Raw genomic sequence first — 726,416 nt, forward strand, 5'->3', positions numbered from 1 at the left:
CGACAAGGTCACCGCCTACGTCGACAAGGGAGTAGCAGAGGGTGCACGCCTGCGCTGCGGCGGAACCTGGGGAACAGGGGAGCTGGAGAAGGGCTTCTACTACATGCCGACCATCCTGGACCAGGTCCGCAGCGGAATGTCAGTTGTGGTTGACGAGGCCTTTGGCCCGGTTGTCACAGTGGAGACTTTCAGCACCGAAGAGGAAGCGGTAAAGATCGGTAACGACACCCATTACGGCCTCGCTGGCGCAGTATGGTCGCAGGACGCCGGTAAGACGCAGCGGGTGGCCCGGGCACTTCGCCACGGCACCATCTGGATCAATGATTTCCACCCCTACCTGCCGCAGGCGGAATGGGGCGGCTTTGGCCAGTCCGGCGTCGGCCGTGAACTGGGCCCAACGGGTCTTGCCGAGTATCAGGAAGCCAAGCACATTTACCAGAACATTGACCCGCAGGTGACCGGCTGGTTCGCGGACCACGCATCTGCTGCCGCCCCTGCAGAAGGGAACTGAGACCATGAGCGCCTTCGAAAAAACAGACTTTGACTACATTGTGGTGGGCGGTGGTTCCGCCGGGGCCGCTGTAGCATCGCGCCTCAGCGAGGACCCCTCGCTTGAAGTTGCGCTGGTGGAAGCCGGCCCTGATGACCGCAACCTCCCCGAAATCCTGCAGCTTGACCGCTGGATGGAATTGCTGGAATCCGGCTACGACTGGGACTACCCCATCGAGGAACAGGAAAACGGCAACTCCTTCATGCGCCATGCGCGGGCAAAGGTGATGGGCGGCTGTTCCAGCCATAACTCCTGCATTGCTTTCTGGGCACCCCGGGAAGACATTGACGACTGGGAGCAGAAGTTTGGCGCAACAGGCTGGAACTCGGACATGGCCTACCGGCTGTACAAGGCACTGGAAACCAATGAGGACGCCGGCCCCGATGCGCCCCACCACGGCGCGAGTGGTCCGGTGCACCTGATGAACGTTCCGGCGTCGGACCCTACGGGCCGTGCGATCCTGGATGCCTGCGAGCAGTCCGGGATCCCCAAGGTGCACTTCAATACTGGCGAGACAGTGATCAACGGTGCCAGTTTTTTCCAGATCAACCGGCAGGCTGACGGCACCCGGGCATCGTCCTCCGTGTCCTACATCCACCCGATCATGGATCGTGAGAACTTCACGCTGCTGACGGACCTGCGGGCCAAGGAACTCACGTTCGATTCCGACAACCGCTGCACCGGCGTCGACGTCGTGGACAACGGCTTCGGAAAGACGCGTCACCTGGGCGCGCGGGCCGAGGTCATTGTTTCCACGGGTGCCATTGATTCGCCCAAGCTGCTGATGCTTTCCGGTATTGGCCCGGCAGCCCAATTGGCCGAATTCGGTATCCCCGTCCGCGTGGATTCTCCGGGTGTGGGTGAGCACCTGCAGGACCACCCTGAGGGCGTCATCCAGTGGGAGGCAAAGCAGCCCATGACTGAAACATCCACGCAGTGGTGGGAGGCCGGAATCTTCACCGCCACGGAAGAGGGCCTGGACCGTCCGGACCTCATGTTCCACTATGGTTCGGTCCCGTTCGACATGCATACCCTCCGCCAGGGGTTCCCGACCACCGAGAATGGCTTCTGCCTGACGCCCAACGTCACGCATGCCCGTTCTCGCGGCACTGTAACCCTGCGCAGCAAGGATTTCCGTGACAAGCCCAAGGTTGACCCGCGGTATTTCACCGATCCGCACGACATGCGCGTGATGATTGCTGGCATTCGCAAGGCCCGTGAGATCGCTGCACAGCCAGCGCTGGCCGATTGGGTAGGTACCGAGCTGTACCCGGGCAAGGACATCGTCACGGACGAGCAGATCAGCGACTACATCCGCGCCACCCACAACACGGTGTACCACCCCGCCGGAACCGTCCGGATGGGCGCGCCCGACGACGTTATGTCGCCGCTTGACCCGCAACTGCGGGTCAAGGGTGTCACCGGACTCCGTGTCGCCGATGCCTCTGTCATGCCGGAACTGACCACTGTCAACCCAAACATCACCACCATGATGATCGGCGAGCGGTGTGCGGAACTGGTTCAGGAAGCCCGCACGGCTTCCTGACGCCGTTTTCGCCGAGTCTGTTGTGTGAGTGGGCGGTTCCCTCAGTGGGGGCCGCCCACTTTCGTCTCCTTCGAGTTTTGGGCTTGGCCGCCTGAGGCGGGGGCGCCGGGGAAAAGACGCCTTTGCGGGCTCAAAGTTAAGTTGAGCGTAGTACACTCAACTTAACTGATCACCCCTTCCGGAAGGAGCTCTCCATGGACGTCAAATTCACTACCAAGAGCCAGGAGGCTCTTTCGGCTGCTGCCATGAATGCCTCTACTGCGGGCAATCCCCAGGTCGAGCCAGCGCACCTGCTCAAAGCACTGATGGACCAGCGGGAAGGGGTAGCCGTTGCCCTGGTCCGCGCCGCCGGCTGCGACCCCGACGCCGTCAGTACGCAGGCGAGCACCGCCATCAAGGCACTGCCCTCCTCATCCGGCGGCTCCGTCCAGCAGGCGCAGCTCTCACGCCCGGCAATGTCGGCCATTCAGATGGCCCAGGCGGAAGCCGAAAAACTCGGTGATTCCTTTGTTTCCACCGAGCACCTGTTGCTGGGCCTCTCTACGGGGAGTGACGGCGTAGGGCGGCTGCTGCGTGACGCCGGCGCCTCCCACGAAGCGATGCTTGCGGCCCTCCCTGGTGTGCGGGGTGACCGTAAGGTCGATGGCCCCGATCCGGAGAACTCCTTCCAGGCGCTAGAGAAATTCGGCACGGACCTTACTGCCATGGCCCGCTCCGGGAAGCTGGATCCGGTGATCGGGCGTGATGCCGAGATCCGGCGCGTCATTCAGGTGCTGAGCCGCCGTACCAAAAACAACCCCGTCATCATCGGTGAACCTGGTGTGGGCAAAACCGCCGTGGTGGAGGGCCTGGCCCAGCGGATGGTTGCCGGTGACGTTCCGGAGAGCCTGCGCGGTAAAACCCTGATAGCCCTTGACTTGGCCGCTATGGTGGCCGGCGCAAAGTACCGCGGAGAGTTCGAGGAACGCCTCAAGGCAGTCCTTGAGGAGATCCGTAACTCAAACGGCCAGATTGTCACTTTTATCGATGAGATTCATACGGTGGTGGGAGCCGGAGCCACCGGGGATTCGTCGATGGATGCCGGGAACATGCTCAAGCCCATGCTGGCAAGGGGTGAGCTCAGGTTGATTGGTGCCACCACCCTCGATGAGTACCGCGAAAACATCGAAAAGGATCCTGCGCTTGAGCGCAGGTTCCAGCAGGTTTTTGTGGGCGAGCCAAGCGTGGACGACACTGTTGGAATCCTCAGGGGACTGAAGGAGCGCTACGAGGCGCACCATAAAGTGACAATAGCCGACGCCGCCCTGGTGGCAGCTGCGACGCTGTCCAACCGCTACATCTCGGGGCGTCGCCTGCCGGACAAGGCGATTGACCTGGTGGATGAAGCGGCATCGCGCCTCCGGATGGAAATAGATTCCGCGCCGGAGGAAATTGACCAGCTGCGGCGATCCGTTGACCGGCTGACCATGGAGGAACTGGCGCTGGCAGGGGAAGTGGATGACGCTTCCGTGGAACGACTGGCAGCTTTGCGGGCAGATATGGCTGACAAGAAAGAAGAGTTGGCCGGACTTAATGCCCGGTGGGAGGCAGAGAAGGCCGGGCTGAATCGGGTGGGTGATCTTAAGGCCACGCTTGATGCCTTGCGATCTACGGCTGACAAAGCGCAGCGCGAGGGTGATCTTGAGACGGCATCAAGGATTTTATACGGGGAGATTCCGGCGCTTGAGCGCGAGTTGGCGGCAGCTGCCGAGGCTGAAGCTGTCATCGCGGACCGGTCCGGGCAGATGGTGGCAGAACAGGTTACCGCCGATGACATTGCCGAAGTCATTTCCGCCTGGACGGGCATTCCAGCAGGCCGGATGCTGCAGGGCGAGAGCCAGAAGCTGCTCCACATGGAAGAAGAACTTGGGCGGCGACTCATCGGACAGGGCAAGGCGGTGGAAGCTGTATCCGACGCGGTGCGGCGTGCGCGGGCTGGTATCAGTGACCCAAACCGCCCCACTGGATCGTTCCTGTTCCTTGGCCCCACGGGTGTGGGCAAGACCGAACTTGCCAAAGCCCTTGCTGACTTCCTGTTCGACGACGAGCGCGCCATGGTGCGGATCGATATGTCCGAATACTCGGAGAAGCATGCCGTGGCGCGGCTGGTGGGTGCGCCTCCGGGCTATGTCGGGTACGAAGAAGGCGGTCAGTTGACGGAGGCAGTCCGCCGTCGTCCGTACTCTGTTGTGCTGCTCGACGAGGTGGAGAAGGCCCACCCTGAGGTCTTTGACATTCTTCTCCAGGTCCTCGACGACGGCCGGCTCACCGATGGCCAGGGCCGCACGGTGGACTTCCGCAACGTCATCCTGATCCTTACCTCGAACCTCGGCAGCCAGTTCCTGGTGGACCCAACGTTGGATGACAAAGCGAAGCGGACGGCAGTGATGGCGACCGTGAATGCGTCTTTCAAGCCGGAGTTCCTTAACCGGCTCGACGAGGTTGTCCTTTTCGACGCACTCACGGTTGATGAACTGGCACGGATCGTGGAGATACAGGTCGCCGAACTCGCGGAACGGCTGCGCGGGCGCAGACTGAGCCTGGATGTCAGCGACGGTGCCCGGGCCTGGTTGGCGCTCTCTGGTTTCGATCCGGCCTATGGAGCCAGGCCGCTGCGCAGGCTGGTGCAGCGAGAGATTGGCGACCGTCTTGCCAAGGCAATCCTTGCCGGTGAGATTGTGGATGGCGACACAGTTTTGGTCGACACGGCTGCCGACGTCGGGGAACTCACCACTGACGCGCTCTCCGCTGACCATCTGGCTGCTGCGGGACTTTCTGTGACGCGCAAGGTTGATGCTGTGGAGGGCGATTCCTAGGGCGATTCCTAAGGCTGTCCGCTGGTGAGACATTGTTTGCTGTGATCCCATTCACACTGTAACCTCAGTGCAACTTATGGTGCTTAATAAGCAACTCCACGCACTGATCGGAGAACAGTATGGCTTTGGGTAAGCGTCGGGCAGGGCGGACAGACCGCGCCAGAGTGACCGAAGTAGAAACGCATGGAATCGAACGGATCCCCGAAGAGGATCGCAACGCCACGGCACTTGACCTTTTTCGAGTGTCATTCGGGGGTGCCAACACCTTTGCCACAGCCTTCCTTGGCGCCTTTCCCATCCTTTTTGGACTGTCGTTCTGGCAGGGGTTCGCTGCGACTGTTGCTGGCCTTACCGTAGGAGCGCTACTGCTGGCGCCGATGGCAGTGTTTGGGCCGACCAATGGCACCAACAATGCTGTATCCTCATCAGCCCATCTGGGTGTCCATGGCCGGATCGTCGGCTCCTTCCTTTCGCTACTGACGGCCACAGCCTTCTTCTCGATCTCGGTCTGGAGTTCGGGGGATGCCCTGGTGGGCGGACTGAATCGGCTGGTAGGCGTGCCCCAGGAAATGGGCTCTTTCGCTGTCGCCTATGGAATTTTCGGGATCCTGGTCCTGATTGTCTGCATCTTTGGGTTCCGCTTCATGCTGCTGGTCAATAAGATCGCCGTCACGGCAGCGACGTTGCTCTTTATTGTTGGCTTTATTGCCTTCTGGGGTGATCTGAACCTGGACTTCGTCGGCTCCTTCGGTACGGGACTGGACGGCATGGGAATGGCAGGCTTCATTCCGGCCTTCATTGGCGCAGCGTTGATAGTGATGTCCAACCCCATTTCCTTCGGAGCATTCCTCGGTGACTGGGCACGCTACATTCCGACCAACACCCCTAAACGCAAAGTCATGGGCGCTGCCCTGCTGGCCCAACTTGCCACACTTGTTCCCTTTACGTTCGGCCTGGCTACCGCGTCCATCATTGCCACGAAAGCGCCGGAGTTCATGGACCCTGCAGCACCGAACTACGTAGGCGGGCTTCTCGCTGTGTCTCCAGCCTGGTACTTCGTGCCGCTGTGCCTCATCGCGCTCATTGGTGGCATGTCCACCGGGGCCACTTCGCTTTATGGAACGGGTTTGGACTTCAGCAGCGTATTTCCTCGGTTCAGCCGGGTCCAGGCAACACTGTTCATCGGCGTTCTCGCCATCATCTTCATCTTCGTCGGGCGCTTTGGCTTTAACCTGGTCCAGAGCATTTCCACGTTTGCCACGCTGATCGTTACCTGCACGGCCCCATGGATGGTGGTCATGATCATTGGTTTCATTGTTCGTCGTGGCTGGTACGACGCCGATGCACTCCAGGTTTTTAATCGTCGACAAACTGGTGGCCGGTACTGGTTCAACCATGGCTGGAACCTGCGCGGCATGCTGTCCTGGCTCATTAGTGCAGCGGTGGGTCTCAGCCTTGTCAACATGCCGGGCCAGTTCCAGGGACCCCTGGGCAACCTGGCGGGTGGAGTGGATATCAGCCTTCCTGCGGCGCTCATTCTGGCCGCCGTCCTGTACCTGGGAATGCTGTGGATTTTCCCGGAGCCGCGAGCCGTCTTCCCAGCGGCCGGGCCACGTTGGGTTCCAAGTTCCGATACCCCGGTCCCCGAGGTCTTCGGGGCTGACGGAAAAGTTGTTAACCAGGAAAGGGGTGACGCCGCCCGTACAGCTACAGTGGACGGCACCATGGCCGGTACTGATGAAATGGCGGCTCAATCATGAGGTGGCTGGATCTCAGCGTGCCAATGCACACGGGTATGCCTGTCTATCCAGGCGATCCGGAAGTCCTCATTAGCCGGGCACTCACTGTCGAAAGTGATGGAGTCAACGTCCTTGCGTTGGCCCTGGGATCCCATTCGGGAACGCATCTGGACGCCCCACTGCACAGTGACGAGGACTGGGCCGCCCTTGAGCGTCTGCCAATGGGTCAGTTCAGCGGACCCGTCGAATTGGTCGATGTGCGGCCCGCTGGCGGCGGCACCATCACGGCGGCGATGCTTGCGGGCATGAGGTCGGCGCTGGACCCGGAAGTCGACCCGGGCGCACCACGCAGAATCCTGCTCCTGCGGACGGGATTCTCAGACAGGTGGGGTCAGGATGCGTACCTGAGCCACCCGGCCCTGGATTCTGCTGCGGCCCAGCTGATCTTCGATCGCGGATACCGCACAGTGGGAGTCGACGCCCTCAGCGTCGATCACAGCGACGGCGCGGATTCGGCACTTCCGGCTCACCGGATCCTGGCGGGTAACGGCTGCGTGATCGTCGAGAATCTCACGGGCCTGGATCAGGTGGCGGCGGCGCTTGAGGCCGGTTCCGAGGTGGAAATCTTCCTATACCCACTGAATATCCCTGGCGCGGATGGGTCCCCGATTCGTGCTGTGGCGCGTGTGACACCGGCGGTACCCGCTCCTGTCTCACGGGCCGATGTCGAGGCAGCGGCCGGGAAGCTGATGGAGGCATTTGGTGCCACCGACACTGATGCCTACTTTGCGGCCTTCAGCCCCGAAGCAACGTTTATCTTCCATCCCGAGCGGGAATCCTTGGACTCCCGGGCAGCCTACCGAAACCTTTGGGAGAGCTGGGTGTCCTCCGGATGGAAAGTGCTCGCGTGCACAAGCACCGAGCGGAACATTGCGCTGGCGGGGGACACTGCGATCTTTACGCACCGGGTAGCTACGGTTGTCCAGGATGGCGCCACCGGTGGGCGCATTCCAAATGACGAACGCGAGACGATTGTCTTCACCAGGATGGCTGACGGCAATCTCCTGGCAGTCCACGAACACCTCTCGCCGGTTCCTGCGCCGGGCGGGACTTCATAGTCCACGCAGTGCCAGCGTCCTGCACTGCTAGGGCAGGACGCTGGCCGTGATCACATTCCCAGTCGGAGCCGTGACGTAGCAGTCAACGCGCCGGTCACCGACACCCCAGCTGGATTCACTCGGATAGGCCCGCTGGAAGTTCAGGTCAAACTGATCGGCGGCTGCCGACAACTTAGCAGCCTCGCAGGCTTCCAGGGCTTTGGCCTGCAATACGTCCACGCCTGGATAACTGTCTCCGGCCGGATAGCGGAACAGGGCAACCAGCTGGGCGGAGTGCCCGCTGTCGCAGGCCACAACGTTCGCTTTGAGAGCCTCAGGGTTAAAATCGGCGAAGCAGTCCCCAAGCGTGAACTCCGAGGGTGCCGCGTCCCGGGGGACCGGGAGCGCTGTGGCTGGCGCGGTGGCCGCTACCTGGATCGATGCCGTGTCGCCGCTTTCTTGGTCTGGCACGGCGACAGGTTCCGTCCGGTTGGCGTTTGCGCTGGCCAGAAGAAAGATCACCAGCCCAACCAGGAGAGCCGCAACAACAGCCAGGGCCGTGACGAAAGCAGGCCTGCTCAGCGTCCACGAACGGGCCGACGGCTTTTTTATTGGCCCCGTCTGGGTCACGGAAGATCACACTCCTGGTTATGGAACGGGCCGTGACAGAGGTCTCCGGCAGCTTTTTCCTGTTGTGACTCTATCGAATATTTGGCTGTTTCGGGCTGTTGGCAGACCTGGGCAGGGGTGTTCGCGAGGATCAGGACTCTTTGACCGTGTGGGCGTGCCATCCGCTGGCCGCACATGCCGTAGAAAGCATGTAATCTAGGTGTACGACAAATTGACCAAACATTCCGGGGCCTCACCACTGCCAAATGGTGACCACCTCCGGTCCGAGTACACAAAGGGGGTCACGCCATGGGGCGCGGCCGTCAAAAGGCAAAAGCTACCAAACAGGCTCGGGACATTAAGTACTACTCCCCGAACACTGATTACACTGCCCTTCAGCGCGAGCTCAAGAGCAGTGAGGTCCGTGCTCCAAGCCGCTTCGCCAACGAACCCGTGGAGCCCGATTATTCGGCCTACGTGGACAAGTACGCGGATGATGTTGAGGACGACGACGACGCGGACACCCGCCGGATCGGTTGACCCCAAGTGATGCTGGTGTCAGTAGACACAGTTCTCACCACGTCAGATCGTTATTCCACCCAGACCGGGCGCACTCAGGAAGTGCAGCCTGGTTTTCGTGGTTAAGCCATAGGTGACCCGGGTACCGGATGGCATGGCTCCCCCCGGGCGAACGTGGGCACGTGTTTCCAGAATAGCGAAGGCCCCGTACTGGCAGGTTTGCCGGTACGGGGCCTTTTCTTCGCGTTTTTACTGGGACGGCGTTAGCCCGTCTGCTCAGGCATAGGCGTTGACCAGCCGGACGGCACCGCCGTCGACTCCCTTGGCGCCCTGGACGTAGTCCGGCCCGCCCTTGATGATCAGGTCTGAGTCTGCTTCCACGGTGCCCATGATCCACGAGGGGAGTCCGCGGTCGTTCAGCCGGGCCACGGCGGCGTCGGCAACCAAGGGTGAGACGATTGCCACCATACCAACGCCAAGGTTGAGGGTCCGCTCAAGGTCTGCCAATGGCACGTTGCCCAGTTCCGAGACCAGCTTGAAGATTGCAGGTAGTTCCCAGGTTGCGCGGTCCACAGTTGCCACTAGCCCCTGCGGCAGGACACGGGCCAGGTTCGCTGCGAGCCCACCGCCTGTGACGTGGCTGAATCCGTTGACACCACGTCCGGAGTTGACCGGGAACGTCCGCGCCAGGTCAAGGCAGTCAGCGGCATAGACGCGGGTGGGCTCAAGGAGCTCCTCGCCCAGGGTTCGGCCGAATTCTGACACCTGACGGTCCAGCGCCCATCCAGCGTGATTGATGACCCGGCGGACCAGCGAGTAACCGTTGGAGTGCAGTCCAGAGGATGCCATGCCGATGACAACGTCGCCGGCGCGTACGCGTTCCGGCCCGAGGAGGCTGTCTGCTTCGATAACGCCGGTGGCTGCGCCAGCGACATCATATTCGTGTTCGCCCAGCAAACCCGGGTGTTCGGCTGTCTCGCCGCCCACCAACGCGGTTCCGGCTACAGAGCACGCTGCGGCAATGCCACGAACAATGTCTGCGATCCGCTCCGGAACGACTTTTCCGCAGGCAATGTAGTCAGTCATGAAGAGCGGCTCGGCACCAACCACCACGATGTCATCGACCACCATGCCCACCAGGTCGAAGCCAATGGTGTCATGGATGTCCATGGCCTGGGCAATGGCAACCTTGGTGCCCACGCCATCGGTTGAGGTGGCCAGCAGGGGCTGCTTGTAGGTGAGGAGCCTGGATACGTCGTATAGCCCCGCGAAACCGCCAACACCGCCCAGGACCGAGGAGTTGTGAGTTGCCTTGATGGCACCCTTCATGAGTTCCACTGCGCGGTCTCCGGCCTCAACGTCCACGCCAGCGGAGGCGTAGGTGATGCCGGCGGGTGCCGTGTTCTCAGCGGCTGGGGATGCGGAGGTCATACGGACTCTTTCTTGTCAGCGCCACTGGTGGCAACCTTGTGATGGATTTCGGGCACCTGGTCTTCCTCAGTCAGCAGGTTCTCGAATTCGGCGTCGGGGCCTGGATCGCATCCCGTGGCACCTGGCTTGTCGGCCGGGTCCTGAGCGAGGGATGCTTCCGGGGGAACGTTCGACGGCGGGAGCCCGCCCAGGTCGGTTCGTTCAAGGAGGTTCTTGCCCAGTTTTTCCGCGCCAGGCAGGGTGATGGGGTACTTGCCGGTGAAACAGGCAGTGCAGAGTCGCTCGCGGGGCTGCTGGGTGGCGCCGATCATTCCTTCTTCGGAAATGTACGCCAGGGAGTCAGCGCCGATTGCCTGGGCGATTTCAGTAATGGATGCGCCGTTGGCAATCAGTTCTGCTCGCGAGGCGAAGTCGATGCCATAGAAGCACGGCCACTGGACAGGCGGTGACGAGATCTTGACGTGGACACTGGCAGCCCCGGCCTCGCGGAGCATTCGGACTATGGCACGTTGGGTGTTGCCACGGACGATCGAATCATCCACAACCACGATTCGCTTTCCGCGGATGACCGATTCGAGGGCGTTGAGTTTGAGGCGGATTCCCAGCTGACGCAAGGTTTGTGAGGGCTGGATAAAGGTGCGGCCCACGTACGAGTTTTTGACGAAGCCATGCGCGAAGGGGATGCCCGACTGTTCGGCGTAGCCTACGGCTGCTGGTGTGCCCGACTCAGGAACCGGGATGACCAGGTCAGCTTCCTGTGTGTTTTCGCGTGCCAGCTGGCGCCCCATTTCGACACGGGATTCGTAGACGGACCGGCCGGCGATGGAGGCGTCAGGGCGGGCCAGGTAGACGTACTCAAAGACGCAGCCTGCCGGGGTTGCTTCCGCAAAGCGGACCGAGCGGACGCCCTCTTCGTCTATGGCGATGAATTCCCCGGGTTCGATTTCCCTGATAAAGCTCGCGCCGACCGTCGCAAGGGCGGACTGCTCCGAAGCAACCACCCAGCCGCGCTCAAGGCGCCCCAGCACTAGGGGTCGAATGCCGTAAGCATCCCGTGCAGCATAGAGCGTTCCCTCGTCCATGAAGACGAAGCAGAAGCCGCCCTTGATCTTGGGAAGCAGTTCCATGGCGGTCTGCTCGAGGCTGGTATCTGCGTCGCCCTGGAGGAGGGCCGTGACCAGTGCGGTGTCGGAGGTGTTGCCCTGTTTCATTTCTCCGGTCAGCTGACCGCCGTTACGTTCCATGATCATGGCGTTGAGTTCGGCCGTGTTGGTCAGGTTCCCGTTGTGCGCAAGAGCGACGGTGCCGGTGCTGGTCGCACCAAGCGTTGGCTGTGCGTTGGCCCAGTGGCTTGCGCCAGTGGTGGAGTACCGGCAGTGCCCCACAGCCAGGTGCCCTGTCAGCGTGTTCAGGGTGGTTTCATCAAACACCTGGGAAACAAGTCCCATGTCCTTGTACACGTTGATCCGCTTGCCGTCGCTGGTAGCTATGCCAGCCGACTCTTGGCCACGGTGCTGCAGTGCGTACAGTCCGTAATAGGTTAGTTTTGCTACTTCTTCGCCGGGAGCCCAAACACCGAAAACGCCGCAGGCGTCCTGCGGTCCTTTTTCGCCGGGGAGAAGATCATGGGAAAGTGTTCCATCGCCGCGTGCCACTGGTCGATTATCTCACGAGAACACCTGTGCCGGGGCCGATAGTTGCTTTATGACCCGCTGATGCGAGTTGCGTCGTCGTCGGGCTCGGCGTCGGAAACGGCTTCGACTACCGCCGTCTGGGCTTTTTTCAGGCTGATTCGGTCCAGAATCAGGGCCACGACAGACCCGAGGATGATGCCTGCGATTCCAAACGCGATCAAGAAGAACCCAAAGACGGCGTTGGCGTCGTACTCGCCATCGGCTGGTAGGACAAATGCGACGAATCCGGCGCCCACGAAGCCAAGGATGGCACCCAGGACCATGAAGGGGACGTAGCGGGGAGCGCGGCGGACGCTGATTTCACGGCGCGGGGCGGGTGTCTCTTCAAAAGCCATGATGATAAGCCTACTGCGGCATGCGAGCCTTCTTCCGCAGCTACGACCTACGCTGCGGCCAGCCCGGGCGCCCGGGCGCCCGGGCGCGGATATCAGACGCCCAGTGTTTCGCGCAGAGCGCGCACATGGCCCTGGGCCTTGACCTGGTACTGAGCCAACACCACCTTCCCCTGCTGGTCCAGTACCACTGTTGAACGGACGATGCCCTCTGTGACTTCGCCGTCCACCAACTTTTCGCCCCACGCACCGTAGGCCAGTGCCACGTGGTGGTCCTGGTCTGCGAGCAGGGGAAACGTGAGGTTGAAGTCGCCGGAGAAGTTGGCAAGTGCCCCCGTGGAGTCAGGGCTCACTCCCAGCACCTCGTACCCTGAATCCTGAAAGCTGGACAGGCTGTCACGAAAATCGCAGGCCTCTGTTGTGCAGCCTGGCGTGGCGGCCTGGGGATAGAAATACAGGATGACGTTCTTTCCGCGGTAATCCGCCAGGGAAACAGTTTTGCCGTCGGCAGCTTCAAGGGAAAAGTTGGGAGCCTGAACTCCAGGCTGCAGCTTGTTCAGCGTGGGAGACATCGAATTCCTTCGCGGTAGTCGGCCAGGTGGGCCGGGAGTGGAGGGCCGTTTTTGTCAACCCTCCTATCTCGCCGTCTATTCCAGCAGCCCAGGTGACTGAGTGCAAAAGGTGCCAATTCCTGCGGTGGAGGCCCCGTCGTCGTCGCTCCACGGATGCACGATCGCAAGGGGTGCGAAAAGCGGCCACCACGAAAGTTCTGTCCACGCGCAGATTCCGTTCGTCGGCGGGCAACGGTCTACTATCGGCTCCATGATCATGAGTGGAAGGCACCATGCCTGAATGGTTGGCAGCCGGTACGGCAGGTTTGGTGGCAGGCGGTGCACTGCTGCTGGGCAGCGCAGTCGCCTGGTTCATCAGTGTCCCGGCCAGGCTGGTGGCGGCGATCATGGCCTTCGGGGCTGGCGTCCTGATTTCAGCACTGACGTTCGAACTGGCCCAGGAGGCTGTTGAGGTGGGTGGGCTCGCCTACACCTGCCTGGGATTCCTTGTAGGAGCCGTGGTTTACGTGGGCTTGAATATCCTGCTGGCCAGGTACGGCGGACGGCACCGAAAGCGGTCCGGGGGCCAGGTGGCTGCCGAGGCGGACCAGAAAAGCAGTGGTGGTGCTATCGCCATTGGTGCGCTACTGGACGGAATCCCGGAATCGATGGTGCTGGGCCTGAGTTTCCTGACCGGGGGAGGGCTCAGCCTTCCGGTCTTTGCGGCTGTTTTCATCTCCAACGTTCCGGAAGGCCTGTCCAGCACTGCCGGCTGGAAAAAAGCTGGCCGAGGGCCGTTGTATGTTTTCGGTATCTGGGGCGCCATAGCCCTGGCATCTGGACTGGCTGCCCTGGCAGGATACCTGCTGCTGGATGGTGCTGCGCCGGGCACCCTCGCTGTCGTCAACGGCCTCGCAGCTGGCGCCATCCTGGCGATGATCACCGACACGATGATTCCGGAAGCCTTTGAAAGGGCGTCCCTTTACACCGGGCTGATAGCGACTCTCGGTTTCCTGGCTGCCTTCAGCCTCCACCAGCTCCCCTGACGCTGTGGGGTGGCACTCCCGGTGCAAAGCCAAGTTCCCCGGCCGGGCACGGTCTGCAGGCTGGCGGCGATCACGACCAAAGTGGTCAGGCCGGACTATGCTGGGGTCCTGGCGCTGGGGGGCACGAGTCCTTCAAGGATGATGTGCCAGGGACTGTGGGGGAAACGATGCCAAGAAAACTCTTTTGCGAATGGTCGCCGCTGGCCTACAGGATTTCTGTGCAGAAGATGATTCTTCAACGGAAGGTCCGGGATCGCCTCAAGCGAGTTCGGTTTGCCACCCAGGACCATGACATTGAACTTCCGGTGGTGGTGTACAAGCACAATTCACTGATCCGACGGAAACTCGGAAACGTGGATACGCACCTGCAGGACAACAAAGCCATCAGCTTGGGTATCGCGGCGCCCCAGGTCGACATGGTTGTGATTCGACCCGGCGAGACATTTTCGTTCTGGAATCTAGTGGGTAGTTGCACGGCCGCCAAGGGGTATCGTGTGGGTCTGGTGATTGGCAATGGGGCTCCCGAGACTGGAATTGGCGGCGGGCTGTGCCAGTTCACCAACTTGTTGCACTGGATGGTCCTGCATAGCGAGTTGACCATTGTTGAGCACCACCATCACGGGGAACTGGACCTTTTTCCTGACTTCAACCGACAGATACCTTTCGGCTCGGGAACGTCCATTATTTACAATTACCTTGACTACCGGGTCCGCAACGATACGGACCAGGCATTCCAGATCAGGGTCAGCACCACCGAGGAACATCTTCGCGGTGAACTGCGTGCAGAACGGACACCCGAGGTGAAGTTCCACATCCGGGAAGAAGACGCATACTTCTATGAATCCGCTGGTGTGGTCTACAGGCATAACCGTGTCATCCGGCACACCAGGGATAAGCGCACGGGCAACGTCGTGGAGTCTGTCCAAATTCTGGAAAATACCGCGAAGGTCATGTACGACCGCGACCAAATTTCGTCACCCATTCGGACTGAGGAGTTCCAGGCCAGGTGATCTAGGACGTCACGAAATGTGGTTCCGGCGGTAAGGATCACTTTTGGCCGTGGTCGTGGCCGTGGTCGTAGTCCTGGGCCCACTTTACGTGCCGGGGCAGAATGGACCCATGGCCCACCGAAAGCGCGAAGCCGCGCATATCCCACAAGAGAAAACCTGCGCTTCCTGTGGGCGCCGCATGGAGTGGCGGGCAAAGTGGGCAGATAACTGGGCAGAAGTTCGTTACTGCTCCGCTGACTGCCGCCGTCGGGGTGTAAACCCCGTGGATCGGGAACTGGAGGCCAGGATCCTGGCCCTTCTTTCCGCGCGGGCTGTTACCTCCACAATTTGTCCGTCGGACGCAGCCCGAGCGGTGGGCGGTGAGGACTGGCGAGCCCTGATGGAGCCCGCACGTCGGGCTGCACGCCGACTGGTTGATTCCGGCGAGGTACAGATCACCCAGGGTGGTTCGGTCGTTGATCCCTCGACCGCCAAGGGCCCCATCCGGATCCGAAAAATTCAGTAGGCTGCCTGAGGGCATACAGTGGCGACTCCCTCGATTCTTTCCATGCGCCGAGTGCCAAAAGCAGGCACCGTGCACACCAGCATGCTGGTGCGTTGAGGGAAGATCAATGTTTTGTTGAACAATTCCTTGCGGGGATTGTTCAACAGTCTGTACAGTTGCGGAAACACCCGTTGTGACTCCGGTCACCGAAACTGTTGGGACCCCCATGGAATCCACTACAGCCAAGGCCGCCCTCAAACCGGCCGCCCGGCGTTCCGCACTGCTGGGCGCCATGTTCCTTATGGCCACCAGCGCGATCGGCCCGGGTTTTATCACCCAGACGACGGCGTTTACTGTCCAGCTCGGCGCCGCGTTCGCCTTCGCGATCCTGGTGTCGATTCTGGTGGACATTGCGATCCAGACCAATGTCTGGCGAATCATCGGGGTCTCCGGCTTGCGGGCCCAGGAGCTCGGCAACAAGGTACTTCCCGGCGTCGGATGGTTCCTGGCCGGGCTGGTGTTCCTCGGCGGCATTGTCTTCAACATCGGCAACATTGGAGGCACCGGGCTCGGAACCAACGCCATGCTGGGCGCAGATGCAAAGATCGGCGGTGCAGTGTCCGCCGTTGTGGCAATCCTCATCTTCATCAGCAAGCGGGCCGGCGTGGCACTGGACAGGATTGTGGTGATCCTTGGGGCGTTGATGATCCTGATGACGCTGTACGTGGCCATCGTGTCTGCCCCGCCCTTGGGGGAGGCGCTCAAGAATACGATCATGCCGGAGAAGGTGGACTTTTTGGTCATTACCACCCTGATCGGCGGCACAATCGGCGGGTACATCACGTACGCTGGCGCCCACCGAATGCTGGATACTGGTGTCACGGGCGTGGAAAACGTCAAACAGATCGCGCAAAGCTCGATCGCCGGGATCTTAGTCACCTGCGTTATGCGTATCCTGCTGTTCCTTGCCATTCTCGGCGTCGTTGCAGGTGGCGTGACCCTGACTGGCAGCAACCTTGCCGCCTCCGCATTCCAGGCAGCGGCCGGCGATATCGGCATGCGGGTTTTCGGCGTCATCCTGTGGGCAGCCTCCATCACCTCCGTGATTGGTGCGGCATACACCTCGGTCTCCTTCGTGACGAAGTCCACCACCACGGAACGGACCCGGAATCTCATCACCGTCGGTTTTATCGCTTTCTGCGCTGTGGCCTACCTGCTGATCGGCCAGGCCCCGCAGCAACTTCTCATTTTTGCAGGCGCCTTCAATGGGCTGATCCTTCCCGTCGGATTCGGCGTGCTGCTCTGGGTTGCCTGGCGTCGCCGCGACCTCATGCAAGGCTATGTCTACCCCAAGAGCCTGCTGATCATCGGTGTCGTGGCCTGGCTCCTGACTCTTTTCCTCGGTTACAGCTCGGTCATAAGCCTGGGCAAGCTGTGGGCCTAGGACCAGCAATGGCCCAGACTGCCAACGGTTCCCCTGCCTATCCCCGGGACCCCTCCGCACTCCTTCCGGCCGCGGCCCGGACCCTGTTCCGATCCGGTCTGGTGGCCCCCACCTCGGGCTGGAGCGCCGGCTTTGCGCAGGCGAACCTGATCATTGTCCCCAAAGCGCAGGCCTTTGACGTGCTGCTCTTCGCACAGCGCAACCCCAAGCCCTGCCCTGTCCTGGGCGTTTTGGACGCCGGGGACACGGCAGGCCCCCTGCTCGCCGGTGGAGACATCCGTACCGATGTTCCCAAATACGTGGTGTACGAGGACGGCCGGAAGGTCGATGAACCCACGGACATCATGGAGCATTGGCGCGATGATCTGGTGACCTTCATTGTGGGCTGCAGCTTCACGTTCGAGTCCGCACTCCAGGCCAATGGCATCAGGGTGGCGCACATTGACCAGGGCGTGAATGTGCCGATGTACCGTACGTCTGTCCGCTGCGAACCGGCAGGCTTGATGGCCGGACCGCTGGTGGTCTCGATGCGTCCGGTTCCCGCGTCCCAGGTGGCTAATGCCGTTCGTATTACCTCCCGCTATCCAGCTGTCCATGGGGCTCCCGTTCATGTGGGCAACCCCGCCGAGCTGGGCATCAAGGATTTGTCCCGGCCCGATTTCGGAGACCCGGTTCGCATTCCCGAAGGGCACGTTCCGGTCTTCTGGGCCTGCGGCGTCACACCGCAGGCGGCGGTGATGGAATCCCGTCCGGCATTGGCAATCGGCCACGCCCCTGGACACATGCTCATCACAGACGCACGAGACTCGGCCTACCAGGTTCCGTAGCGTGGCCTGGCGCGGCGCCGGGCAGTCCTGCAGCCGGATGCCATCGGGCCTGGGCTGACGCCGTGACCCGAGCAGCGATTGGCCATGAAAGGATTCACTGATGACTACCGATAATGATGCCGTTGACCCTACGGCTCCCACAGACCGCAATGGCGTGGACGATTCATCCGAAGCCAGCCGTCAGTGGGACCACATAGGAGCCATCATTGTGGACGCCACGCTGCAGCGCCGGCAAAATTACCATGAAACAGTCAAGCCGCGTGTTCTCGCACTGATTGCCGAATGGCCGGATGCGGCCACGACCGGTGGATTCAGGCAACGGCTCGACACGAAGAAGCTCTCCAAGGTCATCGATTGGCCCTCACCTGGCCGGCTGGCCCAGGTGGAAGACATCACGCGCGTATTCGAGAGCCAAAGCATTAAAACTGTCGAGGATCTCCAAAAGGCTCTTCGTGACCACCCTATGAGAGACGTTCTTCATGAGGCGCTTGCTGCAGTGCGGCACGTCAGCCCCAAAACACTGAACTACATTGACGTCTTGAGTGGAATCTCCAGTGCTGAGGCAACGACTAAACGCTAGAGACTCCCGATATGCTTCAACAGCTCGCGCTCGGCGTCATCAAGATAGTGGCGAAGTTCCGCCGCAGCCTCGTCGCGGTGTCCGGCCCTCAGCTGCACCACGAGGGCTGCATTGCGTTCCACATACTGGCTGTGGAAATCCGGTGTCGTGGCTAGGGCGTGGAAGACCAGCCGCATCTGGGCCAGGACCTTCTCCATGAGCTCCGCCACCGAGTCACTGCCGGCGAGCCCCACCACGGCCTTGTGCAGGTCCTGGTTGGCGTCCGCCATGTCCTTCACGGACCCCTCAGCCAGGGCGGTGCGTGCGCGATCGACTATTGCGTCCAGCCGGTCGAGGGCATCTGGCGGCAGATCGCCCCACAAGATGGCGGCCGGCTCAATCAGGCGACGCACCCGGTAGATCTCGCGCACGTCCTCTACCTGTGGCGAGGCGACAAACACGCCGCGGTTCGGTATGCGCTGCACCACTGACTCCCCGGACAGTACCGTGAAGGCCTCCCGCAGTGTGTTGCGGGAGACGCCGAGCGCCTCGGAGAGTTTCTGCTCGGAAAGTTTCGCTCCGGGCGCCAGCTGGCCAGCAGAGATGCGTGACCTGAGCAGTCCCGCAGCCCAGGAGACGGTATGGGCGTGGGTGGCCTTGACCTCTGAAGAGATCCCTTCGAGCGCGGCGTTCATGGGCATGCCTCCAATCTACAGACATGCCTCCCGCTCCCTGCCCCCGGGGATACCGAAGCGCGCAAAATAACGGCAGAATCGACGTCGGCGGTTAGTTGATGGTCGCCAGAATCTCGCCACGGCCAATCGCAGCACCGGTTACCTGCGCGCCGCGCTGTAGTGTTCCGTTCCGGTGGGCCGCCACGGTGGTCTCCATCTTCATGGCTTCCAGAATCGCGACCGGTTGCCCGGCCTGAACCGTCTCGCCGTCGTCAACAAGCCACTTCACAAGCAACCCGACCATGGGCGAGGACAACCCGGCCCCGTCCACCGGATCAGCGGCCGCCGGTGCCCCGGCGCCATGGCCTCCACCGCTCATCAACGCTTCGAAAAGTCGCGCCGGCAGGCCCAGCTGGACGGCCTTGCCATCAAGTTCTACCGTGAGGGTGGTCCGGGAGGCATCGGGTGCGGTGCGGGCAATTTCCGGTGATGCAGCGAGTGTTTCGGCGAAGTCGTTCTCGATCCACGTGGTGTGCACGCCAAGATGGTCTTCCGCCGTGAAATCGGGGTGACGCACCACAGCGCGGTGGAACGGCAGAACGGTGGGAAGACCGCGAATCTGCATCTCGTCCAGGGCGGCGCGGGCCCGGCGCAGAGCCTGCGGCCGGTCCTCGCCGTGCACAATCAGCTTTGCCATCAGCGAGTCGTATTCTCCCGGCACGGTGGAACCGGAGCGTACGCCGGAATCCACCCGGATTCCCGCACCGGTGGGGGCTTCAAACACTTCCACGGTTCCGGGGCCAGGCAGGAATCCGCGCGCGGGGTCCTCAGCGTTGAGGCGGAACTCAAACGCGTGGCCGTGCGGTTCGGGATCGGCGCCCAGGGTGAGTGTTCCCCCAGCTGCGATCCGGAACTGTTCGCGGACCAGGTCCACGCCCGTGGTTTCTTCCGTCACGGGATGTTCCACCTGCAGGCGGGTATTGACCTCAAGGAAGGAGATGACGCCGTCCTTCCCCACGAGGTACTCCACAGTTCCGGCACCATGGTACTTGGCTTCCCGACAGATGGCCTTGGCGGATTCGTGGATGAGGCTGCGTTGTTCGGGGCTAAGGAATGGCGCAGGAGCCTCCTCCACGAGCTTCTGGTTGCGGCGCTGCAGCGAGCAGTCGCGCGTGCCCAGCACCACGACATTGCCGTGGGTGTCCGCCAGGACCTGGGCTTCAACGTGCCTGGGCTGATCCAGGAAACGCTCCACGAAGCATTCGTCGCGGCCGAACGCGCTGAGGGATTCCCGCACGGCTGATTCGAACGCGTCTTCAATGTCCGCCAGCTGGCGCGCGACCTTCAAGCCGCGCCCGCCACCGCCAAACGCTGCCTTGATTGCCACGGGCAGCCCATACTCCTGCGCGAACGCCAGGACCTCCTCCGCGTTCTTGACGGGCCCGTCACTTCCGGGTACCAACGGCGCCCCGGCCCGGACAGCGATTTCACGTGCAGTGACTTTGTTGCCAAGCTCCCGAATTGACTGGGGCGAAGGCCCGATCCAGGTCAGCCCAGCGTCTAGCACCGCCTGTGCGAAGTTGGCGTTCTCGGACAGGAAACCGTAACCGGGGTGTACTGCGTCGGCGCCGGACCTGCGCGCCGCATCGATCAGTTTGGTGATGTCCAGGTACGTCTGTGTCCCTGTGGAACCACCGAGGGCGTAGGCCTCGTCCGCGAACCGCACGTGGACGGCGTCGGCGTCGGGATCCGAATAGACGGCCACGGACAACAGCCCTGCGTCGGAGCAGGCGCGGGCAATGCGTACTGCGATTTCGCCGCGGTTGGCGATCAGGACTTTTTTCATGGCGTGGCTCCTTCGGAAGCTTTACCGCGGAGTGCGGGATCAGGACGGGCGGAGAATTCCTGTGGCGCGGGCGGCTCTGGCTGCAACGTCTCGGCATCGACCACGTGGAAGCGGACACGGTGTCCGGGTGGCAGTTGTGCAGCTGCGGGGTGATCTTCGGGAACGACGACGGCGATCACCGGATATCCGCCGGTCACCGGATGATCGTTAAGGAAGAGGACGGGGTGTCCGTTGGGCGGGACCTGCAGCGCTCCTGCGACGGCTCCCTCACTGGGGAGTTCGCCGCCTCGACTGCGTTCTAGGGCATCCGAGGGGCCGTTGTCCGCACCCGCGGGTGCCAGCCGGATTCCGATCCGGTTGGACTGTGCGCCCACGGCCCATTCCTGACCGGTGAGGGCCTGAAGCGCGTCAGCGCTAAACCAGTCATCCCGGGGCCCCAGAGTCACCCGCAGTACGGCGGGACCTGGCCCTGGCCGAAGCGTTGACGCTTCCGCGCCGCCTACCGGCTGCGAACCGGCCGCGGCAGCCACCGGTAGGACGGTGCCGGCAGCCAGCGGTTCTGGGCCAATTCCGGACATTGAATCAGTGGACCGGCTGCCCAGCACTGGTGTGGCGTCCAGTCCGCCGCGGATGCCAAGGTAACTGCGGACTCCAGCGGTCGGTGTGTCCAGACTCAGTGACTCGCCGTCGAGCAACGCAAACGGGGTCCCCATTGCCGGTCGGAGTCGAAGGGCACCTTTGGCATCGCGAACCTCGAGAGCCACTGTGGCACCCGCAACGGCCACCACGTGATCTCCGCGCGACTGGGCCGAGAAGCCTCCCAGGAGGTTTTCGATGACGGCGGCACCGGGACTGTTGCCGACCAGCCGGTTGGCCTGCCGGGCAGATTGGTGGTCCGCAGCTCCGGCGGCAGACACGCCAAGGTCCCCGAAGCCAGGGCGGCCAAGATCCTGCACAAGGGACTGCAACCCAGGAGCTGTGATCACGAGCGCGGACTGCAGCAAGGACGCATGATCTGCAGGGGCTGGCCGTTCACGTGGGGGTGCCACCTTGATTGCCTCACGGACGGCGCGGTAGCGGACGGTGTCGCCGGGGCGGACGAGTGCGGGGGAATCGCGACCCAGCTCCCACAGGACTGCGGACGTTCGCCCGATCAGCTGCCAGCCGCCAGGCGACTGACGCGGATACACGGCTGAGAAGGCTCCGCCCAGAGCCACGGCGCCAGCGGGGACTGCGGTCCGCGGTGAGGTCCGTCGCGGCACTTCGAGGCGTTTGTCTTCCCCCACGAGGTAGGTGAATCCCGGGGCAAAGCCACCGAACGCCGCCGTCCACAACTGATCGGTATGCGCAGCCACGACCCCATCCGCGCCCAGGCCGGTGAGTTCTCCCACCTCGGCGAGGTCCTCTCCGTCGTACACCACGTCGATGGTGACTTCATGCCCTTTGGCACGGTGCAGTCCGTCCAGCTCCAACCGCTGGACGGCGGAGTGCCCGGCTACGGCCTGTACCCGGCTGCTGAACTTCACCAGGAGCGTGGCTGCGGCAGCCACTGCGTCCAGCTGCCCGGGGAGGGGATCGGCGGCTAGGTGCTGGTGCAGGGCCAGTACGGAGGCCAGATCATTCAGTTCCACCAGCCAAGCCCTGGGGCCGGCCCATCGGATACCGGTGATGCTCATGCAAAACTCCGGACAGTAATGCCGGAAGCGTCGAGGCCGGTGCGGACTGCGGACGCCATCGCAACAGCGCCGCGAGTGTCCCAATGCACGCAGATCGAGTCTGCCTGGACGTTCAATGCGATGCCGTCCCGGGCCGCAATCTTTCCTTCGGCGGCGAGCCGGACCATGTTTTCGGTGATGAGGGCAGCATCGGTTGGGACAGCACCATCTTCGCCGCGAGATACAAGGGTTCCGTCAGGGCTGAAGGCGTGGGCGGCATCAACCACGGCCTGCGCATGGACCTCACCCATGGTCCAGCTACCGAAGGATTCACCGACATCACTGTTCATGTCAGTGCTGGGCATGTGATCTCCGCCTCAAGTTGCATGGATTCATCATGCCCTACAACAATGGATTGTTCAACAATTAGTCCAGAAGTGCCCATCTATTCTGGTGCAGTGTGTGGTTGCTGCCTGGGCCATCAGCTCCGGCCATCACGTCCGGGCGGCCGGGCAGGGCTGCCTCAGCCCAGCAGGTCGTCGATGTAGCACCAGCGCCATTCTTCTCCCGGCTCCACACTGCGCATCACCGGGTGCCCTGTTTCCCTGAAGTGCCGGGTGGCATGGAGCCCCACCGATGAATCGCAGCAGCCCACGTTCCCGCAGCTCAGGCACATCCTCAGGTGCACAGGATCGGTCCCTTCCTGCGCACAGTCGAGGCAGGCCGGATTCTCTGGAACGTCATGGCCTTCGGCAGCCACCAGATGGTCACACGTTCCACCGGGTTGGGACAGGCCTTCGCCGCCCCCGCCATCGCGTGGGTCCAGTTCATCCAGTGACGCATCCAGCATGGATTCTTCGACATCCAGGCGTTCCAAGACTTCCGTGAGTACCTCATGGGCAAAATCCCCACCTCGCCGCAGCTCCAGAACCTTGGCCCGTTCGGCTTCCAGCATGGCCATCCGCAGCTGTGCATAGCGTTGGCTGGGAGTCGCGGCGTCCGCCGTCGGACGTCCCAGACGCTCCCAGGCAGCCAGGCCCCGTTCCTGGGTCCGCCGCCTGAGCATGTCCATCACCTCGGGTGGATCGGTTTCGAGCTGGATATCCTGCAACCGTTCAACGCCGGCAGCTGTTGCGAGCTGCATCAGTGAGGCTTGGTTGAGTGCGTCCTCGCGCCTGTCTGGACCCTGCACCCCGAGGAACCTGACCAGCAGGGGAAGCGTGAACCCCTGCAGCCCCAGCGTCCCAGCGACCACCACCAGGGCGGCAAGGATCAAGACGTTTCGGTGCTCCAGATCGGCAGGCAGAGTGAGGACGGCCGCCAGCGTGACCACACCTCGCATTCCAGCCCAGGACACGATCGCAGCAGCCTGCCATGAGGGTTCCGGATCAGCCCGCCGCACTGCCGGGAAGAGCCGTGGTAGGTAGGTGGCCGGGAAGACCCAGATGGGCCGCAGGACCAGGACTGCGACGAGGATGATAAGGCACCCGAGCCAGACGCGGCCAGCGCCTAGCGAATCATCCTGGACGCCCTCAATGATGGTCCGCACCTGGAGCCCGATCAGGAGAAAGACTGAGTTTTCAAGCAGGAACTGGACAGTGTCCCAGTTGCTGCGGGCGCTCTGCCGTGCTGCACCATTCGGCATGGAAGGTGCTTTGGTGCCCATGACCAGGCCAGTTACGACGACGGCGAGTACCCCTGACGCGTGAATCGCCTCCGCTGGCAGGAAAGCGACAAACGGTGCCATGAGCGAGGTCGAGGTATTGATGGCCACGTTCCGGATCCGCTGGCGGACCGCTGTCAGGATAAAGGCCACCGCGAGTCCCACCACCAGCCCACCGCCGGCCGCGACGAGAAAACCACCAGCAATGTCCATGGCGGATACCGAGCCGGCAATGGCTGCGATTGCGGCGCGGAGGCAAACGAGGGCCGTAGCGTCATTGACCAGGGATTCGCCCTCCAGGATGCTGACAACCCGGCGGGGCATACCCACTTTCCGGGCGATGGACGTGGCTGCCACGGCATCAGGCGGTGCCACCACCGCACCCAGGGCTATTGCAGCGGCCAGCGGAATTTCGGGGAAAAGCCAGGACACCACGATACCGATCGCGAGAGTTCCGAAGATCACGTAGCCTACCGACAAAAGGCCGATGTTGCGGATGTTCGACCTGAAATCAAACAGCGACGTCCGGAATGCTGCCGCGTAGAGCAGCGGTGGAAGAAGCCCGATCAGGACCAGCTCCGGGTTGAGCTCGATTTCAGGGATGAACGGCAGGAAAGAGCCGGCAATTCCTGCGAGTACAAGAAGCAGGGGCACTGAAATGTTCAGTTTTCGTCCCAGGGCACTGCCCGCGCACACTACCGCAACAATCACCAAGAGGCCGAGGGCTATTTCCATGAGGTCATTCTGACAGGTAGGTGCCCGTGTGGTCGCTTGGTGTTCGCCTGCAGTTCCCCACACCGCACGCATCCCAACTGCCCAGGTGGTGCGCGTCAGGCTCGGGTATGGTATGGGCATGGTTCGTGGACTGGTTGATATTGGCGCTGAGAGCGTGCTGTTGGCTGGCGCTGGGCGGGCAATTCTGCTGCAGATCGCCAACCCCGCCGTTGGGTTGGGCGTTGCGGAACACAGTAACTTCGCTGAGCGTCCACTGGATCGGCTTCGCGGCACCCTTACCTATGTCTACGGAGTGGTGTACGGCACTGACGAGCAATGCCGGAAGGTCCGTCGGATTGTTAATAGAGCCCACGCGCCGGTCCATCGGGAGGCAACTGCAGAGACCCGCGGCTACAGCGCCTTTGATGCGCAGGCACAATTATGGGTGGTAGCCACCCTCTATGAAACAGCCGTCATGGTGTACCAGAAGGTCTACGGAACGCTCGACGACGAATCGGCTGACCGCGTATATCTCGAGTACGAGAAGATTGGCACTGCACTGCAGCTCCCGTCCGGGATGTGGCCCAGGGATCGCCCCGCATTCCAGGCGTATTGGGATCGCAGCGTTGGTGCACTGGACGTCGTTCCGGAGGTACAGCTGGTGGCTCGGGATCTGCTGTATCTGAACAGTGGCCCCGTGTGGTTGAGAATGAGCATGCCCGTCGCCCGGTTCGTGACCGCAGGCCTCCTGCCTGCGCAGCTTCGCCAGAGTTTCGGGCTACCGTGGAGCGCCCGACGTCAGCGGCGGTTCACCAGGCTGATGGGCTTCACGGCTTGGCTATACCCACGTTTCCCCCTGGGGCTTCGGCACGGCGTCAAAAATTGGTGTCTCCGTACCTTGGATGCCACGGCGGACTAGCCGCAATACCAGATCCCGGTAGTCACGACGACGGCAGCGGCCAGGTTTTGGGCCCAGGTCCGGTCAGTCCCGGGCAGCGGGGGACAGCGCTACCCCGATCAGCACTTCTGCCGCGGCACGCGCCTGCCGCGCAGGTTCGGAACTTGCCGCAATGGCCGCCGTCGTAATGGCTCCCTCCGCAAGAATGGCAAGCTGTGGTGCCAGGCCGGGGGGTGCTCCCAATTCTGTGGCCAGGTCTGCCAGGTAATCCTGGAAGTGCTTCTTCTGTTCACGGACGATGGTGGTGATCCGCCCTGACGCGCCACCCACCTCGCCGAACGAGTTGATGAATGCGCAACCGCGGAATCCTTCTGAGGTGAACCAGCCAGCAAGGAAGTCATACACTGCCAAAAGCCTTTGGCGAGGATCTGCGGCAGCCTGTACCTGGGCATCTATCCCTGAACTCCAGGCATCGCGCCATATCCCAAGGACCTCCTCAATGAGGAGGTCCTTGGAGGGGAAAAGCTGATAAAGGCGCCGGAGCGACACGTTTGCCTCGGTACGCAAGTCATCCATGCCTACTGCCGTGAAACCCCGAGCATAAAAAAGGACTGCGGCAGCGGCGAGGATGTCGGATCTTGCACTGTCGGCGACAGGGCGGGCGCGGGATGGCTGGGGGTGGGCTGGCGCCGGGCTGTGTCCCGTTTGCCGCTGTGTCATAAGCCGTTCTTCCCGAATTCAGTTGCATGCATAACGATCTACCTCTACTGTAAAGCACATGATGAGAACGAACGTTCTCGCACTCCACCGAATGGATCTGCATCATGGCTCTCGGCACTGGCGTCACCGGAAGGGGACCGTCTCCGGACCTCTCCTCCCTCCTTATGAGAATTGCCCGTGGCGATCAGGATGCTTTCAGCGATTTCTACAGCAGAACCGCCACGGAAGTGTACGGCTTTGTGCACGGCGTGGTGGTGGATCGCCAACTTAGCGAAGATGCCACGAGGGACGCCTACCTCTCTGTCTGGCGGGATGCCTCGCTCTTCAACGCAGGCCAAGGGAGCGCGTCCGCCTGGCTGAGGACCATAGCCCAGCGGACAGCAGTAAAGTTCTTGCGCTCGCGGGAGGCCCCGGCTAACAATGCTGGCGTGGAAACCGCTGTTGCGACAATTCCGACGCACACTGCTGCCGGGCTGTCGGCCGTTCAGCATGAGGCATTGCACTGTGCCTACCTTGCAGGGCTTACCGGCGCTGAGATTGCCAGGAAATTGGCGCTCCCCCTCTCCACCATCAACGCCAACCTCACAGATGCCGTGCGGATCCTGGGGCTCCGGGGGAAAGCGGCTGGTGCTTTCTGATGCTTGATCATCCGCATCTCTGGCCGGAAGGAGTGCACGGGGGCAGCGCGGCGAATCATGTAGGCGCGTTCCTGGTCGAGGCGACCACACGCAGCCCGCTCATTGTGACCGGGCTGGGCGCAGATCAGCTCTACGGGCTCTACATCAGCTGGTGCACCATCAGCCGGGTGGATTCCCTTACCGAGGATGCTTTGTGGGTAGCACTCGGGGAACGGGGGATCGCACCGGGTGAAAACTCGCTGACCATGACCGGACCCGCCGCTGCCGATTACATCCTCGAGTCATACCCCGTTTCTGCCTGAGCCAACTTCTTCGCCGATCTCGTAGGGCAGCAAGGGTCCCCGGTGCAACCTCCACGGTTGCACCGGGGCTAGCTGGCAAGTGACAGGGCGTCAGTTCAAGGAACCAGGCGATCCTGGCTGTACCGGGCAAAGAGGTCGGTGAAGGCATCCTCTGTGCGCCGAAACCCGGAGAATCCGGCGATGCGACTCTTGCCCATGTCTGCAACAACTTCAATGTCGCGGCCCAAGTCACCGTCGGTGTGCCACCAGGACGCAATGCGGGAAAGATCGGCTTCAGCCAACCCGTGCTTCTCGGAGATAGTGGCCCACACGCCCTCCATGCCAGCCATCTGCTCTTCCAGCGGGCGGGGTTTGCCTTCGAATCCCACGGCCTCCACACCGAAGTACGCAGCCAGACGCGGCCACATCCATCGCCACCGGAAAACGTCGCCGTTAACTATGTTGTAGGCCTCGTCAGCAGCGCCCGGTGTGGTCGCGGCCCAGATCATGTGGTCAGCCAGGAGCCCGCTGTCCGTCATGTCAACCAGAGAGTTCCACTGTGTTTCTGAGCCCGGGAAGATAAAGGGGATCTCCAGTTCGCGGCAGATTGCGGCCTGCGCGGCGAGCGTGAGTCCCATGTTCATGGCGTTGCCCACTGCGTGTCCGATCACAGTATGGGCGCGATGGACAGACCAAGTAAATCCCTGCGCTGCGGCAGCTTCCCAGAGGACGTCCTCCTGGGCGTAGTAAAAATTGTCTACGTCCAGGCGGGGCTCTTCCTCGTGGAACGGAGTGTCAGGCATTTCGCCTGCCGCATAGGCCTCGAAGGGCCCGAGATAGTGTTTCAGGCCCGTCATCAACGCCACGTGTTCAACTGGCGCATCCTTGAGGGCGGCCAGCAGGTTACGCAGCATTCCAGCGTTCACGTCAATGTTTTCCTGCTCCGTATCCTGCCGGAGCCAGGCCGTGAAGAAGACGTGGGTAGGGCGCTCGCCAGCCAGAGCCTCTGCCAGGCTCTTCGCCGAGGTCAGGTCCGCGGCGATATGGCGTGCTCCGACCTGACCGGTGTCCCTCCGCGACAGGGCCAGCACATTCCAGCCCTCGGTGGAGAGCTGGGAAACCAGGGCTGAGCCCGCGATTCCACTCGCTCCCACAACAAGGGCTGTGCGGGTATTTTCGGGTACTTCCATGGCAGTCATATGGTGCCCTCCTCGATGGTGCAGCGATATTCCCCAGCACTCCACTCTAGGTGTGAGGCGCCGGTGCACGCAGTCAATCGCATGTAATGCGCCAGGCGCTTAAAACAGATGGACGATGCTTCGGACGGTGCGGGCTGTCCTACTCGTAGCGCAGCGACTCGATGGGGTCAGCCCTGGCAGCACGTGCTGCGGGCAACGTGCCCGCAAGCGGCGCAATGGCCATGACAATAAGGATGATGGCGGCCACGGACGCCGGATCGAAGGCGATCAGGGTCAGGCCGGAGAGATCGGCGAACAGCGAGCTCCCCAGGGCGTTTCCAACAAGGGTCCCGGCAATCATGCCGATACCAACGCCGATTGCGCTGCCGAGGAATCCTATGAACACTGCCTCGAAGCTGAAAAGTCCGAAAATCCTCCCGCTGCCCATGCCCATGGCCTTCATGAGCCCGATTTCGCGGGTCCGTTCCTGAACAGACATCAGCAGTGTGTTGACGATGCCGAAGCCGGCTGCAAGCAGTGCGATGATGGCGAAAGCGTTGAGCACCAGCACAATCGCATCGATGACGGACTTGAACGTACCCAGCTGATCCGCCACTGTCGTGGAAGTGTAACCGGCCAAGCTCAGCCGATCCTGAAGGGCCGTGACCTGGTCAGGGGTCGAATGCGCTGCATCGAAACGCACAGTTGCCGAGGCATAACTGCTGGCGGCTTCCTCGCTCAGGCCCTACCCCTGGGCTGCGGCAAGGCTGTCAGTGAGCGCTGTATTGGGAATGGCGTTAGTGCCACCGCTGAGTCCGGATTCGGTTACGGCAGTGACTGTTGCAGTCATCCTCTGGCTGCGACCCGTTCGCACCAGGCGTATGTTGCGGCCGTCACGGAACGGGCCCTCCGCGCCGGGGAGACTCGGGAATCTGTTGCACGACGCCGGGTGGCTGAAGAGCGCTTGAGGATTGCAAGGGATCTGCACGACGTCGTCGCCCACCAGATTGCCGTGATCAACCTTCATGCCGGGGTCGCGTCAGCAGCGCTCGCTGCCAGACCTGACGCCGCCGAGCGCCCACTGCTGACCATCCGATCTGCAGCGCGCACCGTTATGAGTGAAATTGGCGACCTTCTGGCCATGCTGCGTGGAACTGCGGAGGGCCCTGATGGGGTCTGGCTGGCTCCACCGGGAAACCTCGGACAGCTTCAGGAGCTCCTGGATGACTTCCGGGCAACAGGACTGGAGGTGACGCAGCGGCACCTGGGCATGGTCTCCAGGGTGTCAAAGAGCGGGTTGAGTCCGTCCGGGGTACCGTGCACAGCGGCCACAGTGGGCCCCTGTCGTTTCGCCTGAAGGCACACTTGCCTGATGCCGGAAAGGACGGGACGACCCAGCGGGGCCTGGCTCAGCCTGGAAATCCGAGGACCTCCGACCGGGCGGGCGGACAGTGAGTCCCACTGTCCTGTTGGCTGATGACCAGCCCCTGATTCGCGCCGCAGGTGGTGCGCTCATGTCGAGTGCATAAGGAATCACTGTTGTAGGTGAGGCGCTCGACGGCCTGGACGCCGTCGAGCGCGTACGCGAGCTCAGGCCGGACGTGCCAGGCCTGCTCCCGTACCGGGGCTGCATCACCTGACGGAGCGGGAACGGTAAGTGCCCGTTGTGGTGGCGCGCGGTCTTTCGACTACCGAGATTGCGGGCCAGCTGGTCATTTTCACATCCACAGCCAAGACCCACGTGAACCGGATCATGGCAAAACTACACGCCCATGACCGGGCGCAGTTGGCGATTGCAGCCTACGAGAGCGGACTCGTCTAGCACAACAGGAGGCTAGTCCCCGGCGCTGACCGGATGGAATGTCAGTTGATCCAGCAGGGCAGACACGAAAGTCCCGCCGTCGTGGTGCTGGAGACGGCGGGACTGGGGGCGGGTAGCCGCTTTTAGACTGTGCGGGGCGCCTTGGCCAGGTTGTCCCTGAGCTCTGTCGCATTCTGGACTGCTCCATAGGCGGGGCGGTCGCGCTCTACGCGCCAACTTTCAGCCAGCTGGCCGATGTTGACCGTATCGAAACCGAACTCGTCGTAGAGCCGCGTGACCAGGTCCGAACCCTCAGTGGAGTCGCTGGCTGTTGCAAGCGCACGTCGATTTTCGGTCCCCGCCGGTGTGCCTTCCGTGGTGATGTCGGCGGCCGTTATGTGGTTGAAGCCCTTGGCCACAATCGAGGAGGGGAGGTGTGCCTGCAGCATCTGGGCCGTTGTGGTTTCGCCATTGTCGAGCGCAGCGATCCTGCCGTCACGCTCGAAGTAGTAGTTGTTTGTGTCAATCACGATTTTTCCAGCCAGTGGCTCGACGGGAACGTCCTTCACGTTTTTCAGGGGGACTGTGACAACCACGAAGTCGCCAGCACCAGCAGCGTCGACTGAGGTTGCTGCCCGGGCCTTGGGTCCCAACTCCGTAACGAGATCCGTCAGGGTTTCTGGACCCCGCGAGTTGCTGATGACCACGTCATACCCCAGCTGCACCGCCTTGCGTGCTACCTGGCTGCCAATGTGTCCTGCACCGATGATTCCGATTGTTGTCATATATTGCCTAACCTCCGCTGGCGGCCCAATATTTCCGGTGCACCCGCCAGCGCCATTGTGGGCCCCCTGTTGATTGGTGCCCGCGCCCTGTTCAATACTGTGGGAAAGTCCCGAAGAGACAGGGTGTGATGATTGTGGCGGGCGGATCTAATTTCCGGAAGCGGGTGGAGCGGGCTGCCGGGGCGCGGTCCTCCCGGGGTGCTGGCATCCCTGTCGAGGAGGAGGCTGAACTGGCAGCCGCCGAGGCCAGGGAGCGGTCCAAGAAGAAGGCTTTTGGAGACGCCGCCCGTGCCGATTACCTGGTCCGCGACGCCATGGCGCAAGGCAAGTTCGACAATCTCAAGTACGCTGGCAAGCCCATTCCTGGACTAGCGGATGTCCACGATCCCGACTGGTGGCTCAAAGGCCTCCTGCAGCGAGAGGATCTCAGCGGGCTGGGTCCGAAAGCTATCCTGCTCCGGACCGAGGATGCCCAGTTGGAACAGAGGCTTGATGCGCAGTTCACGCAGAAGCAGGTCCGGGATATCCTTGAGGATTTTAACGCCCGTGTTGTTGATGCCCGGCGGCAGCTCCAGGGTGGTCCGCCCGTCGTGACAAGAACACGCGATGTACCGGCTGAACTGCAACGGTGGGTTGAACGCAAAGCGACTCGGGTTCCCCCTGGGGAACCCGAGCCGGAACGCCCAAAGGGCAGGTGGTGGCGCCGTCGTCGGAGCACCGACTGACCCTTACCTCGGCGGACCAGTCCCGCCCGGGGGCAGTCTTAGCCCATCAGGGCAGCCAACCCGAAGACCGCCGCCGCAATCCCGAAGCCCATGACGCCAATGAGTGTTTCCAGAACTGTCCACGTTGCCAGAGTGGTTTTGACATCCATCCCGAAGAAGCGGCCCACCAACCAGAATCCCGAGTCGTTGACATGGGACACCACCACGGAGCCAGCGGCAACGGCAATGACAACAGCGGCAACCTGAACACCGTTGATTCCTGCCAATGCGACTGCAGGCGCAATCAGGCCCGCCGTCGTCGTCAGTGCCACAGTTGCGGAACCCTGCGCGATGCGGAGGATGGCCGCAATGAGGAAACCGGCAAGAATGAGGGGGATCCCGGCGTCGCCCAGGACATCCGCCAGCGCTGCGCCAATCCCGGATGTTCGCAGGACACCGCCGAACATCCCGCCAGCGCCCGTGATGAGAATGACGGAGCAGACGGGGCCGAGTGCCGATTCCAGAAGGTTGTTCAATGCGCCGCTGCTTGTACCGCGCCTGCGGCCCAGCACATACATCGCAACGAGGACGGAGATTAACAGTGCCACAGGCGTTTCGCCCAGGGTCCGCAGAACCTGGAACCAGGTTTCGTCCTTGACCGTCCCCGGGAGTGCGCCAGCTGATGCAGCCGTATTGAGACCGGTATTCATGAAGATCAACACCATGGGAAGGAGCAGGAGGCCCACAATGGTGCCGAAGCGGGGTGGGTTGGTCTCCGCTTCTTCATTCGCCTTGCCCAGCAGGGCCGGAACGGGGAGGACAATCTTTTTCCCGATCCACAGTCCGAACAGGTACGAGGTGACGTACCAGGTGGGGATGGCTGCGATGAGGCCGACAATCAGGACCAGGCCAATGTTCGCATCAAAGAACGCCGCAGCCGAGACTGGCCCCGGGTGTGGCGGCAGGAAGATATGCATCACGGAGAAGGCGCCAGCTGCGGGGAGCCCGTAGCGCAGGACGCCGCCACCCAGCCGGTTCGCCACAGCGAAGACGACGGGGAGCATAACGATCAGCCCGGCGTCGAAGAAGATCGGGAAACCGAAAATCAGGGAAGCCACGCCCAGTGCTAGGGGTGCGCGCTTTTCGCCGAAGACATCAATCATCTTCTCCGCCAGGACCTTGGCACCACCACTTGTTTCGACGAGGCGGCCAAGCATTGCACCCAGGGCAACCAGGAGCGCTACTGTCCCCAGCGTGGTGCCGAAGCCACTGACCAGGACGGGAACAATCTGGTTTGCCGGGATACCTGTGGCAAACGCCGTTCCTAGGCTGATGAGGATCAGTGCCAACAGTGCGTGGGTCTTGAGTTTGATGATCAGGAACAGTAGGACTGCAATGGCTGCGCCAGCGATCAGCAGCAGCGGTCCGGCGCCCAGTGTCTGGGTCCAGCCTTCGATTGTCATGGTTCTCCTTTGAATCCGGTGGTGGGGTGCGGCGGTACTGCCGCGGTATCCGCAGCAGTATGGCGCCAGTAAGTCTGGGGTGTGGTGTCGCTTACATCAGGTGCAGCGTGCTGATGACCTCGTCAAGGAGTTGATCGGGACTCTTGGCGATGTCGAGTCGTAAGCTTCCGCTGTCCAGTTCGCTGGCAGTGAGGGGTTCCAGGGTTGCAAGCTGGCTGGGCAGAAGCGTGGGCGGCATGAAGTGGCCCTTGCGGTTTCCAATGCGATCCCCCAGAAGCTCAGCGCTGCCGTCCAGATGGACAAAGACGACGTTCCCGGCGGCACCGGACAGCAAGTCACGATAGCTGTGCTTGAGGGCAGAACAGGTGAGGACGGTGCTGTTCCCCTCGCTCGCCTGTGCTGTCATCCAGTCGCGGATGGCGTGCAGCCAGGGCCACCGGTCGTTGTCGTCAAGTGGAGTTCCACTGTTCATTTTGGCGATGTTGGCAGCTGGATGAAATTCATCCGCTTCGGCCATGGGCCATTCGAGGCGGTGCGAGAGCGACTCGGCAAGGGTGGACTTACCAGATCCGGCAACACCCATCACCACAAGGTGAGTGGCAGCAGACTTCATTGTTCTACCTCCGCAGCAGACGTCATTGGCTGGGATGGACGCTAGCGTCGGAATCCCGTGAGAATAAGATAGCACCATTGAGCTTCATTGGTAGTATCTTTTGTGCTTCAGCTCACGGTCATCTCGGTGAAATGCACTCTGACTGGTCATACCTATGCCTCCATTTCCTTTACAGTTGGGCATGTGTGAGCGCCTAGGAGGCAAAAGAATGTCGCCGTCGACAGATGAGCAAGATGCACTTCCCGATCCTGGTTTACAGGCCCTGCATCTGAGGGTCCTGGAACTGATTGGACAGCAGATCATCTCCGGTGACCTCAAGGCCGGCGAGCGGCTCACGCTTGAACAGATCCAGCAGGATCACGGCATCTCGCGCACCCTTGCACGGGACACCATGCGGGTCCTGGAATCGATGAACCTCGTCTTCTCACGCCGCCGGGTGGGAATTGTGGTCCAGGCACCCGATGCGTGGAACGTCTATGACCCCAAGGTCATCCGGTGGCGGCTCGCGTCAGCATCGCGGGCGGACCAGTATGCCAACCTCACCGAGCTGCGCATTGCTGTTGAACCCATCGCTGCGGCAGGCGCTGCACGGCGGGCAGGGGCGGCGGAACGGCGCCGGCTCGTGGCGCTATCGCAGTCGCTGCGAAGACTCGGCGAAGCAGGCGATCTTGAGGCGTTCCTGGCAGTGGATATTGAGTTTCATCAACTCCTGCTGCGCAGTTGCGGTAACGAGATGTTCCGGGCCCTGGATGCCATGGTGGCAGAAGTCCTCACCAGCCGGACCAGACAGGGCCTGATGCCTTTCAGGCCGAGGGCCGAGGCGCTGCAGGCCCATGAGGACGTGGCCGCTGCGGTGGCTGGTGGGGATGCGCATGCCGCAGAAGAAGCCATGCACCACATTCTTGAGGAAGTGCGCACTGCCATGGGGTTGCGCTGACCTTAGTGGCAGCGTGTCATTGCTACCAGTCGAGCAGGACCACTGTGACGCCCATGGCACCCAGCGCCGCTGCGGCGACGGCAGTCCACAGCACAGCCACCCCATCTGACGTCAACTGACCAGCGGAGATTCCCCGCGCATTTGATTGGTACCGCCGACGCTGCGTCGCGTAGATGCTGGCTGCCGCCGTGATCGACATGGCTAGGGGGCCAAGTACCAGCCAGCCGTGCAACGGCACCCAACGGAGAAAGAGGGAGCTGACAGTGACCAGGGCAAGCAGGGTGCGCCCCCAGGCCAAGGACGTTCGTTCAGGCTGGAGCCCTGGGTCCTGGTGGGCGCGCGTCACGCCATGATGCTGTGGCATGGTCAGCCCAGAAGGATCGACAGGACAATGCCGACGGCGGCGAGGGCGCCTGCGATGGCCAGCAGCGGGACCATGAGGGGCAGCGGCAGCGGTCTGTTCTGGCGCATACTTCGCTCAACCTGGAGCCAGCGCAATGCTGAGTTTCCGCTGAGCAGCATTCCCATCAACAGCAGCAGGATGGCAATGGATTTTCTGACCGGTTCCAGGAAAAGGTCCGCGGTAAAGGCCTCGACGGCTATGCCACCAGCCAACAGCGCCAGGGACGTTCTGATCCAGGCCAGGAACGTCCGCTCATTGGCCAAGGTGAACCGCGGGTCGGGTTCGCTTCCGCCTGCGAGGAGTCGCTGCGCAATTTTGCCGCGGCCCATCTGCGGTGGCGAGGGAAGGGCGCCCTCTTCGATGTCAGTGTCTGGTTCTTTGTCTGAATCAGTGTCGGAGGTGGGGCCCGGCCCTGCATGGGGGTGAGGCTGCGGTGAGGCGGGGTGGCTGGACACCGTCACAGTGTAGCTGGAGGAGATGTGCCCCGATGGAGGCGGGTACGGGGGCGTCGTTCGAGCATCCTAGGGCACGGTGGGACCGCTAGGCAGCCAAATGCGCCATCACCTGCTGGGCCAGGTGCTCTCCAATGGGCAGTGCTGCCGTGGCGGCGGGCGAAGGTGCGTTAAGCACGTGGACCATGCGTGGGGTCTGCGCCAGGAGGAAGTCGTGGACCAGCATGCCATCGCGTTTGACGGCCTGGGCGCGTATTCCCGCCTCGTAGGGAAGCAGGTCAGCAGTGGTCAGGCCAGGTGCATATTTCTGGCACTCCCTGAGATAACTGGACTTGAAGAGCGAGTTGCGGACCTCGCGCACGGCCGTGCCCATATTGGCGCGGGCCACATGCCAGAGCCCAGGGAAACGCAGGTACCGGGCCATATCTGCCGCATTCATGGAAAACTTCGGGTAGCCCTCTCGGGAGAGCCCAAGGACAGCGCTGGGACCTACCGTAATGCCTCCGTCCACTGTTGGAGTCAGGTGAACACCGAGGAAAGGCAGGGTGGGATCCGGAACGGGATAGATCATGTGCCGCACGTACTCAGATTTACTTGCCGGCAGCTGGAAATATTCACCTCGGAAGGGAATGATCTGGACATCGATATCGACGCCGGCTAGTTCGGCAAGGCGATCAGACTGAAGGCCTGCACACACCACTAGCTGCTGGCACGTGAACGCTTCCGAGGCTGTCACCACCTCAACGGTTGAGGGCGACTCCTTGATGTGGATGACCCGTGAGCCGGTGATGACCTGGCCGCCGGCCTCCACAATGAGGTCCACCAATTTTCGGGATACGGCCGTGTAATCGACAATTCCGGTACTGGGGATCAGGAGGGCATCGATTCCAGCGATGTTGGGTTCGCGACTGCGCAACTCCGCCTCGTCCAGGCGCTCACAAGCGAGCTCGTGAATCACTGCACGTTTTTCCAGATCACCCAATCGGGCGGATTCCAGGGCGGTGGTGGCAACCAGGAGCTTTCCCGGTTCCCGGTAGGGGATGCCATGGGTTGTGCAGAAATCCTTTGTCTGCTGGGCACCGGCCTTGCTGAAGTTGGCTTTGAGGCTTCCCGGGGCGTAGTAGATGCCTGAATGGATGACGCCGCTGTTGTGGCCCGTTTGGTGGGTCGCCACCGAATTTGCCGCTTCCAAGAGGACAAGGGACGCGCCCGGGTTCTTGCTGAGCAGTTGGTATGCCGTGGCCAGGCCAACGATTCCTCCGCCAACCACACAAAAATCCACAGTCGTCATATTCCCTCTTTCTGTTACGCCTCCCCAGATTCTCCTGTATTTCGCGCAGGAGGGCCACAGCCCGGGGCAACATCTCCACATTTCAAGACAGCGGCGCTCGGGCTGGACGTGGTAGTGGCGCCTGAGTGTGTCAAGCTAAAGGAAAGAGTTGTATAGCATCATCAAGGGCCAGCGGCCGGGGTAGCAACAACAGGAACCAAGGTTGCCACCCAGTCGTTGACCGGTACAGGCGGCCTGGGGGCTTGGGCTGCTTCTTCCGCCAGGCCACACGGTTGGCGAAAAGTAAATACATTCCTGCTCCCGCTGCAAAGATTGGCCTTATGATCAGTTTCCGACCCTTGGCCCGCGTCGCCTCGGTATTGACCACCCCGCTTGCGCCAGAAGATGTTATGGCGTTATTCAACCCTGTGTATTCCTCGCGCCAGCTTCGCGGTGTTGTCACCAGGGTGGTCCAGGAAACTGCCCAGTCAGCCACCATCTTCTTCCGACCTGGCCGCGGCTGGCATGCCCACCTCGCCGGACAGTGGGCCCGGATCGGCGTAGAACTCAATGGGGTACGGCAGTGGCGCTCCTACTCGCTCAGTGCCCCCGCGGGCAAGGACCCCGCCATCACTGTCACGGACGTTGGCTCGGTTTCTGGAACCCTCGTCCGTAAAACCAAGCCTGGAGACATCCTTTTCCTTGCGCCGCCGCAGGGTGACTTTGTCCTTCCGGAGCATCCCCGGGCCCTGCTGATGCTCACCGCTGGCAGCGGTATCACTCCCGTCATGTCGATGATCCGGACGTTGATACCCCGGCGCCCCGACGCTGATGTGGTCCTCATTCATTCTTCCCGCACGGAAGGTGAGAGCATTTTCCGGGAGGAACTTGCTGAACTCGCTGACCAGTTCCCCAACTTCCGCATTGCTCAGTGGTTTACCAGGGGCCGGGGTCGAATGAATTTCACGTCGACAGCCGAGGTTGAAGAGATCTGCCCCGACTGGCAGGAGCGTGCCGCATATGCCTGTGGCCCGGAGAGCTTCCTCGACGATGCCGAGACCATGTGGAACCAGGCTGCGCTGGCCGCTGCGGAAACCTCTGGCGAGGACCTTGCGGTTCGTGGCGAGCAGGGAACCCTCACCATTGAGCGCTTCAGCACAAAACTGATTGGCGGAGACGGCACTGAAGGCGGACTCGTAACGTTTGAGGCCTCTGACCGCGAGGTCCAGGCCGACGGCGACATCCCCATCCTTGACGTCGGTGAGGACGCAGGCGTCCTGATGCCCAGCGGTTGCCGCATGGGCATCTGCCACAGCTGCTTGACCCCCCTGCTCTCCGGCAGCGTCCGTGACCTACGCACCGGCGAGGTACATGGCGAGCCCGGCGAACTTATCCAAACGTGTGTCTCGGCAGCCGCCGGGCCCGTCAACCTCGAAATCTGAGGAGTAACCGCATGTCAGTAGATTCAGCGACCAAGCCGGCACCCGCCGGTCTCAAGACGAGGCCCGGCGCCCTTGCCGAGTCCGGCAGCCCCACGGTTCGTCCGCCTGCCGCAGCACACCTCAGCGACGAGCAGGTTGCAGAGTTGGGCCGCGAGCTTGATGCCATCCGCGATGACATCCTGGGCCAACGCGGAGCCAGCGACGCTGCGTATATCCGGCGTATGATCAAAATTCAGCGCGGGCTGGAAGTCTCGGGCCGTGCTGCGCTGCTGGTCAGCAAGAACAAAGCCGCGTGGGCTGCCGGCACCACCCTGCTGAGCTTGGCCAAGATCCTTGAGAACATGGAACTGGGCCACAACATCCTCCACGGCCAGTGGGACTGGATGCGCGATCCGGACATCCACTCCACGACCTGGGAGTGGGACTTCGTGACGCCGTCGCGTTCCTGGCAGCACACCCATAACGATCTCCATCACCGCTGGACGAATGTCGTGGGTAAGGACCGCGACGTTGGATACAACCTCCTGCGCATGGATCCAGAGCAGGAATGGAAACCCTTTAACCTGGGCAACCCGCTCTACAACGCCCTGCTGGCTCCCGTCTTCGAATGGGGCATTGCTGTCTACGATCTTGAGATTCCTGAGTACAAGGAAGGCCTCAAATCCAAAGAGTCAATGAACAAGGACCTCAAGGCCCTGGGCCGGAAGGCACTCAAGCAGTTCGCCAAGGACTACGCCGCCACTCCCGCTGTCGCGATGCTGACCGGGTCAGGAAAGCAAGCCCTCTACGGAACACTGACTGCCAATGCCATCCGTAACGTGTGGGCCCATGCCGTGATTTTCTGCGGCCACTTCCCGGAGGGAACGGATACGTTCACCGAGGAAATGGTGGAAGGTGAAACCCGTGGGGACTGGTACGTCCGGCAGATGATTGGCTCGGCGAACATCTCGGGCTCCAAGTTCATGCACCTGATGACTGGCAACCTTTCGCACCAGATTGAGCACCACCTGTTCCCTGACCTGCCATCTCACCGTTACGCCGATGTGGCGCCCAAGGTGCGCGAAATCTGCCAGCGCTATGGCCTGAAATACACCACTGGGCCTCTCCTGAAGCAGGTTGGCTCCTCCTGGGCCAAGGTCTTTAAGCTCGCGCTGCCGCCCAGGGCTGGCCGCGCCTGACCTGCCCGTCTCTGACCTGCCCGTCTCTGACCTGCCCGCCTTTCACGGATAGGGCTGACGGGGACACGCTACGGCGGACGTCGGGATTCTTCCCGAAATGCGCAAAGACAAGGACACCCCCACCAGGTTGGTGGGGGTGTCCTTGGTTTTTGTCTAGAGGTGCGGTTCGGCTACTTCGCCAGGAAATCGAGGAGGATCTTGTTGACCTCGGGCGCGTGGGTCCAGAGCATGCCGTGCGGCGCACCCTCGATCTCTACGTAGTCGGCGCTGGGGAGCGCCTTGGCAAAACGACGCCCGGTGTTGTCGATAGGGAGGATGTTGTCCGCTGTTCCATGCACTATCAACGAAGGGACATCAATCTTGGGGATATCCGAGCGGAAGTCTGTGAGCCATGATGGCTGTGCTTCTGAGGAGGCTGTGGCTCCCGACTGGACGGCGAGGCTCCAGTTGGCGTCAACAGCTTCCTGGCTCAGCCTCTCGGTGCCCAGGTACGTATCGGCATTAAAGAAGTTCTTGAGGAATTCGGTGAAGAAGGCGTATCGGTCTGCAACGACTCCGTCGTACAGGCCGTCGAAGACGGACTGCGGAACTCCGTCAGGATTGTCATCCGTCTGGAGGAGGTAGGGCTCCAGCGAACCAAGGAACGCGGCTTTGGCGATCCTGCTGGAACCGTAGGTACCCAGATAGCGGCCCACCTCACCGGTGCCCATGGAAAAGCCCACCAGGACCGCTTCGTTGAGGTCAAGTGTGGTCAGGACGGTGTTGAGGTCGGCGGCGAAGGTGTCGTAATCGTAACCGTCAGTAGGCTTGCTCGATTTGCCGAAGCCACGCCGATCGTAGGTGATGACGCGGTAACCGGCACCAAGAAGTGCTGTGGTCTGCTTCTCCCAGGACGAGCCGTCCAAGGGGTAACCGTGGATCAGCACCACAGGCTGGCCAGCACCGTGATCCTCGTAGTAGAGCTCGATGTCTGTGCTGTTCTCAGTTCCAACGGTAATGAATGCCATGGTGGCGGTTCCTTTCGTTAGTGCGTTCCTTCAAGGGGTCCATGGCTTAGTGGACTCCCGCACTGCACAACGAATACTAAGCATGCTGTGTTCCCTGCCAGGTGCACTCTGCACGCGAGCCCCAGAAGCAAGGGTCTCCACGCTCACCTGCCAAGACATCCGGGATGATCTTTTCCTTCCGCGCCGTCAGGGGTAGCGTTGCCTGCACTGTCCCGCCCGGGGACAGATGAAATGCCAGGAGGAAAAGTGCGTATTGCTGTTACCGGGGCGAGTGGGAAGCTGGGTCGTAGTGTTGTGCGTCGGTTGCGTGAGGATGGGCATCAGGTGACGGGCCTGGACCGTGCCGGGGTGCGTGGTCCTGGTTTTACCCAGGTGGATCTGCGTGATTATGGGCAGGTGGTGGATGTGATGTTGGGCTTGGATGACAGGCATGGTGGTTTTGATGCTGTGGTGCATCTGGGTGCGATCCCTGCGCCGGGGATCATGGCTGATGCTGCGACGTTTGAGAACAATATCCTGTCGACCTATAACGTGTTTCAGGCTGCGCGCAGGGCTGGGGTCAAGAACGTTGTTTATGCTTCGAGCGAGACGGTGCTGGGGCTGCCGTTTGATGTTGATCCGCCCTATATTCCGGTGGATGAGGAGTATCCGGCGCGGCCAGAGAGTACGTACTCTCTGGTGAAGCATCTTGAGGAGACCATGGCCAGGGAGTTGGTCCGGTGGGATCCGGCCTTGAGTATCACGGCCTTGCGGTTTTCCAATGTGATGGATCCGGAGGATTATGAGGGTTTTGCTGATTTTCAGGATGATGCAACGCTGCGTAAGTGGAATCTTTGGGGTTACATTGATGGCCGTGATGGTGCCCAGGCGGTTGCGAAGGCCTTGGAGAGGTCTGTCCCGGGTTTTGAGGCTTTCATTATCGCTGGTGAGGACTCGGTGATGAACAAGCCCAGTAGGGACCTTGCTGCGGAGGTATTCCCTGATGTCAGGGTCGTTAAGGACCTCGGTGAGCACGAGACCCTGCTCTCCATTGACAAAGCCAAAAGACTCCTGGGCTACGCCCCAGAACACAGCTGGCGTAGCGTGCCACCCGAGCGCCTGGTCCCTACGGAGGGCTGATCGGAACGCGTGGAGAGTTGGGGGCTGGTCCCTGGATATTTCGCCTAGACGAGTCCCCGCTTCTGCAGTTGTTCGGCGAGTCCTGCTCCGTCGGGAGAGTAGAGCCAGGGAACATCGGCGTTGCTCTTGTTCCCGTGCGCAGCGTGCGCACCGGCCAGCACTGCTTCGCCCGGAGAGAGCTGTCGGATGGCAATGGCCGCCACGTTATTGGGATGCGCTGACGCAAACCGTGAGTAGATTTCCTCGTCGTGCTGCCCGCTGTCGCCGATCAGCAGCCATCGTGTCTCGGGGAACTCGGTGGCCAGGCGATCTAGGTTTGTGTTCTTGTGCTGCTGCCCGCTACGGAACCATCTGTCCTGGGTGAGCCCCCAGTCGGTGAGTAGCAGTGCCCCTGTCGGATACATGTTGCGAGCCAGGAAGCGGGCGAGCGTGGGTGCGGCGTTCCAGGGTCCGGTGGAGAGATAGATGATCGGCGCGTCAGGGTGCTGTTTCGCCAGCCGGTCTAGGAGGACGGCCATACCCGGCGTGGGGGTACGGGCGCGCTCGTTCAGGACGAACGTGTTCCACAGTGCCAAGAAGGGGCGGGGAAGGGCTGTGACCATGACGGTGTCGTCTATGTCCGAGACGATCCCGAACTTCTCCTCAGCAGAAATGATCTGGATCCGTGCCTCAACAGGCTCGGTGCCCTCGGCCCGAAGCACGGCTGTGTTGGCGCCCGGTGGCAGGTGGACAGCGATCACCGTGTCCACCAGGCCACCGCGGTCCGCCCGGACGTGGGTCACTGTGTCGCCTATTTCGATCTCTACGTCAACGTACTGCAGGGGCACGCTGGTAAAGGATCGCCAGCCGCGAACGTTTTGCGCCCTGCTCAGCTTGGCCCGGTCCGTCCGAGCTCCCGGAAGCGGTTTGCTGGTAAGCAGCACGCGGCCCAGGACCCGGACCCATTCTGTGGTGCCGTAGCCCTGGTACGGGATGGTCTGGGGAACAAATCCCCACTGCTTGACCTGTCGTAGCCGGACATCATTAAACTTTCGGGAAATCTTGTGGGCCAGATGAAACAGGGGGCTTCCGCTGACGGGGGCCTCCTGTGCTGACAGGTCCTGGGGTGCCTTCTGCATCATCCCACTCTGCCACAGCGTGGGGCGAAGCCTGCCCCGCAAGCTGGCAAGGGCCCAGCGGAGAATGTGGCACCCTAGGAAACATGGCGAATATCGAGGATTATGCCGTTGTCGGCGACCTTCATACAGCGGCGCTGGTCAGCACCGAGGGTTCTATCGACTGGATGTGCCTGCCGCGGTTCGACTCGCCGTCGTGTTTCAACTCGCTGTTGGACACGCCTGACGCCGGTCGCTGGCTGTTGGCACCCGCTGGCGGTGGCATCTGTACCAATCGTCGATATATCGAGCACACGCTTGTCCTGGAGACTGAATGGGTGACGCCCGAGGGAACTGTCCGGGTCACCGATTTCATGCCACCGCGCGATGACAAAGCTGACATTGTCCGCATTGTTGAAGGCGTGAGTGGAACGGTTCGGATGCATGGTGAGCTGGTGCTCCGCTTCGACTACGGGCACATTATTCCCTGGGTGCGGCGCGACAACCAGGGAATCCATGCTGTGGCTGGCCCGGATGCGGTGTACCTTGCCACGCCGGCCCCCCTGCATGGCGAAAACATGCACACAGTCAGCGACTTCACCATTTCTGCAGGCCAGCGGGTGCCTTTTGTCTTGACCTGGGCTCCCAGCCATGAACCAAGGCCGGAGAGTGTCAATGCGGAATCTGTCCTTGAGGAGACGGTTGGGTTCTGGCAGGACTGGGCTTCCCAGTGCACGGTAGCCGGGACCTATGCCGATGCCATCCAACGCTCCCTCATTACCCTCAAGGCACTCACCTATGCCCCTACTGGCGGGATTGTTGCAGCAGTGACAACGTCCCTTCCGGAGGAGCTGGGCGGGTCGCGGAACTGGGATTACAGGTATTGCTGGCTGCGTGATGCAACCTTGACCCTGGAAGCGCTGCTGGCCGTGGGGTACACGGACGAGGCTGCAGCTTGGCGGGAATGGCTGCTGCGGGCAGTGGCGGGAGATCCTGCGGACCTGCAGATCATGTACGGTCTGCATGGCGAACGCAGGCTCCCGGAAATGGAACTGCCGTGGCTCAAGGGCTACGAGAATTCGACTCCTGTGCGAATTGGCAACGGTGCCGCCGGTCAGCTCCAGCTTGACGTCTGGGGCGAGGTGCTGGAATGCCTTGCACTCACCAGAACCTCACTGCTCACCCACAGCGACGATTCCTGGGATATCCAGACCAGCCTGATGACTCACCTGGAGAGTGTCTGGGACATGCCTGACAACGGGTTGTGGGAGATGCGCGGTCCGCAGCGGCACTTCACACACTCCAAAGTGATGGCCTGGGTTGCAGCTGACCGGATGGTCAAGGGAATCGAGGACTGGAACCTTCCCGGACCCCTCGAGCGCTGGACTGCCTTGCGTGAGAGAATCCGGGCGGACGTCATGGCACATGGATTTGACAGGGAGCGCAACACCTTTGTCCAGTCCTATGGGCGGCCGGACCTGGACGCCAGCCTTCTGCTGATTCCCCGGGTAGGGTTCCTGCCCGCCGATGATCCGCGCGTGGTGGGTACCGTGGATGCCATCCAGAAAGAGCTCACGGAAGACGGTTTTGTGCTGCGCTACCGTCCCACGCAATGCCTGGATGGCCTCGCGGGGGAGGAGGGCGTCTTCCTGGCATGTTCGTTCTGGATGGTGGATGCACTGGTAGGTGTGGGCCGCAAGGATGAAGCAACGAAGCTGTTCGAGCGATTGCTGTCCCTCCGCAACGATGTCGGACTGCTGAGTGAGGAGTGGGATGTCAAGGGTCAGCGCCACCTGGGCAACACCCCACAGGCATTTAGCCACTTTGCCCTGGTAACCAGTGCCCTCAAGCTCCAGGAAGCAGGGTCCTAGGACCCTGCCCTGGATTGCAACCCGCTGCGCACTCACTCAGGTGCCGTATTGGACCTTATAAGTAAGTAGGCTTACTGTTTAGGGATAGGGTGCTCACACCACAGTGTGGTGGCAACAAGGGAGTGGTTGTTAAATGTCAGGTCACTTTGAAGTCATGGACGAACCTGCTGGCGGGTACCGTTTCAGGATGCTCGATGCCAAGGGCAAAGAGGTGGGAAGTTCAGTGATCTTCCCCACAAAGCGGGCAGCGATCGCTGGGCTCGCGAAAATGCGGGAGATCGCCGGAACAGGGCTGATCAGGGATCTCAGCAGGACGGCTGGCATGCCTGGGGCGTCGCCCCGTAGCCGGTAGCTATCGGCCCCGCGGTGCCCGCACTCCAGTTCCCTGGCGGCAATGTTCAGCCCTGCGTTGACTTCGTCCAACGGACGGCAACCATGACCGACCCGTCGTCGTTTTTTTCGATGTCGGTGGTGGTGTCTTCCATCGGAGCACCCATGGAGCGCATTTCCTCCTGGTAATGGTTCACCAGGTCGGCGAGGGTGTCCTCGGTCCATTCGCCCTCGCGCATGCGGGTGGAGATCTCGACTGGCTCGGGCTGGTGAAGCGACATGACGGGTACCTTCCGGGTCTGATGGCGTGCGGCGCGCTGACCAGCCATGCTGGTGTTCGTACCGCCGGAAATAAGTCTACTGAGTTCTCAGGTCGTAGCTGTGCCACCTTGGGTTGCAGGCGCATTATCCTGTTCCCATGAGTATCTCGGGGGATGACAGATCCACGCCAGATCCGGGTGCCAGGCCGGAGCCTGGGGCCCAGCCGCGGCGTCGCGTGCGGGCCCTGCTGTTCCTGGTTCCAGCAGTTGCGCTGATAGCGATAGGGATCGGGGGGTTTTTGATGGCAACGGAAACCGTAAGCTTTGGCTGGTTTGCCTACGCTCCGCTCTCAGACACAGCTTTTTCCCCTGACAGTGGGCTGCGAATTGTGGGCCCACAGGCCCGGGCTGGCCTGGTAGTACTCATTGTAGGAGTCGTCACTCTCGCTTTCTGGGGTGGGTTCCGTCTTGGCCTTCACGGACGGTCAACGCCGGATTAAGTGGCCCGTATGGTGCCCTATAGTCGAACGATGGAACAACGCACTTTGGGCAGGACCGGCCGGGACATTTCTGTTGTTGGCCTGGGCACGTGGCAACTCGGCGGAGACTGGGGCAATGTTGACCCCGGCGATGCGCAGCGGGTACTTACCGCCGCCGCAGAGGCTGGCGTGACATTCTTCGACACTGCAGACGTCTACGGTGATGGAAAGAGCGAACAGGCCATCGGTTCCTTCCGGCGGGCCAACCCCAACAGCGCCCTCACGGTAGCGACGAAAATGGGCCGTCGCGTGGATCAAGAGCCGGAGAACTACACCCTGGCAAACTTCCGCCAATGGGTGGACCGCTCACGGACCAACCTTGGTGTCGACCACCTCGACCTGGTTCAGCTGCACTGCCCGCCCACGCCCGTTTACAGCTCCAATGAGGTCTACGACGCCCTGGACACTCTTGTTTCCGAGGGCTCAATCGCCAACTATGGCGTTAGCGTGGAGCGCGCCGATGAGGCCCTGGAAGCCATCAGGAGGCCTGGCACGGCCTCGGTGCAGATCATCCTGAATGCCTTCCGGCTCAAGCCACTGGACGAGGTACTCCCTGCAGCCAAGGCGGCCGGGGTAGGCATCATTGCCCGTGTACCGCTTGCATCAGGCCTGTTGTCCGGAAAATACACCAAGGACACTGTCTTCGCGGAAAGCGACCACCGCAACTACAACCGCTCAGGATCGGCATTTGATGTCGGAGAGACGTTCTCCGGAGTCGACTTCGCCCTGGGCCTGAAAGCCGCTGCCGAATTCAACGGGCTTGTGCCCGAGGGCGTCACCCCGGCACAGGCGGCGATTGCATGGATCATCGCCCAGGAGGGCGTCAGCAGCGTCATACCTGGGGCTCGCTCGGTTGAGCAGGTAAAGGGCAATGCGGCAGCCGCGGCGGTCAGCCTCCCGGAGAACTTCACTGAGGGTGTGCGCTGGATCTACGATCACTACTTCCGCGAATCGATCCATCCCCGCTGGTAGGACTCCACTGTTGGGACTCCAGCAGGTGAAGATCTGCTGGAGTATCGATGTCGGCGCCGCTGCAGAGGTCGCTGCAGTCCACGAGGTCGACGACATCCGGCCGGGCTCGGAGGAACAGGCGGGCTCCAGAGTCGCCACCGGCGCCTGCTGCCGCGGCTTCCCGGTAGGCGGCGTCCAGAATGAGCGGATGGCCGCGGCGTAGGCTGCCGGCCGCGTCAAGGTACCCTGCGGCCGTGATCCTCGCTGACGTGTGGCATCCGATCAGTCTCGTGACTGCCTGGGCTGTGAGCCCTGGCTGGTCAACAAGTGCCACCATGATGTGATGGCCAGGTGGTGCCGCCGAGATCCCCAGCTTCAGCGAACTTCCCATTCCTGTCTTCCATTGCGCGTTGCGCACCACTGTGTGGCCGATGAGCCCCGGCAGGGCTTCGATCTGTTCCGCGCCAGATCCTGCTACCACCACCACGCTGGCGCAGCCACCCTTGGCAAGGACCTCGGCGAGTTCCTCGACCAGGCTGCTGCCACGAAATGGCAGCAGCGCCTTCGGGCCGAGCCCCAGCCGGGTGCCCGAACCTGCGGCGAGGAGCACGGCCGTAATATTGTCCGGCGTGGGAAGATTCATGGCTCAACCCTAGTGGTCAGCCTCCGCCAGGTGGCTTACGATCAACTCATGACAGCCAACCGGGGACTCGCGCTCTTTCGTTTCTTTTTTGCGGCGCTCTGCCTGGCGGCAATCGCCAGCCAGTTCGCCTACAACGTGGCAAACATCGAGGATTACAAGCCGGGCAACTTCTTCAGCTTTTTCACCATCGAGTCCAACATCATTGCTACTGTTGCGTTTGCCGTTGCGGGCTGGTTCGCGTGGCATGGACGGAGTCCGCGCTGGCTGGAGCTCCTGCGCGGCGGCGCCACCATGTACATGGCCATCACGGGGATCATCTACAGCCTCTTGCTCAGCAACATCCAGGTGGATACGGCTGTGCCCTGGGTGAATGTGGTGCTGCACTACACAATGCCTACCGTGCTGGTGATTGACTGGCTGGTGGATCTTCCGCAGCGGCGGATTTCGGTCCGGGAATCCCTTATTCTCCTGGTATTCCCTGTCCTGTACCTGGCCTACAGCCTGATCCGCGGACCGATCGTGGATTGGTACCCCTACCCGTTCCTGGATCCACGGATCGACGGATACGGGCAGGTGGCTGTCATGTCTGTTCTTGTTGCGGTGGTGGCGTTTGTCCTGGCCCTGGTGATTGCATGGTCCACCAGGCTGCGCAGCGCTGTCCCGCACCCTGCGGCGCTGGATGCCTCCAACACACACTGAACCTCACAGTAGGGGCAACAGTCCTGACAGGTCTGCACGCAGCCCCGAGGCGGAAACGCGCCCTTCGCTGACGGCCTCGGACCAGCTCAGGGTCCCTGTGACAAGGCTCAGCCAGGTAGCGGCCTCGCACTCGATAACGTTGGGCGGGGTACCCCGGGTGTGTCGTGGTCCCGCCACGCACTGCGTCACGCCAAACGGTGGAACCCGCACTTCCACGGAGTTCCCGGGGGCACGCGCGGTGACTTCCTCAAGGGAGTATCTGACGGCCGTGGCGGTCAGTGGACGCGGGGCCACTCCGCCAGCTTGGACGGCAGAAACCCACGACGCCACGGCGGCGGATCCCTCTGCGACGTCGATCCGACGTCGAGCTACAGCCATGATCACTGCTCCCTTTCCAACAGTGCGGATACCGACTGACCCAGGCGGATCCGCCCCACGGGCCGCCCACCACCGAGGACTGGCTCCACTACCTGGTCCAGGACTGTGGACACGGACGTCGGATTCGCTGCGTCCACGGCGGCCAGCAGCGTCAGTCCCACCAGCGTCGCAGCCCGCAGATTGCCGTCCAGGATCTTAACGGCTACTGACACGCCCTGCTCTGTAGCCATGGCCACAACGCCTTCTGCGCCGATTTTGGCGAGGATTCCCAGCTGTTCCATGACCACCGTGTTGGCTTCACCCAACCCCTGCACAGCCCACGGATAGTCCAGCATGGACGTTGCTATGGTGGCGGCGCGAGCATTGGAATGTTTGTCGCCGGGGGCCTTGGCAAGCGTTGAGAAAGCCCGGGCCAGACCAGTGAGGGACACTGCAGCGACGGGGGCACCGCAACCGTCTATGCCCATGTGGGCGATAGGTTCGCCAGTGTATTCCTCGATTACCTCGCGGACCCGCCGCTGGAGTGGGTGGTGCGGTTCAAGGTAGCTGGCCACGTCCCACCCGTTTTCAGTGCACGCCCAAAGGAAGGCGGCGTGCTTTCCGGAGCAGTTGAAGGCGATTCTGGACTTGCCCTTCTCGGAGCGGATCAGCCAAGCGCGGGCCGTCTCGTCCTGGGGCCAGCCAGCGGGACACTGCAGGTGGTTCTCGGTAACTCCAGCAGCGCTCAGCATTCCCGAGACAACGTCCATATGGTCCAGCGAGCCCACGTGGCTTCCGCAAGCCAACGCAACCTGGGCGCCCCGGAGTGGGACGCCCGATTGCATGGCCGCCAGGGCCTGGAAGGGTTTCAGTGCCGAACGCGCGTAGACGGGAGCTGCGATGTCGCCTAGCTCAACAACAATGTTGCCATCGGCTGCCATTACCACCGCCGATCCCACGTGCCTGGATTCAATGAATCCACTGCGTTCCAGGACCGCCAGTTCGACGGCTGACTCTGCGGTGAACGTTGCGTGGGGGAGTGTGGCCATGGAGCCAGTCTAAGGCGAGAGGCGCTGTGGTTTAGGCTCCCGGGGCTGTTACTCCGCGGTGACCATCACTGACTGCCAGCCTGAAGCTCCGTCAGGAACGGGGTCAGCACGCTGGTCCGTCTGGACCTCACCGGTGCCGTCCGTGGCACGGACCTTGATGTAGTGCGGCCCCGGAGTTGCTTCCCACTGATAGGACCACTGGCGCCACGTGACCAGCGATGCCTCGGCTGAGAGTGTTGTCTCGACCCAGTCATCGTTGTCGATCTGGATCTCAACCTTGGTGATACCCCTGGTCTGCGCCCAGGCGGTGCCACCGATGCCCACGGTGCCTGCCTTGACCTTTTCAAAGGACTTGGGCACCTCAACACGTGCCATCGTCTTGATGGGTCCGTGATCGGACCAGCCGCGATCGGTCCAGTAGGACGTCTTGTCTTCGAATCGTGTTACTTCCAGGTCGACCACCCATTTGGTAGCAGACACGAATCCGTAAAGGCCCGGGACCACCATGCGGACGGGGTAGCCGTGTTCCAGCGGAAGGGGCTCATCGTTCATGCCGATGGCGAAGATCGCATCCCGATCATCCTGGAGGACTTCCAGGGGAGTGGAGGCACTGAAGCCGTCAATCGAGGTGGAGAGGACCATATCCGCACCGTCCTTGGGTTTTGCCCGGGCGATGACGTCACGGATGGGCATGCCCAACCATTTGGCGTTGCCGGCCAAGTTGCCGCCGACCGGGTTTGAAACGCAGGTCATGCTGATGTGGGATTCGATCAGGTCCGCATCCATGAGCTCCTGGAAGGTCATGGTGAACTCTTCCTCCACCATTCCGTGGACACGAAGTTCCCATTCATCGGCGGCGATCTCCGGCACGCTCAGTGCTGTATCAATGCGGTAAAACTGGTCGTTGGGTGTTACCCAGGGCGTCACTCCCTGGACGGGCGACTGCACGCCGTCGGGGATTGCCGGGGCTGCCTTGGCTGGGGCTGGCAGTTTGAGTGAATCGCGGGCCTTGGCAACGTTGCTGCGCGCCGCGCCCAGGAGTCGCCCACCGGTGGCGGCAATACCGGCTGCCACTGCTGTGATTCCGGTAGCGGCGAAGAACGCCCGGCGGGAGGTCGCAGGCCGTTCCGGCGCCTTGGCAGCAGAGCCTGCCGGACTCGTCGGGAACGAGTCCATGCGCCAGATGCGGCTGATGAGGAGCCGCAGGATCAGGAGCCCGGCGACAGTGCCGACCAGGCTGGGGATGGCATCCACAAGCTTGACGCCCGAGCGCGTCACGACGCTGACAACAATCACGGCCCCCATAAACAGGACGCCCAGGACGCCAAGTGCCCATTTACGGTAGGCGACAACACCGAGCACGCAGGCCAGGATGGCGATGGTGACTCCCATGCCCACAAAGAGGGCCAACTTGTCATTGGTGCCAAACGTGGCAATGGCGAAATCCTTCAACCACGGCGGTGTGAAGTCAATGAAAGTGGAACCCAGTGCAAAAACCGGAGTGGCACGTGACGTGAAGAACGCACCCAGCAGTTCCGCTACGGCGAGGACGACGGCGGCACTAACCACGCCTGCCAGCGCTGCGAGCGCCGTGGGACCCTTGATCCACTTCATTAATTTCTTCATGACTGCACTTCGAAGCTGCGCAGCCAAAGGATGGCTCAGGTGGGGGCATGGTCCTGCGGAGCGGGAGGGGTGTTTAGGCCTGGATTCTTCCCAGGCAGTTGTTGGCCTTGTTGCAGTCCGGCAAATCAGTCCAGCAACCAGTCACAACTTAGGCAGGCAACGCCTCACAAAGTACCCTTGGTGACTGTGAAGGTACTAGTCATTGGCCCCGGCGGCCGCGAACACGCCCTTGTCCGTTCCCTGCTCTCTGATCCCACGGTGTCCGAGGTTCACGCAGCACCGGGCAACGCCGGGATCAACAAACTGGTGCCCAGTCACGCCATTGATGCAAACAACCCCGACGCCGTTGCGGCCCTGGCCGTCCGTCTTGACGTGGACCTCGTGGTGGTTGGTCCTGAGGCCCCCCTCGCTGCTGGCGTCTCGGATGCCGTCCGAGCAGCCGGGATTCCGGTGTTTGGACCCAGCATGGCTGCAGCCCAGCTTGAGGCTTCCAAGGCATTCGCCAAGGAAGTCATGGCGGAGGCAGAGGTTCCCACGGCCATGGCAATGGTCGCTGCGACCGCAGAGGAAGCTGCCGCTGCCTTGGATACTTTCGGCGCCCCCTACGTTGTCAAGGATGACGGGCTGGCAGCTGGCAAGGGTGTTGTGGTTACCAAGGACCGTGATGAAGCCCTGGCCCATGCACAGACGTGCTTTGATGCAGGCGGCACTGTGGTCATCGAGGAGTTCCTTGACGGGCCCGAGGTCTCCATCTTTGTCCTTTGCGATGGCCGCACCACAGTGGCCCTCTCACCTGCACAGGATTTCAAGCGGATCTTTGACAATGATGAGGGCCCCAACACTGGCGGAATGGGTGCCTACACCCCGCTGGAGTGGGCACCGCCTGGACTGGTGCAGGAAGTCATTGACCGGGTGGCCCAGCCTACGGTCCAGGAAATGGCCCGTCGTGGCACCCCGTTCGTTGGTGTGCTTTTTGTGGGCCTGGCGCTGACGTCGCGCGGCACCCGCGTCATTGAATTCAACGTCCGCTTTGGTGATCCAGAGACCCAGGCGGTCCTGGCCCGGCTCAAAACCCCCTTGGGTGGGGTGCTGCTTGCAGCTGCCAGGGGCGAACTGGATCAGGCGGATGAGTTGCGTTGGTCAAAGGACACCGCAGTAGCCGTCGTCGTCGCTTCTGAGAACTATCCTGGACTGCCCAAGACAGGTGACCGAATCCGTGGCCTGAAGAAGGCTGGCGAGCTGGACGGCGTTCACGTCATCCACGCCGGAACCGCCTTGGATGACGACGGCAAGGTGGTATCAGCAGGAGGGCGGGTGCTCGCCGTGGTGGCTCTGGGCAGCGATCTTGTGGAGGCACGCGAACGGGCGTACGACGGCGTGGAGCTGGTGCAGCTCGACGGCGGGCAGTTCCGCACGGACATTGCGCGCAAGGCAGCGCGTGGAGAGATCCGACTGCCCTCGATCCACACATCCGCCCTTCCGATCGTCGCAAAGAAGGCGTGAAATGACTGACCTGACACCCGGTGGTTTCGAGACCACCGCCCTGGACCTTCCCGGGTGGACCCACGTCTACTCCGGGAAAGTGCGCGACCTCTACGTCCCGACGGATGAATCGATCGCACAGCGCCTCGGACAGGACTGCGTCCTGGTGGTGGCAAGCGACAGGATCAGTGCCTATGACCACGTCTTGACCAGCGAAATCCCCGACAAGGGCGCAATCCTGACGCAGCTGAGCCTGTGGTGGTTTGACCAGCTGGGGGTGGAACACCACGTTCTCGCCTCCACCGTGGCAGATGGTGTTCCGGAAGCCGTCGCCGGGCGGGCCATGATCTGCAAGAAACTGGACATGTTCCCGATCGAGTGCATTGCCCGTGGGTACCTCACGGGTTCCGGACTCCTCGAATACCGTGATTCCGGAACCGTCTGCAGTATCCCGCTGCCTGATGGGCTGGTAGATGGCTCACGGCTGGAAACTGCGCTGTTCACCCCGTCAGCGAAAGCCGAGGTGGGCGAACATGATGAAAACATCACCTATGACGCTGTGGTGCAGACGGTAGGACCCGACATTGCCGAACGGCTGCAGGAGCTGACGCTGCGGATCTACACCCGTGCCGAGGAGATTGCGCGTAGCAGGGGCATCATCCTGGCAGACACGAAAGTGGAGTTTGGCTTTGACGCAAACTCAGGCGCCATCACCCTGGGAGATGAGGTCCTGACGCCAGATTCCTCCAGGTTCTGGGACGCTGCCACGTATCAGCCGGGACAGGCCCAGGCGTCCTACGACAAGCAGTATGTCCGTGACTGGCTTACATCTGCTGAATCAGGCTGGGACAGGGCATCTGATGAGGCGCCGCCCGAGCTGCCAGCCGAGGTGGTGGCAAAGACCCGGGCCCGGTACGTTGAGGCTTTTGAGAAGCTGACCGGCGGGTCCTTCACGGCCTAGGGTGCTGCGGCTCAGCTGGCCTGGGCGGCAGCAGCACGCTGCTGCGCAAGCCTAATTTCCAGGAGCGTATCCATGACCTGCTGGACACGGTCCGCGGCCCCTGCGCTGGTGAACTCTTTTTGGGCCTGACTGAGGAAGTCCACTGCTTCGTCGGATTCTCCTGCTGCTTTGAGCGACTTGCCGAGCAGCAGCGAGACCTCGCCGGAGGTGTGGGTGGCCAGGTCCTCGCGTTCATGGTGGATCTCGCGGAGCTTTGCGATTGCGGCAGTGATGTCACCGGTAAGGTACAGCCAGCGTGCCCGGATGAAAGCCACTTCCAGCCGGTCCACGTTGTTCCCGCCAACAATGGAGAGCGCCAATTCCGCGCGCTCAATCGCTGCCAGGGTCTCTGGTTCGACAATGCCGGAGGAAAGCCGGACGGCGGCGGATGCCTTGTTGAACCTGGCCCACAGTTCAATGTCGTTGGCTGGCGAGAGGAGCTTGGCTGCGCGTTCGTGGTTGCGGATGCCCTCGGGGTAATCGTGGCGCATGAAGGCAACGTTGCCCACCACCCACGCAACCTCGCCGGCGAGCTGGGACATGGAAGTACCTTCAAGCTGGGTGTTCATGGCCTGGCAGAGGGCCCAGGCTTCATCGAGCCTGCCGCTTTCGGCAAGGGCGCCAATGAGCGCACGATGCGCCCCAACAATCAACGTGGAACCCTGAGGCAGGTGCGCGCTCAGGTCAACAGCTGCCTGTGCGTGCCGGACAGCCTCAGTCAGCTGCCCCTGCCCCTGATGGACTGCGGCGAGCATCTGGCGTGCCCGGACACCAAGCCCCGCTGACTCCTGGGCCATAGGGTGTTCGAGGAGATGTTCCATGATGCGCTGGCAGCCCTGCCAGTCACCCTGCTTGATCAGGGCCTCTGCCTGCATATATGTCATGTTCCACCAGGCGCTGGTGTTCTTCCCCTCAAGGGCAATCTGCGCCGCAGCTGCTGCATGGGAGGCCGCAAGGGGGTAATCGCGCAGGTCCCAGGCCTGCCGCGCGTAGAGACCGGCCAGGACATACTCGGCATCACTCAGGGAGATAGGCTGGCTCCACGCCTCAAGCGCTTTGGGGGCCAACTCAAGCCTGCGCGCCAGCTCCTCGATGATGTCCGCCGTCGGTTCGCGGCGTCCGGTCTCCAGCAGCGAGATGTAGCTGGGGGAGTAGAGGCCCTTCCCGAGCTCGGCCTGGGTCAAACCGCGTTCCAAACGCTCTGCCCGGAGCTTCTCTCCGAATCCGTTGCCCAAACCAGTCCTCCCTATAGCGCACAAATTTTTTCAGGTAATGCTTGACAGTACCTGTGGAAGCAATTTTACAATGTATGTCAACACGGACAGTGCCTATTGTGTAACAAATCCGACTCGTATTGAGGACAACATATGTTGAAGAAGATTGCTGCTGCGGCTGCCCTGGCGGGCATCGTGGCTCTCGCCGCAGGCACGCCGGCCGTTTTGTCTGCAGGCATTTCCTCGGGCTCTGCAAGCATCGAGGCGGTGGGCAACTGGCCTGATCCGATGACGTACAAGACGACGGTGGGCAACTGGCCTGATCCGATGACGTACAAGACGACGGTGGGCAACTGGCCCGACCCCATGACGTACAAGACGACGGTGGGCAACTGGCCTGATCCTATGTAGAGCAGCAGCTTCCTTCCAGCCGTGAGGCTCACGGCCCAAGACCCCGACTCAGGCTTTGGCATGAGGCGGGGTTTTCTGCGGTCGGCAGGCATCGAAGGGGGCTACAAAAATCACCTCTTTGCCGAGGCAGGCTGCAGAAAACAGGCGACGTGGGCAATAAAAAAGGGCCTTCGTATGAAGGCCCTTCTCTATTTTGGTCGGGATGACAGGATTTGAACCTGCGACCTCGTCGTCCCGAACGACGCGCGCTACCAAGCTGCGCCACATCCCGATCCGCTGCAAAAGCAACTTTTCAAGGATAGCGGACGCTGCTCTGGAAGCGAAATCCCCAGGAAACGGCGCAGCTGTCGGCAGGGACGCTGGACTGTCCTAGACCAGCGATTCCTTCCAGGCACCATGCAGGGTGGCAAACCGGCCACCACTGCCGATCAGCTCTGCGGGTGTGCCATCCTCCACCACGCGTCCGTCATGGATCACCAGGATGCGGTCAGCTGTCTCCACAGTGGAAAGCCGGTGGGCAATGATCAGTGCCGTGCGGCCTTCGGTGTCTCCCGACGGCGGGCGCCCGCCCGTGACGCGTCCTTCGGTTTCGTCAGGTGCTGAGGGACCGTGGAGGAGGTTTGCCAGACCCTGCTGGACCAGCCGCTCAGAGGGGATATCCAGTGAGGAAGTGGCCTCGTCCAGAATGAGGACTGCTGGACGAGCCAGGAATGCACGCGCAAAGCTGATGAGCTGCCGCTGCCCCGCCGAGACGCGGCCACCCCGCTTGTTGACGTCGGTGTCATACCCGTCAGGGAGGGCGGCGATAAAGTCGTGCGCCCCCACAGCCCTGGCTGCCCCCTCAATTTCAGAACGTGTGGCCGCAGGGCGGCCCAGCGCAATGTTGTCCGCCACCGAACCACTGAAGAGGAACGCTTCCTGCGTCACCATGACAATGTTGTGCCGGAGGTCTGAGGTGCTCAAATTGCGAAGGTCTACGCCGTCGAGGGTCAGCGATCCCGCGGAGACGTCGTAGAAGCGTGCAATCAACTTGGCAAGTGTGGACTTGCCCGCACCTGTCTGCCCCACGAGGGCTACTGTCTGTCCCGCAGGAATGTGCAGGTCCATGGTGGGGACAATGATTGGACCGGCCCCGTAGCGGAACTCAACACCCGTGAAGTTGATGGCTCCCCTGGCGTCCTTCAGTGGTGTTGCGTTTTTAGGTGGCCGGACGGTGGGGATTTCTTCCAATAGTCCTGAGACCTTTTCCAGGGCAGCCTGTGCGCTTTGGAATGCGTTGTAGAACATGGCCATCTGGTCCACCGGCTGGAAGAACCGCTTGGTGGAAAGGATGAGGGCAAGCAGGATACCTACAGCCAGGTCCCCATTGAGGACACGGAAGCCACCGCCGAGGAGGACAAATGCGACGCAGACATTACCGATCAGGACCAAGCCCGGCTGGAAAACGCCGTTGAGGTTGATTGAGCGCACTGTCACCAGGCGGTAACCCTCGGCAAGGGAACCAAACCGGGAGTCATTCTCGCGCTCCTTGCGGAAAGCCTTCACCGCGCGGATACCTGTCATTGTCTCGATGAAATGCACAATAAGGCCCGCAGAGACGACGCGCGACTCCCGGTAGGCGATCTGCGAGTGCTTCTGGTACCAGCGGGACAGGAGAAACATGGGCACGCCAGCTACCAGGACGATGAGTCCACTTTTCCAGTCCAGCGCGAAGATGGTGATCGCGGTGAAGATCATGAAGAGCAACCCGGAGGCGAGTGCGGAAACGCCGGAGTCCAGAAGCTCGCGCAGCGCTTCCAGATCCGATGTCTGCCTTGAGATGATGCGCCCCGAGGTGTATTTCTCGTGAAATTCCAGGCTCAGCTGCTGCGTATGCCGAAACACCCGAAGACGCAGGTCCAGCAGCATGGCCTGGCTCAGTTTCGCCGTCGATGTCACATACAGGGCGGTAAGGCCGGCAGTGGCAATAGCGGCTGACAGGTAGGCGACACCGGTGAATACCACTGGCATGCTGTTCCCGGCCCGCAGAGCAGGCAGGGCATTGTCGATGCCGAACGCGATCAGGGCAGGTCCTGCAACGCGGGCTGCCTGGGACAGCACCACCATGGCGATGGTCAGCCAGAAGCGCAGCCGGATGGGACGGATCAGTGAGTTGAGGAGGGCCAGAGATCTGCGCCGGAGCACCTTGCTCTCAGCCTTGGTGAGATTGGAATTGTCCTCATTGGCCGTACCGAAGTTTGTTGCGCTCATCGAGTGGCCTTCCCTGGCTGGTGAATCGTCAGTTCTGCCTCGTCAAGGTCCAGGCCTGTGGTCTGTTCAAGGGCGTCCAGGTCCGTCTCCAGGTCCGAATCCAAATCGTGGGCGTCCTCGTCCAAGCTGGCGATGACGTACCTGTAGTGGTCATTGGTGGAGAGCAGTTCAGTGTGTGTTCCAACGGCGGTGATTTGCCCGTTCTCGAGTAGGGCCACGCGGTCCGCCAGCGCCACGGTGGACGGACGGTGGGCCACAATCAGCGTGGTGGTATCCGCCAGAACCTGGCGCAGCCGCGTTTCGACAAGCTCCTCCGTCGATACGTCCAGTGCTGACAGCGGATCGTCGAGCACCAGGACTTTGGGCTTTGCTGCGATGGCCCTGGCCAGGGCTATGCGTTGACGCTGGCCTCCGGAGAGGCTGAGACCTTCTTCCCCAATGAGGGTCTCCAGGCCCTGGGGCAAGGAATAGACGAAGTGTGCCTGGGCCACATCCAAGGCCTCCGTCAGCACTTCATCACTGCGTTCCGAGGCACCCAGCAGGACGTTGTCGCGGACCGAACTGGAGAACAGGATGGTGTCCTCAAAGGCGACACCAACTACCTGGCGCAATTGTTCGACGTCGTACTCGCGAAGGTCCATGCCGTCGATCTGGACGGAGCCCGCGCTCACTTCGTAGAGGCGGGGGACCAATTGCAGCAGGGCACTCTTGCCGCTGCCCGTGATGCCCACCAGGGCCATGGTTTCCCCGGGCCGGACATCAAGGGTGATGTCTTTCAGGATGGGATGCTCAGGGGCATCCTCAAACGCGAAGCCTGCCTGCCGGAAACTGAGTGCACCCACAGTAGTTTCGGGACGACTCGGGTTCTCCGGGCTGGTAATGGTGTTTACCGCATCCATGACCTCGAAGTGCCTGTCGACGGCGGCCTTGGCGGTGAGTGCCATGGCCAACAGGGTGCCGGAAAATTCGACGGGCATGGCAATGACGGCCGCCGTGGCAAAAAACGCCACCAGCGCGCCGATGCTTAGTTCCCCATTGGATACCAGAACAACGCCGACAACAAGGCCAGATCCCAGGGCCAGCTCCGGAAGGAGAGTGACCACAAGCGAGAAAACAGCAAGGTGTTTGGCTTTCTGGATTTCCGTCTGGCGCAGTTCCTCCGCCTGGCCATTAAAATTGGCCAGGGCCTCTCGACTGCGTCCGAAGGCCTTGAGGACGCGGATGCCATGGACAGACTCTTCCACAGTGGTGGCCAAGTCTCCGGCCTGGTCCTGACTGCGCCGGGTTACCTGGCTGAAGCGGGTGCGGAAGCGGAAGCCGTAGATCATGATGGGCACAGCGGCGGCGAGGAAGATCAGGGCAAGCTGCCAGCTCATGGAGAACATGACGCCAATTCCGATAACAACTGTCAGTGTGGTGACCACCAGCATGATGGCACCGAACGCCATCCAGCGGCGCAGGAAGTTCAGGTCAGTCATGGCCCGGGAGAGGAGCTGCCCTGATCCCCAGCGATCATGGAAAGAGACTGTCAGGTTCTGGAGGTGGCTGTAGAGCGAGACCCGCATGTTGGTTTCGACGGTGGTCGCGGGGTTGATCACAAACTGCCGACGCAGGGCGACGAGTCCTGCTTCTGCGATGCCCAGCAGCAGGATGGCCCCGAATGCAATCCAGACGGCATCTGACGTTCCGCCTACCCGGAGGGTGTCGTTGATCAGTACCCGCAGTACCTGCGGAATGGTCAGCGCTACGAGGCTGGCCAGGAGTGCGCAGAGCAGGCCCATGACGAGCCGCGGAATGATGGGCTTGACGTGGGGGTAGAGACGGCTGATGGAGGAGAAGAATGAACTTTGCGTGGCCATGCGAACTTTTAAAGCCTCAATTTTTAAGGTAGTTTCCCGTAGCAACTACCTTATGACACGCGGGTGATCCGCTTCACAGGATTTGTTCCTGAGACCCGCACTTGCTCAGTTATTGCGTTTCGTGATGAGTGCGAGGCCTGGTACTTCAGGCCTCGGCCGACGTCCGCTCCGTCAACGTAAGGAGGACAGCCTCCGGGCGGCAGGCAATACGGATGGGGGCATACCGGGACGTTCCAATTCCGCCGGAGACGTTGACCGGCGTCGTATGTCCCTTGCTCTCCCAGGTGTGCAGGCCCTTGGCTCGCCAGGTGGGAAGGTCGCAGTTGGTCACCAGTGCGCCAAACCCAGGGACGCAGATCTGGCCACCATGCGTGTGCCCGGCCAGCAGTAAATCAGCTTCGTCCCGCGTGAAGTGGTCCAGCACGCGCTGGTAGGGGGCGTGAATCACAGCCACTTTCAAGTGCGGCGTCTGGTCCTGGCCGGAGGTGCCACGGGGCCAGCCTGCGTATTTTTCCCGCTGCAGATGGGGATCGTCCACGCCAGAAAAATCGAAGCGCATCCGGTTCATTACCAGCGATTGGTGGCGGTTGGTGAGGTCAATCCAGCCACCCAGGCCAAATTCGGTGCTCAGCTTGGTCCAGTCCAGGGGGACAGGTTCCTTTTTCCGCAGGGACGGACCGAAGAGATAACTCGCCGGGTTTTTCCAGCTGGGACCGTAGTAGTCATTGGAACCCGGGACAAAAACGCCAGGGAACTCGAACAGCGGTTTCAGCGCCTCGAGCAGGGGGTCCACGGCTTTGACATGGCTCAGGTTGTCACCTGTATTGACCACCAGATCGGGCCTGAGATCAGCCAGCGATGAAAGCCAGGCGGCTTTCTTGTGCTGGCCGGGGACAAAGTGGATGTCACTCAGGTGCAGGATCCGGAACGGCTGCTGCCCGGGTGGCAGGATCGCGAGGTTTTCCTCGCGGACGCCGAACTGGTTTTTCTCCCAGAGTCCGTAGCCAAAAGCCGCCGAGCCCACGGCTGCGCCGGTACCGGCAACGAATGCAGCGTTGCGGCCCACAGTGCGGGCACGCTTGGCAAGGCCGGAGAAGTCAGGTGCTGAGTACCTCATGCGCGATCAGTTACTCGGTGCCGGGGACGGCTCGGCACTCGGCTGCGCAGGTGTCCGGGGCTGCGCGGGTGTCCTGGGCTGGGCAGGCGCTGGCGCGGGCGCAGCGTTGATCATGTTGCTGGGCGGCGCCGGGAAACCGTCAGTTCCGTAATTGGGTGCGATTTCCCGCATGAAGTTCGAGAACATGGGGCCCGCCACCATGTAGCCGTCCAGGTTCTGGTAGAACTGCCCGTTGAACGTCAGATCGCGGCCTGGCCTGTTCTGGCTGCCGAGGGGATCGCCAAACCAGGCCGCAGTCGCAAGTCCGGTGGTGTGGCCAACAACCCAGGTGGACTCGTTCAGGTTGGAAGTACCTGTCTTGGCCGCCACCGGGAAATTGGTGCGGGTGGAGATCCTTGGCTGGATCAGGGAGCCGGAACCGCGGTTGAGGACTTCCTGGAGAGCGTAGTTCACGCCGCGGGCAACTTCAGGCTTGATGGCATCGCGGCAGTTGCTGGCCTGGGCAGGAAGATCGGCGCCGGAAGCATCCTTGACGGAGGTGATGGCAATCGGTTCGCAGTACTTGCCGTCATTGGCAAACGTGGCGAAGGCGCTGGCCATGGTCAGGGGAGACGTCTGGGTTGACCCAAGCAGGTTGCCCAGGGAGAACATGTTGACCTTCGGATTTGGAACAAGGTTTCCGTTTTCGTCAGTGGATGGCAATCCGCTGTGAATGCCCACGGCGTCAACGATCTTCTGAATGCCGCAGAAATCCAACTGGGCAGCCGAAGCAAACGTTGCAGTGTTGATCGAGTTGTAAAGTCCCTCAAGAACCGGCATGGACCGGTAGTAACCATCCTCGGCGTTCTGCAGGTCGTCAGCTTCGTCGGGGTTGGTTGTGTCGTAGGCGCCGGTCACCACACCGCAGGTGTTTCGCCAGGGAAAGTTAGCGGAATACCTGCGCTGTGCAGCGTTGACTGTGGTGTTCATGGACTTGCCCTCGTTGAGCCACTCAGCAAAGGTGAAGGGCTTCATGGTGGATCCTGGCTGGGCTCCACCGAGGCCGTTGAGGTCATTACCGTCCTTGTCCAGCTTGTCCACGGCGAAGTTGACCTGGGAATCAAACTTTCCGTCCGCGGGCAGGAACACGGTGTTCTGCGCCATATTCGTGATCTCGCCGGTGCCAGGTTTCACGGAGACCATGGCTGAGCCCCACTTGATCTCATTGGCTCCCGCCGAGGCGTCCACCTGGGCTTGTGCGGCATTTTGTGCTGCTGGATCCAGGGTGGTTTTGATGGTGAGGCCGCCACCATAGATTCGGCTGACCCGTTCTGCCTCGTCTGCGCCGTAGGCCGGGTTATTCAGCAGGAGGTGCAGCACGTAGTCGCAGAAGTACGGTGCGGTGGTGGCGTACGCACAGCCCTGCCTGGGCTGGGTCACGTTGGTTTCCACCGGAGTGGCCACGGCGGCGTCGAAGTCGGCCTGCGTAATCTTTCCCTGGTCCAGCATCAGGCCCAGAACCAGGTCACGGCGGGCTTTGGAGTTTTCCGGGTTGGTGATGGGATCAAAGGCACTGGGGCTGTTGACCAGCCCAGCCAGGAGCGCTGCCTGGGGGAGGGTCAGGTCTTTGGCGCTGGTGCTGAAGAAAAACTTGGACGCAGCCTCGATGCCGTACGCGTCACGGTTGAAAAAGACGATGTTGAGGTATCCCTCAAGGATCTGCTCCTTGGTGAATTCTTTCTCCAGGGAAATGGCGAGCTTCATCTCGCGGAGCTTGTCCCCAACACCCTTGTTGCCGTTGAGGAGAATGTCCTCGTCCTTGCCCTCGGCTGCGTAATTGGAGTTGAGGACGTTGTTCACGTACTGCTGCGTAATGGTCGAAGCACCCTGTTTGTTGCCTCGCGCTGTTTCGACCACTGCGCGGAGGATACCTGTGGTGTCTACCCCGCCGTGCTCATAGAAGCGGCTATCTTCCACGGCCAATACGGCATCCTGCATGAAAGGAGAGATCTGGTCCAACGAGACCTTTGTCCGGTTCTCCGTGTACAGCGTGGCAATGGGGCTGTTGTCCGCAGCCAGGATGGTAGTGGACTGATTGGGCGGATCCACCTTCAACTCAGCAGGGAGAGTGTCGAAGAATTCGATGGAGCCACTGGCTGCGTTGCCCGATACTGCGGCGGCCGGGACCAGCAGGCCAGCCACCAGAACACCACAGAGAGCGCTCACGCCAAAGAACCCAAGGATCTTCCCCAGGGTGGTTGCAGTGTCAAAAAGAGGGTTCTTACGGGCAGCCATGTTTCCCACTTTACCGGCAAGGACTAGGCTTTAGCTCATGACCAAATGGGAGTACGCAACGATTCCGCTCATCATCCACGCTACAAAGCAGATCCTTGACCAGTGGGGAGAGGACGGCTGGGAGCTAGTGCAGGTAGTCACCGGCCCTGACGGCAACGGCCTTGTCGCCTACCTCAAGCGGGAGAAGCAGTAGCGTGTCAATTCCCTCAGAGGCCAGCAACGGCGCGGCCGCGGCTCCAGTTTCGGCTGTCGAAAAGCGTTTGGCCGAACTTGGCATGAGCCTTCCGGACGTTGCCGCGCCGGTGGCGTCCTACGTCCCCGCCATGATCTCGGGAAACCACGTTTACACCTCCGGCCAGCTGCCGTTTATTAACGGCAAACTCCAAGCTACGGGCAAGGTGTCGATCGGGAGCGAGTCCTACGCCGACGAAGTCACCGTTTCACCCACCGATGCTGCAAAATACGCCGCGGTCTGCGCCGTCAATGCCCTAGCGGCCATCAAAAGCGTCATTGGCGATCTGGACCGTATCACCCGGATCGTCAAAGTTGTTGGTTTCGTCGCCTCGGATCCCACTTTCATTGGCCAGCCGGCAGTGATCAACGGAGCATCCGAGCTCCTGGGCAGTGTCTTCGGTGAGGCAGGCCAGCACGCGCGCTCCGCCGTCGGCGTTGCAGTTCTGCCACTCGACTCGCCGGTGGAAGTCGAACTGATCGCGGAATTCAGCTAGGACGCGGGTTCCCCTTTGCCACAGCTTTCCCGACGCCTTTTTGACCTGCCCACCGAACTGACGGGGGCTGCCCAGAGCTGGCTTGATCACGGGGAGCGCACCCCGCGCGCTCCCCGGTTTGCCTCCTCCGTGGTCCTCCTGCGGGATTCCCCCGCAGGGCTGGAGACCTGGCTTGGCTACCGCCCAGGCTCCTCACCCCTCGGTGTCCTTGCATTTCCGGGCGGGTCCCTCGAGTCAGACGATGATGCTTCTGTCGGCTGGCTTGGCCCCTCACCGCGGCAATGGGCAGAACACCTGGGGACCGCCGACGTCGGGTTGGCACGCCGCCATGTGGCAGGTGCCATCCGGGAGCTTTTTGAGGAAACTGGTGTGCTGCTGGCCGGGCCGGACCTCTCCACCACTGTGGAAGCAACAACTGCTGCAGAGTGGATGAAGGCACGCGAAGCGGTGGCGACGCAAGAAAAATCCTTTTCGGCGATCCTTACCAAGCGCGGACTGTCCCTCCGTACCGATCTCCTTAAACCGTTGGTTAACTGGCTCAGCCCAGACTTTGCCCACCGCCGTTTCAATACCCGCTACTTCGCCGCAACGATTCCCGTGAACCAGCAGCCTTCGATTCTTGCCAGTAAGGGTGTCTGGGGACGATGGGTATGCGCAACAGGCGTCATTCGGGACCGAAACACCACGGCTCTGGGTGATGAAGTGGGCCAGCCCAATACGGCAGGCCTGACGCTGGGGCAGCTTCTGGTTCCGGGTTCAGAGATCATGCTTGAGAAAATGGCCGCGTCGAACGGCTGTATTGCCTATCTCAGCTACAAGCGCAAAGCCCACGTCTACCAGCCGCAGCTCATCACCGAGGATGGCCGCCTGATGCTTGAGGTGGAAGCTGCGAAGACTGTTGCGGGGGAGCCTCAGCGGGAGCGCTGACCCCAGCCCATCCGGACCTGCTCAATTTTGTGGCTCTGATCTCCACCGGACATGTCCTGAGCTCGGGTCCAGGGGTGGGCATGTTCGCTCATGCCCACACGTCGAAGCCAAGAGTGGACATGTCCAATTTTGTGTATCGAGCATGTCCACTCGTTGATGGTATTAAAGACCGCAGGCCCGGACCCCGTGAGGGGAGCCGGACCTGGGTATGCGGAGCGTCGGGGTTAGCGGGAACGCTGACGCAGGCGCTGCATGTCAAGGATGACTACGGCACGGGCTTCCAAGCGCAGCCACCCACGCTGCACAAATTCCGCCAGGGCCTTGTTCACTGTCTCGCGGGAGGCGCCCACCAGCTGCGCCAGTTCTTCCTGCGTGAGTTCGTGGGCCACGAGGACCCCGTCTGTGGCGGGACGGCCGAAGCGGTCTGCCAGGTCCAGGAGGGCTTTGGCAACACGGCCCGGAACGTCAGAGAACACCAGGTCGGAGAGGGAATCGTTGGTGCGGCGGAGCCGGCGGGCCAGTGCCTGCAGGAGCTGCGCGGAGACCTCGGGGCGGGTCCGCAGGAGTGTGTTGAGGCTTTCGTTGCGCAAGCCAGCCAGTCGGGTTTCGGACACAGCCGTCGCTGTTGCGGTCCGGGGGCTGGGGTCAAAGAGCGCCATCTCGCCAAAGAGCTCACCGGGGCCGAGGATAGCCAAGAGTGACTCACGGCCGTCCGGAGAGGTGCGGCCAAGCTTTACCTTGCCGGAGACGATGAAGTACAGCTGATCGCCTTGGTCCCCCTCGCGGAAAACAGAGGCGCCGCGGGAGAGGTCCACCTCGGTGAGCTCATCCGTCAGCAGGCGGAATGCGTCGTCGTCGAGCGTGGCAAAAAGCGGTGCTCGGCGCAGTACCTCGATGTCCATGAAATCTCCTGAATATATAAATCGGCTGGGGCGCTGATGCCATTGTTTCAGAATTTTTGCCGCTCTGTGACGTACTTGGCATGGAAACGCCGTGGTGTGACACCAGTTGCGGACAAATGGCGGGATTCCTGGGTGAATCAGGCGCAGTCACACAACGATGTACTGAGCCAACGGCTCCGTACAAAGCAGCTCCCTCGGGAAATTGTCAGGGTGGCGCCGTAGAATATCAGGTCCGACCCCTTTCTCCGAGGAGCCTTGTGTTTGGCCTGACCATTCTTGACCTGATCCTGATTCTGGCTCTGCTGTCCTACCTGATTTACGGACTGCGTAACGGTTTCCTTGTCACCCTGGGCGGCATTGCCGGTTTCGTCGCTGGCGCCATTGCCGCAACCTTCGCGATCCCGGTGGTCAGTGGATGGGTAACTGATGAGCGCTGGCGACTCACGGCAATTGTGGCCGCCGGGCTGTTGTTGGTTGTGGTGGGGCACAGCCTGGGAACCCTCATTGGCCGCTCTATCAGCGGCGTCGTGCGGATCAATCCGCTCAAGACCGTGGACCGGCTCTTGGGCGGAGCCGCCAACCTCGCGGTGTCGGCTCTAGTGATGTCTCTCCTCGCCTTCAGCGTCAGCTCACTTGGCGTGCCCGTTGTGTCGGCCCAGATAGCCGAATCGCGGGTCATCCGCTTCATCGACGGCGCTACGCCCACCCAGGTCAAGGCCACGATGGCCCAGCTGCGCTCCGCCATGATTGGGGAGGGAATCCCCACCCTGATCGAGGGACTCGGCCAGGGGCAGGGCGCTACCGTTGCTGCCCCGGAGGCCGACACCACAACGCCAGATCTGACGCAGGCGGCGTCCTCAGTCCTGAAAATTACGGGCACGGCATTCCAGTGCGGGCAGAACCAGACGGGATCCGGATTTGTTGTCGCTGACGGCAAGGTTGTCACCAACGCGCACGTCGTTGCAGGGGTTCCGCAGCCGGTCGTCCAGATTTCCGGTGCTGGCGCCTATCAGGCCACAGTGGTCTACTTTGACGCGGTCCACGACCTCGCCGTGCTTTCCGTGGACGGCCTCCCATCAGCTCCCCTGGAGCTGAGCCCCAACCTTCCCAGTGGCTCCGCAGCGGTATTCGCCGGGTACCCCCACGGCGGGCCGTTCACCGCACAGCCTGCAACGGTCCAGGACATCAGCACCGTTCTGGTGCCTGACATCTACGGCGAGAACCCGGCGGCGGAGGACATCTACCGCCTTTCCGGCAACGTCCAGCCAGGCAACTCTGGCGGTCCACTGCTCACCACCAGCGGCCAGGTAGCGGGTGTGATCTTTGCGAAGACCACCACCGATGCGGCCGTGGGATTCGCCATCACCATGGACGAGTTGGCGCCGGTGGCTGCCCATTCATCGAGCCTTACTGCGCCCGTATCCCCTGGGTCCTGCATCCAGAAGTAGCAGTTCAGGCTGTTGTGGCCAGGAAATCAATGGCAAGGCGGTAGCCGTGAACTCCTGCGCCCGCAATGACAGCCGTGCACACCCCCGAAAGGTACGAATGGTGGCGGAACTCCTCGCGCTGGTGGACATTGGTGATGTGAACCTCGACGGCGGGGAGGGCGACGGCGGCCAACGCGTCCCGCAGTGCCACTGACGTGTGTGTGTAGGCACCTGCGTTGATGACGATTCCGGCAGCTGCCCCGCGGGCGGCGTGGATGGCATCAAGCAGGTCGCCCTCATGGTTTGACTGGATGCAGTCCACGGTGAACCCATGGGCTTCCGCAGCGGCAATGCAGAGATCTTCGACATCGGAGAGGGTGGCTGTTCCGTACTTTTCAGGTTCCCGGGTGCCGAGCAGGTTCAGGTTGGGGCCATTGATCACCAGGATGGTTCCGTGCGGGGCTGCAGCGTCAGTCATGCACCCCAATCTATAACTGGAAAGGCTCCTCCCGTGCACGTGACGCGGACCCGGAACTGTCCGGAGCGTACCGTGCGCGGAAGGAGCCTCCGGCGCGAAGGGACAAGTGGTCCTTACACTGCCGTGAACTTCAGGACGACCGCATGCTCAGGGTTCAGGTTGGGCATGGCGAGCCCCACTTCGGCGAAGAAGCGTCCGCTGGCCTCCGCGCCGCCTTTCAGCCACAGCGGAGGCTGCACCTGAGTAAACGTGTGGGCGTAATCCGCATCGTCGGCTGTGGGGAAGATGGCATCAACACGGAACTGCTGGTCGGGAGCCAACCCCGGGATGGCCACCCGGCCAATCTGCTCGGCGAAGGAGGTGCCGGTGCTGACCAGGGCGAACAGCGCCGCCGTCGTTCCTGGCTCTAGGGTTGCGCCGGCCTCCTCACGTGAAGTGTCTGGTGCAGCAACCACGCCATGCAACATCAACGTGGGGTCGCTGAGGTCTGCGCGGACCATGGTGCCGCTGTGGATCAGGCCTCGGTGTTCCTTGTAGAGGCCGATGAACCGCTTGAGTTCTTCGCGTTCGGTCCCCGTGACCTGCCGGACATCCCACTCCATGCCAAAGTGGCCAAACAGTGCCGTAATGGCGCGGAAGGACAGATCATGGGTGCGGGCGGTGGTGTGTGAGGTGGTGGGGCCGACGTGCCCGCCGACGAGCTCGGGCGGAACCACCAGTCCGGTCCACCGCTGGATGGTCTGGCGTTCCAGGGCATCGTTGCAGTCCGAGGCCCAGATGCGGTCAGTGCGCTCCAGAATGCCAAGATCAACGCGGGCGCCGCCCGAAGAACAGCTCTCAATCTCCACACCGGGGTGGGCCGCGCGGAGCTCATCAAAGAGCCGGTAAGCGGCCAGGGTCTGTGCATGGACTGAGGGACGACCCTGGTGGCCGTGCTCGAGCAGGTCCCGGTTTTGGTCCCATTTGAGGTAGCTGATGTTGTTCTCGCTGAGCAGGGCATGAATGCGGTTGAAGATGTACTGCCACGCTTCTGGATTGACCAGGTCAATGATGTGCTGATTGCGCCATTCCATGGGTAGTCGGCCGCCGTCCTTGTGTGCCAGCGCTGACGGTCCAACGATCCAATCGGGATGCGCGCGGGCCGTGTCCGAGTCGAGGTTGATCATTTCGGGTTCAACCCAGAGCCCGAATTCCATGCCGCGTGAGGTGACGGCGTCGATCAGTGGTGTGAGGCCGTTGGGCCAGAGGGTCTCGTCGATGTACCAGTCACCCAGTCCCGCGCGGTCATCGCGGCGGCCCCGGAACCAGCCGTCGTCGAGGACAAAGCGTTCCACGCCGAGGTCGGCCGCAGAATCTGCCAGTTCGATCAGGGTGTCCAGGTTGTGGTCGAAGTACACCGCTTCCCAGGTGTTGAGCACCACCGGACGTGCCTTGCCGGCTCCGGCGTTAGCCGCCGGGGTGGGCAGGACATGGTGTGGCCGGTTGCGGAACCAGCTGTAGAAAGCCTCGCTGATGCCGTCGAGGCCGCTCTCCGAATAGGCAGCGAACAATGCGGGGGTGCTGTACTCGGCACCTGCGCCCAGGACTACTTCTGCAGGTCCCAGCAGTTCGGAGCCGCCAATCATGGTGCGACCGTCCGCGAGGGAGTCTGCAAACTGTTCGTGGTTGCCGCTCCAGGCCAGGTGGGTGGCCCACACCTTGCCGTGGCGGTTGCCGAAGCCAGCGGTTCCGGCGGCAAACAGAAGCGAAGAATCGTGTCCGGTGCGGCCGTGGCGTCCGGAACGGACCCAGGTGCCCTGGTGTAGCGGGCTCCGCTGCGGGTGACGTTCGCGGCACCAGCGTCCCGTCAGGTCCAGCAGTTCAGTGGCATCGGCGCCGATAGGAAGGACGGTGGCTAGCTCATCGAGGGTGAAGTCGGAGGCGCCGTCGTTGCGCACTGTGTGCCTGAGTTCCAGCAGCCCGCCAGGATGGAGGGTCAGGGTGGACGTGACAGTGATGCCGGCGTCGGCATCTGACTGGACGACGACGGCGGTGCTTCCCTGGGCGCTGGCGTCAGTGACGCGAAGACGCGCGGAGAAGTCGAAGCCGGGAACGCCGTCAACGCTCCGGTGCCCACGCAGGGCGGGGCGGCCGCGCCAGCTGGACGAGGCCTGGGGCAGCAGGCCCGCGGGAACGCGTGTATCGATGGCGGAGTGCGCAACGGGTTCACCCAGGAGGACGAGATCCGGGAGTGTCTCTCCAAGATCTGCGCCCCAGTGGATAACCTCGGCCTCCCCGCTGTCAAGGCTGAGCACCAGGCTGGTACCTGCGGAACGGAGGTGGAGGGGATTCATGGTGGGCCCTTTCGGGAAAAGTGAGCGGAAGTGCAGTAGAACGTAGCTGGCACCACAACGGGTAGTGCGCTGCAGAATGAGTCCCGCAGCACACTACCCGGCTGGCAGCCTACTTGAACAGGTTGTTGACCTGTTCGTTGGCGCCCGTGAGGGAACTGGCAGGCACATTGCCTGACAACACAGCATCCATGGCCGGCTTCATGATGCCGTCAACCTTTGCCGCATTGTCGGCGATCGGGTACAGGAACGTGGTGTCGTCTGCAACCTGTGCCGTAAAGGCACTGACGTCGACGCCCTTGGCTTTGAAGGCCTCTGCCGCTTTGTCCGAGGACGTGGTGATGGCAGGGAAGACCACTGCTTTGGAAGCTACAACGTCCTGGCAGGCAGTAGAACCGAGGTATTCGACAAACTTGGTTGCAGCTTCAGGGTGCTTTGTGCCGGCGTAGATCGAGTCAGCCAGGCCGTTGTACATGGAGGAGCGCTTTCCGTTTTCGCCCACCGGGGTAGGGGCAATCCCAACGGAGACGTCCTTGTACCCGGTGTACTGCCCGATCATCCACGAACCGTTGGCATTGATGACTGACTTTCCTGCCGCAAAGGTGTCGGCCATGCTGGCGCCCACGGTAGTTTCCAGTTTGGGCATGAAACCCTTCTCCACGAGACCCGCGAACCAGTCGATGCTCTCCTGGAACTTGGGATCGTCGAAGTTGTAGTGGGAGCCCCAGGGGTTCTTGTCCGTGTGCGTCCACCCTGTGGTTCCGGTGAGGTAGCTCCACTCTGTTTGGCCTTGGCCTGAGCCCGACCCGTTCAGTCCCAGGCCGTAGACATCCACGTTGTTCTTGTCGAAGCCCGCTTCGTCGCCGCGGACGCCGTTCTTGTCCACGCTGAGGTGGGCAATGGTCTTCTCGTACGTGCCGCCATCCTGTGGGTTCCAGTCAAGGTCAGCCATCTGCTCGGCCGTCACTCCGGCGTCGGTGGCCAGGGCCGAGTTGTAGAACAGGGCAATGGTGTCCCAGTCCTTCGGGAGTCCGTAGCGCTTGCCGTCCTCGCCCACCCAGAGATCCGCCAGGCCCGCATTGTAGGCGCCGGTATCTATGGCATCCTTTTCGACGGCGTCATCGAGGCTCAGGAGCTGCTTGTTCTTGATGAACTCCGGGTACTTGCCGAGGTGGTTGGTGAAGACGTCCGGTGCGGTACCCGCGACAAATCCGTTGGTCAGGGTTCCCCAGTAGTCATCCCAACCGCGCTGGGTGACCTTGACAGTGATGTCCGGGTTTGCCTTGGTGAAGTCCTCGGCGCACTGGTTGTAGGCAGGGAGCTGGTTGGCGTCCCAGAGCCAGTAGTTGATTTCGCCGGAGGCCGACTCGGCGGAGCTTCCGCCGCCGCAGGCCGAGAGTGCCAGGACAGCGGCGGCAGCGGCGCTGAGGGCTCCAATGGTTTTTTTATTCATCAGGGTGGGTCCTTTCAAAGGAATACTGCAAGGCGAGGGGCCGCCATGGCCCGTACCTCTGTGGGGGAGTGGTTATTTGATGCCGGAGAAGCCGATGGAGTTCACAATTTTCTTGCCGAAAATCATGAACAGGATCAGCACGGGAAGGGCTGAAATGAGGGTCGCGGCCATCAGGCCCGACCAGTCCGGTGCGCCCTGTGGGGACTGGGACTTGAAGACGCCCAGGCCCACTGTGAGGACCCGGAGAGATTCGTCCTGGCCTACCAGCAGTGGCCAGAAATATTCGTTCCACTGACCGATGAAGGTCAGCAGCGCCAGAGTGGCAATGGGTGCCGAGGCGTTGGGCATGATGATCTGGAAGAAGATCCTCAGGTGCTTGGCGCCGTCGAGCATTGCCGCTTCCTCAACTTCGCGGGACATGTTGAGGAAGAACTGGCGCAGGAAGAAGATGGCGAAGGGGGTCATGAAGATACACGGCAGGACCATCCCGAGCATGGTGTTGAGCAGGCCCATGTTCTTGATGAGGAGGAAGTTTGGAAGTGCCGTGAAGATGGGCGGCACCATCATGGTGGCCAGGAACAGGCTGAACACCACATTGCGGCCCCGCCAGCGGAGCCTGGCGAACGCGTATGCAGCCATGGCGCTGAAGAAAACAGCACCTGCGGTGGTGGCCGAGGCGAAAATGACCGAGTTGCGCAGGTAGATCCAGAAATTGATCTGTGCCCCGGAGCCTCCTTCCGCCAGGGCTTCTTCCGCTGTCTGGAGGCCAAACACGCGTTTGAAAGCGCCAAGGTTGAAGTCAGCCGGCAGTAGGTTGCTGGCATTTGTGGCCAGGGAACCATTGGTGGACAGTGCAGTGCGGATGACCCAGTAGAAGGGGAGGATTGAGACGGCGACGGCAATCCCCACCAGGATCCAGGCGCCGGTACGGCGCCAGGTGAAGGGGCGACGACGGCGGGTGATGGGCGCGCGCGACGGTGCGGGAGCGTGTGCGGTAGTCATGGCGGTGTCCTTAGTCCAGGTCCGAATCGTTGCCCTTGAGGAACTTCATCTGGATGAAGGCAACAATGGCGAGGATGGCAAAGAGGATGACGGCCAGTGCCGACCCGTAGCCGAAGTCTGATTCCGTGAATGCTTTTTGGTAGATGTAGAACTGCAGGACACGGCTGGCGTTGACCGGGCCACCCTGGGTCGTGACGGCCACGGTGTCAAAGACCTGGAAGGAGCCAATCACTGTAACGATTAGGACCAGCGCCAGGACGGGGCGAAGCAGCGGCATCGTGATCCGCCAGAACGTCTGCATGGGCGATGCGCCGTCCAGGTTGGCAACCTCATAGAGGTGGCTCGGGATGGACTGCAGGCCGGCGAAGATCAGCAGCGCCGTGTAGCCCATGTGGCGCCATGTGTTGATCAGCGCCTGGGTGGGGATGGCCCATTCTGCACTACCAAAGAAGGCCACTTTGGGAAACCCAAAGGCATCGATGAAGTAGTTGACGATTCCGATCTGGTAGTCCAACAGCCAGAACCAGAGCAGCGCAGCGATCACGTTGGCCATCAGGTAGGGCAGCAGGAGTGCGCCGCGGATCAGGGTGGACTTGGCCACCCGGTGCATGAGGATCGCCAGCCCCAAGGCAAGGGCGGTCTGGAGCACGATATTGATCAGGACATACTGGCTGGTCACGGCGAGTGCGTTCCAGAACAACGGGTCAGTGGCGATTGCCTGGTAGTTTGCGGTGCCAATCCATTCCGGGTCTCCCAGGATGCTGTATTCGGTGAAGCTCAGGTAGATCCCACGGAGCGTAGGGACCAGATAGAAAAGTGTGAATCCGATCATCGCTGGGGCAATGAAGAACAGCGCAATTTTCACGTCGCTCTGGCCGCGGCGTTTCCCGGAAGCTGGTGTGAATTGCCTACCGGTGGCGAGGGGGTTCTTGTTAAGGGTGGTCATCTTCGACCCTTCTTAGGTGTGTGATGTGACTAACAACTGAGGGTGAATCTACACGCGTAGATTTGAGCTAGCAACCCCGTAGACCATAAAAAATAAAGAAAAATAATTCACCATAAGGAAATGGTTGACTCGTGTAGAAATATGTCTAAAGATGTAGGGAGTTCACATCGTCCGCCCTCGCGCGGACCTCGCATGCTGGAAGGAACCAGAACAATGACGTTTAAACTCGGGGTAGTGGGTGCTGGCCAATTTGGTGGCCAGTTCGCCCATCTCTTCATGCTGCATCCAGGAGTCAGTGCCGTGTATGCGGTGGACGAGCTCCCGGAGCGTGCAGCCCAGGCTGCTGCGCAGCACGGGCTCACGGGCACCATGGCAACGTTCGAGGAGCTTCTGGCTTCCGACGTGGACGCCGTGGCCATCTTCACGCAGCGTTGGACCCACGGTCCGCTGGTGGAACGTGCCCTGAGGGCTGGCAAGCACGTCTACTCCGCCGTTCCCATGGCCATCACAGAGGACGAGATAGCGCGCATCATCGACGCTGTCCGAGATACCAAGAACGTGTACATGATGGGTGAGACCAGCTATTACAACCCCGCCACGGTATATGCCCGGAACCGACAGGCAACTGGTGATTTCGGCAGGGTTTTCTACACCGAAGGCGACTATGTCCACGACATGGACCTGGGTTTCTACGACGCTTACCAGTACAGCGGTGGGGAACAGTGGAAGGAAACTGCCAGCTACCCACCCATGCTCTACCCGACCCACGCCATTGGTGGCGTCCTGGGGGCACTGGATGCCCACGCGGTGAGCGTCAGCTGCATCGGAGTCAGGGATGATCGCAATGATGGTGTTTTTGACCGGGACATCAGCATGTTCAACAACGACTTCTCCAACGCCACAGCACTGTTTGAGATGAATGACGGCGGAGCCATGCGCACCAACGAAATGCGCAGGGTGGGATATCCGTCCCACATCCGCGAATCCCGATTCCGGTTCTTCGGCACGGAAGCCAGCTTCGAGCAACTAGCCAACGTAACTGTGTGGCAAGACAAGTCCACAGTGGAGGACATCTCGCATCTGGTGGAGACGCAGGCCAGTATGGCGCTCGATGACCCGTCACTGAGTAACGTCGCGCCGGAACTGCGCGACGCATTTGTCTCAGGGTTGGCTCCTGTCCACGAGAGCGGCCGGCTCCCCGAAGAATTCAGGGGTGCACCCAACGGCCACGAAGGCAGCCACCACTTCCTGGTGGATGACTTCGTCACGGCCGTCAACTCCAGGACACTCCCACCCGTGAATGCGTGGGTAGCCGCGCGTTTCACCCTGCCGGGCATCGTTGCCCACGCATCAGCACTTCAGGACGGCGCACGCCTGCCGATCCCCGATTTTGGAGATGCTCCGGCCGTCTTATGACTAGCATTGTGACCATGACACCGCTGGAGGGGCCGAGTTCCCGCACCCAAGTTACCCGCAAGGACGTTGCGCGGTACGCAGGTGTCAGTACGGCAGTGGTCAGCTACGTGGTCAATGATGGTCCCAAAAAGGTTGCCCCAGCGACGGAGGCCAAAGTCCGTGAGGCCATCCGTTTGCTGGGCTACCGGCCCAACGCAGCGGCCCGGGCCCTGAAACTGGGCTCCAGCAAGACAATCGGTCTCATCATTCCAGATAACAGCAACCCATTTTTCTCGCTCCTGGCTCATGCAGTGGAGGACGCGGCAGCCGCGTTGGGCTACGCATTGTTCATGACCAACTCGGATGGAAACCTGGCCAAGGAGAAACGCAACCTCCGCAGCCTGGCAGCCCGCCAGGTGGACGGTGTGATCCTTTCAAGCGTGCTGCTCTACCCCGACCTTGCAGAGCTGGAATCGGCGGACATCCCTGCCGTCCTTCTCAACCACGCCACTGACGCGGCCGGGTTCAACAGCGTTGGCGTCGACCTGGCCGGCGGCGCCCGAATCGCCGTCGAACACCTCATCAGCCACGGCCACACGAACATTGCCCTGGCAATGGGAACCAACACCGGAAATGACTTTGACGGCCGTGAGCTGGGATGGCGGCAGGCCCTCACGGATGCTGGCCTTGCAGAAGGGCCAATTATCCGAAGCTACTTCACCCGGGACGGCGGCTACGAAGCAGGCAAGAAGTTCCTGCGGACTGTCAACAGGCCCACGGCAATCTTCGCCAGCTCCGACATGCAGGCGATCGGAATTCTTCGGGCCCTCAGCGAGGGTGGCGTCTCCGTGCCGGAGGATGTTGCCCTCATTGGTTTTGACGGCTCGGCAGAAGCCGAATATTCGATCCCATCGCTGACTACGGTGGAGCAACCCACCCGGGCCATGGCGGAGGTGGCCGTGCGTGCTTTGGTGGGGGCCAGCTCGGACACTGAACCGGAGCAGCGAATTTTCCCCACCAGGCTGTTGATTCGCAGATCCTGTGGCTGCAGTGTTTCCAACGGCGGGGATTCCACCGCCGTCCACAGTCTTTCCCCTTTGTCGTAACCTGTTGTGCCTCACCCCAAGGAACCCTCGTGCCCAAGGACACCACCACAGTGTTGAGCGTTGATCTGCTCCCCGGAGAACACTGGTGGGGTGGCGCCGTCGCGGACGGTCAGCTCATGCCGTTCGGCAGTTCCACGTCGCATCGCCGCAATCTGGCGACCAACGCGGGCCATGCTGATCACCCCACAGCGGGTGCCAACCAGTCTGCGCCGCTGCTGGTCTCCACCGAGGGGCGTGTCATCTGGTCCGAAAAGCCTTTCACCCTGGCGATCGGCGACGGCTGTGTCAGTGCAGAGACGGAACAGCCTGAGGCACCCGAACTTCGCAGGGCCGCTGACCGAACACTTCGTGGTGCTTACCGGTTGGCCTCGGCAGAGTACTTCCCGCCGTCGGGAGACGCCCCGGCCCGGGAAATGTTTACGGGTCCGCAGTACAGCACCTGGATTGAACTGCCGTATACCCCTACGCAAGCCGGCGTCCTTTCCTACGCAAAAGCCCTGCTGAGCGCGGGATTCCCACCAGGCGTGCTGATGATTGATGACCGATGGTCGGTGGACTATGGCGACTGGCGATTTGATGCAGGCCTGTTTCCCGATCCGGCCGCCATGGTAGATGAGCTCCATAGCCTGGGCTTCAGCGTCATGCTGTGGCTTGTGCCGTTCGTCAGCCCCGACAGCCCCCCTTTTCGCGATTTGCGCGCCCGCGGCCTCCTCCTGGAGGATTCGGCAGGGTCAGTCATTGTGCGTGAGTGGTGGAACGGATTCAGTGCGTTGCTTGACACCACCAATCCTGCCGCCATGGCATGGCTGGGACATCGGCTGGCGGAACTGCAGGACAGCTTTGGTGTGGACGGCTTTAAATTTGACGCGGGTGATCTGCGGGACTACCGGCCAGATGACAAGCCCGCTGCCGGTAGCGGTCCCGTTGACCTGTGCGAGGCCTACGCCCGATTCGGCTCCGGCTACCCTTTTAACGAATTCCGGGCCTGTTGGAAAATGGGCGGTACAGCCCTGGCCCAGCGTCTCCATGACAAGCCACCCACGTGGGATGATGCTGGGCTCCTCTCGCTGGTCCCGGAAGGGATCGCCCAGGGGCTGATGGGACATGCGTTCACCTGCGCTGACATGGTGGGCGGCGGTGAGCTGTCAGCATTTGCACCCGGAACCCCAGTGGATCAGGAACAGTTTGTCCGATACGCCCAATGCGCTGCCCTCTTTCCCATGCTGCAGTTCTCGATCGCACCCGCGCGGGTGCTAGATGAGGAACATCTTGCGGCAGTCCTCGGCGCCGTCGCGCTCCGGCAGGAATTCTTGCCTCTGATTCTTGACCTTGTCGACCATGCGGCGCGCACGGGTGAGCCGATCATTCGTGCACTGGAGTACCACTTCCCGGGGTATTCCGGGGTGACAGATCAATTCCTCCTAGGTGACAGCGTCTTGGTTGCCCCAATCCTCGAGCAGGGAGCCACCAGCAAACGCGTGGTCCTGCCACCCGGAGACTGGGCCGCCACTGACGGCACTGTCTACCCCCGGGGAACCCATGACCTTCCGGCAGGGCTCGCGTCCTTCCCGGTCTTCCGCCTGGTCCGCTAGCATGCCCGGCTACGGGGCGGTCGAGGCCACGCTAGGATCGCTACCGGCATCAACAATCCGGAGCCTGCCCACTGCTTCGCGAAGGGTGTCCCGCGCGGATTCGCCAAGTCCCGAGTCGCTGATGACCTCATCCGCCTCGGACAGTGCTGCGATGCTGCTCATCCCAAGGGTGGCCCACTTGGTATGGTCGGCAAGCACCACCACGTTGCGTGCCGTGGACACGAATGCCCTGTCTGTTTCGGCCTCAAGGATGTTGGGTGTGGTGAACCCTGCCTCTGCATCCATGCCGTGCACACCCAGGAAAAGGATGTCCAGGTGCAGCTGCTTGAGGGCCGCAGTTGCCAGTGGCCCCACCAGGGCGTCCGACGGCGTGCGCTCGCCGCCCGTGAGGATCACTGTGGACGGGTGCCGGGCAGGACCAGAGGCTCCGCCGTGGTGAAAAAGATCAGCAATGCGGATGGAGTTGGTCACGACTGTGATGGGGGGCCCGTTGACAAGGTGTCCGGCCAGCGCCCACGTGGTGGTCCCAGCGCTGAGCCCCACGGCCATACCCTCCTGCACCAGTGTGGCGGCCTCGAGGGCAATAGCCATCTTTTCTGCGCGCAACTGCGTGGACTTGAGTTCAAATCCCGGTTCATGGGTGCTGACATCCCCAGGCAGTTTCGCGCCGCCGTGGATCCTTTCGACGCTGCCCTGCTCCTCCAGCAGTTCGATGTCCCGCCGCACTGTCATCAGGGACACGCCCAGCTGCTGGGCCAGATCGGATACCCGAACAGCGCGTTGGCGTTGGACAGCGTCCACAATGACCTGGTGGCGGGCAGCTGGCAGCATGGTGGCGTGTCCTTTGGAAGCGGTTGCGCGGTTGAACAAGTCTAGGCCGGGAAGCACCGTTGCTGGTGCTCCGATGCTTCCCGTCCTGTGCTTCTCGTCCGGGGACTATTTTCGCAGGGACTCGGCGATCTGAGACATCACCGTCTTGTCTGAGAGTGTGCTGGCATCGCCCACCTCGCGGCCCTCCGCAACGTCCTTGAGGAGGCGGCGCATGATCTTTCCGGATCGGGTCTTGGGCAATTCGGGGACCACGAGGATGGTGCGTGGTTTGGCAATAGGGCCAATCTCCTTGCCCACATGATTCCGGAGTTCCTGGACAATATCGTCACCGGTGTCCACTGCATTGCCGCGCAGGATCACGAACGCCACCACTGCCTGGCCTGTTGTCTCGTCCGCGGCGCCCACAACAGCCGCCTCTGCAACAGCGGGGTGGGAGACCAGCGCGGATTCGATCTCTGTAGTGGACAGCCGGTGCCCGGATATATTCATGACGTCATCAACGCGCCCGAGGAGCCAGATGTCACCGTCCTCGTCCCGTTTTGCGCCGTCGCCAGCGAAGTACATGCCATCAAAACGCGACCAATAGGTCTCCTTGTACCGTTCAGGATCTCCCCAGATGCCGCGCAGCATGGCAGGCCACGGTTCCCGGATGACAAGATAACCGCCTGAGCCGTTGGGGACTGGTTCGCCCATCTCATCGACCACATCCACGGCAATGCCCGGTAGCGGAACCTGCGCTGAACCGGGCTTCGTGGCCGTCACGCCTGGCAGGGGAGTGATCATCTGGGCCCCAGTTTCGGTCTGCCACCACGTATCCACAATGGGTGTTTTGTCGGCGCCAATGACTTTCCGGTACCACATCCACGCTTCGGGATTGATGGACTCGCCAACCGATCCCAGGAGGCGCAGGGACGTCAGGTCGTACCCGTCGGGGATGTCCCGGCCCCATTTCATGAAGGTCCGGATAGCAGTGGGAGCGGTGTAGAGAATGGTCACCCCGTACTTCTGGACGATCTCCCACCAGCGGCCCTGGTGCGGTGAATCCGGGGTTCCCTCGTACATCACCTGGGTGGCTCCGTTGATGAGCGGCGCGTAGGTGACGTAGGAGTGCCCGGTGACCCAGCCGACGTCGGCGGTGCACCAGAAAACGTCAGTTTCCGGCTTGAGGTCAAACACCGCCCGATGTGAGTAGGCGGTTTGGGTAAGGTAGCCGCCCGTGGTGTGGAGGATGCCCTTGGGTTTGCCGGTGGTGCCGGAGGTGTACAGGATGAACAGCGGGTGTTCGGAGTCATGCCCGACTGCCGTGTGTTCCGTTGCGGCGGTACCCACGGTGTCCTCCCACCACAGGTCAAGGTCATCGTTCCAGGCAATGTCCTGGCCGTTTCGCTTGACCACCACAACGTGCTGAACCGTGTGGCCGGAGGCTTCCAGGGCGGCGTCAACTGCGGGCTTCAGCGCACTGGGCTTGCCACGGCGGTACGTTCCGTCTGCAGTGACAACCAACTTTGCCTCGGCGTCGTCAATCCTGGAACGCAGAGCCTCAGCTGAGAAGCCGCCAAAAACTACCGAGTGCACGGCGCCGATCCTGGCGCAGGCGAGCAGGGTAATGACTGCCTCTGGAATCATGGGCAGGTACACGGCAACGCGGTCGCCCTTGGAAACACCCAGGGATTCGAAGGCGTTAGCCGCCTTCTTGACCTCTACCGTCAACTGCGCGTAGGTGTAGCTGCGGGAGTCGCCGGGCTCGCCCTCAAAATAAATGGCAACGCGGTCGCCGAGGCCATTCTCGACGTGGCGGTCCAGGGCGTTGTAGGCAGCGTTGATCTCGCCGCCCACGAACCACTTGGCGAACGGGGGATTCGACCAGTCGAGTGCCTGGTCAAAGTCTTTGTCCCAGCTCAGAAGGCTGCGTGCCTGCTTGGCCCAGAAGGCTGGGCGGTCCTTGTCGGCCTCGGCATAGTCGTCTGCGGTGACCACGGCGTTGGCTGCAAACTCTGCGGAGGGGGGGAAGCTGCGGTTCTCATGCAGCAGATTCTCGAAAGCGTCTGCCTGCTTTGTGCCGGCAGCAGCGCTGGAGCCGGAGATGTCCTGGGACATGGTGAACCTCATCATTCGTCTGATCGTCATCGAATCGTCGCCGGGCGCCGTTCCACGAACCGGAATCCGCCAACAAGGCCGATCCTGTTCGATGTGAAGTGCGCCTAAAGCCCTTCCACGGCCCACACTATCGTCTGCCTCACACCATGCTGTGCCCGGCGTCACAGATGGCACCACGAGTGGTGTCCATTTCGCGGTGAATGGCTGCCGCTGGCGTGCGCCGGGTTCATCCGGGCAACTTTTTCGCGGTCTTTCCGGCAAATATTGACGGCGGGCCCCGGCCCGTCAGCTAGTTCTCTGCACTGCCGTTGGCTAGTGTGAGATGAAATCGTGATGCACGTACCTTTCACTTGGGCCCACCGCGGTCTGGGGTTCAAAGGAACGTGCTGCTGCCCACGGCTCAGGATCCGGCTCTGCCGTCCGCGGCCACGTCAAGGAGAACGTCAATGACCCAGCACAGCCAAGGCTCCACACCAGGGAGCAAGGACAAGGCGAAGCCTGCCCGCACCGGACTCCCGGGTTCACGCAACGAGGCAGTGACAGGTCCCTTCACTGTCCGGGACCTGTCAGTTTTTGCAGCCACAGTGATCCTCTTTGTCGCGTCCCTACTGCCCGTTTTTGGCCCCGGCTACAACCTTTGGAGTATTGCCAGCCTGTTCTTCCAGGGCCTCGGTATCCTGTTGCCCCTTGTGGTGAGCGCACTGCTCGCCGCGCGCCGGTTGGCTCCAGAGACACGACTTCGGGTTGGCTCGTTGTCGATTGACCAATTCGCTTCCGTCACGGCGTCGTTTTCCCTGGCGTTCTTCTTTACGCAGGTTGCAGTCAGCCCGGCGCCAAGTCTGGGAATCGGTATGGTGGGTGCCTTGATCCTCTTTGCCGCCACCGTCCTGGGCAGGTTTATCCCGTTCTTCTCGGGCGACTTCCTGGACCGCAAGGAAGTTCCTGCCCACGTTGTGGCCCGCGAGGCTGCCGCGCCAGTCCAGAAACCACGCACTCCGAAAGCGCAATCCGACGGAGCCGCGGCTGCAACTGCCACCCCGGCCGCCGCCCCAGCTGGAGCAGCACGGCAGTCTTCGACAGCCGCAGTACCCGCAGATCAGGCCTCGGCCCCGTCAGCGGCCAAGCAGTCCTCGGTAGCTGCCTCTGCGACCGGAGCTGCAGCATCAGCAACAGTGCCAGGTGCCACAGGGCAGCAGTCCGCTGCAACAGCTAAGTGGCAGCCCGCGGCTGGATCGTCTTCAGGACAGGATGCAACCGCTCTGCCGGGCGCGGACCGGACGTCCCAGGGCCCGGTAGCCGGTGCTCCCGTGCAGGCTGCCGTCGAAGCCGAGAAAACAGCTGGCAAGCAGGCTGCAAACCAGGATTCGACACAAGTACGCAGTACGTCATCGAGCGCCCCGGCTGCCGCTTCATCGGACTCCGCTACTTCTGTTTCGGCCTCCTCCGGGTCAGCTTCCGCCGGGTCAGGACAGGGCCGAGAGTCCGCGGCTCCCGCCTCTGCGGGCACGCCAGCAACGGCAGTGCACCAGCAGGTTCGTGGTTCGGAGGCTATCGGTGCCACTGTGGACCCGAACAGCCGCAAGGATGATACAGACGATGCGCCTGCCCCGGAAGCGTTCTGGTTCGCCGTCGCGCAGCAGCGCTCCGCCGTGGACCCCCGCACAGGCGCGCACATGTTTACCGTTGAGCCGGGTGCTTGGGTACTGGCACTGGAAGACCGCGGCCATGAGTTCCTGGTCCAGAATACGGACGGCCGCGTAGGAGTCCTGCGGGACCTCAGCAACATCGAGCGGGGCTAGCCCGGTCACATGGCAGGCGCCCGTAATCTGCCCCTGCCTGCCGGTTCGGAGTCGCCACTGGCCCTTAAACGGCGGGCGCGGCGTATCAACAGGGAACTGGCAGTGGCTTATCCCTATGCGCACGCCGAGCTGGACTTTCGTAACGCTTTTGAGCTGGTGGTGGTGACGGTCCTGTCGGCACAGACCACTGACGTGGCAGTGAACCTCATCTCACCGGCGCTTTTTGCACGCTATCCGGACCCCCAGGGCCTGGCGCAGGCCGATCCACTGGAGCTGGAGGAGATCATCCGATCCACTGGCTTCTTCCGGGCCAAGGCACGGAACGTGATAGCCCTTGCTACCCGACTTGTCGATGAGTACGACGGCGTTGTTCCCGGCCGGCTGGAAGACCTGGTCAGCCTGCCTGGGGTGGGAAGAAAAACTGCCAACGTTGTCCTGGGTAACGCTTTTGGGGTCCCTGGAATAACAGTTGATACGCATTTTGGTCGGCTTGCTAGGCGATTCGGGTGGACGTCCAGCGAGGATCCGGTGCACATCGAGGAAGACGCCGCCGAACTTTTCGAGCCCAGGGACTGGACCATGCTCTCGCACCGGGTGGTTTTCCATGGCCGGCGTGTGTGTCATTCACGAAAGCCCGCCTGCGGGGTCTGTCCGCTCGCGCAGCTGTGTCCAAGCTACGGAGACGGTGAGACGGACCCCGTGAAGGCGGCGAAACTCCTCAAATATGAACTAGCTCCCGGGAATGAGGAACTGCTGGCAGCGTATCGGGCTGATCCGGAACATTCTGCGCAGATCCGGATGGCCTCCCAGCGGCGCCCGTCATCACTGCGCGGGATGACCTTCTTCGCCATGCCTGCGCCGTTGCGGCAGGAAACGGCAGCGGTGCTGACCCGCGACTCCTGCGTCAGGGCGTAGATCCGGCAACTGCTCGCCGGGCCGCCGTCCTGATGCTTTTTGGGGTACTCGATGACGTTCCTGCAGTTTCTCCGCTTGATCTGGTGGCAGCTGATCTTGACGTCCTACTCCTGGAACGAGCCACTACCCTGAACTCGCACCCTGGGCAGGTGGCTTTTCCTGGTGGCAGCATCGATCCCGGCGACGCCACGACAGCTGACGCAGCACTGCGTGAGGCCCAGGAAGAAACGGGCCTGGACCCTGCCGGCGTCGAGGTTCTGGGCGTCATGCCGGAACTGGCCATCCCGCACAGCAATTTCCTGGTCAAACCCGTGCTTGCCTGGTGGGCGGCACCATCGCCAATCCGGGTAGTGGACCCTGCAGAGTCAGCACAGGTTTTCCGCATTCCGGTCCGTGACCTGCTGGCTCCAGACAACCGAGTCACTGTCACCGTTGCGGGGCGTGAAAGGCTACCCGGAACGCCAGGTTTCCTGGTGAACGGGGTCGTGGTGTGGGGATTTACTGCCATGATCCTAGATCACCTTTTCGCCCAGTTGGGCTGGGCTGTGCCCTGGGACGCTGGACGGGGACACGTCCTGAGCTTGGAGTAGCCCGGCTCAGGCGCTGCCTGCTCCGGTGGCCTTCACCCGGAGCGACGCTATTTGGCTTTGTCGTACGACTCGACGATGGCGACGCTGACGGGAAATTCCACCGGTATCCGGCCAAACAGCAGTTCACGGGCAGCAGCAGCAGCTTCCTCAATGGCCTGCACGCAGTCCGGCACCAGGTGGTCCGGAGCATGTACCATCACCTCGTCGTGAAGGAAAAAGACGAGTTCCGCCGCGGGTTGTCCCTGCACCCGCATCCGGCGCAGCCGACGCCGTAGTTCAGCCAGCCAGCATGCTGCCCAATCCGCCGCGGAGCCCTGCACCACAAAGTTCCTGGTGAACCGTCCCCTGGAGCGGGCCAGCGATTCGGCCCTTCGTTGTTCTTCCGCGGAGCCGGACCGCTGGCTTTTGTACCAGCTTTCCGACGGCGGCGGGCTGCTCCGTCCCAACCGGGTGGTAACAGTTCCGCCGGCTTCGCCGGCCCTGGCCGCTTGTTCAACGTAGTCCACGGCGCGGGGATAGGTACGCGAAAGTTGGGGCATGAGGCGTCCCGATTCGCCGGTGGTTGCTCCGTAGATGGCGCCCAGGAGCGCTACTTTTGCCTTGGCTCTGTCGCCGCCAAACCCTTGGCTGGCGATGCCTGCGTACAGGTCCTTGTCCCGCGCGGCCTCTGCCATCCGGGTATCCCTGGCCAGGGCTACCAGCACCCGCGGTTCAAGTTGCGAGGCATCCGCGACGATGAGTTTGAAGCCGGGATCTGCATGGACGGCACCGCGGATCTGGCGTGGGATCTGCAGGGCGCCGCCACCACGGGACGCCCAACGGCCTGACACCACACCCCCCACCACGTATTCCGGACGGAAGCGGCCGCCTGCCACCCACGCGTCCAGCCAGGCCCAGCCATTGGCTGTGTGAAGGCGGGACAGTTTCTTGTACTCCAGCAACGGTGCGATCACGGGGTGTGTCAGTTCCTGCAGTTCCCACTGGCGGGTGCTCTGTACTTCAATCCCATTTCTGTGCAGTGCACGGATGAGCTCCTGCGGTGAATCCGGGTTCAGGGTGGGGCTCTGCAGGATACTGCGCAGTTCAACGGCAAGTGCTTCCAGCCGCGCTGGCCTCTGGTGGCTGCCCGGTCGTGGGCCTAGGTAGCCTGCCAGGATCTGCTCGTGAATCTCTTCCCGCCACGGCACGCCGGTGTGCTGCATTTCGGCGGCGATCATTCCGCCGGCGGATTCTGCGGCCAGAAGGAGTTGCAGTCGCTGCCGGACGCCGTCGTCGGAACTGATGGATGCCACCACCTCCTGCTGAGCCGCAAACTCCGCACGCAGATCACGCAACGAAGGAGAGGCCGCACGCGCGGGTGCCGGGGAATCGAAGAGGGCGCCCTGGTCCGCCGGTGGAGGTGGCGGCAACAGCGCCCGCGGGGGTTCAGCCATGCCATCATCGGGGACCGGCCTCCGCGCCGTGCGCGCGTAGTCGCTGCCGGCAGTCAGGTCAGAGAAGGCCAAAATAGTTCCGCACAGGGTCAGGTCATGGCTTCGCTCCAGCTCGACGCCGGCGGTCAGGAGGTGCGGGTACCAGTCCTGGGTGCGGTGCCATACCCAGCGGGGGCGGTGGGCAGCCGGGGTTGCTTCGAGTCGACGGACAACGTCGGGAAGGTCCGCAGCACGGATGACCCGCGGTTCTGGCCGATCCGGGTGGGGGGACCCGTCAGCACTGAGTGCCTGCAGGGCTGCGCCGTCAGGGTGGGCCGCCAGTAACAGGAACATGTCATCAATTCTGCCGCCTCCCGCAGCGTTTCGTGACAGTTGTGGCGTCAGGGCAGTAGCCGTGCGGTCAGCGAATGTCCGCAGTGGGCCGGCAAGCCAAGAAAACGAATCCAACACAGCGCTATCCCCTGTTTCACGTCGACGCTGTTTCGGCATCAGTTATCCACATAGCGTGCCGATGTGGAGCCCCGGAGTCGCTGGTCGACGCACAGTGGACTCATGAGACGGCATCAACAGCCAGTCAGTGGCCCAGAAGCGGCGGCACCCCGTGCAGAGGTATTGCTGGTAACCGGCTTTGAGGTTCTGCGCGCTGAGGTTGAAAGGATTGTCGCAGCTGGGGGAGGCAGGCTGCGTTGTGTCACCGACACTGCTGAGGCTTGGCCCTTCTGGGATCGTTCCCTTGCTGTCCTGGTGGGTAGCGACATCCGTGAAATACCGCCGCGCTGGCGGGTGCCAGCTGCTGTGGTTGGACTGAGCGGTGAGGGGGACAGCCTCTGGCATCTGGCCGCTGCCCTCGGAGCCCAGCGGGTGGCGGTCCTGCCCGATGCTGCCGTGTGGCTGGCTGAATTTCTTAGTGGAACACGTGCCCCAGACGCTGGTGGGCTGGTTCTTGGCGTCATTGGCGGTTGTGGTGGTGCGGGCGCCACCACCAGCGGAATTTGGATTGCCCAGGTGGCAGCTGGTCTGGGTATTTCAGTGCTGCTGGTCGACGGCGATCCCTGGGGCGGTGGTCTGGAGCTGGCTATTGCTGCTGAAGAGTCCCCGGGCCTTCGCTGGCCTGACCTGGCAGCGGCCAGTGGCGGCATCGATCCCGATCAACTCAGCCAATCGATGCCCGTTGCAGGTGGATTCGCCTTTCTCTCCTGGCGCGGGAGCCGCGAGCGTCAGCAGTCACCCCCACAGCCAACTGTTTCTGGTGTCATGGAAGCAGCCCGCCGTGCCTACGAACTTGTTGTTGTCGATATTGGTCGTTCAGTCGGGTCAGCCCAAGTTTTCGGCTGGGACTGCGACAGGCTGCTTCTTGTAGCGCCCGCGCAGCTCAAAGCCGCAGTGTCTTGCGCACGCCTTCTGCAGGAGCTGCCGCCGATCGACATTGGATTGGTGGTCCGGGGAAAGGCCGGACCATCTTTTGACGCAGACACCATGGCTGAGGCTGTCGGGATCCCGCTGCGTGGTGTCCTTCCCGAGATTCGGGGCACCAGTGCAGCTATGGAGACAGGAACCCTCCTGCAGATCGGCCGGCGCAGACCTGTGGAGCGGTTTGCAACCACAGTGCTTGATCTGGTGGGGGATCACCTACCAGGAACCTCAGCATGAAACCCCGGATTCATCCACCGCCCTGGCCCGCTGCCTCAGGCGCCCCTAACAGTGGGATAAGGGGTCCGGAACTTCGTCTGCAACGCGTGCCTGGGTCAGTCACCACTGGTTTGCCTGACCCAGCGACGGATCCGGTCCTGCTGGATCCCTCGCTGTTGGATACCGTCCGCGAAGCCGTCCTTGCCGAGTCGGGTCCGGTGACTGCCCTGCGCGTTGCGGCCGCATTAAAAGGAACCGGCCGCTTGTTGGGTACAGCTGGCTCGTTGGCTGCTGTGGAGCGGATCAGCGCCGAGCTCAATGGGTTGGGACCACTCCAGGAACTGGTGCGGGATTCTGCTGTAACAGACATTTTTGTTAATGGCCCGTTGTCAGTATGGATGGACAGGGGCGCGGGCCTGGAACGCGCTCCTGTCGTCTTTGACAGTGAACTGCAGGTCCGTTCGCTTGCCACGCGGCTCGTTGCGGCAGGTGGGCGCAGACTCGACGATGGGTCCCCATGTGTTGACGTCCGGCTAGCTGGCGGTTATCGGGTTCATGCAGTACTGCCACCGATATCGACAACCGGAACGCTCCTCAGTGTCCGGATCCGCCGGGAAACAGTCTTCTCCCTTGACGAACTGCGGGAATCCGGGATGTTCGATTCTAGGCTGCAGGATATTCTGCAGCGGCTGGTACGGCACCGGCTGAGCTTCCTGATCAGCGGAGCAACAGGTTCGGGGAAGACCACCCTGCTTGCAGCACTCCTGGGTCTCTGCCCGTCCTCGGAACGGCTGGTACTTATTGAAGATGCCGCTGAACTGAACCCAGCGCATCCTCACGTCATTTGCCTCGAAGCCAGGCACGGAAACCTTGAAGGTGGCGGAGAAATTGGGTTGGCTGAACTGATCCGCCAGGCACTCAGAATGCGGCCAGACCGGCTGTTGGTAGGGGAGTGCCGCGGAGCCGAAGTCCGCGAGCTCCTGACAGCCATGAATACCGGTCACACGGGGGGAGGCGGGACCATTCACGCCAATACTGCGTCAGCTGTTCCTGCCAGGCTGACTGCACTTGGGGCCTTGGCCGGCCTCAACCGTGATGCCGTCCGTCTGCAGGCTGCCAGTGCACTGGACGCGGTTCTGCACCTGCACCGCACGGACCAGGGCCGGCGCCTGGCCTGTATTGCGCTGGTACAGGAAAAAGCAGAGTGCCTTGTCACAATCCCAGCCCTCACCCTCAGTGAAGGATGCACAGTCGAGGGGCCCGGGTGGGTGGAACTCGCTGGGAAACTGGGCCTGATGCAAGATCCTGGCCGCCAGAGTGCGCCACGCAGCGCTGCTTCCCCACCACGTCACAGAGGAGTTGGCGCAGCGTGACACTCCTGCTGGTACTGGCTCTGGCCAGCGCTCTCTGGCTTGGGCATCTGCCCCGACGCGAAGCATTGTTCAGGGCACGGGTTGTTTTGCGGTCCCAAAACCCGGATCGGCAGGAGGGCTGGGCCCAACAGTCCGGACCCGTAGACGGGAACTCCGCGCTGAAGCAGCGATCGAGCCCGGAGTCCGGGCGGGCAAAAGCATTCTGGCCAAGAGTGACCTTCAGGCACAGGCTGGCCCAACGCGGTTCTGCGGCCCAGCTCACTGGCGTGGTCCTGCAGATGGCGGCGTTGCTCCAGGGCGGTCGCCAGCCACCGCGAATGTGGGAAGACCTGCTGCTGGTCCACGGGGACGAGCCCAGCACAGCGCAAGGTGCGGCAGTCCAGGTGCGCAGTTCGCAGGGGGCAGTGCTCAATCCTGTTTCCCAGCGCGTCATCCGGGCCGCGTGCGCCGCGACAGCACTGGGTTTGCCCGCAGCTGAAGCAATCCGGAGAACTGTGGCTGCCGGTTCCGCAGCCGGAGATCCAGTTGTCGGGATGTCCGTGACGGGAGGTTCCACGTCTGCACATTACTTATCGTTGGCTTTTCGAGGCACAGACGCCAAGGAAATCCAGGTCTGGAGCCAGGTTGCTGGTTGCCTGGAAGTTGCGGAAGCCAGCGGGTGTCCGCTGGCAGATGTCCTGTCCCGGTTTGCGGCCCAGCTGGAAGCCGAAGAAGACGCAGAGGCTGCCAGGCAGAGCGCATTGGCTGGCCCACGAGCAACTGTCACGCTCCTGACGTGGCTGCCTGTCCTCGGGCTCGGGGTGGGAATGGCACTGGGTGTTGATCCGCTCAGTAGCCTCCTGGGCACACCTGCGGGCGTTGGAGCTCTCTGCGCTGGCGTGGTGCTCACCGTGACCGGCCGGATCTGGTCGGCCAGACTCGTTGCCAATGCAGCCAACGGAATATCGCCGTGAATTCGTCATGGGCAGCGGGCTTCGTTGTCGCGGTTTTGCTGGCCACAAGTGCTGCCCTGGGTCGGCACACCGCGCGTGAGCGCAGGTCCAGGGCGTTCAGGGTACTTCTGCCAGAAACGGCACAGGGTAGTGCAGGCGGAACCATTGCTGGCTCCGGTCCTAGACGAGTGTCTACCGGTGGGGAACCCGGTTCCGGGAACTGTGGGCTCTCAGATGCAGCAATGGTCCTGGAGCTTATCGCGGCCATGCTTGAAGCTGGATCAGGAGTTGGCAGGGCCCTGGAGATCGTTGCGGACTCAGCCGCACCAGCGCTGCGCCAGGCTCTTGTTCCTGTTGCCTCCGCACTGTCTATGGGAGCTGAATGGGCAGCCGCCTGGCACACGATCGACCATCTGCCAGATAGGGTCAGCATCCTTCGGGATGCCCTGACGTTCGCTGCGTTCACTGGAGCGCCATCCGCCACGATCCTCTATGCCCAGGCGGCCAGGATCCGTCGTGATGAGTTCAGACAGGCAGAAAAACGAGCCGCGACGCTCGGCGTCAAACTCGTGATTCCTTTGGGCCTCTGCTCACTGCCCGCCTTCATCTGCCTGGGCGTTGTGCCCGTCCTCCTTGCCCTCATCCCGTCGTGATCGGGAACCTGGCCGTGGGGGACAGGCTGAGTTATGCACATGCGACGGACAGGGGCTGTCAGGGGCCAGCTGCATGGGGGAATCTGAAATTCCGGCACTCCCGTCGGGTCTATTGGAAGGACCATCATGGTGACATCAGCGGTTTATCAAGTCCACTCAGTGCATGGGGCACATGTCCCAGCGGAAGGCCCCGCAAGAATCGGTGGGTCGGGCAAGGACGGCGGTTCGGACACCCCTGGAGCTCCGGTCGGCCAGGTTCTAGCCGGCAGCCATATTTCATCCGGTAGGCACGCTTTCCCGAGTGCTCACGTCCAGATCCCGAGCGTCAGCGCGTCAGGGAGGCACGCCATGCCGGTGAACTTCATCCAGGATTCTTCGGACGGCCACAGTGCCATGGCCGTTCAGTCGTCCGGCCGAACTGGTGCGGGGAAGCATGCGCGGAAGGCCAGTTCCGACCTCGTGCTCTCTGGGTCTTCCTTTACCCAGGGCCACCGGTCAGGCGACCTCGAAAGACTCCGGACGATTGGGCCAGAGACCGGCATGGCTACGGCGGAATATGCTATTGCCACCTTGGCCGCCGTGGGTTTCGCAGGTGTCCTTGTCTTCCTGCTCCGCAGTGATGAAGTCCGCGGTTTCCTGCTGAATATCATCCGGTCTGCACTGTCACTGCCGTGAGGTACAGGAAGCGCAGGAGCGGAGGCGCCGTGGAAATCCGTGTGGACTCCGCCGGGGATTACCCCTGGTGGTTCGTTGGAAGCTCCAACAGGACGAGGTTCAGGCGGCTTTCCACGGACGGCGGCATCGTGACGGCTGAATTCGCTGTTGCCCTGCCTGCCGTTGTTTTCCTTCTCGCGCTTCTTCTCGCGGGCGTTTCGGCAGGGCTTACCCAGGTCCGTCTCGAGGGAGCTGCGCAGTCGGCCGCCCGTGTCATGGCCAGGGGCGAAAGCGTCAGTGCTGCGCAGCAGGCCGTCAGTAGGGTGGGCGGCCCTACGGTCCAGGTCAGCATCAGCGACATCGGAGAGTGGACCACAGTGGTTGTCTCTGACCAGCCGGCCGGCCCGCTTGGGCACCTCATTCCGTGGGTTTTATCGGCGACCGCAACTGCACGCTATGAATCCCCTGGGACCCTGCCGTGAACCGAGGTCTTCGTGTGCGAAGCCAGGGTAGACAAGTCCCAGATCCCTGCAGGGAAGGCGGGGCCGGAACGGTGCTTGCTCTGGGTCTCGCGCTGACGCTCATTTTCTGCCTTTCCGCCGTAGCACTGGCATTTCAGGCGACTGTCCTGTCTGGCCGTGCTGCCACTGCGGCGGATCTAGCTGCCTTGGCTGCCGCAGATGTATGGCGTGGCCTGAAACCTGGTGAACCCTGCACTGTGGCCAGGAACGTCGCCGCGATGAACGGGGCCGATGTCAGTCGATGCAGCACCGCGTCTGACTTCAGCGTGGAGATCGACACTGTCCTGCGGCAGCGGCCCCTAGTGGGGATTGCCATCGGGCGCTCCCGTGCCGGACCGCCGCCAGGGGACCAGGGCCCCTACCTCACTGGGCCCGCGGCGGCAGGTGAGGTCCTGAGCACAGTACTGGATGGGCCCGCGGCGTCAGAGGGATTGTGGGCATTTTTGAGCAGCACATCCAGCAGCATGATGGCGCCGGCTTTGTCCAGGGGATTGTTCTTGTTGCCGCACTTGGGAGACTGGACACAGGATGGACAGCCAGATTCGCACTCGCATGCACTGATGGCGGCGCGCGTGGCAGCCAGCCAGGTCTGGGCCTTCCCGAAAGCACGTTCGGCAAACCCTGCACCGCCCGGATGGCCATCGTAGACAAAGATGGTGGGAGCTCCGGTGTCGGCGTGGAGTGCCGTAGAAACCCCGCCAATGTCCCATCTGTCGCTGGAAGCCACCAGTGGAAGGAGCCCAATGGCCGCGTGCTCTGCTGCGTGGAGCGCACCAGGAAACTGGGGCTCCACCAGCCCACCTCGGGTCAGTGTGGAATTCTCCATGACAAACCAGACCGCCTTGGTGAAGAGATCCCGGGCGCCGAGTTCGAGGGGTTCCTCGCCGAGGATCTCGTTGGAGATCAAGGCCTTGCGCTGGAAAGAAACTACCTGGGTGGTGACCTTGACGTCTCCGAAGTGAACTGTGACATCTCCCCAGGCCTCTGTCCGCTGAGTTTCCAGGACTTCAATCTGGGTAACGTCTCGCGCCGTGGTGTAGAAGTCTGGATTGGCACGGCGCACGACGACGCAGTGATCCTGTTCGTTGAGCTCCTCCACTACATAGCTGTCCCCCTGATGGACGTACACAGCGCCAGTATGGGCCTGATAATGCGTCTGTGGCGAGTCCATGGTGCCCAGCAGGGAACCCGTATCAGCGTCAACGATGCTGACCGGGCCGCCACCGTCGGCCCGAAGGTTTACCATTCCAGCGGCACTCTGCGGATGGGTCCAGAACCACCCCGCGGGCCTGCGCCGCAAATAGCCCTGCGTCACCAGCTGATCCAGCAATCCACGTGCTGTGGGTCCAAAGAGTTCCAGTTCACCTACGCCCAGTGGCAGTTCTGCCGCAGCAGCGCACAGGTGGGGGCCCAGCACATACGGGTTGGCGGGATCGAAGACCGTAGCCTCAACCGAGACATCAAAGATGGCCTCGGGATGGTTGACCAGATAGGTATCCAGCGGGTCGTCACTGGCCACAAACGCAGCGATGGCGTCCTGGCCAGCACGCCCAGCTCGCCCGATCTGTTGGAACAGCGAGGCTCGCGTTCCTGGCCAACCAGCTATCAGTACGGCGTCCAGGCCCGAAATATCGATGCCCAGTTCCAGTGCTGATGTACTGGAAATTCCGAGTAGTTCCCCGGACCGAAGCGCACGTTCGAGTGCCCGACGTTCTTCCGGAAGATAGCCCGAGCGGTAGGCCGCCACCCGCCCGGGCAAGCTGGGATCCACCTCGTCCAGGAGTCGTTTACTGATACTGGCGATGGTTTCGGCGCCACGTCGCGATTTGATGAAGGCAATGGTGCGAATGCGGGAAGAGACTAGATTGGCCAGCAGGTCGGCGGTCTCGGCGACGGCAGTGCGGCGTTCACTCGCGCCGTTTTCGCCCTTCACATCCGTCAGTGCTGGCTCCCAGAACGCAACGGTGGTTGCCCCGTGTGGGGAAGAGTCTGTGGATACGGACTCCACAGGCGCGCCAATGAGGCGACCAAAGGATACATCAGGATCCGAGGCAGTCGCGGAGGCAGCAATGAAGACTGGCCCGGGGTGGTTCTCACCCGCCCCGTAATAGGCGCAGATGCGCCGCAGCCGGCGCATGAGGTTGGCCACGTGCGAGCCGAACACCCCACGGTAGCTGTGCGCCTCATCAATAATCACGTAACGCAGCCGTCGGAAAAATCCTGCCCACCAGGTGTGGTTGGGCAGGATCCCAAAGTGCAGCATGTCCGGATTGGCGAGGATGAAATTGGCGTGGTCGCGAATCCAGCGGCGGGAAGCGGGGTCTGTGTCGCCGTCGTACGTCTCGGCCCTGAGCGTCGGTAACTTCAAAGCGCGGATGGCTGCCAACTGGTCCGCGGCGAGCGCCTTTGTGGGGGACAGGTAGAGGGTGACGGCGCCGTCGTCATGGATCTTGCCCGGTTGGCTGAGGACGCGCAGCTCGGACCTGTGGATGGCATCCACTGCCGGCAACTGGTACGCCAGCGACTTTCCGGACGCAGTCCCGGTGGCAATCACCACGTTGCGCCCGGCGTGTGCAATATTGGCGGCCTGGACCTGGTGCAGGTAGGGCTCTGCGATTCCAAGATCGCCGTACGCGGCTGTAACATCGGGGTGCGCCCAGGCTGGCCAAGGCTCATGGACGGCAACGCGGGATGCAATGGTGCGGACATGACGGAGCTGTTCCGGATGGGGGCCACGGCCCAGCAGGTTAATCAGCGAATCATGGGGAAGCACGTCCCCATTCTCCCACCGCGCACATGCCTAGGCCGCCGAAAGACAGGGATTCAGCTCAGGGAGAGGTCACCCTCGTCGCCAGCAACCGAAAACATCATGACAGGGGTAAGGCTGTTCCACCCCAGATGCGAATACAGTTTCTGTCCATCCGCGGACGCGAGTAACAAGCCCTCCGTGACGTCATGCGTCGGAGCCTGGGCCGCAAGTGCTTTCATGATCAGGCTTCCCAGCCCGCGGCGCTGGAACTGTGCGTCGGTCTCGATTTTGTCGAACACGGCAGTGGAATCGACCACCGACATCTGACCACTTGCAGCAACCTCTGTGTCAGATCGGACCACTGCCCGGTAGATGCCGTCCTCGTAGGAGGTCTCAAGGCTCAAGTCGTCATCAGCGAGCCAAGGGTCCTCGGCGTCCTGGGTTGTCATGTCCACCAGCATCATCATCTGGGGCACTGGACTGAGTGCCAGGCCATGCTTGCTGGCCATCGCCGAATACCGCAGGGCATCGTCGCTGAGAATGGTCAGGATCCGGCCTGGAGCAGCAGCTGTCTTGGCGGCCAAACCGGTAAATTCTTCCTCGGTTGGTTCGTAGGCGAAATACTCCCAGGCACTATCCCTGTCAGTGCGCAGGGCCGAGGGAAAACGTCCTTCGGGGGCCGTGGAGAACCCTCGGCAGGCCGCCCAACCAGCCACCCATACGGTCAGCAGGGAAGCAGCGTCGTCAACGATCTTCTCGGGATTCATGGGATGAGGGTATTCCAGCGACTCACCAAGCAACAAGGGCAGCGTCGCAAATGCAGTTCAACCGTAACCAGTACCCTTAAATACGTGGCTTTGAATAAGATTGTTCTCTTTTATGGATTCACTCCTCTGCTGGACCCGGACGCCATCAGGCTCTGGCAGCGCGCCCTCTGCGAAAAGCTGGGGCTCCGCGGACGCATCCTCATCTCCAAAGACGGAATTAACGCCACAGTGGGTGGTGAGATTGGTGCTGTTAAGCAGTACGTCAAGGCAACCCGCGAGCACAGCGGCTTCCGCGGCATCGACATCAAATGGTCCGACGGAAGTGCTGACGATTTTCCCCGGCTCAGTGTTAAGGTGCGTGACGAGATTGTCTCGTTCGGTGCCCCGGGCGAACTTGCCGTGGATGCACAGGGTGTGGTGGGCGGGGGCACGCACCTGAGCCCCGAAGCCTTGCATGAGCTGGTGAACGCGAAGAGGCACGACGGCGAGGACGTGGTCTTCTTTGATGGCAGGAACGCGTTCGAGGCCCAGATTGGGAAGTTCAAGGACGCCATAGTCCCGGACGTTGCCACAACCCATGACTTCATCACGGAACTCGAATCCGGGAAATACGACGATCTCAAAGACAAGCCAGTGGTGACCTACTGCACGGGTGGAATCCGTTGTGAGGTGCTCTCGAGCCTGATGGTGAACCGCGGCTTCACGCAGGTCTATCAGTTGGACGGAGGGATTGTCCGCTATGGTGAAGCGTTCCGGGACAAGGGCCTGTGGGAGGGCTCCCTGTACGTTTTTGATAAGCGAATGCACCTGGAATTCAGCGACGATGCGAAGACCATTGGCCAGTGCGTGCGGTGCTCGGCACCCACCAGCAAATTTGAGAATTGCTCCAATCCCAGCTGCCGGACGCTGACTCTCTACTGCGCCGAGTGTGCCTCGGATCCAGAAACGCTGCGCTGTCCGGACGGCTGCGCTGTCTAGCGGACATGAAATCCCAGGTGGGGGATCGTTTAACGCCGCGTAATGCTGAAAACGAAATTTGCCCTCTCCTGGGACGTGATCCGGACACTGATGAAGGAGGTCTCGCCCACCGTGAGTTCGTGGACCTGAGCCTTGCCACACCGCAGGATCAAGTCCACCCTTGCCACGTTGTCGTCCCGGATGGTGAAACCCACCCTGCCGACGCTCTGGCAAGCAAGGCTGACAGTGTATTTTCCCGCAGGCACTGGGCCGGCGGTTTCAAAACTGACGTCATCCTGCCCCAGCATTCCGGTGCTTGTTTTGAGCACTTCACCTGGCGCGCCGGAAATTGCGGTGGCCGCCCAGGAGGCGAGATCATCGGGGCCAACCGCCGGAAGGCGCGGTGACCTCCTGGCCCGGTCTTCAGTGGCTGCGGAGCTTTCTTCCGGTGCCGCTGGGCGCCAACCGCCGTCGTCGTAGGTGTACTCGCAGGCGGTCAGCAGCCCACCCGTCATAGCACCTGCCATGGCAAGACAAAGACACGTGCCACGCCTTTGCGCCAGCGATGACTTCATGGTCCGACTTTAGGCCCGACGGGGCAACGGCACCAGAGGTGGGCGCTGCCTGCCTCCGGTGGGATCGGGGAGTGGCGCCAGAGTCAGTTGGCCGTGAGCCGGTAGGACCACAGCAGCGGTGCGTCGACGCTTGACAGCCGGAAGGTGACCTCTGTATCGCTGGAGAGGCTCAGCGGGGTGCTCTCTTTGCCCGCATAGCAGGCCGCGCCAACGTCCGCGACATCTTTGCCACCCGATTCTGCGTAGAGGAAGGCCTTGCCGCCGCCCTCGCACACCATTGTCAGCGTGTACCGCCCCGCGGGAACCTCGACCGAGACCTGCGCCGAATCTGTGTCCACAAGTTTGCCTGATTCCTCGACCGCCACAGCGCCTGGTGCACCTGCCGTGGGGGATGGCAAAGCCGTGGCCTGCCACTGCGCCACATCCGCTTTTTCAACCGAAACCTGCGACGAGCAACCCGTCAGGGCGACGAGGATGACCGCGGAGCCCAGGAGGGCGGCGCGCGGGAAGGTGGGGGACGCAAAAACCATGTTTCCAATCTACCCGCGTGCCCCGCCCCGGATTGCATCCGGGGCGGGGCGGCAGGGAACGCCGTCAGCGGCTGCAGCTTCCCTTACCTAGTGCGGTCCTTCCGGGTCCGGCCTTTCTTCTCGGTCCATCCCAGCCCTTCGGCTGCGCGGCGCTCGGCAGAGCGCTGGCTTGCGCCACCTGAGACCACTTGCTGGTGCCGTTCCCTGGTGTAGGAACGCTGGGCTGCCACGTCCCCGCGCCTTGCCAGTGCCGCGAGCTCGCGTTGCATCTTCAGATAGCTGTGCCACCGCCGTTCCGGCAAGCTGCCATCCTCTAGGGCAGCTTGCACTGCACAATCCGGTTCGGTCTGGTGGGCGCAGTCCGCGAACCTGCAGTTGCCTGCCAGCTCCTCGACATCGCCGAACATGGCATCCATGCCGTCCCCAGCATCGAACAGTCCGAAACCGCGGACCCCGGGAGTGTCCATCAGCACCGCCCCGTTGGCGAGCGCTACGAGTTCACGCGCCGTGGTGGTGTGTTTGCCCTTGGCATCGCCAGCCCGCACCTGCCCCGTGCCCTGGACCTGTTCACCCACCAGCGCATTGATGAGCGTCGACTTCCCTGCGCCTGAGGGTCCAAGAAGCACCAGCGTGCTACCGGCTGGGATGTACTCAAGAAGGTGCTCCAGGCCATCCCCACTTTCTGCCGAAGTGGTGACCACAGGCACTCCCGCAGCCTGCAGGACAACGTGCCCGACGACGTCGTCCGCCTTTCCGGCGAGGTCCGCCTTGGTGATGATCACCAGTGGGGTGGCCCCGGAATCCCACGCCGCCACCAGGGTGCGTTCCAGGCGGTTGTGTGTGAGGGGGCGGTCTACGGGAACCACCACACCCACGACATCCATGTTGGCTGCCAGGACCTGGGCCACCGAAGAATTCTCGAAAGCCCTTTTACGGGTGAGCTCGGTCAGGCGCGGCAGGATCCCCAAGACCTGGTTTTGCCCTGCGCGGTTGGGTCCCAACCATAACCAGTCGCCCGTCGCGGCGCTTTCGCCGGAGAGCGGGTAGGGGATGTGCTGGAGCCCGCTGGCTGTAGCGACCAGGAGGAGCGAGCGGTCAGCACGCACCACCCGCCCCCTACCGGTGGCACCGGGGAGCACATGGTCATCGAAGTGGTCTGCGATTTTTGTGGTGTAGCCGTAGTGCGAGAGGCCATCAAAGGCAGTGGTGGCCGCCATTGAAGAGGTGTTCACTGTGGTTACCTTCGGAAAGGTTCCCCTGGCCGAGTCGCTGTGGACCCTGGCGGCTACCGCAGGTAATGCTCAGGCGGAGCAGGCGGCAAAGGGGAAGGAAAAGAAAGTCTGGGATATGTGGTGTGCCGTGAGAACAGTCATCGCGTTCCACCCCCAGCCTTTCCTCAGGCCTCCGTGGGCCAATCCATGGTTTTTCCTCCAACAGGAGCTTCCACCGTAACCCACCAGTTCCGTGGCGGCCAGAGGAACGGACCAGGAAATACCGGCTGGCTGTTGCGAGGCGAGCATTCGGTGTCCGGTAAGTCCTTCCGATCACAGCAGGCCTTCATGGCGCCCATAGACTGGAACCGTGAGCGAATCCCCAGTATTTACGGCCAGTACAACCCCCGACGCTCCGCGCAGCGACCGCCTTGACCTGCTGAGGGATCTAGCAGCTGATTTTCGGGCGATCGGTTACACCGCAGAGGGTGTAGCGGCACTCTTGGGGCCCGCCGCATTCACCGCGCTGGACCGGGACCAGCTCATTCCGGCACTGATTGCCACCGATGCGGCAACGGACAACCCGTTGGCAACCATCGTCCGGCTGTGGCTGCTCGCCGTTCCGCAAAGCCAGGATGCAGTGGATGCCGCTCTGCCCACCGCGGGATCTGCCGGTCTGCTGGCGCTGGGACTGGTGGACATCCAGCCAGCTGCAAGTACCTCGAATGGCACCCTGCTGCGGGCCAGGGTAGACCTGCGCCCCTACGGATGGGACGCCAACGAGGACGGCAGCGGAGGCGCGGACCTCTGGGTGGCAAGTGACCTTGCCGCACATCAGCAGGATGGTGTCCTTCGGCACGATCACGTGCTGGGCATCGGACAAGCATCAACCACCCTGGTCCAGACCACCGTGCGCTCCCACGCAGCCCGGGCACTGGACCTGGGAACCGGCTGCGGTATCCAGTCCTTCCACCTCCTGCACCATGCTGAGCACGTCACGGCCACTGACATCTCAGTGCGGGCGCTCGCGTTCACACGCTTCAACCTGATCCTGAACGCCGATGCGCTGGGCATCGATCCGGAAAACCTTGAGGACCGCGTAAGCCTGCGCCTTGGCTCGCTGCTGGAACCCGTGGCCGGAGAAACCTTTGACCTGGTGGTATCCAACCCGCCTTTTGTCATCACCCCGCGTAGCGCCGGGGAAGAGGCCGCTGGCCAGTTCACCTACCGCGACGGCGGGCTGCCCGGGGATGAAATTGTGTCCCTGCTGGTGGCGGGGCTTCCAGCAGTCCTGGCCCCCGGGGGAATTGCGCAGTTGCTGGGGAACTGGGAAGTTTCGGCCGACGATGAATGGTCCGCCAGGCCGCAGGAGTGGATCGCCGAGGGAACCGATGCCTGGTTTATCCAGCGGGAACTCGTGAGCCCGGAAATCTACGCCGAGACCTGGCTCCAGGATGCATCGCAGGGCAGGGAACGCGCGAAGTATCGAGAGGCCTACGCCGCATATCTGGCGGATTTTGCTTCCCGGCAGGTCACCGGAATCGGGTTCGGGATGGTCTTCCTGCGACGTCCCGCCACCGACGCCCCTGATCTGCGGCTCGGACGCTGGGAAGAGATCACCTATCCGATCGAGCAGCCCGTGGGAGAGCATCTTGGTGCCGCCGTGGACCGTTTTGACTGGGTAGCGCGCAGTCATCTTGGAACAACGCATCTGGTGGTGGCCGATGACGTCACCGAGGAACGGCATCAGCGGCCCGGTGCCGAGCATCCGGGCGTAATCCTTTTGCGGCAGGGAGCGGGCTTGCGCCGCACCAACCTGCTCAGCACAGAATTGGCTGGCTTCATTTCGGCCTGCGACGGCGACCTTTCGGTGGACCAGATCATGGGCGCACTGGTGGCCCTCCTGGGTGGCGGAGACGACTTCGTGGAGCAGCAGTTCCGGACGCAACTCCTCAGCGACGTCCGCAACTTGGTCCTGGACGGTTTCCTGCTTCCTGACTCCTGACCAGACCACCGCGTGACGCTCTCAAAGAATTCCTTCATACCCCTCGTATGCTCGCTAGACTGGCGAAGTGACAACGTCTTCCAGCCCTGCTGAAGAATCCGAGGCGACACCGGCAGATGTGGTGCCCGCCTCGCCAGCGCCTGCCCGCGAACATACCCGGGTGGAGATCACTGATCCCAAGGCGATCCGTGCCCTGGCACACGCCGCACGGCTGGAGGTGATCTCGGAACTGTATGCCACCCAAGCCAGCCGAACGGCTACTGAACTCGCCGCCCAGACGGGTCTGACGCCCAGCGCCATGAGCTACCACCTCCGGGCCTTGCAAAAGTGGGGCATCGTGGCACCGGGCGAAGCAACCGGAGACGCCAGGGAGCGCCGCTGGAAAGCTGCCGGCACGGATTTTGCCATCAATTCCGGTGGGGCCATCGCTAGCCCCGGGTTTGCTGTCCTCGACCTGGAACTGGAAGCTTTCCGACGTCGCGCCACAGCGTATGCGGCGTCCCGCCAGGCGGATGTCGAGCGGATGGATGCCCTCGCTTCGCGCGACGCAACACCCGCTGGCACCCCCACCAAAGATGAGGTGGACGCGAGCCCGGCGGCCGCCGTCGTGCTCGCCAGCAACCTCCTCTACCTGACGCCGGCCCAGCGCACTGAACTGCGCGAACGCCTTATTGGAATTTTTCGGGAGTATGAACTCACTGACCACTCGCGGATTCCCGACGGGGCACAGCGGATGGCCACCATGTGGTCGATGATTCCTGATGACCGGCCCCGAAACGGCGCTCCCGCCGGATGTTGAGCCTGCAGAATAAAGGGCCGGCCAACGACTTCTGCAACGCCCGAATGCGCATGTTCTTTCAAAATATGGTGAACTAGGCCAACATGGGCGGATCTGCCCGAGCCACCTTTTTCTGTAGGAGCACCGTGCCAAGTAAGGCCAAAACCGGTAAAAAACTCGTGATTGTGGAGTCTCCGGCCAAGAGCAAGACCATCGCCAAGTACCTGGGCGAAGGCTTCATCGTGGAGGCTTCGATTGGTCACATCCGGGACTTGCCGCAGCCCTCCGAGCTGCCCGCCGAGCTGAAGAAAACGCCGGTGGGCAAGTTTGCCGTGGACATCGAAAACGACTTCAAACCGTATTACGTGATCTCTGCTGACAAGAAGAAAAAGGTGACAGAGCTCAAGGCTGCGCTCAAGGAAGCCGACGAACTTTACCTCGCAACTGATGGGGACCGCGAGGGTGAAGCCATCGCCTGGCACCTGTTGGAGGTCCTGAAGCCTAAGGTGCCCGTCTACCGGATGACCTTCGGTGAAATCACCAAGGAAGCCATCCAACGCGCCATGGGCAATCTACGCGACGTTGATACAGCCCTGGTGGACGCGCAAGAGACCCGCCGTGTCCTGGACCGGCTCTACGGCTACGAGATCTCTCCGGTGCTGTGGCGCAAGGTAGCCCGCGGACTCTCTGCTGGCCGCGTGCAGTCTGTGGTCACGCGCATGGTGGTGGACCGCGAGCGCGAACGCATGGCGTTCACCTCGGCTTCCTACTGGGACCTGACGGGTCAGTTCGGCGCGGGATCCGGCAGCTTCAAGGCCAAACTTGCCTCGGTTGACGGTGCAAAGGTGGCCAGCGGGCGGGACTTTAATGACGAAGGCGAACTCACCGCCCGTAACGCCGCTCACCTGAACGAGGAGCTGGCGACCTCACTGGCCACCGCCCTGGAGAGCGTCGACTTCACTGTCAGGTCCGTGGACACCAAGCCGTACACGAGGCGTCCGGCCGCACCGTTCACCACCTCGACCATGCAGCAGGAAGCTGGCCGCAAGCTGCGCTTCTCGTCCAAGAGCACCATGCAGGTTGCGCAGCGGCTGTACGAAAACGGTTACATCACCTATATGCGTACCGACTCCTCCGCGCTGAGCGACGAGGCAGTCACAGCTGCCCGCAGGCAGGCTTCGGAGCTCTACGGCCCCGAATACATTCCGGAGAAGCCGCGCGTCTACAGCGGCAAGGCAGCCAATGCCCAGGAAGCCCACGAGGCCATCCGCCCAGCGGGAGATTCCTTCCGTACCCCGGCCCAAGTGGCCAAGCAGCTCTCCGGCGATGAATTCCGGCTCTATGAGCTGATCTGGAAGCGCACAGTTGCCTCCCAGATGGGCGATGCCAAGGGCTCTACGGCCACCATCCGGCTCGGAGCGATTGCCACGGACGGCCGTGACGCCGAATTCTCCGCATCTGGCACTGTCATCACCTTCCCTGGCTTCCTGGCCGCCTACGAAGAGGGCAAGGACGAGAGCCGTGGGGACGACGACGCCGATGACTCGCGGCGACTGCCCAACGTGGCAAAGGGTGACGCGCTGACCGCGGAAGACATCATCGCCGTCGGACACGACACCTCACCGCCGCCGCGCTTCACCGAAGCGTCCCTGACTGCAGAGCTGGAAAAGAAGGGAATCGGCCGTCCTTCGACGTACGCCTCCACCATTTCCACCATCCAGGACAGGGGCTACGTCCGGAAGCAGGGCTCTGCGCTGGTCCCCAGCTGGATAGCGTTCTCCGTTGTCCGGCTTCTGGAGCAGCACTTCACCGATTACGTGGACTATGAGTTCACGGCCGACATGGAAGGCGACCTGGACAAGATCGCCAACGGCCAGGCAGCCAAGGCGTCGTGGCTCAAGCACTTCTATTTCGGCGAAGACTCAGACCCCGGGCTCCTGAGCATCGTCAATAACCTTGGCGAGATTGACGCTCGGGAGATCAACTCGATCCCCATCACCGAGGGCATCACCTTGCGCGTGGGTAAATTCGGTCCATATCTGGAAAGCTCCATCCCCAGCATCGACCCGAAAACCGGCGAGATCGTCGAGTCTGCGCGCGCCAACGTCCCCGAAGACCTTGCCCCGGATGAGCTGACGCCGGCCAAGGCCATTGAACTGATGGAGACTGCTGCGCCGGAGGAACGTGTCCTCGGTGAGGACCCGCACACCGGCCACACCGTGCTGGCAAAGAATGGCCGCTACGGCGCCTACGTAACAGAGGTCATTCCAGAGCCGACAGCGGAGCAGTTGGCCAATGCGCCGGTGGAGTATTACAAGAACGGGAAGCCCAAGCCTCCGAAGAAGCCCGTGAAGGCCAAGCCGCGAACAGGATCGCTCTTTGCGTCGATGACCGTTGACGGTGTGACGCTCGAAGAGGCACTCCAGCTGATGAGCCTGCCCCGCGCGCTGGGCGAGGACGCCGAAGGCACCCTCATCACCGTTCAGAATGGCCGTTTCGGGCCGTACCTGAAGAAGGGTACGGATTCGCGCTCCATTGGCACGGAAGAGGAGATCTTCACGATCACTCTTGAGCAGGCACTGGAGATCTACTCGCAGCCCAAGCAGCGCGGCGCTCGTGCTGCCGTGCCGCCGCTGGCCGAGTTTGGTCCCGACCCGGTGTCCGAGAAGAACATTGTGGTCAAGGAGGGCCGGTTCGGGGCATACATCACCGACGGCGTCACCAACATCACGATTCCACGCTCAACGTCCCTTGAGGAGTTGACCCGTGAGCAGGCCGTGGAGCTTCTTGCCGAAAAACGTGCCAAGGGTCCTGTTAAGCGCACCACCACCCGCAAGGCGCCGGCGAAGAAGAAGGTTGCCGCCAAGAAGTAGCACTGCCTGCGCCTTCACTGGGCTGTGTGGGGCTGATATGGGTTCGTAGGGTGGCGGTGAGTTCGCCGGACAAGCTCCGAAATCGCGGGAGAGGGACGAGATCGCGGGAACGTTCCCGCGAACCTGTCCCTCTCCCGCGAACCTCTCCCGCGGGGTGGGCGGTGAACCCGGCCTGCGTCCAGCGCGGGCGCGGCCGTTGGGCTGAAATTGCGGTGATCGGCACAACGTGATCGAGTAGGACCATGACTGAACAGCCTGCAAGCACTGACCCTGCGCCACTGAACGAACTCGAAGAGAAGCTGGTTCAGAGCGGCGAGTCCGAGTCCGATCCGGTGGACGTGATCCTGTCCTTCCTCAACAGCGAGGTCTACCTGGCCAGCGAGGAAGCGCCGGAAAACGCCGACGCAAATGTTGAACCCCTGATCCTTTCCAATGCCGACGGCGATCCTGTCTTGGCTGTTTTTTCGCACCCCAGCCGCGTGGATGAGCAGTTCCGTGCAGCTGCTCCGAACATCCTTGGGACCCAGGGCGCAGCAATTATTGCCAATATTGGCGATGAGCTGGGCCTGGTCATCAATCCATCAGCTGCTTTCGGTTTCGAGATCAACCCCGAGGGCATCGCCAACATCAAACGTGACTTCAGGCGTGCTGACGAGCCCGCTGCTCCCGTCCCAGAGTAGGTTTGCTCGCCAGGCTCGGCTGCCTTGCTGGGCATGTGAACCGGGTTCGCGGTCGAAGATCCGCCCGGGACAGGCGATAATGTCAGGATGCGACTAGGCGTTCTTGATATCGGCTCAAACACAGTGCATCTCCTTCTGGTGGATGCCCACCCTGGGGCCCAGCCAGTCCCCTTTGCCTCCCACAAAAGGCCGCTATCCCTGGTCCAGTACCTGGACGGTGACGGCAACATCTCCGAAGAGGGCCAGCGGGAACTGATTGACTTTGTCCAGGAAGCCCGCGCATTTGCCAGCCGACACAAGGCGGAGGACCTGCTCTCCTTCTGTACGTCGGCCATTCGGGAGTCCACCAACGGCATTGCCGTCCTGGACCGGGTAAAAACCGAGACCACGGTGACGCTTGAAGAACTCAGCGGCCGCGATGAGGCATCCATGACGTTTTTTGCTGTTCGCCGGTGGTATGGCTGGGGCGCCGGACCCATCCTCGACCTCGACATTGGCGGCGGGTCCTTCGAGATGGCCTACGGGCACGACGAGCTTCCGGAGCTCGCCACATCCGTTCCCCTGGGCGCCAGCAGGATCACGCGGGACTGGCTGGAGAATGATCCTCCGTCGGCCAAAAGCATCAAGGAACTGCGCCGCTACATCCGATCGACCCTCAAACCGGCAGTGCGGCAGTTCAACGACCTCGGACGAGCCAACTTGGTTGCAGGGACATCCAAGACCTTCCGCTCCCTGGCACGGATTGCCGGAGCCGCGCCCAGTGGCGCCGGACCCTATGTCAGGCGCGAACTGCGTGCTACGGACCTAGGCATCTGGACACAGCGCATTTCCGCCATGACGGTGGAGGACAGGCTGCACCTGCCTGGCGTCTCGGACGCCCGCGCGAAACAGTTGCTGGGCGGGGCCCTGGTGGCTGAGGCCGCACTGGAACTGTTCAACGTCAAAAAGATCCGGATCTGCCCGTGGGCCCTGCGGGAGGGGCTGATCCTGCGTCGCCTCGACCAACTGGTCTTCGCCGGGCCGTTGGATCCAGCGCCGCACGTTGCCGCCAAGCTGGCCGGTCCGCCTAACTGACAGCTGAGGGACCCACCCAGGAACCAGGCCGCCGGGTTAAAAGCGAAGGCACCGGGGTCCGCAGCGGGAAAATGGGGGGAAACCCGCTGCAGACCACCGGTGCCAGCAGACATCTCCATGCCTGCCATCACTCGCACCCTCTCAATGAGGTAGTTACTACGTTAGGGCCGGAAAGTGGGAGAACGCTGCGTCCTGCATGGGAGCCAGCTGTGAGTTCTAGGCCGCCTACCCTGGGATTATGCGTTCGCCAGTGTCTTGAGGTTGCTGCCATGATGGGAAGATGAGTAACCGAATCGCATTTCTTGGCTGTGGATCAATGAACGAGGCAATCTTGGGTGGCCTGATCCAGGGCGGAACAGACCCTGCGGACATTGTGGCAACCGTGCGCCGGCCAGAACGTGCGGCAGAACTGGCGCAGCGGCATCACGGAATAACAGCGATCGCTGGCGCCGAGGATCCCGAGAACAACAGGAATGCGGCCATTGGGTCCGCCATGGTCATCCTTGGCGTGAAGCCTGTGGGCATTGCCGCTCTTGCCAGGGAAATTGCCCCTGTGCTCTCACCGGAAACGATTGTTGTCAGTGTGGCGGCAGCTGTATCCCTTGCCCAGCTCGAAGCCGAGCTGCCAGAAGGCCAGCCTGTGATCCGAAGCATGCCCAATACGCCGTCACGCCTTGGCAGGGGAGTCCTCTCCGTCTCCGCAGGCACCCACTGCACTCCCGAGCAGCTACAGCAGGCCAAGGACGTCCTGGCCTCTGCAGGCACCGTGGTTGAGATTCCGGAGGAGCAGGTCAACGCCCTCTCCGCCATCAGCGGCTCCGGCCCGGCCTATGCGTTTTACCTGGCCGAAGCTATGGCCGCCGCCGGAGTCGAGCTGGGCCTGGACGCCGAGCTGTCCCTTTTGCTGGCTCGCGAAACAGTGGCAGGGGCAGGCATGATGCTTGCTGAGCCCGGAGCGGATCCCACTGCGCTTCGCAAAGCAGTCACCAGTCCCAAGGGAACCACCGAACGTGCCATCCAGGCTTTTGACCGGCAGGGGATTCCGGCCAGCATCGCCGCTGGTGCCAGGGCTGCTGCTGACCGGGCAGCTGAGATCACTGGTGAACTGGACCAGGCCACCAGCTGAACACTGAGGCCAACGCTCCTAGCGAGGTGGCCCGGGGGTGCGTCCCCTAGGCCAACAATCCAGGTCAGGGCCTCGCCGCGAACCGTTCCAGCAGATCCACGTGGCCGGAAACAATGAGCATGTCACGTGCCGAGACCTTGGTTTCCGGCCTGGCGTAGGTGAAATCCTCTCCAGGTGATTTCACGCCCACAATTGTTACCCCGTACTTTGACCTGACTTTCGATTCCTCGAGGGTGAAACCCACAGTTTCGCGGGGCGGGTACATCTTGACGATCGCGAAGTCATCGTCGAATTCAATGAAGTCGAGCATGCGCCCGGAAACCAGGTGCGCGGCGCGGACTCCGGCGTCGGCTTCCGGATAAATTACGTGGTTGGCGCCGATCCGGGTCAGGATCTTCCCATGCGATGGCGTGATTGCCTTGACCCACAAATGCTCTATCCCCAGGTCAACCAAATTCACGGTGATCAGCACCGAGGATTCGATGGACGTGCCAACACCCACGACAGCAGAGCTGAACTCCTGGGCTCCGAGCTGGCGCAGGGCGTCGATGTTGGTGGCGTCGGCCTCGACCACGTGGGTCAGGACAGAGGCCCATTTCTGGACCAGGTTGCGGTCGCGTTCAATCGCAAGGACCTCACGGCCCTGCTTGACCAGCTGTTCTGCTGTGGAGGAACCGAAGCGGCCCAGGCCGATCACCAGGACTGGTGCGTTGTGGGCTGGGCGGTTCACGGCCGTGGGCGAATTAGCCAATGATGGGTCTCTCTTCCGGGTAGTGGTACAGCTGGCTCCGTTGGCGCAGCGCCAGCGCGGCTGCGAGGGTCACTGTGCCCACGCGGCCAGCAAGCATGAGGGCGGACAGCACATAGACGCCCGACGGCGGCAGCTCGGCGCTGAGCCCCGTGCTGAGGCCCACAGTGCCAAAGGCCGAGATTGTCTCGAACAGCACCCGGTCCAGCGGTGCGTTGCTGATGTAGAGCAGCAGGAAAGCCGAGACCGACACCAGCGTGGCACCGGCAACGATGACGGAGATTGCTACCCGCATGGTGCCTTGGGGAATGGTGCGGCCGTAAACCTTCACATCGGAGTCGCCGCGGGCTTCAGCCACTATTGCCAGGAACATGACGGCAATGGTGGTTACCTTGATGCCGCCTGCCGTTGACGCGGACCCGCCTCCGGCGAACATGAGGGCGTCAGTGAGGAGCATGGTGGTGGATTCCATCTGGTTCTGATCCACGAGGTTGAAGCCACCTGAGCGCGTCATGACGGATGCAAACAGCGAGTGTGTGATCTTCTCACCAAGATCCATGCCGCCAATCGTCCTGATGTTGTCCCACTCCATGAGTCCCCAGAGCAGCGTTCCCGCCATCAGGAGGATGAAAGAGACCTGGATGGTCAATTTGGTATGCAGATTCCATTTCCGCCAGTTAAGCCCGTTCTGCTGCAGGACCATGACAACAGGAAAGCCCAGGCTGCCCAGAAGGACGCCCAACATCAGCGGAACCAGAATCCACAGGTCCGTTTCGTAGGGCACAATTCCGTCGGAGTGCGGTGTGAAACCTGCATTGTTGAATGATGAGATGGCATAAAAGACCCCGTGCCAGACAGATTGCCAGAACGGTTCGCCCAGTGTCAGGAAGCGTGGAATGAGCGCTGCGGCCAGGATCGCTTCGATGACCACCGACGTGGTGATAACGATCCGGAGCAGGGTGCCAACCTCGCCCAACCTGCCAGCGTTGTTCATGGCTTCCTGGGCGATCAGTTTCCCGCGGACACCGAGTTTCTTGCTGACCATCAGGGCCAGGAGGGATGCCAGGGTCAAGGTTCCCAGTCCGCCAACAAAGATTCCAAGCAGAATGACCAGCTGACCAAAAAAGGACCAGTGGACAGCTGTCGAGACAACCGTCAGCCCTGTGACACAGACGGCAGAGACCGCCGTAAACACGGCCTGGTGAAGCGGGGTGATCTCGCCTGTTGCAGAGGAAATTGGCAGGCTCAGGAAAAAAGTGAAGAAGAGGATGACAACGCAGAACGCCGTCAACGCCAGGCGCGCAGGGGAGGTGTTGGCAATATTGTCGACAAAGTCCCTGGCCCGGGTAAGAATTCCCAGGCTTTCGCGCTCCGGCCCTGCCCCCTGCCAGTGGCCCGGGTTGGGGGACCTCGACTGGCTTTGTGTCATGTGTGGTGTTCCTCGATCGAATCCGTGTCCTCAAGTAGTAAACCACTAATGCGGGCGCAGTGACTGGGCCTGGCCGCGCATTGCTCGGGTAGCCTGTGGATGGTGACCTTCCTGCCCGGACTCAGTAAACCCGCTCCGCCTACGGTAGTGGCGTGGGATCAGTCCATGACCGCTTACGACTTCGGCCCGGGCCACCCGATGTCTCCCGCTCGCCTGGACCTGACAGCACGCATGGTCGAGAGCCTTGGCTTGCTCGAATTGCCGCACGTTGATGTCGCTGCACCGGAGGTAGCGACCGACGTCGAACTTCACACAGTGCACAGCCAAGACTTTGTCGCAGCCGTCCGGGCCGTGAGTGCTGAACCGGCACTGGTGGACATTGCGCACGGGCTCGGGACAGAGGATGACCCGGCCTTCGCGGGGATGCACGATGCAGCCGCGCGTCTGGCGGGGGGTTCCCTGCTGGGCGCCGACGCGGTCCTCGCAGGGACAGCTCTCCGCGCAGTCAATTTTGGCGGCGGCATGCATCATGCCGCCCGCGACAGGGCGAGTGGCTTCTGCATCTACAACGATGCGGCACTGGCCATTGCCAGGCTTCTGGACGGCGGACTCAGCAGAATCGTCTACATCGATATTGATGCGCACCACGGCGACGGTACCGAAAGTATTTTCTGGAATGATCCGCGGGTCCTCACGATTTCCGTGCATGAGAGTGGGATGACCCTGTTTCCTGGAACTGGATTCGCCAATGAACTGGGAGGCCCGGATGCAGCGGGGTCAGCTGTCAACGTTGCCCTGCCGGCGGGTACCGGAGACGCAGGATGGCTGCGGGCATTTCACGCGGTTGTTCCCCAGTTGGTAGGAGCCTTTGCGCCCGACGTCATTGTCAGCCAACACGGCTGTGACAGCCACGGAACTGATCCGCTGACCCATCTCAATATCAGCATTGATGCCCAGAGGGAGGCGGCTACAGCCATCGCAGGGCTTGCCGACCGTTTTTGTGCCGGTCGCTGGATTGCCACGGGTGGTGGCGGATACAACGTCACAGGCGTCGTGCCGCGCGCCTGGGGCCACCTCGTGGCGATTAGTGCCGGCCGGCCGGTTCCACTGCGCACTCCGGTTCCGGCCACCTGGCGAGCCTATGTAGCGGAAAAATTCGGTACTGAGACGCCGGAGTTCATGGGCGATGACGTGGAGCTTTGGTGGCGATCGTGGGAAGTCGGGTTCGACCCCAACGACCCGGTGGATCGCACTGTCATGGCGACGCGCAAGGCCGTTTTCCCATTGCACGGGTTGGATCCCTGGTTCGACTGACGCCGGATTCCCCGGAATCTTCCAGTGGATGCCATTTGAGGCATATGTCGCTAGGGTGGAGTCCATGGTGACAGACGACGTATTTGCCGTCATTGCAGAGGGTACCCGGCGTGAAATCCTGGCTGCGCTGCGGTCGGGGGACATGGCCGTGGGTGAGCTGGTCGCGGAGCTCCAGACCAGCCAGCCCACCATTTCCAAGCATCTGAAAGTTCTCCGCGAGGCCGAGCTCGTCAGCATGCGCGCGCAAGGGCAGAAACGCTACTACGCACTCAACCGGGAACCCCTTGAAGGGGTTGCGCGCTGGCTTGCGGCGTTCGACGTCGAACCTCAGGCCAGTGTACCGGGAACCGTTTTGCCCACAACAGAGCCGCACGGCAGTCCGCAACCGATCGAGGAGGCTCGCGACCACGGAGTGCCCCAGGCCGCCGGACCCGGCGCTTTTGGTCTTGCTGCTGCAGAGCCTGGCCGTTCCGTGCCTGCGAAACAAGGGCCCGGAGATGCCGCCGTTCTTGAGCGGGACAACGCTGAGCTCAGCGCGGCGGTGGTGGTGCGTGGCGGAACTGCCGGGACGGCCGGCATAGGTGCGGACAATACTGTCCCCCAACAGATTGGCCGGACCGTGGGACGTGCAGCCACGAAGGCCGCAGACCTCATTGCCAACCTGCCCAAGTTCGGCCGCAAGAAATAGCCCAACTCCCTGGCGTTGGGGGCGGTTTTACCGGGGCAGGAGGTGGACGTGGTCCGGCGTCAGTTCGGCGATGCTGCTGACGCCCAGCAGGGCCATGGTGCGGATCATGTCCTTTTCCAGGATTGCCAGCGCGCGGTCGACGCCGAGGCGGCCACCGGCCATCAGACCGTAGAGGTAAGCGCGTCCAATGAGCGTGAAGTCCGCGCCCAGGGCCAGGGCCGCGACGATGTCGGCTCCGCTCATGATTCCCGTATCCAGGATGATGGCCGCGCCCGAATGATCCGCAGCAAATGCTTTCCTGACCTCCGGGAGGAGGTGGAAGGGGATGGGGGCTCGGTCCAGCTGACGGCCGCCGTGGTTGGAGATCACGACACCGTCAGCACCGTGGTCAACCACCTTGCGGGCATCTTCTACTGTCTGGATGCCCTTGACCACCAGGTTGCCCTTCCAGGTTTCGCGCAGCCAGTCGAGGTCCTCGAATGTCAGCGTAGGGTCAAACATCGAGTTGATCAGATCGGCGACGGTTCCGGTGTACCGGGACAGGGACGCGAATGTCAGTGGCTCGTGGGTCAGGAAGTTGAACCACCAGGCCGGACGATACGAGGCATCCACCACCGTTTTGAGAGTCAGTGCCGGGGGGATCGTCATGCCGTTGCGCACGTCCCTGAGGCGAGCTCCGGCGACGGCGGTGTCCACCGTGACCATGAGGGTGTCGTTGCCCGCCCTGGCTGCACGTTCAATCAATGCCAGCGAGCGGTCCCGGTCTGTCCATAGGTAGAGCTGGAACCAGTTACGGCCATTGGGTGCAGCTGCTGCGACGTCTTCGATGGATGCGGTGCCCATGGTGGACAGGGTGTAGGGGATGCCTGCTGCCTGGGCAGCCTGGGAGCCGGCATACTCGCCCTCCGACTGCATCATCCGGGTAAATCCGGTAGGGGCAATACCTACGGGAAGCCTGGAAGTTTTCCCCAGGATCTGGGTGCTCAGGTCCACGCTGGACACGTTGCGAAGGATGCCGGGCCGGAATTCGATGTCCAGGAAGGCGTTGCGGGCCCTGCGGAGAGTGATCTCCTCTTCCGCGGCGCCATCGGTGTAGTCAAAAGGTGCCTGCGGTGTTCGGCGCTTGGCAATATCCCGCAGTTCCCAGATGGTACTGGCCCGGTTGAGCCGCGCCGCTTTGCCGAACTCAGGCTTTTTGAACTGCATCAGGGGTGCAAGGTCGGAGTACTTGGGGACACGACGCTTCAGTGCCGCCGGGGTGCCGCGGATGGCGGGCGCCGCCGCGGGAACGGCAGCCTGCCCTGGAGCAGGAGTGATCTCCGGGGTGCTGCTGGGGATGGTGTGCGTCATTGAACTGCCTCTCGCTACAGGGTGATGATTGCGTTCCAGGAGGGCCGCGGTATTCCCGGAGGTGTGGTCTAACCACACTGTATTCCATGTGGTCCAACCTCATCAACTACTATTGCTGCATGCGAACCCACCAGGTAGTCCAGCAGTGGATTGAGCTCGAACTTTCCCAAGGCAGGCTCTCCCTCGGCAGCCGGCTACCCGCTGAGCGGGCCCTGGCTGAGCAGTTGGCCGTGTCGCGAACCTCGGTCCGGGAAGCGATCCGCATCCTGGAGGCCATGGGGGTGGTTCGGGCCGGCGTAGGGTCGGGTCCGGACGCCGGGACAGTTGTCATCGCGGATCCGACGGCGGCGCTGGGCTCTGCGCTGCGGCTGCACGTGGCGACTGCGCACTTGCCGGTCAGGGACATTGTGGAAACCCGAGTCCTGCTGGAATCCTGGGCGGTGAGCCGCGTGCGTCCGGACGCCACGGTAATGGCCCGTGCTGCCGAGCTTTTGGACCTGATGGACGCTGCGTCCGACGTCGACTATTTCCTGGAACTGGACGTGCAGTTCCACCTTGCCCTTGCCAGTGCCGCCGGGAATGCGGTGGTGAGCGCCATGATGGGCTCGCTCCGCGAATCAATCCAGAACTACGCCGGCACGCTGACGGCCAATCTTCCCGACTGGCAGCGCACGTCAGCCCGGCTGCGCCGTGAGCATCGCGAAATTCTGGCTGCTATTGCCGCTGACGACGGCGGACGTGCGGCCAAGCTGGTGGCGCACCACATCGAGGGGTACTACGCAGAAGCAGGGCTGGGGGTCAGCACGGATCCATCCGCCGGGTAGCGTCCCGGTCCGGCGGAGTGTGCCAGCGGGCACTGTGCCAGGCGATGGAGGGGCCTGTCACTGCGGGCCTGGATGGACCGCTGCCGGTCCGGTGCTTCCCCGGACAGTCAGCTTTGGGTGAAAGATGGTTGGCAGGGGGGCACGTGCCCCGTCGTCAGCGTCTTCCACCGCGGCTGAGGCTGCCAGCGGAGCTGCTGTGGTTGCCGTGGGGGCTGGCAGGCGGGCGCTCCGGATGGTTTCAATCATTCGCTGCCAGGCCTGTTCTCCGAGTTCCGTAATGGGAACAGTCATGGTGGTCAGGGTCGGTGTGGTGTACCGGGCAAACGAGATGTCATCAAAACCGGTGACGGAGATGTCACCCGGTACGTTGACCCCATGCTCGTGGAGTCCACTGAGCAGTCCCATGGCCACAAGGTCGTTGAACGTCAGGACTCCCGTTGCGCCGCTTGAAAGCACTGCATCCACCGCTTGGTGGCCGACTTCAAAGGAGGATCCGCCGGGGAGCATGTGCACGTCAATGCCAGGGTTTGCTTCCCTAAATCTTTCCAGCCCAGCCAGGCGGAGTTTGTTGGATGCGCTGCGGGGTGGGCCGGACAGGAATGCCAGCCTGGTGTGCCCAAGCCCCACCAGGTGGTCCGCAAGGTCCTGGATGCCCTTGGCATAGTCCACCATGAGGCTTGGGGAGGCCGTGTTCTCAGTGCTCCGGTTGATCAGGACCAGCGGCTGGAGGGACGGGGCCAGTTCGGCCAGTTCGGCGTCGCTCATCCGGGGAGCGCACAGGACCAGCCCGTCGCACCGGCGCCGGGCTTCTCCGGCGAGTATGGCCTCCTCGCTGGAAACCTCTGAGGAATCCGCAATGAGGACTCGGTAACCGTCTTGGGCGGCTGCCATGCTCAGCCCCCGCAGGATGGCCTGGAACGTTGGGTTAGACAGGTCGGGGACCACGATGCCGATGGTGTCCGTCTTGCCGAGTGCCAGGCTGCGGCCCACCGGATTTGGTTGGTACCTGAGCTCTGTTGCTGCTGCCCTTACCCGGGCGGCAATTTCGGCGTCAACCGTAAAATTGCCATTCATTACGCGTGACACAGTTGCGAGCGAGACGCCTGCCAGCTTTGCCACGTCGGCTATGCCGATCCTGCCTGTGGCCGATCTCCTGCCCATGAATCTCCCTCAGCCCAGCTCACCTGCCGGGCACATTCTGGTGTGGTGCCGATTCCAGCTGGCGGGATGTCCAATGCCATGGTCTGGATGGCCAGCATACCCCGCGGTGGGAAGCGTTTTCTGGGCAATTTTACGCGGCACGCGATAATTCGCGCCAATCAGGTACCGCCTGCACTCCGGCGAATATTCCAGTGTGGTTGACGGGACCGGCACTCTGTTGGTAAAAACTGTACTAGGGATTGAGAAAACGCTTTCTCACTATCGTTCCGAGTGGTCGCACGCCGCCCAGGTCCACCCACAGCTCCCGAAAGGTCCTCCTCTTCATGGTCAGCACAGTCACCACCGCAGCGTCGCGAAAAGACACCACGAGCCCAGGGGCGCTGCCACGTACGGACCACGCCCGTGCCGCCGGCTCGGCAGGACGCACCCGCCTTGTTCTCATTGGGACTGGCGGCCGCTCGGAGATGTATATCCGGGCGATCTTGGGCAACTATGCGCAGGTTGCGGAACTGGTGGCCATCTCGGATATCAATCCGGGCCGCGTGGAGTTCTACCAGAAGCTCATCCAGGAAATCGGTGCAGATGGGCCTGTCCAGACATTTGAACCCGGTGAGCTGACGGCCTTTGTCCAGGCGAATGCCATCGATCGGGTGGTTGTCACCACTCCGGACTACACTCACGCGGACTTCATTGTGGAGGGACTTGAGGCAGGCGCCGATGTTGTTGTCGAAAAGCCGCTGACCATCGATGCGCAGGGGTGCCGTCGGATCACCGAAGCTGTTGCCCGGACAGGCAGGAATGTGGTTGTCACCTTCAACTACCGCTACTCGCCCCGGAACAGTGCCCTCAAGGAAATTATCCAGAGTGGTGTGATTGGCAAGGTAACGTCCGTCGATTTCAGCTGGGTCCTGGACACGGTCCACGGAGCGGACTATTTCCGTCGCTGGCACCGGGAAAAGAAAAACTCTGGCGGGCTGCTCATCCACAAGGCCTCGCACCACTTTGATCTTGTCAACTGGTGGATCAATGACGTTCCCACCCGTGTATTCGCCTCTGGTGGACTGAAGTTCTACGGCGAGGCCAATGCTGCTGAACGGGGCCTCGGAGAACGGCCCGAACGCGGCACTCCCGAGGTTGCCCACGTCCCTGGGACGCCCAGGGATCCATTTGTCCTGGATCTTCGCGAAGACGATCGCCTCAAAGCCCTTTTCCTGGACAACGAACATTTTGATGGATACCGCCGTGACCAGGACGTTTTCACTGCGGGCATCACCATTGAGGACAACCTGGCGCTGGTGGTGGAGTACGACGGCGGCCCTCGCCTCAGCTACTCGCTCAACGCCCACAGCCCGTGGGAAGGATACCGGGTTGCCATCAATGGCACAGAGGGCCGTGCGGAGCTTGAGGTAGTCGAACGTGCCGCCGTCGAGAACAGCGCCGACAAAAAGACGGTTGTGGACCCCAGCGCCACCCCCGTTCTGGAAGAGGACACCGTCCGGGCCATCGGGGAACGGCTGGTTGTCCAGCGCCACTGGGAGCCCGCACGGGAGGTAGCGATCATCAATGGCGAAGGCGGCCACGGCGGCGGCGATGAGCTGCTGCTCTCGGATCTGTTCAACGGTCCGGGCGAAGACCCGCTGGGCAGGCCGTCGGGCTATCTGGACGGGCTGCGTTCCGTGTCAGTGGGAATTGCAGGAAACCGCTCACTTGAAACCGACAGGCCGGTGAGCATCGAGGAACTTAACCTCGGTGTCGACCTGCGCCACAACCGCTGACACCGGCCGGGATCTAAGGAAGACCATGAGTAGGATTTTTGTGACAGGCGGCTCCGGCCGGCTGGGACGAAGCGTCGTTGCAGGACTCGCTGCCGCCGGCCATCGGGTGACCTCGGTGGACCGTGACGCGGTGCCGGCCGACGAGCTCCCCGCTGGGGTGGAGCAGGCTACTGCCGATCTTTCCGCGCCCGGGGAGGCAGCGCGCCTGATGCGTGCGGCGGCACCTGACGCCGTCATTCACCTGGCAGCGATAGCTGTACCGTTCAGCGCTCCTGAGGACGTCATCCTCAGCACCAATACGAAACTGGCCTATGCGGTCATCAGCGCGGCAACGGACCAAAATGTGCCCAAGATCGTCACGGCGAGCAGTCCCACCGTGCTGGGCTATGGCTCGCCGGCAGGATGGCTGCCAGCACGCTTCCCCCTGGATGAGGAGACGCCCGCCCGTCCCTGGAACGCCTACGCGCTCTCCAAGTCCATTGCCGAACAGACGGTCCAGATGTTCGCAGCCGCACAGGGGGACCGCATCCGCTATGCCGCATTCCGTCCATGCTTTGTCATTTCCCCCGAGGAGTGGGCGGGCGCGCCCACTCAGCAGGGCCACACTCTCTCCGAGCGACTCGCAGACCCTGCGCTGTCCGCGCCGGCACTCTTCAACTACGTCGACGCCCGGGACGTCGCCGATTTCCTGCACGTCCTGCTGGAAAAAATGGAGAGTATCCCCAACGGGGAGACTTTTTTCGTCGGTGCAGCCGATGCCCTGGCGACCGAGCCCTTGGCCGAACTGCTGCCCAGATATGTGCCGGGAAGCTCGGAAATAGCCGCCGTCCTGACGGGCGTCAGCCCGGCCTTCTCCATTGCCAAGGCCCACCGCCTGCTGGGCTGGAAACCGACCCGCAGCTGGCGTACTGAACTTGTGGATCCAGCATGTGTCGCACCGGGCACAGCAGGACCACTGCAGGGCTCCGCCGCAGCAGGATTCGACGCGGGGCACACCACACCAGTCATGAAGAGCGATGCGCTGGTAACAGCCAGCCCTGGAATCAAGGAGACCCGATGAAATTCGACGGAGTGCTGTTCTTCCCTGTGACTCCTTTCACTGACAAGGGAACCGTGGATGGTGGCCTCCTCAAGGAACACATCTCCTCCCGCTTGCCCTTCGGGCCCGGCGGTGTCTTTCCCGCCTGCGGGACTGGTGAGTTTCACGCGCTGAGCCTTGCGGAAGTCCGCACGGTTGTCCGTGCAGCTGTTGAGGTTGTGGCAGGCACGGTGCCAGTGGTGGCGGGCGCAGGCGGCCCCCTGGGGCACGCCATCGAAGCTGCGAAGGTCGCCGAAGACGCTGGTGCTGATGCCCTGTTGGTGCTACCGCCATACCTTGTGACAGGGCCAAGCGAGGGCCTCGTGGCCTACATCGAGGCTGTGGCTCGAGCCAGCAGCCTGCCAGTGATTGTGTACCACCGGGGCAACGCAAAATTCACTGCTGCATCCATGGCCACGCTGGCTGCAGATCCCAAGGTGATCGGATTTAAGGACGGGCTCGGTGACGTCGGCCTAGCCCAGGAGATAGTCTCTGCCATCAGAGCCTCAGGCCGTGAGGATTTTGCGCTGTTCAACGGGCTTTTGACTGCCGAACTCACCCAGGGCGCCTACCGCGGCCTGGGGATCCCGCTGTATTCCTCTGCAGCATTCGCGATGGCCCCGGAAATCGCCACGGCATACTACGACGCCTACGAGGCTGGTGACGAGGAGCGGCGGAATGCGCTCCTCGAGGGGTTTTACGAACCACTGGTCCGGCTGCGGGACCAGACTCCCGGCTTTGGTGTTTCCCTCATCAAGGCCGGGCTGCGCCTGGGCGGCCTTTCCGTAGGTTCCGTCCGGCCTCCCCTCGTGGATCCGAGCGAGGAGCAGTTGGTACAACTCTCAGCAATCCTCGCCAAGGGCTACGAGCTGGTTGGCCGCTGATGAACGCGCCAGGTGCCCCGGCCGCGCGTACCCCTGCGGGCGTTCCGCTGATTAAGGGGGTGAGCACCACTGTGCTGACAGCCAGGCTGCGGCGAAGCTGGGGCGCTGAAGCGCCAGAAAACCACGTGGTCACAACCCGCATCGACACTGATGACGGCGGAACGGGATACGGGTTTTCCTGGACGCCAACCATAGGTCCCTACGCTGTGCAGGCCCTGCTGGAACACGACATTGCACCGTTCCTGAAAGGCTTACCGGCCCATCCGGAGGTCGTCTGGGACGCGCTGTGGAAAAGGCTGCACGAGGCCGGCGGCGGCGGGCTGACAACAATTGCGATGGCAGGCATTGACCTTGCGCTGTGGGACGCCCAGGCACGCCGCGCAGGACTCACGGTTTCGGGGCTCCTGGGGCAACGCAGAGACTCGGCTGAGGTATATGGTTCTGGCGTCAATCTGCACTACACACTGGATGAACTTGTTGCCCAGGTAAGGCGATGGATCGCGGCAGGGCACACTGCCGTCAAGATCAAGGTGGGCAAACCGGACATCCGCGAGGACACCGAAAGGGTGGCTGCGGTCAGGGAAGTGCTGGGTCCGCACCGAAAACTGATGATTGATGCCAACCAGCGCTGGGATCTGCCAACAACGTTCAAAGCCCTTGAGGCGCTGGGAGGGTTTGGCCTGGAATGGCTGGAAGAGCCCATCATTGCAGATGACCTGTGGGCTTACCGGCGGCTGCGAAAACACTCACCGGTTCCCATTGCCCTGGGTGAAAACCTGCATACTATCTACCGGTTTCGAGATTTCATTGAAGCTGGGGCTGTAGATATCATCCAGCCCAACATTGTCCGGGTAGGTGGCATTACGCCTTTCCGGCGGATTGTAGAGCTGGCCCGGACCAACAGCATCAGGGTCATGCCACACCTCCTGCCGGAACTGTCGGGGCAACTCGCCCTGACGCTGGCCGAAGACACACTGGTGGAGGACGTCGAAGATGCTTCCTTTGACCAGCTTGGCCTCCTGGCTGGCCCGGCCCCGGTAGAGATTGTGGACAGCAGGGTCCACCTGACTGGCCAGCCGGGACTTGGTTTCCGCTTTCGCGAACCCGCGGTTGCCGAGCCGGCCGAAAATCCCAGTGTCCCAACCGCAGCGCTCCAGAACAGGAACCACCCGTGACACATGAAACGCTTTCCCTTTCCGACCTGACTGCAGCAGCTACTGCTGCAGCGCGCATTGCCGCTGCCGCAAGCGACGTTGAACGCGCCACCTGGCTCAGGGCCGTCGCCGATGCACTCGACGCGCACTCTGCTGAACTCGTGGAAATTGCCGATTCGGAATCCCACCTGGGCGCCACCCGGCTGACGGGCGAAGTGGCCCGCACCACGGGGCAACTCCGGCTCTTTGCCGACGTGATTACCGAAGGGTCCTACCTTGAGGCGATTGTGGACCATGCCAACCCCAACTCCACGCCGCCCAGTCCAGACCTGCGGAGGATGCTTGTTCCGGTGGGCCCGGTTGGCGTTTTCTCGGCATCGAATTTTCCCTTCGCCTTTTCGGTGGCGGGCGGGGACACTGCCTCGGCACTGGCCGTGGGCTGCCCCGTGATTGTGAAGGCCCATAGCGGTCATATCAAGCTTTCTGAACGCACCGCCGAGGTGGTCAGTGCAGCCCTGCGTACAGCTGGCGCACCAGACGGGATATTCGCGGTGGTCAGTGGCCGTGAAGCAGGCGTAGCGCTGGTTCAGGACCCAGCCATTAAAGCCGTGGGTTTTACCGGTTCGGTGCCTGGTGGCCGGGCGCTCTTTGATCTGGCCGTTGGCCGCCCGGAACCCATTCCTTTTTACGGGGAACTAGGCAGCCTGAACCCCGTTGTGGTGACGGCCGCTGCACTTGCAGACCGTGCTGAGGCACTGGCTGCCGGCCTCGCGGCGTCCTTTACCCTCGGAGTGGGCCAGTTCTGCACGAAGCCGGGCGTTGTCTTCATCCCGGCCGGGACTAACTTTGCTACGTTGCTGGCCGAAGCCACAGCAGAAAAGACCGGCGGAGCCATGCTGACCGAGCGGATCGCAGAAGCGTACCCGGACGGTCTGCGGGCAGTTGCAGCACTGCCCGCCGTCGACGTTGTCAGCGGCTCCGTAGACCAGGACGCCGCTGCCCATGGCGCCGCGCCGGTGGTCTTCTCCACCACAGCTGCCAACGTCATGGACCGGCCGGAGGAGCTCCTGGAGGAGTGTTTTGGCCCGACCACGCTGCTGATCGAATACACCACCGGGGCGGAACTCATGGCGGCCCTTGCCAAGGTCCCGGGAAGTCTCACCGCGACCGTCCACGCGCAGCCCGAGGAGGATATCTCGGGCCTGGTGGAGCAGCTTTCACATCTTGCCGGCCGGGTACTCTTCAACGGCTGGCCCACCGGAGTGGCGGTTAACTGGGCACAGCAGCATGGTGGTCCATATCCGGCAACAACTTCGCTGTTTACCTCGGTGGGCGCCACGGCGGTCCGCCGCTTCCAGCGTCCGGTTGCTTACCAGGATGCTCCGGAATCGGCACTGCACCCGGCCCTGCGAGAGGCCAACCCGCTGGGCATCCCGCGTCGCGTGGACGGTGAACTCCGCCTTCCCTAGGGGTCCCGCTGGCTCACCGGCCCCGGCGGCTGGCCAACACCGCTGTCCTAGGGCTGCAGGGTGTCGGGCCTTGCCAGTCCATTGACCATTGTGGTTGGCCAGCGTGGATCCACCGTAAGGATCGCCAGTCCGGAGTCTCTGAGCTGGAGGGTATCTTCAATCTTGACCCCCGGTCCCGAGGGATTCCACGTGAAAGGCTGATTGAGGACTATCGGGTCATCGAGACCCGGTACAACGCGGGGGTCGCGGCCCGCGTACCCTGCCGGCCCGCCCTGATGATGTTTCTCCCACTGGTCGGCTCCGAAACCGTGCCTTCTGTAGGACGCCTTGATCTCGGTGAACACGGCGGAGAGCTGGGCCCCAGGTGTGGTGGCATCGAAGATGTCCGCTTCTACCGCCGCAATCCTGGTTTCCGCATCACGCTCGCCAGGGATGCCGGCGTCGAACCTTACCCATCGGGTGATATTGGCGATCAGCCCGTCCCGACGCGCGCAGACAACAGCCATGGCCCTGCGTCCCAGGGGCGCGTGGGTGGCCAGCGGGTGCCTGAAGGAAGCACGGGAGGCGCCATTGCAGAGCAGGACCAACGGCTCCGCTCCGAGCGCCACAACGCGGGACGCGAGCTGGGAGACCACTGCATATTCGGAGTTATCCGGCCGGGTAGCCGAGAGTACGTCCGTCAGGACGACCGCCAGATCAACACCTAGCTGGCCATAACGCGCGCTCTCCGCCGGAAGAAGGCCCTGGCGGGCGGTACGGAGTTCGCTGGCGGCTGCAGCCTCTTCCACAAGCGACGGTCCAGCAAAATCCATGGCGGCCTGCTGCAGGTTGCCGTACCAGGGAACCTCATGAAGCTCCACGCCAGCCGGCAGTTCTTCCGCCGCAATCCGACCGGCCTCGTTGGCAAAGGTAAACAGGTGATCGCCACTGTGGGTCACCACTCCTGCTGCAATGGGATCTCCCGCAAGGCTGACGTGAACGCGACTGCCATCCAGGTACCAGGTCAGGGACGTCTGGGTGGAAAGCAGCAGGGCCGAGGCGCCGTGTGCGTCCAGGATCGCCAGGACCCGCGCGCGCTTTATTGCCCGATCCGCTGCATTCGCAGGGGCAGTCCTGGCTGCTGCGCTCCGCTCCGGAGCATTCCGCCCGGTCACGCTGGCAAGGTCCAGTGCTCTTCGCGTGGCAGCGATGGCCTGTGTCATCGCGTTTCCTTCCGGTCAGAGAGCACCTGCTGGATCTCGGCGGTGCCCAGAATTCCGTCAGCTATCACCACTGAGACACTGCGGTGGACAGGGGCTTCACTGCTGGTGATGACTGGGCGCTCCCAGGCGAGCGACTGACCCACACCCGGGTATCCACTGACGCGGACAAACCAGGGATCGGTGGATTCTTCCGCTGCCACGTAGACAAGGGTTGCGGAACCTTCGGAAAAGGTTCCGCTCCATGCCAGCCAAGGAGCTGTGCTGCCGTGGACGTTTTCCTCACCCGACGCGGATTCTGTCCAGACAGTGGCGTCCGGATTCTCGGGAAGCCGCCAGAAGAATCCGCCATAACCACCCTCATGGCGACCATGTGTGCCGGGGCTGCCGAGATGCACAGCGTTTTCCGTTGCTGGGCTCAGCGTGAAATCGAGTGTCAGTTGCCAGGCGCTCGGCGAGACAGCACGCCATGACCAGAGTCGATCCTCGTGCAGAACGTCGGCGCCGTCCGGGCCCGACCACGCCAGCGTCTCGCGGAGGGTTGCTCCGTCCTCGTGGATGCTGGTCCGGCGAATACTGCCGTGATCGGGGCGCCACACATAGGCGCCGGCGTCGCGGGTGTAGGTGCGCCCACCCCAGAAGTTGATACCGTCCACATCCTGCAGTGCCACACCAACGCCGAGGTGCCATACATGATCGGCTGGCTGGTGATCGGTAACCACCGTGCCAGCCAGCGTGCGGACCGGGTGCAGGTACGGTCGGGGCGAGGACGTGTGGCGTACGTGCGAACCGTCCAGATACTCAGCTACGCGCAGCTGCTTGGTTTCCGGAGGGGCTGTGCTGATGGCGGAAACTCCACGGGGGACGGCAGGTAGTTCCAGGACATGCGTTGGACGCAGTGGGCGTGCCCACGGTGCACCGAGCTCCGAGAAGGTCGCAAGGGACAAAGCTGACCGCTTGATGAGGTCACTGATTCCGTGTACCACCGGGTGGGCAAGATCTCCGTCCCCCTCCCACGTCACATACTGGGAACCTATTTCCTGAGGATCGGGCGCGGTCCTGATGGACTCCAGAACCGCGGTGAAGGCTCCGGCATGCTCCAGGGAGCTCAACAGCTCCGTGCTGTTGGCACGCGCGGAAAGCAGGTTTTCCAGAAGATCAAACCTGCCGAAGACCTGACGGCGCTCGCCGTCCTGGGCAGTGATGACAAGTTCGTCCTGCGTGTAGTAGAAAGTCACCTGGCCCTCGGTTCCATGGACCGTAACTGACGGATTCTCCTGTTCAGGGGCGCAGAGCGTCAAGGCGCAGACAAGGGTCCGTCCCGCAGCCGTCCGGATGCGCAGGACAGATGTGTCATCACTCTGCGTCGCGTGGGCCCGGTACAGGTCTGTTTCCACCGAGACAACATCCGCCAGAGTATGGGCGCCAGCAATGTGCAGGGCAGTGGCTACTGCATGGGCCAGGGCATTGGTGCAAACACCATCAACCACATCGACGCCGTTGATACTGCGCTTGCCAGCCCATCGGGAACGGCCAAAGTACCCTTTGGTCCGCAGCCACTGACCCGTAGCGGTAACGCCCAGCACAGTACCCAGGCTGCCTGAATCCATCAGGTTCTTGATCGCGGGCAAGGCCTGCGAACCGAGACTCTGGAAGCCCACCTGAACGAGCCGCCCAGCAGCCTCTGCGGCGGCCAGGACTTCCTGGAACTGCGCAAGCGAAGCGACGGGTGGCTTTTCCACGTAGACATCGGCGCCGGCAGCAAGGGCCGCCAAGGACAGGGCCGCGTGCGTCTGGATTGGGGTGGCAAGGATAACCACATCAGGCGCAAGGCCCGCAGCAAGCAGTTCAGCCAGCGAGGCGAAAACGGATGCTGAGCCGGGCAGGGCGCCTGGAGCAGGCGGATGGGGGTCAGCCACTGCCACAAGCTCGACGGCGCCGCCCTTCTGCAGCCGTGCCAGGTTCGCCAGGTGCCGTTCGCCGTAGCCATGGACACCCACCAGGGCAACCCGTGGGACACGGGCGTGGACCTGCTGGGGTGCGTCCATGGCTGCCGGTAGTCCCGTAGCTCCAGATGTGTGGGTCATGTGCTGTTCCTTCGTTGCTGGGGTTTTGTCCTGTCGTGGCGCCGCAGTCATCGCTATGGTGGCCCGCCAGGGGCCCTGGCGCCCAGCGCAGTGGCCAAAAATCCATAGGCTTCGTCCTGCATGCCCGCAGTAAAAACGTGCCCTTCGTTCCAGAAGCTTCCCCTGTAGGGGCTGTCTGCGCGTGGGCCGTCTGGGCTATCAGTGCCAGTGGAACCAGGATTCGGGTTTTTCTGATGCAGGGTTGTGAGCAGCTCATGGGCGTCCCGCATGCCTTGCTCGGGAAATAGCGGGTCCAGCATGCCGTACTGCACAAGGAACGACGTGGCCGTGGACCTGTGGGTCAGCGCCGGCCAGTCATCCAGGTCCCAGAGCCCGGGCGTCTGCAGAAGCCATGAATGAGCATCCAGGTAGGCGGGAACCAGTGCGTCAAAAGTTGTCATCATGCAGGTCACGACGTAGCTGCGGATCCGTGGACTCAGAGCAGCCAGTGCCAGTGACCGGCCGCCACCGCCAGAGAACCCCAGGCAGCCAAGCCTGGATGCATCAACACCCGGCTGCGCCGCCAGGATGTCCAGTGCCGCAAGGTCGTCGTGCGCAACCATGCCGGCAAGGCTGGTCCCCAGAAGTCCCGCTGCCTTGGCCAGGGTATCTTCGTGGATCGCGGCGGCGGCGTTGTACCGCTCACCATCGGTGGGTTCGATGCCTGACTCCCGCCATTGGGCTTCCTGTGCGGCCATGGCCGCCGCGGTCCGCCACGGAGGGTTCTGCAGGTCAAACCTGCGGCTTCCCCACGAGAATGTGTCGTGGGCCAGCACCACAAATCCGCGGAGGGCGAGTTCGCGCACCATTGAACGCCCTGCGTAGTGGCCAGCCTGCGCAGCGGCAGCCAACGCATCCGAATCGTGGGCACCTGCAACCAGGCGGTTGGCGCCGCCAAACTTGTTTCCGCCGTGGCAGTGCAGTGCCAGGATGCCGGGAAGTTCGGCAGTACTTCCCGCTGGTCGAGCAAGCCAGCCCCGGGTGCGGGGTCCAAAACCCAACTGCCAGCTGACGGCGGCGGTGGTCACGCCGTCGTGCGTTGTTGTTTCGTCCACCCGGAGTTCCGGCAACCCGGCTCGACCAGGGATCCCCAGTGTGCTGGCCAGGTCCTGGGTGGCAGGGCAGGATGTCTGATGGCGTGATGCGGAGCGGACGTAGGCGGGCCAGTCTCCATAACCGGAGATGGCGCTTGGCCGTTCCAAGGGACGTGGCACGTGGCTGACCTGTCGTGGCAGTGCGGATGATCATTGCTGGCGGGCGAAACTAACTGTACTGATTCCGGGCCCGCACTGATGGATGGCGCTGGCAGGCCCGGAAACACTACCTACTCCAGGCTTTGGTTGACCTCATCAACAAATGCCTTTGCGGCGTCATTGACTGTTGCGTTGCCAAAGAGGACATCCGTGGTGGCGCGGTTAAGGACGTCCAGGGTTACCGATGACCCGGCGGGGAATGGCAGGGGAGGGGTGATCTCCATGGCTGCAAGCCGATCGAGGTAGGCTGCTTCCTTCTGCTGCGACTCATTCAGGCTTGGAATGATGGCTGCTTTGAGATCCGTGTTGGCTGGCATGCCACGATCACTCTTGATCTTCTCTGCTGCATCAACATTGTTCACCAGGTAGTTGATGAACTTCGCAGCTTCTTCCGGATTCTTCGACTTGGCGGAAATGGCGTACTCCATGGAGGAGCGCAGCCACGCACCTGGAGTTTTGCCCTCGGAGGGCAATTTCATCATCTGCAATGGCGAGCCGGAGTAGGAATTCATCTGGTTGCTCCAGGAAATCTTCATGCCCTGCTTTCCCTGCCCAATGAGCGTCAGTTCCGGCTGGGCCGAGTTGTCTTCGACGTACTGGGACGCCGGCGGGTTGGCACCGGAATCCATCATGTCCTTCTGCTGCTGCAGGAGTTCAGCCACTGTCTCCTGGCTGACCCCCAGCTTCGTGCCGTCATCGTTATACAGGGATTCTCCATGCTGGCGGGCCCATGCTGCTAGGAACGAATCGTTCGAGGACGCCGTGGCGCCATAGGTGCCGGCTGGCGAATTCTTGGTGATCTGTTCGGCGATGTCAGCGTAGTCATCCCAAGTCCAGGTCTCGTCATCTGGCAGTGCAACGCCTGCCGCTTCGAAGACCTGGGGATCCACCACCATGGACATGGCGTTCAGGCCGGCGGTAACCGTGTACTGGGTGCCATCAATGGTGCCGAGGTCCGGAGTTCCGGCTGCAAACATGGAGGTATCCAGTTGATCCTTGACCTTATCCAGATCCAGCAGGACGCCCCGGGTAGCGTATTCGCTCGGGTATGAGCCGCTCATGGTGATGACGTCCGGGCTGGTGCCGCCAGCGATCTGGGTAGCCATCTTGTCCCAGTATGAGCTGAATTCGGTACTCTCCCCGGTGACCTTGATGGTGGGGTTGGCTGCCTCAAAATCGGCGATGACCTCCCGGGTGGTCTGGGCGCGTGAATCATTTCCCCACCAGGCAAAGCGAAGAACCACGGGATCCTCTTCGGTGCCCGCCGGTCCGGCATTCGAGCTGCCGCTACAGCCAGTGAGCACAACTGACAGAGCAGCTGCCCCAGCAGCTGCGCCCATCATGGATTTTTTCAGACTGAACCGCATTGTCCTGCCCCTCATGGATTGTGTGTGTGGGAGTGACCCACCCTACAGAAAGCGCTTTCTCAAAAATTAGCAAATGAGCTATACATGAGTCAAGAAAACGTTTACTTTGATATCGAGACGCATTTCATCTGCCAGCAACGAAGCGGCCAGTTCCGCCCCGCGAGCAGACTTCCCAACGACAGTCACTTCTGTGATTCCCGCAACGTGGAGGCCACGATGACCAAAGGAGACCACATGGCCGCTCTCGAATTTCCCCGAGGGGTGGGTTTGGCACAGGCGCCGGACGGCACGCCGGGTCACCAGGGGCGGGGGATGTGGCAGTGAGCGCCATAAGCGAACTCTCATCCCTCAAGCGCCGCAAGGGCAAGGCCACGGCCGAGGAAAAAAAGGCCAATGGTCGCGACAACAAGGCCGCCTACATTTTTCTCCTGCCCTGGCTCCTGGGCCTCATCGGCATCACTGTCGGTCCCATGCTGATGTCGCTGTATCTGTCTTTCACCGACTACAACCTCCTGCAGCCGCCAGAATGGATTGGCCTCGAGAATTTCACCCGGATGCTCTCGGATTCGCGGCTGCATAATTCACTCGGCGTCACGTTCACCTACGTTCTTGTCGGGGTGCCCCTTCAGTTGGCAGTGGCGCTGTTGATTGCGCTCGTGCTGGACAAGGGGATCCGCGGACTGCCGTTCTACCGTTCCATCTTCTACCTGCCGTCCCTGCTGGGCGGATCGGTAGCCATAGCCATTCTCTGGAAGCAGATTTTCGGCACCACGGGTCTGGTCAATCAGATCCTGGCGATGTTTGGCATCCAGGGCCCCGGGTGGATCTCGGATCCCAGTACGGCGCTTGGGTCGATCATCCTGTTGCACATCTGGACGTTCGGCGCCCCCATGATCATTTTCCTGGCTGGTCTGCGCCAAATCCCGGTGATGTACTACGAAGCGGCAAAGGTTGATGGCGCCAGTACTCTCCAACAGTTCTGGCGGATCACCCTGCCGATGCTGAGCCCCATTATCTTCTTCAACCTGGTGCTGCAGATCATCGGCGCCTTCCAGTCCTTCACGCAGGCATTTATCGTCTCCGGTGGCAGCGGGGGGCCCTCGGATTCCACCATGTTCTTCACGCTGTACCTCTACCAGAAGGGTTTTGGCCAGTTCGACATGGGGTACGCGTCTGCCATGGCCTGGTTCCTCCTTCTGATCATCGGCGCTTTCACTGCCATCAACTTCGTCGCTGCAAAGTATTGGGTGTTCTACGATGACTAAACTTCAGGCACTTCCCGCTTCGGACACGCTCGGCACCGAGCCTGGGGAAAAAAGCAAGAGGGTGAGGGAATCCCGTGGTTCGCTCCATTACAGCAGGCGGGCCCGTATCCGTGGGTGGGTCAAGCACGTTGTGTTGGTCATTGCCGGTGGCGTGATGATTTATCCGCTGCTCTGGATGGTTGTTTCATCACTGCGGCCAAATGAGCTCATTTTCCGGGAACCGGGCCTGTGGCTCAACGGCCTGGAAATGAGCAACTATACGGACGGCTGGTCGGCGCTGACCCACCCCTTCGGCCACTACATGCTCAACTCGGCAATCGTGGTGATTGGCTCCATCCTGAGCAACCTGATCTCGTGCTCCATGGCCGCGTACGCATTTGCCAGGCTGCAGTTCAGTGGCAAGAAACTATTTTTCGGGATCATGCTCTTGACCATCATGCTGCCATTCCACGTGGTGATTGTTCCCCAGTACATCCTGTTCTCGCAGATTGGATGGGTCAATACGTTCTGGCCGCTCATCATCCCGAAGCTGCTGGCAACTGATGCCTTTTTCGTCTTCCTCATGGTGCAGTTCATTCGTGGTATTCCGAAGGACCTCGATGAGGCAGCCCGGATTGATGGGGCCGGCCATCCACGGATCTTCCTGCGTGTGATTCTGCCGCTGATGGTGCCAGCCCTGGCGACCACCACCATTTTCACGTTCATCTGGACCTGGAACGATTTCTTCGGCGCACTGATCTATCTGACGGACCCGGACATGTTCACCGTTCCGGTTGCCCTGCGCGCATTTGTTGATTCGCAGTCTGCAACCAGCTGGGGCTCACTGTTTGCCATGTCGATTGTCTCGCTCCTGCCAGTGTTCCTGGTTTTCCTTTTTGGACAGCGATTCCTGATCAAGGGCATTGCCACAACCGGCATCAAATAGTCCCGCAGGTACGTGCTGTGCCGAGGCTGCCCGGCTGGACCGTTATGGACCGGCCGGGCAGCCTCGTTGATCCCTGGAGCTTTCTGGCTAGGGCCGTTGGCTAGAAGGCGGCCGCAATCAGCCGCTAGGAATGCCCTGCAGATCAATGGCCCGCAGCGGACTGCCTCCTGCGGGTGACGGATCCGTTAGGACTCCTGGATCACGGCAACCTTTCCCGCGGGAACAGTCCCGGTAAAGACCTGGCCGGTAATGAGTTCCGTGCCAGTAGCTCCCACTGTGGCGTCGGCGTCGGAATGGTTAATGGCAAAGAGGAAGCTGCTGCCGTCTGGCGCGTTACGCCTGCTGAGTTCGACCCCGGTGTCTGCACTCGCCTCGGCAGAAATACCGGCCTCGGCCAGCAGCGTCTCCAGCAGGTCGCCCAGGCTTTCCGGATCCGGAAAAGTTGCCAGGTACCAGGCGCTGCCGGAACCTGCAGACTTTCGGGTCAGGGAAGGGACTCCCACCAATGGATACTCGGTGAAAGTGGCTATCGCTTCAGCACCGTTCAGATGGACATGCTCACTCCAGACTGTGCCGGTACTGCCATCGCTGATGGCCGTCACCTGCTCGGCGAGCAGTGGGTGGAATTCCTCCACCCGAATGCCCAGCAGCTCCCGGAAAGCTCCTGGATATCCACCGAGCCTGACATGGTCCTGCTGGTCCACGATTCCACTGAAATACGTGACCAGAACTGATGCGCCACGGTGCGCGGCTGCACCGATGCTCGCAGCAGCCTCATTGGTCACCGTGTAGAGGGTGCAGACCAGCACCAGATCGTAGGCATCCAGATCGGCCGAGGGGTGAACCAGGTCCACCGAGATACCGCGCAGGAAAAACTCCCGGTGGAACGCCCGCAGAAGGTCCAGGTACCTGACGGCCTGGCTTGGTTTCGAGTCGATCTCACTGGCCCACCAGGCCTCGTAGTCGAAAACAAGTGCAGCCCGTGATGTAACCCGGGAACCTCGCACCGGTGCCAGCTTCTTCAAGATCTCGCCAAGCTCCACCACTTCGCGCCACACTTTCGAATCCCTGCCTGCATGGGGGACCATGGCGGAGTGGAATTTTTCGGAACCGGCGAAACTTTGCCGCCACTGGAAGAACATGATGGCATCGGCGCCGCGGGCTAGGTGCGACAGGGAGTTGCGGAGCATCTCGCCCGGCGCTTTTGCCCTGTTGTGCGGCTGCCAGTTGACGGCCGACGTCGAATGTTCCATCAGGATCCACGGGGCACCGCCGGCAACACCTCGCGTCAGATCCGCACTGAACGCGAGTTCTATGTGACGTTCTGGATCGGCCGCCACGAGGTAGTGGTCGTTGGCTATGACGTCCAGGTCCTTGGCCCAGTCAAAGTAGTCCATGTCCTTGGTTGCGCTGGACACCATCAGGTTGGTTGTGGCCGGAATGTTGGGTGTAATCTCCCGCAGGATTGCCCGGAGGTTGCGGTAATACTCGATCAACGCCCAGGAGTTGAAGCGCTGGAAATCCAGCTGCTGTCCAGGATTGAGGGTACTGGGGGCGATGCCCGGTGGCAGGACCTCATTAAACGAGGAGTAGTTCTGGGACCAGAATGCCGTGCCCCAGGATGCATTGAGTGCCGCGATGGAACCGTACCGCTGTTCAAGCCAGTCACGGAACGCCTGGGCGTCCTCCGGGCCGTGGAATTGTGCAACGTGGCATCCCAGTTCATTGTCAACGTGCCACATGGCCAGGGCTGGGTGGTTCCGATAGCGCAGGGCCAATGTGCGGGTGATGCCCGCTGAGTACCTGCGATATACGGCCGACGACGGCGAGTAGTGCCGCCTGGACCCCGGGCCCAGCGTGGTGCCCTCGGCGGTGACGGGGAGTATCTCTGGGTGCTTGTGGGTCAGCCACGCCGGCGGGGCGGCCGTGGCCGTTGCCAGGGCAACCTTGATACCTTGCGCAGCAAGGTTATCCAGCACCTCATCCAGCCAGCCGAAGTCGTACTCGCCTTCGGTAGGCTCCAGCAGCGCCCAGGAAAAGATTCCTACGCTCAGGAATGTGACACCGGCCTCGCGCATCAGCCCAAGGTCCTCAAGCCGCACTTCCTGGGGCCATTGCTCCGGGTTGTAGTCGCCGCCGTAGGCCAGTCCTTCGAGCGCGGCGAAAGGACCCGGGCGTTCTGAGGGTGACTTTTCTGTCATGGTGACTCCTTTGTCTACGACGTGAACTAATTCTCTGGGCGGGTCATGAAGGAGGAAAGCGCTTGCCGATCGCGTCCTTTACAGTTATTGTATCGTTTCATAAGGCGTGTTAGCCAGCTCACTACTCACGTTGTAGAACCTTGGGCTGGACGTCGCATTCGAGCAAGGAGGCTCCCATGATCAACCGCAGAAATTTCCTCACCACCGTGGCGCTGGGCACTGCATCAGCGGCATTCCTCAGCGCTTGTGGCGGGCAGGCATCACCAGGAAAAACCGGCACCGCCGAGGACCCGATCACCATCAACTACACGTGGTGGGGCAACGATGACCGTGCCGAGCGCACCCGCAAGGCCATCGCGCTTTTTGAATCGAAGAATGCCGACATCAAGGTCAACGGCAACTTCACCGATTTTGCAGGCTATTGGCAGAAGCGCGCCACAGAAGCTGCCGGCGGTGGCCTGCCGGATGTCATGCAGTTCGATCTTTCATACCTGCGGGATTACGGACAGCGCAACCAGCTGCTGGACCTCGGCACTGTGGATATCGACACCTCAGCCCTGGAACCTTCGCTTCTGCCCTCGGGCCAGATCCGCGGGAAGACGTTCGGAATTCCAACCAGTACCAATGCCTTCGCCGTCTACTACGACCCGGACAAGCTTGCGCCGCTGGGCATCGTAGAGCCGGACGGCAGCTGGACCTACGACGAGTTCAACTCCTTTATCACCGAGGTAGGGTCCAAGAGCGACAGCGCCCTTTACGGCTCCACGGACTACACCGGTGTCTGGTGGATGTTCAACATCTGGCTCCGCCAGAACAACATTGAAGCCTTCACCGACGATGGCAAGCTTGGCTTTACCAAAGATGACCTGACCACATGGTGGCAGAAAACCGAAAGCCTCCGCGGTACCCCTGCGCTGATTCCCGAGGAGCGTGTGACTCAGTTGGCACCGAAATCGCCGTTCGGGTCCAACGCCACTGCTACTGAGGTCACCTGGGACAACTTCATGGCCGGGTACATCGGTGACAGTGGCGCCAAGAACCTCAAGCTCGTTCCGGTGCCTTCTGATGATCCGGACAACCTAGGCCTTTTCCTCAAGCCGTCAATGCTGATGGTGGCCAGTGCCAAGACGCAGGCAAAGGACGCCTCTGCCCGTTTTATCGACTTCATGGTCAATGATCCTGAGGTTGGCCAGATCTTCAAGACCTCCCGCGGTGTTCCGGCGTCAAAGACCCAGCGCGATGGCACCACCTTTGAAGGCACCGACAAGATCGTGGTGGATTACGAAACCAGCATTGCCGACTACCTCAAGGATGCCCCGGAGCCTCCCATCGTTGGTTTTGGCACGTTGGAGACGTCCTTCAAACGCATTAGTGGAGACCTGAACTACAAGAAGCTGGACATCAATGGCGCCGTGGATACCTTCTTCAAGGAAGCCGAAGACGTCATCAAGCAGAACGCCTGACCCAAGTAGAGCCCTGCACGTTCCCACTACTGACGGACTAATCTCGTGACCCAACGCTCAACACAGCGCCGACGTCCGGCGTCGCCCGCTCCCTCGTTGCCGCGCGCATCGCGACAGCGGGGGACGGACACGCGCGCCGGATACGCTTTCCTGCTCCCCTGGCTGGTGGGGTTCATTGCCCTCACGGTCGGGCCGATGATTTCCTCGCTGTACCTTTCCTTTACCAACTACAACCTGTTCGAGCCGCCACAGTGGATTGGCCTGGACAACTATGTCAGCCTCCTGCAGGACGAGCGGTTCAGGCAGTCGGTGGGCGTCACGCTCAGCTACGTCATTTTCGGCACGCCGCTCAAACTCGCTGCGGCGCTCGGTGTTGCCATGTTGCTCAACAGCAAGCGCAGGGGCCAGGGCTTCTACCGTTCGGCGTTTTATGCCCCCTCCCTGATTGGTGCCTCGGTATCCATCGCGATCGTTTGGAAGGCAATGTTCGGCGATTCCGGGCCTGTCGACCAGGGCCTCTCCTTCTTCGGCATCAACATCGGCGGCTGGGTGGGCAACCCGTCCATGACCATGCCCATGATGATCCTGCTGACTGTCTGGCAATTTGGTGCCCCCATGGTGATTTTCCTCGCCGGGCTCAAACAGATTCCGGGTGAACTTTACGAGGCTGCATCGATGGACGGGGCTGGTCCGGTCCGGAAATTCTTCAACATCACCTGGCCCATGCTGTCCCCGGTGATCTTCTTCAACCTCCTGATGGAGACCATCCACGCGTTCCAGATTTTCGCGTCGGCCTACATTATTTCCAATGGTGAAGGCGGCCCTGCCGGCTCCACCCTCTTCTACACCCTGTACCTGTACCTGCGTGGATTCAGCGATTTCAGAATGGGATACGCCTCGGCCATGGCATGGCTGCTGGTGGTTGTGGTGGGCATCATCACCCTGATTTTCTTCCGCACGTCCAAGTCCTGGGTCCACTACAGCGGTGATTCGAAATGACAACAACTGTTACCCCGCCACAGGCGCGTCCGGACATGCCCAGCCAGGAGTACAACCCCCAGGCAGAATCGGTCCTGGCCAAACGGATCAAGAGCACCATCTTCCATGTGGTGACACTGGTCCTGGTAGCGATAGTCCTCTACCCGGCATTGTGGATGGTGGCATCATCCTTCAAGCCGAATTCGGAAATCGGTGGTACCAATACCTCGCTGTGGTCATCGAACTTCAGCATGGACAACTTCGTGACCGCGATGGACGGAATTGGCGGAGTGTCCACCATGACGTTCTTCACGAACTCCCTGATCCTTGCTGTTGGAGCAGTCGTGGGGACAATCGTCTCCGCCAGTATCTCCGCCTATGCCTTTGCCCGGATCAAGTTTCCGGGGCGTGGACTGTTTTTCGGCATGATGATTGCCACCCTCCTGCTGCCCTTCCATGTGGTCATCATTCCGCAGTACATCATCTTCCAGCAGCTTGGACTCGTGGATACCTACATTCCGCTGCTGATTGGCAAGTTCCTGGCTGCCGATGCATTTTTTGTCTTCCTGATGGTCCAGTTCATGCGAAACCTGCCGGCTGAACTGGACGAGGCGGCCCGGATTGATGGTGCTGGCCACGTCCGGATCTTCCGGTCCATCATGCTGCCGCTCATGAAGCCAGCTTTGATCTCAACGTCGATCTTCTCCTTCATCTGGAGCTGGAACGACTTCTTGGGACCACTGCTCTACCTGAATACTCCGGACAAGTATCCGCTGCCTCTGGCCCTCCGTCTTTTTGTCGACCAGACCCAAAGCTCGGACTACGGCGCCATGATTGCAATGTCTGTCCTTGCCCTGTTGCCGGTGCTGATTTTCTTCCTGGTTTTCCAGCGCTACATTGTCGAGGGTGTCTCTACCCAGGGCCTCAAGGGCTGAAGGAAACAGAAAATGAGCATCATGGATACCACCACACAGGGTCCCAACGGTCCGGAGCCTCTTCCGGTCAACCGGTTTGCGCTGTTCTCCGAAACCCTGCTGGCTGGCTTGCTGGTGCTGGTCCTCTCGCTGCCCCTAGTGAGCATCCCTGCGGCCTATGCTGCCGGGATCGCCCACCTGGAGCGGCACCTTACCGGCCGCGACGATTCGGTCCGCGGCCTTGTTGCCACGTTCCGGCAGGCGCTGCCGGGGAGCTGGAAGCTGGGGGGTATCACAGCGGCGGCGATCGCCGTCGTCGTGGTCAATCTTCTTCTGGCCATCACGGGCCAGCTCCCCGGCAGTACTGTGATTTTCCCGGCAACGTTGGTGCTGGCCGGTGCTGCGATGGTGGTGCTGCTGCGGAGCGCCGCAGCATGGCACGCGAACGACGGCGGGGCTGCCGCGACCGCTGCCTGGCGCCAGGCCCTGGCAGCCGGAAAGGCCGATTCGGCCGGCGACTGGAGTGGTTCCCTGCTCTTGGTTGCCGCCCTGTTCATGGTGGTGGTGTTTGTCTGGATGCTGCCTGCACTGTTTGTCGTGGTTCCCGGCACCCTGGTCCTTGCAGCCGCATCTGTCACGGTCCGGGCGGCCTCCCGCGCCTGAACCACCTATGACGTTTGCCTCCCACAACACTATTCATTCGTACCGTCCTGCATCAGCCGGACAGTTGGGCCGCTGTGTCTCCGGACAACAATTCCTCATCATCGTCATTGTTTCGCAGGCTGCACACACCCGAAGCCAGCGAACATCCTGCGCCGGCTCCTGGACGGCCGTTCCGGAACCGGAACTACAGGTTTTACCTCACGCTGCAGTTTGTTGGCTCCACCGGCATCACCATGCAACGTCTGGCGCAGGACTGGCTGGTTCTCCAGCTGACGGGCAGTTCTGCGGCGGTTGGTTTGGCGGTTGCCCTCCAGTTCCTGCCCATGTTGCTGATAGGTCCGCTGAGTGGGCTCGTGGTGGATCTGTTTCCCAAACGCCGGATCATGCTGGCGTGCCAGGCAGTGGTTGCCCTGTTGGCCGCAGGACTTGCCGCATGGGTGGCAGGTGGGAACATCTCGGTCTGGGTGGTCTACGCCTGCTGTGTGGCGTTGGGTGTCACGGCAGCGATTGAAGGTCCTGCGCGCCAGGTATTCATCAATGAGGTGGTGGGCGATGGTGGCCTCCGGCCAGCGATCGGCCTCAACAACGCCGTGGGCCAGTTGGGTGCCCTGGTTGGGCCAGCGCTCGGTGGCATCCTGATCGCAACGGCGGGTTCGGCTGCGGCCTTCGCCGCAAATGCCCTATTGTGCATGATTGTCATGGCACTGATCATGTCCATCCGCGCCCACGAGCTGTTCCGGATCCCGCTCGCACAACGGGGAAAGGGAGCTCTGCTGGCTGGTTTTGGCTACGTCCGAGAGCGGCCACCCCTGCTCTTGGTCATCCTGCTGGCTGGCCTGCTGGGTGCCTTCGGCATGAATGGACCGGTAGTTCTGGCAGCCTTTGCGGAGGACGTCTGGCAGAACGGTGCGGCCGGGTTTGGGTTGTTCAACACTCTGAGTGCATGCGGGGCACTGGTGGGAGCATTGCTGGCATCACGGCTGCGCAGCATGGGCCGGAAGGGAATTGTTGCAGCGGCCGCAGGTTTTGGCGTGGCCCAGGCTGTAGCCGCGCTGATGCCCAGTGTGGAGTCCTTCATGGTGATGCTCCTGGTGGTGGGCCTGATGACGCTGCTGTTTCTGACAAGTGCTGCCACGGAAGTGCAGCTGCAGGCGGGGCCGCACATCCGCGGCCGTGTCATGGCGCTTTACCTGCCGTTGCTGATGGGTGGGCATGCTTTGGGGGGTCTCCTCGCCGGTTGGCTGACTGAGCAGTTCGGAGTCCGAACGGGACTGGTGGTGACCGGGGCACTGTGTGTTCTGTCCGCTGTGGTGATTGGTGCCCTGTTGTGGATAAACGGCCGACGGCGGCCAAAGGCTGTCGGCGGCTGACGAAGCGTCGGCACGTTCTTCGGCAACAGGGGAACCGTTGGATTCTCTGCTGACTGAAACGATGCAATAGATCCCTTGACGCGTCAGCCAGGACGCATCTACCCTGAGTAAACGCTTTCTCATTGTTTTGCCGATTCCGACGCAAGGGACCACTGATGCTCCTTTCCACCCGCAGAAATTTCGCCAAAATCGCAGCTGCCAGCGCCATCCTGGCCCTCACCGTTACGTCCTGAGGAGCGTCGCCCCAGGCGGTATCCGATGGTCCAGTGACTCTTCGCATGAGCTGGTGGGGATCTGACGTCCGCCACAAGATGACGCAAGAACTCATTAACAAGTTCCAGTCCGAGAACCCCAACATCACGGTCCAGGGTGAATATGGCGACTGGGCCGGATACTGGGACAAACTTGCTACCCAGGTCGCTTCGCAGGACGCGCCTGACATTATCCAGATGGATGCCCAATACCTGGGGGAGTATGCGGACCGCGGCGCGCTCCTCGAACTCAAGGACGTGGATCTGTCCAAATTTGATCAGCAGGCCGCCGACGCCGGAAAGACCCAAAACGGACTCTTTGCCGTCACCGCCGGCATGAATGCCATGGTGGTCCTGTCCAATCCCTCGCTGGTAGCGGCCAGCGGGGTGGAGCTGCCTGACGACAGCACCTGGACCTGGGAAGACTACAGTAATACAGCAGCAAAAATGACGTCCAACAGTGCTGACGGGATCTACGGATCCGGCCCGGTGACAGGTGATGGCTCGTTCAACCTGTGGATGCGTCAGCATGGCAAATCGCTCTTCACCAGCGACGGTGACCTGGGCTTTGACGAGTCGGACGCAGCAGGTTATTTCAGCTATCAGGCCGGACTACGCGATGCTAAGGCTGTTCCGCCAGCATCCGTGATCACGGAGGATGCCAGTGCCTCCATCGATCAACAAGGTTTAGCCACCAACCGCTTTGCGCTCGCCTGGTACTGGTCCAACCAGCTTGGGGCCCTACGGACAGCATCCGGCCAAGAACTTGAACTCAACCGGCCCCCCAGCGTTGACGGAAGTGCTGAAGAAGCCCAGCAGTATTACAAGGCTTCCCAGTTCTGGTCGGCAAGTTCCAGGACAAAGCATCCCGTCGAGGCCCAGAAGCTCATTGACTTCCTCGCCAACAACGTCGAGGCTGGCAAGATCTCCCTGGCTGACCGCGGGATTCCGGGCAATTCTGAAGTCCGGGAAGCCGTGATCCCTCTGCTCAAGCCAGCAGATGCTGCGACGGCGGAATTCATCGAAACCATCGCCGCTGAAGTCGGAGAGGCCCCGCCCGTGCCGCCAGCGGGCTCAAGTCCCATCGCGGAGATCATTACCCGCTACAACGACGAGGTCCACTTTGACCGGATCAGCCCCGAAACTGCTGCCAAGAGTGCGTTCGAGGAAATGAAGAACGCACTGGCCTGAGGCGACATCGGCCAAAAAAACTCCACGAACTCCCAGCGGCGGCACCCCCTGCGGTGCCGCCGCTGGGAGTTCATGGCCGCCGGTGCTGGTGCGGGTTCGCTGCCCCGGTGGCTTTTGTCGCCGCCCAGGGGACGCCCAGTTCTGCAAAGGTCTTCTGCTGTGTTGTCGCCCTGTCCAGGATTCCTGTGATGCCTTCAATGACGGGGTGGGCAGATGTGCCGGTTCCTTCCCACTGGACATGCTCGGAGCCAATCAGGTGCGGGTCCTCGGCGGTTCGGATTGCTTCCAGGACCCGCATGAACGCGCCGCTGTCGGCAAGTGGGCTCAGCAGCGGAATTCCGGACCTGCGGTGGGCGAGGAGATTCTCCGTCAGGTCCTCCCGGCCGAAAGTCTGGGTGGTCTTGGTGGCGCCAGCACAGATGTCCAGCCGATCTTCTGTGTAGTGGAATGTTGCTGTGCCTTGTGAGCCATGCACTGTAACGAAGGGCTCGCTTGACTCTTCGGCGCACAGGGTGAGTGCGCAGAGCACTGTCACTCCGGACAGGGTGCTGATTCGAATAACCGATGTGTCGTCGGACTCGATGGCGTTCGCCCGGTAGAGGTCTGTTTCCACCCTCGAGACGTCCGCTGTGGTGTGTGCTCCGGCAAGGTGCAGTGCCGTGGCAACGGCATGGGCGAGGGGGTTTGTAGCGACGCCATCGACAACGTCAACCCCGTTGATGCTGCGTTTTCCTGCCCACCGGGACCGTGTGTAGTATGCGCGGTCGCGGATCCAGCGGCCGGTGGCGCTGATGCCCAGCAGCTCACCAAGCTCTCCACCCGCGATGAGCTCCTGAAGTGCGGGCAACGCCTGTGAGCCGAGGCTCTGAAAACCGATCTGCACGCTGCTTTGGGCGGACTCTGCTGCCAGGGCCAGTGCGTGGAAATCCGCCAGGGTGGCCACCGGTGGTTTCTCCAGGTAGAGATCGGCCCCGGACGTCAACGCCAGTATTGCCAGCGGTGCATGGGTCTGGATCGGTGTGGCAACGATGACGATGTCCAGATCTGGCGTGTTCGCCAACAGTGCAGCCAGATCCGGATAGACAAGCGCGGACGGCGGAACGGAACCTGCTTCGGGAGGTTGAGGATCGGCAACAGCCACGAGATCGACGGCACCCAGTGCCTGGAGCCGTGCCAGATTGCGGAGGTGATGCAGGCCGAATCCGTGGACCCCTACCAGTGCTATCCGGGCCACTGACTGCACACGGGATCTTACCGTTGCCTGGATCATTCTTGCTCCATTTCTGCCTTGGAAGGCCACCGGTGGGCAAGCGCTTTCCGAATGCCGCGCTTCGAGTCTAGCGTCAGGCCACGCGGAATGTAACGATTCACATTCCGATCCTCGGATGGACCGGACCGCGCGTCTCCGGTGCCAGGACCTGGGGTCAGCTGCCGAAGATAGTGCGGGACGTGCTGTGCCGTACCACGAGTTCTGGTGTGAAAATAACCGAGCGGTGGGCGGATGAGCCAGTCTCGAGCTCTTCGGCAAGGAGCTCGATTGCGGTGCGGCCCAAGGCCTCCGTGGGTTGCCTGATGGAGCTCAGGGGAACCACAGCGGACTCCGCAAAGTCGATGTCATCATAGCCAATCAGTGCTGTGTCCTCGGGAATACGGTAGGTGTGCGTCATGGCCAGCGACTGCATGACACCAAGGGCCAAGAGGTCATTGGCGCAGAAGATGCCATCGGGCAATACCTGCGGTCCACGTCCCACCAGGTCGTTGCCAACACGCCGTCCAGCCAGAACCGTCTGTCCGTCCGAATCCAGAACCTCCAACGAAGCGTCAGGGTTCTCGGCCACAGCGCGCCGGGCGCCGTGGAGGCGGTCTGCAACCTGCTGGATGCTGACCGGGCCACCAACAAATGCCAGCCGACGTCGGCCCGTGTCCAGCAGGTGCCGTGCAGCAAGATAACCGCCCGCGTCGTCATCTACCGAGACGGAACTGAAGGAGCTTGCATCTGCGCTGCGGTCCACCAGGACGGAGGGGATCCCGCGATCCCGGAGTGCCTGCAGGCGGTCTGTCACGTCGCCGACGGGGGAGATGAGCAGGCCCTGGACCCGCTGTTCCTGAAACAGGTCGATGTAGTTTGATTCCCTGCCGGCATCCTGGCTGCTGTCCCCCAGGAGCACGGCGCTGCCTTGCAGCACCGCTGCTGTCTCTGCTGCACGCGCCATGGACGTATAGAACGGGTTGCCCACATCCGGGACAATCAGCCCTATGGTCCGTGAGTGTCCGGCACGTAGCTGCCGTGCGGCGTCATTGCGGATGAAGCCGAGCTCCTCGATGGCTGCGAGAACCCGGTCCTTGGTCCGTTGCGACACGCGGTCCGGGTAGTTCAGGACGTTGGAGACAGTGCCAACGGCGACACGTGCCTGGTTGGCAACATCCTTGATGCTGGCGGTGCGATTCATGTTTCTCCACTGCTGGGCCATGGGGCGCTGGCACGCCGGCCCCTGATGGTGGACGCCGGACAATGCTTGACACCTGCTTTAGATCAAGAGTACTTTGAATCGTAATAATGAAACGATTCAAGTAATCGAGACCGCAGGAGAGTCGCAGATGAGGGTGTGCTTCCGTTCAACGGTGAACCCGGAGCTGATAGCCGAGTACCGCCAACGCCACGCTGCGGTCTGGCCGGAGATGCTTCAGGAGCTCAAGGCTGCTGGCTGGCACAACTATTCGCTGTTCCTCTCTGCCGACGGGTTGTTGGTGGGATACCTGGAATGCGATGACTTTGATGCGGTCCGCGCAAGGATGGCCCTGACCGACGTCAATTCCCGCTGGCAGGCCGATATGGCTGCTCTTTTCGCCGATCCGGGGCAGGCTCCCGATACCGGGTTTGAGGTTATGGATGAGGTATTCAACCTCGAGAAGCAGCTGGCGGCTGCCCAGACTCCCGCTCCCTAGTGCCGTCGCCCCGTAATTACGCCCTCCCAAAGACTGGAAAGACTCATCATGAATGACACAGCAGTGGCACTTGGCAGGCTGGAAGAGCTTGCTATTGAGGTTCCCTCGTGGGCCTATGGAAATTCCGGTACGAGATTCCGAGTCTTTGGCACCCATGGGACGCCGCGAACCATCGAGGAAAAGCTGGCCGACGCAGCCAAGGTCCACGAACTCACGGGGCTGGCACCCACCGTTGCCCTCCATATTCCGTGGGACAAGGCACCTGACTACGCCGTGCTGAGAGAGTATGCTGCTGGACTCGGGGTAGGCCTCGGCACCATCAACTCAAACACGTTCCAGGACGATGAGTACAAATTTGGTTCCCTCACATCGTCCAATGCCGCCGTTCGGCGTCGGGCAGTGGAACACCACTATGAATGCATCGACATCATGCACCAGACAGGGTCGAGGGACCTCAAGATCTGGCTCGCCGATGGCACCAACTATCCCGGACAGGACGACATGCGCGGCCGGCAGGACCGCCTTGCGGAGTCACTGCAGGAAATCTACGCACGGCTCGGCAACGAGCAGCGACTGGTTCTTGAATACAAGTTCTTTGAACCGGCTTTTTATCACACGGACGTTCCGGACTGGGGAACTTCCTATGCCCAGACGCTGGCCCTGGGGGACAAAGCAGCAGTCTGCCTTGATACCGGCCACCACGCACCCGGGACCAACATTGAGTTCATCGTGATGCAGCTGCTGCGTCTGGGAAAGCTGGGGTCTTTTGACTTCAACTCCCGCTTTTACGCCGACGATGACCTGATTGTCGGCGCTGCGGATCCATTCCAGTTGTTCCGCATCATGCATGAGGTCATTCGTGGCGGCGGCTTTGGCAAAGAGTCAGGCGTGGCACTCATGCTCGATCAGTGCCACAACCTGGAGGAAAAGATTCCCGGGCAAATCCGCTCCGTACTCAACGTCCAGGAAATGACGGCACGGGCACTGCTGATCGATGTGGTGGCCCTGACCGAAGCGCAGCGATCAGGAGACGTCCTGGCCGCGAACGGCATCTTCAACGATGCTTTTTATACGGATGTCCGGCCCATGCTGGCACAGTGGCGCGAAACTCGCGGCCTCCCTGCGGATCCAATGGCGGCCTTCACAGCTAGTGGTTACCAGAAACAGATCAACGAGGACCGTGTTGGCGGCTCCCAGGCCGGATGGGGTGCGTAGAGGCAATGAGCAACACAACTGTTGATAGTTTGATTTCCCGTTCAAACCGGCTCGGGGCGGACAAGCGGAACACTAACTTTGCTGGTGGCAACACATCGGCCAAAGGCACCGAAAAGGATCCTGTCACCGGCAAGGACGTCGAGTTGCTGTGGGTCAAGGGGTCCGGCGGGGACCTGGGAACGCTGCAGGCGGCCAACCTTGCCGTCCTGCGACTGGACCGGTTGAACGCCCTCAGGAACGTCTACCCGGGTGTGGAGAGCGAAGACGACATGGTGGCGGCTTTCGACTACTGCCTGCACGGCAAGGGGGGCGCAGCACCATCCATCGATACCGCCATGCACGCCCTGGTCGATGCCCCCCACGTCGATCACCTGCATCCGGATTCGGGCATCGCTATCGCCACAGCCGTAGAAGGTGAGGCACTGACCCGTAAAATCTTCGGCGACACCGTCGTTTGGGTGCCATGGCGCAGGCCTGGTTTCCAGCTTGGCCTGGACATTGCCGCTGTCAAGGAGGCCAACCCGAAGGCCGTTGGCACCATTCTCGGTGGCCACGGAATTACAGCCTGGGGTGCCACCAGCGAGGAAGCCGAGCGTAACTCACTGTGGATCATCGAGCAGGCTGAGGCATACATCGCCGCCAACGGAAAGGATGAACCGTTTGGTCGTCCGCTCCCTGGCTATGCTGCCCTTCCCGAGAGTGAGCGCCGCGCCAAAGCCGCAGCCCTGGCTCCCGTGATCCGGGGCCTGGCTTCCACTGACAAGCCGCAGGTGGGGCACTTCAGCGATGACGCCGTCGTCCTTGACTTTCTGTCCGCCACGGAGCATCCGCGCCTGGGTGCCCTCGGCACGTCCTGCCCAGACCATTTCCTGCGGACAAAGGTCAAGCCGCTGGTCCTGGATCTGCCGGCCGATGCCCCGCTTGAGGATTCGATCGCGCGACTGCGTGAACTCCACCTCGAATATCGGGTGGACTATCAGGCCTATTACGACCGACATGCCGCTGCCACAAGTCCAGCCCTCAGGGGAGCGGATCCGGCGGTGGTGCTGGTGCCCGGGGTGGGCATGTTCTCCTTTGGCGCCACCAAGCAGACTGCGCGTGTTGCTGGCGAGTTCTACATCAACGCCATCAACGTGATGCGGGGTGCCGAAGCGATTTCAACCTATGCGCCGATCGAGGAATCAGAAAAGTTCCGCATTGAATACTGGGCATTGGAGGAAGCCAAACTGGCCAGGCTGCCGAAACCCACGTCACACGCCACCCGGGTTGCCCTGGTGACTGGTGCGGCATCCGGGATCGGCAAGGCTATCGCCACCCGACTTGCCGCGGATGGCGCCTGCGTGGTGATTGCTGACCTGGTCCTTGACAACGCCGAAAAGGTGGCTGCAGAACTAGGCGGGCCAGACGTGGCCATCGGCGTCCAGGCCGATGTAACGGACGAGACCCAGGTGGCTGCGGCCGTTGATGCAGCTGTCCTCGCCTTCGGCGGCATCGACCTGGTGGTAAACAACGCTGGCCTCTCCATTTCCAAGCCACTGCTTGAGACCACAGAAAAGGACTGGGACCTCCAACACAGCGTCATGTCCAAGGGCTCATTCCTGGTGGCCAAGGCTGCTGCCAGGGCCATGATCGCGCAGGGCATGGGCGGAGACATCGTGTACATCTCCTCCAAGAATTCCGTCTTTGCCGGTCCCAACAACATCGCCTATTCCGCTACCAAGGCTGACCAGGCCCACCAGGTCCGGTTGCTTGCTGCTGAACTTGGGGAACATGGAATACGCGTCAACGGGATCAACCCTGACGGTGTTGTGCGCGGTTCTGGTATTTTTGCCGGCGGATGGGGTGCCAAGAGGGCCGCAGTCTACGGCGTCGATGAGGAAAAACTGGGCGAGTACTACGCCCAGCGCACGCTCCTCAAGCGAGAAGTGCTCCCTGAACACGTTGCCAATGCAGCTGCCGTCCTGACCAGCAGCGAACTCTCCCACACCACGGGCCTGCACATCCCCGTGGACGCTGGCGTGGCAGCAGCATTCCTGCGGTGACGCCCATACGCGACGCTCGTTCAGTGGACACCGTTTCGGCTTCTGCCGGAGCGGTGTTTGCCGCAATTGACATCGGTGCATCCTCCGGCAGGGTCATCGTGGGCAGAACAGTCCCGGCACAGGCAGGTGGAGCACAAGGTACCGTCACCCTGGAGGTGGTGCACCGCTTCCCCAATGGCGTTGTCGAGTCTGGCGGCAGCCTACGGTGGGATTTCGAGGGCCTCTTGGCGGAAGTACTTGTTGGCCTGGCGGCTGCTGCTAACGCCGCCAGCGTAGCCGGTGAACAAATCACCAGCATTGGAATAGACACGTGGGCCGTTGACTACGGACTGGTCAACGACGCTGGAGATCTTGTGTCGCAGCCCTTCAGCTACCGCGATGAGCGCACCGAGTCCGCTGTAGCCCGAGTTCACGCAGCGCTGCCACCCGAACAGCTTTACGCCACAACCGGTCTGCAGTTCCTGCCTTTCAACACTCTCTACCAGCTGGCCAGCGAGCCCCACCTGGACGGTGTGCAGGCCCTGTTGATTCCGGACCTCATTGCCTTCTTCCTCACCGGCGAGAGACGGACCGAGGCAACAAATGCCTCCACAACAGGCTTGTTTGACGCTGTTGAGGGCACCTGGGCCACCGCGTTGATGGCTGCGCTGGAACTTCCCAGCGCCCTGTTCCCGCCGGTGATTGAACCGGGTGAGGTGACAGGCCGCATCCTGCCCGAAATAGCACAACGCACCGGACTCGCAGTGGAAACCCTGGTGGTGGCTGTCGGTTCGCATGACACGGCGTCGGCAGTGGCCGCTGTCCCCGCAGTCGAACCGGATTTTGCGTACATCTCCTCTGGCACCTGGTCCCTGGTAGGCGTGGAACTGGACCGACCGGTGTTGACGCCAGCGAGCCAAGCGGCAAATTTCACGAATGAGCGGGGTGTGGACGGCACCATCCGCTACCTGCGCAATGTAGGTGGACTCTGGCTCCTCAGTGAATGCCAGCGCGAATGGGCGGCGGCTGGCCAGGGTCCAGGCCTTGCAGAGCTCCTGGCGGCAGCAGCAGCACTGCCTGCCGGCGGGCCCCAGATCAACTGCGACGACGCGCAGTTTATCGCCCCCGGCCGGATGCCGGAGAGGATCCGTGCAGCTGCCCGTGCCGGCGGGCAGCTGCTGTCTGAGGATCCTGGCGCCGTCGCCCGCTGCATCATGGACAGCCTTGCGGCCGGCTACGCAAGGACACTGGCCGACGCCGAACGGTTGGCCGGGCGGACCATCGGTACCGTCCACATCGTGGGGGGTGGGTCCCAGAACCGACTGTTGTGCCAGCTGACTGCTGATGCCACAGGTAAACCCGTCGTTGCTGGCCCTGTGGAGGCGACAGCCCTGGGTAACGTCCTCGTGCAGGCCCGTGCCAGCGGCCAGGTGGCGGGCGGACTCGCGCAGCTTCGGGAGCTGGTCAATGGATCCCTTCCGCTGCAGCGTTACGAGGCTGCAGGAGTTTCCGCGGTGTCCTGATCGAGGCTTATGGCAGCGTTGATCAGGGCGAGATGACTCAGTGCCTGGGGCAGGTTCCCCAGGGACGACCCATTCGATGGCTCGAACATTTCGGCCAGGATGCCGACGTCGTTGGCTGCTTCCGCCAAGTGCCCCATGCGTTCACGGGCCTCGCCCGTGCGTCCGCAGAGCTGCAGGGCTGTCACCATCCAGTAGGAGCAGGCGATGAAGGTGGCTTCCTCATCCGACGCTCCGGAAAAGCGGTAGAGGTGCGGGCCAACAGCGAGCTCGCGATCCAGGGCATCCAGCGTTGAGCTCATTCTCGGACCGCGGTCAAAGCCGCTGATGGCGTGGAGCAGGACCGAGGCATCCAGTTCTGTGGATCCTGGGTACCAGACGTAGGCCTGGAGGTCTTCAGACCAGCAGTTTTCCTCGACCCAGGTGCGGATCCTCTCTGCTTCCGTCCGCCAACGGGAAGGGTCGCCGGGAACCTGGCCTATTTCGGCCAGGTGCACTGCCTGCTGGAGAGCGTGCCAGCAGCCCATTTTCGAGCTGGTGTAGTGCTGGAGTTCGGTCAGTTCCCACATTCCAGCGTCCGGCCGGCGCCAGGCATCACAGGCCATGTCCGCGATGCCCGCTAGGGTCCGGCCCGTTTGGGCGTCCAGCACGTTCCCGTGGTCCACATAGAGGCCCACGATGCTGAAAACGTCCCCAAAGACGCCCAGTTGCAGCTGCTCGGAGGCCCGGTTGCCTGTCACTACCGGTCCAATTCCGCGCCAGCCCGGTGCATCGTGTTTGCTGACGGGTTCTATGCAGGCCGATCCGTCCAGCCGGTACATCACGGCGGGCGTATCGCCGGAGGACCGGATGGTCCGCAGCAGCCAGGACATAGCAGCGTGGGTCTCCTCGCGCAGCCCAAACCGGAATAGGGCAGTAAGGCTGTAGGCGGTGTCGCGCACCCAGGCATAGCGGTAATCCCAGTTCTTGCCGCCACGGATGTTCTCCGGCAGGGACGTGGTGCCCGCAGCAGCCACGGAGCCGGCATCACCCATGATCAACAGCTTCAGGGTCAGGACGCTACGGTGCACCTGCTCGGCATACTCGCCGTCGTAGCTGAACGAATCACTCCACGCCTGCCATTTCTCGACGGTGCGGTCAATGCCGGCATCCACCGTCTCGGGAGCGGGCAGGAAAAGGGGTTCGCCTTCGGTAGCCACCAACCCAAAAATGGCCTTCGAGCCCGGTTCGGCCTGGTAGGTAATCGTAATGGCGCCGTCATCCCAGGAGACCTGGTCCTCTCCGGCGGATCGCACGGCCATTGTGAGGCCGTCGATCCGCAGCACCACCCCGTGCACAGTGTCCTGGATCCAGGGGGAAAACTGTCCAAGGCAGGTACCGGGCCGGACCTCTGCCCGCAGGGTGACGTTACCCTCGAGTCCTTCAATTCGCCTGCCCACTTCAGACCAGGGCAACCGTCCGGAGATCCCGGTGTTCAACGCATCGGTGATTTGGACCTTGCCGCGTTCAGTGCTGAAGACAGTGACAAGGACGTTCGTTTTTTCAAGGTAGTGACGTTCAGAGGTGAAGGGTTCGGTGGGTGCCAATGTGAGATAGCCGCCAAATTCCGCGTCAAGGAGACTGGCAAACGGGGTCACCGAGTCCAGGCTTGGCAGCGGAAGCCAGTCAATCCTGCCGTCGGCGGCAACCAGGCCCAAGGTGCGCCCGTCGCCAATCGCGGCGTAGCTGCGCAGGTCGGCGTAGCCGTTCGCGTCCCGCAGTGGTGCTCCGGCAGCACTGCCGCGGTGGGAATCGGTCCTCATTCGGTGGAGTCTCCTTTGGATACCAGGTGGCCCCGGAAGGCCCGTCTTCTATCGTATGCCGGGCAGATTGCGGCGGGCGTCGCGCTTTGACAGGACATAGCCTTCGTGTAACCCCTGTTGCTGGTGGGCTGCCTCGCCTAGTGTTGTTTTGGTGCGCCCAGAAAACGTTCTCTCCTATGACTCGCCCGCCTCCGACTGGCTGTCCGCCGTACCGTTGGGAAATGGACGGCTGGGCGCCATGGTCTTTGGGGGTCCGCACCGGCAACATCTGCAGATCAACGACGCCACGGCCTGGTCCGGTTCGCCACAGAGCGCTGGATTGCCGCCGTCGTTCGGTGCTGGAAAGTCAGGAAAAATCCTGCAGCAGGTGCGCTCACTGATCCAGGATCAGGACTACGCGGGGGCACACGAGGTATTGAAGGCGCTGCAACACCGCCACTCGCAGGCGTATCTGCCCTTCGCAGATATGACTCTGGATATTGAGCCCAGCTGTGGTGGTGACGGAGCAGCCGCTACCGTGACCGATTACCAGCGAACCCTTAACCTTTCCACCGCTGTTGCCAGCAGCCGCTACCGGCTCGACGGCCATGCCGTAGAGCTGGAAACGTTCATCAGCCATGAAGCTGCGGTGCTGGTGCTTGTCCTGCGCACGGAAGCGCCCGCAGGTGTCGATCTTGACCTTCAGCTGTCGTCGGCACTTCGAGTGTCCCGGAGTGAAAGTGGAGTCGATACCGCGCATCTTGAGCTGAGGTTTCCGGCCGACGTTGCCCCAGGGCACGACGGCGGCGCGGTTGCGTACTCAGCGGATCCCACCCTCAGCGCGCAGGGCGCCGTCATGGTCCGCTGGACACACGATGGCAGCGCAGCAGAAGGGGCAACGACTGCGACCGGACCGCAGGTGACCGGAACAGACGGCACGGGAACACAGGCGACGGCGTTGCGGGCCACCGGCGTGCACAATGTCACGATCCTGCTCACCACTGACACGACGTTCCGCGGCCTTGGTGCCAGTCCCACCGGTACGTCGTCGGACGCAGCAGCCTGGTGCACCGCCGCATTGGCCGGAGCCAGCCACCGGGGAGTACCTGACATGCGCAGGCGGCACCTTGCTGACCACTCCCGTCTCTATGACGCGGTCAGGCTCCGGGTTGGGGACGCAGAGCGGACGAATGACCTACCGGCGCTGCCACCTGACACGCAACGTCGTTTGGTGGCGGCAAACAAGAATTCCGGAGGGGCGCTGGCCGCGGATCCGGGCCTGGCTGAACTGGTCTTCAACTACGGTAGGTATCTGCTGATCTCTAGTTCGCGCGATGGTGTTCCCGGGAGTCGCCAAGGCCTGGGGTGGCACGGTCCTCCCGCTACCCTCCAAGGACTGTGGAACGCTGACCTTCCGGCACCGTGGAGTTCCAATTACACCACCAACATCAACCTGCAGATGAACTACTGGGCTGCAGAGACAACCAATCTGGCCGAGTGTGTGGCACCCCTGTTCAACCTGATCCGTGCCCTGCAGGTAACGGGGGCAGATACGGCGCACGAATACTATGCAGCACGGGGCTGGGCCGTCCACCACAACTCTGATATCTGGGCATACAGCAAACCGGTTGGCCATGGTGTCCATTCGCCGGAATGGTCGGCCTGGCCCATGGGTGGGCTGTGGCTGGTCCGGCACCTGTGGGAACACCTGCGATTTGGATCCGCTACCTGCACCTCAGATTTTGCCCGCCACACCGCGTGGCCAGCCATCAGGGGAGCAGCCGCGTTTGCGTTGGATCTGCTGCACGATTTTCCCGATGGCAGTGTGGGCACCAGCCCTTCCACCTCACCGGAGAACAGTTTTCGCGTTCCCGGTCCTGGGCAGCCCAGACGCAGTGCCGTTGCCGTATCCTCCACCATGGATTTGATCCTCATCCGTGATGTGTTGGGCATGCTCGAATCCCTCGCTGGTGCATTGGGGGAGCTCAACGATCCCCTGGTGGTGCAGGCCAGGGCCGCCGTCCTGAGGCTGCCGCACATCAAGCCCGCAGCGGACGGCCGGATTCCTGAGTGGCAGGAGGATTTCCCGGAATGGGAGCCAGACCACCGTCACGTCAGCCACCTTTACTTTGCCTACCCAGGCGACGATCCATTGGATCCGGCCATGGCCGCGGCTGTCAGCGCCAGCCTGGACACAAGGGGTGATGATTCCACGGGCTGGTCGCTGGCATGGAAGATCCTGCTTCGCGCCCGGCTGGGGCAGCCCGGGAACGTCAGTAACCTGCTTCGGCTGTTCTTCCGGGACATGCCCACCGGCGAGCACGGGCACTTCGGCCAGAGCGGCGGACTGTATCCCAACCTGTTTGGCGCGCACCCCCCGTTCCAGATTGACTCCAACTTCGGGTTTACGGCCGGGTTGGCAGAGTGCCTCCTGCAAAGTCACCGGACGGTTGACGGCGAACGCTGTCTCGAACTCCTTCCCGCGTTGCCGCACGAGCTGCCCAACGGATCGGTTGCCGGCCTGCGTGCACGGCATGGGATCGAGGTGGGCATCACGTGGTGCTATGGAGCGCTCACAGCGGCAACATTCACGGCGGATGCTGCCTGCATGGTCTGGATCCGGGTGGGTGGGCAGCTTCATCAGCTGGACCTGCCCGGCGGAGAGAAAATTGACTTCACGCCCTGACCACGTCCTCCGGGTAGCCTGCATCGACGACTCGCTGCTGTGCTTCTTCGGCTTCCCTTCATCCCAGACAGGATCCGCATCCGATGCCACTTTTTGACCTCCCGCTTGAGCAGCTCCGTAGCTACACCTCCGATGTACAGCCACCTCTGGACCTTGATTCGTTCTGGGACCAGAGCATCGCCGAAGCTCGCACGTTCGCACTGGATGCCACCTTTGCTCCCGTACATAACCACCTCACGGTCATCGATACTTTCGATGTCACTTTCGCTGGCTTTGATGGCGCGCCGATCAAAGGGTGGCTGCACGTGCCTGCGCACCGGGATGCCACCGTCCAACTCCCTGTTGTGGTCCAGTTCATGGGCTATTCGGGGGGCCGTGGACTGGTGAACCAGGAAACCAAGTGGGCGCAGGCCGGGTATGCGCAATTCATCATGGATACGCGCGGCCAGGGATGGGGTGGACACGCGGGAGATACTGCTGATCCGCACCCCTCGGCAGGTGACGTTGCCTTTGCGGGCCTGATGACCCGTGGCGTGGCGCATCAGGACACGTACTACTTCCGAAGGGTCTACATTGACGCCTTCCGCGCGGTTGAGGCGGCGCAGTCTCACCCAGCCGTCGATAAAAACAAAGTGATCTTGGCCGGAGTCAGCCAGGGCGGCGGAATCGCTGTAGCTACGGCGGGCTTGGCAGCAGGAAGGCTTGATGGTGTCATCGCTGCGCTGCCCGACGTCCCGTTCCTGCAGGACTTCCCACGCGCCATCGACATCTCACCCCGCGGGCCGTACCCGGAAATAGCAGGTTTTTTGGCCAGGCACCGCAACCGCTATGCGTCGATCCTGGAGGTGCTGAACTACTTTGATGGCGTACACCTCGGCAGACGCGCGGAAGTTCCGGCCCTTTACTCCGTCGCGCAGATGGACGATGTGTGCCCACCGTCGACAGTCTTTGCCAGCTTCAACTCCTACGGGTCTGCTGGTGGCACTGTGGCCAAGGAGATTGAGGTCTATCGCTTCAATAATCATGAGGGTGGCCAGGAACACCAATGGATCAGGCAGTTGGAGTTCCTCAGGGAATTACCGGTTTAGCCCTGGCGAGCGAGGCTGCGGGACCTCCACGGGGGAGAGCCGCAGGCGTCCCACCAGCCGGACTGAATCGTCCCGATTTGCCCGGCTGCGGAATCCAGGGCTACTCTGTGGCCATGATGAACCGTTGGTATGCGTATTTTTCGTTGGCTCTGGAGGGGCCCGCGTCTAACTGACACGCATCCACATTCCTTCAGAGCCAACAGGGCAGAGATCATTCTCTGCCCTTCGCCATTTCTTCGGCGGGTTCTGACTGGGCCCGCTTCCCTTTTCGGAACAGGACCCCCAGAATGAACACCGCAACAGGCGCCGCAGAAGCCCGAACTACGTCCAACCTGCATGTCAATAATTTCGCTGCACTTCCTACGCCCCTGGAGATCATGGCGGAACAACCGCTGGGGGCCTTGTCCGCAGCGGTGGTCGGGCGTGGCCGCGACGAGGCGCGAGCCATCATGGACGGGGTTGACGACAGGCTGCTGGTCATTGTGGGGCCGTGTTCCATCCATGATCCTGCGGCAGGGCTCGACTATGCCTCAAGGTTGTCGGCATTGGCCCAGGACCTCAGCTCCGACCTGCTGATCGTCATGCGGACGTACTTCGAAAAGCCCAGGACCACTGTTGGCTGGAAGGGGCTTATTAATGATCCCCGCCTCGATGGCAGCCATGACATGGCGGCAGGGTTGCGGGCTGCCCGGGAATTCCTACTCCAGGTGAGTGAACTCGGATTGCCCACGGCCACGGAATTCCTGGAGCCCATCAGCCCGCAGTACATGGCCGACATCGTTTCCTGGGGTGCCATCGGAGCCCGCACCACGGAAAGCCAGATCCACCGACAGCTGGCATCAGGACTTTCCATGCCTATCGGCTTCAAGAACGGAACGGATGGCGATCTCCAGGTGGCCCTCGATGCCTGCAGTGCAGCGTCTGCTCCCCAGGCATTCCTTGGGATCGATGGACACGGCCGGGCTGCGCTGGTGTCCACCACGGGCAACCCGGATACCCACGTAATTCTGCGTGGCGGTCGCAGCGGCCCGAACTACTCGAGGGAGGACGTTGAGGCGGCCTCGTCCAGGCTGGGAAACAAGGCCCTGAATCCGCGGCTTATGGTCGATGCAAGTCACGCAAACAGTGGAAAGAGCCACCTGCGGCAGGCTGAAGTTGCGGGTGAGATCGGGATGCAACTGAGCGGTGGTGGACTCGCAGCGCACGCAATTGGCGGCATCATGCTGGAGAGCTTCCTGGTTGGCGGCGCCCAGGACCTAGATGTGAAGGCGCACGCCGCTGGTACCGACGCTCTGGTGTACGGACAGAGCGTCACTGACGCCTGCATGGAGTGGGATGTTACGGTGCGTGTCCTCAGGATGTTGGCCGCCTCCGCCCGGGACCGTCGATCCGCCGCGGCAGAGCTTTCCCATTAGCCCCAGAAACCTCTAAAGTAACTAGCACAGGATTGTCTTGGTGGCTCAGCACCGAAACAGTTCGGCATGAAGTGTGCCGCCGCTGTCTGAGAGTAAAGGAACTAAGGAATGTCCGCAGAACAGAACTTCTCCGCCTCGAAGTTTCTGACCGTGGCGGAGGTGGCCGAGGTCATGCGCGTGTCAAAGATGACTGTTTACCGGCTGGTCCACTCAGGTGAGATGCCCGCCGTCCGGTTTGGACGTTCCTACCGTGTTCCTGAAGCGGCAGTGGAGCAGTACCTTCGCGGCGCCGTCGTCGAGGGTAACTCAGCCACTGCCTGAGTCTTCGGAAAACACCTTTGGACCGCACGGTCCGGAAGTTCACCTGATTAGCGGTACCCTGTTAAGGAACGTTTTACGCCATTGTAAGAACCTGTCAGTTGTTTAGTCTGTAGCTCAGTCCACGGACCTTTTCGAACAGACAGGTCCTGCATCTAGTTTGTTAGGAACTTCCGTGGGTTCAGTTATTAAGAAGCGTCGCAAGCGTATGGCCAAGAAGAAGCACCGCAAGCTGCTTCGCAAGACTCGTCACCAGCGTCGCAACAAGAAGTAGAGATACTTCCTACAGCGTAGAAATGCCCGTCGCCTCCCCGGCGACGGGCATTTCGTGCGTTTGGGGGAGTGTTGCGGGTTCAGGCCGGACGCGTCAGGGCCTGGCGCCGCGGAAACGGGCGAAGCTCTTCCAGAGTCCGTAGACGACTCCGCCGACAGTGGCTGCCTTCAGCCCGAAGGTTGCTGCCCTCCTGCCGGAACGAAAATCGTAGACTGGCCAGTTGCGGTCGCGGGCATGCCTACGTAGGCGTGCGTCGGGATTGATGGCCACAGGGTGCCCAACGAGGCTCAAGAGCGGCACATCGTTGTAGGAGTCGCTGTATGCCCAGCAGCGGCTGAGATCCAGTCCCTCGTCGTCAGCGATCTGCTGGACTGCCACGGCCTTTGCCGGGCCGTGCAGGATGTCTCCTACGAGGCGGCCGGTGTATTTGCCGTCCTCAACCTCTCCTACTGTTCCCAGGGCGCCAGTGAGCCCCAATCGGGTGGAGATCACGGAGGCTACTTCAAGAGGGGTTGCGGTCACCAGCCACACTCTGCGGCCCAGGCGGAGGTGTTGCTCGGCCAGGGCCTTTGCACCGGGCCAGATCCGCGAGGCGATCATCTCGTCGTAGACTTCCTCGCCGAGGGCCTTGATATCCGCTACCTCGATGCCAGCCACGAAGGCCAAGGCCGCGTCCTTGACGGAATGAACATCCGCGAGGTTCTCACCACGTGTGACGAATTTGAACTGCTTCCAGGCGAATCCAGCCGCTTGGCGGACCGTGAAAACCTTCCGTTCGTACATTTTGCGGCCCATATGGAAAAGGCTCGCGCCGCGCATCAGGGTGTTGTCTACATCGAAGAAGGCGGCTTCGCCAATTGGCTGTGCGACGGCGGGCGGCGTCGCTCCAGCAACAGACTTCTTCTCAGGCATGCCTTGAGTCTAGTCAATTCATTGGGGTCTCCTACGCAGCAACCTGCTGGATGGGTCCAGGGGATGTATCGGAGATACCCTTGGACCATGCCGAGTCCCGTTCTGATCCTCCTCACAAAACAGCACTGCCACCTCTGCGAAGCTGCCAGGCTGGCCGTGGCTCGAGTGGCTAATGTTGTGGGGATTGGGTGGCAGGATCACGTGGTGGATGATGATCCAGTACTGCTGGAAAAATATGCTGAGGAACTTCCCGTGGTCCTGGTGGATGGTATCCAACGCGATTTCTGGACGGTAGACGAAGCCAGGTTGGAAAGGTTGCTCCGGCAGGGGCTGCAAGCCCGGGCCTGAAGGTCCCTGTCGCACGCCGCCGTGCGGCTTTGTTGCCAGTGGAGGACGGCACCTACACTAAGGAAATAACGCGACGCAATGGAGCAGGTAGTAGTGACTTCGCTGGAATCAAGGTCCCACGCCGTCGACGACGACGCAGAATCGGCTGTCAAGCAGATTCCCCCCGCGGCAGTTGCCCGGCTGACGATATACCTGCGCGCCCTGACCACTCTTCTTTCGGAAGGCACAGACCGGGTTTCCTCCGAATCCCTGGCCGAGGCCTCAGGCGTCAGCTCCTCCACACTCCGCAAGGATCTCTCCTACGTGGGGTCCTATGGCACCCGGGGCGTTGGTTACGACGTGACCTATCTCAGTCGGCATATTTCTGCAGCGTTGGGCCTTACCCACGACTGGAAAGTGGCAATCGTGGGTGCCGGCAACCTAGGAAAGGCCCTTGCCCGCTACGGGGGGTTCGAGTCACGGGGCTTCGACGTTGTGGCGATCCTGGATGCTGATCAGATGGTGGTGGGCAATGAAGTGGGCTGGCTGCGCGTGAGCGACGCCACGAACCTTGAGCAGGTCCTGCAGCGCACCGGAGCCAACATGGCAGTCCTTGCTCTCCCCGCCGCCGCGGCCCAAGACGTGTGTGACAGGGTGGTTGCCGCCGGTGTCCGAAGCATTCTGAGTTTCGCTCCGGTCACGCTGCAGGTTCCTGATGATGTGAACCTGCGCAAGGTGGACATGGCAACGGAACTGCAGATCCTGGCGTACCACGCACAGCGGGCGCAGACTCCGCAGAAGTCCGCCTGAGCGACGGTCCGGAATCCACGCCCGCAGGGTGGTGAGGGCCAGGGTGGACCTGGCGGTTGGGGTTACTGGCCGTAAGGATTGCTGAACTTGGGCGCCTTGCTGAAGTACGGTGCCGAAGGCTTGAGGTAGAGAAAGACGATACCGACGATACCGAGCAGAACCGCAATGGTCCCGATGCTCAGGGGGAGGAGCCCGATCAGCGAGATGACCGCAAAGACGGTACCGAGGATACGTGCCCAATTCTTGCCCCGGCGGACATTGAAGGCCACAAGTGCGTAGAGTCCAGCCGCGATGACCGCGGCCACAATGAACGTTGCCAGCAAGATGCCCCTGAAGTCGGCGAAACTGACGTCCGTGACTCCTGCCGCTGTCATCTGGTCGTCGAACATCTCCCGGAAGGCTGGCGTGTCGAGGGTAAAGGCCGAGATGATGATCGAAATGACGTTGATGGCACCGGCCGCCACGATCAGCCAGAATCCGTTGTTAACTGTCTTGGGGATGGCGCCAGGTCCTGCCGGCTGACCCGATCCATAGGGCGATGCGTACGGAGGCTGCGGTGAAGCCTGCCCGTACTGGGGTGCGTTCTGCCCGTACTGGGGTGCGTTCTGCCCGTACTGGGGTGCGTTCTGCCCGTACTGGGGTGCGTTCTGCCCGTGCTGAGGTGCGTTCTGCCCGTACTGGGGGGTGCCCTGCTGCCCATACTGGGGTGCATTCTGGCCGTACTGGGGTGCGTTCTGCCCGTACTGGGGGGTGTGGTTGCCGGGGGTGGGCTCGTTGCCATTCGGTGGGACCGGAGGTGTACTCATGGGCTTGTCCTTTGCATCTCGGAATAGAGGGTAAGAGCGGATAGTGCCTGCTGGCAACGCTACGGTTCGGCTTTCCTCCCACCGTACTCTGGGGTCTCGACCGCAGGAATCATTCGAAGGGAGTATTCGCCAGCCGTTCAGAAAGGCGTGCGGTAGCTGGCACGGACTCCGCAGGAGATCCATGGCGGTGGCCCGTGGCCACGCTGGCTGGTGCTACTGGTTAATGATCCTGGGTGCCTTGCTGAAGTATGGAGCGTTTGGCTTGAGGTAGAGCAGCACCATGGCTGCAATGCCCAGCAGAATGACGATGACCTGCATGAGGCCGTACAGGGCGCCAAACGCGAAAAGGCCTGTGAAGAGGCTGAACACTGATATGACGGCGAAGACGGTGCCCAGGATGCGGGCCCAGTTTTTGCCCTTACGGACAGGGAATGCCACCAGTGCGTATAGACCCAGCGACATGATGGCGCCGACGATACCGCCAATCATCATGGTCCCCGCGATGCCCGTGCTGAAGTTTGCTGGTACCGGCTGGTCCTGGGCAGCAAAGGCTTCTTCGAATATCTGTGTCAGATACGGTGCGCCAGTGAACGCCAGCACCAGTGAACTGATGGCAGATAGGATGCCCGCTGCGAGGATCATCTTGAAGGAAAGCTCAACCTGCGCTGGAATGGTTTGCGGGCCCGTTGGCTCTCCGGACCCGTAGGGCGAGGCGTATGGCGCCTGGGGTGTGCCCTGGCCGTACACCGGCGCCTGGGGTGTGCCCTGGCCGTACACCGGCGCCTGGGGTGTGCCCTGGCCGTACTGGGGAACTGTGGTGCTGGGAGCGGACTCATTGCCGTTGGATGGCTGGACTGGAGGTGTGCTCATGGGCTGTCCTTTGCATGTCGATCTTCACGATGGATGCCGGGGACTGCTTCGGGCCGTGCCCCCAGGCTTGGCTTTCATCCCACGGTACCGCGGAGCCCTAAGGCCGCCAATCATTCAAAGGGAGTATCTTCCGGCATAGCTGATCGATACCGGCAGCATCGCAAAGCCTGGCAAGACCTGGCCAAGCCTGGTGCAAAAAACAACAGCGCCCCGTTCCGGACATGTTGTCCGGAACGGGGCGCTGGAGATAGCTGGGCCGTGTCATCCCCTGTGCCGGCGCGGCGTTCAGGGAGTCACTGGAGTGCCCGGCAGGGTCAGGCTGAGGGTGCTACGAACTCGAGTTCGAGGACGATCACGACTTTGTCGCTGACCAGGACGCCACCGGCTTCGAGGGCGGCGTTCCAGGTAAGGCCAAAATCCTTGCGGCTGATGGTGGTCTTGGCGCTGACACCCGCGCGGGTTGTTCCGAACGGGTCGACGGCAACGCCATTGAATTCGGTGTCCAGGGTCACTGACTTGCTGATGCCCTTGATGGTGAGGTCGCCGGTGAGCTTGAACTCGTCGTCGTCACCTTCGATGCCTGTGGAGACGAAGGTCAGCTCCGGGAACTTCTCGACGTCGAAGAAGTCGTCGCCGCGGACGTGGCCATCGCGGTTGGCGTCGCCGGAATCGAAGCTGGCGGCCTTGATGGTTGCCTTGATGGCGGAATCGGCAAAGTTGGCCGCGAGGTCCAGTGTGGCGTCAACTTCTTTGAATTCGCCGCGGACCTTGCTGATGCCCGCATGCCGAACGGTAAAGCCAACAGTGCTGTGTGAGCCGTCCAGCGTCCAGGTGCCGGTGGCGATGTCTGTGGGAAGTGCCATGGTGTTTTCTCCTTATAAATGTGGATCCAGCGCGCTGGCTGGCTGTCTGATCGTCAGGATCGACCCTTTTGTTGAAGTCTCAACTAACTGCTGCACCCAGTATAAACATGCATTTGCATGTTTTGTTCCCATGTTGCGGAACATTTCGGGGTTTTCTTTAGTTCTACTTGCTGTAGAAGATTTCGGATAGCTCACGATCTTTGAGAAACTGGTAGACATGCCCCACGTAACAGTCCATCTGCTCCGCCATGGAGAGGTCCACAACCCGCAGGGAGTCCTGTACGGCAGGCTCCCCGAATTCCACCTCTCCCAGCTTGGCCGGCAGATGGCAGACACTCTAGCCGAGTACTTCCGGAAGCGGTCAGACGACGGCGCCAACATTGTCTATCTCGCAGCGTCACCGTTGACCCGTGCGCAAGAAACAGCCCTTCCCACGGCGCTGGCGCTGGATCTGGCGATCCACACAGAAGACCGCATTATTGAAGCGGAAAACTACTTCGAGGGTATGAAGGTTAACAAGGCGGAGCTCCGCCGCCCGCGGCACTGGCGCCAGTTTTCCAATCCGCTGCGCCCGTCATGGGGAGAGCCCTACAAGGACCAGGCCGCCCGCGTCCGCGAAGCCGTCCAGGACGCGCGTGCCAAAGCTGTCCAACTTGCTGGCGCTGACTACGCCGAGCATGGCGCGGAAGCCATCATGGTTAGTCACCAGCTTCCTATCTGGGCAACCCGGCTCAGCGCAGAGGGCAAACACCTCTGGCACGATCCAAGAAAACGCGAATGCACGCTGACCTCAATTACGTCGTTTGTGTTCAACGAGGATGGCTCCCTGCTCCGCGTCGACTACAGCGAACCCGCTGCCGCCCTGTTGCCTGGCGCATCCAGCACCCCGGGTGCCTGAGATGACGAGTAATTACGACGGCGGAGCGCAGCCGGGCGACGACGTCGCCTCGGTCAGGTCTCTGGCGGCCTCGCGGCGTCGGTTCCTGTCCGCCGGTGGGGCGTCCCTTGCGCTCCTCGCCCTGGGCCTCAGCGGCTGTGCCAGGGAAGACGACCTCTCCCAGCAAGCCTCTGCAGGAGACAACAAGAACTACGTGGCCGGCGACGGTTCCGTGACCGAGTTCAGTGCTGCCGATCGCGGAAGTGCGCCTGATATCAACGGCACGCTCTTCACCGGAACGGATATTACGCCCGCTGACCTGGAGGGCCAGGTGACCGTCCTGAACTTCTGGTTTGCCGCCTGTGCACCGTGCCGCGTTGAGGCGCCACAGCTGGAGTCACTGCACCAGGAATTCAAGGACCAGGGCGTCCAGTTCTTCGGCGTGAACCTTCGCGATGAAAAAGCCACGGCAGAGGCATTCGAAAAGTCGTTCGGCCTCACCTACCCAAGCTTTGATGACAAGAACGGTGCGGTGCTGCTCGCAGTTTCCGGCATCGTCCCACCCAATGCCGTGCCCACCACGCTGGTCCTGGACAAGCAGGGTCGGGTGGCCTCGCGGGTTCTTGGCGAGGTCCAGCGCGGCACGCTGAAGGCACTCATCAGCTCCGCTGTGGCGGAATAGCATCCGGTCATGAACAGTCCCTTCGCCGAGACAATCCTCAGTGGCTCGCTCCTGCTGGCCATTCCCGTTGCGCTGCTGGCGGGATTGGTCTCCTTCCTTTCCCCGTGCGTCCTCCCGCTGGTCCCCGGCTATGTGGGTTATGTCACAGGTCTGACCGGAGTTGATCTCCAGCGTCAGAAGCGTGGCCGGATGCTGGCTGGCGTGGGACTGTTTGTGCTTGGTTTCTCGGTGATTTTTGTGTTGCTTGGCGGGGCCTTTGGGCAGTTGGGTACCCTCATTACCGGGTCGCAGAATGCTTGGATTACCCAGGTGCTGGGCGGCGTGGTGATCATCATGGGAATTGTGTTCCTGGGTGGATTCGGCTGGCTCCAGGGAGATGCGAAGATTCAGGCCCGACCGCCGGCAGGGTTGTGGGGTGCGCCGCTGTTGGGACTAACCTTTGGTCTGGGGTGGGCGCCCTGTATTGGGCCGACCTACTCCGCTGTCCAGCTCCTGAGCCTCTCCGGCGGATCTTCCGCGGCGAAGGGGGCGCTCCTGGCATTCGTCTACAGCCTTGGGCTGGGCATCCCCTTCCTCCTGATCGCCCTCGGGCTGCGACGAGGAATTGGCGTGATGAAATTTTTCCGCGAGCACCGGCTGGCCATCCAGCGACTCGGTGGCGGGATCCTTATCGCGCTCGGCATCCTCATGGCCACAGGCGTCTGGGGCGCCTGGGTAACTGAGCTCCAGTACTGGTTCCAGACCGACGTCAAGCTTCCTATCTGATGGCACGCAACCAGCGGGCCAATCCGCCGTCGAACGCCATCGATTCCAACAACCCTCAGGACTTCGCCATTTCTCCTCAAGACACCAGCGCCAGCCCCGTGGAAGAACCGCAAAAGCAGGCCAAAGCATCCCGGGGGAAGACATCAGGCGTGGCGAAGTCCAAGTCTGAAACGAGCATGCCAGCGTTGGGCCCACTGGGCATGCTCCGATGGGCGTGGACGCAGTTAACCAGCATGCGCACAGCGCTGTTCCTGCTGCTGCTCCTGGCCGTGGCGGCGGTTCCTGGGTCGTTGTTCCCGCAACGGCCCACCAACCCGTCAGTCGTCACCCAGTACATTGCTGACAATCCGAACTACGGCAAGCTGCTGGACACCCTGCAGCTTTACGACGTCTACTCGTCGGCCTGGTTTTCGGCCATCTACATCCTGCTGTTCATTTCCCTGATTGGCTGCGTCATTCCGCGCGCAATTGCGCACTTCAAAGCGATGCGTTCCCAGCCGCCCAAGACCCCCAAGCGACTCTCGCGACTGCCCGAATATGGCACCCTGGTGGTTCCTGCTGCTTCCGCAATCCCTGCCTCGGACGCCATCAACGATGCTGCCCGCGTGTTGCGCAAGCGCGGTTACCGGGTGGATGTCCGGGACGTGGACGGAGACAAGCCGTCCCTTGGCGCGGAACGTGGTTTTTTCCGCGAAGTGGGCAACCTGGTCTTTCATACATCCCTGATTGGTGTCCTCGTTTCGGTGGCACTTGGCGGGCTCTACGGCTACAGCGGCCAGCGGATCCTGGTGGAGGGCGATACCTTCGTCAATACCCTTGTGGGGTACGACCAGTTCACTCCGGGCACCAACTTCCAGTCATCCCAGCTGGAGCCGTACTCCATCCAACTGGACAAATTTGATGTGGTCTTTGACCGGGAATCCAAGGGCAAGTTTGGCCAGCCCATCGACTTCACGGCTGCTGTGACGACAAAGGAGACTCCCGAGGCGCCAGCCAAGGAGGAGATTCTCAAGGTCAACGATCCGGTGACACTTGGCGGGACCAGCGTTTACCTCACGGGCAACGGCTACGCGCCAGTAGTGACTATCCGTGATGGCGATGGAAATATTGCCATGCAGGGGCCAGTCGTGGCCAAGCTGCAGGGTGACAATTACTACTCGTCAGTGGTGATCAAGGTTCCCGATGCCAAGCCCGACCAGCTCGGATTTGTCGGGTTTTTCCTGCCGACGGCCTTTGTGACCCCGGACGGGGTGTCTTTCAGTGGCGATCCGGAGCTGCTCAATCCACAGCTGACCCTCAACTCCTACTACGGGGACCTGGGACTGGACAACGGGTCACCACAGAACGTTTTTGAGCTCGACGTGGAAGACCTCACCCCGTTGAATGCCAGGAACCTCGACGCCGGTGGAATCACCCTGGGGGAAGGCTCCACGTATACGCTCCCCGACGGCAAGGGAACAATCTCGTTCGACGGCGTCAAGCGCTACGTGGGCGTGGATATCCACCACAACCCGGGCCAGCTCTACGCGCTCATTTTCGCCCTGCTGGCTGTGGGTGGCCTGATCGTCTCGCTCTACGTCAACCGACGTCGCGTCTGGGTCCGGACGGGGACGCACCCGGACGGGCGCACCATGGTGGAATATGGCCTGCTGGCCCGCGGTGAGGACCACCGGTTGGCTGCCGAATCCGCTGCCGTTGGGAAACTTCTTGCCAGCGAATGGAAACTTTCCACATCCACTCAGGCAATTCCCAGCAGTAGCGGCGATAATGACCCAGAATCCCTTTCCTCCCCAGAGGACCCGCAGTCTAAGAAGGACCAGTAATGCCCTACGCAATCAACGAAACCATGGGCCAGTACAGCGAGCTCTTCATGCTCCTGGCTGCCGGTACCTACACGGTGGCTTTCATTGCCTTCGCCTGGGACCTGGCCAAGAGCAGCAGGACCCTGAAGCTGGTGGATCAGAAGGCTGCCGAAGCAACTGAGGACAGGGTCCCCGTTGCTGCAGGCGCGGTTGCTGCTGCCGGCGCCTCGGAGGCAAACCGAACCGAAGGCCACGTTCCTGGGCCTGTGGGCAGGGCCGAGCGCCCCACGTCCAAGGCCGGCAGTGGCGGCGGCGTCCAGACCGCCGACGATGACATGCGCTATGCCGCCACCCGCCGGGGACCAGCCCGTGTGGCTGTTGCGGTCTCCATCCTTGGTGTGCTGATCCACGCTGCCGGTGTGCTGACCAGGGCCGTAGGCTCAGGCCGCGTGCCGTGGGGAAATATGTATGAATTCCTGACCACCGGCGCCTTTGTGGCAGTTGCTGTTTTCCTGCTGGCCCTGATACGCCGGGACCTGCGCTTCCTGGGAACATTTGTGCTCGGCCTGGCAGTTGTCATGCTTACCGCGGCGTCAGTTGCCTACTGGACCCCCGTCGGCCACCTGGTCCCTGCATTGCAGAGCTACTGGCTTATAATCCACGTTTCAATTGCCGTGATCTCGTCAGCGCTGTTCACTCTCACGTTCGCCATGTCCGCCCTGCAGCTCGTGCAGTCACACCGGCAGAAGAGTGTGGCGGCCGGGGGAGCGGACAAGCTTGGCTTCATGCGGCTAGTGCCCTCTGCCCAGAGCCTGGAGAACCTCTCCTACCGCATCAACGCCATCGCTTTCATCGGCTGGACCTTCACGCTGATGTTCGGAGCTATTTGGGCAGAGAAAGCCTGGGGCCGGTTCTGGGGCTGGGATACCAAGGAGGTCTGGACCTTCGTGATCTGGGTTGTCTACGCAGGCTACCTCCACGCGCGCGCCACCAGGGGGTGGACAGGAACCCGTGCCGCTTGGCTGTCCATTGTTGGCTACCTCTGCGTCGTGTTCAACTTCACGATCGTGAACCAGTTCTTCAACGGACTGCACTCCTACTCCGGATTGTAGGGAGCGCACTCCCGCAGCGTTATTCACAACGCTCCCCGGTAGCCCGAAGTACGGGGCGGGGAAGCAACGGCCACGGCCTTTGCTTCCCCGCCCTTCTGCGTTCCGTCGGAGGATTCCTGCTTAAGGGCTGCCGATTCCCTGGTTTCCCCGCTGATGTTCGGCAACTCCGCAGCCATCCCAATGATCTGGACCAGGTAGCCGCCAGGAGCCGTGACGGTGAGGCAGCAAAGGTTTGGTCCATAATGCGGGATGTTGCGTAGCCCACCGTGGACAGTCGCCGCGACACGGCTCCCACGTCTCCGTCAGTGCCGGACTGAAGGGAAACGGCCTCCATTCGAAGCGTTTAGCGACCTGCGATGGGGTGTCAGGTGATCGCGGAGGTGTTTTTGCTCAGGGGAGCATCAGGAGCGGTCTTCGTCCTTGGCTTCGGAATCGCTGCTGGACTGGTGGCCTGAGCCCTCGTTGCCGTCACCGGAGCGGCCTGACCCTGCGGGACCACCCCCGGGGATATCTTTTCCCGCGTCTCCGCTGCCCTCAGTGCCCCTCAGGGGATTCGCGTGACCGGCCTTGCTGCCATCAGGGGCGTCCTTGCCGGAACCGGGAGTTCCACTGGCGTTTCCGGAGCCGCCTGTCCTTCCGGACGATGGATCCGGCGTTGATTCCTTGGCTGAAGCAGCGGGAGCCGCTGTTCCGGGCTGACGCTTTTGTTCATCCAGCAGGGCTTTGGCTCGGGCGGCCTGTGCCTGCTTACGGCGCTGGTACTCAAGGTTGCGCAGGAAGTCGGGATCGTCGTCGGGCGCCGTTGATGTGCGGGATCCCTGACGGGGCTCGGGAGTGTAGCGGGGGCGGCCAATCAGCAGCCACAGGATGGCGCCCACGACGGGAAGCACAATCATGACCACGATCCACGCCGGCTTTGAAATGCCACGCGTCTGGCGCCCCTCAGTGCGGATCACATCGACCAGCCCGTAGACGAATACGGCCAGCACTGCAACGGCAAGAACTACACGGAAGAGCATGCCCTCCAGTCTATCCTTGACGGGACTATCTGGATGCCTCCGCGTTGACTGCCGTTCAGACGCCATTCCCAGCACGGGCGGCTAAACTGGAACTGTGGCTTTCCTGAAATACTCCCTGATCCGGCTGGCGATCTTTGCGCCGCTCTTCGTGCTCTTCCTCTACCTGCAGCTCGGTGCGGTGCTCTCTGTCGTCTGCGCGGCTGCCATGGCATTCTCCGTCAGCTACATCTTTTTCCAGAAGCAGCGCAACGCGGCTGCGGCAAGCCTGCAGCGCAGGGTGACGGGCAAGGCAACACCCTTGCGTTCATTGACTGAGATCAACGACGCCGAGGCCGAGGATGCCATGGTGGATGCCAACCCCGACGTGCAGGTTCGCAACGACATCAAAAAAACCAATGCCAGAAAGTCCGCCGAGGGCTGAACCGGGCATTTCCCGACGCCAGTGCCTGGCTGGAACGGTGCGCGCTAGAAGCCGCGGCTCAGGACCAGCCCCAGTGCGAAAAGGATGCTGTAGCCCAGGTTGATCAAACCTGTCTGCTTGAGAACCGGAATCAGGCTCTTGCGCTTGCGGCCATTGATCATGAGCCAGGCTGGCATCAGGCAGGCTGGGATCAGCAGCAGGACAATGAGCATCCAGGGACGGGTGGGCGCAAGGATGACCACCAGCAGGATGGCTACGGCCAGCATCAAGACATAACTCTCGCGGGCGTGCCTGTCCCCGAGGCGGACGGCCAGGGTTTTCTTGCCCGCCTTGATGTCGGTGGGAATATCGCGGACATTGTTTGCCATCAGCAGGGCCGTGGCGATCAGCCCTGTTCCAATGGCGCCCACCACGGCCGGGAGGCTGATCTGGGCGGCCTGCGTATAGGTGGTGCCGAGGGTCGCTACCAGGCCGAAGAAGACAAAAACAAAGACGTCACCCAGGCCCATATAGCCATAGGGATTCTTGCCGCCGGTATAGCCCCAGGCCGCCATGACAGCGCCAGCCCCCACGAGGATCAGCCACCAGCTCTGGGTCAGGATGACCAAGACAAGGCCCAGCGCCATGGCAAGACCAAAGATGCTAAATGCCGCATATTTGACCTGGTGCGGTTTGGCAGCGCCCGAGCCAACCAGACGCAGCGGCCCCACCCGGTCCTCGTCAGTGCCCCGGATGCCATCCGAGTAGTCATTGGCGTAGTTCACGCCAATCTGGAGAAGAAGCGCCACCAGGGCTGCCAACACTGCGTTGAGCGGTTTGAAGAGGTCTAGCTCGTAGGCCGCAGCGGTACCGATCAGGACGGGCGCAATTGCTGCCGGGAGGGTGCGCGGGCGTGAGCCCTGGATCCATTGGGCGGCTGTTGCCACGTCAGTACCTCGTGTTGGGTCGATGAATGAATGAACGAAAACTAGCAGGACTGCCGCAGGGTGCAGTCGGTGCAGATCTACTCTACGTTCCCCGGTGCTGTTCGGTGAGCCGGGCGGTCATGGCCAACCGGTCTGGCTTGCCGTTGGGGAGCATCAGCAACTCGTGGGCGAAAATCACAGTTTTAGGCGCACTGACACCGAGGGATCCGTTCCAGAGTTCCCTCAGCTGCGCGTCCTGCGCGTCCTGCGCAGCTTCGCTGGCACGAAGGGTTCCGGTAGCGACAAATGCTGCGACGGCCTGCCCCCACTCCGCAGACGGCACGCCGGCGACAAACGCAGCCTGGACGCCGTCGAACGCCTCCAGTTCGGCCTGAACCCGATTGCCGGAGACCTTGATGCCGCCCGTGATGATGACGTCGTCGGCGCGTCCGAGAACCGTGAGGCGGCCGTCCGCATCCAGCTCGCCAAGGTCGTTGGTCCGGAACCAGCGCGTTCCGTCTTCCTCGAAGAAGGCCCCCGAGATGCGGTCCGGTGCCTCAAGGTAGCCGGCTGCGACGGTGTCGCCGCCCAGCAGAACCCGGCCGTCGTCATCGAGCCTGACCTGGACACCTTCAAGTGGCACACCGTTGTAGACGCACCCGCCGCAGGTCTCCGAAGAGCCATATGTGGTGACAATCTGAAGACCGGCGTCATGCGCGGCGGCTAGGAGGGCCGACGACGCCGGGGCGCCACCCAGCAGGATCCCGTTGAATCGCCGGAGCACGGCCAGTGTCTCCGGCGACGGCGCGTCCAGAAGTCGCTGCAACTGCGTGGGAACCAGCGAGGTGAAGCGCATTTTGTCAGTGAGCTCTAGGGCCGCCTGAGTGAAACCCTCGGGGGTAAAGCCGTGGGTGAGGTCCATGGCCCAGGGGCGTGTGCCCGCGAAGAGCGAACGCACCAGGACCTGCACGCCGGCTACGTACTGCACGGGAAGAGCCAGCAGCCACTGGCCTTCCCCGCGGAGGGCAATGGCGGTCGCCATCGAGGAGGCGGCAAGAGCCTCAACAGGCAAGACGGTTGACTTTGGGGTGCCGGTGGAGCCAGATGTCCGCACCACCACAACTGCATCATCGTAGCCGGGGGTCTCCACGTGCTGCACGGTCAGGGAACCATCGGGCTCTGCGATGATTTCCACGGCAGGCCCCTCACCGTGCAGGGCAGCGGCCAAGGCTTTCAGTGCTGGATCAATAGTCATTGTCAGCTCCAGTCCTTAGAAGTAGTAGGGAAAGGCGGACCAGTCGGGGTCCCGTTTGGCCAGGAAGGCTTCTTTGCCCTCTACCGCCTCATCCGTCATATACGCGAGGCGGGTAGCCTCACCGGCGAAAACCTGCTGTCCTGCCAGGCCGTCATCCGCGAGGTTGAACGCAAACTTCAGCATCCGGATTGCCTGTGGTGACTGCCGCGCAATGTCCGCGGCGTACTCCAGGGCTACATCTTCGAGGTGCTGGTGGTCCACGGACTCGTTGACTGCCCCCATGCGCACCATGTCATCGGCTGAATACTCCCGTGCCAGGAAGAAGATCTCCCGCGCTTTTTTCTGGCCGATCTGACGGGCCAGCAAGGCGGACCCGTAGCCGGCGTCGAAACTGCCCACCGTGGCATCCGTCTGCTTGAATTTCCCGTGCTGGCGAGAGGCTATGGTGAGGTCAGAAACGACGTGCAGCGAATGCCCGCCGCCCGCCGCCCAGCCGTTAACGACGGCGATGACCACTTTTGGCATGGTGCGCATGAGCCGCTGGACCTCAAGGATGTGCAGCCGTCCGGCGCGTGCCGGATCGATGCTCTCCTGCGTCTCGCCTTCTGCATACCGGTACCCGTCGCGGCCGCGAATACGCTGGTCTCCGCCCGAACAGAAGGAATGGCCCCCATCCTTGGGAGACGGGCCATTGCCGGTCAGGAGGACGGTGGCTACATCCGGGCTCATCCGGGCGTGGTCCATCGCCCGGTACAGTTCATCCACCGTGCCGGGACGAAACGCGTTGCGTACCTCTGGCCTGTTGAAAGCGATCCGTACGGTGGGAAGGTCCCGTACCAGGGCGCCCTCTGCATCGCGTTCCACCTGCCGGTGGTACGTCATGTCCTGAAAGTCGTCGAAGCCGGAGACCACACGCCAGCGGCTGGGATCGAAAACGTCGGACACCTTGGCAGGAAGTTGGCTATTCACTTTCGTAAGTCTAGTAATCTGAGCTAGCCGATGCAGAACTCACGGCCTCAGGTCCGTTATGACGGGTCAGGAAAGAGGCTTCTGGCGGTCTTCCCATGGGTGGGCAGGGGTGGCTCGCGGACCCGCTACTGACCGTGGATCTGACGAAGTTCCCATGCGTGACGTCCGCGAACCACTGTCGCCCAAGGGTGGGCGCCGTCACGGGACGGTGCCCGGGGGAGGTGCCGGGGCATCGTTTTGCAGCCCAGGATGGCAGGTTTTAGCTGGTCCGGGCAAGGCCTTTCCACCAAGTGCCCCTAGCAAGAACATTTTCTTGACAGAATGTCATGACATGGATCACAGTTGGACAGAGATAGCCGCTTGTTCCGGGCTTCGGGACACCGTTCCAGGAGTCGTTTGCATCCGCTGGGCCCGCGTTGAGGCCTGAAAATAATGTAAGAGACAGGACAGAACATTGTCAGAGACGACAAAATTCTCCGCCATGAACCGCCGGCAGTTTGGCCTGGGAGCCCTCGGTCTTTCTGCACTAGCCCTGGGCCTGAGCGCCTGCGGCGGTGGGAGCAGCTCTTCAGATGGGCCCAAGACGCTCCAGCTGATTCTCTCCGGTGACACGAACCAGGGTGGAGCTTTCGCGGCCGCGGCTGCCAAGTACAAGGAAGCAACGGGCGTCACCATTGAGGTGGTGGACGTTCCTTCCGCAGATATTGTGACCAAGCTCAAGAACGCCGCAACTGCCAATGATCTCCCAGCGTTGGCACGCGTCACGAGTATTGACTCCATTTGGGTCAACCAGCTCCAGGACCTTCGCGATATCGCAGAATCACGCAATATCACCGCAGACCTGCTCCAAGAATCCCCAGACGGCACCATCCCAGCCATTCCTTCCGACCTGACTGCTGTTGGACTGTTCCTCAACAAGAGCCTGTTCGAGAAGGCGGGTGTCACCTTTCCCACCGAGATCGATAAGACCTGGACCTGGGACGAATTTGTCCAGGCCATCACCGACGTACGCGAGAAGGCAGGCGCCAAATACGGGATGGTCATGGACCGTTCAGGCCATCGTGTGCGCGCCATGATGTACGAGTTTGGCAGCAACGCCTTCGCCAAGGAAGGAGATAAGTACACCTCGGATGAGCAGGCTGTAGAAACGCTCGAATACTTCAACAAGCTCAACGATGATGCCACGATGCCGAAATCGGTCTGGCTTAGCGGTGAAGACGGAAACGCCATGTTCAAGAGCGGCCAGGTAGCCGCCTACTACTCAGGCAGCTGGCAGATCGCGGATTTCAACAAGAACATCAAGGACTTCGAATGGGTTTCTGTTCCACTGCCCAAGCAGCCTTTGACAGCGACAAACCTGGGTGGCGGCTTCATGGTGGCGTTCAAGGACACCGGCATGGACGAGGAAGCCAAGAAGTTCATCGACTGGTTCTACGACGATGCCAACTACACTGAATTCGCAAAAACCGGTGGATACCTTCCCGTCAAGGACCTGACCATCGAGTACCCGTTCCAGCAGTCTGCTTTTGAGATGTACCAGAAGTCCATCGCAGCCAATGATGCCAAGGGGGATAATGCCATCAAGCGCGTGGTGCTCGAGGCCTATGCTGACGTTCCGTTCACGGGAGATCCCCTCCGTGAGGAGACCGTGAAGATGCTCTCCGGCAGCCAGGACGCCAAAACCACGGTGGATAACATCGTGAAGCTCTACAACGGAGCCTAAAGCCGTGAGCAATCCGACCCTGAGTCCCACGCAGACGCCGGCTCCACCCAGCCCGGGAGCAGTCCGCAGCAAATCGCAGCAGAAAAGGCGCAACAGATACATTGTTGCGCCGCTGATCCTGGTCAGCGTCAATGTGGTGCTGTTCCTGTTGTTCTTCGTCTGGCCCGGCGCGCTGGGCCTGCTGTACTCCTTCACGGATTACCGCGGGGTCGGAAAGCTCAACTTTATTGGCCTGGCCAACTTCCAGAAGCTCTTCGGCGACGGTACCTTCTGGGCTGCCCTGAGCAGGACGTTTATCTACACCATCCTGTCGGTTCCCGTTATCTATGCGTCATCCCTCGGAGTTGCCTCGTTGCTGGTCAGCAAGGCAGTCCGGGGGCGCACAGTGGCCAAGATTGTGATCTTCCTGCCCTGGTTGATCTCCCCGATTGTGGTCGGTGTGATCTGGCGCTGGCTGTTTGGCCAGGACTTCGGGTTTGTGAACTTTGTCATTACCGGAATGGGTGGCAATTCTGTTCCGTGGTCAAGCAACGGCAACCTCGCCCTGGGTGTGGTGATCATGGCATCAGCCTGGGCCGGAACTGCCTTCAATATGCTGCTGTTCATCGCGGCGCTCAAGAACATTCCCGAGTCGTTGCTGGAAGCGGCGGAGCTGGACGGTGCCAACGCCTGGCAGCGCTTCCGCAATGTCACGCTCCCCGCGATTGCGCCGACCTCGTTCATGGTGGTTCTGCTGTCCACGATCCACGCCATGAAGGAATTCGCCATGATCCAGGCGCTCACCAACGGCGGTCCCGGGACGGAGAACACCCTGATAGTCCAGTACATCTACAAGACAGGGTTTGAACAGTCCAAAGTGGGGTACGCCAGTGCGGCCTCCATGGTCCTCATGGTGGTGCTGCTCATCATCGCCCTCATCCAGCTTCGCTTCAACCGGAAGAAGGGCTGAACCATGGCCTCCACTACCAAAGTGCCACTGCCTGTACCCGGGGAACCGCTAAAAGCTCGTGGCGTGGCGACCAAGACCACCAAGCGTTCCACGCGCGACGGCCGTGGTACCAGAATCTCCGCACCGCTGACCATCGTCATGTGGGTTGTCGTCCTCATTTATGCCCTGCCCCTGATCTGGTTCCTCCTGAGCTCCTTCAAGCCCGGCAGTGAACTTTTCAGCTACCCGCTGTCCATCCTGCCCCGCGAATGGACCTTCCAGGCTTTCATTGACGCCTGGGATCGCGTGGATTTTGCGAGGTACTTCCTGAACACGGCGATCGTTGCCATCAGTACCACGGTGCTGACTGTTTTCTTCAGTGCCTGCACCGGCTACGCCCTGGCGAAGTATGACAATCGCGGGACCCGGATCTTCTTTGTCTGCATCCTGGCCACCACCATGCTGCCCACGGAGGTGATCCTGAACCCGACGTTCTCGGTGATCCGGGACCTGGGCCTCTACAACTCCCTGGCCGGCATCATTGTTCCGTCTGTGCTGACCGCGACTGGCGTCTTCATGTTCAGGCAATTTTTCCTGACGGTACCTGATGACCTGCTGCATTCGGCGCGGATTGATGGCGCCAGCGAATTGGCCATCTTCTTCCGGATCATGCTCCCGCTCGCCAAGCCCATCCTGTTCACGCTGGCCATTTTTTCCTTCCAATGGCGATGGAATGACTACATCTGGCCCTTGATTGTGCTCAACGATCCCAAGTGGTACACCCTCCAGGTCGCACTCCGCAGCATCGTCGGAGCCGAGAACATCGACTGGCCCATCCTGTTGGGCGCCTCGGTGATCTCCATCCTGCCGCTTGTGCTGGTGTTTGCCATCTTCCAGAAATACGTACTCAACGCCGACGTCAGCGCCGGCCTCAAGGACTGATCATGACTTCCTCCGAGGGATCCACCCTGCAGCGGACAACTGCGCCAGACCTGGTATTTCACGCGGGCCTGGTGACCTCTGCTGATGCTTTTGTCGCAGCAGCCGTCGCACCTGTGGCAGAGCTTGCACACCGGCCCGCCATGAGCAGGTTGCTGGCGCTGCTGACAGTGTATTCGGAGCCGAACTCCGCCCACTACAGGTCAGCGCTCCTGCCGGCTGGCATGGCAGCGTGTGTTGCCCGGCTGGAAGGCCTACAGGGCAGTTCGGGCCTCTTTGACGGCACCAACCTCAGTTCTCCGCCCGATTCGGCATTCACCATCAACGATGCCTGCATGGCGTTGGAAATTGCCGGTGCCGCTTCGCTGGATTCGCTCCCGGAAGTTGCAGGTGATGACCAACCCGGTGGGGAGTCATCCGGTGACCCCGAAAGGAGTGACGACGTCGGCCGCCGTGTGGTTGCCGACGTCGTCCGTCGTCTTCGCGGCATCGTCGCCAAGGTCACCGACGCACTCGTGGGAGGTGGAGTGCATACGCCCAACCACCGCTGGGAACTGTGCGCCGCCCTGGCGCGCATCCACGCTTTGCATGAGCGCGAAGGAACGCCGCGGCCCGAGATCGGGGCGAGAATCGAACAGTGGTTGGCCGAGGGAATCGACCAACTACCCGACGGGATGTACTCAGAGCGCAGCCCCCTCTACGCAACAGCTGTCACGAACCCTTCGCTACTGGCCATTGCCGACTACGCGGAGCAGCCTGCACTGCTGGACCATGTGCGCCGGAACCTTGGGGCCTTCCTGCAGTGGTTTTCCGAGGATGGGAGCGTTGAATCCCTGTTCTCGCGTCGCCAGGATCAATGGTCGCGGTTTGATGGCGAGGCCTTCACGCTGCTTTACCGCCGGATGGCGAACCAGGACCACAACGTTGAGTTTGCCAGGGCTGCGGCCTGGCTCTCCCGATTTCCGCTGGTGGAGCCTGCAAAGGCCCTTGCCCGCACCCGGCTGGACCCGTGGATCGGAACCCAGCTGCCCGGCGTCGAAAATGGTGGCACCTCCCTGCCGCTGGGCATGGTGCCGGCGCACACTGAGCTGGCGAGTTGCGGGATTCATCGCTTCCAGTCACAAGGGCAGGTTCTGACCGTGTACGGCGGGTGCGACAATCTCATCCCCGGCGTAGTCTCTGGGCTTTCCAGCAACCCCACGTTTTTGCGCCTATGCCATGGCCAGGCGCTGCTGAGCGATGTTCGCCTCTCCCGGAGCTTCTTCGATCTTGGACCCTTCCGCAGCAGCACCGCGATCCTCGAAGCGGCAACTGACCAGACCCGCGGTGGCGGGCCCCGGGTGATGCTTCACGAGGAGCAGGAGGCCACGTTCTATTTGCCTCTACCCCCCGAACGGCACCGCTCCGACGGCATCTACGCACTGGGCCATGAAGGACGCTTCAGCGCCAGCATGGACTTTGACCACCGGCCCACGGTGCCGCATCACCTCAGGACTGATGTGGCGGTGACCCCGCGCGATGACGGCGCTGATCTTGTCCTGTCCTTTGCCGGAGCCGAGACATCTTTTGCCCTGGAGCTCACATTCCGTGATGGCGGAGAGCTCACTGGCGTCGAGGCCACGGGGGAGCCAGGTGTGTATGTCCTCACCGCGGGGATGGGATCGTATCGCGCGGGCAACGACGTGATCGATTTTGGCCCGGGCATTGCCGGACACCCGGACAGCCCGGCGATATATAACCCGGGTGAGGCATACCGCTACCTAGGGGGAACCAACGCCACGGACGGCCTCAAAGTTTTCATTGCCGGCCGGACGGTGGGTACCACAGTGGTCAATGTACGCGTCCGCAGGGTGTAGCAGCCGCGCTCCGGCTGCCTCAGCCCTGGACTTGCTGGAGCTGTTCCATCAGTTCGGGCGAGATTGCGTAGATCAGGACCACTGACAGCAAGTTCTTGGCGGCATGCACCAGGTAGGAGAAAACCACGTTGCGCCCCGTCCACATGTAGACCGCCACCAGGACCACGCCCATGGCGAGGTAGGGCAACAGCGCCGTCAGCGTGATGGCTTCCTGGCCCACAATGTGAAGTGCCGCGAAGAGCACCACTGACAGGACGCAGCATAGCCAGACGTTCAGGTAACGTCCCAGCTTGCCGATCAGCAGGTGCCGGAAGATGTACTCCTCGACAAAAGGCCCCACCAAGACCAGCAGCGGGACGATCAGCCATGCTGGTACCTGCTGCATGAGTGCCTGGATTCCCGCCTGGTTGGCAGAGGTTTCGGGCGCACCACCCACGGCCACCACAATGGCCGTCAAGACCAGCATCGCGATCACGGCCGTCGGGATCATCAGCAGCGTAAACCAGGGCCGGGTTGCCAGGACTCGGGTATCGCGGACCAGGACCCGGCGGGCGGCCAGGACCGCGAAGATGCCCACCACGCCGTAAAAGATCAGGTTTGCCGCGTAAGACGTTGCGGCAGGGCTGGTGCCGAGGTTCTGGATGAGCCCCAGAAGGTAATTGCCAGCCAGGGTGAATCCGGTCAATGCCGCAAGATAAAGCGCTGCGGCCGTATAGTCGAGACCGGAGAAGCGGTACAGCCCCAGGTCCTGGGCAGGCGGAGTCCGTGTGGTGGTCATGTTTTTAGCCTATCTCCCCGGCGCCACTGCGGCTCAGGTACGCACGGGATGCCCGCAGTGATCAATGAGGGGGACAAGCCCGCGCGTTTGACGTTGGGCCTGCAGCGAGGCAGGGTTGAGCCATGAAGTCCTGACCAGCGGCCCCTATGCTGGGCTGCACTGATGCCTCCTCCGGTTGAGCCCGCTCATTGAATCCGATCAATGGACACGGGGCTCCCTCTCACAGACTTCCGGACTGCCTGACACCTTCAGTGTTGGCCAGGCGATTGATGAGTCACTGGCCTCGCTGCGCGCCCTGGAAGCGGATATGGACCGGCTCGAATCCGGCCTCGCGGATGCCGAGGCGCACGAGCTTGAGACCTACAGCCAGCTCCAGACTGAGTATCAGCTTCGTGAGGGCTATGCGGCAGAGTCCAGGGTTGAGGCTGCCCTGGACCGGCTGGGGCTCGGTGGACTGGACAGGAACCGTAACCTGGGTTCCCTCTCCGGTGGCGAACAGGAACGTGTTGCGCTGGCCTGTGTGCTGGCTGATCCCGCGGACATCCTGCTGCTGGATGAGCCAACCAATCATCTGGACGCGCGCGGAACAGTGTGGTTGGAAGAACGCCTGGCCGCGCATCGGGGAACAGTGGTGGTGGTCTCCCATGACCGCGTGCTCTTACGCAAGGTTGCCAGCACCATGATTGAGGTCGATGCCGATCGGCGCACCGTGACGCGCTACGGCAACGGATTTGGCGGCTACCTCAACGAAAAGATCGCCGAACGCCAACGGTGGATCCAGCAATACCAGACCTGGCAGGAGGCCATGGCCGCAGAACAGCACCAGGCGGAAACTGTGGCTGGAACCATGGGTTACGGGCGCCAGAACGACAACGACAAAATGGGCTTTGACTTCAAGGCGGGCACCTGGCAGCGGGCGGCAAGTAGCAAGGTGCGCAACGCCCAGGAGCGGCTGCGTCGCCTTGAGGCTGCGCCTGTCGACAGGCCGCCGGTGCCGTTGTCCCTGGCAGCCAACCTCGGGACGGCGGAGTTGGGTACGGCAGACGTCGAAAGGCCCGCTGTGGATTCTGGACGTGTCCGGGGCCTCAACGCTCGCGGCGTCGCGGTACAGGGAAGGTTGGCGGCAACAGATTTTATTGCCGGTCCCGGGCAGAAGATCCTCATTACTGGCGCAAACGGCGCTGGAAAATCGACCTTGCTCTCGGTCCTTGCCGGGGCGTTGGATCCGGAGCGTGGAACAGTCGAACGGCCAGACGATATTGGCTACCTGAAGCAGGAACTGGATCTCCCAGCCCGGCCAGAGATGCGGCTCCTTCCGGCATTTGCTGCTGGCAGGGTTGGAAGCATTGACGAGCATGCGGGTGCGCTGCTGGATCTGGGCCTGTTCCGGACCCGGGACTTTTATGTGCCGGTGGGCAGCCTTTCCGCCGGGCAGCAGCGGCGGCTTGCATTGGCGCGGCTCCTCCTGGGCGGGTACGGGACATTGATTGTGGACGAGCCAAGCAACCACCTGGCACCGGTTCTGATGGAGCAGCTGGAGGACGCGCTCGCTGGATTCGGTGGAACCCTGGTGATGGTAAGCCACGACAGGGCATTGCGGGAAAGGTTCAACAGGTGTGCCAGGCAGTCGCCAGACGTCAGGCAAGAAACATGGCTGCGCTACTCCATGGCGGACGGAATCCTGAGCGCAGAATAGGGCTGCCGCGACCTGCCGGCGCAAAAAATCTGGCTGGTCAGACAGCTGGGCCATAGCGCGTCCAGGTGAGCCCAATCCCTTCTTGTAGGATAAACGAGCCGTTCTGAGCTTCGGCACATCATGAGATTTACTTCACGTTGAGCTGCAATGGCGCCTAACGGTCGAATTTTCGATATCTCAGCTGCTGAAGCTCCGCATCTGGCTGACCGTCAACCGCAAGGAACTTTCGTGCCCAAAAACACCTCTTCAGAACTTCAGGATGCGCCGAGCACAGCCCCGGCAGCGGAATCCACCCTCAGCGCCGAGGGCTACCAGAAAACGCTGGGTCGACGCCACGTGACAATGATCGCCATGGGTGGCGCAATCGGCGTCGGACTCTTCATGGGAGCCGGCGGCAGGTTGGCATCAACCGGTCCAGCGCTCATTTTTTCCTACGCCATTGCGGGCGTCATTGCCTACCTCCTGATGCGTGCGCTCGGTGAACTCATCATGTACAGGCAGACGTCCGGCTCGTTCGTCAGCTACGCCGGGGAGATGTTCGGACGCAAGGGCGCGTTCCTCTCAGGCTGGATGTACTTCATCAACTGGGCCATGACAGGCATTGCCGAACTCATTGCAATTGGCCTGTATTTCCAGTTCTTCTTCCCCAACGTCCCAGTTGAGCTTTCTGCGATTTCAGCGCTGGTGCTACTGGTGGGTGTCAACCTGCTCAGCGTCAAGGCGTTCGGTGAGTTCGAATTCTGGGCATCGTGCCTGAAGGTCGGAGCCATTGTCATCTTCTTGGCTGTGGGCACATTCATGGTCATCACCAATGCCAGGGTGGGGGATGGCAATGCCTCGGTGAACAATCTCTTTGCCGATGACGGCGGGATGTTCCCCAAGGGTGCCCTGGTCATGATCCTGGTCCTCAACGCCGTCATTTTCGCGTACAACGCCATTGAACTGGTGGGCATTACCGCAGGCGAAATGAAAAACCCCGAGCGCGAGGTCCCCCGTGCCATCCGTGCCGTGGTCTTCCGAATTGTCGTGTTCTACGTTGGCTCGGTGTCGCTGCTGGCGATGCTTCTGCCATCTGACCAGTACGTCGCAGGAACCTCCCCCTTCGTCACCGTTTTTGGCCAGATGGGCCTTGCCTGGGTGGGGGATGTGATGAACATGATCGTCATCACCGCAGCCCTTTCCTCGTGCAACTCCGGCCTCTACTCGATTGGCCGGATTTTCCGCACCATGGCGAACAACGGACATGCTCCGCAGTGGCTGACCCGGATGTCCTCCCGGCATGTGCCTTACGCCGCCATCCTCGCTATCGCAAGCGTCTATCTGGTGGGCATCCTGCTCAACGTTTGGCTGGGCGGCTCCTACGCATTTGATCTGGCACTGAACACGGCTTCGATTGGCGTCATTTTCACGTGGAGCACCATCTTCGCCTGCCAGATCATGCTGCGGAAGAAAAAGGGCAGGGTTTCGTCGCTGCCCATGCCAGGTGCTCCGTGGACCAGCTGGGCTGGCCTTGTCTCGCTGCTGATCATCACTATCCTGATCGGTTTTGACACCATGACCAGCGACACAGGCGAGGTTTTCCTGCTGGGACTATGGACCCTTGCTACCATCCCGTTTTTTGCCCTGATTCTGTGGATTGGCTGGCGGAGGGTCCGCAACAACGCACCTTTGAGTGAACTCTTCAGTTAGGGATGTGCGGCACCCGGCATAGGCCCGGTGCCGCACGCGGAGGATCAACGGCGGGAGAACGACGACGGCGGCAGTCACCACGCAGAGGTGGCTGCCGCCGTCGTCGCGGTTCTGAACCTAGGCGTTGAGGTATTTTCCGAAGTGGTCCTCGATCCGCTGCCACGCCTCTGGCGATGCCTCGGGGTCCGGTTTGATCCCCATGACGCGCATGAGGGGGCGCAGCGCCTTGGGCCCGGACTCTGCCTCGTTGAGGAAGGCGTGTCCTGCGGTGGGAAACTCTTTGACGCTGTGCTCGATGCCCAAGGTATCGAGCACAGTCTCAAGCTTGGCTGCCGCGCCCTTGAGCGTCTTGTCCTTGCCTCCGTAATTGGCCACGACAGGGCACGCACCACGGAGGCTGTCCTCCAGGTCCGAGGGCAGTTTTCCGTAGTTGACGGAGGCTGCGTCGAAACCATCCCGCGCCACCAGGAGGGCAAACGCTCCACCCATGCAGAATCCGATGACACCGGTGCGCCCAGTGCTCAGCGGGGACGTGGCAAGCCAGGAGCGGGCCACCGCGATGTCCTTGAACGGCAGGCCAACACCCTTGACCATGCTCCGCATGGTGCTTACCAGGCATTGCCTGGTGCTGCCGGCCGTAAAGAGATCCACCGCGAGGGTCAGGTAACCGGCACGGGCGAGACGGTCTGCGTGGCCGCGCATCATGTCGTTGAGGCCGAATGCCTCGTGAATCATCAGAACTGCTGGGAAGGGGCCGGGTCCTGGTGGGGTGGCCAGGTATCCGCTCAGTGCGGGGGAGCCACCCGCAGCTTGGCTTTCGGTGCTCAGATCGACGTATGTCATGGGGACAGGCTAGACCCACTGCCTGGTGCTGCGGGCCAGGCTGAAAGAATGATTAACAGCGCAAAGCGGCGGGCCCCCCAAGGGACCCGCCGCCAATCCTGCAGTGAGACTAGTTCTTGAACTCGTCCTTGACGTTCTCGCCGACCTTCTTGGCGTCGGCCTTGACCTGGTCCTTCTGGCCTTCAGCTGCAAGGTGTTCGTTGTTGGTGGCGTTGCCAACGGTTTCTTTGCCCTTACCCATGGCGCCTTCAGCGGCGTTCTGGATTTTGTCTCCGAGTCCCATAGTGGTCACCTTTCGTTGAATCCGTTAGTACAAAGCCCCTCCACCATATAGTCAGTGTGCTGACTAATTCAAGTAGGTAACTGCTCTCGGTTGGACCTGGCAACTAGGATTGGTCAATGACCCGCAAGATCGCCTCTCCACGCCTCCCCGTCCTGAATCTTGACAACCTGCGGGCAGACGAACGGCCAGTGATCCGTCGTGGAGATCGCCACGACGGCATGGCATACTCCGGGCTTCGGCTGGATGGCCAGGAGCTCGACGGCGCCGATTTCAGCGAGTGCCGCTTTGATTCCGTCTCAATGAATGAGACCCAGCTTCGCGGCGCCGGGTTCAAGGACAGCTTGCTTGCGGAGCTGTATGCGCCTGTCTTTTCGGCCCCGCGCAGCACCTGGCGCGAGGTCCTGCTCACGAACCCCCGGCTGGGTTCAGCCGAGGTCTATGAGAGCGGCTGGCAATCGGTGCGCATCGACGGCGGAAAAATCGATTACCTGAACCTTCGCGGATCGAAGCTGACGGATGTCCTCATCAGCGACTGCATCATCAATGAGTTGGACCTTGGCTCAGCAACGGCCGCCCGGGTATCCCTGAGTAACTGCACCATTGGCACCCTTGATATCACTGGTGCCAGGCTCCGGGACTTTGATCTGCGCGGCAGTGAATTCCGGGGCATCAACGGACTTGGCAGCCTGGCCGGGGTTGTCATTGACAGGGATCAGCTCGATTCGCTGGCCGGGCTGATGGCGCAACACCTCGGTGTGGTGGTGGCCTAGGGGCCCGGGCGTGTAATCTTTAGTGAACGAACGGTCGGTAATTATCTGGTGCTGATGCTGGCCCGCATGCCAGAACTCGTGGCTGCGGATTATCAGATGCTCTTGGCGCGGATAACGCCGGCCCGTACCGAGCACCAACAACGCGGTTACCGCAAGAGGAGTATGGGCCTTGGGATCAGCAGCAGGACCACAGGCGTTTCTGGTAGGCGGGGCCCGCACCCCCGTGGGTCGCTACGGCGGGGCACTCTCTAGCGTCAGGCCTGACGACCTTGCCGCGATTGCCATTGGGGCCGCGGTGTCCCGGTCCGGCCTGGACCCGCACGCTGTTGAGGAGGTCATCTTTGGCAATGCCAACGGTGCCGGTGAGGAAAATCGGAACGTTGCCCGTATGGCTTCTCTTCTGGCTGGCCTTCCCCTGGAAGTACCGGGTATTACTGTCAACCGGCTCTGCGCCTCAGGGCTGAGTGCCATCATCATGGCCGGTCAGATGATCTCCTCGGGTGCTGCCGACGTCGTCATTGCCGGCGGTGTCGAATCGATGAGCCGGGCACCGTGGGTCCAGGAGAAACCCACCACGGCCTTTGCCAAACCCGGCCAGATCTTTGATACGTCCATTGGGTGGCGCTTCATCAATCCGCTTTTCCAGGAGGGTGAACTGTCCCGCGACGGGAAAATGACCTTCTCGATGTCTGAGACGGCAGAGGAAGTGGCCCGGGTGGACGGCATCAGCCGGGCAGATGCCGACGAGTTCGCTGCAGCGTCGCACCAGAAGGCGCTGAACGCCATGGCGGCGGGGCGCTTTGTCGAGGAGATTGCCCCGGTTACCGTGCGGGGCCGCAAAAGCGACACAGTAGTGGACACCGATGAGGGACCGCGCCCGGGGACCACGTCCGAGGTCCTGAGTGGGCTCCGTCCGGTGGTAGCTGGTGGGTCGGTGGTGACGGCAGGCAATGCATCAAGCCTCAATGACGGCGCATCAGCGATTGTTGTTGCCTCGGAGGCCGCAATTCGGAAGCTGGGCCTGGTGCCGCGAGCCCGGATTGTCCACGGAGCGTCGGCTGGCTGTGCGCCGGAACTGATGGGAATCGGACCTGTTCCAGCAACCCAGAAGGTCCTGCAGCGCTCCGGTTACTCCCTGGACGATCTTGGTGCTGTTGAGCTCAACGAAGCCTTCGCAAGTCAGTCCCTGGCTGTTATTCGACGCCTGGGCCTTAACCCAGGCATTGTGAACAACGACGGCGGCGCCATTGCACTGGGGCATCCGCTTGGTTCGAGCGGCTCCCGGCTTGTGGTGACCCTGTTGGGCCGGATGGAGCGCGAAAATGCTGCCGTGGGGCTGGCCACCATGTGTATTGGTGTTGGCCAGGGCACCGCCCTGCTACTGGAAAGGGTCTGAACCATGGCGGGGGACAAGGAAAACGCCTACACCACGCTGCAGGTGACGGAACTGCCGGATCGCGTGGTTGTCCTGCTGGATCGTCCCGAAGTCCGCAACGCAATCGACCAGGCCATGGTTGATGAACTGCACAGAATCTGCCAGAGTCTGGAAACGCATCCGCGGATCCTGATTGTGGCCGGTGCCGGTGGTGTCTTTGCCTCTGGCGCTGATATTGGACAGCTCCGGCAGCGTCGACGCGACGATGCCCTGCAGGGCATCAACTCTTCGCTTTTTGTCCGGATCGCCAAACTCCCCATGCCCGTCATTGCCGCCCTTGACGGGTATTGCCTGGGCGGGGGTGCCGAGCTGGCCTACGCAGCGGATTTCCGCATTGGAACGCCCTCGCTGCGGATTGGAAATCCAGAGACCGGGCTTGGCATCATGGCAGCGGCTGGTGCCACCTGGCGTCTCCGGGAGCTGGTTGGTGAGCCCCTCGCCAAGGACATCCTCCTGACAGGCCGGGTCCTGAAGGCCCCGGAAGCTCTGGCCGCAAGGCTCATCACGGAGGTCCACGAGCCGACGGACCTGATGGCCGGGGCTCACGCCCTGGCGGATCGGATTGCCAGTCAGGACCCGCTGGCCGTGCGGATCACCAAATCTGTTTTCCACGCGCCACCAGAATCACACCCCGTGATTGACCAGCTCGCGCAGGGAATCCTCTTCGAATCCCAGGCCAAGCTGGACCGGATGCAAGCCTTCCTGGACCGTAAGAACCAGCCCAGCCCAGCATCGACGCTACCCTCTAATGCCGAAGCCACCACGGAGGAAACAAAGCCATGAGTCCCACCAGCCCTGCAGCAGGCAACCCCCAGCAAACACAATCACTCACAGCCCCGGGAGCCAGTATCAGCCCAACCGCCGGGACCTCAGCACTTCCCGGGCTCGTTGGAGTGCTCGGCGGCGGTCGGATGGGCGCCGGGATCGCCCACGCTTTCCTGACCCACGGTGCGGACGTGATGGTGGTGGAACGCGACAGTACAGCCGCCGAGGCTGCCAGGCAGCGGGTCCTTGATGCCGTAGGCAAGAGCCTGGAACGCGGTCTTGGCGGTGGCCTGGCAGACTACGCCGACCGGCTGAGTGTTTCGGCGGACCACGCCGATTTTAGTGGGGCAGCGCTGGTGGTGGAAGCGGTCCCGGAAGACTGGGACCTCAAGGTCTCCTCCCTGCAGGGAATTGAACGGCACCTCGCGGACGGTTCGTTCCTAGCATCCAACACGTCCTCGCTGTCCGTGAACGGGCTGGCCCGCGAACTGCAGCGGCCAGGGAACTTTGTGGGCCTGCACTTCTTCAACCCCGTCCCGGCGTCCACGCTCATCGAAGTGGTCCTGGGGGAGCAAACCTCCGCGGAGCTTGCCCAGGCTGCAGGGGAGTGGGTGGCCGCGCTCGGCAAGACCGCTGTCGTTGTCCATGACGCACCGGGTTTTGCCTCGTCCCGGCTGGGCGTGGCGATTGCTCTGGAGGCCATGCGCATGGTGGAGGAGGGTGTGGCATCAGCTGAGGACATTGACGCCGCTATGGTCCTGGGCTACCGGCATCCCACCGGACCGCTGCGCACCACTGACATAGTTGGCCTTGACGTTCGGTTGGGGATCGCTGAATACCTTGAGTCCACGCTGGGTGAGAGGTTTGCCCCGCCACAGATCCTCCGGGACAAAGTGGCGCGCGGAGAACTGGGACGCAAAACTGGTCAGGGATTTTTTACCTGGTCCTGAAAAGGTGAACGGCCGTGGCGGAAAACAGCTAAAGCCGCCCGGTCCTCGGACGGCTTCAGTGAGTTGATGGGTTCAGCCGGCAGCAGGGGCAAGCTCAGAACATGCCGACAATGCGTCCCACAAAAAACAGGATGAAGAGCAGGACAGCGACGCCGATCGCGCCAATGATCGCGAACTGCAGCCCCCTACCGCCACCGCCGCCTTCATCGTGTCCCTGGTCTCCGGCCGTAGCCGATTCGCCCGGGGGCGTCTCTCCCGGTGGCACGCCACCGCCGGGCTCAAGGCCGGTGATGTTGTCTTCTTCTGGATCCGGGTTGGTCCCTGACACGTTCTCTCCTCAGGTATTCGGCCCTCCCGCACTGCCTGGGGTGGCGGGCGGGTTCAGCTCTTACCCAGCGTAGCTGTCTTTTCCCCGGATGTACCCGCCCGGGGCTCCCTGGCGGGGCTCCGGGCCGGGTCAGGAAACGGGAACGGATTCCTGCTGCTCGGCGGCCCATGCGGCGTAGCTGCCGTCCAGTTCGACGACGTCGTACCCGGCCCGCCGCAGTGCACTTGCGGCTACCGAATTCCTCACGCCGCTCTGGCAGTAGGTGACGATCCTGCCCTGGGCGGGGAGTTCATCCAGGTGCCACATCACGCGGCCGCCGCTGAGCTGGGATGATCCTGGAATGTGGCCGGCCGTGTGCTCCGTCCGGTTCCTCACATCCAGGACCATCGCAGCGTTGAATTCCGCCAGGTCAGCGGGCTGGACCAGCTCCGGGGTGAACTGGGGGAGGCCGTCGATCCCCGTGACATAGCCGGCAACGTTGTCAATGCCAACCCGGACTAGGTGATCCCACATCTCCTGGGCCTGCTCCTGGCCGTCAGCCAGGAGCACCAGGGGATTGTGGTCAGTCTCCGGGTCGACCACCCAGGCGCCGAAGCTGGCCACTGACTTGCCTGCTGGGACGTTCAAGGACCGGGTGACGGTACCCTGATGGACGTTTGTGCTGGAGCGGGTGTCCACAAAGGTGAACGTGTCTGACGCGAGGCCGCCAGCAACGTCGGCGGTGTTCAGCTCCGTGAGCGGTTTCCGCGTCCCCATCACCGCGGGTCCCTCTCGGTTCTCACGCTTCATGCGGGCAAAATAGGCGTGGGCGTCTGGCTGGCCATCAAGGAGCTCGGCAATAAACCCGGCCTCGTCGTTGGCATCGAGGTAGGGGCCCCACCAGGCGTAGAGCCTTTCATAGCCCACGGTGGAGGAGGGGATTGATCCGAGTGCCTTGCCGCAGGCACTGCCGGCGCCGTGGGCAGGGTGGACCTGGACGTAGTCGGGCAATGTCAGGAATTTGTCGCGCAGGCTGGCAAACAGCTGGCTGGCGCCCGCAAAGCGGGTATCAATGCCTCCGGCGGCCTCATCCAAGAGATCTGGCCGCCCCAGGTCACCCGAGAAAACGAAGTCGCCGGAGAGTAGGTAGCCGGCCTGGTCACTGAACGCTCCATCAGTGACCAGGAAGGAAAGGTGCTCGGGTGTGTGGCCGGGAGTGTGGAGGGCCCTGATGGTGATGTTTCCCAGGGCGAAGGAATCGCCGTCGTACAGCCGCGTTCCGTCAAACCCATACTGCCAGTCGGCTCCGCCTTCACCTGAAACATAGATTGCTGCCCCGGTCGCTGCAGCGAGTTCCCTGGTGCCTGAGAGGTAATCCGCGTGGATATGGGTCTCGGCTGCTGCCACGATCTTCATGCCGTTCTTCTCAGCAAGGGCCTGGTAGACGGCAATGTCGCGGCGACCGTCAACAACCAGGGCCTCACCCTTGGCCTGGCAGCCGATCAGGTAGCTGGCCTGGGAAAGGTCCTCGTCGTAGATGCGTTCAAAAAGCATGGGATGCGCTCCTTCTGGAAAGTTGTGGGAAGAGTTGTGGTGTGTATGGGTGCGTGGTGTTGGTACGTGGATCCGGCGACATGTGGTCCCCTGGATTACTCAGGCAAGGAGGGTGCTGGCCGTGACCCACGCAGCAACGGCGAAGATCAATATCGCAAACGACACCCGGATATGCCTGTCCTTGAGCCCGGTGGCAAAGCGGGCCGCTACCAGGGAACCGAGAATGGCCGGAATGGCAAAAGCCAGGACCGTGGGCCAGTTGATGGTGAAACCGGCTGCGTGCGCACTGAACCCTGCTGCTGAGTTGATGACAATGATGGCCAGGGAGGAACCGACGGCCTGTTTCATGCGTAGCCCAAGGATGATCGTCAGTGCGGGGGTCAGGAGGAATCCGCCCCCGACTCCCAACAGGCCAGTGAGGAAACCCACCAGGAGTCCGACGCTGGCAGCTTTTGGCGCGCAGGTTCGGAATGCCCGGGTTTCGCCGGTACTACACGGTCCTTCGCTTTCCCTGGTCCGGCCCAGCATCCTGATCCCGGCAAGGACCATGATGGCCGCGAAAGCGAGGAGGAGAATCTCGGGGTTGAGGAGTCTGCCCACCCCAGCGCCCGCCCAGGCTGCCGGGATCCCTGCGGCCCCGACAATGAGAACAACTGGCCAGTTGATCCCAGCGCGGAAGCGGGGCAAGAGCGCCGCCAGGGACGAGGCACCCACCACCAGCAATGACGTGGGAATGGCCTCGGCTGGGCTCAGCCCCACACCGTAAACCAGGGCGGGAACCGCGATGATCGACCCGCCGCCACCCACAACGCCAAGGACAATCCCGACGAAGAGTCCGAGCGACAGGGCGGCAATCATCGTTTCGGTGCCGGCCCTGCGCCGGGAGTAGGCAGGTCAAGGATGGCGCTCTCGCGGGTTGGTTCCCGGGCGGCCCTGTTCCACGGCATGGCGGAGAGTGCCTTGCCCATGGCGCAGGTATTGGTTGCTGCCGAGAATGTCAGGCCCACCCCGATTGCCCCGGCCAGGGTCCTGATTTTCGGCGAGACGAACTTGCCTCCCACGAGTCCCACAGTCACTAGGGAGCCGGCTGCAAGGCGCACCTGGCGCTCCAGGTCCCAGCGGTTCTTCCCCTGGACAACGGCCCCACCCGTTGCCGCAAATCCCGGGACTCCGCCGGTCAGGACGTAGGCAGCGCCAATGCCAACAGCTCCCAGGCGCTGACGGGCCTGTTCTGCCCGTGCACCTGACTGACAGACCAGGACCACCCTGTTACCCAGCCGTGCAGCCAGCTCGTCGGAGTGTTCGGAGAGCAGTGGCAGCGGGATGTTGTAGGAACCCCTGATGTGCATGGATTCAAACTCCGCTGCGGACCTGACGTCGATAACCATGAGGTCCTGGTGTTCTGCTATCCAGGATTTCAGGGTCTGGGGTGCGAGTGCTGTGACGCCTGGTCGGATAAATGTGTCAGCTGGTGATGGTGTGGGGGGAATCATTGATGTCCTGTCGGGAGTTGGTCATGGATACCCCACCGAGTATTACAGATACCCCCGGGGGTATGCAACAAACCCCTGGGGGTATAGAATCATGATTCAACCCGTGATGTGGAGATGCCATGCAACTTGATCCAACAGAACTGACCCCGGTGGTAAACCGGCTCAAACGTGCCCAGGGCCAGCTTGCCGCTGTCACGCGCATGCTGGAGGAGGGGAAAGACTGCAAAGACATCGTCACCCAGCTTGCAGCCGTCTCGAAGGCCCTTGATCGTGCCGGATTTGCCATCATTGCTACCAGCTTGGAGCAGTGCATTGTCCGCAAGGACGAAACGATGGACAAGAAGGAGCTGGAGAAGCTTTTCCTCTCCCTCGCTTGAGCCGTTAGGACGGCCGTCGGTGCGCCAGGAGTCGCAGGACAGTACCGGCCATGAACATCACAACGCCAGCAAGAATTGACGACGCCGGCAGGGTGGCGATCAGTGCTACGCATGCCAGGGCGCCGAGAACCTGCAGTACTTTTGGGTAGCGTCGGTCGGGAGCTGGTTGCGTAAATGCGGCTGCGTTGGCGATCAGGTAGTAGATGAGCACGCCAAACGAGGAAAATCCGATGGCGCCGCGCAGGTCCGCGACGGCGATGATCACGCAGATCACAGCCGCCAGCGTTATCTCTGCCCGGTGGGGCACCTGGTAACGCGGATGGACAGCGGAAAGCCAGTGCGGGAGGTCGTGTTCACGTGCCATGGCGAGGCTGGTCCGGCCCAGCCCCGCGATCAGCGCAAGCAGTGCGCCCAGGGCAGCAAGTGCCGCACCAGCCTGGACCACAGGCACTGCCCATGCCATGCTTCCAGACTGGACTGCGAAGACCAGGGGAGTGGGCTGCGTGGCGATGGCGTTGGTCCCGATGGTAGCCAACAAGGTGACTGCGATGACCGCATAGATCACGACGGTTAGGCCCAGGGCAATGCCGATGGCCCGGGCAATGGTGCGCTTTGGGTTGCGGACCTCCTCGCCCATGGTGGCAATCCTGGCGTAGCCGGCGAAGGCAAAAAACAGCAGGCCGGCAGACTGCAGGACCCCATGCCAGCCCGAGGCCAGGAGACCGGCACCCAGAATGCTGCCACCGAGGCCTACAGTGCTGTCGGGATGCGTGTGTGCCCCGCCCCATGCTGCGAAGACCCCGATGGCGAGGGCCGCCAGCACCAGGGTGACAATGATCCGGGTCAGCCGTGCTGTCCGTGTCACTCCGTGGTAGTTCACGGCTGCCAGGAGGAGGACGGCTGCGATGGCGACGGGCCGTTCCCAGCCTGTGGGGGCCGCGTAGGCCGCAAACGTCATGGCCATGGCCGCAGCGCTAGCACTCTTGCCGATCACAAAGCCGCATCCGGCCAGGAAGCCGGGCCATGGACCAAGGCGTTCGCGGCCATAGGCGTAGGTCCCACCGGAGGTCGGGTACATGGCAGCCAACTGCGCGGACGATGTCGCATTGCAGAAAGCGAGGGCAGCGGCAATAACGAGGCCAACCAGCAGGCCAGATCCAGCCGCCGCGGCGGCCGGGGTAAACGCTGCGAAGACCCCCGCGCCAATCATGGAACCGAGCCCAATCACTGTCGCATCCACTGTGCCCAGCCTTCTGGAGAGGGCCGGCGGATTGCTCATGGATTCCTTTCGCTGGTGCCCGTGCTGTTGGCGGAGTCGTCGGAGGAACACCAGCACGGCACGCAAGGCCAGTGGGCTCCTGCAGCATCCTAGCGTGGAGCCCCTAAGCTGGTGCAGTGAGTACCTTTGAACCCGTGACACTGGCCGGTCGCTCAGTGATTCTTGAGCCCCTCAGCATGGCCCACCTGGACGGTTTGGTGGATGCGGCCAGCGATGGCGAACTGTGGAACCTCTGGTACACCTCGGTGCCCGGGCCGGACGCCATGGCCGCTGAAGTCACGCGTCGCCTGAACCTGCAGGATCAGGGATCCATGGTTCCCTTCACCACCAGGCTCCGCGATCCTGAGACGGGTGCTGCTGGACGTATCATCGGCATGACCACCTACATGAACATCGACCGAGAGCTTCCACGCGCCGAGATCGGCTCCACCTGGAACGCTGCGTCCGCGCACGGTACCGGAACCAACCCGGAGTCCAAGCTCCTTTTGCTGGCACATGCGTTTGAGGTCCTTGGATGTGTGGCGGTGGAATTCTGCACGCACTGGATGAACCATCAATCACGTGCTGCTATTGCCCGGCTCGGAGCCCGGCAGGACGGTATTCTGCGAAGCCATTCCCGCAGCGCGGACGGGGCCCTGCGCGACACAGTGGTATTTTCCATCCTGGCCCATGAATGGCCGGCGGTTCGCAATGGTCTGGAGTACCGGCTTGCCCGCCGCAACTGAGCCGGGGAGCGGAAATGTGCCGCTACCTGCAGATTCCCCGGAGTGGGACGGTGCCGTCAACGCCTGGCGTGTGAAGGGCAGGATTTTCCGGATGGGGCGCCGGGAATGGCTTACCGCACAGGGGTGGCAGCAGGCATACGAGGACGGCGTCCGTACGGTGATCGACCTCCGGAACCCTGACGAAACGGGGCGACGTTCAACGGACCCCGACGTGGCCGACGTCGTGCTGGCGAAGTTCAACATTCTCTCCGTCCCTACTGAGGAGGGTGGGAACGCGGAATTTGATCGGCTCTGTGTTCCCTACCTGAACCACCCTGCGCTGTACCCGGACAATGCCCGCATTTTTCCGCAACGGTTGGTCGCCGTGTTCCGCGCAATCGCCGAAGCCCGGGGAGCCGTGGTGTTCCACTGTGCCGCCGGGCGTGACCGCAGCGGAATGATCGGGGCGATGCTCCAGGACCTGGCCGGCGATTCTGATGCACAAATTGTTGCTGGGTACCAGCGTTCCATGCGTCGGATCAATGAGCGTTACGGCACGCACGGTGTGCCGCATTCACATGAGCGGCACCTGACGGAGATCGAGCTCGCGGCGGAACTGCGAGCGCGCGGCACCGCTGTCCTAGAGTTCGTACGTGCCCTTGGTACCTCTGATTTTCTTCGTCGGAACGGCCTGAGCGAAGAGGAATTGCACCAGATTGACAGGCTGATCCAGCCTCTACCCAGTGAGGAAACTGAAGGACCCTGACGTGGCCCACAGTCCGGTGGGAGGTGGGTATCGAGGGGCCTGGTCCCGGTCCTTCTGCGGCACCGGATTCGGTGGTGACCCGGTACCTGGATGAGGCTGCTAGTCCTCCAGGCCGGACCGGCGGGTGCTGTCCTTCGTAGGGGGAAGGGGGTGTGGACGGACGTGCAGTGCTGTAATCTGGAATTATTACCGAACGTTTGGTCAGTAATGCCTGGCCTGCGCTGTCCCGCTTTGGAAGGATCCGTCAACGATGACAACCACAGCTACCCGCCCGGATGCGCCCGCCGATACCGTCCAGACAGTCCCCAGCTTTGTCCGGGATGCGTGGTGGACCCCCGCGCCCGGTTCGGCAGAGGGCGTCCCGGTCCGTGATGCGAGCACCGGAAGGATCCTGGCTCGCGTCAGCACTGACGGGCTGGACCTGGCCGACGTCGTGACATATGGCCGCACCGTGGGCCAGGAAGGACTGGGGAAACTCACGTTCCACCAACGAGCGCTGATGCTCAAGGAACTGGCGCAGTACCTCAATGCCCGCCGCGAGTATTTCTACGAGCTCTCTGCCCAGACGGGCGCCACGGCCGTGGACTCCATGGTGGACATAGATGGCGGCATTGGTGTGCTGTTCACCTTTGGCTCCAAGGGCCGGCGTGAACTGCCCAATGCCCAGGTTGTGGTGGACGGGCCCATGGAGGTCCTTTCGCGTGATGGATCCTTTGCCGGGGAACACATCTACACCCGCATCCCCGGCGTCGCCGTGCAGATCAACGCCTTCAACTTTCCGGTGTGGGGCATGCTCGAAAAGCTTGCGCCGGCGTTCCTTGCCGGGGTTCCCAGCGTCGTCAAGCCGGCCACGCCCACGGGGTATCTGGCCGCCGCGGTCGTCAAGGCCATCATCGAATCCAACATTCTGCCCAAGGGTGCGCTGCAGCTCATTTCCGGCTCCGTCCGCGGCCTGCTGGACGTCTTGGACTACCGCGACCTAGTTGCCTTCACTGGCTCGGCTTCCACGGCACAGTCCCTCAAGGGCCATCCCAACGTGGTGGCGGGAGGCGTGCGCTTCACCTCTGAGACCGACTCGCTCAACGCAGCCATCCTGGGTTCTGACGCGGTGGAGGGCACCCCCGAATTTGATGCCTTCATCAAGTCGGTGGTCACCGAGATCACCGTCAAGGCTGGCCAGAAGTGCACTGCGATTCGCCGTGCCATAGTCCCGCAGGAGCTGGTGGGGGCCGTGATTGCCGCCGTCGGGCAGCGTGTAGAACAGCGGGTGGCCCTGGGGGATCCGCGGGCAGAAGGCGTCACCATGGGCGCTTTGGCATCCCTGGAGCAGCTCAAGGACGTACGTGCCGCCGTGCAGTCCATGCTCGACGCTGGTGGCGAGCTTGCTTACGGAAGCCTCGATGCGCCGTCGGTCACCACGTCAAACGGCACTACCGAAGTGGTGGAGAAGGGTGCGTTTATGGCTCCTGTGCTCCTGAGCTGGGAGGACGCGGACGCAGACACCGTCCATACCCTTGAGGCTTTTGGACCAGTGGCCTCGGTGCTGGGATACAGGGACCTGACCGACGCAGTCCGCCTTGCAGCCCGCGGTGGTGGTTCGCTCGTGGCTACTGTCTGCACCAACGATCCGGAGGTGGCCCGCGAGCTGGTGACCGGGATCGCCGCGCACCACGGCCGGGTGCACATGCTCAACCGTGAGACGGCCCGCAGCTCAACAGGGCACGGTGCTCCCGTCCCACATCTGGTCCACGGCGGACCCGGCCGTGCTGGCGGCGGCGAAGAGCTTGGCGGAATCCGCTCGGTGCTGCACCACATGCAGCGCACGGCGATCCAGGGCTCGCCGAACCTGCTGACGGCCGTCACGGGTGTTTGGCACGCGGGCTCTGACAGGAACTTCACCCTGGACACCGAGTCCGTGCACCCATTCCGGAAGTCCCTCGGGACGCTGCGCATTGGCGATGCCATCCGTTCTGAACTCCGGCAGGTCACCCTTGCGGACATTACGGCGTTTGCCGAGTCCACCGGGGATACCTTCTATGCCCACACCAATGCGGTTGCTGCGGCGGCCAACCCTTTCTTCCCCGGCATTGTGGCGCACGGATATTTGCTGCTGAGCTGGGCCGCCGGGCTGTTTGTGGAGCCGCTGCCCGGCCCGGTCCTGGCGAACTACGGTTTGGAAAACCTGCGCTTCATCACGCCCGTCGCGGCGGGGGATTCCATTCGGGTAACCCTCACGGCGAAGAAAATCACTCCTCGCGAAACCGACGAATACGGGGAAGTCGCCTGGGATGCGCTGGTGACCAACCAGGACGATGAGATCGTGGCAACCTACGACGTCCTGACCCTCGTCGAAAAATAGCCAGACTGAGGAGCGCCAAGCGTCGTTCTGAGGGCTCAAAACGACGCTTGGCGCTACCTACTTGGCGCTACCTACTTGGGTGGGCGCTCTGCGTGGAGGCCATCAAACGTCATTGCAATGACGTCGTTGGCCAACTTTTCAGGGGTCAGGGACCCGCCAGGTTTGTACCACTCGACAATTGAGTTGATGGTGCCGAAAAGAAGCCGCGTGACGGTGCGGGGATCAATGTCCTGACGCAGGCTGCCCTCGACGCCTGCCGCGGAAACCAATTCCGCCACCGTGTGGTCAAAGGCGCGGCGGCGCACCAGTGCGTCCCGCTCAATGTCCGTGTTGCCCCGCAGCCGCAGCAGCAGTGTGACAAAAGGCAGCCGGTCCACCAGGACAGCGATGGTCTGGCGCAGCACAAATTCCAGCCTGGCATCCGCCGCCCCTGCTGTCGCTGCAGGCTGTTCGAGGATCGACTCCAGGCCGCCGAGCGCATGGTCCAGCGCCAGTTTCAGCAGATCACCCTTGGACGGGACGTGGTGGTAGATGGCCGACTTCGAAATGCCGAGGTTCTCGGCCAGGATGCCCATGGATGTGGCATCGTAGCCGTGCCTATTGAAGACATCCACGGCAATGCGCAGCACTGACTGTTGGTCATAACCGGGCCGGCCTCGTTTGGTGCTCGCTGCAGTGGGCATAGACGCTAGTTTCTCACGAACGATTGGTTGGCTGGAGCATGGCCCGCGCCGGCAACCATGGCGCTGAGTTGGCGGAAGTATGTTGCCGCTGGCTCTGCGTGGCTCTCGCGGAGGGCCAGGAAGAGCCCCGCGCTGCTGGCGCCGGGCCACCCTGCAGGCAGTACGTCTGCCGGCAGGCCCGGGTCGAGGTAGGGGATGGGCCGCCAAGTATCGAGACACCTGACGAACTGCGCAAACGTCTCTGCGGAGGGCCCGACGGCGGCTCCGGCCACCGCCGTGTTCTGTTCCAGGAAATCGGTGTGCAACTGCGCCAGGGCAGGCAGGTCCCACCAGCTCGCTACCAGCTCGCGCAGTGGTACGCCCGGGTGGGGTTGGCTGGTCGTGAAAAGGACTGCCTGTTCACGCAGGTCCAGATCGGCCAGGATCTGCTCCACGTCCGGGCGCAGGAAATCCGGGCAGATCCACAGTCCGGGGTCCACAGTTCCGCAGCCGATCCACTGCAATTGGCGCCTGAGCTGATGGCGGCGCCCACGTTCAGATTCCGGTATGGAGAAGGAAATCAGGCACCATGGGTCGCCAGCGGACATGCTTCGTGGCTGCCGGATCCGGCCGTCCCCCCGCGATAGCATCGCGGCAGCCCCGGGGGCCAGTGCGAATCCGGGACCGCCGTCGTGCTGTTCTGCCACCAGAAGGCCCCGCTGCTTGACCCGGCTGATGGCGGTGCGGGCCTGCGCGGCTGGCACCTCCAGGGTGGCCAGGGCTCCCATCAGGACGGCGGTGGGCAGCCAGCCGCCGGCGTCGCGCATGTACAGGCCCACCACTGTCCGCAGCAACGACACGGCACTCCCGGGGCGGGAGACCATATCGTCATGGACGGCGCTCACCCAAGTTCCAGGAGCGCCTCGCGGATGGCCTGGATGCCGGCGTCGAGTTCGGCAAAACTGGTGCTCAGCGGGGCGAGGCCCACCCGGAGGCCTGATGGTGGGCGGAAATCCGGGATCACGCCGCGTTCCCACAGAGCGGCAGTGACGTCGCGGAATTGCGGGTGGTCGAGCATGATGTGGGATCCTCGCTCGGAGCTGTCACGGGGGCTGGCCAGGCTCACGCCCAGGGGCGAAAGGTGGATGTCCGCCAGCGCCACGGCGCGTTCGGTGAGCAGGATGGACTTGGCGCGGATGGCGTCCATGCCGGCCTGCTCAATGAGTTCGAGCATGTGCAGGAGCGGCTGCATGGCAAGGATGGACGGCGTGCCGGTGATGAACCTGCGGACGTTGGTGGCGGGGGCGTAGGCATCGTTCATCGCGAACGGCTCATCGGCACCCATCCACCCCCAGATCGGTTGCTGGATCTGGTTCTGGAGGTCCGCGCGGACGTAGCCGAACGCTGGTGCGCCGGGGCCGCCGTTGAGGTATTTGTAGCAGCATCCAACAGCCAGGTCCGCACCCCAGGCGTCCAGGGCGACGGGGACGGACCCCGCGGAGTGGCTGAGGTCCCACAGCATGAGCGCGCCGGCATCATGCACGGCGGCTGTGATGGCCGGAGCGTCAGCCATGTAGCCTGTCCGGAATTCCACGTGGCTCAGGAGCACAACTGCGGTTTCTGGGCCCAGTGCCGCGGCAACGTCAGCAACGCTGATATGCCCGCGGCTGGCGTCGTCAATCCAGGTGATGGTGGCGCCACGCTCGGCAGCGATCCCCTCCACAATAAAGCGGTCCGTGGGGAAATTTCCGCGGTCAATGATGATCTGGTTTCGTTCCGGGCGCGCTGCCAGGGCGGCGCGGAGGAGTTTGTAGAGCATCACCGACGTTGAATCCGCCACAATCACCTGGCCGGCGCCTGCGCCCAGGACTGCAGCTCCGAGCCTGTCGCCAAGGGTCATGGGGAGGTCCATCCAACGCTCATCCCAGCTGCGGATCAGGCGGTTGCCCCACTCGGTGTTGATGAACTCCGCCAGGCGCTGCCTGGTTGCTGCCAGTGGCCGCCCCAGCGAATTCCCGTCCAGGTAGGCGACGACGTCGGTGCCTTCGGGTTCGAGGAAAAGCTCGCGAAAGTGCCCCAACGGGTCTGTTGCATCAAGGTCGACGGCGGACGGCAGGGCCTGCGCGCCAGTGGGAGCCTGGTCGGTGGAAGTCATCTGGTGCCTTTCGAAAAGCGGGACATTGGTTAGGTGCCGATCAGTGTGCGGACGGCGTAGAGCTCGGGGAAGAAGGTGAGGTCCAGGGCGCGCTTGAGGAAGTCGACGCCTGTTGAGCCGCCTGTGCCTGTTTTGAAGCCGATGGTCCGCTGGACGGTCCGCAGGTGGCGGAAGCGCCAGGCCTGGAAGTTGTCCTCCAGGTCCACCAGATCCTCGCAGGCCTCGTAAAAACCCCAGGGAGCGTCGGCCGATTCGTAGATATCTTTGAACACGGGGACCAAATCAGCGCGGTAGGTCCAGGCCTGGGTGACATCGCGGCCCAGGATGTCCTGCGGAACGTTATAGCCGGCGCGGGCCAGGGTGTGCAGGAAGGAGTCGTAGACAGTGGGTTCATCCAGGAGCGTGGACAGCATCTCCTGAGCCTGGGGTTCACTCGAGAATACTTTGAGCATGCCGCGGTTCTTGTTGCCCAGAATAAATTCAACGGCACGGTACTGGTACGACTGGAAGCCGGACGAATTTCCCAGGGCTCCCCTGAACTGCGCATATTCACGTGGCGTGAGGGTACCCAGGACTGACCACTGCTCGGTCATGGTCCGCTGGATGGCCTTGACCCGGGCCAGGCATTTGAGGGCCTTCCCCAGATCGTCCGCGTCCATGAGCCGGCGGGATTCGCGCAGTTCATGGAGCATCAGTTTGAGCCACAGCTCACTGGTCTGGTGCTGGATGATGAAGAGCATTTCATCGTGGTGTTCTGGCCTGCTCAGTGGATGCTGGGCGGCTAGGACGCGGTCCAGGTCCAGGTACCGGCCATAGGAGAGCGCCTCGCGAAAGTCCGTCCGGATGCTCTCCTCGATGGTGCGCTCGCCGCTGGCTGCCGGGGGATGCTCTGCTGTCATGGTCCACAGTGTATCAATATCGTGACGTGCGGCAAGACTGTGATGCGCTGGGTTCCATCCCCAGGGGTGCTGCCCTCAGGATCCCGAGCGGAGGTCGTAGATGCGGCGCAGCTTCCCGTTCGAACGAGCCAGGGTGCCAGGGTCCACCACGTCCACTGTGCAGGAGGAACCCACATGGATCTTGATCTGTTCGCGCAGGCTGTGGCCTGCGGTGGCTCCCAGTTCGAGGGTGACACTCTCGCGGCGTTCAATCCGCACGGTGAGCTGGTCCATCCGCTGCCCCTCGGGCCTGGTGAGCTCCAGCTGGAAATGCGGGCTGAGTTCAGGGATGCGGAGCGCGATTTCTTCGATCTGGGAGGGGAACATGTTCACTCCGCGCAGGATGATCATGTCATCGCTGCGGCCGGTGATCCGTCCCATGCGGCGATGAGCGGGCCTGGCGGTGCCGGGCAGCAGCCGGGTGAGGTCTTTGGTGCGGTACCTGATGATGGGCAGTGCCTCTTTGGTCAGGGACGTGAAGACCAGCTCGCCGTGCTCGCCATCACCGAGGACATTTTCCTTGCCAGCCAAAGGATTGAAGGGGTCAATGATTTCTGGCCGGAAATGATCCTCCCAGATGTGGCTGCCATCCTGGGTTTCAACGCTCTCGCCGGCGACGCCGGGCCCCATGACCTCGGAGAGGCCATAGATGTCGCAGGCCTTGATGTTCATTGTCACTTCAAGTTCATGCCGCATTTCCTGCGTCCATGGTTCGGCACCGAGGACCGCGTACTTCAGGGACGTCGACGTCGGGTCGATGCCCATGTGCGTCATGGCGTCGGCGATGGTGAGGAGGTAGGTGGGCGTGGCCAGGATGGCATCTGGCTGGAAGTCCTGGATGAGTTGGATCTGGCGCTCCGTTTGTCCACCGGACATCGGAATGACCGTGCAGCCCAGGGCTTCGGCCCCGGCATGGGCACCCAGGCCGCCCGTGAACAGGCCGTAACCATAGGCGTTGTGGACCTTCATGCCGGGCCGGATGCCTGAGGCGCGGAAGCACCGGGCCACGAGCTTGGCCCAGTCGGCCAGGTCCTGTTGGGTGTATCCGACCACCGTTGGCCGGCCTGTGGTGCCGGAGCTGGCGTGAATCCGGGCCACCTCGTTCTGGGGCACAGCGAACATTCCAAAGGGGTATTCGGCGCGCAGGTCTTCTTTGGTGGTGAAGGGAAAGTTGCCCAGGTCGGAAAGCTCACGCAGGTCATTGGGGTGGATTCCGGCATCGTCGTATTTACGCCGGTACAGGGGCACCCGATCGTACGCGTAGGCAACTGTGTGCTGGAGCCTGCGCAGCTGAAGGACCTCCAGCTCGTCCCGGGACATTGTTTCCTCCGGATCAAGGCCGGGGGTGTCCAGGATGGAAGCTGGCGTGCCGGCCTGCGTGGTGGGGACGGTCATGGTGTGTCCTTCTTCCTGGGGATGGTCCTGCTGCGGCCGCGGAACTCTGCAATGAGTGCACCCGGCAGGGGAGCGCCTGGATCGGCGGCAAAAATCTCGATGTCGTAGATGCCGCTGCGGCCAGCGGAGGAACGGCGTTGCGCTACGGCGGTGAGTAGCTGGTGTTCAAAGGCTGGACGGAGGAAGTTGATGTCCACTCCGGATGCCACGGTGATTGTCTCGGCGCTTCCGGTGGCCGGATTGCACGCCAAGGCAAAGGCAGAATCGGCAAAAGCGAACACCATGCCGCCGTGGGCCATGCCAAATCCGTTGAGCATTTCCTTGCGGAGCGTCATCTGGAGTGTGGCCTTGCCCTCACCCACTGACAGGACGCTGATGCCAAGCCATGCCGAGGCATGGTCATGTTCAAGGATGGAATGCGCGCCAGGATGCGCCGTTTCAGCCATGCGTCTTTGCCTCCATCTTTATTTACCGACCGTTCATTAGGTAATCCCATGTGGAGTCCTGCTGTCAAGAGGTGACAGGATATGTGGAAGGCAAAAGCAGGGTGTTCCCAGAGAAAGCGGATCATGGCTAAAGGAATTTACGTCAGCGCAACCACCCCCGGATCAGGCAAGTCCCTGGTGGCCCTGGGGCTTGCCGACACGCTACACAGGCACGCGGACCGAATCGGTTTCTTCAAACCCCTGGTGCACGGCGCGGATGGTTCCGGGGATCCCATGGTGGCCCTGATGAAATCCCGCTTTGACCTCAGCGATGACCAGTGCCGCGGTGGAATGACGTTTACGGAGGCGCGCGGGCTGTTGGCCGAGGGGAAGCGCGCTGACATTGACGCTCGGTGCGTGGAGATCTTCGCGGAGATTTCCCGGCACTGCGACATTGTCATTGTGGAGGGCACCGACCTCACCGGCCAGGACTCTGCCATGGAGTTCGAGCTCAACGCACGGCTGGCCAACAACCTCTCCATTCCGGTCCTTGCGGTAGTGGGTGCCAAGGGCAGGACAATCGCCGAGGCGGCCAATGCCGTCGAGGTTGCCCGCAAGGAGCTCATTGCGGAACGCTGCTCGCTGCTGGCCGTGATGGTCAACCGCGCCGATCCGGAGATCGTGGCGGAGCTGGTGGCTGAGGTCAAGCCTGGAGCGTCCGGCCGGCCCGTCTACGTCCTGCCGGAACTTGATGAGATTGCCCGGCCCACCATCGGCGAGGTTGCCAACGCCCTGCACATCCGGCAGGTGGCTGGCCGCCAGGACATGGAACGGGACGTGCGCTCCATCAAGGTGGCCGCCATGAACGTGGCCAACTTCCTGCATGTCCTGGACGACGGCGCTTTGGTGATCGCCCCGGGCGACCGCGCCGATGTGATGGTGGCGTGCCTGGCGTCTTCCTTCTCGCCAGAGTTTCCGGTGCCGTCCGGCCTGATCCTGACAGGTGGGCTGGCCCCTGAAGCAAATATGTATTCGCTGTTGGCGCAGGCCCCATTTCCCGTTTTTACGGCCCCTCATGACACGTACACCACTGCTCGGGAAGTTTCCGAGGTCCGCAGCGAAATCTGGTCCGGGCACCGGCGGAAGGTGGCGTCCGCCCTGGGCCTGTGGGCCAACCGGGTGGACGAGGACGAACTGCTGGAGCGCCTGCAGATTCCCCGTCCCGAGCGGATGACACCCCTGCGGTTCCTGCATGAACTCATTGAACGTGCCCGTTCCCAGCGCAAGCACATTGTGCTCCCGGAAGGGCGGGACCTGCGGATTCTTCGTGCGGCGGAGATCCTGCGCAGGCGCGACGTCTGTGACCTCACGGTATTGGGCCGCGAGTCAGAGGTGCGCGAACTGGCTGCGGGCGCAGGCGTGGACCTGACCGGGATCACCATTGTGGACCCCATGACCTCCGTGCACCGGCAGGAGTTTGCGAAAGAGTACGCGCAGCTGCGCGCCCACAAGGGCGTCGACCTGACCAAGGCCCTGGAAACCATGCAGGACGAGAGTTACTTCGGCACCATGATGGTGCACTTGGGCGTGGTGGATGGCATGGTCTCCGGTGCTGCCCACACAACGGCGCACACCATCAGGCCCTCGCTGGAATTCATCAAGACCCGGCCGGGAGTCAAAATAGTCTCCTCCGTGTTCCTGATGCTCATGCCGGACCGTGTGCTGGTCTATGGCGACTGCGCTGTGAATCCGGAGCCCAACGTGGAACAGCTTGCCGATATTGCGCTGGCTTCTGCGGAAACTGCTGAGCAGTTCGGCGTGGATCCGCGCGTTGCCATGCTCTCCTACTCCACTGGCGGATCCGGCGCGGGCTCCGCGGTGGACCAGGTGCGGGAGGCAACGGCCCTGGTCAGGCAACGCCGTCCCGACCTGGCGGTGGAGGGTCCCATTCAGTACGACGCGGCCGTGGACGCCGCCATTGCAGAGTCCAAGATGCCGGGTTCCACAGTTGCCGGGCAGGCGAGCGTGTTCATCTTCCCCGACCTGAACACCGGCAACAACACCTATAAGGCGGTGCAGCAGTCCTCCGGTGCTGTCGCCGTCGGGCCCGTCCTGCAGGGGCTCAACCGGCCGGTCAACGACCTGTCCCGTGGTTGCACGGTGGAGGACATTGTGAACACTGTGGCCATCACGGCCATCCAGGCGCAGGCCGTCGGCTAGCCATGCGGGGCTGAACCGCCCCACAGGCACACAAACCATTTCCGAATACCACTGCCGACCCCCGGCACAACGTCCCAGGAGGCCATCATGCTTGTGCTCGTTATCAACTCCGGCTCATCGTCCCTCAAGTACCAGGTACGTGATGTCACGGCGGAAAAAGTCCTCCTGGAGGGCCTGGTCGAGAAAATCGGGGTGGGCAACGGTGGAGGCGGTGATGGCGAGGTGCTGGGGCCAAAGGACCACGCTGAAGCGCTGGAACTGGTGGATGCGGCGATCACCGCCGAGTTGGGCGGCGTGCGGCTGGAGGCCGTGGGGCATCGTGTGGTGCACGGTGGTGAGCGGTTCGGCGAGCCTGTCCTGATCACCAGTGAGATCACCAGGGCTATTGAGCGGCTCAACCCGTTGGCTCCGCTGCACAACCCTGCCAGCGTCCTGGGGATCCGGGCCATTGCAAAGAAGTGGCCGGATCTTCCCCAGGTGGCTGTCTTTGATACTGCTTTCCACCGCACGCTCCCTGAATATGCCTGGCGGTACGCCATCCCGGATTCCCTCTACACAAATCATGGGATCCGTCGGTATGGCTTCCATGGGACATCGCACGCCTACGTCACGCAGCAGGCCGCGGCCCTGCTCCAGATTCCCGTGGGGGAGTTCGACGGCGTCATTGCCCACCTGGGCAACGGGGCGTCGGTTGCTGCGATCCAGGGTGGGCTCTCGGTTGATACCTCAATGGGCTTTACCCCGTTGGAGGGCCTGGTCATGGGGACCCGGTCCGGCGATCTGGATCCCTCGATCCTGGTCTTCCTGTCCCGCGCGGGCTGGTCGGTGGAGGACATCGACACGCTGCTGAACAGGGAATCGGGCCTCAAAGGCCTCGCGGGAGACAACGACATGCGCTCCGTAGTGGAACAGGCCGAGGCCGGTAACCCCCGGGCGGCAATGGCACTTGCTGTGGCCTCCTACCGTCTGGCCAAGTACATTGGCGGCTATCACGTGGCTGTGGGCGGCGCCAGGGCGGTGGTCTTCACTGCGGGGATCGGTGAGAACTCATCCCAGTTCAGGGCCCTGGTGGTGGAGCGCCTCGGTGCCCTGGGCATCAGGCTCGACGCCGAACTCAATGGCGTCCGTTCCAAGGAGGCCAGGGTGATTTCCACACTGTCGTCCGCGATTCCGGTACTGGTGATTCCTACCGACGAGGAACGCGCCATCGCCGAGGCTACGGCGGCCGTTGTCGGTGCCCCCTGAGTGGTGCGGGAGCGAGGGAATGTCTGGTTCACCACACTTGGCACATACCAGGCCTTTTATACCCTAGACTCCTTCACTCAGGCGCCTGAGATGGCGCCGCGCAGCAACGAAAGTGGACTCCACCATGGCTACTGATTACGACGCACCACGCAAGGCCCAGGACGGCTCAGCTACAGCTGATGCCCCGGCGGAACTCCAGGCTGCCCGCAGCATGGGGACCCAGACAGCGCTCATTGACGTCGAGGAAACCGACACTGCTGAAGGGATCGATCTGCCCGGTGCTGATCTGTCCGGCGAAGAGCTGACAGTGACGATTGTTGCCGAGCAGGCGGACGAGTTCACCTGTGCGTCCTGCTTCCTGGTCCGCCACCGGTCCCAGGTTGCCAAGGAACGCAACGGAATGAAGTACTGCCTGGACTGCGAAGGCTGAGTCAGCCTCAGACCAACCGGTGCCGCAAGGGAAACTCGCGGCCGTCAAGGACCACCTGCGTGCAGGCGCCAGTACGTGGATTCAGCACCACCGGAGCCATCAGGTTGACGGTGGTCCCGGCCTCGGTGGGATTGACCACCACCAGGACCTGGCCCGACTGGACGCTGTCCAGCTCCAGGTCTGACAGGGTACCCCTGGTGAACGGCGGGGCGTAGCCCGGGACAAAGAGCGCGGCGTCCGCCAGGAAGAGCCTGATGGTAAAAGAGCCGCTGCCCTCAAGTGAGTAGAGCCCCTGGGCATCCGGGATGGGGCGCAGGGTGAAGTCCGTCAGGGCTTCCAGGCCGGGCATCGGGGCAGTAAAGGTGACGCTGCCAGCCACCTGGGTGGACATGCTCATCGGAGGAAGTCCATCAGGCTCGGCTGCAGAACCTTGGCAGTGGCTGCCAGGGCGGCCTGGTAGTTGTTCTCCTGGAGTTTGAGGTTGAGGATCATTGCCCCCAAATCTTCCTTTTCAAGCCCAGTGCGCTGGTTTTCCAAGTGGCTCTCCAGTTCTTTGTTCGTTCCTGCGACTTTCTCCAGCCTGGCCTGTCGGGTACCCAGATCGGCACGGGCTGCTATTGCCCCCGAAATTTTGGCGTCCACTGCCGCTACCTGGCCGGAAACAGCCGCCCCGGACCTGAGGGCAGCGGTGATGCCGCTCAGCAGCGCGAAGGTTGAGTTAGCGCCTTCGCCGAAGATGGCCGCTCCGTCCAGGTCCACGCGTACGGTACCTTCGGCACCAATGCGCCGTTCCACTGAGCTTCCTGCCACACCGTTGAAGGTGGGGGGATTCCCCGGGCTGAAGGCACCTGCAGCGTCCGAGCTGCCGGCAAAGAGGTTACGCCCGGAAAACGTGGAGTTCGCCACCTGCAACAACTCGGCATTGAGGGATTCGATCTCCCCGGCGAGGGCGTCCCGTGCGGCGGGGCTCAGGGACCCGTTGCCGCCCTGGAATGTCAGGTCCCGGACTTTGTTCAGGGCGTTGGTGGCCTGTTCCATGGCGGAATCGCCAAGTGTTACCCACGCGGTGGCGTCGTCGATGTTCCGGCCGTACTGGGCCGCGGCGGCCTGCAGGCTCCGGGTCTGGAGGGCGCTGGCCATGGCGGCAGGGTCATCGGACGGCCGGCTTATCTTGTCCAGGGACGTGGCACGGTCCTGTGCTTCTGCCAGCCGCGCCTGGTGCTCCTGGAGGCCTCGCTGGGCAGCTGTGGTCATTGTCAGGTTGGTTACCCGGTTGATCATGGTTATCTTCCTACCAGTCCGGTGCGGTTGATGAGCACGTCGAGTGCCTCGTCCACGGCAGTCATGACGCGCGCGGCTGCCTGGTAGGCATGCTGGTTGCTGAGGAGGCTGATGTTCTCCTCGTCCAGGCTGACGGACGATTGCGCGTCCCGGGAGGCAGCAGCCGAGACCCAGGCGGCCGAGGACAGCGCGTCCTGTTGCAGGGCTGTTTTGGCGCTGACTCCGATCCCAGCGACAACGCCCTGCCATGCGGCGTCGGGGGAGCCTTTACCCACGCCGAGCTGCGCAATGGCATCTGCGATACTGCCGTCCAGGGTGCCGCTGCCGGGCCGTCCCACGGCGATCCCCGAAACATCCTTGGGGATAACGGACAGGGTACCGTTTGCGGCGATAGCAAAGAACGCGCCAGTACTTGCGCCGGTGGCCGACTGCCCCGTCCTGTGCACCGTGTTGACCTGCGTGGCGAGGTTCTGGGCAAAACTGGCATACGACGCCGACGCTTCCGCCAACGCACCGCCGGAACCATCTGCCGGGGGTGCCAGGACAGAAAGGATGCCCGCTAGTTGTCCGCCGCCGGCGACCGGCGTACCCGGACGGTCTGCCCATTCGAGCTGGACAGGTGCGTCGGAGAGCGCCAGTGATGATGGGCCGGCCAGTGCCAAGGATCGCGCCGAGGTGCCACTGACCAGGGCGTTGCCGTCAACAAATACGTTGATGGTGCCGTCGGGGAGTTCCTTGACCGTTCCGCCAGAGAGGCGGGAAAGCGTTTCGGTCAGGATGGACCGGGCATCAATGAGTTCATTGGCTGAGCCGCCAGCATTGCGGACGGATCTGATGGCGGCGTTCGATTCGGCTACCTGCGCGGCTGTGCTGTTGATGGTGGCCACTGTCGCTTCGGCCTGGCTGCGGGTGTCTGACCATTGCCCGGCTACGGCTGCCTGGGCTGTGTTGATGGTTGTGGCAAGGGAATTGCCCGCTGCCAGCAGAACTGCAGCGGCTGCTGGCTCACCAGGTTTGTTCGCGGCGCCCTGCCAGGCGGCCCAGTAGGACTGCAGCCCCGAGGAGATGCTATTGGTGCCGGGTTCCTGCAGGATGTTTTCCAGGCCACGCAGCGACTGCGCGCGGGCGGTGGTGAAACCTGACTGTGACGTGGCCGTGCGGACGCCGGAGTCCAGGAAGCTGTTGCCCAGGCGGTTGATCCGGTCCACGGAGACGCCTTCGCCCACAGCCGGGCTGCCGCCACTGAAGAGCCCCTGCAGGGGAGCCGTTAGCGAGGACTGTTCCACGCGCTGACGGGTGTAGCCGGCTGTGGTGGCGTTGGCTATGTTGTTGCCAGCCACGGCAATTCCCTGCTGGGCTGCGGTCAGGCCGCGGAAGGCTGTGTTGAGTGCGCCGAAAGTGCTCATGGAATCCTCAGAACTGCCTGTCGAACAGCTGCGAGCTGCCGCTGGAATCGGTTTTGCCGTGGGAATCGTAGGTGCCAGTTGCCGGGCGCATGTCTGCCAGGGTTTCCTGGGTGGACCGGACAGCTGCCCGCAGGAACTGTTCGTTGGAATCGCGCAGCTCCTTGATCAGGGCAGCCTGGCCGGAGAGTGCACTCAGGTGGGCCCTGAGGATCTCAGCCCAGGGCCCTTCCGGTGCGGCTTCGGCCAGCTGGTTCAGGCCGGCGTCGGACGGTAACCCCCAGGACTCGGCAACAGCTGCTGCCTCGACTGTGCGTGCAAGGCTGGCCTGGGACAGGCGGTCCAGGACCTGCTCCACTTCCTTGGTTCCGTGGGGCAGCCACTGGGATTTGCCGGAGGTCAGGAGGAGCTGTTCTTCTTCAAGCTTGAAGGTAAGAACGTCCAGGAGTTCACGTTCCCGCCACAGCAGGGCTGAGAGTTCGTGGATGGCCATATGCGCGACAGTTCCTTTAATGGTGCGTAAGGGGAGCGGATGCCTGGGCTTGACGCGCGGGCAGCTGGGTTCACGTCGAACTATCGGCACGGCATAAGGCTTCGTTAGGTGGTTTCGCAGGAGTGGGACGTGCCTCCTGAAACCCGGTGGAGCGTCCAGAATTATTCTTTGCCTTTTTCCTTACGCCTGGCTTCCGGGGGGCGATAACTATTCCTGAGGGACCACGGATGGACCCTCGCACCAGTCCCAACTCACGGAGGAAAACACCATGGGAATGCAGATCAACACCAACCTCGCGGCGAACAACACGTACCGCACCCTGAACAACACGCAGAACGATCTGTCCAAGTCACTGGAGAAGCTTTCCAGCGGCATGCGGATCAACCGCGCCGGCGACGACGCAGCAGGCCTGGCAATCTCCGAGGGCCTGAAGTCACAGGCCAACGGCATGGGCGTTGCAGCCCGTAACGCCCAGGACGGCATCAGCGTCATCCAGACCGCTGAAGGCTCCCTGAGCGAAGTCCAGACCATCCTGCAGCGCGTGCGTGACCTGGCTGTCCAGGCCGGTAACGACTCGAACAACGCTGATTCACGCACTGCCATCCAGACCGAAGTCACGGCACTGGGCGATGAGCTGACGCGTATTTCTACGTCCGCAGAGTTCAACGGCACCAAGCTGTTGAACACCGCAGCTGCTGGGACCCCGATGTCCTTCCAGATCGGCGCAAACGGCAGTGCAGATAACCAGATTGCTGTGAACCTGACAGATGTCGGCGCAATCGCCACTGCGGTCAAGGCCCTGACTTTCGACAACGCGGCCAACGCGGCATTGGCTATCACGGCGACCGATACTCAGATCACCGCAGTCTCCACCGCCCGCGCTGACCTTGGTGCAAGCCAGAACCGCTTCGAGAGCGTTGTCCGCAACCTGCAGGTCTCCAAGGAGAACCTGACGGCTGCAAACTCCCGCATCCGCGACACGGACATGGCTGAGGAAATGGTGAAGTTCACCAAGAACAACATCCTCTCCCAGGCAGGTACGGCCATGCTGGCCCAGGCCAACCAGTCCAGCCAGGGCGTTCTTCAGCTCCTCCGTTAGGCCCCAACGCCCCAGCGGCGAAGTACCTGAATGAGCCTTGAAGAGGAACAAGGGAACCGGGTGGTGGAATCTCCACCGCCCGGTTCCCTGTTTCTGCCATTCCAATTTCCTCACCAGCTAAGGAGCAGCCACCGTGGGAATCACACTGGACGGTCTTTCCAGCGGCCTGGACACCACTGCCCTGATCAACTCGCTCCTGCAGGTGGAAGCCATTCCGCAGACGCAGATGAAGACCAAGTCCGCAGGTATCCAGTCCTTTATCTCCGCACTGCAGGGGCTGAACACCAAGGTAGCCGCGCTGGCCACCCAGGCCACGGCTCTGGCCAAACCGGATGCCATGAGTCCACTCGCCGTCAGCACGGGATCGGACAAGGTCACCGCGATCGTCTCCGCCGGCGCAAGCGCCGGCACCATTGACTTCTCCGTGACAAAACTGGCCCAGACCCAAGTCTCTGTCTCGGGGCCCCTGACCGCATGGCCTGACTCCTCCCTGACCATTACTGCCGGTGGTAAATCCGTCACCGTCACGCCGGAGACCACGTCCCTTGAGGACGTCGTCCGGGCCGTTAACGCCGCAGACTCTGGTGTGCGGGCCACCAAAATCGCCGTGGGAGACGGCCAGTACCGGCTCCAACTAACGGCGGCCACCTCTGGCGCTGCCGCCAGCTTCGCGGTGTCCGGTACGGCCGCGACCTTCAGCACCGCCAAGGCTGCGCAGGACGCCGAACTGACGCTGTGGGCGGGTTCCGCAGCTGAGCAGAGCATCACCTCAGCCACCAACACCTTTGCCGACCTGCTGCCCGGCGTGGCAGTAACCCTCAATGGCATTCCGACAGCACCCGTCACCATGGCCGTTGCGCGGGATGACGCGAAAGCCACCAAATCAGCGTCGGACCTGGTGGCAGGGGTCAATGACATCCTGACCCTGATTTCCAGCCGTAGCGCCGTCAATACCTCCGGCACCAGCGTCAGTGGTGGCATCTTCACCGGCGAGAGCAGCGTCCGCGAGGTCAATCAGCGGATCCTCTCGGCGGCGTCCATGCCTCTTGGCACCCCGCCGCGCTCGCCGTCGGAAATAGGCATCAGCATCACCCGTTCCGGGACCATGGAGTTTGACGAAAAGAAGTTCTCCGCTGCCATGGCGGCTGATCCCCTGGGCGTTGGCGCCCGCGTGCAGGAGCTCGCCGCGCGGATTGCTACAGCTGCGACGGCTGCGTCCGATAAATACGACGGTTCGTTGACCACCGCCATCACGGGCCAGCAGAGCCAGGTCAAGGACCTGGGCCAGCGAATCCTGGACTGGGACCTGCGTCTGGCGTCCCGCAAGGAATCACTGCAGCGCACCTATACAGCCCTTGAGGTGGCCATGAGCAACATGAATTCACAATCGTCATGGCTGTCCTCCCAGGTAGCCGGACTCTCGTCAGGAAGCTCCTCATGACCCTCTTCAGTGCGCCCATCGATCAGGGCGCGGCACTTCGCTCCCGCTACCTGGCGGAATCGGTCCTTTCCGCCTCACCGGCCCGCCTGCTGACCATGCTCTATGACAGGCTTCTGCTGGATCTGGGCCGGGCTGAAACTGCCCAGGAGAACGCCGACTGGGGCGCGGCCTCCGAACAGCTGCTCCATGCCCAGGCCATTGTCACAGAACTGACCTCTTCGCTGAACGTTGAGGTCTGGGACGGGGCCGATGCGCTGTTGGGACTCTACAACTACGTGTCCACCGCACTCATGAACGCCAACATCCGTCACGATCCGGCGCTGACCCGCGAAGCCATCACCCTGTTGGAACCACTCCGGCAAACCTGGCACGAGGCGGCAGTAGTCACCGTTGCCCCACCAACAGTTCCGGGGCAGGCCATGCCAACCACTTCGATGCCGACGGCTTCTGTGCCGGGACGCCTCGGCGGAGTCCCGGCCTGGGAGTCAGCTGGCGCCATGAGTGGGAGCAGCCTTGGCTTCGGCTAGGGACCTGGCGGCCTGGACCAATGCCCTGGATGAACTAGAGACCGAGCTCCGGCGCGCCGAACAACTGCTTGTGGAATCTGGGCAGGGCAGCGGTGCCCCGGAAACACCACGTCCTGGAGCCGGTAGCACCGCGCAGCTCTGGCGGGCGCCTCCTCTGCAGGGCAGCATTCCAGCCGAACTTGGCACACGTGCGGCGTCGCTGCTCGCTGCACAGCAGCGGCTGTTGGGGCCACTGGATGCTGGCCGGGTGGCGACCCTGCGGCAGCTTCAGGCAGTGAACTCCATTCCGGCCCAGTCCCGTGGTGGCGGTGCCGTCTACCTTGACGCAAAGGGCTGACCTGCAGTTTCCGTGCCGGCTAGAACCAACCTGCTGACGTGGAGCCAGCATATATTTATCGCCATCTTCGGAACTTTTCCTAACGGCAACCCCTGCGGTGCCGATAACAGTTTTCAGAGCACGGATTGCTCGCTTCCCGGCCACGGATCGGCCATCACTTTTTAGCCTGGCAGGATACCCGTGCTCGAATCCGTGACCTCTGCTGCGCTGGGTAGCGCCCTTGACGGGCTCGCCCTGCGGCAGCGAACCATCGCGAACAACATCGCGAACGTCAACACACCTAATTTTCGCGCCGGACGCGTGACGTTCGAAGACGCCCTGGCGTCTTCCGTTGCCCGCGGAAATGGACACGCCGCCGCCTCGGTCGCCACGTCCCTGGAACCCACGGAACTCAACGGGAACAACGTCAATATCGACACCGAGACGCTCTCCAACGTTGATACAGTGCTGCGCTTCCAGTTCGCTGCCCGCGCTATTGGCGGAGAATTCACCGGCCTCCGCGCTGCCATGAGGACCTCCGGATGACCTTCGACGCAATTGGCATTGCAGGTTCTGCGCTGACGGTCCACCGGAAATGGCTCGACGCCGTCTCCGACAACATGGCCAACATGAACACGGCCACCGCCACCGACGGGGACGCCTTCCGCGCCCGCTATGTCGAAGCGGCTGAGAGCACCGACGGCCAGGGCGTGTTCGTCAAGGGAATCCAGTACGGCGACGCGGAGGGGCGGATTGTCTACCAGCCGGATCATCCGCTCGCCGACGCTGACGGAAACGTCAAATATCCAGACATTGACATGGGAGAGCAGATGGGTGCCCTGATTATGGCCCAGCGCGGCTACCAGATGAACGCCCAGGTTGTGGATCGCGCCCGCGAAACGTACCTGGCAGCCCTCGAGATTGGACGCGGCTGATGCCGATACTCCCCATTGCACCAGTCCAGGGCACGCAGCCCGCTGGATACGTTGGCGGCACAGCTGCCGCAGGAACGGACGGTTCCGGGTTTGCCGCGTCGCTGACTGGCGCCGTGGACAACCTGCAGCAGCTGCAGTCCACGTCCAAGGAACTGGCCGTGTCCGCCGTCACGGGGGACCTGACTGACATCCACAACGCCACCCTGGCAGCCAGCCGTGCCCAGATCACCCTGGAACTGGTGGCCGCCGTCCGCAACAAGGGCGTTGACGCGTTCACTGAAATCATGAGGATGCAAGCCTGATGCCACCGCAGATCACCGTATTCTTCAAGCGGATCGGCTCGGGAATCGCCGGCTTCACAGCCGGCCAGAAAACCCTTGCCGTTCTAGGCGCTGCCCTGCTGGTGGTAGGAATTGTTGCCCTGTCAGCATGGATGACCAAGCCCGCCCTGACGCCCCTGTTCTCCGGACTGAAGGACACAGACGCCAGCGGAATCGTCGAACAGCTCCGGACCGACAATGTGCCGTACGAACTCACTGACGGCGGATCCACCATCATGGTGCCCGAAGAAAAGGTCTATGAAGAACGGCTCAAAGCGGCCGCTGCCGGGCTTCCCACCGCGGCGGCCACCGGCTACTCACTGCTGGACAACCTGGGCGTCACGTCCTCGGAATTCCAGCAGTCCGTGACCTACAAGCGGGCACTGGAAGGTGAACTCGCAGCCACGATTGGCGCCATGGACGGTGTACAAACGGCAGCAGTTCGCCTGGCCATCCCCGAACGCACAGTCTTCGTGTCCACAACTCCTGACACCACTGCCTCGGTTTTCCTCGAAACCGCGCCGGGCACCACCCTTTCCGCCGACAAGGTCCAGGCAATAGTGCACCTGACCTCCGCAGCGATCGAAAACCTGAAACCCACTGATGTCTCGGTGGTGGACTCCCAGGGCAATGTCCTTTCCACGGTGGGGGGCGGGGCTGCAGGTTCCTCCTCCCAACAGGCCGAGGACTACCAGCAGCGCACCGGAGATGCTGTCCGCGCTGTCCTGGACCGCGTCCTGGGTCCGGGCAACTCCACAGTTGCCGTGGCTGCAGACGTCACCGGGGAGTCGGCGCAGCAGAAGAGCGAAACCTTCAGCAACACTCCAGACACCCCTCCGCTGAGCGAGTCAACGTCAACCGAAAGCTACACGGGTACCGGTGGCGGCGCGGCAGGAGTCCTTGGACCAGACAACATCGCTGTCCCGGGAGATACCTCCGGAAATGGAACCTTCACCTCAGAGGACAACACACGGAACAACGCCGTCAACAAGGTCACCGAGGACAGGGTGATTCCGCCAGGTGAAGTTCGCCGGCAGACGGTTTCAGTAGCAGTGAACCAGACGGCTGCTGCTGGTTTGAACGTTGACTCCCTGACTGCCCTGGTGAACTCGGCCGCAGGTCTCAATGCGGACCGCGGAGACGTTGTCACTGTGGAAATGGTTCCGTTCAGCACCGCAGCTGCGGATGCTGCCAACGCGTCCCTCGACGCCGCGAAAGCCGAAGCAGAAGCACAGCGCCAGGCATCGTTGATGAGCACCCTGATGCTGGCCGGTGGCGCTTTGCTGGCCATTGTCATCCTGGGCATCATCATTGCCATCATGCGCCGACGCAGGCAGCTCCGCGAACCGGTAGACCTCGGTGAGCGCCTTGACCTTGCCCTCCTGCCCGGAGCACCAGCAATCGACCCGGCACCCATGACCGCAGCGATTGCCATGAGCGCCGTGCCCAGCCCGGATCCCGCAGCACTTGGGATGCCGGCTGGTGGCGGACCTGCCCTGGGAATGGAAGCCGCCCTCTCCGAACGCCGGCGGGGCGAGGTGGACTCCCTCGTGGCAGCCAACCCCGAGCAGGCAGCTGACTACCTCCGCAGCCTGATGAGTGACAGGCAGTCTGTATGAGATCTGCCAATCCACAGTTGTCCGGCACCCAGAAGGCCGCCGTCCTGCTGATGCAGATGAGCGCCGAAAACGCCTCCCGGGTACTGTCGCAGTTCAGCGAGGTTGAGGCGGAGGACATCGCAGCCGAGATCGTGCGGTTCAGGTCAGTTGATGCCGACGTGGCGGAGGATGTCCTGGCCGACTTCCACGATGCTGCACTCAGCGGACGGCGCAGCGCCCGCGGCGGCCGTGAACTGGCCGAGGGTCTCCTCACAGCCTCCTTTGGCAGCGACAAGGCGGGTGCCGTCATGAACCGGCTTGCCGTCACCATGGCCGGCCGATCATTTGAGTTCCTGGAAGACCTAGAACCGGTCCAGGTGCTGGCCCTGCTTGAGTCCGAGCTGCCGCAGACCATTGCCCTGGTTCTTGCCCACCTCAGCCCGAGGCATGCCTCGGCGGTCATGGCGGGACTGCACGGGATGCTTCGGTCCGATGTTGCCCACTCGATTGCAACCATGGGCTCACCAGCTCCTGAGGCAGTCCGGGTCGTGGCGGAATCCCTCAAGCTGCGCGGCGGTGCCATTGGATCCCGGCACAAGTCCGATGCCGTTGGTGGAATCCAGCCACTGGTGGACATCATCAACAAATCGGATTCTGGAACAGAACGCTCCGTCATGGAGGGCCTGGACGCGAAGGACCCTGTGCTGGCCCTGGAACTACGTAACCGGATGGTGTCCTTCTCGGACATCATCACCCTAGAACGGAAGGACGTTCAGCAGGTTCTTCGGGGTGTGGATGCAAGTGTCCTGGCCGTGGCCCTCAAGGGTGCTTCAGAGGCAATGATTGAAACTGTCACCACCAACGTCTCCGGCCGCAACCAGGAAATCCTCCGTGGAGAGATGGATGCCACAGGTCCGGTCCGATCCTCACAGGTCGAAGAAGCCCGGGCTGAAATAGTCCGCGCCATGCGTGCGCTCGAGGCCGATGGTGTCATCACCCTGCGCCGGGGTGATGGTGATGACAGTTTTGTTGAATAGCGATACGTCCAGCGCGCCGGTTACTCCCGGACCGACGTCCGCCGGACCGGTGGCCGCCCCGTCACGGGTCGTTTTTCCGACACTGCGCCAAGTTGGTGCGGTGTCGGACCGCGACGGGTTTGTGCAGGGACACGCCGCGGGGTATGCCGCCGGAGCGAAAGTAGCAGCCGAGGACCATCGACTGATCCTCGAGCGCCGCGCCGCTGCCCTCGACGCCGAAGCTGAGGCCGTTAGGCTGGCCTTGACGGCAGCGACCGAGTCATTCAAAGCTGCTGCGGCTGCGCTCCAACGACTCAATGCCGCCACTGTCCAGGATGCCGAACAGACGCTCCTGCACTGTTCAGTGGACCTGGCCCAGGCGCTGCTCGGCTATGAGATCGCAGACGGCTCACGGACTGCCGAGGCGGCACTGAACCGTGCCTTGGCTGGAGACGAACCCGGGGGTGCCAATCGCATCAGGCTTCACCCAGCTGACCTCCAGGCGCTCGCCGGACACGCAGCAGTTGCTGCGGCCGGCGTCGACCTCGTTGCAGATTCCACGCTGAATCCAGGAGATGCAGTAGCGGAGTACCAGCACGGCTGGCTTGATGCACGGCTGGCCACAGCCCTGGACCGAGCCAGCGCAGCACTTCTGGCGGACCCAGCATGAGCATCGTCCTGCAGCCGCGCCCGCTGGCCGAACGGTTGGGCCGTGCCCGCCATGCAGCGCAGCCACAGCGCGTGGGCAGCGTGACCTCAGTGGTGGGTCTGGGCCTTGAGGTCTCAGGCCTCGACTGCGCCGTCGGAGACCTTGTGCGTGTTGGCACCGACGGCAACCTTGAAGCTGAAGTCGTGGCGGTCACGAGCAGCGCCGTCCGTTGCATGCCGCTTGGCCGGTTGACCGGAATCTCCGCGGGCGATCCGGTCCGGGCCACAGGCAGTCCTGCCACGGTTCCGACCGGGCTGGGCCTTTTTGGCCGCGTGCTGGATGGTCTGGGCCGTCCGGTGGACGGGAAGGGGCCGCTGAACAGCGGCCCAGTGGTCTCCATTGACAAGGCCGCACCCCTTGCCATGCAGCGCGCCAGGATCACTGATCCGCTGCAGACGGGTGTGCGGGTCCTGGATACCATGACCACGCTGGGAAAGGGCCAGCGGCTGGGCCTCTTTGCCGGTTCCGGAGTGGGCAAATCGTCGTTGCTGTCCATGATGGCCCGCGGTACCGACGCCGAGGTCTCGGTGATAGCGCTGGTGGGGGAGCGGGGCCGTGAGGTCCGCGAGTTCCTCGAAGATGACCTTGGACCCGAAGGGTTGGCCCGTTCCGTGGTGGTTGTGGCTACCTCTGACGAGCCTGCGCTGATGCGCATGCGTGCGGCCTTTACTGCCACGCGGATCGCCGAGGCCTTCCGTGACGAGGGCCGTCATGTGGTCCTGATGATGGATTCACTGACCCGCGTTGCCATGGCCCAGCGGGAAATTGGCCTGTCCGCAGGAGAGCCCCCCGCAACACGTGGCTACCCGCCGTCGACCTTTTCCGTGCTGGCACAGTTGCTGGAGCGCGCCGGTACCGCTGAGCGCGGCTCTGTCACAGGGATCTACACGGTCCTGGTAGACGGCGATGACCACAACGAGCCCATTGCTGATGCTGCACGATCCATCCTGGACGGCCATGTGGTCCTGGACCGCAGGCTTGCCGTCACGGGGCATTTTCCTTCCGTTGACGTGCTGGGCTCGATTTCCCGTGTTGCCTCGAAAGTGAATCCGGCTGACAGGACAGCCGATGCCGCTGTCCTGCGCAAAGTCCTCGCAGCCCGGAAGGCGGCCCAGGACCTCATTGATGTGGGGGCGTACCAGCCGGGCAATAACCCACTGGTGGATGCTGCGCTCCGGCACGAGCAGGCCATCAACACCCTGGTGCAGCAGCGCATGGACCAGTCAACGGACATTGATGAGGCGTGGCGGCAGCTCTCGGCTCTGGTTACTACATTGGGGGTTCGGCCATGAGCCGGGAATTTTCGCTTGCAGGTCTGCTGCGGATCCGTCGCATCCAGCAGGACCAGGCCGCCAGTGTGGTGTCCCGGGCCGCATCCCGCTCGCGTTCCGTCCGAGCCCGTGAGACTACTGCCCGCCAGGACCTGGACCAGTCACCCGAACGCGTCACCAGCGCCGTTGGCCTGCGCGCCGTGGCGGCCGCCCGGTCCGCTACGCAGAGCATGCTCACTGAGCTTCAGTCGTTGACCCTCGACGCCGAGACACAGCTCAGCGCAGCACGCCGCGACTTTACCCAGGCGAGGGTGCGGTCGGTGGGACTTGAAAAACTCGAGATCCGCCACGATGCAGAGATTCTTGCCTTGGACCTGAAAACCGAACAGGGCGCTCTTGATGAGATTGCCTCCGTCACCTGGCACCGCGAAAATGAGGGCAGCAGGCCATGAGCATGACAGATGTGATTGGCCGGATGCAGGGCATCCAGAGCATGATCGATCAGCTCAAGCAACCCATCACGGCAAAGCCCGCAGGTACTGCTGCTGCCGCGGCAGCCGACCCTGCATTGTTCAGCCAGGCCCTGAACGCAGCGCTGGGAACCACCGACACAGCATCGTCGGTCCTCGGCGGGCTGCCTGCTGCACAGGCCGCTGGAGCCAACTCGCCGACGTCGTCCGCCACGGTCCTCGCTGGTATTTCGGGTGCCACGGCGGCTGCTGCTGTCCCGGCTGCACCCGGGACGGTCAACGGCGACGCAGTGGTGGCGGCTGCCAAGAAGTACATTGGCGTGCCCTACGTCTGGGGCGGTACCGACCCGGCCACGGGGATGGATTGCTCCGGTTTCACCCAACGGGTCTTCAAGGACCTGAACATCGACCTGCCCCGGGTAGTCAGCGACCAGATGAACCAGGGCACACCCGTGGCATCCCTGGCTGAAGCGAAGGCGGGCGACCTGCTGGTGAGCTTCGGTGGCGAACATATTTCCATCTACCTGGGCAATGGCAAAGCCATCGACGCACCTGTCCCCGGCCAGACCATCCAGATCCGCGACGCCTGGGAACAGCAGTCCAACCTGACCTCCATCAGGCGTATTGTCCCTGGCGGGAGCGGCGCATGAGTTCCGTAGCAACGGCGCTTCCCAGCGTGGCCAGGCCTCTTGAGCGATCCAGCGCGGCTACGTCAGCTGGCACGCCCGACGCCGAGATGTCAGCCGGTGCATTCGCTGGCGTTCTTGCCTCGGTCACCCAGGACGCTGCGCGCCCCACCACCACTGGTGGTGTCGAGGATGCCGAATCTGGTGCCGAATCTGACCCTGATCCTAATGCAGGGTCGGAACCGGGCACCGGGCCGGACGTTGCGGCACACGTCCCAGCTTTGGCGATCCAGGTCCTCGTTCCTCAGGTTGCGGGGCTTCCGGTTGCGGGCCCTGCGTCTGCAGCAGCTCTTTCCGTGACTGCAGGTTCCGAGGCAACACAGTCTGATGTGGCAGGTCCTGAAGGCGATGCAGAGTCCAGCGGGAAGTCGTTGGCTGTGAGTCCTGGAATCGTAGCTGCGGTCCCAGCAGGAGTGGAAGCAGTGGGCACCGATGCCGCTACTGTCGATCCCAGCAATGTCGATATCGTCCACGTTGCCGTAAGCCAGGGCCGGCATTCGTCCGCGCGACCCGCAGCAGATCTCGCGGAGCCTGCATCCGATCGTGGTGCCATATCCCTCTCCAACGCCCCGGCTGAAGCCATCGATGCTGCAGCTCCCTCACGTGAGAGTGCAGCAGCATCGCTTCCTTCAGTGGTGAATGCGACGTCGCCTGCGCCGACCGGCGGACAGTCGCCGGCACAGTCGAGTTCGCCGGCCACCCTGTTGGCAGGCGTGACAGCGGCCGGAGTGGTACCGCCGCAGGCGGAGGCGTCCGCAGCGGCACCTGCAGCGCAAACTCCAGTGCCAGCCCTGGTATCGCGGACTGCGGTGGGGGAGCCGCCGGCCCACCAGGGTCTCGGCGGGCAGTTGGCGAGCCCACTTTTTTCCCTGGCCGCGGGCTCCACCAACCACACCATGACATTGCGGGTCAGCCCGGAGAGTCTGGGAACCATCACCCTCCAGGCGCACATTGGCCCCGGGGGTGTCCGCATTGAACTGTTCGCAGGGGAATCAGCCCGGGCCGCCCTGTCCAACATTCTTCCCGAACTGCGGCTTGGCCTGAGCGCCTCTGGACTATCTGCCACCCTGCTGGTCTCTGATCATGAAGTTCCGTTGATTGTTCCACCAGCTGGCGGGCCGCCGCCACAGCAGGCTGCCCCGGCGCAGGGGCCGAATAACGGCGGGGGAGGGCCCGGTCCCGGTGCCCAGAACTTTGGCCAGCCCGGTTTCGGCCAGCCCGGTTTTGGCCAGCAGAACTTCGGTCAGCAAGGACAGCCGCCGCCGCGGGTGGTGCCCCTGATGTCCGACGCCGACCCCACCGTCCCGTCGTCGGGGCCTGCAACGCCAGTTGCTGACGTTGCAGCTACCGGGCGCAGTCACCAGCCGCTCGACATCCTTGTCTGATTTCACCACGTCAGCTTCCCAACTTCACCTGTTTCTACGCGAAGGACCTGCAATGACAGTTCAGCCCGTCTCCGGTATCGGAGCCTCCACTGCGGCGGCTACCCCGCGCAACCCGGCGCAATCGCTCGATTCTGAGGCTTTCATGTCGCTGCTGGTGGCCCAGCTCAAGAACCAGAGCCCCAGCGCGCCGATGGACACCAACCAGATGATGTCCCAGACCATCTCGCTTTCCATGATGGAGAAAACAACTGAGATGGCGGCCAACAGCAAGGAGGGGTTCTCGCTGCAGATGCGCTCAGCTGCAGCCGCACTGGTGGGCCAGCACGTGGACTACACGCTGCCCGACGGTACCGCAGGCTCCGGGGTTGCCGGCTCGGTGTCCTACGCCGGTACCGTGCCCACTGTCACAGTCGGCACGGTGAGTATTCCATTGGATGCCATCAGCGGCGTCGGAGCTGCCCCCACTGTTCCCGGCACACCCCCTGCGCCAGCAGTACCGCCCCGACAGCCACAGGAAACCATGGACATCTGACTTTTCCGCCCCTCCGCACTCCTCATTTCTGCGCTCCGCACTTCTTACTCTTTGACGAAAGGCAGTCCCATGCTCCGCTCGCTGTACTCCGGAATCTCCGGCCTTCGGGCCCACCAGACCATGCTCGATGTCACAGGCAACAACATTGCCAACGTGAACACCAATGGTTTCAAGTCCTCCACCACCCAGTTCCAGGACACACTGTCGCAGCTGACCCAGGGCGCTGCCGGGCCGCAGGCCGAAAGCGGCGGAACCAACCCGGCCCAGGTTGGCCTGGGCGTCAAGGTAGCCGCTGTCACCACCAACTTCGGCCAGGGCTCCTCACAGACCACAGGACGCGCCGAGGACATGATGATCAACGGTGACGGGTTCTTCGTGACCAGCAAAGGCGGGCAGAACCTCTACACGCGTGCAGGATCGTTCAACTTCGATTCATCCGGGCAGCTGGTGAGCCCGGACGGTGCCGTGCTTCAGGGCTGGCCCGCCGTGAACGGCGTCGTCAACACTGGCGGTCCCACCTCCAGCCTGGCGCTGTCCACCAATACCCTTTCCCCGGCGTCGGCCACCACCCGCGTGGGCACCTCAGGAAACCTGCCCAGCGACGCCGCCGTCGGAACCGAAGTGACGCGCGACGTCAAGGCGTTCAACGCCAACGGCGAAGCAACCACCGTGGCGCTGACGTTCACCAAAACGAATGCTGGCTGGAACACCAGCGCTGTCGGCCCCAATGGTGCAACAGCCAACGGAACCCTTGGCTTCACCAATGGTGTGCGTACCAGCGGTGGGAACCTGGCTGTCGGAGGAGTCACAGTGGACCTCTCGGCCGTCTCCGGGTTCGCCGGCAACAGCAATCTCACGGCCACGGCATCAGATGGAGCCGCCGCAGGCCAACTGGAAGGCTTCACCCTGGGCGCCGATGGATCGCTGATCGGTTCCTTTTCCAATGGCACCAAGCAGACGCTGGGCCGGATCGCGCTGGCGAACTTCACCAACGCGTCAGGGCTGGAAAAAGCCGGCGGATCTTCCTACGTTGCAACGGCCAACTCCGGCAACGTCCAGCTGGGCGCTGCCGGAGACGCAGGCCTGGGCACGCTGGCCGGTGGAACCCTGGAGATGTCCAACGTGGATCTGTCCCAGGAATTCACCAACCTGATTGTGGCCCAGCGCGGATTCCAGGCCAACGCCCGCATCATCACCACCTCGGACGAGGTCCTCCAGGAGCTGAGCAACCTGAAGCGCTAGCCAATGAGCCTTCTGTTCCAGTGGTCGGGTAGCCCCTTTCCCTGCAGTAGCCTACTGTGACGGCTCTAACCAATTGGCGGTGAGTGCCAGCCTAGGGAACCGTGTAGGGGGATCCGTTGAGGGACAGTGACAAAGTTGTGTCCTTGGGGACGGGCCGTGAACGCCAGGTCTGGATTGTCGTGGGATTCCTGGGGGTCATTGTGGTCTCCTACGCAGCTGGAGTGCTCTTTCGGAAGACGGCGCAATTCGATCTGCTGGTGGATGGTGTTCTCAGCCTGCTCACCATGTGGGGTCCTGCGCTTGTCTGCTGGTGGTGTGCCACGCGTCGGCACAAGCGAAGCCTTGACGTTGGCCTGGTGGCTGCTGCCTTGGCGTTTCAGGCTGCGGGGGACACCTACTATGTGTTTTATTCCGCCGGTGGAGATGAAGTGCCGGTGCCTTCACTGGCGGATATCGGGTATGTCGGTTTCTATCTTCTGATGCTTGCTGCGCTGTTTGTGGTGGTCTACCGGCGACTGCGGACCATGACGTGGCCAGTCGTCCTGGACTGTGCCGTGGGAACGCTCGGCGCGGGAGCTGCGCTGGTTGTTATCCTCGGCCCGATATTGGCCCCTTCGGGGACTGATTCTGGATCTGGTTGGTTCAGTGGCGTGTACCCGCTGCTGGATCTGATGCTCTTCGCAGTTGTTGTTGGGATTGCGGCCACTCCAGGGCGAAAAATTGGCCGGGAGTGGACCCTTCTTGCATTGGGCCTGCTCATTTTCACTGCAGCCGATGTTTCCTATGCTTTTTTGGAACTTGATGGCATGTATATCCCCGGCACACCGTTGGATGCGACGTGGGCGCTGGGCACCGCACTCATCGGCTGCTGGGCAGTGTTTCACGAAGAGGTGAACGCGACTGCATCCCGGCATTTTCCGGCAATTCCTGTCCAGACCATCCCGGCGCTGGCGACGGCGACTGCCCTTGGGGTCCTCATCATCGCTGCCTTGCACAACGTGCTGTTTCTCGCCGTTGTCTTGGCCTCCCTTACCCTGGCACTGGCTGCAGTTCCCCTGGTTTTCCGGCAACGCATGCACCTTCTTGACCTGACGCACCAGGCTCGGACTGACGAGCTGACGGGGTTGCACAACAGGCGTGCACTCTATGCAGACGTCCCCCCGAGGTTGGCTGAAAACCTCCAGCAGCCGAGCGCTATTTTGCTTCTCGACATAGACAAGTTCAAGGAAATCAACGACGGGCTTGGCCATGATGTGGGGGACGATCTGCTCCGTCAGGTCTCTGCAAGGCTGGCGGAACAGCTGCGACCTGTCGACCTGTTGGCGCGAATGGGGGGTGACGAATTTGTCGCCCATGTAGCGGACTGCTCGCCTGCGGCCGCTCAGGCTGTGGCAGTCCAGCTCCGGGAATCACTTGCTCGGCCCTACGATCTCTCCGGTGTGAGTGTGCAGGTCAATGCAAGCATCGGGATATCGTGCTTCCCAAGCCAAGGCGTGGACCTCAGCCAGCTGCTTCGCAAGGCTGACATGGCCATGTATGGAGCCAAATCGATGCACACGGGCTATCTGGTCTATTCCGAAAGCTCCAGCGTGCCCCATGACGGCCACTTTCACACGGTGCAGGATCTCAACCATGCATTTAGCGACAATCAGTTGATCTTGCATTTCCAGCCCAAGGTCAACCTCTTAACCGGACAGGTCAGCGGCGTCGAGGCGTTGGTTCGTTGGAACCATCCGATTCTCGGCGTCCTGCCTCCCGATGCGTTCTTGAGGCGCTTCGAAGAGGCTGGGCTCATGCCCTCGCTCACTGAGGTTGTTTTAGGAAAGGCGCTCGACCAGGCCGCAGTCTGGGAGGAAGTCGGGACCTCCGTCCCCGTAGCCGTCAACCTTCCCGCTGGCGCCATCATGGATTCGCTGCTGCCCGCCAGGGTGGCGGAGATGTGCGGAGTCCGCGGGCTGCAGGCGTCCGTTCTGATAGTGGAGATCACCGAGGATGTCCTGGTTGCTGACAGGGAACGGGCCCGAACAGTCCTGGCTGAGCTGAGGAGGATGGGTGTGCGGATTGCAGTCGATGATTTTGGCAAGGGGTTCAGCTCGCTTTCCTACCTGCGGGAGCTGCCCATCGATGAACTGAAACTCGACAAGTCTTTCATCCTGACGATGATGGATGATGCCCGGGCCACTGCCCTGGTGGTGTCGACAATTGACCTGGCCCACAGTATGGGCCTGCAGATGACTGCCGAAGGCGTCGAGAACGAACAGGTCTACCGCGCGCTGACGGATTACGGCTGCGATTTGGCTCAGGGATACTTCATGTCAAGGCCGGTTCCCGCACAGGAGTTGACTACGTGGTTCCGCGGACGCGGACCGGGATTTCTCGGCGACGGCTCAGTGGTCGTTGATACCAACGATCAGGACAGTATTTTCCGCCCAGCACCTTAGCGGGAGGGGCGGTGGGGCCGAGGTCGCGGGAGCGGTGCGACTTCGCTGGAGCGTTCCCGCGACCTCGGCGTGCTCCCGCGACCTCGGCGCAGGTCACCGCAAAGCCGCGGGGTTCGGCAGGAAAAATGGATGAGGTTGGGCTGGCCGCCTAACGCGGGCGGTGAGTGGGCCGACAGTACAGGAAGAACACCCCCACAAGTAGTTGCGGCGCCTGCCACAGCACCTCCAGAGAGCAGCCGGCCATGATTGTCGTGACACGCCTCAACGGTTCACGTTTCGCGGTCAACCCCGACCTGATCGAGCGGATCCATGAGAGCCCGGATACCCACCTCCTAACGCTCGACGGCGCCGCGTACGTGGTGCAGGAAAGCCTCGCAGAGGTGGTGGAGCTGATTGCCAACTATCGCGCCTATGTCCTGAGCCGCGCGAGGGACCTGCCAACAGTGACAGGTGCTGCGCTGAGCCTCGTCCCCAATCCGCAGGAACAACCGGACAGCCCCGTGGCCAACGCGCGGCCACTCCGGCCAGGAAAGTAGACCCATGGATCCCGCAACACTGATTGGCCTGCTCCTGGCGTTTGGTTCCCTTATTACCATGGTCCTGCTCGAAGGCGGCAGCCTGTCGTCCCTGCTGCTGCCGGCCCCCATGATCCTGGTTTTCGGAGCGACCCTGGCCATCGGGTTGGCAGGAAACACTTTCAAGGACGTGGCCCACGCCTTCAAGGCACTCCCGGCAATGTTTATTGGGAAAACGGCCAAACCCCAGGACAGCATTGACCAGCTGGTTGGCTTCGCAGAAAAGGCCCGCAGCCAGGGACTGCTTTCCCTCGAAGAAGAAGCAACAAACGTCAAGGATCCCTTCCTTGCCCGGGCACTGCAGAACATTGCCGACGGCACTGATGCCGAAGACCTCCGGATGCAGATGGAGGACGAGATTGATACCAAGGCCCGCAGCGATCACTCCGCCTCGAAGTTCTTCGCATCCTTGGGTGGCTACGCGCCCACTGTCGGGATCGTCGGCACCGTTGTCTCCCTGACCCACGTACTTGAAAACCTCTCCCAGCCCGACGAGCTGGGACATATGATCGCCGCGGCGTTTGTTGCGACGCTCTGGGGACTGCTTTCTGCAAACTTCATCTGGCTGCCCTTCAGCTCCCGTCTTTCCCGGCTCTCCGAACTCGACATTGAACGCCGCACGCTCCTGATGGAAGGGATGCTCGCTGTCCAGGCCGGCGCAAAGCCGCTGTTGCTGGCGGAGCGGCTCCGGGCCATGGTTCCTGAACACCAGCTCAAGAAGCCGGGCAGCAGCAAAACTGGTCCGCTCAGCGTTGACAGTATGGACACTGCAGCGTGAGTGCCCGCCGGCGCCCACGCAAGAAACCCGAAGAGCACCACGTCGACGAACGCTGGATGGCGTCCTACATGGACATGGTCACAGTACTTATGTGTCTTTTCATCGTCCTGTATGCCATGTCCACCGTGGACCAGAACAAGTTCGACAAACTGCGTAACTCCCTTGCCACCGGATTTGGCACTGTGGCCACAACAACAGTGGATACGGCGGAGGGCACCGTGGTCCCCCCTGAGCAGGTGAACAGCGACGCCCAGGCGTTTTCGGAACTGGAACAGGCGATCCAGGAGGCCGACCGGCTCAAGGGTCTCCAGGAGCAGATGAAAGCAGGGCTCGCCGCTGCCGGCCTGAGTGAGAACGTGGACTTCACCATTTCCTCCCGCGGTTTGACGGTGAAGCTGGTGGGGTCGCAGGCTTTTTTCGAACCCGACAAGCCGCTGTTGACTGAGCGTGCATCCCAGGTGCTGAGCATCATCGCGCCCGTCATGGCGCCAACGGGACTGGAAATCATGGTGGAGGGCCACGCCGCGAACGGCATCACTGCCTATCCCTCTACGTGGGAGCTCTCCTCGGCCCGTTCGGTCAACGTGCTGCGCTACCTGGTGGACAACGGTGGGATAGCGCCTGCGAGTGTGGGCGCGGTGGCATTCGGCTCTGCCCGCCAGGTCAACGACGACTCCACGGAGGCCCTGATGGAACTGAACCGCCGGGTCGACATTGTGGTGGTTTCCGATAAGCCGGAAACCATCCGCGCGCTGATTCCCGAAGCTCTCGAATATCAGTAGCAGGAAGTCCGCGAGGGACCTTACCTCTGCGAAACCGCTGCCGATAGTCACCCCCGTGAGCGTGTTGAAAGATCAAGGATCCACGCGGGACCGCACCGTGAATGTCCATGACTTCCGCCGTCCCGCTACTCTGGCGCGCGAGCACAGCAGGGTCATAGAATCAGCTTTCGAAACTTTTGCGCGGCAGTGGGGCACCCAGTTGACGGCCAAGGTCCGGCTCAAGTCCGTGGCACGGATGGACCGCCTAGACCTGCTGAGCTATGACGATTATGCAGCGTCCGTCCCGGCGTCAACAGCTGTTGTGCTCTGCGAGGTCGAAGGGGTGGAGGCACGCGCCGTCATCCAGTTCCCGGCAGCGACTGGCCTTGCCTGGATGAACCGAATGCTGGGCGCCAGCAGCGATCCGCCCATGCCGGAGCGTGCCTTTACCCAGCTTGAACAGGCCCTCATGCAGCGCGTCCTGGAGGAGATTCTCGAAGACCTCCAGTACTCCATGGGGTCGTTGCTGAGCCATGAAATCCGGATTGAAGCTTTCCAGTACAACTCCAGGTTTGCCCAGGCTGCCGCGCCCACGGAACCTATGATCGTGGCGCACTTTACGATCACAGTGGGCGCCACCACGTCGGTTGCCACCATAGCGATTCCCGCTGAGGTACTGCTCGCCAAACTCCAGAGTGCCAGCCCGGTGGACGTATCCACCGGCGCGCGGGTCCGCATCCGCGAGCAGATGGAGCATGTGCCAGTGGAGCTTGCTGTCCAGTTGGCACAGACCTCGATTACCCCACGGCAGGTCCTGGACCTTGCCGTCGGAGACATCCTTCCGTTGCCACACCTGGAAAACCGGCCGTTCGACGTCGAACTTAAAGGTGTCCGCCTGGCCACCGCAGCACCAGCCCGCAACGGCGCCCGCGCAGCAGCAGTCATTGTCACCATCGAGGAGCACCAGCCATGAGTCCCACCCTGACACTGCACCGCGGCGCGGCAGATCAGCTCGCAGCCAATCTGCCCGTCCTGACGCCCCTTACCGTGCAGGGGCCCAGCCGTTGGGACGGCAGCGCCAGCCAGGGATTCACCGCAACATTTGTTGGCGCCGTCACGGCAGAACTGGTCCTGGTCCTCACCGACACTGACTTTCTGGCTGCCGCCGGTGGAGCACTTGGTGGCACGCCTGTGGCTGCCACGGCTGTTCTGCGTCCTGCCCTCGAGAGCGCAGCGGCGGGTTTCGGCTCGGGCGTTCTTGGCGAACTCCGCGAGGAGGATGTATCAACGCTCCTGGCCGACCCGGAGACCATCATCTACGAACTCTCCGACGGCCTCAGGACAGCCGGCTGGTTTGCGGTGCGCGTGCGCAACAATTCCAGTGTCGAAGGGGCAAACAGTTCCCGGCACGACACCGGATCTGTTGCAGCGAAGCTCGGCCGCATCAACAGCGTGGAGATGACCCTGACAGTGGAGATCGGCAGGACTCGGATGTCCGTCCGCGATGCCCTCAACCTGGAGCCGGGCAACATCATTGAACTGGACCGTGCCGCAGGCGCACCCGCCGATGTCCTGCTCAACGGCAGGTTGATTGCCCAGGGCGAGGTGGTGGTGGTGGACCAGGACTATGCGGTCCGCATTACCCGCATCCTCGACGTCGCCGAAGGACTCGGCTGAATGGATGCACTTATCCTGGGGCTGCGTGTTCTGGTATCCCTCGGAGCGGTGCTGGGCCTGATGTGGTTCCTGCAGAAGCGCCTGAGCAAGGGAACCGGCCGCCGCCGCGCAAATACGGTCCTCTCAGTGGTCAGCAGGCAGAGCCTGAGTGCGAAGACATCAGTGGTGGTGGTGGATGCTGCCGGACAGAGGTTTATCCTGGGCGTGACCGACCATGCAATCAATGTGCTGCATAGCTGTGACATCCCCCTGGAGCCGGAGAGCGTCGATGACGTGGTGGGCGCCCAGGTGCCCTCAGTCGATTCCAGCGTGGTCAAGGAGCAGGACCTGACGACGTCGGCTGCCGGGTTTGCGCGGGTCCTCGCCGACGCCGGTTCCATGCCTACCCGCAGTTCCGTCCACCGCGACCACTCCCGCAGGGGCGCCCGGACGCACCCGCCCCTGCACGGTTCCATCCTGGCGGGCTCAACCTGGAAACAGGCAGCCGCTGCGCTCAGGAGCGGGCGCCGGCCTTGACCACCAGCCTTTACCGGTTCCGGAGTGGACGCCCGGCACTGCTGATCGTCGTCGTGGTTCTCCTGACCTTGGCACTGCTGTGGCTTGGTGCGGCGGCCGGCCACGCGGCACCCATTGACCCCGTTGATCCGACGCCCCCGACGGAGCCCACGGCGCCCACTGACGGAAATCTCAATATCGAGATCAACGGGATCGACGGCGGGCCGTCCAGCACGGTGCTCACGCTGCTGGGTATCACGCTGCTCTCCGTAGCACCGGCGCTCTTGCTGATGATGACCTCTTTCACCAAGATTTTTGTGGTGCTTGCCATGACGCGCAACGCACTGTCCCTGCCGTCCATCCCGCCGAACCAGGTGCTGGCCGGCCTGGCCCTTTTTCTTTCCCTCTTCATCATGTGGCCCGTGGTCAATGAGATGAACACCCTTGGTATCCAGCCGTACCTGAACGGCGACCTCGACTTCAACGCTGGTGCAGAAGCTGCACTGGGTCCGCTGCAGCAGTTCATGATGGCCCACACCCGTGAGGAAGACATTGCCCTGATGACCCGGGCCGCAGACCTGGAAAACCCGGCCACACCCGAGGCAGTGGAGCTCTACACGCTGATTCCCGCGTTCATGATCTCCGAGCTTCGGGCGGCCTTCATCATCGGCTTCGTTATTTTTGTGCCGTTCCTGGTCATTGACCTGGTGGTGTCCTCGGCACTGATGTCCATGGGCATGATGATGCTGCCTCCCGTGATGATCTCCCTGCCGTTCAAGATCCTGCTGTTTGTCCTGGTGGACGGCTGGGGCCTCATTGTGACGGCCCTGGTGCAAAGTTATGGTGGGTCCGGATGAACACCAACGCGGTCCTAGACATCTGCCTCCAGGCGCTCCTTGTCGCCGCCAAGCTTTCCGCACCAGTGCTGATTACTGCCCTGGTGGTAGGGCTGGCTATCTCCCTGGTCCAGTCCGTCACGCAGCTTCAGGAAGCTACCCTCTCCTTCGTCCCCAAAGCCGTGGCAGTCGCTATTGCCCTGGTGGTCTGCGGGCATTGGATGATCTCAGAGATGGTGACGTTCACCCATGAGCTCTTCGAACGGATTCCTGCCCTCCTGAGTGGCGGCTGAGATGAACATCCCTCTTGATGCGCACTGGCTCGAAGCGATGCTCCTGGCCTCGGTGCGGATGACGGCTTTCCTGATCATCGCCCCGCCCTTTGCCTACCACGCCTTCCCGGGCAGGGTTAAGGCGATGCTGGGCCTTGGCTTGGGTCTCGCCGTGTCACAGCGGGTTGCCGATGGGTATGAGAGCCGGACCACTGGAGCATTTTTCGGTGCGGTGGTGCTGGAAATTGTTACGGGGCTGGCACTGGGGTTCCTGGTCTATTTGGTCTTTGCCGCAGTGCAGTCCGCGGGGAGCCTGATCGACCTGTTCAGCGGCTTCCAGCTTGCGCAGGGCTTTGATCCGCAGATGATGATCAATGGTGCCCAGTTCACCCGTTTCATGCAGATGGCTGCGCTTGCGCTGCTGTTTTCCTCCGACGGATACCAAATGGTGATTGGCGGACTGACCGGAAGTTTTGCCGCCCTTCCACTTGCCGGGGGCCTGGACCTGGCACAACCCGTACAGGCCATGACGGGAGCCCTGACAGGGATGTTCCTGGCAGCAGTGCAGATTGCCGGTCCATTGCTGGTGGTTCTTTTCCTTGCGGATGTGGGCTTGGGCCTGCTGACCCGGGTGGCGCCTGCACTGAACGCCTTCTCCCTGGGCTTTCCGCTGAAAATCTTCATGACCCTGGCGCTGGCCGGGTTCCTTTTCCTTGCCCTGCCCCGGATTGTGTCCTCGCTTGCCGAACAGGCCGCGTCAGCTGTGATGGGGGTGAACTGATGTCAGATTCGCAGGAAAAAACAGAGAACGCCACCGACAAGCGGATGCGGGAAGTCCGGTCCAAAGGACAGCTTTCACGCTCCCAGGACCTGACGGCCTGGGTGGGTGTTGGTGCCGCTGCCGTGATGCTTCCTGCCACCCTGGAGCGGGGGTCGGCCGCGGCAACGGATCAGCTATTCCGGGTCCGGGCACTGATAGCCCGTCCTGATCCGGACGTGGCCCTGGAATCGCTCCTGACCGGGCTCGGCGACATGGCAACCATCATTGGCCCGCTGCTGATTGTTGTTTTTGTTGCTGTCCTTGCCGCCGGTGCACTGCAGGGGGGTGTGCACGTGAAAAAGTTCGCAGCGGATTTTGAGCACTTCAAACCCCTGCCCGGGCTGAAACGCATGTTTGGCACCCAGGCCCTGTGGGGTGGCCTGAAGTCGCTACTGAAGACGGCGGTTGTGGGTACTGTCCTCTACGCCGTCGTGCAAGGCCTGATTCCGGTGCTGTTGGCGGCTGGCGGACTGCCGGTGGCTGGAATTGTCGCCGCTGGCAGCGCAGGGGTGGCGTCCCTGATCCAGTTTGCCGTCGCCGCTGGTGTGGTCATGGCTGCAGCGGATTTCCTCGTTGTCATGCGCCGCAACCGAAAGAAGACGCGGATGTCCAAGAAGGAAGTCCAGGATGAGACCAAGAACTCCGACGGCGATCCGCTGGTGCGGTCGCAGCGGCGGGCGCGGCAGATGGCAATGAGTCGTAACCGGATGATGTCCGCCATCAGTACCGCCGACGTCGTGATCGTGAATCCTACACACGTGGCTGTGGCCCTGAGGTACGAGCCTGGAAAATCTGCTCCCCGTGTGGTGGCCAAGGGCAGTGGGCACGTTGCGTCCCGGATCCGCGAAGAAGCGGAGCGGAACAAGGTGCCCATGGTGTCCAACATTCCGCTGGCACGGGCGCTGCACAGCGGCTGCGATCTGGGGCAGGAGATCCCGGTTGATCTTTACCAGGCAGTGGCAGGTGTCCTGGCATTCGTGATGGCGCTGCAGACCCGCGGGTCTGCAGCGGGCGTGCACCGGATGGCCGCCGCATGAGCGCGGCACTGAACACCAAGGATTGCGTCGAAAGGAAAGCACCATGAACAAAGGCCTCTCTCGCCTTGTTGTCCCCATTGGAATCGTGGGGATCGTGCTCCTGCTGGTGGTCCCGGTTCCCGCCCCATTCATGGACTTCCTTATTGCCTTCAACATCCTGTTGGCATTGCTGGTGCTCCTGACCAGCATGTTCGTACGGAAACCTCTTGATTTTTCGGTTTTTCCCTCGCTTCTGCTGGTGGCCACGCTCTTCCGTCTGGGCCTCAACGTTGCCTCTACCCGCCTGGTTCTTGGTGAGGGATATGCAGGACAGGTCATCGAGGCCTTCGGGACCGTCACGGTGGGTGGCTCGCTCATTATCGGGTCGGTGGTGTTCCTGATTCTGGTTGTCATTCAGTTTGTCGTGGTCACTAAGGGTGCAGAACGGGTGGCCGAGGTGGGGGCGCGCTTCACCCTGGATGCCATGCCTGGCAAACAGATGGCTATTGATGCAGACCTCAATGCGGGGCTCATCACTGACACGCAGGCGCGCGAGCGTCGTGCGGAGGTGTCTGCGGAGGCTGATTTCTATGGCGCCATGGACGGTGCCTCGAAGTTCGTCAAGGGTGATGCAATTGCCGGCATCATCATCATCATCATCAACTTCGTGGGTGGTATTGCCATCGGTATGCTGCAGCGCGGAATGGAAATCGGTGATGCGCTGAACACCTACGGGCTGCTCACGGTGGGCGACGGCCTTGTCACACAGATCCCAGCCCTGCTGATGGCAGTGTCCACAGGCATGATCGTCACTCGGTCCAACGCCGAATCTGACATGGGGACCACAGCGTCTGCACAGCTGACGCAGGCCCCCAACGCGCTGATGATCGCTGGGATCGCGGCCTGCGCCCTGGCCTTGATTCCGGGGATGCCGCCCTTGCCGTTCCTGCTGGTGGGTGCTGGCCTGATCATCATGTCGCAGCGTGTACGGAAGACTCAACGTTTTGATGCAGCAAATAAAGTCACCGAACAGGCGGCCCTGGATCACGTTCCAGTGGATCCCAACGAAGCGCTGATGGAGGAGATGCGCATTCATCCGGTGGAAATCCTGCTGGCACCTGACATGGTGGACATGGTCTCCGGGGCGTCAGATGACCTTCTGGCACGCGTCCGTTCACTGCGCCACAAGATTGCCATGGACCTGGGCATCGTGATCCCACCCGTCCGCACCCGCGACAGCGTTGAACTGGCCTCGGGAACGTACGTCATCCGGATTGCAGGCGTGGAGGCCGGGCGGGGTTCCGCGCCGGGCGGGCGCATGCTGGCGCTTGGGGATGCCCTCGAAGCGCTGCCCGGCCAGTCCATGGTGGAGCCGGTCTTCGGGCTGGCCGGCAAATGGATTCCCGGAGAGTTGCGGCATTCCGCGGAGATGTCAGGTGCCACAGTGATTGACAGGGTTTCGGTGCTGGTAACCCACCTCTCCTCAGTGGTGAGTGCCAATGCCGCCAGGCTGCTGTCCAGGGAGGATGTCAGGGTCCTGACCGAGGGTGTGCGCTCGCAGAGCCCGTCGGCTGTCGAGGAACTCACTCCGGGGTTGCTGTCCCTGGCTGAGCTGCAGCGCGTCCTGCAGGGGCTGCTGGAGGAACAGGTCCCCATCAACGACCTCACCAGGATCTACGAGGCCCTCACGCTGCGGGCCAAGATTTCCACTGATCCGGAATCCCTGGTCGAGGCCGCGCGCCAGGCGCTGGGCCCGGCGCTCGCAGCCGCGCACCTCGAGGGAGCTGTCCTGAACGTGATCATGATTGATCCCACCCTGGAGCAGTCAATGCTGGAGGACATGCGACCCGGGGAAGGTGGAACCCAGATTGTGATGGGCCAGGACAAGCTGGACACTGTACTGAGGTCCTTGCAGGACGCTATCTCCGGTGCCGCCGCCTCGGGACGCCAGCCAGTGCTGGTCTGCGCACCGACGTTGCGCCCGGCAATCCGCCGGTTGGTGGGCCCGGGGTCAATCGCCGTGCTGTCCTACCGGGAGGTCACCTCTGCCAACGTCCGTATCGAGACGATAGGAGTGGTCCGTTATGCAGGGCAGCTATCGGCTTAAGGGGCCCTCGCTTGAGGAGATCATGAACCGCGCTACGGCCAAGTACGGACCAGGTGCAAGGATTGTTTCTGCTGAGCTGGTCACCAACAGGGGAATCGCTGGTCTTTTTGCCGGGTCACAGTACGAGGCAGTGGTCCACGTGGGGGCATCGGAGGAACAGGGAAGTCCGCCGCGTGGGATGGGGGATTCGGCGGTGCCGGCGCCGCGTGCCGCGCACCGCCTGCCGTCCGTGACGGCCGACGGCGGTGCGCCGGGTGTGAAGGGAAAGGTTCGAGCTGGAATCGAGTCAGTGTCCGGTGGGCCCCACCAGCTCCAGCGTTCGGCGATCGCTGGACTGCTGGCTGCGGCCGATTCAACGGAAGCACGGGCCAATTCCCCGTTGGCGGCGTCAGTGTCGACCGAGTCCGATGATTTTGCCAAGGTGCTCGAGCAGTTCACGGCGCTGGCCCCAGTGTCGTCGACGCCCGGTGAGGAGCAATCACAGAATTCCATCCCTGCACCTCAGCCTGGTGCAGGGATGCCCCGGGAGGCCGATTCTCGCAGTGACGCGCTCCTTCGGCCAGCCCCACAGTCCAGGCGGGAGGCGCGGCGCGTTGCTGCAAGGCCGCGCCGTTCCGCGCCTCCGGCCCTCGAGGGTCCCGGCGACCTGGTAATTTTGCTGGGGCTTGGTGCCGATGCCCTGGCCGTAGCGCTGGAAATTTCATCCGCAGCCGGTGGCGCGGACGTGCGAACAGCCGGCCAGCTCAGCGCCTTCGGGCATCTTCATGTCGCCAACCGCTTCGACGCTACGGCGGCGAGGGCCCAAGCGGTGGAAAATCACCAGACCGTGGTCCTCGCCTACGGGCTGGGCAAGAACGCAGGAGATGTCCAGCGGGCAGCAGCGTTGGTGGCTGCCCTGCGGGGAGATCAGGTATGGGCGGTGGTGGATGCTGGCCGAAAACCTGCAGATTCCCAGGCATGGCTCCAGAACCTGCGTGCGTGCCTGGATGTCAGCGCCATTGTGGCGCTGGGCCTTGCCGGTACCGGTAGCCCGGAATCAATCCTCGACCTGGGACTGCCCGTCAGTGACGAATACAGCCGTGAGTAGCGGCGCAGCGCATCCAGACCCGACAGAGACGCAACTCCCCGCCACGGAAAGGTAGATTGAGACCATGCTTGTACTCACACGCAAACCCGGCGAACAGATCATGATTGGTGATGGGATCATCATCACTGTTCTCGAGGGCAAGGGCGACGGCGTACGGCTGGGGATCGAGGCTCCCCGCGGGGTATCCATCCAGCGCAAGGAAGTGATTGAGGCGATCGCCGCTGCGAACATGGCGGCCGCTGCATCCGGACACGCGGGTGAGGACATCCTGAAAGCGCTTCGCCCGCCGTCCACGGCAGAAGCCACCCCCCACGGCGGAACCGAAGGAGACTAGGCCGCACGTGGTTGGGTTGGCCCCTAGGGGAGGATCACAACCAGCGCCGGTGTGCAGGTCACGGCTCTGAGTGCAGGCCAAGGAATTCCGCCACCAGTGGCAGCCTGGCACCCTGGGCTGCTTCACGCGCTGCGTTAATGTCCCGGCGTTCGAGCATGGCTGCCACGGCGGCGTCGGGCGATTCTTCTGGCGACGGCGGTCCGTCCAGCAGCGGCTTTTCGGCCGCAAGCAGTGCTGAGAGGGCTGTTTCGTTGGCGGTTATACCCGCCAGGATGCCGGTGTACAGTGCCTGCATCTCGGCCAGGTGTTCCTGGAGCAGATCCGGCCAGATCCCTGGTGGCGCTACGGCAGCCAGGGTTCGCAGCGGGGCGTCTGGTGGGGCGCCCCAGGAAAAGGCGACTGCAGCAGATTCGAGGTGGCATGCCAGGTGCTCCAGGCTGACCCGTTCCACTGCCGCATCGATGTCGGAGGCCGTCAGCCGGAGCCGGACGGTGGAACCTGAACCAAGGTGGAGTACCTGGGTTTCAAGCCGGAAAGAGAGCACCTCAAGTTGGACCCGCTGCTGCCATAAGGCTGTAGAAAGTTCCTCCGCCCCCACTGATGGCCCCCCGTCATGACTGGCCACCGGTCTCGAAAAACCGCGTGACTGCTTTCTTTTTTTCGAGCCTACACTCTGGGCAAATAAGGCGGCGTGATAACCAATGCTGGAGGTAGTGGTAAATTACGTCCATAGATGCCATTCCGGGGCACCTGTCAAGGCGTTCTCTGGGGGAGCGCAGATGGGGAGAACGGGGTGCATATCCACAGCAATTCCTCGTCATACGGTCTCGTGGGGGGACAACATTTGAATCGCGTCGAACGCAACGAATTGGTCACCCAGCATCTCCCGCTTGTGGGGTACCTGGTCTCGGACCTATGCTCCAAAGCTTCGCATCTTTCACGCGAGGACCTCGCTTCCGCGGGAGCCATTGCCTTGATCACCTCGGCAGAATCGTTTGATGCATCCCTCGGTGTTCCCTTCGGGGCCTACGCCCGGCGGCGAATCCTGGGCGCCTTCGCAGACGAGATGCGCTCCAATGACTGGGCCACCCGCTCAGCGCGCCGGCGTATGCGCGAGACTGCCTCCGTCCAGGAGTCCCTTTCCACCTCGCTGGGCCGCAGACCCTCAGTGGTGGAGATGGCTGCGGTTCTCGGGGTGGAAAAAGTTGTGGTCGAAGCTACGTTGGCTGACGCACACCGCACCGTGACCCCCCTTGATGATGCAGTGGCGGATACCCTTGCTTCGGACACACTGTCTCCGGAGAATTCCGTCCTTGCCGACGAACGGCTCCGGTACCTCCGAGCTGCGGTGTCTTCCCTCCCCGCCCGGATGCGATTTGTTGTTGAAGAGGTCTATTTCGGTGCACGGACAGTCAAGGAGTTGGCCGAGGAACTCGGAACCACGCATGCGGCGGTGTCCCAGCAACGCGCGGAAGCCATCCGGCTGATCCGCGATGGCCTTGCCGCGCACTATTCGGATAGTCCTGGGCAGGCTGTTGAGCCGCAGTCCAGGATCACGGCCCGGCGGCGCAATGAGTACCTCGAGCAGCTCTCTGTTGCCACAGCATCTGCCTGGAAGGGCGGAACCGCTTAGTTGTGGCGCAGTGCCGTGGGACACATCACAGCTGAATTTCCCCGGAGTGGCAGGTTGGGCACCAAACAGTAAGCTCACTGTGAAAATTGTGCACAAGCGGGGTTTTTGGCTCGCCGGGCTGATAGTTTCGTTGGTACCGCACTACTTCAGGAGGATTCATGAAAGCTTCACCGACACTGACCAATAATGCCCAGGCAGTCCTCGTTGACCTGATCGAACTTCACATCCAGGGCAAGCAGGCGCACTGGAACATTGTGGGGACAAACTTCCGCGATCTGCACCTCCAGCTTGATGAGATCGTCGACGCCGCCCGTCAGTTCGCAGACGATATGGCAGAGCGCATGCGCGCCCTGCATGCCCTCCCTGACGGCCGGAGTTCCACGGTGTCCGCCACGACCGCCCTGCCGGCATTTCCTGACGGACTCATCGATACCAAAGACGCGATCGAGCGGATCGTCGCGGCAATGGAAGCGACAGTAGGAACCATGCGCAAGGTCCATGACGAGGTTGATGAAGAAGATCCCACCACTGCTGATCTTCTGCACGAATTCATCGCCAAGCTTGAGCAGTTTGCCTGGATGGTGCAGGCCGAGACCATGAAAGCCTCGGCCAGCGTCACCACTCCCGACGCATAGCAGGAACGCTTCCACCACCTGCTTCCCGCAGGGGACCACGCGCCCGGCGCCGGAGTGCAACTCTGGCGCCGGGCGCTTTTGTGCTGTTGTGCAGGGTGACGTGTTGCCCGGGACTACTTCGTGGCACGGGGAACCCCGCGCAGAACCACTCCTGCCACAATGGCCGTCAATCCCACCAGCACCAGGGCAATGGTTGCCGTGATGTGGACGCCGGAATCAAAAGCATTCCGTGCGTTCTCCAGCAACTGCGTTGCGGCCGGGCCGGGCAGCGAATCGGCCAGTTCCACGGCGCCAGCGAGTGTCTCGCCCGCCCGGTGCGAAGCGCCGTCCGGAATGGCTCCGGCCACCCCATCCGGGAAAACCAGGTTCCGCTGGTAGGACGCCGTCAGGATGGACCCAAGGATGGCGGTACCGAGAAGGGAGCCAACCTCATAGCCGGTCTCCGAGATGGCCGCAGCAGCGCCGGATTTTGCCGGTGGTACAGAGCCCAGGATCAGATCGTTCGAGATGGTTTCCGCAGCTCCCACACCCAGTGCCAGGACCAGCAGGGCAGCCAGCAGCAGGGCTGGCCCCGCGCTGTGGTCACCGAAGGCCACCAGTGCGTATCCGGCAGCGCTCAGGGCCAGGCCGCCCGCCACCACATATCCCGGTGGCACCACGCGGACCAGCGGGACCACCACAAGCCCCGCCACGACGGTGGCCAGCAATGCCGGAATCATGGCGATCCCGGAGGCCGAGGGTGACATGCCCTCCAGGAGTTGGAGATGCTGGGCCAGGAAAAAGATAAAGCCGTTGAAGGAAAAGATTGCCAGGACGTTGGCGGCGATGCCTGTGCTGAAGACCCGGTTGGTGAACAGGCCCATGTCCAGCAGGGGAGTGGCCAGGGCCTTTTGTCGGCGCACAAATACCGCACCCATTATCAGCCCCACGCCAACGATCCCAAGGGCCGCAGGCGTGAACCCCTGCGTAGCAATTTCTTTGATGCCATAGACCACGGGCACCATCACCAGCATCGAGAGGGCAATGCTGGGGAGATCGATCTTTCCCGGCAGTGGATCCCGGGATTCCGGGATGAAGAACTGCCCCAGGATCAGCAGCGGAAGCATGATGGGCACAGCCACGAGCAGGATTGCACCCCACCAGAAGTGCTCCACTAGCCAGCCGCCAAAGATTGGCCCCAGTGCTGCGCCGCCGGAGAAGCCCGCAGCCCAGATGGCAATGGCAAGGCGCCGTCGGTTGGCATCCGGAAAGATGTTGCGGATCAGCGACAGCGTGGACGGCATCAACATGGCGCCGAAGAAGCCCAGGCCTGCACGGCCTGCAATGAGCCATTCTGCGCTTGGTGCGAACGCTGTAGCAGCGGAGACCGCGGCAAAACCAATGCTGCCAATGAGGAGGAGTCGTCGGCGCCCAATCCGGTCCCCAAGGCTGCCCATGGCAACCAGGAGCGCAGCCAGCACCAACGGGTAGGCATCGACAATCCAGAGCAGCTGGACTCCTGTTGTCTCAAGGCTTCGCGCAATCGCTGGCAGCGCAAACGTCAGGGCTGTATTGTCCACTGCCACCAGGAGAACCGGGAACATGAGCAGGCCGAGCGCAAGCCAGTCACGCCACGGGCTGTTCCTCGGGATGGGCTCGAAAGTGTCCCGGGATTCCTTGTTGGGGTAACTGGTGGGTGAAGGGGAGGAGCTCATTCCAAAAACTATACCGTCCAGACGGTACAGTTTGGCAAATGGACCTCCAGACCGGGCATGATGGAGGGCATGTCCAGAAAACCTGTTGCCCGCGCTGCCGTCCTGGACGCTTTTGAAACACTGCTGATTGATGTGGGGGAGCGCGCAGCCACTCTCGACGCCGTGGCCAGGCTGGCAGGGGTGTCCAAGGGCGGACTGCTGTATCACTTCCCCAACAAGGAAGCGCTGATAGGTGCCGTTCTGGAGCGCCTCGATGAGCTTGCCGTGGCGGATCTGGCCCTGATGGCAAACGCTCCGCAGGGCGCTGCCGAGTATTTCATCCGGACGTCGCTCTTCTCTGGAACTCCCATGGACAGGGCGTTTGTTGCGGCTACCCGGCTGGCAGAGGTGGCACATGAGGAGGCACGACGCCGGTTCGCTGGCATCCAGGGTCAGTGGCTGGATCTGCTGGCCGCCGACGTCGGCCCCGACGTCGCCCGGGCCGTTCTCTACATGGGCGATGGCCTGTACTTCAATGCCATGTGGGAAAGCGGAACGGAAAGTGTCAGCGCCCAGCGGCGCGCAGATGTGGAAAACCTGGTGCTTGCGGTGCGCAAGCTGCGGATGTGAGATTCCCGGCCCTGCCGCCGGTTGGAGCGGGCAGGATGAAGCCCAGGTTTGCGAGCCGGGCCCGGGCATAGGACAATGGGAGACTGTGAGGGCGCTCACCCGCCCTTGCCCGCGGAGCAAGTCATTGTTCCGGTTCGTGACCCCCTCAATTGAATATGCCCTTGATCTGCGGCGGGAGAGTCCTGCCAGCAGTACAGTAGGCGCCGTAGGAGCAAATCCTCCCCAGGAATCTCTCAGGCCCATGTACCGCCGCGGCGAGGCGCCTCTGGAAAGCAGCAGGCACCGGTTAGTGGTTTCTTCTTGGAAACTCAGGTGCTGTGCTCACCGACGGTGCAAGCGATCACAGTACATGTGGCGCGGAAACTCTCAGGTCCAATACAGAATGGGGAGGAACCAAACCGATGTGGCGTACCCGGCGCTGCCCAAGTGATGGAGTTCTCTCGTGACAATACCTTCCACCGCCACAGCATTTGTTGACAGGCATATTGGCGCGCGCACGCACTCTGACGTCCAAACCATGCTCAACGCCGTGGGCTGCGACTCCCTCGACGCCCTGGTGGACAGGGCTGTGCCGCAGGTGATCCGACAGGATACGCCGCTGGAGCTCTCCTCCGCGCTGAGCGAGGTGCAGACGCTGGCAGAGCTGCGCGCACTTGCCGGCAAGAACAAAACAGCCGTGCAGATGATTGGCCAGGGCTACTACGACACCGTGACGCCACCGGTGATCCGCCGCAACATCCTGGAGGGGCCTGCTTGGTATACCGCTTACACGCCCTACCAGCCGGAAATTTCCCAGGGGCGCCTCGAGGCGCTGCTGAACTTCCAAACCATGGTGCAGGACCTGGTGGGCCTGCCCATCGCCAATGCCTCCCTGCTGGACGAAGCCTCGGCTGTGGCAGAAGCGGTACTCATGATGCGCCGGGCCAACAAGAACAAGGCTGCCAAGGACGGCAAGACCGTCATGGACGCAGACTGCCTGCCGCAGACCATCAATATCGTCAAGGGACGTGCCGAGGCTCTCGGCTTTGAGGTTGAGGTTGCGGATCTCACCCAGGGGCTGCCCGACGGCGTTATCAACGGTGTTGTGCTGCAGCAGCCTGGCGTTTCCGGCCGGGTGTTTGATCACTCAGCCGTAATTGCCGAGGCCAAGGACCGTGGTGCGCTGGTCACCGTCGCTGCGGACCTGCTGGCGCTGACACTGATCACCCCGCCAGGCGAGCAGGGCGCTGACATAGCGGTGGGATCTGCCCAGCGGTTCGGGGTTCCGCTTTTTTACGGTGGACCACACGCTGCCTACATGGCCGTGCAGAAAGGCCTGGAGCGCTCCATGCCGGGACGCCTGGTCGGTGTCTCCAAGGACTCCGCCGGAACCCCTGCGTACCGTCTGGCGCTCCAGACCCGAGAGCAGCACATCCGCCGGGAAAAGGCCACGTCCAACATCTGCACCGCACAGGCGCTGCTGGCGATTGTTGCTTCCATGTATGCCGTCTACCACGGCCCACAGGGCCTGAAGGCGATTGCGCGCCAGGTCCACCAGCATGCACGCATCCTCGCGTCCTCACTGACCGCAGCAGGCTTTGCGGTGCAGCACACCAGTTTCTTCGACACGCTCACGGTAGGGGTGCCGGGCCAGGCTGCTGCGATTGTCGAAGCCGCCGAGAAAGCAGGTATCAACCTGCGCAGCATTGATGCTGACACTGTCGGTATCTCCACTGATGAAACCACGACGCCGGAGATCCTCAGTACGGTCCTGGGCGTCTTTGGAGCCACAGCGAAAGAAGCGGCATCCGACGTCGCCCTGATTCCCGCCGTCGAACGATCCTCCGACTTCCTGACGCACCCGGTGTTCAGTACGCATCGCTCTGAGACGCAGTTGCTGCGGTACATCCGCCGGCTCTCGGACCGGGACCTGGCCTTGGACCGCACCATGATTCCGCTGGGTTCCTGCACCATGAAGCTGAATGCCACAGCGGAAATGGAAGCCATTTCCTGGCCGGAGTTTGCCTCCATTCACCCGTTCGCACCAGATTCCCAGACGGTGGGCTGGCGTGAACTGATTTCGGACCTGGAAAAGCAGCTTACGGAAATCACCGGCTACGACCAGGTCTCGATCCAGCCCAACGCCGGATCGCAGGGCGAGCTTGCCGGACTGCTTGCCATCCGGGGCTACCACCTGTCCCGCGGTGACGACCAGCGCACTGTGTGCCTGATTCCTGCCTCCGCCCACGGCACCAACGCAGCCTCTGCAGTCCTGGCCGGGATGAAGGTAGTGGTGGTTGCCACGGCGGCCAACGGCACCATCGACCATGCTGACCTCGCGGCCAAGATCGCTCTGCACCACGAGACCCTGTCCGCCATCATGATCACCTACCCCTCAACGCACGGCGTGTTCGACGCTGACGTCAGCGACGTCTGTGATGCGATCCACGACGCCGGCGGGCAGGTCTACATCGATGGGGCCAACCTCAACGCTTTGGTGGGCCTGGCCCAGCCCGGCAAATTCGGCGGCGATGTTTCGCACCTGAACCTGCACAAGACGTTCTGCATCCCGCACGGTGGCGGCGGGCCCGGTGTGGGCCCCGTTGCCGCCAAGGCGCACCTTGCGCCGTTCATGCCCGGCAATGCCGCGGACCCTTCGAACGGCGCAGGCGGCACGCCCATCTCCGGCTCACGCTTTGGTTCCGCAGGCGTCCTGCCTATCTCCTGGGCCTACGTGAAGCTCATGGGTGGGGCTGGCCTGACTGATGCCACCAAGTCCGCACTGCTGGCAGCAAACTACATTGCTGCCCGCCTGAATGACTACTTCCCGGTGCTTTACACAGGCGACGGCGGCCTGGTGGCCCACGAGTGCATTCTGGACCTGCGTGAACTCACCACCAAGACGGGCGTCACCGCCGAAGACGTGGCCAAGCGCCTGATCGACTTCGGCTTCCACGCGCCCACTCTTGCATTCCCCGTCTCCGGAACGCTCATGGTGGAGCCCACCGAATCCGAGGACCTTGCAGAGATGGACAGGTTCATCAACGCGATGATCGCCATCCGCGGCGAGATTGACCAGGTGGCCGACGGCGATTTTGCCGTCGAGGACAGCCCACTGCGCAACGCCCCGCATACCGCAGCAGCGGCCATCAGCACCCACTGGGACCGGGCCTACACCCGTGAGCAGGCCGTGTTCCCGCTGACCTCACTCAAGCAAGACAAGTATTTCGCTCCAGTAGGCAGGGTGGACGGTGCTGCCGGGGACCGCAACCTGGTCTGCTCCTGCCCACCGATTGAAGCCTTCGAGGAAAGCTTCCTTGAGGATGAGCCCGACGCAGGGACTGCAGCCTCGGGGACAGCAGAAGCGCCCCTGGAACCCACCCTCGCAGCAGCCAAGTAAGGACTACGCCATGACTGAAAAATTCACTGCGCTCCACGCTGAGCATGCACAGCTAGGTGCCTCCTTTACCGACTTCGGTGGTTGGCAGATGCCCCTCAAATACAGCTCAGAGCTGGCCGAGCACCACGCCGTCCGCACAAGCGCTGGCCTTTTTGACCTCTCACACATGGGTGAGGTGTGGGTCACTGGGGCCGACGCCGCAGCGTTCCTTGACTATGCGCTCGTGGGCAAGATCTCTGCCATGGCGGTGGGCAAGGCCAAGTACTCCCTGATCTGCGCTGAAGACGGCGGAATCATTGACGACCTCATCACATACCGTCGGCCGGTCGCCGCAGATGGTACTGATGTCTTCCTGGTGGTGCCCAACGCAGGCAATGCGCAGGTGGTGGCAGAAGCCCTTGCAACGCGGGCCAGGGGTTTTGACGTCGTGGTGACTGACGCTTCGGCCGAGACCTCGTTGATTGCCGTCCAGGGCCCCAAAGCGCAGGAGATACTGCTCCGGCTGGTTCCCGCTTCCCAGCACGCACTGCTGACGGATCTGAAGTACTACGCTGCCGTTGAGGTAGAAGTCCTGATCGCCGGTGCCGGCCAGCAGCTTCTGCTGGCACGGACCGGTTACACAGGCGAGGACGGCTTTGAGATATTTGTTGCCAATGACGCCGCCGCAGCCCTATGGCAGGCCCTGATCGCCATTTCCGAGCCCGGCGAGCTCACTCCCGCAGGCTTGGCATCCCGGGATTCGCTTCGCCTCGAAGCCGGAATGCCCCTCTACGGCAACGAACTTTCCCGCCAGGGGGATCCTTTTGCTGCAGGACTGGGCCCGGTCGTCGCAGTTTCCAAGGAGGGTGACTTCGTCGGCAAGGCGGCCCTGGTTGCGGCAAAGGAGAAGGGGGCAGGGGTGTCCGTTGGTCGCCGCCTGGTGGGCCTCAAGGGGCTGGGCCGTCGCGCCGGCCGCGGGCACTACCCAGTGCTCAAGGATGGCGTTGCCATTGGTGAGGTCACCTCCGGCCAACCCTCGCCAACACTGGGTTATCCTGTGGCGCTTGCCTACGTGGATGTAGCCCACGCCGAGCCTGGTTCTGCTCTCGATATTGACCTCAGGGGCAAAGCTGAGCCCTTTGAAGTTGTGGCATTGCCCTTCTATAAACGCCAAAAGTAATTTCGCTTCCCCGCACCCGCACCCGCACCCGCACCCGCAAAGGACACCTGAACCATGGCCAAAGTTGCCCCCGAACTGCAGTACTCCGAAGAACACGAATGGATTTCCCGGGAAGCCGGCAACCTGGTCTCCGTGGGCATCTCCGCTGTCGCTACCGAGGCATTGGGGGATATTGTCTACGTTGACCTCCCCGAGGTAGGCGCAACAGTAACTGCAGGTCAGACCTGTGGAGAAGTCGAGTCGACCAAATCTGTCTCGGACATCTACGCCCCCGTGACGGGCGAGGTCACCGAGACCAACCCTGCCGTGGTCGATGACCCGGCCCTCATCAACAGCGACCCCTACGGTGCTGGGTGGCTCTTCAAGGTGGCAGCAGAGTCGGAGGGGCCGCTGCTTTCCGCGCAGGACTACGCCTCCAAAAACGGCGGCGAGCTCTAGCCGCAGCCACGTCTTTCCCCAGGACCACAGCCCACAGGCTGTGGTCCTGGTTCCGGCAGGACCATCCCTCTGCCGGGCCACCGCACCACGCAGTAAGGAACCCCGGCTATGGCTGTTGGAGTCTTTGACCTTTTTTCCATCGGAATTGGACCCTCCAGTTCGCATACTGTCGGCCCCATGCGAGCAGCGGCCGTTTTTGCCGAGGAGGTGGCGGCGGCCGGTGTCCTTGCTGACGTTGCGGCCCTGAAAGTTGACCTCTACGGGTCCCTCGCAGCCACCGGTCGGGGCCATGGGACCATGACTGCGGTCCTGCTGGGCCTTGAGGGCTACCACCCGGAACTGATCCTGCCCGATGAGGTTGAGGAACGGCTTGCTGGCATCGCAGGCACGGGGGCGCTGCAGCTCGCCGGAAAAGTCAGTCTGCCCTACCGTGTTGAGGACATGATCCTGCACCCCCTCACGGTGCTTCCGCGGCACACCAACGGCATGAAATTCGAGGTCATGGACGACGCCGGAACTTGCCTTCATGAGGCCACGTTCTTCTCAGTGGGCGGCGGGTTTATTGTGCGCGAGGGCGAAGAGGATGCCGCACTGGCAGAACTTGACGAGTCCAAGAAGGAGCTGCCGTTCCCCTTCCGCACGGCAGCGGAACTGCTGGAGCGCTGCACTGCCTCAGGACTGTCTATCGCCGACGTGATGCTCGTTAATGAAAAGGAAGCCCAGACCGAGCAGGAGATTCGCGACGGCCTGCTAGCGATCCACCGGGTGATGGAAGACTGCGTGCAGGTCAGCCTGAAGCGCGAGGGCCTGCTGCCCGGCGGACTGAAGGTCCGCCGTCGTGCCCCCGATTGGCACAAGCGGCTCATGAAGGAAGACAAGGGCCGCGACCCCATGTACTGGCAGGAATGGGTGAATCTCGTGGCGCTGGCCGTCAATGAGGAGAATGCATCGGGGGGTCGCGTGGTGACAGCCCCCACCAACGGTGCCGCCGGCATCATTCCAGCCGTCCTCCACTATGCGTTGAACTTTGCCCCGGGCATGGACAAGGCAACTGCGGAAGACCGGGAGGACGTTGTGGTTACGTTCCTGCTTACCGCCGGCGCAATTGGGGTGCTCTACAAGGAGCAGGCATCTATTTCCGGTGCTGAGGTAGGGTGCCAGGGAGAAGTCGGATCGGCATCGTCCATGGCGGCCGCAGCCCTGGCAGAGGTGATGGGCGGAACCCCAGCCCAGGTAGAGAACGCCGCCGAAATCGCGATGGAACATAACCTGGGCCTGACGTGTGATCCCATTGGTGGGCTTGTCCAGGTGCCCTGCATCGAGCGCAACGCCATTGCTGCTGCGAAGGCCATCAACGCGGCCAAAATGGCGCTGTGGGGGGACGGTTCGCACCGCGTATCCCTGGACGAGGTCATCATCACCATGCGGGAAACCGGCAAAGACATGAGCTCTAAGTACAAGGAAACGGCCATGGGCGGCCTGGCCGTCAACGTGGTGGAATGCTGAGCTTGCTCCCGCAGGGCTGCGCTAGTTGTTGATGGCCGCCCAGAGGTTCAGCGTGGCAGCGTAGGCGACCCAGGCGATATAGGGCACCAGCAGGGCAAAGGCGAGCCTGCTGATGGGGAAGGCCTTCCGGATCAGGAAGACCAGGACTACTGCGAGGGCTGTGATGTCCACAAAGCCAACCCAGAGCGCCGGGGTGCCAAACATGGGGTACAGGGCGAAAAACAGGGGTGTCCAGGCCAGGTTCAGGACCAGCTGCACCCAGTAGAGCTTCAGGAAGCTTTTGCTCGCTGCGCCGCCCTTGCGCCATACGAGCCACGCCGCTAGCGCCATCAGGGTATACAGGAGCGTCCATACGGGCCCGAAGACCCAGTTGGGGGGCGTCCAGGGAGCTTTGCTTGCCGTGCTGTACCAGCCGTCCACGTTGCTGGTCGAGGCAAGCCCACCCAGCCCGGCTACGACGAACGAGGCCACCAGGAGGGCAGCAAGAACCAAAACCTGCCGTCCTGTGCTCTTGCGGTGGGCGCTGTGTTCAGACGTGGATTTCGAAGTTTCTTGGCTGACCGACATGCAGTTAAGGCTCCCCAAGGAGACCGTGCAAGTCAAGGCGGGAAAGACCCTTGCGCCCGCGGTGTGACACGTGGCACGGATGCTGCCCGCGGGCAGGCCCGGCTTGGTCCGACAGTCTAGACTTAAGGTAGCAAGCCTGAATTGGCTGCCCCTCCCACCACCCCAGATTGGATACGTCCCCGTGCGTGAATTTACCGCCCGCTTTGCCTCCGCGGAGGAGATCTCCCATTGGGATTCCCTGGTGACGGCGAATCCGAACGGGGGGAACCTGCTGCAGTCCGAAGCTTTCGCGGCGGTCAAGGCGCACTATGGGTGGACGCCTCGGCACCTGGTCTACGAGACCGCTGACTACACCAGCTACAACCTGGTCCTGGAAAAGTCCTTCCCGGTCCTGGGCAAACTCTGGTACCTCATCAAAGGCCCCGATGTTGCATCTGTCGCGGATGTTCCGGGCATTGTGGCAGCAAACAAGGACTTTGTCCGGCGTGCCCGCTTGGGTGTCTTTGCCATCAAGATTGAACCGGACATTGTCCTCACGGACGCTGCCCGGGAGGTGATGTCAGGTGCAGGCCTGGTCAAGACACACAACCTGCAACCCAACGACTCCACGGCGCTCCTGGACATTTCCCCGGAAGAAAACTATCTGCTCCGTGCCCTGCATTCCCGGGGCCGCAACGCCGTGCGGCGGGCTATCCGCGAGGGTGTTGAGGTCCACACGGTGGAGCCGACCGAAGAAAATTTCAGGGCCATGTATGCGCTGATGACCACCACTGTGGAAGCCAAGTCCCAGGTACGCGTCCGTGACTACGAGTACTACAGGCAGTTCTGGACCAACTTCATCACCCGCGGCCAGGGCCGGCTGCTTTTTGTGTACGAGAACGGTGTTCCGTCGGTGGGTGCTTTTGTCATCAACTATGGCCGCAAGGGCACGTACAAAGACGGTGGATCGCTGCAGAAACGCGGCCAGTATGGCGATTCTCACCTGGTGCAGTGGACTGCCATTGGCCAGGTCCGGGACCTGGGCTGTACCGAATACGATTTCTGCGGAACGCCGGCAAGCGACCAGCTCAAAGACACCAGTAATCCGTTCCATGGACTCGGGTTGTTCAAGACGAGTTTCAGCAAGACCGTGACGGACTTCGTTGGCTGTTACGACCAGGTGCTGAGTCCGTTGAAGTATCGGGCCTGGATCGGCGCAGGTGAACGCATCGCCCGACAGTTGTACACACGCCGTACCGGACAGCAGTTCTACTAGACTGCGGCCACGTAAAGATTTTTTGAGGACGCCGGAATGACCAAGCAACCTGAGGGACGACGCCGGCCCACCACCGACGGGCTGCCCAAAACGCAGCCGATGTCCGCAAACCAGCTCCGCCAGGATGTCGCAGCCAAGCGCATGCTGCGTCGGATCGTCCAGGGGGACACGCCTCCCACCGCCCCCATGAGCATTGTGGACCGGCTTACGGGTAGTCCCTATGCGAATCCGATGATCCAGGTGGGTGGGATCGACACATCGGCCCGCAAGACGCTGGACTTCGCCCTCGACCTTGCCGAAACCATGTTCCGGTACGGTGCCGGCGCACTGGAAGTGGAAACCAGCATCATTGCCGTGACCGCCGCCATGGGCCTGCGCAACATCGAGGTGGACATCACGAACCAGTCCGTCGGCCTCAACTATGCGCCAAAGGACCAGACCCCCATCACCCTGCTGCGCGTCGTCAGGTCCTGGACCAATAATTACGCAGGCTTGGCCACGGTCCACCAGTTGGTGACGGATATCGTCTCCGGTGGCGTAGGCCGCGACGAGGCCGTGCGGCGCCTTCAGGAAGCCAGCACCAGTCCCAAGCCCTTCCCCCGCTGGATGGTCACCATGGCCTTCGGCGTTTTTGCCGCAGCCATTGTGGGTGTCCTCGGTGGCGGCCCGGTTTCGTCGCTGATCGCTTTCGGGGCCAATATTGGTGTGAGCCTCCTGGCGCGGCAAATGGGAAAATGGCGGGTCCCGGACTTCTTCAGCACGGCGGCCTGTTCCGCGGCCGTGACGCTACTGGCGCTGATCCTGGGTACCTTTGGCCTGATCTCGGCGCCGGCAATTGTGGTGGTGGGCGGGATCCTGCTATTGCTTCCCACAGGGCGCCTTGTCTCTTCAGTCCAGGACGCCATTAACGGATTCCCCGTGACGGCTGCAGGGAGGTTCCTGTCCACTGCGCTGACGTTCGGAGCCATCATTGCCGGTATTGCTGTCTCGCTCGTGCTGGGAAACCTCTTCGGCATGCAGGGCATCGATGTGACGGCGACGTTCCCACCGGCCTACCAGCTGTGGGTGCTGATGATCTTCGTGGCCGTTGCGGTGGCTGCCATCGGGGTGACGGAACAGACCGCAGTCAAGCTCCTCCTGCCCACAGCCGCTATCGGTGTGGCGGGCTACCTGGTGCTGCTGGGGACCAATTCCTTGGGGGTTGGAGACCGGTTTTCCCCAGCTATTGCCGCGGTGGTGATCGGACTTCTGGCGCGGGTTGTTGCGCTGCGCATGGGCGCCCCGCAGCTGGTTGTTGCTGTACCTGCTGCGCTGATCCTGCTTCCCGGACTGACCATTTTCCGGTCCATGTACGTCCTGACCATCGAGGAATCCGAGGTGCTCATGGGCGCCGGCGGACTGATCTCTGCAGGTGCGATCGTGCTGGGAACCGCTGCAGGGATCGTCCTCGGCGATACCCTGGCGCGGCCGCTCACCAGGAGCCTGGCCAGCAACGAAAGGCGTAGGGCCCGCCGCCGCTGATCAACCGGCCCCCACGTCTCGGCCGCGCCAGGACTAAATCTTCCCGACAGGAAGTCGTTTCTCCGCCTGGAACACGTCCTCTACCCGGCCCTGCGCCCAGTAACCGGACAGGGAGACCTGCCCGCGCTCCAGGTCATGGTCGGTGAAGAAGACCTCACGGAGGCGCTTCATGTAGCCGCGCTCTCCGTGGGCAAATACATCAACTGTGCCAGGGAGCCACTTCGCACCCTGGACTGCTGATACCAGAGCATCGCTGGTGCCTGCTGCGACCCCATCCCGGAAGACCCATGTCACAGCCATTCCAGCAGGTGCCTGCACGTGGTACACATCAGCTCCGGTAGCAACCTCAATAAAGGCGTAGCCGCGGGCGTTGGCTGGTAGAGCGGCGAGGGACGCTGCAATGGCTGGAATCGCTGATTCGTCGCCAGCAAAGAGATACCAGTCTGCATCCGGAGCCGGGGCGTAGCCGCCACCGGGGCCGCTGAACGTGAGGGTGTCGCCCGGTTGCGCCCTGGCGGCCCAGGGACCGGCCAGCCCCTCGTCCCCGTGGTAAACAAAATCTATGGCCAGTTCCTGGGCCTCGTGGTCAACCCAGCGGACTGTGTAGGTCCTGGTGGCGGGCCAGTGTTCGCGTGGAAGCAGGTCCTTGATCCGGGCCATGTCCAGTGGCTCCGGGTACGTGACACCGGGGAGCAGGAAGACGATTTTCACGTATCTGTCGGAGTAGTCATTGGTAACGAAATCCTTGAATCCTTCGCCGCCCGCCACGATTCGGATCATGTGGGCCGAGATCTCTTCTTTCCGGAGGACGCGCAGGCTGGTCAGGGGCCTGGATTTTGTGGCCTTGGTGGGTTCAGCCGCGCCAGCTGCGGCGGGAGTGGACGGAGCGGGTTCAGGCGTGAAACTCATGAGGCGAGCCTAGCCTAAGTATTTTGGGGAATCTCCCACGTCACAGCTTCTGCGCCCTGCTGGGCCAGGAGGTCGTTGGCGCGGCTGAAGGGACGCGAGCCGAAGAATCCCCGCGATGCAGAAAGGGGGCTCGGGTGTGCGCTGGCAATCTGCGGAACGTCGCCGAGAGTAGGGGCGAACGTGCCCGCGTCCTTTCCCCAGAGGATCGCCACCAGCGGTGCTGGTCCGCCGTCGGGCCGCCGTCGGTCAACCAGGGCCCTGACGGCCGCTGTTGTTACTGCTTCCCACCCACGACGGCGGTGGGAGGCGGCTGACCCCGCGCGGACGCTGAGGACAGTGTTCAGCAGGAGTACACCCTGTCCTGACCACGCAGAGAGGTCGCCATGGGAGCGCGGTGGATAGCCAAGATCGCTCTCGAGCTCCCGGTAGATATTTCCCAGGCTACGGGGGACGGGCCGGGTATCGGGAGCCACGGAAAAAGCAAGTCCCACCGCATGGCCGGGAGTGGGGTAGGGGTCCTGGCCGATAACCAATACCTTGACCCGGTCCATGGGTTCCCGGAACGCCCGCAGCAGGAGCGGGGGTGAGGGCAGGACAGTGTGGCCAGCCGCGCTCTCTGCAGCCACAAACCGAAGGGCGCTGCGGAGCTCTGCCTCGACTCCTTCGAGTGCTGGAACCCAGTCCGGGGCCACCAGCTCGCTGAGGGGCATGGCAGCCATGTCAGCAGCACTGGTGGCATCCTTGCTGGTCTGCCCAGCGTTGCCAGGCCCACCCTTCGAGGCCGGCGGGACCCCTGGGGTTGACGGGTCCATGTCAAAAAGCGGTTCAGTATGTGGCACGCTGGCAATTCTCCCAGTCCCCGGGGCACTGCAGTCAATGTCCCGACCTAAATGACACGAGTGTTATTCGTCCGTACCATGGAGTGTGGGCCTGCCGTGCGGGGGCCCACCCTCAATCAATCCAGGAGCGGGTCATGGCGGAAGCAGCGCAGGAACACCTGCCGCAGGCGCAGGCGGGCCCACCAGCGACGGACAACCTTGCAGACGACCTGCTTGCAGATTTTGTCCTAAAAGATTCCCCTCTCTCGGAACGGGAGCAGCGGATGCTCGCTTTGGAGCGGCAGTGGTGGAAATACGCCGGAGCCAAGGAGCAGGCCATCCGTGAGCTCTTTGACCTGTCGGCCACGCACTACTACCAGTTCCTCAACGCGCTGATCGATTCAGAGGACGCCCTGGCCCACGATCCAATGCTGGTCAAGAGGTTGCGTAGACTACGTACGTCGCGCCAGCGAGCCCGGACGGCCCGCCGACTGGGTTCTGGCGCCTAACCTCAGCCGCGCTGAACCATCAGCAGCAATCAACAGGGATGCCCGCACCATGACCAAATATGCCCAAGATGAATTTGACCAGGTCCCGGAAAGCGCTGACCGACAGGGCGTTCACCGGACCATCGGTGCACCGGTAAGGCCCAGGCTGTGGCCGATTATGGCGCTGGGCGCGGCAGCCCTGGTGGTGGGACTCATTGCATTTCTCATCCTGCCGAGGATTGGTTTTGCGCCGGCCACCCCACCATCGTCCGCGGCATCCGTGTCACCTGGAGCCCTGCCGTCCGAATCAGGTGGTGCGGAGCCCTCCGCGGAGCCGTCAACAACAGCGTCAACGGCACCATCGGGTGAGCAGTCGCCATCGACGGAGCCTGAGCCAACGGACTCAGCTCAAGCAGAACCCACGGAGGAACCGTTGGCTGCGGACAAAACCCAGCCGGTGGCCATCTACAACGCGGCCGGAATTGGTGGGTTGGCCGGCCAGATTGGCGCTGTCGTCCAAAATGATGGTTGGCAGCTCGCCACCGTTGCCAATTGGACTGGCGTGCCCCAGCAGGGATCGGCAATCTTCTACTCCGGTCCCGAGCAGCGGGTCAACGCCGAGGCCCTTTCCACTCTGCTGAATATCCCCACCGTGGTGGAAAATGCAGAGTTCCAGGTCCCCGTGGCCGTTCTTCTGGGCCCCGGCTACAACTGACCTGTGGCGCACTGTGGCGCCAGGGACTGTTCGCCAGCAACGGAACCGGCCCCGCCGACGCGCACTGAACGCCTGCGCTGCTTGCACTCTCTCCGGGGGAGTGCTAATTATTGAGTTAGCACTCCTGAGTGCAGACTGCCAAGTGTCGACCGGATTTCCGGCCGCACGCAGGCACTGCTCCGGGGGCGAAGAACTACCTTGCGCGAGTGAGATCTGATCCGTCGAAGGCATACAGAGGCCGACGCCGGAGGGTCGTCCGTCGCGGGCACCAGCGCCAAGGTTCATTCTTAACGACTGTCCCGAAAGGACTACCGCCGTTATGGCCAAGATCATTGCATTTGATGAAGAGGCACGCCGCGGTCTCGAGCGGGGTCTGAACATCCTCGCCGACGCCGTCAAGGTCACCCTGGGCCCGCGTGGCCGCAACGTTGTCCTCGAAAAGAAGTGGGGCGCCCCCACGATCACCAACGATGGTGTTTCCATCGCCAAGGAGATCGAGCTGGACGATCCCTACGAGAAGATCGGCGCAGAGCTGGTCAAGGAAGTTGCCAAGAAGACTGACGACGTCGCTGGCGACGGCACCACCACGGCGACCGTCCTGGCCCAGGCCCTGGTCAAAGAAGGCCTGCGAAACGTCGCAGCCGGTGCTGACCCGCTGTCCCTGAAGCGCGGCATCGAGAAGGCTGTAGACGCCGTCACTGTTGAGCTCCTGAAGTCTGCCAAGGAAATCGAGACCAAAGAGCAGATTGCTGCCACGGCCTCCATCTCAGCTGGCGACAACGAAATTGGCGCACTGATTGCCGAGGCCCTGGATAAGGTCGGCAAGGAAGGCGTCATTACCGTTGAAGAGTCGAACACCTTCGGCCTGGAGCTGGAACTCACCGAAGGCATGCGCTTCGATAAGGGTTACATCTCCGCGTACTTCGTGACTGATGCAGAGCGTCAGGAAACGGTCCTTGAAGATCCGTACATCCTGATCGTCAACTCCAAGATCTCCAACGTCAAGGAACTTGTTGCTGTCCTGGAAAAGGTCATGCAGTCCAACAAGGCACTCCTGATCATTGCTGAGGACATCGAGGGTGAGGCACTTGCCACCCTGATCGTCAACAAGATCCGCGGCACCTTCAAGTCCGTTGCCGTCAAGGCTCCCGGCTTTGGCGATCGCCGTAAGGCTCAGCTTGCCGACATTGCTATCCTCACCGGTGGCCAGGTCATCTCCGAAGAAGTGGGCCTCAAGCTTGAGACCGCCGGGCTGGAACTTCTCGGCAAGGCACGCAAGGTTGTTGTCACCAAGGACGAGACCACCATCGTGGAAGGCGCCGGCGACACCGATCAGATCGCCGGCCGTGTCGCGCAGATCCGCTCGGAGATCGAAAACTCTGACTCGGACTACGACAGGGAGAAGCTGCAGGAGCGCCTTGCCAAGCTGGCCGGCGGTGTTGCAGTGATCAAGGCTGGAGCCGCAACCGAGGTTGAGCTCAAAGAGCGCAAGCACCGCATTGAGGACGCTGTCCGCAACGCCAAGGCAGCCGTTGAAGAGGGAATTGTCGCCGGCGGCGGCGTCGCCCTGATCCAGGCAGGCGCAAAGGCATTTGCCACGCTGAGCCTGACGGGTGATGAGGCAACAGGTGCGAACATTGTTCGTGTTGCCATCGACGCACCCTTGAAGCAGATCGCTTTCAACGCTGGCCTTGAGCCGGGCGTTGTGGTGGACAAGGTCCGCGGCCTCCCCGACGGCCACGGCCTCAACGCTGCCACGGGCGAGTACGTCGACCTCCTGGCTGCGGGCATCAACGATCCGGTCAAGGTGACACGCTCTGCACTGCAGAACGCCGCATCGATTGCTGGCCTGTTCCTGACCACCGAGGCCGTCGTGGCCGACAAGCCGGAGAAGAACGCTCCGGCCATGGGTGGCGGCGACGACATGGGTGGCATGGGTGGAATGGGTGGCTTCTAGCCTCCAGGTTTCCTCTCGGTAACTATGTACTGGTACTGAAGAAGGCCCCTTCGAAAGAAGGGGCCTTCTTCAGTACCCAGTGGTTCCCTCCATGCCTCACGTGCACTCCGGGAACATTTGGAGCTAGCGTGCCGTCGCCACCATTGAGTCAACTTCCTTCATGAAGGCCTGGGCGGCTGCCTGGGGCGTCAGCCGGTCATAGAGAACCTCATCGGTGAACCGTTTGATGACGTTCTGGACACTGCCCGCTCCCACCGGCGGAACCGGAGGGGCGTCGGCCATATCTGGCGTAATGTCCGCAAGGAAACTTACCACTGTGGTGTCGGCAGGCTGAAGTTTCGGGGTGATGGCCTCTACGATTTCCGGGTTGCTCGGCACACCACGGTCAGTCATCAGGATGGCCCCGGCAGCGGGACTGTTGGAAAGGTAGTTGATAAACGTGGCAGCTTCTTCCGGGTGCTTGGATCGCGAGGATGCGCTCCAGAACATCGTCGGTTTGAAGTACATGCCGTTATCGGTTGCCTGACCGTCGAGGCTGGGCGCGCGGAGCATTGTGAGGGAGCTTCCGGTAGTGGTTTCCAGCGAACCCAGCTGATTGGTCCACCACCACGCCATCCCAACCCTGTTTGTTCCGAAGAGGCTTTCCTCAAGGCCTGCGCCTGAGTCCTCTGTAGCGATTGACGCGGACGGGCTTGCCTTCGTATCGCGCTGTTCCTTCAGCCGTTCCCAGAAAGATGCGGCGGTAGCCTCGTCAAAGCCGAGCTCTCCGTTGTCTGTGTAGAGATCATGCCCATGCTGACGCAGCCAGATGATGAGGTCGGCTTCGTTGCTGCCGTAGGCGGCACCGTAGGTACCATCACCAGCGGAGCTTGAGATTTTGGCAGCTGTCTCCTTGAAGTCGGCCCAGGTCCAGGCCTTGTCGTCGGGCAACGGCACGCCTGCATCTTCGAAGACTTTGGTGTTGGCCATGATGACGTAGGCGTTCTGCCCTGTACTGACGCCATATTGTGCATCGTCATACTGGCCCGAGGCCAATGACTCCGGCGTCTGCTTGGACAGGTCGATTCCGCCCTGCGCCGAGAGGTCCATCAGGGCACCGCGGCCACCGTATTCTGCGATATATTTCTGGTCCATCTGGATGACATCCGGAGCGTCATTGGCGGCCGTCTGGGTCGCCAGCTTGTCCCAGTAACCACCCCAATCACCGGGTTCGGCCTTGATAGCAATTCCGGGATTCTCCTCCTCAAAGGCGGCAATGACCTTCTCTGTCTGCGCGTTGAGGTAGTCGTTGCCCCACCATGCGAAACGAATCGTGACATCTCCGTCTGCAGCCTGTTCACCTGATGAGGCACCGCATCCGGTAGCCAGAAGGGAGACGGCGACAGCCAAAGCACCACATCGCAGGCGTACGGCAGTTGCGTGATGTATTTTCATTGGATCAGGACCTCTCTTTACCTACGGTGACAAACTGGGGCAAGGCGCCACCAGGCCGTCCACCGTTTTCCGCGTCGTTGCGGCACCCTGAGAAAACGTTTTCTTGAAGGTGAAAAGATTCTTTCCTGCCAGGAGCGTCGAGTCAAGGCCTGTCCGGACAATTGTCGTTCTGACTCCCTGCCAGGACCTGATGGGATCGATGTCTGGGGTCTCTGGCAGGATGGATGCCGTGACGATAACAGCAGCTGCCGACGGTTCGGCCCTCGGAAATCCCGGCCCATCAGGCTGGGCCTGGTACATCGACGATCAGCAATGGCATGCCGGTGGATGGCCACATGGAACAAATAACCAGGGCGAGCTCATGGCCGTTCTTGACCTGTTCCGCTCCACATCCCACGTCCCGGAAGAGGAACTGCGGATTCTCTGTGACAGCCAGTATGTGATCAACTCCGTCACCAAGTGGATGCCGGGCTGGAAACGTAAGGGTTGGCGCAAATCTGATGGAAAGCCTGTCTTGAACGTGGAACTTCTCCAGGACATTGACCGTGAGCTGAAGGGCCGAAAGTACACTTTCGAGTGGGTCAAGGGTCACGCTGGCCATCCGCTTAACGAAGCTGCCGACGAGCGCGCCCGGGCTGCGGCGACGGCCTTTCAGCAAGGTGTTGCCCCGCGCTCCGGGCCAGGCTTCGGCGGAGCAGCAGAGGCCCGCGGAGTGTCCTTGGAGGAAGCAGCCTATGCCAGCGCCAGCGAGCACACTGCAGGAGTTCCCGCAGGTGCCCCTACACCCCGCGCTGACAAAACTAGTGCGGCGGCCCTTCATGAGGCACCGGATCTGTTCAGCGAACTTGAAGAGGATCCGTTTGCGGCGGCACCGGGTATCATGCCGTCTGCCGTGAGTGCGGAAAGCACTGTGGAGGCCTTGGAGAGGGAACTCCTGGAGCCAGCCGTCCGCGCGGACCTAGGCCGGACTGGGCAGCTCCTGCACCCGGATTTTATCGAGATTGGCCAATCCGGCCGCTTGTGGACCCGCGACGCCACCATGACCTCGTTGGCGGAAGATGGACAGGAACGGGTTGACCTGGAGCTAATTGCTGCAGACCGGGTGTCATCAGGGTCGGTGCTCCTGACCTACCGAAGTCACACGCGAGAGGGGACTGTGCTGCGAAGTTCGCTGTGGGTCCTCGATGGTGCGGCATGGCGGCTCAGGTTCCATCAGGGAACGGCTGAGCCGTGATGAGGCCTGGTATCAGCTGAACCGCTGCGTGTTTCCCCGCTCGGTCTCGGCGTAGCTTGCTGCAGCCGATGACAGTGCCAGGGTGATGGAGGCCAGCGAAGCCTCCACCCGGCTCTGGGTAAGGGCCCACTCCGCCACGAGTGCCTGGAAGTTGGTGGCCGCTGACCCGCGCCAGGATCCCTGAAGTTCATCGAGTCCCAGCTTCATGGTGTGGACATCGCTGCTGATCCGGTCCACGGTTGCGCGAACATGGGCGGACTTGATGTCTAGCAGTTCTGTATCGACGGAAATGATGCTCACGGTGGGCTCCTGGGTGCTCGGTGGTCGGAAGAGACCGCCCTTGGACCGGGCGGTGAATCGAGACTAAGAGTGTCAGGCGGAGAATGCCCACCAGGCGCTACCCTATGTGGATAACTTCGGTGGGGTCAGGAGAATCCCCACCCGGGTCAACCGAATCGTGCAGCGCCTCGTCAGCTTGCCACGGAATCGTCACTGAGAGCGTGGCTCCACCGCCGGCAGTGTCTTGGACCTTGACTGTGCCGCCGTGCGAGCCCACAATCGCTGCCACAATGGCCAGTCCCAGGCCGCTGCCACCGGTTTCCCGGGTACGTGAGGTATCCGCTCTGTAGAAACGTTCGAAGACCTTGCGCGAATCTTCCCCTGAAATCCCGGGGCCGTGGTCCCGGACCTCAATAATGGAGGTTCGTTCGCCACCGGCGTTGGTTCCCGTGCCCACCGCCAGTTCAATGGGGGAGCCGTCAGGCGTGTAGCGCAGGGCGTTGCCCACCAGGTTTCCCACTACCTGGCGAAGTTTCGCCTCGTCTCCAAGGACTGGCGCAGGGCCTGGTTTCAGGGCGCCCTGGAGACCCACGAGCGTAACCTTTCTGCCCCGCGCGGTGGCCTGCGTGTCAACAACAGCGTCGTTGGCCAGGAGATGGAGGTCAACAGGCTTGTTCTGGAGTGGAAGTTGTTCGTCGATACGGGCCAGGAGGAGCAGGTCTTCCACCATGGAGCCCATGCGCTTGGCCTCGCTCTCGATCCGTCCCATGGCAGTGGCGACGTCCTCGTCCTCGGACAGCGCACCGTGGCGGTACAGCTCCGAGAAGCCGCGGATTGTTACCAGCGGGGTCCGCAGTTCATGGGAGGCATCGGCGGCGAACCGGCGCATGCGATCTTCCGATGCAGTACGGGCAGCAAAGGCGGACTCAATGTGGGAGAGCATCGCGTTAAGGGAACCGGCCAGCCGGCCAAGCTCCGTGTGGCCATTGGCGCCTTCGACACGGCGGGAGAGGTCCCCGGCGGCAATGGCGGCGGCTGTTTTTTCAACCCGTGACAGCGGCTGGAACGCTCGCCGGACCGTCCACGTAGCAGCCATGATGGCCAATAGCAGCGTAGCGAGCCCAACAAGTGAGACAACCAGCCCTGCATGGCGGACAACATCGTCCACGTTCGTCAGGGGAAGGCCGATCACGACGGCGGCATCAGGAGTGCCGTCGGTTGTTGCCAGGGAGACGTCAACAGCAACAACACGCCAGCTCTGCCCGTTGGTCCCATTTGCCATAAAGGGCACCCGCTCAAGGTCGAGGGCCTTCCCTACGGACATTGAATCTATGGCTGGCTTGATGTCCTTGTCGCCGGCAAGCGAGACAGTGCTTCCATCGGGCCTGAAAAGTACGAGGGAGTAATCGGTTGGCACCATGGGATTGGCCGCTTGGAGCTGGGAGAAATTACCCTGCCGTTCTGCGGTGGTTACTGCGGCCTTCAGTTTTGCGTCCACCTGCTCCACGAGGTAGCTGTGGAGCAGGGTCAAGGTGGTTGCGCCCGTGATGGTCAACGAAACCGTCAGCAGGACAATAATGATCGCAACCAGCTGCGACATCAGGGACGCAGCTTTCCATTTCTGAACCAAGGTCAGCGTTTTTCCGCTGTCCGCAGCACGTAGCCAACCCCGCGCTTGGTCTGGATCAGCGCCGCTGCATCCGGATCGATGTCCACCTTGCGTCGGAGGTAGGAAATGTAGGACTCCACAATCGAGGCGTCGCCGTTGAAGTCGTATTCCCACACGTGGTCAAGGATCTGGGCCTTGGACAGGACACGGTTGGGATTGAGCATCAGGTAGCGCAGGAGTTTGAACTCTGTGGGGGACAGCTCGATGACAGTGCCACCGCGACGGACCTCGTGGGCGTCGTCGTCGAGTTCAAGGTCGTCGACACGGATGATTGCCTCATCGTCGAGGAGTGGCTGGGTCCGGCGCAGCACGGCGCGGATACGGGCCACCACCTCATCCAGGCTGAAGGGTTTGGTGACGTAGTCGTCGCCGCCCACCGTCAGGCCAGTGACTTTGTCTTCGGTGTCATCCTTCGCGGTCAGGAACAGGACAGGAAAATGCTTCCCGGCGGCGCGGAGCTTCCGCGTGACGGTAAATCCATCCATGTCAGGCAGCATGACATCCAGGACCGCGAGGTCTGGCGCATGTTCCTCAGCGGCTGCAAGCGCTTCACGTCCGTTGCTGGCAGAGACTACTTCGAAGCCGGCAAAGCGCAGGGAGGTGGAGAGCAGTTCGCGGATGTTGGGCTCGTCGTCGACAACCAGGAGCCGTGCCTCGGGGCCATTTTTCTTCATACGTCCATGATGCTCCCAGTTTCTGGGAGTTCTCTGGAAGCTAGTTGTGTGTTCCTTGGGATACCGCCTGTTACCAGCCGAGTGTTCCTGGTTCTCCCTTGAACGGTCCCACAACCCGATCGGTGATCCACCCGCCGTAGAAGCCGCCTGCCTGCGCCTTCACGCGCTCTCCGTCAACCTCGCACAGTTCCAGCCGGCCAGGGTAGACGGCCACTCGGTCCGCAAGAATTTCATACCCTGGTGTGGGGTTCGGGTAGAACCATGCGGCAGATTCCGCCGTAACCTCCCCACTGCGGAGGCTGAGGTACCCGGCGACCCCCTTGAACTCGCAGAAGCTGCTGCCGTCAGCGGGAACAAGTGTGTCTGCGACAAAATCGGATCGCAGCACGTAGTAGACAGGGGGGTGGCTGGTTTCGAGGACCCGGACGACGTCGGTGGTGTCCAGTATGGTGCGTCCGCCAAGGACCATACAAACCCTCTCGGTGACGTGGTCAACCGCAGGAGGCCGAGGGTAGTCCCAGACAGATTCCTGGCCGGAGAGTGGGCGGATGGGCTTGATGTCTCTGCGCATTGCTCAAGTCTGCACCCTCTCTAGCGGCCTTCAGGGCCGGGGAACCCTTTGTGGGCGCAGAACGTTAGCCGAAATCCCTATTCCCCCTTGTCGAACCCGGGTCTACAGTTGGGCCATCACGTTCCTCAGAGCGTGATGGCAGCAAGACAGGTTTCAGACAGCACCCATTGAAGAGGACTGACAATCATGACTGAGAACACCACGGCAGGCGACTCCACAGCTGACCGCAGTATCCGCGACTGGGCAGATCTCGCTGAAGAGATGTGGTCCTACCTGACGGGCAAGGGCGCAGCCATCAACTATGAATTCGTTGACATGAGCGTCGAGGTCCCCCGGGACATCGGACCAGACGCGCCGCGGGCCACCTGGAAGCTCAACGGCAGCCTCCGGGTTACCACCACTGACAAGGATGCCGCAGGCTCCGACACGAACCGGGGGTGAATGGCTGTGGGCAGATTCCGGCTGGACATGGATCTGGAGTTCTCGTTCACTGATGAGGAGGGCGCGCAGGCGCAGGGGACCGCTGTCGCGGCGGGCACCGAGGTAGTGATTTCCCTCGATGGACTGGGTGCTTTTAACGGTGGTGGGATGCCTTCCCTGGAGGAGGTCAGGACATTTGCTGGCGTCTTGGCCCTGCAGGGCCTGAGCATCTGCATTGAGGGTCCGGATGGCCGGATCATCAGCCTCGGTGACGTCAAGGCACCGGCTTCCCAGCGCCTCATTACGCGATCGCCGCACATCAGGCTGGGCAAGCTCGGTGCCATGGCACCGCTCGTCAAGCTTGGTAGGAAGCAGTCGGGAGGGTTCTCCCTGTTGCCACCAACAACTCCATTCCCCGTGATGCCGACTGTCCAGCGGAAGATTGTCCGACGGACCACCACTACCCATCACACCCGTGGCAGTGGACGCCCCAGGCTCATCTTTGTGCAGGACTCCGCCACCTGGAACGGCCAGGTGCCCAGGGAGGTCACCCTGGACCGGGAGAGCATCAGGATAGGCAGCGGCAACGATATGGACGTCCAGTTGGCTGGACTGGAGCAATTCCATGCCGAGATCGTCCACAATGAGGCCGATGAATACGTGCTGGTCCCGCATGGGACAGTTTCCGGCAGTGTCAGCGGCCCCGACGATTCGGTGCTGCGGACGGGTGCCCGGCTACAGATGGGGCAGTGGTGCCTGGCCTACTTCCGGGAGGAGTTCGCCGATCACGGCAGGCCCTTTGGTGGTCGGAGCGGCGGCGAGCTCGCGTTCCAGCGGACCCAGCACGACCCACGGACCGGAACTACCGAAAGGGACGGCTCGCAGGGCGTCTACTGATCAGGACCCCGTGGGCAGCTCGTCCTGCCCACGGGGCCCGACACCTACTGACGGCCCGCTGGGGCAGCGGCGGTACCTCAGCCTTCCACGTGTTCCGCTGGGAGGTCACCGGCATCAAGGATCCGGTACGCATACCCCTGTTCGGCAAGGAAGCGCTGGCGGCGCGCGGCAAATTCCTGGTCCAGGGTATCCCGGGCCACCAAGGAGTAGAAGCGTGCCGCCCGGCCATCCTTTTTGGGACGCAGGAGCCGGCCCAGTCGCTGTGCTTCCTCCTGGCGGGAGCCGAACGAGCCGGACACCTGAATGGCTACCGAGGCTTCCGGTAGATCGATCGAGAAGTTGGCAACCTTGGAGACAACAAGCGTCTGCACCTCCCCGGCGCGAAAAGCTGCAAATAGCTGCTGGCGTACCTTGACGCTGGTATTACCCTTGATCACGGGGGCCTGGAGACGTTCACCAATCTCGTCGAGCTGATCGATGTACTGGCCAATTACCAGCAATTGCTCGCCACGGTGCTGTGCCACGAGCTGTTCAACCACGGTGGTCTTTGAGTCGGAGGTGGCGCAGAGCCGGTACTTGTCGGCGTCGTCCGCCATGGCGTAGGCCATGCGTTCATCCCCGGGCAATTCCACCCTTACCTCTACGCAGTCAGCTGGTGCAATGTAGCCCTGCGCTTCGATATCTTTCCACGGGGCGTCATAGCGCTTGGGCCCAATCAGGCTGAAGACCTCGCCTTCGCGGCCGTCTTCCCTGACAAGTGTTGCCGTCAGCCCCAGCCTGCGGCGCGCCTGCAGATCGGCGGTCATCCGGAATATGGGTGCAGGCAGCAGGTGGACCTCGTCGTAGATAATCAGGCCCCAATCGTTACCATCCACCAATTCCAGGTGCGGATAGATTCCGCCGCGCCGCGTGGTGATGACCTGGTAGGTGGCAATGGTGACGGGGCGGACTTCCTTGACGGAGCCTGAATATTCGCCGATCTCCTCTGCGGTGAGCGAGGTTCGCTTAAGCAGTTCGTCCTTCCACTGCCGGGCAGAAACAGTATTGGTAACCAGGATCAGCGTGGTGGTGGAGCTGGCAGCCATGGCGGCCGCACCCACCAGCGTTTTCCCCGCACCGCAGGGAAGCACGACGACGCCGCTGCCGCCGGCCCGAAAGTTGTCTGCTGCCAGCTGCTGGTATGGACGCAGTTTCCAGCCCGTCTCATTGAGCATGATGGGGTGTGGCGTCCCGTCGACGTACCCTGCCAGATCTTCCGCGGGCCAGCCAATCTTGAGCAGCAGCTGTTTGAGCTGCCCACGCTGCGATGAATGCACCACCACCGTCTCGCCGTCGATCCGGGGTCCCAGCAGCGGAGCGATCTTCTTGGCCCTGGAGACTTCCTCGAGGACCGGGTAGTCCGTGGTGCGAAGGACCAGCCCGTGTTGCGGATCCTGCTCCAGGCGCAGACGTCCGTAGCGGGACATGGTGTCAGCTATGTCGATCAACAGGGCATGCGGGACGGGGAACCGCGAGTACTTCAGGAGGGTATCAAGGACCTGTTCGGCGTCCAGCCCGGCGGCCCGTGCATTCCACAACCCCAGTGGCGTCAGCCGGTAGCTATGAACATGTTCCGGTGCCCGCTCCAGCTCGGCGAACGCTGCAATGGCGTGCCTGGCCTCCGTGGCAAGTTCGTGGTCGACTTCCAGGAGGACTGTCTTGTCACTCTGGACGATCAGTGGCCCGTCACTCATGCCCACCGGCCCGGGGCTGCGCAGCGCAGATGGTTCTCATAGGTCGTGTTCCTCTGTTGCCTGGACGTCAATAATGCGATGGACGGAGATAACCCGTTCCGTATCCCTGGCTGGATCGTGGACCCGGACACGGCCACCTCCGGCTGACAGGGGAACAACGCGTTCGCTGCTCTCGTTCCCGGCACTGTCGACAACGTTCATGATCACAGCCCGGCCAAGCCGGATGGCCTGTGCCAGGCTTTCCAGCCCCAGGTGTGGAGCCGCCTCGCTGGCACTGTCCAACGACGGCTGTCCCGGCCCGCCGTGAACGGTTGCGGCTTCTCCTCGCAGCAGGGCGATCTGTGCAGTGATCTCGCCATCGGGCGGTGGCGCACCTGGGGGAGAATAGACGGGCCGCACGCTTCCCGGCGCCGCTATGCTGCGGCGGACGCGGAGAAGCGCTGGCTGGGCGTCGTCGACGGCGGGGGAGACTCCCATGTCCCGCAGGGCCCTGGCAACCTCCCGAGGGGCTGTGGTGGAGACCAGCACAGTAGGTGCCAGCTGGACCACATGGATGCCAGCAGCTGGGGCAGCCGCAAGGATACGCTCCAGCGCACCTTCGTCTGAACTTTGGATGAAACTCGCGGCAGGTCCAACCTTCACCTGACCGTGCCGGGAAGCCGTGTCCGCAATGAGGTACTCAAGGGGCTGTGGAACCGCTGTTGCCGAATTCTCCTGGAGGAACCCGAGGATGGCGGTGGCGTCCAGCCCGGAATCGAGGGCCCGCCTGATGGTCGTGGCGGAGAACCTGAAGGTGGTTGCCGGACCCTGCCCTTCGGCGTCGGACATGAGTAGCAGCGTTGCAGCGATCCGGGGGGCCAGGTACCCCGGTGCGATGGCGGTGAGATCAGCCTGCAGCAGGACATGCTCAACCTCGGCCGGCAGGTGGTTCCCCAGGAGCGCCAAAGCATCCTGGTGGCGGTCGGTCGCAACGGCGCTTCCCAGCTGACTCAGGGCGCCAGAGCCCACCAGGCCCAGAAGTTCGGCTTCTGCCAGGACTCCACGGATCAGGGAACTGAACCTGCGGGACATCCGCGGCTGCGACCACTCTGCCCGCTCCATCACGGCTGCTGCGTCGACAACTGGCGCCGTACCATCGCCAGGATCCGCCTCGGTGCTGAGTTCCAACAGGACCTCCAGGATCCTGCGGCGGACCAACGGCGCATCGGGGCGCTGGGCCTCGGCCGAGAGCACGTTGACCTGTCCACCGGTGGCCCGGGAAACGTCCGCCGTGACGTGCCCTGCCACAGGCTGTCCCACAAGGGACGGGACCCGCTCGCTGGTAAGCCAGGCTGTTACCAGCCACAACCATTGCTCCTGGCGTGGCAGCGCAAGCCACTCAAGGTCAGGTGGCTGGATCCATGATGAGCTGTCGACATCCAGCCGCAGCAATCCAGCCAGCGCGGCGATCTCGGCCAGGACTGCGGTCTTGGCCGTATCCAGCCTGAGCGAATCGGCCAGCCGTTTCAGTTCGCGGACGCCGACTCCACCGCTGCGCAGGGTTGTCAGCGGATGCCGCTGGATCGATCCGAGGAGCTCGCCAATCAGGCGGAGGGTCTCGGCAACGGACCCCAATGCTGCGTTGCGGCGGAGCATGGCGCTGGTGGTGCCCAGTTGAGGGCGGGGCGGGTGAAGGGAAAAGTCTGTGATGATCGCTCCGCCGCGGAGTGCCAGTCCTACACTGTGCGGCAGTTCCACATGGGATGCGTCCAGGGGGACCAGGAGGCCACGTGCCAGGAGCCAGTCGACGGGACCTGCAGGGGAGGATTGCGCCAGGGATGTCTTGCGCTGGGCCTTGGGAACCGCGCCCATCGCCCAGTGTCCGAATTTTGCCAGCAGTGCGGGCGTCCGGTCTGGCGCGTCGGCAAGGATTCGTTGCAGCGCCGCTGGTGAGGCGGTCCACTGTTGCAGCGCGAGGGCGGCTTCCATTGGGGTGGTGGCCGCATGCAGGTCCTGCCCTGCACTTCTGAGTTCACTGACCAGATCCACGGCATGCTGGGCGAAGGACGGCTGCAGGCGCACCAGTTCGGTGTAGCTCCGGCCAAGGCCCGCCGGATAGATCCCCAAGACGTCCTTCAGGCTGGCAACTGGCAGGTAGAACTTCTGCCGACCGGCTACCGTCCCGTGGGGCGGTTCTGCCCGATGGATCAGCGCAAGCGCCTGCAGGTTCGCCAGAAGTGGCTCCAACGCCACAAGCGTGGACCCGCTGATCAACTTCCGCAAGCCAGCGACGGATGCGCTGTGGCCGGTGTCAGTGTTGGTGCACAGGTGCAGCGTTTCCAGGACCTGCATTTCAGGACGGCTGAGTCGTTCCAGCGCACGCTGGACGCTGACCCTGGCGCTGGCCCGCGCTGCAAGGGTGGAAAAGTCGTGTGCTGCGGGGGCCATGAGGTCAGGGCGGGCGGCGAAGAGTTCACGCAGGGAATCGTCACTGCGGGCGGACAGTTCCTGGCCAAGTGCCTGGATCATCGACATCAGCGGTGGCTCATGATCTTGGCCGGTTTCCAGCCCTACGGCGCCCCACCACAGCATCCACCACCAGGACCAGCATGAGAAGGAAAGCAAGGGGCAGGCCGTAGAGGGCAGCCGAGGTGACCCAGACCGGAGCAGTGATATTCATGAACGCCAGCACCATGACGCTTCCCACTGCTGCCAGGGAAAGGACTGCCACCAGGGCGGCCACTGCGGTAAGTGGCCGCCTGCTCCGTGAAGGGATCATGCAGGTAACGCTAACAGCCCCGCGACCGCTCGGACCGACGTCGACGGCGCTGTCTATTGCGGAAGAACATGGTCCGGCAGGATAACCTTGACCGAACAGACCAACACGGTCCGGGTGTCCAAGCCCTGAACCCGCCCAACGGAGCGGATGCGCAGTGGACTCAGGGACGTGTCTTGAACAGGACAGAACGAAGAAGGTTGATTACGTGCCTACTGGCAAGGTCAAGTGGTATGACAAGGACAAAGGTTTTGGATTCCTCGCGGGGGAGGACGGCCAGGAGGTCTTCCTGCCCAAGTCGTCGTTGCCCGACGGCCTGACGGACCTCAAGCCCGGAACACGGGTCGAGTTCGGCGTTGCCGACGGTCGCAAGGGAGCGCAGGCGCTGGGCCTTAGGGTGTTGGAAAAGACTCCCTCGCTGGCCAAAGCGAAGAGGACCGGCGCCCGCGACCTGGCGCCGCTAGTCCAGGATCTTGTATCAGTTCTGGATGATCTTTCCGGCACGCTTTCGGCCGGCAAATATCCGGAAGGTAACAAGGGCAAGGCAATTGCCGCCGCACTGCGAAAAGTTGCCGACGAGCTGGACGCGTAGGTCTGCCGTGGATCTCGACATGGACTTTCCTGCGCGGAAGCCTGCGGAACCCGAGAGCACAGTGCCTCCGGCGCGACGGGCAGTGCCCGCCTGGCGTACCGGGAAACCCGATGCTTTCCTGGCAGCGGCCCAGGATTCTGCACGGACTGCCATTGAATCGATCACGTCCCCTGCAGCGGTCGGCGCCCATCAGGGTGCGCGCAGCGAGGGCGACAGGCTGGTCACGCACCTGTTTGAATGCCGGCTCGCGGGGTATCCAGGATGGCAGTGGTACGCGGTTTTGACCCGTAATTCCCGCTCAAAGTCGGTGACAGTTAACGAGCTCGGGCTTTTGCCGTCCGAGGCGTCGGTCCTTGCTCCTGTGTGGGTGCCGTGGGCGGAGCGTGTCCGGCCTGAGGACGCCCAGGATTCCGAGAACGATTCTGCCGGCGATGGTCCCGTCGCTGCCGGCAGCGACGACCTGGCAGGGGCGCAGTCTTCGGCCCCCGAAGGCGACGACGAGACTGAGGACGACGAAGACCGGGAGGCCGACGCCGCCTGGTCGCGGTTGGCCGACGACGCCGACTGATTCGGCTCCCGCGATGGCCTCTTGTTGCTGCGGGGCCACGCAGGGAAGACGCTGATGGCGCCGGTTCGTGGAACCGGCGCCATCGGCGTCTCACGACTGGGAACTACTGCCGAAGCTGCCCCACAACATAGTCGATTGCGGCAGTCAGCGTCGTGATGTCATCCGGCTCAATAGCAACAAAGGTTGCAATCCGGAGCTGGTTGCGCCCGAGTTTGCGGTAAGGCTCAGTATCCACAATGCCGTTGGCGCGAAGGACCCTGGCCACAGTCGTGGCATCCACTGAATCATCGAAATCGATGGTGACGATCACGTTTGAACGATCCGCAGGGTCCGCAACAAAGGGCGTGGCGTACGGCGAGGACTCGGCCCAAGAGTAGAGCCGGCCGGCAGAATCGGCTGTCCGGGCCGCCGCAAAATCCAATCCGCCCTGTTCGTTGAGCCACTGGACCTGGGCGTCCAGGCTCACCAGCGTGGACAGTGCGGGAGTGTTGTACGTCTGGTTCAGCCGTGAGTTGTCAATGGCGGTCTGGAGGTTCAGGAAATCGGGAACCCAGCGCCCGCTGCTACTGATCTTGGCTGCGCGTTCCAGTGCTGCGGGTGAGAACAAGCCAAGCCAGAGGCCGCCGTCGGACGCAAAGTTCTTCTGCGGGGCGAAGTAGTAGACATCCGCCTCGGAGACGTCCACGTCGAGACCGCCAGCTGCAGAGGTGGCATCGATGACCAGCAAGGACTGCGGATCGGCCCCGCTCACCCGCTTTACGGGAGCGGCAACCCCTGTGGAGGTCTCGTTCTGCGGCCACGCATAGACATCAACGCCTTCCTCCGCGCGCGGAGCGGGACGGGTACCGGGCACGGACGTGATGATGGAGGACTCGTCAAGGAAGGGCGCCTTGTTCGTGGCCGCGGCAAATTTCGAGCCAAACTCACCGAAGGACAGGTGCTGGGCCTTGGTGTCCACCAGGCCAAACGCCGCGACGTCCCAGAACGCTGTGGAACCACCGACTCCCAGAACCACCTCGTAGCCCTCAGGTGCGCGGAAGAAGGAACTGAGCCCGGAACGCACGGAACCGACCAGATCCTTGACCGGAGCCTGCCGGTGCGAGGTGCCAAGAATAGTTGTGGAAGCCGCCGAAAGGGCTGCCATCTGTTCTGGGCGAACCTTTGAAGGCCCTGCACCGAAACGTCCGTCGTTGGGCAGGAGATGGGTTGGGATGGTTACGCTGGGGTCACTCACAGGGGCTCCGATTATCGTGGGCGTGGGCGTGGGCAAGGGGCAGGATGAGGCCGGAGGGCTGCGTAACAGCAAAGCCGTCTCCTATATTGTGCCTGACTACACTTTTGGAGGCTCCCCCAGCGCCTCGAAGTCCGCTCCCTGAGACACGGGTCTGGGCGACGCCCGAATTATCCGGACCTATTCAAAATAGGCTAGGCTTGGACTTTGATGGATGTGGCACCGCTGAACTGGACACCGGTGCAAAGAACGCTGAATTGATGCGCTCGAGGAGCTGAGCTGGATGACCGATCTGATCGATACCACCGAGATGTATCTTCGGACCATTTTGGAGCTGGAAGAAGAAAACATCGTCGCCCTGCGGGCGCGTATCGCGGAACGGCTGCGGCACTCCGGGCCAACCGTCTCCCAAACGATTGGTCGGATGGAACGTGATGGTCTTGTGGTGGTCAGTGGCGACCGCCACCTTGAGCTCACGGAGACCGGCCGAAAGCGGGCCACGGAGGTTATGCGTAAGCACCGTCTTGCTGAACGGCTTCTTGCCGACGTGATCGGCCTGGACTGGGCTTACGTCCATGATGAAGCCTGTCGCTGGGAGCATGTCATGAGCGAACGGGTGGAACGCCGCATCTACGAACTTCTGGACCACCCCACCGAATCGCCGTACGGGAACCCGATCCCGGGGCTCGCCGCCCTGGGGGGCAAGCCGGCGGCTGCCTTCACCGAGGGAGTGGTCAACCTGGTGCAGGCCATGAACGGCTATGCAGCTGATTCTACGATTACGGTGGTTCGGCTGGCCGAGCCCATCCAGGTGGATCCGGAGCTTTTAGTCCAGCTTGATGAGGGCGGAATCCGGCCTGGTGTCCGCGTGACGCTGGGGCGCACGGGCGACTACATTGCTGTGCGCGTCGCAGGGATTGATGGCGCACTGGAACTGCCGTCTGAGGTTGCAGCCCACGTTTTTGTTAAGGTCGGCTGAGGTCGATTCTGGAACCCTGCGGGTTATCCACAGATTATAACGGAATTGTTACTGAGTCCCGTTGTCGCCTATAGTTTAAGTGCAACGCTGATACCCAAGCGTTATACGAGCCACATCATCTGAAGCCGAGCCTTGCCAGCAGATGGTGCGCATGAAGTACCTACTGGCAGGGGCGGGGGAACCACGAATGACCGTCACAAGACGGTCTTGGGGTGAAGTCCGCAGCGCCATGCCGGTCCATTGGAAAGTCCCATCGGGGGACCCCTGTGCGACAACCGGTTTGGCTCAGTGGACCGGGTCGACTAACTCTCTGATCCGAATCCGACAGCTAACTCCGCAGGCTATCCAGAGAGGAAACATTCTTGACTACGCAGAACCCCAGGGGTCGCCGCCGCGCGACAGGCCCCGCTCCGGTGCACGTGCGCGCCGGAGTAACCGCTGTGGACCGCCCACGAGATCCACAGCGGGCAGCGCGCCTGCGTCGAAGCCCTTACCGCCAGGTGACGGATTTCGCAGCGGCCAGCGGGATAGGCCAGAAAGCCGGTGCTGCACTCGCAGCGGCCGGTCTCTTGCTGACGGTAACGATGCCCTTGGCGGGCCCGCTCACAGCTCAGGCCCAGCCCGCAGAGACAGCGGCAATCGCCGCCACTGCAATCCCCAAGCCGCAGATTTCCGCGGATGCCGGGGCTGTTATTGACTTCAGCCGCACTGCCGTTTCAACGCAGGCCGATCCAGACGGCAAGCTCAAGGCACTCTTGTCCGCCCAGTCCGCTGGACCCATCACAGCTGCATCGACCGCCGGTACGCTAGGTGCGCCGCTGGATGTCATGGCGACATCTTCGCCCTTTGGTTACCGGGTCAGCCCCATCACTGGCGGTTCCGGAGAATTCCACCGAGGCCAGGACTATGTGGCCCAGTGCGGAACAGAAGTAAAGGCTGCAGCAAGTGGCACCGTCACTTTCGCTGGATGGCACGAGTATGGGGGTGGCAACCGCGTTGTTGTCGACCATGGCAACGGACTTGAAACTACCTACAACCACCTGTCCTCCTTTACTGTCAAGGTTGGCCAGAAGCTCACCCGTGGTGAGGTGCTTGCCCTGAGCGGCACCACTGGCGCATCGACCGGCTGCCACCTCCACTTTGAGGTCCAGATGAACGGCGACGTTGTCGACCCGATTGGCTGGCTCTGAGCCAAACGATGGAACGCTCTCGCGGAGGTGCCAAGCCCCGTGATCAGAACGTGACATTGCTGTCAAACTGTTGTACCGTTTAGACCGCACCAGCTTTTCCGAGGCTGGCGCTCATGGGTGGATTGCCTAGCTCTGCCACCACTCATGATCCGTTCGCATTAATTCGTCTGGCAGGGGCGGGGGAACCAATTGTGGCTTTCTTTCGGGAAAGCCTTGGGGTTAAGTCGCAAAATCTCGCCTAGAGATCGCGCGGCCGGGTGACTCCCATCCGAATCCGACAGCTCACCTCGCAGGCACTGGGAGAGGCCACCTTCTTGTCTTCACGCACTACTGCCGCGCGCCACCGTGCCCTTGCGGTCCACACCAATCCTCTGGGCACGCTTTCACGCACTGTCAGCGCAAACGCTGGAACCGTAGGCCGCCAAGCTGCTGTCATCGCAGCAGCGTCAGGACTTGTCCTTGCCGCTGGCCTCCCGGCCACAGCCGCAGACACCGCCGTGGGCGTCTCTGCTTCCACGGAGACTGTGTCGGTGTCCGCTGCGGCCATCACCGCTGCTCCGACTGCACTTGTAAGCTTCGAGCGCCTGGTTGTCACCACGACACCCGCCCCCGTCGTTGAACCCGTTCCGGAGCCAGTCGTGGAGCGCGTTGCCGAGGCAGGCGCCACCCCGGCGACAGTAGAGCGGACAGCTTCGGGCACCACAGACGTAGCAACGGCGTCGTCAGCCCCAGCCGCGCAGGCATCACCGGCAGCTGCCGCTGAGCCGGCGCCCGCGAAATCAGGGCCTTCTGCTGCAGCCGCCGGCTTGGCTGGAATCGCCTACACCGGGATTGGCAGCCCTTACGTGTGGGGCGGAACCACACCAGGCGGCTGGGACTGCTCAGGTTTCACGCAGTGGGTCTATGCCCAGGCCGGAATCAGCATTCCCCGCGTCAATGCGTGGAACTCCATGACTCCCACGTCCAACCCGCAGCCCGGTGACCTGGTCATGCAGAACGGCGGAGCCCACGTGGGAATCTACGTCGGCAACGGCATGATGGTCAGCGCACTCAACCCGTCACAGGGCACCCTGTTGCACGCCGTGGCCGCAACCGGCAGCAGCTCCTTTTACACCGTCCGCTAGATCCCTCCAGGCTAAATCCCCGTACAGGGCAGCACGGCACGGCAGTCCCTGACGCCGGCCGTTTGCCCAAAGGCCCAGGACTCCCAACAGTCCCAGGGAAAAGGAAAGAGAGTACCCATGACCACTCGTGTCATAGCAAGGCACCGCGCGGAAGTCACCTCGACCACCTCGCTGGCGGTAATCGCCAAGTCCGTAAGCTCCAATGCTGGCACCATGGGGCGTCAGGCTGCTGTTATTGCCGCTGCTTCCGGGCTCGTCCTGACTAGCGCAATCGCTGCCAACGCGGCTGAGCCAACAGCTCCGCGTGAAGCTGCACCGGCGTCCACCCTGGCCGTTCAGTCCTCCACCAGTTCGGTCATTTCGGCCGAATCGACAGTGGCCATCTCATTTGAGAAGCCGTCAGTCACCACAAGCCCTGCCCCTGTTGTGGCCCCCGAGCCAGAGGTTGTCGAGGCTCCGGCTGCCGTAACTGCGGAGGTCGCCCCCGCTGTACAGGCAGCACCCGCCGGTGCAGTCACTCCTGCTGCACCGGTTGCTGCAGCAGCCCCCGCAGCCCCCGCCGCCCCCGCTGTCACAGTCACTCCGAAATCTTCCGCTCCGGCTGCCCCTGCGGCGTCCAATGGAATCGGTGGCGCCATCCTCTCGGCCGCCTACGCGCAGATCGGTATTAACCAGGACTGCACAGCCCTGGTGTCCAACTCCCTCGCAGCGGTTGGTATCAACTTCCACGACTGGCCCGCCGGGTACTTGTCGCTTGGCCGCACCGTGAGTGCTGCCGAGGCCCAGCCGGGCGATATCGTCTACTACGCCGATGGCGGGGCAGGTGCTGCCCACGTTGCGATCTACGCTGGCAACGGCCAGGCAGTGCATGGCGGCTTTAACGGCTCCACGATTCTCTTCAGTGTCAACGTGGGCTCAGGGCCCACATTCGTCCGCGTCAACGGCTGACCAGCTTGCTCTTGAAGGACCCGCACCCCAGGGTGTGGGTCCTTCGGCCGTTAACAGGCTTCTCCGGGGTGGATTAGTTCATCAGGGGATCTGCTGTTTACTCTGTACTTGTCGATCCATAGCCCGGACATGCCGGGGGCAGCCGGCCCTCGTGCCCCTGACGGGTGCGGCCCCGAAGAGGTACGTGCATGCGCACTCTCGTTCTGAATGCTGGATATGAACCGCTGGCGGTTGTGAGCTTCCGCCGGGCGCTGGTGCTTGTGCTGGCAGGGAAGGCCAGTGTTATTGCAGAGTCCGGGGAGCCGGTGGTTGGTCCGCAGGAGATTCTGGCAAGGCCGTCGGTCATTCTGTTGAACAGGTACGTCAGGCCCCGGTACAACGTGAGCACCCCAGTCAGCCGGAGGGGAGTGTTGCGCAGGGACGGCCACAGATGTGCGTACTGCGACAAGACCGCCCACACCATAGATCACGTTCATCCACGGTCCCGTGGCGGTGCCGACTCTTGGGAGAACCTCGTCGCAGCGTGCCTGCGCTGCAACAATGCCAAAGGAAACCATACCCCCGGGGAGATGGGATGGCGGCTCGGATTTGTGCCCGGACCACCGCATGGGGCGATTTGGCAGATCAAGGAACTTGAAAAGCCTGCAGCTGACTGGACCGAGTTCCTGCGTCCGCCGTCGGCAGCATAAGAATCACGGGCGTGGGCGGTACGCTGATCGAATGGAATTCGACGCCATAGTCCTAGCTGGCGGGCGGTCCTCACGTCTTGGCGGAATCCCCAAGGCTACGCTGGTCTACCACGGCGAGACACTCTTGCGCCGGGCCGTCCAGGCTACAGCTCACGCTGGAGCGCGACGGACAGTTGTGGTGGGGCCGACGATGCCATGGCTGGCAGCGGAGGCCCTTTTTGCCCGGGAGGATCCGCATTTTTCCGGGCCGGCCGCTGGGATCGCTGCAGGACTCGCGGCGCTGGCTGGCGATGGTCAGGCTCCCGCGCGGTGGACGTTGGTCCTTGCGTGTGACATGCCGTTCGCTTCCTCGGCCATTGGCGCCCTGCTTGGTGCGTTCGAGCTCCCGGGCGACGTTGACGGTGTGGTTGCCGACGCCGGGGACGGGCACCGTCAACACCTCGCTGGATTCTATGACACAGATGTGTTAACTGAGGTGGCGGCTGGGCTCGACGCTTCAGGAACGCTCATCAATGCGTCTGTACGCGCCCTGCTTGCTAATCTTGAACTCGTGGCAGTCCCCGTACCTGAGGGGAGCACCGACGACGTCGATACCTGGCACCAGGCAGAGGTATTGGGAGTTACCGCAGCCACGCAGCGCAACGATCCGGCAGCGCCGGCAACCTAGGATGCTTTGGAGGCAGACGGTGACAAGCCAGGACGAGATTTTGCAGCAGTGGTGCCAGGAGTTGCTCACAGCTTTTGAGCTGGAGGATGTTGACCTAGACCCGGCTGCGATCCTGTCCCTCGCGGGTATTGCAGCCCATTCCGTTATTCGACCCGCAGCGCCGCTCACAACCTTCATTGCCGGTTTTGCGGCAGGCCTCGCGGCTGGAACCGGTCAGGCAACGGACAGTGTCGCCATGGGCGCTGCATTGCGGGTAGCCCGCGAGGCTGTTGAACGTCGGCGGCCGGCAGAGTCAGAACCGGGGAGGGTCCATTCCGGAGTGACGGGCAACGAGACCCTTGGTGCGGACAAGGCGGAGTGAACGAGATTCCTGTCCCCGGTCCGCTTCAGCCGGCAGTCCACGAGGCCGTGGGCGCCAGGCACCTAGAGCACTCCTGGCAGGAGGCCAGGCAGGTTGCCGCTGCGGCAGAGCCTGTCCGGACGTCAGCCGTTCCCCTTGCAGAAGCTATTGGCCGTGTCCTCAAAGAACCCCTCCGGGCCGCACAGGACATGCCGCACTACGCATCAGCGGCCATGGACGGGTGGGCCGTAAACGGCACCGGACCGTGGATCATTGTGCCTGCAGGGGAGCGGTTGAGCCCACATCAGGGGTCCGCCATCGCCACCGGTGGGCTCATGCCGCCCGGCGCGAAAGCCGTCCTGCGATCGGAAAGTGCACTCAGGACAACTGACGACGACGGACTTGCTGTGATCGCCGCTGGCGGGACGGCACGGCCAGGGGAACCCAAGAATGGCCAGCACGTCAGGCCAGCGGCAACCGAGGCCCGGGTAGGAGAGGATCTGGTGCCAGTGGGCACGCTACTCTCTCCCGCCCACGTTGCCCTCGCAGCCCTGGCTGGTGTGGACTCACTGGCTGTTGAGGGCAAGCCGCTGGTCCGTCTCCTTTATACGGGTGCTGAGGTCATCCTGCAGGGACGTCCAGAACCAGGGCAGGTCCGCGATGCATTTGGACCGCAGTTGGGACACGTGGTGAACCTTTTGGGCGGTATACCGGCTGGCCAGCAACGGATCGGCGACTCGTATGAAGAGTGGTTGAAGGCTCTGGAGGAAAGCGGTCCGCAGGAACTGCCAGCCGACGTCGTCATCACCACCGGCGGCACGGGGCGCTCCGCTACGGATCACCTGCGCAGCGTGATCCGTGAACTGGGCGGGAATCTGTTAGTGGACGGTATCGCCATGCGACCCGGGCATCCGACGCTGTTGGCTGAACTGCCTGATGGCCGTTACATCCTGGGCCTGCCGGGCAATCCATTGGCCGCGATGGTGGCGCTGGTAACCATTGGCGAACCATTGCTTGCGGCGCTTGCGAACAGGCGTCAGGCTCCAGCGTTGGATGTCCCGTCTGGCACAGTCATTGACGCAAGTACCGGCCCCACGAGGGTGGTTCCGTTCCGCCTGGTGTACGGGATGGCCTCACCTGCGAACCGGGTAGGCTCGGGAATGCTGCGCGGACTTGCCTCGGCCGATGGCCTCCTTGTGGTTCCGCCGCACGGTGTCCAGCTGGGTGAGAAAGTTCCCGCGCTTGAACTACCCTGGCGCGCGGGGTATCTTTCCACAGCCCTTGCGAAGACGGCAGCAGCGTCGCAGGTCCGCAAGCCGCGGGTCCGGCGAGAGAAAGCCGCAGGCCCGGTGGACTGGAGCGCCCTCCTAGAACCGGGAGATCTGAGTCCCTGATCGCACGATGCGCCGGGCCAGGGCTGGGGTTGCTGGCTTGCAGCGGCAGTCCTTGGGATGATGGCACTATGAATAGGAAGCCACCACAGCAGGACGTCAACGAAGATGACCTTAAAATCCACGACCCAAAGTCGAGCGCGGCCGGACTGACCGCTGTCGCGGTTGCTTTGGAACGGGGCTATTCACAGGCCGGAGTGGGCCGAACTGCGCGGTCCCTGCTGCGGGTCAATCAGCACGGTGGGTTCGACTGCCCCGGCTGCGCCTGGCCAGAATCCATTACGGGGCGGCGCAAGCCAGCAGAATTCTGCGAAAACGGTGCCAAGGCAATAGCCGAGGAGAACACCACACGAGAGGTCACGCCGGCTTTTTGGGCTGAACATTCCATTGCGGACCTTGCCGAAAAAACCCAATACTGGTTGGGCAACCAGGGCAGGATCACTGAACCCGTGGTCATCAGGCCGGGGGACACACACTACTCCGCCATCAGCTGGCAAGATGCCTTCGATCTGGTCGCGGAGCACATCCAGGCGACTACTCCGGACCGGTGTGTGTTCTACACATCCGGAAGGACTGCAAATGAAACAGCTTTCCTGTACCAACTCTTTGCCCGGAGCCTGGGCACCAACAATCTCCCGGACTGCTCCAACATGTGCCACGAGTCCTCCGGCTCTGCCCTGAACCCCACGATTGGCATTGGCAAGGGCACTGTCTCACTCGAGGACATCCATCATGCGGAACTGGTGCTGGTGGTGGGCCAGAACCCGGGCACCAATCATCCCCGGATGCTGTCAGCGCTCAGTGACTGCCGTGACAACGGTGGCCGTGTCATGGCAATCAATCCACTTCCGGAAGCTGGGTTGATGAACTTCCGCGATCCGCAGGCAGTCAGCGGAGTGCTGGGGGCAGGATCCACCATCGCGGACAGCTTCCTGCAGATCAAGGTGGGCGGAGACCTCGCCCTGTTCCAGGCGCTGGGGCACCTGCTCCTGCAGGCCGAGGAAGAAAACCCGGGAACCGTCGTCGACCATTCCTTCATTGCCGAGCAAACGCAGGGTTTTGCGGCGTATCGGGAAGCCCGCAGCACCTTGAACTGGGAACTGACAGAGCGGGCCACGGGACTTACCCAAGGCCAAATCAGGGATGCAGCCCAGATGCTGGCGAGCTCCAAAGCCACAACCATCTGCTGGGCACTGGGCCTGACCCAGCAGCCCCATTCGGTCGATACGCTCCGCGAGATCGTCAACCTGCTGCTCCTGCAGGGCAACTTCGGCAAGCACGGCGCCGGCGCCTGCCCGGTCCGCGGGCACTCCAATGTCCAGGGCGACAGGACCATGGGAATCTGGGAGAAGCCCAGTGAGAAGTTCCTGGCCAGCCTGGATCTCGAATTCGGCATCACCAGCCCGCGCGCCCACGGGCACGACTCGGTGGAGACCCAGACAGCGCTCGAACGAGGCGAGGTGGATGTCTTTGTTTCCATGGGCGGAAACTTTGCCTCAGCGGGATCGGACTCTGGCCCGTTGGAGGCCGGATTGCAGCGCACCGGCCTCACAGTGCACATCTCCACCAAACCCAACAGATCCCACGTGGTGCACGGTGTAACCTCCCTGATCCTGCCTACCCTTGGCCGCACCGATACCGATGACAAACACCCCACGGGTAAACAATTCCTCTCTGTGGAGGACTCCATGTCCGTGATTAAATCCACGCAGGGACGCCTCACGCCGGTCTCCGATCACCTCCTCAGCGAGCCAGTGATCGTTGCCCGGATGGCCGAGGCAACCCTGGGCGCGGACCATGCCGTGCCGTGGCGCGAGCTGGCGGAGGACTATGACCGCATCCGTGATTCCGTGTCCCGGGTTGTGCCCGGGTTTGCGGACTTCAATACCAGGGTCCGGACCAAAAATGGGTTTGTGCTGCCCAATCCGCCCAGGGACAAACGGAGCTTTGCGACGGAATCGGGCAAGGCGCACTTCTCGGTACGTCCCCTGGAATTCCTGGAGGCGCCACCAGGCCACCTCATCCTGCAGACAGTGCGCAGCCACGATCAGTACAACACCACCATCTACGGACTCGATGACCGCTACCGTGGCGTATCCCAGGGCAGGCGGGTGATCTTGGTCCACCCGGACGATCTCTCCGAGCTGGGATTTGGCGACAGGGACCTGGTGGATGTTATCTCTTCGTTCCGGGGAAGCGATGGAACACTCACGGAGCGGCGGGCCGACAGGTTTGCCCTGGTGTCCTACCCCACGGCCAAGGGATGCGCTGCCGCATACTTCCCCGAAGCCAACGCCCTGGTGCACCGGGAACTGGTTGCCCGGGAATCAAACACTCCAGGGTTCAAGGCCATGACCATCAGGTTTGTACCCCACCTGGACAAGGAGAACTGATGGGGCGGTTGACCCAACGACGCCGGATCCACCGGGTTGTCCTTGACGGCAGCACTGCAGCACTGGAGTTCCCCGTACGGGCGCGGGAGGATGTCCTGGCCGTGGAGGAACCGCTGGAAATCAGGCTTGGTGGCACCTCGTTTGCCGTCACCATGCGCACTCCTGGCCACGACTTTGACCTCGTGGCAGGCTTCCTGGTCTCCGAGGGCATTATCTGGGAACCGGAGCAGCTGGTCTCGCTGCGCTTCTGTGCCGGCGAAGATGAGGACGGAGTCCAGACCTTCAACGTTGTCGAGGCCCAACTGCGCCCGGATGTGGTGCTTCCCGAAAAAGGACGTACCTTCTACACCTCCAGCTCCTGCGGCATCTGCGGAACGGATTCAATCGAGGCTGTCCACAAATCCTCACGGCATCCGGTGACGGCTGAGCCTGCTGCACTTCCCGCAGCTCTTCTTGCCTGCCTGCCGGACCGGCTCCGGGAATCCCAGGAGCTTTTTGAGCGTACGGGCGGGGTCCACGCAGCGGGGCTTTTCCGGTTGACGGCCGACGGCGGGGCAGACCTGCTGTGCCTGCGCGAGGACGTGGGACGTCACAACGCCGTGGACAAGGTGGTGGGGTGGGCCCTGCGCGAGAAGCTGCTTCCACTGTCCGGAATGGTCCTGCAGGTTTCGGGCAGGGCTTCTTTTGAACTTGTCCAGAAAGCGGCCATGGCAGGGATACCGGTGCTGGCTGCCGTGAGTGCCCCGTCAAGCCTGGCTGTGGAACTCGCCGAGGACAGTGGCATCACTCTCGTGGGCTTCAGCAGGGGGATAAGCCTGAACGTGTATAGCGGGATCCAGCGCATCAGTACCCCTGTCGCGGCGACACCCTGAGCCCTCGATGCATCGGTAGGTGACGGCGAGGCCATTTTGCGTGGTCGCAGCAGCACCGTAGATTTTCTTCCAACGAATGGATCCGGTGAGGGTTCCCGCCACGCAATAAAGAGGGTACGTAGTGCACGACGACCGCCAGATCACCGAACTCCGGCTTGAACGCTTCTTGCGTGAGCGGATTTCGCCTGCCGTGTACCGGCGGTTCGCGCCGATGACACTCAGTAGCTGGGAGGTCCCGGGTGAACCTGTGCCGGCAACCGACGCACTGTCCCAGGACTTTACGCCGCAGGAGCACGGTGTGGCGTGGGGTACGCCCTGGAGCACACTGTGGTTGCACATCGAAGGCGAAGTGCCAGCTGGCTGGGGTTGTGCCGCAGGTACCGACCTGGAAGTGATAGTTGACCTGGGCTTCACGGCCGAGGACCCCGGCTTTCAGTGCGAGGGAATAGCCTGGCGGCCCGACGCCACCATCATCAAGGCCATTTCCCCTCGCAACCAGTACGTCCCCGTGGACCTGGCACGTGCGGGTGCCACAGTGGATTTTTACGTCGAGGCCGCCGCCAACCCGGATGTGGCCCAGGGGTGGACCTTTGCGGCAAACCCCTACGGCGACCGAGCCACGGCTGGCACGGAACCGCAGTACACATTGGGCCGCATTGCGCTCGCAGAACGTGACGTGACCGTCTGGGAACTCGAACAGGATGTGACGGCGCTGCGTGGTCTGATGCTCGAACTCCCTGTTGATCAACCACGACGGCACCTGATCCTGCGGGCCCTGGAGCAGATGCTGGACATCCTCGACCCCGACGACGTAGCGGAAAGCGCCGCAACAGCCAGGGAAGTGATCGCAGGTGTGTTGCACCAGCCAGCCAATGCCAGTGCGCACAACATAGTTGCTACTGGCCACGCGCATATTGATTCCGCCTGGCTCTGGCCCGTGCGTGAAACCATCCGCAAGTGCGCCAGGACCTTTTCCAACGTTGTCGCCCTGATGGACGAGGATTCAGATTTTGTGTTTTCCTGTTCCTCAGCCCAGCAGCTCGCCTGGATGCGGGACTACTACCCGGAATTGTTTGTGCGAATTAAGGAGAAGGTTGCCGCCGGTCAGTTTGTCCCTGTGGGAGGCATGTGGGTGGAAGCGGACACCAATATGCCTGGTAGCGAGGCAATGGCCAGGCAGTTCATCGAAGGCAAGATGTTTTTCCTCGACGAATTTGGCGTCGACACCAGGGAGTCCTGGTTGCCTGATTCCTTTGGCTACTCGGGTGCCCTGCCGCAGATCGTCAAATCGGCCGGTAGTGACTGGTTCCTGACCCAGAAGATTTCCTGGAACCAGGTCAACAAGATGCCGCATCACTCTTTTGAATGGGAAGGTATCGACGGAACACGGCTTTTCACCCATTTCCCGCCGGTGGACACCTACAACTCCCAGCTCAGCGGCGGTGAACTCGCCCACGCAGAGCGCAATTATCGTGACCATGGCCATGGCGCCAGTTCCCTTGTGCCCTTCGGCTATGGCGACGGCGGTGGAGGTCCTACCCGGGAGATGCTTGCCGCCGCCAGGCGAACGGCAGACCTGGAGGGCTCCCCAAAGGTTCGGCTAGGTTCGGCCACGGATTTCTTCACCACGGCACAGCAGGAGTACCGCAACCTTCCGGTCTGGGTGGGTGAGATGTACCTTGAGCTGCACCGGGGCACCTACACAACCCAGGCGGGTACCAAGGCGGGAAACCGCCGTACGGAACATCTCCTCAGGGAAGCCGAGCTCTGGTGCACGGTTGCCACCGTGAAAAAGGGTGCGTCCTACCCGGCGGCGGACCTTAAGCGGCTCTGGCGCCTGGTGCTGCTCCAGCAGTTCCACGACATCCTGCCGGGAAGTTCGATTGCCTGGGTCCACCAGGATGCTGAACGAAACTATGCAGCCATCACAGCCGAGCTTGAGCAGATTATTTCCTCTGCGCTAACTGCAGCATTGGGCACCGGTGCGGTGCCCCTCCTGGCCAACGCAGCCCCGCACTCACGGGCCGGTGTAGCCGCGCTGGCGGCAGGACCCATGCAGTGGACTGGGGACGTTACGGTGACCCGCCATGGCGATGCCACAGTGCTGGACAATGGCGTGATCCGTGCCGTGGTGGATGCTTCTGGCCTGCTCGAATCGTTGGTGGACCATGCTAGCGGCCGGGAGGCGATCGCCCCAGGGGAGCGTGGAAACCTCCTTGAGCTGCACCGAGATACCCCCAACGAATGGGATGCGTGGGATATTGACAGCTTTTACCGCCGCAACGTCACCCAGGTGACTACCGCGGTAAGCGTCCGCGTTGAGGAGGACGCGCATGCCGCCGTCGTCATTGTTGAACGGCTGGCTGGTACCTCGGCCGTGACGCAGCGAATCACGCTCTCTGCCGGAAGCGCCTCGCTGGCCATCAGCACGGCCGTTGACTGGCAGGAGAGGGAGAAGTTGCTCAAGCTCGGCTTCCCCCTGGATGTCCGCGCAGGCCATTCATCGGCGGAAACCCAATTTGGACATGTCCAACGGGCCACCCACGTCAATACTTCCTGGGAGGCGGCAAAGTTCGAGATATGCGCTCATCGGTGGATCCACGTGGGCGAGCCGGGCTACGGCGTGGCCATCAGCAACGCCGCTACCTATGGTCACGACGTCACCCGCAACGTCAGGGACCACGACGGCGGTACCACCACCACCGTGCGACTGTCGCTGCTGCGCGCGCCCAAGTTCCCGGATCCCACGGCTGATGCAGGCCAGCACACGCTGGACGTCACCATCCGTCCGGGTGCCGACATTGCCGATGCCGTGGAGGAGGGGTATCGCACCAACCTGTTGCCGCGGATTCATCGTGGACAGGATTCCAGCGATCCTTTGGTATCAGCAGACAACCCGGCGCTGGTGGTAGAAGCCGTCAAGCTTGCCGAAGACGGATCCGGTGATGTCATTGTGCGGCTCTACGAATCATTGGGCCAGCGTTCGGCTGGTTTGGTCGCGGCGGGGTTTCCGGTAGCTGAGGTGTGGGCCGTGGATCTTCTGGAACGGCGTGTTGCTGCACCCTGGCTGGTTCCTGCCAGCGGTGGATCCATGGACCCCGGTACTGCAGGCCGGGTGGACCTGGTGCTGCGGCCCTTCCAGCTGGTGACACTGAGGTTCGCACGGCGCTAGGGGCCAAGGCGCGGTGGTCAGCTGTGGTGCCCCCTCTGCGCCATCGTCTGGCACTGGCCGTTAAATAGGCTGAGTGGGGGCGGGACCCCAACGGCCCGCCACCACTCATCCCCCCAATGCGAATGTGAAGCCGGGCCACAGCTGACGAAAACATCCCCGTTCAGACAGCCATGGCCCCGGCGGCTTCACACATTCGTAATTCTGTCACGTCTAATGTTTATGTGAAAGCCGGGACGGTTAACTTTTGGTAACTGTCGGCGTGGAGCGCTGCGGCCGTCGTTTTCCTATCAGCTTCGTCATCCAGATCATGGCGAGGCCCGCCACGAAGCAGAGGATGGCCGTGTAGTTCAGGATGTACATCAGCGCTGAAAACGCTACCGGAATGAACGGGAAACCGAGGGTAAGGATAATGGCGACCGAGCCCAGGGACAGCAACAGCGCAGCGATCCGGATCAGCACTGGAAAATTCCCCAGGGCGGTGCGGAACATGCTGGGGAGGAGGGCCGCAACCACGTAGGCGGGGTAGAGCCTGCCAACGGCCCCATAATATTCCAGCAGCACTTGCTGATGAGCAGCCGTACCCGGTTCCTGGTGCATGCCAACCGCCGAGACAGAAGTGTCCAACAGGACGAAGAGGACGCTAACGGCAGCAACGCAGACTCCCAGGGCCACCCACCCCGGGGGTCCAATGATCAACCGATGGGTCCATGCTGTCCCGAAACCCTTGGCGATCCGGTAGCCGACAGCCATGAGGGCGCCGAAGATGACAAGGCGCAGCGCTAGGTTGGCCAGGTTGAAACCGCCCAGGGCCCCGTCAATGGCCAGGTACGGCGCCTCGATACTCAGCAGGACAGCCAGCGCCATAAGTGCAAAGATCGCGAACAGGGAACGGTTCTCCTTTCGCAGCGCACTGGGAATTCGTGCCACAGTGACTGCTGTGCAGCTCAGCAGGGTAATCCACTGCAGGGTCAGAATCATCCGAGGTTCTCCCAGATCCGTTCGGTTTGGCGTTGATCGTGTTCCTGGCGCCGGAGGGCCCGTCCCAAGGCTTGCAGGCGCTCGCCGGCCAAAGCGCTCAGATCACCGGGGGAGAGGCTGGAGAGGGCGCGGCTGCGGGCATCTGCTGGCCATCCTGCCTCTGGTTCGGTGACAAGGCCAGAGGCAACCAGCCCACCAGCTGGTCCCACGCCGGCTGCAATGGACGTTGCTAGTGCCAGTTCCGGTGCCAGGCGGTTGGCACTGAGCTGCGCTGAATAATTCTGAGCTGCTACGCCAGTGGCTGCCGATACGCGGTGGCGGAGTTCGCCGTCGTCAACGGCATCTACCCAGTTCCGAACGGATGTCCGGTGCGGCGGGGCACTCAGGGCAGGTAGCTGCGCACGACCGGGCGCCGGTGTGCCAGGAAAGTATCCGGCGTCTCCTGCTGCGAGCGGCCCGGCCAGAACAGTCCGGAGCAGATCGTCAGTGGAAACCTGGCTGACCAGTTCCTTCGGGGTCGGTGCAACGGGCGCCCCAGCAAGCACCCGATAGTTATCAAAGAAGGACAGGGCTTCAAGGGGATTGCTGCCAAAGGCCCTGCTGATAGCCACGACACTGGACTCGGCAACTTTCCCGCGGACCAGTTGCTGGGCCAGAGTGGTCCGTTTAATGCCTGCAAGCCGGCATACATCGGCGGTGCTCACAGCAGGCGCCACACCGTTGAGCCAGCGCTGGAAGGCTTTTGCGGACAAGGGCATGGGCCATCACTTTCACTGGTGGTCTGGACTAGTCAATTCTACCCGTTGACGTTCCGCTGCTGTGGGTAACTGATTTTACGTACCGGCCAGAGAGGAGTAAAGTCATTCAGGAACCCGCTGGTCCGTACACCCCCCAAGTCCGGACCGGCGGGTTCTTTTATGCCCTCTTGCTGGCCCACGGACCGTGGCCGGGGGCGAAAGGACTAACGCATGACTGCCACACTCGTAGCCAAAGACCTGGCTGGCGGACACGACCACCGCACACTTTTTTCCGGGCTTTCCCTGACCGTTGCGCCGGGCGATGTTGTCGGCGTGATGGGTGCCAACGGGGCAGGAAAAACCACCCTCCTCCGCATTCTTGCCGGCGTGGATGAGCCGCAGGCAGGTACGGTGAGCCTAGCTCCCCAGGATGCCTTTGTGGGATGGCTTCCCCAGGAGCATGAACGGGTGGTGGGCGAAAGCGTAGCCGGTTACATCGAACGACGCACGGGGTGCCGGCAGGCCACTCTGGACATGGAATCCGCTGCCGATGCGCTAGGTTCAGGAGCTCCCGGATCGGACGATTCCTACTCTGCGGCGTTCGACAGGTGGATGGCCTCCGGTGCTGCCGATCTTGAGGACCGGGTACCAGCTGTCCTTGCAGATCTTGGCCTTGACGTGGGGGCGGACGCCGGGATGGCGGGACTCTCTGGCGGACAGGCCGCACGGGTGGCGCTCGCGGCCTTGCTGCTGAGCCGTTTTGATATTGTCCTCCTGGATGAGCCCACCAATGATTTGGACATGGCGGGCCTGGCTCGGCTGGAGAACTTCATCAAGGGCCTGCGCGGCGGCGTTGTCCTGGTCTCGCACGACAGGGAGTTTCTGGCTGGTTGCGTGAGCACAGTGGTGGAGCTGGACCAGGCACAGAACGCAGTCACCGTTTACGACGGCGGCTACGAGGCTTTCCTGGCAGAACGTGCCACCGCTCGCAAACACGCTCGGGAAAAGTACGAGGAGTTCTCCGCCACCAAAGCAGATCTAGTGGGCAGGGCTCGAACGCAGCGTGAGTGGAGTTCCCAGGGCGTCCGGAATGCCATGAAGAAGAGCCCCGACAATGACAAGATCCGGCGGGCGGCATCCACCGAGTCCTCTGAAAAGCAGGCCCAGAAAGTCCGTCAAATGGAGTCGCGGATAGCGCGCCTTGATGTGGTGGAGGAACCGCGGAAGGAATGGCAGCTGCAATTTTCCATTGGACAGGCGCCGCGCTCCAGTTCCGTGGTGGCGACACTGCGTGACGTCGTGGCACGGCAGGGCGAATTCACGCTTGGTCCAGTGAACCTGCAGCTTAACGCGGGCGAACGCATTGGTATCACAGGCCCGAACGGGGCTGGGAAGTCTACGCTCCTGCGGCTCCTGCTCGGTGTGCAGGCGCCGGATACCGGTGAAGCATCCTTGGGGGCCTCCGTGGCTATCGGGGAGATTGACCAAGCCCGGGGATTACTGGCGGGACATATGATTCTTGCCGACGCGGTCGAGGCTGCCCTGCCTGACCTGACCGGCGCTGAGGTCCGCACGCTGCTCGCCAAATTTGGCCTCAAAGCTGACCACACGGCCAGGACAGTGGATTCGCTGTCGCCTGGTGAGCGCACCCGTGCAGCGTTGGCTCTCCTGCAGGCCCGGGGAATCAACCTGCTGGTCCTGGACGAGCCCACCAACCACCTCGACCTCCCTGCCATTGAACAGCTTGAAGAGGCACTGGAAAGCTATGACGGCGCCCTTTTGCTGGTCTCCCACGACAGGCGGCTTCTGGAGAACGTCCGGTTGGATGTTCGCTGGGAGCTAGACGACGGCGTCGTCACCGAACGTTCCATCGATACCAAGGAAAATCACTCATGAGCATGGACAGGGTCGCCTGGAGTTCGCTGTACAACATCTCGCAGGCCAAAAATGGGCGCCGGCCGTTTTCCCGTGCCATGCTCAAGCGGGTCTTCGCTTTTGCCAGGCCCTACCGTGCGACGTTGATTGCCTTTATCCTGCTCTCCATTGTGCTGGCCTTCCTGGCCGTTGCCACGCCCGTCCTTGCTGGTCAGGTTGTGGACGCAATTGTCGCCGGATCGGGAACCGACCAGATCATCAGGTTGGCCATTCTGATAGCCCTCGTGGCGGTCGCCGAGGCCGGGGTTGGTCTGTTGAGCCGCTGGTTTTCCTCGAAGATTGGCGAGGGGGTCATTCTGGACCTGCGCACAAAGGTCTTTGACCACGTCCAGAAAATGCCTATTGCATTCTTTACCCGCACCCGGACAGGTGCGCTGGTCAGCAGGCTCAACAACGATGTGATCGGCGCCCAGTCCGCCTTTGCTGGCACTCTCTCCGGCGTCGTCAGCAATGTGGTGGCGCTGATCCTGACGCTGATCGTCATGCTCGGCACGTCGTGGCAGGTGACGGTACTGGCCATGGTGTTGCTCCCCATTTTCCTGATTCCCGCGCGACGGATGGGTTCCCGCCTGGCCGCCCTGCGCCGTGAAGCTGCAGAGCACAACGCCACCATGGGTACGCAGATGACGGAGCGGTTCTCGGCGCCTGGTGCCACCCTGGTCAAGCTCTTCGGCAGGCCGGACGAGGAATCACGTGAGTTCGCCGTCCGTGCAGACCGTGTCCGCGACATCGGTGTCCGCACCGCGATGCTCCAGTTCACTTTTGTTACCGCGCTGACACTCGTTTCTGCCCTGGCCCTGGCACTGGTCTACGGCCTGGGTGGGTGGCTGGCCATCAACGGACAGTTGGCACCAGGTGACGTTGTGGTCCTTGCCCTGCTCCTGACGCGGCTCTATGCTCCGTTGACCGCCCTGTCCAACGCACGCGTTGAAATCATGAGTGCCCTGGTCAGTTTCGAGCGGGTCTTCGAGGTCCTGGACCTCGAACCCCTCATCAAGGAAAAACCGACAGCCCGTGCCGTCCCCGAGGGACCGGTCGCAGTTGAGTTCGCCAATGTGCGCTTTGCGTATCCTGCAGCCGATAAAGTCTCACTGGCCTCGCTTGAAGAAGTTTCCACCCTAGACACCAGGGGTGGCGAAGAGGTCCTGCACGGCATCAGTTTCCGGGTGGAACCAGGCCAGACTGTGGCGCTGGTAGGGTCTTCCGGCGCCGGCAAATCCACCATTGCCCAGTTGCTTTCGCGCCTGTACGACGTCGACTCCGGGGCCGTGGTGCTCGGTGGCACAGCCCAGGGCGTCGCTGACGGATCCCAGGCCGGTGGCCTGGACATCCGCGATGTCACTTTCGATTCCCTTCGCGCTACCTTGGGCATGGTCACCCAGGATGGCCATCTCTTCCATGAAAGCATCGCCTCGAACCTCCGCCTCGCCCGGCCAGACGCGACCGAAGAAGACATGTGGGAGGCCATCCGGAAGGCCCGACTGGAAACCATGATCCGGTCGCTTCCCGACGGGTTGGACACCATTGTGGGAGAGCGCGGTTACCGGCTCTCCGGTGGTGAGCGTCAACGCCTGACCATCGCGCGGCTCCTGGTCGCATCCCCCCGCGTTGTGATCCTGGACGAGGCGACGGCGGCACTTGATTCAACCAACGAGGCCGCCGTGCAGGCGGCTCTGGGCGCTGCCCTGGAAGGTCGCACCGCCGTCGTTATTGCCCACCGGCTGTCAACGGTCCGGGCTGCGGACCAGATTTTGGTGGTGGAGGCAGGGAACATTGTGGAGCGTGGCACACACGCGGAACTGCTCGCTGCGGATGGACGCTACGCGGAGCTGTACAGCACGCAATTTGCCGAAGCGACAGCAGCAGTAAACGAGGCCTGAAAATCCTCGTCAGTCCGTGACGTGCTGCCGGCGGAGCGCCGGCAGCACGTGCTCGGTCAGGAGGGGGGCCAGGTCGTTTGGCAGGGGAGCATTCAGATCCAGCCAGCGGATCTCCGCAATCTCAGCGGCGGCCTCTGCAGTCCATGTTCCGGGCGCAGTGAAGACGGTGGCTACAATCTCCGTTGCCGCCTCATTGGCAGCGGCTGCCACCCAGGTACCAAGAAACTGCAACTGCGCCGGCAAAATCACAATGCCTGTTTCCTCTAAAAGCTCTCGGGAAGCGGCCTCCACCGCAGACTCACCGGGGTCGGGTTTGCCTCCGGGGTTCATGAAGCGTGATGTCCCGTGCTTCCGGACGGTGAGCAGGTGGCCCGCGCTGTTACAGACGCAGACAGCAGAAACCACGATCCTGGGATTCTGCGCTGGCGTGTTCACGGGGATGGGCTCCTGGGGTACGAGCGCGCCCAGCCTCCGGCTGGGGTCCTTGACTTGACGATGAGTGCCCTCGATTGGAATCGAACCAACGACACCGGCTTTAGGAGAGCCGTGCTCTATCCACTGAGCTACGAGGGCAGTTTCGGTGAGATCAACTGGGTCGATCCTTCCGAACACGGTTACCAGCATACAAGGTATCAACACCGACTACGCTCAAGGCATGAGTTCAGCGCCCTCCACCGTGATCCGCCCAGGCTTCAAACCCAATATTTCGTCCACCCGGCAGTACATCGGTGCATGGTCCACGCTCAGCGTCCTGCAATACTTTCTGGCCGAAACGGCTGTGATTGCGGCGTGGGCAGGTCCTGAGCCCTACGATCGCCGGACAGGCTACATCAGTGATCTGGGTGCCCTGTACTGCGGTGTCTACGACGGGCGCGACGTGTGTTCCCCGCTGCACCCGCTGATGAACACCTCTTTTTTCATCCAGGGCCTGGCACTGGTGCTGGGGGCCCTCCTGTTGACCTCTGGGCTCCTCTGCGTGGCGGCGGCTCCTCGTTCCAGGCTTCCGGCCGAACGTCGCCGTGGGCCGTGGCCCGCCGCCATCGCCGTGCGTATCCTGACGGGAATCGCCGGTGTGGGCACCATGGTTGTGGCGCTGGTACCCGAGGATGCAGGCTCTCCACTGCACTATGTGGGGGCCGTGATGTTCTTCCTCGGCGGTGCGGCAGCCCTGGTCATCCTGGGCCTGCTGTGGATTCGGCGTACGCCCTGGAGCTGGGTGCTCCTGGCCTGCGGGCTAGTTGCCCTGGTTGCCGTTGTGGTTGGCGGCGTCACTGGCCTCGACGTGCCGCAGCCCGGAACCCTGGAACGCTTCATGGGATACCCGGTGACGCTAGGGTTTGCGTGCGCCGGTATGGTGATTGCCCGTCAGATCAGGCGGAACAGGCAAGCCTGACCTGACGGCCTACTCAACAAAAAACTAGCTGGTTGGTTCGGCCGGGGCGGTGCTGGTCGGGCTGGGGCTGGCGTCGCCATTAATGAGCTTCGCCAGCTCGGCATCAGTCAACTTGTTCCAGGGTGAATCGGGAGAGCCCTGCAGTGCTGCTTCCGGGCTGTCCGTCTGGGTCCACCATTTCGCCTCAAAGACGCGTCCCTCGAAGAGGATGCGGTCACCCTTGCGATAAATAGTGGTGGGATCCCACTCTGGTGCGGTTCCAGCCGGAGCAGTCAGCTGGGGCGTGGGGCGGTCCCCGGCCAAAACGGGGCCAATGATGCGCCAGGGCGCTGCATCGCCCTGCAGGACAGCATTGTCCGGAATATCCCCGCGGGTCCAGTACTTGGCTTCATACACGTTGGAGTGCCAGACCACCCGCTGGCCCGTGGTGTAGGCCGCATCCTCGAACCAGATGGGGTAGGGGCTGGTGGCAGGATCGTCGGTGATGGCAGGGGCCGCCGTTGTGGCCTGGACGTCAGGAGCCTCCGTGGGGGCCTTGACGCCAGCGCCGAGAATCTCGGCGAATGAGGAGGAACCCTGGTCGACCCCGCTGCAGCTATCCGACACCTTTGTGACGTCGGGGAAATTCTCGCTGCAGGTCCGGTCCCTGTTCAAGGACCAGATGGAGAGCCGGCCGGCTCCCTTGGTGCTGGCATAGGTGCTGAGGTCCTGCGCATCCTGCAGGGTGAAGATTTCTCCCTGCACGTCGTTCTGGCCGATCATGGGGGTCAGGCCGATCTTGCGCCAGACGGTATCGCTGCCCAGGTCCACGCCAGCGTCCTTGTACAGCTGGGTCAGCTGCTGATGGGTCGCCTCTGCAGCGGAAACAGCATTCTCATACATGGATTTGTCCATGAGCCGGCTTCCGCCGTAGTCCATTGTCATCGCATTAACCCCGGCAAGATCAGTTCCGGAAGCAATCATGCGGGCCACAGCGTCCCGGCCAACAGCGGTCAGGCCGTTCGGATCGACGGGGAGTGTCAGCCAGACAGCCAGCGGCTTGCCGGCGGCGGCGCGTTCCTTCTGCAATGCAGCGACGGCCTCGGAACGCCGGTCGAGGGATGCCGTATCGCTAAGTGCCGCACCCTCGATGTCAAGGTCCATGGTGCTTGCCTCGTACCGGTCAAGGCTTTGCGCATACGCATCCTTGAGGGCCTTTGTATCGGTGCAGCCAACGGCCAGTTCCGTGTTCGTCAGGCCGCCAAACGAGACAGTGGCACTGCCACCGAGTTGCTGGAGCCGGGCCACCCTGCGGTCCAGGTCCAGGGTCGCGGCCGCTTCATCCAGGGAGTAGAACGTACCCCACGAAGGCGTGCAGGCATCTGCCGTGCTGGCCACAATGAAGGACAGGACCACGTTCTGCGCCTCTTTCGAGACGGGGTCCTCGAAGGCATAGCGCGGTGTGGCCGTGACGTCCACGTATCCGGAAAAAATTGAATCGATGTCCCCGGCAGCCCGCTGATCCTGGAAGTCGCCCCAGGCGACAAATCCGCCAGCGGTAACGGCTGCAACGACTCCGGCAAGGATGCCGGTTCGGACCAGGGACAGTTTTCGGCCTGGGAAGCGAGCGGACACAGGTCCCCTTAGGTTAATGGTGAGTTCGAGGTTTGGTGACGGCAGCAGGCTTAACAAAGCGTGCCGTCCTGCGGCGACGGTCTGCTGAGCCTGCGACCTTGCACTATCCTAAGGGCACGCACCGATTTATCGTGTTGCGGGTGCGCAGGTTTCGCCGGGCGCGCTGCTCAACGCCCACTCTGCATCCCCGGGGGGATACATGTCTGACCAGCTTCTCTTGCCTGCCGTGGATGAGTCCGTGGAAGCCACGGACTCCAAGGAGGCTATCCGCCGCCGGCAATGGGGTGCAGAGCGCCGGTCTGAGCCGCTCTCCATTGTTCATCCCAAGCCTTCGCGGCGGAAGATCATTTTGGGCCGGCTCGCCATCCTCACAACTGTTCTTGCTTGGATGACCTATGTTGTCACCACCATCCTCAAGGAATTGGCCGATAACCCCAACGCTGGGTTCCGCTTCCAGTTTGAGACAGTCTCCTACCTCACAGTGGTCACGTTCCTGACGTTTTCTGCCCTGATGTACCTGATTGCCCGCCAGGGTGCCATGTACCGGTTCCGCGACCACACAAGAGTGCCTCGGGGAGAGCTGGACAGGCATTTCGCCGCCTACGAGGAAGGCATTACCGTCCTGGTGCCCTCCTACGCGGAAGAGCCCCAGGTTGTCCGCGCAACGCTGTGGTCAGCTGCACTTCAGGAGTTCCCTGACCTGAAGGTCGTTCTGCTCCTGGATGACCCGCCCTTTCCCTCCGACCCCGACGATCTCGCGAGGCTGAACCGGACCCGGGCGCTGTCGGAGGAAATCAGTGCGGCCATGGCGCTGCCCGCACAACGGTTTGCCGCGGCACTGGCTGCCTATCAGGGCCGCGCTGCCAGCGCACATGATGAAGCGCAGGAACTGCAACTGCTCATCAGTGAATACCAGGCTGCGGCTGGCTGGCTGGAAGACATGGCTGCTGCGGAAACTGTCGCAGACCACGTGGACGAATTTTTTGTGGACCTGGTAGTTATGGGCCTGGCCCGCGAGCTCAGACTCGTCCTCCTGGGCCTGGATGCCGCTGCTGTCCAGATGACCTCACCACCACCGGCCCGTGTGGAGGAACTTTACCGACGGCTGACGTGGATCTTCAGTGTCAAGACGGAGACCTTCGAACGAAAGCGCTACGCGAGCCTCTCGCATGAGGCCAACAAGGCCATGAACCTCAACGCCTACATTTCCCTGATGGGCCACGACTGGGCCTCGGAGTCGACGGCGGACGGGACAGTCCTGCGGGTCATGGAGCAGGACAGCGAAGGTCAGGCCAGCAGCCGCCCTGGTGCGGCACCCGAGGACACCCTTTGCGTCCCCGATACAACGTACGTCCTGACTCTCGACGCCGATTCGCTCCTACTCCGCGACTACTGCCTGCGCCTTGTGTACTTTCTGGAGCAGGCCGGCAACGAGCGGGTAGCCGTGACGCAGACTCCATATTCATCCTTCCGCGGAGCGCCAACCCGCATTGAACGCGTAGCCGGTGCAACGACTGACCTGCAGCACATCCTGCATCAGGGCAAAAGTTTCTACAACGCGACATTCTGGGTCGGCGCCAACGCTGTCATCCGGAAGCGTGCGCTTGAGGACATTGTGGAGGTGGAAAACAACGGCGGGTTTGAGATCCGGACGTATATCCAGGACCGCACGGTGATCGAGGACACGGAATCGAGCATCGACCTGGGCCAGCACGGTTGGACACTGGTGAACTATCCGGAACGACTGAGCTATAGCGCGACGCCACCGGACTTTGGCTCATTGGTGGTCCAGCGGCGGCGGTGGGCCAACGGAGGGCTCCTGATCTTGCCCAAGCTCTGGACGCAGCTGCGGATCAGACGGCAACAGCGCCAACCTATCCTTGTTCGCGAAGTGTTGTTGCGGGTGAACTACATGGCATCCATTGCGTGGGCGAGCTTCGGCCTCGTTTTCCTCCTTGCCTATCCTTATGACAGCCGCCTGCTGAGCCCCATCGTCTTCCTTGCTGCTTTGCCGTATTTCCTTGCCATGGGAAGCGATCTTCGCGACTGCGGGCACCGGTTCAGTGATATCTTCCGGATCTATGGTTTCAACCTGATCTTGCTTCCCGTCAACCTGGCAGGTGTCTTCAAATCGCTGCAGCAGGCCCTGACGGGCGACAAAATCCCCTTCGCCCGGACGCCAAAAGTCAAGAACCGGACGGCAGCGCCTGCTATCTACGTCCTGACCCCCTTCATTATTGTGGCGTTTTCCTTGCTGACGATCTGGCGGGATTCCCAGCAGCAGAACTGGGGCAACGTAGCTTTTGCTGTCCTCAATGCGGTCCTCGCTGCCGGTGCCATCCGCGCCTACATAGGAATTCGCAATTCGCTGGTGGATATTTTCTTGGGCACCATCAACTGGCTCTACGTATCACCGCGGAAGAAAAAAGTGTCCGTCAGTCCGGTCATCCCCAAAACCGCTGAGGAAATAGATTGGGAGAGCATTCTCTACCACGGCGACCGTCGGCTCAACCGCGACCTGCGCGGAACTACCGACCGCCGTCGGCGGATTGGCCTGCGGTAAAACGTGGGTTGCGGTATAACACAAATCAGCCAAAGTGGGACAGATCATGGTGTGATGGTTCAACACCAAAAGCACAGTGGTGGTCGTAGCAAAAAACCGACTCAGGAGGCACGCCCGTGACAGCCAGCCGTCCGGAACCGCACGCCTCTGGCCTCATTGAGGCGATGAAGAGAATTGCCGCTGGCGATTTCAGCACACGGCTTTCTGCTGGTGCACACGATGCGCCACCAGCAGATGTCGCCGAGGTTTTTAATCGGATGGCAGAAAACCTCCAGGGAACCAACCATGAGCGGGACCTGAGCACTACGTCCCTTGCCGCGGACCTTGCGGCCGCCCAGAAGGAATTGGAGCGGGTATCGCTGACGGATCCACTGACACAGGTGGCCAACAGCATAGCCCTCGCAGAACTTATTCGGAACGAACTTGACGCGTCGGCCGCTGGTGGCCGTCCACCAGCATTGCTTGCTCTTGATCTGCATTCTTTCCGCGAAGTTAATGGATCCGTCGGGCATTGTGCGGGCGATGAGATATTGCAGGTTGTGGCCCGCCGCATTCGTGGTGCAATCCGGGAGACCGATACCCTTGCGAGGATCGGTGGCAACGAATTTGCTGTGCTTCTCCCACAGTCGAACTTGACCCGGGCCCGCAGGGTAGCCAACCGCCTGTCAAAAGTCCTTGGGGAAACTCTCCTGGTGAACGATGCGGATGTCCGTTGCGCAGCGAGTGTTGGCCTTCGCGTGGCGGACAGCGACGAGCTGGCAGAGACATTCCTTCGAAAAGCTGTCGCCGCCATGGAAGCTGCACGGATCATGCCCACCGGCAATGTCAAAGTCTTTGAGCCTGCACTGCTCCATGCCAAGCAGCTGCAGAGTGACATGATCTCAGACCTGAGCTACGCGATCAGGAACGACCAGCTGGTGCTTTACTTTCAGCCGGTGGTTGAGCTGGCTACCGGGCGCATTGAAGGTGTCGAGGCGCTTGTCCGGTGGCAGCACCCGGAACGTGGCTTGGTCATGCCGGACAACTTCATCCCGTTGGCCGAGGAGACCGGGCTCATTGTCGAGCTTGGAATGTGGGTTTTGACGCATGCCGTGACGCAGCTCAGTGAATGGCAGGTAGCTGGCGTTGTCGATTCGACCTTCAACATGCGGGTCAACATCTCAAGTAGCGAACTGCGCAATCTGGAACTGATCGAGCATGTTCGGGACGCGCTCCGGATCACTGGCGTGAAGTCCGCGAACCTCATTATCGAACTCACGGAGTCCATGGCCATCAACGAAGGCCACCTTGACCAGTATTCGGTGATGGGGCTCAGGCGGCTGGGCGTACAACTCGAAATTGACGACTTCGGGACCGGGTACTCTTCCATCAGCTACCTGCGGAAGCTTCCCGTCAACGTTGTGAAGATCGATCGAAGCCTCATCACGGACCTTGGTGTGGAGTCCAAGCAGGAGGGGTTTGTCGCTGCTGTCCTCCAACTCATCCACTCCTGCGGGATGAAAGCCCTGGCGGAGGGTATCGAGACGCCGGAACAGGCCCAGATCCTGGCGCGCATGGGTTGCGAGAGCGGGCAGGGCTACCTCTTTGGCCGGCCAGCTGCCGCTGCCGACGTCGTGGCGATGCTCGGGCCAGCCGTTTTTTACGGATAATTCCCGCAGCGAGCCGTAAGCCGGCACAACGGACAAAAAAGCGGGGCTGGTCAAGAGACCTGCCCCGCTCCGTGTTTAGTGACTTCCGTCGAACAGTTCTGGGATCAGAACTTGCCGATGGAGTTGGGCCACCAGCCGACGGCCACCGTTGAGGTGTCGGTGGATTCTGCTGACGCAGAGATGGCTGTGGTGGCTGAGAGGCCGGCTCCGACGATAGCGCCGGCGACGAGTACTGATGCGAGGATCTTCTTCATTTGTTCTCCTGATACGTATGTGACGGAAGTGACACTTGTGGGACGTGTTAATTATAGACATGGCAGACACGCCTCGTGACCAGTAGTTACGTGTTTTCTCCCAAAAGCGTGGTAAGCGCAAGTGAAGTACCGTGCGAGTAGACCTGCTGGCCGCTGGCCGCGAAGAAAAGGCTGCAGCGGCCCTGCCAACAACGCATAATTGAAAGATGAATGAAGGCCGGGTCTCTGCAGCATTTGCCGCAGCTGAACTGCTGTCCCAGAACTACCGGGCAGTGCACGACTTTCGCAACGCCGCGGACAGCGCCAATCTCGCCGCTTCTCTTGCCGAGCGGGACAACGATTCCGTGAGTGCGTGGCAGATGCGCCTACTGGAAGCGGAGAATTTGCTGGATGCCGGAAGCTTCGAAGAATGCGGCAATATTGCGGCTGAGCTCTTGGAATCATCTGGAATCGATGCCAGCGATGCGTCGCGCGGACGGGTGAGCCTCCTGCTCGCAAAAGCCCGCCAGGGGGGTGGTTTCCTGGACCAGGCAACCAGTGCCGCACGGGTAGCGGAAGACCTGACCTCAGTGGACGATGACATCGATGTCCACGTCAGGGCTCGGCAGGCGTTGATCGCCGCCTTGGCGGAGAGTGGCGATCTGGCGGAGGCGTGGTCGGAGTGTGTGCGCCTTGATGCAGTGATAGCCAATGACGACGTGGACGAAGAACTTGTTGGAAAGTCCTATTGGGTTATCGGTAACGTCGCCTTCCTCTCGGAGAACGTCGACGCTGGACTGGCCAACCATAATAAAGCTGCGGCACTGTTTTCGCCCTCGCAGAACCTGCACATCTGGGCCAAGTTCAACAACGCGTCCGCAGCGATGCGTTTGGCGGCCGGAGTGGCGGATCTGGATACTCTGCGCTGTATTGAACGGGCAGAGCTGGCCAACGATGTTCTGGGCGAGTCCCCGGAAGACCGACTACTCCTGAAGATCAATCGAAGTCACTGGCACCTGCTGTCCGGAGAACCCACTGTGGGCATTCACGAGATTGGCGATGTCACAGGTAGCGCCTGGGACGCCTCGCAGCAGATCCAGGGAGAAGGCTTTTTGGTCCTCGGGCGCTGCCGCATTGCGGTCGGCGACATTGCCGGCGGAAGCCATGACCTCCAGCGCGCTGCGGAACTCTTCGATTCCATCGGGGCCAGCCAGCGGGCTGTTCAGGCACTCGCGTATCTGCCCGGTGCAGAGGGAATCCTCTAGGAAAGACCCAGAGACTAGGCCGTGGCTGCTGGGGCCTTCCGTTTGCGGAGGAATACTGCAGCGACACCTGCGAGCAAGGATACGATCAGCAGCACCCAGCCGGTCACGGTCAGGGCAGCTGCCAGGGTAACCTGCCCGGCGTCGAGCGTTTCGGCCGACATCATGGAATCAATGGTGACATTCGCCCAGAGCCGCACCACCACAAAGAGCAGCGGAGGAACCCACAGCGCCCAGCGCAGGGCTTTGCGGGAGACGTTGGTGCCAATCAGCAGCAGCCAGCTGAAACCAAATATCAACGGGAAAAGGGTGCCAGCCGTCTTGTGGACATAGTTCAACTGTCCGAGCGCGTCGCCGTCCATGACGTCCCGGAGTTGCCCTACGTAGGCCGGGTCGAAGCCGCCAATGAGGGAATCCGGCATGGCCAGGCCACCCGTGAGCTGTGTGAGCTGGACCATTGTCAACAGGTGCAGGTACCAGAACAGGAACAGGCTGGCCACGACGCCGGCAATCACAATGAACATGCTGTTGCTCTGTGCCTTGGCCGGCGTCCGTGTCGTGCTGGGATTGATCACCTGCGGCAGGTGATGCGCAGGCACCGTTGCGTTTGCGCCGTGCTTTTTGATCCGTTGCGCTGGGGTCTTGGCCATGGGTACATTATGGCCCCCTAGACTGGACGCATGACCACTGGCCGGCACAGCACCGTTGACCTTGATCCTTCCCTCGATGATTTCGCCCTGGCCTCCGCGCTGGTGCGTGAGGCGGGCCAACTGGCCCTGCTGATGCGGATGGGGGGACTGCAGGGCGAGGCCAAAACGTCAGTATCCGACGTCGTCACCGCAGCAGATCACGCAGCAGAGGCCTACGTCCTGGAGCAGCTCCGCCGCTGCCGACCAGATGATTCGATCCTGGGTGAGGAAGGTGCCTCAGTTGCGGGCAGCAGTGGCCGTACCTGGGTGATTGATCCCGTCGACGGAACCTACAACTTCCTTAACGGCTCCACGTACTGGTGTTCGGCCCTGGCGCTGAAGAACTCCGACGGAGTGCTGCTGGGCGCTATTTTCCAGGCGGAGGAGGATAAGCTCTGGCTTGGTGGGCTGGACCGGCCAGCAACCCTCAATGGTGAGCTTCTGGGCACTTTTACCGCCGACGGCGGGGCGCGCAACGTGGAGGCACTGGACCAGTTGGGGGCCGCTACCTACATTCACCCGGCCTGGCTGGCCGATCCCATGTGCGCCATGCCCTGGCACGCGGCCGCCACGTCTGCAGCCGCGCTCCGCATGCTGGGCTCAGGATCCTGCGACCTGGGCCGGGTTGCCGATGGCGAGCTGGGCTGCTGGTTCCAGCACAGCTGCCCGGAATGGGACTGGCTGCCCGGCCACGCCATCGTTACTGCAGCTGGCGGGGTAACGGACACGGTCAGCGTTAATGGGCTCACGTGGTATCTGGCAGGTGGCGCCACGGCAGTTCGGGAACTGCGCGGAGCACTCACGTCAGCGTCTGTAACGTAGGCCCAGCGCGCGCTTGTCAGCCCCAGCGCCTAGACTTGCAGGCACCATGGATATGTTGTTCGACCCCTACTCTCCCGGCCCCAACTCTTTGACCAAGGGCAGGGCGGCCCACGGCGGCCCCGCCGCCAACAGCCCTACTGGCCCGGATCCTCAGCACGATGGCTCCGGCGGCCGCGACGGCTCTGGGCACCAGGTGCCCACTGCTGAGTCCCTCCTGGCCGGCCTGAACCCACAGCAGGCGGAGGCCGTCCAGCACGCTGGCGGTCCACTGCTGATTGTGGCAGGCGCAGGCTCGGGCAAGACGAGGGTACTCAGTAATCGCATCGGATACCTGATCGCCACCCACCGGGCGCACTATGGCGAAATTCTCGCCATCACGTTTACCAACAAGGCTGCCGCTGAAATGCGGGAGCGCATCGAGGCCCTGATTGGCCCTCGCGCCAAGACGATGTGGATCTCTACGTTTCACTCCTCCTGTGTGCGGATCCTCCGCCGCGAGGCGTCCAACGTCGGCTTGAACTCCAATTTCTCTATCTACGACTCTGCCGATTCCCTGCGCCTGATCACGCTGGTAGCCAAGAACCTGGAGTTGGACCCCAAGCGGTTCGCACCCAAAGCCATGCAGCACAAGATGTCAGCACTCAAGAATGAACTCATTGATGCAGATGCCTATTCGATGTCGGCCAACCACAACGACCCCTTCGAACAGGCCGTCAGCGAGGTCTTCAAGGGATACACCCAACGGCTGCGCCAGGCGAATGCCATGGACTTCGACGATCTTATTGCCGAGACCGTGTACATGTTCAGGGCGTTCCCTTCGCTCGCCGAGTCCTACCGGCGCCGCTTCCGGCACGTTCTGGTGGACGAGTACCAGGACACCAACCACGCACAGTACGCTTTGGTCCGAGAGATCGTGGGTGAGGGGCCACAGTCTAGTGAACTGACGGTTGTGGGCGACTCCGACCAGTCGATTTATGCATTCCGCGGGGCCGACATCCGCAACATCGTGGAATTCGAGAAAGACTATCCACAGGCCCGGACCATCAAGCTTGAACAGAACTACAGGTCCACCCAGAACATCCTCACCGCAGCCAATGCCGTGATTTCGCGTAATCCCAACCGACCGGACAAAAAGCTCTGGACGGCAGAGGGTGAGGGCCACAAGATTGTTGGCTATGTGGGCGAGAACGAACATGAGGAAGCCCAGTTCATCGCCAAGGAGATTGACAGGCTTCAGGACGAGGACAACCTGCTGCCGGGCGATGTAGCCATTTTCTACCGCACCAACGCGCAGTCGCGTTCCCTTGAAGATGTCCTGGTGCGGGTGGGCCTGCCTTACAAGGTGGTGGGCGGTACGCGGTTCTACGAACGCAAGGAAATCAAGGACGCCCTGGCGTACCTTCGCGTGCTGGTCAACCCGGACGACGACGTCAATCTTCGCCGGATACTCAACGAACCCAAGCGGGGGATCGGGGACCGCGCAGAAGGCGCCGTCGCTGCCCTGGCCCAACGCGAGCGGATCTCGTTCATGTCAGCGGCTAGGCGGGCCGAGCAGGCGCCCGGGATTGCCACCCGGTCGCTCAACGCCGTCGTCGGATTCGTTAAACTTCTCGATGACCTAGCAGTTGTTGCGGCCGGTTCCGGCGCCGCGGCTGCACTGGAAGCGGTCCTGGAGCAGACGGGCTACCTTGCGGGGCTGCGGGCCAGCACCGATCCGCAGGATGAGTCCAGGGTGGAAAACCTCGCCGAGCTTGTCGCAGTGGTCCGGGAATACGAAAGGGACAATCCGGAAGGCAGCCTGGGTGAATTCCTGGAACAGGTGTCTCTCGTGGCTGACGCGGACCAGATACCTGACGCCCCGGGAGCAGATATTGAGGCCGCCGTGGCTGAGGCAAAGCGGTTGGGCGTGGTGACCCTCATGACCCTGCACACGGCCAAGGGCCTGGAGTTCCCTGTTGTCTTCCTGACGGGCATGGAGCACGGAATTTTCCCGCACCAGCGTTCCGCCACAGATCCCAAGGAACTTGCCGAGGAACGTCGTCTCGCCTACGTGGGCCTGACCCGCGCACGCAAGCGCCTGTACCTCACCCGCTCGGAAGTGCGCAGCATGTGGGGCCAGAGCCAATACAACCCGGCCAGCCAGTTCATCGAGGAGATCCCTGAAGAACTGCTGGAGTGGCGTCGCGAAGGTACCAGCCGCCAGTCGGCTGGATGGGGCAGCGGATCCATTGGTTCGGATCGCTACGGTGGATCGTTTTGGGGCGCCGGGACGGCTCGGGGCGCAGGCTTTAGTTCGGAAGTCCCTGCCGTTGTGGCCAAAACCCGGGTCCAGCCGCAGAAAGAAGTCATTTCGGTGAGCGTAGGAGACCGGGTGAACCATACCAGCTTTGGCAATGGAACTGTCCTGTCGCTTGAAGGGACGGGGGACAAGACGGTGGCAAAGGTGACCTTCGGCATCGGAGAGAAACGGTTGCTGCTGCGGTATGCGCCGTTGACCAAGCTGGAAGCCTGATGCGGGGCTGGGCCCGGGCAGGAGCCGCAGTGCTGGTGCTGCTGGCGCTGACGTCCTGCAGCTTCACTGCGGAGGACCCAACCTACGTGCCGCCAGCGCCATTGCCTCCCCTGGCGCAGCTGGAGCAGGCTCCATTGGTGGATCCGGCCGGTTACGTGGCGGGAGAGGACGTTCTCCTTTTTGCGACGGAGGATCGCGGTATTGCGTGTTCGCTCACGTCGGCACGCGGAAACCACATTAATCTGCCCTACGAGACCAACACTTTCGGGGATGCCGCCAATAACAAACTTGATACCGTTCCCGTGGCCCACTGCGAGTTGGCGGTGTATCCACCACCGGCACCAGCGGATGTGCGGGACGATTGCGCCGGAACGGGACTGGGCTACCTGGGCGGGGTGGCAGTGCTGCAGCCCGTGCAGGCCACCTACGGCGCCTGCCGCTCGGGAGTGACAGCCATGGAGTCGGAGCGTGGGCCCAAAGGTACTGGTCAGGGCCCCATCTCCGAGGCAGCAGTCCTTCCTGAGGGCGGCAACCTGGAACGCAACGGATTGCGGTGCACTGCCTATAACGGTGGGGTAGCCTGCGGGAATGTCTCCGCCGGGGTCGGATTCTTCATTTCGCCAGAACGTTACGAACTGCTTTCCCCATCAGTTCCTGCGGCGCCCGGAGGGTCCGCCGAGACGTCAAAAACCCCGTGATTCCGCGGTTTTTCTACGTCCCATAGAATAGTGTCGTTACTCACATTAGAGGGACTCTGGGCGGGCTCATCCCATGATCGGGCTAGAGTGCGAGGGGAGCATTTTGCCGTGTGGTCCGTTTTCCGGGCCAACCACGGCGCCTGCAATCCGCAGCCCGGCCAGCGTCTTCACGGATGTTGTCCGGCTGGACAGAAACTACTTCGACGTAGAAGGACACTCAACCGTGGACCTGTTTGAATACCAGGCGCGCGATATGTTCGAGGCGCACGGTGTACCCGTGCTTGCCGGCATCGTGGCGTATACCCCTGAAGAAGCCAAAGCAGCTGCCGAGAAGATCGGCGGCGTAACTGTTGTCAAAGCACAGGTAAAGGCCGGTGGCCGAGGTAAGGCTGGCGGCGTCAAGGTTGCTAAGACCGCTGACGAGGCGTTCGAGTACGCAACCGCAATCCTGGGCATGGATATCAAGGGCCATACCGTCAACAAGGTGATGATTGCCCAGGGTGCTGACATTGCCGAGGAATTCTACTTCTCCGTCCTGCTGGACCGGGCCAACCGCAACTACCTGGCCATGTGCTCGGTAGAGGGTGGCATGGAGATCGAGCAGTTGGCCGTGGAACGTCCCGACGCGCTTGCCAAGGTCTCCATCGATCCGGCTGTTGGGATCGACCAGGCCAAGGCCGATGAAATTGTCGCTGCCGCTGGCTTCGCCGAAGAACTCCGCGCCAAGGTTGCCGACGTGATTCTTCGACTCTGGGATGTCTTCGTCAAGGAAGACGCAACCCTGGTTGAGGTCAACCCGCTGGTCCGCACCGGCGCAGGCGACATTGTTGCCCTGGACGGCAAGGTCTCCCTGGATGAGAATGCCGACTTCCGCCACGCCAAGCACGCCGCCCTCGAAGACAAGGACGCTGCTGACCCGCTCGAGGCCAAGGCCAAGGAGCAGGACCTCAACTACGTCAAGCTCGATGGCGAGGTGGGCATCATCGGCAATGGGGCCGGACTGGTCATGTCAACGCTCGATGTTGTGGCATACGCCGGAGAAAAGCACGGCAACGTCAAGCCGGCAAACTTCCTGGACATCGGCGGTGGAGCATCTGCAGAAGTCATGGCCGCTGGCCTGGACGTCATCCTCGGTGATGAGCAGGTCAAGGCTGTGTTCGTGAACGTCTTCGGCGGCATCACCGCATGCGACGCCGTCGCCAAGGGAATTGTTGGCGCACTGGCCGAACTGGGCTCCTCGGCTAACAAGCCGCTGGTTGTCCGCCTCGACGGAAACAACGTCGATGAGGGCCGCCGCATCCTGACCGAGGCCAACCACCCGCTGGTAACCCTGGCCGCCACCATGGACGAGGGCGCCGACAAGGCTGCCGAACTCGCCAACGCAGCGAAGTAAAGGGACCACCACTATGTCTATTTACCTGAACAAGGATTCCAAGGTTATCGTCCAGGGCATCACCGGCGGCGAAGGCACCAAGCACACCGCACTGATGCTCAAGGCAGGCACGCAGGTTGTGGGTGGCGTCAACGCCCGCAAGGCCGGCACCACCGTTGTCCACGGCGACACCGAAATCACAGTCTTCGGCACCGTCAAGGAAGCTATGGCGAAGACCGGAGCAGACGTATCCATCGTCTTCGTTCCGCCGGCATTCACGAAGGATGCAGTCGTTGAAGCTATCGAAGCCGGTATCGGCCTCGTTGTTGTCATCACCGAAGGTGTTCCCGTGCAGGACTCCGCCGAGTTCTGGGCCTTGGCCCAGTCCAAGGTTGATGCCAACGGCAAGCAGGTGACCCGGATCATCGGGCCGAACTGCCCCGGGATCATCACACCCGGCGAGGCCCTTGTTGGCATCACCCCGGCAAACATCACCGGAAAAGGCCCCATCGGGCTCGTCTCCAAGTCAGGCACCCTGACCTACCAGATGATGTACGAACTGCGCGACCTGGGCTTCTCCACCGCTATTGGCATTGGTGGCGACCCGGTCATCGGTACCACCCACATAGATGCTCTCGAAGCATTCGAGGCGGACCCTGAGACCAAGGCAATCGTCATGATCGGTGAGATCGGTGGCGACGCTGAGGAGCGCGCCGCAGAGTACATCAAGGCCCATGTCACCAAGCCGGTTGTTGGGTATGTCGCTGGGTTTACTGCACCTGAGGGCAAGACCATGGGCCACGCAGGCGCCATTGTCTCTGGTTCAGCTGGGACTGCACAGGCCAAGAAGGAAGCCCTCGAGGCTGCCGGCGTCAAGGTTGGCAAGACGCCGTCCGAGACTGCCACGTTGCTGCGCGAAGTTTTCGCTACGCTCTGACGATCCGACGTCTGGCCACGTGACGTGGCCGGATCCAGAACCTGAAAGGGCCCCGGTTCCATCCTGATGGATGGAACCGGGGCCCTTTTTGTGTTGCCCCGGTCGTGCCGGAACGGACTGCGGGACGCTGTTCGGTGTCGGCTGCAGTGATCGGGACGGCCTATCCCCAGCGACTGGATACAGGCTGCGCACCTTCTTGTTGCAGACCTGTGGGCAGGGCCGTGACACTTGTTGTAAGTATGTCAGCACAAACCTTTGACAGGACATAGTTTCTGCGGCAAAGTAGTGCCTGTACTTCCGACGCCGCCCGGTACTGGAGACCCCGCATGTGGGCTAGAGCCCAGGGTTTCGCCCCAGAAAGGACCACCATCATTGTGACCCACGAGCTTCTTACCATCGGGCGCATCAGTGTCGATATCTACCCCAATGACATTGGCGTGGACCTGGAGGACGTCACGTCATTTGGCAAGTACCTCGGTGGCTCTCCGTCCAATGTCGCCGTCGCTGCTGCCCGTCACGGGCGTCGGGCTGCGGTGATCTCAAGGACGGGGGCGGACGCCTTCGGAAATTACCTGCACCGGGAGCTCCGGAAGTTCTCCGTGGACGATTCGTTCGTTTCTGCGGATGCGGAGTACCCCACGGCCGTGACCTTCTGCGCCATCAAGCCGCCGGATGATTTTCCACTGTACTTCTACGGCCGTTTCCCCACGGCGCCTGACCTGCAGATCAAGGCCGGGGACCTGGACCTGGACGCCATCCGGTCTGCGGGCATCTTTTGGTCCACCGTGACAGGCCTCTGCCAGGAACCCAGCCGGGAAGCCCACGCTGGGGCTCATGGAGCCAGGCCCCGCACGGGCCTCCGAAAGGGCCAGTTCACCATCCTGGACCTCGACTATCGGCCCATGTTCTGGAGCTCGGAAGCTGAAGCACGCGCAGAGGTGGCAAAGATCCTCCCACACGTCACAGTGGCGATTGGCAACGAGCGTGAATGCGCTGTTGCTGTGGGGGAGGGAACGCCCGATCAACAGGCAGACAAACTGCTTGCAGCCGGTGTCGAAATCGCTGTGATCAAGCTGGGGGCCGACGGAGTGATGGCCAAGACCCTTACTGAGCGCGTAGTTTCTGCGCCGGTTGCCGTAGAGACTGTAAATGGCCTGGGAGCAGGCGATTCGTTTGGCGGTGCTTTTTGCCACGGCCTTCTCGCCGGCTGGCCACTCGTACGGATCCTGGACTACGCCAACGCGGCAGGTGCCATTGTGGCGTCCCGCCTTTCGTGTGCCGATGCGATGCCGACGCCCGAGGAAGTCACCTCGCTCCTCGTGGCGCACGGTCGGCTGGTTCCGCAGGACATGACGGACGTGGCAACCCTGTGAGTACGGTGATCCCGGGGAGGACACTCCCCTCAATTTCCTTCGCGGCTGCCGATGGAGCGGACCCGCGGCGCTACGAGCACCTGAGCGCGATGAGGCTGGAGGACCCGTCTGCTGTGGCCCGCGCTGCGGCAGCCCGACGCCGTCATCCGGGAGTCCGCGCTGGCAAGCAGAACTTCATTGTCGCTGCCGACCACCCGGCGCGGGGCTCGCTCGGAGTGGGCCCCAACCCTAGTGCCATGGCGGACCGCCGTGAGCTGCTGGACCGGCTGCAGGTTGCACTGGCCAACCCCGCCGTCGATGGTGTTTTGGGATCCCCTGACATCATGGATGACCTGCTGCTGCTCGGTGCACTGGAAGGCAAACTGCTGTTTGGCTCCATGAACCGCGGCGGCCTTTCTGGCCTGGTCAATGAACTCGATGATCGTTTCACGGGTCATACGGCAGCTGCACTGCAGGCGCTGGGCGCTGACGGCGGCAAAATGCTGACAAGGATCTGCCTCGATGATCCAGCGACTGTGGCTACCCTCGAAGCCACGGCCAGGGCCATCGATTCGCTCGCTGAGCGCAAGCTGATTGCCATGCTGGAGCCGTTCCTCTCGGTCCGGGACAAGGGATCAATCCGCAATGACCTGTCCACCGATGCGGTGATCACCTCCGTTGCCATTGCGTCGGGCCTGGGCTCCACCAGTGCCTACACCTGGATGAAACTGCCCGTGGTAGCGGATATGGAACGCGTCCTGGCCGCCACCACCATGCCTACAGTGTTGCTGGGCGGGGATCCCACCGGCACCCAGGACGACGTATTCGCGAGCTGGCGGGCTGCACTGGCCTTGCCTGGAGTCCAGGGGCTCACGGTTGGCCGCACCCTGCTGTATCCAAGGGATGGTGATGTTGCTGGTGCCGTTGCCAGCGCAGCGTCCCTGCTGAAGACCGCAACACCCCAGAAAGCATCGGAGTAGAACAGTATGGGAATCACTCCAGGAACCCGCCGGATGACCGTGGGGCAGGCGGTCGTCGAATATCTTTCCCGGCAGTACACAGTCGATCAGATCGGTACGGTGGAGTACCGCGAGCGGCTGATTCCGGGCACGTTCGGTATTTTTGGCCATGGCAACGTTGCAGGGGTGGGCCAGGCGCTGAAACAGTACCAACTCCTGGATCCGGCCATCATGCCCTATTACCAGGGCCGCAATGAGCAGGCCCAGGTACACCAGGCCGTGGGGTATGCCAGGCATACCCGCCGTCGCCAGACTTTCGCGATCAGCACCTCCATTGGACCGGGTTCATCAAACCTGCTCACAGGCGCTGCGCTGGCCACCACCAACCGGCTACCTGTCCTGTTGCTGCCCAGCGACACGTTCGCGACCCGCGTGGCTGATCCGGTCCTGCAACAGCTTGAACAGCCCTACGCCTACGACCTCACCGTTAATGACGCGTTCCGGCCGCTGTCCAAGTTTTTTGATCGCGTGAGCCGCCCTGAGCAGATGTTTTCCGCGTTTCATCATGGGCTACGGGTCCTCACGGATCCCGCCGAAACCGGGGCTGTGACCATCTCGCTGCCCCAGGATGTCCAGGCCGAGGCCTTTGACGTTCCCGAGGAGTTTCTGGCGGAGCGTGAGTGGCGGATCCGCCGTCCTGACGCGGACGACGGCGACATCCGCCGCGCCGCCGCAGCCATCCGGTCTGCGAAACGACCGCTCATTATCGCTGGGGGTGGTGTCCTCTACGCCTTCGCCAATGATGAACTTGCGCTGTTCGCGGAGGCCACAGGCATTCCGGTGGGTACCACCCAGGCTGGCGTCGGCGTCCTACCTTGGGACCACAAGCTCTCGCTGGGCGCCATCGGGTCCACAGGGACAACAGCAGCGAACGCCATTGCAGCCGACGCCGACCTCATCATTGGTATCGGAACACGCTATGAGGATTTCACCACCGCATCCCGAACCGCATTCCAGAACCCCGACGTGCAGTTCATCAACATCAACATCACCCCGCTTGATGCCTACAAGCACGGGACCAGCCTGCCCATCGTGGCTGATGCCCGTAAAGCCCTGGTGAAGCTCAGTGCTGCACTGGGCGGCTACCGCGCTGGGGCAGACCTCGAGGAGCTTGTCACGGCCGAGAAGGAGCGCTGGAACGCCACAGTTGACCACGCCTTCGACACCCGTTTTACGCCGTTGCCCTCGCAGAACGAGATTATCGGTGCGGCCAACCGGGCCATGGCTGCGCAGGACGTCGTGGTCTGCGCAGCAGGCTCCTTGCCCGGGGACCTGCACAAGATGTGGCGTGTTCGGGACCCGTTCGGCTATCACGTCGAGTACGCCTATTCATGTATGGGCTATGAGATTCCCGGCGGCCTGGGCGTCAAGCGCGCGGCCTTGGCGGAGGCCGCCGCGGGCGGCCCCGCACGCGACGTCGTCGTCATGGTGGGGGACGGTTCCTACCTGATGATGCACACCGAACTGGTCACCGCCGTCGCCGAACGCATCAAGCTGATTGTGGTGCTGATCCAGAACCACGGATACGCATCGATTGGGGCACTTTCCGAATCGCTGGGCTCCCAGCGCTTCGGGACCGCCTACCGGACCCTGAGCCAGGACCAGCACAGTTTTGACGACGGGGCGAAGCCTTCTATCGACCTGGCCCTGAACGCCCAGAGCCTGGGCGTGAGAGTGCTCCGGATCAATCCGGGAGAAGACGTTATTGGAGACCTCGAAGAGGCCATCCTTGCGGCGAAGGCTGCGCCGGAAAAAGGCGGGCCCATCCTCATCCACATTGAATCGGATCCGCTGCTGGACGCGCCCAGTTCTGAGTCATGGTGGGACGTTCCGGTTGCCCAGGTCTCCGGACTCGAATCCACGCAGCACGCCTCCGCCACCTACACCGAGCACAAAACCCGACAGCGCAAGCTGTTGGGTTGATCGCCTCCTGAGTTCCTCGACCTCCCACACCTCAAGGAAGAGCCCATGACTGTCACCCTTGCCACAACCACCATCAAGCACTTCATCAACGGCGCTGAGTCTGCCGGTGAAGGACCACGCAGACAGCCTGTCTACAACCCGGCTACGGGGGCTGTCTGCGCAGAATTGCACCTAGCCAACGGCGCAGACCTCGACTCCACAGTTGCAGCAGCCCGCGCGGCTGCTGATTCCTGGGGCGACACGTCCCTCGCCAAGCGAACCACCGTGTTGTTTGCCTTCCGTGAACTGGTTGCGGCCCATGTGGACGACCTCGCTGCACTGATCACGGCAGAACACGGCAAAGTACTCTCCGACGCAAGAGGGGAAATTGGCCGCGGGCTGGAGGTCATCGAATTTGCCTGCGGTATTCCCACGCTCCTCAAAGGCGATTATTCAGACCAGGCGTCCACCGGAATTGACGTGTTCTCCTTCCGTGAGCCACTGGGCGTCGTCGCAGGAATTACCCCCTTCAATTTTCCGGTGATGGTGCCGCTGTGGATGGCACCCATGGCCATCGCCACCGGAAATGCCTTCATCCTCAAGCCCTCCGAGCGTGACCCCTCCGCTGCCATGCTGCTGGCCAGGCTGTGGAAAGACGCTGGGCTGCCGGACGGTGTCTTTCAGGTGCTGCATGGGGACAGGGAAACAGTGGAGGGCCTCCTGACGCACCCGGATGTGGACGGCATCTCCTTCGTTGGGTCCACGCCGATTGCGCAGTACGTCCACGAAACCGCGACCAGGCACGGAAAACGCGTGCAGGCGCTTGGTGGTGCAAAAAACCATGCACTGGTGATGCCTGACGCCGATCTTGACAACGCCGCCGATCACCTTTCGGCGGCTGCTTTCGGCTCAGCAGGAGAGCGGTGCATGGCCATCTCGGTAGCCGTTGCAGTGGGGGAGGCCGCTGACCTGCTCGTGGCAAAAGTCGAGGAGCGGGCGCTTGCCGTGAAAGTCACCATTGGCACCGAGCCCGACGCCGACATGGGCCCTGTCATTACGGCCGACTCCCGGGACCGGATTGTGCGGATTGTCACGGAATCGGCGGACGCTGGAGCCGTGATGGTGGTGGATGGGCGTGACCTGGTGGTTCCCGGACATGAAGACGGCTTCTGGGTTGGCCCCACAGTCCTTGACCATGTAACAACCGCGATGACTGCTTACAGCGAGGAAGTTTTCGGGCCCGTTCTTGTTGTGGTCCGCGTCCCGGACCTGGCGGCAGGAATAGCGCTGATCAACGCCAATCCCTATGGAAACGGAACTGCGATCTTCACGTCCTCGGGTGCCCACGCGCGGACGTTCCAGCGCGCTGTAAGCGTAGGCATGATCGGCATCAATGTTCCGCTGCCGGTTCCGGTGGCCTACCACTCGTTTGGCGGATGGAAAGCTTCGCTGTTCGGTGACAGACACATCTACGGTCCCGAGGGCGTCTCCTTCTACACCCGAGGAAAAGTTGTCACCTCTCGCTGGCCAGAACCCGCGGCAGAATCCGGCGCATCCTACAATTTCCCCTCCACATGAGTCCGTGCGCCCCCTTACGTAGCAACTTCGGCAGTGACAAGGATAAAAAATGACTGAGAACACACTGATTATCGGCACGGCCCCGGACTCCTGGGGTGTCTGGTTTGCCGATGACCCGCAGCAGACGCCGTGGGAACGCTTCCTGGACGAGGTGGCCGAATCCGGGTACAGGTGGATTGAGCTGGGGCCCTATGCGTACCTGCCCACGGACCCCACCAGGCTGGCTGAGGAGTTGATGCAGCGCAACCTCAGGGTCAGCGCCGGTACTGTCTTCACGGCTTTCCACCGAGGGCTGGACCAGTGGGAGACGGCATGGGAACCGGCCCGTAGGGTTGCCGAACTGACTGCTGCGATGGGCGGCGAACATATGGTTGTCATCCCTGCCATGTGGCGCGACGACGTGACAGGTGAGGCAGTGGAACAAGGAGAGCTGACGGAAAAAGCCTGGAGCGACCTGTTCGCAGGCCATAACAGGCTTGGCACAACCCTCCTGGAAGATTTTGGCCTCAAGCAGCAGTTCCATCCGCATGCTGACTCCCATGTCGGAGCCCAGGAGGACATCGAGCATCTCCTGGCCGAAACAGATCCGCAGTACCTGAACCTGTGCTTGGACACCGGCCACGCCGAATACTGCGGCGCCTCCAGCCTGGATTTGATCAGGAAATATCCGGAACGGATCGGGTACCTCCACCTGAAGCAGGTCAATCCCGAGATCCTCCAACGGGTCAACGCCGAGAACCTGACGTGGGCGGCCGCAAACCGTGCTGGCGTCATGACCGAGCCACCGGGCGGGCTGCCTGACCTGCGCGAGGTGATCGAGGCGGTTGAGGCTCTGGGCCGCCCCATTTTCGGGATCGTGGAACAGGATATGTACCCCGTGGACTTTGACGTGCCCATGCCGATCGCCAAACGCACCCGCAACTACCTGCTCTCCTGCGGTTCCCGAACAGCCGTACGCTGACCCCAACTTCCGAAGGACATCCAATGACTGAAATTCTGCGCGTTGCCGTCATCGGCGCCGGACGCATGGGCGCGGACCATATCCAGCGCCTGCACACCCGCATTCACGGCGCCGAAGTGGCCGCCGTCGTCGATGTTGATTTTGCCCGGGCGCAAGCTGCCGTCGCTGGTATCCCCGGCGCCGTAGCCCTCTCTGATGCCGAAGACGCACTCACCAACGGCGACGTTAATGCCGTATTGATTGCGACCCCTGGGTTCCTGCACGAAGAAATCTTGCACTCAGCGCTCGCCAAAGGCCTGCCTATCCTGTGCGAGAAGCCAATGACCCCTGACGCTGCCTCTGCCTGGCGGATTGTTGAAGCTGAGTCGGCCCTGGGCAAACTCTGCATCCAGGTCGGTTTCATGCGACGTTTCGACGCCGAGTACGCGGCCCTGGGCGCCGTCATCCGCAGCGGTGAATTGGGTGAGCTCCTGATGCTGCACCACCAGCACCGCAACCCGGATACCCCGCCCGGTTTCACGAACGACATGCTCATCAACGATTCAGTGGTCCACGAATTTGATGCGATCCGGTTCTTCACCGGGGAGGAAATCACCAGCGTTCAGGTCCGGATGGGCAAGGCGAGCCGGCACTCCGCCAACGGCCAGCACGATCCGCAGCACGTCCTGATTGAAACCGAATCCGGAATCTTGGCGGACGTGGAAATCTTTGTTAATGCCCAGTTTGGGTACGAGGTGGCCGCCCAAGCCACCTTCGAAGAGGGAATTGTCAGCATTGGTGCTGACACAGGCCTCCACACCCGCACCGCTGGACGCTGGGGTGGCACCGTCACCCCGGGGTTCGTGGAACGTTTTGCGCAGGCATACGACATCGAGGTCCAGGCCTGGGTGGATGCGACCCGCAGGGGCGAGCTCGGTGGCCCGTCGGCCTGGGATGGCTACGCCACGGCAGCATGCTGCGAAGCGGGCGTAGAGGCGCAGAAGAACGGCCAGAAGGTTGCCGTTCAGCTGGCAAAGAGGCCAGCTCTGTACTGCTAGGGTCACGACAGCCGTGCGCAGGGTGCCCGACGCACTAAAATGACACGGTGAACATCGTCAGTGAACCGGCCCAGGCCGGGCAGAAGAAGCCCAAGAACCATCAGAGGGCCCTGCGGACCGCTACAGTAATCTCCACGTTTGGTGGCCTTCTCTTCGGCTATGACACGGGCGTCATCAACGGTGCCTTGCCCTATATGCAGGAGGACCTAGGGCTGACACCGCTGACGGAAGGACTGGTGACGTCCTCCCTGCTCCTCGGTGCGGCATGTGGCGCGCTGTTGTGCGGCCAGCTTGCGGACCGCCGGGGTAGGCGGTGGATGATCATGGTGCTGGGTTTTGTCTTTCTGGTGGGAACGCTGGCTTCTACTTTTGCGCCCAGCACCGAGGTCATGGTGGCCGCACGGTTTTTCCTCGGCCTTGCCGTTGGTGGTGCATCTGTGACAGTACCCGTCTACCTTGCGGAGGTCTCGCCCAGTGCCCGGCGCGGCAGGATCGTCACGCAGAATGAACTGATGATCGTCACGGGCCAGCTGCTGGCCTTTATCTTCAACGCCTATCTCGGGAACACATTCGGTGAAGCTGGTGGCATCTGGCGCTGGATGCTGGTGATTGCGACCCTTCCGGCCCTGGTCCTGTGGGTGGGAATGTACTTCATGCCTGAAAGCCCCCGCTGGTTGGCGTCGAGAGGACGTTTTGGCGAGGCTTTGAGCGTCCTGCAGCGGGTCCGTTCGCAGGAGGAAGCCCGGGCGGAATTTGATGACGTCAAGGCCCTGGCGGTGGAGGACAATACGTCCAGGGTGGGCTCCTGGAAAGACCTGCGGGCACCGTGGCTTCGGCGGATCTTCCTGGTGGGCCTGGGTCTGGCGGTCATCCAGCAGATCACCGGCGTGAATTCCATCATGTACTACGGCACCCAGATTCTCTCCGAATCTGGTTTCGGCCGTGAGGCGGCACTGACAGCCAACATCGCCAACGGCGTGATCTCCGTCCTGGCCACCTTTGTGGGGATCTGGCTGTTGGGTAAGGTGGGCCGACGCCGGATGCTCATCACCGGGCAGATTGGCACCACGACGGCGCTGCTGCTGATAGGGCTGTTTTCGCTGTTGCTTCCCGAAGGTGCGACCCGTGGGTTTGTGATCCTGGCGCTGACTGTCACGTTCCTGGCTTTCCAGCAGGGTGCCATCTCACCTGTGACGTGGTTGATGCTCTCGGAGATTTTTCCCCTGAAAATGCGGGGCCTCGGCATGGGTGCCTCAGCCTTTGTGCTCTGGATGGTCAATTTCCTGATTGGCTTCGGCTTCCCGCAGCTGCTGGCCGCACTGGGCATCTCCAGTACGTTTTTTGTCTTCGCGATCCTCGGGGTCGGTGCCATTGCCTTCGCCGCGAAATACATCCCAGAGACAAAGGACAGGTCGCTGGAGGACCTGGAGCACTATTTCAGGACTGTGGCCAAGTAGTCAGGCCCGTGCGTGGAGCCGGGTCGTGGGGCTGGGACTCAGCGCAGCAGCCCGCGCAAGCTGCTGCATGCGCATGTTCCAGCCGTCCTGGCTCTATGAGTCCATGCAGCGGTACACCTCACCCATCTGGGCGGGAGCTGGACTCACCATCCTGGGACTTGGGGTGATGCTCTGGCCGGCGGCGGCGGCAGGGCGTTCCACGACGGACCAGATCATTGGCCGCGGTCCTGTTGCGGACCAGGGCGTGCCGGCTGTGCTCAGGTGCCAAACGGCAGGCGGGGGTCCAGTTCCTGGGTTGCCCAACCCTGGCGGACCCACCCGTGATGCGGATCATCGCTAATGAGCCACTCACGGACCGGGCCCGGGCCAGCCATGACGTTCAGGTAGTAGAGGTCGTAGCCGGGTGCCGCCATGGCGGGACCGTGCCAGCCGTAGGGGACCAGCACCACATCACCCGTGCGGACTTCGGCAGAGACATCGATTGGCCGGTCATCGGAGGCGTAGACGCGCTGATACCCCAGAGCATCGGCGTCGGGCGGTGCTGCGGCCCCTGCAGCCACCTGTGTTTCAAAGTAGTAAATCTCCTCCAGCGAAGTTTCGCCGTCTTTTTCCTCGTCATGCTTATGTGGCGGGTAGGAGGACCAGTTGCCGGCCGGGGTTAGGACCTCGCACACAATAAACCTGTCGGCTTCCAATGCGGCGGGTGTGCCGAAGTTGTGCACCTCACGGGAGCAGTTGCCAGCCCCGCGCAGTTCCACTGGCGTCTGGGCTGCCGTGACCAGCCGGGTAGGGTAGCTGGCACGTGCGGGAGCACTTGCAATGGCAACCCTGCCGCCGTCGTCGGACCGAACAGTGCAGGCCCGGTCCGTTCCTGAATACAGCACGTCGCTGGGCCCGCTGAAGACCGACGCGCGGCCGCCAAGTTGGTAGTCAACATGGTCAACGGTGACTGTGAAAGAGCCTTTGAGCGGCACCACGATGCGTTCCTCCCCGGCAGCCGGAAGTACGACGGCGGAGCCTGCGGCCAGCGTCGCGACCTTCAGCCCCGTGTGGGCCCACCCTTCAACAGAAAGGGCGGAATCGAAGGTCCCGATGGAAACATCCCACGGGCCGTCAGTGGCAGAACCCAGAGGGTAAACCCAGGTGGTCATGGAACTCCTTGCTGTCAGCGCTGGACGAGGGTCATTTCGAAACTGTAGGAATCGGCGCGGTACACATGGTGCCCTGTTTCGACGCGCCTGCCTGTGTCATCCACCGCTGTTCGCTCCATGGTCACCAGCGCCGATGCGGGCAGGGTCTCCAGCAGGCCGGCCTGGTAATCGGTGGCGATCATGGCACCGATCCGCTGGTTTGCGAGCCGGAAGTTCACGCCTCCGCTGCGCAGGATCGCGTACAGGCCTTCTGCTGCGAGCAGGTCCTGGTCCATCGGGACAATGTCATCCCGGACCCAGTTTTCCATCAGGGCCAGGGGCTTGCCGGCAACCTTGCGGAGCCTGGTGAAGTGGTACACGGTGGATCCGGCGGGAAGCGCGAGGGTAGCCAGGGTGCGCTCGTCCGCTTCGATGTGCGAGAAGCCCAGGACATCAGTGGTGGGTTTTTTGCCGTTGTTGGTGAGGTCGTCGTACAGGCTGGAAAGCTCAAGGGGCCGGCGAACCTGGCTGGAAACGACCTGGGTTCCGACCCCTCGCTTGCGGACCAACAACCCGGAGCGGACCAGTTCATCCATTGCCTTGCGCATGGTCGGGCGTGACAGGCTCAGCTGGGCAGCCAGGTCAATTTCATTGTCCAGGCGGCTGCCTGGCTCAAGGATGCCACTGTTGATCGCAGCCTCGATGCCCTGCACCACCTGGTGATAGAGGGGCACGGGGGAGGAGCGGTCAATGCTGACACCGAGGTTGTTCGCCACAGTGGGTCCCCATTCTTTGCCATGGTCCGCCTACCGCGCGGCTGACGGCGGCTGAGTCGCTGGATGTTCCGTTACCCAGTATGTTCCCTTGCTCACTATGTTCTCTTGATAGGACATACTAGGTGGCACGATCGTAGCAGGTAGCTCTCGGGGTCACTAGGCTGGGGTCATGACAAACCCATACCTGATCTCACGCGAGCGGTTCATCGCCGCAGCACCTGCCGATATTTTCGAGGTCCTCGCCACACCTGCACTGCATAGCGTGATCGATGGCTCGGGAACGGTGAAGGGCGTGCAGGCCCGCGGTCCGGAGCGACTGAGCCTTGGGGCCCGGTTCGGTATGGAGATGTCCATGAAGCTGGACTACAAGGTCCTCAATACAGTGTGTGAGTTTGAAGAGCAGCGCCGAATCGGATGGCGGCACTTCAACGGCCACGTATGGCGGTATCTACTCGAACCTGCCACGGGACCGGATGGAAGCCCGGGAACGCGTGTCACTGAGCAGTTTGATGCACGCAAGGTGCGGACCCGGCTTCTGCTGCGGCTTGCGGGTTTCCTCAAGCGGCATCCGCTCAGCATCGAAAAAACACTCGAACGGCTGGACCATCACCTGACAGGCCCCCTGGCAGCCTGATCCCTGAAGGATCTACCCGGGGATGTGTCAGCCTACGGTGGTGCCAAAAGCCAGGCCCAGGACGTAGGTGACGGCAGCCGCGCCGAGTCCGATCGCAAGCTGGCGCAGTGCCCTGGTGATGGGTGAGGTCCCCGAAAGGAGCCCCACGACGGCGCCCGTGACCAGCAGGGCCAGGCCTACGAGCCCGCCTGCCACTGCAAGCGCCGGAATTCCGACCATGCCGAACAGGAACGGGATGATGGGGATGATGGCGCCGGACGCGAAAAAGCAGAAGCTTGATAGTGCCGCGCCCCACGCGCTTCCAATTGCTTCGTGCTCGTCCCGATCCTTCGCCGAATCTTCCTGCAGGGACAGGCTGGGATCGCAGTCACAGCTCAGGGCGCCCAGGCGTTCCTGAACCCGATGCGCAGCAGCGTCGGCAGACATGCCCCGCGCTAGATACACCAGCAGGAGTTCGTTGTGTTCCAGGTCAAGATTGGGAGCAGCCAGCAGTGTGGCCTGGGTGGGTCGGCTGGCATTCAGCAGTTCGCGCTGGGACCTGACGGAGATGAATTCCCCAGCTCCCATGGACAAGGCCCCGGCCAGTAGCCCGGCAATTCCGCTGAAGAGCACCACACTGCTGGCAACGCCTGTCGCCGCCATGCCCATCACCAGCGAGAGGTTGCTGACAAGCCCGTCATTGGCTCCAAAAACTGCAGCCCGGAAGGTTCCAGCGAGCCTGTTCCGGCCGCGGGTCGCCAGCCCCCGGATCACTTCCTCGTGGATCTGTTCGTCCGCAGCCATGGCGTCGGTGGCGTTGGGATCCTTGCCGTAGGGTGAACGGCCTTCTGCGCTCTGGGCAAGGGCCAAGACAAAAACAGAGCCGAAGTGCCGGGCCAGGAAACCCAGCATCCGGCTCTGGAAAGATGCCTTGCGAGGCTTCCCGACGTGCGGCCCCAGCAGCGTGATCCAGTGTGCCTCGTGACGCCCTTCCGCCTCGGCCAGGGCCAGGAGGATGTCCCGCTCTTCGCCACCGCGGTTTTTGGCCAAGTGGCGATAAACGGCCGCCTCTGCCCTTTCGTCGGCAAGGTACTGACGCCACCTGCGGAGATCGGCAGCCGTCGGCTCAATGTGGGGGTGGACGCCGTCGACTGGCTGGGACGATTGATTGTGTGGCACTGCTACTCCTGAACTGAATGGGACGTTTTCGCCCCATTGCAGCCATCAGAGTAGCGGTTTTCGTCCCGGTTTTTCGGCCGGGAAACCGCAATGCAGTTCTTCGGTGGACCTCAATTTCTGGTCCGGTCCAAGGCTACTGGCAGCAACGGCCCGCCAGCTACGAGCCATCACCAGCCCCGTGGATCAGGAGTTGTTGCTGCGCTCTGGCTGCGGCTCTTCCGCGTGGTGGGTCCCGGCGACTCGGAGGTTCCAGGCTGCCATGACGGAACTGTCCGTTCGCGGGGTCAGGAGGGACACCACCAGGTACACGAGTGCCGAAGCAACCAGGCCATAGTAGATCGGCTCGTTGGCATAGATTCCGTCAAGCGGGACCTCGGCGTTGATCTCCAGGATGGCCATGGTGCCCAGTGTCACAAGGGTTCCTGCAGCCATCGACGCTGCCGCACCGATTCCTGTGCCGCGTTTCCAGACCAGACCACCGAGGATGGCTACCAGGAGCCCGCCCACCAGAATGTCGTACGCAATGGTCAGCGCGGCAACAACATCCCTGGTGCTGATCGAGATTCCGATGGCAACCAGGCCCAGGCCCAGCACCCAGAGCCGGTTGGCCCGGACGTCGTGCTCAGGGTTCTCGGAGTCATCTGTACTGATTTTTTTGCCGAACCAGCTCGCAACAAACGGCAGGACGTCCGCACGGGCCACCGTTGCGGCAGCGATCAGGGCGCCGGAAGCAGTGGACATCATGGCGGCCACAGCCGCAGCCAGAACCAGTCCCCCTATTCCTACTGGAAGGAGGTTCTGGGCTACCTGGGCGTAGACGTCGTCGCGCTCGGCGATTTCCATGCTGTCCAGGGCGACACTTGCCGCCATGCCAATGACGGCTCCGGCCACGCCGTAGAGGATGCAGTAGACCCCTGCTGTTGCGCCGCCCCAACGGGCAATAGTCGGATTCCTTGCGGTGAAGACGCGTTGCCAGATGTCCTGGCCAATCAGCAGGCCCAGGGTGTAAACAACAAAGTAGGTGATGATGGTTTGCAGGCCAATTCCGCCAATGTCGAAGAAACTCTCATCAACCCGGGCACGGATGCCGTCCCAGCCGCCCGCGGCGTTCAGTGTAAAGGGCAGCATGAGGAAGAAAATTCCAACAGTCTTGATGACAAACTGCACCTGGTCGGCAAGGGTGATGGACCACATGCCACCGATCGTTGAGTAGATCAGGACAATTGCACCGCCGATGGCAATGGCGAGCCAACGCTCCCAGCCGAACAGGACAACGAAGATGGTGGCGTAGGCGCCGGTTGACGTGGCGCAGAGCATCAGTGTGTAGGCCAGCATGACGATGCCTGATGCCTGCGTGGCATGGCTCCCGTAGCGCAGTGTCAGCATCTGCGAGACGGTATAGATCTTGAGTTTCTGGATGGTCCCGGCAAAGAGGAGACTCAGCAGGAGGACGCCGGTGCCAATGGCGACCACCAGCCACATACCGGAGATGCCATACCTGTAGCCCAGGCCCACGCCGCCCACCGTCGAGGCTCCGCCGAGGACGACAGCTGCCATGGTGCCGGTGTAGAAGAAAGGACCAAGGCGGCGGCCGGCCACAAGGAAGTCGCTGTTGTTTTTGGTGCGGGACTTACCCCACCAGCCGAATGCCAGCATGGCGAGCAGATACACCACCACGATGGCGATGTTGATGGCGTTGGAATCCATGATGGTCCTCTTAATTGCCCGGGAGCCAGGCGGTGGGGGAGATGGACGGTATTGCTCTATAGGCAACACTTGTTGCCAAGAAGCGTAATCTGTGACGGGAATAACAGTCAATGCGGTGCCTTGTGTGTGGACGGCGCTTTTTGGCTTGCCTACTACGATGGCTGCAGGTACTGGGCTGGACGCTCAACCACGAAAGGTTCTCATATGAAAGCACTGCCCGTTGAACCCAGCAACGCTCCTGTGGCCATCGGGTCGCGGATCCGGGCCGCGCGCCAGTCGCAGCGGCTCACCATCGAACAGGTGGCGGCCGCCACTGGACTCACCAAAGGGTTCCTGAGTCGGGTAGAGCGCGATCTGACATCGCCCTCGGTCGCCTCGTTGGTAACCCTCTGCCAGGTCCTGTCCGTCTCCGTGGGTGATCTTTTTGCCGCGCCACAAACCCACCTGACGAGAAGGGACGAGGGGCCCAGGATTTCCCTGGGCGGCCACGGCATTGTTGAGCGACTGCTGACGGCGCGGTCGGAGCGTCGGGTGCAGCTGATCCAGGCCGTTATAGAACCGCACGGACGCGGAGAGTCCGAGCTCTATGCCGTGGACTGCGATGTTGATGTCCTGCATGTCATTAGCGGATCGCTCCGACTGGTGATGAGCCAGGAGGAATACTCGCTCCTAGCCGGCGATACCGTGACGTTCCCAGGGCGAGAGCCGCACAGTTGGGTCAATGACACGGACCTTCCGGTGGAAGCACTCTGGATTCTTGTTCAGCCAACCAGCCGTTGATGCGGCTTCTGACGTCCCTCCCGGTAGCCCCTCCAGGTCAAAACTGACCAGACCTTTTGTAAACTCCTGATGCCCATGAGGAAACAAGCTGTATGATGGCTATCACACCTGTACCTCATGACATCAAAGGAGACGCTCCCATGGAAGAGCTGCGCATCGAAGCGAACGGCAACCTTGGCCCCATCGATTCCGCCAGGATTCCGCGTTACGCGGGCGCCGCAACCTTCGCACGGTTGCCTCGACTGGACCAGGTGAAGGCTGCCGACGTTACGGTGGTCGGCGTTCCTTTTGACTCTGGCGTCTCATATCGTCCCGGTGCCCGGTTCGGCGCAAACCACGTCCGGGAAGCCAGCCGGCTCCTGCGCCCGTACAACCCAGCCTGGGACCTGAGCCCGTTTGAGAATATCCAGGTGGCGGACGCGGGCGATATGGCTGTTAATCCGTTCAACATCAATGAAGCAATAGAAACAATCCAGCAGAACGCCCTCGACCTCACTGTGGGCGGTAGCAGCCTGTTGACCCTTGGCGGCGACCACACCATCGCACTGCCCCTGCTCCGGGCCGCAGCGGAACGCGCCGGTGGGCCCATTGCGATGCTGCATTTTGACGCGCACCTCGACACCTGGGATACCTACTTCGGCGCCGAATATACGCACGGCACACCCTTTCGCCGCGCTGTGGAGGAAGGCATCCTCGATACCGAGGCAATCAGCCACATCGGCACCCGCGGTCCCCTGTATGGGAAGAAGGACCTCGACGACGACCACCGGTTTGGGTTTGGCATTGTGACCTCGGCCGATGTCTACTACCAGGGCGTGCTGGAGACTGTCGCCAAGGTCCGCGACCGCATTGGCAACCGGCCCCTGTACATCTCAGTGGATATCGACGTCCTCGATCCTGCGCACGCTCCAGGCACGGGAACCCCTGAGGCTGGTGGAATCACCAGCCGCGAGCTACTGGAAATCATTAGGGGTTTCCGTGGCATGAACCTGGTGGGGGCCGACGTTGTCGAGGTTGCCCCCGCCTACGACCACGCAGAAATCACCGGAGTAGCAGCCAGCCATGTGGCCTATGAACTTGTTACCCTGATGGCCGACAGCGCTACGGAGGGCACCCGGGTAGGTGCGCCTACCGGGTACGCCGCCCAGGCGCTCGGTTCCGTGGAATCCCAGGGATGAGTACGGATTCCTCGGCGGACACCGGAACGCCAGGTCTGACGGAAACCGACGGTGCCCTCCCGTGGATCGAATCGCGGAACGTCTCTCCTGGTCCCCGCAATGGTGGGGATCTGGTGGTGGAAACGCTCGAGGCGCTTGGCGCCACCACCGTGTTTGGCATTCCTGGCCAGCATGCACTGGGGCTTTTCGACGCAATGGGCCGGGGCAATCTTCGTTTCGTTTCCTCGCGGGTTGAGAACAATTCGGCCTTTGCTGCCGACGGATTTTCGCGGGCCACCGGGCAGGTGGGTGTTCTGTTCCTGTCCACCGGTCCTGGCGCACTGACATCCCTGGCGGGACTGCAGGAAGCGTATGCAACAGGCGTCCCCATGGTGGTGATCGCCAGCCAGATCCCGTTGGAGGGGCTCGGCGCGCGCCGCAAGGGGATGCTTCATCAGCTTGATGACCAGAAGGCGTCCGCAGCTAACGTCACCAAGAGCCAGCGCCTCATCCAGCATGCCTCCGGGATTCCATCAGGCATCCAGGATGCCTGGACAGAGGCCATCTCCTCGCCCCAGGGTCCGGTCTGGCTGGAGATTCCGCAGAACGTCCTGCTGGATCCCATCATGGTTCCTCCAGTGGAGGACGCCCTGGCCGAGGCGGCCGATAACCCGCCCCGGGTCGAGCTGATCCGCGAGGCTGTTGCGTGGCTGGCAACGGCGGAGCGTCCTGCCATCATTGCCGGCGGCGGAACGCGCAGGGGCCGGGCCGAAGCTGAGCTGCTGAATCTCGCAGAACGGCTGCAGGCTCCTGTGATCTGCACTCCCGGGGGCAATGGTGCTTTCCCCTGGGAGCATCCGCTCTCGTTACAGTCCTGGATCGAGGACAGGTACATGACAGAGGTCCTCGAAGATGCTGACGTCTTGATCGTGATCGGCTCCTCCCTGGGCGAAGTTACGTCCAATTACTTCACGTTTGCACCGCGTGGGCGCATTATCCAGATCGACGCCGAGCCCAGGGTCCTGGAGTCCAACCGCCCTGGTCTGGGAATCCGCGCTGACGCAGGGCAGGCCCTCCGGGCGCTGAATGCGGCACTGGATGACGTCCAGGACGTGGCACTGAATGCCGGACCCCGTGCCGTGACCGGGGCAGCCGAACCTGCACGCCACTCCGCCCGTATGCCATCGTGGCACGGCACCAGCCCTCAGGAAGTAGTGAGTGATGCGCTGGCGAAGGTTGCGGCCAGGCTGCAGGGTCAGGACCTAGCCAGGGAGCTTGCCTTCATGGCTGGCATCAGGGCAGCGGTTCCGGATGACATGCAGACCTTTTGGGACATGACCATTTCCTCCTACTGGGCCTGGAGTTGCTGGGATGCCCGGCAGGGTAGCTTCCATTCGGCCCAGGGTGCCGGTGGCCTGGGTTTCGGCTTTCCGGCGGCGATCGGTGCGGCTGTGGGCCTGGCGCCGGGAGCGGGGCTGGTGTCACCTGACGAGACCGGCCATCCTGGCAGTTTCCTGGGCCGCGGCGGTCGCGTTTTGGCGGTCTCTGGCGATGGCTCGGCCATGTACTCCATTTCGGAGCTGGCCACCGCGCGCCAGCATGACGTCCCTGTCACCTGGTTGATTGTGGACGACGGCGGCTACGGCATCCTGCGTGAATACATGGTGGACGCCTTCGGCAAGGCGACAGCGACGGAACTGGCACGCCCCGACTTCGTGAAACTCGCGGAATCCTTCGGTGTCCCGGCTGTTCGCGTCGCAGCCGAGGATGTCACGGATGCGCTGGCCGAAAGCCTTGCGGCTGAGGGGCCAAACGTCGTCGTGGTTGAAACCGTGCTCAGGATGTTCGCGCCGACACACCTCTAGTTCGGCATAACTGGCAGCTACTGTTCCTCTAAACGAGGGCATGGAAGTGCTGGCTACCCAGCATGCACCACAAAGCCCGCATCCTTCGCTGGATGCGGGCTTTGTGGTGCGCGCAGAAGATGACGGGCGTCGCTGCGCACACCATGCACTTCCTTTAGTTTCCCAAAGCAACCTTTTCCCTATATAGTTGCCTTAGGCAAGCAAGTTAGGGGTAGTTTTCTCATGGCAGTTTCACCAGCCACCGCGGCAGATCTGGTCTACCAGATTTTTGACCTCCAGAGGGCAGTCCGCTGCGCAGCATCCAGCAGCCTCCGGGGCCATGAGCCAGGAGTAGCGCTGCAGGGCGTCTTGCGATTTGTGGGGGCGGGGGAGACTCGTGCCACCCGCCTTGCCGAGCGGCTGGGAGTCAGTCCACCGGTCCTGAGCAGGCACATTGCTGATCTGGAAGATCATGGCTACGTCACACGGCGGCCCGATCCAGAGGACGGCAGGGCGCAGCTGGTGGGCCTCAGTAATGCTGGCCGGCTCAAGCTGCAGGAGATCGAGGAGCAACGGACCGCGGCACTGCAGGGTTATCTGCAGGACTGGAGCCAGGACGACGCAGAACAGACAGCAGAGACCATCCGCAAGCTGGCGGAGTCGCTGACAACATCAACCCGGGCAATGGCGGCCGGATCCACCATCATCACCACACACGCTTAGGAGACTTCAATGGCAAGCCACGCAGCCGCCAGCGATCCCATATCCAAAGCCGGAGCCCCCGCAAGGGGTGCTGCTCCGGCTGCACAACCCGAAGAGCCGATGACCCACCGCCAGATCCTTGAGGCGTTGACGGGTCTGCTCGCAGCTTTGTTCACAGCAATCCTCAGCAGCACCATTGTTGCCAACGCACTGCCCACCATCATGGCGGAACTCAACGGAACCCAGACAGACTTCGCCTGGGTCATCACTGCGTCGCTGTTGGCCAGCGCTGCCACTACCCCCATCTGGGGAAAACTCGCCGATCTTTTTGACAAGAAGCTGCTGGTCCAGCTCAGCATCGTCATTTTCGTGGCTGGCTCAGTCATGGCGGGCCTGTCCCACACAATCCCTCTTCTGCTGACCGCCCGCGTGATCCAGGGCATCGCCATGGGTGGCCTCACGGCACTCGCCCAGGCCATCATCGGCTCCATGATTCCGCCGCGGGACCGAGGAAAGTACTCCGGCTACATGGGCGGCGTCATGGCCCTCGGTACTGCTGGCGGACCACTCCTTGGCGGCCTCATTGTGGACAGTCCGCTCGGCTGGCGTTGGACCTTCTTCGTTTGCGTTCCGCTTGCCATTGTGGCGCTGATCCTGCTCCAGGTCACCCTGAAAATCAAGCATGTGAGGCGTCCGGCTAAGATTGACTGGCTCGGATCTGTTCTCCTGACCTCCGGCGTCAGCCTCCTCCTGATCTGGGTTTCCTTTGCAGGCAAGGCAGACCACTACGACTGGATTTCCTGGCAGAGCGCGGTCATGGTGGGCGGCGGCATCGCCCTGCTGGCATTGCTGGTGCTGGTGGAGTCCAAGGTTGCCGAGCCCATCATCCCGCTCAAAATCATTTCCCAGCGGACCACCGCGCTGGCCATCATTGCCTCGGTTGCCGTGGGCGTGGCCATGTTCGGTTCCTCCAGCTTCCTGGGCCAGTACTACCAGCTTGCCCGTGGCGCAACACCCACGGAAGCTGGGCTGCTGACGTTGCCCATGATCGCGGGCAACCTGATCGGCTCCGTGGCCTCGGGCCAGCTGATCAGCCGCACCGGCAAATGGAAGCGTTACCTGATAGCAGGAGGCGTGCTTTTGACCGGCGGACTCGGGATGGCCGGCACCATGGACCACACCACCGAACTCTGGCACACGGGCGTTTTCACTTTCATCCTTGGCCTTGGCCTCGGCCTGCTGATGCAGAACCTGGTGCTAGCCGTACAGAACACCGTGAAGGCCAAGGACATTGGTACAGCTAGTGCCTCCGTGGCGTTCTTCCGCTCCGTAGGTGGCGCCATTGGAGTCTCGGTCCTGGGCGCAGTCCTGGGCAGCCGCGTCACGGAGCTATCCACCAAGGGATTCGCCGACGCTGGTATCACCATTCCCGCTGGCGCCGCTGGCAGCACATTGGACGTCAAGAGCATGCCGGAACCCGTGGCCGAGATCATCCGCGCTGCCTACGGCGATGCAACGGCCCAGATCTTCCTGATTGCAGCCATCGTGGCCGTCGCTGCACTGATCTCGGTCCTCTTCATCAAGGAACAGCCGCTGCGCCGGACTGTCGACGTCACCCCGGCAACCACGGGAAACCCCGCCGTCCCCGGCGTCGCCATGTCAGTGAGTGGACCATCAGGCGCCGTCGTGACCTCCAGCACGCCAATAGTCAGCCCTGGAGCTACTCCTTCGGGACCACAGGCTCCGGCGTCATCGCCGTCGTCGGACTTCGCTGGCAGCCGCCGGTCGCTGGCGGTCCGTGACGACCTGGACAGGGAATTCGACGAGATTCTCGGCCGGCAGCGTTCAGGTGAGGCGGGCAGGGAGTCCTTCCATCAGACCGATTCCGTGCAGCAGGCTGGGGTCGACCGGTCGGCGGATCAGCTCCTGCACGTCCAGCAGCTCTTGGCGGAACAGCAGCTGCAGCTGTCCCGCGCATTTACCGAAGTCCAGGACCAGGCACTGGAACAGCGGAGGCTGGCCAGCGAGCAGGCCGAAACGGCAGAGGTGCTGCGCACTCTTAGCGAGGCACTCGACCATGAACGGGAACGCCAGGAAGCTGCTGCGCACTACTTGGCAACCGGTGGACGGCACAGCGCAAGCAGCTGAGGTCATCCATAACCCTGAAGGGCCGCGACACCAGGAGGTGTCGCGGCCCTTTCGGTTTCCGTCGGTCAGCCCAGGGGATGATCTTTTGCACGGCGTATTCCCCGCATACCCTGGAGTTCGTAGAGTATAAGTGCGCAGGATGTCAGTGCCTCCTGATACACAAGATATTAAATGGCGCTCCTCATGGCACTTTCGGGTGCGACCTTTCTTGTTTCACTCCCTAAGGAACCACTGGCATGCTTCTCACATTGATCAGGCAGTATTCACGGCCCTACCGGGCCTACATCTGGGCAGTCATTGTTTTCCAACTGGTTGCCACCATCGCTGCGCTGTATCTGCCCAGCCTCAATGCACAGATCATTGACCAGGGTGTCTCCCGGGGCGACACGGATTTCATCTGGAATACCGGTCTCCTGATGCTTGTCATTGCCTTTGTCCAGATTGGTGCCGCCATTGCTGGTGTCTACTTTGGCTCGAAGACTGCGATGGCGCTGGGACGCGACCTGCGGCGGGGAGTCTTCCGCAAGGTCACCAGCTTCTCCGCCAAGGACGTTAACATCTTCGGCGCACCCACGCTGATTACCAGGGGCACCAATGATGTCCAGCAAGTGCAGATGCTGGTTCTCATGGGGCTGAATTTTATGGTGTCCGCCCCCATCATGTGTGTTGGTGGGATCATCATGGCACTGCGCGAAGACATCAGCCTCTCGTGGCTCGTGTGGGTTTCCGTCCCGGTCCTGTTCGTGGTGGTGGGTTTTCTGGTGATGCGCCTGATGCCCCTGTTCCGGACCATGCAGGTCAAGATCGACAGGATCAACGCCGTTCTCCGCGAGCAGATCATCGGTATCCGCGTGGTGCGAGCATTTGTGCGCGAGCCCTTCGAAACGCAACGCTTTGCCAAAGCCAACCAGGAACTGACCCAGGTTTCCCTGAAAATCGGTGCCCTGTTTGTCCTGATGTTTCCGGCCATCGGCATGATTCTGCACCTCTCCACTGCGGCAGTGCTGTGGTTCGGCGGCCAGCGTGTTGATGCTGGCGAAATGCAGGTTGGCTCCCTGACGGCTTTCCTCCAGTACCTCCTGCAGATCCTGATGGCGGTCATGATGGGCACATTCATGGTGATGATGATCCCGCGGGCCTCGGTCTGTGCCGAGCGAATTTCCGAAATTCTTGATGTTGAACCCTCCATCCACGACCCAGAGGATCCTGTCACTCCAGATCGCCTGGAGGGAGTAGTGGAATACCGGGATGTGAGTTTCTCCTATCCGGGGGCGGAAACCCCCGTCTTGAGCAACATCAGCTTCACGGCGAAGCCTGGCCAGACGGTAGCCATCATCGGGTCAACCGGATCAGGTAAAACTTCCCTGATCTCACTGCTTCCCCGGCTTTACGACATTGGACGTGGCGATGTTCTGCTGGACGGTGTCTCAGTCAATCAGCTGGACCGTTCCGAGATCACCAAACGCGTGGCAATCGTCCCCCAGCGGCCATACCTGTTCTCCGGCACCATCGAACATAATCTTCGGTTCGGGAAGACTGAGGCCACAGACGCGGAGCTCTGGGATGCACTGGCCACGGCTCAGGGAGAGGACTTTGTCAGGGAGAAAAAGGGCGGGCTTGCGGCCCAGGTGTCACAGGGTGGAACAAATGTCTCCGGCGGACAGCGCCAGCGGCTCTGCATAGCCAGGGCGCTGGTCACCAAGCCCAGGGTGTATCTTTTTGACGATTCGTTTTCGGCTCTTGATGTCGCAACGGATGCCCGGCTGCGGGCTGCGCTCAAGGAAAAGACCACTGATGCCACAGTCATCATTGTTGCGCAGCGGATCTCTACCATTACCGATGCAGATCAGATCCTGGTGCTGGACAGGGGCAGGATCGTGGACAGGGGCACGCACGCCGAGCTGCTGGGGACCTCACCGACCTACCAGGAAATTGTTGCTTCGCAGCTGAGCGTTGAGGAAATGGCATGAGCACGAACAGCAAGCAAGGACAGCGCAGCGGGCCAGGCCGCAAGGGCCGGAACAAGAACGTAAAAGATTCCTCCGTTTCGGACACCCCGATGAAAGCAGCCGAGGACGCGAACGTTGTCGACGATGCCGCCTTCGTTCCCGGCGAAGCCGATGGGGACATGTTTGGTGGGATGCCCGCCAAAAAAGCCGAACATTTCTGGCCATCGGTGCAGCGCCTCCTGGGACTCCTGCGACCCGAACGGATGGGGCTGGCTGCCGTTGTGGCACTGGTCGTGGTGTCAGTGGTTCTGAATGTCATTGCGCCAAAGATCCTCGGCCAGGCCATGGACGTCATCTTTGGCGGTGTTGTGGGCCGTCAGTTGCCGCCCGGAGTCAACAAAGCGGATTTTGTGGACCAGCTCAGGGAACAGGGCCAGGGCAGCTACGCGGACATGATTACCAGGATGGAACTTGTCCCGGGGGCCGGTATTGATTTCCAGAAGCTGGCCATGCTGATTTCGATAGTCCTTCTGATGTACTTCGTTGCCAACATCTTTCTCTGGCTCCAGGGATATGTCTTGAATGTCATCGTTATGAAGGTCATCCGTGGACTTCGCGACAATACGGAGAAAAAACTCAACCGGTTGCCGCTGAACTATTTTGATACCCGCCAGCGGGGGGACGTTCTGTCCAGGGTGACCAACGACGTCGACAACATCCAGCAGGCGTTGCAGCAGGCTTTCGCCCAGCTCATCAGTTCGGTCCTGACGGTAATCGGCATCGTGGTCATGATGTTCATCGTTTCGTGGCAGCTGGCCGTGATTGCCCTGATCGCCCTGCCACTGTCCGGTATCGCAGCAGGACTCATTGGCGTTCGGAGCCAGAAGTTGTTTGCTGCTCAGTGGAAAAATACTGGTTCCCTCAATGGCCAGATCGAGGAGTCATTCTCAGGACATGACCTGGTCACTGCATTCGGACGTAGCGCCGATGCTTTGGAGAACTTCGACGAACGCAACGAGGCGCTCTACAGGGCCAGCTTTGGTGCACAGTTTGTCTCGGGCATCATCTTTCCCGTCATGCAGTTCATTTCCTACCTGAGCTACGTGGGGATTGCTGTGGTGGGTGGTCTTCGAGTTGCATCAGGGTCCATGTCGTTGGGCGATGCCACGGCGTTCATCCAATACTCGCGGGAGTTTACGCAGCCCTTGGGCCAGATGGCCGGAATGGCCAACATGCTCCAGTCCGGGGTGGCTTCCGCCGAACGCGTTTTTGAGTTCCTTGATGCAGACGAACAGGACGACGAGACAGCCACCAAAAAGCTGCCCACCAAAACTGACGGTCACGTAGAGTTCCAGGACGTCAGTTTCAGCTACTCGCGGGACAGCCGCCTCATCGAGCAGCTGTCCTTCACCGCCGAACCTGGTCAGACAGTTGCCATTGTGGGACCGACCGGGGCGGGTAAAACCACCCTGGTGAACCTGGTGATGCGTTTCTACGAGCTTGATTCCGGGGCCATAACCCTTGATGGGGTGGACGTGACAGACCTCAGCAGGGCTGAACTGCGGTCCAAAGTAGGCATGGTCCTCCAGGACGCCTGGCTCTTTGGCGGTTCCATCCTCGAGAACATCAGGTACGGAAACCTCGACGCCACGGAAGAGCAGGTCATGGCGGCTGCCAGGGCCACGTTTGTTGACCGTTTCGTTCGGGCCCTTCCCGAAGGCTATGAGACAGTCATTGATGAGGAAGGCAATAATGTCAGTGCCGGCGAGAAACAGCTGATTACAATTGCGCGGGCTTTCGTGGCCAATCCGTCCCTGCTGATCCTGGATGAAGCCACGAGCTCGGTGGATACCCGGACAGAGCTGCTGGTCCAGAAGGCCATGGCTGCGCTCAGGACCGACAGGACGAGTTTTGTCATTGCCCATCGGCTCTCCACCATCCGGGACGCCGACACCATCCTGGTCATGGAAGAAGGACGCATTGTGGAACAGGGAAACCATCAGGTCCTCCTGGCGGCAAAGGGAGCCTATTACCGTCTCTACACCTCGCAGTTTGCCGGAGCTGCTGATGCCCCTGGGGCGGATGAGCCAACGGCGGTGCATCGGTGACTGGAGCAGTATCGGCAGGTACCGGAGTGGTTGTCGCTGATGTGGGGGAGGATCTTGCCCCGGAAGGTGCCGAGGAGTCTCGGGTCCTGGAAGTCAGCGTTCCCATGCGGTGGGGGGACATGGATGCTTATGGCCATGTAAATAACGTCCAGGTGGTGAGGATGCTGGAGGAAGCGCGTATCGCTGCCTTTGGGCCACCCCGCGGAGCTGGTCTGCCTGGCATGAAACCTGCTGTTTCGTTGTTTGATGCTGTTCCCGAGGGCGTGATGTCATTGGTGGTCGAGCACCGGATCCGCTATGTGCGCACCCTCGAGTACCGGAATATCCCGGCAGTGGCGCGGGTATGGATTGGAGCACTCAAAGGCGCAAGTTTCGAGATTCACTACGAGCTGGTTGATCCGACCACCGACGCACTGTGTGTCAGGGCGACCACGCAGCTGGCCTTTGTTGACGAGGCTACCGGCAGGGTGGTTCGGTTGAGTCAGGAGCAGAAAGAGCTACTAGCACCCTTCCACAGGACGTAGGAGGAAAAATGGCAGCAGTCCAGCCCCGGAGCCCGGGCCTCGTGGCGAGGGTCCTGCTTTCCGAGCGGTTGCAGGCTGGTCTGGAGATCCTCTTCTGTCTGTGCCTGGGGGTGTTGCTGGTTAATGCGGTGGCCGCCGGTGAGCTAATCGGCTCGGTTGTCCCGCTGCTACTCCTTGTACTGACGGGTGTCCTGGCACGGCGGCGCCGAACACGAAAAATGCGGTTACCTCCTGGCCAGAACCTTTCTTCCACATCGCTTCCCAGCAGGAACCTGTAGGTTCGTAGGATGACCCCGACGCCGAAATCAGCTCTCCACCGTGCCCCCGGAGTCTCAAAAGAAATTGAGGATGCGGCGTGGTTTGTCCTCGGCGCGGGATTGCAGGGCAAGCCTTCAGCACTTGATGGCAGCACGCTGACCTGGACCACGGACGTGGCCAATGAGCTGCTCGAACGCCTGGAACGTGGTGCGGTAGATCCCAAGGCGCCCATGATGACCAATCTGCGCCAGCACGTGGAGGGGGCCGGGCGAGCGGTCAAGATGCTGGCCGTGGAGCTGTTGTTCCTGCAGTCCCTGCCGCTGGCCCACGAGGTCAAATCCCTCAAGGTCAAACGTGCCAGGGTTGCCGAGGCCGCTGCCTGGCTGGAACCAAAGCTGGAGTTGCCGCCCGAACTTTATAGGGGCCTGACGGACCATGGTGTGATCCGGGACCGGACAGCCGAATTCAACTGGACCGTCCGCGAGCATCTCCAGTGGCTCTGCCGTTTTGTGCGGCACGTCGACCAGCAGTCCACGGCAGTGCTTGCCCGCGCCGTCCAGGACCCGCTGCAGTTCCACCTACTGGCAGCCGGAACTCCTGATGACCAGCCAGCCATCCGGCGCAGCATGGAGTTCCTGGTGCACCCGGATTTTTTCGAGCCACTGGTGTCCGACATTGAACGACGCGAAATTCGTGACGCGTTCGGTTCGCTGGTGGGTGGGGCATCGGGCGAGAGCGATGAGGACGTCACGGCGGATATCCGCCGGATCCGCCTGCACCTTGACCGGCAGGCTGGGCAGCGGATCGACTGGTACTCCCGCCACCTGGTGAGCCAGTGGCGAAAGGTCGGCGATCCTGGCCGTCGGGCGTGGCGGCTGCGCACGCACGCTGGCAGTGCGCAGCTGCTGCAGTCCTGGCAAGACGCGGAAAAGGTGACGCTCGACGTCGAGCATCTCCGGGTCCTTGAAGCAGGTGTTACTGCGGGAGTGGTCCAGCATGCCGTGGACGAGGATTGCAGGCATATGGGCTATGTGGAGCGCGAGGATACCAAGACCGCCGTGTTTGCCTTCCTGACCGTCATGAAGCCGGGGGATCTAGTGCTGTTCGAGCATTCTGGTGCCGTGCAGCTGGGCGTGGTACTGGGGGAACCGGACCAGGATGGCGACCACCGGCGCCTGCTGCGGAAAGTCCAATGGTTTGCTGGCACCCATCCCACCACAGAGCTTCCACGGCACGTGCAGCGCCAGCTCGCCACCGCCGGGAAAATCGTTGACGTGACACGTGTGGTGCAGGCATTGGAACCACTCCTGCCTGCCGAGGCCGAAGCCGACCCTGATGACCTGGTGCCGGTCCAGGGCAGCCCGTCCCACGGGTTTAAGCCACTCACGCAGGATTTTGCGGATTCCCTGCACCTGGGCCTTGAGTCCCTGCAGGAAATTGCCGGCCTGTTGGAGGACAACCGCCAGGTGGTGCTGTTCGGTCCGCCCGGAACCGGGAAGACGTTCCTGGCCAAACATCTTGCTGCCGAGTTGGCCCAAGACGCCACTGACGAACGCGTCAAGCTGGTGCAGTTCCATCCCTCCTATGCCTACGAGGACTTTTTTGAGGGCTACCGCCCCGACACAACTGATGACGGCCAGGTCTCCTTCAAGCTGGTGGCCGGCCCCCTCCGCCGGCTGGCCGAAGAAGCCGCGAAGCCGGGCAATGAAAAGAAACCGTACTTTCTGATTATTGACGAAATGAACAGGGCAAACTTGGCCAAGGTCTTTGGCGAGCTCTACTTCCTGCTGGAATACCGCGATGACAGGATCTACCTGCAGTACAGCCCCAACGAGCCATTCACGCTGCCGGACAACCTCTACATCATCGGCACCATGAACACTGCTGACCGGTCAATAGCCATGATGGATGCAGCCATCCGGCGCCGGTTCTCCTTTGTTGAGCTGCACCCGCAGACCGAACCAATAAAGGGTTCCCTCCTGCGGTTCCTCCAGGCCCGGGGGCTGGATACCCTGCCGGCCCAGCTGCTGGATGAACTCAATGCCGGCATTGATGACTGGGACAGGGACCTGATGATTGGTCCGTCCTACTTCATGAAACCAGCCGCCCAGACTCCCGCCGGGTTGCGCCGGATCTGGAAGTACGAACTGATGCCGTTGCTGGAGGAGCACTATCATGGCCAGTTGACGCGCCCGCAACTGGAGGAGCGCTTCGGGTTGGAGCAGGTGCTCGCTCGTCTTGGCGATCGCTGAGCGGGCTGGCGGGCCGCGCCACATCGAACTCGACGAACTGCAGGCCGGTGCCGTGGAGAAACTGGATCCAGCCAGCGCGGCTTTCATCAACGCCAGCGGCCTGGCGCGTGTCTCGCCCCTTGGCCTCGGCCTCTACCGGCTGGAACCAGTGGGCACCGTTGGCTCTGTCCGCACGGGTTCCGTGCAGGTGGACGTCCGGCCACGTGGCCGGCTGGGGCTCCAGAAGTTGCTCTTCCTGCTCAGCTACAGCGCAGAGCCGGGCTTCTCGCCGCACGCGGTGGCAGCCAAAGAATCACCTGACCTGTGGGCGGCCCTGGCATCATCCCTGGCGCTCCTGGGGGAGCAGGCTCTCGGCCGTGGGGTCCTGCAGGGCTACCGTGAGGTTGATGAGTCCTTGCGAACCGTCAAGGGCAGGATCCGGATCTCCGAACAGATGTCGCGTCATCCTGGCCTGATGGTTCCCCTCGAAGTCTCCTACGACGAGTTCAGCTCCGATATTGCCGAAAACAGAATCCTGCGCGCGGCAGTGGAGCGAATGATGCAGGTGCCTGGTCTCCTGCTCGAGGCCAGGAGCCGGCTGCGGCACCTGAAGACAAAGCTCGACGGCGTCACGTACCTCACCGCAGGTGCGCCCCTACCAGCGTGGCAACCCACGCGGCTCAACCAGCGCTACCATCCTGCCCTGCGGCTGGCAGCACTGATCCTGCGCCACGCTTCGGCAGAGAGCGGACCTGGCCCCCAGCGCGCTTCCGCGTTTGTGGTGAATATGAACCACGTATTCCAGGATTTTGTGGGAACGGCCCTGCGCGCGGCCATGGCCAAACATCCGGGAGAGACACGGCTTCGGCACGGGGCGCTGCTGAACGAGGCGGTGGATGACGCCGACAGGATTACGGTGCGTCCCGACGTCGTCCATTTTTTGGGCGGTCGTCCTGTTATGGTCTATGACGCCAGGTACACCGCCAGGACCGATGCTGGTGCTTCTCTTTCCGCTGATCACTTCCAGGTTCTTGCGCATTGCACGGCACTGGGCGTGCCAAGCGCCTGGCTGATCTATGCGGGAAAGGGCGAGGTCACATTGCGCCAGATCCTCAACACCGAAATTGACATCATCGAATTTCCCATGGACCTGTCCTTGCCACCAGCGCGGATCCTGGCCGCTGTTGATGACCTGGCTGATCAATCGTGGGGTGAAGTGGTCCGGCAGGCTAGGCTCAGCACACTGGCATCCCCGGATTAACTGCTCGGCTACTGACCGGAGCCGGAAGATGGAAGGTAAAAGTAGTCCCGCTGCCCAGGACACTCGTGACGTGGATGGTGCCACCGTGCGCCTCAACAATCTCCTTGCAGATGGACAAGCCGAGCCCCACCCCTGGAATCGATGTATTACGGACGCTCGTGGCGCGGAAAAACCTGTCAAACACTACTGCAAGATCCGCGCTGCCCAACCCCATCCCCGTATCCTCGACACTGCAGCTCAAGCCGCCGTCAACGCTGTCCAATGCGACGGTGACCTGGCCGCCATCGGGCGAATATTTAATGGCGTTGGAAACCAGGTTGTCGAGTACCTGGCCAAGGCGCGGACCGTCGACGCTGGCCAGCAGCGAGTCCGGAAGGGTGCCCTGCAGGACCACACCAGCGGCAGCCGCGCGTGGTTGGGCTGCGCTGATGCAGGTCTGGACGAGATCCACCACGTCAACGGTATTCATGGATACCGCGAGCTGCCCCTGGCGGATGGCAAGCAGGTCAGAGACGAGGGTGAGGAGCCGGCCCGAATTGCGGTGGATGATGTCCAGGGAACTGAGCTGATGATCCTGCGGGTCATCATCAATCAGCAGTTCCACGTACCCCAGGATCGACGTCAGCGGCGTCCGGAATTCATGCGAGACGCTGGCCACGAAGTCGTCCTTGGCGGACAGGGCATCAACCAGGTCTGTTACGTCGCTGAACACCACCACTGACCCGGCAAAGCCTCCCTCGGGGTCATGCATGGGCCGTGCTGAGGTGCTGAATGCACGTTGTCCCGGCCCGGAACCCAACCAGACCAGCACATTGGTTAACGCCTCGCCCCGTACCGCTCGCCTCGCGGGACGGGACTCAGCAGGCAGGGGAGTGACCTTGTCGGCACCGAAGACCAAAAGCTGGGATTCGGTGGCGCCAGCACTATCCGGTGGGGTGGCCAGGGCCTGATTGATGCGCTGGGGGCGGTTCATCAGGATGTCATTGCCGCTCCCGTCAACGGCATGGACGCCCACGTGGACGGTATCCAGGACTGTATTGAGCAGTTCCTCCTGCCGGCGGCTCGAATCCAGTGCTGAACGGAGTTGGGCGTCCTTTTCGGTGAGGATTCCCTGCTGGCGGGATGCAGCACGCTCAAGGTAGGAGACGGTCAACCCGATGCCCAGCATGGTCACCGGAAAAAGTAACGTCCGCACAAGCTCCGGACCACTCGCATTTCCGTTGAGGAACAGCGGAATCCAGATAATTGCGAGGGGCCCCAGAAATGACGATGCCACGGAAAGCCGCGGATACACGCCTGATGAGCAGAGCGAGATCACGGGAAAAACAGAGAGCAGGCTGATCCCACTAATGCTGTCCTGTCCGCCTTCACGGCCCAGCGCAATCGACACGAAGTCCAGCAGTGGTACCAGCAGGAAGCTGTGCGGCGGCAGCCTGTCCCAGGGAATGACGGCACAGCCCACCATCAGCAGCACCTGCGTGACCAGGAAAGCCACAAAGAGAGTGTTGTCGAGCAGGCCGGGAAACCAGGCCCAGGCGAGCCCGGCAGTCAGCAGTGACGTGATGACCAGGGGGACCTGGCTCAGGATGACCCGGCGGCGCAAGCCTTTCCCGGAGGCCGGTCCGCGGAACAGGATGGGCTGGCCGGTTGCCTCCCCGCACGGAGCGGTTCATGCAGGTCCCATGACTACTGACTTCTGGAAAGGGCGCATCCCAGCAGGATATCGCCCGGCAGATATACTGCAGGCGTTGACCCGAAAAGTGGCTGGAGGCTGTGATGGGTGAATCGCGCAGGGGTTTGGTGATTGAGGATGATGGGGACATCCGCGAGCTCGTCCGCGTTGTCCTCACGCAAGCAGGTTTTGACGTCAGTGTTGCAACCTCCGGGAGTCAGGGCGTGGACATGGCGCGGCAGCTGAAGCCGGCTGTCATTACCCTGGACCTGGGCCTTCCGGACATCGACGGTTTTGAAGTATCGCGCCAGATCCGCGAATTTTCCGACGCCTATATCGTGATGCTCACCGCCAGGGCCGAGGAACTCGACACACTGATGGGTCTTGAAGTTGGGGCTGATGACTACCTTACAAAGCCTTTCCGGCCGCGTGAGTTGCGGGCCCGGGTGGCGGCGATGATGCGCAGGCCCCGCGAAGTCGGTCCAGGCCCCGAAATGGCGGGAAGCAGTCAAGGCGCTGCGCCGCACATGGAGCCCGCCCTGGCGCAGGGCGGGAACGGGCAGGTACCGCTCCAGCACAACGGCCTGGATCTTTATTACGGCTCCCGCACCGTTGCCCTGAACGGTCAGGAGCTGAACCTCACACGGACCGAATTTGAACTGCTGTACGCGTTGCTCGAATCCGGCCGGACAGTCCGGACCAAAGCGGATCTGGTCCGCCGGCTCCGGGACGAGGAATACGACGTCGGAAGCTACATCAGCGACGCTGACGAACGGTCAGTGGAAGTCCATATGGGCAATCTCCGGAAGAAGCTGGGCGACTCCGCCGCACACCCGCTCTGGCTGCAGACGGTGCGTGGTGTTGGTTACAGGCTGGCTCCGCCGGTCAGCTGAGGGATCCTCCCAGCTCAAATTTCACGTTCGGGTTGTGGGCCCAGCTCAAAGTGCCGGCCACTGACGGACGTGGGTGCAATTTCCACGTAGAAGTCCTTCAGTGTGGGAACCCAGGTGGTAAGCCCCAGGGCTTCCACGGCGGCCACCTCCGCCTCAAGGGTCAGGACCCGGGCAGTGCCTTGAAGCACCACTGACCATGCCTCGTCGGAGAGAATACCGTCCGTTTCGAAAAGCACTGTGGCATTAATGGTCAGCTGGGCAAGCTTGTTGCCGGGGGCAGTTCGCAGGTACAGCATGCGCTGGTCGCTGATGTAGTTCACCGGAAAAATGTCTGTGTCACCTGAGACTGTCACCACCAGCCGGCCATGGCGGGTGTTGTCCAGGAGTTCCCAGGACTGATCGGGCGTCAGCTCCAGGACAGGGTTGCCGTTGTCATGGGAAAACATCATGACTGAAGTCTCTTGCCAGTGCCTGGACCGCGGAAGGGGCGAAGGTCCCGGATTTTGTTTACATCGTGGAAATGACGCCGTGACGCTCTGGTGTTCCGGGGTGGGTAGCTTCTGTCCGAGAGCACATGCCGAACACTCAGGAAAGCGATCCCATGACCCAGACCTCGCAGGGCAGAGAAGTATTAGATCAGGGCGGGTTACCACCCACGGATGCGCCGCCGTCAGGGAAATCCAATGCAGATGCAATGAGCGCGGCCAAGGAGAGCCTGGAGGACTACACCCTCCGCTTTGCCCCGCGGTCATACCGGAAGTGGAGCGCCGGGATCGTGGCTACCAGTGCGTTGGGCGGTATTGCCTACCTCGCCGACTTTGCCATCGGCGCCAATATTGGAATAGCGTGCGGAACCACCAACGCACTGATCGGCATTGCCGTCGCGGCAGTCATCATCTTTGCCACTGGATTTCCACTGGCCTACTACGCTGCCCGGTACAACATTGACCTGGACCTCATCACCAGGGGCTCGGGCTTCGGGTACTACGGCTCCGTCGTCACAAACGTCATCTTTGCGACTTTTACCTTCATCTTCTTCGCCCTCGAGGGTTCCATCATGGCCCAGGGTCTGGAGCTCGGACTGGGGATCCCGCAGTGGATCGGCTATGCGGTGTCGACGCTCATTGTGATTCCGCTGGTGGTCTACGGCATGAGCACCCTGGCCAAGCTGCAGGTCTGGACAACGCCGCTGTGGCTGCTGCTCATGGTCATTCCCGTGGGATACCTGGTGCTCTCGCACCCGGAAAGCGTTGACAACTTCTTCGCGTTCACCGGCGCCACGGGCGACGGCGGACCTAACCTTGCCTCGGTCATGCTCGCGGCTGGCGTTTGCCTGTCCCTGATGGCGCAGATCGCCGAGCAGATCGACTACCTGCGGTTCATGCCTCCACGCACGGCGGCCAACAGGGGGGCCCGGTGGCGGGCTGTAATCCTGGCCGGACCCGGGTGGGTCATCTTTGGTGCCATCAAACAGATTGTCGGCATGTTCATTGCGATCTACCTCATTGCCAGCCTTGACCCGGCAGCCTCGGCCACGGCCAATGAACCGGTCCACCAGTTCCTGGGTGTGTACGAGGAAATGATGCCGGGCTGGCTGGCCATGACCCTGGCGGTGGTGCTGGTAGTCATTTCACAGATCAAGATCAACGTCACCAACGCCTACTCGGGATCGCTTGCCTGGACCAACAGCTTCACGCGGGTCACCAAGACATACCCGGGCCGCATGGTCTTCGTCGTGGTCAACCTGGCCATTGCCCTGGTCCTCATGGAAGCGAACATGTTCGCGTTCCTCAACACCATCCTCGGCTTCTACGCCAACTGTGCCATGGCCTGGGTTGTCACCGTGGCCTCAGACATCACCATCAACAAGTACATCCTGAAAATCTCACCCCGGGCCGCCGAGTTCCGCCGGGGCATGCTGTACGCCGTGAACCCTGTCGGCTTCGTCTCGATGCTGGTATCCGCAGGGGTGTCCATCGCCATGTTCTTTGGGGCTTTCGGTGCCGGGATCCAGCCCTACTCGCCAGTCTTCGCGGTAGGCCTGGCGCTGGTGCTGCCGCCGGTCATTGCGGTACTGACCAAAGGCAAGTACTACCTTCGGCGTACCGATGACGGCATTGACCTCCCCATGCTCGACGCCGAGGGAAATCCCAGCGATGCCAAGCTCCTGTGCCATGTGACGGGCCTTGAGTTTGAGCGTCCGGACATGATCCGGTCGGCCCAGGACGGCCCCAACGGTGAACCACAGTACGTCTCGTCGCTGGCCCTCTCCACGGACAAAACAGGCAAGCTCATCCTCCCAGCCCAGCCCTGAGCCGAGTCCTGAGTTCAGCGGGCATCCCGGGGGAACCTGGGGTGCCCGCTTTTCTATGACCCCCACCACAGCAAGGAATAGTTGCACGAGCGGGAAAGTTGTGGACTGTGAACCACATCCCCGCGAAAGGAACGCGCATGCTGTTTTCCCCCCTGACCCTTGGTGAGCTTGAACTTCCCAACCGACTGGTTATGGCACCCCTGACCCGCGTCCGCGCCGGCAGCGATGGTGTCCCCAACGACATCATGGTGGAGCACTACCGCCAGCGCGCATCCCTTGGCCTCATTGTCAGCGAGGGTACCTTCCCCGCATTCGAAGGCCAGTCATACCCCGGCCAGCCTGGCCTGGTAACCGCTGAGCAGGTTGCAGGCTGGAAGAAGGTCACGGATGCCGTGCACGCCGACGGCGGCCGCATCTTCGCCCAGGTCATGCATGGTGGCCGTGTTTCCCACCCGGACATCACCGGCGGCCGCGAGCTGGTAGCACCCAGCGCCCTTGCCATTGACGGCGACGTCCGCACACCGCAGGGCAAGAAGCCGTACCCCGTTCCGCACGCGCTGACCACAGATGAGCTCCCGGCCGTCATCCAGGAATTTGTGACAGCGTCGCGAAATGCGATTGATGCCGGGTTCGACGGCGTGGAACTCCACTCCGCCAATGGGTACCTGCTGCACGAGTTCCTTGACGCCTCCAGCAACGTGCGCACCGACAGCTATGGCGGCTCTCCGGAGAACCGCGCTCGCTTCGTCATCGAGACGGTCCACGCTGTCGTCGAGGCGCTGGGCGCAAACCGCGTAGGCATCCGCATCTCGCCCGAGCACCAGGTGCAGGGCATTGGCGAGACCGAGGTCGATGAGGTTCAGGCCACCTACGCAACCCTCGTGGACACCATCGCTCCGCTGAACCTGGCGTACCTCAGCGTCCTGCACGCAGAGACGTCCGGCGAACTGGTCAAGGATCTCAAGTCACGCTTCAATGGTCCCTACCTGTTGAACTCGGGCTTCGGCGAGATCACCACCCGCGAGGAGGCCATGAGCCTGGTCGAGGATGGCTACGCCGATGCCGTCGTGGTGGGCCGTCCCGCCATCGCCAACCCTGACCTGGCACGCCGCTGGCGCGAAAGCCTTCCGCTGAACGAACCTGATCCCACTACCTTCTACGGTGAAGGTGCCAAGGGCTACACGGACTACCCCTTCTACGCCAACTAGAAGGCTTTCACAGCGCGCTGCACGGCATGTGCGGGGCACCGTGGAGACTCGGACGACGGCGGCTCCACCCCTCGCAGGCTGCGGCCGCGCGGGTGTTGGGGCCGCCGTCGTCCGTTAAGGCGGGAGCAGTGGCAGGTGTTGATCGCGTGGCGGGGGTGGTTAGGCACCTAGCTCCGGACACGCAGTGGAGATCGCGGGCAGGTGAGGCAAGATGTTGGAGTGACCTTTCAACTTTTGCCAGCAGACCCAGTCCGCACAGCAGCAGCAATTCTTGACCAGATTGCCGGGGATCTGGGGGCGCATTCCTGGCAGGTAAAAGCCGCTGTCGAGTTGCTTGACGCCGGTTCCACAGTGCCGTTTATTGCCAGATATCGCAAGGAAGCCACCGGCACCCTGGATGACACACAGCTAAGGACACTCCAGGAACGGCTGACGTACCTGCGCGAAATGGAGGCCCGGCGCCGTGCTGTCCTGGAAGCCATCCATGGGCAGGGCCAGCTCACGGCCGCCCTGTCGGCGGGGATCCTGGCTGCGACCACCAAGTCTGCGCTGGAGGACCTGTACCTGCCATACAAGTCCAAGCGTCGGACCAAAGCCCAGATTGCGCGGGAATCCGGGCTGGAACCATTGGCGGATTTGCTGCTCCGCCACCCGGAGAACAGCCCGGAACGCGAGGCTTCGCGCTACGTTTCTGCCAGCAAGGGTGTTCCAGACATTGCCATGGCGCTGGATGGAGCGCGGTCCATCCTGGTGGAACGGGTGGCCCAAGACCCGGATCTTGCCCAGGACCTGCGGGAACGCCTCTGGAAACAGGGCAGGCTGGTGTCCCGTGTCCGTAAAGGCAAAGACACGGACGGGCAGAAATTCGCTGACTACTTCGACTTTGCCCAGGTGCCGTCCGGGATGCCCTCGCACCGGGTTCTTGCCCTGTTGCGCGGGGAGAAGGACGGCGTCCTGGACCTGGCACTGGCAGAGGCCAATCCTGCTGATGCCGAGGACTTCGCAGTTGCCAGGCGCCGGTATGAATCTGCCGTAGGGCGGACCCTGGGAATATCCGATCGTGGCCGGCCAGCCGATGCGTGGCTGCAGCAGACTGCCCAGGTGGCCTGGCGCACGCGGCTCCTGGCCCGCCTTACTGCTGATCTGCGGAGCCGTATGTTCGGGGCTGCAGAAGACGAGGCCCTCCGGGTCTTTGCTGCCAACCTGCGCGATGTCCTGCTAGCCGCACCGGCTGGAAACCGCGCAACCCTGGGCTTGGATCCGGGATTGCGCACCGGGGTCAAAGTGGCGGTGGTGGACGGTACCGGCAAAGTTGTGGCCACGGACACTGTGTACCCGCACGCACCTGCACGTAAGTGGGATGCAGCGTTGGCAGCCCTGGTGGCCCGCGCGCAACGACACCGGGTGGAACTGGTAGCCATTGGCAACGGGACTGCATCGCGTGAAACAGACAAGCTTGCCGCTGAGCTCATCAAAGTGTTGCCGGACGCCGCCACCAAGCCGCTGAAGCTGGTGGTCTCTGAAGCTGGGGCCTCTGTGTACTCGGCGTCGGCGCTGGCAGCTGCCGAGCTCCCCGGGATGGACGTCTCGCTCCGCGGGGCTGTCTCCATAGCCCGGCGCCTACAGGATCCGCTGGCGGAGCTGGTCAAGATTGATCCCAAGTCAATCGGGGTGGGCCAGTACCAGCACGACATCACCGCATCCAAGCTGGACCGCAGCCTGGATGCGGTGGTGGAAGACTGCGTAAACGCGGTCGGCGTGGACGTCAATACGGCGTCCCCGGCCCTGCTCAGCCGGGTGGCTGGGGTCGGTCCGCTGCTCAGTGAAAATATTGTGGACTACCGCAATGAGCACGGACCCTTTACCCGGCGTGCTGAGCTGAAGAAGGTTCCCCGGCTTGGGGCAAAAGCGTTTGAACAGTGCGCTGGTTTCCTCCGGATTTCCGGGGGCGTTGAGTCCCTTGATGCCTCCAGCGTCCACCCTGAGGCTTACGCAGTGGCACGGCGGATCCTGGCCGCGGCAGGTGCGTCCAGTGCATCCAGGGCCGCCAGCGGTTCGCTGGCGGAACTGGACCCTGCCCTGTTCGTGGACGGCGGATTTGGGCTTCCCACCGTGCGGGACATCATTGCCGAGCTCGACAAGCCGGGCCGGGACCCGCGGCCGTCCTTCGCTGCAGCCACTTTTGCTGACGGAATCGAGAAAATCTCGGACCTGGTCCCCGGCATGGTGCTGGAAGGAACCGTCACCAACGTGGCGGCGTTCGGGGCCTTCGTGGACATTGGTGTGCACCAGGACGGGCTCATCCACGTTTCCGCACTCTCGCACTCATTCGTCTCGGACCCGCACACTGTGGTCAGGTCCGGTCAGGTGGTCCGGGTGAAGGTCATGGAGGCCGATCCTGCGCGGAAGCGGATTTCCCTGACCCTTCGCCTCGACGACGAACCCGGCACTCCTTCGCCTGCCAGCCGAACCCATGGCCAGCAGGACAGGGGTGGCTCGGCCCGGAAACCTGCTGCCGGCAGGCCGACGCAGCCGGGCGGTGGTGGCCAAGGCAGTCCAGGACAAAAAGGTGCAGGGCAAAAGAGTCCGGCACCAAAGAGCGCAGCACCAAAGAGCGCAGCACAGCAAAAAATGGGGCAGTCACCATCTACGAATACGGCCATGGCAGAGGCGCTCAGGCGGGCTGGGCTGAGCTGAATCGAAGGTCCCGGTCGATAGAGTGGACCATATGACGTTCACCACACCGGCACCATTCACCACTCGCCCTACACTCCAGGGCACCTTCGGAATGAGTGCCTCCACACACTGGCTGGCCACTGCGACCGCGCAGGCTGTCCTGGAGAGAGGTGGCAATGCGTTTGATGCCGCCACAGCGGGGGCATTTGTGCTCCACGTGGTGGAACCCCACCTCAACGGCCCGGGCGGGGACCTGACGGCGATCTTCGCGACCGCAGCCCAGCCGGGAGATCCAGTAGTCCTGGTGGGTCAAGGACCAGCGCCGCGGCAGGCAACAGTTGAGCATTTCCGCCGCGAAGGGCTGGACTCCGTTCCTGGTGCAGGAGCCCTGGCTGCGGCTGTTCCTGGCGCTGTTGACGCCTGGCTGCTTTTGCTGCGGGACCATGGCACGTGGGAGCTTGGCGATGTCTTGGCCTTTGCGATCGGCTATGCCCGGGACGGACACCCCATGGTGGAACGTGTTGGCGCTACCATCGCCGCTGTTGCCGAACTTTTCCAGGAGCACTGGCCAACCTCGGCACGCCAGTGGATGCCGGACGGCATCGTCCCTGCCGCGGGTGAGCTGGTCACCAATGCCGCCCATGCGCGCACCCTGGACCGCTTGGTCGCTGCAGGTGCCGAGGCGGCAACCCGAAGGGACAGGATCGATGCGGCCAGGCGCGAATGGCGGCAGGGTTTCGTGGCACAGGCCATGGTGAAATCCGTACAGAGCCGCCACCGGCATTCGTCGGGGACCGAACACGCGGGTGTTCTCGGGCTTGCGGACATGGCCGAGTTTTCTGCCACCTACGAACCTGCTGTGACCCTGGACTTCCGTGGACATCGCATTGCGAAGACCGGGGCCTGGGGCCAGGGCCCGGCTATGCTCCAGGCGCTGGCCATTCTTGACGGGTTCCCGGATGACCTGTTGGATCCAGGTACGGAAGCCGGAGCCCACACCATCCTGGAAGCCTTCAAGCTCGCGCTCGCCGACCGGGAGGCCTATTACGGGGATGCCGAGGTGCCGTTGGAGTACCTCCTTTCTGCGGAGTACGCTGCGCTGCGCCGGGAGCAGATCACCGAAACTGCTTCGCAGGACTTTCGGCCCGGCGTCGTTCCCGGCCACGAGCCGTTTGTCCCGCCGCTACGGACCGCTGATGCAATTCCTGGCAAGCACAAAGGAGTCGGTGAGCCCACCGTCGAAGCCGAGCAGGCCGTGGACGCGGATGGCGTAACCCGCGGTGATACCTGCCATATCGACGTCGTGGACAGGTGGGGCAACATGATCTCCGCGACCCCGTCCGGTGGGTGGCTGCAGTCGTCTCCCACCATCCCGGAGCTTGGCTTCTGCCTGGGGACCAGGCTACAAATGACCTGGCTGGAGCCCGGGTCACCCTCGACCCTGGCGCCTGGGAAACGCCCCCGGACCACCTTGACTCCAACGCTGGTGATGCGGGAAGGGGTTGCTGTCACGGCCTTGGGTTCACCGGGTGGCGACCAGCAGGACCAGTGGCAATTACCTTGGCTGCTGCGCACCATTGTCGGCGGATACACTGCCCAGCAGGCAATTGATGCGCCAACCTTCCACACAACATCCGTTCCGGGCTCATTCTGGCCGCGCACGTGGGAACCGGGGGCGGCGGTGGTGGAGGACAGGTTGGGTGCGGAAGTGATCGACGGCCTTCGGCAGCGTGGCCACCGGATCACAAAAGCCGGTGACTGGGTGCTGGGACGGTTGTCCGCCGTCGAACGCGACCCCAGCACAGGGGTGCTCAGGGCGGCAGCGAATCCACGGGGTGCGCAAGGGTACGCTGCGGGCCGCTAACCGGGAGGGCGCAGGAGGAACCCGGTCCGTCCGTAGCGCACGCCATTGATCTGGAGCTCAACGGCGTGCGCACCGGCATGGTAGCGGCGGGTTGTGATGGCGCGAAATGAGTGGGTCTTGGCTAGCTCCAGAGACGCGCCGGGGGCCACGACCCGTGACATCAGTTTGAAGGTCTTTCCTGTTTGCAGACCGTTGGCCTTGTTGTGGTGGACGATGTAGTCGATGGCCAGCGCAGCATCCGCCGAACCAACATTGCGCACAGTGGCGTGGAAGTCGATGCTGCCGCCAAACGGCACGTCAGACTGCGCCAGGGTAGGTCCGCTCACCGCCAGCGAGACCGCGCCGAACCCGAGTAGTTCCAGGGCGCCCTGGTCACCTTTTTTGATGAGGGTGCGGAGTCCATGCCGGACGACGCCGGGTGTTGTGGAGCCAGGATTGGCCAACCACCGACGCGCTGTCGTGACGACGAGTTTGGGATGGTCCCGGCTCAGGTCATTGAGGTGGTTGGCCACGGAACGACGAACGTAGTCGCTGTCATCGCGGTAAAGCGCATCAAGCAGCGCGATGGTGGCATCGGGGGATTCGAGCAGGGCCGGCACCCGCACCGCCCAGGGCAGGTAGGGCCGGGTTCCCTCTGATGCCAACCGGCGAACATGGGGGTCGGGCGAGAGTGTCCACTGTCCTGCGATGGCCAGTGCACGCGGCAGGTTGTGGCGCAGCAGGGTACGGATGGCAAATTCCGAGGTCAGCCGAGGAGTCAGTTCCGCGAGGAGCCCCATGGAATCGTTGAACGAGGCGTCGGTATTTTCTGCCACAGCCCGGTGTGCCACAGCGGCCGTGACCGGCCAGATCAACCAGCCCGTGAATTCAGCGGATCCGTGATGGACTGCCCGAACGGTCCGGGCCAAGGAATCATAGTCCCCAGGCAGATCCGCCAGCAGGGCATCGCGCAGGAGGTCCGCCCGCTCCCGGAGGGCAAGGGGTGAAAGCGACGCGGCTGCTTCACGGAGATGGGGAAGGTCCACGGCCGGGAGGGCATCCTGGACGGTCCGGACTAGGGCGTTGGCTGCATCCAGCCCGAGTAGGTCATCGGCAAATGGCATATTGGCTACAGGAACCGGGGTTTGCCGAACAGCGTGTAGACACCGGGGGAGTACAGCACCGAATCTGGCGGTCCGGGAACATCGAAACCAGCAGCGTGGAGCAGGGAATCGTCCAGGACGGTGGTTGTGGCGTGGAAGAGCGGCCAGGCCAGGTGCGTATTGGGGATGAATGCCGTGCGGCCGGCCACCACGCTGTGCAATCCGAAGCGCGCTGTCAGGTGCACCGACAGGGAGTCCTCGGCCATGGCATCAAAGTCGGGGATGACGGCAAAGTCGCTGCGGGCACCGCCACGGAAACGACGCACGGAATAGCCCACGGCCGCGCTGTTCGCCTGCGCTGGGAGATATGTGGCATGGGACCAGACATAGGGGATGCCCGCAGTGCGTGCTGCGAGGACAACGGCCAGTCGGGTGGCATCCAAGGTCACGAAGACAACTCCCCGGGTTCCGTCCGGCTCACGCGAATAGAGCCTGACGTTGATCTCGGTGAAGGTGCCAAAATACGGGATGCCGGGACCTGTGCCCAGGGACGCTTCCTGCATCTGGAAGCCAATGATTCCGACCCAGGCGGACCCATCAAAAACGTCTGGCACCACACCCGGGGGCATGTACCCGGCAGCCTGCTCCACGGAAATTCTCCAGTGCAGGAAAACCGCATCTTTCCACCGCTGGCCCATGATCACCGGTGCTGGAAGCGCCGGTGGGTTTGGCCACAGGTCTGCTGCGGAAATACGGTCAGTGTCAGTGGACACCGTTCGGCCGTCCTGCACTGGAGAGTCAGCCACGGGTCAGTTCAGGGGGCGGGTTCCCTCGGGGAGGGCACCGCCCGCAATCAGTTCGGCGGTGGCATCAGCGAAGGCAGTGAGGGCCACGCGCTGGGTCCAGGGGCCATAGGAGATGCGGGAGACACCGAGTTCCTGGAGCCTGGCCGGAGACAGCGAACCGGGAACGTTGATGACGGAGACCTTGTTGGTGCCAATCCCGGCAACAAGTGCTTTGACGGTAGCCTCATCCAGCAGTCCGGGGACAAAAACGGTGGTGGCTCCAACGTCCAGGAAAGCCTTTCCGCGTTCGATTGCATCAGCGAGGACATCGTCCGGGTTGCGGTCACCGCCCTTGACGAAGGCATCGGTGCGGGCGTTGAGGACAAAGTCGATACCCTCGTCCTGTCCCGCCCTGACCACCGCGCTCATCTGCGCAATCGCGTCGGCCAGGGGGCGCATCTGGTCCTCGATATTGGCGCCGACAATCCCGACCCCGATTGCCCGGCGGACAGTCTCGCCCGGATTGCCGTAGCCGGATTCGAGGTCCGCACTCACGGGCAGCGACGTGGCTGCGGCGATCCGGCCTGCGGCTTCAATCATGAGGTGGGCGGGGATGTTCTCGCCGTCCTCATACCCCAGGGATGCTGCGATGGAGTGGCTGGCGGTGGCGAGTGCCTTCACGCCCGCTACGTCTGCAGCGACGCTAGCGGTAATGGCGTCCCAGACGTTGATGACCTGCAGGATTTCGGGGGCCTGGTGGAGGCGGAGAAGTTCTGACGCTTTTGCGGGGCTGATTTCAGTCATGCTGCGAGCCTAACCGACGCCATGCGCACCAGGCAGCGCTTTAAGCCGGAGGCAAAGCCGCCGGTCGTGGACGGCTGGACGCCACGCCGGACCAGTTTTGCGGAGCGTGGACTTTTTGGTGGTTCAGGGAGCCGCAAGCGCTCCCATGAACGCAACGGTGGCCTTCGAGATTTGCTGCTGGGCGTCCTCGCGGCTGGTCCCGGGCGTACCGTCGCCGGGCTGCGGACCGTAGTCACCGAAGAAGGCATGCACCCCGCCCTGGACTGCGGTGAAGGTTGCATCACCGGGCAACAGGTCGCGGGATGCCTCGACCTTGTCCGGAGTACTGAGGCCATCGTTGATACCGGAGAGGGACAGGACTGCCAGCCCTTCGCGCTCGCGCAGTGATCCCAGCGGGTAGGACGCGTAGAGGACCAGGCCGCTGATGTCGCTGTTGTCTCCAGCAAATGAGGAGGCGCTGACGCCGCCGAGGGAGTGCCCGCCCACGGCCCACGTGGTGACACTGGGGTTGGCCTCGATGGCACCGCTGGCCTGGTTCCCGTCGAGAAGGCTCAGGCCGAGTGGGGATTTGAGGATGACCACCAATGATCCTGCGTCCACCACGGGAGCCAGGATGTCCTGGTAAGCGCGGGCATCAACACGGGCCCCGGGGTAGAAGATCAGGCCCTTTGTTGCCGCTGCGCCGTCTGGCGCCATGGTGATGGTGGTGGGGGTCTCCGTGATCGAGAAGTCCGACGCCGGTCCAGCCGACGCCGCATCGCGTGGCTGGTAGGCGAACGGATTAAGCCAGGCAAGGGCCGCTACCAGCGCCAGGACAGCAAGGCGCCCAAGCCAGACACCCACCGCGCGGGCGGTGGACCGTTTCCGGAAACCCGCCCGCCGGCGCCATAGCACTGTTGCCCAGGCGAGACCGGCGACGGCGGCAGCCAGGAGCAGGGCCGGAAGCAGTGGGTGCCCGGCCAGGACAGCCGGATTGCCACTCAGCATGAACGCCGGGACCAGGAGCAGGGCAGCGGCACACACCACGGACGCCCAGAAGAGAACAGTGCGGGACGCACGGGTGGGCGGCGTGGCTACCTGAGTTGGCGAGGTCATGCCCCCATATTAGTTCCATCATGGAGATAATTTCCAGCCGTTCCGGAGATCAGCGGGTGGGAGAAAGTCACGTCTGCCGGAAAGTCGCCCCATGGGCGGAAACGGGGAGCAGGTCGGCTCCGTCAGTTCGCAGGCGTGAGCGCAGCGTCCCGCTCCTGGGCTCGGTGTCATAGAGTCCACGCTTGGCAAGCTCCGGGACCACCAGTTCGGCGAAGTCATTCAGGGATCCGGGGCTGACCAGTGGGTTGATCATGTATCCGTCCAACCCGGAAGTTTCCGAGTGCTCCTGAATCTGCCGGGCTACATCCCCGGGAGTTCCGATGAACAGCAGGTCTGTTCCCCGGGTGACGTCAGCAAACTTGCGGCGCACGTCACCGGCCGTCAATGGAGCATCGCCAGGGCTGCCCTTGACCACATAGGAGGTCAGGCCATTACTGGTGGTGGTCAGTGGCTCGTTATCGGCGTAGCGGCTCAGGTCGATCCCGGTGTCACCGGCGTAACTGACCAGTTGGGCCTCTACATGGTAGTTCCGCTGGAGTTCCTGATACTTTTCCTGGGCCTCTCCCGCGGTGCGTGCGGTGACGATCCTGGCCAGTGCCATGGACCTGACCTCTCCCGCCGGGCGTCCTACGGCCAGCGCCCTGGCCTGGATGTCTGCCAGTCCCACGGCGATCTCCTGCGGATCCTTTTTCGGCAGGAGGATGACTTCGGCATGCTTGGCTGCAAACTCGCGTCCCCGCGGCGACCAGCCCGCCTGGAACAGTGTGGGGGTGCGCTGGGGTGAGGGGGACGTCAGCGATGGACCCTCCACCCGGAAGTGTTCGCCGTCGTGCCTGATCGGGTGGACAGCGCCGGGGCGTGCGTAGAGGCGATCCTCCTTGCTCCCGATGACTGCGTCCTGTGCCCAGCTACCCTCCAACAGTTTGTAGAACACGTCCATGAACTCATCGGCCCTGGCATAACGGTCAGCATGCTTGAGCATTTCATCCATGCCGAAGTTCCGCGCTGCGCTCGAAAGGTAGGAGGTGACGATGTTCCAGCCGATGCGGCCGTTGCTCAGATGATCCAGCGTGCCAAACCGTCGGGCCATGGAGAAGGGGTGCTCGTAGGTGGTGGAGGCGGTGATCACGAAGGCCAGGCGTTCGGTGAGGGCGGCCAGCGCAGGGACGTACATGAAGGGATCGTTGGCTGGAGCTTCCACAGCCCAGCCCACGGCGGCATCCGAGGATCCGCCGTACACGTCGTAGAGTCCCAGCACGTCAGCGAAGAACAGGGCATCCAGGTTCGCTTCTTCGGCAGTCTGGGCTACGTTGCGCCAGCGGTCCAGTGAATTGACCTGCAGCCGGTCGTCCAAGGGGTGCGTCCAGAGGCTGGGCGCCCCGCCGCAGCCCACGCTGGCCTGTTCGTAGAGGGAGAAAAGCAGTGGTGAGCTCATGTGCGGGAGGTACTTTCGTCAGGGGTGGAGGAGTGGGAGACAGCGGCGGTGGACGCTCGCCGGGTGGGTCGGCCGTGCCGGAGGTAGAACCAGAGGTAGCAGGCGGCCACAAAGGGAATGCCGAAGTACAGGGCCGCTGACTGGTTGGGGTCAAGGGCGAGCCCGACGACGGATGCCAGGCACAGAACAAAGGCCAGGATAGGGACATAGGGGAACAGCGGGGCCCGGTAGGGCAGCGCGGTGACGTTGCCGCCGTCGCGAACAAAAGCGCGACGGTGGCAGAAGTGTGAGGCAACAATGGACATCCAGACCCCCACCACGGCGAAACCTGCAATGGAGACCAGGACCAGGTAGACGGACTCCGCCGCGACCACGCTGGAGAGGAGGGACGCGATGCCGCCCACCATGCTGACAGCCAGGGCAACCAGCGGGACGCCGCGGGCGGTCAGGCGGCGGAAGGCGTGCGGTGCATGGCCCTCATCAGCGAGGGAGAAAAGCATTCGTGCGCAGGAGTACAGGCCACTGTTGCCAGCTGAGAGAAGGGCTGTGATGATCACGAAATTCATGATGTCGCCGGCATGCGGGATCCCCAGCGAACTGAAGACCGTCACAAAAGGGCTCTCATCCAGGCCCACGTCGTGGTAGGGGACTGTGGCTGCAATGACGGTGATGGCACCAACAAAGAACACCAGGAGCCGGAAAACTGTTGCCCGGATGGCTTTGGGAATAGCTGTTTCCGGATTTCTCGTTTCGCCGGCTGCCACACCAATCAGCTCTGAGCCGGAGAAGGCGTAAAACACGGCCAGGGTGGTGACAAGGACGCCCGTGAATCCGTGGGGGAACAGCCCGGCTTCGGTGGTGAAATTGCTGAAGAGAAGCGGCGGTCCAGCATCAGCATTTAATGGCTGGAATCCCACGAGTGCTGCACCACCGATAACGATCAGTGCCACGATGGTGCCCACCTTGACCAGGGAGAGCCAAAACTCGGATTCGCCAAAAACCCTTGTGGAAAAGGCATTCAGGCCAAAGATCAGGGCCGCGAACACCACGCACCAGATCCAGACGTCCACGCCAGGAAACCAGCGCTGCATGAGGATTCCGCAGGCAGTGAACTCGGAACCCAGTGCCACCGCCCAGCAGAGCCAGTAGAGCCAGGCGGTGGTAAAGCCGGTGGCTGGGCCAATGGAGCGGGCAGCGTAGATATGGAAGGCGCCAGCCACGGGATAGGCAAGGGCCAGTTCGCCCAGGCACGTCATCACCAGGTACACCACAAAAGCTCCCACCAGGTAGGCCAGGACGGCGCCGAGGGGGCCCGCCTGGCCAATGGTGTAGCCGGAGCCAAGGAACAGGCCAGAACCAATGACGCCGCCCATGGCGATCATGACCAGGTGCCGGGCTTCCATGCTCCGCTTGAGCGGCGCTGCCGTCCCGGAATTACGGGGCGGAGTGGGCGGGGACAGCGTGGGTGGAATCGTGGGCATGGATTCGACGGTAGGTCCGCAGCTGGCCCGTCGTGGAATTCATGACAGAGTGTTGAGCGCGGTTGACGTGTGACGTGCTGTTGTGGGACTGCCCAGACCTGATCCGGCTAGGGGTGCCGGACCCCGTTGCCCGCCAGGATGTCCCGGTAGCCTTCGCGGAATGTGGGGAAGGTGAATTCGAATCCGCTGTGGCGCAGGCGGGCATTGCTGCACCGCTTGTTTCCGCCGCGCCCATCGCCTGCCCCGCCCACTGCGGGCTCTGCTTCGCCCAACTCGGCGGCCAGGAACCGCAGCACATCTGCCATCTGCGCAGGATCGTTGTCCACCCCAACGTAGAGGGACGACGGCGTGTCCGCCTGGGTCAGCAGGTGCACTATCGCGGCCGCGGCGTCGTCGCGGTGGATCCGGTTCGTGAAGCGCGGTATTTCCGGGATGCTGGCCGTGCCGCTGCGGACCGTTTCGATCAAACGGGTGCGGCCCGGTCCATAGATGCCGCCGAGCCGCAAAGTCACAGCCGCGGTGGGGGTGCCGGCCAGGCGTTCCTGGAGCAGCACCTCGGCCTCCCGGACAATGCTTCCGGAAAAACCGCCAGGGGCCGTTGTGGTTTCCTCGTCAACCCAGCCGCCACCTGCATCGCCGTAGACAGCTGTCGAGGAGACGAAGAGTATCCGGTCAGGAACGACGGAATCGCGTTCCAGTGCGGAAAGGACGTTCGTCAAACCGTTGACGTACGCTTCCCGGTAGGCATTTTCCGAAAAGGAATCAGCCGCCACCGCCACCACAACAGCGCTAACGTCAGGTGGGATTGTGGGAAGGTCTGCGTTTCTCAGGTCGACGGCCACGCCCTCGATTGCGTCCGGCAGCTTGGCGGGGGAGCGGCGCCATCCGATCACGCGGTGGCCTGCGGCAGCGAACCGCAGGCCAGCTTCGGTGCCGAGGTCGCCGCATCCGGCCAGCAGGACTGTCACGGAGCCGGCACCGGGAAGAAGACGCGTGAATCCTGCAGCAGCGCGGGTGAGTCGAACGCGGAGCGCTCAATAACTTCCTTCAGGGTGAAGTTGCGGCCAAAACGGCCATCCTCAAGGGTGATCGGACGCCCGTGGACAGTGCCCAGCGCAAACTTGGCTCCGTCGTCGAACGGCACTGCAACGTCCGTGTTGCCAGGGAGCGTAGTGAACTGCTGATCCTGTACCTGGCGCCGGCGGGTGGGCTTCTTTTCCTTGGGCCTGGGAATCTTCTTGGCCTGGCGGGTGGGCCGGCGTGAATCGTCCTGCACGTAAACGGGGGCATAACCGTCGGCCTCGACGGCCGCGGCGACGGCTTTGTTGTGCACTGCAGGCATGCCCACGGTGGTGAGTGTTTCCGGGGTGAACTCGGGGTGCGGGTTGCGCAGGATCCACAGGAAGTCCTCGCGGGGATCTTCTGGAATGAATTCGTGCTTCGGTTCTGGCCACACGAAGTCCAAGTCGGCAATATTGTCGTCAAAAACGCCCGTGTAGAACTTGGGCTCCTTGCGCAGCAGCTTCGACTGGTGGCTCAGGTGGAAGCTCTCATTTCCCAACCAGTAGGGCAGGGGAATCTTGGAGGCGTAATCCGGGTGCGCAGCCTGGGGGGCAAACTCTGTAATGTTGGCTCGCGTATTGTCCGGGTGTCCGCGGTCCGTCCATTCATCCACCGTGGCCAGAGCGTAGAGGGTCAGCGCCGGGACGTGTCCCATCCACATGCGGACGGCGGGGTGATCGGTCCAGCCATACTCGGGAACCACGAGGGCCCGCAGGACATGGAGCGCCTCGACGCGCTGCTTGCCCAGCCGGGCAGTGTCCAGGGTTGCGGCACTTTTACGGAAGTCTGGGTACGGCAGAAAGGTTTGCATCCCTTTAGTCTGACGGTATGCGCGCATTGTGCCAATTACAGTGCGCGCCGACACACCCTGACGTTGCGCAGAAACGCGTGGGATTCCCCGCATGCTGCCGCGTGTGGCGGCTTTTGCCGTTAAATCCACGACGCCGGCCACCTCCCTTTCAGGGGTGACCGGCGTCGTGGTCAATCCGGCCGGGCTACGCCGGCCAGGGCTTTTACCTTAGGCAGGCAGCTGGAGAACCTGACCTGCGAAGACCAGGTTGGGGTCGGCAACTGTGTCAAGGTTGGCATCGGCAAGGCTCTGCCAGCCGCCGGAGATACCCAGCTTCTCGGCAACGGAGCTCAGGGTGTCACCGGCAACCAGGGTGTAGGTTTCGCCGCTGACGGCAACCGGGGCTGCGTGGCGTGCCTGGACAGGTGCCTGCGCAACGGCTGGCGCCTGGTAAGTCTGGGCTGGAACGCTCTGGGCAGGAACGTACTGCGTCGGAGCTGCCTGGACCGGAGCCTGGTAGGTCTGAACGGGTGCGGCCTGGGCAGGAGCCTGGGCTGGTACCTGTGCCGGTGCAGCGCTTGCGCCGCCGGAGATGCCCAGCTGCGCGGTGCAGGACGGCCATGCGCCCCAGCCCTGAGCAGCCTGAACCTTCTCGGCTACGGCGATCTGCTGTTCACGTGATGCATTTGCGGCGTTGCCTGACCCGCCGTATGCGGCCCAGGTGCTGGGGCTGAACTGCAGGCCTCCGGAGTAGCCGTTACCGGTGTTGGTGGCCCAGTTTCCGCCACTTTCACACTGGGCGATTGCATCCCAGTTGGAGGTGGGTGCGGCAGCGTTGGCTGCAGTGGCGCTGAGGGCAATACCGGCGGCTGACACAGCGGCCAGGGTGACTCCGCGGCGCGCGGCAGTGCGAATGGTGCTCTTGTTCATGATGGGATGCTCCGGGAGGTCACCTGCGCTCGGTCCGTCCCCGGATGTTTACGCGCCGCTGCCCGCCTCTGACAAATAGAGGTCATATACGGTGTCTACCGGCTGGGCAGCTCTGGTGAAGGTAGCACCTGGCATAGAGGGGCCCGGAGATCCGGGCTCTCATCCCACGGTAGGTGCTTTGTGCTCCGTTATCAAATCGAGACAAAGTCTGTGAGTTAGCTGGAGGGAACCTGAAGAATTGCCGCCAGGTAGGGTGCTGTTCGGCTTTCGGTGGACCGCGCAACGTCTGCTGCGACGCCTTGGGCAACAACTTTGCCTCCTGCTCCGCCACCTGAGGGGCCCATGTCAATGACCCAGTCGGCGCCCGCAACCACTGCCATGTCGTGTTCCACCACAACAACAGTGTTTCCCGCTTCCACCAGGGCGTGGAGCTGTTTCATCAGGAGTTCGACGTCGGCAGGGTGCAGTCCCGTGGTGGGTTCATCCAGGAGATACAGGGTGTGTCCCCGGCGCGCCCGCTGCAGCTCCGTAGCGAGCTTGATGCGCTGCGCTTCGCCGCCCGAAAGCTCTGTCGCCGGCTGGCCCAGGCGCAGATACCCGAGCCCCACGTCACGCAGGGACTTGAGGCTCCGCGCAGCCGCCGGAATCTCGGCCAGGAAATCAGCTGCGTCGTCCACTGTCAGTCGAAGGACGTCAGCGATGTTCTTGCCCTGATAAGTAATCTCAAGGGTTTCGGGGTTGTAGCGCGAGCCCCCGCACTCCGGGCAGGGTCCGTAGCTGCCCGGCAGGAAGACCAGTTCCACGGAGACGAATCCCTCACCCAGGCACGTTTCACAGCGACCGCCAGCGACGTTGAAGGAGAAGCGGCCAGCCCCGAACCCGCGGGCCCTGGCTTCACTGGTGGCGGCAAACTCCTTGCGGACGGCGTCAAAGAGGCCCGTGTAGGTGGCGAGGTTGGAACGGGGCGTCCGGCCAATGGGCTTCTGATCCACGCTCACGAGGCGATCAAGGCACTCCAGTCCCTTCACCGGCCCCACCGTCAATGGCGTGTCAGGCCCTGGTTCATCTGGATCCACTGGTGTGCGGTTGGCCGGGTCCTTGAGAAACGCGCCCACCACTTCACCGAGGACATGGCTGACAAGGGTTGACTTACCAGACCCGGACACTCCGGTTACGGCAGTGAGGACACCCAGCGGGAACCGTGCATCCAGTTCCACCAGGTTGTGCCTGCTGATGTCCTTGAGCTCTATCCAGCCCTCTGGAGGGCGGGGTACGTGCTTTTCCGTGGTGCCCCGGGCGTCAGCGGGGAAAAGGAACGGGCGGGTCACGGAGTCGGTGACCTCAGCAAGCCCTTCAACGGGTCCGCTGTAGAGCACCTTGCCACCACCTTCACCGGCCCGTGGCCCAACGTCGACCAGCCAGTCAGCGCGGCGCACGACATCCATGTTGTGTTCAACCACAAAAACCGAGTTGCCGGAATCTTTGAGCTGGTCCAAGACGGCAAGGAGCGGTTCGGCGTCGGCCGGATGCAGCCCTGCGGACGGCTCGTCCAGGACATAAATGACGCCGAAGAGTCCGGACCGGAGCTGGGTGGCGATCCGGAGCCGCTGCATCTCCCCTGGGGAGAGAGTGGGGGTGGCCCGTCCCAAGGCAAGGTAGCCCAGCCCTAGGTCCAAAAGCACTGTCACACGCTGCAGCAGGTCTTTGCTGATGGTGACCGCAACGTTGGTTGTCTCACCAGTGGAGAGTTTCCGCGACGCAGAGCTGGTGGATGTCAGTTCGGCTGTCGGGCGGACAGCGTCGGCCAGTTCCGCCATGGGAAGTGCATTGAGTTCGGCGATGGTGCGGCCAGCGAACATCACGGCCAGGGCTTCCGGCGTGAGGCCCGTTCCTTTGCAACGCTGGCAGGGACCCGATTCCATGAACGCCAGGACACGGTCCCGCATGGAGGCGCTCTGTGAGTCGGCCAGGGTGTGCATGACGTAGCTTTTGGCGCTCCAGAAGCGGCCCTTGTAGGGCTTTGCCACCCGGTCCCGCTGCGGGGTAACTTCCACCACCGGCTGTTCCTCGGTAAAGAGGATCCAGTCACGGTCTTTTCTGGGCAGCTTGCGCCAGGGGACATCGACGTCGTAACCCAACTGCGTGACGATGTCCCGCAGGTTCTTCCCCTGCCACGCGCCGGGCCATGCGGCAATGGCACCATCCCGGATGGTCAGTGACGGGTCAGGAACCAGCGATGCCTCGGTGACTGTGTGGGCAATTCCCAGCCCGTGGCAGATTGGGCACGCGCCCGCGGCGGTATTGGGGGAGAAGGCATCAGAGTCCAGGGATGCGGCCCCGGGCGGGTAGGTGCCGGCACGCGAGAACAGCATCCGGATCGAGTTTGAGAGTGTTGTCACAGTTCCCACCGTGGAGCGGCTGCTGGGTGCCCCTCGCCGCTGTTGAAGCGCGACGGCGGGCGGCAGTCCGGTGATCAGGTCCACTTTGGGATTATGGCCCTGTTGGATGAGGCGGCGCGCATAGGGGGCGACGGATTCGAAATAGCGGCGCTGGGCTTCGGCGTAGATGGTGCCGAAGGCCAGGGAAGACTTTCCAGACCCGGACACGCCGGTGAACGCCACTATTGCGTCGCGCGGAACGTCAACGTCCACGTTCTGGAGGTTGTTTTCGCCAGCCCCGCGGACTTTCACGAACCCATCTACCAGGTGGTCTGCGGTCCGCTCAGGGGAAATATCAGTACGCTTATTTTTTGGCATCAATTCGACTGTAGCCGCTATTGGACCTCCGGGGCATTATCCTGACCGGATGGACATTTTTACCGAGCCGGTTGATGAGACCGTAGCCGAGACATCTGCAGAGCAGCCCGTCGATGCGGTTGTGCTTCTCCCTGTCGCTGAACTGCACCTTCATATTGAGGGAACCCTTGAGCCTGAACTGATCTTCGCGCTTGCCGAGCGTAATGGGATCGAGCTTCCGTACGCGGATCTTGGGGAACTGCGCTCAAGGTATGAATTCACTGACCTGCAATCTTTCCTTGACCTTTACTACGCCAACATGGCGGTGCTGCAGACCGAGGCGGATTTCGCCGACATGACCCGCGCCTACCTCACGCGGGCTGCCCAGGGTGGGGTGCGCCATGCAGAAATCATGATCGATCCGCAGGCCCACCTGAGTCGCGGAGTGTCCCTGGAGACCTGCATCAACGGTGTCGGGTCCGTGCTGGCCAACTCACTGGAAGAGTTCGGTATTTCCACTCTCCTCATCGCGGCCTTCCTGCGGGACCTGCCTGAGGACGATGCCCTCGAGGTTCTGGAATCATTGCTGGCCATGGAGGCTCCCCTTGTGGGAATTGGCCTTGACTCAGCGGAAGTGGGCAACCCGCCCGCCAAATTCGAACGGTTGTATGCCAGGGCGCGCGAGGCGGGCCTGCGGTTGACGGCCCATGCAGGCGAGGAAGGCCCCTCGTCGTACGTGACAGATGCCTTGGACATTCTCGGTGTTGAGCGAATTGACCACGGAATCCGCTGCATGGATGACCCCGATCTGGTGGAGCGGTTGGTGGACCAGCGGATTCCACTGACCGTGTGCCCGCTGTCCAACGTCAGGCTGCGGGCTGTTGACACCTTGGCGGATCATCCGCTGCCCGCCATGCTGGCTGCCGGATTGAATGTGTCCATCAACTCGGATGACCCGGCGTATTTCGGGGGTTACGTTGACGAGAACTTCAGCCAGCTCGCTGCGGTGTTGAAGATTTCCGCCTTCGACAGGGCTCGCCTTGCTGCCAACTCGATCCATTCTTCCTTCGCCTCGGAGGAGCGTAAAACCGAGCTGTTGGATGAGTTGAACGCCGTCTAGGCGGCTGGTTCCCCGCACTTCTGCTTTTGTGACCTGGCCCAGGGAAAGCTTTGTCGCAGGTCAGGTCGCGGAAGGGGTTGGCTTGGGAAGGCGGTGCTGGACTCTAGTGGGTCCGAAAGAGGTCTCCCGGTACACTTGGGGAGGAGCAATGACCAGCTCCCCTGGACAGTGGATACCGTCGGGTTGCGCAGGTGACCTATTACCGGAACCTGCAGGAACTGCGTCGCCGAGGACGTCAGATTGGTCGCTTCCACAAACGAAAAACTGATGACGTGTACGTCATCAGCGGCTGATGAGCTGCTGATGGGCGTAGACATTACCTAGGGGAACTATGGCCCAGCCAGCAGCAGAAAACACCAGCCTCCGCCTCAAGAGCGTCCTGGACGTCCTCACGGAACACACCCAGCACGGTACTCCCGTCAATGCTGGTGAAGTGTTGGCCGAGGCTACCGGGCGGGTTCCGTTCAGCGACTACGAAGCCGCGCTCCTGAGCGGCGGAATTCCCCGTGGGCATAAAGCGCTCACTGCAGCGACAGCCAAGCTGGTCAAGGCTGGTTGGCTTGTGAAGGGCCGTGGCGGCTGGACCATTACCGAGGACGGAATGAAAGCCACTGTTGCGTTCCCTGACGCGAAGGCCTTCTCCGCTGCGCTGGCTGAGGGCACCCCTGTCCCCGCCGACACCAAGCTGCCGGATGCGGCCTCCACACCAGCCCCTGCGTCCGGGAAGAAGCCTTCCCTCGGCGTGATGGGAAAAGCGGCACAGATGATCGACGACGCCGTTGAGCCCGTCAAGAAGGCAGTCCGCTCGCGTAGGTCGAAGGCACCGGCAGCAGCGGCTCCCGCTGTGTCAGCGACCGGCACTGAAACCGGTGCTGCGGAGGCCACCGCCAAAGAAATCCCGACGGCGGACACCTCCGCGGCGGACGTCTTCCGGGACCAGCCGGATGCCGTTGCCGTGGTGGGCGATTTCGGCATGCTCGGCGGGGCTCCGGAGAACTGGGCTCCCCAGTTTGACGAGGTCCAAATGGTATTTGATGTCCTGGAGCAGGTCTGGACCTACACGGCTGACCTCCCGGCCGGACACTATACGTTCAAGATTGCCCTGAACCGCTCCTGGCAGGAAAACTACGGTGCGTTCGGAATCTTCGACGGTGCCAATCACGAGGTTCACCACGGTGGCGGAACCTTGGCCATCCGTTACGACCACGAGGTCAAGGACATCACCTTCGGCTGAGCATCACGGGCTTGCCAGTCGTGGCTGGCCAGCCAGGGTTGGCCAGCCAATGCTGGTCAGCCTGGACCGGAGGGGAGGTGGGGTGTTTTGTGTGCCCGCTCTTTCCGGTTCCGCCACAGGATAGAGCCGATGCACACAACCATGGCAACGGCGGTCCCCCAAAGGGGTCCGGACCCTTGCAGCGCAAGAGCAACCGAGCCCGCAAGTACTACCAGGCAGAGCACCATCAGGGCCGATCTTCCTGTATTCATAACGTTCCTTCCCAGAAAATCAGAGGCATTACCCGCCATCACCGTGGCATAGGCGCGGCCAGGGATCAAGGGGTGGAAGTCGAAGGGATGCGCGGGCATCACCGGCCGGGCGCGTGCCCGGCCTGGAACTCGGTGATGCTCCGCAGGGCCTGGAGGTGGGTCTTCCACGCGGATTCGCCACGCTTGTTCATGGTCAGCCAGGTGCGGGGGCGCTTACCGATGAACCCTTTGCGGATGCGGACGAATCCCGCTCCCTCCAGCATCGCGACCTGTTTGCTCAGGACAGAGTCGCTGAGTTGCAGGTGGTCCCGGAGTGTCTTGAAATCGATCTCTTCCACCTGGGCGAGCGCCGCCATGATGGAAAACCGAACGGGGTGGGTCAGGCTGTCGGTGAGCTCGTGGCGAGGATGCGTCGTGGCGTCGTCAGGTGCCGCGCTCATTTCCGGGCCTCGATAACGGCACAGGTACTCACCGCAGCACAGATCAGTGCCGCAAAGGTGGTGTAGTAGCCCATGGTGTGTCCTGCGAGGCTTGAAAACGCCATGGCAAAAGTCCAGAGAGCGCCCCACAGTGCAATGTAGAGTGCCCAGCGTTTGCCAAAGCCGCGTTTTGCACTGCGCATGAAGTACAGGCCGAAGGCCATGAAGATCAGCAGCCAGGCCAGCACGGAAATCATGGGGATAAAGATGGCGTTGTCCCCAACCTGGTGCGCCAGGCCAAAAGCAATGAGGCCAAGGGAGGATGTGACTCCGATCCCCAAAAGCATGGTGATGGCTGGCCAGCCAGCGTCACTTCTGGTTGCTGATCCCACACGCGCAGCCTGGTCCAGCAGGTGCTGCGCTTTGGCTGGTGTGATGTTTTGTTCCACGAGCTGTCTCCTCAGTAGGTCCAAAGGTACTCCTACTGTAGAAAGTACTTTCCGTTTTGGCAAGTACTTCCCTTGTGGTTGAGTCAGGGTTTGGTGGGCTGCCGTTCAAGCGGCCCTGCGGGGTATGCATGGCCGCGGCCCAGGAAGGTCAGCACCAAAGCCATCACTACGGGAACAGCGGCTGCGACGGGGACAAGCAGGGCGCCCACCAGCGTGAGAGCGGCCGCTCCGTAAAGAGCACCGATCGTGATGCCGATCTGGATGGTCAGCACCGTGAGGCCGTTGGCAGCATCCCTGTATTCGCCGCCCGCGCGCAGGATCGCCGATTGATTGTAGATTCCCATGGCACCGATCCCTGCTCCCCAGACAGTCAGCATCAGGATTGCTCCCACCAGGTTCAGGCCAAGGACTGGCAGCAGCAGCATGGAGACAGCAGTCGCTGCCGTGGTGATCAGCAACGAAATTCGGGGACGGGAATCCACTGTGATGCCAGCAACCCAGATTCCCAGCAGGCCAGCTACGCCCAGGACAGTCAGTGAGATGGTGACGCTGTAGGGCGGTAGGTCAGCTTCCCGGAGGAACGGGGCTATGTAGGTGAACAGGGCAAAGTGTGCCATCAGCATCAGCGGCCACGCTGTCGCCACGATTTTGACGCCAGGCTGCTTGATGGCCATGCGCAGTGAAGGCCGCACGGAGTCCGGAATCCGGTGGACGGGTGGCAGTAACTTGAACGCCAGAACTGCAAGGACAATACCCGTGCCCGCGAGGCACAGAAACGACCCACGCCAGCCAAGCAGGCCGCCCAGCGCGGTTCCCACAGGTGCGCCGATGGCGAGCCCCAGGCTGTTGCCAGCGAAGACAATGGCCAAGGCTTTACCCACTTTTGAGGCTGGCACAATCCGCGCAACAAACGGGGCCATGGTGGACCACAGGAGCCCATGCGCAATACCGCCTACAAGGCGTGCCCCAAGTGCCCAGCCAAAGGACGGTACAAACGCAATCAGGGCGTTGCTGGCGGCAAACGTCAGGATCAGGATCAGGAGCAACGTGTGTTTCGGAACCCGTGAGAGCAGCATGGCCGCTGGCAGGACAGTGACGACGATGATGGCCGCATACCCGGCGGTGAGGTATCCGGCAACCGGTTCGCTGACGCCCAGGTCGCTGCTGATTTGGGGCAGCAGTCCGGAGGGGAGAAGTTCGGTGGTGATGGCGGTAAAGCCGATGGCGGCCAGGACCAGGAGGGCGCCCAGGGGGAAACGGTCAGCGGGGGAGTTCACTGTCCTAAATCTACTCGTGCAACCGCACTCAGGTGTAGCTTTGCGTCATTCGGCGCGGGGGCTGAGTCCAAGGAACGCACCAAGTTCCTCCAGGGCTTTTGGCCTGGTGGACAGGAAGCTGGTCAGTTCCGGTGCCCGGACAATGACTGCCCGCCACTGGCTGCGGGAAACGGCGACGTTGATGCGGTTTCGGTTGAGGAGGAACTCGGCTCCACGCGGCGCCTCAGCAATGGCAGAACAGGCCATGGACACAAGCACCACGGGCGCCTCCTGACCCTGGAACTTGTCCACGGTGCCCACTCGAACGCCATGCAGTCCGGCACGGTCCAGGAACGTTCGGATCATGGCTACCTGTGCGTTGTAGGCGGCCACCACCAGAATGTCCTCTTCAACCAGATCCCGCGAGTCCTGCCCGTCACCAGCCCTCCAGCGCAGTCCGCAGTGCCTGCGCACCTGGTTCACCACCTCGGCTGCTTCTTCCGCAGAGCTGACTGTCTGTCCCGTGTGGTTGACGAAGACCGTTTCCACTCCCGGTGGCAGAGTCTCGAGTGACCGCGTTGACGCTGCCGCTGCGGAGTGGAGGCGTCCCTCGTAACTCAGGCGGGACACCGCACCGCAGAGCACCGGGTGCATGCGCCAGCTGTCGGCCAGGAAATACCCCAGCTCCATGGGCAAGGTGCGGTGCCGGTCGATGAGCCAACCCAGCGCTGATTCGTCCACGGGTTCCGGATGGGTACCCTGGGTAACCTGGGGCAATTGCTGTGGATCGCCGAGCAGCAGGAGCCGCGGGGCTGCCTGGGACACGGCAAGGGTGTTGGCCAGGGAAAACTGGCCTGCCTCATCAATGACCAAGAGGTCCAGTGATCCGGCTGGTACTTCCTTGCCGGTCATGGTCCATGCCGTCCCGCCCACCAGGCATCCGCCAGGCCGGGCCAGGATGCTGCCGACATCGCCGTCAGCTTTCAGGCCCCAGGGCACATCAGGTGCGTCCGCTGTCTTGCTGACCACCTTCTTGGCCACAACCGCTGAATCCACGCCGCCGGTGTCAATTGCCCTGCGCAGGAAATTCTCCACCACGCTGTGGGACTGGGCCACCACCCCGATTTTCCAACCCGCCGCAACCAGCCTCGCAACCACGTGCGCTCCCACAAAGGTTTTTCCGGTGCCTGGGGGTCCCTGAACTGCCAGGTAGGAGTTTTCCAGCTCCAACAGGGACTCTGTCATTGCGGAAACGTAATCGGGGCCAGCATCAAGATCCCCATCCCCAAGGGCGCCCTGCCGTTCCGGGGTTGGCACGGGCACCGGTGCTGACAGGGTGCGGAAGGCTGGCCGTTGCCTGCGCAGGATCGCCAGTCCGGGGTGTGCGGGCAGAGCCGGGAGGGCCTCCGCCACATCGGTTGCCAGGGCGGTAAGGGCAGCTTCGATCGACGCCGTCCGGAGGGGTTCGTCTTCCGTCAGTGCCATCGGTGCGTTGGGATAGGCGGGAACTTTGGCAGTTTCCTTCTCGGCGATGGTGATGATGGTCTGTTCGGGATGTTCCGGATCCGGTTCCACAGCCTTGATGGTGGTTCCAAAGCTGAACCCCCTGCCAGTGGCGTTGCCCCTTGGACCGGCGGCGGGATCGCGCATTCCGTCGGGTGCCGGCGCGTCAAACAGCCTGCACCAGGTACTTCCTGCCCTGAAGTCTGAACCCTCAGTCATGATTCCGCGGAGGCTGGTGATCCTGGTGCGCATACGAGCCCGCGGGGTAGCCACGGCCCAATCGGAGACGGTTGTGGCAGCCGTGACGACAAAGACGTTGCGTTGGTCTTCCCATGTTTCCAGGGGTGCTTCCACCCGGTCGAAGTGCTGCCACCAAAACTGCTTGCGCTCGCGCCGGTGATAGCCGGTGGCCGCAGCCACCATGGCGATGGCACGTTCATCATCAGTGGCGGGTCGGTCTTCTGGCAGGTCTGCAAGGAACTCCTGGAGACGTGCCTCCTGTGGTGTCCCGTCCAGAACTTCCTCTTCCGGTTCGAGGTAGGCGTCATGGCTGCCAGCGGCGTCCGACGCCGGTGCGATCGTCAGGAGCCAATCACGCAATCGCAGGGTGGAGAGGCAGTCGTACTCGTTGTAATCGGAGATGGAGGCAAGCACTGCTGCGGCTTGCGCATCTTTCGCAGCTTCTAGGAGGGCGCAGTATTGCGCGTATGCCACCACCGAAGCGCCAGCATCTGTAACATCTCCGGCGCGGAGGTTGTCCGCCATGTAGAGCGGTTCGAGCTTTTTGATCGAATAGCTGGCCTCGGAGATGCGCAGCGATTGCCGCACCGTGGCGTAGAGATCCACCAGCAACCCGCTGCGAAGCCAGTCGTCCACTGTCGCCTCACCCGCCTGATGCCGCAGTGACAGATTGCGCAGCGCCGATTTTTCGTAGGCGGCGTAGTGGTAGACGTGCAGGTCAGGATAGGTTTTACGGCGGCCCTCGACATAGGCGAGGAAAGCGAGGAAAGCCCGTTTCTCCTGAGCGCGCGAATGAGCCCAGAAGGGCCGGAAGCTGGGGGTGTCCGCCTGGCCTGGCAGAGGATATTCCACAACTCCGAAGAGGTATTCGATACCCCATGTGCCGTCTTCCGGGTCTTGCCAGAGGGGATCGCCCTCAAAATCGAAGAAGATGTCGCCGGGGCTGGGCGCCGGGAGCGTGCCAATGGTCTGCCCGGTCAGCACTTTGAATGACACTGTGTGGTCAGCACCATCCCTGCTGAAAGTCCTGGTGCCGTCCGGCGCGTCCAGGTGTAGTTGCATTCGTGCCTGGGCCCGGAGCCGTGCCACGGAACCTGTGGCCTCGGCGGGTTCCAGTGCAGCAAGCTGATCAACACGTGTGATTCCGCGAAGGTGCAGTGTGTGCCGCTGTGCGGTGGACATCCCGGCAACCATCAGTAGATCCCGGTGGAGCTGGACCTGCTCGGCGCAGTAGTCGCACCGCCCGCAGTGCATCACCCCGGGCTGCTGCCACGGCACTGGCTGGCCCACGGCACGATGCGAGCGTGTCAGATCGCGGAAGCGCCGCCGTCGGTCACGAAAAACGGGCAGCAGGTCCGGTAGGGAGTGGACGCTTCGAAGCCAGTCACCAGCCACCTGGGTTCCCAGGACCAGGGTGACGTCGGGGGAGGGCTGCAGGTTCATCGACTCCAGTTGGTCTCCGTAAGCGGCAAGTTGCAGGAGGGCACCTACCTTGGCGTGCCGGGCCAGCTTGGTATCCCAGACCTGGTACCGGCCAGGTTTGCCCGTGCCTGCATTTTCATTGACCAGGAAGTCTGCGTACCCGAGGAATTCGCCGTCGAAGAAGGTGGCCTGGAAGACGACGTCGGCTCCGGAGTGCAAGGCGTTCTCCGTTTCCGCGTGCCGGGCCAGCAGTGCGTCCCGCGTGGTCGGACCGCGATCCAGCCGGTAGACGCCTCCTGGCGTGGCGCCGTCGGATGTTCCATATTTTGCTACGAGGCTGGCCAGCACCGTCAGCTCGTGCAGGTCGCCCAGTTCACCGGCACGCTGGCGCATGGGGTCAGTGGCGAACATGGCCTTCGGGGTGCGGCCCAGTTTCTCATCCAGGGTCCGGAGCAGGCGGTATTCGCATTCGCTGGCATTGACCAGGTCGGTGGCGGAGAAGATCAGGTCAAAGGCCCCTGAATCGGCTGTGGCGGACTGCAGCAGGAACAACGCGGGCCTTCCCCTAGGCACGGTCTCCGGAGGGAGCTCCGGAAACCGTGTAATGAATCTAGCAACACGGTATGACATTCTGCTGCGCGCTGCCTGCCCAGCGCCTGCGCCCGCTCAGGAGGGATATGGCCCGGGAGCTTCCCATTGCGTGGGTGCACCCTGTAGCAATGGGAGATGAGTTTTTCCACGTATCCGATTCGTAGCGTCACAGAGCGGACGGACAAGCCATTACCGCGCGGAAGGTGGCCAGCGACGCTTGCTGCCGTGAAACAGGTGGTGGATGAAGGTCTGGACCTGCGGCAGGCCACGGTGATTGTGGGCGAAAACGGGGCCGGGAAATCCACCGTTGTGGAGGCGATCGCAGCCGCCTATGGACTCTCGCCGGAGGGTGGCTCCACAGGTGCACGGCACAGCACCAGAGTCTCCGAATCAGTGCTTTCCCATCATCTGCAGTTGATCAGGAACGTTGGGACCAGCCGCCGGGGATATTTCCTGCGCGCCGAGACCATGCATGGCTTCTTTACCTACCTGGAGGATAATCCTGGCCGGGTCCCCGATCCGGTGTTCCATGAAATGTCCCACGGGGAATCCTTTCTCGAAATTGTGAAAGAAAGATTCCACGGTCAGGGGCTGTGGGTGCTGGATGAGCCGGAATCGGCCCTGTCGTTCCAGGGTTGCCTGGGCTTGGTGGGGCTATTGAAGGAGATCCTGGCCCAACCCGGATCCCAGTTGGTCATGTCCACTCATTCGCCGCTCCTTGCCGCGCTACCCGGAGCCCAGATCCTCGAAGTTGGACCGTGGGGCTTGCGGGATATGGCATGGGAAGACCTGGACGTTGTCAACCATTGGAAATCGTTCATGGCCGCCCCGGAAAGATACCTTCGGCACCTCTGACGCGTCAGATGATCTCAGTTGGCTCGCTAGGGGGCTCAGTGCTCAGTTCCCGATGCATCCACGTGATGTCATACCAGGTGGAATTTTTCCAGGCCGCCTTCGGGAACGTCCCGATGGCAATAAACCCAAGGGACAGGTGGAATCGTTCACTCGGAAGGTTTGGTTGGGCAATTCCAGCCATGACCGAATGGTAGCCACGCTCGTCCAGGCGGGTGAGAAGGGCCTCATAGAGTGGCCTGCCAGCGCCGGCGCCGCGCGCATCCGAAGCAAGGTAAACGCTGACCTCGCTGGTCCACCGGTATCCAGGGCGTGGCCGGAATTCGCTGCCGTAGGCGAAACCTCGGATATGACCATCGTGCTCAAGAACAAACCACGCATGCTTGCGCAGGGCACGGGTTATTCGCTGCTCCATCTCCAAAACTGACGGCGGAAAGGTTTCCATCGAGATAGCTGTCGTGGAAACGTAGTGTGCGTAGATGTCAGCGCAGGCGGCGGCATCTGCCGGACCAGCGAGCCGCACGTGCCCGGCGTAGTTCATTGGTCAATTTTACGCAGCAGACACGGGTCCGGGGAACAGACGTTCGAAGTACAGGAATGCGTGAATACAGGATTTTCTGTACTCTAATCGAATGCGGATACTGACAGATGCTCCCGTCCTGGCTCGGTTCGGCTACGCCGTCTCCGACCCCACCAGGGCCCGTGTCCTCCTGGCCCTCGCTGACGCGTCCAGCTATCCATCCGACCTGGCCGATTCCATCGGAGTCACACGCCAGAAAATGTCGAACCACTTGACCTGCCTGCGGGGCTGTGGATTGGTGGTGGCTGTTCCGGACGGACGGCGTAGCCGCTACGAACTTGCGGACACGCGCCTTGGTAGCGCTATCCGGGACTTGATCGGCGTCGTCCTTGCTGTGGACCCTGGGTGCTGCGCACCTGACGGGGCATGCCTGAAATGAGCGCCCTTACGCACACGCCAGTGGGGCCGGATGTCCGGCGGCGGGCTGTCCTGAGCCGTCGGATCCAGTTCTTCGCTGCCGCCACCATCACCTACAACGTGGTGGAAGCGATCGCGGCGCTCTGGGCCGGCAACGTGGCTGACTCTTCGGCCCTGATCGGCTTCGGCCTGGACTCCGTGATTGAGGTGACCTCCGCCGTAGCTCTGTCATGGCAGTTTGCTTCCCGCGATCCCGCGCGCCGAGAGGAGCTGACACTGCGCATCATCGCACTATCGTTTTTCGTGTTGGCCGCCTTCGTCTCCTTTGATGCCGTCCGCGCACTCGCGGGCGGAACACCCGCTGAGCACTCACCAGCGGGGATAATCATCGCTGCTCTCAGCCTGGCCATCATGCCGTTTCTGTCCTGGTTCCAGCGACGAGCCGGCAGGGAACTTGGATCCAGGACCGCTGTGGCCGATTCCAAGCAGACGTTGCTCTGCACGTATCTGTCAACGGTGCTCCTGCTGGGATTGATTCTGAACAGCACGCTGGGCTGGTGGTGGGCCGACGCTGGTGCCGCGCTGGTGATCGCAGCCATCGCCGTTCGTGAAGGAATTAACGCCTGGCGTGGCGAGGTCTGCTGCGCTGTCGCGCCAGCCGGCAGCAGCCAGCACGCAAATATCCAACAAGTCGCGTGCACCTGTTGCGCAGCGCCCTTCGAGAGGCTCGAAAAATGACCCACCAGCCCACCCGTACCGAACCTGACGCATCCCGCCGGGAGCGGCGGATCCGCGCTGCTATCTGGGCACTGTTGGCAGCCATCGTGGCCGTAGGGATCGTCTGGTTTATTGTGGCCAGCAGCGGCAACGAGCCAGAAAGTGCCCCAACCACCGCGCCCATCAATGCGCAACTGGTGCGCGACAACAGCCACCGGGTGACGGCACCGGCAGAGGAAAAAGCCCAGTTGGTGGAATTCCTGGACTTCGAATGCGAGTCCTGCCTGGCGGCAGTGCCCCTCCTGGAGGAGCTAAAAGCCGAATACGGGGATCGCGTCACGTTTGTTCACCGCTACTTCCCGTTGCCTGGGCACCGCAATTCGGGCACGTCCGCCGTGGCGGTTGAGGCAGCAGCCCAGCAGGGAAAATACGAGGAGATGGCTGACCGCATGTTTGCGACCCAGCAGGAATGGGGCGAGGGTGGCGAGTCGAAGGCGCCGCTGTTCAGGACCTATGCCGAGGACCTTGGCCTGGACATGGCGGCATATGATCGTGCGGTTGTCTCCGAGTCCACGCGGGATCGTGTGCGCGAAGACGTGGCTGACGGTACGGCATTGGGCGTCTCAGGTACGCCTACTTTTTTCCTGAACGGCAAAATGTTGGTCCTGGACAGCGAGGAGCAATTCAGGCAACTTCTTGCGGATGCTGTCCGTTGAAACCCGCAGTCGTTTCTCGGCGGTAGGCTCACACCTGTGGAAGACGGTGCGTTCCTGGCATTCTGGCGCCGGACGGACGCTGGAGCGACGGCCCCTTTTCGATCCGCAGACCAGGATGGACCCGTGGTCCTGATCGGGGAGCTCGGGCGGCGCGGAGTGTTCCGCTGCACAGCCGAGCATCTCGAAAGCCTTGGCATGACCGAATCTGCTGCTTACCCGGGAAAGCGCGGGTTCCGCGTTTATCCGGCCTGGGCCACAGGCCTGAATCCACAGGCGGCCCGAACGCAACGGGCGCAGTCCGCAGCATTTTTTGCTGGTCGACGTGCTGAGACCCATGGCCCGGCGCACCTGGCCCGGCACAAAAGTGCCAGGCTGCCCCGCTGAAGGGGCCGGCCGGCGTCGTGCGTCGGCGACAGAGGCTACTTTTTGCCCGCCCTGACCTGCGCTTCATCGTGTTCAGCGTGGGCTTTCTTGAGGAGGCCCACAAATTCTGTTTCGTGGTGGACAAGGCGCTTGTACTTCTCGGGAAGCTTCCGGATCTGCTCTTCTTCGCGACACATGCGGGCGAAGATCTTGTCACGGTCCCCCATATCCGTCTCATAGGTGAGGTCCAGGTACTCGGTAGCGTGGCGCCGTGCTCCGGATACCGCATTCTTGGCTTTGCCCTTGGGACTGAAAAGCGACGCGATGACGGTGATCACCAGCACGCCAAGGATCACTGTCAGTGAGAGCCCGGTGCTGATCTCGACCACGTTGACGTGTTCGCCATCATTGATGAAGGGCACATTGTTCTCATGGAGTGCGTGCAGGATCAGCTTGACGCCAATAAAGCCCAGGATCGTGGCCAGTCCGTAGGAAAGGAAGATCAGCCGATCCAGCAGGCCGTCGATCAGGAAGAACAACTGCCGCAGGCCCATCAGCGAGAAGGCCGTGGCCGTGAAAACGATGTAGACGTTCTGCGTCAGGCCGAAGATCGCCGGTATTGAATCCAGTGCGAACAACAGGTCCGTGGCACCGATGGCGATCATCACCAGCAGCATCGGGGTGAGGACCTTCTTGCCGTTCTCGATGGTGAAGAGTTTGTCGCCGTCGTAATGCTCCGACGCCGGGAGGAACTTTTTCGCCCACCGGATGATCAAGGAATCCGAGTCATCGTCGTGGTTATCCGGCTTGAGGAGGTTGCCTGCCGTGATCAGCAGGATCAGGCCGAAGATGTAAAACAACCACGCGAAGCTGTTGATCAGCGCCGCGCCAAGGAAGATGAAGCCGGTCCGGGCGATCAGAGAGAAGACGATGCCAAAAAGCAACACCTTCTGCTGATCGGCGCGCGGGACCTTGAAGCTGGCCATGATGATCAGGAACACGAAGAGGTTGTCCACTGACAGGGCCTTCTCCGTGACGTAGCCAGCAAAATATTCGGTGCCCATGGTGGTGCCGCCGAACAGCAGGACACCGACACCAAAAAGGAGCGCCAGGCCCACATAGACAGCAGACCAGATGGTCGACTCTTTCAGCGTGGGGGTGTGGGCCTTGCGGACGTGGAAGTAGAAATCAAAGACCAGCAGGCCAATGATCGCACCTACCGTGAGGGTCCAGACAAGGGGAGAGACCTCCATGGTGCGCCTTTCTTGGGGAAAGCGAGAAAAGGGACGACGGCGGTGGCCGTTTCCGGTCCGGTGTCTCTTGCCAGAATACCGGGCTGTCTCGTGGTGCAGGGGCCAGCCGCTGTCACGGCAGTGGGCTCAACGGTGGTGAATCTGGGTCTTCTGCGCTGCGAGAAAAAATCTTCAGCCAAATACCTATAGACCTCCCTGACCTGCGTACCTAGACTGGCGTGAGCTCCACATCCCCACATCCCCCACGGTAATGCCCGCTGCAGGATGTTGGGTTTTGGGGTACGCATCGAGACGTTTCACGCTGTAACCGGCCCTTCAACGATGAGGGCTGGTCGGTATTAAAGGAGACAAGATGACAGGGAACAAAGCCGTTGCCTACAAGGCCCCGGGCCAGGTAGAACTCATTGATATTGATTACCCCACGTTTGAACTCAAGGACGGTCCTGGTGTCAACCCGGCCAACGTGGGGCGTGCAGTCAACCACGGTGTAATCCTCAAGACCGTGGCCACCAACATCTGTGGCTCGGACCAGCACATGGTCCGTGGTCGCACGACAGCTCCGGCCAACCTGGTTCTGGGCCATGAGATCACTGGTGAAGTCGTGGAGGTGGGCAGCGATGTTGAATTCATCAAGGTCGGCGACATCTGCTCGGTGCCTTTCAACATTGCCTGTGGCCGCTGCCGGAACTGTAAGGAACGTAAAACAGGCATCTGCCTCAACGTGAACCCGGACCGCCCGGGCAGCGCCTATGGCTATGTGGACATGGGTGGTTGGGTTGGCGGTCAGGCGAACTACGTTTTGGTTCCCTACGCTGACTGGAACCTCCTGAAATTCCCGGACCGGGACCAGGCGCTTGAAAAGATGCTTGACCTGACAATGCTCTCGGATATTTTCCCCACCGGTTTCCATGGTGCGGTCACAGCGGGCGTTGGTGTCGGGTCCACCGTGTACGTGGCGGGCGCTGGCCCTGTTGGCCTCGCAGCAGCAACCAGTGCGCAGTTGTTGGGCGCCGCCGTGGTTATTGTGGGCGACATGAACGAGGACCGGCTTGCCCAGGCCCGCAGTTTCGGTTGCGAGACAGTAGATCTCACGAAGGGCGGTCCAGCGGAGCAGATTGAGCAGCTGCTGGGCGTTCCCGAAGTGGACTGTGGCGTCGATGCGGTGGGTTTCGAAGCGCGCGGACACGGCCACGACGCGAAGGAGGCGCCGGCAACGGTGCTTAACTCGCTGATGGAAATCACTGCTGCTGGTGGCGCGCTGGGCATTCCCGGTCTGTATGTCACAGGCGATCCAGGTGGCGTGGACAGTGCAGCCCAGAAGGGTGCCCTGAGCCTGAGCCTCGGCACTGGCTGGGCCAAGTCACTGAGCTTCACCACGGGCCAGTGCCCGGTGATGAAGTACAACAGGCAGCTCATGATGGCCATCCTGCATGACCGCGTGAGCATTGCCAAGAATGTCAACGCCAAGGCGATCACCCTGGAAGAGGCCCCGCGCGGTTACGCGGAGTTTGACGCTGGCGCAGCTACGAAGTACGTCCTTAACCCGAACGGCTACCTCGGATAGAAAAAGTAGGACCTTGTGATGGGAACGGGTTAGCCTCTTCGGTAGCAGCCCGTTCCCACCACAAGGAGATCCATTGACTCACAGCACGTCCATAACTGAGATCACTGTCCGTCATGTTCCCGAGCGTGGGCAGTTTTCGCTTCTGGACGGCAGCCGTGAGATCGGGAAAGCTGCCTACAGGGAGTACACGGTGGGCGCATCACCGCAGCGCATTTTCTACCACACAGTGATCAACCCGGACTTTGGTGGCCAGGGCCTGGGCAGCATCCTGGTCACGCACGCACTCGACCAGACGGTGGCGGCTGGAATCGCGCCTGTTCCCGTCTGCCCCTTCATCAAGGACTTCATCACCAAGCACCCTGAGTACGCCAAGCACTCAGATGACGTGGCAGCCGAGCACCTGCAGTTCCTTGAGGACTCTTTGGCAGGCGACTGAGAGTCCTGTTTGGCGAGCTCGTTCCCCCCGACTGATGCCGAAGCCGGATTCTGTCTTTACCTGCGACGCCACCCTATGCTGCCCGTCCCAGTAAGGCTTTTGGCGCCCAGTGTAGGAGGCTGCGTCCCCTCCGCAGACACCAAGGGACCTGCGATGTCATCCGAGGCTCCGGAGTGGGCCAGACTATTATCGTGAGTAACCAACGGAGGACAGCGCTGGCCCTGACGGGCCTCAGCCTGGGCGCATCGCTGAACCCACTAAACTCCTCCATGATCGCCGTCGCGCTGGTGCTGCTGCGAAGTGATTTTGGACTCAGCGTGGCCGCCGTAACCTGGGTTGTCACAGCGTTCTACCTGGCTTCCGCCGCAGGCCAACCCGTGATGGGCAGGTTGGCGGACCGTTTTGGACCGCGCCGGATGTTCATGTTGGGAATGGGCCTGGTGGTTTTCACGTGCGCTGTGGCGCCGCTGGCGCCGAACTTTGCCCTGCTGTGCGTGGCACGTGCGGTGATGGCGGTGGGTACTGCCACCGCGTATCCCAGCGCGGTGATCATGGTCGGCGCGATAGCCCACCGCGCCAGGGTTGAACCGACCAAACCCCTGGGCAGGCTCCAGATGGCAAATACCTCCGCTGCGGCGGTGGGCCCTGTGGTGGGTGGCATCCTGGTGAGCCTGGTCGGGTGGGAGGCGTTGTTCCTGGTCAACGTCCCGCTGGCAGTGGCTGCGCTGTTGCTGGTCAGGAATGCAGCGCCAGCGGATCCCGTCCGGGAGCCCAGCAGGTTGTCTGCGCTGTTACGGGAATCGGACATCCCCGGAATCCTCAGCTTTGTTGGTGCCCTGCTTTTGGTGATGATGGCGGCGCTGGACGTGGCACCTGGGTACCGCTGGTTGATGCTGGGTGCTGGAACCCTGATGGCAGTCCTGTTCGCCTGGCGTGAGCTGCGCTTCAGCCATCCGTTCCTCGACCTGCGCCTCCTGGGAAGAAACCGGCCGCTGTTGCTCATGTACCTGGGCTTTGCCGTGTTCAGCAGCGTTTACTACTTCGTGTTTTTCGGACTGCCCCAGCTGCTGGAGGAGGCAGGCGGCTACGACCCTGGCCTCGTCGGGCTCCTCATGCTTCCCTTGGCCACCATGTCGGTCCTTGCGACTCCCCTGGCCGTCAGGGGAATCGTTCGGTATGGCGTTCGCCCGATCTTGTTGACCGGCGTCGGCCTCCTGACCTTGGCCGCCGCCCTGATGTGGCTACTTACTGGAGCCCTGTCCATCCCGTTGGTGATCGCACTGACGGCTCTGATGGGAATTCCGTACGGGATGGTGGGTATCGCCTCAAACCAAGGAATGTTTGCTTCCGTCCGTCCCGAGGAGCGCGGTGTTGCAGCCGGTATCTACCAGACGTGCCGGTACGTTGGGGCCATTACAGCCACTGTGATGATCGGGGTTTTTGCGGACGACGGCGTTGACGTGGCCAGTTGGTCCCGGATGGTACTGGCGATGGTGGTCCTCTGCGTGGTGACGTTCGCAGTGAGCCTCCTCTGGCGGCAGCGCACGGCATAACCAGCGCACGGCATGACCCGCACGCTGCAGCGAACCTAACCCTGCGAGGCGATGTTCTTTTCGCGTTCCTCGAAGGCATCATTGCCAGGGCCACTGAATGCCCTGGAACGCTCCACGGCCTCGATGGATCCGGTGAACAGGGCCGAATCGTGCGGGTCTGACGCCGGCCGGGACGCACTGCTGCTCGTCGAATCGGGGAGCGGCGGCAACGGTGAACCGCTGGTCGGATCCGTGCGCTGGAACGGCGTGCCGTCGTCGGACGCTGCCTGCTCCCAGCGCTGGTGGGGCAGCCCCTGCTGGTACCCGTCACGCAAGAACAGGACCATGGCTTCGCGGACTAGGCAGCGCAGGTCAAACAGCGCTGCGCTGTCCGCGGCGCTGACCAAAATGCGGATGCGGACCACGCCGGCTGTGGCATCAGTGATTTGCAGGACACCCGCGCGGTGGTCCCACAGGTCAGTGCCCGCGAGGACGCGCCGCAGCTCAGTCCGCATGTCTTCTATTGGAGCGCGCCAGTCGAGGTCCAGTTCCACGGTTCCCATGATCTCGGACTGACGGCGCGTCCAGTTCTCGAAGGGTGTTGTGGTGAAGTATGTCGAAGGCAGGATAAGCCTGCGCTCGTCCCACACCTGGACCACTACATAGGTCAGGGTGATTTCCTCGATCCGACCCCATTTTTCCTCTACAACCACCACGTCATCAACGCGGATTGCATCAGTGAAAGCCAGCTGCATGCCGGCAAAAACGTTCACCAGAGACGTTTGCACAGCCAGGCCTGCAACAACCGAGATCAGGCCAGCGGACGCCAGGATACCGGCACCCAAGGCCTGGATAGCGGGAAAGGTGAGCATTGCGGAACCGATGGCGAGCACCACCACCAGCGCAACCACGATGCGCCGCGCAAGGATGAGTTGGGTCTGGAGCCGGCGGGCCCGCCTGTTGTCCACTGCCTCGGCAGAGTGCCGGCCCAGGATGATGGATTCCACAATCAGCAGGGCGGCAATGGTAAGCCACGCGAAGGAGCCGATGAGAGCGATCAGGAGGACATGGTCTACAGCTCCGTGCCACGGCTCACTTGCGGCTGTAGCGCCCACTGCGATCCGCACACCGGCCAGGCAGAGCACCAGCTGCAGTGGCCGGCGCGCTATCCGCGATGTTGCCTGAAGCTCGGGCCGGCTCCGGTTGACGCGGAGGATAATTTTCCGAAGCGCCCATGACAAAACCAGGCCGGCGGCCACTGCGAGAATCACGGATAAAACGGGAACGGCGTACTGGAGTAGGTCTTCCATCATCCAAGCTCTATCAACTTCCGGGCCAAGAAGCCGAATTCAGTGGTGCGCGACACGGCCCAGCATCGTTTACCGATCCTAGCGCTCGGTGTGCACCACGGCCCATGGGGGAGTGGGAAAAATCGACGTCATGAGTCGGTTCGATGGCGGAGCTCAGATAGGTTGGAGGCTGAAAGCGCGGAAGTCAGCCATAAGGCGGGCCCCAAGTCAGGAAGGCATCATGACGGATCCAGAAACTCGCAGTGCAGGGACCTCAAACGGCGAGGCGCCACGGCGGCGGCTGCGGGTGAGCCTGCCGGATCAGGAGCTTATGGACGCACTGGAACCAATGGACGGTGTCGACTTTGTCTTTTGGGACCTGAAAAGCCCCGCGCCGGAAGGCCACCTGGATGTCCTGGTGCCAGGCTATATGGGTGCTGCAGAGACCATGACGGCGCTCAGGGGAGTGGATGTGGGATTGATCCAGAGCCAGTCCATTGGGTACGACGGCGTCTCCGAGGTACTGCCCGACGGCTGCGTTTTCGCCAACGCCGCCAGCGTCCATGAGACCTCGACGGCGGAACTCGCGGTGGGCATGATCATCGCCAGCCAACGCGGACTTCCGGACTTCGTCCGCAACCAGGCGAAGGGGGCCTGGGACAACACCATGCGCCCCAGCCTCGCAGACAGAAAAGTCCTCCTGGTGGGCTATGGGGGAGTTGGCAAGGCCATTGAAGCGCGTCTTGCTCCTTTCGAAACCGTTGTGACCCGCATGGCCAGCCGCGAACGTCTTGACTCCGCCGGGACGATCCATGGCATAAGCAGTCTCCTGGAGCAGCTTCCCCTGCACGAGATCGTGGTGGTCAGTGTGCCCCTGAGCGAAGCGACCGCCCAGTTGGTCAACAAAGAATTTCTGGCAGCGATGCCTGACGGTGCCCTTCTGGTCAATGTGGCCCGCGGCCAGGTGGCAGACACGGAGGCGTTGCTGGCCGAAACCTCCTCCGGCAGGCTCAGGATTGCGCTGGATGTCACGGACCCGGAGCCGCTCCCTGCGGATCATCCGTTGTGGACTGCCCCAGGTGTGCTGATCAGCCCACACGTGGGCGGTGCGAGCACGGCGATGTTCCCACGCATGGTCGCGTTAATCAGGCGCCAGATCGGGTTGCTGCAGGCGGGCAAGGATCCCGTAAACGTGGTCTTGGGTGCGCCCCGGGAGAGCTGAGCTCCTGCCCCGTTGCGCGGCCGGTAAATAGGCTCTGTTCATGGGCCTTGATGGGGCCTACGCTTAGCCCCATGGCAGCCTTTGAAGTCCGGCGCAGCACCGTCATACCAGGCAGCGCGGACAGGATTTTTCCACTGGTGAACAACTTCCATGAATGGGCGCGATGGTCGCCCTGGGAGGGTGCTGATCCGGGCATGGACCGTCGCTATTTCGGCCCCGACTCCGGAGTGGGTGCTGGCTATGCGTGGAGCGGTAATCGCAAGGCGGGCAGTGGAACCATGGAAATCGTAGAGTCAGTTGCACCAGATGTCGTCAGGGTGCGTCTGGAATTCACGAGGCCGTTCAAGGCGCTGAACTCAACAAGTCTGACGTTTAAAGCTGTCGCGGGCGGCACCGAAGTCACCTGGCTCATGACGGGTGAGAGCAAGGGAGTTGCAAAAATCTTCAGCCTTGTTGTTCCGATGGACAAATTGGTAGGTCCCGATTTCGAAAAGGGCCTGGCATCCCTGGCAACAGTTGCTGGCCACCCGGCGTGATGTGACCACAGGCGGCACTCGTCACGCTGCATGCTCCCTACTGGTGCTTCTTTCAGCTGCCGATCTGCGGCGCATTGCATGCCGCAGCGTGGTGCGTAGGGTCAGGTGATTGCGATGGCTGACTACCACCACAGCGGCCAGCCCGGTCAGCAGCACCAGGATTCCGCCGGTGGAAACCGCCCAGCGGGCACCAAATTCTGAACCGATCCACCCCATCAGGGGCGCGCCCACGGCAGTTCCGCCCTGCAGGATCGCTAGGTAGAGCGCCAGGACCCGTCCCCGGAACGCCGGTTCAACAGAGAGCTGGATGCTGGTGTTGCAGCTGTTCAGGAAGGTAATGGACGCGAGGCCCACGGGGATCAGCAGAGCAGCATAGATCCAGAATGAGGGGGAGATGCTGCTGAGGATGGTGAAGAAACCCATGCCCACAGCGCCGCCCAGGAGAAGCCTCAGGCGTGGTCCGGACCGCCTCGCTGCCAGAAGCGCACCGGCAAGCGTCCCCACGGCCATGATGGACCCTAGGAGGCCAAATTCCCCTGGTCCCATCGAGAACACAGTGGTTGCCATGAGTGCGTTGGTGATTGCGAAGTTCATGCCGAAAGCGCCCAGGATTCCGACCATGACCATGATCAGCATGAGATCTGGCCGGCGCCGCACGTAGGCGACGCCCTCGGCTACCTGGTGTTTACTGCGGCTGATGGGCGCGGGCGGTGTGAGTTCAGAGGTACGGATCCGGAACAGGGAGAACAATACTGCCGCAAAGCTCGCGGCGTTCAGCAGGAATACTGGGCCGGTGCCCACCCAGGCAATGAGGACACCAGCGATTGCGGGGCCAGTGAGCCTTGCCGTGTTGAAGGAGGCTGAATTGAGGGCCACCGCGTTGGAGATATTTTCCTGCCCCACCAGCTCCGAAACGAAAACCTGGCGTGCTGGGGCATCAATTGCGCTCGCGATCCCGAGGCAAAGGGCTGCAAGGTAGGCATGCCAGAGCTGGGCTGCGCCGGTAACCACCAAAAGACCCAGTGCCAGTCCCGTCAGGCCCATGGCCAGCTGGGTCCAGAGGAGGATGACGCGTTTGCGGAACCTATCCGCCAGGACTCCACCGTACGGACCCAACAGCAGCATGGGAAGGAACTGCAGGCTTGTGGTGATCCCTACAGCTGTTCCTGAGTTGTTGGTCAGAACTGTCAGCACCAGCCAATCCTGGGCAACCCGTTGCATCCAGGTTCCGATGTTGGAGACCAGCGCCCCGCCTGCCCAGATGCGGTAGTTGCGGTTTTCCAGGGCGCGGAAGGTAGCGCTCACTTGCTCGCCATTTCCTGCATGATCCGGGCCGCCTGGCCAAGAATTCGCCGGTCTTCACCGCTGAGCACAGCCACCCGCTGGGCGAGCCACGCTGTTCGCTGGCTCCGGACTTCGGCAATCACTGTCTTCCCGGCATCCGTGATGGTCACCCTGACCTGCCGGCCGTCCGCCGGGTTGGTTTCGCGTGAGACGAAGTGCAGCTCCGTGAGTGCATTGACGATCCGTGTCATTGACGGCGCCTGGACGTGTTCCAGGTCGGCCAGGGCCCGCAGGGTGAGGGGGCCCTCGTGGTTCAGCTGGGCCAGTGCGGTGTATTGGCCGGGGGTGAGGACTTCGCCAGTGGCTTCGAGGCGAAGCCTGCGGGACGTGCGCATGATTGCGGTCCTGAGGTCTATCGCCAGCGTGTCCGGTGGGTCTGCGGCCACTGCGCCGGGATCTGTAACCGGGACGATTGTTTGATGTGTGCTGGTCATGCGGTTTGGTGCGCCTCCCGAAAAAGCTTAGCAATGCTAATTAGCCTCGCTAATAAGTATGCTCCTTTGATTGGGCGGGTCGCAAGTGACGGGTCGCAAGTGACGGGTGGCAAGTGATGGGTTGCAGGGCCCTGGGAGGCGTCCCTCCGTTCTTCAGGAGGAGAGCCGCATCCACGTGAAAACGGTCCAGATCGTCACGGTGTTGGGTGTTGGGTGTTGGGTGTTGGGTGTTGGGGGTTGTCAGTACGTTAGATCTTGAGGTCATTGACAGTGCACGGCCTGTCTGGCGGCGAGGTGCACTGCCTTGCCTGTTGGATTTTTTGAGCCAGCAGCGTCGGAAATGGCTTCTGTACTCTTGTGCTGTGATCCCCGCTGGGGGATTGTTTTGTGGAGTCGAAGTTTTCGGTGAGGGGGAACTGGATGAAGGCGCTTCAGGAACGGGCGAAAGCTACCCGCGCATCGATCATTGCCGGAGCTGCCCTGATTTTTGACGAGCATGGTTACGGTGGCACCAGTTTGGCCCAGGTTGCCGAGGCTTCCGGTGTGACCAAGGGTGCGCTGTACTTCCACTTTCCCTCCAAAGATGATCTGGCTGCGGCGATTGTTGCCGAACAGAACCGCGTCGTCTGGGAGTCCAGTGAGAAGATCTTTGCCGAAGGACATTCGATGCTGGGAACGATGATCTTGGCGACACAGTCTTTCGGTCTGAACCTGGTGCATCTCCCCGTGGTGCGTGCCGGGGTCAGGCTGACGACGGAAAGTACCGCCTATGGCACCCGGGTTGTCGAGCCGTACCAGGATTGGATCAGCACCATGGCTGATTTGACCGCTAGAGCCAGGGACAGGGGCGAGGTCAGTCAATCGGTGGATCCGGAGGCTTTTGGTCGGTACCTTGTATCCTCGCTGTCGGGTGTCCAGATGCTGTCCAACCTGCTGACCTCGAGGGCTGACGTCATGCAGCGAATTTGTGACATGTGGGCCATCCTGCTCCCTGGCGTCCTCGCCGATCCCTCGGAAGAAAACGTCCAGGCCCTCCTGTCCGTGACGTCCCCCGTCGTGAATGCGTATCCCGGGTAGGCGTCATTTTCGCTGCCATATGACGGCGTAGCAGATAAACCGGTCGATCGTCTTGTTTTGTCCAGTCGTTTCTCTTATTGTTGTCCCGGGGTAAGTCAGTGTTACCCCGGTGCGGTCGAGGTGGCTTTTTGGGGGGCTTCGACACCACTTTCCGGGAGAGCCATGGACTGCATGTCCGGCCATGGCCCGCCTGGAATATTCAACGTGGCTTCGTCACTGCCGGCTTCGGGCCCGGCCGCTGGAGCCTGGGGCCCGCCGTCGGCTGCTGGAATTCCCCACCTTTCGCCACGTGAGGCGTCGACTGGCCGCACAAAATGGGTGACACGCCGATCTGCCTTCTCAAAGGTGGGGAGATTCAGCGCGGCGGCCTCAGAGCGCCCCCGGGACCCTGTGTCGTCCACCCAGGCGGAGGAGACTCGGGCGTCCGTGGCAGCTACCGGCGCTCCGGGTCCTTTGCAGATAGCCGCCAGATCGTGACCGAACAACGCTGCAGGCCGGGCTTTGGTCTCCCTGTTCTCACGTAGCATGACGATTACAGGCGTACCCACTATTTCCGAGTTGAAGGCCAGAGGCCCGGAAGTTCTTCGAAACACAGTTCTTCGAGACATCCGCAGTGCCACCCACTCCCTGGACGCCTGATTCGCTCCAGCACCTCCATTTTCCGCATCACGACCCCACTTCCGTGCACCCTGCAGCCGCTTCTTCAGCGCAGCCGCCGTTGCCGGATTGTGGGCTTTCATCAGATCCCAGCAAAAGAGGATTCCATGCGCACCAAATATGCACTTCCAGCCCTGACAGCCGCCGCAGCACTGATGCTGACCGGCTGTGTGGACAACAGCGAACCCACCACCAGCGCAACGTCAGGAGCCGCTGAGCAGTCGGTCCAGAAGAACGACGAGATTGCCGCCATGCTCCCGGAGAAGATCAAGAGTGCCGGCGTCCTGAATGTCGGAATGGCCAACAACTACCCGCCCAATGAGTTCAAGGACGCCGACGGCGCCCCGGCGGGCTGGTCGGTTGACCTCACCAATGCGCTGGGTTCGGTGTTGGGGCTGAAGGTCAATTTCGACATTGGAACCTTTGACAACATCCTGCCTGCAGTCAATGCCGGAAAGGACGACATGGGCATGTCCTCCTTCACCGACACGGTGGAACGCCAGAAGCAGGTGGACTTCGTTAATTACTATTCGGCTGGCATCCAGTGGGCAGCACCTGCAGGCAAAACAGTTGATCCGATGAATGCATGCGGATTGAAGGTGGCGGTCCAGGCAACGACGTATGAGGACACCACCGAGGTTCCGGCAAAGTCCAAAGCCTGCACCGACGCCGGCAAACCGGAAATCACCATTTTCCGCTATGACGCCCAGGACCAAGCCACCAATGCCCTGGTGGTAGGCCAGGTAGATGCCATGAGTGCTGATTCTCCCGTGACCCTCTACGCGATTTCGAAGACGGAGGGCAAGGTGCAACCTGCTGGCGACGCCTTCGAAGTGGCGCCATATGGCATGCCTGTTGCGAAGGACAGCGAATTCACCCCCGTCCTGCAGAAAGCGTTGCAGGCACTGATTGATGACGGTACCTACACGGAGATCCTGTCCAAATGGGGAGTGGAAGCTGGCGGCGTCGAAACAGCTGCCCTTAACGTTGCTGCGCAGGGGTAACCCGTTGTGAGTATTCCCAAGAGCGCAGGCCCCAACAACACAGCCCAGGGCGAGGCGATCAAGGCAATCCCGTTGCGTCACCCATGGCGGAACGTCATTGCTGTGGTCCTGGTCCTCCTGCTAGCCCTCTTTGTGGTGGATGCCGCGCAGCGCCCTGACTATGGGTGGCCCGAAGTTGGCAAATACATTTTTGACAAGCGGATCAGCCAGGCTGCATGGGTGACGCTGAGCCTGACTGTGTACTCCATGATTGGTGCCATCACCCTGGGCTTGTTGATCGCGATCATGCGGCTCTCGCCCAATCCGGTGCTGAACGGCGTGGCGTGGCTTTACCTCTGGATTTTTCGTGGCACGCCTGTCTATGTGCAGCTTGTGTTCTGGGGAATCGTGGCGCTGATTTATCCCGTGTTCACCATCGGGATTCCGTTCATGGATCCATGGATCACTTTTGACAATACGATTTTTACCAACCTTTTTGTGACAGCCATCATTGGGTTGGCGCTGAATGAGGCTGCCTATATGTCTGAGATAGTTCGCGCAGGCCTGCTGTCCGTGGACGAAGGCCAAGAGGAAGCAGCGACGGCGCTCGCCATGTCGTGGACGCAGACAATGCGCTTTGTGGTGGTTCCGCAGGCCATGAAAATCATCATTCCGCCGACCGGCAATGAAGTGATTTCGATGCTCAAGACGACGTCGCTGGTAGCGGCCATTCCGCTGAGTATCGATCTCTACGGTGTGTCTAGGGGTATCTCAGCCGTCACGTTCACGCCGGTGCCGTTGCTGATCGTAGCGTCGCTCTGGTACCTGCTGTTCACCTCTGTCCTCATGGTGGGCCAGTACTTTATTGAGAAGCGGTTCTCCCGGGGGAGCGGACGGCGCGCGGAAAGTTCGACGCCGGACCCCACGCCTCCGGAAATACCGTCACCGGGTGCCCTGCCGGGCACCGTACCCGCCCCGTTGGGCAATGAGCCGGGAGGCAAGGGATGACCGAAGAGCCCATGGTGCGTGCGGATCGCGTATCAAAGAGTTTTGGTTCAAATATGGTGCTGCGCAGCATCAGCCTGGAGGTCCAGCGTGGCGAAGTGCTGTGCATGGTGGGTCCGAGCGGCTCCGGGAAGTCCACGTTCCTCCGCTGCATCAATCACCTCGAAAAGATCGACGCGGGCCGGCTTTTTGTCGAGGGAGAGCTGGTGGGGTACCGGCAGAAGGGGGAGAAGCTTCTGGAGCTCAAGCCCAAGGAAGCATCGCTGCAGCGACGCGACATTGGCATGGTGTTCCAACGCTTCAACCTGTTTCCCCATATGACTGCGCTGGAAAATATCAGCCAGGCGCCCATGCGGGTCAAAGGACTACCCAAAGCCAAGGCTGTTGCGCGGGCCATGGAGCTAATGGAACGCGTGGGCCTCGGAGACAAAGCGGATCACTACCCGGCGCACCTGTCCGGTGGGCAGCAGCAGCGCGTGGCCATTGCGCGGGCGCTCGCCATGGATCCCAAGCTGATGCTCTTTGACGAGCCCACCAGTGCTCTTGACCCGGAGCTGGTGGGTGAGGTCCTTGATGTGATGAAGGGCCTGGCCAGGAGCGGTATGACAATGATTGTGGTGACGCACGAGATGGGGTTTGCCCGCGAGGTAGCTGACTCCCTGGTGTTCATGGACGGTGGGGTAATCGTGGAATCCGGTGATCCACGGGAGATGCTGGCCAACCCGAAAGAGGCCCGGACGCAGTCCTTCCTGTCAAAGGTCCTGTAGAGACAGGCAGGGTTGTCTGTGTGTGACAGGCAGGGTGGTAAGGAACAACCACGGCTGGAACGGTTGATGCCGGAAATATACCGCGGATCCGGTGCCTGCCCAGAGTCACTTTGCCAGCGTGACCCCCATGATCAGATCATGGGGGTCACGCTACTCATCTTCCGTACGGAGCATGGTTGGAGCACTGGTCAGTCCCCGCGCACGGCTGGAATTGCAGTCTCTATGCGGGAAGCTTCAGGCTCAGCGACCGTTGAGGAGGGTCTCGCCGCAGTCCTTGTTGTCCTGGCCCCTCTCGGTGTAGCCCGTGGGGGTGTTGATGGTGACGTCGTTGATGTACCAGATGTAGTGGCCAGCAAGCTGCGATGAATAGTTGACCCGGATACGGCCCTTCTTCTCATGGATTTCCGCGCCTGCCGTCAACGTGGCCTTGCGGCCGGGTTCCACGTGGATGGTCGATGCATTGCTTTCCGTGACCGTGTGGCTCCAGTTGTATTCGCCGGAGAGTCCGCCGGTGAAGAAGCTCTTGACCGCACTGGCGCTTCCGCCAATTGAGCCGCCCGAAGACCACGATTCGCTTCCGGTGAGCGCCTGGTCAATAACTCCGCGGTCCGAGGTGCAGTTGGTGACAGTCTCGCCCACGGCTTTCCAGTCAAGGTAGGTGTTGCTGCTCTCCTCTTCGAAAGTACAGCTGTCCAGGGCCATGGTGTTGCCCGTGGTGTGTCCATCAGGCAGGTAAGCGGTTCCGTCGCAGTCGCCCTCAAGTTCCTCGACTGTTGGCGGCCGGTCTTCTGCGTAAGCCGGTGATGTAGGACCAAGAAGCCCAACGCCCAAGAGTGCGGCCGCGGTGATGATTCCGGTTCGTGAGCCGATCTTCTTCATACGAGTGGACATGCTCTTCAACTCCCCTTTAGTCATTCGTCTGTGCCTCACTGGCACTCCACTCACACTTCTACCTTCAGCACGATCCGGCAATGCCGGGAGTAGATGGTTAGCCATGTGGCTAAAAGCCAGGTGGCAGGCATGGACTCTGCCAGGGAAGGGGGCTATGGAACGGTAGCCGAAGTGCTGGAGCCGGTGCCCAGCGCCCGGGGACTTTCCCCCCTAGGAGGTGGTTGCCGCCGTCGAACGTGGCGTTGGGGCAGGCTCGGTCCCGCGCCCTGCGAAACCGCCCACCACCGCTACGCCCAGCGTCAGCAGTGCGGTGGCCAGGACCCCCAGGCCCAGCTGTAGTTGCAGGAGTCCCGCTCCAGCTGCTGCCCCAGCGAGGATGAGCAGGATTGCTGTCAACCGGCGGCCCCAGAACGGGTGCGTATTGGCGCCAAATCGGGAGTCGGCAGCCAAACCCGTGATGGTGGAGGTCACCACAACGGTGGGGACGTCCTTGACGTTCAGGTGCCGGGCAGTCGCGGCCTGGATTCCCATGGCGATGGCCAGGGTAGCGGTAATGATGACAATTTTTGGTTCGCCTTCGGAGGGTGCGCCGCCGATCAGCAGGACAGCAGCCACCACCCCCATCACCATGGCTACGCCGCTGAGGAGGCCCGTGGTGCGGTGATTCCAGCCTGAAATGCTGGGCCGCAAAGTTCGTCCAGCCACCAGCGCACCGAGCATGAATCCGGCCAGTGCAACGATTGGTCCCAGGATGGGAAGGTTGTCGCCACCCATGATGGCCATGCCCAGGATCACCACGTTGCCTGTCATGTTTCCCGTGAAGACTCGGTCCAGGCCCAGGTAGCCCACAGCATCAATGACACCGGTGGAAAACGTCAGGGTCAGCATGAGGATCAGGTGCAGCTTGGCGGGATTGGCCGGGATGAAGCGGGTGGGCATGCTGGTGCCTTTCAGCGCAATGGTTGGTGGCGAGTGGTTCCGCATACTGGCGCGGCCCCCACACCAGTATGCGCCGAGCCAGGAGAGGGTGGATTTGCTCCCGTGACGTGAGGTTCACCCGTTCAGGGCGATCCGCGCACCAGGAGGTGGCACGAGGATGGTCTGTGGGCCGTGCAAAGATTTGACCATGCCACCTGGGTTCTTTGTGGTCAAAGAAACCGGCGAAAGTGAGCATTGGTTGGCATCAACTGACAGGAGGGGACGTTTATGGAATCGCTAAGGGAGATTCTCAGCGCCGCCGATTCATTCTGGGTCTACCCGGTTGGGGCGCTGCTGATTGCTGTCTCGGCAATATTTCCACCCATTCCCACCACGTCCTTGTTTGTGGCGCTGGGGGCGCTGTCCGGGTTGAACCAACAGCCCAACGGGTTCCTTCTGGTGGTTGCCATGCTGGTCGGTGCCGTAGCCGGAGACGTGCTTGCCTATGAGCTTGTCCGGCGCGGCGGCATGGCACAGTGGAGGATTCTCCGTGGCGCACGGGCGCAAAAGGCGCTACAGGCCTCAAGGGACCGGCTGTCCAAACACGCGGCATCGTGGGTTCTCACGTCAAGGTTCGTGCCACTGGGGAGGCTCACCATGAATGTAGCCAGCGCCATCACCCCTGTTCCCAGGGGAACATTCGTCCTCTACTCCGTTGCCGCTGGTGTCCTCTGGTCTGCCTATTCTGTGGGCGTCGGCGCCCTGTCGGGACTCGTGCCGGGGCTCTCCACCGAGTTCGCCGTCGTTCTTGCCATTGCACTTTCGCTGTTGCTGGGGCGCGCCATCAGTGCAGGGGTGACCTGGTACCTGCAACTGGACTAGCGCTGTACAGGGGTGGCTATTGAAGGGAGGACGTGAGCCTCGCCAGATTGTCCATCACCACATGCCGCACCGGCCGGCGCAGCCAGTCCTCAAGCAGGAGCTCTTTGCTGGCTGCCCTGTAGTTGTCCTCCACGGCACGCATCCGGTCCACTACCGAGCGTCCCTGAATGAGCACGGAAACTTCCATATTGAGGCTGAAAGAGCGGATATCCATGTTGCTTGAGCCGATCACCGCCACGTCGTCGTCAATGGTGAAGTGTTTGGAATGCAGCACCTGTGGCGCCCGGTAGAGGTAAATGCGGACGCCTGCCCGGAGAAGAACCTCGTAGTAAGAGCGTTGGGCGTGGTAGACCATGGCCTGGTCGCCAACCTCGGAGACAAAAAGTTCCACACTCAGCCCACGTGATGCGGCTGTGATGATGGCCAGCTGGATCGCTTCATCCGGCACAAAGTAGGGACTGGTGATGCTGACCCGGTGCTCCGCCTTGTAGATGAGGGTGGTGTAGAGCTTGAGGTTGTTGTCGTTGTCGAAGCTCGGCCCACTGGGTAGCACCTGTGCATCGACCAGCTCTGGCTCAGATCCAAGAATCACGGGCGTGGTGTCCAGCGGCAGGAGAACTTCTGATTCGCTGAACCAGTCGGTGACGAACACGGTATCAAGCTCGCGGACCACCGGCCCCTCCAGGCGCACCATGAGCTCATGCCACTGCAGGCCGCGCTGGATGTTGCGTTTCTTGTTGTAGGACGCGTCAATGAGGTTTTGTGATCCCGTGTACCCCACCCGGCCGTCCACCACCAGGAGCTTCCTGTGATTGCGAAGGTCAGGACGCTGCCACTGGCCTTTCAAGGGTCGCAGGGGAAGCATGGCGTGCCATTCGATGCCCATCCGGTCAAAAGCGCTTTTCATGGCACGGTACTGGGGATCCCGGACTGCGGCCAAGTGGTCAAAAAGAACCCTGACAGCAACGCCGCGCTCCTGCGCCCGGCCCATGGCGTCAAAAAACGGTGCCGTTGTCTCATCCAGGGTGAGGATATAAAACTCCACGTGGACATACGATTCAGCGCGGTCAATGTCGGCAATCATGCGGTCGAAGCTACCTACGTACTCTTCCAGCAGTTCCGCGCGGTTGCCGCCCACCATGGGCAGCGCGCCCAACCGGAGGTTAAGTTCGACGGCGGAACGCAGCCAGGCGGGCCACTCGTCACTGTGGCTGACAGCTGACAGGCCAGGCGTGCGTGCGAGCATCATGTCATTGACAGTGCGCTGTTTGTCGCGCCGCGCCTTGGGCAGCTTGCCGCGGCCCAGCAGGAGAAACGCCACGGTCCCCAGATACGGAATGAAGATGATGGCCAACACCCAGGCAATTGCCGCAGACGGACGCCGGTTGGCAGAGACCATCACGGTTGCGATGGATCCGAGGACAATGTGCAGTGCCAGTAGAAGCAGCGCGATGGTATCGACGTCGGTCAAGAGTCCCTGCATGCCCGCAACTTTCCTTTCGCTTGGTGGAGCCATCGCGTGGTCATTCGTGAATGTAAGGCTCTCTTACGGGGACCGTAACACCATTCCGGCGCGGCGCACGGCGTCAGGTACATTTTCGACAGTGCGACGGCTCAGATTACGTGGTTAAATCACCCGCTATGGGTGAGGTCCGGAACACCTGCCCGAAGCCGCGGCGTGGATGGTGCCAAAACTACGCCAGACTTGAGGGCAGTCCCACCAACGAAAGCAGGATCTACATGATCACCCTCCAGCAGGACACCGACGGCTTTGTCCGGATGAGCCGCCACTACCCAGCCAGCGTGCCGATCGCCATCACCTTCAACGACGGCACCACCGGTCAGTTTTCCGGGCAGGTACTGAATACCGCGTACGACGTCGCGCTGGCGGAGTTCCGCGCGAAGAATGACCTGGATGCGCGGGGCTACTCGAGGACCACTAAGGGCCGGACTAACTCCGGCAACAAAATTGACTACGTTCCCGTGCACCCGGGTATGGGCGACTAGGCAGGTTTAGTCCTTGGCCTCGGCACGTCGGACCATCTCGTTGATCCAGCGCGGGGCGTAGGGGGACGTGCAGTTGGGTGGGGTGGGGTAGTCCTTGAGGACGCCCAGCCTCTCTCCAATGTCCAGGGCGCGGGCCCGGTACCTGGCATGGTTGATCCCAATCTGTGCCAGCGTGTGGTTCATGGCCCACTGCAGCCGGTCTGGTGCATCCTGCATGCTGGACTCGATGCGATCCAGCAGGCCATTAAGGTCAAGGACTTCGGGGCTTTTGACAACACAATCGGAGGTCAGGGCCCAGCCCGCACTGGCCACCACGGGGTGTTTATCGGCGAACCAGACGGTGCGAAGGTCTTGCGCATGGGGGCTTTTCTTCACCACGTAGTTGACCAGCCAGTCTTGGACCTTGGGAATGCGGGCCTGGCGCAGCATGGTGTCCAGCTCGTCGCTGCTGAAAATTTTTGGCTGGCAGATCAGGATCGCCACAAGCCGCGCTGCGGTGTCGCCTGTTTGCCATAGCTCCATTGCAAGGCCCTGCTGTTTAGTCAACCGCTTGGCCAGGCCGCGCAGCGCGGTAAGGTTCACGCCGTGGTCATCCCCATGGGCCGCATTGATGGCCCGGACTTTCGGGTCATCCAGCGTAGCCAGCTCAGCCATAACGTCTGCCACGGAGGCGGGTACAGATGGTTTCATTTACTGAAACCATTCCTGAGGGCGTTATAGAACCCGGCTGCCATGGGTACGGCCAGCCAGAATGACCACACGGGGCCCGTAGTGGGCTCCGTCCATGAGCCGGTTCCCAGTGTGAGCCCCAGGAGCAAGCCAGCACCCAGCCAGAGAACTCGCGAGCGTGCCGCCTGACCCACGGTTCGGTCCGGGACCACTGTCAGGATGGAGATCAGCAGGCCACAAGCCCCCCAGCCCAACAAAAAGACCTGGAGCCTGGCAGAGCTGGGGTCTCCTTCGCCCCACATCAGGAAGGGAATAGCCAGCGACACCATGAAGCCCAAGATGGCGAGCGGCCAGTTGCTCCACGATCGTGTAGTTCCCGGTTGTACAACTGTTTCTGACATTGGTCCCCCGATGGATGTATTCAGGCCCACTCTTGCCAAGTTCGGGTGGGCAGTCAAGGGAGGCCGCGCCCTGTCGCCGTGCTCTGGCAGTACTGGCCGCTTTGCCTTGACGGGCGTAGTGTCTGAAGGACCATGACAGAACAGCAGCCGTACCACCTGGTCAAAAAATATCCGCACTTCGACCTGCGGAGCTACCCCACGCACGTTGTCGCCGAGGTGAAGGTCAACTCCACCTTTGACCGTGCCGGAAACGCGGCCTTCCGTTACCTGTTCAACTACATCAGCGGGAAAAACACAGCCCGCCGGAAACTCGCCATGACAGCGCCCGTGATCCAGGGGACAGGTTCCTCGGAGAAGCTTGCCATGACGGCTCCTGTGATCCAGCGTGGACCCGTGCCAGGAAGTGACCAGGCAGCAGATTTTGTTGTGGCCTTTGTCCTCCCTGACGGAATCACTGCTGAGACTGCGCCTGTACCGGACAGCCCTGAGGTAACCATCCGGGAGGTGCCGGGGGCCTTGGCTGCTGCCGTTCGCTTCTCCGGAAGCAGCTCGGCGAACGCATTCCAGCGGCGACTTACAGCACTGCGGGAAGCGCTGATCGTGGCCGGATTGAAGCCTGTGGGAGAGCCCAGGTTTGCGCGCTTCGATCCACCGTTCAAGCCTTGGTTCCTGCGTCACAACGAGGTTGTCCTGGACGTGGAGGACCTCAAAAAGGTCCTGTAGGAATCGTGGCTGGGCACGGCGTGGATTGGCATCTCCAGCCGCCGGGCAGGTCGGCTGGAGATGCGTCCGGCGAAGCGGTCCCTGACCTGCCGGATCCCATCAGAGCTGGTGTGTGCCGTGAACGTCCACTGCTGGATCGCCCTGCAGGACCCACCGGTTGCCGTCGGGGTCGGCGACGTAGGCAAACAGCATCCCGCCCATGTCCTGGATGTCGCTGACAGGTGCGCCGCGCTGGACCAGTTCCCTGCGGGCCGCAGGGAGATCCGGGATCACCAGCTGCAGTCCTTCCAGGCTGCCGGGAGCCATGGCAGTCATTCCGGTTCCGATGACAATGGACGCCGCTGAGCCCGGGGGAGTTAGCTGGACAACCCGCATTCCGGGAATGTGTTCAACATCGTGGTCCACCACGAAGCCCATAACGTCCGCATAAAACGCCTTTGCCGCATCCACGTCAGTGATGGGGACCTGCACCACTTCGAGTCGCATGTGCATGCTCGCCACTGTAGACCCTCACGCCACAGCTCGGAAGTCCGTGCTGCAGCGGACGCAGGATCCGGACACGATCGCAACAGGTCAAACGGGACGCTGGTGGAAGGGCCTTTCCGCAAAAGGCCCTAAGCTTCAGGGTGGCGCACTCGTCGAAGCACTTGCCCCTGGACTCCAGGGGCTTCATTTATTGGGGAAAAGTATGTCCAACTACAGGTCCTTCCTGGGCTCGAAGCCATCCGCGCAGAATCATCAACCTCCCCGTAAACCCAGGATGTCCACCCTGGTTATTGGCGCCCTGACGGCGATTTCTGTCCTCCTCGGAGCACTTAGCGGAGGGCTTGGGGGAGCACTGATCGTGCTGGCACTTGCGGCGGCTGCGACGGGACTCTACGTCCTGGTCACCGGACGGCGCTCCTGGGCGTTCCTGCCAGCCAAGCGAAAGTCAGGGGCCATTGCCCTGGCCGTCTCCTGCGCACTGATGATTGCCGGCGGCCTCACCGTGAATCCAGCCGATCGCGTGGAACTCGAATCGGCAGCTGCGGCGGCCGCCGCAGCTGATTCGGGTCCGTCAGCAACCCCGACGCCGAGCACTCCCACCTCAGCTGGCGCGACGCCGTCGTCCACTCCCAGTCCGACAGACTCGGGTGCGCCGCTGGATCCCGAAACGTCGGCTGCCCTGGCGCAGGGTGTCACAGCGGTCGCTCCAAATACCCAGCCTGCATTTGCCACCAAAGCTGTGGACCTGCTGGCGCTTCTGCCGATCAAGGGCAGGGCGCCGAAGACTGGATACGACCGTGCGAACTTCGGACAGGCGTGGATGGACGTTGACCGCAATGGTTGCGATACGCGCAATGACATCCTCAAGCGGGATCTGACGGATATTGTGTTCGCCAACAGTGTGCCGTGCAAGGTTGCCTCGGGCACGCTCGCCGATCCCTATACGGCTACCACCATCAGTTTCCTGCGTGGCCAGAGCACCAGCACGGCAGTGCAGATCGATCACGTTGTGGCACTCAGCGACGCCTGGCAGAAGGGTGCCCAGCAGCTCAACGAGGAGCAGCGCACCGCTTTCGCCAATGACCCACTGAACCTGCAGGCAGCTGACGGTCCCACCAACATGAAGAAGGGCGACGGCGACGCCGCTACGTGGCTGCCGCCGAATAAAGGCTACCGCTGCGAGTACGTGGCCCGTCAGATTTCCGTCAAGGCAACGTACAGCCTGTGGGTAACGCAGGCTGAGCACGACGCAATGGCTGGCATTTTGGCTGACTGCGAGGGCCAGCTGGTCCCGACCGACCAGGTGGCTCCGGTACCTGCCACGGCTGAACCCGCTCCGGCCCCGGCCCCAGAGCCAGCACCCGCTCCGGCCCCTGCGCCAGAACCGGCTCCTGCGCCAGCAGTTGTTCCTGCAGCCCCAGCCCCAGCCCCTGCGCCGGCTCCGGAGCCGGCTCCTGCCGCTCCGGCTGCTGTGTATTTTCAGAACTGCACAGCGGCACGGGCTGCTGGTGCGGCACCGCTGTATGCAGGCCAGGCGGGCTACCGAGCAGAGATGGATCGGGACAAAGACGGAGTTGCCTGCGAGTAGGAAAGAAAAAGGCCTGGCCACCACATCACGTGGTGGCCAGGCCTTTGTTCCATCGGGTCCGCGTCAGTGGTGCTTACCTACCCTGGCGCGCTCCCAGGTCCGCTAGCCTTGGCCCTTCGCCTGGGCGTAGAGGGTGTCCACAATGCTCCGGGTGCGTTCCGCGAAGGCTGCGCGCTTGAGTTTCAGGGTGGGCGTGACCATTCCGCCAGCCTCAGTCAAATCGGTGACCAGCAGGACGAATCGACGGACCTGTTCGGAGCTGGCCAGCCTGGCGTTTGCGGCGTCCACGGCTTTGCCCACCACGGCCAAAAGGCGGGCATCCTCGATACGGACGGCGCCGCCGTCGTGCGGGGGACGCAGTCCGGCGAGTTCGGTGACGCCCTCGCGTTCAGCCCAGGCGGCAACGGTGTCCGGATCCAACAGCACCAACCCACCCAGGTAGGGCTTTCCTTCGCCCACCATCAGCGCGTGTGCCACCAGGGGATCGGCCTCCACGTAGCCTTCCCAGATGGACGGGGAAACAGTCTTGCCGCCGGCCGTCACAATGACATCCTTGCTGCGGCCGCTGAGCGTCAGGCGACCGTCGGAATCCAGGCTGCCCAGATCTCCGGTGCGGAAGAATCCGTCCACGAAGGCGTCGTCATTGTCAGTGGCGCGTCGGTAGCCTGCGAACACGCCCACGCCGCGGGCCAAGACCTCGCCATCGTCCGAAATCCGGACCGTGGTGCCCGGCATAGGGACGCCCACAGTGCCGGATTGGATGGCGCCGGGAAGGTTCCCCGTGAGCGGAGCGGTGGTTTCGGTCAGGCCGTAGCCCTCCACCACCGGCAGTGACATGCCGCGGAAGAACAGCGAGAGCTCGGCATCAAGCGCCGCGGCTCCGGAGAGCAGGCAGTCCAGGCGACCGCCCACCAGCCCCCGGATCCGCGCATAAAAGAGTTTGTCGAAGAGCGCATGCCGCAAGAACAGGCTGAGCGAAGGTTTGGCCGTGGCGCCGGCGTCGCGGGCTTCGGCCAGGCGGCCCCACTCAATGGCCGTGCCCTGTGCCATTTCCCAGACTTTGCCCAGGTGTTTCTTTGCTGCAGCATCCGCAGCCGAGGACTGGATTTTTTGCAGAACCCGCGGCGCCACCACCAGAAATGTCGGCCGGAGCACGGAAAGGGCTGGCACCACGTCGCGGGGGTCGGACAAGTGCGCAATGCGCATGCCATTTGCAAGGCAGATCAGCTGCAGGCCGCGGGCCAGCACGTGCGCCATCGGCAGGAAGATGATGGTGTTGCCGCGTTCGTTCACCACGTCGGTATAGGCGGCGGCCACGTTGATGATCTGGCCCACAAAGTTCCCGTGTGTTATCAGTGCGCCCTTGGGGGCAGCGGTGGTACCCGATGTGTAGACAATGGTGGCTACCGAATCAAGGTCTGCCAACAGCCGGCGCTCTTCAACGGTTGTGTCAGCGACGCCGGTGCCACTGGCCATCAACGCTGCCAGGTCTGCCCCGGGACACGGATCCATGGTCCAGATTCCTGCGGAGACCAGGCCGGCGTCGTCCATTCCCTGTTCCAGGAGTTGGGCATGTCCAGCGGTGCCTGCCACGGCGAAGCGGACATTGGCGTCGGACAGAATGGCTGTCACCTGGGGCCGGGCGGAGGTTTCATAGACAGGAACCACCACGGCGCCGGCGAACCACGCCGCCATGTCCGTCAACGCCCATTCGTACCGGGTGGGGGACATGATGCCCAGCGAGTCACCGGGCTGCAGGCCCGCGTTGATCAAGCCCTTGGCCAGCGCCTGGACCTCTTCCACATACGCGGCCGTGGTGACCTGGCGCCAGGTGTCAGTGATGGCTGCTCCCGCGCCGCGGACCTCGAATGCCACATGGTCCGGAGCGTTCCGGAAGCGCTGCATGAGCAGGTCAGTGGCGTTTCGGTAGGTGGCGGAGTCAACCAGGACCGGGGATGTGGCTTCTTTCATGGGGTGTCCTTGCTGGAAAGTACGCGCAGGTGGGCGCTCATAAGGTGGTGGGATGCGGTGAGAAAATCTGTGACTACTTCCTGATCTGCGGCAGGAAGGGCTTTGAGGTAGGAATCGGCGTCTTTCAGCAACGGACGCATCAGGGCGCGGATTTCAACGCAGGCGGCCGGAGTGGCGCTGACGTGGACGTTGCGCCTGTCTTCGGCGCTGCGTGCCCGGGTCACATAGCCCCGGGATTCGAGCCTGTCCACCATGGCGCTTGTGGTGGCCGGTGTGGCTCCCAGGTCCTCGGCAAGCTGGCCCACAGTGGCGGGCCCGGATGCGGTCAGGGTGGACAGCGCGCGGTAGTCCACCAGGCTCACGCCCAGGTCGCGGGCAAGCTCCCGTTCGGTCTCATTGGCCGTCAGGAACAGATCCTGCAGGGTCATGGCCGCAGGATGGTAGCGGGAATCCGGCACGCGTGCTCCTCTGTTGTGGAAGCCCCAGAATACGCAACCAGGTTTGATTATCAAATGAAATTGACGACTTTTTAGCTGGCGGCGGATTCCACCGCACCGCGGTGGCTCCGACGCCGGTGACCGGCCTCAACGGGCGGGGTCCTCACAGGCCAAAAATGATGGCGGCCACGTCCTCGAGGGCGCCCGGGATGATGGAGTAGTAGGCCCACGTTCCGCGTTTTTCCCTGTGCAGCAAGCCGGCCTCCACAAGGATCTTCAGGTGGTGGGAAACGGTGGGCTGCCCCAGGTCCAGGGGTTCGGTGAGATCGCAGACGCAGGACTCGCCGGTTTCCGCTGCTCTGACAATCGAGAGTAGGCGAAGCCGGTTGGGATCGGCGAGCGCCTTGAATACAAGTGCCTTGCGCTGGGCCTCCTCAGTACTGAGGGCAGGTGTTCCGCTCGGTACACAGCATGAGGGATCAACCCCGGGCTCTAGAGTTTGCAGACTGTCCATAGGGTTCATTATGCAACAGATTGACAATCGTCGATATGGATGACGATACTCTTGTATCGATCGCCATCAATCTACACGTGAGCTTTGCAGGAGACCCTTGAGCATCAGGACTGACACCACACCCCAGCCCAGCACTGCTGCGATGGGAAAACTGTCCACCCTGGACCGTTTCCTCCCGGTGTGGATCATCGCTGCGATGGCACTTGGCCTGGTGCTGGGAAATGTGGTGCCTGGCCTGGACACGGCCCTTGAATCGGTGAAGATCGGTGCGGTCTCCCTCCCCATTGCCATTGGTTTGCTGGTGATGATGTACCCCGTGCTGGCAAAGGTCCGTTACGACCAAACGCAACGGGTCCTCGCAGACCGGAAACTGCTGGTCACCTCCCTGGTGATCAACTGGCTGCTGGCTCCGGCGTTCATGTTTGCCCTTGCGTGGATCTTCATCCCGGACCTGCCTGACTATCGAACCGGGCTGATCATCGTGGGGCTGGCACGGTGCATTGCCATGGTGATGATCTGGAACGATCTTGCCTGTGGTGACCGCGAATCAGCTGCCGTCCTGGTGTTCATCAACTCTGTGTTCCAGGTGTTCGCCTTCGGCGCGCTGGGCTGGTTCTACCTGCAATGGCTGCCGTCCCTGCTGGGCCTGCCCACCACCAGCGCTGATTTCTCATTCTGGGCTATAACCGCGTCCGTGCTGGTCTTCCTGGGTATTCCGCTGATCGCCGGCTTCCTGACCCGAACGCTGGGTGAGAAGGCCAAGGGCCGGGACTGGTACGAATCCACGTTCCTGCCACGGCTCGGCCCGTGGGCGCTCTATGGATTGCTGTTCACCATCGCCCTGCTGTTTGCGCTCCAGGGCGGAACCATTACCTCCAGGCCACTGGACGTCGTCCGCATTGCAGTGCCACTGCTTGTCTACTTCCTTGTGGTCTTCAGTCTCGGAATGCTGACCGGGAAGCTACTGAACCTGGGTTACGCCAAAACCACCACCCTGGCGTTTACTGCAGCTGGCAATAACTTCGAACTCGCCATCGCTGTTGCCATTGGTACCTTTGGCGTCACCTCAGGGCAGGCGCTTGCGGGCGTTGTGGGTCCGCTGATTGAAGTGCCAGTGCTGGTGGGCCTTGTCTATGTGGCACTGTGGACGCGCACGCGCTTCTTCCCGGAACCAGCTGCCGCCGTTGCGGCCACAAATACCCCTCGCTAAAGACCTCACCGCCACCTTCGATCAGTTGGGACATTATGAGTACGGAAACCTCCACAAAGCCTTCAGTTCTTTTTGTCTGCGTTCATAATGCAGGCCGATCCCAAATGGCGGCAGCATTCCTGACAGTCCTTTCCCAGGGGTCCATCAACGTTCGTTCCGCTGGATCCCAGCCCGCAGAAGCGGTTAACCCGGCAGCGGTGGCAGCCATGGCTGAACTCGGCATCGACATGTCAGCGGAGATCCCCAAGGTCCTCACAACGGAGGCGGTCAAGGAATCTGACGTTGTGATCACCATGGGCTGCGGCGACGAGTGCCCATTTTTCCCGGGCAAACGCTATGAGGACTGGGTCCTCGAAGACCCCGCGGGGCAGGGCGTTGCTGCGGTCCGTCCCATCAGGGATGAGATCAAGGTCCGCATTGAGGAGCTCATAGCTTCCCTCACGCCGGTCGCTGAATAACACGTCGAAGATCAAAAGGGGACCTCATGGATTCGAACACCCTGCCTGTTGCAGTGATCGGCGCTGGCCCGGTGGGTCTTGCCGCTGCTGCTCACCTTCTTGAACGCGGCCTTGAGCCGGTTATTTTCGAAGCTGGTTCCTCGGCAGGCGCTGCTGTTGATCAGTGGCGGCATATCCGGTTGTTTTCACCGTGGCGGTTTAACATCGATGCGGCAGCCCTTCGTCTTCTCGAAGGGACCGGTTGGGTGCCACCACGGCCCACCGCAGTACCGTTCGGCGGCGAACTCGTCGACAATTATCTCGCGCCCCTGGCTGCGCTCCCGTCCATTGCCTCACGTCTGGTTGCCGGTGCCCGCGTGAGCGCCGTAACCCGGCAAGGAATGGATAAGGCCCACACCCAGGGCCGGGACAGCGCGGCTTTTGTGGTGCGGGTAGAACATGCGGACGGTCAAACACGTGACCACACCGTCGCGGCGGTTATCGACGCCTCCGGGACCTGGTCCACCCGCAATCCCCTCGGTGACTCCGGGCTGCCCGCCCGTGGGGAAATGGCGGCCGGACACGCCATTTCACCACCCCTGCCTGATGTCAACGGCCGTGACCGTGACGCTTTTGCTGGCCGTCGAGTCCTTGTTGTTGGCGCCGGTCACTCAGCTGCAAACACATTGATCAACCTTGCAGAGCTTGCCAAAAGCTCCCCGGACACCCGCGTTATCTGGGCTGTCCGCGGATCCTCGGAAGCGAAAGCATACGGCGGCGGTGATGCCGATGGGCTGCCGGCCCGTGGCCAACTCGGGGCGCGATTGCGCCGTCTGGTAGAGGCGGGACGCATCGAGCTGCATACCGGATTTGGCATCGCAGCACTGCAGGGCTGTGCTGCGGGTACCAGCGTGGAGGCACGTGACGGGCGTACCGTTGCAGCCGACATCATTGTCCCCTGCACGGGATTCCGTCCAGACCTGGAGATGCTGCGTGAGATCCGCCTTGATCTGGACCCTGCTGTTGAAGCGCCGTCCGAGTTGGGGCCACTGATTGATCCAGAGTTCCATTCCTGCGGAACAGTTGCTCCGCACGGTGCCAAAGTCCTGGCGCACCCGGATAAGAACTTCTTCATTGTGGGGATGAAATCCTACGGCCGTGCCCCCACTTTTCTTTTGGCCACCGGCTACGAACAGGTCCGTTCCGTTGCTGCAGCCCTCGCTGGGGACCACACTGCCGCGGATACCGTTCACCTGGAGCTCCCGGAAACGGGTGTTTGTTCACCTGGCGCCCGCACCAGGTGCGATGCGCCACTGCCCGAACCCAGCACCTGCTGAAAAGCGTTCAGGCTCGCGCTCAATTCCCGTGACCGGATGACGACGGCGGAAGGCAGCCGCCGTCGTCATCAGTTGCGGCGACGGGTGGGTGAGTCAAGGCCTCTAGTCCGAGGCGACGGAGAAGATGGTGATCCAGTACGTCGCGTCATCGTCGAGGGTCAGCTGCAGTTCCTGTGGTTCACCGGGGGACTCCAGGGGGAAAGTGGCACCGATGATGTCTCCTGTTGAACAGGTGGAGCTGGCAAAAACGGGCGAGTTCCCGGGCAGCGTGACGCGCCACGGCCCCTCGCCATTGCAGGAAAGGGAAATGCCAAGCGTGGTCCGCCCTTCCGTAAGCGCAGGGATGGCGAACGTTCTCGCTCCGGTGCCGGACTCTGCCGTTTCGACATGCGCCATCGGGCGAGTTGTGTCCAGGTTTGCGCGCTGGTCTTCGAGCCAATTCTCTTTGGTGGGCCCGGTGGGAGCTGCGCTGGGCGAAATCGTCGGCCCCTGAGTGCTAGGGGCATCATTGGCACCGGGAGGCCCCTGATAGGTGCACGCACTTAGCGCCCCTGCGGCAAGAATAGTCCCGGTGGCCAAAACTGCGAGTTCCTTCAGCGTCCCCATCGGGCAATGGTAGCCGAGCCCTGGAGTGGACCAGCCAAAACTACTACTGAACCGTTTTGGGGCTCCGGTGGATTTTCCCGAGCACCAGGACCGTCAGCCAGGTGACGAGTGTGCAGGCAACTACACCCCAGGCAATGTCCGTGATGGCCACAATCGCCGGGAAGCCCTTGAGGACAGCCAGTCCGGTGAGGGACCAGGTGGCGTAGGTGAAGAAGCCAAAAAGTGCTGCGCCCGTGAGGCGTTTGCGCAGGGTGGCGTCGGCATTGTTTGGCTGGACGCCGAAGTGCACCATGCCCACCACATAGATGAGGTAGAAGACTGCTCCGCCGGCAAGGTTCACCGAGGGCGCCATGAGGTCCGGGATGTAGTTGTCGTACTGCTTGACGGCCACCTGGGTGATCCAGACAAGGTCAATCACGGCGAAGATGACGGCGGCAACCACATAGGCCAGGAGGAACCTCTTGATGCGGGCATTCATGGTGGACTCCTTGGATAGGGCTGGCGGAAGGCTTATTGCGTCTTTCCTGCGTCCCACCATTTTAGGGGCGTCCAGGCGCGGCAAATGCCGCACATGGGGTAGGCTATAACGCAACAAGGGGAGTACTCCCGTCTGTGATTGGCCCGTCAGCACGGATGCAACGTTGCATCCCGGGTTAGTCAGTTCCGGTTCTGTCCGGGCGGAGGAGACTTTGGCGCCTAGCTACTGCCTACCCTTTGGAGCCTCCAAAATGCAGATCACACCACTGATCTGGATCATCACCATTGCTGTGACGGTCCTGTTTTTCGTCTACGAATTCTTCGTTCACGTCCGCAAACCCCACGAACCCACCATCGCCGAATCCGCGCGCTGGTCAGCGTTCTACATTGGCCTCGCACTCCTGTTCGGCGTGGGCATTGGAACAGTCTCCGGCTGGACCTTCGGCGGTGAGTACTTCGCCGGCTACCTCACCGAGAAGGCACTCTCGATCGACAACCTCTTTGTCTTCCTCATTGTGATGACAGGTTTTGCCGTCCCGAAGATGTACCAGCAGAAGGTGCTGATGTACGGCATCATCATTGCCCTGGTTCTCCGCGGCGGGTTCATTGCCGTGGGCGCCACCCTGATTGAGAACTTCTCCTGGATCTTCTACATCTTTGGCGCGCTGCTGCTGGTGCTCGCTTACCGCCAGGCATTCAGCGACGACGAATCCAACCCTGCTGACGGCAAGTTCGTGAAGCTGGTCCGCCGTATCCTGCCCGTCACGGAGGAATACCACGAGGACAGGCTCACGGTGAAGAAGGCGGGCAAGCGCTTCGCCACCCCCATGCTCCTGACCATCATCGCCATCGGTTTTATTGACCTGGTCTTCGCTGTCGATTCAATCCCCGCGATCTACGGCCTGACCAACGAGGCGTACATCGTCTTCACGGCCAACGCGTTCGCCCTCATGGGCCTGCGGCAGCTGTTCTTCCTGATCGGCGGACTGCTGGAACGCCTGGTCTACCTGGCCCAGGGCCTTGCCGTGATCCTCGCGTTCATTGGCGTGAAGCTCGTCTTCCACGCCCTGCACGTGAACGAACTCCCGTTCATCAACGGTGGCGAGCCGCTCCTGTGGGTCCCTGAGATCTCTATCGCGTTCTCGCTGATGTTCATTGGTGCCACCATTGCTGTTGCAACAGTGGCCAGCCTGATCAAGACCCGTGGCGACAGCAACAAGGATGACAGCGCGATGGTCGAGGACTCCAACTCTTCCTCGTAATAACACCCCTTGTAGCGAACTGAACACTGCATAACGGACGACGACGGCGGAATCTCCCGTCGTCGTCGTCCGCCGTTAACCAGGACTGCTGCTGGAATCAGTGCTGCTGCTGCAGCACCTCCTTGGGGAGGCGGTGCACCGTGACGGCACCGACCGGCATGAAGGGGTGCAGCGGATCAGGAGTAGAGGAGCCGGTGGGACCGCCAAGCGTGGAATCTCCTACGGCGCTGAGGACCGCGTAGGCGTCACCCTTGTCCCAGCCGTGATCAGTGACCAGGAAGTGGAACATGTCCTCGTAGCCGCGGGTGATGCTCTCCTGCACAGGATCACCCAACCCCACAAAGAACCACTCGTCAGCCGTTTCGATCCGGGGAGCGCGCAGGGGCATGTCCTTGACCAGCTCAATGCTGACCACCGCGGTTCCCTCGGCCTCAACGGCCACAAAGGAGGACTCGCCCTCGGCCATGAGCGCGTGGATGTCCCCGATAGACAGGTAGGCACCCGCCACCTGGACCGGAAGGTAGACCCGTGAACCTGGCCGGCAGCCCGTGAGGTCCATGTTGCCGCCACCTGAATAGCTCGGCATGACAGTGGAACTCGCGCCTTCTGCCGGTGCCGTGCCAATACAGCCGATCATGGGTTTCGGGGCAAAGACGTGCCTCTCGGTGACGTGGACTCCTGCCGCATCGATGGGGATCCTTCGGGTGAACATGTCCGCACCCATGACGTTGCGCAGTGCACCTGTCCCGGGCAGGCTGGCGGACCAGCCGCAGTCCTTGAGCCTGATCTCGTGGATGGTGACGATCAACGCATCCCCCGGTTCGGCGCCGTCAACAACAACTGGGCCGGTCACCGGGTTGATCCCCACAGTGAGCTGGTCCATGCTGTGGTGCTCGTGGAGTTCGGCGTACACGGCATCGCTGGTTTCGAAGCCGATCCGCGCCTCTGTTCCGGGAGCAATGTGCAAGGCAGGTTCCTCGTCCGCGGAGAAGGAGAACTTGCCGTGGGATTTGTCGAGAAAGTGGTCAATTCCGGTGTTCACAGCTGGTGCTCCGTTTCGCGTTTGGCAGGTTTGGGTTCGTCCTGGGGGTTCTCTGCCAGATCAGCCGTGCGGCCGGTGACTTTGTAATACGTGAAGACTCCGGCCCCGATGACCAGCCAGATGAGGCCGCCGATCTTTGCCTCGGGAGCGGCGTTGAGCAGCACGTAGCCAATGATCAGGAAGCCAAGGATGGGGACCACCAGGTGGAGCAGGAAGTTCCTGGACTTCTTGCGCACCACGTAATGCACAATCACGGACAGGTGCAGGAGCATGAAGCCGAACAGGGCACCAAAGTTCACCAGCGCCGAGATGATGTCTATCTGTCCGACAAAAAACAGGACCAGCACTGCGGAGAGGGCGGAGACCAGGATGATTGCGTTGCGGGGGACCTGCCTGGCATCGATCTTGGACAGGAACTTGGGCAGTTGGCGGTCCCGGCTCATGGAGTAGAGAAGCCGTGATGTTGCGGCCTGGGCTGCCATGGCGTTCGCGATGCCGATGGCCAGGACGTTGACCACAAAGAATGCCGTCATCCAGCCGGAGTTTGAGGCTGCGGCAACAATGGTGAAGAAGGCATTCCCAACCTCGTCATCGCTGAACGATTCCCGGCCGCCTGCCAGCGCGCTGGCCAGCCAGGTCTGGACAATGAAGAGGAACGCCACCAGGAACAGCGCCAGGATCATGGCCCGGCCGGCTGCGTTGCGGCCACCCGTTGCTTCCTCGGACATGGTTGAAATGCCGTCGAAGCCCAGGAAGCTCAACACGGCAATGGACAGGGCCGAGGCAATCAGGGGCCCCGTGACCTTGCTGGCATCCCAGAGGGGGCTCATGGTGAGCTCGGCACCGGGGATGGCCTGGGTGGCCAAAGCGTTCACGGCGATGACAATAAAAATCACCACGAAGATAAGTTCGATCGCCAGGAAAATCCTGTTCATCCGTTTGATGGAGCTGATGCCGAGCAGGTTCACCACGGTGTTGACCGCAACGAAGATCAGGGCCCACAGCCACCGTGGTGAGCCGGGGAAAATGCCCACCATGGACTCGGCGGCAAAAACATACAGGAGCGTGGGGACCAGCAGGTAGTCCAGCAGGATCGCCCAGCCGGCAAAGAACCCGGCCGTCGGGTGGAGTCCGCGGCCCACGTAGGAGAATACCGACCCGGCCAGGGGAATCGACTTTGCCATCTGCTGATAGGCCAGGGCGGTGAAGATCATGGCGACCAGGCCGATTGCGTATACCAGCGGAACCATGCCTCCCGCCGCGTTATAGACGACGCCGAAGATAGCCCACGGCGCAATCGGCACCATGAACACGAGCCCGTACACGAGCAGATCGGTGGTGGATACCGACCGTTTCAGTTCCTGCTTGTAGCCATACGCTTCGAGCTGCTCCTGGGAGCTGAGCTCAGCTGACCTTGATGATTTTTCCATCGGGTTCTTTCTGCGGGGAGGATGAGACTGATGCGCGGGGAACGCAGGTGGGGATTTTCTTGGGGACTTAGGGGTTGTGGCGGGCCGGGGAGTCATGCGCAGCCAGGTGCGCAGCAATGGTGGCGCGGAAAATTTCCGGTTGTTCCAGGTGTGAGCAGTGGCTCGCACCGGCAAAGACATGGCTTGTCACTGTTGGGATGGCTGACACAAAGGGTGCCCACGTTGCGGGGGTTGCCTCGTCGAATTCGCCTGCAACAACCAGCGTGGGTGCCGTGATCTGGGGCAGGCGGTTGATGACGCTCCAGTTGCGCAGCGTTCCGAGGATATGGAACTCATTGGGCCCGTTCATGGTGTGATACACGGTGGGCTCGGCCTCCATCTGCGCCTCACTGTCCACAAAGTCTTGTGGCATGGGGCTGACGCGGCAGACATGGCGCTCATAGAAGACCGCGGCTGCTGCCTTGTATTCACTGTGATCCACGGTGCCGGCAGCCTCATGCCGGGTGAGGGTCTCCTGGACGTCCGTGGGAAGGTCGCTCCGGAGCTCTGCGGCTGCTTCCATCCACAGCTCCATGGAAGCCGGCGAATTGCAGATGGCCAGGCTCGCCATCCCTTCCGGTTGGCGGACGGCAATTTCTGCGCCCAGCATCCCGCCCCAGGACTGGCCCAGCAGGTGGTACTGATCCAGGTCAAAGTAGGCCAGGAGGTTGTGGAACTCGTCCACAAACACCTGGGGAACCCAGAAGTCCGCGTCTGCCTCGGGTAGGTGGGTGCTGTTCCCGCAGCCCAGCTGGTCGTAGAGGATCACTGTGCGCCCGGTTGATGTCAGTTCTGCCAGGTTCAGCAGGTAGTTGTGGGCCATCCCGGGGCCGCCGTGGAGCACCACCAGTGGAAGAGCGCCTGGGACAGGGGCCTCGGGGGTCCATACCTTGGCCCAGGTCGTGGCGTTGCCAAAGGGAATCGTATGGGTTGTTGGTGTCGGCATCTGCAGTCCTTCGTCTCGATATGGTGACCATCATCACTTATAAATGGTCTATTTCCAAGACCATTTAGAAAATATGTAAAAGTTGGTGCCATGGGAGAACGCAAAGATGAGGACCCCGAGGGCACGCTGGCCGGTCCACTGGCACTGACGTCGCGTGCCGATGAGATCACCGACCGGCTGGTGACAGCCATCGCCGTGGGGGAATACCTTCCAGGGGCCAGGCTGCCCTCCGAGCGCGACCTGGCACAGACCCTGGGTGTTGGCCGGATGACTGTCCGTGCAGCCATTGGCCGCCTGGTGGACCAGGGCCTCCTGGAGACGCAGCGGGGCCGTGCGGGCGGATCCTTTGTTCGTGAGCAGTGGACCACCGCCTCCACTGCCTCGGTGCAGCGGACCCTCACAGCCCGGTGGGAATCCCTGCGGGACACATGCGAAGCCATGGTGCATCTGCATGGCAGTATTGCGCGGGCCGCAGCGGAGAATCGTACGGCCGCAGATGCTGCGGAGCTCGAAGAACGCCTTGCTGCGTACCGCACGGCGGAGTCTGGCCTGGCCTCACAGAAGGCTGACTCGCTGCTGCACACTGCAATTGCCGAAGCCGCCCACAACGTGACGCTGGCAAGGATCCTTCGCGAGCTCGAGGCGCAGATTGGGCTCGCGGCACCGGCCCACCTGTGGGGTTTTGCCGAGGGGATGCGTGCCATGGAACTGCGGGCCCTGGCAGATCACGAGGCCCTGGTGGAGGCCATCTGCGCGCAACGCCCCGCAGATGCCGGAACCATTGGACTGACCCACGCCCGGATCGACATTGAGCTGCTGGAGGCAGCTCTCAACAGGGCAGCCTCAGACGGAAGCAGCCAGGACTAGCGCCGCGGGGGAGCTCTCCTGGTGCTTAGCCAGCGGAGATCAGCTGGCGAAGATCAGCCGGCGGAGAACGTCGCGGCGTTGGCCAGGATTCCACTGAAGAAACGCATGATTTCCTCGCCCGCCATGATGCCCGTCTCCGCGGTGACGGTCAGGTTATCCCTGCTGAAACCGTCGCTGTGCAGTTCCCCGTGCGCGGGACGGATAGCCAGGTCCGCAACCCCAAGAATTCCGGCGTCCAGCCGGGAGTCCCCGGCAGCAACCAGCAATCCGGCCCCGCTCCGGCGTCGGACTTCATTAACTGCGGCTTCCTTGGTGATTGGGGCCGGCACGCAGTACAGCTTCCGGCCCTGGAGCGAGGTGGTCCAGCCGCGGGCCGCGCACCAAGCGGCAAGGCCTTCCAGATACGCATCCGACAGGGCGTCCCGGTCCACAATTGCGTAGGCAAAAAAGTCCTCCGCCGTCCGGACCCGCAGAATCGCCGGATCTGCGTCGCTGCCGGTCAAGTGGTCCAGGACGTGTTCCAGCGGCGCGCAATCGGCGCCCAGGGACCGTTGAATGTGGCGCGACCAGTCGGCATCCGGTGCGCCATTGTGCAGCAGGACAGCGCCATTGGTGGTCACCGCGTAGCCCTGCCCAAAACCGGGCAGGCGGACGCGCGAAAACTGGGCCACCGTTCGCGTGGTCACCGGCACGAACACCGTCCGCTTCACCAGGTCTTCGAGCAACTCTTCGGCAGCCCGGGTCATGAAGGACAGTGGTGCCGCGTTGTACACCTCGGCAACCACCATGCGGGGCGCCAGGGTATCGCTGGTTTTCAGGTCCATGGAGTTCGCCGAATAGATCAGCGTGCGGTCCAGATCGCTGGCCAGCATGATCGGGGCGGTGCTTGCGGGGTGACTCATACGTCCACCACTGCCTTTCCGTCGGCGCCCGTGGCTCCGGGCGTGTGAAGCGGGTGGATCAGTCCCACGCAGCTGTAGGCAAGGCCCGGGACGCCCTGGACCTCAACGCCGCGTTGTTCGGCCAGGTGCAGCACGTGCGCCAGTTCCGGCACGGCTTCTGGGCGGACCAGGACTTTCCACGGCACCCTGCGCAGCAGCACCCTGGTGGTTTCGCCCACGCCCGGTTTGACCAGGTTCACGTTGTTGATTCCAAAGCTTGCGCTGATCTCCTCCACAGCGGCCCAGCCAGACCAGTCCGCTTCCGGAAGTTCTGCAACAGTGCTGGGCGCGTTGCCCGCGGCCTCCAGCACCTCCTCCCGGACGGTGCCGAACTGCCGTGTGATGGCCGCAAGAAAATCGCGGGACACGTCGCTGCCGGCCAGCTCCGAGTAGAACTTGGCGCCGTGAAAATCGCCCGGCCTGATCAGGGCTTTGTTGAACACTGTGCGCGAGACCAGCCCGGAGACCGTCGAGTTCAGGCACGCGGAGGGAACCAGGTAGTCCTCCCGTGTGCCAAAGATCCGGACGCTGTGCCCGGGATCCGCCAGGACGGCGAGGTCGGGCCGGAAATCAGCGCCGTCCGTTGAGCGGAAAAGTTCGACGGCGTCAGCCAGTTCCCTGGCAATCGCACCCTTGCCGGTCCATCCGTCAACAAACATGATGTCCTCGGGGCGGTGCCGGGAGGCCAGGTAGCCAAGGGCTGTCTGGTCAATACCGAGTCCGCGCACAATGCTCAGTGCGTAGTGCGGCAGGTCAAGGCCATGGATTTCCCTGGCCCACTTTTTCATCAGGATCCCCACGGGGGTGCCCGCCCGGGCCAGGGAGACAAGCACGGGTGTGGTGCCGCGCAGCCTGAGGACCTGTTCGGTCAGCGTCCCAACCGCGTGGGCAATCCGGGCAGCGTTAGCCTCCAGCGCGGATTGGTAGAGCGCGCTGTAGTCAGCGGAGGGCTCGTATTCCTGGGGCAGGGATTCTGCGTAGCTGGCCTTGCCGGACTGGATGGCAGCCTCGCGTTCCTCCTTGGGGGCCTCAAGTTTGGCGAAGCTCAGGTCCTTGAGCAGCCACTGGACGTCCGCTGCAAGATAGGAGCCAAAGGCAGGCCCGGTCAGTGGCGTGGGGAAGGGCTCCTGGGCGTCCAGCGTGACCAGCCGGACGTCCCCGCTCACGGCAGCGACGGCGTTGGTTATTGTTCCGGGGGACAGCAGGCCAGCTTCTGCAGTGCCGGGCTCCGCCATGATCAGCACCGTATCGAAGCGACCCTCGGGGTGGCTGAGGTTGTAGGCGAAACGGGGGCCCTGCCCGTCTGCCGAGTCGCCGGCGCTGGCAAAGGCAACGGCGGACCGGATTGCGTAGCCAGGTGTATCCACGGCTGCAATGGGGGAGCGGGTGCTGGTGGAGTACCGGATGGTGTCGTCGGGGCGGAGCTGCTGCAACCGGGCGGCCACAGTAAGGGGAAGGGCCATGAACTCCTCGGTGGCCAGGACCAGGATGCTGCGCCCAGGCTGTGTGCCGGGGTTGGGTTGTGTGCCCGGATGGGTTTCGGTGCTTGAGTTGGCTGCGGTACTGGAGCTGGTTTCGGTGGTGGAGAGTGCCGCGTCCAGGGCGTTGGCAATGCGCTGGGCAACCTCCGGATCCGGGCGCCCGGCAACGCCAAAGCGCGCACTGCGGATCGGCGCCACGATGCCGCCCAGGTTCAGGTGTTCAAGGGTGCCTAGTACGGACTCTGGTGCGTTGCCTGGTGCGGCCTCCGATTCTGGCGGCGGGAGGGTAGCCAGCAGTGTTGCCGCATCCGCTGCAAGGTTGGCCGGTAGCTCGATACTGCCCTGCGCCAGGGCCACGGAGCTGATGTGCGTGCCGAGGTCATGTGCCAGCCCTGCCAGGCGGTCTCGATCCGCGGCAGTGCGGAGGTCCACCAGCGAGGCCACCACGTAGCGCCGGTGCGGTGCGGTGGCGTGGAGTTCGCGGATGGTGTTGATGATGGTGGCGCCGGTGCTCAGCTCATCGTCCACCAGCACTACCGTCTCGGCCAGGGCCAGTGCAGCGCGGCTGGTGGGCAGCAACTGGTGGGAGGTCGCGTGCGAATGTGCTTCCTCAAACGCACCGTACGGCGCCACCCCGTGACTTTCCTGCCGCGTTGAATGCAGGTAATACGTGCCCAGGTGCTCCGCTACCAGCTGTCCCAGCCCCGTGGCGGTTTCCGCGTACCCCAGCGTCACGGTGCCAGGGAGTTCAGGAAGTTCTGCTGCCAGCAGATCGCAGAGCGCGGCCACGGCTGCCTGCCTCCTCTGCCGGTCCTGCCGCTCACCCGCAGGGCCGTTTCCGCCGTCGGACGCCAGGAGCTTCCCCAGTTGATCAGCTGCCTCCTCGATGAGGGCGCCCAGCGCGTCCGTATCAGCCGGCTGCTGGAGTTCCCGGCGGACCAGGAAGCCCAGCAGCTGGCCTGCGGCGATCACAATCCCAGGTTCGGTGGGGACGTGTTTGGCCAGCACCCGGGAAACCAGCAGGTGGGCACGCTTGGGGTTATGCCGCAACGCCAACCCCACCAGCGCCTCGACGGGCAGCAGGCTCCGGGCTGTATCTGTGGCTATTTCCACGCCCAGGGCGTCCCGGATGTAGGCACCGCTCCAGGGCATGTTCGTGGGAAGGGTATTCACCGCATGCTCGCTTCCAGTAGTTCAACAAAACTGATGCCCGGATGGGCCACCCCAAAGGCCCTGGCCCGGAGAAGGGTGCGTTCCGCCCAGGCACGGTGCGGCTTGACCTCATTCATCTTGTTGCCGTAGGCGGAGGCCTTGACCCCGCCGTCGGCGTCGCCAACAATGTCCAGGGCGTCGAGGTATTCCTCGTGGCTCACCACGCACATGGCGTGCACCACCGGGACGTGGCTCGGGTGGATGACTGTCTTGCCCAGCAGTCCGTTGGCCAGGTCCAGCTCGATCTCCCGGATCAGGCCGTCCAGGTTATCCAGCAGGATCCGTTGCCGGAGGTCGCTCTCATTGGCTGCCTCAAAGGGGGTGGCACGCAGTTGGGGCCGCAGCACCCTTTCGGTATTGACGTAGTGCTCCCAGACCGGCCCGGAAATAACCCATCCGCTGGCAGTTCGGCCAAAGATGTTGACGACGTCGCCAATAATGTTCGCCACGACCTTGACGTTGTAGATGGTCAGGTCGCGGGACCTCCGCAGCCCGAAAGCACTGGACATGTCCGTTGCTCCGAGCCGGATGCTCAGCACCAGGTCCCGGAATTCCTCAACAAGGGCCAGGTTGTCGGTGAGGACCCGGATGCGGGATTCCACGTGTGTCGTGGAGGGGTCCTCAATGATGGGCATCACCATCAGGGGCTGTGGATGGGGTGTTCCTGTCCGGTTCGCTTCCGCGTTCAGGAGTCGAAGCGCTGCCAGGAAGGCGCGGCCACGGCCGGTCTCGTTTTCAAACTTGGGCAGGACAAACCCGTACACGGCATCCAGTGTTGCCCCGGCCCGTCGGCCAATGTCCAGCAGCTGCTCTGGAGTACGGCACCTGATGAAGATCAGGGGGAGTTCACCTGGATCATCCCCAGCCAGCTCGGCCAGGGCGCTGATCAGGTTTTCCTCTGCGGCCGGAACGTCCTTGTCCGGGACGGCGTCCTCAAGGCAGACCACCATGCTCAGGCAGCCGGCAGCTGCCTGTTTGCGGATTGCTTGCGGCAGCGAGCTTCTGGTGGCTGGCGTATAGAGGGTAGCGCCCAGCGCGACAGCCAGGATGGCAGGGTCCGAGGCACGTGAGAGGCGTTCCGGGTGCAGGTGCAAGAGCCGGTTCTTGATGGGCTCGGTGAGGGCTTTGAAGTGCTGCATAGTCCCCTAGTGGTTTCAGTGGTGCGCTTGGTGGATCAGCGCAGACGGACCCGTTGATCCAGCGTAAGGGTCATGGCAAATCCGAACATGGCCCAGATGGCCTCGTCGGGAGCATCCGCGGGGACAAACTCGGCCCTGATCTCAAAGATCTCGGCGATCCTTGTCACGTAGAGAACGCTCCGTTGGCCCGCGGCGTTCCGTGCCGCAACACCTGCTGCGGCGCCGTCGAACACGCCTAGGGTCTGGGACCTGTCCCCGGCAATGAACAGGGCGCGGCGCAGCAGGGCACCATGCCGCAGGGACACGATTCCGGCACCGTCCGCAATACCCACCAGCGGCCTGTTTCCGGGGGTGCTGACCGGGGCGCCCGCCTTCTGCCCATCAGACTGCTGCGCTCCTGAGGTGAAGTGCTGGTCCTCCCAGGCCACCGAGCGGGCTCCGACCACCAGCAGCGAGCCGATCGCTGACTGCCGGGCGTTGAGCCGGACCACTGGGTTTTCCGCACCCAGTTCGCGGATGCTGCCAAGAGCCGGTGCCGGGAAAAGCTTTGTTGCCACGGACTTTTTATGCCCGGCTGCAGCGGAACGAGCTGCCGCTCCAGCTGGGGACCCGGACGCCGGGCTGGGTGCTGGCGTACTTGCCGTACGGCCGCCCAGCGTGAGTCCTGTCGATGGGCCGGTGGGCCGCGCAGTGGCCGCGGGTGCCGCACTGGCCGCCGGGGCAGCTGTCCGCCCGGCTGATGGGCCGCCGTCGAGGGTTAACCCCAGCGATGGACCAGAAGGCTGCGCGGCGGAAGGCTGCCTGCGGCTCAGGTCCAGGGGTACTCCTGCGCTGGGTTGCGCGGTCCTAGCTGTCGCTGTTCCGCCCTGCGGCACGTCGGCCTGCACGGGCTCCGCCCGCACGGGGTTGGGTACGGTAGCGGGTTTACGGCGTCGGCTCAGGTAGGTAATGTCTGCGCGCATCCCTGTCCGGTTGCGGGCCATGGTCAGAGCTTCAGTCTGAAATCGGCCGCGACGGCGGCGAGTCCGGATTCGTAGCCCTGGCCCAGTGCGCGGAACTTCCAGCCCCCGGAGTGCCTGTAGAGCTCGCCCAAAATCATGGCGTTGATCCGGTCCATGTTCCCGTGCGGGACATCAAAACGGAGCAGCTCCCGGTTCTCGCCGGTGGCAACACGCAGGTGGGCGTGCCGGAGGGATCCGAAGTTCCCAGGCCCGCGCACGTCCGGATCGACGTAGAGGAGCACCACAATTTTCTGCACGGCATCAGGGACGGCAGCCAGGTCCACGTCGATCTGTTCCTGGTCCTCCGTGCCTGCGAAGGAGATGCTGCCCTCAGGGCTGGCGATCTGGTTGAAAAACACCAGGTGATCGTCGGAGAGGGCACGGCCGTCGGGCCCGCACATGATCACCATGGGAACCAGCTCGGCCTGTGGGCCGCGGCTGGGTATCAGGTCCCAGCCGATCCCCAGAAGCACTTTCTTCAGTCCGGGGTTTTCGACAGTGAGGGCGGCGTTGCTGCCCGCAACCATTGAACTCACGATTGTCCTTCCAGGTGGAGGCCGTCAATATTGAACTTGTCCTTCAGGAACTGGCCATGGACGGCCAGCTCGGTGATGGCCCCGGTGCGGACCTGGTTGTCCAGGTTCCGGACAGTTGAATGGAGCGTGCCCAGCTGCTCGGTCAGGGTCGCAGTGTTGGGCGAGTCATCGGTGCGTGCTGCGTCAGCGAGTTTGAGGTACGACTGCAGGGGAGACGGCAGGTAGTCGGTGATCACGGCGTTGAGGAGCACGCGCTGTTCTGTTGATGCGGAGCCGTCGGCAATGTAGTCAATGAGGTCACGGAGGATGTCCGCCAGCTGCAGAATCTGCGAGACAACAAACGGCGGGAGATCACGCCCGTTGGACAGCACCATGCGCCTGAGGTCTTCCAGGGAACGCGCGGTGGCGCCCAGCTCATCCTCGGGCTCTGATCCGGCAGGGGAGTCCGCCCCTGGAACGGCGGCGGAACGGGGGTCCGCTCCGCCGCCAAACAGCGACCCGAAGAATTTTGCGACCATAGCCAGTAGCCTATTGCGCCGGGCTGATGGGAACTAATTTCCTTCTTGCTGCCGTACCCGGTCCAGGTAGGGGCGGGACTTCTCCAGCCCGCTCTCAAGGGCCTGGACGGTACCTTCCATGCTCTTGTTGGCCTGCGAGCGGAACGTATCGATTGCATCCATGGTCTGGAACACGTTGTCGAATGCCTTCTGCAGTGTCTCCACGCTGACCCCGGAACTGGCTGCCTGCTGGTGGATCCGTGACGTCTGATCCTTGAGCATCTCGCTGGTCTTGAGGATCATGTTGTTGGTGGTGGTGTTGATGGCATCGATCTGGTCCAGGACCATCTTCTGGTTGGCCAGTGCCTGGGCCACAATCACAGCTGTCCGCAGGGCGGAGATGGTGGTGGTGCGTGCGCGTTCCACACCCTTGATCAACTCGGTGTTGTTCTTGCGGATCAGGTCAATGGCGAGGTAGCCCTGCACTGACACGGCAAGCTGCGTGAGGATGTCCTGGTGGCGCTGGCGGATCGGATACAGGACATCTGAATCCAGTTTGCCAGCCTCCTCAATCTTGCCCTCCAACCGCATCTCATCAATGCGGGTGACGGTGGCTGCGTCCAGTGCCTTGGCAAAAACCGCGTACTCGCTGAGCCCCTGCATGGTCTCCCACAGGGCGGTTTTTTCCTGCGCCAGGGACGCGTTGTCCTTGAGCAGTTCGTCCTGGCCGGACATCAGCGACTTGATGATCTTGTCGATCTGGGTCTGCGCGCTCTCATACTTCTGGAAGTACTTGGCGAGCTTGCTGCCACCGGGAATGATCCCCAGGATCTTGCGCCCTACGCTCAGGTCCGAGTTGTTGGGGGTCAGGTCCTCCACCGTGGAGCGGAGTTCACCCAGTGTTGAGGCAACCTGGACCTGGGCGCTGCTGCCTGACTTCTTGGCACCGGCCAGCGACGTGGAGGAACGCTCCAGGAGGCGGCTGGAAGTTCCTGCAGAATCCACCAACTGCTGTCCGGCAAGGCGGTTGATGCCGTCAATCTTGCTGGTGTACTCGGGGCTGAAGGGGCTCATTGCCGAGACTTCGGTGATGAACGCCCGTGCCTGCTCGTTGATCTCCTGCTGGCGTTCAACCGGGACCGGCACCATGCCCGGAGCGTCGTCCGCCTTGACGATCTCCACACTCTTGGGAGCATCGAGCACCAGGGGAGCTGATAAGGCTTCTGGCGGGGTAAGGGGAATGCTCATGGTCGCTTCTCTCTTCTAAAGTGTCGGGTGCTCAGCCGAGCTGGACGCCGAAGTCTGCTGCGATTCCAGCCAGGCCCGTGGCGTAGCCCTGGCCAACGGCCTTGAACTTCCACTCACCGTTGTGGCGGTACAGCTCCGAGAAAATCATGCAGGTTTCCGGGGCGGCATCTTCGCTGAGGTCGTAGCGGACCACTTCTGCATCCGTTTCCTGGTTGACGATCCGGCAGTATGCGGCGCGTACCTGGCCAAAGTTCTGCCGGCGTGCCTCTGCCTGGTCAATGGAGACCACAACGATGATGCGCTCAACGTGTGCAGCAACTGCGGAAAGTTCGACGGCGATTACCTCGTCGTCGCCGTCACCGTCGCCCGTTCGGTTGTCACCCTTGTGGACAACAGACCCGTCGGCCGTGGCGGGCTGGTTGTAGAAGATGAAGTCTGCCGAGCTGCTGACCTTGCCGTCTGCGGCGATCAGGAGCGCTGAGGCATCCAGGTCAAAAGCGTCGCCGGTGGTGGTGCGGGGGTCCCAACCCAGCCCGATCAGAACTTTGTTCAGTCCCGGATCCGTCTTGGTGAGCGAGAGGTTACTGCCCTTGGTCAGGGTCAATCCAGCCATAATTGTTCTCCTTGTGTTCGGTCCGGGTGCGGTGGTGGCCCGGGGTTACCGGGCCACCGACTTTCTAATCCAGTGAAATGCCGTAGTCGGTGGCAACTCCATGCAGGCCGGAGGCGTAGCCCTGGCCTACTGCGCGGAATTTCCATTCGGCGTTGTTGCGGTAAATTTCGGCGAAGATCATGCAGGTTTCCGCTGCTGCGTCTTCTGTGAGGTCGTAACGGACCACCTCGTTGTCGGTCTCCTGGTTCACAACCCGGCAGAACGCGTCACGGATCTGGCCAAAGTTCTGCCGGCGTGCCTCGGCCTGGTCGATCGAGACAACAATGACCACACGTTCAACGTCAGCGGGAACAGTGCTGAGGTCAATCAGGATCTGCTCATCGTCGCCGTCACCCTCGCCTGTCCGGTTGTCGCCCTGGTGGACAACGGAGCCGTCTGCTGAGGCGAGCTGGTTGTAGAAGATGAAATCGGCGTTGGAACCGACTTTGCCGCCGGTGCGGATCAGGAGCGCAGAGGCATCGAGGTCGAACTGCTCACCGGCGGTGGTGCGCGGATCCCAACCGAGGCCAATCATTGCCTTGCGCAGTCCCGGATCGGCTTTGGTAAGCGAGAGGTTGCTGCCTTTGCTGAGAGTCAGGCTGGACAAGAGGTGCTCCTTCACATTGGTGGTTCGTTCTGCAGGGGCTGCGGCCCCACGTATCAGGTGGTTACAGGGCTGACGCTGCTACGCCCAGGACATCGCCCGGTGTGCGGCCATTGGCGGGGGTACCGATTGCCTGGAAGGTCCAGGTGCCACCGGTCCGGGAAAGCTTGGACATGACCATGGCTGTGTTCTTGCCTGACTCGCTCAGTGAGTACCGGGCTACTTCGGGGCTGCCGGGGGCGGAGTCGTCGATCACGCGGCAGAACGCGTTGTCCACCATGTCGAAGGTCTGCTGGCTGTAGCTGGTGATGACAAAGACGATGCTCTGGACGGCCGGGGCCACGCCGGGCAGGTTGACCATCATCGTCTCGTCGTCGCCGTCACCGGCGCCCGTGAGGTTGTCGCCAGTGTGGCGGACGGCGCCGTCCTTGCTGGTGAGCTGGTTGAAGAAGACGGTGTCCAGGTGCTTGCCCTGGGCGTCAAACATGATGGCGGAGGCGTCGAGGTCAATCTCGGCGGCCTTTTTCATTCCGAAGAAACCCTTCTTGACGGGGGCGGCGGCGTCCCAGCCAAGGCCCAGGCGCACGTTGGTCAGGGACTCACCGTTCTGCTTGGTGAGGGACAGTGACTGGCCTTTTTGCAAACTCAAACCCATTGAATTACTCGCTTTCCTGGTGATGATTGTTTGGACGGTGTGCTGGCAAGCTAGTTTTTCGCTTCTGCTTGCTCACGGGTGGTGTCGCTCCCGGCGGCTGCGGCACGGCGGTTGCGCATGATGGATCCGGTGAAGGCGGCGCCAATGAAGACCACGCCGATCAGGCCGGTGATGACCTCGTTGATGGGGGCCACAATGGTGATCAGCAGGATGACGGCAAGGGCGCCAATGGCCCAGTGTGCGCCGTGGTCCAGGTACTCAAACTCATCGAGTGTTCCCTCGCGGACCAGGAACACGGTGAGCGAACGGACAAACATGGCGCCAATGAAGCCAAGGCCCAGGGCAATGATGATGGGGTCGGAGGTGATGGCGAAGGCGCCAATAACGCCGTCGAAGGAGAAGGACGCGTCAATGACTTCGAGGTACAGGAAGAGCATGAAGGCGGCCTTGCCGGCCAGTTTCACTGCACCGGAGGGGCCTGAGTGGACCACCAGGTCTGCATCTGCTGCGTCGATATCGCCGTCGCTGTCCACGTCGAAGAGGTTCCCGAGGCTGTTCACCAGGAAGTAGGTGATCATGCCGAGCAGGCCGGACAGCAGGACGATTCCCTGTTTTTCGCCGGATGTGGCGCCTGCAATGGCCAGGACGATCATGCCGAGGATTACTGATGCGCCCTCGAGCTTGCCCAGCTTGGCCAGCGGTACTTCAAGGAACCTGATCCATTTGATGTCACGGTCCGTGAGGATGAAGTCCAGGAAGAGCATCAGCAAGAACATGCCGCCGAAGGCCGCGATCTGCGGGTGGGCCTCGTGGAGGAGGTAGCCGTAGCTGCCGGGTGTTTCCGGGTCACCCTTTTCCATGGCCAGGGTGACCGCTTCGACCGGGTTGAGGTTGGCTGTGACGCCCACAATCAGGAGCGGGAAGAGGATACGCATGCCGAACACGGCGATCAGGATGCCGACCGTGAGGAACATCTTCTGCCAGAACGGGTTCATCCGTTCCAGGATGCGTGCGTTCACCACGGCGTTGTCGAAGCTCAGGCTGATTTCGAGAATGCCGAGAATGAGGCAGAGAACCAGGGCCTGTGGCCCGCCGTAGACGAAGGCTATCGCCAGGGCGACGATGGTAATCGCGAACGACCACCCGAAAGTCTTGAAGATCAAGCTGGAACAACTCCTGGAACGACAGGCCCTGTCCCGTCGACGACGGCAGGACGGCAGTGTACGTCCCGGAAGCTAGTCCCCCGAGACTTCGTGGACCCATCCTATCGGCACACAGTGGCCCTGTGACCTGGGAGTGCAATTTTTGGCTGCAAGCGTTATTTCTGCACCCGTTCTCCGGAGTTCCACTGCCCAGATCAGCCGTCTTTCCCCGGCGGTATGGACGGCTACAACGGACGAGGGTGGCGGAACCCTCCCGCCGCCGTCGTCCGTCCCAGCGCTGGAGTAGGCCCAGGGATGAAGTGAGATGCGCACCACATTGACCGTTTGCTGCGTTATGGTCGGTGAATGCCGCATGCAATCCTGCCCAAGGGTGGAAATTCGACCCTGCCGATCCACCATGGTGAGACGCTGTCCGTCGACCTCACGTGGCAATCGTCAACAGCGAACGTTGATGTGGATCTGTTCCTCATTATGGTCGATGCCAGCGGGCAGGTTATCTCTAACGAGGCGGTGGTTTTCTACAATCAGCGTCGCTATCTTGACGGTGCTGTCGAGTACTTGGCCGACGCAACACGGCGTACAGGCGGGCGCGAGCATTCGGCGTCAGTTTCGCTCGCTCTCATGCCTGATGATGTGCACCGAATCGCTATAGCTGCCAGCCTGGATTCGTCTGAGGGCGTGCTTGGTCGCTTGGATGACCTCCGTCTTCTGGTCAAATCTCCCTCTGGTGTCTCTTTCGAGATTCCTGCCTCAGGTCTGTCCAACGAAAATGTGGCCGTGATGGGGGAGCTTTACCGCAGAAACGCCGATTGGAAGATCCGCAGTGTTTCGCAGGGATGGACGGGTGGGCTCGAATCCTTCCTCGGCGAACATGGTGTGACCATCGAGGAGGAAGCTCCCGTGGCCCTTTCTGCGTCACCTACTTCGGATGCCGTTCCTAGCTGGCCAGCATCGGCCCGACTTAGCGATCTCCATGACCTAGAACATCGGATTCGTGAGAAGGAAGCAGTGCTCCGCGAGCTCGAATCCATGATTGTTGAGACTCGGGAGCTGAAACTCCTGCAAGATCTGGGGATATACGAGTTTGCTCACCCATTGGACGACGCCGTTCAGTATAAGGACCGGTTGGATACCCTGCGGACAGATCTCAAGGCCGTTGCCAAGGAGCGTGGAGTTACGGGTGCGTCCAACTGGGCGGTAAATGGGAATGTGAAAGACGGCGCCAGAATGGTTCGCGAACAATGTCGATTGATGCTGCGGGCGTACAACGCAGAAGCTGATAACTGCATCCGGACGGTGCGCAGTCACAACCTTGAGTCGACTGTTTCGAGGTTGACGCGAGCAAAGGACTCCATTGAGAAGTTGGGGCGCAGCATGGCCATCCAGATCACTGGGGAATACCACGATCTTCGTCTCGCCGAGATTCACCTCACCGCTGATTACCATCTAAAAGTAGCCGAAGAGCGTGAGGCCCAGCGTGCCATTCGAGAGGAACTGCGAGAACAGGAAAAGGTGGAGCGGGAGCTTCAGAAGGCCAGGGAACAGTTTGAAAAGGAGCGAGATCAGTACGCGGCCGCTCTGCAAATTGCTGTTAGCAGCGGAGACGCTGACGCCATCGCCACCATGCAGGAACGGCTTGATAAAGCTGAATATAACCTTCGGGACATTGTGAACCGTGAGGCGAATGCCAAAACCGGTTACGTCTATGTCATTTCGAACCTGGGGGCTTTCGGAGATCAGATTGTGAAGATCGGCATGACTCGCCGGCTGGAACCAACAGAGCGCATCCGGGAACTCAGCGGCGCTGGAGTGCCGTTTCTCTACGACGTCCACGTCCTGTTTTTCAGCGACGATGCGGCTGGCCTTGAGGCACAGCTTCACCGGGAGTTTGAGGCCCGCCGGGTTAATCGCATTAATCTCCGTAGGGAATTCTTCTACGCTACTCCCTACGAGGTGAGGGAAGCGGTTCGACGCATTGTTGGGGCCACAACACTTGATTTCAGGGAAGAAGCCGAGGCGTCTGAGTTTCGCCGCAGCATGTCAATGTCCAAGGGGGACTAGTGGGTTTTAAGAAGAGCAAGTCATTTAAGGTAATGCCTGGGGTGCGCGTGCGGGTATCAACCAGCGGCGTGAGCACCCACGTGGGTGGCAGGAAGGTCACACGCACTCGCACAACTGCACCTGCCAGATCCGTCTCTACTAGGGCGCCAGCGACGAGGGCGCCATCGACCCCGGTGCAGGCTGCTGTCAGGCCTGGTTTGTTCGCTGCCAAAGAGGAGAAATTGCTCTTCGCCTTCGTGTCCGCGCCAGAGACTTTCAGTCTCGATGAGGCGGTTCTGGCAAATCAGCAGTACGCCAAGCTTTCGCACGCGCTCTTGGGACTGCGTCTTCTCACCAATGGACGGACACAGGAGGCAGTTGAACATCTGCGTACTGCCGTTTCCCTGAATGGGGCGTTGGAACTTCATGCTTTCACCGCCAAGTACCTCCCCAGTTATCGGCTGACTCTCGGCATCGCGGGCGGAGTCTCTGTGGACTTGCCCATTTCCGATGACGCCATTGTCCTGGCCCTCGCTGAAGGACTACAGAACTTGGATCAGGCCCAGGTGGCTATTTACTACGTCGAGGCCCTGGACCCTAGCTACCCTGCACTGCTGAGCCTGACCGATCTCTATATGGACATGGAGGACTGGCATGAAGTTGTTCGGCTGACTGACGGAATTGCCATTGATTCGGAACTGACGGCGACGCTGGCAATCTTTCGGTCAAAGTCACACCTGGCTCTCGGTGAACTTGTTGCAGCGGCGGAATGTATCAAGACTCTGGCTCCTAGCAAGAAGTACGGTACTGAAGTGCGGTTCCAGGCATTAGCCCTCCGGGCGGAAGTAAGCCTGAGGGAGGGTTCCCCCGCACGGGCCTTGGCAGACCTCGAGAGGATTCTGGCTGAGGACTCGACGGTCCCGGGGTTGCGGGATGCCATGGCACGGGTTAGGGACCGCCAAAAGGAACTGGATCACGAAAAAGAAGCTGCTGCCAGGCAGGCTGCTGGCGAAAAGGAACGCGCTGCGGAGATGAAACGTGAGCTGGCTGAGCGTGCCAAGGAGGAGAAACGGCAGGAGGTTGAGCGCGTTAGAGAAGAGAAGCGCCAACTGGCTGAGCGCGCCAAGGAAGAAAAACGCGCCGAAGTGGAACGGGTGAAGGCCGAGAAGGCTGCAGCAAAGGAGGTGCTGCAAGCTCAGCGGGCGGCACCAAAACCTGTGCTTCAGGCTGGAATCATTGACCTCTCGGTAGATGACGAGGATATCGCCGCAGACTCCGGTGAGCGGGAACAGGTTCAGGCGGATGCTGGCGCCATGGCTCCCGGCTTCTACCCGGATCCGCAGGAAGTTGCTCCCTACCGGTATTGGGATGGTTCGGACTGGACGTCGCGTATCAGAATGAAAGCGTAATCGGGGTCTAACTCGGGCGCGCGCCTTCTACAACGGCCGACGGCGGCGGAAGCCTCCCGCCGCCGTCGTCCGTCCCAGCGCTGGAGTAGGCCCAGCGCTGGGGTGGCCAGCGCGGCCCAGGGCCGGGTACCGCTAGAGCAACGCCAACTGGTCCGCGACAACTGTGCCGCGGTGGATGACTGTCCTGTCCGGCAGCCGGTCCATGACGGCGGCGGTGACGGTGTCGCCGGAGACCAGCACCAGTTCTGCGGGGTCCCCAACAGCCAGGCCGGGACGGTCCGCAATGGAGGTAAGACGCATGGCTGCCGGATCCAGGACGGACGCGCCGCCGATGGTTGCCACGGCCACGGCGTGCTCAACGAGCTCATCGGCCCGGAACCTGGACGTAAACGCCAGCTGCCAGGTGCGGTCCAGCATGTCCGCGTTGCCATAGGGGGACCAGAAGTCGCGCTGCCCGTCCTGGCCCAGGCCCACCCGCACGCCAGCTGCGGCGAGCTTCGCCAGCGGCAGCGGTTCCCCGGATGGGGCAACAGTTGCCATGGAAATATCCAGCGCCCCGAGGTCCTCCAGGAGTTCCTGCAGCTGGCCCGCGGGCAGCTCGGCCAGGCCGTAGCCGTGCGAAATGGTCACCAGGCCCTGCATGCCCAGGGCCCTGGTGCGCTCCACAATCAGCTGGGCACTGAACAAGCCCAGCTGTGCTGGTTCGTGCAGGTGGATATCCACAGGCAGACCGTACTTCTCCGCCAGTCCAAAGACAATGTCCAGGTGCCGCACAGGGTCACGGTCCAGGGCGCAGGGATCAATGCCACCCACCACGTCGACGCCGAGCTTCAGCGCCTCCTCAAGAACCTCCACACTGCCCGGTTCGCGCAGCAGGCCCGCCTGCGGGAAGGCAATCACCGCAACATCTGCCCGGTCTTGATGCTCCTGCCTGGCGGCCAGGACGCCTTCCAGGCGTTCCAGCCCGGTATCCACGTCCACCTGCGCGAAGCTGCGGACCCGGGTGGTGCCGTGCTCAATCATGGCGCCCAGGGTGTGGGTGGCCCGTTCGGCAACGCTGGCGTCATCCTCGCGCCAGTGCTGCCTGTCATTCAGCATCATGGCCCACACGCCCGGGCCGCCGGAGTGGGGCCGGAAGGGTTGGCCCAGCCGGGTGGAATCAAGGTGGACATGCACATCGGAGAAGGACGGCAACAGGATGCGCCCGCGGCCTTCCAGGACGGTGACGCCGGCGGACACCTCCGTAGGGGAGGTCCCCGCAGTGCTGGCGGGCCCGACGGCGGTGATCGCACCGCCGTCGAGCGTTACGTCTGTTGCCTCGGCGCCCCAGGGGCGGACGTTGCGGAGAATCAGGGTCATTTGTTCATTCCTGTTGCGGAGAAGTCGTACAGGCCATCGGCGCGCTGGGTCCAGTCGAGTGCCTTGTCCACGGCGAAGTTGTTGGCCGGGACGTAGAGCGGGATGAAGTAGGACTGCTCATTGCTGTAGCCGAGGAGTTCCCGGAAGACATCCAGGCGGGCATCCCCATCGACCCCACGCTGGGTGACGGCCAGTTCAGCGGTCTTGGGATCCTGCGCGTAGTTGTTGTTTCCGGCCTCTTCATAGAAGTCGGTCAGGGGAAGGTCCCCGTCGAGCGTGGATGGTGCCCAGGTGTTCAAGTAGATCCCCTTCAGCTGTCGGTTGCGGATCTTCAGAGTATGGCTTGCCTGGTCAGCGCCTACCAGGTTGACGTTGATCCCGGCCGAGGAAGTCCTCACGCAGATCACCGCCATCCCGAACGGTGTTGAAGGCCGTGACCGAACGATCCAGTGGCTCACTACGTCTCAGATCGTCGGTGCCGCACGTGACCACCTGGGGCACGTGGAGTTGTTCTTGACAGGCCCCGCGCTTCAACCCAGAACGAAAACGGTGCGCGACGCAGTGCACCACCACTCTTGGCATCGCGAGATCGGGGAACCTCTAGAAGCGAACCGTATCCTTTTTCCCGCTTTCGGTCACTTCGATCAAGTCGGTGCCCTCATTGGTACTGAGTTGCTACGCGAAGGAGCAGATAGCGACTTACCGCGGGCCTTCGCAATGACGGAACCGATTATTGAACTCACCATCAAGCGGCTCGAACTCTCCCAAAGCGCGCTGTTCGGTCTTGCCGGAGAACTCCTGATACTCGATGCCGTATTCCGCCAGGCCGACGAACAGTACGTCGGCCAACTCGTCCAGGCGTGGGACGGCTGGCGACGCTCCTCACGCGACTTCTCTTGGGACGGGACCGGTGTGGAGATCAAGACGACGACCGGGAGCACATCCAGGCACACCGTCGAAGGTGTTCACCAGATCGAGCCGCTCCAACCCTCCGACGACGTATCCGGCGAGGACAGGCTGTTGCTTGTTAGTGTCGGGCTCCAACTGTCCGCACCAAGTGCCAATTCCTTCACGGTGCCGCAACTTACCCAGCGGATCGTGGAGCGTATGGAGGCCACGGGAAACGGAGGCGCCGCGGCGGACTTTTTGGCTCACGTCTCCAGCTACGGGTCCGAATCAGGCTTCGGCTACCACCACACGACAATGTCTAATGACGCTCCCTTCACCACCTCGTTTACGCCGGCCTTCGTCCGGTGCTACGAGATGGGGGATCCTGCGGTGGAGGTGCTCAGACGAGACGACGTCGTCAGCCACCATCACGTGGATGCTCAGTCCGTGACCTTCACGATCAACCTGCCGGCGACTATCAGTGCCGACAACCCCGTGTCTGGAATCCACCGGGTGTCTTTGGCGATTCTTGGCGGTGAACCGCAAGTCCCGTGAGACAAAGCCGCGCCGGGGCGCGCTTCATCCAACAGACCTAGTTGGGGCAGCGGTGAAGGCCGGCCTGCTGCCTGTCTTGCTGGCGAATGGTTCGGTGCCTGACGAGCAATTGCCCGGACGCGTTTCGTTGGTAAAACGGTCAGCGCTGTGACTGTTTTCGACCGGAATGCACTATGTGGGAAGCCGCCGCCGGGCTTGGTTGAATCCAGCCACAAAATTGGCTCGCGTATTGCCGAGGGGAAACGCGATCGGACGGTCATGCAGGAGCGGAAGGCCTGCGGAGATGAGCGGCTGATTAAGTATCACGTAGAGATCCGTTTTCACCACCACGACGCCCACCGGTTCAAGAGCCGATGCGCGCGCCACACAGCTCGGAACGGCGTCGTGCAGGACTCGGCGACGCTTGGCAGCGCTGAGGGCATTGACTGGATATTGGGCGAGATCGATGAGGAAGAAGCCGTCATCGTAGAGTCGTTCCAACCAAGGACGCTTCCCGGTTCGTTGTAGGTCCGTCTTCGAGACTCCGTACATCGCTTCAACCACGCCACGGAAAAGGTTGTCGGGACCGAGCCGGTCTGCATAGAAGAACCTGCGGGCCGAGACATCCCCGCCGTCGGCCGGCGCACTCTCCGCGATCATCAGCAACTTCACGCGGCTGGGTTTCCACTGACTGCGCAAGCGCGCGTACCACGGGTCTTCGTCCGTCATGGGTTTAATGTATCGTCACGGGGGGGGGGAAGAATTGTGCCTCCTTGTCATCGAGGCGTGGCAATGTCGCGGGGAAAGTGATGGCAAGATAAGTCGTGCAATGCACATAGCAGATTGGGGTAAGGCCGTTGAGCGCCTTTGGATACCGGATTAGTCTCTTCCAGTTGGCGATCAAGGGGCGACCCAAAGATACCTACCCTTTCGACCATAAGTCCCTCGGAGGGTCTCTTCTCTCGCTTCTCGACGGCGAGATTAAGCAGATGGTCAACCAAGGCGAAGCAGACGACAGGAAATCAACGTTCTTCACCGTTGACTCGGAGCGTCGCGACAACTGGGGACTTGTCACCGAAGCTTCGGGAGGCGCCTACGGCTCGGAAGCCCGTGCGGTGAACGTAACGTCCGGTCAGAAGACGAAGGACATCTCATCCGACGAGGCTGTCCTTCGGGGTTCGAGGATCGTCTTCATAGTTCCACCGAGCGGTGAGTACGGCATCATCATCTCCGAAGTGCAAGGTAACGCGAGCCTTCTGTCTCCCTTCGTCAACCAGCTTAACTTCCGTCTGGGTCTAAAGAACCTCCGTATCCATCTGGAAAAGGATGTTGCCGACGGTGTGGCATGGATGCAGTACCTCAACAGTTCCGACGTAGGCATTACGGGCGTCGAACTTGTAACCAAGCAATCAGTCGACCAGACAAGCTTCGACTTCAGCGATTCCTCGGGCGTGTCCGGCGTCAGGATGTTCGTGGGAATCACGCCGGGCAGTGGACTCGCTAAGAAGTTCGCGGCCACGCTCAAGAGCATGGTTGGGAAGGGGAGGCAGCCATTCCAACTCGTGGGTTTGGTGGGCCTCAAGGACTATGCCGACTCCGACTTCGACGAAGAGAAGATCATCACCGTCCAGGACGGACAGAAGAGGATTCTCGAGGTTAGCCACGGGTGGCCTCGCTTCGTGTACCCCTTGGATACGAATGTCAGACCCTCGGAGCAAGATTTTCTTAAAGAGATTCAGTCCTCAGCGTTTTCCGTTTTGCACGAGGTGGGCATCACCCCGCCGCAGGGCTGGTTTCCTAAGTAAGGCGGAACTACAATCTTGCCAGGAGGCCCCGACATGCAAGACCTAAAAAGGTTCAGCATCAAGCCTATTATCGTTAACCACTTCAGGTCTCTCCGTGCAGATGGGCAGAAGAGAATCTCGGCGGGTACGCTGGCGACTCTCTTTGTACTTCCACTCGCGGTGGCCGGGCTGGGCCTATCTTTCCACTTCAAGCTTGACCGCGGTGGTGCCACAGCCCTTCTTACCGCAACCGGTCTCCTCGTAGGTGCCCTGGTCACTGCCTTCATTTTTTTGGCGAACCTCCGCATTAAGATCAGCGAATCAAATGAGTTCAGCATTCGCCGAAGGATGAGTGTCCTGACCAGCCAGACGGCCGTGGCTTGCTTGTACTGCGCCGGACTTGCGTTATCCATTGCGGTAAGCCTGGCAGTCGCCCTTGCGGTTCCCCGAGCCGCCAGGCCAGAGTGGGCTCACCTGGCTGCCACCTTCGTAATAGTCGCCGGACTAGTGCATTTGGCTGTGAATTTTCTGACGGTTCTAAGGCGTCTCTTCGGGGTGTATTACGACGTCTTCCGCGCTGACTTCGTGAGGTTGGCTCCGGCGGAGGATCCCGACGCTCCCAACCTCTCTTCGCATCCCGTCGCAACAGATCAGGCAGAGTCGCCTACGCGCCGCGTGCAGATGAAGTAGTAGGCGAAAAATGTCATTTCGCGAGGGTACTGGCGGGGTCAACATAGCGTAGTGCTTTGACATAGAGCGCCAGGTTATTCGTCCGCGTGTCGGTGGGCCCGGCCATAGTGACTGTGGGTCTTCCGGACGGGATATCCGTTGGACGAAGTCCTATTGACGGAACGCGGCTCTGCCGTTTGGCACCACTGGGGGATACAGTCTTGAAGGCATTGAAGGGCGTCGCTATTTTAGCCGGCGTGGTTCTGGAGTCGATCGGCAGGGCCAGCCTGCTTGGGTTCAATGAGTTTCCCTGGAGCGCGCAATCAACTGACCAAACAGTCATCCTGCAATCCACAAGGGATGCATCCAAGCTGCAGAGTGCTATCGGGTCCTTCGAGATGATCGTCGACACTGGCGACGGTAATGAAGACATGCCGGACCTCATTTCCGGACGGCGAACCCTTTTCGTAGCGGTGGGAACAGTGGACGCTCACGTTGATCTCTCGGGCATCAAAGAGGGCGACCGGACTCTGTCCTCCGACGGAAAGTCAGCCACGCTACGTCTGCCCGAGGCCCAGCTGGAAGAGCCCCGTCTGGACCATGAGGCGTCTCGGGTATATCGAAATGAACAGCCAGTTCCTCAACGGGCCGGCGCGGCAGGTCACCAACATCACCATCCAGGACAAGTGCCCGGCCGATGTCTTCGAACATGACCAGACGCTGAACGACCCCATGGTGCACCAGTTCGTGGCCCACGCCCTGAGCCGGGTGTCCGGGCCTGCAGATCCGGCCTACCAGCCCGATTGCTTCTAGCAACGCGTGGCGGCGGGCCGGGGCGGGCCGCCGTTACTGCAGCCCCGGCACCCCGTCCTGGATCGCGAAGGTGGCCTTCGTGCTGACCGGCGCCCCTGGCGTCGTGACGTAGTCCAGCGTCCGGAAGTCCGCGGTCATGGCGTCCTTGGTGATGCGGGTGTTCACGTAGCCACGGTTGTCCTTGTAGAACTTCAGATGAGGGTTCTAGGCCATAGTCGGGTCCATGGTCGATCCCGTACCGTTGCCGACGGACCAGATGGAGGTGCAGCCCAGCTCCGAGCCACCACCGGTGACGCTGGGTCCTTGTAATCCACCTTGACGGCGTTGGCCCAGCTCCGGTGCACGTCTCCGGTGAGGACCACGGCGTTGCGCACCTTGGCGTTCAACCTGCCCTGGGTGATCCGGCGGCGCGATGCGGCGTAGCCGTCCCACCCATCCATGGAGACATCGTCGATCTCCGGTGCCTTGTCCCGGTCCCGCTCGGCGAAGAACACCTGCTGGCTCAGGATGTCCCAGTGCTGCGCGGAGCTCCGGAAACCCTCCAGCAGCTACTTCTCCTGTTCCGCACCGGTGATCGCGGGATCCTCGGCTATATACGGACGGCCAGGTCCTTCTCCCAGTCGTCCCCGGCCAGCTGGTCGTCGCGTACTGCCGGGTGGATCTTCATGTCGGCACCCGCTACCCCGTCGCGAGTCCTCCATGGTTAGAAACAGCGTCACGCCCCCACGAGCCCCTCCACCTGCACCACCACGGCGCGGATGGCGAACTCCAGGCCGTCCTCCCGGCGTCGTCCGCTTGTTGGTTCCTGGGCGAGGGCGGCGAGCAGGGGGGTCTCCGGCGTCGTGATCCACAGCGCGTCAGGGGATGCGGCGTCAATGGCTGAGCCAATCACCATCGCGTCAACCATGGCCGAAACCGCCGGCTGCTGGCCCCCGGGCACCCCGGCATGGTCCAGGATCACCAGCAGCGTCTCGTAGACCTCCAGGGTTCGGGCATCATCCACCCGTGCCCCCACCAGCAGCGGCAGCACCGCAGGGACCTGGGCGGACGCGTCCCGGTAGGAGCGCATCCACCCGGCCAGCCGCTCCTGCCACGGGATTGTTGCATCGTGGAAGGCGGACAGCTCCAGCCCCGCATACAGCTCAGCGCGCATCAGCTTGATGATTTCCGCCTTGCCGCCCTTGACGTGGTGATACAGCGAGGACGCATTCACGCCCAGGTCCGCCGCAATCCCCGGGATGGTGAAATCACGGTGCAGCCGGACCAGTTTCAGGGCCGAGCCGGCAATGATGGCAGGGGAGAGGATGTTTCGGCTGGGTCGACCCATGCTCAGTACCTCATTCTGGGTGGCCGGCACGCGCCGGTGCGTGAATCTGCATCAGAACACAATAACGCTCCGGCCCCGGGCGCCCTCGCGCATCAGGGTAAAAGCCTCATTGACCCGGTCCAGGCCAAAGCGGTGCGTGATCAGCTCATCGAGCGGGAGCTTGCCGTTGAGGTACAGGCCCGCCAGGAGGGGAAAATCCCGCGCCGGAATGGTGGAGCCGTAATTGGAGCCCAGCAGTTTCTTGCCGCTCTCCGCGAAGGCCAGCGCATCGAGCTGGAACGGTGAATCCTCTGGGGGTAGTCCCACAATCACCGCCGTGCCGCCGCTGGTCAGGCACGCTGGCATCTGGGCAATGGACTGCGGCCGGCCAATGGCCTCAAACACATAGTCCGCCCCGGTCTCCGTGACCTCCCGGACCTGCGCGCCCAGATCCTCACCGGCAATGATGGTGTGCGTGGCGCCGAACTTCCGGGCCAGCTCCAGGGATTCCTGGTTGACGTCCACCGCAATGATCGGGTTTGCCCCGGCCAGCGCCAGGCCCATGATGATGCACAGGCCCACCCCGCCAGCGCCGATCACCACCGCCGAACGGCCCGGCTTTACTTCCGCGTCATTAATAACGACGCCGACGCCGGTGGCCACCGAACAGCCGATCAGCGCGGCCACGTCAAACGGTACGTCCGCCGGGATTTTGATGGCGGCCTGCTCGGGGACCACTGTGTATTCACTCATGGAACCCACCGCCAGGTACGGATACGCCGGGGCATCACCCAAAGTCATGGCGCTGGTGCCGTCCGGGAGCACGCATTCGTCCGCGCGGGAGCCAGTACAGACCCACGGCTTGCCCTGCTGGCAGTTGCTGCACTGCTGGCAGGGGTAGAACCAGGTCATGATCACGTGATCGCCCGGGCTCAGGGTGGTGACGCCCTCACCCACCGCCTCCACGGTTCCGGCACCCTCATGCCCCATGACAGTGGGGCTAGGCATGGACCAGTCGCCGTCGAGCACGTGGCGGTCCGATCCACACACCCCCGAGGCACCCATCCTGACCAGCACCTGGCCGGGTCCGGGATCCTTGACGGTGACCTTTGTCAGTTCCAGGCCGGATTCTCCGGCTCCGGTGTGGACGGCGGCATTGGCAATGGTGGGCATGTCTCAGGAGTCCTTCGCTGTTGCGGGGGTTACGTCCGCCGCCGCATGCGCGGCGGGCTTGTGGGTGGCAGGTGTCATGGGGCGCCGGCTGTAGAGCACCTTCATCAGCACCAGGTAGACAACGGCGGCCAGGATCGCTGCGGGCAGCGAGGCCGTGACCAGGTTGAACACTGGCTGGGTTTCCAGGGAAATGGGGTTGTAGAGCCACAGGTAGAACAGGGTTCCCACAACCACTGCTGCAAGCCCGGCCCAGTTCACGCCGCCGGCGTAGGAGTAGAGGGTGCCGCGCTGGCCCAGGTGCAGTTCGCGCAGGTCCATCCGTTGTTTGCGCAGGATGAAGTAGTCGGCCAGGGCGGTGCCGCAGATAGAGGTCAGGAACGCACCGGAGACGGAGACGAACACCATGAACTGTTCGTACATGAACTGTGGGAAGAACGTCATGATCGCCGGGACCACGAAGAACGCCGCGGTCAGTGCCTTCCAGGAGACCTTGGCCAGCAGCCTGCCCGAGGATTGCCTGATGGCCAGGATGGTGGAGTACACAATCGAGGACATGGAGGTGATGTTGGCGAAGGCAATAAACACCAGCACGGCGACGCCGATGATGGGACCGCCAAAGGGCACCATCCAGACTGTCGGGTCCGAGTCGCCAAGGGTCAGTGCGGAGGCGAGCCCCACGGCCTGGGCAATCAGCGTGGCCACGAAGAGCCCAACGTAGGCGGGCCACACGGCTGCCTTGCGGGTGGCTGTCATGCGGGAGAGCGAGCCCATCACCGGGTACCAGGAAACGCCCACGCCCACGTTGAATTCGACGGCGACCATGAAGTTCAGGGTGGAGTCATCAAAGGGAGCCAGCGGCGCTGCGGCGAAGAGCTCGCTCACAGAGGTGTTGCTGATCAGGAAGACCATCATGACCACTGTGACCACGGCCAGGCCCGGTGCAATGATCTTGTTGAACTTGCCGATGGTGACGGGTCCGCGGGAGAGGATGTACCAGGCCAGGGCAATGGCGGCCAGACCGCCCAGCGTCACAACAGGGCCGTACTGGCCCAGCTCAATGGACGCGGCCGTGCCAATCACCTGGCTGGTGGCCCTGCCTGCCATGACGGCCAGGAGCGAGGACCAGCCCATTTCCGTCAGCAGAATCACGGTGAAGACAATGATGCCCACACCCACCACGCCGAACGCGCCGCGCAGCATGGTGTATTGCTCGGAACCGTAGCGTTGCGAGGCGACGGTGGAGGCCAGGACCATGAAGCACAGGCCAATGGCGTTACCAATGATCATCGCGGCGATGCCGTCCTGGAAGCCCACCAGCAGGGCGGTGGAGCCCCCCACAATGAAGGCCCAGGTGGCGATGGCCAGGGCGGTGTTGACCCAGGTGAAGTCCCACCCTGACCAGACGCGCTCGGACTTCAGGAGCGGGAACGTGCCGAAGGTGTGTTCCTTGCTGAGCTCTGTTTTCTGGGCGGCGGACGCGGTGGTGTTCGCTGCTGCCCCTCCTGTTGTCTCGCCCGCGCTCACAGGATCACCAGCAGGATTCCCAGCAGGCACAGGCCCACTGTTACGCCGACGTACCCGGCAAGTTGCCGTCCGGACCAGGCGTGCGCGGTGGTGTCCTGGAGTTCGTCCTCTTCGATGATGCTCAGGCGCCTGTCCAGCTCCGTTGCGACCACCGGCGAGACCCCCTCTTCGACCAGTGCGGTTGTGAAGCCTGAGGAGCGTGGCGAGTCTGTGCTGTGCCGTGCCCGCTTGGAATCTGGTCCACTCATGGGGTGCCTCTCTCTGTCCTGGGGAACTCAAATCAGGGTTCGTCCTGGGCGATGCGATGCCGGACGATAAACCAAATGTGATTTGGTTTCATAGTATGGTGTAAATCACATTCTTAAGTCAACGAATTTCTGCGGCCCCCGTTTCTGGTGACGGCCGCGCGAGGAGGCACCATGGCTGCGGAAAAGGCATTTCGGGTGGGCATTGTGCAGGGTATTGCCATTCCGGGGGAGATCGAAGCCAACCTGGCGACCCTGCGGCGGCTTGTCATGCAGGCTGTGGAGCAGGGCGCCCAGGTGGTGGTCACTCCCGAGCTCTTCGCCACCGGGTACGACCCTGCGACAGCATGGCAGTGGGACGGCGCCAGCATCCGCCAGCAGCTGGCGGAGCTGGCCCGCGATCTTGGGGTTGCGCTGGTGGCGTCCACTGTTGACTCCACTGTTGACTGCGCTGCTGACTCAGGGGCGGGTGGTGGCTCCGGCGAGGGGGCCGCCGTCGTGCCCGTGACTGACCTGGCGTCCGACGACGGCGGCTCGTCGAAGGAAGCCTGCCACCGGATTGCCGCGTCCTTTTTTACGCCTGAGGGCCACGAGTTGGCCAGGGTTCACAAGCGCCATCTCTTTGGCCCGGTGGAGCAGGAATTCATGACACCGGGCGCTGGCTATGCCGAACCTTTCGACTGGGGCGGATGGCGGTGGGGCATGGGCATCTGCTACGACGTGGAATTTCCGGAATTCTCCCGCTTCCAGGCGGTGCGTGGAGCCCAGGCACTGCTGGTTCCCACCGCCGTGCCGGAGCTCGAATCGGGGATGCCGGGAAGGGCAGCCGCATGGAGCTACTCGGCCACCCTGACCTCGACGCTGCAGGTGCCGGCCAGGGCACTGGAAAACGGTGTGTACGTGGCCTACGCAAACCACTGCGCCGAGGGATTTACCGGGCACAGCTGCATTGCGACGCCCTTTGGCAAGAACGCGGTGCTGCTGGACCGGGCCGAAGATGTTGCGGTCATTGAGCTCGATGCGGAGGCCCTGGGCGTGGCGCGAACCCTGAACACCTATGTGGGGGACCTGGGACGCGGATAGCAGGACCCCTGATTTGGGACCGGCCGAAAGCCTCTAGTGGGCGCGGCCGTCGCGTGGGCACCATGGAAGCTGACCATCGCACGGCTCAGCAAGGAGACCCATCATGAAGGCAGCACGCTTCCACGGCAGGAAAGACATCCGCATCGAGGACATTCCGGAGCCGGAACTGCGGGCCGGGGCCGTGACCATCGACGTTGCCTGGTGCGGTATCTGCGGCACTGACCTCCACGAATACCTGGAGGGCCCCATTTTTGTCCCGGCGCCGGGCCACCCGCACCCGCTCTCGCTTGAGGAAGCTCCGGTGACCCTGGGGCACGAGTTCTCCGGGACTGTCTCAGCCGTTGGCGACGGGGTGACAGGCCTCGCGGTGGGGGAGAACGTCGTCGTCGAACCCTATTTTGTCTGTGGTGAATGTGATTCCTGCACGGCCGGCAATTACCATCTGTGCCGGAAAATGGGCTTTATTGGCCTTGCTGGCGGCGGTGGCGGGCTGAGCGAGAAAATTGTGGTTGATGCCCGCTGGGTGCATCCCATTGGGGACATTCCACTGGATGAAGCGGCGCTGATCGAACCCCTGTCTGTGGCGCACCATGCTGTTGCACGTAGCGGTGCCAAATCAGGCGATGTCGCTGTGGTGGGCGGCGCGGGGCCCATTGGATTGCTGACCGCGGCTGTCCTCAAGGGGATGGGCGTGACCACCATCATCAGCGAACTCACGCAGGCCCGCAAGGACAAGGCCGTGTCCAGCGGGGTAGCGGATCATGTTCTGGACCCCAGCCAGGAAGACGTCCCGGCGCGCGTTTTGGAACTCACCGGTGGGACCGGTGCGGATGTGGCCTTCGAATGTGCTGGCGTGAACGCGGTGCTGGACACCATGCTTGACGTCGTCCGGCCCGCCGGCGTGGTGGTCAACGTCTCCATCTGGGGCGCCCTGGCCACCGTGGACATGCAGAAACTGGTCCTGAAGGAAATCGATTTGCGCGGCACCATCGCCTACGTCCGCGACCACCCCGCCGTCATCAAGATGGTCCAGGACGGCAAGGTGGACCTCAAGCCGTTTATCACCAGCAAGATCGCCCTCGATGACCTGGTGAATGAAGGCTTCGACATCCTGATCAACCACAAGGACACGGCGGTGAAGGTGCTGGTGCACCCGTAGGGCCAGGCGGCTTTCCCTGCAACATAGGCGTGAAACCGGCGGCTGATGCCACGTACGTCTGGTGCCGCGTCCGGCACGAGACCTACGTGGCTCAGTGAGGATCTAGCCTTCCGAAGCGGCTAACGGCTGCTCATCTAAGCCACACCAGTCGGCGATGAACAGGGCGATGCTTTTGGTGATCCGGCGGACGGACTCGACAGAGACCCGCTCGTCGAAGCCGTGAATCGACTCCGAGACGGGGCCGTACACCAGCGCTGGCGTGTCGGCGTAGAGGGCGAAGACCCGGCCATCGAGGTAGCCGGGGGTGGTGAAGCTCTTCAACTCGACGCCGAAGACCTTTTCGTGGGTGCGGCTCAGCAGGTTTTCCGCGTCGCTGCCCGGTTCCAGCACATAGCCTTCGGCGAAGAACCCGGTCTTGATGCCGACCGCCTTGATGGGGCTCGGGCCGGTCCCCAGTTGGGCCAGGCAGGCCTGAAGCTCAGCCCAGGCGTCCTTCGCCGCGATACCCGGGTAGATTGCCGCCCGCACATCGAACTCACACCAGGCCGGCACGCTGGAGGGCCAGTCCCCACCGGCGATCCCACCGAAATTGAAGTTGATCGGATGCTCTACGTCTTCGAAGTGCCGGTGCGCCTCCCGCTCTGCGTTCCACTTCTTCTCCACCCCGCGCAGCGCGGTCATTGCCGTGTACGCGGCATCGATTGCGTTGAAGCCGGTGCCCATCTCGCGCGGGTGGGTGGGGTTGCCAGTGACCCTGACCTTGAACCAGACCACACCCACGTTGGCGCGTACCAGCATGTCCTCTTCCGGTTCGGGAATGATTACCGCGTCGGCTTGGTAACCACGCATCAGGGCGGACAGGGAACCATTGCCCGTGCATTCCTCCTCGACGACCGACTGGAAGTGGATACGTCCGGCCGGCTCGAATCCGGCGGCACGCACGGCGTCGAACGCAAAGAGGTTGGCCGCGAGCCCCGCTTTCATGTCGCCAGCGCCGCGGCCGTACATCCAGCCGTCTATGACAGGGGCGTCCCAGGGAAAACGGGTCCAGTCCTCGGCAGGGCCCTCGGGGACGACGTCGATGTGACCGTTCAGGATCAAGGACCGGCCCCGCTCGATGCCAGGACGGTACGTGCCCACCACATTGGTCATCCCGGCATAGGAGACTGTCACCGGGCCGAAGCCCTCATGGACGGACAGCTCCGTCTGGTCCAGCTCCCAGCGGTCCATATCCAGGCCGCGGCCGGACATGGCGCCGAACATTAGGTCTTGGGCACTGCCCTCCCGGGTCCGCAGCGACGGGTGCTTAACAAGGTCCTGGGTGAAGGAGAGCTGCGCGTCAAAACCGGCGTCGACAGCGTCCAGGATGCGACGGGTTTGGTCGTCACTGAGCATGTTCGTCTCCTAATAAATAGGGAGCCGTCCGCCGGACGGCTCCCTATTGGTGATGGTTGAGCGTTGGAACGTGAGCGCATCCGGGGCTGGGAACCGCCAGGCCCGCAGCGGCTGGCTAGATGTCCGCGACGAGTTTCTTGTCCTGCACGCGCAGGCGCTCACCGAAGAACCCACCCACGGCGGTGAGCAGCGAGATGATCATCAGAATCAAGGCGGCACCCCAAGACTGGTTGCCAGAGAAGCCCAGCATGGCGGTGGCCAGCAGCGGCATAAAGCCACTGGTGGCGCCGGCAATGTTGTAGCCGAGCGCCACGCCGGAGTAGCGCAACTTAGGCGGGAACAGTTCCGTCAGCAGAGCGCCGTTCACGGCGTACGCCACGGCGATAAGCATGATGCCTACGGTGATGGCCACAGTGATCAAGAGTGGGGACTTGGTGTCGATCATGGCGAAGAGCGGGAACGCCGTCACGGCGCTGGCAATGCCGCCCCACATGGTTACCTTGCCCGGGCCAATCTTCTCCGCCAGCCGTCCCATGAGGAAGGTGACGCCGATCTGGGCTACTGCGGCGACCAGTGTCGCGTTGACCATGACGTTGCGGTCCACCATTAGCGTGTTTGCGCCGTAGCTGACCACGAAGGTAGTGATCATGTAGAAGCCGCCTACGCCGAGCAGGGCGGCCAGGACTGCTACCAGCAGGCGGCCGCCCGCGTGACGGAACACATCCAGAGCCGGGACTTTGGAGATTTCGCCCAGGGCGAGTAGGTCCTTGAAGATGGGGGATTCCTCCACCTTGAGGCGGATCCAGAGCGCGATACCCAGCAGTGGGAAGGCCAGCAGGAACGGGATGCGCCAGCCCCAGGCGTCAAACGCTTCCGAGGGAAAGAGCAGCACCAGCGAGAATGCGCCGGAGGCCAGCAGAGTTGCAACAGGCGATCCGAGCTGGACCAGGGCTGCGTACCGGCCACGCTTTTCCACGGGGGCGTGCTCCACGGCCATGGTCACGGCGCCGCCCCATTCACCGCCAACGGCCAGGCCTTGGACTAGGCGCAGGATCGCCAGCATGACCGGAGCGGCCAGGCCGATGCTGCCGAAGTCAGGGAGCAGGCCGATCATGGCGGTGGCGGCGCCGATCATCACAATGGTGATCAGCAGAGCGGGACGACGGCCGTACCGATCTCCGATGTAGCCAAAGATGACGGCGCCGATTGGACGGGCCGCGAAGCCCACGCCGAAGGTGGCGAAGGAGGCTAGAAGTGCCGCGGTAGGGTCCATGTTGGTGAAAAACAGCCGGTTGAAGACAAGGGCGGCGGCGGTACCGAAGAGGTAATAGTCGTACCACTCCAGGGCTGTTCCGACGAAGGCGGCGCGGGCAATCTTGCCTGCGTCCTTGCCTGAAACTACCGGAGGGGCACCTGTGGCAGGGGAGAGCGAATTTGAGGTCATCACTGCGTGGGCCCTTTCGAGCGGGGGAGTCGTGCATCTCGGGTCCTACGGCAGCCAGTAGGCGGGGGCCAGTGCGCTGCGGTGGTCATACGAGACTAGGTGAGTGATAAAGCACTAAACAATGACAATATCCACCCACTTTTCGCTCATTGATTGTGCTTTCTCACAAACTAGTCAATGGAGCCCTCGTACCGGCTCAAGGTGATGAGAGCCCGGGCGGCCTGGGCCGGCACTGTGAGGTCCAGGCCGATCAACTCGTGCAGGCTGTGTAGGCGGTTGACCACTGTGTTGCGGTGGCAGAACAGCTCTTCGGAGGTTTCCTTGATGGATCCGGTGCGTGCGTAGCTGCGCGCTACCTGCAGCAGGCGCTGGCGTTCCAGCGGCGTGCAGTTGTCTAGCGCATGCCGGATTGGCTCGGAGAAGTCTGCAAATTTTTGCTCCAGCAGTCCGCCGGCGATCCCCATCCAGGTGTTTTCCATAGTGGCGAGCCCTGCGCTGCCGGGCTGGTGTTGGGCCAGGACCAGCGCCGACGCGGCAGCTGCGGGGACGGCGGCCAACCCCTTTACGCCGGGGACGTAGCCGGCTGGGAAGGGCGGGGCCTCCGCGGACCAGGTGCGGCCTTTGCGCTGTTGCCGGAAAAGATAAAGGACGCCGGCGTTCTCGTAGGCGTAGGTGCGGTGATCGGACTCGACGTGGCGCTGCGCATGAGCCACGGACTCCGCGGTGACCGCCAGCACTTCAAAGGTGTCAGCGCCCTGGACGCCGAGGGCCGCCGCCAGCTCGCGGACTTCGGTAGGGCCGCCCAGGTCCGCGTTGAACAGCCGGGACAACAGCCGTTGCCGGTAGAGCTGCTTGTTGCGGGCTAGCCGTGCTTCTTCCTCGGCGTAGGCCTGCTGGATGCTGCTGACGTAGCCCTCAACCGCGTCAAGGACCAGGTCCATGTTGGCCACCAAGACGCCGATTCCGGTGGTACCCGCCACTCGTTCAAGCCCCTTCCAGAGGACCCGGAAGTCATTGCGGATCGCTTCGAGGAACGCGTCCAGGGGGACGCCCTGGCGGGCCCGGCGCGACGCCACCTCCCGCGGCAGCGCCTGCAGGTCGGCGGGGAGTGGCAGGCCTGCCATCTGAAAGAGGAACATGTCCATGGTGTCGGCCGCGGTCTGGTAAATGTCCTCCGGAGGAACCAGGGCGTCGCCATAGGAAATGGCAGAGAACCGAGAGAGGAAGTCCTTGACCAGCAGGTTGCGGTCTTTCCATAGGCTCTCCAGCAGCTCGGTCCATTCCGGTTCCAGGGGGCGTTCCGGCCGGAAGTCGCGGAGAGCGGCCTGGGCGGACTGGGCGTTGCCGGCGTGGTGTGTGGTCATGAGCCTATTTTATGCAAAAGCATAAAATGCAGCCAAAAAGCGGCGTTGGATGCCCATTGAGGGCAGCAATATTACAGAGTTGAATGAACGGGGAGCTTCACCTCCGCTCCTAACCCGACCGTCAGAGCGGACCGGGGCCCCACATCAAAGAGGATTCATGCCCGTCGATCTGCTGATCCGCAATGCCCACATCCTGACCCAGGATGCATCCCGCCCCATCGCTAGTAGCCTGCTCGTCCACGACGGCAAAATCCTTCACGTGGACCCGGACCCCGCACTGACCCGTTTCGCGGCACGAACCATCGACGCTGCCGGGCTCACAATTGTTCCCGGGTTCAACGATGTCCATGCGCACAGCGTCTGGTTTGGGCTGGGGCTGATGGAGGCCAATCTGGGAACGGTGCATAGCTTGGAGGACGTCTACCGGATTATCACCGACGCCGCGGTCGGGCTGGCGCCGGGCGACTGGGTGGTGGCCTCGGGCTTCAGCCCGTTGCTGATCGGCGGTCAGCAGCCGGACCGCGACCGACTGGATGCAGCTGCGGGTGGCCGCCCTGTGTGGATCAAGCACTCCTCCGGCCACGCCTGTACCCTCAACGGTGCGGCTCTGGACCTTGTTGCCGCAGAAGCCGACCTCAGCGCGCCGATTGACGGCGGCGCCGTCGTCGTCGATGACGCAGGCACGCCCACCGGGCTGCTGGCAGAAAACGCGATGCGCCTGGTGCAAAATATCCTGCTGCCCTACCCGCTGGAGACGATCGAGCGGGCCCTGGACCTGGCCACCTCACACTATCTTTCCGAGGGGATCACCAGCGTCACGGACGCTGGCGTAGCCGGTGGTTGGATCGGCTATTCGCCCCGTGAGTTTGCCGCCTACCAGAATGCCCGTGATCGGGGCCTGCTCAGCGTCCGGATGCAGCCGATGATGGTCATCGATACCTTGCATGGCGTGCCCGGTCACGACGACGATCCGGCGTTCACGGGTCTGGACGGCGGCATCCGCACCGGGCTGGGCGACGACTGGCTTCGCCTGGGCCCAGTGAAGATCTTCAGTGACGGCTCGCTTCTGGGCAGCACTGCCTACATGACCGAAGAGTATGTTGGCTGCTCCCACAATCATGGCTACCTGCAGATGGATGCGGAGAAGCTGCGCGAGTCGGCGCTGGGCGCATACCGGGCCGGGTGGGCGGTCGCCATGCACGCCATTGGCGATCACGCGATTGACCATGCGATTGACATCATCACCGAAGCACAAGACAGTTATGGGCTGAACAGCCAGCCCAACCGGATTGAGCACGGCGGCGTGGTCCGGCCGGACCAGCTGGACCGGATTGCCAGGGCCGGTATCGTGTTGGTTCCGCAGCCACACTTCATCACCGAATTCGGTGACGGCATGGCCCGCCTCCTGGGTCCGAAGCGCACGGCGTGGTCCTATCCGGCCAAAAGCTTGCTGAACCGTGGGCTGGTGCTGCCGGGAAGCTCGGACCGTCCCGTCTCCAACGGCCGGCCGTTGGACGTGATGCAATCGTTCGTGGAGCGGTTGACGCCCGCTGGCGTGGTCTACGGCCCGGCGGAACGCATCACGGCAGCCGAGGCGCTGGCTGCCTACACCACGGGATCGGCCGCCGCGACCGGCGCCGGGGACGTTAAGGGACGCCTGGCGGCCGGGTACCTGGCGGACCTGGTGTTCTTGGACCAGGACCCAACCGCCGTTGACACCTCCCGCATTGGCGCCACCCGCGTCCTGGCCACCATGGTGGGCGGACAAGTCCGTTTCGGCGCCGACAATCTCCCGTCGCGGGCGCACGGCGAAGACCTAGAGGCAGCATTGACAGGGAAGGAAACCCCATGAGCACCACCGATGAGCAGTTCCTTGCAGATTTCGCGAACATGTCCAGTTTTGGCGCGACGGCCGGCGGCGGCGTCGACAGGCAGGCAGGCACCGCAGCCGACCATGCAACCCGGTCCTGGTTCAGCCAGTGGCTGGCGCAGCATGGCTTCACCGAAACAGTTGACGGGGCAGGTAACCAATTCGGCACCTTGGAGTTGGTTCCGGGCGCCGCCTATGTGCTGGTCGGCTCGCACCTGGACTCCCAGCCGCTGGCTGGCCGGTACGACGGAGCTTACGGCGTGCTCGCCGCGGCCCACGCGGGCACTCGTGTTGCCTCGGAATTCCGGTCCGGGAAGGTGGACCCCGCCTACAACCTGGCGGTGGTGAACTGGTTCAACGAGGAAGGTAGTCGCTTCGCGCCCAGCATGATGGGCAGCGGCGTCTTCACCGGAAAGCTGGCACTTCGCGACGCCCTCGCGACCGCGGACCCCGCAGGTACGACAGTGGCCGAAGCTCTGGCCGCAGGGCACCGCAGTCCGGATGCTGGGGCCCCGGTCCTCGCCCAGGTGGCCCGCTACGCCGAAATCCACATCGAGCAGGGCCGGGAGCTGGAAGAGAGCGGCACCCACGTGGGGATTGTGGACCGGACCTGGGCCGCGAGCAAGTACCGGGTGAGCGTGGACGGGGCGCAGTCGCATACCGGTGCTACCCGCATGGAGGACCGCCGTGACGCGCTCTACGGGGCCGCGCTGGTCATTGCAGCCGCCCGGGAACTGACCGCAGAATTCGAACCCGGGCTTCTACACACTTCAGTGTCGGAGCTGTTCGTCCTGCCAAACTCGCCGGTGACGATTGCCCGGCAGGTCTTGATGAACCTTGATCTGCGCTCCCCGGACGAGTCCGTGCTGATCCTCGCGATGGAGCGGCTGGGCAAGCGGATCCTTGACGCTCAGGCCGATTCTTGCACCGACATCCACCTCACGCTCACGCATAACTGGGGGCTGCTGTCCTACCAGCCCGGCGGAGTGGCGCTTGGCAGGGCCAGCGCGGACGGGCTGGGCTTCACCTCCAAACAGGTCATGACCGTCGCAGGACACGATTCGACCAATCTGAAGGATGTCGTCCCCACCGTGATGCTCTTCGTTCCCAGCGTCGAGGGCATCTCCCACAACGAGGCCGAGTTCACCCGCGACGAGGACGCGTTGCGCGGTGTTGAGCTTCTTACCGACGTCACCCGCCGGCTGGTCCGTGGCGACGTGATCGAGGGCTAACCGTCTGTCCCGAACGATAGGTAGAGCAATCTCAGGGCCTATGAGCTTGCCTCACCTGCAGGAGTTTTTGCTGGCCAGTATCAGCCCTGCTCAGCCAGTAGCTCCAGGATGTGCTGGTAGTCGGAGCCCGTGGCTCGGGTCATGCCCAACTCGCAGGTCCTGTTGCAGGAAGCATGGGCTGTTGCGTCCATGGAGACCACCTCGGCGGACTGCTTGGCGGTGGCCGAGGCCGTCAGCTCTGGGTGAAGCATGCCCCTGTCGCCAGCGAAGGCGCAACAGCCCCAGCTTTCCGGGATCAGAACGTCCTTGGCCACAGCTCCAGCAACAGCGCTCAACGCAGGGTTCAGGCCCAGTCGGGTAGACGAGCAGGTGGGATGCAGGGCCAGGGACGCGAGCCTGGGCTGGCCTGGCAGGAACGGGAGGATCCGATCCGCGGCAAACTGCACCGCGTCCACTACCCGCAGTGGCGCCCTGCCTGGCACACGTGGTTCGCTCTCAAGGGTGGCCAGCAGCCCCTCGGTACAGGATGAAGCATCGCAGATGATGCTCAGCTCGCCGTCCCGGGTCGCTGCGCGCAACGCGGCCAACGTCTTGGCATGCATGGTCTCCTGCCCAGCAGCCAAGCCTTTGGATGACCAAGGCGTTCCGCAGCACAGCCCATCAATATCCGGCGGAACCAGGAGCGAAATGCCCACGCGCTCGCAGAGTTGCTCGAAGCTGAACTGCACCCCGCGCCCGGCTTTTTCAGACGAATTTATTGTCTGGGAATCAGCAGCTCCAAACATGGTTTGCACACACGCGGGGAAGTAGATCGCCGTAACAGGACCCTCCGGCGTTGGCCTGGCCCGCGACGGCCCACCGCCAGGCAGTTCGGGGGAGTACAGGGGCACCGTATCCGGGCCCAGCACGGCCCTGGCCAGCACATTGGGTGGACGCACCACCGCGGACGGCACCTTGGCCACCAGCGTCAGCGCCGTGCCCGCCCCCTTGGTCACGGCGCCCCAATGCCCTGCGGCAGTCTTCCACACGGCGTTCTCAACTGCCCCGGCGTCGTCCTTGCGCAGATGCTTGACCAGCGTTCCGGTGTTGATACCTACCGGACACGCTGTCTGGCACATGCCATCCACGGCACACGTCTGCACGCCCTCGTACACATAATCTTTTTCCAGCGATGCAGCCAGTTCCAGATCTCCGTCCAGCCGGGCCTGCTCCGCCGCGCGCAGTGTCACAATCCGTTGCCGTGGCGTCAGCGTCAGGTCCTTGCTGGGGCAGACCGGCTCGCAGTACCCGCATGAGACGCAGCGGTCCACCTCCTCAGCCACCGGCGGCGCCGTTTTTATGTGCCGCAGATGGGCTCTCGGATCATCATCGAGCAACACCCCAGGGTTGAGCATGCCCATCGGATCGAACAGCGCCTTGATCTCCCGCATCACGGCGTAGAGCTCATCGCCGTACTGCCGCCGCACATAGGGAGCCATCACCCGGCCGGTCCCGTGCTCGGCCTTGAGCGACCCGCCCTCGCCAAGTACCAGGTCAACCATGTCCTCCGTGAACGCGCTGTACCTCCCCAGCTGGTCGGGCGTGGCAAAACCATCGGTCAGCATGAAGTGGATATTGCCGTCCTTGGCGTGCCCAAAAATCACCGAATCCTCGTACTGATACTTGGCAAACAATCCCGTCAGGGCCTGGCAGGTCCGGCCCAGCTGGGGCACCGGCACAACAATGTCCTCCAGCAGGGCGGTGGTTCCCAGCGGACGGGCGCCTGCCACCGACGCGTAGAGGCCTTTTCGCAGATGCCACAGCTGGGCCCGGCCCGCTGGATCTGTGCTGAACGACGCCGGCGCACTGAGCCCCAACTGTCCCAGCACCGCGTCGCCGCCGGACCGCAGGGACTCCAGTGCCTCGGGCGTATCTGCCGAGTATTCCACCAGCAGTGCCGCATGGTCCCGAACATCAAGATCACGCACGACGCCGGGTGTTCCCTCAAGCGACTGACCCACCTTCAAGGACAGGGAATCCATCAGTTCCAGTGTTGCTGCGCCTGTTGCCACCAAAGCAGGAAGGGCAGCGTTCGCCGTGGACAGATCCGGGAAGACCAGCAGACCGGTACCGGCATGGGCCAGGCGCGGCACCGTCCGGAAGACAGCCTCGGCAATAAAGCCCAGAGTGCCCTCGCTGCCAACGATCAGGTGCGCCAGCATGTCTGCTGGGGTCTCGAAATCCACCAGTGCGTTGATCCCGTACCCCATGGTGTTTTTCATCGAGAACTGCCGCGTGATGGTTGCCATCGACGCAGCATTTCCGCGCACCCGGCGGGACAACCGCACCAGCCCGGCATGCAGGATCGGTTCCAGCGCACGGAGCCGGGCATCGGCGTCGGGCGCCCCCGTATCAATCACCGTGCCACTGGGCAGGACCACCGTGACCGATTCCAGGGTTCGGTACGTGTTTTCTACGGTGCCGCAGTTCATGCCTGAGGAGTTGTTGGCAATCACTCCGCCCACCGTGCACGCAGATTCGCTCGCCGGGTCCGGACCAAACTTCCGGCCAAACCGCAGCAGGCGGGCATTAAGTTGGCGCACCGTGACGCCAGGCTGCACGCGCACCCGGGCGCCGCCGTCGAGCACCTCAATGTCCTGGAAGTTCCGCCGGACATCCACCAGCACGCCGTCCGTCACAGCCTGTCCGCTGAGGCTGGTGCCGCCGGAGCGGAACGTCAGGGCCACGCCCTGGGCGGCACTGGCCCGCAGCAGGCGGCCAACCTCGGCAGCCGACGTTGGAACCACTACCGCCTGCGGGATCAGCAGGAAGTGGGAGGCATCGTGGGCATTGGCATGCAGATCGATGGCACGGGTCTTAACCCGGGCAGGGTCGGCGACGGCGGCGCGGAGCGCGTCGAGCATACAGTGGTCTCCTTTGGGGTGCTCAGAGTCGCGGTACTCGGCTCAGTGGGGTTCCGGGCGATGCCCTAGTGCTTGGCCTGGTGCAGGACCGGTTCAGGCAACCCGGCGCGCTCGCGGATCCCACGGCTGAGCTTCTCAATCGATTTCAGCGCGCTGGTCAGGTCACCCACGGGAACATCGAAGGGCATGTTGTGGATGGTCTCGCCCTCTACAGTGGCGGCCTCGGCAACCCGGCGGAGGTCGTCGTCGTCCGTCACCTTCAACCCCACTTCGGTGAGCGTATTGGGCAGGCCCACCCGCGTGGTGAATTCAACGAAGTCCGTGATGTCCGCGCTGGGCGCGCCCTCCAGGACCAGCTGCGTGAGCGAGCCGATGTTGACCTTCTGCCCATGCGCCAGTCCGTGCGTCTGGGGCGCAGCAGTGAGGCCATTGTGGATAGCGTGCGCGGCGGCCAGGCCACCGGATTCAAAGCCCAGCCCGGAGAGCAGGGTGTTGGCTTCCACAACGCGTTCGACGGCGGGCGTCACCAAATTCTCGCGGACCGCGTCCAGGGCAGGGAGCGCGTTCTCCCACAGGACGTCCCAGGACAGTTTCGCCAGCGCGGTGCCAGAGAGGGTGGGAAGGCCCCCGGCCATGGTGTTGGCGAAGGAACGCTGCGTTGCGCGTGCCTCCAGCCAGGTGGCCAGAGCGTCTCCCACGCCAGCAGCTAGGAACGACGCCGGCGCGTTGGCCACCAGTTGGGTATCCACCAGCACCAGGTCAGGGTTGCGCGGGAAGAACCTATATTCCTCGAAGACGCCGTCCTCGGTGTAAATCACTGACAGTGCCGAGGTGGGGGCATCGGTTGAGGCAACTGTGGGAACGGTGACCCAACGAATTTCCGAGGCATAGCCAGCGGCCTTCACGGCGTCGATAGTGGACCCACCGCCGAGGGCAACGATGACGTCTGTACCGTGTTCCTTGATCAGGGCGCTGAGCCGGTCTACTTCCTTGGCGCTGGGAATTCCGTTGAACTGGACCCGGTTGACCGGAAGGCTGGCGGCGTTGAGGGAGGACTCGACGTCGTGGGCCACAAAGCCCCAGACCATGTCATCGGCAACCAGCAGGGGCTTGCTGCCCAAGGGTGCCAGGAATTCGCCCAGCCTGTTGATGGCACCCTTGCCCTGAACATAACGGCTGGGTGCAATGAGCGTGCGGATGGGGGCGTGCTGGGCTGGGGTCATCGGAGATCTCCTTTGATCAAATGCGGTGAATGGGCGCAATGCCAGCCTAGGACTGATTGTGCAACAGAGCGCCTGGCGTTCTCACCCCGTGATAACCCGGCTTGGGTTGTCGCGGTGTTCCGGGCAGAATCGGACCTGTAACGAGCCCACAGCAGGAAGGCAGAAAACCCGATGATCTTCATCGTCGTCAAATTCAACGTCAAACCCGACTGGACGGACCGCTGGCTTGACCTCACCCGCGAGTTCACCGATGCCACCCGGAAAGAACCGGGCAACCTCTGGTTTGACTGGTCCCGCAGTGTGGACAACCCCAACGAGTTTGTCCTGGTGGAAGCCTTCAAGGACGACGCCGCTGGCGATCACGTGAACAGCGCACACTTCACCCAGGCCATGAAGGACATGCCTCAGGCACTCGTGGAGACCCCACACATCATAAGCGAGCAGATTGGCGCTGAAGGCTGGGGCCTGATGGGCGAACTCAACGTTCCGTAACTGCCCAACGGCGCGCAGACTCTTCCTCCACCAGTGGCGGATTGTCCACATGGAGGGGACAGACTTTGGTTTGTCCCCTCCATGGCACCAAGATGGAAGCTATGGGACGCAATGACGCTTTTACCGGCATGGCATCGGTGCAAAAAGCTTTTGCATTGCTCGATGTTGTCGCAACAGACACACGTGGCCTGACGGCCAAGGAATTGGCCACTACCCTTGAGATCCCGCTGCCCACGGTCTATCGGCTGCTGAAAACCTTGGTCGAATCTGAACACCTGGTTCACCTCAAGGAGCAGAGCCGCTATGCGCTCGGGTTCAAGGTCCACGCACTCGATTCATCCCTGCACCGGCAGATCGGTACGCCATCTGCCGTGATGCGCCTGATCCTTGAACTGCACTCCCGCGGAGATGCCGCTGCCTACTATGCCGTGCACCGGGGAGATGACATCGTGGTGGCCCACGTGGTGGATTCCCCCTCCCGGCCGCGCATCACACCGATGGGTTTTGGCTTCAACGACGCAGCGCACGCCACAGCCTTCGGCAAAATTCTCCTCGCCGGCATGGATCCCGAACGACGCCGGACGTATCTCGCACGGCACGGCATGCCTTCCATGACGGACCAGACACTCCGCACGATTCCCGAGCTTGAGGACGCGCTGCTCCGGATCAGCGAAAACGGGATAGCCACCGAACGTGAGGAATTCATTCTGGGTGCATCCTGCCTGGGAGCACCGGTCATGAACGCAGCAGGCCAGATTGTTGGCTCCGTGGCGGTATCCATGGAAACTGAGGACTTTGATAGGAGGGGCGCAAAAATTGCATCCCTGCTCCGCGACACAGCTGACCGGGTTGGCCGGGCGCTGCGGGCAACATCTGTGCTGCCCAACCGTTCCAGCACCTGATCCCTTCCAACGCGTGGCGTGAAAAACCTGCCACACGAAAACGGGATCCCCGCCACCAAGAGCCGGGATCCCGCCGTCGTGCAGGGTCTAGAGCGTTAGAGCTTTGATGTCTTCAGCTGCTCGGCAATGTAGTCCGCCTGCCGGATCGCCAACGCCACGATGGTCAGCGTGGGATTCGCTGCAGCGCCGGTGGTGAACTGTGACCCATCAGAAATGAACAGGTTGGGTACGTCGTGGGATTGGCCAAAGGCGTTGACCACACCGTCCTCGGGGCGTTCGCTCATGCGCGCCGTCCCCATGTTGTGCGTGGATGGATACGGCGGAGTGTGGTGGCTGGAAACTGCTCCCACCGCGTCGTACAGCAGCGAACCCTGCTGATAGCCGTGGTTGCGCATGGCCGCGTCGTTGGGGTGGTCATCAAAATGCACGTTCGGAACCGGAAGGCCAAGATTGTCCTTTACGGAAGTGTTGAGCGTGATCCGGTTGCTTTCCTGCGGCATATCTTCGCCGACAATCCACATGCCTGCCGTGTTCTCGTAGTCATCCAGGATGGCTGCGAACCCTGGACCCCATGCGCCCGGATCCGCGAAACTGGCCAGAAACGCCGGCCCCAGAGAGATGGTCTCCATATAGTAGCCACCCACAAATCCGCGGTCGGGATCATGCCGGGACTCATCTGCGATCAGGCCAGCCATGGTCTCGCCCCGATACATGTGCACGGGCTTGTCGAACGTGGCATAGACCGAGCCGGTGGTGTGCCGCATGTAATTCCGCCCCACCTGTCCTGAGGAGTTGGCGAGGCCATCCGGGAAGAGGGGCGAGCCGGAGAGCAACAGCAGGCGTGGGGTCTCGATCGAGTTGCCAGCCACCGCCACGACCCGGGCTTTCTGCTCCTGCAGATTGCCGTCGGCATCAATGTAGAGCACACCGTCGGCTTTGCCTTCGGGCGTGTGCGTGATCTGCACGGCGTGGCTGTTGGGCCGGAGATCCAGGTTGCCGGTGCGCAGAGCCTTGGGGATTTCGGAGACAAGGGTGGACCATTTTGACTTGTTCTTGTCGCCCTGGAAGTTGAAGCCGTCCTGGATGGAAGCAGGCCTGCCGTCGTAGGGTTCCGCGTTGGTCCCGTAGGGTCCGGTGGCGTAGTGCCGGTAGCCGATCCGGTCCGCTCCCGCTGCCATGACCTTGAAGTTATTGTTGGCCGGAAGCGCTGGACGCCCACCGCGGTGTGTACTGCCAATTTTGTTCTCGGCCTTTTCGTAGTACGGCGCCAGGTCTGCCAGAGTGATGGGCCAGTCCAGCAGATTGGCACCGTCCACACGGCCGTAGGTGCTGCGGGCCTTGAACTCGTGGGCCTTGAACCGGGGAGTGGCCCCGGACCAGTGCGTTGTGGTGCCGCCAACGGCTTTCACAATCCAGGCAGGCAGGTTGGGAAAATCCCGGGCAACCCGCCACGAGCCGGACGTGGTCCGCGGATCCAGCCAGGCCATCTGGTTGAAGGCGGCCCATTCGTCGTTCTCGTAGTCCTCGTTCTTCAGGTGCCCACCGGCTTCAAGGACCACAACCTTGACGCCCTTTTCAGTAAGTTCGTGGGCCAACGTGCCGCCGCCGGCTCCGGAACCGACAATGACAACAACGGAGTCGTCGTCATGCGCAAAGCTTGCTGACTGGCCGTCCGATGACGTTCCTGTGGTGTCCTGGGTCATGGCGTTGTGGCTCCCTCGATCGTGTCGGACCCTTTGAAGAGGTCATCGAATGGTTCATCTGTGGTCTCGGTGGATGTACGGTCGGCTGTTGTCGGCGAGGTCGGTCCACTGCCTGGGATGGGCGCCTTGATCGCGTAGGCGAGCGGTCCGATCTCGGTCAGCTCTTCGTCGCTTTCCTCGATGCGGGGTTCTGGCAGCCAGTCGAGGTCGTTGAAACCCCTGTTGATATACCCGCCTTTGGAAAATGACTCCCCTTCATAGCCCAGAACTCCCCACACTTCGGGATCGTCGTAGAAGTTCAGGACTGTGGTGCGCCGGATGAAGCCGAAGAACTCTAGGTCGCCCAGACGCTTCAGCACAGCCAGCGCCCGGTCATCGGAGAGGTCCAGGAAGTGTTCATCACTGAGTGAATCGAGCGTTAAGAGGCCTTGGGTCAGGGCAACCCTGAACCAGGTGGAGTCCTCGGCTTCAGTGATAATTTTTACGGCCATCCGTTCGTAGGGTCCGTCCGGAACCTGCGGATGCGGGAACGCGACACGGATGATGCGGGTGAGGATTACGCGTGCCTCATCCGTCATCTGCAACGCATTGAGTGCCGAATATTTTGCGGGATACGCCATTGTTCTTCCCTTACTTCCTCTTCTTTGTGGTCAGTTGTTTAGGGGCGTGCAGCGGGGGCTTTCTGGTGGATTCAGCCAACGAGATTCGGAACCAGGATGCCGCGGCCTACCAGATTTCCCCGATCCAGATCGTGCATGGCCTGGACCGCGTCTTCAAGATCGTAGAGCTGGGTATGCAGCGATACCTTGCCCTGTGAGGTCAGCGTCATCAGCTCGGTAAGGTCCAGGTAACTGCCCACCAAGTTGCCCACGACGCTGATTTCACGGGAGATAATTTCGATCGTGTCCACGTTCACGGCGCCGCCGTAGCCGATGCTGAAGTAGCTTCCGCGGTTGCGAAGCGCCGTAATTCCCAGCGCTTCCGTACCGTTCTCGCCCACAAAATCGAACACCACATGCGCGCCGCCGCCAGTGATCTCAAGAAGTTTGCCGGCGTCGTCCGCTGTATTCAGGACGTGATCTGCTCCGGACGTTGTGGCCAACTCCAGAGCCTCCTCCGAATGGTCAAGGACGGTTATCTCCGCCGCAGTAAGGGCTTTCAGGGATTGAATGCCTATGTGCCCCAGTCCGCCGCTGCCGATCACGACGGCGTGGCTTCCGGGCGGGAGCAGCGGAACTGCCTTGCGGACGGCATGGTAGGCGGTAAGGCCGGCGTCGGCCAAGGCAGCGATATCGGTGGGCTTCATGGCGGAATCGAGTTTTACGACCGCGCGGGCGTTAGTCTTCATGAACTCGGCCATGCCGCCGTCGACATTCAACCCTGGGAATGTGGAGTTCTCGCAGTGCGAATCCTGGCCTGCGCGGCACGGGAGGCAGAGGCCACATGTCACCAGCGGATGCATGATGACAGTGTCGCCGGGGCTCACGTTTGTTACTGCGGTGCCTACCTCAGTAACCCAACCGGCATTTTCGTGTCCGAGGATATACGGCAGGGACGGATGCTGGATGGGATCCCATTGACCTTCGATCACGTGGAGATCAGTTCGGCAGAGTCCGGCTGCGCCTACTTTGACAATGACGTCCCACGGACCCGTGATTCGCGGTTCCGGTACCTCATCAATGCGTGGGTCTCGGTGGTACTCGTGCACCCGGACTGCCTTCATGATCCTCCTTGCAAGCCTCGTCATCGACGGCTGATGTACTGAGTGTGTCGTGAATCACGCAGATGGGATAGCGCGGTTCTCACGCTGTGAGAACGTCGAGCAGGACCGGCGTCCGGAATGGCATCTAGTCACCTGCAGTTCCGGTCGGTGAGTTTCTCATCGATGAGGTCCCACACTGCGACAGGCACAACTTCCAATGCAAAAAGCATGTGCCATGACTCGCCCGCCTGGATAGCCGCCGTTTAGCAGGGTGAGGACAAAACCTGCGTACTGACTTCAGCGACGGACGCGCAGGTGGGGCCAAGGGGCTTGGGCCTCGAATCAAAAATAAGTTGCCATGCGATATGGCATCTCAGTCGAACTCCTGTATAGTGAATCTTGTTGTTGTGTTTATGCAGTTAGCAGTTCAGGCAGTAAGCGCGGTCGAAAGTCCGCGTCCTTCTGAAGTAGCGGTTTTGAACACCCCACACCGGAGGACCCGAAAGTCGGGACTTTTCCTCCACCTTCACGAAGGACATTAAAAATGGCTACTGGTACCGTCAAATGGTTTAACGCTGAAAAGGGCTTCGGCTTCATTTCCCCCGATGACTCCTCACAGGACGTTTTCGCACACTACTCTGCGATCAACTCCTCAGGCTTCCGCTCACTCGAAGAGAACCAGAAGGTCTCCTTCGAAACCGAGCAGGGCCCCAAGGGTCCTCAGGCCGTCAACATCCAGGCACTCTAATTCATTAGACTTCCTGGGACCGCAAGGTTTCTGAAGCAGGGTCTGCCACTGGCAGGCCCTGCTTTTTTGTGCCCAGATTCATGGAAAGAAATCGCTAGCCCTTACCGACACTTGTGACGTTGGTGCGGACCTTGATTTCCACTGATAGCAGGAATCTTGTTGCCTGTGTGGGGTTGCTGGGGTTAGTGATACTGATGAGCCGGGCAACAGGCATTTTTTGAAAATGCGCTGTGGATAACGGCTGTAGCCCGGATCACTTTCAGGTAGTCTGACGGGACTTTCACCTTCCTCCCAGTGCTTGCCGTTTGGGGCCGTCATGACTATCAGCATTCATGTCCGCTATCGCTTGCTGATCGTCTCTGTCATCGCCGCGCTAAGTGTGGTTCTCAGCGGGTGCCAGGGGAGTGCCGCCCCCGGTGGGTCATCGAGTCCGCCGTCAACTACAAGTCCGACGTCGGCCGCGTCAACTCCCAGCGCCACGCCGACTCCCACAGTCGCTCCGGCTTACAAACCTGCGGATGCTTCGGGCAAGGCGCAGAACGTGCCCGTTCCGGAGAAGCCCGCGTTGGCTGACGAGAACTCCAAGGCGGGCCTCGAGGCGTTCACAAAGTACTGGTACGAGCTACTCAGCTACGGGTACGAGACGGGCGACGTAAGCGGTACCGACGAATTAAGCAGCAAAGGATGCCAATTTTGCATTGGCCTTGGGGACGGAATCCGCGAAGCTTGGCAGGATAAGCGTTGGATTGCCGGGGGAAAAATTCAGTCCAGAGCTGTCAACATCCAATTTGTAGTGGGTATGACAACACAACAGATAACCATGCAGATCATTCAGGAAAAGATCCAGATAATACGGCCGGATGGAACCCTCCTTCAAGATCCGACGCCGCAGACCAACGTTGCAAGTCAAGTTGTCGCGGATTTCGACGGGACACGCTGGATAGTCGTCGATCTAGGGTTGGTCAGGTAAGTGTGGCAAACCAAAAGTTGGGTTTTGTTTTTCTTGGGTGCGTGATCATTTTTGCTGTGCTGGCCCTCCCAGAAATTGCCGAGTCCAAGGAAGGTGACATCGTCGTCGGGTACGAGGAGAAGGGAATAGACCTTCGAAAAACTGATTGGATATGGGATACGGAACTAGGTCAGGCAATTCCAACGCTTTCGTCCAGCACCACGTCGTCAGACCCAAACCAGTACAAGTACGACCTTCAATGCCAGATTGATGAGACTAGTCAAGATGTGAAGTGTCTACCAAACGTTTTGCCCTGCCCGGCGAGGGCGGAGGATGGCAAGGAAGGTATTCCGGTGGTGTGGTCCGTGGCGCCAAGGGCCATTGCGGATCCCACCTGGACGCAGTGGACGCCGGCAGGTGCTGGCCCCACATGCCTGTACGACACGAAACCTGAAGACTTGCTGCCACGCATCGCAGCGAGAATCCTCCAGGATTTCAGGAACCTTCCTGTCATTCCCGCGAACCTGACGCTTCAACCAGCGCCGCATACCCTGAAGGGAGCGGAGACAAATGTCTACGCCAACGCCGAAACCCAGGCGTTCGACGTCGTGATTCTGGGACAGCAGGTGCATGTTGAGGCGACCCCCACCCTCTACACCTACAGCTACGGCGACGGTTCCGGACTTGGCCCCACAGAAAGTGCCGGCGGGCCCCTTCCGCAGGAACAGTGGGGCACTAAAACCAGGACCAGCCACATCTACCAGGACACAGGCACCTACTCGGTGAGCGTCAGTACAACATTCAGTGGCACATACGCCGTCAATAACGGCCCATCACTCCCCATCACGGGCAACGGGGAATTTGCGTCCGGCGGGCAGACACTCGAAGTGTGGCGCTCCATCACCCGGAACTTTGCCGATGACTGCACTGTTAATCCGGCTGGTGACGGCTGTCCGGGGCGCTAACGGCCAGATTCAAGAGCCCCCAAGAGAAGAGGGGGACCGTCCGGGGAACAGACGCCACGGGGTTACCGTTGTACCAGCGACATCCCAGCACCACGCATCCCCGCGAATCACAGGTTAAGCAGAGGAATTCCATGAGCCAGCGCGTCATCGTTATCACCGGAGCCAGCGACGGAATCGGGGCGGCAGCTGCCCGTACCTTGAGCAAGGCGGGGGACACTGTGGTCATTGTGGGCCGCTCAGCGGAGAAGACCAAAGCCATTGCCAACGAACTCAACGCCGAGTACTTCATCTGCGACTTTGCGGAGCTGTCCCAGGTACGGAAGCTCGCAGCGGATCTCCGCGCAAAGTACCCGCACATCGACGTCCTGGCCAACAACGCTGGCGGCATCATGGGCAAACGCGAACTCACAGTTGATGGCAACGAGAAAACGTTCCAAGTCAACCACCTTGCACCTTTCCTGCTGACAACAGAGCTGATGGATGTCCTGGTCGACAGCAAAGCCAAGGTCATTAACACTGCGAGCATGGCCAACCAGTTCGGACACCTGGACCTGGACGACCTCACGGCCGAGCGCAAGTATTCCGCCAACCGCGCCTACGGCACCGGCAAGCTCTCCAACATCCTGTTCACGAGCGAACTGAACCGCCGCTTCGGTGACCAGGGAATCACGACGGCGTCATTCCACCCCGGGGTAGTCCGCACCAGTTTCGCCAGCACGTCATCGAGCCTCATGCGGCACTTCTACACGTCAATTCTCAGCCGCTTCATGCTCAGCCCAGACCAGGGAGCAGACACCCTGCTCTGGCTAATCAATGGAACAGCTGGCCGGGACTGGGTTTCCGGCGCCTACTACGCCAAGCGGGCCTTGGCCAAAGCCAACAAGCAGGCTTACGACGCGCAGCTCGCCAAGGGACTCTGGGATCACAGTGTGGAGTTGGTCAAGGCGTAGATACCGCACTGCCTGAACCTCAGCTCACCATTTTGTTGAGCTGAGGTTCAGCGCAGCGCGACAGCTACGCGACCAGCAAACCGTAGGTGCTGACGACGTTTCCTTTGCTTGTCCTGAACTGGTCCTTGAGGGCCAAGCGGGTCGCGGGATCCCCGTCGCGGAAGAGTCTCTGCCCGCTTCCTGCAACGGCGGGATGGGTCATGAGCGTGAGTTCATCCAGGACGCCAGCAAACAGCAACTGGCGCACCACGGAGATGGATCCGCACACGGCAATCTCGCCGCCGTCGCGTTTTTTTAGTTCCTGGACAAAATCCGCCAGCGGGGCATCCATAAGCTGGGAATTCTGCCACTCAAGCGGCGCTGTGAGGCTGCTCGACGCCACAAACTTCTGCACGGGATTGATAAAGCCGGCGAAGTCCTGATCAACAGAAGCATTCGGCCAGTACGAAGCCCACTCCTGGTAGCTCCTCCGCCCGAGAACCACAGTATCCACGGAAGTCATCATGCGCTCCATGCCTTGGCCAAGTTCGGCATCGAAACTGTCGTACTGGAACGTGAAGGGATCCGACACCACGCCATCAACGGAATGGAAGAGGCCGGACGTCACTTTGCGCATTGTTCTGATCCTTCTGCTGGTGTTTGTGCGGGTGCTGGTGCTCTTGTGAAACGCGCCGGATCGCCCGGACGCTTTTACCCTAGTTTCCCTTGACTGCCAGCGGAAGAGGACGGTGCTAACGCCTGCTCTTGCGGTGCGGCCCGGATCCGGGCAACTTATCCGGATCCAGGGAACGCGCTGCGTGCTTGCATCCCGTGCACGCGCCGCAAGGCCACGCCAAAGCTCAACTCAGCGCCGTCAGCGTTCTAGCTGCCTCGGCAATCGCGGGATCCAGCTCAAGCGCAGGTTGTGGTCTGGAAAACAGGTATCCCTGCAGCGCTTCGCACCCAAGAGCGTTCAAATACCGCAGTTGCGCCTGCGTCTCCACCCCCTCGGCAGTCACAGACAGACCCAGGTTGTGGGCCATATGGATCATGGAAGTCAGGATGGGTAGATGCTCGTCACCGGTGATGATCATCGACACGAAGGACCTGTCGATTTTCAGCGCATCTACGGGAAGATCCTGCAGACGCCCAAGGGACGAATATCCAGTCCCAAAATCGTCCAGCACTACCCGCACACCGGATTCCCGCAGCCGAATCAGTTGCTGAATGGGGTTACACGTGGCTTCGAAGAACACGCTTTCGGTCACCTCCAGTACAAGCTGGGCAGGGTTTACCGAACAGTCCTTGACCAGGCGAAGAACATTGTCCGCAAAGTCTTGATTGTGAAGCTGGGCTCCAGAAACGTTAACCGCTAGGGAGACGCCAGCATCCGCCGCAAGCCACACGGACAGGCCCTGGAGGCTTTGCCGCATCAGGTCCATGCCCAACTGCTCAATAACGCCCGTGCTCTCGGCCAGGGGAATAAAATCCAGGGGCGGTATATGGAGCCCGTCATCAACCCACCGTGCCAACGCCTCGCACTGTGTCACTGTCCCTGTCAGGGGGGAGACGATTGGTTGGTAGGCGATGGTAAATTCTTGGCCCGCCACGGCCTTCCTCAGCCGCGTTTCCTGGCGTGTCTGCTGAATCAGCTGTTCCATCATGGTCGGCTGGAATCGCCTGTAGCGGTTTCTTCCCGCTCTTTTCGCCGCGTACATGGCAATATCTGCCTCCCGCAGCAGTTCTTGGGCATCGGCTGTTTCCGACCGGCCCGAGGCGATGCCGATGCTTGCCTGCGGGTTGATGGCATTCCCCTGGATACTCAGTGGAATCATGCTCGCCAGAACACGGATAGCTACGGCGTCAACGTCGGCACATCCGGTCAGCAACACGACGAATTCATCACCTCCCAGCCTGGCTACCACCTCCGCGTCGGGGAGAGTGCTGCTGAGTTGGACGGCTATTTTTCTGAGGAGCTCATCGCCTGACTGATGCCCAAAGAGATCATTTACGTCCTTGAAATTGTCGAGGTCCAGCAGCAGGACGTCCACGTTTTCCTGCTCGCCTTGGGAGAAAAGCTGATTCAGTGTCTCATTGAACACCGCACGGTTGGCCAGGCCGGTCAAGGAATCCTGGTAAGCGCGGCTCCTCAACTCGTGCGCGTGTGCTGCCAGTTTCGCCATGGCCGCTTCCGCGGCTTCTTCAGTTTTTCTCCGTGGGGTGATGTCCCTAAAGCTCCAAACGCGCCCCACCACCTGGCCGTCAACGCGTTGGGGCCGGGAGTGCCTTTCAATGGTCCTACCGTCCATGAGCAACACAATGTCATCAGTGATGGCTTCAGGATGCTTCTGGATTTCGATGATCCGGGTGAGAAAGGCCTGAGGATCTGCGGACTGTTCAACAGCCAACGCGATTGCCTCCGGCTCCCGCCCCGGGCTCATCAGTTCGCGTGGGACCTGCCACATGTCAAGGAACCGTTGGTTCATGCCCGTCAGGGTTCCATTGATGTCGAAGACTGCCAAGCCATCTGCTGTTGATTCGAGCGTGGCGCTGAGGAGGGATGTTGCTCGGCGAATCTCCGTGTCCCATGCTTGCCGGTGCTCCAGGCTACGAACGGAGAGGATCAGTCCGCCCTGTCCTTTCGTCTTTCGCACCGCACCAGCGATTTCAGCCTGAAAACCACTTCCATCGGCGCGGAGGGCCCCTACTTCCACCACTGTCGTCTTGGCCGATGGCATCCCCGGCGGGGCTTCAGCTAAGGCGGTGAGATCGTGTGTGAAATCCTGGAGGAACAGTGCCCCTTGGTGCTGTCCGACAAGACTGTCAAGCGACCGGCCGAACATGCGTGCTGCGCTCGGATTCGCGGCTGTGATGATTCCGTCCGGGTCCAGTGCCAGGAGCCCATTCGGACTTTCGGCCACCAGATCAGCGACGAAAGTGGTGTGTTTTGCTGTTCTGCGGCGCTTCGATGCCCCCATGATTTTTACCCCCGCTAAGAAGTATAGGGTGATGGGCCTCACGTTCCGCCACCAGGGAAGTCGACATCCGGGCTAGGCCAGGATCAGTCAGGATTCGGGGCCCATTTTTCCTCGCGGGGTAGACGTCGTTGCGCCTGTCAGAAGGCCCGGACCGCCGACGACGCCGGGGCGCCCAAAGTCCTTTCCCGCGCCAGGGTGCCGCGTCCGGCAGTCCCGGTTCCGAGGCCCCGAATGTGCCACCCAGCAGCTTCCCATTCCGCGGCATGCAGGACATTGCGCGCATCCACCATGGTTCGACGGCGGACCTTCAGCCCCACGTCAGCAGGTACGAGCTGCCGGTACTCGTCCCATTCGGTAAGCAGCAGTACCAAGTCTGCCCCTGCAAGCGCGACGTCGGTGGACTGTACAAACCGGAGTTGGGGGTACCGCATCGCGGCGTTGGGCAGCGCTTTCGGGTCCGTGACCGTTACCTGCGCGCCGAGGGTGGCGAGCTGCAATGCAACGTCCAGCGCAGGGGAGTCACGGATATCGTCAGTGTCGGGTTTGAAGGCCGCACCCAGCACCGTAACCGCCTGCCCGCGAACGGATCCACCGCACAGCTCGCGGGCTATCTCCACCGTGCGGTGACGCTGGGCGAGGTTGATGGCGTCGACAACGCCCATCCACTGATCCACGGAGTCCACATCCAACGCCGCCGCCTGCGCCCGGAAACTCCTGATGTCCTTGGGCAGGCAGCCACCACCGAATCCAAGCCCGGCATGGAGGTACCGCCCGCCAATCCGCGGATCAAGGCCCATTGCCTCGCCTAGTTCGGTCACGTCAGCGCCCGAGGCATCGCACAGTTCGGACATTGCATTGATGAAGCTGATTTTTGTGGCCAAGTACGCGTTGGCCGCGGACTTGATGAGTTCAGCCGTGGCATAGGCACACACCAGCCGTGGAATTCCGGCCCGTAGCAGGGGCTCGTAAACCGCATCCAGCACCGCCGTCAGTCCGTGCGCGTGTCCAGTCGCATCCAGGGAAGCATCGCGGCCACCCGCCACGCCGTACACCAGCCGGTCCGGCACCAGGGAATCCTTCACCGCAGTGCCCTGACGCAGAAACTCGGGATTCCAGCCAAGAGGAACGTCTTTCCGGTCCGCCAGGACGCTTCGGAGCAACATTACTGTTCCGACAGGAACAGTTGATTTGCCGACGACGGCGGCACCCTCAGCCAGATACGGGACCAGCGCGGCGGTTGCCGCGAACAGGTAACTAAGGTCCGCGTCATTTGAGGTCTTGGACTGCGGCGTCCCCACGCAGAGGAAATGGACCTCGGCCTCGGCAGCTGCAGCCATGGAGGCGGAAAAGTGGAGCCGGCCCGTGGACAGGCCTTCCACCAGGAGTTCATCGAGCCCGGGCTCGTAAAAAGGTGCAGTTCCGCGGCTGAGCTGGTCTATTTTTGCAGAATCCACATCAATGCCCACTACGGTGTGCCCCATTGCCGCCAACGTGGCAGCGTGGACGGCGCCAAGATATCCACAGCCAATGACCGAAATTTTCATGATCTCCTCTTTCCGTGCAGCAGGGTATTCCCGGTATTGCGATGCTGGGTAGGGTGCGGAAGGCCCCCGTTCCGTTGGACATGCTCAACGAGCGGCCGGCCTGCGATTACGTCCTCGTAGTGGCCCACCAGCTCTGCACTCAGGGCAGTCCACGTTCTGCCCTGTACGGCGGCCTGCGCGGTAACGGCAAAAGCCCTGCGTTTGGCGTCATCACCCATGAGGTCCAGGACATGGCCTCGCAGGGCGTCAAGGTTGCCGGGTTCATACAGCCAGCCCGTGCGTGAATTCTGCACCAGGTCCAACGGACCGCCGCGGCCGGTAGCCACCACTGGAACCCCGCAGGCCATGGCTTCCTGAATGGTCTGGCAGAAGGTTTCAAATTCGCCGGGATGAACAAAAAGATCGAAGGAAGCCACCGCCCGGGCAAGATCCTCGCCGCCCAGGAATCCTGTGAACACGGCGTCAGGCAAAGCCGCCTCCAGCACCGAGCGCTGTGGACCATCACCCACAATGACCAGCTGGGTGTTCGGAATATCCGCCAGGACCGCGAGGTCCTGGACCTGCTTCTCCACCGCCAACCGGCCCACATAGCCGATGATGCGCTGACCCCCAGGTGTCACGGAAGCCCGCCACCCGGCGTCGTACTTCTCCGGCGCGAACCGCTCCGTGTCCACCCCGCGCCGCCACATCCCCACGCGACGGATACCCCGCCCACGCAGCTGGTTCAGCGCAAACGAGGACGGTGCCAACGTTCGTGAAGCCAGCAGGTGAATGTTCTCCACCCGCGCCCAAGCCCAGTTTTCCATGAAGGGAATTCCGTAGCGGCCCATGTAGCTGGGCACCTCGGTCTGGTAGATGGCCACGCTCGGAATCCCCAGTTGGTCTGCCGCTTGCACGGCCCGCCACCCCAGCACGAACGGAGAAGCAAGGTGCACAACATCGGGTGCAAAGTCGGCAAGGATTCGCTTGACCCGACTCACACCACCCATCGCGACGCGCACATTGGCATACCCGGCCAGCGGGACGGACGGAACACGGTGCACCACCGCGCCACTGACCACCTCCGTGGTTTGCGCATCCTGGGTGGACGGCGCGATCACCATGACCTCGTCGCCGCGTTCCTGCAGATGCTCCAGAACACGCAGTATCGAGTGGGTGACCCCGTTCATCAGGGGCAGGAATGATTCAGCGACAATTGCGATCCTCACCCCTCCACGGTGCGGGCTGATCCTGACAACGCGGGGGAGGAGGCGTTGCGGGCAAGGAAAGCTTGGGTGAACAGCGGTCCCCACACGCTGTAAGGTCCCCTGCTTCATCTTTTTTGTGTTTTCGGCACGATTTGCTGGCTTGTTCGCCGGGTTGAAGCCGGAACCGCCCGTGCCGCCGTGACACCATGGGACACGATGAAACTGCGTGCTGATCAGACTGGTGACCGAGGCCTGCCCATGCCCCTGTGGCTGCAGGGGGTCTTCGAATCAGCGCAGGCCGCTATTCTGTCCGCGCTGCTCGTGGCCCTACCCATTGTGGTGGTGTGGGCCACCGGCGGCTTTGCCAACAGCCAGCCCGACGCCTTGGCGCGCCTGGCTGGCCAGGCCTGGCTTCTGATCCACGGGGTTCCGCTGGAACTGTCGAATCAGGGTAACGGCACCGCCGCAGGCGGTACGACGGCGGGAATGCTGACCCTGACGCCGCTCGCGTTGACGTTGATCCCGTTCCTCCTCGCCTGGCGGGCCGGCCGGCGTCTGGCTCGCGCCTCCTACACCGACCAGCTCTGGCAGGCTTTGCTGGGGTCCTGGGCTGTGTACTCAGCCTTTGGTGCTGCCACAGCTTTTGTCTGCCGCTCCTCCGACGTCGTCGTCAATCTCTGGTTTGCCATGCTCATTCCCGTTCTTCCCGTCGCGCTGGGCACGGTGGTGGGAGCCCGCCGCGAAGCGGGCTCCTGGCGGAAATTGATCGGCGTGGATGCTGTGGCCTGGATATCGCGGACCAGCCAACACTCCAGATGGGCCGGTTCCTACCTGGCCTCCGCTGGCAAAGCCGGATTTGTGGCGCTCATGGCGGCGCTTGGACTGTCCTGCGTGCTGCTCGGTGTTGACCTTTTCATCCACTGGGACCTGGTGCTCACCGTCTACGAGGGCCTTGGGGCAGGCGCCGTGGGTGGAGCAGCACTGACACTGGGGCAGCTTGGCTACCTCCCCAACCTTGCCGTGTACACGCTGGCGTGGGTTTCGGGCTCTGGTTTTGCGCTAGGTGATGGCTCTCAGCTGGGTGCCCTGGGGTCCGCTGCCGGTCCGCTGCCACCGATTCCCGTTTTTGCGGCACTGCCGGCTGGCACCCTGGACTTCGGGTTTGTGGCCCTGGTGGTTCCTGCCCTGGCTGGGGCACTCGCTGGCTGGTGGTTCGTCCGCGAAGGGGAAAACCACTTTGATGAGTGGCTTTCCATCAAGGTCAAGGCACGCTGGTTTACGGCGTCAGCCTCCACGGTTGTTCTGGGAGCGTTGATTGGGGCCGTTGCCGGCGTTCTCGCTGCAGCCCTGGCGCTTCTGGCGGGAGGCTCTGTTGGCGTGGGACGACTCACCAACATCGGGCCCGACCCGTTCTGGTTTGCGCTGTGGATGACCGCCGACGTCGGCATTGGCGCCGTCATTGGCTACGCCGCAGGGCCCTGGCTGGAACGCCGGCAACCACAGCACGAATCGTCGGAAGCCTGACGGAGACGCCCTAGGCGCAAGCCTGACGTCGTTAGCCTGACGTCGCAAGCCTGACGGAGACGCTAGCTCAGGTCAGCGCATTCCTGGGAGGGCATCCTCTAGCTGGGACTGGCACTTGGCCGCGGCCTGGCCGGTCAGCGCCGCGCGGGAGCAGTCCTGGAACTGCTGGATCTCGCTGAAGAACAGCGCCGAGGCCAGGATCAGCAAAGCCACAATGCTGGAGACCACAAGCCCAGAGATGGTGCCATACAGGAGCCCCCGGGACTGTTTGATGCGGATAGCCCGGATCAGGACCACAACTCCGACGATCAGGCTGGCTACCACCAGGATCACTGAGAGCCACAGGTAATTCACGTCCAGCTGGAAAACAAAGAGTGCACCCAGGACCGTCAGGAGAAAAATGCGGAACAGGGACCGGGTCTTCAGGAATGCGGCCTGATCTGCTTCACTGAGCTGCAATTTGTCCTGCCGGGAGTCTGCCGGACCGGGGGTGGGGTTCATGTTTTCCAGCCTACGCGAGCCTGCCCATAAGCTTGACCCATGCGCATCGTAGTCCTCGTTTCCGGAACCGGCTCCAACCTCCAAGCTGTCATCGACGCTGTGAGCTCGAAAGAGCTCACCGTGGAGATCGCGGCGGTGGGTGCGGACCGCGAAGGTACCTACGGCGTCGAACGTTCAGCTGCCGCGGGCATACCGACCTTCGTGGTGGATTTCAAAGCCTATGCGGATCGCGCCAACTGGAACGCCGCCCTGGCTGAGGCCGTGGCGGCCTATGCGCCGGATGTGGTGGTATCATCCGGTTTCATGCGGATTGTCAGCGCCGATTTTATTGCCGCATTTAATGGCCGTTACCTCAATACCCACCCCGCCCTGTTGCCGGCATTCCCCGGGGCGCATGGGGTGCGAGATGCCATGGCCTATGGCGTCAAGGTCACAGGATGCACTGTTCACTGGGCCGACGCTGGCGTGGATACCGGGCCCATCATCGCCCAGGAAGCGGTGGCTGTGCTGGATTCCGATACCGAGGAAACCCTGCACGAACGCATCAAGGTCGCAGAGCGTGGGCTGTTGGTGCGGACGCTGGGCGAACTCGCCGCCGGTGCCCTGCCCGGCCTGTAGCCCACCTCCCCTCGAGGACGCTGACATCGCGGGGCTGGAGTAGGGGAGGGGAACCGAGGGCTAGTCCAGCCGACGCTGCCGGGTCTCCGGGGCAAAGATGGCCATGAAGATCACTGCCACGACAACCAGGCCGCCAGCTAGCGCGAACGAGGTGGCGAGGCCAAACTGCGGCCAGAAAAAGTTGGCAAAGACCAGCGGACCCAGCCCTGCGCCAACCCGCGAAAACGTCGAAGCCCACCCGAACCCTGAACCGCGAAGTTCTGTCGGATACAGCTCCGACACGTAGGTATAGAGCACGGGAATGGCCACCTGAACCACAAACCCGAATACCAGCAGCCAGAACACAGCGGCCGTGGGAATGTCCACCACAAAGGCCACAACCACCAGCGTCAACGCTGACAAAGGACCCGTGATCGCCAGGATCCACTTGCGGCCCACCCGTTCCACGAGGAGCGCGGCAACCACCACGCCCAGGAGCCCGACGGCTGCCATGGATGCGGTTGTGACAAAGGCCTTGTATTCCTCAAACCCTGCACCAATGAGGATCCGGGGCATCCATGTCAGGGACAGGTAGTAGACCAGCAGGATGCTGAAAAACAGCAGCCAACTGGTAGCCGTGATTTTCCAGTTGAACTGCCACACCCCGCGCAGCTGATGCCAGATGTTTCCGGCAGAGAGGCGCGGGACATCCTTTGCGGCCGGGAGGCTGTACGCGCGCGGTTCGGCCCCGGTGGCGCTGACCAGGGCGTCGATGACTTTGGCGGCTTCGTCGCGGCGTCCTTTGCGGATCAGGAACAGCGGAGATTCCGGGACGCTGCGGCGCACCCAGAACACCAGGAGCGCCGGCAGGACCATGACGAGCATGGTGAGCCGCCAATCGCCGAACGCTGCCACGAGTGCCGCAGAAACGAAACCGCACAGGGCAGCGCCAATGGGCCACCAGCCATCCATCGCGGTCAGGACCTTGCCGCGTTGCTTGCGCGGCGTGAATTCACCCACCAGTGCATAGTCCACCGGAATGCAGCCGCCCAGGCCGAAACCCGCCATGAAGCGGAAAATACAGAACCAGATGAAGTCCGGTGAAAACGCGCCCAGTACGGTGAAAATCGAGAACAGCAGCAGCGTGGCAGTAAAGGCCTTTTTCCGGCCGATCGTATCCGCAATGGTGCCCCACACAAATGCACCGACCGCCATCCCGATCAGGTTCGAGGTGCCTACCCAGGCGACTTCTCCGGCGCTCAGATCCCAGTGCTTTGACAGCAACGGAATCAGGATGCCGTTCAGGGTCACGTCCCATGCATCAAACATGAAACCGAGCCCGCCAATGAGGAAAATGCGTCCCTGCACCTTCCACCGCCACGGCAGATCCTGCACCACCTGTTCGCCCGTGGGCACCGCTGTATATGTGTTCATCATCAGCCTCCTGAGGAGAATAGTAGCCGCCATCCCATGGTCATTTGGCCCACAGCCCGGGAACGGGCGACGCCGGACCCCCGCCCTGGGTGGAACGGTGAACGGACGCCGCCCGGCGCCGTCGTCCGCGGCAGGATGGGGCCCCGGCGCTTAACACTGCGGTGCCCAGCACGAGGCGCGGAGCAGACGCGATAAACTGGCACAATCCCCACCAACCGCGGCGTCTGGCCGCGCGATACGACGGAGACTTTTGTGAGCTTCACGCAGCTTGACCGTGTTCCCATCCGCCGAGCGCTGATCTCGGTGTACGACAAGACCGGTCTGGAGGAGCTTGCGCGCGGACTGCACGACGCCGGCGTGACCCTCGTGTCCACCGGTTCCACCGCCAAGAAGATCGCCGCCGCCGGTATCCCGGTCCAGGAAGTCGAGGAGGTGACAGGGTCCCCGGAAATGCTCGACGGCCGGGTCAAGACCCTGCACCCCCGTGTCCACGGTGGCATTCTTGCTGACCGTCGCGTCCCCGCGCACATGGAGACGCTGGCCAGCATGGAGATCGAAACCTTCGACCTCGTGGTGGTGAACCTCTACCCGTTCGTGGAAACCGTGAAGTCCGGCGCAGAGCGCGATGACGTTGTTGAGCAGATCGACATTGGCGGGCCCGCCATGGTGCGCTCCGCTGCGAAGAACCACGCCGCCGTCGCAATTGTTGTGGATCCGACCTTCTACGGTTCCGTCGTTACAGCTGCGGCTGAGGGGGGCTTTGACCTGAAGACCCGACGCCGGCTGGCTGCGAAAGCCTTCGCCCACACCGCGTCCTATGACACCGCAGTGGCCAGTTGGACTGCCAGCCAGTTCCTGGATGAAGACGGCGACGGAGTCATTGACTGGCCCGCCTACGCCGGTCTCGCTCTGGAGCGTTCAGAGGTTCTGCGCTACGGCGAAAACCCGCACCAGCAGGCAGCACTTTATGTGGACCACTCCGCCCCGGCCGGCATTGCGCAGGCCGACCAGATCCACGGTAAAGCCATGAGCTACAACAACTTTGTTGATGCCGATGCTGCCCTGCGTGCTGCATTCGACTTCAGCGAGCCGGCCGTCGCCGTCGTTAAGCACGCCAATCCGTGCGGAGTTGCGGTGGGGTCCGTTGATGCCGCAGATCCCATTGCTGATGCCCACGCCAAGGCGCACGCCTGCGATCCGGTCTCCGCATTTGGTGGCGTCATCGCTGCGAACAGCACGGTCACCGCTGGCATGGCGCGCACCGTGGCTGGCATCTTCACCGAAGTTGTCATCGCCCCGTCGTTCGAGCCTGAAGCCGTCGAAATTCTGTCCAAGAAAAAGAACATCAGGCTCCTGGCCCTGCCTGAGGGATACGGCCGCTATCCGTCCGAAATCCGCCAGGTATCCGGTGGTGTGCTGGTCCAGATGTCCGACAAGGTAGACGCCGACGGCGACAATCCAGCCAACTGGACCCTCGCCGCCGGTGTCGCAGCCGACGAGAAAACCCTCGCCGACCTGTCCTTTGCCTGGACCGCGTGCCGCGCAGCCAAATCCAATGCGATCCTGTTGGCCGCCGACGGTGCAGCAGTGGGCATCGGCATGGGCCAGGTCAACCGCCTGGATTCCTGCCGGCTGGCTGTCGAACGCGCCAACACGCTTGGGGTTACCGTCGATTCCGATGTTGACGGCGCAGGTGGGGCCTCTAACGCAGATTCCGACGGTGCCCCCCAGCGCGCACGTGGCGCGGTGGCGGCTTCGGACGCGTTCTTCCCGTTTGCTGACGGACTGCAGATTCTGATCGATGCCGGTGTTCGCGCCGTGGTCCAGCCCGGCGGCTCGGTTCGCGACGAGGAAGTCATTGCCGCAGCCAATGCCGCAGGGATCACCATGTACTTCACGGGCGCCCGGCACTTCTTCCACTAGGACTCGGGTCGCGCGGTTGCTGCTCGCCAAACAACCAAGAATGGACATGTCCGTCCTCCCCGACGGACATGTCCATTCTTTGTTGGTGCCCGTGGGCATGATCGGTTCTGCTCACTGGTGGGATTCAGGGCTGGACATGTCCAGTGAAAGTTCTGTCCCCAAAGGTTGGACATGACCAATCTGGGACGTCGTCCAAAGCTGTGGGTGTTCCAACGCCACGCTTCGTGGCTGGGCTTGATGTCGGATATGTCCATGCCCTGCAACGAAGAATGGACATGTCCCTCGCGATGCGGAGGGACATGTCCATTCTTTGTGGCTACCTGTGGGCATGATCGGTTGTGCTCACTGGTGGGATTCAGGGCTGAGCATGTCCAGCCGGGGCGGGGCTAGAGATTGAGCATGTCCAACCCGCGGGGGTGGGGGAGGGGGCTGCTCAGGCCGCTGCGGCCCGGTTATAGGCCTGCTGGATGACGGAGCCCCAGTACGGGCCATACATGGTGCTTGAGTTGGTTCCGTAGCCATAGCTGTTGACGGAGTTTTGCTTGCCGGTGGAGCTGGTGCCCACAAACCATGGCCCGCCTGATGATCCGCCAGTCATGTCGCAGGGGATGCCCTGGGTGGTGCCTCCCGGGTTGACGGTGTCGTTGGTGGCCTTGCCGGAACAGCTCTTGAGTGTTGCGCCATTGAATGGGGAAGCGGCGGGGTAGCCGAAGGCCTTGTAGGTCAGTCCGCGGGATGCATTGAACTGGATTCCGGAAGCTCCGACGGTGTCGCTGAGGGTGCGCCCGTTGAGCGGGGAGACCACGGCGAAGCCTGTGTCGTACTGGATGTCGCCCTGGCCGGTCCACTGCGTGGGTGCGTACAGGCCTTTGGCTGCGAACTTGCCGTAGGGTGCTGCACCGTTGTTGTAGGCGGGGACAAAAACGAAGTTGGTGACAAAGTTGCCCGGCCCGTCATTGATGCAGTGCCCGGCGGTGGAGACTGTGCTCTTGTTGGCAGCGGCAATAGAGTTACCGGAACAGACGAAGTTCTGGCCGCCCTGGGTGAAGAAGACCTTGCCGATTGTTGCCACAGGGCTCTCGCTGGCCGCGTTCAGGACCGGGGTTTTCGGGGCAAGTTTTTCTGCGCTGGCGGGTGCGCCCTTGTCCACCACGGACCGCTCCAGGCCCAGGGTGCGCTTGACGGCGGCGTCCGCCCGCTGATCAGCGGGAATGGCTCCGATCATCCGCTCGGCTGTCCAGTACTCGGCTGCCGAGCTATTGTCCACGGCGGCGCTGGCAACGGAAGGGTTGACCTTTTCCTGTGCGGCCGGCGCGGCTGTGGCAGCTCCGGCAGAGGTCAGTGCCAGGAGTGCAGCAGCTGAGAGGCTGAGCAGTCCCGTGGTCATTTTTCTGGTCGACGTCATTGCTTTCCTGACTGATCGGGCGGCGCTGCGAGTGGGTGGTGCGCCACGTGATGGAAGAGAATCTAGCGGTACATGACAGATTTGTAAACTAGGATGTCAAGTATTGACACTTACGACGGCGGTGCGGTCGCCGTCGTCGTGGTCCAGCAGTTCCGGCGGTAAACGTGAGCAGAAGTCAGCACCCAGTGCAGCTGGTAAGCGTGTCCTCGGGTAGATTGGGAGTGTTTGGGATAAGACCAGATTCCCAACACCAAGCCGACCTTCAGGGAGACGCCCGCGCATGTCCAAAATCATCTACACCCACACCGACGAAGCGCCGATGCTGGCCACGTACTCGTTCCTGCCGATCATCGAGGCCTTCGCCTCAACGGCTGGTGTGGAGGTGGAGACCCGGGATATTTCACTTGCGGGACGCATCATTGCCGCTTTCGGGGACCACCTGACCCCCGATCAGCAGATTGGCGACGCGCTGGGTGAACTCGGCGAGCTGGCGAAAAATCCCGCTGCCAACATCATCAAGCTTCCCAATATCAGCGCTTCCATTCCGCAGCTCAAGGCAGCCATCACCGAACTGCAGTCCCAGGGTTACGCCGTCCCCGACTACGTGGACAACCCGACTTCGGATGACGAGACTGCGGCACGCTCGCGCTACGACAGGATCAAGGGTTCTGCCGTGAACCCCGTGCTGCGCGAGGGCAACTCGGACCGCCGGGCACCGCTGTCCGTGAAGAATTACGCACGCCAGAATCCGCACTCCATGGGTACCTGGAGCCCAGACTCAAAAACAAACGTTGCGACAATGGCCACGGATGACTTCTTCTCCAACGAAAAGTCAGTGATCATCAAGTCCGCCGGCACCATTACCATCCAGCTGGTCCGCGAAGATGGCAGCGTCGAGGTCCTGAAGAAGGCCTTCCCCGTGCTGGACTCAGAAATTATTGACGCTACGGTGATGCGCGCCGCTGCGCTGGATACCTTCCTCGCCGCCCAGGTGGCACGGGCCAAGGAAGAGGGTGTGCTGTTCTCCGCGCACCTGAAGGCCACCATGATGAAGGTCTCGGACCCCATCATCTTCGGCCACGTGGTCAAGGCCTACTTCTCCGAACTCTTCGCCACCTATGGTGATCAGCTCGCTGCAGCAGGCATCAGCCCCAACAATGGCCTTGCCGCAATCCTCAACGGCCTGGACAAGCTGCCCGCCGATGTCCGCGAAGGCGTCCAGGCAGCCATCACCAAGGGCCTGGAGGACGGCCCGGCGCTTGCCATGGTGGACTCGGACAAGGGCATCACCGGGCTGCACGTGCCCTCTGACATCATTGTGGACGCTTCCATGCCGGCCATGATCCGCAGCTCGGGCCACATGTGGGGCCCGGATGGCGCCGAGGCTGACACGCTGGCGGTTCTCCCGGACAGCTCCTATGCAGGGATCTACCAGGTTGTCCTGGACGACTGCCGTGCCCACGGCGCCTTCGATCCCACCACCATGGGCACGGTCCCCAACGTTGGACTGATGGCCCAGGCCGCCGAGGAATACGGCAGCCACGACAAGACCTTCGAGATCCACGAGGCTGGTGCCGTCCAGGTGGTCGACGCCGACGGAACCGTCCTGCTCGAGCACACTGTTGCGCCGGGGGATATCTGGCGGGCCTGCCAGACCAAGGACCTGCCCATCCAGGACTGGGTCAAGCTGGCCGTCACCCGTGCACGTGCCTCCTCGACACCGGCGATCTTCTGGCTCGATGAGGCCCGCGCGCACGACGCCAATGTCATTGCCAAGGTTCGCGAATACCTCAAGGACCACGACACCGAGGGCCTGGACATCCAGATCATGACGCCGGAAAAGGCGACAGCCTTTACGCTGGAGCGCATCCGCAAGGGTGAAGACACCATCTCCGTCTCCGGCAACGTCCTCCGCGACTACCTCACGGACCTGTTCCCGATCCTGGAGCTGGGCACCAGCGCCAAGATGCTCTCCGTGGTTCCGCTGATGAATGGTGGCGGACTGTTCGAGACCGGCGCCGGCGGGTCAGCCCCGAAGCACGTTCAGCAGCTGATCAAGGAAAACCACCTCCGCTGGGACAGCCTGGGCGAGTTCCTTGCCATAGCAGTCAGCTTTGAGCACCTGGCCGTGACCACCAACAACGCCCGGGCGCAGATCCTTGCCGACACCCTGGACCGCGCTACTGGCACCTTCCTGCTGGAAAACAGGTCGCCCAGCCGACGCGCCGGCGAACTCGACAACCGTGGCAGCCACTACTTCCTGGCCCGCTACTGGGCAGAAGAGCTGGCCAAGCAGACGGACGACGCCGACCTCGCCGCCGCTTTTGCGACTGTCGCCAAGGCGCTGACCTCCAACGAGGACGTCATCGTAGGTGAACTTGCCGCCGTGCAGGGCTCGCCTGTCGACATTGGCGGCTACTACCGCCCGGACGCCGCAAAGGTAGCAGCAGTCATGCGTCCTTCCGCCACCTTGAACAGGGTGATCGCAGAGCTGGTTGGCTAGCATCGCAGTGGTGCGCCCCGACGGGCGCACACGCATCTAGGAGCGCAGGAACGCCGCCCATCCACTGGTTCATCCAGCGGGTGGGCGGCGTTTGTCTAGGCTGCCTGTGCAGCGGAGGTTTCAGCGAGTGTCGTTGGCGTACGTGGTGCCGAGCTGCGCCCTGACGCCGTCAAAGAACTCCATGGTGGCAAGGGTGTCAGCCAGGGGCATGACGGGACTTTCGGTCAGGCCCTGCTGGATGCAGCGGGTAACTTCACGTAGCTCATAGGTATAGCCGCGGCCAACCGGTGCGAACGCCTCTGCGCGTTTGGTATCCCAGCCCGTGCTGACCAGCAGCTCGGTGGGGTTGTTGATGGAACCGATGCTCTGCAGGACGCCCTTGCTTCCGGCCACCGTGGCGGTCCTCGGTCCGTGCGCCAGTAGCGACGAGGTCAGCTGGACGTGGGCGCCGGAGGCGTAGCCAAGGGTCAGGACATTCTGGGCATCCACGCCGTCATCATTGATGGTTCCTGCTGCGGCGACGGACTGCGGGAAGCCCAGGGTTCCCAGAGCCCAGAGCAGTGGATAGATGGTCAAATCCAGGAGGGCGCCGCCGCCGGCCTCCCGGGCCCAGATCCTGGCATTGGGATCATAGGGGGCCGGAAACCCAAGATCCGCACTGATCCACTGGACCTGCCCAATCTCCCCTGAGGCGATGATCTCGAACGCCCGCTGCATACTTGGCAGGAACCGGCTCCACATGGCCTCCATCAAAAACAGGTTCCTGGAGCGGGCTAGCTCTATCAGTTCCTTGGCCTCGCCGGCATTTATGGTGAAGGCTTTCTCGCAGAGTACATGCTTGCCGGCCAGCAGGGCTGCTCGGACAATCTCAAAGTGCTGGCCGTGGGGCGTGGCCACGTAGACAACGTCCACTGATGCATCGGCAAACAACCGCTCGTAGCCCTGGGCTTCAGCGCTGTCCCCGTAGGCCGTGCCAAAACCATGTTGTGCCGCAAATGCCTCGGCAGATGCCTGGCTGCGCGAACTCACGGCATACAGTTCAGCGTCCTGCAGGAGGGCCAGATCCTCTGTGACTGACTGTGCAATTCCGCCGGTGGCCACCACACCCCAGCGCAGTGGTGCTCCTGTAGCGGAGCGGGGATCGGTGTCGGACTGGGCGGAAAGCCATGGCGTGGCAAGGGGGGCACTCATCTGTCCATCCTCTCACTGCACGCGCCAGGAAGGTGTGCTGCACCACACCAGTGGCGTGCGCCGTCGTCGCCCCCGTCCCGTCCCCGCATGCAGGAGATCCCTCCTTAAAAGCGCAGGAGCCCGGACCCTGTGAAAAGGGGCCGGGCTCCTGCGGTGAAACGGGTAAAACCGGGATGACTACTTGGTCAGCGGGCCAAGTACCGGATCGTCGGTGTAAGCGGTCTTGACATTCTCCGCCGTCACGATGACCGGCTCCAGCAGGTATGCCGGAACAACCTTGCTTCCGTTGTCGTAGGACTTGTCATCATTGATCTCAGGAGTCTTGCCGGACTGCAGGTCCTTGACCATGGTGATGGCGTGCTCAACAAGCTTGCGGGTGTCCTTGTTGATGGTGGAGTACTGCTCACCGGCGAGGATGGACTTGACGGACTCCAGCTCGGAGTCCTGGCCGGTGATGACCGGGATGGACTTGCCTGCGGACTTGACCGAGGTGATGACCGCGCGAGCCAGGGTGTCATTCGGGGAGAGCACGCCGTCAAGTGTCTCGGAGGAGTAGCTGCCCGTGAGCAGGTTGTCCATGCGACGCTGGGCGTTCTCAGCCTTCCAATCCTGGGTAACGGCCTTTTCGAAAGTGGTCTGACCGGAGACAACCTTCAGGGTACCGTCGTCAATCTTGGGCTGGAGGACCTCCATGGCGCCGTCGAAGAAGACCTTCGCATTGGCGTCATCAGGTGAACCGGCAAACAGCTCAATGTTGTAGGGACCACTGGCCTTCTTGGCCTGCATTCCGTCCAACAGTGCCTGGCCCTGCAGCTGGCCGACCTTGAAGTTGTCGTACGCCACGTAGTAGTCCACGTTCTCCGTGTTGAGGAGAAGACGGTCGTACGCAATGATCGTGGCGCCGGCGTCCTTGGCCTGCTGCAGCTGGGTGCCCAGCTGCGAGCCGTCCAGGGCACCCACAATGATGACCTTGGAGCCGTTGGCAATCATGGCGCTGATCTGGTTCTGCTGTTCGGCAACACCGTTGTTTGCGAACTGGACCGTCGGCTTGAAGCCGGATTCGTTCAGTCCGTCATTGAACAGCTTTTCAGCGAGGACCCAGTTTTCTGAGGTCTTCTTGGGAAGCGCGACGCCAATCGAGGAGTCCTGCGCAAATCCTGCAGCTTCACCGCTGGCACCGGCAGTGGTGCCAGTATCGGCGCGGCCGCAGGCGGTCAGCGCCAGTGCTGCAATTGCAGCTACGGCTGCTGCCTTTCCTGCTTTACCAATAAGTCGCATTACGTGGTTCTCTTTCTTTGAGTGGAATCCAGTGTCTGAGGAGAACTCAGGCTTCCCTGGAGATTGCTTCCTTGGTGGAGGTGGTTTCGTCGGGTTGGTTTGGGTTGCTGGGACCATCGGGGGAGCGATTGAAGTTCTTCATCATCATCCCGATGATTGACACGCGGCCCTGGCTCTTGTTGTAGACGTCAATGGCTACAGCGATGAGGAGCACCAGGCCCTTGATCATGGACTGCCAGTCGGCGCCGACCCCCAGTAGCTGGAGGCCGTTGTTCAGGACAGCCATGACGAGGCCACCAACGATTGATCCGATCACAGTGCCCACGCCGCCGGTAACGGCGGCGCCGCCGATGAACACGGCAGCAATGGCATCAAGTTCCCAGCCGGTGCCGTCGGACGGGCCTGCTGAAGTGGAGCGGGCCACGAAGATCATGCCAGCAAGTCCGGCAATGATGGACATGTTCATCATGACCAGGAAGTTGATCTTCTTGGACTTCACGCCGGAAAGTTCTGCTGCGTGGCGGTTGCCACCCACAGCGTAGACGTGGCGGCCCACGATGGTTTTGGAGGAGATAAACCCATAGATCAGGACCAGTACGGCCAGGATCAGGCCGGGAACCGGGAAGGACGTGCCGGGGCGACCGGTGGCAAAGAGGTATGTGGCGTACAGGATAGCAACTGAAATCAGGACCACCTTGGCGATGCTGATCCAGAGCTCGGGGACCTCTGCGCCGAGTTCCCTGGCTGCCTTGCGCTTGCGCAGTTCACCAACGATGACAAAGGCGACGCCAGCCAGGCCAAGGAGGAGTGTGAGGTTGTTGTAGCCGGTGTTGGGGCCAACCTCCGGCAGGTAGCCGGCACCGATGTACTGGAATTCCTTGGGAACGGGGATGGAGTTTGACTGTCCCACGAACTGCTGGGCACCGCGGAAGATTAGCATTCCAGCGAGGGTCACAATGAAGGCAGGGATGCCGACGTAGGCCGTCCACCATCCTTGCCATGCACCAATCAGGGCGCCCAGGGCAAGGCCCAGGAGGATGCCGAGGTACCAGGGAATACCCCAGTCCCGCATCGCAATGGCAACCACCATGCCCACGAAGGCTGCTACGGAGCCCACGGAGAGATCAATGTGCCCCGCAATGATGACCAGCACCATGCCGATGGCAAGAATCAGGATGTAGGAGTTGCCATTGAACAGGTTGATCATGTTGGCCGATGTCAGCGTGATGCCGTCGGTCCTCCACTGGAAGAACAGGATCAGGGCCACAAGGGCAAAGATCATGCCGAACTGGCGGGTATCGCCACCGAACATCTTCTTGATCGATTTCATTAATTCAGTCCTTGGTCTGGAAAAGTTCTGGAGTATTCCAGCGTTATGCGGCGGTCTTGCGGGCGGAGGTCATCAGCTTCATCAGGGATTCCTGGTTGGCCTGTTCCTTGGTGAGGACGCCTGTGATGGCGCCTTCAAAGATGGTGTAGATCCGGTCGGAGAGTCCCAGGAGTTCTGGGAGTTCAGAGGAAATGACAATGACGCCTTTCCCCTGGCTGGCAAGCTCCTGGATGATTCCGTAGATCTCGTACTTTGCGCCCACGTCAATGCCGCGTGTGGGTTCGTCAAGGATCAGGAGGTCAGGATCCGTGAACATCCACTTGGCCAGGACAACCTTCTGCTGGTTACCACCCGAGAGTTTGGAGACACCTTCCATGACGGACGGTGTCTTGGTCCGCAGGGATTTCCGGTACTGCTCAGCAACGGCGAATTCCTTGTCGGTGTTCACCACTGTGCGTTTACTGATTTTTTCCAGATTGGCGGAGACCGTGGTGGTCTTGATGTCATCGAGGAGGTTCAGCCCCAGGGACTTCCGGTCCTCTGTCACATAGGCCAACCCGGCGCCGATGGCGGAGTGCACGGACTTGAGCTGGACAGCCTTCCCGTCCTTGTAGATCTCGCCCGTAATGAATTTTCCGTAGGAGCGGCCAAAGATCGAGCGGGCAAGCTCGGTACGTCCGGCACCCATCAGTCCCGCGAATCCAACAATCTCGCCACGGCGGACAAAGAAGCTGGACTCTTTGCAGACCAGCCGGTCCTGGATCTGCGGGTGGGCCACAGTCCAGTTCTTGACCTCGAAGAACGTCTCGCCAAGGGCGGGGGTGTGGTCCGGGAAGCGGGATTCGAGCGTCCGGCCCACCATGCCCTTGATGATGCGGTCCTCGTCAACGCCGTCAGCCTTGACGTTGAGGGTCTCGATCGACTTTCCGTCGCGGATGATGGTGATGGAATCTGCGATCTGCTCAATTTCGTTGAGCTTGTGGGAAATGATGATGGACGTGATGCCCTTGGCCTTCAGGCCGAGGATCAGGTCCAGCAGGTGCTGTGAGTCCGATTCGTTCAGGGCCGCAGTGGGCTCGTCGAGGATCAGGATCTTCACGGACTTGTTCAGCGCCTTGGCAATTTCCACCAGCTGCTGCTTGCCGACGCCGATTTCCTTGACCTGGGTGTCCGGGTCATCGCGCAGGCCAACACGGGCCAGCAGATCCAAGGAGCGGAGCCGGGCTTCGGCCCAGTTGATGACTCCGCGTTTGCTGGGTTCGTTACCCAGGAAGATGTTCTCCATGATGGAGAGTTCGGGGATCAGCGCTAGCTCCTGGTGGATGATCACGATCCCGGCAGATTCGCTGGCCCGGATGTCACGGAACTGCTGGACCTGGCTCTGGTAGACGATGTCTCCGGTGTAGGTCCCGAAAGGGTATACGCCGGAGAGGACCTTCATCAGGGTGGATTTGCCGGCACCGTTCTCGCCGCAGATGGCGTGGACTTCGCCGGCTTTGACGCTGAGGCTTACTTCGGCCAGGGCCTTGACGCCGGGGAATTCCTTGGTGATGGAGCGCATCTCCAGGATGACTGGCTCACTGTGCGATTCGAGCGAGGACATAGCCTTCGCGCCTCCAATGCATGACTTCGTTGTCTGCCCCACAGATCGAGGGGCCGTCTGATGAAAAAGTAAACTGGATCACTACCCTTGTCGTCAAGTCTTGAACGCAACGGGAAGGTAACGATCGGGTTTCAGGTCTTGCGGATCACTGACTGCGCGAACACCAGGGCCGCGCCGCCAAGGGCCTCGGCGCGATCGCCCAGGGAGGAAATGGCAAGGCTGGTTGTCTCGCCCACCACTGGCACCGCATGCCGGATGAGGCCACGCCGGATCGGATCCAGGAGCAGTCCATTGAGCCCCGCCAGGGGCCCGCCCACCACAATGACCTCAGGGTTGATGAGGTTGGCAACGTTACCCAGTGCGCGCCCTACGGCGAGTCCCGCGTCGTCAATGACACGCAGGGTCGCGGGGTCTCCTTCGAGTGCGCTGCGGACCAGGTCCACGGGCGTGAGCTTGCCGGGCTTGCCGCGGCTCAGGAGCTCGATCATGGTGGTGGTGGAGGCGATGGTTTCCAGGCAGCCCCGGTTCCCACAGCGACAGATCAAGCCCTGTTCATGAATGGTGGCGTGGCCAATTTCGCCCGTGATGCCCACATTGCCGTAGTACGTTCCGCCGTTGAGGATCAGGCCCGAGCCAATACCGGATCCGATCTTGATGAAGAGCAAATTGCTGACGTGCCTGTGATGGCCCCACGTCACCTCGGACAAGGCGCCCAAATTCGCGTCGTTATCAAGATAGACGGGGATTTCAAGGGCGTCCTCCATCTCGCTGAGGATGTCGATTCCCACCCACTCAGGAAGGATGGCGCCCGGTGCTACGGTACTGCTCCGCCGGTCGATAGGCCCAGGAATTCCGACGCCGGCACCCAGCAGGGCGGACCGCTCCACGCCGCTTTCGGCCAGGAGGCGTGTCAGCAACTCCGTGGCTGCGCGGATTCCTTCGCTGGCGTGGTGTCCAAGGGGCAAATGGACGGATTCCTCGGCGATGACCCGGTAGCTCAGGCTGGCCAGCACCACCCGTAGGTGGCGGCGGCCAAAGTCGATGCCCACGGCAACGGCGCCGTTGTCGTTGAGCCGCACGTTGAGGGCGCGCCGTCCAGAGCTGGTGACGGGTTCCGTCGACGCAAGGCCCGAGGCCTGCATGATCTTCACGATGTTGGACACGGTGGCTGTGGACAGCCCCGTCTGGCGCGCAAGCTCAGCCTGTGTTGCGGGTCCGCCACGAAGGGCTTCGATGATCCGTTGCTGGTTCAGTTGCCGCAGTGCGGACTGTGAGCCAGGTTTGCGGAGTTTGCTCCTCGTTGAGCGCGGTGTGGGCATGCCATTTAGGGTGCCGGTTTTCAGCGTTGTAGTCAAGAAGTTAACGCATGACCCGCATCGTGTCGCGCGATGCGACAGGGGCGAAGTGCCCGCGATCTCCGCCTCAGGGGGCAGATCGTCCACACCATTTCGTCGCAAGGCTGGCTACTCTGGCTACAGGGGCTTTCCGTGATAAGCCCGATCCAACAACGTAAGGTGCTAGGAATGTTGCTCGCGCTGATGCAGGCCAACGCTGCAGTGCTGGATGTGGAGGAAAACCTGGCGACGCTGGAGGCCGCGGCGGCAGCAGCCGCCGAGTCGGGTGCTGCGATGCTGCTTACCCCCGAGCTCTTCCTGGTCGGTTATGCCCCAGCGCGGCTGCGCGCACACCTTGATCCCACGAGTCTCCCGGCGGTCCATCAGCGTGTGGCCGCGATCGCCGTCGAGCAGCACATTGCCATCGCCTTCAGCCTGCCGGCAGTGACGGAATCGGGAGAGCTCACCATTGCAGCAACCCTGGTGGATGACGCTGGCACCGTGATCCTGACGTACGCCAAAGTCCACCTGTTTGGCCCCGAAGAGCGTGAAGCCTTCGTTCCCGGCGCCCTGGCTCCCACGGTGGTGCAGTTTCAGGGAATGGGTGTCTGCCTGGCCATCTGTTATGACATTGAATTTCCCGAGGTAGCACGGGCCGCAGCCCTGGCCGGTGCTGATCTTCTCCTGGTCCCCACAGCCTTGGCCCACGGCTTTGACGCCGTGCCGCAGGTCCTCGTTCGGGCCCGGGCGCTGGAGAGCCAATTGACCATCGCCTACGCCAACCACTCTGGTGTGGAGGATGGCTGTACCTTTCTCGGCGGAAGCGTGATTGCGGCGCCCGACGGCGGCCTGCTGGCCGCCGCCGGAATGGCACCGGAGATACTGCTCGCCGAGGTCAGTGCGGCCGCCGCGTCGGCAGCCAGGAGTGCGGTGCCGTACCTTGCGGAGCGCCGCCCGGACCTTTATGGGTCCTGGGGTCTCTAGGTCGGCTTCAGGCTTCCCCGCTCGCGACGGCGGGAACAAACTGCAACGCGATCAGGAGTTCTGCCCGGGCCTGAGCCTGGCCAAGGTCACAGCCTAGAAGTTCCGCGACGGCGTTGATCTGACGGCGGACGCTGTTCCTGTGCAGTCCCAGAACCTTGGCGGTGGCGTCCCAGCTTCCGTTCTCCGCAAGCCACGATCGCAGCAGGACCAGGTGCGCGGTACGCCGTTCCTGCTCCAGGTCAAGGATCGGTCCCAGCAGGCGCCTGGCAAGAACCTCCCCAGCGCTGGTACCCAACAGCCCCACGATGCTCCAGTTGGTGGCATCGAGCCGGACGCTCCTGCCCGAGCTGCGGACCTGGGACCGCAGGGCGCAGGTGCGCTGGTAGGCATCCTGTAGTCCCTCGACATCCGTTGCCTCGCCCACCACCAGCCCCCAGCCGAGCCCCTCGATGGTCGCCATCAGTGGTTCATCCACCTTCAGCCGCGTGATAGCAGAGAACCCGTGTTCTGTGAGTTCCACCAGCTTGGTGTCCAGGAGACGGCGCCACTGCAGGATCTCGCGTACCGGTTCAGCAGGGGAAGCCCTGGCTGCCTGGACAGCTCCCATCGGCTGGGGCAGCCGGATTCCCTGCACCACCCGAAGCGGGCTGGTCCTGGTTCCCGAGACGCTCTGGGCCACCAGTTCGCGCCGCAGCAGCACGTCCCTGCCGCTATGTGACTGCAAGGTATCAGGGCGCAGCAGCAGGGTTGTGGCGAGTTGGCTCGGTGCCAAGGCCCCACTGGTCCGCTGCCGGACCAGCAGCTCAAGCAGGCCCACCACCGAGGAGATCACGCTGTTGTGTGCTGCTGTGAGCTGCTGCGTGGACCCAATGATCAGCGCTCCGAGGGTGGCGTCGCGGCTACTGCGCAGCGGGTGCCCCAGGATCGTTGCGTTTCCGCCTGTGGCAGGGTGCTGCGTTTCCACCCGCGGTCCCGTTCCGCCGAGGAGGCGGCCAATCAAGTCCTGCAGATCCGCATCTGCGGGACTTCCGACGTCGACGGCGGTAGCGGCTGCACGCGAGCGTACCTTGCCGTCCGCTCCCACCAGGACTGCCCACACCGGTACCCGGGTGGCCAGGGCTGCGAGGAGCTCGTGGTCCGGACGGGGGGAGAGCACCGCGCGCATGAGCAGCCGGTTGGTGTCCGCTAGGTGACGAAAAACCCTTGCGTTGCCCGACTCGAGCAGAGTGGAGAAAGCCAGCCCAATGGCATTGAAGGGGACGGTATGGGACACGGCCACCAGAGTCAGGCCCTGCGCCCTGCACTCCGTTTCGAGAAGCTCGGGGACTGTCTCAAAGTAGGGTTTCAGGCCAAACCCCAGGGCCTGGACGCCGGCCGAGACCAGCCGCGATACGTAGCTGGCTACGTGCGCCTGGCTGCCACCGTTGTCGATCAGGGGCAGGCCGGCCGTCAGGACAAACTCACCCTCCAGGAGGTAGGGGGTGGGATCCGCGAGTTCACTCGCCTCGACCCACCGCAGCGGAGCGTCTGACTGTCCGGCATCGTGAAGGACGTCCACGCCGTCAGGGAGGGAAGCAAGCAATTCGCCCAGGGTGACGGCCGCCAGGGCTGGCCCAGCGAATTCCCGCTCGGCCGCCAATGGTGCACTATGTCTCATGTGGCTTTACTTTAGGCCATTCTGCACTGCCCTGAGAGCCGGGTCACAGTCCTAGGCTTTAAGCGGGGAATTCACCCACTACCCATCAGAAGGACGTCAACGATGACTGTGCCCACATCACCGGGTCCTGCACCGCAGGACGCGAGCAGCACGGCACTCGGTGCCCAGCTGCTGCGCCGCAAACCCATCTCGCAGATGATTGCCCAGGCCAACGCAGACCATGAGGGGCCCAGGCTGGTCCGCAGCTTCGGAGTCCTTCAGCTGACCATGATCAGCGTTGGCGCTACCCTGGGCACCGGCATCCTGGTGATCTTGGGGGAGTCTGTCCCGCTGGCGGGCCCTGCCATCTGGATATCGTTTGCCATTGCGGGACTGGCGGCGCTCCTGTCTGCCGTGTCCTATGCAGAGATGGCCGGGCTGGTCCCGGTGTCCGGGTCGAGCTACTCCTACACCTACGCCACCATGGGCGAGGGAATGGCCTGGATCTGCGGGTGGTGCCTGGTCCTGGAATATGCGGTTTCCGTTGCCGCAGTTGCCGTAGGGGCTGGCCAGTACGTCAACGAGGCCCTCGGCATTTTTGGCCAGGTCCTCCCTGATGCGCTCTCCCAGCCGCCAGGCTCGGGCGGCATGGTGAATATCCCCGCCATGGTGATTGTCCTGCTGGCAACTGTCCTCCTGGTGAAGGGTGCCAAGGAAAGCGCCTGGATCAACACCTCGATCGTGGTGATCAAGGTTGGCATCCTGCTCTTCTTCTGCGCTGTCGCGTTTACTGCATTCAACGCAGGGAACTTCGAGCCGCTCCTGCCCATGGGCGCGGCAGGAGTATCCGCTGCTGCCTCCCGGGTGTTTTTCTCCTACATCGGCTTTGACGCGGCCTCCACGGCTGGCGAGGAAGCCAAAAACCCTACCCGGGACATGCCGCGGGCCATCCTGCTCTCCATGCTGATCGTCACCACCATCTACGTCCTGGTTGCCGTCGCAGCGATTGGCGCCAGGCCCTGGGGGTGGTTTGACGGCACCGAAGCGGCCCTGGTCAAGATCCTCGAAGAGACCACCGGGCAGCCCTGGATCGGATTTGTCTTTGCCGTGGGAGCAGTTCTGGCCATCGCCAGCATCGTTCTGACAGTGCTCTACGGGCAGACTCGAATCCTGCTCTCGATGTCCCGTGATGGCCTGATCCCGAAAATCTTCAGCCGCGTCTCACGCCGGACCGGCACTCCTGTTGCCGGGACCATCCTGGTGGGATCCGTCGTCGCGCTCACCGCAGGCCTGGTACCGCTCGGTGCCCTGGCCGATGCCACAAGCATTGGTACCCTTTTCGCCTTTGCGCTGGTCAACATCGCCGTGATTTACCTCCGGAGGGCACGGCCCGAACTGGAGCGGACTTTCAGGGTCCCGCTGTTCCCCCTGACCCCTATCCTTGGAGCGGTGATGTGCGGGTACCTCATGCTCAACCTGGGTGCCGATACCTGGGTGGTGTTTGGCCTCTGGATGGCTGTGGGAATCGCCTTCTACTTCGGCTACGGCCGCCGGCACTCTAAAGTGGCAGCACTCAGCACAGCCGAATACTTGGAACTCTCCGTCAGCAGCCCCACGAAAGCAGGCACTCCATGACCACCGCCACCGAACTGCCAGCACCGGACCCGTCCAACACCTCTTATTCGGAGACTGCGCACCCAGGTGCCGTCCAGGACCCCATCACCATGCTGAATCCGGACTTCCCTTTCAGCTATGACCACTACCTGGCCCACGACGCCGGGCTGGGCTCCGTCCCGCCAGAGCTCTACGGAACAGAGGTGGCAGTAGTCGGGGCCGGGCTCTCCGGGCTCGTCACTGCCTATGAACTGATGAAGCTGGGCCTGCGGCCGGTTCTGTACGAGGCGGACCAGATTGGTGGCCGGCTCCGCTCTGCATCCTTCCCCTCGGCCCCCGGCGTGGTCGCCGACCTCGGCGGCATGCGCTTCCCCGTCTCAGGCAAGGCGTTCTACCACTACGTAGACCTTCTGGGCCTGCAGACCCAGGAGTTCCCCAACCCGCTCTCGGCTGCAACCACCAGTACAGTCATTGAACTTGCAGGAAAAAAGCACTACGCCGAAACTCCTGCCGACCTGCCGCCCTTCTTCCGTGAAGTAGCGGAGGCCTGGAAAGCCGCCGTCAATGACGGAGCCAAATTCGCCCAGATGCAGGACGCCATCCGCACCCGGGACACGGCGCGGATCAAGGAGATCTGGAACGAACTGCTGCCGCTGATGGACGAACAGACGTTCTATGGCTTCATTGCCGGCAGTGAATCCTTCCGCAACGCGGGCTTTGCGCACCGTGAGGCGTTTGGCCAGGTAGGTTTCGGTACCGGCGGCTGGGATACCGACTTCCCCAACTCCATCCTGGAGATCCTCCGCGTGGTCTACACCGACGCTGATGACCAGCACCGCCTCATCACGGGAGGGGCGCAACGGCTGCCCGAGGCACTCTGGCAGCACGCGCCGTCGGACCTGGTCCACTGGCCAGCAGGAACCACCCTGGAATCGCTGCACTCAGGTGTTCCGCGCGGCGCCGTGGGCCGCATCAGCCGTGCAGCGGACGGAACCTTCACGGTGCAGGAGCGCTGGGGGAGGACGGCAACCTATCCGGCGGTGGTCACCACCTGCCAGTCATGGCTGCTCTCCACCCGCATCCACACCGAGGAGGCGCTCTTCCCGGCGGAGCTCTGGACGGCCATCGAGCGCTCGCACTACATGCAGTCCTCAAAAACCTTTGTCATGGTGGACAGGCCATTTTGGAAAGACAAGAACCCGGACACAGGCCACGATGTCCTGTCGATGACACTCACTGACAGGCTGAACCGGGCGACCTACCTGCTCGATCACGGACCAGACAAGCCTGCGGTGATCCTGCTCTCCTACACCTGGAACGATGACGCCCTCAAGTGGCTTGCCCTGGACGCCGAGGAGCGCGTGGAACTCATGCTGCACTCCCTGGCCCAGATCTACCCGGACGTGGACATCACCAGCCACATTGTGGGCCAGCCCATCACTGTGTCGTGGGAAGCTGACCCCAACTTCATGGGCGCGTTCAAGGCCAACCTGCCGGGGCACTACAGGTACCAGCAGAGGATTTTCACGCACTTCAAGCAGGATGCCCTGCCGGAATCGCAGCGCGGAATCTTCCTGGCTGGCGACGATGTGTCCTTCACCGCCGGGTGGGCTGAGGGCGCAGTGACAACGGGACTCAATGCCGTCTGGGGCGTGGTGAACCACCTTGGCGGGTCCTCAGCTGCCGAAAATCCGGGCCCCGGAGACCTGCTGGACGCCATCGGCCCGATCGCGCTGGACTGACCCCCTAGCGGGTAGTGGGCGGGTCAACCGGCATCCTGGCCGGATCCCCAGGGCTCCTCAGGAGTGCATGTCCCGGTGAGCCTGCGCCAGGGTCCGGTAGTGGGCGGCGTTGGCCCGGACGCCGTCGAACTCTTCCTCGGTGAGCTCGCGGCGGACTTTTCCGGGCACGCCCGCCACCAGCGACCGAGGCGGAATGACGGTTCCCTCAAGCACCACGGCACCGGCTGCAATCAGTGACCCTGCGCCAATGCGGGCACCATTGAGGACAGTGGCGCCCATGCCGATCAGGCAGTCGTCCTCAACGGTGCAGCCGTGGACGACGGCGCCGTGCCCCACGCTGACTCCCGCGCCGACTGTGCAGGGGAAGCCGGGGTCCGCGTGGAGGACCACATTGTCCTGGAGGTTGGAGCCAGCACCGACGCTGATGGCGGCGGTATCTGCACGGACCACAGCCCCATAGAAGGCGCTGGACCCGGCACCCAGGGTGGCACTGCCAATGATGGTGGCACTCGGGGCGATAAACGCCGTGCCATGGACGTCCGGCGTCGAACCGGCAAAAGGGTACAGGGGAGACATGGTCCCACCCTAGACCCTGCGCCTGCCCGCCTCAGGGGACGGCGTGAACCGGTGTGGTGCCGGGGATCGTCCGGTTAGTTGAAGACCACTGTGCGGTTGCCGTCCAGCAGGACGCGGTGCTCGGCATGCCACTGAACCGCCTGGGCCAGCGTGCGACCCTCAACATTGCGGCCCATCTGGACGAACTGTTCGGGCGTCCGGGCATGGTCCACGCGGATGACTTCCTGCTCGATGATGGGACCCTCGTCCAGAGCAGCCGTGACGTAGTGCGCGGTGGCACCAATCAGCTTCACACCGCGGGCATGCGCCTGGTGGTAGGGCTTGGCGCCTTTGAAGGATGGCAGGAACGAATGGTGGATGTTGATGGCCTTGCCCGTCAGATCAGCACAGAGCTCATCGGAAATAATCTGCATATAACGGGCCAGGACTGTCAGCTCAACGTCGTGTTCAGCCATGATGGCCCGGAGCTTTTCCTCTGCCTGGACCTTGGTGTCCCGCGTCACGGGAATGTGGTGGAAGGGAACTCCGTAGAACTCCGCGAGCCCGGCGAGGTCCCGGTGATTGGAGACAATGGCGGGTATCTCGATAGGCAGGCTGCCAGAGCGCTGCTGGAAGAGGATGTCGTTGAGGCAGTGCGCGGACGTGCTGGCCATCAGCAGGGTGCGGACTTTCTGCCCCACCGTGTACAGCCCCCACTGCATGCCAAAGGCCGTTGCCACCGGCTCCAGTGCTGCGTGCAACTCTGCGCGCGAGGCCGACGTCGTCGCCTCCACCCGCATGAAAAACGTCCCTGTTGATTCGCTGCCGTACTGCTGGGAATCGGTGATGTTGCAGCCCGCCACCAGGAGGGCGCCCGCCACGGCATGGACAATCCCGGGACGATCAGGGCAGGAAAGAGTGAGGACATAGGCGTCATTTGTTTGCACAGGGTTCACGCTTCCTAGGGTACCCGCGAGGATGGCCTGACTTTGATATTCTGGACCGGTCGCAACTGGCGTTGGGTGGCTTACCACCAGGGAGCGGCACTTACGAAGACCACGGATCGTACGCCTGGGCCGAGGGTCATGTTTTACCGCTAACTGGCTGCTGGACGCAGCCTGTTTCCGCGCAGTGCCCTCAACGACCACCATGGCCGGGTGTCATGAACAGCAGTTGCGGCGCCCCAGCCGGTAGCCTGACCTAAGCAGTGCCCGTACCCCCACCCAGGAGTAATTCGTGACTTCAACAGCAATCACATCCACCTCCGTCAGCAACCAGTCGCTGGCTGACCTTGATCCCGAGATCGCAGCGGTCCTCAGCCAGGAGCTGGGCCGCCAGCGCGGCACCCTGGAAATGATCGCCTCCGAGAACTTCGCTCCGCGTGCCGTCATGGAAGCCCAGGGCTCGGTCCTGACCAACAAATATGCTGAGGGCTACCCGGGCCGCCGTTACTACGGTGGCTGCGAATATGTAGACATCGCCGAACAGTTGGCTATTGACCGCGTCAAGGACCTGTTCGGTGCGGAATTCGCCAACGTCCAGCCGCACTCCGGTGCGCAGGCAAACGCCGCCGCACTGTCCGCCATGATCAAGCCCGGCGACAAGATCATGGGACTTTCCCTGGCCCACGGCGGTCACCTGACCCACGGCATGAAGCTTAACTTCTCCGGCAAGCTGTATGAGGTCGCTGCCTACCAGGTTGAAGAAGACGACTTCCGGGTGGACATGGAAAAGCTCCGTGAGCAGGCCCTCGCCGAGAAGCCGCAGGTGATCATTGCGGGCTGGTCCGCATACCCCCGCCACCTCGACTTCGCTGCCTTCCGCTCGATCGCGGATGAGGTCGGAGCCCTGCTGTGGACGGACATGGCGCACTTTGCTGGCCTGGTGGCTGCAGGACTGCACCCGAGCCCCGTGCCGTACTCCGATGTGGTCACCTCCACCGTGCACAAGACGCTGGCTGGCCCGCGCTCCGGCGTGATCCTGGCCAAGCAGGAATGGGCCAAGAAGCTCAACTCCAACGTGTTCCCGGGCCAGCAGGGTGGGCCGCTCATGCATGTGATCGCGGCCAAGGCTGTGGCGTTCAAGATAGCTGCCGGCGAGGAATTCAAGGAACGCCAGCAGCGCGTCATTGAGGGTGCCAAGATCATTGCCGATCGCCTGAACCAGCCCGATGTCGCCCAGGCCGGGGTCTCCGTGCTGACCGGCGGCACAGATGTGCATCTGGTCCTCGTGGACCTGCGGCACTCGCAGCTGGACGGCCAGCAGGCCGAAGATCTCCTGCATTCCGTGGGCATCACCGTGAACCGCAATGCTGTTCCGTTTGATCCCCGTCCGCCGATGGTCACCTCAGGGCTGCGGATCGGTACCCCGGCCCTGGCCACCCGCGGTTTCGGCGCCAACGAATTTACCGAGGTCGCCGAAATCATCGCAGCCGCACTCAAGGCCGGCACCGCAACCGACGTTGACGCCCTGCAGTCTCGCGTGGACAGGCTTGCTGCCGATTTCCCGCTGTACCCGCAGCACGAGCAGTGGTAGGTCATGGGTACCGCAGAGACTGAAAAGACGGCCCGGATCCTTGACGGCAAAGCCACGGCTGCAGCCATCAAGGCGGAGCTCACCCAACGTGTGGCAGTGCTGAAGGAGCGCGGAATTGTTCCTGGCCTGGGCACCATCCTGGTGGGCTCCGACCCGGGTAGTACCTGGTATGTGGGTGGCAAGCACAAGGACTGTGCCGAGGTGGGTATCACGTCCATCAGGCGCGATCTGGCTGCGGACACCTCCGAAGAGGAGCTCCTGGCCGTCGTCCGGGAACTGAACGAGAACCCGGAGTGCACAGGCTACATTGTGCAGCTTCCGTTGCCGGCGCACATCAACCAGGATGTCATCCTGGAGGCGATGGACCCGGCCAAGGATGCTGACGGCCTGCACCCCATGAACCTTGGCCGCCTGGTGGCCAACGTCAGCGGACCCATGACGAGTCCACTGCCGTGTACGCCGAAGGGCTGTGTTGAGTTGCTCACCAGGCATGGCATCAGCCTCAGGGGTAAACGTGTCCTGGTGGTGGGTCGCGGCGTGACCATCGGCCGCCCCGTGGGCCTGCTGCTCACCCGCAAGGATGTCAATGCCACAGTCATCCTGGCCCACACCGGCACGCTGGACCTGGCCGCTGAACTTCGCCAGGCCGACGTCGTGATTGCTGCCGCAGGGGTTCCCCACATGATTGCCGCGGCGCACCTCAAGCCGGGCGCTGTGGTGCTCGACGTCGGTGTCAGCCGTGTGGATGACGGCAACGGCAAGGCAGTTGTCACCGGAGATGTCCACCCGGATGTTGCGGGCGTGGCTGCGTGGCTCTCACCCAACCCCGGCGGCGTGGGCCCGATGACCCGCGCCATGCTGCTGGCCAACGTGGTGGAAACCGCTGAGCGCCAGGCCGGCATCGCCTGATACCCGTTTGACCAGTGGCCGTCCGCTCCTGCACGGAGCGGCGGCCACGCTGGGTTAAATCGCCCGGACACTCTTAACACATATACGTTAAGTTGCGGCCACACGATGTCGGCAACGGAAAATCTGCAATATCCCTTTCACATCCTGCAGCGTTGCACTAGTCTGCTGTGAATGCACCCTCACACTGTTCCTGCCGCCAGTCTGCCCGCGGATGCCCCCGCGCGGAAGATTGTCATCAGCGCCCACAACCTCACCAAGTCCTACGGTGACTTCACCGCCGTGGACGGTATCTCCTTCGATGTACCCCAGGGGGAGGCTTTTGGGCTCCTGGGCCCCAACGGTGCAGGGAAATCCACCACCATGAAGATGATCGGGGGTGTATCCCAACGGACATCCGGCGATCTGAGGATCATGGACCTGGACCCGGGAACACACGGTCCTGAAGTCCGGGCCCACCTCGGGGTGGTGCCCCAGCAGGACAACCTGGATGAAGAACTGCGGGTCAGGGACAACCTTCTGGTGTATGGCAGGTATTTTGGGCTGCCCATGAGCTATCTCAGGCCAAAAGCGGACGAGCTGCTCGAATTTGCCCAGCTGACGGAGAAAGCCAAGGCCAAGGTCGATGATCTTTCGGGAGGTATGAAGCGACGGCTCACCATTGCCCGCTCCCTGATCAACGAGCCCAGGATCCTCCTGCTGGATGAACCCACCACCGGACTGGACCCGCAGGCGCGCCATATCCTCTGGGACCGGCTCTTCCGCCTCAAGGAACAGGGCGTCACGCTGATCCTCACGACGCACTACATGGATGAAGCGGAACAGCTCTGCGACAGGCTGATTGTGGTGGACAAGGGTCGCATCATGGCCGAGGGCACCCCGGCAAACCTGATCCGCGACTATTCCACCCGTGAAGTGGTGGAACTTCGGTTCGGGTCGGAGCGCAACGCGGGAATCGGTGCTGAGCTGGGGGGTATTGGCGACCGGCTCGAAACTTTGCCAGACCGGGTCCTGATCTACGCTCATGACGGTGAGGCCGCACTGGAGCAGGTCATAGCACGGGGACTTCGGCCACTCACGTCCCTGGTGCGCCGTTCCTCACTCGAGGATGTTTTCCTCCGACTGACAGGGAGGAGCCTCGTTGACTGAGAACGTGACGCACCGCGAAACAGCCGCCCTGGGCGAGGGACCCAGCACGGCCGGCAGCACACCTGCCCACGCCCCGGAAGTGTCCGCAGCAAGAGTGCGCCGCTGGGGCGCCTTCTACTATGCCGAAAAAGTCCTGCGCGCCATGCGGAGCTACGTCTGGACCATCGTGCTCTACAGCCTGGGCCAGCCTGCCGCGTACCTGTTTGCCATGGGTGTTGGCCTGGCTACCCTTGTTGATGCCAACAGCACCAACGCCTTTGGTGGCGTCAGCTATATCGTGTTCATTGCCCCTGCGCTTCTCGTCTCCGCAGCCGTGATGACAGCATCGGGGGAGTTCACCTATCCCGTGATGGATGGCTTCAAGTGGCGACGGGTCTACTACGGCCCCCATGCCACGCCCATCACGCCGCAGCAGATTGCCGCCGGGCACATCATGGCAATTGCCGTCCGCTTCGCGGTGCAGTCTGTCCTGTATTTGCTCGTGATGATGCTCTTTGGCGCAACGCCGAGCGCCTGGAGTTGGGTCCTGGTACCGATTGCCATCCTCACGGGGTTGTCCTTCGGAGTTCCGCTGCTGGCCTACGCAGCATCCGTCAGGGAAGACAAGGGGCAGTTCCCCATGGTGATGCGCTTCATTGTCACACCGCTGTTCCTGTTTTCTGGAACGTTTTTTCCATTGGACAACCTGCCGCTGGGTGTGCGGTGGATCGGCTGGATCTCACCGATCTGGCATGGCACAGAGCTGGGTCGCGGCGTCTCCTACGGATACCAGGAACCGTTGTGGCTAATTGCCGTGCACCTTGTCTTTCTGCTGGTACTGGTCATTGGCGGCTGGCATCTGGCCAAGAAGCAGTTTGTCAGGAGGCTGGGACAGTGAGCGTTCAGGACTCTAGGACCCTTTTGACGACCGACGGCGGCCCGCACCCCACTGAACAGGTGCGGCGTCGAAAATATGGTCCCTTGTATTCGCGGAACGCGCGGGCGGTGGTGGCCCGCGGACTCATGGCCACCAAGAGCAGTAACTGGACCGTCATGGCGTCAGGTTTCCTGGAGCCTGTGCTTTTCCTTGTTGCCATGGGGGTGGGATTGGGCAGTGTGGTGGGTAGTGTGCAGGGCCCGGGCGGGCAGGAAATTAGTTACTCCGCCTACATTGCGCCCGCGCTGCTGGCAGTGTCGGCCATGAATGGCGCCGTCTACGACTCCACCTGGAACGTCTTCTTCAAGATGAACTTCGCCAAGCTCTATCAGGGCATGCTGTACACATCCCTGGGGCCGCTTGATGTCGCCATTGGTGAGATTTTCCTGGCCCTGCTGCGGGGACTGCTCTACGCCACAGGATTCACTGCGGTCATGGGAATGATGGGGCTCATCACATCACCATGGGCGCTGCTGATGGTGCCGGCATCGGTGCTCATCGCCTTCGGATTTGCGAGCTTCGGGATGGGCATCACCAGTTTCCTGAAGACGTTCCAGCAGATGGACTGGGTGAACTTTGTGATGCTGCCCATGTTCCTGTTCAGCGCCACGTTCTACCCGCTGAGCGTTTACCCGGAGCCAGTCCAGTGGCTGATCCAGGCCATGCCACTGTGGCACGGGGTGGAACTTCTGCGCCAGCTCAGTGTCGGCTCATTCGGGCCTATCATGCTGGTGCATGTGGGGTACTACGTTGTGATGATAGGCCTTGGCCTGATGCTCACCACGGGCAGGCTGCGAAGCCTGTTCCTGAAGTAGGGAAGCAGCACACACGGCCAGGTGTTCGCCCGCGGTGGAAGAACTGCCCGGGGACCGTCCTTATTTGCGACAATGGAGGCATGCAATCAGTGGGTAGTTCCAGATTTCCGTCCATGCAGGCCAAAGGCGGACCATCCATGTTCCGCATCGGCGGCTTGGGGATGACGGTGTTCATCATCGCGTTCCTGGTGGCTGTGATTTTCGCTGCCAACCAGAACGACGTCGTGGGCTGGGTGGTTGCCATTATCGCCCTGTTCTGGCTTTTGCTGGCCTCGTTTGTGGTGTTCAGCATCCAGAAGGCCGCCAAGAAAGCGGGCGCAAAACTCACTGAGGCCCAGAATGCCTTTAATACCGCGTCTGGCCGCGCACCCATGCCGGATTCGAAGAACAACGGCGGAACCACCATGGTCTCCGAATCCACTGCCACGGATCCGGCGCGGGACCTCAAACTCGACCACTCCTTCAAGATTGTCCAGGTCCAGATCCGGGTTGTGGAGGAAGAGCGCGCCAAGGGTCCAGCTGCGGATTCCGAAACCATCCGCCGCGCTTTGGAAACCATCGATATCACTGCAACAAACGCGCGCGACATGATCCGTTCTGGCGGCCCCGACGACGAGCCCGTGAGTGGAACCATTGTCGACTAGAGTGGGTCCGGTGAGCTCGGCATTGAAGAAGGACACCCTTCGTATCGCATCAGTCAACGTCAACGGCCTCCGGGCTGCCTACCGCAACGGTATGGCGGACTGGCTGGCGGAACGCGATGCTGACATCCTCTGCCTGCAGGAGGTCCGAGCCCCTGACGCCATAGTCCACGAGCTGCTGGGCAGCGACTGGCACATCCTGCATGCCGAAGCCGAGGCAAAGGGCCGGGCCGGGGTGGCCATCGCCAGCCGCCAGAAGCCAACTGCCACCCGCAGCGGCATTGGTGATGCCTACTTTGCCACGGCAGGCCGCTGGGTCGAGGCCGACTTCGCAGTGACGGGAGCCGATGGAAAAGACCAGCAGCTCACCGTCGTTAGCGCCTATGTCCACTCCGGTTCCGTGGGAACACCCAAACAGGACGACAAGTACCGCTTCCTTGACGTGATGATCGAGCGGCTCCCCGCGCTGGCCAAACACAGCGATCACGCCGTGGTGGTGGGCGACCTGAACGTTGGCCACACCGAACGCGACATCAAGAACTGGAAGGGCAACACCAAAAAGGCCGGGTTCCTGCCCGAGGAGCGCGCTTACTTTGACCGCTTTTTTGGTGCGGACATCAATTGGCGTGACGTGCACCGGGACCTTGCAGGCGACGTCCCGGGACCCTACACGTGGTGGTCGCAGCGGGGTCAGGCGTTCGATACCGACACTGGCTGGCGTATCGATTACCAGATGGCAACCCCAGCCCTTGCGGCGGCTGCCGTGTCCGCCGTCGTGGACCGTGCGGCGTCGTACGACACCCGCTTCTCTGACCATGCTCCGCTGGTAGTGGACTACCGGCTCTAGGCACGAAGGCCCCCTTTCATGACTGAAACCATTACTGGAACAACCACGGCCGACGGCGGCGCTCCTGCCGCGCACGCGGCGGCAGGTACCAAAAAACGGATCCTTTCGGGCGCCAAGCCCACAGCCGATTCGCTCCACCTTGGGAATTACATCGGTGCTGTCCGCAACTGGGTTGACATGCAGGCCGAGTACGACGCTGTTTTTTTCATCCCGGATCTGCACGCAGTGACTGTCGACTTTGACCCCGCCGAACTGGCACACCGCACCCGGGTGGTTGCGGCCCAGTACATTGCCGCAGGGATAGACCCAGACAAGAGCATCTTTTTTGTCCAGTCCCATGTACCTGAGCATGCCCAACTCGCTTGGGCGTTGAACTGTATTACAGGCTTTGGCGAGGCATCGCGAATGACGCAGTTCAAGGACAAGACCCAGAAAACGGGGTCAGACTCTGCGACCCTTGGCCTCTTCGCCTACCCCACGCTGATGGCCGCGGACATCCTCCTGTACCAAACGGACCTTGTCCCGGTGGGGGAGGACCAGCGCCAGCACCTGGAACTCACCCGGAACCTGGCCCAGCGCTTCAACACCAGATTCGGCGAGACCTTCACCGTTCCAGAGGCGACAATCCTCAAGGCAAACGCCAAGATCTATGATCTGCAGAACCCCAATGCCAAGATGTCCAAGACAGGCGAATCGCCCAACGGGGCCATCCAGCTGCTGGAAGATCCAAAGATCGCGGCCAAGCGCATCAAATCGGCCGTGACAGATGCCGGCACCGAGATTCGTTTTGACGCCACGGAGAAGCCTGGTGTGTCGAACCTCCTGACCATCTACTCCTCTCTTACTGGAACTCCAGTGCCAGAGCTGGAAGCAGCCTACGAGGGCAAGATGTACGGGCACCTGAAGGTCGATCTTGCTGAGGTAATGGTTGACTTCATCACCCCACTGCGGAACCGTACCAACGAGCTGATGGCTGACCCTGCAGAGCTGGATCGTCTGCTGGCCCAAGGCGCTGGGAGGGCGCGTGAGATCGCGTCGGGGACACTTGCTGGGGTTTATGAGCGCATGGGGTTCCTGCCGTCCGGCAACCTTCCTGGAGTTCGTTAGCCCATGACCCGCGTCAGCAGATCTCCGGTACGCAGTTCCTCGCGTCCAGTGTGCCCGGCGGATGCCGTGGTCCAGATGCCTCCTGGAGATTCTGACGCGGGCCCTGGCCTCGGGGAGACCGAAGATGACGCAGGGCAGGGGATGAGCGTTGGCGTGATCCTGCGGTTCCCACCCCAGGTTGCAGCTGAGCTACAGTCGTGGCGTGCATCGTTCGGAGATCCCATGGCCGAGGTCATCCCAGCCCACATCACCCTGGTGACCACCACCTTTACCGACGACTGGGAAGCAACGTCGGAGCACGTCAGGGCGGTAGCCAAGCAGCAGGAACCGTTTACAGTCACTATCCGCGGCACGGGCACGTTCCGGCCTGTTTCGCCAGTGGTTTTCCTCCGGGTAGATCAGGGCTTCACAGACTGCGTATGGCTGCACGAGCAACTCCAGGCCGGTCCGCTGGAAAGGGAACTGCCCTTCTCCTTCCATCCCCACGTGACGATTGCCCACGACGTTGCGCCAGAAAGCCTCGATGCGGCAGAAACGGTCCTCAAGGATTACGAAGTAAGCTTCCCAGTCGCTAGCATGGGGCTGTACCAACACGACCAGGATGGTATCTGGCAGCTACGGGAAGAGCTCGATTTTGGCAACCAAACTGACACCGCCGGAGGCGCAGCTCTCCCGGACTGAGCCTGCGTTGCCCACTGACCTGGCACGCCTGAAACTTGAGGTAAGCCGGAAAAAGGTGGAACTCAGCAAGGCGCGGCGCGCTGGTGGGGGGCCTTTTGTTGTGCCCCTGGCCGTGATCGGGTTGCTTCTGGCCCGGCTTAACGCGTTCCTGCCCATGCGGGCATTCCAGAACTACAACAGGCAGCATGGGCCACTGATGGCCGCGGGCATTGGCTTTGTCATGTTCTTCTCGATCACTGGCCTGCTGGCTACCGGTTTTTCCATTGCGGGTCTGGTTCTGCGGGGCCAGCCGGAGCTCCTGGACACGATCATTGGCAGTGTTTCGCAGAGTGCCCCCGGCCTGCTAAGTATTGACGGCAGCGATGGGCTTGTTGATCCCAAGAGCCTCCTGAACCCAACCGGCCTGGGGTGGACAGCAATCATTGCTGCTGTTGTCACCATCCTGACCGCGCTGAACTGGATCAACGGGGTCCGGGAAGGCCTTCGCGGAGTGAACCAACTTCCACCCCTGACGATCAGCCCGGTAGTCCTCAAGGCCGGTGATGCGGGGGCCCTGGTCCTTCTGGGTGTGGCGCTTGTGGTCAGTTCTGGAGCCTCGCTCGTGTTTGGGACAGCTGCCGACCTTGTCACCAATTTCCTCAGCCTCAACGATGCGATAGCCGGGCCACTGACGTGGTTGATCAAGATCGCCGTACCGCTGCTCCTGGGGTGGGCCACTGCCATGATCATGTTCCGCCTGGCGGGTAAATTGAAACTGGAAAAGCGTCCCCTGCTGGAAGCCACCATCCTGGCGGCCGTGGGAACCACCGTGCTGCAGCTGTTCAGCACGGAATTGCTGGCCAATGCAGGACGCAACCCACTGCTGGCTCCTTTTGCCATCATCATCGGCCTGCTCATCTGGTTCAACCTGGTCAGCCAGGTCTACCTGATCTCAGGGTCGTGGGCAGCAATCCGGCAGGGAGACCTTGAGGCGGCCCAGGAAGGCCCCTCAAGTTCCTGGGGATCGCGCCAGGTCCAGCCCGGCAAGATGCCCGTGGGTGGCGCTTCGAAGGGCCGCGGACTGGCTGTCAGGCGTCGAGGTACTGGTCTGCCCAGGCCGCGATGATGCGTGCCGCGCGGGCCGCCTGACCCTTTCCGGTCAACAGGTGGTCGCTACCCTCCAGGGACACGAAGTTACGCGGATGGCGTGCGGTCCGGAAGATGGTGCTTGCATTATCAATGCCTACGGTGTTGTCCGTGGGGGAGTGCAGGACCATCAGGGGTTTATGCAGTTGGCGGATGCAGTCCGTCAGGTCGGCGTCTTCGAGGTCTTCCACAAAGTGCCTGCGGATCTCCACGATTTTGCCACCGAGGTCCACCTCTGCGCTGCCTTCGTTGAGGATCGTCTCCAGGGCCGCGTCAAATACGTGGGCCACGTGGTTGGGGGAGAACGGTGCAGCTACCGTTGCCACTGCATCAAGTTCAGGAATGTGCCGTGCTGCGGAGAGCACGGCTGCGCCACCAAAGGAGTGCCCCACCAACAGGGAGATCTCCTTTCCCTGTTCCTTCATGAAGGCCGCCGCACGCACCGTGTCAGCCACTTTGTGGCTGAAGGAGCCCTCAGCCCACAGGCCTGCGGAGTCTCCCAGCCCGAGGTTGTCGAAGCGCAGCATGCCCACGCCGTTTTCCGCCAGCGCCTTACACATCCTTGATGCCGCAGGGCTGTCCTTGCCCAGCGTGAATCCGTGCGAGAAGACGCCCCATCCTTTGATCCGTCCCTCGGGAATATCCAGAATTCCGGAGAGCAACTCCCCGGTGGAACCCGTGAAGCTTACTTTTTCGGAGCGTGACATGGTCCGCCTTTCAATGGCCCCCCGACGGTGCCGTGGGTGGTAGGTAAGTATGTATACCGTTTAAGTTATATGTTCGGTCGTGTTAACGGGCGACGGCGCCGCTCACCGGTGTGGTGAGCGACGCCGTCGTACGCAGTGCTGGAGGTCAGACCTTGCGGGAGAGAATCGCCTGCTTGACCTCGGCAATTGCCTTGGTCACCTGAATCCCGCGCGGGCAGGCTTCTGAACAGTTGAACGTCGTGCGGCAGCGCCACACACCCTCTTTGTCGTTGAGGATTTCAAGGCGCATGTCGCCGGCGTCATCGCGGGAATCGAAGATGAACCGGTGGGCGTTGACGATTGCCGCCGGACCGAAATACTGTCCATCGGTCCAGAAAACCGGGCACGAGGACGTGCACGCGGCGCAGAGAATGCACTTGGTTGTGTCATCGAACCGCTCGCGTTCCTCGGAGGACTGCAGGCGTTCCTTCGTGGGTTCATGGCCACGGTTGACAAGGAATGGCATGACCTCGCGGAAGGACTGGAAGAACGGCTCCATGTCCACAATCAGGTCCTTCTCCACGGGTAGTCCCTTGATGGGCTCCACGGTGATGGGCTTGGTGGTGTCGAGGTCCTTCAGCAGTGTCTTGCAGGCCAGGCGGGTGCGGCCATTGATGCGCATGGCATCGGAACCGCACACGCCGTGCGCGCAGGAGCGGCGGAAGGAGACGCTGCCATCGATTTCCCACTTGACCTTGTGGAGGGCATCCAGGACGCGGTCGGTGCCGTACATGGTGACGTGGAAATCATCCCAGGTGGCCTCCTCGGAAACCTCTGGATTGTAGCGGCGGACGCGCAGGTGTACATCGAATGTGGGGATCTCCCCACCGCCGCCTACGCCTGCGGGCAGTTCAATCTTGGAAGCTGGCTCAGCGAGTTCAGCAGTCATCTCAGTACTTCCTCACCATTGGCTCGTAGCGTGTAAAGACCACCGGTTTGGTGCCCAGGCGGATCCCGGCAATTGCTTCAGCCGAGCCATCTGCCGGGGCGTGGTCATCCTTGTACGCCATGGAGTGCTTCATGAATTTCTCGTCATTACGTTCCGGGAAGTCCTCGCGGAAGTGGCCGCCGCGTGACTCTTCGCGGTGCAGCGCAGCAACTGTCATGACCTTGGCCAGTTCCAACAGGAAGCCGAGCTCAACGGCTTCCAACAGGTCAAGGTTGAAGCGCTTGCCCTTGTCTTGGACCGTGATGTGGCGGTAACGCTCCTCGAAGGACTCGATATCGCTCAGCACCTGGTTCAGGGTGTCAGCCGTGCGGAACACCTGCATGTTGGCATCCATGGTGTCCTGGAGTTCCTTGCGGATCACGGCCACCTTCTCGGTACCCGTGCCGTTGCGGGCAATGTCCAGAAGCTCGATCGTGTATGCCTCGGGGTTCTCCGGAAGTTCCACATAATCCGCAGTCTTGGCGTATTCGGCAGCTGCGACACCAGCGCGCTTGCCGAACACGTTGATGTCCAGCAGCGAGTTGGTGCCCAGACGGTTCGATCCGTGGACCGAGACGCACGCTACTTCACCAGCGGCATACAGGCCCGGAACGATGGTGTTGTTGTCCTGGAGGACCTCTGTGGTGATGTTCGTGGGAATGCCACCCATGGCGTAGTGCGCTGTCGGGAAGACGGGGACCGGCTCGGTGTAGGGCTCCACACCGAGGTAGGTCCTTGCGAACTCCGTGATATCCGGAAGCTTGGCGTCGATGTGGGCAGGCTCCAGGTGGGTCAGGTCCAACAGGACATAGTCCTTGTTGGGGCCACAACCGCGCCCCTCACGCACCTCGTTGGCCATGGAGCGGGCCACGATGTCGCGGGGCGCCAGGTCCTTGATGGTGGGTGCGTAGCGCTCCATGAAGCGTTCGCCTTCTGAGTTGCGAAGGATGGCGCCCTCACCACGGGCTGCTTCGGAGAGCAGGATACCCAGGCCAGCCAGGCCTGTCGGGTGGAACTGGAAGAACTCCATGTCTTCCAGCGGAATGCCACGGCGGAACGCGATGCCCATGCCGTCGCCGGTCAGGGTGTGTGCGTTGGATGTTGTCTTGAAGACCTTCCCTGCACCGCCGGTGGCGAACACTACGGACTTGGCCTGGAAGACATGCAGTTCCCCAGAGGCCAGGTCGTAGGTGACCACGCCTGCAACGCGCTTCTGCTTGAACGGCGTGCCATCCTCGCGGACAGCGTCCTCGTCGACCATCAGCAGGTCGAGGACGTAGTACTCGTTGTAGAACTCCACATTGTGCTTGACGCAGTTTTGGTACAGCGTCTGGAGGATCATGTGTCCAGTACGGTCGGCTGCATAGCAGGAACGGCGTACCGGAGCCTTGCCGTGGTCGCGTGTGTGGCCGCCAAAGCGGCGCTGGTCAATGCGTCCTTCGGGGGTCCTGTTGAACGGGAGACCCATTTTTTCCAGGTCCAGCACGGCGTCAATGGCCTCTCTGGCCATGACTTCAGCGGCATCCTGGTCCACCAGGTAGTCACCACCCTTGACAGTGTCAAAGGTGTGCCACTCCCAGTTGTCTTCCTCGACGTTGGCAAGTGCTGCGCACATGCCGCCCTGGGCCGCACCCGTATGTGAACGGGTGGGGTAGAGCTTGGTCAGTACAGCTGTACGTGCCCGCTGACCGGATTCGATCGCCGCGCGCATGCCTGCGCCACCGGCGCCGACAATCACGACGTCGTACTTATGGACCTGCATACCAGACGCTCTTTCTCTCAGAATTCGCAATGTGCCTGCGGATCGGCGAAACCTGCTCCGCAAAAAGTTGGCCGCGACAGTGCGCGGGGTCGGGCGATCAGGCCGGGCAGAAACCGCCGGGGAGCGGAATGCCGTCAACCATGGGGCACGGGTTGAAGGTGAAGATCACCATGGTGCCGAGGACGATGATGACTGTAGTTGCTGCGTAGAGAACAACTTTCAGTGCCATCCGCGTGGAGTTCTTCTCGGCGTAGTCATTGATGATGGTCCGCACTCCGTTGGTGCCGTGCAGCATGGCGAGCCACAGCATGGCCAAGTCCCAGACCTGCCAGAATGGGTCCGCCCATTTGCCGGCGACGAAGCCGAAGTCAATGGCGTGGATGCCGTCACCGAGCATCAGGTTGACGAAGAGGTGCCCAAAGATGAGGACCACGAGGACAACGCCGGAGAGCCGCATGAACAGCCATGCAAGCATCTCGAAATTGCCCTTGGATGCTCCGGAACGGCGGTAGTTGGACGAGACCCTGCCGCTGCGGGGGGATTCGATGGTGGCAGTCATGGCTTAGTGACCTCCGAGGGCGAGGGACAAGTGGCGGATGGAGAAGCCGACCATGACAACAACCCAGAGACCCAGGACAACCCAGAGCATCTGGCGCTGGTACTTGGCGCCCTTCTTCCAGAAGTCGATGGCGATGATCCGCAGGCCGTTGAAGGCGTGGAAGACGATCGCGGCGACGAGGCCCGTTTCACCGAGCGCCATCAGCGGATTTTTGTAGGCTCCGATAACAGCGGTGTAGGCCTCAGGGGATACCCGTACCAAGGACGTGTCCAGGACGTGCACCAACAAAAAGAAAAAGATCACAACACCGGTAATGCGGTGTCCAACCCAGGACCACATGCCTTCACGGCCGCGGTACAAGGTGCCAGCTGGTTTTGTCGGCACTGATTAAACCTCCCTGCACAACAGCGGCGCTGGCGTGGGATCCACGCGGGGGGAACGCCTGCTGCGAGAGCACTCGTAGCTCAACACTAAATGTAGGCTTCGCTTAGCTGTTATTCAATTTAGGAACACCTTGCAAGGGTGGGAAGGCCTGCAATCGCGGGTCCCTGAGACTAACGCCACACCAAGTCGCACCGTGCAGGACGGCACGCTGCGACCAGCCTTGCTGGACTACCTCCGCTGCGGCTGGGCGTCAGATACAGTGTCCGTGATGAATACTGACCAAGTGAAGAGCCAAAAATCCCCGCTGGACCGCTTTGTCGCGGTGATCCCGGCGGGCGGCGTGGGGACCCGTCTTTGGCCATTGTCACGAGCTGCTGCCCCCAAGTTCCTGCACGACCTCACCGGATCAGGCAGTACGCTGCTGCGTGCAACCTATGACAGGTTGCAGCCGCTTGCCGGTGATCGCATTCTGGTGGTGACCGGTACGGCGCACCGTGACGCGGTCAGCCGCCAACTGCCTGAAATCAGGGATGCCGATCTGGTCCTTGAGAGTGAGCCCAAGGATTCGGCAGCGGCCATTGGCCTCGCTGCAGCCATCCTCTACCAGCGCGATCCGGCCACCATCATGGGTTCGTTCGCGGCGGATCAGGTGATCAGTCCGGACGAGCTTTTCCATTCCGCTGTCAAGGAAGCGATCTACACAGCCGCGGCAGGAAAGATTGTCACCATCGGTATCTTGCCAACGCATCCCTCAACAGGATTTGGCTACATCAGGTCAGGCAAATCCCTGAAGATCCAAGGGGCACCCAGTGCCCAAGAAGTCGTCGAATTTGTCGAGAAGCCGGACGAGGACGTTGCTCGCCAGTATGTGGAGAGCGGAGAGTACGCCTGGAACGCTGGAATGTTCGTGGCGCCCGTGTCCCTGATGCTGAGCCACCTGGAAGCCAACCAGCCGGTGCTTTTCGCCGGACTGCAGGAAATCGCCAGGGCGTGGGACACGCCGGAGCGCGACGAGGTTACAGCCCGTGTCTGGCCAACGCTGCCCAAGATCGCCATCGACTACGCCGTGGCTGAGCCCGCGGCAGAAGCCGGGGATGTCGCTGTCGTACCTGGCACCTTTCGCTGGGACGACGTTGGCGACTTTGCCTCTGTTGGCCGGCTGAACAGCGCCCGAGAAGTTGACGACGTGACGGTTCTGGGGGAGGGCGCCCGCGTCTTCAGCGAGAATGCCAGCGGCGTGGTTGTGACAGACACCAAGCGGGTGATCGCTTTGATAGGGATTAAGGATGTTGTCATCGTTGACACCCCGGACGCCCTCCTGGTGACCACCATGGCCAATTCACAGCGGGTCAAGGCGGCTGTTGATGCACTCAAAGCCAGCGGAGACACTGACGTTCTGTAGGGATTGCATTCGGCCACAGCGGCATCCACCGTTCCTGTGCGAATGTCAATACGGATGACGCCTGGCGTGTAACGCTGGGGTGGTGATGCCCGTATTGGAAGACGCGTGACTAGAGTGAACCCGTGCGTAACTACACTTCCGAGACCGAGCCCACCACGCTGGTTGGTCCTTGGCTGGAGCCATTGCTGGCCGAATTGATCGACTTTCGCCGGGACCTCCATGCCCACCCGGAGTTGTCTTTCAAGGAGTTCCGCACCACCGACAAGTTGGTGGAACGGCTTGCAGCAGCCGGGTTGACGCCACGCCGGCTTGCCGGCACAGGTGTGAGTGTCGACGTCGGCGCTGGACCCATTTCCACTGCCTTGCGTGGCGATATCGACGCACTGCCCATTATTGAGGAAACGGGCTTGCCGTTCGATTCAAAAAACCACGGCGTCACGCACGCCTGCGGGCACGATATCCACACCACCACCATGTTGGGCGTTGCGCTGGTGCTTCACGAAATCCACCAGAAGCATCCCTTGGGTGGGACGGTGCGCATCATCTTCCAGCCTGCGGAAGAGACAATGCCCGGTGGTGCGCTGTCCTGTATTGAACAGGGGGTCCTTGAGGGCGTTCCCCGTATTTTGGCCTTGCACTGCGATCCCAGGATTGATGTCGGCCGCATTGGTACCCGGATTGGGGCCATTACGTCAGCTTCCGACACCATCAAGATTGAGCTCAGCGGTCGCGGCGGGCACACCTCCCGGCCGCACCTGACGGAAGACCTGGTTTTCGCGTTGGCGCAGATTGCCGTCAACGTTCCGGCTGTCCTCTCGCGCCGCGTCGATGTTCGCAGCGGAGTATCGGTTGTCTGGGGTCAAATCGGTGCGGGCTCCGCTCCAAACGCCATTCCAGGCACTGGTTATATGGCAGGGACTATGCGCTGCCTGGACCGGGATGCCTGGCATGATGCCGGGAAGCTCCTTGATGAAGTAGTCCAGCAGGTTGCCGCCCCTTACGGCGTGGACGTGCACCTGGAGCACACCAGGGGAGTGCCGCCAGTGGTCAACTCAGAGCACGAAACTGCACTCATTGAGGCTGCCGCACGTGCCGAGCTGGGTGAGGGCGCTGTGGTCCTCACCCCGCAGTCCATGGGCGGCGAGGATTTTGCCTGGTTCCTGGCGGAGTTGCCCGGTGCCATGATGCGGTTGGGCACCAAGACTCCCGGTGGCGAAGAATATGACCTGCACCGGGGCGACTACATTGTGGACGAACGGGCGCTAGGCCTTGGCATTCAAGTCATGGCTGCTGCTGCGCTGCGGACGTTGCGGGACCTCTAGACCCAGCCGGACATGTCCATCCCGACCCGGGACAGGTGGGCATGTGCGTTTCTGCCAAGCCGCCAATTCGGACATGCTCAGCTGCTTGGGGAAGCGATGGACATGGCGGGTTATGACCATCCTTTGCAGTTACAAACGAGCATGTCCGTCCCCATGGGTTGTTCCTTTTGGGCCATCATTCACTCCAGCTGCGTTGAATGGTCATGCCCATCGTTGACATGAGATCGCGGATGAACATGTCCTGCGGCTTCGTTGAGCGCTGGACAGGGTGGTTTATGCCCACCCTTCGCATCTTCGAACGAGCATGTCCGAGGGGGTTGTGCTGGAAGGATGAGCATGTCCATTTGGGATACTAGGTTGTGCACAATTGAATTGTGCAGTAGTGTTTTAATCATGACAGACGCTCCCAGACTCGACCGGCAGGTGTGCTTTGCGCTGTACTCCGCGTCGCGGGCTGCAACTGCCGTCTACCGGCCCATGTTGGACGAGCTTGGCCTGACCTACCCGCAGTACCTGGTAATGCTGGTGCTGTGGGAAGAAGAGCCACGCACGGTCCGCGGGCTGGGCAAGGAGCTGGGGCTTGATTCCGGCACTCTTTCGCCGCTGCTGAAACGGCTCGAAGGCATGAAGATGCTGGAACGACGCCGGTCCGCTGAGGATGAGCGCCGGGTTGAAGTTTTCCTGACGGAAGCAGGCCGTGCGCTCAGCGCCCGTGCCGTGGCCGTCCCGCAGCAGCTTGCAGCAGCAGCCGGGCTAACTGGTGATGAGCTGGAACGGCTCCGGGAAACCCTGAGCAAACTGTCAACAACTTTGCACAACGCCAACAGATTGGATCCACAGTGAAGACTCTTTACACAGCAGAGGCATTGGCATCCGGCGAGGGTCGTGACGGTAGCGCCGTGACCAACGATGGAAAGCTTTCCGTCACTCTTGCCAGCCCCAAGGAACTGGGTGGCAGTGGCCTCGGTACCAATCCTGAGCAGTTGTTCGCAGCCGGCTACGCAGCATGCTTCCACTCAGCCCTGCGCGTTGTTGCGGCACAGAACAAAGCTGACCTCACGGACTCTGCGGTTGCGGCCAAGGTGCACCTCGGGGCACTCGACGGCGGCGTTGGCTACGGCCTGGCTGTTGACCTCGAAGTTGCTTTGCCTGCCCTGGACCGTGCTACGGCGCAGGACCTTGCCGACAAAGCGCACCAGGTGTGCCCGTACTCGAATGCCACCCGTGGAAACATCGTCGTCACCATCAACGTCATGGAGGTTGCCGAGTGAGCACCGCAGACACCCGCCCCACGTCGACTCGCGAAGTCCAGCTGGCCTCACGCCCGGTGGGGCGGCCCACGCCCGAAAACTTCCGCTTGGCCGAGTCCGCACTGCCGGAGCTCCAGGACGGACAGATCCTGGTCCGCAATAACTTCATGTCTGTGGACCCGTACATGCGCGGCCGGATGAATGACGTCAAGTCCTATTCGGCCCCGTTTGCCGTCGGGGCAGCGCTCGACGGCGGCGCTGTCGGCGAAGTCATCGAGTCGCGGTCAGCTGACGTCGCCGTTGGACAGACTGTGGTTCACTCGCTCGGCTGGCGCGAATACGCCGTCGTCGACGCTGCCTCCGCAGCAGTGGTTCGCCCTGACCTTGCCCCAGAGTCCGCCTTCCTTGGTGCCTTGGGCATGACTGGCCTGACTGCCTATGCCGGGTTGCTCAAAGTGGCCGAGTTCAAGGCCGGCGACGCCGTGTTCGTCTCCGGTGCCGCCGGAGCCGTTGGTTCCCTCGTTGGGCAGATCGCAAAGGCGATGGGAGCTTCGAAGGTCATCGGTTCGGCTGGCACGGCCGCCAAGGTGGCCCGGCTGCTCGAACTCGGGTTCGATGAGGCCTTCAACTACAATGACGGCCCTGTCCTGGAGCAGTTGGAGAAGGCCGCCGGCCCCGAAGGGATCGACGTTTACTTCGACAACGTCGGTGGCGAGCACCTGGAAGCGGCCCTTGCGGTGCTGAACGTCGGTGGCCATGTAGCCATGTGCGGCGCCATTGCCCAGTACAACTCGACCGAACCGACGCCGGCCCCACGGAATTTGATGCTGGCCATTGGCAAGGCGTTGACTCTCCGAGGTTTCCTGGTTGGTGGCTACTGGAACCTGAAGGACGAGTTCATGGAGAAGGCTGCCGCTTGGCTGGCTGACGGTTCCATCAGCTATGACGAGACAATCGTCGATGGACTGGAGAACGCGCCACAGGCGTTCATGGACCTCCTTGATGGCGCCAACACCGGCAAGATGCTGGTCCGCGTTCCGTAGCGGTACCACATCTCTACGCAGAAAGGAGCGGCACACGACGTGTGCCGCTCCTTTCTGCTTGGTAACAAATTCTCAACGATCTTCTTGAACGGCGGCTCGCGGTCACGTGAACGTGTCCCAGGCCACTAAAGTATTCTCCATCAGTGCGCCCCGGCGCAGTGCTGCGATCCTTCAGTGACAACAGAATTTCAGTGTAGAAACGGACACTCATTGACTTCACCTCGTAGCGCCACTCTCTTCACCCTGGAGGAATCTTGAAGACATCACTGCGTGCCATCCCCAAGCGCGGTTCCCTTGCCACTGTTGCGGCCCTTGGTGCCACGGCACTCCTGCTGACCAGCTGTGGCGCTCCGCCCGAGGCTGGCGGCACCTCTTCCGAGGGTGCCAGCGACTACACAGGTTGCATCGTCTCCGACTCCGGTGGATTTGATGACCAGTCGTTCAACCAGTCCTCTTACGAGGGACTGAAGAAAGCCGAAACCGACCTTGGTATCAAGGTCAACCAGGCGGAATCAACTGCCGATACCGACTTCGGACCCAACCTTCGCGCTATGGTCACGGCCGGATGCGACATGACGATCACCGTCGGCTTCCTGCTCGGTGACGCGACCGAAGAACAGGCAACTGCCAATCCGGACAGCCACTTCGCCATCGTGGACTTCAACTACGAGACGCCTATTGCCAACGTCAAGCCGATCATTTATGACACGGCCCAGGCTGCGTTCATGGCCGGGTACCTCGCTGCAGGCACCACGAAGACCGGAACCGTTGCAACCTTCGGCGGCATCAAGATTCCGACAGTGACCATCTTCATGGATGGCTACGCCGACGGCGTCAAGTACTACAACGAGCAGAACAACAAGCAGGTCAAACTTCTGGGCTGGAACAAGGACGCCCAGGATGGCAGCTTCACAGGCGACTTCGAAAAGCAGGATGTTGGCAAGCAGCTCACCCAGAACTTCCTGGACCAGGGCGCAGACATTGTCATGCCGGTCGCCGGTCCGGTAGGTAAGGGTGCTGGCGCTGCCCTCCAGGAAGCAAAGGACTCCGGCAAGGACGTCAAGCTCATCTGGGTTGACTCCGATGGATTCCTCAATGCTCCTGAGTACGCCGACGTCATGCTCTCCTCCGTCATGAAGAGCATGGGCGAAACCGTCGAGGAAGTCGTCAAGGAAGACAAGGACGGCAACTTCAGCAACACCCCGTATGTGGGAACCCTGGAGAACAACGGCGTTGCGCTGGCTCCGTTCCACAACTTTGACTCAGAAGTTTCAGCTGACATGAAGTCCCAGTTGGAGCAGATCAAGAAAGACATCATCAGCGGCACGCTGGTTGTTTCCTCGGAAGCCAGCCCGAAGTCCTGATCTTTGCCGCATAGCGCCGCCGCCCGGACAGTCTCAGACTTTCCGGGAGGTGGCGCTTTGCGTTGCTTCCTGCCTGCGGGGAGTTCCCCGCCCCGAGGGTGCACGCGCTAGTCTTGTGCTGCATCCGCCTACCCGTCCATCTGCTGCATGGACGCTTCGAGAATGGTCAGAGTTTTGAAACTTGAACTCAGAGGGATCACAAAAACTTTCGGCACCCTGGTTGCCAATGACCACATTGACGTGGTTGTTGAGCCGGGGCAGATCCACTGCCTGCTGGGCGAGAATGGCGCCGGAAAATCCACCCTGATGAACGTGCTGTACGGCTTATACGAGCCCACCGATGGGCAGATCCTCATCGATGACAAACCTGTAGTTTTCCGCGGCCCTTCCGACGCCATGGCTGCCGGGATCGGTATGGTGCACCAGCACTTCATGCTGGTCCCCGTTTTCACCGTGGCGGAAAATGTCGCGCTGGGTGCTGAACCCACCAAAGCCGGCGGATTCCTCAACCTTGAGCAGACCCGCAAAAAAATTAAGGACATCTCCGACAAATACGGGTTCGACGTCGATCCGGACGCCTTGGTAGAAGACCTCCCGGTGGGTGTCCAGCAGCGAGTCGAGATCATCAAGGCTCTGGTTCGGGATGCCAATATCCTGATCCTCGACGAACCCACCGCGGTCCTGACGCCCCAGGAGACAGACGAGCTGCTTAACATCATGCGCCAGCTCAAGGCCAACGGGACGTCCATCGTCTTCATCTCTCACAAGCTTCGTGAGGTCAAGGCTGTCTCGGACATCATTACCGTGATTCGTCGCGGCAAGGTTGTCGGTTCTACACAGCCTGAAACATCAACTACTGAACTGGCGTCCATGATGGTGGGCCGCTCGGTAAGCCTGACATTGAACAAGGCCCCGGCCAACCCTCAAGAAACTACGTTCGAGGTGCGTGATCTGACGGTTGTCGCACCCAACGGACAGCACGTCGTTGACGGCATCAGTTTCGATATTGCCAGGGGAGAAATCCTTGCCCTTGCCGGCGTCCAGGGCAATGGCCAGACGGAGCTCACAGAGGCCGTCCTGGGACTGCAGGAACGAGTCAGCGGATCCATCCGCCTGGACGGTCACGAACTTGTGGGCCGCAGCGTCAAGCAGGTTCTTTCCGCCGGTGTCGGGTATGTACCAGAGGACCGCACGGTCGATGGCCTGGTGGGTACGTTTTCCGTCGCCGAAAACCTGGTGCTGGACCTCTATGACAAGGTGCCTTTCGCCAAGGGCATCAGTATGAGCCCTGCCAAGGTCCTTGAAAATGCCTCGTCCCGTATTGAGGAGTTCGATGTACGGACTCCCTCGGCCATGGCCCCGGCCGGCAAGCTCTCCGGCGGCAACCAGCAGAAAGTTGTCATGGCACGCGAGCTGTCGCGTCCGCTTCGCCTGTTCATCGCCTCACAGCCCACCCGTGGCGTGGATGTGGGTTCCATCGAGTTCCTGCATCGCCGGATCATCACCGAACGCGATAGGGGTACACCCGTGATGATCGTGTCGACGGAGCTTGATGAGGTTATGGAACTCGCCGATCGGATCGCCGTGCTCTACAAAGGAAAACTCGTGGGAATCGTTCCCTCGGGCACCAGCCGCGATGTCCTGGGCCTCATGATGGCCGGCATTGCCCCCGACGACGGCGCATCACAGGCGCCTTCCACTTCCAGAGCCGAAGGAGGCGACCATGTCTGAGGACAAGGGAAAACACGTAGCTGAGCCTGCGCCAGAGCCCGCAGACCAGCCGCTTTCGGCAGAACAAGCGAGGGCTGCCAAGGCAGACCTCGAAACTGCGGGCGGCGCCAAGGAGCCCTCGCTGGTCCCCGCCGCAGCCCAGGGTGGCATCACGGCCGAGCGGGATTCCTCACCCTTCCGCAATTTCTTTGCCGGTAGCGCCATGACCTCGGTGTTGGCTGTCCTGCTCGCGCTGATAGCCGGTGGACTACTCATCGCCTCCACCGACAAGCAGGTCGCTTCCTCGGCAGCGTATCTCTTTGGGCGGCCCACCGACTTCCTTGCGGCTGTCTGGAACGCTGCAACGCAGTCCTACGTGGCCCTCTTCCAGGGGGCGGTCTTCAACCCCCGGGCTGCCACTGTTGCGGGTCAATTCGCTCCGATCATGGAGACGCTGACAATCGCCACACCGCTGATCACTGCTGGCCTCGGTGTTGCCCTTGCCTTCCGGGCCGGACTGTTCAACATTGGCGCCCAGGGCCAGATCATCTTCGCTGGCATCTTCGCTGGTTGGGTAGGGTTTGCCCTGCACTTGCCCATGGGGCTGCACCTGCTGCTGGTGCTGGTGGCTGGCATCATCGGCGGTGCGATCTGGGGTGGGCTGGTAGGCCTTCTCAAGGCCCGCACGGGAGCCCACGAGGTCATCCTCACCATCATGTTCAACTACATAGCCCTGTACTTCCTGCGCTTCCTGCTGACCACTCCCGCTTTCCAGCGGCCCGGTGCATCCAACCCGATCTCTCCGGTCCTGGACCCTTCAGCTATTTACCCGCAGATTTTCGGGTCCCAGTACCGTCTGCACCTAGGCTTCATTCTTGCCATCGCCGCAACGGTCCTGGTCTGGTGGCTCCTGAACCGCTCCACACTGGGTTTTGAGTTCCGCGCCGTGGGCGCCAACCCCAAGGCAGCCCAGACGGCCGGTATCAACGTTTCCCGGGCCACCATCCTGGTGATGGCGATGGCAGGTGGTCTCGCGGGCATGGCCGGTGTGGCCCAGGTTGCCGGCACCGAAAAGGTACTCACTGAGGGCGTGGCTGCGAGCTTCGGCTTCGACGCCATCACGGTTGCCCTGCTGGGACGATCCTCACCCTGGGGAACGTTTGCAGCTGGCATCCTCTTCGGAGCGTTCCGTGCAGGTGCCGTACAGATGCAGGTCCAGACAGGTACACCCATCGACATTGTCCTGGTGGTTCAGTCACTGATCGTCCTGTTCATCGCCGCGCCCCCTCTGGTCCGGGCCATCTTCGGCCTGAATCCCCGACGCAAAAAAATGGCAACCGCCGCTACATCCCCCAAAGCAGCTCTTCCCGGAGGCGCAGCATGAGCACCACAGCAACAGCTCCCCGGCCGGAGTCCACAACCCCGAGTTCGGCGAAGGGCATCTCAGGCAAGCCGGTCACCTGGCGCACTCCCATAGTCCTTGCTTTTATGGCGGTGGTGGCCCTTCTCATTTTCGGGATCCTTGGCCCTAACCAGGAAGCCAGTTTTGGTATTTCCTCCGGTGGCGATTTCTTCCAGTTGCCAGCAATCATTGTTCCGGCATTTGCAGCTGGCATCATCCTCTCCATCATCCTGCTGGGCCTTGCTGGCTGGACGATCTACCTCAAAACGAAGGGCACTGCGGCTCCGGCCTGGCTGCCAGTGCTCTTCATCGTCGTCTTCGTGGTTGCGTTCCTGATCTGGGTGGTGGGCGGTGCACGCACTCCCAGTATTTCCTTGGCTGGACTGATTGCGGGTTCTGTCACCCTTGCGGTGCCGTTGGTTTTCGGGTCGCTCTCGGGTGTCCTCTGCGAACGTGTAGGCGTGGTCAACATTGCCATTGAGGGCCAGCTCCTCGGCGGCGCCTTCACCGCCGCAATTGTTTCCAGCATCACCAAGAATCCATTCATTGGCCTCTTGGCGGCCGCTCTGGCAGGTGCCGTCATCTCCATGGTGCTGGCTCTGTTCAGCATCAAGTACGTGGTGAACCAGATCATCGTTGGTGTTGTCCTGAACGTGCTGGTTTCGGGCCTGACAGGGTTCCTGTTCAGCACCGTGATGCAGTCCGATCCCCAGAAGTACAACTCCCCAGAAGGCCTTCCCATCGTCGAGATTCCCTTGCTCTCTAGCATTCCGATCCTGGGCCCCATTCTCTTCAAGCAGTCAGTGGTTGGCTACCTCATGTATTTTGCGGTCTTTGCCGTGTGGGTAGGACTCTTTAAGACCAAGTGGGGACTGCGGGTCCGGGCTGTGGGGGAGCACCCCCAGGCGGCCGACACCATGGGCATCAACGTCAATGCGACGAGATTCTGGAACGTCACTCTGGGCGGAGCGGTTGCCGGGATTGGTGGATCGTTCTTCACACTGGTGGCTATTGACAGTTTCACCAAGGAAATCTCCGGAGGCCGTGGCTTCATCGCACTTGCAGCGCTGATTTTTGGCCGGTGGAATCCCATTGGTGCCTTCTTTGCGGCGCTACTTTTCGGTTTTGCCGATAACCTGCAGTCCATCCTGACCATCATTGGCACCCCGGTGCCAAGCCAGTTCATGGCCATGCTGCCGTATCTGGTAACCGTCCTCGCAGTGGCGGGTCTGGTGGGCAAGTCCCGCGGACCGGCAGCCAGCGGCATACCTTACGTCAAGGGTTGAGCATGGATAACACGCACGACGTCGACTGGGCAGCTTTGGAGCGCACGGCCGTTGCCGCGATGAAGAAGGCGTACGTGCCCTATTCGAAGTTCCCGGTGGGGGCCGCTGCACTCACGGCAGACGGGCGGATTGTCAGCGGCTGCAATGTCGAGAACGCCAGCTATGGCCTGACCCTCTGTGCCGAGTGCGCCATGGTGGGTGACCTCCATATGAGCGGCGGTGGCCTTCTTCGGGCGTTCTACTGCGTGGACGGGGCCGGCAACGTGCTGATGCCGTGCGGGCGGTGCCGCCAGCTGCTCTACGAATTCCGGGCTCCCGACATGGAACTGATGACTACCCAAGGAATTAAAACCATGGACCAGGTATTACCCGATGCCTTCGGCCCCGAACATTTGGAGGATCCCCGGTGACTGGAACCACGCAGAATGAAGCATTTGACGCCGTCGACATCATCCGGGTCAAGCGGGACAGAGGCACGCTGACGCCGGCCCAGATTGACTGGACCATCGATGCCTACACCCGTGGCGTGATCGCTGATGAACAGATGGCTGCACTGAACATGGCTATTCTGCTCAATGGCATGGACCGGGCAGAAATTGCACGATGGACCGCCGCCATGATCGCCTCGGGGGAGCGGATGGACTTCAGCAGCCTTCGCCGTCCTGACGGGGGTGTAAAAGCGACAACCGACAAGCACTCCACTGGCGGAGTAGGGGACAAAATCACCCTGCCCCTGGCGCCTCTGGTTGCTGTTTTCGGGGTGGCAGTGCCGCAGCTTTCGGGGCGCGGGCTGGGCCATACCGGTGGCACCCTGGACAAGCTCGAAGCCATTCCCGGATGGCGTGCGGCGCTGAGCAATGATGAAATGATGGCCCAACTCCAGGATGTGGGTGCCGTGATCTGCGCTGCTGGCGCAGGCTTGGCTCCGGCTGACAAGAAGCTCTATGCGCTTCGCGACGTCACGGGAACCGTGGAAGCCATCCCGCTCATTGCGTCCTCCATCATGAGCAAGAAAATCGCAGAGGGCACCGGATCATTGGTGCTCGATGTCAAGGTGGGGTCCGGTGCCTTCATGAAGGACCTTGCCCAGGCGCGCGAACTCGCGCAGACCATGGTGGCGCTGGGCAAAGACGCCGGGGTAAACACCGTGGCACTTCTCACCAATATGGACACTCCCCTGGGACTTACAGCGGGTAACGCCATTGAAGTCGAGGAATCAGTGGAGGTGCTTTCCGGTGGTGGTCCCAGGGACGTTGTCGAACTGACGGTACGCCTGGCACAGGAGATGCTGGTATGTGCCGGAGTCCATGATGCTGATCCGGCCGCGGCACTCAAGGATGGCCGGGCCATGGACGTCTGGAACCGGATGATTGAGGCACAGGGCGGAGACCCGCGGGCGACGCTTCCCGTGGCAAAGGAGTCGGAAACGATCTATGCCACGACCAGTGGTGTTGTCGCCGAACTTGACGCCCTTTCCGTGGGCGTCGCGGCCTGGCGACTCGGTGCAGGCCGTGCCCGGAAGGAAGATGTAGTCCAGGCCGGGGCCGGAGTCCGGCTGCATGCCAAACCGGGGGACCGGATCAGCGCGGGCGACCCCCTGATGACACTGTTGACTGACACCCCGGAACGATTTGCCCGGGCCACGGAGGTCCTCTCAGGCGCCGTGGTCATCGATCAGGCGGGCTCTGTGGCCGCCCAACCGCTGATCCTTGACAGGATCGCATAGCTGGCAGGAGAGAAAACGCCTCCTCGCCCGTTAGGACAGTGTGCAGGAAATCAATGACTTCATTCTCGCGGCAGCGGGCCAACCCTGGGTTCTGTTCCTGGTCTTGGCCTGCTGCATCATTGACGGGTTTTTCCCGCCCATACCCAGCGAATCGGTTGTTGTTGGCCTGGCCGCGGTAGCTGCCACAGCTGCAGTACCGAACCCGTGGCTACTTATGGTTGTGGCAGCGCTGGGGGCATTCCTCGGCGACAACATTGCCTACGTGATTGGGCAAAAGATTGGCACTGATCGGTGGGCCTGGATGCGCAGGCCAAGGATGCAGCGATCCTTCTCGTGGGCAGGAACTGAGCTTCGCAAGCGACCAGCGTCCCTGATCCTGGTGGCGCGTTTCATCCCCATCGGGCGGGTGGCGGTCAACTTCACTGCTGGCGTGACCCGGTACAGCAGGGGACGTTTTGTGCTGCTTACTGCACTCTCAGCAGTTCTCTGGGCTGTGTACTCGGTGGCGATCGGGCTGTTCTTCGGTCAATGGTTTGAGAGCAACCATCTTTTGGGTGCAGTGATTGCCATTGTTTGCGCAGTGGTTTTGGGCATTGCGGTGGACTACGTGATCAACAGGCTCCGCGGCAAGAGCTCCGCCGTCGAGCGCCTGCGGGAAACCGATGCCTGAGGGCATCTGTCCACCCAGGGGTGGACACGGACCACCTCCGCAGATCAGCCCGTGGGACGACGATTTCCATAAGGCTGCAGCGGTATCGTTGAGGGACGTCCACACGGCTGGAACGTAGCGAACGACGTTCCAGCCGTGGGACACTCCCATTTTCTTTTCATCCGTGCGTTATAGTCACTTTCGTTGAGGAGCAGGACCCGCGTGGACTTCCTATATGACGCTGTACTCCATGCAGCTGGTCAGTGGTGGATCTACCCTATTCTTCTGGTGTTCTTCTTCGTTGACGGATTCGCCATGATCGTTCCCAGCGAGACCCTCATTGTCGCGCTGGCTACCTTCTCCCGAATCAGCGGAGAGCCCAACCTGTGGATCCTGGGTGCGACAGCGCTAGTTGGCGCCATCGCAGGCGACAATATGGCTTTCATGCTGGGTCGCCGGATTGGCCTTGAGCGCTGGAAGTGGATGCGCCGCCCGCGCGTCCGCAAAGTCTTCGACTGGGCCCGTTCGGGGCTCGACAAACGCGGAGCCGTGCTCATCTTCACAGCCCGCTACATTCCCTGGGGTCGAGTGGCCGTGAATTATGTCGCAGGAACAACAGGGTTCGGGCACCGCCGGTTTTTCATCCTTGACGCCATGGCGTGCACCACGTGGGTGGGCTACTCCATCGGCATCGGACTCCTGGCGAGTTCCTTCCCCTGGCTGCATAGCAATCCACTGCTGAGCGTACTCATTGCTGTTGTCTTCGCGATCGTCCTGGGAGTGGTGATTGACCACGCGCTGCGGCTGTGGCATAGCCATCTCGCCAAAAACGATGCGAAAAAGGCAGATGACTGGCTGGATGGCGGCCCTGAGGGCACTCGGCCATCAAACGGCGGTGTCTCACCGCAGTTGGCTGGCTCTGTCACCGAAGCCGAGGCTGACGGACGCTAGCGGCTGGCATAAGAAGCCGGTCAACTCTATGGTTGGAACGTGACTGAGCCAATTCTTGACGCTGCCCCTGCCCTTGATTTCAACCTCTCGAGCCTTCCCAAGGTCTCCCTGCATGACCACCTTGACGGTGGCCTGAGGCCTGCGACCATTATTGAACTAGCCGAGGCTGTGGGCCACACACTTCCGTCAACGGATACCGTTGCACTGGGCGAGTGGTTCCGCGAATCCGCCAACTCGGGCTCACTGGTTCGCTACCTGGAGACTTTTGACCACACCATTGCCGTGATGCAGACCCGCGAGGGGCTGATCCGCGTCGCCAAGGAATTTGTTGAGGACCTCGCGGACGACGGCGTTGTGTACGGCGAAGTGCGCTGGGCCCCCGAGCAGCACCTCCAGAAGGGCCTCTCGCTTGATGAGGTTGTGGAGGCAGTCCAGGAAGGCCTTGAAGCCGGTATCGAGGCGGTTTCCGATTCAGGCCGCGAGATCCAGGTGGGTCAGCTCATTACCGCCATGCGGCACGCTGACCGCGGCCAGGAAATAGCCGAACTCGCTGTCCGCCACCGGAACAAAGGCGCTGTTGGCTTCGATATTGCTGGTGCCGAAGACGGTTTCCTCCCGGCCCGGTTCCGTGACGCATTCACTTTCTTGGCCGAGAACAACTTCCCGGCAACAGTGCATGCTGGTGAGGCGGCGGGGCTTGAGAGTATCCAGTCCGCCCTCGTCGACGGACGGGCGCTTCGCCTGGGCCACGGCGTCCGCATTGCCGAGGACATCATGGTCGAATTCGAGTCCGACGAAGAATCAGATGATCCGGAGGACAACATTGGCCTCGTCACCCTGGGCGACCTTGCCAGCTGGGTCCGGGACCGCGGGATCGCACTTGAAATCTGCCCGTCCTCAAACCTGCAGACCGGCGCTATCGCCAACTTCGGTGAGGACATTGAGAGCCACCCGGTGGACATGCTCTACCAACTTGGTTTCAACGTCACGATCAATACCGACAACCGCCTCATGAGCGGTGTCAGCCTCACGGACGAATTCGAACTCCTGGTCGAGACTTTTGACTACGATCTAGATGATCTCCTGGAACTGACCCTCAACGCTGCCGAGGCTGCCTTCCTTCCCCTGGAAGAGAAGGAAGCCCTGGTGGAGTACATCAACGAAGCCTACGAAACCCTTGGCTGAGACCCCCTCTGCGCCTCTTGGCCAGTCCGCCTTCCGGCGGACTGGCCAAGGTGGCCAACTTGGGGACCTCCTGGAGACTATTTCTGCCCTCCGGGAACATTGTCCCTGGATGGCAGCTCTGACCCATGAGTCGCTGGTGGAGTACCTTCTTGAGGAATCCCACGAGGTTGCCGAGGTCATCGAGTCAGGCGCTGGCATCATCGATTCCGAGCTTCGGGACGAGCTGGGCGATGTCCTGCTCCAGGTGGTGTTGCATTCACAACTGGCCCACGAGCGGGGATCTTTCAGCTTTGCCGATGTTGCCGGGTCCATCAATGCCAAGATGATTCGCCGAAACCCCCACGTGTTCCTACCCGACGGTTCACTGCGGGAGACGTTTCCGGCAACCGTGGACCAGATCGTGCAGACATGGGACGAGGTCAAGAAATCTGAAAAACCCCAGCGAACAGATCCCTTTGACGGTATTCCACAGTCCCTCCCGGCCCTCGCTCGCGCGCAGAAGACCCTGGATCGGGCAGAACGGTCGGGTCATCAACGACCCTCGGCGTCGGCACAGCATGGCGACCTGATCTCCGAAGCTGAACTCGGTGACCAGCTTTTTGCACTGGTGGAAGCCGCACGGGTTTTCGGTTTTGACGCTGAGCGTGCCCTGCGGGGGGCCATTACCACGTATCAAACGAACACCCTCCCGCCGCACACCAGTCCATTGGTTGGATAAGCGAGGTGTAACACGCAGCACTCTGGACTAGGCTGGGTGCTGACGAGGACGTCCATTTTTCCTGCATTTTCCCTGTAGACCGCTTCACCATAAAGGAGCACATCCATGGCGCTTATCGATGCCATCCACGCACGCGAGATCCTTGATTCCCGCGGCAACCCCACCGTAGAAGTTGAAGTCCTGCTCTCGGACGGCCAGATTGGCCGCGCAGCGGTTCCGTCCGGCGCGTCCACCGGCGAGCACGAGGCAGTCGAGCTCCGCGACGGCGACAAGGGCCGTTACCTCGGCAAGGGCGTCCAGAAAGCAGTTGACGCGGTCATCGACCAGATCGCCCCCGCCCTGACTGGCTTTGACGCCACCGACCAGCGCAGCATCGACCAGGCCATGATCGATCTGGACGGGACCCCGAACAAGTCCAAATTGGGTGCAAACGCTATCCTGGGCGTCTCCCTCGCAGTAGCCAACGCTGCCGCTGCCTCGGCAGACCTGCCGCTGTACAAGTACCTGGGCGGCCCGAACGCTCACGTTCTGCCGGTTCCGTTGATGAACATCCTCAACGGTGGCTCGCACGCTGACTCCGATGTTGACATCCAGGAATTCATGGTTGTTCCTCTGGGCGCCGAGACGTTCTCGGAAGGCCTTCGCTGGGGCGTCGAGGTGTACCACGCGCTCAAGGCAGTGCTTCAGTCCAAGGGCCTCGCAACGGGCCTTGGTGACGAAGGTGGCTTTGCCCCGAACCTGGAGTCAAACCGCGCCGCTCTGGACCTGATCCTGGAAGCCATCACGAACGCTGGCTACACCCCGGGCAAGGACATTGGGCTTGCGCTGGATGTGGCATCCTCGGAATTCTTCACCGATGGCGCTTACCAGTTCGAGGGCAAGGCACTGACCGCAGCGGAGATGAGCTCGTACTACGCGGAACTCGTTGCCGACTACCCGCTGGTCTCCATTGAAGATCCGCTGGACGAAAACGACTGGGAAGGCTGGAAGGCCCTCACCGATGCAATCGGTGACAAGGTCCAGATCGTTGGCGATGACCTGTTCGTCACCAACCCGGAGCGTCTGCAGCAGGGTGTAGACACCCAGACCGCCAACTCGCTCCTGGTCAAGGTCAACCAGATTGGTTCCCTGACCGAGACCCTCGACGCCGTATCACTGGCCCAGCGCGCTGGGTACACCACCATCACCTCGCACCGCTCCGGCGAGACCGAGGACACCACCATTGCCGACATCGCAGTGGCCACCAACGCAGGCCAGATCAAGACGGGTGCCCCGGCGCGCTCAGAGCGGGTTGCCAAGTACAACCAGCTCCTGCGCATCGAGGAAGAGCTCGACGACGCTGCGCGCTATGCAGGCCGCAGCGCTTTCCCGCGTTTCAAGGGTTAATTACAGCCCACCACAGGACCGGCGGTTATGGTTGAAAGACCATAGCCGCCGGTTTTGTTTTCGGTGCACGTCAGTTGGGCCGCAGGCCGGAACAGATACAGGAGTGTCATGGCTACCCGCCGTCCCCACGTTCCCAGGGTTACCCCCAGCCGCAAGCCTGCTGCGGAAGAACATCAGGCAGCGGACGTCATCCGGGCAGATTTCGGCCATGCAGCTGCTGGCAAGATTTCTCCTGCAGGACGCTCCACAACCGCTGGTTCATCAGGACCAACCGTGCAGGATCAGTCTGCTGGCAGGGAACAGGCTTCGGGTGGGGGGAAAGCCGCTGGGCTCAACGCAGGGCAAAGTGCGGTGGGTCGATCTGGTGGCAAGGAGCTGGCTGTCCCGACTGGAAAGTCTGTCGCCCTGAGTGCTCCGCAGAGGCCGCAGGGGGATGCCGACGGACCCGTGCCCGCCAAGGGTTTTTCTGGCAGGATGCTGGCGCTTGCGGTCGTGATGATCGCGATCACCATCATGCTGGCCCCCACCGTCAAGATATTCCTGGACAAGCGAGCCGAAATCAGTGCGCTAAACGCAGACATTGCTGCCCGCCAGGAAGAACAGGCTGGACTCAACCAGCAGATTTCACGCTGGCAGGACCCCAACTACGTCAAGCAGCAGGCCCGTGATCGGATTAACATGGTGATGCCAGGGGAAACCAGCTACTGGGTCTTCGGGACTGACGGCGTTCCGGCCGAGGATTCTTCAGAAGCGGCCGCGCCGTCGGAGAATCCCGCCAACACGCCGTGGGTTGACGCAATGTGGCAGTCGATCACGCGCTCCGGCACCGACTGATCACCAGGACTCCCACCCGTACCCTGTTTTGAGACTTTCCCGGGCCGGCCGCTGCTCCCAGGGATAACGTCACTGCACGCAGGATACAGACTCCATCAGCACCATGCGGGCCCTCCGCAGACCTCGGCAACTGGCCGGTGGCACCCAGGGCAGGAAGGACAGCAGTTCCAGTGGATACACACCAGGCCGCAGACATCCCAGAAGATCTGGATGCCAGCACTGCAGCACAGGCGGGGGAGCCTGCACGACGTGCGTCGCCAAGCCCCAGTACTCCGTCCGCACATGACCTTGAGGTCCTGAGCCGGCAACTCGGACGGCCCGTGCGTGACGTGGTGGAAATTCCGGCACGTTGCGTGTGCGGGAATCCCCTGGTGGCGGCCACAGCACCCCGCCTCAGCAATGGCACTCCCTTTCCCACCACGTACTACCTCACGCATCCGGTCATCACCGCCGCTGTGTCCCGCCTGGAAGCTGGGGGCACCATGGGCGCCATGAATGAGCGCCTCAGCGTGGAGGCTGACCTGCAAGAAAGCTATGCGGCAGCCCACGAGTCCTATCTCGCGGCACGGTCTGCCGTTGGGCTGCGCGCCGGTACTGGACCGGTACCCGAGATTGCGGGCATCTCCGCGGGAGGTATGCCCACCCGGGTCAAATGCCTGCATGTCCTGGTAGGCCATTCACTGGCTGCCGGCCCCGGTGTCAATCCACTCGGCGACGAGGCACTGGGCCTGATCGGGGAATGGTGGACTGCAGACCGCTGCTGGTGCGATGGCGCGTGGGACACCGACGGAGTAACACCCTCGCAGGACCTCAGCAGGCACGGACCGCAGGGCCTGCCAGCCATGGTGGGACGGCCAGCTCCGGTTCGGCGCAGTGCCGCGCAGACAGAAGGTGCCCAGTGACGCGTGTGGCCGCGATCGACTGCGGCACGAACTCCATCCGACTGCTGATTGCTGATGCTGTCCAGGACGGTGATGCCTGCACCCTTGTGGACATAGTGCGTGAGATGCGGGTAGTGCGTCTGGGCCAGGGCGTTGACGCGACAGGGGAGTTGGCGCCGGAAGCCCTCAAGCGCACCTTCGCGGCCGCGGCAGACTATGCTGCCCTGATCCGGGAGCATGGCGCCGTCGCAGTGCGCTTTGTTGCCACCTCGGCAAGCCGCGATGCCAGCAACAGGCACGTCTTCGTGGATGGCATCAAAGACCTGCTGGGAGTTGAGCCCGAAGTCATCAGTGGAGACGAAGAAGCTGCCCTGTCTTTCGCCGGAGCCAGTAGTGTCCTTCCCATTGCGGCGGGCGATCACGTTGTGGTGGTTGACCTCGGGGGCGGCAGTACCGAGTTTGTCCTTGGTGACGCCGGGGGCGTGGAGGCAGCAAAGTCTGTGGACGTCGGCTGTGTCCGGATGACCGAACGGCATCTGCTTGGCGACCCGCCCACACTGGAACAGATCACCGCAGCAGAGGCCGACGTCGACGCCGCCATTGACGCCGCGCTGGCTGTTGTGCCGCTGCAGCGCGCGACGGCACTGGTGGGCGTGGCAGGTTCCGTCACCACCATCACCGCCCACGCACTCCACCTGACGGAATACTCGGCGTCGGCTATCCATGGCAGGGAACTGGACCTCAAAACCATTGCCGCTGCTTGCTCCGAGCTCTTGGCTATGACACGGGAGCAGCGCTCGGTGCTGCCGTACATGCACCCGGGCCGCGTCGATGTCATTGGCGCCGGCGCGCTCGTGTGGCGACGCGTCGTCAGCCGTTTAGCGGCGTTGAGTGATGGTCGCATCGAGTCGGTGATGACCAGCGAACACGATATCCTTGATGGAATTGCCCTCAGCATCGGCCGGAACCAGCCGCGATGACCGGGAACCCCACACTGAGCATCGGAACGTTATGACCAGATCACCTGGCCGGATTGCCCGGGTATCAGCTGCGGCCACCGCCCTACTCGTCGCAGGCCTTAGCGCCACCCTTGGAACTGCCCCGGCTGCGCACGCCGAGGAGATCAGGGACAAGCAGTACTGGCTCAGCGAATACGGGGTGACCAAGGCCTGGGAAATTTCCAAGGGCGCAGGGGTCAAAGTTGCCGTGATCGACAGCGGGGTGGATGCCAGCCACCCGGATCTGAAAGGTGCAGTTACCGGCGGCTATGACGCCTCGGGCGCCGGCTCCGCCAACGGCCAGAAGGGGATTGGGGCCGAACCGGAGCACGGCACCCTGGTTGCCTCCATGCTTGCTGGCAGGGGCCACCAAAGGCCGCCCGCACCAGCGCCGAGCAGCTCTGCCAGTCCCAGCGCATCGCCAACACCGGATCCTGACCTCAAGGGTGCGGACGGAATTATCGGCGTTGCCCCGGAAGCTGAACTGCTCTCCGTATCAACGTGGCTCGGCTCCGAGAATCCGGCGGGGAAGAGCGACCAGGACCAGATTCCCGAGGCCGTCCGCTGGGCAGTGGACAACGGGGCCCGCGTCATCAATATCTCCCTCGGCAGCACATCGCCGCAGTGGCCACAGAGTTGGGATGCCGCGTTCCTGTATGCCGAGCAGAAGGATGTGGTTATTGTCGCCGCGGCAGGAAACAGGGTTGGTGGCAATGTCCAGGTAGGCGCACCTGCCACCATTCCGGGCGTCCTCACCGTTGCTGGTCTGGACCGGAACGGTGTGGCGAGCGTGGATTCGTCATCCCAGGGCATCAGCATTGGCGTGGCGGCCCCGGCTGAGGATCTCGTAGGGGGGCTTCCCGGTGGCGGATATGCCGAGTGGGCTGGAACATCTGGCGCCACGCCCATCGTGGCTGGTATTGCTGCCCTGATCCGCTCTGAATGGCCTGACATGACAGCTGAACAGGTCATCAACAGGATCGTTAGTACAGCCAAGGATGCTGGAGCTCCCGGCAAAGACCCGCTCTATGGGTTCGGTGTCATGGATGCCAATGCGGCGCTCAGGGCCGATGTAGCCGACGTGGACACCAATCCGCTGGGCAGCATCGCAGACTGGATTACTGTGCATCGGCGCGGCAGCCTCGAAACGACACCCGCCAAGCCTGCCGAACCGGCTCCTTCGGCTGTTCCCACCCTGCCAGCGGCAACCATCCCCGTAGCAGTTGCCCCCCAGCGAATGGATGGGATGGTCACCGGCACTGTTGTCGTCGGGGCTGGCGCCGTGTTCATCCTGGTCCTGGCGGGTGCAGGAATCCACCTTGCCAGGGCAGCTAGAAGTGCCTCATCCCTGCGGGAGGATCCTGATACCGGCGTCATGGATCAGGTGGGTTCAGGTGAGCGCAAGTAGTTAGTGAAGATTTTCACAAACTGCTGTATTCTGGAGCCATGGCAATCACTCCCCAGCTCCAGGACCGTCCCCGTGTGCTCGTCGTCGGCGGTGGCTATGTCGGCCTGTACGTAGCACTCAAACTGCAGAAGAAGATCGCGAATGCCGGTGGCATTGTCACCCTCGTGGATCCACTGCCCTATATGACGTACCAGCCCTTCCTCCCCGAGGTCGCCGGCGGCAACATTGAACCGCGCCACGCTGTGGTTTCGCACCGCCAGCACCTCAAGCAGACGGAACTCATCCAGGGTCGGGTCACCTCGATCGACCACGTCAACCGCACTGCAGTGGTTGCCCCTTCCGAGGGCGGCGAGAACATCGAAATTCCGTACTTCGACGTGGTTCTGGCAGCGGGCGCCATCACCCGTACATTCCCCATCAAGGGACTGGCGGACAAGGGCATAGGCCTCAAGACCATTGAGGAAGCTGTTGCGCTTCGCGACAAGGTCCTTGACCGGATCGAGGTTGCCTCGGTCATGACGGACCCCGCAGAACGCGCCCGAGCCCTGACCTTCGTTGTTGTTGGTGGCGGTTTCGCCGGCATCGAGTGCATCACCGAAATGGAAGACATGGCCCGCGCGGCTGTCAAGAACAACCCGCGCATCAAGCAGGAGGAAGTTCGCTTCGTCCTGGTCGAGGCCATGGGACGGATCATGCCCGAGGTCACCGCTGCCCAGGCTGACTGGGTTGTCGAGCACCTCCGCAGCCGTAACATCGAAGTCCTGCTCAACACGTCCCTGGACAACGCTGAGGGTTCGCTCAAGCTCATCAACCTCCCGGACAAGACCCCGGCCCAGGAATTTGAAGCTGACACCCTGGTGTGGACAGCTGGCGTCATGGCCAACCCCATGGTCCGTTCCACCGATTTCCCGCTCGAGCCCCGTGGACGCGTCCGGGTGCTTCCCGACCTTCGCATTGCAGGCGATGAGGGCATCATCGAGCACGCCTGGGCTGCCGGCGACATTGCAGCTGTTCCTGATCTCTCGGGCACAGGCCTGCCAGACGGCACGTGTGTCCCGAACGCACAGCACGCACTTCGCCAGGCCAAGCGCCTTGCCAAGAACCTGTGGGCTTCTCGCTGGAACAAGTCGCTGACTGACTACAAGCACAAGAACCTTGGTGCCGTGGCCGGATTCGGCCAGTGGAAGGGTGTCGCCAACATCAACCTCTTTGGTCGCATTGGCCTGAAGGGTCCGCTGGCGTGGCTCGCACACCGTGGCTACCACGGCTTCGCCATGCCGACGGTGGAGCGCAAGTTCCGTGTCATTTCAGGCTGGCTCTGGTCGCTCTTCCTGGGCCGCGACACCACGCAGCTGCTGGATCTCGACAACCCCCGCGGAGCTTTTGTTGCTGCCGCCACTCCTGCCCCGAAGCCGGCAGCCAAGGTTGAGGACACCAAAACCGACGCTCCCATTGCTGGTGCGGAGGGCTCTGCTGAAAAGACCAAGGTAGACCCGAAGGAACCGGTGACGGCGGAAGCGAAGTAAGTATCTGAATCTGTCGACGGCGGTTCTCCATCTGGAGGGCCGCCGTCGGCATTTAACTGCCCTTTGGGACGCCGACGTTCCATCCCCGGACGTACCCCACGGAGTCAGTGTCTAGACTTGTCGCATGATCGCAGAAACACTCCTGGCAACCCTCCTCGCCTCATTGCGGCCAACCCTCGTCCCGGGGGAATGGGTTTTTGTCAGCGTCCCGCGCGATTCCCCTGTACCGGCCGAGTGTGCGGCCACTGTTCTTGAGGCTGAGGGACGGACCCTTGTCCTGCCCCGCCTGAAAGCTGACCAGCTGGGGCTTGAATACGACTTTGTGGCGGCGTGGATCACCCTGGAAGTCCGCTCATCACTGGAGGCCGTGGGGCTCACCGCAGAAGTCAGCAAGGTCCTCGCAGAGGCGCGGATCAGCTGTAATGTGCTCGCAGGGTTGCATCACGATCACCTGCTTGTTTCGGTTGCCGATGCAGCCCGAGCAGTCGAAACACTGCAGGAGCTTTCTGCCCGGCACGCGCAGGTGCCGCTGAGCCCCATAAGGTTGCGGGCGGAAGAAGCCGCCGACCGGCCAGCCATCCTGGCCCTGGTGTCTGAAGCATTTGCTCTAGCACCCGCCACGGGGTTGCCGGTGGAGGGTGAGCCACAGGAAGCAGCCATGCTCCGGCACTTGTGGGAGCATTCGGCTTATCTCCCCGGTTTCAGCCTCGTGGCGGAGAGTGCTGGCAAGGTGGTGGGGTACGTCATCAGCACCCGCGGATCTGCCGACGGCCTCGACCTGTTGGCGCTGGGTCCGCTGGCGGTGGCACCGCGGCTGCAGCGACACGGAGTCGGCAGTGCCCTGGTCCACGAATCCATCCATCGTGCCAACGCTGCGGGGGAACGTGGAATTGCGCTCCGCGGAGACCCTGGGTTCTACCAACGGTTCGGCTTCGTCTCCGCGGCGTCGCTTGGCGTTGAGTCTCCCGACCCAGGGTGGAAGGAGCACTTCCAACTCCTGCCCCTGGCACTGTGGCCCGGAGGGGTCCATGGTGCCTTCACTTACGCGCACCAGCAGGAGCGATTCTGACCGGTACGATATACCGGGGCCCCAATAGCCCAATTGGCAGAGGCAACAGACTTAAAATCTGTGTGTTGTGGGTTCGAGTCCCACTTGGGGTACTGACGAAGCGGCTCCGGACCCCCTGTGGTTACAGGGGATCCGGAGCCGCTTCTGTTCCATTGCAGCCTCCGCGCAATCCGTTGGGTGGGAGTTTCGGTGAGATGTCGGGGTGGGATGGCAGCCCCTTGCGACGAAGGGCCCCTGGAACCGGATGGATGTGGCGCCAGTTGCAGCCGGTGACCGCTGATTTCGGCCAATTGTGCGGATTCCAAGTTCCGCGTAATCTAGGCAAGTCCGATCTAGAAAGATCTCGCCAGCTGGGGTGGCGCAGGACTTAAAATCTGTGTGTTGTGGGCTCTAGTCCCACTTGGGGTACAGATCCAATGCCACGTCTCATCCGAAGGTTGTACCGTGTTCCGAGCCTTTTCACGTCTTGGCGCCTTGGCGCTAGTGGTCCTGTTCAGTTTTTCCCTCGTTCCTACTGCACCCGCGTTTGCGGTGCCCAGCGTGGCGTCGCCTGTCGTTCCGGCTGCGCTCGTCCGGCAGGACAACAGCAAGGAGATTATTGCTGTCTTTGACGCAATTAATGCCTACCGGAAGGCCAATGGGGTACCAGCGGTTCGCTACAACGCGAAGGTCAGCCGGATGTCGCAGGAATGGGTAGCAGCGATGGCCTCCCGGCAGGCAATCGAACACAATCCGGGCTTCCTCAATGATTCTCGGGCTGTCGGGTGGAATGCCGCAGGGGAGGTCATCGCCGTCAGGTGGGACCGTAAGGCCGCCGCGCTGGTGGATTGGTGGAAGAGCTCTCCCTCGCACAAGGCGGTTCTCTTGGACAAGCGGATGACAGTGGTTGGCTTGGGTATCAGTTTCACCAATGCAACAAATAACTACAGCATGGCTGGCCTGGCGAACTTCTTTGGCTTCACCAAAGCGCCCGCCGAGACGTACGCGACGCCCAAGGACTACTTTGGCTTGGCTGGGACTGCCAAAGACCCCATCACGGTCAAATATTCGTCCGCCGGAGGGCTAAAGGCTCTCGGCGCCGCCACGGGTAAGCAGGTGACTGGATTGGCCGCCGGCGGACGAGTCCAGGAATACGAGAAGGCAACCATTTCCTGGTCTCCAGCTGCGGGCGCAGCAATTACAGGCGGCGCCATCCGTGCCCTCTGGCGTTTCAACTGGGCCCAGGACGGCTACCTTGGGTATCCAGTCTCAGATGAGGCGGCTGGGAGAGGGGGCTCCCTCCAGGTGTACGAACGCGGTCGCTTGGCTTGGACCCTCGAGGGCGGCGCCGTCAATCTCAGCGGCGCTATTGGACCCGCTTGGGCTTCTTCCGGAGGTCCTTCGAGCGCCCTGCGGTATCCGATTCAGAACGAGCGGTCAGTTCCCGGCGGTGCGGTCCAAAACTTCCAGGGGGGTCAGTTTTTCTGGTCACCTTCAACCGGAGCCCACTTTGTTTTCGGTGGTATCAAGGGGACATGGGAACAGATGGGTGGAAGCCAGGGGTATTTGGGTTTCCCCCTGACGAATGAGCAGTACGGCTTTCGAAGTGGCGGTGCCGTCCAGGAGTTCATGCGTGGGGCGGTGACCTGGAGCCCGTCGACCAACACCCATGTTGTTATCGGGGGGATCTTCGGGACATGGAAGGCCAATGGAGGTGCAGCTGGACGTCTGGGGTTCCCGGTGACCGGCGAATACCCGGTTAAAGGTGGTGCCGCACAACGCTTTGAAGCGGGAACCATTACGTGGACCAGTGCCGGTCCGAAGGTGGTTTCTTCGTAGCTGGGAGTGCCGCGGAGTGCAGTAGTTTACGGACGTTCGGGGTCTGGGGATCGGCGTTCGATTTCTGAGAGAAAACTACTGTTATAAGGCTGTGACCTAAGTCACTTTTGTTCGCGGGGAATATAGATTAGCTTGAAGCTCAGCCAGGAACACCTGGCCATTCGTATCAAAGGCCGTTCGCACCTTTCGATCGAGGAGATTCTTAATGATTTCAGTCCACCCAGGTGCGCCCCGCGTTGCCAAGCTCACAGCGCTTGGAATCGGAGTCGCCCTTTTGGCTACCGCATGTGGCGGTACCTCTGAGCCGGCCGCATCTGAAGGCAGCTCTTCCGCTACGACCACGTCGGGTATTTCCTGCCCGGCACCCGGAGAGGGTGCAGGCGCTGGAAGCACTGCAGCCGCTGTGGACACCGGTGCTGTCCCGGAAACTAAAACCGTCAGTGATACCCCGCTGAAGCTCGGCACTCTTCTTCCCACTACCGGCTCGCTAGCATTCCTGGGCCCGCCCGAAATCGCGGGCGTAGGCCTGGGCCTGAAGGAAATCAACGACGCAGGGGGAGTGCTCGGCAAGCCCGTTGAAGTCATCCAGCGAGACTCAGGCGATACCAAGACTGATATTGCTACCCAGTCGGTCTCCGATCTCCTGGGCCAGGGCGTCAGCGGCATCATCGGTGCCGCATCGTCAGGTGTCTCCAAGACAGTCATCAACCAGATCACCGGCGCCGGCGTTATCCAGTTCTCCCCGGCCAATACCTCTCCAGACTTCACCACGTGGGATGACAAGGGCCTGTTCTGGCGAACTGCTCCCTCGGACGTCCTGCAGGGCAAGGTCCTGGGCAACTACATGGCAACGTGTGGCGCCCAGACCGTGGGCATGATCGTCCTCAACGATGCCTACGGAACCGGTCTGGCCACCAACATCAAATCAGCCTTTGAAGCAGCAGGCGGCCAGGTTGTTGCGGAGGAGCTCTTCAACGAAGGCGACTCGCAGTTCAGCAGCCAGATTGACAAGGTCATTGCGGCCAAGCCGGATGCCATTGCCCTGATCACCTTCGACCAGGCCAAGAGCATTGTTCCGCTCCTGACCGGTAAGGGCGTCGACCCTACGCAGATGTTCCTGGTGGATGGAAACACCTCCGACTACAGCAAGGACTTCGATCCGGGTACATTGAAGGGCGCTCAGGGCACTATCCCAGGCACCTTTGCCAAGGACGACTTCAAGAAGTCCCTGCTCACTGTTGATCCGGCGCTCAAGGACTTCAGTTACGCAGGCGAGTCTTACGACGCCATCAACCTGATCGCACTGGCAGCTGAGGCTGCTGGCAGCGTCAAGGGTCCGGATATTGCAGCGCAACTGAAGGGCGTCTCCGAGGAAGGGGAGAAGTGCATGAACTTCGCCTCCTGTGTCACGCTCCTCCGTGAAGGCAAGGACATTGACTACGACGGAAAGTCAGGTCCGGTCACGTTCTCCGACGCTGGTGATCCTACAGAGGCCTACATCGGGATCTACGAATACCAGGAAGACAACACCTACACCCCCGTCAAGGAAGAATTCGGCAAGCTGTAAACCGCCTTTTCCCAGCGACAGATGGAAAGCCCCGGCCTTTGGTGGCCGGGGCTTTTCGCTGTTCAGCCACCTGACGTCCTGACGGGCCGACCAGCGTCAGCACCAGTGATCTTCACGCCCCACACCGTTTCCTGCGACGGTGACGAATGCCGCGATTCACAGTTACACTCCGTCCCAGCGCGGGAGGGGCCAGTTGGCCACTGGACACACTCCTGATGCAGCCGTAGGTGCCAGCTCGGCGCCCTGCAGGGCCTCCTGCGGCCATCGTGGAGTGCACAGGGGTGGCAGCCGGTTTCACAGACGTCCACGCCCGCTACGGAGCCCCGTCCTGACGCAAAGACTATGGGTGCAGGGGAAGCGGACGCAAAGAAGGAGCCGCCCCACGTTGGGACGGCTCCTTCTCTGTGATCTTGCTCGGTAATCTTCGAGTGTTCGCGGGAAAAATCTGCTGTCCTGGGCTTCAGCCCGGGCCTAGGCCCGGCGTGCCTAGTCGGAATCGGCCAGGGTGCCCAGATACAGCTGAATGACCTTCGGGTCTTTCATGAGCTCCCGGCCAGTGCCTGTGTAGGCGTCACGGCCCTGGTCCAGAACGTAACCCCTATCGCAGATCTGGAGGCAACGACGCGCGTTCTGCTCCACCATGATCACTGAGACCCCGGCGCGGTTGATTTCGTGGACCCGCAGGAACGTCTCATCCTGCTTGACGGGGGAGAGGCCTGCAGATGGTTCGTCCAGCAGCAGCACTGCAGGATCCATCATCAGCGCCCTTCCCATGGCGACCATCTGGCGTTCTCCACCCGACAGCGAGCCGGCCCGCTGCGCACGTCGCTTGCCGAGCTCGGGGAAGAGACCCGTCACGAAGTCGAACCGGTTGGCAAAGTCCTTTGGCCGCTGGAACATCCCCATCTGCAGGTTTTCCTCGATGGTCAGGGCCGCAAACACGTTGTTGGTCTGCGGCACAAATCCCACGCCCTGCGTGACAAGTTTGTTGGCCTTGAGTCCGGTAAGGTCCTGACCGCGCACCACAACCGTTCCTGAATGCACCTTGACGAGCCCAAACATCGCCTTGAGCAGGGTTGATTTTCCAGCTCCGTTGGGGCCGATGATGCCGATAAGTTCGCCCTTGCGGGCCTCTATGTTGCATCCGTTGAGGATGTTGACCCCGGGGAGATAGCCGGCAACCAGATCGGTAACCTTGACCACAGCTTCCTCGGTGGCCGTAGAACCCGCAGCTGCTGCGGGGCTGGTAGCGCTCATGGCGTGTCCTTTTCTGTTCGGCTGTGCGGCTGTCCCGTCACAGTTTCGACGCCGATGATCCCGGCGTCCTCGGTGCCTACCACCGACTCGTCATTTGCCTCGAGTTCGGCTTCCAACTCCCGGATGCCCTCGGCATCACCCAGATCCACGTCGTGGTGGGCCCCAAGGTAGGCATCGATGACTGCCGGATTTTTCATGACCTCGCCGGGCGGTCCTTCCGCGACGACCTTCCCCTCGGCCATGACCACTACCCAGTCGGCGATGTGGCGCACCATGTGCATGTCATGCTCCACAAAAAGCACTGTCATACCATCAGCCTTGAGATTCTTGATGTGATCTAGCAGGGACTGGGTCAGCGCAGGATTTACTCCTGCCATCGGCTCGTCCAGCATCACCAGTTTGGGCTGGACCATCAGTGACCGGGCCATCTCAAGAAGCTTTCGTTGCCCACCTGAGAGGGAGGCTGCATAGTCGTCAGTTTTGGCATCGAGCTTGAACTTCTCCAGGAGTACTTCGGCCTGCGCCGTAATTTCTTTCTCCCGGCCGCCCCAGATGTTCTTGAACAGGGCCTTGCCCAGGCTTTCGCCAGGCTGGTTCGCGGCGCCAAGGCGCATGTTTTCCATTACCGTCAGCTTGCCCATGACCTTGGTCAGCTGGAACGTTCTGACCATGCCCATCCGGGCCACCTTGTAGGAGGAAACCCCTGCAAGGCTCTTGCCCTCAAACGTCCAGGTACCCGAATTGGGCGTGTCGAAGCCGGTCAGCAGGTTGAACAGGGTTGTCTTTCCTGCGCCGTTGGGTCCAATCAGTGCAGTGATCTTGTGACGCGGAATCTCAAGATAGTCGACGTCGACGGCGTTGATGCCGCCAAAGCTACGGGTCACGTTTTCGGCCACGACAATGGGGTCGCGCTTCTTGCACCCAGGCAACGCTTCACCAACGGCGATTGGCCTGCTGTCGGTCATAAAGTCCACGCCGGTGTCCGTGGTGTGCTCACTTGAGGTACTCATGCGAACGCCAACTCCTTCTTGTTACCGAACACGCCTTGCGGCCGGAAGATCATCAACAGCATCAGGGCCACACCCACCAGGATGTAGCGGAGCTGACCTGCCTGCGCCGTGGTGAGCCAGGTGATGGCACCGGATTCGATCAGTCCGTAAAGGATGCTCTGCGTCAAGGAGAGCACCACCCAGAACATCATGGCGCCGATCACGGGACCGAGAACTGTGGCCATGCCACCGAGGAGGAGGCAGGTCCAGAGAAAGAACGTCAGTTCTGTCCCATAGTTAGCCGGCTGCACGGCGCCGCGAGGGAGCGTGAAGATCATCCCTGCCAGCGCGCCAAGCACACCGCCGATGATCAGGGCCTGCATCTTATAGGCGTACACGTTTTTGCCGAGGGAGCGCACTGCGTTCTCGTCCTCGCGGATGCCCTTGAGGACACGGCCCCAGGGGCTCCTCATCAGCAGCCAGACAAGGATGCAGCAGATGATCACCACGCCCCATCCGACAATACGGATGAAGAAGTCCCGGTTGTTCATGCCCAGATAGGAGCCCTCAGGGAAGGGGTTCATGGAGTAAAATCCACCCTCGAAGGCTGCCAGCCCATTGGCTGAACCAGTCACTGCGGTCAACTGGTTGGTGGTGACGATGTACCTGACAATTTCCGCGGATGCGATCGTCACAATGGCGAGGTAATCGGCCCTCAGGCGCAGCGTGGGAATGCCGAGCAGGAGGGCGAACAGTGTGGCGCACACAATGGCAATCAGGAGTGCCACAAAGAAGGGCACCCCGAAGGTGAGGGTAGAGACGGCGAAGCCGTAAGCTCCCACCGCCATGAAACCTGCCTGTCCGAAGTTCAGCAGGCCGGAGTAACCGAAATGCACGGCGAGGCCCAGGGCCGCGAGGGCGTAGGCCGCCGTCGTGGGGCTGAACATCTCGCCGAGTGCGCTGGCAAATATGTTTCCGAAGTCCATGGCAGTCTCCTAACCCACGCGCTCGCGGCGACCCAGGATGCCCTGTGGCCGGAAGAGGAGCACAACAATCATGATGAAAAGCGCACCGACGTACTTGAGGTCGGCGGCCAGGCCAAAAACAGTTGTCAATTCAACAAAAATGCCAACAACTACGGAGCCGATGAGGGCACCGAATACTGTGCCCAGCCCGCCGAGCGTCACGCCGGCGAAGATCAGAAGCAGGATCTGGGACCCCATGTCAAAAGTGACTCCGGGCCTGTAGTACGCCCAGAGGATACCGCCCAGTGAAGCGAGTACGCCGCCAGTGATCCAGACAATCCGGATGACGGAGTCCACGTCGATTCCCGAGGCTGCGGCAAGTGACGGGTTATCTGCCACGGCCCGTGTTGCCTTACCGAGGCGTGTCTTGAGGAGTACCACGCCCACTATCGCAATGACCACTGCGCTGATGACCAGGGACCAGAGATTGTTGGGCGAAATGGAGATGGGTCCAATCTGGACCTCTGCACTCTGTGCGTAGGGCAGCTGTTGGGTAGCTCCGCCGAAGAAGAACTGGATCACGTAGCGAACCGCCAGGGCCAGGCCAATGCTGACGATCATCATGGGAACGAGTCCGCTGCCGCGTTTGCGCAACGGGCGCCAGAGTCCGGCATCCTGGGCATAGCCGAAAACGCCTCCACCCACCAGCGCGAACAAGATGGAAAGCCAGAACGGCAGTCCAAGGGCATTGAAGCCAAAGACCAGAACGGCACCAAGGGTGACCATCTCGCCGTGTGCAAAGTTGGTCAGGCCGGTGGTGCCAAAAATCAGGGACAGGCCAACGGCAGCCAGGGCGAGCAGAAGTCCGAAGCTCAGTCCGGCAACCAGGCGATTAAGCAGGTTTTGTCCGAAGTCCTGCTGCTGGACCACAATGCCCTTGCCGAAGGCGAAGATCACCGAGAGATTCGAGGTCTGGCTGAACGTGACGTCCCTGGGGTTGTCCTGCCCATCGGCAAGCTTGATGCCTTCCGGCAGCGTCGATTCATCGAGTTCCACCGTGTACGTGCCCTGCTCTGGAACACCGATGTTCCACGAGCCATTGGCCGCAGATGTGGCTGTGCCCGTAAACGTTCCGTTGGTTGCCGTTATGGTGACCTCGGGAAGTGGCGCGCGGGTGTCATCCCGCAGGAATCCGCTAATGCTGTTCTGGAACGATTGGTCCGACGGCGGTGCACTGGGAGCCGGCGTCGACGCTAGGGACGCAGGGGCTGCGACCAGCAAGATTGCCATGACAAAGGATGCAACGGCACCCATCATCATGAACAGTCCGCGGGGCCGGATATGCAACCGTCCTCTTGGTGTTCTTCTCAAAATCGGATACCTCCACGTGGGGGTAGGGCGGCTGAGAGCCGCAGTCAAAATGCGAATGGACCGGGTGTGGCCCAGGCGCCACCTCACCGGCACCTGTTTGTGATCTCCGTCACCCCGCTGCGCTTATGTTACAGCTCGGTAGAGACTAATAGTGACGCAGTCGAAGACGGCATTGTCGCGATCGGGTAACAACTTCCCGGGCTGTGTCCGGAGTGGTTGCCAAGAAAATCAGTCACGGTTGTATTGCAGCTGCGGCTGCAGGGAACTTTTCCTGCGCCGGGGGCGTGGGAATTGGTAACGTGAACTACTACGTTCAATACCAACTTTTTCTTGGAGGCAACAAGCAATGGCCCGTGGCGGAAACCCGATCTTCAACGGAAAGAACTTCCGTGGAGCAACCCAGGCGCCGCAAACCCAGCAGGCGCAGTATGGCGGCCAGTACGGCCAGGTCATCAATGGCCAGGCCCCGCAGCCCGGTGGCATGAGCAGCCAGCAGCTCAACGACCTCTACAACAAGCCGTCGGCTGGCCCTGCCGATACAGGGAAAATGACGTATGACGACGTCATCGTCAGGACTGCGACCTGCCTTGGCATGGTCCTCGTCGGTGCGGCTGTCACTCTGGCAGTAGGCATGCAGCTTGCTACCATGCTGATGGTCGTGGGAGCCCTGGGTGGCTTCGTGCTGGCACTTGTCAATACGTTCAAGAAGCAGCCATCGCCGGCACTCATCTTGGCCTACGCGGGCCTCGAGGGCCTGTTCCTTGGCGGACTCACCCGTGTACTCGATGGCATGTATCCAGGGGTTGGCCTGCAGGCTGTCATTGGCACCCTGTCAGTGTTTGCCGTGACGCTTGTGCTGTTCCGGAGCGGGAAAGTCCGGGCCACACCCAAGGCCATGCGTTTCTTCATGATCGCCATGATTGGCTACGCGGTGTTTGCTGTCATCAACTTGGTGCTGTCCTTGACCGGCGTCGTTCAGGAGCCCTTCGGCTTGCGGACAAGCGTCGAGATCTTCGGCATTCCCCTGGGTGTCTTTATTGGACTCCTGGCAATCGGCCTCGCAGCGTTTTCACTGATCATGGACTTTACATCGATCGAGGCAGCCGTCAACGCCGGTGCCCCCCAGCGGTTCTCCTGGACCGCAGCCTTCGGCCTGACCGTCACGTTGGTTTGGCTCTATGTGGAGATCATCCGGTTGCTGGCCATCCTGAGGGGCAACGACTGACAACCCTGGCCCGGCAGCCAGGGGCAGCCTGAGCGGACGCCTCAGCAGGAACATACATCAACAAAAAAGAGCGGGTCCCACCAGTTGGTGGGACCCGCTCTTTTGTTTTGCTCACAGCAGGCGAAGTGCTCCTTGCGCCGGGGTGACCGTGAAAATGTCAGGTGTGGTGAGACCGGCCCGGGCAAAGGCCTTGAGGACGGCATCCCGTACCTGACGTTCCTTCTCTACAGGCGTCAGGGCGATGGCTGCGCCGCCGAACCCACCCCCTGTCATTCGGGCACCAATGGCTCCGGCGCTGCGTGCAGTATCCACGGCGAGATCGAGTTCCGGGCAGGAGATCTCGAAATCATCGCGCATGGAAACATGGCTGGCATCCAGCAGGGGACCAATTGCCGCAGGGCCCGCTGTGCTGAGCAGCTCAACCGTGGCCAGGACGCGATCATTTTCCGTGACAACGTGGCGTACGCGTCGGAAGGTGAGCTCATCGAGGAGGCCACTGGCTTCCGTCAGGTCACTCACTGAGACATCCCGCAGCGCGGGGACTCCCATGACCTGGGCGCCCAGCTCACAGGACTCGCGACGGGCTGCGTAGCCGCCGTCGGCATGGGAGTGGGAGACCTTGGTGTCAATGACCAGCATCACCAGCCCCGCAGGCTCCGCCTCGAAGGGAACGAGCTCAACATGCTGATCGCGGCAGTCAAGAAATACTGCATGGCCCTTGGCGCCACGCAGTGACGCTGACTGGTCCATGATGCCCGTCGGGGCGCCGACAAAATCGTTTTCTGCCTTCTGCGTGGCCAGGACCATGTCTTCATCACTCATGCCCGCGCCCGTGAGCTCGTTCAGCGCGGAGACCACGGCGCACTCGATAGCGTGGGAGGAAGACAGGCCCGCGCCCAGGGGAACGCTGGAGTCCAGGATCAGGTCGATGCCCGGCACCTTAATGCCACGCTGCTGCAGGGACCATAAGACACCCAGTGGGTACTTGGTCCACCCCTTTGCGGTTCCTGGCTTCAGCGTGGTGAGATCCGTCGTCGTGATTCCCTGGTCCCCGAAAGTGGAGAGCAGCCGCACGGTGGAGTCGGAGCGGACCCGCACGGCCACACGTGCCGTCTTGTCGATGGCAAAGGGGAGCACAAACCCGTCGTTGTAGTCCGTGTGCTCGCCGATCAGGTTCACCCTTCCCGGTGCCTGCCAGACGCCGTCGGGGGTGGCACCAAAAGACTCAGCGAAGCGGGCGGACAGTCCGGCTGCATCCAGCGGATGGGGAACGGTGGCGGTACTCATGAGCGGGCTCCTTGGGCCATGGCCGTATTGGGGACTGATGGTTCGGATCCAGTGACCGCGCGCAAGCGGTCAGCAACAGATTCCGGGGTGGTGTCATTGATGAAAGCACCCATGGCCGCCTCGGAGCCAGCCAGGAACTTCAGCTTGTCCGCCGCGCGCCGGGGAGAGGTGATCTGCAGGTGCAGGTAGCCGGAGCGGCGCAGAAGATCATCCACGGGTGCCTGGTGCCAAGCGGAGATATACGGCGTTGGGGTGGGATACAGGTTGTCCAGCCGCTTGAGGAGATCGAGGTAAACGTGCGCGAGTTCGTCCCGCTCGCCTCCGGACAGGGCGGCGAGATCGGCTACCTGGCGGTGGGGCACAAGATGGATTTCCAGAGGCCAACGCGCTGCGAAAGGGACGTAGGCGCTGAAGTGCTCACCCTCCAGGATCATGCGAGTACCAGCCTCGCGTTCGGAGCGGAGGAGTGATCCCGTGAGGGTTTCCCGGCCATCATTTTTTTCATAAAATGCGGCAGCGGCCGACGCCATGACACTGGCCCTCGGCGTGATGTAGGGGTAGGCGTAAATCTGGCCATGCGGGTGGTGCAGGGTGACACCAATGTCCGCGCCACGGTTCTCAAAGGGAAAAACCTGCTTAATGCCGGGGAGCGCGCTAAGCGCCTCCGTCCGGTGGGCCCACGCCTCGACCACTGTGCGAGCCCGCGTCTCGCTCAGGGTGCTGAAGGAACCGGTGTGCTCCGGGGTGAAGGCGACGACCTCACAGCGTCCGTAGGCGGGGCCTGTGGTGCCCCACTCCGGGTGCTCGGGGATGGATCCCGTAGCAGGGCCAAGGGACGGGAAGCGATTTTCGAAAACTATGACATCGTAGTCTGATGCAGGAATCTCCGAAGGATTGGCTGCAGTCGTGGGACAGATGGGGCACTGGTCTGCAGGCGGCAGGTGCGTTCTGCTCTGGCGATGGGCGGCGACCGCCACCCATTCGCCAGTGAGGGCATCGTAGCGGACCTCGCCAGGTTCCCCGCGGGCCGGAAGATCCCGATGATCAGTGGTCTCCGCCGAGCTGCGCGAGGCGGTAGTACCTGCCTCGTCAAAGTAAATAAGCTCCCGGCCATCCGAAAGACTGGTAGGCGTGATGCGTGTCATGGATGATCCTTTGCGGGAACTGGACAAACGAGTTGTTCCATTCTGTCATATATCTACCAAAAAGAAACAGAAGTGAACATTATTCTCTGTGGTGGAGGTGTCCATCTGGCGGGTACGGTGAAGTCATGACTGAGGTACGTGCCATCGCCGATCCGCAACCCGAACGCCGCTACGCGACAGGAAGGCAATACGAGCTCATCCGCGAGGACGCTGTTGCGACAGTGACGGAGCTGGCGGCTGGACTGCGAAGCTTCAGCCGGGGTGGGGTTCTCCTGACTGAAACGTATGCACCTGACCAGATAGCCCCCGGTGCTGCAGGCATTACCCTGGCGCCCTGGGCCAACAGGATCGAGGATGGCAGCTGGACCCTCAACGGCACAACCCAACAGCTGGACATCACAGAGCCCTCACGTCATAACGCCAGCCACGGACTCCTGCGTAATACGGGGTACGCGCTGGTCGATGAGGACGAGTTCTCCGTCACCCTCGAAGCCACCGTCTTCCCGCAGCATGGATACCCCTTTCTAGTGCGACACCGCGTTCGCTACGAAATCACCAGCGCGCTGGGCCTCGCCGTTACCCAGACGCTGGTAAACGATTCAGGCAATGCCGCACCGTTTGTACTCGGCGCGCATCCCTACCTCCGGCTGGGCGATGTTCCCCTGGAGGACATGATCCTCACTGTTTCGGCGACAACGCGACTGGTCGCAGACCAGCGCCTGATCCCGCGGTCCAGCGAACCAGTGGGGCCTGAAGCCGATCTGCGGTCTGGACGAATCGTGGGCGATCTCGATGTTGATATGGCCCTCACGGACCTGCTCTTCGACGACGGAGTGGCACGGCACACCCTTGAGGCGCCCGATGGCCGGAGTGTGAGCCTGTGGCAGGACCAGAGCTGCCGCTATGTTCACGTTTTTGTCAGCACCGAATTTCCCGGGCGTTCACGAGTGGTAGCACTGGAGCCCATGACCGGACCCGCCAACGCCTTCAACTCCGGCGATGGCCTTCGTTGGCTACAGCCCGGTGCCGCATTTTCCATGAACTGGGGCATTGACGCAGCCCTCTGACCCGCGCCTGGAGAGATTCCGGCGAACTCACGACGCGTCTGTTTCCTATTGGAGCAATGCTGCGGGATTATTGGGCTATGACGGCTCCTGAAAGTTCCACTACCTTCTCCCGGCCCAAGGCTGCGGCTCCAGTGCGGGCCGTAACAGATCGTGAGCTCGACCAGGACATTCCCTACGGCATCCGTATTGCCGCGTCGTGGTCGTGGCGGCTTATTCTCATCCTGACCATGGTGGGAGTCCTGGTCTGGTTGCTGAGCAAGGTCACACTCCTGGTAATCCCGGTCCTGGTGGCGTCCCTCCTGGCCGGGCTTCTGGCACCAGTGGTCAGGGCGTTGGTCTCCCTCAAGCTGCCCCGTGGCCTGGCGGTTGCCCTCACGGTAGTCGGATTTCTTGGTGCCATAGTTGCCGCACTGGCGTTGGTGGGGCGCCAACTTGTTTCCGGGTTCGGGGAACTCTGGTCGGAGGCCCTGACGGGAGTCCAACAGGTCCAGCAGTGGCTTTCTGAGGGCCCCCTGCACCTGACTGCAGACCAGATCGATACCTATCTGCAGGATGCAAGCAATGCCCTGCAGAACAACAGCAGCAACATCCTCAGTGGTGCCCTGTCTTTTGGCAGCACAGCGGGGCACTTTGCCGCCGGACTTGTCCTGTCGCTGTTCATCCTCATCTTTTTCCTCCTTGAGGGTGAGCGGATCTGGTCTTTCCTGGTAAAGCTGTTGCCCAGGAAGGCTCGTCCAGCCGCCGCTGGGGCAGGACGCCGGGGCTGGACCTCCATGGTGAGCTACGTCCGGATCCAGATGTTCGTCGCTGCCGTCGATGCTGTCGGAATCGGTGTCGGCGCTGCAATCATTGGAGTCCCGCTGGCTCTGCCCTTGGCAGTGCTGGTGTTCCTGGGCTCTTTCATTCCGGTGGTTGGAGCACTCTTCACCGGCGCCATTGCCGTTCTCCTCGCCCTCGTGGCCAACGGTCCTGTCAATGCCCTGATCATGCTTGCGATTGTCTTGGCAGTGCAGCAGCTTGAGAGCCATATCCTGCAGCCACTGATCATGGGCAAGGCAGTGTCCCTGCACCCGGTTGCAGTCATTCTTGCCGTCGCCGCAGGTTCCTACTTGGCAGGGATTCCCGGCGCCCTGTTCTCGGTCCCCATGCTGGCGGTCGCCAATTCCTCCGTCCGCTATATAGCGGCCAGGGCATGGGAACGCGAACCAGGTCCCGGCGCCGGTGGATATCCGCCAGGCGGCGCTGTTGATGACGGGAGCATTGAGGACATCACGCAGGACTCCGACTCCGGGAAAACCGCGTCATCAATTGCCGGGAACAGCGGCGGTGGGACTACCGTTAACCCCTTAGGAGGATCCCCGTACCCAGGTTCGCCCGAGGACGCCGGACCCGAACCCACCAAAGGAGAATAGATCCGTGAAAACACTCGCGAGCCTGCCCGTCACCCTGGACGACGTCCTGGAAGCGCAGGCACTTCTCCGCGGGATTATTGCACGGACCCCCGTTGAATCATCCAGGGCGCTGGGGGCGCTGGTGGGCGGTGAAGTTTTTTTCAAGTGTGAAAATCTTCAGCGGGCCGGTTCGTTCAAGGTCCGCGGTGCCTACGTCCGGATGGCGCGTCTTTCCGAAGAAGAGAAAAAGCGTGGAGTCGTCGCAGCGTCGGCTGGAAACCACGCCCAGGGCGTTGCTGTCGCTGCCAAGAGCCTCGGCATCAGCGCAAAGATCTTCATGCCCTTGGGCGTTGCCCTGCCCAAGCTGGCGGCCACGAGGAGCCACGGTGCCGAAGTAATCTTGCATGGACACAATGTGGACGAGGCCCTTGCCGAAGCCCAGCGCTATTCTGACGAGACCGGCGCAGTGTTTGTCCACCCCTTCGACAATGTTGATGTTGTTGCCGGCCAGGGAACCGTGGGCCTAGAAATCCTGGAACAGATTCCCCATGTGGACACGGTCCTGATGGGCGTTGGCGGTGGCGGACTGCTCGCTGGCGTATCCGTGGCCATCAAGGCACGCGCCCGGGAGCTGGGTCGGGAAATCCGCATCATTGGAGTCCAGGCAGAGAACGCTGCCGCCTACCCGCCCTCATTGGCAGCTGACGCCTTGGTTCCCCTGAAAAAAGTCTCCACCATGGCAGACGGAATTGCCGTGGGGAGGCCCGGGCAACTGCCTTTCAGTATCATCCGCGAACTGGTTGACGACGTCGTCACAGTCAGCGAAGATTCACTGGCCCGGGCTCTGATCTTCTTGTTGGAGCGGGGAAAGATGGTGGTGGAGCCTGCAGGAGCCGTAGGTGTTGCTGCCCTCATGGACGGCAAGATTGAAAATCCTGGAACAACCGCCGTGGTTCTTTCCGGGGGCAATATCGACCCAATGCTGATGCTGAAGGTCATCCAGCGTGGCCTGTCAGCAGCGGGGCGCTACATGACAGTCCGCATGATGCTTGATGACCGTCCGGGGTCACTGGCCACTATTGCCAGGATCATTGCCGAGAACGACGCCAACGTCACTGGCCTTGACCACACCCGGGTGGGCGGTTCCATCAGCATGGGCGATGTCTCCATCACCGTGAACCTCGAGACCAAGGGCCACGAACATGGCGAGCAGGTGCTGGGCGCCCTCCGGGCCGAAGGTTTCCAGCCCATAGTGGTCCACTGACCCGGCATGGCTGACGTTCACGACGGCGGAACGAACCGCGCAACAACTGCGGCACGGGCGAAAGCCGGTCTGCTGGTGCTGGGAAGCTTCACTGCGGTGCTTTTTATCATCGAGCTGATCAACACAGCCCTGCTGCATGGACTGAACAGGACCTTTGGACTGCGGCCCCGAAGCGCGGGAGGACTCCTGGATATCCTGACGTTCCCGCTTTTCCACGCAAACTTCAACCACCTGCTGTCCAACGCACTGCCGTTGATAATCTTCGGTTTCCTGGTGTACCTCTCCGGCCTTCGGGTCTTCCTGACAGCCGTGGCGGCAAGCTGGCTGGGCTCCGGTGTGGTGGTCTGGCTGATTGGCGGTGGCGGAGTTACGGTGGGCTCATCCGGACTGGTATTTGGGCTGTTTGCCTTTCTGCTGGTCCGCGGATTCCTGAATCGCAACTGGCGCCAGATCCTGCTCTCCGTTGTGCTCTTCCTGGTCTATGGAGGCATCCTCTTCGGACTGTTGCCCAGCATTGTCGGGGCCATCTCGTGGCAGGCACACGTGGGCGGCGCCCTGGGTGGAGTCGGAGCTGCAGTGCTGCTGCGGTCGAAAAATACTGCCTAGTCAGCCGTAGAGCCCAGCGCTGCCGGGCACAAAAAAACCGCTGGCCGCCCCGGGGGTGGTCTGCGGTTTTTCTGGTCTCAGTGAGCTCAGGCTGCGTAGGGCTTGGCGGAAATAATGTGGACGGGAATGACCTTGCCGTTAGGAGCCGTGTAGCTCAGTTCCTCACCTTCGCGGTGACCCACAATCGCAGCGCCCAGCGGTGACTTCTCGCTGAACACATTAAGGTCCGAGTCGCCAGCAATCTCGCGGGAACCCAGGAGGAACGTTTCCTCATCACCGGCAATCTTCGCGACGACAAGCATCCCGGGCTCCACAACGCCGTCATCGGCGGGGGATTCACCCACGTGCGCATCACGCAGCAGAGCAGTGAGCTGGCGGATGCGGGCCTCGATCTTTCCCTGTTCTTCTTTGGCTGCGTGGTATCCGCCGTTTTCCTTGAGGTCGCCTTCCTGGCGGGCAGCCTCGATCTTCTGGACGATCTCAGCCCTGCCAGCGCCGGACATGTGTTCCAGCTCTGCCTGCAGGCGGTCGAAAGCCTCCTGGGTGAGCCACGCGGCCGTTGCGCTGTTGGTGGTAGACACGGACTTCTCCTCTGATGGGTGCTGCATGCAAAAGACCCCACCGGTGGCACTCATGAAACTCAGCATCCAACCCGGCGGGGCGTAGGTATCCAACCATTGTAATCAAAACACTTGATGAATCCCAACGGGAGGGGCCACCGTGGCTACCCGCTGGTCAGGGTGCCGACTCAGGCCTCAGGGTTCCAGCAGCTGTCGACAACGCCGGAGACCGAGAGTGACTCGGTCCGCACGGTCACCCGCTGCGTGACCGTGCGACCGCCGTCTGCTGTATCAGTGGCTGCACCAAGCGGAATATCGACTACTTTCCACCCAACAACTGCGTACTTGGAGTCCAGTACCTTCACTGCGCACTTAACCGGAGTGCCAGGGTCACGGACCACTTCGAAGTCCACGTCAGCGCTTGTGGCGTCGGTGGTGCTGTAGCCGATGTCCTTGGAACTGATGGAACCGATCGAATTGCTGGTGGAAACCCAGGCCAGGAAGCCGACTCCGACGGCTAGTGCCAGTCCGGCAGCTGCAAGTTTTTTTCGTCGTGACAGCGGCTGCTTCGCGGTGCCGTATCGATTGGATAGGCTGGAGTCTGCAGGGACTGTCGGTGCGGGCTGTTCCTGGGATGTCACCACACCAGTTTAGGGTGTACCGCAGGCGGCTAAGTCCGCCGGGCATTTTTTTGCCTCCATCTGGCGGTCTCCGCCACCGCCACCAGCCATTGCCTGCGCAGCGCCGGCGCCAGCAAGAAAGAGGATTACCCCCTCATGACCGTGTCCACACCGCCATCCACCGCTCTGCGCCTCCTTGCCGTTCATGCCCACCCGGATGATGAGTCGAGCAAAGGCGCAGCCACCATGGCCATGTACGCCAAACAGGGCGTCCAGGTGATGGTTGCCACCTGCACTGATGGGTCGCGAGGCGACATCCAGAATCCTGCAGTGGAAAACGAGCCCCACCCCAAACGCGACATGGCGGGTGCGCGCCGCCTTGAAATGGCGGCGGCCGCGAAGATCCTCGGGATCGAACAGCGATGGCTTGGTTTTGTGGATTCGGGTCTTCCCGAAGGGGACCCCCTGCCGCCCTTGCCGGCGGGGTGCTTTGCCCTTGCGCCTCTAGAGCGCGCCTCCGCGCCGCTGGTCCGCCTGGTCAGGTCCTTCAGGCCGCACGTGATCCTTAGCTACGACGAAAATGGCGGGTATCCGCACCCGGACCACATCATGGCCCACCGGGTAGCCGTGGAAGCGTTCGAGGCAGCGGGTGACCCTGAGCGTTACAAGGGCACCGGTGCCCCTTGGCAGCCCGCCAAGCTTTACTACGACCGCGCCTTCAGCCCTGACAAGATCAAAGCGCTGCACTTTGCGCTGGAAAACGCGGGCATTGCCTCGCCGTATGCGGAGCGGCTGGCGCAGTGGCTGGAAAACGACGTCGAGGGACACACTCCGCCGCCAGGGACACACGCCACGACCACCCAGATTAACTGTGGAGATTTTCTGGAGTCCCGGGACAATGCACTCCGCGCCCACCGGACCCAGGTTGATCCGCTTGGGTTCTTCTTCGCTGCGACACCGCAGCTCCAGCGCTCCGCGTGGCCCTGGGAAGACTACTCCCTCATTACATCCCACGTAGCGACCGATCTGCCGGAGACGGACCTCTTCGCCGGGATAAGATAGACAGAAGATTTCTATCCCTTGTAGAAATCCTCTCCTGGGTCGTTCTGGAGAATTTTCACCTGGCAGTTGTACCGGACGCCCTGGGCGTCATCCCCATAGAAGGTAAATCGTGCACCACACCCTGATCCTCCTGGCCACAACCCCCGCCCCGTCACCGAGCCCGTCCCTGCGACCGGGGCTGGATGTCAACCAGATCACTCCGGGTTTCCTGGGATTTTTGATGACAGCGTTTTTTGTGCTTGCGACGGCCCTGTTGATTGTGGACATGGTCCGCAGGATCAGGCGTGTTCGGTACAGGGGCCAGATTGAGGAACAGCGACTTGCCGACGCCGACGCTGCGCGCGAGCAGGAGGGGGCCGCAGGAGTGGAGCCCTCCGCGGACGGCTGGAGCACTACCGCTGAGCGGGACCCCGGCAGCCGCTGAGGCGAACTCTGGATCCCCCCGAACGCGCCACATTCTCCGTAAACTGTGGACCGAACGCGTCCCGGGTTTGGTGGGTTGTCCTTCCTACCTGATCTTGGCTTACGGCAGGCGACCATCCGAGGGGAAATGATGAATTCAGGACCGCCGACGTCAGGAAACCTCCTGGCTGGTGAGAGTTCCGCCTATCTCCGCCAGCATGCGCATCATCCCGTGCACTGGCAGCCCTTCGGTGATACGGCATTCGAGGAAGCCGCTGAGCGTGATGTCCCGGTCTTCCTATCCATCGGGTATGCGGCGTGCCACTGGTGCCATGTCATGGCTGACGAGTCTTTTGCAGATGAGAAAACAGCAGCCCACCTCAACGCGGGCTTTGTTGCAATCAAGGTGGACCGCGAGGAACGTCCCGACGTTGACGCAACCTACATGGCTGCGACACAGATGATCAGCGGCCAGGGCGGCTGGCCGATGTCGGTATTCCTCACGCCGCAGGGCCGTGCCTTCCATGCCGGGACCTACTTTCCAGTGTTGCCGATGCCTGGACTGCCGTCCTTCCTCCAGGTCCTTGAGGCCGTGCAGGAGGCCTGGCGCGAACGGCGCGATGACGTCGAAAGACAGGCGTACGCACTGGCATCGACCATAGGCGAAGCCCAGTCAACGGTCCGGGTCAAGGCGGCCGGCGAGACGCCCGTTCTCGATCCCGGCGTCCTGTCTGAAGCAGTGACTGCCCTCCTCACTGCAGAGGACACCGACGACGGCGGTTTTGGTACCGCTCCGAAGTTCCCGCCGTCGGCGGTGCTGGAGTTTTTGGTCAGGCACGCGGCCGTACCCTCGGCAACGGCCGACGCCGCGAAGTCCCTGGCTGGGAGGACACTTGCCGCCATGGCCCGCTCCGCACTCTTTGACCAGGTTGCAGGGGGATTTGCCCGGTATTCGGTGAGTGCGGACTGGTCCGAGCCGCACTACGAAAAGATGCTCTACGACAATGCCCTGTTGCTGCGGGCCTATGTTCATTGGCTGCGCCTTGGTGGCAGCCCTGAGTATCCTGCTGCCGAAGCGCGTGAAGTTGCTGAACTGACTGCCGACTGGATGCTCTCCGCGTTGGCCCTGCCGGACGGGCTTGCATCCTCCCTTGACGCGGACACCGTTGTTGACGGTAAGCATCACGAAGGCGGAACCTACATCTGGACGGTCCAGCAGCTCATCACCGTGCTGGGCAGGGACGACGGTGAGGCTGTGGCCCGCCTAATGAATATCCCGGGCTCCGCGCCGGGGGAGGACACTGGTGCCCCATTCCACCAGGGGAAGCCGCGAAGCCGCGCTGAGAGCGAGCTCTGGCGTCGTGTCCTTCCACTGCTCCGCATCAGACGTGCACAGCGTCCCCAGCCTGCGCGTGATGACAAGGTAGTGGCCGGCTGGAATGGCCTTGCTGTGGGGGCCCTTGCAGAAGCCGGAGCCCTGTTGGACAGGCCCGATCTTACGGTAGCTGCCGCCGGTATTGCCACGTTCCTGCAGGACACGCACTGGGTGGCACGTCCGGAGCCAAGACCTGGCGACGCCGGCACCCGTGCGGGTGGCGAAACGCCCCCTGTCGCAATGGAACAGGGCACGCTGCTCCGGGTCTCCCACGCGGGCCGGGCAGCAGGACGGGCGGGTCTGCTGGGGGACTACGCATTCTGTGCCGAGGGATTTTTTACCCTCTATGCGGTGACAGGGGAAACCCGCTGGTACGCATATGCACAACAACTGGTTGAGGCAGCGCTGGTGGACTTTATGCCGGACGGGCACCTGGTGGACTCAGCAGTTCCTGCGATTCAGGTCCTGTCCGCACAGGACGGAAAGACAGGCCTGGATCCGTTTGATAACGCAACACCCAGTGGGATGTCTGCTTTTGCCGGCGTGCTCCTGACCTCTGCTGCCTACACAGGATCCAGGGAACATCGTCAGCAGGCAGACCGAATCCTGGCCTTGCTGCCGTCCCTTGCGGCCCGGGCACCGCGCGTGGCTGGTGGTCTGCTTTCCGTGGCACAGGCGGCCGCCGCCGGTCCAGTGGAGTGCGCCGTGGTGGGTCCTGCGGACAGTACATCCCGCACTGATCTGCACCGGAACCTGCTGGGCTCGCCATCGCCCGGGCTGGTCATTGCGGTGGGGACTGGAGATGAGCAAGGGCCCGTTCTTCTGCGCGGCAGGACATCGGCCGCCTCAGGAGCACCGCGGGTCTTCCTGTGCAAGGACATGGTCTGCCAGCGGCCGGTGGAGAGCTCGCAGGCGATGCTGGAACAGCTGGCGCAGATGACCGGAAAGAAATGACGCTAGGGAATGGCGTCCTTTGACCTGGTGATCTTCGACTGGGATGCTCCCTACGAACATTGGTACCGTGACGCCTTCGAGCGTGAGCTGCGTCCTGTCCCTGGAATTCAGGAAACCCTTGACCATCTGGAAATCCCCACCTGCGTTGCATCCAGCGGAACGCAGGAGAAAATGCGCCGCACCCTCGGCATGACAGGGCTGTGGGAGAGGTTCACTGGCCGGATCTTCAGTGCCACCCAGGTACGTAACGGGAAACCTGCGCCGGATCTTTTCCTGTTGGCTGCAGCGACAGCTGGCGTAACGCCGTCGTCGTGCGCCGTGGTGGAAGACAGTGTCCACGGTGTTAATGCCGCCCGAGCTGCGGGTATGCATGTTTTTGCGTACGCGGGTGGTGTAACGTGCGCACGCCATCTGGAAGGTGATGTAACGACAGTTTTTTTGAGGACATCCGGGAGCTGCCTCATCTTCTTGGGGCCGGCCAGCGCACTCGCTAGCGCAGGACGGCCAGGGCAATCGCTACAAAATGGGCAGCGAACCCCAGGACAGTGAACGCGTGGAAGAGTTCGTGGAAGCCGAAGTGGTGATAGCTGAAGTTGGGCTTCTTGAGAGCATAAAAGACGGCACCGGCAATGTAGAAAGCTCCACCGACGCAGATCAGGATGGCGGAGGGGACGCTGGCTCGGAAGAAGTCCGGCAGATAGAACAGTGCGCCACAGCCAAGGGCAATGTAGATGGGCACGTAGAGCCAGCGTGGAGCGTGCGTCCAGAGCAGTCGGAACAGGACTCCAAGGGTTGCCCCGCCCCAGATCAGCCATAGCAGGACAACCGCTGTGGGACGTTCCAGCAACGCCCAGGCCAGAGGTGTGTAGCTGCCCGCGATTACCAGCATGATGTTGGTGTGGTCCAGGCGCTTCAGGACAATCTTTACGCCGGGGGACCAGTTGCCGCGGTGATAGATCGCGCTGATGCCAAACAGGAGGACTCCTGTGGTGCCATAGATGGCTGAGGTCACCTTCAGCCCGGTGGTGGGCGCCAGGATCACCAGGACAAGGCCAGCAGCAAGGGCCAGTGGGGCCGTGACCGTATGGATCCAGCCCCGCCACTTTGGTTTGATCATCAACAGCTGGGCAAGGCGTGCGGCGGCATCATCAAGTGCAGTCGGTGCATTCGGCTCTGCTGAAGGGCCAGAGTTACGGGCGGCGGCGCCACTTCCTGCATGCCGATTGTTCATAGCTCAAGAATAACTTACGGTCCCGTAAGTTACCCGAGAGTAGATACAGGATCGGCACGCCATGGTCATCTGCGGTGCATCTGATTCCGGCAAGGACTGTAGCGTAGGATTGCAACGCTCGCTACGTAACCGGAAGTCAGGTGGATCTCTGCATGGAAATGCCCGGGTTCCTGTACGGCTTTTACGAACAAAGGCTGCTGCGCGATCTGGCCAAAGACCGTATCCCGGAGCACATTGGCGTCATGGTTGACGGCAACCGTCGCTGGGCACGGCAGTTTAATGCGCCCACCAGCCAGGGCCACCAGGCTGGTGCGGACAAGATTCACGAATTTCTGGGGTGGTGCCAGGAACTTGGGATCAAGGTCGTCACGCTGTACATGCTCTCAACCGACAACATGAGCAGGTCCAGCGAAGAGTTGGACCTGCTCATGGGCATTATTGCCAATACCCTTGATCGCCTGGACAAGGATGCAGACGTTTCCGTCCACGCCATGGGCGCGCCCGAACTCCTTCCCGACTACCTGGGCGAACGGCTGAACAAACTGACCAAGCGCACTCCGGCTCATGAAAAAATCCACGTCAACGTGGCTGTCGGCTACGGGGGCCGCCGCGAGATTGTGGATGCCGTCCGGGAACTGATGATTGATGCTGTTGACAGGGGAGCGGACATCCGGAGTGTGGCTGAGGAATTGACAGTCGATGACATCTCGAAATTCCTCTACACCAGGGGTCAGCCGGATCCCGATTTGGTGATTCGCACCTCAGGGGAGCAGCGGCTCTCCGGATTCCTGATGTGGCAGAGCGCCTACAGCGAGTTCTATTTTTGCGAAGCACTGTGGCCGGCCTTCCGTAAAGTCGATTTCCTGCGGGCCTTGCGTGACTATGCAGGACGGCAGCGCCGCTTCGGCTCGTAGCCGAGTTAATAGTGAGTTCACCATCTGGTCACAGGAATCGCCGAGCGCAGAAACGCTGATTGCTCCGCCACGGTCTTAGGTTGGTTCCATCAACGGGCAAAATCGCCTACTGATCGGGGAGGCCAGTACATGGAGCGGGACATCGCACCAGATGCAGCAGGAGGCCACGCATGGCCTCCGGGCCAATCCGCCTGCTAACTCTTCCGGGTGCGCCCGGGGCTGGAGTCAATGTGGCAACTTCGAAAGATCGTCCCGCTGTCCGCAGCTATGTGATCGACACGTCAGTCCTGCTGTCAGATCCGTTGGCCCTCCTTCGCTTCGCGGAGCACGAGGTCATTGTGCCGATCGTCGTCATCTCGGAACTTGAAGCTAAGCGCCACGACCCCGAGCTGGGGTTCTTTGCACGCAAGGCCCTCCGACTTCTCGATGAGCTACGCATCACGAACGGTGGACTGGACAGGCCGTTGCCCATCGGGTCAGCGGGCGGGACCCTCATGGTGGAGTTGAACCATATCTCCACCGATGTCCTGCCAGCCGGATTCCGCGCTGGTGACAACGACAGCAGGATCTTGGCCGTCGCCAAGAACCTTGCCAACGAGGGCCGGGATGTCACGGTGGTCTCCAAGGATCTGCCCATGCGGGTAAAGGCCTCTGCCATGGGCCTTCAAGCTGATGAATATCGCAATGAGCTGGTCAAGGATTCAGGGTGGACCGGCATGGCCGAGATCGAGGCCAACGAAGCGGAGATCGCCACCCTCTACGGACACGAACCTGTTTTTCTTCCTGCTGCCGCCGAGCTGCCTGTCAACACCGGCCTGGTGGTGCTCTCCAACCGCGGCTCGGCGCTGGGCCGCGTGGGTGCAGACAAACAGGTCCGGCTAGTCAGGGGAGACCGGGACGTCTTTGGACTCCATGGACGTTCTGCCGAACAACGCCTGGCAATCGATCTACTCCTGGATCCCTCCGTGGGCATTGTCTCAGTTGGTGGACGCGCCGGGACCGGGAAATCCGCGCTGGCCCTCTGCGCCGGACTGGAAGCCGTGTTGGAACGCCGGGAACACCGGAAGGTGATCGTTTTTCGACCGCTTTATGCCGTAGGAGGCCAGGAGCTGGGCTTCCTGCCTGGTTCCGAGTCAGAGAAGATGAACCCCTGGGCGCAGGCAGTCTTCGACACACTTGGCGCCCTGGTCAGCCAGGAAGTCGTGGAAGAGGTCATGGACAGGGGAATGCTTGAGGTGATGCCCCTGACGCACATTCGCGGCAGGTCCCTGCATGACGCCTTTGTGATAGTTGATGAGGCCCAGTCGCTTGAGAAGAACGTTCTCCTTACGGTGATGAGCCGGATTGGTCAAAACTCCAAGATTGTCCTCACGCACGACGTCGCACAGCGGGACAACCTTCGGGTGGGACGCCATGACGGGGTTGCCGCGGTGGTGGAGACGCTCAAGGGCCATCCCCTCTTCGGGCACATTACCCTGACACGCTCCGAGCGCTCGCCGATCGCAGCACTGGTGACCGATCTCCTGGAGGGGGCCGAAATATAGGAGCGCCCCATGTCCAGAGCTTCCGTTCGTGGCAGCTGGCCACGAACGGAAGCCGCGCTCCCTGCAAACGGCTACTGCGGGATGTCCAGGAATGCTGCGACAGCTTCGTGGCCCGCTACCTCAAGGTTCCAGTCTGGACGTTTGAAAGTCTGAGGCGTCAGCCGGACAGCCTGGACGGTTTCCACCTGGTTACCCCATTTCTTGCGGGTAATGCCGTTTAGTTCATACCCCAGGGCACGGGAGACGCCCAGTGATGCGCCATTCCAGTCGGCAGCCTCGGATTTTGCAACGTCAGCTCCCAGGTAGTCAAAAGCATAGAGCGCGACGGCGGTGCGCATTTCCTTTCCGAGGCCCTGTCCGTGGACTCGGCGTTGCAGCCAGGATCCGGTGCTGACCGTTTTCAGCGCGGCAAAATCGTCCGCACTGACGTCCTGGCACCCGATGAAGTTATCCTCATGCCAGATTCCCAGGAGGAGCGTCCACCGCGTGGGAGACGTTTCTGCGCGCAGTTTCCAATACCACCTTGCCATGGCCGGGCCCATGACTTCAGGACGGGCCTCCGCCCACGGGTTGCTGAAAGGGCTTTGGCCCGGTTCATGGACGCCGTCCTGTGCCGCCGCCAGGGCGGCGGGGATGTCACCGTCGGTGATGGTGCGCAGTGTCAGGCGTGGGGTCTGCAGTGTCAGGCCGAAGAGCGGCCAGATCTCAGTCAGGGACGTCATGAGAGCAGCCTAGCCGTGGAAGGGCCAGGTAGCCTGTCATGCCTCGGGCGCCGTTGCCCTTGCACCTAGAGGTTGGTGGTCGGTACCGGTTCGTCGAAGAGCTGATCGCTGCAGTAGCCATCCACCTCGATAATGCGCAGCCAATGCCCGTGCTGGGCGGTTGCTGGTTCCAGGGACCGGCTGGCCACGCAGATTCCTGTTTGCAGGTCAATCCGGATTAGGGTCCGGCCAGGCAGGCAAAGCGGCATGAGCTGATGGGCCGGGTGGTAGGCAACTGTAGGGACCACTATTGCCTCGAGTGCGGGCCTGGAGTCCTGCTCAGTGCGGACAACCTCGGTCACCAGGACCGGATTGCTGCCGGGGAATTCGATCGGCACCGGAAAATTGCCCGTCAGCTCTACAGGATCCAACGCTGCCGAGAAGCAGCCGCTGCCAAACCCTGGATCGCCATAGGCTGCTTCCGGGCGCCTGGTGACCAGCCCGGCGTCGTCATATACAGGCGTTACAAGCTGGGGCGGCAAAAGCCAGGATTTCCGGCTGGCACCGGTATATAGCCCAGCAGGCGAGCCGCTTCCCCCTGAACTGCTCTCAAGCAACACGCCGTCCACATCCTCCACACGGAGTGCGCCTGGCCTCTTCACCCAGGCCCGGACCAGCACGGCGCCCGGCGATGGACCAGAGATGAAGGGTTCGTCCCAGTACTCACACTGCAATGTTTCCCAGCGCCAGGGGGAAGATCGGCATAGCTTGCGAAATGACGAGGAATCCGCGGCCAATCCGTGTCCGTCTCCGGGCCGGTGCCTGTCATCCCATGTCGACATATCCACAGCTTACGCGGCGGGCAGTGCGGGGCTCATGATCGTCCCGTAGGATCCCAGTCATGGTGGCCAAACTGGTGGTGCTCTGGGATGGCCCGCCCGTGGCGTTCTTGTTGCTGCTGGCGGCCTGCCTCTTTTTCTTCTGGACTGCAGCCCGCCTGGCTGTGGTCGATATCCGTCAGCATCGACTGCCCAACAGGATCCTTTTCCCGGCCTACCCCATTGCTGGGCTCTTGCTGCTCGCCGTAGCCTGGCTGGAGTCGAGCCAGGCGGGCCCGGGCGAACCGCAGGCGGCTCTCTTCGACGTTGCGGGCCTCAGGGTTCTGGCAGGCGGCGCTGTGCTGTACGCGGCCTACTACCTGCTGCGGGTGCTGCAACCCTCTGGTCTTGGTTTTGGCGATGTCAAGCTTGCTGGATTCCTTGGTCTCTACCTGGGATTTCTTGGCTGGGAACATCTTGTGGTGGCAACAGTTGCAGCATTCCTGCTGGGCGGCCTGATGGGGATCGGGATCCTGGTCACCAAGCGAGGAACGCTGAAGACAGCCATTCCCTTTGGCCCCTTCATGCTGTCCGGAGCGGTGATTGCCTTCTTCCTGCCCGGCTGAGGGTTGGCAGAACCTGGCCGATGCCACGTGTCCCATCTGGCCCCAACCCAGTTCGGAGCAGCCGCTAGGCTGGCACCATGCCTTCTCCTGACTATGTCCTTGCCCTGCGCGAGAAAATTGGCCATGACCCACTGTGGCTTCCCGGTGTGTGCGGTGTGGTGTTCGATGATGCCGGCCGGGTCCTGTTGGGCCAGCGTTCCGACAACGGCCGCTGGGCCCTGATTACGGGCATTCTAGAGCCCGGTGAGCAGCCCGCTCCCGGACTGGTCCGCGAGATCATGGAAGAGACGGGCGTTTTGGCAGTGGTTGAGCATCTCGTGGGTGTTGACACTGTTGGGCCCATCATCTTCCCCAACGGGGACGCCTGCGAATTCCTCAACGTGGTATTTCGCTGCCGCTATATTTCCGGAAAAGCGCGGGTCAACGATGACGAATCCCTTGCCGTCGGGTGGTTCGCTGTAGCTGACCTGCCAGACATCCCGGCGGGCCATCTGGCGAATATTCAGCGCGCACGGGCCATGACGGAAGCTGCCCACTTCGAACAATGACCAGGAATCGGCAATGGCCGCCGTGATGGGCTACATCACGGCGGCCCTTGCCGGTGCCATATGGGACGGTGCTGCCGCAGCCTGGCTCAGGTGCGGGTGGGGAGGCAGTCAGCGACGCTGGTTGAGCAGATCATCGGCGTCCGTCTCCTGCGTGGGCGACGCGTTCTGAGCGGCAGCGCCGGAGAGCTGCTCCGCTTCCAGCCGTTTGGCTTCGTCGCCACCGACGGCCTCGCCACGAGCAACCATGCCAGCCGTATCCGAGAGCGGGATCTGCTTGAGCGTGATGGCCAGGATCAGGGCCACGGCGATGAACGGCAGCAGATACCAGAACACTGGCGCAAGTGAGTCAGCGTAGGCATTCACAATGGCCTCGCGCAACTGCTCGGGAAGCTGGCTTAGGGATTGCGGGTCCAGTGTGCTGGTGGACTGGGCCGCCTGGTCTGCGGAAGCGCCGGCACCCGTGAACGCCGTGGTCAGCGACTCGGAGAGCCGGTTGGTGAAGATCGCCCCAAACACGGCGACGCCCATTGCCGCACCGACTTCGCGGAAGTAGTTGTTGGTGCTGGTCGCGGTACCAATCTGCTCTGCGGGAACTGAGTTCTGCACCACCAGGACAACAACCTGCATGATCAGGCCCAGGCCCGCGCCGAAAATGAAGAGTTGCACGCAGATCACCCAGATAGGCGTCGTGGCCGCAAGCTGGGTCATCCAAAGCATTGCCGCCAGGGTGAAGGTGGCACCCAGAATGGGAAACATCTTGTACCTGCCGGTTTTCGATATGCGGAGCCCTGAGTAGATTGAGGTGCCCATGAGGCCCACCATCATGGGAAGCATCAGAAGCCCGGATTCGGCAGCTGAGGTTCCAGAGGACATCTGCAGGAATGTCGGCACAAAAGCGATAGCGGAGAACATGCCCAGGCCAAGGGTAAAGCCGATGGCTGTGGCATTAACAAAGATGCGGTTGCGGAACAAGCTCAGCGGAATAATGGGGTCCTCTGCGCGGCGCTCCACCATGATGAAGGCAACTGCCGACAGCACCAGGCCAGCCCCAAAAGTCCAGGTCAGCGGTGAGCCCCAGCCTTCGTCCCGTTTGCCACCGAAATCCGTGAAGAAGATCAGGCACGTCGTGGCCGTGGAGAGGAGCAGTATGCCCAGGATGTCGATTCTTTTTTCTGCCTTTTTGTTGGGCAGTGTCAGGGTGAACCAGGCAATGGCGAATGCGGCAATGCCGATGGGAATGTTGATGTAGAAGGCCCATTCCCAGGTCAGGTGATCAACGAAAAAACCGCCCAGCAGGGGGCCGGCCACAGCGGAGAGACCAAAGATGGCGCCGAGGGGACCCATGTACTTGCCGCGGTCCTTGGCCGGGACGATGTCCGCAATGATCGCTTGCGAAAGAATCATCAGGCCGCCGCCGCCAAGTCCCTGGATGGCACGGAAGATGACAAAACCCCAGAAATCGGTGGCCAGGGCACACCCAACGGATGCCAGCGTAAAGAGGGCAATCGCTATGAGAAACAGGTTCCTGCGTCCCAGGATGTCCCCGAATTTTCCATAGATAGGCATCACTATGGTGGTAGCCAACAGGTACGCCGTGGTAATCCAGGCCTGGTGTTCGACGCCGCCAAGCTTGCCCACAATGGTGGGCATGGCGGTGGAGACAATGGTCTGGTCCAGGCTCGACAGGAGCATTCCTGCAATGAGCGCCGAGAAGATAATCCAGATGCGTCTCTGGGTCAGCAGGAGCGGACCGGCTGCCGCCTTGGGTCGGGAGATGGTACTCACGGGGTTCCTTCGTTTCGTGCGGAGAGAGTCAGGGATTGGGAGAAGATGTTCCGTACAGCATTGAGATTCTCAAGGAAGAGGTCCCGGTGGCTGCGGGTATTACCGTCGGAAAAATAGGTGGCACTACTTTTGCGGGCCACTGTGCTCAGGACCACGACAGCCATTTGCAGGGCGGGGTGGTCGGCGGCTACACGTTCGCGGATCGCCAGGACCCGGACGAATTCGGCTTCCCGCTCTGCCGTGGCGCCGATGATACGCAGCATGAGCTGGGGTTCTTTATGGATGACCGCGATCAGCTGACGTACTTCGGCGTCCGAGGCAACCATGTCCGTGGAAAGTGCCAGTGACATGTCAACCAGGTCCTGGAGGAGCGTGGCCGAGATCTGGCCGGCAGGTGAGGACGAGCCGCCAGCGATGAACGCCTCGATAAGTCCAGCTGGAATCTCGTCGTCAACGTGGCCAATGATGGCGTCTTCCTTGGTGGGGAAGTAGTTGAAGAAGGTGCGACGCGATATGTCCGTCTGTTCACACACTTCCTCGACGGTATATCCGCTCAGCCCGCGTTCGGCGGTCAGGGTCCGGGCCGCGGCGGTGATGGCAGCCCTGGTGGCTGCTCGTTTTCGGCCCCGCAGGCCGCATTCATTTTCTGCACTTTCATTCACAGAGTAAACATTTGCACTATTCGGCGAAAAGTGCAAAAAAGTACGGTGTAACGACTGCGGCCGCCCACCCTTCCGTGGAAAGGTGGGCGGCCGCAGTCGGGTACTACCGCCCGGTTAAGCCTTGTGCGGCGGACGGGTCATTGACATGACGTCCAGAGCGGTGTCGAGCTGGACCTCCGTGAGCTCGCCGCGTTCCAGAAATCCCATGGCAACGACTGTCTCGCGAATGGTGAGCCCCTCTGCTACGGCCTTCTTGGCGATCTTGGCAGCGTTTTCGTACCCGATGTACTTGTTCAATGGCGTCACGATTGACGGTGAGGCCTCGGCCAGGAAACGGGCACGCTCCACGTTGGCCGTGATGCCATCGATCATCTTGTCAGCCATGACCCGGCTGGTGTTGGAGAGCAGCCGGATGGACTCAAGCAGGTTGGCAGCCATGACGGGGATGCCTACGTTCAGCTCAAAGGCGCCGTTGGTCCCTGACCAGGCGATAGCCGTGTCATTGCCAATCACCTGGGCGGCAACCATGATGGATGCCTCGCAGATTACGGGATTTACCTTGCCGGGCATGATCGACGATCCAGGCTGAAGATCTGGGAGTGCAATTTCGCCGAGGCCCGTGTTGGGGCCCGAACCCATCCACCGAAGATCATTGTTGATCTTCATGAAGGAGATGGCGATGTTGCGCAGCTGGCTGGACGCTTCGATCAAACCGTCACGGTTTGCCTGGGCCTCAAAGTGGTTCCGAGCCTCCGTCAGGGGCAGGCCGGTGTCTTTTGCAAGCAGTTCGATGACACGCTCCGGGAACCCGGCCGGGGTATTGATGCCAGTGCCCACAGCCGTCCCGCCCAGGGGGACCTCAGCTACACGGGGGAGTGCGGCATTGATCCGCTCAATGCCGTAACGCACCTGCGCTGCGTATCCGCCGAATTCCTGGCCCAATGTCACGGGGGTGGCGTCCATCAGGTGGGTGCGGCCGGACTTGACGACGTCCTTGAACTCGGCTTCCTTGCGCTCCAGCGACTCTGCGAGGTAGCCGAGCGCCGGGATGAGGTCATTGATCAGGGCTGACGTCGCAGCAACGTGGACAGAGGTAGGGAAGACGTCATTGGAGGACTGGGAGGCATTCACGTGATCGTTGGGGTGGACAACTTTGTCGCTTCCAGCAGACTTCAACGCACGGGAAGCCAGTTCGGCAAGTACCTCGTTGACGTTCATGTTTGAGGACGTACCGGAGCCAGTCTGGAAAACATCGATGGGGAAGTCGCCGTCGTAGGTACCTGCGGCTACCTGGTCGGCGGCATCTGCAATGGCCATGGCCAGCTCACCATCGAGCACACCCAGCTCTGCGTTAGCCTGCGCGGCAGCCTTCTTGACCCGCGCCAGGGCTTCGATGTGGGTCCGTTCCAGAGTTTTTCCAGAAATGGGGAAGTTCTCAACGGCTCGCTGCGTCTGCGCACGGTAGAGGGCATTCACCGGTACCCGGACTTCGCCCATCGTGTCGTGTTCAATGCGGAATTCTTCAGTGGAAGTCATGGGACCAGCTTATGGTCACTGGTGCCAGCACCGAAAACCAAAGCACCACGCAGTGACTGCCCACTGGAAAGTAATGCTAGATGTTGCCAAGCTCCGAGACCACTACTGCGCGTCCCTCCAGGAGGCTGTAGGAAAGGCCCATCACTGCCGTCTGTCCGCTGTCAATGGCTGACGAAATGATCCGTGAGCTGTCCACCAGGCGCTGCGAGGTCTGCTTCACGTGTTCCACGACCATGTCATTGACGTCGTCGTGGCCGTTGCGTTTTGACGTCAGCACCGAGGGGGTGATGCGCTCAACCAGGTCCCGGATGAAGCCCGGGGGCATGGTCCCTGTCTCGACAGCGGCTTTCGTGGCTGTTACTGCGCCGCAGCTGTCGTGCCCAAGAATCACGATGAGCGGCACGCGTAGCTCACTCACGCTGTATTCGAGGGAGCCCAGGACGGCGTCGTCGATCACCTGGCCTGCCGTCCGGACCACAAACGCATCGCCCAGTCCCAGATCGAAGATGATCTCCGCCGCCAGGCGGGAGTCGGAGCACCCGAAGATGACGGCAAACGGATGCTGGTTTTCCACCAACGCCGATCGACGGGAGGAATCCTGGTTGGGGTGCGAGGATGTTCCGGCAACAAAGCGTTCGTTGCCTTCGCGCATGCGCCGCCAGGCAAGGGCTGGGGTGAGGTAAGTGGTCACGGCTTCATTTTACGGCGCCGGAGCGGCCGTTGGGGAAACTGTGACGGCAGGTGCGGCATCAAGGGACCGTACGACGGCGGCTGCGAGGATAGTGAATTCGTCCAGTGCTGCCGGTCCGGTCAGAACGACTGTGGTTCCGCGGTAGTTGAGGATCATGGATTTGTCCCCCTTGCCCCTGTCCCGCAGCTCCCACTCTTGGCCACCGGCTTCACGGGTCCCTGTCACCGGGGCGTTCTGCGTGACCTGGGCGAGCCAGGTGGGATTCGAATTCTTCGTCTGTACAAGCCCAATAAAGGATTCCGCGGGGGTGATGAAGCCGACCTCCCACGTCGGCACACCATCGGAGGTGCCGCTCTCCCAACGGGCGTAGTTGTTGCGGAAACTTCTGTCCACCACCGGTGTCACAGGTGTGAATCCCGCCACATCTGCTGCGTTGGATGCCACCTCGGTCACGTTGATATTGGGTTGGAACCCATCGGTGCTGGGCGCCGGGTTCATCAGGACAACCGGGAGGAATGCGGCAATGGAAATACCCAGGGCAATGAGCATTCCTATGACGGAGGCGTTTGCACGTTTCGCGGCGCCAGCCGCCAGAACAGGCCTGACAGGTCCTCCCACGGCACCGGACGTCGCATTTCCGGGTGAAGGGGTATCGCTGCTGGGTCCAGGGTTGTCCTGCGTCTCGCTCACTCCTCTATAGTCGCTCATTCGCCCTGGCAAATCACATTCGTCGAACACGGCGGGATGTTCCCGCGACGAGAGTTGGGACCGTCATCCAATGCGGGCTACGGGCGGCCACGGCTATGATCGGGGCAGAGGAATCACCGCAGCCGCCTAAACCCGGCGGCGCGGGTTCAATGATCGCCACTCAAAGAAGAGGTTCACGTGTCCCCTGCGCCCATGACCCAGCAGTACTCCACCCTTTCGTCCTCCCTCTCAGTCGGGATCGACGAACCAGACCGCAACCTTGCCCTGGAACTTGTCCGCGTCACCGAAGCTGCTGCCATTGCCGGCGGCCACTGGGTTGGCTTCGGTGACAAGAACACCGCCGATGGCGCCGCCGTGGACGCCATGCGTTCGTTCCTCCAGACTGTCCACTTCAACGGCGTTGTGGTCATTGGTGAAGGCGAAAAAGACGAAGCACCCATGTTGTTCAATGGTGAACATGTCGGTGATGGGACAGGGCCGGAGTGTGATGTTGCTGTCGATCCCATTGACGGAACGCGCCTGACGGCACTTGGCATCAATAACGCCCTTGCGGTCCTGGCAGTTGCCGAACGCGGCTCCATGTTCGATCCCTCGGCCGTGTTCTACATGGAGAAGCTGGTGACGGGGCCTGAGGCTGCCGACATGGTGGATCTTCGCCTGCCGGTCAAGCAGAACCTCCACCTGATCGCCAAGGCGAAAGGCGTCAAGGTGAACGCACTGAACGTCATGATCCTGGACCGTGACAGGCACCGTGGGCTCGTGGAGGAGATCCGCGAAGCAGGTGCCCGCACCAAGTTCATCATGGATGGTGACGTGGCCGGCGCTATCGCTGCTGCGCGGACAGGCACTGGGGTTGACGCGCTGATGGGAATTGGCGGGACCCCAGAGGGAATTGTCACTGCCTGCGCCATCAAGTCCCTGGGCGGCGTCATCCAGGGCCGCCTGTGGCCTACCAGTGATGAAGAGAAGCAAAAGGCTATCGACGCAGGCCACGACCTTGACCGGGTGCTCTCCACCAACGATCTGGTCACCAGCGACAACTGCTACTTCGCTGCCACGGGCATCACCGATGGCGACCTGCTCCGCGGTGTGCGCTACTCCAAGGACAAAGTGCTGACGCAGTCGATTGTCATGCGGTCCAAGTCCGGCACTATCAGGTTTGTCGACGGCGAACACCAGGCCAGCAAGTGGGAAAACTACGCGCGTAAGCCCTGATCCGGGCAGTGCAGGATATGTAAGTCCTGCCACCCTTCGAAAAAGGTGGAGCACCAGAAATGCTGGTGCTCCACCTTTTTTGTTGTCCTGAAAGCCTCTTTCGGGGTGGGTGCGGCCCTTACTTCGCGAGGGAGCGAAGTTTTTCCCTGGCTTTGCGGGCAACCTGGTAGGTGTTGTAGCGGAGCTTGTTGATCGGCAGGTCCCACGTTCCGGGATAGGCAACCTCGCGACCGCCAAAAGACTTCTTGAAGGCCGTGAACCCCGCCCACTTATGGTCGGGAGCATCTGCTGGGGCCACACCCCACAGATCGACGTGCTTCAGCCCCCGGGCATGGGCATCTTCGATGAGCGTGACCAGCAGTGGTACTCCGGCACCGAGCTTGCGATGTGAATCGTCGAGGGCGGCGTGGGCGTAGGTGCGGGTATCGGCGGAGTCATAAGCCAGGGCGGCAGCGATCGGTGTACCGGCCAGGTCGGCAACGAAGAGAGTGGCGGCCCCGGCCGGCATCATGGTGCGGGCCACGGTCATGAGGTACTCATCGCTCTGCGGTGTGAAGCCGTTCCGCAGGGCAGTGGACCTCAGGAAACCCAGCAGGATGTCCATATCTGACGGGTCCTGGCTCTTGCGGAACGTAACGCCCTTTTTGTGGATATTGCGAAAGAGATTCCGGTTGGCTGGCTTCATTCCGGCGAGGACATCCTGGAAGCTGCCAGCGAGGTCAACAATCCAGCTCAGTTCCGGTTGCTGGTTCGCTGGTGCGTGGACAAGCCCGCGTGCACGCAGTTCACCAGAAGCGGGCAAGGTCAGTCCTGCGTCCACGGGCTCTATACGGACAAAAGCAGCGCCTCGGTTCTTGGCCGTTGCCCGGAGGTCGGCCAGTGCGGCATCAAAACCGTCGAGGTTCTCTGCCAAGGGTCCGTAAGGAACATACAGGACCTTGCCGGCTGGATTATGCTCCTCGACAGCCAGGTAGCTGAACCCGGCTCCGGATCGGCGATGGACAGTCCGGCCCAGTGCAGCCTGGACATCTGCCCATGAATCATCCTGGAGGAAAAATTCCACCGCGTCAGCCCTGGAGGCCCGTGGTGACAACAAAAACCACAGCGGTTTCTGTTGCCCCACTCACTGGATGGACGTTGACCGGAGCCTCGGCAGCCGGCAGGAACGCACTCGCGCCGTGGTGCAGGTGCAGGCCACCGCGTGGCGAGTCAAGATTGACTTCGCCGGTCACCACGATCAGGATCGCTGCACCTGACTGGGCGGCAGGAACGGGCTGGCTTCCCGCCGAAACCTCAATGCGTTGCAGGCAGAACTCCTGGAACGGGGGCCTGTACACCTCCTGATCAAGCACTGTTCGTTGAGGGGTGAGCCGCGGGACCCCGACTGATTCAAAGCTGATGGTTTTAAGGAGTTCCGGAATATCAATATGTTTCGGAGTGAGGCCCCCTCGAAGCACGTTGTCCGAGGTGGCCATGACCTCAACACCGAGTCCAGAGAGATATGCATGGACGTTGCCGGCCGGGAGGTAGACAGCTTCTCCAGGGGCGAGCACTATCCTGTTCAGGAGCAGCGAGATCAGGACTCCTGGGTCACCGGGGTAGTCTTTGTTCAGATCCCGAAGGGTGGCCAGTTCCCCGGCGAAACGGACTGTCGGTGCCACGGCGCTGCTGAGGGCAACAATGCCCGGAATTGCTTGTGATACTTCTGCGCCGCCATTGATGAGTCGCTCGAAGGCGGACCGCAGTGCGCTGGATTCCTCGGGTGCGCCAAGGTCATCGAGGACTGCCCGCACCAGTGTTCTGGCCTCTGCTGCATCCTCCGGGAGAATGTCCAGGACGTAACCGAAAATTGCCCGGCAGTCCTCTACTGTGCGAAATCCGCAGAGTGCGTGGAAGTCTGAGAGCGCGAAAATCATCTCCGGTTTGTGGTTGTCGTCGCGATAGTTCCGCTGCGCCGAATCGAGTGCCACGCCACCGGCATTCTCACGTGCAAAGCCGGCCCGAGCCTGTTCGAGCGTGGGATGGACCTGCAGGGACAACGGTTGGCCCGCGGCAAGGATCTTCGTCAAAAACGGCAATCTGGGTCCGAAGGCAGCCAGCGATTCTGTTCCCAGGAAGCGTTCTGGATCGGTCGCGATGAGCTCCTGCAGAGGCACCGCATGGGAGTTGCCAGCCGCAGAAGCTACGGATGGGGAGTCCGGGTGCGCGCCAATCCACAGTTCAGCCTCGGGACTGCCCGAAGGTTCACGGCCAAGGAGATCGGCAATCGCTGTGGCAGAACCCCAGGCATAATTCCTGAGGACGTTGTCCAGGTAGTACACCGCAGTGTCCTTCTCTCTACTGTCTGGGAATGTCTTGATATGGATGGCACCGGGACGCGTCCGGCCTGGGCCCCTACAACGGAGCGCACTGCCCATTGGTGGCTACCAGATTGCGGATGCCCTGTTCGTCGCCCTGGCTTTTGAGGCCGTTGAGCAGTTCCTCGGTAATAGGTTCACCGGACGGGGTGGTTGTGACTGGAGTGAAATCGGCTGGCGATTCCGCTGCGATCCGGCTGGAGACCTCGGTGCCGAGAACCGTTGTGAGAGGTGGGCCCCCCGCCGAAAGGTGTCCCGGCGCGCTGGAATCCTGCTGGAGGGCATCCTCCGATGCCGAGGGCTGGGAGGACGTGTCGAGGAGTTGGCGCACCCGATCATGGATGATGCCAAAATCCGGAGTGGTGGAAAAAGCGGCATCGAAGTCTGGCGGGCCAATGGTGAGCCTGGTGACCTGCTGGCCCTTGGCTTTCATGGCCAGGTCGACAAAGCTGCCCAGCTGGCCTGCCGAAATGTTCGAATCGACAACCTTTGTCCCGGCACTGGCAATATCTTGGAACTTCGCCAGGAGCGTGGCCGGGTCAAGCTGGGCAAGCATGGCCTGCTGAACGCACTGCTGGCGTTGAATCCGGGCATAGTCGTCAACAAACTCGCGGGAGCGGCCGTACCACAGCGCATGAAAACCGTCGAGCGTCTGTTCGCCAGCCGGAATCCATCCGTCGGGCATGCCGTGGATGCCGTTTGCCTCATCGGTGACGGGGCCACTGATGGGCACCCAGCCACCAGCCTTGATGCGGATACCGCCCATTGCATCAATGAGTTGCGAAAAACCCTCCATGTCCACCAGGACGTATGCCTGTACCGTGATGCCCAGCGAGCCGGAGACTGCTTCGAGAGTTGCCTGTGCACCTGGATCCTCTACACCTGGGTATAGGTCTGCATAGTTGTTGGTGACCTCGGTATTGATGGCGTTGACCAGGCACTCGTCACCGCAGTTGTAGCCATCCGGGTAGATGTTCCGCATGGGAGATTCCTCGCTGAACTGGGCATTCTGCAGGTTCCGCGGTACCGAGATAATGGACGTAGCCCCTGAGGCAGCATCAATGCTGAGGACCGAGAGACTGTCTGGGCGTCGGCCAGTCCTGTCATCACCAGCATCACCGCCCATCATGAGGAAGTTATAGCGGCCGTCTACAGGCTTGATTGCCGGACCACTGGCGCTAAAGATACTCCCGATTGCGTTCCTGCCAACGTTCAGCAGATAGGCCGCGTAGCCAAGTGTCCCGCTGCTCAGCACAAGAGCGGCGACCAGGCTGAACCCCACAATCGGCCGCATTCCCGGCGCAAGAAGCGCGGGACGGATAATGCGGAATGTATTCAGGAAGATCAGTGCCCATCCAATGGCAAGCAGGACCATCGCCAGGATGATCAGCAGTGATGCGAAGCTGTTGGTAATGAGTGAAATAACCGTGCTTCGGCTGAAAAGGAACACGAGGACAAGAAGCAGCAGGACAAACCAGACGCTGAGGGTGACCCGAAGCGCCCGTCGGCCAAGGACCCTGTCACCTGCAACAATCTGGGCGCTGCCGGGAATGAAGAGGGTGAGGAGCAGCAGGACAAAAGCTCTTTTGGTCCTGACCGTTGCCGGTGCACTGGCCGGGAAGCGAACTGGATTGGTCAGGTAAACGTCTTCGGCGCTGGTTGTCCTGGTGCTCATGGTCCTCAGTTTCCTGCGGTTCGGCTGACCGAACGGCCCTGCGGAAACGCTGAATCGACCTTTGCGCGCAACGAGGCACCCTTCTGGGTCGCCGCCGTATTGAGTTGCTCTGCAAAAGCCAGGAGTTCCGCCCGTAATGCCGTGGCGAGATCATCAGTTCCCGATGCCAGCATTCGCACGGCCAGGAGCCCGGCGTTGCGTGCTCCTGCGATTGACACTGTGGCGACTGGAACACCGGCAGGCATCTGCACGATTGACAGCAGGGAGTCCAACCCGTCGAGGGTCTTGAGGGGCACAGGCACGCCAATCACGGGCAGCGGGGTTACCGATGCGAGCATGCCGGGCAGATGTGCGGCGCCGCCTGCTCCAGCGATGATGACCCGCAGGCCACGGCTATGGGCACCCTTCCCGTAGCTGATCATTTCCAGCGGCATCCGATGGGCGGAGACGACGTCAACCTCGAATGGAATGCCAAATTCGGACAGTGCCTCGGCAGCTGCTTCCATCACTGGCCAATCGGAATCGGAACCCATGACGAGACCCACAATGGGTGCCTCGCCACCTTTGGTTCGTGACTGCTCTGAAGCGCTGCTCATGGGTTCTCCTCTGGATCTTTGGCGCTAGCTGCGGCCACACCATCCCTGATGATGGCTGCAACGGTGCTTGCACGTCGACGAACATCAGCAACGTCGCTGACGGCGGCACCCACCACATTGACATGGCCGATTTTCCTGCCGGGTCGGACGGACTTTCCATAGCTGTGAATCTTCGCGGTAGGTTCTGCCGCCATGGCGGCAGGAAAACTCGAGAAAAGATCCTGGTTGTCCCCGCCAAGATAGTTTTTCATGACGACAACCGGTCCCAGTGCGTCGGTGGCGCCAAGGGGGAGGTCCAGCACAGCCCGGAGATGCTGTTCGAACTGACTGGTCACGGCGCCGTCCTGTGTCCAGTGACCAGTATTGTGCGGCCGCATGGCAAGTTCGTTGATGAGGAAACCAACGCCCACCCCGGGTGTTTCGAACAACTCGACGGCAAGGACTCCAGTGACTCCCAGCTCGTGGGCAATCCGGAGAGCCGCGTCTTCCGCTGTTGCCGCCACGTCCAGCGAAATGTCCTGCGCCGGGGCGATCACCTCATCGCAGACTCCGTCTACCTGAATGGTGTGCACCACGGGCCAGGCTCGGGCTTCACCACTGGGGGAGCGCGCCACCAGTGCTGAAAGCTCGCGGCTGAACTCGACCTTTGCTTCCGCTAGCAAGGGGCTCATCAGCTCAAACCAGTCGGCTGTGTCTTCGGCCTCCACGGCCGAATCGAGAATCCGGACGCCTTTCCCGTCGTAGCCGCCACGCGGAGTCTTGAGCACCACCGGCCAGCCGGTGTGATCACCGAAAGCAACCAGCTCGGCAACATTGCCTACGGCAGCCCACTGCGGGTTTGGCAGCTCCAAGGCATCGATTGCGGCCCGCATCACAAGCTTGTCCTGTGCGTGAACCAGCGCATCTGGACCAGGCTGGACATTAACGCCAGCCTCCACGAGAGCTCTGAGGTGCTCTGTCGGAACGTGCTCGTGATCGAACGTGAGGACGTCAACCCCGGCGGAAAACGCCAGAAGTGTGGCGAGGTCGGTGTAATCACCAACAGGGGCGTCGGGCACAGCGGAAACCGCTGATACATCCGGCGCTTCTGCGAGGATTCGAAGGTTAAAACCAAGGGCTGTGGCTGCTGGGGCCATCATGCGGGCGAGCTGGCCGCCGCCGACGACGCCGATCACTGGAAAAGTCACAAGGGTCAGCCTACCGAAGGCTCAGGGATAAACAGTGGTCCCGATCGCAAATGCACCGTCAGGTCCTGTTGTCGACGAGCACGCGGGCCACGAATGCACGCCGTGACGCTGGGTCGGGGCTAAAATTGGAACGTTGGCCCAATGGCCCATAACCCAGCAGGCCATTGGAGGGTCACGATGAATGCACTCATGGATCGAATAAGAGGGCTCGCGTCAATGTTTTGGCGTGAAGTAGCAAAATTCGGCGCAGTTGGCGGTGTTGCGTTCGTCATAGACAACGGCATCACGTTTTACCTGATGCACGGTCCAATGTCGGACAGTGAGGCGAAGGCACGATTTGTAGGCGCCTCCATTGCGACTGTCTTTTCCTGGATAGCGAATAGATTCTGGACCTTCCGGCACCGGCGCCAGGCGAATGTGGCCCGCGAATTCGCAATGTTTGTCCTGATCAACGGCATCGGCATTGGAATCTCCACAGGATTCACTGCCTTGGCTAAGTACGGTTTCGGCGTCCAGGACAAGAACATGCTTTTCCTGGCCGGCGTTGTGGGCATCCTCGTGGCAACAGTGGTCCGCTTCTACGCCTATAGATTCTTTGTCTTCAACAACGAACTGGACCAGGAACCAGGGTTTTCCCACGACCACGAGCTGATCGAAGCTCACCCCACGGGCTCAACTCCCCGAGTGGTTCCAGAGCAGAAAACGCCTGAAAGTCCGGGGCGGTAGTTGCATTCGGCAGCCCGGCAGCGGCAGCTTACTCCGTAGCTTCAGCGCTGACGTGTTCCATGGCCATCAGGTGGCTGCTGATCTCGACTGCTGAATGAACCAGGACCACTGAGCCGTCGGCCGACCACGCGCCGAGAGCCCGCCGGAGGCTCTTCTCCAGTCCGGCGTGTGCGCTCACAAGGATACGAGAACCCGTCTCGATGTCTACCGGAAACTCTGTGAGTAGACCTGTGTGGCTAACTGATGCGCCATCACCGCCGTACAGTGCCGCGCTTGCCGGATCCGCACTGTTCCAAGGCTCGAAAACGTCCCCGTGGGACCTTACCTCGGCGCTGTAGTCCACTACTCCATCGGCAAGGGCCCCCGGCCATCGCATGGCAAGGGCCCCCAGCGCCACAGCGACAACGACTGAGCCGGCAGGTGATTCCTCGGGGCTGTCAGTAACGTAGATGCCGCCCGCGGATGAGCGGTGGCCACCAAAATCAACCGTCATGCCCACTTGCCACGCTGCCAGCACCCATACGATCGATTTCCAGTGGGCTGGCATGTTGATGGTCAGGACCATGCCTGGCTCGGCGTCAAGTTCGTCCTGGAGTAGGTTGGCTGTTTTGGCCACCCAGTTATCCAGAACACGGCCCGAGAGTTCGATGCGTTCCGATTCGGGGCCGTACCAGGTAAGGCGTGGCGCTGTAGCGTTGCCGGAACGGAGGGCTGACATCAGTGCCAATGCTGGAATGGTCATGGCTCAATCGTGCCACGAGATGTAGGCGCTCCCGCTAGGACGTGGGGTAGGCCAGCACTGGGTTCACACACAATGAGCCTGGGTGTGATGTTAGCCACATGCAAAGATCGCCACAGAGCTACTCTTTTGGAAAAAACACGGTTATTGCCGGATTCTCAGTGTTTTCACAGGTAGGGCAAGTGTCGGCGGATCTTTCGCTGCCAACACGCCCGCCTGGGCCGCAACATCTGGCGGCGTGGCGCAACGCAAAAACTGACGTTGGGTGATTATTATTCCCCCGCAGCTTGACTCGCGTGGAGTTACACCAGTGTAATTAGTAAGCCAAGACCCCCGCGTAAGTTCCGGCACACAACCGAGTGTCCATGCATCCCGGCGGGGGTTGCTACATCAGGAGGGGCGCCGTGGGGCAAGTAGAGCGTATCCATGAAGATGCCATCGTCGCCGGTCAGGCGACAACCAAGTACCAGACGCGGGGAGTCCCGGATGACTGGTATGTCGATCCCGCGGACCCGAATGCTGCTGAGCGCTACAGCTCGGGGCGAGGGCCGCTGCACGATCCGGCAACAGCATTCCTTGCGGCCCATGAAGCTTTGGCTGGTGGAGCGGGTGAGAACGAGGATGATCTCCTCGATCCACCCATGGAACTTCGTACGCTCCCGGAGGTGTCGACGCAGCCCGTCTGGATTGGGCTCCCGGGTCGGCAGGACTTTGACGACGAGGGCGAACTGGGATGGCAGACAGACGCACTGTGCGCCCAAACGGATCCTGAAGCGTTTTTCCCCGAGAAGGGCGGCTCCACCCGCGACGCGAAAAAAGTCTGTGGAGCCTGCAATGTCCGCTCAAAGTGCCTCGAATACGCTCTCGCCAACGATGAACGCTTTGGCATCTGGGGCGGCCTGTCGGAGCGCGAGCGACGTCGGCTGAGAAAGCGAGCGGTCTGATTCTGCAGGAAGTACGCGTCACTGCCGTGGTGGTCTCCCACAATGGCGGTGACTATCTCCCCACAACACTGGCTGCACTGAAGAGCCAGACCCGCCCCGCTGATTCCCTTATTGGGGTCGATACCGGTTCCCTTGATAATTCAGCGTCCCTTCTTGAGCGCTTTTTGGGCGCTGACCGCGTTGTCTCCTATACGGGCGGCACCCCGGGGATGGGTGCAGCAATCCAGGCCGGCCTGAACCATCTTGCGCCCGCGGCCGAGTCGGCGCCGGGAGACTGGATCTGGCTCCTCCATGACGACGCAGCGCCGGCCCCCGGGGCACTTTCCGAGCTCCTGGGTGCCGTCGAGCGGGCTCCCTCAGTAACGGTTGCCGGTTGCAAACAGCTTGACTGGCATGCTGATCGCCGGCTTGTGGATGTTGGACTCTCGATCAGCCGCTGGGCCGAGCGGCTCACCCTCATGGAGGCGGATGAGCTTGATCAGGGCCAATACGACGGCCGTACGGATACTTTCGCCGTCAACTCCGCCGGAATGCTCATCCGGCGTGATGTCTGGGATCAACTTGGCGGCTTTGACCCCGCATTGCCCGGTACCGGTGACGACGTGGACTTCTGTTGGCGAAACCGAGTAGCTGGCCACCGTGTTGTGGTGGTTCCCTCAGCCAAGATCTCCCACGTTGTGCACCGTCCCCACGCTCTCGGGACTGCTGCCGCTGCGCGCAGGGCCCAGGTCCACCTCAGGCTCAAGCACTGCGCATGGTGGCAGGTGCCGCTGCATGCCGTCGGTGCGATCCTTGGCAGTATCTTCAGGCTGGTGGTGAGCATCGCCGTCAAGGATCTTGGTCATGGTTTTTCGCAGGTGGCTGCGACGTTCTCGGCGCTTGCGCGTCCGCGAAGCATTGCCCGAGCCCGACGCTCGGCCGCAAGGACACGCAGGATGCGTCGTTCCCTGGTCCGGAAGCTCCAGACCAGCAGGCGTGAGGTCTGGAGCCATCGCCGTTCCCTCATGGAAGCCATCGGTTCCAGTGAGCTGGACGTGGAACGACGCGAGCAAGACGCTCTGGCAGACCAGCCCACGGGCGATGCTGCGGATGATTTTGCTGCACTGACAACGAGTGGCCGTGGTTGGGTTGGAATCGGTGCGTTGGCAGTTGTCCTTGTCACGCTTGCAGCAGCCATAATCAGCCTCAGCGCACTCTTCGGCGCCGACGCGCTCAGCGGAGGTGCCCTGCTCCCCGTTTCCCCTGACCTGATGACCATCTGGCAGCACGCCTCCGGTTGGTGGATATTGCTTGGTGCTGGTCTCCCTGGGCACGGCGATCCCTTTGGTTATGTCCTCTGGATTCTCGGTCTCCTGGGTGCAGGTAACGCAAATGCGGCGATTGTGTGGGTCTATTTCCTTGCCCTGCCGCTTGCGGGACTCGGCGCCTGGTTTGCTGCGGGTGCCCTGACTGGCCGTAGACGGACGCGGATGGCTGCCGCCCTCATGTGGGCCGCCGCTCCTGTCTTGCAGGTTGCCGTGGATCAAGGGCGCCTCGGTGCGCTCATTGCGCACGTTGTTATTCCGTTCCTTGCGCTGGGGCTGCTGAGGGCCACGGGAACGGCGATTGGCCACGGTCGATTTGCCATGCCGGCGCCTGGTGAACGCAGGTTCACCCAGCTCCCACCACCCAAGGCAGGCATCAACGGAGTACCTTCGTGGACGGCGGCAGCTGCCGCGGGCCTGGCACTGGCTGTAGTGACGGCGTCGGCACCCTCGCTTTTCATTCCGAGCGTCGCAGCCATTGTGGTGAGCGCTGTCCTGCTGCGTCGACGTGGGCGAACGCTGTGGTGGTCGCTGCTGCCAGCAGTTGCTCTGTTCCTGCCGATGGTCGTGGCGGCTATCGATCGTCCGCGGTCCCTCTTGGCGGATCCTGGCCAGCCTTTGGGATTCAGCGCAGCCCCCCTCTGGCAGCAAATCCTGGGCCAACCACTTGATTTTGGCATGCAGTCCGGGATTACTGGGCTCTCAATCCTGCCGACTGCCGGTATTCCCTGGGCGCTCATCCTCACCGTCCTCCTGGGCGGGCCAGTTTTGCTTTTTGCGCTTGTGGCACTCTTCCTGCCAGGACGACGCACCAGGCCAGCCCGCCTCCTGTGGCTGGTTGCCGCGCTGATGCTTGGTGGCGGATGGGCTGTTGGCCGGATTTCAGTGGCACTGACATCGACCGAGATGGTGTCGCCTTTCCCCGGTTCGGCTGTTTCCGCCGCCACGTTTGCCCTTCTGGCGGCCGCTGTCATTGGCGCTGACAAGGCACTCGCCCTCAGCGAGCGGCCCCAGGGCGACTCCAAAGGCGGGGTGCTTCGTCAGTCAATGGCCACGGTGGTTGTGGCGGCGGTGATGGTTGGTCCCCTGGTAGGACTTGTCGCATGGACTGCCAAGAACGTGGTGGACCAGCCGGTCGGTGCGCTTTCCATGCCCACGCTTTCCGCCAGTGACGCAGCGCAGGGCAGTGGTGTGCAGCTCTTGGTGGCGGGCGGATCCGTCCGGACGTTGCCAGCGACGGCGATCGACAGGGGCGTTGGGCCGGAAAAGTCGCGCACGCTCCTTATGAGCACGGACGATGATGGTGCCTTCGAGGCGACGCTGATGCGTGGAGCAGGAACAACCCTTGACGCGCTGTCGACCATCGCTTCTGCCCGGTCGATCATGGGCGCGCCCGGCCAGGAAACCATCCGGGCGGACGATCAAGCAGGAACCACCCTGAGAAACGTCGTCGCGGTCCTAGCGGCAGGACAGGGAGTTGACCCCCGTCCAGAGCTTGAGGCGCTCGGCGTCGGCTTTGTGGTGCTGCGTGCCGATGACACCGCAGCCCAGCTGACCGCAAGCCGGATGGATGCGGTGCCAGGGCTTGTGGCAGTGGGCGAGACGGACACTGGCTGGCTTTGGCGTGTTGCCCCGGCTGCGAACTCGACGTTGGGTGCAGCAGATGTAACCCACCGGGCGCGGATCACCGACGCCGCAGGGACTACCATCGGTGCGTTGTCCTCAGGCGTGCAAGACCTCGATGCCTCGGTTCCTGAGGGAGAAGAGGGCAGGCTCCTGGTCCTGGCGGAGCGGTCGGACACTGGCTGGAAGGCGCAGCTGAACGGCGTGGACCTCACCCCGGCATCTTCTGGCTGGGCCCAGGCCTTTGAACTGCCAGCGTCAGGCGGAACGCTGAGCGTGCGGTATGACAATCCTTGGGCCTACTGGTTGGGCGGGATGCAGATCGTCGTCATCGGGCTGACAGTTCTCCTGGCCATTCCCATGCCGGTCCGACGACCCAGCACGGGCTTGTCCCGCGACGAGGGCTCATTGCGGAAGGAACGCATCTATGGATAAGAAGCCAGAGGCCGAAATGGCCTCGATACCTGTCCGTGCCGAACCGGCACGTTCCTCAGGCCAACCCACAGATCTTCCGGTCATGGCGCCGCCCGTAGCGTTCGTGGCTGAAGGAAGCGCCCCCGCGGGGACACCGGCGACAGCAGGTGAATCACGCCCGGCTGCCCGCCGCGCTGCCCGTGGTGGGTTGGCTGCGGGCCTCATCTCGGCCGTCGCGGTCGTTGTCATTACCGGTGCCGTGGTGACATACGGTTCACTTACTCCAGCGCCGATGGATGCCCGCCAGTTGAGTCCGGTCCTCACTGCTGTACCGGCTGGCGCATCAACAGGAGTCTGCCCAGGGCCAGCAAGGCTCCTGGAGGGAACTGCAACGGGCACCGACCCTGAGTTCAGTGCGGCGTCGTCGTCAGCCAAGACATCGGTCAGTGCCGCTGTTGTTGGCAATCCCGGGGCTCAACTTCCGGCCAGTCGGCTGCAGGAACTCGATGGGTCAGAGCCTGTGAGCTTCACCAACGGTGCTGCCACGGCGGCTCCCGCCGCTGCCGAGGTACGGGCCGGCGTGATTGCGGGCCAGGGCGTGGACGGGATCCGGATCCTGCAGGCGGAAGCGCAGGAGGGCCAGGAAGCGTCAGCGGCTGGCCTATCAACGTATTCGGCGAATGACGGAGATCTCAGTGGCACTGCTGCCGCGTCTTGCCAGGAACCGGCGAATGACCTGTGGCTGGCTGGGGCGACCACCACTGTTGGTCGAACGGCTGTCTTGGTCGTGACCAATCCGTCCAGCAATCCTGCGACAGTCAACCTGGAACTGTTTGGGGGAGCGGGCCAAATCCAGGCACCGGGCAGCCGTGGCCTCCTGGTTGCGCCAGGAACCTCGCGCTCGATTGTGCTGGCGGGGCTCGCGCCAGGAGAAGAACAGCTCAGCGTCCATCTCCGCAGCGCCGGTGGCCCGGTGGCGGCGGTGATCCAGCAGAGTGTTCTTCGAGGACTAGTTCCTGGCGGAGTCGACTACATTTCGCCGAGTACCGGACCGGGAGTCCGGCAAGTCATGACCGGGGTGGATATCCAGGATCCAGCAGCTGTTGCGGCACTGACAGCAACACGAGGCTTCGGTGACGCTGGACCTGCCCTGAGCATCACCGTCCCCGGAACGACGGACGCCGTTGTTGAAATTAAGCTTTTTGGGCAGAGCGGCCAGCAGGCCCTGCCCAAAGGTGGTGTCGTGACGGCAAAAGCGGGCTCGCTCACCCAGGTCCCCCTGGCGGGACTGCCGGCAGGGCAATACACAGTCCTGGCGGAGTCCGACGTCGCTTTTACGGCGACCACGAGGGTAGCCCGGGGGACAGACAGTACCAAGCGCTCGGACCTGGCGTGGTCGCCGTCGTCCGCCCGGCTGGGAAGCCAACATATCGTTCCGGTGCCAGCCAATGGATCGCGGACGATGGTTTTTGGGGCCTTGGATGCACGCGCCACCATCTCCTATACACCGGTCACGGCCAACGGCGCGCTGCAACCTTCCGCAACCCTTGACATTGCCGGTGGCACCACTGGCAGCGTCAAGGTTCCGGAGTCAATCGGGGGATCGGCCGTGAATGCCTACGTTGTCTCAGCTGCGGGGGACTCGGTCTATGGGGCTCTTTTGTTGACCGGCGCGGACAACGATGATGTTTCAGTGATCAACCTGACTCCTTCGGCAGCTGGCCAGGAGAAAGTTCCCGTCACGCTGGGGTACTGAGCAGAGCGAGCAGCCAGCAGCATCCGGCGGTGCCCCCGCGCGGGGATCTCTCAGGAAGGCTGACGCTCCGTTCCTGCTGCGGTGTGGGACTGGCGCCGAGACACAGTAACGTCCTCAGTACCTGCGACGGTAGACGGGATCGACAGTCTCGGGGGCGACGCCCAGCATTTCAGCCGTGTACTCGACCACGACATCGTGGACGAGGTCCTGGAGCTCCTCGCGTGTGTCGCAGGCGTGCTCGGCCACCCGGCGGTACACGGTGATGAGGGGACCGTCGTCATCATGGCCAGGGATGTAGGCACCCAGTGGCGCCCGTCCCTTTTCCGCGACGAGGAACTCCAGGTTCGGCGGAATTTCATCAACAGCGAACCGGACGCCATCAAGGGTCTTGCCCCAGATATCGTGCAACCGCTGTGCCGAATCCATGACCAACTCGTCAAAACGGTCCGTGCGCGAAAGATATCCCGGCAGGTTCGGAGACAGAAGCTCGCCGCGCAGTCCCCGCCCGTGCCTATTCCGCCGCCGGTCCCTGAATCCCCTCCCGTAGCCCTGACCGATTGCGTCTCCGGAGGTTGCTGACGAATCCGACAGGCGGACGCTGAACGTCGGTTCAAGGTGGGAGGACTGCATAGTCTGACTCTAATCCTGGCCGGAGAAATATGCGACGCGCGCCGTGGGTCCCTCCCGCAGAGTAGGATTTTGTGTCGTGGGTGCTCTCCGTCAATGTTCAAGGTCTGCCTGCCGCGAATCGGCGGTGGCTACTCTGACGTACGTATATGCGGACTCGACCGCCGTTCTTGGACCCCTCGCAACGTACGCAGAGCCACACTGCTACGACCTGTGCGCCAGGCATGCGGGTTCCCTCACGGCACCCCGTGGCTGGGAAGTCCTGAGGCTCGCCATGCCCACCACTCCGCACCAGCCCGGCCCTGATGACCTGCTGGCGCTTGCAGACGCTGTCCGGGAAGCGGCAGGAAAACCTGCGGCACCGGTCCAGCGGGACGCGAGGGCGGCCATGGAAGCACCTGTCCCCGGCGAGGGAGCCAGAAGAAGGCACCTGCGAGCCCTCCGCGAACCGTGATTGGCCGCCAGTGGCGGTACGCTGGAAGCTGACCACCGGATCGCCTTCAGTGCCTAGTGCGCCAGTCAGGGAGCAGTAACCATGCCAAGCATCAGCCCAGAACTCTTGTCCGCGCTGAGATGCCCTGTGACAGGCTCGCCTCTTGTTCAGGACGTCGACTTCCTAGTGACCACTGAGTCCCATGACGGCGGCGCCCTCAGGTATTCAATCGAAGACGGCATCCCGCTCCTGCTGCCACCCGAGCTGCTCCAGGCTGCCACCTCTGCTGGCTCGGACCAGCACGACGCTCCGGCCTGACGCCGCGGACGTTGCATCCGCTGCACTGACACTTCACCCATCCCCCGCAACGCGAGCGGCGAACACTTCATGACTGAACAGAAGAGGACCTCATGACTTTCGATTACAAAATTGCAGACATCAGCCTTGCCGAGGCAGGGCGTCACCAGATACGCCTCGCAGAGCACGAGATGCCGGGACTGATGTCCCTGCGCGCCGAGTTTGGCGAGGAGCAGCCGCTCAAAGGCGCCCGGATTGCCGGCTCGCTGCACATGACAGTGCAGACAGCGGTTCTCATTGAAACCCTGACCGCACTTGGCGCTGAGGTTCGGTGGGCTTCCTGCAACATCTTCTCCACCCAGGATGAAGCCGCAGCTGCTGTGGTAGTGGGAACCGGAACTGAGGCAAATCCCACGGGCGTGCCGGTTTTCGCCTGGAAGGGCGAGTCCCTCGAAGACTACTGGTGGACCGCCGAGCAGATCCTGACCTGGCCCGGTGCGGAGAGCAATCCCGAGCTCGGTCCGAACATGATTCTCGATGATGGCGGAGATGCCACCATGCTGGTGCACAAGGGTGTCGAGTTTGAGGCAGCCGGTGCCGTTCCCTCAGCAGACGCCAATGACTCCGAAGAACACGTCATTTTCCTGGACGTCATCCGTCGCTCCATTGCTGCGGACCCCAAAAAATGGGGGCGCATTGCTGGCCAGATCAAGGGCGTCAGCGAGGAGACCACCACGGGTGTGCTGCGTCTCTACCAGCTCGCAGCGCAGGGAAAGCTGCTGTTTCCGGCCATCAATGTCAACGACTCGGTCACCAAGAGCAAGTTCGACAACAAATACGGCATCCGCCACTCGCTGCCCGACGGGATCAACAGGGCAACCGACGTGCTCATGGGCGGTAAAGTCGCTGTCGTCTGTGGCTACGGTGACGTGGGCAAGGGTGCCGCTGAGGCGCTTCGCGGCCAGGGATCACGAGTGATCGTGACGGAAATCGACCCAATCTGTGCGCTGCAGGCAGCCATGGATGGCTACCAGGTGGCAAAGCTGGAGTCCGTACTTGCCTTGGGCGATATTTTCATCACCACCACGGGAAACAAGGACGTCATCATGGCCGAGCACATGGCCGCCATGAAGAACAAAGCTATTGTCGGCAACATTGGCCACTTCGACAACGAGATCGACATGGCGGGACTGGGCCGGTTGCCTGGCGTCCGCAAAGTTGAGATCAAACCACAGGTCCACGAGTGGGTCCTTGATGAAGGTACGGAAGCAGAGCGCTCCATCATCGTCCTCTCCGAAGGCCGCTTGCTCAACCTCGGCAACGCAACAGGCCACCCGTCGTTTGTCATGAGCAACTCCTTCGCGAACCAGACAATTGCGCAGATCGAACTCTGGACAAAGAAAGACCAGCGTGACGACGAGCGCGAGTATGAAAACCAGGTCTATGTCCTGCCCAAGGTCCTGGACGAAAAAGTCGCACGGCTGCACCTCGACGCCCTTGGCGTTGAGCTGACTGAACTCTCAAAGGAGCAGGCCGAATACCTGGATGTCGATGTGGCCGGTCCCTTCAAGTCCGAGCACTATCGTTACTGAGGCGTGACGCCCCGGGCGCTGCCGGCGCCCGGGGTTTTCCTCCTTGGGGGCTTAAGATTGTCTGATGGAGCCTGATACAAAACCGCACCGCCTGGGTTCAGCCAGGAAGATCATCCTGATTGTCGGAGTGTGCGCACTGATTGTTGGTGGCGGTGTCTTCGCCGCAACGTCCGGCGTGGGCGCAGACCTTGTGCAGTCCGTCGCTGCACCGAATTCTCGTCCCTCTGCCGCGCCGTCCACGGCTAGTCCATCCGAGCCCCCGGCGGCACCTCCGGTGCAGCTCGTGGCTTCTCCGGTGAACGGAGCGGCGCAGGTAAATCCTGCAGCACCGGTGACACTGTCCGCAAAGGGCGGGACTCTTGAGACGGTCTCCTTGGCCAACGCTGCTGGTGAAAAGGTGGCAGGCTCGATGGGCGCCGATGACCTCACGTGGACTGCCAGCGAACCGCTGCTTTTTGACTCAACCTATACCCTTGCCTCAACTGTCAAGGACGCAGCTGGCAAGAGCTCAACGTCCACGTCGTCGTTCAGTACGGTTCCGGCTGCCAACGAAGCCGACGCTGCAATCTACCCACTCGATGGAATGAACGTGGGTGTAGGGCAGCCGCTGCAGATTGTCTTCAGCGAACCCGTGGTGAACCGGGAAGCCGTCGAAAAGGCCATCTCCGTGACCACCACTGCCGGTCAGCAGGGAGCGTTCCACTGGTACAGCGATACTATGGTGCGCTATCGGCCCGAAGCCTTCTGGACTGCGAACACCACTGTCACAATGGACATGAAGCTCTTTGGGCTCGACATTGGCAACGGGCAGATCGCAAACTTCAACAAAACGCTCAACGTCAATATCGGCGACAAGCGGGTGGCTGTGGCCGACGCAACGGCCCACACTTTTACGCTCAGCATCAATGACCAGGTCATCAAGACGGTTCCTGCCACCATGGGTGACGAACGCTTCCCTTCAGCCAACGGATTCGCGGTGCTGATGGAAAAGAATCGTTACGACCACTTCCGCGCAGCCAGCATTGGCCTGAAGCCGGGCGATCCTGCCTTCTACGGCGAGCTTGACGTTGAACACACCATTCGTCTTTCCCTCAGCGGCGCCTACATCCACCAGGCGCTGGAATCCGCCTACTCGTCCCTGGGGAACGCCAACGTTTCGCATGGCTGCATTGGACTCGGCCCCGTGGACGCAGCCTGGGTCTTTGACACCATGCAGACAGGTGATGTCGTCCAGGTCATCAACACTGATGGCGAGTACGCGGCACCCACTGATGGCTTCCAGGACTGGAATATCCCGTGGGCCGACTACGCAAACTGACAAGTTCCGCCTACAGCCCACACACCGGCCAGCAATCACTCCCCGCCAAGGCCATGGGCAGTAGGCTCGAGATGAGAATATCGGCATCGCCAGGGTCTTTTCCCACGATGCTCCACACGACGGAAGTGAAGCCCCAGTGACTGACAAGACTCCGCCCTCCAAAGATCATTCGGAGCCCCAACTGGACACCTCTGGGGACACCGAAGCTCCGGCTTTTGACTGGATGCGGACCGGTGGGGCAACCAAAGCTCCGCAGAACGCAGCGTCCGGTGACAACACCAAGCAGAGCAAGCCTGCCGCGGAGGACGTGCCAGGCGTGCGGGAGCGAACAGCTACCCCCCAGCGGGCTTCCGAACCAGCTGCTGGTGCGGTACCGGGCACCACGCAGCTTCCAAAGACGGCGCCTGCCTCTGGTACCCGTGCAGATCGTCGGGCTGCAGAGGCCGGAAATTCCGGTGTGGTGAGCCGGGACATCACGGCATCAGCAGTATTCGCGGAGCCCTTTCCAACGTCCGGACTGCAGGTCAGGCCCCCGGAAGCAGAGGTGGAGAGGCGTAACAAGGAGCGTGAGGATGCGGCAAACTCCAAGCCGGTGCTGCCCCGCGTGATGCAAGTGCTCCTGGCAGTATTCTTCCCCGTCATCCTTCTGATAGCGGCCATCCGGGCCGTGGCCAGCCCACTCTTCCTGTGGGTTGAATACAACCGCCCAGGATTCCCTGGCGATGGTTATGGCTTCAGCACTGATGACCGGATGACCTACGGTTCCTACGCTGTGGATTACCTGAACAACTGGGCAGGACCGCGCTTCCTGGGTGATCTGGTGGGCCGTAACGGGGAACCCCTTTTCAAAGAGGGCGAAGTCAGCCACATGGCCGACGTCAAAACAGTCATTATGACCACCTTTGGTGCAGGTGTCGTGCTTGCGATCATTGCGATCATTGCGATCATCTACCTGCGGCGCAGGCGCCCGGGCGGAGTCCGACGTGGACTGTTTACCGGCTCGTTGGCGACCCTGGTGCTCATGGGCGGGCTCGGCACCCTGGCTTTTCTGGGCTGGGAGCAGTTCTTCACCGAGTTTCATCGCATTTTCTTTGCGAACGGTACCTGGACATTTACCCTTGAGGACACTCTGATCCGCCTGTTCCCGGGCCAGTTCTGGATCGATGCGGGCATTGTGATCGGCGGGCTCGTGGTCGTGGTTGCACTGATCACCCTGGTACTCACCTGGCCCACCAAGAAGCGCCGGGGCCGCGCCCGTGACCGGCAGGAGCTCGTGGCTGCAGATGACGCGGAGAAGCTCGCTGGCCAGGAGCGGGATCTGTCCACCGCAAAGTCAACGCCATAGCAGGACCCCTGGCAGCGTGCGGGGAAGATGGTTTCTGACACAAAAGCCCGGCCCGACGGCGGACATCACGTCCGCCGTCGGGCCGGGCTTTTGTGTTCCGGGGCTGCTAGTTGTAAATACTGTGGATCACTGTGGAGAAGTCCTTCACCACAGTCGAGCGTTTCAGTTTCAACGACGGGGTGAGGTGGCCGCTCTGCAGGGAGACTTCTGCGTCAAGCACCCGGAACGCCCTGACGGATTCTGCCCTGGAGACAGAGCGGTTAGCCTCATCCACTGCTTCCTGCAGTTCCGTCAGAACCCGGTGGTCTGAAGCGGCAGCGGAGACTGTCAGCTGGGAAAACCCTTTGTCCATGCACCAGTGGCTGAGGTTATCGGCATCGAGGATGATCAGCGCGGACACAAAAGGTTTACCGTCTCCCACCACCACGGTGTGGGCCACCAAGGGATGGGCCCGGATGATTTCTTCAAGGGGACCGGGTGCTACGTTCTTGCCCGAAGCCGTGACCAGGAGGTCTTTTTTACGGCCCGTGATGGTGAGGAAGCCATCCGCATCAAGGGACCCCAGATCCCCAGTACGGAAGAAGCCATCCACAAAGGCGGCGGCGTTGGCAGCCTCATCAGCGTGATAGCCCCTGAAGACGCCAATGCCCCGCACCAGAACCTCGCCGTCGTCCGCAACCCTGATGGTGGTCCCTGGAATGGGCCGTCCCACAGTGCCTACTTTTGTGTGGGTTGGCGTGTTCGCCGTGCACGGGGCCGTTGTCTCCGTCAGTCCGTAACCTTCAAGTACAGGGATGCCGGCGCCCCTGAAGAAATGCGCATCGCCGGGTGCAAGCGGACTTGCCCCGGATACGGTGTAGCTGATGTGACCACCCAGGGCGTTTCGAAGCCTAGGGTAGAAGATCCTGTTGAACAGTCCGTGACGTAGAGTGAGCAGGATTCCGGGCCCCTTGCCCCTACCCCTGTACCTCATGTCCTGGGCGACCGACCATGCACGGGCTGTCCCTGCTGCGGACGTGAACATCCGCGACCTGCCAGCATTTGTGGCCTTCTGCGCAGCACCTGAGTAGACCTTTTCGAAGATCCGGGGAACCACTAGCAGGAAGGTGGGCCGGAACGTGCCCAGGTCTTCGATCAGCTGTGCGGTAGTGGCAGAATGGCCAAGCGTAGCCCCTGCACTGAGGCAGACCACCTGGACGGCGCGGGCCAGTACATGAGCCAGCGGCAGAAACATCAGTGTTCGTGCACCGTCCTGCAACAGGGGTTCGGGCAGGAACTGCACAATGTTTTTGGCGACGAGGGCAAAGTTGCCATGCGTGATCTCGCAGCCTTTCGGCTTTCCTGTTGTCCCCGAGGTATAGACGAGCGAGGCGACGTCGGCCAGGCCAGCAGTTGTGCGGTGCCTTTCGAGCTCACCAGCTGTGACTCCCGTGCCTGCCGCCGTGAGGCTTGCGAGGTCCGGCGCGACGCCGTCGAAGTCCATCCGGACAATCGTGACGGGTAGCTGTGCCAACAGCTCAGAAGAGTCAACGACGTCTACCACCAGCGCAGCCTTGGCACGGTCCTCAACAAAGATTCGGCGTGCGCCGGAATCCTGCAGGATCCATTCAATCTGGCTTGCCGATGATGTCTCGTAGATGGGCACGACTATTCCACCGGCATGCCAGATGGCAAAGTCCACGAGGGTCCATTCGAAACGACTTGCGGACATGACGGCAACAGGATCGCCCGGCGCCAGCCCACCCGCAATGAGTCCCTTGGCCAGGCCAGTGACCTGCGTGAGGAAGGTCCCTGCGCTGACGTTACTCCAGCCCTGGGCATGCCGCCGGGAATAGATCGCGTGGTTTGGGTCCAGGTCTGCCTGCTCAAGCAAGAGATCCGTGACGTTGCTGTCTGGGTCGAGCTCCACCAGCAACGCCGTGCTTGCTTCTCTCACTGCTGTTCTCCACTCCGCGACCGAATCGGGACACCTGAGCGTGCTCGGTTTCTGCTGCAATCCTGCCCTAGATCCACGAAGGCATCCACATCCTCAGCCGCCACTGATCGTACGGAATGACCTCAGCGGTCCAGATCGGATAGAAGAAAGCAGAGAGCACAAGGGCTGCGGCCAGGAACCCTGCGACGAAGTAGAGTCCGGACCGCCGGCGCCACGGGGGGTCCGACGGGCTGCCAAGAACCAGGCCAAGAACGTAGGTGAGGGCAAGAATCGTGAAGGGGAGGAAGGAAATCGCGTAGAAAAAGAACATGGTGCGCTCGGGGTACATGAACCACGGAAGGTACCCGACGGCGACTCCGGCCAGGATGGCACCGGCCCGCCAATCGCGGCGCCCGGCCCAGAAGAACAGGAGCACCACCAAGGACAGGGCCGCGCCCCACCAAATGAGTGGATTACCCACTGAAAGGATGGCGGAGGCGCAGTTCTCCACACCACAGCCGGGTGAACCAGCAGCAGGAGTTTCATAGAAGAACGACGTAGGGCGGCCCATGACCAGCCAACTCCATGCACTTGCCTCGTAGGGGTGCTCTGCCCCCAGCCCCTGATGGAATGCGTAGGCTTCAAGATGGTAATGCACAAGGGATCGAATGGGGTCCGGGACCCATCCCCACTGGGCCGAAGGGTTGCTCTGCGCCCACTGGCGGAAATACCCGTCGCTGGACCTGAACCAGCCAATCCAGGTTGCTGTGTACACGCCTACTGCCACCGGGACCATGCTCAGGAATGCCGGAATCCCATCCTTGATGATCCCAGCGCTGATCCAGCCACGGATTCCGGCCGTACGTCGTGCACTGAGATCCCAAAGGACACTGAGCACTCCGAAGCCAGCAAGGAAAAATAACCCTGACCACTTCGTACCTACGGCAAGGCCAAGGCAGACTCCCGCTGTAACGCGCCACCAGCGGATGCCCAGCCATGGGCCCGCCGCCTGCGATGCTGCGCTGGGCAGACCCGTTGCGCTTTTCTGTGCCAGTGCACCAAGGCGGCGGGCCAACCGCCGTCGTCCGTCATCTCGGTCCAACAGCAGGGCACCAAAAGCCGCAAGCACCCAAAACATCAGGAAAATATCCAGGAGGGATGTTCGCGACATCACCAGGTGGTGCCCGTCAATAGCCATCAACAGGCCGGCCACAGCTCCCAGAGTCACAGATCCCAGCAGTTTCTGGGCAATCAGCGCGAGCAGGAAGATAGACACGGTCCCGGTCACTGCTGCGGCGAAGCGCCATCCGAAAGGATTATCAGCGCCAAAAAACCACATTCCGGCGGCAATCATCCACTTGCCTACTGGCGGGTGGACAACGTATTCCGGCGTTGAAAGGATCACGCTTGGATCACCAGCGTTGAATGCCTCGTTGGCCTTATCCGGCCAATTGCGCTCATAGCCACTGATCAGATAGGAGTAGCCGTCCTTCACGTAATATGTCTCGTCGAAGACCAGGCTGTGCGGTGCATCGAGCCGAACAAACCGCAGGATTCCACCGAGAAGTGCTGTGAGGGTAGGCGCCAGCCAGAACCAGAGCCGCAACGACGGCGGATAATCCCGCCAGGATTTCAGCGTGCCGATCAGGCGATACTCAAGGGCTTCGACAGTGAAGGCACTGTCCGGCCGTGTTATCCAGGAGCGTTCGCCGGGTGTTCGCCGGCTGCCTCCGGAGCGTCGAACACGGCGTAGCGCTCCCTGTTCGGCGGTCCCGCCGGGCATAGCGGGCTGCGTCTGTTCGGGGGTCTGTGTCACGTGCCAATGCTACCGTTTGCCCTGCCATCCGCTGCCCAGCAGTAGGCTGGAGACGTGGAATCCCCAGCTGGCAGCGCGCCCCTACCGACAGACTCCGACGACCCAGTTTCCGCTGGTACCGAACTGTTAGCCCCTGAAGAGGACAGGAGGGAGCTCCCCGGTGCTGCCCAGCACCGAATTTTTGGCTCCGGGCGGATAGTCCTGGCAGCCACTCCGATCGGAAATTACGGTGATGCCTCTATCCGGCTCACCGAGCTGCTCGGCACGGCAGACATTGTTGCTGCAGAAGACACCCGACGCCTGCACCGCCTCGTCCAGGGTCTGGGTGTCACTGTTGCTGGCCGCATCATCAGCTACCACGAGCACAATGAAGCCACCCGCACGGCAGAGCTTCTGGACCAGGTCAGGGATGGCAAGACCCTGGTGATGGTCACTGATGCAGGCATGCCCGCTGTCTCCGATCCTGGGTTCCGCCTGGTGGAAGCCGCCGTCGAAGCCGGGTTAACGGTCACCACGGCTCCCGGGCCATCGGCTGTACTCTCGGCACTGGCTCTTTCAGGGTTGCCGACTGACAGGTTCTGCTTTGAGGGCTTCCTGCCGCGCAAGGCCGGGGAACGCTCCAGCAGGCTCACGGAACTTGGTGGGGAACGGCGCACCATGGTGTTTTTTGAGGCCCCGCATCGCCTTGAAGTAATGATTCGGGCCCTCCGTGAGAATTTTGGCCCCGAACGTAGAGGTGCCGTGTGCCGGGAGCTGACCAAGACGTATGAGGAAGTTATTCGTGGAACGCTGGCGGAGCTGCTCACCTGGGCTGAGGACAATGAGATACGCGGCGAAATAGCGGTAGTGGTCGCCGGTGCTGCCCAGCGGGAGGTAAGTAAGCCTGAAGATCATGTTGCAGCTGTGAACTCACTGATGGGTCAGGGTATTCGACTCAAGGACGCAGTGGCCGCCGTGGCCGAGGATGCCCGGATCAGCAAGCGTGAGCTCTACTCGGCGGTTCTGGCCGCGCGCTGAGCACCGGGATCGCCGCAAGCTGCCAGCGCCGGCAGTCACGGTTGTGAGGAACTGCCGCCTGCTCGGCAACGGCAGGGCCCGAAAGTATTGTGCCGCTGCACAATGCTTGGCGCCCCGTGTGGTGCGCCAAGGCGTAGACCGGTCCCTCGGGCGGCAGTAGGGTGGCAGTAATCGGGCCCAAGGCCAGTCGATACTGCCTCGATTGCGCCGCCCAGGACCAACCCACACCACCTGACGAAGGAGACACAGTGACTGCATCCGCACAGACCACCGCTACTGCAGAGCGTGAAAAGGAACTGCTGGCAAGCATTCCCACCGGCCTGCTTATCAACGGCGAGTGGCGTCCAGCGGCATCCGGTAAGACCTTCGATATTGAGGATCCAGCAACGGGCAAGATCCTGTTGAGCATTGCTGACGCGGGAGCAGAGGATGCTGCTGCGGCCCTGGATGCAGCTGCCGCTGCCCAGGATTCCTGGGCCAAGACACCGGCCCGCGAACGGGGCGAAATCCTTCGCAAGGCATTTGAGCGCGTGACCGAACGGGCCGAGGACTTCGCCCTGCTCATGACCCTGGAGATGGGCAAGCCACTGGCCGAGGCCCGTGGTGAAGTCACCTACGGTGCCGAATTCCTGCGCTGGTTCTCCGAGGAAGCTGTCCGCGCCTTCGGACGCTACTCGGTATCCCCCGACGGGAAATCACGGTTGTTGGTCACCAAGAAGCCCGTAGGGCCATGCCTGCTGATTACACCGTGGAACTTTCCCTTGGCCATGGCGACACGAAAAGTGGCGCCTGCCGTTGCTGCCGGCTGCACGATGGTGCTTAAATCAGCCAACCTGACGCCCCTGACGTCGCAGCTCTTCGCCGAGGTCATGCAGGAGGCTGGCTTGCCAGCAGGTGTCCTGAACCTCATTCCCACCTCAACCGCAGGGGCAACCACCGGGCCGTTGATCAAGGACGCCAGGCTCCGCAAGCTCTCCTTCACCGGTTCTACCGAGGTGGGCCGCCGCCTGATGGCCGACGCTTCCGAAAACGTCCTTCGGACATCGATGGAGCTCGGCGGAAACGCACCCTTCCTGGTCTTCGGCGACGCAGACGTTGACGCTGCAGTGACAGGGGCTATGGCAGCCAAGCTGCGCAACATGGGCGAGGCCTGCACTGCTGCCAACCGCTTCATTGTGCATGAGAGTGTTGCTGCTGAATTCTCCGAGAAGTTTGCTGCAAAGATGCGCGACATGACGTTGGCCAGGGGCACCGAGCCCAACTCAAAGGTTGGGCCGCTCATCGATGCCAAGAGCAGGGACAAGGTCCAGGACCTTGTGGACGACGCCGTATCCCGCGGCGCGAAGGCCCTCACCGGCGGTGCCGCTGAAGAGGGTCCGGGTTATTTCTACAAGCCCACGGTCCTGACGGGTGTCACCGAAGACTCGCGGATCCTGGCGGAGGAGATCTTCGGGCCCGTCGCGCCCATCATTACTTTTTCCTCGGAGGACGATGCTGTGCGGCTGGCCAACAACACAGAGTACGGTCTGGTTGCCTACGTCTTTACGAAGGACCTCAACAGGGGGCTACGGATGGGGGAACGGTTGGAAACCGGCATGCTGGGTCTCAACGCAGGGGTCATTTCCAACGCTGCGGCTCCCTTTGGTGGCGTGAAGCAGTCAGGCCTGGGGCGCGAAGGCGGCCTGGAAGGCATTGAGGAGTACCTGTACACCCAGTACATCGGTATCGCCGATCCATACGCGGACCAGTAACCAGGGCACAAGGATTCCTGGACCTGTCCCGGCACCAGCAGGGCCAGGTGCTCTTGCGTAGCACGCACTGCACCTGGCCTTGCCATGCCTGGCGGGATTGACGCGACCCACCCCGGCTGTGGCGTGAGCCTCAGCGCTGCTAGACCGTGAGGTGAGTGCTGTGGCTCAGTGGCGACGCAGGACCGACTGTGGCAGCCACTGGCTCCTGAAGTGTTGGATCCGGCCCGCATTACCGGCGAGGGACGCCCGGACCCGTCCCAGGCGCACAACCAGATCGTCCACCATGAGATCTCCGCGCACTGCAGAGGTGTTTTCGACTGGCCGGCCATAGGCTGTGCGCTCGAAGTCGGCAGCCAGCGTGGCGACAGCAATGTGGGCGGCGTTGTCCACCCCGGCAGGTTCACCCAGGAGCCCTGAATCCCGGAGCCGTTGGGAGTAGTTGCGCGGTGTCTCACTGGGCAGCGACGGCAACCCGTAGTCCGCGCCGAGATCCTGGAGTTCATCCCAGGCCAGGGGGACCGCCGTCGGGCTGGGCGTTGGCCGTTCACGGCGCAACCGCCTGCTGGATCGAATCAGCCGTGGCGTGCCCAGCACGGCCAGCACCACCAGCAGCATAGCCACGGCCAGGAGTGCCGGTGCCAGCCGGAAACCAGAAGCGGTTCCACTGGAGTCCACCCCGACTCCAGCCTCGGCCGATGGCGTGGGAGTGGCCGTGGGAACCGTGGCCTCTGGATTGCCGGGGGCAAGATCGGGCGCCTGGTCATCGCTGTTGGGGTTGAGCGAAGAAAGGGCATCAATTGTGTAGTCGGGTACCACGCCGCGGGACGGGGTGGGCTCGAAAGGAACCCAGCCAATGCCCTCGAAATAGAGTTCGGGCCAGGCATGCGCATCCCTTGAATCAACCTCGTATTCGGTGAGTTCCCCTTCGCCGTCGACTGCGACGGTGTTGCCCGTGAGGCGGCCGGGAGCGTACCCGACGGCAATGCGGCTCGGAATTCCCTCAAGCCGCGCCATGACGGCCATGGCCGAGGAGAAATGGACGCAGTAGCCGCTCTTCTGGGTAAGGAAATCCGCGAGCACGGAGAGCCCGTTGCCGTCGTACCCTCCCTGGGCCGGAGAATCCAGGGAGTAGGTGAACTGCCCGGATCGCAGGTATCTCTGAATTGCCAGGGCCTTGTCGTAGGGATTCTGTTCAGCACCTGCCACTGACTGCGCTGTGGTGCGGACAATGTCCGGAACGTCCAACGGTGTGGCGGAGAAGATTCCGGATATTCCGGTGGGTGGTGCCGAGGCCCGGGCCAGCAGCTCGGCGCTGAGGACCGGCGTGGATGATTCCACCGTGTATTGCTGGCCGCGCGTGCTGGTGTCAGTGCCCTTGATACTCAGCGTCAGGGGATCCCAGGTCCACTGACCGGTCAGCCCGCTCACGGAATCGGGGGAGTAGGGAGCAGGTAGGTAGGGGCTAGTGAAGTTTCCTGCGCTGACGGCTGTCACCTGACGGACTTGGGCATCGGGAGCCAGGGAGCTGTCGTTGTCAAACCTGTCCGTGCCGGGGCGCCGTGATCCTTCCCGGTCATCTGGCCCCCAGGATTCCCCAGAGAAGGTGTCAACCGTGACGCTTCTTAGGTAGGGCGGATTTGTTGCGTTGGTGGCATAGCTGATCCGGCCGCTGCCGGTGGGTGCGCGCAGACTGTTTCCCAGCGAGATCATCGGGTTCAGCCCGTCGGCCGTTCCCCACGTGTTCAGTCGTGAACCTTGCGGAAAGGTGCCCTGGGTGAAACCTGGAATGGCGAGCGGCACGATGAGCGAGGCGGCCAGCACAGCACCTCCTGTCACAAGGGCCCTCCGGGCCTGCCCCGGGTTTCGGGTGGAATCGGCGGCAAGCCGGGCGTCAGGAGCAAACCAGTGGCTGCAGCCGAGAATAATCAGGAATCCGGCAGCGGCAGTGAGAAACCCTGGCGCCCCGACACTCTGTGGTTTCAGCAGCGCGGGCGCCACCATGATGGCAAGAAATCCCAGGCCGCTGGTGGCAGGCATGGCAAGGGGGACGGCCAGCGCATCAATGAGAATGACCAGCACGCCTACTGCCACACAGCAGACCAGCACGATACCGGCGTTCGGTGCTACGGGCACGCTTTCCGAAATCACTGTTTCGTTGGCACGCCGCAGTGCTTCGCCCACGGCATCCATGCTCTGCGCGGACGGGAAGATGCCCAGAAGGCTGGAACTGCGGAAAAAAATCAAGTTTGTGATGGCGATCAAGACCACGAAGCCGCCGCCGGTGACGAGGACCGGTCGGGCACGGACGGAACGAAGTGCTGCCACGCTGAAACTGACTCCGGCGACGACGGTCAGCAATGGTGGGTACCAGGCCCAGCCTCGCAGTACTCCATTGAGCGAGAGTGCCGCTCCGGCCACACCCACGGCGATCCCAAAGGCCATGAGCCAGGGCTGGACACCCATGCCGGGTTTTTTGGTTCCGGTATCCTGGGGCCCCTGCCCGGGGGTGTTGCGTCCGGTGGTTGCCCGATCCAGTAGGGCGCTCATGGGGCCACGCTTGCTGCGCGACGGGCGTTGGCGCCGGTGTCCGCCACAGCGCTGGCATCCTGGGCGTCGTCGAACATGGTCCATGCCTCCTGAAGCGGCACTGCAGGTGTCACAACAACAGTGCGCCATCCGCCGCGGCGGAGAATTTCTGACTGCTCGACACACGCGTTGGTGTTGTTGACTACCAGGATCGCGAAGGCATTGGCACCGAATCCGGCACCGAGCGCCAGGCTGCGGGCTTCCGGGCTGCTGATACTGCCGAGAAGGGCGATGATAGGGCCCCGCATCCTGTGGGCGGAGAGTTTGTCCAAGAGGGTGTCCCCAAACGCTGCGGGGTCAACGCCTTGCCAGGGTTCGGTGGCACGGGAATTCCCTGGAGTGCCTGGTGTTTGTCCGGATCGATGGGCAAGAGGTTCTGTGACCTCAATCGCGGCAAGGCTTTCTGCAACGGACTGCAGGCCGCTGGCGCCTGAAAACTCATCGGTGGAAGGGTCCGGCGATGAAGCCGAACGCAGGAATGCAGGTTCTCCGAAGGCATCAAGGCATCGCAGGGAATAGCTGAGTTCCACCAGGTGGGTAGAGACGGAGACGGCAGCCACCACTAACCATTCAAAGGCGGCGCTGGTCATCATGCCCTGTTCCGCTGCCACGGGTGAGGCTTCGGGGAATGCTGCGTGCCGTTGATCCATGATGATGGTTGCCTCGGGTGTGGTGACGGACTCCTCCTGCCGGACCATCAGCCCACCGTGCCGTGCTGTTGCTGCCCAGTGGACACGGCGCATCGGGTCCCCATGGCGGTACTCGCGGGTCATGACATCGTCATCGCTGGGATTTGCCCTGGTATTTGTCGCCGTGATTCCGTCGGTTCCCCTGGCTCCGGCGAGGCCTGTTGGTGGCAGTTGGAGGGCAGCAGGGGTAACCGTGAGCGTATCGCCGTGGTCGAGTGCATGGCGCTGGAGGCTCAGGCCAAAGGGATCCGTGAACTCGGCGGTCACGGGACCAATACGGTACTGTCCGCGATCTGCGCTGTGCAGGGTGTACTCGTAGCGGCTTGTGTCATCCACTGCTTTTCGTGACGGGAAGCGGAAAGCCGGAGACTGCCCACATTGTGCTGGCAGGTGTTCAGCCATGGTCGCCGTTCCCGCCCTGCCGCCAGCGCGTGCCAAGGAAAGGCGCACAGTGCTGGGACTGTCCGTTTCGACACTGGGTGGAGAAAAGACGCGGGTCACGCTGAAACGAGGTTTGATGAGGCGCATTCCAGCTAGCGCAATCAAGGGAAGCAGCAGCAGCAGAACCGAGAGGCTCAGCAGGTCCCGCCGACCCATCAGGGCTGCCAGCAGGATGAATGCCAGTCCTGCACCCAACAGCCCCCACCCTCTATGGGTGAAAAGGTGGCGGGCACGTCCTCTCAGTAAGTCCACGGATGGATCCTATGAATTCCGGGTTCGGGCGCCAAATCCCCGCGGTGATGTGGCCGCGGGATCCCGGGGTACCGGGAGGTGTTCGAGGATGCCGCGCAGGATGTCCGCAGCATTTTCCCCTGAGCTGGCGGCCCGCCTGTCCAGAATGATGCGGTGCGCCAGGACCGCTTCGGTAACCGTCATGACGTCGTCAGGAACGACATAGTCCCGGCCATCGAGAGCCGCTGTTGCCTTCGCCGCCCGCAGGAGCTGCAAAAGGGAGCGTGGACTTGCGCCGAGGCGAAGAGCTGGACTCTCCCTGGTGGCCCGGCCCAGAGACACCGTATATTCCTTGATGGCAGTTGAGACGTAGACGTCCGCCACAGTCGCAACCATTGCAGCGACCTGGGCTGCAGAGACGACTGGCGTGATCCTAGTGAGTGGCGAGATAGCCTGGTGGGTCTCGAGCATCTCCATCTCGGCCGCGCGGTCCGGGTAACCCATGGAGATTCGCGCCATGAACCTGTCGCGCTGTGCCTCCGGGAGCGGGTAGGTGCCTTCCATCTCGATCGGATTCTGTGTGGCCACGACCATGAATGGCTCGTCCAGATGGTAGGAGGTCCCGTCAACAGTGACCTGGTGTTCTTCCATGGATTCGAGGAGCGCTGACTGGGTCTTGGCAGATGCCCGGTTGATCTCATCACCGATCACAATGTTCGCGAACACGGCACCTGGCCGGAATTCGAAGGCCCGCGTGGATTGGTCAAAGATGGAGACGCCCGTGACGTCCGAGGGCAGGAGGTCCGGGGTGAACTGGATCCGGCTGACCGTGCAGTCGATGGTGCGGGCCAGGGTTTTTGCCAGCAGTGTCTTTCCAACCCCTGGAACGTCCTCCAGCAGCAGGTGCCCCTGGGCAAGGAGCACCGTGAGTGCCAGGCGGGCCGCTTCGGGTTTGCCGTCGATCACCGTATTGATCGCACCCAGGATGCTGTTGCTCGCGGCCTGGAAGGAATCCCGGTCCATTGCCGGGGGCCCGGGTTCGCGGATTCCGTAGGCGCTCCCGTGTGTGTCACCGTTCCCGTTCCTGCCACCAGAGGGAGCCCCGGACGGGAGGGCTGGGCTTTCGGCAGCTGTGCGTGCGGGGGAATCCATCGGCAACCTCTCAACGCGGGGGGTCGCAGTGCGACCGGACAGGCGCACGCCTCAGGGGCTTGCGCCTTCGTGACTATCAGACTACTAACACAACTGCCCCGGAGGGCAGAGAGTTCCACAAAACCCTGAAGGGATTCCCCGGTTAGGCTTGACGAATGTGTGATGCGAATATTCCAGCAGCGTATGTGGACCATGACCCAGCCACGGATCCGAAGCGGCGACATGCGCCAGCGCCGGAGCCGCTGCCCGTTCCCGTCATGGATAATCACACCCACTTTGATGTTTCTGGTGCCGGCGGGGATCACTCCGCGCTGGCCGTCAGCGTGGGCAGCGCGCTCGACGCCGCTATGGCCGTTGGAGTCCAGGGGGCCGTCCAGGTGGGCTGCGACCTCGAATCATCAAGGTTCACTGTGGATGCAGTTGACGCCGAGCCGCGCCTCTTGGGCGCCGTTGCGCTGCATCCCAACGACGCGCCGGACTACGCGGAACGCGGAGAATTAGACGCAGCCCTGGCAGAGATTGAAGCGTTAGCCATGCACCCGCGTATCAGGGCAATCGGAGAAACAGGGCTGGACTACTTCCGCACCTCTGGTGCGCGCCTGCAGGACCAGCTGTACTCCTTTCGGCGCCATATCGATATTGCGAAACGGCTTGGTTTGGCGCTGCAGATCCATGACCGCGATGCCCATGCCGACGTGGTGCGTGTGCTGGAAGAGGAAGGTGCCCCTGAAACAGTTGTGTTCCACTGTTTTTCCGGTGATGGGGAACTCGCCCGCATCTGCAACTCCAGGGGCTGGTTCATGTCCTTTGCTGGAACCCTGACCTTCCGCAACGCAACGAACTTGCGGGAGGCAGTAAAGAAAGCTGATCCTGGGCTGCTGCTGGTGGAAACTGACGCGCCATTCCTTACGCCGCATCCTCATCGGGGCAGGCCAAACGCCAGCTACATGATTCCCTACACTGTGCGTGGAATGGCAGATGTGACAGGTATTGAGCTCTCTGAGCTATGTACCCAGATCAGTTCAAATACCGTGCGGGCCTACGGTTCGTGGGAATGGTGAGAACGCTCCTGCAGCATAGATATTAAATACTGCGTATGCACTCTTACTTTGATGCTTTATAACGCTCCGGTTACAGTTGAACGATCAACCGGGGTCGGGGAAGGCCACCGGACTGATTTTTCCACCGGGCAGGGCCTGAATCCGTTTCGGGCCCTGGTGGTGGATTCCTAGGCAGCGCAGTGCTGCCCTGACGGGCGTCTCGATCGCCGTATCAGGGCTGCGCTGCGCTTTTCCCCGCGCCCCGATCACTCAACAGTTACGGGCAGACGTGATCAAGCTTTTTACCTCGGACGGCAAGTTCAGTTTCCTCAAAGTTGGAGCGCAGCTTGTTGTTCTCTCAGCGCTGGTCCTCGGCCTGGTGGCCTTTGTTGGCAACAACAAAACCGTCACCCTCAACGTTGACGGGACCGTGACCTCGCTGCAGACCTTTGGGGGGACAGTGGGGCAGGTGGTCAGGAGCGCCGACGTCGACCTGGCGTCCGATGACATGGTATCTCCCGCTGAAGACACAGCAGTCGAGAATGGCCAGATCATCAACGTCAACCGCGCCAAGGACGTTACCGTAAACCTTGATGGCGCGGAGAGTACCGTCAGCACCACTGCCCCTGATGTTGGGGGCCTGGTCACGGAACTTGGCGTGGCGAGCACGTCGTTGATTTCCGTCCCCACCGACGCCCAGTTGACTGTCGCTGGATCTTTTGTTGCCATCTCCACTCCCAAGACGATCAGCGTGGTGGCGGATGGCGCGGTGGAGACCACCACCACAACGGCACGCACCGTTGACGCTGTCCTGACTGACGCTGGTATCACCCTGGGGGTCAATGACCGGCTTTCCCAGCCGATTGACGCGCCGGTTGTTGACAACATGATCCTAAAGGTCTCCCGGGTAGACACCACGCAGACGGCAGCGACCACTGAGGACATTCCCTTCGAGACCCTCAAGACTGACAGCGCCGAGATCCTCAAGGGTGAAGAGGAAGTCACACAAGCCGGATCGACGGGAACAGTGGAAAAAACCTTCAAACTGGTCACAGTCGACGGGCGCGAAGCGTCAAGGACCCTGGTTGCCGAAACTGTCAGCGTGCAGCCTGTGACCGAGCAGATTTTGGTGGGCACAAAAGTCAAGCCGGTAGAAGTTCCGAAGACCGCTGCAGCTGCGAAATCCGCGGGCAGCGGCAACGGCGGCGGTAATACTGGTGCAGCGGCCCCTGCTGCGGCGAACGAAGGCATGTGGGACAGGATTGCCCAGTGCGAATCCACGGGAAACTGGTCCATCAACAACGGAAACGGATATTACGGTGGACTCCAGTTTGACATCCAGACGTGGCTCAGTTCCGGTGGCGGCGCCTACGCGCCGAATGCCAGCCTCGCGACAAAAGCCCAGCAGATCGACATTGCCAACCGGGTCTATGCCCAGCGCGGACTCCAGCCCTGGGGCTGCGCTTCGGCAGCAGGCTGAGATCGGCTCAGGTGCACGTAAACGGTGATCATCCGCGGGATAGGATGACTGGGTGACTGAACCCAGCATCCCCGCGCCCGCACCACTCTTCGGTGCCTCGGATATACGCCGCATGGCGGAAGAAATAGGGATCCGTCCCACCAAGACCCTGGGCCAGAATTTTGTGATCGATGGCAATACGATCCGACGGATTGTCTCCGTGGCCAAGATCGCCCCGGATGAAACTGTCCTGGAAGTAGGGCCGGGACTGGGTTCCCTGACCCTGGGCCTCCTTGATGCCGCCGCATCGGTTGTTGCAGTGGAAATTGACCCAGTCCTCGCCGCCAAGCTTCCAGCCACCGTGAAGCAATGGCGTCCGGACGCCGCAAAGAACTTCCACCTGGTGCAGGCAGACGCCATGCGGGTGACCGAGCTGCCAGTGGCTCCCACGTCCCTGGTGGCTAACCTGCCCTACAACGTGGCGGTCCCCGTTGTTCTGCATCTCCTGCAGCACTTCCCGTCCCTGAACCATGGCCTCGTCATGGTCCAGGACGAGGTAGCGGACCGGTTGGCAGCTGGCCCTGGGTCGAAAACCTACGGCGTTCCATCCGTCAAGGCAGCCTGGTATAGCAGCATGCGAAAAGCCGGTGTTATCGGCATGAACGTCTTTTGGCCGGCCCCCAAAATCCACTCGGGCCTGGTGTCGTTTACCCGGCAGGAGCCACCGCAGACCACGGCCACACGCGAGCAGGTCTTTGCCGTCATCGATGCAGCTTTCGCCCAGCGCCGGAAAACCCTGAGGGCCGCACTTGCTGGTTGGGCTGGTGGGGCTCCGGAGGCCGAGCGCTTCCTGGTGGCCGCAGGCGTTGATCCCACTGCTAGGGGTGAGGTCATTGACATTCTCGCCTATGCACGCATTGCAGAAGCCAAGGAGGCGTTGCTGTGACAGATGCCACCCGACCCTTCGTATCCCGCAGCGTCAGGGTCCGGGCGCCCGGAAAGATCAATGTTTCTCTCGATGTGGGACCAGTGCGTGAAGACGGCTACCACTCCGTAGCCAGCGTGTACCTGGCTGTGTCGCTCCACGAGGAAGTCTGCGCCACGAGCACCGAAAATCCGGGCATTACCGTGAGCCTGAGCCGCGAGAGCACCATCGATCTGGACGCAGTGGATATTCCGCTGGATTCAACCAACCTTGTCCACCGGGCAGCCACGCTACTGGCTGAGTTGTCCGAGCATGCAACAGGGGTCCACCTTGAAATCACCAAGCGCGTTCCGGTGGCAGGTGGCATGGGTGGTGGCTCGGCGGATGCCGCTGCCGCGCTGCTTGCGTGCGATGCGCTGTGGGACAGCGGACTTTCCAAAGAAGAGTTGGCCCACGTGGGAGCGGAATTGGGTGCCGACGTCCCGTTCGCGCTACTGGGCGGCGCGGCTGTGGGACTGGGCGTGGGAGACCACCTTTCCCCGGCCCTCGCCAAAGCACAGACCCACTGGGTCCTCGTTCCGGCGAATTTCGGGCTCTCCACCCCGCTTGTCTATGGCACACTTGACCGGCTCCGTGACGCTGAGTCGCTCAATGCTGTAGATCCCACCGACGTCGACCCCCATATCCTCCAGGCCCTCCGGAGCGGGGATGCCAGCGCCCTGGGCAGGGTCCTTGTCAACGACCTCCAGCGCGCAGCTGTGGAGCTGGCGCCCAGCCTTCGGGAAACCCTTGGCAGGGGAGAATCCCTCGGGGCGCTGGCGGGCATCGTCTCCGGTTCCGGACCAACTGTCGCCCTGCTCACCGCCAGCGCCGAAGCAGCAGTCGAGGTGGCCCAGAATCTGGCCCATCATGGGATCAGCGCCCTTCCGGTCCACGGCCCCGTGCCCGGTGCCCGCATCATCTCCGATACCCTCCTCTAAGAGTCCTTTAGCAGTCAGCAGCAGAAAGCAGTTCCTTTTGGCACACCTCCTCGGCGGCGAAAACCTCAGTGTTTCGTTCGCAACCCGTACCGTTCTCGACGGCATCACCATCGGCCTCGAAGAAGGTGACCGGATTGGCATGGTAGGCCGCAACGGTGACGGAAAGTCAACACTGATGCGCCTTCTCGCACTGCGCTCCACCCCCGACTCCGGGCGTGTCACCAAGCGTGGTGACGTCAACGTCGGCTATCTGGACCAGAGCGACGTCCTGGACGGTGATCTGAGCGTTGGTGCCGCGATTGTGGGCGACCAGGCCGACTACGAGTGGGCCCGGAATCCACAGATCCGCGAGATCATGGGCGGGCTCGTGTCCGACGTCGACTGGCATGCCAACGTCCATGCCCTCTCCGGCGGACAGAAAAGGCGCGTAGCGCTGGCTAAGCTGCTGATCGAGGACCACGACGTCATCATGCTCGACGAGCCCACCAACCACCTCGATGTAGAGGGAGTGGCCTGGCTGTCCCGGCACCTCAAGACCCGTTGGCGGGCAAATCAGGGTGCTTTCCTGGTGGTCACCCACGATCGTTGGTTCCTCGATGAAGTCTGCAACAAGACCTGGGAAATCCACGACGGAATTGTTGACCCGTTCGACGGCGGATATGCCGCCTACGTGTTGGCCCGCGTGGAGCGGGACCGGAGTGCCTCCGTCATGGAGAGCAAACGCCAGCAACTAGTGAAGAAAGAACTAGCCTGGCTTCGACGCGGCGCCCCTGCACGGACCGCCAAGCCAAAATTCCGTATCGAGGCAGCCAACGTCCTCATTGCCGACGTTCCCGAACCACGCGATGCCGTGGCCCTGAGCAAGATGGCTACCGCCCGGCAGGGCAAGGACGTCCTTGACCTTGAAAACGTCTCGCTGGATCTTCTGGACGGTGATGGCGTCAAGCTCTTCAACGACATCACGCTGCGTCTTGCACCCGGTGAACGGCTGGGACTTGTCGGTGTTAATGGCGCCGGAAAGACCACCCTGCTGAAACTCCTGAACGGCGAAATTACGCCCACCTCCGGCAACGTCAAGCGCGGAAAGACAGTGGTTTCGGCTGTTCTGACCCAGGAGGTCAAGGAGCTCGACGACGTCTCCGACCTCCGCGTGATCGAAGTCATTGAGCGTGAAAAGCGTTCCTTCGATGTGGGCGGCAAGGAATTCAGCGCCGGTCAACTGGTGGAACAGCTTGGGTTCACCAAAGAGAAGCAGTGGACACAGGTCAAGGATCTTTCCGGTGGGGAGAGGCGCAGGCTACAGCTGCTCCGTCTGCTGGTTGGCGAACCCAATGTCCTGATGCTCGATGAGCCTACAAACGACCTCGACACAGACACCCTCGCCGCCGTCGAGGACGTCCTAGATGGCTGGCCCGGCACGCTCGTGGTGGTCAGCCACGACCGCTACCTGCTTGAGCGGGTTACCGACCACCAGATGGCGCTCCTTGGCGACGGCAAGATCCGGGCGCTGCCGCGTGGCGTTGACCAGTACCTCGAACTGCGCGAATCTGCGCTGGCTGGTTCCACGATCACTGGTGGCGGCAACCCCGTGACCGGAGCCAGCGGCTCAGCTGCACCGGTGGCGCCGGGACGGTCCGAGGCTGAGAAGCGTGATGCCCGGAAGGCCAAAAACCGGATTGAGCGACAGCTGGGCAAGCTGGAACAGCAGGAGAAGAAAATTCACGACCAGATGGTGACGGCCACTGCCGGGAATGACTTCGACACCATGGGCGAGCTGAACAAGAAGCTCAAGGATCTTGCCACTGACCGCGAGGGTATTGAACTTGAGTGGCTTGAGGCCCTGGACGTGCTGGGGGAGTAGTTCCCCACTGGTCAGGCTTCGCTTTCGAGTTCCGGGTCCCTTTTCAGTCCGGTGAGGCCGTTCCACGCGAGGTTCACCAGGTGGGCGGCGACTGTGTGCTTGTCCGGTACCCGGCTGTCCAGCCACCACTGCCCAGTCATGGCCACCATCCCCACCAGCATCTGCGCATACATGGCTCCGTCTTCCGCGCCGAAGCCGCGCCTGTCGAATTCGTCCGAGAGGATGTGCTCGACCCGTGCTGTCACATGCGTGAGCAGGGTGGAGAATGCCCCCTCGGGCTGCGACGGGGGTGCATCCCGCATGAGGATCCGGAATCCGTCCGTGCGTTCCTCAATGTAGGTCAGCAGTGCGAGTGCGGCGCGCTCCACAAGGACACGCGGTTTTGCCTCATCCGTGAGGGCTGCGTTGATGGAGTCCAAGAGGATTCGGAATTCCACGTCCACAACTGTGCTGTAGAGGCCCTCTTTGGTGCCGAAGTGTTCGTAGATGACGGGCTTGGAAACATGGGCGGCGGCGGCGATATCTTCGATGGTGGTCGCGTCCAGGCCCCTCATGGCAAAGAGTCCGCGCGCCACGGATACCAGCTGGGACCGTCTCTGTTCGCCGGTCATCCGGGTACGGGTTGCTGGTCGCTGCCGAGCTGGCGCAGCAGGTGGACCTGCCGAACCGTCAGGGGTGTCCGCCGTCGTTTTCACCGTCCTATCATCCCTTACGCCGGTGGTGGCGACGAACCGGATCGGTAGTTAAGAAGCGTGCTTTACCCTGCAGATCCCGCTCCCGTAAGCGGGGGTCGGGGCTGGGGGAACGGGTAAATCTGCGTGTTGCAGGACCCAAAGTCGCGGGCAGTTGGTCAGCCATGGCAAAATGGTGGATTGTGTCCCGGCTTCATCGCCTGGCGCGGTCCGCTCTGGTGTAATGGCAGCACCCCGGCCTTTGGAGCCGTGGAGTATAGGTTCGAGTCCTATGGGCGGAACTATCGGTAAGCCGCGGCGATTGTGTCGCAGCCGATTTGTGCGGATGTCAGGTCCGTCAGTGCGTCGTCCTGGCGACAGCTTCACCACAACAAGGAGAGCCACCACGTGAGCCCCGAGTCCACCGGCCCAGCCGCCGTTATTGTCCTAGCCGCGGGGGCAGGTACGCGGATGAAGTCCCGGACCCCCAAGATCCTGCATGCCATTGGTGGCCGGACCATGGTGGGACACGCAATCCTCGCGGCACGCGGAATCAATCCCCAGCGCTTGGCCCTCGTGGTCCGGCATGAACGGGATCGGGTGGCCGCGCACCTGCAAAGCCTCGATCCACAAGCCGTGATTGTCGACCAGGACGACATTCCTGGAACAGGCCGTGCTGTGGAAGTGGCACTGGCTGCCCTTGATGCCGAGTCAGCCGTTGAGGGCACTGTGGTTGTGACCTACGGTGATGTTCCGCTCCTCACCTCGGAGCTGCTGGAAGATTTTGTCACTGCCCACCAGACCGGCAGTAACGCTGTCACCGTGCTCAGTGCCGTCCTCGACGATGCCACGGGCTACGGCCGGATCCTGCGCGACGCCGATGGCACGGTGACTGGAATCCGCGAGCACAAGGATGCCACCGAGGCTGAGCGGGCCATCCGTGAAGTCAATTCCGGGATCTACGCTTTTGATGCCGCTCTCCTGCGCGAATCACTCACGAAGGTCACCACCAACAACGTCCAGGGCGAAAAATACCTCACTGATGTCTTGGAGCTGGCTGCAGCAGCGGGCGGCCGTGTTGCTGCCCTCGTCACCGAGGATCGCTGGCAGGTGGAAGGTGCCAACGACCGTGTCCAGCTCTCAGCGCTCGGGGCCGAGATGAACCGCCGCACTGTTGAATCCTGGATGCGGTCGGGCGTCTCGGTGGTGGATCCTGCCACCACCTGGATCGATTCGACAGTGACCCTGGACGAGGATGTCCGGATTCTGCCGAATACCCAACTCCATGGCACCACCACCGTCGCCCGCGATGCTGTGGTGGGCCCCGATACCACCCTGACCGACGTGCAGGTCGGTGCTGGCGCGACGGTTACCAGGACCCACGGATCCGGCTCCACTATTGGCGAGGGTGCCGCCGTCGGCCCTTTCACCTACCTTCGGCCAGGCACGGTCCTGGGAGCCACCGGTAAAATCGGCGCCTTCTACGAAACCAAGAACGTCACTATTGGCCGCGGTTCAAAACTGTCCCACCTTGGTTATGCCGGTGACGCCGAAATTGGCGAAGACACCAACATTGGCTGTGGCAACATCACGGCAAACTATGACGGCGAAAAGAAACACCGCACTGTCATAGGCTCCGGCGTGCGCACCGGGTCAAACACCGTTTTTGTAGCCCCTGTCACCATGGGTGACGGCGCCTACAGCGGAGCCGGTGCCGTGATCCGCAACGACGTTCCGGCAGGCGCACTGGCCCTGTCCCTGGCCAAACAGCGCAACGTTGAGGGCTGGGTTGCCACGAACCGCCCCGACACGCTTTCTGCTGACCTGGCGGCGAATGCCACCGCAGCCACTCCCAGTTCCTCCACCCACCAGGCATCCACAGAAGAGGGCACGCAATCATGAGCGAAATTACCGCACACGGCGAAAAGAAGCTGGTGCTCGCCGCAGGGCGGGCGCATCCTGAGCTGGCCCGTCAGATCGCCCAGGAACTTGGCACCGAGCTGCTGCCCATTGATGCCTACGACTTTGCCAACGGCGAGATCTATGTCCGGTCCGCCGAGAGCGTCCGAGGGACTGACGCATTCGTCATCCAGGCCCATCCAGCCCCGCTGAACAACTGGCTCATGGAGCAGCTGATCATGATCGATTCACTCAAGCGGGCCTCCGCGAAGCGCATCACGGTTGTTTCACCGTTCTACCCCTACGCGCGACAGGACAAAAAAGGTCGGGGTCGGGAGCCCATCTCGGCGCGCCTCGTGGCAGACCTCTACAAAACAGCTGGCGCAGACCGCATCATGAGCGTTGACCTGCACACCTCACAGATCCAGGGTTTCTTTGACGGACCCGTGGACCACCTCATGGCCATTCCGCTGCTCGCCGACTACATCCGGACAAGGGTGAGCGCCGACAACATCACTGTCGTCTCCCCAGACACCGGCCGTGTCAGGGTAGCGGAACAGTGGGCTGAGCGCCTGGGGGGCGCGCCGCTGGCGTTTGTGCACAAAAGCCGTGACCTGACAATGCCCAACCAGGCAGTGTCCAAGACGGTGGTAGGGCAGATCGAGGGACGCACCTGCGTGCTCATTGACGACATGATCGACACTGGTGGCACCATTTCGGGAGCCGTGCAGGTGCTGAAGAATGCTGGTGCAAAGGATGTCATCATCGCAGCTACCCACGCTGTATTCTCAGGGCCGGCGGCGCAGCGACTTTCAGAATCCGGTGCCCGCGAAGTAGTGGTGACGGATACGCTCCCCATCGGCGCGGACAAGATGTTCCCGGAACTGACGGTCCTTTCGATTGCACCGTTGATTGCCCGTGCCATTCGTGAAGTCTTTGACGACGGTTCGGTCACCAGCCTTTTCGACGGCAACGCCTGACCTGCTCGCTGATCCTCCTGGCAGGACTGGACCTGGTTTCTCAACCAGGACCGGTCCTGCTAGGCTTTAAGCAGAACCTTGGCGAGGGAGAACATTCCGGGCATCCGGAATGACAGTCTCCGTCATCGACTGGGTCTGAATCTCCTTCTTGAAGGGTGGCCCAGCCGCCCGGCGTTGAGGGTCGTAAACAGACCTCCGCCCTTGCCACCCAAGCATAAGGAGAACACCCATGGCTGAACAGAAAATCGCAGCAGAAATCCGCACCGAGTTCGGCAAGGGCTACGCCCGCCGCATCCGCATGGCCGATCGCATCCCCGCCGTCATCTACGGCCACGGCGAGCAGCCAATCCATATCACCGTTCCGGCCAAGACCACCACGCTGGCTCTCCGCGTCTCAAACGCCCTGCTGTCCCTGGACATCAACGGAGAAGAGCACCTCGCCATCGTCAAGGATATCCAGCGCGATCCGATCAAGCAGATCATCGAGCACCTTGACCTCCTGACCGTCCGTAAGGGCGAAAAGGTTGAGGTTGACGTCTACGTCAAGGTAACCGGCGAAGTTGCCCCCGGTGCTGTTGCCAACCAGGAAGCCACCCAGATTTCCGTGGAAGCCGAAGCAACCCACATCCCCACCACTGTGGAGATCGACATCGAGGGCCGCGAGATTGGCGCTCACGTCTACGCCTCCGACCTGGTCCTGCCCAAGGGCACCGTCCTCCTGACCGACCCCGAGGCGCTCGTTGTGAACATCTCCGAGGCCGTCGAGATCGATGTTGAGGAAGACGCCGAAGCAGCAGCTGCCACTTCAGGCGAGACCCCTGAAGCAGTTGAAGAAATCGCTGAGTAAGTAGTCCCTGACGATGGCCGGGTCCCTTTCGGACCCGGCCATCGTTGTCTCCTGCACAGATTGGATGGAGTGCACCATGAGCGATACCTGGTTGATTGTGGGCCTTGGAAATCCCGGCGCGCAATACAGTGGAAACCGGCACAACGTAGGGCAAATGGTGCTGGACCATCTTGCCGAGCGGGTAGGCGGAAGTTTCCGGACCCATAAGACACGCGCCCAGGTCCTCGATGGCAGGCTGGGCATTGGCGGACCCCGCGTGGTCCTGGCAAAACCAATGAGCTATATGAACGTCTCGGGCGGTCCAGTAGCAGGACTTGCGTCCTTTTATGGCCTTGGAGTGGACAGGCTGATTGCCGTGCACGACGAGATTGACATTCCGTTTAACACCATCAAAGCAAAATCGGGTGGTGGTGAGGGCGGCCATAATGGCCTGCGAGATATATCCCGTGCCATGGGTACCAAGGACTACTTGAGGATCCGCGTCGGAGTTGGCAGGCCGCCAGGACGGATGGAAACAGCGGATTGGGTCCTGCGTGACTTCGGTACCGATGAACGCAAGGAACTCCCACTGTTGATCGATGATGCCGCCGACGCCGTTGAACTCCTGGTGCGGGAAGGGCTGGCGGCAGCGCAGCAAAAGTTCCACCCCTCCAAACAGGTGCCGTAAAGGGGCACCGCGGCGGGGGCATTCAGCTGTAGCCGCATTTTTGCCTGCCCCCTCGGGTAGTGTTCGTTTCAGGAGCAGAAGGCCTGCTGGTGCGGGTCTCCGCGTGAGCCTGACAGATCTGAGGGAAAGTGCATGTCGGCTGAACCACTTGAGGGGGACAGTGGGTTACCTCCGGCAATGGCTATGCCGTTGACGGTCTCGGGCGTGGAAGCAGATCATCGACAGTGGTCGGTTTCGGCACGAAGCGAAGACCTCAGGGCCATCGGGACGGCTCTGACGTCTGACAATGTTTTCGGTGTGGTACTGACCGGTGAGTACGGGGCGGGTAAAGCCGCCATTGCAAGAACTGCTGTTACTGATCTTGGACCAGGCGTCTACAGCGTCCGCCTCAGGAGCCACCCAGCACTGTCCAACGAACCTTATGCGAGCATTTCGGCGCTCCTCGCGCGGTTGCCGGTGGAGGCCGGGGCTACACCCGTGGCGCTCCTGCAGGGGGTTATGGACCTGATCCGGCACGATGCCGCAGGCCGCGACTGTGTTTTGGTCCTTGAAGACGGTGGACTCCTGGATCCGCTGAGCGCAGCTGTGCTGGTCAACCTCATGGTGACTGGAACTGCGCGCGTCCTCCTGACAGTGACTGAGTCAGCGTTGCTTCCCGGGGACTTTCACCGCTTCCTTGCTGCAGGGGAACTTGTTGAGATTCGGTTGACTGGCCTGGGTGAACGGCAGGTGCGCCAGGTACTGCTTTCCCTCCTGGGGCACCGGATCTCTGCCGGCGCTACCAGAATTTTCCACCGTCTTTCAGGAGGCAATTCTTTACTGCTGCGTGGCATCGTCACGGAGCAGCAACAGCAGGGAAATCTTGTCCTCTCAAGCGGAACCTGGACGTTGCGCAAAGCGGTGGACCTCAGCGTCGGGCCAATAGTGCAGGAGATGATCCAGACCCGGTGGGCCGGCGAAAACGAGAACGCACGCCTGGCATTGGACCTGTTGGTCTGTGCCCGATCCGTTCCACTCAACGTGCTGAGTGACCTGTTTGGACCGGACACCATTGCCGGATTGGAAGACCGTAGGCGCATCCATGTTGAATCCCTTGACCGGGTCAGGCTGGTGCCGCAGGATGAGGGCCTCCATTCAGCCTTGCTGTCCATGATCGGTGTGAACCGGCAACGGGAGCTTCACAACCTGCTGTCCGCTGCCCATCCCACGGATCCTGCGCTGATGTCGGACGAGGAGTTGATGGCGCACGCTGCGTGGGCCTTGGAGTCGTTGGGCGCCATCGATGGTGACCTGGCGCTTGGCGCATCCCGGGCTGCCCTTGATGCTGGTGATCCCGCTTCGGCACTGGGCTATGCAGGCGCCATTGGCGCGGAGCAGCCACAGTGGGTTTCAGCGCAACGGTTGATTGCAGCAGCCCACGTCCTCAGTCGTTCCCCTGAGGACGCACTCTCGGCTCTTGATGCAGTGCCCCAGCAGACCTGGCAGGACGTGGGCTCGGTTGAGTACGCGCTGTTGGTGGAGCAGAAATGCAGGGCTTTGTGCGCAATGCGGGGATACGAGGCTGATATCGCGGCCCAGATCCACGAGGCACGCTACCACCTTCGCAGCCGGACCGGGACATCCGGGGGAGGCACCACTGCTATCGAGCACCTGGAGTGCAGCCAGGCCGGGCCTGCGGCAGATGCAGGCCTTGACCTGCTCGATATTGTCGAGTTCGAGTTTCGCGCATTTGGCGGTGATTTCTGGGGAATGGTCGTGCCTCTGGAGGATGCCTTTGCCCGGCTCGATTCCGCCCTTCCCTCGTTTCGCGTGCGGGTAGGGTCGCTGCTGATGCTGGCCTACGCCGTCTGCGGCCGGGAAGATGATGCCCAGAGGGTGCTCCAGGACGTTGGTGGACTACTTGGGGCAGTAGTGGGCGCGGTCCGCCGGAGGACTTTCCAAGAACGCGCCTTCATTGTCCATCTTTTGTGTGGAAAGTGGCGGTCCGGCCTGGAGGTCGTCCGCGAGGCCGAGGATGGGTCTGCGTGGAGTCAGCCACAGCGGGGCGCTGTGATGGAGCTGATGGAGGGGACAGCCTATGTATTCGCGGGTCGCGGTGCTGCTGGGCTGGATGCGTTGCGATCGGCGGTGGCCACCTTGCAGCTCGGACCTTATACGGAACTGGTCCGATTGGGAGTGGCTGCTACTGCCCTCGCCTATGCCCAGATGGGGCAGCCTGAGGAGTCCCGGGAGCATGCAGGCAGACTCGATGCGCAGCCCCCTGGGGAGCCGTTTATCCTGACGAGCCTTACTGATTTCTGCAGACTGTCTGCACGGCGTTGGCTGGACGAACCAGACGCGTCATCGTTGCTCGATGCGATGGCTTTCGAGAATTCCCTGCAGGGGCGCCATACCCTGGCGGGTTTCTTTCTCCTGGGCGCCACTGTTCGAGGCACGGGGGAGCAGTACGTTCGCCTGGCTGCAACAGCTGACAGGAGGCAAGGTCTCCTAGCAGGCATCTCGCGCCACATCGCTGTTGGCTCGCAGACGCAGAACCCTACGATGCTCCTGGCAGGCGCTGCCGCGGCCCAAAAGCTTGAACTGGATGCCCTGGAAGCACACTGCGTAGCGCTGGCGCTCGAAATCGCCAGATCCAGTGGTGATGCTGCTGCCGCGCGGGAAGCACAAATGCGCCTCGACAGGCTGTCGGGGACGCTCGCCGCCCTGCCGCTTGTACCAGTCGCATCTCCTCTCCTGACCAGTCGGGAGAGGCAGGTAGCGAATCTTGCGGGAAGGGGAGCCTCCAACCGCGATATCGCCCAGCGAATGGGTGTCTCGGTCCGCACCGTTGAAGGCCACCTCTACCAAATCTTCACCAAGCTGGGAGTCACGTCACGGGGTGATCTCCCTGGCAGCGGTTAGGGCCCTTGGTGGGCCTTCTTCGGTGGAGCCCATGGTGGGACGGCATGCTGTTAGAGCGCATTTACTTTCCCAGTTTCGCGGTGGCCATCCGCCGCCGCAGATCCTGTTAGGCGTAAGGGGAGTGGGAAAAACAACGCTGCTTGAGGGGCTCGCTGAAGATCTGAAAGCTGAGTACCAGACGATCTGGTTGCGTGCGAGTCCGGCGCTGGCTGACGTCCCTTTCGGGGTCATGGCACAATTTCCCGGGACGCCGTCCGGGGCTTTTGCCGCTGCGCCCGCAGCAGTCCTCAAGGCCATCTGGCAGCATTCCCGCCGATCTTTAGCCCAGGATCCAGGGGCGGTTGCGTTCGGGACGGCAGATAACGCTACCCTGCCCATTCTGCTTGTCCTCGATAACGCCGACAGCGTTGACGAATCCAGTGCTGCCGTCCTGTCCGAAGCGCTGGCTGCAGGGTGGGTGAAACTGATTGCGGCTGGACAAACCTGGGCTAATCTTCCCCGTGCGCTGCGGGACCTCTGGCGTACCGGGATGGGACAGCGTGTTGACGTGCAGGGTTTCGGGCTCACGGAGGTAGGCGAATACCTGGGCCTCGAACTGGAGTCGACCATCCCCGCCGCCGTAACGTCCGCTTTTCACGCAGCAAGCGGCGGCAACCCGCTCCTGCTCTCCCGCCTTCTTCGCGATGCCCGTGCAGATGGTGCGCTGACCCAGAAGCATGACCTCTGGCTTGTGGTCCGTCGTCTTCCCGAACGTGGGCCCGGGCTGCTGTCCCTGGCCGGCCAGATCCTTGCTGAATTGCCGGTAGCTGACAGGGAAGCAATGCAGTTGATTTCTCTAGCAGGACCCGTGGCGCGGGCAGCGATTGAGGAGATCTGCGGTGCCGCAACGGTCGAATCCCTCCTGCAGCGGGTACTCATCAAGCAGACGGGGGCAGTACCAGCTGAAGTGTCGATTGCTCCGGACATTATGACGGGAAGTATCCGGGCGCAGGTGCTGCCAGCCAAGAGCCGATATCTTCGCCACAAAATGGTGCTGGCCACCACGGGACAGGCCATGATGGCTAACGGGTACAGCGAACTCAGAGCGCGGGGTGGCAGCAGCACGACAGCCGGTATGCTGGCGGGCAGCCACTCATCAGGGAGTGAGGTCAGCAGGTGCAGGTCCGTCGAATGGGGGCTTGAAACCGGCGAACAATTCTCCGTTGCGCAATTGCTGGACGGTGCCAGCCTCGCTATCCGGTTGGACAGGCTCGACGGTGCCCGGGCCATGCTCGGCGCTCCTGTCATTGAAGCGGCCGGTCCACGTGCACAGGCCCTCCTTGGCCGTGTTGAGTTTTCCCTGGGCAACGTGGTCAGGGCTGCTGAGCTGTTGGAGACGAGCCGTGCCAACCTCGTAGATGGTGACGACACTGCCCTGGGGGCAGCCGTGGATGCGCTGCTGGCTGCCGCATTGCGCAGCCAGGGAATCGCCCCGAACGTTCCATTGCCATCTGGCACCTCAGTGTCCACGTCCCTGCGGGTGCTGGAATCATCCCTGCGCTGTATGGAGCAAATCAACACTGGAGCACTCGAAGTCGCCCTCACCACCATGGAAAGGGCTGCCATTGCAGCAAAGTCCCTGGACTGTACGGTGTACTACTTCCAGGACATGACAACGATGGCGGCGAACTTCGTCCATATTGGCCTGGGGGAGTGGACCACAGCTGAGGCTGAACTCCTGGCTTTTGAACGTCGCCATCCAGAATCCCTGCAGCTGTTTGGTGGTACTGTCACAGCGCTCCGGGGTTATTCGCGGCTTCGGCAGGGACGAATTGACACCGGTTACCAGGTTCTCCTACCGGCGGTGGAAAGCCTCCGCATCCATGACCCGCTCCAGGTTCTCCGATTTTCTACGGCGCTGGCCTTTTATGCCGCGGCCCGCCGCGCAGATGAGGTACAGGCCAGGCGCCTGTTGGCGGAGTATCACGCTGCGGTGCCCGTTGATGGTGTTGGCTGGCGGTTGCGTTCGGCCGCCTACATCGCTGCAGGTGAAGAATATCTGAACCGGGATGGGAGGGGATTGGCTCATCTGAGGACAATGAGCACAGCCCCTGACGTGACGGCCAGGGATGCAGTCTTGCTTGAACTTCTGGGGTTGCGGGTCGCGCTGCGCGACTACACCGAGATGGGGCTCCTGTCACGGGTTGCGGCGAACGTGCAGGGACGCAGGGCGCTGGCCGCCGGCCAACTCTCAACCGCCTTTCTGGCGGCAGATCCCCACGTTCTCATGGAACTTGGTCACGGATTTGTGCTGCAGGATTTTGTCAACCTCGCCCACGAGGCATACCGCAGGGCTGAATCGATTTTCGCGTCAACCCATCAGGCCAGGCTCTCACGGCAGGCGTCCCAGCTCAGGGAGCGGTGTGAGCAGGATCTTGGCAGCGGCTACCAGGACGGTCACTTCGTCAAGACAATCCCTACAGTGCAATTGACCCGGCGCGAACGCGATGTTGCGGCGCTAGCCGCCCGCGGATTCTCGGACAAGGAAATCGCTCAGCATCTGATGGTGTCGGTGCGCACCGTGGAGGGTCACCTGTACCGGACCTATATAAAGCTGGGTGTACGCAGTCGGGACGAACTCAACCCGGGCTCACCAGGGGAAACCAAGTAGTTCGCCGCGGCGGCCTCAAATAATCGAGTACTCACTACGCGTGCCCTTGTCCTGAAGTTCCGAAAGAATGAATCCAGGGCACAGGGTTGCAAGACCAAGTGCCGCAGTTCGAGTGCTGGTTCGTCGACAAGGATAAATGTCCTCACGGTCCAGAACTGGAAGTACCCCCCATCTTCCGTGGCCGCCAAGGGCCGCGGAGCAGACGGGACCGACGGCGTCGGAGTCTTCTGAGACCGAGACTCTCCCCCCAGCCGCCGTCGGCCCCTTAACAGTTCCGGACACAGTCCGGAAACCGCGGCAGCGGCTCTTCCCCAAGAGTCGCTGCCGTTCTGTTGTGGGAGAATTGGGTGTCCAGCATCCGCACCCGAGGAGTTCGTTTTGGCACAAGTAGTAACGCCCGCCACCCTGTCCCACGCTGCTCCGGACATGGATGACGCCGAGGTCCTGCGGATCAGGAACGACTTCCCCGTCCTTGCGCAGGAGATCAACGGGTCGCCCCTGGTGTACCTAGATTCTGGGGCAACGTCGCAGAATCCGCTCAGCGTTCTTGAGGCCGAGCAGGAGTTCTACGAACAGCGCAACGCTGCCGTCCACCGTGGCGCGCACCACCTGGCGGTTGAGGCTACAGATGTGTTTGAGGATGCACGCCAGACCCTTGCAGATTTCATTGGCGCGCGCTACGAAGAAACTGTCTGGACCTCCAACGCGACCGAGGGGCTGAACCTGGTAGCGCAGTCACTGGCGACGGCTGGACTGTGGGCCGAACGTGGCCGTGGCGATGCACGCCTCAGTGAGCTCGCGGTGGGCCCTGGCGATGAGATCGTCGTGACGGAAATGGAGCATCACGCCAATCTCATTCCCTGGCAGGAACTTGCCTTCCGGACGGGAGCAGTGCTGCGCTATATCCCCATCAATGACGACGGTTCATTGCAGATGGACACGGCAGCTGCAGTGATTGGACCGCGAACACGGGTGGTGGCGTTCACCCACGCCTCCAACGTCCTGGGAACCATCAACCCCGTCATCGACCTGGTGGCGCTGGCCCGCGCAGTTGGTGCCCTCGTGGTTCTTGATGCGTGCCAGTCCGCCCCGCACATGGCCCTGGATGTTAAAGCCCTGGACGTGGACTTCGCCGTCTTTTCCGGCCATAAGATGCTTGGTCCTACCGGGGTTGGTGTTCTGTATGGAAAGCGGGAGCTCCTTGATGTCCTGCCGCCTTTCCTGACCGGTGGTTCCATGATCACCACGGTCACCATGGAGCGGGCCGAGTTCCTGGCAGCACCGCAGCGCTTCGAGGCGGGCACTCAGCGCGTTTCCCAGGCCGTGGCGCTCGCCGCGGGAGCAAATTACCTCAGCGAGACAGGGTTGGACCGGATCCATCGCTGGGAAACGAAGCTTGGACAGCGCATGGTGGCGGGGCTCCAGGACATTCCTGGAATTCGTGTCCTGGGCCCAGCTGCCGGCAGCGAAAGGATTGGCCTGGCGGCGTTTGACGTTGCCGGCGTTCACGCGCATGACGTCGGACAGTTCCTGGACTCACGGGGCATAGCGGTCCGTGTTGGCCATCACTGTGCGCAGCCGCTGCACAGACGACTGGGCCTTACCGCCACAACACGCGCCAGCGCCTACCTGTACAACACCACGTCCGACGTCGACATGTTCCTTGACGCCGTCGCAGGTGTACGGTCCTACTTCCGGGTTTGAGGCCGGCCCGGCGTACCATTTTTCCGACCAGCTCTCTGAGTGGCAGCTGCTGCTTCCCCCGGCCCCGATTCCCAGAACACCGTGGCCCCAGCCCAGAAAGGCACAGCCTTGAGTCTTGACCAGCTGTATCAACAGATCATCCTCGACCACTCCAAGGAACGCCACGGCAGTGGTCTCAGCGAAACCCCGGTACCAGCTGGAGCCAGCACTGGATCATCCCATCAGCTCAATCCAGTATGTGGCGACGAGGTGACTCTTCGCCTCGCAGTCAAGGAGGGCAAGATAGCCCAGATTGCCTGGGATGGTGATGGTTGTTCCATCTCCATGGCATCAGCATCCGTACTCAGTGAGATGGCCGAGGGCTTGAACGTCTCGGATCTGCGAACACTGATTGATGCTTTCCGCGACGTTCTGCGCTCACGTGGAAAGATAGCTGCAGATCCGGAGATCCTCGGTGACGCTGCTGCCTTCGAGGGTGTCTCCCGCTACGCTGCACGGGTCAAATGCGCCATGATCGCCTGGGTCGCTGCCGAAGATTCGCTGAACCAGGCGACCTGACTGTCGCCGCGGCGCAGCGGACGCGGCAACAATCCGGCGGCCGTTCAGCGGATCACAGTCAGGAGAGCAGGCCCGTGACGCCGACCGCGGCAGTGGCAACTCCCAGAACAAGTGAGATGCCTACCAGGATCTGATGGACACGGAGGAACTTGGTGGCTGTCCCAGCGGCATCACGAGCCCGCGGATCCTTGGTGACCCGTTTGAGGAACTGTGGCCAGACCACCAAGGACCAGACGCCTGAGATGATCAGGACAATGCTGACGAAAACGGGCATGTCCATCGGTTAGGACCGTTCCAACCAGGATTGAGCCTGCTGGGCCTGGATCTTCAACGCCTTGCCCACCATGGGCTCCGCTGCGGACGCGATCTTGGCGCCAAGGAATGGGATGGACGACGTGACGGCACCCTCCAGCTCCACGCGCGTACCGGTACCGTCCGCCAACAGTTTCTGGCTTGCAGTGACATCCAGCGGCGCACCGGCGATCTTGAGCGTAATGTTGCTCTGCCGTGAACCATCGGCGGCGGGCATGGACCAGGACTCGACCTGCGTTACGGTCAGTTTTTCGCCAACAAACTTCCGCGCAATGTCAGGCAACCGGCTGGTGGGGAGCGTACGCACCGACGTGGTACTGAAGGGTCCGGCCAGGTCACCGTCCACGCTGAAGGACTCCAGCGTTCCTCCCACGTGTTCGCTGACATGGCGCTGGAAGTCCTCATTGACGAGGACTGCCGTGACTGCTTCGACAGTATGCGGAAGGGTGGTGGTTGCGCTCAGGGCCAAGGGGACCTCCGTGGTAGGGCAGGATTTGCTCCCAACATCCTACGACGTGGGCTGATCCAGCGACGTATCCGTTCGGTCAGTTGCCCTTCGTCGCGCGGGCCTTGCCGCCGGAGGAAGCCTCCTTTTCGGCGAGTTCCTTGGCAGCGTTGGTGATATTGCGTGACATGGCCGGGAAGATGAAGCTATGGAACGGCAGGACCGCCAGCCAGTACAGCCGTCCGCTGAGGCCCTTCGGGAAGAAGATGGCGCGCTGGCGGTAGCGGCTGCCATTCCCCTCAGGTTCCACGGAAAGCTCGAGCCAGGCCCGGCCAGGGGCCCGCATCTCAGCGCGCAGGCGAAGGAGCTTGCCGCGATCAATCTCCTCTACGCGCCACCAGTCCACTACCTCGCCCACAGCCAGGGTGCCCGGGTGCCTGCGACCGCGGAGGAGTCCGGCGCCGCCCTGGAGCTTGTCCATCCAACCGCGGATACGCCAGGCGAGGGGCAGGGAGTACCAGCCATTCTGGCCGCCGATTCCCTCAATGATGGTCCACACATGGGCCGGGTCCACGTCCCCGTGAAAGGTCCGCTCGTCCATGTAGACCTTGTGGCCTGCCCACTCGGGGTCGCTGGGCAGAGGATCGGAGGATGCCCCGGCATTGGCCCAGGTGGTGGTTACCTGACCGTCGCGTTCCCGCCCGAGTGCAAGGCCGACGGCGGTGCGGTAGTTGGTCAGGCCGCCGTCTGGCTGGGGAATGTACTTGTCGATGTCGTGCTCGTCCGAGACTGCGTCGTGCTGCAGCGACTGGACGAGAGGCACCGCCATGGACAGGGGGATAGGTGTTGTCAGGGCTACCCACAGGCCAGCAAGTTTGGGGGCCGGGATGGGTAATGCCATGACCACCCGGTAGGGCAGCCCGGCCTCAGCAGCGTACTGCTGCATCATTCCTGCGTAGGTCAGAACCTGCCGGCAGCCGATGTCGAAAGTGCGGTTGATGGTTCCATCGAGAGAGGCAGCGGAGGCCAGATAGTAGAGCACGTCGCGGACAGCGATTGCCTCGATCCTGTTGCGTACCCAGCTCGGTGCGGGCATCAGGGGGAGGGTTTCCGAGAGGTGCCGGATCATTTCGAAGGATGCAGAGCCGGAGCCGATCACCACGCCGGCCTGGAACACGATGGCATCAACGCTGTTGTCAATGAACACCTGCCCGACAGCTTCGCGCGAGCGCATGTGGGTGGAGAGTTCCACGCCGGTGGGGTGCAGGCCACCCAGGTAGACAATCCGCCGAACGCCGGCGGCCTCCGCTGCGGTGGCTGCCGTCCTGGCCATGGCCTGTTCTTTTTCCTCGAAACCCGAACCGGCCGCCATGGAGTGGACCAAGTAGTAGAAGACGTCAACACCGGTCAGGGCCTTCTGGAGGGCGTCGCCATCGTCCAGGCTGCTCTCAATGACCTCAACCTGGTCGCGCCAGGGGTTGCCCGCGATTTTCTCGGGGGAGCGGACCAAGACCTTGACCGTATGGCCAGCCTCCAGGAGTTTGGGGACCAGACGCCCTCCAATGTAGCCCGAGGCCCCTGTCACAAGAACTGTGCGCGACTCGCCCTTGAGAGGAGCTCCGGCATCAAGTTCTTCGGGCTGCTGATCCTGGCCGGTGAATTTCTGCGGCCTTGTTACGGCCTGCGGGTCCTGCTGGTTTGTGGCGGCGTTGGTACTCTCATTGGCACTCATGGCACGGCTCCTTTGTTGCCAGCGACTGTGACCTGAAATGCAGCGCATGACGGCCAGCTCCTAAGTAAGCTTAGCAACGCTGGCCCGGTTCTGGGTAAACTCTGCCACCGGCAGAACGTCAGATTCCAGTGCGTTCACGGGAGTACGCTGGGAAGACCTGGGATTCGCAAGAATTTCGGGCATTCGTGTTGCCTGCCACCCGATGACTTTTGCCTGCAGCAGATCATCTTTCGCCGCATCCTCCAGGAGTTACCACCATGAGTCCCACTGGGTCTTCCACCACCGTTCCGTCGCTGGATGGGCTCCGGCGTGCGCTCGCTGCCGATTCCACCTTCGCCCGCGTCCGCGCTGAAGCCGCCAGGGGTTTCGAGGTCCGCGGGCAGGATTACCAGATCAGCGCTCCCGCGGGTCTCCGGGCGACTCTTCTGGCGGAAATGGCCGACGGCCTGGCATTGGCCGGGACCGCTGGCGTCGTCCTTGCCGTGACGGCAACGGGACGCGAGGCTGAAGACCTTACCGCCAGCCTCAGGGCCTTCTTGCCCGACGGCGCGGTAGCGCAGTTCCCCAGCTGGGAGACCCTCCCGCATGAGAGGCTTTCGCCCCGCTCCGACACTGTGGGGCGCCGACTGGCCGTCCTTCGTCGTCTGGCACACCCGGAAAGTACGACGGCGGAGCCGCTGCGCGTCGTGGTGGCCCCCGTTCGCGCCGTGGTGCAGCCAATTGTGGCTGGCCTCGGGGAACTGGTGCCGGTGACCCTGACTGTGGGCCAGGAAATGCCTTTCACGCAGGTGGTTCGCAGCTTGGCAGAGGCTGCCTACGCCAGGGTCGACATGGTGACGCACCGCGGTGAGTTCGCCGTCCGCGGAGGAATCATCGATGTTTTCCCACCCACTGAAGACCATCCCATCAGGATCGAGTTCTTCGGGGACGAGGTGGACCAGATGCGTTGGTTCGCCGTAGCGGATCAGCGATCCCTTTCTGCTCCGGGAGTGGTCCATCCAACGGAGCTGCATGCGCCGCCCTGCCGGGAAATGCTGATCACCCCAGCTGTGATGTCCCGGGCGGCCGGACTGAAAAAGTTGATGCCCGCTGCACTGGACATGCTGGAGAAGATTGCTGGTGGGGTTGCCGTTGAGGGCATGGAGTCGCTGGCACCGGTCCTGGTAGATTCCATGGTGCCGTTCGTGGAGCAGCTTCCCGCGGGCTCCATTTCCGTGGTGATTGAGCCGGAAAAAGTCCGAACCCGCGCCCATGACCTATCCGCCACCAACGAGGAATTCCTGGAGGCGGCCTGGTCTACGGCTTCTGACGGGGGTACTGCACCGCTGGACCTTGGCGCGGCCGAGTCGGAGGCCCTGCACTCGGCAAGTTTCCGCTCCCTGGCTGAGACCCGGGCAACTTCCCTGGAACACGGCGTGTCCTGGTGGTCCATCAGTTCACTGGCCACTGACGAAGAGCTGGTGCCAGAGTTTGATGTCCTGAATCTTCACGCCCGTGAGCCTCGGGGATATCAGGGCGACGTGGCCGAAATGATGGACTTCATCGGTTCCAGGGTCCGGGACCAATGGCGGATTGTGGTGGTGACTGCCGGTCCCGGCCCCGCGCAGCGCCTGGCTGAGTTGTTCCATGAGCACAATATTCCCTGCTCTCGGGTTGAGGCACTGGCCAGGGAACCCGAGCCTGGGATCATCGAGGTTACTACCGCTGCAGCAGGGCGGGGGTTTGTCCTGGACAGCCTGAAATTGGGCCTTCTGACCGAAGCGGATCTGCTGGGCCGTACGTCGGCTGGCTCCACCAAAGACATGCGCAAGATGCCCTCAAAGCGGCGAAACGCCGTGGACCCACTCCAGCTGGTGGGTGGGGATTCTGTGGTGCACGAACAGCACGGAATTGGCCGCTTCATCGAGCTGATCCAGCGCAAGGTGGCTGGCGGGGGTGATGGCGTGCGCGAGTACCTGGTGCTCGAATACGCCCCGGCAAAGCGCGGCGCACCGGGCGACAGGCTCTTTGTTCCCACGGATCAGCTGGATCAGGTCACACGCTACGTCGGTGGCGACACTCCCGCACTGAGCAAGATGGGCGGCTCGGACTGGGCCAGCACCAAGTCCCGGGCCCGCAAAGCAGTCAAGGAAATTGCCGGGGAGTTGATCAGGCTCTATTCGGCCAGGATGGCCTCCAGGGGGCACTCCTTCGCGCCTGACACGCCCTGGCAGCGAGAACTTGAAGAGGCATTCCCCTATGTGGAGACCCCCGACCAGCTGACCACCATCAACGAGGTGAAAGCGGACATGGAACGGGAGATCCCCATGGACCGGCTCGTCTCAGGAGACGTGGGTTACGGCAAGACCGAAATCGCGGTCCGGGCCGCCTTCAAAGCAGTCCAGGACGGAAAGCAGGTTGCCGTCCTGGTCCCCACCACGCTGCTGGCCCAGCAGCACTATGAGACCTTCACGGAGCGGTTCTCCGGGTTCCCCCTGCGGGTCAAGCCCCTCTCCCGGTTCCAGGGCGCCAAGGAGACAAAGGAGACTGTAGAAGGCGTCAAAAACGGAACTGTCGACGTCGTTATCGGTACTCACCGCCTGCTGTCCAAGGGCTTCGAATTCAAGGACCTTGGCCTGGTGATTGTTGATGAGGAACAGCGTTTTGGCGTGGAGCACAAGGAAGCGCTCAAGAAAATGCGGACCAATGTTGATGTCCTTGCCATGAGTGCCACCCCCATCCCCAGGACTCTGGAAATGTCACTGACGGGAATCCGCGAAACGTCCACGCTGGCGACCCCGCCCGAGGAACGCCACCCAGTGCTGACCTATGTGGGGCCCTATACCGACAAGCAGACATCCGCGGCAATCCGCCGTGAACTCATGCGTGAGGGCCAGGTCTTCCTGGTGCACAACAGGGTATCCAGCATCGACCGCACGGCCGCCCATATCCGTGAGTTGGTGCCCGAGGCACGGGTGGAGGTGGCCCACGGAAAAATGACGGAAAGTCGCTTGGAAAAAATCATTGTGGACTTCTGGGAGCGTCGCTTCGACGTTCTGGTATGCACCACCATCATTGAGACCGGGCTTGATATCTCCAACGCGAACACGCTCATCGTGGACGGAGCCGACAAATACGGGCTCTCGCAGCTGCACCAACTTCGGGGCCGGGTGGGACGTGGCCGGGAACGGGCCTACGCGTACTTCCTGTACCCCCCTGACAAGCCCCTGGGCGAGGTTGCCCTGGAACGGCTCAAAGCTGTGGCCGCGCACAACGAACTTGGTGCCGGCATGCAGCTTGCCATGAAGGACCTCGAAATTCGAGGGGCTGGAAACCTGCTGGGCGGTGAGCAGTCGGGACACATCCAGGGTGTTGGTTTTGACCTCTACATCAGGCTGGTCGGGGAGGCTGTGGCCGACTTCCGCGGTGATGCCGAGGAGAAGGCAGCGGAAATGAAGATCGAGCTGCCGGTTAATGCTCACCTGCCCCACGACTATGTTCCGGGGGAGAGGCTGCGCCTTGAGGCGTACCGGAAGTTGGCAGGGGCGGTGACAGTGGAAGGTATCGAGGAGGTGCTGGCCGAGCTGGTGGACAGGTACGGTGAGCCTCCGCTGCCTGTGCAGAACCTCATTGCTGTCGCCCGGTTCCGGGTGGGGGCCCGGGAGGTGGGCCTGACTGACGTAGCCCTGCAGGGGACGTTCATCAAGTTCTCGCCCGCCGACCTCCCAGAATCCAAGCTGATGCGGATGGCCAGGATGTACCCGGGATCCCAGGCCAAACCCGGGCTTGACGCGATCCTGCTGCCAAAACCGAAGACAGCCAGGATTGGTGGCCGCGACCTGCAGGACGCGGAGATCCTGGAGTGGGCCAATGGCGTCATCCGCAACATCTTCTCGGACGTTCCGTTGGCTGTGGACTAAGGGTGATGGGTGGTCACCACGCCGCAGCGGGAGCTGCGGCGTGGGTTGCTGTTGCCTCCACTGGGCCCTACACGCTGGGCTGGTATCCGCTGGACGCCACAGGCATTGTTATCGGAGGTATGACGACGGCCGGTACGGCACTGGTGTGCGACTGGGATCACCGGTCCAGTACCATAGCCACGTCCCTGCCGCCGCTCTCCAACGTGCTGGCGGTGGGAATCGAAAACGCCAGTGGCGGACACCGGCAGGGAACCCATTCCATTCTTGGAGCCGGATGTTTTGTCCTGCTGGCTGCCGCTGTGGCGCAGTTCCAATTAGCCACGCCGTGGGGAGTCCTCTCTGTCGGTGCCGGGCTGCTGTGCATGTTCATGATCAACATCGCGGCCAAGGCCCTGAAGCTCTTTCCACCCTCGGGCTGGTTGGTTAACTGGATCTTTGGCCTTGTGATGGCAGCCCTTGTGACGTGGTATGCCCCAGAACAATGGACCTGGCTCCCCACATCCATGCTGATCGGGGTGGTGGTGCATATTGTGGGTGACCTGATCACGACAGGCGGAGTGCCGCTTCTGTGGCCCATCGTCATCAAACCGCCGCGGTTGTTCCGCAGGGTTCCGCTGCTGCGCAGGATCTGGCGCCCCAATGGAGCTCTCTCGCTGCCCCTGCTGGGCCGTGCGGGTTCCCGGCGGGAGTGGCTGCTTCTGATTCCCGTCAGTGCTTACGCAATGGTGGGAATGCTCGGCGCGGCGTGGAGTGTCCTCAGGAGTGTCATCTAGGCCTGAGAACCTGATCGGCATGCTAGCTCCCAAGCCCAGCCAGGTCCCTCACAACGGACAGGATCTCACGGGCTCTGAAGGGTTTTGCTATGAACGTCCCGGCCCCGGCAGCGAGCGCGGCGCGGATGGCAGGGGCATCGTCACTGGCTGAAATCAGCAGGATATGGCCAGCTGTGATGCTGCGGATTCGATGGATGGTTTCCACACCACCTATCCCCGGCATATTCAGGTCCACAGTGACGACGTCAGGTGTCAGTTCCTGGGCCAGGGCGATGCCAGTATCGCCATCCGCGGCAGCCTGGACCTGAAAACCGGCCTGGGTCAGGAGTAGGCACAGGAGGGTGTTGATATCAGGATCGTCCTCGATCACCAGCGCGGACGGCGGCAGGCCCATCATGGCGCAGCTGCTGCAGCGGGAGTTTCAACCGGACCAGGTTTGGCATAGCCGATGCTGATCGAATCCATGATGGTCTGGCGGCTGAAGACCCCAGAATCCTTGGCGGTTTCGCTCAGCAGGTCGAAGGTCAGAAGAACCCGCGTCGCGTGCGCTCCCGGTTCTGCAGGAACAACGATGGCGCTGGTATAGGCATACGGGGGCTCCATGGCGAATGACCCCTCATCGTTGGCCATGATCACGGAACCGTCCTCGTTGCGCGCAGTGAAGCGGGTCACCCTGACGGTTCCGGGTGGGTGTTCGCCCAGGATATGGGCATTCAGGTTGATGATGGGCGTCGATTCAGGCGTCCAGGATGACGGGTCCTCAGTAGTCCAGTAGTCGAGGGCGATCTGGTGCGTGGCCGCGGACAGGGTGTGTGTCACCGACCCCCTGTCCAGGTCAGCAGGTGTCCTTACCCAGGCTACCGATCGTGAACTATCTGCTGCCGGAGCCGGAACAACCTGGGTTTCGGCGGAAGCATCAGGTGTTTCGGAGGTGTCCACAACACTGACGGCCCGCTCGGCGACGGGAGCGCCGGTGGGTCCAGGCAGTCCGGGGATGGAGCATCCCGAGAGGAGAACTGTTGCAGAAAGTGCAAAGGAAGCAAGTCCCAGCGCAGGTTTCCTGCTGTGCTGGGTGCGGGACATGGCATTCATGGGTGTCCTTTTCGGGCTGGTTGCCGGAGCGGGCAACAAACGTGTCAACAAACGTGTGGGAGGAGGCGATTCAGACGTGGAAGCCGCGGTGGCTGCGAAGCGTCTTGCGCAGCATGAAGGTGGTCTGCACCATGGTGGTGATGTACAGGATGGGCCAGCCGATTGAGAGGATGGCTGATTGGAGGGGCACTGGGCACTGGAGCCAGGCGAACGTCATTCCGGCGACTATCACGAGAAAGATGATCGCCGGCATCAGGTAGGCACTGCCCGCTCCGCGTTCTGCCCGTGCCTGAGCGGCCCAGTTGTCGGTCTGGGTACTCGTGAAGAATTTGGTCCAGGCCCGCAGGAAATGGCTCATGCGCAGCCAGAGGTAGATCTCTGCGGGGAAAGCCAACAGTGCAAACGCGATGTCACGGCCGGATTTTCCCTGGATGGATGTCGCGATCCGCAGGTTCAGGAGAATTGCTACAGCCGGGGGAATCAGCCACACGGGGTAGAACACATAGGCGCTGATACTCAGGGATGCCACCAGCAGCATGATGAAGGAGAAACGGGTCAGGATGTTGATGACCATGGAAAGATTCTCGCTCCAGCGGAGCCGCAGGTTGGGGTGAAACGGCTGACCGGGAGTGTTGCTGCGCTGGCCTGGCCACATCAGGTCGATCGCGCCGTAATTCCATTTGACCTGCTGGCCGTCGAGGGAGCGCATGGTGTCCATGCCGCCTACAGAGGCCCGTGCGCGCGCAGAGATCTTGGTGGCGTAGCCAAGATTCTTGATCTGCAGGGAAAGCAGGGAATCCTCGACTTCCGAGTCCTTGACCCAGGGAGTGGCCTGGCGGTTGTCTACCATGACATTTTTCAGTGCCTCCATTGACAGCAGGGAGCACTGTCCGCCCAGGACTGCCATGTTGCGGCCACGGAGGAGGTTGTCCATGTTGAAGGCAGCAAACTGGGCGCGCTGGCCCGCCGTCAGGAATTTTGCCGTCATCCCCCGTCCGGTGGGTTCGGCTACTGTATACAGGGCCGAAATACCACCTACGCGGGGATCAGCGAGAATTTCTTCCTCGAGGTTCCTGACGGCGTTGCGGTCCAGCACCGTGTCTCCATCGACGCCGAGGAAGTAGGCGTGATCGTCACAAACCTGGGTGAAACCGTAGTTCAGGGCACCCACCTTCTTGTCTGCATTGACACCAATGTCATGCACAAAGACCTCAGTCGAGTATGTGGTGTCCTGGTACGTCAGTTCGTGTGGGCCGGCGAATTCGCGCGCAATGTAAAACGTTTCGTCATCGGAGTTGTTGATGACAACGTGGATGACGTCCGGCAACCGAGTCTGCTGCAACAGCGCTGTCAGTACTTCTGCAATGCTGTCTTCTTCGTTGTAGGCCGGGATGACGCAGGCAATGGTGGCCCTGGCATCCTCGTGCCCGGCGTGTCTGCGGGGCGTAACAGAGAGGTAGGCGTCCCTGCCGTCAACGTGTTGCATCAGATCGTTCATCGGGTTCTCCTTGCCGGGCGTTCCTTGGGGTGCTGAGTTCACTCTCCCCGGCTCCGCTCAAGGTCACCGCAGGATGCCTGGTAATGGAGGCTCAATGTTTGATCAATACGAGGGGTCTTCCTCAAGGATGCCTGCCTGGGCCTATGGTGGAGAGTCCACCGAGCAGGCAGAAGCGCCTGCGCTCGCCGGAAAGAAGGATTCCATGGCCCGTGCGGTACGCCTGATCGGAGCTGAGACCCTCAGCTCCGTTGCCCAGTATTCTTACGCAGCAAGTGTTGAGCCGGGCGCGCGGTTGATCTTCCTGGCCGGTGCCTGTCCGTTGGATGCCCAGGGACGCACAGTGGGAGTCGACGACGTCGCACAGCAGGCGTCCTGCGCTGTCGTAAACATGGTGGCTGCGCTCGAAGCGGCAGGTGCCGAACTGGCGGATGTGGTGTTTACCCGGGTGCTCGTGGCCTCAGCGCGGCAGGAGGACCTCGTGGCAGCGTGGAATGTGGTCCGCGATGCATTCGACGGGCATCCTGTTCCCAGCACGCTACTCGGGGTCACAGTGCTCGGCTACCCTGACCAGCTGGTGGAAATTGAAGCCGTCGCAGCGGTGCTCGAATGACAGTCGATCCGTTCGCAACCAACACCCAGGGTTGACTGCCACTGGCTCCGCTGCCGCTGTGCGGTGGTCAGCACCAGGACGCATCCGGGACAGCAGGCGGGCCCCGGACAGTGTCCGGGGCCCGCCAAAAAATAATTTTGCTACGTGGCTGCTAGTGCTCGCCGGCCGAATCTGATCGACCAAGGAACGTCTGGGGAATCCAGAACGCCAGTGTAAACAGGCCAAGGCAGATGGCCATGGGCCAAGGATTGTCCAGCGAGAGGAAGGAGAGGGAATAGATGCAGCCAAGGAACAGTGCCATCATGATCGCAAACAGGACGATCGTGGAGCCCAGCTTGTTCTCATTGCCCGGCGTGACGCGGGAATCATTGGTGGTGGACATTTTTTCCTCCTCGGCCCCCGTGGGGCTCAAAATCAACTGCAGTCCGGTGCCGCTCAGTAGCTGGATGAACCCTGTTCACCCGTGACAATTGCGATTCCGGAGCTGGCTCCAATACGTGTTGCACCTGCAGCAATCATAGCCTGAGCATCGGCCAGGGACCGTACGCCACCTGAGGCTTTCACGCCCATGCCAGGTCCCACTGTTTTCCGCATCAGGGCCACGTCCTGCACTGTGGCGCCACCGCCGTTGAAGCCCGTCGACGTCTTGACAAAATCAGCTTTGGCCTCAACAGCAGCCTCGCACGCCAGGACTTTCTGCTCATCGCTAAGAAGTGCTGTCTCGATGATGACCTTAAGGATTGACCCGCTGGCATGGACGGCCGCGGCTACCGCCTGGATGTCTTCCACCAGGGCACCCTTGTTTGAAGCCAGTGCGGATGCGATGTTGATGACCATGTCAACCTCATCGGCGCCGTCGAGTACCGCACCGCGAGCCTCGAAGACCTTGACGTCAGTGGGAGTGGCGCCCAGTGGGAAGCCCACCACCGAGCATGCAAGGACGCCCGTACCGCGCAGTGCCCTGGAGACGGTCTTGATCCAGACCGGATTGACGCAGACGGATTTGAAGGAGTATTCGGCTGCTTCGGCACAGACCTTCAGGACCTGGGCTTCCGTGGCACTGGGCGCCAGGAGGGTGTGATCGATCAGCGACGCAATGGACGACGCCGAAACGTCCGATGTGGGGGTGGCCTCGGGGCTCATGATGGTCCTTTCCGGTGGGCCTTGTGGGCCGCGGTTGCCACCCGAGGGGGTGGCTCTTCAGGTGACCATCTTGCCACAGGCCGCAACGCCTGGGGCGAGTGCTAGGCAGCAAACGCCAGACCCCTGGTGGGCACCTCTCCCATCAGCGCTGCAGCGCAGGCTCCCGCTGCCGAGTCGGCGGCTACCAGCAGTCCCAGCCGGACGCCGTCGTATGCTGCTGCGTCACCGATGGCCCAGATTCCCGGTACTCCCGTGCGGTAGTCACTGGAGATGACGATGCCGCCATCGGGGGCTGTGCTGAGCCCTGCGCTGTCCGCAAGGCTGTCCCAGGAGAGACGGTCCTCGGCAAGAACGACAAAATCCCCGTTCATGCTGCTGCCATCTTCGAAAATGATGCTCGTACCCGCATCTGCTGCTACCACCGAGGACGGGCGGCTCGTGGTGCGGATGGGACGGACTCCCCTGGCACGCAGCACAGCTTCCGCCTGACCTGCGGCGCTGCCGGTGCCCACCAGGATCCCCAGCGGGCGGCGGCCAAGCTCCGTCGTGGCGGAACGGACAGCCTCACCGAGGGCAACGGCATCGTCAATGGTGGAGTAGCTCAGGCAGTTCTGGGCACCTTCAACCGGAGCGTGGACGGCACGGGAGCCGGTGGCAATGACCAGGTGGTCGTAGTCGAACGCCATGCCATCGGCGGTGACAACTTGCCTCGTCGCAGAGTCGATGTAGCTTGCGGGCTGCCCAAACCGGATGGACACCTGCGGCAGCATGGCAAGCTCCAGGAGTTCGGCTGGAGCGTCATCCCGGTTACTCAGCACCGTGATACTTCCGGCGAAGCGCGCTGCATCAAGCTGATGGACCAGGGCTCGGGCGGCGGGTCCAGCGCCGGCAATGACAATGCGGGGAGCCGGAACGGAGGAAGGGCGGGCTGAGGCGGACATGTGTAGTCCTTTCGCTGTGGCGGCCGGATTACGGCCGGTCATTGATCTACAGATCCAGCGTAGGGTGCACAGTTTTCCATCGTGTTTCTTGCTGCGCCGGCTTGGACATGGCAGCGTTCGCCAGTGTTTACCCATCGGTAACACGGGGTGTGACGGCCATCTCTTGACGTCGGCGCGTCTCTGTCATCGCAGGTCAAACCCTGATCCGGTACCCCCGCTTGACCACCGTCTCAATGAGCTGACCGTCGGGCAATGCGGACCGCAGGCGGCTGACCGTCATGTCCAAAGCATGCACCGAACCGCGTAGTTCCAGCAGCTCGGAAAGTGCGTTACGGGACAGGACGGCACCTCCGGCCCCCAGCAGGCCGCGCATCAGCAACAGCGGCGCTGGGGCAAGGTCGACCACGTCGCCGTTGATGCGCAGGCTCCTGCCCCGTAGCTCGATCCGGCCAGAGTCGGTATCCAGGCGCCGGACGTGCTTGAGGGCGAGGTGTTCTGCGACCAGGCGGACGAGGGCTCCCATGCGGAAACGCTCAGGGACCAAGGGTTTGATACCAGCGTCCAGCAGCGGGGCTGCGGTGATCGGTCCCACCGCTGCGGTCGTCACCGAAGCCCTCAGGCTAGCGACCAGGTCCTGGTACCGGCCCATCTCATGGGCGGTGCTCCACAGGGCGTCCACTGCAGGCGCACTGGTGAAGGTCAGGACGTCCAGGTTGCCGTGGCAGGCGGCGTCAATGAGGGTGGACAGCCGGTTCCTGCCGTCGGGTTTGACCCACCGGTGCGGGGTTACCGTCAGGACCGTGGCCCCGGACGTACGGAGCCGTTCCAGCTGGCGTAGATCCGTGTATCCGTGCAGCTGGACGGCGATGACCCGGTTCCGGACGCCCTCGGCCAACAGCATGTCCACAAGTGTTGCTGTGGTCTCGTCACTGCTGATGACGACGTCGCCCAGTCCTAGGGCTCCGACAGCTCCCCGCGCTGAGGTCCCCAGGGCAAACATCCTTGCGGCACCCAGCGCCACCTGAAGCTCCTCGCCGATTCCCGCGGCGTCAGCAGCCTCACACCACCTACGCAGTCCGTAGGCCGTGGTGGCAACACAAATATCGGGCTTGGCAGCAATGATGGCGCGGGTGTCGGCCGCCAGGACAGCATCCTCCCCGGCAGGAAGATTCGTCAGGGCTGGGGCATGCAGGACTTCCGCCCCACGGCGTTCCAGAGCCTCAATGAGGTCCCGCGAGCGCCGGTGCGAGGTCACGCCGATCCGGAATCCCGCCAATGGCGCGTCGGCGAGGTCCAGGGCGCTCAGCCCTGCCGGAGTTTCTGTTGGCATGGTGATGGTGCCCACGCGACTCACGTTCCCGGTGGCGAGGCAGCCGGGATGGAGATGGCACTCGTGACGCCGGAAATGACTCGTCGTGGAACCCGGGCAGCCAAGCGGGTAGGACTCTCTGGGGCAATGGGAAGTCCTGTCACGGGGGCCTTTCGCAGGTGGCGCAGAAAGGAACCCCGCGCCTTGTTCTCCCACACTAGGGACGCGCGGTTTCGCGTTAGTTTCCCGATTGTTTCGTAGGTTTAACTTCTACGTCACGGAGGCATTTCCCGGTCAATGCCATGTTCGTCCGTCAGGTCCGGTACTAGAGCCCGAGGGCCTCGCTGACATCCGAGAGGACGACGTCCAGGGCAGTCCGTGCAGCCTGCCGGGCTTCCGGAAGCTCAGCTGCCGAGTCCACCTCGCGGATGACCTCGAGATAGCACTTGAGCTTGGGCTCGGTCCCGCTCGGACGGATAATCACCCGGGTATTGTCGCGAGTGATGAACAGCAAACCATCGGTGGGTGGCAACGTGTCAGTTCCCTCGGCCAGGTCGATATAGCTCTCCACTGCCGAGCCGCCGAAAGATTCCGGTGGGCTCACTCGCAGCCGGTTCATCATCGCACCAAGCAGTCCGAGGTTGGCCACCCGGATACTGAGCTGATCACTGGCATGCAGGCCGTGGACCAGGTAGAGGGAGTCCAGGGTGTCGAAGATGGTCCGGCCTGAAGCCTTGGCCGCGGCAGCAAGTTCGGCAATAAGGACGGCAGCGGAGATGCCGTCCTTGTCCCGGACAAGGGTCGGTGCCACGCAATAGCCCAGGGCTTCCTCGTAGCCGTACAGCAAGCCGGGAACGCGGGCGATCCACTTGAAGCCGGTCAGGGTTTCCTCGTGCCTGATGCCAGCCGACTCCGCGATCCGGGCCAGGAGGCGGGAGGAAACAATCGAGTTGGCAAAAACACCAGCGGTGGTGTCAACCTCGCCTGCCATCCGTTCAATGACGTGGGCGCCAAGAAGGGCTCCCACCTCATCGCCGCGGAGCATGCGCCATTCACCGGTGTCCGGGTCTTTGGCCGCAACCGCTGCACGGTCGGCGTCCGGGTCGTTCGCCAGGACGATGTCGGCGTCCAGTCGGTCAGCAGTTGCAAGAGCCAGGTCAAGGGCTCCTGGTTCCTCTGGGTTCGGGAAACTCACCGTGGGAAAGTCAGGGTCCGGTTCAGCCTGCTCAGATACGAGCGTGACATCCGTGAAGCCCGCGGCGTCCAGAACTGCAACAGCTGTCTGGCCGCCCACGCCATGCATGGGTGTCAGGACAATGGTGAGCTCGCGTGCCGGGAAATTCTCTCGGTCGGCAAGGTCTGCCACAGCGGCCCGGTAGTCGGCAGCGACGGAGGGCGCCAGGACGTGCCAGCCTTCTGTTGCCAGGGTGATCGAGTCAAGTGTGCCCACGGCATCGATATCCGCGGCGATGGCAGCATCGAAGGGTGCCACGATCTGTGCTCCCCTGCCGTTTTCCGGAACAGCATGGCGACCCAGATAGACCTTGTAGCCGTTGTCCTGCGGGGGATTATGGCTGGCTGTCACCATGACGCCACCGTCGCAGTCGAGTGCGCGGACGGCATAGGCGAGGAGGGGAGTGGGAAGCGCGGACGGCAGAAGGAAGGTCTCAATGCCTGCCGCGGCGAAGATGGCTGCGGTTTCCTGCGCGAAAATATCTGAGTTGTACCGGGCGTCGTACCCTACAACGGCACGCGCGCGGGTGCCGGCAGAGGCCTGCTCTACAGTGCGGTTCAGGAATGCAGCCAGGCCTGCCGCGGCCCTGCGGACCACCACACGGTTCATTCGGTTGGGGCCGGGTCCCAACGCCGCTCGCAGGCCGGCAGTACCGAATTCAAGCGTGCCTGCGAAACTGTCTGTAAGTTCCTGGAGTGCGGAGCGGTCTGCGTCCTCTGCGCGCTTGAGGAGGTTCAGGAGCTGCTCTGCGGTGGCCGGATCAGGATCCTGGGCAGCCCATTGCCGAGCTGCTGTGATCAGGGCGCTATCCGCATCGTGTGAGGTCATGGGCTAACGCTATCGCTATCCGGCCACCACTGTGGCACCTGGTATCGGCTACAGGCGGGCGATGATTTCAGAGAGCAGCTTGGAAATCCTCGGCCCGGCAGCCTGCCCGGATTCAATGACTTCCTGGTGGCTCAGAGGAGTAGGACTGATTCCTGCTGCCAGGTTGGTGACCAAGGAGATGCCAAAAACTTCCATTCCCGCGTGCCGGGCTGCGATGGCCTCCAGTGCCGTGGACATACCTACCAGATCGGCGCCGATGCGCTTGGCGTACTGCACCTCCGCAGGTGTTTCGTAGTGCGGGCCGGTGAACTGAGCGTAGACGCCCTCGTCGAGGCTGGGGTCCACTTCCCTGGCAAGACCGCGCAGGCGTGACGAATACAGGTCTGTCAGGTCAACAAAGGTGGCGCCTTCCAGGGGAGAGGTGGCCGTGAGATTGATGTGGTCGCTGATCAGCACGGGAGTTCCGGGAGTCCATGCTTCGTTGAGCCCGCCGCAGCCGTTGGTGACCACCAGCGTTTTGCAGCCTGCGGCAGCAGCAGTGCGGACTCCATGCACCACTGCGCGGACGCCTTTGCCCTCGTAGTAGTGCGTCCGGGCGCCAAGGACCAGGGCTCGCTTGCCATCAGCTGTCAGGACCGAGCGGATGGTGCCTACATGCCCTTCAACGGCGGGAGCGTGGAAACCAGGGACCTCCGTAGCGTTCAGTGTCGCAGTGGTTTCGCCGATCATCTCTGCTGCGGCGCCCCAGCCCGATCCCAGGATCAATGCAACGTCGTGGGCTTCCACCCCCGTTTCCTGGGCAATGTAGTCGGCGGCGGCGCGCGCGGCGTCGAAAGGATCAGTGTTCAGAAGTTCTGTTGTGCTCACTGGACCAAGTTACAGTGCGATTGCCCACATCGCAGCGGTTTCAGCAGGGTTTCGGGTCCGTTCGGTGACCTGAGTCTTGGTGCTGCAGGGGCAATGGGAGAGAATGGTTGACTGTGACTACGCATCCTGATTTCAGCTCACCCCGCATCGTGATCCTGGGCGGAGGCCCCGGTGGATATGAGGCCGCCCTTGTCGCATCCTCCCTTGGCGCCCAGGTCACCATCGTTGAGCGTGCAGGCCTCGGTGGCTCCGCAGTACTGACCGACGTCGTGCCGTCCAAAACGTTGATTGCCACGGCCGACCTGATGACTCGGGTAGCTGAAGCCGGAGAGCTGGGCGTTAAGTTCGATGTTGACGGCGGTGACGTCACCCCCATCATGCGCGCCGATCTCAAGCACATCAATGACCGTCTCCTCACGCTGGCGCGCAGCCAGTCCACTGACATCCACGATGCGCTTGCCCTCTCGGGTGTGCGTATTGTCGAGGGTTCAGGGCGCCTGGTTGACGGCCACACAGTGGAAGTCCTGACTGCGGACGGCACGGAGGCCCTGGAAGCAGACGAGATCCTCCTGGCCGTGGGCGCCCATCCGCGCGAGCTGCCCACCGCGCGGCCTGACGGCGAACGCATCCTGAACTGGGCGCAGATCTACAACCTCGAAGAGCTCCCCACGGACCTGATCGTTGTGGGCTCAGGCGTGACAGGGGCCGAATTCGCCTCGGCCTACAACGGCCTCGGATCCAAGGTCACGCTCATCTCAAGCCGGGATCGGGTCCTCCCCGGCTCTGACGCTGATGCCGCGGAAGTCCTGGAAGAGGTTTTTGAGCGACGGGGTGTCCGTGTTCTGTCCAGAGCACGGGCGGAGACAGTTGAGCGGAGTGACGACGGCGTCGTTGTCACCCTTGGCGACGGCTCCAAAGTAACGGGCAGCCACTGCCTGGTGTGTGTCGGATCGATCCCCAACACGGCTGGGATCGGACTTGAGGAAGTGGGCGTCCAGCTCAGCGAGAGCGGCCATATCAAGGTCGACGGCGTCTCCCGGACCACTGCCCCCAACATCTACGCGGCTGGCGACTGCACGGGTATTCTGGCACTCGCCTCTGTCGCTGCAATGCAGGGCCGGATCGCTATTGCGCACATCCTCGGAGATGGCGTCACCCCGCTGAAGCTCCATCAGGTGGCCTCCAATATCTTCACATCGCCCGAGATTGCCACTGTGGGTGTCACCGAAGAGGAGATCACCTCCGGCAAATACCAGGGCGACACCATCAAGCTATCCCTGCGCAGCAACGCACGTGCCAAAATGCGCAACCACCGCGACGGATTCGTCAAGATCTTCTCGCGCAAGGGCTCGGGCACCGTGATCGGCGCCGTCGTCGTGGGTCCCAATGCCTCGGAACTGATCTTCCCGTTGGCTATTGCGGTCAAGCAGAAACTGCATGTCGACGACGTTGCCAGCACCTTCACTGTGTACCCATCCCTGACGGGGTCCATCTCGGAAGCTGCCCGTCGCCTGCACGTGCACATGTAGCACTGCCAGATGGCGGCGCAGGCCCGGTCGTTGCGGGGGAGTTCGGGAAAGCGAGGCGTCTCCCACAATTTCCCCCGCGTGCCTCACTTCTTTCCTTCCGGGGGTGGCTCTTCCCTCAGGAGCGTGGCGGGACTTTTGGCAGCACCGTAGCAGCAGAATTCCTGCTATTGTCTGGCACACCTCTTCCGAAGGAGCCCCACAATGGCACGCAGAGTGCGTACCCCTGAACATACGATTTCCCGTCTGCGCACGTACAACATTGTGGCCGGATCCCTGCACCTGGTGCAGGCCATTGGCTTCGCGTACGTGCTGACGTTGCTGACAGACCAGGTCACGTTTGCCGTCACGGCAGACTATCTTGGCGGTGCCCCGGGAATGCCTGTGCCGCCCGAACGCGTAACCCTTTTTGATGTCAACGTGGGGTTGGGAGTTGTTGCATTCCTGGCGTTGTCCGCGCTCTTTCACTTCCTGATCTCTTCGCCGTGGTTTTTCCCCCGATACGCGGCTGGTCTCAGAGCGAACCACAACTATTTTCGCTGGGTCGAGTACTCCTTGAGCTCATCGATCATGATCTGGCTGATAGCGCAGATCACCGGTATCACCGATGTCGCCGCCCTGTTCGCAATCTTCGCACTCAATGCCACAATGATCCTGTTTGGCGCCTTGCAGGAAAAATATGAGACACCAGGAAACGGCAAGTTCCTGCCCTTCATTTTCGGTTCCATGGCCGGTGTGGTGCCGTGGATCGTCATTGCCATCTATGTCATAGCACCAGGCTCCACAAGCAATGTTGAAACGCCGGGATTTGTGTATGGCATCATCGTTTCGCTCTTCCTGTTTTTCAACACCTTTGCCGTCAACCAACTGCTGCAGTACAAGCAAGTGGGTGGCTGGCGCGATTACCTGTGGGGCGAGCGCGCATACATCACGTTGAGCCTGGTGGCCAAGACAGCGCTGGCCTGGCAGGTATTTTCCGGCGCGATCATCCCTGCTTTCACCTGAGTGAGAGCGGCGACGCACCCAGGGATTGTCCGAATAGTGGACAGAACGTCCATTGGATGGACTGTGGGAACTAATATCGAACTCTAACTACTCGCAGGCCTGCGGAGGATCCCGCCGTCGGCCAGTCCTTCAGGAAGTCACTACCTATGTCCTCCATCGCAAAAACAGCAGAGCCTGGGTCTCCGAAGGCGGTGAACTCGCGCAGTCGCGTCATTGTGGCCAGCCTGATCGGCACCACCGTGGAATTCTACGACTTCTACGTCTACGCCACGGCGGCCGTCCTGGTCTTCCCTCGGTTGTTCTTTCCGGGCCAGAGTGAGACCACCCAGCTGCTGAGCTCCTTTGCCGTCTTTGGCGTCGCTTTTGTTGCGCGCCCGCTTGGCTCGATCATCTTTGGTCACTTTGGCGATAAATTTGGCCGGAAGGGCACGCTGGTTGCCTCGCTGCTGACCATGGGCATAGCCACTTTCCTCATTGGCTGCCTGCCCACGGCACTGGTCCCAGGCTGGGAGCTGCTGGCACCGACGCTGTTGGTTGTCTTCCGGTTCGCCCAGGGCCTCGCGCTTGGCGGGGAATGGAGCGGAGCTGCGCTGCTGGCCACGGAAAACGCCCCAGCCAACAAGCGCGCAATCTACGGTACTTTCCCGCAGCTGGGTGCACCCATTGGCTTCATCATCGCTAACGTCATTTTCCTGGTCTTCAGCTACACCCTCACGCCGGCTGCCTTTGAAGCCTGGGGGTGGCGGGTTCCGTTCCTGCTCAGCGCAGTCATGGTCATCATCGGACTGTACGTCCGGCTCAAGCTGATCGAGACACCTGCGTTCACCAAGGTCCTTGAGTCCAAGGAAGTGGCAAAGCTGCCCATTGGGCGGGTCTTCAAGACAAGCTGGCGACAGCTGATCCTGGGTACTTTCATCATGCTGGCCACGTACGTGCTGTTCTACCTGATGACCACTTTCACGTTGACCTACGGAACACGGGCCTCCTCCGTTGAGGCTGCCCAGGCGGCAGCAGAGAAGGCCGGAAAGCCCATGACAGAGAGCGCTATCGCCGCTTTTGTTCCGGGGTTGGGCTACACGCGGAACGATTTCCTGTGGATGCTTATTGCGGGCGTCGTCTTCTTCGGTATTTTCACGCTCGTTTCGGGCCCCCTGGCCGAGAAGTTCGGCCGGCGCAAGATGCTGCTGACCGTCACCGCAGCGATCTTTGTCTTTGGCCTGCTGTTCGTGCCACTGTTCAGCGGAGGTTTCATTGGCACCATGGCGCTTCTGATCATCGGCTTCTCGTTGATGGGGCTGACCTTTGGCCCCATGGGTGCCCTATTGCCGGAATTGTTCCCTACCAACGTTAGGTATACGGGATCTGCCGTCAGTTACAACGTCTCCAGCATCCTGGGCGCAGCAGTGGCACCGTTCATCGCCGTTGCCCTGTGGGAGGCGGCAGACGGCAGCCCGGTCCTGGTGGGCGTGTACCTGGCGTCCATGGCCGTCGTGACCCTGATTGCCCTTTTTGTCAGCAAGGAGACAAGGGACCTGGAATACACGAACAACGTGGCCTGACCTGGCTCCGCGCACTCACCCATGGGGTGAGTGCGCGGATCAGGTAGGCCACGCAGTGCGGGCATAGCGCATGGCGAAGTTCCGCAGAATCGCCATGGGTTCGGTGACGCTGGCCAGCCGCACCCGCTCCGTCACCTCGGCGGCGCTTCCGGCCGGAAAATAGCCCGCGTGCTGGTAGATCTCAATCCGGGTTTCCAGGCCCGCCACGTCCAGCTCTGGGTGAAACTGCGTGGCGTACATGTTGGCGCCAATCCGAAACATCTGCACCGGACAGCTGGGTGAGCCGGCGAGCAGTACCGCGTGTGACGGCAAGTGCGAACAAGCTTCCTTGTGCCCTGTGAAGGCCAGGAATTCTGGCGAAAGGCCTGCCAGGACGGGATCTTCCAGGCCGGCAGGCGTCAGCGAAATAGCGACTGCGCCGAGTTCCTCGCCGAAGGTCCTGTCGATGATGGCACCCTGGTGCGTACCGAGGGTGCCCACGCCGTAGCAGGCTCCAAAAAAGGGAAAGTCCAGCGGTACCAGCCGGTCCAGCAGGGACGCGAGCTCACGTTCCACCCGCACCTGCACCGCAGGTTTCGCGGCCTGCGGATCCGTGGAGGTGAAGGGACTGCCACCAACGATAATCCCGGACAGCTCCCTGAGGTCCAGCGATTCTAGGTCCACCGTCCGCGATGGCTCTGCTTCCAGGCGGAGATGGATCAGGTGCTCAGGTTCCAGTCCGCAGAACGCGAGGTAGGCCTGATACTCCTCGTCCGCAGCGAGGTCCTCGGGGCGGGAGCCGATCAGCAGGAAAGGCAACACGAAACTAGTTCGCGTGCCTGGCGGGAGCGTGGGCGGTGGCGTCTGAGTGCCTGTGCACCAGCTTCCAGAAGCCTTCCTCGCGACGGAAGATACTGGTGGCCCGCAGCGTGAAATCCTCAGCGACGGTGCCGTCGCCAGCTTTGGCCCGAAAGTGCTCCAGTTCAACGAGGTACGCAGTGTCCCGTGCAGCGTAGGAGCTGATGGTGTCGAACCCCAGCAGTGTTCCCTCGCTGTAGTGGCGCGCGGCAAGGTCAAGCCTGGCCTCCACCTGGGCCCAGCCGTGGGCAATGCCGCCCAGCGGGTTGGCGAGGGAAACGTCCGCCAACCGCGAGTAGAGTTCTTTGATCAACGCCGGGTCTCCCTGCATGATCCCGGGCACTGCCTGGTGGTAGCGGTCAATTTCTTCGTCAAAACTCGGCGCAATCATGGAATCCCCAGTGCGTGTTCAGTCGTTGATGGTGGCGATGACGGAGCCAGCGGAAACAGTTTCCCCGGCAACTGCCGAGAGCCCTGCGATGGTGCCTGCCCGGTGTGCGGTCAGGGGCTGTTCCATCTTCATGGCCTCAAGCACCACAATCAGGTCTCCTTCGGCGACCGTGTCGCCGTCGGCAACGGCGACCTTGACGATGGTGCCCTGCATAGGTGAGGTGAGGTCATTGCCTGTGGTGGCAGCGGCAGTTGCGTTGCGTCCGCGCTTTTTCGCCTTTCCGGAGCCCTTGCCGGAGGAAGCGGCCGCGGCCATTGATCCGAGGCTGGCAGGCAATACAACCTCAAGACGCTTGCCACCGACCTCGACGACGACGCGCTGGCGCTCCCCGGCGTCGTCCGCTTCGGCGCCACCGGGGGCAGTCCACTCCGGAAGGTTGTTGACAAACTCTGTTTCGATCCAGCGGGTGTGGACCGAGAACGGACCGTCGGTGGGGGCGAAGGCGGGGTCGCTGACCACGGCGAGGTCAAAGGGGATGACGGTCGGAATGCCTTCGACCACCATTTCTTCGAGGGCGCGGCGGGCGCGCTGGAGGGCCTGGGTGCGGCTTGAACCCGTCACGATCAGCTTGGACAGCATGGAATCGAAGTTGCCGCTGATGACATCGCCCTCCTCAACTCCGGAGTCAACGCGAACGCCGGGGCCGGTGGGATTCTTCAGGGTTGTGATGGTTCCCGGCGCTGGCATGAAACCGCGGCCCGGGTCCTCGCCTGTGATGCGGAATTCGAAAGAGTGGCCGCGAACCTGCGGGTCGTCGTAGCCAAGTTCTTCTCCACGGGCCAATCGAAACTGCTCGCGGACGAGGTCAATTCCTGTGACCTCCTCCGAGACGCAGTGCTCCACCTGGAGGCGGGTATTGACCTCCAGGAAAGAAATGGTCCCGTCCTGGCCCACCAAAAACTCGCAGGTGCCTGCGCCGAGGTAGTTGGCCTCTTTGAGGATTGCCTTGGAGGATTCGTACAGCCGACGCGTCTGGTCCGCGCTCAGGAAAGGTGCCGGAGCCTCTTCGACCAGCTTTTGATTGCGGCGTTGGAGGGAGCAGTCACGGGTGGAAATGACCACCACATTGCCGTGGGCATCTGCGAGGCACTGGGTTTCCACGTGCCGGGGTGCATCAAGGAAACGCTCAATGAAGCATTCGCCGCGGCCAAAGGCTGCAACAGCCTCACGGACGGCGGACTCAAAAAGTTCTGGGATTTCCTCGCGGGCGCGGGCCACTTTAATGCCACGGCCGCCGCCGCCAAAAGCGGCTTTGATGGCCACCGGCAGGCCAAATTCATCCACAAAATCAAGGATTTCCTGGGCATTCGCCACGGGGTCGGCAGTGCCTGGAACCAGGGGAGCGCCAACTTTTTCGGCGATGTGCCGGGCCTGGACCTTGTCGCCGAGGGCGGAGATAGCGGCGGGGGATGGCCCAATCCAGGTGATGCCAGCATCGATGACCTGTGCGGCAAATTCGGCATTCTCGGCAAGGAAGCCATAGCCGGGGTGGATGGCGTCTGCGCCGGAGGCTTTGGCTGCGGCGATGATCTTGTCCATCATCAGGTAGGACTCAGCCGCAGTATTGCCACCCAACGCATAGGCCTCATCGGCGAGCCGGACGTGCAGGGCATCGCGGTCAGGGTCGGCGTAGACAGCGACTGAACCGATGCCCTCGTCCCTGGCGGCGCGGATGATGCGTACTGCGATCTCCCCACGGTTGGCGATCAGGACTTTGCTGATGCTGGCGTGCAGGGGCAGGGCGGATTGCTCCGAAATGGCTGACAAGGCGTCTCCTTCTTTCCTTCAGGGAGCCTAGCGCGATTGTGGAGCATCGGCCCATATTGCTTGCTGATTACGTAGCTGGTGCTCGAATCCTTTGTAGGGAAGCTACAAGTCAGGGACTGGGTCGGCCCTGTGCCCAGAGGGAGATGATGGCCACATCTGCCTGGGCCAGCAACCCGCGCAAGGTGGAAATGGACAGGCCGACGACGGCGTGTGGGTCACCGTCGACCTTGCGGATGAACGCGCCACCCAGGCCGTCGATCGTGAAAGAACCTGCACACAGCAGCGGCTCTCCGGTGGCGATGTAGGCGTCGATTTCCGCGGGAGCCATCTCCATGAAGTGCACCTCTGCCGAGGCAACTGCGCCAACGGTGGCCCCGGAACCGCAAGGTTCCGGGGCGCCGTCGGCGGCTGTTGTCCGGTTGTCCACGAGCCAGTGACCGGTATGCAGGACTCCGCGGCTTCCACTCATGCGGGCCATGCGCTCCCTGGCCACATCGGCCGTATACGGTTTCCCGTGGGCCTCGCCATCGAACTCAAACACAGAGTCGCACCCGAGCACCAGGGCGCCTTCGGCTTCGGGCAGTACAGCGACCGCCTCGGCCTTGGCCCGGGCCAGCAGGAGGGCTGTGTCGTGTGGATCCGTTACCCCGTACCTCGCCTGAACAGCTGGCTCGTCGACGTCGGAGACCAGGACGGTGTGTCCAATGCCGGCGTCGGTCAACAGCTTGGTGCGGGCGGGGGACGCAGAGGCCAGGATGAGTCGGGTCACATGTCCAGCCTAGTGGACCGGCTCGGTGCTCTTGGTAGGCGTGCGCTCCAGTTTCTCGAGCTTGGCACCTTCCACGTCCACGTCGGGCAGGATCCGGTTCAGCCACGTGGGCAGCCACCAGGTCTTCTCACCCAGCAGGTACATCACGGCCGGAACAATGGTCATGCGAACCACAAAGGCATCGAGCAGCACCCCGAAAGCCATGGCGAAGCCCAGCGGCCGGACCATCGTCAGGTGGCTGAAGATGAAGCCTGCGAACACGCTGACCATGATGATGGCGGCTGCCGTCACCACAGCGGCTGCGTGCCGGAAACCAATGCGGACAGCATCCCTGGCGGGGGCGCCGTGCATGTAGGCCTCACGCATGCCGGAGGCGATAAAGACCTGGTAGTCCATGGCAAGGCCGAACAGCACGCCGATCAGGATGATGGGCAGGAAGCTCAGGACAGCGCCAGGATTGGCGACGTCGAACACTCCACCGAGCCAGCCCCACTGGTATACGGCGACGACGGCGCCGAACGCGGCTGCAAGGGAGAGTAGGAACCCGCCTGTTGCCAGCAACGGCACCACGATGGAGCGGAAAACCAGCAGCAGCAGGATCAGCGAGAGGCCGACCACGATTGCCAGGTACGGGGGGAGGGCGTCGCCGAGCTTGGTGGAGACGTCAACGTTGCCGGCGGTCTGACCGGTCAGGCCCAGGGTGACGTCATAGTCCGACTGCAGCTGGCCGTTCAGGCCACGCAGTTCGGAGACAACCTTGACGGTGCTGGCGCTGGCAGGTCCCTCTTTGGGGATGACCTGGAAGACTGCCGTGCGGCGGTCGTCACTGAGTCCTACCGGAACGGCTGCCACCACGTTGTCCTGGGCGCGGAGCTGATCTGCAATGTCATACTGCAGCGACTGCGCCTGGGTTTCATCGAGGCCCGCCGGAAATTCGCCGACGGCGATGATGGGTCCGGTGACCCCTTCACCAAAGGCCCTGGCAGTGAGGTCGTAGGCCTGGAAGGCTTCTGACTCGACAGGCTCGCTACCGCCGTCCGGAAGGGCCAGCTGGAGTTGCGTTGCCGGCAGTGCCAGCGTCCCCAGCAGGACAACACCGGCCACGAGGGCTACGACAGGATGCCGCGTGACGATACCGCCCCAGCCGCGCTTGCTGCGTTCCTTGTCCTGGACGTCATCGGACTCTTCGTGGCCGGCTTCGGCATTGTGCTTCTCGGCCTTGGCCCAGGCCCGCTTCGAGATGATCTTGCGACCGATCAGGGAGAGCATGGCCGGTGTGAGGGTGAGTGCCACCATGACGGCCACCGCCACGGTCCCGGCAGCTGCGAGGCCCATCACGGAGAGGAACGGCAGGCCTGGAACCACCAGGGCAGAGAGCGCAATGATGACTGTGAGGCCAGCAAATAGCACCGCGTTGCCCGAGGTTCCGGTAGCACGTGCCACCGATTCCTCCGGATCCATGCCGGTGAGGAGCTGGGTGCGGTGGCGGTTCACGATGAACAGTGAGTAGTCGATGCCTACAGCGAGTCCCAGCATCAGGGCAAGCATGGGAGAGATGGAGCTCATGTCGAAGGCGCCGGACAAGGCGAACGTGATGCCTACGCCTACTCCGACACCCACGATTGCCATCAGGAGCGGCAGTCCTGCGGCCACGAGGGTACCCAGCATGAGGATGAGGACCAGGGCGGCGACAGCGATGCCGATAATTTCTGCAACGCCGAACAGCTCGGAAATGTCCTCGGTGATCTCCTTGCTGGCGTATGCGGTAACGCCAGCCGATGACGTGGCATGCACGATGTCCTGGACCTCCTGGCGGATTTCCGGGGTCAGGCCGTTGATGGAGGTATTAAATTGCACCTGGGCGACGGCCGCCTGCCCGTCTTCAGAGACGAACCTGATGTCAGCGGCAGCTTCTGCCTGACGTTTGCCGAGGGCGGCCTTGGCCTGGTTGGCCGCAAGCTCTGCTGCTCCAGCGTCGAGCTTGGCCTGGCCGTCTGCGAGGGCAGCCTTCTGGGCACCCAGCTGGGCCTCAATCACCTCAGGGGTGGCACCGGATGCAACAAGCTGCTGCTCTGCTGCTGCGAGCTGCGCCTTGCCGGCCTCAAGTTCTGCGCGCGATGCGTCCAGCTGAGCCTGTGCGTCAGCGAGCTGGGCTTCGCCCTCGGTGACGGCCGTAAGTCCCTGGTCTATCTGGGCCTGGGTTGCGAAGGGATCCACAGTGCCGCGGACCTCGGGAATGTCCTTGAGCTTTGTGAGTGCCTCGGCCACGGCGCCCCGGCTGGCATCAGTGAAACCGCCGTCGGGAGCTTCGAAAACAACTGTCGCTGTGCCGCCGGATGCAGAAGGAAGTTCCTTCTGGAGCTTGTCTGCTATCCGCTGGGTTTCGGTTCCGGGGATCTGGAAGTTATTGGAGAGGGTGCCATGGAAAGCGGCAGCGGAACCACCTACGGCGACCAGGATGGCCAGCCACAGGGAGATCACCAGCCAGCGGCGTCGGTAGGAGAATTTGCCGAGCCGGTACAACAGAAGTGCCATGGGGGTGCCGATCTATCTGGTGGGAGCGGAGGAAGTGATCAGGTAAGCGGGGATTCAGGAAAAGGTCGCCTCGGAGCTGGGGCTCCCAGGCTAGGGGAGGGTGGCATGGCGTTCAGGGACGGCAAAGCCGGTGTCCAGAAGGTGCATGGATTCAATCAGCAGGCCACGAAGGGTGGAGAGGGAGTCCCGGGAGAAATCTTTCCCACAGCGGGCAAACCAGACATCCATGGCCGCTTTGCCGCAGGCCATCAGGGATCCACCGAGGGCCCGGACATGCAGATCGTCAAGGGGTTGGGCGTGACCGGTCGCTACCCGCTCTGACACTGCCTGGATAATCTGCTCCGTGCACTGGTCCCAGGCTTCCAGTTCGGTGCGGAGCAGGCCTGGGTGTTCGCTGACAATGCCGAAGAGCTCGGCAAGGGGTGCAATCGTCATCGGGTCTGCCAGGCTCATCAGCGCTGCCTGTGCGGATTCCAGAACCGGTTCTCCTGCCGGGCGGAGCCGGAATTGCTGGAGGACATTGTCCAGGAACCCGATGGTGATGGCCGAGAGCGCATCCTCGGTGCTGCTGAAGTAGTTGAAGAAGGTGCGGCGGGAGATCCCCGCCGCCTGGGCGATGTCCTCGACGGTGAAGTTGCCGGGCCCCTGGACCCGGATGGCCGTCAGGACAGCGGCAGAGATGGCCTGCCGGGTAGCGGCTTTGTTCAGTTCCCGCCGGCTCGGGGCGGGTTGTAGGTCGTCTTCTGGGAGTGTCACACAATTACACTACGTGCAAGTTTGCACTCTGCGCAATGAGTGACACTGTGATTCACAGCTCTCCCATAGGCGGCGGACAGCATGCTGCTACGTAGCGCTGGGACTTTGGTTGTGTCCCGGTGGGGCAGTGCGGGTAACGGAACGTCCCACCACGCCCTGCACCAGGAGAAAAAATGTCCAGTAAGAAGAAAATTGCCCTCGGTCTTTCAGCTGCAGCCCTCGCGGCAGGAGCAGGCCTGGGCATTGCCGGGGCAGCCTCGGCCACTACAGTCCCAGCGCCCGCTCCGTCCTCCAGCGCTAGTGCAGACGCAACCTCCGGTGCCGATGGCCACGGCATGCCTGGGATGGGGAAGGGGCCGCATGGCCACGAAATGGAACACCAGGCCTCTGCCCTGGCAGCGAAGCTGGGAGTTGAGGAAGCACAGGTTACCGAGGCCCTGCAGGCTTTCCGGGAGGTCAACAGGCCTACTGGTTCTGCCGCTGGCAAACCTGCCGGGGGCGCGCGGCCTGACGAGGCAACCCGGGACGCGGCACTCGCGGCGTCCCTTGCAGGCTCGTTGGGTCTTGATGAGTCGCAGGTCAGTGCTGCTCTCGCCGAAGTCCGGACCGAAGCCCAGGTTGAGAGGGCGGGCCAGCTCAGCACCCGGCTCGATCAGGCCGTAACTGACGGCACCCTGACGCAGGCTGAAGCCGATGCTGTCACCAAGGCCGTGGACAATGGCGTTATTGGTGGTGGCGGCCACTAGGCGGCACCGCCACACGCACGAGGTCCCCGGGAAGATTTCCCGGGGACCTCGTGTCTGTGACCTGCTGGCAGGCCGTGTGGCACTGCGTGGTGGGGCGGAGGCCCCTGGCTATCAGGCCCTGTGGCCTGCCAGCGAGCGCTGCGTCTCGCCGACGCTCACGTCGGTTCCTTCTGCGGTGGCATCACCAGCCTGGTCGGCGTCGGAGTCGGCGTCGTCAACAAATGGCGTGCCATTGCGCGGCGCGTTGTACAGAGACTCGTCCAACATGCCCTGACGCTTGGCAACAATGGTGGGAACCAGTGCCTGGCCCGCGACGTTGACGGCCGTCCGGCCCATGTCCAGGATCGGGTCAATGGCCAGGAGCAGTCCGACGCCGGCCAGCGGCAGCCCCAGCGTGGAGAGCGTCAGCGTCAACATGACGACGGCGCCGGTGGTTCCGGCGGTAGCTGCCGAGCCCAAGACCGAGACCAGTGCGATCAGGACGTACTGGGTGAAGTCGAGCTGGATACCGAAGAACTGGGCCACGAAGATTGCCGAAATGGCGGGGTAGATTGCGGCGCAGCCATCCATCTTGGTGGTGGCTCCCAGCGGAACGGCGAAGGAAGCGTAGGCGCGGGGGACGCCCAGGCTGCGCTCAGCGACGCGTTGGGTCAGGGGCAGGGTGCCCACGGATGAGCGTGAGACGAAGCCAAGCTGGACGGCTGGCCATACACCGGAGAAGTACTGCTTGATCGAGAGCCCGTGCGAACGGATGAGGATGGGATAGACAACAAACAGGACCAGGGCAAGGCCTACATAGATCGCAATGGCGAACTTGCCCAGTGAACCGATGGTGTCCCAGCCGTAGATGGCGACGGCGTTGCCGATCAGGCCGATGGTGCCCAGTGGTGCAAGACGGATGATCCACCAGAGGACCTTCTGAATGACCGCCAGTGCGGAGGCGTTGAGGTTGAGGAACGGCTCGGCGGCTTTGCCAACCTTCAGTGCTGCCACACCGACCGCAATAGCGATGACCAGGATCTGCAGGACGTTGAAACTGACTGACGTGGCAACCGTGGTGGCCGCATCAGCGCCCTCCGTCACCGTGGAACTTGAGCCGAGACCCAGGAAGTTTTTGGGGATGAGGCCGGTCAGGAAGGACCACCAGTCGCCGGACTTGCCGTCGTACCGGGCTTCCTGGGTGATGCCGGTGTTGGCGCCGGGCTGCAGCAGCACCCCAAGGCCGATCCCGATCAGCACGGCGATCAGCGAGGTGATCGCGAACCACAGCAGGGTGTTCCAGGCCAGCCGCGCAGCGTTGGAGACCTGGCGCAGGTTCGAGATCGAACTGACGACGGCAGTGAAAACCAGGGGGATCACTGCCGTCTGCAGCAGCGAAACGTAGCTTGAGCCGATGGTCTGCAGCGTCGTTCCGAGGGCGTTGGGATCGTCCTTGGTGCTGCCGGTGTACTTGGCCAGCAGGCCAAGTCCCAGGCCCACGATCAGTGCGGCGATAATCTGGACGCCGAACGATCCAGCCCATTTGGGTAGCCGGAATCCGGACTTTTCTTGAGAAGAGGGGGTGCTTGTTTGAGTGCTCACCTAAACACGCTAGGCAGCACAGCCCTACCATCACGAACGCATGTTGAGAAATGTTACGCGAGGCTTCTTCATGAAAAGTGGCGGGTGCGCCCTGTTGAGGCGCCATCAGTGCCATGTGTGAAGTTATTCCCGGCCGGCATGTAACAAAGGTCTCGCCCTGGAACGTGCTGGAGCTGTCGAGCCGGCCATGCAGGGTATGGCGCGCGTGGCTCTATGGCACACGCACCCTCAGCCCAGGAGCGCCCGCTTCAGGGCGTCCAAGCCTACGGAGCCGACGTTGAGCGCACGGGTGTGAAAGTCCTTGAGGTCAAAATGTGGCCGGGATTCGAGTTCGGTGCGGATGTCTTCCCAGAGGCGTTGGCCCACCTTGTAGGACGGTGCCTGGCCAGGCCAGCCCAGGTACCGGGTGAATTCGAAACTCAGCTGTCCCTCGCTGATGGGCAGATTGGCCCGGAGGAATTCCAGACCTTTCTCCGGGGTCCAGTTCCCTGTTCCCCAGGCCGTGGGGATCTCCAGCTCCAGGTGGACGCCGATATCGAAGACCACCCGGGCCGCACGCATTCGCTGCATGTCAAGCATGCCCATCAGATCCCCAGGATCGGAGAAATAACCCAACTCCTGCATGAGCTTTTCTGCGTAGAGCGCCCAGCCCTCGCCGTGACCTGAGGTCCAGCAGACGTTGCGGCGCCATCGATTGAGCAGATCCCGGCGATAGGTGGCTGTCCCTACCTGCAGGTGGTGCCCCGGGACGCCCTCGTGAAAAACCGTGGTGGTCTCGGACCAGGTGGTGAAGGTGTCCTCACCCGGGGGGACGGACCACCACATGCGGCCTGGCCGGCTGAAATCATCCGACGGTCCGGTGTAATAGATGCCGCCTTCCTGCGTAGGTGCAATCCGGCATTCAAGGGTCTTCATGACCTCGGGAATCTCGAAGTGCACATCCGCCAGTTCCTTGACTGCACGGTCAGAGAGTTCCTGCATCCAGGCCTGGAGGGCCGCTGTGCCCCGGAGCTGGCGCGCAGGATCACTGTCCAGGATTTGCTTGGCCTCGGCTACCGTGGCGCCGGGCCGGATCTGCTCCGCTACGGCTTCCTGCTCTGTGATGAGGCGCTGGAGTTCCGCCACGCCCCAGCTGTACGTTTCTGCAAGATCCACCGTGGCACCCAGGAAATTGCGCGATGCCAAGGCGTAGCGCTCGGCCCCCACAGCGTCTTTTTCGGGGGCAAAAGGCAGCAACTCGGTGCGGAGGAACGCAGCGAAAGCAGCGTAGGCGGCGCTGGCGGCGGCAGTTCCGGCGTCGAGCTTTTCCTGCAGTTCTTCCGTGAGCGGAGCACCCCCAACAGTGGCGTCGGCGGCGAGCTTGGCAAAGAAGCCATCGCTGGCGCCGTACGCACTGGTCTGGTCCATCACAATCCGCACCTGACGGGCGGCGGATACTTTTCCAGCGTCCCGGGCGGCGAGCAACGATTCCCGGTAACCGCTCAGTGCGGTGCCGACATTGAACGCACGGCCAGCCAGATGCTCCCAGTGCTCGGGAGTTTCCGCGGGCATCAGGTCAAAAATTGCCCGAATGTCCTGGGCGGGAGACGCAATATTGTTCAGTTCTGCCGCATCCCAGCCGGAAGCATGGATCTCAAGTCCGAGCCCCAATCGTTCCTGCATGGCGTCCAGGGTGAGCTCATCGACGTCGTCCACCGGCCGGGCCGCTGCCAGCTCAGCGAGCGTTTCCCGTGCAGCAGCAGCAAAGGCGGCCGCACCTGCCGGGGAATAGTCCTGGTATTCCGTCTCGTGGCCAGCGATACCCAGCTCCGTGGCGAAGGCTGGGTTCAGCCGGATCAGGACGTCTGTGTACCTGTTGGCAATATGGTCGATGGCTGTGGTGGGACGAGTGGGACTGCTGGTCTGGTTGCTCACCCCACGAGGATAGCGGCCCAGCTCAACCCTGGCTGCGCCGCCACGCCCCGGGGCCGGGTGTCGGTGCAAGGCGGAGCTGCTGCCGGCGGACCCAGTACCCGGTGCTGCGGCGCTGGGGTGCCGCTTCTGCGGCACCGCTGAGGGACAGCACGACGGCGGTCAGCGCCGCAAGGTCCTCGGGTGTCGGTTCTCCCTTGACCACCGAGAACAGGGGTGCTGGTGCGTCTGCATCCGATGCGACCTTGGCTGAGCCCGCTGGATCAGCTGCTGCTCCAGTGCTCACAGGGGGATGTTTCCGTGCTTTTTGGCTGGCAGTGAAGCGCGTTTGTCGCGCAAGACGCGCAGGCCCCTCATGATCTTGGCACGGGTTTCCGAGGGTGCAATAACCGCGTCCACGTAGCCCAGTTCGGCAGCCTGGTAGGGGTTCAGGAGCTCTTCTTCGTACTGCTGGACTACTTCTGCGCGGCGTGCCTCGACATCGCCACCCGCCTGGGCAACGGCAGCCAAATCACGGCGGTACAGGATGTTGACGGCGCCCTGTGCACCCATGACCCCGATCTGGGCGGTGGGCCAGGCCAGGTTAAGGTCAGCGCCCAGTTTCTTGGACCCCATGACGATGTATGCCCCGCCATAAGCCTTCCGGGTGATGACTGTGACTTTGGGGACTGTTGCTTCGGCGTAGGCGTAAAGAAGTTTGGCGCCACGGCGGATGATGCCCTGGAATTCCTGGTCCTTGCCCGGCAGGAAACCGGGCACATCCACCAGGGTGATGATGGGGACGTTGAACGCATCGCAGTGGCGGACAAAACGGGCTGCTTTTTCAGATGCGGCAATGTCCAGCGTGCCGGCAAACTGAATGGGCTGGTTGGCGACGATGCCAACCGTGTGGCCCTCCACCCGGCCGTAGCCAATGATGACGTTGGGAGCGTACAGCGACTGCATCTCCAGGAAATGTGCGTCGTCCACGAGCTGCTCGATCAGCACCCGCATGTCGTATGGCTGGTTGGCCGAGTCTGGGATGAGGGTATCCAGCGCCAGGTCGTCGTCATTGACCTCAAGGTCCTGGTCGTGCTCTGCCACGGGTGCTTCGGAGAGGTTGTTTGACGGCAGGAAGTCCAATAGTTCGCGGACGAACTCAAGAGCATCCGCCTCGTCCTGGGCCAGGTAGGTGGAGGTTCCGGTGGTGGAGTTGTGCTGCCGTGCGCCACCGAGGGTTTCCATGTCCACGTCCTCTCCCGTGACTGTCTTGATGACGTCGGGGCCAGTGATGAACATGTGGGATGTCTTGTCCACCATGACCACGTAGTCCGTCAGTGCAGGGGAGTAGGCCGCCCCGCCAGCGGACGGGCCCATAATGACGGAAATTTGCGGGACAACGCCCGATGCATGGACGTTGTTGCGGAAAATGTCGGCGAACATGGCCAGCGATGCCACGCCCTCCTGGATCCGGGCTCCGCCACCGTCCAGGATGCCGACCACGGGGCAGCCGTTGCGGAGCGCAAATTCCTGGACCTTGACGATTTTTTCACCGTTGACCTGGCTGAGGGAACCGCCATAGACGGAAAAGTCCTGGCTGTAGACCGCCACCGGCCGGCCGTCGACTGTGCCGTAGCCGGAGACGAGGCCATCACCCAGGGGTTTTTTGGCTGCCATGCCGAAAGCTGTTGAACGGTGGACGGCCAACGCATCAAATTCCACGAAGGAGCCTTCGTCCAGAAGGAGGTTGATGCGCTCGCGGGCAGTATTTTTCCCGCGGGCATGCTGTTTTTCCACTGCCTCGGGTCCGGAGGGTAGTTCGGCGCGCGCCTGGCGGTCGCGGAAGTCTGCAATTTTTCCCGCAGTCGTACTCAGGTCGTGGCTCATTAATTGTCTCCGGCTCTGTAGCTGTTGTGCGCTGGTGTCCAGCCCGCAGCGCTGCTGCAGGCAGCCCGCCTGCAGCTCCTACTGCCAACACCGGCGTTGCAGTGTTGGAGCAGTCGAACAGACGGGACGGGCTCTGGAGGCCAGTCTAGTAAGGCATTTTGCCGGAACCGCTGTAGAAAACCTACAAGTTTCTGGGTGTTGCCCGAGCTGGCCGCTATATTACTGACGAGTAACAAGCATCCGATACAGTGGTGCCATGACTGCTGGCAATGATGCTGTACGTAATGGCCCAACGCCCTACCAGGCCACAGGTTCGCTGGCGGGGAAGACCATTTTGATGTCCGGTGGAAGCCGCGGAATCGGATTGGCCATTGCCCTGCGCGCAGCCCGTGACGGCGCGAACATCGCGATGCTTGCCAAGACGGGGTCCCCGCACGCAAAGCTGGACGGTACTGTCTACAGCGCCGCGGAGGCAGTGGAAGCAGCCGGCGGCAGCGCTCTTCCGCTGGTCGGTGATGTGCGGAACGACAGTGATGTGGCCGGTGCCGTGGCAGCCACCAGTGAGCGTTTTGGCGGGATCGACATTGTCCTCAACAACGCCTCGGCAATCGACTTGTCCAGCACGGAAGCCTTGGACATGAAGCGCTATGACCTCATGCAGGACATCAACGTGCGCGGCACTTTCCTGCTCTCCAAACTTGCGCTCCCCGCGTTACGAGAGAGCGCAGCCGCCCACATCCTGACGCTCTCGCCCCCGCTCAACCTGGATCCCCGGTGGGCCGGGATGCACCTCGCCTACACCATGGCCAAGTATGGAATGAGCCTGACCACGCTGGGCCTGGCGGAAGAGTTGCGGGACACCAGCATCAGCGTGAATTCGCTCTGGCCCTGCACACTCATCGATACCGCAGCCATCAGGGCAATGCCCGGTGGCGGAACGTTGGTGCAGTCCGCACGGGGACCGGAAATCATGGCTGACGCTGCACATGCACTTCTCACAGGTAGCGCCGCCCCGTTTTTGCCGGCCGGACCCAGTGGAAACTTCGTAACGGACGAACAGGTCCTCGCCGCTGTAGGCATCAAGGATTTTGCTCCCTACAGCCTTGGCGCCGCCGAAGATGCGCTGGTCCCGGACATCTTCCTCTAGTACTCGCTAGGATTCAGGTATGGATGCAGCACCTGAAGCCGGAGATGACCACGCCGGTTCCAGCGAACCGGAAAGCGGGAATAACCGCCCACCCCTGCGTATCCAGGAGCTTACCGCCCAGGACTTCCTGTCAGCGGCAGGTATTCCACGCCTCGATGTTGTAGCCCAGACCGGTTCGACAAACGCAGATCTGCTCCGCAACCTCAGGCTTGAACCTGCCCAGTGGCCGGATCTGGCAGTGCTGACCACAGAGCACCAGACTGCGGGCCGGGGAAGGCTGGAGCGCCAGTGGGAAGCGCCGCCAAGAAGCTCGCTGGCCGTCTCGATCGTCCTGCGTCCGGTCACGGCCAGGGGCCTGCCAGTCCCCACCCGAAGCTATGCCTGGCTCTCGCTGCTAGCCGCGTTGGCCCTTCGCGAATCTCTCCTGCAGGTCGAAGGTATCCCCGCAGAACTCAAGTGGCCCAATGACGTCCTGGTCAGGGGAAAGAAGATTTCCGGAATCCTGGCGCAACTGACAACCATGGCGGATGGTGCGGCGCCCGCCGTCGTTCTGGGAACTGGCATCAATGTGAGTCTGGAGGCCTCGGAGTTGCCAGTGGCCACCGCCACGTCCGTTGTGGTTGAACGTGGTGCCACCCATGCCCCTTCGGCCGGAGCCATGATCACGCCTGACCGAACGAAGCTGCTGAAAAGCTTCCTCACCAATTTTTCCAGTCTTTACCGGGCCTTCTGCAACGCCGACGGCGATCCTTCCGTTTCGCTGCTCGGCGGCGGTTCCCTGCACCATCGCGCAGAGGCGGTGATGGTCACGCTGGGTCGTGAAATCCGTGTGCAACTTCCTGGCGGGACAGACCTGATTGGCCGTGCTGAGCACCTTGATGCAGATGGTTCACTCATGGTCGTTTCCGCTGACGGAGATACTCACACCGTTACGGCCGGGGACGTCATCCACGTGCGGCCATGGTCTACTCAGCGCGGCATGGAGACAGGCTATGCGTAAGGACCTCGTGGCGGGGGAGCAAGTGATTGTGGTGACCCGGCCCCAACCACGCAGTCTTGCCGTGCCAGCTCTCCTCTTCATCCTCGCACCCGCTCTGGCGGCATTTGCAAGTGCCTGGACGCTGCGCGGTGGAGCCGCCAGCGTCATTCCAGGGTTCTCGGAAGACTGGAACGGATGGCTGGTGGCTGGCTACCTGGTGCTTGCCGGGTGGATCCTCCTTGGGTTCTGCCTGCCACGGCTGATTCGCTGGAATTCCATTCGCTACATCCTGACCAGCCTGCGTGTGATGCGCCGCGATGGCCTGGTCCGGCGCAGGGATCGCCAGATCTCGCTGGGTGCAGTCAGTAACGTCCTGCTCAGCCAGTCGCTGGTGCAACGCGGTCTCCGGTCAGGGACGATATCCTTGGAATCCGGCCATGAGGGTTCACTGACGTTGGTGGATGTTCCTGAAGTGGCCAAATTCCGTGAGTTTGCCATGGAGGCCATGAGCAAGCTTCCCGACGGCGGGACGCGGGGCACCGCACAGCAACACGCTGTGGTGCATGGCCCAGGCATGAACAGCGAGAGAAGGTGGAGAGCATGAGCGACACGGACACAGGTACTCAAGACAGCGCACCACTGAGCGCTCCAGCTGAGTCCGCGTCCGCACCTGACTCAGTGGCACCCGCCGTTCTGGTCGAGCCCCCTATCCCAACTCCTCCTCCGGCGACGTCGTCCATGGCAACGCTGACGCCAGAACGCCTGGCCGCCAAGGCCCTGGAAGCCAGGCTGCTGGGCGGCGAGCGCAAACTACGGCGCCGCGAAGTCGCTGCTGGCGCAGGGCTATCGCTGCTCTCGGCCAGGAAACTTTGGCGCGCCCTGGGGTTTCCCAACTACAGCGACGAGGACGTTGCGTTCACGGAGCGTGACCAGGAGGCGTTGGGAACTGTGGTGGATCTGGTCCGCACGGAAATGCTGACGGAAGAGGCTGCCATCTCAGTGACCCGGGCAATTGGCCAGATGACGGACCGCATGGTGGTCTGGCAGATTGAAGCCCTGATTGAGGACATGGTCCATGAGCAGGGGGTCACTGATGCAGTGGCCCGGAAGCAGCTTGTCAACGATCTCCCAGCCCTGGTTGATGCGCTCCAGGACATGCTTGTGTACTCGTGGCGCCGCCAACTGAACGCTGGCGTGCAGCGGCTTGCGGTCCGCGCCGAAGCAGGGCTGCAGGCCAGCGAAGAGGGCCGCGAGGGTGATGAGGACGATGCTCCGTTGCCGCTGGCTCGGGCTGTCGGCTTTGCTGACCTTGTCTCCTACACCAGCCTCTCGAGGCGCATGAATGAAAAGACCTTGGCACGCCTGGTCCAGCGTTTCGAGAACAAGTGCGCTGAGATCATCTCCGTGGGTGGTGGGCGCCTGGTCAAGACTGTGGGTGACGAGGTGCTCTACATCGCAGAGACGCCTGCTGCGGGAGCCGAGATTTCCCTGGCGCTCGCCCAGGCGTTTACCGACGATGAGATTCTGCCAGAGGCGCGCGTGGCCATGGTGTGGGGCCGGGTCCTTTCCCGGCTCGGTGACATCTACGGCCCAACAGTCAACCTGGCCGCACGGCTAACCAGCCTCGCGGATCCTGGAACAGTCCTTATTGACTCCATGACGGCTGCGGCGTTGCACCAGGACGAGCGGTTTGTGCTGGAACCGCTGCCTGCCGAAAATGTGCGTGGGTTTGGCGAGATCCTGCCGGTCCGCCTGGTGCGTGGCCTGGGCAAGGGCCTGATCCTCGACTGATCCGCTGTGAATGCGGCGCAGCTGCTGTCTCGCCAGCCAAGATCGCAGTGGTCAGCACTGTTTGTCCAGTTGTTTGTCCAGTTGTTTGTCTAACGGGATAGAGTTGTGTCCGGGCCTAGTCGCCAACCACCACCTGGCCTTCAGCCGATACTTTCCTGGGAGCACACCGCATGAAAATGCCCGCTATGTCGCGCCGCAAAGGCCGCACCGGCGACCAGGGTTCAGCGCCCTCCTCCAGACGCGTCCCCTCCTGGCTGACCCCTGCCGCTTTTGTGGGTGTGGTGGGTTTTTTGGTGGCTGGTGCTGTGTTGTATCCGGGGTTCAGGTCCGCTGAGGTGGAGTTGAATGATGGGGGTGTGTGGGTGGTGTCGAAGTCGAAGAATGCTGTGGGGCGGTTGAATTATCCGTCGCGGGTGTTGGATGGGGCGGTGACTCCGGCGTCGACGTCCTTTGATGTGTTGCAGAGTGGTGGGGATGTTTTTGTTGATGATGGTTCTGGTTCGACGTTGAATCAGGTTTCGTCGGCGCAGATGAGTTTGGGTGGGGATCAGCAGTTGCCGTCGTCGTCGTCGGTGAGTTTTGGTTCGGATGTTCTTTCTGTCAGTGATGCGGTGTCGGGGAAGGTGTGGGCGGTGCGGGCGTCGTCCGTGTCGGGGTTTGATGAGGAGTCTTCGGAGCCGGTGGTGGAGGCTTCGGCGGGTGTGGTTTCTGTGGTTGGTGTTGATGATTCGGTGTATTCGGTGGATCCGGGTGCTGGGTCGGTGACGCGCACTGTGGTTGATGGCAGTGGTGTGGTGGTTTCTTCTGATGTGCAGGTGTGGGATGCGTTGAAGGGGGTTTCGGATGTGCAGGTTTCTGTTGTGGGGGATAGTCCTGTTGTTTTTGAGGCGTTGACGGGGCGGTTGTTTTTGGCGGGGGGCAGGGTTGTTGATGTTCCGCAGGGTCGTGATGGGAAGCTTCAGGGGGCTGGGCCGGAGAGTGGTTTTGTTGCGGTGGGGACTACTCGTGCGTTGGTGAAGGTTTCGTTGGATGGTTCTGGTGTTGTGTCGGTGGGGTTTGGGGGTGAGGGTGTTCCTGCGGCGCCTGTGCAGTTGGGTGGGTGTGTGCATGGGGCGTGGTCTGGGGCGAATAAGTATGTTCGGGATTGTGGTGATGATGCCGATGATAAGAGTGTTGATGTTCCGAAGGCGAGTGCGTCGCCGTCGTATGTTTTTCGGGTGAATCGGGATGTGGTGGTCCTCAATGATGTGAATTCGGGGAATGTGTGGCTGGTGAACCAGAACATGCAGCTCGTAAATAACTGGGACGAGGTCATTCCACCCAAGGAAACGTCCGACGACGCCGAAAAAGACTCAGCGGACGAAGTCCAGCAAACGATTCTGCCGGACCGCACCAAACCAAACAGTCCGCCGGTCACGAAACCTGACACGTTTGGTGTTCGCGCGGGCAAAACGACGATCCTGCCGGTCCTGGACAACGACACGGACCCGGACGGTGACATCCTCACCGTCCGGCAACCTGGGCAGATCCGCTCCGGAACGCTGTCCACGATTTACGGTGACACTGGTTTCCAGGTGGAAGTGCCAGCTGATAAGACTGGCAGTGATTCATTCGAGTACACAGTTGATGATGGCCGTGGACTGTCCTCTTCCGGGACTGTCGAGCTCAAAATTGTGCCGCCCAGCGAGAACACCGCGCCCGTGCAGAAACCCAGCCGGGACACCACCCTGGTGGTTCAGCAGGGTAAATCGGTGACGCAGAACATCCTCCCGTCCTGGATCGATCCGGACGGTGACGACCTATTTGCTGTCGCCGCCTCCAGCCCCGACGGTCTCGACCAGGTCCGCATCCGTCCGGACGGGCAGCTGACCTTCCAGGACTCCGGGACTGTCCCCGGCCGGAAAATCCTCACGGTGGGTATCTCGGATGGACAGGCCACCACCGAAGGCCAGATTACGGTGGACGTCCGAGCTGCAGGAGCGCTGCCACCTATCGCAACGGCCGATCACGTAGTTGCCGTGGCTGGAGTCGAGACGGTAATTTCCCCGCTCAAGAATGACCTCGATCCGCAGGGAGGAGCCCTGCGGCTGGCACAGGCAACCTCTGATGGGCAATCGACGGTGACCATCGGCGCCGACCAGCAGACGTTCACCTTTGCCTCTGATGCCCAGGGCACCCACTATGTTGAATACCTGGGGACCAACGGCCCTGCCAGCGCCCAGCAACTGGTGCGTGTCGACGTCGTCGCAGGAAACAGCGAGGGAGCCCCCGTTGCGGTGCGCGATATTGCCCTGCTGCCCACGGGCGGCAACGTCCTGGTCGATGTCCTCGGTAACGACTCCGACCCATCTGGCGGTGTCCTGGTGGTGCAGTCGGTGACAGCGGATTCCTCGTTGCCCGTGAGCGTGTCGGTGGTGGACCATTCGGTGGTCCGCATCACCGATGTCCGTGCAGAAGGCCAGCTGACCATGAAGTACACCATCTCCAACGGCAGGGCCTCGGCGGTAGGGGAGCTCGCAATCGTCGTGGTACCGGCTCCCACCAAACTGCAGGCTCCGCAAGCCAAACCCGATGAGGCCATTGTGCGAGCTGGTGATGTTGTTACGATCCCGGTGCTGGACAATGACGCAGACCCCAATGGTGGAAACCTGACGCTGCTCCCCGAACTCGCCCAGCAGCCGGCGGACGGTGACGGACGGATGTTCGTTGCCGGCGACCACGTACGTTTCATTGCAGGTGAGTCAGCAAAAACTGTCTATGCCATCTACAAGGTCCAGAATGAGTCCGGACAGGTGGACTCACAGCAGGTCACTATCAGGATCCTGGCGCGCGACGACGCAAGCAACGCGCGCCCGGAGCCCAGGAACCTGACGGGTCGCGTGGTTTCCGGCATGGGCGTCAAGATTCCGGTTCCCCTGGATGGCATTGATCCAGACGGTGACTCTGTGCAGCTGATTGGGATTGACAAGGCCGCAGCCCGTGGCACGGCGGTGGTGCGCGATGGGTATCTTGAGTACACGGCGGCTGGAAATGGTGCCGGTACAGATACTTTTACCTACCGGGTCCGTGACCGCATTGGCGCGGAGAACACTGGCACGGTGATTGTTGGCGTAGCACCGCCCGAGGCGCTCAATCAGAAACCCATTGCTGTTGACGACGCGGTGGATGTCCGGCCCGGTCGGAACGTCGCAGTGGAAGCGCTGGCCAACGATTCAGACCCTGACGGAGATCCTATTTCCCTGCTGGTGGACGGTTTCGAAGCAAAACCGGAACTCGGGGTAGACGTGGTTGACGGGGCGAAGGTGCTCTTCACCGCTCCGGAGGCAGCTGGTTATGAGTCCATCCGCTACCAGATCCAGGACGACAAAAAAGCCCAGGGGAGCGCCGTAGTCCGGATTCGGGTCAGCCCGGATGCCGAGCTGAAGCGGCCCGAAGCCAAGGACGATAGGGTCACCCTTGCGGAGACCCTCGGTAAGAGTGCCGTTGATGTTCCCGTGCTCAAGAACGACTCAGACGCAGATGGTGTTGCCGCCGAGCTCTCCATCTCGCTTCCGGAAGCCAACACCAATGCGCGCGTGGGTACGGCAGGGAACATCCTGGTGGATCTCACTCCTGAGGATCAGCTCATCCCTTACACAGTGACAGACGCCGATGGCCTGAATTCAACAGCCATTATGTGGATCCCGGGTCAGGGTGCGCAGTATCCCACGCTCTCAAACACCGAAACCGTCGAGGTCATGGCTGGAAAGGACGTCACGCTCAGTCTCTCTGACTACGTCCGTGTCCGGGATGGCAGAAAGCCGCGGATCACGGTTGCCGACTCCGTCACGGTGCTGGGAGGATCCCCTGACAGCGTCATCACCGGCGAGGGCGACGGTCTTCGCTACGCGGCCCAGGCAGGTTACGCCGGGCCTGGCTCCATCACGTTTGAGGTCACTGACGGCAACGGCCCCGATGACGCCGAAGGGCTCAAATCCACCCTGGTGATCATGACCAGAGTGATCCCCGACCCTGCGGAAGCCAACACGCCACCAACGTTCCGCGGCGCCTCAGTGGATATTCCAAAGACGGAGGAGGCCAGGCTGGATCTGGCTCCGCTGGCGGCTGACGTGGATGAACGCGACAAGAACAGCCTTAGCTTCGAACTGGACCAGACGTTGCCACCGGGCTTCACTGCTCGACTCGATGGCACGGTGCTCACCCTGGGTGCAGAGAACTCTGTGGGCGTTGGCGTCAGTGGCGCCCTGCAGGTCCGGGTGACTGACGGCCGATCACCGGCCGTCTCCGCGACAATCCAGGTCCGTCAGGTTGCGTCCAACCGACCCATGCCGGTAGCCAACGACGATGTCCTGGACAGGGCGAATGCCGGCAAGACCGAGACCGTCAACGTGCTGGGTAACGATTTCAACCCCTTTGCCGACACTCCGCTGCGCATTGTGGGTGCCAGCGTGGAAACGGGCGAGGCTCAGGGGCAGCCCGTGGTCGAAGGTGATTCCATCACCGTCACGCCAGCTGAAGGATCCAAGGGTGTTCTGGTGGTCCGCTACACGGTGGCAGACAAGACAGGTGATCTTTCACGCCAGGTTGACGGCCGGTTGCGCCTTACCGTGCGCGACGCTCCCGATGCGCCGTCTGCGCCGACGGCAACGGATGTCCGCAGTCGCACGGCTGTGCTCAAGTGGGCGCCGCCGTCGGATAACGGTGCTCCGATCACCAAGTACACTGTCGCATCAAACAACGGGTTCACGCAGGACTGCGACACCACCACATGTACCCTCAACGGGCTCACCAACAATGTGAAGTATGTCTTCACCGTGACCGCAACAAACGAGGTGGGCGAATCCCCCGTATCGTCAGCCTCCAACGAGATCAGGCCGGATGAGAAGCCCTCGCCGCCCCAGGCCCCCAACGTCAAAGCCGGTGACGGGGACATGGCGATCTCCTGGCCAGCCGCCACGACCGAGGGTTCACCGGTGAAATCCTACAATCTAGAGATTTCCCCGCCGCCGTCATCTGGTGTTGCGGTAAAGAGTGACATTGCAGGCCTCACCTATACCTGGCAAGGCCTGACCAACGGCGTGAAGTACAAAGTCCGTGCGCAGGCCGTAAATGAGCTGGGGCCCTCTGAATGGGGCACCTACTCGGTAGAGGACAACCCAGCAGGGGTCCCGGCTGCACCGGCTGCTCCAGCGACGTCCGTGGCCGCATCCGTCGGTAGCTCCAACCAGCTCCAGGTTTCCTGGGACCAGCCCACCACCAATGGCGATCCCATCAGAAACTACTACGTCACGATGAGTGGAGGCAGCGGTGGACCCCAGACGCAGGTGGTCCCCGGATCTGTCCGTTCCGCTGTCTTCACCGCCACCAACTCCGAAGCGGCCTACACGTTTACTGTGCAGGCCGACAACAAGGCAGGCAAGGGGGCCGTCAGCAACGCTTCGGCGCCACGGCGCGCCACCGGAAAGCTGGGCCAGGTAACGGGTGTCTCAGCGACTCCTGCCAACACAGATGCTGCTGGGCGCCAGATCGCTGTGACCTTCAACAATCTTTCTGCGGCGCAGCGCAATGGCTCTTCTCCCGGTGAAATCAGCTACCGGTACAACGCCGGTGGAAAGTCAGGCCCGGTCAGCAGCGGTGACGTCATCGGCGGATTGACCAATGGCAAGGCTGTCAGCGTCACCATCACGGCTGTTTCGAGCGTGGCACCGAGTGCCGACGCCAGTGCACCCTCGGCCGTAACACCGTTCGGCTCGCCGGGTACGCCCGCGGCCTCGGGCACCGATGGTGCCACCAATGATCAGAGCGTGGGCTTCACCTGGTCATCGCCGGCCACGTCCACCAATGACGTGGCCACCACCAAAATCAAGATTGATGGCGGGGCCTGGGAAGCTGTCGCCGCGTCCGGGTCTCGGACCATTAACACCGGCGGCTGGCAGGTCTCCCGAACCATCTCGGTGCAGACGTTCAATTCACTGGGTACTGGGAGCGCTGTGACAACGGCGACAGCGACCTCTGGCAAGCAGGGGTCGTGGGAAACCAGGATCAAAACTTCCGACCCGAAATTTGAGAGAACCTGCACCTACACCCAGGGCGGCTCAAATTACCGTCCCACGCCTGACTTTGACTGTGACGGTGTCAACAGCAACAATCCGCCCTGGTTCTACAAGAGCAGCCAGGACTTGATTGTCGTGCAGTGCTACATCGACCAGGATGACAACTGGTCGGGCTTGGGCGTTGTTCGATGGTGGCGCGTCGAACCCGGCTCGGCCCGCAACGTGGGGCGGTACGTCATTGCAGGGCACACCACGTTGCCTGACCCTGCAGGTCTTGGTGCGCCGAGGTGCTGAGTGAAGCGGAGTGTGCCTTTGACCAGTGAGTTTATAAATTTGTTGGTGAATTCGGCTATAGTCGATCGCGGCTCAGATGGGCGAGGGTAGGGGATGGGGAGCGCTGCCCATCGTGCCCCGGGTTTTTGATGGTTATGCTGGCGTGGGGCTGGGGGCTTGCTGCCTGTGAACCATGACATTTTCGTTGCCGGGGGGACGGCTGAAATTTTGAGGAATCAACACTGTGACATCACGCTCTGACCGGTTGGTAGTCCCGGGCCTTACGCCACGTCGTAAAAGAGCCCTGTCCGTCACCGCTTTTGTGGGTGTGGTGGGTTTTTTGGTGGCTGGTGCTGTGTTGTATCCGGGGTTCAGGTCCGCTGAGGTGGAGTTGAATGATGGGGGTGTGTGGGTGGTGTCGAAGTCGAAGAATGCTGTGGGGCGGTTGAATTATCCGTCGCGGGTGTTGGATGGGGCGGTGACTCCGGCGTCGACGTCCTTTGATGTGTTGCAGAGTGGTGGGGATGTTTTTGTTGATGATGGTTCTGGTTCGACGTTGAATCAGGTTTCGTCGGCGCAGATGAGTTTGGGTGGGGATCAGCAGTTGCCGTCGTCGTCGTCGGTGAGTTTTGGTTCGGATGTTCTTTCTGTCAGTGATGCGGTGTCGGGGAAGGTGTGGGCGGTGCGGGCGTCGTCCGTGTCGGGGTTTGATGAGGAGTCTTCGGAGCCGGTGGTGGAGGCTTCGGCGGGTGTGGTTTCTGTGGTTGGTGTTGATGATTCGGTGTATTCGGTGGATCCGGGTGCTGGGTCGGTGACGCGCACTGTGGTTGATGGCAGTGGTGTGGTGGTTTCTTCTGATGTGCAGGTGTGGGATGCGTTGAAGGGGGTTTCGGATGTGCAGGTTTCTGTTGTGGGGGATAGTCCTGTTGTTTTTGAGGCGTTGACGGGGCGGTTGTTTTTGGCGGGGGGCAGGGTTGTTGATGTTCCGCAGGGTCGTGATGGGAAGCTTCAGGGGGCTGGGCCGGAGAGTGGTTTTGTTGCGGTGGGGACTACTCGTGCGTTGGTGAAGGTTTCGTTGGATGGTTCTGGTGTTGTGTCGGTGGGGTTTGGGGGTGAGGGTGTTCCTGCGGCGCCTGTGCAGTTGGGTGGGTGTGTGCATGGGGCGTGGTCTGGGGCGAATAAGTATGTTCGGGATTGTGGTGATGATGCCGATGATAAGAGTGTTGATGTTCCGAAGGCGAGTGCGTCGCCGTCGTATGTTTTTCGGGTGAATCGGGATGTGGTGGTCCTCAATGATGTGAATTCGGGGAATGTGTGGCTGGTGAACCAGAACATGCAGCTCGTAAATAACTGGGACGAGGTCATTCCACCCAAAAACCAGTCCGATGACCAGGACGAAGAGTCGGCTGACGATAACTTCATCAATGTCCTGCCGGACCGCACCAAACCAAACCGACCACCGGAAACCACGCCGGATTCCCTGGGTGTCCGCCCCGGCCGCACCACAGTGCTGAGCGTCCTTGACAACGATTCCGACCCGGACGGTGATGTCCTCACGGCCGGACTTTCAGGCAACCCGCCCGCAGACGGGAAAGTTGAAAGCATCTACGGGGGAACGGCGTTCCAGGTCTCCGTTCCGGCCGAGGCTGAGCCAGGAACAGAGAATTTCGGCTACACCGCGTCGGACGGCCGCGGACTCTCTGCCGAGGGCAGGATTGAGCTCACCGTCGTGGGACCAGACGAGAACAGGGCCCCGCAGTTCAAGCGCGGCTCCGAAAACACCACAGTCCTGGTCGAACAGGGCAAAACGGTCAGCCAGAACATCCTTACGGACTGGGTGGACCCCGACGGCGATGACCTGGTGCTCCTGGATGCCACGGCCGACAACCCGCAGGACCAGGTCAAGATCCGCCGTGACGGACTGCTGACCTTCCAGGATTCGGGGGCTACGGCAGGGAAGAAAAATGTCAGCGTGACCATCTGGGATGGACGCGACACAGTCACCGGAGAGGTGGTTGTCAACGTCCAGCCGCCAGGTGCCCTTGCTCCCGTAGTCAATGCGGATCATGTCACTGCGGTGGTGGGCCAGGACTTGGTGATCGCTCCGCTGAAGAACGACGTCGATCCGAACGGAGGCGCTCTGCGCCTGGCCCAGGTAGAGGCAAATGGCCCCGCAGAAGTGGGGCCCGTGACGGACGGCGGGACATTCACGTTCCGCAGCACAGTTCCCGGCCCCGTGTACCTGACCTACATTGCCAGCAATGGACCCCAGAGCACCCAGGGCCTGATCCGCGTGGACGTGGAATCGGGGACTGACGGTGGTGACCCAGTTGCAGTCCACGACGTCGCGCTGTTGCCCGTGGGAGGCAGCGTCCTCCTGGATCCACTGGCCAACGACTCCGATCCTTCAGGGGGAGTACTTGTGCTGCAGTCGGTCAACCTGAAGGGCAATACCAGTGCCTCTGTCAGCGTCATTGACCACAGCGTCATCAGGATCACCGATTTACTCAGCGCCTCTGAGCCTTTTCTTTTTGACTACACCATGTCCAACGGAACCACGTCAGCCACCGGCAGCGTCTCCGTTGTCCCCGTACCGGCGCCATCCGTCCTCGAGGCCCCTCAACCGAAACCTGACGATGTCAATGTGCGGGTCAATGACGTTGTCACCATCCCCGTCCTAGAGAACGATACCCATCCCCAGGGCCAGGAGCTGAGCCTTGATCCTGTCCTGCCCCAGTCTGTGGATCCGGCAGATGGCACAGTCTTTGTTTCTGAGAACACCGTGCGGTTCATTGCCGGGGCCCAGCCCAAGACAGTCCGCGCCATCTACAACGCCGTCGACCCGCAAGGGCAGAAGAGCGCAGCCGCGATCACCATCAACATCCTGCCACTGGAAGGCGCGGAAAATACCCGCCCCCAGCCGCAGAACCTCACTGCCCGGGTGGTTGCTGCGGGAACAGTCCGGATTCCCGTTCCCTTGGACGGGATAGACCCTGACGGTGATTCAGTCCAGCTGACAGGCATTGACAGTTCGCCAGCAAAGGGAACTGCCACTGTGGGCAGTAACTTCATTGACTTCACCGCCGCTGGAAACGGAGCCGGGACAGATACTTTCCGATACCGCGTGGTGGACCGGCAAGGCGCAGTCAACACCGGGACCGTCACGGTGGGCATTGCCCCGCGCGGTGAGGCCAACCAGAACCCCACGCCCGTCGACGACGAGATCAGGGTTCGCCCAGGGCGGGCAGTTGCTGTGGACGCCGTGGCTAACGACACGGATCCTGATGGGGACCCGATTCGCCTGCTGGCTGATGGAATCGAAGCCGATCCAGCCCTCCAGGCAACTGTCAGCAGCCAGAGTGGGCGCATCCTGCTCCAGTCGCCAGACGTTGAAGGCACGGTCAACCTCCGTTACTCGATTGCGGATGATCGCGATGCCTCTGCACAGGCCTCCATTCGGGTGACAGTGGATAGCCAGGTGCCGCTGCAGGCTCCGATAGCCCGCGACGACCGCGTGACATCCGCGCAAACGCTGGGCAAGACGGCGGTCGAGGTACCAGTCCTGAAAAATGATGAGGATCCTGACGGCGTGGGGGAAAATCTGCTGGTCAGTACCTCATCCACAACCGCGCGGCCAGGCGCCGACGGCTCCATGGTGGTGGAACTCACTGAGGGGCCGCAACTGATTCCCTACAGTGTGGAGGACGTCGACGGGCAGCAATCGACGGCCATCATCTGGGTGCCAGGGCTGGGGCAGCAGGTCCCCACGCTCGCCAAGAACGACAGTGTGGAGGTCATTGCCGGTCAGTCCACCACCATCAACCTTGCCGAGTGGGTGAAAGTCCGGGACGGGCGGAGTCCGCGTGTTACGCAGGCGGACTCCGTCACAGTCATTGGTGGCGACGGCAGCGATCCGGTGTCCTCCAGCGCTACGGACCTGACCTATGCCGCCGGCCTCGACTACGTCGGGCCAGGATCCATCAGTTTCGAAGTCACCGACGGATCGGGCCCTGATGATCCCGGGGGGCTGAAGTCCACACTGAGCATTCGGACCAAGGTGCTACCGGATCCCAACAAGAATAATCCGCCTGAACTTCTGGGTGCAGCGCTGTCCGTGGCGCGTGGCGAAGCCTCACAGTTGGACCTGCGGACACTGGTCTCCGATCCGGACCAGGATGACGTGGACAAGATGAGCTATGAACTGCAGGGTGAGAGCCCGGCAGGCTTCGATGTCCGCATGGACGGCAGTCTCCTCCGAGTCTCGGTTCCGGATGACACCGCAACGGGAACTGCCGCTTCGATCCAGGTCAGGGCCAAGGATCCGCGTGGCCTCGAGTCCACTGCCACCTTTGCCCTTGGTGCAACAGCCTCGAACCGGCCCAATCCGGTGGCCAACGATGATGTCGAAACCGATGCGGCTGCCGGCAAGCCTGTCGCCGTGGACGTGCTGGCGAACGACGTGAACCCGTTCCCCGAATCACCGCTGAAAATCATCACGGCGGCCGCTGAAACGGGTCAGGGCAGCGTCGAGGTGTCCGGCGGAACGATCACAGTTACCCCCGCCGGTGGATTCACAGGAACGCTTGTCGTGGCCTATACAGTCCAGGACAAGCTGGGAGAGCCGTCGAGGCAGTCCACTGCCCGGGTGCGGCTGACCGTCAAAGACAAACCCCTGGCACCGGGAACACCTCAGGCGCAGAGCGTGGGGGACCGGACAGCACTCCTGACATGGACCGCGCCCGCTGACCGGGGCGATCCCATCAGTACCTACACCGTCTATGGTGAGGGTGGCTTCAGGCAGGAGTGTCCGGCTAATACCTGCACGCTGAGCAACCTGGTGAACAACACCACGTACCAGTTCCAGGTCACGGCCACGAACAAGTTCGGCGAATCAGACCGTTCGGCAGCCTCGGCCGAGGTCCGTCCAGACGTCAAGCCAGACACTCCTGGTGCACCCAAGCTCGCCTTCGGTGACCGGCAGATCAGTGTCACCTGGGCTGCACCGGCCAGCAAGGGCTCTCCCATCACGTCCTACGACCTGGAAATTTCACCTGCGCCAGCCAGCCAAAACGCCCAGATCCAGAACCTGACGGCTGCTACCCATGTCTGGAAGGGATTGCAGAACGGGGTTGCCTACAAGGTACGGGTCCTGGCGCGTAATGATGCCAAGGAACCCTCCGAATGGAGTCCCTATTCAGCAGCTGAAGTACCGGCTGCTGCACCCGCGACGCCTGCGGCTCCATCGGCATCAGCTGCCACATCAGTGGGGAATCAGAGTCAGCTCAAGGTCAACTGGGCTGCGCCCAACGACAATGGCGATCCGGTCTCGGCCTACGCGCTGACCACGTACCGAGGTGGTGCAGCGGTCAGCACCTCGCAAGTTTCAGGTACCACTCAAAACGTCACGGTGGACAACTCCGAAGCCGACTACACGTTTACTGTCACAGCCACGAACAAGGCGGGAACAAGTCCCGCAAGTCCGCAGTCCGCAGCCATCCGCGCCGTGGGTAAACCGGCCATGCTGGACCAGCCGTCAGCGGAATTGGTTGAAACCGGCGGTGATGGGGGCAAGATCCAGGTCAGTTTCTCCCCGTTGACGCCTGCTCAGCGCAATGGCTCAAGCGCGGCCGAAATCACCTATATGTACAGGCTCACATCAGGTGGTGGTAGTGGGAGCATCGCGGTAGGTGGTGGTGTAGTGTCCGCCGTCAATGGAACCGATACCGGCGTTGTGGTGTGGGGCGTGTCCTCGCGGAGCAGCAAGGCCGGGGACGCCAGCCCGGCCTCAAACGCTGTTAATCCCTACGGCCTGGCCGCCGCACCAGCTGTGAACGGAAGCAAGAGCAACGGTGTGGGTGACAAGACAGTGTCCTGGACCTGGAACCAGCCCAACGGCAACGGCCGGGCTGTCGCCGGATATCAGTACCGGTTCGACGGTGGAAACTGGCAGGGCACCCAAGAGCGTTCGTTCTCGAAGTCCGTTGGATTCGGTGAAGTACACACGCTGGAGGTGCGCGCCATGAGTGCCGACCAGCCTGGCAGGATTGGCTCTGATACTTCCCGCAGTGGCGCAGAACCGCCGCCGCCAGCCCCTACGTCATGGGATATTCGAGCGACCCCTTACCGGACATGCACAGAACCGAGCAGTTCAACGGACAGCTTCGGCGGTCCAACAGTCTGCCGTGCGCCAGGAAAATGGTTCAACACAGGCTCCACCGAACAGGCAGACTACTACGTTGTGTGGCGGAAGAGCTCAGATAATCCAACAGGCGTGTGGTACCACCTGACGACCGGGTCCGCCGCCGGAAACTTTGCCCGCAGTGACACAACGTCGCTGGGCGGCACGCCGCCTGGCGGAATGCCGGGCCGTTAGGCGCACGATCAACGCAACCCATCAGACCCTGCCAGACTTCTAATCCTTCACGACACCTAAGGAACAACGCATGAGCATGACATCCGAGCAGGCAACCTGGTTCGCCGGTACCTTCGAGAAACTCACGGCCAATGTTGGCAAGGCGGTCCTGGGCAAGGAACACGTCATCCGGCTGACGTTCACGGCGATGCTTGCCGAGGGCCATATCCTCTTTGAGGATGCCCCGGGAACAGGGAAGACCATGCTGGCACGGGCCCTGGCAGCAACAGTGCAGGGATCAAACAACCGCATCCAGTTCACGCCCGACCTGCTTCCCTCGGACGTGACGGGTGTGACCATCTATGACCAGAAAACCCAGAAGTTTGAGTTCCACAAGGGGCCGATCTTCAACAACATCGTTCTGGCAGATGAGATCAACAGGGCTTCTCCGAAGACCCAGTCAGCGCTGCTGGAGGTCATGGAAGAATCCCGCGTGACGGTGGATGGCACGACGTATGAAGCTGGGCGTCCCTTCATGGTGCTGGCAACACAGAACCCGATTGAACAGGCCGGCACGTACCGGCTTCCCGAGGCCCAGCTCGACAGGTTCCTGATGAAAACCTCTATTGGGTACCCCGACCACGCCTCGACAGTGCGACTACTGGGTGGGGCAAACCTCAAGGACCGATCCGGCGACCTGACCCCGGTGATTACCACTGCCGCCATAGCAGACATGGCGGATTTGGCGGCTACTACCCATGTGGATACTGCAGTCCTGGAATACATCTCGAGGCTTTGCGAAGAGACCCGCACCGCCCCCGAGTCGCGGTTGGGTGTCTCTGTGCGTGGGGCACTGGCCATGGTCCGTGCCGCCAAAGTCTGGGCAGCGGCGCAGGGCCGAAACTTTGTCCTTCCCGATGACGTGAAGGAACTCGCCCCTGTGGTGTGGACCCACCGGCTGGTGATGGATCCCGAGGCAGAGTTCTCTGGCGCTACCCCCGAGGCCGTCCTCACCCGGGTGCTCTCGGATGTGGCAGCACCGCAGCAGCGCGCAAGCGCCTGACATGTCGTCATCCTGGAGCTTTTGCACTGAATCCGGGATCTGAGCTCCGTGCCTGACCGGTTCCATTCCGGTTTCCCTTCCCACCGTACGATCCAAAAGGACCCTTTATGTCCCGCAGTACCGCGTTGAACCGGCTTGCCCTGCGCCTCAGGCAGCCGTTCGTCAGTCCCGGCGCGGCCCACAGGTTGGTGGCTACACTCCGGCGACCCTTTCGGCACCATGGCGAGCGAACCACACTGCATCCAGTTACGCTCTGGACCGAAGCCAGCGGAACCGCCGGGCTTGCCCTCGCGCCGGTGTGGAAACATGTCACCACTACCTGGCTCCGCTTTGTGTGGCCGATACTTTCAGTGGTCAGTGTCCTGGGATGGTCCGTTCTGGTGGCGTCCGTGCTGCTGTGGCTCCTGGGTGGGGCTTTTGGCTGGCAGGAAGCAAAGGCGGCAGCCGTTGCTGCCTTTGTCCTTTTCATCATTGCTGTGGCGTTTATCCTGGGACGCTCCACCTATGGTGTGGTGCTGGATCTGGCGCGGACCCGCGTTGCCGTCGGCGACAGCGCCGTCGGAAGTATTGCCGTGTCCAACACCTCCCCGCGTCCCCTGCTGCCAGCTTCCGTGGAACTTCCCGTTGGCTCGGCCACGGCAATTTTTCACCTGCCGCGCATGAAGCCCGGCCAGGTCCATGAGGACCTCTTTACCATCCCCACCGCCCGCCGTGCCGTCATCGTTGTTGGCCCGGTGCGTTCTGTCCGGGCCGACCCGCTGCACCTGCTCCGCCGCCAGGTCATGTGGACCGAACCGGAGGACCTCTACGTGCATCCGCGCACTGTGGTTATGGCCGGCTCCGCCGCAGGTTTCATCCGAGATCTTGAGGGCATGCCCACCACCGATCTCTCCAGCGCGGACGTTTCCTTCCACGCTCTTCGGGACTACGTTCCTGGCGATGACCGCCGGCATATCCACTGGAAAACCACTGCCCGGACCAACAAGCTCATGGTGCGCCAGTTCGAGGAAACGCGTAGGGCCCACCTGGCTATTTCCCTGTCCACAAATACCGAGGAGTTCGACTCCGAGGCGGAGTTCGAACTGGCCATCTCAGCGGCTGCCTCGATTGGCCGGCAGGCACTGCGCGAACAGCGCGAACTTGATGTCCTGACCCAGCAGGGGCCGCTGCGCTGCGAAACCGGCCGCTCCATGCTTGATGACATGACCCGTATCCAGGGCAGTGCCCAGCGCCGTACGGCCGTTGACCTTGCCCGGTCCTTGGCGGACGCCGTCCCCAATGCCTCGGTAGTGTTTTTTGTGGTGGGCAGCAACGTGACGCCCACGCAGCTGAGATCCGCGGCAGCGTCAGTGGCGCCGGGAGTCCGCAGCTTTGCCGTGCGTACCGAGCTCGGCGCAGCGCCGTCGCGGGCGAATATAGCGGACCTGAGCGTTCTCACCCTGGGCGATCTTGATGACCTGGCCATCATTCTCCGAAAGGCCGCAGCATGAGTTCCACCACCGGATTCCGGACCCGCCGGCGGTCCCGGCAGGGGAGCAGATCCCCGTTTGCCGAGGGGAGGCCGGCCTGGCTGTTCCTCCTCGATGCCGGAGTCCTGGTGGTCCTTTTGGGGTTGGGCCTCCTTGGCTTTGGGTTGAGCTTTGGCGGTGACCCGTACTACCTCGTATCCGGCTTTGGCGGGATTGTTCTTGGCCTCGGAATTGCTGCCCTCAGTGCCCATTACCGGCTGGGGCTGTTGATCACGACGGCGCTTGGCCTCGGCGTTTACCTGGTGTTCGGTACAGCGCTAGCTGTACCTGATGCTGCCGTCGCAGGGGTGGTCCCAACCCTGGATTCGTTAAGGACACTGCTCCTGGGTGTGGTGTTCGCCTGGAAGGACATGCTCACCGTCGGCGTGCCTGTGGGAACTGCCGGCGGCGTCCTGATCGTTCCGTTTCTGGCCTCCCTGCTGAGCGCGACAGTGGCTGGGATCCTGACCTGGCGGCTGCGCACCCCATATTGGCCGCTCCTGCCGGTCCTGGCGCTCTTCATCACCGGGATCGCTTTCAGTACCAATGCCGCGTTCCTGACCCTGGAGCGAGGAATCGGCCTGAGCGTGATTGCCATTGCATGGGCAACGTTCCGCCGGGATGAACTCCGGCGTCGGGACACCCGCAAGGTTTCGATGAACCGGGTGGAGTCCGACGCCGCCACTGCACAGCGTGCCAGGTTGCGGCGTCTGGGCATGGCCGCCGCGGTGATCGCTGCGAGTGTGGGGGTCACCGCTTTGACGGCGCCGCTGATCTCGGCGAATGACGAGAGAAAAGTCCTCCGCAACGTGGTGGTCCCACCCTTCGATCCAAAGGATTACATCACCCCGCTGGCCAGCTTCCGGACTTTCGTGAAGGACCAGAAGGACGACACCCTGTTTGTGGTCAAAGGCCTGCCCAAGGATGCCCGCATCCGGCTGGCTGCCCTTGATTCCTTCAGCGGCACCAACTACACGATGGATCCCAACGGTTCAGGCAGCTTCAGCAAGGTGGGTGACAGCACATCCATAAATACCCTGGCTGGCGCCACCTCCGCAGTGCCAACCAATGACTACTCGGTCACCATCACGGTGGAGGACTACCAGGGCTACTTCCTTCCCGATGGACGGCAGACCACGGGTATCAGTTTTGCGGATCCGGGATCCCCCACTGCGTCCGGACTGTACTTCAACGCCGGCACCGACACTGCTGTCACGACGCAGGGTGTGAGCCGAGGGGACAGCTACGACGTGCAGGTCTCCGATCCTGTCCGTCTGGACTATGGCCAGCTGACCCAGTACGACTTCGCCAAAATGACGATGCCTGATCCCCAGGATGTTCCGCCAGTGGTGGGCTCCCAGGCCAATGACCTTGCTGCCGATGCACCAACCGCTGTTGACCGGGTCAGCCAGATAGAGGCCCACTTCCAAAAGACGGGGGCTTTCAGCAATGGCCTGATTGATGAGGGCCAGTTGCCCAGCCTGTCAGGGCACTCCGCGTCCCGGATCAGGACATTGCTCAGCGCCAAGCAGATGCTCGGTGATGATGAGCAGTACGCGGTAGCCATGTCCTTGATGCTCAGGCACCTGGGAATTCCGTCCCGGGTTGTGATGGGTTTCTACCCCGAAGCGACAAGCCCCGAAAACGGTGCCGGCGAGGTCCGCATTACCGGAAAGGATGTCCATGCGTGGGTGGAGGTAGCCTTTGAACGCGTGGGGTGGGTAGCTTTCAACCCGACGCCGCCGAAGGACAATATTCCCATCCCGCCGGATCCGGAGAGCAAGTCCAAGCCCAAGCCCCAGGTCCTGCAGCCGCCACCTCCACCGCAGGAGCCAGCAGACCTTCCGCCGGATTCATCCCCTGATGCGTTGGATGCTGACGAGAAGAAAGAAAATCCCTGGCTCTTCTGGGGCCCGCTTCTGACGGCGATCGGGTTGGGAGCGATACCACTGGCCATCCTGGCCCTTCCGTTGATCCTGATCGCTCTGTTGAAGGCTCGACGTCGGACCTCGCGTTTCCGTGCTGGGCGCCCAGCACAGCGGGTCGGGGGTGGGTGGAGTGAGGTGGTCAGCCTGGCAACAGACATGGGCGCCGGCATCGACTCCCGCTCAACCCGGCGCGAAAGTGCGGCTGTCCTCGCAGAAGCCTTCCCGGCATCGGAGGCCAGTACCCTGGTGTTGGCCAGCCGGGCTGACGCCGTCATTTTTGGAGCTGGCGAGCCCAGCGACTCAGATGTCGCGGAGTACTGGACCCTGGTGGATGGATCCCTCAGGGAGATGTCGGGGACAATGGGTTTCTGGCGCCGCCAGCGCGCCAAGTTTTCGCCCAGATCCCTCCTGGCGGACAGCAGATCTGCGCTGGCGGCCCGGCGCCGGGCAAAGGCTGACGCAGCGGCCAGCACGCCAGCCGGATCGCAGGCTGCCCGCACCACGGCTGTTCCTGGCCCGGTGGACAGCATCCATGACGGGACCATCGAGATCGCGGAGCGCCGTGGAAAGGATGCTACGGAGTCATGATCGAGGACGCTGAATGCTGCCCCGCATGCGGGCAGGGAATCCGCCCGGGTGCCAGCTTCTGCACCTCCTGCGGCTCACCGCTGAGCAACCGGGCAGCCCGGAATACCCGTACCGTAGAGGAGCCAGGGCGTGGGCTGCCGAACCACCCAACAACGCATGCCACGGCGAATCCCGGTAATATCCCGGTAGCGCAGGCGATAGGCAGCACCACAGCCGCACACGGCGCACGGGGAGGAATGGGCATGGCAACCAATCTTGAACTGGTACCGGCAGCGCCAGCCAAACGGCTGGGTGCAGCGGTCCTTGACTGGCTGGCGCCCGTCGCAATCCTGAGTGTCGCCTTCGTGGTGGGTTTTAGCGGCATCACACGGCGCCAGAGCGGCGCAGTGATTGTGTACGACACATCCTCGGTGGTGCTTTTCGGCGGAATCGGGCTGGGCCTTGCCCTGGTGTACGCCTTTGTCCTGCTCGGCGGGGAGGCTCGCAGCGGTTCAACCATCGGCAACCGGGTCATGGGCATCAGGAGCGCAGACACCGACGGTGATGCTCCGGGTGCGGCCCGGATTTTTGTCCGCGGCATCATCACCGGGGCTGGTGTGGTCCTGGCGGGTATTGCGGCGGTTGTGGTGGTCATTTTCCGCTGGTTCGACGCTGCGTTGGTGATTCTTGGCCCGCTGGCGCTGCTCGCTGCGATCTGGGCTGTCCTGGTGGTTGTCTCCAACAGCTGGGACCGGAACGGACAACGGCAGGGGTGGCACGATTCCATCGCGAAAACACTTGTCTTTGACATCAGCGCAGGTCGAAATCCGGTAACAACCGGCGGAATCCAGGGGCCCTATAGTTTCGCTCCGCTGGACCTTCCGCCAGTGCAGCAGGTGGCGTCACCCGTGGCTGGAGCATCGGCTGCTGCGTTAGCGGCCCCGCCGGGCCGGGACGTTCCAGTCAGCGCCCTGGCCGGAAGCGCTCCGCACATGGGCACGCCTGCGGTGATGGGCCCCCAGGTTCTGCCCGGGGCGCCAGCCCGCGAGCACTCGGCCCAGGCTGCCGCTGTGTTCACGGCGCACCATCCGGACGATGACCTGGACGCGACGAGGACCCGTGGCAGTGCTGGCGGGCCGGCAACGCCTGCCCCTGCGGCTGTCCTGCGGATCAAGCTTGACGACGGACGGGACTTCCAGCTGGACCAGTCGGTCCTGCTGGGCCGCAATCCTGTCGCCCAGGGCGGCGAACGGCAGGCCATGCTCCTGGCAGTCGCCGATCCTGGCCGCTCTATTTCCAAAACCCACCTGCACTTGCTCACGGACGGTGCCGGTGTCTGGGTCACGGACCGAAACTCCACCAATGGCAGCGCCATCGGCACCCCGGACGGTGTCCGTATTCCGTTGCAGCCAGGTGTCCCTTCCTTTGTCAGCCCAGGCTCCACAGTGCACTTCGGAGACCGCTCCTTCCTCCTAGGACAGGCATGAATTCACATCAGGTCAATGCACCTCCAGAAGAATCTCCGGGGCTGAGCCTGCGCTACGGGTACGGCACGGACCGCGGACTCCGGCGCGAGCTCAACGAGGATTCGTTTATCGCCGCCGATCCCATCTTTGCTGTTGCCGACGGCATGGGTGGGCACGAGGCTGGCGAGGTTGCCAGCGGAATGTGTGTCCGGGCGCTGGCACGAATGCCGCAACTCACCAAGGGGGAGCGGAGCGTCACGGCGGCTGTCCTCCAGCGCTACCTGGTGGATGCGGATTCTGACATCCGCGCAGCCACCGGTGCCCGGGCCGGCACCACCCTGACCGGTGCCGTCGTGGTGGAACAGATGGGCATGCCCTACTGGCTGGTCCTCAACATCGGCGACTCCCGGACGTATCGGCTGAGCCAGGGTGAATTTCGGCAGGTCAGCGTGGACCATTCCGAGGTCCAGGAGATGGTGGATGCCGGGCAGATCACAGCCGAGCAGGCAGCAGTCCATCCGCGACGCCACGTGGTGACACGGGCACTCGGAACCGGAGATGAAACGGAAGCGGACTACTGGCTCCTTCCCGTCGAGGAAGGCGACCGGATGCTGGTCTGTTCCGATGGGCTCAATGCCGAACTCACCGACGATCACATTTTTCGGATCCTGAGCACCGTTGCACACCCCCAGGACGCGGTGGACGCCCTGATTCAGTCTGCCCTGCGCAATGGCGGCAGCGACAATGTCACGGTGATTGTGGTGGATGCGGGGAACATCCTGAACGATCAGTGGATTGCCATTACAGCACCACGGCCGGGTGCGGCCGCCGAAGAGGAAACAACCCTGCCACGCTCCAGGGTCCTTCAGGCACACGCCCCTGAAGGACCCGGACGTGCCGCTCCGGACCCTGCGCAACCAGCCGAAGCTCCTGAGGGGGCCATGGCGCCTGGGGAGTCGTCCGGAATCCTCCCGCTGGGCAGTGAGGACAGTGCGCATGACGGTCGTTAACTACGCCCCCGGAGACTGGGTTTCAGTGGTCCGTGGCGGAACGGCAGTTGTCCTGGCGCCAGGGACTTCCAGTCAACTCCTTGCCGGTGTCTGGGACCTTTTGGCAGAGGAACCCGAGGTCCACGAGATCCTGCATGCTGTGACCAGCAGTTTTGGCGGGCCGCTGACCAGGATGCCTCCCTTTGCGATCCTTGGGCTGGCGGACAACCTTCGGGTCTTCCTTCGCGGTGAGGTGGACCTGACGGTGCAGTTCCCCGACGGGCCCGTAGAGCTCACTGGGCGCGATGTCAGCACCTGGACCGAGCGACGGCTGCCCCTGCCGAGCGCCTACACTCTTGCCGCGCAGGAGCTCGAGCAGCCCCTCCCCAGCCTGCCCCTGGTAGAGGGGACTGTCCTGTTGTCCTCGCTGTCGATGACGGAGATTTCTGGGGCCGGTACTCGACTCACAGGGCCGCTGGATCTCGATGTGTTATCGGTTCCGGCGCCGGAACCCGCTCTTGCACCGGCGCCCGTGTCCGAAGGCGTTCCCCCAGATCAGGACGCCGGCACTGAAGATTCCGAGGAGGACGTCTCCGCGGAGACAGTCATGGGCGTTCCTGACGACGACGTAGAGAGCCCACCAAACGATGCCGGGACCGAGGACGCTGCGCTAGACAACGACGAACGTGCGCAGGGTGCGCCGCTGGAGGCTGAAGATCCGGCTGCTGGCCCGGAAATGACCAGCAGCTATGACCACCTGTGGGACAAGACAGTGATGCGCAGTATTGAGGATGCGGCCATCCGGGACGTCCCGGAGGAAGAACCTGAAGGTATCGCCCATGCCGATGCCCGGGACGGTGACGCCGGAACTGGTGGTGACTCCGTGCCGCCAGGTTCTGTCAGTGCGCTGGATGTCCAGCCGTCTCCAACCTCCAGTGGCCTGATCGATTCAATTCCCTGGCGGACGGCCGGTGCCGCGCCATCTGCGGCCGCCGCACCGCCGTCGTGGACGCCGTCATCAGCAGTTCCGGGGGTGCCAGTGGCCAGCGTGGCGGACGCCATGAATCCCGCACCTGCCAGCCCAGGTGAGCACAACTCCCCAGAAGAATCCCCCGGCTCCGACCAGGATGTTGCCGGTGACCACGACGGCCAGACCATTATGAAGAGCGCCGTGCTGGGAGCTTCTGCACAGCTGGCACCGCAGGGCACGCCATCTCCGGGAGAAGGCCCGATGGTGTTGGCGAGGGTCTGTTCCAGCGGCCACGCCAACCCACCAACGCACGCCCAGTGCGCCGTCTGCCATGAGCAGCTGCCTGCCGATGCCCGGCAGGTTCCACGCCCACGCCTTGGCCTGATGCGTGTTTCTACCGGCGAGCTCGTGGATCTGGACCAATCCCTGGTGATTGGCCGTCAACCTTCCGTTTCACGCGTGCAGGGCGGCGGCATGCCACGGCTCGTTCAGGTTCCCAGCCCGGCGGGGGACATTTCACGATCCCACGTTGAGGTCCGCCTGGAAGGCTGGCATGTGATGCTCTGTGACCTTAAGGCCACGAACGGGACTGTTTTGGTCCGGCCCGGCCAGGCGCCGAGGCGCCTGGCCCAGAACGAGGTCACCATCCTGCTGGACGGCGACATCGCTGAGCTCGGCGATGACATTTCCCTGCGGTTCGAGGACATCCTGTGAGTTCAAAGCGTCCTGTTGCTCCGCCGCCACCCATTCCAGGCTTCACGTATGTGAGTCTCCTGGGATCCGGTGGATTTTCCGATGTCTACCTTTACGAGCAGGACCGGCCGCGGCGCCAGGTTGCCGTTAAGGTCCTGCTCTCCGACCTTAGGACAGAGGGGGCCCGGCAACGCTTCGAATCCGAGGCCAACCTGATGGCGCAACTGTCCTCACACCCCTATATCGTGACCATCTACGAGGCGCAGGTCACCGAGGGCGGACACTCCTACCTCGCCATGGAGTACTGTTCCCGGCCCAGTCTGGATATCCGCTACCGCCGTCAGCGTTTCAGCGTGGATGAGGTCCTCGCGGTAGGGATCCAGGTCGCATCCGCGGTGGAAACAGCTCACCGGGCCGGGATCGCCCATCGCGATATCAAGCCGGCCAATATTCTCGTCACTGACTACAACAGGCCAGCGCTGACAGACTTCGGCATCTCCGGAACGCTGGGGGATGAGGCGGAAGACGACGACGCCGGGATGTCCATTCCATGGTCCCCGCCAGAGCAGTTTACGGGCGGGCCCGTGGACGGCATCAAGATCGATGTCTGGGCCCTGGGTGCCACGCTCTACACGCTGCTTGCCGGACGCTCGCCCTTTGTCCTGCCCGGTGCAGATAATTCCCAGCGAGAACTCATCTCCCGGATCACCTCCGCTCCTGCTCCCAGGCTGGGGCGCGCGGATGTCCCGGAATCCCTGGAACTCGCGCTCTCCACCGCGATGGCCAAGCTGCCACAGTCGAGATACTCCTCGGCCCACGCTTTTGCCCTTGCGCTGCAGAGAATCCAGGCGGAACTCAACCTCTCCATCACGCCCTTTGAGGTCCTTGAGGACCAACAGTCCGAGGACGCGCACCCGGACGAGGGCCAAGAAGAAACCCGGGTCCGCAGCATTGCCGCGATTGACCCCGAACGAACCGGCAGCGGACCCACTTTTCCAGCCCGCACCAAGCCCACCGGCTCACGGTCGCAGGAAACGCCCGCCGCCTTTACCGGCTGGGACAGCCACATCGACACCGGGACGCGCCAGCCTGCAGCGAGGACCTCCTGGACCACGCGTGCGCCGGCCGGACCTGACGATCATGGGTCCGAGGCCACAATGCTCCGCGGTGCCGCTGTTTCAGGACCTGTGGGCGCCAGCGGCCGCAGCGAGGCACCCGGTGCCCAGGCCAGTCATGGCGGCAGCGCCTCGTGGAACGGACCTGGCACTGATCTGGACGCGACAGTCAGCCGCGAGGGTCGCATCCCCGAACCTGTTGTCGACCCTCCCGTGGACCACCGGAAACGCAACCTCTGGCTCGCAGTGACCGGAGCGACCATCCTTGCCGTGGCCGCCGTCGTCGGTATTGTGTCGGCCAGCACCCTGGCTGAACCCAAGGTCCAGGCCAGTCAACAGGTCAACAAGCCACCTGCGGATGCGCTGGACAGCGGTATTGTTCCGGACGTTACAGGGCTCGCCGGTTCTCCCGGGCCGGCGGGAAAAGTGACGTTCACCTGGACGAACCCGCAGCCCAAGGACGGCGATTTCTTCAAGTGGCGCGTTTACGCGCTAACGGGCAGCGGTGACTTCGCGACCACCGATGCTCTGAGCACGGACGTGGCAGTCAACCCGGACGAACCAACCTGCATCCAGGTGATGCTGGTCCGGAGCGACGGCGCCGCTGCACCGCTGGAAGCGGACTCTATCGCCTGCGTCAAACAGTGAGCCATAGCGGACAAGGGTCCTGGCCGGGGACGGCTATGACAGCAACACCCAGGGGACCGCGGTCCCCTGGCACGTGGGCGACTCCACAGGACATCTGCACGAAGGAAGGACAGGACATGGGGGATCTGGCAATTGATTTCTGTGGTGAGTGGTACGAACCCTCGGATGAGGACATCTTCACGATTGGCCGGGAGGGCGACCTCGAGGTGGATGACAATCCATACCTGCACCGGCAGTTCCTCCAGATCACCAAGTACGACAACATCTGGTGGCTGAGCAACGTGGGCAGCATGATTTCCGCGACGATCGCTGACGGGTCTGGGGGCATGCAGGCATGGTTGTCACCCGGAGCACGCATCCCGCTGGTCTTTGGCCACACCTCCGTTATCTTCACAGCTGGCCCCACCACGTATGAATTCGCCGTGCACCTGAAAACACCCTCCTTCCGGCAGGGCTCGCTCGAGGATGCCAGCAACGGGGAAACCACCATTGGACCAGTCGTGTTCACTGATTCCCAACGTGCGCTGATCGTTGCGCTCGCAGAACCTATGCTCCGGCGCGAAGGGACTGGCTTCAGTGCCATTCCCTCCTCTGCTGCCGCCGCAAAAACCTTGGGGTGGGCCCTGACCCGATTCAACAGGAAGCTCGACAACGTCTGCGACAAACTGGACAGGGTGGGGGTGGTGGGCCTGCGTGGTGGCGGCGGCAAACTTGCCACCAACCGCCGCGCCAGGCTGGTGGAGCATGCCGTCACATCCCATTTGGTCACCTCCGATGACCTGTACCTGCTGGAGAAAATGAGAGGGGTCGATGACGCGTGAAGATTCGCCTGACGCTGCGCCGGGATCCGGCAGGATCCAAGGACTTGGCGCTCACTGTTGATGGGCTGGCCACCGTTGCTGATGTGGCCTCCCAGCTTTGGTCCGCCGATCCCGCCCGCAAGGACACCCCCGCTCCGGCAAACCTTTCCCTACGCATTGACGAGGCGTTTGTGGCCGGCGGCATGAAGGGCAACGTCCTGGTCCGTACCGACAACCTGCTTGAGTCCGGACTCCGGCCAGGGTCTGTCGTTTCCCTGACACAGGTCAGTGACTCGTTCGACGACGGCTCCGGGCTCCGTGGCCCGGCCGTAGCTACGCTGCGGGTCGTTGCAGGACCAGACGTGGGGAAGGAATTCTCGCTTCCTGCCGGAACAAGCTACCTGGGCCGGGACCGCAGCGTTGATGTCCGGTTGAGTGATCCAATGACGTCCAAGCGGCACGCGCGGATCACCGTGGCGGAGACGGTGGAGATAGTAGACACGAATTCCGCCAATGGCCTCCTGATGGACGGGCTTCCCGTAAGCCGCGCAACCCTCAGCTCAGCAGACACCGTGACCCTGGGCGACACAACAGTTTCCGTGGTGCTCCTGTCCCGAGGCGGAGCCTCCGCACCGACGTCGCCGATGGTTGATTTCAACAGGTCGCCGCGTGTTGTGCCCCGCTTTGAGCAGCTCAAGAGAGTCTTGCCAGCGGGACCCAAGCGGCCAGACCACCATCCCTTTCCCTACATCATGTTGGTGGCACCGTTGATGATGGGTGCCATCCTCTTTTTCATTACTGGCAACCTCCTTTCCGTCGTGTTCATGGCCATGATGCCGCTGTTTATCATTGGCCACTACGTGGATCAGAAAATGCAGGCCAGTCGCCAACGGCGCGAGAACCTCAAGCAGTTCCGGGAATCCATGACGGCTTTCCGTGACGACATCACAGAACTCCAGCGCGTGGAGCGTGCCGTCCGGCTGCAGGAAGCACCCTCTGTGGCAGACACTGTTGATGCCATTTACAAACTGGGACCCCTGCTGTGGACCCACCGGCCAGAACACGGTTCCTTCCTGGGCCTGCGGTTTGGGCTGGGCACCTGCCCATCGCGCATCACCTTCGAAGAGTCCAATACCAACGACACCGAGGTGGAGTTCACCCGGGAGATCCAGGCGTGCATCAAAACGTTCCAGGACATAGAGGGCGTTCCGGTTGTTTCTGCGCTGCGCAGTTCCGGCTCGTTTGGCCTTGCCGGAGCCCGCGGCCTGGTTGATGACGTCGCCCGCGGCATGGTCCTGCAGGTGGTGGGGCTCCATTCGCCAGCCGAGGTGACTCTGGCAGCAATCACGTCCGCCCAGTCACGGGAGCGCTGGAACTGGCTGCAGTGGTTGCCCCACGTGGGTTCTGGGCACAGCCCCCTGTCTGGCGACCATCTTGCCGCCGGTTCTGCTGGCGGAGCTGCACTTCTGGCCCGGCTGGAGGACCTGGTGGATACCCGTGCAGCCCAGGCCAAGGGCGTTGTTCCCGCGCTCCGGCAGGCCCTGGGGGAAAAAGCCGAGGACATTGCGGGACCGATCCTTCCTTCCGTCCTGGTGATCATTGAGGATGACGCACCTGTTGACAGGGGCCGCCTGACCCGATTGGCGGAGCGCGGCCCGGACTGCGGGGTCCACATCATGTGGGTGGCTACGGACCTTCAATCACTGCCGGCAGCGTGCCGTGACTTCATGGCGGTCGATGGCGACCATGGCACCACCACAGGGCAGGTCCGGTTGGGCCGCCACACCTACCCGGTGAGCTGCGAGAGCGTCGAGGCCGAACTGGCCGCCCAGCTCGCAAGGATGCTTTCTCCCGTCGTTGATGTCGGGAAACCCCTCTCTGACGATTCTGACCTGCCTCGGGCGGTGTCCTACGCGACGCTGATCGGCAAGGATTTCATGGACAACCCGCAGGCCGTCGCGGACCGCTGGACTGAAAACAACTCCGTTCACTCCTTCGCCGTTCCCAACCGCAAGGACAATGGTTCCCTGCGGGCACTGGTGGGATCCAAGGGGGTTGAGCCCCTGTATTTGGACCTCAAGAACGAGGGTCCCCATGCGCTGGTGGGTGGCACCACCGGCGCGGGAAAGTCTGAATTCCTGCAGTCCTGGGTCATGGGAATGGCGGCCGCCTACAGCCCAGACCGGGTGAGTTTCCTGTTTGTGGACTACAAGGGTGGCGCAGCGTTTGCGGACTGCCTTCACCTGCCGCACACGGTAGGGCTCGTGACTGACCTCTCCCAGCACCTGGTGCGCCGGGCGCTGACCTCCCTGCGGGCCGAGCTGCATTACCGCGAACACCTGCTGAACAGGAAAAAGGCCAAAGATCTCCTGGGCCTGCAACGCGAAGCGGATCCGGAGGCCCCGCCCTACCTGGTGATCATTGTGGACGAATTTGCCGCGCTCGCCACCGAGGTACCCGAATTCGTGGATGGTGTGGTGGATGTGGCTGCGCGTGGCCGGTCCCTTGGACTGCACCTGATCCTTGCCACCCAACGTCCCGCCGGCGTGATCAAGGAAAGCCTTCGCGCCAATACCAACCTGCGCGTGGCCCTGCGCATGGCGGATGAGGACGATGCTACAGACATTCTTGGCGTCCCAGATGCGGCGTATTTCGATCCGTCCATTCCAGGGCGTGGAGCGGCAAAAACCGGCCCCGGCCGGATTCAGGGTTTCCAGACCGGGTACGCAGGTGGGTGGACCACCGAGAAGCCGCAGCGGCCGCAGGTAGATATTGTTGAAATGGCCTTTGGCTCCGGGGCGACCTGGGATCTCCCCGCGTCCACAACTCCCGCAGTCGAGGAAGACGCCGGACCCAACGACATTTCCCGGATGACGACGAATATTGTTCGGGCAGCTGAAATCCTGAGCATCACGCCGCCCCGGAAGCCATGGCTTGCGGAACTGGCCATGACGTACGACTTCTCGTTGCTGCCCAATCCCAGGACCGATGAACGACTCCTGCTCGGCGTAGCCGACGATCCTGCGCACCAGGACCAGCCCACTGTCTTCTACGAACCCGACAAAGACGGCAACATGGCCATCTACGGGACGGGCGGTTCAGGGAAGTCGGCAGCCTTGCGGAGCCTTGCCATCTCGGCGGCCGTCACCCCGCGCGGTGGTCCGGTCCACGTCTATGGAATCGACTGCGGCTCGTCCGGGCTCAATATGCTCGAGACCCTTCCGCACGTAGGCGAGATCATCAACGGCGACGACACAGAGCGGGTGGGACGGCTTCTGCGCTGGCTCCGCGACATCGCTGACGAACGTTCGGCCCGTTTTGCCGAGGTCCGGGCCTCCACCATTGTGGAGTATCGCAAACTTGCCGACAGTCCCGCAGAGAAGCGGATTTTTGTGCTGGTGGACGGGATGTCGGCCTTCCGGGAGGCCTATGAGTACAGCAAGCTCTCACCCCTGTGGGACATGTTCCTTGCGTTGGCAACGGACGGCCGGCCGCTGGGCATCCACCTGATCGTCACAGGCGACAGGCCCAACTCCGTGCCGCCTTCGCTGCTGGCATCCATCCAGCGCAGGTTGGTGCTGCGGCTCTCTTCCGAAGACGACTACATTTCCCTTGATGTCCCGAAGGATGTGCTCAGCAAGGCCTCGCCCCCGGGGCGTGGACTGCTGGGCAACTACGAGGTCCAGCTTGCCGTCTTGGGGGGAGATTCCAACCTGGCACTGCAGGCCCGCGAGGTCCAGAAGCTCAGCGAGGCCATGCGTCGTCAAGGGATGGAACCCGCACCGAAGATTGAACGTCTCCCGGACCAGGTTGACCTGGACATGCTCCCCGCGGGAAGCCATGACCTCCCCGTCATAGGCGTCGATGACGAGACGCTGTTGCCTGCTGAGATCCTGGCCAAGGGCCCACTCCTGTTGGCCGGACCGCCCGGTGCCGGGCGGACGGTGGCGTTGGTGTCCATGGCGTACGCGCTGCGCCGGTCAAACCCGGAAACCGAACTGATCTATATCGGTGCCCGGCGTTCCTCAGTGGCGGGCCTCAGGATCTGGGACCGGTCAGTCGTGGGCGCTGACGACGTCGAGGATGTCTTGGAGGACTGGAGTGAGTACGCGCAGCAGAATCCCGGGAAGCTGGCGGTCTTTATTGAGGGGCTGACGGAATTCACGGACACCACTGCAGAATCCGGTATTGAACGGCTGGTCACCATGGCCATCAAAGCTGACCAGTGGGTGATCGGCGAGTCCGAAACGTCCACCTGGTCCTCCGCGTGGTCGCTGGCCCAGCCCTTCAAATCGGGACGCCGCGGCCTGCTCCTCAATCCCGGAGACATTGAGGGCGACAGCCTGCTCAGCACATCACTGGGCCGGATCAGCACTGACTTCATTCCCGGCCGTGCCTACATTGTGGGTCGCGGCAAGGTTCGCAAACTCCAGGTTGCCCTTCCGCCGGAAAACAGGGGCTAGGAACCCGCCGCCCAAAATGTCCGCGCGTTAGGGCAAGATGGATTCGTGAGCACAGCATCAGGAAAACTACCCACCGCCGTCTCCGGGTCGGACATGGTCCTCGAGGCCAATGAGAGCGAGGCCGGCGCCGGTTCAGCCCGCGGCGGCCTCGTTCCCTCAGATGCGCTGCGGGAGGAGTACGACACCCTCGCAGACAAGGTGCGCAGCTACCGCTTTGCGTACTACCAGGAAGACGCGCCAGTGGTCTCTGACGCTGAATTCGACGAGCTCTTCCGCAGGCTGGAGGAACTCGAGGCCCTGCATCCGGAACTGACGTCCAACGATTCTCCGACCCAAGAGGTGGGAGGCGAGGTGTCGGCAGCATTTGCCGCCGTGGACCATCTTCAACGGATGTACAGCCTGGAAGACGTTTTTTCCATCGACGAAGTCGAAGCCTGGATAGCCAAGGCCCAGGCCAGCATAGACAAAGTCGGTGGTTCCGGCTCCGGATGGCTGACGGAACTGAAGATTGACGGCCTCGCAGTGAACCTTTTGTACCGTGATGGCGAGTTGATCCGTGCTGCCACTCGCGGTGACGGGACCACGGGGGAGGACATTACCCACAACGTCCTGACCATCAAGGAAATCCCGCGACAGCTCAGGGGAACCGGCTTTCCGGCAGAGATGGAGGTCCGCGGAGAGATTTTCATCCCCTCCAAAGAGTTTGCTGCCTTCAACGAAACACTGGTGGCGCAGGGAAAAGCACCCCTCGCGAATCCCAGGAATGGTGCTGCCGGCTCTTTACGGCAAAAGGATCCGGCCGAGACCGCAAAACGGCCCCTGCGGATGTTCGTCCACGGTATTGGCGCCCGTCAAGGGCTGGAAACGGATAGCCAATCCGCCACCTACAGTCAGCTTGAAGCGTGGGGCTTGCCAGTCAGCCCCTATTCCAAAGTGCTCGGTAGCCTGGCCGAGGTCCTCGCGTTTATCAGGGACAACGGTGACAAGCGGCACAAATTGCTCCACGAAATTGATGGCATTGTCATCAAGGTCGATGACTTCGCCACGCAGCGGGCGCTGGGGTACACGTCCCGGGTACCCCGCTGGGCTGTTGCCTACAAGTACCCGCCAGAGGAAGTCCACACAAAACTTCTAGACATCGCCGTCAATGTTGGCCGCACCGGACGGGTCACACCCTTCGGGCTGATGGAACCCGTAAAAGTTGCAGGCTCGACTGTGGAAATGGCTACTCTCCACAATCAGGACGTGGTCAAGGCCAAGGGTGTCAAAATTGGCGACATCGTGGTGCTGCGCAAGGCCGGAGACGTCATCCCGGAAATTGTTGGCCCTGTCCTGGCGCTCCGCGACCAACAGGATCCGCCGGTCCGCGACTTCGTCATGCCCACGGTGTGTCCCTCGTGCGGGACGCCGCTTGCCCCAGCCAAGGAAACGGACGTGGACATCCGCTGCCCCAATGCAGAATCGTGCCCGTCACAGTTGCGGGAGCGGGTTTTTCACCTGGCAGGCAGGGGTGGGTTCGATATCGAGGCCCTGGGCTGGGAAGCCGCGATTGCCCTGACATCCGGGCCGGGCCCCGATCCCGCAACGCTGAGTGGACGAGCGGAACCTGCTGGCGAGGGCATACTGCACAACGAGTCCCAACTCTTTGACCTGGCGGCGGATTCCGGCTCGGATGAGCTCCGAGACAGGTTGGCCGAGGTGATGGTCTGGCGGGAAAAGCGGACCAAAGGTGTGGGGACGGGCACGTGGGACCTTGTGCCGTACTTCTGGACGAAGGCCACTGCGAAGACACCCTCCAAGCCCACAGCAAACACTAACAAGCTGTTCAAGGAACTCACCAAGGCCAAGCAGCAGCCGCTCTGGCGGGTCCTTGTGGCGTTGTCAATCAGGCACGTTGGCCCACGCGCGTCACGGGCACTGGCTACGTGGTTTGGGACCATGGCGGCCATTCGGGATGCCTCGGAAGAGGAACTCGCTGGCGTGGACGGCGTAGGTCCAACTATTGCCGCTGCGCTGAAAGAATGGTTCGCCGAGGACTGGCACCGCGAGATCATTGACCGGTGGGAGGCGGCTGGGGTCCGCATGGCAGACGAGCGCGACGAATCCACGCCCCGAACCCTGGCGGGCCTCACGGTGGTTGTCACCGGATCGCTACCTAATTTCAGCCGTGACGAGGCCAAGGAAGCCATCCTGGTCCGCGGTGGAAAGGCTGCAGGTTCCGTCTCCAGGAACACCAGCTTCCTGGTTGCCGGTGAAAGCGCAGGCACCAAGTTGGACAAGGCAGAACAGTTGGGGGTGCCCGTTCTGGACGAGGACGGATTCCGTGACCTCCTGGAAAATGGCCCACCCCCCATGGCAGGCGCCGGTGAGATATCCGCCGTCGACACCTCCGTTGGGGATACTGATCCCAAAGATCCGAACGCTGAACCGACCGACGCATCAGGAGCTTCCGAATGAGCCAGAGTCCAGGAACGCCCCATCAGGACCGGACGCTCGCCGAGTTACTTAGGGTTGCCCGAAAGGCTGCTGCTGCCGGCGCACACGTCCTTGCTGGGCGCAATGACGGAACTCTCGCTGCTGCCACGGAAGTGAACAACAAGGGCCAGGCAGGGGACTGGGTGACCGCGTATGACCTTGCCGCCGAAACCGCTGTCCGGGATGTCATAGCGTTGGAGCGTCCGCACGATTCCATCACCGGCGAAGAGCAAGGCCCCACCCGGCCCGCAGATCCGTCAGGATACAGGTGGTCCATTGATCCGCTTGATGGCACCACCAACTTCATCCGCAATATTGTCTATTACGGAACGTCAGTGGCCGTCGCGGATGCCGACGGTGTCTGGCTGGCCGGAGTCGTCGATGCGCCTGCGCTGGGAAAGGTGTACTTCGCCTCGCGGGGACAGGGGGCATGGGTGGAAAGTGCCGGGCACGTAACCCAACTGACAGGTCCACAGCCGGGCCGGACTGGGCAGATCCTGGCAACGGGGTTCAGCTACGATCCTGCCGTTCGTGCAGAGCAGGCAGAGCTACTCGGGGACCTGATGGAAGGTTTCGCCGATGTTCGCCGCCTCGGATCTGCGGCGCTGGATCTATGCCTCGTCGCAGAGGGCACCCATGACGCCTATGGCGAGCGCGGCCTCAATGAGCACGACTTTGCCGCTGGCGCGCTCGTGGCTGAGGAAGCCGGCTGCTGGGTGCGCAGGCCACGGATGACCAGCCCGCTGGAGGGTGGCCCATCCGACGAAGACCGTCTGGCTGCGTGGACGTGCGCCGGAACCCTGGAACTCTCCGGCAAGTTCCCCCTGTAACTCCGGAACCACGTTAGGGCCCCGACCTGATCGCAGGATTGCTGGAGACAGGGGCTGTGACAGGACAAAACAGTGCATGTGTGGTTAGCCTTTCGGAGAAAGGCCAGTCGCTGCCCCGGACGCAACGGTGGTGACGAGCTAGGGCGGAATCAGAGGAGCAGTATGACTTTCTTGGTGGATCGCTGCGCGGACCTGCAGTCGGCGTTGCTGATGGAGGAGGTCTTCGACCAGTCCCCGGATGGCCAGTGGCTGTTTGCCCGCTACCAGGAAATTGTCCCGGCTGTTCTTCCGGACGTCCTGAACTGTCTAGATACCGGTGAACCTCTGGCGCGCTCAAGCGTCGAGGCTGTGCGGTCCTCCGCCCAGTCCATCCTGACCGCAGATATAGCCCTGCTGACAGTTCTTCACGGTGGTATCCCTGCACTGCGGGTGTTTGCCGCCTTCCTGAAACCCCACCATGCGGAACTTTCAGCGACGGAACTTGCCACGCTGCTGGGCCGGGCCTCCGTGGTGGCCACCGAACTGGCTGCCTGCTGGGCCAGCGCGTGGTCCAGCGTTCATGGTCGCAGTCCGGCAGCACAGCCAGGAGACCCCAATGAACCGGCGGACAGGATGGAGCTTGTTGCTATTCCTGGTGGCGTCGACGACTCCGCCCTGGAAATGATTCTTAGAACTGCGCAGGGGCAAACCAACGAGGAAATTGGCAGGGCCACTGACTACAGCTCACAGGCAGTGAAGTGGCACCTGGGCCGGGTCATGCGTTCCTGGAAGGTCACGAACAGGGCCGGGCTAGTGACTGCGGCGTTCCTCCGGGGAACCCTGCGCCCCAGGACGCGGCTGACCACCACCCGCGAACTGACCGCCGGGAAGGGCCCGGATACGTGAGGGTCCGTGGCGGTGCGTTTCAGGGTCTAGCATTGGTAGGTGCAATCCCAGATTCTGATTCGTCCCGCAGTACCCGCAGATTATTCCGAGATAGCCAGAATTACTGTTGATTCCTATCTCGCAGCGGGATATTTCGAGGACAGCAGCCATCCGTACATGCAGCGCATCCAGCAGGTGGCAGACCGCGCGGCCGTGGCAGTGATCTGGGTTGCCGAACGCCAGGGCGCCATTGTCGGGTCTGTCACGCTGGCAGTTGCTGGCGAGCCGTATGCTGACATTGCCAGGCCGGGTGAGCTGGAATTCCGGATGCTGGTGGTTGACCCGGATGTCCAGCGCAGTGGAGCGGGCCGGGCCATGGTCCAGGCAATCATCGAGCACGCCCGCGGGATGCAGGGAATAGATTCTGTTGCCCTGACCACCGGCGTCACCTGGGAAAGCGCGCATGGGCTCTACCGGGCATTCAACTTCGAACGCACGCCGGAGCGCGACTGGGTTGTTCCGGATACAGACGTCAAGCTTCTGGTGTACCGGATGGTGCTCTAGCGGTTTCGTTCGACCTTCCCGGCAGACGGTCAGCGAGCCAACAGGCCGTAGCGGTGTTCCGGACGCCCCGTGGATCCGTACCGCAGCGCAATGTCCACGGCCCCGTCGTCCGCGAGCGAGGAAAGGTACCGTTGCGCCGTGGCGCGTGAGACTCCAACCCGAGCTGCGACTTCGGCAGCGGAGTATTGTTCACCAGCCACCAGGGACTCCAGCACCGCTGCTTCCGTGGCTGACCGGGGCTTGGTCGAGGACGTGACGTCTCCCGGGATCAATGCCCTTTTTGCCCGTTCCACTGATTCCTGATCGAAAGCTCCCGGCTGGCCGAGGATTCTTCGGTACCGGGCATAGGAGCGCAGCTGCTGAGAGAGGGATTCTGACGTAAAGGGCTTCAGCAAGTAACCCAGAGCTCCGCGCCTGAACGCAATGCGAAGCGACGTTTCATCAGACGCCGCACTGAGCATGATGGTGTCGACATCGAGTTGCTGCAGCAGGTCCAGGCCCGAGGCGTCGGGCAGGTAGACATCCAGGAGCACCAGGTCGGGTCGCAACGAGTGAATCGCCTGCAGTGCAAGGGACACGGTCCCGACAGGCGAAAGCGCCATGAATCCAGCTACTGAATCCACGTAGGCCGAATGCAGTTTCGCAACGTGAAAATCATCGTCGACAATCAGGACGCGGAAGTCATCAGTCATGGTGGTCCTTGCTGTTGGCTGCCCCGGCAGGTGAATCCGGGGCAGGCTCGGGAAGAAGATGATGGGTAACGGTCCCCGGAAGCGTGGCCATGAACACGGCGCCTGGGCCGCCTTTGGAGCCTGTATCCAGGACTGTGATGTCGCCACCGCGTCGGCGGGCTAGGTGGCGGGCCAGTGCCAGGCCCAGGCCCTGTCCGCCACTGGTGCCGAGCAAACGCGATCCCAGCGTTCCTGCGCCGTCGGCAGCTTCCACCGTCGTGAACCCCTCGGCAAAAATGGCCTCGGGAGCTGTGCCGGTGGCAATTCCATCGCCGGAGTCAGCCACCACCACGTACAGGATGCCGGGATCGGTGCCGGCCTCATCCAGTACCTCGACCTCCACCCAACGCTCGAGGGCTGAGCCGGCAACGGCGGCACGGACAGCGTTGTCGATCAGGTTGCCCAGGACTGTTGTGACGTCCTGAGGGTCGGTAACCTGGCCACGGACAAGTGTTTCGGGGCCGATCCGCAGCGCTACGCCACGTTCGTCCGCCTCCACTCCCTTGGCTCCAATGAAGGCCTGGAGGTAGGGGTCCTGGAGGAGTTCTGCCTGGTCTACGGGAAACTTCAGCGGTCCGGTGGCCACCAGCTGGCCAAGATAGTCACGGGCCTGCTGGTGCTGGCCAATGCTCATGAAACCGGCAAGTGTGTGCAGTTGGTTGGCAAACTCATGGCGTTGGGCGCGCAACGCTGTCGACATGGTTCCCACGGCGTCCAATTGCCGGGTCAGCTGTTGCAGTTCGGTACGGTCCCGCAGTGTAATCACCCACCCCAGGTCCTCGTTTCCCCGGACGGCCTTCCGGGCGCTGACCACCAGTACCTGGCCGCCAGCCACCAGTTCGGTAGCATCGGCGTCGTCCATCTGCGGGCGGGTCAGGGCGTGCAGCGCTGATGGGACAGGGGCATTGCCCCAATGGGCCCCGGAGAGGTCCGGGAGCGCCAAAAGGCGCTGCGCGGCAGCGTTGAAGACGCTGATCCTGCCGTCTGCTGCGATCCCGATGACGCCGTCGTCGACCCCCTGCAGGACAGCAACCTGATCGTGAACAAGCGTGCTGATTTCTTCCGGTTCCAGCCCCAGGGTCAGCCGATGGAGCCTGCGGCGCAACAGGAAGGACGCCGCAGTGCCTACCAGCAGCGCCAATCCCGCGGTCAGTGCAACGGGGGTTATGTCGCGGGTGATGCTCTGGGCCACCGTTTCCATCGAGTACCCCACGCTGACCTCGCCCACCACGGTGGCTGAATCCGGGGCGTAGACCGGAACTTTTGCCCCGGCGGATGCGCCAAGGGTCCCCGTGTTCCGGGTGGTGACTTCCGCCCCGGACAGGGCATCGGACGGATCCGTACTGACCTGTTCGCCAAGCCTGTCCGGGTCCGGGTGCGCGAGCCGGAGTCCCGTCTCGTCCGTAATGACCACAAACAGGGCGCCAGTGCGCAGTCGCGCCGACTCTGCGGTGGCCATCACCGGACCGGCTTCGAGGGTGTCCGCCGGGGGAGTGCCATGCTGGCTGCTGATGGCAAGGACGTCGGCTCGTAATCTGGGGTCCGAAGCCACTGTCCGGGCCAGCGTGAGTGCCTGGTTCTCTGCTTCCTTGCCCACCCTGTCATACGTCAGCCAGGCATGAACCGACGCGCTGATCACCACCACAAGTGTCACGACGGCCAGCTGCAGCAGCAGGGTCTGGGTTGAAAACCGCACGGGGCCCCGGGGCATGGAACGCTGCATGGTCCTCCTTGACGGTAGTGCAGGGAATGGCTCAAGCCTAGAGGGGTGCGTCCCTGGTAGGCGACAAACGGGACACGATTCACGCGGCAACGCCTGAAGTCCCGCGACGAACGAGCCCTGATGAGCACAATGCGCACAACGCTCCCAATGAGCAGTATGCCAATCAATTGGGCCAAAGGCACGGGAGTGATCCGCACCACCCTAGTGTCTGTAGCACGCGTCACACCGCCGTGACGCTGAACACATGTAAGGAGCCGGCCGTGCTGGTAATACTTGGATTCGCAATGATCGCGGTATTCATGGTGCTGATCATGACGAAGAAGTTGACGCCAGTGCTGGCGCTCATCATCGTCCCCACCATCTTTGGACTTTTTGCAGGCGCTGGTCTCGGGATTGGCGACATGGTGCTGGATTCCATGAAATCCATGACCTCGACGGCCGCCCTGCTGATGTTCGCCATCATCTACTTCGGTCTGATGATCGACGTCGGGCTTTTTGACCCGCTGGTCAGATTTATTCTCCGCAAGCTGGGCAATGACCCTGCGAAGGTGGTGCTCGGGACGGCAATCCTGGCCGCGGCAGTTTCCCTGGACGGTGACGGCTCTACGACCTTCATTATCACCACTGCGGCAATGCTGCCGATTTACCTGCGGCTGAAGATGAGCCCCGTGGTCCTGACGTGTGTGGCAGGCCTTGCCAACGGCACCATGAACATTGTGCCCTGGGGCGGTCCAACAGCCCGCGCCGCCACCGCTCTGAACATCGATGTCAACGACGTTTTTGTGCCCATGATCCCCTCCCTTATCGCTGGCCTGATCGTTGTTATGGTGTTCGCCTGGCTGCTGGGCCTGCAGGAGCGCAACCGTCTCCGCGCCACCGAGCCAGGTCTCTGGTCCACTCCGGAGGACCGGTTCAGTGAAGGAACGGACGACGGCGGTATCACTGCAGCAACACCCGGCACCTTTGCCGCTGATTCCGGCCGCGGCGCCCGCACCCCCGCACCGGCTGGCGGATTGGAACCGCAGGAATCCGGCGTCGTGCTTCTTGAGCGATCGGAAACTCTCGCTGATGACCTTGATTCCGCCATGGTCGGGACTGCCCTTGATCCCAACCGCAAGAGCCTGCGGCCCAAGCTGTTCTGGTTCAACCTGATCCTCACTGTGGCCGTCATGGGCATGCTGGTGGCAGACCTCGTTCCGCTTCCCTACGTTTTCATGGTCGGTTCCGCGATCGCGCTGCTGGTGAATTTCCCCAAGGTCAAAGAGCAGGGCGAACAGCTGGTTGCCCACGCGTCGTCTGTGGTGGCCGTCGTCAGTATGGTCCTGGCCGCTGCGGTCCTTACCGGAGTGCTCACCGGCACCGGCATGGTGGCGGACATGTCAGCGTGGCTGGTGGACATCATTCCCACCAGCATGGGTCCGTTCATGGCAGTCATCACTGGAGTGCTCAGCATCCCCATGACATTTTTTATGAGTAACGATGCGTTCTACTTCGGAGTCCTTCCCGTCTTGGCCGAGACCGCAAGCCACTACGGAATTCCTGCTGCAGACATGGCCCGAGCTTCAATTACCGGCCAGCCTTTCCACCTGCAGAGTCCGCTGGTGCCCGCCATCCTGTTGCTGGTAACCCTCGCCAAGGTGGAATTGGGTGACCATCACAAGAAGGTCCTCTGGCGCACGGCCGTGGTCTCCCTGGTTATGCTCGGAATCGGTGTGCTGACCGGGGCAATCGGTATCAGCTAGTTTTCCCCTCACGGGCTGCTCCCTGCTGGTCCCTGCCACTTTCTGGCGGCAACGACCAGCAGGGAGCAGTACTTAAGCCCGGCTGTGATCCTCCGCGGCGGCTCCTGCCACAGCTTTGCGGAGAGCGGACTTGCTCGGTGGTGTTTCTTGCAGCGCTGCGGGTCAGCGCATGTCGAGCCGAAGGCGAAATGGGTCCAGGTCCGGTACAGGGTCCGAGGCGAGCCGTGCATGGGTTTCGACGTCGAAACGCTAGGAGCCATACTCCAGCTTCGCTCGTTCAATACCTTCCGCAAGGAAGCCGGCCCTTGTCGCTACGGAGCAGGATGCAGGATTGTTGGTCCGGTGGCGGTCCTCACTGTTGGTGAGCCCGACGTTTCCCACAATTCTGCTGTCCAGCTCCACGGCAAAGTTGCAGGCAGTTCCTAGGCCCCGCCGCTCAGAAGTCGATGTTTTGGTGTGTATCCACAGATCGCGGGGCAGCTGTTTTTCCTTGGATTTCTGCTCAAATTTGCGTCAGCCGATTCGTTGAGAAGCTCCTACATGACGCTGACAGGCCCATATGCATCACCAAGCATGCTTATAAAAGCCAAGATGTGTCGTACGCTATGGCTGTTCGAGGTGTGTTGAATTTCACAGCGGGACCCATCCGGTCGCGCTACGGCAGCGAACATCAGTTATCTCGATCACCCTTACTCAGCACGTCATTCCAATGAGGAGTTTTTCCTAATGAACAAGACACTTCGCTTTTTGGCTGTTCCGACTTTGGCTCTTGGTGCCCTGGCGCTCTCCACGGCTCCGGCCATGGCGGCGGATGGGGATCAGTCGTACCAGTCCACGTTGGGCCAGCTTAATGGGAGCACGGCTACGGGTACTGTCACGGTGGACGTCACCGGTACTACCGCCCATGCTGTTCTGAAAGTCCAGGGCCTGGCCGAGACGTTCATGGATGCCCCGTACCCGCACGTGCAGCACATCCACATTGGTGCTCAGGGTGTGTGCCCGGCACCGTCGGCTGATACTAGTGGTGATGGGGTTATCTCCACGACCGAGGGCGCCCCGTTCTACGGTGCTATCGGCCAGACGCTCTCAACCAGTGGTGATACCAGCCCGGCTGCTGCGCTGGACCTCACGGTCGCCGGTCAGGGTTCTTCCTACACGGTGGACCGGACCTTTGAGCTCAGTGCAGAATCCGCGAAGTCCCTCCATGATGGCACTGCTGTTGTTGTTGTCCACGGCCTGGACCCGGCAACACTGAGCCCTGAGGCTGCTGCTGCACCCTCTGACCTGGTGCCTTCACTGCCGTTGGCAGCTACCTCACCGGCCCTGTGTGGAACTCTCGCTGCAGGGCAGATGGCCATGCCTGTCGGTGGCGCTGATACCGGTGTTGCCACAACGGCTACTGATAACACCGGGGCTATTGCCCTTGGTGGTGGCCTGGCACTGGTAGCTCTTGCTGGCGGGGCCTACATGATCCGTCGCCGGGCCGCAGCCTAAGCACCTGTCCCTGCCTGAATCGATCATCCCTTGATGACACGCTCGAACGGTTACCGCGGATGCCTCACAGCATCCGCGGTCGCCGCGATCATCGCCTTGACCGGGTGCGCGGGAACACCCGCTGCAGGCCCGGAACCCACCTCAGGGCCTACCTCCGCAACCACCACACCACCACCGGCACCTTCACCGTCAGGGCCGGCAGCATCGGGGCCCGTGGCTGCCCCTACCCAGGAACCGGTCCCGGTACGGACCTCGCCGCCGGTCTCTTTGGAGATCGCTTCCGTTGGCCTTAGTACCGAGTTGTTATCCCTGGGCTTACGTGAGAACAAGTCCCTGGAGGTACCCTCAGCGACGGAAAACAACGTTCCCGCGAGTTGGTATAACGGCTCGCCGGTCCCTGGCTCACCAGGGCCAGCGGTCATGCTCGGACACGTGAACTCACCCGATGGTAGCGCTGGTGTCTTCGCCAGGCTCCGGGACCTCACCCCTGGAGAGCCCATCACCGTGAGGGCCGAAGACGGCTCGATCACCACGTTCACCGTCACCCGCGGCGCGGCCTACAGCAAAGAAGACTTCCCCACCCTGGAGGTCTACGGAAACACCCCCGGCCCGGAACTACGCCTGATCACCTGCGATGGCTACGACCCCGCCACGGGCCTCTTCGATGACAACTACGTCATCTACGCCCAACTCCAAACCTAACCACCACACCGCACTGCGGATGACCTGCACGGCAGGAGACCGGCACGGCAGGAGACCGGCACGGCAGGAGACCGGCACGGCTTATTGAGTATCAGGACAGGAACACCATGAATCATCCACACCGCTGGATCAGCACACTGGCTCTTTCGACCCTGCTCCTCTCTGGCTGTGCCGCGGCAACAGGAGCCACCACCGCAGCCCCAGGAAACGAGGCCGGTACCGCCAGCGCCGCTGCTAGTACCCCAGCGGCCGGGGCCAGTCATCACGGCGGGGGATCCACCACAGCCCAGACCACCGCGCAGGGCCCCACCGAAGCGGCGCAAATGGTCTGCGGCGACGAAGTCAAAAAAGACATGGCCACCCGGCTAGGCCTACCCCAAGCCCCCCACAGCATCAGTGACTTCACCGATAAAATCTTCACCTGCACCTACCACCTCACCGAGGGCGACTTCATCATCTCCGTGAAGGAAACCCCCGACCCAACAGCCGCGAAAACCTACTTCGAAGCCCTCCAGGTAGAAGTCCCCAACGCCACCGACATCAAAGGCCTAGAAAACCTCGGCTTCCCCGCCTACAAAAACACCGCAGGATCAGTTGTCTTCCTCAAAGACAACATGATCCTCCACGTCAACGCCACCAACATCACCACACCACTAGGCCCAGAAAAAATCACCCCCGCAGCCTTCGCCTACCAAACCGCCACCACCATCCTCGCCTGCTGGAAAGAACACCCAGAACAAGCCACCCACTAACCCCCCACTCGTGTTGGTTCACTGGGGGAAATGCAGTGCATATGATGGTGGGCGAGCAGGTGTCCTACGTATGGAGTGCTGCCGGTGAAAGGGAATGTCGTGTCAGATAACTTCCGTCTTACCCCTGAAGATGATTTCCCCGTGGAACTTGAGGACCTCAAAGATGGGAAGCTGCAGATCCTCGACAGCCAGATCCAGCGTCAACTCGATCATGAGGTCGTCACCGAGGGTGAATCGAATCCCGAAACGGATTTCCGTCATCACGAGCTGGACCTTGAATTCGAGAACCGCGAAGGCTGATCTCCAGGGCTGCTGTCCGATGCTGGAGTAGACGTGGGCTCGCCAGCGATGAAGTCTGTACCGGTCAAGACACGTAGACTTGACCGGAAAATACTTCGACTTTGCAGGGGAGATCCATGGCTGCGATCAACCGTGAGGACGTTGCGCACCTGGCGCGACTGGCCCACATCGAGATGAGTTCCGACGAATTGGACAGGATGGCCGGAGAGCTGGCTGTCATTGTGGATTCCGTGAAGTCCGTCAGCGAAGCTGCAGGTGATGGCGTCCCGGCGACGTCCCACCCCATCCCATTGACAAACGTCTTCCGTGAGGATGTGGTGGGACATACCCTTTCTGCCGAACAGGCACTCTCTGGTGCTCCTGACGCAGCGCAGAACCGGTTCAAGGTCCCCGCAATCCTGGATGAGGCGTAGAACATGACTGAAACTCCTACCGGGGCCATCCCGGCGCGTGAACTGATCCGCCTCTCTGCTGCAGACCTTGCGAACAGACTTGCTGCAGGGGAGGTAACCTCCGTGGAGGCCACGCAGGCCTACCTGGACCGGATTGCCGACGTCGACGGCGGCGAGCGGGGCGTCAACGCGTTCCTGCACGTTAACGCCGAAGAAGCTCTTGCTGTGGCGGCAGAGGTGGACGCCATCCGTGCAACTGGCGGCGAGGCGGCCGGGGCCCTGCATGAACTGGCCGGCGTACCGATCGCCATCAAGGACCTGATTGTCACTGTAGGCCAGCCCACCACGGCAGGCTCCAAGATTCTTGAGGGCTGGCACAGCCCCTACGATGCCACTGTCATCAAGCGGATCAGGGCCGCGAAAATGCCGATCCTCGGCAAGACCAACCTTGACGAATTCGCCATGGGATCGTCGACCGAGCACTCGGCGTACGGCCCCACCCGCAACCCATGGGACCTCGACCGCATACCGGGAGGATCCGGTGGTGGCTCCGCTGCAGCCGTCGCGGCGTTCGAAGCGCCCCTTGCGCTGGGTACCGACACTGGTGGTTCAATTCGGCAGCCAGGTGCTGTGACCGGCACTGTGGGAGTGAAGCCCACGTACGGCAGCGTGTCCCGGTACGGCGCGATTGCCATGGCCTCCTCCCTGGACCAGATTGGCCCCGTCTCCCGGACGGTCCTTGACTCCGCACTGCTGCACCAGGTCATTGGCGGGCACGATCCCTTCGATTCAACGTCCCTCCCCGAACCGTTGGCGGATCTTGTAGCTGCAGCGCGGATGGGCAATGTCGAGGGCATGCGCATCGGCATCATCAAAGAGCTGCATGGCGAGGGTTATCAGCCGGGGGTGGAGAACCGCTTCAACGAGTCCCTTGATTTGTTGCGGAATGCCGGAGCTACGATCGTTGAGGTCTCTTGCCCCAACTTCCAATACGCGCTGGGTGCCTACTACCTGATTATGCCGTCGGAAGCGTCGTCCAACCTTGCCAAGTTCGACGGCGTCCGGTTCGGTCTGCGGGTCCTGCCAGAAGATCCGCCGCTGACCATCGAACGCGTGATGGCAGCCACCCGCGCTTCCGGATTTGGTGATGAGGTCAAACGCCGCATCATCCTGGGAACCTACGCCCTGAGCGCCGGCTACTACGATGCATACTACGGTTCGGCCCAGAAGGTCCGCACCCTTGTGCAGCGGGACTTCGATGCTGCGTTCGAGCAGGCTGATGTCCTGATTTCGCCCACAGCTCCCACCACGGCGTTCCGCCTTGGGGAGAAACTTGACGATCCGCTAGCCATGTACCTCAACGACGTCGCCACCATCCCGGCCAACCTGGCAGGTGTACCTGGGCTGTCCCTGCCAGGCGGCCTGGCAGATGAGGACGGGTTGCCCGTGGGGATCCAGTTGCTCGCGCCGGCTCGGGAAGATGCCCGCCTGTACCGCGTGGGTGCCGTCCTGGAATCGTTGCTGGAGCAGAGCTGGGGCGGACCAATGCTGGACCGCGCACCTGCGCTGGCGTCCACGGCAGATTCTGTAGATTCGTCAGCGGTCACAGCCGCTCCTAACCACGGAGGCTCCCTCTGATGTCTGATGCAACACTGAGCTTCGAAGAAGCCATGGAGAAGTATGACCCCGTCCTGGGGTTTGAGGTCCACGTTGAGCTCAACACCAAGACCAAAATGTTCTCCTCCGCGCCGAACGTTTTCGGTGATGAGCCGAACACCAACGTCAACGAGGTGGACCTGGGACTGCCCGGCGTCTTGCCCGTGGTCAACCGGGCCGCCATTGAGTCTTCGATCAAGATTGGGCTGGCACTGAACTGCTCCATTGCCGAGTCGTGCACGTTTGCGCGGAAGCAGTACTTCTACCCGGATACTCCCAAGAACTTCCAGACCTCACAGTATGAGGATCCCATCGCTTTTGATGGTTACCTGGACATCGAGCTCTCTGACGGTACTGTCTTCCGCGTGGAGATCGAGCGTGCGCACATGGAAGAAGATGCTGGAAAGTTGACGCACATGGGTGGTGCGGCAGGTCGGATCCAGGGCGCCGACTACTCATTGGTGGACTACAACCGGTCCGGTGTTCCCCTGGTGGAGATCGTCACCAAACCCATCGAGGGCGCCGGCTCACGTGCACCGGAACTGGCGAAGGCCTATGTGGCAGCTGTTCGCGAAATCGTGAAGAACCTGGGTGTTTCCGATGCCAAGATGGAGCGTGGCAACGTGCGCTGTGACGCCAATGTCTCGCTGCGTCCCTACGGCCGGGAACGCTTTGGTACTCGTTCGGAAACCAAAAACGTCAACTCCCTGCGCGCCGTCGAACACGCCGTCAGGTACGAGATCCAGCGGCACGCCGCTGTGCTGGAATCCGGCGAGCTGATAGTTCAGGAGACGCGGCACTGGCACCAGGACACGCGCACCACCACCTCGGGCCGGCCCAAGTCTGATGCCGATGATTACCGGTACTTCCCAGAACCCGACCTGGTACCCGTTGTCGCGTCGCGCGAATGGGTCGAGGAACTCCGCGCCACCCTTCCCGAGCCACCGGCAGAGCGCCGCAAGCGACTGCAAGCCGACTGGGGCTACTCGGACCTCGAATTCCGCGACGTGGTCAACGCCGGCGTCATGGACGAGATCGAGGAGACCATCACAGCTGGTGCCACAGCAAGCGTGGCCCGTAAATGGTGGATGGGTGAGATTGTGGGCCGCGCCAAGAATGCCGACGTCGATCCCGGCCAGTTGGGTGTCCAGCCTGCCACGATCGTGGAACTGAGCCGCATGGTTGATGGTGGGAAAATCAACAACAAGATGGCGGCTGCCGTCCTCGACGGCGTGCTCGCCGGTGAGGGAACGCCGGAGGAGATTGTCGCGGCCCGCGGCTTGGCCGTAGTGTCGGACGATGGACCCCTGCTTGAAGCTATTGATGCTGCGCTTGCAGCCCAGCCAGATGTCGCTGACAAGATCCGTGGCGGCAAAATTCAGGCCATCGGCGCAATTGTTGGCGGGGTCATGAAGGCCACGCGCGGCCAGGCAGACGCTGGCCGTGTGCGTGAGCTGATCCTGGCGAAGCTCGGCGTCGAGGGCTGACTCTGCCACCTTCCCATCGAGGTAGCGCTACCTGTCGTTCCGTGAGTCCATGACGACAGAGAGCGCTACCTCGCGGGGTTAAGGGGCAATCACCAGCTCAGCAACGACCTGTTCGAGAGCCGCGCAGACGTTGCGCACGGATTTTCGTTTGAGGGTCTCCGGACGGGCCAGGATATCGATCCGGCGGACCGAGTTGACTCCAACGAGGGGGCGGAGAACCACTGCCCCACCCAGCGACCCCTGCCCCGTAAAGCGGGGCACCAGGCCAATAGCTCCGCCAGCGGCCACCAGGGCGGATACCGTTGAGTAGTCGTTGATGCGGTGCAGAACCGTCGCGGGCTGTCCGCTGACAGCCACTATCGCAGCCAGGACGTCTGCGGGGGAGTAGCCGTCGCGACTCGTTACCCACGGCTGGCCGACGACGTCGGCCGGCGTCAGTTCCAGCCGGGCGGTCAACGGATGGTTGGCAGGCAGGGCGACGTCCAGGGGTTCGGCCACCAGGGGCAGCACCGAGATCCGCTCTCGCGGCCAGTCGGGGCTGTTGTCCATGCGATGCGCTAGGACAAGATCGTAGCGGGCGGTCAGGTGCGGGAAATCCTCTTGGGCTACGTCCTCGTCGGACAACCGGAGCTGTCCTTTTGTCCCGCTGCCCGGCGGGATGGTGCCAGGGAAATGGCTGGTGAAGCGTGCCAGTAGTGGTGCAAAAAACGCCTGACCTGCGCTGTGGAATGCGCTGACGCTCACGGATGCGTCGGGGGCGTCATGGAATGCACCAATGGCAGCACGGGCATCGGCCATGGCGCTGACCACTGCTCCGCCAGCTGCGGCCAGGACCTGACCGGCATCTGTCAGGACGAGGGAGCGTCCCTCTTTCCGCGTCAACGGAACCTCTACGGAACGCTGGAGCTGGGCAAGTTGCTGGGAGACGGCAGAGGGGGTCACCATGAGGGTCTCCGCGACAGCCTTGACGCTGCCCAGTTCACCAAGCTCACGGAGAATCTGCAACTGGGAGATTTCCATTAGCAAATGCTAAATCGTGGATTGAGTAAAATCCAGTTGTACTTCATTGTTCTGCGGGCTTCAATTGTTTCAAGAACAGCAGCGCTGCTGCGCCAGCACCACGTGAGGACAGTCCATGAAGGCCCTGTACAAATCAGGCGCACACGCCGGGTTCGAGTTCACCGACAGGCCCGAGCCGGTGGCTGGTGCGGGCGACGTCAAGATCCGGGTCATGACCACCGGAATCTGTGGGACCGACCTCCACATACTTGGATGGGACACCTGGGCGCAGGGCATGATCGAGGCTCCGCTGATAGCCGGCCACGAATTTTACGGCGAAGTGGTTGAGATTGGCGAAGACGTGCGTGACGTCAAGCTGGGCGACAGGGTCTCCGGCGAGGGACATGTTGTCTGCGGCATCTGCCGCAACTGCCGGGCAGGGCGGCGGCAGATGTGCATCCATACTGTTTCCGTTGGTGTGCAGCGGGACGGTGCTTTTGCGGAATACGTCGTCATCCCGGAGACCAACGTCTGGGTACACCACGATGATTCGGTGACACCGGAGCTTGGCGCCATCTTCGATCCCTTCGGAAACGCTGTCCATACCGCGCTGAGTTTCCCCCTGGTGGGAGAAGATGTGCTGATTACCGGTGCCGGGCCCATCGGCCTGATGGCAATCGCCGTCGCCCGGCACGCCGGCGCTCGTAAGATTGCCATCACCGACGTCTCCGCTTCCCGCCTGAAAATCGCCAGGGACCTGGGCGTTGACGTGGCCATCGACGTCTCGACCACCCGTGTCAAGGACGCACAGCGAGAACTGGGCATGCGCGAGGGTTTTGATATTGGGCTGGAAATGTCAGGACATCCAACGGCCCTGCCTGAGATGATCGAGAACATGAACCACGGTGGACGTATTGCCATGCTGGGGCTGCCCACCAGCTCGATCGATATTGACTGGGCCAGAGTGGTGACCCACATGCTCACGCTCAAAGGTATCTACGGCCGTGAAATGTACGAAACCTGGTACGCCATGAGCGCCATGCTGTCCTCCAACCCCACACTCCATGCCGGGATTTCCGCAGTGGTGACGGATGTCCTGCCAGCTGCAGACTGGGAGAAGGGCTTTGCGGCGGCACGGTCCGGCAGCGGCGGCAAAGTGGTCCTCGACTGGACAGCACTCTGATCCTCTCCCTAGCCCAGAATCCCGAACGGCACGAAAACCAAGGCGGCCCCCATGTACTCAGCCATTAAAGACCAGCTCCAGAGCGAACTCGACGGGATCCGCACTGCGGGCCTGTTCAAAACGGAACGGCGTATCGATTCGCCCCAGGCCAGCCATATTGAAGCGGGCCAGTTGGGCAAGGACGCTGCCACGGTGCTGAACTTCTGCGCCAACAACTACCTGGGCCTGGCAGATCACCCGGACATTATCCAGGCGGCAAAGCAGGCCATGGATGACCGCGGGTTCGGTATGGCGTCGGTGCGATTCATCTGCGGCACCCAGGATTTGCACCTGACGCTGGAAAAGACAGTGTCCGATTTCCTGGGCACGGAGGACACGATCCTGTTCTCCAGCTGTTTTGACGCCAACGGCGGCGTGTTCGAGTCCCTGTTTGGACCCGAAGACGCCATCATCTCGGACTCCCTGAACCATGCTTCCATCATTGACGGGATCCGCCTCAGCAAGGCACGGCGTTTCCGGTACGCCAACCGGGACATGGTGGATCTGGAAGCCAAACTCCAGGAAGCCACGGGTGGACAGGCACCCTCGCGCCGGACCATCATCGTCACCGACGGCGTCTTTTCCATGGATGGCTACCTCGCCCCGCTGCAGGACATCTGCGATCTCGCCGACCGCTACGATGCGCTGGTGATGGTTGATGATTCCCATGCGGTGGGGTTCATGGGAGCTACCGGTGCCGGTACACCTGAGCACGCCGGAGTCTCGGACCGCGTGGACATCTACACAGGAACGTTTGGCAAGGCTTTGGGCGGTGCATCCGGCGGCTACGTCTCTGGCCGCAGCGAAGTTGTTGCCATGCTCCGGCAGAAGGCACGCCCGTATCTCTTCTCTAATTCGCTGGCCCCTGCCATCGTTGCTGCTACACAGACCGCCATCGGTTTGGTCCGCGATTCCGCTGCACTGCGGGAAAAGCTCTTCGAGAATGCGGGTCTTTTCCGCCGCCGCATGAGCGAGGAGGGCTTTGACCTCCTGGACGGTGAACATGCCATTGTCCCCGTCATGTTCGGCGATGCAGTGATGGCAGCCCGGGTTGCCGACTCCATGCTGGACCAGGGAGTGTTTGTCACGGCGTTCAGCTATCCCGTGGTTCCGAAGGGTGCTGCCCGGATCCGGGTGCAGCTTTCGGCAGCGCACAGCAGTGAGGATGTCGAAGCCTGCGTCAGTGCCTTTGTCGCCAGCCGCGCTGCGGTAGCGGCCTGAGGCAGGAACGTCCGCAGCCCACCCAGGGTTCAAGGTACGGCGTGTGGCCTGCAGGGTTGGCAATGATTTGGCGGGGCAGTCTGCGAGGATGAGGCTATGAGCGTTCATTACGATGTTGTGATTGTTGGCGGCGGCATAGCTGGCCTGTCCCTTGCATCTGCACTGGCTGGTACCTGTGCCGTGGCCCTGGTCGAGGCCGAGAATTCCTTGGCCTACCACACGTCTGCCCGCTCCGCCCAGCAGTTGATTCCCAGTTATGGCCCGCCGGCTGTCCAGGAACTCACCGTACGGACCCTAGAGCTCATTGCCCGCAGGGATACCGAGCTGACAGTGCCGGTGCTCACGCCCCGGAGCTTCATGCTGGTGGGGAACGCGGACCATGTCAGGGCGGAAGCAAGTGGGGCAATGCGTCCCATCAGCCACGCAGAGGCCTTGCTGTTATGCCCGGCACTGGTGCCGGAATCGTTCACTGCCGCCGGACTGGATACGGGCTCGTTTGGCTGCAAAGCCGACCTGCTGCTGGCAGATTACCGGCAGCGGGCAGAGGCTGGCGGTGTTCACATCATGACAGGTTCCGCTGTGCACTCCGCTCAACGGATGGGACAGGGCTGGGAGATCGGCGCCGGCCAGCACGGGCTGCACGCAGATGTGGTGGTGAACGCGGCGGGAGCGTGGGCCGATGAACTCGCAGTTCTTTCGGGAGTGGAAAAGGTCCAACTACAGCCCTATCGGCGCACGGCGGCAATCGTCGACGTCGAATCACCCCTTCCGGAGGGCAGCCCCATGGTGGCTGCAGCTGATGATTCGTTCTACTTCCGCCCGGAAGGCCAGCGTGTCCTGGTTTCCCCTTCGGAGTCCGTTCCGAGTATTCCCGAGGACGCCCGGCCGGTCCCCGGCGATGTTACCGCCGTGGTCGCTCTCATCAACAGCGTCACCAACCTGGGCATTACGGGTGTCCACAGGGCGTGGACCGGGCTGCGAACTGAAGCCCCGGACGGTGTGCCGGTGGTGGGGTTTGATGCCGAGGCGCCGGGCTTCTTCTGGCTTGCCGGGCAGGGTGGCTACGGGTTCCAGACCTCTGCTGGAATTGCGGAGGTGGCGAGCAGCCTGATCCTGGCATTCCTTGGTGCTTTCGGCCGCGGAGACCTCGGCGCGGCCGAGCCAGCGCGTCCGGCATCCCAGACTGTCGCAGCGCTGGCTGCTACCCGCTGGTCCACGCGGCGCTGAAGAATGGTTTCATGAGCACTCTGATTACCAATATTGGCGAACTGATGACCCAGGACCTCGAACGGCGGGTACTCCGGGACGCCGCCATGGTCCTTGACGGTGAACGGATTGCGTGGATCGGGCAGGCACCACAGGCCCCCGCCGCCGATCAGGCAGTCGATGCCGGCGGCCGGACAGCCCTGCCAGGATGGGTGGATTCACACACCCACCTCATCTTTGCCGGTGACAGGACCGCCGAATTCACCGCACGCATGGCGGGGGAGCACTACAGCGCCGGTGGGATCGGAACGAGTACCGAGGCCACGCGCGCCACAGCAGATTTTGACCTCACCAGGCTTGCCTTGGGCAGGGTCAATGAGGCCGTGTCACAGGGGACTACCTTCCTGGAAACCAAAACCGGGTACGGCCTCACAATTGACGATGAGGCCCGCAGCGCACGGATAGCCTCCACTGTCGCTGACGCCGTGACGTTTCTGGGTGCGCATCTGGTCCCGGCAGGCAGCGATGCAGATGACTACGTCGACCTGGTCTGTGGTCCCATGCTCACTGCTGTGCGGCCCTACGTGCAGTGGGCTGATGTGTTCTGCGAGCAGGGGGCCTTCTCTCCGGAGCAGTCACGGGCAGTTCTTCTGGCCTGCCGTGATGCGGGCCTCGGGCTCCGCGTGCACGGCAACCAGCTTGGTCACGGACAGGGAATTGCCCTGGCTGCAGAGCTCGGGGCCGCCAGCGTGGACCACGTCAATTTCACCTCCACTTCCGATCTCACAACCCTCGCGCAGACCTGGTCCGGGTGGGATTCCGCCACCGGAACAGGTACCAGGGGAACAGTGGCAACGTGCCTGCCAGCCTGCGACCTCTCCACCAGGGCACCGCTGGCACCCGCCCGTGAGCTGGTGGACGCGGGCGTCCAGATTGCACTGGCGTCGAACTGCAACCCGGGTACCTCATACACCACCTCCATGGCGTTCTGCGTGGCCACAGCCGTCCTTCAGATGGGCCTTTCCGTTCACGAAGCAGTCAGGGCCGCCACCTATGGCGGTGCCCTCGCACTGCACCGGGAGACGGGGAGCGATTCCGACGGTGACCGGGCCGTGGGTTCACTGGCGGTTGGCCACCGGGCAGACGTGCACCTCCTGAACGCGCCCTCTGCCACGCACCTGGCCTACCGCCCCGGCATGCCGCTGACATTCGCAGTATGGCGGGCCGGGGTGCGGAAGCGCTGACAGAGGCGCCGTTGTGCGCCAGGTGAAAGTCCGACGTCGGGCGCTCCAGTAAGCGCTGATTCCGCCAGCTGCGTGCCGCGGCGATCCATCACCCCGACGAGATCAGAAGTCCATGCGTGGCGCATCAAGCACCGAGTCCGCTACCCCTCGCGCTTCCCACTGGGTGAAGGGCTCATCAAGGGAATACTTCCCATCGCGGCCGCGCACAAGTGTGCGCAGGGCCGCGTTGTCCGGGTTGTTCAGTGATTCAAAATACTCCACAGACCAGTGGAACCATCGCATGCAAAACAGGCGCATTGTCAATCCGTGGGTCACCAGAAGGGTATTGGATGCATAGCTGGGCCGGTCCCAATGCCTGTGCAGGGTCTCCAGGAACGACGAGGTCCTGTCGTAGACATCGGAGCCTGATTCTCCCTCACGGAACCGGTAGAAAAAATGTCCGTACGCGTTGCGAAGTTTCCGCTGTTCCTCGATATCGGCAGCGCTCTGGAAATTAGCCCAGTCCTGTTCGCGGAGCCGCGGCTCTTCAACAACCCGGTCCACCAGCGCGCCAAGGTTGAGGGCTTCAAGGGTCTGGTAAGTGCGCAGATAGGGAGAGACATAGACGCTGATTGGCTGGCCGTCCAGGTCACGGCGAAGCTGCTCGCCAGCCGCCACTGCCTGAGAAATTCCCAGATCCGTCAGCGGAATCCGGTAGTCAGGAACCCTGTCATAAATCGAGGGGTCAACGTTGGCAGCCGATTGGCCGTGTCGGATCATGAATATTCTGCCGGGTGCACTCACGTTCCCAGCTTAGGCTCCACCGGTTCACATCCAGCGCTTTATCGGTTTCAACAGGCAAGATAGAACCATGCTGCCAGCCTCCCGTCGCCGCCTGCGGATTGAAGTACTTATTGTTTCTGGATTGTCCCTGGGCCAGTCCGCCGTCTATTCGGTAGTGCAGCTCCTGGACAAGCTCAGCCGTGCTCCGCTGGCAGAAGGAACATCAACGCTTAATGCCTCACGGAACAGCCGCGAGTACTTCGACCTTACCTACCAGATGCTGGACATCGTCTTTGCCCTGGTTCCCGTGGCACTGGTGCTGTATCTACTTGGCAGCTCGGGAAAGTCTCCGTTCCGCACCGTGGGATTCGACCTTCGCCGCCCCGGCAAGGATGCACTCCATGGCGCAGGCCTCGCCGTGCTCATCGGCATTCCCTCCCTGGGCCTCTATGCTGCAGGCCGGGCGCTGGGCATCACAACGGCCATCATTCCAAGTGCACTGGATGCCTATTGGTGGACCATCCCGGTGCTGATCCTCTCAGCGATTCGGCACGGAATCGTGGAGGAAGTGATTGTGGTGGGATACCTGATGGACCGGTTCGGAAAATTTGGCTGGCGCACGCCTGTAGCGATCGTGGTGAGCGCAGCCCTTCGCGGCAGCTACCACCTCTACCAGGGTTTCGGCCCCTTCGTGGGCAACTTCGTGATGGGCCTGGTTTTCGCCTGGCTGTACACACGGACGCGGCGCGTGATGCCCCTGGTCATAGCCCACGCAATCCTAGATACTTTCGCATTTGTGGGATTCAGCCTCTTTGGCCGCCTTGTTGGGCTGGGCTAGGGAATCGGCGCCAAGAAAAGCGACCGCCCGTGCGTGACTCCCCTGGGGGAGTCACGCACGGGCGGTCGAATGACCTAGCGGTGTCTGAGCCGGGTCCATCTTGCCCTGGGCCGCGAACGAACCCATGAAGCCTTAGATGGTCACGGCCCCGGACGAGGTCTCGAATGTCACAGACATGATTCCTGGTGTGCCCTTGGGTGCCATCCAGTTCACTGCGACGTCCTCGAGCGGCTTCTCCACGGGTTCCCCCAGCCACTCGGTCACGCGTTCTGCAGAACCTGCAATGGTCAGGCTGGACATCTTGACGTGGCTCTCGTAGGCGTTGGACGGATGCAGTGCATCGTCGCCGTCCCATTTGAGCATGTAGGGCACCTGGGGATCGGCAATCAGGCCCAAGATCCCGATCTGCTTCCAGACCAGCTCGCGCCCATCCGGAAACTTGCGGTTGCCATTGACGGCAGAGCGGCCCAGGCGTGACTCGAACGGTGCAAGGTCGTCCACCTCGACGCACCAGCCCATCCAGCCGCCGCCAGCTTCGGAGCGCGCCCGGACTGCCTGGCCGAAGGGCGCCTTGTCCGAGGCGGGGTGCGCCAGGACTTCAACGACCTCAAGGTATTTGTGGCCGGACAGGGGAATGATCATATTGCGGGTACCGAAGCGCGGGTGCACTCCGCCCCTGACTGCCTCGACGCCCAGGGCGCCAGCAATTCTCTCGGTGGTGGCCGCGAGGCCATCCTTTTCACAGGCGTAAGAAACGTGATCCATGCGCATGCCCATCATCTTGGCACTTTGTGACCAGCCTCTCAGCTTAGGTAACCCTAACTTTTTCAGCTGATGGTTCGATCCAGTGTTTTTCTCCCTTCGTCACAATGGCCATGGCAGGCCATCTGGTTCCTACACTGGGGATATAGGTCATGAGTGCCAGCGCATTGCCCCGGCTTGCTGGCCGGCAACCCTCCACCCGCGGTGGGGTGCCCCGGGTGAGGACCTGGCCGTCCGGTGATTGCCGGCGGCAAGCGCGCCCGGTGTCACGGAAGCGACACCAGGGCCCTGTAAGGAGGATGCAACATGTCCGCTTCATGGTCATTTGAGACCCGTCAGATACATGCCGGGCAGAGCCCCGACACCGCAACCGGTGCCAGGGCGCTACCGATCTACCAGACGACGTCGTTCGTCTTTCCCAGTGCCGAAAGTGCAGCGAACCGTTTTGCGCTCAAGGACCTGGACCCCATCTATACCCGGATCGGAAATCCTACTCAGGATGCCGTGGAACAGCGGATCGCCAGCCTGGAGGGGGGCCTGGCCGCCCTGCTGCTGAGCTCCGGGCAGGCCGCCTCGACGCTGGCCATCCTCAACGTGGCGGAGTCGGGGGACCATGTTGTAGCAAGTCCCAGCCTCTACGGCGGCACCTACAACCTTCTGGCCCACACCCTGAAAAAGTTCGGTATCAGCGTCACGTTCGTGGCGGACCTGGACAACCTGGACCAGTGGCGCGATGCTGCCCTGCCCAATACCAAACTCTTTTTCGGCGAAGTAGTCTCCAATCCCCGCCAGGATGTCCTGGAAATCGAAGGTATTTCCGCCGTGGCGCACGAGGTCGGGGTGCCGTTGATAGTAGACAACACACTTGCCACGCCATACCTGATCCGTCCCTTGGAATGGGGTGCGGACATTGTGGTGCACTCAGCCACCAAATACCTCGGTGGCCACGGAACGGCAATCGGCGGCGTTATCGTCGATTCCGGAAAATTCGACTTCAGCAAGGATCCAGAGCGGTTCCCGAACTTCAATACCCCCGATCCCAGCTACAACGGCCTCGTGTATGCCCGTGATCTGGGCGCTGACGGTGCCCTGGGTGCCAACCTGTCCTACATCCTCAAAGCCAGGGTTCAGTTGCTCCGCGACCTTGGGCCGTCCGTCTCCCCCTTCAATGCGTTCCTCATTGCCCAGGGACTTGAAACACTGAGCCTGCGGGTTGAACGGCACGTGGCCAACGCCACCACCGTGGCGCAGTGGCTCGAAGCCAGGGACGACGTCGAATCCGTCGCCTACGCGGGACTTGCCTCCAGTCCCTGGTACGAGCGGGGCCGCAAATACGGGCCGCGAGGCACCGGCGCAATTGTCTCATTTGTCCTGCCCGGGGGAGCAGATGCCGGACAGGCCTTCGTGGATGCCCTTGAACTGCACTCCAATGTGGCCAATATCGGGGACGTGCGCTCGTTGGTCATCCACCCGGCCTCCACCACGCACAGCCAACTCACGGCGGAGCAGCAGGCGACTGCAGGCGTGCTGCCAGGGATGGTGCGGCTCTCGGTGGGCCTGGAGCACATAGATGACATCCTTGCGGACCTGGATGCCGGATTCCGCGCTGCCAAGACAGCGGCAGGCTAGCGCCCTCCATGGTGCGGGCAGCTGCGGTGCGGACTGCAGCTGCCCAGCTGGCAGTGGCGTGGCCCGCACTCGTCCCCTCATATCGTGCGCCGCGATCTGCTGGAGTCACAAACCGGTCACACGCTTGGCATTCGGAGGCAAGGGTTTCGTAGAATCGGTGCAGGTCATGAGTGCCAGCGACAGCCCCGGCTTGCTGGCCGGCAACCCTCCACTTGCGGCGGGGTGCCCCGGGTGAGGACCTGGTGCGCCGTTCAACCGACGGCGCGCAAGCGCGAGGCTAGGTCACTATCATGAGTATTTTTCTTTCCGGTCAGGCGATGGGCGCGCACGCAGATCCAACAGGCGCAACGAGGGAGCCTCTCCGTCGTGGTCCTGATCCGGTTGTCTCCGGACCTGCTGTTTCCGGACCTGCCGCTTCTGAACCAGCGGCCACCGGGATGCCGCAACGCCACACGGGCAAGGGGAACGACGGACTCCTGAGATTTGCCTCCGTTGGACCAGTGCAGCTTGAGGCGGGCGGATTCCTGCCTGATGTGACACTGGCCTACGAAACGTGGGGAGCGCTCAACGCGGATTCTTCCAATGCGATCCTGATCCACCATGCACTTACTGGCAGTACCCACGTCACACAGGGTGACAGTGATGACGCTGGGTGGTGGGAAGAGCTGGTAGGTCCTGGTGCTCCGGTGAACACTACCAAATTTTTTGTTGTCTCCGTGAACATGCTGGGAGGCTGCTATGGCTCCACCGGGCCAGCATCGACTGCACCGGATGGCCGCCCCTGGGGCTCACGGTTCCCCCTCATTACCCTCCGGGACACGGTGGAAGTCGAAGAGCGGTTGGCTGACCAGTTGGGCATCGCTACCTGGCATGCTGTTGTGGGCGGGTCACTGGGCGGTGCACGTGCTCTTGAGTGGGCCATCAGCCGGCCTGACCGCGTCCAACGATGCGGCGTCATTGCATGTGGTCCAACCAGCACGGCGGAGCAGATCGCTTTTGCCCAGGCGCAGACCCTTGCTATCAGGCAAGACAGGGATTTCAACGACGGCGATTACTATGGGGGTCCGTTGCCCGACGCCGGGTTGGCGTTGGCACGGCGCATCGCCCACATCACCTACCGCTCCGCAGCGGAACTTGATAACCGCTTTGGCCGTCAGCCCCAGCAGCTCGAACAGCCGCTGCAGGCCCAGGCGCTTGCCCAGAGGGGGCGCTATCAAGTGGAAAGCTACCTGGATCACCAGGGCAACAAGTTGGTGGGCCGCTTCGACGCGAACAGCTATGTGGTCATCACTGAGGCCCTCATGAGCCATGACATCACCCGCGGGCGGGGGACCCTTGGCGAGGCACTGGGTAGGACAAGTGCCCAGTTCTTCATTGCTGCCGTCACCTCGGACCGGCTCTACTTTCCTGCTGAGTCAGAGTCGCTTGCGGCGGCTCTCCCCACACCGGTGGACGTCCATATGATCAGCGCAGGAATTGGCCACGACGCCTTCCTGACGGATATTGCGCAGGTGGCTGAACCCTTGCGACTGCACCTTAGCCAGTGATCCCGACGGCATCGTACCGTTGGCGAAGTGCGGGACTTCGGACCCACAGACGCACGTATATTAGCCCTTCATGATCTCCGAGCGTTGGGACATGTAATCCTCCATGGAGAGTTCACCGGCGCTGTATTTCTCATCCAGTTCAGCAAGTTTTCGGGCCCGGAAGCCCTGGGGACCGGCGGGCGACGTCGGCAGGTCAGGGCCTGCCTGTTCCGTCCCGCCGCCTGGCCCTGCCTGCGTGTCCTGCTGTCCCTGGGTGCCCCAGTTGGGCTGCGCTGGTTGTCCCGGATAGCTGGGCAGCTGGTTACCGGAGGGCTGCTCGCCATGGTTCTGCCCGCCATGGTTCTGCCCGCTGGCATAGGGGTCGCCCAAGGAGGGCCCGCCCATAGGTGGGTAGGGCTGGCTCGGGGGAGTCTGCTTGGGCTGGCCCAGTTCCCGGAAACCGCCTGCCATGTAGTCCTGCTGCGTGTACCCGTCGCGAGGCTGGTTACGGGTGGGACCCGTTCCAAATCCGGGGCCGCCGGTTCCGGGGAATCCGCCTACACCATCGTGGTTGCGGCGGTTGAGTTGGGACCGCCGGTACCAGCGCATGGCCATGGGAATCAGGAAGGACAAGATGATAATCCACAGAAACAGACTGCTCACTGGAACGGACCTCTCATTGGCGGTCCCTCCAGTTTAGCGGCGGACTGGCAAGCCAGCTGGTAGCTATGCCCAGAGCGCAGGAGCAGCCGGATCCATGTGTCCTTGACCGCGGCCGGACACTCCTTCGCGGTGGATCACACCGGGCGGGGTCCCTCGCCGGATCCCAGCGGTGCGCCGGTACCGAAAACAGGACCCGGAATGGGGCGCTTCGCTGTGATGCCATCGCCCGAAGACCGATGGGTCAGGCGGCGGACCACCCACGGGACAAAGTATTCCCGGGCCCACACGAGGTCGTTACCGCGGGCCTCACGCCAGGGGACCTGCGGCAGCGGTTTTGGCACCAGCGGATCGAGCGTATGCGCCACGTTCAGTGAATCCAGGACCATGGCAGCGATGGTGTGGTGGCCCATCGGTGAAAAGTGCAGGCGATCCCCATCCCACATCTGTGGATCACTGAGCTGGCGGAGGGACCACATGTCGGCAATCACGGCATCGTGGCGCGCAGCCACCGTCCGGAGATTCTCGTTGTAGATAGCAATTTTTCCGCGAATGCGTCCCAGAACGGAGGACCCGGTATCTGGCCCGTTGAACAACACGACAGTGGCCCCATTCATGCTGAGGATCTGAACCACGGAGTCGAGTTTTTCTGCCAGGGCGTCAGGGTCGCCGCCGGGCCGGATCAGATCGTTGCCGCCCGCGGAGAGCGTTACCAGGTCCGGGCGCAGGGCCAGGCACGCCGCCAGCTGCTGGTCCACGATCTGCTGGAGCAGGCGTCCCCTCACAGCCAGGTTCGCATAGGCGAAGCCGTCGTGACCGCGGCTCAGTTCCTCGGCCACCCTGTCGGCCCAGCCCCTGTACCCACCTGGGCGGGTCGGCGCAGGGTCCCCAATCCCCTCGGTGAACGAGTCTCCCATGGCTACATAACGCCCCCACGGGTGAGGCTGCACGCTGGTGGGACTTGAACCGTCGTCGGCCAGGCCGAAACTCTCGCCGATGCCTGTTGTGGGAAGTTCTGTCCCGCGGTCCGTCATATCCTGGCCAGCCTCGTTCTTAATCACGTTTAAATCCTGCCCTGCCAGCTCACGCTACGCCACCGAAGGTTTGGCTGACAGGGCAGCTGCAAGAATAGGAACCATGACTTCAGCCGATCTATTTCCCGAACCCACAGTCATGTGGGCCACACCCAACGCTGACCAGGCCGGAAAACCGCTGCTCATCCTCCTGCACGGCTATGGCGCCAACGAAAACGATCTCCTAAGCCTGGCGGAAATGCTGCCGGATGCGTTTGCGGTGGCGTCCGTGCGCGCACCCTTGGATCTCGGATCGGGCTTCAGCTGGTTTCCGCTGACCGCTGCCCTTGATTTTTCCATTGATGCAGTAACCCGGGCGGCAGACCACCTGGAAACGTGGCTGGACGGTATCCGTGCCAACCATTCCTCTGTCACGCTGCTGGGCTTTTCCCAGGGAATGGCCATGGCGACCACCCTGCTGCGGCGCCGTCCCTCGGACTATGCCGCCGTCGTCGGGCTGTCTGGTTTTGTGGTGGATGTTGGGAGCAGTACCGAACTGGGTGCCCAGGATGACCTGCTCTCCGGATCCGTCCCCTTTTTCTGGGGCCGCGACCAGCAGGACCCGGTGATTCCGGCAGACAAAATCGACTACACCATGGCCTGGCTCCGGCCACACGTGAAGCTGACCAAAGTGCTCTACACGGGTATGTGGCACGGCATCAACGCGCAGGAGATAGGCCATGTGGGCGAGTTCCTGACCCATGAGGTCCTCAAGGGCTGAAAACCTGTCTCCGTCGGCTGGATACAGCCAACCGGAATCCGCCTGATGGACGCTCAGCTGTGATAACAGTTGGCCGTCAGGATCAGCTCACCAGGGGTGCACTGATCCTGACTGTCCGTCCACCCGCTGTGACAGTGTCACCATTATGCAACTGGCGGCCTCGCCGTTCGTCGATGTCTCCGTTAACCTTGACTAGGCCGTTGCGGATCATGTCCGCAGCCTCAACCCCGTCTTCCACCAGGTTCGCCAGCTTCAGCAGCTGGCCCAACCGAATCATGTCGTCCCGGAGCGTAATTACTTCAATGTCCTGCTTATCCATACTGCCAATGATGCCCGACCGGAGGCTCCCCGCGTGACCGCCAAGACAGGCCTGCCTCTCCCCGTGGGCCTCCTCCTCGCCGTTTCGGCGGGTCTTGCCATTCCCGTCCAGGGACGGATCAACGGTGCATTGGGTGTCAAGCTCGACGACGGCATTGCGGCGGCGTTGGTCAGTTTCAGTACCGGCCTGCTTCTGATGGCCGTCATCTGCCTGGTACTGCCGCGGGGTCGGGCGGGTGCTTCCCGGATCATCCCAGCGCTCCGTGAGCGGGAGTTCCCGCGCATCTACGCTCTTGCCGGTGCCATCGGAGGCCTGTTTGTTTTTGCCCAGTCCTTTACTGTCGGCATTCTTGGCGTCGCACTGTTCACTGTTGCGGCCGTTACCGGCCAGACCGTCAGCGGGTTGCTCGTGGATCGGCTCGGCCTGGGTCCGGCGGGCCGGAAGCGGGTCACCGGGATCCGGGTGGTGGGCTGCATCCTGACAGTCGCCGCCGTCGCCTGGGCAGTCTCACCCAGGCTGGGTGCGGCCACCGGATCTGAAGGCGGTCTCGGCGCCCTGATCCTTCCGTTGCTGCTCCCGATCCTTGCGGGATTCATGATGAGTTTCCAGCAGGCCATGAACGGAACAGCCACTGTGCACTACGGCACGCCCCTGGCCGCCACGCTGATGAACTTCATTGCCGGCGCCACGGTGCTCTGGATTGCCTGGGGGATCAAGGCTGTTGTCGCCGGGGTCGGCAATCCCCTGCCGGGAGAGTGGTGGTACTACCTGGGCGGTCCCATGGGATGTGTTTTTATCGGGTTAGGTGCCCTGTTGGTGCGCAGCCTGGGAGTGCTTGTCACAGGGCTTGGCATGATTGCGGGCCAACTTCTGGGTTCGCTGGCGCTCGACCTGATCGTCCCCTCACCCGGGACTGTCATTGCTCCAGCGACCATCCTGGGAACGCTGCTGACCCTGGTCGCCATTGTCCTGGCCACGCTGCCCTGGCCGCGTGGAGCCATGGGCCGCGCGGGCCGGTAGGCTGGAGCAAGCAGTTTTCCTGCAACCCACAACGCACAGCACCCCGGTCCGGCGCCCTGCCGCATCCGGGGGACCACAGCGCGGACCGCACCCAGCGGCCCGGTAGATCATTGGAGTACCCATGGCAGCAAAATCCGTTCTTGACCAGGTCATTTCCCTCTCGAAGAGGCGGGGATTCGTTTTCCAGGCTGGTGAAATCTACGGAGGCTCGCGTTCTGCCTGGGACTACGGACCCCTGGGAGCCGAACTCAAAGAAAACATCAAGCGCCAGTGGTGGCAGTCCATGGTCCGCGGCCGTGAAGACGTTGTGGGACTCGACTCATCAGTCATCCTGCCCCGCCAGGTCTGGGAAGCATCCGGCCACGTGGATGTCTTCTCCGATCCCCTGGTGGAGTGCATGTCGTGCCACAAGCGTTACCGTGCTGACCACCTGGAGGAAGAGTACGCGGAGAAGAAAGGCCGGCCAGCAGAGAACGGGCTGAAGGACATTGCCTGCGCCAACTGCGGTACCCGCGGCGAATGGACCGAGCCGCAGGAGTTCTCCGGGCTGCTCAAGACATTCCTGGGGCCCGTTGCCAGCGAAGAAGGCATGCACTACCTGCGCCCAGAGACTGCGCAGGGCATCTTCGTGAACTTCAACAACGTCCTCACCACTGCCCGGAAAAAGCCACCGTTTGGCATCGGGCAGATCGGCAAATCCTTCAGGAACGAGATCACACCGGGAAACTTCATTTTCCGTACGCGTGAATTCGAGCAGATGGAAATGGAGTTCTTTGTCGAACCGGGCACCGATGAAGAGTGGCATCAGTACTGGATGACGGAACGCATGTCCTGGTACACCGGCCTGGGCATCAAGGAAGAGAACCTGCGCTTCTTTGAGCACCCGCTTGAAAAGCTCAGCCACTACTCCAAGGGCACCACCGACATTGAATACAGGTTTGGCTTCACGGGGTCCGAGTGGGGAGAGCTGGAGGGCGTTGCCAACCGGACGGACTTTGACCTGAGCACGCATTCCAAGGCCTCCGGCACGGACCTCAGCTATTTTAACCAGGCGACAAACGAACGCTACACGCCCTATGTCATTGAGCCTGCTGCGGGCCTGACCCGCTCGTTCATGGCTTTCCTCATTGATGCCTACACCGAAGACGAGGCTCCCAACTCCAAGGGCGGCGTCGACGTCCGTACAGTCCTGAAGCTGGATCCGCGGCTTGCGCCCATGAAAGCCGCCGTGCTGCCGCTGAGCCGCAACGAGTCACTCTCGCCCAAAGCCAAGGAACTGGCCGCGCAGCTGCGCAAAAACTGGAATATCGACTTCGATGATGCCGGGGCAATCGGCAGGCGTTACCGTCGCCAGGATGAGATCGGTACGCCGTTCTGTATCACAGTGGACTTCGAGACCCTCGAGGACCAGGCCGTCACCATCCGCGAACGCGACACCATGAGCCAGGAGCGCGTCTCCCTGGACAAGGTGGAGGGCTACCTGGCCGCACGGCTGATTGGAGCCTGAGCATGGCCATTTCCTACCGCGCATGGCGTGACGGCGATGACCTTGAACTGCTGGCCATCTGGGGCGACCCGGACAATTACCAGGCCAGGTACTTCCGCAGTGCCCTGGCCGTCTCCTCCGCTGGCACACCGGGAGCGCCCTGGCGACGCTGCATTGTTGCCGAGGACGTTGTTGACGGCATTGCCGTTGCGGTCGGGGCAGGTGTCGTCTATGAGGCAAGCCTGCACACCGAACGGCTCTGGGCCTACATCGAGGTGGCGCGCGATCATCGCCGCTCCGGCATCGGCAGCACGTTGCTGCGGATGCTGCGAGCGGAGGCCAGCGATTCGCCGTCGGGAGTCACCAGGCTTCGCGCCAAGGTGATTGGCGAAACTCCCGGAGCAGCCTTTGCAGCGTTCGCTGGACTGGCACCGATCCAACGGTCCCGTCTGGTGGTGGTTCAACCGGCAGCCCTGAGCCTGCCTGTCTTCGGTTCTTCCGACGGTGCCACCGGGCAGGGCGAGGATGCCGGCTCCGACATTGTCATGGACCTGGCTACCGGCTCTGTTGAACTGACGGATGTGGTGGGCAGGTATTACAGCTCGATCCACAGCTGGGACTCGCCGGGAGTGATTTCTATGGGCCAGGTACAGCGGCAGTTCCTTGACGACCTCACGGGTGCCCATGGCGCCCTGGTCCTGCGGGCGCGTCCGGCGTCAGCGTTCGGCGCCGGCGTGGCGCCCTCCCGCAAGGGCAGGATCCGCGCGTTTGCGATCAGCTATGCAGAGGCAGCAGATCCGCAGGCTGCCGAAGAAGACTCCGGTCCGGAGCGCCCTACGGATGTTTTTGTCGGGCATGAACCTGACCTTGATCCCACAGACGCAGCAGAAGCCGTCCGCGACATGCTCTCGCTCCTCGCCTACCAGCATCCCGTGATGGTGGAAATGGATGACTCAATGACGGCGTTGCGTGCCGCCATCGAGCCCCTCCTGGCTGGCGGCAAGGCAACGCTGGCTGCGCCGGACACGCTCATTGTCGCCGAGTAGCCCAACGAGGAAGGAAGCGCCACCTCTCGGTGTCAGCCTTCAAAACTGCTGGTAGCGCTCCTCCTCCGGGTCAGGGGGTGGGGGCCTGGGAACCGCGCCGCCGGCCCCGTGCCGCATCCTGGGCATCCAGGGTGCGGCGTTCGTCCTCGGAGGGGGCGCTGCCGCCACTGTCCGCAGGCATCCACCAGGCGCCCGGGGACACGTCCATCGGGAAATCAGCAGTGGCCCGGTCAATGCCCTGCTGGAGGATGCTGCGCAACCGCTCGGTTTCAGGCTCGATGGCGGCATCAGGGGCGTACCTGAGGGTCTCTCCGACGTGGACACGCACTGGTGCCCGCCAGGCTCTCCGGATCGAGAAGCCGTGCCCACGGGTGAGCAGGCGGTGCGCACCCCACACTGAGACAGGAATGACGGGCACCCCTGCCTCTGCGGCCATGCGGACCGCGCCGGTGCGGCATTCGCGTACCTTGAAGCTGCGGCTCACCCCGGCTTCGGGCAGGATTGCCAGGTATTCTCCCGCCTTCAGTTTTGCGACGGCCTGGTCATAGGCCAGGGACCGATCGTTGTAGCCAACCACCACGTGTCCGGACGCGCTCACTGCTGGGCCGGCAATCCAGTGATCCGCCGCGCCCTGATGGACCATAAAGCGCAACTGGGCCCTGGTTTTTTTCCACAGCACCAGCTCCGCCACGGCAAAGTCCAGGTAGCCGAAGTGGGTGATCGCAATGATGGCACCCTGCCCCGGCACAGGCATGCGGGAAGGCCCCGACGACGGTGTGGCAGGTGGGAGCCGATCCTCGCCCGTAACGATGAACCGGACGCCGAAGACCCGGCGCAGTGACTGGCCGGTCCTGACAATCATCCGGTAAAAGCGGTCATTGGAGGCTGGTCGCCAGGCCATGGATTCTCCTGAGGTGCGGGAAGGGTGGGGCATGGAAGGTCAGTTTTTCCTGGGCGGGAGGGGGAAGAAACCGCTGGTGCGTGCAACGTATTCCTTGTGTCCGGGCCGGCCGGACATTGCCTTTTCGGTCAGCGGTTTTCCTGTGCGGCTGGAGAGCGCCCAGATCATCAGTGCGGGGGACAGGACGGTGAGGATGCCGGGCCAGGAATCGGCCGCGACCAAGAAAAGGCCTGTCCACACTGCTGCGTCGCCAAAGTAGTTTGGATGCCGGGTATAGCGCCACAGGCCTGTGTCCAGCACTTTGCCCCGGTTGGTGCTGTCTTTCTTGAAGACGGCGAGTTGGCGGTCTCCGACCGCCTCGAAATAAAGTCCCACGCCCCAGGCGAAGACTCCCAGCCAGGCGATGAAACCAACGGCTCCCGTCGCGAACATGCCCACCTGGAGGGTGAGGGAGACAAACAGCATGGTCAGCCCCTGGGGCAGGTAGACCTTGCCCAAGGCATAGACATTGCGGGATCCTGTGGCCGGCTCCAGCATGGCCGTGTACCGCGGATCCTCGTGGCCGTCCCGGGCGCGCCAGGCGATATGGAGACCAAGCCGCAGGCCCCAGGCCGCTGTAAGGATGAGGAGCAGCCAGCGACGCAACTCATCTCCTGCTCCTGCGGAGGAAATGAAGGATGTTGCGGCGATGACCACAAAGCCAAGTCCCCAGGCAATGTCCATGACGGAGTGCCTGCCCTGCCGCACTGCCACTGCATAGGTGATGACAAGGACAACCACGACGGCCACAACGGACCAGACAAAGCCGACCATGAACTCGGGTAGAGGGAAGTTGCTCACAGGCTTACTTCTCCAGCCGAGGTCGGGAAAGTCTCCTGCAGCGTCGTTGAGGTTGGAACGGCTACCCCGGTTTTGGCAGCAAAGGCCGCCAGCACAGAATCGGTGGCGAGGGAGTGCCACAGCCCCACGCGGCTGAGCATGAAGTGCCCGGCTCCCTCAAGGGAGACATAGCGCATGGCAGCGGCATTACCTGCTGCCCGGCGGGAATAGGCCAGCGATTCGCTGGGGCTTGTCCACTTGTCGGTAGTGCCGTGGACAATGAGGACCTTGCGCCCTGTTGTCCGTTCCGCGGGGGTTTCCCCGCTGACCCACGGCGCCAGTGCCACCACGGCGTCCACCGCTGGATCGTCTGCGGCGCACAGGGCAGTCAGGCCGCCCATGGAGTGGCCCAGCAGGAAGATGGGGACCCCCGGGTGCTTTTCGTGAATCTGGGCAAGTGCCCACCGGGCATCGCGCAGGGGGGACATGTCCGCACCGTTCCAGCCGCGGACGCTGTTACGCAGCCGCCAAACGGCCAGGCCTAGGCTGCTTCCCTCGCGGTGGAGCCTGTGTGCAAAAGGGACCATCCGGGCCGGGCTCAGGTGCCGTGCCTGGACGGGTTCGGTGCTTTTGGATCGCCCTCCATGGAGGACCAGGACCACGCCCCGGGTGGAGCCCTGTGCTGCCTGCACTGTGAGGTGGGGGCGGTGCGCGAAGGGAGCTTCCGGGAACGGAAAGCCATACTCCGATCTCCTGTTGTCTTCGGTCTTTCCCTCTGCCATGGTGGCCCTCCCTGATCCTGACGGTGAATTCACCAAGCCTATGGTGCCCCACGTAGAGTTTCCTGCATGAGGTCTTACTGCTGATGGGCGCCGGTCACTCACACACCCATGACGGTACTTCGGAGCCCACTGCCCAAGCGATTGCCGCACGGCGCAGGGCAAACCGGATCCTTGCCGTGATCCTGATCCCGCTGACGCTGCTGACACTCGCTGCGATGGCCATGATGTGGCCCTCGGGCGACCGGGAGTCCATCACGCTTGCCAGTCCATACTCTGCAGCGCCGGGCGTCACTTTCGACACCGGGACCATCCAGCGGGTCGTCACCGAGCCGTGTACGCAGGGAACGCCAGCCACCACCGACGGCACAGCTGAACGTCCCTCTGGAACAGAATGCATGTTCGCCTATACCGAGCCGGATGTTGGCGGGAGCCCTGTAAAAGTGGTGATCAATCCGGACGTGGCCCGCACAGGAGAAGTGAACGCTGGTGACAGCATCCGCTACCTGAACCTCACAACTGCCCAGGGTGCCAGCGGCGCCCAAGGTGCACCCAGCTACATTTTTGTGGACTTCATCCGCACCCTGCCCATCGCATTGCTGGCTGTCCTGTACGCCGTCGTGGTCATTGCCGTGGCGCGGTGGCGGGGATTCCGGGCGCTGATTGGGTTGGTGGGGGCATATTTTGTGTTGGTTTCCTTCATGCTGCCCGGGCTGGTGGAGGGCAAGCCACCGTTGTTGCTGGCCCTGGTGGGCTCCACGGTGATCATGGTGGGCGTGCTGTACTTTGCCCACGGCTTCTCGGCCCGCACCTCAACGGCGCTGCTGGGGACCATGTTTGGGCTGGCCATCACCGCGCTCCTGGCCGCATGGGCCACCGATGCCGCGAATCTGGTCGGAACGGGCAGCGAGAATGCGGTGACGCTGGGGAACATGTCGAGCAACATTTCGATTTCCGGCATCATCCTGTGTGGGTTGATCATCTCAGGCCTGGGCGTGCTCAACGACGTCACCATTACACAGTCGTCCGCTGTGTGGGAACTCTACGAGTTGGCGCCAGGAACTAGCGCCCGGAAGCTGTTCACTGCGGCGATGCGCATTGGGCGCGATCACATTGCCTCCACTGTCTACACCATCGCTTTTGCCTACGCCGGAGCGGCGCTGCCCACCCTCATTATCGTGATGCTCTACGACAGGCCCCTGGGCGAGGCGCTGACCAGTTCGGAGCTTTCCGAGGAAGTCATCCGGACCCTGGTGGGCTCTGTCGGGCTGGTCCTGGCCATCCCGGTGACCACCCTGATTGCCGTCCTGGTGGTCAAGGCCACCGGTATCCGGGGCGCTCAACTGTCCGACGGCGGACCGGCTACCCCCGCGCTGGTGCCCGCCGCGCTGGCGGCTGGATCGCTGCCTGGCGGTCCCGCCGTCGTCGGGGTTCCCGCCCAGGGTGCTGATCAACGGGGCCAGGCGGGGCCAGACGTGGCGGGTGGGCAGCCCACGCGCCGTGGGAGGCGGGCTGACCGGGGCTAGGCAGGAAGGGGGCCCGGGGAACGGCAGGACCTTCGTTTCCACACCCGCCTTCGCCGATTTGCCCGACTTTGCGATAATGGAGGGGTGACTGTTACTGCAACTCCTCCTGCCCCCAAGCTGGAACTTCCGCCCCTGAAGCTTGGCCCCATCACCGTGGACACCCCGGTGATCCTGGCGCCCATGGCGGGCATCACCAATTCCGCCTTCCGGCGCCTCTGCCGAGAGTACGGTGGTGGACTCTATGTGGCCGAAATGGTGACGTCCCGCGCACTGGTGGAACGGACCCCCGAATCCCTGCGGATCATCTCGCACGACGACGACGAAAAAGTCCGGTCGGTACAGCTCTACGGTGTGGATCCCGTAACAGTTGGCCAGGCTGTGCGGATGCTCGTCGAGGAGGATCGCGCCGATCACATCGATCTCAACTTTGGCTGCCCGGTGCCCAAGGTGACCCGCCGTGGCGGAGGCGCAGCCCTGCCCTGGAAGATTGACCTCTTCACCTCCATTGTCCAGACAGCAGTGCGGGAGGCAGCCCACGGCAACGTTCCCCTGACCATCAAGATGCGCAAGGGAATCGACGATGACCACCTAACGTACCTGGAAGCAGGACGTATTGCCCGTGACTCAGGGGTAGCAGCGGTTGCCCTGCATGGCCGTACCGCTGCCCAGTTCTATTCGGGCCAGGCTGATTGGGCGGCCATTGCCCGGCTTCGGGAGACCCTGCCGGATATTCCCGTCCTGGGCAACGGTGATATCTGGTCCGCTGAAGATGCTGTGCGGATGGTGCGCGAGACAGGTGTTGACGGCGTGGTGGTCGGCCGCGGCTGCCAAGGCAGGCCGTGGCTTTTCGGCGACCTGCAGGCAGCCTTCGAGGGCAGTGATACTCGGCACCGGCCAGGCCTGAAAGAAGTTGCCAAAGGTGTCTACCGCCATGCGCAGCTGATGGTGGAAACCTTCGATGATGAGTACAAGGCACTGCGGGAAATCCGTAAGCACATGGCCTGGTATTTCAAGGGGTACGTGGTGGGCAGCGAGCTCCGAACCAAGCTTGCCAGCGTCACCACCCTTGAGGTCCTGCAGGGTTACCTTGACCAGCTGGACACGGATTCGCCCTACCCGGGCTCTGACGCGGAGGGCCCCCGTGGGCGTGCAGGCTCGCCCAAGCAGCCTGCGCTGCCCAAGGACTGGCTGCTGGACCGTCATCTGAATACCGCCCAGTCCAAGGACATTTCCGCGGCGGAACTGGATGTTTCGGGTGGTTGAGGTGGCCCGCAGTGAGATGACGCCCGTGGTGGCTGGTTATGAGCCCCGCGATTCTGCCCGATGGGTGGAAGAACCGCCAAAGACGACCTACCGCTCCGACTTTGAACGCGACCGGGCCCGGGTGCTGCACTCCTCGGCGCTTCGACGGCTCGGTGCCAAGACCCAGGTGGTGGCACCGGATACAGACGATTTTGTCCGGACTCGGCTCACACACAGCCTTGAAGTTGCCCAGGTGGGCCGGGAACTGGGGCGGACGCTGGGCTGCGACCCTGACGTGGTCGACACTGCCTGCCTAAGCCATGATCTGGGGCACCCGCCCTTTGGCCATAATGGGGAATCCGCACTCAACGAGATGGCACACGCAATCGGCGGGTTCGAGGGGAACGCGCAGACCCTGCGCCTCCTGACCAGGCTCGAGCCCAAGGTCCTGGACGCTGGCGGTAAGCCCGCAGGCCTGAACCTGACCCGCGCCAGCCTAGATGCCGCGGCGAAATACCCGTGGTCCGCCGTCGACGCTCCCGTGGTGCATGGGGCTCGCACCAGCAAATTTGGTGTCTATGAGGATGACCTGCCCATCTTCGAATGGTTGCGTGCAGGAGCCCCCAGCCAGCGCACGTGCCTTGAAGCCCAGGTGATGGACCTGGCTGATGATATTTCCTACTCCGTCCACGACGTTGAAGACGCTATTGTGGCCGGTCACTTCCAGCTTGGTTGGATGAGCAACCCCGACCACCGCGCCAGGGTAGTAGGCTACGCACGCCAGTGGTACCTGCCGCACAACGATCCCGCCGCTATCGACGCAGCTCTCGCACGGCTTGAGGCTACCGACGTCTGGGTCCGGGAAGCAGACGGCAGCCGTAAATCCATGGGCGCCCTGAAAAACATGACCAGCCAGTTGATTGGCAGGTTCTGCCAGAGCGCCCTGGAAACGACAAGGAACATTTACGGCCCAGCAAACCTCACTCGATACAACGCGGAACTGGTGGTGCCGGATGAGACGGTGATGGAAATCGCTGTCATGAAGGGCCTGGCAACAACGTTCGTCATGACCACCGAACACCGGCAGCCCATCTACGAGCGCCAGCGCGAGGTTCTCCATGCGCTTGTCACTACGCTCAATGCCACTGGAGACAGGCACCTTGAGCCGATGTTCGCCGCTGACTGGCGGGACGCCGCCGACGACGCGGATAGGTTGCGCGTGGTGGTTGACCAGATTGCATCACTGACGGATGGTTCCGCACTGGCCATGTACGAGCGACTTGTGGGCAGTCTTCCATCACTCTGGTAGCAACGGGAAGTACCCCGGTACGGGACTAGGATGGTGTTGTGGCTGGACTGATCAAACGCGAAGATATTGACGAGGTCCGCCAACGCACGGACATCAAAGAGGTCATTGACGGTTATGTCACCCTCAAGGGTGCAGGACTGGGCAGCTTCAAGGGGCTCTGTCCATTCCACGATGAGCGCTCGCCCTCATTCACCGTGCGGCCCCAAGTGGGCAGGTACCACTGTTTTGGGTGTGGTGAGGACGGCGACGCCATCTCCTTCATTCAGAAGCAGGACCACTCAACATTCCACGAGGCAGTCGAGAAGCTTGCGGCCAGGATTGGTTTTGAACTCCGTTACGAGGACGGCGGCTCGGGCCCCAACCGCGAAGAAGTGGGCAAGCGCCAGCGGCTCCTTGACGCACATAAGATTGCTGGCGAATTTTTCCGTGCCCAACTCTTGACTGCTGAGGCCGGGACTGGCCGCACCTTCCTGCAGGAACGCGGTTTCGACCGCGCAGCTGCTGAGCAATTCGGCGTGGGGTACGCACCGCAGGGCTGGGACTCGCTGCTCAAGCACTTGCGGGACCGTGGCTTCACGGATCCTGAACTGAAGCTGACGGGTATGTTCTCCGAAGGTGGCCGTGGCATTTACGACAGGTTCAGGGGACGGCTTATCTGGCCCATCCGTGACATTGCCGGGGACACCATTGGTTTCGGTGCCCGTAAGCTCTACGAGGATGACCAGGGCCCCAAATACCTGAATACCCCGGAGACCACGCTGTACAAGAAGTCCCAGGTGCTCTATGGAATTGACCTGGCAAAGCGCAGCATTGCCAAAGAACGCCAGCTTGTGGTGGTGGAGGGCTACACCGACGTGATGGCGTGCCATCTTGCCGGTGTCACTACGGCCGTTGCCACGTGCGGTACCGCTTTTGGAACCGACCACATCAAGGTTTCCCGCCGCCTCTTGTCCGACGACGGCTCGGGGGGAGAAGTAGTTTTTACCTTTGACGGCGATGCTGCCGGCCAGAAGGCTGCCCTGCGGGCGTTCGAGGAAGACCACCGGTTTATTGCACAGACCTATGTCGCGGTGGAGGCCTCCGGGGCCGACCCCTGCGAGCTTCGCATCGCCAAGGGGGATGCAGCGGTGCGGGAGCTCATCAGCTCCAGGCGTCCGCTGTTTGAGTTCGCCATTCGCGCCTCCCTGAAACGTCACGACCTGGACACTGTGGAGGGACGGATCGCCGCGTTGCGCGAAGCTGCACCCGTCGTGGCCCAGATCCGCGACGCCGGGATCCGCCCCGCCTACACCAGGGAGTTGGCTGGCTGGCTGGGAATGGCCATGGAGGAGGTTAGCCGGGCCGTATCTACCGCAACCCGGCGGCAAGGTTCCCAGGACGCTGCCGGGAGCCGTCATGGTTCTGGACAGGCATTGGGCTCTCGCTCACCAGCGGAGAACGGGATGTCGGCACCGGCCTTTGGCCGCCCGGATTCCAGGGATCCGGTAGCAGGCATGGAGCGCCAGGCGTTGGAGGTTGTCCTGCAGGAACCTGCCGTCCTGTCGGGTCCCACCTGGGAGCGGTTCGATGCGGTTCGGTTCGCCACCCCTGCCTACCAGGCTATCCACGATGCCATCCGGGCTTCAGGTCCGGGCCTGACCGGAGATCCCGTCAGGTGGGTTGACCAGGTCATGCAGGAAGTCCCGGAACCGTTGCGGTCCCTGGTGTCCGAACTGGCAGTGGTGCCACTTCCGGCAAGCACCGCAGAGGCCGTCCAGAAGTATTGCCGGGATATTTTGGCAGGGCTGTTCGAGTTGCAGATCACCCGGGTCAAGGCTGACAAAATGGGGCAGTTGCAGCGGCTCGATTCGAGAGCGGATCCGGATGAATTCCAGCGGCTCAACCGAGAACTGATGCAACTTGAGATGGATCGGCGGGCCCTTCGCTCGGATGCCTGACGTGCGGGCCCGGGCGATTTCTGTTAGACCGGGAATCTTTGCTAGGCTAATACCCGCCTCATTCCTCCTTAGCTCAATTGGCAGAGCATTCGACTGTTAATCGAAGGGTTGCTGGTTCAAGTCCAGCAGGAGGAGCCAGAGCTCCACGAAAACCCCGTCCTCATTGTGAGGGCGGGGTTTTTGCATACCTGGGAGGGGTATGTTGAGGCCTGTCCAGCCGATTTCCCATGGGGCCTGTTCCTTTGCTAAAGTCGTAGCTGCTTCATTCCTCCTTAGCTCAATTGGCAGAGCATTCGACTGTTAATCGAAGGGTTGCTGGTTCAAGTCCAGCAGGAGGAGCCCAAAGGCAAAGGCCCCGGTCCGTCAGGATCGGGGCCTTTGCTGTTTCTTGCATCAGGAGGGCCGCCACTGACGGGTGGCTTAGACGTAGTCCATCTCCACCTGGAGGAAGCGTTCGGCGGCGGCCGTTGCGGCGTCGAACGCTTCTCGCTGGGTTGGTGAGGCTGTGGGGTCGCGGGGGAACCATTCGTGCGGCGCCGACTGGACACGAAGCACCCCACCCCCAGGCGGTGCATAAAAAATACCGAATCGCTGGACTGGCCATTCCGGAGACGTCTCCGGAGCTACGAGCAAGGCCGCATCGAACGCTGGATTGAACCACTGGGCAATGGGCCTTCGGCGGTCGCCTGCGAACAACCCGGCAGCATAGAGAGCCGCAGACTGGTGGCCTGCCTGGGCGCACAGGCGTTCCCACCACAGGGGAAGGATGTGTGCGTCGCATCGTTGCCAGGCAGCGGGGACTGGCTTTGGATCCTGGCGTCGGGCCATGCACGCAGTTTATCGCCAGTGCACCGTGCATGGCATGGTATGGCGACGAGCATTGTTGTGACGGTCAGGGTCGCTTGCGGGGACCGGGATTAACGCGAAAGAGCAACGCAGCGCCGGCCAGCGCCCCCAGGATGATTCCGAACGGCAGTGCGCTGCCTCCACGCGTCAGCCAGAACCCCACGGCGGCGCCGAGAATCGCGCCGATGAAGAGTCCGCGCCGGTTGCGGTTGAGTCTTTTCTTCTGGTCCACGATGTTCCTTCAGTGCGCTTGACGGTGATCAAGTCAGTGGATGGATGGGACGGTCCGGGGGCGCACCAGGAACCACAGGGCTGCCGCAGCCCCTGCGATACAAGCGGCCTGGACAGCGCCCATGGGGGTCGCTGACGTAATGCCAATCCAGCCAGCTACGGGGGAGATGATACCCGCGAGCATGAAGGTTGCAGCACCCAGGAGGGATGCTGCCGTACCTGCCTGGGCGCCATGCCGGCTCAGCGCCAGGACCTGCACGCAGGGGAAAGTGAAACCTGTGCCCAGGATGTAGAACCAGAGCGGCACCATGACGCCCCAGAGGCCAAAGCCCAACTGGTCGAACAGGACTATCAGGAGCGCCATAAGAATCATCCATGACGTTGAGAAAGCCAGTATCCACTGTGGCCCCACGCGCTTGATGAGGCGGGAACTGGTCTGCACTCCTGCCACGATGCCCAGCGAATTGATGCCAAACAGGAGCCCGTACTGCTGGGGCGTGAAACCGTAGATGTCCTGGAAGAGAAATGGAGAGGAAGAAAGATACGTGAAAAGGCCTGCGACGTTCATTCCGCCTACCAGGAGCAGCCCCACGAAGATCCGGTCAGCAAACAGTGCCCTGTACCTGCTGGCCATGGTCAGTTCAGAGCTGTGGCGCAGTTCCGGCGGCAGTGTCTCCCTGATCAGGAAGAAGGCAGCGATGAGCACCAGGGAGCCATAGGCTGCGAGGAAAACGAATATGCCAGGCCACGGCGTGATGAGCAGGAGTTGGGAACCAATCACCGGGGCCAGGATTGGCGCCAGGCCATTCACCAGTGCCATGCGGGAAAACATGCGGACCATGGCATAGCCGGAAAACAGGTCGCGCACCATGGCCATGGCCACAACGCTGCCACCAGCTGCGCCAATGCCCATAAGCACCCGGAAGATCCCCAACGATACGATCTCCGTTGAGAGTGCAGCACCAATCGATGCGCCGATATGCAGGACAGTCGCCAGGATCAGCGGGAGCCGCCTGCCGAACTTGTCGCTGAGGGGTCCCACAATGAGTTGTCCCAGCGCAAACCCCACAGTGGTTCCTGTCAGCGTCAGCTGGACCGCCGCCTCCGTAACCCCCAGGCTCTCTTCGAGGGCCGGAAATGCCGGAAGGTAGAGGTCAATGGTGAACGGACCCAGTGCGGTCAGTGCACCGAGCATCAGGATGTACAGGATTTTGCGGCGTCTGCTTAGGGCGTCGCCGGGATTTGTGGGGATGGTCACGAACAACAATCCTAGGCCCACAGCAGCTGGACCTGCAGCGTTGGAGGGAATATCAGAGGCTGCGCGTGAAGGTAGCCAGGACGCGCAATGATAGCTTTGTGACGAACACTATCAAGCACTACCTGCCCGACAGCGCACCCGGGGCAGGACAACCATGACATCAGTTAGGCGGATCCGATGAGCGGACGTCACAGTGGCCGTGAAAACCGCGGCCTGCGGATTACGGCCCTCCCAGGGACCTTTCGCTTGATCATGCGGTTGGCTCCGCGCCAACTCCACGATGAGATCGCCTTCGCGAAAATTGAGCTCAAGCGTAAGGGCGTCCAGCTGGGCGTCGCCGCCGCGTTCTTCGTTGTTGCGCTTGTGTTTGTCCTTCTCCTTGTCATCGGACTCGTTGTAGCCGCCATCATGGGTCTTGCCACCCTCATGCCGGCATGGCTTGCTGCACTTCTGGTCTCGGCCCTCTTCCTGGTGCTTGCTGGGGTGGGCGCGCTGATTGGGTACGTGAAACTCAAGAAAGCCCTGCCACTGGTCCCCGAGGAAACACTTCGCGGCATCAAGCATGACCTGGGTATTGCGCAGAAGGGTTCCGAGTACGACCCCGCGCTGCTTGATCCATCCAGTGCAGCTGCGAAAGCTGCGAAAAAGGCCAAGGACGAGGCAAAAGCGAAAGCCAAAGCCGAAAAAGAGGCAAAGGACAAGGAACAGGACAGTGGGCTCAAGCTCCCCGTGGCCACCGGTCCGGAACTTGGCCGGCGCCTGACCCAGCGTCGTGAGCACCTCACCGAGGTGCGGGATGACCTCGGCGAAGAGCTCGACGTCAAGGCACAGGCCGAGATTGCCGTCGCTGCTGCAAAGCGCGGCCTAGCAAAGGGTCAGGTGGTGCTGGACGACGGCAAGGACCGCGTGGTGGGGGTCCTTGCCGACGTCGCTGGGCCGGACTCCGAGCTTCGCGCACGCTGGAAGCCTCTTTCTGCGCTTGTTGCCTCTGCGAGTGTGCTGGTTGTGCTGATCCGTAGGCTGATCAAAAGCTCCTGACAACCGACTGTCCCTGGTGCCTATCACTGGTTCCGTGGGCTCCACAATGACCGGCGCGGGCCGGCCGCAAAGAAAATGGGAACTCGGATGAAGTTCATCGGTGCCGGTGCCCGTCCCGGACAACCGGAGGTTGAGCATGAAGTGGTCTTCACGGTGCCCAACGCCCTTACGGTCCTGCGTTTCATGGGTGTTCCACTTTTCATGTGGCTTGTCCTGGCGCAAGAGCAATATGGCCTCGGAGTTGTAGTTCTGGCTGTGATGGCCAGCACTGACTGGGTGGATGGCTACGTGGCCCGGCGGTTCAACCAGGCATCCCATTTGGGGCGGGTCATGGATCCCATCGCTGACAGGCTCGCTCTGATAGCAGTTGCCGTCACCCTGGCCATCGCAGGTATTGTCAGCTGGCTCTACCTGGCGGCGCTGTTGGTTCCGGATGCTGTCCTGTTTGTCATGACGCTCTCCTACTTCCGGGGGCATCCAGATTTGCCAGTGAGCTCAATCGGCAAGATCCGAACCGGTCTGCTGCTGCTTGGAACCCCCATGCTTGTGTTGTCCAAACTTGATGTTCCTTTTGCCGGTGGACTTTTCGTAGCTTCCTGGATTGTCCTGGGGCTGGGCCTTGTGGGGCACTGGATTGCCGCCTACAACTATCTTTGGGCCATTATCCGGAAGGGGCCCACTGCCTCGTCCCGGTCCACAGGACGGGTTCACTGATGGTCTTGCTTGCAGTCCTCCTTGCCGTCCTTGGCGCTTTTTGCCTGGCGTTTGGGGCACAGCGCCAGGGGAGTGCCGTCAAGGCGGATACCGGGGGACTGGCCCTGAACAGTACAGGCCTGCTGAGGCTGCTGCGTAACCCGCGCTGGGTCTTTGGACTTTTCCTTCTTGCGATCGGGATGTGCATGAATGCGGTGGCGCTCGTCTCGGCGCCGCTGACGGTGGTCCAGCCAATTGGCGCCATCGCGCTGGTGATCACCACCGTCGTTAATGCCAAGGACCAGGGAATCAAGATCAACAGGCCCACGGTGGTGGCCATTACTGCCTGTGTCACAGGCTCGGCGCTTTTTGTTCTCCTGGCCGTTACAGTCACCCAAGAAAACCACCGAGTGGATGTGGAGAGCGAACTGACGATCGTTCTGCTGCTTGCCGTCGTGGTGGGTATTTTCGGCTCGCTCGCCGCCATGTTCAAACACCGGATGAACGCTTTTGTCTATATTCTCGGTGCCGGCATCCTTTTTGGCTTTGTCGCCGTGCTGACCAGGATCATTGGAAAGCAGCTGCTTGATCCGAATGGTGCGTTCCTGCTGAATGTTCAGTGGTATTCGATTGTCGCAATCGTGGCGGCCGGAGTTCTTGGCTCATGGTTTGTCCAGAGTGCGTACTCAGGTGGGCCGCCGGATCTGGTCATTGCTGGCCTGACGGTAATTGATCCTATTGTGGGCATTGCCATCGGCATCATCATTTTGGATGAACTCAAACCTGATGTCCACGCCGTGATGGCAATTGGCATGGCTGGCGCCGCTGTCATTGCTATCGTTGGGGTGATCGTCCTTTCGAGGCACCACCCTGAGGTGACCAAGCGGAAAAAAGAAGCACGCAAAGCGGCTGGGCGGTCCAAGTAGACAGATGATTCATCGATGGACCGGCGTGCCTGCCGCAGTCCACCGGATGCGGGCCCCACCAGCGCCTACATCGCAACCACCAGGAGCACTCAACGTGACGACGTCCGGTACACAGCGACCCCTGACCATCTTGATTGCGGCGGATACCTACCCGCCGCACATCAACGGAGCAGCTCAATTCAGCTTCCGGCTAGCCAAAGGCATGACTGGCCGGGGACATAATGTCCATGTCCTCGCTTGCCGTGCGGATAATGGCAAGAGCTACACCGAATTCCGGTCAGAGGCTACAGTCCACCGGCTCCACTCCCACGGGGTGTTCACCCACGAGTACTTTCGGATCTGCCTTGCCTGGGAGATCAAGAAGGAAATCAGCCTGTTGTTCGATCGGGTGCAGCCGGATGTGGTGCATATTCAGAGCCACTACATGATTGGCAAGGCAGTGCTGGAGGAAGCTGTACGCCGTGGCGTGCGGATCGTCGCCACCAACCACTTCATGCCCGAAAACCTGAATCCCTTCCTACCGTTCCCGCGCTGGCTCAAGAATCGCGTGGGCCGCGTCTCGTGGCGGGATATGGGCACCGTGATGGGCAAGGCCGACGTCGTCACCACGCCCACGCCGCTTGCCGCCAAAGCGATGCACCAGCATGCCCTCCTCACCGATGTGCTCCCGCTGTCCAACGGGATTGACTCGGCTGCCTATGAGGTCCAGCCGGGCGAGGATATCGAACCACATGCGCATCCCACCATTCTTTTTGCTGGCCGTCTCGCCGACGAGAAGCACGTGGATGTCCTGATCAAAGCCGTTGCACAGACCCCCGACGCGCTGAATGTGCACCTCGAAATTGTTGGCGGCGGCGAGGTTCGTCCGGCACTTGAAGCGCTGGTTGACAGGCTCGGGCTGCAGAACCGTGTGCGGTTCCTTGGCCTTGCCACGGATGAGGACCTTCGACGCGCCTACATCCGGGCTGATCTGTTCTGTATGCCGGGAACAGCCGAGCTCCAGTCGCTCGTGACACTCGAGGCGATGTCAGCATCAACCCCCGTTGTCCTTGCGGATGCCATGGCCCTGCCGCACCTGGTCCGTGACGGCGAGAACGGCTTCCTGTTCCGGCCCATGGATGCTCATGACCTTGCAGCCAAAATCACCAGGATCTTTGAACTTCCCGATCACCAGCGCGCTGCCATGGGCAAGATCAGCCGTGAAATGGTGGAGCCGCACAGCATGCAGGGGACGCTCCAGACATTCGAAGATCTTTACTACGGCGCCGTGCCCGGGGACAAAGTGGTCTGACACGCGGTTCGCTGTTTGCTAGAGTGTTTGTGCTACTCAGTGGCCAGGGCATGATGTTCTGCCGTGATGGGCGTGGGGCCATAGCTCAGCTGGTTAGAGCGCGGGACTCATAATCCTAAGGTCCTCGGTTCAAGTCCGAGTGGCCCTACAGTAAGAACGAACCAAAGGGAGCCTGCAGCACCATGCAGGCTCCCTTTGGCGTACCTGGACCGGCATGTCCCTGAGCGATAGGCGATCTGCGGGGTCTTTCCATTCCTTGGGATCTGCGGTAAGTTACTGACCAGTAACATAAGCCCGTGTCTGGGCACTGGTCACAGCCGATCACCCAAGGAGCGCATCATGTCCAAAGCAGCCGTTGATATCAACAATCTTCCCTATGCTGACGGAGACTTTTTTGCATTCGAGGAGCTGCTCACTGCCAAGGAGAGGGACCGCTTGGCGGAAATCCGAGCCTTCCTTGCCGCTGAGGTGAAGCCCATTGCTGTCGACTGCTGGAACCGGGCCGAATTCCCGATGGACCTGATCCCTAAACTGGCCGAAATTGACATGGTGAGTCCAGTTCGGCGGCAGGGATACTCAAATCTTTTTGCTGGCCTGATGCATGCGGAGGCTACTCGGGCAGATACGTCCATTGCCACGTTCATGGGAGTTCATGACGGACTGTTCACCGGATCGATTGAAGCGCTCGCATCGGAGGAACAGAAGGATGCCTGGCTGCCTGACATCTATGCGATGAAGAAAATTGGTGCTTTCGGACTCACTGAGCCGCTGGGTGGGTCGGACGTGGCGGGCGGAACCCGCACCACGGCGCGTCGTGACGGCGACACCTGGATCCTGAACGGTGCCAAGAGGTGGATTGGCAACGCAACGTTTTCGGACTGGGTGGTTGTCTACGCCAAGGACGTTGCGGACAACCAGGTCAAGGGCTTCCTGGTGGATACTAAACTTGCGGGATTTACGGCCACGAAAATTGAGAACAAGATCGCACTCCGGACAGTCCAGAATGCTGACATCACGCTTGAGAACGTAGTGGTGCCGCACTTCAACAAGTTGGCCAACGCCAACAGCTTCCGGGACACCAACAAGGTTCTTAAAGTTACCCGCCTTGGGGTGGCCTGGCAGGCGGTGGGCCAGCAGCTTGCTGCTTTTGACGTGGCGAGGCGGTACGCCGTCGAACGTGAGCAGTTTGGCCGCCCCTTGGCTTCATTCCAGTTGGTGCAGAGTCAGCTGGTCCAGATTCTCGGCAATGCTGTCAGCTCCATGGGCATGATGGTCCGGTTGTCCCAGCTTGAGGACGCAGGGCAGGCCAAGGACGAACAGTCTGCTCTGGCCAAGGCTTTCACCACGGCAAGAATGCGAGAAAGCGTTGCCATTGGCCGCAGCCTTCTGGGCGGTAACGGCATTGTCACCGATTACGAGATGGCTAAAATCTTCTCCGATGCTGAAGCCATCTACTCCTACGAGGGCACTCATGAAATCAATACCCTCGTAACTGGCCGTTCTATCACCGGAATTTCCGCCATCGTCTGACGGAGTGCGACCATAAGGCGACTCCGCAGACAGCCCTTGTACCCGAAGGGGCAGCAGGACGGAAGGCCGGAGGTCCAGGAAGAACTGCAGGGGATTGATGTACGTGTCTGCCCTCCTGACGCCCCAGTGCAGGCAGGGTTCGGGCGTGCAATGACCTTGTTCCAGGTGCCCAATAACTTGCCCGGCGGTGACAGTTTCACCCTCGGAGACCGATGCTGTAACGGGTTCGAAACTGCTCCTGAGCCCGTCTCCGTGGTCAAGGGTCAGGACGGGTCGGTTCACAACGAATCCCGCGAAGCTGATGACTCCCGCCTGGGGCGCCAGGACTGTGGGTCCGCCGGTTCCTTCTGCCAGATCCACCCCTCGGTGCCCGCTCAGCCATGGTTGGGGCGGTGGATCGAACCCCCGGATCACCGCTTCCCGGATCACGGCGGGCCTTGGCGATAGGGGCCAGGTCCACCCGCTGCTGGATGGCCGTTCAGGGCCGTCGATATCCAGGGCTGTGGAGGGTATCCCCGAGGGGCCTGCGACCATGGACAGGGTTAGGAGCAGGCAAACTCCCCATCGCTGCAAGTGCGTAGGCTCGGCGTTTATCAGGTGTGTCATGGATCTAGCATCCGCCAGGTGGCGCTGCTGCTCGCCGCGGAATTCGACCAATGTGGACAAGTCATGCCAGCCTTTTGGCGTCTGTCCGTTGGTGCTCCCTGTAGTACACTTTGAGGAGCAGTTTGCTGTGCCCCCAGGAATTCCAGCATGTCTCATTCAGAGGTGTGGGGGAGCGGCGGCTGACTACGCGTATCCAGCCCTGACCCAAAATGACACCTGTGTCATTGGTCCAGGATTGGGCTTCTTGCGGTCGGGCACTGTGTGCCCGATGAGAATGCCCAATGGATGCCAGGAGCCAAGCCCGTCCGGGTGCGGCTAACAAACCGTCAACTATGGCAGGGTAAGAGCGGCCGTGTGCCCTCTCATGAATGACCTGTCGGAAGGAGCGTCGGCATGCCCGTCGTAACTATGCGCCAGCTGCTTGACAGCGGCGTCCACTTTGGACACCAGACACGTCGTTGGAACCCGAAGATGAAGCGATTCATCTTCACGGAGCGCAACGGCATCTACATCATTGACCTCCAGCAGTCGCTGTCCTACATTGACCGCGCCTTCGAGTTCGTGAAGGCCACCGTTGCACACGGTGGAACTGTCCTCTTCGTCGGCACCAAGAAGCAGGCGCAGGAATCAATCGCAGAGCAGGCCACCCGTGTTGGCCAGCCCTACGTCAACCAGCGTTGGCTCGGCGGCATGCTCACCAACTTCCAGACCGTCTCCAAGCGCATCCAGCGCATGAAGGAACTCGAAGAGATCGACTTCGATGACGTAGCTGGTTCGGCTTACACCAAGAAGGAACTGCTCCTTCTTCGCCGTGAGCTCACCAAGCTGGAGACCAACCTGGGCGGTATCCGCAACCTGACCAAGGCACCGTCCGTGCTCTGGATCGTGGACACCAAGAAGGAGCACCTCGCCGTTGACGAGGCCAAGAAGCTGAACATCCCCGTGGTGGCTATCCTGGACACCAACTGCGATCCCGATGAAGTTGACTTCCCGATCCCGGGTAACGATGACGCCATCCGCTCCGTGAACCTCCTGACCCGCGTTGTCGCTGACGCCGTTGCAGAGGGCCTGATCGCTCGCAACCAGCGCGCAACGGGTACCACGGAAACTCCGGAAGAGCCCCTCGCCGAGTGGGAGCGCGAACTTCTCGAAGGCAACAAGGCAGAAGAAACTGCACCGGTTGCGGCAGAGGCAGCTCCGGCAGCCGATGCAGCACCCGTAGCTGAGGAAGCACCGGCAGCAGCCGAGGCACCCGCGGCTGACGCCAAGTAATACTGCTCCACAGCGTAGTTCCCGGGCCTGTCCGCAGAGCCTGGGCCACTGACAGGATGGCCGCCCCATTGGTGGGGGGCCATCCTGTCAGTCACGTACACCACATACATTTCTAGACAGAGGGGTTCACATGGCGAACTACACTGCTGCTGACATCAAGGCCCTGCGCGAGCGCACCGGCGCCGGCATGATGGATGTCAAGAAGGCTCTCGACGAGGCAAACGGCGACGCCGAGAAGGCCATCGAGATCATCCGTATCAAGGGCCTCAAGGGCGCCACCAAGCGCGAGGGGCGATCAACCGCTGAAGGCCTGGTGGCCGCGAAGGTCACCGCAGGCGTCGGCGTCATGATCGAGGTCAACTGCGAGACTGACTTCGTTGCCAAGGCTGACAAGTTTGTTCAGCTTGCTGACAGGGTCCTCAGCATTGCAGTCGAGTCCGGCGCAGCCGACCTCGAGACACTCCTGGCTGTTGAGGTTGACGGAAAGCCGCTCTCCGAGGTTGTTATCGAAGAGGGCGCCGTACTGGGCGAGAAGGTTGTTGTCCGCCGGCTCTCCCGCGTCGAAGGCCCCACCGTTGATGCTTACCTGCACAAGACCTCCAAGGATCTGCCTGCACAGGTTGGTGTCCTGTTCGCCGTTGACGGCGAAGGCGCAGAAGCTGCCACGGCTGCCCACGATGTTGCAGTCCACATCGCGGCCATGTCCCCGAACTACCTCAGCCGCGAAGACGTCCCGGCTGAACTGGTTGAATCCGAGCGGCGCATCGCCGAGGAAACCGCCAAGGCTGAAGGCAAGCCTGAAGCAGCAATGACCAAAATTGTCGAAGGCCGTGTCACTGGCTTCTTCAAGGGCGAGGTCCTTTTGGACCAGGCATTCGCCAAAGATGCCAAGAAGTCAGTGGCTCAGGTCCTTTCAGAGGCCGGAGTCAAGGGCACTGCGTTCACGCGGTACCGCGTCGGCGCCTAGTCGATAGCGCAAAGGGGCGGTCACCTTGGTGGCCGCCCCTTTTGCATGCTCTGCCACAGACCCGTCCTGAGGGATGTGATCGTGGGGCGGGCAGGATAATCTTTTCAGAGTTCACCAACGGGAAGGCATCATGGAAGCCGTCAATACTTCAGTCACGTCAGGGAAGAGCAGGCGCCGGGTCCTTCTGAAACTCTCAGGAGAAGTTTTCGGTGGCGGTAAATTGGGAGTCGACCCCGAGACAGTTCGCGGCGTGGCCCGTCAGATTGCAGCAGCGGTCAACGACGTCGAAATTGCCATTGTGGTCGGCGGCGGTAACTTCTTCCGCGGTGCCGAACTTTCGCAGAGCGGCATGGACCGATCCCGCGCCGATTATATGGGAATGCTGGGTACCGTCATGAACTGTCTGGCACTCCAGGACTTCCTAGAGCAGGCTGGCGTAGGCACCCGGGTCCAGAGCGCCATCACCATGGGGCAGGTTGCGGAAGCCTACATTCCCCGTCGTGCCATCAGGCATATGGAAAAGAATCGCGTTGTCATCTTCGGTGCGGGCGCGGGCCTTCCGTACTTCTCCACCGACACGGTAGCTGCCCAGCGCGCGCTGGAGGTCCACGCTGATGTCGTCCTGATGGCCAAAAGCGGCGTCGACGGCGTCTACACGGCAGATCCCAAGAAGGACCCCACAGCGGAGAAACTCGAGACGCTCAGCTATGACGATGCCCTCCGTCGGGACATCCGGGTTATGGACCAGACAGCAATGACCATGTGCAAGGACAACAACCTTTCCATGGTGGTCTTCGGAATGGAAGGCGAGGGTAACGTGACCCGTGCCATTCTTGGCGAGCAGCTGGGTACACTCGTCACTCCCTAGCTCGGGCTAGGATGATTCGAGGACGTTCCGGCCTTTGGGGTCGGGGCAGGGAAACCCAGCCACCAGCATGCCGGGTCCGGCAGTAACCAGGGCCCGTATACATTTTTTGAGGAGAGACAGTGATAGAAGACACCTTGCTCGAAGCCGAAGAGAAGATGGACAAGGCCATAGAGGTTGCCAAGGAAGACTTCGCTGCCATCCGAACGGGCCGCGCCAACCCAGGCCTCTACAACAAGGTCTTGGTCGACTACTACGGTTCACCCACCCCGCTGCAGCAGCTGGCGTCATTTGCCATCCCGGACGCCCGCACTATCCTGATCACGCCGTTCGACAAGACTGCGCTGCGGGACATAGAGCGGGCCCTGAGTGACTCCGAGGTCGGTGCCAACCCGTCAAACGATGGAAACGTCATCCGGATCACCATCCCGGACCTGACGCAGGAACGTCGCAAGGAATACGTCAAGATCGTCAAGACAAAAGCCGAGGACGCCAAAGTTTCCATCCGCAACATCCGCCGTAAAGCCAAGGAAGGTCTCGACCGGCTGGTCAAGGACGGCGAGGCTGGTGAAGATGATGGCAGCCGCGCCGAGAAAGAACTCGATGGGCTGACCAAGTCCCATGTGGACGGTATTGATGAGCTGCTCAAGCGCAAGGAAGCTGAGCTGCTCGAGGTCTGATGAGCGCTTCAGAGCCGGTTCCTGTTCCGCGGGTTCGTCCCCGCGGGCGGGTACCACGCGCCAACCCGACACCCAAAGCCGGCAGGGACCTCCCTGCCGCCATCGGCGTCGGACTTTTCCTCCTCCTTGGCGTCCTGGGAGGCCTGCTGTTCCTGCCGCTGGCGTTTGTGGCATTTATTACTGCCCTTGCCGTCCTGGGCGTCTGGGAAATCTACCGGGCACTGGAAACGAACGGCACGCGAATGCCGATCATCCCCGTCATGACCGGCACCGTGGCCATGCCTATTGCCTCCTACCTCGGTGGCGTGGAGGCCCTGTTGTTTACGGTTGTCATGACCGGGTTTGCCGTGCTTCTGTGGCGTTCCATTGACGGCTCGGCTGGCTCGGCCAACAGCATCTTCGCCGGTGTTTTTACCCTTGCCTGGGTGCCCTTCATGATCGGGTTTGCGGCGCTCCCGCTCCATCCGGCCGGAACGTCCGCAACGCTCGGCTTCTGGGACGGCGGAGTAATCCCCGACGGCGCGTGGCAGATCGCCGTGATGCTCCTCCTCGTCGTCTCCAACGATACGTTCGGCTATCTTGTGGGTGCCATCTTCGGAAAGCACCCCATGGCGCCGAAGATCAGCCCAAAAAAGTCCTGGGAGGGTTTTGCCGGATCTTTGGGCGGAGCGGCCGTGGTTGGGATCCTTGCCACTATTTTTGTCCTGGACCGCCCCTGGTGGGTTGGCGTGGTGCTCGCCGTTGCCATGGTGGTCGCTGCCACTGCTGGAGACTTTGCTGAATCCATGGTCAAACGCGAGCTTGGGGTTAAGGACATGAGCAGCATCCTGCCTGGCCATGGCGGTGTGATGGATCGCCTTGACTCAGTGGTTTTTGCCTCCCCGGCCGCCTACATCATCTTCGTCCTCGTCCCCGGCACCTGAAACCTGCACGACCTTCACAGCTGAGGATCCCGCAGGCACCAGCCATCCAACCTGATGTCGCCAGACCTGGCGAAACAGATCAAGGAAAGATAACCACAGTGGAAACCCAACGTCAGATCCCTGCAGCCTTCCAGCGGATGCCTCGCACGGAGTACGGTTACAACGCAAAGCAGGTTGACCAGTTCCTGCAGCGGGCACGGGTCTCCCTGGAGGCTGCCGAGCCGTCCCAGCGATCCATGAAGAGCCCGGATGTGCGCGGGGTATCGTTTGATCCTGTCAAGGGCGGCTACTCACCTGCCATGGTGGATGCGGCCCTTGACCGCCTGGAGGATGCATTTGCCCGCAGGGAGCGGGACGAACTGATTGCAGGTCAGGGCGAAGAGGCCTGGCTGCAGGAAATTGGGGCCCTGGCTGCAGTGCTTCGGGCGCGCCTGGACCGTCCGGCAGGGGAGCGCTTTCGACGTCCATCCAAATCAAAGGTCCGCAGCTACAACGTCGGTGACGTCGATAATCTGTGCACCGATCTGGTGGGCTACCTCGAACACGACAAACCAATGAGCGTTGATGGTATCCGGCGGGCCGTTTTCCGGCCTGCTTCCGGAGTTGAGGGTTATGAGGAATCCCAGGTGGATGCTTTCCTTGACCGCGTGGTTGAACTCATGGCGGCTATCGACTGAGGTTTTTTAGGGTCCCAGCGGCCGTTCTGGAACGTGGAGCCTGGTCATGACCCGGGTGAGCGTGGCAGGGATCCTGTGAGAGGTAACTCGGGAGACCACCACTGTCACCGCGAAGGCCGCTGGCACTGTCCATGCCGCTGGCTGGGCCACGAATGGCGGAAGTGCGTTTGATCCGTAGATCGCCCCCAGCACCATGGCACCGCCGCAGAGGGCGCCACCGGTCAGCATCCCGGTGATCGCACCGACGTCCGTCAGGCCACGCCACCAGATGCCCAGCAGCAGGACAGGGCAGATGGTCGAGGCAGTAAAGGCAAAGACGAGGCCCACGCTTCCTGCCAGAGCCAGGGAGTCCGTGAGGAAAGCAAACATCAGGGGGACGACGGCGGACACCACGGCAGCAAGCCGGAATCCCCTGACACCGCCGCCCAGGACGTCCTGGCTGATGACACCGGCAAGGGATACCACGAGCCCTGACGTCGTGGAGAGGAACGCAGCAAACGCACCTGCCACCACCAGGGCTGAGAGAAGGTCACCTGCGGTTCCGCCGACCAGCCGACCGGGCAGCAGGAGTACTACGGCGTCAGCCTGGCCAGCACGCGCAAGGTCCGGGGCGTAGATTCGAGCAATCAGTCCGTACAGGGTGGGGAACAGGTAGAAAACGGACAGCAGGCCCAGGACTATCAGGGTGGTTCGGCGCGCCGTTTTACCGTCTGGATTGGTGTAGAACCTGACCAGGACGTGAGGTAGCCCGAGGGTACCGAAAAGTAGGGCCACCAGGAGTGAAATATTTTGGTAGAGACCTGTTGGAGCCGCTCCCGTGGGATTCTCCGCCGGTGGTGCGACAGCCGGTAGGTTTGAGCCCAGGAGCAGGAGCAGGACAAACACCACAGGAATGGCAAGGGCCGTCAGTTTCAGCCAGTACTGGAATGCCTGGACGAAGGTGATGGACCGCATTCCACCAGAGACCACCGTAAGGATTACAACACTTGTGACTGCAACCGGGCCCACCCAGGACGGCAAACCGGTGGTGATTCGAATGGTCAGAGCAGCACCGTGGAGCTGGGGGACGATGTACAGCCATCCCACCAGAACCACCATCAGGCTGGTAACGCGCCGGACCGGGCGTGAATCGAGGCGTGCCTCGGTGAAATCCGGGATCGTGTAGGCGCCCGACCTCCGCAGCGGAGCCGCGACGAAAAGCAACAGCATCAGGTATCCAGCCGTGTAGCCGATGGGAAACCAGAGGGCGTCAGTTCCAGAGAGCAGGATCAATCCCGCGACCCCCAAGAAGCTTGCCGCGGAAAGATATTCCCCTCCAATGGCGGAGGCATTCCACCATGGACGGACAGTGCGCGAAGCGACGTAGAAGTCCCCTGTGGTCCGTGAGACACGAAGGCCGTAGAAGCCGATCAGCGCCGTGGCGATGCTGATACTTGCAAAGGCGGCAATACCAACAGCCGGGTTCACGGTCCGCTCACCGTTCGCCCGCCAGATCGCGGTAGCGCTCCTCGTTCCGGGCCGCCGTCCGGATGAAAAGCCACGCGCTCAGGGCAATCAGCGGGTAGATACCGGCACCGAGCAGCAGCCAGGCAAAGGGAATGCCGGCGATGGATATTTCATCCAGGCCCGGCACCGCTGCCACCAGGAAGGGCAGGGCAACCAGCAGCAGTAGGAACCCGCCGGCAACCACCAGGGCGAGTCGGAGTTGGGACCTGATCAGCGATCGGACAAAAAGTTGGCCTACCTCGGATTCCTCAGCTGTTTCTGGCCGCTGCGCAGGGGTGCTTGCCCCTGCCTGGGGACGCGTGACGCGGACTCGGGTCATGGCTGGGGCCTAATTCGGGTGGTACCGAGCTTTTCCCGAACGGCGGGCAGATGCCGCCGGCTGATGGGAAGCCGCGCACCGTCCACCGTCACGTGGGGCGACTCGGCACCGAGCTTTATAGCTGTGACATGCTTCAGTGCTACGAGGTAGGAGCGATGCAGGCGAAGGAACCCAGCGTCCGCCCACTGCTGCTCAAGATCTGCAAGGGGAATACGGATCAGATAGCTGGAATCAGCCGTATGGAGCCGTGCGTAGTCGCCCTGGGCCTGAACGTAGCGAACGTCGTCACGGCGGATCATTCTGGTGGTGGCTCCCTGGTCCACCGTAATCATTTCCGGCGCAGGTCCGGCCCCGGCGCCACGCAGCTGCTCGCTGATTCTGCTGACGGATCTGGCGAGACGCTCGCTGCGCACAGGTTTCAGCAGGTAGTCGACAGCTGCGAGCTCAAACGCCTCAAGGGCACAGTCCTCATCGGCTGTCACAAAAACTATGGCAGGAGTCCGTCCTGATCTGGCAATGGCCCGCGCGGTCTCCAACCCGGACACTGCAGGCATGTGGATGTCAAGGAAAATTGCGTCGATGGACTCTGTAGCGAGCAGGCGAAGGACCTCTGCCCCGGAGGAGGCACGATGGATGGCACCTATCCTTTCATCCCTGCGCAGCAGGAATGCAAGCTCTTCAACCGCGGGAAGCTCGTCATCAGCGACGAGAACAGTGATCATGCCTTACAGACTAGCGGTGGTGCCCCGCCGCAGTACCCTCCGGTGGCAGCCAGCCTTTCCGAGTCCGCTACACGGCGTTTCCAGGCTGAGATTTGGGGACTCGGAGAATCATCAGCGTTCCTTCTCCTGGAGCGGTTTCAATCACCAGTCCATGGTCATCACCATAAACCTGGCGCAATCGGACATCAACGTTGCGCAGGCCCACATGGTCTCCGTCGCTGTGCCCGGCGAGAACCGAGGCGAGGTGCTCAGGATCTATCCCGACGCCGTCGTCCTCGATCCTGACTTCTGCGTAAGCGCCGTCGTCCCGGGCAGTGATACTGATATGCCCGGCGCCTTCCTTCGCTTCGAGTCCGTGGCGCACAGCGTTTTCCACCAGCGGCTGCAGACTCAGGAAGGGGATGACGGTACTGAGAACCTCGGGGGCAATCTGGAGGTGTACCTGGACCCTGTCACCGAAGCGCGCCCGTTCCAGCAGTAGGTATCTGTCGATGCAGCGGAGTTCCTCGGCAAGGGTTGTGAAGTCTCCATGGCGACGGAAGGAATACCTGGTGAAATCGGCAAATTCAACGACTAGCTCCCTGGCGCGCTCAGGGTCGGTTGTAATGAAGGATGCGATTGCGTTCAGGGAGTTGTAGATGAAGTGCGGGCTGATCTGGGCCCTCAGGGCCCTGACCTCCGCTTCCATCAGGAGGATACGTGAGGCGTCCAGCTCTGCGAGTTCTACCTGTGTGGCAACCCAGTCAGCCACTTCGCCGGTGGCGCGGACCAGGCCCACGCCGGCCGTTGTGTTGGCCACTGCCACCACGCCGACAACCCGGGAACCGGCCCTGATGGGCGCAATAACCAGTGGAGGAGCCACCGCGGTCCCGCCGGAACCGAGCATGTCCACTTTTCCCGCTGGCAGCACCGTTGCCCGGCCGGTGGCCAGTACCGCCGTGGCGAGCTTCATGAGGAGCGGCCTGAGCTCCTCGTGCCCGCCGTCCCAGGCCAGGACAGTTGCGGTGTCGGTGATCGCCAGGGCATCGCAGGCCAACAGATCACGGAGTTGCTTGCTGGCCTTGGCCGCTCCAACCGGACTTAGGCCGGCCCTGAGGTGCTGCCCTGCCCGCGATGCCGCGTGCAGGGTGGTATAGGTGGCGCGTTCAGCGTCAGTCCCCAGATCGCGAAAAGACCGCAGGACTTTGATGCCAACGCCGACGACGGCGGCAATTGCCAGGGTGATCAGTGCAACTGCGGCGGCGCTCATCAGCGGAGAGTCTGGCATGGGCCCAGCGTAGCCGTGGATGCCGTTTGCCGCAGCACACCCGCCGTTGGGCGAGCATGAATCCGCTGGGGCGAATGTGGCCTGCATCACGGTGAACAGTGGAGCCATGCATCAGTGCACCAGGCGGGCCTCCGTGTGGGCCTGCATGACTCAATGAGGAGGAATGATGGGTAAAGATGCCCTAAACCCGGACGCCGTGGCGCCTGTGGACTTCCAAGAGGTCCAAGCGTCGGAGCAGTTCAAGGAGCTGCGCAAACGTCACCGAAGCTTTGTGTTTCCCATGGCCGTGGCATTCCTGCTGTGGTACCTGGCCTATGTCCTGCTTGCCGACTACGCGGTGGACTTCATGTCCACCAAGGTGTGGGGCAACATTAATATTGGCCTGATCCTTGGCCTCCTGCAGTTCGTGTCCACCTTTGCCATCACAAGCTTCTATGTCAGCTATTCCAACCGAAAGCTTGACCCGTTGGCCACCGAGATCAGGAACGAGCTTGAAGCACGCATCACCGCTCACGATCAGGCAGCTGTAGCCCACTCAGGCGCACGCGGTGGAAACGATGACGGGGTGACCACATGATCACCATCCCCATGGCAGTGGATGTAGCTGCCCTCAAGGACACCACGTTGCTCAACATCGGCATTTTTGTGCTGTTCGTGGCAGTGACAATGATTATCGTGCTCCGGGCCAGTCGCAACAACAAGACTGCTGCTGACTACTATGCTGCTGGACGCTCGTTCACTGGGTCCCAGAATGGCACTGCCATTGCAGGTGACTATCTCTCGGCAGCATCATTCCTTGGCATCACCGGAGCCATCGCCATCAATGGGTATGACGGATTCATGTATTCCATTGGATTCCTCGTGGCCTGGCTGGTAGCCCTGCTCCTCGTGGCTGAACTGCTGCGGAACACCGGAAAGTTCACCATGGCGGACGTACTGTCCTTCCGGCTCCGGCAACGTCCCGTGCGGATCGCCGCTGCCATTTCCACTCTTGCCGTCTGCTTCTTCTATCTTTTGGCGCAGATGGCTGGCGCGGGAAGCCTGGTGTCGTTGCTGCTGGGTATCAGTGACTGGGGCGGACAGGCACTTGTCATCATCGTTGTGGGCGCACTCATGATTGTGTACGTACTGATTGGTGGCATGAAGGGCACCACATGGGTACAGATCATCAAGGCCATCCTGCTCATTGCCGGTGCGGCAGTCATGACGCTCTGGGTCCTGGCCATTTACGGGTTCAATCTTTCAAGCCTCCTGGGCGCAGCTGTTGAAACATCTGGCAACCCGGCGGTCCTGAATCCGGGCCTGCAGTACGGCAAGTCCGAGGCGTCAAAGCTTGACTTCATGTCGCTGGCCATGGCCCTTGTTCTGGGTACAGCAGCGCTGCCCCACGTCCTTATGCGCTTCTACACGGTTCCCACCGCCAAGGAAGCACGCAAGTCAGTGGTCTGGTCCATCTGGTTGATTGGAATCTTCTACCTCTTCACGCTGGTACTTGGCTACGGGGCCGCAGCCCTGGTGGGCGCCGACACCATCAAGTCCGCTCCCGGTGGGGTTAATTCGGCAGCGCCGCTGCTCGCCTTCTACCTTGGTGGTCCCGTGCTCCTGGGCTTTATCTCAGCCGTGGCGTTCGCGACAATCCTTGCTGTTGTGGCGGGCCTGACAATCACAGCTGCTGCGTCGTTTGCCCACGATATTTACGCCAACGTCATTGCCAAGGGCAAGGCCGACGCCGAGACTGAGGTCAAGGTGGCCCGCCGAACGGTCGTGGTCATTGGCATCCTGGCCATCTTGGGTGGCATTTTTGCCAACGGACAGAACGTCGCCTTCCTGGTGGCGTTGGCCTTTGCGGTTGCCGCTTCAGCGAACCTCCCCACGATTGTCTACTCGCTCTTCTGGCGGAAGTTCACCACACAGGGAGCGGTGTGGAGCATGTACGGTGGGCTCGGTTCGGCAATAATCCTGATCATCTTCTCCCCGGTGGTCTCCGGTGGGGCGACCTCAATGATCAAAGACGCCAACTTCGCCCTCTTCCCGCTGAGCAACCCAGGAATCGTCTCCATCCCGCTCGCGTTCTTCTTGGGCTGGCTGGGGACAGTGCTGGACAAGAACAAGGAAGACCCGGCCAAGCAGGCTGAAATGGAAGTTCGATCGCTCACTGGTGTAGGCGCCGAGAAGGCAGTGGACCACTAGTCAGACATGCAAGGACAAACGCCCCGGACCGTCTGGTCCGGGGCGTTTCTTTAATGCTGCCGGGTTTCCCCAGGGTTCCTGCTGCCACCGACGGCTATGCCGCTGGGCGCAACTTCAGTTCAACCATGAGCAGTTCATCAGTCCCCGTAAAGCCATAGGCGAGATCTACGTTCTGGTCCTGGCAGGTAATCTGCCCGGATACGTTGGCCGTTGTGGTGCCATTGCTCACGTTTGATGAGAGCTCGCTATACGCCGCCGTGCAGCTGTCATTGAGGTTTAGGCTCGCAACGCCGGCCACGAACTCCTCCTTGCTCAGCTGTTCCTTAAGGGCAGGATCGAGGAACTCATCGTAGGCTTCCGCCGACTCACCGGCAATTACCTTGTTGGTGAAGTCATCGGCCAGTCCACCGACCTTGCTCGTGGCGTTGCCCAGGAAGCTGAACAGTACTATGCCCGCCACCACCAGTAGCGCAATCACTGCGCCCACAATGCCGAGGATGATCCACAGTTTCTTCCGGCTCTTGGCTGGAGGCTGCTCTCCTGGCAGCGCATAGGGTTCCCCTGGCCCGCTTGCGGGGTACTGCGCCGGGCCGGGGTGGTACATGGCCGACGGGGCAGGATGCTGCGCGGCGGGGACCGGTTCCTGAACCGTCGGCTGATGCACGGGTGGCGGCGGTGGAAGGGGTGGCCGGCCGGCGTTGGGGTCTTCCTGCGGCTGCCCTGCCTCGTTGTGCGGTTCAGGTGGGTTGCTCACTGATGAGCCTTTCCGGCAGAACGTGGGGAGCTGCCTTGGTGCTGGGGCACACCCGCAGGCGTCCCGGTCCGAAGAGTCGGATCCAGCCTATAGGTACTCAGTCCGCTGCGGAGCCGGGGCCAGACAACCTTTCAAGGAGTGGTTGGATGCGGAAGGGGACCAATTCCTGCATGGCAAGCGCAGTGTCTGTCCTGTCCACGCCGGGGCAGGCCAAGATCTTGCCGTTGATGCGGAAGAGGTCCTCGGCATCAAGGGCCACTACACGCAGCAGGATGTCTGCCGATCCGGTCAGGCCATAGGCTTCCAGAATCTCAGGAACAGCCGCCAGGTCCTTGGAGAGCTGTGCAAGCTTTTGCTGCTGCACGTGGACGGAGATGAACGCAGTCAGGGGATATCCCAGGGCCACAGGGTTGATTCTTCGTTCAAATGTCAGGAAAGCGTGCTTCTTCTCAAGCTGTGCCATGCGGGCCTGGACCGTGTTCCGGGAGAGCCCCAATTTCTGGGCCAGCGCCACGACCGTACGTCGTGGTTCGCGGGCCAGGGCTGCCAAAAGGCGGGCGTCGGTGCCATCCATCCGTTGCATAATGCGCAACATTAGCACTGGCAAATCGCCCCTCACAGTGCATCCTGCTCAACACCCCGTCCACTGGTTGTACGTCCTGCGCCCAGTGAGTAGTGTCACACTCATCCGGGTAAAGGCGCCCGGTATGCCGGCAGGGTCAAGAATCACGAGTTCTTGCAGCTGGCCAGACCGTGGAAGGTTGTGGATCGATGTTCACAGACGAAATGGGCCTCGGCGGTACACCCGCACCAGGCGCCCGGGACCATTCTCCCCAGGGAGCGCCGCAGCGCGCTGACCGAGACTCCCTCGATCACACTGACCAGAAGATGGTGCAGTTGGTCACGGCTCATGGAGAGCGGATCAGCAACCCGGAGTTTGA

General features: G+C 62.1%; 642 protein-coding genes, 7 tRNA genes, 5 pseudogenes and 6 riboswitches (1 of these 660 running past the window's edge). Of the genes and pseudogenes, 387 read left to right on the forward strand and 267 right to left on the reverse strand.

The window, feature by feature from the left end; all coding sequences use genetic code 11:
* The 5 genes from QMG79_RS01085 to QMG79_RS01105 all read left to right on the forward strand — a co-directional run.
* On the forward strand, nt 1-511 hold the 3' portion of the coding sequence (locus QMG79_RS01085; RefSeq protein WP_283536725.1) for an aldehyde dehydrogenase family protein. The gene continues 995 nt to the left of window position 1, outside the view; 511 of the gene's 1,506 nt are visible here — the last part of the coding sequence; its start codon lies beyond the left edge, outside the window; its stop codon occupies nt 509-511.
* A gap of 4 nt (nt 512-515) precedes the next feature.
* Nucleotides 516-2,096, forward strand: coding sequence for a GMC family oxidoreductase (locus QMG79_RS01090; RefSeq protein ID WP_283536726.1), 1,581 nt, complete (start codon nt 516-518; stop codon nt 2,094-2,096).
* 194 nt (nt 2,097-2,290) lie between these two features.
* Nucleotides 2,291-4,951, forward strand: a complete 2,661-nt coding sequence (gene clpB, locus QMG79_RS01095) for an ATP-dependent chaperone ClpB (RefSeq protein WP_283536727.1) — start codon at nt 2,291-2,293, stop codon at nt 4,949-4,951.
* 164 nt (nt 4,952-5,115) lie between these two features.
* Complete coding sequence (locus QMG79_RS01100) at nt 5,116-6,711, forward strand: purine-cytosine permease family protein (protein ID WP_283536728.1); 1,596 nt, start codon at nt 5,116-5,118, stop codon at nt 6,709-6,711.
* A gap of 17 nt (nt 6,712-6,728) precedes the next feature.
* Nucleotides 6,729-7,808, forward strand: a complete 1,080-nt coding sequence (locus QMG79_RS01105; RefSeq protein WP_283536729.1) for a cyclase family protein — start codon at nt 6,729-6,731, stop codon at nt 7,806-7,808.
* A 27-nt stretch (nt 7,809-7,835) separates the two neighbouring features.
* Here QMG79_RS01105 and QMG79_RS01110 read toward each other — a convergent pair whose 3' ends face one another.
* Entirely contained in the window at nt 7,836-8,417 is a 582-nt protein-coding gene (locus QMG79_RS01110) for a septum formation family protein (protein WP_283536730.1), read from the reverse strand.
* A gap of 288 nt (nt 8,418-8,705) precedes the next feature.
* Between QMG79_RS01110 and QMG79_RS01115 the strand changes: the two genes are divergently transcribed.
* Nucleotides 8,706-8,936, forward strand: coding sequence for a DUF3073 domain-containing protein (locus tag QMG79_RS01115; RefSeq protein ID WP_283536731.1), 231 nt, complete (start codon nt 8,706-8,708; stop codon nt 8,934-8,936).
* 255 nt (nt 8,937-9,191) lie between these two features.
* On the opposite strand, the gene purM is transcribed toward QMG79_RS01115, so the two are convergent.
* The 4 genes from purM to bcp all read right to left on the reverse strand — a co-directional run bounded on the left by purM (nt 9,192) and on the right by bcp (nt 12,944).
* A complete protein-coding gene (gene purM, locus QMG79_RS01120) occupies nt 9,192-10,346 on the reverse strand; it encodes a phosphoribosylformylglycinamidine cyclo-ligase (RefSeq protein ID WP_283536732.1) in 1,155 nt (384 codons plus the stop codon).
* Nucleotides 10,343-12,001 carry an amidophosphoribosyltransferase gene (gene purF / locus QMG79_RS01125; protein WP_283536733.1) on the reverse strand — a complete coding sequence of 553 codons (1,659 nt, stop codon included), beginning with the start codon at nt 11,999-12,001 and terminating at the stop codon, nt 10,343-10,345. Before purF ends, purM begins: the two co-directional genes overlap by 4 nt.
* Nucleotides 12,002-12,048: 47 nt before the next feature.
* Nucleotides 12,049-12,375, reverse strand: coding sequence for an MFS transporter (locus QMG79_RS01130; protein ID WP_283536734.1), 327 nt, complete (start codon nt 12,373-12,375; stop codon nt 12,049-12,051).
* Nucleotides 12,376-12,467: 92 nt separating this feature from the next.
* A complete protein-coding gene (gene bcp / locus QMG79_RS01135) occupies nt 12,468-12,944 on the reverse strand; it encodes a thioredoxin-dependent thiol peroxidase (RefSeq protein WP_283536735.1) in 477 nt (158 codons plus the stop codon).
* Nucleotides 12,945-13,216: 272 nt separating this feature from the next.
* Here bcp and QMG79_RS01140 point away from each other — a divergent pair, with 272 nt between their 5' ends.
* From QMG79_RS01140 to QMG79_RS01165, 6 genes are all read left to right on the forward strand, one after another.
* On the forward strand, nt 13,217-13,969 hold the full coding sequence (locus QMG79_RS01140; RefSeq protein WP_283536736.1) for a ZIP family metal transporter: 753 nt from the start codon (nt 13,217-13,219) through the stop codon (nt 13,967-13,969).
* A 227-nt stretch (nt 13,970-14,196) separates the two neighbouring features.
* Nucleotides 14,197-14,979 carry a VanW family protein gene (locus QMG79_RS01145; RefSeq protein WP_283537322.1) on the forward strand — a complete coding sequence of 261 codons (783 nt, stop codon included), beginning with the start codon at nt 14,197-14,199 and terminating at the stop codon, nt 14,977-14,979.
* Between the two features lie 109 nt (nt 14,980-15,088).
* Nucleotides 15,089-15,484: a DUF2256 and DUF3253 domain-containing protein gene (locus QMG79_RS01150; protein ID WP_283536737.1), complete on the forward strand. Its 396-nt coding sequence runs from the start codon at nt 15,089-15,091 to the stop codon at nt 15,482-15,484.
* A gap of 205 nt (nt 15,485-15,689) precedes the next feature.
* Nucleotides 15,690-16,907 carry an NRAMP family divalent metal transporter gene (locus QMG79_RS01155; protein WP_283536738.1) on the forward strand — a complete coding sequence of 406 codons (1,218 nt, stop codon included), beginning with the start codon at nt 15,690-15,692 and terminating at the stop codon, nt 16,905-16,907.
* An 8-nt stretch (nt 16,908-16,915) separates the two neighbouring features.
* Nucleotides 16,916-17,734 carry a putative hydro-lyase gene (locus tag QMG79_RS01160; protein WP_283536739.1) on the forward strand — a complete coding sequence of 273 codons (819 nt, stop codon included), beginning with the start codon at nt 16,916-16,918 and terminating at the stop codon, nt 17,732-17,734.
* A gap of 100 nt (nt 17,735-17,834) precedes the next feature.
* Entirely contained in the window at nt 17,835-18,314 is a 480-nt protein-coding gene (locus tag QMG79_RS01165; protein ID WP_283536740.1) for a hypothetical protein, read from the forward strand.
* On the opposite strand, the gene QMG79_RS01170 is transcribed toward QMG79_RS01165, so the two are convergent.
* The 5 genes from QMG79_RS01170 to QMG79_RS01190 form a co-directional block, all read right to left on the reverse strand.
* Nucleotides 18,311-18,994 carry a GntR family transcriptional regulator gene (locus QMG79_RS01170; RefSeq protein ID WP_283536741.1) on the reverse strand — a complete coding sequence of 228 codons (684 nt, stop codon included), beginning with the start codon at nt 18,992-18,994 and terminating at the stop codon, nt 18,311-18,313. The two genes, QMG79_RS01165 and QMG79_RS01170, sit on opposite strands and share 4 nt — an antisense overlap.
* Nucleotides 18,995-19,079: 85 nt before the next feature.
* Nucleotides 19,080-20,813 carry an acetyl/propionyl/methylcrotonyl-CoA carboxylase subunit alpha gene (locus QMG79_RS01175; protein WP_283536742.1) on the reverse strand — a complete coding sequence of 578 codons (1,734 nt, stop codon included), beginning with the start codon at nt 20,811-20,813 and terminating at the stop codon, nt 19,080-19,082.
* Nucleotides 20,810-22,489, reverse strand: coding sequence for a 5-oxoprolinase subunit B/C family protein (locus QMG79_RS01180; RefSeq protein WP_283536743.1), 1,680 nt, complete (start codon nt 22,487-22,489; stop codon nt 20,810-20,812). The genes QMG79_RS01175 and QMG79_RS01180 overlap by 4 nt, the downstream gene beginning before the upstream one ends.
* Nucleotides 22,486-22,833 carry a LamB/YcsF family protein gene (locus QMG79_RS01185; protein WP_283536744.1) on the reverse strand — a complete coding sequence of 116 codons (348 nt, stop codon included), beginning with the start codon at nt 22,831-22,833 and terminating at the stop codon, nt 22,486-22,488. Before QMG79_RS01185 ends, QMG79_RS01180 begins: the two co-directional genes overlap by 4 nt.
* Nucleotides 22,834-22,991: 158 nt before the next feature.
* Entirely contained in the window at nt 22,992-24,866 is a 1,875-nt protein-coding gene (locus tag QMG79_RS01190) for a Na+/H+ antiporter (protein WP_283536745.1), read from the reverse strand.
* 118 nt (nt 24,867-24,984) lie between these two features.
* On the opposite strand from QMG79_RS01190, the gene QMG79_RS01195 reads away from it, so the two are divergent.
* On the forward strand, nt 24,985-25,764 hold the full coding sequence (locus tag QMG79_RS01195; protein ID WP_283536746.1) for an oxygenase MpaB family protein: 780 nt from the start codon (nt 24,985-24,987) through the stop codon (nt 25,762-25,764).
* 63 nt (nt 25,765-25,827) lie between these two features.
* On the opposite strand, the gene QMG79_RS01200 is transcribed toward QMG79_RS01195, so the two are convergent.
* Entirely contained in the window at nt 25,828-26,463 is a 636-nt protein-coding gene (locus tag QMG79_RS01200; protein WP_283536747.1) for a TetR/AcrR family transcriptional regulator, read from the reverse strand.
* 104 nt (nt 26,464-26,567) lie between these two features.
* On the opposite strand from QMG79_RS01200, the gene QMG79_RS01205 reads away from it, so the two are divergent.
* Nucleotides 26,568-27,101, forward strand: a complete 534-nt coding sequence (locus QMG79_RS01205; RefSeq protein ID WP_283536748.1) for a sigma factor — start codon at nt 26,568-26,570, stop codon at nt 27,099-27,101.
* Nucleotides 27,101-27,403, forward strand: coding sequence for a hypothetical protein (locus QMG79_RS01210; RefSeq protein ID WP_283536749.1), 303 nt, complete (start codon nt 27,101-27,103; stop codon nt 27,401-27,403). Before QMG79_RS01205 ends, QMG79_RS01210 begins: the two co-directional genes overlap by 1 nt.
* A gap of 95 nt (nt 27,404-27,498) precedes the next feature.
* Here the strand turns inward: QMG79_RS01210 and QMG79_RS01215 are convergent, their stop codons facing one another.
* Both QMG79_RS01215 and QMG79_RS01220 read right to left on the reverse strand, forming a co-directional pair.
* On the reverse strand, nt 27,499-28,581 hold the full coding sequence (locus QMG79_RS01215; RefSeq protein ID WP_502934683.1) for an SDR family oxidoreductase: 1,083 nt from the start codon (nt 28,579-28,581) through the stop codon (nt 27,499-27,501).
* 139 nt (nt 28,582-28,720) lie between these two features.
* The gene (locus QMG79_RS01220) at nt 28,721-29,200 is read right to left on the reverse strand and encodes an ABC transporter permease (protein ID WP_283536750.1); all 480 of its coding nucleotides are present in this window, start codon (nt 29,198-29,200) and stop codon (nt 28,721-28,723) included.
* A 324-nt stretch (nt 29,201-29,524) separates the two neighbouring features.
* Between QMG79_RS01220 and QMG79_RS01225 the strand changes: the two genes are divergently transcribed.
* Together QMG79_RS01225 and QMG79_RS01230 are read left to right on the forward strand one after the other, a co-directional pair.
* On the forward strand, nt 29,525-29,917 hold the full coding sequence (locus QMG79_RS01225) for a histidine kinase (RefSeq protein WP_283536751.1): 393 nt from the start codon (nt 29,525-29,527) through the stop codon (nt 29,915-29,917).
* A gap of 300 nt (nt 29,918-30,217) precedes the next feature.
* The gene (locus tag QMG79_RS01230; RefSeq protein ID WP_283536752.1) at nt 30,218-30,382 is read left to right on the forward strand and encodes a response regulator transcription factor; all 165 of its coding nucleotides are present in this window, start codon (nt 30,218-30,220) and stop codon (nt 30,380-30,382) included.
* A gap of 122 nt (nt 30,383-30,504) precedes the next feature.
* Here the strand turns inward: QMG79_RS01230 and QMG79_RS01235 are convergent, their stop codons facing one another.
* Nucleotides 30,505-31,146, reverse strand: coding sequence for an NADPH-dependent F420 reductase (locus QMG79_RS01235; protein WP_283536753.1), 642 nt, complete (start codon nt 31,144-31,146; stop codon nt 30,505-30,507).
* A 128-nt stretch (nt 31,147-31,274) separates the two neighbouring features.
* Here QMG79_RS01235 and QMG79_RS01240 point away from each other — a divergent pair, with 128 nt between their 5' ends.
* Nucleotides 31,275-31,871 (forward strand): DnaJ family domain-containing protein, encoded by a 597-nt coding sequence (locus QMG79_RS01240; protein ID WP_283537324.1) that lies wholly within the window; start codon nt 31,275-31,277, stop codon nt 31,869-31,871.
* Between the two features lie 38 nt (nt 31,872-31,909).
* On the opposite strand, the gene QMG79_RS01245 is transcribed toward QMG79_RS01240, so the two are convergent.
* Both QMG79_RS01245 and QMG79_RS01250 read right to left on the reverse strand, forming a co-directional pair.
* The gene (locus tag QMG79_RS01245) at nt 31,910-33,313 is read right to left on the reverse strand and encodes a GntP family permease (protein ID WP_283536754.1); all 1,404 of its coding nucleotides are present in this window, start codon (nt 33,311-33,313) and stop codon (nt 31,910-31,912) included.
* 91 nt (nt 33,314-33,404) lie between these two features.
* The gene (locus QMG79_RS01250) at nt 33,405-33,926 is read right to left on the reverse strand and encodes a gluconokinase (RefSeq protein ID WP_283536755.1); all 522 of its coding nucleotides are present in this window, start codon (nt 33,924-33,926) and stop codon (nt 33,405-33,407) included.
* A 208-nt stretch (nt 33,927-34,134) separates the two neighbouring features.
* On the opposite strand from QMG79_RS01250, the gene QMG79_RS01255 reads away from it, so the two are divergent.
* Nucleotides 34,135-34,863: a FadR/GntR family transcriptional regulator gene (locus QMG79_RS01255; protein ID WP_283536756.1), complete on the forward strand. Its 729-nt coding sequence runs from the start codon at nt 34,135-34,137 to the stop codon at nt 34,861-34,863.
* Between the two features lie 22 nt (nt 34,864-34,885).
* Here the strand turns inward: QMG79_RS01255 and QMG79_RS01260 are convergent, their stop codons facing one another.
* The 3 genes from QMG79_RS01260 to lhgD all read right to left on the reverse strand — a co-directional run bounded on the left by QMG79_RS01260 (nt 34,886) and on the right by lhgD (nt 37,009).
* Entirely contained in the window at nt 34,886-35,227 is a 342-nt protein-coding gene (locus QMG79_RS01260) for a DUF202 domain-containing protein (RefSeq protein WP_283536757.1), read from the reverse strand.
* Between the two features lie 2 nt (nt 35,228-35,229).
* Nucleotides 35,230-35,595 (reverse strand): YidH family protein, encoded by a 366-nt coding sequence (locus QMG79_RS01265; RefSeq protein WP_283537325.1) that lies wholly within the window; start codon nt 35,593-35,595, stop codon nt 35,230-35,232.
* A 211-nt stretch (nt 35,596-35,806) separates the two neighbouring features.
* Entirely contained in the window at nt 35,807-37,009 is a 1,203-nt protein-coding gene (gene lhgD, locus QMG79_RS01270; protein ID WP_283536758.1) for an L-2-hydroxyglutarate dehydrogenase, read from the reverse strand.
* A 320-nt stretch (nt 37,010-37,329) separates the two neighbouring features.
* Here lhgD and QMG79_RS01275 point away from each other — a divergent pair, with 320 nt between their 5' ends.
* Both QMG79_RS01275 and QMG79_RS01280 read left to right on the forward strand, forming a co-directional pair.
* The gene (locus tag QMG79_RS01275; protein WP_283536759.1) at nt 37,330-38,430 is read left to right on the forward strand and encodes a ferredoxin reductase; all 1,101 of its coding nucleotides are present in this window, start codon (nt 37,330-37,332) and stop codon (nt 38,428-38,430) included.
* Between the two features lie 11 nt (nt 38,431-38,441).
* The gene (locus QMG79_RS01280; protein ID WP_283536760.1) at nt 38,442-39,608 is read left to right on the forward strand and encodes a fatty acid desaturase family protein; all 1,167 of its coding nucleotides are present in this window, start codon (nt 38,442-38,444) and stop codon (nt 39,606-39,608) included.
* A 170-nt stretch (nt 39,609-39,778) separates the two neighbouring features.
* On the opposite strand, the gene QMG79_RS01285 is transcribed toward QMG79_RS01280, so the two are convergent.
* Complete coding sequence (locus tag QMG79_RS01285) at nt 39,779-40,615, reverse strand: alpha/beta fold hydrolase (protein ID WP_283536761.1); 837 nt, start codon at nt 40,613-40,615, stop codon at nt 39,779-39,781.
* Nucleotides 40,616-40,861: 246 nt separating this feature from the next.
* Between QMG79_RS01285 and QMG79_RS01290 the strand changes: the two genes are divergently transcribed.
* Entirely contained in the window at nt 40,862-41,734 is an 873-nt protein-coding gene (locus tag QMG79_RS01290) for an NAD-dependent epimerase/dehydratase family protein (protein ID WP_283536762.1), read from the forward strand.
* Nucleotides 41,735-41,778: 44 nt separating this feature from the next.
* On the opposite strand, the gene QMG79_RS01295 is transcribed toward QMG79_RS01290, so the two are convergent.
* On the reverse strand, nt 41,779-42,855 hold the full coding sequence (locus QMG79_RS01295; protein WP_283536763.1) for an App1 family protein phosphatidate phosphatase: 1,077 nt from the start codon (nt 42,853-42,855) through the stop codon (nt 41,779-41,781).
* An 80-nt stretch (nt 42,856-42,935) separates the two neighbouring features.
* Between QMG79_RS01295 and QMG79_RS01300 the strand changes: the two genes are divergently transcribed.
* Together QMG79_RS01300 and QMG79_RS01305 are read left to right on the forward strand one after the other, a co-directional pair.
* On the forward strand, nt 42,936-44,699 hold the full coding sequence (locus QMG79_RS01300; RefSeq protein WP_283536764.1) for a glycoside hydrolase family 15 protein: 1,764 nt from the start codon (nt 42,936-42,938) through the stop codon (nt 44,697-44,699).
* Between the two features lie 133 nt (nt 44,700-44,832).
* Nucleotides 44,833-45,051, forward strand: a complete 219-nt coding sequence (locus QMG79_RS01305) for a YegP family protein (protein WP_283537375.1) — start codon at nt 44,833-44,835, stop codon at nt 45,049-45,051.
* Between the two features lie 46 nt (nt 45,052-45,097).
* Here QMG79_RS01305 and QMG79_RS01310 read toward each other — a convergent pair whose 3' ends face one another.
* Nucleotides 45,098-45,310: a hypothetical protein gene (locus QMG79_RS01310; RefSeq protein ID WP_283536765.1), complete on the reverse strand. Its 213-nt coding sequence runs from the start codon at nt 45,308-45,310 to the stop codon at nt 45,098-45,100.
* 137 nt (nt 45,311-45,447) lie between these two features.
* Here QMG79_RS01310 and QMG79_RS01315 point away from each other — a divergent pair, with 137 nt between their 5' ends.
* Nucleotides 45,448-45,789, forward strand: a complete 342-nt coding sequence (locus tag QMG79_RS01315; RefSeq protein ID WP_283536766.1) for a hypothetical protein — start codon at nt 45,448-45,450, stop codon at nt 45,787-45,789.
* 30 nt (nt 45,790-45,819) lie between these two features.
* The gene (locus tag QMG79_RS01320; protein WP_283536767.1) at nt 45,820-46,800 is read left to right on the forward strand and encodes an aldo/keto reductase; all 981 of its coding nucleotides are present in this window, start codon (nt 45,820-45,822) and stop codon (nt 46,798-46,800) included.
* Here QMG79_RS01320 and nboR read toward each other — a convergent pair.
* Entirely contained in the window at nt 46,736-47,422 is a 687-nt protein-coding gene (nboR, locus tag QMG79_RS01325; RefSeq protein WP_283536768.1) for a nicotine blue oxidoreductase, read from the reverse strand. The two genes, QMG79_RS01320 and nboR, sit on opposite strands and share 65 nt — an antisense overlap.
* A 48-nt stretch (nt 47,423-47,470) precedes the next feature.
* On the opposite strand from nboR, the gene QMG79_RS01330 reads away from it, so the two are divergent.
* Nucleotides 47,471-48,121 (forward strand): Pr6Pr family membrane protein, encoded by a 651-nt coding sequence (locus QMG79_RS01330; protein WP_283536769.1) that lies wholly within the window; start codon nt 47,471-47,473, stop codon nt 48,119-48,121.
* Between the two features lie 3 nt (nt 48,122-48,124).
* On the opposite strand, the gene QMG79_RS01335 is transcribed toward QMG79_RS01330, so the two are convergent.
* The 3 genes from QMG79_RS01335 to QMG79_RS01345 are packed head-to-tail and all read right to left on the reverse strand — an operon-like array spanning nt 48,125 to nt 51,153.
* Nucleotides 48,125-48,499: a sterol carrier family protein gene (locus tag QMG79_RS01335; protein ID WP_283536770.1), complete on the reverse strand. Its 375-nt coding sequence runs from the start codon at nt 48,497-48,499 to the stop codon at nt 48,125-48,127.
* A 2-nt stretch (nt 48,500-48,501) separates the two neighbouring features.
* Complete coding sequence (locus tag QMG79_RS01340) at nt 48,502-49,527, reverse strand: asparaginase (RefSeq protein WP_283536771.1); 1,026 nt, start codon at nt 49,525-49,527, stop codon at nt 48,502-48,504.
* A gap of 48 nt (nt 49,528-49,575) precedes the next feature.
* Nucleotides 49,576-51,153, reverse strand: a complete 1,578-nt coding sequence (locus QMG79_RS01345; protein WP_283536772.1) for a molybdopterin-dependent oxidoreductase — start codon at nt 51,151-51,153, stop codon at nt 49,576-49,578.
* Between the two features lie 186 nt (nt 51,154-51,339).
* On the opposite strand from QMG79_RS01345, the gene purD reads away from it, so the two are divergent.
* Together purD and QMG79_RS01355 are read left to right on the forward strand one after the other, a co-directional pair.
* A complete protein-coding gene (gene purD, locus QMG79_RS01350; RefSeq protein WP_283537326.1) occupies nt 51,340-52,656 on the forward strand; it encodes a phosphoribosylamine--glycine ligase in 1,317 nt (438 codons plus the stop codon).
* Nucleotide 52,657: 1 nt separating this feature from the next.
* On the forward strand, nt 52,658-53,596 hold the full coding sequence (locus QMG79_RS01355; RefSeq protein WP_283536773.1) for a phosphoribosylaminoimidazolesuccinocarboxamide synthase: 939 nt from the start codon (nt 52,658-52,660) through the stop codon (nt 53,594-53,596).
* An 11-nt stretch (nt 53,597-53,607) separates the two neighbouring features.
* Here QMG79_RS01355 and QMG79_RS01360 read toward each other — a convergent pair whose 3' ends face one another.
* Nucleotides 53,608-54,870: a helix-turn-helix domain-containing protein gene (locus QMG79_RS01360; RefSeq protein ID WP_283536774.1), complete on the reverse strand. Its 1,263-nt coding sequence runs from the start codon at nt 54,868-54,870 to the stop codon at nt 53,608-53,610.
* A gap of 132 nt (nt 54,871-55,002) precedes the next feature.
* On the opposite strand from QMG79_RS01360, the gene QMG79_RS01365 reads away from it, so the two are divergent.
* A complete protein-coding gene (locus tag QMG79_RS01365) occupies nt 55,003-55,260 on the forward strand; it encodes a hypothetical protein (RefSeq protein WP_283536775.1) in 258 nt (85 codons plus the stop codon).
* Nucleotides 55,261-55,454: 194 nt separating this feature from the next.
* Here QMG79_RS01365 and QMG79_RS01370 read toward each other — a convergent pair.
* The 5 genes from QMG79_RS01370 to QMG79_RS01390 all read right to left on the reverse strand — a co-directional run bounded on the left by QMG79_RS01370 (nt 55,455) and on the right by QMG79_RS01390 (nt 62,760).
* Nucleotides 55,455-55,531 (reverse strand) — tRNA-Pro (locus tag QMG79_RS01370).
* Between the two features lie 98 nt (nt 55,532-55,629).
* The gene (locus QMG79_RS01375) at nt 55,630-57,510 is read right to left on the reverse strand and encodes an ABC transporter ATP-binding protein (protein WP_283536776.1); all 1,881 of its coding nucleotides are present in this window, start codon (nt 57,508-57,510) and stop codon (nt 55,630-55,632) included.
* Nucleotides 57,507-59,369 (reverse strand): ABC transporter ATP-binding protein, encoded by a 1,863-nt coding sequence (locus QMG79_RS01380; protein ID WP_283536777.1) that lies wholly within the window; start codon nt 59,367-59,369, stop codon nt 57,507-57,509. The genes QMG79_RS01375 and QMG79_RS01380 overlap by 4 nt, the downstream gene beginning before the upstream one ends.
* 145 nt (nt 59,370-59,514) lie before the next feature.
* Nucleotides 59,515-60,486 (reverse strand): metallophosphoesterase, encoded by a 972-nt coding sequence (locus QMG79_RS01385; RefSeq protein ID WP_283536778.1) that lies wholly within the window; start codon nt 60,484-60,486, stop codon nt 59,515-59,517.
* A gap of 6 nt (nt 60,487-60,492) precedes the next feature.
* On the reverse strand, nt 60,493-62,760 hold the full coding sequence (locus QMG79_RS01390) for a transglycosylase domain-containing protein (protein WP_283536779.1): 2,268 nt from the start codon (nt 62,758-62,760) through the stop codon (nt 60,493-60,495).
* Nucleotides 62,761-62,797: 37 nt separating this feature from the next.
* Between QMG79_RS01390 and sp36 the strand changes: the two genes are divergently transcribed.
* The 3 genes from sp36 to QMG79_RS01405 are packed head-to-tail and all read left to right on the forward strand — an operon-like array spanning nt 62,798 to nt 64,415.
* Nucleotides 62,798-62,953 (forward strand): Sp36 family protein, encoded by a 156-nt coding sequence (gene sp36, locus QMG79_RS01395; RefSeq protein WP_011693223.1) that lies wholly within the window; start codon nt 62,798-62,800, stop codon nt 62,951-62,953.
* 1 nt (nt 62,954) lies between these two features.
* Nucleotides 62,955-63,488, forward strand: coding sequence for a RidA family protein (locus QMG79_RS01400; RefSeq protein WP_283536780.1), 534 nt, complete (start codon nt 62,955-62,957; stop codon nt 63,486-63,488).
* Between the two features lie 15 nt (nt 63,489-63,503).
* Nucleotides 63,504-64,415 carry an NUDIX hydrolase gene (locus tag QMG79_RS01405; protein WP_283536781.1) on the forward strand — a complete coding sequence of 304 codons (912 nt, stop codon included), beginning with the start codon at nt 63,504-63,506 and terminating at the stop codon, nt 64,413-64,415.
* 224 nt (nt 64,416-64,639) lie between these two features.
* Here QMG79_RS01405 and QMG79_RS01410 read toward each other — a convergent pair whose 3' ends face one another.
* Nucleotides 64,640-65,317: a Crp/Fnr family transcriptional regulator gene (locus tag QMG79_RS01410; protein ID WP_050684013.1), complete on the reverse strand. Its 678-nt coding sequence runs from the start codon at nt 65,315-65,317 to the stop codon at nt 64,640-64,642.
* Between the two features lie 257 nt (nt 65,318-65,574).
* On the opposite strand from QMG79_RS01410, the gene QMG79_RS01415 reads away from it, so the two are divergent.
* Complete coding sequence (locus QMG79_RS01415) at nt 65,575-66,765, forward strand: MarP family serine protease (protein WP_283536782.1); 1,191 nt, start codon at nt 65,575-65,577, stop codon at nt 66,763-66,765.
* A gap of 4 nt (nt 66,766-66,769) precedes the next feature.
* On the opposite strand, the gene aroQ is transcribed toward QMG79_RS01415, so the two are convergent.
* From aroQ to QMG79_RS01440, 5 genes are all read right to left on the reverse strand, one after another.
* Nucleotides 66,770-67,222, reverse strand: coding sequence for a type II 3-dehydroquinate dehydratase (gene aroQ, locus QMG79_RS01420; protein ID WP_283536783.1), 453 nt, complete (start codon nt 67,220-67,222; stop codon nt 66,770-66,772).
* A gap of 113 nt (nt 67,223-67,335) precedes the next feature.
* Nucleotides 67,336-69,555 (reverse strand): alpha-galactosidase, encoded by a 2,220-nt coding sequence (locus tag QMG79_RS01425; protein ID WP_283536784.1) that lies wholly within the window; start codon nt 69,553-69,555, stop codon nt 67,336-67,338.
* A gap of 109 nt (nt 69,556-69,664) precedes the next feature.
* On the reverse strand, nt 69,665-71,005 hold the full coding sequence (locus QMG79_RS01430) for an ABC transporter substrate-binding protein (RefSeq protein ID WP_283536785.1): 1,341 nt from the start codon (nt 71,003-71,005) through the stop codon (nt 69,665-69,667).
* A 72-nt stretch (nt 71,006-71,077) separates the two neighbouring features.
* Nucleotides 71,078-72,007: a carbohydrate ABC transporter permease gene (locus QMG79_RS01435; protein ID WP_283536786.1), complete on the reverse strand. Its 930-nt coding sequence runs from the start codon at nt 72,005-72,007 to the stop codon at nt 71,078-71,080.
* A gap of 10 nt (nt 72,008-72,017) precedes the next feature.
* Nucleotides 72,018-72,953, reverse strand: coding sequence for a carbohydrate ABC transporter permease (locus tag QMG79_RS01440; protein ID WP_283536787.1), 936 nt, complete (start codon nt 72,951-72,953; stop codon nt 72,018-72,020).
* Nucleotides 72,954-73,166: 213 nt separating this feature from the next.
* Between QMG79_RS01440 and QMG79_RS01445 the strand changes: the two genes are divergently transcribed.
* The 3 genes from QMG79_RS01445 to QMG79_RS01455 are packed head-to-tail and all read left to right on the forward strand — an operon-like array spanning nt 73,167 to nt 77,046.
* Entirely contained in the window at nt 73,167-74,369 is a 1,203-nt protein-coding gene (locus QMG79_RS01445; RefSeq protein ID WP_283536788.1) for a Gfo/Idh/MocA family protein, read from the forward strand.
* 14 nt (nt 74,370-74,383) lie between these two features.
* Nucleotides 74,384-75,454: a LacI family DNA-binding transcriptional regulator gene (locus QMG79_RS01450; protein WP_283536789.1), complete on the forward strand. Its 1,071-nt coding sequence runs from the start codon at nt 74,384-74,386 to the stop codon at nt 75,452-75,454.
* 29 nt (nt 75,455-75,483) lie between these two features.
* Nucleotides 75,484-77,046: a glycoside hydrolase family 31 protein gene (locus tag QMG79_RS01455; RefSeq protein WP_283536790.1), complete on the forward strand. Its 1,563-nt coding sequence runs from the start codon at nt 75,484-75,486 to the stop codon at nt 77,044-77,046.
* Nucleotides 77,047-77,055: 9 nt separating this feature from the next.
* Here the strand turns inward: QMG79_RS01455 and QMG79_RS01460 are convergent, their stop codons facing one another.
* Entirely contained in the window at nt 77,056-77,877 is an 822-nt protein-coding gene (locus tag QMG79_RS01460; protein ID WP_283536791.1) for a DeoR/GlpR family DNA-binding transcription regulator, read from the reverse strand.
* A gap of 105 nt (nt 77,878-77,982) precedes the next feature.
* The gene (gene acs / locus QMG79_RS01465; protein ID WP_283537327.1) at nt 77,983-79,974 is read right to left on the reverse strand and encodes an acetate--CoA ligase; all 1,992 of its coding nucleotides are present in this window, start codon (nt 79,972-79,974) and stop codon (nt 77,983-77,985) included.
* Nucleotides 79,975-80,420: 446 nt separating this feature from the next.
* Between acs and QMG79_RS01470 the strand changes: the two genes are divergently transcribed.
* Genes QMG79_RS01470 through QMG79_RS01480 form a run of 3 tightly spaced genes read left to right on the forward strand, consistent with a single transcriptional unit; the run spans nt 80,421 to nt 83,278 of the window.
* Nucleotides 80,421-81,773, forward strand: coding sequence for a hypothetical protein (locus QMG79_RS01470; RefSeq protein WP_283536792.1), 1,353 nt, complete (start codon nt 80,421-80,423; stop codon nt 81,771-81,773).
* A 9-nt stretch (nt 81,774-81,782) separates the two neighbouring features.
* Nucleotides 81,783-82,688 carry an endonuclease III gene (gene nth / locus QMG79_RS01475; protein ID WP_283536793.1) on the forward strand — a complete coding sequence of 302 codons (906 nt, stop codon included), beginning with the start codon at nt 81,783-81,785 and terminating at the stop codon, nt 82,686-82,688.
* Nucleotides 82,595-83,278: an NUDIX hydrolase gene (locus tag QMG79_RS01480; RefSeq protein WP_283537328.1), complete on the forward strand. Its 684-nt coding sequence runs from the start codon at nt 82,595-82,597 to the stop codon at nt 83,276-83,278. Before nth ends, QMG79_RS01480 begins: the two co-directional genes overlap by 94 nt.
* A gap of 47 nt (nt 83,279-83,325) precedes the next feature.
* On the opposite strand, the gene QMG79_RS01485 is transcribed toward QMG79_RS01480, so the two are convergent.
* Nucleotides 83,326-85,044, reverse strand: a complete 1,719-nt coding sequence (locus QMG79_RS01485; RefSeq protein ID WP_283537329.1) for a bifunctional 3'-5' exonuclease/DNA polymerase — start codon at nt 85,042-85,044, stop codon at nt 83,326-83,328.
* Between the two features lie 219 nt (nt 85,045-85,263).
* On the opposite strand from QMG79_RS01485, the gene ssd reads away from it, so the two are divergent.
* The 7 genes and pseudogenes from ssd to QMG79_RS01520 all read left to right on the forward strand — a co-directional run.
* Entirely contained in the window at nt 85,264-86,361 is a 1,098-nt protein-coding gene (gene ssd / locus QMG79_RS01490; protein ID WP_283536794.1) for a septum site-determining protein Ssd, read from the forward strand.
* 86 nt (nt 86,362-86,447) lie between these two features.
* A complete protein-coding gene (locus QMG79_RS01495; protein WP_502934684.1) occupies nt 86,448-87,713 on the forward strand; it encodes a TadA family conjugal transfer-associated ATPase in 1,266 nt (421 codons plus the stop codon).
* A complete protein-coding gene (locus QMG79_RS01500; RefSeq protein ID WP_283536795.1) occupies nt 87,710-88,666 on the forward strand; it encodes a type II secretion system F family protein in 957 nt (318 codons plus the stop codon). Before QMG79_RS01495 ends, QMG79_RS01500 begins: the two co-directional genes overlap by 4 nt.
* Complete coding sequence (locus QMG79_RS01505; RefSeq protein WP_283536796.1) at nt 88,663-89,298, forward strand: type II secretion system F family protein; 636 nt, start codon at nt 88,663-88,665, stop codon at nt 89,296-89,298. The genes QMG79_RS01500 and QMG79_RS01505 overlap by 4 nt, the downstream gene beginning before the upstream one ends.
* A 348-nt stretch (nt 89,299-89,646) precedes the next feature.
* Nucleotides 89,647-89,973, forward strand: coding sequence for a DUF4244 domain-containing protein (locus tag QMG79_RS01510; RefSeq protein ID WP_283536797.1), 327 nt, complete (start codon nt 89,647-89,649; stop codon nt 89,971-89,973).
* Nucleotides 89,974-90,002: 29 nt separating this feature from the next.
* Nucleotides 90,003-90,434 (forward strand): TadE family type IV pilus minor pilin, encoded by a 432-nt coding sequence (locus QMG79_RS01515; protein WP_283536798.1) that lies wholly within the window; start codon nt 90,003-90,005, stop codon nt 90,432-90,434.
* Nucleotides 90,435-90,505: 71 nt separating this feature from the next.
* Nucleotides 90,506-90,751, forward strand: a pseudogene (locus QMG79_RS01520) (Rv3654c family TadE-like protein); the annotation flags it as partial.
* Nucleotides 90,752-90,831: 80 nt separating this feature from the next.
* Here QMG79_RS01520 and QMG79_RS01525 read toward each other — a convergent pair.
* Nucleotides 90,832-93,246, reverse strand: coding sequence for a DEAD/DEAH box helicase (locus QMG79_RS01525; protein ID WP_283536799.1), 2,415 nt, complete (start codon nt 93,244-93,246; stop codon nt 90,832-90,834).
* A 50-nt stretch (nt 93,247-93,296) separates the two neighbouring features.
* Nucleotides 93,297-93,989: a GNAT family N-acetyltransferase gene (locus tag QMG79_RS01530; RefSeq protein WP_283536800.1), complete on the reverse strand. Its 693-nt coding sequence runs from the start codon at nt 93,987-93,989 to the stop codon at nt 93,297-93,299.
* Nucleotides 93,990-94,073: 84 nt separating this feature from the next.
* Here QMG79_RS01530 and trhO point away from each other — a divergent pair, with 84 nt between their 5' ends.
* Complete coding sequence (gene trhO / locus QMG79_RS01535; RefSeq protein ID WP_283536801.1) at nt 94,074-94,967, forward strand: oxygen-dependent tRNA uridine(34) hydroxylase TrhO; 894 nt, start codon at nt 94,074-94,076, stop codon at nt 94,965-94,967.
* Nucleotides 94,968-94,996: 29 nt separating this feature from the next.
* On the opposite strand, the gene QMG79_RS01540 is transcribed toward trhO, so the two are convergent.
* From QMG79_RS01540 to rsgA, 3 genes are all read right to left on the reverse strand, one after another.
* Nucleotides 94,997-95,521 carry a DUF6023 family protein gene (locus QMG79_RS01540; protein WP_283536802.1) on the reverse strand — a complete coding sequence of 175 codons (525 nt, stop codon included), beginning with the start codon at nt 95,519-95,521 and terminating at the stop codon, nt 94,997-94,999.
* 83 nt (nt 95,522-95,604) lie between these two features.
* Nucleotides 95,605-96,051, reverse strand: a complete 447-nt coding sequence (locus QMG79_RS01545) for a DUF6023 family protein (RefSeq protein WP_283536803.1) — start codon at nt 96,049-96,051, stop codon at nt 95,605-95,607.
* A gap of 83 nt (nt 96,052-96,134) precedes the next feature.
* Nucleotides 96,135-97,268 (reverse strand): ribosome small subunit-dependent GTPase A, encoded by a 1,134-nt coding sequence (rsgA, locus tag QMG79_RS01550; RefSeq protein WP_283537331.1) that lies wholly within the window; start codon nt 97,266-97,268, stop codon nt 96,135-96,137.
* A gap of 364 nt (nt 97,269-97,632) precedes the next feature.
* On the opposite strand from rsgA, the gene QMG79_RS01555 reads away from it, so the two are divergent.
* From QMG79_RS01555 to proC, 6 genes are all read left to right on the forward strand, one after another.
* The gene (locus QMG79_RS01555) at nt 97,633-99,267 is read left to right on the forward strand and encodes a DUF7059 domain-containing protein (protein WP_283536804.1); all 1,635 of its coding nucleotides are present in this window, start codon (nt 97,633-97,635) and stop codon (nt 99,265-99,267) included.
* A gap of 67 nt (nt 99,268-99,334) precedes the next feature.
* Nucleotides 99,335-100,066: an ArsR/SmtB family transcription factor gene (locus QMG79_RS01560; RefSeq protein WP_283536805.1), complete on the forward strand. Its 732-nt coding sequence runs from the start codon at nt 99,335-99,337 to the stop codon at nt 100,064-100,066.
* 125 nt (nt 100,067-100,191) lie between these two features.
* A complete protein-coding gene (gene topA, locus QMG79_RS01565; protein ID WP_283536806.1) occupies nt 100,192-102,918 on the forward strand; it encodes a type I DNA topoisomerase in 2,727 nt (908 codons plus the stop codon).
* Between the two features lie 242 nt (nt 102,919-103,160).
* Nucleotides 103,161-103,598 (forward strand): SseB family protein, encoded by a 438-nt coding sequence (locus QMG79_RS01570; RefSeq protein WP_283536807.1) that lies wholly within the window; start codon nt 103,161-103,163, stop codon nt 103,596-103,598.
* Between the two features lie 87 nt (nt 103,599-103,685).
* A complete protein-coding gene (locus tag QMG79_RS01575) occupies nt 103,686-104,672 on the forward strand; it encodes a Ppx/GppA phosphatase family protein (RefSeq protein ID WP_283536808.1) in 987 nt (328 codons plus the stop codon).
* 280 nt (nt 104,673-104,952) lie between these two features.
* Entirely contained in the window at nt 104,953-105,798 is an 846-nt protein-coding gene (gene proC, locus QMG79_RS01580; protein WP_283536809.1) for a pyrroline-5-carboxylate reductase, read from the forward strand.
* Between the two features lie 64 nt (nt 105,799-105,862).
* On the opposite strand, the gene QMG79_RS01585 is transcribed toward proC, so the two are convergent.
* Together QMG79_RS01585 and QMG79_RS01590 are read right to left on the reverse strand one after the other, a co-directional pair.
* Nucleotides 105,863-106,549 carry a potassium channel family protein gene (locus tag QMG79_RS01585; RefSeq protein WP_283536810.1) on the reverse strand — a complete coding sequence of 229 codons (687 nt, stop codon included), beginning with the start codon at nt 106,547-106,549 and terminating at the stop codon, nt 105,863-105,865.
* Nucleotides 106,542-107,975 (reverse strand): TrkH family potassium uptake protein, encoded by a 1,434-nt coding sequence (locus QMG79_RS01590; protein ID WP_283536811.1) that lies wholly within the window; start codon nt 107,973-107,975, stop codon nt 106,542-106,544. The genes QMG79_RS01585 and QMG79_RS01590 overlap by 8 nt, the downstream gene beginning before the upstream one ends.
* 165 nt (nt 107,976-108,140) lie before the next feature.
* On the opposite strand from QMG79_RS01590, the gene QMG79_RS01595 reads away from it, so the two are divergent.
* Together QMG79_RS01595 and QMG79_RS01600 are read left to right on the forward strand one after the other, a co-directional pair.
* Nucleotides 108,141-109,289 (forward strand): acetoin utilization protein AcuC, encoded by a 1,149-nt coding sequence (locus tag QMG79_RS01595; protein ID WP_283536812.1) that lies wholly within the window; start codon nt 108,141-108,143, stop codon nt 109,287-109,289.
* 64 nt (nt 109,290-109,353) lie between these two features.
* A complete protein-coding gene (locus tag QMG79_RS01600) occupies nt 109,354-109,977 on the forward strand; it encodes an ArsR/SmtB family transcription factor (protein WP_283536813.1) in 624 nt (207 codons plus the stop codon).
* A 27-nt stretch (nt 109,978-110,004) separates the two neighbouring features.
* On the opposite strand, the gene QMG79_RS01605 is transcribed toward QMG79_RS01600, so the two are convergent.
* Nucleotides 110,005-111,327, reverse strand: coding sequence for an alpha-hydroxy acid oxidase (locus QMG79_RS01605; RefSeq protein WP_283536814.1), 1,323 nt, complete (start codon nt 111,325-111,327; stop codon nt 110,005-110,007).
* A 119-nt stretch (nt 111,328-111,446) separates the two neighbouring features.
* Between QMG79_RS01605 and QMG79_RS01610 the strand changes: the two genes are divergently transcribed.
* A complete protein-coding gene (locus QMG79_RS01610; protein WP_283536815.1) occupies nt 111,447-112,151 on the forward strand; it encodes a FadR/GntR family transcriptional regulator in 705 nt (234 codons plus the stop codon).
* A 57-nt stretch (nt 112,152-112,208) separates the two neighbouring features.
* On the opposite strand, the gene QMG79_RS01615 is transcribed toward QMG79_RS01610, so the two are convergent.
* Nucleotides 112,209-113,312, reverse strand: coding sequence for a LacI family DNA-binding transcriptional regulator (locus QMG79_RS01615; protein ID WP_283536816.1), 1,104 nt, complete (start codon nt 113,310-113,312; stop codon nt 112,209-112,211).
* A 323-nt stretch (nt 113,313-113,635) separates the two neighbouring features.
* Between QMG79_RS01615 and QMG79_RS01620 the strand changes: the two genes are divergently transcribed.
* The 5 genes from QMG79_RS01620 to QMG79_RS01640 are packed head-to-tail and all read left to right on the forward strand — an operon-like array spanning nt 113,636 to nt 119,672.
* Nucleotides 113,636-115,087: a Gfo/Idh/MocA family oxidoreductase gene (locus tag QMG79_RS01620; protein ID WP_283536817.1), complete on the forward strand. Its 1,452-nt coding sequence runs from the start codon at nt 113,636-113,638 to the stop codon at nt 115,085-115,087.
* 25 nt (nt 115,088-115,112) lie between these two features.
* Nucleotides 115,113-116,147, forward strand: a complete 1,035-nt coding sequence (locus QMG79_RS01625; protein WP_283536818.1) for an NAD-dependent epimerase/dehydratase family protein — start codon at nt 115,113-115,115, stop codon at nt 116,145-116,147.
* On the forward strand, nt 116,144-117,049 hold the full coding sequence (locus QMG79_RS01630; RefSeq protein WP_283536819.1) for a 5-dehydro-4-deoxyglucarate dehydratase: 906 nt from the start codon (nt 116,144-116,146) through the stop codon (nt 117,047-117,049). Before QMG79_RS01625 ends, QMG79_RS01630 begins: the two co-directional genes overlap by 4 nt.
* On the forward strand, nt 117,049-118,224 hold the full coding sequence (locus QMG79_RS01635) for a mandelate racemase/muconate lactonizing enzyme family protein (protein WP_283536820.1): 1,176 nt from the start codon (nt 117,049-117,051) through the stop codon (nt 118,222-118,224). Before QMG79_RS01630 ends, QMG79_RS01635 begins: the two co-directional genes overlap by 1 nt.
* Complete coding sequence (locus tag QMG79_RS01640) at nt 118,221-119,672, forward strand: aldehyde dehydrogenase (NADP(+)) (RefSeq protein ID WP_283536821.1); 1,452 nt, start codon at nt 118,221-118,223, stop codon at nt 119,670-119,672. The genes QMG79_RS01635 and QMG79_RS01640 overlap by 4 nt, the downstream gene beginning before the upstream one ends.
* A gap of 47 nt (nt 119,673-119,719) precedes the next feature.
* Here the strand turns inward: QMG79_RS01640 and QMG79_RS01645 are convergent, their stop codons facing one another.
* From QMG79_RS01645 to QMG79_RS01660, 4 genes are all read right to left on the reverse strand, one after another.
* Entirely contained in the window at nt 119,720-120,874 is a 1,155-nt protein-coding gene (locus QMG79_RS01645) for a M24 family metallopeptidase (protein WP_283536822.1), read from the reverse strand.
* Nucleotides 120,871-122,919, reverse strand: coding sequence for a DUF6807 family protein (locus tag QMG79_RS01650; protein WP_283537332.1), 2,049 nt, complete (start codon nt 122,917-122,919; stop codon nt 120,871-120,873). The genes QMG79_RS01645 and QMG79_RS01650 overlap by 4 nt, the downstream gene beginning before the upstream one ends.
* A 92-nt stretch (nt 122,920-123,011) precedes the next feature.
* A complete protein-coding gene (locus QMG79_RS01655) occupies nt 123,012-124,211 on the reverse strand; it encodes an acetylxylan esterase (RefSeq protein WP_283536823.1) in 1,200 nt (399 codons plus the stop codon).
* Between the two features lie 110 nt (nt 124,212-124,321).
* Nucleotides 124,322-125,617, reverse strand: coding sequence for an ABC transporter substrate-binding protein (locus QMG79_RS01660; protein ID WP_283536824.1), 1,296 nt, complete (start codon nt 125,615-125,617; stop codon nt 124,322-124,324).
* 84 nt (nt 125,618-125,701) lie between these two features.
* Between QMG79_RS01660 and QMG79_RS01665 the strand changes: the two genes are divergently transcribed.
* The 3 genes from QMG79_RS01665 to QMG79_RS01675 are packed head-to-tail and all read left to right on the forward strand — an operon-like array spanning nt 125,702 to nt 127,807.
* Complete coding sequence (locus QMG79_RS01665; RefSeq protein WP_283536825.1) at nt 125,702-125,941, forward strand: hypothetical protein; 240 nt, start codon at nt 125,702-125,704, stop codon at nt 125,939-125,941.
* Nucleotides 125,938-126,882 (forward strand): carbohydrate ABC transporter permease, encoded by a 945-nt coding sequence (locus tag QMG79_RS01670; RefSeq protein ID WP_283536826.1) that lies wholly within the window; start codon nt 125,938-125,940, stop codon nt 126,880-126,882. Before QMG79_RS01665 ends, QMG79_RS01670 begins: the two co-directional genes overlap by 4 nt.
* Nucleotides 126,875-127,807 carry a carbohydrate ABC transporter permease gene (locus tag QMG79_RS01675; protein ID WP_283536827.1) on the forward strand — a complete coding sequence of 311 codons (933 nt, stop codon included), beginning with the start codon at nt 126,875-126,877 and terminating at the stop codon, nt 127,805-127,807. The genes QMG79_RS01670 and QMG79_RS01675 overlap by 8 nt, the downstream gene beginning before the upstream one ends.
* A 185-nt stretch (nt 127,808-127,992) precedes the next feature.
* Here QMG79_RS01675 and QMG79_RS01680 read toward each other — a convergent pair whose 3' ends face one another.
* Nucleotides 127,993-130,008 carry a beta-galactosidase gene (locus QMG79_RS01680; protein WP_283536828.1) on the reverse strand — a complete coding sequence of 672 codons (2,016 nt, stop codon included), beginning with the start codon at nt 130,006-130,008 and terminating at the stop codon, nt 127,993-127,995.
* Between the two features lie 176 nt (nt 130,009-130,184).
* On the opposite strand from QMG79_RS01680, the gene QMG79_RS01685 reads away from it, so the two are divergent.
* The 6 genes from QMG79_RS01685 (at nt 130,185) to QMG79_RS01710 (ending at nt 136,838) form a co-directional block, all read left to right on the forward strand.
* Nucleotides 130,185-131,471, forward strand: coding sequence for an ABC transporter substrate-binding protein (locus QMG79_RS01685; protein WP_283536829.1), 1,287 nt, complete (start codon nt 130,185-130,187; stop codon nt 131,469-131,471).
* Between the two features lie 45 nt (nt 131,472-131,516).
* Complete coding sequence (locus QMG79_RS01690) at nt 131,517-132,470, forward strand: carbohydrate ABC transporter permease (RefSeq protein ID WP_283536830.1); 954 nt, start codon at nt 131,517-131,519, stop codon at nt 132,468-132,470.
* Entirely contained in the window at nt 132,467-133,384 is a 918-nt protein-coding gene (locus QMG79_RS01695) for a carbohydrate ABC transporter permease (protein ID WP_283536832.1), read from the forward strand. Before QMG79_RS01690 ends, QMG79_RS01695 begins: the two co-directional genes overlap by 4 nt.
* A 12-nt stretch (nt 133,385-133,396) precedes the next feature.
* Nucleotides 133,397-134,026 (forward strand): Poxvirus protein I5, encoded by a 630-nt coding sequence (locus QMG79_RS01700; RefSeq protein ID WP_283536833.1) that lies wholly within the window; start codon nt 133,397-133,399, stop codon nt 134,024-134,026.
* 119 nt (nt 134,027-134,145) lie between these two features.
* Nucleotides 134,146-135,396 (forward strand): MFS transporter, encoded by a 1,251-nt coding sequence (locus QMG79_RS01705; protein WP_283537333.1) that lies wholly within the window; start codon nt 134,146-134,148, stop codon nt 135,394-135,396.
* Between the two features lie 278 nt (nt 135,397-135,674).
* Entirely contained in the window at nt 135,675-136,838 is a 1,164-nt protein-coding gene (locus QMG79_RS01710; RefSeq protein ID WP_283536834.1) for an ABC transporter substrate-binding protein, read from the forward strand.
* 70 nt (nt 136,839-136,908) lie between these two features.
* Here QMG79_RS01710 and QMG79_RS01715 read toward each other — a convergent pair whose 3' ends face one another.
* Nucleotides 136,909-138,108 carry a Gfo/Idh/MocA family protein gene (locus tag QMG79_RS01715; protein WP_283536835.1) on the reverse strand — a complete coding sequence of 400 codons (1,200 nt, stop codon included), beginning with the start codon at nt 138,106-138,108 and terminating at the stop codon, nt 136,909-136,911.
* A gap of 154 nt (nt 138,109-138,262) precedes the next feature.
* Nucleotides 138,263-139,288 carry a LacI family DNA-binding transcriptional regulator gene (locus QMG79_RS01720; RefSeq protein WP_283536836.1) on the reverse strand — a complete coding sequence of 342 codons (1,026 nt, stop codon included), beginning with the start codon at nt 139,286-139,288 and terminating at the stop codon, nt 138,263-138,265.
* A gap of 148 nt (nt 139,289-139,436) precedes the next feature.
* Here QMG79_RS01720 and QMG79_RS01725 point away from each other — a divergent pair, with 148 nt between their 5' ends.
* Genes QMG79_RS01725 through QMG79_RS01740 form a run of 4 tightly spaced genes read left to right on the forward strand, consistent with a single transcriptional unit; the run spans nt 139,437 to nt 144,543 of the window.
* Nucleotides 139,437-139,784, forward strand: coding sequence for an L-rhamnose mutarotase (locus QMG79_RS01725; RefSeq protein ID WP_283536837.1), 348 nt, complete (start codon nt 139,437-139,439; stop codon nt 139,782-139,784).
* Between the two features lie 48 nt (nt 139,785-139,832).
* A complete protein-coding gene (gene rhaI, locus QMG79_RS01730; protein ID WP_283536838.1) occupies nt 139,833-140,999 on the forward strand; it encodes an L-rhamnose isomerase in 1,167 nt (388 codons plus the stop codon).
* A 5-nt stretch (nt 141,000-141,004) separates the two neighbouring features.
* Nucleotides 141,005-143,041: a bifunctional aldolase/short-chain dehydrogenase gene (locus QMG79_RS01735; protein WP_283536839.1), complete on the forward strand. Its 2,037-nt coding sequence runs from the start codon at nt 141,005-141,007 to the stop codon at nt 143,039-143,041.
* Between the two features lie 23 nt (nt 143,042-143,064).
* Nucleotides 143,065-144,543, forward strand: a complete 1,479-nt coding sequence (locus tag QMG79_RS01740) for a rhamnulokinase (RefSeq protein ID WP_283536840.1) — start codon at nt 143,065-143,067, stop codon at nt 144,541-144,543.
* Here QMG79_RS01740 and QMG79_RS01745 read toward each other — a convergent pair.
* Nucleotides 144,510-146,342, reverse strand: coding sequence for a glycoside hydrolase family 15 protein (locus QMG79_RS01745; RefSeq protein ID WP_283536841.1), 1,833 nt, complete (start codon nt 146,340-146,342; stop codon nt 144,510-144,512). The genes QMG79_RS01740 and QMG79_RS01745 overlap by 34 nt on opposite strands.
* Nucleotides 146,343-146,493: 151 nt before the next feature.
* On the opposite strand from QMG79_RS01745, the gene QMG79_RS01750 reads away from it, so the two are divergent.
* The 5 genes from QMG79_RS01750 (at nt 146,494) to QMG79_RS01770 (ending at nt 152,102) form a co-directional block, all read left to right on the forward strand.
* Nucleotides 146,494-149,007 carry a glycoside hydrolase family 95 protein gene (locus tag QMG79_RS01750; RefSeq protein ID WP_283536842.1) on the forward strand — a complete coding sequence of 838 codons (2,514 nt, stop codon included), beginning with the start codon at nt 146,494-146,496 and terminating at the stop codon, nt 149,005-149,007.
* A gap of 83 nt (nt 149,008-149,090) precedes the next feature.
* Entirely contained in the window at nt 149,091-150,095 is a 1,005-nt protein-coding gene (locus QMG79_RS01755; RefSeq protein ID WP_283536843.1) for an acetylxylan esterase, read from the forward strand.
* A 287-nt stretch (nt 150,096-150,382) separates the two neighbouring features.
* Complete coding sequence (locus QMG79_RS01760) at nt 150,383-151,510, forward strand: 3-deoxy-7-phosphoheptulonate synthase (protein ID WP_283536844.1); 1,128 nt, start codon at nt 150,383-150,385, stop codon at nt 151,508-151,510.
* Nucleotides 151,511-151,618: 108 nt separating this feature from the next.
* Nucleotides 151,619-151,831, forward strand: coding sequence for a helix-turn-helix domain-containing protein (locus QMG79_RS01765; protein WP_283536845.1), 213 nt, complete (start codon nt 151,619-151,621; stop codon nt 151,829-151,831).
* A gap of 172 nt (nt 151,832-152,003) precedes the next feature.
* A complete protein-coding gene (locus tag QMG79_RS01770) occupies nt 152,004-152,102 on the forward strand; it encodes a 30S ribosomal protein bS22 (RefSeq protein WP_003792170.1) in 99 nt (32 codons plus the stop codon).
* 93 nt (nt 152,103-152,195) lie between these two features.
* Here the strand turns inward: QMG79_RS01770 and QMG79_RS01775 are convergent, their stop codons facing one another.
* On the reverse strand, nt 152,196-153,014 hold the full coding sequence (locus tag QMG79_RS01775) for an HAD family hydrolase (protein ID WP_283536847.1): 819 nt from the start codon (nt 153,012-153,014) through the stop codon (nt 152,196-152,198).
* An 87-nt stretch (nt 153,015-153,101) separates the two neighbouring features.
* On the opposite strand from QMG79_RS01775, the gene QMG79_RS01780 reads away from it, so the two are divergent.
* Both QMG79_RS01780 and QMG79_RS01785 read left to right on the forward strand, forming a co-directional pair.
* Nucleotides 153,102-153,362, forward strand: a complete 261-nt coding sequence (locus QMG79_RS01780) for a glutaredoxin family protein (RefSeq protein ID WP_283536848.1) — start codon at nt 153,102-153,104, stop codon at nt 153,360-153,362.
* 93 nt (nt 153,363-153,455) lie between these two features.
* Nucleotides 153,456-154,151 carry a redox-sensing transcriptional repressor Rex gene (locus tag QMG79_RS01785; RefSeq protein WP_283536849.1) on the forward strand — a complete coding sequence of 232 codons (696 nt, stop codon included), beginning with the start codon at nt 153,456-153,458 and terminating at the stop codon, nt 154,149-154,151.
* A gap of 62 nt (nt 154,152-154,213) precedes the next feature.
* On the opposite strand, the gene QMG79_RS01790 is transcribed toward QMG79_RS01785, so the two are convergent.
* The 3 genes from QMG79_RS01790 to QMG79_RS01800 form a co-directional block, all read right to left on the reverse strand.
* Nucleotides 154,214-154,957, reverse strand: a complete 744-nt coding sequence (locus tag QMG79_RS01790) for a hypothetical protein (RefSeq protein ID WP_283536850.1) — start codon at nt 154,955-154,957, stop codon at nt 154,214-154,216.
* A 213-nt stretch (nt 154,958-155,170) separates the two neighbouring features.
* Entirely contained in the window at nt 155,171-155,827 is a 657-nt protein-coding gene (locus QMG79_RS01795) for a hypothetical protein (RefSeq protein ID WP_283536851.1), read from the reverse strand.
* 314 nt (nt 155,828-156,141) lie between these two features.
* A complete protein-coding gene (locus QMG79_RS01800) occupies nt 156,142-156,690 on the reverse strand; it encodes a YceI family protein (protein WP_283536852.1) in 549 nt (182 codons plus the stop codon).
* Between the two features lie 217 nt (nt 156,691-156,907).
* Here QMG79_RS01800 and QMG79_RS01805 point away from each other — a divergent pair, with 217 nt between their 5' ends.
* The 5 genes from QMG79_RS01805 to ccsB all read left to right on the forward strand — a co-directional run bounded on the left by QMG79_RS01805 (nt 156,908) and on the right by ccsB (nt 161,928).
* Nucleotides 156,908-157,588 (forward strand): histidine phosphatase family protein, encoded by a 681-nt coding sequence (locus QMG79_RS01805; protein WP_283536853.1) that lies wholly within the window; start codon nt 156,908-156,910, stop codon nt 157,586-157,588.
* Between the two features lies 1 nt (nt 157,589).
* The gene (locus tag QMG79_RS01810) at nt 157,590-158,249 is read left to right on the forward strand and encodes a TlpA family protein disulfide reductase (RefSeq protein WP_283536854.1); all 660 of its coding nucleotides are present in this window, start codon (nt 157,590-157,592) and stop codon (nt 158,247-158,249) included.
* Between the two features lie 9 nt (nt 158,250-158,258).
* Nucleotides 158,259-159,014: a cytochrome c biogenesis CcdA family protein gene (locus tag QMG79_RS01815; RefSeq protein WP_283536855.1), complete on the forward strand. Its 756-nt coding sequence runs from the start codon at nt 158,259-158,261 to the stop codon at nt 159,012-159,014.
* A gap of 176 nt (nt 159,015-159,190) precedes the next feature.
* Complete coding sequence (gene resB / locus QMG79_RS01820) at nt 159,191-160,837, forward strand: cytochrome c biogenesis protein ResB (RefSeq protein ID WP_283537334.1); 1,647 nt, start codon at nt 159,191-159,193, stop codon at nt 160,835-160,837.
* On the forward strand, nt 160,837-161,928 hold the full coding sequence (gene ccsB, locus QMG79_RS01825) for a c-type cytochrome biogenesis protein CcsB (protein WP_283536856.1): 1,092 nt from the start codon (nt 160,837-160,839) through the stop codon (nt 161,926-161,928). Before resB ends, ccsB begins: the two co-directional genes overlap by 1 nt.
* 23 nt (nt 161,929-161,951) lie before the next feature.
* Here the strand turns inward: ccsB and QMG79_RS01830 are convergent, their stop codons facing one another.
* Together QMG79_RS01830 and QMG79_RS01835 are read right to left on the reverse strand one after the other, a co-directional pair.
* The gene (locus QMG79_RS01830) at nt 161,952-162,104 is read right to left on the reverse strand and encodes a hypothetical protein (RefSeq protein WP_283536857.1); all 153 of its coding nucleotides are present in this window, start codon (nt 162,102-162,104) and stop codon (nt 161,952-161,954) included.
* A gap of 225 nt (nt 162,105-162,329) precedes the next feature.
* Nucleotides 162,330-162,947, reverse strand: coding sequence for a PLD nuclease N-terminal domain-containing protein (locus tag QMG79_RS01835; RefSeq protein ID WP_283536858.1), 618 nt, complete (start codon nt 162,945-162,947; stop codon nt 162,330-162,332).
* A 94-nt stretch (nt 162,948-163,041) separates the two neighbouring features.
* Between QMG79_RS01835 and QMG79_RS01840 the strand changes: the two genes are divergently transcribed.
* Nucleotides 163,042-163,368 carry a DUF4229 domain-containing protein gene (locus QMG79_RS01840; protein ID WP_283536859.1) on the forward strand — a complete coding sequence of 109 codons (327 nt, stop codon included), beginning with the start codon at nt 163,042-163,044 and terminating at the stop codon, nt 163,366-163,368.
* A gap of 44 nt (nt 163,369-163,412) precedes the next feature.
* Here QMG79_RS01840 and QMG79_RS01845 read toward each other — a convergent pair whose 3' ends face one another.
* From QMG79_RS01845 to QMG79_RS01855, 3 genes are all read right to left on the reverse strand, one after another.
* On the reverse strand, nt 163,413-164,294 hold the full coding sequence (locus tag QMG79_RS01845; RefSeq protein ID WP_283536860.1) for a 1,4-dihydroxy-2-naphthoate polyprenyltransferase: 882 nt from the start codon (nt 164,292-164,294) through the stop codon (nt 163,413-163,415).
* Between the two features lie 82 nt (nt 164,295-164,376).
* On the reverse strand, nt 164,377-165,528 hold the full coding sequence (locus tag QMG79_RS01850; RefSeq protein WP_283536861.1) for an AMP-binding protein: 1,152 nt from the start codon (nt 165,526-165,528) through the stop codon (nt 164,377-164,379).
* 15 nt (nt 165,529-165,543) lie between these two features.
* Nucleotides 165,544-166,497, reverse strand: a complete 954-nt coding sequence (locus QMG79_RS01855; RefSeq protein WP_283536862.1) for a 1,4-dihydroxy-2-naphthoyl-CoA synthase — start codon at nt 166,495-166,497, stop codon at nt 165,544-165,546.
* A 454-nt stretch (nt 166,498-166,951) separates the two neighbouring features.
* Here QMG79_RS01855 and QMG79_RS01860 point away from each other — a divergent pair, with 454 nt between their 5' ends.
* From QMG79_RS01860 to QMG79_RS01875, 4 genes are all read left to right on the forward strand, one after another.
* Nucleotides 166,952-168,220 (forward strand): ABC transporter substrate-binding protein, encoded by a 1,269-nt coding sequence (locus QMG79_RS01860; RefSeq protein ID WP_283536863.1) that lies wholly within the window; start codon nt 166,952-166,954, stop codon nt 168,218-168,220.
* A 4-nt stretch (nt 168,221-168,224) separates the two neighbouring features.
* On the forward strand, nt 168,225-169,169 hold the full coding sequence (locus QMG79_RS01865; protein ID WP_283536864.1) for a carbohydrate ABC transporter permease: 945 nt from the start codon (nt 168,225-168,227) through the stop codon (nt 169,167-169,169).
* A gap of 63 nt (nt 169,170-169,232) precedes the next feature.
* Entirely contained in the window at nt 169,233-170,090 is an 858-nt protein-coding gene (locus QMG79_RS01870) for a carbohydrate ABC transporter permease (protein WP_283536865.1), read from the forward strand.
* A 2-nt stretch (nt 170,091-170,092) separates the two neighbouring features.
* Nucleotides 170,093-171,943: a hypothetical protein gene (locus tag QMG79_RS01875; RefSeq protein WP_283536866.1), complete on the forward strand. Its 1,851-nt coding sequence runs from the start codon at nt 170,093-170,095 to the stop codon at nt 171,941-171,943.
* A gap of 19 nt (nt 171,944-171,962) precedes the next feature.
* Here the strand turns inward: QMG79_RS01875 and QMG79_RS01880 are convergent, their stop codons facing one another.
* Complete coding sequence (locus tag QMG79_RS01880; RefSeq protein ID WP_283536867.1) at nt 171,963-172,721, reverse strand: CPBP family intramembrane glutamic endopeptidase; 759 nt, start codon at nt 172,719-172,721, stop codon at nt 171,963-171,965.
* A 175-nt stretch (nt 172,722-172,896) separates the two neighbouring features.
* Between QMG79_RS01880 and QMG79_RS01885 the strand changes: the two genes are divergently transcribed.
* Nucleotides 172,897-174,417 (forward strand): ABC-F family ATP-binding cassette domain-containing protein, encoded by a 1,521-nt coding sequence (locus QMG79_RS01885; RefSeq protein ID WP_283536868.1) that lies wholly within the window; start codon nt 172,897-172,899, stop codon nt 174,415-174,417.
* Between the two features lie 228 nt (nt 174,418-174,645).
* Entirely contained in the window at nt 174,646-176,106 is a 1,461-nt protein-coding gene (locus tag QMG79_RS01890) for an amino acid permease (RefSeq protein ID WP_283536869.1), read from the forward strand.
* Nucleotides 176,107-176,223: 117 nt separating this feature from the next.
* Here QMG79_RS01890 and QMG79_RS01895 read toward each other — a convergent pair whose 3' ends face one another.
* Together QMG79_RS01895 and QMG79_RS01900 are read right to left on the reverse strand one after the other, a co-directional pair.
* The gene (locus QMG79_RS01895) at nt 176,224-176,949 is read right to left on the reverse strand and encodes a dienelactone hydrolase family protein (protein WP_283536870.1); all 726 of its coding nucleotides are present in this window, start codon (nt 176,947-176,949) and stop codon (nt 176,224-176,226) included.
* A gap of 109 nt (nt 176,950-177,058) precedes the next feature.
* Nucleotides 177,059-177,232: a CsbD family protein gene (locus QMG79_RS01900; protein WP_283536871.1), complete on the reverse strand. Its 174-nt coding sequence runs from the start codon at nt 177,230-177,232 to the stop codon at nt 177,059-177,061.
* 116 nt (nt 177,233-177,348) lie between these two features.
* Here QMG79_RS01900 and QMG79_RS01905 point away from each other — a divergent pair, with 116 nt between their 5' ends.
* From QMG79_RS01905 to QMG79_RS01920, 4 genes are all read left to right on the forward strand, one after another.
* Nucleotides 177,349-178,002 (forward strand): pentapeptide repeat-containing protein, encoded by a 654-nt coding sequence (locus QMG79_RS01905; RefSeq protein ID WP_283536872.1) that lies wholly within the window; start codon nt 177,349-177,351, stop codon nt 178,000-178,002.
* 169 nt (nt 178,003-178,171) lie between these two features.
* Nucleotides 178,172-179,398 carry a thiolase family protein gene (locus QMG79_RS01910; protein WP_283536873.1) on the forward strand — a complete coding sequence of 409 codons (1,227 nt, stop codon included), beginning with the start codon at nt 178,172-178,174 and terminating at the stop codon, nt 179,396-179,398.
* Nucleotides 179,399-179,401: 3 nt separating this feature from the next.
* The gene (locus QMG79_RS01915; protein WP_283536874.1) at nt 179,402-180,220 is read left to right on the forward strand and encodes an enoyl-CoA hydratase/isomerase family protein; all 819 of its coding nucleotides are present in this window, start codon (nt 179,402-179,404) and stop codon (nt 180,218-180,220) included.
* A 128-nt stretch (nt 180,221-180,348) separates the two neighbouring features.
* Nucleotides 180,349-181,152 carry a 3-hydroxyacyl-CoA dehydrogenase family protein gene (locus QMG79_RS01920; protein WP_502934690.1) on the forward strand — a complete coding sequence of 268 codons (804 nt, stop codon included), beginning with the start codon at nt 180,349-180,351 and terminating at the stop codon, nt 181,150-181,152.
* 94 nt (nt 181,153-181,246) lie between these two features.
* Here QMG79_RS01920 and QMG79_RS01925 read toward each other — a convergent pair whose 3' ends face one another.
* The 4 genes from QMG79_RS01925 to QMG79_RS01940 form a co-directional block, all read right to left on the reverse strand.
* Nucleotides 181,247-181,480: a DUF6480 family protein gene (locus QMG79_RS01925; RefSeq protein WP_283536876.1), complete on the reverse strand. Its 234-nt coding sequence runs from the start codon at nt 181,478-181,480 to the stop codon at nt 181,247-181,249.
* 129 nt (nt 181,481-181,609) lie between these two features.
* On the reverse strand, nt 181,610-183,013 hold the full coding sequence (locus tag QMG79_RS01930; RefSeq protein ID WP_283536877.1) for an MBL fold metallo-hydrolase: 1,404 nt from the start codon (nt 183,011-183,013) through the stop codon (nt 181,610-181,612).
* Nucleotides 183,014-183,112: 99 nt separating this feature from the next.
* Nucleotides 183,113-183,871 carry a sulfite exporter TauE/SafE family protein gene (locus QMG79_RS01935; protein WP_283536878.1) on the reverse strand — a complete coding sequence of 253 codons (759 nt, stop codon included), beginning with the start codon at nt 183,869-183,871 and terminating at the stop codon, nt 183,113-183,115.
* Nucleotides 183,868-184,506 carry a rhodanese-like domain-containing protein gene (locus QMG79_RS01940; protein ID WP_283536879.1) on the reverse strand — a complete coding sequence of 213 codons (639 nt, stop codon included), beginning with the start codon at nt 184,504-184,506 and terminating at the stop codon, nt 183,868-183,870. The genes QMG79_RS01935 and QMG79_RS01940 overlap by 4 nt, the downstream gene beginning before the upstream one ends.
* 119 nt (nt 184,507-184,625) lie before the next feature.
* Here QMG79_RS01940 and QMG79_RS01945 point away from each other — a divergent pair, with 119 nt between their 5' ends.
* Nucleotides 184,626-184,883: a metal-sensitive transcriptional regulator gene (locus tag QMG79_RS01945; RefSeq protein ID WP_283536880.1), complete on the forward strand. Its 258-nt coding sequence runs from the start codon at nt 184,626-184,628 to the stop codon at nt 184,881-184,883.
* Nucleotides 184,884-184,887: 4 nt separating this feature from the next.
* On the opposite strand, the gene QMG79_RS01950 is transcribed toward QMG79_RS01945, so the two are convergent.
* A complete protein-coding gene (locus QMG79_RS01950; RefSeq protein ID WP_283536881.1) occupies nt 184,888-186,162 on the reverse strand; it encodes an APC family permease in 1,275 nt (424 codons plus the stop codon).
* A gap of 116 nt (nt 186,163-186,278) precedes the next feature.
* On the opposite strand from QMG79_RS01950, the gene QMG79_RS01955 reads away from it, so the two are divergent.
* The 3 genes from QMG79_RS01955 to paaZ all read left to right on the forward strand — a co-directional run bounded on the left by QMG79_RS01955 (nt 186,279) and on the right by paaZ (nt 189,991).
* Complete coding sequence (locus QMG79_RS01955; RefSeq protein WP_283536882.1) at nt 186,279-186,887, forward strand: GNAT family N-acetyltransferase; 609 nt, start codon at nt 186,279-186,281, stop codon at nt 186,885-186,887.
* Nucleotides 186,871-187,632: a tyrosine-protein phosphatase gene (locus tag QMG79_RS01960; RefSeq protein ID WP_283536883.1), complete on the forward strand. Its 762-nt coding sequence runs from the start codon at nt 186,871-186,873 to the stop codon at nt 187,630-187,632. The genes QMG79_RS01955 and QMG79_RS01960 overlap by 17 nt, the downstream gene beginning before the upstream one ends.
* Nucleotides 187,633-187,882: 250 nt before the next feature.
* The gene (paaZ, locus tag QMG79_RS01965; protein ID WP_283536884.1) at nt 187,883-189,991 is read left to right on the forward strand and encodes a phenylacetic acid degradation bifunctional protein PaaZ; all 2,109 of its coding nucleotides are present in this window, start codon (nt 187,883-187,885) and stop codon (nt 189,989-189,991) included.
* A gap of 71 nt (nt 189,992-190,062) precedes the next feature.
* Here the strand turns inward: paaZ and QMG79_RS01970 are convergent, their stop codons facing one another.
* From QMG79_RS01970 to paaI, 6 genes are all read right to left on the reverse strand, one after another.
* Nucleotides 190,063-190,674: a TetR/AcrR family transcriptional regulator gene (locus QMG79_RS01970; RefSeq protein WP_283536885.1), complete on the reverse strand. Its 612-nt coding sequence runs from the start codon at nt 190,672-190,674 to the stop codon at nt 190,063-190,065.
* A 5-nt stretch (nt 190,675-190,679) separates the two neighbouring features.
* On the reverse strand, nt 190,680-191,558 hold the full coding sequence (locus QMG79_RS01975) for a PaaX family transcriptional regulator (protein ID WP_283536886.1): 879 nt from the start codon (nt 191,556-191,558) through the stop codon (nt 190,680-190,682).
* Nucleotides 191,555-192,808, reverse strand: a complete 1,254-nt coding sequence (kynU, locus tag QMG79_RS01980; RefSeq protein ID WP_283536888.1) for a kynureninase — start codon at nt 192,806-192,808, stop codon at nt 191,555-191,557. Before kynU ends, QMG79_RS01975 begins: the two co-directional genes overlap by 4 nt.
* Nucleotides 192,809-192,837: 29 nt before the next feature.
* A complete protein-coding gene (locus QMG79_RS01985; RefSeq protein WP_283536889.1) occupies nt 192,838-193,707 on the reverse strand; it encodes a tryptophan 2,3-dioxygenase in 870 nt (289 codons plus the stop codon).
* A gap of 75 nt (nt 193,708-193,782) precedes the next feature.
* Nucleotides 193,783-195,141 (reverse strand): phenylacetate--CoA ligase PaaK, encoded by a 1,359-nt coding sequence (gene paaK, locus QMG79_RS01990; protein ID WP_283536890.1) that lies wholly within the window; start codon nt 195,139-195,141, stop codon nt 193,783-193,785.
* The gene (gene paaI, locus QMG79_RS01995; protein WP_283536891.1) at nt 195,138-195,587 is read right to left on the reverse strand and encodes a hydroxyphenylacetyl-CoA thioesterase PaaI; all 450 of its coding nucleotides are present in this window, start codon (nt 195,585-195,587) and stop codon (nt 195,138-195,140) included. The genes paaK and paaI overlap by 4 nt, the downstream gene beginning before the upstream one ends.
* 123 nt (nt 195,588-195,710) lie before the next feature.
* Between paaI and pta the strand changes: the two genes are divergently transcribed.
* The 3 genes from pta (at nt 195,711) to QMG79_RS02010 (ending at nt 199,461) form a co-directional block, all read left to right on the forward strand.
* Nucleotides 195,711-197,786, forward strand: a complete 2,076-nt coding sequence (gene pta, locus QMG79_RS02000; RefSeq protein ID WP_283536892.1) for a phosphate acetyltransferase — start codon at nt 195,711-195,713, stop codon at nt 197,784-197,786.
* Between the two features lie 87 nt (nt 197,787-197,873).
* Nucleotides 197,874-199,031, forward strand: coding sequence for an acetate kinase (locus QMG79_RS02005; protein ID WP_283536893.1), 1,158 nt, complete (start codon nt 197,874-197,876; stop codon nt 199,029-199,031).
* A gap of 124 nt (nt 199,032-199,155) precedes the next feature.
* Nucleotides 199,156-199,461, forward strand: coding sequence for a DUF4193 domain-containing protein (locus QMG79_RS02010; RefSeq protein ID WP_283536894.1), 306 nt, complete (start codon nt 199,156-199,158; stop codon nt 199,459-199,461).
* 7 nt (nt 199,462-199,468) lie between these two features.
* Here QMG79_RS02010 and QMG79_RS02015 read toward each other — a convergent pair whose 3' ends face one another.
* The 4 genes from QMG79_RS02015 to QMG79_RS02030 are packed head-to-tail and all read right to left on the reverse strand — an operon-like array spanning nt 199,469 to nt 202,638.
* Nucleotides 199,469-199,858, reverse strand: a complete 390-nt coding sequence (locus QMG79_RS02015; RefSeq protein WP_283536895.1) for a flagellar assembly protein FliW — start codon at nt 199,856-199,858, stop codon at nt 199,469-199,471.
* Nucleotides 199,855-200,742, reverse strand: a complete 888-nt coding sequence (gene flgL, locus QMG79_RS02020; protein WP_283536896.1) for a flagellar hook-associated protein FlgL — start codon at nt 200,740-200,742, stop codon at nt 199,855-199,857. The genes QMG79_RS02015 and flgL overlap by 4 nt, the downstream gene beginning before the upstream one ends.
* Before the next feature lie 2 nt (nt 200,743-200,744).
* Nucleotides 200,745-202,148, reverse strand: coding sequence for a flagellar hook-associated protein FlgK (gene flgK, locus QMG79_RS02025; protein WP_283536897.1), 1,404 nt, complete (start codon nt 202,146-202,148; stop codon nt 200,745-200,747).
* 7 nt (nt 202,149-202,155) lie between these two features.
* The gene (locus QMG79_RS02030; protein WP_283536898.1) at nt 202,156-202,638 is read right to left on the reverse strand and encodes a flagellar protein FlgN; all 483 of its coding nucleotides are present in this window, start codon (nt 202,636-202,638) and stop codon (nt 202,156-202,158) included.
* Between the two features lie 268 nt (nt 202,639-202,906).
* Here QMG79_RS02030 and QMG79_RS02035 point away from each other — a divergent pair, with 268 nt between their 5' ends.
* The 30 genes from QMG79_RS02035 (at nt 202,907) to csrA (ending at nt 229,384) form a co-directional block, all read left to right on the forward strand.
* A complete protein-coding gene (locus tag QMG79_RS02035) occupies nt 202,907-203,737 on the forward strand; it encodes a flagellin N-terminal helical domain-containing protein (protein ID WP_283536899.1) in 831 nt (276 codons plus the stop codon).
* 133 nt (nt 203,738-203,870) lie between these two features.
* Entirely contained in the window at nt 203,871-205,178 is a 1,308-nt protein-coding gene (gene fliD, locus QMG79_RS02040; protein WP_283536900.1) for a flagellar filament capping protein FliD, read from the forward strand.
* A complete protein-coding gene (fliS, locus tag QMG79_RS02045) occupies nt 205,175-205,705 on the forward strand; it encodes a flagellar export chaperone FliS (RefSeq protein ID WP_283536901.1) in 531 nt (176 codons plus the stop codon). The genes fliD and fliS overlap by 4 nt, the downstream gene beginning before the upstream one ends.
* Nucleotides 205,692-206,042 carry a hypothetical protein gene (locus QMG79_RS02050; protein WP_283536902.1) on the forward strand — a complete coding sequence of 117 codons (351 nt, stop codon included), beginning with the start codon at nt 205,692-205,694 and terminating at the stop codon, nt 206,040-206,042. The genes fliS and QMG79_RS02050 overlap by 14 nt, the downstream gene beginning before the upstream one ends.
* A gap of 180 nt (nt 206,043-206,222) precedes the next feature.
* Nucleotides 206,223-206,567 (forward strand): flagellar basal body rod protein FlgB, encoded by a 345-nt coding sequence (gene flgB, locus QMG79_RS02055; protein WP_283536903.1) that lies wholly within the window; start codon nt 206,223-206,225, stop codon nt 206,565-206,567.
* Entirely contained in the window at nt 206,564-206,956 is a 393-nt protein-coding gene (locus QMG79_RS02060) for a flagellar basal body rod protein FlgC (RefSeq protein ID WP_283536904.1), read from the forward strand. The genes flgB and QMG79_RS02060 overlap by 4 nt, the downstream gene beginning before the upstream one ends.
* Nucleotides 206,956-207,258, forward strand: coding sequence for a flagellar hook-basal body complex protein FliE (gene fliE / locus QMG79_RS02065; RefSeq protein ID WP_283536905.1), 303 nt, complete (start codon nt 206,956-206,958; stop codon nt 207,256-207,258). Before QMG79_RS02060 ends, fliE begins: the two co-directional genes overlap by 1 nt.
* Complete coding sequence (gene fliF, locus QMG79_RS02070; protein WP_283536906.1) at nt 207,258-208,895, forward strand: flagellar basal-body MS-ring/collar protein FliF; 1,638 nt, start codon at nt 207,258-207,260, stop codon at nt 208,893-208,895. Before fliE ends, fliF begins: the two co-directional genes overlap by 1 nt.
* Nucleotides 208,892-209,911: a flagellar motor switch protein FliG gene (gene fliG, locus QMG79_RS02075; protein ID WP_283536907.1), complete on the forward strand. Its 1,020-nt coding sequence runs from the start codon at nt 208,892-208,894 to the stop codon at nt 209,909-209,911. Before fliF ends, fliG begins: the two co-directional genes overlap by 4 nt.
* Nucleotides 209,892-210,560: a FliH/SctL family protein gene (locus QMG79_RS02080; protein WP_283536908.1), complete on the forward strand. Its 669-nt coding sequence runs from the start codon at nt 209,892-209,894 to the stop codon at nt 210,558-210,560. The genes fliG and QMG79_RS02080 overlap by 20 nt, the downstream gene beginning before the upstream one ends.
* Nucleotides 210,557-211,891, forward strand: coding sequence for a FliI/YscN family ATPase (locus tag QMG79_RS02085; RefSeq protein WP_283536909.1), 1,335 nt, complete (start codon nt 210,557-210,559; stop codon nt 211,889-211,891). Before QMG79_RS02080 ends, QMG79_RS02085 begins: the two co-directional genes overlap by 4 nt.
* Nucleotides 211,888-212,322 carry a flagellar FliJ family protein gene (locus QMG79_RS02090; protein WP_283536910.1) on the forward strand — a complete coding sequence of 145 codons (435 nt, stop codon included), beginning with the start codon at nt 211,888-211,890 and terminating at the stop codon, nt 212,320-212,322. The genes QMG79_RS02085 and QMG79_RS02090 overlap by 4 nt, the downstream gene beginning before the upstream one ends.
* Nucleotides 212,319-212,990, forward strand: coding sequence for a C40 family peptidase (locus QMG79_RS02095; protein WP_283536911.1), 672 nt, complete (start codon nt 212,319-212,321; stop codon nt 212,988-212,990). Before QMG79_RS02090 ends, QMG79_RS02095 begins: the two co-directional genes overlap by 4 nt.
* Nucleotides 212,987-214,411, forward strand: a complete 1,425-nt coding sequence (locus QMG79_RS02100) for a flagellar hook-length control protein FliK (RefSeq protein WP_283536912.1) — start codon at nt 212,987-212,989, stop codon at nt 214,409-214,411. The genes QMG79_RS02095 and QMG79_RS02100 overlap by 4 nt, the downstream gene beginning before the upstream one ends.
* A gap of 52 nt (nt 214,412-214,463) precedes the next feature.
* Nucleotides 214,464-214,943 carry a flagellar hook assembly protein FlgD gene (locus QMG79_RS02105; RefSeq protein WP_283536913.1) on the forward strand — a complete coding sequence of 160 codons (480 nt, stop codon included), beginning with the start codon at nt 214,464-214,466 and terminating at the stop codon, nt 214,941-214,943.
* A 69-nt stretch (nt 214,944-215,012) separates the two neighbouring features.
* Nucleotides 215,013-216,185 (forward strand): flagellar hook protein FlgE, encoded by a 1,173-nt coding sequence (locus QMG79_RS02110; RefSeq protein WP_283536914.1) that lies wholly within the window; start codon nt 215,013-215,015, stop codon nt 216,183-216,185.
* Between the two features lie 116 nt (nt 216,186-216,301).
* Entirely contained in the window at nt 216,302-218,626 is a 2,325-nt protein-coding gene (locus QMG79_RS02115; protein WP_283536915.1) for a putative bifunctional diguanylate cyclase/phosphodiesterase, read from the forward strand.
* Nucleotides 218,627-218,868: 242 nt separating this feature from the next.
* A complete protein-coding gene (locus QMG79_RS02120; protein WP_283536916.1) occupies nt 218,869-219,162 on the forward strand; it encodes a flagellar FlbD family protein in 294 nt (97 codons plus the stop codon).
* Nucleotides 219,163-219,166: 4 nt separating this feature from the next.
* Nucleotides 219,167-219,979 (forward strand): motility protein A, encoded by an 813-nt coding sequence (locus QMG79_RS02125; RefSeq protein ID WP_283536917.1) that lies wholly within the window; start codon nt 219,167-219,169, stop codon nt 219,977-219,979.
* Nucleotides 219,976-220,761 (forward strand): OmpA/MotB family protein, encoded by a 786-nt coding sequence (locus tag QMG79_RS02130; protein ID WP_283536918.1) that lies wholly within the window; start codon nt 219,976-219,978, stop codon nt 220,759-220,761. The genes QMG79_RS02125 and QMG79_RS02130 overlap by 4 nt, the downstream gene beginning before the upstream one ends.
* A 55-nt stretch (nt 220,762-220,816) precedes the next feature.
* Nucleotides 220,817-221,713: a flagellar motor switch protein FliM gene (locus QMG79_RS02135; protein WP_283536919.1), complete on the forward strand. Its 897-nt coding sequence runs from the start codon at nt 220,817-220,819 to the stop codon at nt 221,711-221,713.
* Nucleotides 221,710-222,417: a flagellar motor switch protein FliN gene (fliN, locus tag QMG79_RS02140; RefSeq protein ID WP_283536920.1), complete on the forward strand. Its 708-nt coding sequence runs from the start codon at nt 221,710-221,712 to the stop codon at nt 222,415-222,417. Before QMG79_RS02135 ends, fliN begins: the two co-directional genes overlap by 4 nt.
* The gene (gene fliO, locus QMG79_RS02145; RefSeq protein ID WP_283536921.1) at nt 222,418-222,933 is read left to right on the forward strand and encodes a flagellar biosynthetic protein FliO; all 516 of its coding nucleotides are present in this window, start codon (nt 222,418-222,420) and stop codon (nt 222,931-222,933) included.
* Nucleotides 222,930-223,769 (forward strand): flagellar type III secretion system pore protein FliP, encoded by an 840-nt coding sequence (gene fliP, locus QMG79_RS02150; protein WP_283536922.1) that lies wholly within the window; start codon nt 222,930-222,932, stop codon nt 223,767-223,769. The genes fliO and fliP overlap by 4 nt, the downstream gene beginning before the upstream one ends.
* Complete coding sequence (gene fliQ, locus QMG79_RS02155) at nt 223,766-224,041, forward strand: flagellar biosynthesis protein FliQ (protein ID WP_283536923.1); 276 nt, start codon at nt 223,766-223,768, stop codon at nt 224,039-224,041. The genes fliP and fliQ overlap by 4 nt, the downstream gene beginning before the upstream one ends.
* 1 nt (nt 224,042) lies before the next feature.
* The gene (locus tag QMG79_RS02160) at nt 224,043-224,801 is read left to right on the forward strand and encodes a flagellar biosynthetic protein FliR (protein ID WP_283536924.1); all 759 of its coding nucleotides are present in this window, start codon (nt 224,043-224,045) and stop codon (nt 224,799-224,801) included.
* Complete coding sequence (locus QMG79_RS02165) at nt 224,801-225,877, forward strand: EscU/YscU/HrcU family type III secretion system export apparatus switch protein (protein WP_283536925.1); 1,077 nt, start codon at nt 224,801-224,803, stop codon at nt 225,875-225,877. The genes QMG79_RS02160 and QMG79_RS02165 overlap by 1 nt, the downstream gene beginning before the upstream one ends.
* A 43-nt stretch (nt 225,878-225,920) precedes the next feature.
* The gene (locus QMG79_RS02170) at nt 225,921-227,963 is read left to right on the forward strand and encodes a flagellar biosynthesis protein FlhA (RefSeq protein ID WP_283536926.1); all 2,043 of its coding nucleotides are present in this window, start codon (nt 225,921-225,923) and stop codon (nt 227,961-227,963) included.
* Nucleotides 227,941-229,050, forward strand: coding sequence for a hypothetical protein (locus tag QMG79_RS02175; protein WP_283536927.1), 1,110 nt, complete (start codon nt 227,941-227,943; stop codon nt 229,048-229,050). Before QMG79_RS02170 ends, QMG79_RS02175 begins: the two co-directional genes overlap by 23 nt.
* A gap of 64 nt (nt 229,051-229,114) precedes the next feature.
* Nucleotides 229,115-229,384 (forward strand): carbon storage regulator CsrA, encoded by a 270-nt coding sequence (csrA, locus tag QMG79_RS02180; RefSeq protein WP_283536928.1) that lies wholly within the window; start codon nt 229,115-229,117, stop codon nt 229,382-229,384.
* A 58-nt stretch (nt 229,385-229,442) separates the two neighbouring features.
* On the opposite strand, the gene QMG79_RS02185 is transcribed toward csrA, so the two are convergent.
* Complete coding sequence (locus QMG79_RS02185) at nt 229,443-229,982, reverse strand: hypothetical protein (protein ID WP_283536929.1); 540 nt, start codon at nt 229,980-229,982, stop codon at nt 229,443-229,445.
* A gap of 246 nt (nt 229,983-230,228) precedes the next feature.
* Here QMG79_RS02185 and QMG79_RS02190 point away from each other — a divergent pair, with 246 nt between their 5' ends.
* Nucleotides 230,229-231,017 (forward strand): sigma-70 family RNA polymerase sigma factor, encoded by a 789-nt coding sequence (locus QMG79_RS02190; protein WP_283536930.1) that lies wholly within the window; start codon nt 230,229-230,231, stop codon nt 231,015-231,017.
* A 158-nt stretch (nt 231,018-231,175) separates the two neighbouring features.
* Nucleotides 231,176-231,652: a Dps family protein gene (locus tag QMG79_RS02195; protein ID WP_283536931.1), complete on the forward strand. Its 477-nt coding sequence runs from the start codon at nt 231,176-231,178 to the stop codon at nt 231,650-231,652.
* Nucleotides 231,653-231,765: 113 nt separating this feature from the next.
* On the opposite strand, the gene QMG79_RS02200 is transcribed toward QMG79_RS02195, so the two are convergent.
* On the reverse strand, nt 231,766-233,346 hold the full coding sequence (locus tag QMG79_RS02200) for an MFS transporter (RefSeq protein ID WP_283536932.1): 1,581 nt from the start codon (nt 233,344-233,346) through the stop codon (nt 231,766-231,768).
* Nucleotides 233,347-233,415: 69 nt separating this feature from the next.
* On the opposite strand from QMG79_RS02200, the gene QMG79_RS02205 reads away from it, so the two are divergent.
* The 5 genes from QMG79_RS02205 to QMG79_RS02225 all read left to right on the forward strand — a co-directional run bounded on the left by QMG79_RS02205 (nt 233,416) and on the right by QMG79_RS02225 (nt 240,437).
* Nucleotides 233,416-233,955, forward strand: coding sequence for a TetR/AcrR family transcriptional regulator (locus QMG79_RS02205; RefSeq protein WP_283536933.1), 540 nt, complete (start codon nt 233,416-233,418; stop codon nt 233,953-233,955).
* Nucleotides 233,956-234,117: 162 nt separating this feature from the next.
* Nucleotides 234,118-234,214: riboswitch (glycine riboswitch) on the forward strand.
* Between the two features lie 258 nt (nt 234,215-234,472).
* On the forward strand, nt 234,473-237,334 hold the full coding sequence (gene gcvP / locus QMG79_RS02210; protein ID WP_502934691.1) for an aminomethyl-transferring glycine dehydrogenase: 2,862 nt from the start codon (nt 234,473-234,475) through the stop codon (nt 237,332-237,334).
* 10 nt (nt 237,335-237,344) lie between these two features.
* Nucleotides 237,345-238,493 (forward strand): glycine cleavage system aminomethyltransferase GcvT, encoded by a 1,149-nt coding sequence (gene gcvT, locus QMG79_RS02215; RefSeq protein WP_283536935.1) that lies wholly within the window; start codon nt 237,345-237,347, stop codon nt 238,491-238,493.
* Between the two features lie 54 nt (nt 238,494-238,547).
* Nucleotides 238,548-238,931, forward strand: a complete 384-nt coding sequence (gcvH, locus tag QMG79_RS02220; protein WP_283536936.1) for a glycine cleavage system protein GcvH — start codon at nt 238,548-238,550, stop codon at nt 238,929-238,931.
* A 108-nt stretch (nt 238,932-239,039) separates the two neighbouring features.
* Nucleotides 239,040-240,437: an L-serine ammonia-lyase gene (locus QMG79_RS02225; protein ID WP_283536937.1), complete on the forward strand. Its 1,398-nt coding sequence runs from the start codon at nt 239,040-239,042 to the stop codon at nt 240,435-240,437.
* A gap of 21 nt (nt 240,438-240,458) precedes the next feature.
* On the opposite strand, the gene QMG79_RS02230 is transcribed toward QMG79_RS02225, so the two are convergent.
* On the reverse strand, nt 240,459-241,004 hold the full coding sequence (locus tag QMG79_RS02230) for a TspO/MBR family protein (RefSeq protein WP_283536938.1): 546 nt from the start codon (nt 241,002-241,004) through the stop codon (nt 240,459-240,461).
* A 181-nt stretch (nt 241,005-241,185) separates the two neighbouring features.
* Between QMG79_RS02230 and QMG79_RS02235 the strand changes: the two genes are divergently transcribed.
* Both QMG79_RS02235 and QMG79_RS02240 read left to right on the forward strand, forming a co-directional pair.
* Nucleotides 241,186-242,259 carry a lipid II:glycine glycyltransferase FemX gene (locus QMG79_RS02235; protein ID WP_283536939.1) on the forward strand — a complete coding sequence of 358 codons (1,074 nt, stop codon included), beginning with the start codon at nt 241,186-241,188 and terminating at the stop codon, nt 242,257-242,259.
* Between the two features lie 36 nt (nt 242,260-242,295).
* Nucleotides 242,296-243,780, forward strand: coding sequence for a threonine/serine exporter family protein (locus tag QMG79_RS02240; protein WP_283536940.1), 1,485 nt, complete (start codon nt 242,296-242,298; stop codon nt 243,778-243,780).
* Nucleotides 243,781-243,813: 33 nt separating this feature from the next.
* Here the strand turns inward: QMG79_RS02240 and QMG79_RS02245 are convergent, their stop codons facing one another.
* Together QMG79_RS02245 and QMG79_RS02250 are read right to left on the reverse strand one after the other, a co-directional pair.
* Nucleotides 243,814-244,689 carry a siderophore-interacting protein gene (locus tag QMG79_RS02245; protein WP_283536941.1) on the reverse strand — a complete coding sequence of 292 codons (876 nt, stop codon included), beginning with the start codon at nt 244,687-244,689 and terminating at the stop codon, nt 243,814-243,816.
* A gap of 14 nt (nt 244,690-244,703) precedes the next feature.
* On the reverse strand, nt 244,704-245,408 hold the full coding sequence (locus QMG79_RS02250; protein ID WP_283537335.1) for a uracil-DNA glycosylase: 705 nt from the start codon (nt 245,406-245,408) through the stop codon (nt 244,704-244,706).
* 254 nt (nt 245,409-245,662) lie between these two features.
* Between QMG79_RS02250 and QMG79_RS02255 the strand changes: the two genes are divergently transcribed.
* The 3 genes from QMG79_RS02255 to groL all read left to right on the forward strand — a co-directional run bounded on the left by QMG79_RS02255 (nt 245,663) and on the right by groL (nt 248,667).
* Complete coding sequence (locus QMG79_RS02255; RefSeq protein ID WP_283536942.1) at nt 245,663-246,016, forward strand: DUF3263 domain-containing protein; 354 nt, start codon at nt 245,663-245,665, stop codon at nt 246,014-246,016.
* Nucleotides 246,017-246,065: 49 nt separating this feature from the next.
* Nucleotides 246,066-246,710, forward strand: coding sequence for a LytR C-terminal domain-containing protein (locus QMG79_RS02260; protein ID WP_283536943.1), 645 nt, complete (start codon nt 246,066-246,068; stop codon nt 246,708-246,710).
* A 319-nt stretch (nt 246,711-247,029) separates the two neighbouring features.
* A complete protein-coding gene (gene groL, locus QMG79_RS02265) occupies nt 247,030-248,667 on the forward strand; it encodes a chaperonin GroEL (protein ID WP_283536944.1) in 1,638 nt (545 codons plus the stop codon).
* A gap of 123 nt (nt 248,668-248,790) precedes the next feature.
* Here the strand turns inward: groL and QMG79_RS02270 are convergent, their stop codons facing one another.
* A complete protein-coding gene (locus tag QMG79_RS02270) occupies nt 248,791-250,101 on the reverse strand; it encodes an ABC transporter substrate-binding protein (RefSeq protein WP_283536945.1) in 1,311 nt (436 codons plus the stop codon).
* 229 nt (nt 250,102-250,330) lie between these two features.
* On the opposite strand from QMG79_RS02270, the gene QMG79_RS02275 reads away from it, so the two are divergent.
* On the forward strand, nt 250,331-251,335 hold the full coding sequence (locus tag QMG79_RS02275) for a ribonuclease HI family protein (RefSeq protein WP_283536946.1): 1,005 nt from the start codon (nt 250,331-250,333) through the stop codon (nt 251,333-251,335).
* A gap of 12 nt (nt 251,336-251,347) precedes the next feature.
* On the opposite strand, the gene QMG79_RS02280 is transcribed toward QMG79_RS02275, so the two are convergent.
* The 4 genes from QMG79_RS02280 to QMG79_RS02295 form a co-directional block, all read right to left on the reverse strand.
* Entirely contained in the window at nt 251,348-251,635 is a 288-nt protein-coding gene (locus tag QMG79_RS02280) for a WXG100 family type VII secretion target (protein WP_283536947.1), read from the reverse strand.
* Between the two features lie 97 nt (nt 251,636-251,732).
* Nucleotides 251,733-253,214, reverse strand: coding sequence for a sensor histidine kinase (locus tag QMG79_RS02285; RefSeq protein ID WP_283536948.1), 1,482 nt, complete (start codon nt 253,212-253,214; stop codon nt 251,733-251,735).
* A gap of 32 nt (nt 253,215-253,246) precedes the next feature.
* Complete coding sequence (locus QMG79_RS02290) at nt 253,247-253,957, reverse strand: response regulator transcription factor (protein WP_283536949.1); 711 nt, start codon at nt 253,955-253,957, stop codon at nt 253,247-253,249.
* Between the two features lie 70 nt (nt 253,958-254,027).
* Complete coding sequence (locus tag QMG79_RS02295; RefSeq protein WP_283536950.1) at nt 254,028-254,528, reverse strand: DUF427 domain-containing protein; 501 nt, start codon at nt 254,526-254,528, stop codon at nt 254,028-254,030.
* A 186-nt stretch (nt 254,529-254,714) separates the two neighbouring features.
* Here QMG79_RS02295 and QMG79_RS02300 point away from each other — a divergent pair, with 186 nt between their 5' ends.
* Nucleotides 254,715-254,969 carry a hypothetical protein gene (locus QMG79_RS02300; protein ID WP_283536951.1) on the forward strand — a complete coding sequence of 85 codons (255 nt, stop codon included), beginning with the start codon at nt 254,715-254,717 and terminating at the stop codon, nt 254,967-254,969.
* Nucleotides 254,970-255,845 (forward strand): FHA domain-containing protein, encoded by an 876-nt coding sequence (locus tag QMG79_RS02305; RefSeq protein ID WP_349357241.1) that lies wholly within the window; start codon nt 254,970-254,972, stop codon nt 255,843-255,845.
* A gap of 77 nt (nt 255,846-255,922) precedes the next feature.
* On the opposite strand, the gene QMG79_RS02310 is transcribed toward QMG79_RS02305, so the two are convergent.
* The 3 genes from QMG79_RS02310 to QMG79_RS02320 are packed head-to-tail and all read right to left on the reverse strand — an operon-like array spanning nt 255,923 to nt 260,336.
* Nucleotides 255,923-257,578 (reverse strand): DNA repair helicase XPB, encoded by a 1,656-nt coding sequence (locus QMG79_RS02310; RefSeq protein WP_283536952.1) that lies wholly within the window; start codon nt 257,576-257,578, stop codon nt 255,923-255,925.
* 36 nt (nt 257,579-257,614) lie between these two features.
* Nucleotides 257,615-260,092, reverse strand: coding sequence for a helicase-associated domain-containing protein (locus QMG79_RS02315; protein ID WP_283536953.1), 2,478 nt, complete (start codon nt 260,090-260,092; stop codon nt 257,615-257,617).
* 10 nt (nt 260,093-260,102) lie between these two features.
* Nucleotides 260,103-260,336, reverse strand: coding sequence for a hypothetical protein (locus QMG79_RS02320; protein ID WP_283536954.1), 234 nt, complete (start codon nt 260,334-260,336; stop codon nt 260,103-260,105).
* A 205-nt stretch (nt 260,337-260,541) separates the two neighbouring features.
* Between QMG79_RS02320 and QMG79_RS02325 the strand changes: the two genes are divergently transcribed.
* Both QMG79_RS02325 and QMG79_RS02330 read left to right on the forward strand, forming a co-directional pair.
* Nucleotides 260,542-260,925, forward strand: coding sequence for a cold-shock protein (locus tag QMG79_RS02325; protein WP_283536955.1), 384 nt, complete (start codon nt 260,542-260,544; stop codon nt 260,923-260,925).
* A 19-nt stretch (nt 260,926-260,944) separates the two neighbouring features.
* Nucleotides 260,945-261,493 carry a DUF3027 domain-containing protein gene (locus QMG79_RS02330; protein ID WP_283536956.1) on the forward strand — a complete coding sequence of 183 codons (549 nt, stop codon included), beginning with the start codon at nt 260,945-260,947 and terminating at the stop codon, nt 261,491-261,493.
* 103 nt (nt 261,494-261,596) lie between these two features.
* On the opposite strand, the gene serC is transcribed toward QMG79_RS02330, so the two are convergent.
* The gene (gene serC, locus QMG79_RS02335) at nt 261,597-262,727 is read right to left on the reverse strand and encodes a phosphoserine transaminase (protein ID WP_283536957.1); all 1,131 of its coding nucleotides are present in this window, start codon (nt 262,725-262,727) and stop codon (nt 261,597-261,599) included.
* A gap of 280 nt (nt 262,728-263,007) precedes the next feature.
* Between serC and QMG79_RS02340 the strand changes: the two genes are divergently transcribed.
* The 11 genes from QMG79_RS02340 (at nt 263,008) to QMG79_RS02390 (ending at nt 276,489) form a co-directional block, all read left to right on the forward strand.
* Complete coding sequence (locus QMG79_RS02340; RefSeq protein ID WP_283536958.1) at nt 263,008-263,703, forward strand: iron-dependent transcriptional repressor DtxR; 696 nt, start codon at nt 263,008-263,010, stop codon at nt 263,701-263,703.
* A 113-nt stretch (nt 263,704-263,816) separates the two neighbouring features.
* Nucleotides 263,817-264,061, forward strand: a riboswitch (cyclic di-AMP (ydaO/yuaA leader).
* Between the two features lie 4 nt (nt 264,062-264,065).
* Nucleotides 264,066-264,893, forward strand: coding sequence for a M23 family metallopeptidase (locus QMG79_RS02345; protein ID WP_283536959.1), 828 nt, complete (start codon nt 264,066-264,068; stop codon nt 264,891-264,893).
* A gap of 144 nt (nt 264,894-265,037) precedes the next feature.
* Nucleotides 265,038-265,203: riboswitch (cyclic di-AMP (ydaO/yuaA leader) on the forward strand.
* Between the two features lie 4 nt (nt 265,204-265,207).
* Nucleotides 265,208-266,017 (forward strand): C40 family peptidase, encoded by an 810-nt coding sequence (locus QMG79_RS02350; RefSeq protein ID WP_283536960.1) that lies wholly within the window; start codon nt 265,208-265,210, stop codon nt 266,015-266,017.
* Nucleotides 266,018-266,134: 117 nt separating this feature from the next.
* Nucleotides 266,135-266,965, forward strand: a complete 831-nt coding sequence (locus QMG79_RS02355; protein WP_283536961.1) for an NlpC/P60 family protein — start codon at nt 266,135-266,137, stop codon at nt 266,963-266,965.
* Between the two features lie 188 nt (nt 266,966-267,153).
* The gene (locus QMG79_RS02360) at nt 267,154-267,654 is read left to right on the forward strand and encodes an HNH endonuclease (RefSeq protein ID WP_283536962.1); all 501 of its coding nucleotides are present in this window, start codon (nt 267,154-267,156) and stop codon (nt 267,652-267,654) included.
* 31 nt (nt 267,655-267,685) lie between these two features.
* Nucleotides 267,686-268,321, forward strand: a complete 636-nt coding sequence (mobA, locus tag QMG79_RS02365; protein WP_283536963.1) for a molybdenum cofactor guanylyltransferase — start codon at nt 267,686-267,688, stop codon at nt 268,319-268,321.
* A 19-nt stretch (nt 268,322-268,340) separates the two neighbouring features.
* Nucleotides 268,341-268,682, forward strand: coding sequence for a DUF6457 domain-containing protein (locus tag QMG79_RS02370; protein ID WP_283536964.1), 342 nt, complete (start codon nt 268,341-268,343; stop codon nt 268,680-268,682).
* A gap of 5 nt (nt 268,683-268,687) precedes the next feature.
* Nucleotides 268,688-270,055, forward strand: a complete 1,368-nt coding sequence (locus QMG79_RS02375; protein WP_502934692.1) for a molybdopterin molybdotransferase MoeA — start codon at nt 268,688-268,690, stop codon at nt 270,053-270,055.
* A 68-nt stretch (nt 270,056-270,123) separates the two neighbouring features.
* Nucleotides 270,124-272,445, forward strand: coding sequence for an FdhF/YdeP family oxidoreductase (locus QMG79_RS02380; RefSeq protein WP_283536966.1), 2,322 nt, complete (start codon nt 270,124-270,126; stop codon nt 272,443-272,445).
* Nucleotides 272,445-273,317, forward strand: coding sequence for a formate dehydrogenase accessory sulfurtransferase FdhD (gene fdhD, locus QMG79_RS02385; protein ID WP_283536967.1), 873 nt, complete (start codon nt 272,445-272,447; stop codon nt 273,315-273,317). The genes QMG79_RS02380 and fdhD overlap by 1 nt, the downstream gene beginning before the upstream one ends.
* 121 nt (nt 273,318-273,438) lie before the next feature.
* Nucleotides 273,439-276,489: an alpha-mannosidase gene (locus QMG79_RS02390; protein WP_283536968.1), complete on the forward strand. Its 3,051-nt coding sequence runs from the start codon at nt 273,439-273,441 to the stop codon at nt 276,487-276,489.
* Nucleotides 276,490-276,726: 237 nt separating this feature from the next.
* Here the strand turns inward: QMG79_RS02390 and QMG79_RS02395 are convergent, their stop codons facing one another.
* Together QMG79_RS02395 and QMG79_RS02400 are read right to left on the reverse strand one after the other, a co-directional pair.
* A complete protein-coding gene (locus tag QMG79_RS02395) occupies nt 276,727-277,467 on the reverse strand; it encodes a hypothetical protein (RefSeq protein WP_283536969.1) in 741 nt (246 codons plus the stop codon).
* Nucleotides 277,464-278,225 (reverse strand): hypothetical protein, encoded by a 762-nt coding sequence (locus tag QMG79_RS02400; RefSeq protein WP_283536970.1) that lies wholly within the window; start codon nt 278,223-278,225, stop codon nt 277,464-277,466. The genes QMG79_RS02395 and QMG79_RS02400 overlap by 4 nt, the downstream gene beginning before the upstream one ends.
* A 210-nt stretch (nt 278,226-278,435) precedes the next feature.
* On the opposite strand from QMG79_RS02400, the gene QMG79_RS02405 reads away from it, so the two are divergent.
* Together QMG79_RS02405 and QMG79_RS02410 are read left to right on the forward strand one after the other, a co-directional pair.
* Nucleotides 278,436-280,100: an ABC-F family ATP-binding cassette domain-containing protein gene (locus QMG79_RS02405; RefSeq protein ID WP_283536971.1), complete on the forward strand. Its 1,665-nt coding sequence runs from the start codon at nt 278,436-278,438 to the stop codon at nt 280,098-280,100.
* Nucleotides 280,097-282,019 carry an ABC transporter ATP-binding protein gene (locus QMG79_RS02410; RefSeq protein ID WP_283536972.1) on the forward strand — a complete coding sequence of 641 codons (1,923 nt, stop codon included), beginning with the start codon at nt 280,097-280,099 and terminating at the stop codon, nt 282,017-282,019. The genes QMG79_RS02405 and QMG79_RS02410 overlap by 4 nt, the downstream gene beginning before the upstream one ends.
* A 9-nt stretch (nt 282,020-282,028) precedes the next feature.
* Here the strand turns inward: QMG79_RS02410 and QMG79_RS02415 are convergent, their stop codons facing one another.
* Entirely contained in the window at nt 282,029-282,454 is a 426-nt protein-coding gene (locus QMG79_RS02415; protein ID WP_283536973.1) for an NUDIX hydrolase, read from the reverse strand.
* A 65-nt stretch (nt 282,455-282,519) separates the two neighbouring features.
* Nucleotides 282,520-282,592: transfer RNA gene (locus tag QMG79_RS02420), tRNA-Arg, on the reverse strand.
* Nucleotides 282,593-282,674: 82 nt separating this feature from the next.
* On the opposite strand from QMG79_RS02420, the gene QMG79_RS02425 reads away from it, so the two are divergent.
* Nucleotides 282,675-283,412: a DUF998 domain-containing protein gene (locus QMG79_RS02425; RefSeq protein WP_283536974.1), complete on the forward strand. Its 738-nt coding sequence runs from the start codon at nt 282,675-282,677 to the stop codon at nt 283,410-283,412.
* A 24-nt stretch (nt 283,413-283,436) separates the two neighbouring features.
* Here the strand turns inward: QMG79_RS02425 and QMG79_RS02430 are convergent, their stop codons facing one another.
* Nucleotides 283,437-285,026, reverse strand: coding sequence for a chitinase (locus QMG79_RS02430; protein WP_283536975.1), 1,590 nt, complete (start codon nt 285,024-285,026; stop codon nt 283,437-283,439).
* 199 nt (nt 285,027-285,225) lie between these two features.
* Between QMG79_RS02430 and QMG79_RS02435 the strand changes: the two genes are divergently transcribed.
* Together QMG79_RS02435 and QMG79_RS02440 are read left to right on the forward strand one after the other, a co-directional pair.
* Nucleotides 285,226-287,589: a glycosyltransferase family 2 protein gene (locus QMG79_RS02435; RefSeq protein ID WP_283536976.1), complete on the forward strand. Its 2,364-nt coding sequence runs from the start codon at nt 285,226-285,228 to the stop codon at nt 287,587-287,589.
* A gap of 116 nt (nt 287,590-287,705) precedes the next feature.
* A complete protein-coding gene (locus tag QMG79_RS02440; RefSeq protein ID WP_283536977.1) occupies nt 287,706-289,238 on the forward strand; it encodes a putative bifunctional diguanylate cyclase/phosphodiesterase in 1,533 nt (510 codons plus the stop codon).
* 104 nt (nt 289,239-289,342) lie between these two features.
* On the opposite strand, the gene QMG79_RS02445 is transcribed toward QMG79_RS02440, so the two are convergent.
* On the reverse strand, nt 289,343-289,492 hold the full coding sequence (locus QMG79_RS02445; protein WP_283536978.1) for a hypothetical protein: 150 nt from the start codon (nt 289,490-289,492) through the stop codon (nt 289,343-289,345).
* A 206-nt stretch (nt 289,493-289,698) separates the two neighbouring features.
* Here QMG79_RS02445 and QMG79_RS02450 point away from each other — a divergent pair, with 206 nt between their 5' ends.
* The gene (locus tag QMG79_RS02450) at nt 289,699-290,736 is read left to right on the forward strand and encodes a hypothetical protein (protein WP_283536979.1); all 1,038 of its coding nucleotides are present in this window, start codon (nt 289,699-289,701) and stop codon (nt 290,734-290,736) included.
* Between the two features lie 14 nt (nt 290,737-290,750).
* On the opposite strand, the gene QMG79_RS02455 is transcribed toward QMG79_RS02450, so the two are convergent.
* Nucleotides 290,751-291,383: a hypothetical protein gene (locus QMG79_RS02455; RefSeq protein WP_283536980.1), complete on the reverse strand. Its 633-nt coding sequence runs from the start codon at nt 291,381-291,383 to the stop codon at nt 290,751-290,753.
* Between the two features lie 30 nt (nt 291,384-291,413).
* Here QMG79_RS02455 and QMG79_RS02460 point away from each other — a divergent pair, with 30 nt between their 5' ends.
* The 12 genes from QMG79_RS02460 to QMG79_RS02515 all read left to right on the forward strand — a co-directional run bounded on the left by QMG79_RS02460 (nt 291,414) and on the right by QMG79_RS02515 (nt 307,069).
* Entirely contained in the window at nt 291,414-292,244 is an 831-nt protein-coding gene (locus QMG79_RS02460; protein ID WP_283536981.1) for an inositol monophosphatase family protein, read from the forward strand.
* A 52-nt stretch (nt 292,245-292,296) separates the two neighbouring features.
* Nucleotides 292,297-294,756 (forward strand): DNA helicase PcrA, encoded by a 2,460-nt coding sequence (gene pcrA / locus QMG79_RS02465; protein WP_502934693.1) that lies wholly within the window; start codon nt 292,297-292,299, stop codon nt 294,754-294,756.
* Nucleotides 294,756-295,454, forward strand: a complete 699-nt coding sequence (locus QMG79_RS02470) for a hypothetical protein (RefSeq protein ID WP_283536983.1) — start codon at nt 294,756-294,758, stop codon at nt 295,452-295,454. The genes pcrA and QMG79_RS02470 overlap by 1 nt, the downstream gene beginning before the upstream one ends.
* Before the next feature lie 223 nt (nt 295,455-295,677).
* Entirely contained in the window at nt 295,678-296,847 is a 1,170-nt protein-coding gene (sucC, locus tag QMG79_RS02475; RefSeq protein ID WP_283536984.1) for an ADP-forming succinate--CoA ligase subunit beta, read from the forward strand.
* A 13-nt stretch (nt 296,848-296,860) separates the two neighbouring features.
* Nucleotides 296,861-297,763 (forward strand): succinate--CoA ligase subunit alpha, encoded by a 903-nt coding sequence (sucD, locus tag QMG79_RS02480; RefSeq protein WP_283536985.1) that lies wholly within the window; start codon nt 296,861-296,863, stop codon nt 297,761-297,763.
* Between the two features lie 374 nt (nt 297,764-298,137).
* Entirely contained in the window at nt 298,138-299,136 is a 999-nt protein-coding gene (iolC, locus tag QMG79_RS02485) for a 5-dehydro-2-deoxygluconokinase (protein ID WP_283537338.1), read from the forward strand.
* Between the two features lie 89 nt (nt 299,137-299,225).
* A complete protein-coding gene (locus QMG79_RS02490; RefSeq protein ID WP_283537339.1) occupies nt 299,226-300,095 on the forward strand; it encodes a Cgl0159 family (beta/alpha)8-fold protein in 870 nt (289 codons plus the stop codon).
* 33 nt (nt 300,096-300,128) lie between these two features.
* Nucleotides 300,129-302,057 (forward strand): 3D-(3,5/4)-trihydroxycyclohexane-1,2-dione acylhydrolase (decyclizing), encoded by a 1,929-nt coding sequence (iolD, locus tag QMG79_RS02495; protein WP_283537340.1) that lies wholly within the window; start codon nt 300,129-300,131, stop codon nt 302,055-302,057.
* 45 nt (nt 302,058-302,102) lie between these two features.
* Nucleotides 302,103-303,614 (forward strand): CoA-acylating methylmalonate-semialdehyde dehydrogenase, encoded by a 1,512-nt coding sequence (locus tag QMG79_RS02500; protein ID WP_283536986.1) that lies wholly within the window; start codon nt 302,103-302,105, stop codon nt 303,612-303,614.
* Between the two features lie 49 nt (nt 303,615-303,663).
* Nucleotides 303,664-304,575: a sugar phosphate isomerase/epimerase family protein gene (locus QMG79_RS02505; RefSeq protein ID WP_283536987.1), complete on the forward strand. Its 912-nt coding sequence runs from the start codon at nt 303,664-303,666 to the stop codon at nt 304,573-304,575.
* Between the two features lie 23 nt (nt 304,576-304,598).
* The gene (locus QMG79_RS02510; RefSeq protein WP_283536988.1) at nt 304,599-305,612 is read left to right on the forward strand and encodes a Gfo/Idh/MocA family protein; all 1,014 of its coding nucleotides are present in this window, start codon (nt 304,599-304,601) and stop codon (nt 305,610-305,612) included.
* 47 nt (nt 305,613-305,659) lie between these two features.
* A complete protein-coding gene (locus tag QMG79_RS02515; RefSeq protein ID WP_283536989.1) occupies nt 305,660-307,069 on the forward strand; it encodes a sugar porter family MFS transporter in 1,410 nt (469 codons plus the stop codon).
* A gap of 15 nt (nt 307,070-307,084) precedes the next feature.
* Here the strand turns inward: QMG79_RS02515 and QMG79_RS02520 are convergent.
* From QMG79_RS02520 to QMG79_RS02530, 3 genes and pseudogenes are all read right to left on the reverse strand, one after another.
* Nucleotides 307,085-307,159, reverse strand: a pseudogene (locus QMG79_RS02520) (MarR family transcriptional regulator); the annotation flags it as partial.
* A 167-nt stretch (nt 307,160-307,326) separates the two neighbouring features.
* On the reverse strand, nt 307,327-308,220 hold the full coding sequence (iolB, locus tag QMG79_RS02525) for a 5-deoxy-glucuronate isomerase (RefSeq protein ID WP_283536990.1): 894 nt from the start codon (nt 308,218-308,220) through the stop codon (nt 307,327-307,329).
* Nucleotides 308,221-308,234: 14 nt separating this feature from the next.
* Nucleotides 308,235-308,975, reverse strand: a complete 741-nt coding sequence (locus tag QMG79_RS02530; RefSeq protein ID WP_283536991.1) for a GntR family transcriptional regulator — start codon at nt 308,973-308,975, stop codon at nt 308,235-308,237.
* 169 nt (nt 308,976-309,144) lie between these two features.
* On the opposite strand from QMG79_RS02530, the gene QMG79_RS02535 reads away from it, so the two are divergent.
* Nucleotides 309,145-309,609: an SRPBCC family protein gene (locus tag QMG79_RS02535; RefSeq protein ID WP_283536992.1), complete on the forward strand. Its 465-nt coding sequence runs from the start codon at nt 309,145-309,147 to the stop codon at nt 309,607-309,609.
* Between the two features lie 27 nt (nt 309,610-309,636).
* Here the strand turns inward: QMG79_RS02535 and QMG79_RS02540 are convergent, their stop codons facing one another.
* Nucleotides 309,637-310,767, reverse strand: a complete 1,131-nt coding sequence (locus QMG79_RS02540; protein WP_283536993.1) for a VIT1/CCC1 transporter family protein — start codon at nt 310,765-310,767, stop codon at nt 309,637-309,639.
* A gap of 183 nt (nt 310,768-310,950) precedes the next feature.
* The gene (locus QMG79_RS02545; RefSeq protein WP_283536994.1) at nt 310,951-312,474 is read right to left on the reverse strand and encodes a sodium:solute symporter family protein; all 1,524 of its coding nucleotides are present in this window, start codon (nt 312,472-312,474) and stop codon (nt 310,951-310,953) included.
* 204 nt (nt 312,475-312,678) lie between these two features.
* On the opposite strand from QMG79_RS02545, the gene QMG79_RS02550 reads away from it, so the two are divergent.
* The 11 genes from QMG79_RS02550 to QMG79_RS02600 all read left to right on the forward strand — a co-directional run bounded on the left by QMG79_RS02550 (nt 312,679) and on the right by QMG79_RS02600 (nt 327,436).
* Nucleotides 312,679-313,254, forward strand: coding sequence for a helix-turn-helix domain-containing protein (locus tag QMG79_RS02550; protein ID WP_283536995.1), 576 nt, complete (start codon nt 312,679-312,681; stop codon nt 313,252-313,254).
* Nucleotides 313,255-313,394: 140 nt separating this feature from the next.
* The gene (gene speB / locus QMG79_RS02555) at nt 313,395-314,432 is read left to right on the forward strand and encodes an agmatinase (protein ID WP_283536996.1); all 1,038 of its coding nucleotides are present in this window, start codon (nt 313,395-313,397) and stop codon (nt 314,430-314,432) included.
* Entirely contained in the window at nt 314,429-316,276 is a 1,848-nt protein-coding gene (locus tag QMG79_RS02560; RefSeq protein ID WP_283536997.1) for a thiamine pyrophosphate-binding protein, read from the forward strand. Before speB ends, QMG79_RS02560 begins: the two co-directional genes overlap by 4 nt.
* Before the next feature lie 222 nt (nt 316,277-316,498).
* Nucleotides 316,499-316,978: a MarR family winged helix-turn-helix transcriptional regulator gene (locus tag QMG79_RS02565; RefSeq protein ID WP_283536998.1), complete on the forward strand. Its 480-nt coding sequence runs from the start codon at nt 316,499-316,501 to the stop codon at nt 316,976-316,978.
* Between the two features lie 9 nt (nt 316,979-316,987).
* Entirely contained in the window at nt 316,988-319,105 is a 2,118-nt protein-coding gene (locus QMG79_RS02570; RefSeq protein ID WP_283536999.1) for an MDR family MFS transporter, read from the forward strand.
* 236 nt (nt 319,106-319,341) lie between these two features.
* A complete protein-coding gene (locus tag QMG79_RS02575) occupies nt 319,342-321,075 on the forward strand; it encodes an ABC transporter ATP-binding protein (RefSeq protein ID WP_283537000.1) in 1,734 nt (577 codons plus the stop codon).
* Nucleotides 321,072-323,162, forward strand: a complete 2,091-nt coding sequence (locus tag QMG79_RS02580; RefSeq protein WP_283537001.1) for an ABC transporter ATP-binding protein — start codon at nt 321,072-321,074, stop codon at nt 323,160-323,162. Before QMG79_RS02575 ends, QMG79_RS02580 begins: the two co-directional genes overlap by 4 nt.
* A 104-nt stretch (nt 323,163-323,266) precedes the next feature.
* Nucleotides 323,267-323,686, forward strand: coding sequence for an acyl-CoA thioesterase (locus tag QMG79_RS02585; RefSeq protein WP_283537341.1), 420 nt, complete (start codon nt 323,267-323,269; stop codon nt 323,684-323,686).
* 8 nt (nt 323,687-323,694) lie between these two features.
* On the forward strand, nt 323,695-323,964 hold the full coding sequence (locus QMG79_RS02590) for a hypothetical protein (protein WP_283537002.1): 270 nt from the start codon (nt 323,695-323,697) through the stop codon (nt 323,962-323,964).
* A 9-nt stretch (nt 323,965-323,973) separates the two neighbouring features.
* Nucleotides 323,974-326,196, forward strand: a complete 2,223-nt coding sequence (locus QMG79_RS02595; RefSeq protein WP_283537003.1) for an McrB family protein — start codon at nt 323,974-323,976, stop codon at nt 326,194-326,196.
* The gene (locus tag QMG79_RS02600) at nt 326,183-327,436 is read left to right on the forward strand and encodes an McrC family protein (RefSeq protein WP_283537004.1); all 1,254 of its coding nucleotides are present in this window, start codon (nt 326,183-326,185) and stop codon (nt 327,434-327,436) included. Before QMG79_RS02595 ends, QMG79_RS02600 begins: the two co-directional genes overlap by 14 nt.
* Here the strand turns inward: QMG79_RS02600 and QMG79_RS02605 are convergent.
* Nucleotides 327,411-329,039, reverse strand: a complete 1,629-nt coding sequence (locus tag QMG79_RS02605; protein WP_283537005.1) for a sensor histidine kinase — start codon at nt 329,037-329,039, stop codon at nt 327,411-327,413. The two genes, QMG79_RS02600 and QMG79_RS02605, sit on opposite strands and share 26 nt — an antisense overlap.
* A gap of 173 nt (nt 329,040-329,212) precedes the next feature.
* Here QMG79_RS02605 and QMG79_RS02610 point away from each other — a divergent pair, with 173 nt between their 5' ends.
* On the forward strand, nt 329,213-330,001 hold the full coding sequence (locus QMG79_RS02610) for a response regulator transcription factor (protein WP_283537006.1): 789 nt from the start codon (nt 329,213-329,215) through the stop codon (nt 329,999-330,001).
* Nucleotides 330,002-330,015: 14 nt separating this feature from the next.
* On the opposite strand, the gene QMG79_RS02615 is transcribed toward QMG79_RS02610, so the two are convergent.
* Nucleotides 330,016-330,450 (reverse strand): pyridoxamine 5'-phosphate oxidase family protein, encoded by a 435-nt coding sequence (locus QMG79_RS02615; RefSeq protein WP_283537007.1) that lies wholly within the window; start codon nt 330,448-330,450, stop codon nt 330,016-330,018.
* 152 nt (nt 330,451-330,602) lie between these two features.
* On the opposite strand from QMG79_RS02615, the gene QMG79_RS02620 reads away from it, so the two are divergent.
* From QMG79_RS02620 to QMG79_RS02635, 4 genes are all read left to right on the forward strand, one after another.
* Nucleotides 330,603-332,315, forward strand: coding sequence for a purine-cytosine permease family protein (locus tag QMG79_RS02620; protein WP_283537008.1), 1,713 nt, complete (start codon nt 330,603-330,605; stop codon nt 332,313-332,315).
* A gap of 137 nt (nt 332,316-332,452) precedes the next feature.
* Complete coding sequence (locus QMG79_RS02625) at nt 332,453-333,523, forward strand: alkene reductase (RefSeq protein ID WP_283537009.1); 1,071 nt, start codon at nt 332,453-332,455, stop codon at nt 333,521-333,523.
* Nucleotides 333,524-333,742: 219 nt separating this feature from the next.
* Entirely contained in the window at nt 333,743-336,220 is a 2,478-nt protein-coding gene (locus tag QMG79_RS02630; protein ID WP_283537010.1) for a Tex family protein, read from the forward strand.
* A gap of 31 nt (nt 336,221-336,251) precedes the next feature.
* Nucleotides 336,252-338,063: a gamma-glutamyltransferase family protein gene (locus QMG79_RS02635; RefSeq protein ID WP_283537011.1), complete on the forward strand. Its 1,812-nt coding sequence runs from the start codon at nt 336,252-336,254 to the stop codon at nt 338,061-338,063.
* On the opposite strand, the gene QMG79_RS02640 is transcribed toward QMG79_RS02635, so the two are convergent.
* From QMG79_RS02640 to QMG79_RS02685, 10 genes are all read right to left on the reverse strand, one after another.
* Complete coding sequence (locus tag QMG79_RS02640) at nt 338,060-339,166, reverse strand: DNA alkylation repair protein (RefSeq protein WP_283537012.1); 1,107 nt, start codon at nt 339,164-339,166, stop codon at nt 338,060-338,062. The two genes, QMG79_RS02635 and QMG79_RS02640, sit on opposite strands and share 4 nt — an antisense overlap.
* Nucleotides 339,167-339,171: 5 nt before the next feature.
* Nucleotides 339,172-339,843: a YqjF family protein gene (locus tag QMG79_RS02645; RefSeq protein ID WP_283537342.1), complete on the reverse strand. Its 672-nt coding sequence runs from the start codon at nt 339,841-339,843 to the stop codon at nt 339,172-339,174.
* Between the two features lie 111 nt (nt 339,844-339,954).
* Nucleotides 339,955-340,734, reverse strand: a complete 780-nt coding sequence (locus QMG79_RS02650) for an isocitrate lyase/PEP mutase family protein (protein ID WP_283537013.1) — start codon at nt 340,732-340,734, stop codon at nt 339,955-339,957.
* A 123-nt stretch (nt 340,735-340,857) separates the two neighbouring features.
* Complete coding sequence (locus QMG79_RS02655) at nt 340,858-341,829, reverse strand: alpha/beta hydrolase (RefSeq protein WP_283537014.1); 972 nt, start codon at nt 341,827-341,829, stop codon at nt 340,858-340,860.
* 67 nt (nt 341,830-341,896) lie between these two features.
* Nucleotides 341,897-343,264, reverse strand: a complete 1,368-nt coding sequence (locus tag QMG79_RS02660) for an NtaA/DmoA family FMN-dependent monooxygenase (RefSeq protein ID WP_283537015.1) — start codon at nt 343,262-343,264, stop codon at nt 341,897-341,899.
* Nucleotides 343,261-344,745, reverse strand: coding sequence for an amino acid permease (locus QMG79_RS02665; protein ID WP_283537016.1), 1,485 nt, complete (start codon nt 344,743-344,745; stop codon nt 343,261-343,263). The genes QMG79_RS02660 and QMG79_RS02665 overlap by 4 nt, the downstream gene beginning before the upstream one ends.
* Before the next feature lie 107 nt (nt 344,746-344,852).
* Entirely contained in the window at nt 344,853-345,713 is an 861-nt protein-coding gene (locus QMG79_RS02670; protein ID WP_283537017.1) for an NAD-dependent epimerase/dehydratase family protein, read from the reverse strand.
* Nucleotides 345,710-346,618, reverse strand: coding sequence for an MSMEG_6728 family protein (locus QMG79_RS02675; protein WP_283537018.1), 909 nt, complete (start codon nt 346,616-346,618; stop codon nt 345,710-345,712). Before QMG79_RS02675 ends, QMG79_RS02670 begins: the two co-directional genes overlap by 4 nt.
* 207 nt (nt 346,619-346,825) lie before the next feature.
* The gene (locus QMG79_RS02680) at nt 346,826-347,527 is read right to left on the reverse strand and encodes a transglycosylase family protein (RefSeq protein ID WP_283537019.1); all 702 of its coding nucleotides are present in this window, start codon (nt 347,525-347,527) and stop codon (nt 346,826-346,828) included.
* A 215-nt stretch (nt 347,528-347,742) separates the two neighbouring features.
* A complete protein-coding gene (locus tag QMG79_RS02685) occupies nt 347,743-350,283 on the reverse strand; it encodes an excinuclease ABC subunit UvrA (protein ID WP_283537020.1) in 2,541 nt (846 codons plus the stop codon).
* Nucleotides 350,284-350,332: 49 nt separating this feature from the next.
* Between QMG79_RS02685 and QMG79_RS02690 the strand changes: the two genes are divergently transcribed.
* A complete protein-coding gene (locus tag QMG79_RS02690; protein WP_283537021.1) occupies nt 350,333-351,382 on the forward strand; it encodes an adenosine deaminase in 1,050 nt (349 codons plus the stop codon).
* A 331-nt stretch (nt 351,383-351,713) separates the two neighbouring features.
* The gene (locus QMG79_RS02695; RefSeq protein ID WP_283537022.1) at nt 351,714-352,616 is read left to right on the forward strand and encodes a pullulanase X25 domain-containing protein; all 903 of its coding nucleotides are present in this window, start codon (nt 351,714-351,716) and stop codon (nt 352,614-352,616) included.
* 349 nt (nt 352,617-352,965) lie between these two features.
* On the opposite strand, the gene QMG79_RS02700 is transcribed toward QMG79_RS02695, so the two are convergent.
* From QMG79_RS02700 to QMG79_RS02715, 4 genes are all read right to left on the reverse strand, one after another.
* Entirely contained in the window at nt 352,966-353,307 is a 342-nt protein-coding gene (locus QMG79_RS02700; RefSeq protein WP_283537023.1) for a winged helix-turn-helix domain-containing protein, read from the reverse strand.
* Nucleotides 353,304-353,735: a hypothetical protein gene (locus tag QMG79_RS02705; protein WP_283537024.1), complete on the reverse strand. Its 432-nt coding sequence runs from the start codon at nt 353,733-353,735 to the stop codon at nt 353,304-353,306. The genes QMG79_RS02700 and QMG79_RS02705 overlap by 4 nt, the downstream gene beginning before the upstream one ends.
* Before the next feature lie 83 nt (nt 353,736-353,818).
* The gene (locus QMG79_RS02710) at nt 353,819-355,012 is read right to left on the reverse strand and encodes an MFS transporter (protein WP_283537025.1); all 1,194 of its coding nucleotides are present in this window, start codon (nt 355,010-355,012) and stop codon (nt 353,819-353,821) included.
* A 45-nt stretch (nt 355,013-355,057) separates the two neighbouring features.
* Nucleotides 355,058-358,708 (reverse strand): TM0106 family RecB-like putative nuclease, encoded by a 3,651-nt coding sequence (locus QMG79_RS02715; protein ID WP_283537343.1) that lies wholly within the window; start codon nt 358,706-358,708, stop codon nt 355,058-355,060.
* Between the two features lie 174 nt (nt 358,709-358,882).
* Here QMG79_RS02715 and QMG79_RS02720 point away from each other — a divergent pair, with 174 nt between their 5' ends.
* Nucleotides 358,883-359,602: an AAA family ATPase gene (locus QMG79_RS02720; protein ID WP_283537026.1), complete on the forward strand. Its 720-nt coding sequence runs from the start codon at nt 358,883-358,885 to the stop codon at nt 359,600-359,602.
* Between the two features lie 4 nt (nt 359,603-359,606).
* Here the strand turns inward: QMG79_RS02720 and QMG79_RS02725 are convergent, their stop codons facing one another.
* The gene (locus tag QMG79_RS02725) at nt 359,607-360,140 is read right to left on the reverse strand and encodes a GNAT family N-acetyltransferase (RefSeq protein ID WP_283537027.1); all 534 of its coding nucleotides are present in this window, start codon (nt 360,138-360,140) and stop codon (nt 359,607-359,609) included.
* Between the two features lie 91 nt (nt 360,141-360,231).
* Between QMG79_RS02725 and QMG79_RS02730 the strand changes: the two genes are divergently transcribed.
* The 4 genes and pseudogenes from QMG79_RS02730 to QMG79_RS02745 all read left to right on the forward strand — a co-directional run.
* Nucleotides 360,232-360,558, forward strand: a complete 327-nt coding sequence (locus QMG79_RS02730; protein ID WP_283537028.1) for an ArsR/SmtB family transcription factor — start codon at nt 360,232-360,234, stop codon at nt 360,556-360,558.
* Nucleotides 360,555-361,274: a cation diffusion facilitator family transporter gene (locus QMG79_RS02735; protein WP_283537344.1), complete on the forward strand. Its 720-nt coding sequence runs from the start codon at nt 360,555-360,557 to the stop codon at nt 361,272-361,274. Before QMG79_RS02730 ends, QMG79_RS02735 begins: the two co-directional genes overlap by 4 nt.
* The gene (locus QMG79_RS02740; protein ID WP_283537029.1) at nt 361,271-361,969 is read left to right on the forward strand and encodes a DsbA family protein; all 699 of its coding nucleotides are present in this window, start codon (nt 361,271-361,273) and stop codon (nt 361,967-361,969) included. Before QMG79_RS02735 ends, QMG79_RS02740 begins: the two co-directional genes overlap by 4 nt.
* Before the next feature lie 33 nt (nt 361,970-362,002).
* Nucleotides 362,003-362,353: pseudogene (locus QMG79_RS02745) on the forward strand (MepB family protein); the annotation flags it as partial.
* A 35-nt stretch (nt 362,354-362,388) separates the two neighbouring features.
* On the opposite strand, the gene QMG79_RS02750 reads toward QMG79_RS02745, so the two are convergent.
* The gene (locus QMG79_RS02750; RefSeq protein ID WP_283537030.1) at nt 362,389-363,585 is read right to left on the reverse strand and encodes a TerC family protein; all 1,197 of its coding nucleotides are present in this window, start codon (nt 363,583-363,585) and stop codon (nt 362,389-362,391) included.
* A gap of 352 nt (nt 363,586-363,937) precedes the next feature.
* Here QMG79_RS02750 and fdhA point away from each other — a divergent pair, with 352 nt between their 5' ends.
* From fdhA to QMG79_RS02765, 3 genes are all read left to right on the forward strand, one after another.
* Complete coding sequence (gene fdhA / locus QMG79_RS02755; RefSeq protein ID WP_283537031.1) at nt 363,938-365,149, forward strand: formaldehyde dehydrogenase, glutathione-independent; 1,212 nt, start codon at nt 363,938-363,940, stop codon at nt 365,147-365,149.
* Nucleotides 365,150-365,222: 73 nt separating this feature from the next.
* Nucleotides 365,223-365,585 (forward strand): GNAT family N-acetyltransferase, encoded by a 363-nt coding sequence (locus QMG79_RS02760; RefSeq protein WP_349357242.1) that lies wholly within the window; start codon nt 365,223-365,225, stop codon nt 365,583-365,585.
* A gap of 191 nt (nt 365,586-365,776) precedes the next feature.
* Nucleotides 365,777-367,138: an MFS transporter gene (locus QMG79_RS02765; protein ID WP_283537032.1), complete on the forward strand. Its 1,362-nt coding sequence runs from the start codon at nt 365,777-365,779 to the stop codon at nt 367,136-367,138.
* Nucleotides 367,139-367,173: 35 nt separating this feature from the next.
* On the opposite strand, the gene QMG79_RS02770 is transcribed toward QMG79_RS02765, so the two are convergent.
* Nucleotides 367,174-368,430 carry a mechanosensitive ion channel family protein gene (locus tag QMG79_RS02770; protein WP_283537033.1) on the reverse strand — a complete coding sequence of 419 codons (1,257 nt, stop codon included), beginning with the start codon at nt 368,428-368,430 and terminating at the stop codon, nt 367,174-367,176.
* A 217-nt stretch (nt 368,431-368,647) separates the two neighbouring features.
* On the opposite strand from QMG79_RS02770, the gene QMG79_RS02775 reads away from it, so the two are divergent.
* On the forward strand, nt 368,648-369,628 hold the full coding sequence (locus QMG79_RS02775; protein ID WP_283537034.1) for a 2-hydroxyacid dehydrogenase: 981 nt from the start codon (nt 368,648-368,650) through the stop codon (nt 369,626-369,628).
* A gap of 71 nt (nt 369,629-369,699) precedes the next feature.
* On the forward strand, nt 369,700-370,164 hold the full coding sequence (locus tag QMG79_RS02780) for an SRPBCC family protein (protein ID WP_283537035.1): 465 nt from the start codon (nt 369,700-369,702) through the stop codon (nt 370,162-370,164).
* A gap of 21 nt (nt 370,165-370,185) precedes the next feature.
* On the opposite strand, the gene QMG79_RS02785 is transcribed toward QMG79_RS02780, so the two are convergent.
* Together QMG79_RS02785 and QMG79_RS02790 are read right to left on the reverse strand one after the other, a co-directional pair.
* Nucleotides 370,186-371,469 (reverse strand): MFS transporter, encoded by a 1,284-nt coding sequence (locus QMG79_RS02785; RefSeq protein WP_283537036.1) that lies wholly within the window; start codon nt 371,467-371,469, stop codon nt 370,186-370,188.
* Complete coding sequence (locus tag QMG79_RS02790) at nt 371,466-371,942, reverse strand: MarR family winged helix-turn-helix transcriptional regulator (protein ID WP_283537037.1); 477 nt, start codon at nt 371,940-371,942, stop codon at nt 371,466-371,468. Before QMG79_RS02790 ends, QMG79_RS02785 begins: the two co-directional genes overlap by 4 nt.
* 420 nt (nt 371,943-372,362) lie before the next feature.
* Between QMG79_RS02790 and QMG79_RS02795 the strand changes: the two genes are divergently transcribed.
* Nucleotides 372,363-373,019, forward strand: coding sequence for a ScbR family autoregulator-binding transcription factor (locus QMG79_RS02795; RefSeq protein WP_283537038.1), 657 nt, complete (start codon nt 372,363-372,365; stop codon nt 373,017-373,019).
* A 101-nt stretch (nt 373,020-373,120) separates the two neighbouring features.
* Here QMG79_RS02795 and QMG79_RS02800 read toward each other — a convergent pair whose 3' ends face one another.
* Entirely contained in the window at nt 373,121-373,759 is a 639-nt protein-coding gene (locus tag QMG79_RS02800) for a hypothetical protein (protein ID WP_283537039.1), read from the reverse strand.
* 24 nt (nt 373,760-373,783) lie between these two features.
* On the opposite strand from QMG79_RS02800, the gene QMG79_RS02805 reads away from it, so the two are divergent.
* Genes QMG79_RS02805 through QMG79_RS02815 form a run of 3 tightly spaced genes read left to right on the forward strand, consistent with a single transcriptional unit; the run spans nt 373,784 to nt 376,431 of the window.
* Entirely contained in the window at nt 373,784-374,680 is an 897-nt protein-coding gene (locus QMG79_RS02805; protein WP_283537040.1) for an ABC transporter substrate-binding protein, read from the forward strand.
* A 6-nt stretch (nt 374,681-374,686) separates the two neighbouring features.
* Nucleotides 374,687-375,667 (forward strand): amino acid ABC transporter permease, encoded by a 981-nt coding sequence (locus tag QMG79_RS02810; RefSeq protein ID WP_283537041.1) that lies wholly within the window; start codon nt 374,687-374,689, stop codon nt 375,665-375,667.
* Entirely contained in the window at nt 375,664-376,431 is a 768-nt protein-coding gene (locus QMG79_RS02815) for an amino acid ABC transporter ATP-binding protein (RefSeq protein ID WP_283537042.1), read from the forward strand. The genes QMG79_RS02810 and QMG79_RS02815 overlap by 4 nt, the downstream gene beginning before the upstream one ends.
* Nucleotides 376,432-376,671: 240 nt before the next feature.
* Here QMG79_RS02815 and QMG79_RS02820 read toward each other — a convergent pair whose 3' ends face one another.
* Both QMG79_RS02820 and QMG79_RS02825 read right to left on the reverse strand, forming a co-directional pair.
* Nucleotides 376,672-377,322, reverse strand: coding sequence for a hypothetical protein (locus QMG79_RS02820; RefSeq protein WP_283537043.1), 651 nt, complete (start codon nt 377,320-377,322; stop codon nt 376,672-376,674).
* A gap of 210 nt (nt 377,323-377,532) precedes the next feature.
* On the reverse strand, nt 377,533-378,261 hold the full coding sequence (locus QMG79_RS02825) for a YoaK family protein (RefSeq protein WP_283537044.1): 729 nt from the start codon (nt 378,259-378,261) through the stop codon (nt 377,533-377,535).
* Between the two features lie 267 nt (nt 378,262-378,528).
* Here QMG79_RS02825 and QMG79_RS02830 point away from each other — a divergent pair, with 267 nt between their 5' ends.
* Entirely contained in the window at nt 378,529-379,122 is a 594-nt protein-coding gene (locus QMG79_RS02830; protein WP_283537045.1) for a DedA family protein, read from the forward strand.
* A 16-nt stretch (nt 379,123-379,138) separates the two neighbouring features.
* Here the strand turns inward: QMG79_RS02830 and cls are convergent, their stop codons facing one another.
* Nucleotides 379,139-380,605: a cardiolipin synthase gene (gene cls, locus QMG79_RS02835; RefSeq protein WP_283537345.1), complete on the reverse strand. Its 1,467-nt coding sequence runs from the start codon at nt 380,603-380,605 to the stop codon at nt 379,139-379,141.
* A 257-nt stretch (nt 380,606-380,862) separates the two neighbouring features.
* Between cls and QMG79_RS02840 the strand changes: the two genes are divergently transcribed.
* Nucleotides 380,863-381,129, forward strand: coding sequence for a hypothetical protein (locus QMG79_RS02840; protein ID WP_283537046.1), 267 nt, complete (start codon nt 380,863-380,865; stop codon nt 381,127-381,129).
* Nucleotides 381,130-381,135: 6 nt separating this feature from the next.
* On the opposite strand, the gene QMG79_RS02845 is transcribed toward QMG79_RS02840, so the two are convergent.
* Nucleotides 381,136-381,819 (reverse strand): DNA alkylation repair protein, encoded by a 684-nt coding sequence (locus tag QMG79_RS02845; protein ID WP_283537047.1) that lies wholly within the window; start codon nt 381,817-381,819, stop codon nt 381,136-381,138.
* Nucleotides 381,816-382,199 (reverse strand): hypothetical protein, encoded by a 384-nt coding sequence (locus tag QMG79_RS02850; RefSeq protein ID WP_283537048.1) that lies wholly within the window; start codon nt 382,197-382,199, stop codon nt 381,816-381,818. The genes QMG79_RS02845 and QMG79_RS02850 overlap by 4 nt, the downstream gene beginning before the upstream one ends.
* 132 nt (nt 382,200-382,331) lie before the next feature.
* On the opposite strand from QMG79_RS02850, the gene QMG79_RS02855 reads away from it, so the two are divergent.
* Nucleotides 382,332-382,922 (forward strand): SOUL family heme-binding protein, encoded by a 591-nt coding sequence (locus QMG79_RS02855; protein WP_283537049.1) that lies wholly within the window; start codon nt 382,332-382,334, stop codon nt 382,920-382,922.
* 99 nt (nt 382,923-383,021) lie between these two features.
* Here QMG79_RS02855 and QMG79_RS02860 read toward each other — a convergent pair whose 3' ends face one another.
* A complete protein-coding gene (locus tag QMG79_RS02860; RefSeq protein WP_283537050.1) occupies nt 383,022-383,414 on the reverse strand; it encodes a VOC family protein in 393 nt (130 codons plus the stop codon).
* Between the two features lie 196 nt (nt 383,415-383,610).
* On the opposite strand from QMG79_RS02860, the gene QMG79_RS02865 reads away from it, so the two are divergent.
* Nucleotides 383,611-384,996, forward strand: a complete 1,386-nt coding sequence (locus QMG79_RS02865; protein ID WP_283537346.1) for a GmrSD restriction endonuclease domain-containing protein — start codon at nt 383,611-383,613, stop codon at nt 384,994-384,996.
* A gap of 102 nt (nt 384,997-385,098) precedes the next feature.
* Here QMG79_RS02865 and QMG79_RS02870 read toward each other — a convergent pair whose 3' ends face one another.
* From QMG79_RS02870 to QMG79_RS02880, 3 genes are all read right to left on the reverse strand, one after another.
* Nucleotides 385,099-386,967, reverse strand: coding sequence for an AMP-dependent synthetase/ligase (locus QMG79_RS02870; RefSeq protein ID WP_283537051.1), 1,869 nt, complete (start codon nt 386,965-386,967; stop codon nt 385,099-385,101).
* The gene (locus QMG79_RS02875; RefSeq protein ID WP_283537052.1) at nt 386,964-387,425 is read right to left on the reverse strand and encodes a MarR family winged helix-turn-helix transcriptional regulator; all 462 of its coding nucleotides are present in this window, start codon (nt 387,423-387,425) and stop codon (nt 386,964-386,966) included. Before QMG79_RS02875 ends, QMG79_RS02870 begins: the two co-directional genes overlap by 4 nt.
* 142 nt (nt 387,426-387,567) lie before the next feature.
* A complete protein-coding gene (locus QMG79_RS02880; RefSeq protein WP_283537053.1) occupies nt 387,568-387,918 on the reverse strand; it encodes an ArsR/SmtB family transcription factor in 351 nt (116 codons plus the stop codon).
* A 142-nt stretch (nt 387,919-388,060) separates the two neighbouring features.
* On the opposite strand from QMG79_RS02880, the gene arsB reads away from it, so the two are divergent.
* The 3 genes from arsB to QMG79_RS02895 are packed head-to-tail and all read left to right on the forward strand — an operon-like array spanning nt 388,061 to nt 390,902.
* Nucleotides 388,061-389,128 (forward strand): ACR3 family arsenite efflux transporter, encoded by a 1,068-nt coding sequence (arsB, locus tag QMG79_RS02885; RefSeq protein WP_283537347.1) that lies wholly within the window; start codon nt 388,061-388,063, stop codon nt 389,126-389,128.
* Between the two features lie 35 nt (nt 389,129-389,163).
* Nucleotides 389,164-389,586 carry an arsenate reductase ArsC gene (locus QMG79_RS02890; RefSeq protein ID WP_283537054.1) on the forward strand — a complete coding sequence of 141 codons (423 nt, stop codon included), beginning with the start codon at nt 389,164-389,166 and terminating at the stop codon, nt 389,584-389,586.
* Between the two features lie 26 nt (nt 389,587-389,612).
* Nucleotides 389,613-390,902, forward strand: coding sequence for an FAD-dependent oxidoreductase (locus QMG79_RS02895; RefSeq protein WP_283537055.1), 1,290 nt, complete (start codon nt 389,613-389,615; stop codon nt 390,900-390,902).
* Between the two features lie 102 nt (nt 390,903-391,004).
* Here the strand turns inward: QMG79_RS02895 and QMG79_RS02900 are convergent, their stop codons facing one another.
* Both QMG79_RS02900 and QMG79_RS02905 read right to left on the reverse strand, forming a co-directional pair.
* Entirely contained in the window at nt 391,005-391,508 is a 504-nt protein-coding gene (locus QMG79_RS02900) for a hypothetical protein (protein WP_283537056.1), read from the reverse strand.
* A gap of 43 nt (nt 391,509-391,551) precedes the next feature.
* Complete coding sequence (locus QMG79_RS02905; RefSeq protein ID WP_283537057.1) at nt 391,552-391,986, reverse strand: DUF2177 family protein; 435 nt, start codon at nt 391,984-391,986, stop codon at nt 391,552-391,554.
* 250 nt (nt 391,987-392,236) lie between these two features.
* Between QMG79_RS02905 and QMG79_RS02910 the strand changes: the two genes are divergently transcribed.
* Nucleotides 392,237-393,247, forward strand: a complete 1,011-nt coding sequence (locus tag QMG79_RS02910) for a TerC family protein (protein WP_283537058.1) — start codon at nt 392,237-392,239, stop codon at nt 393,245-393,247.
* Nucleotides 393,248-393,344: 97 nt separating this feature from the next.
* Here QMG79_RS02910 and QMG79_RS02915 read toward each other — a convergent pair whose 3' ends face one another.
* The 3 genes from QMG79_RS02915 to QMG79_RS02925 form a co-directional block, all read right to left on the reverse strand.
* Nucleotides 393,345-394,289, reverse strand: coding sequence for an acetamidase/formamidase family protein (locus tag QMG79_RS02915; RefSeq protein ID WP_283537059.1), 945 nt, complete (start codon nt 394,287-394,289; stop codon nt 393,345-393,347).
* Nucleotides 394,286-395,719 carry an APC family permease gene (locus QMG79_RS02920; RefSeq protein ID WP_283537060.1) on the reverse strand — a complete coding sequence of 478 codons (1,434 nt, stop codon included), beginning with the start codon at nt 395,717-395,719 and terminating at the stop codon, nt 394,286-394,288. Before QMG79_RS02920 ends, QMG79_RS02915 begins: the two co-directional genes overlap by 4 nt.
* 67 nt (nt 395,720-395,786) lie before the next feature.
* A complete protein-coding gene (locus tag QMG79_RS02925) occupies nt 395,787-396,704 on the reverse strand; it encodes a proline iminopeptidase-family hydrolase (protein WP_283537061.1) in 918 nt (305 codons plus the stop codon).
* 90 nt (nt 396,705-396,794) lie between these two features.
* Between QMG79_RS02925 and QMG79_RS02930 the strand changes: the two genes are divergently transcribed.
* Entirely contained in the window at nt 396,795-397,571 is a 777-nt protein-coding gene (locus QMG79_RS02930; protein ID WP_283537062.1) for a FadR/GntR family transcriptional regulator, read from the forward strand.
* 53 nt (nt 397,572-397,624) lie between these two features.
* On the opposite strand, the gene QMG79_RS02935 is transcribed toward QMG79_RS02930, so the two are convergent.
* From QMG79_RS02935 to QMG79_RS02985, 11 genes are all read right to left on the reverse strand, one after another.
* Nucleotides 397,625-398,473 (reverse strand): HAD family hydrolase, encoded by an 849-nt coding sequence (locus QMG79_RS02935; RefSeq protein ID WP_283537063.1) that lies wholly within the window; start codon nt 398,471-398,473, stop codon nt 397,625-397,627.
* Nucleotides 398,470-401,166, reverse strand: coding sequence for a phosphoribosyltransferase domain-containing protein (locus QMG79_RS02940; protein WP_283537064.1), 2,697 nt, complete (start codon nt 401,164-401,166; stop codon nt 398,470-398,472). The genes QMG79_RS02935 and QMG79_RS02940 overlap by 4 nt, the downstream gene beginning before the upstream one ends.
* Nucleotides 401,163-402,344: an HpcH/HpaI aldolase/citrate lyase family protein gene (locus QMG79_RS02945; RefSeq protein ID WP_283537065.1), complete on the reverse strand. Its 1,182-nt coding sequence runs from the start codon at nt 402,342-402,344 to the stop codon at nt 401,163-401,165. The genes QMG79_RS02940 and QMG79_RS02945 overlap by 4 nt, the downstream gene beginning before the upstream one ends.
* A gap of 35 nt (nt 402,345-402,379) precedes the next feature.
* The gene (locus QMG79_RS02950) at nt 402,380-403,327 is read right to left on the reverse strand and encodes a hypothetical protein (protein ID WP_283537066.1); all 948 of its coding nucleotides are present in this window, start codon (nt 403,325-403,327) and stop codon (nt 402,380-402,382) included.
* A 2-nt stretch (nt 403,328-403,329) separates the two neighbouring features.
* The gene (locus tag QMG79_RS02955) at nt 403,330-403,872 is read right to left on the reverse strand and encodes a TerD family protein (RefSeq protein WP_283537348.1); all 543 of its coding nucleotides are present in this window, start codon (nt 403,870-403,872) and stop codon (nt 403,330-403,332) included.
* Nucleotides 403,873-403,877: 5 nt separating this feature from the next.
* Nucleotides 403,878-404,399: a hypothetical protein gene (locus QMG79_RS02960; RefSeq protein ID WP_283537067.1), complete on the reverse strand. Its 522-nt coding sequence runs from the start codon at nt 404,397-404,399 to the stop codon at nt 403,878-403,880.
* A gap of 33 nt (nt 404,400-404,432) precedes the next feature.
* Nucleotides 404,433-405,626 carry a toxic anion resistance protein gene (locus QMG79_RS02965; protein WP_283537068.1) on the reverse strand — a complete coding sequence of 398 codons (1,194 nt, stop codon included), beginning with the start codon at nt 405,624-405,626 and terminating at the stop codon, nt 404,433-404,435.
* A gap of 31 nt (nt 405,627-405,657) precedes the next feature.
* Nucleotides 405,658-406,239, reverse strand: coding sequence for a TerD family protein (locus QMG79_RS02970; RefSeq protein WP_283537069.1), 582 nt, complete (start codon nt 406,237-406,239; stop codon nt 405,658-405,660).
* 64 nt (nt 406,240-406,303) lie between these two features.
* A complete protein-coding gene (locus tag QMG79_RS02975; protein ID WP_283537070.1) occupies nt 406,304-406,885 on the reverse strand; it encodes a TerD family protein in 582 nt (193 codons plus the stop codon).
* Nucleotides 406,886-406,946: 61 nt separating this feature from the next.
* Nucleotides 406,947-407,537 (reverse strand): TerD family protein, encoded by a 591-nt coding sequence (locus QMG79_RS02980; protein WP_283537071.1) that lies wholly within the window; start codon nt 407,535-407,537, stop codon nt 406,947-406,949.
* 50 nt (nt 407,538-407,587) lie between these two features.
* The gene (locus tag QMG79_RS02985) at nt 407,588-408,700 is read right to left on the reverse strand and encodes a DUF475 domain-containing protein (protein ID WP_283537072.1); all 1,113 of its coding nucleotides are present in this window, start codon (nt 408,698-408,700) and stop codon (nt 407,588-407,590) included.
* Between the two features lie 345 nt (nt 408,701-409,045).
* On the opposite strand from QMG79_RS02985, the gene QMG79_RS02990 reads away from it, so the two are divergent.
* Both QMG79_RS02990 and QMG79_RS02995 read left to right on the forward strand, forming a co-directional pair.
* On the forward strand, nt 409,046-410,761 hold the full coding sequence (locus tag QMG79_RS02990) for an SNIPE associated domain-containing protein (RefSeq protein ID WP_283537073.1): 1,716 nt from the start codon (nt 409,046-409,048) through the stop codon (nt 410,759-410,761).
* 221 nt (nt 410,762-410,982) lie between these two features.
* Nucleotides 410,983-412,149, forward strand: a complete 1,167-nt coding sequence (locus QMG79_RS02995) for a DUF2510 domain-containing protein (protein ID WP_283537074.1) — start codon at nt 410,983-410,985, stop codon at nt 412,147-412,149.
* A 132-nt stretch (nt 412,150-412,281) separates the two neighbouring features.
* Here QMG79_RS02995 and QMG79_RS03000 read toward each other — a convergent pair whose 3' ends face one another.
* Nucleotides 412,282-413,508, reverse strand: a complete 1,227-nt coding sequence (locus QMG79_RS03000) for an amidohydrolase family protein (protein ID WP_283537075.1) — start codon at nt 413,506-413,508, stop codon at nt 412,282-412,284.
* A complete protein-coding gene (locus tag QMG79_RS03005) occupies nt 413,505-413,906 on the reverse strand; it encodes a periplasmic substrate-binding domain-containing protein (RefSeq protein WP_283537076.1) in 402 nt (133 codons plus the stop codon). The genes QMG79_RS03000 and QMG79_RS03005 overlap by 4 nt, the downstream gene beginning before the upstream one ends.
* Nucleotides 413,907-414,225: 319 nt before the next feature.
* Here QMG79_RS03005 and QMG79_RS03010 point away from each other — a divergent pair, with 319 nt between their 5' ends.
* Nucleotides 414,226-414,951, forward strand: a complete 726-nt coding sequence (locus QMG79_RS03010) for a PD-(D/E)XK motif protein (RefSeq protein WP_283537077.1) — start codon at nt 414,226-414,228, stop codon at nt 414,949-414,951.
* A 171-nt stretch (nt 414,952-415,122) separates the two neighbouring features.
* On the opposite strand, the gene QMG79_RS03015 is transcribed toward QMG79_RS03010, so the two are convergent.
* Complete coding sequence (locus QMG79_RS03015; protein WP_283537078.1) at nt 415,123-415,659, reverse strand: hypothetical protein; 537 nt, start codon at nt 415,657-415,659, stop codon at nt 415,123-415,125.
* Nucleotides 415,660-415,787: 128 nt separating this feature from the next.
* On the opposite strand from QMG79_RS03015, the gene QMG79_RS03020 reads away from it, so the two are divergent.
* From QMG79_RS03020 to QMG79_RS03030, 4 genes are all read left to right on the forward strand, one after another.
* Nucleotides 415,788-416,735 carry a hypothetical protein gene (locus QMG79_RS03020; protein ID WP_283537079.1) on the forward strand — a complete coding sequence of 316 codons (948 nt, stop codon included), beginning with the start codon at nt 415,788-415,790 and terminating at the stop codon, nt 416,733-416,735.
* Between the two features lie 33 nt (nt 416,736-416,768).
* Nucleotides 416,769-417,404 carry a hypothetical protein gene (locus tag QMG79_RS03025; RefSeq protein WP_283537080.1) on the forward strand — a complete coding sequence of 212 codons (636 nt, stop codon included), beginning with the start codon at nt 416,769-416,771 and terminating at the stop codon, nt 417,402-417,404.
* Nucleotides 417,405-417,781: 377 nt separating this feature from the next.
* Nucleotides 417,782-418,096 carry a DUF4230 domain-containing protein gene (locus QMG79_RS16600; protein WP_502934694.1) on the forward strand — a complete coding sequence of 105 codons (315 nt, stop codon included), beginning with the start codon at nt 417,782-417,784 and terminating at the stop codon, nt 418,094-418,096.
* The gene (locus tag QMG79_RS03030; protein WP_283537081.1) at nt 418,008-418,196 is read left to right on the forward strand and encodes a hypothetical protein; all 189 of its coding nucleotides are present in this window, start codon (nt 418,008-418,010) and stop codon (nt 418,194-418,196) included. Before QMG79_RS16600 ends, QMG79_RS03030 begins: the two co-directional genes overlap by 89 nt.
* A gap of 33 nt (nt 418,197-418,229) precedes the next feature.
* Here QMG79_RS03030 and QMG79_RS03035 read toward each other — a convergent pair.
* The 5 genes and pseudogenes from QMG79_RS03035 to QMG79_RS03055 form a co-directional block, all read right to left on the reverse strand.
* Nucleotides 418,230-418,875, reverse strand: a pseudogene (locus QMG79_RS03035) (alkaline phosphatase D family protein); the annotation flags it as partial.
* Between the two features lie 36 nt (nt 418,876-418,911).
* A complete protein-coding gene (locus QMG79_RS03040) occupies nt 418,912-419,523 on the reverse strand; it encodes a TetR/AcrR family transcriptional regulator (protein WP_283537082.1) in 612 nt (203 codons plus the stop codon).
* A 51-nt stretch (nt 419,524-419,574) separates the two neighbouring features.
* Nucleotides 419,575-420,675 carry an alcohol dehydrogenase catalytic domain-containing protein gene (locus QMG79_RS03045; RefSeq protein WP_283537083.1) on the reverse strand — a complete coding sequence of 367 codons (1,101 nt, stop codon included), beginning with the start codon at nt 420,673-420,675 and terminating at the stop codon, nt 419,575-419,577.
* Nucleotides 420,676-420,678: 3 nt separating this feature from the next.
* On the reverse strand, nt 420,679-422,229 hold the full coding sequence (locus tag QMG79_RS03050; RefSeq protein ID WP_283537084.1) for a purine-cytosine permease family protein: 1,551 nt from the start codon (nt 422,227-422,229) through the stop codon (nt 420,679-420,681).
* The gene (locus QMG79_RS03055) at nt 422,196-422,447 is read right to left on the reverse strand and encodes a hypothetical protein (RefSeq protein ID WP_283537085.1); all 252 of its coding nucleotides are present in this window, start codon (nt 422,445-422,447) and stop codon (nt 422,196-422,198) included. The genes QMG79_RS03050 and QMG79_RS03055 overlap by 34 nt, the downstream gene beginning before the upstream one ends.
* 171 nt (nt 422,448-422,618) lie before the next feature.
* Between QMG79_RS03055 and QMG79_RS03060 the strand changes: the two genes are divergently transcribed.
* Both QMG79_RS03060 and QMG79_RS03065 read left to right on the forward strand, forming a co-directional pair.
* On the forward strand, nt 422,619-423,527 hold the full coding sequence (locus QMG79_RS03060) for a nitrilase-related carbon-nitrogen hydrolase (RefSeq protein ID WP_283537086.1): 909 nt from the start codon (nt 422,619-422,621) through the stop codon (nt 423,525-423,527).
* A gap of 103 nt (nt 423,528-423,630) precedes the next feature.
* A complete protein-coding gene (locus QMG79_RS03065; protein WP_283537087.1) occupies nt 423,631-424,686 on the forward strand; it encodes a 2,3-butanediol dehydrogenase in 1,056 nt (351 codons plus the stop codon).
* A 102-nt stretch (nt 424,687-424,788) separates the two neighbouring features.
* Here QMG79_RS03065 and QMG79_RS03070 read toward each other — a convergent pair whose 3' ends face one another.
* From QMG79_RS03070 to QMG79_RS03080, 3 genes are all read right to left on the reverse strand, one after another.
* A complete protein-coding gene (locus QMG79_RS03070; protein WP_283537088.1) occupies nt 424,789-426,081 on the reverse strand; it encodes an ArgE/DapE family deacylase in 1,293 nt (430 codons plus the stop codon).
* Nucleotides 426,082-426,196: 115 nt separating this feature from the next.
* Entirely contained in the window at nt 426,197-427,525 is a 1,329-nt protein-coding gene (locus QMG79_RS03075) for an MFS transporter (RefSeq protein ID WP_502934685.1), read from the reverse strand.
* 170 nt (nt 427,526-427,695) lie between these two features.
* Nucleotides 427,696-428,889: a helix-turn-helix domain-containing protein gene (locus QMG79_RS03080; protein WP_283537090.1), complete on the reverse strand. Its 1,194-nt coding sequence runs from the start codon at nt 428,887-428,889 to the stop codon at nt 427,696-427,698.
* A 157-nt stretch (nt 428,890-429,046) separates the two neighbouring features.
* On the opposite strand from QMG79_RS03080, the gene QMG79_RS03085 reads away from it, so the two are divergent.
* Together QMG79_RS03085 and QMG79_RS03090 are read left to right on the forward strand one after the other, a co-directional pair.
* A complete protein-coding gene (locus tag QMG79_RS03085) occupies nt 429,047-430,741 on the forward strand; it encodes an amidohydrolase (RefSeq protein WP_283537091.1) in 1,695 nt (564 codons plus the stop codon).
* A complete protein-coding gene (locus QMG79_RS03090) occupies nt 430,738-431,991 on the forward strand; it encodes a M20 family metallo-hydrolase (RefSeq protein ID WP_283537092.1) in 1,254 nt (417 codons plus the stop codon). The genes QMG79_RS03085 and QMG79_RS03090 overlap by 4 nt, the downstream gene beginning before the upstream one ends.
* Before the next feature lie 80 nt (nt 431,992-432,071).
* Here the strand turns inward: QMG79_RS03090 and QMG79_RS03095 are convergent, their stop codons facing one another.
* Nucleotides 432,072-434,894, reverse strand: a complete 2,823-nt coding sequence (locus QMG79_RS03095) for an FAD-binding and (Fe-S)-binding domain-containing protein (protein WP_283537093.1) — start codon at nt 434,892-434,894, stop codon at nt 432,072-432,074.
* A 65-nt stretch (nt 434,895-434,959) separates the two neighbouring features.
* Nucleotides 434,960-436,117 (reverse strand): glycerol dehydrogenase, encoded by a 1,158-nt coding sequence (locus tag QMG79_RS03100; protein WP_283537094.1) that lies wholly within the window; start codon nt 436,115-436,117, stop codon nt 434,960-434,962.
* Between the two features lie 171 nt (nt 436,118-436,288).
* On the opposite strand from QMG79_RS03100, the gene QMG79_RS03105 reads away from it, so the two are divergent.
* Both QMG79_RS03105 and QMG79_RS03110 read left to right on the forward strand, forming a co-directional pair.
* The gene (locus tag QMG79_RS03105; RefSeq protein ID WP_283537095.1) at nt 436,289-436,609 is read left to right on the forward strand and encodes a putative quinol monooxygenase; all 321 of its coding nucleotides are present in this window, start codon (nt 436,289-436,291) and stop codon (nt 436,607-436,609) included.
* 101 nt (nt 436,610-436,710) lie between these two features.
* A complete protein-coding gene (locus tag QMG79_RS03110) occupies nt 436,711-437,511 on the forward strand; it encodes an IclR family transcriptional regulator (protein WP_283537096.1) in 801 nt (266 codons plus the stop codon).
* Nucleotides 437,512-437,606: 95 nt separating this feature from the next.
* Here QMG79_RS03110 and QMG79_RS03115 read toward each other — a convergent pair whose 3' ends face one another.
* From QMG79_RS03115 to QMG79_RS03125, 3 genes are all read right to left on the reverse strand, one after another.
* On the reverse strand, nt 437,607-439,214 hold the full coding sequence (locus tag QMG79_RS03115) for a GMC family oxidoreductase (RefSeq protein WP_283537097.1): 1,608 nt from the start codon (nt 439,212-439,214) through the stop codon (nt 437,607-437,609).
* Nucleotides 439,211-439,834, reverse strand: coding sequence for a gluconate 2-dehydrogenase subunit 3 family protein (locus QMG79_RS03120; RefSeq protein ID WP_283537098.1), 624 nt, complete (start codon nt 439,832-439,834; stop codon nt 439,211-439,213). Before QMG79_RS03120 ends, QMG79_RS03115 begins: the two co-directional genes overlap by 4 nt.
* Nucleotides 439,835-439,905: 71 nt before the next feature.
* Entirely contained in the window at nt 439,906-440,937 is a 1,032-nt protein-coding gene (locus QMG79_RS03125) for an NAD(P)-dependent alcohol dehydrogenase (RefSeq protein WP_283537099.1), read from the reverse strand.
* A gap of 523 nt (nt 440,938-441,460) precedes the next feature.
* On the opposite strand from QMG79_RS03125, the gene QMG79_RS03130 reads away from it, so the two are divergent.
* From QMG79_RS03130 to QMG79_RS03145, 4 genes are all read left to right on the forward strand, one after another.
* Nucleotides 441,461-441,664: a cold-shock protein gene (locus tag QMG79_RS03130; RefSeq protein WP_076798513.1), complete on the forward strand. Its 204-nt coding sequence runs from the start codon at nt 441,461-441,463 to the stop codon at nt 441,662-441,664.
* 316 nt (nt 441,665-441,980) lie between these two features.
* A complete protein-coding gene (locus QMG79_RS03135) occupies nt 441,981-442,634 on the forward strand; it encodes a DUF6318 family protein (RefSeq protein WP_283537100.1) in 654 nt (217 codons plus the stop codon).
* Between the two features lie 41 nt (nt 442,635-442,675).
* Entirely contained in the window at nt 442,676-443,578 is a 903-nt protein-coding gene (locus QMG79_RS03140; RefSeq protein ID WP_283537101.1) for a hypothetical protein, read from the forward strand.
* A gap of 131 nt (nt 443,579-443,709) precedes the next feature.
* A complete protein-coding gene (locus QMG79_RS03145; RefSeq protein WP_283537102.1) occupies nt 443,710-444,528 on the forward strand; it encodes an SDR family NAD(P)-dependent oxidoreductase in 819 nt (272 codons plus the stop codon).
* Between the two features lie 64 nt (nt 444,529-444,592).
* Here QMG79_RS03145 and QMG79_RS03150 read toward each other — a convergent pair whose 3' ends face one another.
* From QMG79_RS03150 to QMG79_RS03165, 4 genes are all read right to left on the reverse strand, one after another.
* Nucleotides 444,593-445,144 carry a dihydrofolate reductase family protein gene (locus tag QMG79_RS03150; protein ID WP_283537103.1) on the reverse strand — a complete coding sequence of 184 codons (552 nt, stop codon included), beginning with the start codon at nt 445,142-445,144 and terminating at the stop codon, nt 444,593-444,595.
* Between the two features lie 223 nt (nt 445,145-445,367).
* The gene (locus QMG79_RS03155) at nt 445,368-447,485 is read right to left on the reverse strand and encodes a putative bifunctional diguanylate cyclase/phosphodiesterase (protein ID WP_283537104.1); all 2,118 of its coding nucleotides are present in this window, start codon (nt 447,483-447,485) and stop codon (nt 445,368-445,370) included.
* A 137-nt stretch (nt 447,486-447,622) separates the two neighbouring features.
* Nucleotides 447,623-449,029 (reverse strand): UDP-glucose dehydrogenase family protein, encoded by a 1,407-nt coding sequence (locus QMG79_RS03160; protein WP_283537105.1) that lies wholly within the window; start codon nt 449,027-449,029, stop codon nt 447,623-447,625.
* Nucleotides 449,026-450,237, reverse strand: a complete 1,212-nt coding sequence (locus QMG79_RS03165; RefSeq protein WP_283537106.1) for a glycosyltransferase family 4 protein — start codon at nt 450,235-450,237, stop codon at nt 449,026-449,028. The genes QMG79_RS03160 and QMG79_RS03165 overlap by 4 nt, the downstream gene beginning before the upstream one ends.
* Nucleotides 450,238-450,432: 195 nt before the next feature.
* Here QMG79_RS03165 and QMG79_RS03170 point away from each other — a divergent pair, with 195 nt between their 5' ends.
* A complete protein-coding gene (locus QMG79_RS03170; RefSeq protein ID WP_283537107.1) occupies nt 450,433-451,740 on the forward strand; it encodes a cell division protein PerM in 1,308 nt (435 codons plus the stop codon).
* A 72-nt stretch (nt 451,741-451,812) separates the two neighbouring features.
* Here the strand turns inward: QMG79_RS03170 and QMG79_RS03175 are convergent, their stop codons facing one another.
* A complete protein-coding gene (locus tag QMG79_RS03175) occupies nt 451,813-452,241 on the reverse strand; it encodes a hypothetical protein (RefSeq protein ID WP_283537108.1) in 429 nt (142 codons plus the stop codon).
* A 39-nt stretch (nt 452,242-452,280) separates the two neighbouring features.
* On the opposite strand from QMG79_RS03175, the gene purN reads away from it, so the two are divergent.
* On the forward strand, nt 452,281-452,859 hold the full coding sequence (gene purN, locus QMG79_RS03180; RefSeq protein WP_283537109.1) for a phosphoribosylglycinamide formyltransferase: 579 nt from the start codon (nt 452,281-452,283) through the stop codon (nt 452,857-452,859).
* Nucleotides 452,860-452,919: 60 nt separating this feature from the next.
* Here the strand turns inward: purN and QMG79_RS03185 are convergent, their stop codons facing one another.
* Nucleotides 452,920-454,272, reverse strand: a complete 1,353-nt coding sequence (locus QMG79_RS03185; protein ID WP_283537349.1) for an MFS transporter — start codon at nt 454,270-454,272, stop codon at nt 452,920-452,922.
* A 252-nt stretch (nt 454,273-454,524) separates the two neighbouring features.
* On the opposite strand from QMG79_RS03185, the gene purH reads away from it, so the two are divergent.
* On the forward strand, nt 454,525-456,195 hold the full coding sequence (purH, locus tag QMG79_RS03190; RefSeq protein WP_283537110.1) for a bifunctional phosphoribosylaminoimidazolecarboxamide formyltransferase/IMP cyclohydrolase: 1,671 nt from the start codon (nt 454,525-454,527) through the stop codon (nt 456,193-456,195).
* A gap of 433 nt (nt 456,196-456,628) precedes the next feature.
* On the opposite strand, the gene QMG79_RS03195 is transcribed toward purH, so the two are convergent.
* Complete coding sequence (locus QMG79_RS03195) at nt 456,629-457,600, reverse strand: trypsin-like serine peptidase (RefSeq protein ID WP_283537111.1); 972 nt, start codon at nt 457,598-457,600, stop codon at nt 456,629-456,631.
* 280 nt (nt 457,601-457,880) lie between these two features.
* On the opposite strand from QMG79_RS03195, the gene QMG79_RS03200 reads away from it, so the two are divergent.
* On the forward strand, nt 457,881-460,103 hold the full coding sequence (locus tag QMG79_RS03200; protein ID WP_283537112.1) for an NADP-dependent isocitrate dehydrogenase: 2,223 nt from the start codon (nt 457,881-457,883) through the stop codon (nt 460,101-460,103).
* A gap of 120 nt (nt 460,104-460,223) precedes the next feature.
* Here QMG79_RS03200 and QMG79_RS03205 read toward each other — a convergent pair whose 3' ends face one another.
* The 5 genes from QMG79_RS03205 to QMG79_RS03225 all read right to left on the reverse strand — a co-directional run bounded on the left by QMG79_RS03205 (nt 460,224) and on the right by QMG79_RS03225 (nt 466,824).
* The gene (locus tag QMG79_RS03205) at nt 460,224-461,294 is read right to left on the reverse strand and encodes a Gfo/Idh/MocA family protein (RefSeq protein ID WP_283537113.1); all 1,071 of its coding nucleotides are present in this window, start codon (nt 461,292-461,294) and stop codon (nt 460,224-460,226) included.
* Between the two features lie 177 nt (nt 461,295-461,471).
* On the reverse strand, nt 461,472-462,572 hold the full coding sequence (locus QMG79_RS03210) for a substrate-binding domain-containing protein (RefSeq protein WP_283537114.1): 1,101 nt from the start codon (nt 462,570-462,572) through the stop codon (nt 461,472-461,474).
* 46 nt (nt 462,573-462,618) lie between these two features.
* Nucleotides 462,619-463,902 (reverse strand): multiple monosaccharide ABC transporter permease, encoded by a 1,284-nt coding sequence (gene mmsB, locus QMG79_RS03215; protein ID WP_283537115.1) that lies wholly within the window; start codon nt 463,900-463,902, stop codon nt 462,619-462,621.
* A gap of 43 nt (nt 463,903-463,945) precedes the next feature.
* On the reverse strand, nt 463,946-465,505 hold the full coding sequence (gene mmsA, locus QMG79_RS03220; protein ID WP_283537116.1) for a multiple monosaccharide ABC transporter ATP-binding protein: 1,560 nt from the start codon (nt 465,503-465,505) through the stop codon (nt 463,946-463,948).
* Nucleotides 465,506-465,636: 131 nt separating this feature from the next.
* Nucleotides 465,637-466,824, reverse strand: a complete 1,188-nt coding sequence (locus tag QMG79_RS03225; RefSeq protein ID WP_283537117.1) for an ROK family transcriptional regulator — start codon at nt 466,822-466,824, stop codon at nt 465,637-465,639.
* 204 nt (nt 466,825-467,028) lie between these two features.
* Here QMG79_RS03225 and QMG79_RS03230 point away from each other — a divergent pair, with 204 nt between their 5' ends.
* The gene (locus tag QMG79_RS03230) at nt 467,029-467,823 is read left to right on the forward strand and encodes a nitrilase-related carbon-nitrogen hydrolase (RefSeq protein WP_283537118.1); all 795 of its coding nucleotides are present in this window, start codon (nt 467,029-467,031) and stop codon (nt 467,821-467,823) included.
* Nucleotides 467,824-467,830: 7 nt separating this feature from the next.
* Here the strand turns inward: QMG79_RS03230 and QMG79_RS03235 are convergent, their stop codons facing one another.
* Nucleotides 467,831-469,480, reverse strand: a complete 1,650-nt coding sequence (locus tag QMG79_RS03235) for a PucR family transcriptional regulator (RefSeq protein WP_283537119.1) — start codon at nt 469,478-469,480, stop codon at nt 467,831-467,833.
* A gap of 102 nt (nt 469,481-469,582) precedes the next feature.
* Between QMG79_RS03235 and QMG79_RS03240 the strand changes: the two genes are divergently transcribed.
* Nucleotides 469,583-471,094: an amino acid permease gene (locus tag QMG79_RS03240; RefSeq protein WP_283537120.1), complete on the forward strand. Its 1,512-nt coding sequence runs from the start codon at nt 469,583-469,585 to the stop codon at nt 471,092-471,094.
* Nucleotides 471,091-472,815 carry a flavin monoamine oxidase family protein gene (locus QMG79_RS03245; protein ID WP_283537121.1) on the forward strand — a complete coding sequence of 575 codons (1,725 nt, stop codon included), beginning with the start codon at nt 471,091-471,093 and terminating at the stop codon, nt 472,813-472,815. The genes QMG79_RS03240 and QMG79_RS03245 overlap by 4 nt, the downstream gene beginning before the upstream one ends.
* A gap of 57 nt (nt 472,816-472,872) precedes the next feature.
* Here QMG79_RS03245 and QMG79_RS03250 read toward each other — a convergent pair whose 3' ends face one another.
* Both QMG79_RS03250 and purU read right to left on the reverse strand, forming a co-directional pair.
* Nucleotides 472,873-473,391, reverse strand: a complete 519-nt coding sequence (locus QMG79_RS03250; protein ID WP_283537122.1) for a gamma carbonic anhydrase family protein — start codon at nt 473,389-473,391, stop codon at nt 472,873-472,875.
* Nucleotides 473,392-473,465: 74 nt separating this feature from the next.
* The gene (gene purU / locus QMG79_RS03255; RefSeq protein ID WP_502934686.1) at nt 473,466-474,326 is read right to left on the reverse strand and encodes a formyltetrahydrofolate deformylase; all 861 of its coding nucleotides are present in this window, start codon (nt 474,324-474,326) and stop codon (nt 473,466-473,468) included.
* Nucleotides 474,327-474,368: 42 nt separating this feature from the next.
* Nucleotides 474,369-474,454: riboswitch (ZMP/ZTP riboswitch) on the forward strand.
* 152 nt (nt 474,455-474,606) lie between these two features.
* Here purU and glyA point away from each other — a divergent pair.
* The 10 genes from glyA to QMG79_RS03305 all read left to right on the forward strand — a co-directional run bounded on the left by glyA (nt 474,607) and on the right by QMG79_RS03305 (nt 484,072).
* Nucleotides 474,607-475,905 carry a serine hydroxymethyltransferase gene (gene glyA / locus QMG79_RS03260; RefSeq protein ID WP_283537123.1) on the forward strand — a complete coding sequence of 433 codons (1,299 nt, stop codon included), beginning with the start codon at nt 474,607-474,609 and terminating at the stop codon, nt 475,903-475,905.
* Nucleotides 475,906-475,908: 3 nt separating this feature from the next.
* Nucleotides 475,909-476,814, forward strand: a complete 906-nt coding sequence (locus tag QMG79_RS03265) for a bifunctional methylenetetrahydrofolate dehydrogenase/methenyltetrahydrofolate cyclohydrolase (protein WP_283537124.1) — start codon at nt 475,909-475,911, stop codon at nt 476,812-476,814.
* Nucleotides 476,815-476,985: 171 nt separating this feature from the next.
* Entirely contained in the window at nt 476,986-477,960 is a 975-nt protein-coding gene (locus QMG79_RS03270) for an ABC transporter ATP-binding protein (RefSeq protein WP_283537125.1), read from the forward strand.
* Nucleotides 477,961-478,039: 79 nt separating this feature from the next.
* Nucleotides 478,040-478,837, forward strand: coding sequence for an ABC transporter permease (locus tag QMG79_RS03275; protein WP_349357247.1), 798 nt, complete (start codon nt 478,040-478,042; stop codon nt 478,835-478,837).
* A gap of 23 nt (nt 478,838-478,860) precedes the next feature.
* Nucleotides 478,861-479,691 carry an ABC transporter permease gene (locus QMG79_RS03280; protein WP_283537352.1) on the forward strand — a complete coding sequence of 277 codons (831 nt, stop codon included), beginning with the start codon at nt 478,861-478,863 and terminating at the stop codon, nt 479,689-479,691.
* An 80-nt stretch (nt 479,692-479,771) separates the two neighbouring features.
* The gene (locus tag QMG79_RS03285) at nt 479,772-480,335 is read left to right on the forward strand and encodes a hypothetical protein (RefSeq protein ID WP_283537126.1); all 564 of its coding nucleotides are present in this window, start codon (nt 479,772-479,774) and stop codon (nt 480,333-480,335) included.
* Between the two features lie 10 nt (nt 480,336-480,345).
* The gene (locus QMG79_RS03290; RefSeq protein WP_283537127.1) at nt 480,346-481,179 is read left to right on the forward strand and encodes an exodeoxyribonuclease III; all 834 of its coding nucleotides are present in this window, start codon (nt 480,346-480,348) and stop codon (nt 481,177-481,179) included.
* Between the two features lie 18 nt (nt 481,180-481,197).
* On the forward strand, nt 481,198-482,286 hold the full coding sequence (trpS, locus tag QMG79_RS03295; RefSeq protein WP_283537128.1) for a tryptophan--tRNA ligase: 1,089 nt from the start codon (nt 481,198-481,200) through the stop codon (nt 482,284-482,286).
* 141 nt (nt 482,287-482,427) lie between these two features.
* Nucleotides 482,428-482,967: a 2'-5' RNA ligase family protein gene (locus QMG79_RS03300; RefSeq protein WP_283537353.1), complete on the forward strand. Its 540-nt coding sequence runs from the start codon at nt 482,428-482,430 to the stop codon at nt 482,965-482,967.
* Complete coding sequence (locus QMG79_RS03305) at nt 482,921-484,072, forward strand: YihY/virulence factor BrkB family protein (RefSeq protein WP_502934687.1); 1,152 nt, start codon at nt 482,921-482,923, stop codon at nt 484,070-484,072. The genes QMG79_RS03300 and QMG79_RS03305 overlap by 47 nt, the downstream gene beginning before the upstream one ends.
* Here the strand turns inward: QMG79_RS03305 and QMG79_RS03310 are convergent.
* The 5 genes from QMG79_RS03310 to sdhC all read right to left on the reverse strand — a co-directional run bounded on the left by QMG79_RS03310 (nt 484,035) and on the right by sdhC (nt 488,471).
* Entirely contained in the window at nt 484,035-484,799 is a 765-nt protein-coding gene (locus QMG79_RS03310; protein WP_283537129.1) for an alpha/beta hydrolase family protein, read from the reverse strand. The two genes, QMG79_RS03305 and QMG79_RS03310, sit on opposite strands and share 38 nt — an antisense overlap.
* A gap of 145 nt (nt 484,800-484,944) precedes the next feature.
* Nucleotides 484,945-485,727, reverse strand: coding sequence for a succinate dehydrogenase iron-sulfur subunit (locus QMG79_RS03315; protein ID WP_283537130.1), 783 nt, complete (start codon nt 485,725-485,727; stop codon nt 484,945-484,947).
* Between the two features lies 1 nt (nt 485,728).
* A complete protein-coding gene (gene sdhA, locus QMG79_RS03320) occupies nt 485,729-487,528 on the reverse strand; it encodes a succinate dehydrogenase flavoprotein subunit (protein ID WP_283537131.1) in 1,800 nt (599 codons plus the stop codon).
* A gap of 97 nt (nt 487,529-487,625) precedes the next feature.
* Nucleotides 487,626-488,087, reverse strand: coding sequence for a succinate dehydrogenase hydrophobic membrane anchor subunit (locus QMG79_RS03325; RefSeq protein ID WP_283537132.1), 462 nt, complete (start codon nt 488,085-488,087; stop codon nt 487,626-487,628).
* A gap of 3 nt (nt 488,088-488,090) precedes the next feature.
* Entirely contained in the window at nt 488,091-488,471 is a 381-nt protein-coding gene (sdhC, locus tag QMG79_RS03330; protein WP_283537133.1) for a succinate dehydrogenase, cytochrome b556 subunit, read from the reverse strand.
* Nucleotides 488,472-488,739: 268 nt separating this feature from the next.
* On the opposite strand from sdhC, the gene QMG79_RS03335 reads away from it, so the two are divergent.
* The 25 genes from QMG79_RS03335 to QMG79_RS03455 all read left to right on the forward strand — a co-directional run bounded on the left by QMG79_RS03335 (nt 488,740) and on the right by QMG79_RS03455 (nt 515,966).
* Nucleotides 488,740-489,873 (forward strand): mannose-1-phosphate guanylyltransferase, encoded by a 1,134-nt coding sequence (locus QMG79_RS03335; RefSeq protein WP_283537134.1) that lies wholly within the window; start codon nt 488,740-488,742, stop codon nt 489,871-489,873.
* A 122-nt stretch (nt 489,874-489,995) separates the two neighbouring features.
* Nucleotides 489,996-491,195 (forward strand): amidohydrolase, encoded by a 1,200-nt coding sequence (locus QMG79_RS03340; protein ID WP_283537135.1) that lies wholly within the window; start codon nt 489,996-489,998, stop codon nt 491,193-491,195.
* A 393-nt stretch (nt 491,196-491,588) separates the two neighbouring features.
* On the forward strand, nt 491,589-492,038 hold the full coding sequence (locus tag QMG79_RS03345) for a MarR family winged helix-turn-helix transcriptional regulator (RefSeq protein ID WP_283537136.1): 450 nt from the start codon (nt 491,589-491,591) through the stop codon (nt 492,036-492,038).
* Nucleotides 492,035-492,466, forward strand: a complete 432-nt coding sequence (locus tag QMG79_RS03350; RefSeq protein ID WP_283537137.1) for an organic hydroperoxide resistance protein — start codon at nt 492,035-492,037, stop codon at nt 492,464-492,466. Before QMG79_RS03345 ends, QMG79_RS03350 begins: the two co-directional genes overlap by 4 nt.
* Nucleotides 492,463-493,488: an NADP-dependent oxidoreductase gene (locus QMG79_RS03355; protein ID WP_283537138.1), complete on the forward strand. Its 1,026-nt coding sequence runs from the start codon at nt 492,463-492,465 to the stop codon at nt 493,486-493,488. Before QMG79_RS03350 ends, QMG79_RS03355 begins: the two co-directional genes overlap by 4 nt.
* A 254-nt stretch (nt 493,489-493,742) precedes the next feature.
* Complete coding sequence (locus tag QMG79_RS03360; protein WP_283537139.1) at nt 493,743-494,852, forward strand: BMP family lipoprotein; 1,110 nt, start codon at nt 493,743-493,745, stop codon at nt 494,850-494,852.
* A gap of 174 nt (nt 494,853-495,026) precedes the next feature.
* Complete coding sequence (locus QMG79_RS03365; protein ID WP_349357248.1) at nt 495,027-496,583, forward strand: ABC transporter ATP-binding protein; 1,557 nt, start codon at nt 495,027-495,029, stop codon at nt 496,581-496,583.
* Nucleotides 496,576-497,946: an ABC transporter permease gene (locus QMG79_RS03370; protein ID WP_283537141.1), complete on the forward strand. Its 1,371-nt coding sequence runs from the start codon at nt 496,576-496,578 to the stop codon at nt 497,944-497,946. The genes QMG79_RS03365 and QMG79_RS03370 overlap by 8 nt, the downstream gene beginning before the upstream one ends.
* Complete coding sequence (locus QMG79_RS03375) at nt 497,943-499,250, forward strand: ABC transporter permease (protein WP_283537142.1); 1,308 nt, start codon at nt 497,943-497,945, stop codon at nt 499,248-499,250. Before QMG79_RS03370 ends, QMG79_RS03375 begins: the two co-directional genes overlap by 4 nt.
* Before the next feature lie 2 nt (nt 499,251-499,252).
* Nucleotides 499,253-499,660 carry a cytidine deaminase gene (locus QMG79_RS03380; RefSeq protein WP_283537143.1) on the forward strand — a complete coding sequence of 136 codons (408 nt, stop codon included), beginning with the start codon at nt 499,253-499,255 and terminating at the stop codon, nt 499,658-499,660.
* Nucleotides 499,657-500,976, forward strand: coding sequence for a thymidine phosphorylase (locus tag QMG79_RS03385; RefSeq protein WP_283537144.1), 1,320 nt, complete (start codon nt 499,657-499,659; stop codon nt 500,974-500,976). Before QMG79_RS03380 ends, QMG79_RS03385 begins: the two co-directional genes overlap by 4 nt.
* Before the next feature lie 40 nt (nt 500,977-501,016).
* Complete coding sequence (locus QMG79_RS03390; RefSeq protein ID WP_283537145.1) at nt 501,017-501,646, forward strand: DedA family protein; 630 nt, start codon at nt 501,017-501,019, stop codon at nt 501,644-501,646.
* A 201-nt stretch (nt 501,647-501,847) separates the two neighbouring features.
* Nucleotides 501,848-502,576 (forward strand): DedA family protein, encoded by a 729-nt coding sequence (locus tag QMG79_RS03395; RefSeq protein WP_283537146.1) that lies wholly within the window; start codon nt 501,848-501,850, stop codon nt 502,574-502,576.
* A 39-nt stretch (nt 502,577-502,615) separates the two neighbouring features.
* On the forward strand, nt 502,616-503,761 hold the full coding sequence (locus QMG79_RS03400) for an adenosine deaminase (protein WP_283537147.1): 1,146 nt from the start codon (nt 502,616-502,618) through the stop codon (nt 503,759-503,761).
* 109 nt (nt 503,762-503,870) lie between these two features.
* Nucleotides 503,871-504,479 (forward strand): MazG nucleotide pyrophosphohydrolase domain-containing protein, encoded by a 609-nt coding sequence (locus QMG79_RS03405; protein WP_283537148.1) that lies wholly within the window; start codon nt 503,871-503,873, stop codon nt 504,477-504,479.
* A gap of 105 nt (nt 504,480-504,584) precedes the next feature.
* On the forward strand, nt 504,585-505,865 hold the full coding sequence (gene eno / locus QMG79_RS03410; protein WP_283537149.1) for a phosphopyruvate hydratase: 1,281 nt from the start codon (nt 504,585-504,587) through the stop codon (nt 505,863-505,865).
* A gap of 108 nt (nt 505,866-505,973) precedes the next feature.
* Nucleotides 505,974-506,699 carry an FtsB family cell division protein gene (locus tag QMG79_RS03415; RefSeq protein ID WP_283537150.1) on the forward strand — a complete coding sequence of 242 codons (726 nt, stop codon included), beginning with the start codon at nt 505,974-505,976 and terminating at the stop codon, nt 506,697-506,699.
* A 206-nt stretch (nt 506,700-506,905) separates the two neighbouring features.
* Nucleotides 506,906-507,601, forward strand: coding sequence for a DUF501 domain-containing protein (locus tag QMG79_RS03420; protein ID WP_283537355.1), 696 nt, complete (start codon nt 506,906-506,908; stop codon nt 507,599-507,601).
* The gene (locus tag QMG79_RS03425) at nt 507,598-508,560 is read left to right on the forward strand and encodes a Ppx/GppA phosphatase family protein (protein ID WP_283537151.1); all 963 of its coding nucleotides are present in this window, start codon (nt 507,598-507,600) and stop codon (nt 508,558-508,560) included. Before QMG79_RS03420 ends, QMG79_RS03425 begins: the two co-directional genes overlap by 4 nt.
* Before the next feature lie 31 nt (nt 508,561-508,591).
* Entirely contained in the window at nt 508,592-509,986 is a 1,395-nt protein-coding gene (locus QMG79_RS03430; protein ID WP_283537152.1) for a S8 family serine peptidase, read from the forward strand.
* Between the two features lie 38 nt (nt 509,987-510,024).
* The gene (locus QMG79_RS03435; protein ID WP_283537153.1) at nt 510,025-511,512 is read left to right on the forward strand and encodes an NAD(P)/FAD-dependent oxidoreductase; all 1,488 of its coding nucleotides are present in this window, start codon (nt 510,025-510,027) and stop codon (nt 511,510-511,512) included.
* Nucleotides 511,513-511,636: 124 nt separating this feature from the next.
* Nucleotides 511,637-512,581 carry an N-acetyltransferase gene (locus QMG79_RS03440; RefSeq protein WP_283537154.1) on the forward strand — a complete coding sequence of 315 codons (945 nt, stop codon included), beginning with the start codon at nt 511,637-511,639 and terminating at the stop codon, nt 512,579-512,581.
* 18 nt (nt 512,582-512,599) lie between these two features.
* Nucleotides 512,600-512,673, forward strand: a tRNA-Leu gene (locus QMG79_RS03445).
* A gap of 352 nt (nt 512,674-513,025) precedes the next feature.
* The gene (locus QMG79_RS03450) at nt 513,026-514,399 is read left to right on the forward strand and encodes a CAP domain-containing protein (protein WP_283537155.1); all 1,374 of its coding nucleotides are present in this window, start codon (nt 513,026-513,028) and stop codon (nt 514,397-514,399) included.
* A gap of 205 nt (nt 514,400-514,604) precedes the next feature.
* Nucleotides 514,605-515,966: an ABC transporter substrate-binding protein gene (locus QMG79_RS03455; protein WP_283537156.1), complete on the forward strand. Its 1,362-nt coding sequence runs from the start codon at nt 514,605-514,607 to the stop codon at nt 515,964-515,966.
* Between the two features lie 486 nt (nt 515,967-516,452).
* Here QMG79_RS03455 and QMG79_RS03460 read toward each other — a convergent pair whose 3' ends face one another.
* From QMG79_RS03460 to QMG79_RS03475, 4 genes are read right to left on the reverse strand one after another with little or no spacing between them, the layout of a single operon-like run.
* The gene (locus QMG79_RS03460; protein ID WP_283537157.1) at nt 516,453-517,223 is read right to left on the reverse strand and encodes an ABC transporter ATP-binding protein; all 771 of its coding nucleotides are present in this window, start codon (nt 517,221-517,223) and stop codon (nt 516,453-516,455) included.
* The gene (locus tag QMG79_RS03465) at nt 517,220-518,233 is read right to left on the reverse strand and encodes an ABC transporter ATP-binding protein (protein WP_283537158.1); all 1,014 of its coding nucleotides are present in this window, start codon (nt 518,231-518,233) and stop codon (nt 517,220-517,222) included. Before QMG79_RS03465 ends, QMG79_RS03460 begins: the two co-directional genes overlap by 4 nt.
* Nucleotides 518,230-519,198: a branched-chain amino acid ABC transporter permease gene (locus tag QMG79_RS03470; protein ID WP_283537159.1), complete on the reverse strand. Its 969-nt coding sequence runs from the start codon at nt 519,196-519,198 to the stop codon at nt 518,230-518,232. The genes QMG79_RS03465 and QMG79_RS03470 overlap by 4 nt, the downstream gene beginning before the upstream one ends.
* Before the next feature lie 9 nt (nt 519,199-519,207).
* Nucleotides 519,208-520,491, reverse strand: a complete 1,284-nt coding sequence (locus QMG79_RS03475; protein WP_283537356.1) for a branched-chain amino acid ABC transporter permease — start codon at nt 520,489-520,491, stop codon at nt 519,208-519,210.
* A 403-nt stretch (nt 520,492-520,894) separates the two neighbouring features.
* On the opposite strand from QMG79_RS03475, the gene QMG79_RS03480 reads away from it, so the two are divergent.
* Nucleotides 520,895-521,773: a Bax inhibitor-1/YccA family protein gene (locus QMG79_RS03480; RefSeq protein WP_283537160.1), complete on the forward strand. Its 879-nt coding sequence runs from the start codon at nt 520,895-520,897 to the stop codon at nt 521,771-521,773.
* A 111-nt stretch (nt 521,774-521,884) separates the two neighbouring features.
* On the opposite strand, the gene galK is transcribed toward QMG79_RS03480, so the two are convergent.
* Together galK and galT are read right to left on the reverse strand one after the other, a co-directional pair.
* Nucleotides 521,885-523,060, reverse strand: a complete 1,176-nt coding sequence (gene galK, locus QMG79_RS03485) for a galactokinase (RefSeq protein ID WP_283537161.1) — start codon at nt 523,058-523,060, stop codon at nt 521,885-521,887.
* Nucleotides 523,057-524,205 (reverse strand): galactose-1-phosphate uridylyltransferase, encoded by a 1,149-nt coding sequence (galT, locus tag QMG79_RS03490; protein ID WP_283537162.1) that lies wholly within the window; start codon nt 524,203-524,205, stop codon nt 523,057-523,059. Before galT ends, galK begins: the two co-directional genes overlap by 4 nt.
* Before the next feature lie 125 nt (nt 524,206-524,330).
* On the opposite strand from galT, the gene QMG79_RS03495 reads away from it, so the two are divergent.
* From QMG79_RS03495 to QMG79_RS03510, 4 genes are all read left to right on the forward strand, one after another.
* A complete protein-coding gene (locus QMG79_RS03495; RefSeq protein ID WP_283537163.1) occupies nt 524,331-525,272 on the forward strand; it encodes an aldose 1-epimerase family protein in 942 nt (313 codons plus the stop codon).
* Between the two features lie 77 nt (nt 525,273-525,349).
* Nucleotides 525,350-526,684: an AI-2E family transporter gene (locus tag QMG79_RS03500; RefSeq protein ID WP_283537164.1), complete on the forward strand. Its 1,335-nt coding sequence runs from the start codon at nt 525,350-525,352 to the stop codon at nt 526,682-526,684.
* Between the two features lie 4 nt (nt 526,685-526,688).
* Nucleotides 526,689-527,927 carry a threonine ammonia-lyase gene (ilvA, locus tag QMG79_RS03505; RefSeq protein WP_283537165.1) on the forward strand — a complete coding sequence of 413 codons (1,239 nt, stop codon included), beginning with the start codon at nt 526,689-526,691 and terminating at the stop codon, nt 527,925-527,927.
* 6 nt (nt 527,928-527,933) lie between these two features.
* On the forward strand, nt 527,934-528,533 hold the full coding sequence (locus QMG79_RS03510) for a rhomboid family intramembrane serine protease (RefSeq protein ID WP_283537166.1): 600 nt from the start codon (nt 527,934-527,936) through the stop codon (nt 528,531-528,533).
* 86 nt (nt 528,534-528,619) lie between these two features.
* On the opposite strand, the gene greA is transcribed toward QMG79_RS03510, so the two are convergent.
* Nucleotides 528,620-529,114, reverse strand: a complete 495-nt coding sequence (greA, locus tag QMG79_RS03515; protein ID WP_283537167.1) for a transcription elongation factor GreA — start codon at nt 529,112-529,114, stop codon at nt 528,620-528,622.
* 167 nt (nt 529,115-529,281) lie between these two features.
* A complete protein-coding gene (locus QMG79_RS03520) occupies nt 529,282-529,734 on the reverse strand; it encodes a DUF4307 domain-containing protein (protein WP_283537168.1) in 453 nt (150 codons plus the stop codon).
* A gap of 135 nt (nt 529,735-529,869) precedes the next feature.
* Between QMG79_RS03520 and mca the strand changes: the two genes are divergently transcribed.
* The 4 genes from mca to QMG79_RS03540 all read left to right on the forward strand — a co-directional run bounded on the left by mca (nt 529,870) and on the right by QMG79_RS03540 (nt 534,055).
* Nucleotides 529,870-530,775: a mycothiol conjugate amidase Mca gene (gene mca, locus QMG79_RS03525; RefSeq protein WP_283537169.1), complete on the forward strand. Its 906-nt coding sequence runs from the start codon at nt 529,870-529,872 to the stop codon at nt 530,773-530,775.
* 109 nt (nt 530,776-530,884) lie between these two features.
* The gene (locus tag QMG79_RS03530) at nt 530,885-531,199 is read left to right on the forward strand and encodes a hypothetical protein (RefSeq protein ID WP_283537170.1); all 315 of its coding nucleotides are present in this window, start codon (nt 530,885-530,887) and stop codon (nt 531,197-531,199) included.
* A 126-nt stretch (nt 531,200-531,325) separates the two neighbouring features.
* The gene (locus tag QMG79_RS03535; RefSeq protein ID WP_283537171.1) at nt 531,326-533,506 is read left to right on the forward strand and encodes a thioredoxin domain-containing protein; all 2,181 of its coding nucleotides are present in this window, start codon (nt 531,326-531,328) and stop codon (nt 533,504-533,506) included.
* A gap of 9 nt (nt 533,507-533,515) precedes the next feature.
* Nucleotides 533,516-534,055 (forward strand): HAD family hydrolase, encoded by a 540-nt coding sequence (locus tag QMG79_RS03540; RefSeq protein ID WP_283537172.1) that lies wholly within the window; start codon nt 533,516-533,518, stop codon nt 534,053-534,055.
* Here QMG79_RS03540 and trhA read toward each other — a convergent pair.
* A complete protein-coding gene (trhA, locus tag QMG79_RS03545) occupies nt 533,997-534,623 on the reverse strand; it encodes a PAQR family membrane homeostasis protein TrhA (RefSeq protein WP_283537357.1) in 627 nt (208 codons plus the stop codon). The genes QMG79_RS03540 and trhA overlap by 59 nt on opposite strands.
* 266 nt (nt 534,624-534,889) lie before the next feature.
* On the opposite strand from trhA, the gene QMG79_RS03550 reads away from it, so the two are divergent.
* On the forward strand, nt 534,890-535,651 hold the full coding sequence (locus QMG79_RS03550) for an isoprenyl transferase (protein ID WP_283537173.1): 762 nt from the start codon (nt 534,890-534,892) through the stop codon (nt 535,649-535,651).
* 170 nt (nt 535,652-535,821) lie between these two features.
* Nucleotides 535,822-537,195, forward strand: coding sequence for an RNA 5'-3' helicase PhoH2 (phoH2, locus tag QMG79_RS03555; protein ID WP_283537174.1), 1,374 nt, complete (start codon nt 535,822-535,824; stop codon nt 537,193-537,195).
* Between the two features lie 71 nt (nt 537,196-537,266).
* On the opposite strand, the gene QMG79_RS03560 is transcribed toward phoH2, so the two are convergent.
* Nucleotides 537,267-537,917 carry a GNAT family N-acetyltransferase gene (locus QMG79_RS03560; protein WP_283537175.1) on the reverse strand — a complete coding sequence of 217 codons (651 nt, stop codon included), beginning with the start codon at nt 537,915-537,917 and terminating at the stop codon, nt 537,267-537,269.
* Nucleotides 537,918-537,982: 65 nt separating this feature from the next.
* Entirely contained in the window at nt 537,983-538,738 is a 756-nt protein-coding gene (locus QMG79_RS03565) for a hypothetical protein (protein WP_283537176.1), read from the reverse strand.
* A gap of 59 nt (nt 538,739-538,797) precedes the next feature.
* Here QMG79_RS03565 and QMG79_RS03570 point away from each other — a divergent pair, with 59 nt between their 5' ends.
* Both QMG79_RS03570 and QMG79_RS03575 read left to right on the forward strand, forming a co-directional pair.
* On the forward strand, nt 538,798-539,340 hold the full coding sequence (locus QMG79_RS03570; protein WP_283537177.1) for a prepilin peptidase: 543 nt from the start codon (nt 538,798-538,800) through the stop codon (nt 539,338-539,340).
* A 77-nt stretch (nt 539,341-539,417) separates the two neighbouring features.
* On the forward strand, nt 539,418-539,888 hold the full coding sequence (locus tag QMG79_RS03575) for an NUDIX hydrolase (RefSeq protein ID WP_283537178.1): 471 nt from the start codon (nt 539,418-539,420) through the stop codon (nt 539,886-539,888).
* Nucleotides 539,889-539,996: 108 nt separating this feature from the next.
* Here QMG79_RS03575 and QMG79_RS03580 read toward each other — a convergent pair whose 3' ends face one another.
* The 5 genes from QMG79_RS03580 to QMG79_RS03600 form a co-directional block, all read right to left on the reverse strand.
* Nucleotides 539,997-541,664 carry an MDR family MFS transporter gene (locus QMG79_RS03580; RefSeq protein ID WP_502934695.1) on the reverse strand — a complete coding sequence of 556 codons (1,668 nt, stop codon included), beginning with the start codon at nt 541,662-541,664 and terminating at the stop codon, nt 539,997-539,999.
* Nucleotides 541,665-541,669: 5 nt separating this feature from the next.
* On the reverse strand, nt 541,670-542,335 hold the full coding sequence (locus QMG79_RS03585; RefSeq protein WP_283537180.1) for a TetR/AcrR family transcriptional regulator: 666 nt from the start codon (nt 542,333-542,335) through the stop codon (nt 541,670-541,672).
* A gap of 114 nt (nt 542,336-542,449) precedes the next feature.
* Entirely contained in the window at nt 542,450-543,871 is a 1,422-nt protein-coding gene (locus QMG79_RS03590; protein ID WP_283537181.1) for a class II fumarate hydratase, read from the reverse strand.
* Between the two features lie 76 nt (nt 543,872-543,947).
* Nucleotides 543,948-544,562, reverse strand: a complete 615-nt coding sequence (locus QMG79_RS03595) for a carbonic anhydrase (protein WP_283537182.1) — start codon at nt 544,560-544,562, stop codon at nt 543,948-543,950.
* 9 nt (nt 544,563-544,571) lie between these two features.
* Nucleotides 544,572-545,252: a DUF4245 domain-containing protein gene (locus QMG79_RS03600; RefSeq protein WP_349357244.1), complete on the reverse strand. Its 681-nt coding sequence runs from the start codon at nt 545,250-545,252 to the stop codon at nt 544,572-544,574.
* A gap of 210 nt (nt 545,253-545,462) precedes the next feature.
* Between QMG79_RS03600 and glpX the strand changes: the two genes are divergently transcribed.
* Entirely contained in the window at nt 545,463-546,485 is a 1,023-nt protein-coding gene (gene glpX, locus QMG79_RS03605; RefSeq protein WP_283537184.1) for a class II fructose-bisphosphatase, read from the forward strand.
* Nucleotides 546,486-546,603: 118 nt separating this feature from the next.
* Here the strand turns inward: glpX and QMG79_RS03610 are convergent, their stop codons facing one another.
* The 5 genes from QMG79_RS03610 to QMG79_RS03630 form a co-directional block, all read right to left on the reverse strand.
* Nucleotides 546,604-547,548: a lipid II:glycine glycyltransferase FemX gene (locus QMG79_RS03610; RefSeq protein ID WP_283537185.1), complete on the reverse strand. Its 945-nt coding sequence runs from the start codon at nt 547,546-547,548 to the stop codon at nt 546,604-546,606.
* 4 nt (nt 547,549-547,552) lie between these two features.
* Complete coding sequence (gene manA, locus QMG79_RS03615; RefSeq protein WP_283537186.1) at nt 547,553-548,806, reverse strand: mannose-6-phosphate isomerase, class I; 1,254 nt, start codon at nt 548,804-548,806, stop codon at nt 547,553-547,555.
* Between the two features lie 73 nt (nt 548,807-548,879).
* On the reverse strand, nt 548,880-550,517 hold the full coding sequence (locus QMG79_RS03620) for an LCP family protein (protein ID WP_283537187.1): 1,638 nt from the start codon (nt 550,515-550,517) through the stop codon (nt 548,880-548,882).
* Nucleotides 550,518-550,522: 5 nt separating this feature from the next.
* A complete protein-coding gene (gene purE / locus QMG79_RS03625) occupies nt 550,523-551,113 on the reverse strand; it encodes a 5-(carboxyamino)imidazole ribonucleotide mutase (protein ID WP_283537188.1) in 591 nt (196 codons plus the stop codon).
* Nucleotides 551,110-552,300 (reverse strand): 5-(carboxyamino)imidazole ribonucleotide synthase, encoded by a 1,191-nt coding sequence (locus QMG79_RS03630; protein WP_283537189.1) that lies wholly within the window; start codon nt 552,298-552,300, stop codon nt 551,110-551,112. Before QMG79_RS03630 ends, purE begins: the two co-directional genes overlap by 4 nt.
* A 189-nt stretch (nt 552,301-552,489) precedes the next feature.
* Here QMG79_RS03630 and QMG79_RS03635 point away from each other — a divergent pair, with 189 nt between their 5' ends.
* Nucleotides 552,490-553,026 (forward strand): GtrA family protein, encoded by a 537-nt coding sequence (locus QMG79_RS03635; protein WP_283537190.1) that lies wholly within the window; start codon nt 552,490-552,492, stop codon nt 553,024-553,026.
* Between the two features lie 28 nt (nt 553,027-553,054).
* Here the strand turns inward: QMG79_RS03635 and QMG79_RS03640 are convergent, their stop codons facing one another.
* Entirely contained in the window at nt 553,055-553,768 is a 714-nt protein-coding gene (locus QMG79_RS03640; RefSeq protein ID WP_283537191.1) for a TIGR03089 family protein, read from the reverse strand.
* 401 nt (nt 553,769-554,169) lie between these two features.
* Here QMG79_RS03640 and QMG79_RS03645 point away from each other — a divergent pair, with 401 nt between their 5' ends.
* The 3 genes from QMG79_RS03645 to QMG79_RS03655 are packed head-to-tail and all read left to right on the forward strand — an operon-like array spanning nt 554,170 to nt 559,806.
* Nucleotides 554,170-554,709, forward strand: coding sequence for a WhiB family transcriptional regulator (locus QMG79_RS03645; RefSeq protein ID WP_283537192.1), 540 nt, complete (start codon nt 554,170-554,172; stop codon nt 554,707-554,709).
* Between the two features lie 2 nt (nt 554,710-554,711).
* Nucleotides 554,712-558,071 carry a glycosyltransferase gene (locus QMG79_RS03650; protein ID WP_349357249.1) on the forward strand — a complete coding sequence of 1,120 codons (3,360 nt, stop codon included), beginning with the start codon at nt 554,712-554,714 and terminating at the stop codon, nt 558,069-558,071.
* Nucleotides 558,064-559,806 (forward strand): DUF5719 family protein, encoded by a 1,743-nt coding sequence (locus QMG79_RS03655; RefSeq protein WP_283537194.1) that lies wholly within the window; start codon nt 558,064-558,066, stop codon nt 559,804-559,806. The genes QMG79_RS03650 and QMG79_RS03655 overlap by 8 nt, the downstream gene beginning before the upstream one ends.
* Before the next feature lie 114 nt (nt 559,807-559,920).
* On the opposite strand, the gene QMG79_RS03660 is transcribed toward QMG79_RS03655, so the two are convergent.
* Nucleotides 559,921-560,436: a metallopeptidase family protein gene (locus QMG79_RS03660; RefSeq protein WP_283537195.1), complete on the reverse strand. Its 516-nt coding sequence runs from the start codon at nt 560,434-560,436 to the stop codon at nt 559,921-559,923.
* Between the two features lie 76 nt (nt 560,437-560,512).
* Between QMG79_RS03660 and QMG79_RS03665 the strand changes: the two genes are divergently transcribed.
* The 5 genes from QMG79_RS03665 (at nt 560,513) to QMG79_RS03685 (ending at nt 565,418) form a co-directional block, all read left to right on the forward strand.
* Nucleotides 560,513-560,887, forward strand: a complete 375-nt coding sequence (locus QMG79_RS03665; RefSeq protein ID WP_283537196.1) for a DUF3499 domain-containing protein — start codon at nt 560,513-560,515, stop codon at nt 560,885-560,887.
* Nucleotides 560,888-560,968: 81 nt separating this feature from the next.
* Nucleotides 560,969-561,184: a Trm112 family protein gene (locus QMG79_RS03670; protein ID WP_283537197.1), complete on the forward strand. Its 216-nt coding sequence runs from the start codon at nt 560,969-560,971 to the stop codon at nt 561,182-561,184.
* A gap of 92 nt (nt 561,185-561,276) precedes the next feature.
* Nucleotides 561,277-562,755, forward strand: a complete 1,479-nt coding sequence (gene ahcY / locus QMG79_RS03675; protein ID WP_283537198.1) for an adenosylhomocysteinase — start codon at nt 561,277-561,279, stop codon at nt 562,753-562,755.
* 64 nt (nt 562,756-562,819) lie between these two features.
* A complete protein-coding gene (locus QMG79_RS03680) occupies nt 562,820-564,073 on the forward strand; it encodes a L,D-transpeptidase (protein WP_283537199.1) in 1,254 nt (417 codons plus the stop codon).
* Between the two features lie 136 nt (nt 564,074-564,209).
* A complete protein-coding gene (locus QMG79_RS03685; protein WP_283537200.1) occupies nt 564,210-565,418 on the forward strand; it encodes a TIGR01906 family membrane protein in 1,209 nt (402 codons plus the stop codon).
* Nucleotides 565,419-565,524: 106 nt separating this feature from the next.
* Here QMG79_RS03685 and QMG79_RS03690 read toward each other — a convergent pair whose 3' ends face one another.
* The gene (locus QMG79_RS03690; protein ID WP_283537201.1) at nt 565,525-567,354 is read right to left on the reverse strand and encodes an AMP-dependent synthetase/ligase; all 1,830 of its coding nucleotides are present in this window, start codon (nt 567,352-567,354) and stop codon (nt 565,525-565,527) included.
* 67 nt (nt 567,355-567,421) lie between these two features.
* Complete coding sequence (locus tag QMG79_RS03695; RefSeq protein WP_283537358.1) at nt 567,422-569,116, reverse strand: dolichyl-phosphate-mannose--protein mannosyltransferase; 1,695 nt, start codon at nt 569,114-569,116, stop codon at nt 567,422-567,424.
* A gap of 210 nt (nt 569,117-569,326) precedes the next feature.
* Between QMG79_RS03695 and rsmI the strand changes: the two genes are divergently transcribed.
* Both rsmI and QMG79_RS03705 read left to right on the forward strand, forming a co-directional pair.
* Nucleotides 569,327-570,166: a 16S rRNA (cytidine(1402)-2'-O)-methyltransferase gene (rsmI, locus tag QMG79_RS03700; protein ID WP_283537359.1), complete on the forward strand. Its 840-nt coding sequence runs from the start codon at nt 569,327-569,329 to the stop codon at nt 570,164-570,166.
* Between the two features lie 248 nt (nt 570,167-570,414).
* Nucleotides 570,415-571,917, forward strand: a complete 1,503-nt coding sequence (locus tag QMG79_RS03705; protein WP_283537202.1) for an NAD-dependent succinate-semialdehyde dehydrogenase — start codon at nt 570,415-570,417, stop codon at nt 571,915-571,917.
* A 165-nt stretch (nt 571,918-572,082) separates the two neighbouring features.
* On the opposite strand, the gene QMG79_RS03710 is transcribed toward QMG79_RS03705, so the two are convergent.
* From QMG79_RS03710 to QMG79_RS03720, 3 genes are read right to left on the reverse strand one after another with little or no spacing between them, the layout of a single operon-like run.
* Nucleotides 572,083-574,464 (reverse strand): transglutaminase TgpA family protein, encoded by a 2,382-nt coding sequence (locus QMG79_RS03710; protein WP_283537203.1) that lies wholly within the window; start codon nt 574,462-574,464, stop codon nt 572,083-572,085.
* Entirely contained in the window at nt 574,461-575,885 is a 1,425-nt protein-coding gene (locus tag QMG79_RS03715; protein ID WP_283537204.1) for a DUF58 domain-containing protein, read from the reverse strand. Before QMG79_RS03715 ends, QMG79_RS03710 begins: the two co-directional genes overlap by 4 nt.
* Before the next feature lie 9 nt (nt 575,886-575,894).
* Nucleotides 575,895-577,016: an AAA family ATPase gene (locus QMG79_RS03720; RefSeq protein ID WP_283537205.1), complete on the reverse strand. Its 1,122-nt coding sequence runs from the start codon at nt 577,014-577,016 to the stop codon at nt 575,895-575,897.
* A gap of 155 nt (nt 577,017-577,171) precedes the next feature.
* Between QMG79_RS03720 and QMG79_RS03725 the strand changes: the two genes are divergently transcribed.
* From QMG79_RS03725 to QMG79_RS03745, 5 genes are all read left to right on the forward strand, one after another.
* The gene (locus QMG79_RS03725; RefSeq protein WP_283537206.1) at nt 577,172-578,077 is read left to right on the forward strand and encodes a TatD family hydrolase; all 906 of its coding nucleotides are present in this window, start codon (nt 577,172-577,174) and stop codon (nt 578,075-578,077) included.
* A gap of 268 nt (nt 578,078-578,345) precedes the next feature.
* Nucleotides 578,346-579,536, forward strand: a complete 1,191-nt coding sequence (locus QMG79_RS03730; protein WP_283537207.1) for a resuscitation-promoting factor — start codon at nt 578,346-578,348, stop codon at nt 579,534-579,536.
* Between the two features lie 52 nt (nt 579,537-579,588).
* Nucleotides 579,589-580,461: a 16S rRNA (adenine(1518)-N(6)/adenine(1519)-N(6))-dimethyltransferase RsmA gene (gene rsmA, locus QMG79_RS03735; RefSeq protein WP_283537208.1), complete on the forward strand. Its 873-nt coding sequence runs from the start codon at nt 579,589-579,591 to the stop codon at nt 580,459-580,461.
* Nucleotides 580,458-581,420: a 4-(cytidine 5'-diphospho)-2-C-methyl-D-erythritol kinase gene (locus QMG79_RS03740; protein WP_283537209.1), complete on the forward strand. Its 963-nt coding sequence runs from the start codon at nt 580,458-580,460 to the stop codon at nt 581,418-581,420. Before rsmA ends, QMG79_RS03740 begins: the two co-directional genes overlap by 4 nt.
* A gap of 37 nt (nt 581,421-581,457) precedes the next feature.
* A complete protein-coding gene (locus QMG79_RS03745) occupies nt 581,458-583,281 on the forward strand; it encodes an ABC-F family ATP-binding cassette domain-containing protein (protein ID WP_283537210.1) in 1,824 nt (607 codons plus the stop codon).
* Between the two features lie 11 nt (nt 583,282-583,292).
* Here QMG79_RS03745 and QMG79_RS03750 read toward each other — a convergent pair whose 3' ends face one another.
* Nucleotides 583,293-583,892 (reverse strand): TetR/AcrR family transcriptional regulator, encoded by a 600-nt coding sequence (locus tag QMG79_RS03750; protein ID WP_283537360.1) that lies wholly within the window; start codon nt 583,890-583,892, stop codon nt 583,293-583,295.
* A 290-nt stretch (nt 583,893-584,182) separates the two neighbouring features.
* Between QMG79_RS03750 and QMG79_RS03755 the strand changes: the two genes are divergently transcribed.
* The 9 genes from QMG79_RS03755 (at nt 584,183) to sufU (ending at nt 596,158) form a co-directional block, all read left to right on the forward strand.
* Nucleotides 584,183-584,254 (forward strand) — tRNA-Gln (locus QMG79_RS03755).
* A 106-nt stretch (nt 584,255-584,360) separates the two neighbouring features.
* Nucleotides 584,361-585,854, forward strand: coding sequence for a bifunctional UDP-N-acetylglucosamine diphosphorylase/glucosamine-1-phosphate N-acetyltransferase GlmU (gene glmU / locus QMG79_RS03760; protein ID WP_283537211.1), 1,494 nt, complete (start codon nt 584,361-584,363; stop codon nt 585,852-585,854).
* The gene (locus QMG79_RS03765; protein WP_283537212.1) at nt 585,851-586,831 is read left to right on the forward strand and encodes a ribose-phosphate diphosphokinase; all 981 of its coding nucleotides are present in this window, start codon (nt 585,851-585,853) and stop codon (nt 586,829-586,831) included. Before glmU ends, QMG79_RS03765 begins: the two co-directional genes overlap by 4 nt.
* A 229-nt stretch (nt 586,832-587,060) precedes the next feature.
* On the forward strand, nt 587,061-587,678 hold the full coding sequence (locus tag QMG79_RS03770) for a 50S ribosomal protein L25/general stress protein Ctc (RefSeq protein WP_283537213.1): 618 nt from the start codon (nt 587,061-587,063) through the stop codon (nt 587,676-587,678).
* Between the two features lie 76 nt (nt 587,679-587,754).
* On the forward strand, nt 587,755-588,345 hold the full coding sequence (gene pth / locus QMG79_RS03775) for an aminoacyl-tRNA hydrolase (protein ID WP_283537214.1): 591 nt from the start codon (nt 587,755-587,757) through the stop codon (nt 588,343-588,345).
* A 132-nt stretch (nt 588,346-588,477) separates the two neighbouring features.
* The gene (locus QMG79_RS03780) at nt 588,478-591,246 is read left to right on the forward strand and encodes a helix-turn-helix transcriptional regulator (RefSeq protein ID WP_283537215.1); all 2,769 of its coding nucleotides are present in this window, start codon (nt 588,478-588,480) and stop codon (nt 591,244-591,246) included.
* Nucleotides 591,247-591,277: 31 nt separating this feature from the next.
* Nucleotides 591,278-593,896: a LuxR C-terminal-related transcriptional regulator gene (locus QMG79_RS03785; protein WP_283537361.1), complete on the forward strand. Its 2,619-nt coding sequence runs from the start codon at nt 591,278-591,280 to the stop codon at nt 593,894-593,896.
* Between the two features lie 378 nt (nt 593,897-594,274).
* Nucleotides 594,275-595,600 carry a SufS family cysteine desulfurase gene (locus QMG79_RS03790; RefSeq protein WP_502934688.1) on the forward strand — a complete coding sequence of 442 codons (1,326 nt, stop codon included), beginning with the start codon at nt 594,275-594,277 and terminating at the stop codon, nt 595,598-595,600.
* A 108-nt stretch (nt 595,601-595,708) separates the two neighbouring features.
* A complete protein-coding gene (sufU, locus tag QMG79_RS03795; RefSeq protein ID WP_283537216.1) occupies nt 595,709-596,158 on the forward strand; it encodes a Fe-S cluster assembly sulfur transfer protein SufU in 450 nt (149 codons plus the stop codon).
* A 58-nt stretch (nt 596,159-596,216) separates the two neighbouring features.
* On the opposite strand, the gene QMG79_RS03800 is transcribed toward sufU, so the two are convergent.
* The 3 genes from QMG79_RS03800 to QMG79_RS03810 all read right to left on the reverse strand — a co-directional run bounded on the left by QMG79_RS03800 (nt 596,217) and on the right by QMG79_RS03810 (nt 598,647).
* Complete coding sequence (locus QMG79_RS03800) at nt 596,217-596,438, reverse strand: SCO4848 family membrane protein (protein ID WP_283537217.1); 222 nt, start codon at nt 596,436-596,438, stop codon at nt 596,217-596,219.
* Between the two features lie 3 nt (nt 596,439-596,441).
* Nucleotides 596,442-596,939: a DUF2505 domain-containing protein gene (locus QMG79_RS03805; protein ID WP_283537218.1), complete on the reverse strand. Its 498-nt coding sequence runs from the start codon at nt 596,937-596,939 to the stop codon at nt 596,442-596,444.
* Nucleotides 596,940-597,015: 76 nt separating this feature from the next.
* Nucleotides 597,016-598,647, reverse strand: a complete 1,632-nt coding sequence (locus QMG79_RS03810) for an SDR family oxidoreductase (protein ID WP_283537219.1) — start codon at nt 598,645-598,647, stop codon at nt 597,016-597,018.
* 257 nt (nt 598,648-598,904) lie between these two features.
* On the opposite strand from QMG79_RS03810, the gene mfd reads away from it, so the two are divergent.
* Both mfd and QMG79_RS03820 read left to right on the forward strand, forming a co-directional pair.
* Nucleotides 598,905-602,546, forward strand: coding sequence for a transcription-repair coupling factor (gene mfd / locus QMG79_RS03815; RefSeq protein ID WP_283537220.1), 3,642 nt, complete (start codon nt 598,905-598,907; stop codon nt 602,544-602,546).
* Nucleotides 602,547-602,551: 5 nt separating this feature from the next.
* The gene (locus QMG79_RS03820; RefSeq protein ID WP_283537221.1) at nt 602,552-603,319 is read left to right on the forward strand and encodes a metal-dependent hydrolase; all 768 of its coding nucleotides are present in this window, start codon (nt 602,552-602,554) and stop codon (nt 603,317-603,319) included.
* Nucleotides 603,320-603,341: 22 nt separating this feature from the next.
* On the opposite strand, the gene QMG79_RS03825 is transcribed toward QMG79_RS03820, so the two are convergent.
* The 3 genes from QMG79_RS03825 to QMG79_RS03835 all read right to left on the reverse strand — a co-directional run bounded on the left by QMG79_RS03825 (nt 603,342) and on the right by QMG79_RS03835 (nt 605,909).
* Nucleotides 603,342-603,716 carry a response regulator gene (locus QMG79_RS03825; protein ID WP_283537222.1) on the reverse strand — a complete coding sequence of 125 codons (375 nt, stop codon included), beginning with the start codon at nt 603,714-603,716 and terminating at the stop codon, nt 603,342-603,344.
* On the reverse strand, nt 603,713-604,411 hold the full coding sequence (locus QMG79_RS03830; protein WP_283537223.1) for a hypothetical protein: 699 nt from the start codon (nt 604,409-604,411) through the stop codon (nt 603,713-603,715). The genes QMG79_RS03825 and QMG79_RS03830 overlap by 4 nt, the downstream gene beginning before the upstream one ends.
* Before the next feature lie 70 nt (nt 604,412-604,481).
* A complete protein-coding gene (locus tag QMG79_RS03835; protein WP_283537224.1) occupies nt 604,482-605,909 on the reverse strand; it encodes a glycosyltransferase family 2 protein in 1,428 nt (475 codons plus the stop codon).
* A 202-nt stretch (nt 605,910-606,111) separates the two neighbouring features.
* On the opposite strand from QMG79_RS03835, the gene QMG79_RS03840 reads away from it, so the two are divergent.
* Nucleotides 606,112-606,519 carry a RidA family protein gene (locus QMG79_RS03840; RefSeq protein ID WP_283537363.1) on the forward strand — a complete coding sequence of 136 codons (408 nt, stop codon included), beginning with the start codon at nt 606,112-606,114 and terminating at the stop codon, nt 606,517-606,519.
* Between the two features lie 151 nt (nt 606,520-606,670).
* Here QMG79_RS03840 and QMG79_RS03845 read toward each other — a convergent pair whose 3' ends face one another.
* The 6 genes from QMG79_RS03845 to QMG79_RS03870 all read right to left on the reverse strand — a co-directional run bounded on the left by QMG79_RS03845 (nt 606,671) and on the right by QMG79_RS03870 (nt 612,841).
* Entirely contained in the window at nt 606,671-606,901 is a 231-nt protein-coding gene (locus QMG79_RS03845; protein WP_283537225.1) for a hypothetical protein, read from the reverse strand.
* Nucleotides 606,902-606,954: 53 nt separating this feature from the next.
* A complete protein-coding gene (gene deoC, locus QMG79_RS03850; RefSeq protein WP_283537226.1) occupies nt 606,955-607,662 on the reverse strand; it encodes a deoxyribose-phosphate aldolase in 708 nt (235 codons plus the stop codon).
* A 101-nt stretch (nt 607,663-607,763) separates the two neighbouring features.
* A complete protein-coding gene (locus QMG79_RS03855; protein WP_283537227.1) occupies nt 607,764-608,603 on the reverse strand; it encodes an FAD-dependent oxidoreductase in 840 nt (279 codons plus the stop codon).
* Nucleotides 608,604-608,796: 193 nt separating this feature from the next.
* Nucleotides 608,797-609,933: a uroporphyrinogen-III synthase gene (locus QMG79_RS03860; protein WP_283537364.1), complete on the reverse strand. Its 1,137-nt coding sequence runs from the start codon at nt 609,931-609,933 to the stop codon at nt 608,797-608,799.
* A 304-nt stretch (nt 609,934-610,237) separates the two neighbouring features.
* A complete protein-coding gene (locus QMG79_RS03865; RefSeq protein ID WP_283537228.1) occupies nt 610,238-611,974 on the reverse strand; it encodes a phospho-sugar mutase in 1,737 nt (578 codons plus the stop codon).
* A gap of 48 nt (nt 611,975-612,022) precedes the next feature.
* A complete protein-coding gene (locus tag QMG79_RS03870; RefSeq protein ID WP_283537229.1) occupies nt 612,023-612,841 on the reverse strand; it encodes a purine-nucleoside phosphorylase in 819 nt (272 codons plus the stop codon).
* 113 nt (nt 612,842-612,954) lie between these two features.
* Here QMG79_RS03870 and QMG79_RS03875 point away from each other — a divergent pair, with 113 nt between their 5' ends.
* The 3 genes from QMG79_RS03875 to QMG79_RS03885 all read left to right on the forward strand — a co-directional run bounded on the left by QMG79_RS03875 (nt 612,955) and on the right by QMG79_RS03885 (nt 616,931).
* On the forward strand, nt 612,955-614,370 hold the full coding sequence (locus QMG79_RS03875) for an NAD(P)H-quinone dehydrogenase (protein WP_283537230.1): 1,416 nt from the start codon (nt 612,955-612,957) through the stop codon (nt 614,368-614,370).
* Nucleotides 614,371-614,571: 201 nt separating this feature from the next.
* Entirely contained in the window at nt 614,572-615,372 is an 801-nt protein-coding gene (gene heR, locus QMG79_RS03880; RefSeq protein ID WP_283537231.1) for a heliorhodopsin HeR, read from the forward strand.
* A gap of 146 nt (nt 615,373-615,518) precedes the next feature.
* Complete coding sequence (locus QMG79_RS03885) at nt 615,519-616,931, forward strand: MFS transporter (RefSeq protein WP_283537232.1); 1,413 nt, start codon at nt 615,519-615,521, stop codon at nt 616,929-616,931.
* Between the two features lie 39 nt (nt 616,932-616,970).
* Here QMG79_RS03885 and QMG79_RS03890 read toward each other — a convergent pair whose 3' ends face one another.
* The 6 genes from QMG79_RS03890 to QMG79_RS03915 form a co-directional block, all read right to left on the reverse strand.
* A complete protein-coding gene (locus QMG79_RS03890; protein WP_283537233.1) occupies nt 616,971-617,732 on the reverse strand; it encodes a glutamine amidotransferase in 762 nt (253 codons plus the stop codon).
* A 4-nt stretch (nt 617,733-617,736) separates the two neighbouring features.
* The gene (locus tag QMG79_RS03895; protein ID WP_283537234.1) at nt 617,737-618,159 is read right to left on the reverse strand and encodes a YybH family protein; all 423 of its coding nucleotides are present in this window, start codon (nt 618,157-618,159) and stop codon (nt 617,737-617,739) included.
* A gap of 18 nt (nt 618,160-618,177) precedes the next feature.
* Entirely contained in the window at nt 618,178-619,986 is a 1,809-nt protein-coding gene (locus tag QMG79_RS03900; RefSeq protein ID WP_283537235.1) for an acetyl/propionyl/methylcrotonyl-CoA carboxylase subunit alpha, read from the reverse strand.
* A 109-nt stretch (nt 619,987-620,095) separates the two neighbouring features.
* A complete protein-coding gene (locus QMG79_RS03905; protein WP_283537236.1) occupies nt 620,096-620,755 on the reverse strand; it encodes a Maf family protein in 660 nt (219 codons plus the stop codon).
* A 9-nt stretch (nt 620,756-620,764) separates the two neighbouring features.
* Nucleotides 620,765-623,290 carry an MMPL family transporter gene (locus QMG79_RS03910; protein WP_283537237.1) on the reverse strand — a complete coding sequence of 842 codons (2,526 nt, stop codon included), beginning with the start codon at nt 623,288-623,290 and terminating at the stop codon, nt 620,765-620,767.
* 90 nt (nt 623,291-623,380) lie between these two features.
* Entirely contained in the window at nt 623,381-624,046 is a 666-nt protein-coding gene (locus QMG79_RS03915) for a TetR/AcrR family transcriptional regulator (RefSeq protein WP_283537238.1), read from the reverse strand.
* 173 nt (nt 624,047-624,219) lie between these two features.
* On the opposite strand from QMG79_RS03915, the gene QMG79_RS03920 reads away from it, so the two are divergent.
* The gene (locus QMG79_RS03920) at nt 624,220-624,792 is read left to right on the forward strand and encodes a hypothetical protein (RefSeq protein ID WP_283537239.1); all 573 of its coding nucleotides are present in this window, start codon (nt 624,220-624,222) and stop codon (nt 624,790-624,792) included.
* A gap of 111 nt (nt 624,793-624,903) precedes the next feature.
* Here the strand turns inward: QMG79_RS03920 and QMG79_RS03925 are convergent, their stop codons facing one another.
* The 4 genes from QMG79_RS03925 to QMG79_RS03940 form a co-directional block, all read right to left on the reverse strand.
* The gene (locus QMG79_RS03925; protein ID WP_283537240.1) at nt 624,904-626,373 is read right to left on the reverse strand and encodes a dicarboxylate/amino acid:cation symporter; all 1,470 of its coding nucleotides are present in this window, start codon (nt 626,371-626,373) and stop codon (nt 624,904-624,906) included.
* A 228-nt stretch (nt 626,374-626,601) separates the two neighbouring features.
* A complete protein-coding gene (locus QMG79_RS03930) occupies nt 626,602-628,287 on the reverse strand; it encodes a DUF885 domain-containing protein (protein WP_283537241.1) in 1,686 nt (561 codons plus the stop codon).
* A 22-nt stretch (nt 628,288-628,309) separates the two neighbouring features.
* Nucleotides 628,310-628,570, reverse strand: a complete 261-nt coding sequence (locus QMG79_RS03935; protein ID WP_283537242.1) for an acyl-CoA carboxylase subunit epsilon — start codon at nt 628,568-628,570, stop codon at nt 628,310-628,312.
* A complete protein-coding gene (locus QMG79_RS03940; protein ID WP_283537243.1) occupies nt 628,567-630,150 on the reverse strand; it encodes an acyl-CoA carboxylase subunit beta in 1,584 nt (527 codons plus the stop codon). Before QMG79_RS03940 ends, QMG79_RS03935 begins: the two co-directional genes overlap by 4 nt.
* A 256-nt stretch (nt 630,151-630,406) precedes the next feature.
* Here QMG79_RS03940 and QMG79_RS03945 point away from each other — a divergent pair, with 256 nt between their 5' ends.
* The 19 genes from QMG79_RS03945 (at nt 630,407) to QMG79_RS04035 (ending at nt 667,688) form a co-directional block, all read left to right on the forward strand.
* Nucleotides 630,407-631,297 (forward strand): SDR family oxidoreductase, encoded by an 891-nt coding sequence (locus QMG79_RS03945; RefSeq protein ID WP_283537244.1) that lies wholly within the window; start codon nt 630,407-630,409, stop codon nt 631,295-631,297.
* A gap of 19 nt (nt 631,298-631,316) precedes the next feature.
* Nucleotides 631,317-632,297, forward strand: a complete 981-nt coding sequence (locus tag QMG79_RS03950) for a biotin--[acetyl-CoA-carboxylase] ligase (protein ID WP_283537245.1) — start codon at nt 631,317-631,319, stop codon at nt 632,295-632,297.
* A complete protein-coding gene (locus tag QMG79_RS03955; protein ID WP_283537246.1) occupies nt 632,290-632,880 on the forward strand; it encodes a PH domain-containing protein in 591 nt (196 codons plus the stop codon). Before QMG79_RS03950 ends, QMG79_RS03955 begins: the two co-directional genes overlap by 8 nt.
* Entirely contained in the window at nt 632,877-634,067 is a 1,191-nt protein-coding gene (locus QMG79_RS03960; RefSeq protein WP_283537247.1) for an adenylate/guanylate cyclase domain-containing protein, read from the forward strand. The genes QMG79_RS03955 and QMG79_RS03960 overlap by 4 nt, the downstream gene beginning before the upstream one ends.
* 176 nt (nt 634,068-634,243) lie before the next feature.
* Nucleotides 634,244-640,414, forward strand: a complete 6,171-nt coding sequence (locus QMG79_RS03965; RefSeq protein ID WP_502934696.1) for an Ig-like domain-containing protein — start codon at nt 634,244-634,246, stop codon at nt 640,412-640,414.
* A 223-nt stretch (nt 640,415-640,637) separates the two neighbouring features.
* Nucleotides 640,638-646,766, forward strand: a complete 6,129-nt coding sequence (locus QMG79_RS03970) for an Ig-like domain-containing protein (RefSeq protein ID WP_283537249.1) — start codon at nt 640,638-640,640, stop codon at nt 646,764-646,766.
* A gap of 70 nt (nt 646,767-646,836) precedes the next feature.
* Nucleotides 646,837-647,808: an AAA family ATPase gene (locus tag QMG79_RS03975; RefSeq protein ID WP_283537250.1), complete on the forward strand. Its 972-nt coding sequence runs from the start codon at nt 646,837-646,839 to the stop codon at nt 647,806-647,808.
* 107 nt (nt 647,809-647,915) lie between these two features.
* Nucleotides 647,916-649,298 (forward strand): DUF58 domain-containing protein, encoded by a 1,383-nt coding sequence (locus QMG79_RS03980; RefSeq protein WP_283537251.1) that lies wholly within the window; start codon nt 647,916-647,918, stop codon nt 649,296-649,298.
* A complete protein-coding gene (locus QMG79_RS03985; RefSeq protein ID WP_283537252.1) occupies nt 649,295-651,832 on the forward strand; it encodes a transglutaminase TgpA family protein in 2,538 nt (845 codons plus the stop codon). The genes QMG79_RS03980 and QMG79_RS03985 overlap by 4 nt, the downstream gene beginning before the upstream one ends.
* The gene (locus tag QMG79_RS03990; protein WP_349357245.1) at nt 651,829-653,298 is read left to right on the forward strand and encodes an RDD family protein; all 1,470 of its coding nucleotides are present in this window, start codon (nt 651,829-651,831) and stop codon (nt 653,296-653,298) included. Before QMG79_RS03985 ends, QMG79_RS03990 begins: the two co-directional genes overlap by 4 nt.
* Nucleotides 653,295-654,287: a PP2C family protein-serine/threonine phosphatase gene (locus QMG79_RS03995; RefSeq protein WP_283537254.1), complete on the forward strand. Its 993-nt coding sequence runs from the start codon at nt 653,295-653,297 to the stop codon at nt 654,285-654,287. The genes QMG79_RS03990 and QMG79_RS03995 overlap by 4 nt, the downstream gene beginning before the upstream one ends.
* Nucleotides 654,274-655,950, forward strand: coding sequence for an FHA domain-containing protein (locus tag QMG79_RS04000; protein WP_283537255.1), 1,677 nt, complete (start codon nt 654,274-654,276; stop codon nt 655,948-655,950). Before QMG79_RS03995 ends, QMG79_RS04000 begins: the two co-directional genes overlap by 14 nt.
* Nucleotides 655,947-657,692: a serine/threonine-protein kinase gene (locus tag QMG79_RS04005; RefSeq protein WP_283537256.1), complete on the forward strand. Its 1,746-nt coding sequence runs from the start codon at nt 655,947-655,949 to the stop codon at nt 657,690-657,692. The genes QMG79_RS04000 and QMG79_RS04005 overlap by 4 nt, the downstream gene beginning before the upstream one ends.
* A gap of 116 nt (nt 657,693-657,808) precedes the next feature.
* Nucleotides 657,809-658,513 carry a hypothetical protein gene (locus QMG79_RS04010; protein ID WP_283537257.1) on the forward strand — a complete coding sequence of 235 codons (705 nt, stop codon included), beginning with the start codon at nt 657,809-657,811 and terminating at the stop codon, nt 658,511-658,513.
* Nucleotides 658,510-662,955 (forward strand): type VII secretion EssC family protein, encoded by a 4,446-nt coding sequence (locus QMG79_RS04015; RefSeq protein ID WP_283537258.1) that lies wholly within the window; start codon nt 658,510-658,512, stop codon nt 662,953-662,955. Before QMG79_RS04010 ends, QMG79_RS04015 begins: the two co-directional genes overlap by 4 nt.
* Before the next feature lie 93 nt (nt 662,956-663,048).
* Nucleotides 663,049-665,412: an NAD-dependent DNA ligase LigA gene (ligA, locus tag QMG79_RS04020; protein WP_283537365.1), complete on the forward strand. Its 2,364-nt coding sequence runs from the start codon at nt 663,049-663,051 to the stop codon at nt 665,410-665,412.
* Nucleotides 665,409-666,260, forward strand: a complete 852-nt coding sequence (locus QMG79_RS04025) for an inositol monophosphatase family protein (protein WP_283537259.1) — start codon at nt 665,409-665,411, stop codon at nt 666,258-666,260. Before ligA ends, QMG79_RS04025 begins: the two co-directional genes overlap by 4 nt.
* A 162-nt stretch (nt 666,261-666,422) precedes the next feature.
* Nucleotides 666,423-667,145, forward strand: a complete 723-nt coding sequence (locus tag QMG79_RS04030) for a helix-turn-helix transcriptional regulator (protein WP_283537260.1) — start codon at nt 666,423-666,425, stop codon at nt 667,143-667,145.
* 39 nt (nt 667,146-667,184) lie between these two features.
* Nucleotides 667,185-667,688, forward strand: a complete 504-nt coding sequence (locus QMG79_RS04035; protein WP_283537261.1) for a GNAT family N-acetyltransferase — start codon at nt 667,185-667,187, stop codon at nt 667,686-667,688.
* Between the two features lie 29 nt (nt 667,689-667,717).
* On the opposite strand, the gene QMG79_RS04040 is transcribed toward QMG79_RS04035, so the two are convergent.
* Together QMG79_RS04040 and QMG79_RS04045 are read right to left on the reverse strand one after the other, a co-directional pair.
* Nucleotides 667,718-668,380 carry a response regulator gene (locus QMG79_RS04040; protein ID WP_283537262.1) on the reverse strand — a complete coding sequence of 221 codons (663 nt, stop codon included), beginning with the start codon at nt 668,378-668,380 and terminating at the stop codon, nt 667,718-667,720.
* Entirely contained in the window at nt 668,373-670,142 is a 1,770-nt protein-coding gene (locus QMG79_RS04045) for a sensor histidine kinase (protein ID WP_283537263.1), read from the reverse strand. The genes QMG79_RS04040 and QMG79_RS04045 overlap by 8 nt, the downstream gene beginning before the upstream one ends.
* Nucleotides 670,143-670,402: 260 nt before the next feature.
* Here QMG79_RS04045 and QMG79_RS04050 point away from each other — a divergent pair, with 260 nt between their 5' ends.
* The 3 genes from QMG79_RS04050 (at nt 670,403) to QMG79_RS04060 (ending at nt 673,378) form a co-directional block, all read left to right on the forward strand.
* Nucleotides 670,403-671,884 (forward strand): CitMHS family transporter, encoded by a 1,482-nt coding sequence (locus QMG79_RS04050; protein WP_283537264.1) that lies wholly within the window; start codon nt 670,403-670,405, stop codon nt 671,882-671,884.
* A 228-nt stretch (nt 671,885-672,112) separates the two neighbouring features.
* Nucleotides 672,113-672,310: a hypothetical protein gene (locus tag QMG79_RS04055; protein WP_283537265.1), complete on the forward strand. Its 198-nt coding sequence runs from the start codon at nt 672,113-672,115 to the stop codon at nt 672,308-672,310.
* 300 nt (nt 672,311-672,610) lie between these two features.
* Complete coding sequence (locus QMG79_RS04060; RefSeq protein WP_283537266.1) at nt 672,611-673,378, forward strand: GVDTG sorting domain-containing protein; 768 nt, start codon at nt 672,611-672,613, stop codon at nt 673,376-673,378.
* 50 nt (nt 673,379-673,428) lie between these two features.
* Here the strand turns inward: QMG79_RS04060 and QMG79_RS04065 are convergent, their stop codons facing one another.
* On the reverse strand, nt 673,429-673,800 hold the full coding sequence (locus QMG79_RS04065; protein WP_283537376.1) for a hypothetical protein: 372 nt from the start codon (nt 673,798-673,800) through the stop codon (nt 673,429-673,431).
* Between QMG79_RS04065 and QMG79_RS04070 the strand changes: the two genes are divergently transcribed.
* The 6 genes from QMG79_RS04070 to gatB all read left to right on the forward strand — a co-directional run bounded on the left by QMG79_RS04070 (nt 673,712) and on the right by gatB (nt 678,667).
* Nucleotides 673,712-674,080, forward strand: coding sequence for a sortase domain-containing protein (locus QMG79_RS04070; RefSeq protein WP_283537366.1), 369 nt, complete (start codon nt 673,712-673,714; stop codon nt 674,078-674,080). The two genes, QMG79_RS04065 and QMG79_RS04070, sit on opposite strands and share 89 nt — an antisense overlap.
* Before the next feature lie 107 nt (nt 674,081-674,187).
* Entirely contained in the window at nt 674,188-674,832 is a 645-nt protein-coding gene (locus QMG79_RS04075) for a hypothetical protein (RefSeq protein ID WP_283537267.1), read from the forward strand.
* A 99-nt stretch (nt 674,833-674,931) separates the two neighbouring features.
* Nucleotides 674,932-675,132, forward strand: coding sequence for a hypothetical protein (locus tag QMG79_RS04080; RefSeq protein ID WP_283537268.1), 201 nt, complete (start codon nt 674,932-674,934; stop codon nt 675,130-675,132).
* A gap of 116 nt (nt 675,133-675,248) precedes the next feature.
* On the forward strand, nt 675,249-675,545 hold the full coding sequence (gene gatC, locus QMG79_RS04085) for an Asp-tRNA(Asn)/Glu-tRNA(Gln) amidotransferase subunit GatC (RefSeq protein WP_283537269.1): 297 nt from the start codon (nt 675,249-675,251) through the stop codon (nt 675,543-675,545).
* A gap of 3 nt (nt 675,546-675,548) precedes the next feature.
* Entirely contained in the window at nt 675,549-677,162 is a 1,614-nt protein-coding gene (gene gatA, locus QMG79_RS04090) for an Asp-tRNA(Asn)/Glu-tRNA(Gln) amidotransferase subunit GatA (RefSeq protein WP_283537270.1), read from the forward strand.
* Nucleotides 677,162-678,667 (forward strand): Asp-tRNA(Asn)/Glu-tRNA(Gln) amidotransferase subunit GatB, encoded by a 1,506-nt coding sequence (gene gatB, locus QMG79_RS04095; protein ID WP_502934689.1) that lies wholly within the window; start codon nt 677,162-677,164, stop codon nt 678,665-678,667. The genes gatA and gatB overlap by 1 nt, the downstream gene beginning before the upstream one ends.
* A 78-nt stretch (nt 678,668-678,745) precedes the next feature.
* Here the strand turns inward: gatB and QMG79_RS04100 are convergent, their stop codons facing one another.
* Nucleotides 678,746-679,687, reverse strand: coding sequence for a LysR family transcriptional regulator (locus tag QMG79_RS04100; protein ID WP_283537271.1), 942 nt, complete (start codon nt 679,685-679,687; stop codon nt 678,746-678,748).
* A 115-nt stretch (nt 679,688-679,802) separates the two neighbouring features.
* Here QMG79_RS04100 and tdh point away from each other — a divergent pair, with 115 nt between their 5' ends.
* From tdh to QMG79_RS04120, 4 genes are all read left to right on the forward strand, one after another.
* Nucleotides 679,803-680,849 (forward strand): L-threonine 3-dehydrogenase, encoded by a 1,047-nt coding sequence (gene tdh / locus QMG79_RS04105; protein ID WP_283537272.1) that lies wholly within the window; start codon nt 679,803-679,805, stop codon nt 680,847-680,849.
* 51 nt (nt 680,850-680,900) lie between these two features.
* Nucleotides 680,901-682,109, forward strand: coding sequence for a glycine C-acetyltransferase (locus tag QMG79_RS04110; protein WP_283537273.1), 1,209 nt, complete (start codon nt 680,901-680,903; stop codon nt 682,107-682,109).
* Between the two features lie 96 nt (nt 682,110-682,205).
* Nucleotides 682,206-683,336, forward strand: a complete 1,131-nt coding sequence (locus tag QMG79_RS04115; protein WP_283537274.1) for an NAD(P)/FAD-dependent oxidoreductase — start codon at nt 682,206-682,208, stop codon at nt 683,334-683,336.
* Nucleotides 683,337-683,347: 11 nt separating this feature from the next.
* Nucleotides 683,348-684,559, forward strand: coding sequence for an amidohydrolase family protein (locus tag QMG79_RS04120; protein WP_283537275.1), 1,212 nt, complete (start codon nt 683,348-683,350; stop codon nt 684,557-684,559).
* Nucleotides 684,560-684,661: 102 nt separating this feature from the next.
* Here QMG79_RS04120 and QMG79_RS04125 read toward each other — a convergent pair whose 3' ends face one another.
* Nucleotides 684,662-685,318 carry a histidine phosphatase family protein gene (locus QMG79_RS04125; RefSeq protein WP_283537368.1) on the reverse strand — a complete coding sequence of 219 codons (657 nt, stop codon included), beginning with the start codon at nt 685,316-685,318 and terminating at the stop codon, nt 684,662-684,664.
* A 91-nt stretch (nt 685,319-685,409) separates the two neighbouring features.
* Here QMG79_RS04125 and QMG79_RS04130 point away from each other — a divergent pair, with 91 nt between their 5' ends.
* Entirely contained in the window at nt 685,410-686,159 is a 750-nt protein-coding gene (locus tag QMG79_RS04130) for a CPBP family intramembrane glutamic endopeptidase (protein ID WP_283537276.1), read from the forward strand.
* 132 nt (nt 686,160-686,291) lie between these two features.
* Here QMG79_RS04130 and QMG79_RS04135 read toward each other — a convergent pair whose 3' ends face one another.
* Nucleotides 686,292-686,930, reverse strand: coding sequence for a VOC family protein (locus QMG79_RS04135; protein WP_283537277.1), 639 nt, complete (start codon nt 686,928-686,930; stop codon nt 686,292-686,294).
* Between the two features lie 139 nt (nt 686,931-687,069).
* Nucleotides 687,070-687,184: riboswitch (SAM riboswitch) on the forward strand.
* A gap of 43 nt (nt 687,185-687,227) precedes the next feature.
* On the opposite strand from QMG79_RS04135, the gene QMG79_RS04140 reads away from it, so the two are divergent.
* Nucleotides 687,228-688,550 carry a bifunctional o-acetylhomoserine/o-acetylserine sulfhydrylase gene (locus tag QMG79_RS04140; protein WP_283537278.1) on the forward strand — a complete coding sequence of 441 codons (1,323 nt, stop codon included), beginning with the start codon at nt 687,228-687,230 and terminating at the stop codon, nt 688,548-688,550.
* Nucleotides 688,551-688,712: 162 nt separating this feature from the next.
* A riboswitch (SAM riboswitch) is annotated at nt 688,713-688,828 on the forward strand.
* Between the two features lie 159 nt (nt 688,829-688,987).
* Nucleotides 688,988-690,097 carry a homoserine O-acetyltransferase MetX gene (gene metX / locus QMG79_RS04145; RefSeq protein ID WP_283537369.1) on the forward strand — a complete coding sequence of 370 codons (1,110 nt, stop codon included), beginning with the start codon at nt 688,988-688,990 and terminating at the stop codon, nt 690,095-690,097.
* Between the two features lie 60 nt (nt 690,098-690,157).
* On the opposite strand, the gene QMG79_RS04150 is transcribed toward metX, so the two are convergent.
* Nucleotides 690,158-690,739 (reverse strand): hypothetical protein, encoded by a 582-nt coding sequence (locus QMG79_RS04150; RefSeq protein WP_283537279.1) that lies wholly within the window; start codon nt 690,737-690,739, stop codon nt 690,158-690,160.
* Nucleotides 690,740-690,873: 134 nt separating this feature from the next.
* Nucleotides 690,874-691,653: an SGNH/GDSL hydrolase family protein gene (locus QMG79_RS04155; RefSeq protein WP_283537370.1), complete on the reverse strand. Its 780-nt coding sequence runs from the start codon at nt 691,651-691,653 to the stop codon at nt 690,874-690,876.
* A 220-nt stretch (nt 691,654-691,873) separates the two neighbouring features.
* Here QMG79_RS04155 and QMG79_RS04160 point away from each other — a divergent pair, with 220 nt between their 5' ends.
* On the forward strand, nt 691,874-692,530 hold the full coding sequence (locus QMG79_RS04160; protein ID WP_283537280.1) for an alpha/beta hydrolase: 657 nt from the start codon (nt 691,874-691,876) through the stop codon (nt 692,528-692,530).
* A gap of 82 nt (nt 692,531-692,612) precedes the next feature.
* Here QMG79_RS04160 and QMG79_RS04165 read toward each other — a convergent pair whose 3' ends face one another.
* Complete coding sequence (locus QMG79_RS04165; RefSeq protein WP_283537281.1) at nt 692,613-692,849, reverse strand: RNA-binding S4 domain-containing protein; 237 nt, start codon at nt 692,847-692,849, stop codon at nt 692,613-692,615.
* A gap of 33 nt (nt 692,850-692,882) precedes the next feature.
* On the opposite strand from QMG79_RS04165, the gene QMG79_RS04170 reads away from it, so the two are divergent.
* The 3 genes from QMG79_RS04170 (at nt 692,883) to QMG79_RS04180 (ending at nt 696,401) form a co-directional block, all read left to right on the forward strand.
* Nucleotides 692,883-693,869 carry a DMT family transporter gene (locus QMG79_RS04170; protein WP_283537282.1) on the forward strand — a complete coding sequence of 329 codons (987 nt, stop codon included), beginning with the start codon at nt 692,883-692,885 and terminating at the stop codon, nt 693,867-693,869.
* Between the two features lie 121 nt (nt 693,870-693,990).
* Nucleotides 693,991-695,376: a glycine--tRNA ligase gene (locus QMG79_RS04175; protein ID WP_283537283.1), complete on the forward strand. Its 1,386-nt coding sequence runs from the start codon at nt 693,991-693,993 to the stop codon at nt 695,374-695,376.
* A 2-nt stretch (nt 695,377-695,378) separates the two neighbouring features.
* Nucleotides 695,379-696,401, forward strand: a complete 1,023-nt coding sequence (locus tag QMG79_RS04180; RefSeq protein WP_283537284.1) for a GNAT family N-acetyltransferase — start codon at nt 695,379-695,381, stop codon at nt 696,399-696,401.
* 70 nt (nt 696,402-696,471) lie between these two features.
* Here QMG79_RS04180 and QMG79_RS04185 read toward each other — a convergent pair whose 3' ends face one another.
* The 3 genes from QMG79_RS04185 to QMG79_RS04195 are packed head-to-tail and all read right to left on the reverse strand — an operon-like array spanning nt 696,472 to nt 698,903.
* Entirely contained in the window at nt 696,472-697,302 is an 831-nt protein-coding gene (locus tag QMG79_RS04185) for a lysophospholipid acyltransferase family protein (protein WP_283537285.1), read from the reverse strand.
* 39 nt (nt 697,303-697,341) lie between these two features.
* Entirely contained in the window at nt 697,342-698,142 is an 801-nt protein-coding gene (locus QMG79_RS04190; RefSeq protein ID WP_283537286.1) for a DUF1295 domain-containing protein, read from the reverse strand.
* Complete coding sequence (locus QMG79_RS04195; protein ID WP_283537287.1) at nt 698,139-698,903, reverse strand: alpha/beta hydrolase; 765 nt, start codon at nt 698,901-698,903, stop codon at nt 698,139-698,141. The genes QMG79_RS04190 and QMG79_RS04195 overlap by 4 nt, the downstream gene beginning before the upstream one ends.
* Nucleotides 698,904-698,986: 83 nt before the next feature.
* On the opposite strand from QMG79_RS04195, the gene QMG79_RS04200 reads away from it, so the two are divergent.
* From QMG79_RS04200 to QMG79_RS04225, 6 genes are all read left to right on the forward strand, one after another.
* A complete protein-coding gene (locus QMG79_RS04200; protein ID WP_283537288.1) occupies nt 698,987-700,426 on the forward strand; it encodes a YibE/F family protein in 1,440 nt (479 codons plus the stop codon).
* 84 nt (nt 700,427-700,510) lie between these two features.
* Complete coding sequence (gene dusB, locus QMG79_RS04205; protein ID WP_283537289.1) at nt 700,511-701,689, forward strand: tRNA dihydrouridine synthase DusB; 1,179 nt, start codon at nt 700,511-700,513, stop codon at nt 701,687-701,689.
* Nucleotides 701,690-701,705: 16 nt separating this feature from the next.
* On the forward strand, nt 701,706-702,977 hold the full coding sequence (locus QMG79_RS04210) for a deoxyguanosinetriphosphate triphosphohydrolase (protein WP_283537371.1): 1,272 nt from the start codon (nt 701,706-701,708) through the stop codon (nt 702,975-702,977).
* A gap of 38 nt (nt 702,978-703,015) precedes the next feature.
* Nucleotides 703,016-704,914: a DNA primase gene (gene dnaG, locus QMG79_RS04215; RefSeq protein ID WP_283537290.1), complete on the forward strand. Its 1,899-nt coding sequence runs from the start codon at nt 703,016-703,018 to the stop codon at nt 704,912-704,914.
* Nucleotides 704,915-704,976: 62 nt separating this feature from the next.
* Nucleotides 704,977-705,052 (forward strand) — tRNA-Asn (locus tag QMG79_RS04220).
* 128 nt (nt 705,053-705,180) lie between these two features.
* Nucleotides 705,181-705,253 (forward strand) — tRNA-Asn (locus tag QMG79_RS04225).
* Nucleotides 705,254-705,334: 81 nt separating this feature from the next.
* Here QMG79_RS04225 and QMG79_RS04230 read toward each other — a convergent pair.
* The 3 genes from QMG79_RS04230 to QMG79_RS04240 all read right to left on the reverse strand — a co-directional run bounded on the left by QMG79_RS04230 (nt 705,335) and on the right by QMG79_RS04240 (nt 707,249).
* Nucleotides 705,335-705,742 carry a hypothetical protein gene (locus QMG79_RS04230; RefSeq protein ID WP_283537291.1) on the reverse strand — a complete coding sequence of 136 codons (408 nt, stop codon included), beginning with the start codon at nt 705,740-705,742 and terminating at the stop codon, nt 705,335-705,337.
* 64 nt (nt 705,743-705,806) lie between these two features.
* Nucleotides 705,807-705,992 carry a hypothetical protein gene (locus QMG79_RS04235; RefSeq protein ID WP_283537292.1) on the reverse strand — a complete coding sequence of 62 codons (186 nt, stop codon included), beginning with the start codon at nt 705,990-705,992 and terminating at the stop codon, nt 705,807-705,809.
* A 33-nt stretch (nt 705,993-706,025) separates the two neighbouring features.
* Entirely contained in the window at nt 706,026-707,249 is a 1,224-nt protein-coding gene (locus QMG79_RS04240) for a multidrug effflux MFS transporter (protein ID WP_283537293.1), read from the reverse strand.
* Nucleotides 707,250-707,426: 177 nt separating this feature from the next.
* Here QMG79_RS04240 and QMG79_RS04245 point away from each other — a divergent pair, with 177 nt between their 5' ends.
* From QMG79_RS04245 to QMG79_RS04270, 6 genes are all read left to right on the forward strand, one after another.
* The gene (locus QMG79_RS04245; RefSeq protein ID WP_283537294.1) at nt 707,427-708,287 is read left to right on the forward strand and encodes a phage holin family protein; all 861 of its coding nucleotides are present in this window, start codon (nt 707,427-707,429) and stop codon (nt 708,285-708,287) included.
* A gap of 87 nt (nt 708,288-708,374) precedes the next feature.
* Nucleotides 708,375-709,001: a CDP-alcohol phosphatidyltransferase family protein gene (locus tag QMG79_RS04250; RefSeq protein ID WP_283537295.1), complete on the forward strand. Its 627-nt coding sequence runs from the start codon at nt 708,375-708,377 to the stop codon at nt 708,999-709,001.
* On the forward strand, nt 709,001-709,906 hold the full coding sequence (locus tag QMG79_RS04255; RefSeq protein WP_283537296.1) for a DMT family transporter: 906 nt from the start codon (nt 709,001-709,003) through the stop codon (nt 709,904-709,906). The genes QMG79_RS04250 and QMG79_RS04255 overlap by 1 nt, the downstream gene beginning before the upstream one ends.
* A 94-nt stretch (nt 709,907-710,000) precedes the next feature.
* Nucleotides 710,001-711,197 carry a glycosyltransferase gene (locus tag QMG79_RS04260; RefSeq protein WP_283537297.1) on the forward strand — a complete coding sequence of 399 codons (1,197 nt, stop codon included), beginning with the start codon at nt 710,001-710,003 and terminating at the stop codon, nt 711,195-711,197.
* Nucleotides 711,198-711,271: 74 nt separating this feature from the next.
* Nucleotides 711,272-711,345 (forward strand) — tRNA-Ile (locus tag QMG79_RS04265).
* Nucleotides 711,346-711,536: 191 nt separating this feature from the next.
* Entirely contained in the window at nt 711,537-712,727 is a 1,191-nt protein-coding gene (locus QMG79_RS04270; RefSeq protein ID WP_283537298.1) for an acyl-CoA dehydrogenase family protein, read from the forward strand.
* Nucleotides 712,728-712,877: 150 nt separating this feature from the next.
* Here QMG79_RS04270 and QMG79_RS04275 read toward each other — a convergent pair.
* Nucleotides 712,878-713,489: pseudogene (locus tag QMG79_RS04275) on the reverse strand (M23 family metallopeptidase); the annotation flags it as partial.
* Between the two features lie 237 nt (nt 713,490-713,726).
* On the opposite strand from QMG79_RS04275, the gene rpsB reads away from it, so the two are divergent.
* From rpsB to QMG79_RS04305, 6 genes are all read left to right on the forward strand, one after another.
* Nucleotides 713,727-714,605 carry a 30S ribosomal protein S2 gene (gene rpsB / locus QMG79_RS04280; RefSeq protein ID WP_283537299.1) on the forward strand — a complete coding sequence of 293 codons (879 nt, stop codon included), beginning with the start codon at nt 713,727-713,729 and terminating at the stop codon, nt 714,603-714,605.
* 130 nt (nt 714,606-714,735) lie between these two features.
* Complete coding sequence (gene tsf, locus QMG79_RS04285) at nt 714,736-715,572, forward strand: translation elongation factor Ts (protein ID WP_283537300.1); 837 nt, start codon at nt 714,736-714,738, stop codon at nt 715,570-715,572.
* A gap of 130 nt (nt 715,573-715,702) precedes the next feature.
* A complete protein-coding gene (pyrH, locus tag QMG79_RS04290; RefSeq protein WP_283537301.1) occupies nt 715,703-716,440 on the forward strand; it encodes a UMP kinase in 738 nt (245 codons plus the stop codon).
* Nucleotides 716,441-716,559: 119 nt separating this feature from the next.
* A complete protein-coding gene (gene frr / locus QMG79_RS04295; protein ID WP_283537302.1) occupies nt 716,560-717,117 on the forward strand; it encodes a ribosome recycling factor in 558 nt (185 codons plus the stop codon).
* The gene (locus tag QMG79_RS04300; RefSeq protein ID WP_283537303.1) at nt 717,117-718,040 is read left to right on the forward strand and encodes a phosphatidate cytidylyltransferase; all 924 of its coding nucleotides are present in this window, start codon (nt 717,117-717,119) and stop codon (nt 718,038-718,040) included. The genes frr and QMG79_RS04300 overlap by 1 nt, the downstream gene beginning before the upstream one ends.
* A gap of 137 nt (nt 718,041-718,177) precedes the next feature.
* Nucleotides 718,178-718,717, forward strand: coding sequence for a DivIVA domain-containing protein (locus QMG79_RS04305; RefSeq protein ID WP_283537372.1), 540 nt, complete (start codon nt 718,178-718,180; stop codon nt 718,715-718,717).
* 6 nt (nt 718,718-718,723) lie between these two features.
* On the opposite strand, the gene QMG79_RS04310 is transcribed toward QMG79_RS04305, so the two are convergent.
* The 4 genes from QMG79_RS04310 to QMG79_RS04325 all read right to left on the reverse strand — a co-directional run bounded on the left by QMG79_RS04310 (nt 718,724) and on the right by QMG79_RS04325 (nt 722,531).
* Nucleotides 718,724-720,184: a sodium/solute symporter gene (locus tag QMG79_RS04310; protein WP_283537304.1), complete on the reverse strand. Its 1,461-nt coding sequence runs from the start codon at nt 720,182-720,184 to the stop codon at nt 718,724-718,726.
* 7 nt (nt 720,185-720,191) lie between these two features.
* Nucleotides 720,192-720,542: a hypothetical protein gene (locus QMG79_RS04315; protein ID WP_283537305.1), complete on the reverse strand. Its 351-nt coding sequence runs from the start codon at nt 720,540-720,542 to the stop codon at nt 720,192-720,194.
* On the reverse strand, nt 720,539-721,264 hold the full coding sequence (locus tag QMG79_RS04320; RefSeq protein WP_283537306.1) for a LytR/AlgR family response regulator transcription factor: 726 nt from the start codon (nt 721,262-721,264) through the stop codon (nt 720,539-720,541). Before QMG79_RS04320 ends, QMG79_RS04315 begins: the two co-directional genes overlap by 4 nt.
* 67 nt (nt 721,265-721,331) lie before the next feature.
* Complete coding sequence (locus QMG79_RS04325) at nt 721,332-722,531, reverse strand: sensor histidine kinase (protein ID WP_283537307.1); 1,200 nt, start codon at nt 722,529-722,531, stop codon at nt 721,332-721,334.
* Between the two features lie 166 nt (nt 722,532-722,697).
* Between QMG79_RS04325 and QMG79_RS04330 the strand changes: the two genes are divergently transcribed.
* Both QMG79_RS04330 and QMG79_RS04335 read left to right on the forward strand, forming a co-directional pair.
* On the forward strand, nt 722,698-723,108 hold the full coding sequence (locus QMG79_RS04330) for a DUF485 domain-containing protein (protein ID WP_283537373.1): 411 nt from the start codon (nt 722,698-722,700) through the stop codon (nt 723,106-723,108).
* Nucleotides 723,105-724,721 carry a monocarboxylic acid transporter gene (locus QMG79_RS04335; RefSeq protein ID WP_283537308.1) on the forward strand — a complete coding sequence of 539 codons (1,617 nt, stop codon included), beginning with the start codon at nt 723,105-723,107 and terminating at the stop codon, nt 724,719-724,721. Before QMG79_RS04330 ends, QMG79_RS04335 begins: the two co-directional genes overlap by 4 nt.
* 94 nt (nt 724,722-724,815) lie before the next feature.
* Here QMG79_RS04335 and QMG79_RS04340 read toward each other — a convergent pair whose 3' ends face one another.
* Nucleotides 724,816-725,475, reverse strand: a complete 660-nt coding sequence (locus QMG79_RS04340) for a hypothetical protein (protein ID WP_283537309.1) — start codon at nt 725,473-725,475, stop codon at nt 724,816-724,818.
* Between the two features lie 97 nt (nt 725,476-725,572).
* Nucleotides 725,573-726,058 carry an Lrp/AsnC family transcriptional regulator gene (locus QMG79_RS04345; protein WP_283537374.1) on the reverse strand — a complete coding sequence of 162 codons (486 nt, stop codon included), beginning with the start codon at nt 726,056-726,058 and terminating at the stop codon, nt 725,573-725,575.
* Nucleotides 726,059-726,416 lie beyond the last annotated feature (358 nt).

The organism is Pseudarthrobacter sp. PS3-L1 (genome assembly GCF_030063285.1).
Lineage (GTDB): Bacteria > Actinomycetota > Actinomycetes > Actinomycetales > Micrococcaceae > Arthrobacter.

Bases quoted from the DNA above. Each gene is read 5' to 3' on its own strand.
- QMG79_RS01090 (WP_283536726.1), top strand. From the start codon at position 516: ATGAGCGCCTTCGAAAAAACAGACTTTGACTACATTGTGGTGGGCGGT.
- clpB (WP_283536727.1), top strand. From the start codon at position 2,291: ATGGACGTCAAATTCACTACCAAGAGCCAGGAGGCTCTTTCGGCTGCT.
- QMG79_RS01115 (WP_283536731.1), top strand. From the start codon at position 8,706: ATGGGGCGCGGCCGTCAAAAGGCAAAAGCTACCAAACAGGCTCGGGAC.
- purM (WP_283536732.1), bottom strand. From the start codon at position 10,346: ATGACCTCCGCATCCCCAGCCGCTGAGAACACGGCACCCGCCGGCATC.
- QMG79_RS01130 (WP_283536734.1), bottom strand. From the start codon at position 12,375: ATGGCTTTTGAAGAGACACCCGCCCCGCGCCGTGAAATCAGCGTCCGC.
- bcp (WP_283536735.1), bottom strand. From the start codon at position 12,944: ATGTCTCCCACGCTGAACAAGCTGCAGCCTGGAGTTCAGGCTCCCAAC.
- QMG79_RS01140 (WP_283536736.1), top strand. From the start codon at position 13,217: ATGCCTGAATGGTTGGCAGCCGGTACGGCAGGTTTGGTGGCAGGCGGT.
- QMG79_RS01145 (WP_283537322.1), top strand. From the start codon at position 14,197: ATGATTCTTCAACGGAAGGTCCGGGATCGCCTCAAGCGAGTTCGGTTT.
- QMG79_RS01150 (WP_283536737.1), top strand. From the start codon at position 15,089: ATGGCCCACCGAAAGCGCGAAGCCGCGCATATCCCACAAGAGAAAACC.
- QMG79_RS01155 (WP_283536738.1), top strand. From the start codon at position 15,690: ATGGAATCCACTACAGCCAAGGCCGCCCTCAAACCGGCCGCCCGGCGT.
- QMG79_RS01160 (WP_283536739.1), top strand. From the start codon at position 16,916: ATGGCCCAGACTGCCAACGGTTCCCCTGCCTATCCCCGGGACCCCTCC.
- QMG79_RS01165 (WP_283536740.1), top strand. From the start codon at position 17,835: ATGACTACCGATAATGATGCCGTTGACCCTACGGCTCCCACAGACCGC.
- QMG79_RS01170 (WP_283536741.1), bottom strand. From the start codon at position 18,994: ATGCCCATGAACGCCGCGCTCGAAGGGATCTCTTCAGAGGTCAAGGCC.
- QMG79_RS01175 (WP_283536742.1), bottom strand. From the start codon at position 20,813: ATGAAAAAAGTCCTGATCGCCAACCGCGGCGAAATCGCAGTACGCATT.
- QMG79_RS01180 (WP_283536743.1), bottom strand. From the start codon at position 22,489: ATGAGCATCACCGGTATCCGATGGGCCGGCCCCAGGGCTTGGCTGGTG.
- QMG79_RS01185 (WP_283536744.1), bottom strand. From the start codon at position 22,833: ATGCCCAGCACTGACATGAACAGTGATGTCGGTGAATCCTTCGGTAGC.
- QMG79_RS01190 (WP_283536745.1), bottom strand. From the start codon at position 24,866: ATGGAAATAGCCCTCGGCCTCTTGGTGATTGTTGCGGTAGTGTGCGCG.
- QMG79_RS01195 (WP_283536746.1), top strand. From the start codon at position 24,985: ATGGTTCGTGGACTGGTTGATATTGGCGCTGAGAGCGTGCTGTTGGCT.
- QMG79_RS01200 (WP_283536747.1), bottom strand. From the start codon at position 26,463: ATGACACAGCGGCAAACGGGACACAGCCCGGCGCCAGCCCACCCCCAG.
- QMG79_RS01205 (WP_283536748.1), top strand. From the start codon at position 26,568: ATGGCTCTCGGCACTGGCGTCACCGGAAGGGGACCGTCTCCGGACCTC.
- QMG79_RS01210 (WP_283536749.1), top strand. From the start codon at position 27,101: ATGCTTGATCATCCGCATCTCTGGCCGGAAGGAGTGCACGGGGGCAGC.
- QMG79_RS01215 (WP_502934683.1), bottom strand. From the start codon at position 28,581: ATGACTGCCATGGAAGTACCCGAAAATACCCGCACAGCCCTTGTTGTG.
- QMG79_RS01235 (WP_283536753.1), bottom strand. From the start codon at position 31,146: ATGACAACAATCGGAATCATCGGTGCAGGACACATTGGCAGCCAGGTA.
- QMG79_RS01240 (WP_283537324.1), top strand. From the start codon at position 31,275: ATGATTGTGGCGGGCGGATCTAATTTCCGGAAGCGGGTGGAGCGGGCT.
- QMG79_RS01245 (WP_283536754.1), bottom strand. From the start codon at position 33,313: ATGACAATCGAAGGCTGGACCCAGACACTGGGCGCCGGACCGCTGCTG.
- QMG79_RS01250 (WP_283536755.1), bottom strand. From the start codon at position 33,926: ATGAAGTCTGCTGCCACTCACCTTGTGGTGATGGGTGTTGCCGGATCT.
- QMG79_RS01255 (WP_283536756.1), top strand. From the start codon at position 34,135: ATGTCGCCGTCGACAGATGAGCAAGATGCACTTCCCGATCCTGGTTTA.
- QMG79_RS01260 (WP_283536757.1), bottom strand. From the start codon at position 35,227: ATGCCACAGCATCATGGCGTGACGCGCGCCCACCAGGACCCAGGGCTC.
- QMG79_RS01265 (WP_283537325.1), bottom strand. From the start codon at position 35,595: ATGGGCCGCGGCAAAATTGCGCAGCGACTCCTCGCAGGCGGAAGCGAA.
- lhgD (WP_283536758.1), bottom strand. From the start codon at position 37,009: ATGACGACTGTGGATTTTTGTGTGGTTGGCGGAGGAATCGTTGGCCTG.
- QMG79_RS01275 (WP_283536759.1), top strand. From the start codon at position 37,330: ATGATCAGTTTCCGACCCTTGGCCCGCGTCGCCTCGGTATTGACCACC.
- QMG79_RS01280 (WP_283536760.1), top strand. From the start codon at position 38,442: ATGTCAGTAGATTCAGCGACCAAGCCGGCACCCGCCGGTCTCAAGACG.
- QMG79_RS01285 (WP_283536761.1), bottom strand. From the start codon at position 40,615: ATGGCATTCATTACCGTTGGAACTGAGAACAGCACAGACATCGAGCTC.
- QMG79_RS01295 (WP_283536763.1), bottom strand. From the start codon at position 42,855: ATGATGCAGAAGGCACCCCAGGACCTGTCAGCACAGGAGGCCCCCGTC.
- QMG79_RS01300 (WP_283536764.1), top strand. From the start codon at position 42,936: ATGGCGAATATCGAGGATTATGCCGTTGTCGGCGACCTTCATACAGCG.
- QMG79_RS01305 (WP_283537375.1), top strand. From the start codon at position 44,833: ATGTCAGGTCACTTTGAAGTCATGGACGAACCTGCTGGCGGGTACCGT.
- QMG79_RS01310 (WP_283536765.1), bottom strand. From the start codon at position 45,310: ATGTCGCTTCACCAGCCCGAGCCAGTCGAGATCTCCACCCGCATGCGC.
- QMG79_RS01315 (WP_283536766.1), top strand. From the start codon at position 45,448: ATGAGTATCTCGGGGGATGACAGATCCACGCCAGATCCGGGTGCCAGG.
- QMG79_RS01320 (WP_283536767.1), top strand. From the start codon at position 45,820: ATGGAACAACGCACTTTGGGCAGGACCGGCCGGGACATTTCTGTTGTT.
- nboR (WP_283536768.1), bottom strand. From the start codon at position 47,422: ATGAATCTTCCCACGCCGGACAATATTACGGCCGTGCTCCTCGCCGCA.
- QMG79_RS01330 (WP_283536769.1), top strand. From the start codon at position 47,471: ATGACAGCCAACCGGGGACTCGCGCTCTTTCGTTTCTTTTTTGCGGCG.
- QMG79_RS01335 (WP_283536770.1), bottom strand. From the start codon at position 48,499: ATGGCTGTAGCTCGACGTCGGATCGACGTCGCAGAGGGATCCGCCGCC.
- QMG79_RS01340 (WP_283536771.1), bottom strand. From the start codon at position 49,527: ATGGCCACACTCCCCCACGCAACGTTCACCGCAGAGTCAGCCGTCGAA.
- QMG79_RS01345 (WP_283536772.1), bottom strand. From the start codon at position 51,153: ATGAAGAAATTAATGAAGTGGATCAAGGGTCCCACGGCGCTCGCAGCG.
- QMG79_RS01355 (WP_283536773.1), top strand. From the start codon at position 52,658: ATGACTGACCTGACACCCGGTGGTTTCGAGACCACCGCCCTGGACCTT.
- QMG79_RS01365 (WP_283536775.1), top strand. From the start codon at position 55,003: ATGTTGAAGAAGATTGCTGCTGCGGCTGCCCTGGCGGGCATCGTGGCT.
- QMG79_RS01375 (WP_283536776.1), bottom strand. From the start codon at position 57,510: ATGAGCGCAACAAACTTCGGTACGGCCAATGAGGACAATTCCAATCTC.
- QMG79_RS01380 (WP_283536777.1), bottom strand. From the start codon at position 59,369: ATGGCCACGCAAAGTTCATTCTTCTCCTCCATCAGCCGTCTCTACCCC.
- QMG79_RS01385 (WP_283536778.1), bottom strand. From the start codon at position 60,486: ATGAGGTACTCAGCACCTGACTTCTCCGGCCTTGCCAAGCGTGCCCGC.
- QMG79_RS01390 (WP_283536779.1), bottom strand. From the start codon at position 62,760: ATGGCTGCCCGTAAGAACCCTCTTTTTGACACTGCAACCACCCTGGGG.
- sp36 (WP_011693223.1), top strand. From the start codon at position 62,798: ATGACCAAATGGGAGTACGCAACGATTCCGCTCATCATCCACGCTACA.
- QMG79_RS01410 (WP_050684013.1), bottom strand. From the start codon at position 65,317: ATGGACATCGAGGTACTGCGCCGAGCACCGCTTTTTGCCACGCTCGAC.
- aroQ (WP_283536783.1), bottom strand. From the start codon at position 67,222: ATGACTGACGCTGCAGCCCCGCACGGAACCATCCTGGTGATCAATGGC.
- QMG79_RS01425 (WP_283536784.1), bottom strand. From the start codon at position 69,555: ATGAATCCCCTCCACCTCCGTTCCGCAGGTACCAGCCTGGTGCTCAGC.
- QMG79_RS01430 (WP_283536785.1), bottom strand. From the start codon at position 71,005: ATGAATAAAAAAACCATTGGAGCCCTCAGCGCCGCTGCCGCCGCTGTC.
- QMG79_RS01435 (WP_283536786.1), bottom strand. From the start codon at position 72,007: ATGACTACCGCACACGCTCCCGCACCGTCGCGCGCGCCCATCACCCGC.
- QMG79_RS01440 (WP_283536787.1), bottom strand. From the start codon at position 72,953: ATGACCACCCTTAACAAGAACCCCCTCGCCACCGGTAGGCAATTCACA.
- QMG79_RS01445 (WP_283536788.1), top strand. From the start codon at position 73,167: ATGACGTTTAAACTCGGGGTAGTGGGTGCTGGCCAATTTGGTGGCCAG.
- QMG79_RS01450 (WP_283536789.1), top strand. From the start codon at position 74,384: ATGACACCGCTGGAGGGGCCGAGTTCCCGCACCCAAGTTACCCGCAAG.
- QMG79_RS01460 (WP_283536791.1), bottom strand. From the start codon at position 77,877: ATGCTGCCAGCTGCCCGCCACCAGGTCATTGTGGACGCTGTCCAACGC.
- acs (WP_283537327.1), bottom strand. From the start codon at position 79,974: ATGTCCCAGGACATCTCCGGCTCCAGCGCTGCTGCCGGCACAAAGCAG.
- QMG79_RS01470 (WP_283536792.1), top strand. From the start codon at position 80,421: ATGACCCAGCACAGCCAAGGCTCCACACCAGGGAGCAAGGACAAGGCG.
- nth (WP_283536793.1), top strand. From the start codon at position 81,783: ATGGCAGGCGCCCGTAATCTGCCCCTGCCTGCCGGTTCGGAGTCGCCA.
- QMG79_RS01485 (WP_283537329.1), bottom strand. From the start codon at position 85,044: ATGTTCCTGTTACTGGCGGCCCACCCTGACGGCGCAGCCCTGCAGGCA.
- ssd (WP_283536794.1), top strand. From the start codon at position 85,264: ATGAGACGGCATCAACAGCCAGTCAGTGGCCCAGAAGCGGCGGCACCC.
- QMG79_RS01510 (WP_283536797.1), top strand. From the start codon at position 89,647: ATGCCGGTGAACTTCATCCAGGATTCTTCGGACGGCCACAGTGCCATG.
- QMG79_RS01530 (WP_283536800.1), bottom strand. From the start codon at position 93,989: ATGAATCCCGAGAAGATCGTTGACGACGCTGCTTCCCTGCTGACCGTA.
- QMG79_RS01540 (WP_283536802.1), bottom strand. From the start codon at position 95,521: ATGAAGTCATCGCTGGCGCAAAGGCGTGGCACGTGTCTTTGTCTTGCC.
- QMG79_RS01545 (WP_283536803.1), bottom strand. From the start codon at position 96,051: ATGGTTTTTGCGTCCCCCACCTTCCCGCGCGCCGCCCTCCTGGGCTCC.
- rsgA (WP_283537331.1), bottom strand. From the start codon at position 97,268: ATGGCGGCCACCACTGCCTTTGATGGCCTCTCGCACTACGGCTACACC.
- QMG79_RS01570 (WP_283536807.1), top strand. From the start codon at position 103,161: ATGACTGAACAGCCTGCAAGCACTGACCCTGCGCCACTGAACGAACTC.
- QMG79_RS01575 (WP_283536808.1), top strand. From the start codon at position 103,686: ATGCGACTAGGCGTTCTTGATATCGGCTCAAACACAGTGCATCTCCTT.
- proC (WP_283536809.1), top strand. From the start codon at position 104,953: ATGAGTAACCGAATCGCATTTCTTGGCTGTGGATCAATGAACGAGGCA.
- QMG79_RS01590 (WP_283536811.1), bottom strand. From the start codon at position 107,975: ATGACACAAAGCCAGTCGAGGTCCCCCAACCCGGGCCACTGGCAGGGG.
- QMG79_RS01595 (WP_283536812.1), top strand. From the start codon at position 108,141: ATGACCGCTTACGACTTCGGCCCGGGCCACCCGATGTCTCCCGCTCGC.
- QMG79_RS01600 (WP_283536813.1), top strand. From the start codon at position 109,354: ATGGTGACAGACGACGTATTTGCCGTCATTGCAGAGGGTACCCGGCGT.
- QMG79_RS01605 (WP_283536814.1), bottom strand. From the start codon at position 111,327: ATGACGCACACCATCCCCAGCAGCACCCCGGAGATCACTCCTGCTCCA.
- QMG79_RS01610 (WP_283536815.1), top strand. From the start codon at position 111,447: ATGCGAACCCACCAGGTAGTCCAGCAGTGGATTGAGCTCGAACTTTCC.
- QMG79_RS01615 (WP_283536816.1), bottom strand. From the start codon at position 113,312: ATGGGCAGGAGATCGGCCACAGGCAGGATCGGCATAGCCGACGTGGCA.
- QMG79_RS01620 (WP_283536817.1), top strand. From the start codon at position 113,636: ATGGTCAGCACAGTCACCACCGCAGCGTCGCGAAAAGACACCACGAGC.
- QMG79_RS01625 (WP_283536818.1), top strand. From the start codon at position 115,113: ATGAGTAGGATTTTTGTGACAGGCGGCTCCGGCCGGCTGGGACGAAGC.
- QMG79_RS01630 (WP_283536819.1), top strand. From the start codon at position 116,144: ATGAAATTCGACGGAGTGCTGTTCTTCCCTGTGACTCCTTTCACTGAC.
- QMG79_RS01635 (WP_283536820.1), top strand. From the start codon at position 117,049: ATGAACGCGCCAGGTGCCCCGGCCGCGCGTACCCCTGCGGGCGTTCCG.
- QMG79_RS01645 (WP_283536822.1), bottom strand. From the start codon at position 120,874: ATGACACAGGCCATCGCTGCCACGCGAAGAGCACTGGACCTTGCCAGC.
- QMG79_RS01650 (WP_283537332.1), bottom strand. From the start codon at position 122,919: ATGGACGCACCCCAGCAGGTCCACGCCCGTGTCCCACGGGTTGCCCTG.
- QMG79_RS01660 (WP_283536824.1), bottom strand. From the start codon at position 125,617: ATGCGGTTCAGTCTGAAAAAATCCATGATGGGCGCAGCTGCTGGGGCA.
- QMG79_RS01665 (WP_283536825.1), top strand. From the start codon at position 125,702: ATGAGTCAAGAAAACGTTTACTTTGATATCGAGACGCATTTCATCTGC.
- QMG79_RS01675 (WP_283536827.1), top strand. From the start codon at position 126,875: ATGACTAAACTTCAGGCACTTCCCGCTTCGGACACGCTCGGCACCGAG.
- QMG79_RS01680 (WP_283536828.1), bottom strand. From the start codon at position 130,008: ATGACAGAAAAGTCACCCTCAGAACGCCCGGGTCCTTTCGCCGCGCTC.
- QMG79_RS01685 (WP_283536829.1), top strand. From the start codon at position 130,185: ATGATCAACCGCAGAAATTTCCTCACCACCGTGGCGCTGGGCACTGCA.
- QMG79_RS01695 (WP_283536832.1), top strand. From the start codon at position 132,467: ATGACAACAACTGTTACCCCGCCACAGGCGCGTCCGGACATGCCCAGC.
- QMG79_RS01700 (WP_283536833.1), top strand. From the start codon at position 133,397: ATGAGCATCATGGATACCACCACACAGGGTCCCAACGGTCCGGAGCCT.
- QMG79_RS01710 (WP_283536834.1), top strand. From the start codon at position 135,675: ATGAGCTGGTGGGGATCTGACGTCCGCCACAAGATGACGCAAGAACTC.
- QMG79_RS01715 (WP_283536835.1), bottom strand. From the start codon at position 138,108: ATGATCCAGGCAACGGTAAGATCCCGTGTGCAGTCAGTGGCCCGGATA.
- QMG79_RS01720 (WP_283536836.1), bottom strand. From the start codon at position 139,288: ATGAATCGCACCGCCAGCATCAAGGATGTTGCCAACCAGGCACGTGTC.
- QMG79_RS01725 (WP_283536837.1), top strand. From the start codon at position 139,437: ATGAGGGTGTGCTTCCGTTCAACGGTGAACCCGGAGCTGATAGCCGAG.
- rhaI (WP_283536838.1), top strand. From the start codon at position 139,833: ATGAATGACACAGCAGTGGCACTTGGCAGGCTGGAAGAGCTTGCTATT.
- QMG79_RS01735 (WP_283536839.1), top strand. From the start codon at position 141,005: ATGAGCAACACAACTGTTGATAGTTTGATTTCCCGTTCAAACCGGCTC.
- QMG79_RS01745 (WP_283536841.1), bottom strand. From the start codon at position 146,342: ATGAGGACCGATTCCCACCGCGGCAGTGCTGCCGGAGCACCACTGCGG.
- QMG79_RS01755 (WP_283536843.1), top strand. From the start codon at position 149,091: ATGCCACTTTTTGACCTCCCGCTTGAGCAGCTCCGTAGCTACACCTCC.
- QMG79_RS01760 (WP_283536844.1), top strand. From the start codon at position 150,383: ATGAACACCGCAACAGGCGCCGCAGAAGCCCGAACTACGTCCAACCTG.
- QMG79_RS01765 (WP_283536845.1), top strand. From the start codon at position 151,619: ATGTCCGCAGAACAGAACTTCTCCGCCTCGAAGTTTCTGACCGTGGCG.
- QMG79_RS01775 (WP_283536847.1), bottom strand. From the start codon at position 153,014: ATGCCTGAGAAGAAGTCTGTTGCTGGAGCGACGCCGCCCGCCGTCGCA.
- QMG79_RS01780 (WP_283536848.1), top strand. From the start codon at position 153,102: ATGCCGAGTCCCGTTCTGATCCTCCTCACAAAACAGCACTGCCACCTC.
- QMG79_RS01790 (WP_283536850.1), bottom strand. From the start codon at position 154,957: ATGAGTACACCTCCGGTCCCACCGAATGGCAACGAGCCCACCCCCGGC.
- QMG79_RS01795 (WP_283536851.1), bottom strand. From the start codon at position 155,827: ATGAGCACACCTCCAGTCCAGCCATCCAACGGCAATGAGTCCGCTCCC.
- QMG79_RS01800 (WP_283536852.1), bottom strand. From the start codon at position 156,690: ATGGCACTTCCCACAGACATCGCCACCGGCACCTGGACGCTGGACGGC.
- QMG79_RS01805 (WP_283536853.1), top strand. From the start codon at position 156,908: ATGCCCCACGTAACAGTCCATCTGCTCCGCCATGGAGAGGTCCACAAC.
- QMG79_RS01810 (WP_283536854.1), top strand. From the start codon at position 157,590: ATGACGAGTAATTACGACGGCGGAGCGCAGCCGGGCGACGACGTCGCC.
- QMG79_RS01815 (WP_283536855.1), top strand. From the start codon at position 158,259: ATGAACAGTCCCTTCGCCGAGACAATCCTCAGTGGCTCGCTCCTGCTG.
- resB (WP_283537334.1), top strand. From the start codon at position 159,191: ATGCCAGCGTTGGGCCCACTGGGCATGCTCCGATGGGCGTGGACGCAG.
- ccsB (WP_283536856.1), top strand. From the start codon at position 160,837: ATGCCCTACGCAATCAACGAAACCATGGGCCAGTACAGCGAGCTCTTC.
- QMG79_RS01830 (WP_283536857.1), bottom strand. From the start codon at position 162,104: ATGGCTGCGGAGTTGCCGAACATCAGCGGGGAAACCAGGGAATCGGCA.
- QMG79_RS01835 (WP_283536858.1), bottom strand. From the start codon at position 162,947: ATGCTCTTCCGTGTAGTTCTTGCCGTTGCAGTGCTGGCCGTATTCGTC.
- QMG79_RS01850 (WP_283536861.1), bottom strand. From the start codon at position 165,528: ATGACTATTGATCCAGCACTGAAAGCCTTGGCCGCTGCCCTGCACGGT.
- QMG79_RS01875 (WP_283536866.1), top strand. From the start codon at position 170,093: ATGACTTCCTCCGAGGGATCCACCCTGCAGCGGACAACTGCGCCAGAC.
- QMG79_RS01880 (WP_283536867.1), bottom strand. From the start codon at position 172,721: ATGACCACCACACGGACTCCGCCTGCCCAGGACCTGGGGCTGTACCGC.
- QMG79_RS01895 (WP_283536870.1), bottom strand. From the start codon at position 176,949: ATGACATACGTCGATCTGAGCACCGAAAGCCAAGCTGCGGGTGGCTCC.
- QMG79_RS01900 (WP_283536871.1), bottom strand. From the start codon at position 177,232: ATGGGACTCGGAGACAAAATCCAGAACGCCGCTGAAGGCGCCATGGGT.
- QMG79_RS01905 (WP_283536872.1), top strand. From the start codon at position 177,349: ATGACCCGCAAGATCGCCTCTCCACGCCTCCCCGTCCTGAATCTTGAC.
- QMG79_RS01915 (WP_283536874.1), top strand. From the start codon at position 179,402: ATGGCGGGGGACAAGGAAAACGCCTACACCACGCTGCAGGTGACGGAA.
- QMG79_RS01920 (WP_502934690.1), top strand. From the start codon at position 180,349: ATGGGCGCCGGGATCGCCCACGCTTTCCTGACCCACGGTGCGGACGTG.
- QMG79_RS01930 (WP_283536877.1), bottom strand. From the start codon at position 183,013: ATGCTTTTTGAACGCATCTACGACGAGGACCTTTCCCAGGCCAGCTAC.
- QMG79_RS01935 (WP_283536878.1), bottom strand. From the start codon at position 183,871: ATGATTGCCGCCCTGTCGCTCGGACTCTTCGTCGGGATTGTCCTTGGC.
- QMG79_RS01940 (WP_283536879.1), bottom strand. From the start codon at position 184,506: ATGATTCCCCCCACACCATCACCAGCTGACACATTTATCCGACCAGGC.
- QMG79_RS01945 (WP_283536880.1), top strand. From the start codon at position 184,626: ATGCAACTTGATCCAACAGAACTGACCCCGGTGGTAAACCGGCTCAAA.
- QMG79_RS01950 (WP_283536881.1), bottom strand. From the start codon at position 186,162: ATGAGCAATCCGCCGGCCCTCTCCAGAAGGCTGGGCACAGTGGATGCG.
- paaZ (WP_283536884.1), top strand. From the start codon at position 187,883: ATGACAACCACAGCTACCCGCCCGGATGCGCCCGCCGATACCGTCCAG.
- QMG79_RS01970 (WP_283536885.1), bottom strand. From the start codon at position 190,674: ATGCCCACTGCAGCGAGCACCAAACGAGGCCGGCCCGGTTATGACCAA.
- kynU (WP_283536888.1), bottom strand. From the start codon at position 192,808: ATGACTTCCACCGACCAGGCTCCCACTGGCGCGCAGGCCCTGCCGTCC.
- QMG79_RS01985 (WP_283536889.1), bottom strand. From the start codon at position 193,707: ATGACAGCAGAGCATCCCCCGGCAGCCAGCGGCGAGCGCACCATCGAG.
- paaK (WP_283536890.1), bottom strand. From the start codon at position 195,141: ATGACCGTCCCCACCACGCAGGCCGGCACGCCAGCTTCCATCCTGGAC.
- paaI (WP_283536891.1), bottom strand. From the start codon at position 195,587: ATGGCTGAAACGGCGCATCCTGGCGCGCATTCCATCCTTGAACATGAC.
- pta (WP_283536892.1), top strand. From the start codon at position 195,711: ATGGCTAAAGGAATTTACGTCAGCGCAACCACCCCCGGATCAGGCAAG.
- QMG79_RS02005 (WP_283536893.1), top strand. From the start codon at position 197,874: ATGCTTGTGCTCGTTATCAACTCCGGCTCATCGTCCCTCAAGTACCAG.
- QMG79_RS02010 (WP_283536894.1), top strand. From the start codon at position 199,156: ATGGCTACTGATTACGACGCACCACGCAAGGCCCAGGACGGCTCAGCT.
- QMG79_RS02015 (WP_283536895.1), bottom strand. From the start codon at position 199,858: ATGAGCATGTCCACCCAGGTGGCTGGCAGCGTCACCTTTACTGCCCCG.
- flgL (WP_283536896.1), bottom strand. From the start codon at position 200,742: ATGATCAACCGGGTAACCAACCTGACAATGACCACAGCTGCCCAGCGA.
- flgK (WP_283536897.1), bottom strand. From the start codon at position 202,148: ATGAGCACTTTCGGCGCACTCAACACAGCCTTCCGCGGCCTGACCGCA.
- QMG79_RS02030 (WP_283536898.1), bottom strand. From the start codon at position 202,638: ATGGCCATCCACGAACTCTCAGCCCTGCTGTGGCGGGAACGTGAACTC.
- QMG79_RS02035 (WP_283536899.1), top strand. From the start codon at position 202,907: ATGGGAATGCAGATCAACACCAACCTCGCGGCGAACAACACGTACCGC.
- fliS (WP_283536901.1), top strand. From the start codon at position 205,175: ATGACCCTCTTCAGTGCGCCCATCGATCAGGGCGCGGCACTTCGCTCC.
- QMG79_RS02060 (WP_283536904.1), top strand. From the start codon at position 206,564: ATGACCTTCGACGCAATTGGCATTGCAGGTTCTGCGCTGACGGTCCAC.
- fliE (WP_283536905.1), top strand. From the start codon at position 206,956: ATGCCGATACTCCCCATTGCACCAGTCCAGGGCACGCAGCCCGCTGGA.
- fliF (WP_283536906.1), top strand. From the start codon at position 207,258: ATGCCACCGCAGATCACCGTATTCTTCAAGCGGATCGGCTCGGGAATC.
- fliG (WP_283536907.1), top strand. From the start codon at position 208,892: ATGAGATCTGCCAATCCACAGTTGTCCGGCACCCAGAAGGCCGCCGTC.
- QMG79_RS02080 (WP_283536908.1), top strand. From the start codon at position 209,892: ATGACAGTTTTGTTGAATAGCGATACGTCCAGCGCGCCGGTTACTCCC.
- QMG79_RS02085 (WP_283536909.1), top strand. From the start codon at position 210,557: ATGAGCATCGTCCTGCAGCCGCGCCCGCTGGCCGAACGGTTGGGCCGT.
- QMG79_RS02090 (WP_283536910.1), top strand. From the start codon at position 211,888: ATGAGCCGGGAATTTTCGCTTGCAGGTCTGCTGCGGATCCGTCGCATC.
- QMG79_RS02095 (WP_283536911.1), top strand. From the start codon at position 212,319: ATGAGCATGACAGATGTGATTGGCCGGATGCAGGGCATCCAGAGCATG.
- QMG79_RS02100 (WP_283536912.1), top strand. From the start codon at position 212,987: ATGAGTTCCGTAGCAACGGCGCTTCCCAGCGTGGCCAGGCCTCTTGAG.
- QMG79_RS02105 (WP_283536913.1), top strand. From the start codon at position 214,464: ATGACAGTTCAGCCCGTCTCCGGTATCGGAGCCTCCACTGCGGCGGCT.
- QMG79_RS02110 (WP_283536914.1), top strand. From the start codon at position 215,013: ATGCTCCGCTCGCTGTACTCCGGAATCTCCGGCCTTCGGGCCCACCAG.
- QMG79_RS02120 (WP_283536916.1), top strand. From the start codon at position 218,869: ATGATTGTCGTGACACGCCTCAACGGTTCACGTTTCGCGGTCAACCCC.
- QMG79_RS02125 (WP_283536917.1), top strand. From the start codon at position 219,167: ATGGATCCCGCAACACTGATTGGCCTGCTCCTGGCGTTTGGTTCCCTT.
- fliN (WP_283536920.1), top strand. From the start codon at position 221,710: ATGAGTCCCACCCTGACACTGCACCGCGGCGCGGCAGATCAGCTCGCA.
- fliO (WP_283536921.1), top strand. From the start codon at position 222,418: ATGGATGCACTTATCCTGGGGCTGCGTGTTCTGGTATCCCTCGGAGCG.
- fliQ (WP_283536923.1), top strand. From the start codon at position 223,766: ATGAACACCAACGCGGTCCTAGACATCTGCCTCCAGGCGCTCCTTGTC.
- QMG79_RS02160 (WP_283536924.1), top strand. From the start codon at position 224,043: ATGAACATCCCTCTTGATGCGCACTGGCTCGAAGCGATGCTCCTGGCC.
- QMG79_RS02165 (WP_283536925.1), top strand. From the start codon at position 224,801: ATGTCAGATTCGCAGGAAAAAACAGAGAACGCCACCGACAAGCGGATG.
- QMG79_RS02170 (WP_283536926.1), top strand. From the start codon at position 225,921: ATGAACAAAGGCCTCTCTCGCCTTGTTGTCCCCATTGGAATCGTGGGG.
- QMG79_RS02175 (WP_283536927.1), top strand. From the start codon at position 227,941: ATGCAGGGCAGCTATCGGCTTAAGGGGCCCTCGCTTGAGGAGATCATG.
- csrA (WP_283536928.1), top strand. From the start codon at position 229,115: ATGCTTGTACTCACACGCAAACCCGGCGAACAGATCATGATTGGTGAT.
- QMG79_RS02195 (WP_283536931.1), top strand. From the start codon at position 231,176: ATGAAAGCTTCACCGACACTGACCAATAATGCCCAGGCAGTCCTCGTT.
- QMG79_RS02200 (WP_283536932.1), bottom strand. From the start codon at position 233,346: ATGAGCTCCTCCCCTTCACCCACCAGTTACCCCAACAAGGAATCCCGG.
- QMG79_RS02205 (WP_283536933.1), top strand. From the start codon at position 233,416: ATGTCCAGAAAACCTGTTGCCCGCGCTGCCGTCCTGGACGCTTTTGAA.
- gcvP (WP_502934691.1), top strand. From the start codon at position 234,473: ATGCTCAACGCCGTGGGCTGCGACTCCCTCGACGCCCTGGTGGACAGG.
- gcvT (WP_283536935.1), top strand. From the start codon at position 237,345: ATGACTGAAAAATTCACTGCGCTCCACGCTGAGCATGCACAGCTAGGT.
- gcvH (WP_283536936.1), top strand. From the start codon at position 238,548: ATGGCCAAAGTTGCCCCCGAACTGCAGTACTCCGAAGAACACGAATGG.
- QMG79_RS02225 (WP_283536937.1), top strand. From the start codon at position 239,040: ATGGCTGTTGGAGTCTTTGACCTTTTTTCCATCGGAATTGGACCCTCC.
- QMG79_RS02230 (WP_283536938.1), bottom strand. From the start codon at position 241,004: ATGTCGGTCAGCCAAGAAACTTCGAAATCCACGTCTGAACACAGCGCC.
- QMG79_RS02240 (WP_283536940.1), top strand. From the start codon at position 242,296: ATGACCAAGCAACCTGAGGGACGACGCCGGCCCACCACCGACGGGCTG.
- QMG79_RS02245 (WP_283536941.1), bottom strand. From the start codon at position 244,689: ATGAGTTTCACGCCTGAACCCGCTCCGTCCACTCCCGCCGCAGCTGGC.
- QMG79_RS02250 (WP_283537335.1), bottom strand. From the start codon at position 245,408: ATGGCTGCCATGCCCCTCAGCGAGCTGGTGGCCCCGGACTGGGTTCCA.
- QMG79_RS02255 (WP_283536942.1), top strand. From the start codon at position 245,663: ATGGCGGAAGCAGCGCAGGAACACCTGCCGCAGGCGCAGGCGGGCCCA.
- QMG79_RS02260 (WP_283536943.1), top strand. From the start codon at position 246,066: ATGACCAAATATGCCCAAGATGAATTTGACCAGGTCCCGGAAAGCGCT.
- groL (WP_283536944.1), top strand. From the start codon at position 247,030: ATGGCCAAGATCATTGCATTTGATGAAGAGGCACGCCGCGGTCTCGAG.
- QMG79_RS02270 (WP_283536945.1), bottom strand. From the start codon at position 250,101: ATGAAAATACATCACGCAACTGCCGTACGCCTGCGATGTGGTGCTTTG.
- QMG79_RS02285 (WP_283536948.1), bottom strand. From the start codon at position 253,214: ATGTCGCAGCTGGTTGCGATCATTATTGTCCTGCTGACGGTTTCGTTG.
- QMG79_RS02290 (WP_283536949.1), bottom strand. From the start codon at position 253,957: ATGAAGAAAAATGGCCCCGAGGCACGGCTCCTGGTTGTCGACGACGAG.
- QMG79_RS02295 (WP_283536950.1), bottom strand. From the start codon at position 254,528: ATGCGCAGAGACATCAAGCCCATCCGCCCACTCTCCGGCCAGGAATCT.
- QMG79_RS02300 (WP_283536951.1), top strand. From the start codon at position 254,715: ATGACTGAGAACACCACGGCAGGCGACTCCACAGCTGACCGCAGTATC.
- QMG79_RS02305 (WP_349357241.1), top strand. From the start codon at position 254,970: ATGGCTGTGGGCAGATTCCGGCTGGACATGGATCTGGAGTTCTCGTTC.
- QMG79_RS02310 (WP_283536952.1), bottom strand. From the start codon at position 257,578: ATGAGTGACGGGCCACTGATCGTCCAGAGTGACAAGACAGTCCTCCTG.
- QMG79_RS02315 (WP_283536953.1), bottom strand. From the start codon at position 260,092: ATGTCGATGATCCAGGCACTTGGCCAGGAACTGTCCGCCCGCAGTGAC.
- QMG79_RS02320 (WP_283536954.1), bottom strand. From the start codon at position 260,336: ATGATCCCTTCACGGAGCAGGCGGCCACTTACCGCAGTGGCCGCCCTG.
- QMG79_RS02330 (WP_283536956.1), top strand. From the start codon at position 260,945: ATGGACTTTCCTGCGCGGAAGCCTGCGGAACCCGAGAGCACAGTGCCT.
- QMG79_RS02340 (WP_283536958.1), top strand. From the start codon at position 263,008: ATGACCGATCTGATCGATACCACCGAGATGTATCTTCGGACCATTTTG.
- QMG79_RS02355 (WP_283536961.1), top strand. From the start codon at position 266,135: ATGACCACTCGTGTCATAGCAAGGCACCGCGCGGAAGTCACCTCGACC.
- QMG79_RS02360 (WP_283536962.1), top strand. From the start codon at position 267,154: ATGCGCACTCTCGTTCTGAATGCTGGATATGAACCGCTGGCGGTTGTG.
- mobA (WP_283536963.1), top strand. From the start codon at position 267,686: ATGGAATTCGACGCCATAGTCCTAGCTGGCGGGCGGTCCTCACGTCTT.
- QMG79_RS02380 (WP_283536966.1), top strand. From the start codon at position 270,124: ATGAATAGGAAGCCACCACAGCAGGACGTCAACGAAGATGACCTTAAA.
- fdhD (WP_283536967.1), top strand. From the start codon at position 272,445: ATGGGGCGGTTGACCCAACGACGCCGGATCCACCGGGTTGTCCTTGAC.
- QMG79_RS02395 (WP_283536969.1), bottom strand. From the start codon at position 277,467: ATGATTCTGACCCTGCAGTGGATTACCCTGCTGAGCTGCACAGCAGTC.
- QMG79_RS02400 (WP_283536970.1), bottom strand. From the start codon at position 278,225: ATGCCCTTGTCCGCAAAAGCCTTCCAGCGCTGGCTCAACGGTGTGGCG.
- QMG79_RS02405 (WP_283536971.1), top strand. From the start codon at position 278,436: ATGACTGCCACACTCGTAGCCAAAGACCTGGCTGGCGGACACGACCAC.
- QMG79_RS02410 (WP_283536972.1), top strand. From the start codon at position 280,097: ATGAGCATGGACAGGGTCGCCTGGAGTTCGCTGTACAACATCTCGCAG.
- QMG79_RS02425 (WP_283536974.1), top strand. From the start codon at position 282,675: ATGAGTTCAGCGCCCTCCACCGTGATCCGCCCAGGCTTCAAACCCAAT.
- QMG79_RS02435 (WP_283536976.1), top strand. From the start codon at position 285,226: ATGTCTGACCAGCTTCTCTTGCCTGCCGTGGATGAGTCCGTGGAAGCC.
- QMG79_RS02445 (WP_283536978.1), bottom strand. From the start codon at position 289,492: ATGAAGAAGATCCTCGCATCAGTACTCGTCGCCGGCGCTATCGTCGGA.
- QMG79_RS02450 (WP_283536979.1), top strand. From the start codon at position 289,699: ATGAATGAAGGCCGGGTCTCTGCAGCATTTGCCGCAGCTGAACTGCTG.
- QMG79_RS02455 (WP_283536980.1), bottom strand. From the start codon at position 291,383: ATGGCCAAGACCCCAGCGCAACGGATCAAAAAGCACGGCGCAAACGCA.
- QMG79_RS02460 (WP_283536981.1), top strand. From the start codon at position 291,414: ATGACCACTGGCCGGCACAGCACCGTTGACCTTGATCCTTCCCTCGAT.
- pcrA (WP_502934693.1), top strand. From the start codon at position 292,297: ATGTTGTTCGACCCCTACTCTCCCGGCCCCAACTCTTTGACCAAGGGC.
- QMG79_RS02470 (WP_283536983.1), top strand. From the start codon at position 294,756: ATGCGGGGCTGGGCCCGGGCAGGAGCCGCAGTGCTGGTGCTGCTGGCG.
- sucD (WP_283536985.1), top strand. From the start codon at position 296,861: ATGTCTATTTACCTGAACAAGGATTCCAAGGTTATCGTCCAGGGCATC.
- QMG79_RS02490 (WP_283537339.1), top strand. From the start codon at position 299,226: ATGAGGCTGGAGGACCCGTCTGCTGTGGCCCGCGCTGCGGCAGCCCGA.
- iolD (WP_283537340.1), top strand. From the start codon at position 300,129: ATGACCGTGGGGCAGGCGGTCGTCGAATATCTTTCCCGGCAGTACACA.
- QMG79_RS02500 (WP_283536986.1), top strand. From the start codon at position 302,103: ATGACTGTCACCCTTGCCACAACCACCATCAAGCACTTCATCAACGGC.
- QMG79_RS02505 (WP_283536987.1), top strand. From the start codon at position 303,664: ATGACTGAGAACACACTGATTATCGGCACGGCCCCGGACTCCTGGGGT.
- QMG79_RS02510 (WP_283536988.1), top strand. From the start codon at position 304,599: ATGACTGAAATTCTGCGCGTTGCCGTCATCGGCGCCGGACGCATGGGC.
- iolB (WP_283536990.1), bottom strand. From the start codon at position 308,220: ATGACCACCTGGGTTTACCCTCTGGGTTCTGCCACTGACGGCCCGTGG.
- QMG79_RS02535 (WP_283536992.1), top strand. From the start codon at position 309,145: ATGACAAACCCATACCTGATCTCACGCGAGCGGTTCATCGCCGCAGCA.
- QMG79_RS02545 (WP_283536994.1), bottom strand. From the start codon at position 312,474: ATGGATTCCAACGCCATCAACATCGCCATCGTGGTGGTGTATCTGCTC.
- QMG79_RS02550 (WP_283536995.1), top strand. From the start codon at position 312,679: ATGAAAGCACTGCCCGTTGAACCCAGCAACGCTCCTGTGGCCATCGGG.
- speB (WP_283536996.1), top strand. From the start codon at position 313,395: ATGGAAGAGCTGCGCATCGAAGCGAACGGCAACCTTGGCCCCATCGAT.
- QMG79_RS02560 (WP_283536997.1), top strand. From the start codon at position 314,429: ATGAGTACGGATTCCTCGGCGGACACCGGAACGCCAGGTCTGACGGAA.
- QMG79_RS02565 (WP_283536998.1), top strand. From the start codon at position 316,499: ATGGCAGTTTCACCAGCCACCGCGGCAGATCTGGTCTACCAGATTTTT.
- QMG79_RS02570 (WP_283536999.1), top strand. From the start codon at position 316,988: ATGGCAAGCCACGCAGCCGCCAGCGATCCCATATCCAAAGCCGGAGCC.
- QMG79_RS02575 (WP_283537000.1), top strand. From the start codon at position 319,342: ATGCTTCTCACATTGATCAGGCAGTATTCACGGCCCTACCGGGCCTAC.
- QMG79_RS02580 (WP_283537001.1), top strand. From the start codon at position 321,072: ATGAGCACGAACAGCAAGCAAGGACAGCGCAGCGGGCCAGGCCGCAAG.
- QMG79_RS02585 (WP_283537341.1), top strand. From the start codon at position 323,267: ATGCGGTGGGGGGACATGGATGCTTATGGCCATGTAAATAACGTCCAG.
- QMG79_RS02590 (WP_283537002.1), top strand. From the start codon at position 323,695: ATGGCAGCAGTCCAGCCCCGGAGCCCGGGCCTCGTGGCGAGGGTCCTG.
- QMG79_RS02595 (WP_283537003.1), top strand. From the start codon at position 323,974: ATGACCCCGACGCCGAAATCAGCTCTCCACCGTGCCCCCGGAGTCTCA.
- QMG79_RS02610 (WP_283537006.1), top strand. From the start codon at position 329,213: ATGGGTGAATCGCGCAGGGGTTTGGTGATTGAGGATGATGGGGACATC.
- QMG79_RS02615 (WP_283537007.1), bottom strand. From the start codon at position 330,450: ATGATGTTTTCCCATGACAACGGCAACCCTGTCCTGGAGCTGACGCCC.
- QMG79_RS02620 (WP_283537008.1), top strand. From the start codon at position 330,603: ATGACCCAGACCTCGCAGGGCAGAGAAGTATTAGATCAGGGCGGGTTA.
- QMG79_RS02625 (WP_283537009.1), top strand. From the start codon at position 332,453: ATGCTGTTTTCCCCCCTGACCCTTGGTGAGCTTGAACTTCCCAACCGA.
- QMG79_RS02635 (WP_283537011.1), top strand. From the start codon at position 336,252: ATGACGTTCACCACACCGGCACCATTCACCACTCGCCCTACACTCCAG.
- QMG79_RS02640 (WP_283537012.1), bottom strand. From the start codon at position 339,166: ATGCCATTTGCCGATGACCTACTCGGGCTGGATGCAGCCAACGCCCTA.
- QMG79_RS02645 (WP_283537342.1), bottom strand. From the start codon at position 339,843: ATGGGCCAGCGGTGGAAAGATGCGGTTTTCCTGCACTGGAGAATTTCC.
- QMG79_RS02650 (WP_283537013.1), bottom strand. From the start codon at position 340,734: ATGACTGAAATCAGCCCCGCAAAAGCGTCAGAACTTCTCCGCCTCCAC.
- QMG79_RS02655 (WP_283537014.1), bottom strand. From the start codon at position 341,829: ATGACCTCGCCAACTCAGGTAGCCACGCCGCCCACCCGTGCGTCCCGC.
- QMG79_RS02660 (WP_283537015.1), bottom strand. From the start codon at position 343,264: ATGAGCTCACCACTGCTTTTCTCCCTCTACGAACAGGCCAGCGTGGGC.
- QMG79_RS02665 (WP_283537016.1), bottom strand. From the start codon at position 344,745: ATGCCCACGATTCCACCCACGCTGTCCCCGCCCACTCCGCCCCGTAAT.
- QMG79_RS02675 (WP_283537018.1), bottom strand. From the start codon at position 346,618: ATGCAAACCTTTCTGCCGTACCCAGACTTCCGTAAAAGTGCCGCAACC.
- QMG79_RS02680 (WP_283537019.1), bottom strand. From the start codon at position 347,527: ATGAACAAGAGCACCATTCGCACTGCCGCGCGCCGCGGAGTCACCCTG.
- QMG79_RS02685 (WP_283537020.1), bottom strand. From the start codon at position 350,283: ATGCCAAAAAATAAGCGTACTGATATTTCCCCTGAGCGGACCGCAGAC.
- QMG79_RS02690 (WP_283537021.1), top strand. From the start codon at position 350,333: ATGGACATTTTTACCGAGCCGGTTGATGAGACCGTAGCCGAGACATCT.
- QMG79_RS02695 (WP_283537022.1), top strand. From the start codon at position 351,714: ATGGCCCAGCCAGCAGCAGAAAACACCAGCCTCCGCCTCAAGAGCGTC.
- QMG79_RS02700 (WP_283537023.1), bottom strand. From the start codon at position 353,307: ATGAGCGCGGCACCTGACGACGCCACGACGCATCCTCGCCACGAGCTC.
- QMG79_RS02720 (WP_283537026.1), top strand. From the start codon at position 358,883: ATGAGTTTTTCCACGTATCCGATTCGTAGCGTCACAGAGCGGACGGAC.
- QMG79_RS02725 (WP_283537027.1), bottom strand. From the start codon at position 360,140: ATGAACTACGCCGGGCACGTGCGGCTCGCTGGTCCGGCAGATGCCGCC.
- QMG79_RS02730 (WP_283537028.1), top strand. From the start codon at position 360,232: ATGCGGATACTGACAGATGCTCCCGTCCTGGCTCGGTTCGGCTACGCC.
- QMG79_RS02735 (WP_283537344.1), top strand. From the start codon at position 360,555: ATGAGCGCCCTTACGCACACGCCAGTGGGGCCGGATGTCCGGCGGCGG.
- QMG79_RS02740 (WP_283537029.1), top strand. From the start codon at position 361,271: ATGACCCACCAGCCCACCCGTACCGAACCTGACGCATCCCGCCGGGAG.
- QMG79_RS02750 (WP_283537030.1), bottom strand. From the start codon at position 363,585: ATGGAGGTCTCTCCCCTTGTCTGGACCCTCACGGTAGGTGCGATCATT.
- fdhA (WP_283537031.1), top strand. From the start codon at position 363,938: ATGACAGGGAACAAAGCCGTTGCCTACAAGGCCCCGGGCCAGGTAGAA.
- QMG79_RS02770 (WP_283537033.1), bottom strand. From the start codon at position 368,430: ATGATGGAAGACCTACTCCAGTACGCCGTTCCCGTTTTATCCGTGATT.
- QMG79_RS02775 (WP_283537034.1), top strand. From the start codon at position 368,648: ATGACGGATCCAGAAACTCGCAGTGCAGGGACCTCAAACGGCGAGGCG.
- QMG79_RS02780 (WP_283537035.1), top strand. From the start codon at position 369,700: ATGGCAGCCTTTGAAGTCCGGCGCAGCACCGTCATACCAGGCAGCGCG.
- QMG79_RS02790 (WP_283537037.1), bottom strand. From the start codon at position 371,942: ATGACCAGCACACATCAAACAATCGTCCCGGTTACAGATCCCGGCGCA.
- QMG79_RS02795 (WP_283537038.1), top strand. From the start codon at position 372,363: ATGAAGGCGCTTCAGGAACGGGCGAAAGCTACCCGCGCATCGATCATT.
- QMG79_RS02800 (WP_283537039.1), bottom strand. From the start codon at position 373,759: ATGAAAGCCCACAATCCGGCAACGGCGGCTGCGCTGAAGAAGCGGCTG.
- QMG79_RS02805 (WP_283537040.1), top strand. From the start codon at position 373,784: ATGCGCACCAAATATGCACTTCCAGCCCTGACAGCCGCCGCAGCACTG.
- QMG79_RS02815 (WP_283537042.1), top strand. From the start codon at position 375,664: ATGACCGAAGAGCCCATGGTGCGTGCGGATCGCGTATCAAAGAGTTTT.
- QMG79_RS02820 (WP_283537043.1), bottom strand. From the start codon at position 377,322: ATGTCCACTCGTATGAAGAAGATCGGCTCACGAACCGGAATCATCACC.
- QMG79_RS02825 (WP_283537044.1), bottom strand. From the start codon at position 378,261: ATGCCCACCCGCTTCATCCCGGCCAATCCCGCCAAGCTGCACCTGATC.
- QMG79_RS02830 (WP_283537045.1), top strand. From the start codon at position 378,529: ATGGAATCGCTAAGGGAGATTCTCAGCGCCGCCGATTCATTCTGGGTC.
- cls (WP_283537345.1), bottom strand. From the start codon at position 380,605: ATGCAGGGACTCTTGACCGACGTCGATACCATCGCGCTGCTTCTACTG.
- QMG79_RS02840 (WP_283537046.1), top strand. From the start codon at position 380,863: ATGATCACCCTCCAGCAGGACACCGACGGCTTTGTCCGGATGAGCCGC.
- QMG79_RS02845 (WP_283537047.1), bottom strand. From the start codon at position 381,819: ATGAAACCATCTGTACCCGCCTCCGTGGCAGACGTTATGGCTGAGCTG.
- QMG79_RS02850 (WP_283537048.1), bottom strand. From the start codon at position 382,199: ATGTCAGAAACAGTTGTACAACCGGGAACTACACGATCGTGGAGCAAC.
- QMG79_RS02855 (WP_283537049.1), top strand. From the start codon at position 382,332: ATGACAGAACAGCAGCCGTACCACCTGGTCAAAAAATATCCGCACTTC.
- QMG79_RS02860 (WP_283537050.1), bottom strand. From the start codon at position 383,414: ATGCACATGCGACTCGAAGTGGTGCAGGTCCCCATCACTGACGTGGAT.
- QMG79_RS02865 (WP_283537346.1), top strand. From the start codon at position 383,611: ATGTCCAACTACAGGTCCTTCCTGGGCTCGAAGCCATCCGCGCAGAAT.
- QMG79_RS02870 (WP_283537051.1), bottom strand. From the start codon at position 386,967: ATGAAAGAAGCCACATCCCCGGTCCTGGTTGACTCCGCCACCTACCGA.
- QMG79_RS02880 (WP_283537053.1), bottom strand. From the start codon at position 387,918: ATGGACAGTCTGCAAACTCTAGAGCCCGGGGTTGATCCCTCATGCTGT.
- arsB (WP_283537347.1), top strand. From the start codon at position 388,061: ATGGGAAAACTGTCCACCCTGGACCGTTTCCTCCCGGTGTGGATCATC.
- QMG79_RS02890 (WP_283537054.1), top strand. From the start codon at position 389,164: ATGAGTACGGAAACCTCCACAAAGCCTTCAGTTCTTTTTGTCTGCGTT.
- QMG79_RS02895 (WP_283537055.1), top strand. From the start codon at position 389,613: ATGGATTCGAACACCCTGCCTGTTGCAGTGATCGGCGCTGGCCCGGTG.
- QMG79_RS02900 (WP_283537056.1), bottom strand. From the start codon at position 391,508: ATGGGGACGCTGAAGGAACTCGCAGTTTTGGCCACCGGGACTATTCTT.
- QMG79_RS02905 (WP_283537057.1), bottom strand. From the start codon at position 391,986: ATGAATGCCCGCATCAAGAGGTTCCTCCTGGCCTATGTGGTTGCCGCC.
- QMG79_RS02910 (WP_283537058.1), top strand. From the start codon at position 392,237: ATGCAGATCACACCACTGATCTGGATCATCACCATTGCTGTGACGGTC.
- QMG79_RS02920 (WP_283537060.1), bottom strand. From the start codon at position 395,719: ATGGAAAAATCATCAAGGTCAGCTGAGCTCAGCTCCCAGGAGCAGCTC.
- QMG79_RS02925 (WP_283537061.1), bottom strand. From the start codon at position 396,704: ATGCCGACACCAACAACCCATACGATTCCCTTTGGCAACGCCACGACC.
- QMG79_RS02930 (WP_283537062.1), top strand. From the start codon at position 396,795: ATGGGAGAACGCAAAGATGAGGACCCCGAGGGCACGCTGGCCGGTCCA.
- QMG79_RS02935 (WP_283537063.1), bottom strand. From the start codon at position 398,473: ATGAGTCACCCCGCAAGCACCGCCCCGATCATGCTGGCCAGCGATCTG.
- QMG79_RS02945 (WP_283537065.1), bottom strand. From the start codon at position 402,344: ATGCAGCACTTCAAAGCCCTCACCGAGCCCATCAAGAACCGGCTCTTG.
- QMG79_RS02950 (WP_283537066.1), bottom strand. From the start codon at position 403,327: ATGGCCCGCAACCGGACAGGGATGCGCGCAGACATTACCTACCTGAGC.
- QMG79_RS02955 (WP_283537348.1), bottom strand. From the start codon at position 403,872: ATGGTTGCGGGCAGCAACGCCGCCCTCACTGTCGAAAACCCCGGACTG.
- QMG79_RS02960 (WP_283537067.1), bottom strand. From the start codon at position 404,399: ATGGTCGCAAAATTCTTCGGGTCGCTGTTTGGCGGCGGAGCGGACCCC.
- QMG79_RS02965 (WP_283537068.1), bottom strand. From the start codon at position 405,626: ATGAGCATTCCCCTTACCCCGCCAGAAGCCTTATCAGCTCCCCTGGTG.
- QMG79_RS02970 (WP_283537069.1), bottom strand. From the start codon at position 406,239: ATGGCTGGATTGACCCTGACCAAGGGCAGTAACCTCTCGCTCACCAAG.
- QMG79_RS02980 (WP_283537071.1), bottom strand. From the start codon at position 407,537: ATGGGTTTGAGTTTGCAAAAAGGCCAGTCACTGTCCCTCACCAAGCAG.
- QMG79_RS02990 (WP_283537073.1), top strand. From the start codon at position 409,046: ATGCCGCATGCAATCCTGCCCAAGGGTGGAAATTCGACCCTGCCGATC.
- QMG79_RS03000 (WP_283537075.1), bottom strand. From the start codon at position 413,508: ATGACCCTGATTCTCCGCAACGTCCGCCCCTGGGGCGCCGAGGCAACA.
- QMG79_RS03010 (WP_283537077.1), top strand. From the start codon at position 414,226: ATGACGGAACCGATTATTGAACTCACCATCAAGCGGCTCGAACTCTCC.
- QMG79_RS03015 (WP_283537078.1), bottom strand. From the start codon at position 415,659: ATGACGGACGAAGACCCGTGGTACGCGCGCTTGCGCAGTCAGTGGAAA.
- QMG79_RS03025 (WP_283537080.1), top strand. From the start codon at position 416,769: ATGCAAGACCTAAAAAGGTTCAGCATCAAGCCTATTATCGTTAACCAC.
- QMG79_RS16600 (WP_502934694.1), top strand. From the start codon at position 417,782: ATGATCGTCGACACTGGCGACGGTAATGAAGACATGCCGGACCTCATT.
- QMG79_RS03030 (WP_283537081.1), top strand. From the start codon at position 418,008: ATGAACAGCCAGTTCCTCAACGGGCCGGCGCGGCAGGTCACCAACATC.
- QMG79_RS03040 (WP_283537082.1), bottom strand. From the start codon at position 419,523: ATGGGTCGACCCAGCCGAAACATCCTCTCCCCTGCCATCATTGCCGGC.
- QMG79_RS03045 (WP_283537083.1), bottom strand. From the start codon at position 420,675: ATGCCCACCATTGCCAATGCCGCCGTCCACACCGGAGCCGGAGAATCC.
- QMG79_RS03055 (WP_283537085.1), bottom strand. From the start codon at position 422,447: ATGAGTGGACCAGATTCCAAGCGGGCACGGCACAGCACAGACTCGCCA.
- QMG79_RS03060 (WP_283537086.1), top strand. From the start codon at position 422,619: ATGGCTGCGGAAAAGGCATTTCGGGTGGGCATTGTGCAGGGTATTGCC.
- QMG79_RS03065 (WP_283537087.1), top strand. From the start codon at position 423,631: ATGAAGGCAGCACGCTTCCACGGCAGGAAAGACATCCGCATCGAGGAC.
- QMG79_RS03070 (WP_283537088.1), bottom strand. From the start codon at position 426,081: ATGCTCAGTGACGACCAAACCCGTCGCATCCTGGACGCTGTCGACGCC.
- QMG79_RS03075 (WP_502934685.1), bottom strand. From the start codon at position 427,525: ATGACCTCAAATTCGCTCTCCCCTGCCACAGGTGCCCCTCCGGTAGTT.
- QMG79_RS03080 (WP_283537090.1), bottom strand. From the start codon at position 428,889: ATGACCACACACCACGCCGGCAACGCCCAGTCCGCCCAGGCCGCTCTC.
- QMG79_RS03085 (WP_283537091.1), top strand. From the start codon at position 429,047: ATGCCCGTCGATCTGCTGATCCGCAATGCCCACATCCTGACCCAGGAT.
- QMG79_RS03090 (WP_283537092.1), top strand. From the start codon at position 430,738: ATGAGCACCACCGATGAGCAGTTCCTTGCAGATTTCGCGAACATGTCC.
- QMG79_RS03095 (WP_283537093.1), bottom strand. From the start codon at position 434,894: ATGCTCGACGCGCTCCGCGCCGCCGTCGCCGACCCTGCCCGGGTTAAG.
- QMG79_RS03100 (WP_283537094.1), bottom strand. From the start codon at position 436,117: ATGACCCCAGCCCAGCACGCCCCCATCCGCACGCTCATTGCACCCAGC.
- QMG79_RS03105 (WP_283537095.1), top strand. From the start codon at position 436,289: ATGATCTTCATCGTCGTCAAATTCAACGTCAAACCCGACTGGACGGAC.
- QMG79_RS03110 (WP_283537096.1), top strand. From the start codon at position 436,711: ATGGGACGCAATGACGCTTTTACCGGCATGGCATCGGTGCAAAAAGCT.
- QMG79_RS03115 (WP_283537097.1), bottom strand. From the start codon at position 439,214: ATGACCCAGGACACCACAGGAACGTCATCGGACGGCCAGTCAGCAAGC.
- QMG79_RS03120 (WP_283537098.1), bottom strand. From the start codon at position 439,834: ATGGCGTATCCCGCAAAATATTCGGCACTCAATGCGTTGCAGATGACG.
- QMG79_RS03125 (WP_283537099.1), bottom strand. From the start codon at position 440,937: ATGAAGGCAGTCCGGGTGCACGAGTACCACCGAGACCCACGCATTGAT.
- QMG79_RS03130 (WP_076798513.1), top strand. From the start codon at position 441,461: ATGGCTACTGGTACCGTCAAATGGTTTAACGCTGAAAAGGGCTTCGGC.
- QMG79_RS03135 (WP_283537100.1), top strand. From the start codon at position 441,981: ATGACTATCAGCATTCATGTCCGCTATCGCTTGCTGATCGTCTCTGTC.
- QMG79_RS03145 (WP_283537102.1), top strand. From the start codon at position 443,710: ATGAGCCAGCGCGTCATCGTTATCACCGGAGCCAGCGACGGAATCGGG.
- QMG79_RS03150 (WP_283537103.1), bottom strand. From the start codon at position 445,144: ATGCGCAAAGTGACGTCCGGCCTCTTCCATTCCGTTGATGGCGTGGTG.
- QMG79_RS03155 (WP_283537104.1), bottom strand. From the start codon at position 447,485: ATGGGGGCATCGAAGCGCCGCAGAACAGCAAAACACACCACTTTCGTC.
- QMG79_RS03160 (WP_283537105.1), bottom strand. From the start codon at position 449,029: ATGAAAATTTCGGTCATTGGCTGTGGATATCTTGGCGCCGTCCACGCT.
- QMG79_RS03170 (WP_283537107.1), top strand. From the start codon at position 450,433: ATGAAACTGCGTGCTGATCAGACTGGTGACCGAGGCCTGCCCATGCCC.
- QMG79_RS03175 (WP_283537108.1), bottom strand. From the start codon at position 452,241: ATGAACCCCACCCCCGGTCCGGCAGACTCCCGGCAGGACAAATTGCAG.
- purN (WP_283537109.1), top strand. From the start codon at position 452,281: ATGCGCATCGTAGTCCTCGTTTCCGGAACCGGCTCCAACCTCCAAGCT.
- QMG79_RS03185 (WP_283537349.1), bottom strand. From the start codon at position 454,272: ATGAACACATATACAGCGGTGCCCACGGGCGAACAGGTGGTGCAGGAT.
- QMG79_RS03195 (WP_283537111.1), bottom strand. From the start codon at position 457,600: ATGACGTCGACCAGAAAAATGACCACGGGACTGCTCAGCCTCTCAGCT.
- QMG79_RS03200 (WP_283537112.1), top strand. From the start codon at position 457,881: ATGTCCAAAATCATCTACACCCACACCGACGAAGCGCCGATGCTGGCC.
- QMG79_RS03205 (WP_283537113.1), bottom strand. From the start codon at position 461,294: ATGAGTGCCCCCCTTGCCACGCCATGGCTTTCCGCCCAGTCCGACACC.
- QMG79_RS03210 (WP_283537114.1), bottom strand. From the start codon at position 462,572: ATGCGACTTATTGGTAAAGCAGGAAAGGCAGCAGCCGTAGCTGCAATT.
- mmsB (WP_283537115.1), bottom strand. From the start codon at position 463,902: ATGAAATCGATCAAGAAGATGTTCGGTGGCGATACCCGCCAGTTCGGC.
- mmsA (WP_283537116.1), bottom strand. From the start codon at position 465,505: ATGTCCTCGCTCGAATCGCACAGTGAGCCAGTCATCCTGGAGATGCGC.
- QMG79_RS03225 (WP_283537117.1), bottom strand. From the start codon at position 466,824: ATGCCCACACCGCGCTCAACGAGGAGCAAACTCCGCAAACCTGGCTCA.
- QMG79_RS03230 (WP_283537118.1), top strand. From the start codon at position 467,029: ATGTTGCTCGCGCTGATGCAGGCCAACGCTGCAGTGCTGGATGTGGAG.
- QMG79_RS03235 (WP_283537119.1), bottom strand. From the start codon at position 469,480: ATGAGACATAGTGCACCATTGGCGGCCGAGCGGGAATTCGCTGGGCCA.
- QMG79_RS03240 (WP_283537120.1), top strand. From the start codon at position 469,583: ATGACTGTGCCCACATCACCGGGTCCTGCACCGCAGGACGCGAGCAGC.
- QMG79_RS03245 (WP_283537121.1), top strand. From the start codon at position 471,091: ATGACCACCGCCACCGAACTGCCAGCACCGGACCCGTCCAACACCTCT.
- QMG79_RS03250 (WP_283537122.1), bottom strand. From the start codon at position 473,391: ATGTCTCCCCTGTACCCTTTTGCCGGTTCGACGCCGGACGTCCATGGC.
- QMG79_RS03265 (WP_283537124.1), top strand. From the start codon at position 475,909: ATGGGTACCGCAGAGACTGAAAAGACGGCCCGGATCCTTGACGGCAAA.
- QMG79_RS03270 (WP_283537125.1), top strand. From the start codon at position 476,986: ATGCACCCTCACACTGTTCCTGCCGCCAGTCTGCCCGCGGATGCCCCC.
- QMG79_RS03285 (WP_283537126.1), top strand. From the start codon at position 479,772: ATGCAATCAGTGGGTAGTTCCAGATTTCCGTCCATGCAGGCCAAAGGC.
- trpS (WP_283537128.1), top strand. From the start codon at position 481,198: ATGACTGAAACCATTACTGGAACAACCACGGCCGACGGCGGCGCTCCT.
- QMG79_RS03300 (WP_283537353.1), top strand. From the start codon at position 482,428: ATGAGCGTTGGCGTGATCCTGCGGTTCCCACCCCAGGTTGCAGCTGAG.
- QMG79_RS03310 (WP_283537129.1), bottom strand. From the start codon at position 484,799: ATGTCACGCTCCGAAAAAGTAAGCTTCACGGGTTCCACCGGGGAGTTG.
- QMG79_RS03315 (WP_283537130.1), bottom strand. From the start codon at position 485,727: ATGACTGCTGAACTCGCTGAGCCAGCTTCCAAGATTGAACTGCCCGCA.
- sdhA (WP_283537131.1), bottom strand. From the start codon at position 487,528: ATGCAGGTCCATAAGTACGACGTCGTGATTGTCGGCGCCGGTGGCGCA.
- QMG79_RS03325 (WP_283537132.1), bottom strand. From the start codon at position 488,087: ATGACTGCCACCATCGAATCCCCCCGCAGCGGCAGGGTCTCGTCCAAC.
- QMG79_RS03335 (WP_283537134.1), top strand. From the start codon at position 488,740: ATGAATACTGACCAAGTGAAGAGCCAAAAATCCCCGCTGGACCGCTTT.
- QMG79_RS03345 (WP_283537136.1), top strand. From the start codon at position 491,589: ATGACAGACGCTCCCAGACTCGACCGGCAGGTGTGCTTTGCGCTGTAC.
- QMG79_RS03370 (WP_283537141.1), top strand. From the start codon at position 496,576: ATGTCTGAGGACAAGGGAAAACACGTAGCTGAGCCTGCGCCAGAGCCC.
- QMG79_RS03375 (WP_283537142.1), top strand. From the start codon at position 497,943: ATGAGCACCACAGCAACAGCTCCCCGGCCGGAGTCCACAACCCCGAGT.
- QMG79_RS03380 (WP_283537143.1), top strand. From the start codon at position 499,253: ATGGATAACACGCACGACGTCGACTGGGCAGCTTTGGAGCGCACGGCC.
- QMG79_RS03405 (WP_283537148.1), top strand. From the start codon at position 503,871: ATGGCAGCTCTGACCCATGAGTCGCTGGTGGAGTACCTTCTTGAGGAA.
- eno (WP_283537149.1), top strand. From the start codon at position 504,585: ATGGCGCTTATCGATGCCATCCACGCACGCGAGATCCTTGATTCCCGC.
- QMG79_RS03415 (WP_283537150.1), top strand. From the start codon at position 505,974: ATGGCTACCCGCCGTCCCCACGTTCCCAGGGTTACCCCCAGCCGCAAG.
- QMG79_RS03430 (WP_283537152.1), top strand. From the start codon at position 508,592: ATGACCAGATCACCTGGCCGGATTGCCCGGGTATCAGCTGCGGCCACC.
- QMG79_RS03435 (WP_283537153.1), top strand. From the start codon at position 510,025: ATGGCAATCACTCCCCAGCTCCAGGACCGTCCCCGTGTGCTCGTCGTC.
- QMG79_RS03440 (WP_283537154.1), top strand. From the start codon at position 511,637: ATGATCGCAGAAACACTCCTGGCAACCCTCCTCGCCTCATTGCGGCCA.
- QMG79_RS03455 (WP_283537156.1), top strand. From the start codon at position 514,605: ATGATTTCAGTCCACCCAGGTGCGCCCCGCGTTGCCAAGCTCACAGCG.
- QMG79_RS03460 (WP_283537157.1), bottom strand. From the start codon at position 517,223: ATGAGCGCTACCAGCCCCGCAGCAGCTGCGGGTTCTACGGCCACCGAG.
- QMG79_RS03465 (WP_283537158.1), bottom strand. From the start codon at position 518,233: ATGAGTACCTCAAGTGAGCACACCACGGACACCGGCGTGGACTTTATG.
- QMG79_RS03470 (WP_283537159.1), bottom strand. From the start codon at position 519,198: ATGGACTTCGGAAACATATTTGCCAGCGCACTCGGCGAGATGTTCAGC.
- QMG79_RS03475 (WP_283537356.1), bottom strand. From the start codon at position 520,491: ATGGGTGCCGTTGCATCCTTTGTCATGGCAATCTTGCTGGTCGCAGCC.
- QMG79_RS03480 (WP_283537160.1), top strand. From the start codon at position 520,895: ATGGCCCGTGGCGGAAACCCGATCTTCAACGGAAAGAACTTCCGTGGA.
- galK (WP_283537161.1), bottom strand. From the start codon at position 523,060: ATGAGTACCGCCACCGTTCCCCATCCGCTGGATGCAGCCGGACTGTCC.
- galT (WP_283537162.1), bottom strand. From the start codon at position 524,205: ATGACACGCATCACGCCTACCAGTCTTTCGGATGGCCGGGAGCTTATT.
- QMG79_RS03495 (WP_283537163.1), top strand. From the start codon at position 524,331: ATGACTGAGGTACGTGCCATCGCCGATCCGCAACCCGAACGCCGCTAC.
- QMG79_RS03500 (WP_283537164.1), top strand. From the start codon at position 525,350: ATGACGGCTCCTGAAAGTTCCACTACCTTCTCCCGGCCCAAGGCTGCG.
- QMG79_RS03510 (WP_283537166.1), top strand. From the start codon at position 527,934: ATGGCTGACGTTCACGACGGCGGAACGAACCGCGCAACAACTGCGGCA.
- mca (WP_283537169.1), top strand. From the start codon at position 529,870: ATGACCGTGTCCACACCGCCATCCACCGCTCTGCGCCTCCTTGCCGTT.
- QMG79_RS03535 (WP_283537171.1), top strand. From the start codon at position 531,326: ATGATGAATTCAGGACCGCCGACGTCAGGAAACCTCCTGGCTGGTGAG.
- QMG79_RS03540 (WP_283537172.1), top strand. From the start codon at position 533,516: ATGGCGTCCTTTGACCTGGTGATCTTCGACTGGGATGCTCCCTACGAA.
- trhA (WP_283537357.1), bottom strand. From the start codon at position 534,623: ATGATCAAACCAAAGTGGCGGGGCTGGATCCATACGGTCACGGCCCCA.
- QMG79_RS03550 (WP_283537173.1), top strand. From the start codon at position 534,890: ATGGAAATGCCCGGGTTCCTGTACGGCTTTTACGAACAAAGGCTGCTG.
- phoH2 (WP_283537174.1), top strand. From the start codon at position 535,822: ATGGCCTCCGGGCCAATCCGCCTGCTAACTCTTCCGGGTGCGCCCGGG.
- QMG79_RS03560 (WP_283537175.1), bottom strand. From the start codon at position 537,917: ATGACGTCCCTGACTGAGATCTGGCCGCTCTTCGGCCTGACACTGCAG.
- QMG79_RS03565 (WP_283537176.1), bottom strand. From the start codon at position 538,738: ATGTCGACATGGGATGACAGGCACCGGCCCGGAGACGGACACGGATTG.
- QMG79_RS03570 (WP_283537177.1), top strand. From the start codon at position 538,798: ATGGTGGCCAAACTGGTGGTGCTCTGGGATGGCCCGCCCGTGGCGTTC.
- QMG79_RS03575 (WP_283537178.1), top strand. From the start codon at position 539,418: ATGCCTTCTCCTGACTATGTCCTTGCCCTGCGCGAGAAAATTGGCCAT.
- QMG79_RS03590 (WP_283537181.1), bottom strand. From the start codon at position 543,871: ATGACTTCCACTGAAGAATTCCGCATTGAACACGACACGATGGGCGAA.
- glpX (WP_283537184.1), top strand. From the start codon at position 545,463: ATGACCCAGCAGTACTCCACCCTTTCGTCCTCCCTCTCAGTCGGGATC.
- QMG79_RS03620 (WP_283537187.1), bottom strand. From the start codon at position 550,517: ATGAGCACCAGGACAACCAGCGCCGAAGACGTTTACCTGACCAATCCA.
- purE (WP_283537188.1), bottom strand. From the start codon at position 551,113: ATGAGCAGCGCTTCAGAGCAGTCACGAACCAAAGGTGGCGAGGCACCC.
- QMG79_RS03635 (WP_283537190.1), top strand. From the start codon at position 552,490: ATGGATCGAATAAGAGGGCTCGCGTCAATGTTTTGGCGTGAAGTAGCA.
- QMG79_RS03640 (WP_283537191.1), bottom strand. From the start codon at position 553,768: ATGACCATTCCAGCATTGGCACTGATGTCAGCCCTCCGTTCCGGCAAC.
- QMG79_RS03655 (WP_283537194.1), top strand. From the start codon at position 558,064: ATGGATAAGAAGCCAGAGGCCGAAATGGCCTCGATACCTGTCCGTGCC.
- QMG79_RS03660 (WP_283537195.1), bottom strand. From the start codon at position 560,436: ATGCAGTCCTCCCACCTTGAACCGACGTTCAGCGTCCGCCTGTCGGAT.
- QMG79_RS03670 (WP_283537197.1), top strand. From the start codon at position 560,969: ATGCCAAGCATCAGCCCAGAACTCTTGTCCGCGCTGAGATGCCCTGTG.
- ahcY (WP_283537198.1), top strand. From the start codon at position 561,277: ATGACTTTCGATTACAAAATTGCAGACATCAGCCTTGCCGAGGCAGGG.
- QMG79_RS03680 (WP_283537199.1), top strand. From the start codon at position 562,820: ATGGAGCCTGATACAAAACCGCACCGCCTGGGTTCAGCCAGGAAGATC.
- QMG79_RS03695 (WP_283537358.1), bottom strand. From the start codon at position 569,116: ATGCCCGGCGGGACCGCCGAACAGGGAGCGCTACGCCGTGTTCGACGC.
- QMG79_RS03710 (WP_283537203.1), bottom strand. From the start codon at position 574,464: ATGAGCGCCCTACTGGATCGGGCAACCACCGGACGCAACACCCCCGGG.
- QMG79_RS03720 (WP_283537205.1), bottom strand. From the start codon at position 577,016: ATGGATTCCCCCGCACGCACAGCTGCCGAAAGCCCAGCCCTCCCGTCC.
- QMG79_RS03725 (WP_283537206.1), top strand. From the start codon at position 577,172: ATGTGTGATGCGAATATTCCAGCAGCGTATGTGGACCATGACCCAGCC.
- QMG79_RS03750 (WP_283537360.1), bottom strand. From the start codon at position 583,892: ATGACCGGCGAACAGAGACGGTCCCAGCTGGTATCCGTGGCGCGCGGA.
- QMG79_RS03765 (WP_283537212.1), top strand. From the start codon at position 585,851: ATGAGCGAAATTACCGCACACGGCGAAAAGAAGCTGGTGCTCGCCGCA.
- QMG79_RS03770 (WP_283537213.1), top strand. From the start codon at position 587,061: ATGGCTGAACAGAAAATCGCAGCAGAAATCCGCACCGAGTTCGGCAAG.
- pth (WP_283537214.1), top strand. From the start codon at position 587,755: ATGAGCGATACCTGGTTGATTGTGGGCCTTGGAAATCCCGGCGCGCAA.
- QMG79_RS03780 (WP_283537215.1), top strand. From the start codon at position 588,478: ATGTCGGCTGAACCACTTGAGGGGGACAGTGGGTTACCTCCGGCAATG.
- QMG79_RS03785 (WP_283537361.1), top strand. From the start codon at position 591,278: ATGGTGGGACGGCATGCTGTTAGAGCGCATTTACTTTCCCAGTTTCGC.
- QMG79_RS03800 (WP_283537217.1), bottom strand. From the start codon at position 596,438: ATGGACATGCCCGTTTTCGTCAGCATTGTCCTGATCATCTCAGGCGTC.
- QMG79_RS03810 (WP_283537219.1), bottom strand. From the start codon at position 598,647: ATGAGTGCCAATGAGAGTACCAACGCCGCCACAAACCAGCAGGACCCG.
- mfd (WP_283537220.1), top strand. From the start codon at position 598,905: ATGAGTCCCACTGGGTCTTCCACCACCGTTCCGTCGCTGGATGGGCTC.
- QMG79_RS03820 (WP_283537221.1), top strand. From the start codon at position 602,552: ATGGGTGGTCACCACGCCGCAGCGGGAGCTGCGGCGTGGGTTGCTGTT.
- QMG79_RS03825 (WP_283537222.1), bottom strand. From the start codon at position 603,716: ATGATGGGCCTGCCGCCGTCCGCGCTGGTGATCGAGGACGATCCTGAT.
- QMG79_RS03830 (WP_283537223.1), bottom strand. From the start codon at position 604,411: ATGAATGCCATGTCCCGCACCCAGCACAGCAGGAAACCTGCGCTGGGA.
- QMG79_RS03835 (WP_283537224.1), bottom strand. From the start codon at position 605,909: ATGAACGATCTGATGCAACACGTTGACGGCAGGGACGCCTACCTCTCT.
- QMG79_RS03840 (WP_283537363.1), top strand. From the start codon at position 606,112: ATGGCCCGTGCGGTACGCCTGATCGGAGCTGAGACCCTCAGCTCCGTT.
- QMG79_RS03845 (WP_283537225.1), bottom strand. From the start codon at position 606,901: ATGTCCACCACCAATGATTCCCGCGTCACGCCGGGCAATGAGAACAAG.
- deoC (WP_283537226.1), bottom strand. From the start codon at position 607,662: ATGAGCCCCGAGGCCACCCCCACATCGGACGTTTCGGCGTCGTCCATT.
- QMG79_RS03855 (WP_283537227.1), bottom strand. From the start codon at position 608,603: ATGTCCGCCTCAGCCCGCCCTTCCTCCGTTCCGGCTCCCCGCATTGTC.
- QMG79_RS03860 (WP_283537364.1), bottom strand. From the start codon at position 609,933: ATGCCAACAGAAACTCCGGCAGGGCTGAGCGCCCTGGACCTCGCCGAC.
- QMG79_RS03865 (WP_283537228.1), bottom strand. From the start codon at position 611,974: ATGACCTCACACGATGCGGATAGCGCCCTGATCACAGCAGCTCGGCAA.
- heR (WP_283537231.1), top strand. From the start codon at position 614,572: ATGGCACGCAGAGTGCGTACCCCTGAACATACGATTTCCCGTCTGCGC.
- QMG79_RS03885 (WP_283537232.1), top strand. From the start codon at position 615,519: ATGTCCTCCATCGCAAAAACAGCAGAGCCTGGGTCTCCGAAGGCGGTG.
- QMG79_RS03895 (WP_283537234.1), bottom strand. From the start codon at position 618,159: ATGATTGCGCCGAGTTTTGACGAAGAAATTGACCGCTACCACCAGGCA.
- QMG79_RS03910 (WP_283537237.1), bottom strand. From the start codon at position 623,290: ATGGCACTTCTGTTGTACCGGCTCGGCAAATTCTCCTACCGACGCCGC.
- QMG79_RS03920 (WP_283537239.1), top strand. From the start codon at position 624,220: ATGTCCAGTAAGAAGAAAATTGCCCTCGGTCTTTCAGCTGCAGCCCTC.
- QMG79_RS03940 (WP_283537243.1), bottom strand. From the start codon at position 630,150: ATGAGCCACGACCTGAGTACGACTGCGGGAAAAATTGCAGACTTCCGC.
- QMG79_RS03945 (WP_283537244.1), top strand. From the start codon at position 630,407: ATGACTGCTGGCAATGATGCTGTACGTAATGGCCCAACGCCCTACCAG.
- QMG79_RS03950 (WP_283537245.1), top strand. From the start codon at position 631,317: ATGGATGCAGCACCTGAAGCCGGAGATGACCACGCCGGTTCCAGCGAA.
- QMG79_RS03955 (WP_283537246.1), top strand. From the start codon at position 632,290: ATGCGTAAGGACCTCGTGGCGGGGGAGCAAGTGATTGTGGTGACCCGG.
- QMG79_RS03960 (WP_283537247.1), top strand. From the start codon at position 632,877: ATGAGCGACACGGACACAGGTACTCAAGACAGCGCACCACTGAGCGCT.
- QMG79_RS03965 (WP_502934696.1), top strand. From the start codon at position 634,244: ATGCCCGCTATGTCGCGCCGCAAAGGCCGCACCGGCGACCAGGGTTCA.
- QMG79_RS03975 (WP_283537250.1), top strand. From the start codon at position 646,837: ATGAGCATGACATCCGAGCAGGCAACCTGGTTCGCCGGTACCTTCGAG.
- QMG79_RS03980 (WP_283537251.1), top strand. From the start codon at position 647,916: ATGTCCCGCAGTACCGCGTTGAACCGGCTTGCCCTGCGCCTCAGGCAG.
- QMG79_RS03985 (WP_283537252.1), top strand. From the start codon at position 649,295: ATGAGTTCCACCACCGGATTCCGGACCCGCCGGCGGTCCCGGCAGGGG.
- QMG79_RS03990 (WP_349357245.1), top strand. From the start codon at position 651,829: ATGATCGAGGACGCTGAATGCTGCCCCGCATGCGGGCAGGGAATCCGC.
- QMG79_RS03995 (WP_283537254.1), top strand. From the start codon at position 653,295: ATGAATTCACATCAGGTCAATGCACCTCCAGAAGAATCTCCGGGGCTG.
- QMG79_RS04000 (WP_283537255.1), top strand. From the start codon at position 654,274: ATGACGGTCGTTAACTACGCCCCCGGAGACTGGGTTTCAGTGGTCCGT.
- QMG79_RS04010 (WP_283537257.1), top strand. From the start codon at position 657,809: ATGGGGGATCTGGCAATTGATTTCTGTGGTGAGTGGTACGAACCCTCG.
- ligA (WP_283537365.1), top strand. From the start codon at position 663,049: ATGGTCCTCGAGGCCAATGAGAGCGAGGCCGGCGCCGGTTCAGCCCGC.
- QMG79_RS04025 (WP_283537259.1), top strand. From the start codon at position 665,409: ATGAGCCAGAGTCCAGGAACGCCCCATCAGGACCGGACGCTCGCCGAG.
- QMG79_RS04030 (WP_283537260.1), top strand. From the start codon at position 666,423: ATGACTTTCTTGGTGGATCGCTGCGCGGACCTGCAGTCGGCGTTGCTG.
- QMG79_RS04040 (WP_283537262.1), bottom strand. From the start codon at position 668,380: ATGACTGATGACTTCCGCGTCCTGATTGTCGACGATGATTTTCACGTT.
- QMG79_RS04045 (WP_283537263.1), bottom strand. From the start codon at position 670,142: ATGCAGCGTTCCATGCCCCGGGGCCCCGTGCGGTTTTCAACCCAGACC.
- QMG79_RS04055 (WP_283537265.1), top strand. From the start codon at position 672,113: ATGGGTTTCGACGTCGAAACGCTAGGAGCCATACTCCAGCTTCGCTCG.
- QMG79_RS04060 (WP_283537266.1), top strand. From the start codon at position 672,611: ATGAACAAGACACTTCGCTTTTTGGCTGTTCCGACTTTGGCTCTTGGT.
- QMG79_RS04065 (WP_283537376.1), bottom strand. From the start codon at position 673,800: ATGACCGCTGGCCCTGGTGAGCCAGGGACCGGCGAGCCGTTATACCAA.
- QMG79_RS04075 (WP_283537267.1), top strand. From the start codon at position 674,188: ATGAATCATCCACACCGCTGGATCAGCACACTGGCTCTTTCGACCCTG.
- gatC (WP_283537269.1), top strand. From the start codon at position 675,249: ATGGCTGCGATCAACCGTGAGGACGTTGCGCACCTGGCGCGACTGGCC.
- gatA (WP_283537270.1), top strand. From the start codon at position 675,549: ATGACTGAAACTCCTACCGGGGCCATCCCGGCGCGTGAACTGATCCGC.
- gatB (WP_502934689.1), top strand. From the start codon at position 677,162: ATGTCTGATGCAACACTGAGCTTCGAAGAAGCCATGGAGAAGTATGAC.
- QMG79_RS04100 (WP_283537271.1), bottom strand. From the start codon at position 679,687: ATGGAAATCTCCCAGTTGCAGATTCTCCGTGAGCTTGGTGAACTGGGC.
- tdh (WP_283537272.1), top strand. From the start codon at position 679,803: ATGAAGGCCCTGTACAAATCAGGCGCACACGCCGGGTTCGAGTTCACC.
- QMG79_RS04110 (WP_283537273.1), top strand. From the start codon at position 680,901: ATGTACTCAGCCATTAAAGACCAGCTCCAGAGCGAACTCGACGGGATC.
- QMG79_RS04115 (WP_283537274.1), top strand. From the start codon at position 682,206: ATGAGCGTTCATTACGATGTTGTGATTGTTGGCGGCGGCATAGCTGGC.
- QMG79_RS04120 (WP_283537275.1), top strand. From the start codon at position 683,348: ATGAGCACTCTGATTACCAATATTGGCGAACTGATGACCCAGGACCTC.
- QMG79_RS04125 (WP_283537368.1), bottom strand. From the start codon at position 685,318: ATGATCCGACACGGCCAATCGGCTGCCAACGTTGACCCCTCGATTTAT.
- QMG79_RS04130 (WP_283537276.1), top strand. From the start codon at position 685,410: ATGCTGCCAGCCTCCCGTCGCCGCCTGCGGATTGAAGTACTTATTGTT.
- QMG79_RS04135 (WP_283537277.1), bottom strand. From the start codon at position 686,930: ATGCGCATGGATCACGTTTCTTACGCCTGTGAAAAGGATGGCCTCGCG.
- QMG79_RS04140 (WP_283537278.1), top strand. From the start codon at position 687,228: ATGTCCGCTTCATGGTCATTTGAGACCCGTCAGATACATGCCGGGCAG.
- metX (WP_283537369.1), top strand. From the start codon at position 688,988: ATGCCGCAACGCCACACGGGCAAGGGGAACGACGGACTCCTGAGATTT.
- QMG79_RS04155 (WP_283537370.1), bottom strand. From the start codon at position 691,653: ATGGGAGACTCGTTCACCGAGGGGATTGGGGACCCTGCGCCGACCCGC.
- QMG79_RS04160 (WP_283537280.1), top strand. From the start codon at position 691,874: ATGACTTCAGCCGATCTATTTCCCGAACCCACAGTCATGTGGGCCACA.
- QMG79_RS04165 (WP_283537281.1), bottom strand. From the start codon at position 692,849: ATGGATAAGCAGGACATTGAAGTAATTACGCTCCGGGACGACATGATT.
- QMG79_RS04175 (WP_283537283.1), top strand. From the start codon at position 693,991: ATGGCAGCAAAATCCGTTCTTGACCAGGTCATTTCCCTCTCGAAGAGG.
- QMG79_RS04180 (WP_283537284.1), top strand. From the start codon at position 695,379: ATGGCCATTTCCTACCGCGCATGGCGTGACGGCGATGACCTTGAACTG.
- QMG79_RS04185 (WP_283537285.1), bottom strand. From the start codon at position 697,302: ATGGCCTGGCGACCAGCCTCCAATGACCGCTTTTACCGGATGATTGTC.
- QMG79_RS04195 (WP_283537287.1), bottom strand. From the start codon at position 698,903: ATGGCAGAGGGAAAGACCGAAGACAACAGGAGATCGGAGTATGGCTTT.
- QMG79_RS04200 (WP_283537288.1), top strand. From the start codon at position 698,987: ATGGGCGCCGGTCACTCACACACCCATGACGGTACTTCGGAGCCCACT.
- QMG79_RS04210 (WP_283537371.1), top strand. From the start codon at position 701,706: ATGACGCCCGTGGTGGCTGGTTATGAGCCCCGCGATTCTGCCCGATGG.
- QMG79_RS04230 (WP_283537291.1), bottom strand. From the start codon at position 705,742: ATGGCCCGACGCCAGGATCCAAAGCCAGTCCCCGCTGCCTGGCAACGA.
- QMG79_RS04245 (WP_283537294.1), top strand. From the start codon at position 707,427: ATGAGCGGACGTCACAGTGGCCGTGAAAACCGCGGCCTGCGGATTACG.
- QMG79_RS04250 (WP_283537295.1), top strand. From the start codon at position 708,375: ATGAAGTTCATCGGTGCCGGTGCCCGTCCCGGACAACCGGAGGTTGAG.
- QMG79_RS04255 (WP_283537296.1), top strand. From the start codon at position 709,001: ATGGTCTTGCTTGCAGTCCTCCTTGCCGTCCTTGGCGCTTTTTGCCTG.
- QMG79_RS04270 (WP_283537298.1), top strand. From the start codon at position 711,537: ATGTCCAAAGCAGCCGTTGATATCAACAATCTTCCCTATGCTGACGGA.
- rpsB (WP_283537299.1), top strand. From the start codon at position 713,727: ATGCCCGTCGTAACTATGCGCCAGCTGCTTGACAGCGGCGTCCACTTT.
- tsf (WP_283537300.1), top strand. From the start codon at position 714,736: ATGGCGAACTACACTGCTGCTGACATCAAGGCCCTGCGCGAGCGCACC.
- pyrH (WP_283537301.1), top strand. From the start codon at position 715,703: ATGGAAGCCGTCAATACTTCAGTCACGTCAGGGAAGAGCAGGCGCCGG.
- QMG79_RS04300 (WP_283537303.1), top strand. From the start codon at position 717,117: ATGAGCGCTTCAGAGCCGGTTCCTGTTCCGCGGGTTCGTCCCCGCGGG.
- QMG79_RS04305 (WP_283537372.1), top strand. From the start codon at position 718,178: ATGCCTCGCACGGAGTACGGTTACAACGCAAAGCAGGTTGACCAGTTC.
- QMG79_RS04315 (WP_283537305.1), bottom strand. From the start codon at position 720,542: ATGACCCGAGTCCGCGTCACGCGTCCCCAGGCAGGGGCAAGCACCCCT.
- QMG79_RS04320 (WP_283537306.1), bottom strand. From the start codon at position 721,264: ATGATCACTGTTCTCGTCGCTGATGACGAGCTTCCCGCGGTTGAAGAG.
- QMG79_RS04325 (WP_283537307.1), bottom strand. From the start codon at position 722,531: ATGCCAGACTCTCCGCTGATGAGCGCCGCCGCAGTTGCACTGATCACC.
- QMG79_RS04330 (WP_283537373.1), top strand. From the start codon at position 722,698: ATGGGTAAAGATGCCCTAAACCCGGACGCCGTGGCGCCTGTGGACTTC.
- QMG79_RS04335 (WP_283537308.1), top strand. From the start codon at position 723,105: ATGATCACCATCCCCATGGCAGTGGATGTAGCTGCCCTCAAGGACACC.
- QMG79_RS04345 (WP_283537374.1), bottom strand. From the start codon at position 726,058: ATGCAACGGATGGATGGCACCGACGCCCGCCTTTTGGCAGCCCTGGCC.